The organism is Pseudomonas sp. LjRoot277 (genome assembly GCF_964253845.1).
Lineage (GTDB): Bacteria > Pseudomonadota > Gammaproteobacteria > Pseudomonadales > Pseudomonadaceae > Aquipseudomonas.
The window spans coordinates 1,512,376-2,435,121 of sequence record NZ_CAXURI020000001.1 but is presented as its reverse complement, the minus strand read 5'-3'; the positions used below and the strand labels follow the sequence as shown (position 1 = coordinate 2,435,121).

General features: G+C 58.8%; 826 protein-coding genes, 15 tRNA genes, 3 rRNA genes, 1 other RNA gene, 20 pseudogenes and 2 riboswitches (2 of these 867 cut by a window edge). Of the genes and pseudogenes, 345 read left to right on the top strand and 520 right to left on the bottom strand.

Annotation, left to right across the window (positions count from 1 at the left end; all coding sequences use genetic code 11):
* From ACSQ87_RS11500 to ACSQ87_RS11475, 6 genes are all read left to right on the top strand, one after another.
* A protein-coding gene (locus ACSQ87_RS11500) for a glutamine synthetase family protein (protein ID WP_223433497.1) crosses the window boundary here: on the top strand, positions 1-1,076 show its 3' portion. 256 nt of this gene lie to the left of the window's left edge; 1,076 of the gene's 1,332 nt are visible here — the last part of the coding sequence; its start codon lies beyond the left edge, outside the window; it ends in the stop codon at positions 1,074-1,076.
* The gene (locus ACSQ87_RS11495; protein WP_223433498.1) at positions 1,060-1,812 is read left to right on the top strand and encodes an N-formylglutamate amidohydrolase; all 753 of its coding nucleotides are present in this window, start codon (positions 1,060-1,062) and stop codon (positions 1,810-1,812) included. The genes ACSQ87_RS11500 and ACSQ87_RS11495 overlap by 17 nt, the downstream gene beginning before the upstream one ends.
* Positions 1,813-1,869: 57 nt before the next feature.
* The gene (locus ACSQ87_RS11490; protein WP_223433499.1) at positions 1,870-3,219 is read left to right on the top strand and encodes an APC family permease; all 1,350 of its coding nucleotides are present in this window, start codon (positions 1,870-1,872) and stop codon (positions 3,217-3,219) included.
* Between the two features lie 119 nt (positions 3,220-3,338).
* On the top strand, positions 3,339-4,355 hold the full coding sequence (locus tag ACSQ87_RS11485; RefSeq protein WP_223433500.1) for an arginine N-succinyltransferase: 1,017 nt from the start codon (positions 3,339-3,341) through the stop codon (positions 4,353-4,355).
* A gap of 61 nt (positions 4,356-4,416) precedes the next feature.
* Positions 4,417-5,451 carry an arginine N-succinyltransferase gene (astA, locus tag ACSQ87_RS11480; protein ID WP_150655450.1) on the top strand — a complete coding sequence of 345 codons (1,035 nt, stop codon included), beginning with the start codon at positions 4,417-4,419 and terminating at the stop codon, positions 5,449-5,451.
* 304 nt (positions 5,452-5,755) lie between these two features.
* Positions 5,756-6,625 (top strand): isocitrate lyase/PEP mutase family protein, encoded by an 870-nt coding sequence (locus ACSQ87_RS11475; protein WP_223433501.1) that lies wholly within the window; start codon positions 5,756-5,758, stop codon positions 6,623-6,625.
* A gap of 112 nt (positions 6,626-6,737) precedes the next feature.
* On the opposite strand, the gene ACSQ87_RS11470 is transcribed toward ACSQ87_RS11475, so the two are convergent.
* The 3 genes from ACSQ87_RS11470 to ACSQ87_RS11460 all read right to left on the bottom strand — a co-directional run bounded on the left by ACSQ87_RS11470 (position 6,738) and on the right by ACSQ87_RS11460 (position 9,885).
* Complete coding sequence (locus tag ACSQ87_RS11470; protein ID WP_223432680.1) at positions 6,738-7,040, bottom strand: hypothetical protein; 303 nt, start codon at positions 7,038-7,040, stop codon at positions 6,738-6,740.
* 450 nt (positions 7,041-7,490) lie between these two features.
* Positions 7,491-8,735 carry a M20/M25/M40 family metallo-hydrolase gene (locus tag ACSQ87_RS11465; protein WP_223432681.1) on the bottom strand — a complete coding sequence of 415 codons (1,245 nt, stop codon included), beginning with the start codon at positions 8,733-8,735 and terminating at the stop codon, positions 7,491-7,493.
* A gap of 76 nt (positions 8,736-8,811) precedes the next feature.
* Positions 8,812-9,885, bottom strand: a complete 1,074-nt coding sequence (locus ACSQ87_RS11460) for a diguanylate cyclase (protein WP_223432682.1) — start codon at positions 9,883-9,885, stop codon at positions 8,812-8,814.
* Between the two features lie 239 nt (positions 9,886-10,124).
* Here ACSQ87_RS11460 and ACSQ87_RS11455 point away from each other — a divergent pair.
* From ACSQ87_RS11455 to hglS, 3 genes and pseudogenes are all read left to right on the top strand, one after another.
* Positions 10,125-10,439: pseudogene (locus ACSQ87_RS11455) on the top strand (flavin-containing monooxygenase); the annotation flags it as partial.
* A gap of 22 nt (positions 10,440-10,461) precedes the next feature.
* Complete coding sequence (locus ACSQ87_RS11450) at positions 10,462-11,403, top strand: alpha/beta fold hydrolase (RefSeq protein ID WP_223432683.1); 942 nt, start codon at positions 10,462-10,464, stop codon at positions 11,401-11,403.
* Positions 11,404-11,665: 262 nt separating this feature from the next.
* Positions 11,666-13,045 carry a 2-oxoadipate dioxygenase/decarboxylase HglS gene (hglS, locus tag ACSQ87_RS11445; protein WP_223432684.1) on the top strand — a complete coding sequence of 460 codons (1,380 nt, stop codon included), beginning with the start codon at positions 11,666-11,668 and terminating at the stop codon, positions 13,043-13,045.
* Between the two features lie 79 nt (positions 13,046-13,124).
* On the opposite strand, the gene ACSQ87_RS11440 is transcribed toward hglS, so the two are convergent.
* Positions 13,125-13,802 (bottom strand): type 1 glutamine amidotransferase domain-containing protein, encoded by a 678-nt coding sequence (locus ACSQ87_RS11440; RefSeq protein ID WP_223432685.1) that lies wholly within the window; start codon positions 13,800-13,802, stop codon positions 13,125-13,127.
* 443 nt (positions 13,803-14,245) lie between these two features.
* On the opposite strand from ACSQ87_RS11440, the gene ACSQ87_RS11435 reads away from it, so the two are divergent.
* From ACSQ87_RS11435 to ACSQ87_RS11380, 12 genes and pseudogenes are all read left to right on the top strand, one after another.
* Positions 14,246-14,761, top strand: a complete 516-nt coding sequence (locus ACSQ87_RS11435; protein ID WP_150655443.1) for an Hcp family type VI secretion system effector — start codon at positions 14,246-14,248, stop codon at positions 14,759-14,761.
* Positions 14,762-14,892: 131 nt separating this feature from the next.
* The gene (tssI, locus tag ACSQ87_RS11430) at positions 14,893-16,935 is read left to right on the top strand and encodes a type VI secretion system tip protein TssI/VgrG (protein WP_436273602.1); all 2,043 of its coding nucleotides are present in this window, start codon (positions 14,893-14,895) and stop codon (positions 16,933-16,935) included.
* Positions 16,928-17,827 (top strand): DUF4123 domain-containing protein, encoded by a 900-nt coding sequence (locus ACSQ87_RS11425; protein ID WP_223432687.1) that lies wholly within the window; start codon positions 16,928-16,930, stop codon positions 17,825-17,827. The genes tssI and ACSQ87_RS11425 overlap by 8 nt, the downstream gene beginning before the upstream one ends.
* Positions 17,824-21,144, top strand: a complete 3,321-nt coding sequence (locus ACSQ87_RS11420; RefSeq protein WP_223432688.1) for a toxin VasX — start codon at positions 17,824-17,826, stop codon at positions 21,142-21,144. The genes ACSQ87_RS11425 and ACSQ87_RS11420 overlap by 4 nt, the downstream gene beginning before the upstream one ends.
* Positions 21,114-22,271 carry a DUF6708 domain-containing protein gene (locus tag ACSQ87_RS11415; protein ID WP_317851627.1) on the top strand — a complete coding sequence of 386 codons (1,158 nt, stop codon included), beginning with the start codon at positions 21,114-21,116 and terminating at the stop codon, positions 22,269-22,271. Before ACSQ87_RS11420 ends, ACSQ87_RS11415 begins: the two co-directional genes overlap by 31 nt.
* Positions 22,272-22,352: 81 nt before the next feature.
* Positions 22,353-23,447: a DUF6708 domain-containing protein gene (locus ACSQ87_RS11410; RefSeq protein WP_317851628.1), complete on the top strand. Its 1,095-nt coding sequence runs from the start codon at positions 22,353-22,355 to the stop codon at positions 23,445-23,447.
* 311 nt (positions 23,448-23,758) lie between these two features.
* Positions 23,759-24,859 carry a DUF6708 domain-containing protein gene (locus tag ACSQ87_RS11405; protein WP_317851629.1) on the top strand — a complete coding sequence of 367 codons (1,101 nt, stop codon included), beginning with the start codon at positions 23,759-23,761 and terminating at the stop codon, positions 24,857-24,859.
* A gap of 647 nt (positions 24,860-25,506) precedes the next feature.
* A pseudogene (locus ACSQ87_RS11400) lies at positions 25,507-26,694 on the top strand (RHS repeat-associated core domain-containing protein); the annotation flags it as partial.
* Between the two features lie 12 nt (positions 26,695-26,706).
* Positions 26,707-27,369, top strand: coding sequence for a hypothetical protein (locus ACSQ87_RS11395; RefSeq protein ID WP_223432690.1), 663 nt, complete (start codon positions 26,707-26,709; stop codon positions 27,367-27,369).
* Between the two features lie 6 nt (positions 27,370-27,375).
* Complete coding sequence (locus ACSQ87_RS11390) at positions 27,376-27,786, top strand: immunity 22 family protein (protein ID WP_436275084.1); 411 nt, start codon at positions 27,376-27,378, stop codon at positions 27,784-27,786.
* Positions 27,787-28,294: 508 nt separating this feature from the next.
* Positions 28,295-28,558, top strand: a complete 264-nt coding sequence (locus ACSQ87_RS11385) for a hypothetical protein (protein ID WP_223432691.1) — start codon at positions 28,295-28,297, stop codon at positions 28,556-28,558.
* A 127-nt stretch (positions 28,559-28,685) separates the two neighbouring features.
* Complete coding sequence (locus tag ACSQ87_RS11380) at positions 28,686-29,114, top strand: hypothetical protein (RefSeq protein WP_223432692.1); 429 nt, start codon at positions 28,686-28,688, stop codon at positions 29,112-29,114.
* Positions 29,115-29,301: 187 nt separating this feature from the next.
* On the opposite strand, the gene ACSQ87_RS11375 is transcribed toward ACSQ87_RS11380, so the two are convergent.
* The 8 genes from ACSQ87_RS11375 to ACSQ87_RS11340 all read right to left on the bottom strand — a co-directional run bounded on the left by ACSQ87_RS11375 (position 29,302) and on the right by ACSQ87_RS11340 (position 37,685).
* Entirely contained in the window at positions 29,302-30,114 is an 813-nt protein-coding gene (locus tag ACSQ87_RS11375; RefSeq protein ID WP_223432693.1) for a VanW family protein, read from the bottom strand.
* A gap of 357 nt (positions 30,115-30,471) precedes the next feature.
* Positions 30,472-31,050: a hypothetical protein gene (locus ACSQ87_RS11370; RefSeq protein WP_223432694.1), complete on the bottom strand. Its 579-nt coding sequence runs from the start codon at positions 31,048-31,050 to the stop codon at positions 30,472-30,474.
* 120 nt (positions 31,051-31,170) lie between these two features.
* On the bottom strand, positions 31,171-31,413 hold the full coding sequence (locus ACSQ87_RS11365; protein WP_223432695.1) for a hypothetical protein: 243 nt from the start codon (positions 31,411-31,413) through the stop codon (positions 31,171-31,173).
* 125 nt (positions 31,414-31,538) lie between these two features.
* Complete coding sequence (locus ACSQ87_RS11360) at positions 31,539-32,603, bottom strand: lipocalin-like domain-containing protein (protein ID WP_223432696.1); 1,065 nt, start codon at positions 32,601-32,603, stop codon at positions 31,539-31,541.
* Positions 32,593-35,064, bottom strand: a complete 2,472-nt coding sequence (locus tag ACSQ87_RS11355; protein WP_223432724.1) for an FtsX-like permease family protein — start codon at positions 35,062-35,064, stop codon at positions 32,593-32,595. The genes ACSQ87_RS11360 and ACSQ87_RS11355 overlap by 11 nt, the downstream gene beginning before the upstream one ends.
* A 1-nt stretch (position 35,065) precedes the next feature.
* Complete coding sequence (locus ACSQ87_RS11350; protein WP_223432697.1) at positions 35,066-35,734, bottom strand: ABC transporter ATP-binding protein; 669 nt, start codon at positions 35,732-35,734, stop codon at positions 35,066-35,068.
* A 77-nt stretch (positions 35,735-35,811) separates the two neighbouring features.
* Positions 35,812-36,618 (bottom strand): class I SAM-dependent methyltransferase, encoded by an 807-nt coding sequence (locus ACSQ87_RS11345; protein WP_223432698.1) that lies wholly within the window; start codon positions 36,616-36,618, stop codon positions 35,812-35,814.
* Between the two features lie 182 nt (positions 36,619-36,800).
* Positions 36,801-37,685 (bottom strand): LysR family transcriptional regulator, encoded by an 885-nt coding sequence (locus tag ACSQ87_RS11340; protein ID WP_223432699.1) that lies wholly within the window; start codon positions 37,683-37,685, stop codon positions 36,801-36,803.
* Positions 37,686-37,823: 138 nt separating this feature from the next.
* On the opposite strand from ACSQ87_RS11340, the gene ACSQ87_RS11335 reads away from it, so the two are divergent.
* Entirely contained in the window at positions 37,824-38,843 is a 1,020-nt protein-coding gene (locus tag ACSQ87_RS11335) for an alpha/beta hydrolase (RefSeq protein ID WP_436273601.1), read from the top strand.
* 266 nt (positions 38,844-39,109) lie between these two features.
* Here the strand turns inward: ACSQ87_RS11335 and ycaC are convergent, their stop codons facing one another.
* The 6 genes from ycaC to ACSQ87_RS11305 all read right to left on the bottom strand — a co-directional run bounded on the left by ycaC (position 39,110) and on the right by ACSQ87_RS11305 (position 44,750).
* The gene (ycaC, locus tag ACSQ87_RS11330) at positions 39,110-39,736 is read right to left on the bottom strand and encodes an isochorismate family cysteine hydrolase YcaC (protein ID WP_045061273.1); all 627 of its coding nucleotides are present in this window, start codon (positions 39,734-39,736) and stop codon (positions 39,110-39,112) included.
* A gap of 69 nt (positions 39,737-39,805) precedes the next feature.
* Positions 39,806-41,644: an amidohydrolase gene (locus ACSQ87_RS11325; protein ID WP_223432700.1), complete on the bottom strand. Its 1,839-nt coding sequence runs from the start codon at positions 41,642-41,644 to the stop codon at positions 39,806-39,808.
* Positions 41,641-42,234, bottom strand: coding sequence for an antibiotic biosynthesis monooxygenase (locus ACSQ87_RS11320; protein ID WP_223432701.1), 594 nt, complete (start codon positions 42,232-42,234; stop codon positions 41,641-41,643). Before ACSQ87_RS11320 ends, ACSQ87_RS11325 begins: the two co-directional genes overlap by 4 nt.
* Positions 42,227-42,643, bottom strand: a complete 417-nt coding sequence (locus ACSQ87_RS11315) for a DoxX family protein (protein ID WP_223432702.1) — start codon at positions 42,641-42,643, stop codon at positions 42,227-42,229. Before ACSQ87_RS11315 ends, ACSQ87_RS11320 begins: the two co-directional genes overlap by 8 nt.
* 157 nt (positions 42,644-42,800) lie before the next feature.
* Positions 42,801-43,721 carry a LysR family transcriptional regulator gene (locus tag ACSQ87_RS11310; RefSeq protein ID WP_223432703.1) on the bottom strand — a complete coding sequence of 307 codons (921 nt, stop codon included), beginning with the start codon at positions 43,719-43,721 and terminating at the stop codon, positions 42,801-42,803.
* 45 nt (positions 43,722-43,766) lie between these two features.
* Positions 43,767-44,750: an MBL fold metallo-hydrolase gene (locus ACSQ87_RS11305; protein ID WP_223432704.1), complete on the bottom strand. Its 984-nt coding sequence runs from the start codon at positions 44,748-44,750 to the stop codon at positions 43,767-43,769.
* 208 nt (positions 44,751-44,958) lie between these two features.
* Here ACSQ87_RS11305 and ACSQ87_RS11300 point away from each other — a divergent pair, with 208 nt between their 5' ends.
* Positions 44,959-45,399, top strand: coding sequence for a helix-turn-helix domain-containing protein (locus ACSQ87_RS11300; protein WP_223432705.1), 441 nt, complete (start codon positions 44,959-44,961; stop codon positions 45,397-45,399).
* Positions 45,400-45,608: 209 nt separating this feature from the next.
* Here the strand turns inward: ACSQ87_RS11300 and ACSQ87_RS11295 are convergent, their stop codons facing one another.
* Complete coding sequence (locus ACSQ87_RS11295; RefSeq protein WP_223432706.1) at positions 45,609-46,433, bottom strand: alpha/beta fold hydrolase; 825 nt, start codon at positions 46,431-46,433, stop codon at positions 45,609-45,611.
* Between the two features lie 400 nt (positions 46,434-46,833).
* Here ACSQ87_RS11295 and ACSQ87_RS11290 point away from each other — a divergent pair, with 400 nt between their 5' ends.
* Positions 46,834-49,638: an ATP-binding protein gene (locus tag ACSQ87_RS11290; protein ID WP_436273600.1), complete on the top strand. Its 2,805-nt coding sequence runs from the start codon at positions 46,834-46,836 to the stop codon at positions 49,636-49,638.
* Here ACSQ87_RS11290 and ACSQ87_RS11285 read toward each other — a convergent pair.
* Both ACSQ87_RS11285 and ACSQ87_RS11280 read right to left on the bottom strand, forming a co-directional pair.
* Positions 49,603-51,087 (bottom strand): ATP-binding protein, encoded by a 1,485-nt coding sequence (locus ACSQ87_RS11285; protein WP_223432708.1) that lies wholly within the window; start codon positions 51,085-51,087, stop codon positions 49,603-49,605. The genes ACSQ87_RS11290 and ACSQ87_RS11285 overlap by 36 nt on opposite strands.
* Positions 51,088-51,270: 183 nt before the next feature.
* On the bottom strand, positions 51,271-52,221 hold the full coding sequence (locus tag ACSQ87_RS11280) for a GlxA family transcriptional regulator (RefSeq protein ID WP_150655418.1): 951 nt from the start codon (positions 52,219-52,221) through the stop codon (positions 51,271-51,273).
* A 259-nt stretch (positions 52,222-52,480) separates the two neighbouring features.
* Between ACSQ87_RS11280 and ACSQ87_RS11275 the strand changes: the two genes are divergently transcribed.
* Positions 52,481-53,203 (top strand): pirin family protein, encoded by a 723-nt coding sequence (locus tag ACSQ87_RS11275; RefSeq protein ID WP_223432709.1) that lies wholly within the window; start codon positions 52,481-52,483, stop codon positions 53,201-53,203.
* A gap of 182 nt (positions 53,204-53,385) precedes the next feature.
* On the opposite strand, the gene deoC is transcribed toward ACSQ87_RS11275, so the two are convergent.
* Complete coding sequence (deoC, locus tag ACSQ87_RS11270; protein WP_223432710.1) at positions 53,386-54,069, bottom strand: deoxyribose-phosphate aldolase; 684 nt, start codon at positions 54,067-54,069, stop codon at positions 53,386-53,388.
* A gap of 121 nt (positions 54,070-54,190) precedes the next feature.
* Between deoC and deoR the strand changes: the two genes are divergently transcribed.
* A complete protein-coding gene (gene deoR, locus ACSQ87_RS11265) occupies positions 54,191-54,961 on the top strand; it encodes a DNA-binding transcriptional repressor DeoR (protein WP_223432711.1) in 771 nt (256 codons plus the stop codon).
* On the opposite strand, the gene ACSQ87_RS11260 is transcribed toward deoR, so the two are convergent.
* The 3 genes from ACSQ87_RS11260 to rbsK (ACSQ87_RS11250) are packed head-to-tail and all read right to left on the bottom strand — an operon-like array spanning position 54,954 to position 58,311.
* Positions 54,954-56,012: an aldose 1-epimerase family protein gene (locus ACSQ87_RS11260; protein ID WP_223432712.1), complete on the bottom strand. Its 1,059-nt coding sequence runs from the start codon at positions 56,010-56,012 to the stop codon at positions 54,954-54,956. The genes deoR and ACSQ87_RS11260 overlap by 8 nt on opposite strands.
* Positions 56,009-57,340, bottom strand: coding sequence for an L-fucose:H+ symporter permease (fucP, locus tag ACSQ87_RS11255; protein ID WP_223432713.1), 1,332 nt, complete (start codon positions 57,338-57,340; stop codon positions 56,009-56,011). Before fucP ends, ACSQ87_RS11260 begins: the two co-directional genes overlap by 4 nt.
* A 44-nt stretch (positions 57,341-57,384) precedes the next feature.
* On the bottom strand, positions 57,385-58,311 hold the full coding sequence (rbsK, locus tag ACSQ87_RS11250; protein ID WP_223432714.1) for a ribokinase: 927 nt from the start codon (positions 58,309-58,311) through the stop codon (positions 57,385-57,387).
* A 303-nt stretch (positions 58,312-58,614) separates the two neighbouring features.
* Here rbsK (ACSQ87_RS11250) and ACSQ87_RS11245 point away from each other — a divergent pair, with 303 nt between their 5' ends.
* Both ACSQ87_RS11245 and ACSQ87_RS11240 read left to right on the top strand, forming a co-directional pair.
* Positions 58,615-58,746 carry a hypothetical protein gene (locus tag ACSQ87_RS11245; RefSeq protein ID WP_263288711.1) on the top strand — a complete coding sequence of 44 codons (132 nt, stop codon included), beginning with the start codon at positions 58,615-58,617 and terminating at the stop codon, positions 58,744-58,746.
* A gap of 112 nt (positions 58,747-58,858) precedes the next feature.
* A complete protein-coding gene (locus ACSQ87_RS11240) occupies positions 58,859-59,815 on the top strand; it encodes an alpha/beta hydrolase (protein WP_223432715.1) in 957 nt (318 codons plus the stop codon).
* 3 nt (positions 59,816-59,818) lie between these two features.
* Here ACSQ87_RS11240 and ACSQ87_RS11235 read toward each other — a convergent pair whose 3' ends face one another.
* The gene (locus ACSQ87_RS11235; protein WP_223432716.1) at positions 59,819-61,633 is read right to left on the bottom strand and encodes an ABC transporter ATP-binding protein; all 1,815 of its coding nucleotides are present in this window, start codon (positions 61,631-61,633) and stop codon (positions 59,819-59,821) included.
* Positions 61,630-62,649 carry an AraC family transcriptional regulator gene (locus ACSQ87_RS11230; RefSeq protein ID WP_223432717.1) on the bottom strand — a complete coding sequence of 340 codons (1,020 nt, stop codon included), beginning with the start codon at positions 62,647-62,649 and terminating at the stop codon, positions 61,630-61,632. The genes ACSQ87_RS11235 and ACSQ87_RS11230 overlap by 4 nt, the downstream gene beginning before the upstream one ends.
* A gap of 165 nt (positions 62,650-62,814) precedes the next feature.
* Here ACSQ87_RS11230 and ACSQ87_RS11225 point away from each other — a divergent pair, with 165 nt between their 5' ends.
* The 4 genes from ACSQ87_RS11225 to ACSQ87_RS11210 all read left to right on the top strand — a co-directional run bounded on the left by ACSQ87_RS11225 (position 62,815) and on the right by ACSQ87_RS11210 (position 65,410).
* Positions 62,815-63,666, top strand: coding sequence for a 3-hydroxybutyryl-CoA dehydrogenase (locus tag ACSQ87_RS11225; RefSeq protein ID WP_076030546.1), 852 nt, complete (start codon positions 62,815-62,817; stop codon positions 63,664-63,666).
* Entirely contained in the window at positions 63,653-64,255 is a 603-nt protein-coding gene (locus ACSQ87_RS11220; RefSeq protein ID WP_223432718.1) for a TetR/AcrR family transcriptional regulator, read from the top strand. The genes ACSQ87_RS11225 and ACSQ87_RS11220 overlap by 14 nt, the downstream gene beginning before the upstream one ends.
* A gap of 185 nt (positions 64,256-64,440) precedes the next feature.
* Positions 64,441-64,854 (top strand): VOC family protein, encoded by a 414-nt coding sequence (locus ACSQ87_RS11215; protein ID WP_046048345.1) that lies wholly within the window; start codon positions 64,441-64,443, stop codon positions 64,852-64,854.
* Between the two features lie 127 nt (positions 64,855-64,981).
* Complete coding sequence (locus ACSQ87_RS11210; RefSeq protein ID WP_436273599.1) at positions 64,982-65,410, top strand: hypothetical protein; 429 nt, start codon at positions 64,982-64,984, stop codon at positions 65,408-65,410.
* A 72-nt stretch (positions 65,411-65,482) separates the two neighbouring features.
* Here ACSQ87_RS11210 and rrf read toward each other — a convergent pair.
* From rrf to ACSQ87_RS11175, 7 genes and pseudogenes are all read right to left on the bottom strand, one after another.
* Positions 65,483-65,598: ribosomal RNA gene (gene rrf / locus ACSQ87_RS11205) — 5S ribosomal RNA — on the bottom strand.
* A gap of 147 nt (positions 65,599-65,745) precedes the next feature.
* Positions 65,746-68,637: ribosomal RNA gene (locus ACSQ87_RS11200) — 23S ribosomal RNA — on the bottom strand.
* Positions 68,638-68,889: 252 nt separating this feature from the next.
* A tRNA-Ala gene (locus tag ACSQ87_RS11195) sits at positions 68,890-68,965 on the bottom strand.
* A gap of 27 nt (positions 68,966-68,992) precedes the next feature.
* A tRNA-Ile gene (locus ACSQ87_RS11190) sits at positions 68,993-69,069 on the bottom strand.
* An 82-nt stretch (positions 69,070-69,151) separates the two neighbouring features.
* Positions 69,152-70,690, bottom strand: a 16S ribosomal RNA gene (locus ACSQ87_RS11185).
* The 16S, 23S and 5S rRNA genes sit together here with 2 tRNA genes alongside, the layout of an rRNA operon.
* Positions 70,691-71,331: 641 nt before the next feature.
* A pseudogene (locus ACSQ87_RS11180) lies at positions 71,332-73,101 on the bottom strand (acetyl-CoA C-acetyltransferase).
* Positions 73,102-73,158: 57 nt separating this feature from the next.
* Positions 73,159-74,213, bottom strand: a pseudogene (locus tag ACSQ87_RS11175) (acyl-CoA dehydrogenase family protein).
* Between the two features lie 108 nt (positions 74,214-74,321).
* On the opposite strand from ACSQ87_RS11175, the gene ACSQ87_RS11170 reads away from it, so the two are divergent.
* The gene (locus ACSQ87_RS11170; RefSeq protein WP_223433392.1) at positions 74,322-75,092 is read left to right on the top strand and encodes an SDR family oxidoreductase; all 771 of its coding nucleotides are present in this window, start codon (positions 74,322-74,324) and stop codon (positions 75,090-75,092) included.
* Between the two features lie 228 nt (positions 75,093-75,320).
* On the opposite strand, the gene ACSQ87_RS11165 is transcribed toward ACSQ87_RS11170, so the two are convergent.
* From ACSQ87_RS11165 to ACSQ87_RS11140, 6 genes and pseudogenes are all read right to left on the bottom strand, one after another.
* Positions 75,321-75,515 (bottom strand): nuclear transport factor 2 family protein, encoded by a 195-nt coding sequence (locus ACSQ87_RS11165; RefSeq protein WP_223433391.1) that lies wholly within the window; start codon positions 75,513-75,515, stop codon positions 75,321-75,323.
* Positions 75,516-76,718, bottom strand: coding sequence for an acetyl-CoA C-acyltransferase (locus tag ACSQ87_RS11160; RefSeq protein ID WP_223433390.1), 1,203 nt, complete (start codon positions 76,716-76,718; stop codon positions 75,516-75,518).
* A gap of 31 nt (positions 76,719-76,749) precedes the next feature.
* A complete protein-coding gene (locus ACSQ87_RS11155; protein WP_223433389.1) occupies positions 76,750-77,208 on the bottom strand; it encodes a MaoC family dehydratase in 459 nt (152 codons plus the stop codon).
* 2 nt (positions 77,209-77,210) lie between these two features.
* A pseudogene (locus ACSQ87_RS11150) lies at positions 77,211-77,624 on the bottom strand (SDR family oxidoreductase); the annotation flags it as partial.
* Positions 77,625-77,706: 82 nt separating this feature from the next.
* Positions 77,707-78,270 (bottom strand): annotated as a pseudogene (locus ACSQ87_RS11145) (acyl-CoA dehydrogenase family protein); the annotation flags it as partial.
* Positions 78,259-78,896: pseudogene (locus tag ACSQ87_RS11140) on the bottom strand (acyl-CoA dehydrogenase family protein); the annotation flags it as partial. The pseudogenes ACSQ87_RS11140 and ACSQ87_RS11145, both read right to left, overlap by 12 nt.
* 227 nt (positions 78,897-79,123) lie before the next feature.
* Between ACSQ87_RS11140 and ACSQ87_RS11135 the strand changes: the two are divergent.
* Positions 79,124-79,660, top strand: coding sequence for an AAA family ATPase (locus ACSQ87_RS11135; protein ID WP_223433386.1), 537 nt, complete (start codon positions 79,124-79,126; stop codon positions 79,658-79,660).
* Positions 79,661-79,734: 74 nt separating this feature from the next.
* On the top strand, positions 79,735-80,628 hold the full coding sequence (locus tag ACSQ87_RS11130; RefSeq protein WP_223433385.1) for a LysR family transcriptional regulator: 894 nt from the start codon (positions 79,735-79,737) through the stop codon (positions 80,626-80,628).
* 36 nt (positions 80,629-80,664) lie between these two features.
* On the opposite strand, the gene ACSQ87_RS11125 is transcribed toward ACSQ87_RS11130, so the two are convergent.
* Genes ACSQ87_RS11125 through ACSQ87_RS11115 form a run of 3 tightly spaced genes read right to left on the bottom strand, consistent with a single transcriptional unit; the run spans position 80,665 to position 84,075 of the window.
* Complete coding sequence (locus ACSQ87_RS11125) at positions 80,665-81,846, bottom strand: (R)-mandelonitrile lyase (protein WP_223433384.1); 1,182 nt, start codon at positions 81,844-81,846, stop codon at positions 80,665-80,667.
* Between the two features lie 18 nt (positions 81,847-81,864).
* On the bottom strand, positions 81,865-82,920 hold the full coding sequence (locus tag ACSQ87_RS11120) for an alpha/beta hydrolase (RefSeq protein ID WP_223433383.1): 1,056 nt from the start codon (positions 82,918-82,920) through the stop codon (positions 81,865-81,867).
* A gap of 60 nt (positions 82,921-82,980) precedes the next feature.
* Entirely contained in the window at positions 82,981-84,075 is a 1,095-nt protein-coding gene (locus tag ACSQ87_RS11115; protein ID WP_223433382.1) for an alpha/beta hydrolase, read from the bottom strand.
* A gap of 319 nt (positions 84,076-84,394) precedes the next feature.
* On the opposite strand from ACSQ87_RS11115, the pseudogene ACSQ87_RS11110 reads away from it, so the two are divergent.
* Positions 84,395-84,841, top strand: a pseudogene (locus tag ACSQ87_RS11110) (AMP-binding enzyme); the annotation flags it as partial.
* A gap of 704 nt (positions 84,842-85,545) precedes the next feature.
* Here the strand turns inward: ACSQ87_RS11110 and ACSQ87_RS11105 are convergent.
* Complete coding sequence (locus tag ACSQ87_RS11105; protein WP_223433381.1) at positions 85,546-86,949, bottom strand: GGDEF domain-containing protein; 1,404 nt, start codon at positions 86,947-86,949, stop codon at positions 85,546-85,548.
* Positions 86,950-87,327: 378 nt separating this feature from the next.
* Between ACSQ87_RS11105 and ACSQ87_RS11100 the strand changes: the two genes are divergently transcribed.
* The 5 genes and pseudogenes from ACSQ87_RS11100 (at position 87,328) to ACSQ87_RS11080 (ending at position 94,014) form a co-directional block, all read left to right on the top strand.
* A complete protein-coding gene (locus ACSQ87_RS11100; RefSeq protein ID WP_436273598.1) occupies positions 87,328-88,833 on the top strand; it encodes a PLP-dependent aminotransferase family protein in 1,506 nt (501 codons plus the stop codon).
* Between the two features lie 112 nt (positions 88,834-88,945).
* On the top strand, positions 88,946-90,016 hold the full coding sequence (locus tag ACSQ87_RS11095) for a sugar phosphate isomerase/epimerase family protein (protein ID WP_223433379.1): 1,071 nt from the start codon (positions 88,946-88,948) through the stop codon (positions 90,014-90,016).
* Between the two features lie 33 nt (positions 90,017-90,049).
* Positions 90,050-91,315: an MFS transporter gene (locus ACSQ87_RS11090; protein WP_223433378.1), complete on the top strand. Its 1,266-nt coding sequence runs from the start codon at positions 90,050-90,052 to the stop codon at positions 91,313-91,315.
* Between the two features lie 327 nt (positions 91,316-91,642).
* Positions 91,643-92,121: pseudogene (locus ACSQ87_RS11085) on the top strand (pyruvate kinase); the annotation flags it as partial.
* 504 nt (positions 92,122-92,625) lie between these two features.
* On the top strand, positions 92,626-94,014 hold the full coding sequence (locus tag ACSQ87_RS11080; RefSeq protein WP_411741513.1) for a DUF1254 domain-containing protein: 1,389 nt from the start codon (positions 92,626-92,628) through the stop codon (positions 94,012-94,014).
* A gap of 4 nt (positions 94,015-94,018) precedes the next feature.
* Here ACSQ87_RS11080 and ACSQ87_RS11075 read toward each other — a convergent pair whose 3' ends face one another.
* Positions 94,019-94,420 (bottom strand): LysR substrate-binding domain-containing protein, encoded by a 402-nt coding sequence (locus tag ACSQ87_RS11075; RefSeq protein ID WP_223433376.1) that lies wholly within the window; start codon positions 94,418-94,420, stop codon positions 94,019-94,021.
* 460 nt (positions 94,421-94,880) lie between these two features.
* Between ACSQ87_RS11075 and ACSQ87_RS11070 the strand changes: the two genes are divergently transcribed.
* The 4 genes from ACSQ87_RS11070 to ACSQ87_RS11055 are packed head-to-tail and all read left to right on the top strand — an operon-like array spanning position 94,881 to position 97,935.
* The gene (locus ACSQ87_RS11070) at positions 94,881-95,663 is read left to right on the top strand and encodes a transporter substrate-binding domain-containing protein (protein WP_223433375.1); all 783 of its coding nucleotides are present in this window, start codon (positions 94,881-94,883) and stop codon (positions 95,661-95,663) included.
* Between the two features lie 55 nt (positions 95,664-95,718).
* Complete coding sequence (locus ACSQ87_RS11065) at positions 95,719-96,447, top strand: ABC transporter permease (protein WP_077431981.1); 729 nt, start codon at positions 95,719-95,721, stop codon at positions 96,445-96,447.
* Positions 96,444-97,154, top strand: a complete 711-nt coding sequence (locus ACSQ87_RS11060) for an ABC transporter permease (RefSeq protein ID WP_223433374.1) — start codon at positions 96,444-96,446, stop codon at positions 97,152-97,154. Before ACSQ87_RS11065 ends, ACSQ87_RS11060 begins: the two co-directional genes overlap by 4 nt.
* 16 nt (positions 97,155-97,170) lie before the next feature.
* Positions 97,171-97,935 (top strand): ABC transporter ATP-binding protein, encoded by a 765-nt coding sequence (locus tag ACSQ87_RS11055; RefSeq protein ID WP_046031503.1) that lies wholly within the window; start codon positions 97,171-97,173, stop codon positions 97,933-97,935.
* A gap of 52 nt (positions 97,936-97,987) precedes the next feature.
* Here the strand turns inward: ACSQ87_RS11055 and ACSQ87_RS11050 are convergent, their stop codons facing one another.
* The 3 genes from ACSQ87_RS11050 to ACSQ87_RS11040 all read right to left on the bottom strand — a co-directional run bounded on the left by ACSQ87_RS11050 (position 97,988) and on the right by ACSQ87_RS11040 (position 99,650).
* Positions 97,988-98,416: a hypothetical protein gene (locus ACSQ87_RS11050; protein ID WP_223433373.1), complete on the bottom strand. Its 429-nt coding sequence runs from the start codon at positions 98,414-98,416 to the stop codon at positions 97,988-97,990.
* A 233-nt stretch (positions 98,417-98,649) separates the two neighbouring features.
* Positions 98,650-99,441, bottom strand: coding sequence for a DUF6694 family lipoprotein (locus ACSQ87_RS11045; protein ID WP_223433372.1), 792 nt, complete (start codon positions 99,439-99,441; stop codon positions 98,650-98,652).
* A gap of 77 nt (positions 99,442-99,518) precedes the next feature.
* Positions 99,519-99,650 (bottom strand): DUF1799 domain-containing protein, encoded by a 132-nt coding sequence (locus ACSQ87_RS11040; protein WP_263288767.1) that lies wholly within the window; start codon positions 99,648-99,650, stop codon positions 99,519-99,521.
* A gap of 481 nt (positions 99,651-100,131) precedes the next feature.
* Here ACSQ87_RS11040 and ACSQ87_RS11035 point away from each other — a divergent pair, with 481 nt between their 5' ends.
* Positions 100,132-100,728, top strand: coding sequence for a hypothetical protein (locus tag ACSQ87_RS11035; RefSeq protein WP_223433370.1), 597 nt, complete (start codon positions 100,132-100,134; stop codon positions 100,726-100,728).
* A gap of 32 nt (positions 100,729-100,760) precedes the next feature.
* Here the strand turns inward: ACSQ87_RS11035 and ACSQ87_RS11030 are convergent, their stop codons facing one another.
* The gene (locus ACSQ87_RS11030; protein WP_223433369.1) at positions 100,761-101,015 is read right to left on the bottom strand and encodes a hypothetical protein; all 255 of its coding nucleotides are present in this window, start codon (positions 101,013-101,015) and stop codon (positions 100,761-100,763) included.
* A 110-nt stretch (positions 101,016-101,125) separates the two neighbouring features.
* Positions 101,126-101,392: a hypothetical protein gene (locus tag ACSQ87_RS11025; protein WP_223433368.1), complete on the bottom strand. Its 267-nt coding sequence runs from the start codon at positions 101,390-101,392 to the stop codon at positions 101,126-101,128.
* Positions 101,393-101,444: 52 nt separating this feature from the next.
* Between ACSQ87_RS11025 and ACSQ87_RS11020 the strand changes: the two genes are divergently transcribed.
* Positions 101,445-102,332 carry a DNA cytosine methyltransferase gene (locus tag ACSQ87_RS11020; RefSeq protein ID WP_223433367.1) on the top strand — a complete coding sequence of 296 codons (888 nt, stop codon included), beginning with the start codon at positions 101,445-101,447 and terminating at the stop codon, positions 102,330-102,332.
* Between the two features lie 38 nt (positions 102,333-102,370).
* Here ACSQ87_RS11020 and ACSQ87_RS11015 read toward each other — a convergent pair whose 3' ends face one another.
* The gene (locus ACSQ87_RS11015; protein ID WP_223433366.1) at positions 102,371-102,670 is read right to left on the bottom strand and encodes a hypothetical protein; all 300 of its coding nucleotides are present in this window, start codon (positions 102,668-102,670) and stop codon (positions 102,371-102,373) included.
* Between the two features lie 602 nt (positions 102,671-103,272).
* Here ACSQ87_RS11015 and ACSQ87_RS11010 point away from each other — a divergent pair.
* Entirely contained in the window at positions 103,273-104,076 is an 804-nt protein-coding gene (locus tag ACSQ87_RS11010) for a hypothetical protein (RefSeq protein WP_436273597.1), read from the top strand.
* 566 nt (positions 104,077-104,642) lie between these two features.
* On the opposite strand, the gene ACSQ87_RS11005 is transcribed toward ACSQ87_RS11010, so the two are convergent.
* Positions 104,643-104,924: an excalibur calcium-binding domain-containing protein gene (locus ACSQ87_RS11005; protein WP_223432108.1), complete on the bottom strand. Its 282-nt coding sequence runs from the start codon at positions 104,922-104,924 to the stop codon at positions 104,643-104,645.
* A 111-nt stretch (positions 104,925-105,035) separates the two neighbouring features.
* On the opposite strand from ACSQ87_RS11005, the gene ACSQ87_RS11000 reads away from it, so the two are divergent.
* Both ACSQ87_RS11000 and ACSQ87_RS10995 read left to right on the top strand, forming a co-directional pair.
* Complete coding sequence (locus ACSQ87_RS11000) at positions 105,036-105,752, top strand: hypothetical protein (RefSeq protein ID WP_317851623.1); 717 nt, start codon at positions 105,036-105,038, stop codon at positions 105,750-105,752.
* Positions 105,638-106,802 (top strand): annotated as a pseudogene (locus tag ACSQ87_RS10995) (tyrosine-type recombinase/integrase). The gene ACSQ87_RS11000 and the pseudogene ACSQ87_RS10995 overlap by 115 nt, the downstream one beginning before the upstream one ends.
* Positions 106,803-106,880: 78 nt before the next feature.
* Here the strand turns inward: ACSQ87_RS10995 and ACSQ87_RS10990 are convergent.
* The 9 genes from ACSQ87_RS10990 to thrS all read right to left on the bottom strand — a co-directional run bounded on the left by ACSQ87_RS10990 (position 106,881) and on the right by thrS (position 114,336).
* A tRNA-Pro gene (locus ACSQ87_RS10990) sits at positions 106,881-106,957 on the bottom strand.
* An 89-nt stretch (positions 106,958-107,046) separates the two neighbouring features.
* The gene (locus ACSQ87_RS10985; RefSeq protein ID WP_003179985.1) at positions 107,047-107,403 is read right to left on the bottom strand and encodes a MerR family transcriptional regulator; all 357 of its coding nucleotides are present in this window, start codon (positions 107,401-107,403) and stop codon (positions 107,047-107,049) included.
* Positions 107,384-107,686: an integration host factor subunit alpha gene (gene ihfA, locus ACSQ87_RS10980; protein ID WP_002553164.1), complete on the bottom strand. Its 303-nt coding sequence runs from the start codon at positions 107,684-107,686 to the stop codon at positions 107,384-107,386. Before ihfA ends, ACSQ87_RS10985 begins: the two co-directional genes overlap by 20 nt.
* Positions 107,687-107,689: 3 nt before the next feature.
* Complete coding sequence (gene pheT / locus ACSQ87_RS10975) at positions 107,690-110,071, bottom strand: phenylalanine--tRNA ligase subunit beta (protein WP_223432107.1); 2,382 nt, start codon at positions 110,069-110,071, stop codon at positions 107,690-107,692.
* A 26-nt stretch (positions 110,072-110,097) separates the two neighbouring features.
* A complete protein-coding gene (pheS, locus tag ACSQ87_RS10970; protein ID WP_007905876.1) occupies positions 110,098-111,114 on the bottom strand; it encodes a phenylalanine--tRNA ligase subunit alpha in 1,017 nt (338 codons plus the stop codon).
* 109 nt (positions 111,115-111,223) lie between these two features.
* Positions 111,224-111,580: a 50S ribosomal protein L20 gene (rplT, locus tag ACSQ87_RS10965; RefSeq protein ID WP_007905879.1), complete on the bottom strand. Its 357-nt coding sequence runs from the start codon at positions 111,578-111,580 to the stop codon at positions 111,224-111,226.
* Between the two features lie 27 nt (positions 111,581-111,607).
* The gene (gene rpmI / locus ACSQ87_RS10960) at positions 111,608-111,802 is read right to left on the bottom strand and encodes a 50S ribosomal protein L35 (RefSeq protein WP_008145659.1); all 195 of its coding nucleotides are present in this window, start codon (positions 111,800-111,802) and stop codon (positions 111,608-111,610) included.
* A 60-nt stretch (positions 111,803-111,862) separates the two neighbouring features.
* Positions 111,863-112,414 (bottom strand): translation initiation factor IF-3, encoded by a 552-nt coding sequence (gene infC, locus ACSQ87_RS10955; RefSeq protein ID WP_169857083.1) that lies wholly within the window; start codon positions 112,412-112,414, stop codon positions 111,863-111,865.
* A complete protein-coding gene (gene thrS, locus ACSQ87_RS10950; protein ID WP_008145656.1) occupies positions 112,414-114,336 on the bottom strand; it encodes a threonine--tRNA ligase in 1,923 nt (640 codons plus the stop codon). The genes infC and thrS overlap by 1 nt, the downstream gene beginning before the upstream one ends.
* Positions 114,337-114,710: 374 nt before the next feature.
* On the opposite strand from thrS, the gene ACSQ87_RS10945 reads away from it, so the two are divergent.
* The gene (locus tag ACSQ87_RS10945; RefSeq protein ID WP_223432106.1) at positions 114,711-115,013 is read left to right on the top strand and encodes a hypothetical protein; all 303 of its coding nucleotides are present in this window, start codon (positions 114,711-114,713) and stop codon (positions 115,011-115,013) included.
* Between the two features lie 292 nt (positions 115,014-115,305).
* Positions 115,306-115,518, top strand: coding sequence for a cold-shock protein (locus tag ACSQ87_RS10940; protein ID WP_003179963.1), 213 nt, complete (start codon positions 115,306-115,308; stop codon positions 115,516-115,518).
* Positions 115,519-115,590: 72 nt separating this feature from the next.
* Here the strand turns inward: ACSQ87_RS10940 and ACSQ87_RS10935 are convergent, their stop codons facing one another.
* On the bottom strand, positions 115,591-115,911 hold the full coding sequence (locus ACSQ87_RS10935) for an I78 family peptidase inhibitor (RefSeq protein WP_223432105.1): 321 nt from the start codon (positions 115,909-115,911) through the stop codon (positions 115,591-115,593).
* Positions 115,912-116,080: 169 nt separating this feature from the next.
* Entirely contained in the window at positions 116,081-116,386 is a 306-nt protein-coding gene (locus tag ACSQ87_RS10930) for a hypothetical protein (protein ID WP_223432104.1), read from the bottom strand.
* A gap of 132 nt (positions 116,387-116,518) precedes the next feature.
* On the opposite strand from ACSQ87_RS10930, the gene ACSQ87_RS10925 reads away from it, so the two are divergent.
* Positions 116,519-116,725, top strand: coding sequence for a hypothetical protein (locus ACSQ87_RS10925; protein WP_008145651.1), 207 nt, complete (start codon positions 116,519-116,521; stop codon positions 116,723-116,725).
* 38 nt (positions 116,726-116,763) lie between these two features.
* On the opposite strand, the gene ACSQ87_RS10920 is transcribed toward ACSQ87_RS10925, so the two are convergent.
* From ACSQ87_RS10920 to ACSQ87_RS10885, 8 genes are all read right to left on the bottom strand, one after another.
* The gene (locus ACSQ87_RS10920; RefSeq protein WP_223432103.1) at positions 116,764-117,792 is read right to left on the bottom strand and encodes a nucleoside hydrolase; all 1,029 of its coding nucleotides are present in this window, start codon (positions 117,790-117,792) and stop codon (positions 116,764-116,766) included.
* Between the two features lie 43 nt (positions 117,793-117,835).
* Positions 117,836-118,240 carry a D-ribose pyranase gene (rbsD, locus tag ACSQ87_RS10915; RefSeq protein ID WP_223432102.1) on the bottom strand — a complete coding sequence of 135 codons (405 nt, stop codon included), beginning with the start codon at positions 118,238-118,240 and terminating at the stop codon, positions 117,836-117,838.
* Positions 118,237-119,154 (bottom strand): ribokinase, encoded by a 918-nt coding sequence (rbsK, locus tag ACSQ87_RS10910; protein WP_223432101.1) that lies wholly within the window; start codon positions 119,152-119,154, stop codon positions 118,237-118,239. The genes rbsD and rbsK (ACSQ87_RS10910) overlap by 4 nt, the downstream gene beginning before the upstream one ends.
* Before the next feature lie 24 nt (positions 119,155-119,178).
* Positions 119,179-120,198, bottom strand: coding sequence for a LacI family DNA-binding transcriptional regulator (locus ACSQ87_RS10905; RefSeq protein WP_223432100.1), 1,020 nt, complete (start codon positions 120,196-120,198; stop codon positions 119,179-119,181).
* A gap of 3 nt (positions 120,199-120,201) precedes the next feature.
* Complete coding sequence (locus ACSQ87_RS10900) at positions 120,202-121,179, bottom strand: ABC transporter permease (RefSeq protein WP_008145645.1); 978 nt, start codon at positions 121,177-121,179, stop codon at positions 120,202-120,204.
* Complete coding sequence (locus tag ACSQ87_RS10895) at positions 121,176-122,729, bottom strand: sugar ABC transporter ATP-binding protein (RefSeq protein WP_223432099.1); 1,554 nt, start codon at positions 122,727-122,729, stop codon at positions 121,176-121,178. The genes ACSQ87_RS10900 and ACSQ87_RS10895 overlap by 4 nt, the downstream gene beginning before the upstream one ends.
* Before the next feature lie 56 nt (positions 122,730-122,785).
* Positions 122,786-123,739, bottom strand: coding sequence for a sugar ABC transporter substrate-binding protein (locus ACSQ87_RS10890; RefSeq protein ID WP_046047711.1), 954 nt, complete (start codon positions 123,737-123,739; stop codon positions 122,786-122,788).
* Between the two features lie 195 nt (positions 123,740-123,934).
* Positions 123,935-124,396 (bottom strand): hypothetical protein, encoded by a 462-nt coding sequence (locus ACSQ87_RS10885; RefSeq protein ID WP_223432098.1) that lies wholly within the window; start codon positions 124,394-124,396, stop codon positions 123,935-123,937.
* A 349-nt stretch (positions 124,397-124,745) separates the two neighbouring features.
* On the opposite strand from ACSQ87_RS10885, the gene ACSQ87_RS10880 reads away from it, so the two are divergent.
* The 3 genes from ACSQ87_RS10880 to ACSQ87_RS10870 all read left to right on the top strand — a co-directional run bounded on the left by ACSQ87_RS10880 (position 124,746) and on the right by ACSQ87_RS10870 (position 126,987).
* The gene (locus tag ACSQ87_RS10880; protein ID WP_223432097.1) at positions 124,746-125,834 is read left to right on the top strand and encodes an asparaginase; all 1,089 of its coding nucleotides are present in this window, start codon (positions 124,746-124,748) and stop codon (positions 125,832-125,834) included.
* Positions 125,835-126,002: 168 nt separating this feature from the next.
* The gene (locus tag ACSQ87_RS10875; protein WP_223432096.1) at positions 126,003-126,293 is read left to right on the top strand and encodes a DUF1654 domain-containing protein; all 291 of its coding nucleotides are present in this window, start codon (positions 126,003-126,005) and stop codon (positions 126,291-126,293) included.
* A gap of 4 nt (positions 126,294-126,297) precedes the next feature.
* Entirely contained in the window at positions 126,298-126,987 is a 690-nt protein-coding gene (locus tag ACSQ87_RS10870) for an endonuclease (protein ID WP_223432095.1), read from the top strand.
* Between the two features lie 56 nt (positions 126,988-127,043).
* On the opposite strand, the gene ACSQ87_RS10865 is transcribed toward ACSQ87_RS10870, so the two are convergent.
* Both ACSQ87_RS10865 and ACSQ87_RS10860 read right to left on the bottom strand, forming a co-directional pair.
* A complete protein-coding gene (locus tag ACSQ87_RS10865) occupies positions 127,044-127,313 on the bottom strand; it encodes a siderophore-interacting protein (protein ID WP_223432094.1) in 270 nt (89 codons plus the stop codon).
* A gap of 99 nt (positions 127,314-127,412) precedes the next feature.
* On the bottom strand, positions 127,413-127,778 hold the full coding sequence (locus ACSQ87_RS10860; protein WP_046047716.1) for an SPOR domain-containing protein: 366 nt from the start codon (positions 127,776-127,778) through the stop codon (positions 127,413-127,415).
* A gap of 250 nt (positions 127,779-128,028) precedes the next feature.
* Here ACSQ87_RS10860 and csrA point away from each other — a divergent pair, with 250 nt between their 5' ends.
* Complete coding sequence (csrA, locus tag ACSQ87_RS10855) at positions 128,029-128,223, top strand: carbon storage regulator CsrA (RefSeq protein WP_007938114.1); 195 nt, start codon at positions 128,029-128,031, stop codon at positions 128,221-128,223.
* Positions 128,224-128,403: 180 nt separating this feature from the next.
* Here csrA and ACSQ87_RS10850 read toward each other — a convergent pair whose 3' ends face one another.
* Entirely contained in the window at positions 128,404-128,859 is a 456-nt protein-coding gene (locus tag ACSQ87_RS10850) for a DUF2214 family protein (protein ID WP_150658865.1), read from the bottom strand.
* A gap of 216 nt (positions 128,860-129,075) precedes the next feature.
* Between ACSQ87_RS10850 and ACSQ87_RS10845 the strand changes: the two genes are divergently transcribed.
* A complete protein-coding gene (locus tag ACSQ87_RS10845; RefSeq protein WP_033061943.1) occupies positions 129,076-129,288 on the top strand; it encodes a hypothetical protein in 213 nt (70 codons plus the stop codon).
* 117 nt (positions 129,289-129,405) lie between these two features.
* Here ACSQ87_RS10845 and ACSQ87_RS10840 read toward each other — a convergent pair.
* A pseudogene (locus ACSQ87_RS10840) lies at positions 129,406-129,492 on the bottom strand (DUF6124 family protein); the annotation flags it as partial.
* Between the two features lie 10 nt (positions 129,493-129,502).
* Between ACSQ87_RS10840 and ACSQ87_RS10835 the strand changes: the two are divergent.
* Positions 129,503-130,201, top strand: coding sequence for an alpha/beta fold hydrolase (locus tag ACSQ87_RS10835; protein WP_223432093.1), 699 nt, complete (start codon positions 129,503-129,505; stop codon positions 130,199-130,201).
* 183 nt (positions 130,202-130,384) lie between these two features.
* Positions 130,385-131,137: a carbonic anhydrase gene (locus ACSQ87_RS10830; RefSeq protein WP_223432092.1), complete on the top strand. Its 753-nt coding sequence runs from the start codon at positions 130,385-130,387 to the stop codon at positions 131,135-131,137.
* Positions 131,138-131,203: 66 nt separating this feature from the next.
* Here ACSQ87_RS10830 and ACSQ87_RS10825 read toward each other — a convergent pair whose 3' ends face one another.
* Together ACSQ87_RS10825 and ACSQ87_RS10820 are read right to left on the bottom strand one after the other, a co-directional pair.
* Positions 131,204-131,398 (bottom strand): hypothetical protein, encoded by a 195-nt coding sequence (locus ACSQ87_RS10825; protein WP_074875283.1) that lies wholly within the window; start codon positions 131,396-131,398, stop codon positions 131,204-131,206.
* 152 nt (positions 131,399-131,550) lie between these two features.
* A complete protein-coding gene (locus ACSQ87_RS10820) occupies positions 131,551-131,793 on the bottom strand; it encodes a hypothetical protein (protein WP_411741504.1) in 243 nt (80 codons plus the stop codon).
* 859 nt (positions 131,794-132,652) lie between these two features.
* On the opposite strand from ACSQ87_RS10820, the pseudogene ACSQ87_RS10815 reads away from it, so the two are divergent.
* A pseudogene (locus ACSQ87_RS10815) lies at positions 132,653-132,919 on the top strand (tyrosine-type recombinase/integrase); the annotation flags it as partial.
* Positions 132,920-133,000: 81 nt separating this feature from the next.
* On the opposite strand, the gene ACSQ87_RS10810 reads toward ACSQ87_RS10815, so the two are convergent.
* Both ACSQ87_RS10810 and ACSQ87_RS10805 read right to left on the bottom strand, forming a co-directional pair.
* Complete coding sequence (locus tag ACSQ87_RS10810) at positions 133,001-133,405, bottom strand: Rap1a/Tai family immunity protein (protein WP_223432089.1); 405 nt, start codon at positions 133,403-133,405, stop codon at positions 133,001-133,003.
* Positions 133,406-134,357: 952 nt separating this feature from the next.
* Positions 134,358-134,434: transfer RNA gene (locus ACSQ87_RS10805), tRNA-Val, on the bottom strand.
* A 183-nt stretch (positions 134,435-134,617) separates the two neighbouring features.
* Here ACSQ87_RS10805 and ACSQ87_RS10800 point away from each other — a divergent pair.
* Entirely contained in the window at positions 134,618-135,901 is a 1,284-nt protein-coding gene (locus ACSQ87_RS10800; protein ID WP_223432088.1) for an NAD(P)/FAD-dependent oxidoreductase, read from the top strand.
* A gap of 100 nt (positions 135,902-136,001) precedes the next feature.
* Here the strand turns inward: ACSQ87_RS10800 and ACSQ87_RS10795 are convergent, their stop codons facing one another.
* The 22 genes from ACSQ87_RS10795 to leuC all read right to left on the bottom strand — a co-directional run bounded on the left by ACSQ87_RS10795 (position 136,002) and on the right by leuC (position 159,512).
* Positions 136,002-138,425, bottom strand: coding sequence for a TonB-dependent receptor (locus ACSQ87_RS10795; RefSeq protein WP_223432087.1), 2,424 nt, complete (start codon positions 138,423-138,425; stop codon positions 136,002-136,004).
* Between the two features lie 67 nt (positions 138,426-138,492).
* The gene (locus ACSQ87_RS10790; protein WP_223432086.1) at positions 138,493-139,443 is read right to left on the bottom strand and encodes a FecR domain-containing protein; all 951 of its coding nucleotides are present in this window, start codon (positions 139,441-139,443) and stop codon (positions 138,493-138,495) included.
* On the bottom strand, positions 139,440-139,949 hold the full coding sequence (locus tag ACSQ87_RS10785) for a sigma-70 family RNA polymerase sigma factor (protein ID WP_436273596.1): 510 nt from the start codon (positions 139,947-139,949) through the stop codon (positions 139,440-139,442). The genes ACSQ87_RS10790 and ACSQ87_RS10785 overlap by 4 nt, the downstream gene beginning before the upstream one ends.
* A 379-nt stretch (positions 139,950-140,328) precedes the next feature.
* Positions 140,329-140,405: transfer RNA gene (locus ACSQ87_RS10780), tRNA-Asp, on the bottom strand.
* Between the two features lie 93 nt (positions 140,406-140,498).
* Positions 140,499-140,575 (bottom strand) — tRNA-Asp (locus ACSQ87_RS10775).
* A 55-nt stretch (positions 140,576-140,630) separates the two neighbouring features.
* Positions 140,631-140,706 (bottom strand) — tRNA-Val (locus tag ACSQ87_RS10770).
* Between the two features lie 159 nt (positions 140,707-140,865).
* Entirely contained in the window at positions 140,866-141,642 is a 777-nt protein-coding gene (locus ACSQ87_RS10765) for an SDR family oxidoreductase (RefSeq protein WP_223432084.1), read from the bottom strand.
* Positions 141,639-142,850 carry an O-succinylhomoserine sulfhydrylase gene (locus ACSQ87_RS10760; protein WP_223432083.1) on the bottom strand — a complete coding sequence of 404 codons (1,212 nt, stop codon included), beginning with the start codon at positions 142,848-142,850 and terminating at the stop codon, positions 141,639-141,641. The genes ACSQ87_RS10765 and ACSQ87_RS10760 overlap by 4 nt, the downstream gene beginning before the upstream one ends.
* Before the next feature lie 64 nt (positions 142,851-142,914).
* A complete protein-coding gene (gene purF, locus ACSQ87_RS10755) occupies positions 142,915-144,420 on the bottom strand; it encodes an amidophosphoribosyltransferase (protein ID WP_007905939.1) in 1,506 nt (501 codons plus the stop codon).
* Positions 144,421-144,461: 41 nt separating this feature from the next.
* Positions 144,462-145,022: a CvpA family protein gene (locus tag ACSQ87_RS10750; protein WP_074875247.1), complete on the bottom strand. Its 561-nt coding sequence runs from the start codon at positions 145,020-145,022 to the stop codon at positions 144,462-144,464.
* Between the two features lie 98 nt (positions 145,023-145,120).
* Complete coding sequence (locus ACSQ87_RS10745; protein ID WP_223432082.1) at positions 145,121-145,786, bottom strand: SPOR domain-containing protein; 666 nt, start codon at positions 145,784-145,786, stop codon at positions 145,121-145,123.
* A complete protein-coding gene (folC, locus tag ACSQ87_RS10740) occupies positions 145,770-147,077 on the bottom strand; it encodes a bifunctional tetrahydrofolate synthase/dihydrofolate synthase (RefSeq protein WP_223432081.1) in 1,308 nt (435 codons plus the stop codon). Before folC ends, ACSQ87_RS10745 begins: the two co-directional genes overlap by 17 nt.
* On the bottom strand, positions 147,074-147,994 hold the full coding sequence (gene accD, locus ACSQ87_RS10735; protein ID WP_027921583.1) for an acetyl-CoA carboxylase, carboxyltransferase subunit beta: 921 nt from the start codon (positions 147,992-147,994) through the stop codon (positions 147,074-147,076). Before accD ends, folC begins: the two co-directional genes overlap by 4 nt.
* 182 nt (positions 147,995-148,176) lie before the next feature.
* Complete coding sequence (locus ACSQ87_RS10730) at positions 148,177-148,797, bottom strand: phosphoribosylanthranilate isomerase (RefSeq protein ID WP_223432080.1); 621 nt, start codon at positions 148,795-148,797, stop codon at positions 148,177-148,179.
* 63 nt (positions 148,798-148,860) lie between these two features.
* Positions 148,861-149,685 carry a tRNA pseudouridine(38-40) synthase TruA gene (gene truA, locus ACSQ87_RS10725; protein WP_046047735.1) on the bottom strand — a complete coding sequence of 275 codons (825 nt, stop codon included), beginning with the start codon at positions 149,683-149,685 and terminating at the stop codon, positions 148,861-148,863.
* A gap of 198 nt (positions 149,686-149,883) precedes the next feature.
* Positions 149,884-152,712 (bottom strand): FimV/HubP family polar landmark protein, encoded by a 2,829-nt coding sequence (locus ACSQ87_RS10720; protein ID WP_223432079.1) that lies wholly within the window; start codon positions 152,710-152,712, stop codon positions 149,884-149,886.
* 207 nt (positions 152,713-152,919) lie between these two features.
* Positions 152,920-153,930 carry an aspartate-semialdehyde dehydrogenase gene (locus ACSQ87_RS10715; protein WP_223432078.1) on the bottom strand — a complete coding sequence of 337 codons (1,011 nt, stop codon included), beginning with the start codon at positions 153,928-153,930 and terminating at the stop codon, positions 152,920-152,922.
* Between the two features lie 257 nt (positions 153,931-154,187).
* Positions 154,188-155,300 (bottom strand): aspartate-semialdehyde dehydrogenase, encoded by a 1,113-nt coding sequence (gene asd / locus ACSQ87_RS10710; RefSeq protein ID WP_033061853.1) that lies wholly within the window; start codon positions 155,298-155,300, stop codon positions 154,188-154,190.
* A gap of 69 nt (positions 155,301-155,369) precedes the next feature.
* Positions 155,370-156,452 (bottom strand): 3-isopropylmalate dehydrogenase, encoded by a 1,083-nt coding sequence (gene leuB / locus ACSQ87_RS10705; protein ID WP_223432077.1) that lies wholly within the window; start codon positions 156,450-156,452, stop codon positions 155,370-155,372.
* Positions 156,453-156,524: 72 nt separating this feature from the next.
* Positions 156,525-157,292, bottom strand: coding sequence for a class I SAM-dependent methyltransferase (locus tag ACSQ87_RS10700; protein ID WP_223432076.1), 768 nt, complete (start codon positions 157,290-157,292; stop codon positions 156,525-156,527).
* Positions 157,293-157,438: 146 nt separating this feature from the next.
* Entirely contained in the window at positions 157,439-158,083 is a 645-nt protein-coding gene (leuD, locus tag ACSQ87_RS10695; RefSeq protein WP_046047740.1) for a 3-isopropylmalate dehydratase small subunit, read from the bottom strand.
* A gap of 10 nt (positions 158,084-158,093) precedes the next feature.
* Positions 158,094-159,512 (bottom strand): 3-isopropylmalate dehydratase large subunit, encoded by a 1,419-nt coding sequence (gene leuC / locus ACSQ87_RS10690; protein ID WP_008151269.1) that lies wholly within the window; start codon positions 159,510-159,512, stop codon positions 158,094-158,096.
* Between the two features lie 146 nt (positions 159,513-159,658).
* Here leuC and ACSQ87_RS10685 point away from each other — a divergent pair, with 146 nt between their 5' ends.
* A complete protein-coding gene (locus ACSQ87_RS10685; protein ID WP_111450539.1) occupies positions 159,659-160,549 on the top strand; it encodes a LysR family transcriptional regulator in 891 nt (296 codons plus the stop codon).
* Positions 160,550-160,614: 65 nt separating this feature from the next.
* On the top strand, positions 160,615-163,893 hold the full coding sequence (locus ACSQ87_RS10680; protein ID WP_223432074.1) for an EAL domain-containing protein: 3,279 nt from the start codon (positions 160,615-160,617) through the stop codon (positions 163,891-163,893).
* Positions 163,894-164,215: 322 nt separating this feature from the next.
* On the opposite strand, the gene ACSQ87_RS10675 is transcribed toward ACSQ87_RS10680, so the two are convergent.
* The 9 genes from ACSQ87_RS10675 to gltX form a co-directional block, all read right to left on the bottom strand.
* Positions 164,216-165,175, bottom strand: a complete 960-nt coding sequence (locus tag ACSQ87_RS10675) for a tRNA dihydrouridine synthase (protein WP_223432073.1) — start codon at positions 165,173-165,175, stop codon at positions 164,216-164,218.
* Positions 165,176-165,333: 158 nt separating this feature from the next.
* Entirely contained in the window at positions 165,334-165,771 is a 438-nt protein-coding gene (locus ACSQ87_RS10670; protein ID WP_046047743.1) for an acyl-CoA thioesterase, read from the bottom strand.
* 48 nt (positions 165,772-165,819) lie between these two features.
* Positions 165,820-166,653, bottom strand: a complete 834-nt coding sequence (locus ACSQ87_RS10665; RefSeq protein WP_223432072.1) for an alpha/beta fold hydrolase — start codon at positions 166,651-166,653, stop codon at positions 165,820-165,822.
* A 31-nt stretch (positions 166,654-166,684) separates the two neighbouring features.
* Positions 166,685-167,224: a TetR/AcrR family transcriptional regulator gene (locus ACSQ87_RS10660; protein ID WP_008028313.1), complete on the bottom strand. Its 540-nt coding sequence runs from the start codon at positions 167,222-167,224 to the stop codon at positions 166,685-166,687.
* Between the two features lie 183 nt (positions 167,225-167,407).
* A tRNA-Glu gene (locus tag ACSQ87_RS10655) sits at positions 167,408-167,483 on the bottom strand.
* Positions 167,484-167,563: 80 nt separating this feature from the next.
* Positions 167,564-167,639: transfer RNA gene (locus tag ACSQ87_RS10650), tRNA-Ala, on the bottom strand.
* 53 nt (positions 167,640-167,692) lie between these two features.
* Positions 167,693-167,768 (bottom strand) — tRNA-Glu (locus ACSQ87_RS10645).
* Between the two features lie 79 nt (positions 167,769-167,847).
* Positions 167,848-167,923, bottom strand: a tRNA-Ala gene (locus tag ACSQ87_RS10640).
* 284 nt (positions 167,924-168,207) lie between these two features.
* Positions 168,208-169,689 carry a glutamate--tRNA ligase gene (gene gltX, locus ACSQ87_RS10635; RefSeq protein WP_223432071.1) on the bottom strand — a complete coding sequence of 494 codons (1,482 nt, stop codon included), beginning with the start codon at positions 169,687-169,689 and terminating at the stop codon, positions 168,208-168,210.
* A gap of 219 nt (positions 169,690-169,908) precedes the next feature.
* On the opposite strand from gltX, the gene ACSQ87_RS10630 reads away from it, so the two are divergent.
* Together ACSQ87_RS10630 and ACSQ87_RS10625 are read left to right on the top strand one after the other, a co-directional pair.
* A complete protein-coding gene (locus tag ACSQ87_RS10630) occupies positions 169,909-170,958 on the top strand; it encodes an HlyD family secretion protein (protein ID WP_436273595.1) in 1,050 nt (349 codons plus the stop codon).
* A 49-nt stretch (positions 170,959-171,007) separates the two neighbouring features.
* Complete coding sequence (locus ACSQ87_RS10625) at positions 171,008-172,498, top strand: MDR family MFS transporter (RefSeq protein WP_223432109.1); 1,491 nt, start codon at positions 171,008-171,010, stop codon at positions 172,496-172,498.
* Between the two features lie 170 nt (positions 172,499-172,668).
* On the opposite strand, the gene uvrB is transcribed toward ACSQ87_RS10625, so the two are convergent.
* Complete coding sequence (gene uvrB / locus ACSQ87_RS10620) at positions 172,669-174,684, bottom strand: excinuclease ABC subunit UvrB (protein ID WP_223432069.1); 2,016 nt, start codon at positions 174,682-174,684, stop codon at positions 172,669-172,671.
* Positions 174,685-175,021: 337 nt separating this feature from the next.
* Here uvrB and ACSQ87_RS10615 point away from each other — a divergent pair, with 337 nt between their 5' ends.
* Entirely contained in the window at positions 175,022-176,218 is a 1,197-nt protein-coding gene (locus tag ACSQ87_RS10615; RefSeq protein ID WP_095128606.1) for an amino acid aminotransferase, read from the top strand.
* A gap of 250 nt (positions 176,219-176,468) precedes the next feature.
* Positions 176,469-176,669, top strand: a complete 201-nt coding sequence (locus ACSQ87_RS10610) for a hypothetical protein (RefSeq protein WP_008151298.1) — start codon at positions 176,469-176,471, stop codon at positions 176,667-176,669.
* Here the strand turns inward: ACSQ87_RS10610 and ACSQ87_RS10605 are convergent.
* On the bottom strand, positions 176,666-176,896 hold the full coding sequence (locus tag ACSQ87_RS10605) for a hypothetical protein (protein WP_008007186.1): 231 nt from the start codon (positions 176,894-176,896) through the stop codon (positions 176,666-176,668). The genes ACSQ87_RS10610 and ACSQ87_RS10605 overlap by 4 nt on opposite strands.
* A gap of 227 nt (positions 176,897-177,123) precedes the next feature.
* Here ACSQ87_RS10605 and ACSQ87_RS10600 point away from each other — a divergent pair.
* Positions 177,124-177,199, top strand: a tRNA-Asn gene (locus ACSQ87_RS10600).
* 1,002 nt (positions 177,200-178,201) lie between these two features.
* Here the strand turns inward: ACSQ87_RS10600 and ACSQ87_RS10595 are convergent.
* Positions 178,202-179,719 carry a nucleobase:cation symporter-2 family protein gene (locus tag ACSQ87_RS10595; RefSeq protein ID WP_046047754.1) on the bottom strand — a complete coding sequence of 506 codons (1,518 nt, stop codon included), beginning with the start codon at positions 179,717-179,719 and terminating at the stop codon, positions 178,202-178,204.
* Between the two features lie 241 nt (positions 179,720-179,960).
* Here ACSQ87_RS10595 and ACSQ87_RS10590 point away from each other — a divergent pair, with 241 nt between their 5' ends.
* Complete coding sequence (locus ACSQ87_RS10590) at positions 179,961-180,446, top strand: hypothetical protein (RefSeq protein ID WP_223432068.1); 486 nt, start codon at positions 179,961-179,963, stop codon at positions 180,444-180,446.
* 3 nt (positions 180,447-180,449) lie between these two features.
* Here the strand turns inward: ACSQ87_RS10590 and ACSQ87_RS10585 are convergent, their stop codons facing one another.
* The 7 genes and pseudogenes from ACSQ87_RS10585 to ACSQ87_RS10555 form a co-directional block, all read right to left on the bottom strand.
* Entirely contained in the window at positions 180,450-181,277 is an 828-nt protein-coding gene (locus ACSQ87_RS10585; RefSeq protein WP_223432067.1) for an arylamine N-acetyltransferase family protein, read from the bottom strand.
* A gap of 110 nt (positions 181,278-181,387) precedes the next feature.
* Positions 181,388-182,182, bottom strand: coding sequence for an exodeoxyribonuclease III (locus ACSQ87_RS10580; RefSeq protein WP_223432066.1), 795 nt, complete (start codon positions 182,180-182,182; stop codon positions 181,388-181,390).
* A 177-nt stretch (positions 182,183-182,359) separates the two neighbouring features.
* Positions 182,360-183,766: a DUF1254 domain-containing protein gene (locus ACSQ87_RS10575; protein WP_223432065.1), complete on the bottom strand. Its 1,407-nt coding sequence runs from the start codon at positions 183,764-183,766 to the stop codon at positions 182,360-182,362.
* A 143-nt stretch (positions 183,767-183,909) separates the two neighbouring features.
* Positions 183,910-185,481, bottom strand: coding sequence for a sensor domain-containing diguanylate cyclase (locus tag ACSQ87_RS10570; RefSeq protein WP_436273594.1), 1,572 nt, complete (start codon positions 185,479-185,481; stop codon positions 183,910-183,912).
* Between the two features lie 65 nt (positions 185,482-185,546).
* Positions 185,547-185,729 (bottom strand): annotated as a pseudogene (locus ACSQ87_RS10565) (aldolase); the annotation flags it as partial.
* 172 nt (positions 185,730-185,901) lie between these two features.
* Positions 185,902-186,297 carry a hypothetical protein gene (locus ACSQ87_RS10560; RefSeq protein ID WP_223432063.1) on the bottom strand — a complete coding sequence of 132 codons (396 nt, stop codon included), beginning with the start codon at positions 186,295-186,297 and terminating at the stop codon, positions 185,902-185,904.
* A 147-nt stretch (positions 186,298-186,444) separates the two neighbouring features.
* The gene (locus ACSQ87_RS10555) at positions 186,445-188,202 is read right to left on the bottom strand and encodes a L,D-transpeptidase family protein (protein WP_223432062.1); all 1,758 of its coding nucleotides are present in this window, start codon (positions 188,200-188,202) and stop codon (positions 186,445-186,447) included.
* An 81-nt stretch (positions 188,203-188,283) separates the two neighbouring features.
* On the opposite strand from ACSQ87_RS10555, the gene ACSQ87_RS10550 reads away from it, so the two are divergent.
* From ACSQ87_RS10550 to ACSQ87_RS10520, 7 genes are all read left to right on the top strand, one after another.
* Positions 188,284-188,988: a murein L,D-transpeptidase catalytic domain family protein gene (locus ACSQ87_RS10550; protein ID WP_223432061.1), complete on the top strand. Its 705-nt coding sequence runs from the start codon at positions 188,284-188,286 to the stop codon at positions 188,986-188,988.
* Positions 188,989-189,098: 110 nt separating this feature from the next.
* Positions 189,099-190,796, top strand: a complete 1,698-nt coding sequence (locus ACSQ87_RS10545) for a copper resistance system multicopper oxidase (RefSeq protein WP_223432060.1) — start codon at positions 189,099-189,101, stop codon at positions 190,794-190,796.
* Positions 190,797-190,807: 11 nt separating this feature from the next.
* A complete protein-coding gene (locus ACSQ87_RS10540; protein WP_223432059.1) occupies positions 190,808-191,695 on the top strand; it encodes a copper resistance protein B in 888 nt (295 codons plus the stop codon).
* A 55-nt stretch (positions 191,696-191,750) separates the two neighbouring features.
* The gene (gene copC, locus ACSQ87_RS10535; RefSeq protein WP_223432058.1) at positions 191,751-192,122 is read left to right on the top strand and encodes a copper homeostasis periplasmic binding protein CopC; all 372 of its coding nucleotides are present in this window, start codon (positions 191,751-191,753) and stop codon (positions 192,120-192,122) included.
* A gap of 3 nt (positions 192,123-192,125) precedes the next feature.
* On the top strand, positions 192,126-193,061 hold the full coding sequence (copD, locus tag ACSQ87_RS10530) for a copper homeostasis membrane protein CopD (protein ID WP_223432057.1): 936 nt from the start codon (positions 192,126-192,128) through the stop codon (positions 193,059-193,061).
* A 122-nt stretch (positions 193,062-193,183) separates the two neighbouring features.
* Entirely contained in the window at positions 193,184-193,969 is a 786-nt protein-coding gene (locus ACSQ87_RS10525) for a transporter substrate-binding domain-containing protein (RefSeq protein WP_223432056.1), read from the top strand.
* Positions 193,970-194,073: 104 nt separating this feature from the next.
* Positions 194,074-195,174, top strand: a complete 1,101-nt coding sequence (locus ACSQ87_RS10520) for an IS110 family transposase (protein ID WP_436273574.1) — start codon at positions 194,074-194,076, stop codon at positions 195,172-195,174.
* 349 nt (positions 195,175-195,523) lie between these two features.
* On the opposite strand, the gene ACSQ87_RS10515 is transcribed toward ACSQ87_RS10520, so the two are convergent.
* On the bottom strand, positions 195,524-195,742 hold the full coding sequence (locus tag ACSQ87_RS10515; protein WP_223432055.1) for a hypothetical protein: 219 nt from the start codon (positions 195,740-195,742) through the stop codon (positions 195,524-195,526).
* A 473-nt stretch (positions 195,743-196,215) separates the two neighbouring features.
* Between ACSQ87_RS10515 and ACSQ87_RS10510 the strand changes: the two genes are divergently transcribed.
* Together ACSQ87_RS10510 and ACSQ87_RS10505 are read left to right on the top strand one after the other, a co-directional pair.
* Positions 196,216-196,485 (top strand): hypothetical protein, encoded by a 270-nt coding sequence (locus tag ACSQ87_RS10510; RefSeq protein WP_046047769.1) that lies wholly within the window; start codon positions 196,216-196,218, stop codon positions 196,483-196,485.
* A gap of 484 nt (positions 196,486-196,969) precedes the next feature.
* Positions 196,970-197,179: pseudogene (locus ACSQ87_RS10505) on the top strand (hypothetical protein).
* A 103-nt stretch (positions 197,180-197,282) separates the two neighbouring features.
* On the opposite strand, the gene ACSQ87_RS10500 reads toward ACSQ87_RS10505, so the two are convergent.
* The 3 genes from ACSQ87_RS10500 to ACSQ87_RS10490 form a co-directional block, all read right to left on the bottom strand.
* On the bottom strand, positions 197,283-199,406 hold the full coding sequence (locus ACSQ87_RS10500; protein ID WP_436273593.1) for a hypothetical protein: 2,124 nt from the start codon (positions 199,404-199,406) through the stop codon (positions 197,283-197,285).
* Positions 199,407-199,877: 471 nt separating this feature from the next.
* Positions 199,878-200,309: a hypothetical protein gene (locus ACSQ87_RS10495; RefSeq protein WP_436273592.1), complete on the bottom strand. Its 432-nt coding sequence runs from the start codon at positions 200,307-200,309 to the stop codon at positions 199,878-199,880.
* Positions 200,310-200,436: 127 nt separating this feature from the next.
* Positions 200,437-201,096 (bottom strand): hypothetical protein, encoded by a 660-nt coding sequence (locus ACSQ87_RS10490; RefSeq protein WP_436273591.1) that lies wholly within the window; start codon positions 201,094-201,096, stop codon positions 200,437-200,439.
* A gap of 178 nt (positions 201,097-201,274) precedes the next feature.
* Between ACSQ87_RS10490 and dusA the strand changes: the two genes are divergently transcribed.
* Together dusA and tal are read left to right on the top strand one after the other, a co-directional pair.
* Positions 201,275-202,270 carry a tRNA dihydrouridine(20/20a) synthase DusA gene (gene dusA / locus ACSQ87_RS10485; RefSeq protein WP_436273590.1) on the top strand — a complete coding sequence of 332 codons (996 nt, stop codon included), beginning with the start codon at positions 201,275-201,277 and terminating at the stop codon, positions 202,268-202,270.
* A gap of 178 nt (positions 202,271-202,448) precedes the next feature.
* Positions 202,449-203,375, top strand: coding sequence for a transaldolase (tal, locus tag ACSQ87_RS10480; RefSeq protein ID WP_056744331.1), 927 nt, complete (start codon positions 202,449-202,451; stop codon positions 203,373-203,375).
* A gap of 112 nt (positions 203,376-203,487) precedes the next feature.
* Here tal and rssC read toward each other — a convergent pair whose 3' ends face one another.
* The 3 genes from rssC to ACSQ87_RS10465 all read right to left on the bottom strand — a co-directional run bounded on the left by rssC (position 203,488) and on the right by ACSQ87_RS10465 (position 206,194).
* Positions 203,488-203,970, bottom strand: a complete 483-nt coding sequence (gene rssC / locus ACSQ87_RS10475) for an anti-sigma factor antagonist RssC (protein WP_007935262.1) — start codon at positions 203,968-203,970, stop codon at positions 203,488-203,490.
* A complete protein-coding gene (gene rssB / locus ACSQ87_RS10470; protein ID WP_223431966.1) occupies positions 203,970-205,151 on the bottom strand; it encodes a two-component system response regulator RssB in 1,182 nt (393 codons plus the stop codon). Before rssB ends, rssC begins: the two co-directional genes overlap by 1 nt.
* A 353-nt stretch (positions 205,152-205,504) precedes the next feature.
* Positions 205,505-206,194, bottom strand: coding sequence for an MlaA family lipoprotein (locus ACSQ87_RS10465; RefSeq protein WP_223431967.1), 690 nt, complete (start codon positions 206,192-206,194; stop codon positions 205,505-205,507).
* Between the two features lie 181 nt (positions 206,195-206,375).
* On the opposite strand from ACSQ87_RS10465, the gene ACSQ87_RS10460 reads away from it, so the two are divergent.
* Both ACSQ87_RS10460 and ACSQ87_RS10455 read left to right on the top strand, forming a co-directional pair.
* On the top strand, positions 206,376-206,996 hold the full coding sequence (locus ACSQ87_RS10460; RefSeq protein ID WP_223431968.1) for an HAD family phosphatase: 621 nt from the start codon (positions 206,376-206,378) through the stop codon (positions 206,994-206,996).
* 110 nt (positions 206,997-207,106) lie between these two features.
* Positions 207,107-207,370: a DUF4404 family protein gene (locus ACSQ87_RS10455; protein ID WP_008151367.1), complete on the top strand. Its 264-nt coding sequence runs from the start codon at positions 207,107-207,109 to the stop codon at positions 207,368-207,370.
* 170 nt (positions 207,371-207,540) lie between these two features.
* Here ACSQ87_RS10455 and queF read toward each other — a convergent pair whose 3' ends face one another.
* Both queF and copI read right to left on the bottom strand, forming a co-directional pair.
* Positions 207,541-208,371, bottom strand: coding sequence for an NADPH-dependent 7-cyano-7-deazaguanine reductase QueF (queF, locus tag ACSQ87_RS10450; protein WP_223431969.1), 831 nt, complete (start codon positions 208,369-208,371; stop codon positions 207,541-207,543).
* A gap of 61 nt (positions 208,372-208,432) precedes the next feature.
* Entirely contained in the window at positions 208,433-208,954 is a 522-nt protein-coding gene (gene copI, locus ACSQ87_RS10445) for a copper-resistant cuproprotein CopI (protein ID WP_223431970.1), read from the bottom strand.
* Between the two features lie 155 nt (positions 208,955-209,109).
* Between copI and ACSQ87_RS10440 the strand changes: the two genes are divergently transcribed.
* Together ACSQ87_RS10440 and ACSQ87_RS10435 are read left to right on the top strand one after the other, a co-directional pair.
* Positions 209,110-209,790 (top strand): heavy metal response regulator transcription factor, encoded by a 681-nt coding sequence (locus ACSQ87_RS10440; protein WP_223431971.1) that lies wholly within the window; start codon positions 209,110-209,112, stop codon positions 209,788-209,790.
* A complete protein-coding gene (locus ACSQ87_RS10435; protein WP_223431972.1) occupies positions 209,790-211,139 on the top strand; it encodes a heavy metal sensor histidine kinase in 1,350 nt (449 codons plus the stop codon). The genes ACSQ87_RS10440 and ACSQ87_RS10435 overlap by 1 nt, the downstream gene beginning before the upstream one ends.
* Before the next feature lie 120 nt (positions 211,140-211,259).
* Here ACSQ87_RS10435 and ACSQ87_RS10430 read toward each other — a convergent pair whose 3' ends face one another.
* The 3 genes from ACSQ87_RS10430 to ACSQ87_RS10420 form a co-directional block, all read right to left on the bottom strand.
* Complete coding sequence (locus ACSQ87_RS10430; RefSeq protein ID WP_223431973.1) at positions 211,260-212,504, bottom strand: lipoprotein-releasing ABC transporter permease subunit; 1,245 nt, start codon at positions 212,502-212,504, stop codon at positions 211,260-211,262.
* A 64-nt stretch (positions 212,505-212,568) separates the two neighbouring features.
* Positions 212,569-213,252 (bottom strand): lipoprotein-releasing ABC transporter ATP-binding protein LolD, encoded by a 684-nt coding sequence (gene lolD / locus ACSQ87_RS10425; RefSeq protein ID WP_223431974.1) that lies wholly within the window; start codon positions 213,250-213,252, stop codon positions 212,569-212,571.
* A gap of 7 nt (positions 213,253-213,259) precedes the next feature.
* Entirely contained in the window at positions 213,260-214,510 is a 1,251-nt protein-coding gene (locus ACSQ87_RS10420) for a lipoprotein-releasing ABC transporter permease subunit (protein WP_223431975.1), read from the bottom strand.
* 94 nt (positions 214,511-214,604) lie between these two features.
* On the opposite strand from ACSQ87_RS10420, the gene ACSQ87_RS10415 reads away from it, so the two are divergent.
* Together ACSQ87_RS10415 and ACSQ87_RS10410 are read left to right on the top strand one after the other, a co-directional pair.
* Positions 214,605-215,186 (top strand): PilZ domain-containing protein, encoded by a 582-nt coding sequence (locus tag ACSQ87_RS10415; protein ID WP_223431976.1) that lies wholly within the window; start codon positions 214,605-214,607, stop codon positions 215,184-215,186.
* 14 nt (positions 215,187-215,200) lie between these two features.
* The gene (locus ACSQ87_RS10410) at positions 215,201-215,923 is read left to right on the top strand and encodes a glycerophosphodiester phosphodiesterase (protein WP_223431977.1); all 723 of its coding nucleotides are present in this window, start codon (positions 215,201-215,203) and stop codon (positions 215,921-215,923) included.
* A gap of 42 nt (positions 215,924-215,965) precedes the next feature.
* Here ACSQ87_RS10410 and sthA read toward each other — a convergent pair whose 3' ends face one another.
* Positions 215,966-217,360, bottom strand: a complete 1,395-nt coding sequence (gene sthA / locus ACSQ87_RS10405) for a Si-specific NAD(P)(+) transhydrogenase (RefSeq protein WP_046047831.1) — start codon at positions 217,358-217,360, stop codon at positions 215,966-215,968.
* A 207-nt stretch (positions 217,361-217,567) separates the two neighbouring features.
* A complete protein-coding gene (locus ACSQ87_RS10400; RefSeq protein WP_223431978.1) occupies positions 217,568-218,617 on the bottom strand; it encodes an FAD:protein FMN transferase in 1,050 nt (349 codons plus the stop codon).
* Between the two features lie 88 nt (positions 218,618-218,705).
* On the opposite strand from ACSQ87_RS10400, the gene ACSQ87_RS10395 reads away from it, so the two are divergent.
* Positions 218,706-220,004 carry an MFS transporter gene (locus ACSQ87_RS10395; RefSeq protein WP_223431979.1) on the top strand — a complete coding sequence of 433 codons (1,299 nt, stop codon included), beginning with the start codon at positions 218,706-218,708 and terminating at the stop codon, positions 220,002-220,004.
* Between the two features lie 184 nt (positions 220,005-220,188).
* Here the strand turns inward: ACSQ87_RS10395 and ACSQ87_RS10390 are convergent, their stop codons facing one another.
* Positions 220,189-221,652, bottom strand: a complete 1,464-nt coding sequence (locus ACSQ87_RS10390) for a glyceraldehyde-3-phosphate dehydrogenase (protein ID WP_192407181.1) — start codon at positions 221,650-221,652, stop codon at positions 220,189-220,191.
* Between the two features lie 362 nt (positions 221,653-222,014).
* On the opposite strand from ACSQ87_RS10390, the gene mfd reads away from it, so the two are divergent.
* From mfd to ACSQ87_RS10375, 3 genes are read left to right on the top strand one after another with little or no spacing between them, the layout of a single operon-like run.
* Positions 222,015-225,464 carry a transcription-repair coupling factor gene (mfd, locus tag ACSQ87_RS10385; protein ID WP_095128744.1) on the top strand — a complete coding sequence of 1,150 codons (3,450 nt, stop codon included), beginning with the start codon at positions 222,015-222,017 and terminating at the stop codon, positions 225,462-225,464.
* A gap of 10 nt (positions 225,465-225,474) precedes the next feature.
* Positions 225,475-226,041: a CsiV family protein gene (locus tag ACSQ87_RS10380; protein WP_223431980.1), complete on the top strand. Its 567-nt coding sequence runs from the start codon at positions 225,475-225,477 to the stop codon at positions 226,039-226,041.
* A 10-nt stretch (positions 226,042-226,051) separates the two neighbouring features.
* On the top strand, positions 226,052-228,742 hold the full coding sequence (locus tag ACSQ87_RS10375) for a DEAD/DEAH box helicase (protein ID WP_223431981.1): 2,691 nt from the start codon (positions 226,052-226,054) through the stop codon (positions 228,740-228,742).
* A gap of 93 nt (positions 228,743-228,835) precedes the next feature.
* On the opposite strand, the gene ACSQ87_RS10370 is transcribed toward ACSQ87_RS10375, so the two are convergent.
* From ACSQ87_RS10370 to ACSQ87_RS10360, 3 genes are all read right to left on the bottom strand, one after another.
* Positions 228,836-229,573: an S-methyl-5'-thioinosine phosphorylase gene (locus tag ACSQ87_RS10370; protein ID WP_223431982.1), complete on the bottom strand. Its 738-nt coding sequence runs from the start codon at positions 229,571-229,573 to the stop codon at positions 228,836-228,838.
* 12 nt (positions 229,574-229,585) lie between these two features.
* Complete coding sequence (gene nagZ / locus ACSQ87_RS10365; RefSeq protein WP_173860483.1) at positions 229,586-230,584, bottom strand: beta-N-acetylhexosaminidase; 999 nt, start codon at positions 230,582-230,584, stop codon at positions 229,586-229,588.
* A 170-nt stretch (positions 230,585-230,754) separates the two neighbouring features.
* Complete coding sequence (locus ACSQ87_RS10360; protein WP_007933170.1) at positions 230,755-231,462, bottom strand: TetR/AcrR family transcriptional regulator; 708 nt, start codon at positions 231,460-231,462, stop codon at positions 230,755-230,757.
* A 229-nt stretch (positions 231,463-231,691) separates the two neighbouring features.
* On the opposite strand from ACSQ87_RS10360, the gene lexA reads away from it, so the two are divergent.
* Together lexA and sulA are read left to right on the top strand one after the other, a co-directional pair.
* Positions 231,692-232,300, top strand: a complete 609-nt coding sequence (gene lexA, locus ACSQ87_RS10355) for a transcriptional repressor LexA (RefSeq protein WP_007933171.1) — start codon at positions 231,692-231,694, stop codon at positions 232,298-232,300.
* A 10-nt stretch (positions 232,301-232,310) separates the two neighbouring features.
* Complete coding sequence (gene sulA / locus ACSQ87_RS10350) at positions 232,311-232,784, top strand: SOS-induced cell division inhibitor SulA (protein WP_008151409.1); 474 nt, start codon at positions 232,311-232,313, stop codon at positions 232,782-232,784.
* Positions 232,785-232,878: 94 nt separating this feature from the next.
* Here the strand turns inward: sulA and ACSQ87_RS10345 are convergent, their stop codons facing one another.
* From ACSQ87_RS10345 to ACSQ87_RS10315, 7 genes are all read right to left on the bottom strand, one after another.
* A complete protein-coding gene (locus ACSQ87_RS10345) occupies positions 232,879-233,112 on the bottom strand; it encodes a hypothetical protein (RefSeq protein ID WP_046055277.1) in 234 nt (77 codons plus the stop codon).
* 139 nt (positions 233,113-233,251) lie between these two features.
* Positions 233,252-233,776, bottom strand: coding sequence for a DUF6586 family protein (locus tag ACSQ87_RS10340; RefSeq protein WP_046047843.1), 525 nt, complete (start codon positions 233,774-233,776; stop codon positions 233,252-233,254).
* A 141-nt stretch (positions 233,777-233,917) separates the two neighbouring features.
* Complete coding sequence (topA, locus tag ACSQ87_RS10335) at positions 233,918-236,551, bottom strand: type I DNA topoisomerase (RefSeq protein WP_223431983.1); 2,634 nt, start codon at positions 236,549-236,551, stop codon at positions 233,918-233,920.
* Positions 236,552-236,665: 114 nt separating this feature from the next.
* Positions 236,666-236,902 (bottom strand): DUF1653 domain-containing protein, encoded by a 237-nt coding sequence (locus ACSQ87_RS10330; RefSeq protein WP_007953059.1) that lies wholly within the window; start codon positions 236,900-236,902, stop codon positions 236,666-236,668.
* Between the two features lie 96 nt (positions 236,903-236,998).
* Positions 236,999-238,174 (bottom strand): acetyl-CoA C-acyltransferase FadA, encoded by a 1,176-nt coding sequence (gene fadA / locus ACSQ87_RS10325; RefSeq protein ID WP_223431984.1) that lies wholly within the window; start codon positions 238,172-238,174, stop codon positions 236,999-237,001.
* 29 nt (positions 238,175-238,203) lie between these two features.
* Positions 238,204-240,351 carry a fatty acid oxidation complex subunit alpha FadB gene (fadB, locus tag ACSQ87_RS10320; RefSeq protein ID WP_223431985.1) on the bottom strand — a complete coding sequence of 716 codons (2,148 nt, stop codon included), beginning with the start codon at positions 240,349-240,351 and terminating at the stop codon, positions 238,204-238,206.
* A gap of 540 nt (positions 240,352-240,891) precedes the next feature.
* On the bottom strand, positions 240,892-241,329 hold the full coding sequence (locus ACSQ87_RS10315) for a hypothetical protein (protein ID WP_033061927.1): 438 nt from the start codon (positions 241,327-241,329) through the stop codon (positions 240,892-240,894).
* A gap of 104 nt (positions 241,330-241,433) precedes the next feature.
* Here ACSQ87_RS10315 and ACSQ87_RS10310 point away from each other — a divergent pair, with 104 nt between their 5' ends.
* Entirely contained in the window at positions 241,434-241,871 is a 438-nt protein-coding gene (locus ACSQ87_RS10310) for a universal stress protein (protein ID WP_008151425.1), read from the top strand.
* A 66-nt stretch (positions 241,872-241,937) separates the two neighbouring features.
* Here ACSQ87_RS10310 and ACSQ87_RS10305 read toward each other — a convergent pair whose 3' ends face one another.
* On the bottom strand, positions 241,938-243,857 hold the full coding sequence (locus tag ACSQ87_RS10305; RefSeq protein ID WP_046047849.1) for an ATP-binding cassette domain-containing protein: 1,920 nt from the start codon (positions 243,855-243,857) through the stop codon (positions 241,938-241,940).
* 213 nt (positions 243,858-244,070) lie between these two features.
* On the opposite strand from ACSQ87_RS10305, the gene ACSQ87_RS10300 reads away from it, so the two are divergent.
* The gene (locus ACSQ87_RS10300) at positions 244,071-245,999 is read left to right on the top strand and encodes a transglycosylase SLT domain-containing protein (RefSeq protein WP_223431986.1); all 1,929 of its coding nucleotides are present in this window, start codon (positions 244,071-244,073) and stop codon (positions 245,997-245,999) included.
* Between the two features lie 80 nt (positions 246,000-246,079).
* Here the strand turns inward: ACSQ87_RS10300 and ACSQ87_RS10295 are convergent, their stop codons facing one another.
* Positions 246,080-247,873 carry an ABC transporter transmembrane domain-containing protein gene (locus ACSQ87_RS10295; protein WP_223431987.1) on the bottom strand — a complete coding sequence of 598 codons (1,794 nt, stop codon included), beginning with the start codon at positions 247,871-247,873 and terminating at the stop codon, positions 246,080-246,082.
* A 261-nt stretch (positions 247,874-248,134) separates the two neighbouring features.
* Between ACSQ87_RS10295 and ACSQ87_RS10290 the strand changes: the two genes are divergently transcribed.
* The 3 genes from ACSQ87_RS10290 (at position 248,135) to ACSQ87_RS10280 (ending at position 249,582) form a co-directional block, all read left to right on the top strand.
* Positions 248,135-248,314: a PA1571 family protein gene (locus ACSQ87_RS10290; RefSeq protein ID WP_033061931.1), complete on the top strand. Its 180-nt coding sequence runs from the start codon at positions 248,135-248,137 to the stop codon at positions 248,312-248,314.
* Between the two features lie 141 nt (positions 248,315-248,455).
* Positions 248,456-248,752, top strand: coding sequence for a transposase (locus ACSQ87_RS10285; protein ID WP_150701667.1), 297 nt, complete (start codon positions 248,456-248,458; stop codon positions 248,750-248,752).
* Positions 248,753-248,796: 44 nt separating this feature from the next.
* The gene (locus ACSQ87_RS10280; RefSeq protein WP_317851638.1) at positions 248,797-249,582 is read left to right on the top strand and encodes an IS3 family transposase; all 786 of its coding nucleotides are present in this window, start codon (positions 248,797-248,799) and stop codon (positions 249,580-249,582) included.
* Between the two features lie 49 nt (positions 249,583-249,631).
* Here ACSQ87_RS10280 and pdxB read toward each other — a convergent pair whose 3' ends face one another.
* A complete protein-coding gene (pdxB, locus tag ACSQ87_RS10275; RefSeq protein WP_223431988.1) occupies positions 249,632-250,774 on the bottom strand; it encodes a 4-phosphoerythronate dehydrogenase PdxB in 1,143 nt (380 codons plus the stop codon).
* A gap of 336 nt (positions 250,775-251,110) precedes the next feature.
* Here pdxB and ACSQ87_RS10270 point away from each other — a divergent pair, with 336 nt between their 5' ends.
* On the top strand, positions 251,111-252,520 hold the full coding sequence (locus ACSQ87_RS10270; RefSeq protein ID WP_223431989.1) for an MATE family efflux transporter: 1,410 nt from the start codon (positions 251,111-251,113) through the stop codon (positions 252,518-252,520).
* Here ACSQ87_RS10270 and tusA read toward each other — a convergent pair.
* Together tusA and rlmM are read right to left on the bottom strand one after the other, a co-directional pair.
* On the bottom strand, positions 252,517-252,768 hold the full coding sequence (tusA, locus tag ACSQ87_RS10265; RefSeq protein WP_007907805.1) for a sulfurtransferase TusA: 252 nt from the start codon (positions 252,766-252,768) through the stop codon (positions 252,517-252,519). The genes ACSQ87_RS10270 and tusA overlap by 4 nt on opposite strands.
* A 178-nt stretch (positions 252,769-252,946) precedes the next feature.
* Positions 252,947-254,020 carry a 23S rRNA (cytidine(2498)-2'-O)-methyltransferase RlmM gene (gene rlmM, locus ACSQ87_RS10260; protein WP_223431990.1) on the bottom strand — a complete coding sequence of 358 codons (1,074 nt, stop codon included), beginning with the start codon at positions 254,018-254,020 and terminating at the stop codon, positions 252,947-252,949.
* Positions 254,021-254,242: 222 nt separating this feature from the next.
* Between rlmM and acnA the strand changes: the two genes are divergently transcribed.
* The 3 genes from acnA to ACSQ87_RS10245 all read left to right on the top strand — a co-directional run bounded on the left by acnA (position 254,243) and on the right by ACSQ87_RS10245 (position 259,568).
* Positions 254,243-256,984, top strand: coding sequence for an aconitate hydratase AcnA (gene acnA, locus ACSQ87_RS10255; protein WP_223431991.1), 2,742 nt, complete (start codon positions 254,243-254,245; stop codon positions 256,982-256,984).
* Positions 256,985-257,107: 123 nt separating this feature from the next.
* Positions 257,108-257,899: a CPBP family intramembrane glutamic endopeptidase gene (locus ACSQ87_RS10250; protein ID WP_223431992.1), complete on the top strand. Its 792-nt coding sequence runs from the start codon at positions 257,108-257,110 to the stop codon at positions 257,897-257,899.
* A gap of 103 nt (positions 257,900-258,002) precedes the next feature.
* Positions 258,003-259,568, top strand: a complete 1,566-nt coding sequence (locus ACSQ87_RS10245) for a methyl-accepting chemotaxis protein (protein WP_150655309.1) — start codon at positions 258,003-258,005, stop codon at positions 259,566-259,568.
* Positions 259,569-259,815: 247 nt separating this feature from the next.
* Here ACSQ87_RS10245 and ACSQ87_RS10240 read toward each other — a convergent pair whose 3' ends face one another.
* Entirely contained in the window at positions 259,816-260,508 is a 693-nt protein-coding gene (locus ACSQ87_RS10240) for an alpha/beta family hydrolase (protein ID WP_223432112.1), read from the bottom strand.
* 109 nt (positions 260,509-260,617) lie between these two features.
* Here ACSQ87_RS10240 and ccoN (ACSQ87_RS10235) point away from each other — a divergent pair, with 109 nt between their 5' ends.
* The 8 genes from ccoN (ACSQ87_RS10235) (at position 260,618) to ccoP (ACSQ87_RS10200) (ending at position 267,533) form a co-directional block, all read left to right on the top strand.
* A complete protein-coding gene (gene ccoN / locus ACSQ87_RS10235; RefSeq protein WP_008157299.1) occupies positions 260,618-262,042 on the top strand; it encodes a cytochrome-c oxidase, cbb3-type subunit I in 1,425 nt (474 codons plus the stop codon).
* A gap of 10 nt (positions 262,043-262,052) precedes the next feature.
* Positions 262,053-262,661 carry a cytochrome-c oxidase, cbb3-type subunit II gene (gene ccoO / locus ACSQ87_RS10230; protein WP_223432113.1) on the top strand — a complete coding sequence of 203 codons (609 nt, stop codon included), beginning with the start codon at positions 262,053-262,055 and terminating at the stop codon, positions 262,659-262,661.
* A gap of 15 nt (positions 262,662-262,676) precedes the next feature.
* Entirely contained in the window at positions 262,677-262,877 is a 201-nt protein-coding gene (locus tag ACSQ87_RS10225; protein ID WP_223432152.1) for a cbb3-type cytochrome oxidase subunit 3, read from the top strand.
* The gene (gene ccoP, locus ACSQ87_RS10220; RefSeq protein WP_223432114.1) at positions 262,874-263,827 is read left to right on the top strand and encodes a cytochrome-c oxidase, cbb3-type subunit III; all 954 of its coding nucleotides are present in this window, start codon (positions 262,874-262,876) and stop codon (positions 263,825-263,827) included. The genes ACSQ87_RS10225 and ccoP (ACSQ87_RS10220) overlap by 4 nt, the downstream gene beginning before the upstream one ends.
* 484 nt (positions 263,828-264,311) lie before the next feature.
* Entirely contained in the window at positions 264,312-265,754 is a 1,443-nt protein-coding gene (gene ccoN, locus ACSQ87_RS10215) for a cytochrome-c oxidase, cbb3-type subunit I (RefSeq protein ID WP_008157290.1), read from the top strand.
* Positions 265,754-266,362 (top strand): cytochrome-c oxidase, cbb3-type subunit II, encoded by a 609-nt coding sequence (gene ccoO, locus ACSQ87_RS10210; protein ID WP_018925301.1) that lies wholly within the window; start codon positions 265,754-265,756, stop codon positions 266,360-266,362. The genes ccoN (ACSQ87_RS10215) and ccoO (ACSQ87_RS10210) overlap by 1 nt, the downstream gene beginning before the upstream one ends.
* Positions 266,363-266,367: 5 nt before the next feature.
* The gene (locus tag ACSQ87_RS10205; protein ID WP_003175465.1) at positions 266,368-266,553 is read left to right on the top strand and encodes a CcoQ/FixQ family Cbb3-type cytochrome c oxidase assembly chaperone; all 186 of its coding nucleotides are present in this window, start codon (positions 266,368-266,370) and stop codon (positions 266,551-266,553) included.
* Positions 266,550-267,533 carry a cytochrome-c oxidase, cbb3-type subunit III gene (ccoP, locus tag ACSQ87_RS10200; RefSeq protein ID WP_223432115.1) on the top strand — a complete coding sequence of 328 codons (984 nt, stop codon included), beginning with the start codon at positions 266,550-266,552 and terminating at the stop codon, positions 267,531-267,533. Before ACSQ87_RS10205 ends, ccoP (ACSQ87_RS10200) begins: the two co-directional genes overlap by 4 nt.
* Before the next feature lie 80 nt (positions 267,534-267,613).
* On the opposite strand, the gene ACSQ87_RS10195 is transcribed toward ccoP (ACSQ87_RS10200), so the two are convergent.
* On the bottom strand, positions 267,614-268,624 hold the full coding sequence (locus ACSQ87_RS10195; protein ID WP_223432116.1) for a metallophosphoesterase family protein: 1,011 nt from the start codon (positions 268,622-268,624) through the stop codon (positions 267,614-267,616).
* Positions 268,625-269,082: 458 nt separating this feature from the next.
* Between ACSQ87_RS10195 and ccoG the strand changes: the two genes are divergently transcribed.
* From ccoG to ACSQ87_RS10155, 8 genes are all read left to right on the top strand, one after another.
* Entirely contained in the window at positions 269,083-270,498 is a 1,416-nt protein-coding gene (gene ccoG / locus ACSQ87_RS10190; protein WP_223432117.1) for a cytochrome c oxidase accessory protein CcoG, read from the top strand.
* Between the two features lie 11 nt (positions 270,499-270,509).
* The gene (locus ACSQ87_RS10185; protein ID WP_008146825.1) at positions 270,510-271,049 is read left to right on the top strand and encodes a FixH family protein; all 540 of its coding nucleotides are present in this window, start codon (positions 270,510-270,512) and stop codon (positions 271,047-271,049) included.
* A 174-nt stretch (positions 271,050-271,223) separates the two neighbouring features.
* Positions 271,224-273,674: a heavy metal translocating P-type ATPase gene (locus ACSQ87_RS10180; protein WP_223432118.1), complete on the top strand. Its 2,451-nt coding sequence runs from the start codon at positions 271,224-271,226 to the stop codon at positions 273,672-273,674.
* A 22-nt stretch (positions 273,675-273,696) separates the two neighbouring features.
* The gene (ccoS, locus tag ACSQ87_RS10175) at positions 273,697-273,915 is read left to right on the top strand and encodes a cbb3-type cytochrome oxidase assembly protein CcoS (RefSeq protein ID WP_007905420.1); all 219 of its coding nucleotides are present in this window, start codon (positions 273,697-273,699) and stop codon (positions 273,913-273,915) included.
* Entirely contained in the window at positions 273,908-274,591 is a 684-nt protein-coding gene (locus ACSQ87_RS10170; protein ID WP_223432119.1) for a sulfite exporter TauE/SafE family protein, read from the top strand. Before ccoS ends, ACSQ87_RS10170 begins: the two co-directional genes overlap by 8 nt.
* A 282-nt stretch (positions 274,592-274,873) precedes the next feature.
* Positions 274,874-276,256 (top strand): oxygen-independent coproporphyrinogen III oxidase, encoded by a 1,383-nt coding sequence (gene hemN / locus ACSQ87_RS10165; RefSeq protein ID WP_223432153.1) that lies wholly within the window; start codon positions 274,874-274,876, stop codon positions 276,254-276,256.
* 129 nt (positions 276,257-276,385) lie between these two features.
* Positions 276,386-277,120 (top strand): fumarate/nitrate reduction transcriptional regulator Fnr, encoded by a 735-nt coding sequence (gene fnr / locus ACSQ87_RS10160; RefSeq protein ID WP_046047868.1) that lies wholly within the window; start codon positions 276,386-276,388, stop codon positions 277,118-277,120.
* Positions 277,121-277,198: 78 nt separating this feature from the next.
* A complete protein-coding gene (locus tag ACSQ87_RS10155) occupies positions 277,199-277,747 on the top strand; it encodes an adenine phosphoribosyltransferase (RefSeq protein WP_008146813.1) in 549 nt (182 codons plus the stop codon).
* Between the two features lie 130 nt (positions 277,748-277,877).
* On the opposite strand, the gene ACSQ87_RS10150 is transcribed toward ACSQ87_RS10155, so the two are convergent.
* The 5 genes from ACSQ87_RS10150 to dnaX all read right to left on the bottom strand — a co-directional run bounded on the left by ACSQ87_RS10150 (position 277,878) and on the right by dnaX (position 283,658).
* Positions 277,878-279,026 (bottom strand): acyl-CoA dehydrogenase family protein, encoded by a 1,149-nt coding sequence (locus tag ACSQ87_RS10150; protein WP_436273589.1) that lies wholly within the window; start codon positions 279,024-279,026, stop codon positions 277,878-277,880.
* Positions 279,027-279,208: 182 nt separating this feature from the next.
* Positions 279,209-279,811, bottom strand: a complete 603-nt coding sequence (gene recR / locus ACSQ87_RS10145; RefSeq protein ID WP_033055661.1) for a recombination mediator RecR — start codon at positions 279,809-279,811, stop codon at positions 279,209-279,211.
* Positions 279,812-279,876: 65 nt separating this feature from the next.
* A complete protein-coding gene (locus ACSQ87_RS10140; RefSeq protein WP_223432121.1) occupies positions 279,877-280,911 on the bottom strand; it encodes an NADP-dependent oxidoreductase in 1,035 nt (344 codons plus the stop codon).
* Positions 280,912-281,176: 265 nt separating this feature from the next.
* The gene (locus ACSQ87_RS10135; RefSeq protein WP_008028561.1) at positions 281,177-281,515 is read right to left on the bottom strand and encodes a YbaB/EbfC family nucleoid-associated protein; all 339 of its coding nucleotides are present in this window, start codon (positions 281,513-281,515) and stop codon (positions 281,177-281,179) included.
* A gap of 67 nt (positions 281,516-281,582) precedes the next feature.
* Positions 281,583-283,658, bottom strand: a complete 2,076-nt coding sequence (dnaX, locus tag ACSQ87_RS10130; RefSeq protein WP_223432122.1) for a DNA polymerase III subunit gamma/tau — start codon at positions 283,656-283,658, stop codon at positions 281,583-281,585.
* A gap of 144 nt (positions 283,659-283,802) precedes the next feature.
* On the opposite strand from dnaX, the gene ACSQ87_RS10125 reads away from it, so the two are divergent.
* The gene (locus tag ACSQ87_RS10125) at positions 283,803-284,552 is read left to right on the top strand and encodes a substrate-binding periplasmic protein (protein WP_223432123.1); all 750 of its coding nucleotides are present in this window, start codon (positions 283,803-283,805) and stop codon (positions 284,550-284,552) included.
* 55 nt (positions 284,553-284,607) lie between these two features.
* On the opposite strand, the gene ACSQ87_RS10120 is transcribed toward ACSQ87_RS10125, so the two are convergent.
* Positions 284,608-286,308 (bottom strand): putative bifunctional diguanylate cyclase/phosphodiesterase, encoded by a 1,701-nt coding sequence (locus ACSQ87_RS10120; RefSeq protein ID WP_223432124.1) that lies wholly within the window; start codon positions 286,306-286,308, stop codon positions 284,608-284,610.
* A 283-nt stretch (positions 286,309-286,591) separates the two neighbouring features.
* Between ACSQ87_RS10120 and ACSQ87_RS10115 the strand changes: the two genes are divergently transcribed.
* On the top strand, positions 286,592-286,906 hold the full coding sequence (locus tag ACSQ87_RS10115) for a helix-turn-helix domain-containing protein (RefSeq protein WP_008146799.1): 315 nt from the start codon (positions 286,592-286,594) through the stop codon (positions 286,904-286,906).
* 182 nt (positions 286,907-287,088) lie between these two features.
* On the opposite strand, the gene ffs is transcribed toward ACSQ87_RS10115, so the two are convergent.
* The 6 genes from ffs to ACSQ87_RS10085 all read right to left on the bottom strand — a co-directional run bounded on the left by ffs (position 287,089) and on the right by ACSQ87_RS10085 (position 296,381).
* An RNA gene (ffs, locus tag ACSQ87_RS10110) (signal recognition particle sRNA small type) lies at positions 287,089-287,185 on the bottom strand.
* Between the two features lie 147 nt (positions 287,186-287,332).
* Entirely contained in the window at positions 287,333-288,496 is a 1,164-nt protein-coding gene (locus ACSQ87_RS10105; RefSeq protein WP_223432125.1) for a zinc-binding metallopeptidase family protein, read from the bottom strand.
* 172 nt (positions 288,497-288,668) lie between these two features.
* Positions 288,669-291,026, bottom strand: coding sequence for an NAD-dependent DNA ligase LigA (gene ligA / locus ACSQ87_RS10100; protein WP_223432126.1), 2,358 nt, complete (start codon positions 291,024-291,026; stop codon positions 288,669-288,671).
* Positions 291,027-291,117: 91 nt separating this feature from the next.
* Positions 291,118-291,972, bottom strand: coding sequence for a cell division protein ZipA (gene zipA, locus ACSQ87_RS10095; RefSeq protein ID WP_056744244.1), 855 nt, complete (start codon positions 291,970-291,972; stop codon positions 291,118-291,120).
* A gap of 258 nt (positions 291,973-292,230) precedes the next feature.
* Positions 292,231-295,719, bottom strand: a complete 3,489-nt coding sequence (gene smc, locus ACSQ87_RS10090; protein WP_223432127.1) for a chromosome segregation protein SMC — start codon at positions 295,717-295,719, stop codon at positions 292,231-292,233.
* Between the two features lie 2 nt (positions 295,720-295,721).
* Positions 295,722-296,381 (bottom strand): GntR family transcriptional regulator, encoded by a 660-nt coding sequence (locus ACSQ87_RS10085; RefSeq protein WP_046047881.1) that lies wholly within the window; start codon positions 296,379-296,381, stop codon positions 295,722-295,724.
* Positions 296,382-296,647: 266 nt separating this feature from the next.
* Here ACSQ87_RS10085 and xdhA point away from each other — a divergent pair, with 266 nt between their 5' ends.
* The 4 genes from xdhA to guaD all read left to right on the top strand — a co-directional run bounded on the left by xdhA (position 296,648) and on the right by guaD (position 302,769).
* Positions 296,648-298,102, top strand: coding sequence for a xanthine dehydrogenase small subunit (gene xdhA / locus ACSQ87_RS10080; RefSeq protein ID WP_223432128.1), 1,455 nt, complete (start codon positions 296,648-296,650; stop codon positions 298,100-298,102).
* Positions 298,095-300,494 carry a xanthine dehydrogenase molybdopterin binding subunit gene (xdhB, locus tag ACSQ87_RS10075; protein ID WP_223432129.1) on the top strand — a complete coding sequence of 800 codons (2,400 nt, stop codon included), beginning with the start codon at positions 298,095-298,097 and terminating at the stop codon, positions 300,492-300,494. Before xdhA ends, xdhB begins: the two co-directional genes overlap by 8 nt.
* 116 nt (positions 300,495-300,610) lie before the next feature.
* Positions 300,611-301,456 (top strand): xanthine dehydrogenase accessory protein XdhC, encoded by an 846-nt coding sequence (gene xdhC / locus ACSQ87_RS10070; protein WP_223432130.1) that lies wholly within the window; start codon positions 300,611-300,613, stop codon positions 301,454-301,456.
* 8 nt (positions 301,457-301,464) lie between these two features.
* Positions 301,465-302,769: a guanine deaminase gene (gene guaD, locus ACSQ87_RS10065; RefSeq protein ID WP_223432131.1), complete on the top strand. Its 1,305-nt coding sequence runs from the start codon at positions 301,465-301,467 to the stop codon at positions 302,767-302,769.
* Between the two features lie 154 nt (positions 302,770-302,923).
* On the opposite strand, the gene ACSQ87_RS10060 is transcribed toward guaD, so the two are convergent.
* A complete protein-coding gene (locus tag ACSQ87_RS10060) occupies positions 302,924-303,688 on the bottom strand; it encodes a GntR family transcriptional regulator (protein ID WP_223432132.1) in 765 nt (254 codons plus the stop codon).
* 243 nt (positions 303,689-303,931) lie between these two features.
* On the opposite strand from ACSQ87_RS10060, the gene ACSQ87_RS10055 reads away from it, so the two are divergent.
* Entirely contained in the window at positions 303,932-305,122 is a 1,191-nt protein-coding gene (locus ACSQ87_RS10055; protein ID WP_223432133.1) for a benzoate/H(+) symporter BenE family transporter, read from the top strand.
* 142 nt (positions 305,123-305,264) lie between these two features.
* Here the strand turns inward: ACSQ87_RS10055 and ACSQ87_RS10050 are convergent, their stop codons facing one another.
* Positions 305,265-305,609 (bottom strand): YggL family protein, encoded by a 345-nt coding sequence (locus ACSQ87_RS10050; RefSeq protein WP_007896965.1) that lies wholly within the window; start codon positions 305,607-305,609, stop codon positions 305,265-305,267.
* Positions 305,610-305,843: 234 nt separating this feature from the next.
* On the opposite strand from ACSQ87_RS10050, the gene dacB reads away from it, so the two are divergent.
* Positions 305,844-307,304: a D-alanyl-D-alanine carboxypeptidase/D-alanyl-D-alanine endopeptidase gene (gene dacB / locus ACSQ87_RS10045; protein ID WP_436273588.1), complete on the top strand. Its 1,461-nt coding sequence runs from the start codon at positions 305,844-305,846 to the stop codon at positions 307,302-307,304.
* Between the two features lie 154 nt (positions 307,305-307,458).
* Here dacB and ACSQ87_RS10040 read toward each other — a convergent pair whose 3' ends face one another.
* Entirely contained in the window at positions 307,459-309,858 is a 2,400-nt protein-coding gene (locus ACSQ87_RS10040) for a sensor domain-containing diguanylate cyclase (RefSeq protein ID WP_223432135.1), read from the bottom strand.
* A 142-nt stretch (positions 309,859-310,000) separates the two neighbouring features.
* A complete protein-coding gene (gene rlmKL / locus ACSQ87_RS10035) occupies positions 310,001-312,271 on the bottom strand; it encodes a bifunctional 23S rRNA (guanine(2069)-N(7))-methyltransferase RlmK/23S rRNA (guanine(2445)-N(2))-methyltransferase RlmL (RefSeq protein ID WP_223432136.1) in 2,271 nt (756 codons plus the stop codon).
* A 530-nt stretch (positions 312,272-312,801) separates the two neighbouring features.
* On the opposite strand from rlmKL, the gene rmf reads away from it, so the two are divergent.
* Positions 312,802-313,017, top strand: a complete 216-nt coding sequence (gene rmf / locus ACSQ87_RS10030) for a ribosome modulation factor (RefSeq protein WP_003223300.1) — start codon at positions 312,802-312,804, stop codon at positions 313,015-313,017.
* A 293-nt stretch (positions 313,018-313,310) separates the two neighbouring features.
* On the opposite strand, the gene ACSQ87_RS10025 is transcribed toward rmf, so the two are convergent.
* Positions 313,311-314,330, bottom strand: coding sequence for a quinone-dependent dihydroorotate dehydrogenase (locus ACSQ87_RS10025; protein WP_223432137.1), 1,020 nt, complete (start codon positions 314,328-314,330; stop codon positions 313,311-313,313).
* Between the two features lie 229 nt (positions 314,331-314,559).
* On the opposite strand from ACSQ87_RS10025, the gene ACSQ87_RS10020 reads away from it, so the two are divergent.
* The 8 genes from ACSQ87_RS10020 (at position 314,560) to cobA (ending at position 326,255) form a co-directional block, all read left to right on the top strand.
* Entirely contained in the window at positions 314,560-315,771 is a 1,212-nt protein-coding gene (locus ACSQ87_RS10020) for a CmpA/NrtA family ABC transporter substrate-binding protein (RefSeq protein ID WP_223432138.1), read from the top strand.
* A gap of 15 nt (positions 315,772-315,786) precedes the next feature.
* Positions 315,787-316,362: an ANTAR domain-containing response regulator gene (locus tag ACSQ87_RS10015; RefSeq protein ID WP_008146285.1), complete on the top strand. Its 576-nt coding sequence runs from the start codon at positions 315,787-315,789 to the stop codon at positions 316,360-316,362.
* A 345-nt stretch (positions 316,363-316,707) separates the two neighbouring features.
* The gene (locus ACSQ87_RS10010; protein ID WP_223432139.1) at positions 316,708-317,919 is read left to right on the top strand and encodes a nitrate/nitrite transporter; all 1,212 of its coding nucleotides are present in this window, start codon (positions 316,708-316,710) and stop codon (positions 317,917-317,919) included.
* A 7-nt stretch (positions 317,920-317,926) separates the two neighbouring features.
* A complete protein-coding gene (locus ACSQ87_RS10005) occupies positions 317,927-319,597 on the top strand; it encodes a bifunctional protein-serine/threonine kinase/phosphatase (RefSeq protein ID WP_223432140.1) in 1,671 nt (556 codons plus the stop codon).
* A gap of 403 nt (positions 319,598-320,000) precedes the next feature.
* Entirely contained in the window at positions 320,001-322,454 is a 2,454-nt protein-coding gene (nirB, locus tag ACSQ87_RS10000; protein ID WP_223432141.1) for a nitrite reductase large subunit NirB, read from the top strand.
* Entirely contained in the window at positions 322,451-322,768 is a 318-nt protein-coding gene (gene nirD / locus ACSQ87_RS09995; RefSeq protein WP_008146292.1) for a nitrite reductase small subunit NirD, read from the top strand. Before nirB ends, nirD begins: the two co-directional genes overlap by 4 nt.
* Positions 322,768-325,482, top strand: a complete 2,715-nt coding sequence (locus ACSQ87_RS09990) for a nitrate reductase (protein WP_223432142.1) — start codon at positions 322,768-322,770, stop codon at positions 325,480-325,482. Before nirD ends, ACSQ87_RS09990 begins: the two co-directional genes overlap by 1 nt.
* A gap of 11 nt (positions 325,483-325,493) precedes the next feature.
* A complete protein-coding gene (gene cobA / locus ACSQ87_RS09985) occupies positions 325,494-326,255 on the top strand; it encodes a uroporphyrinogen-III C-methyltransferase (RefSeq protein WP_223432143.1) in 762 nt (253 codons plus the stop codon).
* Positions 326,256-326,406: 151 nt separating this feature from the next.
* Here the strand turns inward: cobA and ACSQ87_RS09980 are convergent, their stop codons facing one another.
* The 8 genes from ACSQ87_RS09980 to ppsA all read right to left on the bottom strand — a co-directional run bounded on the left by ACSQ87_RS09980 (position 326,407) and on the right by ppsA (position 334,458).
* Positions 326,407-327,441 (bottom strand): OmpA family protein, encoded by a 1,035-nt coding sequence (locus ACSQ87_RS09980; RefSeq protein WP_150655276.1) that lies wholly within the window; start codon positions 327,439-327,441, stop codon positions 326,407-326,409.
* A 107-nt stretch (positions 327,442-327,548) separates the two neighbouring features.
* Positions 327,549-328,139, bottom strand: coding sequence for an RNA polymerase sigma factor SigX (gene sigX, locus ACSQ87_RS09975; protein WP_010456518.1), 591 nt, complete (start codon positions 328,137-328,139; stop codon positions 327,549-327,551).
* Between the two features lie 88 nt (positions 328,140-328,227).
* Positions 328,228-329,052, bottom strand: coding sequence for a mechanosensitive ion channel family protein (locus ACSQ87_RS09970; protein ID WP_008027407.1), 825 nt, complete (start codon positions 329,050-329,052; stop codon positions 328,228-328,230).
* Between the two features lie 2 nt (positions 329,053-329,054).
* A complete protein-coding gene (locus ACSQ87_RS09965; protein ID WP_008146303.1) occupies positions 329,055-329,303 on the bottom strand; it encodes a hypothetical protein in 249 nt (82 codons plus the stop codon).
* A 63-nt stretch (positions 329,304-329,366) separates the two neighbouring features.
* Positions 329,367-330,362, bottom strand: coding sequence for a zinc transporter ZntB (locus ACSQ87_RS09960; RefSeq protein WP_223432144.1), 996 nt, complete (start codon positions 330,360-330,362; stop codon positions 329,367-329,369).
* Between the two features lie 26 nt (positions 330,363-330,388).
* Complete coding sequence (rraA, locus tag ACSQ87_RS09955) at positions 330,389-330,880, bottom strand: ribonuclease E activity regulator RraA (protein WP_150655274.1); 492 nt, start codon at positions 330,878-330,880, stop codon at positions 330,389-330,391.
* Positions 330,881-331,001: 121 nt separating this feature from the next.
* Positions 331,002-331,991, bottom strand: coding sequence for an alpha/beta fold hydrolase (locus tag ACSQ87_RS09950; protein WP_223432145.1), 990 nt, complete (start codon positions 331,989-331,991; stop codon positions 331,002-331,004).
* A gap of 91 nt (positions 331,992-332,082) precedes the next feature.
* Entirely contained in the window at positions 332,083-334,458 is a 2,376-nt protein-coding gene (ppsA, locus tag ACSQ87_RS09945) for a phosphoenolpyruvate synthase (RefSeq protein WP_150655272.1), read from the bottom strand.
* Positions 334,459-334,632: 174 nt separating this feature from the next.
* On the opposite strand from ppsA, the gene ppsR reads away from it, so the two are divergent.
* Positions 334,633-335,451, top strand: a complete 819-nt coding sequence (gene ppsR / locus ACSQ87_RS09940) for a posphoenolpyruvate synthetase regulatory kinase/phosphorylase PpsR (protein ID WP_223432146.1) — start codon at positions 334,633-334,635, stop codon at positions 335,449-335,451.
* Positions 335,452-335,592: 141 nt separating this feature from the next.
* Here the strand turns inward: ppsR and ACSQ87_RS09935 are convergent, their stop codons facing one another.
* Complete coding sequence (locus tag ACSQ87_RS09935; RefSeq protein ID WP_223432147.1) at positions 335,593-337,002, bottom strand: PLP-dependent aminotransferase family protein; 1,410 nt, start codon at positions 337,000-337,002, stop codon at positions 335,593-335,595.
* A 137-nt stretch (positions 337,003-337,139) separates the two neighbouring features.
* Between ACSQ87_RS09935 and ACSQ87_RS09930 the strand changes: the two genes are divergently transcribed.
* Positions 337,140-338,042 carry a DMT family transporter gene (locus ACSQ87_RS09930; protein WP_223432154.1) on the top strand — a complete coding sequence of 301 codons (903 nt, stop codon included), beginning with the start codon at positions 337,140-337,142 and terminating at the stop codon, positions 338,040-338,042.
* A 7-nt stretch (positions 338,043-338,049) separates the two neighbouring features.
* On the opposite strand, the gene prpD is transcribed toward ACSQ87_RS09930, so the two are convergent.
* The 6 genes from prpD to ACSQ87_RS09900 all read right to left on the bottom strand — a co-directional run bounded on the left by prpD (position 338,050) and on the right by ACSQ87_RS09900 (position 346,692).
* Entirely contained in the window at positions 338,050-339,534 is a 1,485-nt protein-coding gene (gene prpD / locus ACSQ87_RS09925) for a 2-methylcitrate dehydratase (RefSeq protein ID WP_223432148.1), read from the bottom strand.
* 309 nt (positions 339,535-339,843) lie between these two features.
* Positions 339,844-341,046: a 2-methylaconitate cis-trans isomerase PrpF gene (gene prpF, locus ACSQ87_RS09920; protein WP_223432149.1), complete on the bottom strand. Its 1,203-nt coding sequence runs from the start codon at positions 341,044-341,046 to the stop codon at positions 339,844-339,846.
* A 54-nt stretch (positions 341,047-341,100) separates the two neighbouring features.
* Positions 341,101-343,695, bottom strand: a complete 2,595-nt coding sequence (gene acnD, locus ACSQ87_RS09915; RefSeq protein ID WP_223432150.1) for a Fe/S-dependent 2-methylisocitrate dehydratase AcnD — start codon at positions 343,693-343,695, stop codon at positions 341,101-341,103.
* A gap of 219 nt (positions 343,696-343,914) precedes the next feature.
* A complete protein-coding gene (prpC, locus tag ACSQ87_RS09910; protein WP_046047910.1) occupies positions 343,915-345,042 on the bottom strand; it encodes a bifunctional 2-methylcitrate synthase/citrate synthase in 1,128 nt (375 codons plus the stop codon).
* Between the two features lie 43 nt (positions 345,043-345,085).
* Positions 345,086-345,976 carry a methylisocitrate lyase gene (gene prpB, locus ACSQ87_RS09905; RefSeq protein WP_010456549.1) on the bottom strand — a complete coding sequence of 297 codons (891 nt, stop codon included), beginning with the start codon at positions 345,974-345,976 and terminating at the stop codon, positions 345,086-345,088.
* Positions 345,973-346,692, bottom strand: a complete 720-nt coding sequence (locus ACSQ87_RS09900) for a GntR family transcriptional regulator (protein WP_177327884.1) — start codon at positions 346,690-346,692, stop codon at positions 345,973-345,975. The genes prpB and ACSQ87_RS09900 overlap by 4 nt, the downstream gene beginning before the upstream one ends.
* 302 nt (positions 346,693-346,994) lie before the next feature.
* On the opposite strand from ACSQ87_RS09900, the gene ACSQ87_RS09895 reads away from it, so the two are divergent.
* The 4 genes from ACSQ87_RS09895 to pabB all read left to right on the top strand — a co-directional run bounded on the left by ACSQ87_RS09895 (position 346,995) and on the right by pabB (position 351,719).
* Positions 346,995-347,531: an ATP-dependent zinc protease family protein gene (locus tag ACSQ87_RS09895; protein WP_095128808.1), complete on the top strand. Its 537-nt coding sequence runs from the start codon at positions 346,995-346,997 to the stop codon at positions 347,529-347,531.
* A gap of 5 nt (positions 347,532-347,536) precedes the next feature.
* Positions 347,537-349,072 carry an inactive transglutaminase family protein gene (locus tag ACSQ87_RS09890; RefSeq protein WP_095128809.1) on the top strand — a complete coding sequence of 512 codons (1,536 nt, stop codon included), beginning with the start codon at positions 347,537-347,539 and terminating at the stop codon, positions 349,070-349,072.
* Positions 349,072-350,058 (top strand): alpha-L-glutamate ligase-like protein, encoded by a 987-nt coding sequence (locus ACSQ87_RS09885; RefSeq protein WP_223432151.1) that lies wholly within the window; start codon positions 349,072-349,074, stop codon positions 350,056-350,058. Before ACSQ87_RS09890 ends, ACSQ87_RS09885 begins: the two co-directional genes overlap by 1 nt.
* 323 nt (positions 350,059-350,381) lie before the next feature.
* Positions 350,382-351,719 (top strand): aminodeoxychorismate synthase component I, encoded by a 1,338-nt coding sequence (pabB, locus tag ACSQ87_RS09880; RefSeq protein ID WP_223430691.1) that lies wholly within the window; start codon positions 350,382-350,384, stop codon positions 351,717-351,719.
* A gap of 146 nt (positions 351,720-351,865) precedes the next feature.
* Here the strand turns inward: pabB and thrH are convergent, their stop codons facing one another.
* On the bottom strand, positions 351,866-352,483 hold the full coding sequence (gene thrH, locus ACSQ87_RS09875) for a bifunctional phosphoserine phosphatase/homoserine phosphotransferase ThrH (protein WP_056744191.1): 618 nt from the start codon (positions 352,481-352,483) through the stop codon (positions 351,866-351,868).
* Positions 352,484-352,656: 173 nt separating this feature from the next.
* Between thrH and ACSQ87_RS09870 the strand changes: the two genes are divergently transcribed.
* The 3 genes from ACSQ87_RS09870 to ACSQ87_RS09860 all read left to right on the top strand — a co-directional run bounded on the left by ACSQ87_RS09870 (position 352,657) and on the right by ACSQ87_RS09860 (position 356,177).
* On the top strand, positions 352,657-353,397 hold the full coding sequence (locus ACSQ87_RS09870; RefSeq protein ID WP_008027340.1) for a phosphoadenylyl-sulfate reductase: 741 nt from the start codon (positions 352,657-352,659) through the stop codon (positions 353,395-353,397).
* A 453-nt stretch (positions 353,398-353,850) separates the two neighbouring features.
* The gene (locus tag ACSQ87_RS09865) at positions 353,851-355,392 is read left to right on the top strand and encodes an NCS1 family nucleobase:cation symporter-1 (protein WP_223430693.1); all 1,542 of its coding nucleotides are present in this window, start codon (positions 353,851-353,853) and stop codon (positions 355,390-355,392) included.
* Between the two features lie 56 nt (positions 355,393-355,448).
* Entirely contained in the window at positions 355,449-356,177 is a 729-nt protein-coding gene (locus ACSQ87_RS09860) for an aspartate/glutamate racemase family protein (protein ID WP_223430694.1), read from the top strand.
* A gap of 118 nt (positions 356,178-356,295) precedes the next feature.
* Here ACSQ87_RS09860 and ACSQ87_RS09855 read toward each other — a convergent pair whose 3' ends face one another.
* A complete protein-coding gene (locus tag ACSQ87_RS09855; protein WP_223430695.1) occupies positions 356,296-357,219 on the bottom strand; it encodes a LysR family transcriptional regulator in 924 nt (307 codons plus the stop codon).
* 125 nt (positions 357,220-357,344) lie between these two features.
* Between ACSQ87_RS09855 and ACSQ87_RS09850 the strand changes: the two genes are divergently transcribed.
* Positions 357,345-358,091, top strand: coding sequence for a 3-oxoacyl-ACP reductase family protein (locus ACSQ87_RS09850; protein ID WP_150655255.1), 747 nt, complete (start codon positions 357,345-357,347; stop codon positions 358,089-358,091).
* Between the two features lie 70 nt (positions 358,092-358,161).
* On the opposite strand, the gene ACSQ87_RS09845 is transcribed toward ACSQ87_RS09850, so the two are convergent.
* A complete protein-coding gene (locus ACSQ87_RS09845) occupies positions 358,162-358,857 on the bottom strand; it encodes an HAD-IA family hydrolase (protein WP_046047919.1) in 696 nt (231 codons plus the stop codon).
* 263 nt (positions 358,858-359,120) lie between these two features.
* On the opposite strand from ACSQ87_RS09845, the gene ACSQ87_RS09840 reads away from it, so the two are divergent.
* Both ACSQ87_RS09840 and ACSQ87_RS09835 read left to right on the top strand, forming a co-directional pair.
* Positions 359,121-363,917, top strand: a complete 4,797-nt coding sequence (locus ACSQ87_RS09840) for an RHS repeat-associated core domain-containing protein (RefSeq protein ID WP_223430696.1) — start codon at positions 359,121-359,123, stop codon at positions 363,915-363,917.
* A gap of 1 nt (position 363,918) precedes the next feature.
* Positions 363,919-364,236 carry a hypothetical protein gene (locus ACSQ87_RS09835; RefSeq protein WP_223430697.1) on the top strand — a complete coding sequence of 106 codons (318 nt, stop codon included), beginning with the start codon at positions 363,919-363,921 and terminating at the stop codon, positions 364,234-364,236.
* 533 nt (positions 364,237-364,769) lie between these two features.
* Here the strand turns inward: ACSQ87_RS09835 and ACSQ87_RS09830 are convergent.
* The 9 genes and pseudogenes from ACSQ87_RS09830 to ACSQ87_RS09790 form a co-directional block, all read right to left on the bottom strand.
* Positions 364,770-364,982, bottom strand: a complete 213-nt coding sequence (locus tag ACSQ87_RS09830; RefSeq protein ID WP_223430700.1) for a hypothetical protein — start codon at positions 364,980-364,982, stop codon at positions 364,770-364,772.
* A gap of 108 nt (positions 364,983-365,090) precedes the next feature.
* Entirely contained in the window at positions 365,091-365,279 is a 189-nt protein-coding gene (locus ACSQ87_RS09825; protein ID WP_046047922.1) for a hypothetical protein, read from the bottom strand.
* Between the two features lie 127 nt (positions 365,280-365,406).
* On the bottom strand, positions 365,407-365,835 hold the full coding sequence (locus ACSQ87_RS09820) for a glycine zipper domain-containing protein (protein ID WP_223430701.1): 429 nt from the start codon (positions 365,833-365,835) through the stop codon (positions 365,407-365,409).
* 183 nt (positions 365,836-366,018) lie between these two features.
* Positions 366,019-366,390: a bacteriocin gene (locus ACSQ87_RS09815; protein WP_095130298.1), complete on the bottom strand. Its 372-nt coding sequence runs from the start codon at positions 366,388-366,390 to the stop codon at positions 366,019-366,021.
* A gap of 665 nt (positions 366,391-367,055) precedes the next feature.
* Entirely contained in the window at positions 367,056-367,376 is a 321-nt protein-coding gene (locus tag ACSQ87_RS09810; protein ID WP_095130296.1) for a YbjQ family protein, read from the bottom strand.
* A 34-nt stretch (positions 367,377-367,410) separates the two neighbouring features.
* Positions 367,411-368,335: pseudogene (locus ACSQ87_RS09805) on the bottom strand (hypothetical protein).
* Between the two features lie 41 nt (positions 368,336-368,376).
* Positions 368,377-368,571 carry a hypothetical protein gene (locus tag ACSQ87_RS09800; RefSeq protein ID WP_082555884.1) on the bottom strand — a complete coding sequence of 65 codons (195 nt, stop codon included), beginning with the start codon at positions 368,569-368,571 and terminating at the stop codon, positions 368,377-368,379.
* A 328-nt stretch (positions 368,572-368,899) separates the two neighbouring features.
* A tRNA-Ser gene (locus tag ACSQ87_RS09795) sits at positions 368,900-368,989 on the bottom strand.
* A 93-nt stretch (positions 368,990-369,082) separates the two neighbouring features.
* On the bottom strand, positions 369,083-369,232 hold the full coding sequence (locus tag ACSQ87_RS09790) for a hypothetical protein (protein ID WP_185049171.1): 150 nt from the start codon (positions 369,230-369,232) through the stop codon (positions 369,083-369,085).
* 64 nt (positions 369,233-369,296) lie between these two features.
* Between ACSQ87_RS09790 and ACSQ87_RS09785 the strand changes: the two genes are divergently transcribed.
* The 3 genes from ACSQ87_RS09785 (at position 369,297) to ACSQ87_RS09775 (ending at position 372,056) form a co-directional block, all read left to right on the top strand.
* Positions 369,297-369,986, top strand: coding sequence for a crotonase/enoyl-CoA hydratase family protein (locus ACSQ87_RS09785; RefSeq protein WP_223430704.1), 690 nt, complete (start codon positions 369,297-369,299; stop codon positions 369,984-369,986).
* Between the two features lie 213 nt (positions 369,987-370,199).
* Entirely contained in the window at positions 370,200-370,922 is a 723-nt protein-coding gene (locus ACSQ87_RS09780; RefSeq protein WP_056744165.1) for a 1-acylglycerol-3-phosphate O-acyltransferase, read from the top strand.
* A gap of 162 nt (positions 370,923-371,084) precedes the next feature.
* Positions 371,085-372,056 carry a magnesium and cobalt transport protein CorA gene (locus ACSQ87_RS09775; RefSeq protein ID WP_223430705.1) on the top strand — a complete coding sequence of 324 codons (972 nt, stop codon included), beginning with the start codon at positions 371,085-371,087 and terminating at the stop codon, positions 372,054-372,056.
* A gap of 109 nt (positions 372,057-372,165) precedes the next feature.
* Here ACSQ87_RS09775 and ACSQ87_RS09770 read toward each other — a convergent pair whose 3' ends face one another.
* The 3 genes from ACSQ87_RS09770 to ACSQ87_RS09760 all read right to left on the bottom strand — a co-directional run bounded on the left by ACSQ87_RS09770 (position 372,166) and on the right by ACSQ87_RS09760 (position 376,369).
* A complete protein-coding gene (locus ACSQ87_RS09770) occupies positions 372,166-372,894 on the bottom strand; it encodes an amidotransferase (protein WP_223430706.1) in 729 nt (242 codons plus the stop codon).
* Between the two features lie 95 nt (positions 372,895-372,989).
* Positions 372,990-375,134 (bottom strand): 3-hydroxyacyl-CoA dehydrogenase NAD-binding domain-containing protein, encoded by a 2,145-nt coding sequence (locus ACSQ87_RS09765; RefSeq protein WP_223430708.1) that lies wholly within the window; start codon positions 375,132-375,134, stop codon positions 372,990-372,992.
* A gap of 29 nt (positions 375,135-375,163) precedes the next feature.
* Positions 375,164-376,369, bottom strand: coding sequence for an acetyl-CoA C-acetyltransferase (locus ACSQ87_RS09760; protein ID WP_223430709.1), 1,206 nt, complete (start codon positions 376,367-376,369; stop codon positions 375,164-375,166).
* Positions 376,370-376,966: 597 nt separating this feature from the next.
* Between ACSQ87_RS09760 and ACSQ87_RS09755 the strand changes: the two genes are divergently transcribed.
* On the top strand, positions 376,967-377,788 hold the full coding sequence (locus ACSQ87_RS09755; protein WP_223430808.1) for a c-type cytochrome: 822 nt from the start codon (positions 376,967-376,969) through the stop codon (positions 377,786-377,788).
* A gap of 132 nt (positions 377,789-377,920) precedes the next feature.
* Here ACSQ87_RS09755 and ACSQ87_RS09750 read toward each other — a convergent pair whose 3' ends face one another.
* The 8 genes from ACSQ87_RS09750 to ACSQ87_RS09715 form a co-directional block, all read right to left on the bottom strand.
* Complete coding sequence (locus tag ACSQ87_RS09750) at positions 377,921-378,730, bottom strand: transglutaminase family protein (protein ID WP_223430710.1); 810 nt, start codon at positions 378,728-378,730, stop codon at positions 377,921-377,923.
* Positions 378,727-379,677: an alpha-E domain-containing protein gene (locus ACSQ87_RS09745; RefSeq protein WP_111450675.1), complete on the bottom strand. Its 951-nt coding sequence runs from the start codon at positions 379,675-379,677 to the stop codon at positions 378,727-378,729. Before ACSQ87_RS09745 ends, ACSQ87_RS09750 begins: the two co-directional genes overlap by 4 nt.
* A gap of 12 nt (positions 379,678-379,689) precedes the next feature.
* Positions 379,690-381,099, bottom strand: a complete 1,410-nt coding sequence (locus ACSQ87_RS09740) for a circularly permuted type 2 ATP-grasp protein (protein ID WP_074874854.1) — start codon at positions 381,097-381,099, stop codon at positions 379,690-379,692.
* Between the two features lie 401 nt (positions 381,100-381,500).
* On the bottom strand, positions 381,501-381,842 hold the full coding sequence (locus ACSQ87_RS09735; protein WP_008148805.1) for a ribonuclease E inhibitor RraB: 342 nt from the start codon (positions 381,840-381,842) through the stop codon (positions 381,501-381,503).
* Between the two features lie 213 nt (positions 381,843-382,055).
* On the bottom strand, positions 382,056-382,289 hold the full coding sequence (locus tag ACSQ87_RS09730; RefSeq protein WP_008148802.1) for a hypothetical protein: 234 nt from the start codon (positions 382,287-382,289) through the stop codon (positions 382,056-382,058).
* A 169-nt stretch (positions 382,290-382,458) separates the two neighbouring features.
* The gene (gene speE / locus ACSQ87_RS09725) at positions 382,459-383,334 is read right to left on the bottom strand and encodes a polyamine aminopropyltransferase (protein ID WP_056744151.1); all 876 of its coding nucleotides are present in this window, start codon (positions 383,332-383,334) and stop codon (positions 382,459-382,461) included.
* Positions 383,335-383,470: 136 nt separating this feature from the next.
* A complete protein-coding gene (locus ACSQ87_RS09720; RefSeq protein ID WP_008148797.1) occupies positions 383,471-383,662 on the bottom strand; it encodes a PLDc N-terminal domain-containing protein in 192 nt (63 codons plus the stop codon).
* A 64-nt stretch (positions 383,663-383,726) separates the two neighbouring features.
* Positions 383,727-384,257: a hypothetical protein gene (locus ACSQ87_RS09715; protein WP_223430712.1), complete on the bottom strand. Its 531-nt coding sequence runs from the start codon at positions 384,255-384,257 to the stop codon at positions 383,727-383,729.
* Between the two features lie 178 nt (positions 384,258-384,435).
* On the opposite strand from ACSQ87_RS09715, the gene ACSQ87_RS09710 reads away from it, so the two are divergent.
* Positions 384,436-385,917, top strand: coding sequence for a methyl-accepting chemotaxis protein (locus tag ACSQ87_RS09710; protein ID WP_223430713.1), 1,482 nt, complete (start codon positions 384,436-384,438; stop codon positions 385,915-385,917).
* A gap of 156 nt (positions 385,918-386,073) precedes the next feature.
* A complete protein-coding gene (locus ACSQ87_RS09705) occupies positions 386,074-386,439 on the top strand; it encodes a terminase (RefSeq protein WP_223430715.1) in 366 nt (121 codons plus the stop codon).
* On the opposite strand, the gene ACSQ87_RS09700 is transcribed toward ACSQ87_RS09705, so the two are convergent.
* The 3 genes from ACSQ87_RS09700 to ACSQ87_RS09690 all read right to left on the bottom strand — a co-directional run bounded on the left by ACSQ87_RS09700 (position 386,440) and on the right by ACSQ87_RS09690 (position 388,609).
* Positions 386,440-387,237, bottom strand: coding sequence for an acyl-CoA thioesterase (locus tag ACSQ87_RS09700; RefSeq protein ID WP_223430716.1), 798 nt, complete (start codon positions 387,235-387,237; stop codon positions 386,440-386,442).
* Between the two features lie 245 nt (positions 387,238-387,482).
* Positions 387,483-388,241 (bottom strand): CHAD domain-containing protein, encoded by a 759-nt coding sequence (locus ACSQ87_RS09695; protein ID WP_436273587.1) that lies wholly within the window; start codon positions 388,239-388,241, stop codon positions 387,483-387,485.
* Between the two features lie 89 nt (positions 388,242-388,330).
* A complete protein-coding gene (locus tag ACSQ87_RS09690) occupies positions 388,331-388,609 on the bottom strand; it encodes a hypothetical protein (RefSeq protein WP_095130267.1) in 279 nt (92 codons plus the stop codon).
* 222 nt (positions 388,610-388,831) lie between these two features.
* Between ACSQ87_RS09690 and ACSQ87_RS09685 the strand changes: the two genes are divergently transcribed.
* Positions 388,832-389,872 (top strand): patatin-like phospholipase family protein, encoded by a 1,041-nt coding sequence (locus ACSQ87_RS09685; protein WP_046047943.1) that lies wholly within the window; start codon positions 388,832-388,834, stop codon positions 389,870-389,872.
* Between the two features lie 70 nt (positions 389,873-389,942).
* Here ACSQ87_RS09685 and ACSQ87_RS09680 read toward each other — a convergent pair whose 3' ends face one another.
* The 6 genes from ACSQ87_RS09680 to kdpF all read right to left on the bottom strand — a co-directional run bounded on the left by ACSQ87_RS09680 (position 389,943) and on the right by kdpF (position 398,127).
* On the bottom strand, positions 389,943-390,641 hold the full coding sequence (locus ACSQ87_RS09680) for a response regulator (protein ID WP_223430718.1): 699 nt from the start codon (positions 390,639-390,641) through the stop codon (positions 389,943-389,945).
* Between the two features lie 68 nt (positions 390,642-390,709).
* Positions 390,710-393,355 (bottom strand): sensor histidine kinase, encoded by a 2,646-nt coding sequence (locus ACSQ87_RS09675; protein ID WP_223430719.1) that lies wholly within the window; start codon positions 393,353-393,355, stop codon positions 390,710-390,712.
* A gap of 145 nt (positions 393,356-393,500) precedes the next feature.
* Positions 393,501-394,046 (bottom strand): potassium-transporting ATPase subunit KdpC, encoded by a 546-nt coding sequence (kdpC, locus tag ACSQ87_RS09670; RefSeq protein WP_223430720.1) that lies wholly within the window; start codon positions 394,044-394,046, stop codon positions 393,501-393,503.
* Positions 394,047-394,266: 220 nt separating this feature from the next.
* Positions 394,267-396,324 (bottom strand): potassium-transporting ATPase subunit KdpB, encoded by a 2,058-nt coding sequence (gene kdpB, locus ACSQ87_RS09665; RefSeq protein WP_223430721.1) that lies wholly within the window; start codon positions 396,322-396,324, stop codon positions 394,267-394,269.
* 10 nt (positions 396,325-396,334) lie between these two features.
* Positions 396,335-398,029, bottom strand: a complete 1,695-nt coding sequence (gene kdpA / locus ACSQ87_RS09660; RefSeq protein ID WP_223430722.1) for a potassium-transporting ATPase subunit KdpA — start codon at positions 398,027-398,029, stop codon at positions 396,335-396,337.
* An 8-nt stretch (positions 398,030-398,037) separates the two neighbouring features.
* The gene (gene kdpF, locus ACSQ87_RS09655) at positions 398,038-398,127 is read right to left on the bottom strand and encodes a K(+)-transporting ATPase subunit F (protein ID WP_007899818.1); all 90 of its coding nucleotides are present in this window, start codon (positions 398,125-398,127) and stop codon (positions 398,038-398,040) included.
* A 577-nt stretch (positions 398,128-398,704) separates the two neighbouring features.
* Here kdpF and eat point away from each other — a divergent pair.
* Positions 398,705-400,069, top strand: coding sequence for an ethanolamine permease (gene eat / locus ACSQ87_RS09650; RefSeq protein ID WP_033055766.1), 1,365 nt, complete (start codon positions 398,705-398,707; stop codon positions 400,067-400,069).
* A 214-nt stretch (positions 400,070-400,283) separates the two neighbouring features.
* On the top strand, positions 400,284-400,451 hold the full coding sequence (locus tag ACSQ87_RS09645) for a DUF2897 family protein (protein ID WP_008006000.1): 168 nt from the start codon (positions 400,284-400,286) through the stop codon (positions 400,449-400,451).
* A 67-nt stretch (positions 400,452-400,518) separates the two neighbouring features.
* On the opposite strand, the gene ACSQ87_RS09640 is transcribed toward ACSQ87_RS09645, so the two are convergent.
* Together ACSQ87_RS09640 and ACSQ87_RS09635 are read right to left on the bottom strand one after the other, a co-directional pair.
* Complete coding sequence (locus tag ACSQ87_RS09640) at positions 400,519-401,370, bottom strand: urea carboxylase-associated family protein (RefSeq protein ID WP_008148761.1); 852 nt, start codon at positions 401,368-401,370, stop codon at positions 400,519-400,521.
* Between the two features lie 15 nt (positions 401,371-401,385).
* Positions 401,386-402,039 (bottom strand): GntR family transcriptional regulator, encoded by a 654-nt coding sequence (locus tag ACSQ87_RS09635; protein WP_223430723.1) that lies wholly within the window; start codon positions 402,037-402,039, stop codon positions 401,386-401,388.
* Between the two features lie 176 nt (positions 402,040-402,215).
* Between ACSQ87_RS09635 and ACSQ87_RS09630 the strand changes: the two genes are divergently transcribed.
* Positions 402,216-402,773, top strand: coding sequence for a TetR/AcrR family transcriptional regulator (locus ACSQ87_RS09630; protein ID WP_150655227.1), 558 nt, complete (start codon positions 402,216-402,218; stop codon positions 402,771-402,773).
* On the opposite strand, the gene fabF is transcribed toward ACSQ87_RS09630, so the two are convergent.
* From fabF to ACSQ87_RS09615, 3 genes are all read right to left on the bottom strand, one after another.
* Positions 402,770-404,044, bottom strand: a complete 1,275-nt coding sequence (fabF, locus tag ACSQ87_RS09625; protein ID WP_223430725.1) for a beta-ketoacyl-ACP synthase II — start codon at positions 404,042-404,044, stop codon at positions 402,770-402,772. The genes ACSQ87_RS09630 and fabF overlap by 4 nt on opposite strands.
* Before the next feature lie 32 nt (positions 404,045-404,076).
* Positions 404,077-404,871, bottom strand: coding sequence for an SDR family NAD(P)-dependent oxidoreductase (locus ACSQ87_RS09620; protein WP_223430726.1), 795 nt, complete (start codon positions 404,869-404,871; stop codon positions 404,077-404,079).
* A 206-nt stretch (positions 404,872-405,077) separates the two neighbouring features.
* Positions 405,078-405,413 carry a ComEA family DNA-binding protein gene (locus tag ACSQ87_RS09615; protein ID WP_150655224.1) on the bottom strand — a complete coding sequence of 112 codons (336 nt, stop codon included), beginning with the start codon at positions 405,411-405,413 and terminating at the stop codon, positions 405,078-405,080.
* A 359-nt stretch (positions 405,414-405,772) separates the two neighbouring features.
* Between ACSQ87_RS09615 and ACSQ87_RS09610 the strand changes: the two genes are divergently transcribed.
* Together ACSQ87_RS09610 and ACSQ87_RS09605 are read left to right on the top strand one after the other, a co-directional pair.
* A complete protein-coding gene (locus ACSQ87_RS09610; protein ID WP_223430727.1) occupies positions 405,773-406,540 on the top strand; it encodes a putative nucleotide-diphospho-sugar transferase in 768 nt (255 codons plus the stop codon).
* A gap of 36 nt (positions 406,541-406,576) precedes the next feature.
* Positions 406,577-407,686 carry an acyltransferase family protein gene (locus ACSQ87_RS09605; RefSeq protein WP_223430728.1) on the top strand — a complete coding sequence of 370 codons (1,110 nt, stop codon included), beginning with the start codon at positions 406,577-406,579 and terminating at the stop codon, positions 407,684-407,686.
* A gap of 325 nt (positions 407,687-408,011) precedes the next feature.
* Here the strand turns inward: ACSQ87_RS09605 and ACSQ87_RS09600 are convergent, their stop codons facing one another.
* The 6 genes from ACSQ87_RS09600 to ACSQ87_RS09575 form a co-directional block, all read right to left on the bottom strand.
* A complete protein-coding gene (locus tag ACSQ87_RS09600) occupies positions 408,012-409,079 on the bottom strand; it encodes an acyltransferase family protein (RefSeq protein ID WP_263288566.1) in 1,068 nt (355 codons plus the stop codon).
* A 445-nt stretch (positions 409,080-409,524) separates the two neighbouring features.
* Complete coding sequence (locus ACSQ87_RS09595; protein WP_223430731.1) at positions 409,525-410,214, bottom strand: nucleotidyltransferase family protein; 690 nt, start codon at positions 410,212-410,214, stop codon at positions 409,525-409,527.
* Positions 410,214-410,810, bottom strand: coding sequence for a D-sedoheptulose 7-phosphate isomerase (locus ACSQ87_RS09590; RefSeq protein WP_223430732.1), 597 nt, complete (start codon positions 410,808-410,810; stop codon positions 410,214-410,216). Before ACSQ87_RS09590 ends, ACSQ87_RS09595 begins: the two co-directional genes overlap by 1 nt.
* Positions 410,795-411,823: a GHMP family kinase ATP-binding protein gene (locus tag ACSQ87_RS09585; protein ID WP_223430733.1), complete on the bottom strand. Its 1,029-nt coding sequence runs from the start codon at positions 411,821-411,823 to the stop codon at positions 410,795-410,797. Before ACSQ87_RS09585 ends, ACSQ87_RS09590 begins: the two co-directional genes overlap by 16 nt.
* 121 nt (positions 411,824-411,944) lie before the next feature.
* The gene (locus ACSQ87_RS09580; protein ID WP_223430734.1) at positions 411,945-415,181 is read right to left on the bottom strand and encodes a glycosyltransferase; all 3,237 of its coding nucleotides are present in this window, start codon (positions 415,179-415,181) and stop codon (positions 411,945-411,947) included.
* 1,002 nt (positions 415,182-416,183) lie between these two features.
* Positions 416,184-418,178, bottom strand: a complete 1,995-nt coding sequence (locus tag ACSQ87_RS09575) for a polysaccharide biosynthesis protein (protein ID WP_223430735.1) — start codon at positions 418,176-418,178, stop codon at positions 416,184-416,186.
* Between the two features lie 677 nt (positions 418,179-418,855).
* Between ACSQ87_RS09575 and ACSQ87_RS09570 the strand changes: the two genes are divergently transcribed.
* On the top strand, positions 418,856-419,656 hold the full coding sequence (locus ACSQ87_RS09570; RefSeq protein ID WP_223430736.1) for an ABC transporter permease: 801 nt from the start codon (positions 418,856-418,858) through the stop codon (positions 419,654-419,656).
* A 13-nt stretch (positions 419,657-419,669) separates the two neighbouring features.
* Positions 419,670-420,413 (top strand): ABC transporter ATP-binding protein, encoded by a 744-nt coding sequence (locus ACSQ87_RS09565; protein ID WP_150655198.1) that lies wholly within the window; start codon positions 419,670-419,672, stop codon positions 420,411-420,413.
* A gap of 263 nt (positions 420,414-420,676) precedes the next feature.
* On the opposite strand, the gene ACSQ87_RS09560 is transcribed toward ACSQ87_RS09565, so the two are convergent.
* From ACSQ87_RS09560 to mtnA, 20 genes are all read right to left on the bottom strand, one after another.
* Positions 420,677-421,654, bottom strand: a complete 978-nt coding sequence (locus ACSQ87_RS09560; RefSeq protein WP_223430737.1) for an NAD-dependent epimerase/dehydratase family protein — start codon at positions 421,652-421,654, stop codon at positions 420,677-420,679.
* A gap of 274 nt (positions 421,655-421,928) precedes the next feature.
* Positions 421,929-426,878, bottom strand: a complete 4,950-nt coding sequence (locus ACSQ87_RS09555) for a glycosyltransferase (RefSeq protein ID WP_223430738.1) — start codon at positions 426,876-426,878, stop codon at positions 421,929-421,931.
* A 729-nt stretch (positions 426,879-427,607) separates the two neighbouring features.
* Positions 427,608-429,545: a glycosyltransferase family 2 protein gene (locus ACSQ87_RS09550; RefSeq protein ID WP_223430739.1), complete on the bottom strand. Its 1,938-nt coding sequence runs from the start codon at positions 429,543-429,545 to the stop codon at positions 427,608-427,610.
* Positions 429,546-429,682: 137 nt separating this feature from the next.
* Positions 429,683-430,702 (bottom strand): MraY family glycosyltransferase, encoded by a 1,020-nt coding sequence (locus ACSQ87_RS09545; RefSeq protein ID WP_223430741.1) that lies wholly within the window; start codon positions 430,700-430,702, stop codon positions 429,683-429,685.
* Complete coding sequence (locus ACSQ87_RS09540; protein ID WP_223430742.1) at positions 430,699-431,661, bottom strand: UDP-glucose 4-epimerase family protein; 963 nt, start codon at positions 431,659-431,661, stop codon at positions 430,699-430,701. Before ACSQ87_RS09540 ends, ACSQ87_RS09545 begins: the two co-directional genes overlap by 4 nt.
* Entirely contained in the window at positions 431,658-432,581 is a 924-nt protein-coding gene (locus ACSQ87_RS09535; protein WP_223430743.1) for a glycosyltransferase, read from the bottom strand. Before ACSQ87_RS09535 ends, ACSQ87_RS09540 begins: the two co-directional genes overlap by 4 nt.
* Positions 432,582-432,635: 54 nt before the next feature.
* Positions 432,636-433,526: a glucose-1-phosphate thymidylyltransferase RfbA gene (rfbA, locus tag ACSQ87_RS09530; RefSeq protein ID WP_150655192.1), complete on the bottom strand. Its 891-nt coding sequence runs from the start codon at positions 433,524-433,526 to the stop codon at positions 432,636-432,638.
* The gene (gene rfbD, locus ACSQ87_RS09525) at positions 433,523-434,416 is read right to left on the bottom strand and encodes a dTDP-4-dehydrorhamnose reductase (protein WP_223430745.1); all 894 of its coding nucleotides are present in this window, start codon (positions 434,414-434,416) and stop codon (positions 433,523-433,525) included. The genes rfbA and rfbD overlap by 4 nt, the downstream gene beginning before the upstream one ends.
* The gene (gene rfbB / locus ACSQ87_RS09520) at positions 434,413-435,489 is read right to left on the bottom strand and encodes a dTDP-glucose 4,6-dehydratase (RefSeq protein WP_223430747.1); all 1,077 of its coding nucleotides are present in this window, start codon (positions 435,487-435,489) and stop codon (positions 434,413-434,415) included. The genes rfbD and rfbB overlap by 4 nt, the downstream gene beginning before the upstream one ends.
* Before the next feature lie 228 nt (positions 435,490-435,717).
* Positions 435,718-435,954 (bottom strand): LapA family protein, encoded by a 237-nt coding sequence (locus ACSQ87_RS09515; protein WP_223430748.1) that lies wholly within the window; start codon positions 435,952-435,954, stop codon positions 435,718-435,720.
* Between the two features lie 27 nt (positions 435,955-435,981).
* Positions 435,982-436,278: an integration host factor subunit beta gene (gene ihfB, locus ACSQ87_RS09510; RefSeq protein WP_033055808.1), complete on the bottom strand. Its 297-nt coding sequence runs from the start codon at positions 436,276-436,278 to the stop codon at positions 435,982-435,984.
* Between the two features lie 152 nt (positions 436,279-436,430).
* Positions 436,431-436,709, bottom strand: a complete 279-nt coding sequence (locus ACSQ87_RS09505) for a hypothetical protein (protein WP_134422176.1) — start codon at positions 436,707-436,709, stop codon at positions 436,431-436,433.
* Between the two features lie 218 nt (positions 436,710-436,927).
* The gene (gene rpsA / locus ACSQ87_RS09500; RefSeq protein WP_008148721.1) at positions 436,928-438,619 is read right to left on the bottom strand and encodes a 30S ribosomal protein S1; all 1,692 of its coding nucleotides are present in this window, start codon (positions 438,617-438,619) and stop codon (positions 436,928-436,930) included.
* Positions 438,620-438,739: 120 nt separating this feature from the next.
* The gene (gene cmk / locus ACSQ87_RS09495) at positions 438,740-439,429 is read right to left on the bottom strand and encodes a (d)CMP kinase (protein WP_008148720.1); all 690 of its coding nucleotides are present in this window, start codon (positions 439,427-439,429) and stop codon (positions 438,740-438,742) included.
* Positions 439,426-441,633 (bottom strand): bifunctional prephenate dehydrogenase/3-phosphoshikimate 1-carboxyvinyltransferase, encoded by a 2,208-nt coding sequence (locus ACSQ87_RS09490; protein WP_263288570.1) that lies wholly within the window; start codon positions 441,631-441,633, stop codon positions 439,426-439,428. Before ACSQ87_RS09490 ends, cmk begins: the two co-directional genes overlap by 4 nt.
* Positions 441,634-441,661: 28 nt before the next feature.
* The gene (gene hisC, locus ACSQ87_RS09485) at positions 441,662-442,774 is read right to left on the bottom strand and encodes a histidinol-phosphate transaminase (RefSeq protein WP_223430751.1); all 1,113 of its coding nucleotides are present in this window, start codon (positions 442,772-442,774) and stop codon (positions 441,662-441,664) included.
* A 12-nt stretch (positions 442,775-442,786) separates the two neighbouring features.
* Entirely contained in the window at positions 442,787-443,881 is a 1,095-nt protein-coding gene (gene pheA, locus ACSQ87_RS09480; protein WP_030128742.1) for a prephenate dehydratase, read from the bottom strand.
* The gene (serC, locus tag ACSQ87_RS09475) at positions 443,881-444,966 is read right to left on the bottom strand and encodes a 3-phosphoserine/phosphohydroxythreonine transaminase (protein WP_056744078.1); all 1,086 of its coding nucleotides are present in this window, start codon (positions 444,964-444,966) and stop codon (positions 443,881-443,883) included. Before serC ends, pheA begins: the two co-directional genes overlap by 1 nt.
* 237 nt (positions 444,967-445,203) lie before the next feature.
* A complete protein-coding gene (gene gyrA, locus ACSQ87_RS09470) occupies positions 445,204-447,861 on the bottom strand; it encodes a DNA gyrase subunit A (RefSeq protein WP_008148713.1) in 2,658 nt (885 codons plus the stop codon).
* 435 nt (positions 447,862-448,296) lie between these two features.
* Positions 448,297-449,373 carry an S-methyl-5-thioribose-1-phosphate isomerase gene (mtnA, locus tag ACSQ87_RS09465; RefSeq protein WP_223430752.1) on the bottom strand — a complete coding sequence of 359 codons (1,077 nt, stop codon included), beginning with the start codon at positions 449,371-449,373 and terminating at the stop codon, positions 448,297-448,299.
* Between the two features lie 108 nt (positions 449,374-449,481).
* Here mtnA and ACSQ87_RS09460 point away from each other — a divergent pair, with 108 nt between their 5' ends.
* The 5 genes from ACSQ87_RS09460 (at position 449,482) to ACSQ87_RS09440 (ending at position 454,490) form a co-directional block, all read left to right on the top strand.
* Positions 449,482-450,816, top strand: coding sequence for a TRZ/ATZ family hydrolase (locus ACSQ87_RS09460; RefSeq protein WP_223430753.1), 1,335 nt, complete (start codon positions 449,482-449,484; stop codon positions 450,814-450,816).
* Positions 450,817-450,873: 57 nt separating this feature from the next.
* The gene (gene ubiG, locus ACSQ87_RS09455; protein ID WP_033055822.1) at positions 450,874-451,572 is read left to right on the top strand and encodes a bifunctional 2-polyprenyl-6-hydroxyphenol methylase/3-demethylubiquinol 3-O-methyltransferase UbiG; all 699 of its coding nucleotides are present in this window, start codon (positions 450,874-450,876) and stop codon (positions 451,570-451,572) included.
* Positions 451,573-451,576: 4 nt separating this feature from the next.
* Positions 451,577-452,248, top strand: coding sequence for an N-acetylmuramic acid 6-phosphate phosphatase MupP (gene mupP / locus ACSQ87_RS09450; RefSeq protein WP_223430754.1), 672 nt, complete (start codon positions 451,577-451,579; stop codon positions 452,246-452,248).
* Positions 452,249-452,448: 200 nt separating this feature from the next.
* On the top strand, positions 452,449-453,189 hold the full coding sequence (locus ACSQ87_RS09445; protein WP_046047994.1) for a YciK family oxidoreductase: 741 nt from the start codon (positions 452,449-452,451) through the stop codon (positions 453,187-453,189).
* Positions 453,190-453,563: 374 nt separating this feature from the next.
* Entirely contained in the window at positions 453,564-454,490 is a 927-nt protein-coding gene (locus ACSQ87_RS09440) for a GGDEF domain-containing protein (RefSeq protein ID WP_223430756.1), read from the top strand.
* 46 nt (positions 454,491-454,536) lie between these two features.
* Here ACSQ87_RS09440 and ACSQ87_RS09435 read toward each other — a convergent pair whose 3' ends face one another.
* The 4 genes from ACSQ87_RS09435 to ACSQ87_RS09420 all read right to left on the bottom strand — a co-directional run bounded on the left by ACSQ87_RS09435 (position 454,537) and on the right by ACSQ87_RS09420 (position 459,314).
* Positions 454,537-456,411: an MFS transporter gene (locus ACSQ87_RS09435; protein ID WP_223430757.1), complete on the bottom strand. Its 1,875-nt coding sequence runs from the start codon at positions 456,409-456,411 to the stop codon at positions 454,537-454,539.
* Between the two features lie 98 nt (positions 456,412-456,509).
* The gene (locus tag ACSQ87_RS09430) at positions 456,510-457,661 is read right to left on the bottom strand and encodes a TDT family transporter (RefSeq protein WP_223430759.1); all 1,152 of its coding nucleotides are present in this window, start codon (positions 457,659-457,661) and stop codon (positions 456,510-456,512) included.
* A gap of 105 nt (positions 457,662-457,766) precedes the next feature.
* Positions 457,767-458,078, bottom strand: coding sequence for a cupin domain-containing protein (locus tag ACSQ87_RS09425; RefSeq protein WP_008148700.1), 312 nt, complete (start codon positions 458,076-458,078; stop codon positions 457,767-457,769).
* 42 nt (positions 458,079-458,120) lie between these two features.
* Complete coding sequence (locus tag ACSQ87_RS09420) at positions 458,121-459,314, bottom strand: MFS transporter (protein ID WP_223430764.1); 1,194 nt, start codon at positions 459,312-459,314, stop codon at positions 458,121-458,123.
* Positions 459,315-459,405: 91 nt separating this feature from the next.
* Here ACSQ87_RS09420 and ACSQ87_RS09415 point away from each other — a divergent pair, with 91 nt between their 5' ends.
* Together ACSQ87_RS09415 and ACSQ87_RS09410 are read left to right on the top strand one after the other, a co-directional pair.
* Positions 459,406-459,945 (top strand): TetR/AcrR family transcriptional regulator, encoded by a 540-nt coding sequence (locus tag ACSQ87_RS09415; protein ID WP_223430765.1) that lies wholly within the window; start codon positions 459,406-459,408, stop codon positions 459,943-459,945.
* Positions 459,946-460,177: 232 nt separating this feature from the next.
* Positions 460,178-463,648 carry a hybrid sensor histidine kinase/response regulator gene (locus tag ACSQ87_RS09410; RefSeq protein WP_223430767.1) on the top strand — a complete coding sequence of 1,157 codons (3,471 nt, stop codon included), beginning with the start codon at positions 460,178-460,180 and terminating at the stop codon, positions 463,646-463,648.
* 179 nt (positions 463,649-463,827) lie between these two features.
* On the opposite strand, the gene rmuC is transcribed toward ACSQ87_RS09410, so the two are convergent.
* Together rmuC and ACSQ87_RS09400 are read right to left on the bottom strand one after the other, a co-directional pair.
* On the bottom strand, positions 463,828-465,192 hold the full coding sequence (rmuC, locus tag ACSQ87_RS09405) for a DNA recombination protein RmuC (protein ID WP_191623476.1): 1,365 nt from the start codon (positions 465,190-465,192) through the stop codon (positions 463,828-463,830).
* Between the two features lie 175 nt (positions 465,193-465,367).
* The gene (locus ACSQ87_RS09400; RefSeq protein WP_150655174.1) at positions 465,368-465,691 is read right to left on the bottom strand and encodes a sel1 repeat family protein; all 324 of its coding nucleotides are present in this window, start codon (positions 465,689-465,691) and stop codon (positions 465,368-465,370) included.
* Between the two features lie 996 nt (positions 465,692-466,687).
* On the opposite strand from ACSQ87_RS09400, the gene ACSQ87_RS09395 reads away from it, so the two are divergent.
* From ACSQ87_RS09395 to ACSQ87_RS09385, 3 genes are all read left to right on the top strand, one after another.
* Positions 466,688-466,912, top strand: coding sequence for a hypothetical protein (locus tag ACSQ87_RS09395; RefSeq protein WP_007898912.1), 225 nt, complete (start codon positions 466,688-466,690; stop codon positions 466,910-466,912).
* A gap of 274 nt (positions 466,913-467,186) precedes the next feature.
* A complete protein-coding gene (locus tag ACSQ87_RS09390; RefSeq protein ID WP_223430769.1) occupies positions 467,187-467,669 on the top strand; it encodes a hypothetical protein in 483 nt (160 codons plus the stop codon).
* 145 nt (positions 467,670-467,814) lie between these two features.
* Entirely contained in the window at positions 467,815-469,086 is a 1,272-nt protein-coding gene (locus ACSQ87_RS09385; RefSeq protein WP_223430770.1) for an OmpP1/FadL family transporter, read from the top strand.
* Positions 469,087-469,175: 89 nt separating this feature from the next.
* On the opposite strand, the gene ACSQ87_RS09380 is transcribed toward ACSQ87_RS09385, so the two are convergent.
* The 14 genes from ACSQ87_RS09380 to cobO all read right to left on the bottom strand — a co-directional run bounded on the left by ACSQ87_RS09380 (position 469,176) and on the right by cobO (position 480,619).
* The gene (locus ACSQ87_RS09380) at positions 469,176-469,727 is read right to left on the bottom strand and encodes a glutathione peroxidase (protein ID WP_223430771.1); all 552 of its coding nucleotides are present in this window, start codon (positions 469,725-469,727) and stop codon (positions 469,176-469,178) included.
* A gap of 55 nt (positions 469,728-469,782) precedes the next feature.
* A complete protein-coding gene (locus tag ACSQ87_RS09375; protein ID WP_008148682.1) occupies positions 469,783-469,905 on the bottom strand; it encodes a hypothetical protein in 123 nt (40 codons plus the stop codon).
* A complete protein-coding gene (locus ACSQ87_RS09370) occupies positions 469,902-471,110 on the bottom strand; it encodes an MFS transporter (RefSeq protein ID WP_076030232.1) in 1,209 nt (402 codons plus the stop codon). Before ACSQ87_RS09370 ends, ACSQ87_RS09375 begins: the two co-directional genes overlap by 4 nt.
* 52 nt (positions 471,111-471,162) lie before the next feature.
* Positions 471,163-471,567, bottom strand: a complete 405-nt coding sequence (locus tag ACSQ87_RS09365) for a MarR family winged helix-turn-helix transcriptional regulator (protein WP_033055842.1) — start codon at positions 471,565-471,567, stop codon at positions 471,163-471,165.
* A gap of 54 nt (positions 471,568-471,621) precedes the next feature.
* A complete protein-coding gene (locus ACSQ87_RS09360) occupies positions 471,622-472,353 on the bottom strand; it encodes an adenosylcobinamide-GDP ribazoletransferase (RefSeq protein WP_223430772.1) in 732 nt (243 codons plus the stop codon).
* A 2-nt stretch (positions 472,354-472,355) separates the two neighbouring features.
* Positions 472,356-472,931, bottom strand: a complete 576-nt coding sequence (cobC, locus tag ACSQ87_RS09355; RefSeq protein ID WP_223430773.1) for an alpha-ribazole phosphatase family protein — start codon at positions 472,929-472,931, stop codon at positions 472,356-472,358.
* The gene (gene cobT / locus ACSQ87_RS09350) at positions 472,928-473,983 is read right to left on the bottom strand and encodes a nicotinate-nucleotide--dimethylbenzimidazole phosphoribosyltransferase (RefSeq protein WP_223430774.1); all 1,056 of its coding nucleotides are present in this window, start codon (positions 473,981-473,983) and stop codon (positions 472,928-472,930) included. The genes cobC and cobT overlap by 4 nt, the downstream gene beginning before the upstream one ends.
* A complete protein-coding gene (gene cobU, locus ACSQ87_RS09345) occupies positions 473,980-474,501 on the bottom strand; it encodes a bifunctional adenosylcobinamide kinase/adenosylcobinamide-phosphate guanylyltransferase (protein ID WP_223430776.1) in 522 nt (173 codons plus the stop codon). The genes cobT and cobU overlap by 4 nt, the downstream gene beginning before the upstream one ends.
* Positions 474,502-474,622: 121 nt before the next feature.
* Positions 474,623-476,074 (bottom strand): cobyric acid synthase, encoded by a 1,452-nt coding sequence (locus tag ACSQ87_RS09340; RefSeq protein WP_223430777.1) that lies wholly within the window; start codon positions 476,072-476,074, stop codon positions 474,623-474,625.
* Positions 476,071-477,063 (bottom strand): threonine-phosphate decarboxylase CobD, encoded by a 993-nt coding sequence (gene cobD / locus ACSQ87_RS09335; protein WP_223430778.1) that lies wholly within the window; start codon positions 477,061-477,063, stop codon positions 476,071-476,073. Before cobD ends, ACSQ87_RS09340 begins: the two co-directional genes overlap by 4 nt.
* Positions 477,056-477,967: an adenosylcobinamide-phosphate synthase CbiB gene (gene cbiB, locus ACSQ87_RS09330; protein ID WP_223430780.1), complete on the bottom strand. Its 912-nt coding sequence runs from the start codon at positions 477,965-477,967 to the stop codon at positions 477,056-477,058. Before cbiB ends, cobD begins: the two co-directional genes overlap by 8 nt.
* Complete coding sequence (gene bluB / locus ACSQ87_RS09325; protein WP_223430781.1) at positions 477,964-478,614, bottom strand: 5,6-dimethylbenzimidazole synthase; 651 nt, start codon at positions 478,612-478,614, stop codon at positions 477,964-477,966. The genes cbiB and bluB overlap by 4 nt, the downstream gene beginning before the upstream one ends.
* Positions 478,611-480,011, bottom strand: a complete 1,401-nt coding sequence (locus ACSQ87_RS09320; RefSeq protein ID WP_223430782.1) for a cobyrinate a,c-diamide synthase — start codon at positions 480,009-480,011, stop codon at positions 478,611-478,613. The genes bluB and ACSQ87_RS09320 overlap by 4 nt, the downstream gene beginning before the upstream one ends.
* Positions 480,008-480,619: a cob(I)yrinic acid a,c-diamide adenosyltransferase gene (gene cobO / locus ACSQ87_RS09315; protein WP_046048017.1), complete on the bottom strand. Its 612-nt coding sequence runs from the start codon at positions 480,617-480,619 to the stop codon at positions 480,008-480,010. Before cobO ends, ACSQ87_RS09320 begins: the two co-directional genes overlap by 4 nt.
* Before the next feature lie 81 nt (positions 480,620-480,700).
* Positions 480,701-480,932: riboswitch (cobalamin riboswitch) on the bottom strand.
* 155 nt (positions 480,933-481,087) lie between these two features.
* On the opposite strand from cobO, the gene ACSQ87_RS09310 reads away from it, so the two are divergent.
* On the top strand, positions 481,088-481,672 hold the full coding sequence (locus ACSQ87_RS09310; RefSeq protein ID WP_223430783.1) for a hypothetical protein: 585 nt from the start codon (positions 481,088-481,090) through the stop codon (positions 481,670-481,672).
* Positions 481,673-481,740: 68 nt separating this feature from the next.
* A complete protein-coding gene (locus tag ACSQ87_RS09305; protein WP_223430784.1) occupies positions 481,741-483,054 on the top strand; it encodes a PQQ-dependent sugar dehydrogenase in 1,314 nt (437 codons plus the stop codon).
* 4 nt (positions 483,055-483,058) lie between these two features.
* Here ACSQ87_RS09305 and ACSQ87_RS09300 read toward each other — a convergent pair whose 3' ends face one another.
* From ACSQ87_RS09300 to ACSQ87_RS09275, 6 genes are all read right to left on the bottom strand, one after another.
* Complete coding sequence (locus ACSQ87_RS09300; protein ID WP_223430785.1) at positions 483,059-483,712, bottom strand: O-methyltransferase; 654 nt, start codon at positions 483,710-483,712, stop codon at positions 483,059-483,061.
* A 14-nt stretch (positions 483,713-483,726) separates the two neighbouring features.
* Positions 483,727-484,263 carry a C40 family peptidase gene (locus ACSQ87_RS09295; RefSeq protein WP_046048021.1) on the bottom strand — a complete coding sequence of 179 codons (537 nt, stop codon included), beginning with the start codon at positions 484,261-484,263 and terminating at the stop codon, positions 483,727-483,729.
* Between the two features lie 165 nt (positions 484,264-484,428).
* Positions 484,429-485,079 carry a C40 family peptidase gene (locus ACSQ87_RS09290; protein WP_223430786.1) on the bottom strand — a complete coding sequence of 217 codons (651 nt, stop codon included), beginning with the start codon at positions 485,077-485,079 and terminating at the stop codon, positions 484,429-484,431.
* 214 nt (positions 485,080-485,293) lie between these two features.
* On the bottom strand, positions 485,294-485,998 hold the full coding sequence (gene hda / locus ACSQ87_RS09285) for a DnaA regulatory inactivator Hda (RefSeq protein ID WP_008148645.1): 705 nt from the start codon (positions 485,996-485,998) through the stop codon (positions 485,294-485,296).
* Positions 485,999-486,228: 230 nt separating this feature from the next.
* The gene (locus tag ACSQ87_RS09280; protein WP_223430787.1) at positions 486,229-487,302 is read right to left on the bottom strand and encodes an AI-2E family transporter; all 1,074 of its coding nucleotides are present in this window, start codon (positions 487,300-487,302) and stop codon (positions 486,229-486,231) included.
* A 39-nt stretch (positions 487,303-487,341) separates the two neighbouring features.
* A complete protein-coding gene (locus ACSQ87_RS09275; RefSeq protein ID WP_223430789.1) occupies positions 487,342-488,400 on the bottom strand; it encodes a DUF2066 domain-containing protein in 1,059 nt (352 codons plus the stop codon).
* Between the two features lie 382 nt (positions 488,401-488,782).
* Here ACSQ87_RS09275 and purM point away from each other — a divergent pair, with 382 nt between their 5' ends.
* Genes purM through ACSQ87_RS09260 form a run of 3 tightly spaced genes read left to right on the top strand, consistent with a single transcriptional unit; the run spans position 488,783 to position 491,213 of the window.
* Entirely contained in the window at positions 488,783-489,841 is a 1,059-nt protein-coding gene (purM, locus tag ACSQ87_RS09270) for a phosphoribosylformylglycinamidine cyclo-ligase (RefSeq protein WP_008148639.1), read from the top strand.
* Positions 489,841-490,491: a phosphoribosylglycinamide formyltransferase gene (gene purN / locus ACSQ87_RS09265; RefSeq protein WP_074880550.1), complete on the top strand. Its 651-nt coding sequence runs from the start codon at positions 489,841-489,843 to the stop codon at positions 490,489-490,491. Before purM ends, purN begins: the two co-directional genes overlap by 1 nt.
* 8 nt (positions 490,492-490,499) lie before the next feature.
* Positions 490,500-491,213 carry a DUF3108 domain-containing protein gene (locus tag ACSQ87_RS09260; protein ID WP_056744016.1) on the top strand — a complete coding sequence of 238 codons (714 nt, stop codon included), beginning with the start codon at positions 490,500-490,502 and terminating at the stop codon, positions 491,211-491,213.
* Between the two features lie 63 nt (positions 491,214-491,276).
* Here ACSQ87_RS09260 and ACSQ87_RS09255 read toward each other — a convergent pair whose 3' ends face one another.
* The gene (locus ACSQ87_RS09255) at positions 491,277-492,455 is read right to left on the bottom strand and encodes a trans-sulfuration enzyme family protein (RefSeq protein WP_223430791.1); all 1,179 of its coding nucleotides are present in this window, start codon (positions 492,453-492,455) and stop codon (positions 491,277-491,279) included.
* Positions 492,452-493,828 carry a pyridoxal-phosphate dependent enzyme gene (locus ACSQ87_RS09250; protein ID WP_223430793.1) on the bottom strand — a complete coding sequence of 459 codons (1,377 nt, stop codon included), beginning with the start codon at positions 493,826-493,828 and terminating at the stop codon, positions 492,452-492,454. Before ACSQ87_RS09250 ends, ACSQ87_RS09255 begins: the two co-directional genes overlap by 4 nt.
* A gap of 283 nt (positions 493,829-494,111) precedes the next feature.
* Here ACSQ87_RS09250 and ACSQ87_RS09245 point away from each other — a divergent pair, with 283 nt between their 5' ends.
* Complete coding sequence (locus ACSQ87_RS09245; RefSeq protein ID WP_223430794.1) at positions 494,112-494,528, top strand: OsmC family protein; 417 nt, start codon at positions 494,112-494,114, stop codon at positions 494,526-494,528.
* A gap of 61 nt (positions 494,529-494,589) precedes the next feature.
* Positions 494,590-495,453, top strand: coding sequence for a pirin family protein (locus ACSQ87_RS09240; RefSeq protein WP_223430796.1), 864 nt, complete (start codon positions 494,590-494,592; stop codon positions 495,451-495,453).
* A 224-nt stretch (positions 495,454-495,677) separates the two neighbouring features.
* Here ACSQ87_RS09240 and ACSQ87_RS09235 read toward each other — a convergent pair whose 3' ends face one another.
* From ACSQ87_RS09235 to ACSQ87_RS09220, 4 genes are all read right to left on the bottom strand, one after another.
* The gene (locus ACSQ87_RS09235) at positions 495,678-496,406 is read right to left on the bottom strand and encodes a dienelactone hydrolase family protein (protein WP_223430797.1); all 729 of its coding nucleotides are present in this window, start codon (positions 496,404-496,406) and stop codon (positions 495,678-495,680) included.
* 66 nt (positions 496,407-496,472) lie between these two features.
* The gene (gene htpG / locus ACSQ87_RS09230) at positions 496,473-498,377 is read right to left on the bottom strand and encodes a molecular chaperone HtpG (RefSeq protein WP_223430798.1); all 1,905 of its coding nucleotides are present in this window, start codon (positions 498,375-498,377) and stop codon (positions 496,473-496,475) included.
* Positions 498,378-498,458: 81 nt separating this feature from the next.
* Positions 498,459-498,911 (bottom strand): PaaI family thioesterase, encoded by a 453-nt coding sequence (locus ACSQ87_RS09225; protein ID WP_223430799.1) that lies wholly within the window; start codon positions 498,909-498,911, stop codon positions 498,459-498,461.
* Positions 498,908-499,384 carry a PaaI family thioesterase gene (locus ACSQ87_RS09220; protein ID WP_223430800.1) on the bottom strand — a complete coding sequence of 159 codons (477 nt, stop codon included), beginning with the start codon at positions 499,382-499,384 and terminating at the stop codon, positions 498,908-498,910. The genes ACSQ87_RS09225 and ACSQ87_RS09220 overlap by 4 nt, the downstream gene beginning before the upstream one ends.
* 158 nt (positions 499,385-499,542) lie before the next feature.
* On the opposite strand from ACSQ87_RS09220, the gene ACSQ87_RS09215 reads away from it, so the two are divergent.
* Positions 499,543-499,776, top strand: coding sequence for a hypothetical protein (locus ACSQ87_RS09215; protein WP_150655145.1), 234 nt, complete (start codon positions 499,543-499,545; stop codon positions 499,774-499,776).
* 73 nt (positions 499,777-499,849) lie between these two features.
* Here ACSQ87_RS09215 and ACSQ87_RS09210 read toward each other — a convergent pair whose 3' ends face one another.
* The 12 genes from ACSQ87_RS09210 to sdhC all read right to left on the bottom strand — a co-directional run bounded on the left by ACSQ87_RS09210 (position 499,850) and on the right by sdhC (position 514,315).
* Positions 499,850-500,251 carry an MAPEG family protein gene (locus tag ACSQ87_RS09210; protein ID WP_223430801.1) on the bottom strand — a complete coding sequence of 134 codons (402 nt, stop codon included), beginning with the start codon at positions 500,249-500,251 and terminating at the stop codon, positions 499,850-499,852.
* Complete coding sequence (locus ACSQ87_RS09205) at positions 500,251-500,988, bottom strand: DUF599 domain-containing protein (RefSeq protein ID WP_074874668.1); 738 nt, start codon at positions 500,986-500,988, stop codon at positions 500,251-500,253. The genes ACSQ87_RS09210 and ACSQ87_RS09205 overlap by 1 nt, the downstream gene beginning before the upstream one ends.
* A 265-nt stretch (positions 500,989-501,253) precedes the next feature.
* Positions 501,254-502,567, bottom strand: a complete 1,314-nt coding sequence (gene brnQ, locus ACSQ87_RS09200; RefSeq protein WP_223430802.1) for a branched-chain amino acid transport system II carrier protein — start codon at positions 502,565-502,567, stop codon at positions 501,254-501,256.
* Positions 502,568-502,931: 364 nt separating this feature from the next.
* Positions 502,932-503,813, bottom strand: a complete 882-nt coding sequence (gene sucD, locus ACSQ87_RS09195) for a succinate--CoA ligase subunit alpha (RefSeq protein ID WP_008148605.1) — start codon at positions 503,811-503,813, stop codon at positions 502,932-502,934.
* Positions 503,813-504,979, bottom strand: a complete 1,167-nt coding sequence (gene sucC / locus ACSQ87_RS09190) for an ADP-forming succinate--CoA ligase subunit beta (RefSeq protein ID WP_008148602.1) — start codon at positions 504,977-504,979, stop codon at positions 503,813-503,815. The genes sucD and sucC overlap by 1 nt, the downstream gene beginning before the upstream one ends.
* A 200-nt stretch (positions 504,980-505,179) precedes the next feature.
* Complete coding sequence (lpdA, locus tag ACSQ87_RS09185; RefSeq protein ID WP_223430803.1) at positions 505,180-506,616, bottom strand: dihydrolipoyl dehydrogenase; 1,437 nt, start codon at positions 506,614-506,616, stop codon at positions 505,180-505,182.
* Positions 506,617-506,726: 110 nt separating this feature from the next.
* A complete protein-coding gene (odhB, locus tag ACSQ87_RS09180) occupies positions 506,727-507,947 on the bottom strand; it encodes a 2-oxoglutarate dehydrogenase complex dihydrolipoyllysine-residue succinyltransferase (RefSeq protein ID WP_010456848.1) in 1,221 nt (406 codons plus the stop codon).
* A gap of 42 nt (positions 507,948-507,989) precedes the next feature.
* Positions 507,990-510,821, bottom strand: coding sequence for a 2-oxoglutarate dehydrogenase E1 component (locus tag ACSQ87_RS09175; RefSeq protein WP_223430805.1), 2,832 nt, complete (start codon positions 510,819-510,821; stop codon positions 507,990-507,992).
* A gap of 262 nt (positions 510,822-511,083) precedes the next feature.
* Positions 511,084-511,788, bottom strand: coding sequence for a succinate dehydrogenase iron-sulfur subunit (locus tag ACSQ87_RS09170; RefSeq protein ID WP_046048041.1), 705 nt, complete (start codon positions 511,786-511,788; stop codon positions 511,084-511,086).
* Positions 511,789-511,799: 11 nt separating this feature from the next.
* Positions 511,800-513,575, bottom strand: coding sequence for a succinate dehydrogenase flavoprotein subunit (gene sdhA, locus ACSQ87_RS09165; protein WP_223430807.1), 1,776 nt, complete (start codon positions 513,573-513,575; stop codon positions 511,800-511,802).
* A 3-nt stretch (positions 513,576-513,578) separates the two neighbouring features.
* Positions 513,579-513,947, bottom strand: coding sequence for a succinate dehydrogenase, hydrophobic membrane anchor protein (gene sdhD, locus ACSQ87_RS09160; protein ID WP_007977503.1), 369 nt, complete (start codon positions 513,945-513,947; stop codon positions 513,579-513,581).
* Complete coding sequence (sdhC, locus tag ACSQ87_RS09155; protein ID WP_015096190.1) at positions 513,941-514,315, bottom strand: succinate dehydrogenase, cytochrome b556 subunit; 375 nt, start codon at positions 514,313-514,315, stop codon at positions 513,941-513,943. The genes sdhD and sdhC overlap by 7 nt, the downstream gene beginning before the upstream one ends.
* A 363-nt stretch (positions 514,316-514,678) precedes the next feature.
* Between sdhC and gltA the strand changes: the two genes are divergently transcribed.
* Positions 514,679-515,968, top strand: coding sequence for a citrate synthase (gltA, locus tag ACSQ87_RS09150; RefSeq protein WP_095130070.1), 1,290 nt, complete (start codon positions 514,679-514,681; stop codon positions 515,966-515,968).
* Between the two features lie 173 nt (positions 515,969-516,141).
* Here the strand turns inward: gltA and ACSQ87_RS09145 are convergent, their stop codons facing one another.
* The 5 genes from ACSQ87_RS09145 to ACSQ87_RS09125 form a co-directional block, all read right to left on the bottom strand.
* The gene (locus ACSQ87_RS09145; protein ID WP_436273568.1) at positions 516,142-517,446 is read right to left on the bottom strand and encodes an IS4 family transposase; all 1,305 of its coding nucleotides are present in this window, start codon (positions 517,444-517,446) and stop codon (positions 516,142-516,144) included.
* A 704-nt stretch (positions 517,447-518,150) separates the two neighbouring features.
* Positions 518,151-519,455 carry an IS4 family transposase gene (locus tag ACSQ87_RS09140; protein ID WP_436273568.1) on the bottom strand — a complete coding sequence of 435 codons (1,305 nt, stop codon included), beginning with the start codon at positions 519,453-519,455 and terminating at the stop codon, positions 518,151-518,153.
* A 248-nt stretch (positions 519,456-519,703) separates the two neighbouring features.
* Positions 519,704-521,362, bottom strand: coding sequence for a cation acetate symporter (locus ACSQ87_RS09135; protein WP_223433664.1), 1,659 nt, complete (start codon positions 521,360-521,362; stop codon positions 519,704-519,706).
* On the bottom strand, positions 521,359-521,670 hold the full coding sequence (locus tag ACSQ87_RS09130; protein WP_008148580.1) for a DUF485 domain-containing protein: 312 nt from the start codon (positions 521,668-521,670) through the stop codon (positions 521,359-521,361). The genes ACSQ87_RS09135 and ACSQ87_RS09130 overlap by 4 nt, the downstream gene beginning before the upstream one ends.
* Positions 521,671-521,878: 208 nt before the next feature.
* Positions 521,879-522,730, bottom strand: a complete 852-nt coding sequence (locus ACSQ87_RS09125; RefSeq protein ID WP_129442276.1) for a glycine betaine ABC transporter substrate-binding protein — start codon at positions 522,728-522,730, stop codon at positions 521,879-521,881.
* A gap of 286 nt (positions 522,731-523,016) precedes the next feature.
* Between ACSQ87_RS09125 and ACSQ87_RS09120 the strand changes: the two genes are divergently transcribed.
* A complete protein-coding gene (locus ACSQ87_RS09120) occupies positions 523,017-524,612 on the top strand; it encodes a beta (1-6) glucans synthase (RefSeq protein ID WP_223433663.1) in 1,596 nt (531 codons plus the stop codon).
* Positions 524,613-524,709: 97 nt separating this feature from the next.
* Here the strand turns inward: ACSQ87_RS09120 and ACSQ87_RS09115 are convergent, their stop codons facing one another.
* Positions 524,710-525,078, bottom strand: coding sequence for a hypothetical protein (locus tag ACSQ87_RS09115; protein WP_046054321.1), 369 nt, complete (start codon positions 525,076-525,078; stop codon positions 524,710-524,712).
* A 224-nt stretch (positions 525,079-525,302) separates the two neighbouring features.
* Between ACSQ87_RS09115 and ACSQ87_RS09110 the strand changes: the two genes are divergently transcribed.
* Positions 525,303-526,601: a serine/threonine protein kinase gene (locus ACSQ87_RS09110; RefSeq protein WP_223433662.1), complete on the top strand. Its 1,299-nt coding sequence runs from the start codon at positions 525,303-525,305 to the stop codon at positions 526,599-526,601.
* Positions 526,594-527,382, top strand: a complete 789-nt coding sequence (locus ACSQ87_RS09105; protein ID WP_223433661.1) for an MlaA family lipoprotein — start codon at positions 526,594-526,596, stop codon at positions 527,380-527,382. The genes ACSQ87_RS09110 and ACSQ87_RS09105 overlap by 8 nt, the downstream gene beginning before the upstream one ends.
* An 87-nt stretch (positions 527,383-527,469) precedes the next feature.
* On the opposite strand, the gene ACSQ87_RS09100 is transcribed toward ACSQ87_RS09105, so the two are convergent.
* Entirely contained in the window at positions 527,470-528,384 is a 915-nt protein-coding gene (locus ACSQ87_RS09100) for a DUF808 domain-containing protein (RefSeq protein WP_436273586.1), read from the bottom strand.
* 134 nt (positions 528,385-528,518) lie between these two features.
* Here ACSQ87_RS09100 and ACSQ87_RS09095 point away from each other — a divergent pair, with 134 nt between their 5' ends.
* On the top strand, positions 528,519-529,127 hold the full coding sequence (locus tag ACSQ87_RS09095; protein ID WP_046054318.1) for a TetR/AcrR family transcriptional regulator: 609 nt from the start codon (positions 528,519-528,521) through the stop codon (positions 529,125-529,127).
* 112 nt (positions 529,128-529,239) lie between these two features.
* Here ACSQ87_RS09095 and ACSQ87_RS09090 read toward each other — a convergent pair whose 3' ends face one another.
* Both ACSQ87_RS09090 and ACSQ87_RS09085 read right to left on the bottom strand, forming a co-directional pair.
* Positions 529,240-529,698, bottom strand: coding sequence for an REP-associated tyrosine transposase (locus tag ACSQ87_RS09090; RefSeq protein ID WP_223431572.1), 459 nt, complete (start codon positions 529,696-529,698; stop codon positions 529,240-529,242).
* A gap of 199 nt (positions 529,699-529,897) precedes the next feature.
* Complete coding sequence (locus ACSQ87_RS09085) at positions 529,898-530,338, bottom strand: GlcG/HbpS family heme-binding protein (RefSeq protein ID WP_223431573.1); 441 nt, start codon at positions 530,336-530,338, stop codon at positions 529,898-529,900.
* A 266-nt stretch (positions 530,339-530,604) separates the two neighbouring features.
* Between ACSQ87_RS09085 and gcl the strand changes: the two genes are divergently transcribed.
* From gcl to ACSQ87_RS09045, 8 genes are all read left to right on the top strand, one after another.
* Positions 530,605-532,380, top strand: a complete 1,776-nt coding sequence (gene gcl / locus ACSQ87_RS09080; protein WP_008145572.1) for a glyoxylate carboligase — start codon at positions 530,605-530,607, stop codon at positions 532,378-532,380.
* Between the two features lie 181 nt (positions 532,381-532,561).
* The gene (gene hyi / locus ACSQ87_RS09075) at positions 532,562-533,344 is read left to right on the top strand and encodes a hydroxypyruvate isomerase (RefSeq protein ID WP_223431574.1); all 783 of its coding nucleotides are present in this window, start codon (positions 532,562-532,564) and stop codon (positions 533,342-533,344) included.
* A gap of 160 nt (positions 533,345-533,504) precedes the next feature.
* On the top strand, positions 533,505-534,395 hold the full coding sequence (locus ACSQ87_RS09070) for a 2-hydroxy-3-oxopropionate reductase (protein ID WP_223431575.1): 891 nt from the start codon (positions 533,505-533,507) through the stop codon (positions 534,393-534,395).
* Positions 534,396-534,550: 155 nt separating this feature from the next.
* Positions 534,551-535,831, top strand: coding sequence for a glycerate kinase type-2 family protein (locus ACSQ87_RS09065; RefSeq protein WP_223431576.1), 1,281 nt, complete (start codon positions 534,551-534,553; stop codon positions 535,829-535,831).
* A complete protein-coding gene (pyk, locus tag ACSQ87_RS09060; RefSeq protein ID WP_223431577.1) occupies positions 535,821-537,236 on the top strand; it encodes a pyruvate kinase in 1,416 nt (471 codons plus the stop codon). The genes ACSQ87_RS09065 and pyk overlap by 11 nt, the downstream gene beginning before the upstream one ends.
* Positions 537,237-537,382: 146 nt before the next feature.
* Entirely contained in the window at positions 537,383-538,297 is a 915-nt protein-coding gene (locus tag ACSQ87_RS09055; RefSeq protein WP_223431578.1) for an urea transporter, read from the top strand.
* Positions 538,298-538,318: 21 nt separating this feature from the next.
* Entirely contained in the window at positions 538,319-539,143 is an 825-nt protein-coding gene (locus tag ACSQ87_RS09050; protein ID WP_223431579.1) for an ion transporter, read from the top strand.
* A 114-nt stretch (positions 539,144-539,257) separates the two neighbouring features.
* Complete coding sequence (locus ACSQ87_RS09045; protein WP_223431580.1) at positions 539,258-540,256, top strand: sulfate ABC transporter substrate-binding protein; 999 nt, start codon at positions 539,258-539,260, stop codon at positions 540,254-540,256.
* Between the two features lie 186 nt (positions 540,257-540,442).
* On the opposite strand, the gene ACSQ87_RS09040 is transcribed toward ACSQ87_RS09045, so the two are convergent.
* Entirely contained in the window at positions 540,443-541,072 is a 630-nt protein-coding gene (locus ACSQ87_RS09040) for a hypothetical protein (protein ID WP_436273585.1), read from the bottom strand.
* A gap of 235 nt (positions 541,073-541,307) precedes the next feature.
* Between ACSQ87_RS09040 and ACSQ87_RS09035 the strand changes: the two genes are divergently transcribed.
* The 4 genes from ACSQ87_RS09035 (at position 541,308) to ACSQ87_RS09020 (ending at position 545,042) form a co-directional block, all read left to right on the top strand.
* Positions 541,308-542,513 carry an MFS transporter gene (locus tag ACSQ87_RS09035; protein ID WP_223431582.1) on the top strand — a complete coding sequence of 402 codons (1,206 nt, stop codon included), beginning with the start codon at positions 541,308-541,310 and terminating at the stop codon, positions 542,511-542,513.
* Between the two features lie 247 nt (positions 542,514-542,760).
* Positions 542,761-543,480: an SDR family oxidoreductase gene (locus ACSQ87_RS09030; protein WP_223431583.1), complete on the top strand. Its 720-nt coding sequence runs from the start codon at positions 542,761-542,763 to the stop codon at positions 543,478-543,480.
* Between the two features lie 147 nt (positions 543,481-543,627).
* On the top strand, positions 543,628-544,515 hold the full coding sequence (locus tag ACSQ87_RS09025) for a LysR family transcriptional regulator (RefSeq protein ID WP_223431584.1): 888 nt from the start codon (positions 543,628-543,630) through the stop codon (positions 544,513-544,515).
* A gap of 59 nt (positions 544,516-544,574) precedes the next feature.
* A complete protein-coding gene (locus ACSQ87_RS09020; RefSeq protein WP_223431585.1) occupies positions 544,575-545,042 on the top strand; it encodes a helix-turn-helix domain-containing protein in 468 nt (155 codons plus the stop codon).
* A 220-nt stretch (positions 545,043-545,262) separates the two neighbouring features.
* Here the strand turns inward: ACSQ87_RS09020 and ACSQ87_RS09015 are convergent, their stop codons facing one another.
* From ACSQ87_RS09015 to ccmA, 10 genes are all read right to left on the bottom strand, one after another.
* Positions 545,263-545,667 (bottom strand): hypothetical protein, encoded by a 405-nt coding sequence (locus ACSQ87_RS09015; RefSeq protein ID WP_056742060.1) that lies wholly within the window; start codon positions 545,665-545,667, stop codon positions 545,263-545,265.
* Positions 545,668-545,681: 14 nt separating this feature from the next.
* Complete coding sequence (ccmI, locus tag ACSQ87_RS09010; protein ID WP_223431586.1) at positions 545,682-546,884, bottom strand: c-type cytochrome biogenesis protein CcmI; 1,203 nt, start codon at positions 546,882-546,884, stop codon at positions 545,682-545,684.
* The gene (locus ACSQ87_RS09005) at positions 546,877-547,350 is read right to left on the bottom strand and encodes a cytochrome c-type biogenesis protein (protein WP_008145552.1); all 474 of its coding nucleotides are present in this window, start codon (positions 547,348-547,350) and stop codon (positions 546,877-546,879) included. Before ACSQ87_RS09005 ends, ccmI begins: the two co-directional genes overlap by 8 nt.
* On the bottom strand, positions 547,347-547,883 hold the full coding sequence (locus ACSQ87_RS09000; RefSeq protein WP_223431587.1) for a DsbE family thiol:disulfide interchange protein: 537 nt from the start codon (positions 547,881-547,883) through the stop codon (positions 547,347-547,349). Before ACSQ87_RS09000 ends, ACSQ87_RS09005 begins: the two co-directional genes overlap by 4 nt.
* Positions 547,880-549,868 (bottom strand): heme lyase CcmF/NrfE family subunit, encoded by a 1,989-nt coding sequence (locus tag ACSQ87_RS08995; RefSeq protein ID WP_223431588.1) that lies wholly within the window; start codon positions 549,866-549,868, stop codon positions 547,880-547,882. The genes ACSQ87_RS09000 and ACSQ87_RS08995 overlap by 4 nt, the downstream gene beginning before the upstream one ends.
* Before the next feature lie 3 nt (positions 549,869-549,871).
* Entirely contained in the window at positions 549,872-550,327 is a 456-nt protein-coding gene (ccmE, locus tag ACSQ87_RS08990; RefSeq protein WP_056742064.1) for a cytochrome c maturation protein CcmE, read from the bottom strand.
* Positions 550,324-550,500: a heme exporter protein CcmD gene (gene ccmD, locus ACSQ87_RS08985; protein ID WP_150655118.1), complete on the bottom strand. Its 177-nt coding sequence runs from the start codon at positions 550,498-550,500 to the stop codon at positions 550,324-550,326. The genes ccmE and ccmD overlap by 4 nt, the downstream gene beginning before the upstream one ends.
* A complete protein-coding gene (locus ACSQ87_RS08980; RefSeq protein ID WP_223431589.1) occupies positions 550,497-551,252 on the bottom strand; it encodes a heme ABC transporter permease in 756 nt (251 codons plus the stop codon). The genes ccmD and ACSQ87_RS08980 overlap by 4 nt, the downstream gene beginning before the upstream one ends.
* Positions 551,253-551,329: 77 nt before the next feature.
* Positions 551,330-551,998 carry a heme exporter protein CcmB gene (gene ccmB, locus ACSQ87_RS08975; RefSeq protein ID WP_008155797.1) on the bottom strand — a complete coding sequence of 223 codons (669 nt, stop codon included), beginning with the start codon at positions 551,996-551,998 and terminating at the stop codon, positions 551,330-551,332.
* On the bottom strand, positions 551,995-552,630 hold the full coding sequence (gene ccmA / locus ACSQ87_RS08970) for a cytochrome c biogenesis heme-transporting ATPase CcmA (RefSeq protein WP_007894233.1): 636 nt from the start codon (positions 552,628-552,630) through the stop codon (positions 551,995-551,997). Before ccmA ends, ccmB begins: the two co-directional genes overlap by 4 nt.
* Positions 552,631-552,827: 197 nt before the next feature.
* Between ccmA and fliK the strand changes: the two genes are divergently transcribed.
* Together fliK and ACSQ87_RS08960 are read left to right on the top strand one after the other, a co-directional pair.
* Positions 552,828-554,402, top strand: coding sequence for a flagellar hook-length control protein FliK (fliK, locus tag ACSQ87_RS08965; RefSeq protein WP_223431590.1), 1,575 nt, complete (start codon positions 552,828-552,830; stop codon positions 554,400-554,402).
* Positions 554,399-554,728, top strand: a complete 330-nt coding sequence (locus ACSQ87_RS08960) for an EscU/YscU/HrcU family type III secretion system export apparatus switch protein (protein ID WP_150655116.1) — start codon at positions 554,399-554,401, stop codon at positions 554,726-554,728. The genes fliK and ACSQ87_RS08960 overlap by 4 nt, the downstream gene beginning before the upstream one ends.
* Before the next feature lie 117 nt (positions 554,729-554,845).
* Here ACSQ87_RS08960 and ACSQ87_RS08955 read toward each other — a convergent pair whose 3' ends face one another.
* The 64 genes from ACSQ87_RS08955 to ACSQ87_RS08640 form a co-directional block, all read right to left on the bottom strand.
* A complete protein-coding gene (locus tag ACSQ87_RS08955) occupies positions 554,846-555,238 on the bottom strand; it encodes a DUF2802 domain-containing protein (protein WP_056742068.1) in 393 nt (130 codons plus the stop codon).
* On the bottom strand, positions 555,239-555,724 hold the full coding sequence (locus ACSQ87_RS08950; protein ID WP_008155806.1) for a chemotaxis protein CheW: 486 nt from the start codon (positions 555,722-555,724) through the stop codon (positions 555,239-555,241).
* Positions 555,725-555,811: 87 nt separating this feature from the next.
* Entirely contained in the window at positions 555,812-556,696 is an 885-nt protein-coding gene (locus tag ACSQ87_RS08945) for a CheW domain-containing protein (protein WP_223431591.1), read from the bottom strand.
* 1 nt (position 556,697) lies between these two features.
* Positions 556,698-557,486 carry a ParA family protein gene (locus tag ACSQ87_RS08940; protein ID WP_046046365.1) on the bottom strand — a complete coding sequence of 263 codons (789 nt, stop codon included), beginning with the start codon at positions 557,484-557,486 and terminating at the stop codon, positions 556,698-556,700.
* Positions 557,487-557,529: 43 nt separating this feature from the next.
* Positions 557,530-558,420 carry a flagellar motor protein MotD gene (gene motD, locus ACSQ87_RS08935; RefSeq protein ID WP_008155811.1) on the bottom strand — a complete coding sequence of 297 codons (891 nt, stop codon included), beginning with the start codon at positions 558,418-558,420 and terminating at the stop codon, positions 557,530-557,532.
* A 15-nt stretch (positions 558,421-558,435) separates the two neighbouring features.
* Positions 558,436-559,176 (bottom strand): flagellar motor protein, encoded by a 741-nt coding sequence (locus ACSQ87_RS08930; RefSeq protein WP_223431592.1) that lies wholly within the window; start codon positions 559,174-559,176, stop codon positions 558,436-558,438.
* Positions 559,176-560,306, bottom strand: a complete 1,131-nt coding sequence (locus ACSQ87_RS08925) for a protein-glutamate methylesterase/protein-glutamine glutaminase (RefSeq protein ID WP_223431593.1) — start codon at positions 560,304-560,306, stop codon at positions 559,176-559,178. The genes ACSQ87_RS08930 and ACSQ87_RS08925 overlap by 1 nt, the downstream gene beginning before the upstream one ends.
* A gap of 49 nt (positions 560,307-560,355) precedes the next feature.
* Entirely contained in the window at positions 560,356-562,599 is a 2,244-nt protein-coding gene (locus ACSQ87_RS08920) for a chemotaxis protein CheA (RefSeq protein WP_223431594.1), read from the bottom strand.
* A 37-nt stretch (positions 562,600-562,636) separates the two neighbouring features.
* Complete coding sequence (locus ACSQ87_RS08915) at positions 562,637-563,425, bottom strand: protein phosphatase CheZ (protein WP_223431595.1); 789 nt, start codon at positions 563,423-563,425, stop codon at positions 562,637-562,639.
* Between the two features lie 30 nt (positions 563,426-563,455).
* Entirely contained in the window at positions 563,456-563,827 is a 372-nt protein-coding gene (locus tag ACSQ87_RS08910) for a chemotaxis response regulator CheY (protein ID WP_003183998.1), read from the bottom strand.
* A 167-nt stretch (positions 563,828-563,994) separates the two neighbouring features.
* Positions 563,995-564,735 carry an RNA polymerase sigma factor FliA gene (fliA, locus tag ACSQ87_RS08905; RefSeq protein WP_095080132.1) on the bottom strand — a complete coding sequence of 247 codons (741 nt, stop codon included), beginning with the start codon at positions 564,733-564,735 and terminating at the stop codon, positions 563,995-563,997.
* The gene (gene fleN, locus ACSQ87_RS08900) at positions 564,732-565,562 is read right to left on the bottom strand and encodes a flagellar synthesis regulator FleN (protein ID WP_008001746.1); all 831 of its coding nucleotides are present in this window, start codon (positions 565,560-565,562) and stop codon (positions 564,732-564,734) included. The genes fliA and fleN overlap by 4 nt, the downstream gene beginning before the upstream one ends.
* A gap of 116 nt (positions 565,563-565,678) precedes the next feature.
* Positions 565,679-567,007: a flagellar biosynthesis protein FlhF gene (gene flhF / locus ACSQ87_RS08895; protein WP_008155822.1), complete on the bottom strand. Its 1,329-nt coding sequence runs from the start codon at positions 567,005-567,007 to the stop codon at positions 565,679-565,681.
* A gap of 11 nt (positions 567,008-567,018) precedes the next feature.
* Positions 567,019-569,148, bottom strand: coding sequence for a flagellar biosynthesis protein FlhA (flhA, locus tag ACSQ87_RS08890; RefSeq protein ID WP_033053491.1), 2,130 nt, complete (start codon positions 569,146-569,148; stop codon positions 567,019-567,021).
* Between the two features lie 262 nt (positions 569,149-569,410).
* Entirely contained in the window at positions 569,411-570,550 is a 1,140-nt protein-coding gene (gene flhB, locus ACSQ87_RS08885; RefSeq protein ID WP_223431596.1) for a flagellar biosynthesis protein FlhB, read from the bottom strand.
* Between the two features lie 3 nt (positions 570,551-570,553).
* Positions 570,554-571,336 carry a flagellar biosynthetic protein FliR gene (gene fliR, locus ACSQ87_RS08880; RefSeq protein ID WP_223431597.1) on the bottom strand — a complete coding sequence of 261 codons (783 nt, stop codon included), beginning with the start codon at positions 571,334-571,336 and terminating at the stop codon, positions 570,554-570,556.
* Between the two features lie 3 nt (positions 571,337-571,339).
* Positions 571,340-571,609, bottom strand: a complete 270-nt coding sequence (gene fliQ, locus ACSQ87_RS08875; RefSeq protein ID WP_007948918.1) for a flagellar biosynthesis protein FliQ — start codon at positions 571,607-571,609, stop codon at positions 571,340-571,342.
* Positions 571,606-572,364: a flagellar type III secretion system pore protein FliP gene (fliP, locus tag ACSQ87_RS08870; protein ID WP_223431598.1), complete on the bottom strand. Its 759-nt coding sequence runs from the start codon at positions 572,362-572,364 to the stop codon at positions 571,606-571,608. The genes fliQ and fliP overlap by 4 nt, the downstream gene beginning before the upstream one ends.
* Positions 572,364-572,810: a flagellar biosynthetic protein FliO gene (fliO, locus tag ACSQ87_RS08865; protein ID WP_149629157.1), complete on the bottom strand. Its 447-nt coding sequence runs from the start codon at positions 572,808-572,810 to the stop codon at positions 572,364-572,366. Before fliO ends, fliP begins: the two co-directional genes overlap by 1 nt.
* Complete coding sequence (gene fliN, locus ACSQ87_RS08860) at positions 572,811-573,269, bottom strand: flagellar motor switch protein FliN (RefSeq protein WP_008151080.1); 459 nt, start codon at positions 573,267-573,269, stop codon at positions 572,811-572,813. It abuts the gene before it with no gap.
* Between the two features lie 72 nt (positions 573,270-573,341).
* A complete protein-coding gene (gene fliM / locus ACSQ87_RS08855) occupies positions 573,342-574,310 on the bottom strand; it encodes a flagellar motor switch protein FliM (protein ID WP_008151077.1) in 969 nt (322 codons plus the stop codon).
* Between the two features lie 9 nt (positions 574,311-574,319).
* The gene (gene fliL, locus ACSQ87_RS08850) at positions 574,320-574,820 is read right to left on the bottom strand and encodes a flagellar basal body-associated protein FliL (RefSeq protein ID WP_033055987.1); all 501 of its coding nucleotides are present in this window, start codon (positions 574,818-574,820) and stop codon (positions 574,320-574,322) included.
* A 254-nt stretch (positions 574,821-575,074) separates the two neighbouring features.
* Positions 575,075-576,457 (bottom strand): flagellar hook-length control protein FliK, encoded by a 1,383-nt coding sequence (locus ACSQ87_RS08845; RefSeq protein WP_436273584.1) that lies wholly within the window; start codon positions 576,455-576,457, stop codon positions 575,075-575,077.
* A gap of 83 nt (positions 576,458-576,540) precedes the next feature.
* Positions 576,541-576,909, bottom strand: a complete 369-nt coding sequence (locus ACSQ87_RS08840) for an Hpt domain-containing protein (protein WP_223431600.1) — start codon at positions 576,907-576,909, stop codon at positions 576,541-576,543.
* 30 nt (positions 576,910-576,939) lie between these two features.
* A complete protein-coding gene (locus ACSQ87_RS08835; protein ID WP_436273583.1) occupies positions 576,940-578,646 on the bottom strand; it encodes an ATP-binding SpoIIE family protein phosphatase in 1,707 nt (568 codons plus the stop codon).
* Positions 578,647-578,651: 5 nt separating this feature from the next.
* Complete coding sequence (locus ACSQ87_RS08830; RefSeq protein WP_223431602.1) at positions 578,652-578,951, bottom strand: STAS domain-containing protein; 300 nt, start codon at positions 578,949-578,951, stop codon at positions 578,652-578,654.
* Between the two features lie 87 nt (positions 578,952-579,038).
* Positions 579,039-579,488 carry a flagellar export protein FliJ gene (fliJ, locus tag ACSQ87_RS08825; protein ID WP_150655101.1) on the bottom strand — a complete coding sequence of 150 codons (450 nt, stop codon included), beginning with the start codon at positions 579,486-579,488 and terminating at the stop codon, positions 579,039-579,041.
* 6 nt (positions 579,489-579,494) lie between these two features.
* The gene (gene fliI / locus ACSQ87_RS08820) at positions 579,495-580,853 is read right to left on the bottom strand and encodes a flagellar protein export ATPase FliI (protein WP_223431603.1); all 1,359 of its coding nucleotides are present in this window, start codon (positions 580,851-580,853) and stop codon (positions 579,495-579,497) included.
* The gene (gene fliH / locus ACSQ87_RS08815) at positions 580,843-581,652 is read right to left on the bottom strand and encodes a flagellar assembly protein FliH (RefSeq protein WP_223431604.1); all 810 of its coding nucleotides are present in this window, start codon (positions 581,650-581,652) and stop codon (positions 580,843-580,845) included. Before fliH ends, fliI begins: the two co-directional genes overlap by 11 nt.
* Positions 581,653-581,659: 7 nt before the next feature.
* On the bottom strand, positions 581,660-582,679 hold the full coding sequence (gene fliG, locus ACSQ87_RS08810) for a flagellar motor switch protein FliG (protein ID WP_007894195.1): 1,020 nt from the start codon (positions 582,677-582,679) through the stop codon (positions 581,660-581,662).
* Positions 582,672-584,456 (bottom strand): flagellar basal-body MS-ring/collar protein FliF, encoded by a 1,785-nt coding sequence (fliF, locus tag ACSQ87_RS08805; protein WP_150655099.1) that lies wholly within the window; start codon positions 584,454-584,456, stop codon positions 582,672-582,674. The genes fliG and fliF overlap by 8 nt, the downstream gene beginning before the upstream one ends.
* A 14-nt stretch (positions 584,457-584,470) precedes the next feature.
* Positions 584,471-584,800, bottom strand: a complete 330-nt coding sequence (gene fliE / locus ACSQ87_RS08800) for a flagellar hook-basal body complex protein FliE (RefSeq protein ID WP_008151056.1) — start codon at positions 584,798-584,800, stop codon at positions 584,471-584,473.
* A gap of 130 nt (positions 584,801-584,930) precedes the next feature.
* A complete protein-coding gene (locus ACSQ87_RS08795; protein ID WP_223431605.1) occupies positions 584,931-586,316 on the bottom strand; it encodes a sigma-54-dependent transcriptional regulator in 1,386 nt (461 codons plus the stop codon).
* A 5-nt stretch (positions 586,317-586,321) separates the two neighbouring features.
* Positions 586,322-587,527, bottom strand: coding sequence for a sensor histidine kinase (locus ACSQ87_RS08790; protein WP_223431630.1), 1,206 nt, complete (start codon positions 587,525-587,527; stop codon positions 586,322-586,324).
* A 128-nt stretch (positions 587,528-587,655) separates the two neighbouring features.
* Complete coding sequence (locus tag ACSQ87_RS08785) at positions 587,656-589,131, bottom strand: sigma-54 dependent transcriptional regulator (RefSeq protein WP_150655096.1); 1,476 nt, start codon at positions 589,129-589,131, stop codon at positions 587,656-587,658.
* Positions 589,132-589,300: 169 nt separating this feature from the next.
* A complete protein-coding gene (locus ACSQ87_RS08780) occupies positions 589,301-589,597 on the bottom strand; it encodes a flagellar protein FliT (protein WP_150655095.1) in 297 nt (98 codons plus the stop codon).
* A 10-nt stretch (positions 589,598-589,607) separates the two neighbouring features.
* Entirely contained in the window at positions 589,608-590,003 is a 396-nt protein-coding gene (gene fliS, locus ACSQ87_RS08775; protein WP_150655094.1) for a flagellar export chaperone FliS, read from the bottom strand.
* 131 nt (positions 590,004-590,134) lie between these two features.
* Positions 590,135-591,556, bottom strand: coding sequence for a flagellar filament capping protein FliD (gene fliD / locus ACSQ87_RS08770; protein WP_223431606.1), 1,422 nt, complete (start codon positions 591,554-591,556; stop codon positions 590,135-590,137).
* An 82-nt stretch (positions 591,557-591,638) separates the two neighbouring features.
* The gene (locus ACSQ87_RS08765; RefSeq protein ID WP_150655092.1) at positions 591,639-592,004 is read right to left on the bottom strand and encodes a flagellar protein FlaG; all 366 of its coding nucleotides are present in this window, start codon (positions 592,002-592,004) and stop codon (positions 591,639-591,641) included.
* A 73-nt stretch (positions 592,005-592,077) separates the two neighbouring features.
* A complete protein-coding gene (locus ACSQ87_RS08760) occupies positions 592,078-592,929 on the bottom strand; it encodes a flagellin domain-containing protein (protein ID WP_150655091.1) in 852 nt (283 codons plus the stop codon).
* A gap of 253 nt (positions 592,930-593,182) precedes the next feature.
* Positions 593,183-593,452 (bottom strand): hypothetical protein, encoded by a 270-nt coding sequence (locus tag ACSQ87_RS08755; protein ID WP_223431607.1) that lies wholly within the window; start codon positions 593,450-593,452, stop codon positions 593,183-593,185.
* On the bottom strand, positions 593,449-594,741 hold the full coding sequence (locus ACSQ87_RS08750) for a motility associated factor glycosyltransferase family protein (protein WP_223431608.1): 1,293 nt from the start codon (positions 594,739-594,741) through the stop codon (positions 593,449-593,451). The genes ACSQ87_RS08755 and ACSQ87_RS08750 overlap by 4 nt, the downstream gene beginning before the upstream one ends.
* 97 nt (positions 594,742-594,838) lie before the next feature.
* Positions 594,839-595,765 (bottom strand): ketoacyl-ACP synthase III, encoded by a 927-nt coding sequence (locus ACSQ87_RS08745; RefSeq protein WP_134421374.1) that lies wholly within the window; start codon positions 595,763-595,765, stop codon positions 594,839-594,841.
* 229 nt (positions 595,766-595,994) lie between these two features.
* Positions 595,995-597,047, bottom strand: coding sequence for a pseudaminic acid synthase (gene pseI / locus ACSQ87_RS08740; RefSeq protein WP_223431609.1), 1,053 nt, complete (start codon positions 597,045-597,047; stop codon positions 595,995-595,997).
* Positions 597,040-598,545 (bottom strand): UDP-2,4-diacetamido-2,4,6-trideoxy-beta-L-altropyranose hydrolase, encoded by a 1,506-nt coding sequence (gene pseG, locus ACSQ87_RS08735; protein ID WP_223431610.1) that lies wholly within the window; start codon positions 598,543-598,545, stop codon positions 597,040-597,042. The genes pseI and pseG overlap by 8 nt, the downstream gene beginning before the upstream one ends.
* Positions 598,542-599,237, bottom strand: coding sequence for a pseudaminic acid cytidylyltransferase (gene pseF, locus ACSQ87_RS08730; protein WP_223431611.1), 696 nt, complete (start codon positions 599,235-599,237; stop codon positions 598,542-598,544). The genes pseG and pseF overlap by 4 nt, the downstream gene beginning before the upstream one ends.
* Before the next feature lie 6 nt (positions 599,238-599,243).
* Positions 599,244-600,407: a UDP-4-amino-4,6-dideoxy-N-acetyl-beta-L-altrosamine transaminase gene (gene pseC / locus ACSQ87_RS08725; RefSeq protein ID WP_223431612.1), complete on the bottom strand. Its 1,164-nt coding sequence runs from the start codon at positions 600,405-600,407 to the stop codon at positions 599,244-599,246.
* Positions 600,404-601,405: a UDP-N-acetylglucosamine 4,6-dehydratase (inverting) gene (pseB, locus tag ACSQ87_RS08720; protein ID WP_223431613.1), complete on the bottom strand. Its 1,002-nt coding sequence runs from the start codon at positions 601,403-601,405 to the stop codon at positions 600,404-600,406. The genes pseC and pseB overlap by 4 nt, the downstream gene beginning before the upstream one ends.
* Before the next feature lie 30 nt (positions 601,406-601,435).
* Positions 601,436-604,369, bottom strand: a complete 2,934-nt coding sequence (locus tag ACSQ87_RS08715) for a TIGR00180 family glycosyltransferase (RefSeq protein ID WP_223431614.1) — start codon at positions 604,367-604,369, stop codon at positions 601,436-601,438.
* A gap of 51 nt (positions 604,370-604,420) precedes the next feature.
* A complete protein-coding gene (locus ACSQ87_RS08710) occupies positions 604,421-605,158 on the bottom strand; it encodes a cephalosporin hydroxylase family protein (protein WP_150655081.1) in 738 nt (245 codons plus the stop codon).
* 17 nt (positions 605,159-605,175) lie between these two features.
* Positions 605,176-606,246 carry a class I SAM-dependent methyltransferase gene (locus ACSQ87_RS08705; RefSeq protein ID WP_223431615.1) on the bottom strand — a complete coding sequence of 357 codons (1,071 nt, stop codon included), beginning with the start codon at positions 606,244-606,246 and terminating at the stop codon, positions 605,176-605,178.
* Complete coding sequence (locus ACSQ87_RS08700) at positions 606,236-607,093, bottom strand: NAD-dependent epimerase/dehydratase family protein (protein ID WP_223431631.1); 858 nt, start codon at positions 607,091-607,093, stop codon at positions 606,236-606,238. The genes ACSQ87_RS08705 and ACSQ87_RS08700 overlap by 11 nt, the downstream gene beginning before the upstream one ends.
* An 11-nt stretch (positions 607,094-607,104) precedes the next feature.
* Entirely contained in the window at positions 607,105-607,665 is a 561-nt protein-coding gene (gene rfbC / locus ACSQ87_RS08695) for a dTDP-4-dehydrorhamnose 3,5-epimerase (RefSeq protein WP_223431616.1), read from the bottom strand.
* Positions 607,662-608,744, bottom strand: a complete 1,083-nt coding sequence (gene rfbG, locus ACSQ87_RS08690; protein ID WP_223431617.1) for a CDP-glucose 4,6-dehydratase — start codon at positions 608,742-608,744, stop codon at positions 607,662-607,664. The genes rfbC and rfbG overlap by 4 nt, the downstream gene beginning before the upstream one ends.
* Complete coding sequence (rfbF, locus tag ACSQ87_RS08685) at positions 608,726-609,499, bottom strand: glucose-1-phosphate cytidylyltransferase (RefSeq protein ID WP_223431618.1); 774 nt, start codon at positions 609,497-609,499, stop codon at positions 608,726-608,728. Before rfbF ends, rfbG begins: the two co-directional genes overlap by 19 nt.
* A 225-nt stretch (positions 609,500-609,724) precedes the next feature.
* Positions 609,725-613,297 carry a glycosyltransferase gene (locus ACSQ87_RS08680; RefSeq protein WP_223431619.1) on the bottom strand — a complete coding sequence of 1,191 codons (3,573 nt, stop codon included), beginning with the start codon at positions 613,295-613,297 and terminating at the stop codon, positions 609,725-609,727.
* A 93-nt stretch (positions 613,298-613,390) separates the two neighbouring features.
* A complete protein-coding gene (locus ACSQ87_RS08675; RefSeq protein ID WP_223431620.1) occupies positions 613,391-614,956 on the bottom strand; it encodes a flagellar hook-associated protein 3 in 1,566 nt (521 codons plus the stop codon).
* Positions 614,957-614,969: 13 nt separating this feature from the next.
* The gene (gene flgK / locus ACSQ87_RS08670; protein ID WP_223431621.1) at positions 614,970-617,036 is read right to left on the bottom strand and encodes a flagellar hook-associated protein FlgK; all 2,067 of its coding nucleotides are present in this window, start codon (positions 617,034-617,036) and stop codon (positions 614,970-614,972) included.
* Positions 617,037-617,059: 23 nt separating this feature from the next.
* Positions 617,060-618,361, bottom strand: coding sequence for a flagellar assembly peptidoglycan hydrolase FlgJ (gene flgJ, locus ACSQ87_RS08665; protein ID WP_223431622.1), 1,302 nt, complete (start codon positions 618,359-618,361; stop codon positions 617,060-617,062).
* 11 nt (positions 618,362-618,372) lie between these two features.
* The gene (locus tag ACSQ87_RS08660) at positions 618,373-619,461 is read right to left on the bottom strand and encodes a flagellar basal body P-ring protein FlgI (RefSeq protein WP_150655399.1); all 1,089 of its coding nucleotides are present in this window, start codon (positions 619,459-619,461) and stop codon (positions 618,373-618,375) included.
* Positions 619,462-619,488: 27 nt separating this feature from the next.
* Positions 619,489-620,184, bottom strand: a complete 696-nt coding sequence (gene flgH, locus ACSQ87_RS08655) for a flagellar basal body L-ring protein FlgH (RefSeq protein ID WP_150655072.1) — start codon at positions 620,182-620,184, stop codon at positions 619,489-619,491.
* A 52-nt stretch (positions 620,185-620,236) separates the two neighbouring features.
* A complete protein-coding gene (gene flgG, locus ACSQ87_RS08650) occupies positions 620,237-621,022 on the bottom strand; it encodes a flagellar basal-body rod protein FlgG (RefSeq protein WP_150655071.1) in 786 nt (261 codons plus the stop codon).
* 45 nt (positions 621,023-621,067) lie between these two features.
* Positions 621,068-621,808, bottom strand: coding sequence for a flagellar basal body rod protein FlgF (locus ACSQ87_RS08645; protein WP_150655070.1), 741 nt, complete (start codon positions 621,806-621,808; stop codon positions 621,068-621,070).
* Positions 621,809-622,143: 335 nt separating this feature from the next.
* Positions 622,144-623,703: a sigma-54-dependent transcriptional regulator gene (locus ACSQ87_RS08640; RefSeq protein WP_223431623.1), complete on the bottom strand. Its 1,560-nt coding sequence runs from the start codon at positions 623,701-623,703 to the stop codon at positions 622,144-622,146.
* 280 nt (positions 623,704-623,983) lie between these two features.
* On the opposite strand from ACSQ87_RS08640, the gene phhA reads away from it, so the two are divergent.
* The 6 genes from phhA to ACSQ87_RS08610 all read left to right on the top strand — a co-directional run bounded on the left by phhA (position 623,984) and on the right by ACSQ87_RS08610 (position 628,438).
* Entirely contained in the window at positions 623,984-624,769 is a 786-nt protein-coding gene (phhA, locus tag ACSQ87_RS08635; RefSeq protein ID WP_223431624.1) for a phenylalanine 4-monooxygenase, read from the top strand.
* Positions 624,770-624,872: 103 nt separating this feature from the next.
* Positions 624,873-625,229, top strand: a complete 357-nt coding sequence (locus tag ACSQ87_RS08630) for a 4a-hydroxytetrahydrobiopterin dehydratase (RefSeq protein ID WP_223431625.1) — start codon at positions 624,873-624,875, stop codon at positions 625,227-625,229.
* Positions 625,229-626,422, top strand: a complete 1,194-nt coding sequence (locus ACSQ87_RS08625; protein ID WP_263288624.1) for an amino acid aminotransferase — start codon at positions 625,229-625,231, stop codon at positions 626,420-626,422. The genes ACSQ87_RS08630 and ACSQ87_RS08625 overlap by 1 nt, the downstream gene beginning before the upstream one ends.
* A 292-nt stretch (positions 626,423-626,714) precedes the next feature.
* Positions 626,715-626,846, top strand: coding sequence for a hypothetical protein (locus ACSQ87_RS08620; RefSeq protein ID WP_263288625.1), 132 nt, complete (start codon positions 626,715-626,717; stop codon positions 626,844-626,846).
* A gap of 75 nt (positions 626,847-626,921) precedes the next feature.
* A complete protein-coding gene (locus ACSQ87_RS08615; protein WP_046046420.1) occupies positions 626,922-627,119 on the top strand; it encodes a hypothetical protein in 198 nt (65 codons plus the stop codon).
* A 104-nt stretch (positions 627,120-627,223) separates the two neighbouring features.
* Positions 627,224-628,438: an MFS transporter gene (locus ACSQ87_RS08610; protein WP_223431626.1), complete on the top strand. Its 1,215-nt coding sequence runs from the start codon at positions 627,224-627,226 to the stop codon at positions 628,436-628,438.
* Here ACSQ87_RS08610 and arfB read toward each other — a convergent pair.
* Positions 628,435-628,848, bottom strand: a complete 414-nt coding sequence (arfB, locus tag ACSQ87_RS08605) for an alternative ribosome rescue aminoacyl-tRNA hydrolase ArfB (protein WP_008010994.1) — start codon at positions 628,846-628,848, stop codon at positions 628,435-628,437. The two genes, ACSQ87_RS08610 and arfB, sit on opposite strands and share 4 nt — an antisense overlap.
* Before the next feature lie 139 nt (positions 628,849-628,987).
* A complete protein-coding gene (locus ACSQ87_RS08600) occupies positions 628,988-630,409 on the bottom strand; it encodes an amino acid permease (protein WP_223431627.1) in 1,422 nt (473 codons plus the stop codon).
* 930 nt (positions 630,410-631,339) lie between these two features.
* On the opposite strand from ACSQ87_RS08600, the gene ACSQ87_RS08595 reads away from it, so the two are divergent.
* Together ACSQ87_RS08595 and ACSQ87_RS08590 are read left to right on the top strand one after the other, a co-directional pair.
* Entirely contained in the window at positions 631,340-631,477 is a 138-nt protein-coding gene (locus ACSQ87_RS08595) for a hypothetical protein (RefSeq protein WP_010461921.1), read from the top strand.
* A 69-nt stretch (positions 631,478-631,546) separates the two neighbouring features.
* The gene (locus tag ACSQ87_RS08590; RefSeq protein ID WP_223431628.1) at positions 631,547-632,512 is read left to right on the top strand and encodes a leucyl aminopeptidase; all 966 of its coding nucleotides are present in this window, start codon (positions 631,547-631,549) and stop codon (positions 632,510-632,512) included.
* Between the two features lie 65 nt (positions 632,513-632,577).
* Here the strand turns inward: ACSQ87_RS08590 and rluB are convergent, their stop codons facing one another.
* From rluB to ACSQ87_RS08560, 6 genes are all read right to left on the bottom strand, one after another.
* Positions 632,578-633,876, bottom strand: a complete 1,299-nt coding sequence (gene rluB / locus ACSQ87_RS08585) for a 23S rRNA pseudouridine(2605) synthase RluB (protein WP_008156114.1) — start codon at positions 633,874-633,876, stop codon at positions 632,578-632,580.
* A gap of 155 nt (positions 633,877-634,031) precedes the next feature.
* Positions 634,032-634,223, bottom strand: a complete 192-nt coding sequence (locus tag ACSQ87_RS08580; RefSeq protein ID WP_223431629.1) for a DUF1289 domain-containing protein — start codon at positions 634,221-634,223, stop codon at positions 634,032-634,034.
* A 149-nt stretch (positions 634,224-634,372) separates the two neighbouring features.
* Positions 634,373-635,371 carry an SMC-Scp complex subunit ScpB gene (gene scpB, locus ACSQ87_RS08575; protein ID WP_223433550.1) on the bottom strand — a complete coding sequence of 333 codons (999 nt, stop codon included), beginning with the start codon at positions 635,369-635,371 and terminating at the stop codon, positions 634,373-634,375.
* 11 nt (positions 635,372-635,382) lie between these two features.
* The gene (locus tag ACSQ87_RS08570; RefSeq protein WP_046055986.1) at positions 635,383-636,204 is read right to left on the bottom strand and encodes a segregation and condensation protein A; all 822 of its coding nucleotides are present in this window, start codon (positions 636,202-636,204) and stop codon (positions 635,383-635,385) included.
* Positions 636,205-636,834 (bottom strand): L-threonylcarbamoyladenylate synthase, encoded by a 630-nt coding sequence (locus ACSQ87_RS08565; protein WP_223433549.1) that lies wholly within the window; start codon positions 636,832-636,834, stop codon positions 636,205-636,207.
* Between the two features lie 13 nt (positions 636,835-636,847).
* Positions 636,848-637,711: a PHP domain-containing protein gene (locus tag ACSQ87_RS08560; RefSeq protein ID WP_223433548.1), complete on the bottom strand. Its 864-nt coding sequence runs from the start codon at positions 637,709-637,711 to the stop codon at positions 636,848-636,850.
* 87 nt (positions 637,712-637,798) lie between these two features.
* On the opposite strand from ACSQ87_RS08560, the gene ACSQ87_RS08555 reads away from it, so the two are divergent.
* The 6 genes from ACSQ87_RS08555 to ACSQ87_RS08530 all read left to right on the top strand — a co-directional run bounded on the left by ACSQ87_RS08555 (position 637,799) and on the right by ACSQ87_RS08530 (position 642,094).
* A complete protein-coding gene (locus tag ACSQ87_RS08555) occupies positions 637,799-638,395 on the top strand; it encodes a septation protein A (protein WP_223433547.1) in 597 nt (198 codons plus the stop codon).
* A 1-nt stretch (position 638,396) separates the two neighbouring features.
* A complete protein-coding gene (locus ACSQ87_RS08550) occupies positions 638,397-638,696 on the top strand; it encodes a YciI family protein (protein ID WP_046046433.1) in 300 nt (99 codons plus the stop codon).
* A gap of 110 nt (positions 638,697-638,806) precedes the next feature.
* Positions 638,807-639,220, top strand: coding sequence for a translation initiation factor 2 (locus tag ACSQ87_RS08545; protein ID WP_223433546.1), 414 nt, complete (start codon positions 638,807-638,809; stop codon positions 639,218-639,220).
* A gap of 7 nt (positions 639,221-639,227) precedes the next feature.
* A complete protein-coding gene (locus tag ACSQ87_RS08540) occupies positions 639,228-639,905 on the top strand; it encodes a response regulator transcription factor (protein ID WP_027922300.1) in 678 nt (225 codons plus the stop codon).
* Positions 639,906-640,236: 331 nt separating this feature from the next.
* Positions 640,237-640,686, top strand: a complete 450-nt coding sequence (locus tag ACSQ87_RS08535) for an LTXXQ domain protein (protein WP_223433545.1) — start codon at positions 640,237-640,239, stop codon at positions 640,684-640,686.
* Positions 640,687-640,753: 67 nt separating this feature from the next.
* Complete coding sequence (locus ACSQ87_RS08530; RefSeq protein WP_223433544.1) at positions 640,754-642,094, top strand: sensor histidine kinase; 1,341 nt, start codon at positions 640,754-640,756, stop codon at positions 642,092-642,094.
* Between the two features lie 84 nt (positions 642,095-642,178).
* Here ACSQ87_RS08530 and ACSQ87_RS08525 read toward each other — a convergent pair whose 3' ends face one another.
* The gene (locus ACSQ87_RS08525) at positions 642,179-642,745 is read right to left on the bottom strand and encodes a nitroreductase family protein (protein WP_223433543.1); all 567 of its coding nucleotides are present in this window, start codon (positions 642,743-642,745) and stop codon (positions 642,179-642,181) included.
* 122 nt (positions 642,746-642,867) lie between these two features.
* Here ACSQ87_RS08525 and ACSQ87_RS08520 point away from each other — a divergent pair, with 122 nt between their 5' ends.
* On the top strand, positions 642,868-644,322 hold the full coding sequence (locus ACSQ87_RS08520) for a TrkH family potassium uptake protein (protein ID WP_223433542.1): 1,455 nt from the start codon (positions 642,868-642,870) through the stop codon (positions 644,320-644,322).
* On the opposite strand, the gene ACSQ87_RS08515 is transcribed toward ACSQ87_RS08520, so the two are convergent.
* Positions 644,279-645,340: an AraC family transcriptional regulator gene (locus ACSQ87_RS08515; RefSeq protein WP_223433541.1), complete on the bottom strand. Its 1,062-nt coding sequence runs from the start codon at positions 645,338-645,340 to the stop codon at positions 644,279-644,281. The genes ACSQ87_RS08520 and ACSQ87_RS08515 overlap by 44 nt on opposite strands.
* Positions 645,341-645,500: 160 nt before the next feature.
* On the opposite strand from ACSQ87_RS08515, the gene ACSQ87_RS08510 reads away from it, so the two are divergent.
* On the top strand, positions 645,501-645,812 hold the full coding sequence (locus ACSQ87_RS08510; protein ID WP_223433540.1) for an Mpo1-like protein: 312 nt from the start codon (positions 645,501-645,503) through the stop codon (positions 645,810-645,812).
* Between the two features lie 27 nt (positions 645,813-645,839).
* Positions 645,840-646,430 (top strand): HD domain-containing protein, encoded by a 591-nt coding sequence (locus ACSQ87_RS08505; protein WP_223433539.1) that lies wholly within the window; start codon positions 645,840-645,842, stop codon positions 646,428-646,430.
* A gap of 141 nt (positions 646,431-646,571) precedes the next feature.
* On the opposite strand, the gene ACSQ87_RS08500 is transcribed toward ACSQ87_RS08505, so the two are convergent.
* Complete coding sequence (locus tag ACSQ87_RS08500) at positions 646,572-647,387, bottom strand: UDP-2,3-diacylglucosamine diphosphatase (protein WP_223433538.1); 816 nt, start codon at positions 647,385-647,387, stop codon at positions 646,572-646,574.
* Positions 647,388-647,523: 136 nt separating this feature from the next.
* On the opposite strand from ACSQ87_RS08500, the gene ACSQ87_RS08495 reads away from it, so the two are divergent.
* Both ACSQ87_RS08495 and ACSQ87_RS08490 read left to right on the top strand, forming a co-directional pair.
* Complete coding sequence (locus tag ACSQ87_RS08495) at positions 647,524-648,288, top strand: helix-turn-helix transcriptional regulator (RefSeq protein WP_150655051.1); 765 nt, start codon at positions 647,524-647,526, stop codon at positions 648,286-648,288.
* A 95-nt stretch (positions 648,289-648,383) separates the two neighbouring features.
* Positions 648,384-649,277, top strand: coding sequence for a DMT family transporter (locus tag ACSQ87_RS08490; protein ID WP_223433537.1), 894 nt, complete (start codon positions 648,384-648,386; stop codon positions 649,275-649,277).
* Here the strand turns inward: ACSQ87_RS08490 and ACSQ87_RS08485 are convergent.
* The 4 genes from ACSQ87_RS08485 to recQ all read right to left on the bottom strand — a co-directional run bounded on the left by ACSQ87_RS08485 (position 649,271) and on the right by recQ (position 654,189).
* Positions 649,271-649,558 (bottom strand): SelT/SelW/SelH family protein, encoded by a 288-nt coding sequence (locus tag ACSQ87_RS08485; RefSeq protein WP_436273582.1) that lies wholly within the window; start codon positions 649,556-649,558, stop codon positions 649,271-649,273. The two genes, ACSQ87_RS08490 and ACSQ87_RS08485, sit on opposite strands and share 7 nt — an antisense overlap.
* Positions 649,559-649,589: 31 nt before the next feature.
* On the bottom strand, positions 649,590-651,380 hold the full coding sequence (locus tag ACSQ87_RS08480) for a FimV/HubP family polar landmark protein (protein ID WP_223433536.1): 1,791 nt from the start codon (positions 651,378-651,380) through the stop codon (positions 649,590-649,592).
* Between the two features lie 128 nt (positions 651,381-651,508).
* Positions 651,509-651,943 carry a MarR family transcriptional regulator gene (locus ACSQ87_RS08475; protein WP_095127823.1) on the bottom strand — a complete coding sequence of 145 codons (435 nt, stop codon included), beginning with the start codon at positions 651,941-651,943 and terminating at the stop codon, positions 651,509-651,511.
* 119 nt (positions 651,944-652,062) lie between these two features.
* Positions 652,063-654,189, bottom strand: a complete 2,127-nt coding sequence (gene recQ / locus ACSQ87_RS08470) for a DNA helicase RecQ (RefSeq protein ID WP_140684330.1) — start codon at positions 654,187-654,189, stop codon at positions 652,063-652,065.
* Positions 654,190-654,463: 274 nt separating this feature from the next.
* Here recQ and ACSQ87_RS08465 point away from each other — a divergent pair, with 274 nt between their 5' ends.
* Positions 654,464-655,051, top strand: coding sequence for a YecA family protein (locus ACSQ87_RS08465; RefSeq protein WP_008156162.1), 588 nt, complete (start codon positions 654,464-654,466; stop codon positions 655,049-655,051).
* 10 nt (positions 655,052-655,061) lie between these two features.
* Positions 655,062-655,457 carry a YbaN family protein gene (locus tag ACSQ87_RS08460; protein WP_008156164.1) on the top strand — a complete coding sequence of 132 codons (396 nt, stop codon included), beginning with the start codon at positions 655,062-655,064 and terminating at the stop codon, positions 655,455-655,457.
* Positions 655,458-655,853: 396 nt separating this feature from the next.
* On the opposite strand, the gene ACSQ87_RS08455 is transcribed toward ACSQ87_RS08460, so the two are convergent.
* A complete protein-coding gene (locus tag ACSQ87_RS08455) occupies positions 655,854-656,954 on the bottom strand; it encodes an IS110 family transposase (protein ID WP_436273578.1) in 1,101 nt (366 codons plus the stop codon).
* A gap of 170 nt (positions 656,955-657,124) precedes the next feature.
* Between ACSQ87_RS08455 and lapG the strand changes: the two genes are divergently transcribed.
* The 3 genes from lapG (at position 657,125) to ACSQ87_RS08440 (ending at position 663,110) form a co-directional block, all read left to right on the top strand.
* Entirely contained in the window at positions 657,125-657,832 is a 708-nt protein-coding gene (lapG, locus tag ACSQ87_RS08450) for a cysteine protease LapG (RefSeq protein WP_223433670.1), read from the top strand.
* A 22-nt stretch (positions 657,833-657,854) separates the two neighbouring features.
* Positions 657,855-659,795, top strand: coding sequence for a cyclic di-GMP receptor LapD (lapD, locus tag ACSQ87_RS08445; RefSeq protein ID WP_223433669.1), 1,941 nt, complete (start codon positions 657,855-657,857; stop codon positions 659,793-659,795).
* A 141-nt stretch (positions 659,796-659,936) separates the two neighbouring features.
* A complete protein-coding gene (locus ACSQ87_RS08440; RefSeq protein WP_223433668.1) occupies positions 659,937-663,110 on the top strand; it encodes an Ig-like domain-containing protein in 3,174 nt (1,057 codons plus the stop codon).
* Positions 663,111-663,446: 336 nt separating this feature from the next.
* Here ACSQ87_RS08440 and ACSQ87_RS08435 read toward each other — a convergent pair.
* Positions 663,447-663,775 (bottom strand): annotated as a pseudogene (locus ACSQ87_RS08435) (type I secretion C-terminal target domain-containing protein); the annotation flags it as partial.
* On the opposite strand from ACSQ87_RS08435, the pseudogene ACSQ87_RS08430 reads away from it, so the two are divergent.
* Together ACSQ87_RS08430 and ACSQ87_RS08425 are read left to right on the top strand one after the other, a co-directional pair.
* Positions 663,771-664,049, top strand: a pseudogene (locus ACSQ87_RS08430) (EAL domain-containing protein); the annotation flags it as partial. The pseudogenes ACSQ87_RS08435 and ACSQ87_RS08430 overlap by 5 nt on opposite strands.
* 175 nt (positions 664,050-664,224) lie before the next feature.
* A complete protein-coding gene (locus ACSQ87_RS08425) occupies positions 664,225-666,882 on the top strand; it encodes a YncE family protein (RefSeq protein ID WP_436273581.1) in 2,658 nt (885 codons plus the stop codon).
* 206 nt (positions 666,883-667,088) lie between these two features.
* Here the strand turns inward: ACSQ87_RS08425 and ACSQ87_RS08420 are convergent, their stop codons facing one another.
* Entirely contained in the window at positions 667,089-672,896 is a 5,808-nt protein-coding gene (locus tag ACSQ87_RS08420; protein WP_436273580.1) for a retention module-containing protein, read from the bottom strand.
* Positions 672,897-673,492: 596 nt separating this feature from the next.
* Between ACSQ87_RS08420 and ACSQ87_RS08415 the strand changes: the two genes are divergently transcribed.
* The 3 genes from ACSQ87_RS08415 to ACSQ87_RS08405 all read left to right on the top strand — a co-directional run bounded on the left by ACSQ87_RS08415 (position 673,493) and on the right by ACSQ87_RS08405 (position 678,545).
* Positions 673,493-674,851: a TolC family outer membrane protein gene (locus tag ACSQ87_RS08415; RefSeq protein ID WP_223432050.1), complete on the top strand. Its 1,359-nt coding sequence runs from the start codon at positions 673,493-673,495 to the stop codon at positions 674,849-674,851.
* Between the two features lie 145 nt (positions 674,852-674,996).
* Complete coding sequence (locus ACSQ87_RS08410) at positions 674,997-677,156, top strand: type I secretion system permease/ATPase (RefSeq protein ID WP_223432049.1); 2,160 nt, start codon at positions 674,997-674,999, stop codon at positions 677,154-677,156.
* Between the two features lie 9 nt (positions 677,157-677,165).
* Positions 677,166-678,545 (top strand): HlyD family type I secretion periplasmic adaptor subunit, encoded by a 1,380-nt coding sequence (locus ACSQ87_RS08405; RefSeq protein ID WP_223432048.1) that lies wholly within the window; start codon positions 677,166-677,168, stop codon positions 678,543-678,545.
* Positions 678,546-678,696: 151 nt separating this feature from the next.
* Here the strand turns inward: ACSQ87_RS08405 and ACSQ87_RS08400 are convergent, their stop codons facing one another.
* Together ACSQ87_RS08400 and ACSQ87_RS08395 are read right to left on the bottom strand one after the other, a co-directional pair.
* The gene (locus tag ACSQ87_RS08400; RefSeq protein ID WP_223432047.1) at positions 678,697-679,290 is read right to left on the bottom strand and encodes a tRNA-uridine aminocarboxypropyltransferase; all 594 of its coding nucleotides are present in this window, start codon (positions 679,288-679,290) and stop codon (positions 678,697-678,699) included.
* Positions 679,291-679,304: 14 nt separating this feature from the next.
* On the bottom strand, positions 679,305-680,201 hold the full coding sequence (locus ACSQ87_RS08395) for a LysR family transcriptional regulator (protein ID WP_008153227.1): 897 nt from the start codon (positions 680,199-680,201) through the stop codon (positions 679,305-679,307).
* A 377-nt stretch (positions 680,202-680,578) separates the two neighbouring features.
* On the opposite strand from ACSQ87_RS08395, the gene speB reads away from it, so the two are divergent.
* From speB to ACSQ87_RS08365, 6 genes are all read left to right on the top strand, one after another.
* Complete coding sequence (gene speB / locus ACSQ87_RS08390) at positions 680,579-681,529, top strand: agmatinase (protein WP_008153224.1); 951 nt, start codon at positions 680,579-680,581, stop codon at positions 681,527-681,529.
* A gap of 9 nt (positions 681,530-681,538) precedes the next feature.
* Positions 681,539-681,946 (top strand): YybH family protein, encoded by a 408-nt coding sequence (locus ACSQ87_RS08385; RefSeq protein ID WP_223432046.1) that lies wholly within the window; start codon positions 681,539-681,541, stop codon positions 681,944-681,946.
* Positions 681,947-682,000: 54 nt separating this feature from the next.
* Positions 682,001-683,512, top strand: coding sequence for a purine-cytosine permease family protein (locus ACSQ87_RS08380; protein ID WP_223432045.1), 1,512 nt, complete (start codon positions 682,001-682,003; stop codon positions 683,510-683,512).
* 164 nt (positions 683,513-683,676) lie between these two features.
* A complete protein-coding gene (locus tag ACSQ87_RS08375) occupies positions 683,677-685,056 on the top strand; it encodes a sodium:solute symporter (RefSeq protein ID WP_046048105.1) in 1,380 nt (459 codons plus the stop codon).
* A gap of 85 nt (positions 685,057-685,141) precedes the next feature.
* Positions 685,142-685,867, top strand: coding sequence for an MBL fold metallo-hydrolase (locus ACSQ87_RS08370; protein ID WP_150655036.1), 726 nt, complete (start codon positions 685,142-685,144; stop codon positions 685,865-685,867).
* Positions 685,868-686,016: 149 nt separating this feature from the next.
* Positions 686,017-686,184, top strand: a complete 168-nt coding sequence (locus ACSQ87_RS08365) for a hypothetical protein (protein ID WP_223432054.1) — start codon at positions 686,017-686,019, stop codon at positions 686,182-686,184.
* Here ACSQ87_RS08365 and ACSQ87_RS08360 read toward each other — a convergent pair.
* Together ACSQ87_RS08360 and ptrR are read right to left on the bottom strand one after the other, a co-directional pair.
* Positions 686,135-686,263 (bottom strand): PA1414 family protein, encoded by a 129-nt coding sequence (locus ACSQ87_RS08360; RefSeq protein ID WP_007914492.1) that lies wholly within the window; start codon positions 686,261-686,263, stop codon positions 686,135-686,137. The two genes, ACSQ87_RS08365 and ACSQ87_RS08360, sit on opposite strands and share 50 nt — an antisense overlap.
* Positions 686,264-686,402: 139 nt before the next feature.
* On the bottom strand, positions 686,403-687,296 hold the full coding sequence (ptrR, locus tag ACSQ87_RS08355) for a putrescine utilization regulator PtrR (protein WP_056742691.1): 894 nt from the start codon (positions 687,294-687,296) through the stop codon (positions 686,403-686,405).
* 103 nt (positions 687,297-687,399) lie between these two features.
* Between ptrR and ACSQ87_RS08350 the strand changes: the two genes are divergently transcribed.
* Positions 687,400-688,581 carry an MFS transporter gene (locus ACSQ87_RS08350; protein WP_223432044.1) on the top strand — a complete coding sequence of 394 codons (1,182 nt, stop codon included), beginning with the start codon at positions 687,400-687,402 and terminating at the stop codon, positions 688,579-688,581.
* Here ACSQ87_RS08350 and ACSQ87_RS08345 read toward each other — a convergent pair.
* Positions 688,526-689,458 (bottom strand): DMT family transporter, encoded by a 933-nt coding sequence (locus tag ACSQ87_RS08345; RefSeq protein ID WP_046048101.1) that lies wholly within the window; start codon positions 689,456-689,458, stop codon positions 688,526-688,528. The two genes, ACSQ87_RS08350 and ACSQ87_RS08345, sit on opposite strands and share 56 nt — an antisense overlap.
* A gap of 129 nt (positions 689,459-689,587) precedes the next feature.
* Entirely contained in the window at positions 689,588-690,424 is an 837-nt protein-coding gene (locus ACSQ87_RS08340) for a CvfB family protein (RefSeq protein ID WP_033056115.1), read from the bottom strand.
* A gap of 351 nt (positions 690,425-690,775) precedes the next feature.
* Between ACSQ87_RS08340 and ACSQ87_RS08335 the strand changes: the two genes are divergently transcribed.
* The 3 genes from ACSQ87_RS08335 to ACSQ87_RS08325 all read left to right on the top strand — a co-directional run bounded on the left by ACSQ87_RS08335 (position 690,776) and on the right by ACSQ87_RS08325 (position 692,849).
* Positions 690,776-690,964, top strand: a complete 189-nt coding sequence (locus tag ACSQ87_RS08335; protein ID WP_172668627.1) for a hypothetical protein — start codon at positions 690,776-690,778, stop codon at positions 690,962-690,964.
* Positions 690,965-691,182: 218 nt separating this feature from the next.
* Positions 691,183-691,899 (top strand): TorF family putative porin, encoded by a 717-nt coding sequence (locus tag ACSQ87_RS08330; RefSeq protein ID WP_436273579.1) that lies wholly within the window; start codon positions 691,183-691,185, stop codon positions 691,897-691,899.
* Positions 691,900-691,979: 80 nt separating this feature from the next.
* Positions 691,980-692,849, top strand: coding sequence for a DUF6279 family lipoprotein (locus ACSQ87_RS08325; protein WP_223432042.1), 870 nt, complete (start codon positions 691,980-691,982; stop codon positions 692,847-692,849).
* Between the two features lie 121 nt (positions 692,850-692,970).
* Here the strand turns inward: ACSQ87_RS08325 and ACSQ87_RS08320 are convergent, their stop codons facing one another.
* The gene (locus ACSQ87_RS08320; RefSeq protein WP_046048098.1) at positions 692,971-693,363 is read right to left on the bottom strand and encodes a hypothetical protein; all 393 of its coding nucleotides are present in this window, start codon (positions 693,361-693,363) and stop codon (positions 692,971-692,973) included.
* 177 nt (positions 693,364-693,540) lie between these two features.
* Between ACSQ87_RS08320 and ACSQ87_RS08315 the strand changes: the two genes are divergently transcribed.
* Together ACSQ87_RS08315 and ACSQ87_RS08310 are read left to right on the top strand one after the other, a co-directional pair.
* Complete coding sequence (locus tag ACSQ87_RS08315; RefSeq protein ID WP_223432041.1) at positions 693,541-694,284, top strand: DUF899 domain-containing protein; 744 nt, start codon at positions 693,541-693,543, stop codon at positions 694,282-694,284.
* A gap of 217 nt (positions 694,285-694,501) precedes the next feature.
* Positions 694,502-694,777, top strand: a complete 276-nt coding sequence (locus tag ACSQ87_RS08310; RefSeq protein WP_150655029.1) for a hypothetical protein — start codon at positions 694,502-694,504, stop codon at positions 694,775-694,777.
* Between the two features lie 113 nt (positions 694,778-694,890).
* Here the strand turns inward: ACSQ87_RS08310 and ACSQ87_RS08305 are convergent, their stop codons facing one another.
* Positions 694,891-696,237 carry a DEAD/DEAH box helicase gene (locus tag ACSQ87_RS08305; RefSeq protein WP_008153197.1) on the bottom strand — a complete coding sequence of 449 codons (1,347 nt, stop codon included), beginning with the start codon at positions 696,235-696,237 and terminating at the stop codon, positions 694,891-694,893.
* Between the two features lie 193 nt (positions 696,238-696,430).
* On the opposite strand from ACSQ87_RS08305, the gene ACSQ87_RS08300 reads away from it, so the two are divergent.
* The gene (locus ACSQ87_RS08300; protein WP_223432040.1) at positions 696,431-697,729 is read left to right on the top strand and encodes a mechanosensitive ion channel family protein; all 1,299 of its coding nucleotides are present in this window, start codon (positions 696,431-696,433) and stop codon (positions 697,727-697,729) included.
* 27 nt (positions 697,730-697,756) lie between these two features.
* Here ACSQ87_RS08300 and ACSQ87_RS08295 read toward each other — a convergent pair whose 3' ends face one another.
* From ACSQ87_RS08295 to ACSQ87_RS08280, 4 genes are all read right to left on the bottom strand, one after another.
* Positions 697,757-698,257 carry a MepB family protein gene (locus ACSQ87_RS08295; RefSeq protein ID WP_223432039.1) on the bottom strand — a complete coding sequence of 167 codons (501 nt, stop codon included), beginning with the start codon at positions 698,255-698,257 and terminating at the stop codon, positions 697,757-697,759.
* Entirely contained in the window at positions 698,254-699,132 is an 879-nt protein-coding gene (locus tag ACSQ87_RS08290) for a carboxylate/amino acid/amine transporter (protein WP_095127855.1), read from the bottom strand. The genes ACSQ87_RS08295 and ACSQ87_RS08290 overlap by 4 nt, the downstream gene beginning before the upstream one ends.
* 211 nt (positions 699,133-699,343) lie before the next feature.
* Entirely contained in the window at positions 699,344-699,943 is a 600-nt protein-coding gene (locus ACSQ87_RS08285) for an FMN-dependent NADH-azoreductase (RefSeq protein ID WP_223432038.1), read from the bottom strand.
* Between the two features lie 163 nt (positions 699,944-700,106).
* Positions 700,107-700,436: a 3-phosphoglycerate kinase gene (locus ACSQ87_RS08280; RefSeq protein WP_223432037.1), complete on the bottom strand. Its 330-nt coding sequence runs from the start codon at positions 700,434-700,436 to the stop codon at positions 700,107-700,109.
* Between the two features lie 49 nt (positions 700,437-700,485).
* Between ACSQ87_RS08280 and ACSQ87_RS08275 the strand changes: the two genes are divergently transcribed.
* From ACSQ87_RS08275 to aqpZ, 5 genes and pseudogenes are all read left to right on the top strand, one after another.
* Positions 700,486-701,409 (top strand): LysR family transcriptional regulator, encoded by a 924-nt coding sequence (locus ACSQ87_RS08275; RefSeq protein ID WP_046048083.1) that lies wholly within the window; start codon positions 700,486-700,488, stop codon positions 701,407-701,409.
* 14 nt (positions 701,410-701,423) lie between these two features.
* Positions 701,424-702,229, top strand: a pseudogene (locus tag ACSQ87_RS08270) (alpha/beta fold hydrolase).
* Positions 702,230-702,232: 3 nt separating this feature from the next.
* Positions 702,233-702,790 (top strand): peptidylprolyl isomerase, encoded by a 558-nt coding sequence (locus tag ACSQ87_RS08265; RefSeq protein ID WP_046048081.1) that lies wholly within the window; start codon positions 702,233-702,235, stop codon positions 702,788-702,790.
* Between the two features lie 82 nt (positions 702,791-702,872).
* Complete coding sequence (locus ACSQ87_RS08260) at positions 702,873-704,705, top strand: ABC transporter ATP-binding protein (RefSeq protein ID WP_223432036.1); 1,833 nt, start codon at positions 702,873-702,875, stop codon at positions 704,703-704,705.
* Between the two features lie 342 nt (positions 704,706-705,047).
* Positions 705,048-705,743, top strand: a complete 696-nt coding sequence (aqpZ, locus tag ACSQ87_RS08255; protein ID WP_095127861.1) for an aquaporin Z — start codon at positions 705,048-705,050, stop codon at positions 705,741-705,743.
* Positions 705,744-705,758: 15 nt separating this feature from the next.
* Here the strand turns inward: aqpZ and ACSQ87_RS08250 are convergent, their stop codons facing one another.
* On the bottom strand, positions 705,759-706,883 hold the full coding sequence (locus tag ACSQ87_RS08250; protein ID WP_223432035.1) for a GNAT family N-acetyltransferase: 1,125 nt from the start codon (positions 706,881-706,883) through the stop codon (positions 705,759-705,761).
* Positions 706,884-707,165: 282 nt separating this feature from the next.
* On the opposite strand from ACSQ87_RS08250, the gene ACSQ87_RS08245 reads away from it, so the two are divergent.
* The gene (locus ACSQ87_RS08245; RefSeq protein WP_223432034.1) at positions 707,166-708,497 is read left to right on the top strand and encodes a putative porin; all 1,332 of its coding nucleotides are present in this window, start codon (positions 707,166-707,168) and stop codon (positions 708,495-708,497) included.
* Between the two features lie 229 nt (positions 708,498-708,726).
* Here ACSQ87_RS08245 and ACSQ87_RS08240 read toward each other — a convergent pair whose 3' ends face one another.
* The 3 genes from ACSQ87_RS08240 to aceK all read right to left on the bottom strand — a co-directional run bounded on the left by ACSQ87_RS08240 (position 708,727) and on the right by aceK (position 715,939).
* Positions 708,727-709,848, bottom strand: a complete 1,122-nt coding sequence (locus ACSQ87_RS08240) for a beta-ketoacyl-ACP synthase III (protein ID WP_223432033.1) — start codon at positions 709,846-709,848, stop codon at positions 708,727-708,729.
* Positions 709,849-710,067: 219 nt separating this feature from the next.
* On the bottom strand, positions 710,068-713,979 hold the full coding sequence (hrpA, locus tag ACSQ87_RS08235) for an ATP-dependent RNA helicase HrpA (protein ID WP_223432032.1): 3,912 nt from the start codon (positions 713,977-713,979) through the stop codon (positions 710,068-710,070).
* A gap of 241 nt (positions 713,980-714,220) precedes the next feature.
* Positions 714,221-715,939 carry a bifunctional isocitrate dehydrogenase kinase/phosphatase gene (gene aceK, locus ACSQ87_RS08230; protein WP_223432031.1) on the bottom strand — a complete coding sequence of 573 codons (1,719 nt, stop codon included), beginning with the start codon at positions 715,937-715,939 and terminating at the stop codon, positions 714,221-714,223.
* A 130-nt stretch (positions 715,940-716,069) separates the two neighbouring features.
* On the opposite strand from aceK, the gene ACSQ87_RS08225 reads away from it, so the two are divergent.
* Positions 716,070-716,978 carry a DMT family transporter gene (locus ACSQ87_RS08225; protein ID WP_223432030.1) on the top strand — a complete coding sequence of 303 codons (909 nt, stop codon included), beginning with the start codon at positions 716,070-716,072 and terminating at the stop codon, positions 716,976-716,978.
* Between the two features lie 79 nt (positions 716,979-717,057).
* Here ACSQ87_RS08225 and ACSQ87_RS08220 read toward each other — a convergent pair whose 3' ends face one another.
* From ACSQ87_RS08220 to cysK, 4 genes are all read right to left on the bottom strand, one after another.
* Positions 717,058-717,921 (bottom strand): DMT family transporter, encoded by an 864-nt coding sequence (locus ACSQ87_RS08220; RefSeq protein WP_223432029.1) that lies wholly within the window; start codon positions 717,919-717,921, stop codon positions 717,058-717,060.
* Positions 717,922-718,693: 772 nt separating this feature from the next.
* The gene (locus tag ACSQ87_RS08215; protein ID WP_436273578.1) at positions 718,694-719,794 is read right to left on the bottom strand and encodes an IS110 family transposase; all 1,101 of its coding nucleotides are present in this window, start codon (positions 719,792-719,794) and stop codon (positions 718,694-718,696) included.
* Between the two features lie 125 nt (positions 719,795-719,919).
* Positions 719,920-720,858, bottom strand: coding sequence for an aspartyl/asparaginyl beta-hydroxylase domain-containing protein (locus tag ACSQ87_RS08210; RefSeq protein WP_150655014.1), 939 nt, complete (start codon positions 720,856-720,858; stop codon positions 719,920-719,922).
* A 210-nt stretch (positions 720,859-721,068) separates the two neighbouring features.
* On the bottom strand, positions 721,069-722,043 hold the full coding sequence (gene cysK / locus ACSQ87_RS08205) for a cysteine synthase A (protein ID WP_223432028.1): 975 nt from the start codon (positions 722,041-722,043) through the stop codon (positions 721,069-721,071).
* 96 nt (positions 722,044-722,139) lie between these two features.
* Between cysK and ACSQ87_RS08200 the strand changes: the two genes are divergently transcribed.
* Positions 722,140-723,246 carry a DUF748 domain-containing protein gene (locus tag ACSQ87_RS08200; protein WP_436273577.1) on the top strand — a complete coding sequence of 369 codons (1,107 nt, stop codon included), beginning with the start codon at positions 722,140-722,142 and terminating at the stop codon, positions 723,244-723,246.
* Here ACSQ87_RS08200 and ACSQ87_RS08195 read toward each other — a convergent pair.
* Together ACSQ87_RS08195 and ACSQ87_RS08190 are read right to left on the bottom strand one after the other, a co-directional pair.
* Complete coding sequence (locus ACSQ87_RS08195) at positions 723,243-723,746, bottom strand: DUF2442 domain-containing protein (RefSeq protein ID WP_223432026.1); 504 nt, start codon at positions 723,744-723,746, stop codon at positions 723,243-723,245. The two genes, ACSQ87_RS08200 and ACSQ87_RS08195, sit on opposite strands and share 4 nt — an antisense overlap.
* Positions 723,734-723,964, bottom strand: a complete 231-nt coding sequence (locus ACSQ87_RS08190) for a DUF4160 domain-containing protein (protein ID WP_033047627.1) — start codon at positions 723,962-723,964, stop codon at positions 723,734-723,736. The genes ACSQ87_RS08195 and ACSQ87_RS08190 overlap by 13 nt, the downstream gene beginning before the upstream one ends.
* A gap of 202 nt (positions 723,965-724,166) precedes the next feature.
* On the opposite strand from ACSQ87_RS08190, the gene ACSQ87_RS08185 reads away from it, so the two are divergent.
* Together ACSQ87_RS08185 and ACSQ87_RS08180 are read left to right on the top strand one after the other, a co-directional pair.
* Positions 724,167-725,012, top strand: a complete 846-nt coding sequence (locus ACSQ87_RS08185; RefSeq protein WP_008153159.1) for an AAA family ATPase — start codon at positions 724,167-724,169, stop codon at positions 725,010-725,012.
* Between the two features lie 33 nt (positions 725,013-725,045).
* Entirely contained in the window at positions 725,046-726,224 is a 1,179-nt protein-coding gene (locus ACSQ87_RS08180; protein WP_150655009.1) for a vWA domain-containing protein, read from the top strand.
* Positions 726,225-726,344: 120 nt separating this feature from the next.
* On the opposite strand, the gene ACSQ87_RS08175 is transcribed toward ACSQ87_RS08180, so the two are convergent.
* The 4 genes from ACSQ87_RS08175 to ACSQ87_RS08160 all read right to left on the bottom strand — a co-directional run bounded on the left by ACSQ87_RS08175 (position 726,345) and on the right by ACSQ87_RS08160 (position 730,098).
* Positions 726,345-727,271 carry a biotin-dependent carboxyltransferase family protein gene (locus ACSQ87_RS08175; RefSeq protein WP_223432025.1) on the bottom strand — a complete coding sequence of 309 codons (927 nt, stop codon included), beginning with the start codon at positions 727,269-727,271 and terminating at the stop codon, positions 726,345-726,347.
* A complete protein-coding gene (locus ACSQ87_RS08170) occupies positions 727,268-727,972 on the bottom strand; it encodes a 5-oxoprolinase subunit B family protein (protein WP_223432024.1) in 705 nt (234 codons plus the stop codon). Before ACSQ87_RS08170 ends, ACSQ87_RS08175 begins: the two co-directional genes overlap by 4 nt.
* Positions 727,969-728,721, bottom strand: coding sequence for a 5-oxoprolinase subunit PxpA (locus ACSQ87_RS08165; protein ID WP_223432023.1), 753 nt, complete (start codon positions 728,719-728,721; stop codon positions 727,969-727,971). Before ACSQ87_RS08165 ends, ACSQ87_RS08170 begins: the two co-directional genes overlap by 4 nt.
* 90 nt (positions 728,722-728,811) lie before the next feature.
* Complete coding sequence (locus ACSQ87_RS08160; protein ID WP_223432022.1) at positions 728,812-730,098, bottom strand: MFS transporter; 1,287 nt, start codon at positions 730,096-730,098, stop codon at positions 728,812-728,814.
* Between the two features lie 148 nt (positions 730,099-730,246).
* On the opposite strand from ACSQ87_RS08160, the gene ACSQ87_RS08155 reads away from it, so the two are divergent.
* The 3 genes from ACSQ87_RS08155 to ACSQ87_RS08145 all read left to right on the top strand — a co-directional run bounded on the left by ACSQ87_RS08155 (position 730,247) and on the right by ACSQ87_RS08145 (position 733,686).
* Entirely contained in the window at positions 730,247-731,176 is a 930-nt protein-coding gene (locus tag ACSQ87_RS08155) for a LysR family transcriptional regulator (protein ID WP_223432021.1), read from the top strand.
* Between the two features lie 111 nt (positions 731,177-731,287).
* On the top strand, positions 731,288-731,524 hold the full coding sequence (locus ACSQ87_RS08150; RefSeq protein WP_223432020.1) for a hypothetical protein: 237 nt from the start codon (positions 731,288-731,290) through the stop codon (positions 731,522-731,524).
* A 50-nt stretch (positions 731,525-731,574) separates the two neighbouring features.
* On the top strand, positions 731,575-733,686 hold the full coding sequence (locus ACSQ87_RS08145; RefSeq protein ID WP_223432019.1) for a TonB-dependent receptor: 2,112 nt from the start codon (positions 731,575-731,577) through the stop codon (positions 733,684-733,686).
* 79 nt (positions 733,687-733,765) lie between these two features.
* Here the strand turns inward: ACSQ87_RS08145 and ACSQ87_RS08140 are convergent, their stop codons facing one another.
* The 3 genes from ACSQ87_RS08140 to ACSQ87_RS08130 are packed head-to-tail and all read right to left on the bottom strand — an operon-like array spanning position 733,766 to position 735,627.
* The gene (locus ACSQ87_RS08140) at positions 733,766-734,308 is read right to left on the bottom strand and encodes a DUF2937 family protein (RefSeq protein ID WP_223432018.1); all 543 of its coding nucleotides are present in this window, start codon (positions 734,306-734,308) and stop codon (positions 733,766-733,768) included.
* A gap of 12 nt (positions 734,309-734,320) precedes the next feature.
* Complete coding sequence (locus tag ACSQ87_RS08135) at positions 734,321-735,097, bottom strand: class II glutamine amidotransferase (protein ID WP_046046095.1); 777 nt, start codon at positions 735,095-735,097, stop codon at positions 734,321-734,323.
* A 32-nt stretch (positions 735,098-735,129) separates the two neighbouring features.
* Positions 735,130-735,627 (bottom strand): MFS transporter, encoded by a 498-nt coding sequence (locus ACSQ87_RS08130; protein ID WP_150654999.1) that lies wholly within the window; start codon positions 735,625-735,627, stop codon positions 735,130-735,132.
* A gap of 100 nt (positions 735,628-735,727) precedes the next feature.
* Here ACSQ87_RS08130 and ACSQ87_RS08125 point away from each other — a divergent pair, with 100 nt between their 5' ends.
* Positions 735,728-737,782, top strand: a complete 2,055-nt coding sequence (locus tag ACSQ87_RS08125; protein WP_223432017.1) for a S9 family peptidase — start codon at positions 735,728-735,730, stop codon at positions 737,780-737,782.
* A 216-nt stretch (positions 737,783-737,998) separates the two neighbouring features.
* The gene (locus ACSQ87_RS08120; RefSeq protein WP_223432016.1) at positions 737,999-738,472 is read left to right on the top strand and encodes a cyclic nucleotide-binding domain-containing protein; all 474 of its coding nucleotides are present in this window, start codon (positions 737,999-738,001) and stop codon (positions 738,470-738,472) included.
* On the opposite strand, the gene ACSQ87_RS08115 is transcribed toward ACSQ87_RS08120, so the two are convergent.
* Entirely contained in the window at positions 738,469-738,759 is a 291-nt protein-coding gene (locus ACSQ87_RS08115) for a hypothetical protein (RefSeq protein WP_150654994.1), read from the bottom strand. The genes ACSQ87_RS08120 and ACSQ87_RS08115 overlap by 4 nt on opposite strands.
* A 98-nt stretch (positions 738,760-738,857) precedes the next feature.
* Between ACSQ87_RS08115 and ACSQ87_RS08110 the strand changes: the two genes are divergently transcribed.
* From ACSQ87_RS08110 to ACSQ87_RS08095, 4 genes are all read left to right on the top strand, one after another.
* On the top strand, positions 738,858-739,544 hold the full coding sequence (locus ACSQ87_RS08110) for a spermidine synthase (protein ID WP_007898703.1): 687 nt from the start codon (positions 738,858-738,860) through the stop codon (positions 739,542-739,544).
* A gap of 49 nt (positions 739,545-739,593) precedes the next feature.
* On the top strand, positions 739,594-739,968 hold the full coding sequence (locus ACSQ87_RS08105; RefSeq protein WP_223432015.1) for a YajD family HNH nuclease: 375 nt from the start codon (positions 739,594-739,596) through the stop codon (positions 739,966-739,968).
* A 136-nt stretch (positions 739,969-740,104) separates the two neighbouring features.
* A complete protein-coding gene (locus ACSQ87_RS08100) occupies positions 740,105-740,575 on the top strand; it encodes an RNA methyltransferase (protein WP_007944014.1) in 471 nt (156 codons plus the stop codon).
* Positions 740,576-740,680: 105 nt separating this feature from the next.
* Positions 740,681-741,058 (top strand): YgaP family membrane protein, encoded by a 378-nt coding sequence (locus ACSQ87_RS08095; RefSeq protein WP_223432014.1) that lies wholly within the window; start codon positions 740,681-740,683, stop codon positions 741,056-741,058.
* A gap of 130 nt (positions 741,059-741,188) precedes the next feature.
* On the opposite strand, the gene ACSQ87_RS08090 is transcribed toward ACSQ87_RS08095, so the two are convergent.
* Positions 741,189-742,418: a hypothetical protein gene (locus ACSQ87_RS08090; RefSeq protein WP_223432013.1), complete on the bottom strand. Its 1,230-nt coding sequence runs from the start codon at positions 742,416-742,418 to the stop codon at positions 741,189-741,191.
* Between the two features lie 89 nt (positions 742,419-742,507).
* Positions 742,508-742,957, bottom strand: a complete 450-nt coding sequence (locus ACSQ87_RS08085) for a YcgN family cysteine cluster protein (RefSeq protein ID WP_223432012.1) — start codon at positions 742,955-742,957, stop codon at positions 742,508-742,510.
* Between the two features lie 165 nt (positions 742,958-743,122).
* On the opposite strand from ACSQ87_RS08085, the gene ACSQ87_RS08080 reads away from it, so the two are divergent.
* The gene (locus ACSQ87_RS08080) at positions 743,123-743,716 is read left to right on the top strand and encodes a nitroreductase family protein (protein WP_150654991.1); all 594 of its coding nucleotides are present in this window, start codon (positions 743,123-743,125) and stop codon (positions 743,714-743,716) included.
* A 126-nt stretch (positions 743,717-743,842) separates the two neighbouring features.
* Here the strand turns inward: ACSQ87_RS08080 and ACSQ87_RS08075 are convergent, their stop codons facing one another.
* The 6 genes from ACSQ87_RS08075 to ACSQ87_RS08050 form a co-directional block, all read right to left on the bottom strand.
* On the bottom strand, positions 743,843-744,775 hold the full coding sequence (locus ACSQ87_RS08075) for a D-2-hydroxyacid dehydrogenase (protein WP_223432011.1): 933 nt from the start codon (positions 744,773-744,775) through the stop codon (positions 743,843-743,845).
* Positions 744,776-744,895: 120 nt separating this feature from the next.
* Positions 744,896-745,189, bottom strand: coding sequence for a YcgL domain-containing protein (locus ACSQ87_RS08070; protein WP_223432010.1), 294 nt, complete (start codon positions 745,187-745,189; stop codon positions 744,896-744,898).
* Entirely contained in the window at positions 745,186-746,319 is a 1,134-nt protein-coding gene (rnd, locus tag ACSQ87_RS08065; protein WP_129441972.1) for a ribonuclease D, read from the bottom strand. Before rnd ends, ACSQ87_RS08070 begins: the two co-directional genes overlap by 4 nt.
* Positions 746,320-746,442: 123 nt before the next feature.
* Positions 746,443-747,105: a class I SAM-dependent methyltransferase gene (locus ACSQ87_RS08060; RefSeq protein WP_223432008.1), complete on the bottom strand. Its 663-nt coding sequence runs from the start codon at positions 747,103-747,105 to the stop codon at positions 746,443-746,445.
* Positions 747,106-747,178: 73 nt separating this feature from the next.
* Positions 747,179-748,828, bottom strand: a complete 1,650-nt coding sequence (locus tag ACSQ87_RS08055) for a phosphoethanolamine transferase (RefSeq protein WP_223432007.1) — start codon at positions 748,826-748,828, stop codon at positions 747,179-747,181.
* 179 nt (positions 748,829-749,007) lie between these two features.
* The gene (locus tag ACSQ87_RS08050; RefSeq protein WP_223432006.1) at positions 749,008-750,390 is read right to left on the bottom strand and encodes a glutamine synthetase family protein; all 1,383 of its coding nucleotides are present in this window, start codon (positions 750,388-750,390) and stop codon (positions 749,008-749,010) included.
* Between the two features lie 405 nt (positions 750,391-750,795).
* Between ACSQ87_RS08050 and ACSQ87_RS08045 the strand changes: the two genes are divergently transcribed.
* The 3 genes from ACSQ87_RS08045 to ACSQ87_RS08035 all read left to right on the top strand — a co-directional run bounded on the left by ACSQ87_RS08045 (position 750,796) and on the right by ACSQ87_RS08035 (position 753,981).
* Entirely contained in the window at positions 750,796-751,980 is a 1,185-nt protein-coding gene (locus ACSQ87_RS08045) for a cyanate transporter (RefSeq protein ID WP_223432005.1), read from the top strand.
* Positions 751,981-751,995: 15 nt separating this feature from the next.
* On the top strand, positions 751,996-752,913 hold the full coding sequence (locus ACSQ87_RS08040) for a DMT family transporter (RefSeq protein WP_223432004.1): 918 nt from the start codon (positions 751,996-751,998) through the stop codon (positions 752,911-752,913).
* 132 nt (positions 752,914-753,045) lie between these two features.
* The gene (locus ACSQ87_RS08035; RefSeq protein WP_223432003.1) at positions 753,046-753,981 is read left to right on the top strand and encodes a LysR family transcriptional regulator; all 936 of its coding nucleotides are present in this window, start codon (positions 753,046-753,048) and stop codon (positions 753,979-753,981) included.
* Between the two features lie 3 nt (positions 753,982-753,984).
* Here ACSQ87_RS08035 and ACSQ87_RS08030 read toward each other — a convergent pair whose 3' ends face one another.
* From ACSQ87_RS08030 to ACSQ87_RS08015, 4 genes are all read right to left on the bottom strand, one after another.
* On the bottom strand, positions 753,985-754,350 hold the full coding sequence (locus tag ACSQ87_RS08030) for a 5-carboxymethyl-2-hydroxymuconate Delta-isomerase (RefSeq protein ID WP_223432002.1): 366 nt from the start codon (positions 754,348-754,350) through the stop codon (positions 753,985-753,987).
* Positions 754,351-754,407: 57 nt separating this feature from the next.
* On the bottom strand, positions 754,408-755,331 hold the full coding sequence (locus tag ACSQ87_RS08025; RefSeq protein ID WP_223432001.1) for a LysR substrate-binding domain-containing protein: 924 nt from the start codon (positions 755,329-755,331) through the stop codon (positions 754,408-754,410).
* A gap of 172 nt (positions 755,332-755,503) precedes the next feature.
* Positions 755,504-755,695: a YegP family protein gene (locus ACSQ87_RS08020; RefSeq protein WP_008074435.1), complete on the bottom strand. Its 192-nt coding sequence runs from the start codon at positions 755,693-755,695 to the stop codon at positions 755,504-755,506.
* A gap of 290 nt (positions 755,696-755,985) precedes the next feature.
* Entirely contained in the window at positions 755,986-756,330 is a 345-nt protein-coding gene (locus ACSQ87_RS08015) for a hypothetical protein (RefSeq protein WP_223432000.1), read from the bottom strand.
* A gap of 312 nt (positions 756,331-756,642) precedes the next feature.
* Between ACSQ87_RS08015 and ACSQ87_RS08010 the strand changes: the two genes are divergently transcribed.
* A complete protein-coding gene (locus tag ACSQ87_RS08010; protein WP_223432053.1) occupies positions 756,643-757,809 on the top strand; it encodes an MFS transporter in 1,167 nt (388 codons plus the stop codon).
* Between the two features lie 265 nt (positions 757,810-758,074).
* Positions 758,075-758,899, top strand: coding sequence for a DUF1796 family putative cysteine peptidase (locus ACSQ87_RS08005; RefSeq protein WP_223431999.1), 825 nt, complete (start codon positions 758,075-758,077; stop codon positions 758,897-758,899).
* Positions 758,900-759,072: 173 nt separating this feature from the next.
* Here ACSQ87_RS08005 and ACSQ87_RS08000 read toward each other — a convergent pair.
* The 6 genes and pseudogenes from ACSQ87_RS08000 to dapA form a co-directional block, all read right to left on the bottom strand.
* Positions 759,073-759,267: pseudogene (locus ACSQ87_RS08000) on the bottom strand (transposase domain-containing protein); the annotation flags it as partial.
* 95 nt (positions 759,268-759,362) lie between these two features.
* A tRNA-Ser gene (locus ACSQ87_RS07995) sits at positions 759,363-759,452 on the bottom strand.
* 83 nt (positions 759,453-759,535) lie between these two features.
* The gene (gene purC / locus ACSQ87_RS07990) at positions 759,536-760,249 is read right to left on the bottom strand and encodes a phosphoribosylaminoimidazolesuccinocarboxamide synthase (protein ID WP_008034929.1); all 714 of its coding nucleotides are present in this window, start codon (positions 760,247-760,249) and stop codon (positions 759,536-759,538) included.
* A 28-nt stretch (positions 760,250-760,277) separates the two neighbouring features.
* Positions 760,278-761,036 carry an MBL fold metallo-hydrolase gene (locus ACSQ87_RS07985; protein ID WP_223431998.1) on the bottom strand — a complete coding sequence of 253 codons (759 nt, stop codon included), beginning with the start codon at positions 761,034-761,036 and terminating at the stop codon, positions 760,278-760,280.
* A 4-nt stretch (positions 761,037-761,040) separates the two neighbouring features.
* A complete protein-coding gene (gene bamC, locus ACSQ87_RS07980) occupies positions 761,041-762,156 on the bottom strand; it encodes an outer membrane protein assembly factor BamC (RefSeq protein ID WP_223431997.1) in 1,116 nt (371 codons plus the stop codon).
* Between the two features lie 17 nt (positions 762,157-762,173).
* On the bottom strand, positions 762,174-763,052 hold the full coding sequence (gene dapA, locus ACSQ87_RS07975) for a 4-hydroxy-tetrahydrodipicolinate synthase (RefSeq protein WP_223431996.1): 879 nt from the start codon (positions 763,050-763,052) through the stop codon (positions 762,174-762,176).
* A 329-nt stretch (positions 763,053-763,381) separates the two neighbouring features.
* Between dapA and ACSQ87_RS07970 the strand changes: the two genes are divergently transcribed.
* The 4 genes from ACSQ87_RS07970 to ACSQ87_RS07955 all read left to right on the top strand — a co-directional run bounded on the left by ACSQ87_RS07970 (position 763,382) and on the right by ACSQ87_RS07955 (position 765,676).
* Positions 763,382-763,942 carry a glycine cleavage system protein R gene (locus ACSQ87_RS07970; protein WP_008034925.1) on the top strand — a complete coding sequence of 187 codons (561 nt, stop codon included), beginning with the start codon at positions 763,382-763,384 and terminating at the stop codon, positions 763,940-763,942.
* 10 nt (positions 763,943-763,952) lie between these two features.
* Complete coding sequence (locus ACSQ87_RS07965) at positions 763,953-764,426, top strand: peroxiredoxin (protein WP_008153083.1); 474 nt, start codon at positions 763,953-763,955, stop codon at positions 764,424-764,426.
* Positions 764,427-764,549: 123 nt separating this feature from the next.
* On the top strand, positions 764,550-764,846 hold the full coding sequence (locus tag ACSQ87_RS07960) for a transposase (protein WP_150701667.1): 297 nt from the start codon (positions 764,550-764,552) through the stop codon (positions 764,844-764,846).
* 44 nt (positions 764,847-764,890) lie between these two features.
* Complete coding sequence (locus ACSQ87_RS07955; RefSeq protein ID WP_317851638.1) at positions 764,891-765,676, top strand: IS3 family transposase; 786 nt, start codon at positions 764,891-764,893, stop codon at positions 765,674-765,676.
* Between the two features lie 73 nt (positions 765,677-765,749).
* Here the strand turns inward: ACSQ87_RS07955 and ACSQ87_RS07950 are convergent, their stop codons facing one another.
* Together ACSQ87_RS07950 and ACSQ87_RS07945 are read right to left on the bottom strand one after the other, a co-directional pair.
* Positions 765,750-766,820 (bottom strand): AI-2E family transporter, encoded by a 1,071-nt coding sequence (locus ACSQ87_RS07950; RefSeq protein ID WP_223433004.1) that lies wholly within the window; start codon positions 766,818-766,820, stop codon positions 765,750-765,752.
* Positions 766,821-766,851: 31 nt separating this feature from the next.
* Entirely contained in the window at positions 766,852-767,091 is a 240-nt protein-coding gene (locus ACSQ87_RS07945; RefSeq protein WP_020300476.1) for a sulfurtransferase TusA family protein, read from the bottom strand.
* Between the two features lie 98 nt (positions 767,092-767,189).
* On the opposite strand from ACSQ87_RS07945, the gene ACSQ87_RS07940 reads away from it, so the two are divergent.
* Entirely contained in the window at positions 767,190-768,623 is a 1,434-nt protein-coding gene (locus ACSQ87_RS07940; protein ID WP_223433003.1) for a M48 family metalloprotease, read from the top strand.
* A gap of 75 nt (positions 768,624-768,698) precedes the next feature.
* Here ACSQ87_RS07940 and ACSQ87_RS07935 read toward each other — a convergent pair whose 3' ends face one another.
* The 4 genes from ACSQ87_RS07935 to rpoE form a co-directional block, all read right to left on the bottom strand.
* On the bottom strand, positions 768,699-770,129 hold the full coding sequence (locus ACSQ87_RS07935; RefSeq protein ID WP_223433002.1) for a DegQ family serine endoprotease: 1,431 nt from the start codon (positions 770,127-770,129) through the stop codon (positions 768,699-768,701).
* 181 nt (positions 770,130-770,310) lie between these two features.
* Positions 770,311-771,267 carry a MucB/RseB C-terminal domain-containing protein gene (locus ACSQ87_RS07930; protein WP_223433001.1) on the bottom strand — a complete coding sequence of 319 codons (957 nt, stop codon included), beginning with the start codon at positions 771,265-771,267 and terminating at the stop codon, positions 770,311-770,313.
* A gap of 8 nt (positions 771,268-771,275) precedes the next feature.
* Positions 771,276-771,863 carry a sigma-E factor negative regulatory protein gene (locus ACSQ87_RS07925; RefSeq protein WP_033054066.1) on the bottom strand — a complete coding sequence of 196 codons (588 nt, stop codon included), beginning with the start codon at positions 771,861-771,863 and terminating at the stop codon, positions 771,276-771,278.
* Positions 771,864-771,893: 30 nt separating this feature from the next.
* The gene (gene rpoE / locus ACSQ87_RS07920) at positions 771,894-772,475 is read right to left on the bottom strand and encodes an RNA polymerase sigma factor RpoE (protein WP_007944079.1); all 582 of its coding nucleotides are present in this window, start codon (positions 772,473-772,475) and stop codon (positions 771,894-771,896) included.
* Between the two features lie 559 nt (positions 772,476-773,034).
* On the opposite strand from rpoE, the gene nadB reads away from it, so the two are divergent.
* Positions 773,035-774,651: an L-aspartate oxidase gene (nadB, locus tag ACSQ87_RS07915; RefSeq protein WP_150654973.1), complete on the top strand. Its 1,617-nt coding sequence runs from the start codon at positions 773,035-773,037 to the stop codon at positions 774,649-774,651.
* Here the strand turns inward: nadB and ACSQ87_RS07910 are convergent.
* Both ACSQ87_RS07910 and ACSQ87_RS07905 read right to left on the bottom strand, forming a co-directional pair.
* Positions 774,620-775,072 carry a protein YgfX gene (locus ACSQ87_RS07910; RefSeq protein ID WP_223433000.1) on the bottom strand — a complete coding sequence of 151 codons (453 nt, stop codon included), beginning with the start codon at positions 775,070-775,072 and terminating at the stop codon, positions 774,620-774,622. The genes nadB and ACSQ87_RS07910 overlap by 32 nt on opposite strands.
* The gene (locus ACSQ87_RS07905) at positions 775,056-775,310 is read right to left on the bottom strand and encodes a succinate dehydrogenase assembly factor 2 (protein WP_007944081.1); all 255 of its coding nucleotides are present in this window, start codon (positions 775,308-775,310) and stop codon (positions 775,056-775,058) included. The genes ACSQ87_RS07910 and ACSQ87_RS07905 overlap by 17 nt, the downstream gene beginning before the upstream one ends.
* A gap of 149 nt (positions 775,311-775,459) precedes the next feature.
* Between ACSQ87_RS07905 and ygfZ the strand changes: the two genes are divergently transcribed.
* Together ygfZ and ACSQ87_RS07895 are read left to right on the top strand one after the other, a co-directional pair.
* A complete protein-coding gene (gene ygfZ / locus ACSQ87_RS07900) occupies positions 775,460-776,401 on the top strand; it encodes a CAF17-like 4Fe-4S cluster assembly/insertion protein YgfZ (protein WP_223432999.1) in 942 nt (313 codons plus the stop codon).
* A gap of 34 nt (positions 776,402-776,435) precedes the next feature.
* Complete coding sequence (locus ACSQ87_RS07895) at positions 776,436-777,257, top strand: HDOD domain-containing protein (RefSeq protein ID WP_150654970.1); 822 nt, start codon at positions 776,436-776,438, stop codon at positions 777,255-777,257.
* A gap of 126 nt (positions 777,258-777,383) precedes the next feature.
* Here ACSQ87_RS07895 and ACSQ87_RS07890 read toward each other — a convergent pair whose 3' ends face one another.
* Both ACSQ87_RS07890 and ACSQ87_RS07885 read right to left on the bottom strand, forming a co-directional pair.
* Complete coding sequence (locus tag ACSQ87_RS07890) at positions 777,384-778,769, bottom strand: sensor histidine kinase (RefSeq protein ID WP_223432998.1); 1,386 nt, start codon at positions 778,767-778,769, stop codon at positions 777,384-777,386.
* The gene (locus ACSQ87_RS07885; RefSeq protein WP_008153060.1) at positions 778,762-779,433 is read right to left on the bottom strand and encodes a response regulator; all 672 of its coding nucleotides are present in this window, start codon (positions 779,431-779,433) and stop codon (positions 778,762-778,764) included. Before ACSQ87_RS07885 ends, ACSQ87_RS07890 begins: the two co-directional genes overlap by 8 nt.
* Positions 779,434-779,667: 234 nt before the next feature.
* Here ACSQ87_RS07885 and ACSQ87_RS07880 point away from each other — a divergent pair, with 234 nt between their 5' ends.
* Genes ACSQ87_RS07880 through ACSQ87_RS07860 form a run of 5 tightly spaced genes read left to right on the top strand, consistent with a single transcriptional unit; the run spans position 779,668 to position 785,044 of the window.
* Positions 779,668-780,960, top strand: a complete 1,293-nt coding sequence (locus ACSQ87_RS07880) for an OprD family porin (protein ID WP_223432997.1) — start codon at positions 779,668-779,670, stop codon at positions 780,958-780,960.
* 39 nt (positions 780,961-780,999) lie between these two features.
* Complete coding sequence (locus tag ACSQ87_RS07875; protein ID WP_150654967.1) at positions 781,000-781,977, top strand: Bug family tripartite tricarboxylate transporter substrate binding protein; 978 nt, start codon at positions 781,000-781,002, stop codon at positions 781,975-781,977.
* A gap of 59 nt (positions 781,978-782,036) precedes the next feature.
* Entirely contained in the window at positions 782,037-782,495 is a 459-nt protein-coding gene (locus tag ACSQ87_RS07870) for a tripartite tricarboxylate transporter TctB family protein (RefSeq protein WP_223432996.1), read from the top strand.
* Between the two features lies 1 nt (position 782,496).
* Complete coding sequence (locus ACSQ87_RS07865) at positions 782,497-784,011, top strand: tripartite tricarboxylate transporter permease (protein WP_223432995.1); 1,515 nt, start codon at positions 782,497-782,499, stop codon at positions 784,009-784,011.
* Positions 784,004-785,044 (top strand): AbrB family transcriptional regulator, encoded by a 1,041-nt coding sequence (locus tag ACSQ87_RS07860; RefSeq protein WP_223432994.1) that lies wholly within the window; start codon positions 784,004-784,006, stop codon positions 785,042-785,044. Before ACSQ87_RS07865 ends, ACSQ87_RS07860 begins: the two co-directional genes overlap by 8 nt.
* 130 nt (positions 785,045-785,174) lie before the next feature.
* On the opposite strand, the gene ung is transcribed toward ACSQ87_RS07860, so the two are convergent.
* Positions 785,175-785,867, bottom strand: a complete 693-nt coding sequence (gene ung / locus ACSQ87_RS07855; protein ID WP_134097792.1) for a uracil-DNA glycosylase — start codon at positions 785,865-785,867, stop codon at positions 785,175-785,177.
* Positions 785,868-785,999: 132 nt separating this feature from the next.
* On the opposite strand from ung, the gene ACSQ87_RS07850 reads away from it, so the two are divergent.
* On the top strand, positions 786,000-787,103 hold the full coding sequence (locus tag ACSQ87_RS07850) for an enoyl-CoA hydratase/isomerase family protein (protein ID WP_223432993.1): 1,104 nt from the start codon (positions 786,000-786,002) through the stop codon (positions 787,101-787,103).
* Positions 787,104-787,163: 60 nt separating this feature from the next.
* Here the strand turns inward: ACSQ87_RS07850 and ACSQ87_RS07845 are convergent, their stop codons facing one another.
* Both ACSQ87_RS07845 and ACSQ87_RS07840 read right to left on the bottom strand, forming a co-directional pair.
* The gene (locus ACSQ87_RS07845) at positions 787,164-787,619 is read right to left on the bottom strand and encodes a hypothetical protein (protein ID WP_223432992.1); all 456 of its coding nucleotides are present in this window, start codon (positions 787,617-787,619) and stop codon (positions 787,164-787,166) included.
* Positions 787,620-787,786: 167 nt separating this feature from the next.
* The gene (locus tag ACSQ87_RS07840; protein WP_150654960.1) at positions 787,787-788,029 is read right to left on the bottom strand and encodes a hypothetical protein; all 243 of its coding nucleotides are present in this window, start codon (positions 788,027-788,029) and stop codon (positions 787,787-787,789) included.
* Between the two features lie 277 nt (positions 788,030-788,306).
* A riboswitch (guanidine-I (ykkC/yxkD leader) is annotated at positions 788,307-788,407 on the top strand.
* A 61-nt stretch (positions 788,408-788,468) separates the two neighbouring features.
* On the opposite strand from ACSQ87_RS07840, the pseudogene ACSQ87_RS07835 reads away from it, so the two are divergent.
* From ACSQ87_RS07835 to ACSQ87_RS07775, 13 genes and pseudogenes are all read left to right on the top strand, one after another.
* Positions 788,469-789,537 (top strand): annotated as a pseudogene (locus ACSQ87_RS07835) (putative urea ABC transporter substrate-binding protein).
* Between the two features lie 16 nt (positions 789,538-789,553).
* Positions 789,554-790,369 (top strand): ABC transporter permease, encoded by an 816-nt coding sequence (locus ACSQ87_RS07830; protein ID WP_223432990.1) that lies wholly within the window; start codon positions 789,554-789,556, stop codon positions 790,367-790,369.
* A complete protein-coding gene (locus ACSQ87_RS07825) occupies positions 790,366-791,154 on the top strand; it encodes an ABC transporter ATP-binding protein (protein WP_223432989.1) in 789 nt (262 codons plus the stop codon). Before ACSQ87_RS07830 ends, ACSQ87_RS07825 begins: the two co-directional genes overlap by 4 nt.
* 12 nt (positions 791,155-791,166) lie before the next feature.
* Positions 791,167-791,892 (top strand): urea amidolyase associated protein UAAP1, encoded by a 726-nt coding sequence (locus ACSQ87_RS07820; RefSeq protein ID WP_436273576.1) that lies wholly within the window; start codon positions 791,167-791,169, stop codon positions 791,890-791,892.
* Between the two features lie 11 nt (positions 791,893-791,903).
* Entirely contained in the window at positions 791,904-792,545 is a 642-nt protein-coding gene (locus ACSQ87_RS07815) for an urea amidolyase associated protein UAAP2 (RefSeq protein WP_223432987.1), read from the top strand.
* A 306-nt stretch (positions 792,546-792,851) separates the two neighbouring features.
* The gene (gene uca, locus ACSQ87_RS07810; RefSeq protein ID WP_223432986.1) at positions 792,852-796,499 is read left to right on the top strand and encodes an urea carboxylase; all 3,648 of its coding nucleotides are present in this window, start codon (positions 792,852-792,854) and stop codon (positions 796,497-796,499) included.
* A gap of 25 nt (positions 796,500-796,524) precedes the next feature.
* Positions 796,525-798,303, top strand: a complete 1,779-nt coding sequence (atzF, locus tag ACSQ87_RS07805) for an allophanate hydrolase (RefSeq protein WP_223432985.1) — start codon at positions 796,525-796,527, stop codon at positions 798,301-798,303.
* A gap of 284 nt (positions 798,304-798,587) precedes the next feature.
* Positions 798,588-800,075, top strand: coding sequence for a sensor domain-containing diguanylate cyclase (locus ACSQ87_RS07800; RefSeq protein ID WP_223432984.1), 1,488 nt, complete (start codon positions 798,588-798,590; stop codon positions 800,073-800,075).
* 6 nt (positions 800,076-800,081) lie between these two features.
* Positions 800,082-800,276: a cysteine-rich CWC family protein gene (locus ACSQ87_RS07795; RefSeq protein ID WP_008153014.1), complete on the top strand. Its 195-nt coding sequence runs from the start codon at positions 800,082-800,084 to the stop codon at positions 800,274-800,276.
* 56 nt (positions 800,277-800,332) lie between these two features.
* The gene (locus ACSQ87_RS07790) at positions 800,333-801,025 is read left to right on the top strand and encodes a pseudouridine synthase (protein ID WP_223432983.1); all 693 of its coding nucleotides are present in this window, start codon (positions 800,333-800,335) and stop codon (positions 801,023-801,025) included.
* A gap of 313 nt (positions 801,026-801,338) precedes the next feature.
* Positions 801,339-802,223: an alpha/beta fold hydrolase gene (locus tag ACSQ87_RS07785; RefSeq protein ID WP_008153011.1), complete on the top strand. Its 885-nt coding sequence runs from the start codon at positions 801,339-801,341 to the stop codon at positions 802,221-802,223.
* 180 nt (positions 802,224-802,403) lie between these two features.
* A tRNA-Gly gene (locus tag ACSQ87_RS07780) sits at positions 802,404-802,477 on the top strand.
* A 293-nt stretch (positions 802,478-802,770) separates the two neighbouring features.
* Entirely contained in the window at positions 802,771-803,331 is a 561-nt protein-coding gene (locus ACSQ87_RS07775) for a magnesium transporter (protein WP_223432982.1), read from the top strand.
* A 31-nt stretch (positions 803,332-803,362) separates the two neighbouring features.
* On the opposite strand, the gene ACSQ87_RS07770 is transcribed toward ACSQ87_RS07775, so the two are convergent.
* The 5 genes from ACSQ87_RS07770 to ACSQ87_RS07750 are packed head-to-tail and all read right to left on the bottom strand — an operon-like array spanning position 803,363 to position 808,395.
* Complete coding sequence (locus tag ACSQ87_RS07770) at positions 803,363-803,680, bottom strand: cytochrome C oxidase subunit IV family protein (protein WP_033061398.1); 318 nt, start codon at positions 803,678-803,680, stop codon at positions 803,363-803,365.
* Positions 803,681-803,693: 13 nt separating this feature from the next.
* Positions 803,694-804,407, bottom strand: coding sequence for a heme-copper oxidase subunit III family protein (locus tag ACSQ87_RS07765; protein WP_150654950.1), 714 nt, complete (start codon positions 804,405-804,407; stop codon positions 803,694-803,696).
* A gap of 6 nt (positions 804,408-804,413) precedes the next feature.
* On the bottom strand, positions 804,414-805,106 hold the full coding sequence (locus ACSQ87_RS07760) for a cytochrome c oxidase subunit 3 (RefSeq protein ID WP_150654949.1): 693 nt from the start codon (positions 805,104-805,106) through the stop codon (positions 804,414-804,416).
* Entirely contained in the window at positions 805,103-806,878 is a 1,776-nt protein-coding gene (gene ctaD / locus ACSQ87_RS07755; protein ID WP_223433005.1) for a cytochrome c oxidase subunit I, read from the bottom strand. The genes ACSQ87_RS07760 and ctaD overlap by 4 nt, the downstream gene beginning before the upstream one ends.
* Before the next feature lie 50 nt (positions 806,879-806,928).
* Complete coding sequence (locus ACSQ87_RS07750; protein ID WP_223432981.1) at positions 806,929-808,395, bottom strand: cytochrome c oxidase subunit II; 1,467 nt, start codon at positions 808,393-808,395, stop codon at positions 806,929-806,931.
* Between the two features lie 442 nt (positions 808,396-808,837).
* On the opposite strand from ACSQ87_RS07750, the gene ACSQ87_RS07745 reads away from it, so the two are divergent.
* Positions 808,838-809,176 (top strand): hypothetical protein, encoded by a 339-nt coding sequence (locus tag ACSQ87_RS07745; protein WP_095127961.1) that lies wholly within the window; start codon positions 808,838-808,840, stop codon positions 809,174-809,176.
* A 79-nt stretch (positions 809,177-809,255) separates the two neighbouring features.
* Here the strand turns inward: ACSQ87_RS07745 and tam are convergent, their stop codons facing one another.
* Entirely contained in the window at positions 809,256-810,026 is a 771-nt protein-coding gene (tam, locus tag ACSQ87_RS07740; RefSeq protein WP_223432980.1) for a trans-aconitate 2-methyltransferase, read from the bottom strand.
* A gap of 424 nt (positions 810,027-810,450) precedes the next feature.
* Here tam and ACSQ87_RS07735 point away from each other — a divergent pair, with 424 nt between their 5' ends.
* From ACSQ87_RS07735 to ACSQ87_RS07720, 4 genes are all read left to right on the top strand, one after another.
* A complete protein-coding gene (locus ACSQ87_RS07735; protein ID WP_150654945.1) occupies positions 810,451-810,954 on the top strand; it encodes an inclusion body family protein in 504 nt (167 codons plus the stop codon).
* 124 nt (positions 810,955-811,078) lie between these two features.
* A complete protein-coding gene (locus ACSQ87_RS07730; protein ID WP_223432979.1) occupies positions 811,079-811,618 on the top strand; it encodes an AidA/PixA family protein in 540 nt (179 codons plus the stop codon).
* A gap of 831 nt (positions 811,619-812,449) precedes the next feature.
* Positions 812,450-813,754: an IS4 family transposase gene (locus ACSQ87_RS07725; RefSeq protein ID WP_436273568.1), complete on the top strand. Its 1,305-nt coding sequence runs from the start codon at positions 812,450-812,452 to the stop codon at positions 813,752-813,754.
* Positions 813,755-813,940: 186 nt separating this feature from the next.
* A complete protein-coding gene (locus ACSQ87_RS07720; RefSeq protein WP_223433534.1) occupies positions 813,941-814,351 on the top strand; it encodes a low affinity iron permease family protein in 411 nt (136 codons plus the stop codon).
* A gap of 45 nt (positions 814,352-814,396) precedes the next feature.
* On the opposite strand, the gene ACSQ87_RS07715 is transcribed toward ACSQ87_RS07720, so the two are convergent.
* From ACSQ87_RS07715 to ACSQ87_RS07690, 6 genes are all read right to left on the bottom strand, one after another.
* On the bottom strand, positions 814,397-814,900 hold the full coding sequence (locus ACSQ87_RS07715; protein WP_223433533.1) for a DUF4142 domain-containing protein: 504 nt from the start codon (positions 814,898-814,900) through the stop codon (positions 814,397-814,399).
* A gap of 73 nt (positions 814,901-814,973) precedes the next feature.
* Complete coding sequence (locus ACSQ87_RS07710) at positions 814,974-815,132, bottom strand: KGG domain-containing protein (RefSeq protein ID WP_010462447.1); 159 nt, start codon at positions 815,130-815,132, stop codon at positions 814,974-814,976.
* Between the two features lie 118 nt (positions 815,133-815,250).
* Positions 815,251-816,600, bottom strand: coding sequence for a sensor domain-containing protein (locus ACSQ87_RS07705; protein WP_223433532.1), 1,350 nt, complete (start codon positions 816,598-816,600; stop codon positions 815,251-815,253).
* Between the two features lie 85 nt (positions 816,601-816,685).
* Entirely contained in the window at positions 816,686-817,324 is a 639-nt protein-coding gene (locus ACSQ87_RS07700) for a LysE family translocator (RefSeq protein ID WP_033061380.1), read from the bottom strand.
* A 62-nt stretch (positions 817,325-817,386) separates the two neighbouring features.
* The gene (fos, locus tag ACSQ87_RS07695) at positions 817,387-817,803 is read right to left on the bottom strand and encodes a fosfomycin resistance glutathione transferase (protein WP_223433531.1); all 417 of its coding nucleotides are present in this window, start codon (positions 817,801-817,803) and stop codon (positions 817,387-817,389) included.
* A 4-nt stretch (positions 817,804-817,807) separates the two neighbouring features.
* Positions 817,808-818,587 carry a hypothetical protein gene (locus ACSQ87_RS07690; protein ID WP_317851635.1) on the bottom strand — a complete coding sequence of 260 codons (780 nt, stop codon included), beginning with the start codon at positions 818,585-818,587 and terminating at the stop codon, positions 817,808-817,810.
* Positions 818,588-818,752: 165 nt separating this feature from the next.
* On the opposite strand from ACSQ87_RS07690, the gene ACSQ87_RS07685 reads away from it, so the two are divergent.
* Both ACSQ87_RS07685 and ACSQ87_RS07680 read left to right on the top strand, forming a co-directional pair.
* Positions 818,753-818,992: a CopG family ribbon-helix-helix protein gene (locus tag ACSQ87_RS07685; RefSeq protein ID WP_223433530.1), complete on the top strand. Its 240-nt coding sequence runs from the start codon at positions 818,753-818,755 to the stop codon at positions 818,990-818,992.
* The gene (locus ACSQ87_RS07680; protein WP_223433529.1) at positions 818,982-819,266 is read left to right on the top strand and encodes a type II toxin-antitoxin system RelE/ParE family toxin; all 285 of its coding nucleotides are present in this window, start codon (positions 818,982-818,984) and stop codon (positions 819,264-819,266) included. Before ACSQ87_RS07685 ends, ACSQ87_RS07680 begins: the two co-directional genes overlap by 11 nt.
* Positions 819,267-819,297: 31 nt before the next feature.
* Here ACSQ87_RS07680 and ACSQ87_RS07675 read toward each other — a convergent pair whose 3' ends face one another.
* Positions 819,298-820,209 carry a LysR family transcriptional regulator gene (locus ACSQ87_RS07675; protein WP_223433528.1) on the bottom strand — a complete coding sequence of 304 codons (912 nt, stop codon included), beginning with the start codon at positions 820,207-820,209 and terminating at the stop codon, positions 819,298-819,300.
* Positions 820,210-820,286: 77 nt separating this feature from the next.
* Here ACSQ87_RS07675 and ACSQ87_RS07670 point away from each other — a divergent pair, with 77 nt between their 5' ends.
* Positions 820,287-820,775, top strand: a complete 489-nt coding sequence (locus tag ACSQ87_RS07670; RefSeq protein WP_223433527.1) for a DMT family transporter — start codon at positions 820,287-820,289, stop codon at positions 820,773-820,775.
* Between the two features lie 78 nt (positions 820,776-820,853).
* On the opposite strand, the gene ACSQ87_RS07665 is transcribed toward ACSQ87_RS07670, so the two are convergent.
* The 4 genes from ACSQ87_RS07665 to ACSQ87_RS07650 form a co-directional block, all read right to left on the bottom strand.
* Complete coding sequence (locus ACSQ87_RS07665) at positions 820,854-822,185, bottom strand: MFS transporter (protein WP_033061371.1); 1,332 nt, start codon at positions 822,183-822,185, stop codon at positions 820,854-820,856.
* Between the two features lie 60 nt (positions 822,186-822,245).
* Positions 822,246-823,187 carry a hydroxymethylglutaryl-CoA lyase gene (locus tag ACSQ87_RS07660; RefSeq protein WP_223433526.1) on the bottom strand — a complete coding sequence of 314 codons (942 nt, stop codon included), beginning with the start codon at positions 823,185-823,187 and terminating at the stop codon, positions 822,246-822,248.
* Positions 823,184-824,377, bottom strand: a complete 1,194-nt coding sequence (locus tag ACSQ87_RS07655) for a CaiB/BaiF CoA transferase family protein (RefSeq protein WP_223433525.1) — start codon at positions 824,375-824,377, stop codon at positions 823,184-823,186. Before ACSQ87_RS07655 ends, ACSQ87_RS07660 begins: the two co-directional genes overlap by 4 nt.
* A 106-nt stretch (positions 824,378-824,483) precedes the next feature.
* Entirely contained in the window at positions 824,484-825,392 is a 909-nt protein-coding gene (locus tag ACSQ87_RS07650) for a LysR family transcriptional regulator (protein ID WP_223433524.1), read from the bottom strand.
* A 239-nt stretch (positions 825,393-825,631) separates the two neighbouring features.
* Here ACSQ87_RS07650 and ACSQ87_RS07645 point away from each other — a divergent pair, with 239 nt between their 5' ends.
* Together ACSQ87_RS07645 and ACSQ87_RS07640 are read left to right on the top strand one after the other, a co-directional pair.
* Complete coding sequence (locus ACSQ87_RS07645) at positions 825,632-826,867, top strand: aminotransferase class I/II-fold pyridoxal phosphate-dependent enzyme (protein WP_223433523.1); 1,236 nt, start codon at positions 825,632-825,634, stop codon at positions 826,865-826,867.
* 21 nt (positions 826,868-826,888) lie between these two features.
* The gene (locus tag ACSQ87_RS07640; protein ID WP_223433522.1) at positions 826,889-828,055 is read left to right on the top strand and encodes an MFS transporter; all 1,167 of its coding nucleotides are present in this window, start codon (positions 826,889-826,891) and stop codon (positions 828,053-828,055) included.
* On the opposite strand, the gene yiaY is transcribed toward ACSQ87_RS07640, so the two are convergent.
* On the bottom strand, positions 828,052-829,200 hold the full coding sequence (yiaY, locus tag ACSQ87_RS07635) for an L-threonine dehydrogenase (protein WP_223433521.1): 1,149 nt from the start codon (positions 829,198-829,200) through the stop codon (positions 828,052-828,054). The two genes, ACSQ87_RS07640 and yiaY, sit on opposite strands and share 4 nt — an antisense overlap.
* A 156-nt stretch (positions 829,201-829,356) precedes the next feature.
* On the opposite strand from yiaY, the gene ACSQ87_RS07630 reads away from it, so the two are divergent.
* Positions 829,357-830,376, top strand: coding sequence for a DUF4917 family protein (locus tag ACSQ87_RS07630; protein WP_223433520.1), 1,020 nt, complete (start codon positions 829,357-829,359; stop codon positions 830,374-830,376).
* Between the two features lie 118 nt (positions 830,377-830,494).
* Here the strand turns inward: ACSQ87_RS07630 and ACSQ87_RS07625 are convergent, their stop codons facing one another.
* Positions 830,495-831,037 (bottom strand): helix-turn-helix domain-containing protein, encoded by a 543-nt coding sequence (locus tag ACSQ87_RS07625; RefSeq protein ID WP_123366837.1) that lies wholly within the window; start codon positions 831,035-831,037, stop codon positions 830,495-830,497.
* A 159-nt stretch (positions 831,038-831,196) separates the two neighbouring features.
* Between ACSQ87_RS07625 and ACSQ87_RS07620 the strand changes: the two genes are divergently transcribed.
* Positions 831,197-831,979 carry an aldolase gene (locus ACSQ87_RS07620; protein ID WP_223433519.1) on the top strand — a complete coding sequence of 261 codons (783 nt, stop codon included), beginning with the start codon at positions 831,197-831,199 and terminating at the stop codon, positions 831,977-831,979.
* A 29-nt stretch (positions 831,980-832,008) separates the two neighbouring features.
* Complete coding sequence (locus ACSQ87_RS07615; protein ID WP_223433518.1) at positions 832,009-832,896, top strand: dihydrodipicolinate synthase family protein; 888 nt, start codon at positions 832,009-832,011, stop codon at positions 832,894-832,896.
* Positions 832,897-833,026: 130 nt separating this feature from the next.
* Here the strand turns inward: ACSQ87_RS07615 and ACSQ87_RS07610 are convergent, their stop codons facing one another.
* The 3 genes from ACSQ87_RS07610 to ACSQ87_RS07600 are packed head-to-tail and all read right to left on the bottom strand — an operon-like array spanning position 833,027 to position 834,330.
* Entirely contained in the window at positions 833,027-833,371 is a 345-nt protein-coding gene (locus ACSQ87_RS07610; protein WP_223433517.1) for a YegP family protein, read from the bottom strand.
* A 57-nt stretch (positions 833,372-833,428) separates the two neighbouring features.
* Positions 833,429-833,734 carry a ribbon-helix-helix domain-containing protein gene (locus tag ACSQ87_RS07605; protein ID WP_223433516.1) on the bottom strand — a complete coding sequence of 102 codons (306 nt, stop codon included), beginning with the start codon at positions 833,732-833,734 and terminating at the stop codon, positions 833,429-833,431.
* A gap of 14 nt (positions 833,735-833,748) precedes the next feature.
* Entirely contained in the window at positions 833,749-834,330 is a 582-nt protein-coding gene (locus ACSQ87_RS07600; protein WP_008152949.1) for a DJ-1/PfpI family protein, read from the bottom strand.
* Between the two features lie 274 nt (positions 834,331-834,604).
* Between ACSQ87_RS07600 and ACSQ87_RS07595 the strand changes: the two genes are divergently transcribed.
* Positions 834,605-835,519 carry a DMT family transporter gene (locus ACSQ87_RS07595; protein WP_223433515.1) on the top strand — a complete coding sequence of 305 codons (915 nt, stop codon included), beginning with the start codon at positions 834,605-834,607 and terminating at the stop codon, positions 835,517-835,519.
* On the opposite strand, the gene ACSQ87_RS07590 is transcribed toward ACSQ87_RS07595, so the two are convergent.
* The 4 genes from ACSQ87_RS07590 to ACSQ87_RS07575 all read right to left on the bottom strand — a co-directional run bounded on the left by ACSQ87_RS07590 (position 835,509) and on the right by ACSQ87_RS07575 (position 839,087).
* On the bottom strand, positions 835,509-836,735 hold the full coding sequence (locus tag ACSQ87_RS07590) for a class I SAM-dependent methyltransferase (RefSeq protein ID WP_223433514.1): 1,227 nt from the start codon (positions 836,733-836,735) through the stop codon (positions 835,509-835,511). The two genes, ACSQ87_RS07595 and ACSQ87_RS07590, sit on opposite strands and share 11 nt — an antisense overlap.
* A gap of 290 nt (positions 836,736-837,025) precedes the next feature.
* Positions 837,026-837,643: a TPM domain-containing protein gene (locus tag ACSQ87_RS07585; RefSeq protein WP_056739379.1), complete on the bottom strand. Its 618-nt coding sequence runs from the start codon at positions 837,641-837,643 to the stop codon at positions 837,026-837,028.
* A gap of 33 nt (positions 837,644-837,676) precedes the next feature.
* Positions 837,677-838,432 carry a TPM domain-containing protein gene (locus ACSQ87_RS07580; protein ID WP_415770928.1) on the bottom strand — a complete coding sequence of 252 codons (756 nt, stop codon included), beginning with the start codon at positions 838,430-838,432 and terminating at the stop codon, positions 837,677-837,679.
* A 43-nt stretch (positions 838,433-838,475) separates the two neighbouring features.
* Complete coding sequence (locus tag ACSQ87_RS07575) at positions 838,476-839,087, bottom strand: LemA family protein (RefSeq protein ID WP_223433678.1); 612 nt, start codon at positions 839,085-839,087, stop codon at positions 838,476-838,478.
* 236 nt (positions 839,088-839,323) lie between these two features.
* On the opposite strand from ACSQ87_RS07575, the gene bglX reads away from it, so the two are divergent.
* Positions 839,324-841,615, top strand: a complete 2,292-nt coding sequence (gene bglX, locus ACSQ87_RS07570) for a beta-glucosidase BglX (protein WP_223433677.1) — start codon at positions 839,324-839,326, stop codon at positions 841,613-841,615.
* Between the two features lie 142 nt (positions 841,616-841,757).
* On the opposite strand, the gene ACSQ87_RS07565 is transcribed toward bglX, so the two are convergent.
* The 6 genes from ACSQ87_RS07565 to ACSQ87_RS07540 form a co-directional block, all read right to left on the bottom strand.
* Positions 841,758-842,915 carry a phospholipase D-like domain-containing protein gene (locus tag ACSQ87_RS07565; RefSeq protein WP_436273575.1) on the bottom strand — a complete coding sequence of 386 codons (1,158 nt, stop codon included), beginning with the start codon at positions 842,913-842,915 and terminating at the stop codon, positions 841,758-841,760.
* Position 842,916: 1 nt separating this feature from the next.
* Complete coding sequence (locus ACSQ87_RS07560) at positions 842,917-843,507, bottom strand: YceI family protein (protein WP_223433675.1); 591 nt, start codon at positions 843,505-843,507, stop codon at positions 842,917-842,919.
* Between the two features lie 457 nt (positions 843,508-843,964).
* The gene (locus ACSQ87_RS07555; protein ID WP_436273574.1) at positions 843,965-845,065 is read right to left on the bottom strand and encodes an IS110 family transposase; all 1,101 of its coding nucleotides are present in this window, start codon (positions 845,063-845,065) and stop codon (positions 843,965-843,967) included.
* A 99-nt stretch (positions 845,066-845,164) separates the two neighbouring features.
* Positions 845,165-845,494: an amidase gene (locus tag ACSQ87_RS07550; protein WP_223433166.1), complete on the bottom strand. Its 330-nt coding sequence runs from the start codon at positions 845,492-845,494 to the stop codon at positions 845,165-845,167.
* Positions 845,491-846,585: a serine hydrolase domain-containing protein gene (locus ACSQ87_RS07545; RefSeq protein ID WP_223433165.1), complete on the bottom strand. Its 1,095-nt coding sequence runs from the start codon at positions 846,583-846,585 to the stop codon at positions 845,491-845,493. The genes ACSQ87_RS07550 and ACSQ87_RS07545 overlap by 4 nt, the downstream gene beginning before the upstream one ends.
* Positions 846,586-846,662: 77 nt before the next feature.
* Positions 846,663-847,541 (bottom strand): acyl-CoA dehydrogenase family protein, encoded by an 879-nt coding sequence (locus tag ACSQ87_RS07540; RefSeq protein ID WP_223433164.1) that lies wholly within the window; start codon positions 847,539-847,541, stop codon positions 846,663-846,665.
* A 154-nt stretch (positions 847,542-847,695) separates the two neighbouring features.
* Here ACSQ87_RS07540 and olsB point away from each other — a divergent pair, with 154 nt between their 5' ends.
* Positions 847,696-848,451, top strand: a complete 756-nt coding sequence (gene olsB / locus ACSQ87_RS07535; protein ID WP_149629023.1) for an L-ornithine N(alpha)-acyltransferase — start codon at positions 847,696-847,698, stop codon at positions 848,449-848,451.
* Positions 848,451-849,242 carry a lysophospholipid acyltransferase family protein gene (locus ACSQ87_RS07530; RefSeq protein ID WP_223433163.1) on the top strand — a complete coding sequence of 264 codons (792 nt, stop codon included), beginning with the start codon at positions 848,451-848,453 and terminating at the stop codon, positions 849,240-849,242. The genes olsB and ACSQ87_RS07530 overlap by 1 nt, the downstream gene beginning before the upstream one ends.
* Positions 849,243-849,343: 101 nt before the next feature.
* Here ACSQ87_RS07530 and ACSQ87_RS07525 read toward each other — a convergent pair whose 3' ends face one another.
* A complete protein-coding gene (locus ACSQ87_RS07525) occupies positions 849,344-849,919 on the bottom strand; it encodes an ACP phosphodiesterase (RefSeq protein ID WP_076030010.1) in 576 nt (191 codons plus the stop codon).
* Between the two features lie 170 nt (positions 849,920-850,089).
* Between ACSQ87_RS07525 and ACSQ87_RS07520 the strand changes: the two genes are divergently transcribed.
* From ACSQ87_RS07520 to ACSQ87_RS07510, 3 genes are read left to right on the top strand one after another with little or no spacing between them, the layout of a single operon-like run.
* On the top strand, positions 850,090-850,410 hold the full coding sequence (locus tag ACSQ87_RS07520) for an ArsR/SmtB family transcription factor (RefSeq protein WP_129441841.1): 321 nt from the start codon (positions 850,090-850,092) through the stop codon (positions 850,408-850,410).
* A gap of 3 nt (positions 850,411-850,413) precedes the next feature.
* Complete coding sequence (locus tag ACSQ87_RS07515; protein ID WP_223433162.1) at positions 850,414-851,580, top strand: MFS transporter; 1,167 nt, start codon at positions 850,414-850,416, stop codon at positions 851,578-851,580.
* A 21-nt stretch (positions 851,581-851,601) separates the two neighbouring features.
* Positions 851,602-852,651, top strand: a complete 1,050-nt coding sequence (locus tag ACSQ87_RS07510; RefSeq protein WP_223433161.1) for an alkene reductase — start codon at positions 851,602-851,604, stop codon at positions 852,649-852,651.
* Positions 852,652-852,868: 217 nt separating this feature from the next.
* Here the strand turns inward: ACSQ87_RS07510 and emhR are convergent, their stop codons facing one another.
* A complete protein-coding gene (gene emhR / locus ACSQ87_RS07505) occupies positions 852,869-853,501 on the bottom strand; it encodes an efflux system transcriptional repressor EmhR (protein ID WP_223433160.1) in 633 nt (210 codons plus the stop codon).
* Positions 853,502-853,766: 265 nt separating this feature from the next.
* Here emhR and emhA point away from each other — a divergent pair, with 265 nt between their 5' ends.
* From emhA to ACSQ87_RS07470, 7 genes are all read left to right on the top strand, one after another.
* Positions 853,767-854,924, top strand: coding sequence for an efflux RND transporter periplasmic adaptor subunit EmhA (emhA, locus tag ACSQ87_RS07500; protein WP_223433159.1), 1,158 nt, complete (start codon positions 853,767-853,769; stop codon positions 854,922-854,924).
* 3 nt (positions 854,925-854,927) lie between these two features.
* Positions 854,928-858,092: an efflux RND transporter permease subunit EmhB gene (emhB, locus tag ACSQ87_RS07495; protein ID WP_223433158.1), complete on the top strand. Its 3,165-nt coding sequence runs from the start codon at positions 854,928-854,930 to the stop codon at positions 858,090-858,092.
* A complete protein-coding gene (gene emhC, locus ACSQ87_RS07490; RefSeq protein WP_223433157.1) occupies positions 858,089-859,549 on the top strand; it encodes an efflux RND transporter outer membrane subunit EmhC in 1,461 nt (486 codons plus the stop codon). Before emhB ends, emhC begins: the two co-directional genes overlap by 4 nt.
* Before the next feature lie 275 nt (positions 859,550-859,824).
* Entirely contained in the window at positions 859,825-861,084 is a 1,260-nt protein-coding gene (locus ACSQ87_RS07485; protein ID WP_223433156.1) for an OprD family porin, read from the top strand.
* Between the two features lie 197 nt (positions 861,085-861,281).
* Entirely contained in the window at positions 861,282-862,472 is a 1,191-nt protein-coding gene (locus tag ACSQ87_RS07480) for an NAD(P)/FAD-dependent oxidoreductase (protein ID WP_223433155.1), read from the top strand.
* A gap of 22 nt (positions 862,473-862,494) precedes the next feature.
* On the top strand, positions 862,495-862,878 hold the full coding sequence (locus ACSQ87_RS07475; RefSeq protein ID WP_436273573.1) for a DUF1641 domain-containing protein: 384 nt from the start codon (positions 862,495-862,497) through the stop codon (positions 862,876-862,878).
* Positions 862,879-862,898: 20 nt separating this feature from the next.
* Complete coding sequence (locus tag ACSQ87_RS07470; protein ID WP_223433153.1) at positions 862,899-863,720, top strand: methyltransferase domain-containing protein; 822 nt, start codon at positions 862,899-862,901, stop codon at positions 863,718-863,720.
* 150 nt (positions 863,721-863,870) lie between these two features.
* Here ACSQ87_RS07470 and pcaC read toward each other — a convergent pair whose 3' ends face one another.
* From pcaC to pcaR, 11 genes are all read right to left on the bottom strand, one after another.
* Positions 863,871-864,263, bottom strand: a complete 393-nt coding sequence (pcaC, locus tag ACSQ87_RS07465; RefSeq protein WP_033060940.1) for a 4-carboxymuconolactone decarboxylase — start codon at positions 864,261-864,263, stop codon at positions 863,871-863,873.
* A 10-nt stretch (positions 864,264-864,273) separates the two neighbouring features.
* Complete coding sequence (gene pcaD, locus ACSQ87_RS07460) at positions 864,274-865,080, bottom strand: 3-oxoadipate enol-lactonase (RefSeq protein ID WP_223433152.1); 807 nt, start codon at positions 865,078-865,080, stop codon at positions 864,274-864,276.
* Positions 865,081-865,091: 11 nt separating this feature from the next.
* Positions 865,092-866,456 carry a 3-carboxy-cis,cis-muconate cycloisomerase gene (locus ACSQ87_RS07455; protein WP_223433151.1) on the bottom strand — a complete coding sequence of 455 codons (1,365 nt, stop codon included), beginning with the start codon at positions 866,454-866,456 and terminating at the stop codon, positions 865,092-865,094.
* Positions 866,457-866,501: 45 nt separating this feature from the next.
* Positions 866,502-867,806 carry an MFS family transporter gene (locus tag ACSQ87_RS07450; RefSeq protein ID WP_223433150.1) on the bottom strand — a complete coding sequence of 435 codons (1,305 nt, stop codon included), beginning with the start codon at positions 867,804-867,806 and terminating at the stop codon, positions 866,502-866,504.
* Positions 867,807-867,996: 190 nt separating this feature from the next.
* Positions 867,997-868,563, bottom strand: coding sequence for a protocatechuate 3,4-dioxygenase subunit alpha (gene pcaG, locus ACSQ87_RS07445; RefSeq protein ID WP_033060947.1), 567 nt, complete (start codon positions 868,561-868,563; stop codon positions 867,997-867,999).
* Between the two features lies 1 nt (position 868,564).
* The gene (gene pcaH / locus ACSQ87_RS07440; protein ID WP_223433149.1) at positions 868,565-869,269 is read right to left on the bottom strand and encodes a protocatechuate 3,4-dioxygenase subunit beta; all 705 of its coding nucleotides are present in this window, start codon (positions 869,267-869,269) and stop codon (positions 868,565-868,567) included.
* A 37-nt stretch (positions 869,270-869,306) separates the two neighbouring features.
* The gene (pcaF, locus tag ACSQ87_RS07435) at positions 869,307-870,512 is read right to left on the bottom strand and encodes a 3-oxoadipyl-CoA thiolase (protein ID WP_191623471.1); all 1,206 of its coding nucleotides are present in this window, start codon (positions 870,510-870,512) and stop codon (positions 869,307-869,309) included.
* The gene (locus ACSQ87_RS07430; protein ID WP_223433167.1) at positions 870,509-871,291 is read right to left on the bottom strand and encodes a CoA-transferase subunit beta; all 783 of its coding nucleotides are present in this window, start codon (positions 871,289-871,291) and stop codon (positions 870,509-870,511) included. The genes pcaF and ACSQ87_RS07430 overlap by 4 nt, the downstream gene beginning before the upstream one ends.
* Entirely contained in the window at positions 871,288-872,145 is an 858-nt protein-coding gene (locus ACSQ87_RS07425; protein WP_123719760.1) for a CoA transferase subunit A, read from the bottom strand. The genes ACSQ87_RS07430 and ACSQ87_RS07425 overlap by 4 nt, the downstream gene beginning before the upstream one ends.
* Before the next feature lie 173 nt (positions 872,146-872,318).
* A complete protein-coding gene (locus ACSQ87_RS07420; protein ID WP_111450928.1) occupies positions 872,319-873,665 on the bottom strand; it encodes an MFS transporter in 1,347 nt (448 codons plus the stop codon).
* 141 nt (positions 873,666-873,806) lie between these two features.
* Positions 873,807-874,649, bottom strand: a complete 843-nt coding sequence (gene pcaR / locus ACSQ87_RS07415) for a pca regulon transcriptional regulator PcaR (protein ID WP_008147316.1) — start codon at positions 874,647-874,649, stop codon at positions 873,807-873,809.
* A gap of 493 nt (positions 874,650-875,142) precedes the next feature.
* On the opposite strand from pcaR, the gene ACSQ87_RS07410 reads away from it, so the two are divergent.
* From ACSQ87_RS07410 to ACSQ87_RS07400, 3 genes are all read left to right on the top strand, one after another.
* Positions 875,143-875,271 (top strand): hypothetical protein, encoded by a 129-nt coding sequence (locus ACSQ87_RS07410; protein WP_263288751.1) that lies wholly within the window; start codon positions 875,143-875,145, stop codon positions 875,269-875,271.
* Between the two features lie 47 nt (positions 875,272-875,318).
* A complete protein-coding gene (locus tag ACSQ87_RS07405) occupies positions 875,319-875,519 on the top strand; it encodes a hypothetical protein (RefSeq protein WP_007935837.1) in 201 nt (66 codons plus the stop codon).
* A gap of 376 nt (positions 875,520-875,895) precedes the next feature.
* Positions 875,896-877,371: an inorganic phosphate transporter gene (locus ACSQ87_RS07400; protein WP_223433148.1), complete on the top strand. Its 1,476-nt coding sequence runs from the start codon at positions 875,896-875,898 to the stop codon at positions 877,369-877,371.
* A 171-nt stretch (positions 877,372-877,542) separates the two neighbouring features.
* Here ACSQ87_RS07400 and ccoM read toward each other — a convergent pair whose 3' ends face one another.
* The 3 genes from ccoM to ACSQ87_RS07385 all read right to left on the bottom strand — a co-directional run bounded on the left by ccoM (position 877,543) and on the right by ACSQ87_RS07385 (position 878,403).
* Positions 877,543-877,656, bottom strand: a complete 114-nt coding sequence (gene ccoM, locus ACSQ87_RS07395) for a cytochrome c oxidase subunit CcoM (RefSeq protein WP_010462558.1) — start codon at positions 877,654-877,656, stop codon at positions 877,543-877,545.
* Positions 877,657-877,799: 143 nt separating this feature from the next.
* Positions 877,800-877,961, bottom strand: a complete 162-nt coding sequence (locus ACSQ87_RS07390; RefSeq protein WP_095128014.1) for a hypothetical protein — start codon at positions 877,959-877,961, stop codon at positions 877,800-877,802.
* 100 nt (positions 877,962-878,061) lie between these two features.
* Complete coding sequence (locus ACSQ87_RS07385; protein WP_095128015.1) at positions 878,062-878,403, bottom strand: aspartate-semialdehyde dehydrogenase; 342 nt, start codon at positions 878,401-878,403, stop codon at positions 878,062-878,064.
* 218 nt (positions 878,404-878,621) lie between these two features.
* On the opposite strand from ACSQ87_RS07385, the gene rapA reads away from it, so the two are divergent.
* The gene (gene rapA, locus ACSQ87_RS07380) at positions 878,622-881,468 is read left to right on the top strand and encodes an RNA polymerase-associated protein RapA (protein ID WP_223433147.1); all 2,847 of its coding nucleotides are present in this window, start codon (positions 878,622-878,624) and stop codon (positions 881,466-881,468) included.
* 195 nt (positions 881,469-881,663) lie between these two features.
* Here the strand turns inward: rapA and ACSQ87_RS07375 are convergent, their stop codons facing one another.
* A complete protein-coding gene (locus ACSQ87_RS07375) occupies positions 881,664-883,013 on the bottom strand; it encodes a spinster family MFS transporter (RefSeq protein ID WP_223433146.1) in 1,350 nt (449 codons plus the stop codon).
* Positions 883,014-883,301: 288 nt separating this feature from the next.
* Here ACSQ87_RS07375 and ACSQ87_RS07370 point away from each other — a divergent pair, with 288 nt between their 5' ends.
* Entirely contained in the window at positions 883,302-885,584 is a 2,283-nt protein-coding gene (locus ACSQ87_RS07370) for a putative bifunctional diguanylate cyclase/phosphodiesterase (protein ID WP_223433145.1), read from the top strand.
* Here ACSQ87_RS07370 and ACSQ87_RS07365 read toward each other — a convergent pair.
* Complete coding sequence (locus tag ACSQ87_RS07365; RefSeq protein WP_223433144.1) at positions 885,475-886,371, bottom strand: NAD(P)-dependent oxidoreductase; 897 nt, start codon at positions 886,369-886,371, stop codon at positions 885,475-885,477. The two genes, ACSQ87_RS07370 and ACSQ87_RS07365, sit on opposite strands and share 110 nt — an antisense overlap.
* Positions 886,372-886,569: 198 nt before the next feature.
* On the opposite strand from ACSQ87_RS07365, the gene ACSQ87_RS07360 reads away from it, so the two are divergent.
* Positions 886,570-888,765 (top strand): hypothetical protein, encoded by a 2,196-nt coding sequence (locus ACSQ87_RS07360; protein ID WP_223433143.1) that lies wholly within the window; start codon positions 886,570-886,572, stop codon positions 888,763-888,765.
* A 301-nt stretch (positions 888,766-889,066) separates the two neighbouring features.
* Here the strand turns inward: ACSQ87_RS07360 and ACSQ87_RS07355 are convergent, their stop codons facing one another.
* The gene (locus tag ACSQ87_RS07355) at positions 889,067-889,372 is read right to left on the bottom strand and encodes a DUF2288 domain-containing protein (RefSeq protein WP_223432942.1); all 306 of its coding nucleotides are present in this window, start codon (positions 889,370-889,372) and stop codon (positions 889,067-889,069) included.
* 338 nt (positions 889,373-889,710) lie between these two features.
* Between ACSQ87_RS07355 and ACSQ87_RS07350 the strand changes: the two genes are divergently transcribed.
* The 5 genes from ACSQ87_RS07350 (at position 889,711) to ACSQ87_RS07330 (ending at position 894,713) form a co-directional block, all read left to right on the top strand.
* Positions 889,711-890,838 (top strand): branched-chain amino acid ABC transporter substrate-binding protein, encoded by a 1,128-nt coding sequence (locus ACSQ87_RS07350; protein ID WP_150654892.1) that lies wholly within the window; start codon positions 889,711-889,713, stop codon positions 890,836-890,838.
* Between the two features lie 232 nt (positions 890,839-891,070).
* On the top strand, positions 891,071-891,994 hold the full coding sequence (livH, locus tag ACSQ87_RS07345; RefSeq protein ID WP_046046220.1) for a high-affinity branched-chain amino acid ABC transporter permease LivH: 924 nt from the start codon (positions 891,071-891,073) through the stop codon (positions 891,992-891,994).
* Positions 891,991-893,247 (top strand): high-affinity branched-chain amino acid ABC transporter permease LivM, encoded by a 1,257-nt coding sequence (locus ACSQ87_RS07340; RefSeq protein WP_223432943.1) that lies wholly within the window; start codon positions 891,991-891,993, stop codon positions 893,245-893,247. The genes livH and ACSQ87_RS07340 overlap by 4 nt, the downstream gene beginning before the upstream one ends.
* Complete coding sequence (gene livG / locus ACSQ87_RS07335) at positions 893,244-894,011, top strand: high-affinity branched-chain amino acid ABC transporter ATP-binding protein LivG (protein WP_223432944.1); 768 nt, start codon at positions 893,244-893,246, stop codon at positions 894,009-894,011. The genes ACSQ87_RS07340 and livG overlap by 4 nt, the downstream gene beginning before the upstream one ends.
* On the top strand, positions 894,012-894,713 hold the full coding sequence (locus ACSQ87_RS07330; protein WP_046046223.1) for an ABC transporter ATP-binding protein: 702 nt from the start codon (positions 894,012-894,014) through the stop codon (positions 894,711-894,713).
* A gap of 185 nt (positions 894,714-894,898) precedes the next feature.
* Here ACSQ87_RS07330 and ACSQ87_RS07325 read toward each other — a convergent pair whose 3' ends face one another.
* Positions 894,899-895,807 carry a LysR family transcriptional regulator gene (locus tag ACSQ87_RS07325; protein WP_223432945.1) on the bottom strand — a complete coding sequence of 303 codons (909 nt, stop codon included), beginning with the start codon at positions 895,805-895,807 and terminating at the stop codon, positions 894,899-894,901.
* A gap of 105 nt (positions 895,808-895,912) precedes the next feature.
* On the opposite strand from ACSQ87_RS07325, the gene ACSQ87_RS07320 reads away from it, so the two are divergent.
* The 3 genes from ACSQ87_RS07320 to ACSQ87_RS07310 all read left to right on the top strand — a co-directional run bounded on the left by ACSQ87_RS07320 (position 895,913) and on the right by ACSQ87_RS07310 (position 898,946).
* Positions 895,913-896,512 (top strand): short chain dehydrogenase, encoded by a 600-nt coding sequence (locus tag ACSQ87_RS07320; RefSeq protein WP_223432946.1) that lies wholly within the window; start codon positions 895,913-895,915, stop codon positions 896,510-896,512.
* A 59-nt stretch (positions 896,513-896,571) separates the two neighbouring features.
* The gene (locus ACSQ87_RS07315; protein ID WP_223432947.1) at positions 896,572-897,237 is read left to right on the top strand and encodes a COG3650 family protein; all 666 of its coding nucleotides are present in this window, start codon (positions 896,572-896,574) and stop codon (positions 897,235-897,237) included.
* Positions 897,238-897,332: 95 nt separating this feature from the next.
* Positions 897,333-898,946, top strand: coding sequence for an NAD(P)/FAD-dependent oxidoreductase (locus tag ACSQ87_RS07310; protein ID WP_223432948.1), 1,614 nt, complete (start codon positions 897,333-897,335; stop codon positions 898,944-898,946).
* A 144-nt stretch (positions 898,947-899,090) separates the two neighbouring features.
* Here the strand turns inward: ACSQ87_RS07310 and ACSQ87_RS07305 are convergent, their stop codons facing one another.
* Entirely contained in the window at positions 899,091-900,185 is a 1,095-nt protein-coding gene (locus tag ACSQ87_RS07305) for a PLP-dependent cysteine synthase family protein (protein ID WP_223432949.1), read from the bottom strand.
* 239 nt (positions 900,186-900,424) lie between these two features.
* On the opposite strand from ACSQ87_RS07305, the gene nhaA reads away from it, so the two are divergent.
* The 4 genes from nhaA (at position 900,425) to ACSQ87_RS07285 (ending at position 903,598) form a co-directional block, all read left to right on the top strand.
* Positions 900,425-901,612, top strand: coding sequence for a Na+/H+ antiporter NhaA (gene nhaA / locus ACSQ87_RS07300; protein ID WP_436273572.1), 1,188 nt, complete (start codon positions 900,425-900,427; stop codon positions 901,610-901,612).
* 121 nt (positions 901,613-901,733) lie between these two features.
* Positions 901,734-902,960, top strand: a complete 1,227-nt coding sequence (locus tag ACSQ87_RS07295; protein ID WP_223432951.1) for a colicin E3/pyocin S6 family cytotoxin — start codon at positions 901,734-901,736, stop codon at positions 902,958-902,960.
* A gap of 7 nt (positions 902,961-902,967) precedes the next feature.
* Complete coding sequence (locus ACSQ87_RS07290) at positions 902,968-903,222, top strand: colicin E3-like toxin immunity protein (protein ID WP_223432952.1); 255 nt, start codon at positions 902,968-902,970, stop codon at positions 903,220-903,222.
* A 124-nt stretch (positions 903,223-903,346) separates the two neighbouring features.
* Complete coding sequence (locus tag ACSQ87_RS07285; protein WP_223432953.1) at positions 903,347-903,598, top strand: pyocin S6 family toxin immunity protein; 252 nt, start codon at positions 903,347-903,349, stop codon at positions 903,596-903,598.
* Between the two features lie 66 nt (positions 903,599-903,664).
* Here the strand turns inward: ACSQ87_RS07285 and ACSQ87_RS07280 are convergent, their stop codons facing one another.
* Positions 903,665-904,129 carry a glycine zipper 2TM domain-containing protein gene (locus ACSQ87_RS07280; protein WP_150654882.1) on the bottom strand — a complete coding sequence of 155 codons (465 nt, stop codon included), beginning with the start codon at positions 904,127-904,129 and terminating at the stop codon, positions 903,665-903,667.
* Between the two features lie 168 nt (positions 904,130-904,297).
* On the opposite strand from ACSQ87_RS07280, the gene ACSQ87_RS07275 reads away from it, so the two are divergent.
* Complete coding sequence (locus ACSQ87_RS07275; protein WP_223432954.1) at positions 904,298-904,534, top strand: hypothetical protein; 237 nt, start codon at positions 904,298-904,300, stop codon at positions 904,532-904,534.
* A gap of 5 nt (positions 904,535-904,539) precedes the next feature.
* Here ACSQ87_RS07275 and pdxH read toward each other — a convergent pair whose 3' ends face one another.
* From pdxH to dinG, 5 genes are all read right to left on the bottom strand, one after another.
* Positions 904,540-905,187: a pyridoxamine 5'-phosphate oxidase gene (gene pdxH, locus ACSQ87_RS07270; protein WP_436273571.1), complete on the bottom strand. Its 648-nt coding sequence runs from the start codon at positions 905,185-905,187 to the stop codon at positions 904,540-904,542.
* A 24-nt stretch (positions 905,188-905,211) separates the two neighbouring features.
* Entirely contained in the window at positions 905,212-906,333 is a 1,122-nt protein-coding gene (locus ACSQ87_RS07265; RefSeq protein ID WP_223432956.1) for an OmpA family protein, read from the bottom strand.
* 112 nt (positions 906,334-906,445) lie between these two features.
* Positions 906,446-907,591, bottom strand: a complete 1,146-nt coding sequence (locus ACSQ87_RS07260; RefSeq protein ID WP_223432957.1) for a serine hydrolase domain-containing protein — start codon at positions 907,589-907,591, stop codon at positions 906,446-906,448.
* 139 nt (positions 907,592-907,730) lie between these two features.
* Complete coding sequence (locus tag ACSQ87_RS07255; RefSeq protein WP_223432958.1) at positions 907,731-910,163, bottom strand: beta-galactosidase; 2,433 nt, start codon at positions 910,161-910,163, stop codon at positions 907,731-907,733.
* A gap of 95 nt (positions 910,164-910,258) precedes the next feature.
* Positions 910,259-912,403: an ATP-dependent DNA helicase DinG gene (dinG, locus tag ACSQ87_RS07250; protein WP_008153901.1), complete on the bottom strand. Its 2,145-nt coding sequence runs from the start codon at positions 912,401-912,403 to the stop codon at positions 910,259-910,261.
* Between the two features lie 99 nt (positions 912,404-912,502).
* Between dinG and ACSQ87_RS07245 the strand changes: the two genes are divergently transcribed.
* The gene (locus ACSQ87_RS07245) at positions 912,503-912,967 is read left to right on the top strand and encodes a CopD family protein (RefSeq protein ID WP_223432959.1); all 465 of its coding nucleotides are present in this window, start codon (positions 912,503-912,505) and stop codon (positions 912,965-912,967) included.
* Between the two features lie 137 nt (positions 912,968-913,104).
* Here ACSQ87_RS07245 and ACSQ87_RS07240 read toward each other — a convergent pair whose 3' ends face one another.
* The 4 genes from ACSQ87_RS07240 to ACSQ87_RS07225 all read right to left on the bottom strand — a co-directional run bounded on the left by ACSQ87_RS07240 (position 913,105) and on the right by ACSQ87_RS07225 (position 915,784).
* Complete coding sequence (locus ACSQ87_RS07240) at positions 913,105-913,863, bottom strand: collagen-like protein (RefSeq protein ID WP_223432960.1); 759 nt, start codon at positions 913,861-913,863, stop codon at positions 913,105-913,107.
* On the bottom strand, positions 913,856-914,134 hold the full coding sequence (locus tag ACSQ87_RS07235; RefSeq protein WP_150654874.1) for a DUF1145 domain-containing protein: 279 nt from the start codon (positions 914,132-914,134) through the stop codon (positions 913,856-913,858). Before ACSQ87_RS07235 ends, ACSQ87_RS07240 begins: the two co-directional genes overlap by 8 nt.
* 147 nt (positions 914,135-914,281) lie before the next feature.
* Positions 914,282-914,998 (bottom strand): OmpA family protein, encoded by a 717-nt coding sequence (locus tag ACSQ87_RS07230; protein WP_223432961.1) that lies wholly within the window; start codon positions 914,996-914,998, stop codon positions 914,282-914,284.
* Between the two features lie 90 nt (positions 914,999-915,088).
* Entirely contained in the window at positions 915,089-915,784 is a 696-nt protein-coding gene (locus tag ACSQ87_RS07225; protein ID WP_223432962.1) for an OmpA family protein, read from the bottom strand.
* A 190-nt stretch (positions 915,785-915,974) separates the two neighbouring features.
* Here ACSQ87_RS07225 and ACSQ87_RS07220 point away from each other — a divergent pair, with 190 nt between their 5' ends.
* Genes ACSQ87_RS07220 through ACSQ87_RS07205 form a run of 4 tightly spaced genes read left to right on the top strand, consistent with a single transcriptional unit; the run spans position 915,975 to position 917,698 of the window.
* Positions 915,975-916,472, top strand: coding sequence for a DUF6231 family protein (locus ACSQ87_RS07220; RefSeq protein WP_150654871.1), 498 nt, complete (start codon positions 915,975-915,977; stop codon positions 916,470-916,472).
* 4 nt (positions 916,473-916,476) lie between these two features.
* Positions 916,477-916,953, top strand: a complete 477-nt coding sequence (locus tag ACSQ87_RS07215) for a YchJ family protein (RefSeq protein ID WP_223432963.1) — start codon at positions 916,477-916,479, stop codon at positions 916,951-916,953.
* Positions 916,954-916,997: 44 nt separating this feature from the next.
* On the top strand, positions 916,998-917,492 hold the full coding sequence (locus ACSQ87_RS07210; protein ID WP_223432964.1) for an LEA type 2 family protein: 495 nt from the start codon (positions 916,998-917,000) through the stop codon (positions 917,490-917,492).
* The gene (locus ACSQ87_RS07205) at positions 917,489-917,698 is read left to right on the top strand and encodes an SEC-C metal-binding domain-containing protein (RefSeq protein WP_223432965.1); all 210 of its coding nucleotides are present in this window, start codon (positions 917,489-917,491) and stop codon (positions 917,696-917,698) included. The genes ACSQ87_RS07210 and ACSQ87_RS07205 overlap by 4 nt, the downstream gene beginning before the upstream one ends.
* A gap of 138 nt (positions 917,699-917,836) precedes the next feature.
* Here the strand turns inward: ACSQ87_RS07205 and ACSQ87_RS07200 are convergent, their stop codons facing one another.
* Positions 917,837-918,388 (bottom strand): cysteine hydrolase family protein, encoded by a 552-nt coding sequence (locus tag ACSQ87_RS07200; protein WP_223432966.1) that lies wholly within the window; start codon positions 918,386-918,388, stop codon positions 917,837-917,839.
* Positions 918,389-918,535: 147 nt separating this feature from the next.
* Between ACSQ87_RS07200 and ACSQ87_RS07195 the strand changes: the two genes are divergently transcribed.
* Together ACSQ87_RS07195 and ACSQ87_RS07190 are read left to right on the top strand one after the other, a co-directional pair.
* A complete protein-coding gene (locus ACSQ87_RS07195; protein WP_223432967.1) occupies positions 918,536-919,180 on the top strand; it encodes a glutathione S-transferase N-terminal domain-containing protein in 645 nt (214 codons plus the stop codon).
* Positions 919,181-919,266: 86 nt separating this feature from the next.
* Positions 919,267-921,717: a penicillin acylase family protein gene (locus ACSQ87_RS07190; protein WP_223432968.1), complete on the top strand. Its 2,451-nt coding sequence runs from the start codon at positions 919,267-919,269 to the stop codon at positions 921,715-921,717.
* 83 nt (positions 921,718-921,800) lie between these two features.
* On the opposite strand, the gene ACSQ87_RS07185 is transcribed toward ACSQ87_RS07190, so the two are convergent.
* Together ACSQ87_RS07185 and ACSQ87_RS07180 are read right to left on the bottom strand one after the other, a co-directional pair.
* Complete coding sequence (locus ACSQ87_RS07185) at positions 921,801-922,586, bottom strand: IS3 family transposase (RefSeq protein WP_317851638.1); 786 nt, start codon at positions 922,584-922,586, stop codon at positions 921,801-921,803.
* 44 nt (positions 922,587-922,630) lie between these two features.
* Positions 922,631-922,746: the end of a transposase gene (locus ACSQ87_RS07180; protein WP_150701667.1), read on the bottom strand. The gene runs 181 nt beyond the window's last position; the window shows 116 of its 297 coding nt (coding positions 182-297); its start codon lies beyond the right edge, outside the window — the gene reads right to left on this strand; its stop codon occupies positions 922,631-922,633.

Here is a 922,746-nt window from a genome sequence, read left to right as displayed (position 1 = left end):
ACGCGCCGGCGCTGGATTTTATGCACTGTGACATTCGCGAAACCGATGGCCGCCCGTGGGGTGCCTGCCCGCGTACCGTGTTGCGCAACGAAGTAGAGCGTTATCGCGCCGAGTTGGGCTTGCAGATCAATGCAGCGTTCGAGCATGAATTCAACTTGAACACCGGCGACGTTGAACACCTGGCGTTTTCTCTGCAAGCCCAGCGTCAGGGTGCCGAGTTTGGCGGTTGGCTGCTCAGCGCACTGCGTGCCGGTGGCGTCGAACCGGAAATGTTCCTGCCCGAGTACGGCAAGCATCAATACGAAATCACCTGTCGCCCGACCCTGGGCGTGGCCGCTGCCGACCGCGCGGTGAACGTGCGTGAAATCACCCGCGAGATCGCCCGGCAAATGGGCCTGGCGTTGAGCTTCGCGCCCAAGACCTCGGAGCACGCGGTGTGCAACGGCGTGCACCTGCACGTCAGCCTGCTGGACCTGGCTGGCCAACCGGTGATGTACGACGCCGGCACCACCAATGGCTTGTCGACCCTCGGCCAGCACTGGGCCGCCGGCATCCTGCATCACCTGCCCGCGCTCTGTGCGTTTACCGCGCCGACGCCGGTGTCCTACGAGCGTTTGCAGCCTCATCACTGGAGCGCGTCCTACGCTTGCCTCGGGCAACGCAACCGCGAAGCGGCGCTGCGAATCTGCCCGACGACAAGCTTGGGCGGTAAATCGGTGGCATCGCAATACAACCTGGAATTCCGCGCCATGGACGCCACGTCCTCACCGCATCTGGCCATGGCCGCGCTGCTGATTGCCGGTCGGCTGGGCATCGAGCAACGCATGGCCTTGAACGCAATCACCGATGAAGTCCCCGACTCCCTGAATGAAGAACAACGCCAGGCGCGCGGCATCGTCGCCCTGCCCGCTTCCCTTGCCCAGGCCCTGGACTGCCTGCGCAACAGCGAGGCCCTGATTGAAGCCTTGCCGAGCGCGTTACTGGACACCTACTTCGCCCTTAAAACCGAGGAACTGACGCTGACGGAACAGCTGTCGCCCGCCGAACGCTGTGAACACTATGCGCGCCTGTACTGAATCTGCTGAGCTCGGTCTTTACACCGGGCCCGCGTACACCCTGAGCCGGGAAGACTCCGATCACCCGTTGATTCTGGTGTGCGAACACGCCAGCCGTTTTATTCCGGCCGGGTTAAATGACCTGGGCCTGAGTCACGAAGCGGCCCGCGAGCACATCGCCTGGGACATCGGCGCCCTGGCGCTGGCCGAGGGTTTGTCCCGAGCATTGGGCGCAACCCTGTTGGCGGCCAATTATTCGCGGCTGTTGGTCGACCTCAACCGACCGCGCCAAGCCCCGGACAGCATTCCGGCGCAGAGCGAGATTTATCAAGTGCCGGGAAACCGGGACCTGAACGAAGCCACCCGCGAGTACCGCCGGCAATCCCTGTTCGAGCCATTTCACTCGCGTCTGACAGACTTGATCGACGAACGTGTCGCTCAAGGACGACCGGTGCGGGTGGTGGGGATTCACAGCTTCACGCCGGTCTATCACGGCCAGCCCCGCACGCTGGAAGTCGGCGTGTTGTTTGGCGAGGCCAGGGAATATGCCCGGCGATTGATCGATGGCTTGAGTCTGCACCCATTGAAGGTTGCCGGTAATGAACCATACAAAATCAACCCGCTGGGCGACATGACCGTGCCGGTCCACGGCGATACACGCGGCCTGGAATCAGTGTTGATCGAGGTGCGCAACGACCTGCTGCGCACGCCTGAAGCCATCAGTCGCTTTACCGAATACCTGGCGCCGCTGTTGTAAAACAATCGCTTCAAACTTGCAGCTTGCAGCTGCTTTCATCCCAAGGAGAAGGGCTTCATGGAAATAGAAGAATTCGGCTACAAGCAAGAGTTGAAACGCAGCCTGTCGCTGACCGACCTGGTGGTGTACGGGATGATCTTCATGATCCCCATCGCACCGTTTGGTGTTTATGGCTACGTCAACGCCGAGGCGCCGGGACTGGTACCGCTGGCCTACATCATCGGCATGGTGGCGATGCTCTTCACGGCCCTGAGTTACGGCAGCATGGCTCGAGCCTTTCCGATTGCGGGCTCGGTTTATTCCTACGCGCAACGGGGCCTGAACCAGCACGTAGGGTTTATCGCCGGCTGGCTGATGCTCCTCGATTACCTGCTGATTCCGCCGCTGCTGTATGTGTACGCGGCCATGGCCCTGAATCATTTGTACCCGGACATTCCGAAGGTCGGTTTCATCCTGGCCTTCCTGGTCAGCGCGACCTTCGTCAACTTGCGGGGCATCACCTTCACCGCGCGAATGAACATCATCTTTCTGCTGGCGCAACTGGTGGTGCTGGGGATCTTCCTGTTCTACGCCTGGAACGCGCTGCACAGTGGCGGCGGTAACGGTCAGCTGACCCTGGCGCCGTTGTACAACCCCGAGACGTTCAACTTCGCCCTGCTGATGCAAGCGGTGTCGATTGCGGTGCTGTCGTTCCTCGGTTTCGATGCGATTTCCACCCTCGCCGAAGAGATCAAGGGTGACCCGGGCCGCAGCGTCGGCAAAGCCGCGCTGATCACGCTGGTGGTCATGGGCGTGATCTTCGTCGTGCAGACCTGGATTGCGACAGACCTGGCGGCCGGCATGGGTTTCAAATCGGCCGACACGGCGTTTTATGACATCGCTGAACTCGCGGCCGGCAGCTGGCTGGCCACCCTGACCGCCGTGGCGACGGCGCTGGCCTGGGGCGTTGCGGTGGCAATCACCTCCCAAGCGGCAGTGTCTCGTCTGCTGTTCGGCATGGCCCGAGACGGCAAGCTGCCAAAGGTACTGGCCAAGGTTCACCCCAAACACAACACGCCGTACGTGAGCATCTACCTGGTGGCCGTGCTGTCGCTGGTGATCTGCTACCTGTTCATCAACTCGGTGGACACCCTCACCTCGCTGGTGAATTTCGGCGCACTGAGCGGTTTCATGTTGCTGCACCTGACGGTCGTCAACTACTACTGGCGGCGGCAGAAATCCGGCCAGGTGATCCGTCACCTGATCTGCCCGGTGATTGGCTTCATCATTGTCGCGGCGATCATGTACAACATGGGCGTCGATGCACAGAAACTCGGCCTGATCTGGATTGCCCTGGGCCTGGCCTACCTGTTTGTACTCAACAAACTGGGCACCAGCACGGTACTGCCCGACCCAAGCAATGGCTGACAAGAAAAAAAGCGGCGTTTGACAAACATTCAGGCGACCGCCGATTTAACGCGTGGAAACCGACAGTGATAGTCAGGTTCGGTGCCAACCACCGGACCCTTTGATACAGGAGTGCATCCATGCTGGTCTTACGCCCAGTCGAGTTAACCGACCTGCCCCAGTTGCAGCAACTGGCGCGCGAAAGTCTGATAGGCGTCACGTCCTTGCCGGACGACACCGAATGCCTGCGCGAGAAGATTCTCGACTCCTGCGCCTCATTCGAAAAAAACGTTGAGGGTCATGGCCCGGAGAACTATTTTTTCGTGCTGGAAGACCTGACCCGAGAGCGCTTGGTGGGCTGCTCGGAGATCCTTGCCACCGCCGGCTTCAGCGAGCCGTTCTATAGCCTGCGCAACCGGCACTTCACCAGCGCCTCGCGGGAGCTGAACATCGAGCACGGGGTGCCCGCGTTGTCGTTGTGCCACGACCTCAGTGGCCATACCTTGCTGCGGGGTTTTCATATTGACGCAGCGCTGGTGCGAACACGGTTCTCTGAACTGCTGTCCCGGGCGCGGCTATTGTTCATCGCTGCCCACTCGCAGCGCTTTTCGGAAGCCGTCATCACCGAGATCGTCGGCTTCAGCAGCGATGAAGGGCACTCGCCGTTCTGGGATGCGGTGGGCAAGCATTTCTTCGACCTGCCCTACGCCGAGGCCGAGCGACTTTGCGGCCTGGAAAGCCGAACCTTCCTCGCCGAACTGATGCCGCAATACCCGATCTACGTGCCGATGCTGCCCAAGGCGGCGCAGGACTGCATCGGCCGCATCCACCCCGATGGCCAGGAGGCCTTCGATATCCTCGAGCGCGAAGGCTTCGAAACCAACAGCTACATCGACCTGTTCGACGGCGGTCCGACGTTGTATGCGCGCACTCCCGGCATCCGCTCCATCGCCCAGAGCCAGACCGGCACGGCGCAACCGGGCTCAACGATCGATGCCCGTGGCAGCTATCTGGTGAGCAATGATTCGCTGAAGGACTATCGCGCCATCGTCGCCGATCTGGATTACCAGGCCGGGCAACCTGTGGAGTTGAGCGCCGAGATGTGCGCCGCCCTGAACGTCACCGAAGGCAGCCCGATCCGGCTGATCGCCCTGTGAGCATCACCCGGCCCCGCGCCCAACGACAGCGCCCGAGCAGGCGTGCAGAAGGAGTTGCATCATGATTGTCCGCCCGGTTCGCGTCACCGACCTGCCCGCCTTGCTGAACCTGGTGCACCAGGCTGGCCCTGGCTTCACCACCCTGCCGGCCAACGAGGAACGCCTGACCCACCGGGTGCGCTGGGCCCAACGAACCTTCGCCGAACAGGTCGAACGCGCTGATGCCGATTACCTCTTCGTACTCGAAGACGACGATCAGCAGTTGGTGGGCGTCAGTGCCCTGGTGGGCGCCGTGGGGCTGCGCGAGCCCTGGTACAACTACCGGGTCGGACTCACAGTCAGTTCGTCACCGGACCTGGGTATCCGGCGGCAGATTCCGACGTTGTTCCTGAACAATGAAATGACCGGCCAATCGGAGATTTGCTCGCTGTTTCTGCGACCCGATCAACGCCAGGGCAGTAACGGTCGATTGCTGTCGTTGGGGCGTTTGTTGTTTGTGGCCGAGTTTCCGCACCTGTTCGGCGACAAACTCATCGCCGAACTGCGTGGCAGCGCCGACGAACAAGGCTGTTCACCGTTCTGGGACAGCCTGGGCCGGCACTTCTTCAAGATGGATTTCAGCCACGCCGATCACTTGTCGGGGCTGGGCAGCAAGTCGTTCATCGCTGAACTGATGCCGCGCCAACCGCTCTACACCTGCCTGCTCACCGAACAGGCCCAGGCCGTGATCGGCAAGGCGCACCCGAACACGGAACCGGCGCTGAAAATCCTCACCGCCGAAGGCTTTGCCCATAAGGGTTACATCGACATTTTTGACGCCGGCCCGGTGATCGAAGCCCCAATCTCGAATATTCGCACCGTGCGTGACAGCCAACCGCTGCTGCTGGCCATCGGCACACCCGACGAGCAGGCCCCGGTGTGGCTGATCCATAACCGTCGCCTGGAAAACTGCCGCATCACCGCCGCCCAGGCCAGGCAGGTGGGCAACAGCCTGATCGTCGACCGCCTCACCGCCAAACGCTTGCAACTGCAACCCGGCAACTCGGTACGCGCCGTGCCGCTGCTCAATCAACAACAGCAGGCTGTTGCGGCGTGACCGGATTCTGAAACCTCCCCACACCTGTGGCGAGGGAGCTTGTCGGAACGCCGCACCGTCCCGCTGGGCTGCGAAGCGGCCCCCAAAGCCGATACCACTTTTCTTCAGACAGTTCGCGTTCGTTGATTTTACGACTACTGCATAGTCGAGCGGGAGCAAGCTCCCTCGCCACAGGGAAGGCGCCATCTTCCCAGTGCAAAAATTCGTCATCATCCTTCCCCCGCTCGCGTGATAGCCTTTTGTTCCTTCGGCGTTGACACTTTTGCTCAAGCCCTTCCATTCCCATTGCAGTGGTGGAACTCATATGTCCAGGCTTTCTCATCAAGATTTGCGCCGTAACTTTCGCGAGCTGTTCGCTTCCAGCGCCTGCTACCACACGGCGTCGGTCTTCGACCCGATGTCGGCCCGCATTGCCGCTGACCTGGGTTTTGAAGTGGGGATCCTGGGCGGTTCAGTCGCATCGTTGCAGGTACTGGGCGCCCCCGACTTTGCCTTGATCACCCTCAGCGAGTTTGCCGAGCAGGCCACTCGCATTGGCCGTGTTGCCCAACTGCCGGTCATCGCCGACGCCGACCACGGCTACGGCAACGCGCTCAACGTCATGCGCACCATCGTCGAACTCGAACGTGCCGGTGTGGCCGCCCTGACCATCGAAGACACGCTGCTGCCCGCCCAGTTCGGCCGCAAGTCCACCGACCTGATCGGAGTGGCGGAAGGCGTCGGCAAGATCCGCGCGGCACTGGAAGCCCGGGTCGACTCGGAGATGGCGATCATCGCCCGCACCAACGCCGGGATTCTGCCGGTGCAGGAAGTCATCAGCCGTACCTGTCATTACCAGCAGGCCGGTGCGGACGGGATTTGCATGGTGGGCGTGCGGGACTTCGACCACCTCGAACAAATCGCCGAGCACCTGAGCGTACCGCTGATGCTGGTCACCTATGGCAACCCGCTGCTGCGCGACGATAAACGCCTGGCCGAACTGGGCGTGCGGGTCACCATCGACGGCCACGGCGCCTACTTCGCCGCGATCAAGGCCACGTATGACAGCCTGCGGGAACAACGGCAGATCTTTACTCAGGCGTCGGACCTGAATGCGACCGAGTTGACTCATACCTATACGCAGCCTGAGGAATACATCCGTTGGGCGGAAGAGTTTATGAGCGTCAAGGAATAACGGATACCAACGAAAAGATCGCAGCCTGCGGCAGCTCCTACATTGAGATGGCGTACACCCTGTAGGAGCTGCCGCAGGTTCGGGCTGCGTTCGGACGATCTTTTGATCTTGCCTACACCGCGGTTTTGAACTCCACCTCCCGCTGCAACGCCCGCGCCTGAACCACATTCAGCATCGCGCAGCCTTCGCGCATCAGCAGATGAAACGCCCGGGTAACGCGTATCAGATCGCAATCGGAAATGTCTTTGAGGTTCAGGCTGGACAAGGTGTCAGCCAGATCGCGAACCACGGTGAAGCGATGCGCAGCGCAAGCGGCGATGTCGCTGAGTTCTTTGTGGGTGTTGATAAAGAGCACCGGGGTTTCGGCGTCGTAGGTGTCGATGGGGAGGTAACGGGGCATGACTTGGTCGAACATATTGGTAGCTCCTTATTAATGAGTTTTCCTGGTGTTCGACCGGCCAAGATCGTCGCGGAGAGTTGCCGCGAGACGCAACTATAAGGGTCGATGCTGAAACGCGGCAACAGGGTACGTTGTAGGAAACGTCTTGGAAAGTTGTGGGGTGGTTTTGGCGGCGGTGTCCGGCTTGAGAAACACCCCTCACCCTAACCCTCCCGAAACGTCGGACCGCCCCAGAGGGGCGAGGGGACTGACCGTGGGTTTCTTGAGGAATCCGGCGACGTGAACGACCGAGTTGAATGCGATTTTTAAGTGATTTGCTGTTGGCCGAATCCAAGTTCGACTCAATCTCTCAGGTCGCAGTAAATAGCCAAAACAACTCGGTCAGTCCCCTCGCCCCCTTGGGGAGAGGGTTAGGGTGAGGGGTCGATCCAACTGACCCATCACCACCCCCAAATCGCACACGATTCAGTGAGCCTTAGCCAACTCCATAATCATCCGAGACAACAGATAAATCCGCGGCGCCACGCTCTCAACCTCCGCGTATTCCTCCGGCGTATGAATATTGCCGCCAACAATCCCGAACCCATCCAGCGTCGGCGTGCCCACACCCGCTGACAAGCTGGCATCCGCCGCACCACCGCTACCCTCTTCCGTCAACTTACGGCCAATCTCCCCGTAAATCCCCTGAGCCATGGCCATCAACCGATCGGATTCCGGCGTTTGCGGCATCGGCGGCAATCCGCGCTGAAGTGTGGTGGTGACTTCTGTGTCAGCAATCAGCTTGTCTTTCGAAACCCGCGCCAGGTCCTTCTCGATCCGGTCAAACTCTTCCGGCACCGCCGCCCGCACGTCTGCCTTGGCGGTGGCTTGATCCGGAATGACGTTGGTGCGGTCGCCGGCCTTGAGCACGGTGAAGTTGATGGTGGTTTTCTTCTCCGCGTCGCCCAGTTTGCCGAGCTGCAGAATCTGGTGCGCCGCTTCCATGGCGGCGTTGCGTCCCAGTTCTGGCGCGACACCGGCATGAGCTGCCTTGCCCTTGATCTCGACCACTGCGGTGGCACTGCCTTTGCGCCACACCACCAGGCCATCCGCCGGGCGGCCGGGTTCGAGGTTGAGGGTGACGTCGTGGGCCTTGGCGGTTTTCTTGATCAGGTCGGTGGCGATGTCCGAGCCGGTTTCTTCGCTGGCGTCGAGCAGGAAGGTGATTTGCGCGTAGTCCTTGAAGTCTAGGTTTTTCAAGACTTTCAGCGCGTAGATCCCGGCAACGATGCCGCCCTTGTCATCCATCACGCCCGGTCCGTAGGCGCGCCCGTCCTTGATGTAGAACGGACGCTCGGCGGCCGAGCCTTCCTTGAAGACAGTGTCCATGTGCGCCATCAGCAGGATTTTTGCCTTGCCAGTGCCTTTCAGGGTCGCGATCACATGGCTGCTTTTGTCCGGGGTATTGGGCACAAGCTCGATAGTCGCGCCGAGCTTTTTCAGTTCGTCGATGGCGATGTCGCTGACTTTCGTCAGGCCCGGTTCATAGCCGGAACCGGAGTCGATGTTCACCAAACGTTCCAGTAACTTCAGGGCTTCGCCCTTGTACTGTTCGGAATCGGCGAGGACTTGTTTGTGCGGTTCGGCGCAAACTGCGGGAGCGAAAGCGCCGAGGGCGAGGGTCAGGCCAAGGCTGGTGGCCAGCAGGGAGCGAGGGCGGTTGAACGTCATGAATCGATCCTTGTTTCGTGTCGGGGTGAAAAACACCCTACCTGACTACGGCGCAAGGCTCTAGACCGATCACGTTTCACACCGAATCAAGTAATTCGCGATGCGGTTCGTCCTCGCCGCAACAGATGACGCGGTTGCGACCGGTGGCTTTGGCCTCGTAGAGCGCCAGGTCGGCGTCGTTGAGCCACTGGGTTGCGTCGGTGTGGGCCGGGTTGAAAGCGGCCAGGCCGATGCTCAGGCTGACTGTCAGCGCCGGGCTCTGCTCATAACCCAAGGTGGCGAAGCGATCACGCAGGGCATCCATGGCGGCCGCAGCGCTCGAGAGCGGAAGGTCCGGGAGGATCACGCAGAATTCGTCGCCACCGTAGCGCCCGGCCACATCCGCCGCGCGTAAGTTCTGCTTGAGCATTTTGCTCAACTGACGCAAGACGATGTCCCCGGCAACGTGGCCGTAGGTGTCGTTGATGGATTTGAAATGATCGATGTCGATCAGCGCAATCGCCCCGCCCTGCTGCTGACGTTTGCAACGCTGGAATTCGACTTCCAGTTGATCCTTCCAGGCGCCGTGGTTCAGCAGGCCGGTGAGGCTGTCGGTGCGGCTCAGGGCCAGCAATTCACGCTTTTGTCGGCCAAGGGTGTGGGCCTGGCGGAAGCAGATCCAACCCAACGCCAGCGGATACAAACACATCAAGGGCAAACAGGCATACATCTGCAGTTGGCTGGTTTGCGGGATGAAGGCAGGGGAGAAAATCAGCAGTCCGACGCCCATCCCGAGAATCTGCGCCACGGTTCCTGCCAACAGGAAACGCAAACCGCCAATGGCCACATTGTTCATCGCCATCATGCCGAGCGTCGTCGCGCTCGGCAGCGGATTGAAGTGCATGGCGGCGACCCAGAAGCCGCCGAGGAAGGCATCCACCAGCAGGTTGCGGTGTTCGGCGTGATAAGGCACTGGCGCGCGGCGCGCCCATTGATAAGCCAGGTGCGGCCAGAGTATGGCGTTGAGCAGCATCACCACCCAGACCCACGGTGCAGGGTTGAGTGGATACATCGCCGCGCTCACGAGCAACAGCCCCAAAGCCAAGCCCAGGGTTCGCGATGTATAGAGCCTCCTGGCCAGTGAAAGTCCTTTTCCTCCCGTTTTTTCCATAGAGGCCTCTGCGCCACAGAACGGAACCTGAAAACACAAGGGTTTCAAGTGTGGTGAGAGTCTATCAGGGCAACGGCAAATAGCCATCACCGGCTGGCGGTCTGAATACCAAGGCATAGCCATGAGGCGAGCGCCCGATGTTTGGCTATACATGAAAGGAGGGTTCGATCAATAACGATAAAAAGGAGGCCCATGCAAACCTTTCAAGTGTTGATCATCGGCAGCGGTTTTGGCGGCCAGTCACCGGCCCCAACACGGGCATCGGCCACACCTCGGCGCTGTTCATCATCGAGTCTCAGATGAACTACATTCTCGATTGCATCCGCACGTTAAAAGAACACGGTTTGCGCAGCATCGAAGTACGCCCCGAAGCAGAACGTACCTACACTGAAATGATCCATAGGGAAATGGAACGCACCGTATGGAAGTCCGGGGGCTGCCACAGTTGGTATCAAAGCAAGAGCGGTCATGTGATTGCGATGTTTCCGGGGTTCAATTTCAGCTATCACCGGTTGACCAGGGCGCTGAAACCCGCCGATCACATTCTGTCCTGATCACGTAAAAGGAAGATGCCTGATGCTTTTGTTGGTTGTCGCAATCGCAGTTTTCGTGGCCTGGAGCTGGTTGAGTTACCCGGCCATCGGTCATTGGCTCTATGACTTGAACATGTCGATAGAAGCCAAGCTGTATGGACTGCACAAAATTGTCGTGCCGATCGCCGAAATGACCGTTTCGACCTGGCAAGGCGGGCCGTATGAAGCGTCCAGCAGCGTGCTGATGCTCCACGGTTACAGCGCCGACAAGAACATCTGGCTGCGCTTTGCCCGGCACTTTGTCGGCAACTATCGGGTGATCATCCCCGACATCGCCGGCCATGGCGAAACGGGCTTCAAAGCGGGAGGCGGCTACGACATTCCCTTGCAGGCCAAGCGGATGATCCAGTTGCTCGATGTCTGCGGCGTCGAGAAAGTCCATGTGATCGGCAACTCGATGGGCGGTTACATGGCAGCGTGGCTGGCGGCCACGTACCCGGATCGAATTGTTTCGTTGGCCCTGATCGACCCGGCGGGGGTCACCGCCCCCGAAGCCAGCGACCTGGAGCGGCATTTGGCCAAGGGCCACAACCCGTTCCTGATTCATTCACGGGAAGAATTCCAGCGCTTCTATGCCATGACCATGGCCGAACCACCGTGGGTACCCAAGGTGGTGCTGGACGCCATCGCTCAGCGCTATGAACAGCAACGCGAGGAGCTGGAAGAAATGTTCAGGGACTTGCGCGCCAGCCCGCCGATGGAGCCGAAACTGCCCGACATCAAGTGCCAGGCGCTGTTGCTGTGGGGACACAAGGACCGCTTGATCGATGTCAGCAGCGTGGCGATCTGGAGCAAAGGCATCGCCGATCTGCGAGTGGAAGTCTGGGACCACACCGGCCATATGCCGATGGTGGAGCAACCAACGAACACGGCGCGGCTGTATCGGGAATTTTTGGCATCGCTGCGTTCGGAACTTCCTGTGTAGCAGCTGCCGAGCCTGCGAGGCTGCGTTCGGCTGCGAAGCAGTCGTGAAATCAGCCACTGCGGTGTGTCAGAAGGAACGTGCATACAGGGTTTGCGACTGCTTCGCAGCCGAACGCAGCCTCGCAGGCTCGGCAGCTGCTACAAGCTGCTACAACCAGCAGTCCTTTGCAGAATGAAGTCCGTAAGATTCTTCGTTTGTCGGCGCCGCACAAGGCTGCGATCTTTTCCCGCATCCTTTACGTCACCGCATCAGGAATTCTTTAATGAGTCACCCGAACTTCGTCAGCCCTGACCTGATCCGCCAACGCTTTTCCAAAGCGATGTCCGACATGTACCGCGAAGAAGTGCCGCTGTACGGCGCGCTGATGGAACTGGTGGAACAGACCAACCGTCACGTGCTGGACAGCGATCCACAGATCGCCCGACAGTTGAACAGCACCGGTGAAATCCAGCGCCTGGACCTGGAGCGACATGGCGCGATCCGTGTCGGCACCGCCGATGAACTGGCCACCCTCGCCCGGCTGTTTGCGGTGATGGGCATGCAGCCGGTGGGTTATTACGACCTGACCCCGGCCGGCGTACCGGTGCACTCCACGGCTTTTCGCGCGGTGCATGAGGCGGCGTTGCAGGTCAGCCCGTTTCGGGTATTCACCTCCCTGCTGCGCCTGGAACTGATCGAAGAGCTGGAACTGCGAGCGTTCGCCCAATCGGTGCTGGACAAGCGTTCGATCTTCACGCCCGCTGCGCTGACCCTCATCGATCGCGCCGAAACCCAGGGCGGCCTCACCGAACAGGAGGCCCAGGACTTCGTCGAGCAGGCGCTGGAAACGTTCCGTTGGCACCATACCGCCACCGTGACCGCCGAGCAGTACCGCAAACTCAGCGCCCAGCATCGCCTGATCGCCGACGTGGTGGCGTTCACCGGTCCGCATATCAACCACCTGACGCCGCGCACCCTCGACATCGACATCGTCCAGGCGCAAATGCCTGCCCACGGCATCACCCCCAAAGCGGTGATCGAAGGCCCGCCCCGCCGTCAGTGCCCGATTCTGCTGCGCCAGACCAGTTTCAAGGCGCTGGACGAGCCTGTCGCCTTCACCGATCAAGCCGAGAATCGTGGCAGCCACAGTGCCCGTTTCGGCGAAATCGAGCAACGCGGCGCCGCGCTCACCCCCAAAGGCCGGGCGCTTTACGACCGTTTGCTCAACGCGGCCCGGGATGAATTGAAAGACTTCCCCAATGAAGCCAACGCCGCTCGCTACAACGCGCTGATGGTGCAGCACTTTGCAGAATTCCCTGACACCGTTGAGGGCATGCGCCAACAGGAACTGGCGTACTTTCGCTACTTCGTCACGGAAAAAGGCTTGGGGGCCGATGAGCTGAAATCGTGGTCCCTGGAGGATCTGCTCAGCGGCGGGTATTTGCGGGTTGAACCGTTGGTGTACGAAGATTTTCTGCCGGTTAGCGCTGCGGGGATTTTTCAGTCGAACCTGGGGGATGCAGCGCAAACCCACTATGGCGTGCATTCGAACCAGCAGGTGTTCGAGAAGGCGCTGGGGCGATCGACGATTGATGAATTGGCGTTGTATGCCGAGACGCAGCGGCGCTCGATCGAGGAATGTTTCGCCGCTATTACGCGATGACACGTTGAAAAGATCGCAGCCTGCGGCAGCTCCTACAGAGATTGGTGTAGGAGCTGCCGCAGGCTGCGATCTTTTGATCCTATTTCAGCTTCGCCAACAACGCCTCAGCAGCAGCCTCGGACGAGGCCGGATTCTGACCGGTAATCAGCAAACCATCAGTGAGTACATAACTCGCCCAGTCAGCACCTTTGGAATAGACACCACCCTTCTCCTTAAGCATGTCCTCCACCAGAAACGGCACAACCTTCGTCAGTTGCACAGCCTCCTCCTCTGAATTGGTAAACCCCGTCACGCGCTTGCCTTTGACCAGCGGCTGACCGTCCGCGCCCTTGACGTGACGCAACACACCCGGTGCGTGGCAGACGGCCGCGACCGGTTTACCTGCCTTGTAAAACGCCTCGATCAGAGCGATCGAAATTTTGTCTTCGGCCAAATCCCACAGCGGGCCATGCCCGCCCGGATAGAAAATCGCGTCGTAGTCTTCAGCCCTCGCGCTGCTCAGCAGAGCGGTAGACGCCAATGCGGACTGGGCGGGGGGGTCTTTGCGAAAGCGCTCGGTGGCCGCGGTTTGCGCGTCAGGCTCGTCGCTTTTTGGGTCCAGCGGTGGTTGACCACCCTTGGGTGAGGCCAGGGTCAACTGAGCGCCGGCGTCTTTAAAGGCAAAGTACGGTGCGGCGAATTCTTCCAGCCAGAAGCCGGTTTTCTTGCCCGTGTTACCCAATTGATCGTGTGACGTTAGAACCATCAGGATTTTCATGTCGTTCTCCTTGAGTTCGCAGATGTTCATTCATCTCGGCGCTGAGTTTGACCTCCAGGCTGCAGCATTCGTTGCACCTGTCACCCTAGCGGTTCTGCTACCGGTTTTCGGCCAATCAGACGATGGGTCACCGAATGATGGCTAACCGCCTTGATGCGCAAGAAGTTGCGCACTCATCACTGCGAAAGCCCTTCCCGGGTGACTGATCGCCCGGCCTGTCAGGCCCCCAGCCAAGTGCGCAAGAAGTTGCGCAGTACTGCGCAACTTCTTGCGCACATTCACCGGCGATCTCTGCCGAAGATTCTCCGCGAGCACCGAAAAACCTCTCAACCACCTGATTTATATAGCCTTCACCGTTTCTGGCACGGACCTTGATAACAGTCAGCCACCCACCGGGCGATACCGCCTCCCGGGCACCCTAACTTTTAGCAAGGAGCACATCCATGGCTACACCAGCGTACATGTCCGTCACTGGCGAAAAACAAGGTCTGATCACTGCCGGCGCGTTCACCGCCGACTCGGTTGGCAACACCTACCAGGAAGGTCACGAAGACCAGGTCATGGTTCAGGCTTTCAGCCACGACGTGATCATCCCGCGTGACCCACAGTCCGGCCAACCGACCGGTCAGCGCGTTCACAAGCCAGTCGTGATCACCAAGGTATACGACAAGTCTTCGCCACTGCTGCAAGCGGCGCTGACCTCCGGCGAGCGCATGAGCGAAATCGTTATCCAGTGGTACCGCACTTCGGCTCAAGGTACCCAAGAGCACTACTACACCACCAAACTGGAAGACGCGATCATCGTCGCCATCAACAACAAAATGCACAACTGCCAGGACCCGGCGAACTCGCACTTCACTCACCTGGAAGAAGTGCAATTCACCTACCGCAAAATCACCTGGACCCACGAAGTATCCGGTACTTCGGGTTCCGATGACTGGCGTGTTCCAGTCGCTTAATCGCGGCTGACGGTTCCAAACATCGGCCAGCTCTGCTGGTCGATGTCATTTGCGCCTTCCAGGAATTTTCGCGTCCGCAAGCGCCCGTTTGGGTGCAGGCGAGCGCCGCAGCACTGCACGAGGAACAAGGGATGTTCGCGCCGGCCAATCAAACTCACTTTGCCCTGACCATCGAAGGTCTTTCCAGCGACTTCCAGGTTTTTTCCCTGCAAGGTCGGGAAGCCATCAGCCAGCCTTTTGTGTTTGAGGTGGAGCTGGTCAGTGAACAGCCGTCCCTGGACCTCGAGACCCTGCTGCACAAACCGGCCTTCTTGCAGCTCTCGCCTGACGGCAGTGGCATCCATGGCCAGATCTACCGCGCCGCCCAGGGTGATTCCGGCAAACGCCTGACCCGCTACGCGGTGACCCTGCGCCCGCAACTGTCTTACCTGGCGCACCGCATCAACCAACGCATCTTCCAGAACCTCAACGTGCCGAAAATCATCGGCAGCGTCCTCGAAGAGCACGGCATCCAAAGCAATGCCTACGAATTCAAAGTCGGGGCGATTTATCCCGAGCGCATCTATTGCGTTCAGTACGATGAATCGGACCTGCAGTTCGTCCAGCGTCTGTGCGAGGAAGAAGGTATCCACTACCACTTTCAGCACAGCGCCAACGCCCACAAGCTGGTGTTCGGCGATGACCAGACGGTGTTCCCGAAACTCGCCGCCGTGGCCTACCAGCAAGACTCCGGCATGGTCGCCAACGACCCGGTGATCAAGCGCTTCGACCTGCGCCTGGAAACCCGCACCAGCCGCACCACCCGCCGCGACTACGACTTCGAAAAACCGCGCCTGACCCTGGAAAGCGAAAACCGTGGCGACGCCCTGCCCGACCTCGAAGACTACGACTACCCCGGCCGTTTCATCGACCGCGAACGCGGCAAGCACCTGGCCAAACGCGCCCTCGAGCGTCACCGCAGTGACTTCCAGCTCGCCGAAGGCAAAAGCGATCAGCCGTTGCTGGTCAGCGGCCACTTCCTGGCCCTGACCCAACACCCAAAAGCCAAATGGAACGACCTGTGGCTGCTGACCGAAATCCTCCACGAAGGCAAACAGCCGCAAGTACTGGAAGAGTCGGTCACCAGCAACACCACCAACCTGAAAGACGATTTCCACCAGGGCTACCGCAACCGCTTCCAGGCCACCCCGTGGGATGTGCCGAACCGCCCGCCCCTGACGCAAAAGAAACCGCGCATTCTCGGCAGCCAAAGCGCCGTGGTCACCGGGCCCAAGGGTGAAGAAATCCACTGCGACCAATACGGCCGCGTCAAAGTGCAATTCCACTGGGACCGCGAAGGTCAGGCCGACGACAAGACCAGTTGCTGGTTGCGCGTCTCCTCCGCCTGGGCCGGCGCCCACTACGGCGGCATCGCCATCCCGCGCATCGGCATGGAAGTGCTCGTCACCTTCCTCGAAGGCGACCCCGACCAACCGCTGATCAGCGGCTGCCTGTACCACAAGGAAAATGTCGTCCCGTACGCCCTGCCGGCGAACAAAACCCGCAGCACCTTCAAAACCCTGAGTTCCCCCGGTGGCGGCGGTTACAACGAACTGCGCATCGAAGACAAAAAGGGCCAGGAACAAATCTTCCTGCACGCCCAACGCGACTGGGACGAAAACGTCGAGCACGACCAGAAGATTCGCGTCGGCAACGAACGCCACGACACCGTCGAGCAAAACAGCTACAGCGAATTCAAGGCCGAAGAACACCACACCGTCTACGCCGACCGTAAAGTCGAAACCCGCGCCAACGACCACCTGACCGTGGGCGTCAACCAGCACATCAAGGTCGGCACTGGGCAATTCATTGAAGCGGGCCAGGAAATCCACCTGAGCAGCGGTATGAAAGTCGTGCTCGAAGCGGGCAGTGAGCTGACCCTCAAGGGCGGCGGCAGCTTCATCAAGATTGATGCAAGCGGCGTGACCATGAGCGGGCAGGTAATCAACATGAACTCCGGCGGGAGTCCGGGGAATGGGACGGGGGCGGCGCCATTGTTGCCGGGACCGTTGAAGCAGGCGGATGCGGATAAGGCCGGCCAATTGTTGGTGCCCGCTCAGCGGCAAGCGTTGATGCAGAAGAAGCCAATCTGCGCGATCTGCGAGAAGGCCAAACTGGAGGCGCAAAATGCTTAAGTCCGAGTGGCCGCTGGAAAATGGGTTGCCTCAAGGCCTGCCGTGGAATGGCACCGTCAGTTTGCTACTGGATGGCGTCAGCGTCGAGAATCTGCCTCAACACCTTTATCAATGGTCGGATAATCCGGTTTTCGAGCCACTCTACCTCGGCACCCGGTGGGCTGAATTGGGCGACGTTTCGCCATGTCTGGTTCAGATAAAGGCGCAGAACAATCCCATCCTGGCAAAGTTTCTGGCTGAGCCTCGCCAAGAATGGGGCTACCTCGTGTTCAGCGATCAACCCTGGGCACAAATGGTCGAGCACTTCCGCTGGCTGACCAGCGTCATGCACCCTCAGGGTGAAGAAGTCCTGCTGCGCGTCGCCGACCCTGCCGTGTCCTACGCATTGCTCAGCCACGCCGAGAGCATCAAGGACCCTACCCTGTTCGGCCCGTGCTCGCAGATCGTCACCGCCGACGCGGCACTGGGCTGCTGGCACATCAACCAGCGCCCCGGCAAAGCCCCCGAGCCGAACCACTGCAAACGCTACCGCTTGAGCGACGAGCAACTCAGCCAACTGGATGAAGTGAATTTCCGCAGCATCGTCCTGCGCCTCGACCAACACATGCGCGAATACTTTCCGTCCTATCACTCGCAAGCGACGCCGTTGCAGCGCTGGGAACACCTGCACGCATTGGCCTCGACCTCGTATGATCGCGGCTTCAACACCGAACTCGACATCACTCTCTACGCCAACATTCACGGGTTTCTCGGTGAACGAGCGCTGGAAGAACATCCGGACCTGGATGCGATACTTAAAACGCCATCGGAACAAACGCCCTCTCAGCGACTCGAACGCGTCGCTGATATTGCCCAGGAACGGGCTGAAACCCTGCTAAGGAGCCAAGGATGACAACGCCCACATCGACCGGCAAAAGCCCGAACAACGTTGCAAAAAGCCGGGACGACGGCAAGTGTGCCCTGGGCGGCTGCTCGCTGATGAAGGCCAAAATCCAGCTCATCCCTCTCCGTTATGGCCTGGTCGAACGACTCGACCCATCCAGTGCACTGGCCATGCCGTACAAAACCACCTCACGTCCTCTGGGAATTCGCTTGATCCGCGACGGCTGGCTCTACGTCATTGTCGACAAGAAACCTCAAGCCGTCATGCACGAATACCGTATCCAGAACGGCATCGTGACCCAACTGCTGTGGGAAAAAGGCGAAATCACCGCCAACAAACGCGAAAGCAACGTGGGCGAAGCCGTGCTGGTCTTCCCGCGTTTGAGCAAGCTCTACGTCAACTACTCCGAAGTGCAATGGACCGCCGCCAAATGCGCGCAGGTCATCAAGCATAAGTCTGAACGTGAATACTTCATGCAGGCAGTGGACCTGACCAAGACTGATCCGGAGAAAGGCGCGGCCAATCTGTTGACGCCAAGTCAGGCGAAAAAATGGATTGCGGAGGTTGCGGAGCAGCCGAGTAAAGAGCCGGCGGTTACGGGTGCCAAACCTGAGGAAAGCAAAGACTATCTCTGGGAGCAAACACCTCACTTCAAAAAAACTCAGTTGGGCACGCTCAAAAAGCAAGTCAAGGCAGAAAACGAGCGTGACCATCTGTATGTGGTGATACAGGATGACATCGGTGTGCTGCGCGATCTCGCTGAGCATCAGGATTTGGTAACAGGCTGGATCAGTGACTGGAGCGACGCTGAAGCCAATCAAAAGAAGTATGTGTTTGGTTGCTACATCGAATCGTTGTACACCGTAACTGGCGAAACCATTCTGAATGCCGCTCAAAGCGACCCTCGTTTTGCCAAACTCAAGGACGAAACAAGCGAAGAGCAGCGGCAGTCGATCGTCGACTACGTCAACGTTAAAAATCAAACCCAATATTCCGGTGCAGGTACGCATAGTGGGGCTATTGCAGCTTCAAAGTCGCGGATGCGTACGAGTCTTGGACCTTTGCATTCCAAGTACGAAGACCTGATCGAGACCATCGAAGACAACGCGGATGACGCGCTCGACGGCGCAAAAATGGGACAACAGGGCATCAACGATCTGATCGATCGGCCCGCTATGGAAGCCTTTCTGAAACAGCAACGCGCCCAACTCAGTCGTTGGAACAAACGTCTAGATCTGATCAGTGACGATCGCGCGAATCTGATCAGTGAAGAACGCTTCCAACGCTCAGCCTGGTATTTCGACCCCAAATTTGGCGATCAACTCGACACAACTCTCGCTACTGAATATGCCTGTATGAGAGACATTTGCCGGACAGATAAAGCGACTGAAAAGCTTGCCGATCTGATCGAGAAACATCCGGGTTTTACGGTACCAACCTTCTTCACATTGAGCTTGACTGATCAGAAGGACATGCACGCCAAGGTCACATCTTTCATCAAGTCCCTGCGCGATACCTATATGGTCAAGGACGACTATCAGGGAGCCCAAGCACTCAGCGGAAAATTTGGCAATTTGCTCACTCAGAATCTCTCAGCAGCAATGCAATTGAGTGAAAACGGCATTGTGCTCGGTCAGTTGCGCAATACGGCGTATGAGCCGGCAAAGCAATTGCGCCTGGCAGGAGCGCTGGATGAGGCCATGCAAGCGCTACGCAGTGGCCAGCCGCTAGATCCGGCAAAAGTATTGCGCCGGATTCCTGGCTCGGCCTGGATAGATGTTCTGCGTGCCTTTGGTAAGGGAGGTATTACGTTGGAGTTTGCCTCTGCGAATCAAATTGCTGCGTTCAAAGCTGATATAGCCAAACTGACAGATCTGCGCCAGCAAATGACCTCGCTGAAAAATCAGATTCGGCAAACCCTGGCTGATGAACGTAAAGGCCGGTCACCAAAAGGCGGTTACAAAACCTTGGTATCTCGCCGCAAAGCCATTCAACAAACTGTCGCTCCACTTGAGGGGAGGGTAGCTCAGGCCATGAGTCCTGTTGGTGACGGACCGGGTAAGGCTGCCTTTAAGATCAAAGGGCTTAACAATGCTCAGGTGCTTGAGTTTGAGCGGATGGCCGATGACTATCGGCTCAAGCGTCCGTATAAAGGTTTGACTGGAGAAGTTTTCAAATCAGTGGGTGGCGATGTGTTTGCTTCGGCTGCATTTGTCATGCAAACGATAAATTTCTACCAGGTTTTTATCGAAGCACGTTCTAAAGCAGTGTGGGATAGCGCAGATACCCTATCTTTCTTTAACGCCCTATTTTCTACGGTAGGAGGCGGTTTGGCTGCTGCACAGGGTATTGCCATTACAAGTCTTTCTGTCGCTATCAAAAATTACACAAGCGCCGCCGGCAAAATTAAATTGGCCGCTAAGCTAGGGAAAATCACCGGAGCATTGAGCCCATTTGCCTACATATTCAGTGCAGTTGCCGCAGGAACAGGTATGTATGGTGAAAAAGGATCGGCTGCCAAATGGACAGAGGCGCTACGTTCAGGGAATGGTGCCAAGTTGACAGGCGCCAGCATGACATTAGCTGGAGACTCTGGACAACTTGCGCTCAATGGATGGGCCTTCGCCAGGAGTGGCCAATCCATTTATGAGGCGTTTACCACCGTAAGTCAGGCACGTGCACTGGTTTGGGTCAAAGCGGGTGGTCAACTGTTGAGCATTGCTGCCAAAGCCAACTTGATTGGCCTGGTGCTTACTGGTCTGCAATTGGGCGGAGAGTGGCTGTACAACCGAAACAACAAAACAGCTTTGGATACTTGGTTGCAAAAAGGCCCTTGGGGTAAGCAGAGCGCCAACCGCAGTCTGATTGAGGAGCGCCTGCTGCTTGCCGACATAACGGCAGCACCGCAGGTAGCGTTGCAGACGATAAACAACAAGGCTATGGCGGTACTGCGCATACCGGGAATCACGGCTCGTGAACTAAATGATGTAGAGTTTGGCGTGAGCGCTTACTGGCTGACAAACCACCAACGAAATGATTGGGAGGCATGGAGCGAGCCGCTGCTTTATCAATTCAACCTGCTCAGTGCTCCGGATGAACCGCTTAAATTAGGCATGGACATTTTCCAACACGAAGCCAACGCCCAACATGGTTTGGCTATCGTCCTGCGCTATCACCCCATTGCTGGCGATAAATCCTTCCGAGAGAAACGCTTCGAAACTACGACGTTGAACGCGCAAAATGGCAAGCTATTTTCAGCTGTCTCTGTTTTAAAGTCGCGCAAAACCGATGCCCCATGGCTATTGGTCAACAGCGACTTCCTGTAGCTGCCCGACTCACCACTTTTCGGTTGAATCACATGTCATCCAAATCAACAAATAACGATGAATTTAATCTCAAGCATCAGCGCCCCGTCGCTGGCGAATCTCGACGTTTTACTACTGGCGAAGCAGTGTTTTTCTCGCCACTACCCGTCCCTACCGGCCAGATCCCAATGGATTTGGGGGGAAGCTTTCTTGATATCAACGACACTTACCTAGACGTCGGTAGCAGTAACGTCAATAAGGCATTTCAAACCAGGGTCATGATCGCAAGCAGTATGCTCATACTGATTGTGAGTTTGATAATCGGCCCCTTCATCGCCGGGCTAATGAGTTTTGGTGATCCCTATGGCAGAACATTTACACATATTTTCATAGAGTTTTTCCCCACCGGCGCTGCAATCGGCGCTTGGGGAGCAGCAGGAGCCACAGTTTTGGGACTCTATGTTGTCATCAGCACTACTCTAGCCAAAGTCCGTACCCGCCCTATACGCTTCAATAGGCAACGCCGCGAAGTCTGTTTTTTTGCTAATGGGTCTGACGAACCGGTCATCCAACCGTGGGAAGAAATGGTTTCCTGGCTTTCTGTCAGTACGGGGGTAACTGGGGTCGGCGTCATGAGTACTTATACCTTTGGCATGGCATTTGACGAACCTAAAACTGATACCGTTCATTTTGTGAACCAGGGAGTAATGACTCCAGTTCATGGTTTGGGTAAATGGGAGGCGATACGTGTTTACATGGAAAAAGGGCCACAACACTGCCCCGGTAAAGCACCGTACGAAGGCCGCCATACATTTGATAAAGAGCAGGGAGATATGCTTGAGGAGTACCAACACAACGAGCGCTCCGCGTTAGGTGTTGGCTGGTGGTATTTCACTCATGTAATCACTTTATGGCGCTTTCCGTACTGGGTTGCTGAATGGGACCACCGTTTCAGCATGAAATCTCTACCTGATTCCATTGCTGAGTGGTCAAAATCTCTACCGACTGAGCAGTGGGCCAAGCCGAGCCAAGCGTTGAAAGAGCAAAGTGCCAAGATCGAAAAGGCATTTGCTCAGGGACAAGATTTCATGACGTACTTCAAGGCGAACCTAAATGAAATCAAGACAGAAGAAGCGATAAATAATTGATTGGAAACGATGAGCCGCGTCCTTGATGCATAAATATAATCGGCTACCTCATGCCGGAGATGCACTTAATGGTTATTCTGCATGATACCTACCTCTCCGCAGTACGACGAGTTCGATATTCGACAGCAGCGCCCCGTCGCCGGGGAAACTCGTCGTTTTCCCACTAGCGAAGTATTGTTCCTCTCACCTCTACCTGTTCCTACCGGACAGATTCCAATGGATCTCGGCGGAAGTTTTGTTGACGTCAACGACACCTATCTGGACTTGGGTAGCAGCAATCTCACCAAGTCTTTCCAAGCACGATTAGCTGTATCACTCCCTACAGTCGTAGTTATCGTTTGTCTATTTGTTCTCCCAACCTTGATGGGCTTCGCAGCATTCATAAATCCATTCGGCAGAAGCTTTTGGTTTTACTTCAACGATTTTTTTGAGTTCGGAATATCACTAGCGCTCTGGTGTGGAGGGGGAGCAGCGCTGCTTGGCCTGTACGCGATTATCAGCACCACAAGAAGCAAAGCCCGCGCCCGACCCATCCGATTTAACCGTCAACGCCGAGAGGTCTGTTACTTCCCGAAGGGCTCCGACGAACCCGTGATCCAGCCTTGGGAAGACACGGTTGCGTGGATCTCAGTCAGCACAGGATTCACCGGAGTAGGCGTAATCAGTAGCTACACCTTTGGCATGGCCATAGATAATCCCAAGGCCGATACGGTGCACTTTCTTACACAGGAGGTCATGACTCCTGTTCATGGACTAGGCAAATGGGAAGCCATACGTGCCTACATGGAAAAAGGACCGGAGTTTTGCCCTGGTAAAGCACCATACGAGGGTCGCCACACTTTCGATCAAGAACGACAGGACATGCACGAGGAATACAAGCACAACGAACGTTCCGCTTTAGGAGTTGGTTGGTGGTACCTGACACACCTGATCACTTGGTGGCGTTTTCCGTACTCGGTAGCGGAATGGGACTACCGTTTCAGCATGAAATCTCTACCTGAATCCATTGCTGAGTGGTCCAAACCTTTACCTTCGGAACAATGGGCCAAACCAAGCGCCGCTCTGAAAGAGCAAAGCATGAAGATCGAAAAAGCCTTTACTCAAGGACAGGATTTCATGACGTACTTTAAGGCCAACCTAAACGAAACCAAGGCAGAAGAATCAACAAATAATTGAATAGAACTGAACAAACTTTATGGCTTTCTGCATGACACCAACCTCTCCGCAGTAAGACAAGTTCGATATACAACAGCAGCGCCCTATCGTTGGTGAAACTCGTCGTTTTGCCACCAAAGGAAAAGGGGACGCCCATTAGCCTTGAGTTGGGACCGGCTAATGGGTGTCCCCTTTTGTTGCTTTTCAGGGAAAGAAAAAACGATTCCTTCTATTCCCGCGCTACGCGTCCGCAATGCCAGTACGCCATCATTGCTCGTGACTACTGATCTTCTCAACGTGCCTGGCTCCACCCAACGCCTCGGTGAAATTTGATGCCTTTACAGAACCAATCACCTCGCGACGATATGCTTGGACTGAGCAAAAAAAGACCTGCATCCGGTGAAACTCGTAGTTTTGCGACTGGAGAGGCTGTTTTCTTTTCTCCACTTCCCGTACCTACGGGTAGCACTCCAATGGATCTGGGGGGTAGCTTCATCGAGGTCAATGAAACCTATCTCGATGTAGGTAGCAGCAACTTTGGCAAGGCATTTCAGGCAAGAGCGATGATCGGCCTTTGTATGGGCTTTATAATTTCCTGCCTATTTATTTTACCTACTATCATGGGTTTTTCGACCTTCAACAATCCATTTGGCCGTGATTTCTCTTGGTACTTCAGCGAATTCTTTGAGTCGGGTTTATATATTTCCGGATGGGGGGGAACAGCATTCGCGGCCCTTGGTTTGTACGTCGTTGTAAGCACGACACGAAAAAAATCTCAAAGCCGTCCTATTCGCTTCAATAGGCAACGGCGTGAGGTCTGCTTTTTTGCGGACGGATCTGATGAGCCTGTGATTCAGCCTTGGGAAGGGATGGTGTCCTGGCTCTCGGTCAGCACCGGTGTTACCGGAGTAGGCGTCATGAGCACTTATACATTCGGCATGGCTTTCGACGACCTGAAAGCCGATACCGTGCACTTTGTAAACCAAGGTGTAATGACCCCAACTCATGGCTTGGGTAAGTGGGAAGCAATTCGCGTTTACATGGAAAAGGGAACGCAATACTGCCCAGATAAAGCACCTTACGAGGGTCGCCATACTTTCGATAAAGAGCGGGCAGATATGCTAGAGGGGTACCAACACAACGAGCGTTCCGCTCTGAGCGTTGGCTGGTGGTATTTTTCTCATGTAATCACTTTGTGGCGATTTCCGTACTGGGTAGCAGAATGGGATCACCGTTTCAGCATGAAATCTCTACCTGCATCTATTGCTGAGTGGTCCAAACCTTTACCGTCTGAGCAATGGGCCAAACCGAGCTCAGCTTTGAATGAGCAAAGCATGAAGATCGAAAAAGCCTTTTCTCAAGGACAGGATTTCATGACGTACTTTAAGGCCAACCTAAACGAAACCAAGGCAGAAGAATCAACAAATGATTGAACGGAGCTGATTAGCCGTGTCCACGAGGCATAAATACAATCGACTACCCCATGCCGGAGACTCTGAAATCAGGTCCGGTGTAGAGACTGTTTACCTGTCACCGAAGCCAGTCCCTACAGGTATGCCGCCATTCAGTGCCCGCCAATTACATAGAGATACCAACGACGTTTATCTAGACTTCGCTGTCGGGCGCGCAAATTTTGAGTTCATGGCTCGTGCAGGCATCGGCTCGGTAATGTTCATCACCCTCTTCTTCCTTTTTGTATCCGGCTTTGGTTCGTGGCTGAGAAGAGACGTGCAACCTTTTTGGACTAGTTGGATAGATTTTTTTACAAACGCCTTTGTCCAAGGATTCATCTGGTGTCTTACCGCCGTATACGTTGTATTTTTTGCTATGCCGTCCGTCAGATCACTATTCACCCTCCTATCCGCTTTAACCGACAACGCCGTGAGGTTGTGTTCGTACCTAAAAAAGGTGCCGCACCACGCTATATTCCTTGGGAGGAGGCAATCGCATGTGTATCCGCTGGCCGGCTCATTACTCAATATGCGGTGATGCCCGAATACAAGCTAATGATCGGTTTGCGTGATAGTGCCCGCGGCGATGTCTTGTGGTCCGTGGTGCCAAGCGGCAGTCTGAGTCTGGCCGTATCCTCAATGTTCGTGGCACCACCCCGGAAAGCTTCGCCCACGATCCGGCAGGCAACCTCCTCGGCCAAGGCGACTAGGCAACCACGAACCTGGCCAACGTAAAAGGCAACCGCCTGCTAATGCAGGGCGACCGTCATTACGACTACGACGCCTACGGCAACCAGATCCGCGAACGCCGCGGCACGGGGCAAAAACTTGTCACCGAGTACCGTTACGATTGCCAACACCGTCTCATCGGGGTCAGCCTTCCCGGCGGTAGCGTCGCAAGCTACAAGTACGACGCCTTCGGCCGTCGAATCGCCAAAACCGTCGATGGTCAAACCACGGAATTCCTGTGGCAAGGCGAACGCCTCATCGCCGAAAGCGCGGACAACCGCTATCGCAGCTACATCTACGAGCCGGGCACCTTCCGCCCCTTGGCGATGCTCGATGGTGAAGGCCCGCTAAAAGCCGAGCCGTTCTACTACCAACTCGACCACCTCGGCACCCCGCAGGAACTCACCGACTACAGCGGCGAGATCATGTGGTCGGCGAAATACCGCGCCTACGGTAACCTCGCCACCCTCGACATTGCGGAAATTGATAACCCGCTGCGCTTCCAGGGTCAGTACTTCGATGCGGAAACGGGCTTACATTACAACAGGCATCGCTACTACAATCCGGGCACTGGGCGGTATTTGACGCCGGATCCGATCAAGCTTGCGGGTGGGTTGAACAACTACCAGTACGTGCCTAACCCTACGGGGTGGGTGGATCCGTTGGGGTTGGCCTGCGGAGTTGGAAATTGCCCCAAAGTCACTCGAGATGCACAAGGCAGAATCACAGACTGGGAGTTTGATGTCACTCCGGATGACATAGGAACGGGTAGCGCGACGAATCAGGCCGCTCGGGATCATGCAAGAGAGCTTGGGAACGCAACTGATGACGCAGGACATGCGAGAGGGAACAAGCTAGGTGGACCAGGGACTGTGCTGGACAACATTTTCCCTCAAGCGCCCTCAGTAAACCGGGGACAATTTAGAGTGTTCGAAAAAGGTGTTGCAGAACATATAACTGAAAATGACGTCAGCGCTAGCGCCCGCTTGACTGCAGTTTATGAAGGGCAAGATACTCGCCCGTACAAATTGATCTATAAAATTAAATTCTCAGACGGCACAAAACTCACCAAAGAATTTGACAACTGAAGGACACTACCAATGTTTATAGTCAAAACAGATATCAAAACAAACTCGTACATTGGTGGTAATCCTGTACTTCCATCAGGAGTCGATGCGCCGAAAAGTAAAAGCGACGTACCACTAACTTTTTTCTTTACCATTGAGTTCCCTGCCACGCACGCGATCAGCGGCTACACGTTAAGTTTTTTCAGTGCTACAGATGAATTCGATGAAAATTTCACGATACCTGAAATGCTGAGTACGGACCTGAAGAATGCAATTATTCCAAACGGCTTTTTAAGAACATATCAAAAGCTTTTCAAAACATATTTATTTAGAACAGAAACAGGACAAACATTAAATACAACCTCTCGCATAAAACTTCAACATCTAGAGTTTTCCACCCAAGAAAATGGAGAAATCTTTGGCTGGGCTGGTCTACCTCCAAAATGGATACTTGAAGACGAAGCTCCGTCCACTTACGAAGGTGAAAGTCTCGATTTTCTACTCCAAGTAAAACGCGACCAGACTTTTGACATTACAGACGCAGCCCCACCACAAAAAGAAATGAATATATTTGGCGGAGAAAAAGACAGAAAAAAAAGAAATTACTTCTTCTTCAATCAAAATGAATCGTACTTTTTCGGCCAGCCATCAAAGGCTTTTGACAACAACGTATATATTATTACTCAATGCGACTAAGCCAAAATAATTAAGAAGAAAAGAAAAATTGGCTCGAACAAAATCGTTTCCATTTGGACGGCGAACACCGATTGGGAACCGTCTACGCTTCGAGATGTGATGAGCCCAGAGTATTCTGACGACGAAGACTTTCTTGGCTCTGAGTTCAGCAAGGCTTTCTCACTAGGTTTTATTGACGATGACACTGTCGAAGCAGATAAAATCGAGCCAACAAATTCTCTAATTGATGCAATTGACGGGTGCTCATACGACCTTGACATCGCGTCTGACATGAAAAATAAAAACACCCCTCTGACCGAAGTGCCTATAGACACCATAGTTGCAATCTACGACTACTCGTTCTCGGGAATCCCCAAAAACACTAAAATCAGAAATAATCTCTTTACATACCGAGGAAGTTTTGAATACCAAGACTAAATTCTCAGAGAATAGAGAATAAGAACGCAAAAAAACGGGACAGATTTATATTCCACGCAATCACGAAAATAAATCTGTCCCCTTTTGGTTAAGATCGAAAATAAATTCCCTTTTAGGTCCATTTGATGCACATCTAGGAGGTCACGAATGAAGCAATCCGGTTTATATGACATGGCGGGTCGTTGCGGCTGTACGGTAATGGTATTTTCGGATCATCCAGATTTTTTTCTTCCTGGTCACTAAACGTCAGAAAAGACCAAAGAAAATACATGATAGAACACGACGGCAGAGACGGTTGGTTAATGCTCTATCAAGAAAACCAACCAAGTAAACTCAAAGAGATCGACAAGAAAATATCTCACGCGATGAACGATTACGAAAAGCTGCAACAGTGCGAGACTTGGCTGGTAAGTATTTAACGAGTTATGCCGAGTACCACGACTAGGAAAACATGGTGACGGAGGAGCTCAGCGGACCAAAAATGGACACCCATTGGATTATTTAAAAAATGATATTCAACGACACACAAATCAATACAGGCGAGCGCTTTACGATCGGCATCGAAGAGGTATCAGGAAAACCTTACGTTTCGATACCCGTGAGCAATCGCATGATGGACTACGATGAGTACTATCAGATTGATAGAGCTACTTATGACTTGTACTTGGCCAACGCAACCGCCGCGCTGGAATTTGTTAAGCGCTGCAGGAATCGCGAGTTAGACGAGTTGCTCATTTTTAAACCAGGGATAGATCGTGGAGTGGCCACATAAAAGCCTGAAATGATATTTACACCTAACGGCTTGGGATATTCAACGATTAGGACACCCTGTGAACAAACATAGAATCACCCTTTCAAACGGCTGGATAGCCGAATTCGAAAGCCAAGGAGAATTCAGCATGTCAGCCGAAGGCTGGAATCTGGTTTTGCAAGGACCGAATCAAAAAAGCGTCCAATACTTCAAAGACAAGATCGTCGTCGTGAATGACGACGACGGCTCTCAGGCCAAATCGTGTATCCGCCTTTCAAGCGACGGCGTTTACGGTTATTTGACCACGGGACTGGATCACGGCTGGGTGATTGACTTTGCGCGAGGCATGATCGCTCCACATCGGGTAACGATCTCTCACCGCCACGACGGTTACGATGAAAGCATTTCGATGTACGAACAACCTGCCTTCAAACGCGCGCGCCAGTACATAAGCGTGACAGGCAAGCATATTTATCTGACGTTCCCATTCACCAAGGATGAGGATTTCCCCAAGGTCTGGGAGGAATACCTGCTGATTCGGAGACGACAACTGGATGAGCTTTATTTCAGGAACTGAACCGTCAATATTGTTGCAATACTGCCGCTGCAATCTCAGCGAGCAGTTTTGACAGACCGAATACGATCAAGTCATGCAAAAGCCGCTTTGCGGTTCCGTTGATTCAAGAGCTTCACCATGAAAAATTATCCAACCGACGCCCCAAAAAAAAGGGCGATCTAACGATCACCCGTTTTTTTTATGCACTTCATGTCAGCAAACTTTCCTCAACCTCATACTTAACCACCACCCGATTCTTATATAGCCGCTCACTCTTCAACACCTGACTCTCCTGCCCCTTGCTTCTGACCTCCCGCCATATCTCGTTCTCGCGAAAAACCCGCCCACCGTCTCGCACAAAACGATGCCCAAGTTGATAAACGTGATACCGAAACTCTCTCACCTGATCGCACAACAACTCCCCTTCCAACTGATGCTCGGCGACATTGAGTTTCAACTGAAAATGGCGATCGGTCGGGTTATGCAGCACCAGGTCAATGTAGTTGTAAAAGATCGCGGCCCCGGAGCCGAATGGCAGTACCCGCCCTTCGTCAGGAAAGGGATCGAAGCTGTGGTTCGACCGCTCAACCACGACCAATGGCGAGTGAATCGCCATCCAGTGAATCAGGTTGCTCAGTTGGCAGATCCCGCCGCCGATGCCGCTGCGGGCTTCACCAAATGACAGCTCCATGCCTTCGACATAACCGCGTTTGCGGGTGGGCCGACCCACGAGGCGGCAGAATGAAAAGTACTCGCTAGGGCCGATGACGACGCCATTCATCGAAGCGACGGCCAGTTTCAGGTTGATGACTTTGTTGTGTTGCAGGGCAAGATCGGAGTTGCCGAGTTTGCGGATCAGTTTGGAGGTGTGCTTGAGATAGCGGAATGGCAGTCGGGAGACGGTGTTCAGCGAAACAGCGTATTGCTTGCGGGAGAAGCGCCAGGCCAATTGCCGGAACAGTCTTTTTTGCCACACGCGAAGCCAGTAGAGCGCCGGGTGGTAGAGGGAGAGTGGTTTCATCCGTGTCAGAACGGCGGCAGCCGTTTTCTTCCTTGCTCTGCAAAATGCCGCGAATCTTAACGTATTGCTTCAGGTGTGTATCGCACGTCGATAAGGTGTTCGCCCAGTGTAATGGCCTGGCAATCCATGCACCGGTAAAGAGCCCTGACACTGGGCGAACGGGAAGTATTTTAATTGAAGTTCTCGAATATGTCCGCGTGTATGAACATGAAATTTATCGAAACAACTTTCGATTAAATGTCGGCCCAAATACTATTTTACAGACCAGCAAACTCACCAGTTAGACCATTAAAACTGATTGTTCTTATACAGAAAAATTGTACAAGAACAATCATCATATAGAGCTAATACTCAACTTCAGTGCTTGCTGGTCACTGTCAATATGTCGGTATAGGTGACAACGACACTCTGTCCAACTTTCAGGTCTTTCAATTTCGCTTGAACTTCGGGTCTTACGACGTCAACAGTCTTGGACTGACCGGCGGGGTTTTCGAAGGTTACCTGGTTTTTCTTCACGTCGATTTTGGTGATTTTCAGTTGGACCTGCACCTGACGGTAGGCTTCGCCGCCCGGGTTGTCGCTGCCGGGGGCTGCGCGGACTTCGCCAGCGCGTTCGACGGTGCCTGGCAGGCCTTTGTCGACATCGGTGTCGAGGTAGGCGGCGACAGAGCTGGTAACCGTGACGTCGACTTGGTCGCCGACTTTCAAGTTGCCGAGGTTTTTGGCCTTGTCGGTCAATTGCACATGGACCTGGCGACCTTCCGGCCCCTCCAAGACGACCCGGTGATTGGCAGCATCGACCGAGACAACTTTGGTGGTGACCTGATCCGCCTCCACCACGGCAGACAGCGGGATGTCCGCAGCCATGGCGCTAAGGCTGGCGGCAGACAGCAGGGTCGCAAGGGTGATGGCTTTGGTCAGTGCGTGAAGTTTCATAAGCGGTACATTCCCTGTGAGTTGTAGGCAGCAACGATCGCTGAACCACCGTCCAGCGCCCTCTGCGCAGATGAGCATAGACGCTGATCCGGGAGTGTTCGCAATTTCTTGGAGAACTCCTCAAGCCTCGGGATCGTCAACCTCCTGGGCGACGTTCACGGCAGGCGAATTTTTATGGGATTGATCGGCCTTGGCCTTCAAGGCTTGCCATTGTTCCAGGTCGATGGCGCCCTGCCCCAGCAAGTCGTCTGCCACTCTCAGCAGTTCGGCGTAATGGGCGTCGGGGGATTGTTGCCAGTAGGCCTTGTCTTCGAACAGGCGCTGCCACGAGGCAAGATCTGGTGGTTTTAGGTCGTCGCTCATGTGTGGACTCCTGCGGGGCTCTCACGGTAGAGGGTTGGGCTTCGCGAGGAGTTCCGGCGGGAATTCGGGGAGATCAGGATCAACGTCAAAAGATCGCAGGCTTCGCCAGCTCCTACAGAGGTGCCTTAATACCCGGTCATTTCCAGATAACCCTGCCCGCCATGGCTGCCGCTCAATTGCACCGGCCCTTCCCAATAAGGAATGCGCAAAGCCATCCACGCATTGGGGTTGAGCGCGCTGATCGAGATGTCGAGGTGTTTGTCGGGGATTTTGATCGACCAGCGCACCGGCATCGAACGCCCGGCCACTTTGGCAGTGTCTTGCGGGGTGAGGCTGATGTCGGCGGCGTGCAATTGCTGCGTCTGACCCTGAGCGTCGATCCAGGTGCCGGTGAGGTATGGCGCGCCGTCCTTCTGTCGCATGCGGTAGAGCATCACCTGCTCGCCGCTGTCCAGGTGCAGGGAAAACCAGTCCCAGCCGGTCTGGTTGGCGGTCAGCGGTTGGCTGCTCCATTCCCGGTCGAGCCAGGCCGGGCCGCTGACTTGATACTTTTTGCCATCGATTTCCAGCGTGCCGCTGGCCTGAAAAAACGGCTGACTGTAGTAGTACGACGCCTGCCCCTGTTCGGATTTCTGACTGAAGCCTTTGTCGCCCTGAAGCACCAAGGGACGTGTGGAGGTCAGCCGCAGTCGATAGCCAAAATCCTTGTCCCGGGCGCTGAGTTGAAGCTCCGCCATAGGGTCGGAGCCCTGACTGCTGAAACGCCAATCATCGATCCACGCGTTGAACGGCGCGAGACTCACGCCAGCCTGACCAACGCCCCCACGGGCGTAACGCTCGGCGGCGTGATGCACTGTCGCCGATGTCACGGCCGCGTGGCCAAGCCAGATAATTTGATTACCCCAGCCTGCCACTTCGGGCGTCGCTTTCAAGGCGCTGCGAAACAATGTCCACTGCGCGCCGAACTCGCGTCCCTGATCGTCCTTGAGGTTGGCGGTGACGTACCACCATTCGATGCGAAAACCGTCATGAGGACCGTGATCCGCCGGAAAGCTGAACACCCGACCAGGCACCACCGGCGTAAACGCGGCGGCCTGATGCCCCAGCCCCGCGAAGCCTTTCTCAACAGGCGCCGAGTTATCGCACCCGCTCAATAACACCAATAGCAACACGCCGACCTTAATCTTCACGAGCAAACGTCCTCAGCAGATCCGCCGGTTGCGTGCGGTACAGCGAATACAGCGGCCACGCCGACGCCAGTAAAGTCGCCAACAGCGCCAGCCCCATCAACTGCAACAGTTGCAGCGGGAACACCCGCAGCGGCAAGCGCCAACCGAAGGCCTGGACGTTGATTACCGTGTCCAGGCACCACGCCAACGCGATCCCCAACGGCAATGCCAGCACCAGGGTCAGCACCGCCAGCAACCAGGTCTGGCCGAGATTGAGCAGCATCAGTTGCCGGCGAGTCACGCCGAGCGCCCACAGGGGGGCGAGTTGCCCGAGACGGCTCTGGCTTTGGGTCAACAGGCTGATGAACAGCGCCACGCCCGCCACACAGAGGGTCAGGCTGTTGAGCGCGGCGGTCGCGGCAAAGGTGCGTTCGAACACTTGCGTGGACCACCCCTTGAGCCGGGCCTGGTCGACGATGCGGCTGTCCTCCAGCGTGAAGCGGGTTTGCAGCGCGGTCAGGAAACCAGGGATCAACGTCGGGTCAATGCGCAGGTTGAAACGGCTGGGTGTCAGCTGCGGCCAGCCGCGCAGCAGATGGTTGACGTTGACCAGAATGTGGCCCTTGGGATTGCCGTAGTCGGCGTAGATGCCGACGATCCGTGGCGACCAGGCGCCATTGGGTGTGGCAATCGTCAGGTGATCGCCAAGGCGCACCTTCAGCCGACGGGCCAATTGTTCGCTGAGCATCAGTGCGTCGTCCTTGGCCAGTCGGTCCCAAGGGTTGTCGCCCAAGGCTTCCAGCAGCGGCCAATGCTGGCGATACGTCGGGTGATCAATTACGCCGAAGACGTCCGCCGGCCAGCCTTGCAACTGGATCGACACTTGCCAGTTGGGCAGCACTGCCGTGAGTCCGGGTTGCTGCTTGAGCCAGGTTTGCAGCTCTCTGGCCTGGGCCGGATTGCGCGGATTAACGTACAGTTCGGCGGTCAGGCGTTGTTCGAGCCAATCGCTGAAGGTCTGACGAAAACCGGCCGTCATGCTGCCCGCTCCAATGTTCGCCGCCAGTGCCAACAACAGCGCCATCAGCGCCAGGCTCAGGGCCGGCAGTTGCTGACGGCAATCGGCGAGAAACCATTGGCCAAGCACCGAACGACTGCGATGCAGCACCAGGTTCAACACCCAGTTGAGCACCACCGGCAATGCCAGCGCAGCGCCGATCAACAGTGCCGCCATCAATACGAAGCCACTGCTCAGGCTGTCGCCAAAGATCAACGCCAACAGCGCGATCACCGCAGCAATCACGGCAACCCAACCCTGGCGCCGCAACCAGCGCGCGTGAGCCTGATGCCAGGCTTGCGGGTCGGCCAGAGCCAGCAAAGGCAGGTGCGCGGCCCGCAGCAAACTGTTGGCCCCCGCCAACAACGCACCGAGCAGGCTCAGGCCGACGCCACTGAGCCACCACCACGGACTGAGGCTCAGCTGCCCCGCCACTTCGGCGCCGTACAACCCGCGCAGGCTGGCGGCGACGTCGGGCAACAGCACGCTGGCCAGCAGGTAGCCGCTGGCGACGCCGAGCAGTCCGCCGATCAACGCCAGACCACCCAATTCAACCGCGAGACAGGCAATCAGCATCCGTGCACTGACACCGCAGGCGCGCAGGGTTCTGAGCAAGCCACGGCGTTGCTCTAGCGCCAGGCCGATCGCGGCGTGGACGATGAACAGGCCGACCACGAATGACAGAAAACCCAGCGCATCGAGGTTCAAGTGAAAGCTTTCGGTCAGGCGCGACAAATTGTTCTCTTCGCCGCGGGTTTTGAGCTGCAGTTGCCCCTTGAATTGATCAGGCAGGGTCGCGGTGAAATCCTTCGGCAGCAGCAGGCGTGACAGCTGATCCGGCAGGCCGAGAATCTGCTGGGCGAAGCCGATGTCCACCAACAACACACCGGGAGCCATATCGGGTTGGGCATGCAGCGGTGGCAATGCCTGACCACTCACACTCACTGGGCGTTCGCCTTCGGGCAGACCCAGTGCCTGCAACGTCTGCGGCGAAATCCAGGTACTGCCCGGCGGGCTGAAAAACTCGACAACCTGCTCAATCGCCAACGCCTGCCCGGCCACTGAGGAACCGGCGGGCAGCGACACCGGCTCGATCCCCATCAGCTGCAAGCGCTGGTCTTCATGGCCCTTGAGCGTCACCCGACCTTGCAGGACCGGCGACACCGGCCACCCCGCACGGCGCAGGTCGACAAACACGTGTTGGGAGAAGGTTGCGCCACTGGGTGAACTGAGGCTGGCCTGGGGTTCGCCGCCAATCAACTGACTGGCCCGGGCATAGCTTTCCCGCGCCTGGCTGTTCAGGGCCTGCACACCGGTCAGCAGGCTGGTGGCGAGCCAGAGTCCGGTCAGCACACTGAAAAATTGCACCGGATGCTGCCGCCAATGACTGAGCAGCGCCCGCAGCGTCTCGCGAAAGACCTGCACCTCAGCGCTCGTCCGCGCCAGCCAGACGGCCACCGTGGAGCACCACTTTTTCGGCCAGCCGCGCGGCAACCCGTGGGCTGTGGGTGACCATCAACAAGGTGGTGGGACTGTCGTCGAGCAACTCCAGCAACAACCTCAAGACCTCATCGCTGGTGGCTTCATCGAGGCTGCCGGTGGGTTCGTCGGCCAGCAGCAGTTTCGGCTGCGACGCCAAGGCACGGCCCAGCGCGACCCGTTGCTGCTGGCCGCCGGACAGTTGTTCCGGATAACGCTGCAGCAAATCACCCAAGCCCAGACGTTGCACCAGATGCGCCTGCCAGCGCGGATCATGGCGCCCCGCCAGTCGCGCCTGAAAGGCCAGATTGTCCTCCACGCGCAAACTGCCGATCAGGTTGAACTGCTGAAACACCAGGCCGATTTCGGTCCGCCGCCAGTTCGCCAGTTGCCCTTCGCTCATCTGCTCCAGCCGATGTTCGCCGCTGCGGATGCTGCCGCGATCGACCTTGTCCAGCCCGGCAATCAGGTGCAGCAAAGTGCTCTTGCCACTGCCCGATTCCCCCATCAACGCCAGGCTGCTGCCGGGTTTCAAGGTGAGGTCGACACCTTGCAGAACCGGCAGCGGGCCCTGGGGAGTGGCGTAGCTTTTGAAGACGCCTTGGACCGAAAGCATGGGGAAAACCGTTCGATGTGCGTGGAGCAAGGATAGCGGACGGCAGCAGCACCGCGAATTGGTCCCGATCCTGGAACCTATCGCTTCACCGCCACCCACGTAAAACACAACGGCAACTGCGCCGTTTGCTGCTCATACCGATCATAGAGTTCCTCGCGGTTGGAATGCGGGTACTCCTTGAAGTGGCTGATCTGCAATCCGGCGTCGATGGCGCCGGTGAAGATGGCGCCCAGGGTGTGGACGAACCAGTAGGACGAAGCCGCCTGCTGGTCGATTTTGCCTTCGTAGACGATCGGCTGGTCCTGCACGAAAGGTTCGCTGCGAAAGTACGAACTTTCCGGCCGATACGGATCGGCTGACTCGGGGTCGAACATTTCGAGGAAGGGATGGGTTTCGTACACCACCAGGCTGCCACCGGGCTTGAGGGTTTGCGCGACGTGGCGGAAGAATTCGCCGATGTCCGGCATCCAGTTCAACACGCCGATAGTGATCAGGGCCACGTCGAAGCGGCCATGAAGTTCAGTCGGCAAGTGATGGATGTCTGCCTCGATGAACTCGGGCGCATGGGGCGAGCGTGACGCCAGTTCCCGCGCCTGATCGAGGAAGGCCTCGGACTGGTCGACGCCTACAACGCTGCGGGCACCCAGCGCAAACAACGAAAGGCTTTCGCGGCCGTTGTTGCAGCCCAGTTGCACCACGTCTTTGCCGTCGACACCCACTTGTTCCAGCAAACCTCGGAGGGTGTCGTCCATGCAGCAAAAATCCCTGTCACCAACTGCCGTCAAACGGTCCCGCCATTCGGGGGTGTCTTTGTGGTGTCGGGCGGAGTCATTCCACGCATCGCGGTTGCTGGCGATGGCTTTTTCTTTTGTCGGCATTTCCATTGCGCGCTCCAGACTGGGGTCTTGATTGACCGGCACGAGTCTAGATCAGGGTTTTGAAAAACCCTATTGAGTCTTTGTTCAAATCTTGTAACCCGGGGGTGTCAGCACGTTCAGGGGACGCGGTAGTGAGGTCTGTGGAGTCGATGCCCCACGGGGTACGGCCGACCTCCTTACAACCCACCCTAAGCCTGGTCCAGCCGCTCCCGCAAAAACTCGATCAGCGCCTGCACCGGCCGTGAACTCTGGCGGTGCTGCGGATACACCGCCGATAACGTCAGCGGCTGCGGACGCAATTCATCCAGCACCGGCACCAGCCTGCCGTCCTTCAACGCCGAACCGACAATGAAGGTCGGCAAGTAAGTAATCCCCATGCCGGCAATCGCCGCGTCCCTGAGCAATTCACCATTGTTGACCCGCATCCGCCCGGTGACATTGACCACCAACGGCTTGCCCTGCCCTTCGAAACGCCATTGCACTTGACGCCCGTGGCCGTAAGGCAGGCAGTCATGGCTGTGCAAGTCTTCGGGTTTGAGCGGCGTGCCGCGCTCGGCCAGGTAAACCGGGCTGGCGCAGTACACCCGCTGGATGGAAGCGATGCGTCGGGCGATCAGCGTCGAGTCCTCCAGAATGCCAATGCGCAGCGCCAGGTCATAACCCTCACTGAGCAAATCCACCGGCCGATCACTGAGGTCGACCTCCACCGTGACATCGCGATAACGCTGCAAAAACACCGGCAGCAAACAGCCCAAATGCGCCACCGCAAACGACAACGGCGCGCTGATACGAATAGTGCCGCGGGGCTCGGTGGTCTGGCCGGCGATGCCCTGCTCCACTTGCTCGACTTCACCCAGCAGGCGCAAGGCTGACTCGTAATAACTCTGCCCCAATGGCGTGACGTCCAATCGCCGCGTGGAGCGATTGAGCAGACGCACACCCAGACGCTCTTCGAGTTGCATCAAGCGCCGGCTGACGAACTGCTTGGACAGGCCCAATTGATCGGCCGCCGCGGTGAAGCTGCCGGAGTCCATGACCTGGCAAAAAATACGCATATCTTCGAATGGGTTCATTGTCACGCCTTGGTTGACAGTCAAACATTTTATAGCCGCTTTTTCCTTTTTAGACACCTTATTAATCTGTGTCCACGCTGCAGCGACAGCCGCTGCTTCTAACCCCAAACCGAACACACAATTAAAAAGGAATTAACCATGAACATCGTGAAAAAAACCCTGACCGCGTCCCTCCTCGCCCTGGCCGTAGGCAACGCCTTTGCCGCTGGCAGCCCGGGTGTCGAACACAACACGCAAGCCTTCCTCGAAGCCCTCGCTGCTGGCGGTGGCAAGCCGCTTGAGCAACTGAGCCCGAAAGAGGCCCGTGCAGTACTGACCGGCGCGCAAAACTCAGTGAAGGTTGATCTGGCGGGTGTGGACGTCAACGACCGCGCGATCAAGGTCGATGGGCAAACCATCAACCTGAAAATCGTGCGGCCGGCCAAGGTCAAAGGTGAATTGCCGGTGTTCATGTTCTTTCACGGTGGCGGCTGGGTGTTGGGCGATTACCCGACTCACCAGCGTCTGATCCACGACCTGGTGGTCGGCTCCGGTGCTGTCGCGGTGTATGTCGATTACACGCCGTCGCCGGAAGCGCACTACCCGACTGCGATCAACCAGGCTTACGCCGCGACCCGTTGGGTGGCCGAGCATGGCGAGGACATCGGCGTCGATGGCAAACGCCTGGCCGTGGCCGGCAACAGCGTCGGCGGCAATATGGCGGCGGTCGTGGCCTTGATGGCCAAGGAACAGAAAACTCCGACGCTGCGCTTCCAGCTGTTGATGTGGCCAGTGACCAACGCACAGTTCGACACCGGGTCGTACCGGCAATTTGCTGAAGGCCACTTCCTGACAAAAGGCATGATGAACTGGTTCTGGGACAGCTACACCACCGACACAGCCGAGCGTGCGCAGATCCATGCCTCGCCGTTGCAAGCCAGCGCCGAACAGCTCAAAGGTTTGCCAGCGGCCCTGGTGCAAACCGCCGAGTTCGACGTGTTGCGTGACGAAGGCGAAGCCTATGCCCGCCACCTCGACACGGCCGGGGTGCCGGTGACGGCCGTGCGCTACAACGGCATGATTCACGACTTCGGTCTGCTCAACCCACTGAGCCAGATTCCGCAAGTAAAAGCAGCGGTTCGCCAGGCGGCACTGGAACTCAAGACGCATCTGAACTGAGCCCCCTCGCCTCGCCACACAGAAATGCGTGGCGAGGCTGCCTGCCTTTGTAGCAGCTGTCGAGCCCCAGCGAGGCTGCGTTCGGCTGCGAAGCAGGCGTGAAACCTGTATACGCGGTCTTGCTGAAAAACCGCATCGCCTGATTTCACGACTGCTTCGCAGCCGAACGCAGCCTCGCTGGGGCTCGACAGCTGCTACAAAAAGCTCATTCGCCAGACACAAAAATGCCCGCGCATTCGCGGGCATTTTTTTGTGCGATAGCAAACTTACTTCGAAGACAGCACCGAGTAGCTGTTCATCAAATTGCGGTAGTTCGGAATGCGCGGTGACAGCAGGTTCGCCAGGCCTTCCATGTCGTTGCGCCAGTCGCCCTGCAGCTCGCAGGCCACCGAGAACCAATTCACCAGTTGAGCACCGGCCGCCGCCATGCGCGCCCAGGCTGCTTGTTGCACGGTTTCGTTGAAAGTACCCGAGGCATCGGTCACCACGAACACTTCAAACCCTTCAGCCAGCGCCGACAGCGTCGGGAACGTCACGCAAACGTCGGTGACTACACCGGCGATGATCAGTTGCTTGCGGCCAGTGGCTTTAACGGCTTTGACGAAATCTTCGTTATCCCAGGCGTTGATCTGGCCTGGACGCGGGATGTACGGCGCGTCCGGGAACTGCTCTTTCAACTCGGGGACCATCGGGCCGTTCGGACCGTTTTCGAAGCTGGTGGTCAGGATGGTCGGCAACTTGAAGAACTTGGCCACATCGCCCAGGGCCAGTACGTTGTTCTTGAATTCGTTCGGCGAGAAATCCTGAACCAGCGAGATCAGGCCCGTCTGGTGGTCGACCAACAGGACAACGGCGTCATCTTTGTTCAGGCGTTTGTACGGAACGTTGCTCATGTGAAACTCCTCGGTGGATGGGTGTTACATACGGCGCCGACGCGAAGGGTCGGCGCTTTTTTTTGATCGTCAGAAGGCGAAGCACGAGCAGCCAAACGCGCCCCAGAAACCCGCGAAATCGCTGACCGGCGCATTCGACAACCGCGCCTTTTCATGGCTATGGGAATGCACGCCGCACGGCCCGCTGCAATGGTGAACCTGAGCCTGCATCGGTGAGGTCGGACGCCAGTGCCCCGGCACTTTCACCACCGGCGACCAGTCCGGCAGCACCGGTACGCTGGCCGGCCCGAGTTTTTCGAAGTCACCGGCGGCGTACACCACCTTGCCGCCGACCACGGTCAACACCGACTCGATCCACTTGATCGCTTCTTCGTCGACGCTGAAAAAATCCGCGCTCAAGGCTGCGACGTCAGCCAGTTGGCCGACCTTGATCATGCCTTTCTTGCCCTGCTCGGAAGAGAACCAGGCGCTACCGTGGGTGAACAGCTCCAGTGCGGTTTGACGAGACAAGCCCTCGGCATGCAGTTCCAGGCCACCGACCGTGCGACCGCTGACCATCCAGTACAGCGAAGTCCAGGGGTTGTAGCTGGACACTCGCGTGGCATCGGTGCCGGCGCCGACCGGTATACCTTCGGCCAGCATGCGTTTGATCGGCGGGGTCGCTTCGGCGGCTTTGGCGCCGTAACGCTCAACGAAATATTCGCCCTGGAATGCCATGCGATCCTGGATCGCGATACCGCCACCCAGCGCCCTCACCCGCTCAATGTTCTGCGGTGTAATGGTTTCGGCGTGGTCGAAAAACCACGGCAAACCGTTGAACGGAATGTCGCGATTGACCTTCTCGAACACGTCGAGCATGCGGCTGATGGATTCGTTGTACGTGGCGTGCAAACGGAACGGCCAGCGCTGCTCGACCAAGTGGCGCACCACCGGCTCCAGCTCGTCTTCCATGGTTTGCGGCAAGTCCGGACGCGGCTCAAGGAAATCCTCGAAATCCGCCGCTGAAAACACCAGCATTTCCCCGGCGCCGTTATGCCGCAGGTAATCGTCGCCCTGATGCAGGGTCACGCTGCTGGTCCAGTTTTTGAAATCGGTCAGCTCTTCCTTGGGCTTCTGGGTGAACAGGTTGTAGGCGATGCGAACGGTCAGTTGCTGGTCCTTGGCCAACTGCTCGATCACCTGATAATCGTCCGGATAATTCTGGAAACCGCCGCCGGCATCGATGGCGCTGGTCAGGCCGAGACGGTTGAGCTCGCGCATGAATTGGCGGGTGGAGTTGACCTGATACTCCAGCGGCAACTTCGGCCCCTTCGCCAGGGTCGAGTAGAGGATCATCGCGTTGGGCCGGGCGACCAGCATGCCGGTCGGCTCACCGTTGGCATCGCGCACAATCTCGCCACCCGGCGGGTTCGGCGTGTTGCGGGTGTAACCAGCCACGCGCAACGCGGCACGGTTGAGCAAGGCGCGGTCGTACAAATGCAGGACAAATACCGGTGTATCCGGCGCGGCCTGATTGAGTTCTTCAAGGGTCGGCATGCGTTTTTCAGCGAACTGGAATTCGTTCCAGCCACCGACCACGCGCACCCATTGCGGCGTCGGCGTGCGGTCGGCCTGATCCTTGAGCATGCGCAGTGCGTCGGCCAGTGAGGGGACGCCTTCCCAGCGCAGTTCGAGGTTGTAGTTGAGGCCACCACGGATCAGGTGCAAGTGCGAGTCGTTGAGGCCGGGAATGACGCAGCGACCCTTGAGATCGATGACCTGTGTGCCCGAACCGCGCAGGGCCATGGCGTCGGCGTCGGTGCCGACTGCGACAAAGCGACCGTCGCTGATCGCTACAGCGCTGGCGCGTGGATTTTCACGGTCAACGGTATGAAATTGGCCATTGAATAAAATCAGATCGGCGTTCATCGCGTTTCCTTGGGCTGAGTGGAAGAGGACAGCCAGGGCGCGAACAACCGCGTCGCCATCGGCATGAACAGGTACACCACCGAAACGACGATGGTTAGTGTGATCAGGAACGTCGCGACCACGTAATTGGACAGGAAGGTATTGAGCTGCAGCAGCGGCCCCCAGATCAGCGGCACCAACAAGGTGTGCGGCAAAATCACCAACAACGTCACCACGGCCTGCTTCCAGCGAGGCGGTGGCGGCGAAGCGGCGTCGGCTTGCGGCGCGAACCAGAATTCGTTGACCGGATTGACCTCGGTCTGGTCGCCGTCAGCGAGCATCGGCGTGGCTTCGTTGACCAGTCCCAGCCGTTGCGGCGAATCGAGCCAGCGCTGCATCGATTCGGTCGAGCAGAAGCGCAGCACGCAGGTGTACAGGTCAAGACCGGCACTCTTGCCGCGAATCACATCGACACCCAAGTGCCCTTCCTGTTGCCCGGCGACGCTGACAATGTTGCGCAACCAGGCTTCGTAGGGCACTTCAAACCCCGCCTTGACCCTGTGCTTGATGACCAGTGTCACGACTTCCTCGAAACGATTGGATTCAGGCATAACGCAAAGCTCCAGGGAAACGGACATTGAGCGCCAGCCGTCCCGGCCCGGCGATAAGAAGGCTGGTGAACAACATCATCAGCAGCCAGCCGAACTGCCCTTCATCGAGGCTCCATTGCGGATGCACAATCAACAGCGCGATCAGCAGCACACACAGAATCGGCAGGCACGCCAAACGCACAAACACCCCGGCGACGATTAGTAACGGACACAGCACCTCGGCAAAAATCGCCAGCATCAGCGTGACGTTCGCGCCCAGGTGGAAAGGGTCTTCGATGACTTGCAGTTGAGCGTTGTAGTTAAGCAGTTTCGGCAAACCGTGCACCCACAGCAGAAACAAACCACCGCTGACCCGCAAAAAAAACAGCCCGAGATCCTGGGCTCGCTCATCCCATCGCGAAGCATTCATGGGCTACCTGCACTAATGAAAAACCACCGGCAGCGATGTGCCGGAACGTCATTCGATAGTGCCGGTGCGGGGAGGGGAAAAATTGGATGTACGTGCTCTTTTTGCGACCGCGCGCCGATCTACAGTGAATTGCAGATCGGCTGTCAGGTCGCCATGTTCAAGCCGAAACAGGCAAAGGCTTTGACATGAACTCACTGATCCGCGACCGCAACCACCGCTCTGCCGGATCGTTGTCATGCACCCCGCTCCAGGCCATCGACAGCTGCGCCGCATCGATGGGAAACGGTGGATCTTCAGACCGCAACGCACACCCTTCAACCAGCGCGCACGCCGCATAATCAGGCACGGTGGCGATCATTTCAGTGCCGGCAAGCAACGCGCGCAACCCGCTGAACTGCGGCACGCCCAATACCACGCGGCGGCTGCGGCCGACCTTGGCCAGATCCAGATCGATGTTGCCGCTCAGGTCGCCGGAGAACGACACCATGGCATGCGGTCGTTCGCAGTATTCATCGAGCGTCAGCTTCCCCGGTCGTTTGTCCCCACGTAGCACTTTGCAGGGGATGTCCCGCAACTTCTTACACTTGGCATTCGCAGGTAAATCCGTGGTGTAGCTCACCCCCACGGAAATTTCTCCCGAGGCCAGCAATGCCGGCATCAGCAGATAGTTGGCGCGACGCACCACCACGACGATCCCCGGCGCCTCTTCCTGCAGTTGCCGCAACAACGGCGGAAACAAACCGAACTCTGCGTCGTCCGACAAACCAATGCGGAACACATCGCAGCTTGTAGCGGGATCGAATTCTTTAGCTCGGCTCACCGCCCCGGAAATCACATCCATCGCCGGTTGCAGCTCCTTGAGGATCGCCAGTGCCCGCCCCGTCGGCTCCATCCCGCGGCCATTGCGCAACAGCAGCGGATCGTCGAACAGATCCCGCAACCGCCCCAGCGCCGCACTCACCGCCGGCTGCCCCATGAATAGTTTTTCAGCAACACGGGTGAGGTTCTTTTCGAACATCAACGCTTCGAAAATCACTAGCAGGTTCATGTCGACGCGGCGCAAATCGTTACGGTTCACAGGCAGATTCCCTCGTGTGTTCAGCCAGGTACCAAGCGGTGGACTTCATTCGATCAGCGGTACGTTGGCCGCACGTTTGTAAGGACCGTACTCCACCGGTACCCACTGGAAATGCTTGCCCTCTGCGGCGATATGGCCGATGCCCGGAAACGGCAAATGCGCCGCCGTTACCCAGACTTTGCTCGCCGCTGCATCGCTGAAAACCTTGGCGCGACTCTTGATCGCTTGCTGACTGTTGACGTCAAAGCCAATCGACACTTCAGGGTGCTCGAACTGCACCGCGAGGTTATGCACCAGGTCGCCCATGAACAAAATGCTCTGCCCCTGCGAGGTGAAGCGGTACGTGGTGCTGCCCGGCGTGTGACCGGCCTCGAGAACCGCCTCCATACCCGGCACGGGCGACTGACCTGCATCGAACGTCTTGAAGCGACCCGCCGCGACGTAGGGCGCGGTCGAGTCCTGGGCGATTTTGAAGTACGGCCTGGCACCCTCGGGCGCCTTGGCGAGGGCCTGGGGATCAAGCCAGTAGTCGGCTTCTGCCTTCGCAGCAAAGACCGTGGCGTTGGCGAAAATCGGTTTCTGTTGGCCGTCGACCAGTCCGCAGACATGGTCCAAATGCAGGTGGGTCAACAAAATCGTATCGACCTGCGCAGGCTCATAACCGGCGGCTTTCATATTGTCTGACAGCATCCCGGCTGTAGCACCAATGCACTGGCCGGCGCCGGTATCGACGAGGATCAACTGCTTGCCAGTGTTGATCAGAAAAGCGTTGAACGCGGTTTGTACGCCCGGCGTTTCAATCGAGCGGCGAGCCAGCAGCGCGCGGATCTGACTTTGACTCAGGCCCTTGAGCAGTTTGGGCGACAGATCGTTGTAGCCGTCGAACAACGCCGTCACCTCGTAATCGCCCACCGCCAACCGGTAGTAACCCGGCACTTGTGTGCCGACTTGCGCCGGGGCCTGAGCCGAGGAAATGCCGGACGCCAGCGCTACCGCGAGCCCCAACGTGCAAACCAGAGAATGTTTCATGCCACCACCTTGGTCGAGTCAGAAGAGCGGCCACACACCACGCCGCCAGATGACCTCGATTTTGCACGGCTCGCCCCCGTAGAAATTGCAGCAATGTGCTGAGTTAGCGCTGTTGGTTACCACCGCACATGGACGGAATTAACAACGTTTAACTCGCCTGCCAGAGCCCTGCGGCCAAAAATGAAGCTCACCGACACGGACATTTGTCATGGCCCATTCTCAGCAAAACGTCGACCGCGCGACGGCCACTGAAACGCGAAAGAAAAACACCGGTGGCCTGACCCCGTGGCGCGAAAGCCTGGTCAAGCAACTGATCCTCGAGCGCCTTGGTGAAACCGTTGAAGTGACCGAACTGGCCCGCGCTTGTGCCCTTTCGCGCAGTCATTTCTCCCGCGCGTTCAAGTGCAGCACCGGGCTCTCACCTCAAGACTGGATTCGCAACCAGCGCATCGCCCGCGCCAAGCAATTGATCCAGAGCACCGACCTGACGCTGACGCAAATCAGTCTCGAATGCGGCTTCTGCGATCAGGCGCATTTCTGCCACATCTTCACTCGCAATGAAGGCATCACTCCGTTTGCGTGGCGTTGCCGCGCTGTGCGCGCCCTGCCCCAACGCCCCGCCTACACGGCTCAACTTCACGCGCCGTAGACCCGCCAACACATTTCCTGTAGCAGCTGTCGAGCCCCGGCGAGGCTGCGTTCGGCTGCGAAGCAGTCGCAAAATGCGAGAGCGCGCCCTACCTGAAACACCGGGGTGCTGAACTCACGACTGCTTCGCAGCCGAACGCAGCCTCGCCGGGGCTCGACAGCTGCTACAGAGCTTCCATGGCATAGGATCGGGGGGCCAGGGATTAACGCTTAGTCCTTCAAAAACGCCAACAGATCAGCGTTGAGCTGATCCTTGTGGGTATCCGTCAAGCCATGGGGAGCGCCAGGGTAGATCTTCAACGTAGATCCTTTCACCAGTTTTGCAGACGCAATGCCCGCCGCTTCGATCGGCACCACCTGGTCGGCATCGCCATGCACCACCAGCGTCGGTATGTCGAACTTCTTCAGGTCTTCGGTGAAGTCGGTTTCGGAGAACGCCTTGATGCAGTCATATGCGTTCTTGTGGCCGGAGGTCATGCCTTGCATCCAGAACCAGTCGATCATGCCCTGAGATGACTTGGCGTCCGGTTTGTTGAAGCCGAAGAACGGACCGCTTGCGAGGTCGATGTAAAGCTGCGAACGGTCGGCCAGGGATGCCTCGCGAATGCCGTCAAACACTTCGATCGGCAGGCCCCCGGGGTTGGCTTCAGTCTTGAGCATCAGCGGCGGCACCGAAGAAATCAGCCCGGCCTTGGAAACGCGCCCGGTGCCGTGACGACCGATGTAACGCGCCACTTCGCCGCCGCCGGTGGAGAAGCCGAACAGCACGACGTTTTGCAGATCCAACAACTCGATCAACTGCGCCAGGTCATCGGCGTAGGTGTCCATGTCGTTGCCGGTCCATGGCTGGCTGGAGCGGCCATGACCGCGGCGATCATGGGCGATCACCCGGTAGCCTTTGGAGGCCAGGAAGATCATCTGCGATTCCCAGCTGTCGGCGTTCAATGGCCAGCCGTGGCTGAAGACAATAGGCTGACCGGTGCCCCAGTCCTTGTAATAAATCTCGGTGCCGTCTCGGGTCGTGAACGTACTCATGCGCTGTCTCCTTAGTGAGTGTTGGGGTGAATCAAACCGGTGAGTGGCTCATGCGTTCAGCCAGCCGCGCCACTCGTTCGCCCAGAACTGTGAAAGACCACCACCACGTTGCTCATTCCGGCGTCCTCATGACATGTTTAATCCCTGTAGGAGAGTTTTGGGCGTAGACCAGACGCAGGACGAGTTAAATGTTGTTAATTTTCCCTGGTGCGCCAAAAGCCTCAGCGATACCTTCAAGACCGCTGCGCCCAATAAATACGGAACTCATGAACAGTGGCCGCAAACCAGCGGTCCAGGCGGACATTGCAGCGTCATCCGGCCAGCGCATTGCGCGGCCGTAAAAACCTGACGAATATGCTCGGAAACCGCGTACCAGACGGCGGCAAGCAGGAGTGACACGTTGACCCTTCCCCCCGAACAAGCCATCCATTTCGGCCCCTACCGGATCTATCCCGGACAACGTCTGGTCATGGAGGCCGACCAGCCCCTGCGCCTGGGTCGGCGTGCCATGGACATTCTGTTGATCCTTTTGGCACACGCCGGGAAGGTGGTCAGCAAACAAACGCTGATCGCCGGGGTCTGGCCCAAAAGCGTGGTGGAAGACATCAACCTGCGGGTGCACATGGCCGCATTGCGCAAGGCCCTCGGTGACGGCCAGGCCGGCCAGCGTTACATCGTCACCGTGGCGCAGCGCGGGTACAGCTTTGTGGCGCCCTATTCGCTGGAGCACATCGAGCACCCTCCAGGGAGCGAAGCGCCCGCGCCGAGCGGTCACAACCTGCCCGTTCGTCGAACCCGCATGATCGGTCGCCAGTCCCTCGTCGATAACCTGATGGTCCAGCTGTCACGCCAGCGTTTCATTACCCTGGTCGGCCCCGGTGGGATCGGCAAGACCACCGTGGCCCTGCGTGTCGCCGAACAACTGATCGGGCGCTACCGGGATGGCATTCGTCTGCTGGACCTGGCGCCGATCAACGATCCGTCGATGATCACGGTTCACCTGGCGACATTGCTCGAACTGTCCTTGCACGACGCCGAGCCGATGAGCGGCCTCGCCGCGTTCTTGCGCGACCGGCAGATGCTGCTGGTGATCGACAACTGCGAACACCTGGTAGACGCCATCGCATTGTTGAGCGAAAGCATCCTGCGCGCCGCTCCAGAGGTGCACATCCTGGCCACCAGCCGTGAGAGCCTGCGGGCCGAAGGTGAATGTGTTCAGCGCCTGGAGTCGCTGGACTGCCCTCCCCCCATCGCCGTACCAGACCGCGCTCAGGCCCTTACATTTTCCGCCCTGCAGTTGTTCGTCGAACGCGCGATGGCCGGCCACGACAGCTTCGAACTGACCGATGACGAGCTGCCGCTGGCGATTGAAATCTGTCGGCGTCTGGACGGTATTCCACTGGCGATCGAACTGGCGGCCGCGCAAGTCAGCGGCCTCGGATTAAACGGATTATTGACCCAACTCCAAGGCAGTTTTCGCCTGCTCACCCGGGGTTGCCAGACCACGTTGGGCCGACACCAAACCCTGCGTGCCACGCTGGACTGGAGCTTCGAGCTACTGAGTGCCTGCGAACAAACCTGTCTGCGCCGACTGGGTGTGTTCAGAGGCGGATTCACCCTGGAATCGGCGGCGGCGGTGATCGTCGGCGAACACATCGAACCGCAGGCTGTGTTTGGCTCGATTACGCAACTAGTGGCCAAATCGCTGCTGAACGTGGAAGTGGGTGACGAAGAGGTGTTCTACCGATTGCTCGACATCACCCGCAGCTATGCCCTGGAAAAACTCGACCAGGCCGCCGACCGGCCCGATACCCGCAAACGTCACGCCGAACGCTGCCTGGCGTTGATGAATCAGGCCCAGCACGAGTGGGAGCTGATCCCGACAAGCACGTGGATCGAGCGTTATGCCCGCAATCTGGAAGACATTCGTTCGGCCCTCGACTGGGGCTTGAACGCACAAGGACCGCAGGCATTGGCGATCCGCCTGACGGCAGCTTCCACGCCGCTGTGGCAGGAACTGTCGCTGCTCAAGGAGCACGGCCTGTACGTGCGCAAGGCGCTGTCACTGCTCGATGCAACATCCGATCCCTGCCCGCAGCTGAAAATAGCCCTGCATCTCGCCCTCGGCAGTTCTTGTTATCACACTCAGGTCGGCACGGCGGAAACCATCGAGGCGTTCGTCAGCGCCAGAACCCTGGCCAAACATTGCAACGATTTGGCCGGTCAGTTGCGGGCGGTGTCCGGGCACATGGCGGTCAACCTCTGTTGCGCCAACTATCAAATGGCCCTGGAACAGAGCCGGCAATTCGATCGGTTGGGGCTGCACGGCGATGCGGTGGTGTCCCTTAGCACGCATCGCTTGCGGGTGCTGGCGTTGCACTTTGCCGGGGACCAGCAGCAGGCGCGGATGAATGCCGAACAGGTCCTTCAGCGCATGGCCCAGAGCGGCCACCTCAACCGTTTCACTTACGGTTTTGGCGTGCACTACGATCAGAGCGTCGCCGCCCTGACGATTCTGGCGCGCATCCTCTGGTTGCAGGGGCAACCGGAACAAGCCTGGCGCACCGCCCGGCAAGCGCTGGACATTGCGATCCAGATCAACCACGGCACGTCCATCTGCTACACCCTGGCACTGGCCGGTTGCCTGATCGCTCACTACAACGGCGATACCCGTACCGCTCGTGAACTCTTGCGCCTGCTGCTGGAACAAGCACAGAAACATTCGGTGCTGCTGTTCTACACCTGGGCCCGGCACTATGCGCAGGTGATCGACCGCACCGAGGCGCACTTGCCTCTTCAGCCAGGCGTGGGGCTGATCAAGGACATCATGGTCACGCTGGATAGCGGTTTCGTCGATGACGCCCTGTTGCAACGGGCCGACACCGGTACGGCCGGCTGGAGTACGGCGGAAGTTCTGCGGGCCCGGGCTGATGCGTTGCTGGCCGAGAATTGCCCACTGAAAACCGAAGCGGCCGAGGCCGTGCTGATCAGGGCATTAAACGTGGCGAAACATCAGGGCGCCCTGGCGTGGGAACTGCGCAGCGCCACCTCGCTGGCGCAACTTTGGCAGCGTCAGGGCTTGTATCAGCAAGCTCATGAGCTGCTGGCACCGATCTACCATCGGTTCACCGAGGGATTTTCTACACCGGACCTGAGCAAAGTCCGTCGATTACTCGACGAGCTCCATGGGCAACTGCACGCCTGAGACCCAGCGCGCTCTGCTGATGTAGTGCGAATAGCGCCGCTCAAACACCCGCAGATGGCCGCTGTGTTCGAGCTTCTCAAGGGCATACGTGCGCGTGGTGTTGAGAAAGCGATAACGGGTTGTGCCGTTGACCTGATCCATCGAGAGCAACGATTTGGCGACCAATCGCTTCACCAGTTCCGCCAGTTGATCGGGCTTCAGCTCCACGCAACTGCACACGCCAATCGCGGCATCGAGGGTGAAGGACAGTTTGAACACCGACAGGCGCTGCAACACGGTTTGTTCCGGCAGGCTCAGCCGCTCATAGCTCCAGTCCAGCGCAGCTTTGAGCGTCTGATGTCGGGGCACCGCCGTGCGCCGACCTTGGGTCAGCAGCTGAAGACAGTTATCCAGCTGAGCTTGCAAACCGACCAACGCCAGCGCGTGGATCTGCGCCGCTGCCAGTTCAATGGCCAGTGGCAACCCATCGAGCCGCCGACAGATTTCACGGACCGCCTGGAGGTCTTGTTCGCGCAACGCAAACCCTTGTTGACGGGTTCGGGCACGACTGACGAACAACTGCACCGCCGAATACCCCATGGCTTCGGCGACGCTGTGCAACGCCGACACGGGCGGCACCGCCAGAGACGGCACACATTGGATCGCTTCCCCTGCTGCCTGCAAAGGCTCGCGGCTGGTCACCAGAATGGACAACCGAGGCGCCGACATCAGCAACGCCTCGACCAGGCGTTGGCAGTGTTCCAGCAGGTGATCGCAGTTGTCGAGCACCAGCAACGTGTGCCGGTTTGCCAGCCCGTCCAGCGTCGTGCCGATCTCCCGTTCAAGGGTCTGGGACAGATGATCGACCACTCGCGTAGGGTCATCGATCGCCGCGAAATCAACCAGCCACACGCCATCTTCATAGTGCTGCAACAGCAGTTCGGCGACACGCAACGCCACCGTGGTCTTGCCGACGCCGCCGGGGCCAACCAGCGTCATGAAACGCCGAACCGGCAACTGCCGGACGAGACTGCCGACCATCGAATCTCGGCCGGTCACCGGCGTGAGTCGTGCGGGCAGGTTGTGCTGATTTTTTTGAACGGTCTCGATCAAGACCTGCGTGCCCGCGGACGCAGGCTGCACCGGGGCGATAAAGCTGTAACCGCGTTGGGGAATGTTGACGATGTAGCGCTGGCCATTCTGCCCGTCGCCAAGCGCCCGACGCAGGGCCGCAATGTGCACGCGCAGGTTGATTTCCTCGACCACGGACGTCGGCCAGACGCGGGCAATCAGTTCGTCCTTGCTGACCACGTTGCCGGCGCGCTCGACCAGCACCTGGAGGATATCCAGTGCCCGACCGCCCATGCGCAGCGGTCGATCACCGTCAAGGATCAGCCGTTGCCGCAGGTGGAATGCATAGGGGCCGAATCGCAGCACCGCATCGCTGTTTAAATTTCTGAGGCTGTTCATGCACATTCACGTGCTGAAACCTGGCCCGGCTCACAGTGCAACAACATCCCTTGCACCCGCCTTCCAGGCTCCCGCACCTCCATTGCAAAGCGTTCAGGCTATCTTGGCAGGCATCAGTGACGGTACAACTGCCACGGTGGGAGCGTCACAGCCATCACGGTGCGCAAAACGGACAAGAAGGCTCTAGCTGAACTGTTCGCGGTATTGGGTCGGGGTCAAACCGAGCTTTTCACTGAACAGAAAGCGCATGTGCCGCACGCTGCCGAAGCCACTTTTGAAAGCCACGGTCTTGAGCGGCAAGTCGCTGGTTTCCAGCAAATTCCTGGCGCAATCAATTCGCGCGCTTTGCAGAAACTCCATAGGTGTCATGTTTACTTCCCGGGCAAACATCCGGGCGAAGTGCCGCGCACTCATGTTCGCGAGGCTGGCCATGCGTTCGATGCTGAAGGCTTCATCGAGATGTTCGAGTACATAGTTCTGCACGCGAGTGATCGGCGTTTCCTGCGGTGCGACGGCGGCCATCAACGGGCTGAACTGCGCCTGCCCACCCTGTCGCTTCATGACCACCAGCAATACCTTGGCAACGTCCTGGGCGACTTTCTTGCCATGGTCTTCGGCGACAACCGACAGTGCCAGGTCGATGCCGGCAGTGACGCCGCCGGAGGTGATGAGGTTGCGGTCCTGCACGTAAATCTGATCGGTCTCGACGGTGGCCTTGGGAAAGCCCTTGATCAGGCGTTCGGTGTAGTGCCAGTGGGTGGTGACGCGATAACCATCCAGTAAACCGGCATGTCCCAGCACAAACGCACCGGTGCAGATCGAGCCATAACGCTCGGCCTGATTGACCGCACCTTTGAGCCAGCCAAGCAGGGGTGGATGTTTTTCGTTGTAGGCCCCCGGCCCACCCGGCACCAGCAACAGGTCAAAACGTTGCGTCGCCTGATCGATGTGCAAATCGGCCTGGACGCTGACGCCGTTGGACGCACGCAGTGCGCCATGCTCGGTGCCAATGGTCGACAACACATAATGCTCATCCGCTGCCAGATAGCGATTGGCGATGGAAAACACTTCCATGGGACCGGCCATATCGAGCAGCAGAAAGTCCGGAAACAACACCATAGCCACGGTTTTCATGGGTTCAAAATCACTGAAGTCAAAAGAAAATCCATCTGCCAAACACCGCTCCCACAGGGTTTGGTGTCGGTATCAGAAGGATGCTGTGCATTATGGCCAAGTGTGGCGCCAGCGCCTGAGGAGAATACCTGATTGCGCGTCGATTACTGTCAACCTCAAAGGGACAGTATTTCAGTTTCCATCCACTTATTGCATCAGCCAGTAACCATTAACCTTCTCCTCACTCGGACGAATCAACGTCCCCACAGGAGGTTTCATCATGCTGACCCTTCGCAAAGCTTCGGATCGCGGCGCGGCCAATCACGGTTGGTTGAAGTCGTTCCATACCTTTTCCTTCGCCAACTATCGCAACCCGAAAGAGCAGGGTTTTTCCGACCTGCTGGTGATCAACGATGACCGGGTTGCCGCCGGTAAAGGGTTCGGCCAGCACCCGCACCGCGACATGGAGATTTTCTCCTACGTGCTTGAAGGTGCGCTGGAACACAAAGACACTCTGGGCACCGGCTCGGTGATCCGCCCCGGTGACGTGCAGTTGATGAGCGCCGGCAGCGGCGTGGCGCACAGCGAATACAACCACTCGACCACCCGGCCGGTGCACTTCCTGCAAATCTGGATCGTGCCGCAAGTCAGCGGCGCCAAACCGCGTTATCAGCAAGAGCACTTCAGCACGCAGAAGAAACGCGGCCGTCTGCAACTGATCATCTCCCCCGACGGGGCGAAGGGTTCGCTGAAGGTGCGTCAGGATGCACGGGTGTATGCCGCGTTGATCGACGGCAAGGAAAGCGCAACGCTGGAATTGGCCGCCAATCGCTATGCCTATGTGCATGTGGCCCGCGGCAGTGTTGAACTCAACGGCGTGCCTTTGCAGGAAGGTGATGGTGTGAGGGTTCGCGATGAACAGGTACTGGCCCTGAGCAACGGCGTGGATGCCGAAGTGCTGGTGTTTGACCTGCGGCCCCAAGAGCTGCCGGAAATGCCATAAAGATCAAGAGATAGCAGCCTCGTTTCACTCGACAGCTCCTACAGGTGTACGTAAATCCCTGTAGGAGCTGTCGAGTGAAACGAGGCTGCGATCTTTAGCTTTAGTCCCGAGTGCCAGAAAACACCGCGACAATTTCATCAATAACCACTCGTACACGAGCGGTATGCCGCAGGTCTAACTGATCAATACCCCTCGCCCACCGCCTGGGCGCCGCTGATAATCGCGATGCCCGAGCTGGTGCCCAGTCGGGTGGCGCCGGCCTCGATCATCGCCAGCGCGGTCGGGTAATCGCGTACGCCACCGGAAGCCTTGACCCCGATGACCGCGCCGACGGTGCGGCGCATCAGGGCGACATCTTCCACGGTGGCGCCGCTGCGGCTGAAGCCAGTCGATGTTTTGACGAAAGCGACGTTCAGCTCACGGCAAATCTCGCAGGCCTTCACTTTTTCGGCGTCGGTGAGCAGGCAGTTTTCCAGAATGACTTTCAGCGGCACACTGCCGCAGGCCTGTTTGACCTGGGCGATGTCGTCCCGCACCTGATCGAACAAACCGTCTTTCAACCCGCCGATGTTCAACACCATGTCGACCTCCCCGGCACCGGCGGCAATCGCCCGCTCAGCTTCGAAGGCTTTGGTCTCGCTCAGACCGGCGCCCAGCGGGAAGCCGACCACTGCGCAGATGTTGACGCTTTGCCCTGTAAGGCATTGAGCCGCATGAGGGACCTGCCCCGAGTTCACGCACACCGAATAGAAGCCGTGTTCTACTGCTTCGCGGCACAACGTTGCGATTTGCTCGCGGGAAGCATCAGGCGCCAGCAAGGTATGATCGATGTACTGCGCCAACGCTTGGGGTTCGAGGTGTGCCATCGCAAAAACTCCTGTTTGTATATTCAAATGCCCCTGCGCCACAATCGAGGGTGATTCGCGCAAAAACGTTACAAAACTAACAAATAATGTTACTTAAACAACACCAACAATCAACCCCGGAATGCCTGTGGACAGTAAAAAAGCCGAGCGTCTCAAGCTGATTCAACAAGCTCTGCAAGACCAGAGCGCCATTCATCTGCGCGAGATGGCGGCGTTGCTGGACGTGTCCGAGATGACCCTGCGCCGCGACCTGAGCAAGTACACCGACCACCTGCGGCTGCTCGGTGGCTACATCACGAAAATTCACGACGGCAGCGAGCCCGGCGATTACCGCGTGGCCGAACAGGACACCCGCCACGTCGAAGAAAAGCGTCGCATCGGCAAACTCGCCGCCGGGTTTATCCAGCCGGGCGACACGGTGTTCTTCGACTGCGGCACCACCACGCCTTTCGTGGTCGACTTCATCCCCGACGAACTCGAGTTCACGGCCGTGTGCAACTCCCTGAACGTGCTGCTCAAACTCTCGCAAAAGCCCAACTGCCACATCGTGATGTGCGGCGGCACGTTCCACCGCAAGAACCAGGTGTTCGAGAATCAGACCGAAACCGGCATCCTCGACAGCGTACGCCTGACCTGGGCTTTCGTTTCCGCTGCCGGCATCAGTCAGGACTTCGGCGTGACCTGCTTCAACTTCAATGAAGTAGAGGTCAAGCAGAAAGTCTTGCGTCAGGCGCAACAACGGCTGCTGCTGGCCGACCACAGCAAGTTCGACACGGTGCGCACTGCGCATTTCGCCAACCTTGAAGACTTTCAGTTCGTGGTCAGCGACAAGAAAATCCCCAAGGCCTACCGCGACGCCATTACCGCCAGCGGCGCGCAGTTGATCATCTGATCAGGGCCTGTTGTTCCACTGCATTCAGGTAACCGGTGGTGACGCTGAAATCAGCCGTCGCCCCTGCCGCCAGCGAACGCACGTGGCCCTTGGCTAACTCGGCGCGATAGCCTTCCGGCTCGCAAGTGGACGGCAACACGAACGCCGCCACGTGTTGATCGGCATTGTGCAAAATCCAGCGTGCTGCATGCTCGAACTGGTCGGGACGGTAGCGGGTGTAGAACGCCGCACCGTCCGGATGGCTCAGCAGAAAATGCGCATGACCGCTGTCATCCGCCCGCACACCGTCGAAGAAAAACACGATCTCGGGATCGTAAAGCGCGGGTCGATCCAGGCATGTGAACTGCTCCGGGTCTTTCGTTAGCACCTGCATGTATTCCGTCCAGACCGGCGCCGGTTTCACGTGGGCCGGCACGCTGCTGCGCAAGCGCACCCGCTCGAAACCCAAAGGTTCGATGAAACGAGCGCCCTCGACATAGGCGTAATTCATGTGCGCCATGTACATCAGGTCCATCGGTTTGCCCGCGAGATTGGTCACCTGCATCGCAATGTCGAACAGCCCTGAGTCAGCCCGTAAAGTCACGCTCGGGCTGGCCCGATAACGGTCACCAAAACCCTGCACGTATTCGCACTCGCCACCCAATCGCAGGTATTGACCCACGCTGTCTTCACCGACCTCCAGCCAGGCGCGATCCATGGCCGCGCAGGGCATCTCGCCGTGTAGCGGATGATCGTCCTCGGGACTCGGGCAACCGTTGCGCAGCAGGCCACTGTGAAACATGAAACAGCCATAGGTGCCGATCACCGTCGGGCTGGGTTTGGGTTGGCTGAACAGGTTGCGCATGGTCAGGTCGCAACCGTCGAACACGGCGGACCAGATCATCTGGCCTTGATAAGGGAGTACCACCAGACTGCCGCGACCGTTGGCCAATTCCACGGCCAGCACGCCATTGGGATAGACCCAGGCGCTGACGGTGAAGGCCTCGGATTCCAGCAAGGTTTTGCGCCCCTCGCCGAACTGCGACGGATGAAGATTGATCCGCGTATTCATGACGCGACCACCGCACCCACCGGTGCCCGTTCGCTGTCGGAATGACGCAGGCAACGCACCGCGTACATCACGATCACGATGAAGCACAGCAGCGGCACGCTATAGGCCAATTGCATGTTGCCGCCGCTGTAGTCAGACAGCAGGCCCTGGAAGATCGGAATCACCCCGCCACCGACGATGCTCATTACCAGCAGCGAACCGCCGACACCGGTGTCTTCACCCAAGCCGTCAATCGTCAGGCCGTAGATAGTCGGCCAGCACGGACCGAGGAACACGCTCACGCCAACGGCTGCGTATACCGCCGTGATGTTCGGCACCAGAATGGTGTAGGCCAGCAACGCGATGCACAGCATGCCGTACACCGCCAGCACCTTGGCCGGGTGCAGTTTGCGCATCAGCACGTTGGCGATCAGCTTGCCGACAAAGTACGCGGCAAACGTTGTCAGCAGAAACCACGAGGCACTGCGCTCGTTCATGCCGCCCAACTGCATCGCCAAGCGGATGGTGAAACTCCAGACACCGACCTGGGCCCCCACGTACAGAAACTGCGCTAACACACCAAAGGTAAACCGCTTGTTACGCCACAGCCGCGACAGGCTCTGGCCGAGGCTGGCGGTTTTCTTGCTGCTCGGCTGGTTGCCTTTGCACGCGGGAAACCGGGTGATGGCGATCAGGATGAACATCAGCACCAGCACCGCGATCATCCATTTGTACGGCAGCAACGTGGACTGGATCATTTGCAGTTGCTGGATCGCCGCGTCCGAGGCGCTCATTTGCGTCAGTTGCTCGTGGGTGGCGTCGGTGTCCTTGAACATCACGAAGCTGCCGACATACACCCCAGCCATCGCACCGAAGGGGTGGAAAGTCTGGGAAATATTCAGTCGACGGGTGCCGGTTTCACGCGGGCCCATCAACGTCGAATAGGTGTTGCAGGCGGTCTCGAGGAACGACAGCCCCGCCGCGATCACGAACAGCGCCAGCAGGAACATGCCGTACTTGGCGGTCGATGCCGCCGGGAAGAACAACAGGCAACCGAACATGTACAGCATCAGGCCGATCAGGATGGTGGTCTTGTAACTGAAACGGCGGACCACCAGCGCGGCCGGAATCGCCACGAAGAAATAGCCCAGATAAAACGCCGACTGCACAAACGCGGTCTGGAAATCGCTGAGCAGAAAGGCCTTCTTGAAATGCGCGATGAGCACGTCGTTCATGCTCGCGGCCGCCGCCCACAGCGCGAAGATGCTGCACAGCAAAATGAAGGCGAACCAGGGCGTGCGGTTCAGGTAGAAACCATCGGGCGTCTGTTGGAGCGGAGGCTTTGTCATTGTTGTTCTCCGTGGTGAGTGTTGAGTGGTGAATCAGCTCGACGTCAGGCGTCGAGTTGGCGCTGGAATTCAGCGAATGCAGTGGCGTCCGGGTAGGACGTCTGGGTGCCAAGGCCCGTGACTGAGCAGGCGGAATACGCCACGGCCTGGGTCATGGCGGCGCGGATATCGCGGTCGCGACTCCAGTGATGAATGAAGCAACCGATGAAGGCGTCTCCTGCCCCGGTGGTGTCGCGCGCGGCAACACACAAACCGGGAATCTGAAACTCGCCCTCCTCGCCGACATACAGCGCGCCTTGCTGGCCGAGGGTCACGATGACGTGGCGGATGCCGCTGGCGACCAATGTCTGGGCGGCTTTATGGGCCATCTCCGGTGAGTCCACGGTCTGGCCGGTGATCAACGCCAGCTCGGACTCGTTGGGCACCAGGAAATCCAGTTGCGCCAGGTGTTCACGGCTCAAGCCCGACAAGGCCGGCGCCGGATTGAGCAACACCGGAATGTTGTGTGCGCGGCCGAACTCGATGGCGTAGTAAACGGTGTCGACGTTGATTTCGAGCTGCAGAACGATCAACGAGCACTCGCGCAACGCCTGCGCGGCCGCGTCGATATCCGCCGGTAGGAGATGTGCGTTGGCGCCTTTGACGATGAGGATGCTGTTGTGGGAGTCGGCCTGAACGAAGATCGGCGCCACCCCGCTGGACTCGCCGGGGACACGCTGCACGTAACGGGTGTCGATGCCAAAGTGCTGGAAGTTGGCCAGGGTGTTGTCGGCAAACAGGTCATCGCCGACCTTGGTGAGCATCAACACATCCGCCCCAAGCTTGGCGGCGGCAACCGCCTGATTGGCGCCCTTGCCGCCACAACCGAGGGCAAACCCCGGCGCTTCGAGCGTCTCGCCCTGGGCCGGCATGCGGTCGATGTAGGTGATCAGATCCACCATGTTGCTGCCGATGATTGCGATCTTGCTCATTGCTATTTCACCTTGAGGCGTTTTTATTTTGTTATTTAAATAACATTTTGTGTGATTACTCAATCTTTTTTGTTGCGTGGTGTATGAAGCAAAGACGAATGGCTTTGCGCACGGCTTTAAAGATGTGTGGGCAGGAACGACGCCATCGCGAGCAAGCTCGCTCCCACATTGAAATGCGTTCCCCTGTGGGAGCGAGCTTGCTCCGGGCGGCGTTCCGACGATGAGGCCCGAAGCAGCACCGCCGAAACCGGGACGAAGTGATATCATTGCGACACCACGCGTCGTGGCTATCACGGAGGATCCATGAAAAAACTATCTCTGCTTACCCTGCTCGTTATTCTTTGCACCAGCCCACTGATGGCCCAGGCATGCCCTAAAGGCACGCACCCCGTCGGCGGCACCGGCTCGCACCATAAAGGTGGCAGTTGCCAGTAAGTCATCGCCCGGCACTGCGCCGGGCCATTCATACGACTGTCGAATTTATCCCCACCGTTCCCCACGCTTCTGTTAAAACCCGAGCTTTCCTTTTCATCCTCCGGACCCCTGCATGTTTTCGAATGTGATGAGCCGCTTAAGCCGACGCTGGCTGCCGCTGCTGTGCATGGCCGTGCTACTCGTCGGCGTGCCGGTGAGCTGCGGCGTACTCAAGTACACAGAGCGCGAGCTGCTGTTTCGTATTGAGCCGGGCAACGCTGGCTGGTATCGCGGTCTGCCGCAGGACGTTCAGGAATTCGACATCAAGCCCGCCAGCTTCAAGGCCGGGCAAAGCCTGCATGCCTGGTGGTGGCCGGCCGCGCGTCGCGATGCGCCGTCGATCCTCTATCTGCATGGCGTGCGCTGGAACCTGACGGGCCAGGCGTTCCGCATCGAGCAATTGCGCGCCATGGGCTATTCGGTACTGGCCATCGACTACCGCGGGTTTGGCCAGAGTAAGGGTGATCTGCCATCGGAAGCCAGTGTTTACGAGGACGCGCGAGCCGCCTGGGAGCGCTTCATCCAGATGCAACCGGACGCCAACAAGCGCCTGATCTACGGCCACTCCCTCGGTGGCGCGGTGGCTATCGACCTGGCGGCAGACTTGGCCGCACAGGCGAAAAAGGACCATGGCGTGGTGCCGGTGCGCGGTCTGGTGATCGAGTCCACCTTCACCTCGCTGGGCGATGCCGTGGCGCAAGTGGCCGACAGCAACCTGCCAGTGAAATGGTTGCCGGTGCGCTGGCTGCTGTCGCAGAAATTCGATTCCATCGACAAGATCGTCGACATCAACATGCCGTTGCTGGTGGTTCATGGCTTGGCCGACCCGTTCATGCCATCGCGGTTCAGCCAGCAGTTGTTCAATGCCGCCAGCGAACCCAAGCGTCTGCTGTTGGTACCCGGCGGTACGCACAACAACAGCATGAGCCTGGGTGGTAGCCAGTATCGCCAGGCACTCGACGGCTTGATGAAAACAAAACCACCCCAGATGGCCGGCCCGACAGTGATGCGGGTTTCTCGGGAGTCTTGAGCGCTATCGGTAACCGCGGGCCTGCAAATCAAACAACTGCGCATAGCGCCCGCCCGCGGCCACCAGACTGTCGTGATCGCCCCGCTCAAGGATCGCGCCCTGGTCCAGCACGATGATGTGGTCGGCATTGCGCACACTGGAAAACCGGTGAGAGATCAGCAACGTCATCCGGCCTTCGGTGTGCTCACTGAAATGCTCAAACACCGCCGCTTCCGCCGCCGGGTCGAGTGCAGAAGTCGGCTCATCCAGAATCAGGATATCGGCGTTGCGCCGCATGTAGGCGCGTGACAACGCGATCTTCTGCCATTGCCCGCCGGACAGCTCCTGCCCCCCGGCGAACCACCGTCCCAATTGCGTGGCATACCCTCGATCCAGCCCTTCGATAAAGGGTGCGGCCATCCCCTCGGCGGCAGCGGCCTGCCAGCGCTGTTCATCGTTGAACGCCAGTGTGTCACCGACGCCGATGTTCTCGCCGACGGAGAATTGGTAGCGGATGTAATCCTGAAAAATCACCCCGATGCGCCGCCGCAGCGCGTCTTCTTCCCACGCTTGCAGATCGCTGCCGTCCAGCAGGATACGCCCCTGATCAGGACGGTACAGCCGCGTCAGTAATTTGATCAGCGTGGTCTTGCCCGAACCGTTCTCCCCCACCAGCGCCACACTGTGCCCGGGGACAAGGTGAAGATCGATGCCTTCCAGCGCGGCGCGACTGGCACCTGGATAACGGAAACCGACGTTCTCGAAACGCAGGCCATCGCCGGGGACCGCACCCACGGTGAGGCTGCCGGTATCCGCCACAACAGGCTCGGCAAGGTATTCATAAAGGCTGGAGAGGTAAAGGCCATCTTCGTAGAGACCGCTGATGGCACTCAGGCTGCTGCTCACCGCCGTCTGCCCCTGCTTGAACAACACCAGGTACATGGTCATCTGCCCGAGGCTGATATTGCCATGGACGGTATCGACCACGACCCAGGCATACGCCAGATAAAACGCGCCGGTGCCCAGTAGACCGAGGACAAATCCCCAGCCATCCCGACGTAGTGTCAGGCGCCGGTCTTCGGCATAGAGCCGAGCGAACGTCTCGCGATAACGCTTCAATAGCAGCGGCGCGAAACCGAACAATTTGACCTCTTTGATGTAGCCCTCGTGGGAGAGCAGCGTTTCGATGTAATTCTGTTGTCGACTCTCCGGCGCGCGGCGAGTGAACAGTCTGAAAGCATCACCGGAAAAATGCGCTTCGGCAAAGAATACCGGTAGTGCACCGACCACCAGCAGCACCAGTGCCCAAGGCGAAAAATGCACCAGCAACACGCCGAAGCTGATCAACACAATCAGGTTCTGGATCAGCCCCAACGACTTCATCACCAGCGCCAGCGGCCGGGTCGAAGCCTCGCGGCGCACCCGAACCAGCTTGTCGTAGAACTCGGAATTCTCGAACTGCACCAGCGATAACGTCTGGGCCTTCTCCAGAATCATCGTGTTGACCTTCTGCCCCAACTGCACCCGCAACAGCGATTGCTGGACCGACAGCGCCCGCTGAGTCCCGGACAGCAACGCGAGTACGCCCGCTTCAAACAGCACGTAACGCACAACCGGCCACAACGGCGCACTGCCCTGTTGTGCGTGCAACTGCATGGCGGTGACGACCGCATCGACGATACGTTGGCCTAACCAGGCCGCCAGCGCTGGAAGCACCCCGGCGATCAGCGTCGCCAGCACCAATCCCAGAAACAGTCCGCGAGACGTTGCCCAGACCAGCAGCAAGGCGCGTCTCGCCTGGTCGAGTAACGAGGTGAAACGATCAAGAACAGGGGTCACTCCGTGAGCTCCCCCTGATACCGGGCCCGATACCGTCCCGGACTTTCTCCCGTCCACTTCTTGAACGCCCGATGGAACGCACTCGGCTCCTGAAAGCCCAGCTGCTCGGCAATGTCACTGATGCTCGCTCGGCTCTTGCGCAGCTGTTCGAAGGCAACGCCACGCCGCACCTCGTCCTTGATCTCCTGATACGAACACCCTTCACGCTCCAGCTTTCGGCGGAAGGTGCTGGGGCTCAGGTGCTGTTCCAGGGCAAAGGCCTGCAAGGTCGGCCATTGGCTGTAATGGCTGTTACGCAGGCGCTGGTGGACCTGCGACGCCAGGCCGTGTTGATTGCGAAAACGGATCACCAGCCATTGCGGCGCGGTGCGCAAAAACACTTTCAGTGAGGCCAGATCCTGAACCACCGGCAGACGCAGATAGTGGCTGGCGAATTCGATTTCGGTGCGCTCCGCGCCAAAGGTCAGGTTCGGTCCCCAGAGCAAACGGTCATCGCTGAGCGACACACGTTCATGGCGAAAATCTGCGCGGTCGATGGGGATGCGCCGCCCACCCAGCCAGCAGAGCAGACTGATCATCAACACCAGGAACGTCTCCTCGCCCAAACGACTGACGTCGCTGTTTGGCGAGTGGTTCTGCAGGCTGATCACCGCACGTTTTCCGCGTACCGTCAGCGTGCCGCGAAAGTCGTGGAGGAATAGCGCGAAATTGGCCAGGCACTGGCGCATGGCTTTGTGCAGGTCAGGTTCCTGAATCAATGCCCGGCAGATCAGGGCGAAACCGCCCGGCGGCATGCCATGGGAGTCGAGCCCGAAGAACTCATCGTTGAGCTCGCGGATCTGGATCAGCCACAACGCCGCAAACGCACTCGCCGGTACACGCGCGGTGGGCTGCTCCATCAACGCCGGATCGATGCCGGCCTGTTCAAGCGCAGCCCTCTGACGTTGCGGATTGTTGCCCAGCCCATGGATCATTGCCTGCACGAAGTAGGCGGAAACCGAGTCCTTTTCCCGCATGTGAACGCTTCTCTCCCCATCACCCGAATGGCAAAAAACACCAGTGCCGTTGAACAGTTTCGGCATAGGACAACCGTCCCGCCGGCTCTAGACTCGCGGCCAATAGTACGCCTTCGGCCACTACGGCGGCCAAGGTATCGCGGGATTTGATCGGAAGGACAGAACATGAATCTGCAAAACATTGGCGTGATCGGCGCAGGCACCATGGGCAATGGCATTGCGCAAGTCTGCGCCTTGGCCGGTTTTAACGTGACCTTGCTCGACATCTCCGAGAGCGCCCTGCAAAAGGCCGTCGCGACCGTCGGCAAAAACCTCGATCGACAGGTTGCCAAGGAAACGCTGACGCAAGAGCAAAAGCTCGCCGCCCTCGACAAGATCCGCACCAGCACCGACTACAGCAACCTGCAGAACGTGCAACTGGTGATCGAAGCCGCGACCGAAAACCTCGAGCTGAAACTGCGCGTGCTGCAACAGATCGCCGCGCAGGTCAGCGACGATTGCGTGATTGCCTCCAACACGTCTTCGCTGTCCATCACCCAACTCGCGGCCAGCGTGAGCCAGCCTGAGCGGTTCATCGGTCTGCACTTCTTCAACCCGGTGCCGGTGATGGGCCTGATCGAGGTGATTCGCGGTTTGCAAACCAGCGACGCCACCCACGCCCTGGCGCTGGACATGGCGACCACTCTCGGCAAAACCGCGATCACCGCGGGCAACCGTCCGGGTTTCGTGGTCAACCGGATTCTGGTGCCGATGATCAACGAAGCGATCCTGGTGTTTCAGGAAGGCCTGGCCAGCGCCGAAGACATCGACGCAGGCATGCGCCTGGGCTGCAATCAGCCGATCGGGCCGTTGGCGTTGGCGGACCTGATCGGTCTGGACACCGTGCTGGCGATCCTCGAAGCCTTCTACGACGGCTTCAACGACAGCAAATACCGCCCTGCTCCACTGCTCAAGGAAATGGTCGCCGCCGGTTACCTGGGGCGCAAAACGGGGCGTGGCTTCCATGCCTATGCCTGAGCGTTGCTCGCGCTTTGCCGAGTACCGGGACAAGGTGCTGGAGCTGTTCGCCTGCAAGGGTTTCGGACAGGTTGGCATGCGTGAGCTCGCGACCTGCCTGGGGCTCGCTCCCGGCTCGTTGTATCACCATTACCCCAGCAAACAGCACTTGCTGCTCGACCTGATCGAAGAGTTCTACGAAGAGCTGTTGGCAACCTTGGGGCGGATCGAGCAAAAGGCGCCGGCAAAACGCGACAAACTCCATGCCCTTATCCGAGCGCATTTGAACCTGCATCAGGAGATGCCCTGGCATTTTCGTCTGGCAGAACGCGACAGCGGCTGCCTGAATGAAGAGCAACAGGAACGGGTTCGGCAGCTGCGCGAGCAATACGAGCGCAAATTGCTGCTGATGCTCGGGGCCCGGTCCCGCTTCAGTGAACAGGGTCTGTTGGCCGCCGGACATGCAATCGCAAACTTACTCAACAGCGCACCCGGCTGGTTGGCGCAACATTCACTGGATGAGCGAGAGCGCGTTGAGTTGTTGGAGTGTCTGGTGAGTGGAGCCATCGAACGTTTGCTACGCCCCGCGGCTCCACGGGCAGTAGCTTGAGGACCCAAGACCTTGGATCGTTACCTATGCGCCGGAAGCCATAAGCCACGCTGCTTCAATAGAAAAAACATCTAAACAATTCCTGCCAATCACGACATCTAACGCTTTGCTAATGGGAGCCCAATCACTGCGGCGCCGGAGGTGAATTCAGCCTCCCTCCGCTTCTTCGTTACCGGGAGCAAAGCATGAAAATCAATCCCTACCTGATCTTCAACGGCGACTGCAAAGCCGCCTTCACCTTCTATGCCCAAAGCCTGCCAGGCCAGATCGAAGTCATGATGACCTTCGGCGAAAGCCCCGCGCGCGAGCACTTTCCGACGGACTACCACAACCTGATCATCCACACCCGTCTGCTGGTGGGCGATCAGGCGATCATGGGCTCGGACACAACACCTGATCGCCCTACTGACGAAATGAGCGGCTGTTCGGTTTCGCTGAATGTCGACAGCATTGCGGAGGCTGAACGGGTCTTCGCTGCATTATCGGAAGACGGCAGCGTTCAAATGCCACTGGAAGCGACGTTCTGGGCAGCACGCTTCGGCATGTTGGTTGATCGGTTTGGTGTGTCGTGGATGGTGAATTGCGAAAAGGATCAGTGAAACTCACTTTCTCAAGGCATGAAAAAAGCCCAACCTGGAAAGGTTGGGCTTCTGGCAACTGCCGGGCTGTCTGCTACCGTCAACACGCTACCTCATACAGCGGCGGATTGTTCGGAGGAACCCCACCATGCCTGCCCATGACGTGCCTTGGTCCACTCGTTTCAAACTGTCACTGCTGGCCGGAGGACTCACCGCCACTCTGCTCACGCTGAGTGGGTGCGCTACCGTCGACGCCCAGACCACCGCCTATGTGGGTGTGGAGCATCCCGCACCGACGCTCGCCAGCGAGGTTGTGGTGCTGCGCACCGAGCCTCTTCGACCTCACGTCCGATTGGGTGAGGTGGTCATCGACGCGAGCGTCGAGCCTGCTCCCACCATCACTCAGGTAGAAGAAAAACTACGCGAAGAGTCCGCCAAGCTCGGCGGCAATGCCGTGGTGGTGGTCTACGACCATATCCAACCGGTGGGCGCCTATGTCAACGGGCCGCTTTGGGCTCGCGATGTAAAAACCATCGAAGGTCGGAAACTCAAAGGGATTGTGATCAAGTACCGGTAATGCCGCTCGCACTTTCCTGCGGGCAAAACAAAACCCCTACCTGCATACGCAGATAGGGGTTTCGGAATTTAATCTTGACGATGACCTACTCTCACATGGGGAAACCCCACACTACCATCGGCGATGCATCGTTTCACTGCTGAGTTCGGGATGGGATCAGGTGGTTCCAATGCTCTATGGTCGTCAAGAAATTCGGGTACTGAGCCGTCTTTCGACGTTTCAGCAAATTGGGTATGCAATAGATTTGTGTGTTGCGTTGCGAATTTTCGACTTGTGTCGTCTTCACACACCGCAATCTGGTGCCCTTTCAGGTCAGCAAATTGCTTGGGTGTTATATGGTCAAGCCTCACGGGCAATTAGTATTGGTTAGCTCAACGCCTCACAGCGCTTACACACCCAACCTATCAACGTCGTAGTCTTCGACGGCCCTTCAGGGGACTCAAGGTCCCAGTGAGATCTCATCTTGAGGCTAGTTTCCCGCTTAGATGCTTTCAGCGGTTATCTATTCCGAACATAGCTACCCGGCAATGCCACTGGCGTGACAACCGGAACACCAGAGGTTCGTCCACTCCGGTCCTCTCGTACTAGGAGCAGCCCCTCTCAAATCTCAAACGTCCACGGCAGATAGGGACCGAACTGTCTCACGACGTTCTAAACCCAGCTCGCGTACCACTTTAAATGGCGAACAGCCATACCCTTGGGACCGGCTTCAGCCCCAGGATGTGATGAGCCGACATCGAGGTGCCAAACACCGCCGTCGATATGAACTCTTGGGCGGTATCAGCCTGTTATCCCCGGAGTACCTTTTATCCGTTGAGCGATGGCCCTTCCATACAGAACCACCGGATCACTAAGACCTACTTTCGTACCTGCTCGACGTGTCTGTCTCGCAGTCAAGCGCGCTTTTGCCTTTATACTCTACGACCGATTTCCGACCGGTCTGAGCGCACCTTCGTACTCCTCCGTTACTCTTTAGGAGGAGACCGCCCCAGTCAAACTACCCACCATACACTGTCCTCGATCCGGATAACGGACCTGAGTTAGAACCTCAAAGTTGCCAGGGTGGTATTTCAAGGTTGGCTCCACGCGAACTGGCGTCCACGCTTCAAAGCCTCCCACCTATCCTACACAAGCAAATTCAAAGTCCAGTGCAAAGCTATAGTAAAGGTTCACGGGGTCTTTCCGTCTAGCCGCGGATACACTGCATCTTCACAGCGATTTCAATTTCACTGAGTCTCGGGTGGAGACAGCGCCGCCATCGTTACGCCATTCGTGCAGGTCGGAACTTACCCGACAAGGAATTTCGCTACCTTAGGACCGTTATAGTTACGGCCGCCGTTTACCGGGGCTTCGATCAAGAGCTTCGCGTTAGCTAACCCCATCAATTAACCTTCCGGCACCGGGCAGGCGTCACACCCTATACGTCCACTTTCGTGTTTGCAGAGTGCTGTGTTTTTAATAAACAGTCGCAGCGGCCTGGTATCTTCGACCGGCATGGGCTTACGCAGTAAATGCTTCACCCTCACCGGCGCACCTTCTCCCGAAGTTACGGTGCCATTTTGCCTAGTTCCTTCACCCGAGTTCTCTCAAGCGCCTTGGTATTCTCTACCCAACCACCTGTGTCGGTTTGGGGTACGGTTCCTGGTTACCTGAAGCTTAGAAGCTTTTCTTGGAAGCATGGCATCAACCACTTCGTCACCCAAAGGGTAACTCGTCATCAGCTCTCGGCCTTAGAATCCCGGATTTACCTAAGATTCCAGCCTACCACCTTAAACTTGGACAACCAACGCCAAGCTGGCCTAGCCTTCTCCGTCCCTCCATCGCAATAACCAGAAGTACAGGAATATTAACCTGTTTTCCATCGACTACGCTTTTCAGCCTCGCCTTAGGGACCGACTAACCCTGCGTCGATTAACGTTGCGCAGGAAACCTTGGTCTTTCGGCGTGGGTGTTTTTCACACCCATTGTCGTTACTCATGTCAGCATTCGCACTTCTGATACCTCCAGCAAGCTTCTCAACTCACCTTCACAGGCTTACAGAACGCTCCTCTACCGCATCACCTAAGTGATACCCGTAGCTTCGGTGTATGGTTTGAGCCCCGTTACATCTTCCGCGCAGGCCGACTCGACTAGTGAGCTATTACGCTTTCTTTAAAGGGTGGCTGCTTCTAAGCCAACCTCCTAGCTGTCTAAGCCTTCCCACATCGTTTCCCACTTAACCATAACTTTGGGACCTTAGCTGACGGTCTGGGTTGTTTCCCTTTTCACGACGGACGTTAGCACCCGCCGTGTGTCTCCCATGCTCGGCACTTGTAGGTATTCGGAGTTTGCATCGGTTTGGTAAGTCGGGATGACCCCCTAGCCGAAACAGTGCTCTACCCCCTACAGTGATACATGAGGCGCTACCTAAATAGCTTTCGAGGAGAACCAGCTATCTCCGAGCTTGATTAGCCTTTCACTCCGATCCACAGGTCATCCGCTAACTTTTCAACGGTAGTCGGTTCGGTCCTCCAGTTAGTGTTACCCAACCTTCAACCTGCCCATGGATAGATCGCCCGGTTTCGGGTCTATTCCCAGCGACTAGACGCCCTATTAAGACTCGCTTTCGCTACGCCTCCCCTATTCGGTTAAGCTCGCCACTGAAAATAAGTCGCTGACCCATTATACAAAAGGTACGCAGTCACCCAACAAAGTGGGCTCCCACTGCTTGTACGCATACGGTTTCAGGATCTATTTCACTCCCCTCTCCGGGGTTCTTTTCGCCTTTCCCTCACGGTACTAGTTCACTATCGGTCAGTCAGTAGTATTTAGCCTTGGAGGATGGTCCCCCCATATTCAGACAAAGTTTCTCGTGCTCCGTCCTACTCGATTTCATGACCAAGAGATTTTCGCGTACAGGGCTATCACCCACTATGGCCGCACTTTCCAGAGCGTTCCGCTAATCTCAAAGCCACTTAAGGGCTAGTCCCCGTTCGCTCGCCACTACTAAGGGAATCTCGGTTGATTTCTTTTCCTCAGGGTACTTAGATGTTTCAGTTCCCCTGGTTCGCCTCTTAAGCCTATGTATTCAGCTTAAGATAACCATCTTATGATGGCTGGGTTCCCCCATTCAGACATCTCCGGATCAAAGTCTGTTTGCCGACTCCCCGAAGCTTTTCGCAGGCTACCACGTCTTTCATCGCCTCTGACTGCCAAGGCATCCACCGTATGCGCTTCTTCACTTGACCATATAACCCCAAGCAATCTGGTTATACTGTGAAGACGACATTCGCCGAAAATTCGCATGCATTGCTCAATTAAGAGCTACTCACAAATTTTACCTTAGCCTGATCCGTTACCAGTGAAAGTAACGTCCAGTCTATCTTTCTATCACATACCCAAATTTTTAAAGAACGATCTAGCCAAAGACTAGAAATCAACATTCACCATCATCACGATGGAATGCTCATTTCTAAGCTTTCAACAAACAGAAGCAGTAGTGGTGGAGCCAAACGGGATCGAACCGTTGACCTCCTGCGTGCAAGGCAGGCGCTCTCCCAGCTGAGCTATGGCCCCGTATTTCTACAGGTTCCCACACAAAATTGGTGGGTCTGGGCAGATTCGAACTGCCGACCTCACCCTTATCAGGGGTGCGCTCTAACCAACTGAGCTACAGACCCAATTTCGGGCTGCTTCTTATCGTCTTCTTCAATGAATCAAGCAATTCGTGTGGGAACTTATGGAGCAGCTGATGTCGTCGATTAAGGAGGTGATCCAGCCGCAGGTTCCCCTACGGCTACCTTGTTACGACTTCACCCCAGTCATGAATCACACCGTGGTAACCGTCCTCCCGAAGGTTAGACTAGCTACTTCTGGTGCAACCCACTCCCATGGTGTGACGGGCGGTGTGTACAAGGCCCGGGAACGTATTCACCGCGACATTCTGATTCGCGATTACTAGCGATTCCGACTTCACGCAGTCGAGTTGCAGACTGCGATCCGGACTACGATCGGTTTTCTGGGATTAGCTCCACCTCGCGGCTTGGCAACCCTCTGTACCGACCATTGTAGCACGTGTGTAGCCCAGGCCGTAAGGGCCATGATGACTTGACGTCATCCCCACCTTCCTCCGGTTTGTCACCGGCAGTCTCCTTAGAGTGCCCACCATTACGTGCTGGTAACTAAGGACAAGGGTTGCGCTCGTTACGGGACTTAACCCAACATCTCACGACACGAGCTGACGACAGCCATGCAGCACCTGTCTCAATGTTCCCGAAGGCACTCCGCTATCTCTAGCAGATTCATTGGATGTCAAGGCCTGGTAAGGTTCTTCGCGTTGCTTCGAATTAAACCACATGCTCCACCGCTTGTGCGGGCCCCCGTCAATTCATTTGAGTTTTAACCTTGCGGCCGTACTCCCCAGGCGGTCAACTTAATGCGTTAGCTGCGCCACTAAGAGCTCAAGGCTCCCAACGGCTAGTTGACATCGTTTACGGCGTGGACTACCAGGGTATCTAATCCTGTTTGCTCCCCACGCTTTCGCACCTCAGTGTCAGTATCAGTCCAGGTGGTCGCCTTCGCCACTGGTGTTCCTTCCTATATCTACGCATTTCACCGCTACACAGGAAATTCCACCACCCTCTACCATACTCTAGCTTGTCAGTTTTGAATGCAGTTCCCAGGTTGAGCCCGGGGATTTCACATCCAACTTAACAAACCACCTACGCGCGCTTTACGCCCAGTAATTCCGATTAACGCTTGCACCCTCTGTATTACCGCGGCTGCTGGCACAGAGTTAGCCGGTGCTTATTCTGTCGGTAACGTCAAAACACTAACGTATTAGGTTAATGCCCTTCCTCCCAACTTAAAGTGCTTTACAATCCGAAGACCTTCTTCACACACGCGGCATGGCTGGATCAGGCTTTCGCCCATTGTCCAATATTCCCCACTGCTGCCTCCCGTAGGAGTCTGGACCGTGTCTCAGTTCCAGTGTGACTGATCATCCTCTCAGACCAGTTACGGATCGTCGCCTTGGTGAGCCATTACCTCACCAACTAGCTAATCCGACCTAGGCTCATCTGATAGCGCAAGGCCCGAAGGTCCCCTGCTTTCTCCCGTAGGACGTATGCGGTATTAGCGTCCGTTTCCGAGCGTTATCCCCCACTACCAGGCAGATTCCTAGGCATTACTCACCCGTCCGCCGCTCGCCACCAGGTACAAGTACCCGTGCTGCCGCTCGACTTGCATGTGTTAGGCCTGCCGCCAGCGTTCAATCTGAGCCATGATCAAACTCTTCAGTTCAAACATCTTTGGGTTTTTAAGAAACCCTAAACTTGGCTCAGCAATCGTTGGTTACATCTTTGATTTCTCGCGGAGTAACTTGTGATGCTGATAATCTTGTTGACTATCAGTCTGACTCCACAAGCACCCACACGAATTGCTTGATTCAGTTGTTAAAGAGCGGTTGGTTAAGATCTTTCGTCTCAACCGAGGCGCGCATTCTACAGCAGCCTCTGTTGCTGTCAAGCGGTTATTTTTCGAAGTTTTCAAAGTTTCCTTTGCAACTTCAACCACTTGCGCTTGCGATCTCTCGCTAGCGGGAGGCGAATTCTACAGCGTTACTCGCTGCTGTCAACACCTCTTTTGTTCCGCTTTCGACCGAGAAGATCGAATCGTCAATCAAGCTAAACCACCCTGCCTGACCGACTCCTTCTGGGCTTCGATGACCTGAAGCAACTCGCTGCCGAAAACTGCGTAACTCATTGTTTACCAAGGAGTTTTCCGTTTCGACTGCGCCGGAAGTGGGGCGAATTATAGACTTCCTGAATCTGCCGTCAACCCTTAATTACGCTTTTCTATCAAACACTTGCAGAACGCCGGAAAACAGCCCGTTTCCTCTATATATAGAAGGATTGGAAATCCCGAAGTCCCGGGCGGCCCAATCAGCTGCCGTACACTTTCGCCGCAGGCACCGCCCGGGCCATCAATTGCTCTACCGCCGGCCCCACCTCTCCCACCGCCCAACGCCCTTGCCTGTCCAGTTCCGGACCTCTACGCCAGCCGTCGGCAATCGACAACTTGCCGCCCTCGACTTCGAACATCTGCCCGTTCACCGCACTGGACGCTTGCGAGCCGAGCCAGACCACCAGCGGCGCAACGTTTTCCGGAGCGAAGTAGTCGAAGCCCTCTTCGGGTCTTTTCATGGTATCGGCGAACACTTGCTCGGTCATTCCGGTGCGCGCGGCCGGGGCCAGGGCGTTGACGGTTATGCCATAGCGACCCAGTTCGGCTGCCTGCACCAGCGTCTACGCAGCGATACCGGCCTTGGCAGCGGCATAGTTGGACTGGCCGATGGAGCCCTGCAAACCTGCCCCGGAACTTGTATTGATGATCCGCGCACTCAGCTGCGCACCTCCCTTGGCCTGCTCGCGCCAGTAACGCGCGGCATGGCTGGCGATACAGAAGTGGCCTTTGAGGTGCACGGCCACCACCGCATCCCAGTCGGCTTCGGTGAGGCTGGTGAACATGCGGTCGCGGCAGATGCCGGCGTTGTTGACCACCACGTCCAGACCGCCGAAGGTTTCGATGGCCTGGCGCACGATCAACGCCGCATCGTCGTAGCGGGTGATGTCGTTGCTGTTGGCCTGGCCGCTGCCTTCGCACATGGTCTGCAAACCGAAGCGTCTCCCGCTGCGCTCCAGTTCATGCAACAGCGTGCACATCAACCGGGTGCCGGTCGCGCCCAGTGGATGGCCGAGGGCAATCGCCCCGCCGTTGACGTTGGTCTGTTCATGGGGATAACCCGTCTCCTTGAGCCAGGCCATCGCGACCGAGGCGAAGGCTTCGTTGATCTCCACCCGTTCGATGTCTTCCAGCTTCATCCCGGCTCGCTTGAGTACATAAGCGGTGGCCGGGATGGGTGCGGTGAGCATCCAGATCGGGTCTGCGGCGCGCACGCTGAGGTGGTGGATACGCGCGCGCGGTGTCAGTCCGTAGCGTTTGAGTGCTGTTTCAGAAACGATCAACATCGCGCTGGCCGCGTCGCAGCCAAACAGAACGTCCAGTTCGGCCATTTTCGCCAGGCTGGTCTGGCGCGGTGTTTCGTCGTGCACGACCCCGGCCAGTGGCACGATTTCCCGGTTGAACCGCCCTTGCTCAATGGCCTGCAATGCCCGCTGATGGGACTCCAGTGAATAGGCTTCCAGTTGTTCGCGGGACAACCCCCACTTCTCGGCAATCATCTGCGCCGAACGAAATTGAATTGGCGGTTGTGCGCCATAGCGCCGGACCCAACCTTCGGAGCCGCTGAACGGGTCACTGAAGCCCAGCGGTTCGGCAGCGATCATCGCCGAGGAAATTGGAATCTGGGTCATGGTTTGCACGCCGCCGGCGACGACCACATCCTGGGTGCCGCTCATCACCGCTTGGGCGGCAAAGTGCACCGCTTGCTGGGACGAACCGCACTGGCGATCGATGGTGGTGCCGGGGACCGCCTCCGACAGGCCGGCGGCCAGCCAACTGGTGCGGGCAATGTCCCCGGCCTGCGGGCCGATGGTGTCGACACAGCCGAAGATCACGTCGTCGTAATCGTCATCGGGGATGTCGTTGCGCTCGACCAGCGCACGCGAGACGCGGGCGCCCAGATCGGCGGCGTGAATCTGGCTCAAACCACCTTTGCGCCGCCCGGTGGGCGTACGCAGGGCGTCGACAATTTAGGCTTCAGGCATGGTGTACCTCGAGGTAAATGTTGACGTCAGGCACAGTCGTCGTCAGAAAGTTTTTCCAGCACCCAGTGCTGGATTGCCGTCGAACAACGCCGCGCGGATTCGCCCTTTATGATGACCACGATCCCCCCAGGCCTTGTCCAACGCCCAGGCGCGTTTCATGAACAAGTGCAGGTCGACTTCCCAGGTGTAACCCATGGCGCCATGGGCCTGAATGATGTTTTTTGCGGCGAGCATGGCTGCGTCCGAAGTTGCCAACTTGGCATGGGACACCAGCACTTCTTGTCCCGGTTGCTGCTCGGCCACTGCGTAGGCCGCGCGATACAGCGGCCCTTTGGCGAACTCGATCTGCACCGCGACGTTGGCCATCAAATGCTTGACCGCCTGAAACGAGCCCACCGGCTACCGAACTGCTTGTGCTCGAAGGTGTAATCCACCGCGAGGTCGACCATGCGCTTGGCCAGCCCCAACAACTGCGCAGCACTGCCGAGAGCGCCACGGTTGAACGCAGAGGTCCATAAACGACAGCCCTGTTCACCGCTGGCCACGCAAGTGGCAGGCGTCGGCGTCCAGTCGACCTGAAACAACTGACGACTGGGATCGACCGACACATTGCGGGTCAGGCGCACCGCGCCAGATTCGACCGCATGCACCTCATCGCCATGAGCCAGCAACAGCAAATCGGCGACATGAGCATCGCTGACCAGCGGGTTACCCGGTTCGGCAATCGCCAGTCGCGCGCGGCCTTGCGCAACGCGCGTCAGCCAGTGCTGTTTGAGTACCGCGTGGCTTTCATCAAGGGCGGCGAGCAACGGCACGCCGATCAGCATCGTGTCCACCAGCGGTTCGGGCAGGCCGGCATAATCACATTCCTGAGCGAGCAGAATGAAGTCCAGCTCATTCATGCCCATCCCGTCTTGCTCTTCGGGAACGGTCAGCGAGGTCAAGCCCAACTCCACCAATTGGGCCTAGAGCTGATCGCTGCGCCCGCTGTCGCTGAGCCACAATTCGCGAATACGCTCCGGGGTGACCTCGTTGATCAGAAAACTTCTGACGTTGTCCTGGAACAGCAATTGGTCGCGGCTGAAACTAAAGTCCATGGTCTATTCCTGACAGGACTACGCTGCCCTAGTCTTTTCGGACGTTGGCTGCCGGGTGCCACGCACCTAGCATCGACAGCATTCCCGAGCGACAGAGCGAGGCATCCCATGCTTGATCCGATGGACTTTCGCGGCAAAGTGGTACTGGTCACCGGCGGTGGCAAGGGGGTCGGTCGCGGCATCAGTCAGCGTTTTCTCGACTGTGGTGCCGACGTGGTGATCTGCGGTCGCGAAGCACCGGACACCCTGCCTGCCAGAGCTGGGCGCGAGGCGCTGTTTCTGCCCTGCGACCTGCGGGATGTCGAGCAGTCCGGCCGGTTGATCGACAGTATCGTCGAGCGTTTCGGTCGCCTCGATGTATTGGTCAACAATGCCGGCGGCTCACCGAATGCCGACGCGGCCAGCACCTCGCCACGTTTTAGCGAAGCGATCATCCGCCTTAACCTGTTGGCGCCGCTGAATCTCTGTCAGCAGGCCAATCAGGTGATGCAGGCGCAAGCCGACGGTGGCGCAATCATCAATATTTGCAGCGTCAGCGCGACGCGTCCCTCGCCGGGCACTGCCGCTTATGGTGCAGCCAAGGCCGGGTTGCTGAACCTGACCGGTTCGCTGGCGGTGGAATGGGCGCCCAAGGTGCGGGTCAACGCTGTGACGGCCGGGTTGATTCTCACCGAGCAGGCGGCCATGCATTATGGCGATCAGGCGGGCATTACCCGGGTGGCGGCGACCATCCCGCTGCAACGCCTGGCGGCTCCGGAAGACATCGGCGATACCTGTCTGTATCTGGCATCAACGCTGGCACATTATGTCAGCGGCGCGGACATCACCGTGCACGGCGGTGGCGAACGCCCGGCGTTTCTCGATGCAGCGCAATCCTGAAAAGATCGCAGGCTGCACCAGCTCCTACAGGGAATCGTCTCAGGGCTGCGGGCCCAGGTTGACCTCGCTCCAATAGGCTTTCATCGAGCGAATCTTGCCGTCCGCATTGAATTCCATCACATCGATCACATGAAGCGAACACGGTTGCCCGGCCCATTCCAAATCGACCCGAAACTGCATCGCTCCACAACCGTTGAGTGTCGCCCGAACCGGGCCGGTCAGGGTCGCCTAGACTTTGCTCGCGCCCAGCCCTTCGCGGTAGAAGCGTTCGATGGCGACAAGGCCCCGAATCGGCGGTTGGCCGACGGGGTCTTCGACTACCGCGTCCTGACCATACAGCGCGACGATCGCGTCGATGTCACCGGCATCCACCAATTCCACATGACGCGCCATGGTCGCTTGAACCTGTTGTGCACTGACCATTCAGACCACCTCGAACAGTGCGGCGGCACCCATGCCGCCACCGATGCACATACTCACCACCACGTAACGCAATCCACGGCGCTGCCCCTCGACCAACGCGTGACCGACCATCCGCGCACCGGACATACCGAAAGGATGGCCCACCGAAATTGCACCGCCGTTGACGTTCATGTGTTCAGCGGGAATGCCCAGGGTGTCGCGGCAATACAGCACCTGACAGGCAAACGCCTCGTTCAACTCCCAGAGGCCAATGTGGTCCACGGTCAGGCCATGGCGCTTGAGCAGTTTCGGGATGGCGTAGACCGGGCCGACGCCCATCTCGTCGGAGTTGCAGCCGGCGACCGCCATGCCGCGATAAATCCCCAGCGGCTCCAGGCCACGTTTCTCGGCCAATTTGGCACTCATCAACACCGAGGCCGAAGCACCGTCGGACAGTTGCGAGGCGTTGCCGGCCGTGATGAAGCGGCCCTTTTCACTCCACTGACCGCCCGGCCACACCGGTTCCAGCGCACTCAGGCTTTCGCGGGTGGTGTCGATGCGGTTGCACTCATCGCGAAGCAAGGTGACGGATTCGTAGCGGGTTTCGCCACTGGCCTTGTCGAAGATCGCCTTCCGGCTGGTCAGCGGCGCAAGTTCACGGTCGAACAATCCATTACTCTGGGCCAGCGCGGTACGCACCTGGCTCTGATAGCTGTATTCGTCCTGTTCCTCGCGGGTAATCCCGTAGCGTGCGGAGACGATCTCGCCGGTTTCGATCATTGGGATATAAGCGTGCGGATCCAGCTCGATCACCGAGCCTGACTGATTGCGGTACAGGTTCTTGTGCTTGTTCTGCACCAGCGAAATCGACTCCAGGCCACCGGCCACGGCAATGTCGATTTCGTCGCACATGATGCCTTTGGCGGCCATGCCAATGCTCATCAGCCCCGATGAGCATTGGCGTTCGACCGCCATCCCGGCGACCGAGGTCGGCAAGCCGCCGGCAATCGCGCACAGACGCCCCAAGTTATAAGACTGCGTGCCCTGCTGCGCTGCCGCACCGATGATCACATCGTCCACTTCGCCCGGCTCGATGCCGGCGCGACGCACGGCTTCGCGCACCACATGGCCGCCGAGCTGCGGGGCGTCGGTGTCATTGAATGCACCGCGAAAGGCTTTGCCGATCGGGGTACGTGCGGTCGAAACGATGACGGCTTCTTTCATGCTGGATTCCTCGAATGTTCTGCTAAAGGGTTCACGCGGGGTAGTAACGGCTGATGGTGTCGACCACACAGCCGGGACGTTCCTCGCCATCGATGTCGACGCTGACGCGAATGGTCGCCTGAACGCCGCCCTTGACCTCCTCGACCGCCATCAATTGCGCACTGCCGCGCACCCGCGAGCCAACACGCACCACCGTGGGAAAACGCACCCGCTCGCAGCCATAATTGACACCCATGGCAATGCCGCGCACCTCGACGATCTGCGGTAAAAACAGATTGACCAACGCCAGGCTCAGATAGCCATGGGCGATGCAGGCGCCGAAGGGACCGCTGGCTGCTTTGAGCGGATCGACGTGAATCCACTGGTGATCACCGGTCGCCTCGGCGAACCTGTCGATGCGGTCCTGCGCAAGCACCAGCCAGTCGCTGACGCCCAACACCTCTCCCACCGCATCGTGCAAGGCGAGGGGCGTGTCGAAAATACGTGCCATGTTCACGCCCTCTGACTGGAAACCGACAACACTTCGCCGGTCATGTAAGAACTGTAGTCGCTGGCCAGAAACATCATCACGTTGGCCACTTCCCAAACCTCGGCGGCACGACCAAACGCCTCGTTGGCGGCGAGTTGATCAAGCACCGCCTGAGGGGCGGACTTACGCAGGAAATCGTGCAACGCAATGCTCGGGCTCACCGCGTTGATGCGGATTCCGTAGTCGGCGGCCTCGACCGCGGCGCAACGGGTCAACGCCATGACCCCGGCCTTGGCCGCGGCGTAGTGCGACTGCTCTTTCTGTGCCCGCCAGCCCAGCACCGAAGCATTGTTGACGATGACCCCGGCACGCCGCTCGATCATCTTCGGCAACATCGCACGGGTCATGCGCATGGTGCCGGTGAGCGTCACATCGAGGGGACCGTGATCAGCACCGACTTGTCACGCAACAGGCCGTGACCTGCAACATAGTTGGGAACAGACATGGAAAACTCCTTGGTCAGGTGCACAGGCGCGGTTCTTTGGGCATTCCCAGGGCGCGCTCGGCGATGATGTTGCGCTGGATCTCGTTGCTGCCGCCGTAGAGGGTGTCGGCGCGACTGAACAGGTACAGCGATTGCAAACGGGCGAGTTGATAGGGCGCGGCTTCCAGCAGTTCCGCCTCGGCAACGAGGACGTCCATCGCCAGCTTGCCGAGGCTGGCGTGCCAGGTGGACCAGAACAGTTTGTAGATGGTCGCTTCCTTGCACAGCGAACCGTCCTGGCTACCTGACAGCATGCGCAGCGAGTTGTAGCGCATGATCCGCAGCCCGCTCCAGGCTTCGGCCAGGCGCTGGCGCAGGATCGGGTCGCGCGCGGCAATGGTCGGTCCGGCCAGCCCTTCGCCGATATGCCCCATGCGTCCCGGGCCGCCAGCGCGGGCGTACTCTTCGTGGAAAATCACCTGCTGGCTGATCGACAGACCTCGCCCACCGTGCTCCGGCGCCCAGCCCACACACGTCCAGCCACCCTCTGCGAGTTTGCGCTCCCAGGCTTTGCGTTCCTCGGGAAACATATGCTCGTCAAGAATCGCTACGGCAATGCGCTCTCGATGCCAGGCAGGTGCGCCGAGAAAGCTTTCGCTGGCGCGAGCACGTTTGAAGTAGAGGTGCGGATCGTATTCCCAAGTGAAACCAACGCCGCCGTGCAACTGGATCGACTCGGATGCACAGTGGAAATAGGTTTCAGAGCACTGCGCCTTGGCCAGCGCCGCCGCCAGCGACCGCTCGGCGGCCACCTGCGGATCGCCTTCAGGATCGAGGACTTCCTGGGCCACGCAGGCCGCGTAATAGCTGGCCGAACGTGCGCATTCGACCTGCAGCATCATGTCGGCGGCACGGTGTTTGAGCGCCTGAGCGCGGGTGTGGCCATGCAGGCGGTGGCGAAAAACGGCGAACACAGCAAGCGCCGGCCCATCTGTTCCAGCAAAATCGACAGCTCGACAAAGCCCAGTCCCAGGCCGCCGTACGCTTCGGGAATATGAATCGCCGGCCAGTACATTTCGCGGCACAGGCGCTGCCAGAGCGCCTCCTCAAAACCTCGCTCGCTGACCATCGTCGCTCGTACGGCGGCAGAATCCGAGACATCGGCGAGAAAACCCTCGGCCGATGCGCGGATCATTTCCTGTTCGTCGCTGAATGCAAACTCCATCGCGGCGCCTTCTGCTCGTTAGGCGGGGCACACATGAAGCGACACCCCTCTGGCCTTCGAGTTTGGTGCCAGCGGCACACGAGAGAATCGTCAGGGCTGCCTAGTCTGATTGGGCGATGTCGAGGCCGATCCGCCGAGGAAGGAATGGAATGAGCCCATCCATCAGCCTTTAACTGGCCATCCAAAACCTGCACAATTGCCGGCTTTTTTTGCGACAGGAAGTCCTCATGCAACGGATTGTAATTCTGGGCAATGCCGGTAGCGGCAAATCCACCCTCGCCCGCGCCCTCGGCAAGCGCCTGAGCCTGCCCGTGGTTCACCTGGACACGCTGTTCTGGGAGCCCGGCTGGGTCGAACCCGACGCTGAGCAGTTCCGCACACGGGTCCGCGAAGCGGTCGCACCGGATGCCTGGATTTGTGAAGGCAACTATGCGCGGCGAACCTTCGACCTTCGCCTGCCCCGTACCGACCTGATCATCTGGCTCGATACATCGCGGCTCACCTGTTTCACCCGGGTGATCATGCGCAGCGTAATGAACCGCCCTCGCCCTGACCTTGCAGCAGGCTGTACAGAGAAGCTCGACCGGGCGTTCCTGACCTTTCTGAACTTCGTGTGGAATTTCGATCGCGGCTATCGCCCAGGTATCGAGGCGGTGCGCCTGGCTATAGGCCCGCAAATTTCTACGGTGCACTTGCGCGGTACGCGGCAGATTGCCGCATTTCTCGATAGCTTGCCCGCTACGCCTGGAATCTGCCTTGAATAGAGGGAGGGTGAGATCCAAGCGATTGGTGATGCTGGATGGCATAATCGCGAACGGTTCATAACAGGGGCGTATCAATGACCGCCGAAAGCTACGACCAACTCGCGATCTTTTCGGCCGTGGCACAGGAGCGCAGTTTCACCCGCGCGGCTGCCAAACTGGGCATGTCGCAGCCTGCCTTGAGCCGGGCCATGCGTCAGTTGGAGGAACGACTGGGCGTCAGGTTACTTGCTCGCACCACTCGCAGCGTATCCCCCACGGAAGCGGGCGAACATCTGCTGCGAGTGATCGCCCCCAGATTCGAAGAGATCGACAACGAGCTTGCATTGCTCAGCGAATTCCGTGACAAGCCTTCAGGCAAACTGCGTATCACGGCAGGCGAGCATTCTGCGATCACGATCCTGCATCCCGTGCTCGCAAAGCTGCTGCCCGACAATCCCGATCTCAAGATCGAGATCATCGTCGATTACGGCCTGACCGACATCGTGGCTGAAGGCTTCGACGCTGGCGTCCGGTTGGGTGAGCAGGTCGCCAAGGACATGATCGCGATGCGTATCGGCCCCGACATGCGCATGGCAGTGGTCAGTTCCCCAGCGTATTTCGCTCGGTATCCGAAACCAAAAATCCCGAGCGATCTCATGCAGCACAACTGCATCACACTGCGCATGCCGACTTATGGTGGCCTCTTCCTCTGGGAGTTCGAGAAGAACGGGCAAGAATTGAAAGTACGCGTGGAAGGCCAGTTGGTGTTCAACAACATTGCCATGCGCCTGGAGGCCGCCCTCCAGGGGTTGGGGCTGGCTTATATGCCAGAAGACCTGGTGCAGGAGCATGTCGCACAGGGTCGGTTGATTCGCGTACTCGCGGATTGGTGCGAGCCATTCTCGGGATACCACCTCTACTATCCAAGCCGACGCCAGAGTTCACCCGCCTTTACGTTGCTGCGTGAAGCCCTGCGCTATTCCAGCTGACAGGCCTGCGCGCTTGACGGGTGGCCGATCCCTGACTCACGGCCGCCCGGCCGTTTTAGCCAGATGTTCGTCCAGCGCCTCGCCGGCACGCTTGGCCGCATCAGCGTCACCTTGGTCGGCCAGTACCTGAACGAGTTGACGCAATTGCGCAGCGCTCAGACCTACTCTCATGCTGGCAGCCATGTGCGAACGCAGTTGCGGCTCCACACCGGGCGTGGCGGCCAGCGCTGCGACCGTAGCCAGTTCACGACTTTGCCAATCCAGGTTGTCTCGCTCGAAGATGTCGCCGAACAAATGCGCCTGCAAATATTGATTGATGACAGGTGCAAAGTCGAACAGCGGGCCCTGGACGGGTGCACCGGAAATGCGGGTCTGATTGGCCTTGCCCACGACCAGCAATTCAGCGCCGGTTGGAATGACACGACCGGGCTCGCGCCCCGGATCATCCTGAATGCCGCGTTGTTTGCGTGCGTCCACCACTTTCATCAGCTCGCCGAGTGCGTTGAGACTGCGAGGAAAGCCGGTGTAAGCGTAGAGCTGCACCAGGATTTCCTTCGCCTCGCTGACGGTCAGCCCCGTATTCAGCCCCTTGTTCAAGGCAGCATTGAGCATGGGCATGTTGCTTGTGGCCATGGAGGCTGCAATCAACGGGATAGCCTGCTGCTTGGCTGACAGCACCTCGGAAACGGCATGCTCGGCAGACGTTGCTTGCGGCGTCGCCGGACTTTGTGGGTTGTTTGGGTAATCGACGACTTTCTCCAGCCATTGCACACTTTTGCCATCCACCACGCCGGTCACAGCCAGGTGAGTCATGGCGCTTGTCGGTGCGGCACCGTGCCAGTGCTTGACGCCCGGAGGGCAGACAATCACGTCTCCCAGACGGATTTCCTGCACGGGCTTGCCCCATTCCTGAGTCAGGCCCACACCTGCGATCACAACCAATCGCTGGCCTGCTGGATGGGTATGCCAAGCCGAACGCGCGCCCGGCTCGAAGGTAACGTAGGCGCCAGATGCATTGATTTCGCCAGTGGCGGGGAACAAGGGATCGACGCGCACCCGCCCGGAGAAAAAATCCGCCGGCCCCGCCGCCGAAGCCTGCGTACCTGCACGTCGGATCTGCTGGGCAGCCTGGGACTCACTGACATTGTCTGCTTGCCCGGCTGCGCTGGCGAAGGGTGTCGCGGCGCACATCGCGATCCCGAAAAGGGTCTTGTTCATGATGACGGCTCCTTCAATTCAGAGCGTTCTGGCGTAAAACGCGGTCAGCTGGTCCATTGCGACGTCCACATAGGCAGGCACCCAGTAAGTTTCAATATGGGTCGCGCCATCGATCTTGACCAACGACTTGTCTTTCGTGCCGGTGGCCTTGGAAAAGGCTTGCTCCGACATGTACAGGCTGTCGGCCTTACTGCCCGCGATCATCAGCAATGGCTTGTCGATCAGTTCGATCTGGTCCGTTGCATCGAAGCTCATCAAGTCCAGCAAACTGCTCAAGGTGTATCTGAAGGTCGAGTTAGGATGAGCATGGGTTTTGCCGTAATACTCAAAACCCTGCCGATACAGATCAAACGGCAATTTGGCGATCTGCTCGTCCGTCAGCCTGGCATCCCCGGTGTAGAGAATTTCCCCACCGGCCGCTTCTTGGGCGCGGGCAGCGGAAGCTTGCTGCAAGCGCTCCTGGACCGTGGACAGTTGCGAATCCCGGTAGCCATTACGGCGAACCAGCCCTGAGTTGAACATGCTCAAGGTTGCGATCGACTGGAATCGCTTGTCGGTTTGCGCCGCCTTCAATGAATAGCCGCCACCGCCGCAAATGCCGAGCAAACCCAAACGCGTACTGTCGACGCCGGGGTAGCGGGCGATGAAATCCGCCATGCCGTGGATGTCCTCGATGCGATACGCGGGTTTATCGACGTTACGCGGCTGACCGCCGCTGGCGCCCTGATACGCCGCATCCGCAGTGATCGTAATGTAGCCCTGATCTGCCAGGCGCTGGGCATACAGGCCTGCAACCTGCTCCTTCACCCCGCCATTGGGATGCGCCACCACGACAACCGGGTATTTCTTCGCCGAGTCATAGTTCGCCGGGGTGTAAACGTTGGCGGAAATGTCCAGGCCATTGAGCTTGTAGGTGACCGGATGGAGGTTGACCTTGCCCGGCTCGTTCTTCGTCAGCGCGCCACCGTAGGTCAATGTGAATGGATTCTGTTTGTAGTCCGCGGCCTCAACTTCAGCTGCCGATATACCGATCATTGCGGCCAGAACGGTGGCCTTTATCGTGGTTCGCGTCATATGAATAATCCTGCCTGTTGCGACTTCTGAGGGGCTCGGCGGCCATCGCCGGGCTCGTTTTCAATCCAGGTCTTTCTCTGCGAGAAACTTCGAAACCAGATCCGCGATCTCGACGTTGTTGAGGTCCGAGAAGGGAAAGTGGGAATTGCCCTTGATCCCGATCTCAGGCAAATGGATCAGCCTTACATCACCGCCATGCCGGTTCACGGCGTCTCGCCACAGGCGCGCCATCTCAAGCCGGGCGCGCCAGCTGTCTTGCGCGGGCAGACGCACCGGTTTTTCGGGGATGTTGTCGCCATAGAAGATGACGATGGGGATGCGGGTCAGCGCTTCGAACTGCGCCTTGGATACGACCTGCGCCGAGAGTGTGTCGAACGCACTGGGGATCGGCACCGGGGCTTCACCTTCGGGAAACACGAAGCTGCTGCCCGGCTCGAACGCCACGATGGCTCGCACATTGGGACTCTTGATCGACGTCAGCCAACCGGGCCCGCCACCTTGCGAGTGGGTAAACAGAATGGCCGGGCCAGTCTTTTCCAGCAGCGCGGACACACCATTGGAAACCACATCAATGTCGTAAGGACCGGTATTGGGCGTCATCGAGCGGAAGAATTGCTCCAGCGCCTCCTGCCCATCTGGAAACTGACTGCCCTCGAAGCTGTTTGGCCACACACCCATGCGGAACTGGTTAAACCACAGCTGCTCGTCCGCCACCGGTTTGATTGTCGTTTCAACCAGACTGCGTCCCGCATCGCCACGGCGCGGCTGGTCGATCAGGTAGGTGGAAAAGCCACGACGCAGGAAGAGGTTCTGGAACCCTTCTCGACCGTCGGCCGTCGTTTCCCAGGACTTCGCGGACTGCCCTGCACCATGCAACATGACAATCGGCAGCGGGCGAGCGTCGACCGGAACCTGGTAGAACGCATACACGTGATCGCCATGATAGGTTTGGCCATCAGGCTTCATCGGTGTGTACGGATCAAAGACACCCGGCTGGGTCATCAGCCCGCCGCCGGCCATCAGGCTTCCCTGTTTCTCGATGATCAGCGGACCGCGATCGCCCGCCTCCATGACCGCAGCGGCGCACAGAGCAAAACAAAGGGTGCCCGCCTTCGCTGCGGCGGGCAGGCACTTGCGGATGATGTGCTGGGTCATGGATTGCTCTCGGCTTGAATTCGCAGAGAAGCAACTTACCCTTCGACTATTGATTGATAAACAGCACTAATCGGATAGCACTAATATCAGAATCACATAAATGTGATTCATGAGCCCTTCGGGACAGCGGCACTGTCGGCATCACTTGAAGAGCGCAATCTTTCAACACCAACGGTCGATGTCTATCAGTTGTGACCGGTAAAAATCGACCCATCGCGCCTATTGCACCTGGACATCCCAGCCCTCCCGCCTGTGGAGGGATGCCATGTAGCTAGGTCCCCGAATAGAACATTGGCACTCGACGCAGGTTGCAGAAGATCGTGACGAAGACGGTTACTACTGGATTACCGGTCGCGTGGATGACGTGCTCAACGTGTCCGGTCACCGCATGGGCACCGCCGAGATCGAAAGCGCGATGGTTGCTCACCCGAAAGTCGCCGAAGCGGCGGTGGTCGGTGCGCCGCACGACATCAAAGGGCAGGGCATTTATGTCTATGTCACGTTGATCGGTGGCGAAGAGCCGAGCGAGCAGCTGCGCCCGGAACTGAAAAACTGGGTGCGTAAGGAGATTGGTCCGATTGCTTCACCGGATGTGATCCAGTGGGCGCCGGGCCTGCCGAAAACCCGTTCGGGCAAAATCATGCGCCGCATTCTGCGCAAGATTGCTACGGCCGAATATGAAGGGTTGGGCGATATCTCCACCCTGGCCGATCCGGGTGTGGTGCAGCATTTGATTGATACGCACAAGACCATGAACGTCGCTTAACCCACCGTTCCTGAGTCACCAAAGCCCCGCCCGGCATTGCGCCTGGCGGGGCTTTTTTATGGTCATCGGTAGGTATCTTCGGTGTTATTGCGCGCCGTCTGTTCAATCGGGTCGACGAACTTCGCAACATCGAATCCACCAATGAGTGCTGGCATCAAAGCGAGCTGCTCAGCAAATTGTTCGGCGAAGAGTGGCACTACCCCGTCGGTGACTGCGCCAAAGAGGAAACCTGGCGTGTCGGCGGCTCGAAGTCAGAAGTCCATTTATTCCAAAGTCATCGATTTCCTGGAACGACTCGGCAAACTGTCAGATCGCTCTTTAGTGGCACGATGCAACAAAGAAACATTGTAATCGTAGGTCGATATCAACGGCATTGGCCCCTCCCGTCGAGCCATCTCCAGCCATTGCGTTGTTCGTTCCACGTCAAAGAACTCGTTCTTGAACTTCATCTTCGCAACAAGGTTCGCTGAGACTCTAAAGTGTCCACACCCGGCCGAGCATTTAATCTCTGACCAGCATCCAGCGATATGTACGATTTTAGAGGCAGCCTGGCAAATTAAGCATTGCATGTTCGATCTCCTTTTCGATGACCTACCTACTGTAGCGAACACCGGCCAAGGACGCCTATTGCTCACAGAAATCAAATCCATCGGCCCGCAACGCTTGGAGCGAATCCACAGCCAAAAGCAGCCACTCGAATGCTTCTACAAGACCAAGGACGATTCAAGTTGGCCGTCTGCGTGCTTTGGCTGGACACCTGCTACACCCCCGTCACGATGAAGAACATGCTGACGGCGACGCTGTTTATTGGCGTACATCGCGGCATCGGCACCCGCCAGTAGCTCACCCAGCGGCTTCAGCTCCTTTGGCGAACATCCAACTGCGCCGATGCTTAAGCCGACAGGATAACGACAACGGTCACTACCATTGAACTCATTGACCAGTGCTTGCACACGAGCAGAAAGGGCATCCGCCGACTCCCCTGTGTCGACAGCCAGGACCACAAACTCATCACCGCCGATCCGCGCGACAACATCGCTATGTCTAAACGCCGCTTCGAGCACCTGCGCAGCGGCTACGATCGCCAGGTCGCCCGCCTCATGGCCGTGGGCATCATTGGTCTTTTTCAGACCATCGAGATCAATAAAAAACAACAAACAGGATTGATCATTACGGCGAGCCGAGCGCATGAGCTGGTCAGCCAAAAGAAAGAAACTGCGGCGATTGTGCAAACCGGTCAGTTCATCCGTCAGCGACAGTCGGCGCACATCGTCTTCGACCTTTTGTCGCTGCGACATTTCGCCCATCAGTTTGCTGTTCACAGCTTCCAGTGCACTGGTCCGCTCGATTACCCGTAACTCAAGGGCCGCATTCAGAGCAGCCAGCTCTGCCTGAGCATTCTCTCTCGATTTATCGATCCGATGGAGGTGCCTGGCAGTTCTGAGGATTACCGCAATCAGCATGGCGATGCTCAGAGTTGCCATCAACGCCAAGCTGAACCGGTTGTCGTAGTAGCCCAGCCCTTCTCCGACGACCAGCACACCTCCGATGCTCAGAACTACAACCGGGATACTGGCCAGCAAGCTTCTCGCCACATTGCCACCTGCGGTATCGCTTATCAGCAACTCGACGAATCCCGAACGCGGCTGGATAACCAGCAGCCCGGTATTGAGCAGGATCAGCGCAATAACCGTATGAATGGCCATAGTGCTATAGAGGCCGACCGAGTAAAGCGCGCTGACGTCGAACAAATAACCAACAAGCGCCATCAGGCTTATAAATAGCGCTGATGAAGAGAATATTTGCGGCAGTAATCGCCTCCCATCAAGAACAAGGCTCAGGCCAGAAAGCAGAAGACACAGTGCTGTCGCGTGCGCCATTCGTCCCGGAAAAAGTCCCCCCTGGGTGTGCTGAAGTGAGAAAGGAAGCAGTAGATCTATAGCCAGATCAACCGACATGACATATTCAATGAGCGTCAGCCCCCCGACGAGTATCGCCAGGACAGCGCCAAGCCGCCTGATCAAGCCTGCGGCCAGAGACGCTCTGAAAGTAGCGCACCACAGTCCCGCTCCGAGAACAGTGAACATACAGGCGGTATTGACCTTCATCGTAGTCCAGCCAGGAAGCACAGTCCTTAGCACAGGCACATCCAGCAGCCAACCAGCCAGCACAACTACGCCTATTATTGACACAGTAACGGCCGCCAGCCGGGCGTAGGTTATGAACTGACGTAGCCTTTTTACCTGGCTGACTTCGGGCTCCGCCCTCATCGCCGTCTCCGTTAACGAGTGAATGATTCCGCCAGTATGCCGGGCTGCTTCCAGCCCCGCCAATGTGATGCGCCCGGCACTGCGTCGCCACTCAGGGACTGCCTCGCCGGACATCAACGCCAGACGGATGACTTATCGGGTATCGCTGGATACCCTTACCTCCCCGTCGCCTGACGGTTTCCAGGTCGCACCCCATTTCACCCAGTCGAGCATGTCATGAAATCCCCCGCAGGTTTGCTGCTGTCGGCTATCGAGCTGGACCGTGCCAGTGCCATTCCCCTGTACCGCCAACTGTATCTGCAGATTCGCAAACAGATACTCAATGGCAGAATCCAGGGGGGCGTGCGCCTGCCGTCGACCCGAACCTTGAGCAACGAGTTGGGGTTGTCGCGGATCACCATTCTCAATGCTTTCGATCAGCTGATTGCCGAAGGTTTCCTGGCCTCGCGTACTGGCGCCGGTACGTATGTCGGCACTGAGTGGGAAAGCCGGGGTATCGAGGATGAGCAACCGCGCCAGCCACCGCGCCTGTCCGACTTGAGCCAGTCGATGCTGTCGCTGCGCAGCGATCATTTTCGCGGGGTGTCCTATGCCGACTGGGACCCCGCGACCCCGACCTCCTTCCTGCCCAGCCATAGCACCTATGACGCATTCCCGCAGGCGATCTGGCGGCGCCTGATGAACCGTCATCTGCTCAAGCCTACCAAGGCCATTCTGGGTTATGGCGAGTTGCAAGGCTTGCAGGCGTTCCGCACCGCGATTGCCGAATACGTCTTCGATGCGCGTGGCATCGACTGCAATGCCGGGCAAGTGGTGATCGTTTCCGGCGCGCAGCAAGCGTTCAACCTGCTGGGCATGCTGCTGCTCAATCCGCAGGACAGCGTCTGGATGGAGGACCCGGGGCACATCGCCGCGCGCATTGCGTTGCAGGCCCAGGGGGCTCAGGTGATTGCGTTGCGTATCGATGAACAGGGGATCGATGTCCAGCAAGGCTTGACCGAGTGCCCTGATGCCCGCCTGGTGTTTTGTACACCTTCGCGCCAGCATCCTTTGGGTGTCACCCTGAGTTATGCGCGGCGCCAGGCACTCATCGACTGGGCTGCGCAGCATCAAAGCTGGATCATCGAGGACGATTGCGACAGTGAGTTTCGCTACAGTGGCCGCCTCCTCCCGGCGCTGTATGCCATGGACCAGATGGCCCGGGTGATCTACGTCGGAACGTTCAGCAAAGTGCTCTTTCCGTCACTGAGACTGGGTTACGTGATTCTGCCGCAGGCCCTGGTCGAACCCTTTTGCACCCTGCGCGCGGTCATGGATCGCAGTCCGCCTACCCTGCTTCAGGCGACAACGGCAGACTTCATGATCGAAGGCCACTTCCTGGGGCACATCCGCCGCATGCGTGCGCTGTACAAGGCGCGCCAGCAGGCATTGATCGAACAGCTTGAAAAGCAGATTGGCAGCTTCTTCAGGATTACCCCGACGGATGCTGGCATGCACCTGATCGCCTGGCTGCCCCCCGAACTCAGTGACGCTGACATCGCCCGGCAACTGGCCCAGCACAACATCCACACTTACGCCTTAAGCGACTACCGCATCAAGCATGCCCTGCCGCCGGCCCTGTTGATCGGCTTTGCCGGTACGCCTGAAAACCAGGCGCGGGAGCGTGTCGAGGCCCTGGCCCAGGCCTTGCGCACCTTGGGTTATCTGCCGCCGACCACTTGATGCGAGGCAAGTGGTCTTATCAATTAACTGATAATGGATCTATCGAGAGTTCCTGACTGGCGCGATAAAGGCTGCGCCGGTAGACCCGGTGTCTGAACCAGGAACGACTCTAATGAACAATAAGATCCAGGAACGATTCAACGCCTTGCTGAGCCATAAGGTGGTCGAACACGGGGCTGTTCCCGTGCTGACGGACGCACTGGCCCGGCGGCTACTTGAACGTCTCGGGCAATTGCGCCTGTTTGCCCACGCCTACCCGCTACTGACCAACCTCACCCACGGTCGTGTCATCCCTGCCGACATGCTGGACTTCGCCTATCGCCACGAGCTGCAAGGCCTGAGCCTGCACTTGCTCGACGGCGAGGAAAACAGCCTGAGCCAAATGTCACCCGCGCAGCTCCAGGCGTTTGCCGCCAAAGCCAAAGCGCTGGGGCTGGATGTGCACCTGGAAATCAGCAGCACGCTGAAAAAGGATGTCGACCAGGTGATCGCCATCGCCATCGCCCTGGGGGTGCGCAACATTCGCGTTTACTCACGTTACGAGGGCACGCTGTCGCGGGTCATGGACGTGATCGAGACCGACCTGCACTACCTGGCGCAACAGGCCGACGCACACGATCTGTACTTTGACTTCGAGCAGCATGAAGAACTCAAGAGCGGCGAAATCGCACAACTGCTCAACCGCCTCAACCACCCTCGCCTGCATGCCCTGTTCGACTTCGGCAACATGATCAATGCCTGCGAACAGCCCCTGCAGGCCCTGCGCAACCTGGCGCCGCACATCCGCCAGACTCACCTCAAGGGTGTGCGCATCGTCCCCGAGCAAAACGGCTTCGGCCATTACGGCGTTTTGCAGGGCAGCGACGAGGACGATCTGCCCAGCGCCCGCATGCTGTTCGAGCTGTTGATGCTCGGCGAAGCAGCCCCGCAGGTGATCGCGTTCATCCTCGAGCAGGAAAACCACTACGTGGCCCCGGCCTTCCGCCAGAGCACTGAGGCGGCCGATCCCTTCATTGCCTACCGGGAGATGAGCGAAACGCCGCTGCCGAACGGCTACTCCCTTGAGCGAATGCTGGCCGACGAACACCGCTGGGCGAACAACCAGGTCGCCTATGTCCGTAGCCTGCTGGCCGAATTGCGCACGCTGGCCGAACTGACCCTGGCCACCTCTTCCAACGCCTGATCCTGACGACCCGATTACGCCCGGAGAACAATAATGACAACTCAAAACAAGGCCAAATGGCTCAGATTCCTGATCCTCATCCTCGGTGGCGGCACCATCTACAAACTGGCGAACCTCAAGGACGCCTTCTATGTACCCATGCAGGAATTCATGGGCTTGAGCCACACTGAAATCGGCATGCTGCTCAGTGCCAACGCGATCATCGCCACCGCGCTGTTTGTGGTAGGCGGCCTGCTCGCCGATCGCTACGACACGCGCAAGCTGATCCCGCTCGGCTTGATCGGCACCGGTGGCCTGGGCTTGTACCTGGCGACCTTTCCACCCTTCAGCAATCTGCTGATCGTGTTCAGTCTGCTGGCCATCTGTGCCGACTGCCTGTTCTGGCCCTCGCTGCTCAAAGCCATCCGCAACCTGGGTGACGATCAGGAGCAAGGCCGGTTGTTCGGCCTGCTCGAAGGCGGGCGTGGCGTGGTTGACACCCTGGTGGCCTTTTCCGCCCTGGGCGTGTTCGTCGCCATGGGTTCGGGCGAAACCGGCCTGAAGTCTGCGATCCTGTTCTACTCGGTCATCGATATTCTGGCCGGCACCCTGACCTGGTTCCTGCTCAAGAGCGGCAGCGCGCAGTCGGTGGCCAAGCCGAAGAACGGTCTGGCGAACCTGATGGAGGCGATCAAGGTGCCGGGAATCTGGCTGGTCAGCCTCAACGTGTTCATGGTCTACATCGTCTACTGCGGCCTGACCTATTTCATCCCCTACCTCAAGGAAATGTACGGGTTGCCCGTGGCACTGGTGGGCGCCTACGGCATCATCAACCAGTACTTCCTGAAGATCCTAGGCGGGCCTGCCGGCGGTTTCATTGCCGACAAGCAGTTCAAAAGCACCAGCCGTTACCTGAAGTGGGCATTCCTGGCGCTGTTGCCAGTGATGGGCGTGATCATGCTGATTCCGAAAAGCCCGGGCTTCATCTATGCGGGCATGGCCGCCACCCTGTCCTTCGCTCTGATCGTGTTCTCCATGCGCGGCGTGTTCTGGGCCCCCATGGGTGAAGTCGGCATTCCCCAGCACATCACCGGCTCGGCCTTCGGCATCGGTTGCCTGATCGGCTATGCACCCGGCATGTTTGCCTATGTCATCTACGGCGCGATCCTCGACCACTTCCCCGGTCAACAGGGTTACAACTATGTTTTCACCCTGATGAGCATACTGGCCATTGCGGGCTTCATGGTTTCCAGCCTGCTCTATCAAGCGGTGCGCAAAAAATCCATGGCCACTGGCGGGATGAGCGCGGCGCAAGCCTGATCATCGTCATGGACTCCAGGAGGAGGAATCGTCTACCACGCCGATCCCTCCTCCGGGCCTGACCCAGGCCTTTCTGTCTACCAGATCGTCCCGGTGCCACCAGCTTGCTCCAACAGCTCCGAACAGGCCGGCTGTAAACCATGTATCTAACCCGTCGAGCAGGCGGTAGAGAAGCTCCATGCGCTCGACTCCGTGGCGGGCAAGAAAAAAGCCCGGCGAGTTAGGCCGGGCTTTCGTTAAATACGATCAAGATTTAATTATTCAGTTTTTCGTACATATAGCTGAACAGATCATCGAAAGGCGGGATTAAAAAGCTGTTAGAGACCGGTGGTGGCGACGCAGCTGCTGGAGTCGATGCGCTTCTCACCGGCACCAACCCGCGCCGAAGTCACCGATGTGGCCACGCCGTGGCCGAAGGTGCGGACGCGGCGATGCTGTCGGCAGAAACCGCCTCCGGCGAATACCCGCTCGAAGCCGTGCAGATGATGAGCAAGATCATCCGCCAGGTGGAAAACGGTCCGGACTATCAGACTCAACTCGACGTCAGCCGACCAAAGGCTGAGGCGACTGTTTCCGATGCGATCAGCTGCGCCATTCGCCGAATCAGTAACGTGCTGCCGGTGGCGGTGCTGATCAATTACAGCGAGTCCGACGCGTCGGGTTTGCGTGCGGCGCGGGAACGGCCGACGGTGCCGATCCTCAACCTGACGCCGAACCTGCAAACCGCTCGCCGATTGACGGTGGCGTGGGGTGTGCACTCGGTGGTCAATGACCGCCTGCGGCAGGTGGATGAAGTCTGCTCCACGAAGCAGCCAGTCGGTAGCGCCTGGAAAAGGTTATTGGTCCTTTGCACTCAAAACGAACCCTACTGTCAGACCTTTCCAACTCATTACGGGGCTCGGAAAAGTTTTTCGCTGGGGAGCCTTGGGCGTCCGAAGGGGGGGCGCTGTGATACATATCAGTGTCTAGCCATGCTGGCTGGCACGAAAATTCGCTACCGGCCAGAAGTCAGAGGACTGGTTGATGTCATTCAAGCAGCGTTGTTTGATTTGCTGCTTATACTGACCGAGCAGTCTGAGCTTGCCATCCGTCTTGTTTCTCCTCGATCAGTGTCGCGCTTTCTCAGACAAATTTCAGGAAAAACAAAGACTTACAGCAAGACAAGGAGCGTTATGCGATATCAAGTCGTGAGCAAACGCGACATTGAATATCGCCTGATTAGTAGTTAGCTGACCGACTTACTCATCTAATTCGAAAAATGGAGTTTCAGGTTCATGATAACCACACTACCGAGAACATTTGGCTGTGCGATGGTATTGCTCGCGTCCTTTGGATTTACGCTCGCCCAAGCAGCGGACATCACTCCCGCCGAAACGAAAGCCATCGCCGAGGAAGGCTACATCTACGGTCTACCCATCGTGATGAACTACGCGACCATGTACGACTACGCCGTGGACAAGAACTCCGGCCAGTACAAGGCGCCGTTCAACCACATTCACAGCATGCACAATGTCTTTAGCTACAAGGACACGGCCATCGTCTCGCCGAACAGCGACACGCCGTATTCCTTGATGTTCATGGACCTGCGTAGCGAGCCGATCGTGCTATCGGTACCGGCGGTGGAGAAACCGCGGTACTACTCGGTGCAGCTCATCGATAACAACACCAACAACTTCGGTTACATCGGCAGCCGTACCACCGGCAGCGAAGCCGGCTATTACATGGTGGTCGGCCCAGACTGGAAGGGCGTGACCCCGCCGGGAATCAAGAAGGTGTTTCGTTCCCAAACACAACTCCTCTTCGTGATCTTTCGCACCCAGCTCTACAATCCGGCGGACATGCCAAACGTCGAAAAGATCCAGTCCGGCTATGCGACTCAGCCGCTATCGGCTTTTCTCAAACAGCCTGCGCCGCCTGCCGCGCCGGCGATCGACTTTCCTAAGTTCGACAAGGACCTCGTGAAGACCGACTTCTTCAAGTATCTGGGCTTTGCATTACAGTTTGCCCCGGCCACACCGGAAGAAGTGGCGATCCGCACGAAGCTGGCTCGTATGGGCATTGGCGCCGGCAAGGACTTCAACTTCCAGGATCTCACCGCCGAGCAAAAGGCCGCAGTGGTTGAGGGCATGCAGGCTGGACATACGAAGGTCCAGGATGCGGTGAATCATCTCGGCACGCAGGTCAATGGTTGGAATATCGTGAGTTCCGGCGGTGATGCCGCGTTCTACGATGGTGATTGGCTAAAGCGTGCCGCCATCGCAAAAGCGGGCATCTATGCCAACGACGCCGAAGAGGCTACGTATCCGATGGCCAAGATCCTGTCCGATGGCGCGCCGCTTGACGGCAGCAAGCACAACTACACCATCACCTTTCCCGCAGGACAGCTCCCGCCGGTCAACGCCTTCTGGTCGGTGACCATGTACGACGGCAAGTCGCAACTGCTGATTAAAAACCCGATCAATCGCTACCTCATCAACTCGCCGATGCTACCCGACATGAAGAAGAATGCAGACGGCTCGTTGACGCTCTACGTTCAGAAGGATTCACCCGGCACGGACAAGGAAAGCAACTGGCTGCCCGCACCGAATGATCTGATCTACATGGTGATGCGCCTGTACTGGCCGAAGGCGGAAAACCCTTCCGTCCTGCCTCCTGGCAAAGGAACGTGGAGTCCGCCCGCGATCGTTAAAATCAATTGAACACCTAACGACCGGTTGCAGCGGACGGCGCTGGCGCGCCGCCGCTGAACCGGGGCGTTAGGGTTTCGAAGAGGCCTTGACCGGCCACTGTGGGTCGGTTGAATCCACAGCTAAAAAGCGCGCTAAAAAGAGCCTCCTGAGAGACAGCAACACTTGAGCCAACATCGGAAAGCCTCCCGATCAGGAAGTCCAGTTCTCCCGAGATAAGTCGAGGTATCAGTTCGCCGCTCACGCCCTCGACAATTTTAATGCGGACACTGGGTCGGTTTTTCCAAAGTCGTGCAATCGCTGCAGGCACAAGATAACTTGATCCCGTTAACACACTTCCTATGGCAACACGCCCTGCATGCCCCTTGCCAAGTGCATCAATTGCTTGGGAAAGGTGGTCTAGCTGGGCAAGCACCATTCGGCCGCGATCTACAAAGGCCCGACCAAGCTCCGTAGGCGTAACGCCTCGACGGTTGCGTATGTAGAGCTGAGCCCCCACGGCCTCCTCAAGGTCCTGCGTAGACGGAAAAGATGCCGAGCGAGTTTCCGAATTCTGACCGTCGATGCTGCTGGGGCATCAAGGATTGAGCCAGTAAAGTCGGCGCCCTTAATCTCACATTTTGTTACCGCATACCCCAGACGGGTGTAAAAACCGGCTTTGGTAACAGCCTCGCGGGATGCCTCCCCCTGCGCTCACCTGCCTGCCAAGCCCATCCCAGAGCGCTGTACGCGCATTCTCAAACACCCAATCCGCGAATTGGCCGGGTGATTGCATATGCTTGTCTGTACAAGTATCTGCGTGTGCATAAGACATGTTGCCACGCAGTACACGCGCTCTTGCGGCACAAGCGCTTTCGATGGTCCTTGGGAATAAAATAATGAAAAAAGCATTTCTCACCCTTTCTGCATTGGCTTTGTGTGTGGCTGCCGGTTCTGCGCTGGCCAAGGAGTACAAGGAGTTGCGTTTTGGCGTCGACCCCTCTTATGCGCCGTTCGAATCCAAGGCCGCCGATGGCAGCCTGGTGGGCTTCGATATCGACTTGGGCAACGCGATCTGCGCTGAGCTGAAGGTCAAGTGCAAATGGGTCGAAAGTGACTTCGACGGCATGATTCCCGGCCTCAAAGCCAACAAGTTCGATGGCGTGATCTCTTCCATGACCGCTACGCCCGCGCGTGAGAAAGTCATCGATTTCTCGAGCGAGCTGTTCTCTGGCCCGACCGCGCTGGTATTCAAGAAAGGCGCGGCCATCGGCATCGATCCGACCTCCCTCAAAGGCAAGAAAGTCGGCTACGAGCAAGGCACCATCCAGGAAGCCTACGCCAAGGCCGTGCTGGACAAGGCCGGGGTAGAAACCCAGGCCTACGCCAACCAGGACCAGGTGTACGCTGACCTGATCTCCGGACGCCTCGATGCCTCAATCCAGGACATGCTGCAAGCCGAACTGGGCTTCCTGAAGTCACCACCAGGCGCCGACTTCCAAGTCAGCGAGCCGGTCGAAAGCCCCCTGCTGCCAGCCAAAACCGCCGTGGGTCTCACCAAAGGCAACGCCGAGCTCCAGGCCTTGCTGAACAAAGGTATCCAGGCACTGCACGACAATGGCACCTATGCGGCCGTCCAGCAGAAGCACTTTGGCGATCTGAATCTCTACAGCGGCAAATAATGACCCTGCGCCCATTTCCGGATGGGCACTTTTTTGATTGACGTAGGGCTGCTCAATGCTAGAAAACCTATTGCAGATTCTGGGGCTGTCAGGCTTTAGCCTTAAGGGTTTCGGCCCGCTGTTGCTGCAAGGCTCCTGGATGACTGTCAAATTATCCTTTCTGTGCTTGCTGGTGAGCGTTGGCCTGGGCCTAATCGGCGCCAGCGCCAAGCTTTCGAAATCGGCACTGTTGCGCGTCCCTGCGCAGGCCTACACCACGCTGATCCGCGGGGTGCCGGACCTGGTGCTGATGCTGCTGATCTTCTACAGCCTGCAAACCTGGCTGACCTCGTTTACCGATTTCATGGAATGGGAATACATCGAAATCAATCCCTTTAGCGCCGGGGTGATTACCCTGGGCTTCATCTACGGGGCTTATTTCACCGAAACCTTCCGTGGCGCCATCCTCGCCGTACCGCGAGGGCAGATGGAAGCGGCTACCGCCTACGGCCTGACCCGCGCTCAGCGCTTTCGCTTAGTGGTGTTCCCGCAAATGATGCGCTTTGCCTTGCCGGGCATCGGTAACAACTGGATGGTGATCCTCAAGGCCACTGCTCTGGTGTCGATCATTGGCTTGGCCGATCTGGTCAAAGTGGCCCAGGACGCGGGCAAGAGCTCCTATCAGCTGTTCTTCTTCCTGATGCTGGCCGCCTTGATCTATCTGGTGATAACCACCGTTTCGAACTACGTCTTGCGCCGGATGGAAATCTTCTACGCCGCAGGCACCCGGGAGGCCGTGCGATGATCGAGCTACTGCAGGAGTACTGGAAACCTTTCCTGTTCCAGGACGGCAATCACATCACCGGGCTGGCCATGACCCTCTGGCTGCTCAGCGCATCGATCCTCTTCGGCTTCGTGATGTCGATCCCGCTGTCGATTGCCCGGGTCTCAACCAATGTCTGGGTGCGCTGGCCGGTGCAGTTCTACACCTACCTGTTCCGCGGTACGCCACTCTATATTCAGCTGCTGATCTGTTACACCGGCATTTACAGCCTGGCCGCGGTGCGTGCTCAGCCCGTGCTGGATGCGTTCTTTCGCGATGCGATGAACTGCACCATTCTGGCCTTCGCCCTGAACACCTGCGCCTACACCACGGAGATCTTCGCCGGGGCCATTCGCAGCATGAACCACGGTGAAGTTGAAGCGGCCAAGGCCTACGGCCTGACGGGCTGGAAGCTGTATACCTACGTGATCATGCCGTCAGCCCTGCGTCGTTCGCTGCCTTACTACAGCAACGAAGTGATTCTGATGCTGCACTCGACCACCGTAGCCTTCACCGCGACCATCCCGGACATCCTGAAAGTCGCTCGGGACGCCAATTCGGCGACCTTCCTGACCTTCCAGTCGTTCGGTCTCGCCGCGTTGATCTACCTGGCAGTCACTTTCTCTCTGGTCGGCCTGTTCCGCCTGGCTGAACGCCGCTGGCTGTCTTTCCTCGGCCCGGCTCACTAATTCAGGATGCTTGTTCATGTACAAACTGACCGTTGAAAACCTGCACAAAAGTTATGGCAACCATGAAGTCCTCAAGGGCGTTTCGCTAAACGCCAAGACCGGCGATGTGATCAGCCTGATTGGCGCCAGTGGTTCGGGCAAGAGCACCTTTCTGCGTTGCATCAACTTCCTGGAAACACCCAACGACGGCGCCATGAGCCTGGACAACCAGCCGATTCAAATGGTTCATGATCGCCACGGCATGCGCGTGGCCGACGCCAATGAACTGCAACGCATCCGCACTCGCCTGGCGATGGTGTTCCAGCACTTCAACCTGTGGAGCCACATGACCGTGCTGGAAAACATCACCATGGCCCCACGCCGGGTGCTGGGCGTCAGCAAGAAGGACGCAGAGGATCGCGCCCGGCGCTACCTGGACAAGGTCGGTTTGCCGGCACGGGTTGCAGATCAATACCCGGCGTTTCTCTCGGGTGGTCAGCAGCAACGGGTGGCCATTGCCCGCGCCCTGAGCATGGAACCGGAGATCATGCTGTTCGACGAACCGACTTCGGCCCTGGACCCGGAACTGGTGGGTGAAGTACTCAAGGTGATCCAGGGCCTGGCCGAAGAAGGCCGCACCATGATCATGGTGACCCACGAAATGAGCTTTGCGCGCAAAGTGTCGAACCAGGTGCTGTTCCTGCACCAGGGGCGGGTCGAAGAGCAGGGCGCGCCCGAGGACGTATTGGGCAACCCAAAAAGCGAGCGTTTGCAGCAATTCCTCAGCGGCAACCTGAAGTAGCAAGAGCGCCTTTGAGCGACCGATGGGTCGCTCGAAGGTGCTGGCTCAACCCTCAAAACACCCACGCCCAACCTGAGCAATCAATGATGCCGTAGCCGCTGACGAGCCGCTGCCAACAGATCGCATAACGATGTTCAGATGTCGCTTCTTTTTGCCCATCATGCTGACCTTCATGGTTATGCATATTGGTTTCTCCAGTGGTCACGGTAAGACTTTGGCTTGCCACTTGCCACGCCTTCAGGCCCGCAAGCTTGGCCTCTAGTGCAGGGGTCGAGTCGTCGTTCTCACCGTCGCCCAGCCCCAGAAACGAGTTGAGCGAGTTCAAGCCGTTCGATGCCGCACCAGCAACTCCGCCACCCTTGCGAGGGTCGAGCAAACGCTGAGTGATCTCGATCTGCTTGGCCAGGCCACCCTTGCGGGCGCGCTCAAGCAGTCCTTCCGCCTGAACCAACTGCTCGATGCTGTCGATGTTGCCGGACATCGCCTTGTCAAGTTGGCTGATGATGGCGATTTCGCTGGTAGCGCTTGCGCCTGATTTCCGTCTTGCCTCGGCCTGACGCTTTGACCTCGATGCCTAGGGACGCAAAGTTGGTGCTCATCTACTATCTCTCTTTTCACGCGAACTGAGCCTGATCCGGAGACATGAGACAGGCCTTATGCCTACCTCCGGGCAATAAAAAACCCGCCGGAGCGGGTTCATAAGAATTGAAACTATCAGATGGGACCGTACTGCTTTTGCAAGGCATCCAATCGTGCCTGCTCATTCTCACTAAGGCCGCCAGCATCAAAAAGTACTTTGCCGTCCGGACCATCAAGTCTGTAGACCTCGACGGTGAAAATTGCTCCTGCTGGAGCTTCAATCTTGCCCCACTTACCGAACTTATTGGGCAAGAGCTGCCAAGTAGCTCCCTCACCGGCCTCCAAGCCACCGCTAATATCGTAGTTAAACGCGTCAACAAACCATGGAATGGCTCTTTCAGGACTGGCAATAGTTCCCTTGAAGTAAGCGCGGGAAATCGGGTGGGAAGTACCGTTCTGAACAGTTAACTCGATGACAGGTTGAGGAATTTTCGAGTATTTTTCAGCCTGCTCCAGAAGTCTTGATCTCGACACGGCGAACTTTGTCAGTTCGGCTTTGGCTGTCTCAGCGGACACCGCTCTGGACAGCAGTTCCTTGATCTCCAGCAAAGCCTGCTCTTTTTGCTTCTTCTCTCTGTCAGCACGAATGCTTGTCGCCATCGTGTTCACTTCGGCAGCGGTCTTCCCATCCAAGCTTAAATTGTTGTCCTGCTGCATTCCCACAAGCGACGTTTTCCCAATATTCAGATTGCTCAACGCAACAAGCATCAGGTCGGCAGCGAACTGTTTCTTTTCATCAGGAGAAAGCCTTTCGGCAACTTTCTTTGAGGATTCTTGTAAGGTCGCCTCGGTTGTAGCATCCAGTTTTGGGTCCCCGCATCCAGCAATCAATGCTGCCGCCAGTCCGATAAGCAACATCCGTTTCATCCGTTTCCCTCCAAACAAAAAACGAATTTTAGCAAATGGCCATAATCGCGTCGCCTTCAACAGATTTACTTATGATCCTACGGGAAGCGATCGGACATAAGTGAGAGCGCTTCAGCCTCCATGCCGCGCAGATCATGGAAGATTGCAGTCCTATCTTTTACCGGAACGCCGGAAAGACACATGACGTTCAAGAGGACGCCGTAGTCCATTCCTGTAGCGCCGCACGCCCCTGTACGCCACTGGGTGTTCATCGCATCGAAGACAGTGTCGCGGAGATTGAAGCTCGCCTACGACCGCGAAGCCCTTCGCATCGGTCACGACGAATAACGAACACCGGGAGGCACGGTGCCGGGGACGTACAGCAACTCCTCGTCGAGTAGACCCAGTAACGGGATATCTCCCTTTCTTGGCATCCTTTCAAGCGCAATCCGCGTTGGCGCAACATCAAAGATCCGACCTCGCATTTTTGCGATCAAGTCACCGCTGATCCTGAATAACCCGCATCCACTTGAGCACTGAACTTCCCGAAAGTCGACATGAGCTGGGTTTTCAGTCGCAGGCGCCCCGCAAATCAAGCATTCCATGTTGCCTCCTTGACCCGATCGAATGCCGGGCCATGAAGCAATAGCTCACAAACACAACTCTCGCCACCACCGGTCACGGAGGGCGGCGCCTGACTGGAGATGCACCGTGGACAAGAACACGAAGATCCTAATTCCGGAAATCTCCGGCGACTGGAAAGAACGCACACGCTCTGGCAACACCAATATTTGGAATTACGCCTCGAACGGTGTGCCGCACCGCAACGGACTTCCCGAGGTGCGCGTGGACCCGCCCGAGGTTGGGCTCTACGCCGAGCGAATCGACGATTCCTGGTACTGGGTGTCGGGCTGCGCCAGGTGCAACGACAACGGTGAGCGCTGGAGCTACGTTGTTTGCGATAAGCGCAACGTTTGCCGGCTGTGCAGCACTCACCGCTCGAAGCTCACCGAAGCGCCGTGGGGTCACCCGGACGGTTTTACCTGCAAGCCCTGCCAAGACGCCGAAGATGCGAAGGCCAAAGCGGAGGCGCTTGCCAAGGTTGCCGAGAGCGACTACGACGAGTGGGACTATCGCAGCCAGGACGAATGCAAGTGCCCACACTGCGCCACAGTCATGCACCTTGAGTCGGAGGACTACGGCGACAAGAGCATGGACTGCGATACATGCGGCGGCCAATTCGAATTGACCACCGAGTATTCAGTGACGTTCACGACCAAGGTGATTGGAGAGCGGATCACCGCCTGATCCATCCTCACCTTTTGCGCTGAGTACTGTTTTCAAGCCGAACGATCAGGCCCAAGAGTCAAATCGATGTCTAGCCTCGCCAATGCTTTACCGCGGGCTAACGCCTCATTGAAGCTGTTGTACTTGGCATTTTCACGGATTGCTTCAACCTGCCTTTCTTTGATCTCAACAGCGATTCTAAGTCCTGTTGGCACGGAATCACTGTCGCTATCCCATTCGAAATCAATCTTCGCTTTAACACCTCGATGCTCATAGACAACTGGGTACGGCCTATCCACTAACACCATTTCGATCTCCTTGATCCGGCTCCATGCCGGGCCGAACACAAATACCCCACTTCAACGAATCACGCCAGCAGACCGACATGCCATGTGGTTGCTATGACGGTGATACCGCGTCAGCACGTCGCTGACGGCCAAGCGTTGTAAGCCACCTGCAACACGGCTGTTAAAGCTGCAGCAATCGCAGCCCGACTGTTCCAAATCGACTGCTTACGCATCGTAGGTTCTATGTCCGCGCCATCGATAATCAGCCTAGCGCCATACATGCCGTTCTCATCTGGAACCTCCGGACCAGGTTTTACTTTCACATAGGCCGAGATTGTCCAGAACACGGCTGAAAGCAAACCAGTTACCAACGAAACGTATAGAACGAAGTCCTTCATAAGACCGATCTCCACCACCTGAAAACCAGAATCCTAAACATCGGGACTTTCTATGACGACAGCAATCGATTTGTTCGCCGGCATCGACGTCATCTGGGCGGCCAACCACTGGCCGGTCGCCGTTGAATGGCACAGCGCCAATCACCCGGAAGCGATCCACATCTGCCAGGACTTGCACCAGGCGGATTGGTCGCAGCTCCCCGCGCACGACATCATGCTGGCCTCGCCCTGTTGCCAGGGTCATTCGAAGGCGCGCGGCAAAAAGTCTGGGAATACTCAGCACGACGCATCGCGCTCCACTGCGTGGGCAGTGGTGTCGGCTGCCGAATTCCACAGGCCGGAAGTAGTGCTGGTCGAGAACGTCGAAGAGTTCACGGACTGGGCTTTATACCCCGCCTGGGCACAGGCAATGGCCGCACTCGGCTACATGATGGCGCCACATGTGGTCGATTGCGCCGATCTCGGAGTGCCGCAGCACCGCGTGCGCCTGTTTCTGGTCTGCACCCGCAGCAAAGCACCGCTGAACCTTCAGCTTCACCAGCGCTGGCATGTTCCAGCCTCATCCTTCATCGATTTCGACGCGGGCAAGTGGAGCAAGATTGTGAAGCCTGGTCGCGCTGAATCGACGCTACTCCGCGTGAAGAATGGCCGGGAGCGCTTCGGTGATCGGTTTATCATGCCCTACTACGGATCCGGCTCGGGCCTGACCGGTCGCAGCCTGGAGCGCCCCATCGGGACCATCACCACGCTAGACCGATGGGCTTTGGTGCGCGGCGATGAGATGCGGATGCTTTCAGCGAACGAGGCGCTAGCGGCCATGTCGTTCCCGGCTGATACGAAGCGCCCGGACAATCATCGGCTGACGATGCACATGGCTGGCAACGCGGTACCGCCGCTGGCCGGCCAGCGGATCATTGAGGCGCTGCTTAAAGCCGCGTGATCGGCAATACCGACGGGCCAATGTGGGCCGGCACGCCTTCAGAACGGAGGAAGGTCGGCGATCCGCCTGCCAGGCATACACTGCTCCTCTGTCAGCGACCCATTGCCATCGGGGATTATCAATGCAGCGCCAACGGGGGCTCCTGACAAACGGAAGACTAGGTGGAATTTATCTCCACCCTCTATTAGCCCCAATACCTCAGCTACGGAAAAGTCACGCAACTCTGCGGAGACCTGCGGCAAAGTGTTGGCCACGTAGCCATGCGTTTCTTGCCCCTGAACCGCAATCAACTTTCCGTCTTTGTCATGTCTAGCTGCAGTAACGCTGTAAACAGCCATCGCAATTACCTCCTCATGAATCGTTAACTATAGCTACCCATGAGGTATCCCCATGCCCACAGAAAATCTCAAGGTCTATCAAGCCCGCGAAGGTGCCGAAGGCCAACAGTAATAACCTTCTCCACCAGCATCGCCCAAGCTCGCCTGTCAGTCGCCCTCCCCCCCACGTTTCCTATCCGTTAAGGCCGGTGAGGGCTGGCTTTGCGGTCCCGGCTGTAATGGTCATTCCCCCTGTAGGTTTGGGGGGAGCCTTGGGAACTGGTTTTTTGGCCGGCACCTGTGCGGGCTCAGGCGACATGCCTTCATTTTTGGTGTCGGTCGTCACTACAACTTTCTCGTTAGCCATGGGTTGTTCCTCTTCCATGGACGCCAAGGCGGCATCCTTCTACGTCCTCGGCCCCGGTTTTAGGCCAGGGAGTGGTGTGTAACTGAGCAACTTCTGATAGGCAACTTGGAAAATGATCCCGTATTGACCGGCGATGAATTCGAGAATAGCTGCCTTTTCCTCGCTGTAGATCATTGAAAGAAACTGCGCACTCGCCAAACAGCAGTAACCCCTCCCCACCTTCAAAGTCAGCCGCTATAGCGGCAAAGGAACAGTCATGCCTGTACAAAAGTTGATCGGCCCCGTAGAAGCCGTGCTTGACGAGGATCTGAAAAAGGAGCGGGACGTGGATAAGCGGAGAGGTGGTGTTACCGTGGATTTGGCAGGGGATTATCCCATTTTCAAAAAAGTAGATGGGCAACTTGTAGAGATTGAGAAGGCTGAACCCGGCAGGCGCTATGGGCTTGTGAAGAGTTTGGCCGAGGGCGGAACTACTTGTTACGTCCAGTACACGGATGAAGAGGAGGCGGCTGTTGACGCGCAGAAGGTTGCTTGGGATGCCGGCGCAAATGAGCGAGAGTTGGAGGAAATAAGAATTGCTGAAGAGGCGGCGAAGTTCGAAGAGTCGCTTAGATTTGAGACTCGGATAACCGCATTCATTGATGTGCTCGGTTGGAAAAATGCGGTCGAAGATGCAGCCAAAGGCGACAGCGAACGCGTTTTAGCGCTAGGGAAAGCCCTCGCCGGCATGCAGGGCTACAGCAAATTTACGGAAACCCTCAGAGGACTTGTTCCGGAAGATGAACGATGGCCTGGCGACCCAATGGTTAGTCAGTTTTCTGATTCTTTGTTACTAAGCTACAGCGATGATCAGTCAGGAAGAGACGCGCTGAAACAGGCGCTTTATGCCCTCACTTCGAATCTTATCCCTCACGGGCTTTTTGCTGCGAGGCGGAGTTGTTCGAGGAAAGCTGTTTCACCAAGGCGCACTTGCCTTTGGACCTGCCATTCACGAGGCGTACCTCTTGGAAAGTGCGGTTGCTTCCAGTCCGCGAATCATTCTTTCAAAGGAACTGGCTAAAGAATGGGTAGAGGACGGGGTTGAAGGGGAAGTCACCTGGCGGTCCTCCGGGGGCGGCTACCGATTCTTCAATTTCCTCCCGCCTTTTTGGGGGAATCCATTTTTCTACAACAATAAGGATTTGTGGAAGACGCGATTAAACCCAGTTCGGGATTTGATAATTTCCAAAGCGCGCGACCGGAATTGTCCCGAGGCTATATTCGCGAAGTACGAATGGCTTGCAGGATATTTTGACGCGGTATGCGCAGAAAACCCTGCCTGCGGTGTCGATATGGTTTTGCTAGAGGCAGCAAGTCTCAGGTGGGGACGTTGAAACACAAGCCGCGAGCCTGAGACCTCCCGGAGTATGTCGGCAGGTCACGGCAAGAATAAGCCCACCCTGACCAGTTGCGGCCACTCAGCATTTCTCTAAAACAGCTGGCAGGGCGAACTACTGAACCTTGTTCGAGCGGGACTTCCTCGTATATCAGCTAATCCCTGATACCCACCATCAGCGTCCCCGCCGAATTCATCCGACTGCCAACCAAAACCTTACAACTCACAGCCTGCCGGTGAACGGCCAATAGTCATCGGCACCACTGCGTCTCACAGGGTATTCCGTCGTTGTCGCCGTCCATTTCCATTCCTGGACAATTTTGCAGAAACGTTTTGGCCTCCGCGCACGAGGTCATCTGCGAGCAATATTTACGCCCATCGCATTTGACTGGAGCCGAAACAGGCTTCGGCGCGGCCACGACCGCAGGGGTTCCTTTGGGATTCGATTGCTGATCCTCAGCCCAGGACTGTAACTCCGGGGAAAACTTCCAAGCGAACAGACCAACAACAAGCACAACCAAAATCAGCTTCATTTTGATCCATCCATGATGAGAGACCGTTTGCACACTCACGTTGCCTGCTTTCCAGCGTAACCCACTAATCCACATACAGCCTGCCGGTGAACGGCGGGCGAGGAGTTCTGCATGCCTGAAATCAAGTGCGAATACGGGCACACCCTGCGAATCGGCACCGACGAATGGGTCAATCAACTATCACTGGACCAGCTTCGTTACGCTCGCCAGCAGATGGCCGAGAAGATCGATCAGGCCGAGCAAGGCCCGCGCCGGACAGTCTGGTTAGTAGATGACGGCATCAGTGTTGCTGGCTTCTATCGCGAGGAAGCTTTCACCGATGCCGCCGACCATCTGCTCAGGATCTACAAGGACGTGTTTGTGAGAGAGGCGAAGGACTTCGGCCGCCAAGCGCGGCATGGAGCACTTATGTCTGCAGAACTGGCGCGGGCGCCCTCCCGGCCCCGGCGCGAAAGCATCCTTCCCCGCTTCATCCGTGCCGGCGCTGCACCCATCTATTTGGGTATGTGCCGCGTCGAGTTCGACAAAACAGTCCGCCCCTATGTCAGCGAGTTCCCGATCGGCGAGCGCGGTGTTGGCTTCGACCGGGAAGAGCTCGACGACTGGGCCACCGCATATGTCGCAGCAAAGGCAATTGATAAACATGGCGCTTCGGAGCAACGATCGCCCCGCAGCGAGCGCCAGAAAGGAGATAAATCATGGCGCGAAAATCGATCACAGGCCTCTCCGAGAGGAAAGGTATCTGGCATATCGACAAGAAAATCAACGGAGAACGACTTTACGAAAGCACTGGAACTGGTGACCGGGAAGAAGCGGAGCGCTACCTGATCTACCGGCTGGAGCAGATCAGGCAACAGAAGGTGTACGGCGTAAAGAAGGTCAGGATCTGGCGGGAGGCGGCGACTCGCTTCCTGCTGGAGTTCAAAGACCAGCCTTCAATCAAGCTCTCGGCGCACCACCTATCCCAGCTGGACCCGTTCATAGGCGATATGCCGCTGACCCACATCGATGATCAGGCCTTAGTGCCGTTCATCAAGGACAGGTTGGCGGCCAAGAAGCTTGAGGGCGGCAAGGTGAAGAAAGGCGTCAGCAACAGGACGGTGAATATCTCGATCGAGCGTGTGGTTCGGGTTTTGTCGTTGTGTGCCAGGAAGTGGCGAGATGATGAGCGCAGGCCATGGCTGGATAGCGTGCCAATGCTCACGAAGCTGGAAGAGAAGAAGTCGAGCCGCAAGCCGTACCCGATGTCATGGCCGGAGCAGTCGATTCTTTTCGGGGGAGTTGCCGGCCCACCTGCAAACGATGGCGTTGTTCAAAGTGAACACCGGCACCCGGGAACAGGAGGTTTGCAAACTTCGATGGGATTGGGAGATTTCGGTGCCAGAGCTCGGGACCAGCGTTTTCCTGATTCCAGCTGATTTTGGCGGCAGACACGAACGGTCTGGAGTGAAGAACGGTGATGAGCGACTGGTCGTGCTCAACAGCGTGGCCAAGTCGATCATCGAGCAGCAGCGCGGCATCAGTAAGGAATGGGTTTTTCCTTACAACGGTACTGCGATGCATCGAATGAATGACTCGGCCTGGAAGAAGGCGCGGGTGAGAGCGGCGAAACTCTGGCAGGAGGAAAACCTTCGCCCCGCTCACCCAGGTTATGCATCCATAAGGATCCATGACCTCAAACACACATTTGGCCGTCGGCTGCGCGCAGCAGGCGTAACCGAGGAAGACCGCAAGGCTCTTCTGGGCCACAAGAATGGCAGCATCACCAGTCACTACTCGGGCGCGGAGCTCGGGCATCTGATTGAAGCTGCGAACATGGTATCAGCAACCGATTCGCGCGGACCGATCCTGACAATCTTAAAGAGGAAGCAGGCGTGAAAATCGAGAAGTCACGCAAAAGTCACGCACATGAAAAAGGCCAATGCTGTGAACATTGGCCTAAGACATTGAATTATATGGTCGGGACGGAGTGATTCGAACACTCGACCCCTAGCACCCCATGCTAGTGCGCTACCGGACTGCGCTACGCCCCGACTAGGCGTTAAATCCGTTCCTCTTCTCGAAGAACGCTCAAGAATATATCGCAAGCTTTTGAAAACTGGAAGTATTTAAAAGCAGGAATTTATTTCTTGAGTACCACCAGAACATCCTCCAGCTCGGCGATCATCTGGCGGATCATTTGCTTGTATTGGGTCGTGTCATCTTTGGCTTCATCGCCGGACAAACGCAGCCGTGCGCCGCCGATGGTGAACCCCTGATCGTAAAGAAGCGCGCGGATCTGCCGGATCATCAGCACATCTTGTCGCTGATAATACCGGCGGTTTCCGCGGCGTTTGACGGGGTTGAGTTGAGGAAACTCCTGCTCCCAGTAACGCAGCACGTGTGGTTTTACCGCACACAGCTCGCTGACTTCACCAATGGTGAAGTAGCGTTTGCCTGGGATGACGGGTAGCTCGTCGTTATGACTTGGTTCCAGCATAAGCCTCAACTCGGGCCTTCAACTTCTGCCCTGGACGAAAGGTGACCACACGGCGAGCCGTGATCGGGATTTCTTCACCCGTTTTCGGATTGCGGCCAGGCCGCTGGCGTTTGTCCCGAAGGTCGAAATTGCCGAAACCGGACAATTTGACTTGTTCGTTGTCTTCAAGAGCGTGCCTGATTTCTTCAAAAAACAGTTCGACCAATTCCTTGGCTTCCCGTTTATTCAGGCCCAGCTCTTCATACAGACGTTCCGCCATCTCAGCTTTCGTCAGAGCCCCCATACGTCACTTCCTTAACGTGGCGTTCAACCTTTGTTCGAGCGAGGTGAGGATGTTTTGCGTCGTGGTATTCACCTCATCGTCATTAAGAGTGCGCGATGGATGCTGCCAGGTCAAGCCGACTGCAAGGCTTTTTCTATCAGGATCAATGCCTTTACCCTGATAGACGTCAAATAGCCTTAGGTCTGTCAGCCATTCGCCTGCATTTTCACGAATTACGTCCAGTACGGCACTGGCCGCAACGTCCGTGGCCGCAATCAATGCCAGATCACGACGCACTTCAGGAAAGCGCGATAACTCCTGGAATTTAGGCATTTTACCCAATGCCACTTCGGCCAGAACCAGCTCGAAAACGAAGACCGGACGGTCGAGACCGAGGGTTTTCGACAATTCAGGGTGAATAGCGCCGACGAAACCGACCAAGCGACCTTCACGTTCGATGCGCGCGGTTTGACCCGGGTGCAACGCAGGGTGTTTGCCCGGTACGAAAGTGAACGAATCCAGTGCACCGGCGAAGCCCAGCACCGCTTCCACGTCGGCTTTGACGTCGAAGAAGTCCACCACATCGCGACCTTGTGCCCAGCCTTCCGGCAGACGGCTACCGCAAACAACGCCCGCCAGCATCGGCTCTTGCTTCAGGCCCTCCAGCTGACCGACGAAACGCAGACCGCTTTCGAACAGACGGACGCGGTCCTGTTGACGGTTCAGGTTGTGCTGAAGCGCCTTGACCAAACCTGGCCACAGGGACGAGCGCATGGCCGCCATGTCGTTCGAGATCGGGTTGGCCAGCAGCAGCGGCTCGACACCCGGATTAAACAACTCAAACTGTTTCGGATCGATGAAGCTGTAGGTGATCGCTTCCTGATAGCCACGGGCTACCAGCAGACGGCGCAGCTCAGGCAGATCGCTACGCGCTTCAGCCTTGGCCTGCGGCGCCAGACGAGCTTGCGGGTAGCGAACCGGCAAACGGTTGTAACCATACAGACGAGCCAGTTCTTCGATCAGATCGACTTCCAGGCTGATGTCGAAGCGATGGCTTGGAACTTCAACGCGCCACTGCCCTGCCCCATCGGCAGAAATCTTCAGACCCAAGCCGCTGAGCAGTTGCTCGACTTCGGCCGAATCCATTTCCATACCCAGCATCTGAGTGATGCGTTGCGCACGCAGAGTAACTGGCGCAATCGACGGCAGGTGCTGCTCGCTGACGGTTTCGATGATCGGACCAGCTTCGCCGCCAGTGATTTCCAGCAGCAGACCGGTAGCGCGTTCCATCGCCTCACGGGCCAACTGCCAGTCCACGCCACGCTCGTAACGGTGCGAGGCATCGGTGTGCAGGCCATAGGAACGGGCCTTGCCAGCGACAGCAATCTGATCGAAAAACGCGCTTTCCAGGAACACGTCGCGAGTGGTCGCGGTGTTGACGCCGCTGTGCTCGCCACCCATGACGCCGGCGATGGCCAGGGCGCGGGTGTGGTCGGCAATCACCAGCGTATCGCTACGCAGGCTGACTTCCTGACCGTCGAGCAGTACCAGCTTCTCGCCTTCTTCAGCCATGCGCACGCGGATGCCGCCATTGATTTCGGCGAGATCGAACGCATGCAGCGGTTGACCCAGCTCCAGCATCACGTAGTTGGTGATGTCGACAGCAGCGTCGATGCTGCGCACGTCGCCACGACGCAGACGCTCTACCATCCACAGCGGCGTTGGCTTGGACAGGTCGACGTTACGGATCACACGACCCAGGTAACGCGGGCAAGCGGCTGGCGCCAGCACTTCGATCGAGCGCACTTCGTCATGCACGGCTGGCACGACAGCAACCACCGGGCGGGTGACTTCAGCAGCGTACAACGCACCGACTTCACGGGCCAGACCGGCCAGGGACAGGCAGTCGCCGCGGTTTGGGGTCAGGTCGACCTCGATGCTGGCGTCGTCCAGGCTCAGGTATTCACGAATGTCCTGACCGACTGGCGCATCGGCCGGCAATTCCATCAGACCATCGTTGCCTTCACCAATTTGCAGCTCGGCTTGCGAGCACAGCATGCCGTTGGACTCAACGCCACGCAGCTTGGCTTTCTTGATCTTGAAATCGCCTGGAAGTTCGGCACCGATCATGGCGAACGGGATCTTCAAGCCCGGGCGCACGTTTGGCGCACCGCAAACGACCTGGAAGGTCTCCGACCCACTGCTGACCTGGCAAACGCGCAACTTGTCAGCGTCCGGGTGCTGTTCGGTGCTCAGCACCTCGCCCACCACCACACCGGTGAATTCGCCGGCGGCCAGCGTAACGCTATCGACCTCAAGACCGGCCATCGACAGACGAGCAACCAGCTCGTCACGACTTACCTGCGGGCTTACCCAGCCACGCAGCCATTGTTCACTGAATTTCATCCTGCTCTCCTAAGAATTCGTTACGACTAGCGAAATTGCGCGAGGAACCGCAAGTCGTTGTCGAAGAACAGACGCAAGTCGTTCACGCCGTAACGCAGCATGGCCAGACGCTCAACACCCATGCCGAAGGCAAAGCCCGAAAACTCTTCCGGATCGATCCCGGACATGCGCAGCACATTCGGGTGAACCATGCCGCAGCCCATCACTTCCAGCCAGCCAGTCTGCTTGCAGACACGACAGCCTTTACCGCTGCACATCACGCATTCCATGTCGACTTCAGCGGACGGCTCGGTGAACGGGAAATACGAAGGGCGGAAACGCACGGCCAGTTCTTTTTCGAAGAACACGCGCAGGAACTCTTCGATGGTGCCTTTCAGGTCGGCGAAGTTGATATCGCGGTCGACCAGCAGGCCTTCGACCTGGTGGAACATCGGGGAGTGAGTGATATCGGAGTCGCTACGGTACACACGGCCTGGGCAGACGATGCGGATCGGCGGCTGTTTCGATTCCATGGTGCGGACCTGTACCGGCGAGGTATGAGTGCGCAGCAACATGTTGGCATTGAAATAGAAGGTGTCATGCATCGACCGGGCCGGGTGATGGCCTGGGATGTTGAGTGCTTCGAAGTTGTGATAGTCGTCTTCGACCTCAGGGCCTTCGGCAATGCCGTAGCCGATGTGAGTGAAGAACTGCTCGATACGTTCCAGAGTGCGAGTAACCGGATGCAGACCACCCGAGGTCTGGCCACGGCCAGGCAGGGTCACGTCAATGGACTCGGCGGACAGTTTGGCGGCCAGGTCGGCCTCTTCAAACAGTGCCTTGCGCGCATTGAGAACCTCTGTGACACGCTCCTTGGCAACGTTGATCAGGGCGCCGACTTGCGGACGCTCTTCTGCCGGCAAATTCCCCAGGGTCTTCATCACCTGAGTCAATTCGCCCTTTTTGCCAAGGTAGTGAACCCGGATTTGCTCCAGGGCATTGATATCTTCAGCGCTTTGCACAGCCTCTAGAGCTTGAGAGACGAGCGCATCCAGGTTTTCCATGTACAGACTCCAGATACAAAATAGGGGAAGAGCTTGAAGGCTCTTCCCCTATTTATGACGTTTAACACCTGACCCCACAGAGGTGAGGCCGGGTGACTGTCGGGGGTACTTAAGCCAAGGTGGCTTTAGCTTTCTCGACAATCGCAGCAAACGCCGCTTTTTCGTTCACTGCCAGATCAGCCAGAACCTTACGGTCGATCTCGATGGACGCTTTTTTCAGGCCGGCGATGAAACGGCTGTAGGACAGACCGTTGATACGTGCACCAGCGTTGATACGAGCGATCCACAGAGCGCGGAACTGACGTTTTTTCTGACGACGGTCACGGTAGGCATATTGGCCTGCCTTGATTACCGCTTGCTTGGCAACACGGAATACGCGCGAGCGAGCGCCGTAGTAGCCTTTAGCAAGTTTCAGAATTTTTTTGTGACGTTTACGGGCAATGACGCCACGCTTTACACGAGCCATGAGTTACTTCCTCTATTCTTGACTAAATTAACGAAGGCGCAGCATGCGCTCGACTTTTGCCACGTCACACGGTGCCAGCAAGCTGCTACCGCGCAGTTGACGCTTACGCTTGGTCGACATTTTAGTCAGGATGTGGCTCTTGAAAGCGTGCTTGTGCTTGATACCGTTAGCAGTTTTCAGAAACCGCTTAGCAGCACCACTTTTAGTTTTCATTTTTGGCATGTTCGGATACTCCGCATTCAGTTGATAAACATAATCAGAAGGCCTGCCGTGCCCTATTGATTACTTCTTCTTTTTCGGGGCGATGACCATGATCAGTTGGCGTCCTTCCATCTTAGGATGCTGTTCGACCGAACCGTACTCGAGCAAGTCACCTTCAACTCGCTTGAGGAGTTCCATCCCCAGCTCCTGGTGGGCCATCTCACGGCCGCGGAATCGCAAGGATACCTTGGCCCTGTCCCCATCACTCAGGAAACGTACCAGGTTGCGCAGTTTTACCTGGTAATCCCCTTCCTCCGTCCCTGGACGAAACTTGATTTCTTTAACCTGAATCTGCTTCTGGTTTTTCTTGGCCGCGGCAATCTGCTTCTTCTTTTCGAAGATCGATTTGCCGTAGTCCATCAGTTTGCAAACAGGGGGTACTGCATCGGCGGAAATTTCCACCAGATCCAGTTTGGCCTCTTCAGCCTTAAGAAGCGCGTCTTCAATTGACACAATCCCAAGCTGTTCACCTTCAGCCCCAATTAACCGAACCTCGCGTGCCGAGATATTCTCGTTGATCGGGGCCTTCGGTGCAGCTCGTTTATCTTGTCTCATTTCACGCTTAATAGTAATTACTCCGAATCTGGGCGACCACGCCGGGAAACCGCTTGAGCGAGGAACTCGGCGAACTGGGCGACGGGCATCGAGCCCAGGTCAGCACCTTCACGAGTACGCACAGCGACAGTCTGCATCTCGACTTCCCGATCTCCGATAACCAAGAGATAAGGAACCTTGAGCAAAGTATGCTCGCGGATTTTAAAGCCGATCTTTTCATTTCTCAAGTCAGACTTGGCACGAAATCCGCTTTCGTTGAGAGTTTTTTCAACCTCGGCGGCGAAATCTGCCTGTTTATCAGTGATATTCATGATCACTGCCTGGGTCGGAGCCAGCCACGCGGGAAATGCACCCTCGTAGTGCTCGATCAGGATTCCGACGAAACGTTCGAAGGAGCCAAGGATCGCCCGATGCAACATCACCGGGTGCTTGCGACTGTTGTCTTCAGAGACGTATTCGGCTCCCAGACGGACAGGCAGGTTAAAATCGAGCTGAAGGGTACCACACTGCCAGACGCGGCCAAGGCAATCTTTCAGCGAGAACTCGATCTTCGGACCGTAGAACGCACCCTCGCCCGGCTGCAAATCGTACGGCAGGCCAGCGCTATCAAGGGCTGCAGCCAGGGCCGCTTCGGCGCGATCCCACAGCTCGTCGGAACCGACGCGTTTTTCCGGACGAGTGGACAGCTTCATCTCGACATCTTTGAAGCCGAAGTCGGCATAAACGTCCATGGTCAGCTTGATGAACGCAGCGGATTCGGCCTGCATCTGCTCTTCAGTACAGAAGATGTGGGCGTCGTCCTGAGTGAACGCACGCACACGCATGATGCCGTGCAGCGCACCCGATGGCTCGTTACGGTGGCAAGCACCGAATTCGGCCAGACGCATCGGTAACTCGCGGTAGCTTTTCAGGCCCTGATTGAACACTTGCACGTGGCAAGGGCAGTTCATCGGCTTGATGGCGTAGTCGCGGTTTTCCGACTGAGTGGTGAACATGTTGTCGGCGTAGTTGGCCCAGTGCCCGGACTTCTCCCACAGACTGCGGTCAACGACCTGCGGAGTTTTGATCTCCAGGTAACCGTTGTCGCGCTGAACCTTGCGCATGTATTGCTCGAGCACCTGGTACAGAGTCCAGCCGTTCGGGTGCCAGAACACCATGCCTGGCGACTCTTCCTGGGTGTGGAACAGGCCCAGACGCTTGCCGATCTTGCGATGATCGCGCTTTTCAGCTTCTTCGATGCGCTGGATGTAAGCCGCCAGCTGCTTTTTGTCTGCCCATGCGGTGCCGTAAACGCGCTGCAATTGCTCGTTCTTGGCATCGCCACGCCAATAGGCGCCGGACAACTTGGTCAGCTTGAAGGATTTCAGGAAGCGCGTGTTCGGCACGTGCGGACCGCGGCACATGTCGACGTATTCTTCGTGATAGTACAGGCCCATGGCCTGCTCGTTCGGCATGTCTTCGACCAGGCGCAGTTTGTAGTCTTCGCCGCGGGCCTTGAACACTTCGATCACTTCGGCGCGCGGAGTGACTTTCTTGATCACGTCGTAATCTTTTTCGATCAGCTGCTGCATGCGCTGTTCGATGGCGGCCAGGTCGTCCGGGGTGAAAGGACGTTCGAAGGCGATGTCGTAATAGAAGCCTTCGTCGATGACCGGACCGATGACCATCTTGGCCGTCGGGTACAGCTGCTTGACCGCATGGCCAACCAGATGGGCGCAAGAGTGGCGAATGATCTCCAGCCCCTCTTCATCCTTTGGCGTAATGATTTGCAGCGTAGCGTCGCTGCCGATGATGTCGCTGGCGTCGACCAGCTTGCCATCGACCTTGCCGGCCACGGTGGCTTTGGCCAGACCTGCACCAATTGATGCGGCGACCTCGGCTACGGATACCGGGTGATCGAATGAACGTTGACTGCCGTCGGGAAGAGTAATAGTTGGCATGGCGCCTCCTCTCCTAGTGGTGACCCCTACCAAAGGTCACGTGGGTTGGGATGAGCCAGTACAAGATCCGATCCAGGCCATTCAATGACGAACGCCTGCCTTACAGCGGCAGGAGCCTTGCGGCCAACCGGAAAACCGAACCAGAGTGACTGGGATTCAAATCAGGGTTATTCGCACATTTGCCGCTGCCGGGACTGAAGGTCATCCGGAGCCTGCAAACGCCCGAGCCAGGCATGCTAGCACAGATGAACGGTCGTCGATGCACCGAGGCTTTGTCTTGGGGCAAATCGGGCAATTTTATGCCAGAGTGCTGAACTAGAACCCCGTTTCACCCCTCAGATAACAAGACATTGACCCACAAGGAGCATCCCAGCATGCGTCTGAATCGTTTGTTCGCAGTAGTCGCCCCCATCGTCCTGTTGCTGCCATTGGCCGCCCATGCCGATTGGCCAAAGGGCGAGCGCGAGAAATACATGGCTCAGTGCACACAAGCGGCCACTCCGCAGATCGGTGCTGCAGCGGCGAAGTCTCACTGCGCTTGCGGTGCTGATGCGATCAAATCGTATCCGGCCAGCGACATCCAGTCCCTGATGGACAACACCGCCAGTGATGCCCTGAAACAAAAAGCACTGACCCAAATCTCGTCGTGCAAAGCCGATAACAAAGCGAAAAAATAAGCCCGGCAGAGCGCTTTTAGCGCCTGCAACGACAGTAAAAAGCCTCTGAAAACCGCTTTTTCGTACAATTTATGCAGGTTTTACAGGTTTTTTTATTGTCTTTACTTTTGGCTGAAAGCCTTTTAAAACGGGGCTTGCAGCCAAACAAAGCAGCAAACAAAACGCGACTGCAGGGCAAACAGCACGTCCGGGGGGCTCCCAAAGCGAACATTTCGACTATGATACCCCGGTGTGCCCAGTTGGCCTGAGCAGCACAGCACTACTGAAAATATATGTTTCTTGGAGATACACCATGTCTAATCGCCAAACCGGCACCGTTAAATGGTTCAACGATGAAAAAGGCTTCGGCTTCATCACTCCTCAAGGTGGCGGTGACGACCTGTTCGTACACTTCAAAGCTATCGAAAGCGACGGTTTCAAAAGCCTGAAAGAAGGCCAGACCGTTTCCTTCGTGGCTGAGAAAGGCCAAAAGGGTATGCAAGCTGCACAAGTTCGCCCAGAGTAAGTTTCTGGCGCACTAAAAAAACCCCGTCCATGTGACGGGGTTTTTTATGGGCGAAACAAAAGCCTGAAGCGATCAGCCGCAGTTGACGCGAGTGACAACCCGATTGGCATCGGTATTCAGGTTCAGGCGATCGGAGCGGTATTCCAGGGTCACCATGTCGGTGGGCAAGAGGAACCGTGCATTTTGTGCGCCTGCGCGATTACGCGCCTGCTCCAGCAGTTCAGGCGAAGCCTTTTTGCCAATAGTGAATTCGGCAGCCTTTGCCTCACAACGGCTGTGACCCGTATCAGTCGTCGTGACAGGGTCTGTTGTCGACTCGGTGGAGGTAGTGCTGCAACCGGCCAGCATGGCAACGGCCAACAAAGTACCTAATGACGCGAGCTTCCAAGGCATGAAGCCTCCTTTTTTCAATAGTTAAGCTGAGATCGTGCGACCGCCAATCTGGCGTTTGGTTTCACAGGAAGTACTAGCCCCCCCCTGCCCTCTATTCGGACACGCGGCGAGTTTGCCTGAGCATCGCCCTGCCGTTTACCACTCAATCGTGACTGAATATGAATAGCGTTCAATAGACGTCAATGTAGTCGAACGGCGGATTCGGCCAGTTCTCTTTCAGCGCATTGATAATCTGCATGACCCAGACCTCGTCACTGGCCGCGACCAATCCTACATAACCGGAACCCTTGGCCCACGTCTCCAGACGAAACAACAGCCCGCTGATATCAGTGCCACCCACAACGCCTGACGAAATGTAGGCGATGCCGCCCTTGGTGACTCGCAATTGAGTGTGCTCATCGTCGCTGGCAGAAGCCAGCAGCTGACGCACCGCCTCAAGGGTCAAGCCGTCAGGAGTGTTCAAATCGATCTGCACAGCACAGTCCTTGAAAATTCGTCAAAGACCAAGTGTCGCATAGCCCTCCCCTCATGCCTAAGTCGGAGTGCCAAAAGCCGCGCAAAATGGTTAACTCGACACTCAGACTTTCCCGACTTCACGAGCGCCATCATGACCACCGTAAGTATCGACGCCGACATCAAAGCCAAGTGGCCACAGGGCCACAGCTCTTACAGCCCGGGCAGCCCGGAAGAGTTGGCAATCATTGGTATTGATCTATTGGTCAAGGAACTGGGGACGCAAGCCGCCCAGATATTCATCGCACAGATATTCGAGAAGTACCCTACCGACTATATCGGCCTGATAGATAGCGAGTGAAAGCAAAACCCGCAGGCTGGCACCTGCGGGTCTATGGCTTACTTCAGACGAGCCAGGCGCTCGGTCAGCAGGTCAAAGAAGCCCTGGGCGTCGCCGCTTTCTACCCAGAAAGCGTTCTTCGGCGCTTTCAGGCCGTCATACCAGTCGACGATGGTTTGGCCGAACGTCGGGCCTTCGCGACTATCAACGACTACGTTGACTGAACGACCGGTGAACAATTCAGGTTTGAGCAGATAGGCGATGACAGTTGCGTCATGCACAGGGCCACCCGGAATACCGTAGTGCTCCATGTCGCCTTTGACGTATTCATTGAGAATATCGCCCACCAGCTTGCTGGCATTGTTGTTGATCGCTGCGATCTGCTTCAGGCGCGCTTCGCTGGTGAGGATCTTGTGGGTCACGTCCAGCGGCAGATAGGTCAGCTTCACGCCGCTTTTCAATACCACTTCCGCAGCCTGCGGGTCGGCGAACAGATTGAACTCGGCCACCGGGGTGATGTTGCCGCCATTGAAGTGCGCCCCACCCATGATCACCACCTCCTTGATCCCCTGAACGATCTCAGGCTCCTGGATCAGCGCCAGTGCCAGGTTGGTTTGCGGACCGAGCATGGCGATGGTGATGCTGTGGGGCTTGGCGGCTTTCAAGGTGTCGATCAGGTAGTTGACCGCATTGCCCTGGGCCAGGCCTTTTTTCGGCTCATGTACGGTGACACCCGACAGTCCTTCCTTGCCATGGATGTTCTCGGCATAGATCGGCATGCGCATCAGCGGCTTCGGAGCGCCCGCGTAGACCGGCACCTCCTCGCGCCCTGCCCACTCGCGGGCTAGCCGCGCATTACGCGAAGTCTTGTCCAGACGCACATTGCCGGCGACGGTGGTCAGCGCACGAATGTTCAGCTCTCCTGGCGACGCCAGGGCAAACAGCAAGGCAACCACGTCGTCGGCACCCGGATCGGTGTCGATGATCAAGTCGATCTTTTCCGCCGCCTGGGCGCTTGTTGCGGTAATCAGGGACAAAAGCAGCAGACTCCGGAGCAGGTGGTGCAGTTTCTGAGCATAGCGGTGCATAGCGCACTCCTTGTGCATGGGACAGCAGAAAGACAACAGCGAGTTAGAACGTAACCCCTGCCACCAGCACGACGTTGCAGTACGGCTGACATTCGCCTGTACGAACAATCGCCCGTGCCTGTCGGCTGAGGACTTTGAATTGGTCATGACTGAGCAGCTCACGATGACCCAGCACACCTTCGGCATTCAGCTCATCGAGCGTCGCCAACGCCGAAGGTTTTTTATCCAGGATCTCCTGGGCCAATACATGGCTCTCGACCTGCATTTCGCTGAGCACAACCTTCAACGTGCTGACGAAATCCGGGATACCGTGGGTCAGGGCCAGGTCGATCAGCTCAACGCCTGGTGGCACCGGTAGACCTGCGTCGCCGATCACCACCTTGTCGCCATGGCCCAGGGATGCGATCAGCCGCGACAGCGCGACGTTGAGCAAAGGTGTCTTTTTCATGGTGCTTTAAAGGCCTGTACGTCGGACAAGGTGGGAATCGAGGGTTGTGCGCCAGCGCGGGTCACCGACAGCGCCGCGGCGACCTGGCCGAAACGGATCGCGTCGGCTTCGCTTTTGCCGGCCGCCAGCGCGGCGGCGAAACCACCGACGAAGGTGTCGCCAGCCGCCGTGGTATCGACAGCTTTCACCTTCGACGCAGGGAAATGCTCGAAGCCTTTGCCGTTGGCAAACACCGAACCTTGAGCACCGAGGGTGATGATGACCTTGCCGGCGCCCAAGGAGATCAACCGGGATGCAGCGGTTTCGGCAGAGGCCAGAGAATCCACTGGCAAACCACTCAGCGCCGAGGCCTCGCTTTCGTTGGGAATCAGATAATCGATGGACGCGTACCAGTCCGCCGGCAGTGGCCGGCTGGCCGGCGCCGGATTGAGGATCACGGTCTTGCCCAATTCACGGCCACGCTTGAGCGCATGACCGACAGTGGCATCCGGCACTTCCAGCTGACAGATGATCACGTCTGCGGCCTGTAATACTGCATCGAAGCGGTCGATCACCGCAGGCGTCAGCGCACCGTTGGCACCGGCAACGATCACGATTGCGTTCTGGCTGTTGTCATCGACCACGATTAACGCTACGCCGCTGGAGTCGTCGACGGTGCTGACCGCCTGGCAATCGATCTGCTCGGCCAACAGCGCCCCCCGCAGTTCTTCGCCGTAGGCATCACTGCCCACACAACCGACCATCGACACCTGCGCCCCCAGCCTCGCCGCGGCGACTGCCTGATTCGCGCCCTTGCCACCAGAAACCGTGGCAAACGACTCGCCGATCAGCGTTTCACCGCCACGGGGCAGCCGTGGCGCCCGGGTGACCAGGTCCATGTTCAGGCTGCCTATAACCACTACTTTTGCTGGCATACATTGCTACTCATCAATTCTGTTTCAACGGAACTGGGCGAACACGCCGGCCAGCGGCGCAGTCGACTCCCGCAAGACAATACTGGGCGTCACGATCCGTTGATCAGTGGCCATATCCGGCGTGGCGATTCGTCTTAAAAGCACTTCGGCCGCCATCTCGCCGAGTTGCAAGATCGATTGCCCCACGGTAGTCAGCGCCGGGTACACATAGCGGCTCATCTGAATATCGTCGAAGCCGATCACCGACAGCTCCGTCGGCACACGAATATTGCGCTCGGCCGCCGCTCGCAGCACACCGATACCAATCATGTCGTTACCGGCGAAGATCGCGCTCGGCGGGTTCTTTTCCAGCAGTATCGCGGCGGCGTTGTAACCGCCGGTGCTGGTGAAGTCGCTTTCCAGCATGCGCTCGCGGGACACTTCGACACCCGCCTCTTTCAGGGCACGGCAATAACCGGCCAGACGCATCTGCGCCACGCTGGTACTCGCCGGCCCGCCAATGGTGGCAATGTCTCGATGCCCCAATTCCAGAAGGTGGCGGGTCGCCAGATAAGCGCCGTATTCGTGATCGATTCGCACCAGATCGGCATTCACACCTTCCAGTCCACGGTCAACGATCACCATCGGCGTACGCACACCTGCCAGGCCCTCCGCCAGCCCCGCGTCGCCTCCGGCCGAAGCAACGATCAGCCCGTCGATGCGCTTTTCCAGCAGTACGCGCAGGTAACTGCGTTGCTTTTCCGGGTTGTCATCGGAGTTACAGAGAATCACGCAGTAGCCATTACGCTCGCAGTAATCCTCGATACCGCGCGCCAGTTCGGCGAAGTACGGGTTGAGGCTGTTGGGCACCAGCAGACCGATGGTCGCCGTGGTTTTGGCTTTGAGGGACCGGGCCACGGCACTGGGCACGTAGTCGAGGGTTTTGATTGCTGCCTCGACCTTGACCCGCACCTCTTCGCTCACCGGCCGGGTCTTGTTCACGACGTGGGAAACCGTGGTGTAGGAAATTCCCGCGAGCGCTGCCACATCCTTGATTGTTGCCATGACTCAGGTCCGCCGGCTTGCGCGCTGACTGCGATAAGTATCAAGCACCACCGCCACCACGATCACTGCGCCGGTGATGATGCGTTTGGTGGGTTCAGTGGCGCCGATCTGCGCGAGACCGGCCGCCAATACGGAAATGATCAGAACCCCGAAGAACGTACTGATGACCGAACCGCGACCACCCATCAGGCTGGTGCCGCCGATCACGACCGCGGCGATCACTTGCAGCTCCAGCCCGGAGCCGGCATTCGGATCCGCCGCTTCCAGGCGAGAAATCTGAAACAGCGCTGCGATGCCGGCCAGCAGCCCCATCAGACTGAATACCAGGATCTTGTAGGGCTTCGGATTGATCCCTGCCAGACGCACCGCCTCTTCGTTGGTGCCGATGCCGATCAGGTAACGACCGAACACGGTACGCGTCAGCACGGCCTGGGCAATGAAGATGATCAGCAAGGCAATGATGAACGACGGCGAGATGCCGAAGGCAATCGGGTTGGACAACCAGGCAAAAGCGTCGCCGATGTAGGCCGTGCGCGATCCGGTCATCTGATACGCCACGCCGCGGGCCATTTCCAGCACGCCGAGGGACACGATGAACGACGGAATCCGCCAGGCCACCGTGATCGAACCGGTGATGGTGCCGGCCAGTGCTGCCGCCGCCATTCCGAGTAGCGCCGCAGGCAACACGCTCCAGCCCCAACCGAGAATCGCCACGCTGACCGTTGACGCCGCGAGCGCGAGCACCGAACCCACCGACAGGTCGATGCCGCCGATGATCAACACGAACGTCATGCCGACCGCCAGCACCATCAAGTCCGGAATCTGGTTGGCCAGGGTGCTGAAGGTGTCGTAGGAAAGGAAATGGCTGCTCAGAACCGAGAACAGCGCGACCATTGCCAGCAAGGCACCGGCCAGCCCCAGATAGGTACCGAGGCCGTAGAAGTTGCCACTACGTTTGCCGGCAGTCACTGCAGTATTCATGCGAGATCCCTAGGCGCTGCTTCATTGAGCAACGCATCACGTTTTTGGTAGCCGGCGAACGCGGCGGCAAGCAAATCATCCTGAGTCCAGCTGTCACGCTCAAAGGTGTCGATCAGACGTCCTGCCGAGAGCACGCCGATGCGGTCGCAGATCAACATCAGTTCACGCAGATCGCTGGACACCACCACGAGCGCTTTGCCTTGACGGGTCAGCTCACCGAGCAAGGTATAGATGTCAAACTTGGCGCCGACGTCGATGCCACGCGTCGGCTCGTCGAACAGCATCACCGAGCAATCACGCTCAAGCCACCGGCCGATCACGACTTTCTGCTGGTTGCCGCCGGACAATTCCGACACAAGTTGCGTCGGGCTGGAGCTGCGGATGCGCATGGCGTCGATCTGCCGCTGGGCCAGCGCCATCTCGTCACCATTGTTAACGAAGCCACCGCTGGAAATCACCGGCATATTGCCCAAGGCAATATTCGCGCTGATCGATTGGGTCAGCAGCAGGCCTTCGCCCTTGCGGTCTTCGGTGATCAGGGCGATGCCATGACCGACCGCGTCAGCCGGTGACCGGATACTGACAACCTGTGCTGGCGAACCGAGTGCAACCGTGCCGCTGTCCGCTGTATCAGCACCAAAGATCAAGCGCAGCAACTCGGTGCGCCCTGCCCCGATCAAGCCGGAAATTCCGTAGATCTCTCCGGCACGCACCTCGAAGGACACGTCGCGAACCTTGTCGGAACGGTTCAGCCCTTTGACCGTCAAGGCTGGAGCGCCGATCTTGCGCGGGCCCATGTCGATGTGTTCGCCGAGTTCACGGCCGACCATCAGCGTCACCAATTGCTCGCTGTTGTAATTGGCCATCGGCTCGACGCAAACCAGGTTGCCATCGCGCAGTACCGCAATACGCTGGGCGACCCGCGCCAGTTCTTCGAGTCGGTGCGAGATATAGATGATCGACACGCCGCGAGCCTGCAGACGAGTGATCTGCTCGAACAGCATCTCGACTTCACGGTTCGTCAACATTGCGGTCGGTTCGTCGAGGATCAGCACGTGGCAATCGCCGATCAGGTTGCGGGCGATCTCCACCATTTGCTGGTGACCGATGCCCAATTCGCCCACCAGCGTGTCCGGGTCAATCGCGTCGAGGCCGACCTGGGCCATGGCTTCGATCGCTGCCTTGCGCAATTGCCGGCGACTGATCCAGCCGCCTTTGCTGGGCAGGTTGTCGAGAAACAGGTTTTCCGCCACCGACAGGGTCGGCAACAGATTGAGTTCTTGCATCACCATGCGGATGCCGAGGTCTTCCGCCTGGGTGCGGCTTGCGGGGCGGTAATCCTGCCCCTGGAATTGCATGTGGCCGGTGGTCGGTGTGACCAGCCCGCCGATAATCTTCGACAGCGTGCTTTTTCCCGCGCCGTTTTCGCCGGTCAGCGCCAGCACTTCACCGCGCATCAGCGTCAGGTCGATGCCGGTCAGGACCGGTTGGGCGTAGGTCTTACCGATACCGCTGACCGAGAGGACAGCGTTCGGGGCAGAAACTGACATAAAAACTCTCCATGCGCTCGCCCGGACGGGCGAGCACCGTTGTGTCGCCAGAAGGACTACTTGGTGACCAGCTCTACCGGAGTTTCGATCACGCCATTGGTGCCGCTGTCGACTTTCTCACCCTTGATGATCTTCAGCGCAGTCTCGATGCCAAACACGGCTTGCCTGGCTGCAAACTGGTCAGCGGTGGCCAGAACGCGACCATCCTTGAGCATTGGCTTGATGGCGTTGATGTTGTCGTAACCGACCACTTGCACCTTGCCGGCCTTGCCCGCTGCGCGCACGGCGGATACTGCGCCGACGGCCATGCTGTCGTTGCCCGCCAGCAGGGCTTTGACTTGCGGGTATTCGCTGAGGATCGAGGCAGCAACCTTGTTGCCTTTGTCGATTTCCCAGTCACCGGACTGCAAAGAGACGACCTTGATCTGCGCCGCTTCCATCGCATCCTTGAAGCCTGCGGTTCTTTGCTGTGCGTTGGTGGTGGTTGAAACGCCTTCGATGATGCCGACTTCGTCTCCGGCCTTCAGTTGCTTGGCCAGGTACTCGCCCACCAGACGCGCGCCTTTGCGGTTATCCGGGCCTACGAACGGCACGGTGATGTTTTTGCTTTTGACCACAGCCGGGTCCAGCTGGTTGTCGATGTTGATCACGGTGATACCGGCATCGATGGCTTTCTTGATCACAGGAACCATGGCCTTGGAGTCAGCCGGTGCGATGACCAGCGCATTGACCTTGGCCAGAATCATTTGCTCGACGATGCGTGTCTGGCCAGCCGTGTCGGTTTCGTCTTTGATGCCGTTGGAGATCAGCTCGAAATCGCCGGAGTGGTCTTTCTGATAGGCCTTGGCGCCGTCTTCCATGGTCAGGAAGAATTCATTGGCCAGGGATTTCATGACCAGCGCGACTTTGGGTTTTTCAGTCTCGGCGAAGGCCGAAGAGACGGGTAACGCGACGGATGCGGCAGCCAGCATAGCGACAGCGAGAAGACGTCCAGCGAATGGCAGCTTCATGGGTTCACTCCGATCTTATGATTATTGTGAGCAACGCTTGCGCTGGCGCAGGCTTCATTGCGCTCGCTGATGGAAACCACCGGGAGCACAGCGCAAACGTTTGCGGAGACCGAACTATGCGAACCCTGCCGACATTTGTCAACGAGCAGAAACGACCATTTATTTGAACTGGCTGGCAAAAGCCGGGCATTCACGTCATGCCGTGGTGTTGACCACCGTTCCGGTGCTGGAACCCTTGGCCAGTTCCTTGACCAGAGCCGCGGACACTTCCAGCAACGCACCATTGGTGTCGGCAATCTGTCCTTGAACTGCCATGACCACAGTGGCCTTGGCTTCCGGTGTCGGATAAGACGCCGCCTGAGCTGCGGCCAATTGTTGCTGTTGCTCGCGCAGTTGCTGTTGTAGCTCTTGCATGCGTTTGAGCAGGACTTTCACCGCCACACTCTGGTTGCTCTCGTCTGGGGTTTCGGTCTGCGCGCCCGCGCTTTTATCCAATCCCAAAGGACCAGTCTTGACTTGGTTGCCGTCGCCTTCTTTCGTGCCCAGCGTCTTATCGGCAGCCTCTGCGGTGGCGTCGTTCAACGCTTGGATCGTAGCGGCGGACTTACCACCAATGGTGACGCCTGCTGCGTTTGGGATACCAATGGATAACGACATGTGAACTCCTGAGTAGAAAGATCCTTTAAAGGAACATCGACCGAAGCGCGGGTTTCTTTAGCACTGATTCGCAATCTCGCAAGGCGATTTGCTCTACAGAGGTTGTAGTACTTTTCGGAGAGCCGAACACAAACGCTCAACGCGTTCGGAAACCCGGACAACAGACTGTGTAACCATTCTGGCCACTCAAATAAATACTGATATAAATCATCAGGTTAAAAGTTTTCCTCATTCAAAGTATGACTGGTACAGATCCTGCTCATCTCATTCACCCCAAGCGTTCAGATCCGCCTGGGGCGCATCTAGATGAACCTGCATCAGCACCGTCTCACTACTAGAGAGAAAAATAATGACATCTGCTTTCAAGACCTTCGTTCCGGGCGCTTTGGCCCTCTTGCTGCTCCTGCCTACTGCCCTTCAGGCAAAAGAAGTCGAAACCCAACAGAAACTGGCGAACGTGGTGATCCTGGCCACCGGCGGCACCATTGCCGGCGCGGGCGCCAGCACTGCTAACAGCGCTACCTATCAAGCGGCAAAAGTCGGCATCGAACAATTGATCGCCGGGGTTCCGGAACTCAGCCAACTGGCTAACGTTCGTGGCGAACAGGTCATGCAGATCGCGTCCGAAAGCATCACCAACGACAACCTGCTGCAACTGGGTCGTCGCGTGGCTGAACTGGCCGACAGCAAAGACGTCGACGGCATCGTCATCACCCACGGCACCGACACCCTGGAAGAAACCGCCTACTTCCTGAACCTGGTGGAAAAAACCGACAAGCCAATCATCGTTGTCGGCTCCATGCGCCCAGGCACCGCCATGTCGGCCGATGGCATGCTGAACCTGTACAACGCAGTGGCCGTGGCCAGCAGCAAAGAGGCACGCGGCAAAGGCGTACTGGTGACCATGAACGATGAAATCCAGTCGGGTCGCGACGTCAGCAAAATGATCAACATCAAGACCGAGGCGTTCAAAAGTGCCTGGGGCCCACTGGGCATGGTGGTCGAGGGCAAATCCTACTGGTTCCGTCTGCCGGCCAAGCGTCACACCATGGACTCGGAATTCGACATCAAAACCATCAAGAGCCTGCCTGACGTCGAAATCGCCTATTCCTACGGTAACGTCAGCGATACTGCCTACAAAGCGTTGGCTCAATCTGGCGCCAAAGCCATCATTCACGCCGGCACCGGCAATGGCTCGGTCTCGTCCCGCGTAGTCCCATCGCTGCAAGCCCTGCGCAAGGACGGCGTGCAAATCATTCGCTCGTCCCACGTCAACGCCGGCGGTTTCGTACTGCGTAACGCCGAACAGCCAGACGACAAGTACGACTGGGTTGTGGCGAACGACCTGAACCCGCAAAAAGCCCGCATCCTGGCCATGGTCGCACTGACCAAGACCAACGACAGCAAAGAGCTGCAACGGATGTTCTGGGAATACTGATTCACCCGCGCCCGACCGGTTCCGGTCGGGCACTGCTTTCACCACTCGCCAACCCAGGCGAGTGGCTCACACCCCGTCCGATATTTCGATAAAAATTTTCCCTTCGTCCTACACCAAACGGAAAAATTGCTGTCAGAGGATTTTCTTGAATTTTAAGCAGTTGCGAAAATGCTTACAGTTAAATACTGTATGCACGTACAGCTTAATAAGGATAATTCCGTGGCCAACACCTCTGCCTCTCCTGACTCCTATGAACGCATGGGTATGCGCGTTCAAAAAATCATCAATTCCCCCACCTCCCAAAAAGCCAAAGCAGCCTTGATCTTCCGTCTACCGGACGAACCCGTGGATGAGTGGGAACAATTGCTCGAAGAAATCGACGAGAACGACAACGTCACCCTCGCCTATCGCGACGATGGCGGCGTGCAGATTTTTTGGGTTGTGCCGAAGGAAGATTGATTCAATGAGTGTCCGCTGGTTTGCTTTGCTGTTTTTGTTCATCACCCTCGGCGCCCAGGCTGGCGCCCCACGCACTTTCAACGAAGCCAAGAAAGTTGCCTGGAAGCTCTACGCACCGCAATCCACAGAGTTCTATTGCGGGTGCAAATACACCGGCAATAAGGTCAACCTCGCAGCCTGCGGTTATGTACCGCGCAAAAACGCCAAGCGCGCTTCGCGCATCGAGTGGGAGCACATTGTCCCGGCCTGGCAGATCGGCCATCAGCGTCAGTGCTGGCAAGAAGGCGGGCGCAAGAACTGCACGCGTTACGATCCGACCTACCAGAAGGCCGAAGCCGACCTGCACAACCTGGTACCAAGCATTGGTGAAGTGAATGGCGATCGCAGCAACTTCAGTTTCGGCTGGTTGCCGGTGCAGTCGGGCCAATATGGCTCGTGCCTGACCCAGGTCGACTTCAAGGCGAAGAAGGTCATGCCCCGCCCGTCCATACGCGGCATGATCGCCCGAACGTATTTCTACATGAGCAAGCAGTATGGTTTGCGCCTGTCGAAACAGGATCGACAGCTCTACGAGGCCTGGAACAAAACCTATCCGGTAGAGGCCTGGGAGCGACAGCGCAACCAAAGCGTGGCGTGCGTCATGGGACGCGGCAACGAGTTTGTCGGCCCGGTCGACATGAAAGTCTGCGGTTAAGCGCTCGCTGAAAATATAAAGGCCTCGGGTTTGATACCCGAGGCCTTTGTTCGTTTCTAACCGCCCGCTTTGTTGTAACGCCAGTAGCCCATCAGGTTGAGTGACTCCTTGGCAATGCCGCATTCCTTGAGCAAGTATTTGCGCACACTCCTGGCAGACGAACCGTCCACAGCCGGAAAGACCAGCTTCACGCGCTGATCCGGTGCCCAGGTCGCCATTTCGGCAACCATCGGACCGGCCAGAGTGACGCGCATCAAATGAGGACCCAGCGTCTTTTTGCGCCGCAGGACTGCGTCGAATATTTTGTAAGGGGTGACGGAGGCCATGGGGAACTCCTACTGGGAATCGACAGTGACTACGTCTAGAAACCAGTCAATGTGGATCCCCTTTAAGGCGCTCCGTCGAAATCCCCCTGGAAAAGACTGTTATCGGGTCACGGGATGGTCGACAACCAGCAATTCGATGTTCTGTTTCTTCGCCCGGGTGAGCGCCGCGCGCACTTCTGTCTGTTTGGCCTCGGCCTCGGCTTTCGAACTGAATGGCCCGAGCAGAATCCGGGTCTTTCCATTTTCCTTGACGATATTGGAAACGAAACTGTGCTCAATCAGCCAGCCGCTCAAATCGCTGACTGCCTGAGGTGTTTCGCCTCGAACTTCGAGATCCCATTGTGGCGCGGATACCACCGAAGGTGCAGCCGCCGCTGCCGATTGCGGCTTTTGCGCCTCAACACTCTTGCCCTCACCGCATCCCGCCAGCGCCAATACCGCGATTACCAAGACCATTTTGCGCACAACGCTTCCCTCAGAATGCTTAAAGCGGCGATTTTAGCATCCATGAATACTTCCCGAGTGCCGCAAAATGGGCTCAAAACAACGAGAATGATGGTTGCGGCCTCTGTATAGTTACGCCTTGGGAATTAATGCAGCATCTGCGCGTCAGAAAGAGGCACCCAAAACGTGAGACTTCGCACTAATCTATACATACCACCGACCTCTGCACTGTCCGAATCAGGTGCCCTACAAAGCAATCAAGGAGAAGACCATGCTGATACTCACCCGCAAAGTCGGTGAAAGCATAAATATTGGTGATGACATTACGATCACCATTCTGGGCGTTAGCGGCCAGCAAGTCAGAATTGGCATCAATGCCCCGAAAGACGTTGCGGTTCATCGCGAAGAAATCTATCAGCGCATTCAGGCTGGCCTCACCGCTCCAGACAAACCACAGACTCCCTGAATCCTGTTGCAGGCAGTAGCCAGCCCGTTCGTTAAAGCGCAATGGCTGGCTAAAGATTCATGCTCGGCATTTTGCTGAGCACTCGCCTCCTCCCCCCATTACGTGAAGTCGATGCTACCGGCTTCGGCCACGCCGTGGCTGTCAGATTATTCGCTTTAACCCCGACGAATCACGCCGTTATTAGCCGAAGGTCACACCGCGCGCCATGCCGGTGGCTGCAATCACCATCAACATCAACAACAGCGCTTCGATATGGCTGATGCGTGCAAACAGCCTGGCTCGGCCCTGGTCAATCGAAGCGCCCCTGCCCAAGGCGATCCGCCACTTGATCAAGGTGATCATGGGTGCCACTTCAAGCAGCAGAATGATCACGAACAGCGTCATCTTCAGATGGAACAACGGCTGATGAAGGTAATAGTCGGTGCCTTTTTCGTACCCACCGAAGGCCCGCATCAAACCTGTGATCAGCAAAATACCCGCACAGATGCCCCATACGTTATCGGCAACCAGCACGCTGCGAACCTGCGCCGTACCGACGACCAGGCGGCTTAACGCCGTCCCTCGGGTGAGCACCGCCCAGAGGCCCAAGGCAACTGCCAAGAGGTGGATCGCCGCAAGAAACCAGTGAAACAGCATAGGGATGCTCCTGACAGGGAGAAGGAAATGGGCTTGTCAGTAGTAGTCCAAAACCTGGAAATCTGCCTGCAAGGCACCCACAGGCTGAGGGCGATTTTTTCGAAGCATGCCTGCTCAGGGCGACATGACTGGCGAACAGCCAGCTATCTCCCTATCATGCCGCCCACTGGCCCTTGCGTAAGGAGCCAGAGGATAATCACTCAAAAGGGAATAGACGTGAAAGAGTTCGTAATTGGCGTAAACAACGTAGTTCTGTACGTCGCACTGGCCGTTATCTGGATCGCCGCAGTGGTCATGATCTTCGTTCAGGGCTTCTGGTCCGGGGCAGGCGTTTTCATTACCGGCACCCTGACGTGGTGCATCATCTCCGGCTTCTGGTTTGTACAGTCGGCGACTTATGAAGAACTGAAGAAGTTGAACGCCAGGTAAGATTGGTTTTAGTTGGCTGGACCTGCCACGCAGGTCCGACGTTGTTGAGATGAACCACGCCAATAGTGATCATGCTCTTCATGCAACATTTGTAACGAGGGGGCAATCCCCTCGTTACAGTGCCGTCTTGCGCTGCGGGCCTTCCATTAGGCCGGCGATATCACTGGCCATAACGCTGGTCGACGCTAACGATTCGCAGGCAAGGACGGAACACATGAATCGATCAACTCCCACACTGGTCCTGCTTCCTGGAATGGATGGGACAGGTGAATTGTTCGCAGCCTTTGCCTCCATCATGGAGCGCGAATTCGATACGCTAATCATCACCTATCCCCCCAATATTCCGCTGAGCTACACGGCGCTGGAGTCGCTGGTCCGAGAGTCGCTGCCGACCGACCGCCCATTCGTGCTGCTGGGTGAATCCTTCTCGGGACCGATTGCTATTTCTCTGAGCGCCAGGCAACTCCCCCGGCAAGTGGGCCTCGTGCTATGCAGCACATTCGCACGCAATCCAAGACCCATATTCAGTCACTTGAGTTTTTTGCTCGGCGCACTGCCGTTCAGCCTTGCACCTGTCGGATGGATCAGCAAAGTATTGCTCGGCCGGTTTTCCACGAGCGCCTTGCGCGCAGCTCTGCATCAGGCCATCACTCAAGTGAGCCCTTCGGTAATGCGTTCACGACTACGATCGGTTCTTGCCGTTGACGTATCCGCCAAGCTCGCCCAAGTCAGCGTACCGACTATTTACCTTCGCGCTACGCATGATTCGGTGGTTCCAGGGACAGCGTCCGCACTGGTCTCTTCAATGAACCGTGGTACACGAATCATTGAAATCGAAGCACCGCACTGCCTGCTTCAGGTTGCGCCTGAAGAGGTGGCCGGACACATCCGGGAGTTTTTGAAATCGCTGTAAGGCATTTGAGGTTTTCGGTGTTAAAAGCGACCTAACCCACGCCTCTACATTGTCTGAAAGCAAGCCCTGAGCAACACAATGTTACATCCCGTCTAGACTCCAACCACAAGTGCCGAAGGTCCCTGGAAGCACTTGCCCCCAACAGCAAGTCACTCCCATCAACCGACCCGAGTACACAAGTTCATGTGTAAATCATGTGATTCAAACCCTGCTCAAAACGCGAGTGGTCGTCGTAGATTTCTTCAGTTTGCCGGACTAGGAGCAGGCGCTCTGCTACTTGCCGGTGCACTGCCCGACACATTCGTTCAGGCTGCCGAGAAAACCGCTGCTCCGCCAAAACCACAAAACTCCATCAGTCCTGACATGGCACTTCAAAGGCTTATGGAGGGAAATGAACGGTATGTTTCCGGCAACTCCAAGACACATGACTTCAAGTCAGAGCGGGAAGCCCTGGTCTCAGGCCAGAACCCATTCGTGTCGGTACTCGGTTGCTCTGACTCCCGTATTGCCCCTGAGTATGCTTTTGACACTGCACGAGGCGATCTTTTCGCCATACGCGTCGCGGGCAATTTCGTTACCGATGAGGGTTTGGCAAGCCTTGAATACTCTGTCGCGGTGCTCGGCGCACCACTGATCCTCGTACTGGGGCATGAGAGCTGCGGCGCCATCAGTGCAGGTATAAAGGCAGTAAAAGATCACACTGTTTTCCCTGGTCACATCCCAAAATTGACTGACGCACTTAAGCCTTCCATCGAGAAAGTACTCAATAACCCCGGAAGCCTTATCGACAACGCTACAGTGCAGAATGTCAAAGACTCGGTTAACCGTCTTAAAAATGCCTCACCACTGCTGACTGATGCGCTAAACAAGGGCACGCTGAAGATAGTGGGAGGCGTCTATCGCCTCGCTAGCGGCAAAGTAGACTTGATTGCCTGATTGAGTAGCGCCGCACCGCTGCCGAGATCCAGATGTGAAGAGCCCAGCGCGATGGCTGGGCTCTGGTTATTTTCTGTTTTCCATCATCTTGTCGGCGAGAGCTTTGGCCCTTTCAATCAACAGGTTCTGCCTGTCTTCATGAGTAGCCCCTCCGACAACCGGTGCCGTCAGATTGCTTTCCGCAATCAACGCAGCACAGAAGTATTGATCCCAAACAGCTCTGTCCTCAGATACCTGCTTGTTCATTTGGTCGGCGATCATATGCGGCTCCTTTTGATGAGGTAGCACCGCTATCTTACGCCTGAATCACTGGCAACCCGTGCCGCTGAAGCTAATCGGCAAACCGGGTGATCATTGACTGGCCCGAGGAGAGCCTGTCACCGCCGTCTCTCGCTAGCCGATAGCCAGCGCACTCAGTCGTCTCTATCGTCACGATCACGACCGTGATTGCGTTCATACCCCTGATCATTGTCACGACGATCATATCTGCGGTCATACCCTCGATCATCGTCATAATCTCGGTCGTATCCACGACGGTAATCATGACCTCGATCACGATCTCGACCGTACCTATCTCCGTCGTCCCAGTGAGGCCCACAACCTCCCAGCAGGAGAGCGCCTGAAATGGCCATGAACATTATTACTGCACGCTTCATTTGAACGTCCTGAATGCAAAGGTCAGCGATATGACCGTGAGGCCGCTCAATGATTCACTGGTCATATACAGCGAAGTCGAGAACGCCGTAGCGCAAAAAATGGCGGAAATAAGCGAGGAGATGCCAGGGCCGATTACCCCGGCTAGCACTGCCAAGCTGAGGGGGAAGTTTGACGCGGAGTGCAAGCCGCTAATGAAGACTGCGTGGTGCGAAGCCTATGAAGATCCAACTGCTTGTGAGGCGTAATGCCTTGGCGGTATCAATATAGGCATCCATCATCGAGTTCGGCCCAGAGTCGGGCTTTTCGTATCTGCCCTGTCACGCCTTCGTCACAACCACCCTGCACAATGCAGCCAGCCAAAAGGATTTGGCCCCATCTACAGAGAGCCCGGCCAAGTGCCGGGTTTTTTCGTTCCATCGACATCCTTTTCACGAAGCACTCACAGAACGCAGCGCAGATTGAGCAGACAAAAGGATTTGACCCCATACAGAGAGCCCGCCATGCGCGGGCTTTTTGTTGTCAGCCATTCCAGCTGCAAAGCTCCCCACTCCCTCGAATGGAGTCGAAGCTATGCCCTCCGCGCTGACTGCGCCTTTTTCCGATACTTCCATCCATAGATGCCGCGGCGGTGGTCGCTTGCCCAAAAATTCCAAACGTTTGCCCAAACACCAGGCAACAAAAAAGGGCTCACCTTTCGGCGAGCCCTTCTAGACCGCCCAGCAGAGCAGATTTTGTTTGGTAGGCGCGATTGGACTCGAACCAACGACCCCCACCATGTCAATGTCTGCTTGCGCATGCTGCAAGCCCTGCTGCTCTTGGTTTTCACAGAACGCCCTTTCACATCATGAGGCGTCAACAATGGCCAACATTCGCTCACTTCCGTCCGGTAACTGGAACGCTCAGGTACGGGTAAAAGGTAAATCTCCCCAGTCGAAAACCTTCAGCACCAAGGTCGAAGCAGAGTCATGGGCAAACCAGATAGAAGCCGTGACAATGGATCGCAAGCATCACACCATTTTTACGTTGGGCATGACGTACTGCGAAACGATGCTCAAGGGAAAAGGCAGCTACGACCACGCACTGAAAATCGTCGAGCATCTGGGCAGGCACTTCACTCAGCTTATTTTTCCAGCCTGAATCTGGATCGCTTCAAGAGTTGCACCCCGTTTCGCGGCGGGCCATGGGTTCTGTGGAAAACAGTCTTGGTTATCCCTTGCAGGGAAAGGCGTCTTTGAATGCCAATATCACCACGGTGGTTTGATCCTCATTCAACCGCGCAGGGTTCCTGTCTAGATAGTTGATGGCGATCAGCGCTCCTTGCCCGTTGGTCAGGCCGCTTTCAGGCCAGCACACTTGAGTGCCACGAGCAGACATTCCTGTTTGCAGAATTGCGATTGTTTTCTTCACTCCTTCGATTAGTCCTAAGCAAAGTCCCACACTCAGCATGTCGGTGCCCGATGGGATTGTGTTTCGACCACTGGCCTTAATCGATTCTTTGCAGTTTTGGTATAGCTCATGCCCTGTACCTGGTTGTGGTGCGGCTAGTGCTAGCGGAGTCATACCACTAGTTGTCATCGCCCCAATCAGTGCCACCGCCATCCATACCTTCATGCTGAATTCCTTCTGAGTGAGTCGGGCATGTTACCGGGTGCAATGATTGGCTGCCATCTGGTCACACCGTTGACCTGGAGCTAGGTCTTGTCCTTCGGCGTGTAGTCCCCATAGGCGTACCCCAACTGGGTCGATCCTTGTTCCCGCTCCCGGCTGTACATGTCACTCATCATCCACTTCAGCCGCTCGTGTTCAATCTTCAACCAACACGCTATTGCCGCCGGACTTGAGGAAGTCGCTTTGTGGATCGAAGCACGCGGCTCCGAGGATACGCACGAGAATAAGGTACTCAAGCGCCTTTCGATATCCAACACCTGCGACTTCTCCCAGACCGAAAGCCTCTGCTTTGCTCGCTTGCGTGAATATCTGTACAAACTGGGGAGATATCTTCGCGACTTCATCCGGGATGGAAGGTGCTACCGGACTAGCAGGGAATGTCGAACGCAAATAAAACCGATCTGAATAGCTCCCCCCTGCATCAGAGCCCTTTCAAATATAGCAATGAACATCCGTGAGCACTTGTGCCTAGGGCATCTGAAGGCTGCGTCAATGACTCTGGTTTCAACAGAAAATATTGACGCTATAAAACCCGGAGTTATCGCATGATGGCAGCACGGGCACTCATCTGGATGCTGATCAACGCCGTAAACACTTGTATCAACCTTCAACATCTGCATGCTCACACCTTCCCTGCCCCATCAATAAATTGATTGCTCACCAAGCTTGATCAGCACCGGTAGCTGGAGCTTACCGACCACATCACTCCGAAGTCATTCCAATCGATCCGGGACACGAGAAAGCATCTACTACATACGGAGACTTACTGCGTTCACATTGCCCAGTGTGAACGAAGCCTATATTTTGTGAACGTTCTGCATGAAATCCAAGACAACAAAAAAGGGCCCACCTTTCGGTGAGCCCTTCTAGACCGCCCAGCAGAGCGGATTTTGTTTGGTAGGCGCGATTGGACTCGAACCAACGACCCCCACCATGTCAAGGTGGTGCTCTAACCAACTGAGCTACGTGCCTGCTGTGAGGCGGCATTCTACGGAATTCCGGAGGGGTGTCAACACCTTTTTTCGAGCTAACCCTATGAATATGCAAAATATTTAATTTTGCCGCCGCAAGGAAGATTTTGCGGTGGCTGGCGGTCGATTTTTATCTCGGGTAGGATCGACGCACTCGTAAAATATATTAAACAGAGGCTGCAGGATGGCGAACACCCCCTACCCGGAATCCTATTACGCCGCATCGGCCAATGCGGTTCCGCCGCGCCCGGCCTTGCAGGATGACGTGGAGACCGATGTCTGTGTGATCGGTGCCGGTTACACCGGTCTGTCCTCTGCCCTGTTTCTGCTGGAAAACGGTTTCCGGGTCACGGTGCTTGAAGCGGCGAAGGTAGGTTTTGGTGCGTCGGGGCGTAACGGTGGCCAGATCGTTAACAGTTATAGCCGCGACATCGATGTGATCGAGCGCAGTGTCGGGCCCAAGCAGGCTCAGTTGCTGGGGCAGATGGCGTTCGAAGGTGGGCGGATCATTCGTGAGCGGGTTGCCAAATATAATATCCAGTGCGACTTGAAGGACGGTGGCGTATTCGCCGCCATTACCGCCAAGCAGATGGACCATCTGGAATCCCAGAAGCGTCTGTGGGAACGCTTCGGTCACACGCAGCTTGAACTGATGGATCAGCGTCGCATCCGTGAAGTGGTCGCGTGCGATCAGTACATCGGCGGCATGCTCGACATGAGCGGCGGGCACATTCATCCGCTGAACCTGGTGTTGGGCGAAGCGGCAGCTGTCGAGTCGTTGGGCGGTACCATTTATGAGCAATCGCCGGCGGTGCGCATCGAACGCGGCGAAAATCCGGTGGTGCATACGCCTCAAGGCAAGGTCAGAGCCAAGTTCATCATCGTGGCGGGCAATGCGTATCTCGGTAATCTGGTGCCGGAACTGGCCGCCAAATCGATGCCCTGCGGGACTCAGGTGATCACCACTGAACCTCTGGGTGACGCGTTGGCCAAGAGCCTGTTGCCGCAGGATTACTGCGTCGAGGACTGCAATTACCTGCTCGACTACTACCGTTTGACCGGCGACAAGCGCCTGGTCTTCGGCGGTGGCGTGGTGTACGGCGCGCGAGATCCGGCGAACATCGAGGCAATTATTCGGCCGAAGATGCTCAAGGCTTTCCCGCAACTCAAGGACGTTAAAATCGATTACGCCTGGACCGGCAATTTCTTGCTGACCTTGTCGCGACTTCCTCAGGTCGGACGCCTGGGCGACAACATCTACTATTCTCAGGGTTGCAGCGGCCATGGCGTGACGTATACGCACCTGGCGGGCAAGGTGTTGGCTGAAGCATTGCGTGGCCAGGCCGAGCGTTTCGACGCGTTTGCCGACCTGCCCCACTACCCGTTCCCCGGTGGACAACTGCTGCGGACACCGTTCGCTGCGCTAGGCGCCTGGTATTACGGATTGCGAGACAAATTCGGCTTCTGACCGATAGACGCAAAAAAGGGGCAACTGCACAGTTGCCCCTTTTCATTTCGGCTCGAGAAGTCAGTTCTTTCACTGATTGTGGGCGCATGACACGGGCGAATCAGAAGTCGACGGTCGCCGAAAGGAGGTAGGTGCGCGGGGTCGACAGTGTCAAGCCAGGCTCACTGTCATCCGAGGCTCCGGCCGAACTCCAGTAGCGCTTGTCCGCCACGTTCTCGACATTGGCGCGCAGGGTGATGTTCTTTTCCTCGACCTTGAACGCGTAGCGTGCGCCCACGTCGAAACGCTCCCAGGAGTCGATTTCCTTGTTGTTGGACTGGTCCAGGTACTGTGAGCTGGAATAGATGCCGCGGCTGGTCAGGGTCAGGCCCTGCACGGTCGGTACGTCCCACTCGGCGCCCAGGTTGACGTTGTATTTCGGCGTGGCCGGTGCTCGGTTGCCGTCGAAGGTGCCATTGGTGGTTTTGGTCAGCTCGCTGTCTATGTACATGACACCGCCGAGCAGACGGAAACCATCGAGCGGCTCACCGAACACACTCAGTTCCACACCGGTGTTCTCACGCTTGCCGTTCGGGCCGAAGACGCGCGTCGTGGCGTTGGTCTCGTAGGCTGGCTGCTTGATCCGGAACACAGCGGCGGTGACGGCGAACGCACCGGCGTCATACTTGGCGCCGACCTCGACCTGGCGGCTGATGAACGGCGGGAAGATCTCGTCCTCGTTCACCGAGGTCGACGGTGCGATCTTGCCCTGGCTCAGGCCTTCCATGTAGTTGGCATACAGCGACAGCTTATCGGTTGCCTTGAACAGGATGCCGCCCGACGGCGAAACCTTTTCCTCGTCGTAGGCGGTGTCGCCTCTGACGTTATCGGTCCAGTCGTCAACCTTCACGCGCTGCCAGCGGGCACCGAGGGTCAGCAGCAGCCGGTCATCGAAGAAACCCAGGGTGTCGGACAACGCCACACCGGTGGAACGGTTTTCGGTATAGACCTCCGAATCCTGTCGCGTGGGCCTGACCGGCGTTGGTGTTACCACAGGGTTATAGATGTTGCTGTTGGCCGAGGCATAACGGGCGCCGCCGTTTTCAAAGTCCATGTAGTAATAGCTGGCGGCCAGGTTGACTTCATGGCTTACCGGGCCGGTATGGAACCAGTTGCGCACACCCGCCGTGGCCGTCCGGACATTTTCGTCACGGGTGAAGTCACGCGGTTGAACGCTGAAATTGCCAGCGTTGTTGATGACCGAAACGGCATGTCGGAGGAAGTCATGGTTACTTTTGCGCGCACCCACACCGCCGTACAGCATGACGGAATCGTTGACATCGAATTCAGCGTTCACCATGCCGAACGTGTCGTTGGTACTCGCCTTGCTCCAGGGCTGCGCATAGTTGCGGCGAACATCGCTGGCATGCGGAACCTGCGCGTTAGGGCCAACCTGTACGCGCTCCTGCGGTGCGTCGGTATCGCGCTCGGTGCGCCCGATGTCAGTCGAGAGTCGCAGGCGTTCACCGCGAAAATCCAGGCCCAGGACGGCCATCTCGCGGTCGACATTCTGGTGATCCCATTCGGTGTCGCCGGACTGCTTCACGCCGTTGAAACGAAGACCGAACTTGTTGTCTTCACCGAAGCGCCGGCCGACATCCACGGCACCGCCGACCTGGCTGTCGGAAGCGTAACTGCCGGTGAATGAAGTGATGGGCTTGTCGGTCGCGCGCTTGGGCACCACGTTGATCCCGCCACCCACGCTGCCTCGCGGCGAGATGCCGTTGATGAGCTGGCTCGGGCCTTTGAGGACGTCGACGCGGTCGGCCATCTCCATGTCGATCGAATAAGTCGGCAGGACGCCGTAGAGGCCGTTGTAGGAAACATCACTGTTGAACAGGCTCAACCCGCGAATGGTGAACTGCTCATAGCGCCCACCCGCCGGGTTGGTGGCGCGAACCGAAGGATCGTTGGCGATCAGGTCGCCCAAAGTACGCGCCTGCTGGTTTTTGACCACCTCACTGGTGTAGGTGGTCATGCTGAACGGCGTTTCCATAAAGTCTTTCGAGCCCAGCAAGCCTTGCGACCCGAGACGCGCGACCTGGCCGCCGACATACGGATCGCCGTGCTCCGAGTCAGTGGCACCGACAATCGAGGTGGCACCCAGTTGCAGGCTGCCGCCTTCTGGCGCCGGGGTCAGGATGTACGCCTCTTCGCCTACCGGCTGCAGTTGCAGACCGGAACCCTGCAACAGTCGGGCAAAGCCCTCCTCGACCGCGTATTCGCCGGAAAGTCCAGGGCTGGTGCGACTGCCCACCAGTGCCGGGTCCACTGACAGATTGACCCCGGCCAGCCCGGCGAAACGGGTCAGCGCTGCGCCGAGGCTTCCTGCCGGCACCTGGTAACTGCGTCGAGGCGCGTCTTCGGCCCAACCGGCAGTGATGAATAATGGACAGGCACTCAGACTCAACAACAGACTCAAGTGCAACAACGGGCGCAGCCTGGAAGAACCCAGACGCGTACTGCAGGGCATCACTACGGGCATTGAGAATCTCTCTGATTTCGTTTCGCTTGCCTTGAATGACAAGCGACGCGAAAAAAGGGGACAGGTCTCAGACACTATTTTTGCGCGGCAGCAACGTAACCCAGTAGCGGGTTCGCCTATGCACCTCCAGCGGCAAGCTGGCCGCCAGCAACGTCAGGATGCGATCGGTGTCTTCCAGACGGAAGCTGCCGGTGACGCGCAGGGATTCGAGTTCCGGTTCCCAGCGCAACAATCCCGGACGATAGGTGCTGAGTTCGCGCAGAAAATCGCCCAAGGGCTGGTTCTGTGCCATCAACACGCCGTCGCGCCAGCCTGGAGCAAGCACATCGAAAGGTTCGACGCGTCCGGCACCCATCGCCTGAAGACTGACTTGCTGGCCTGCGCGCAATGAAAAGACCGGCCCGCGCAAAGGCTGCAACTGCACCGCGCCTTTAAGCACTGACACCTTGCACCCCGTCTGCCCCTGACGAACGCACACTTCGCTCTGACTGACGACTACTTGTCCGAAGTGTGTCTGGATCGTCAGTGGCGATGTGCCAGGCACATTCAGCGCTATTTCGCCTTCCACGAGTGTCAGTCGCCGATTCTTCAGGTCGATATCGACGGCACTCGCAGTATTCAATTGCAGCGAGCTGCCATCGGCCAACTGGACTTTTTTATCCTCCCCTGTCGCGGTTCGAAGGTCAGCACGCCAGACGTCCAGAGGTAGCTGCCGACTGATCAGCCAGGCGGTTGGCACCAGTGCCACCGCTCCGACGGCGCGCTTGAGCACCGTGCGCCGGCTCGTCTGCGGCCGATCCAGGCTGGCCATGGCCAGTGCCGACGGCAGGTCGGCAAAGCGTTGGCGCAAGAGTTGGGATTTCTGCCAGGCCAGTTCGTGACTGGGATGGCTGTCACGCCAGTGCTGCAGATTGGCACGATCGCGCTCATTGGCGGCGCCTGACTCCATGAGTGCCAGCCATTGAGCGGCAGCCCGCACAACTTGCCGGGCTTGCGCCGAAGGGGCCGAACCGATCACATTTCCACCAGCAGACAATGTTCATAGGCCTGCGCCATGTAGCGCTTGATCGTCCGCTCCGAGACTTGCAGGCGTTCGGCGATCTCGTGATAACCCAGGCCTTCCAGCTGACTCCAGAGAAACGCCCGTCGCACCATGATCGGCAATCCATCGAGCAATTCGTCCAGGGCTTGTAGGGTTTCCAGCAGCAACCAGCGTTGCTCGGGAGACGGTATGCAATCCTCAGGCAGCAGCGCCAGCGCACTGAGGTAGGCCTGCTCCAGGCTGCGGCGCTTATAGAAATTGGTGAGCAGTCGCTTGCCGACTGTCGCCAGATAAGCGCGGGGTTCTTGCAGGTCAGCGATGTGCTGGGAGCTGGCGAGTAAACGCACGAACGTATCCTGGCTCAGGTCCGCCGCATCATGGCCATTGCTCATGCGCCGCCTCAACCAGCTTTCGAGCCAGCCACGATGGTCGCGGTACAGATCGTGGAAGGTTTGCGCCGCCGGCATCGCTGCATCACTCATCTAAAGGAACCCTGCGCGAAAAATATTTTAAATGCGACTCATTCTAATTAGTGTTGATACTTCAAACCAAGCGCTTTATGCGTTCTGCCCCCAGGAAAAATTTGAATACGCGAATGAAAGACAGGTGTTTCTGCCACGCAGCCACCGGTTGATCAGGGCTGAGCGTTAGTGAGGGAAATCGTCGAGAAGAGGAAGAATTCGATGCCCGGCCGCATTTGGCCGGCAGACGCGAGTACCCGTGGTTACGGGTCAAACATGAAAAGCCAAATCGCAGACACAAAAAACCCCGGTCTTTCGACCAGGGTCTTTGCTATCGACTCGAAGCAGCCAACGGCTTTCTTCGTAGCTCCAAGGCGTTCAGCGGGCCTTGAGGCAGATATGGCGCAGCGGACGGGACTCGAACCCGCGACCCCCGGCGTGACAGGCCGGTATTCTAACCGACTGAACTACCGCTGCGTATCGCTTTGGACTTGCGCCCAAGTAACTCGTCTGACTGAAAGCTTCGAGGCTTTCAATCTCGAACCAGAATAAACTCTGACTCGGAAAATATGGCGCAGCGGACGGGACTCGAACCCGCGACCCCCGGCGTGACAGGCCGGTATTCTAACCGACTGAACTACCGCTGCGCGTCGGTGGAGGCTTTTAAAAGCTTCCATCTTGCTTTCGCAAGACTCTCGGAAGTGGTGGGTGATGACGGGATCGAACCGCCGACATTCTGCTTGTAAGGCAGACGCTCTCCCAGCTGAGCTAATCACCCGTTTGCATCTCCGAGGCCGCGAAATTTACGCAGGTACCGAAGCTAAGTCAATACCCCGCTTGAAGTTTTTCTGAAAAAGACAAAATCATGTCATTTCCCGCAGCACTGCCCACGGCCGCCTGCAACCTCAAGCCGCCGCTGTCGCGGCCCCTGCTCGAATTACTCGCTGTAAATCATCTTCTTGGTCATGCCGCCATCGACCACGAACTCCTGGCCCGTGACAAAACCGGCGTTCTTCGACAACAGCCAGGCGACCATCGCCGCCACATCCTCGACCGTCCCTACCCTGCCCGCCGGATGCTGGGCATGATCGGCATCGGTCAGCGGTTCGGCACGACGTGCGGAGGGATCCCGCGCATCGATCCAACCCGGGCTGACCGCATTGACGCGGATTTCCGGCCCGAGGCTGATCGCCAAGGCATGAGTCAGGGCCAACAGGCCGCCCTTGCTCGCCGCATAAGCCTCGGTGTCGGGCTCCGACTGCCCGGCGCGGGTCGAGGCCAGGTTGACGATTGCACCGCTGTGAGCGCGCAGGTACGGCGCACAGTGCTTGGCCAACAGCATCGGCCCACTGAGATTCACTGCCAGCACCCGATTCCAGTACGCCAGATCGAGGCTTTCAAGGGTGATGTTGTGCGGATCGGCAACCGCCGCGTTACACACCAGCGCATCCAGACGCCCGAACTGCCCCAGCACCTCGGCGACGCCCAACGCCACCTGCCCTTCGTTGGAGACGTCCATGGCGATGAACCAGGCGTTGTCGCCGAGCACCTTCGCCACTTTCGAACCGCGCCCCCGATCAAGATCAGTCAGCACCACCTGCCAGCCTTCGCTGATCAGCCAGGCCGAGATCCCCAGACCAATGCCCCGCGCAGCACCCGTGACCAGTGCAACGCGGCCATTGGTGCCAGTGCCTGGCGTGGACAACTCGATCACAAGGCAGCCAACCCGCGCGCCAGATCGGCTTGCAGGTCTGCCACGTCTTCCAGACCGACCGCGATGCGGATCAGGCTGTCACGAATGCCCGCTGCTTCACGCTCTTGTGGCGCCAGACGGCCGTGAGAGGTGGTGCTTGGGTGCGTAATGGTGGTTTTGCTGTCACCGAGATTGGCGGTGATGGAAATCAGACGGGTCGCATCGATAAAGCGCCAGGCGCCCTCTTTACCGCCCTTGACCTCGAAACTCACGACCGCTCCAAAGCCTTTCTGCTGACGCAGGGCCAACTCGTGCTGCGGATGGCTTTTGAGACCGGCGTAATGGACTTTCTCGATGCCTTCCTGCTGCTCCAGCCATTCGGCCAGTTGCTGGGCATTGGCGCAGTGCGCCTTCATGCGCAGGCTCAGGGTTTCCAGGCCCTTGAGGAAGATCCAGGCGTTGAACGGGCTCAGGGTCGGCCCGGCAGTACGCAGGAAACCGACGACTTCTTTCATCTGTTCGCTGCGACCGGCCACCACACCGCCCATGCAACGGCCCTGGCCGTCGATGAACTTGGTCGCCGAGTGCACGACGATGTCCGCGCCCATCTTCAGCGGCTGCTGCAACGCTGGGGTGCAGAAGCAGTTGTCGACCACCAGAATCGCGCCTTTGGCGTGAGCGATTTTCGACAACTCGGCGATGTCCACCAGCTCCGCCAGCGGGTTGGATGGCGATTCGACGAAGAGCAGTTTGGTATTGGCCTTGATCGCCGCATCCCAACCGGACAAGTCCGCCAGGGGCACATAATCGACTTCGATGCCGAAGCGCTTGAAGTACTTCTCGAACAGGCTGATGGTCGAACCGAACACGCTGCGCGACACCAGTACGTGATCGCCGGCGCTGCACAAGCTCATCACCACCGCCATGATCGCGGCCATGCCGGTCGCCGTGGCCACGGCTTGCTCGGCACTTTCCAGCGCAGCAATGCGCTCTTCGAACGCGCGCACGGTCGGGTTGGTGTAGCGCGAGTAAACGTTGCCCGGCACTTCTCCGGCAAAGCGTGCCGCCGCATCAGCAGCGGTACGGAATACATAGCTGGAGGTGAAGAACATCGGATCACCGTGTTCGCCTTCCGGCGTGCGGTGCTGACCGGCGCGTACGGCCAGGGTATCGAACGCTACGCCTTCGAGGTCGCTGTCCAGCCGACCGGCATCCCAATCCTGACTCATGCTGTCACTCCTTGCCTTGCTCTTTTAGTAGATACAAAACCGGCCCCTCAGGGCCGGTAGTTACTCAGTTGTTATACAGATCAATGATCGCACTGACTGCCTGCGTCTTGACCTTGGAGGCATCGTTACGTGCCTGCTCGATCTTGTTCAGGTAAGCCTCGTCGACGTCGCCGGTCACGTACTGGCCGTCGAACACCGCGCAATCGAACTTCTCGATCTTGATCTTGCCGCCACCGACCGCTTCGATCAAGTCAGGCAGGTCCTGGTAGATCAACCAGTCAGCGCCGATCAGATCAGCCACGTCCTGGGTCGAACGGTTGTGTGCGATCAGCTCGTGAGCGCTCGGCATGTCGATGCCGTAGACGTTCGGGTAGCGAACGGCCGGTGCCGCAGAGCAGAAGTAGACGTTTTTGGCGCCGGCTTCGCGGGCCATCTGGATGATCTGCTTGCAGGTGGTGCCGCGAACGATGGAGTCGTCCACCAGCATCACGTTTTTGCCGCGGAATTCCAGCTCGATCGCGTTGAGCTTCTGGCGTACGGATTTTTTCCGTGCAGCCTGGCCCGGCATGATGAAGGTACGGCCGATGTAGCGGTTCTTCACGAAGCCTTCGCGGAACTTGACGCCCAAGTGGTTCGCCAACTCCAGGGCCGCGGTGCGGCTGGTATCCGGAATCGGGATGACCACGTCGATGTCGTGATCCGGACGCTCGCGCAGAATCTTCTCGGCGAGTTTCTCGCCCATGCGCAGACGAGCCTTATAGACCGAAACGCCGTCGATGATCGAGTCCGGACGCGCCAGGTACACGTGTTCGAAGATGCACGGGGTCAGGGACGGGTTGGTCGCGCACTGACGGGTGTGCAGCTTGCCGTCTTCAGTGATGTAGACCGCTTCGCCCGGTGCCAGATCGCGGATCAGGGTGAAACCGAGCACGTCCAGAGAGACGCTTTCGGAAGCGATCATGTACTCGACGCCTTCGTCGGTGTGACGCTGACCGAAGACAATCGGGCGGATGCCGTGCGGATCACGGAAACCGACGATGCCGTAACCGGTCACCATCGCCACGACCGCGTAACCACCGACGCAACGGTTGTGCACGTCAGTAACAGCGGCGAACACGTCTTCTTCGGTTGGCTGCAACTTGCCGCGCTGGGCCAGTTCGTGCGCGAACACGTTGAGCAGCACTTCCGAATCGGAGTTGGTGTTGACGTGGCGCAGGTCAGATTCGTAAATCTCCTTGGCCAGCTGTTCAACGTTGGTCAGGTTACCGTTATGCGCCAGGGTGATGCCGTAAGGCGAGTTGACGTAAAACGGTTGGGCTTCGGCCGAAGTCGAACTGCCCGCGGTCGGGTAACGCACATGGCCAATACCCATGTGGCCGACCAGGCGCTGCATGTGACGTTGATGAAACACGTCACGTACCAGGCCATTGTCCTTGCGCAGGAATAACCGGCCATCATGGCTGGTCACGATACCGGCAGCGTCCTGGCCGCGGTGCTGGAGGACGGTTAGCGCGTCATACAGCGCCTGATTGACGTTCGACTTACCGACGATACCGACGATGCCACACATGCGACGCAACCCCTACTTAATGGATCTGAACTGAACACAACTCACTGAGGCGTTTTGGCCATCGGCAAGAGGTGCTCCTTGAACGGTATCTCAGCGGGTACGCTGATACCGCTGGCAAGCCACTGACTGCTCCACCCGAGAATCAGGTTTTTGGACCAGTCTGCAACCAATAGAAATTTTGGCACGAGCTGTGACTCTTGCCACCACCCGTCCTGCTGTACCGGCCCCAGGCTCAACAGCCCGACCGCCACGACCACCAGCAACACGCCACGCGCGGCGCCGAAGGCCATGCCGAGGAATCGATCGGTCCCGGACAGCCCGGTGACGCGAACCAATTCGCCGATAAGATAATTGATCATCGCGCCTACGATTAACGTGGCGACAAACATGATGGCACAGCCCGTGATCACACGGGCCGACGGCGTTTGGATGTATCCGGCGAGGTACTCGGACAATGAACCACCGAACATCCAGGCGACGACTCCTGCGATGATCCAGGTCACCAGCGACAGTGCTTCTTTGACGAAGCCGCGGCTCAGACTGATCAATGCGGAGATGGCGACGATTGCAACGATCGCCCAATCAACCCAGGTAAATGGCACAGTGCAGCCTACAGACGGATAAGGCGGCGCATTTTAGCAGAGCGCATGGCTATCGGTAAGCTGCGATTGTCAGTGCATTTCAAATCGGGGCGATAGTTTTAACCACGCTCAGGCTGGAAACGCACCACAAAACCCTTGAGGTTCTGCTGGCGGCTCAACAAGTCACGCAGACGATCGGCTTCTGCCCGCTCGATCAGCGGTCCGACAAACACCCGATTCTTGCCGTCGGCAGTACGAATGTAGGCGTTGTAGCCTTGGCTACGCAGGGATTTCTGCAGGCTTTCTGCACTTGCACGGCTCGACAGACTGGCCAGTTGCACCGACCAACTGACCGACAGGCCATTGGCATCGACGCGGCTTTGAGTCGTGTCCGGCTTGCCCGGTGCGGCAGAGATTGGCTGAGATGGCGCAGCTGCAGGCTTGGCAGCCAACGCAGGTGCCGGAGCTGGCGCGGCCGGTTTGGCAGCGGGTGCAGGGGCCACTGGCACAGCCGGTGCAATCGGCGCCGAAGGTGCTTCTTGCTGAGCGATTTCGTCATCACTCGGCACGGGCTCCTGAGGCAGCGCTTGCGGCTCAGGCACCACCACCGGCTCGACCTGAACTTGCGGCACCGCAGGCGCTTGTGGCGCAGCCGGGGCTTCAACCGTCACTTGACGCTGTTCGTCCTGACGGGAAAACAGCATCGGCAGGAAAATCACCGCCAGCGCCACCAGAACCAGGGCGCCAACCATGCGCTGTTTGTATGCCTTATCCAGCAATGCCATTTGCCGCTTCCTCCGTGGAGCGCCGGGCCAGCCATTCGAGGGCCTCGGCGACACAATAAAATGATCCGAACAACAGAATCTCGTCGTCGCTCGTCGCCAGCGCACACTGCCCATCCAGGGCGGCGGCAACGCTGTCATAGGATGTTACCGAGGCGCCAAGGCTCTGCAATGCTGCGTGCAAATCGGCAACCGGGCGCGCTCGCGGTGAATCCAGCGGCGCAACAGCCCATTGCTGGACACTAGCATTCAATTCACCGACAACACCATTCAGATCCTTGTCCGCCAACAGTCCGAACACCGCCAGACGCTTGCCGATCGGTGGACGGCTGGCCAGGCGGCGAGCCAGATACTCGGCCGCATGGGGGTTATGCCCCACGTCCAGCAACAGGTTCAGGCGCTTGCCCTGCCAGTCAAACTGACGGCGATCGAGGCGACCGACCACCCGAGTGGCTTTCAGCGCAGCAATAATTTGTGCATCCACCCAAGGCAACCCGAGCAACAGGTAAGCCTGCAACGCCAGTGCGGCGTTTTCCATCGGCAGATCGAGCAACGGCAAATCGTGCAGCTCGACCATACGCCCTTGAGCGTCAAGACCGCGCCATTGCCAGTTGTGATCGGTGATGCCAAGGTCGAAATCGCGCCCACGCAGGAAAAACGGGCAATTGAGCTCGCGCGCTTTATCCAGCAGAGGTTGTGGAGGACTCAGGTCACCACAGAGCGCAGGCGCGCCCTGGCGGAAGATACCGGCCTTTTCGAACGCTACGGATTCACGGGTATCACCCAGATAATCCGCGTGATCGACACCGATGCTGGTGACCAGCGCCATATCGGCATCGACCACGTTGACCGTGTCCAGACGCCCACCCAAGCCGACTTCCAGCACCACTGCATCGAGACTGGCGTGTTGAAACAGCCAGAACGCCGCGAGAGTGCCCATTTCGAAATACGTAAGGGAAGTATCGCCACGGCCCGCCTCGACCGCTGCAAAGGCTTCACACAGCTCGGCGTCAGTGGCTTCGACGCCATTGACCTGCACCCGCTCGTTGTAACGCAGCAAGTGCGGAGAATTGTAGACACCGACGTTCAGGCCCTGCGCCCGCAGCAACGAAGCCACGAATGCGCAGGTAGAACCTTTGCCGTTGGTGCCGGTGACCGTGATCACCCGAGGCGCCGGCTTGCCCAGCCCCATGCGGGACGCTACCTGTTGCGAGCGCTCCAGGCCCATGTCGATGGCCGAAGGGTGCAACTGCTCAAGGTAGGCGAGCCACTCGCCAAGGGTACGTTCGATCATATGTTGGCGGGTACCGGTGGAACCACGATTGGCTCGATTGGCGCGGCGACGAATTTCGGCGTCGGCAGGCCCATCATTTGTGCCAGCAGATTGCCCAGACGCGGACGCAGTTCCTGACGGTGGATGATCATGTCGATCGCACCGTGCTCCAGCAGGAACTCGCTGCGCTGGAAACCTTCCGGCAGTTTTTCACGCACGGTTTGTTCAATGACGCGCGGGCCAGCGAAGCCGATCAGGGCTTTCGGCTCACCGACGATCACGTCGCCGAGCATCGCCAGACTGGCGGAAACACCACCGTAGACCGGGTCGGTCAGTACGGAGATGAACGGAATGCCTTCTTCACGCAGACGCGCCAGCACCGCAGAGGTCTTGGCCATTTGCATCAGGGAGATCAGGGCTTCCTGCATCCGCGCACCGCCGGAAGCGGCGAAGCAGATCATCGGGCATTTGTTTTCCAGGGCGTAGTTGGCGGCGCGAACAAAACGCTCACCAACGATGGCGCCCATCGAACCACCCATGAAGGAGAACTCGAACGCCGACACCACCACCGGCATGCCCAGCAGGGTGCCACTCATGGAAATCAGTGCGTCTTTCTCGCCGGTCTGCTTCTGGGCAGCGGTCAGGCGATCCTTGTACTTCTTGCCGTCGCGGAATTTCAGACGGTCAACCGGCTCCAGGTCCGCGCCCAGTTCGGCACGGCCTTCGGCGTCGAGGAAGATGTCGATACGGGCGCGGGCGCCGATACGCATGTGATGGTTGCACTTGGGGCAAACGTCCAGGGTCTTTTCCAGCTCCGGACGATACAGCACAGCCTCGCAAGACGGGCATTTGTGCCAAAGACCTTCAGGCACCGAGCTCTTCTTGACCTCGGAACGCATGATCGAAGGGATCAGTTTGTCTACTAACCAGTTGCTCATGCTTTCTTTCTCCAGTACCGGCGGCCCGAACGCTCTGGTTCGCAGCCCCGCGTATGCCCTTGAGCTAAATTCATGTGTGTGGCGATGATCGATGGGTTGCCGGATCAGCTAAACGTGACCTGCGTACACCCCAAAAACCCTCAGCCATGCCTGTGGACGGCGGCAGTGTGCCAGCCGTCACATCAAGCTCTTACTACCGCTTTAATGAATGCCTGAATCTTTGCGTGATCCTTGATGCCCTTGCTCGCCTCCACCCCGCCGCTGACGTCCACGGCATAAGGCCGAACCCTTGCAATCGCCTCGGCGACGTTGTCCGGCGTCAAGCCACCCGCCAGGATGATCGGCTTGCTCAAGCCTTGCGGTATCAGAGACCAGTCAAATGCTTCGCCGGTTCCGCCGGGTACGCCTTCAACGTAGGCGTCGAGCAGGATACCGCTGGCACTTGGAAACGCATCGCACGCAGCCGCGATATCGTCACCGGCCTTGACCCGCAGCGCCTTGATGTACGGACGATTCCATTCTTCGCAGTCGGCCGCGGTTTCGTCGCCATGGAACTGCAACAGGTCCAGCGGCACGGCGTCGAGGATTTCTCCCAACTCGCAGCGGCTGGCGTTGACGAACAACCCTACGGTGGTCACGAACGGCGGCAATGCCTCGATGATCGAGCGCGCCTGCTGAAACGTCACGGCACGCGGGCTTTTGGCGTAGAACACAAATCCGATCGCATCAGCTCCGGCCTCAACCGCCGCCAACGCATCTTCTATGCGGGTAATCCCACAAATCTTGCTGCGAACGGCGGACATGTCGATAGAACCCCAAGGTAAATCCGAGAAAGTCCCGGATGGTAACAAAAGCGTTCGAGGGCGTCAGCCGTCAAGTTCCGAGAAACCGGTCAGGAAGTGCGGCCCGATGTAACGCTCGGGCAATTCGAACTCGTCGCGGTACTCGACCTGCACCAGGTACAGGCCGTACGGATGCGCCGTCACCCCACCGGAACGGCGAATGCGGCTCTCCAGCACTTCTTTCATCCACTCCACCGGGCGCTCGCCGGCACCGATGGTCATCAGCACGCCAGCAATATTGCGCACCATGTGGTGCAGGAAGGCGCTGGCGCGGATGTCCAGCACGATCATCTTGCCGTGGCGCGTGACGCGCAGGTGATGCAACTCCTTGATCGGCGACTTGGCCTGACACTGACCCGCACGGAAAGCGCTGAAATCGTGGGTGCCAACCAGGTACTGCGCCGCCTCGGCCATGCGCTCGACGTCCAGCGGACGGTGATTCCAGGTGATTTCTTCGTTCAGGTGCGCCGGGCGGATCTGGTCGTTGTAGATCACGTAGCGATAGCGCCGGGCAATCGCCTTGAACCGCGCATGAAAATGCGCCGGCATGACCTTGGCCCAGCTGACACTGACGTCGTGGGGCAAATTGATATTGGCGCCCATGACCCAGGCTTTCATCGAACGCTCGACCTGGGTATCGAAATGCACCACCTGACCGCACGCATGCACACCGGCATCCGTACGCCCGGCGCAGAGCAGCGATACCGGTGAGTCGGCGACTTTGGACAAAGCCTTTTCGAGCGTTTCCTGCACGGTGAGTACGCCGGAAGCCTGGCGCTGCCAGCCGCGATAGCGCGAGCCTTTGTATTCAACGCCCAACGCGATCCGGAAAAAGCCGTCGGCCACCATTTCGGCGGCCGGATTATCTATATTTGCCAAGGAGTGACAGCCTGCTGATGTACGCAAAGGCGGGCATTATAAGGCCGCCGGACCGGGACGCCAGAGGCGCGTGTTGTTTGTGGCCTGCCGGGGCTGGGTTGATCGTGGACTGAAACAAAAACGGCAGCCTCAATGGGCTGCCGTTTTTGTTTACGCCTTACCGATCAATCAAGCCAGACGCGAAAGCATTTCCTTGGCTTCGCTCTTCTGACCTGCATCACCCTCGGTCACCACCTCGTTGAGGATGTCCCGGGCGCCGTCGGCGTCGCCCATGTCGATGTAGGCCTGGGCCAGATCGAGTTTGGTAGCGACTTCGTCGGTGCCGGAAAGGAAATCGAATTCCGGCTCGTCAGCTGCGGAGACCATGGCGTCTTCCGCCGTGAAGCTCGGCTCGCCAAGACTCTGGGACAGACGATCCAGTTCGGCGTTGACGTCATCCAGTTCGGCCGCAAACGCGTCCGGAGCCTCTGGCGTTTCTGGCGCGTCCATTTCGTCAGCCAGCGACAGGTCGAAATCGGCAGGCAGCTCCAGATCGTCCAGCGCAACCTCGGGAACAGCCTGCGCTTCAGCGACAGGTAAATCCAAATCCTTGACGCCTTCATCCAAACTCAACAGGAAGTCGTCTTCGGCCAGGGTCGCCGGCGAGGCATCCCCACCGAGATCCATATCCAGGTCGAAGTCCGACAGGTCACCGAGGTTTTCCTTGATGTCGGCCTGCTGCTGCAACACCGACTCGAAGCTCAGGTCGTCGTCCCGCGGGAACTCGTCCAGCTCAGCCACAGACAGTGGCTCAGCTTCTGCTTCTGGTTCTGGTGCAACCACTGCCGGAGAGGCAGCTTCCAAATCATCCAGGCTCAAATCGAAAGCACTGTCGAGGTCATCGGACTCTGCCTCTGGTTCTGGTTCTGGTTCTGGTGCAACCACTGCCGGAGAGGCAGCTTCCAGATCATCCAGGCTCAAATCGAAGGCACTGTCGAAGTCATCGGGCTCTGCAACTGCTTCTACCTCTGGTGCAACCACTGCCGGAGTGGCGGATTCCAGATCATCCAGGCTCAAATCGAAGGCACTTTCGAAGTCATCGGGCACTGCCGGTGCCGGCGCTTCAGGCTCGTCCAGCAGCAGGTCCTTGACGTATTGCGCGTCCAGTTCGGCAGCGATCGCAGCGGCTGCGATACCACCGGCTGCGGCAATGACCATGGCCGGGAAGCGGCTCTTGAGTTTTTCGACCTGAGCAAAGTTGTCACCGTTGGCCACCAGTTGGCGTTCCTGGGCAACGAATGCATCGCGGTCGCCTTGCTGACCGTAGACTTCCATCAGCTTGAGGCGCAGGTCACTGCGTTGCGGCTCTTGCTTGATCCCGTCTTCCAGCAAGGCAGCCGCCTGATTCAGACGACCGGCGGTGATGTGCGACTGAGCCTTGCTCAGTACGTCGTCGTCGCGTTCGCCAGCAGGCGATACCAGTGGCGCGGCGATCGGCGGCGTTACCACAACCGGAGCAATGACTGGCGCTGGGGCTGGGGCTGGTGCAGGCGTTGGAGCTTGCGCGGTAGCGAGCTTCACGCTCGGCGGCGGCACTTCCAGGTCGTCGAAGATGCCTTTTGGCAGGTCGAGTTCAGCGGAGAACGCCTGCTCCTCGGCCAAGTCACGAGCCATGCGCAAATGCTTCTCGGCTTCTTGCTGGGCTTTGCGGCGACGCGCCAGCAACAGCAGCAGGAACAGCGCCACCACGGCACCGCCACCTGCCAGACCCAGTAGCCACGGATTGGTCAGCAGTTCTTTGAATTGCTGATCGTCGGATGCTGCTGGCGTCAGTTCGACTGGCTTCTCGGCCGGAGCCGGAGTGGCCTCAGGCGCAGGTGCAGGCGTTGCATCAGGATTGGCTGCGAGTTCGGCTGACATTGCCGGAGCGGTCGCACCTGGTGCCGGCGCACCCGCCGCACCTTCAGCCTGCAACTTGGCCAGTTGATTGTTCTTCAGTTCGATCAGGCGTTGCAGCTTGTCCAGCTGACTTTGCAGATCGGTCATGCGGCTTTTCAATTCGGCATTGTCACGACGGGTCGTGTCGAGGCTTTCCTGGGTCACGGCCAGCTTGTTGCTCAAATTCTTGGCATCACCCGCGGCACCTTTGCCACCGGCCTTGCCGGACTCGGCAGAGACCAGGCTCAGCTTGTCTGTCGCCGTTTGCGACGAAGGGCCTTCGCCGCGAGCGCGTTTGGTGGCATCGAGCTGCTGCTGTCCGGTCCCGGGCTTCGCCACGTAGCGACGACCCTGACGCCACGCGGTGTTCTGCGCGGAGACTTCAGCAATGGCCTTTGGTTGCGGCAGGCTGCTGCTCTGCGCCTGATCCGGCAGACGCAGCACCTGACCGGCTTTCAACCGGTTGATGTTGCCGTCGATAAAGGCATCCGGATTCAACGCCTGGATGGCCAGCATGGTTTGCTGGACCGAGCCGCCAGTGTGAGTTTTCGCAGCGATTTCCCACAGGGTATCGCGCGGCGCGGTGGTGTACTGGGTTGGTTTGGTGCCACCGGTCACCGGTGCGGTGACGGTTTGCGTCGGTGCAGGCTGCGCAGCCGCATCAGCGGTTTGCGGCGAGAATTTGGACGGATCGAGCAGCACGCTGTAATCGCGCAGCAGGCGACCGTTGGGCCACATCACCTGAACCAGGAATTTCACCATGGGTTCGGAGAGCGGTTTGCTGGAGGTCACACGCAGGATGCTTTTGCCGCTGGCGTTGAGCACCGGGGTAAAGGTCAGGTCATTGAGAAACGCCTGGCGGTCGACACCGGCCTTGGCGAAATCTGCGGGCGAAGCCAGGCTCGGAACCACTTCGGCAGCGGTGAGGTCCTTGACGTCGAGCAACTCGATTTCTGCCACCAGGGGCTGGTTCAGCGTCGACTTCAGGGTCAATTCCCCAAGCCCGAGGGCATGCGCCATACCGGAGGACAGCGCCGAGGCGGCCGCTATTGCTAACACCAGTTTGCGAACTTGAACCATAGCCTCATCCTTTGTTTGAACATTCCTCGGCCAGCGAGAAGGTGTTGATAGTCGCTGCCGTAAGGCATTGCGCGCGGCGGCGAAGAGTCGTCGCGCGCGATCATTTCATTCATGCCACGCAAAGCCCCGGAGGGAGCCCGCCTTCAGCAGTCCGGCCAAGCATAGCGCCCGGCTGGATTCATTCGACAAATTGTTGCCAAGTATCTTTTACAGCAGGTCTTTTATCAACAATTCAGCCACCTGCACAGCATTGAGCGCGGCACCTTTGCGTACGTTATCTGACGTCAGCCACAAATTAAGTTCCGACAGGTCGTCGATCCCGCTGCGAACCCGACCAACGTAGACCACGTCCTGCCCTACCGCATCGCCTACCGGCGTCGGGTAATCGCCGGCTTCCACCAACTCGATACCGGGCGCGTCTTCCAGGGCGGCGTTGACTTTTGCCAGGTCGATGTCGCTCGATGACTGCAAGGTCACGTTAAAGCTATCGCCAAAAAACACCGGCGCTTGAATGCAAGTGACGGAAATCTTTAATAAAGGCAGCGCCATGACCTGACGCAGCTCGCGTACCAGGCGTTTTTCCAGCAGCGTGTGACCCTGATCATCTGGCTTGCCCACTTGCGCCAGCAAATTGAAGGCCATCTGCCGATCGAAGAAGGTCGGCTCCAGCGGACGCACATTGAGCAGCTCGGCCGTTTGCCGTGCCAGCTCGGTGACGGCTTCGCGGCCCTGGGCAGACACGGCCAGGCTGGCGGTCAAATTGATGCGTTGCAGGTCGAGCAAACCGAGCAACGGCGCGAGTACTACCGCCAACGTGGTGGCCGAAGGGCTTGGACTGCTGACCTGGAACGGTTTTTTCAAACCGGCCAGCACCTGAGCGTTGGCTTCAGGCACGACGTGTGGCGCCTGATCAGCCGGCAACGCGCCGGACAGGTCGATCAGCGAGCAACCGGCGGCCGTGGCACGCGAAGCGAAACTCAGGGTTACCGCCGGGCCGGCAGCGAAGAACACCAGCCGGACCTTGCTGAAGTCGAACTCATCGACTTCCCGCACCCGCACGTTCTTGCCGCGAAACGGCACCGAATGCCCGGCCGATTCGCTGCTGGCGAGCAGGTGCAGATTGCCCACCGGGAAGTCGCGTTCTTCGAGAATCTGCACGAGCGTTTCGCCGACAGTACCGGTGGCGCCGATCACGGCAATATCAAAGGACTGGCTCATGGTTCTACCTCTGGCGAAACGGGGGGAGCGGCACTTTACCGGGTGGTTGGCATGCAGGCAATTCTGCCGGGACTTTGCGGCGCCTCAACCGCCGCCTTCGCGAGCAAGCCCGCTCCCACATTTGGAATGCATTTCAAATGTGGGAGCGGGCTTGCTCGCGAAGGCGGCCGATCAGGCAACCGATGAATTTCAGACTGTCGGGGATAAAAAAACCCGCACCTCTTTCAAGGCACGGGTTCTTTTATTACTTCAACCGATCAACGCTCAAGCAGGATCCGCAGCATGCGACGCAGCGGTTCGGCCGCGCCCCACAGCAGTTGGTCGCCAACGGTGAACGCGCCGACGTACTGCGTGCCCATGTTCAGCTTGCGCAGACGGCCAACCGGTACGTTCAGGGTGCCGGTGACTTTCGTCGGGCTCAGTTCCTGAATGCTGGCTTCGCGGCTGTTCGGCACCAGTTTGACCCAAGGGTTGTGCTGGCTGATCAGCCCTTCGATATCGGCGATCGGTACATCTTTGTTCAGTTTGATGGTCAGCGCCTGGCTGTGGCAGCGCATGGCGCCGATACGCACGCAGATGCCATCGACCGGAATCGGGCTTTTGAAGCGACCGAGGATCTTGTTGGTCTCGGCCTGGGCTTTCCACTCTTCGCGGCTCTGACCGTTCGGCAGCTCCTTGTCGATCCACGGGATCAGGCTGCCGGCCAGCGGTACGCCGAAGTTTTCGGTCGGGTACGCGTCGCTGCGCATGGCTTCGGCCACACGGCGGTCGATGTCGAGGATCGCGCTGGCCGGGTCGGCCAGTTGATCAGCGACAGCGGCGTGGGTCGCGCCCATTTGCTTGATCAGTTCACGCATGTTCTGCGCGCCGGCACCGGAGGCCGCCTGATAAGTCATGGCGCTCATCCACTCGACCAGACCGGCTTCGAACAGACCGCCCAGGCCCATCAGCATCAGGCTGACGGTGCAGTTGCCGCCGATGTAGTTCTTGGTGCCTGCGTCGAGCTGCTGGTCGATAACCTTGCGGTTCACCGGGTCCAGCACGATCACCGCGTCATCCTGCATGCGCAGGCTGGAAGCGGCGTCGATCCAGTAACCCTGCCAGCCGGCTTCGCGCAGTTTCGGGAAAACTTCGCTGGTGTAGTCGCCACCCTGGCAGGTCAGAATCACGTCGAGGGTTTTCAGCTCATCAATGCTGTAAGCGTCCTTGAGCGGAGCAATGTCCTTGCCCACGGACGGGCCTTGGCCACCGACATTGGAAGTGGTGAAAAACACCGGCTCAATAAGATCGAAATCCTGCTCTTCCAGCATCCGCTGCATGAGCACGGAACCGACCATACCGCGCCAACCGATCAGACCTACACGTTTCATCGCAACTACACCTTCTTTAAAAAGTGGGCCGCTGCTTTCAAGAGTGAAAGTTGCAGCGGGCCCGAGAGATTACAGATTCCGCAGCGCGGCGACTACTGCGTCACCCATTTCCTGCGTACCGACTTTAGTACAACCGGCCGACCAGATGTCGCCAGTGCGCAAGCCCTGGTCCAATACCAGACTGACGGCCTTCTCGATCGCATCGGCCGCATCCTGCAGATTGAAGCTGTAACGCAGCATCATCGACACCGACAGAATGGTCGCCAACGGGTTGGCAATGCCCTTGCCAGCGATGTCCGGCGCCGAACCGTGGCACGGCTCGTACATGCCTTTGTTGTTGGTATCCAGCGACGCCGACGGCAGCATGCCGATGGAACCGGTGAGCATCGACGCCTGGTCGGAAAGAATGTCGCCGAACAGGTTGTCGGTGACGATCACGTCGAATTGCTTCGGTGCACGCACCAGCTGCATGGCGGCGTTGTCGACGTACATGTGGCTCAGTTCGACTTCAGGGTAATCCTTGGCCACTTGTTCGACGATTTCACGCCACAGCTGGCTGGAGGCCAGCACGTTGGCCTTGTCCACCGAGCACAGCTTCTTGCCGCGCACCATGGCCATGTCGAAACCGACACGGGCGATACGGCGGATTTCGCTTTCGCTGTACGGCAGGGTGTCGTAAGCCTGACGCTCGCCGTTTTCCAGGGTGCGGGTACCGCGTGGCGCGCCGAAGTAGATACCACCGGTCAGTTCACGGACGATCAGGATATCCAGGCCAGCAACGATTTCAGGCTTCAGGCTCGAAGCCTCGGCCAGTTGCGGGTACAGGATCGCCGGACGCAGGTTGCCGAACAGGCCCAGTTGCGCACGGATTTTCAGCAGGCCGCGCTCAGGGCGGATATCACGCTCGATGGTGTCCCATTTCGGGCCGCCCACGGCGCCGAGCAGTACAGCGTCTGCCGCGCGTGCACGTTCCAGGGTTTCGTCAGCCAGCGGCACGCCGTGCTTGTCGATGGCAGCGCCACCGATCACGTCATGGCTCAGCTCGAAGCCCAGGCTGTACTTGGTGTTGGCCAGCTCCAGCACCTTGACCGCTTCGGCCATGATTTCCGGGCCAATACCGTCGCCTGGGAGAATCAGAATCTGCTTGCTCATGCTTTCCTCATGTCATCAGTCGGTGCGCCCGTGGGTCACGGGTTAGCCGGGAAAAATTCTATCGTTCAGAGCTTATCGCTCAGCCATCAGCACCAGCACATCGGTACTGAACGAACCATCGGCCTCAATCTCAAAATATTCGCGTACTTCATTGCCCATCGATTGCTGCAACTCGAGGATTGCCGCGCGCATCACCTCGGGCGTGCGCATGCGCTCGACCCAGGAGGTATATTCAAGGCGCAGCCGTTGACGGGTGGTGCTGCGGGTATGCAACCCCGCTTCGCTGACCTGACGCAACCACTCGCCGGCGGAATAATCGCGCACATGGCTGGTGTCGCGCAGCACTTCGACGCTTTGCAGGTAAGTGTCGAACAATGGACTGCCCGGTGACAACACGTCGATGAACGCCGCCACGCCGCCCGGCTTCAGCACCCGACGAACCTCTCGCAGGGCCAGGCCGAGATCGCTCCAATGGTGCGCCGAATAACGGCTGAAGACGAAATCGAATTCGCCATCGGCGAAGGGCAGGCGCTCGGCGGCGCCCAGCACGGTGGACACGTTGGTCAGACCGCGATCGACGGCGGCACCGGCCACCACGTCGAGCATCTGCTGCGACAAATCGTAGGCCACCACTTCTTTCACCAGCGCGGCCACGTGAAAACTCACGTGACCAGCGCCGCAGCCCAGATCCAGCACACGAGCATCGCCCTGCCCTGCCAGTTCAGCCTGTAGCAGCGCAAATTCGGTGCCCTGAGCGTGTACCGCGCTGCTCAGATAGGCCGAGGCTTGTTCACCGAATTGCTTTTGTACGACTTGGCTGTGCTGGGCGTTGCTGGTCATATGGACTTCCTTTTTGGGGTGAGTCTTGTGTTGCCTGGGGTGCCGCCATCGCGAGCAAGCTCGCTCCCACAGGGATTTTGTGTACGCCGCAAATCCAATGTGGGAGCGAGCTTGCTCGCGATGGCGTCATGTCGCCTTACGCAAAATCAAACGTCGCGAAACAACCAAGGCTGGCTCGCACGGTGTTTGGCTTCAAACGCCGCAATCGCTTCGTGGTCCTGCAAGGTCAGGCCGATGTCGTCCAGGCCGTTGACCAGGCAATGCTTGCGGAACTCGTCAAGCTCAAAGCTGTAGACCTTGCCGTCAGGCCGGGTCACGGTCTGGGCTTGCAGATCAACCGTCAACTCGTAGCCAGGATTCGCCTCGACCTGCTGGAACAACTCATCCACTTCAGCGTCGCTCAAGATGATCGGCAGCAAGCCGTTCTTGAAGCTGTTGTTATAGAAGATGTCGGCGTAGCTCGGCGCAATGATGCTGCGAAAACCGTACTCTTCCAGCGCCCACGGCGCGTGTTCACGGCTGGAGCCGCAACCGAAGTTCTCGCGGGCCAGCAGTACGCTGGCGCCTTGATAACGCTCGGCGTTGAGCACGAAATCCTTGTTCAGCGGACGCTTGGAGTTGTCCTGGTAGGCATAGCCCACGTCCAGGTAGCGCCATTCGTCGAACAGGTTCGGACCAAAACCGGTGCGCTTGATCGACTTCAAGAACTGCTTCGGAATGATCTGGTCGGTGTCGACGTTGGCACGGTCCAATGGCGCGACCAAACCGGTGTGTTGGGTAAAAGCTCTCATGTGCGTTTCCTCAGATCAGTTCGCGAACGTCGATGAAACGACCGTGGACGGCAGCCGCCGCGGCCATGGCCGGGCTGACCAGGTGCGTACGGCCACCGGCGCCCTGACGCCCTTCGAAGTTGCGGTTGGAGGTCGACGCGCAATGTTCGCCCGACTCCAAACGGTCCGGGTTCATCGCCAGGCACATCGAGCAACCCGGTTCACGCCACTCGAAACCGGCTTCGAGGAAAATCTTGTCCAGGCCTTCGGCCTCGGCTTGCGCCTTCACCAGGCCCGAGCCCGGCACCACGATGGCTTGCTTGATGGTCGAAGCGACTTTACGGCCCTTGGCGATCACCGCCGCAGCACGCAAGTCTTCGATCCGCGAGTTGGTGCAGGAACCAATGAAGACGCGGTCCAGTTGAATGTCGGTGATCGCCTGGTTGGCGCTCAAACCCATGTATTTCAAGGCGCGCTCGATGGAACCGCGTTTGACCAGGTCCATTTCCTTCGCCGGGTCCGGCACGTTCTGATCAACCGCCAGGACCATCTCGGGCGAAGTGCCCCAGCTGACTTGCGGCTTGATCTGAGTGGCGTCGAGCTCGACCACGGTGTCGAACACCGCATCGGCGTCGGACACCAGGTCTTTCCAGGCTTCGACCGCCATGTCCCATTCCGCGCCTTTCGGGGCAAATGGACGGCCCTTGACGTAAGCCACGGTTTTTTCGTCGGCAGCCACCAGGCCCACACGCGCGCCGGCTTCAATGGACATGTTGCAGATGGTCATGCGGCCTTCGACGGACAAATCGCGAATGGCGCTGCCGGCGAACTCGATGGCGTGGCCGTTACCGCCGGCGGTGCCGATCTTGCCGATGACGGCGAGCACGATGTCCTTGGCGGTCACGCCGAACGGTAACTTGCCCTCGACCGACACCAGCATGTTTTTCATTTTCTTCGCCACCAGGCATTGCGTGGCGAACACGTGTTCGACCTCGGAAGTCCCGATGCCGTGGGCCAATGCGCCAAACGCGCCGTGGGTCGAGGTGTGCGAGTCGCCGCAGACCACGGTCATGCCCGGCAAGGTGGCGCCCTGCTCCGGACCAATCACGTGGACGATGCCCTGACGCACGTCATTCATTTTGAATTCGGTGATGCCATATTCGTCGCAATAGTCATCGAGGGTTTGAACCTGCAGGCGCGAGACCTGATCGGTAATCGCTTCGATGCCGCCCTTGCGATCAGGAGTGGTCGGTACGTTGTGGTCCGGGGTGGCGATGATCGAGTCGACGCGCCAAGGCTTGCGCCCGGCCAGTCGCAGGCCTTCGAAAGCTTGGGGCGATGTCACTTCATGGATGATGTGGCGGTCGATATAGATCAGCGACGACCCATCGTCGCGCCGTTTCACTTCATGGGAATCCCAAAGCTTGTCGTAAAGCGTTTTGCCGGCCATCAGACGGTCCTCATCAGCGTGTTTCTATGCCCTGGATCTTGAGAGATTCAATAACCCCTTGGCTTGTGAGGTCGATCCTAGGGGGTTACATTAAATAACTCAAATTCATATTTTTCATGCTTTGGATAACCAACTGGAATACCGCAATGGACCTCGCCAACCTCAATGCTTTTATCGCGATTGCCGAGACCGGCAGCTTCTCTGGCGCTGGCGAACGGCTGCACCTGACGCAACCGGCCATCAGCAAGCGTATCGCCGGACTGGAGCAGCAATTGAAGGTGCGCCTGTTCGATCGCCTGGGCCGTGAAGTCAGCCTGACCGAGGCCGGACGCGCCTTGCTGCCACGGGCCTATCAGATTCTGAATGTGCTGGACGACACCCGCCGCGCCCTGACCAACCTGACCGGCGAAGTGAGCGGCCGCCTGACCCTGGCCACCAGTCACCACATCGGCCTGCACCGCTTACCCCCCTTATTAAGGGAGTTCACCCGACGTTACCCGCAAGTGGCGCTGGATATTCAGTTCTTAGATTCGGAAGTGGCCTACGAAGAAATCCTCCATGGCCGCGCCGAACTGGCGGTCATTACCCTGGCGCCGGAGCCCCACGCACTGGTCAAGGCCACGCCGGTGTGGGACGACCCGCTGGACTTCGTGGTCGCCCCGGAGCACTCGCTGATCAGCCACGGCCCGGTCAGCCTGGCGGACATCGCCCTGCACCCGGCGGTATTCCCCGGCGGCAACACCTTTACTCACCACATCGTCCGGCGTCTGTTCGAAGCTCAAGGCCTGACGCCGAACATCGCCATGAGTACCAATTACCTGGAAACCATCAAGATGATGGTCTCGATCGGCCTGGCCTGGAGCGTGTTGCCGCGCACCATGCTTGATGATCAGGTTGCGAGAATTCCTTTACCGGGCATACAACTGACTCGCCAGCTAGGCTATATCCTGCACACAGAGCGGACGCTGTCGAATGCGGCACGGGCCTTCATGGCCTTGCTGGATGCGCAAATCGATCTGCCAGGGACTCTCGGCTAAGCTGTGCTACTCCTATAGAGCCTCGAGTCACTGAAACTGATACCCCACTCAGCCAAGGCTTGCCAATGCCGAAATCTGTTGACCGTATTCCGCCGATGCCGCGTATACAGGCGCTTGACCCAAAACGGTCCGAGCAGAGCTGGGAAAGCGCCCCACAATTGCTGGCCGCCCTTAACGGTGCACGGTTGGGCGCCTGGTATTGGGACATTGAACGTGGGCAGATCAGCTGGTCGCGGGGGACTCAGGCGCTGTTCGGCTTCGATCCCCGGCAACCGCTGCCGGCGGATCTGGAATACCTCGACTTGCTGCCGCCAGAGGATCGGGCGAAAACCATTCGCGCCTTCGACGCGGTGATCGCCGGCGCCCCGCTGGAACAGGCAATGCATCACCGCATCCGCTGGCCCGACGGCAGCCTGCACTGGCTTGAGATCAACGGCAGTCTGCTGCCGGACAAACACGGTCGACCACGGATGATTGGCGTCATCCGTGAAATCACCCACCAGCGCCAGCGCGAACAGGCGTTGAGCAGCTCGGAAAAACGCTTCGCCACGCTGTTCCACCTGTGTCCGAACATGGTGCTGCTGACTCGCCAGGAAGACGGTCTGATCAGCGAAGCCAACCAGTATTTCGAAAGCCTGTTTGGCTGGCCAGTGCAGAACGCTATTGGTCGCACCACTCTGGAACTGGGCCTCTGGGTGCATCCGGAGCAACGGGCGCAACTCGTCAAAGCCACCAAGGCCAAGGGCGAACTGGTCAGCATGGAGGTGCAATTTCGTGCCAGCAACGGCCAGATCCACGACGGAATCCTCAGCGCGCAAAAGGTCGAGCTCGAAGGCCAGCCTTATCTGCTGAGTACGTTCCTTGACACCACCGAACGCAAAGCCGCCGAACATGCCCTGAAAGACAGCCAGGAGCGCCTCGACCTGGCGCTGGATTCCGCGCAACTCGGCACCTGGGACTGGCACATTCCCAGTGGCATGCTTTACGGCTCGGCACGCGCCGCCCAGCTGCACGGGCTGGACCCCATACCTTTCCATGAATCCTTCGACGAGTTTTTCGAAGGCGTGCCCGGCGAAGAGCGCGACACCATGCGCGATGCCTATCGCAGCCTCCGAGAAGGCCCTGCCGGCAATTATCAACTGACCTACCGCGTGCAACTGCCGGACGGTAGCTCGCGCTTCCTGGAAAGCCGCGCCCGACTCTATCGCGATGAAAACGGTGTCCCGCTGCGCATGGCCGGCACCCTGCTCGACATTACCGATCAGGTGGAACGTGAGCAGCTGCTGGTAGCGTCCGAAGAGAAGTTCGCCACCCTGTTCCAGGTCAGCCCGGACCCGATTTGCGTGACCCGTCAGGACACCGGCCAATTTATCGAGATCAACTCCAGCTTCACCCAGACCTTCGGCTGGAGCGCCGCCGACGTGATTGGCCGCGGCGCCGACGAAATCGGTCTATGGGACGCATCGGCGCAAAGCCTGCGACGCATCGAGCAGGTCATCCGCGAACAGGGTCTGAACAACGTGGCGATCCTCGTTCAGCACAAAGACGGGCAAGCCCTGACCTGCGTGATTTCCAGCCGCCAGATCAGCGTCGGTGACCAGCCGTGCGTTGTCACCACCCTGCGCGATATCACTCAGCAGCAACGCTCGGAAGCCGCGCTCAAGGCCAGCGAAGAGAAGTTCGCCAAGGCGTTCCACTCCAGCCCCGACGCCATCACCATCACCGAGCGCGACACCGGGCGTTATCTGGAGGTTAACGATGGCTTTTGCCGCCTGACCGGTTACCGCGCTGATGAAGTGGTTGGTCGCACGGTGTATCAGGTCGGCATCTGGGCCGAGGAAAAACAACGTTCGGCGCTGCTCGCCGAACTCCAGATCAAGGGTCGGGTACTTCATCAGGAAATGCTCGGACGCAATAAACGCGGCGAGTTGCTGACCGTCGAAGTGTCGGTAGAACCGATCACCCTCAACGAAACCGCCTGCCTGCTGCTGACCGCGCGGGACGTCAGCCTGCTGAAAAACGCCGAAGCGCAGATCCGTCACCTGGCCTACCACGACCCGCTGACCAACCTGCCCAACCGCGCCCTGCTGATGGATCGCCTGAGTCAGCAGATTGCCCTGCTCAAGCGCCACAACCTGCGTGGCGCCCTGATGTTTCTCGACCTTGATCACTTCAAGCACATCAATGATTCGCTCGGTCATCCGGTGGGCGATACGGTGCTGAAAATCATCACTGCGCGCCTCGAAGCCAGCGTGCGCATGGAAGACACCGTCGCGCGTTTGGGCGGTGATGAGTTCGTGGTGCTGCTCAGCGGGCTCGAAGGCTCGCGCAACGACGTCAGCGAGCAAGTCCTGCAACTGGCGGACACCTTGCGTGAACTGCTGTCGGAGCCGATGTTCCTCGACGGACAACGCCTGCAAGTAACCCCGAGCATCGGTATCGCGCTGATTCCCGATCACGGCTCGACCCCGACCGACCTGCTCAAACGCGCCGACATCGCCCTCTACCGGGCCAAGGATTCGGGCCGCAACACCGCGCAGATGTACCACAACACCATGCAGAAGGCGGCGAGCGAACGCTTGCGCATGGAAACCGACCTGCGCCTGGCCCTTTCCCGGGGTGAGTTCCGCGTGCACTACCAGCCTCAGGTCGACGCCCGGAACGACCGCATCGTCGGCGCCGAGGCGCTGGTGCGCTGGAACCATCCGGACCTCGGCGCGCAATCGCCCACCGAGTTCATCAAGGTACTGGAGGACAGCGGCCTGATTCTGGAAGTCGGCACATGGATCATCGATGAAGCTTGCGCCGCCTTCAGGCAGCTGATTGCCAAGGGCCTGATAGACCCGCTCGACTTCAGCCTGTGCGTCAACATCAGCCCACGGCAATTTCGTCAGAATGACTTTGTCGAACGCATCGAACACAGCCTCGCCAGCCACGGTCTGCCCTGCTCGCTGCTGAAACTGGAAATCACCGAAGGCATCGTGATCCAGAACCTGGAAGACACCATCAACAAAATGCGTAGCCTGAAAAAACTCGGCGTGAGTTTCGCCATGGACGATTTCGGCACCGGTTATTCCTCGCTGACCTACCTCAAGCGTCTGCCGGTCGACACCCTGAAAATCGACCAATCGTTCATCCGCGACGCCACCACCGACCCCAACGACGCCGAGATCATCCGCGCCATCGTTGCCATGGCCCGTAGCCTGGAATTGAAAGTGATTGCCGAAGGGGTAGAGACGCCGGAGCAGCTGGAATTCTTGCAGGGGCTGGGCTGCCATTTTTATCAGGGGTATTTGCACAGCCCGCCGCTGCCGGTGGAGGACTTCCAGAAGCTCCTCAAATAACGCCGAAGCGCATGAAACTCTTGTAGCAGCTGCCGAGCAGCGCGAGGCTGCGTTCGGCTGCGAAGCAGTCGTTGATTCAGACGACGCGGTGTTTCAGTTAAAACTCGCTTGCAGGTTTTACGACTGCTTCGCAGCCGAACGCAGCCTCGCGCTGCTCGGCAGCTGCTACGGAACGTGCGTTAAGTTCGAGATGACGGGCACAAAAAAGGGCGCCAGTGGCGCCCTTTTCATTGCTCTGCCTTAGTGCTACAGCGCTGGCTTTTGCGTCCCGTTGATCGGGATGCGTTTGGATTGCTTTTCAAGAGATTATTTACAGATTTTTTCAGGCGGCTTCGGACACCTGAAGACCCAGTAAACGTGAGACCTGATCCAGTTCGGTCTCGCGACGCAGGACGGTGAACAGCTCGACCGCCTCGGGATAATTGCGGGTCAGCATCGCCAGCCACTGCTTCAAGCGACCCGGCGATTGGCGTGGCGTCATCTGCGCCTTGGCTTGCAACCAGAAGTCCTGAATCAGCGGCAACAACTCGGCCCAGGTCATCTCGACGACGTCCTCACCAGCTCGCGCCATTGCGATTTGCCGTGCCAGGTCCGGGCGCGACACCAGGCCGCGACCGAGCATGATGTCCTCGACACCGCTGATTTCGCGGCAACAACGCCAGTCTTCGACGCTCCAGATGTCGCCATTGGCGAACACCGGCACCTTGACGACATCTTGCACTCGGGGGATCCATTCCCAATGGGCTGGCGGCTTGTAGCCGTCAGTTTTGGTCCGTGCGTGAACCACGATGTGTGCCGCGCCACCTTCGGCCAGGGCCGTGGCACACACCAGCGCACCGTCCGGGCTGTCGAAACCGAGGCGCATCTTGGCAGTCACCGGAATGTGCGCCGGAACGGCGCGACGCACGTGTTCGACGATCTGGTTCAGCAGCTCAGGTTCTTTAAGCAGGACGGCGCCGCCACGGGACTTGTTCACAGTCTTGGCCGGGCAGCCGAAGTTGAGGTCGATGACCTCGGAACCCAGTTCGCAGGCCAGCGCAGCATTTTCCGCCAGGCACACCGGATCGGAACCGAGCAGCTGCACCCGCAGCGGCACGCCGGACGCGGTGCGGGCGCCGGTCAACAGTTCGGGGCCGAACTTGTGGTAATAGGCAGGCGTGAGCAGCTGGTCGTTGATCCGAATGAACTCGGTCACGCACCAATCGATACCGCCCACACGGGTCAGCACGTCCCGCAGGATGTTGTCGACCAACCCCTCCATGGGCGCCAAAGCAATTTGCATGAAAAACACACTCAACGAAAAACGTGCGGCAGTTTACAGGTTTAGCCCGTGTAGGAGCTGTCGAGTGAAACGAGGCTGCGATTTTTTGATCTTGCACTTCAAAGACAACATCAAAAGATCGCAGCCTCGTTTCACTCGACAGCTCCTACAAGGGACAGTCAGGCCGGGAGTTGCAGTGCAGGGCCATAACCCTCGATGAACTCCGCCGGCATGCGCTTGGGCTTGCCGGTCGACAGTTCGATGCAGACGAAGGTGGTTTGGGCCCGCAGCAACGTGGTGTTGTCGCTGGGGCGCTTCAACTGGAAGTGGCGGGTCATTTTCAGACGTTGGTCCCAATCGACGATCCATGTCGCCAATTGCAACTCATCGCCTTCATAGGCGGCCGCCAGGTAATCGATCTCGTGCCGCACCACCGCCATCGCCCGATCCAGTCGACGATATTCGACCAGGTCCAGGCCAAGCCGCTGGGAGTGGCGCCAGGCACAGCGCTCGAGCCAGGTCACGTACACCGCGTTATTCGCGTGACCCAGCCCATCGATGTCCTCTGCGCCGACTTCCAGATCAATGATAAATGGCGTTGCCCGATCCCAGCCCATGCCCCACTCCCGGTCAGAAAATTTTCACCGGGGCAGTGTAACGGATGCTCAGGCCGATTGGCGCGATTGCAGACTGCGACCGGCGAGCAACGAGAGAACGCCTTCGATCACCCGAGGGTCAGCCAGCACCCGTTGATGACCACCCTCTTCCAGGCGCAGTAAACGGCTGTCGAACCAGGCTTCGTTGATCAGCTGCGATTCCTTGACCGGAACGTAGTTATCATCTTCGGCGTGAACGATCAGGCCGGGCATGTCGAGCTGATAGTGCGCGACATCCAGCGCAGCAGCGCGCATGCCGACGTCTCTTTCGACCTGACGAATGAACGCCGAGCGGGCTCTCGGCGGCAGCCGCACATAGCGCGCGAAACCGCGCAACACGCCGAGAATCCGCGCCGGGGCAGCGATAGTGACCAGGGTTTCGGTACGCAAGCCCAACTGAACGGCGAGCATGGCACTGGCGCCGCCCATGGAATGACCGATGACGGCTTGCAGCGGCGGCAACTCGGCAGCGGCTTCAAGCATGGCCCGGGCGAACAGCACTACATTGGCTTCGCGACCCGGCGAGCGACCGTGGGCCGGACCGTCCAGCGCAACCACGGTGTAACCGGCATCGACCAACGCGGTGATGAGGCTGGCAAACTGCGTCGGCCGGCCTTCCCAACCGTGCATCAGCAACACGGCGGGGCCTTGCCCCCAACGCAGCGCCGAGAGGCCGAAGCGCAGGGTGATTCGCTCGGACTTCGCCAGCAGCGGTAATTCCCAATCGCGCGGTGGCAGTTCCCGCGGCGTCATGAATGCCAGTCGCATTTTGCTCGCGACCAGTTTCGGTGCGAACCAGCCCAAGGTGCCATTAACGCCACGAACCCACTTCAACGTGCTCATCGCTTTCACTCCTCAGGCTAATACCTTTAGGTCACAGCACCGCAGACTTGGCGGCGCGCAGCAATCGATCGGACAACTCTCCTGGCCCCAACGCGCGAGCCAAAGCCAAACCACCGACCATCAAGGCCATGTCGGCCAAGGCTTTATCAGTGTCTTCCGGGCTGGCCGCCAACTGCGCGACCATCATTTCCACATGTTCATTCAACGCCACGCGAAACGCGTCCGGCAGGCGCCCCAGCTCACCGACAGAAGCCGGAATCGGGCAGGCTGACTCAGAGGAATCACGGTGTTTGCGAGACAGATAAAATGCAGCGACCAACGCGCGACGCTCTTCGCCGGTCAATTCGGCGTCCATGTCGGCGATCAAGCCACGACGGTGACCGAGCAGTTGCTTGAACGCTTCCAGCATCATCGCGTCCTTGCTTTCGAAGTGCGCGTAGAAGCCGCCGACGGTCAGGCCGGCCGCGCCCATCACTTCGCCCACGCTCGGTTCGGCCGGGCCGCGCTGAATCAGCGCTGCGCTGGCAGCCTTGAGGATGCGTTCGCGGGTTTGAGCTTTTTTATCGTTCATCGTTGCCTCCGAATATTACGACTAGAATATTATTCTCATAATAATTTTACGCAAGTCGTGGATGTGACCGCTGGTCTGAAGAACAGTTTGAAAGAATTAGGGGATTTGGCCAAACGCCAGACAAACAAAAGGGCCATTCAATAATTGAATGACCCTTATAAAATCCCGCAGAGCGGGTAATCGTGGCGTCCCCTAGGGGACTCGAACCCCTGTTACCGCCGTGAAAGGGCGGTGTCCTAGGCCACTAGACGAAGGGGACGCAAAACCTTCTATACAACTGATCAGTGCTGAGAGCTGATCGATTCAAGGCCGGTGTGGCCAGACCTTGAACTGTAAAATTGGTGGAGCTTAGCGGGATCGAACCGCTGACCTCCTGCATGCCATGCAGGCGCTCTCCCAGCTGAGCTAAAGCCCCGGATTTTTCGCCTCGCGGCGGAGCGACATTTTGCAACATCGCTTCTGTAAAACTGGCGTCCCCTAGGGGACTCGAACCCCTGTTACCGCCGTGAAAGGGCGGTGTCCTAGGCCACTAGACGAAGGGGACGCAAACCCTTCTATACAACAGATCAACGCTGAGTGTTGATCGCTTCAAGGCCGGTGTGGCCAGACCTTGAAGTGTAAATTGGTGGAGCTAGACGGGATCGAACCGTCGACCTCTTGCATGCCATGCAAGCGCTCTCCCAGCTGAGCTATAGCCCCTCATCGCTGAGGACGGGGCGAATCTTAATGGCGCATCGGAAGGCTGTCAAACTTATTTTTAAAATATTTCAAAGTTTTTTGCCGACATAACAATCACTTACCGCCGAACCCCATAAATCCGAGGCCATATCCGTCCCAGTAGCAGCTGCCGCAGGCTGCGTTCGAGTGCGCAGCACTCGCGATTCGGCCACCCTGCCCTTTCAGACAGAATGTGTAGCGGCCACAAAGGGCCGCTGCGCAGCCCAACGCAGCCTTCGGCAGCTGCTACACGGGAACGGAGTGGATCAGGCGATGTTGCCCAACAGTTTTTCCCACTCCTTGTTTTCCTTCTTCGACACGCCGCCCAGCAGGTCGATCGCCTGGCGCAGACGGAAACGGGTCAGGTCCGGACCGAGGATTTCCATCGCATCGAGCACCGATACCGAACTGGCCTGGCCAGTGATCGCGGCAAACATCAGCGGCATGGCGTCACGCAACTTCAGCTCCAGGGATTCGACCACCGCTTGAATCGTTGCGGTGATGCTGTCCTTCTCCCACTGACGCAGGCTTTCCAGCTTCCACAGGATTAACTGCATCAACTGACGCACCTGATCGCCCGACAGCTTCTTGGACTCAAACAGCTTGGCGTCCGGGTTCACGCCACCGGCGAAGAAGAAACCGGCCAGCGGTGCAACCTGGCTGAACGTTTCAACCCGACCCTGCACGTGCGGCGCGATCTTCATCATGTATTCCGGGTTCAGCGCCCAGGTTTGCAGGCGCGAAGCGAACTCTTCCACCGGCAGGTCACGCAGCCATTGGCCGTTGAGCCACGACAGCTTCTCGACGTCAAAAATTGGCCCGCCGAGGGAGACGCGGCTCAGGTCGAAGTTATCGACCATTTCCTGCAGCGAGAACTTCTCACGCTCGTCCGGCATCGACCAGCCCATGCGCCCGAGGTAGTTGAGCATCGCTTCCGGCATGAAGCCCATGCGTTCGTAGAACGTCACCGAGGTCGGGTTCTTGCGCTTGGACAGCTTGCTCTTGTCCGGGTTACGCAGCAGCGGCATGTAGCACAGCTGCGGTTGCTCCCAACCGAAGTACTCGTACAGCAGAATCAGTTTCGGCGCCGACGGCAGCCACTCTTCGCCCCGCAGAACGTGGGTGATGCCCATCAGGTGGTCATCGACCACGTTGGCCAGGAAGTACGTCGGCAGACCGTCGGTCTTCATCAGCACTTGCATGTCCATACGATCCCATGGGATCTCGACGTCACCACGCAGCATGTCCGGCACCACGCAAACGCCTTCGCTCGGCACTTTCATGCGGATCACGTGCGGCTCGCCGGCTGCCAGACGACGATCGACTTCTTCCTTGGACAGCAACAGCGCACGGCCGTCGTAACGCGGGGTTTCGCCGCGGGCCATTTGCTCGGCGCGCATCTGGTCCAGCTCTTCGGCCGTACAGAAACACGGGAACGCGTGGCCCATTTCGACCAACTGCTGGCAGTACTTCTGATAGATGTCGCCACGCTCGCTCTGACGGTAAGGGCCGTGCGGGCCGCCAACGTCCGGGCCTTCGCTCCAGTCGATACCCAACCAGCGCAGGGCGTCGAAAATCTGTTGTTCGGACTCGCGGGTCGAACGCAATTGGTCGGTGTCTTCGATCCGCAGGATGAACTCACCGCCGTGCTGCTTGGCAAAGCAGTAGTTGAACAAAGCGATGTAAGCGGTACCTACGTGGGGATCCCCGGTAGGCGATGGCGCGATGCGAGTGCGGACGGTGGTCATGGCAAGTCTCGAAATGAAGATAAAACAAAGGGCGAATGGTAACAGGCGTTGCCCGCCCGGCTCCAGTGAGCAGGGCATTTAAGCCAAGGTTGCGTCTACAACGGGCTCTAGCCTTGGTGAATGGCCGATTATCAGCCGATGGCATTTACCCATCATTCGCTGTATGCCAGATTTGACCACTGATAACTTTCCTTACAATTTCTCGACTACAGTCTGCCCATGCCTGCCCAACTCAAGCGTCGCCTGTCTATTTTCCTGCTGCTCGTCCTGCTGATTGCCGGGGGCTTTTTCGCCCAGTGGTTCTTCAAGGGGCGATTCTATGAAAGCACCGACAACGCTTATGTCCAGGGCGAGATCACCCGCGTGTCGAGCCAACTGGGCGCGCGCATCGATCAGGTGCTGGTGCAGGACAACCAGCACGTCGAGAAAGGCCAGTTGCTGATCGAGCTCGAAGGCGATGACTTCCACCTCGCCGTCGACCGCGCCAACGCTACCCTCGCGACCCGCCAGGCCGAACGCCTGCAAGCCCAGAGCAAACTCACTCAGCAAGCCAGCCTGATTGCCGCCAGTGACGCGCAAGTCGCGTCCAGCCAGGCCAGTCTCGGCCGCTCGCAGATCGACTTGTCTCGCGCGCAAACCCTGCGCAAACCCGGCTACGTGTCGGAAGAACGGGTGACCACCCTCTCCGCCGACAACCACATCGCCCGCTCGCAAGTGACCAAGGCCCAGGCGGACGCCCAAAGTCAGCGCCAACAAATCAACTCACTGAGCGCCGAGATCAAACGCCTCGACGCCATGATCGCCAACGCCAAAACCGATCTGGCCCAGGCCGAGCTGAACCTGACCCGCAGCGAAATCCACGCGCCCATCAGCGGCCTGATCGGCCAGCGCGCCGCCCGCGAAGGCCAGTATGTGCAGACAGGTGCTTACCTGATGTCGATCGTCCCGGATCAGGACATCTGGATTCAGGCCAACTTCAAGGAAACCCAGATTGGTCATATGCAGCCCGGCCAAAAAGCCGAACTGATCTTTGACGCCTACAGCGACATGCCAATCGATGCGCGAGTCGACAGCCTGTTTCCCGCCTCGGGCGCGCAGTTCAGCCTGTTGCCGCCGGACAATGCCACCGGCAACTTCACCAAAGTCGTACAACGGATTCCGGTAAAACTGACCTTCGCCGCGGACAATCCGCTGCAAGGCAAAATTCGTCCGGGCATGTCGGTCACCGCTAAAGTGAACATCAAAGACACGCCTGACGATGGCCGGTGATCAACTGATCCGACCGGTCGGCGAACCGACCCGGCGGGACTGGATCGCGGTGATGAGCGTGATGCTCGGCGCCTTCATGGCGGTGCTCGACATCCAGATCACCAACTCGTCGCTCAAGGACATTCAGGGCGCGCTGTCGGCCACCCTGGAAGAAGGCTCGTGGATTTCCACCTCGTACCTGGTGGCGGAAATCATCATGATCCCGCTGACGGCGTGGCTGGTGCAGTTGCTCTCGGCGCGACGGCTGGCAGTGTGGGTGTCCCTCGGATTTCTCGCGGCCTCCCTGCTCTGCTCCATGGCCTGGAGCCTGGAAAGCATGATCGTCTTCCGTGCCTTGCAGGGCTTCACCGGCGGCGCGCTGATCCCGCTGGCATTCACCCTCACGCTGATCAAACTCCCCGAACATCACCGCGCCAAAGGCATGGCGATGTTTGCCATGACCGCAACATTCGCGCCCTCCATCGGCCCGACCCTCGGTGGCTGGCTGACCGAGAACTGGGGCTGGGAATACATCTTCTACATCAACATTCCGCCGGGGCTGATCATGATCGCCGGCCTGATGTACGGCCTGGAGAAGAAAGAAGCTCATTGGGAACTGCTGAAAAGCACCGACTACCTGGGCATTCTCACGCTGGGCGTCGGCCTCGGTTGTTTGCAGGTGTTTTTGGAGGAAGGCCATCGCAAGGACTGGCTGGAATCCAGCCTGATCGTAACCCTGGGCAGCATCGCGCTAGTCAGCCTGATCACCTTTGTGATCGTGCAGACGTCCAAGCCCAATCCGCTGATCAACCTCGGCATCCTGCGCAATCGCAACTTTGGATTATCGAGTATTTCCAGTGTCGGGATGGGAGTCGGATTGTACGGCTCGATCTACCTGTTGCCGCTGTACCTGGCGCAGATCCAGAACTACAACGCCTTGCAGATCGGCGAAGTGATCATGTGGATGGGCGTGCCGCAGCTGTTTCTGATTCCGCTGGTGCCGAAGCTGATGAAGTACGTCTCGCCGAAATGGCTGTGCACGTTGGGTTTCGGGCTGTTTGGATTGGCGAGTTTTTCATCGGGGGTGTTGAACCCGGACTTCGCCGGGCCGCAGTTCAATCAGATCCAGATCATCCGCGCGCTGGGCCAGCCGCTGATCATGGTGACCATCTCGCTGATCGCCACGGCGTACATTCTGCCGCAAGACGCGGGGTCGGCGTCGAGCCTGTTCAACATCCTGCGCAACCTCGGCGGCGCGATTGGCATCGCCCTCCTCGCCACGTTGCTGGATGCACGAACCAAGACTTACTTTGATTATTTACGTGAAGCGATTGTGCCGACCAACCCGCAGGTGGCCGAGCGCATGGCGTCGCTGACGGACCGGTTTGGCAGTGAGACGGCAGCGCTGGGCAAGCTCAGTGAAATTGCGCATCAGCAGGCGTCGATCATGGCTTACAACGATGCGTTTCACTTTGTCGGGATTGCGCTGGGGGTCAGCATGATTGCGGTGTTGCTGACCAAGGCGTTGCCTGCGGGATTGAAGGCTGGGGAAGCTCATTAATTTCGAGCCATGCACGAACCTGTGGCGAGGGGGCTTGCCCCCGCTGGGCTGCGCAGCGGCCCCAAAACCTGACGCCGCGATGTGTCAGGATTACATCGCTAGCGGGTTTTACGACTGCTGCGCAGCCGAACGGGGGCAAGCCCCCTCGCCACAGGGACCTCGTTTCGCCATCAGACAGTAATCAACCGCTCCCGCAACTTGCCAATCTCGTCGCGCATCTGCGCCGCTGCTTCGAACTCCAGGTCGCGGGCGAGTTGGTACATTTTCTCTTCCAGCGCCTTGATACGCTTGGCGATTTCACCCGGCGAGCGCAGTTCCGCTTCGTACTTGGCGTTTTCCTCGGCGGCCTTGGCCATGCCTTTGCGCTTCTTGCTGCGCGAACCCGGCACGGTGGCGCCTTCCATGATGTCGGCAACGTCCTTGAACACGCCTTTGGGCGTGATGCCATTGGCCAGGTTAAAGGCAATCTGCTTGTCGCGACGACGCTCGGTTTCGCCGATCGCCCGCTCCATGGAACCGGTGATGCGATCCGCGTAGAGAATCGCCCGACCATTGAGGTTGCGCGCTGCCCGGCCGATGGTCTGGATCAGCGAGCGTTCGGAACGCAGGAAGCCTTCCTTGTCTGCATCGAGGATTGCCACCAGCGAGACTTCCGGCATGTCCAGGCCTTCACGCAGCAGGTTGATCCCCACCAGCACATCGAAAGTGCCCAGACGCAGATCGCGGATGATCTCGACCCGTTCCACCGTGTCGATGTCCGAGTGCAGATAACGTACCCGCACGCCGTGGTCGGCCAGGTAATCGGTCAAGTCTTCGGACATACGCTTGGTCAGCGTGGTGACCAGCACCCGCTCTTCCTGCGCCACACGCTTGCCGATCTCCGAGAGCAGATCATCGACTTGGGTCAACGCCGGGCGGATTTCGATTTGCGGGTCCACCAGGCCAGTCGGACGCACCAGTTGCTCGACCACGCGACCGGCGTGTTCTGCCTCGTAATTACCCGGCGTGGCCGAGACGAAAATCGTCTGCGGGCTGATGTTTTCGAACTCGTCGAAGCGCATCGGTCGGTTATCCAGCGCGGACGGCAGACGGAAACCGTATTCCACCAGCGTCTCTTTACGCGAGCGGTCGCCCTTATACATGGCGCCGACCTGCGGCACGCTGACGTGGGATTCGTCGATCACCAGCAAGGCGTCAGCCGGCAGGTAGTCAAACAAAGTCGGCGGCGCCTGGCCGGATTCACGGCCCGACAGGTAGCGCGAGTAGTTTTCGATGCCGTTGCAATAACCCAGTTCGAGGATCATCTCCAGATCGAAACGAGTGCGCTGCTCCAGGCGCTGGGCCTCAACGAGTTTATTGTTGGTGCGCAGGTAGTCCAGGCGCTCCTGCAACTCGACTTTGATCCCTTCGACGGCACCCAGCAGGGTTTCTCGCGGGGTCACGTAGTGGCTTTTCGGATAGAACGTGAACCGCGGCAGCTTGCGAATCACTTCGCCGGTCAGCGGATCGAAAGCGGACAGGCTCTCCACTTCGTCATCGAACAGCTCGATACGGATCGCTTCGAAATCGGATTCCGCCGGGTGGATATCAATCACATCGCCGCGGACCCGGAAGGTCGCACGGGCAAACTCCATGTCGTTGCGGGTGTATTGCAGGTCAGCCAAGCGACGCAGCAACGCACGCTGATCGAGCTTGTCGCCGCGATCAACGTGCAGAACCATCTTCAAATAGGTTTCCGGACTGCCCAGACCGTAGATGCACGACACGGTGGTGACGATGATCGCGTCCTTGCGCTCCAGCAGTGCCTTGGTCGCCGACAATCGCATCTGCTCGATGTGATCGTTGATCGAGGCGTCTTTCTCGATGAACGTATCCGATGACGGCACGTAGGCCTCGGGCTGGTAGTAGTCGTAGTACGAAACGAAGTATTCGACGGCGTTGTTCGGGAAGAACGCCTTGAACTCACCGTACAACTGCGCGGCCAGGGTCTTGTTCGGTGCCAGCACCAGAGTCGGACGCTGAATCTGGGCGATCACATTGGCGATGCTGAAGGTCTTGCCCGAGCCGGTCACACCGAGCAACGTCTGGTGCGCCAACCCGGCTTCGATGCCCTCGACCATCAGGCGGATGGCTTCCGGCTGATCGCCGGCGGGCTCGAAGCGGGTGACTAGCTGGAATTCAGACATGAAAAACCTCTGGGTTCGCGCCTGTCCGGGCGAACCGGGCAGCAACGGGAAAGACCGCAAACGACCGATGTCGCCCGAGGAAAAAACTGGATTGTGCTCAATGTGGAGCCGATTGCCCTCGCTTTCAAGGCAAACGTCCTACATCGGGTAAAACCTTTGACGATGCCAATCGACTAACGGTCGAGAAATAATCGGAAAAACTTACCGTAAAAGCCGAATCGTCTGTCGCCATCAATCGCAGATGGCCTCTATACTAGCTCCCCGTTTGTGCACCGCTCTAGTGCATTCGGCTGGAGCGCGACACGTCCCTCCACTTTCCATTCAGAGCCGCCGCAAAATGAGCCTGTTCTCCGCTGTCGAAATGGCACCACGCGATCCAATCCTGGGCCTCAACGAAGCATTCAACGCCGACACCCGTACCAACAAGGTCAACCTGGGGGTCGGTGTTTACTGCAACGAGGAGGGGCGAATTCCACTCCTGCGCGCCGTTGTCGAAGCCGAGACGATTCGCGTCGCTCAACATGCTTCCCGTGGCTACTTGCCAATCGACGGCATCGCCGCCTACGACCAGGCTGTGCAGAAACTGCTGTTCGGCAATGACTCGCCACTGATCGCCGCTGGCCGCGTCATCACCACCCAAGCCGTTGGCGGTACTGGCGCACTGAAAATCGGTGCCGACTTCCTCAAGCAACTGCTGCCGAACGCTGTCGTGGCGATCAGCGACCCAAGCTGGGAAAACCACCGCGCGCTGTTCGAAACGGCCGGCTTCCCGGTGCAGAACTATCGCTACTACGACGCCGCAACCCACGACGTGAACCGTGTTGGCTTGCTGGAAGACTTGAACGCCCTGCCGTCCGGCTCCATCGTTGTCCTGCACGCTTGCTGCCACAACCCGACCGGTGTGGACCTGAGCCCGGCGGACTGGAATAACGTACTGGACGTGGTGAAAGCCAAAGGTCACGTACCGTTCCTCGACATGGCCTACCAGGGCTTTGGCGATGGCATCGACGAAGACGCCGCAGCTGTACGCCTGTTCGCTGAATCGGGCCTGACCTTCTTCGTCTCCAGCTCGTTCTCCAAATCGTTCTCGCTGTACGGCGAGCGCGTGGGCGCCCTGTCGATTGTCAGCGAATCGAAAGAAGAAAGCGCGCGCGTGCTGTCGCAAGTCAAACGCGTGATCCGCACCAACTACTCCAACCCGCCGACCCACGGTGCAAGCATCGTCGCCGCTGTACTGAACAGCCCGGAACTGCGCGCTCAGTGGGAAGAAGAACTGGCTGAAATGCGTCTGCGGATTCGCGGCATGCGCATTCAGATGGTCGACCTGCTGGCGAAAAACGCCCCGCAGCGCGACTTCAGCTTCGTCGGTCGTCAGCGCGGCATGTTCTCCTACTCCGGCCTGACGGTCGAGCAAGTGACCCGCCTGCGCAGCGAGTTCGGTATCTACGCCCTGGACACCGGCCGCATCTGCGTGGCCGCGCTGAACCAGAGCAACATCGACGTTGTGACCAAGGCCATCGTTGCGGTGATCTGAGTCGTCGAGTGGTAAAAAAACGGGAAGCCCTAGGGCTTCCCGTTTTTAATTGCCTCAGAAAATTCTCAACCCGGCGACCGGGCGCTCTAGACTGCACACAGATCAAATGTGGGAGCAGCGGTGCGGCGATCCGACTTGCTCGCGAAAGCGGTGCAACAGGCAACATTGATATCGACTGACACACCCTCTTCGCGAGCAAGCCCGCTCCCACAGGTTTTATGTACACCCCGAAATTCTTACGAGAGCCAACATGAAAAACGATGACCTACGCGCCGACCGCGATGAGCTGGACCACTTCGTGCCTCGCACCCCGGCCAAACGCGGTAACAACCTGGTGATGCAAGTCGCGGCTGGCGTGTTTCTCGGCGGCCTGGCCTTGTGGCTGGTGCAACTGGCCGCAACGATGCTGTACGCAAAACTGATGCTCGCCACTGTCACATTCGGCGGTTAGGCCAGTTCGGTTGCACGCTGGCTGGCAGCGTCGTCATAGGCGACGTAGAGCGATTCGGCGACCTGGCTTTTGATGGCCTTGGTGCTTTCCAGGCCCAGGACAAACCCTTCGGCCTTGCCACCGGCACGGTTCAATTCATCAGCGGTGCTGGCCTGAGTGATTGCGTCGAACAGTTTTTCGGCGTGAGGGCCGACGCCTTTGGGCAAGCTGATTTGAGCGATGCTCATGCGAACACCCCGTTGTGGCGAGGTGTGGTGGTTGGGTGATTCATGGCGCGTACCTTTTCGGCGAATGGCCGGCAGCGCGTGTAACCACTTCCGGGTGGCCATGGTAGACCTCTGAGGCGATTCTGGTAACCGCCCACGGTCGATAAACCACCGTCCGTCCCCGTGAACCCGCCAAATTGCTAATAGATGCTTGACTTCTCTTTTTGAATCAGTAACATACACGCCATTCCGCGATAGCTCAGTTGGTAGAGCAAGTGACTGTTAATCACTGGGTCCCTGGTTCGAGTCCAGGTCGTGGAGCCAGACAGCAATATCGAAAAGCCCCTGAATCGAAAGGTTCAGGGGCTTTTTTGTGGCCGCCATAAACACGCAATCCCTCAAATCATCCCGCCGTTGAAAGTAGGAAATCTCCTAACTTTCCGTAGCCGAGATTTCTACTTTCCTTTTACCCCCGTAAACCTTGGACCAGAGCGCCAGCAACGACTTCGGTGATGGCCAGATGCGGCCTGTGAATCAGCAACTTTGTACGTTATGAATAGCGCCTTTCGCCTACCGATAGCCTTGGATTGTTCGCGTGTCAGAGTTACTCAAACTCAAGGAGAACACCCTTGTCCCTCACCCTTCAGGCTCGTTGAGCTTTGGCACTCTCCCCCGTCATGCCCAAGTTCGATTTACGGGGAGGTGAGATTTTCCTGAGGGTCGGGATACACAAAGGAATAAACAAAGGGTTCGGCGTCCGGCATGTTTGGGAAGCCCACAAAGTTGACTTGGGAAAGTATGGCTGCCACACCATCGACGATGTCGCGACTCACATAGCCAAAATGGTCGTACCTGGAGCCCCCATCTACTGCGAATTCAAGGAAATGCGAGGAGACCACAGAGTCGCCGTACTCAAAAACCCCACTGGCTCACTCATTCTCGAGCCGAGGAACGAGCGTCGTGGTTTCGGTTACTACGTCGTGACCTGGTATCCCAAAAGACGTGCCGAAGGCACCTTGGTCGGCACCATTGTCAAACCAGATTCCAGGCAATAAAAAAGGCGCCCCAAAGGACGCCTTTTGAATATTTCGAGGAGTAGTCGCAGCGATTCTTTAGCTCCAGACCACGAATGACCTTGGGTTCAGAATCCGACCGGCATGCCAGTCGTCACTACTTCAGAGGGAGCCAGCTTCTCTGCTGCCAACAAGATGGGGGGCCAATACTGGAGGCCAAGCCCAAGGATGCGCAATTGCAGACCTCGATTCCGATTTTCAATCATGACTGGAGCGAGTGTCAACCTGCCTCTCGATCTACCCTTGAGTGCAGTCAGACATGCTCACTGCTTTTCGCATGGATAGGGTGGTGCTCGTCTGACGCATGAGCCACCTCCACCACCGGAATCTCATTCCCGTCGCAGTCACGCAGTTTGCCTTCGCTGAAATAATCCCCTTCGCGCAACGCTGCCAGATCCTGATAACGCAGAACGCGCTCAGTGCCGGCCGCGAACACCGACTGCTGATCGGAGTTACCGGCAGTGAGGTGGTTGAAGGTCAGGTTCAGCACGATGGCCATGATCGCCGACGAGCTGATGCCAGAGTGGAAGATCGTGGCGAACCAGCTTGGGAAGTGGTCGTAGAAGTTCGGCGCAGCGATGGGGATCATGCCGAAGCCGATGGAGGTGGCGACGATGATCAGGTTGACGTTGTTGCGGTAGTCGACCTTGGACAGCGTACGAATACCGCTAGCCGCCACGGTGCCGAACAGCACGATACCGGCGCCGCCGAGGACAGAAGTCGGTACAGCGGCGATGACGCGGCCCATAAACGGCAGCAAACCGAGGATCACCAGAAACAAACCGCCGGTAGCCACCACGAAGCGACTCTTGATGCCGGTCACCGCCACCAGCCCGACGTTCTGGGCGAACGCGCTTTGGGTGAAGGAGCCGAAGATCGGCGCGATCATGCTCGACAGCATGTCGGCGCGCAGGCCGTTGCCCAGGCGTTTGGAATCGACCTTGGTGCCGATGATTTCACCGACGGCGAGGATGTCGGCCGAGGTTTCCACCAGGGTCACCATGACCACGATGCACATCGACAGGATCGCGGCGAAGTGGAAGGTCGGCATGCCAAAGTGGAACGGCGTCGGGAAGCCGAACATCGGGCCTTGAGTGACGGACGAGAAGTCCGCCATGCCAAGGAACACCGCGATCACCGTACCGATGACCATCGCCAACAGGATCGACAAACGCGAGATGGTCGCGCTGCCGATCTTGCTCAACAGCAGAACCAGCACCAGTGTCACCGCCGCCAGACCGATGTTCGCCATGCTGCCAAAGTCCGGGGCATGGCTGTTACCGCCCATGGCCCAGCGTGCAGCCACTGGCATCAGCGTCAGGCCGATGGTGGTGATCACAATGCCCGTGACCAGCGGCGGGAAAAACCTGGTGATTCGAGAGAACACCGGCGTGATCAGCAGGCCGATCAACGACGCGGCAATCACCGCCCCGAGAATCGATTGAAACCCGCCCTCCCCGCCGCTACTGACAATCGCCACCATCGTCGCGACACCAGAGAACGACACGCCCTGTACCAGCGGCAATTGGCAACCGAAAAACGGTAAGCCCAGGGTTTGCAGCAGCGTCGCCAGCCCCCCTGCAAACAATGAAGCAGCAATCAACAAACCAATGTCCGCTGGCGAGAGCCCGGCCGCCTGGCCGATGATCAAAGGCACCGCAACGATGCCGCCGTACATGGTCAGAACGTGTTGCAGGCCGTAAGCCATATTCGCGCCGACCCCGAGATTTTCATCCTCAGGCCGCTGGTGTGAAACATGGGGCGTTTTCATGGTTTGGGGGGTTCCCTGGTTTTTGTTGTGCGCACACTGTATTCAATACTCAGGACAAATGTCTATAGAGTTGTATACAACTAATCAGTCAGATTATGGACACATGGCCATTCCACACCTGAGACTTGCGCCGCACCTTCCCTGATATGAAGCCAAAACCTCCCGGCAACATGACGCAAGGCAAGACGTGCACTACCTTGATAGAGGTACGCTCTTACTGAGTCCACGATAGGAAATCTACATGAGCAAGGCTGACCAACTCGCCGCGAAACTGAAGCAAACCCAGCAGTCCAGCGCCGACGAGACACTCTGTGCAGATCACCAAATAGACAGCTGGCCTGCACAGGTTTACGAGCTGTACCACCTCATCGAAACCTGGCTGGAGCCGCTCAGCGAAGCCGGGCTGAACATCCGGCGAGTGCCGACGCACGTCTTCGAGCGTCATCCCGACGGGGCGACCTACGACTACGCCATCGACCAGTTACTGATTGAAGGCAACCACCACAGCATCACCTTCGACCCCGTCGCTCGTTTCACTGAGGATGGTGCCGGGCGGGTCGAGATCCGCACACAGGCAAAGGCACTTTCGATGCTGCGAACCGTGAGTGAACACGGCGAGACGCAGTGGTGGCTGCAGGCGATCGATCAATCCGGGCAACAACCGGATGCAATTGCCATGACCGAAGACAATCTGCTGTCGGTGGTGCAGGAGGGACTGCAGCTGTGAGGCTCAGGGCTGTTGAATCAGCCCTTCAATAACCCGGCGCAATGCCGCCTCCCGTGGCACCCGAATGTCGAATTCGCTGCGCAACAAACCCAGCAATTCATCCACATCCGTCACTTGCCGCCGTTCAGTCTCACTGCCGATCCGATGAATCGCAAAACTGCCGTTGTTCAGCGTGCGGCGCCACCCTTCGCCGGTGCGCGCCACCATCAGCTGCCTGGCGAAAGACGACTCCGGATGGGTCGAGACGTACCAGTTGCCAACGGCGTAATCGATGTCTTCCTGGCGCTGCAAATCGAAAATGTACATCGCCCGCCATTCGCCGGCGACGTTGGCGCGCAGGGTGAAGCCATCCTCGTGCGGCTCGATGCGATAGGGTTCGTGAGGTGTGAACTGTTCAGCCGGGGTATCGAGCATCAGCGGTGCGGTGGGCACCATGCCGCCGAAGCCGACGTCGGTGATGTAGCGTACGCCGTCAAGGGTCACCAGGCTCAAGCGGTGTGTCCGGGCGGTCCATGCGCCTTCGGGCTGGCCCATGACCACTCGGCCGGAGATACCGCGAGCGTCGAAGCCCAGTGCCTGGAGCAAGGCCAGGAACAGGTTGTTGAGTTCGTAGCAGTAACCACCGCGGCCATCGTGCAGGACCTTTTGCTCGATGGACGGCAGGTCGATGAGCACCGGCTGACCCGACAACGTGGTGAGGTTTTCGAACGCGAAGGCGCCGGTGTGGCGCAATTGAAGTTGGCGCAGGGTTTCCAGGGTTGGCGCCGGAGGCGCGTCGAAGCCCAGGCGCTGCAGGTACAACGCAAGATTGCTCAGGTGTGGCTCGCTCATTGCTCGATCCTTATGCAGGGGGCCGGATTTCTCCGCCGATGGGCGCCATGTATAAGGGATAAAGCGGCTCGACTGACAATTGATTTAGCCAATCGCCGCACATGCCAATATCAACGCTGCTTGCGCGAACTCAAGCGAATCCACGTCGGCGCATGATCACTCGCATGGGGCTCGTTGCGAACCCAGGCATCGACTCCAGCCTGCTGCAGATAAGGACTCAACGCCGGGTTAAGCAACAGATGATCGATGCGCAGCCCTGAGTTCTTTTGCCAGTGCTGGCGAAAATAATCCCAGAAGGTATAGAGCCGATCTTCCGGATGCAGATGGCGCAAGGAATCGGTCCAGCCCTGACCCAGCAGACGCTGATAACACTCGCGGCTTTCAGGTTGCAGCAACGCATCCTTCAGCCAGGATCGCGGGTTGTAGATGTCGAGGTCGGTGGGCACCACGTTGTAGTCACCGGCCAACACCACGGGATGCTCACTGGCCTGAAGCGTCTGCGCGTAGCGGATCAGCCGTTCAAACCACGCCAGCTTGTAATCGAACTTCGGCCCCGGCTGCGGGTTGCCGTTGGGCAGGTACAGGCAACCCACCAGAATCCCGTGCACGGCGGCCTCCAGATACCGGCTATGGGTGTCGCTGTCATCACCCGGCAGGCCTCGACGACTCTCCAGCGGCTGAGCATCCCGCGCCAGAATCGCCACGCCGTTCCACGAAGACTGACCTTGCCAGATCGCGCCGTAGCCAGCGGCCTCAAGCTCGGCGGCGGGGAATGCACTGTCAACCGACTTGAGCTCCTGCAAACACGCAATGTCCGGTTGCTCTCGCGCAAGCCAGGCCAACAAGTTCGGCAGTCGGGCGCGCATGCCGTTGACGTTGAATGTCGCGATTTTCAGGTTCTTCATGTTCCAACGCTCGCAACGCAGGGTCGATGTCCAGTTGTGACCGGGGGTGCGCCCCGGCAGTTGCCTCTACGAGCGAGTCAGGCGACTAAAGGCACGCCCCTACACTGGAAACTCGTCATGCGACGCCTTGAGCAATGGCAGCAACGCCTGCTTTTCCATAGGCCGACTCACGCGGGACTAGGCTGGCTTGACCGGTGGCGGGTTCCACTTGCCGTTCAAAACCTCGGGCTTGGGCCCATACAAACGCATGGTCAGGTTGAACCCGCCCTTCGGTGCCGGCAGCCAATTGGCTTCAAGGTCCTTGCCGGGGTTTTCGTGCTGGAAGTAGATGTCCAGCGAACCGTCGGCGTTCGTCTTGAACGGCATCCAGCTACTGAACGCAAACCGGTTGAGCGCATTGCCGACCTGGAATCCTTCAGGGTCGTACAAGGTGATCGACCAGAAAGCGTTTACCGGCGGCATTTCACCCTTGTCGAAATGCAGCACGTACTTGTTCGCTCCATCGAGTGGCTTGCCTTCGACATCGCCGATGTTCAGTGGATAAATCGCATCCTCGGGCAAGTTGGCGCCGAGCCCCATCTGCGCAACGATCGCGCGCTTGAGGTAGTAGTTGCCGTAGACGCCCATGGTGTCGGTGTTCATCGACCAGCCGTTGACCACGCGGGCGAGGGTTGGAACCTTCCACGTCATCAGCGCCTGCGCGTCCTTGGGCACGGTCTGAAGTGCTGCTTTGATTTCAGGGTCCAACGCATCCATGTCGAACGATTTTCCGGGTTCGATACCGATACGCTTGATCTGCGCCAGGATCGGTTGATCGGTGATGTGCGCAGGGTGCACTTTGAGCAATTCGGCGGCGTAGGCGAAGTAGTCGGCCGCCGACATTGAGTCCACCTGGATCTTGGGCGGGGTCTTCATGTCCACGGCAGGGTCAATTTTCACGCTGGCTGCCTCGGGACTTTTACCCAGTCGGGACAACGGTGTCACGGTGTAGCCAGCCTGAATTTTGTGCACCGCCGCGTAGTCCGCAGCGCCGTCGGTCTTGGTGCGGCCAATGACCCAGACAAAGGGCGTAGGCGCCGGCAGATGGTTCAGTCCGGCAGGCACCGTCCCGGTCCAGCCCGGCGGTGTCACCAGAAACTGCCCCGCTTGGGTGCCCGTGGTGCGCCAACCCGGTGAGGCGAACACATCGGTCCACATGTCGAGCATCGGCAGCAAGTAAAAACGCCCGGCCGTATCGGGCGCTGCGATCACCAGCGGTTCTTGGGTCAAATCCAGCCAGGCAATGGAATACAAGGTGTCGAAGTTCGAGCGCACCACCCCTTTGAAATTGGCAGGTGGATACTGCGGCACGCTGATAAACATATTCATCGGACCTTTACCGAATTCCTTGCCCGGCTCGATATTGGTGAATTGCTTGCGGGTGATGTCCATGGTCAACAGCGGGTAAAAATAAAGGTAGGCATCCACGCCGATGGCGTGTGCTTCTTCGGCTGTGACTTTCGATTGAGCGTGGCTCGCGAGCGGAAAGATGGCGCAGGCTGCAACGGTTAGAGCAACGGCTGCCAATGCTTGAGTAATCAACATTTTGACGATCATCCGTGCGGTGGGGAGACCTGCCGGGATCGGCAGCGTTACCGCAACTCTAGACGATCAATTGAAGGGGATCTGACAGGCAGACAGCCGGCTGGCCGGGGTGTTGCGCGGGTGAAACACCCTCTCGAGACACCTCAACGATCCGAACGCATCAGTGCCTCGACACCGCCCTCCATCGACAGCACCGCCGAGCGGTTTCGCCCCGAATGCTTGGCTTGATACAGCGCCGCATCCGCACGTTCGATGAACACCTCCATACTGTCCCGCCCCGTCGGCACAAACGAGTAACAACCCAGACTGACCGTCACGAAGCCCGTGGGTGAACCGCTGTGGATGATGTTCTTGTCCATGACGCTGCGCCGGATCTGCTCGGCAATCACCATCGCGCCGTGAATGTCAGTGTCGGGCAGCAATATCGCAAACTCCTCACCGCCGTAGCGCACTGCCAAATCGGCTTTTCGATGGCAGCACCCCTTCACCGCCCGCGCCACTTCAGCCAGGCAATGGTCTCCCGCCACGTGGCCATAAGCGTCGTTGTAGCGCTTGAAGTAATCGATATCGAGCATGATCAGGCTCAGCGAACTCGACTGCCGGGCACCTCGGCCGAACTCGATGTCCAGCGCTCCCTCGAACAGCCGGCGATTGCCCAGGCCGGTCAGGCTGTCGTGGGTCGCGATCAGCTTCAGCGCTTCCTTCGCCTTGCGCAAATCCGCCTCGACCTGTTCGCCGACACGCACCTGATAAAGGAACATCCATCCGAACAGCCCCACGCCCAACACCACCAGGGCAACAATGACTGTGGAGCGAAATGCCGTGTCGTTCCAATCCTTGAGAATCGAATCCCTGGACGAGGCGGCAGACACGACCAGCGGATAAGCGTCGAGCTGACGGTAGCCATACAACCGCACAACACCATCGACCAGAGAGCTGAACATCGCGTTACCGGAGGGTGCGTTGGGCAGCAATTTCTCGAAGATCTCGCTCTTGGCCAGTGATGTGCCAATCAGCGATTCCACAAACGGCCGTCGCGCCAGCAGCGTTCCGTCGGTCAAGCCCAAAAACATCGAACCGTTGTCATCAATGCTGAAGCTTTTGAAGAACTGATCGAAGTACGCCATCTTGATGCCGGCCAACAAGACGCCCTGGAAATTGCCATTTTTGTCATTCACACGCTTGGATATCGGAATGATCCACTCGCCATTTTCCCGACTGCGAATCGCCGGCCCGATGTGCGCCAGGGACGAGACGTTCTGCTGGTGGAATTTGAAGTACTCGCGATCCGACACACCCGGGCCGCGCGGCAGATTTTCGAAGGAGCTAACGATCCACTGCCCCTTCTGGTCGAACAGAAGTATCCCGTGCAATTGATTCAGCGCCTGCACCCGCCGGGCGAATATTTTCTGCAAGTGTGGCTTTTGGGGCGTGCCGAAACCGTCAGCCTGAATCCAGTCGGCCAGACTGGTCAGCACCAGATCGGCTTGCATGAAGGTGTCTTCGGCCTGCTGCGCCATGGCCCGCGTCAGGTTTGATGACGCCACTTGCGCCAACGCCAGGTCATGCCGGCGCGACTGCTCCAGTTGCAGGTAAAGCAAACCACACAGGCTCAGGCACACGACCGCAATAAACAGTACCGCTGCTTTGCGCAGAGGTAACCGTTTCAACGTGACGCCGGTGGCGTTGTGCGGATCGTGAAGAGGGGTAGGCAAAAGCTCGTCCTGTAAGGGTAAGGCATGGGCAACACCCCAAAACCCTTATTTTTTGTGAGCTTAGTCTACAGGGGTGTAAGGGGCAAATGTCCTTTGGCTAGCCGCCGCATCGCACTGTGCAAATGCGCCCGAGCACTTTCTGCATCCCCCAGGCGCATTTGCTCGTACGCCCGCCGGGCAATCTCATGGGCCACCGGTTTGAGTTCGCGCTGGGTCGCCATCGCCATCAACTGCACTTGGGCGACACGGCGGTGCGCTGGTCAAGCGCGAACCGGACAGCGGGCCGTGCTGGGCAGCCGCGAGGGAGCACTGACCGCGTTGCAACGGGCGTTGGTGGAGTTTTTGCGCGATGAGCTGGGCCAGGCATGATCACAAAGAATGGGCGTACCACGAACGCCCATTCCTTCTCGAGCATTACCATCAAGGCGCGAGCTTCAGATGTGCGTTAACTCTCCCGTTTTTTGGGTCGACAAACCAATACTCATTATTGGCGACCTTCACTTGGCTGCACTCCGCTGGGTACTTGTTAGGTATGACGCAAACAACACCGTCTTTGAGAGTCCACCGTTCTTTCTCCGGCGCGTCAGGCGCCATCTCGAACACATCGATACCATCGGCTAAAAACCTGATCGAGTAGGGGTGACTGCCCTGCCGGGTGGTTCCATAAAACTGCTTACCCACTAACGAGCTATGAATTTGCCCATCGTCTAGTGTCATCGCTGATGCCGGAACCGGTGGAGGTTCATAACTACTGCTGGTTGCGCAGCCTGCCAAACAGACCATCAGGATCGATGCGCCAAATTTTAATAAAGTCATGCCACACCTTCCTTGTAAGTACCGGAAGAATGTCCGGATAAATCAAAGCTTAGGCGACGCTGATTTACGATCCGACGCAGGTGCCGAACGGTTGACGCAGAGCGCTTGCATCGTTGGTGCATTGATGGCCTGCAAGTCCCGCTTCCTTCACGGCCATTGCCGGTTTTGCCCCGTCGCGACAGCGGAAGTTCCTGCTCGTCGCACATCCAGAACGGGCAATTCCGAAGGCAGATTCAATCCCCGCAGCACCGCGGAGTCGTACCCGTATACGTCAGGTTTAAACATCACTCGACCATCGTTACTCAGGTCCACCGTCCAGTAAGCCAACAGCACCGGCACCTTGACGGGCAGCCTGATGTTTTCGGTTTTGCCGTTAGCCAACTGGGCCTGTATCCCGGCGCTGTTCCAACGAACCGGGTCGTTGAACAACAGCTCTACCAACTGCAACGGGTTCTCCACTCGTATGCAACCTGAACTGGTGGCACGGCGCGATTGCGCAAACAACTCGCGATGTGGCGTGTCGTGGAGATAAATCGAATACTCATTGGGAAACCGAATGACCACCTGCCCCAACGAATTATCCGGCCCGGCATCCTGCCGCAGGGTGATACCGCGCGCGTTATCCCAGTCGACGGTCGACGGATCGAGCACATTCCCCTCTCGATCAAGGGCTCTTATACGGTTGGCGGCAAGGTAGCCAGGGTCTCTTTGAATCTTCGGCAGCATGTCTTTGACGAGGATCGTCGGTGGCACGGTCCAGGTGGGGTTGAACGTTACGTAAGTAATCTCGGATTGAAACACCGGCGTACTGCGGAACGGCTTACCCACCTGAACCCGGGAACGCCATATCGCCTTACCGTCGCGATAAAGCGCCACCTTGTAACCCGCAATATCGACGATGACAAAAGTGCCCTGAAGTTTGAACAGCAACCAACGCGCGCGCTCCATGTTCACCCGAACCTGGTCTATCCGCGCCTCTACGGGCACATTCAACGCAGCCAGTGTCGCGGCTCCCGCCACGCCATCCGCCCCCAGGTATTGCTCGGTCTGATACTTTTTCACCGCTGCGGTGACGCTGTCGTCGTAATCAGTGCGTTGCTTCTTTGATGGGGCCAGATAACCACCCACCACCAAACGTGCTCGCAACTGCGCGACAGAGGCGTCATCCATGCCTGGCTTGAGCGATTGGCCTTCGGCAATCTTCGGCCAGCCACCCGCATCCCGAACCTTGCGCAGTTGCGCCAGGCCTACGCGCAGGCTACGGTAAACCGCCTCTTGTGGCGGCGCTTGCGCAAAGGCGCGCGCCACGTCATGAGCATCAAGCGCGGCGAACAAGTTATTCATGTCTCCACGAGGATCGGCGCCGACAGGGTCGAAATTCCAGTGGATGTCCAGACGCGAAGGGTCAACCTTGCCGCGCCGCAATTGCAGCAGCGCCGTGATAAAGGTCCGGGTCGCCGCGATATCGAACGCCGCCCGTTGCGCCACCGTCGGCTCTGCTGCCTGCATCGACGCTCTGGCGTTAGCCAACTCATCAATATGAAAGTCCGCAGGGTCCAGCCCGTCGGCCCGGGTCTCGCTCAGGCTTTTCAATAACTGAATGACATCGTTGTCGTTCGCCCAGGCCGAGCGATAACCCCGATGCATGTAAAAATCCATGACCACACGACTCGGATCCACCCGTTGATGACCACGGGAAGTGAGCAAGGGTGGAAACGCTGAACTCAATGGCTCAAGTGCCGCCTGAATCGTTTGAGCGACGTAATCGTCAGGTGCTGCGCCAGTTCTGCTGATGGCAGCAGATACCGCCTCAATCGGCGAAGTTTCTGCCATCGCTGCGCCGCTGATCAGAAAGCCCATAAAAAAGATGCGGCTTATGACGAATAACCTTGTTAACTGCCCCATGGATAATCCTTAATCGCCCCGTATTCAACGGCTAGCATCCTGCACACTGCTAGACTCGAAACATTAATGTGAGACTTTCATATGGCGCTAGACCGCTTTGGTTTCCTATTCACGGCCTTGCTGCTGACGTCAGTTTCGGTACCGGCAGCCTACGCCGATTCGCTTGAAACCGCGCTGCTCAAAGCAGCACCTGGCGCCAACGCCAAAGTCATCGGGCTGGCCGTACGCGCTACCCAATGCAGCTTGGCCCAAGGTAAAGCACCTGTCCAAAGACTTGCTGTCATCGACTACTCACTGCCTTCGACCGAACAACGGTTGTGGGTGTTCGATCTGAAGAAACGTAAATTACTGTTCCACGAACTGGTCGCCCACGGTCGCAACAGCGGCGAGAACATGGCGGTCAAGTTCTCCAACCAGAATGAAAGCTTTGCCACCAGCCTTGGTTTATATCGGACCCAATCGAGCTATGTCGGCCAAAACGGTTATTCCTTGCGCATGGAAGGATTGGAGCCGGGTTTCAACGACAACGCATTTGAGCGGGCGATCGTTATTCACGGGGCGCCCTATGTCAGTCCGGTTCTTGCCCGAGCGAATGGCCGGATCGGTAGAAGCCTGGGTTGTCCGGCTGTGCGGCCGGCGATTGCGCATAAGCTGATTGATTCGATGAAAGATGGGCAGTTGTTGTTTTCTTACTATCCGGATCAGCGTTGGTTGAAGTCGTCTTCGTATATCAATTGCGGTGGCGGCACTGTGGCCGCAGCGTCAACGCCCGATACACGCCAATAAATACGGCATGAACCTGACAAAACTGTAATCCCCGCCTCAGCCTGCTGAAAGGCATCGCCCGTTAGCCTCGTCGTCAAGCTCTCTCCACGCTGACGGACCGGGAACACGGCATGCACTCCAACACATCAAGACGCACCTTCGTGAAGGGCCTGGCCGCGGGCGGGCTCCTCGGCGGCCTCGGGTTATGGCGCACGCCTGTCTGGGCGGTCACCAGTCCTGGCGAACCTCAGGTGCTGGCGGGCACCGATTTCGACCTGCTCATCGGCGAAACCCCGGTCAACATCACCGGCAACCCGCGCACCGCGATGACCATCAACGGCGGTATTCCCGGCCCCCTGCTGCGTTGGCGCGAAGGCGACACAGTTACATTGCGGGTGAAGAACAAACTCAACGCCGACACCTCCATTCACTGGCACGGCATCTTGCTGCCGGCCAACATGGACGGCGTGCCGGGGCTGAGCTTTCACGGCATCGAGCCGGGTGGGATGTACGTCTATCAATTCAAGGTCCGACAGAACGGCACGTACTGGTACCACAGCCATTCAGGCTTACAGGAACAGTCCGGCGTTTACGGGCCGTTGGTGATCGATGCGAAGGAGCCGGAGCCTTTCCAGTACGACCGCGATTACGTGGTGATGCTGACCGACTGGACCGACGAAGATGCCGTCGACCTGATGAAGACGCTGAAAAAACAGTCCGATTACTACAACTACAACAAACCCACCGTGGGTGATTTCATCCACGACGTCAGCGAGAAAGGTTGGGGTTCCACGGTCGCCGATCGAAAGATGTGGGCCGAAATGAAGATGAACCCCACGGACCTCGCCGACGTCAGCGGCGCAACTTACACCTACTTGATGAACGGCCAGGCGCCGAACTCGAACTGGACGGGCGTGTTCCGACCGGGCGAGAAGCTGCGCCTGCGCTTCATCAACGGCTCCGCCATGACGTACTTCGACGTGCGCATTCCCGGGCTGAAAATGACGGTGGTCGCTGCGGATGGGCTGCACGTCAAACCGGTGAGCGTCGATGAGTTTCGCATTGCGGTGGCGGAGACCTTCGATGTGATTGTCGAGCCGACCGAAGCGGCTTACACCTTGTTCGCCCAGTCGATGGATCGGACTGGCTTTGCACGCGGCACGCTTGCAGCGAAGGCTGGTTTATCCGCGCCGGTACCGCCGCTGGACCCTCGACCGCTGGTGACCATGGATGACATGGGCATGGGCGGGATGGATCACGGCAGCATGGCGGGCATGGATCACAGCGCCATGGCCATACCCGGCATGCAGTCCCACCCTGCGACGGAAAACAACAACCCGCTGGTGGACATGCAAGCCATGACCACCGCCCCCAAACTCGACGATCCCGGCCTCGGCCTGCGCAACAACGGCCGCCGCGTCCTGACCTATTCCGACCTGCGCAGCACCTTCGAAGACCCGGACGGCCGCGAGCCGAGCCGTACCATTGAATTGCACCTCACAGGCCACATGGAGAAATTCGCCTGGTCGTTCAATGGCGTGAAGTTCTCCGATGCCGAACCCGTGCGCCTCAAATACGGCGAGCGGGTTCGGGTGGTGCTGGTCAACGACACGATGATGACCCACCCGATCCATCTGCACGGCATGTGGAGCGACCTCGAAGACGAGAACGGCGAGTTCATGGTGCGCAAACACACCATCGACATGCCGCCCGGCTCCCGGCGCAGCTATCGGGTGACCGCCGATGCGCTCGGTCGTTGGGCCTATCACTGCCATCTCCTGTACCACATGGAAATGGGCATGTTCCGTGAAGTTCGCGTGGAAGAATGAGGCGCCTACCGATGACCAGACTCACTCCAATTTCATTGGCACTCGTGACCGCGAGCCTGACCCTCTCTTCGGCGATGGCCGCCACCGACGACATGCAGAACATGGATCACAGCCAGATGCAGGGCATGGACCCTAGCCAAATGCAAAGCATGGACGACGGCCAGATGCAGCCAGCCGCGCCGACCGAAAGCCGCACGCCGATCCCGGCACTGACCGATGCCGACCGCGCCGCGGTGTACGCCAGCCCAACCGGCCACGGCGTGCATGACACCGCGCTCAACCATTACTTCCTCGCCGACAAACTCGAATGGCAGGACGCTGACGACGGCAGCACCCTGGCCTGGGATCTCTCCGGCTGGATCGGCGGCGACATCGATCGCCTGTGGCTGCGCTCCGAAGGCGAACGCACCAACGGCAAAACCGAAGACGCCGAAATCCAGGCCCTGTGGGGCCACGCGATCTCCCCGTGGTGGGACGTGGTAACCGGCGTTCGCCAGGATTTCAAACCCGGCGATCCGCAAACCTGGGCCGCGTTTGGCGTGCAAGGGATGGCGCTGTACAACTTCGAAACCGAAGCCACCGCCTTCATCGGCGAAGGCGGCCAAACCGCCGCGCGACTGGAAGGCGACTACGACATCCTGCTGACCAACCGGCTGATCCTGCAACCGACCGCCGAACTCAACTTCTACGGCAAAAACGATCCGCAACGGGGTATCGGTTCCGGGTTATCCAACACCGAAGCCGGCTTGCGACTGCGCTATGAAATCCGCCGGGAAATCGCGCCTTACATCGGTGTGACCTGGAACCGCACCTACGGCAAAACCGCCGACTTCGCCAACGATGAAGGTGAGGATCGCAGCGAAGCACGCCTCGTTCTTGGCGTTCGCCTGTGGTTCTAAACGCATTAACTCAACAACCAAAAAAACAACCGCTTAAAGCGGTAAGAGGCCTTGCATGCGCATGATTAAAACTACCGCTGTTGCCATTGGGCTGCTCATGAGCGCGCTCGCTCAAGCGCACCCGAAACTGCTCTCTTCCACCCCGGCGGAAGGTGCGGATGGCGCGACACCCGGCAAAATCGAACTGCACTTCTCGGAAAACCTCATGACCCAGTTCTCCGGCGCAAAATTGGTCATGACAGAAATGCCCGGCATGGCGCACTCCCCCATGCCCATGAAAGCCAAAGTCTCTGGTGGTAGCGATCCGAAGACCATGGTCATCACACCGCTTTCGCCACTGCCTGCCGGCACCTACAAAGTCGAATGGCGCGCGGTGTCGTCGGACACCCACCCGATCACCGGCAACGTCACGTTCAAAGTGAAGTGATTGATGAGCGACTCGGTCAGCATTGCACTGCGCTTTGGGTTGTATGTGGATTTGATGCTGTTGTTTGGGCTGGCGCTGTTTGGGCTGTATAGCCTGAAAGAACAGGAGCGGGTGTCAGGGGTGGCGCTGCCGCTTCGGTCGATGTTGACCGGGGCGGCGTTGCTGGGCGTGCTGCTTTCTGTCGCCAGCATGGTGATGATGGCGAGCGCCATGAGCGGTGAAACGGACTTTGCCGAGCTGCGTCCGCATATCGAGATGATGGTGTTGGAGACGGATGTCGGGTTGGCCTGGGTCGTGCGCATCATCGCGTTGGTTATCGCCAGTCTGGCGGTGATGCTCAATCGCCGTGCGCCCGGATTCAGCCTGCTGATCGCGTCTTTTGCCGGCGCTATCGCCCTGGCCAGCCTGGCCTGGAGCGGTCACGGGGCGATGGATGAAGGTAGCCGGCGGTATTGGCATTTCATCACTGACATCTTGCATCTGCTGGCTTCGGGGGCCTGGCTCGGTGCGCTGGTTGCGCTTGCCTTGATGGCAAAGATCAACGATCTGCAAACCGAGGAACGCATCAGATTGCTGGCTCGGGCTGTCAGCCGATTTGAATGGGTGGGTGCAGTGATCGTGGCCGTCATCACGGTCACGGGAGTCGTGAACTACCTGTTCATCGTCGGCCCAACGCTCGACGATGTCTTGCTCAGTACCTACGGGATTTTGCTGTCCATCAAAATCGCGCTGTTTGCCGGGATGCTGGTGCTCGCCGCGTTGAACCGGTTTCACCTGGGGCCGTTTTTGCAGCGGTCGTTGCGTGAGGGTCAGTATCGGGTGGCGGCGAACACGTTGCGGCGCAGCGTGGTGGTTGAATTGGCGGCGGCGGTGTTGATTGTGGGGTTGGTGGCTTGGTTGGGGACGTTGAGTCCGGAAATGGAGATGGCGGGGCAATAGCTCTCACGAGTAATGGTCAGGCTGCAGCCAATCAAGTGCTACAACATCCCACGCCAATGTTGAGTGGGGCAGCAGAAAGTAAGTACTCTCAGCCCCCACTCCATCATGGAAGCCGGATAACAATGAACAACCTAAAAAGCACAATGATGCTCGGTGGCCTGCTCGCTCTATCGTTTGCCGCTCAGGCAGAGCCATCGCACTTGGACAGCGTCCTCCAACAGGGCCAACTGCGCGTGTGCACAACAGGCGACTACAAACCCTATACCGTCAAAGCCGAGGACGGCGAATACTCGGGCATCGACATCGCCATGGCCCGCTCGCTGGCCGACAGCCTGGGCGTCAAGGTCGAGTGGGTGCAGACCACCTGGAAAACCCTGATGCCCGACATGCTCGCGGGCAAATGCGACATCGGCGTCGGCGGCATCTCGGTCACACTGGAACGCCAGAAAAAGGCCTTCTTCAGCACCACACTGGACGTCGACGGCAAAATCCCACTGGTGCGCTGCGAAGATCAGGCGCTGTACCAGACCGTCGAGCAAATCAACCAGCCTTCGGTTCGGTTGGTCGAACCGGCCGGCGGCACCAACGAAGCCTTTGTTCACGCCTTTCTACCCAAGGCGCAATTGCGCCTTCACGACAACGTGACCATCTTTCAGGAGCTGCTGGACAAGAAGGCTGACGTGATGATTACCGACGCCTCGGAAGCGCTCTATCAGCAGAAACTCAAACCCGGCCTGTGCGCGGTGAACCCGAAGCAATTCATGCAGTACGGCGAAAAGGCTTACTTGCTACCGCGTGATGACATGACCTGGAAGCTGTACGTCGATCAGTGGCTGCACCTGGCCAAAGTCACAGGCAACTACCAAAAAGTTTTGGGTCAGTGGATAGCAACACCCGAACCCAAATAACCGCACGTACACAATCCCTGTAATTGAATGGACTCGCCCAAGCCGAGGCGTCTGTGCGCCACGGTGGCATTCTTATAGAAGCCAACGACAGCGAGGGCGAGGCCATGAAAAAGCATACGACGATCAATCAGTTTTTGTCAGCCGATCTGGCGGCATGCACCACAGTTGCGGTGGATCTTGCCAAAAGAGTCTTTCAGTTGGCCGGGGAGGATGCTCTCGGTCAGGTGTTGTTCGAGAATCGAATCAAGTCACGTGAGGCCTTTCAGGCATTTCTTCATAAGCTTTCAGCGAGCGTGACGGTGTTGGTGGAAACCGGGCCAGGCGCTCAGGCATGGGCACGATTGCTGCAGACGCAGGGTAATCCGGTCCGCATCCTGCCGGCCCAACATGTGGCCAATCATCGCAGCGGTCCGAAAAATGATCGCAACGATGCATTGGCTATCTTGCGCGCAGGCCGCGATTGCAAGATCTCAGCCGTACCGCTCAAGAGTGCGGCGGCGCTGGCGATGCAGGCTCTGCACAGGGCCCGGCAGGGATATGTACGGCGACGCACTGCGGTCGGCAATCAGATGCGCGGTTTACTGCTGGAACATGGTGTGGCTATGGCGCAGGGTGAAATGGCTATCAGCCAACTCGTGCCTCGGATAGTGGAAGATGCCACCCAGCCGTTACCCGATTTGCTGCGCGAACTCATCGCCGAATTGCTGGGTGAATGGGGTCAACTGGGCGAACGCATCAACGTGCTGACCGGTCGGCTGGAAGCGGCAGCGAAGGAGGATGAGACGGCGAAGCGGCTGATGACGGTGCGCGGCGTTGGCCCGATCATCGCCACGGCGCTGCTGGCCAAGCAGACCGAGCCTAAACGCTTTGCCAACGCGCGCTTGTTCGCCGCCTACTTCGGTTTGGTGCCCAGCCAGCACAGCAGCGGGGAGAAGGTCCGGTTGGGCAAGATGAGCAAGCAGGGCGATGCTTACTTGCGCAGTCTGACGATCCAGGGTGCCCACGCCGTTTTAAAACAGCTACGACCCGATTCACAGCAGCCGGATGACCAACGTCTCCAGCGTTGGATATCCCGCCTGGGTCGCAAGGAGGCAGCCGTGCGATTGGCCAACCGCAACCTGCGCATCCTCTGGGTGCTACTGCAAAACGACCAGACTTATCGTCGCCAGCCAGGCACTGGCCAGGAGGCGGCGATGAGTCACTGATAACAGAGTTCTGCCACCGGGGCGTTAAGCGCTCCAACCCATGCTGAAGAACATTGACCCAGGTCAGACCGTCGCGGATTGATGCCTAAGCTGCTACTGGCCCTTGAGGCCTTACTGTAATCGGCATACCACGAGCTTACCCAATGTTGGCCAGAAGCCGTTGAAGGCTTCCTCGAACAGGCCTCATACATAGATGCAACCGGGTAGCAGTGTTCAAAAAGCAGGTTGAACGTGGGGGCGAGTCCATACATAGCAGCTGGCGAAGCCTGCGTCCGGCTGCGCAGCAGTCGCCAACCCAAAGCACACGGCACATCAGGCAAAACGCAAAACGGCGGAAACACTTCCGCCGTTAATCGTCGTGCAACAACCCCGAACCGTACTCGCCGAAGCTGTTGCCGAGCGCACTGCCATGGAAATTCATCTTATTGGGGTTGTTGGTAGGCCCCGGACCAAAACCGGCAGACGGCAGCGTGGCTTCCGAATATTCGCTATGGGTGCTTGCACCCGAGCAGGCGCTCAATAGCAATGCGCCGGCGATCAGAGCGACTTTGAAGAGGTTCGAGATCATTTTTCAGTTTCCTGTGGGTGGGAAGCGCGGTGACCTTAGGTAGTCATCCTATGCCGCGAGACCGCCGGGAATTATGAAACTTTGTTCGGCGACAGCGTTGGTTCAGGTAGTGATTGCTTGAGGCAAAAAAAGGGACTTCTCCAGACAAACTGTCAAAAGAGCAACGTCCTACACGACTCTGGGAATTGTCCGTACACTTGCGCATTGCTGTGCCTTTGTCACGAGGCCTATAGTCCGGTCCACGCCCAAATGGCGTGTCGGGTTTGGCGACTCGATGACCTGGTACAGAAGCCTCCGAGTAGTTCTCGGAGCGCTTTTGAACGCACTTGGCTACCTTTTTTTGGTGGCTGTGCGTGGGAGACCTTAGGGTCTGCCGGTTTTACCATGGTCCGGTTCGCCAACCCGCGCACAGCTACCACCCTATTGTTTGGCGACGATTGAGTGGTAGGTCTTCCTCCTACATGGAATCACTCATGAAAGAATATATGGCTTTGACCAGTAACGCCGACGACCTTCCCTCGCTGTATGTAAACACCACCCAACCGCTGCACTCACTGCTTAGCACCGCACGCTACCGAATTGGTGCGGTAACGCAGATCCTGGAAAACCTCGCGATGCGCGGTGATATCACCACGGACTCGGTCATCCTCAGCGACTTCGCAATGCTTTGCTGCATACCGTTGCGCGATGGCTGTGATGTGCTGGATGTCATTGCGCGACGTATGGATGCTGAACCGTCCTGACGTCACAAAGGGGCGCCCTTCCCGGACGCCCCTCCGCTCATGGGCACTCCGAGGCCAACACAGAACAATCGCAGAAAAGCTCGCTTAAACCCGGCAACCCCAATCCTGATGAACTCCTCTCCTCCCAGCCCCACCCATTTCAGAACCGCCAATGCCCCCAATCACCGCCACACCCGCCCAGTTCTCCCGTCGCGTCTCCGTCGCGCCGATGATGGATTGGACCGACTATCCACCACACGCCATTAAATAAAGGCCATTGCGGCCAATCAAAAACTCCCGTACCAATTTTGTACCAGCGATTGTTGCGCACTTTAAAGCCCAGCTTTCTCTATCACCCGCTTAAGCAAATTTTAAGCACCCCCTTTCGGTACCAATCATGGGCACTGTCGTAGAGTCCAAAACCCTCGGCGTTAACGATCCGTCATCCAATCCGACTGAGGTATTTTCCAAGTTGCTACGCTTCTCTCTTCTCGGAGGAATCGTGATGCCCAACTCAGATCTGCTCCCTTCCCTGCTTTTCAAGATCAACGAAAACCAACTCGCGCTCGAAGCCTCCATCATGGAGCTTTCGAACTGAGTCAAGCAGCGTGGAGCTGCTGATATTGCTGACAATATTCGCGGCGCCCTGGTAGCGACCGATCGGAACGAGGAGTTCATCAAAATGACACTCGCAGTGATGTTGACGTCGGAGTGAAAGCCAAACGGTAAATATCGGCCAACTGCTGCCACTCGCCACATAGAGAGAACCGACTTGGGAGAGGCAGCGCAGCTCACAAATATTCCAGATACTAGAAACATCAAGAATGTGAATGTCCACCTCGTTGATCTACTGCAATTACAAAAGCCTTTGTCGTTTCAAAATTTTCTATATTGGCGAGTGCAGTCAAAATAGAATCGTAAACACCGGCAATGCAAAGATTGATAGCATGGATTTCGCTATTCAAGTTGATTGATTTGTATTGATTCTTTAAACCGTAAGCCTTTCTAATGGACTCTTGGATTCTGGCTCTTTCGCCCGCTTCCTCTGCAATCAAGAAGCTAATGCGACTGGAAAGACAGGACTCTACTGCTTCTACACGGTGCTGCAAAAGGATCTCCTCCGCAGCGGATAGCGTGTAGTGTAAGCGATCAACCAGGCTAATCATTGTCGAGCCTTTGCTAAACATAATGATGGCTGTTCTGATTGACTTCGCAAAATTGTTGAGCGCGCCCGAAATAAGAAGCGTGCCAGCTTTTTCTAGATTACGCTCTCGCAACTCGGATAACTGATTATTGGATAGCCGCCAATTACCATAAAACTCTGGCATCAAACCATCTTGAACAGAAAACTTACTTCCGGATAGTGTTAAGATTTGTTTCCTCGGAAGATACTCTGTACCGCTAAGAGCCGTGGGATATCTTGCGGCGCCCATGAATGCGTTTGGCGCGAAAAACCGTAATAGGTCTACAGCGTCACCTGCCAGGGCGAAGGCGGTTGTCGAGATAAGCGACTCATGTACTTCCATGGAAACTTTGACCGCTGCCAAACCTAAATATCTTTTTTTCAGGTCGTCCACCAACCGCTGGGAATTTTCTACTGCTTCCTGAGGCTCGGACGGCATCATCTGCTCTATTCCATCAAAGAAGTCCAACGCGATCGGAGTTATAGTTACTGGTCCGAATTCGAACGATGATTCTACTTCCAGATGTGCTATCGGAAATATGACATCCTGTCGAGTTATGTCAGTTACACTTCTGCTTTGAAGATAATCATAGAAGGACAATTTTTCCGATTTATCGAATGACTCGCGAGCCCAAAATATGAATATATCGGTGACAAATTCAAGATCAAATCTGTCTACCACCCAAGCCTCTTGTGCAATTCTCTGATAAGCTTCGTTAAGCATGTCAAATTCGGCTTCGAGCAGTCCAAAGGACCCCTGCTTCTTGTGGATAAAACAAGTAACTTGTTCACCCTGATGGTTGTGCGAGGTCACAATGGCCGTTTTCATCGCGCTTTGATCGTTTAGTTCAACTGCAGGGCGCATACTTTTAAACGAACTTTCTTTCTGCACCGCTATTTCGTGAATTCGGATTTTTGAGAAAATTTTCAACGCCAAAGAGTCTATAAAAATTTTTGCAGAATTCTCTAATACCTCAACACTCGTTTCAATCGGTGACATTGTGTCCAGGCTGATAGGCGTGTTGACTCTCTCGGCACTGTGCTCAGACTCTTCTGCCTGCAGTTCCGCCAACTCAGCTAGGTCTGACGCGTGATACTGGGTTAATGCGATATCCAACCAACTATGCAACGCCTTAACTTCATCTACGTACTGTTTGGTGAAAGCATCTATTTCAACATAATCGCCGGCCTGTTTAATATACTTTAGCGCCGGCGCTGTCCAGCTTTTGAAATCCAATAAGGAGGTAGCTTTGATACGGACGCCTGTTTTAAAATGCATAGCTCCATCGGGCCCAACATTCGAGCACTGCATATACATCTCTGAGTTTGGCAGCCCCTTGTGCACCATGAAATTTCTAAGATCATGAACAAATTTGCAGACTGGTGAAGCGCCGACGGTTTCTACGATTCGTTTGTTAATCTCTTGATGTATCTGCGTCTCAATGTATTTTTCGTTGAGCATTACTCGGGTATGATCCACCACAGTCTTCGCTGCAGCCACAAAGTTATGTATGTGTCTATTTATTTCCCTATGGGCTTGGTCGCCAGCATCTTTGTTGCTCACAAACATCAGCTCTATACCAATGTCAGGATCGCTTAGCTTTTCCGCTTCCTCAACAAGGCTAGTGGCATTCATGTATAAAATATTAAGGGAAAATGATCGCATTTTTTGATCATTCAGAAATCGCATACCCTTTGATTCGTAGATTTTTCGCAAGTGTGCTGGCCAGTTAGAAAAATCTTTGTCAATGTCGGTCACTTTAAATTCGCCTTAGAGTGTAAGAGCTTCGCCCTGAAAAATATGCTAACGCAAGCGGCCTAACGAACCAATAACAGTAAATGGATGCGCTAAGTAATACTCTAGCCTACGACTTTCTAGTGAAGTGAATCGATATCAGCCAGTAGATAGAAGCTGTAAGATCTTAAGGCCTTTTAGCCTCGCAGTCCGAGGTCTCTCGTAACGGGCTGACGCGGACCATCCTCTGATCTGGTAACAAGCAGGGCATAGATAGGGATTCGAACCCCTTCCGCCACCGTTCCGGGCCGCTGTGGGCCACTGAAATAAGGAAAAATAGTATTGCTTCTGGCCTATAGCGGTACGCAGCGGCCTCTAGCTTGCCCTAATTTTGCCCTAAAACTGGAGAGACGCTACATGACTCCCTTGCTTATGAGACTCTCTCCTTCGTTACCGGTTTGGATAAGCGGTTATTGGGTCTGTAGTAGTTAATTTTCAGCGCGCTGGCTTAGGACGAAAACCCTGGTAAACCCAATTTAGAGTTAGCCCAAGTCCATAAACCAGTGCACAGCTAAACACCCACCATGCGAAGGCAGCACCTATCTGCTTCGCTTGAAACCAGTGAAGGTTTTCTAGCTGATCTATGTAATCAGCCTCAACGTGCCGTCTCGCGGACTTCACCTCGTCGACAGTTCTAAAATCCCGTGTATTCAATTCATACAGGAAGCTGTGTGTCCGCTCGCCCTTGTTCTTATCAGGGTTTTGCAACTCCAATATTTTGGATTCATAGTCGGCGGTGATTTCTTCGTGCCAGCGGTCAACATCTGCCCTCAACTTTAATCCCGTCAGCAAGAATCCAGTAACGACGAGTGCCCAGACTACACACACCACAACCCACAGCCGCTGCCATCCGTTGAGTTTTCTCACATCGCCTTCCTCATTTCCTACTCGCGTGGAGTGTTTATGAAATCTCTCGAACAAAGGGGACAGATCTATTTTTCATAGAAAATAAATCTGTCCCCTTTAGCGTTTTGTCCCCTTTAGCTCATGAAAACTAGAATGCTTCCACAGGCTTCTTGGCCGCCTGAATAATCTTATTAGCCTCTAACCGCGGAAACGAAAACCGAATCAACACCCCCGCATCAGCTCCCTCACCCGCAAGTACCAACTCAGCAGACCGGATATTTTCAGGCGATGCGTTCAGCGCGCTAACCGCATTCGGCTGCCCTTTGGCATTCACACCTTCCAGAAACGTATAGGTCAGACTCCCGGAGGTCAGGCCGACCTGTTCAAAGTTGGATAGCTTCGCTGTTAACTCGTCTTTACTACTCACTTTCTTCGCAACTTCAACCACGTCCAGCATTGACTTATCATCGGTCATGGAAACCAACGTGAACGTCTTGGAAAGCCCTGCAATGGCTTTGCCATACAAATCCTGATCGAACGGGCTGATCAACGACACCATGATCAGCTTGTCGCCCGAAAACACCAACGCCACGGTGAATTTCTCTTCCAGGAAGTCGACGTCGTCGATGCACCTGGCCGTGCCGCCAACATCCTCGGAACAATCGTAGTAGCCAGCGGCTTCGGTGTAGTTCGCGAGGGGAGATTGATAGACGTAATTCTTGAAGAGCTTTTCTTCGGCGGCGGCGCTTTGTGCGAATGCAAAAATGCCGGCGGCGGCGAAAGCAAATGACGCGATTCTTTTCAGCATGGGATCCCTTCCTCAAACAGCTCACTAGTTAGTAGCCAGATGCTATCAGTCCGTCTTGTGGCTGTCTCGCTCAATCCCACAGCTACGCGTGCTCATCGCAATAGGACTCGCCTAAGCCCCGCAACCCCAATCCTGATAAACTCCCCTCCTCCCAGCCCCACCCATCTCAGAACCGCCAATGCCCCCAATCACCGCCACACCCGCCCCGCTCTCCCGCCGCTTTTCCGTCGCCCCGATGATGGATTGGACCGATCGTCATTGCCGTTTTTTCCTGCGCCTACTCTCCAAGCACGCCCTCCTCTACACAGAAATGGTCACCACCGGCGCGCTGCTCAACGGCGATCACGACCGCTTCTTGCGTCACAACGAAGCCGAGCACCCGCTCGCCCTGCAACTCGGCGGCAGTGTGCCGCTGGACCTGGCGATGTGCGCGCGTATGGCGCAGGAGCACGGTTACGACGAGGTGAATCTTAATGTCGGCTGCCCGAGTGATCGGGTGCAGAACAATATGATCGGTGCGTGCCTGATGGGGCATCCGCAGTTGGTGGCCGATTGTGTGAAGGCGATGCGTGATGCGGTGTCGATTCCGGTGACGGTGAAGCATCGCATCGGAATCAACGGGCGGGACAGTTACGAGGAGTTGTGTGATTTCGTCGGCACGGTTCGGGATGCCGGGTGCACCAGTTTTACGGTGCATGCGCGGATTGCGATTCTGGAGGGGTTGTCGCCGAAGGAGAACCGCGACATTCCGCCTCTGCGTTATGACGTGGCGGCGCGGTTAAAGACGGATTTTCCGGAGCTGGAGATTATTCTCAACGGCGGGATCAAGACGCTGGAAGCCTGTCACGAACATTTGCAGACGTTCGATGGCGTGATGTTGGGTCGTGAGGCCTATCACAACCCTTATGTGATGGCCGAGGTGGATCAGCAACTGTTCGGCAGTACAGCGCCAGTGATCAGCCGGGCCGAGGCGCTGGCGAAGTTGCGGCCTTATATTGCCGCGCATATTGATGCGGGCGGCTCGATGCACCACATCACTCGGCATGTGCTGGGGCTGGGCACCGGGTTTCCGGGGGCGCGGAAGTTTCGGCAGTTGTTGTCGGTGGATATTCACAAGGCTAAAGAGCCTTTGGTGTTGCTGGACCAGGCGGCGGAGTTGCTTGAGGGGCGTTAACGGTCGCTTGGGTTGAACCTGTGGTCTGATTTGGCATCGTATTTATCGATACTGCGCCCCGCCATTCAAACAGCCGTTTTCAGGTTGTTGCCGCTGGGGCCCTCGATACGTACACGCACCCTTGAGTGGCTGTCAGCGCTCGGGTAATGTCATTAGACCCATAGGACAGAGCACGCCCATGACTTCCAAGCTGGAACAACTCAAACAAATGACCACCGTGGTTGCCGACACCGGCGACTTCGAAGCTATCGCTCGCGTTAAACCCGTGGACGCTACCACCAACCCTTCCCTGCTGCTGAAAGCGGCGGCCATTCCCGGTTATGCCGAGTTGCTGAACGCTTGCGTCAGCGACTGCAAGGGCGATGTGGGCCTGGCCAGCGACCGTTTTGGCGTTGCGGTAGGGCAAGAGATTCTGAAAGTGATCCCTGGCCGTATTTCCACCGAAGTGGATGCGCGCCTGTCGTTCGACACTGACGCCGTATTGAAGCGTGCGCACCGTCTGATCGAGCTGTACGACAAGGCCGGCATTGGCCGTGACCGCGTGCTGATCAAGATCGCTTCCACCTGGGAAGGCATCCGCGCTGCCGAAATTCTGGAAAAAGAAGGCATTCAGTGCAACCTGACGCTGCTGTTCTCGTTCGCTCAGGCAGCGGCATGTGCTGATGCAGGGGTGTTCCTGATTTCGCCGTTCGTGGGTCGCATCTACGACTGGTACAAAAAGGCCAACGGCAACGACTACACCGGCGCGGATGATCCGGGCGTGCAGTCGGTGACGCGCATCTACAACTACTACAAGGCCAATGACTACAAGACCGTGGTCATGGGCGCGAGCTTCCGTAACCTGAATCAGATCGAGCAGTTGGCCGGTTGCGACCGTCTGACCATCAGCCCGGATCTGATTGATAAGCTGGCGGCGGACACTGGCAAGCTGGAGCGCAAATTGGCGCCGGGGCAGGCTGGTGAAGCTCGTTTGAGCTTGAATGAAGCGCAGTTCCGTTGGTTGTCCAACGAGGACGCGATGGCGACCGAAAAACTGGCTGAGGGTATTCGTCAGTTCGCTCGCGACCAGGAAAAGCTTGAGGCGTTGTTGCAAGCCAAGCTCTGATCCAATAAGAGCAAATGCAAAAAGGGCGAACCTTGGTGGGTTCGCCCTTTTTTATATGTCGATTTTGGGGCTGCTTCGCAGCCCAGCGGGAGCGAGCTCCCTCGCCACAGGATCAGTGACGCTCGAGGGCGTTCACCAGATCATGGAACGCTTCACGATTGGAGTCGTTCAGGCCCATGAGGATCTTGTGTGCTTCGAGCACTTTGATCCGCACCACTTCTTCGGACTGATCCTGATCTGGCAGGTCGGTCAGGCACTCGGGGCACGGGATCGGGCGGTCAACGATGTTGAACACTTGCTCGAAACCCATGGACTGCAGCAGACGAGTGATGTCTTCGTGGGTGGTGACAACGGTCGGCAGCAAGCCGACCTTTTGCCGCGACAGGATCGACAGCTTGGCCAAAAGGCCAAGGGTGGTGCTGTCGATGCTGCGGGTTTCGGTCAGGTCGATCACGATTGCGTTGAAGTTCAACGCCGTGAAGATCCGCTCAATAGTCGCATCCAACGCCGAACACAGGGTCAGGCGAACTTCACCGACGAACTTCAGGACGAAGGTGCCATCCTGCTCGGCGAACTGGATTCTACCGGTACTCATTAAAGATTCCTGCTCAACACCAACAGGGCGATATCATCCGGCATCTCCCCTAGCGTGGCCAATCCAAAAACCTGCCGCAGACCATCCAGGCTGCCGCCCGCTGCCTTGACCCGTTGGGGCAAAGCCGCTTCTTTTTCTTTGAGTGTAGGTTCTGGCAAAAGGTCCAGAATGCCATCGGACATCAGCGTCAGGCTGAACGTCGGCGGCAGCTCCAGTACGTGGTCTTCGTAGGTGGCTTCATTGAAGAGGCCCACCGGCAGACCACGCCCTTCCAGATAACGAACACTGTCTGGCGTGTACAACACAGGCAACGGCAAATGGCCACCGATGCTATAGGTCAACAAACCTGTCTCCTCGTCGATGACTCCACCGACCATTGTGACGTGTTTACCCAGCTTACAACTGATCAGGCCTCGGTTGATATGACCAAGGACCTCTGAAGGCTTGAATTCCGGCAATGTACCGCTGCGCTTGGATTCGAACAGCAAGCGCGTGGTCATGAACTTCAGCAGCACGGTAACGAAGGCTGAAGAGGCGCCATGACCGGAAACGTCCGCCAGGTAGAAGGCTACCCGACGCTCGTCGACCCGAAAGTAGTCGACGAAATCACCCGACAGGTACAGAGACGGGATGATCTGGTGAGCAAACTGGAACTCGTCGATGGACCAGGGGCTGACCGGCAGCATGTTCATCTGCACCTGGCGACCGGCGTTCTGGTCTTCCTGGAGCAGGTTCAGGCTGGCGGCGAGCTCGCGGTTGGCCTTTTCCAGCTTCTCGCGGTAGCGCTGGTTTTCCAGCAGCAGGCGCGCACGATCCAGGGCCCGGCGCACAGAGTGCTCGAGCACAGCCAGATCTTCGAGAGGCTTGATCAGGTAGTCCGCCGCGCCCAGGCGCAGGGCCTCGACCGCGTCGTTCATCACGCCGGCGCCCGAAACCACGATCACCGGGGTTTGTGGCGACAGCTCGGTGACCTGGCGAATGAGTTCGAGTCCGCCCATCTGTGGCATGCGCAGATCGCAGATGACCAAGTCGGGCTTGTCTTGCTCGAATACCTGAAGACCCTGCTGGCCATTGCTGGCCTGCAAGACGCTGAAACCACTGTCTTCCAAATAGGCGGCGAGGCTCGCGCGCACTACTTCGTCATCATCGATTATCAGCAGCGTGGCACTGGTTTTTGGCATGTGGGCAAACGGCGCCAGAATTAGGTTGGCGTAGCAGGCAGGGGCTTTGTCCCGGCTCACACTACTGGATTCGCTTTCTAGCCTCTCTACTGCACTGTTTTCGAGCGTTTGCCCTACACACAGGTACACCAGAGGTGCCCTTCTAAGGCGCAGACGGTACTCCCATCCGCGGGGCGTTTCAAGCTCACGCCGATGGTCGCTTGACGACTTTCGATTTCAAATCACCGGGAGTTATAAGAACCGGCAAAACCGTAACGTAATGGAAGGTTCAAACCCATGCGTGAAACCGGTCCCGAAAGCCCAAACGAAAGAAGGCGGCCCACTGGCCGCCTTCCTCGTTTTACCGGTCTAGATCAAAAATCGTCTTCGACCTGGCCGTCTTTGACTTTGAATTCGCGGTTCTGCAGGTACGCATTGCGGATGAAGGTGTACTTGTCGCCGGTGATCAGCTTCTCACTCGACAGCAGATTGGCGCGGGTGTCGACAATGTTCAGGCCGAAGATCGAGTTACGCACGGGCACGTCGTTGATGTACGGGTACGGGCCGGTGTAGCCGTCGACATACTTGGACGGCGCATCACGCAAGGTGCTTGGGCCCAGAAGCGGCAGCATCACGTACGGGCCGCTGCCTACGCCCCAGTAACCGAGCGTCTGACCGAAGTCTTCGTCATTGCGTTGCAGGCCCATCTTGGTGCCCACATCGAAGAAGCCCAGCAGGCCGAAGGTGGTGTTGAAGATCAAGCGTGCGGTGTCGACGCCAGCGGCGGCCGGCTTGGCCTGCAAGATATCGTTGGCAAGGTTGGTGACTTCACCGACGTTGCGGAACATGTTGTGGATGCCGTCTTCAAGGAACTGCGGCGTCACGAACTGATAGCCCTGGGCCAAAGGCTTCAGCGCATAGGTGTCGAGTACATCGTTGAACTTGTAGATCGGGCGGTTGATGCTTTCCCAAGGGTCGTCTTCCGAGGCTGCCTGGGCAACGAACGGAACCAGCAATACGCTGGTAAACACACAAAACTGAGCTAGATGATTGCTCCAGCGCATAGAAAAACTCCTTGGATTGTACTGGCACGGGCCCTTGGCCCAAGCGTTAAGCGGGCTAGTATAAGACGGAAAAGCCGCTTTAGGCAGCACCGCGCAAGGCATGATTGTGAGCGATTCACATCAGTGTCACTCAACTGTCACTGTCGCGCCCTAGCCTTGAGGCTATTTCAGGGACGTTGATATGCCGCATGCCGAAACCTTGCCCCACATTGCGCCCAGCCTGACCGCCGTCCTGTTCGGCCTCAGTGGTTGCCTGGTGGATTTCGGTGCCCGCACACGCGCACAGGGCATCCCCTCTGCCATACACGCTGAGGCTACGCCCGGCGCGCTGGATAGCCTGCGCAGCTTGCAAAATCAGCAGATTCCCTGTGCCTGGCTTGATGAACTCCCCCCTGCCCTCAGCCATTCCCTGGCCGTTGCATTGCCTTCATGGATCAAATCCTCGCAACACCTCGAAACAAACAATCCATGGCCGGCGCCGCACGCCTGCTGGCAAGCCTTGATGACGTTGAATGTTGAACGACTGGAGGGTTGCGTGCTGGTCAGCGGCGAACCACGATTGCTGCAAGCGGGGCTCAATGCCGGATTGTGGACGATCGGGTTGGCGTCCTGTGGCTCACTCTGCGGCCTGGCGCCCAACGAATGGCAGGCGCTGACTCAGCAGGAACGGGAATTCAAACGCGGCAAGGCAACGGTGCAACTGTTCAGTCTGGGTGTGCATTCGGTGATCGATCACCTCGGTGAACTCGACACCTGCCTGGCCGACATCAGCCTGCGCCGGCTCAAGGGCGAAAAGCCCTGATCGAGATCATGCAGGTTACGCGCGAGTGGATTAATCTAAAGGTCAAGCCATAGACTTTTGGCATGCTGCTGCGGTCTATGCCAGTGCCTATCGATAAAAGGAAGAACGCCATGCCTGCCCGCGAACTGCAACAACAACTCAATACTCTGCGCGAGCAATTGGAACAGAATCCACCGCTGACCGAAGCCGAGCGCGAAGACCTGCACGCGCTGATGCAACAGATCGAACTGGAACTGGAGCTCGAAACCAAAACCCAGGACTCCAGCCTCGCCGACAATGTGAACCTGGCCGTTGAACGCTTCGAAATCGAACACCCGACCCTTGCCGGCACCTTGCGCAACATCGTGCAAGCCCTGGCGAATATGGGGATCTGAACCCCGAATACGCAAAAGCCCCGCTAGTGATAGCGGGGCTTTTTTGTTTCTGCGACCTGAAATGCAATCCATTGTAGGAGCGAGCCTGCTCGCGATGGCTGAGTGTCAGTCAACATCAATGTTGAATGTGCTGGACTCATCGCGAGCAGGCTCGCTCCCACAGTGGTTCTTTATTGGCGGACCAGACGGTGGTTTGGCAGTTGAACGGTTTCAGTGCTGCGATACGGGTTGATGTCCAACCCACCGCGCCGCACATACCGCGCATACACCGTCAATTTCTCCGGTTTCAACAACCGTTGCAGGTCGAGAAAGATCCGCTCCACGCACTGTTCGTGGAAGTCGGAGTGCTGACGGAAGCTCACGATGTATTCCAGCAAACTCGCGTGATCCAGCGCCGCGCCACGGTATTCCACCGCCACGCTGCCCCAGTCCGGCTGACTGGTGACCGGGCAGTTGGATTTGAGCAAATGACTGTGCACGCTCTCTTCCACAATGCGCGATTCATCGCAACGCAGCAGTTCCGGACGCGGGTGTTCATAGTTGCTGACGCTGATGTCCAGATCATCAATGCACACACCCGGCAACGCCACGACGCCTTCAGCCTCGACGTCCCTCAGGCTACGAATCCGCACGCCGACCGGTTTACCGGCAGCGGCCGACAGGTCTTTCGCCAACGTCGCTTCGAGGCTCGCGGTGTCGGCAAACGGTGTCTGGTTCAGGGAGTTGAGGTACAGCTTGAACGACTTCGATTCGATGATATTCGGCGAATCCGCCGGGATACTGAACTCGCCAATCGCCACCACTGGCTTGCCGGACGGCAACAGCCACGACAGTTCGAAGCAATTCCAGAAATCCACGCCCTTGTACGGCAGGGTTTCAGCCGTCAGGCCCAGCTCGGCCCATTTCGCGGTGCGCGGGATCGGGAACAGCAAGGACGGCGTGTAGGTGGCGATGTATTCGCTGGATTTGCCCAGCGGCGAGTGTTCGGCTGCGGGATGCATGTCGGAAACCTGACTGAAGAATCAGCGGATTCTACCAGCCTTTGCTCCCGCCTTTGAGTGCTTACTGACTGACAGTCATCTTGCCGACCATGCCGGCCTGGTAATGACCGGGGATGTTGCAGGCAAATTCCAGATTGGTAGCCTTGGTGAAGGTCCAGGTCAGCTCGGCGGTTTTGCCCGGCTCGACGAGCACGCTATTGGGGTCGTCGTGTTTCATTCCATGCTCCATACCGGCCATGGCGCCGTGGTCCATTTCCTTCATGCCTGTAGGCATCAGCATGCCGCTCTGCTGCATCTTCATCATTTCCTGCTGATGTTTGGCGTGCATCGCCGCGTCACCGAGGTTGAATTCGTGCAACAACTGGCCTTTATTCACCAACACAAAACGAACCGTCTCACCGGCCTTGATATCAATCGCCTTGGGCGTGAACGACATGTCGCCCATGACGACTTCAACGCTGCGAGTCGCCTTGGCCGCCGGGGCCGGCTGGCCGAAGTCGTAGGTATGCGCCGGGGAAGCCCACGCCGGCGAGCTCAACGCCAGCAAACACGCAACGCGCACCAGTGATTTGCGCAAAAACATAGTCGTACTCCAACAAGATAAGGTTCAGCCTGTGGAAAACTCTAAACTGCTGCGACTGCCCGCAACCTGACAGCCAGATTACAACTTTGTCAGGTTGACCTGTATTAACGCCACCCACGGTATAAAGCGTTCGCTCCATTTACCTCGAGTCGCCCATGAAACTGCTGATCGTCGAAGACCAACCGAAAACCGGCCACTACTTGCGCCAAGGCCTGACCGAAGCCGGTTTCAATACTGAACTGGTGGCGGACGGCAGCACCGGCCAGCAACTAGCGTTGTCCGGCGATTACTCGCTGTTGATCCTTGATGTGATGCTGCCCGGTCGCGATGGCTGGGAGATTCTGCAAGCGGTGCGCAGTGCCGGCCTCGACACGCCGGTACTGTTTCTGACAGCGCGCGACGCGGTGGAGGACAGGGTCCACGGCCTCGAACTGGGTGCCGACGACTACCTGGTCAAACCGTTCGCCTTCTCCGAACTGCTGGCCCGGGTCCGCAGCCTGTTGCGTCGCGGTAGCGCTACACCTCAAGAAACCAGCCTGCAACTGGCGGACTTGCGTCTGGACCTGATCCGCCGCCGGGTCGAACGCAGCGGTCAGCGCATCGACCTGACGGCCAAGGAATTCGCCCTGCTGGAAATGCTCCTGCGCAGGCAAGGCGAAGTCCTGCCCAAGTCGTTGATCGCTTCCCAGGTCTGGGACATGAATTTCGACAGCGACACCAATGTCATCGAAGTGGCGATCCGTCGTTTGCGCCTGAAGATCGACGATGAGTTTCCGAACAAGTTGATTCACACCGTGCGCGGCATGGGTTACGTCCTTGAAGAGCGCCCCGCCTGATGCGTCGACTTTCGTTAAGCAGTCGCCTGGCGCTGCTGTTTGCGGCGTGCACCGCCGTGGTGTCGCTGTTTGCCGGGGTGTTGTTCAGCCAAGCCAGTGAAGCGCATTTCGTTGAACTCGATCAGCAATTGCTGGACGGCAAATTGATTGGGTTGCGTAGGGCACTTCATGACATTCAGTCGAGTGAAAGCGACGTCAAACTGGCCGATGAATTGAGCCGACAGGCTGATCTGTCGCTGCGGATCACTGGCAGCGACGGCAAGCGCTGGTATGACAGTTCAACGAACCTGCCCCAGGCATTGCCGACCCAACCGGGTTTGTCCACGGTGAGCAGCGAAGGTACCGACTACCGCGTCCTCAACGCTCCGTTGTACCTCGACAAACCTGACTCGCCGCAGTTGACCTTGCTGCTGGACATCACCCATCACCAGCACTTTCTGCAACGCATGCAGCACCTGATCTGGCTGACAGTCGGTTTGTCGGCGCTGGCCACCGCCCTGCTCGGCGCCTGGGCCGCGCGCAGTGGGTTGCGTCCGTTACGGCGCATGAGTACGGTTGCCAGCGGCGTTTCAGCGCAGTCGCTCAATGCTCGCCTGCCCGAAGAAAACATGCCGCCAGAACTCGCGGAAATGGCCCACAACTTCAACGCCATGCTCGGACGCCTCGACGACTCTTTTCAGCGGCTCTCGGCCTTCTCCGCCGACATCGCCCATGAATTGCGCACGCCATTGTCGAACCTGCTGACCCACACCCAGGTCACCCTCACCCGCCCACGCCCCATTGAGGATTATCGCGAAGCACTGCACAGCAATCTCGAAGAACTGCAATGGATGGCGCAACTGGTCAACGACATGTTGTACCTGGCCAAGGCTGACCACGGGTTGTTGATGCCCAAGCGCGAACCGCTGGAACTGGCGGAAGAAGCGGATCTGTTGCTGGAGTTTTTTGCCCCGTTGGCGGAGGACGCTCAGGTCAGGTTGAGTCGTGAAGGCAGTGCGCGCATGGAGGGCGATCGCAGCATGTTGCGTCGGGCGCTTTCCAATTTGCTGGACAATGCGTTGCGGTTTACGCCAATCGAAGGCGAGGTTCGGGTGCGGATTGTTGATCAGCCTAAGGGGTTGAGCTTGACGGTGGAGAACAGCGGCGACGGAATTGACGGGGCGTTGCTGCCGCGTTTATTTGATCGCTTCTACCGGGCTGATCCGGCGCGTCAGGAAGGCAGTAGTGAACATGCAGGACTGGGATTGGCGATCACTCAGTCAATCATCCGCGCCCATGGCGGCCAGATTCGTTGCGAATCGGATAACGGGTGGACGCGGTTTGTGATTGAGTTGCCAAAGGGAGAATGAGGCCAGCAGGTCTGGCCCCTTCGCGAGCAAGCCCGCTCCCACATTAGATCTGAGTCAACTCGGTCAAGTGTGGGAGCGGGCTTGCTCCGGGCGGCGTTCCGACGAAAGCGGTGTAACGGCTTACGAATACCGCAACGCGGTAGCCGGCTCGACTTTCGCCGCACGCCATGCCGGGTAAACGGTGGCGAGGAAGCTCAGTATGAACCCGGCGGAGCAGATCAACACCACATCCGCCCCCTGCAGTTCGGACGGCAAGTTACTGACGAAGTACACGTCTGAACTGAAGATGTGCTGCCCGCTGACCCGCTCCATCCAGCCCACCAGTTCACTGACGTTCAGCGCCGCAATCACGCCAAGCACGCCACCAATCAACGTACCGACAACCCCGATCACGGTGCCCTGCACCATGAAGATCGCCATGATCTGCCGCGGCGAAGCGCCAATGGTCCGCAGGATCGCGATGTCCGCGCCCTTGTCGTTCACCACCATGATCAGGGTTGCGATGATGTTGAACGCCGCCACCGCGACGATCATCAGCAACAGCAAACCGATCATGGTTTTTTCCATCTTCATCGCACTGAACAGACTGCCCTGTGTGTGAGTCCAGTCATCAGCCTTGTAAGCGGTGCCCAGCCCGCCAGCAATATCGCTGGAAACCTTCGGCGCAGCGTACAAATCCTTTACCGCCAGGCGCACGCTCTGTACCTGATTCGGAGCCCAGTGCTGCATCTGCGCGGCATCGGCCACGTGGATCAGCGCCATGGAGCCGTCCAGCTCGGCGCCAACCTTGAACACGCCGACCACGTTCAACCGCTGCATGCGCGGGGTGATGCCGCCCGGTGCAGTGCTGACTTCAGGCACGATCAGGGTGATCTTGTCGCCAACGTTCAAGCGGAAGCGGCGTGCCGTGATCTCGCCGATCACCACACCAAACTCACCCGGCTTCAAGGCATCGAGACGGCCCTGAACAATGTGCTGGGCAACGATCGACACCTTGCCTTCGAGCGCCGGATCGACGCCACTGACCTGAATCGGCTGCATCGTCCCCTTGTAGGACAGCATGCCTTCCATCTCAGTGAACGGCACGGCGGCCGTCACTTCAGGATTCTTCATGGCGGCAGCAGCGACGGGCTGCCAATCGTCGATCGGATTGACGCCGACGATAGTCGCGTGAGGCACCATGCCGAGGATGCGCGAGCTCATTTCACGCTGGAAGCCGTTCATCACCGACAGCACCACGATCATCGCCAGCACGCCCAGGGCGAGGCCGATCATCGAGGTCATCGAGATGAAGGAAACAAAGCGATTGCGGCGCTTGGCGCGGGTATAGCGCGCGCCGATAAAGATCGATAACGGTCTGAACATTCGCTGGGCACCGTATAAAAATAAAAGACCCGACGCACTGTTCAGTACGTCGGGTTTCGGCCAATCAGATGGGCGTCAGGTAACCTTCCTGCAGATGCAGGACGCGATCCATCTGGCGGGCCAGGTTCATGTCGTGAGTCACCACCAGGAACGCCGTGCGCATCGAGGTGCTGAGTTCCAGCATCAAATCCTGAATGCCCTGGGCGGTGTGGGAGTCGAGGTTGCCAGTCGGCTCGTCGAGCATCACCAGGCCTGGCTTGTTCACCAGGGCGCGGGCGATGGCTACACGCTGACGTTCGCCACCGGACAACTCGGCCGGTTTGTGTTCCAGGCGATGACCCAGCCCTACCCGCTCCAGCAATGCCGTCGCACGCTGACGCGCTTGCGGGATGGCCGTCTTGCCGATCAGCAGCGGCATGCAGACGTTTTCCAGCGCGGTGAACTCAGGCAGCAAGTGGTGGAACTGGTAAACGAAACCCAGCGATCGATTGCGCAGCAAACCGCGAGCCTTTTCGTTCAGCGCCGAGAGCTCTTCACCGGCCAGCCAGACGCTGCCCTTGGTCGGTGTATCGAGGCCGCCCAGCAGGTTGAGCAAGGTACTTTTGCCCGAGCCCGAGGTACCGACAATCGCCACGCGCTCGCCCGGATGCAGCTCCAGTTGCAGACCGGCCAGAACCTCTACCGACTCCGGGCCTTCCTCGTAGGATTTGCCCAGGTTGCGGCAGCTCAAGATTGCTTTATCACTCATGCCCAACTCACTCATAACGTAGCGCCTCCGCAGGCTGGGTGCGCGCGGCACGCCAGGCTGGATACAGGGTGGCGAGGAAACTCAGGACCAACGCGGCGGCGCAGACCATCAACACATCCTGGCTCTGCACTTGCGACGGCAGGTAATCGATAAAGTACACGTCGGCATTCAGGAATTTGTGCCCGATCAGCCCTTCGAGGGCCGAGATCGCGGCGCTGACGTTCAACGCGGCGAAGATCCCGACCACGGCGCCGATCAGCGTACCGACCACACCAATGACGGTGCCCTGCACCATGAAGATCGCCATGATCGAACCCGGCGTGGCGCCAAGGGTGCGCAGAATCGCGATGTCGCCCTTCTTGTCGTTCACCACCATCACCAGCGTGGAAATGATATTGAACGCGGCAACGGCAACGATCAGCAGCAACAGCAAACCGATCATGGCTTTTTCCATGCGGATCGCCTGATACAGATTGCCGTGGGTGCGCGTCCAGTCGCGGGCATAGAAATGGTCTTCGCCGAGTTGCTGGGCGATGGTCCACGCGACGCGTGGCGCCTGGAACAGGTCGTCGAACTTCAGGCGGATGCCCTGGACCTGATCCGGCTTCCAGCGATGCAGCTTGGCCAGATCCTGCAGATTGGTGATGCCCAGATAGCCGTCCAGCTCACCGGCGCCGACATGGAAGATGCCGACCACGGTAAAGCGTTTCATGCGCGGGAACATCCCGGCCGGGGTCACGGTGACTTCCGGCGCCACAAACGTCAGCTTGTCGCCGATCGCCGCACCCAACTTGGCCGCGGCCTTGTCACCGATGACGATGCCGAAACTGCCCGGCGCCAGGTCGTCGAGTTTGCCCTGCTGCATGAAGTTATCAATGATCGAGACCTGCCGTTCCAGCGCAGGGTCGATGGCATTGAGCAGGACTTTGGAGACCTTGCCGTTGTTGGTCAGCAACCCCTGCATCTGGGTAAACGGCGCCACGGCCGTCACCTGCGGGTTCTGCTTGACCTTGGCGGCCAGGCTTTTCCAGTCACTGATTGGATCACCGGACTCGATGGTCGCGTGGGGCACCATGCCCAGCACGCGGGTGCGCATCTCATGATCGAAGCCGTTCATGACCGACAGCACCACGATCATCACGACCACGCCAAGGGCGAGTCCGATCATCGAGGTCAGGGAAATGAATGACACAAAATGATTGCGACGCTTTGCACGGGTATAACGCGTGCCAATAAATACGAAGAGAGGTCTGAACATGTCGGGGCTTGTTCGGAGGGAAAAGGAACGTCCTTGTGGCGGGGGTCGATAACCAGCTTTACACTCAGACCACCGCCGCTACCATGGGTTCGCCATGTCGACATTAGATGAAGAAGATCGCCGCGAATACTACCGTATCGAGGACACGATCGCACTGGAAATTCGGCCCCTGTCCGCTCCCGAAGCCGCAGGCCAGGAAGTGTTGCAGGATGCTTCCCCTCTGTTCAACTTGCTCAGCGAACTGCACCTGAGCGAATTCGAGTCACAGCACCTGCTGCGCCAGATCAGTGAGCGCGACCGGAACCTCGCTGCGTTCCTGAAATCCCAGAATAAACGCATCGATTTACTCAGCCAGGTGATCGCAATCACCGTGCTCGGGCAGATCGGCGAGCCGCAGCCGGTGATCATTTCCGAAGGCGGGATCGAATTTCAGCATCCGACGCCCATTGCCGAGGACGCGCACCTGTCGGTCAAACTGGTACTGATGCCGCAAGCACTCGGACTCTTGTTGCGGGCTCGCGTCACCCATTGCGATCGCAAAGGCGACGGCTATGACGTCGGCACCGAGTTCGAATACCCGACCGATGCCCAGCGCCAATTGCTGGCCCGCTACATTTTGCAGAAGCAGGCCCAGGAACGACGTCTGGCCCGCGAACAAAACGAATCAGGCATTTAATTTAAGGAAGAACCGTGACTCTCATCTACGGCCATCGCGGCGCCAAGGGCGAAGCACCGGAAAATACGCTGACCAGCTTTCAGCAATGCCTCAAGCACGGCGTGCGCCGCTGCGAACTGGACCTGCACCTGTCCATGGACGGCGAGTTGATGGTCATCCATGACCCGACGCTCAAACGCACCACCGACCGTCGCGGCAAAGTCGTCGAGCACACGGCAGCCGAGTTGGTGACCTACGATGCGCGCACTGGCGGACCGGGCTGGATCAAACCGTGCCCGATTCCAACACTGGAAGAACTGTTCGAGAAATGCGATTTCGAGCACTGGCAGCTGGAAGTCAAAAGCGCTTCGCGCACCCGCGCCGCGACTACGGTGCTGGCAATTCGCGAAATGGCTCAGCGTTTCGGTGTGCGGGACAAGATCACGATTACGTCGAGTTCACGCGAAGTGTTGAAAGCCGCGCTGGACTTCGTGCCGGACGTGTCCCGCGGATTGGTGGCCGAGTACGCCTGGCTCGACCCGTTGAAGGTCGCGCAAAGCTATGGCTGTGAGATTCTGGCGCTGAACTGGACCCTGTGTACGCCGGAACGCCTGCAGAAGGCGCAGCGTCAGGGGCTGCATGTGTCGGTATGGACGGTCAACGAGCCCGCGCTAATGCGCAGACTCGCCGACTTCGGCGTTGACAGCCTGATTACAGACTTTCCCGGTTTGGCCAGCGCCACGCTCGAGAATTGCTGAAATCGGTCTCCCCGGCCGGCTCAGGCCACCGGCCGGAGCCGCTCAAAAAAGCCGGTTGAGGCCATCGTACGCCGCTACCCGATAGGCTTCGGCCATGGTCGGGTAGTTGAACGTCGTGTTGACGAAGTACTTCAGCGTGTTCATTTCGCCCGGCTGGTTCATGATCGCCTGACCAATGTGAACGATCTCCGACGCCTGATAACCGAAGCAGTGAACGCCCAGCACTTCCAGGGTTTCGCGGTGGAACAGAATCTTCAGCATGCCCTGAGGCTCGCCGGCGATCTGTGCACGCGCCATGCCCTTGAAGAACGCCTTGCCCACTTCGTACGGCACTTTGGCCTGAGTCAGCTCCTGCTCGTTCTTGCCGATCGAGCTGATCTCCGGAATGGTGTAGATGCCAGTCGGCACGTCGTTGACGAAGCGCCAGCTATTGTTGTCAACGATGCTGCCAGCGGCCGAACGACCCTGGTCGTGAGCAGCGCTGGCCAGGCTCGGCCAACCAATCACGTCACCGGCACCGTAGATGTTCGGCTTGCAGGTACGGTAGGCCTCGTCGACTTCGATCTGGCCACGGCTGTTGACCTTCACGCCGACGTTTTCCAGACCCAGTTGATCGGTGTTACCGGTACGGCCGTTACACCAGAGCAAGGCGTCGGCCTTGATCTTCTTGCCGGACTTGAGGTGCAGGATCACGCCGTTGTCCACGCCTTCGACGCGGTCGTAGTCTTCGTTGTGGCGAACCGTGATGTTGTTGTTGCTGAAGTGATAGCTCAGGGCCTGGGAAATTTCCGAGTCGAGGAAGCTCAGCAACTGACCGCGGTTGTCCACCAGCTCAACCAATACACCCAGACCACTGAAGATCGAAGCGTACTCACAACCAATCACGCCAGCGCCGTAAACGATGAGTTTGCGCGGGGTGTGGCCGAGGCTGAGGATGGTGTCGCTATCGTAGATACGCGGGTGGTGGAAATCGATGTCCGCCGGACGATAAGGGCGCGAGCCGGTGGCGATGATGATGTGCTTGGCCACCAGTTTTTCGACCACGCCATTGGCGCAGACCACTTCAATGGTTTGCTCGTCAGCGAAGCTGCCGGTGCCGAAGAACACGTCGACGCGGTTACGGGCGTAGTAGCCGGTGCGCGAAGCGACTTGTTTGGAGATGACTTTTTCAGCGCTTTTCAACACGTCCGGGAACGAGAACCAGCGCGGCTCACCAATGGCCCGGAACATCGGGTTGGTGTTGAACTGCATGATCTGCCGGACCGAGTGACGCAGTGCCTTGGACGGGATGGTGCCCAGGTGGGTGCAGTTGCCGCCGACCTGGCGACGGCTATCGACCATCGCCACCTTGCGCCCTGCTTTGGCGGCGTTCATTGCCGCGCCTTCTCCCGCAGGGCCGGAACCCAGCACCACCACGTCGTAGTTGTAGACAGCCATGCATACTCCTCAGAACAGGCCGCGGCGCCCTCGGCACCTGCGGCTAAATCACGCCGATCTGCGGCGTGAAGGAACAATTTGGGGCCAGTGCAGAACCCGGACACAGTCTATATAAGCGTCAACGCCGCGCACATTAACCCTTGGTCGCGTCGTAGGCTAGTTTTGCCTGCACTACAACGCCAGTCTTTGCTGCTTGAATCGCCGCGATCACTCGGTTTTTCCGCCACTCAGGCGTTCAAAAGCCTGCGTGGTTCGTGTGACGAATCCTGTATCGGCACGAATCACAAAGAATGCACCGATGTCATGCGTTTCGGCATAGTCCCAACCCCTTTCGGGCCCCAGAATCAGCAACAGCGTCGATAAGCCATCGGCCATCAACGCTGAAGGATGAATCACCGTGACTGACGCAAGAGTGTGTAAGACCGGCGCCCCGGTGCGGGCATCGAAGGTGTGGGAATAACGCCGACCGTCCTGCTCGAAATAGTTGCGGTAATCGCCGGAAGTGGAAACGCCGTAGCCGTCGACGGCGATGATGCGCTCGGCCACTTGCTGATCGTTGCGGGGTTCTTCCAGGGCGATGCGCCACGGTGAGCCGTCGAGTTTCTTACCGGCGGCCTTGAGTTCGCCGGTGGCTTCGGCGAGGTAACTGTGGATGCCCATTGCTTCGAGTTTTGCGGCAATCGTGTCGACCGCGTAACCGGCGGCGATGCTGTTGAAGTCGACCTCGACCGCGGCGTCCTTGCACAGCTGATCGCCGTCGATACGCAGGTGCGCGTGACCGACGCGCTGCCTTACTTCGGCGAGCGCTTCGGCAGTAGGGACTTTTTCCTCACGACCCTGCGGGCCAAATCCCCAGAGATTGAGCAGCGGTTCCACGGTCAGGTCGTAGGAGCCTTCGCTTTGGGATGACAATTGCTCGCCCACACGGATCAATTCGAGCACAGGGCCAGGCATGACCTGACAGCGACCGGCCGGCAGTGCATTGAAGCGTTCGGTGTCCGAGTCGCTGCGATAGGTCGAGAATTGTCGATCCACTTCGGCGAGGATATTTTCTACTTCGGCCTGCACCGCTTTCGGCCCGGGCGTGGAGGAATGTCTTACGTATTGAATGGAATAACGACTGCCCATGGTCGGGCCGTCGAAGCGTTCCAGGCTGTCGCCGTTGCCACAACCGGACAAAATGCCGGCCAGCACCACAAGCCCACTCCACCGTCCAGTTAACAATTCTTCATCCCCCCTCAAAACCGCGCCCGCCATTATGGGCCTCAGAGCGCGTGGGAGCGAGCCTGCTCGCTCCCACAGGTGCAGCGTTTCAAACAAGATTTACCAGCGTGAGTACCTACAAATGTCTGCCAACACGAGCAAAGGCAAAGCGATTTTTCGCGTTGTCAGCGGTAACTTTCTCGAGATGTTCGACTTTATGGTCTACGGCTTTTACGCCACGGCCATCGCCAAAACCTTCTTCCCTGCCGACAGCGCTTTTGCCTCACTGATGTTGTCCCTGGCCACCTTCGGTGCCGGTTTCCTGATGCGCCCATTGGGGGCGATTTTCCTCGGTGCCTATATCGATCGTCACGGTCGACGCAAAGGCCTGATCATCACCCTCGCAATGATGGCCGCCGGCACGGTACTGATCGCCTGCGTGCCGGGTTACGCCACATTGGGCGTTGCGGCGCCGCTAATCGTGCTGTTCGGTCGCCTGCTGCAAGGCTTCTCGGCCGGCGTGGAACTGGGCGGTGTGTCGGTCTACCTCGCCGAGATTTCCACCCCGGGCCGCAAAGGTTTCTTTGTCAGTTGGCAGTCCGCCAGTCAGCAAGCGGCGGTCGTGTTCGCCGGCCTGCTCGGCGTGGGATTGAACCACTGGCTCAGCCCGGAACAAATGGGCGACTGGGGCTGGCGCGTGCCGTTCCTGATCGGCTGCATGATCGTGCCGGTGATCTTCGTGATTCGTCGCTCGCTGGAAGAAACCCCGGAATTCCAGGCGCGTAAACACCGCCCTACCCTGCGGGACGTCGTCCGCTCGATCAGCCAGAACTTTGGCATCGTCATCGCCGGTATGGCGTTAGTGGTGATGACCACGGTGTCGTTCTATCTGATCACCGCCTACACCCCGACCTTCGGTAAAGCCGAACTGCATTTGTCGGATCTGGATGCGTTGCTGGTGACGGTGTGTATCGGTCTGTCGAACTTCTTTTGGCTACCGGTGATGGGAGCGTTTTCCGACAGGATCGGACGCAAACCCTTGCTGCTGGCGGCGACGATTCTGGCGATCCTCACCGCCTATCCCGCCCTGTCGTGGCTGGTAGCGAACCCGAGCTTCAGCCACCTGCTGATCGTCGAGTTATGGCTGTCGTTCCTGTATGGCTCGTATAACGGCGCCATGGTCGTGGCGCTGACCGAGATCATGCCGGTGGAAGTTCGTACGACTGGATTCTCCTTGGCCTACAGCCTGGCAACCGCGACCTTCGGGGGATTTACGCCGGCGGCGTGTACGTACCTGATTCATGTGCTGGATAACAAGGCTGCACCGGGGATATGGCTCAGTGGTGCGGCGGTGTTGGGGTTGATCGCGACGCTGGTGTTGTTCCGTGGCAATCGGCATGAATTGCCGACTGCGCAAGCCTCTGTGGTCGGCGGCGCCTGATCCATCGCCTTCGCGAGCAAGCCCGCTCCCACATTTGACCGCGTCCGCCGGGACAACTCGATCAAATGTGGGAGCGGGCTTGCTCGCGAAGAGGCCAACACCGACAACACACCTGCAACGGACCAAACCGCACAAACAAAAACGCCCCGACCAAAGTCGGGGCGTTTTCATGTGCAGCTAACGCTTAGCGCGGGAATGCAGGCGGGTTTACACCGGCCATGTCTTCCATCACGCGAACCACCTGGCAGCTGTAACCGAATTCGTTGTCGTACCAAACGTACAGAACAACGCGGTTGTCTTGGCTGATGGTTGCTTCAGCGTCCACCACGCCTGCGTGGCGCGAGCCAACGAAGTCGGTGGACACCACTTCCTGCGAATTGACGTAGTCGATTTGCTTATGCAGATCGGAGTGCAGCGCCATGTAGCGCAGGTACTCGTTCATCTCTTCACGGGTGGCGGCTTTCTCAAGGTTCAGGTTGAGAATGGCCATCGACACGTTTGGCGTCGGAACGCGGATCGCGTTACCGGTCAGCTTGCCGGCCAGCTCAGGCAAAGCCTTGGCAGCAGCGGTGGCAGCACCGGTCTCGGTGATTACCATGTTCAACGCGGCGCTACGGCCACGGCGATCGCCTTTGTGGAAGTTGTCGATCAGGTTCTGGTCGTTGGTGTACGAGTGAACCGTTTCAACGTGACCGTTGATGATGCCGAACTTGTCGTTGACGGCTTTGAGCACCGGCACGATGGCGTTGGTGGTGCAGGAAGCCGCGGAAACGATCTTGTCATCAGCGGTGATTTCACCGTGGTTGATGCCGTGAACGATATTCTTCAGCTTGCCTTTGCCAGGCGCGGTCAGAACAACGCGATCAATACCCGGGCAAGCCAAGTGCTGGCCCAGACCGTCGGCGTCACGCCACACACCGGTGTTGTCCACCAGCAGTGCGTCTTTGATGCCGTACTGGGTGTAGTCCACTTCAGTCGGGTTTTTCGCGTAGATAACCTGGATCAGGTTGCCGTTGGCGGTGATGGTGTTGTTGGCTTCATCAATGGTGATGGTGCCATCGAACGGACCATGAACCGAATCACGACGCAGCAGGCTGGCACGTTTGACCAGATCGTTCTCGGCGCCCTTGCGGACAACGATGGCGCGCAGACGCAGGCCGTCGCCACCACCGGTTTTCTCGATCAGGATGCGCGCCAGCAGACGGCCGATACGACCGAAGCCGTACAGAACAACGTCGGTACCTTTGCGGGCGGAAACATTTTGCTGACCAACGACGTCAGCCAGTTCTTCACGGACGAACTGCTCGGCAGTACGGCCATTGCCTTCAGCCTTGAACTTGACTGCAAGCTTGCCCAGGTCTACCGAAGCAGCGCCGAGCTTGAGCTCGCTCATTGCCTTGAGCAGCGGGAATGTTTCGTGGACGGACAATTCGCTGTCATCAGACTGACGATGACGAGCAAAGCGGTGAGCTTTGAGAATCGCAATGACTGAACGATTGATCAGGCTGCGGCCATAGATCGAGCTCACCACGTTGTTATTGCGGTAGAGCTGACCGATAAGCGGAATCATCGCTTCTGCGAGTGCTTCACGGTCGATCCATTCACCAAGACACTGGTCGGGCTTCTGAGTCACGGGAACCTTCCACATGTAGGGGCAGAAAAAAGGGGCTACATTATGCCGCCGAGTGCCTCCCGTAGCAATGCGCGCCTGTCGCGTGGCCAGTAACAAAATCCTCTTCGAAAAAATAACGCACGGCTCAAGCCCAATAAAACCGTGGCCTGCAGCGCAGTCGTTTTTTGGGAGACAACGCTGTCTTGTCTGTAACCCTCCGTAACACTCGGTCGTTTTGCCACTACATATTCAGTGATTTTTACTAAAAAACGGGCCGATTTTGTCTTTACCACTACATTTCGCCCAACCTGCGTAATAGACACATCTGCAACTGACAGGCGGCACCCGGGACCGCTACAATTACCGACTTTGTCGCAACGCTTGGAGCTCAACCTTCCGTGCCCGTTCTGCGTCTACCGCTTCTCCCTGCCGCGGCAGGTAAACAGCACTGGGGCAACCTGCCCGGTGCCGCCCTGAGCCTGGCCATTGCCGAGGCCGCCAGCGCTGCCAAGCGCTTCACCCTGCTACTGACTGCCGACAGCCAAAGTGCCGAACGGCTGGAACAGGAGCTGAGTTTCTTCGCCCCGGATTTGCCGGTGCTGCATTTCCCGGACTGGGAAACGCTGCCCTACGATCTGTTTTCGCCGCACCAGGACATTATTTCCCAGCGAATCTCCGCGTTGTATCGACTGCCAGAGCTGAGTCATGGCGTTTTGGTCGTGCCGATCACGACGGCCCTGCATCGCCTGGCACCGACCAAATTCCTGCTCGGAAGCAGCCTGGTGCTGGACATCGGCCAGAAGCTCGATGTCGAGCAAATGCGCACGCGGCTTGAGGCCAGCGGCTATCGCTACGTCGATACCGTCTACGAGCATGGCGAATTCACCGTGCGCGGCTCGTTGATCGACCTGTTCCCGATGGGCAGCAAACTGCCTTTTCGAATTGACCTGTTCGACGACGAAATCGAGACCCTTCGTACCTTCGATCCGGAAAACCAGCGCTCTATCGACAAGGTTGAAACGGTTCGCCTCCTGCCAGCGAGAGAGTTTCCGCTGCAAAAGGATGCGGTCACCCGCTTCAAGGCGCGCTTTCGCGAGCGTTTCGATGTCGACTTCCGTCGCTGCCCGATCTTCCAGGACTTGAGCAGCGGGATTACCCCGGCCGGTATCGAGTACTACCTGCCGCTGTTCTTCGACGAAACTTCCACGCTGTTCGATTACCTGCCCCAGGACACGCAAGTGTTTTCCCTGCCCGGCATCGAGCAGGCGGCGGAAAATTTCTGGAACGACGTGCGCAATCGCTATGAAGAGCGTCGCGTCGATCCGGCCCGTCCTTTATTGCCGCCAGCTGAACTGTTCCTGCCAGTGGAAGATTGCTTCGCTCGGCTGAAGAACTGGCCGCGCGTGGTTGCCAGTCAACAGGACGTGGAAACCGGCGTCGGTCGCGAGCGCTTCCCCGCTCGGGAGCTGCCGAACCTGGCCATCGAAGCCAAGGCCACCCAACCGTTGGCGGCGCTGGCGGGTTTCCTCGACGAGTTTCCCGGTCGCGTGCTGTTTACCGCCGAGTCCGCGGGCCGTCGTGAAGTGTTGCTGGAATTGCTGGAACGCTTGAAACTGCGACCGAAAACCGTCGACAGCTGGCCGGACTTTGTCGCAAGCAAAGAGCGCCTGGCGATCACCATCGCGCCGCTCGACGAAGGCCTGGTGCTTGACGACCCGGCCCTGGCCCTGGTCGCCGAAAGCCCTCTGTTCGGTCAGCGCGTGATGCAGCGCCGTCGCCGCGAGAAACGCGCCGATGCCAACAACGATGCCGTCATCAAGAACCTCACCGAGCTGCGCGAAGGCGCGCCGGTGGTGCATATCGATCACGGCGTCGGTCGCTATCTCGGGCTGACGATCCTGGAAATCGATAGTCAGGCAGCCGAATTCCTGACCCTCGAATACGCCGAAAACGCCAAGCTATACGTGCCGGTGGCCAACCTGCATCTGATCGCCCGATACACCGGCAGCGACGATGCCCTGGCCCCACTGCACCGCCTGGGCTCCGAGACCTGGCAGAAAGCCAAACGCAAAGCCGCCGAACAGGTGCGCGACGTGGCGGCTGAATTGCTCGACATCTATGCCCGCCGCGCCGCTCGCGAAGGTTATGCGTTCGCCGACCCGAAAGCCGATTACGCAACCTTCAGCGCGGGCTTCCCGTTCGAAGAAACCCCGGACCAGCAAACCACCATCGAAGCGGTGCGCACCGACATGCTCGCGCCGAAACCGATGGACCGTCTGGTCTGCGGCGACGTCGGTTTCGGCAAGACCGAAGTGGCGATGCGCGCCGCGTTCATTGCGGTGCATGGCGGTCGTCAGGTGGCGATTCTGGTGCCGACCACCCTGCTCGCCCAGCAGCATTACAACAGCTTCCGCGACCGCTTCGCCGATTGGCCGGTGAGCGTGGAAGTGATGAGTCGCTTCAAGTCGACCAAGGAAGTCAACGCCGCGGTCGCGGACCTGGCCGAAGGCAAGATCGACATCGTCATCGGCACGCACAAGCTGCTGCAGGACGACGTGAAAATCAAAAACCTGGGGCTGGTGATCATCGACGAAGAGCACCGTTTCGGTGTCCGTCAGAAGGAACAGCTCAAGGCCCTGCGCAGTGAAGTCGACATCCTCACCCTGACCGCCACGCCGATTCCGCGTACGCTGAACATGGCGGTGTCGGGCATGCGCGACCTGTCGATTATCGCCACGCCGCCGGCCCGTCGCCTGTCGGTACGGACTTTCGTCATGGAGCAGAACAAGAGCACGGTCAAAGAGGCCTTGCTTCGTGAGCTGTTGCGTGGCGGTCAGGTCTATTACCTGCACAACGACGTGAAGACCATCGAGAAATGCGCCGCCGACCTCGCCGAACTGGTGCCGGAAGCACGGATCGGTATCGGCCACGGGCAGATGCGTGAACGCGATCTCGAACAAGTGATGAGCGACTTCTACCACAAGCGCTTCAACGTGCTGATCGCCTCGACCATCATCGAGACCGGCATTGACGTGCCTAGCGCCAACACCATCATCATCGAGCGTGCCGACAAGTTCGGCCTGGCGCAGCTGCACCAGTTGCGCGGCCGGGTCGGTCGCAGTCACCACCAGGCTTACGCTTATTTGCTGACGCCGCCGCGTCAGCAAATCACGCCTGACGCCGAAAAACGCCTGGAAGCGATCGCCAATACCCAGGACCTCGGCGCGGGCTTCGTGCTCGCCACCAACGACCTGGAAATCCGTGGCGCCGGCGAATTGCTCGGCGACGGGCAGAGCGGACAGATCCAGGCCGTCGGTTTCACGCTGTACATGGAGATGCTCGAGCGCGCAGTGAAGTCGATCCGCAAGGGCGAACAACCGAACCTCGACCAGCCGCTCGGCGGTGGTCCGGAAGTCAATCTGCGGGTACCGGCGTTGATTCCCGAGGACTATCTGCCGGACGTGCACGCCCGACTGATTCTCTACAAACGCATCGCCTCGGCCACCGACGAGGAAGGCCTCAAGGACTTGCAGGTGGAGATGATCGATCGTTTCGGCCTGTTGCCGGAACCGACCAAGAACCTGATGCGCATTACCGCGCTGAAATTGCAGGCCGAGCTACTGGGCATCAAGAAAGTCGACGGCGGCCCGCAAGGTGGCCGAATCGAGTTCGCGACGCAAACCCCGGTCGACCCGCTGACGCTGATCAAACTGATCCAGAGCCAGCCCAAACGCTACAAATTCGAAGGCGCCACGATGTTTAAATTCCAGGTGCCGATGGAGCGCCCGGAAGAGCGCTTTAATACTGTAGAGGCGCTGTTTGAGCACCTCATTCCGAAAACTGCTTGAAGGACGCCGCATGCGCCTGTTTCGCTTACTGATTCTGTTGATGACCCTGGTTGCGCCAACGACGTTTGCCGATGACCTGTACCAGATAGAAATGATTCTGGTCCGCCAAAACGCCGTGCCGGCGATCGTCAGCCGCGCCGCGCCGGAAGACTGGGCTGCCGGAGCTCAGCCCATCAACCCCGACAGCCTGCGCACACCGAGTCTCAATGCCGAAGTGGAAAAACTCACCGCCAGCAATGAATACACGGTATTGCTGCACAAGGCCTGGCAACAGACTCTCGGCGAAGAGGCCAGCAAAGTCGCGATCAGCGAGGGCAAGGAACAGTTCGGTCAGTTCCCGATCGAGGGCACGCTGAGCATGAAACTGGGGCGGTTCACCGATGTGGATGCAGACTTCTGGGTCAACCAGATCGACGCCAACGGCTTGGTCACCGCCAGCGAAAGCATGAAACAGGAAAGCCACACCAAGAACGGCCAGCTGAACTTCCTCGACAACGGCCATCTCGGCCTGCTGATCAAGATCACCTCGCTGACGTCCCCTGCGCCTCGGCCAGTCCCCGATGAAATTCCGGACTGATTGAGTCCTTATGCCCCCGACCCTGAGCAAACCCCTGGCACCTTCCTGGGTCAGCCGATTCAAGGAACAGAGCCTGGAGCGTGGCCGCCGCTACGCTTTGGAGAACCGCGTCAGGATCGTCGAGGCCGGCGACGCCACAATCATTGCCGCCTGCGAGGGCTCTGGCGGTAACGTTTACCGCCAGACCATTCGCCTGCGCGAGTCAGCCAAAGCCACGTTGCTGATGATCGATGCCACTTGCACCTGCCCGGTCCACAGCAACTGCAAGCACTGCGCGGCGGTGCTGCTGAAAGTGCAGGAAACCCTGGCTTATCCCGCTGCCGCGCAAGACGCCGAGCTACTCGAGAAACTTCAAGCCGTACTGGAAAACCGTAGCCCGAAGGCGCCGCCACAAGTGCTGGTGGATAACGTGCAACCGGTGCCGCGCCTGTGGCTGGCGAGCATCGAATTCAGCGCCTTCGAACCGCGCAACGGCAAGATGCAGCGTTATATTCAGCATCGCGCGGCGTTGTCTTTCAGCTATCTGGATGAATACGTTTCCGGGCAGAAGAACGCTGACATCCTGATTCGTCAGGAGACGCAAACGTTACGAATAAAACGCCACCCGGAAGTCGAACAGACCTACAGGGAGCAGCTACGAATCCTCGGCTTCAAGGTTGCCACCCGGCAAAGCAAGGCCTTGCCGGAAAGCGCCGGCGAACTTTTCGAGATGGTCAACGACAGCGCCTGGCTGACTTTCACCCTCAATGAACTGCCGAAGCTGCGCACCCAGGGCTGGGAGTTGCAGATCGACGAAGACTTCGGTTTCGACCTGACTGCCGTGGACGATTGGTACGCCACCGTCGAACAAGCGCCGGAGCGTGACTGGTTCGATCTGGAGCTGGGAATCATCGTCAACGGCGAGCGGCTGAGTCTGCTGCCGATCCTGCTCAACCTGATGCGCTCTCACACCGAGATCCTCAATCCGGAACGCCTCGCCCGACGTCGCGACGACGAGTTGATCCTGGTGAACATTCCCAATCGCCCGAACTCTGAGTACGGCCCGCTGCAAGTCGCCCTGCCCTTCGGCCGATTGAAACCGGTACTGGCGACCCTCGGCGAGTTCTACCTGCAAGGGCCCGGTGAAACGACGCTGCGCCTGAGCAAGGCCGATGCCACGCGACTGAATCCACTGGAAGACCTGCCGTTGCTTTGGGAGGGTGGCGAGCAAATTCGCACCTTTGCCCAGCGGCTGCGGGACATCAAGGACTTCACCGGGACCGCACCGGAAGGCTTGAACGCGACCTTGCGCCCCTATCAGCTGGAAGGCTTGAGCTGGATGCAGTCGTTGCGACAACTGGAAGTCGGCGGGATTCTCGCGGACGACATGGGTCTGGGCAAAACCCTACAGACCCTGGCGCACATTCTCAGCGAGAAGAACGCCGGACGCCTCGATCGGCCGTGCATGGTGGTGATGCCCACCAGCCTGATCCCAAACTGGCTGGATGAAGCGGCGCACTTCACGCCGCAACTCAAAGTGCTGGCACTGTACGGCGCCAGCCGCAAAAAGCATTTCGACACGCTGGCCGATTACGACCTGATCCTGACCACCTATGCGTTGCTGCCCAAGGACGTCGAACGTCTGGCGGCCCAGCCTTTGCACGTATTGGTTCTGGACGAGGCGCAATACATCAAGAACCCCAACAGCAAGGCCGCCCACGCTGCCCGCGAGTTGAATGCCCGTCAGCGCCTGTGCCTGAGCGGCACGCCGCTGGAAAACCACCTGGGTGAGCTGTGGTCGCTGTTTCACTTCCTGCTGCCCGGCTGGCTGGGTGATGTAAAAAGCTTCAATCGCGATTACCGCGTGCCAATCGAAAAGCGCGCCAGCGAAGTACGACTTCAGCACCTCAATGGCCGGATAAAACCGTTCCTGCTGCGTCGAACCAAGGAACAGGTGGCGACCGAGTTGCCGCCGAAAACCGAAATCATCCATTGGGTCGAGCTCAACGAAGCCCAGCGCGACGTGTACGAAACCATGCGTCTGGCGATGGACAAGAAAGTCCGCGACGAGATCACCCGCAAGGGCGTGGCGCGCAGCCAGATCATCATTCTTGAAGCGCTGCTGAAGCTGCGCCAGGTCTGCTGCGATCTGAGGCTGGTCAACGATGCCACCCTGCCCACCCGCGGCAGCACGTCGGGCAAGCTCGACAGCCTGATGGAAATGCTTGAGGAATTGTTCGATGAGGGTCGGCGGATTCTGCTGTTCTCGCAGTTCACTTCAATGCTGTCGCTGATTGAAGACGAGCTGAAAAAACGCGGCGTCGATTATGCGCTGCTGACCGGGCAGACCCGCGACCGGCGCGCCCCGGTAAAAGACTTCCAGAGCGGCAAGCGTCAGATCTTTCTGATCAGCCTGAAGGCAGGTGGCGTCGGCCTGAACCTGACCGAAGCCGACACGGTGATCCACTACGATCCGTGGTGGAATCCGGCGACGGAAAATCAGGCAACTGACCGGGCGTATCGCATTGGTCAGGAGAAGCCGGTGTTCGTCTATAAGATGATTGCCAGAGGCACGGTGGAAGAGAAGATTCAGCATCTGCAGAAGGAAAAATCCGACTTGGCGGCTGGCGTGCTGGATGGGCGCAAGACCGGGGACTGGAAGTTGCAGAGTGATGATATTGAAGCGTTGTTTGCGCCGTTGCCGGATAAACTCGAAAAATAGCGGCAATAGGTAAATCGCCTTCGCGAGCAGGTGATCACTGCACCTGTGGGAGCGAGCCTGCTCGCGAAAGGGTCAACTCGGTTTAACGATTGATCAGCCTTTAAGCACCCGAGCCAACGTCGACTTCACCTTACCCATCCCGTCATGCAGTGCTTGCTCGATCTCGGCCATGGTGATCACTGCCGTCGACTTGCCCGCTGCCGGGTTTACTACCAGCGCCAGACAGGCGTAATCCATTTCCAGCTCGCGAGCCAATGCCGCTTCCGGCATTCCGGTCATGCCGACGATGTCGCATCCGTCGCGCTCCAGTCTGGCGATTTCAGCGACGGTTTCCAGTCGCGGCCCTTGAGTGCAGGCATACACGCCATGACTGCTGTAGCCGACACTTTCGACCGCCAGCGCCGCGATCAATTGCTGACGCAGTGGCTCGCTGTAGGGATAGCTGAAATCGATGTGTGTGACCTGATGCAGATCATCGGCGAAATAGGTGTGCTCGCGACCACTGGTGTAGTCGATCAGCTGATGCGGCACACAGAAATGTCCGGTCCCCATCGCGGAATGAATCCCACCCACGGCGTTGACCGCGAGAATCGCTTCGGCGCCAGCCTGTTTCAACGCCCAGAGGTTGGCGCGGTAGTTCACTTGATGCGGCGGAAAACGGTGAGGATGACCGTGACGCGCGAGAAACAGCACTTCCTTGCCGGCGTACTCGCCAATCTGCACTTCAGCCGAAGGCGCGCCGTACGGCGTGTCCACCGCCAATGACTGACGAATGCTCAGGCCTTCGAGTTGAGTCAGGCCGGTTCCACCGATAATCGCGTAAACCGTCATATCGAAAAGTCCTCAATCAATCAGTTGAGCATCTTTGAGCGCGCCCACGGCTGTCAGCCAGCGCGGGTCTTGACGGTATTCAGTGCTGGCGTACGACTGGCCGCGCATCCGCGCAATGCGTTCGGACGGCTTGACCTTCAGACGCTGGGCGGCGCTCAGGGCCAATTCAGCGGCCGCGCGATCGTTGCACACCAGGCCCATGTCGCAACCGGCAGTCAGCGCCGCTTCGATACGGCTGGCAGCATCGCCGACCACGTGGGCGCCGGCCATGGACAGGTCATCGCTGAAGATCACGCCGTCAAATTGCAGCTCGCCACGCAGGATGTCCTGCAACCAGCGACGGGAGAAGCCGGCAGGCTGGGAATCGACTTGTGGATAAATCACGTGGGCTGGCATGACCGCGGCCAATTGCTTGCTCAGTCGGGCGAACGGCACCAGGTCATTGGCGCGGATTTCGTCGAGACTGCGCTCATCAACAGGGATCGCAACGTGGGAATCGGCCTCGGCCCAGCCATGACCGGGAAAGTGCTTGCCGGTTGCGGCCATTCCCGCGCTATTCATGCCACGGATAAATGCACCCGCCAACAACGCTGCACGCTCGGGATCACCTTCAAATGAACGGGTGCCGACCACGGCGCTGCGCTGGAAGTCGAGGTCCAGCACTGGAGCGAAGCTCAGATCGAGGCCGACGGCCAGCACTTCAGTCGCCATGATCCAGCCGCATTGTTCGGCGAGGTACTCGGCATTCGGGTTGTCAGCGATGGCGCGCATGGCTGGCAGCCGTACGAAGCCCTGACGCAAACGCTGAACCCGGCCGCCCTCCTGGTCGACTGCCAGCAGCAGATCAGGGCGAATGGCGCGGATTGAGGCACTCAACTCGCGCACCTGGCGCGGGTGTTCGATATTACGGGCGAAAATGATCAGGCCGCCCACTTCGGGTTGGCGCAACAATTGGCGATCTTCAGCCGTCAGCCAGGTACCGGCGACGTCCACCATCAACGAGCCTTGCAGGCCAGCAGTCATAGAGATTCCTTGATAACGATAAACCCGGCTCGCACGCAACCGCCGCCATGGGCTATGCCCGGCAGGTCGGCGATACAAATGGGGAGCGGGTTCAGAACGAGAGTCGGCATGGGCGGCTAGCTTAGCGGATGTCAGCTGCCGCGCCCACCCGTGCGCGGTTAAACCTTGGCAGCAACCGGAGTTGATTTGCTGCGCGGACGCAACTGCGCAGTGGCCATGGCCGTATCGGTCACGCCGGTTTCGGCGCGCATGCCCGCCGCCAGGAACGGCACCATCAGACGCATGACTTGCTCAATGGAGGTGTTGACGCCGAAGTCGGTCTCGGCAATTGCGCGCAGGGCCTTGATACCGGACATGCTGAACGCGGCAGCGCCGAGCATGAAGTGCACGCGCCAGAACAGCTCGATCGGCGGAATACGCGGTGCAGCTTCGTTGACCAACATCATGTAGCGGCGGAACACCTTGCCGTACATGTCTTCTAGATAACGCCGCAAGTGCCCTTGGCTCTGACTGAAAGCCAGACCCAGCAAGCGCATGAAAATCGACAGATCGTTGCCGCTGCGTGGTTGCACCACCAGGGCTTGCTCGACGAGAATTTCCAGCAGCTCTTCAAGCGTCGGCTTGTTCTCCGGCTTGGCCTGACGCCGCTCCAGCTCTTTATCAAGGCTTAAGCAGAACGGCCCGAGAAAACGCGAAAAAACTGCCTGGATCAGCGCCTTCTTCGAACCGAAGTGATAGTTCACCGCCGCCAGATTGACACCGGCCTTGCTGGTGATCAGACGCAATGAGGTTTCAGCAAAACCTTTTTCCGCGAACAATTGCTCGGCAGCATCAAGAATGCGTTCAACGGTTTCCGACTGGGCCATGGCTACTCCGCCTGACAAACACTTGTTTGAAACATACGTTTCAGCCCAGGCCTTGTCAAGCCTGACGGTTCGTTTTGGGAATGGTCGGTCAGCTATTTAACCATACAACTCGCAAGCGTGAATCAGCGGGCTTATCGACCGTCTGGCGGCCGGCAAAAAAAGGGGCATTGCCAAGACAGTTTCACTGTATATAATCCCAGTCACTGTATAAAAAGACAGAGCGATCAATATGCTAAAGCTGACGCCACGCCAAGCAGAGATTCTGGCCTTCATCAAACGCTGCCTCGAAGACAACGGCTACCCGCCCACCCGCGCGGAAATCGCTCAGGAACTGGGTTTCAAGTCGCCCAATGCGGCGGAAGAACACCTCAAGGCGCTGGCCCGCAAGGGTGCGATCGAGATGACGCCCGGTGCTTCCCGTGGTATTCGCATCCCCGGCTTCGAAGCCAAGGCCGACGAGTCCACCCTGCCGATCATTGGCCGAGTGGCTGCCGGTGCTCCGATCCTCGCCCAGCAGCACATCGAAGAGTCCTGCAACATCAACCCGTCGTTCTTCCATCCTCGCGCCGACTATCTACTTCGTGTTCATGGCATGAGCATGAAGGATGTGGGCATTTTCGACGGTGACCTGCTGGCAGTGCATACCACCCGCGAAGCCCGCAACGGCCAGATCGTAGTAGCGCGGATCGGCGACGAAGTGACCGTCAAGCGTTTCAAGCGCGATGGTAGCAAGGTCTGGTTGATTGCCGAAAACCCTGAATTCGCCCCTATCGAAGTGAACCTGAAAGATCAGGAACTGGTGATCGAAGGCTTGAGTGTCGGCGTCATTCGCCGCTAAAGGAGGCTTTATGCAGTTCCCACACACATCACAGCAAGCCCAACTGCCGTTGTTCGAGGCTTTCATGGTGCAGCCATTGGCGCCGATCCTGAAAGACGTGGTCGAGTCCCCCTGGAGCGCCGAGCCCGAAGTCTTTAGTGAGCTGTCGCTGCGTGGTGCAGCCGGGAACTGCCTGAACCTTCTTGCGCCGATTCTCAGGGAACTGAGTCAGGACCAGGACGCGCGCTGGCTGACGCTGATCGCTCCGCCCGCCAGCCTGACCCAGGCCTGGTTGCGGGACGCCGGCCTTAACCGCGAACGCATCCTGCTGCTGCAACCGCGCGGCACTCAGAGCGCTCAGCAGTTGACCTGCGAGGCCTTGCGCCTGGGCCGCAGCCACACGGTGGTCAGCTGGCTCAACCCATTGAGCACAACTTCACGGCAACAGTTGATCAGCGCCGCCCGGATCGGGGACGCACAGAGCCTGAATATTCGATTGGGTTAACTGACAAACAAAGCGCGCATTGAACAGCGCGGGGCTTCTCCAAGGATAGAGAAGCCAAGTTGTAGCGATATCAGCAAAAAACCGACGGGCGGGATCAATGAAGAACCCGAGTCCCCTCGTCCGTATTGAAATCGCCTTCAACCAAGCGTCCGGCCATCTGAACGCCGACGCTCAACATCGCCTTGGCGACTTCCACGTGCTGGCCCTGCAGGAACGCCTTGGCATCCTCGGAGAAATCCAAAGTAACCAGAGAACCCTCGTCCTCAGCCCTGCGCAGCTCAATACGGCCGTCTGGTAACTCGACGATTTCTAGAAAGGACGTTGGCATAAAGGTCTGTTCTCCACGAAAGGCGGGGATTATATAGGCATCGGCCAGGCTTCGCTCGGTAACTTGACCGGATGTCATTGCGAAGAAATATCTGCTAGCACTCATCCCTGAGCGGACAACCCATCGGGTCATCCTTCCCTCAACACTCGTTCAAACCTTCGCGAAACCGAATCGCCAACCCTTTGAGGTTTTGACGCCAGCTCTCCAGCTCTTCCCGGCTCAGCTCTTGTGGAGCCTCTTCTTCATCCAGGTTTACGGCCAGGATCAGCGGCTGCGTCACGTCACCCTTAGGCTTGTGCGGCGCCCGTGGCGGCTGAAACAGCGCAGCGTGGGCTGCCAGCAGTTTGGCCAGCCAGGTTTCCGAATTATTGGCCAACTCGACCATCTCGGCCATTTCCGGAATCGCGATGGCTTCAAGCACTTCACGAGTCAGCAGCAACTCTGCCCGAGGCGCATTGGCCTGAGGCAAGCGATAGAAACCGGCGATTTCATGGCACAGCCCCAGCAACGCACCGTACAGGTGAAACAAGGCTGACTCGCGTCCGGCTTGAATCAGCGCCAGGGAGTTCATCGCCCGCCCCTCTTCGGCTCTGGCGAGCGCTTCCAGCGACAGGCCGGCGAAGTAAATCTTCTGGTTGGTACGGGTATAGAGTTCGTGGGCCATGACGGCAGCCTCCACAACGAAATAATTGCTTCACGCAGGTCAGACAGTGTCGTGGATCAGCTCCGCTTCCCGCAAGCACAAAACAAAAAGGCCGCATGAAAACCCGAGGGTTGTCATGCGGCCTTTTCAGTACAACACCTGTTAAGCCTTAGCGGTCTTCGCCGGGCGCTTGTCTTCAACCGTCCACTTGCCGCCGTCGTAGTACGCCTTCCAACCAGTCGGCTTACCGTCGACTTCAGTCTGTACGTACTGCTCTTTGGTTTTACGGCTGTAACGGATCACAGCAGGCAGGCCGTCCGGATCTTTCTTCGGCGCTTCGCAGAGGAAGTGGTACTTCGGATCGATCTCATCCTTGTGCGGCACAATTTCCATGACCAGCGGAGCACGAGTCTCGCGGTTTTTCGGGAATTGACTGGCCGCCAGGAACAGGCCGGAAGCACCGTCGCGCAGAATGTAGGTATCGTTGACCTTTTCGCATTTCAGCTCAGGCATCTTCACCGGATCCATCTTCGGCGGCGCTGCATCACCGCTTTTCAGCAGTTTTCGGGTGTTCTTGCACGTCGCATTGGTGCAACCGAAGAACTTGCCGAAACGGCCGGTCTTGAGCTGCATCTCGCTGCCGCACTTGTCGCATTCCAGGCTCGGACCTTCGTAGCCTTTGATGCGATAAGTGCCCTCTTCGATTTCGTAGCCAGAGCAATCCGGGTTGTTACCGCAGATGTGCAGCTTGCGCTTCTCATCCAGCAGGTAAGCGTCCATCGCCGTGCTGCAGATTGGGCAGCGGTGCTTGCCACGCAGCACCAGCGATTCCGATTCACCCTCGTCGTCCGCCGCGATTTCGTCGCCTGGCACCAGGTTGACGGTGGCCTTGCAGCGCTCTTTCGGCGGCAGGCTGTAGCCCGAGCAGCCGAGGAACACGCCGGTCGATGCGGTACGAATTTGCATCGGACGACTGCAGAGCACACACGGAATGTCAGTCATCACCGGTTGGTTGGCGCGCATGCCGCCTTCGGCGCTTTCGGCTACTTCAAGTTTCTTCTTGAAGTCACCGTAGAACTCGTCGAGCACATTCTTCCAGTCGCGCTCACCCTGGGCCACGTCATCGAGGTTCTCTTCCATGCCGGCGGTGAAGCCGTAGTCCATGAGATTGGAGAAGCTCTCGGCCAGACGCTCGGTAACGATGTCGCCCATCTTTTCCGAGTAGAAACGACGGTTGTGCAGCGCTACGTAGCCACGATCCTGGATGGTCGAAATGATCGCCGCGTAGGTCGAAGGACGACCGATGCCGCGTTTTTCCATTTCTTTAACCAGGCTCGCTTCCGAGTAACGCGCCGGCGGCTTGGTGAAGTGCTGGGTCGGATCAAGCTTGATCAGCTTCATCGCGTCGCCCTGAGCCATGTCCGGCAGCACGTCGTCATCGCCAGGCTTGGCGATTTGCGGCATGACGCGGGTGTAACCGTCGAACTTCAGGATGCGGCCTTTGGCGCGCAACTCGAAGTCACCGGCACCGACGGTGACCGTGGTCGACAGGTATTGGGCCGGCAGCATCTGGCAAGCGAGGAACTGGCGCCAGATCAGCTCGTAGAGCCGCTCTGCATCGCGCTCCATGCCCGACAGCTTGCTTGGCTCGGTGTTGGCATCGGAGGGGCGAATCGCTTCGTGAGCCTCTTGTGCGCCTTCCTTGCTGCTGTAGACATTCGGGGTTTCCGGCAGGTATTTCTTGCCGAACTCGCCTTCAATATAAGTACGCGCCATCGTCACGGCATCGGCCGAGAGGTTGGTGGAGTCGGTACGCATGTAAGTGATGTAGCCGGCTTCGTACAGACGCTGGGCCATCATCATGGTTTTCTTCACACCGAAGCCCAGACGGTTACTTGCGGCCTGTTGCAGGGTGGAAGTGATGAACGGCGCCGACGGCTTGCTGCTGGTCGGCTTGTCTTCGCGCTTGACGATGCTGTAACTGGAAGCCTTGAGCTTCTCCAGCGCGGCCATGGCCTGAGCTTCGTTGAGCGGCTTGAAGGCTTCGCCTTTCTCGCGAGCCACGTCAAAGCGCACGGTTGCGCCCTTCGCGGTACCGAGGTCGGCGTGAACTTCCCAGTACTCTTCCGGGTTGAACGCGCGGATTTCACGCTCACGCTCGACCACCAGTTTCACGGCAACCGATTGCACGCGACCGGCGGACAGGCCACGAGCGACCTTGGCCCACAGCAGTGGCGAAACCATGTAACCCACCACGCGGTCGAGGAAACGACGCGCTTGTTGTGCGTTTACACGATCGATGTCCAGCTCGCCCGGCTTGGAGAAGGCTTCCTGGATCGCTTTCTTGGTGATTTCGTTGAACACCACGCGCTTGTAGCGGCTGTCGTCACCACCAATGGCTTCGCGCAGGTGCCAGGCAATGGCTTCCCCCTCGCGATCCAAGTCGGTTGCGAGATAGATGGTGTCAGCATCTTTGGCGAGCCGGCGCAGCTCTTCGATGACCTTTTCCTTGCCCGGGAGGATCTCGTACTTGGCTTTCCAGCCATGATCGGGATCGACACCCATGCGCGAGACCAGCTGCTTGCGCGCTTTCTCTTTCGGCGTGAGCACCGGACCTTCACCCGCAGCGGCCTTGCCGCGCTTGGCGGCTGGCTCTTTGCTGGCGCTAGCCGAACCGCTGGTGGGCAGGTCTCGGATATGGCCGATACTCGACTTCACCACGTATTGGTTACCCAGATACTTGTTGATGGTCTTGGCCTTAGCCGGGGATTCCACAATGACCAGCGATTTGCCCATGGATCAGAAAATTCCTGAATTCTAGAAGTGAAAGGCGGTTGGCGCCTGACGCGGCACCGCTATATATAGTGGCTACAAGGTGAGGTCAAGCGCAGGGTCTTGCGCGCACTCAGCTTATGGCTTGGAAAAAAGGCTCGGTTCGGCTTGCACCAAAGCAAAGCGTGGCACCTGTTCGCCGTCAACCTCGACCGACTCCAGGAACATGCTCAAGGGACGCACCCAAAAGCCGTAATCGCCATACAGGGCTTGGTAGAAGACCACTTCTTCTTCGGTTTCCGAATGCCGCGCAACACTGAATACGCGGTACTGCGGACCTTTGTAATGTTGGTAGAGCCCAGGTTGTATCGGCATGGTTTGGCCCTCGCTCAAATCTTTTCAAAAAAAAACAAATAAATTCAGAAAAACAAAAACCGGGGCACTTGGCCCCGGCTTCCTTCAACGAAACGCTTAAACGCGTTCGAAGACGGTGGAGATGCCTTGGCCGAGACCAATGCACATGGTAGCTACCCCGAAGGTGCCGCCATTTTGCTTCATCACGTTCAGCAGAGTGCCGGAGATACGCGCACCGGAGCAACCAAATGGGTGACCCAGGGCAATCGCGCCGCCGTGCAGGTTAACCTTCTCGTTCATCTTGTCGAGTACTTTCAAATCTTTCAGCACTGGCAGGGCCTGTGCGGCGAAAGCTTCGTTGAGCTCGAAGAAGTCGATATCGTTAATGCCAAGACCCGCGCGCTTCAGTGCTTTTTGTGTGGCCGGTACTGGACCATAGCCCATGATTGCCGGGTCCACACCTGCCACTGCCATCGAACGAATCACCGCCATAGGCTGAATGCCCAGGTCTTGTGCACGCTGCGCCGACATCACGATCATGCACGAAGCACCATCGGTGATTTGCGACGAAGTACCGGCTGTCACGGTGCCGCCCTTAGGGTTGAACGCTGGCTTCAGAGCTGCCAGGCTTTCCAGGGTAGTTTCCGGACGAATGGTTTCGTCGTAGTCGAACAGTTTCAGGAAACCATTCTCGTCGTAGCCTTGCATCGGGATGATTTCGTCTTTGAACTTGCCTTCCAGGGTCGCCTTGTGGGCGAGCTGGTGGGAGCGCACGCCGAAAGCGTCCTGTTGTTCGCGAGTAATGCCGTGCATTTTACCCAGCATTTCAGCGGTCAAACCCATCATGCCCGAGGCTTTCGCCGCGTGCAGCGACATGTGCGGGTTCGGGTCGACACCGTGCATCATGCTCACGTGACCCATATGCTCGACGCCGCCAACCACGAACACGTCACCGTTGCCGGTCATGATCGCTTGCGCCGCAGTGTGCAGAGCGCTCATCGACGAACCACACAGACGGCTGACGGTCTGGCCGGCAGCGGTGTGCGGGATCTGAGTCATCAGGGACGCCATGCGGGCGATGTTCCAGCCCTGCTCCAGGGTCTGGTTTACGCAGCCCCAGATCACGTCTTCGACTTCGCTCGGATCAACCTTGACGTTGCGTTCCAGCAGTTTACTGATCAGGTGCGCCGACATGTCTTCGGCGCGGGTGTTGCGGTGCATGCCGCCCTTGGAGCGGCCCATCGGAGTACGACCGAAGTCGACAATCACGACGTCTCTAGGATTCAAGCTCATATATTCACTCTCACTCTAGTTGGGGGCGCTTAACCGAAGAACCGCTGGCCGGTTTTGGCCATTGCACGCAGTTTTGCGGTCGGGTGGTACAGCGCGCCCAAATCAGCGTACTGGTCAGCCAGGGCAACGAACTCTGCAACACCGATCGAATCGATGTAGCGCAGCGCACCGCCACGGAATGGAGGGAAACCAATACCGTAGACCAGACCCATGTCGGCTTCGGCAGCGGTTTCGACAATGCCGTCTTCCAGGCAGCGCACGGTTTCCAGGCACAGCGGGATCATCATCCAGTTGATGATGTCTTCGTCAGTGACTTCAAGCTGTTCAAAGACGATCGGCTTGAGCACTTCCAGTACCGACGGATCGGCGACTTTCTTCTGCTTGCCGCGCTTGTCGGTCTCGTAGGCGTAGAAGCCTTTGCCGTTCTTCTGGCCCAGGCGCTTGGCTTCGTAGAGCACGTCGACGGCCGAACGACGGTCGTCTTTCATGCGGTCCGGGAAGCCTTCAGCCATCACGTCACGACCATGGTGACCGGTGTCGATGCCAACCACGTCCATCAGGTACGCCGGGCCCATTGGCCAGCCGAATTTTTCCATAATCTTGTCGATACGGACGAAGTCCACTCCGGCGCTGACCAGTTTGGCGAAACCGCCGAAGTACGGGAACAACACACGGTTGACCAGGAAGCCCGGGCAGTCGTTGACGACAATCGGGTTCTTGCCCATTTTCTTGGCGTAGGCAACGGTGGTGGCAACAGCCACTTCGCTGGACTTCTCGCCACGGATCACTTCAACCAGCGGCATCATGTGCACCGGGTTGAAGAAGTGCATGCCGACGAAGTTTTCCGGACGCTTGAGGGCCTTGGCCAGCAAGGTGATGGAAATGGTCGAGGTGTTGGACGCGAGGATGGTGTCCTCTTTGACCTTACCTTCGACTTCAGCCAGAACAGCTTGCTTGACCTTAGGGTTCTCGACGACCGCTTCAACCACCAGGTCAACGTGACCGAAATCACCGTAGGACAAGGTCGGACGAATGCCGTTGAGCACTTCAGCCATTTTCGCAGGGGTCATGCGACCTTTATCAACGCGGCCCACCAGCAATTTGGCAGCTTCAGCCAGACCTTGCTCGATGCCGTGCTCGTTGATGTCCTTCATCAGGATCGGCGTCCCTTTGGAAGCCGACTGATAAGCGATACCGCCACCCATGATGCCGGCACCCAATACGGCAGCCTGCTTCACTTCTTTGGCGATTTCGTCGTAGGCCTTGGCCTTTTTCTTCAGTTCCTGATCGTTCAGGAACAGACCGATCAAGCTCTGCGCGGCAGAGGTCTTGGCCAGTTTGACGAAACCGTTGGCTTCGACTTCCAGCGCCTTGTCGCGACCGAAGTTTGCGGCTTTCTGGATAGTTTTGATCGCTTCGACCGGTGCCGGGTAGTTCGGGCCCGCTTGACCGGCCACGAAACCCTTGGCGGTTTCGAACGACATCATTTGCTCGATGGCGTTGAGCTTGAGCTTTTCGAGCTTCGGCTGACGCTTGGCCTTGTAGTCGAACTCGCCTGAGATGGCGCGCTTGATCAGCTCCAGAGCAGCTTCCTGCAGTTTCTCGGGAGCTACCACTGCGTCGACTGCGCCGACTTTCAGCGCGTCTTCAGGACGGTTTTCCTTGCCGGAGGCAATCCATTCGATGGCGTTGTCGGCACCGATGATGCGCGGCAGGCGCACGGTACCGCCGAAGCCCGGGTAGATGCCCAGTTTCACTTCCGGCAGACCGATCTTGGCCTTGGTGGACATGACGCGGTAGTCCGCCGCCAGGCACATTTCCAGACCGCCGCCCAGGGCGATACCGTTGATCGCGGCGACAGTCGGGACGTTGAGGTCTTCGAAATCGCTGAAAATCTTGTTGGCTTCCAGGTTGCCAGCAACAAGCTCTGCATCAGGCAGCTTGAAGTTTTCGACAAATTCGGTGATGTCGGCGCCGACGATGAACACGTCCTTGCCACTGCTGACGATCACACCCTTGATCGAAGCATCTGCCTTGATGGTGTCTACGGCCTGACGCAGTTCGTTCAGGGTTAGACGGTTGAACTTGTTGACGGACTCACCCTTGAGGTCGAATTTCAATTCGACGATGCCACTTTCAAGAGCCTTAACCGTGATGGCTTTACCTTCGTAAATCATCAACTGATCTCCACGATATGGAAGCTGAACAGTACACGTCGGACGCAGGTGAATGGCTCGGCAAGGACGTTTAACGTCAATGCTACGCCCATTCACCCGGCACACCCGCCAACGCGATAGTCGGGATTCTGTAGGAGCGGTTTGTAATACAAACGCTCAATTCATACGCCCGTTTGATTTGGGTACGTCACCTTCACGGAATTTCCGACAATTGTCAATCGCCCAAAATACGGGTTGAAACTCGACTTTCCGGTCATTTCCGAACCGCGAAGCCCTGCAACACGCGGCTGCATGTGAGTCCATTCATAGGATCAATAGTTAGAAAAGTCGCCCTAATTCGCTGCAGCCTTTGTTTAACAAGCTACGCTGGCGGGACTTTGAGGAAAAAACATGAACGCTTTTGGCGAATGCCCAGCGTAATATCAGCGCCACACAGAATTACCGGCCTGCCTGGCCAACTCCAGCCCGATGATGATGTCGGGCTTTTTATTGCCTGTCTGCCAGACGTTTCGCGCCATTGCGGCGCGAAATTTCCGCGATTTATGCCAGCGCCTTCAGCACCGCATCAATATCCTGCAAAACCGTCGCTTCGCCCTTCTCGCCCCAATACAACGTGATCATCTGCTTGTCTGCTTCGACCTTGTAAACGTTGTCTGGCAACTTTTCGAAATGAATCAGCAACGCCGGTTCCTCGCAGACCTCCTGCCATTGATTGACCCACACACCCGGCGCTTTTTGCCAGTAACTCCAGCACGCCGGCCGATTGCCACGCCGCGGTCGATGGTACTGGGCGCAAGGGCTCGGTGGCTCCTGGCTCAGCCAGTGTGGCCACTCCTGAGGCGCCAGTTGCATCGCCAAACCGATGCGTCGCGCCTCCATGCGCAGGGCCATGCGGCCGCTCTGGTGGCGCGACGGCCGCAACCATGCCAGCGGACTCAGCACCACCAACATGATTGACACCACTATCCAGACCGTCATATCTGTACTCCCGATTCTTGATGAGCGCATTGAGTCACTTTGAAAACAATGCGCTTGAAACCAGCCATACTTACCAATATTGCAACCCTCAGGAGGAGCACCTCATGCCCTACAACCACATTCTGGTCGCTGTAGATCTAACCGAAGAGTGCGATCCTGTAATCCACCGCGCTCGCGAACTGTCGGTGAGCAACGGGGCGAAGCTGTCCCTGGTGCACATTGTCGAGCCGATGGCCATGGCCTTTGGCGGCGACGTGCCCATGGACCTGTCACAACTGCAACAACAGCAGTTCGATCAGGCCAAGGAACGCCTGGACCGGCTGATCGTGAAGTATCCGGAACTCTCCAAGGAATACAGCCACCTGACCTACGGCCAGCCACGCCAGGAGATCCACCACCTGGCCAAGGAACAAACCTGCGACCTGATCGTGGTGGGCAGCCATGGCCGACACGGCCTGGCATTGCTGCTGGGTTCGACTGCCAATGACGTGCTGCATGGTGCGCCCTGTGATGTGCTCGCGGTGCGCCTGATCAAAAGCTAAACCACAGCGCCTACAAAAAGCCCGGCGCTCATCACTGAACGCCGGGCTTTTTTATAGCAGGATCAATCAGGCATCCAGCTCGGCCCAGCGCTCGACCATTACGTCGTGCTCAGCCTGCAACTGCTCCAACTGAGCGATCACTGCAGCGGTCTCGGCAGCAGGACGCTGATAAAAACCGGCATCGGCCATTTGCGCCTCAACGGTAGCGATCTGCTGCTCCATGGCTTCGATCTGACCCGGCAACATTTCCAGCTCACGCTGCAACTTGTAGCTGAGCTTCTTCTTCGCCACCGGCGCTTCGACGACAGCAGCAACTGGCGCAGCTTCGGCCGTCACGACAGCGGAGGTCAGGTCGGCCTTGCCGGACTTGCTCTCGGTCACGCCCAGCAGGCGCGGCGAGCCGCCCTGACGCAACCAGTCCTGATAACCACCGACGTATTCGCGAACCTTGCCTTCACCTTCGAAGACCAGGGTGCTGGTGACCACGTTGTCGAGGAATGCCCGGTCGTGGCTGACCATCAGCACGGTGCCGTTGAAGGTCAGCAAGACCTCTTCCAGCAACTCGAGAGTTTCGACGTCAAGGTCGTTGGTCGGTTCGTCGAGGACCAGCAGGTTCGCCGGTTTGCTGAACAGTTTCGCCAGCAACAGACGCGCACGTTCACCACCTGAAAGCGCCTTCACCGGCGTGCGGGCACGCTGCGGGCTGAACAGGAAATCGCCGAGGTAGCTCAGCACGTGACGGCTCTGACCATCGATATCGATGAAGTCGCGACCTTCCGCAACGTTGTCGATCACGGTCTTTTCCAGGTCCAGTTGATGGCGCAACTGGTCGAAGTAGGCCACGTCGATGCGCGTCCCCTCTTCCACTGTGCCGCTGGTTGGCTGCAGACCGCTGAGCATCAGCTTCAGCAGAGTGGTTTTGCCGGTGCCGTTGGCGCCGAGCAGACCGATACGGTCGCCGCGCGTCAGGACCATCGAGAAATCCTTGATCAGGAACGGGCCGCCCGGGTGAGCAAAGCTCACGTTCTCGAGGACCATAACCTGTTTGCCGGACTTGTCAGCGGTGTCCAGTTGAATGTTGGCCTTGCCGGTGCGCTCACGACGTTCGCTACGCTCGACGCGCAAGGCTTTCAATGCGCGGACGCGGCCTTCGTTACGGGTGCGACGGGCCTTGATGCCCTGGCGGATCCAGACTTCTTCCTGGGCCAGTTTTTTGTCGAACAGCGCGTTGGCGGTTTCTTCAGCCGCCAGCGACGCTTCTTTGTGCACGAGGAAACTCGCGTAGTCGCCGTTCCAGTCGATCAGGCCACCGCGGTCCAGTTCGAGAATGCGGGTTGCAAGGTTCTGCAGGAATGAACGGTCGTGCGTGATGAACAGCACGGCGCCCTGGAAATCCTTCAGCGCTTCTTCGAGCCAGGCAATTGCACCGATGTCCAGGTGGTTGGTCGGTTCGTCGAGCAGCAGCAGATCGGGTTCGGAAACCAGAGCCTGAGCCAGCAGGACGCGACGACGCCAGCCGCCGGACAACTCGGCGAGGGTCTTGTCGGCCGGCAACTGCAGACGGCTCAACGTGCTGTCGACCAGTTGCTGCAAACGCCAGCCGTCACGGGCTTCGAGGTCGTGCTGGACGTGCATCAGTTTGTCCAGGTCGGCGTCGGTGACGATGTTCTGGCTGAGGTGGTGATACTGCGCGAGCAGCTCGCCGACACCGTCCAGGCCTTCGGCCACTACGTCGAACACGGTCCGCTCGTCGGCTACCGGCAATTCTTGCGGCAATTCGCCAATCTTGAGGCCAGGTGCGCGCCAAACGGAGCCGTCATCAGGCTTCTGGTCGCCCTTGACGAGCTTCATCATGCTGGACTTGCCAGTGCCATTGCGGCCGATGATGCACACCCGCTCACCACGGGCGATCTGCCAGGACACCTTGTCCAACAACGGCATAGCGCCGAAAGCAAGGGACACATCGCTGAATTTGAGCAGGGTCATGAGCTTCTCCAAAAACCGGGCGCGCATTCTACCTGACTTGAGGCTTCAGAAGGCCGGCAATTTCACCTTCGCGACACTCTGCATGACAAATGTTGCGAACTGATGCTGACAGGCCGGCAAAGCTTTCGCCGGCTGCTGGCAAAAGGCTAAGCTACAGACAATTCAGCGCGGGCATTGTCCGCGCTTGTCATGATTTCTCTGCCCGGACGTCTCATGCGCAGTCGCCTTTTCAGTCTTTTATCCTGTTTTCTTCTTTCTGCCACTGCCGTTCAAACCGCCCAGGCGGTGGACCTGTCCACCCAACGCCAGTATTACGATGAAGCCAAACGTGCCCTCGCCAAGGGGGATACCGGTCCTTATTTCCGTTACAGCCAGGCCCTCAGCGATTACCCGCTGGAACCGTACCTGGCGTATGACGAACTGACCGCTCGCCTTAAAACCGCGAGCAATGCCGAAATCGAGAAATTCCTCGCCGAGCACGGTGACCTGCCCCAGGCCAACTGGATGAAATTGCGCTGGTTACGCTGGCTGGCAGAACGCGGCGACTGGGCGACCTTCGTCAGGTACTACGACCCCAAGCTCAATTTCACCGAACTGGACTGCCTGAACGCGCAGTATCAGATCGGGCATAACCAGAAAGCCGAAGGCTACGCCAACGCCAATAAACTCTGGCTGACCGGCAAATCCCAACCTGAGGCTTGCGACCCGCTGTTCGGGCAATGGGCCGCCGAAGGGCAACTGACCGAGCAAAAACGCTGGGAGCGCACCAAGCTCGCCGCCCAGGCGCGCAACTATCCGCTGGCCAACAGCCTGGTCAACGGCCTGACCACCCTCGCCCCTCGCGGTCGCTTGCTGATTGATGTGGCGCAGAAACCCGAACTGCTCAACCAGCCGTCGCGCTTCATCCCGGCCGATGAACCGATGTCTGACATCGTCAGCCTCGGCCTGCGCCGCTTGGCCAAGCAAGACCCGGACAAGGCCATGGAGCTGCTCGACGGTTACGCCAGCAGCATGCACTTCTCCCGTGATGAGAAAGTGGCCATCGCCCGTGAAATCGGCTTGACCCTCGCCCGCCGCTTCGACCCTCGCGCGCTGGACGTGATGACCAAGTACGATCCGGAGCTGCGCGACAACACCGTGTCCGAATGGCGCTTGCGTCTGCTGCTGCGCCTGGCCCGCTGGGACGACGCCTATCAGCTGACTCGCCGCTTGCCGCAGGATCTGGCGACCACCAACCGCTGGCGCTACTGGCAGGCCCGCAGCCTGGAACTGGCGCAGCCGCAGAACCCGGAAGCGCAAGCGCTCTACAAGAACCTGGCTCGTGAGCGGGATTTCTATGGCTTCCTCGCCGCTGATCGTTCGCAATCACCTTATTCGCTGGTCAACAAACCCTTGGTATTGAGCCAGGCACTGATCAACAAGGTCCGCAATACCCCAGGCGTGCGTCGGGCACTTGAGTTTCACGCTCGCGGGCAGATCGTCGATGGTCGCCGCGAGTGGTACCACGTCAGCCGCCACTTCAGCCGCGACGAAATGGTCGCCCAGGCGAAACTGGCGTACGACCTGAAATGGTATTTCCCGGCGATCCGCACCATCAGTCAGGCGCAGTACTGGGACGACCTGGACATCCGCTTCCCGATGGCCCACCGCGAAACCCTGGTGCGCGAAGCCAAGGTTCGTGGCCTGCATTCGAGCTGGGTGTTCGCCATCACCCGCCAGGAAAGTGCCTTCATGGACGACGCCCGCTCCGGCGTCGGCGCCAGTGGCCTGATGCAACTCATGCCCGGCACCGCCAAGGAAACTGCGCGCAAGTTCAGCATTCCACTGGCCTCGCCGCAGCAAGTGTTCGATCCGGACAAGAACATCCAGCTCGGCGCCGCTTACCTGAGCCAGGTTCACAGCCAGTTCAACGGCAACCGCGTCCTCGCCTCCGCCGCCTACAACGCCGGCCCCGGCCGCGTGCGTCAGTGGCTGCGCGGTGCGGACCACCTGAGCTTCGACGTCTGGGTGGAAAGCATCCCGTTCGACGAAACCCGTCAGTACGTGCAAAACGTGCTGTCGTACTCGGTGATCTACGGCCAGAAGCTCAACTCACCGCAACCGCTGGTGGATTGGCATGAGCGCTACTTTGACGATCAATGAACCTGCTTTGAAGCACTGACAAAAATGCCCGCATCGATTGATGCGGGCATTTTTTTTGGGGGCTCTACTGGGTCGATTACTTAGTCGGTTACTGGGTCGGTGAGAGCGCTGTGCCCATCACTGAACTGCAACGCCGCCAACCGCGCATACAGCGCATTGCTCGCAATCAATTCCTGATGCGTCCCCACCGCCACCAGTTTCCCTTGGTCCATCACCGCGATCCGGTCAGCGTTTTTCACCGTGGCCAGCCGGTGGGCGATGACCAGCGTGGTGCGGTTTTTCATCAGGCTCGGCAGGGCTTGCTGGATCAGGTGTTCGCTCTGGGCGTCAAGGGCGCTGGTGGCTTCGTCCAGCAGCAGGATCGGCGCGTCCACCAGCAACGCCCGGGCGATGGCCAGACGTTGGCGTTGACCACCGGACAAACCGAGGCCACCGTCGCCAAGGTGGGTCTGGTAGCCGTTGGGCATTTGTTCGATGAAGTCGTGGGCGTAAGCGATTTTCGCCGCTTCCTGAACCTGGGCCAGGGTGGCCGTCGGGTTGCCGTAGCGGATGTTCTCTTCGATGCTGCCAAAGAACAGCGCCGGGGATTGCGAGACCAGGGCGAAGCAGCGGCGCAGGTCCAACGGATCGAGTTGAGTCAGCGGCACGCCATCGAGCAGGATGCGTCCTTCGGCCGGGTCGTAAAAGCGCAGCAGCAAGTCATACACCGTCGACTTGCCGGCACCGGAAGGCCCGACCAACGCGAGGGTTTCACCGGCATTGATCATCAGATTCAAACCATCGACCGCATAGCTTTCGGGACGCGACGGGTAGGAAAAGCGCACGTCTTGCAGCACCAGGTCACCCTTCACCCGTTCAGGCAAGGTCACCAGGTCAGTGGTCGGTGGCCGGATGATGTTTTCCGAGCGCAGCAACTCGGCTATCCGCTCGGCGGCGCCAGCGGCACGCTGCAGTTCGCCGATCACTTCGCTCAACGTGCCGAATGCGCTGCCGACGATCAGGCTGTAAAACACGAACGCCGCCAGCTCACCCGCGGAAATTCGCCCGGCGATGACATCCATTCCGCCGACCCAGAGCATCACCCCGACCGCGCCAAGCACCAGCACGATCACCAGGGTAATCAGCCAGGCCCGCTGGAAGATCCGCTTGCGAGCGGTGTTGAAGGCCTCCTCTACCGTTACGGCGAAGCGCTGCTCGTCCTGGACCTGATGGTTGTAGGCCTGCACGGTTTTGATCTGGCCCAGGGTTTCGGAAACATAGCTGCCGATATCGGCAATCCGGTCCTGGCTCAGGCGCGACAGGCTACGCACCCGACGGCCGAAAATCAGGATCGGCGCGATCACCAACGGCAACGCGACCACCACGATGCTGGTGAGCTTGGGGTTGGTGATAAACAGCAGGACGATCCCGCCGATCACCATCAACAGATTGCGCAAAAACAGCGACAGCGAAGAGCCGATCACCGATTGCAGCAGCGTGGTGTCAGCGGTCAACCGCGACTGGATCTCGGAGCTGCGGTTGGCTTCGTAGAATCCTGGGTGCAGGTAAATCAGATGGTTGAACACTTGACGGCGGATGTCCGCGACGACGCGCTCACCGATCCATGAAACCAGGTAAAAACGCGCGAAGGTGCCAATCGCCAGCCCGACCACCAGCAACATAAACAGAACGATGGACTGATTGAGCAAATGTGGCGACTGGGTCATGAAACCCTGATCCACCAGCAAGCGAATCCCCTGCCCCATGGACAAGGTGATGCCCGCCGTGACGATCAATGCGAGCAAGGCGCCGACGGCCGGCCAGCGATAAGGCGCGATGAATCGCAGGGCCAGGCGCATGGCGCGCCGTTGACGGGAAGAGAGGATGGAGATCATTCGATGGCGCAACCAGTAGGGTTTGACGCGATCAAGCCTACACCGGTCGATGGGCTTGAACGCTGTAAATCATAATGAGTCAGGTTAAATATGACCGCAAAGCCTAGGACCTAGACGGTATTGGTCTAAAGTCCGGGTGGCAACACCGCCGTATTTCTGGTGGACTGATGCGACCGCCCCTGGAAAGATCGCAGGGAGTTGTCACAGCCCGGTCACCTGGCGGTTCTACAGTAAGCACACAACCTGATGAGGAGACAGGCAATGTCCTTGCAAAACAGCAGCGAAGACAAGATTGAAGTGATCCGCACACAGCCAGACCAGTCTCTGGGTTGCTCGATTATCGATAAGGATGGGCGCGAAGTACCGATCACTGAAGGCATGATCCAGGACGCTTGCCGCGAACTGGAAAAGCGATTGGTCAAGCCTGCCGAACAAAAGTGATATAGCCACCGTCTTCTTGACCCGGCCTCTGATGGCCGGGTTTTTTATGGGTGCTTGTTTATGTGGCTTAGGTAGGAGCTGGTCTGTAGTGGTCGAATATTTTTGGACCATGATGTAGGAGCGTCGACTTTAGGAATCATCATGGGATATCGGGTTGTTACATCTGAGGAAAAAGCGGAGGCGATCCGTTTGGTTGTGGAGATGGATTACTCCATACCTAAAGCCTGTGAAGCTACCGGTGTTGGCCCTACAGCCTTGCGCCGCTGGGTTTTGCGTTGGCGGCGAGAGCAGGAAGGGATGGTGCAACCTCCTCGACTGCAGGATCAGGAACTGATCGAGTCGCTTCAGGCGAAATTGGCGCTACTCGAAGCTGAGAACCAAGTGCTAAAAAAGCAATTGCCCTCTCATCTAAAGGTTCTGTTTGGTCGAACCAAGTGATTGATGGCGTTAGAGGCGCGATGTCGATTAGGCGTATGTGCTCCGTGTTCGGTCTGGCCCGCAGCAGCTATTACGTGAAGCGCAAACCCGAGCTGCTGCTACCTGCGCAGCGATGGCTGGGGCGCAAACTCCGCGCGTTGCATAGGGAGCATCGCGAAGCATTAGGTACTCGCGGGCTATCCAAAGAATTAAGAAAAGAAGGCATTTTCATTGGCCGCTATCGAATGCGCACCTTGATCAAGACCTTCGGTTTGCACCGGCGTAGGCCTCGTTACGCCCATTATCGCCGTGCGACGAAGCCGGCAGTCGCTGCACCGAACATACTTGATCGTCGTTTCAATCCGGCCCGGCCTGACACGCTTTGGGCAGGCGATATCACTTACATCAGAGTGGGGAACGGCTGGTTGTATCTGGCCGTGGTGATGGACCTGTTTTCACGCAGGATCGTGGGGTGGGCTTGCTCGCGAACCGCTGATACTGAGCTGTCTATGAAGGCACTTAAGCTGGCAGTGGCGTTACGCCGTCCGATGCCTGAGTTGCTATTTCACTCAGACCAGGGCTGCCAATATACCGCTGATCGATTTGTTGCATGTCTGGCAGAAAACCGGATCGTTCAGAGCATGAGTCGTCGAGGAAACTGCTGGGATAACGCGGTGGTCGAGCGCTATTTCAGGACGTTGAAGCACGATTGGATGCCAGAAAACGGCTACCAAAATCATTTCGAAGCGGAGAAGGATGTGATGGGCTTCATCTCACATTACAACCATCGCCGTTGCCATTCCGCTTCGAACCACCTGCCGCCTGCGCTGTTTGAGCAGCAAGCGGCTTAATGCTCCTACAGAGCGGTTCAAAAAAACTGAACCACTACAGTCAGGACCTTTAGATTGCCGTTGCGCCCAAGGCTGCCACTATCTTCAGCAACTCAGGCGAATCACCCTCGATCCGCACCGCCAACCCATCAATCTCACGCCGCAGCGGATAATGCTTGCGCAGTAAATCGAACGCCGCGCGCTGCTCGCTCACATTGCCGACAAGGCTGCGACGGAAATCCGCATCGTCGCGGCGCGGGTCGTACACGCCGCGGCACAACATGGCCAGCGACCAGGCCGGATCGCTGTTAGCGTTCAAGGTCACTTGCGACAACCAGGGTGCGGGCAGCAAATCGTTCAAGCTGATCTGGGCCGCTTGCCCGAGAAAATCGCAATACGCCTGATAAATCTGCGCGGTCCCACGCTGTCTGCCGTCGAGGCTGTAACCAGCAATGTGCGGCGTCGCCAGCACACAGAGTTCGGCCAGTGCCACATCGACCTCAGGCTCACCTTCCCAGACATCCAGCACTGCTTGCAGGTCTTCGCGTTGCAGCAGTACCTGGCGCAGCGCGGCGTTGTCGACCACCGGGCCACGACTGGCGTTGATCAGCCAGGTGCCGGGTTTGAGCTGGCTCAAACGGTTTTTATCGAACAGATGCCAGGTCGACTGGGCGCCGTGTTTCTTCAACGGCGTGTGCAGGCTGATGACGTCGCACTGCTCGATGATCTGTTCGAGACTGACGTAATCGCCACCTTCAGCGGCTTGTCTTGGCGGATCGCAGACCAGCACGTTCCAGCCCAGACCTTGCAGAACCTTGACCAAGCGGCCGCCCACTTCACCGGCACCGACGACGCCGTAGGTGCGCTGAGTCAGGTCGGCGCCTTCGATTTCGGCCAGGGTCAGCAGACTGCCCAGTACGTAGTCGACCACGCCACGGGCATTGCAGCCGGGTGCGCTGGACCAGGTGATGCCGGCCCGCTGAAAGTAATCCAGATCCAGGTGATCCGTGCCGATGGTGCAAGTGCCGACAAAGCGTACTTTGCTGCCTTCGAGCAACGCGCGGTTAACGTTGGTCACCGAGCGCACCAGCAGCACATCGGCCTGTTCGACGGTGGCGCGGTCAATGGAGCGTCCCGGCACCCGGCGGATTTCACCGAAACCTTCGAAGAAGGCATCGAGCAGCGGGATATTTTCGTCGGCAACAATCAGCATGGCAGGCTCCTTTGGCGGATCGGCAGTGTAGGCGGAGATGGCCGTAGTGGGCCAGCAGGCATTAGCGGTCATCACGCGCCCTGTGGCGAGGGAGCTTGCTCCCGCTGGACTGCGCAGCAGTCCCAAAACCTTTGCACGCGGTGTACCTGTTGAAACCAGGTCGCTTGAATCGGGGCCGCTGCGCGACCCAGCGGGAGCAAGCTCCCTCGCCACAATAGCGCTCGGCATAAAACCGGGTCGGTGATTACAAATCCGCAACACAGGACTTTTCCTGACCACTGCGTCAGGGCGTAGAATGCGCCGCCTTGCGCATCAACATCTTTGGACGTTTCGCCCTTGAATTCCGTGACTGACCGCCTCGCCGCTACTTCTCTCACCCGCCCGGCCCGGGTTCGCCTGGAGCTGAAAAACCTGCTCGGCCTGGCCTTGCCGATCATGATCGCGCAACTGGCGACCACCGCCATGGGCTTTGTCGATGCGGTGATGGCGGGCCGGGTCGGGCCACGGGATCTTGCGGCGGTGGCGCTGGGCAACTCGATCTGGGTGCCGGTGTTTCTGTTGATGACCGGCACGCTGCTGGCCACGACCCCGAAAGTCGCCCAGCGTTTCGGCGCTGGCACCCACAGCGAGATCGGCCCGATTGTGCGCCAGGCACTGTGGCTGGCATTGGTGGTGGGCTTGATGTCGACCGGCATGTTGTTCAGCGCCGAACCGATTTTGCACATCATGAAGGTCGATCCCGAATTGATCGGCCCGTGCATGCAATACCTGCATGGCATCGCCAGCGGTTTGCCCGCCGTTGCGTTCTACCATGTGCTGCGCTGCTTCAGTGATGGCCTGGGGCGCACGCGTCCGGCCATGGTGTTGGGCCTGTGCGGGCTGGCGCTGAACATTCCGCTGAACTACATCTTCATCTATGGCCACTTCGGTGTGCCGGCCATGGGCGGTGTCGGTTGCGGCTGGGCCACGGCGATCGTGATGTGGGTGATGGCCCTGGGCATGGCCGGGTGGGAGCGCTGGGCGCCGGCGTATCAGTCGAGTGAGTTGTTCAGCCGTTTCGACTGGCCGCAGTGGTCGGTGATCAAACGCCTGCTGGGTATCGGCCTGCCGATCGGCATCGCGGTGTTCGCCGAGTCGAGCATCTTCGCGGTGATTGCGCTGCTGATCGGTAGCCTCGGCGCGACGGTCGTGGCCGGGCATCAGATCGCGCTGAACTTCAGCTCGCTGGTGTTCATGATTCCCTACTCCCTCGGCATGGCCGTGACCGTGCGGGTCGGCCAGGCGCTCGGCCGTCAGGAGCCGCGCGAAGCACGCTTCGCCGCCGGTGTCGGCATGGGCACGGCGCTGGCCTATGCGTGCATCTCCGCGAGCATGATGCTGTTGCTGCGTGAACACATCGCAACGATCTACACGTCTGATCCGACGGTGATTCATGTCGCGGCAATGCTGATTGTGTATTCAGCGCTGTTCCAGTTTTCCGATGCGATCCAGGTGACGGCTGCCGGCGCGTTGCGCGGCTATCAGGACACTCGGGTGACGATGATCCTGACGCTGTTCGCTTACTGGGGGATTGGTTTGCCGGTGGGTTACGCGTTGGGCCTGACCGATTGGTTCGGCGCGCCGAGCGGCCCGAGCGGACTGTGGCAGGGTTTGATCGTGGGCTTGAGTTGCGCGGCACTGATGCTGTCGATCCGCCTGACGCGCAGTGCACGCAAGCGGATTCGCATTAGCCAGTCGGCGGGTTAAGCGAGTTTCTTGCGGATCCAGTAGAGGTAGGTGCCGGCCTCTTCGTGCTGCGCCACCAGTTCGTGGTCGAGAAACACGCAGAACTTGGGAATGTCGCGACGGGTCGACGGGTCGGTGGCAATCACCTTGAGCAGGCCGCCGGGCACCAGGTCACGGATGTGCTGGTGCAGCATCATCACCGGTTCCGGGCAGTTGAGGCCGGTGGCGTCGAGGGTGCCGTCAACCGGCGTATCAATCATTTCACTCATGATTCACTCCTGAAACTTGCCGGCATTGTCGCGCATTGCCGGGTGTTCGGTCATCTGTGGCGTTACGCGTTACCTGTGGGAGCGGGCTTGCTCGCGAAAGCGGTGGGTCAGTCGACATCAATGTTGAATGTCCTTCCGCATTCGCGAGCAAGCCCGCTCCCACAGTGGTCCGGGTGTATCAGCGGGATTTCGGTTTCTTTACGTCGATCCGGCGCAGATGGCAGGTCACTTCTTCACGGTCGTGGTACAGCTGCTTGCAGCCGATCTCGACCCGAATACCGCGCTCCTTGAACCCGTCGGCGATGCGCTCCAGCAAGCGCTTCACTTCGGCGTAACGCTGTTTCATCGGCAGCTTGAGGTTGACCACCGCTTCGCGGCAATGCCCCTCGCCAATCCATTCTTCCAGCATCGCGGCGTTGCGCGCCGGTTTCTCGACGATGTCGCAGACCATCCAGTCCACCGGTTGCTTGGGCTTGAAGGTGAAGCCGTCAGCCATCAAGTGTTGCACCAGCCCCGTGTCCATCAGGCTTTCCGCCATCGGGCCGTTGTCGATCGCGGTGACCAGCATGCCGCGATTGACCAGTTGCCAGGTCCAGCCGCCGGGGGCGGCGCCGAGGTCGACGCCAGTCATGTCGCTGTGCAGGCGCTCATCCCATTGATCGCGCGGGATGAAGTGGTGCCAGGCTTCTTCCAGCTTCAGGGTCGAACGGCTCGGCGCTTCACGGGGAAACTTCAGGCGCGGGATGCCCATTGGCCACATCGCCGAGTTGTTCGACTCGGCCAGCCCCATGAACACTTCGCGGCCACTTTTGAAGGTCAGCAGCAGACGCGGCTTGTGGGCATCTTCAACCAGTTTGCCAGCGGCCATCAGCGCCTTGCGCAGGTGTCCTTCGAACTTCTTGCAGAAGTTCGACAGTTCCTTGCCATCGTTGGTGTCGACCATTTCCAGCCACAGGCTGCCGCACAGCGGGAAGTCCGCCATGTGCGCGAGGATCACGCTGATACGGTCGGTTTCCGGCAGGTCGATGAAGATCCCGCGAGCCCACTGGCGCGGGAAGATCAGGTCGGCGAAACGCTGACCACGCATCAGGCGCTCGGCGCCGTCTTCTTCGGTGCAGATGAATTCGGCGTAGGCGCTGGCGGTCTTGGCCTTGGCATAACCGGCCACGTTCAGCCGCGCGGCGTGTTCTGAAATCTCGGAACAGACTTCGCTTTCGAAGCCCGGCCGGCAATGCATAAAGAGGGTGTTCATTCTTACTCCTGGGCAGATGGCGAGAAATTCAACCACTGCGCGATGCCCAGACTTGCGTTGAAGCAAAGCCTGTCACGAAAACCGGCGCATGATAGCCGAGTTCGGAACCTTGGACTTGGCCATAGAGTCCAGTTATTAGCCTTAAGCACCAAACAGGTCTAGGTTTAAACCTCTGTTCGTTCCCTCAGTCCGTAGCCGTGCGGACTCAAAGGAGTCATTTCAATGCCGTCCCTCGATAGCCTGAAAACCCTTAAAACCTTACAAGTCGACGACAAGACCTATCACTATTTCAGCTTGCCGGATGCCGCCAAGAGCTTGGGCGATCTGGACAAGCTGCCAATGTCGTTGAAAGTGCTGCTGGAAAACCTGCTGCGCTGGGAAGATGAAAAAACCGTCACCGGCGCCGACCTCAAGGCGATTGCCGCCTGGCTCAAGGAACGTCGCTCCGACCGTGAAATTCAATACCGTCCCGCGCGGGTTCTCATGCAGGACTTTACCGGCGTCCCTGCCGTGGTTGACCTGGCCGCCATGCGTGCCGCGATGGCGAAGGCCGGCGGCGACCCGCAGCGAATCAATCCACTCTCCCCCGTGGATCTGGTGATCGACCACTCCGTGATGGTCGACAAATTCGCCAGTGCCAGCGCCTTCGAACAGAACGTCGACATCGAAATGCAGCGCAACCACGAACGTTACGCCTTCCTGCGCTGGGGCCAGAGCGCCTTCGACAATTTCAGCGTGGTACCGCCCGGCACCGGGATCTGCCATCAGGTCAATCTGGAATACCTGGGGCGCACGGTCTGGACCAAGGACGAGGACGGCCGCACCTATGCCTTCCCCGACACCCTGGTCGGCACCGACTCCCACACCACCATGATCAACGGCCTCGGCGTACTCGGCTGGGGCGTCGGCGGGATCGAAGCAGAAGCGGCGATGCTTGGCCAACCGGTGTCGATGCTGATCCCGGAAGTGATCGGTTTCAAACTCACCGGCAAGCTCAAGGAAGGCATCACCGCTACCGACCTGGTGCTGACCGTCACCCAGATGCTGCGCAAGAAAGGCGTGGTCGGCAAATTCGTCGAGTTCTACGGTGACGGCCTCGCCGATCTGCCGCTGGCCGACCGTGCGACCATCGCCAACATGGCCCCGGAATACGGCGCCACCTGCGGTTTCTTCCCGGTGGATGACATCACTCTGGAATACCTGCGTTTATCCGGCCGCACCAGCGAGACCGTGAAGCTGGTCGAGGCCTACAGCAAAGCCCAGGGCCTGTGGCGCCTGCCGGGCCAGGAACCGGTGTTCACCGACAACCTGGCGCTGGACATGGGCAGCGTCGAAGCCAGCCTTGCCGGGCCGAAACGCCCGCAGGACCGGGTATCGCTGCCGAATGTCGCGCAAGCGTTCAGTGACTTCGTCGACCTGCAATTCAAACCCACCAGCAAGGAAGTCGGTCGTCTCGAAAGTGAAGGCGGCGGTGGCGTCGCGGTGGGCAATGCCGATCTGGCCGGTGAAGCCGACTACGAATACGACGGTCAGACCTATCGATTGAAAAACGGCGCGGTGGTGATTGCCGCGATCACCTCCTGCACCAACACCTCCAACCCGAGCGTGATGATGGCCGCCGGACTGGTGGCGAAGAAAGCCGTGGAAAAAGGCCTCAAGCGCAAACCGTGGGTCAAGAGCTCGCTGGCCCCAGGTTCGAAAGTGGTCACCGACTACTACAAGGCTGCCGGCCTGACCCAGTACCTTGATGAACTGGGTTTTGCCCTGGTCGGTTACGGCTGCACCACGTGCATCGGCAACTCCGGGCCATTGTCGGAGCCGATCGAAAAAGCCATTCAGGCCGCCGACCTGACCGTCGCCTCGGTGCTGTCGGGCAACCGCAACTTCGAAGGCCGTGTGCATCCTCTGGTGAAAACCAACTGGCTGGCCTCCCCGCCGCTGGTCGTCGCTTATGCGTTGGCCGGTACGGTGCGCATCGACATCAGCAGCGAGCCTTTGGGTACCGACAAGGATGGCAATCTGGTTTATCTGCGGGACATCTGGCCAAGCACCAAAGAGATCGCCGACGCGGTGAACCAGGTCAACACCGCGATGTTCCACAAGGAATACGCCGAAGTGTTTGCCGGCGACGAGCAATGGCAAGCGATTGAAGTGCCGCAAGCGGCGACGTATGTCTGGCAGGACGATTCGACTTACATCCAGCATCCACCGTTCTTCGATGACATCGGCGGGCCGCCGCCAGTGGTCAAGGACGTCGCGGGTGCCAGAGTCCTCGCGCTGCTGGGTGATTCGGTGACCACCGATCACATCTCCCCGGCCGGTAACATCAAGGTCGACAGCCCCGCAGGCCACTACCTGCGCGAGAAAGGCGTGGAACCACGGGACTTCAACTCCTATGGCTCGCGTCGCGGCAACCACGAAGTGATGATGCGCGGCACCTTTGCCAACATCCGCATTCGCAACGAGATGCTCGGCGGCGAAGAAGGTGGCAATACGATTTACATCCCCACCGGGGAGCGGGTGCCGATCTACGACGCGGCGATGCGTTATCAAGCCTCGGGCACACCGCTGGTGGTGATTGCAGGGCAAGAATACGGCACCGGCTCGAGCCGCGACTGGGCGGCCAAGGGCACCAATCTGCTGGGGGTCAAAGCGGTCATCGCCGAAAGTTTCGAACGGATTCACCGCTCCAATCTGGTGGGCATGGGCGTGTTGCCGTTGCAGTTCAAACTGGATCAAAACCGCAAGAGTCTGAACCTGACCGGCAAGGAGACGCTGGATATTCTGGGTTTGACCGGCGTCGAGCTGACGCCGCGGATGAACCTGACACTGGTGATCACCCGTGAAGACGGCAGCCGCGAGAAAGTCGAGGTGTTGTGCCGGATCGATACCCTGAATGAGGTGGAGTACTTCAAATCGGGGGGAATTTTGCATTACGTGTTACGACAGTTGATTGCCTCGTAACAACCTGCTGACACAGACACCGCCTTCGGGCGGTGTTTTTGTTTGTGGGGTGTACGTCCCTATAATCACGCGCCCCGAAAGGATCGCAGCCTTCTAATACGCCACCGCTCTAAAGGATTCCGAATGATTGCTCTGCCATGGAACTACCTGGCCCTTCTCTCCCTCGGCTATGGTTTGGCACTGATCTACGGCCAACTCGGCTGGCTGGCCATAATCTCCTTCGCATTGTTGCTGTTCACAGGTTTCGCCGTGCGCCAGCAAAAGGTTCAAGCCGGCCGCTATCTCGGTCATGGGGTGTTCTTCGTCCTGGTCCTGGCACTGGCGATGCACTGGCTTCCCGGTTTCTACAACGGTCGTGGTTTCGCCCCTCAGCAATTCACCGACGATGCCGTGCCGTTTTTCATGTACCTGAATCAGGACAAACCCCTGATCGGGTTCTGGCTTTTGCTGGTCTGCCCGTGGATTGTCGGCCGGCGTTCGCTGCGCCTTTCCATTTATGCCACCGCGCTGGGGCTGACGTTGAGCGCCGTGCTCGCCTTGGGTGGCGCGCTGTTGCTGGGCGTGATCAGCTGGGCACCGAAGTGGCCGGATCAAGCCTGGCTGTGGCTACTGAACAATCTGCTGCTGGTGACCCTGGTCGAGGAAGCACTCTTTCGCGGCTACATCCAGGGCGGTCTGACCCGGTGCTTCAAAAACCTGCCCTACGGTGAAAACCTCGCCCTGCTCCTCGCCTCGCTGCTGTTCGGCCTGGTGCATGTGGGTGCTGGCTGGCAATGGGTGTTGCTGGCGAGCCTGGCAGGTGTCGGCTATGGTCTGGCCTACCGTTTTGGTGGCTTGGGTGCGGCCATCGCCACCCATTTCGGCCTGAACCTGCTGCATTTCGGCCTGTTCACTTATCCGATGCTCGCCGGGTGACGCAATGGTCGTTTTGCGACGAACCACTGATTATTGAAAAATTACTTCAATAAATTCCCGATCATGCCGACACCCTGTCAAAGCCTTGCGGATTGAAAAAGCCATGCGTAATAACCAACCCACTACACAACGCGAACGGACCTTCCCGGCTCAGCAACGGTTGATTTCCACCACCGATGCCAAGGGCGTGATCACCTACTGCAACGACGCTTTCGTCGAGATCAGCGGGTTTTCTCGTGAGGAACTGATCCGTGCGCCGCATAACCTGGTCCGTCACCCTGACGTCCCGGCCGCGGTGTTCGCGCACATGTGGGGCACACTGAAACAAGGCTTGCCATGGATGGGCATTGTCAAGAATCGCTGCAAGACCGGTGATCACTACTGGGTTAACGCCTATGTCACGCCGGTTTTCGAAGGCAATCAGGTGGTCGGTTACGAATCGGTGCGGGTCAAACCCACCGCCGAGCAGATCCGCCGTGCCGAAGCGCTCTACCAACGCATCAACCAGGGCAAGTCGGCGATTCCTTCAACAGACAAATGGCTGCCGGTGCTGCAGGACTGGCTGCCGTTCATCCTCGTCAGCCAGTTGAGCTTCATGATCGGAGCGTCGCTCAATTCCCAATGGGGTTTTGCATTGGCCGCCGGCCTGTCGGTGCCATTGGGTCTGTTGGGGTTGAGCTGGCAACAGCGCGGCCTCAAGCGTCTGCTGCACCTGGCCGGGCAGACCACCTCCGACCCGTTGATCGCTCAGATGTACACCGACAGTCGCGGCGCTCAAGCACGTCTGGAGATGTCGATCCTCAGCCAGGAAGCCCGCCTGAAAACCTGCCTGACCCGTCTGCAGGACACCGCCGAGCACCTGAGCGACCAAGCAAAACAGTCCGACACCCTGGCGCATAACAGCTCCAACGGTCTGGAACGCCAACGCGTCGAAACCGAGCAAGTGGCCACTGCCGTCAACCAGATGGCCGCCACCACGCAGGAAGTCGCCAGCCACGTGCAGCGCACGGCCGATGCGACTCAGGAAGCCAATCGCCTGACCGGTCGCGGCCGCGACATCGCAGGGGAAACCCGCGAAGCCATCCAGCGCCTGTCGGTGGTGGTGGGTGAAACCGGCCTGACCGTGACCCAACTGGCCAAGGACAGCGACGAAATCGGTGGCGTGGTCGATGTGATCAAAGGCATCGCCGACCAGACCAACCTGCTGGCGTTGAACGCTGCCATCGAAGCGGCCCGTGCCGGTGAGATGGGTCGCGGGTTTGCGGTGGTCGCCGACGAAGTCCGTCAACTGGCACAACGCACCAGCGAATCCACCGGGCAGATCCACGCCCTGATCGCCAAGCTCCAGCAAACCGCCAGCACGGCGGTGCAAACCATGGAAGCCGGGCATCGCCAGGCTGAAGAAGGTGTGGCGCGGGTTCTGGAAGCGGATCAGGCTCTGGTGGGGATCAGCGAAGCGGTGGCCAACATCACCGACATGACCACCCAGATCGCTGCGGCGACCGAAGAGCAAAGTGCTGTCGCCGAAGAGATCAGCCGCAACATCAGCAACATCTCGCACCTGGCGGATCAGACCTCGGAACAGGCGCAACACTCGGCGTTGTTGAGTGAAGAGCTGACGAAAACGGCGAACACTCAGTATTCGTTGGTGGAACGGTTTAACCGCTGATTGTTGCTAGAAGCTGATACTCGGAGTGTGGGGGTTGGTAGGGTTTGAGATTTGTATCGTCTTGAAAATCCACCCCTCATCGGAACGCCGCCCGCCCAACCCTCCCGAAACGTCGGACCGCCCCATAGGGGAGAGGGGGAAAGGGAGCCGATCTTTGTCGTTTCCGGAGCCTGAGTTCGACTCGATTTTTCAGGTCGATGCATCGCGAAAGACACCTCGGTCAGTTCCCTCTCCCTCTGGGAGAGGGTTAGGGTGAGGGCTGGCCCTGAAGAAATGCAGCCACCCTGCCCGCCGCAGCCGCCAGATGCTGCTCATGGGTAAACCCCGAAGCCTTCAACGGCTTCAAGTCATGATCCCCTAACACCAGCCAGTACACCTCGATACTCGGCGCCAACGTGTAAGCCTCGATCGCTTCACGATTCCCCAATGCATCCCGCTCGCCCTGAACAATCAAAGTCCGGGTCTTGAGCGCGGCCAAATGTTCGACGCGTGGTTTCTCCGGTTTACCGACGGCATAAAAGGGATAGCCGAGACACACCAGCGCATCCGCCCCCAATTCATCCGCCAACAAACTCGCCATCCGCCCCCCCATGGACTTGCCACCAATGGCCAGACGCCCAGCGACATGGCGTCGCACCACCGCATACACCTCACGCCAGCACTCGAGCAGTTTCGGCGCCGGGTTCGGTGGACGTTTACCCCCATCAAGACGCCGTTGCGCCATGTACGGAAACTCGAAGCGCAGCACATTGACGCCTTGAGTAGCAAGGCGCGCAGCCATGTCGTTCATCCAGCCACTGTCCATCGGCGCACCGGCGCCATGGGCGAATATCAGCGTCGCCGATGCCGGCACTGAAGCGGCATTCCACAACCATCCATGATCCCGCACACACTGCGCCCATTGATCCCCGTCAATACTGGCCTTGTGCTCTTTGTCCATGCTTGCCTCGCTTTTAGTCTGCCTATAACTCCAGGCGAAGGGAGCGTCTGCCGTGCGGCTTACTCGCAAAGACAGGCCTTCACTTCGGCTGAACCGTGGATGGGGAACCATGAACACTTCTATCAGTACCGCCTACAACTACAAGGTGGTCCGCCAATTCGCCATTATGACGGTGGTGTGGGGCATCGTCGGCATGGGGCTCGGGGTTTTTCTCGCGGCCCAATTGGTCTGGCCTGAACTCAACTTCAATCTGCCGTGGACCAGCTTCGGGCGCCTGCGCCCGCTGCACACCAACGCAGTGATCTTCGCCTTTGGCGGTTGCGCCCTGTTCGCCAGTTCGTTCTATTCGGTGCAACGCACCTGCCAGACCCGATTGTTCGCGCCGAAAATCGCCGCGTTCTGTTTCTGGGGCTGGCAGCTTGTGATTCTGTTGGCGGCCATCAGCCTGCCATTGGGTTACACCAGTTCCAAGGAATACGCCGAGCTGGAATGGCCGATCGACATCCTGATCACCATCGTCTGGGTCGCCTACGCCGTGGTGTTCTTCGGCACGATCATGCAGCGCAAGACCAAGCACATCTACGTCGGCAACTGGTTCTTCGGCGGCTTCATCATCACCGTGGCGATTCTGCACATCGTCAACAATCTTGAGCTGCCGGTGAGTTTCACCAAGTCCTACTCGGTATACGCCGGTGCGACCGATGCCATGGTGCAGTGGTGGTACGGGCACAACGCCGTAGGCTTTTTCCTCACCGCCGGTTTCCTCGGGATGATGTACTACTTCGTGCCGAAACAGGCCGAGCGTCCGGTGTACTCCTATCGCTTGTCGATCGTGCACTTCTGGGCGCTGATCACCTTGTACATCTGGGCCGGTCCGCACCACTTGCACTACACCGCGCTGCCGGACTGGGCACAGTCACTGGGCATGGTGATGTCGCTGATCCTGCTGGCGCCGAGCTGGGGCGGGATGATCAACGGCATGATGACGCTCTCGGGCGCCTGGCATAAGTTGCGCAGCGACCCGATCCTGCGCTTCCTCGTGGTCTCGCTGGCGTTCTACGGCATGTCGACCTTCGAAGGGCCGATGATGGCCATCAAAACGGTCAACGCCCTCTCCCACTACACCGACTGGACCATCGGCCACGTTCACGCCGGCGCCCTCGGTTGGGTAGCGATGATTTCCATCGGCGCGCTGTACCACATGATCCCGAAAATCTTCGGTCGCACGCAGATGCACAGCATCGGCCTGATCAACGCGCACTTCTGGCTCGCCACCATCGGCACCGTGCTGTACATCGCTTCGATGTGGGTCAACGGCATCGCCCAGGGCCTGATGTGGCGCGCCGTCAACGAAGACGGCACGCTGACCTACTCCTTCGTCGAAACCCTGGTGGCCAGCCACCCAGGCTTCGTCGTGCGCCTGGTAGGCGGTGCGATCTTCTTCAGCGGCATGTTGCTGATGGCCTACAACACCTGGCGCACCGTGCGGGCCTCGCAGCCTGCCGAAGTCGCCGCTGCTGCGCAGATCGCCTGAGGAGGCCGCCATGAAACACGAAACAATCGAGAAAAACGTCGGCCTGCTGATGTTGCTGATGGTGCTGGCCGTGAGCATTGGCGGTCTGACCCAGATCGTCCCGCTGTTCTTCCAGGACGTGACCAATAAACCGGTGGAAGGCATGAAGCCCTACACCGCGCTGCAACTGGAAGGTCGCGACATCTACATCCGCGAAGGCTGCGTCGGCTGCCATTCGCAGATGATCCGTCCGTTCCGCGCCGAGACCGAACGCTACGGCCACTACTCGGTCGCCGGTGAAAGCGTCTGGGATCACCCATTCCTGTGGGGCTCGAAACGTACCGGTCCGGACCTGGCCCGGGTTGGCGGTCGCTACTCCGAAGACTGGCACCGCGCGCACTTGTACAACCCGCGCAACGTGGTGCCGGAATCGAAAATGCCCGGCTATCCGTGGCTGGTGGCCAATCAACTCGACAGCAGCCACACCGAAACCAAGATCCGCGCCATGCGCACGTTGGGCGTGCCGTACACCGACGACGACATCGCCGACTCGGTCGCCTCGCTCAAGGGCAAGACCGAAATGGACGCCCTGGTCGCTTACCTGCAAGTGCTCGGCACATCCATCAAGAGCAAGAGGTGAGCCATGCCCTTTGAAATAGTGAGTGAGATGAGCAGTGGAATGATCCGCGGCCTGGGCACGGTCGTGGTGTTCATAGCCTTCGTCGGCCTGACGCTGTGGGTGTTCAACAGCAAGCGCAATCCGGAATTCGCCGAAGCGCGTTTGCTGCCGTTCGCCGATGAACCGCTACCCGATGACGCCACCCAAGAACCTGAAACAAGGAGTACCCGGCCATGACCACCTTCTGGAGTACGTGGATCTGCGTACTGACCATCGGCAGCCTGATCGGCCTGACCTGGCTGCTGATCGGCACCCGCAAGGGCGAAACCAAGGGCAGCGTCGACCAGACCATGGGCCACAGCTTCGACGGCATCGAGGAGTACGACAACCCGCTGCCGCAGTGGTGGTTCATGCTGTTCGCCGGCACGCTGGTGTTTGCCGTTGGTTATCTGGTGCTGTACCCCGGCCTGGGCAACTGGAAAGGCATTCTGCCGGGTTACGAGGACGGTTGGACCGGCGTCCACGAGTGGGAAAAAGAGATGAGCAAGGCCGATGCGAAGTTCGGGCCGATCTTCGCCAAATTCGCGGCGATGCCCGTGGAAGAAGTGGCGGCGGACCCACTAGCGTTGAAAATGGGCGGTCGCCTGTTTGCCTCCAATTGCGCGGTCTGCCACGGCTCGGATGCCAAGGGCGCTTTTGGCTTCCCCAACCTGGCTGACAACAGCTGGCGCTGGGGCGGCAACGCCGACACCATCAAAACCACGATCATGGGTGGTCGCATGGCCGCGATGCCGGCCTGGGGTGAAATCCTTGGTGATGCCGGCGTGAAGAACGTCGCAGCTTATGTGCGCCATGACCTGGCCGGCCTGCCGTTGCCTGCCGACAGCGGTGCCGACCTGCACGCCGGACAGCAAGCGTTCAGCACCATGTGCGTAGCCTGTCATGGGGCAAACGGCCAGGGCACTGAAGCCATGGGCGCGCCGAATCTGACGCAACCGGCCGGTTTTATCTACGGTACAAGCCTGGCGCAACTGCAACAGACGATTCGTCATGGCCGCCAGGGCCATATGCCGGCGCAGAACGAACTGCTCGGCAACGACAAGGTGCAACTGCTGGCCGCTTACGTTTACAGCTTGTCTCATGGGTTGACCACCGAGCGCTTGCAGGCTGAAGGCAAACACGAATAAATCTCGACCGCTCTGCTGCCGCATTCTCCCGGATGCGGCAGTTCCCTGCCCCCTTTGCGACCAAGTGTCGCACCCCTCCGTTGGTCCTCCTTTCGGTTCACCAGATTCGGGTCTAAGCTTCCCCCGATGCGGACTGGCATGAGCCGGTTCCAGGTCGACCCAACCCGATGTGTTCGACGAATCTGCTCGATGACAGGCCGCAAAGGCTGGTAGATACCGGCTGTCGTGCCAATTGCCATCTGTCACCCGATCGTTGTGTTTGAACACACCCCGTTACATCCGACCTGACCCCCTCACCATTTTCGTCCGCTGCGACATTTTGCCCTTGGGCAATTTTGTCCCTACGCGGCGCATGGAAAGGCCGCAGAATCAGCTTTTGAAAGCATTGACCCAGGTCATGGCGCGTTGCAATGACCCCCCGCTTTCTCCATACTTGCGGCCGATTTTTACTCCTAATAAAACACCCAAACCGTGGAACCTTAGAATGAGCACAGCAATCAGTCCGACTGCTTATAACTATAAGGTAGTCCGCCAGTTCGCCATCATGACGGTGGTCTGGGGGATCCTTGGCATGGGGCTTGGTGTCTTCATCGCCTCACAGCTTGTATGGCCGGAATTGAACTTCGGTCTGCCGTGGACGACTTTTGGACGCTTACGCCCGTTGCACACCAACCTGGTGATTTTCGCCTTCGGTGGTTGTGCTCTGTTTGCCACTTCTTATTACGTCGTGCAGCGAACCTGCCAAACGCGACTGATTTCCGACAGCCTCGCGGCCTTCACCTTCTGGGGTTGGCAAGCGGTGATCGTCGGCGCGATCGTTACCTTGCCGCTGGGTTACACCACCACCAAGGAATACGCGGAACTGGAATGGCCCCTGGCTATTCTGCTGGCCATCGTCTGGGTGACTTACGGTCTGGTGTTCTTCGGCACCATCACCAAGCGCAAAACCAAGCACATCTATGTGGGTAACTGGTTCTACGGTGCCTTCATCGTTGTGACGGCGATGCTGCACATCGTCAACCACGCTTCCCTGCCGGTCAGCTTCTTCAAGTCCTACTCGGCCTACGCCGGTGCGACTGACGCGATGATCCAGTGGTGGTACGGCCACAACGCGGTCGGTTTCTTCCTGACCACGGGCTTCCTGGGGATGATGTACTACTTCGTTCCGAAGCAGGCCGAACGTCCGATCTACTCCTATCGCCTGTCGATCGTGCACTTCTGGGCGCTGATCACCCTGTACATCTGGGCCGGTCCGCACCACCTGCACTACACCGCGCTGCCGGACTGGGCTCAGTCGCTGGGCATGGCGATGTCGATCATCCTGCTGGCACCAAGCTGGGGCGGCATGATCAACGGCATGATGACCCTGTCGGGCGCCTGGCATAAGCTGCGCACCGACCCGATCCTGCGCTTCCTCGTTGTGTCGCTGGCCTTCTACGGCATGTCGACCTTCGAAGGCCCGATGATGGCCATCAAGACCGTCAACTCGCTGTCTCACTACACTGACTGGACCATCGGCCACGTACACGCCGGCGCCTTGGGCTGGGTAGCGATGATCTCGATCGGCGCGATCTACCACATGATCCCGAAACTGTTCGGTCGTGTGCAGATGCACAGCATCGGCCTGATCAACACGCACTTCTGGCTCGCGACCATCGGTACCGTTCTGTACATCGCTTCGATGTGGGTCAACGGCATCACCCAGGGTCTGATGTGGCGTGCAATCAACGACGACGGCACCCTCACCTACTCGTTCGTTGAAGCGCTGCAAGCCAGCCACCCTGGTTTCATCGTTCGCGCCCTGGGCGGTGCGTTCTTCGCCAGCGGCATGCTGTTCATGGCCTACAACGTATGGCGTACCGTACGTGCCTCGAACCCGGCTGAAGCCAAAGCTGCTGAACAGATTGCTGTAGTTGGAGCTCACTGATGAAGCATGAAGCAGTCGAGAAGAACATTGGCCTGCTGGCCTTCTTCATGGTTATCGCCGTCAGCATCGGCGGCCTGACCCAGATCGTTCCGCTGTTTTTCCAGGACGTCACCAACAAGCCGGTCGAAGGCATGAAGCCTCGTACCGCCCTTGAACTGGAAGGCCGCGACATCTACATCGCCAACGGTTGTGTCGGCTGCCACTCGCAGATGATCCGCCCGTTCCGCGCTGAAACCGAACGCTACGGCCACTACTCGGTCGCTGGTGAAAGCGTCTGGGACCACCCATTCCTGTGGGGTTCCAAGCGTACCGGCCCGGACCTGGCCCGTGTTGGCGGTCGTTACTCCGATGACTGGCAGCGTGCGCACTTGTACAACCCGCGCAACGTTGTGCCTGAGTCGAAAATGCCGGCCTACCCGTTCCTCGTGGAAAACAAGCTCGACGGCAAAGACACCGCCAAGAAAATGGAAGTCTTGCGCACGCTCGGCGTCCCTTACACCGACGAAGACATCGCCGGCGCCAAGGATGCTGTGAAGGGCAAAACCGAAATGGACGCGCTGGTGGCCTATCTGCAAGGCCTGGGCACCATCATCAAAAGCAAACGGTGATTTAGATGGATATCGGGATGATTCGTGGCCTGGGCACCGTTGTTGTGATGGTGGCCTTCATCGGTCTGGCGTTGTGGGTATTCAGCCCCAAGCGCAAGTCGGAGTTTGAAGACGCGACCTTGCTGCCTTTCGCGGATGATCCCGAAGCCATCAAGCACGTCGAGCAAGCTTCTAGGAGTAACAAAGAATGACTACGTTCTGGAGTCTGTACGTCACAGTCCTCAGTCTCGGCACTATCTTCGCCCTGACCTGGCTGCTGCTGTCCACCCGCAAGGGCCAGCGCAGCGAAGCCACCGAAGAAACGGTCGGCCACTCCTTCGACGGGATCGAGGAGTACGACAACCCACTGCCGAAATGGTGGTTCATGCTGTTCGTGGGCACCATCATCTTCGCCCTGGGCTACCTGGTGCTGTACCCCGGTCTGGGTAACTGGAAAGGCCTGCTGCCGGGTTATAACTACCTCGATAACGAAAAGCAGACCGCGTTCGCCAACGGCCAGAGCGGCTGGACCGGCGTTCACGAGTGGGAAAAGGAAATGGCCAAGTCGGACGCCAAGTTCGGTCCGATCTTCGCCAAGTTCGCTTCCATGCCTATCGAAGAAGTCGCCAAGGACCCGCAAGCCCTGAAGATGGGTGGCCGCCTGTTCGCCTCCAACTGCTCGGTCTGCCACGGTTCTGACGCTAAAGGCGCTTATGGCTTCCCTAACCTGACCGACGCCGACTGGCGCTGGGGCGGCGAAGCGGAAACCATCAAGACCACCATCATGGGCGGTCGTCACGCTGTGATGCCGGCCTGGGCAGAAGTGATCGGCGAGCAAGGCGTTGCGAACGTTGCCGCGTTCGTACTGACCAGCCTCGATGGCCGCAAACTGCCGGAAGGCACCAAGGCTGACCCGGTTGCCGGGCAGAAACTGTTCGCTGCCAACTGCGTGGCGTGCCACGGCCCGGCAGGCAAAGGTACACCAGCAATGGGCGCACCTGACCTGACCCACCCGGCAGCGTTCATCTACGGTTCGAGCTTCGCTCAACTGCAGCAGACCATCCGTTACGGCCGTCAGGGCCAGATGCCTGCGCAAGAACAGCTGCAAGGCAACGACAAGGTTCACCTGCTGGCCGCTTACGTCTACAGCCTTTCTCACGGTGAGAAAGCACCAGTGGCGGACGCCCAGTAAGGCAAACGCTTGACCGCAACAACAAACGGCCCCGCCAGTGAGAATTGGCGGGGCCGTTTTGGTTTTTACCGAGCGCCTGTTTACTTCAGAACAGGGATGGTCTTATCAAGCTTTCGGCTAGGCCAGTTACTGTTACGTACAACGTTCACATTCAGCTCTTTACGATCCTTGGAGAAGCTGGCAATCAGATAGGTTTGCTGAGACGCGGCACCGCTCATGAATACGGGAACCTGACCAAAGTAGTCATATTTTGTCCCACTGTAATAGCTCCCCGAGACAAAGTGGTCGTGCCCACCAAAAACCGCTGTCACCTGATATTTCGCAATCATGCCCCTGAACCTTGCGATTTGCTCATCACTTCCCGCCCAATCAAAAACCTTGTGCATATTAAGAATGATGATCTTGCCTTGTTCCCGAGCAGCCTTTAAATCTCGTTCCAGCCAATCGAGCGACGGGGTAATGTCATACACAGTAGGTATAATGGGATTACCGCCAGAAAACCTTACGGCATAGGTCGGTTCATTGTTCAACTGAACCATATGAACATCACCAAAATCCTTCGAATAAGCAAGACTACCGGAATAATGGCTCGCCCCTAACACAGCGCCCCGTACAGACAAATCCATCGAAGACTTCCCCCAATAACGCGCCTTTAGATCATTCACACTTCCAGCAGCACAATTATTCAGAAAGCAGTCATCCACATTATTCGCGTAATCATGATTACCCAGCCCATAGTCATACAACCCACCCAACTTGTCCTCAAAGACAGACTTCATGTAAGAGCGCTCACCGCCATGACCAAACGCGGTGACATCACCATTGATCATCACGGGAATACGCCCCGCCCCGCCATTCAACTGTCTGAAACTTGCAACGTCGGAATACTGCAAGCCAATGAGCTCCCTGGAACGCTTCTCCTTGTTTGGATCAGACACATTTTTATCCGTGAGATCACTCCAGGGATATTGTGGATCGGAAATAAATATCAAATGCCCTGGCATTTGTTCAACGGTCGCTGCATGAGAAGCAGGAACAACCACACACAGCGCAAAACAAGCCGCCAACTGACGAAACTTAAACACACTCATAGAAATCCATTTCCATTATTTAACAAAGTCAGTGCCGCCTTAACGGACAAGCACTTCACATACAAAACTAATCAAGTAAAAAAACAAATACAACCCACCATCACCGACAAAGCAATAAGGCATATTTCTCGATGTACCGATTCATTACCCCGTTACTGCGTCCGCATAAATAAACCAAGGATCACCTACACCAAACTCTCATCATGATCCTGCCCGCATTACGGGTACATCCAGACAGCAGCACAATCTGAAAAACCGTCCATACTAAACAAGTCAATTGATCTGAATCACGATTTGTTACATTTGCTACACCATCCACGAATTTTCCCCAACGCGACCAAAGGTCGCACCCTTGACCTAGAGCGACAGGCGTATCATTGCGCCACTGCAACACCTCTTTTTGACCGCGGTCGGCATGTACTGACCGAGGCATTTTTCCACTGCCGTGGGATGCAATGATGAGCAACCAGATTCCGGTACACGACGTCACTCCGCCTGCCAAGAACGCGAACAACAGCGTCGACCTCTACGCCTCTCGGGAAAAAATCTACACACGCGCCTTCACCGGCCTGTTCCGCAACCTGCGGATGATGGGCGGTGCCGGGCTGTTTCTGTTGTATTTCGGTACGGTCTGGCTGAGCTGGGGCGGCCATCAGGCCGTCTGGTGGAACCTGCCGGAACGCAAATTCTTCATCTTTGGCGCAACCTTCTGGCCTCAGGACTTCATCCTGCTCTCGGGGATCCTGATCGTCAGTGCCTTCGGCTTGTTCTTCATTACCGTGTACGCCGGGCGAGTCTGGTGCGGCTATACCTGCCCGCAGAGTGTCTGGACCTGGATTTTCATGTGGTGCGAGAAGGTCACCGAAGGCGACCGCAATCAGCGCATCAAGCTCGACAAAGCGCCGATGAGCGCCAACAAGTTCCTGCGCAAATTCAGCAAACACACGATGTGGCTGTTGATCGGCTTCGTGACCGGCATGACCTTCGTCGGTTACTTCTCGCCGATCCGCGAGCTGACCATCGACTTCTTCACCGGCGAAGCCGACGGCTGGTCGTATTTCTGGGTCGGTTTCTTCACCCTCGCCACCTACGGCAATGCCGGCTGGTTGCGCGAGCAGGTGTGCATCTACATGTGCCCGTACGCGCGCTTTCAGAGCGTGATGTTCGACAAAGACACCCTGATCGTTTCCTACGACCCGCGTCGTGGTGAGGGCCGCGGCCCGCGCAAGAAAGGCGCTGACTACAAGGCCATGGGCCTGGGCGACTGCATCGACTGCACCATGTGCATCCAGGTTTGCCCGACCGGTATCGACATCCGCGACGGCCTGCAAGTCGAATGCATCGGCTGTGCGGCCTGCATCGATGCCTGCGACAGCATCATGGACAAGATGGATTACCCGCGCGGTCTGATCAGCTACACCACCGAGCACAACCTGTCCGGGCAAAAAACCAATAAACTGCGCCCACGCCTGATCGGCTATGCCACGGTGCTGCTGGCGATGATCGCCTTGCTGATGACCGCATTCTTTATGCGTTCGCTGGTCGGTTTCGACGTCAGCAAGGACCGCGTGCTGTACCGCGAGAACGCCGAAGGCCGGATCGAAAACGTCTACAGCCTGAAGATCATGAACAAGGATCAGCGCGATCACACCTACGTGCTCGAAGCCGCTGGCCTGCCGGACCTCAAGCTGCAAGGCAAGCGCGAGATCAAGGTCGCCGCCGGGGAGATTTTCAGCCAGCCGGTCGAACTGTCCAGCGCCCCGGAAAAACTGCCATCGAGCACCAACGAGGTGAAATTCATCCTCAAGGATGCCGATGACGACAGCGTCCACATTGAAGCCAAGAGCCGGTTCATCGGCCCACAAGTTCGTTGAGAGAAGTGATCATGCCCACAGCAACTGCCGCAAGCCCCTGGTACAAGCACCTTTGGCCGTGGATCATCATCGCCATCCTGGCGTGTTCCGTGACCCTGACCTTGTCCATGGTGACGATCGCGGTGAACAACCCGGACAACCTGGTCAACGACAACTATTACGAGGCCGGCAAAGGCATCAACCGCTCCCTCGACCGTGAGTTGCTGGCGCAGACCCTGCTGCTGCGCGCCAGCGTTCATCTGGACGACGTGACCGGTGAAGTCGACCTGCGCCTGAGCGGCAACAGCCAACCGAAAACCCTGGAGCTGAACCTGATCTCGCCGACCCAGCCGGAGAAGGATCGCAAGATCACCCTGGCACGCAGCGAAACCGAACAGGGCCGCTACATTGGCCAGTTGAACGACAAGGTCGACGGTCGCCGCTTTGTAGAACTGCTGGGCGTCCAGGACGACAAGACCTGGCGCATGTTCGAAGAAGAACAGGTCAGCCATGACAAGGATCTGCTGCTGGGTGACGAACCGCTGCAAGGCGCCGAAGACCTGAAGAAGTAAACACTTGCGAATGCGATCAAATGTGGCGAGGGAGCTTGCTCCCGCTGGGGCGCGAAGCGGCCCCAAAACCTGCAAACCGGTCCTTTCAGGCATAGCAAGTTCTCAGTATTGCGACTGCTTCGCAGCCGAGCGGGAGCAAGCTCCCTCGCCACAATGGTTTTCATGGCAACAAACATGACCACTCCACTCCCCTGCTACCACTGCGCCCTGCCCGTCCCGGCCGGCAGCCGCTTCACCGCTGCCGTCCTCGGTGAAACCCGCGAGTTCTGCTGCCCGGGTTGCCAGGCCGTGGCCGAAGCCATCGTGGCCGGTGGGCTGGAAACCTATTACCAGCATCGCAGCGAGTCATCGGCCAACCCCGAAGCCTTGCCAGTGCAGTTGGTGGATGAGCTGGCGCTGTACGACCGCGCCGACGTGCAAGCCCCCTTCGTCCGCCACGAAGGCGAACTCGCCGAAACCACCCTGCTGATGGAAGGCATCAGTTGCGCCGCCTGCGGCTGGCTGATCGAGAAACACCTGCGTGGCTTGCCGGCAGTGGCCGAAGCGCGCCTGAACCTGTCCAACCATCGCCTGCACGTGCGCTGGGCCGATGCGCAACTGCCGCTGAGCCAGGTACTCAGCGAATTGCGCCACATCGGTTACGCCGCGCACCCCTACCAGGCCGACCGCGCCAGTGAACAACTGGCCAGCGAAAACCGCTTGGCCCTGCGTCAACTCGGCGTGGCCGGGCTGCTGTGGTTCCAGGCGATGATGGCGACCATGGCCACCTGGCCGGAATTCAACATCGACCTCAGCCCCGAGCTGCATACGATCCTGCGCTGGGTCGCGCTATTTCTCACCACCCCGATCGTGTTCTACAGCTGCGCGCCATTCTTCAAAGGCGCCATGCGCGATTTGCGCACCCGCCACCTGACCATGGACGTTTCGGTGTCGCTGGCGATTGGCAGCGCCTATATCGCCGGGATCTGGACCTCGATCACCGGCGTCGGTGAACTGTATTTCGATGCGGTCGGCATGTTCGCACTGTTCCTGCTGGCCGGGCGTTATCTGGAACGTCGCGCCCGCGAACGCACCGCCGCCGCCACCGCACAACTGGTCAATCTATTGCCCGCCTCATGTCTGCGCCTGAGTGCCGATGGCCAGAGCGAGCGGATCCTGCTCAGCGAACTGCGCGTCGGCGATCAGGTGCTGGTGCACCCCGGCGCGATCCTCCCGGCTGACGGCAAGATCCTCGACGGCCGGTCGAGCATCGACGAATCCCTGCTCACCGGCGAATACCTGCCGCAACCGCGCACGCCGGGCGATGCGGTCACCGCCGGCACCCTGAACGTCGAAGTTGCGCTGACCGTGGAAGTCCTTGCCCTCGGCCAGGACACCCGACTGTCCGCCATCGTCCGCCTGCTGGACCGTGCTCAGGCCGAGAAGCCACGACTGGCGGAAATTGCCGACCGCGCCGCGCAGTGGTTCCTGCTGCTGTCGCTGATTGCCGCTGCCGTCATCGGCCTGATCTGGTGGGAACTGGATTCGTCGCGAGCCTTCTGGATTGTGTTGGCAATGCTCGTTGCGACGTGTCCGTGCGCCTTGTCCCTGGCCACGCCGACCGCCCTCACCGCCGCCACCGGCACCTTGCACAAACTCGGTTTGCTGCTGACTCGCGGCCATGTGCTGGAAGGTCTGAACCAGATCGACACGGTGATTTTCGACAAGACCGGCACGTTGACGGAAGGTCGCCTGGCCTTGCGTTCGATTCGCCCGCTCGGCGCGCTCAACAGCGATCAATGCCTGAGCCTGGCCGCCGCCTTGGAAAACCGTTCCGAACACCCGATCGCCCGCGCGTTTGGTCGGGCGCCGCTGGCCGCCGAAGAAGTCCACAGCACGCCGGGGCTAGGCCTCGAAGGCTTGGTCGGTGAACAACGCCTGCGCATCGGCCTACCGGGTTTTGTCTGTGAACTCAGTGGCGCTGCCGTGCCATCGATGCCGGATGAAGCCGGCCAATGGCTGTTGCTCGGCGACAGCCAAGGACCGTTGGCATGGTTTGTTCTCGACGACCGCCTGCGTGCCGACGCGCCCGCCCTGCTCGCGGCCTGCAAGGCTCGCGGCTGGCGCACGCTGCTGCTCTCCGGCGACAGCTCGCCGATGGTCGCCAGTGTCGCTGCGGAACTGGGCATCGATGAAGCCCGGGGCGGCTTGCGTCCGGACGATAAATTGCAGGTCTTGCAACAGCTGCACAAGAAAGGCCGCAAGGTGTTGATGCTCGGTGACGGGGTCAACGACGTGCCCGTGCTGGCCGCCGCCGACATCAGCGTGGCCATGGGTTCGGCCACCGATCTGGCGAAAACCAGTGCCGACGCGGTATTGCTGTCGAACCGCCTCGATGCATTGGTCCAAGCCTTCAGCCTGGCTCGACGCACCCGCCGGGTAATCATCGAGAACCTGCTGTGGGCCGGGTTGTACAATGGCCTCATGTTGCCGTTCGCCGCCCTCGGCTGGATCACTCCGGTATGGGCCGCGGTCGGCATGTCCATCAGTTCGTTGACCGTGGTGCTGAACGCCCTGCGCCTGACTCGCATGCCAGACACGCCTGCGGTCAGCGCCACGCCAGAAACCCGTCCGCTGCCGGCCTGAGCCGCGCGGGCATGGAGTCAAGATGCCAGCTCTCTACGTGATGATCCCGGCCGCGCTGCTGATCGTGGCCATCGCTATTTACATCTTCTTCTGGGCAGTCGACAGCGGTCAGTACGACGACCTCGACGGCCCGGCCCACAGCATCCTGTTCGACGATCAGGACCCAAACCACAAGGCTGCGGTCGACGAAGCCAGCGGCCATCCGGCCAAACCGGACGACAAGGCGCCACCCCATGCTTGAGTTGGCGCCGCTGCTGGTGTCTGCGGTGATTCTCGGTCTGCTCGGTGGCGGGCATTGCCTGGGCATGTGCGGCGGGTTGATGGGCGCGTTGACCCTGGCAATCCCCAAGGAACAACGCAGCCGACGCTTTCGACTGCTGCTGGCCTACAACCTGGGGCGAATTCTCAGCTATGCAACGGCAGGCCTGCTGATCGGTTTAGCCGGTTGGGCGGTGGCCAACAGCCCGGCGGCGATGTTCATGCGTGTCATCGCCGGATTGCTGTTGGTCGCCATGGGCCTGTACCTCGCCGGTTGGTGGAGCGGCCTGACCCGCATCGAAAGCCTCGGTCGCGGCCTGTGGCGGCACATCCAGCCCGTTGCCAACACACTGCTGCCGGTGTCGAACGTCCCCCGCGCGTTACTGCTGGGCGCGCTATGGGGTTGGCTGCCGTGCGGATTGGTTTACAGCACCCTGCTGTGGTCGGCGAGTCAGGGCAATGCGCTGGACAGTGCGCTTTTGATGCTCGCGTTCGGGCTCGGCACCTGGCCGGTGTTGCTCGCCACGGGGTTGGCGGCTGAGCGGGTCACGGCGTTGTTGCGCAAACGCAGCGTGCGGATGACGGGGGGTTTGCTGGTTATGTTGTTTGGCATCTGGACCTTGCCGGGGCCGCATCAGCATTGGCTCATGGGCCACTAGATCTGTGGCACCCCCTTGTAGCAGCTGCCGAGCCTGCGAGGCTGCGTTCGGTGCGGGCCGCGTTCGGACGCAGCCGTCGTAAACCCTGAGTACCAAATTCACCTGAAGCACCGCACAGTCTGATTTCACGACGGCTGCGCCGCCGAACGCAGCCTCGCAGGCTCGGCAGCTGCTACAGGGTGATGTTTGGCAATGACACCGTTGATGCAAATCAAGATGCCCCACCGCGCCGCCCCCTAGACTCGCTGACACTGCCAGCCTATCCGGGGGAATGCCCGCATGATGCTCGACGCCATTCGTTGGGACACCGATCTGATCCGCCGTTACGACCTGGCGGGACCGCGCTACACCTCCTACCCGACCGCGGTGCAATTCGACGGTCATGTCGGCACGTTTGACCTGTTCCACGCCCTGCGCGACAGCCGTAAAGCCCTGCGCCCGTTATCGCTGTATGTGCACGTGCCGTTCTGCGCGAACATTTGCTACTACTGCGCCTGCAATAAAGTCATCACCAAGGACCGTGGCCGGGCCCAGCCCTATTTGCAGCGCCTTGAGCAGGAAATCCAGCTGATCGCCTGCCACCTCGACCCCGCGCAGAAAGTCGAGCAACTGCATTTCGGCGGCGGCACCCCGACCTTTCTCAGCCATGACGAACTGCGCCAGTTGATGGCCCAATTGCGCAAAAGCTTCAACTTGCTGGACGACGACTCCGGCGACTACGGCATCGAAATCGACCCGCGCGAAGCCGACTGGTCGACCATGGGCCTGCTCCGTGAACTGGGCTTTAACCGGGTCAGTATCGGCCTGCAAGACCTCGACCCGGCGGTGCAACGAGCGGTCAATCGCCTGCAAAGCCTGGAAGAAACCCGCGCGGTGATCGACGCCGCCCGCACGCTGCAGTTTCGCTCGATCAACATTGACCTGATCTACGGTTTGCCAAGGCAGACACCCGAGAATTTCGCCCGCACCGTCGATGAAGTGATCAACCTGCAACCGGATCGCCTCTCGGTGTTCAACTACGCGCACCTGCCGGAACGCTTCATGCCGCAACGGCGAATCAACAGCGACGAACTGCCGACACCGGCGCAAAAACTGGAAATGCTCCAGGGCACCATCGAGCAGTTGACCCAGGCCGGTTACCGCTACATCGGCATGGACCACTTCGCACTGCCCGACGATGAACTGGCGATTGCTCAGGAAGAATCGACCCTGCAACGCAACTTCCAGGGCTACACCACCCACGGTCATTGCGACCTGATTGGCCTGGGCGTGTCAGCCATCAGCCAGATCGGCGACTTGTATTGCCAGAACAGCAGCGACCTGAATCAGTACCAGAACACGCTGGCCAGCGCGCAGCTGGCCACCAGCCGTGGTCTGCTGTGCAACGCCGATGACCGCCTGCGACGTGCGGTCATCCAGCAACTGATCTGTAATTTCAGCCTGGAATTCGCCGAGATCGAACACGCCTTCAACATCGACTTTCAGGGTTACTTCGGCGGACTCTGGCCACAGTTGCAGGGAATGGCCGAAGACGGCCTGATCGAACTGGATAACGAACGGATTACCGTACTGCCCGCCGGACGATTGCTGGTGCGTTCGGTGTGCATGGTGTTCGACGCGTACCTGGAACAGCACAATCGCCAGCGGTTTTCGCGGGTGATCTAGCCATCACCTCACCGGCCGGTCTACGAAACGCAGGCTTTACGACCCTGCGACAAAATCGCCGCGTGCCTGAATGTCCTCCCGTGGGTTACCCTTACGGCTTATGTGTGTTTTCCCACAAGGATTTAAGAAATGTCCGAGCCAGTAAAGCTGCGCGCTCATAGTCAGGCCCATTGCAAGGATTGCAGCCTGGCTCCCCTCTGCTTGCCACTTTCTTTGAATCTGGAAGACATGGATGCGCTGGACGAAATCGTTAAACGTGGCCGCCCGCTGAAAAAGGGCGAATTCCTGTTCCGCCAGGGCGACACCTTCGATTCCGTTTATGCAGTACGCTCTGGCGCCCTGAAGACCTTCAGCCTGAGCGATGGCGGCGAAGAACAACTCACCGGTTTCCACCTGCCGAGCGAACTGGTCGGCCTGTCGGGCATGGACACCGAAAAACACCCGGTCTCGGCGCAAGCCATGGAAACCACATCGGTGTGTGAAATCCCTTTCGAACGCCTCGACGAACTGGCGCTGCAACTGCCGCAGCTGCGCCGTCAGTTGATGCGCGTGATGAGTCGCGAGATTCGCGACGATCAGCAAATGATGTTGCTGCTGTCGAAGAAAACCGCCGACGAGCGCATCGCCACGTTCCTGGTCAACCTGTCAGCCCGTTTCCGCGCCCGGGGCTTCTCGGCCAACCAGTTCCGCCTGAGCATGTCGCGCAACGAAATCGGCAATTACCTGGGCCTGGCGGTGGAAACCGTGTCCCGGGTGTTTACGCGCTTCCAGCAAAACGAACTGATTGCGGCTGAAGGCAAGGAAATCCATATCCTCGACCCGATCCAGCTCTGCGCCCTGGCCGGCGGCTCGCTAGACGGCTGATTTCGGCGATGGCGGCTGAGCGAAACGGTTCAGCCGCCGTTATACTGCGTCGTTTGCAGCCTGCCAGGACACCCGACGATGGTCTTCGACTCCTTCGACATCAAATCCCTCATCCGCCCTGTGATCGACTTTCCCAAGCCGGGCGTGATCTTTCGCGATATTACCCCACTGTTCCAGTCGCCCACGGCCCTGCGCCTGGTGATGGACAGCTTCGCCCATCGTTATGTCGAGGCTGATTTCACCCACATCGGTGCGATGGACGCTCGCGGCTTTCTGATCGGTTCGGTCCTGGCCTATCAGCTGAACAAGCCGCTGGTGCTGTTCCGCAAGCAAGGCAAACTGCCGGCCGACGTACTGGCCGAGGGTTATGCGACCGAATACGGCGAAGCCTTCCTCGAAGTCCACGCCGACAGCCTGTGCGAGGGCGATTCGGTGGTGATGTTCGATGACCTGATCGCCACGGGCGGGACGCTGATTGCGGCGGCGAACCTGGTTCGGCGCATGGGCGCGCGGGTTCATGAAGCGGCGGCGATCATTGATTTGCCAGAGTTGGGCGGATCGCAGCGTTTGGAAGATATGGGGATTCCGACGTTCTGCCTGACGCAGTTTGCATTGTCTGATAAGTAACGCGGCGTCTGCACCGACGCCTTCGCGAGCAAGCCCGCTCCCACATTAGAACCGCGTCCGCCTGGACAACTTGATTAAATGTGGGAGCGGGCTTGCTCGCGAATGGCAGCACCACCTATCTCAATGTCTGTTAGAGCCCCATCTGCTTGCTGATGATCTCGTTCATCACTTCTCGCGTACCGCCGCCGATCGACAAGATCCGGTTATCGCGATACAGCCGCTCCACCAGGCTCTCGCGCATATAACCGAGGCCACCCAAAATCTGCACCGCATCCGTGGTAATCCGATCAGCCGTGTCAGTCGCAAAATTCTTGGCCATGGAAATCTCCTTGATCACACTCTGCCCCGCCGCCATTTTCGCCGCTTGGCGGTAGGTGAACTCCCGTGACACCTCCAGCGCCGTCGCCATTTCAGCAAGGCGATGCTTGAGCACCTGAAACTTGCCGATGGGTTTACCGAAGGCTTCACGCTGACGAGCCCATTTCAGACTCTCTTCCAGCGCCAGTTGCGCGGTCATGTTGGCCATTAACGCCAGCGCCAGGCGCTCGCTCTGGAAGTTGCCCATGATGCAGGCAAAGCCCATGTTTTCAGCACCAATCAGATTGCCTACCGGCACCCGGCAATCGTCGAAGAACAGTTCGGCAGTGTCCGACGCCCACCAACCCATTTTCTTCAACTGACGGCCGACCGTAAAACCGGGCGTGCCCTTCTCGATCAACAGCAGGCTGATGCCAGCGAATCCCGGTGCACCGGTACGCACCGCGACGGTGTAGAAATCCGCGCGGACGCCGCTGGTGATAAAGGTTTTACTGCCGCTGACCCGGTAGAAGTCGCCGTCAAGCACGGCGCGGGTTTGCAGGTTGGCGACGTCGGAGCCACCGCTGGGCTCGGTCACGGCCAGGGCGCTGATCTTCTCGCCGGCAAGCACTTGCGGCACAACGCGATCGCGGACTTCAGCCCTGGCCCACTTGAGGATCGGCGGCAGGCCGATGTCCAGCGAGCCGAGCCCCGCCACCAAGCCGCCGGAACCACAGCGCATCAGCTCTTCGCTGGCGGCGACCTTGGCGAACAGATCACCTTCATGGCTGCCACCCAGGGCTTCGGGATAACCGATCCCCAGAATCCCCGCCGCGCCGGCCTTGAGGTAGAGCTCGCGGGGAAAGCTTTCGGCTTCTTCCCACTGGTCGATGTCCGGCAAGATCTCGCGCTCGACGAAGCGTCTGACGCTGTCGCGGACCAATTGGTGGCTGGGGTCGAAGTATTCCTGAAAGGCAGGCATCGGCGAGCTCCACTGAAGGTTCAGCGAACTTACCGAGCGCTTGCTTGGTTTTCAAGAGGCTGGTGTGAATCAGGGAGACCGAGGCGCGCCATTCGCGAGCAAGCCCGCTCCCACATTTGATCTCCAGCGTATACAAATCAAATGTGGGAACGGGCTTGCTCGCGAAGGCGTCAGTTCAAGCACTACAAGGCAATAGGCTTACGCCCGGCAAACGAATGCGCCAACGTCCCGCCGTCCACCAGCTCCAGCTCGCCACCCAATGGCACGCCGTGGGCGATGCGCGAGGCGATCAGGCCTTTGTTGCTGAGCAACTGGGCGATGTAGTGCGCCGTGGCTTCACCTTCCACGGTCGGGTTGGTCGCGAGAATGACTTCAGTGAACGTGCCCGCCTCTTCGATCCGCGCCAGCAGTTGCGGAATACCGATGGCCTCAGGCCCGAGTCCGTCGAGTGGCGACAGATGGCCCTTGAGCACAAAGTAGCGACCACGGAAGCCGGTCTGCTCCACCGCGTAGACGTCCATTGGCCCTTCCACCACGCAGAGCAAGGTGTCGTCGCGACGGGTATCGGCGCATTGCGGGCAGAGGTCGTCTTCGGTCAGCGTGCGGCACAACCGGCAATGACCCACCCCTTCCATGGCCTGGCTCAGTGCCAGGGCCAATCGCGAGCCGCCGCTGCGATCACGCTCGAGCAGCTGCAACGCCATGCGTTGGGCAGTTTTCTGACCCACACCTGGCAAAATTCGCAGGGCGTCGATCAGTTGGCGAATCAAAGGGCTGAAGCTCATGGGGAAAAGTCCGACAAAACAACGAGACGCGGTTTATACCCGCGCCTCTGTTTAGCGTCAATTACTCAGTCCTGCGCGACCCGCACAACCAGTTTGCCGAAGTTGCGTCCTTCCAGCAGACCGATGAACGCTTCAGGTGCCTGCTCCAGGCCATCGATCACGTCTTCACGGAACTTCACCTTGCCGTCGCGCACCCACGGCGCCATGGCGCTGACGAATTCCGGCTGACGATCACCGTAGTCGTCGAACACGATGAAGCCCTGGATTCGCACACGTTTGGTCAGTAGCGTGCGCTGCAATTGCGGCAGACGATCCGGGCCGGTCGGTGCTTCGTGAGCGTTGTAGGACGCGATCAGACCGCAGAGGGGGATTCGCGCCTTGGGATTGAGCAATGGCAGCACGGCATCGAACACCTTGCCGCCGACATTTTCGTAATAGATGTCGATGCCCTCGGAGCACGCCTTGGCCAATTCATCGGCGAAGTTCGGGCTCTTGTGATCGATGCAGGCATCAAAACCCAGCTCATCGACCACATAACGACACTTGTCCGCGCCACCGGCCACACCGACCACGCGCAAGCCCTTGATCTTCGCCACCTGGCCGACCACCGAACCCACGGCGCCGGATGCAGCCGCAACCACCAGGGTTTCGCCGGCCTTGGGCTGGCCGATATCCATCAGCCCCATATACGCAGTCATGCCGGGCATACCCAACACGCCCAGCGCCATTGATGGGCTCGGTAGCCCGGACGGCACCGGAATGATGTCGCGACCGTCGCTGATGCTGTGGCTCTGCCAACCGGTAGAACCGACCACCACATCACCTTCTTGAAACTTCGGATTCAGCGAGCGCTCGACCCGGCTGACAGCGCCACCGGTCATCACCTCGCCGATTTCAACCGGTGCGGCGTAGGACGGCGCGTCGCTCATGCGTCCGCGCATGTAGGAATCGAGTGACAGGTAAAGAGTCTTTAGCAGCACCTGACCGTCGGCCAGGTCCGGCAGGGCAACGCGCTCCAGGCGGAAATCCTCCGGCGTCGGCGCGCCTACCGGGCGGGATGCCAGGACGATACGTTGGTTGAGGGTCAATGCTTGTGGCATGTGAGCTTCTCCTTCTGATCGATGAATTCGGCGGTATGGAGAGCAGACCTTTATGCAGGTGTCGCGTTCGATGTTACTTCAGCAGGACCGAGTCGACTTCTTCGCGAGCAAGCCCGCTCCCACATTAGAACTCGGTCGAATAATGTGGGAGCGGGCTTGCTCGCGAAGGCGGTCTGACAAGCACCGCATGTCTACCTGCCAGAAACAAAAATGCCAGGCGCGATGCCTGGCATTTTTTGTAACCCATCCGAAGCGCTTTAGCGAATCAGAATGGCAGTTTCATACCCGGTGGCAGTTGCATGCCAGCGGTCATGCCGGACATTTTGTCCTGGCTGTTGGCTTCGATCTTGCGCACGGCATCGTTGACGGCGGCGGCGAACACAGCCTCCAGCATCTCTTTGTCGTCTTCGCTCAAGCCTTCGACCAGGCTTGGATCGATGGTCACGCGCTTGACGTCGTGACGACCGGTCATCACCACAGTGACCATATCGCCACCGGCTTTACCGGTGACTTCGGCGTTGGCCAGTTCTTCCTGCATCTTGGCCATTTTTTCCTGCATCTGCTGTGCCTGCTTCATCAGGCCGGCCATGCCACCTTTCATCATGGGAATCACCTCAAAAGTACTTGGATAAAAACAGCGCCCGGCCCTTTCGGCCGAACGCCTTCAGTTATTAGCCCTGAGTGACCAGGGTCTCGACAGGTTCAATAGTATCGTTACGGACCACCGCACCGAACTGCTGCATCATTTGCTGGATGAACGGATCACCGTGGATCGACTCTTCGGCCTCGCGCTGACGGTTCGCGCGGCGACGGGACGCGGCCTGGGCCGGAGTTTCCTGCTCGGGCTTGATCAACTCCATGCGCAGAGTCAGCGTACGCCCGTGAAACTGGTTCAACGCATCGTTCAAGCGACGCTGTTGAGTCGCGTTGAACAACGCGCTGTGGGCCGGGTCCAGGTGCATCAGCCAATTGTCACCCTCGACGGCGATCAGCGTGCAGTTGGCGGCAATGCTGCCGGTCATGCCGGAGATCGGCAGTTTCGGGAACAGCTCCAGCCATTGCGCCGCCAGACCGGTGGCCGGCATGGCGGCCGGTTCAGGTTCGGCTTCCGGCGCTGGCTCGGCGGTGTGTTCGCTGGCCAGTTCATCGAGGTAGCTGTAGGCCGATTCCATGTCCGGCTCGATGTAGTCCTCGTCCAGCGGCGGCTCGTCGTCCAGGTCCATGCCCGGAGTGGCGGCATCGACTTCGGCCACCGACGGCTCCGGAATCGGCGCAGCGGCCCACTCCGGTGCATCCGGTACCACGCTGTCGGGGGGCGGCAATGGCATCGGCGCCAATTCGGGTTGTTCGCTGGCGATTTCCAGCACCGGCTCGACGGCGGGTTGCTGAACGACTTCGGGTTCTATCGGGTCGTTCCAGGGCAAATCGACGACGGCTTCGACCGCTACCGCCTCAACGACAGGCTCGGGCGCAACGACGGGCGCAACCGGTTCAGGCTCGGGCGCTTGCACTGGAGCAACCACCGGCGCAGGCGCGACGGGTGCAACTGCCGCAGCGACTACCGGCGCAACAACGGGCGCGGCAGCCACTGAATTTGCGGAATCAACTGTGGCCTGGCTGATCCCCACTGGCTTTAGCGGTTGCCTCGGAGCGTCCGCGGTGTCTGCCGGGCGGAACGCGAGCATCCGCAGCAAGACCATTTCGAAGCCACCGCGCGGGTCAGGCGCCAGCGGCAAGTCGCGGCGACCGATCAGGCCCATCTGGTAATAAAACTGCACGTCTTCTGCCGGCAAGGCCTGGGCCAGTGCCAGCACCCGGTCACGGTCGCCATGACCGTTGTCGACGCCTTCAGGCAGGGCCTGGGCGATGGCGACACGGTGCAGCACGTTGAGAATTTCCGAGAGCACGCCGTTCCAGTCCGGGCCTTGTTCGGCCAGATGACGGACGGCTTCGAGCAAGGCCTTGGCGTCGCCTTCGATCAGCGCATGCAGAACGTCGTAGACCTGACCGTGATCGAGCGTGCCGAGCATCGCCCGTACGTCGGCGGCCATGACTTTGCCTTCACCGAAGGCAATCGCCTGGTCAGTCAGGCTCATGGCGTCGCGCATCGAACCGTCGGCAGCACGGCCCAGCAGCCACAGTGCATCATCTTCGAACGGCACGTTCTCGACACCCAGCACATGGGTCAAATGCTCGACCACACGCTCCGGCGTCATGTTCTTCAGAGAGAACTGCAGGCACCGCGAAAGAATGGTTGCAGGAAGTTTCTGCGGATCGGTGGTCGCCAGGATGAACTTGACGTAGGGCGGCGGCTCTTCAAGGGTTTTCAACAGCGCATTGAAGGAATGGCTGGAGAGCATGTGCACTTCGTCGATCAGGTAGACCTTGAAGCGCCCGCGGCTCGGCGCGTACTGCACGTTATCGAGCAGTTCGCGGGTGTCTTCGACCTTGGTCCGGCTCGCGGCGTCGATCTCGATCAGGTCGACAAAGCGGCCCTCATCGATCTCGCGGCACACCGAACATTCGCCGCAAGGCGTTGAAGTGATACCTGTTTCACAGTTCAGGCATTTGGCGATGATCCGCGCGATGGTGGTCTTGCCGACCCCGCGGGTACCGGTAAACAGATAGGCGTGGTGCAGCCGCTGGCTGTCCAAGGCATTGATCAGAGCCTTGAGCACATGGGTCTGGCCGACCATTTCGCGGAACGAGCGCGGACGCCATTTACGTGCAAGAACCTGATAACTCATCGAAAACCGTCGCAACGAAGGAACAGAAGCGGCTAATGCTATCGGAGCAAGGCCAAAATTGCATCCGGTGCGCTCGTCTAATCTGGCTAAGATGGTCTTTGGGGGGCTTTTATCGGCTCGGGTTTTATCAGCACCGGAGCGTTTATGCGGCGGGTCTTGGGGGCACTGCTGTTGATCAGCCTGAATGTCGCTGGCGCCGAGCCGCCATTGCGCTTCGTGGTGCCTGACAGTTGGGCGATGCCGATGGTGCAACTGGAACGCGGCCGCCCCACCCAAGGCATCCTGCACGACGTGATGGTCAGCCTCGCGACCCAGGTCGGCGTGCCGGCCGAATTTCACGTGCTGCCTCGCACGCGAGTGCAAAACGCCATGGAGCACGGCGAAGTCGATATCCGCTGCTATGCGGCGCAGTCCTGGCAGCCGAATCAGTCCGGGGATTACATCTGGAGCATTCCACTCTGGTTTCAGCGCGACATGCTGATCAGCCGGGCAGATCCGCTGACCTCAGTGACGCCTGCGGACTTGTCGCGACAATCCATCGGAACGGTACTCGGCTACAGCTACCCGACCCTGCAACCGCTGTTCGACGCCGACCGACTGCATCGCGAAGACGCGCGCAACCAGGAACAGGTGCTGGAAAAACTCCTGGCCGGACGCTATCACTACGCCGTGAGCAATCAATGGACGCTGGACTGGTTCAATCAGCGCCTGCTGCCTGGCCGGCAACTGCAAGGCGTGGCGGTTTTGCAGGAACAGAGTGTCGGCTGCTATATCCGCAACGATCCCAAGGTGCCCGTGGAGCGCATTTTGCGCACCTTGGTGCAAATGAAAATGTCCGGGGAAATCGACGACATTATCCGGCTCTACATTGGTTCGGAGCCCAGCACACCCTAAGCGATTCCTCTGATCAACACCGAACCCATGTGGGAGCGGTGTCGATCACAAAACTTCAGACAACCTGATCCAGCACCTGCCATTGCGGCGGTGCGACAAAACCCTCGACCCAGCCCGCCACCTCTGCGGGCGGCATCGGTCGGGCAATGAAATGGCCTTGAGCAACTTCGCAGCCCAGGCGCAGCAGCAATTCACCGTGCTCGATACTTTCCAGCCCTTCGGCGATCACCTGCCGACCAAAGGCCCGAGCCAGGCCAATGACCGCCATGGTCAGGGCCAGATCATCACGATCATTAAGGATGTCGCGTACGAACGACTTGTCGATCTTGATGGTTTGGGTTTGCAAACGCTTGAGGTAGCTCAGGGACGAATAACCGGTGCCGAAGTCCCCCAGTGAAAACTGCACCCCCAGCGCCTGACAGGCCTGTAAACAGACACTGACATGCTGAATGTTCTCGATCGCCACCGACTCGACGATTTCCAGATCGAGCATCTGCGGGGCCACCTGGGCATGCCGGGCGAGCACGTGTTTGAGCCGGTCGACGAAATCCGCGCGCTGAAAATGTCGTGCCGCAATATTAATGCTGACCGGCCAGCCCCGCCCCGCTTGCTGCCAATGGTGCAACTGCGACAGGACCTGATCCATCACCCATTCACCAATGTCGATGATCAGGTCCGTTTCTTCCACCAGCGGCAAAAACTCCCGGGCCGGCACCATGCCGTGTTGCGGATGCTCCCAACGTAACAACGCCTCGAAGCCGACAACCTCGCCACGACGCATGTTCACCTTGGGCTGGAAATGCACACGCAACTCACCGGCAGCCAGCGCCTGGCGCACTCGCGCGACCGTCTGGTGAGTGGCCTTGACCTCCTGATCCCGGGACACGTCGAACAAATGGAAACGATTGCGACCGCTTTGTTTCGCCACATACATGGCCTGATCGGCATGACGCAACAAGGTTTCGGCATCTTGATTGTCGTGGGGGAACAGGGTGACGCCGATACTGGCAAACACATTGATGCTCTTGCCATGCAACGAGTACGGCGCCGAAATGGCGCCGAGCACCCGGTTCAACGCCGCACGCAGCTCCGGCAGATCCCGCACGTAACGCAATACCAGCACAAACTCGTCACCGGCCAAACGTGCCACCACATCTTCACCGCGCACAATGGTGCGCAAACGCTTGGCCACCTCGACCAACAGCAGATCGCCACTGGCATGCCCGTAGCCATCGTTGACCGCCTTGAAGCCGTCGAGGTCGAGCATGCATACCGCCAGCGGGATGTTTTCGTGACGGGAGAACTCCAGCGCCTGATCCAGCAAATCCGAGAGGAACGCGCGATTTGGCAGCCCGGTCAGCACGTCATGCCCCACCCGCCATTGCAGTGAATGCAGCAATTGGTGTTTTTCGCTGATGTCGAAACGAATCGAAAGATAACGGTCAATCCGCCCGGTGGCATTATCGAGCACCGGCACCATGGTGCTGTCGACCCAATACAGGCTGCCGTCCTTGGCGCGATTACAAATCTCGCCTTTCCAGACCTTGCCCAAGGCGATGGTGCGCCACATAGCTGCGAAGAAATCGGCGGAGTGCAGACCCGAGTTGAGGAGACGATGATTCTGTCCGAGCAGTTCTTCGCGGCTATAGCCGGACACGGCACAGAACTGATCGTTGACGTGGGTGATCCGGCCGCTCAGATCGGTCTCGGAAAAAATCGCGGCGGCATCCACGGCCCTGCGGTATTTCTCATCCATGAGTCAGGCTCGCTTTGGCTAGCGGTGATACCGCTCGACCAGCGCAGAATGCCCGGAAGAGGTGTTTTTACAGGTAATGCGCAGCAACACGATATCACTCCATGAACAGTGTTTGATGGCCTCCTGACAGCAGAGATCAACTAACCTTAAAGGCCCCAAATGCCCATTTTGAGCGGCAATTCTACGAAATGCATCACATTTTGCAAAGCAAGGTGATGGATCATGCAGTTGTCTAATGCAAAGATCTATCGTTAAGTTCTTGATTCTAAATGGGAATTAAGCGATGCAAATTTCAAGTTTGGGTGCGGCCATTCGGCGCTACCGCAAGGTCGCTGGGCTTACTCAGGCTGAACTCGGTGAAAAAACCGGTTTTGACCCCAAAACCATCAGCCGCTTCGAAACCGGCACCTACACCCCCAGCGTGGAAGCCTTGTTCCTGTTTGCCGATGTGCTGGGTGTGAAGCTGAAAGCCTTTTTCGCAGATTTAGGCGATGAAGATGAACAGCGGGCGTATCTGTTCGGTGTCATACATAAAGCCACCCCGAAGGATCTGGGAAAGCTGATTGCAGCGGTTGACCAGGCCTTGTCCAAGCCTTAGCGCCAGAAATAAAAAAGGAGGCCGAGCTGTCGCATTCGACAGCTAGGCCTCCTTTTATGTGTTCGCTCGGAAAACCGGGAACGAAAAAACACCGCCCTGGACAAGATCCGTGGCAGAGCAACAAGAATGTATTTTTTAGACAGATAACGCGAGAGAGGACTCGCGGTGCGTTATGGAGGCAACCCCACCAGCCACACCCCGGCACACAATGTTCCCGCTGTGGCTGCTTCCTTCCGGATCTGACCAGGTTCACGGGTAATCGTTGCGGGGGGACCGATGGGGTCACCATAACGACGCCCGCCTGACGGCGAGCCGCGCCATTGTACCTATCTGAGACGAAGTTACAACCGTTCGGGCGGATTAAAAAATATGTGCTGCTTCAAGGACATGCAGAGCCCTGGAAAAGATCGCAGCCTGCGGTAGCGCCTACCCCTGCAACACCTCATCCGCCCGGCCGCCCTCTTGCTGGATCACCAGGTGGATGAAGTGCAACTTGGCGATCACTGCCGGCGGCAGGACGAACGGATAGAAATCCGGCTGCCCCATGCTGCGCGACAACTCATTAAGCATGCCAGCCAGTTCGATCCACGCATTGACGAACGACAGGAACGCCGCCCCGCCGGGATGCTGTGGATCGTAGAGGGTGCTTGGGGGAAACGGCTGATAGTCGAAGTCCATCTCCCTGGCACTCATCCCGAACCCCAATGCCGTATCCACCGCGTCCATCATGTGCAGGTAGTGAGCCCAGGTTTCGGCCCAATCCTCCCACGGATGCATGGTCGCGTAGGCGCTGACGCAATGTTGCTGCCAGTCGAGCGGTGCGCCTTGCTGGTAATGCCGCTCGAGGGCATCGGCATAGCTGGCGCGCTCGTCGCCGAACAGGCCGCGGAACGGTTCCAGCCAATGGCTGTTGGCGATCAGCCGATCCCAGTAGTAATGCCCGACTTCATGACGAAAATGCCCGAGCAGCGTGCGATAAGGTTCGTGCATCTGCACCCGAATTTGCTCGCGATGAGCGTCGTCGGCTTCTTTGATATCGAGGGTGATCAGACCGTTGGCGTGACCAGTGGTCGGCGGTTTGCCTTCGAGGTCGACACCGATGAAATCGAAAGCCAGCCCCGTCTCTTCGTCCACGGTTTTGGGAATCACTTGTAAACCCAGGCTGACCAACTGTGCGACCAGACGCCGCTTGGCCGTTTCGACCTTGCGCCAGCGTTCGTGGTTTTCGGCAATCGACAGGTCGGGGATGGTGTGGTTCAGGCTACAGGCGATGCATAACGCATTGTGGTCATTGGCGGGCAACAGCCAATTGCAAGCGGCTGGGGAATCGAGGTTGGCGCAGCGGCGAAAGACACCGGTCTCGGGATCGGCGTCGAGCAACCAGGTATCAGCCTGCACGCCGGGCTGCAGCGACGATAGACGACTCTGCTCAGGTTGATAACCCAACGCCGCCGAACACGCCAGGCACTGGCTGTTGCGAAAAAACAGCGACTGCCCGCAGCGGCACTGCCAGACCTTGCTGTTACGCGAGCTTTCGCCGATGAAGGGCGCGGCGATGCGTGAGCTGAGCTGTTCGAAGAAGCGGTACATGACGATCTCTCCCTGAGTCTTGCCAAGACTAGATCATTGCCGCGCGAAGATCGTTCCCGCTTTTAGCGCAACGGCAACTATCGCCTTCGCGAGCAAGCCCGCTCCCACATTCGACCGCATTCCTTTGGGAGAACCGGGTTAAATGTGGGAGCGGGCTTGCTCGCGAATGGCATCACACCGAAATATTGTGCTTACTCAGAAACTCGACAAAAGCCTCTTCATCCAGAACCTTCAACCCCAGCTCATTGGCCTTCGCCAGTTTGGAACCTGCACCCGGCCCAGCGACCACACAATGGGTCTTGGCCGATACCGAGCCCGCCACCTTGGCACCGAGGCTTTCAAGTTTGTCTTTGGCGATGTCGCGGCTCATCAACTCCAGCGAACCGGTCAGCACCCAGGTCTGCCCGGCCAGCGGCAAGCCTTCAACGACTTTCTTCTCGCTCTGCCAGTGCATGCCGAAATCACGCAGCTGTTTCTCGGCGGCTTCAGCAATTTGACGATGTTGCGCAACCGCAAAGAACTCCCGAACCGAAGTAGCCTGCTTCTCCGGCAGCGCCTGACGCATATCCAGCCAGTCGGCGTTGAAAACCCCTTCAAGCGAACCAAACTTGTCCGCCAGCTTCTGCGCCCCACCCGGCCCCACCGAAGGAATGTGCAGCTTGTCGAGGAAGCCACCCAACGTAGTACTGGCAGCAAACTCGGCGCCCAACTCGCCCTGATCCTGAATCTGCAGGCCGTGCTTGAGCAGATCCTTGATCACCTGCTGGTTATGCGCATCTTCAAAGAAACTGTGAATCTCGTGAGCCACTTCCAGGCCGACATCCGGCAAATACGTGAGCACTTGCGGCAACGCCTGCTGAACCCGCTCCAGCGAGCCGAGAGAACGCGCCAGCACCTTCGCCGTCTCTTCGCCGACATCGGGAATCCCGAGGGCGTAGATGAAGCGCGCCAGGCTCGGCTTCTTGCTGTCTTCGATGGCGCTGAGCAGGTTCTTGCTCGACAGTTCGGCAAAACCTTCGAGGTCAACGATCTGCTCGAACGTCAGGGCGAAAAGATCGGCTGGCGAATTCACCAGACCTTCATCCACCAACTGCTCGACGCTCTTCTCACCCAGGCCTTCGATGTCCATGGCGCGACGGGAGACGAAGTGAATGATTGCCTGCTTGAGTTGCGCACCGCAGGCCAGACGACCGACGCAGCGGTACACCGCGCCTTCGCTGACGGTCTCGCGACCTTTGCTGCGCTTGACCAGTTGCGTGCGCTCGACATGCGAGCCGCAGACTGGGCACTTCTCAGGAATCTGCACGGCTCGCGCGGTTTCCGGGCGACGCTCCATGACCACCTGCACCACTTGCGGAATCACGTCGCCTGCGCGGCGGATGATCACGGTGTCGCCGATCATCAGACCCAGACGCGCCACTTCGTCCATGTTGTGCAGCGTCGCATTGGCCACGGTCACGCCGGCCACCTTGACCGGTTTCAAGCGCGCCACGGGCGTCACCGCACCGGTACGACCGACCTGGAATTCCACGTCGAGCAATTCAGTGAGTTCTTCCATCGCCGGGAATTTATGCGCGATCGCCCAGCGCGGTTCACGAGCACGGAAGCCCAGCTCACGCTGAGAGGCAATGCTGTTGACCTTGAACACCACGCCGTCAATTTCGTAGGGCAGCGAATTTCGGCGCTCACCGATGTCACGGTAATAATCCAGGCATTCAACGATGCCGTGAGCCAGTTTCAGCTCATGACTGATCGGCATGCCCCAAGCCTTGAGTTGCTTGAGATTGCCAATGTGCGTATCAGCAATGTCGGTCGAAATCTGACCGATGCCATAGCAGCAGAACTCCAGCGGACGGTTGGCGGTGATCTTCGAATCGAGCTGGCGCAAGCTGCCGGCCGCCGCGTTGCGCGGGTTAGCGAAGGTCTTGCCGCCGACTTCCAGCTGCGTGGCGTTGAGTCGTTCGAATCCGGCCTTGGACATGAACACTTCGCCGCGTACTTCCAGGGTCGCTGGCCAGCCGGTACCGTGCAGCTTGAGCGGAATGTTGCGCACGGTACGCACGTTGACGCTGATGTCTTCGCCGGTGGTGCCGTCGCCGCGAGTCGCGCCGCGCACCAGCACGCCGTCCTGATACAGCAAGCTGACCGCCAGGCCATCAAGCTTGGGTTCGCAGCTGTATTCCACGACCGCGCCGCCGCCGAACAAGTCGCCAACCGGCAGGTCGAGACCTTCCGTTACCCGGCGATCGAACTCGCGCATGTCGGTTTCTTCGAAGGCGTTGCCGAGGCTGAGCATCGGCACTTCGTGACGCACCTGAGTGAACGCCGACAGTGCCGCACTGCCGACGCGCTGGGTTGGCGAGTCGCTGGTGATCAGTTCGGGATGGGCCGCTTCGAGGGCCTTGAGCTCGTGGAACAACCGATCGTATTCGGCGTCCGGAATGCTCGGCTCGTCCAGCACGTGGTAGCGATAGTTGTGCTGATCCAGCTCAGCACGCAGCTCTAGAATGCGGTTTTTGGCGGCGGTCATGGGTGTTCTCTCATAAAGCAAAAGAGCAGCCGAGGCTGCTCAATCTATTTTGCTGATCGTCCCGCGCGCGGCGCGGCAACAACCTTTTGAATCAACGCTTCTGGGTCAAGGCGCGACGTTCGAACTCAACGATGCGCTGACGGTAATGCTCGATCGTCTGGGCAGTCAGAACGCTGCGCTGGTCGTCTTTCAGTTCGCCGTTCAGCTCCTGGGACAGTTTACGCGCCGCGGCCACCATCACGTCGAAGGCTTGCTTCGGATGACGCGGGCCTGGCAGACCGAGGAAGAAGCTCACTGCCGGTGTGCTGAAGTGGTCGATGTCGTCCAGATCGAAGACGCCCGGCTTGACCGCATTGGCCATCGAGAACAGGACTTCGCCGTTGCCGGCCATGCTTTCGTGGCGGTGGAAAATGTCCATCTCGCCGAAACGCAGACCGCTTTCCAGAATGTTCTGCAACAGCGCCGGGCCTTTGAAGCCGGCAGCGTCGCGGCAGATCACGCTGATCACCAGCACTTCTTCGGCTTGCGGTTGTTCCTTGTCGCTGGTCGAACTCGAAGCCTTGGTGTCATCCGGAAAATCGTCGTCACGGCTGCTGAAGCTCGGGCCGCCGTCCAGATCCAGACTGAGGTTCATGTCGCCTTGCGAAGGCTCGCCATGGCCACGCTTGCCGCGCTTGGAACCCGACTCACGCGGCTCACGAGCAGGCATGCTCACCGACGGCAGATCGTGCTCGTCCAGTTGCGGCTCTTTATGCGTATCCAGCACACGGGGCGGGCCCAACAGCTCGGCGCTGGTGTCCTCGTCCGGCAAGTTGGACAAACTTCGGTCGAGACGGAATTTCAGTTTCCCCTTGCCGCCGCGCATGCGACGCCAGCCATCGAAAAGAATACCGGCAATGACAATAATGCCGATGACGATCAGCCACTCGCGCAGACCGATTTCCATGTAATCCCGTGCCTCTATAAAAAATGCTGAAAAATAAGAGGTTTACAACTCGTAAACCGCTTTAAAACGTGGCGCCAACTCTATGTTCTGACAGGCGTTTTGCCCACGTATACGAAAAATTGACATTAAACTAGCACGACCAAAGGCAACTTTACACCGTCTGTCACAACGGCTTGCGCGAATATGTCGATTGGCCAGCAAGTCAGGACAGGTAAATAAGTCCTACAACTCAAAAATACCTCTCCTACAAGCGCCGACTCAGGCATCCACCATCGCCATCGCCTCCTCGACATCCACTGCCACCAGACGCGAACAACCCGGCTCGTGCATCGTCACCCCCATCAGTTGCTCGGCCATTTCCATGGCGATCTTGTTGTGGGTGATATAGATGAACTGCACCGTCTGCGACATCTCTTTGACCAGCCGTGCGTAGCGTCCAACGTTAGCGTCATCCAATGGCGCGTCAACTTCATCGAGCATGCAGAACGGCGCCGGATTCAACTTGAAGATGGCAAAAACCAGAGCCAGGGCCGTCAGGGCTTTTTCGCCACCGGAGAGCAAATGGATGGTGCTGTTCTTCTTTCCTGGCGGCTGCGCCATGATCGTTACCCCTGTATCGAGTAGATCTTCGCCCGTCAGTTCCAAATACGCGCGGCCTCCACCGAAAACTTTTGGGAAAAGGGCCTGTAAACCGCCATTGATCTGATCAAAGGTATCTTTGAAACGGTTTCGGGTTTCCTTGTCGATCTTGCGAATCACGTTTTCGAGCGTATCCAGCGCCTCGACCAGATCGTCGTTCTGCGCATCCAGATAACGTTTACGCTCGGATTGTTGCTGGTATTCGTCGATGGCCGCCAGGTTGATCGCACCGAGACGCTGAATCCGCGCGGCAATGCGCTCGAGCTCTTCTTCGGCGTCCTTTTCATTGGCTTCAGCCGTCAGCGTGGCGAGCACGCCATGCAGATCGTAGCCGTCTTCGAGCAACTGATCTTCGAGCGTCTTGCGGCGCACGGTCAGGGCTTGCCATTCCATGCGCTGGGTTTCCATCTGCCCACGAATCAACTGCGATTGCTGCTCGGCCTGGTTGCGACGTTTTTCCGCGTCGCGCAGTTCACGGTCGGCGTCTTCCAGAGCGATCTGCGCAGTCTTGAGTTCTTCGTCGACGGTCATGCGCTTGTCGAGCAACTCTTCAAGTTTGAGGCGCAACTCTTCCAGCGGCGCCTCGCCCTCCTCCAGGTTGAGACTCAGCTGTTCGCGCTTCTCGGTCAGGCGCTCGGACTGCATTTCCAGACGCTCCAGCGCCTGACGCGTCGAGTCGTGCTGGGCCTTGAGCGAACCCAGACGCACTGCCAGTTGATGCGCATGATCCTTGTGCTGCCGGGCTTCCTGCCGCACCCGATCAAGTCGCTCGCGCAAGCTGTCGCGCTGGGCCAGCAGCAACTCGCGCTGCTCGGTGTCCAGCGCCATGCTGTCGAGGGCTTCCTGCAATTGCAGACGCGCCTCGCCGATATTTTCGTGTTCCAGAGCGCGTTGCTCAGCCAATTCGGTGAGTTCTTCGTCCAGTCGTGTACGGCGCAAGGTCAGTTGTTCGGCCTTGGCTTTGCCGGCGGACAATTGAGCTTTCAACTCACCTTGCTGACGCGCTTCGTCTTGCAGCAGACGGCGCAGATGTTCGCGACCGTTTTCCTGCTGACGCTGCTGCGCCCTGAGATTCTGAAGTTGGGTTTCCAGGGTTTCAACCGTGGCTTCGCGCTCTTCGCGCTCAAGGCCCAGACGCTGGATTTCCTGACCACGAGCGAGCACACCGCTTTCCGCTTCGCTGGCCCGGCGCACGCGCAAAAAGTGTCGACCGACCCAGTAACCATCGCGACTGATCAGACTCTCACCAGCAGCCAATTGACCACGCAAGGCCAAAGCCTGTTCGAGGCTGTCGACCGGTTTAACCTGCCCCAACCATGGCGCCAGATCGATCTGCGCTTCAACTTTATCGAGCAAGCTGCCGGGCACGCGCACGCCATCACTGGCGGGGCTGAGCAAACGCAAATCGCCCTGGGCAAAACCGGCCAGATCGAAATCGCCGAAGTCATCCACCAACACCGCTTGCAGGTCGGCGCCGAGCACGGTTTCCACCGCCAGCTCCCAACCTGCCTCGACTTTCAGGCCTTCGGCCAGACGTGGACGGTCCGCCAAATGCTGTTCGCGCAGCCATTCAGCGGTGCCCGTGCCGGGATCGAGAGCGGCTTGCTGCAAGGCTTCAAGGGAGGCGAGGCGACCATTCAGACGCTGCAAATCGCCCTGAGCCTGTTGCTGATTTTGCAGCGCTAATTGCAATTCCTGACGCAGTTGCTCAAGGCGTTCGACCTGGGCTTCTTCACTGGCCTGTAAATCTTCCAGCGTCGCTTCACTCGCGGCCAATTGCTCGCTGAGTTCCATGATCGCCGCGTCTTCCGGGTCTGCCGAGAGCAACGCTCGCTCTTCGCCGAGACGCTTTTGACGATCGGCCAGGCGCTCCATGCTGGTTTCCAGCTGCTGGATCCGCGACTGCTGAACTTCGGATTGGCGACGCGGCTCGGCGGCCGTCAGGTTGAAGGTGTCCCACTGCTCTTGCCAGGCGTGCATGGTGGTTTCGGAGTCTTCCAGCGCGGCGGCGGCCTCTTCGGCGGCGGCGCTGGTGACTTCCTGTTCGGGGGTGAGCATGTCCAGCTCTTCGCCCAGCGTCAGCAGCAAGGTGCGGTCGTGACCCAGGTGAGATTCGGTTTCCAGACGTGCGCGTTCGGCTTCTTTCAGGTCGTCCTGCAATTGGCGCAAACGCTGCTGACCGTGCTGAATACTCTGCTCGACCCGGGCGATGTCGCCGCCGACCGAATAGAAGCGCCCCTGCACCAGATTGAAGCGTTCGGACAGGTCGTGGTGCCCGTCACGCAAGCGTTCGATAGCTGCATCGGCATTGCGCTGCTCGGCGACCAGCGCTTCGAAGGTGACTTCCTGATTGCCGATGATTGCTTCGCGCTGACCGACCTGTTCATTCAACGCCTGCCAGCGCAGAGCCGACAGCTGGGCCTTGAGCTGACGCTCCTCGCCCTTGTATTCCTGATACTTCTTCGCGGCCTCGGCCTGGCGGTACAAGCGTTCAAGCTGACGCTCGAGTTCTTCGCGCAGGTCGGTCAAGCGGGCCAGGTTCTCGTGGGTGCGGCGGATGCGGTTTTCAGTCTCGCGCCGGCGCTCCTTGTACTTGGAGATGCCTGCCGCTTCTTCAATGAAGTTGCGCAAATCTTCCGGCTTGGACTCGATCAGCTTGGAGATCATCCCCTGCTCGATAATCGAATAGCTGCGCGGGCCCAGGCCTGTACCCAGAAAGATATCGGTGATATCGCGACGGCGGCACTTGGTGCCGTTGAGGTAGTAAGTGGTCTGGCTGTCGCGGGTCACTTTGCGACGAATGGAAATTTCCGCGTAGGCCGCGTATTCGCCGAGCAGGGTGCCGTCGGAGTTATCGAACACCAGCTCGATGCTCGCCTGACTCACCGGTTTACGGCTGGTCGAGCCGTTGAAGATGACGTCGGTCATCGACTCGCCGCGCAGGTTCTTGGCCGAACTCTCGCCCATCACCCAACGCACGGCGTCGATGATGTTCGACTTGCCGCAACCATTGGGCCCGACCACTGCCGCCATGTTACTGGGGAAGTTCACCGTGGTCGGGTCGACAAAGGATTTGAACCCTGCCAGTTTGATGCACTTTAGCCGCACGCTTAAGCGTCCGTCAGGGCAGAAACCACCAGATCACTGCTGCGCTGGGCATACGCCGTCAGCACAATGCGGATCTGCGGAAAATCACGGGCCAGCACGGCGGCGAGCAAGCGTTCGAACAACTCCAGGAACTCGCTCATCGAGGCCTTGCGCTGTTCCAGGGCGAGGAAATACGCGCGGCTCATGGCCGGCTGCAGATTCTCGACGGTTTCCTGCAAGTACGGATTGTTGGCGAACGGATACGCGGCGCGCATCACACTGAAGCTGTCGTCGACAAAGGTGCGAATGTCCTGACGCTCGTAACTGGCGGTCAGACGCTGCTGGATTTGCACGAACGGCGCCATGTCGGCCTGGACTTGCCAGCCGCTGGCCACTGCATTGCCCAGCAGAATGTAAAGCTCACTCATCAGCGTGCACAGGCTCTGGACCTTGTGAACCGTGAGTTCGGTCACGTGGGCGCCACGTCGCGGCAGGATCGCGATCAGGTGGCGGCGCTCGAGGATCAGCAAGGCTTCACGGACCGAACCGCGGCTGACATTGAGGGCCAGCGTGACCTTCTGTTCCTGGATGCGCTCCCCGGGCTTCATTTCGCCACGAATGATGCGTTCGGCGAGGTGGTGAGCAATTTGCTCGGCGAGGCTGTCCGGCGCCTTGAACGTCATGGTTGTCCTTCAAACTCTTCGATCTGCACAAGCGGCGCAGTGTAGCGCACATGAAGGGTCATGGCGGAGTGCCCACTCGGCGGTTTTTGGCACGATTCAAGCAAAAAGCAGGCTATCCCGTGAGGGTCAATAATAAAGGAACGAGTCGTTGATCGACAAAATGCTATTTCCTGACCTTTAAGTCAGAAAATCATTGACCACAAAGTCAGACCTGATAAATTCGGTTCAAGTCGGTTAACAACAATAATGAGTCTGCGAGGCCTTCCGTGATCCAGTTTTTACTTAACCAGGAACTCCGTAGCGAGCACGCCCTGGACCCAAACCTGACCGTGCTCAATTATCTGCGCGACCATGTGGGCAAACCCGGCACCAAAGAAGGCTGCGCCAGCGGTGACTGCGGCGCGTGCACCGTGGTGGTCGGCGAGCTGCAAACGGATGACGATGGCCGCGAACACATTCGCTATCGCAGCCTCAACTCGTGCCTGACGTTCGTTTCGTCACTGCACGGCAAACAATTGATCAGCGTTGAAGACCTCAAGCACCAAGGCGAGCTGCACAGCGTGCAAAAAGCCATGGTCGAGTGCCACGGCTCGCAATGCGGCTTCTGCACACCGGGCTTCGTGATGTCGCTGTTTGCACTGCAAAAGAACAGCGATCAACCGGATGCGCATAAAGCCCACGAAGCGCTGGCCGGCAACCTTTGCCGCTGCACCGGTTATCGGCCGATTCTGGCTGCCGCCGAACAATCCTGCTGCGGCAAGCAAACGGATCAGTTCGACGCCCGTGAAGCCGACACCATCGCTCGCCTCAAAGCCATCGCCCCTACCGATATCGGCGAACTCAACAGTGGCGACAAGCGCTGCCTGGTGCCGCTGACCGTCGCCGATCTGGCTGACCTCTATGACGCTTATCCACAGGCTCGCCTGCTGGCCGGCGGTACGGATCTGGCGCTGGAAGTCACGCAGTTCCACCGCACCCTGCCGGTGATGATTTACGTCGGCAATGTCGCCGAGATGAAGCGCATCGACCGTTTCGACGATCGCCTGGAAATCGGCGCCGCCACCGCCCTCTCCGATTGCTACGAGGCCTTGAAAGCCGAGTACCCGGACTTCGGCGAATTGCTGCAGCGCTTCGCTTCGCTGCAGATCCGCAACCAGGGCACCCTCGGTGGCAACATCGGCAACGCCTCGCCGATCGGTGACTCCCCGCCCCTGTTGATTGCACTCGGCGCGCAGATTGTCCTGTGCAAAGGCGACGTTCGCCGCACGATGGCGCTGGAAGACTACTTCATCGATTACCGGGTCACCGCGCGCCAGGAAAGCGAGTTCATCGAAAAGATCATCGTGCCGCGTGCCAGCGCCGAACAACTGTTCCGCGCCTACAAAGTGTCGAAACGTCTGGACGATGACATTTCCGCTGTCTGTGCCGCGTTCAACCTGCGCATCGACAACGGCGTGATCGCCGACGCCCGCGTCGCCTTCGGCGGCATGGCGGCTACACCAAAACGTGCCAAGGCTTGCGAAGCCGTATTGCTCGGCGCCACCTGGAACAACGACACCGTCGAACGCGCCTGCGCCGCACTGGCCGAAGATTTCACGCCGCTCTCGGATTTCCGTGCCAGCAAGGAATACCGCCTGCTCAGCGCCCAGAACCTGCTGCGTAAATACTTCATCGAACTGCAAACACCGCACATCGAGACTCGGGTGACCGCTTATGTCTAATCATCACACTGTAGAGAAGACCCAAGCCGAACTGGCTGAACTGTTCGCCAAAGACCTGACCACCGGTGTCGGCCGCAGCGTCAAGCACGACAGCGCCGCCAAGCACGTGTCCGGTGAAGCGCAGTACATCGACGACCGACTGGAATTCCCGAACCAGTTGCACGTTTATGCTCGGCTATCAGACCGCGCCCACGCGAAAATCATCAGCATCGACACCAAACCTTGTTACGCCTTTGAAGGCGTGCGCATCGCCATTACGCACGAAGACGTGCCGGGCCTGAAAGACATTGGTCCATTGCTGCCGGGCGATCCGCTACTGGCCATCGACGACGTGCAATTCGTCGGTCAACCGGTGCTCGCTGTCGCGGCGAAGGACCTGGAAACCGCACGCAAAGCCGCCATGGCCGCGATCATCGAATACGAAGATCTGGAGCCGGTGCTGGACGTGGTTGAAGCGCTGCGTAAACGCCACTTTGTGCTCGACAGCCACACGCATCAGCGCGGTGATTCGGCCGGCGCTTTGGCCACTGCCGAGCATCGCATCCAGGGCACGTTGCACATCGGCGGCCAGGAACACTTCTACCTCGAAACCCAAATCTCTTCGGTGATGCCAACCGAAGACGGCGGGATGATTGTCTACTGCTCGACGCAGAACCCCACCGAAGTGCAGAAGCTCGTCGCCGAAGTGCTCGATGTGTCGATGAACAAAATCGTCGTCGACATGCGCCGCATGGGCGGAGGTTTCGGCGGCAAGGAAACTCAGGCCGCCAGCCCTGCGTGCCTGTGCGCAGTGATCGCGCACCTCACCGGCCAGCCGACCAAAATGCGCCTGCCGCGGGTCGAAGACATGCTGATGACCGGCAAGCGTCACCCGTTCTATGTTGAGTACGACGTCGGCTTCGACAGCACCGGTCGGCTGCACGGCATCGCCCTGGAACTGGCCGGCAACTGCGGTTGCTCGCCGGACCTGTCGGCGTCGATTGTCGACCGTGCGATGTTCCACGCCGACAACTCGTACTACCTGGGCGACGCGACCATCAACGGTCACCGCTGCAAGACCAACACCGCGTCGAACACCGCTTACCGTGGTTTCGGTGGCCCGCAAGGCATGGTCGCTATCGAAGAAGTGATGGACGCCATCGCCCGCCATCTGGCCCTCGATCCGCTGGCGGTGCGCAAGGCCAACTACTACGGAAAGACCGAGCGCAACGTCACCCATTACTACCAGACCGTCGAGCACAACATGCTCGAGGAAATGACCGCCGAACTCGAAGAAAGCAGCCAGTACGCCGAGCGCCGCGAAGCGATTCGTCGCTACAACGCCAACAGCCCGATCCTGAAAAAAGGCCTGGCGCTGACCCCGGTGAAATTCGGTATTTCCTTCACCGCCAGCTTCCTCAACCAGGCCGGTGCGCTGATCCATGTCTACACCGATGGCAGCATCCACCTGAACCATGGCGGCACTGAAATGGGCCAGGGTCTGAACACCAAAGTCGCGCAGGTTGTGGCCGAAGTGTTCCAGGTGGAAATGGACCGCGTGCAGATCACCGCGACCAACACCGACAAGGTGCCGAACACCTCGCCGACCGCGGCTTCCAGTGGTGCCGACCTGAACGGTAAAGCGGCGCAGAACGCGGCGGAAATCATCAAGAAGCGCCTGGTTGAATTCGCCGCGCGGCAGTACAAGGTCAGTGAAGAAGACGTGGAATTCCACAATGGCCACGTGCGGGTTCGCGATCACATCCTGACGTTTGAATCGCTGATCCAGCAGGCGTATTTCGCTCAGGTGTCGCTGTCGAGCACCGGGTTCTACAAGACCCCGAAAATCTTCTACGACCGTAGCCAGGCTCGGGGCCGGCCGTTCTATTACTACGCCTTCGGCGCAGCCTGCTGCGAGGTGATCATCGACACTCTCACCGGCGAGTACAAAATGCTGCGCACCGACATCCTCCACGACGTCGGCGACTCACTGAACCCGGCCATCGACATCGGCCAGGTCGAGGGTGGTTTCATCCAGGGCATGGGCTGGCTGACCATGGAAGAACTGGTGTGGAACAACAAGGGCAAACTGATGACCAATGGCCCGGCCAGCTACAAGATCCCGGCGGTGGCGGACATGCCGCTGGACCTGCGTGTAAAGCTGGTGGAAAACCGCAAGAACCCGGAAGACACAGTGTTCCATTCCAAGGCCGTGGGCGAGCCGCCGTTCATGCTCGGCATCGCGTCGTGGTGTGCGATCAAGGACGCCGTGGCCAGTCTTGGCGACTACAAGCATCAACCGAAAATCGACGCACCGGCGACGCCGGAGCGGGTGTTGTGGGGCTGTGAGCAGATGCGCCAGTTGAAGGTGGCGAAGGCTATCGAGGCTGAAGTTGAGTTGGCTTCGCTCTGATACCGAGGCGCGGCCTTCGCGAGCAAGCCCGCTCCCACAGGGGAATGCATTCCAAATGTGAGAGCGGGCTTGCTCGCGAAGAGGCCCGGATAGACAACAGAAATGTTGAGGTGAATATGTACAACTGGATCGACGCCCTCGCCGACCTGCAATCCCAGGGTGAACCCTGCGTGTTGGTGACCATCATCGAAGAACTCGGCTCAACACCGCGTAACGCCGGTTCGAAGATGGTCATCAGCGCCACCCAGACCTTCGACACCATCGGTGGCGGGCATCTGGAATACAAGGCCATGCAGATCGGCCGCGAGATGCTGGCCTGTGGCAAGCAGGACACGCACCTGGAGCGCTTCAGCCTCGGCGCCAGCCTGGGTCAGTGCTGCGGCGGCGTGACGGTGTTGCTGTTCGAACCAATGGGCCAGGTCCAGGCGCAGATTGCCGTGTTCGGTGCCGGCCACGTCGGCCGGGCGCTGGTGCCACTGCTCGCCAGCCTGCCCTGCCGGGTGCGCTGGATCGACTCGCGGGATTCCGAATTCCCGGAACAGATCCCCCACGGCGTACGCAAAATCGTCGCCGAAGAACCGGTGGATGAAGTCGACGACCTGCCCGCCGGCAGCTATTGCATCGTCATGACCCACAATCACCAGCTCGACCTCGAACTCACCGCCGCGATCCTCAAACGCAACGACTTTGCCTACTTCGGCCTGATCGGTTCGAAGACCAAACGGGTGAAGTTCGAACACCGCTTGCGCGACCGTGGTTTCGACAGCGCCGTGCTGCAACGCATGCGCTGCCCGATGGGCATCGGCGAAGTCAAAGGCAAGTTGCCTGTGGAAATCGCCATCTCCATCGCCGGCGAAATCATCGCCACCTATAACGCCAATTTCGGCCAGCACACCGCCAGCGCCGGATCATCGATCGCCAAACTGCTGCCTGCTTCACGCCGCAGCCAAGCCACGAATTGAGAATTTTTATGCCTCTGACTCGCAAAGCCTACCGCGCCGCCATTCTGCACAGCATCGCCGACCCCGCCGAAGTGGGCATCGAAGCCTCGTATGAGTTTTTCGAAGACGGCTTGCTGGTGGTTGATAACGGCCAGATCAGCGCCCTTGGTCACGCCAGCGACTTGCTGCCAACGCTGGCAGCCGACATCGAGATCACCCATTATCAGGACGCGCTGATCACCCCAGGCTTCATCGACACCCACATTCACTTGCCACAAACCGGCATGGTCGGCGCCTACGGCGAGCAGTTGCTGGATTGGCTCAACACCTACACCTTCCCATGCGAAAGCCAGTTCGCCGACAAGGCTCACGCTGACGAAGTCGCAGGCATTTTCATCAAGGAACTGCTGCGCAACGGCACCACTACGGCGCTGGTGTTCGGCAGCGTGCACCCGCAATCGGTGAACTCGTTCTTTGAAGCCGCCGAGCAGCTGGACCTGCGGATGATTGCCGGCAAGGTGATGATGGACCGCAACGCGCCGGACTACCTGACCGACACCGCCGAATCCAGCTATGTCGAAAGCAAGGCGCTGATCGAGCGCTGGCACGGCAAGGGCCGTTTGCACTACGCGGTCACCCCGCGCTTCGCCCCGACCAGCACCCCGGAACAGCTGACCCTCGCCGGCCAGTTGCTCAGCGAATTCCCTGACCTGTACATGCAGACTCACATCAGCGAAAACCTCAAGGAAGTCGAGTGGGTCAAGGCGCTGTTCCCTGAGCGCAAGGGCTACCTGGACGTCTACGACCATTACAAGCTGCTCGGCGAGCGCTCGGTATTCGCCCACGGCGTGCACCTGTGCGATGACGAATGCGCGCGACTGGCGGAAACCGGCTCGGCGATCGCCTTCTGCCCGACGTCGAACTTCTTCCTCGGCAGCGGTTTGTTCAACCTGCCGATGGCCGAGAAGCACAAGTTGAATGTCGGCCTCGGTACGGACGTCGGCGGCGGCACCAGTTTCTCGCTGCTGCAAACGTTGAATGAAGCGTACAAGGTCATGCAGATGCAAGGCGCACGGTTGAGCCCGTTCAAGTCGCTGTACCTGGCCACCCTCGGTGGTGCGCGTGCGCTGCGTCTGGAAGACAAGATCGGCACCCTGCAACCGGGCACTGATGCGGACTTCCTGGTGCTGGACTACAACGCCACGCCGCTGCTCAGCTATCGCTTGAAGCAGGCCAATAACATTGCCGAGACGTTGTTTGTATTGATGACGCTTGGGGATGACCGGACCGTGTTGCAGACGTATGCGGCGGGGAATCAGGTGCATCAGCGTTAAGATCTTTCGGGCATAAAAAATCCCCCGTCGCTTTTCAGCACGGGGGATTTTTATTGCCAGTCACATCGCCTTCGCGAGCAAGCCCGCTCCCACAGTTGAAATGCATTCCCCTGTGGGAGTGGGCTTGCTCGCGAAGGGCGCGCTGCGGTGTCACTTACAACTTGGCTGCAGGCCGCCCTGGCTTCTTGGTCTGCAACAAATGCGAGAACACCGCATGCAAATCATCCGACGCGCTTTCTTCGTCGAGGTTGAGTTTGCTGTCGATGTGATCCATGTGATGCATCATCAGGTCCACTGCCAGCTCAGCGTTGCGCGCTTCGATAGCGTCGATCAGCTGGGTGTGCTCGTCGTAGGAACAGTGGGAGCGATTGCCGCTTTCATACTGGGCAATGATCAACGACGTCTGGGACACCAGGCTGCGCTGAAAGCTGATCAGCGGTGCGTTTTTCGCCGCTTCGGCCAACTTCAAGTGGAACTCGCCCGACAGACGAATACCGGCGCCGCGATCGCCACGGGAGAAGCTGTCGCGCTCGTCGTTGACCATCTGGCGCAAGTCGGCAATCTCCTCGGCAGTGGCATGCTGCACCGCCAATTCAGTGATCGCACGCTCCACCAGACGCCGGGCCATGAACACCTGGCGAGCCTCTTCGACACTCGGGCTGGCGACGACAGCGCCACGATTCGGACGCAGCAGCACGACGCCTTCATGGGCCAGGCGCGACAGCGCGCGGCGAATGATGGTGCGACTGACCCCGAAAATTTCCCCCAGCGCTTCTTCGCTCAACTTGGTGCCGGGCGCCAGACGCTGTTCGAGGATGGCCTCGAAGATATGCGCGTAGACAATATCGTCCTGGGTACCGCTGCGGCCGGCTTTGCCTGCTCGCGGTTGTTTCTTTAGGGGTTGCAACTGTTCGTTCATGGGCACTCGAGTCGGAAGAACTGCGGCGAATTGACCGTGACTGTAATACGGCACAGTGGGTCGCTGGCAAGTATCGCGTAAAAAACACCGCGATTGTACACAATGGCGGGTGGCAACACGACTGTACGGCTGTTTGCGGCCTCGGCTGTATTGCAACGCCCGGTTACTTTTGAGTTTAGGCTTGAACGCATTGGAAGACTTCACTTCGGAACATTTTCATACGTAAAAAGGAACACCGCTGTCATGAACGACATCACGCACACGCAGCTCCGCCCTTTGGCCGATACGTCGCCTTCTGCGATCGTCGCCGGCTTCATTGCGATGATGACCGGTTACACCAGCTCGCTGGTCCTGATGTTCCAGGCCGGGCAAGCGGCGGGCCTGACCAGCGGGCAGATTTCCTCGTGGATCTGGGCGATCTCGATTGGCATGGCGGTGTGTTCGATTGGCCTGTCTTTGCGCTATCGCACCCCAATCACCATTGCCTGGTCGACACCCGGCGCGGCGTTGCTGATCACCAGTCTGGGTGGCGTGACCTACGGCGAAGCCATTGGCGCCTACATTACCTGCGCGGTGCTGGTGACCATTTGCGGCCTCACAGGCAGCTTCGAACGGCTGGTGAAAAAGATTCCAGCATCATTGGCCGCAGCCTTGTTGGCGGGGATTCTGTTCAAGATCGGCAGCGAAATATTCGTCGCCGCGCAGCATCGCACCGCGCTGGTATTGGGCATGTTCTTCACTTATCTGGTGGTCAAACGCCTGTCGCCGCGTTATGCCGTACTGGCCGCGCTGTTGATCGGGACGGCGCTGTCAGGGTTCATGGGCCTGCTGGATTTCAGTGGCTTCCACCTGGAAGTGGCGACACCGGTCTGGACCACACCGCACTTCTCCCTCGCCGCGACCATCAGCATCGGCATTCCGCTGTTCGTGGTGGCGATGACCTCGCAGAACATGCCCGGTATCGCCGTGCTGCGCGCCGACGGTTACACCGTACCGGCCTCGCCGCTGATCACCACCACCGGCATCGCCTCGTTGCTGCTGGCGCCGTTCGGTTCCCACGGGATCAACCTGGCGGCTATCAGCGCGGCGATTTGCACCGGGCCGCATGCCCATGAAGATCGCAACAAGCGCTACACGGCGGCCGTCTGGTGCGGGATTTTCTACGGGATTGCCGGGGTGTTCGGCGCGACGCTGGCAGCGCTGTTTGCCGCGCTGCCGAAAGAGTTGGTGCTGTCGATTGCGGCACTGGCGTTGTTCGGCTCGATCATCAATGGCTTGAGCATTGCGATGAACGAAGTGAAGGAACGGGAAGCGGCGCTGATTACCTTTATGGTGACGGCGTCGGGGCTGACACTGTTTTCCATCGGTTCGGCGTTCTGGGGGATTGTGGCAGGGGTGTTGACGCTGGTGATTCTGAACTGGCGTAAAAGCTAAAAGCTCGCAGCCTCGTTTCACTCGACAGCTGCTACAGGACAATGCAATCCATGTAGCAGCTGTCGAGTGAAACGAGGCTGCGAGCTCTTGATCTTCCGGACATAAAAAAACGGCGACCCTTGGGTCGCCGTTTTTTACAACATCAAGCTACCGGATTGATCGGCTTTTCCGGGTACCAGACGTCGATCAGCGGGCTGACAGTCGCTTCAGTCAGTTCGCTGCGGCCTTTGAGCCAGGCTTCAACAGCGGCACGCTGCTCTTCGGACACCGAGCCACGCTTCTGCAGGCAAACCAGACCGAAGTCGTCGCCGCCAACATAGCCCAGACCGTTGGCTTCCATGGCTTCTTTCAGGAACGCGTCGAGGAAAGCATCAATGGCTTCATCAGCCAAATCTTCTTTGAAATCCAGGTTCAGTTCGAAACCCAGCTCTTGAAATTCATCGACGCACAGTTTTTTGCGCAGACGCTGGGAACGGTTAGTCGCCATTGGAACAATCCTCATAAGTAATAACGGGCGGCACTTTAGCAGTTTAAGGCGCCGATTGCCCGTCTCTCTGGGTTGCAAGCCCTACCGTCGGTAAAAAATAGCGGATTAGAAGGCCAGGGCACGGCACAAGCTGCTACACCTTGGGGCATAATGCCGACACTTTCATGACCACTGAGGGAATTTATCTTCATGCCCTCGTTTTTTTCCCCCCTCGGCTGTAGGGTTTTATTTCACATGATCAAATCTTTGCGTCCATTGTTACTGGCCGGTTTTCTGCTCCCTCTGGCCTTCTCTGTTTCCGCCGCCCCGATCAACACCGCGCTGTCGCCCAACGTTGAAAAAGCCCTCAAGGCCAGCAAGATGCAGGACAACGCCCTGTCGCTGGTGATGATCCCGCTCAACGGCCCCGGCACCCCGACCATTTTCAACGCTGACGTCTCTGTCAATCCGGCCTCGACCATGAAACTGGTCACCACTTACGCGGCGCTGGAAATGCTCGGCCCGAACCACCAGTGGAAAACCGAGTTTTACACCGACGGCACGCTCAGCGGCGGCATCCTCAACGGTAACCTCTACCTCAAGGGTGGCGGCGATCCGAAGCTGAACATGGAAAAACTCTGGCTGCTGATGCGTGACCTGCGCGCCAACGGTGTGACGCAAATCACTGGCGACCTGGTGTTGGATCGCAGCTTCTTCGTACAACCGCAATTGCCACAGTTCAACGACGACGGCAATGACGATAACAAGCCGTTCCTGGTCAAACCCGACTCGCTGATGGTCAACCTCAAGGCCCTGCGCTTTGTGGCACGCAACGACAACGGCCGGGTGCTGGTGTTCGTGGAACCGCCGATTGCCACCATTCGCATCGAAAACCAGGTCAAAGCCGTCAACTCCAAGCAATGCACCGGTGGCGTGCGTTACAACCCGGTGACCCAGGCCGATGGCAGCGTGACCGTGACGGTCGGCGGCCAGTTGGGCGAAGGGTGCAGCTCCCAGACTTACCTGTCGCTGCTCGACCACGCGACCTATACCGCAGGCGCCGTGCGGGCGATCTGGAAGGAACTGGGCGGCAGCATTCAGGGCGTGGACCGTTTGGCGCCAACCCCCAAAGACGCCAAGGTCCTGGCTCGGGCCTTCTCGCCGGACCTGGCGGAAATCATCCGCGACATCAACAAATACAGTAACAACACCATGGCCCAGCAGCTGTTCCTGAGCCTGGGTGCGCAGTTCCGCACCGAGGCCGACGGTGACGATGCCAAGGCTGCACAGCGTGTGGTGCGTCAGTGGCTGGCGAAGAAAGGCATCACCGCGCCGCACCTGGTGATGGAGAACGGTTCCGGCCTGTCCCGTGCCGAACGGGTGAGTGCGCGTGAAATGGCCGGCATGCTGCAAGCGGCCTGGAAAAGCCCGTATTCGGCCGAGTTCATCAGTTCGATGCCGATTGCCGGCACCGACGGCACCATGCGCAAACGCCTCAAGACCACTGCGATGCGCGGTGAAGCTCACATCAAGACCGGCACCTTGAATACGGTTCGGGCGATTGCCGGCTTCAGCCGCGACATCAACGGCAATACCTGGGCGGTAGTGGCGATCCTCAACGACAAGGCACCGTTTGGCGCGTCGTCGGTGCTGGATCAGGTGCTACTGGACCTGTATCGCCAGCCGAAACTGCCGGAAACGGCTTCGGTGCTGTAACCCGCCTCTCCAAACACTGGAGATCAAATGTGGGAGCGGCGGTGCGGCGATCCGACTTGCTCGCGAATGCGGTGTGTCATTCAGCATTAATGTCGACTGATACTCCGCATTCGCGAGCAAGCCCGCTCCCACAGGGTTTTGCGTACAGCCGCACCTAACTCATCTCGCCTTCGACCCGATCCCGCCCGGCCAGTTTCGCCGCATACACCCCCGAATCCGCCCGCAGCAGCAGCGCATCCGCGCCCTCCCCGACTCGCCAACTGGCAATCCCGAAACTGGCGGTCACGGTCCCGACGCCTTCGATCGGCGAACTGCGCAACCCTTGCCATAGTTGCAAGGCCAGGACATGGGCATGCTCGCCGTTGATATCCGGGCAAAGCACCATGAATTCCTCGCCACCCAAGCGACAGAACACGTCGGTGCGCCGCAACCGATGACCGATGCGTTCGCACACAATCTGCAACACCCGATCGCCGACCGCGTGGCCATGCTGGTCATTGATGCGTTTGAAGTGGTCGATATCGAGCATGATCACCGACAGTTCGCCGCCACCGCGTTCGACCCGGACCATTTCGGTGGTCAGGCGTTCCTGGAAATAGCGGCGGTTGTGGATCCCGGTCAGGGAGTCGGTGATCGATAGCGCCCGCAGTTCTTCTTCCACCCGTTTCAAGTCGGAGATGTCCGAGACATAGCCGTGCCAGAGCACGCCGCCACCGGGCAATTCCTCCGGCGTCGCCTCGCCACGAACCCAGCGCAGGCCGCGCAGGGGCAGCTGCACGCGGTATTCCTCGCGCCAAGGGCTGAGGGTGTCCGCCGACGCCCGGATCGAAGCGCGGACCCGGGTGGTGTCCTGCGGATGAATCCGAGTGAAAATCGCTTCGGCGTTGAACAACAGCACATCCGGTTCAAGTTCGTAGATCTCGCGAATACCGTCGCTGGCGTAGATCACGCTGAAGCGCCCATCGAACTCCATCTTGAACTGGTAGATCCCGCCGGGCACATGGGCGCTGAGTTTCTTCAACAACAGGTCCCGTGCCGCCAGGGCCTCGTGGACCCGCTTGCGTTCGGTGATGTCGATACAGATCGCCAGGTGCCCGACCCACAAGCCTTGCTCGTCGAGGACCGGGGTCGCCAGCATGTTCACCGTCAAATGGCTGGCGTCGCCACGCAGCAGCGTCCATTCCCGCGCCTCATGACCACCCTCCTCGCCGCCCTCGACCAACATCGCCTGGCAGGTCGGTATCGGTTTGCCATAGCGCGCGCTCAACTCCGCCGAACGTGCCAGGAGCTCTCGGGGCAGGTGCAGGTTTTCCAGGGTCATGTGGCCCACCACCTCAGCGCTGGTGTAGCCAAGCATTTGCTCGGCACCGGCATTAAAGGTTTGGATAACCCCGCGCAGATCAGTGGCGATGATCGCCACTTGGGTCGCGGCATTCAGCACGCCACGCAACTGGCCATGGGTGCCGCGCAACTCCTGCTCGCGGGCGCGCAGTTCCTGAGTCCGTTGCTCGACCATTTTCAGCGCCCGTCGACGCTGACTGACCAGCACATAAAGCAAGGCACTGAGCAACAGACTGAGCAAACTGCCCAGCACCACCAGGGTGGTCACCGAAGAGTGATTGGCTCGCAGGAAGGCATCGCTGGGCTGAATGTCGACTTGATAGTCATGGTCGGCAAGCCGTAACAGCCGGGACGCAGCCAACTCACTGGGGGCCGAGGTGTTGGGGGACTCATAAAGCACTTCGTGCTGATCGTCTGTGGATAAGTCGAGGATGCGCACCGAAAGGTAGTCACGGCCCGCCTCCGGCAGCCCGTCCGCCAGCAACTGATGCATGCTGATCACAGCCATGACATAACCGTACGATTTCACCCCCGCCGTAGCCGGACTATTGCGCAGCAACACCGGTGCGACCAGCAGCACGCCGCGCGCATAGGCCGGTTCGATACTGACCAGATGCATCGGCTGCGATACCGCCATGCCGCCGTGCTGATCGGCCCGTTCAAGGGTGGAACGGCGCAAGGGTTGAGCCCACAAGTCGTAGCCCAGCGGCGAACCCAGTTTGCTTTGGGTCTGGCTATACAGCACCGCCACGTACTCATCCCGTTCGGCCGCCAGTTGCAGTTGGCCGTCGGCATTGAGTTCGCGCAGGGTGAACTCGGGTAAACCCTCTGCACGCACCTTGCGTTCAAATTCCGTTCGTTCGGCACCGGTTACCCGCTTGGCGAAGGAATAGGCCTGAGTCCGGTGCAGCAGCGGTTGGGTGTAACCGTCGAACTCCGCGCGGGAGACCGAGTCGGAATTGGCAAAGAACCGGCGCAGGCCATCGAGGCGCTGCTCCTGATCTTCGAAGCGTTCTTCGATACGGCTGTAACGTTCACTGGCCAGCAGTTGGAAACGTTGCCGCAATTGATGTTGGAACAGATTCAGCGTCGACCACGCCAGCAATCCCGTGAGAATTCCGCCGACAACCAATACCAGCAGTGCGACCAGCCAGGCCGAGACATCTTCACTGATAAAACCCAGGATCTTCGGGCGCACGGCGTGCAACGACATAGACGCAACTCAAAACGCCAGGTGCGGGAAAGCCCATTGGCCATTTGTTGAGTTATAGCTATTAGCCATCAATTTGACCAGCACAGAAAGAAGCCAAGAGCCTTTAAAAATCAAGGCTCTGTGGATCCAATTCCTTCAAGTGTCAACGTGCCGTGATTTTCCAGGCACGGTGGATTTTGCCATTACGGGCGAAATCCGGATCGATGGTCTGGGCGGTGATTTCCTCGACCGCATAACGCTCGGCAAGGTTTTCCTCGAGCTGGAACTTGCGGAAGTTATTGGAGAAGTACAACACGCCGCCCGGGGCCAGACGCGCCATGGCCAGGTCGATCAATTGCACCTGGTCACGCTGCACGTCGAAGATCCCTTCCATGCGCTTGGAGTTGGAGAACGTCGGCGGATCAATGAAGATCAGGTCATATTCGTCACGGCAGGCGTCGAGCCAAGCCATCACGTCGCCCTGCTCCAGACGGTTCTTCTCGGAGAAACCGTTCAGCGACAGGTTTCGACGCGCCCAGTCCAGATAGGTTTTCGACAGGTCGACGCTGGTGGTGCTGCGCGCGCCGCCCTTGGCTGCGTGAACACTGGCGGTTGCGGTGTAGCTATACAGGTTGAGGAAGCGCTTGCCGGCCGCCTCTTTCTGGATCCGCATGCGCATTGGCCGGTGATCGAGGAACAGCCCGGTGTCGAGGTAGTCGGTGAGGTTGACCAGCAGCTTCACGCCACCTTCGTTGACCTCGACGAACTTGCCCTGTGCCGCTTGGCGTTCGTATTGCTTGGTGCCGCTCTGACGCTCGCGACGTTTGACCACCACGCGGCTCTTGTCGATGTTCAGGGCCTGCGGAATGGCAGCCAGGGCATCGAACATACGTGCCGAGGCTTTTTCCGGATCGATGGATTTCGGCGCGGCGTATTCCTGGACGTGGACCCAATCCTGATACAGGTCGATGGCCATGGAATATTCCGGCATGTCGGCATCGTAGACGCGGTAGCAGTCGATACCTTCACGCTTGACCCACTTGCCGAGGGCCTTGAGGTTCTTTTGCAGACGGTTGGCAAACATCTGCCCGCCTTCGCTCAAGCGCGGCTGCTCGATCACCACCGGTGCCGGTTTGATCGGGTTGCCGTTCTTGTTGTACTTCTCGTACTTGCCGGGTGCTACGTCGTTGTCTGCGACTTCGACTTCGGCTTGTTCACGCTCGACCTGACGCTGTTCCGGGGTGCGACGTTCGCCAGTGACAAACTGGTCTGGAGTGACCTTGATCAGCAGCAACTTGCACGGCAACGCGCCGTTCCAGAACGAATACTGTTTGTGGCTGCGGATGCCCATGCGCTTGCCCAGGTCCGGGGCGCCGGTGAATACCGCGGCTTCCCAGTTCAAGCAAGCCTGACGCAGACGTTCGCCGAGGTTCTGGTAGAGATAGAGCAAGCTCGCCTCGTCACCCAGACGTTCGCCGTACGGTGGGTTGCAGATCACCAGGCCTTTCTGGTTCTGGTCCGGACGTGGCTCGAACGTCCCGACTTCGCCCTGGTAAATCTTGATCCACTCGCTCAGGCCGGCACGCTCAACGTTGTTGCGGCCCGGTTGAATCAGGCGTGGATCGGCTTCATAACCGCGAATCCACAGCGGTGGCTTGGCCAAACCGGCCGCGCAACGCTCAGTGGCTTCTTCGTGAAGCTTTTTCCACAGCGCCGGGACGTGACCGAGCCAGGCTGTGAAACCCCACTGCTCGCGACGCAGGTTCGGCGCCATGTCGGCGGCGATCATCGCGGCTTCGACGAGGAACGTACCGACACCGCACATCGGGTCAGCCAGCGCGCCGCCATCAGCCGCAATGCGTGGCCAGCCGGAACGGATCAGGATTGCGGCCGCGAGGTTTTCCTTCAGCGGTGCCGCGCCCTGCTGCAAGCGATAGCCACGCTGGTGCAGGCTGTGGCCCGAGAGGTCGAGGGACAGGATCGCTTCGCCACGGTCCAGGCGCAGGTGAATGCGCAGGTCCGGGTTGAGCTTGTCGATGGACGGACGGTCACCCTGCGGTGTGCGCAGTTTGTCGACGATGGCGTCCTTGACCTTCAAGGCGCCGAAGTGGGTGTTGTCGATGCCCGAGCCGTGACCGCTGAACTCAACGGCCAGGGTGCCGTCGTTGAGCATGTGGTCTTGCCACTCGATATCCAGCACGCCGTGATAAAGGTCTTCGGCATCCTTCATCGGGAAACGCTTGAGCACCAACAGCACCCGGTTCGCCAGGCGCGACCACAGGCACAGGCGATAAGCGGTTTCCATGGTGGCCATGCCGCGCACGGCAGAGGTGTGCTCACGCGCTTCCTCAAGGCCAAGCCCGATGGCTTCCTCGATGAGCAGGCCTTCAAGGCCTTTGGGGCAAGTGAGGAAGAGTTCGAAACGATCGGACATGGTAATTCCAGAGCCTTTAGCTAAGTGAACCGGCAACGCATTGCCGGCCCGGTTTTCAATCAGGCGCTTTTCTAAAAGAGCGCCCGCGTGGCACGAAGGTGTGCCGTCCCACCCCTGCAAGCTCGGGTTAAAAGAGCTTAGATGCAAAGACAGATAAAAAAGTTGATGCAACAAAATGTCATAAGTCGACCCTTCGTCGAATAGTCCCCCTATTCAACAGGAGGCATTCTCATTAAAGGATTAACCCCATCATGCAGCGCGGGGCTGATCATACCGGGGTTTTGCCAATAAACACGGGACAACATCGTGTTACTTATCGCCATACCATCTTTATCGTTACGTCCTTATGACAAAACGATCATTCCCTCGATGTGACGCATTGGTTAGAACTCAACACAGGTTGACGCCGCAATGACGTCAACACCTTGGCTCGCGACGCCGGCAGCGAGCCCCAACGGCAGGAGTTTTTCTGCCAGACCTCAATTGAGGTCGACGCGATAAATACAGTCAACAAGTGAGGGCAACACCCTATGAGAAGACTTAAGCGTGATCCGTTGGAAAGAGCATTTTTGCGCGGATATCAATATGGCGTTGGTGGCAAATCCCGTGAGCTTTGCCCATTTACTCTACCGTCGGTACGCCAAGCCTGGATTAACGGCTGGCGAGAAGGACGCGGCGACAACTGGGACGGTATGACCGGCACTGCGGGAATCCATAGACTCAACGAACTTCACGCCGTCGGCTAACACAGGGCACACACTCCGACACGACAATCTGATTACGTAACGACTTACCACGCACGCCCCATCCGGGCGGCGGGCTTCGGCCCAGGGGCTCCTTCGAGGAGCCCTTTTTTATGCCTGCTTTTCGCCGAAATTCAATTCCCTTGTAGCAGCTGCCGAGCACCGCGAGGCTGCGTTCGGCGGCGGAGCAGTCGTAGAATCAGACACTGCGGTCTTACAGGTACACCGTGCTTTCAGGTTTCACGACGGCTCTGCCGCCGAACGCAGCCTCGCGGTGCTCGGCAGCTGCTACACGGTCAGCGTAAGGCTGCTATTGCGTCTACGGATTCACGAATCAGCGCCGGACCTTTATAGATGAAGCCGGAATAGAGCTGCACCAGGCTTGCACCTGCAGCGATTTTCTCAGCTGCGTGCTTGCCTTCGGTGATGCCGCCCACGGCGATGATCGGCAAGCGACCGGCCAACTCGTCCGCCAGCACCTTCACGGTGTGGGTGCTCTTGTCGCGAACCGGTGCGCCGGACAAACCGCCCGCCTCGTCACCATGCTCCATGCCTTCAACACCGATGCGGCTCAGGGTGGTGTTAGTGGCGATCACCGCGTCCATCCCGGTTTCGATCAGCGCTTGCGCGACCTGAGCGGTTTCTTCGTCGGTCATGTCCGGCGCAATCTTGATCGCCAGTGGTACATGTTTGCCATGGCGCAGCGCCAGTTCTGCGCGGCGCGTCGCCAGGTCGGCCAACAATTGCTTCAGCGAATCGCCGAATTGCAGGCTGCGCAGGCCCGGGGTGTTCGGCGAGCTGACGTTGACCGTCACGTAGCTGGCGTGGGCGTAGACCTTGTCCAGGCAGATCAGGTAGTCGTCGACCGCCCGCTCAACCGGGGTATCGAAGTTTTTGCCGATATTGATGCCCAGCACGCCCTTGAACTTGGCCGCCGCCACTCGGGCCAGCAGGTGATCGACGCCAAGGTTGTTGAACCCCATGCGGTTAATGATCGCCTCGGCTTCCGGCAGACGGAAAATGCGTGGCTTCGGGTTGCCCGGCTGCGGACGTGGGGTGATGGTGCCGATTTCGACAAAACCAAAACCCAGTTGCGCAAAACCGTCGATGGCCGCGCCGTTCTTGTCCAGACCGGCCGCCAGACCCACCGGGTTCGGGAAGTCGAGGCCCATGACAGTCACCGGCATTTTCGCCGGTGCCTTGCACAGCAAGCCGTTGAGGCCCAAACGCCCGCCCGCGCCGATCAGGTCCAGGGACAGATCGTGGGAGGTTTCCGGGGAAAGTTTGAACAACAGCTGACGGGCCAGGGTGTACATGGGCGGGTTTGACTCTGGGCTACGAAAAGTGGCGGCGATTATAGCCGGGCATCGGGGTTGCAGGCGAGGCGCGCGACAAAATCAGCGAGCGATGGCATATGCCTTGCACCGTCACTGACATCAGCACTCATGCCAACGGCGGGATGAGTCGAAAGACAAAGGCGTCGTCACTTGGCCTTGCCCTGGCAAGCAGCCCGGTCCGGCGCTTTTTTATGGAAGGTGTTTACTGATGATTGAAGTTCCAGCCAACCCTCTGGCCTGGGTCAACGGCAGCGATGCCCCGGAAAAGACCGAAATCAACCTTGGCTTCATGGCCCTGAGTGACTGCGCCTCGGTAGTGGTCGCGGCCACGCAGGGCTTTGCCCAACCTTATGGCCTGACCCTGAATCTCAAGCGCCAGTCGTCCTGGGCCAACCTGCGGGACAAACTGGTCAGTGGCGAACTCGACGCCGCGCACAGTCTGTACGGTTTGATCTACGCCGTGCATTTGGGCATCGGCGGTGTCGCATCGACCGACATGGCGGTGCTCATGGGCCTGAATCAGAATGGCCAGAGCATCAACCTCTCCCATGGCTTACAGGCGCTGGACGTGACCAGTCCTGAAGCACTGGAACGGCACGTGCACCAAAGTCGCCCAAAACTCACCTTCGCCCAGACATTTCCTACGGGCACCCACGCCATGTGGCTGTATTACTGGCTTGCGAGTCAGGGCATCCATCCGTTGCAGGACGTTGACAGCGTGGTCGTGCCGCCGCCGCAAATGGTCGCGCACCTGCAAGCCGGACGCATCGATGGCTTCTGCGTCGGCGAGCCGTGGTCCGCCAGCGCGGTGCAGCAGAACCTGGGGTTCACGATGGCAACCTCCCAAACCATCTGGCCCGATCATCCGGAAAAAGTCCTCGGTTGCACCCGCGCCTTTGTCGAGCAATACCCCAACACCGCAAGGGCGCTAGTGATGGCGATTCTGGAGGCCAGCCGCTTCATCGAAGAAAGTACCGAGAATCGCCGCAGCACCGCGAAGCTGTTGAGCGCACCCGAATACCTCGACGCGCCACTCGACTGCATCGAACCGCGATTGCTCGGTGACTACGCCGATGGCCTGGGTAATCGCTGGCAGGACCCGCACGCACTGCGCTTCCATGGTGATGGCGAGGTCAATCTGCCGTATCTGTCCGATGGCATGTGGTTCATGACTCAATTCCGTCGTTGGGGTTTGTTGCGCGACGACCCGGACTACCTGGGCGTGGCCCGTCAGGTCCAGCAACTAGACTTGTATCGAGAGGCCGCCACCGCTGTAGGTGTGGCCGCGAGTGATCAGCCAATGCGCAGCAGCCAGTTGATCGACGGCAAGGTCTGGGATGGCCTGGACCCCGCCGGCTATGCCCGCAGTTTCAAGCTGCACGCCATGAGCGACAGCTCGCCCCTTCTCGCCAGCCGCTGACAGGAGACTGCGAATATGTTGCGTATCCTGCTGATCAACGACACCGCGAAGAAAGTCGGTCGCCTGAAAGCGGCCCTGACCGAAGCCGGATTCGAGGTGATCGACGAGTCGGGTCTGACCATCGACCTGCCCGCGCGCGTCGAAACGGTGCGTCCGGACGTGATTTTGATCGATACCGAGTCACCGAGCCGCGATGTGATGGAACAAGTGGTGCTGGTGAGCCGCGACCAACCGCGGCCGATCGTGATGTTTACCGATGAACATGACCCCGACGTGATGCGTCAGGCGATCAAGTCCGGGGTCAGTGCCTACATCGTCGAAGGCATCCACGCACAGCGCTTGCAGCCGATTCTCGATGTGGCCATGGCGCGCTTTGAAAGCGACCAGGCCCTGCGCGCCCAACTCAACGCCCGCGACCAGCAACTGGCCGAGCGCAAGCGCATCGAGCTGGCCAAAGGGCTGCTGATGAAAATGAAGGACTGCAACGAGGAAGAGGCCTACACCCTGATGCGCCGCCAGGCCATGAGCCGGCAGCAGAAGCTGATTCAGGTGGCGGAGCAGATCATTGCCATGAGCGAGCTGCTCGGCTGAAGCCCTGCGGTGAATGCCCTATCGCCTTCGCGAGCAAGTCGGATCGCCGCACCGCCGCTCCCACATTTGATCGCGGTCTAATGTGGGAGCGGGCTTGCTCGCGAATGGCCGCGACTCGGTTTCGACTGTTGGCACAGATCTCGCTAGGTAATCGCTACAGGTAACCAACGGCGGTTGCCCCACCTACGACAAAGACGTCGCTCACCTCATTTGCCCTTTGGCGAATCCGGTGGCGGCGTTTTTTTGTTTTGGCCCCACAGACCGGGGCCGGTGGTGCGGCCGATGCGGCGCCCCACCTGCAAGCTCATGACTCCTTCTCGAGACTCCTAACAGCTGAGGTGCGCGATGAATTCAAGCTTCTGGAAATCTGGCCATACCCCGACATTGTTCGCGGCCTTCCTCTATTTCGACCTGAGTTTCATGGTCTGGTACCTGCTCGGCCCACTGGCAGTGCAAATCGCCGCCGATCTGCACCTGACCACCCAGCAGCGCGGGCTGGTGGTGGCCACGCCGATTCTGGCCGGGGCGGTGTTGCGCTTTGTAATGGGCTTGCTGGCTGATCGCCTGTCACCGAAAACCGCCGGGCTGATTGGCCAGGTGATCGTCATCTGCGCCCTGTTCGGCGCCTGGAAACTCGGCATTCACAGTTACGAACAAGCGCTGGTGCTGGGCCTGTTCCTCGGCATGGCCGGCGCGTCCTTCGCCGTCGCCCTGCCGCTGGCCTCGCAATGGTACCCACCACAACACCAAGGCAAAGCCATGGGTATCGCCGGTGCCGGTAACTCGGGCACCGTGCTCGCCGCACTGATCGCCCCGGTGCTGGCGGCTGCGTTTGGCTGGAGCAACGTGTTCGGCTTCGCGCTGATCCCGCTGATCCTGACCATCATCGTCTTCGCCTGGCTGGCCAAAAACGCGCCTGAGCGGCCAAAAGCCAAGTCCGTGTCCGACTACTTCAAGGCCTTGGGCGACCGCGACAGCTGGTGGTTCATGTTTTTCTACAGCGTGACCTTCGGCGGCTTCATCGGCCTGGCCAGTGCCCTGCCCGGCTATTTCAACGACCAATATGGCCTCAGCCCGGTAACTGCCGGTTACTACACCGCAGCCTGCGTGTTCGGTGGCAGCTTGATGCGTCCGTTGGGCGGCGCGCTGGCCGACCGCTTCGGTGGCATTCGCACCCTTTTGGGGATGTACACGGTGGCGGCGGTCTGCATCACTGCGGTGGGTTTCAATCTGCCGAGTTCCTACGCCGCGCTGGCACTTTTCGTCTGCACCATGCTCGGTTTGGGTGCCGGTAACGGCGCCGTTTTCCAATTGGTGCCGCAGCGCTTTCGTCGGGAGATCGGCGTGATGACCGGTTTGATCGGCATGGCCGGCGGTATTGGTGGATTTGCACTGGCAGCGGGCATGGGCGCGATCAAGCAAAGCACCGGCAGCTATCAACTGGCGTTGTGGTTGTTCGCCAGCCTTGGCGTTCTGGCGTGGTTCGGTCTGCACGGCGTGAAACGTCGCTGGAGAACCACTTGGGGTTCGGCAGCCGTGACCGCTGCTCGGGTCTGAGGCCTCAATGAGCCTGCAACTGAGTTTTGCCGAAGCGAGCGCCATCGGCCCTCGCGAGGAGAATCAGGACGCCCTGCGCTTGGTGACTCCAGCCCCGGCGCTGGCGGCGAGCAAGGGTTACCTGTTCGCCATCGCCGATGGCGTCAGCCAGTGCGCCGATGGCGGTCTCGCCGCCCGCTCGACGCTGCAGGCACTGGCGCTGGATTACTACGCAACGCCGGAAACCTGGGGCGTCGCGCAGGCACTGGATCGCCTGCTGCTGGCACAAAACCGCTGGTTGCAGGCCAATGGTGGCGGGCAACCGTTGCTCACCACTGTCAGTGCTTTAGTCATGCGCGGTAGGCGGTTTACCTTGGCTCATGTCGGCGATTGCCGGGTTTATCGCTGGCACGCCGACACTTTGCAGCGGGTCAGTGAGGATCACGTCTGGGACCAACCAGGCATGCAGCATGTGCTCAAGCGAGCATTGGGGCTCGATCAGCATTTGGTGCTGGATTTTCTCGATGGCGAACTGCGGCTGAACGAAAGTTTCGTATTGCTCAGCGACGGTATTTGGGCCGTGCTGGGCGACACCGCGATTGCGGCAATTCTGCGCGATCAACCGGATCTGAACACCGCGGCGCAGACCTTGGTCAACGCGGCACATCTGGCCGGCAGCCAGGACAACGCCAGCGCCTTGCTGGTGCGAGTCGATGCCCTGGGTGAAACGAGCATCGGCGATGCGTTGATTCATTTGCAGCAATGGCCACTGCCGCCAGCCTTGAAACCAGGCCAGACTTTCGAGGGTTGGCAGGTCGAAGGGATACTCGGTCAGAGCCAGCAGTCATTGCTCTATCGGGTACGCGATGGGCAACAACAACCCTGGCTGCTGAAAACCTTGCCGGGCGCGCTGCGTGACGATCACTTGGCCGGGCAGGCGTTGCTGTCGGAAGAATGGTTTCTCAAGCGCGTGGCCGGGCGGCATTTCCCTGAAGTCCATGCCGCCAGTCAGCGTCAGCATTTGTACTACGTGATGCGGGAATATTCCGGATTTACCTTGGCGGAACTGCAAGCAGATGTCGGACCACTGCCTCTGCCCCAATGGCTGGATCTGGCCGAACGCCTGCTGCGCGCCGTTGGCATACTGCATCGACGGCAGATTCTCCATCGCGACATCAAACCGGAGAACCTGCTGCTGGGGGACGACGGCGAATTACGCCTGCTGGACTTCGGTCTCGCCTACTGCCCCGGCCTGTCTGAAGATCAGCCTTCTGCCCTGCCTGGAACGCCCAGCTATATCGCGCCGGAAGCCTTTCGTGGGGAAGCACCGACACCGCAACAGGATTTGTATGCCGTCGGCGTGACCTTGTATTTCCTGCTCACCGGGCATTATCCCTACGGCGAAATCGAAGCCTTCCAGCGCCCACGGTTCGGGGTTTCTGTCAGCGCCAGTCGCTATCGACCCGACCTGCCGGAATGGATTGCGCAAAGTCTGGAGCGCGCTGTGGCGGCGGATCCGGGTCAGCGCTTTGAAACGGCGGAAGAATGGTTGCTGCTGTTGGAACAGGGCGAGCGGCGCAGTTTGAGCGTGCGACCCAGACCGCTGCTGGAGCGCGAACCGTTGAAGGTCTGGCGGACCTTGGCGCTGGTGTCGTTGCTGGTGAACCTGGTGCTGCTGTTTTTACTGTTTCATGGCTGAGTTTTTCACTGCCCCCAAAAGATCAAAAGATCGCAGCCTGCGCCAGCTCCTACGGGTGGCCCACGATCCCCTGTAGGAGCTGGCGCAGCCTGCGATCTTTTGATCTTTCTGCTTCAAAACCGGGCATCGCGCATTGAACCGGTGCACGCAAACACCCTTCTCCCATGCTGAGAGCCCATAAATTCGGCATTTGTCCGACTTGGCACAACCACTGCATTACCTTTCTCAACAGACATAAAGCCCAGCCTTCAACGACGAAGGATGCGCTTCCCGAGAGAACGGGACCAGGACAAAGGCGTCCTCGCTAGGCAACTAGCGGGACGCCTTTTTTTGTTTGCGCAAATTTTGTCGAGCAAGACCTGTAAGCCCTGATGAGGCGGGTCCGAGCTCCCCGGAGAACCTGATGAAAAAACTAAAACTGGTGATGATCGGCAACGGCATGGCCGGGGTTCGTACCCTGGAAGAACTGCTCAAGCTGAGCAATGAGCTGTACGACATCACGGTCTTCGGCGCCGAACCTCATACCAACTACAACCGCATCCTGCTGTCGCCCGTGCTGGCCGGCGAACAAACCTTCGAAGAGATCGTGCTGAACGATCTGGACTGGTACCTGGACAACAACATCAAACTGCTGCTCAACCGCAAAGTGGTGGAGATCGACCGGGTCAAACGCCGGGTGATCGCCGAAGACGGCAGCGAGGCCGAATACGATCGTCTGCTGATCGCCACCGGCTCGACTCCGTTCATCCTGCCGATCCCCGGCAACACCTTGCACGGCGTGATCGGCTACCGCGACATCGCCGACACCCAGGCAATGATCAACACCGCGAAAACCCACAAGCACGCCGTTGTGATCGGTGGCGGCCTGCTCGGCCTGGAAGCCGCCAACGGCCTGATGCTGCGCGGCATGCACGTCACCGTGGTGCACATCGGTGAATGGTTGCTGGAGCGGCAACTGGATAAAACCAGCGGCCAGTTGCTGCAAACCGCCCTGGAGGCCCGCGGCCTGCACTTTCGTCTTTGCGAGCAAACCCAGGCCCTGCACGATGCCGGCAATGGCCGGGTCGGCTCGGTTGAGTTCAAGAATGGCGACATCATCCCCGCCGACCTGGTGGTGATGGCCGCCGGTATTCGCCCCAACACCGAACTCGCGGAAAAATCCGGCATCCCCTGCAACCGCGGGATTCTGGTCAACGACACCCTGCAAACCTACGACCCGCGCATCTACGCCATCGGCGAATGCGCCAGCCACCGCGGCATCGCTTACGGCCTGGTGGCGCCGCTGTTTGAACAGGCCAAGGTCTGCGCCAACCACCTCGCCCAACTGGGCTTCGCCACCTACAAGGGTTCGGTGACGTCGACCAAATTGAAAGTGACCGGCATCGACCTGTTCTCCGCCGGCGACTTCATGGGCGGCGAAGGCACCGAAACCATCACCCTCTCCGACCCTATCGGCGGGGTCTACAAAAAACTGGTGATCAAGGATGACGTGCTGGTCGGGGCCTGTCTGTACGGCGATACGGCAGACGGTGGCTGGTATTTCCGGCAGATCCGTGAGAATCACGCCATCGACGAGATCCGCGATCACCTGATGTTCGGCGAAAACGCTTTAGGCGACGTAGGACATCAAGGCCAGGACAAAGCCATGAGCATGGCCGACACCGCCGAAGTCTGCGGCTGCAACGGCGTGTGCAAAGGCACCATCGTCAAGGCGATTCAGGAGCACGGGTTGTTCAGCGTCGACGACGTCAAGAAGCACACCAAGGCTGCCAGCTCCTGCGGCTCTTGCGCTGGCCTGGTGGAACAGATCCTGATCAACACCGTGGGCGGCGCCGCAGACGTCAAACCGAAAAGCGAAAAAGCCATTTGCGGTTGCAGCGACCTGAACCACGGGCAAATTCGTCAGGCCATCCGCGAGCAGCATCTGCTGACCATCGCCGGCACCCTGAGCTATTTGAACTGGCGCACGCCGAACGGCTGCGCCACGTGCCGCCCGGCGCTCAACTACTACCTGATTTCCACCTGGCCTGGCGAAGCCAAGGACGATCCGCAATCGCGCCTGATCAATGAACGCGCCCACGCCAACATTCAGAAGGACGGCACTTACTCTGTAGTCCCTCGGATGTGGGGCGGTGTGACCAATCCTTCGGAACTGCGGCGCATTGCCGACGTGGCCGACAAATACAACGTGCCAATGGTCAAGGTGACCGGAGGCCAGCGTATCGATTTGCTGGGGATCAAGAAGCAGGACTTGCCAGGCGTCTGGAAGGATCTCGACATGCCGTCCGGCCACGCCTACGGCAAATCCATCCGCACCGTGAAGACTTGCGTCGGCAGCGAGTTCTGCCGCTTCGGCACCCAGAACTCCACGCAACTGGGCATCGAGCTTGAGCACGACCTGTTCAACATGTGGTCGCCGCACAAAGTGAAACTGGCCGTCTCCGGTTGCCCACGCAACTGTTCGGAAGCGGGCATCAAGGACGTCGGAATTATCGGCGTGGATTCGGGCTGGGAGATGTACATCGGCGGCAACGGCGGGATCAAGACCGAAGTCGCGGAATTCTTCGTCAAGCTGAAAACCGCCGAGGAAGTGCGCGAATACAACGGCGCGTTCCTGCAGCTCTATCGCGAAGAAGCTTTCTACCTCGAACGCACCGTGCATTACCTGCAACGGGTCGGCATGGAACACATCAAGAAAGCCGTGCTGGAAGACCCGGAGCGGCGCAAGGCGCTCAACGATCGCTTGCAGTTTTCCTTGTCGTTCGAACAGGACCCGTGGAAGGAACGCCTGGAACAACCGCTGCTGAAGAAAGAATTCGAAGTCATCGCAGTGAAGAACCTGGAGGTGTCGGCATGAACTGGCTGGATATCTGCGCACTGGAAGAAATCAATGCCCTGGGCTCGCGGATCATCGCGGGCCCGAAAGGCGACATCGCGATTTTTCGTACCAGCGATGATGAGGTTTTCGCACTCGACGACCGTTGCCCGCACAAGGGCGGGCCACTGTCCCAAGGTTTGATCTACGGCAAACGGGTCGCCTGCCCGCTGCATAACTGGCAGATCGACCTGGAAACCGGCGAAGCCCAGGCCCCGGACATCGGTTGCGCTCACCACCATTCAGCACGGGTCGAGAATGGCCGGGTGTTGCTGGCCCTGCGGGAAGCAAGCTGATGAACCAGATCACCGCTTCCACCTGCTGCTATTGCGGGGTCGGCTGCGGCGTGCTGATCGAGCATGACGGCGAGCGCATTCTCGGCGTCAGCGGCGATCCGGCCCACCCGGCCAACTTCGGCAAACTGTGCAGTAAAGGCTCTACCTTGCACCTGACCGGCGACCTCGCGGCCCGGGCGTTGTATCCCGAACTGCGCCTGGGCAAAGGCCTGGCCCGTAGCCGCACTGACTGGGACACCGCCCTCGATCACGCCGCCAGCGTTTTTGCCGAGACTATCGCCGAACACGGCCCGGACAGCGTGGCGTTCTACATTTCCGGGCAATTACTGACCGAGGATTACTACGCCTTCAACAAACTGGCGCGAGCGCTAGTGGGCACCAACAACATCGACAGCAATTCACGCCTGTGCATGTCTTCGGCAGTGGTCGGCTACAAGCGCAGCCTGGGCGCCGACGCACCGCCGTGCAGCTACGAAGACCTGGAATTGAGCGACTGCGTGATGATCGTCGGCAGCAACATGGCCTACGCCCACCCGATACTTTTCCGTCGACTGGAGGAAGCGAAATCCCGCCGGCCGCAGATGAAAGTCATCGTCATCGACCCGCGTCGTACCGACACCTGCGATCTGGCTGACCTGCATTTGGCCATTCTGCCGGGCACCGATGTCGCCTTGTTCCATGGGATTTTGCACCTGCTGCTGTGGGAAGACTGGGTCGACCGCGACTTCATCAAGGCCCACACCGAAGGCTTGGCCGAACTGAAGAACCTGGTGCGCGATTACACGCCGCAGATGGTTTCGCAGCTCTGCGGGATCAGCGTCGAGCAACTGCAGCAATGCGCCGAATGGGTTGGCACTTCACCGAGCTTCCTGTCGCTGTGGTGCATGGGCTTGAACCAGTCCACCGCCGGCAGCGCGAAAAACAGCGCACTGATCAACCTGCACCTGGCCACCGGGCAAATCGGCCGCCCCGGCGCAGGACCTTTCTCGCTGACCGGTCAGCCAAATGCCATGGGCGGCCGCGAAACCGGCAGCTTGTCGAACCTGCTGCCAGGCCATCGCGAGGCCGCCAATGCCGAACATCGCGCGGAAGTGGCGGCGTATTGGGGCGTGGATCAACTGCCTGCAAACACCGGGCTCACCGCTATCGAGTTGTTTGAGCAGGTGCGCAGCGGAAAAATCAAGGCGCTGTGGATCGCTTGCACCAACCCTGCGCAATCAATGCCGGATCAAACCGCCGTACGCGCGGCACTGCAAGCCTGCCCGTTCGTGGTGTTGCAGGAGGCCTTTCGTACCACCGAAACCGCAGCCTTCGCAGACCTGTTGCTGCCCGCCGCCAGTTGGGGCGAAAAGGACGGTACGGTGACCAACTCCGAACGGCGCATTTCCCACGTTCGCCGAGCGATCGTCGCACCCGGTGAAACCCGCTCGGACTGGGCGATCACGGTGGATTTCGCACAGCGCCTGGAAAAATATCTGCGTCCCGGGCAAACCAGCCTGTTTGCCTTTGAAAACCCGGCGCAGGTCTTCGACGAATACAAGCAATTGACCCGCGGACGTGATCTGGACTTGTCCGGCATCAGTCATGCACTGATCGACCGCCTCGGCCCGCAGCAATGGCCCTTCCCCACTGGCGCCGGCGAAGGCACGGCCCGGCTGTACCTGGACGGAATTTTCCCGACGGCCAGCGGACGTGCGCAATTCGTGGCCGACCCGTACCGCGCCGCCAAGGAACAACGCGACGCGCGCTTCCCGCTGACCCTGATCACCGGCCGCCTGCGGGACCAATGGCACGGCATGAGCCGCACCGGCACCGCCGCACAGCTATTCGGCCACGTCAGCGAAGCGGTGTTGAGTTTGCACCCGGATGAACTGCGCCGGCATCGGCTGCAATCGGGCGACCTGGTCAGTCTGAAAAGTCGCCGTGGCGCGGTGATTGTCGCCGTCGGCGGTGACGACAGCGTGCGACCCGGTCAGGCCTTTCTGCCGATGCATTGGGGTGACCGCTTCCTCAAGGGTGGCGTAAATACCCTCACTCTTCCCGCCTTCGACCCGCTATCGAAACAGCCCGAACTCAAACACAGCGGCGTGCGCCTGGAACCGGTGCAACTGCCATGGAACCTGTTCGCCCTGATCGAGGGCGATGTTCAACAGCATTTTGAGACGCTACGGCCACTCTGTGAGGCGTTTTCCTACGTCAGCCTCAGCTTGGCCGGTCGCGAACGTCCCGCGTTGCTGATACGCGCTGCCAGCGCCGCTGCGCCCGACCCGCAATTGCTGCGTGATATCGATCAATGCCTGGGACTCAACGATGGCCCGGTTTTGGCCTACGACGACCCACGGCGCTCCATCGGTAAACGCGTGCGGATCGAGAACGGCCGGATCACTGCCATTCGCCTGGCCGGTGAAACCCTTGCCCAACACTGGCTGCAAAGCCTGTGGCTGGAAGGTCGCGCCGACGAACAACTGCGGCGCTGGCTGCTGGCACCGCTGAGCGCCCCACCGGGCAACGCCAATACGCCGACCGCCGGTAACAAAACCCTGTGCAACTGCAAAAACGTCAGCCAAAGCGCGGTCTGCGCCGGCATTAGCCGCGGCCTGGACCTGCAGGGTTTGAAACAAGAATTGGGCTGCGGCACGCAATGCGGCTCCTGCGTCCCGGAAATCAAGCGTTTGCTGGCCGCCACTGCGCAGCCGGTCGCCGTCACCTCGTGAGGAAAAACACTATGAGCGCAAAAGTCTGGCTGGTGGGTGCGGGTCCTGGCGATCCGGAATTGTTGACCCTCAAGGCCGTGCGGGCGTTGAGCGAAGCGGATGTGGTGCTGATCGATGACCTGGTCAACGATGCAGTGCTGGAGCATTGCCCGCAGGCGCGGATCATTCCCGTGGGCAAGCGCGGCGGGTGTCGCTCCACACCTCAGGCGTTCATTCATCGCCTGATGCTGCGTTACGCCCGCCAGGGTAAATGCGTGGTGCGGCTCAAGGGCGGCGACCCGTGCATTTTTGGCCGAGGCGGTGAAGAGGCGCAGTGGCTGCGTGAACATGGGGTCGAAGTGGAACTGGCCAACGGCATCACTGCCGGGCTTGCCGGAGCAACACAATGCGACATTCCGTTGACCCTGCGGGGCGTTGCTCGTGGCGTGACGCTGGTCACCGCCCACACTCAGGATGGCAGTAGCCTGAACTGGCAAGCCCTGGCCCAAGGTGGCACGACGCTGGTGGTGTATATGGGTGTCGCAAAACTGAGCGAGATTCGTGAGCAGTTGCTCGCCGGAGGAATGTCGGCGGATACACCGGTGGCAATGATTGAAAACGCTTCCCTGCCACACCAACGGGAATGTCGGAGCGATCTGACAGCGATGGAAGAAGATGCCAGCAGCTTCGAGCTCAAAAGCCCGGCGATCCTGGTGATCGGTGCTGTCGCGGGGAGTGATGAGATCAAAAGATCGTCCGAACGCGGCCCGAGCCTTCGGCAGCTCCTACATTGACCGTGTGCAAATCCAATCCCGTAGGAGCTGCCGAAGGCTCGGGCCGCGTTTCGGACGATCTTTTCGCCGCAACGCAAATCTCCCGCTAAAACCCAAATCGCAGACAAAGAAAAGCCCGGCCTAAGCCGGGCTTTTCAGAGCTGCGAGCTAATTACTTAGCTTGAGCTTCAACCTGCGCTTCTACGCGACGGTTTACAGCGCGACCAGCTTCAGTTTTGTTGTCAGCAACAGGGCGGGATTCGCCGTAGCCAACAGACTGAACGCGGGACGATTCAACACCGTACTGGTTGGTCAGAACTTGCTTAACGGCGTTTGCACGACGCTCGGACAGTTTCTGGTTGTAAGCGTCAGGACCGACGGAGTCAGTGTGACCTTCAACAGTAGTGCTGGTGGATGGGTACTGCTTCATGAAGTCAGCGAGGTTTTTGATGTCGCCGTAGCTGTTTGGCTTGACTACCGACTTGTCGAAGTCGAATTTCACGTCCAGCTCAACACGAACAACTTCAGCAACTGCTGGGCAGCCATCAGCGTCAACAGTTACGTTGGCTGGGGTGTCCGGGCACTTGTCAACGTTGTCGCACACGCCATCGTTGTCGCTGTCGGAGCAGACTTCAGCGGGTGCTGGAACTGGAGCAGCAGCAGGCTTGGAGCCGCCACCGAAGTTCACACCGATACCGACGCTTGGAGCCCACTCGGTGTCGCCCTGGTCGATGTTGTATTGAGCTTCAACGCCAGCACGGGCGTAGAAGTTCTCGGTGAAGTACAGCTTGGCACCGCCGCCAACGTTGGCGAAAGTGGAACGGTTACGACCGCCACCGCCGTTCTGGCCAATGCTCTGGTCCGAGAAACCGGCAGAAACGTATGGACGGACCATGTCGCCTGGGTTGTTGAAGTGGTACAGAGCGTCCAGAGCGGTATCAGCGCCCTTGATGTTACGACCGTCGTCGGAACGCACGTTGTGCACTTCGTCGTAGCCCAGACGCAGTTCAACGTCGTCGGTCAGGAAGTAACCAACCGAACCACCGAAGAGGTTGCCGTTGTTCTTGAAGTTACGAGCGCTGTCGAATTGTTCTTTCTTGGCGAAGCCTTCGATTTCAACTGCGCCTTGGCCTTGTGCCAGAGCGCCGAACGAAGTGGCGGCAATCAAAGAACCAATGGCCAAGCCCAAGGTGTTTTTCAGTTTCATCCGTTAAATCCCCATCTGGTGATTGTGAAGCAGTCCCGCAAACCGGGGGACAACTCGGCGGCAAGTCTATCAGAACTTGCCTACACGTAAGAGATATTTGCGCCGAACTAAGTTTCAGCAATGCCTGCAAATTTCTCACGCAATTTATCTAGAGCACGTTTGTAACGCATTTTTGTCGCACTCAAACCCATGTGCATGATATCCGCGATCTCTTGAAATTCCAGCTCTGCGACAAATCGTAGCACCAGAATTTCACGGTCAATCGGGTTCACATACACTAACCAGCGATCGAGTCCACCCTTGTCCTCAGGTTTCGGCGTCTTTTCTTCAGACGCTTCCTCGAGGGGGTCCAGACTCAAAGCATCCATCAAGCGACGCTTTCGCCGTTCTTTCCGATACTGCGTGATGCACTCGTTGTACGTGATGCTATATAGCCATGTCTTGAACTTCGATTTGCCCTCGAAGTTCTTCAGGCCATACAGCACCTTCAACATCACTTCCTGACAGACATCGTCTGCGTCACGATCGTTCCCAAGATACCGCGCACAGACGTTAAACAATGTTCGCTGGTAACGCCGCATCAGTTCTTCATAGGCGCGAGTTACGTGAAACAGCTCGGTATGCGAGCGCGCGACCAACTCCTCATCAGAGAGCTCGCGGGGGTCGTAGCGCGTGGACAGCGATTGAGCTTTATTCAAAACAAGTCGGGCCGACAGTCAGGTCAATGTCCGCCGCAACCCTTTTCAGGGCATTTTGCGGCGGCATACATTAGCAGGGTTTGCCGGGTTAGCGGCTACTCACATGCTGTTCCAGGAGAATCCGATTGGAGAGTGAGACTAGCTCACCCTCATCGGTCAGCAATGTGGTTTTAACCGTGCCGATCTCTTCGATCTGACCTTCGACCTCGCCAACACGCACTTGTTGCCCAACCTGATACAACTCACGCACATAGATTCCCGCAAGAATCTGACCGGCAATTTCCCGGCTTCCCAACCCCATGGCCAGCGCAACCGCCAGACCAACGGTAATCAATACGATCACAATCACGTGGTTGAGCAGGTCAGTCTTGACCTCCAACTGGCTGATCGCGACCGAAATACTGATGATAATTACCAGGCCCTGGGCAATTCGCCCCAAGCCCGCAGCGTAGTCCAGCCCTACGCCCTCTGCCGCCCCCCGCACCAGCCCATTGGCCAATTGCGCGAGCAAAACACCCACCAGCAGCACCAGCGCGGCGCCAAATACTTTCGGCAAATACAGCGCAAGCATGTCAAGCGTAGCCGAAACTCGCTCAAGTCCAAGGGATTCTGCGGCAGAAACCAGAAAAATCAGCAGAACGAACCAATAGACAATCTTGCCAATCAAGGTCGAGATCGGCACTTGAAGGCCAGCCCGGGACAACAATTTGGTCAGTCCGGTGCCGCCCATCAGGCGATCGAGCCCCAGCTTGGCGAGCAACTTGGACAGCAAAGTGTCCAAAAGTTTCGCAACGACGAAACCCAACAGCAGCACAACCAGTGCGCCGAACAGGTTCGGGATGAAATTTGCAACCTTGGTCCATAACGCAGTCATTGCAGTGACGAGGCTCTGAGTCCAGAGATCAAGTTCCATATTCAATCAGCCTTATCAGCAGTGCGAACGGTAGGTTTACGGTGACGGGAAACCGGAGCGACATGGGCCGATCCGTTATTCAAGGCGATCATCAGCGCGGGCAGCCAGCGGCCCAGCAGGCTGAACAGATCACCGGCGCCGACCTGGCGGTTGGCGGTTTTCAGTACACGCCCAAGGCACGCATCGTCGTCCCGGGTGGACGGTGATGCCTTGAGCATGTCACGCAAAGACTGTTCAAACGGATCGTGCATACGCACCTCTCGTGATGTCTGTGAAAGACGCGGTCAAATTTGCTCGGGTCACATGGCTCACCCTCAGACCCAGCGCAAACGTCGGAATAACCACCACTGCCCCAGCGCCACCGAGACCATCATCAGGCACGCGATCAGGAAGCCATAGGGGCTTGCAGAGAACGGAATCCCGCCGACATTGATGCCCAGAAGCCCCGTCAGAAAACTCATCGGCAAAAAGATCCCGGTGATGATCCCGAAGCGGTACATCGTGCGGTTCATTCGCACGCTCAAACGTCTATCTTCGGCCTCAAGGACCAACCCCACCCGCTCCCGGGTCAATTCCAGCTCCTCGAGATACCGGGTCAGGCTGTTGTTCAATTCGTTCCAGTAATCACCGTCGTCTTCGACGAACCAAGGCAGTTTTATCCGTGTCAGCTGTCCGAATATTTCCCGCTGCGGTGCAAGAAAACGTTTCAGCGCAGCGGCCCTGCGACGGATCTGCAAAACGGCGCCGTGCTCGGGTGTGTACCGTTCGTCGGCATCCAGCTTTTCTTCTTCCTCATCGACCACTTCCGAGAGGCAACTGACCAGATCCTGCACCTTGTTGGTGAGGTATTGCGCCATACAAAGGATGAGTTCTGACGCCGTTTTCGGTCCTTTGCCTTCGGCGAGCTGCACCAGCAACTCATCGGTGGCGCGCAATGGACGCAAACGCAGAGAAATAACCCGCTGGGCTGACCCAAAAATCCGCACCGAGACCATGTCTTCCGGCTCGGCGCCCGGGTTCAGGTTGACCCCACGCAAAAATAGCAGCAGTTCGCTGTCCGAAAGCTGTAAAAGACGCGGTCGGGTGTTTTCTTCAAGTAAAAGATCACAACTGAATTCGCTCAGACCGCTGGATTTTCGCAACCAGGTCCGGGTTTGCGGGTGACTGCGATCCCAGTGCAGCCACAGGCTTTCATGGGTCTGCAGCTGCAAGTCATCGAGTTCAGTCCGGGCTATCGAACGCGCACCGCCTTTACCGTCCAGCACCAGGGCATGCACCAGCCCCCACTGCGCGTTTTCTTCCTCGAACATCCTCACCCCTTTGTTGGTGTAGCGCTTTATTCAGGCATCTTCAGCGGGCTTGGCGAGATGATCACGCCGTTATTGTCCGCGTAGATGTAATGGCCTGGATGGAACGTCACGCCAGCAAAGGTCACGGCTACGTTGAGATCGCCGATACCGCGTTTGTCGGTTTTCATCGGGTGGCTGGCCAGGGCCTGAACACCCAGGTCGGTTTGCGCAATGACGTCGACGTCGCGGATGCAACCGTAGATCACCAGCCCTTCCCAACCGTTTTTCGCGGCTTTCTCGGCGATCAAGTCGCCCAGCAGTGCACGTCGCAGGGAACCGCCACCGTCGACCACTAACACCTTGCCATTGCCCTTGAGCTCGGCTTGTTCCTTGACCAGCGAGTTGTCTTCGAAGCATTTGATGGTCACGATTTCGCCGCCGAAGGAATCACGGCCACCGAAATTGCTGAACATCGGTTCCAGCACCTGCACCAGCTCCGGATAGGCGTCGCACAGGTCAGGCGTGAGGTAATGATTCATCGAGAAACTCCTGTAAAGAGGAAGACAATCGAGGGTGTCGAAACGTGACCAGAACAGCTCAATGCGTCATATCTTAGCCGCAAGCCGAACGGAGCGAAATGCCCTTGTTAGAGCATCAGGCTCAGACCGCCGCAGCCAGATCCGGTTTTCCACCCGGCAATGGCGTTTGCTGATCTGCCAACCAGCGCGCCACCAGCGGCCAGACTTCAGTCTGGGCGGCTTTGCTGACGAGCATCTCCACATGACCGAAATTATCGCCAAAGCCCTGCTCGCGACCCAGGTTGATAAATTGCTTATGCTCGGAACCCACCTGATCGAACAGCTTGCGACAAGCCCAGGTCGGGTCCTGATGGTCACCGGCGGCACTCACGGCCAATACCGGTAACTGAACGTCGGCCAATCCGGCCCACCAATCCTTGTCGGCGTCGCCAAAGCGACCAAACAGGCCATGCCAGCGCATGCTTTCCAGGGCCAGGCCAATGGGCTCGTCCTCCGGGCCGCGCTTGAGCCGTGAACCGGACAACTGGGCAAAACGTTTGAGAATGAAGCGCCCGCTCCACTCCACCGGCGGAATTTTCAACGGCCAGTAGGTGCGACTGATTTGAGTACCGAAAAACGCCGCGGAAGCCACCAACGGCTCGCCGATGTACTCACCACCCAATGCCGCTGCCAGCGTAATCCCGCCCAGCGAGTGACCGATCCAGTGCGGGATCTGGCCGCTCTGCTCGCTCACGAACGCGCCAATGGCCGGCAAATCGTAACGGGCGTAGTCGGCAACGCGGTTCTTGCGGTAGTTCTGGTTGCGCTGGGACAGGCCGTGGCCACGCATTTCGGGAATCCATACATCGAATCCCAGACGCGTCAGATAGGCGCCCAGTCCAAGCCCCTTTGGGGAAAACCAGAACCGGCGATTGGAAAAGCTGCCGTGAAGCAAAATAACCGGAACGCCACGCGCGTCTGAGCCATCCGCCATGCCCAGGCGCGTCACAGCCAGTTCGACGGTGCCGTCAGGGCTGTTGCCGGGTTTCAGACGATAGACGTCTTCGCTCAGATCGCCGCGCCGCTCGGCGCTGATCAGGGCGACAGGAAATAGGTTGCTGCTGCTTTGCATAATGCTCTTGCACAAAAAAGGGCGGCTTCCAGAGGAGCCCGCCCTACTTGATTCTTAAAGCCTCGGCCACTTGACCGAGGCTTCATTCACATCAAGCCGAAGCTTGACCTTCAGCCAGGAAGAACCAGGTTTCCAGTACGGAATCGGGGTTCAACGAAACGCTTTCGATGCCCTGCTCCATCAGCCACTTGGCCAGATCAGGGTGGTCCGAAGGACCCTGACCGCAAATGCCGATGTACTTGCCAGCCTTGTTGCAGGCCTGAATCGCGTTGGCCAGCAGCTTCTTGACCGCCGGATTACGCTCGTCGAACAGGTGCGCGATGATCCCGGAGTCACGGTCCAGGCCCAGGGTCAGCTGGGTCAGGTCGTTGGAACCGATGGAGAAGCCGTCGAAGAACTCGAGGAATTCTTCCGCGAGGATCGCGTTGGACGGCAGTTCGCACATCATGATGATGCGCAGACCATTCTCGCCGCGGGCCAGGCCATTTTCGGCCAACAGATCGATCACTTGGCTAGCTTCGCCCAATGTACGGACGAACGGCACCATGATTTCGACGTTGGTCAGGCCCATCTCGTTGCGCACGCGCTTGAGGGCGCGGCACTCGAGCTCGAAGCAGTCACGGAACGATTCGCTGATGTAACGCGAAGCACCGCGGAAGCCCAGCATCGGGTTTTCTTCTTCCGGCTCGTAGAGCTTGCCGCCGATCAGGTTGGCGTATTCGTTGGACTTGAAGTCCGACAGACGCACGATGACCTTTTTCGGGGTGAACGCAGCGGCCAGGGTGCTGATGCCTTCAACCAGCTTGTCGACATAGAAGCCAACCGGATCGTCGTAACCGGCGATGCGCTTGTCGACGCTGTCCTTGATGTCCTGCGGCAGACCGTCGTAGTTCAACAGCGCTTTCGGGTGAACACCGATCATGCGGTTGATGATGAATTCCAGACGGGCCAGGCCCACACCGGCATTCGGCAGCTGTGCGAAGTCGAAGGCGCGGTCCGGGTTGCCGACGTTCATCATGATCTTGAACGGCAGATCAGGCATGGCATCCACGGAGTTTTTCTTGATGTCGAAGCCCAGTTCGCCTTCGAAGATGTAACCGGTGTCGCCTTCAGCGCAGGAAACGGTCACGCCCTGGCCGTCCTTCAACAACTGGGTGGCGTTGCCGCAACCGACCACAGCCGGGATGCCCAGCTCGCGAGCGATGATCGCCGCGTGGCAGGTACGGCCGCCACGGTTGGTGACGATGGCGCTGGCGCGCTTCATGACCGGTTCCCAGTCCGGGTCGGTCATGTCGGAGACCAGAACGTCGCCTGGCTGGACTTTGTCCATCTCGGACACGTCCTTGATGATGCGGACTTTGCCGGCGCCGATGCGCTGGCCGATGGCGCGGCCTTCAACCAGCACGGTGCCGGTTTCTTTCAGCAGGTAACGTTCCATGACGTTGGCCTGGGTGCGGCTCTTCACGGTTTCAGGACGGGCCTGAACGATGTAGAGCTTGCCGTCGTCGCCGTCTTTGGCCCATTCGATGTCCATCGGGCACTTGTAGTGCTTCTCGATGATCATCGCTTGCTTGGCCAGTTCGCTGACTTCGGCATCGCTCAGGCAGAAACGTGCGCGATCAGCCTTGTCGACGTCGATGGTCTTGACCGACTTACCGGCCGTGGCCACTTCGCCGTAGATCATCTTGATGGCTTTGCTGCCCAGGTTGCGACGCAGGATGGCCGGACGGCCGGCTTCCAGCGTGCCTTTGTGGACGTAGAACTCATCCGGGTTCACCGCGCCTTGCACGACGGTTTCACCCAGGCCGTAGGCGCCGGTGATGAACACCACGTCACGGAAGCCCGATTCGGTATCGAGGGTGAACATCACGCCGGCAGTGCCGGTTTCAGAGCGGACCATGCGCTGCACGCCGGCCGACAGGGCTACCAGCTTGTGGTCGAAGCCCTGGTGGACGCGGTAGGAAATCGCGCGGTCGTTGAACAGCGAAGCGAACACCTCTTTGGCGGCGCGAATAACGTTTTCGACACCACGGATGTTCAGGAAGGTTTCCTGCTGACCGGCGAAGGAAGCGTCCGGCAGGTCTTCGGCGGTAGCGGAAGAGCGCACGGCCACGGCCATGTCAGGGTTGCCGGCCGACAGCGTGGCGAACGCGGTGCGGATCTCGGCGTTGAGCTTCTCAGGGAATTCCGCTTCCATGATCCATTGACGGATCTGGGCGCCGGTCTTGGCCAGGGCGTTGACATCGTCGACGTCCAGGGCGTCGAGGGCGGCGTGGATCTGATCGTTCAGGCCGCTCAGCTCGAGAAAATCACGATAAGCCTGAGCTGTCGTGGCGAAGCCACCGGGCACCGATACACCGGCACCTGCAAGGTTACTGATCATCTCGCCCAGGGATGCGTTCTTGCCCCCTACGTGCTCTACATCATGGACGCCGAGCTTATCGAGGGAAACTACGTACTCTACCAAGGTGATCTCTCCACTAACTGTGTTGGAAAAGCTCAGAAGCCGGCTGCTCTATGGAGCGTTTGCCAGCTGTATGGCCTGGACCTGGAAAATAAGTGAGAATGCGGGCCACTGGCGGCCAGCAAATCGCGCCTATCATATCCAAGATTCGTCACTAGCTTAAGGCCCAAGGTGCAAATGAAACGATCTGCTTTCTTTATCTCCGATGGTACCGGCATCACAGCCGAAACCCTGGGTCAAAGCCTCCTGGCGCAGTTCGAAAACATTACCTTCAGCAAATTCACGAAGCCGTACATCGACAACGCGGAAAAAGCGCGGGTCATGGTACAACAAATCAACAAAGCCGCCGAAAACGATGGTTTTCGGCCGATCATCTTCGACACCATTGTCAATCAGGACATCCGTGAGATCCTCGCAACGTCCAATGGTTTCATGATCGACATTTTCTCGACCTTCCTGGCGCCTCTTGAACAGGAATTGACCGAGCATTCTTCCTACACCGTCGGCAAATCCCACTCGATTGGCAGCAACTCCAATTACATGGAACGCATCGAGGCGGTCAACTTCGCCCTCGACAACGACGACGGTGCGCGCACGCATTATTACGACAAGGCGGACCTGATCCTAGTGGGCGTGTCGCGTTGTGGTAAGACGCCGACGTGTCTGTACATGGCCATGCAATTCGGCATCCGCGCGGCCAACTATCCGCTGACCGAAGACGACATGGAACGCCTGCAATTGCCAGCCACCCTGCGTGCCCACCAGCACAAGCTGTTCGGCCTGACCATCGACCCGGACCGCCTCACCGCGATCCGCAACGAGCGCAAGCCCAACAGCCGCTATTCGAGCTACGCACAGTGCGAATTCGAAGTGCGCGAGGTGGAGAATCTGTTCCGCCGCGAGAGCATTCCGCACATCAATTCCACGCATTTTTCGGTGGAAGAGATTTCGGCGAAGATTCTGGTGGAGAAAGGCGTGGAGCGGCGGTTCAAGTAGTTCTTTAGCGCCTGCCCGGCCGCCTTCGTCGGATCGCCGCCCGGAGCAAGCCCGCTCCCACATTAGACCGCGTACCTTTGCCGCGACTCGGTCTAATGTGGGAGCGGCGGTGCGACGATTCGACTTGCTCGCGAAGAACGATTACACGGTTTCAGTTAATGCCCCCACCAACGCTTCAAACCCTTCCAATAACAACCGATCATCCCCCGCCGAATTACACACACTCGCCCTGATGAACTGCGGCACAGCTCCATGTCCGACCGCAAACATCTCGGCGGTGGCTATCAGATAATTATTCACCTTGAGTTCCTCAGCAATCTGCGAGGCCCGCCACGGCTCGGGCACTTCGATCCAGAAGTGCGGGCTATGGGAATGGGTTTTGTACGTCAAGCCCTCCAGCACACCACTCACCAACGCCTTGCGCCGACCGATCTCGGCAATCTGCTGGCCCAGCAACTGCTCGGCAATGCCGTTTTCTATCCACAGGGTCGCCACCTCCAGCGACAACGGGCTGGCCATCCAGCACGTCCCGCGCACTGCTGCGCTCAAGCGTCCGATCAACGGTTGCGGCGCATGCAGGTAACCGACTCGCAAACCCGCCGAAACCGCCTTGCTCAGGCTGCCGATCAGCACCGAGCGCTCCTGGGCGAAATGGCTCAAGGGTAACGGTCGCTGTTGAGCCAATACCGCATGGGCTTCGTCTTCAAAGATCAACAGATTGTGCTGTCGACAGACCTCTGCAATCGCTTCCCGCCGTGCGACGGACATCACGGCAGCCGTAGGATTCTGGATCGTCGGTGTGCAATACAGCGCCGACACACGATGGTTGCGGCAAACCTCCTCCAGCGCATCGGGCATCAGCCCTTCATCATCCATCCCGACACCGATGAGTTTTATCCCTAGCTGGCGTACGACGCTGATCAACCCCGGGTAGGTCAGGTGCTCCGTCACCAACGTATCGCCTGCCTTGAGCAACCCCATCAAGGCACACAACAGACCGTGCTGGCCGCCGTTCACGCAAACGACCTGCTCGGCGTTCGGGACAAACTCTTTATGCCTGAGCCAGTGCGCGCCCGCCGCACGATAGCGTGGCAATCCAGCCTCGGCGCTGTATCCCCCGAGGTGTTGCAAGGCCTCAGGATCAAGGGACAACGCTTGCAGGCTCTGACTCAAAAAAAGCGCTTCCTGCCCCGGAATCGGTTGATTGCGGCTCATGTCAAAAAACGCCCGCGGTTCATCACTGACATTGCGAAAGCCACCGTCCCGCGGTCGTTCCATCCCGCGCTGACGCACATACGTGCCGTCTCCTACGCGAGCGACCACCAAACCCACACGCTCGAGTTCACCGTAAGCGCGGCTGATGGTGCCGATGGTCACGCCGAGGCTATCCGCCAGCAGCCGATGAGGCGGCAATTTGCAGCCGGGCTCGATCAGCCCTTCAGCGATGCCTTTTTCGATCCCGTCGGCAAGGCGTTTGTACTTCACGCCCAAACCATTGGCGAGGCCGTCGCGCAGGATTGACACCATGGCAATACTTGTTTTGACAGTCATTGCAACCCCGAATAGCGTGCTTGAAACAGGTTCAATCAGGGATAGACCTTTTGCAGAGGGAGGTCAATTCCGACGATAAAAGGAGTTCGATCATGTCCATTGCCATCAGCGCACCTTCACGTACTGCAAAACCCTGGCTGGCCGCCATGGTCACCAGTGTGCTGTTCCTGATCGTGTGCCTGAGCTGGGGCACCACGTGGCTCGGGATCAAGATTGCTGTCGAAAGCGTGCCCCCGCTGACCGCCGCTGGCCTGCGATTCCTCATCGCTTTTCCGTTATTTCTCGGCTTCGCCCTGATCCGTCGTGAACCGCTGCTGTTTCCCAGGGAAAGCCGCTGGTTCTTTGTCTTCGTCACGCTGACGTATTTCAGCCTGCCGTATTACTTGCTCAACTACGGCGAGATGCACGTTTCGTCCGGCCTGACGGCGCTGCTGTTCAGCTGCATGCCGGTGTTCATCCTGCTGTTTTCCGCGCTGTTCCTACGGGAGAGAATCTACCCCTCGCAAGTGCTCGGCATCACCATCGGTTTCGGCAGCCTGTTCATGATCATCCGCAGCCAAGGGCTGCATCTGGACCATGCCGAATTGTTCGGGGTGTTGGCGATCCTCTGTGCGGCGTTGATGCACGCGCTGTGTTACGTGGTGACGAAAAAACACGGCACGGCGATCAGCGTCATCACCTACAACACGCTGCCAATCGGCATCGCCGGGTTGATGCTGTTTGTCGCCGGATTGAGTGTCGAAGCCCCGGTGTTCGATGCCATCACCGTGCGTTCGTGGAGCGCCCTGCTCTATCTGGGGCTGGTGGCGTCGGTGGGCGGGTTTATTGTTTACTTCCTGCTACTCAAGCGGCTGAGCCCGATCATTCTGTCGTTTGTGTTCATCATTTTTCCGGTGTTCGCGGTGATCATCGGTGCCTGGTACGAGGGGCAAACCTTGTCCCGGGAACTGATGATGTACTCGGCGATTTTGCTGACGGGGTTTGCGATCACCAAATTGCCTGTGGAAAAGTGGCTCATCGGCAAAAAAGCAAACCCCTAGGCGACGGTCAGATCACAAACAAATCCACGAACCGATTCACCGGTGTCGCCTCAAGCGCAGCCTGATCCTTGCACAACGCAAAGATCTCGGCGCTGCGCTGGGCGTTGAAGCGGGTCGCCAGGTTGGCCTTGAACTTGTCTTCCAGCAGCGGAATGCCGTCGGTGCGGCGACGGCGATGGCCGATCGGGTACTCCACCAATACGTTCTCGGTGCTGGAGCCGTCCTTGAAGAACACCTGTATCGCATTGGCGATGGAGCGCTTGTCGGCCTCCAGGTATTCGCGGGTGTAGCGCGGGTCTTCGACGATGACCATTTTTTCGCGCAGCACGTCGATGATCGGATGCGCCGCGTGGAAGTCGTCTTCGTACTGCTCGGCCACCAGATTGCCGAACGCCAGCGGCACGGCGGTCATGTACTGAATGCAATGGTCACGGTCCGCAGCGTTGGCCAGCGGGCCGACCTTGGAGATGATGCGGATCGCCGACTCGTGGGTGGTGATGACGATTTTGTCGATTTCGTGCAGGCGATTTCTGACTTGCGGATGCAACGTCACTGCCGCTTCGCAGGCCGTTTGCGCGTGGAATTCGGCGGGGAAGCTGATTTTGAACAGCACGTTCTCCATCACGTAGCTGCCGTACGGCCGGGAGAAGCTGAACGTGCGTTTGTCTTCAGGCTTGAGCGCCAGGTCGTTGTTGGTGTGGCTGAACAGCACGTCGTAGAAACCCCATTGTTTGGCGGTCAGTACGCCGGGGATGCCCATCTCGCCACACATTGCGATCTCCGCCAGACGCACGCCACGGCTGGACGCATCGCCGGCGGCCCAGGATTTACGCGATCCGGCATTCGGCGCATGACGGTAAGTGCGCAGCGCCTGACCGTCGGCGAACGCATGGGACAACGCGGACAACAACTGCTCGCGATTGGCGCCCATCAGCTTGGCGGTCACAGCGGTCGAGGCGACTTTCACCAGGATGACGTGATCCAGGCCTACGCGATTGAAGGAGTTTTCCAGCGCAATCACGCCCTGGATTTCGTGGGCCATGATCATGGCTTCGAGCACCACGCGAACGGTCAGCGGTGCATCGCCATTGGCGAGGCGTTTTTGCGACAAGTGATCGGCCACCGCGAGAATGCCGCCGAGGTTATCGGACGGATGGCCCCACTCGGCCGCGAGCCAGGTGTCGTTGTAGTCGAGCCAGCGAACGATGCATCCGATATCCCACGCCGCTTTGACCGGGTCGAGGCGATGACGGGTGCCGGGGACGCGCGCGCCGAACGGGACGACGGTGCCTTCGACAATCGGGCCAAGGTGTTTAGTGCACTCGGGGAAACGCAGGGCCAAAAGGCCACAGCCCAACGTGTCCATCAGGCAGTTGCGGGCGGTGTCGAGGGCTTCGGCGGATTGGATCTTGAAGTTGAGGGCGTAGTCGGCAATGTCCTGCAGGACCGTGTCGTAGTCGGGGCGGTTGTTCTGGTCGACGTTGGTGCTCATGTTCGATTCACTCCAGTTCAGGATTGTTGAGTGGTGGTGTTCTTCCTCAGGGGCAGGTTTGGTTTTGATTTTTGCAGGTCTGGGGTGCCTGCTTGATTTGTATTTATTCAGGTAGATCTCCCCCTCACCCCAGCCCTCTCCCCACGGGGGAGAGGGGGAAAGGGAGCCGATCTTCAAGCTTTTCAAAATTTAAGTTCGACTCAGATCTTTCAGGTCGATGTAGCGCTAAGAACAACTCGGTCAGTCCCCTCTACCCCCTGGGGCGGTCCGACGTTTCGGGAGGGTTAGGGTGAGGGGGTGGATTTCAGATCAGAACGAATCACCCGGCACGCGGACGTAACCTTCCATCAACACCCGCGCACTGCGGCTCATGATGGCTTTGTTCACAGTCCACTCGCCGTTCACCTGGCTCGCCTCAGCACCCACGCGCAACGTGCCGGATGGGTGCCCGAAACGCACAGCATTGCGCTGAATACCACCCGCTGCGAGGTTCACCAGCGTGCCGGAAATCGCCGCCGCGGTACCGATAGCCACGGCCGCCGTGCCCATCATCGCGTGGTGCAATTTGCCCATGGACAGCGCCCGCACCAACAGATCGACATCGCCCGCCGCAATCGCTTTGCCACTCGAAGCAACGTAGTCCGCAGGCTTGGCCACGAATGCAACCTTAGGCGTGTGCTGACGCTTGGCCGCTTCGTCCAGATCCTTGATCAGGCCCATGCGCAATGCGCCGTAAGCCCGAATGGTTTCAAACATCAGCAACGCTTTCGGATCGCTGTTGATCGCACCTTGCAGCTCGGTGCCGGTGTAACCGATGTCTTCGGCGTTGACGAAAATTGTCGGAATACCGGCGTTGATCATGGTCGCCTTGAAGGTCCCGACACCGGGCACTTCGAGGTCATCGACCAGGTTGCCGGTAGGAAACATCGAACCGCCGCCGCCCTCTTCTTCCGCCGCCGGGTCCATGAATTCGACCTGCACTTCAGCGGCCGGAAAGGTCACGCCGTCGAGTTCGAAATCACCGGTTTCCTGCACTTCACCGTTGGTGATCGGCACGTGAGCGATGATGGTCTTGCCGATGTTGGCCTGCCACACGCGAACCACGGCAACGCCGTTGTGCGGGATGCGACTGGCGTCCACCAAACCATTGCTGATGGCGAACGAACCGACCGCCGCCGACAGGTTGCCGCAGTTACCGCTCCAGTCGACGAAAGGCTTGTCGATGGATACCTGACCGAACAGGTAATCGACATCGTGATCGGCCTTGATGCTTTTCGACAGGATCACGGTTTTGCTGGTGCTGGAGGTCGCGCCGCCCATGCCGTCGATTTGCTTGTCGTACGGGTCGGGGCTGCCGATCACGCGCAACAACAAAGCATCGCGAGCCGGGCCTGGAACCTGTGCCGCTTCGGGCAGGTCTTTCAGGCTGAAGAACACGCCTTTACTGGTGCCGCCACGCATGTAGGTGGCGGCGATTTTAATTTGAGGGGCGATTTGAGGTGCGTGAGCCATGATGTTCCTTTTAGGATCGAGCGGGACCGCATGGCCCCGCCCGAACTCATCGTGTTAAACGGCAACCGCCGATTCTTCTAGGAAGTCCTGAGCGAAGCGTTGCAGCACGCCGCCAGCCTCGTAGATCGACACTTCTTCGGCGGTGTCGAGGCGGCAGGTCACCGGCACTTCGACGCGTTCGCCGTTCTTGCGGTTGATCACCAGCGTCAGCTCGGCACGCGGGGTGCGCTCACCGATCACGTCGTAGGTTTCGCTGCCATCGATGCCCAATGTCTTGCGGTCGGTGCCCGGTTTGAACTCCAGCGGCAACACGCCCATGCCCACCAGGTTGGTGCGGTGAATGCGTTCGAAGCCTTCGGCCGCAATCGCTTCCACACCCGCCAGACGCACTCCTTTGGCTGCCCAGTCGCGGGACGAACCCTGACCGTAGTCGGCGCCGGCGATGATGATCAGCGGCTGCTTGCGTTCCATGTAGGTTTCGATAGCTTCCCACATGCGCATCACTTTGCCTTCCGGCTCGACGCGAGCCAGCGAACCCTGTGTGACCTTGCCGTTTTCCTGAACCATTTCATTGAACAGTTTCGGGTTGGCGAAGGTGGCGCGCTGCGCAGTCAAATGGTCGCCCCTATGAGTTGCGTAAGAGTTGAAGTCCTCTTCCGGCAAGCCCATTTTCGCCAGGTATTCGCCGGCGGCGCTGTCGAGCATGATCGCGTTCGACGGCGACAGGTGATCGGTGGTGATGTTGTCCGGCAGCACCGCCAGCGGGCGCATGCCCTTGAGCGGACGAGCCCCGGCCAGCGCGCCTTCCCAGTACGGCGGACGGCGGATGTAGGTGCTCATCTCGCGCCAGTCGTACAGCGGCGTCACTTTCGGACCGGTGTCTTCGTGGATGGCGAACATTGGAATGTAGACCTGACGGAACTGCTCCGGCTTGACCGACGCCTTGACCACTGCGTCGATTTCTTCGTCGCTCGGCCAGATGTCTTTCAGGCGGATTTCCTTACCGTCGACCACACCCAGCACATCTTTTTCGATGTCGAAACGGATGGTGCCGGCGATGGCGTAAGCCACCACCAATGGCGGCGAAGCAAGGAACGCGTTCTTGGCGTACGGGTGGATCCGGCCGTCGAAGTTGCGGTTGCCGGAGAGTACGGCAGTGGCGTACAGGTCGCGGTCGATGATCTCTTGCTGGATCACCGGGTCCAGCGCACCGGACATTCCGTTGCACGTAGTGCAAGCGAAGGCGACGATGCCGAAACCGAGTTGTTCCAGCTCGCTGGTCAGGCCAGCCTCGTCCAGGTACAGCGCCACGGTTTTCGAGCCTGGCGCCAGGGACGATTTGACCCACGGCTTGCGGGTCAACCCGAGCTTGTTGGCATTGCGCGCCAGCAGGCCGGCGGCGATGACGTTGCGTGGGTTGCTGGTGTTGGTGCAACTGGTGATGGCGGCGATGATCACTGCGCCGTCCGGCATCTGGCCGGGCACTTCGGTCCACTGACCGGAGATGCCTTGGGCGGCGAGATCGGAAGTGGCGACGCGGGCGTGCGGGTTGCTCGGGCCAGCCATGTTGCGCACTACCGAAGACAGGTCAAAGGTCAACCCGCGCTCGTATTGCGCGCCTTTCAGGCTGTCAGCCCACAGGCCTGTGGTCTTGGCGTAGCTCTCGACCAGCTGCACCTGCTCGTCTTCACGGCCGGTGAGTTTCAGGTAGTCGATGGTCTGCTGGTCGATGTAGAACATCGCTGCGGTAGCGCCGTATTCCGGGGCCATGTTGGAGATGGTCGCGCGGTCGCCAAGAGTCAACGCGGAGGCACCTTCGCCGAAGAACTCCAGCCATGCACCGACGACTTTTTGCTGACGCAGGAACTCGGTCAACGCCAGCACCATGTCGGTGGCGGTGATGCCCGGTTGCAGCTTGCCAGTCAATTCGACGCCGACGCTTTCCGGCAGACGCATCCACGACGCGCGGCCAAGCATCACGCTTTCCGCTTCCAGACCGCCGACACCGATGGCGATCACGCCCAGTGCATCGACATGAGGAGTGTGGCTGTCGGTGCCGACGCAAGTGTCGGGGAACGCCACGCCGTCGCGCACCTGGATCACCGGAGACATTTTCTCCAGGTTGATCTGGTGCATGATCCCGTTGCCCGGCGGAATCACATCAACGTTCTTGAAGGCCTTTTTGGTCCAGTTGATGAAGTGGAAACGGTCTTCGTTGCGACGGTCTTCGATGGCGCGGTTCTTCTCGAACGCCTCCGGATCAAAACCACCGCGCTCGACGGCCAGGGAGTGGTCGACGATCAATTGCGTCGGCACCACCGGGTTCACTTGCGCCGGGTCGCCACCTTGCAGGGCGATGGCGTCACGCAGGCCGGCGAGGTCCACCAGCGCGGTCTGGCCGAGAATGTCGTGGCACACCACGCGGGCCGGGAACCATGGGAAGTCGAGGTCGCGTTTGCGCTCGATGAATTGCTTCAGGGATTCGGTGAGCGTGGTCGGGTCGCAGCGACGCACCAGGTTTTCCGCCAGCACGCGGGAGGTGTATGGCAGAGTGTCGTAGGCGCCGGGCTGGATGGCCTCGACAGCCGCGCGGACGTCGAAGTAATCCAGATGGCTGCCGGGCAGCGGTTTACGGAATTCAGTGTTCATCGTCAGGACTCGGTCACGGTAGTTTCAAAGGGAGGCGCCTGGCACAGCTCCTGAAGTTAACTCGGTCAAATGTGGGAGCGGCGGTGCGACGATTCGACTTGCTCGCGAAAGCGGTGTATCAGTCGACATCAATGTTGAATGTCAGTCCGTCTTCGCGAGCAAGCCCGCTCCCACAATGGTCCCGGTTCATTCAGCAACCAGCGCGGGAGCCCACACCATTCAGCGTTGTTCGATTGGCACGAACTTGCGCTGTTCGACGCCGACGTATTCGGCGCTCGGGCGGATGATGCGGTTGTTGGCACGTTGTTCGAACACGTGCGCCGCCCAGCCGGTCAGGCGCGAGCAGACGAAAATCGGTGTGAACAACTTGGTCGGGATGCCCATGAAGTGGTACGTCGACGCGTGGTAGAAGTCGGCGTTCGGGAACAGTTTTTTCTGCTCCCACATGGTCTTGTCGATGGCTTCGGAAACCGGGAACAACACCGTATCGCCCACTTCGTCAGCGAGTTTTTTCGACCAGCCCTTGATCACCTCGTTGCGAGGATCGTTGTCCTTATAGATCGCGTGGCCGAAGCCCATGATCTTGTCCTTGCGCTCGAGCATGCCGAGGGTGCCTTTGATCGCCTCTTCCGGCGAGCTGAAGCGCTCGATCATTTCCATCGCCGCTTCGTTGGCACCGCCATGCAGCGGACCGCGCAGCGAGCCAATGGCAGCCGTGACGCAGGAATACATGTCCGACAGCGTCGATGCACAAACCCGTGCGGTGAAGGTCGAGGCGTTGAACTCGTGTTCCGCATAGAGAATCAGCGAAACGTTCATCACTTTGACGTGCAACTCGCTCGGCTTCTTGTCGTGCAGCAGGTGCAGGAAGTGGCCGCCGATGGACTGTTCGTCGCTCACGCAGTTGATGCGTTTGCCGTCATGACTGAAGCGATACCAGTAGCACATGATCGCCGGGAACGCGGCCAGCAGGCGGTCGGTCACGTCGTGTTGTTCGGAGAAGTCTTTCTCCGGCTCGATGTTGCCCAGGAACGAGCAACCGGTGCGCATCACGTCCATCGGGTGGGCGTCGGCGGGGATGCGTTCCAGCACTTCTTTCAGCGCTTGCGGCAGGTCGCGCAGCTTGCTCAGTTTGCTGATGTAAGCGGCGAGTTGTGTTTTGGTTGGCAGTTCACCGTAAAGCAGCAGGTAGGCCACTTCTTCGAATTGTGCGTCAGCCGCCAGTTCGCGAACGTCGTAGCCACGATAGGTCAGGCCTGCGCCCGACTGGCCCACGGTGGACAGTGCGGTTTGCCCGGCAACCTGGCCACGGAGCCCGGCGCCACTGAGTACTTTTGCTTCGGCCATTGCTGTCTCCAGTTTTTTTGAATTTGTTAGGGAGTTATTCGACTTACTTCTTCGCCGCAAACAACGCATCGAGCTTCTGCTCGAAGGTGTGGTAGTCGATGCGATCGTAAAGCTCCATGCGGGTCTGCATGGTGTCGATGACGTTTTGTTGCGTGCCGTCGCGGCGGATGGCGGTGTAGACATTTTCCGCGGCTTTGTTCATCGCACGGAACGCCGACAGCGGGTACAGCACCAGCGACACATCAGCAGCGGCAAGCTGCTCGGTGGTGTACAGCGGGGTCGCGCCAAATTCGGTGATGTTGGCCAGGATCGGCGCTTTCACGCGGTTGGCGAACAGCTTGTACATGTCCAGTTCGGTGATGGCTTCCGGGAAGATCATGTCGGCGCCGGCCTCGATGCACGCCGCAGCGCGATCCAGCGCAGATTCCAGACCTTCCACAGCCAGCGCATCGGTGCGGGCCATGATCACGAAGCTGTCATCGGTGCGCGCATCGACAGCAGCCTTGATCCGATCGACCATTTCCTGCAGGGACACGATCTCTTTATTAGGACGGTGGCCGCAGCGCTTGGCGCCGACCTGGTCTTCGATGTGAATCGCCGCCGCGCCGAACTTGATCATCGACTTGACGGTACGTGCCACGTTGAACGCCGAGGAACCGAAACCGGTGTCCACATCCACCAACAGCGGCAGGTCGCAGACGTCAGTGATGCGGCGCACGTCGGTCAGCACGTCGTCCAGGCCGGTGATGCCCAGGTCCGGCACGCCGAGTGAGCCGGCAGCCACCCCGCCACCCGACAGATAAATAGCCTTGAAACCGGCGCGCTTGGCCAGCAGCGCGTGATTGGCGTTGATCGCGCCGACCACTTGCAGCGGATGTTCGCTGGCGACCGCATCGCGGAAACGCTGGCCTGGAGTGCTCTTGTTGGAACTCATGACTCACCTCGTTCAGTGGCTGTCTGGTTTGCGCCGTCCTGGTAGTGACGAGCGATATTGCGTTTGGAGGCGCCGATGTGACGGCGCATCAACAACTCGGCCAGCTCACCGTCACGGTCGGCGATGGCGTCGAGAATTCGGTGGTGCTCGGCAAAGGCCTGACGCGGACGATTGGGCGTGGTGGAAAACTGGATGCGGTACATGCGCACCAGTTGATAGAGCTCGCCGCAGAGCATCTGCGTCAGGGTGCGGTTGCCGCTGCCCTGGATGATTCGGTAATGGAAGTCGAAATCGCCTTCCTGCTGGTAGTAGCCGACACCGGCCTGAAACGCCGCATCGCGCTCGTGGGTTTCGAGGACCCGGCGCAGTTCGTCGATTTCTTCGAGGGTCATGCGCTCGGCCGCCAGACGGCAGGCCATGCCTTCGAGGGATTCGCGGATTTCGTAGAGTTCCAGCAGCTCGGCATGGCTCAACGAAACCACCCGCGCTCCGACGTGCGGCACGCGAACCAGCAGGCGCTGGCCTTCCAGACGGTGGATCGCCTCACGCAGCGGCCCACGGCTGATGCCATAGGTGCGCGCCAGTTCCGGCTCGGAGATCTTGCTGCCCGGGGCGATCTCGCCCTTGACGATGGCCGCCTGAATGCGCCGGAAGACGTTCTCGGAAAGTGTCTCCGAATCGTCTTGGGCTATTACCGGGGGATCGAGTTGATCCAACATATTGTCGACACCTTGAAAGCTGATGCCGCAAAAACTAGCGAATACAGACCTTTTAGTCAAAGGATAAATAGGTATTGTCGACAATCGTCTAATAACCGACTGCACCTAAACGATGCAGCCCCTCTGTTTATAGCCGCCTCCCGGCGCTGGCGCCATAAAACCACCGTGCTAGAATGCCGGCCGCATTTGTTTGTGACATCTGCACTGCTTGTCATAAACAGTTGATAGGCATACGAGGGAGCTTGCGCAGCGATGCCAGGGCCTTGAATAGAAGTACGGACCGCTGCGCACCAGGATTTATGAGACTCAAGCCCTTCCCCACCTTCCTTTATCTTCTTTGCCTGCCCGGTTTCGCCGCGGCGGGGGAAAAGACTGTTTACGGCCTCAACGAGTACGCCGCCCTGGACGGCATCGACCTGGAAGTCGCCGCCAAACTCGACACCGGAGCGAAAACCGCTTCCCTGAGCGCCCGTGACATCAAACGTTTCAAACGCAATGGCGAATCCTGGGTGCGCTTCTATCTGGCAATCGACGCTGCGCACTCGCACCCGATCGAACGGCCACTGGCCCGCGTCAGCAAGATCAAGCGCCGGGCCGGCGACTACGACCCGGAAGAAGGCAAGAAGTACACCGCCCGTCCGGTGATCGAGCTGAATATCTGCATGGGTTCGGCTTTACGCAGCATCGAAGTGAACTTGACCGACCGCAGCGCCTTCCAATACCCGCTCCTGATCGGCTCCGAAGCGCTGAAACGTTTCGATGCGCTGGTCGACCCCAGTCTTAAATACGCTGCTGGCAAACCCGCCTGCGCCACCGACGCTCATACCGCAGAGTAATTCCAATGCGCTCTCTTACCCTTCACCTGAAATTCCTGATCGCCATCCTGGTGGTGCTGGGTATTTCAGTCACGGCCTATCAGATCTTCGTGCTCGGCATCCCCGTGACCGAAGACGCCACCGACGACTTGTGGAACATCGACGCCAAAGTCGAGTTCGTCGCCAGTACCAAGGACCCGGTCAAGATCCAGATGTTCGTGCCGCCGCTGAGCCGCGATTACGTCAGCCTCAATGAGAGCTTCATTTCCAATAACTACGGCGTGGCCGTGAACCGTGCCGACGGCAACCGCAAAGTCACCTGGTCGGCACGTCGGGCCAAGGGCAATCAGACTCTTTATTACCGCCTGGTGCTGACCAAGCGCTACACCGGTGAAAAATCCAAGATCAAAGGCCCGACCTTCCGCGACAGCATCGCCGTCGAAGGCGCGGAAAAAGTCGCCGCCGAAGCCCTGCTCGCACCGATCCGCCAGCACTCGGCCGACGTCGAAACCTTCATCGGCGAAGCCATCAAGCGTGTCAACAATCTCAACGACGACAACGTGAAACTGCTGCTGGGCGGCGATCCGTCCCCCGGGCACAAGGCGAAAATCGTCGAATTGGTGCTGTCCATCGCGCACGTGCCGGTGGAAAAGGTCCACACCATTCGTCTGGTGGCTGACCAGCCGCAAATGCCGGAACTGTGGTTGCGCAGCTTCAATGGCACCGACTGGCTGTACTTCAACCCGGAAACCGGTGAACAGGGCCTGCCGACCGACCGCCTGCTGTGGTGGACCGGCGACGAAAACCTGATCACTGTCGATGGCGGCAAGAAAGCCAACGTGACCTTCAGCCTGAACAACAGCGAAATGAACGCCATTCGCCTGGCCAAGTTGACCGACGAAAACACCGACGCCAACTTCCTCGAATACTCGCTGTACGGCCTGCCGCTGCAAACCCAGCAGACGTTCATGATCATGGTGATGATCCCGATCGGTGTGCTGGTGATTTTGATCCTGCGCAACCTGATCGGCATTCAGACCCTCGGCACCTTTACTCCGGTGCTGATCGCCCTGGCGTTCCGGGAAACCCAGCTCGGCTTCGGTATCGTGCTGTTTACGATCATCACGGCGTTGGGCCTGTCGCTGCGCTCCTACCTCGAACACTTGAAGCTGCAAATGTTGCCGAGGCTGTCCGTGGTGCTGACCTTCGTGGTGGTGCTGATCGCGGCGATCAGCCTGCTCAGCCATAAACTCGGCCTGGAACGCGGGCTGTCCGTTGCGCTGTTCCCGATGGTGATTCTGACCATGACCATCGAACGCCTGTCGATTACGTGGGAAGAGCGCGGCTCCGGCCACGCCATGAAAGTGGCGATCGGTACGCTGTTCGCCGCGTCGCTGGCGCACCTGATCATGAGCGTTCCGGAGCTGGTTTACTTCGTGTTCACCTTCCCGGCGATCCTGTTGATCCTGGTGGGCTTCATGCTGGCGATGGGGCGCTATCGCGGCTACCGCCTGACCGAACTGGTGCGTTTCAAAGCCTTCCTGAAGAAGGCTGACGCCTGATGCTCGGCTTCTGGAAGACCTGGAAGGCCCTGGAAGCCCGGGGCATCATGGGGATCAATCGGCGTAACGCGGACTACGTGCTCAAGTACAACAAGCGCAGTCTGTACCCGATTGTCGATGACAAGATCATCACCAAGGAACGCGCCATCGCCGCCGGCATTCATGTGCCGGAACTGTATGGCGTGATCTCCACCGAGAAAGAAATCGACAACCTCGACGACATCATCGGCAGGCGCAACGACTTCGTGATCAAACCGGCCCAGGGCGCGGGCGGTGACGGCATCATTGTGGTTGCCGACCGGTTCGAGGGGCGCTATCGCACAGTGTCCGGCAAGATCATCGACCATGAGGAACTCGAGCACCATGTCTCCAGCATCCTGACCGGCCTCTACTCCCTGGGCGGGCACCGCGACCGCGCGCTGATCGAATACCGGGTGATCCCGGACCAGATTTTCAAAAGCATCAGCTATGAAGGCGTGCCGGACATTCGCATCATCGTGCTGATGGGTTACCCGGTCATGGCCATGCTGCGCCTGCCAACCCGGCAATCCGGCGGCAAGGCCAACCTGCACCAGGGCGCCATCGGCGTCGGTGTTGACCTCGCGACTGGACAGACGTTGCGCGGCACCTGGCTGAACAACATCATCAACAAACACCCCGACACCACCAACGCAGTGGATGGCGTGCAACTGCCCTACTGGGACGGTTTCATGAAACTTGCCGCGGGCTGCTATGAGCTGTGCGGGCTGGGTTATATCGGTGTCGACATGGTGCTGGACCAGGAGAAAGGGCCGCTGATTCTTGAGCTCAACGCCCGGCCTGGGTTGAACATTCAGATTGCCAATGATTGCGGGCTGACGTTGCGCACCCATGCGGTTGAAGCGCGGCTGGAAGAGTTGAAGGCTCGCGGGGTTGTTGAGACGGTGCAGGAACGGGTTGAGTTTGTTCAGGAAATGTTTGGGCATATTCCTGCGGTTGAAGGCTGAAATCCACCTCTCACCCTAACCCTCCCGAAACGTCGGACCGCCCAGAGGTAGAGGGGACTGACCGAGGTGCTCTTGGAGCTGCGTCGACCTGAAAGCCCGAGCCGAACTCAGGTTTTGAAAAGCCCCCAATCTGCTCCCTTTCCCCCCTCTCCCCACTGGGGCGGTCCGACGTTTCGGGAGGGCTGGGGTGGGGGGTGGCTTTTTAATCCAACACAAATACTGAACCTCCACCAACCTGCCAATCCCCGACATCCCCTCTAGGAGCAATTCCCCGAGGAGACTACAATCGCCACCCCCGCCTCGTTGGCTGATCTGCCCCGCCCATGTTGACCTGTTCCGTACACCCGCTTCCCTATTGCGCCAACCCCGCCGAGTACTTCGCGGCGATTCGTCATGCCCCCGGTGCCGTGCTGCTCGACAGTGGCCGGCCGAGTGCCGAGCGTGGACGTTATGACCTGCTCAGTGCCTGGCCGCTGGAGCAAATAGCGGTATTGCCTGACGAAAGTGGCAGCGATTTCCTGCAACGCCTTCGCGACAATCTGACACGACTCGGTGAAGCGGCTGTTCCTTGCGATTTGCCCTTCGCTGGCGGCCTCATCGGCTATCTGAGCTACGACTTCGGCCGGCATCTGGAAAACCTGCCGAGTCAGGCTCAGGACGATCTGCAATTGCCCGACGCACGTTTCGGGCTGTATGACTGGGCGCTGATCAGCGATCACCAACTGAGTACGAGTCAGTTGGTCTTCCATCCGTCGCTGATCGACAGCGAACGTCAGCGCCTGATCACGCTATTCAGTAAGCCTACGGCTGAAGCAGTCGAGTCTTTCAAGTTGAAAGCCCCGATGAAGGCCGACCTGAGCGCTGACGAATATCGCCACGCGCTCGAACGCATTCAGCAGTACATCCAGGCCGGCGACTGTTACCAGGTCAACTTCGCCCAGCGTTTCCGCGCTCAGTGCCAGGGCGATCCATGGGCCGCGTATTGCGCGCTGCGGGCGGCGTGCCCGACGCCGTTTTCCGGTTTTCAGAGCCTGCCCGACGGCGGCGCGGTGTTGAGCCTGTCGCCAGAACGTTTCGTCAAAGTCAGCGAACGCCATGTGGAAACCCGCCCGATCAAAGGCACCCGCCCTCGCGGACTGACCGCTGCCGAAGATGCGGCAAACGCCGCCGAACTGCTGGTCAGCCCCAAGGACCGCGCGGAAAACCTGATGATCGTCGACCTGCTGCGCAATGACCTCGGCCGTACGTGCCGTATCGGTTCGGTGCGGGTGCCGGAGTTGTTCAGCCTGGAAAGCTACCCGAACGTGCATCACCTGGTGAGCAGCGTGACCGGAGAACTGGCGGATGATCGGGACGCGCTGGACCTGATCGCTGGCAGCTTCCCTGGCGGCTCGATTACCGGTGCACCGAAAATTCGTGCGATGCAGATCATCGACGAGCTGGAGCCGACGCGTCGCGGGTTGTATTGCGGGTCTTTGCTGTATCTGGACGTGCGCGGCGAGATGGACAGCTCCATCGCCATTCGCAGTTTGCTGGTGAAAGATGGGCAGGTGTGTTGCTGGGGCGGTGGCGGGATCGTCGCGGATTCAGAGTGGCAGGCCGAGTATCAGGAATCGATTACCAAGGTAAAAGTACTGCTCGATACCTTGCAAAACCTTTAGCTTTTGTGGCGAGGGGGCTTGCCCCCGTTGGGTTGCGAAGCGACCCCAAAACCAGACACTGCGATTCTTCAGATAGAACGCGTGTAAAGGTTTTACGACTGCTTCGCAGCCGAACGGGGGCAAGCCCCCTCGCCACAGGTATCGGTTTACAGACTTAGGGCCCGGTTAGAAGCCTTGATGAATTCCTGCTTCAGCTCTTCAAAGCTGTGCACGGCCGGGAACTGCGGAAACTCGCGAATCACATTGTCTGGCGCATGGAACAGAATCCCCGCATCCGCCTCGCCCAGCATCGTGGTGTCGTTGTAGGAATCCCCCGCCGCGATCACCCGGTAGTAAAGGCTCTTGAAGGCCAAAACCGACTGGCGCTTGGGATCCTTCTGACGCAATTGATAGCTCGTCACCCGACCGGAATCGTCAGTAATCAGACGATGGCAGAGCAACGTCGGGAAGCCCAGTTGACGCATCAGCGGCTGGGAGAACTCGTAGAACGTGTCCGACAGAATCACCACCTGAAAGCGCTCACGCAGCCAGTTGACGAACTCGATGGCGCCATCCAGCGGCTTGAGCGTGGCGATCACTTCCTGGATGTCGGTGAGTTTCAAGCCGTGCTCGTCGAGAATCCGCAGACGCTGCTTCATGAGCACGTCGTAGTCGGGGATATCCCGGGTGGTAGCCCTCAGGGACTCGATCCCGGTTTTTTCGGCGAAGGCGATCCAGATTTCCGGGACCAGTACACCTTCAAGATCCAGACAGGCAATTTCCACAAGACACTCCCATTTGTATTGATTATTGAGTCGAGCGAGCCAAAAGACTGCCGAACTCTAGCGACTCAGGCTGACCGGTGCAACGCAGAGGACGCGCCAGTCGCTGCAGGATTTTGTTACCATCAGACCCATATAGAGCGCCCAGCGCCACCGACCTGTAGGAAGCCACCCTGATGAGCCCAACGTTCGACGTCGTGGAACTCGCCACGACCTATGCCAACAAATCCGCCCAGGACATCCTGAAACTCGCGTTCGCCGAGTTTGGCGATGACCTGTGGATATCTTTCAGCGGCGCCGAAGACGTGGTGCTGGTAGACATGGCCTGGAAGCTGAACAAGAACGTCAAAGTGTTCAGCCTCGACACCGGCCGCTTGCACCCCGAGACCTACCGCTTCATCGATCAGGTGCGCGAGCACTACAAGATCGACATCGAACTGGTGTCGCCGGACTACACCAAGCTCGAACCTTTCGTGAAGGAAAAGGGCCTGTTCAGTTTCTACAAGGACGGCCATGGCGAATGCTGCGGCATCCGCAAGATCGAGCCGCTGCGTCGCAAGCTCTCGGGAGTGACGGCCTGGGCCACCGGCCAGCGTCGGGATCAGAGCCCTGGAACACGCAGCGCCGTCGCGGTGCTGGAAATCGACACCGCGTTCTCCACCCCGGAACGCACCCTGTACAAATTCAACCCGCTGGCGCAAATGACCAGTGAAGAGATCTGGGGTTACATCCGCATGCTGGAGCTGCCGTACAACAGCTTGCACGAACGCGGGTTCATCAGCATCGGCTGCGAACCGTGCACCCGCCCGGTGTTGCCGAACCAGCACGAGCGCGAAGGTCGCTGGTGGTGGGAAGAAGCGACGCAGAAAGAATGCGGGCTGCACGCTGGCAACATCATCAGCAAATCCAAAGCTTAAAAACCGCTTCAACAAATGTGTACACACGAATGTCACCATAGGTGCCATTTATGTGTGCACTTTTCATTTCAGCGCCCCAAAAAGTTACACGCCCCTTTCCAGACTTTCTCAGTCGACCTTTCGTACACATCCCACTGAAAAATAAATACCTGTTCAAACAGTCAATTTATATCGCCTTTATTTCAGTCACTTATCGACTGCCAATAACAAAACGAAATTAGCGATGATTTTCATAGATCGCCATCTGGCATGGATCTGGCTTAAGTGCATACATGTTTTGTATACAATAACATCAAAACATACACACACTTTAGATCCGCAAGCCTGAAGCGCCCTATCCCGTACAGGCTGCAGATGCCCCGTAACCAAATGATGCTGACTGCCCGCGACGAAGATTTGTCGAGCCAACGCTCATGCACAGTCATCGCGACGCCAAGCTCGGAGCCTGCCGGAATGCGTACTAGCCTCTCCAATAACAACATCGCGCTGGATCTGCCCTCCTTCCCACCCACTTCAACCCCTCACGACCAAACGTTTCAAGAACCTGTCGTACTCAGCCCCCGCCTGCACAACAAGGACCTGGCGCCGACCAAGGCCGAAGGTCGACGCTGGGGCCGCTACAGCATCTTCGCCCTGTGGACCAACGACGTTCACAACATCGCCAATTATTCATTCGCCATCGGGCTGTATGCCCTCGGACTGGGCGGCTGGCAAATCCTGCTGTCCCTGGGGATCGGTGCGGCGTTGGTGTATTGCTTCATGAACCTCTCCGGTTACATGGGGCAAAAGACCGGTGTGCCGTTTCCTGTCATCAGCCGGATCAGTTTCGGCATTCACGGGGCGCAGATTCCTGCATTGATCCGCGCTGTTATCGCCATCGCCTGGTTCGGGATTCAGACCTACCTAGCCTCGGTGGTCTTTCGCGTACTGCTGACAGCGGTTCATCCCGGCTTCGCCGACTACGACCACAACTCAATCCTCGGTTTATCGAGCCTGGGCTGGGTGTGTTTTGTGGCGATCTGGTTCGTGCAATTGGCGATTCTCGCCTACGGCATGGAAATGGTTCGGCGTTACGAAGCGTTCGCCGGGCCGGTGATTCTGCTGACCGTCGCCGCCCTCGCCGGGTGGATGTACTTTCAGGCCAATGCGACCATCGCCTGGTCGATCCGCGAACCGCTGACTGGCGGTGAGATGTGGCGCAACATCTTTGCCGGTGGTGCGTTGTGGCTGTCGATCTACGGCACGCTGATCCTCAACTTCTGCGACTTCGCCCGTTCTTCGCCGTGCCGCAAGACCATCAAGGTCGGCAATTTCTGGGGCCTGCCGGTGAATATTCTGGTGTTCGCCAGCATCACCGTCCTGCTCTGCGGCGCGCAATTTCAGATCAACGGCCGGATCATCGAAAGCCCGACCGAGATCATTGCCTCGATTCCCAACACCTTCTTTCTGGTGCTCGGCTGCCTGGCCTTCCTGATCGTCACCGTGGCGGTGAACATCATGGCCAACTTCGTCGCCCCGGCCTTCGTGCTGAGCAACCTGGCGCCCAAATACCTGACATTCCGCCGCGCCGGGTTGATCAGCGCGACCATCGCGGTGCTGATCCTGCCGTGGAACCTCTACAACAGCCCGTTGGTGATCGTGTATTTCCTGTCAGGCCTCGGCGCCCTGCTCGGCCCGTTGTACGGCGTGATCATGGTCGACTACTGGCTCGTACGAAAAGGTCAGGTCAACGTGCCGCAGTTGTACAGCGAAGACCCTAACGGCGCTTATTACTACAGCCGCGGAGTCAATTTACGCGCTGTCGCGGCGTTCATTCCTGCCGCGCTGATCGCCATCGTCCTGGCGCTGGTACCGGGCTTCGACAGCGTATCGCCCTTCTCCTGGCTGATCGGTGCCGGGATTGCCGGGACGCTCTACCTGATCATCGCCAAACGGCAGCCCCATTACGCAGACGTCAGCGGTGAAGCCATCGCCGTCGATAACGTCAGCCACTAATCCCTTGGCGGCCCGGCACCGTCGGGCCGCAGAACCACCCGTTATAAGGACTTTCCATGCGAATTCTCGTGGTCAACGTCAACACCACCGAATCCATCACCCAGGCCATCGCGCGTTCGGCTCAGTCCGTGGCCGCGCCGGGCACGGAAATCATCGGCCTGACGCCCTACTTCGGTGCTGACTCCATCGAAGGCAATTTCGAAAGCTACCTGGCCGCCATCGCGGTGATGGATCGGGTGATGGCTTACGACCAACCCTTCGACGCCGTGATCCAGGCCGGTTACGGCGAACACGGCCGCGAGGGTTTGCAGGAGTTGCTCAACGTGCCGGTGGTGGACATCACCGATGCGGCGGCCAGCACCGCCATGTTCCTCGGCCATACCTACTCGGTGGTCACCACGCTGGACCGCACCGTGCCACTGATCGAGGATCGCCTCAAACTGTCCGGACTCTGGGACCGTTGCGCGTCCGTACGGGCCAGTGGTTTGGCGGTACTGGAACTGGAATCCGATCCTGAGCGTGCGCTGGAGGCCATTATTCGTCAGGCGGAATTGGCTGTGCTTGAAGATAAGGCCGAGGTGATTTGCCTGGGGTGCGGCGGTATGGCCGGGCTGGATGAACAGATACGCCGGCGCACCGGGGTGCCGGTGGTGGATGGTGTGACGGCGGCGGTGACGATTGCCGAGTCGTTGGTGCGGTTGGGCTTGTCGACGTCCAAGGTGCGGACTTATGCGACACCGCGGCCGAAGAAAATTATTGGCTGGTCGGGGCGTTTCGGGCAGTAGACCGCGTTATCGTTCATCGCGAGCAAGCTCGGCTCCCACAGGGGATTTGTGAACGCCGCAGATCCAATGTGGGAGCCGAGCTTGCTCGCGATGGCCACGCCTCGGTCTTGAGCCAGGCTCAAAGAGCACTAAACCGCTGTCCCAACCCCTGCACCGCAAACTGCTCAATGACGAAATCCACAAACGCCCGGGTCTTGCCGGGCAGCAGTTTGTGCTCCGCGTAATAGATCGAAATGTTGCCATCGTCGACATACCAGTCCGGCAGCACCCGCTGCAAGGTCCCAGCCTCCAGATAGCCCACGGCAAACGGCATGCTCACCAGGGCAATGCCCAACCCTTGGGCGGCCGTGGCGCAGGCTGCCTCCGAATCACTCATGGTCATCCGCGCCTTGAGCATCAGCGGGCTGTGTTGCTGGGTGCGACTGGTCAATTGCCAGGAGCGCACACGACCGGTCTGCGGCGATCGAATCAGGATGCCATCGTGATGCTTCAGATCATCGGGCTCGGCAATTACCTCACGCCCTGCAAGGTAGTCGGCTGACGCGACCAACACCCGATGGGCCGGCGTCAGCTTGCGTGCCACCACCCCCTGCGGCAGCTCGAATCCTCCACCAATCGCCGCATCGAACCCCTGAGCGATCAGATCGACCTGACGATTATCGAAATGCCAGTCCGGGTTGATCGCCGGAAAGCGCCGCAGAAACTCCCCGAGCAACGGCACGATGTACAAACGCCCGAACACGGTACCCATGCTGACCTTCAACGTCCCCGCGGGTAGCCCTTCGGCGCTGGCCAGATTGGCCACGGCATTCTGGATCGTGTGAAGACTGGAACTCACTTCGCCGAGAAAACGATGACCCGCTTCAGTGAGCGTCAGGCTGCGAGTGCTGCGCTGAAACAGCCGCACACCCAGCCGTGCCTCAAGTTTGGCAACACTCTTGCCCACCGCCGCCGGGGTCAGACTCAGGCGGCGCGCGGCTTCGGCGAAGCTGCCGACCTCGGCACTGCGCACGAAGCATTCGATACTGCTGAAGGTTTCCATAGGCGCCACTATAAACTTTTGGTTTACACAGACTATCGCAATTACCGTCTACTCAGCCGGTAATCCTGAATCGATACTAGGCTCCATCAACCGAGGCATCTCGCCTCGGGACTTTGGAGATCGATATGACTACTCAGAACCTCAGCGGCAAAGTGGCTTTGATTCAAGGCGGATCCCGCGGTATCGGCGCCGCCATTGTCAAACGCCTGGCTGCTGAAGGCGCGGCAGTCGCCTTCACCTACGTCAGCTCCACGGCCAAAGCCGAAGAATTGCAAAACAGCATCACCGGTAACGGCGGCAAAGCCCTCGCGATCAAGGCTGACAGCGCCGACGCCGAGGCCATCCGCAACGCCGTGAGCGCCACCGTAAAAGCCTTTGGTCGACTGGACATTCTGGTCAACAACGCAGGCGTGCTGGCCGTTGCACCGCTGGAAGACTTCAAACTCGAAGACTTCGACCAGACCCTCGCGATCAACGTGCGCAGCGTATTCATCGCCACCCAGGCCGCTGCCAAACACATGACCGAAGGCGGTCGCATCATCAACATCGGCAGCACCAACGCCGACCGCATGCCCTTCGCCGGTGGTGGCCCGTACGCCATGAGCAAATCGGCGCTGGTCGGCCTGACCAAAGGCCTGGCGCGCGACCTCGGCCCGCGCGGTATCACCATCAACAACGTGCAACCGGGCCCGGTCGACACTGACATGAACCCGGCCAGTGGCGACTTCGCCGAAAGCCTGATCCCGTTGATGGCGGTGGGTCGTTACGGCAAAGCGGAAGAAATCGCCAGCTTCGTCGCCTACCTCGTCGGTCCTGAAGCCGGCTACATCACCGGTGCCAGCCTGACCATCGACGGTGGTTTCGGCGCCTGATGTTCTGAATCACGCATAAAAAAACGCCGGCAACCCTGACCAGGTTGCCGGCGTTTTCATCTACGCAGCTTTAAGCCCATTCGAGCGCTGGCAAACCGCAAGCACTCGGCTTGAACGCTTTCAGCGTACGAAGAATGCCATCGGCGTGTGCGTATTTTTCGTCAGCCATCGCCGCATCCGGGATCGCAATCGCGGTCATTCCCGCCGCTTTCGCCGCCGTGACACCAAACGGTGAATCCTCGAACACCAGGCAATCTTCAGGCGCGACACCCAGGCGCCGCGCCGCCGTGAGGAAGATGTCTGGCGCCGGTTTGGCCGCGCCGACTTCCGGATCGTCAGCCGTCACGATGAAATCGAACAGCGCAAACCAGTCGCGATGCAAGGTAGTTTTTTGGCCGAACGACTGACGCGAAGAGCTGGTGCCCACCGCGATCGGAATGTTGTTGGCCTTCAGATGCCGAACCAGCTCCTGTGCGCCAGGCATCGCCAGCGCTGTAGGAAAACGCTCGCGCATCAGCGGTTCGCGGATCACCAGGAACTCTTCGGCGGTGATCGGCAGGTCCAGCGCCTCGACCACATAACGCGCCAGATCACCCGCGCCACGGCCGATGATGTTCTGTTTGACGCTCCAGTCGAAGACCCGACCGTAACGCGCGGCAATCATGGACGTGACCTCGGTGTAAATGCCCTCGGTGTCCAGCAACAAGCCGTCCATATCGAAAATCACGGCCTTGATCGGGCCGAATTGATTCAGCGGTGCATTCATCGCATCTGATCCGTTTTCTAATGACATCCCAGAGGCGGCTCAGGTACGGCCGGGTCCGCGATCGATTAAAGGATTCAGCAGCATAGCGAGCGCGGCGGGCATAGGGCAACGGGCAATGCCTGATCGGTACTAAAACCTGCGCCGAAGTGCTCTTCGTCATTTAGCGATTTCCCCTACACCAAACACTTACTTTCCCGACTTCTTTCCCCGCCGATCCCCCGCAAAGTCTCGCGCTCTGAATTGATCCGCGCGAGGGACTGCGAATGTTCATACCTGACAACCTCCTGGCCTTGAACAATACCATCGGGCTGCTGGTGGTCGCCGCCATGGACCCTGAGCAGCCGGATGTCGAAGCGCTGCTCGATGACTTTCGGCTGTGCCTCAATGACTACGATGTCTGGGCTGAAAGTTTCTGGACCGGCAAGGCCCTGGATGTCGAGCAAGTATTCAAGGTCGGCAATGAAGTCCGTCTAAGCGCGCCGATGCATTCCACCACATCTGTCAGTTCGACAGTCGCCGCGTGCCCGGACAGCGGTCCGTTGACCCTGGTGCATATGTTTGAGGCAGCGCGTTTCGTGCCGATTGGCAATACGCCGGTGATGCTTGAACCTTTGCTTTCCGAGGTGGCGGGTGAGCAGACGTTTGGCGAGCCGATCTACAACGAGATCGGCCCCAGCGGCATCCTGGAAATCCCCGATTGCCAGCGCGGCCAGGGTTATCGCATCACCTTCTTTCCCGATGTATCCGCTGATCACGTCAAAGCACTTTACGCCTCCTATCAGGGCGTCATCGGCGAGTTGGAAGGCTGGTTGCGCAACGAGTGGACGACCGAGTTCGAACCCGCGTGGGCCGGGTTCTCCCAAGCGAATTTCATCAAGCGCTACGGCATGCTGCAACAGGCCGATTGGCGCGGCTTCGAGAACTCGCTGAACGGTTTGTGGGATGACGTGAAACAGATTTACGCCCTGATCGCGGACCTGCAGGCCAACAGCGAAAAACTCCTCGAATACCTGACCCAATCCGAGCTTGAAACGCTGCTGAACGCCTCGGCGGAGTCCATCGCCAAGGTGTTGCTGATGCTGAGCGACGAACCGTTGATGTTCATTCATCTCGCGGCGTTCACCAGTTGGTTGAGGATGCTGCCGCCGCAGTACATCGCCGAGGTCGTGGCGGAAATTCGTACGGAGATATTGATCAGTTTCCTGCTCATGTGCCTCACCGGTCCTGCGGGACTGGAGTTGCGCCTGAGTGAGAAGGTGCTGTCCGGGATCAAGTCCCCGCAGACCCGGCAATGGCTGGCGGCCGCCAGTTTGCGATTGGCTGAGCTCACCGCCAGGTCCGACCTGACAGCCCACGCTGGCGCGCTCAAACCGCTGATGGTCAATGCCCGGAATGCACCGATCAAACCTGCGCCCGCCGTGCCGTTGCAAATCAGCGCAGGTGTTGCGCCGGTTTTGTTGGTGAAGAATCCGGTGGCCATTGCTCGCGACAAGTCTGAAGCCATGACCAGGATTGGCAGGCTGGAACATCGCGACGATGCTCCGGATCAAGCGCGAAACCCCAACGGTGACAGCGCCGATTGCGGACCGTTGACCTGTACCAATGGCTGTCCGGTATCGATGGTCACGGGCGAGGAACTGCTCACGCTGACCGATGGTTCACTGGACGGGATTTTGCCGTTCGACTTCACCCGGCTCTATCGTACCAGTGCGGTGGAGATCGATTGCGGGCTTGGATTCGGCTGGAGTCACAGCCTCGCCCATCACCTGGAAATCGATGGCGACACCGTCATCTGGATCGACCACGAAAACCGTCGCACCACGTTTCCGCTACCGAATATCGAGCGCCCGACGATTCACAACAGCCTGTCGCGGGCGGCGATTTATCTAGGTGACGAGCCGGAAGAACTGATCCTCGCCCTGGCTGGCGAAAAAGCGCGGTTTTTCCACTTTCGTGCAGGACGTCTGACGGCTATCAGCGATGCCTACGGCAATCGGCTGACTGTGCAGCGGGACACTTCTGACAGGATCAAACGCCTCGATAACGGCGTAGGGCGTTCCCTTCTACTGCGCTATGAGCGCCGGCACATCGTCGCCGTCGAGTATCAGCGTTTTCAGCCGGCCGACACTTTGGAAGACGCCTGGCGTACCGAGCAAACACTGGTTGCCTACCGCTATGACGCTCGTCATCGCTTGATCGAAGCGACCAATGCCGCCGGCGAAAGCGAACGCTACGACTACGACGATCAGCACGTGATTCTGCAGCGGCAGTTGGCCGGTGGGGCGAGTTTCTACTGGGAGTGGGAGCGTGCCGGCAAAGCGGCCCGGTGCGTGCGGCATTGGGCGACTTTTTCGCAGATGGACACGCGTTACGTCTGGGACGACAACGGCCGTGTGCTGGTTAAAAACGCCGACGGTAGCGAAGAGATTTACGAGCACGACGACCGGGCGCGACTGGTGCGCAAGGTCGAGCTGGACGGCGGCGAACACCTCAAGGCCTATGACGATCAAGGCCGGCTGCTTGCCGAGCAGGATCCGCTCGGCGCCGTCACCGAATACCGTTACGACGAGGTCGGACGGCTTATCGCGCTGATTCCGCCGGAAGACGAGCCGACGACCTACGAGTATCGCAACGGTTTCCTGCACGCGCGGTTTCGCGGCAAAGCCGTGTGGAAATATCAGCGCAATGCGCAAGGCGACATCACCGAAGCGACCGACCCTGACGGCCATGTCAGCCACTATCACTACGACGAACGAGGGCAGCTGCTGTCGATCCGCTACCCGGACAACAGTCGGCATGTGTTCGTCTGGAACGCTTTGGGGCAACTGCTTGAAGAGACCTTGCCGGATGGTGGTGTGCGGCGGTTTTCCTACGATGCGTTGGGGCAGCAGATTACCCGCCAGGACGAACACGGTGCCGTTACCCAGTATCAATGGGATGCCGTTGGACGACTGATCCAGGCGACTTTGCCTACCGGTGCCAATCGCACGTTCAGCTACAACGCCTACGGAAAAATCACCGCCGAACGCGATGAACTGGGCCGCGTCACCCGCTATGAATACATCGACGACTTGCACCTGGTCAGCCGCCGCATCAATGCCGACGGCACCCAGCTGAAGTACCGCTACGACAATGCCCAGCTGTTACTCACAGAGATAGAAAACGAATCCGGTGAAAAATATCAGCTGGACTACACGCCGAATGGCCTGATCCGACAGGAAACCGGATTCGACGGCCAACGCACGGCGTACGCCTACGACCTCAACGGCCAGCTGTTGGAGAAAACCGAGTTCGGTGAGGACGGCTCGCAGCCGGTGACGGCTTATCAGCGGGATTCGGCGGGAAGGTTGCAGGTCAAAACCTTGCCCGATGGCATCAAGGTTGAATACTGCTACGACAGCCTCGGCCGACTGGTCAGCGTCGACGACGGCCACGACCATCCGCTGGAGTTTGAGTACGACCAACAGGATCGCCTCATCACCGAACATCAGGGCTGGGGCACCTTGCGTTATGGCTACGACACCTGCGGTCAGCTGAATCGCCTGCGCCTGCCGGACGGCAGCAAACTCGATTACCACCACGCCAAGGGTGGCGCGCTGACGGCCATCGACCTCAACGGCGCGCGATTGACGTCACATACTTTCTTCGCCGGTCGCGAACTAAACCGCCAACAAGGCCTGTTGCTCAGCGATTATCAGTATGACGACCAAGGCCGTCTGAAAGCCCACGCTGTCAGCCAACACCTCCAACCGCTGTATCGCCGCGACTATGCCTACAGCGCCAAGGGCAACCTCGACTACATTGCCGACACCCGACACGGCCAACGCAGCTACCAATACGATCCACTCGACCGCCTGATCCGCGTCCGACATTCCCGCGATCAACAACCGGAAAGCTTCGCCCACGACCCGGCGGGCAACCTGCTGATGCAGGATCGTCCTGGCCCGACCACCGTCAAAGGCAATCGCCTGCTGATGCAAGGCGACCGCCATTACGACTACGACGCCTTTGGCAACCTCATCCGCGAACTCCGCGGCACCGGGCAAAAACTGGTCACCGAGTACCGCTACGACTGCCAACATCGGCTGATCGGCGCCACCCTGCCCAACGGCAGCCAGGCGACCTACCGCTACGACGCCTTCGGCCGCCGCATCAGCAAAACCGTCGACGGCAAAACCACCGAGTTCTTCTGGCAGGGCGACCACCTCGTCGCCGAAAGTAGCTGCGAGCACTACCGCAGCTACCTCTACGAACCGGGCAGCTTCCGCCCGCTGGCCATGCTCGATGGCAAAGGGCCGCACAAGGCCTGCCCGTTCTACTACCAACTCGACCACCTCGGCACACCGCAAGAACTCACCGACTACAGCGGCGATATCATCTGGGCCGCCCGATACACAGCCTATGGCCGCCTGACTCGCCTCAACCGCGACACCCATCAGGTACTGGATCAGCCGTTGAGGTTTCAGGGGCAGTATTTCGATGCGGAAACGGGTCTGCATTACAACCGGCATCGCTACTACAATCCGGATGTTGGACGATATTTGACGCCGGATCCGAGCAAGTTGGCGGGTGGGTTAAACGGGTATCAGTACACGCGGAACCCGACAGGGTGGGTTGATCCGCTGGGGTTGAGTGAGTGTCCGGGTGGGGATGGGTGTAAGCGGCCGGCGTTTGGGGATGAGGATCCGGCGGGGACGGCGAAGGTTGATGAGGGTGAGGCTCAACTACCGACCGCTTATACCCAATTTCCAAGCGACCCGAATGAACTGACAAAAGTTCTCGGTGTAGAACCTAAAATTTCGCAAACCAAACATGGAAGTAAAAGGATGGAGTGGCAACCGAACGCTGATACAAGCATCAGATTCGAAAGCCACCCTGGAGATGCAGGTCCATTTAACGAAAGGCACCACGGTGAGCATTATCATATTGAGCTCAAGCCTAGCCATTTGAGCTGGAAACAAGCGGAGAGGAAAAAGGCCATCATAAAGGTCAAGCCACAGAATTATCAGCTTGGCCATGGAACCGGCTTTCTCGTCGGTGAAAAGCATCCAGGTACTTAAAATGACTGTATTTCCGGTTTCAGACGGCACCATCGAAAGCATCACGTGTGAGCATGAAAACTTGTTTGTTGAGTTTCTAGATTGGCAGGAACAGCTTTGGATGGTTACTTTTCAGAATGTCTTAGCATTCAAGGCAGTTGGCGCCGTCGGTTGCGAGGTGTCAGAGATGTATGAGGAAGATGTCACATCGTTATCTGAGGAAGTAAGAGCATTGGATGCATCGGAAATCGGTACGAGTTATTGCTTCGCTGCTGCCAGAGATAACAACGTAATTTTGACTATAGTTGCAAGTGGCTACGTGGCCGAGAAATGTCCTTGATCTCTTGAAGTTACAAAGCCCAGCTCAATGCCGGGCTCGACTCTATCCGAAATATTTGGATTTTAACCGCCTGTGCCACTAGCTCCACCACCCGTTCCCCCCGCTCCACTCCCACTCCTCCCGGAATTCCCAGAACTACCGGACTCTCCAGACCCACTCCCAGAACCGCTCCCACTCGAACCTCCACCGCTCATCGCCCCGCTTCCCTTCTCCGGGCTGGTGCTACTTCCATTTGCATCACCACCATTCCCACCCTTAATAGCGCCAGGCGGCAACGCCTTCTCGTCCGCGGAGCCCGCATTCATTTCGGAGTACGGCGGCATCCCGCCCTTATCCACAGGTGCATCATTGCCGGAGGACTGGGCAAACGCCGACATTGAGCCGGCCGACAACACGCCGATCATCGTCAGGGCCGTCAATTTTGACCTGATCATGGTGTATCTCCTTTAAAAGGTGCGTACCTGATTTCTGGCAGCCATCGCTTTTCAAAGATGCCGCACAATCGACGAGCGGCGCTGAGCCACAGTGTATGTTCAGCTCGGTTCGTTTGAGCCGTCTTCACCGGCAATGTCCGGGTCGTCAGGTAGAGCTTCCACATCCCCGCGCTTCACTTCATCAGACGGTAATTGCTCTACAGCCGTGTCGTCATCAGGCGGACGTTGATCACGACTCAGGGGATCGGTCGGTGAAGGCAGCGGATATTCGGGGGTATCGTCGATGTCGGAGTCTTTCGGATCAGCGTTCATAAGGCACCTCTCTTGGGGCCTGAAAAGCAGGCCCTGAAGTTTCGAGGATTGCGCCATGCATTGCGTTCGATCAGAGAGACGATCGGTCGAGTCCGTCGCAAAGCAGGGTCAATCTTCGTCCTCATCCTCTTCTTCGTCTTCGAACTCGATATTTCCGACATCGCCCGCATCATCGGAATCATTGAGCGGCACTGTTGCATCATCCATCAACGAGCCTGGGTCTTCGTTTCCCGGATCGTTAATAAACGGAAGCCCGCTAGGGCCTTTTTCTTCCTTGCCTTCGGTTTCAGGAGTCATGGCATGCCTCACAACGTTCCAGGGTGTATGAAGTTCGAGGCGGCCCACGACCAAACGTTCCAGAGTCTTGGTCCAGAAATGAAAAACCCGGCGCTTGGCCGGGTTTCTGCTGTAGCTCAATGTCGAATCAGTGATGTTTGTTCTTGTGCTTGTTTTTATGCTTATGCTTGTAGCCGCTACCGGAGTGCGAACTGTCGTTATCGTTACCCAAGTTGTTGCCTACCGCCCCACCCGCCGCGCCGCCCAGGCCTGCGCCAATGGTCGAACCGGTCGAACCACCGACGCTATTGCCGATCACCGAGCCACCGGCCGACCCCAGGCCACCACCAATAGCCGCTTCTGTGCGACTGCCTTTGTTCGCGCCAACCGCGCTACCCGCCGCGCCGCCTACACCGGCGCCAATCGCGGCACCCGTGCTGCCGCCCATTTGCCGGCCGACCACGTCACCTAGTGCACCGCCAATACCACCGCCAACTGCAGCGGTGCCGTCACCGGCTGCCATTGCACCTTGAGCGACCAAAAGTCCCAGAACCAACGTGGACAATGTCAAACGCATGATATGAACCTCTAAATTCCGTATCGGGGGTAAGAGAACTCGTTACGGATGGCGTGAGTCTAGCTTTTTCATCACGCCAACCCTGATCGTTGGACAGCTGTAAATTAGAAGAGCGCGAAGAAGAAATATCCAGATACAAAAAGCCCGGCATCAAGCCGGGCTTTTTGAGCTGATCAATCAGGATCAGTGACGCTTGTGCCCTTTGGCCAGGTTGCTGCCTACGCCGCCGCCCAATGCACCGCCCAAGCCTGCGCCAATGGTGGAACCGGTCTTGCCGCCCAGGCTGTTGCCGATTATCGAACCGCCGGCCGCACCAACACCACCACCAATGGCGGCTTTAGTGCGGCTGCCTTTGCGTGCTCCAACAGCACTGCCGGCCGCGCCCGCGACACCAGCACCAATCGCTGCACCGGTGCTGCCGCCCATGCTCTGGCCGATCACATTACCCAGCGCGCCACCCAAACCACCACCGATGGCGGCAGTGCCGTCACCCGCAGCCATTGCACCTTGAGCAACCAAAAGCCCCAGAACCAGAGCAGGCAGAGTTAAACGCATGACAAAAACCTCAAAAAAAGGGGTAACCGAAAGGGGCGAGATTGAATGCTTTAGAGGAGACAAAGTCCAGACACGCACGGGCACAACCTCGCAATAGGCGACGGTTGGACAGCGTTTTTAGAAAAGGTTTTATGACAGGCAAAAAAAAGCCCGCTGGGGAACGGGCCAGGTACTGCTTTCTAACGGATGAGTTGAGCCTACGTAGGTAGGTGTGAAAAGTTTGTGAAAAAAAACACCGACAGCGAGTTATGTATCTGTAGTCCAAATCCCAACAACCGACCTTGTGAAAATGAAAACCCCGCTCAATGGCGGGGGCTGTCCGTTTGACGGTTACTTCCTGGAAGACGGCATCCTCTTGGGCAAGAAATTCGCCTTTTCGGATCGGGGCACCTTGGATTTCAATTTGGCGACCCGGGTCCGGTTTTCACCAAAGCCCGCCATATACTCCGCTTGACCACACTGCACGCAATTATTGATCGGAAACTCAGACCCGTCGTCTTCGATATACGAATCAGCCATACCTTTCCCCTCTCAAAAAAGGGTCGACACCGGCAAGCCCTATTTGCCTGAAAAATGTCGACCTTCAACGCTTTTGAGACTAGCCAGTCATTACTGGACTTGTAGTTCGGATTATTGCGTCCCCGACGAACGGCCTCGCGACTCAATCACCTCAACTTGACCGCCGTCCCGGTCACGAACACCACTACCATTCCGCCCTTCCCGGCCGGCATGCTGATCTCATAATCAAGCCCCACCACCGCATCAGCCTGAAGTGCCCGCGCCCGTTCCTTCAACTCGTCGGTTGCCTGAATCCGTGCTTCCTTCAACGCCCGCTCCAATGTCTGAGAGCGCCCACCGAAAAAATCCCGCATCCCGGCGAACATATCGCGGATCACGTTGACACCCTGCACCGACTCGGCACTGACGATGTCCAGATAGGCGGTGATTTGTCGGCCTTCGATGGTGTGGGTTGTGGTGGTGATCATTAAATTTCCTTCTTCATAGCCCGGGGATAATTACTCAAGGCAACCTGGACAGATGTTGAGCCAACGCATCAAACGCCGGCAAGGTGACCGGATCATTAGCCGAGTTACTGGCGACCGGGTGGGAGGCGTAGCGAACAATCACCATCTCGGCTTTCGGATCGACATAAATGCGCTGCCCATGCACCCCGCGCGCCATGAAGGCGCCGCCCTCTTTTTTGGTCACCCACCACATTGAACGGTAGCTCCAACCCTTCAACAAATCGTAACCCGCCTGGGCGAATGCCTGCTTGTCACCGCCGCGACGTATGTCGTCGACCACTGCTTTGGGCACGATTTGCTGACCGTTGAACTGGCCGTCATTACGCAACATCTCGCCAAATCGTGCCAGGTCACGCAAGCCGGTGTTCAAGCCGCCGCCGGCAAATGGGGTGCCAATGGAGTCCACCGTGAAATAGGCGTCCTGCTCAGTACCCAAACGGCTCCAGATCCGCTCCGACAGGCTTCAGCACGCCAAAGTAACGCTCGTAGACAACTTTCCCGCGATGCATCACCACAATCCCGTCGGTGTAGGTGGCCGCGAGAGATTGATCCCAGGTCATCGGAGCCTTCGCGCCCAGCGGGACGAAGCTGATCGCATCGATGTCTTTGCGCAGTGCAGATACCAATGGAAGCGGTGCACCGAGCCCCCGTGAAACGTTGATCGTAGGCATCAGTTGACGGAAGTTCGAGACACTCCAGCGCATCGCCGGGAACTGGAAATAGCTGCCATCTTCGAAACGTACGGTGCGATCTGCAGGTGGTGGCGAGCCGACCATCCAGCCTAGTTTTGCGGGGTCGCTGGCTATGGCGTCGGGGAAAGTCTTGGTTGTAGATGCGGTGGCGAATAAGGAGACGGTACTCATCAACACGGCGGTGAGGGAAATAGCTATGGCGCGGGAAGCGGCGCGAGGGTGAGACATAGTGTCGATTCCATTCGAGGGGCTTAGGGCAGTCCAACAGGTTAGAGCAGCTTGACCAACACTGCGGTGACAGTTGCGGTGACAGTGGCCACCGTGCCAATCAACCCAGTCGCTACAGCCACCGGATACCAAAAAGTCTCACGGGTCATCTTCCCGGCCTCGGCGTTCAGCTTGCGCTGCTCAGCCATCAGCTTGACGATCTCCACGTGAACCTTTTCCAGTTCGGCCTGTTTCATGGTGAATTCCTGCATAACGTGCGTTCGTCCTTCCAGATAATAGGCCGCGTCACGTGCCTTGCCGTTGATTCATTTTGCCCCCTTAAGGCGCATAGCGAATACCCCTCACGAAACGGCTCGAGTCAGGTGCCGAAACCTATGAAAGCACCCAGCTACCTGGCTTTCCAGCATTACTTCCCACATGCCTATCACCCGTCCTACATGAATTTCGGAAGCGCCTTCGCCGATGAGCGTGGGTCAATAACATTGCCATCCACAAAATCCAGACGCCAGAAACCACAAAACCCCTGACTTCTCTCGAAATCAGGGGTTTTGGTTACATCGAATTTGGCGGTGAAGGAGAGATTCGAACTCTCGATACAATTTCTTGTATACACACTTTCCAGGCGTGCTCCTTAAGCCACTCGGACACTTCACCGTATCTCTTCAAACAAGTTCTGTCTGTCGAGGCGCGCTAATGTAGTCGAAAGCTTTTCCGATGGCAAACTTTTTTTGCAGAATTTTCATGCGCTTAGCGTTTTAGTCGTTCGAGCAGGTTCCAGTCCATGGCAAACCCGCCAATCTCCGGCTTCGCGCCCTCCTCTATATAGAGGGGAATGCGCGGCTGGCGTGGCGGGCGACGCTTGCCGGGCGGGGAAAGGGTGACTGGGCGGTCAGTCACAGCGCTTTACCTGACCTGCGGCGGTGGGTAACGTCTGCCCTACTTTATTGAAAGGAATAGCGTCATGAGTGAGTTGATTTCTTACCATCTCGAAGACGGTATCGCGACCCTGACCTTGAGCAATGGCAAGGTCAATGCCATCTCTCCAGACGTGATTGCTGCGTTTAACGCCGCGCTGGATCGGGCGGTGACTGATCGTGCGGTGGTGATCATTACCGGTACGCCCGGGATGCTGTCGGGCGGTTATGACTTGAAGGTGATGACCTCCGGTCCTAAAGAAGCCGTGGCGCTGGTGACTGCCGGTTCAACCCTGGCCCGTCGTCTGTTGGCGCACCCGTTCCCGGTGATCGTGGCATGCCCTGGGCATGCGGTGGCCAAGGGCGCGTTCCTGCTGTTGTCGGTGGATTACCGCATTGGTGTCGACGGCCCGTTCACCATTGGTTTGAACGAAGTGCAGATCGGCATGACCATGCACCACGCCGGTATCGAGCTGGCCCGTGATCGTCTGCGCAAGTCGGCATTCCATCGCTCTGTGATCAACGCTGAGATGTTTAATCCGCAGAGCGCCGTGGATGCCGGTTTCTTCGACCTGGTGGTGTCGGCGGAAGAGCTGCAAGGCGCGGCGCTGGCAGCGGCTCGTCAGTTGAAGAAGATCAACATGACCGCTCACAAGCACACCAAGCTCAAAGTACGCAAAGCACTGCTGGAGACGCTGGACAACGCGATCATCCAGGATCAGGAGGTTTTGGGTTAAACCCAAACGTGCCGCACCGAAAAGCCCGACCATCGTGTCGGGCTTTTTCTTACGCGCTCCGTTGAAAAGCCTACAACCGCTCTAGATCGCGTCTGACCCATAAGTCGGAAACATGCGCTCAAACATCGCCTATCTCCCACCTCTATAGCGGCAATTGCCGAAAACAGTGCACATCCGTACACTGCGCCACCTTTTGTCCCGGTGGGCCTGTAAATGCTGTTTGTGTTTCGTATGTTATTGATGGGCCTGCACTTTATTCTGGCTGGTGTGCTCGGGGTGATTCTCGGTCTGTGCCGACCTTTCAATCCGGATAACAGCCGTTTGTGCGCGCGTCTTTATGCATGGCCGGCGATGTGCATTTTGCGTCTGCGGGTGAAGGCCGACGTCGGACCTCTGATGGATAAACCCGACAGCTGTGTGATCATTGCCAATCACCAGTCCAACTACGATCTGTTTGTGTTCGGCAACGTGGTGCCCCGCCGCACCGTGTGTATTGGCAAGAAGAGTCTGAAATGGGTACCGCTGTTTGGTCAGTTGTTCTGGCTGGCGGGCAATGTGCTGATCGATCGCGGCAATGCGCAGAAAGCGCGTCAGTCGATGCTGACCACTACCCACACGCTGCAGAATGAAGACACGTCGATCTGGGTCTTCCCGGAAGGCACACGCAACCTGGGCGAAGAGTTGCTGCCGTTCAAGAAAGGCGCCTTTCAAATGGCCATTGCCGCCGGAGTGCCGATTGTTCCGGTGTGTGTCAGCAGTTACGTTAAACACATGCGATTGAACCGTTGGCGCAGTGGGAAGATTCTGATCCGCTCGTTACCGGCGATTCCTACAGCTGGATTGAGCCTGGATGACATGCCGCTGCTGATTGCCCAGTGCCGCGAGCAGATGCGCGAGTGCATCGCTTCGATGGATCGGCAACTGCAAGCCGCGTAAAAGAAACCCGCCTTGTGCGGGTTTTCTTTTGTCTGCGAGCTTTTGCCTACGAACTCCGCAGATTTCACTGACTCTCAAGCAGCAGACAGGGCTAAGCTGGAGACTGCCTGCCACTGCCATCTTTGCTAATAGAAAGCTGCCAATAAGAAGTGAATCACTATCATGGGTAGAGTTGTTGCTGCTGCGGTTTATAGCGCCGGTAAGAAAGTCACCAATATCACCCTCGACGAAGGCGCTGCCTGGGCGGCAAAGCCTGGCCACTTTGTCTGGATCGGCCTTGAAGAGCCAAACGCCCAAGAGCTGTTCAATCTGCAACGTCAGTTCAACCTGCACGAACTGGCCATCGAAGACGCCCTGGAAAAACACAGTCGACCGAAACTGGAAACCTTCGGCGACGCGCTGTTCATCGTCACGTATTCGCCGATCCGGCATGAAGGCAAACTGCAGTTCATCGAGACGCATATCTTTGCCGGCAACGGTTACATCATTACCGCACGCAATGGTCACTCGGCGTCCTACGCCCATGTCCGACAGCGCTGTGAGGCGCGTCCGCTGTTGCTGGAGCACGGGGAAGATTTCGTACTCTATGCCATCCTCGACTTCGTGATCGAAAACTACCAGCCCGTGGGCGAGGCGATCCACGCTGAGATCGATGAACTGGAACGCAATGTCATGTGTAGCTCCCTGAACGAGCGCGACATTCAAAAACTCCACAGCCTGCGCCGCGATGTATTGCGCTTGCGCCGGTTTGCGGCGCCGATGGTGGAGATCGGTGAGGAATTGCAGAAGCTGAGCTTCCCGTTTATCGACAAGAACATGCGGCCTTACTTTCGCGATGTGCAGATCCACGTCACGCGGCAGATGGAAGACTTGACGACCCTGGCGGACATTGCCAGCCAGACCATTGAGGTTGGGGTGTTGCTGGAGGCGTCACGCCAAAGCGTGGTGCAGCGCAAATTTGCGGCGTGGGCGGCGATTCTGGCGTTCCCGACGGCGGTGGCGGGGATTTACGGGATGAACTTCCAGAACATGCCGGAGTTGAGTTGGCATTACGGGTATTTCGGGGTGTTGGGGTTTATTGCAGTGGGTTGCGTGGGTTTGTGGGCGAGTTTCAAGAAGTCGGGGTGGTTGTAGCCATTACCGAGGAGCCTGTGACATTCGCGAGCAAGCCCGCTCCCACAATGATCTCTGCAACACCAGAGATCCACTGTGGGAGCGGGCTTGCTCGCGAAGCTTTTATCTTTTAAACCGCCCCGGCTTCTGGCTTGTGCGCCACAAACCGCATCATCCACTCCGCAACGGTAGTGCCGTGATGCTCGTGCTCAAGGCTCGCCATACCTTTCGAATAAATCTGCTCGCCCAGCGCTTCCTGACGAATATCCAACAGCGCGCGCGAGTAATCGTGAATGAATTCCGGATGCCCCTGGAAGCACAGCACCTGATCGTTGATGTGGTACGCAGCGAACGGGCAGAAATCGCTGGAAGCAATGACCGTGGCGTTTTCCGGGAGCGCGGTGACCTGGTCCTGATGGCTGATCAACAAGGTCAGCTCCTCCCTCACCGGGCTCATCCACGGCGCCTTGGCGGCGAGTTTGTAGTTGTGGGTGCCGACGCCCCAGCCTTGGGTCGCGCGTTCACTCTTACCACCCAGCAGCAGCGCCAACAGTTGATGGCCGAAGCACACGCCCAGCAGTTTGTCGCCGCGCTCGTAGCGGGTCAGCAGGTAAGCCCTGAGGGTTTCAATCCACGGGTCGGCGCCGAAAGAATCGGCCTTGCTGCCGGTGACCAGATAGGCATCGAACGTCAGCTCATTGCTGGGATATTCGCCCTGCATCACGTTGTACACGGTGAACTCGGCAGCGATGGGTTGCTGCGAAAACAGACGCTGGAACATCTGCCCGTAACCCTGATATTGATCGACCAGTTCCGGACGCAGGATGTCAGTTTCCAGAATGCAGATGCGTAACGACATAAAAAATACCTGACACTTGATGGGAATAATGCACACCCCTGAGCCTGCCTTGAAACACAGTGGCAAGGCAAGCCCCGGAATGCGTCATCCGTCCCCTAAAACGCCTCCCCTTTAGCCGCTTTCTCCAGCAGTAGCGCAGGAGGTGCGAATCGCTCGCCATACTGCTCAGCCAGGTACTGGGCGCGGGCGACGAAATCTTTCACGCCGTACTGGTTGATGAACTGCAGCGCGCCACCGGTCCAGGCGGCGAAGCCGATGCCGAAGACCGATCCGACGTTGGCGTCCGCCGTCGAGGTCAACACACCCTCCTCCACACAGCGCACGGTTTCGATGGCTTGCACGAACAGCAGTCGATCACGCACGTCCTTCGGCGAAATCTGCCCGTCAGCCTTCTCGAAACAGCTTTTCAGCTCTGGCCACAGTTGCTTCTGCCCACGGGCCGGATAATCGTAGAAACCACCACCAGCAGCCTTGCCCGGACGCTTGTATTCGTAGAGCAGCAAGTCAATCACAGCGAACGCCGGATGCTCAATCAGCGGTTTCCCTTCTGCTTGCAGGTCTTTGGCGGTTTGCCGGCGGATATGGCTCATCAAGCTGAGGGAAACTTCGTCGGAGATCGCCAGAGGTCCGATCGGCATGCCGGCCTTGCGCGCTTCGGTCTCGATCATCGGCGCGCTCACGCCTTCGCCCAGCATGGCGATGCCTTCGTTGGTGAATGTGCCGAACACCCGCGAGGTGAAGAAACCGCGACTGTCGTTGACCACAATCGGCGTTTTCTTGATTTGCAGGACGAAATCGAACCCGCGAGCCAGGGTTTCGTCACTGGTGTGGGCGCCTTTGATGATTTCCACCAAGGGCATTTTCTCCACGGGGCTGAAGAAATGCAGGCCGATGAACTTGCTCTGATCCGGCACGGCGGTCGCGAGGCCGCTGATCGGCAAGGTCGACGTATTGGAAGCAATCACCGCATCCGGGCCAACGACTTTTTGCGCCGCCGAAGAGACCTTGGCTTTCAGATCGCGATCTTCAAATACCGCTTCAATGATCAGATCGCAACCGGCCAGATCGGCGTCGCTTTCAGTAGGGTGAATTCGCGCCAGGGTTGCATCGCGCTGATCGGCACTCAATTGGCCACGCGCAACCTTCTTGTCCAGCAGCGCAGCCGAATGAGTCTTGCCCTTCTGTGCAGCCGCAAGATTGATGTCCTTGAGCACCACGTCGATGCCGGCCGACGCGCTGACAAAAGCGATTCCGGCGCCCATCATGCCTGCGCCCAGCACACCCACGCGACGCGTCACGTAGGGCGAAAAGCCCTGAGGCCGTGAGCTACCGGCATTGATTTCGTTAAGCTGGAACCAGAACGTGCCGATCAGGTTTTTCGACACCTGGCCGGTGGTCAATTCGGTGAAGTAGCGGGTTTCGATCAAGTGCGCGGTGTCGAAATCCACCTGGGCACCTTCTACCGCAGCGCAGAGGATTTTCTCTGGCGCGGGCAGGCAGCCCTGGGTTTTGCTGCGCAGTATCGACGGCGTGATGGCCAGCATTTGCGCGACTTTCGGGTCCGACGGCGTACCACCGGGAATCTGGTAACCCTTTACGTCCCAGCGCTGCACAACCGAAGGATTGGCGATAATCCAGGCGCGAGCCTTGGCCAGCAGTTCATCACGATCCGCCGCCAACTCATCAATCAAACCCGCCCGCAACGCCTGCTGCGGCCGGACTTTCTTGCCCTCGAGCAGGTACGGCAAGGCTTTTTCAATACCGAGCATCCGCACCATGCGCACCACCCCGCCGCCGCCCGGCAACAGGCCGAGGGTCACTTCCGGCAAGCCGAGTTGCACCGAAGAATCGTCCAGCGCAACCCGGTGATGGCACGCCAGGCAGATTTCCCAACCGCCGCCCAACGCGGCGCCGTTGATCGCGGCGACCACCGGTTTACCGAGGGTTTCCAGGGTACGCAGCTGCCCTTTGAGTGTCAGCACCATGTCGTAAAAGGCTTTGGCTTCGGGCTTGCCGACCTTGATCAGTTCGTTGAGGTCGCCGCCGGCGAAGAAGGTTTTCTTGGCCGAGGTAATGATCACGCCGGCGATGGTGTCTTTGTCAGCAACGAGTCTGGCAACACACGCGGCCATGGCTTCGCGGTAGACCGCGTTCATGGTGTTGGCGCTCTGGCCCGGCATGTCGATGGTCAGGACGACGATCTGGTCCTGACCTTTTTCGTAACGGATGGCTTCGGTCATGAAAGGGTTTCCTTGAAATCGGTCGGGGCTCAGAGGCGTTCGATGATGGTGGCGATGCCCATGCCGCCGCCGACACACAGCGTCGCGAGGCCATAGCGCAGGCGCCGGGTTTCCAGTTCATCGAGCAACGTGCCGAGGATCGCGCAGCCAGTGGCACCCAGCGGGTGGCCCATGGCGATGGAGCCACCGTTGACGTTGACCTTGTCCGGATCGATCGCCATGTCCTTGATGAATTTCAGCACCACCGAGGCAAAGGCTTCGTTGACCTCGAACAGGTCGATGTCTTCGACCCGCAGCCCGGCTTTGGCCAGTGCCTTACGGGTGGCCGGCGCAGGGCCGGTGAGCATGATGGTCGGATCGGTGCTGGTGACCGCGGTGGCGACGATCCGCGCCCGTGGTTGCAAGCCCAGCGCCCGGCCCTTGGCTTCGGAGCCGATCAGCATCAGCGCCGCGCCATCGACGATCCCGGAACTGTTACCCGCCGTGTGCACGTGGTTGATCCGCTCAACATGGCTGAAGACCCGAAGCGCGGTGGCATCGAAGCCCATTTGCCCGATCATCTCGAAGCTCGGCTTGAGCTGGCCCAAGCCTTCCAGGGTCGATCCGGCGCGGATAAATTCATCGTGATCGAGCAGGATGATGCCGTTCTGGTCCTGCACCGGCACCAGCGATTTGTTGAACGAACCATCGGCCCTTGCCCGCGCAGCCTTTTGCTGGGAGTGCAGCGCATAGGCATCGACGTCTTGACGGCTGAAGCCTTCAATCGTGGCGATCAGGTCAGCGCCCACGCCTTGAGGGGCGAAATGGCTGTGAAAACTGGTTTCCGGGTCCTGCGCCCAAGCGCCGCCATCGCTGCCCATCGGCACGCGAGACATGGACTCGACGCCGCCGACCACCACCAGGTCTTCGAAGCCGGAACGCACTTTCATCGCGCCGAGGTTCACCGCCTCCAACCCCGAGGCGCAGAAGCGGTTGATCTGCAAACCCGCCACGCTGACGTCCCAATCCGCCACCTGAGTCGCGGTTTTGGCGATGTCGGAACCCTGGTCGCCGATGGGCGTCACGCAGCCCAGTACCACATCGTCGACCTGACTGGTGTCGAGGGATGTACGCTGTTGCAGCGCCGTGAGCAGCCCGGCTACCAGGTTCACCGGTTTGACGCTGTGCAAGGCGCCATTGGCCTTGCCTTTGCCGCGGGGCGTGCGTAACGCGTCGAAAATAAAAGCGTGGGTCATGACGTTCTCGAACCTGGGCAGGGGAGTAAATTCAGAGTTCCCACCTTAGGCCGAGCAGGCCTGGATTCAATGACCGCAGTGCTCACAGATGTTGACGGTCACGCTCAGACGGACGGTAGGCAACCACCGGATTAACCGATTCAGGACACCAAGCTGTCTAGCAAACGGGCGCCCAAGAAGCTGGCAATAGGCCTCATGCCTTTTTAAGAGCAATTTATGTGAAGCCCATACGAAATGGATCTAAACCAAGCGTGACGCGGGCTCTAAGGTGAACTTGTACGAAGTTGTCGTCGGGTTTTGCCGAGGCGCTCGTCAAACAGGAAGTGCAACGCTCTGCCGTCATGGAGAAATGCAGGCAGGCATCAGGAAATAACAATAAAGGCGGTCAAGCCATGTTCAAACAATCGAAAGTACGTCAAGCCGGGCTCATTCTTTTCGCCACTACGCTGTTGTTGATTTTGCCGAACCTGACCAAGGTGATCGGCTAGTCGGTCAATAAAAAATTCGGCGCCAGGTTTTATATCGCCCTCTAAAAATATGACGGGTTCGCTACCCGGGCCCGCGTGGGTGTGCCAACCTTTGCGGCACTTTCACGACATGGACGGCGATCACTTGAAAACGCTCATTCTGTTTGGGGCCTTGCTGCTCAGCACGCCTCTGTCTGCCGCACAGCTGAACCTTGAGCTCGGCGCGAGCAGTCGCACCTGGCAAACCGAGGAGTTGCTCAAGCATCCTCAGGTTCAGACCATCACCATTAGCAACGACGTTTCCTACAAACGGGACATGAGCTATCGCGCTGTTCCGGTGGCTGCGTTGTTGACGGGCATCAAGCCTGAAGACCATTTACAAGCGGTAGCCCTGGATGGTTTTGCCGCAGAACTGTCAGCCGCGCCGTTGCTCAATACCCAAGGTGCGCGGGCCTGGCTGGCGATTGAAGACCCGGCCAAGCCGTGGCCGCCGCTGTCAGAGGGAAAGCACAGTGCGGGACCGTTCTATCTGGTCTGGACCGATCCACAAGCGGGCAATATCAGCCCCGAGCAATGGCCATTCGAAGTAGCGAGCATCAAGCGCATGGCCCCAGTGGCCGAGCGCTTCCCTGCCCTGCTGCCCGATCCGGCGTTGAAGGCTGACGACCCGGTGAACAAGGGCTTTGCGCTGTTTCAGAAGAATTGCCTGGCGTGCCATCGATTGAACGGCGCCGGGGATGCGCAGTTTGGACCGGACCTGAATATTCCGTTTAACCCGACCGAGTACTTCGGCGCGGATTTCCTCAAACGCTACATTCGTGATCCGCAGAGCTTGCGCCAGTGGCCACAGGCGAAGATGCCCGGATTTTCGGCGACGGTGCTGCCGGACGGGGACCTGGAGAGGTTGGTGGGGTATTTGAAGCACATGGCTGGGCGCAAGGTTAAACCCTAGCCTTGTGTTGCCTGGACTGGCCTCTTCGCGAGCAAGCCCGCTCCCACATTGGATCTTCTGCGAACACGGGATTTGTGCCCGACAAGGATTAAATGTGGGAGCGGGCTTGCTCGCGAAGCGGTATCCCCGATCCTACTGTTGTTGTACGGAGATAACTGGCACCGGTGTCGGTGACACAAACACCTTCGCATGCATCTGCTCGCAACCACCGCCACGTCGCATGCCGCGCACCGGGCAGGCATCCAGGTAATCCAGGCCCACCGCCAGTTTCAGATGACGCTCAGGCCGCGCCAATTCATTGGTCACGTCAAAGCTGTACCAGGCGTCATCGAGCCAGGCTTCCGCCCAGGCGTGACTGGCCAGGTGTTCGCTGTTCTCGCTGTACAAATAACCCGACACATAACGCGACGGAATGCCCAGGCTACGGGCGCAGGCGAGAAACGCGTGGGTGTGGTCCTGGCAGACGCCCGAACGCCCGGCGAAGGCCTGGGCGGCGCTGGTGTCCACTTCGGTGGAGCCCGGCGTGTAGGTCATGTGCTGGTTCAGGCCATGCATCAAGTCGATCAGCGCCGTGCGATCCCGGCGTTGCTTGCACTCCTTCTCGGCGAACGCACGCAGGGCTTCGTCGGCTTCGGTCAGGCGCGTAAAACGCAAGAACGGCAGCGCCGACTGGCTTTCATGCTCCGCCTCGCGCAATTCGTCGATGTCCACCTGGCCCCGGGCGCCGATGATGATCGCCTCGTGGGGCTCGTCCATGGTCAGCACGTGCAGGATGTTGCCGAACGGATCGAGTTGCGCACGCACCGGGCGCGGCAAGTCGAGCTGCCAGCTGAGCACGTGCTGGCGCTCGCTGTCGTGGGGTGTCAGTCGCAGGTACTGGATGCTCGCCCGCACCTGATCTTCATAGTGATAGGTGGTCTCGTGGCTAATGGAAAGTCTCATGCAGCCTCCAGGTAGGAACTGTGTATGGCGTTACCCAACTGGCGCACCAGCGGGATGAACTCGGTCAGCCAGGCGTGCAGGCCTTCGTCGAGAATTTCGGTGATGCCGGTGTAACGCAGGCGCGCGTCAATTTCCGCTGCCAGACGTTGCGCGGGACGGCCGTTGGCCCCCGGCAGCTGGGCAAGGATCTGGTCGATTTCTTCGGTGCAGGCCCGCAGCGAACGCGGAACGTCTGCGCGCAACAACAGCAACTCAGCCACATGCCGGGCGCCGGGTGCGTCGCGGTAGATCTCGGTGTAGGCCTCGAACGAGGACAACGCCCGCAGCAAAGCACTCCACTGGTAATAGGCGTGAGCGGTGCCATCGCTGACCGCTTCGGCCTGATCACCAGCCATTTCGTAGCGGGCGTCGAGCAGGCGCAACGTGTTGTCGGCCCTTTCGATAAACGTCCCCAGACGAATAAAGCGGAACGCGTCGTTACGCATGATCGTGCCGTAGGACGCGCCGCGGAACAGGTGGGAACGTTCCTTGATCCACTCGCAGAAACGGCTCATGCCGTATCGACTCAAGCCCTGATCGGCAATCCCGCGGATTTCCAGCCAGGTGGCATTGATGTTTTCCCACATGTCGGCGGTGATTCGCCCACGTACCGCATGGGCACTGGCCCGCGCGGCGCCGAGGCAGCTGTAGATGCTCGCCGGATTGGCCGCGTCCAGGGCGAAGAAATGCAGCAGCCGTTCGGCGTGCAATTCGCCGTGGCGCTCCAGGTAATCGTCCAGGGTGCCGGTGATCAACAACGGCATGGCGAGTTCATGCAGGCCGTCACCACGGCCATCCTGTGGCATCAGCGACAGCGAATAACTGATGTCGAGCATCCGTGCGAGGTTTTCCGCCCGCTCCAGGTAACGCGACATCCAATACAAATCCGAGGCAGTTCTACTTAACATGGCAGGCTTCCTTCAATCCTCGACCACCCAGGTGTCCTTGGTTCCACCGCCCTGGGATGAATTCACCACCAGAGAGCCTTCGCGCAGGGCAACACGGGTCAAACCGCCGGGCACAACCCGGGTTTCGCGGCCAGACAATACAAACGGACGCAGGTCGATGTGGCGTGGAGCAATGCCGTTTTCGACAAAGGTCGGACAGGTCGACAGGGACAACGTCGGTTGCGCGATGTACGCGTGGGGCTTGGCTTTGATCCGCGCGCGGAAAGACTCGATTTCCGCCGCCGTCGCCGCCGGCCCCACCAGCATTCCGTAACCGCCGGAGCCCTGGGTTTCCTTGACCACCAGTTCCGGAAGATTGGCCAGTACGTGGGACAGTTCAGAGGGATTACGACACTGCCACGTCGGCACATTCTTCAGAATCGGCTCTTCATCCAGATAGAAACGGATCATGTCCGTGACGAATGGATACACCGACTTGTCGTCCGCGACCCCAGTGCCGATGGCATTTGCCAGCACCACGTTGCCGGAGCGGTACGACGACAGCAGCCCTGGCACGCCAAGCATCGAGTCCGGGTTGAACGCCAGCGGATCGAGGAATGCGTCGTCGAGGCGACGGTAGATCACGTCGACGGCTTTCGGTCCGTCCGTGGTGCGCATGAACACCTTGTCATCCCGCACGAACAGGTCCGCGCCTTCCACCAGTTCAACGCCCATTTCCCGCGCCAGAAACGCATGTTCAAAGAACGCGCTGTTGAAACGACCCGGCGTCAGTACCACCACGCTCGGGTTATCAATCGGGCTGGAGCTTTTCAGGGTGTCGAGCAACAGGTTCGGATAGTGGTCGATAGGGGCAATGCGCTGGGCCGCGAACAGCTCGGGGAACAACCGCATCATCATCTTGCGGTCTTCCAGCATGTAGCTGACGCCGCTCGGTGTACGAAGGTTGTCTTCAAGCACGTAGTACGTACCGTCGCCATCGCGTACCAGATCGACCCCGGAGATGTGGGAATAGATATCGCGGTGCAAATCCAGCCCTTGCATCGCCAACTGGTATTGCTCGTTGGCCAGCACTTGCTCGGCCGGGATGATGCCGGCCTTGATGATGCGTTGCTCGTGATAGAGGTCGGCGAGGAACATGTTCAACGCCTTGACCCGCTGAATGCAGCCGCGCTCGACAACTCGCCATTCACTGGCGGGGATGCTGCGGGGGATGGTGTCGAAGGGAATCAGGCGCTCTGTCCCTTGCTCATCACCATAGAGCGTGAATGTAATCCCGGCGCGATGAAATAACAGATCGGCCTCGCGTCGCCGTTGTGCCAAAAGCTCGTCAGGCGTTTCGGCCAGCCAACGGGCAAACTCCCGATAATGCGGGCGGACCTGGCCGCCGGCATCGTACATCTCATCAAAATAGGTGCGGATCATGCCGTACTCCTTGTCACCCGGACATCTGGGCTTCGCAAAGCCCGTGCCATCGGCATAAACGCTTTGATATCAATCAGTTGGATAATCGCACTGCACGCACCGCACCAATCCTGTGCGGTAAATGCCCCCACCCGATCGCCCCCGCTTCATTGCGAAGCAATGTTGTCGCCTATCACCAGCATAGCCAGAGTTGATTTCACTGCCCGGGAGTCGATGCGGATAATCCGCGCATTCGCTGAAAATCTTGACGAACTTCCCTTTAGCCGCCTGTTTAGGCGGTTTTTTTTTGCGTTTTTGAAACGTTATGAATCAAAAACACGATCAAGATCTTTCCAAACCCCACAAACGAAAACGGCCAACCCTGAGGTCAGCCGTTGCTGAGTGTTGTCACTGTTCATAAGTTATGCGAGTCGCCCTCGTACCTCCTGCTTGACGCCCCATCCTTCGATGATGCCGCCCAAAGGCTCGACCACCGCCTCGAAATCCTGCTCAAAATCGCCGATGCCGTCATAAGTGGCGTACATCACTTTGCTCAGTTCCAGGTACCACGCGCCGTCATCGCGCACGCTGATTTGCGCATTCAAGGATTCACCACAGTAATGCCCTGCCGCCCTGCGTGCCCGCTCCTCGTCCGGGAAAATGGCGTAGAACTCGATGGGATGGAATCGTGAAAAGTCAAAACCGCCTTCTTTCATGCGGCGCAAGACGCTGGTGCTGATGTCTTCTTGATAGGCTGTGCTCATGAAACGTCCCCCTCAGACTGATGGATAGACTTTCCGTATTCCCGGCACTCGCAACCGAAAGGGGCGAGCGATGCGGCAACAACGTTGCCGGTGGGAAGCAAGCATGTAGCTGACAAGACCAGACCTTAGCGATCCGTTCGCTGATCTCGATTGCAGAGTAGCCTCAAGATTGAGCCGCTGCCAAGGCCTGGTTAGGAATGTGACAGGAGATGTTCAGATTGGCGTGATGCTGAGGATTTCAATGCTGTTCTGGGTTTTCAGACTTTTGACAGTCGGATCATCGGCGCGCCCTTCCAGATCGTTGAGGTCCAGTTCGGCAGCCACAGGCAGACACCGGGCGCGAATGAGCTTCGCAGCTTGCTCGTTGTTCGGGCATTCATCGCTCTCGAACACCTCGTCAACTTGTTCACCGTGATCATCAACGAAAGTGACTTTCCACTTTTGCATCAGGTGCCTCCTCGATAAAACCCATGGATGGGCTTACATGTATCTCGACATTCGTCCCCGGCCAATCGTTCAACCGGACCTTCTACATCTTTAAGTGAAGCATGAAAAAAGGGCCGTCTCCGGTGTGTTTTCACACAACCTGAGAGGGCCCTTTCTGGCTTGCCCGATATCAGTCGTTGCTAGGCTTGTTCACAGCCTGCAGGACATATTGCGGCAAGGCGAACGCACCGATGTGGATTTCCGGGTTGTAGTAGCGGGTGATGATGCCGCTGCCGGCGAAGCGCTGCTGCAGGGTTTCGCGGGACAATTTGCGATAGGCGGTATTGGTCGCGCCCCAGGCGAAGGTCATGGCGCCGCCGATGTAGGTCGGCACGGCCGCCTGATAGAAGTGCCAGTCCGGGAACAGGCTGCGCAGGCGCCCGGCGGTGGTTTTGACTTCTTCGATTTGCATGAACGGCGTGCCGTTCTGGGTCACCAGGATGCCGCCTTCGTTCAGGCAACGACGGCAGGCCTGGTAGAAGTTTTCCGAGAACAGCACTTCGCCCGGGCCGATCGGGTCGGTGGAATCGGAAATGATCACGTCGAATTTTTCGGTGGTGGTGGCGACGAAACGCATGCCGTCGTCGATCACCAGGTTCAGGCGTGGATCAGCGAACGCCCCCTTGGAGTGGTTTGGCAGAAATTCCTTGCACATGTCGACCACGGTGCCGTCGATCTCGACCATGGTGATGTGCTCGATGCTTCGGTGCTTGGCCACTTCACGCAGCATGCCGCCGTCGCCACCACCGATGATCAGCACGCGCTTGGCGGTGCCATGCGCCAGGATCGGCACGTGGGTCAACATCTCGTGATAGATGAATTCGTCGGCTTCGGTGGTCTGGATCACGCCGTCCAGCGCCATGACGCGGCCCATGCGCGGGTTTTCGAAAATCACCAGGTGTTGGTGTTCGGTGCGCACTTCGTGCAACAGTTTTTCCATGCGAAAACGCTGGCCGTAGCCTTCGTAGAGGGTTTCCAGGTACTCGCTGGTCGGGGTGTTGCTCATGGGAAGTGCTCCGATGAATGCGGGTGGCAACGGACGGTTCCCCGCCCATGATGGCCAATCGATCAGCTCGATTGCCCCGGGAAAGGCGAGAATTCTACGTTGCGGAACATGACAGATCGAACCGTCCAGCGGTCTGTCAAATCCTTACGTTGCCCCTTGGCCCGGCAATGGCCCAGATGATCAGGCCCAGCACCGGCAGCAGCAGGATCAGCAGCACCCAGATGATTTTCATCCCTGTGTCGGCACCACTTTTGAGCACGTTGATGATTGCCCAGATATCCAGGGCAAGAATAATCAGGCCAATCAGACCGTTGAACGTGGAACCCATGGTGTTGCTCCCTAAGAGTGGTGTGCACTCTTAGGATAGCCGGGCCTTGCGAGGGTTCCGCTTTTTAAACGTGGACGGCAATTCTGAGGGCTTCCAGCGAAGGTGCGGCAGCGATGCCGACTTTGGCGCACAACTCGAGCACGCGCGGCACGTCGTTGCCGTAGACCAGCACCACTTGCAGTTCGTCGTCGAGCAACTGACTGAAGTTCATCAGCGTGTAACCGCCGTTTTCCTTGTTCATGCTGCCCATCTGCACCTGAATGCGATTGAGCGCTGTCAAGGCTTCAGTCTTGGCCAGTTGCTTGGGTTTGATATTGAAATCAACGCCGGGCCCGAACGAGGAAACGATCTGGGCGAACAGGTCCATGTAGGTGTCGGCCTGGAACAGCACGGTCTCCGGCAAACTGCCAACCACCATCCACTCGCCCAGCGGAATCGGAAACGTTTCGTCGTAGTTGATATCCGGATTCGCTGTCAGAAAAGCCTCGGGATCGGCGTAGGCCTGGGCCGCTTCGTCAGCGACTTTCAGGATTTCGTCATCGCTCATGCACCCGGAGCTGATTTTGCTGATGAGTTCGACGAGTGCGGCTTTCATGGGGCGGAATCCTGTAGCGAGGGAATTTTGAAGGCGCGAAGGATAGCGCATTACGCCCCGCAATTCCTGTGCGCGAGCATGGCCGGGATTGTTGACCCACATCAAGATCCAGCCCCCTGAGTAGCGGCACAATACTGGCACCTTGCCGAAACTGTTTCCGCTATCAGAGAAGACCTCCATGGGTGCCTGGCTTAGCAATATCTCGCTGAAATATAAATTCTGGGCGGTCAACGCCGTCGCCTTCGTCACCACTTTGCTGCTGGTGTTGTACGCCGTACAACTCGAACAACAGGCCCGCAGCCATGCTTATCAGGCATCGGCACAAGCCCAGGCGCGACTGCTCAACGCCTGGCCCGCCGGGCAACCGCTCCCCAAAGCCGAAAACGTGCTGACGTTCAGTCGCGGGCAAGCACCGTTGCTGAACGGGCAGCCGGTACTGGAACTGGCCGATACCAACGGCTGGGTCGGAATCAATGCCACGCCGCTGTTCGGCAACAACCCGTTGATGGGCGCTGAAGTGTTTACGCGCACGGATGGCAATCAGGTCGCGGTAATTGCCCATGGCCCGAGCCTGGCCCAGGTCTTTCGCGAGCGCTTCCCCAACTATGCCGTGGCGGTGGCGATCCTGATGCTGGCGATGCTCGGCGCTTCGCAGTTGTTGATCCGCTTCCTGCTCAGCCAGCTCAATACGCTGAAGGACGTGATGCTCCACGTCGAGAAAACCGGTGACCTGTCGGCCCGTGTGCCGCTGGCCTGCACTGACGAAGTCGGGCAGATGGCCAATGCCTTCAACGCCATGCAGGCCGGTTACCAGCGGGTGGTCAACACCGTCGCCAGCACCGCCCGGCAACTGGATGTCGGCGCGGCGCGGCTGGCGTCGAGCATGAACGAGGTGCGTCACGGCATGCTCGGCCAGCAAAGCGAAACCGATCAGGCCGCCACGGCGATCAACGAAATGACCGCCACGGTTTATCACATTGCCCAGCACGCCGGCGCCACCCGCGATCTCTCGCAAACCGCCGACACCCTGGCCGGCAGCGGGCAGGAAGTGGTCAGTCGGGTGCAGAAGTCGATTGCCGGCCTGTCCAGCGGGGTGCAGCAGACTGCCGAGATGATTCAGCGTCTGGCTGAGGACAGTCAGAAGATCAATGGCGTGGTCAGTGTGATTCATAGCATCGCCGAGCAGACCAATCTGCTGGCGCTGAACGCAGCGATTGAAGCGGCCCGAGCCGGTGAAATGGGGCGCGGTTTTGCGGTGGTCGCCGATGAAGTGCGCAACCTGGCCAAGCGTGTCCAGATCTCCACTGACGAGATCACGATCATGGTTTCGGCGTTGCAGGCCGGGACTCGGGACGCGGTGGATTTCATGCAGGAAAGTTCGTTCAAGGCCGACGATTGCGTGCAGCAGGCTCAGGAGGCCGGCGCAGCCTTGGCGGAAATCACCAGCGCCGTGGCACAGATGCGTGAAAGCAACACGCAGATCGCGGTGGCGGCCGAGCAGCAGAGCCACGTGGCGGAAGAGATGAATCGGGCGGTGGTGAGCATTCGGGATGTGACCGAGAACACTGTGCAGCAGACCGTGGATTCAGCGACCACCAGCCATGAACTGGCGGCGTTGGCGGGAGAATTGAGCAAGGCTATCGGTCAGCTCAAACTGTAAGGCCCCCATCGCGAGCCTGCTCGCGATGGCGTCAGCTCAATCAACATCAATTCCAAACATGACACCTATCACTCCGATAGCCAGCCTTGATTCGCCGACTGGTTTGCCCCGGCCTATTCTTTGTTCAAGAGCCTCAACGAACCAAGGATTACCATCATGGGCAAACGTCATCCCAACCTTCCCGCCTGGCAATGGCGAGCGTACCCGAACAATCACCAGCACCCGACCAATCTGGTGCTGCACCTGATTGCCGTGCCGCTGTTCATCGTGGCGTTTCTGCTGATTGTCTCGGGAGTGTTCAGTCTGAGTTTCGCGAATGTCGCGATTGGCGTCATCGGCCTGTTCGCCGCACTCGGCCTGCAACGCCACGGTCACAGCCTGGAGGTGCAAGCCTCCGAGCCGTTCAGCGATCGCAAAGATGCCGTGTCGCGCTTGCTGGTCGAGCAGTTTCTGACCTTCCCTCGGTTCTTCCTGAGCGGCGGCTGGTGGCGCGCCTGGCGTGAGCGCCACCGTCGTCACTGATCAGGCGAAAATCGTCACCGTCTGCCGGCTCATGGCAATCAACTGACCGTCTGCGTTCCACAATTTCGCGGCGGCATGACCGTAGCCGTCAGCGGCATGTTCGGTCTCAACCAGGTATTTGCACCAGTCCAGCGTGCTCAGTTCAAGCAACGGCTGGACGAATTCAACGGTCCAGGTCAGCGTGCTGCCCATCGCCGGTTTATTCAGGTGCGGCATCAGGGCCGGTGGCCAGGCGTCGACCAGCGCCAAAATATGCGCTTCGCTGACCGCTTCTTCCTTCACGTCCCCACGCAAGCGCACCCAGCCGCCCATCTCGCGGGATTTGTTGCCCGTGAACGGCAGACCGCCAACACTCCAGCGCATCGCCAGATGCTGCATGAACTCCGGGAGTACGCCTTTGATGAACGGCAGTTCCTGACAATCGTCCCAGTGCTTCATCTCGGGCGCCGGTTCGGCGATCACCGCCACTTCCGACGGTCGCGAGGCGCCGAAGCTGCCCTGGACCAACGTCACCACCTGGCCCTTCTGCATCGCCCGACCCAGCACCTGGCTGACAGCCTTCCCTTCGCGCAACACATCGACTTCAAAACTGACCGGCACTTCAGGCTCGACCGGGCCGACAAAGGTGATCGCCAACGAGCGCACCGGACGATCCGCCGGGACCTTCGCGCGCATGGCTTCGTACTGCAAGGCGGCCACCAGGCCACCGAAACTGGCACGCCCCTGAGCCCATTTGGCCGGAATAGACAGCTCCAGCGGCTGGCGGCGGACAGCGTCGAGCAGATCGGAAAAGCGCATGGAAACCTCGGTGCGGGAAAAGGATGAAGGGATCTTAACCAGCCTGCGGGGGCGACACAGCGCTTATACCGGCCAAAAGCACTGACAGATGAGCCGCACTCGATACGAACACTCATTCAATGTTCAACACCGATCAAATGTGGGAGCGGGCTTGCTCGCGAAAGCGGTCTGACAATCAACATTTACGTTGAATGTTAGGCCCCCTTCGCGAGCAAGCCCGCTCCCACATTTGATCGGTGGTGGTATCAGGATTTGAAACAGGCAGCGCTGAATTTGTCGAGGACCCGGTCGGCGCGGCCTTCGGCTTTGGCCATGGCAGTTTTCCAGGCCGCGACGCAGGGCTGCAAATCGGTTCCCTTCTCAGCTATGGCCAGCCATTGCAAGCAGTCGTGCCAATCGCCCAAGGCACCTTGCGCGGACTTCAAGCGCGGCATCGCGGCTTTCGGCAGTCGATCCAGTTCGGGATAGGCTTCGATGCCATAGCGCACGCGCTTGATCAGCAGGCGCAAACGGTGGCGATCATGCGCCGGATCGTGCAGGGCCTGATCGAGTTTCTTCCATTGTTTGGCCAAACGTTTTTCGATGCGCGGGCATAAGCCCTTGAGCAAGCCCTGACGCTGGGAGGCCCGCAGAAAACGCGGAAAGGCGTCGAGGATCATCAGCAACTGCGCCACTTCAGGACTCGTCGCGACCGCCGGGTAAGCCTCGGACATCTGTGCCATGCGCCGATGGGCCGCCTCGGGTTGATCATGCTCAAGCAGGTACGCCGCCAGCACCTCGCGATCGCGCAACGGCGTGGTCAGGTCGCCGACCCGGGACGCCGCCGCTTCCAGCTGTTCGACTCCGGGCAAGCCGCGCAATGGCCGCAGCAGACTGCGCAAACGGCGAACCGTGGTGCGCAGATCGTGCAGCGCTTCAGGGTCGGTGCGCGCACTCAAGCGTGCCTGACAGGCCAGCAAACGGACTTCCAGGCCCAGTACATGAGCCACCAACCGGTTAATCATGGGGTTTTACTCCGTAAACAGCTGCAAGCCGCCAGCCGAAATCCGGGGCGACCGATTTATTGCTTGCAGCTTAGAGCTTAGAGCTGCTTTCAGCGCCCCGCGCGCGATTCACGAATATAAAAACGCGCCTTCTCGGCCTTCTTGGCGCAGCCTTCGAACGCTTCGAATTGCTGCTGGGTCTTGGCGCCGGTCAGCAACGACAGGGCCTTGGAATAGCTGACAGTTCCGGCAAAACCTTCGGCCTTGGCCAGATCCAGTTCACGCCACGCGGCATCGATCCCGTTGCCGCAGCTGTCACGGTAAGCGGTTTTGCCGGCGCAACCGGCGAGTGCCAGGGCAATCAAAGGCACACAGATCCAGGCTTTCATTATTCACACCTCAAAGATAGGTAAACAGTCGTGCAGTTAAGACGGTCTGGCGCGTGAAAAGTGCCTTGGTCCCGCCGCGGAAACTCAAGTGCTCGCGAGAATACCCATCTGCCGCCAAAGAGTATCGAAAAAACGACGCCCTCGCCTCGCGGAGCGACCTTAGCGATTGAAGCGCGCCCCTCGATGGGTGCATTGTTGAACCTTGTCAGACGAGGGCGATTCATGAAAAAGCGTGTCGCGCTGGTGCTGGGCTCAGGTGGGGCCCGGGGCTACGCCCATATCGGGGTCATTGAAGAGATCGAACGGCGTGGCTACGACATCGCCTGCATCGCCGGTTGTTCCATGGGCGCGGTCGTTGGCGGGATCTATGCTGCCGGTAAACTCGACGAATATCGCAACTGGATCGAAAGCCTCGATTACCTCGATGTCTTGCGCCTGGTGGACGTCAGTTTTCGTCTGGGCGCGATTCGCGGGGAGAAGGTTTTCGGGCAGATCCGCAAGATCGTCGGCGAGATCAATATTGAAGACTTGCGCATCCCCTACACGGCGGTGGCCACCGACCTGACCAACCAGCAGGAAATCTGGTTTCAGGAAGGCTGCCTGCACCAGGCCATGCGCGCCTCGGCAGCGATTCCCAGCCTGTTCACCCCGGTGATGCAGGGCAACCGCATGCTGGTGGACGGCGGCATCCTCAACCCTTTACCAATCGTGCCGGTGGTGTCGAGTCATTGCGACCTGATCATCGCGGTCAACCTCAACTCCACCAACCAGCGCCACTATCAACTGCCGGTGATCCAGCGCCCGGCGGCATTCAAGACCCGTTTCGACAGCCTGATCAACTCGCTCGGTTCAAAATTGCCCTTCCGCCGCAAACAGGCGGAACAATTGTTGCTGCTGGAAAAGGAAGCGTTGATGGCGGAAGCGGCCGAGATCAACCCGTGGATCGAATCCGCCGAACCCGAAGCCCAGCAACCGGCGGCCGCCCCCGAACGCGCCGGCGCGCCGAAGTCCGCCACCGGCTCGTTCATCATCGACAACGTTGGGCCGGCATCTTTGCTGGACCTGATCAACCAGAGTTTCGAGGTGATGCAAACCTCATTGGCGCAGTACAAGATCGCCGGTTATCCGCCGGATATTTTGATCAACGTGCCGAAACGTGTGTGCCGGTTTTTCGAGTTTTACAAGGCACCGGAACTGATCGCGCTAGGGCGGGAGATTGCGCGGGATACGCTGGATCGGTATGAGAATGAGCGGGATTCCTGAACTTCTCGAGTGAATGATAAGGCCCCTTCGCGAGCCTGCTCGCGATGGGGCCGGATCATTCAATACAAAACTAAAGACTGTCCTCACTCAACAACCGATACCCGACTCCCGCCTCGGTGACGATAAACCGCGGCTGAGTCGGGTCATCAGCCAGTTTCTGGCGCAGGTGCCCGACCACAATCCGTAGGTAGTGAGTGTCCTCGGTATGAGTCGGCCCCCAAATATCCTTGAGTAATTGCTGCTGGGTGATGACCCGCCCCGGATGCCGCGCCAGTTGCGCCAGTACCGCGTATTCCTTGCGGGTCAGCGCGACTTCGGTGCCGTCGAGCAACACCCGGCGATACGCCAGATCGACGGTCAACGGGCCGAACGTCAGCGCCGCTTGTTGAGCTTCTCCCGCCGGAGCCTGACGCAACAACGCACGCACCCGCGCAAGAAATTCCTGAATGCCAAACGGCTTGGTTACGTAGTCGTTGGCGCCGTTGTCGAGCGCTTCGACTTTCTGCCCTTCACTGGCGCGCACCGAGAGCACCAGCACCGGCACTGTCGACCACTCGCGAAACTCGCGCAGCACTTGCTGGCCGTCCATGTCCGGCAGGCCGAGGTCGAGTACCAGCAGGTCCGGTTTATTCAGTGCAGCCTGGGCCAGGCCCTCGCTGCCGGTGCCGGCCTCCAGCACTTTGTAGCCCTGGGAGACGAGGCTGATGCGCAGAAATTTACGGATCTGCGGTTCGTCATCGATGACCAAAATGGTCGCGGTCTGGCTCATGAATTCACATCAACACAAAGAAGTGGCAGGAGAGTAGCGCAAGCAGGATCAGGCTTCACTTTCGGCTCTTAATTTTCAAAGGCCGGCTGAGCCTGCAACGGCAGGTGCAAGGTGATGCAGGTGCCGCGCCCTTCGATGCCATCGGCGACGCTGATCCGCCCGCCGTGAGCACCGACCATGCCCTGACAGATCGCCAGGCCCAGCCCGGTGCCTTGCCCGCCACGATCACCGCGCGCGGCGGTGTAGAACATGTCGAAAATCTTCGCCCGCTCTTCCTGCGGAATCCCCGGTCCTTCATCACTCACCGAAAAAAACAGCTCGCTGTCATCGGCCCCGGCGCGCAGTTGCAGACGGCCATGAGACGGTGAAAAGCGCGCGGCGTTTTCCAGCACGTTGACCAGCGCCTGTTCGATCAGCGCGGCGTGGACGTAAAGCAGCGGCAACTGCGGCGGCACTTCGGTGGTCACTTGCAACGGCGCCAGCACCGCCCGCAGACGATTGAGCGAACTGCCGACGATATCGGCCGGCGATACCCAGTCCCGCGCCAGCTTCAGGGCGCCATGCCCGAGGCGGGTCATGTCCAGCAGGTTCTGGATGTAGCGATCGAGGCGCTCGGCTTCATCGCGAGTGCCTTCAAGCAGTTCGCGGCGATCCTCCAGCGGGATCGCCTCACCGAGGGCCAACAGGCTGTCGATGCTACCGCGCATGGAGGTCAGCGGTGTGCGCAAATCATGGGACACCGAGGCCAGCAAGGCACTGCGCAGTTGCTCGGTTTCGCCGTGCAGCCGAGCGGCTTCCAGGTCTTCGGCCAATTGCGCCCGGGCCAGCGCCTGGGCCAGCGGCTGGCTCAGCGCGGTCAACAAACGCCGACGCTGACCGCTCAAGGTCTGGCCCTCTTTGGCACACACACCGAGCAATGCCAGCGGCCCGTCTTCCACCGACAACGGCCACCACCACCAACGCCCGAACGGCAGCGTGCCGGTGCCCGCGCCGGCCGGTTGATCGTGTTGCCAGGCCCAATCGGCGGCAGCGCGCTCGGCTTCGGAAAATTCCAGCGGGCCACCGGTTTCGACTTTCCAGCCGCCCTGCCCGTCTCGATTGAGCAGGCAGAGTTGCAGATCACTCCAGCCATCGAGGTGCTGGGCCGCTGCGCTGACCACCGCCTGGCGGTCGGTGGCGGCCGTGAGTTTGCGCGACAGGTCGAGCAGTTCGGTGGTCTCTTCCTGAGTGTCGCGAAGCGCCTGCAATTGGCGCCGTTGTCGGGCCGCGAGGTTACCGGTCAGCGCCGCCATCAGCAGGAAGAACAGCAAGGTCAGCACGTCTTCTTCGCGCTGGATGCGGAAGGAAAAATTCGGCGGGATGAACAGAAAGTCATAGGTCAGAAACGACAGCGCCGCACAGGCCAGCGCCGGGCCGAGGCTGCTGCGCACCGCCACCAGCAACACCGCGGCGAGGAACACCAGCGAGATATTGGGCAGCGGCAAGACACTTGCCACCGCCCAGGCCAACGCACTGGCGAGCACCGTCGCCACCAGCGCCAGCGCGTAGTCGAACCACAGCAGTGCCTGCGCCGAACGCTGACGCGGCTGATACTGTTCGTGATCGCTGTCGAGGACGTTGATTTCCAGCCCGCGCGCATCGCGCAACAAACGTGACGCCAGACCGCCGCCGAACAACCGCCGACGCAAACGCTGCCGGGACTGACCGACCAACACCAGACTCGCGCGGCGTTCGGCGGCGTGCTGAATCAGGGTTTTCGCCACCTCACCGGCGCGCAGCAGCACCACTTCGCCGCCGAGGCGTTCGGCCAATTGCTGAGCACTTTGCAGACGCAAGCGCGACTGCTCGTCGCGCACACTGCCGTTGTCCACATGCACCAGGCTCCACGGCAAATGCCGACGCTGGGCGACGCGACTGGCGTGACGCACCAGCCGCTCAGCCTGTGCATCGCCATCGACGCCAACCAACAGGCGACCGCGCACCGCCGGCGCCGCTTGGCCGAGTTGGCGATAGCCCTGGGCCAAATCATCATCGACCTGAGCCGCGGCGGTTTGCATCGCCAGTTCCCGCAGCGCCGTGAGGTTGGTCTGGGTGAAAAAGGCGTCGATCGCCGCCCTCGCCTGCTCCGGCACGTAGACCTTGCCATCGCGCAGACGCTCGAGCAGCTCGCGCGGCGGCAGGTCGATCAGCAGCAGTTCGTAGGCTTCTTGCAGCACCCAGTCCGGCAGGGTTTCGCGGACCTGCACACCCGTGATGCCACGCACTTTGTCGTTAAGACTTTCCAGGTGCTGGACGTTGACCGTGGTGAACACGTCGATGCCTGCAGCGAGCAGTTCCTGAATGTCTTGCCAGCGTTTGGTGTGACGACTGCCGGGCGCGTTGCTGTGGGCCAGTTCGTCCACCAGCACCAGTTTCGGTTTGGCGGCGAGCAGGCCGTCGAGGTCCATTTCTTCGAGCATCACGCCACGGTATTCCGAGCGCACCAACGGCTGCTGCGGCAAGCCGCCGAGCAGCGCTTCGGTCTCGGCGCGACCGTGGGTTTCGACCACGCCGGCAATGACTTTCACACCCTGGCGCAATTGGGTGTGGGCCGCTTGCAGCATGGCGTAGGTCTTGCCGACACCGGGTGCGGCGCCGAGAAAAACCTTGAGCCGGCCACGGCCGTCGCGGGGCAGGTCTGCTAACAGCGCGTCGGCGCGGCCGGAGTCACTCATGTTCGGGGGTCTCTTTTTTCAGATGTTGATGTGGTGTCTGTGAGGCCGTCTTCGCGAGCAAGCCCGCTCCCACATTTGATCGCATTCCAATGTGGGAGCGGCGGTGCGACGATTCGACTTGCTCGCGAATGGCCCCACCGCAGATCTACAGGTTTTCCAGCGCGATGTTCAACGCCAATACATTCACCACCGGCGGGCCAACGAGTGGCTGCTCGATGTGCGCATCCATCAATTGTTGCAGGGTCGCCACCGGCAGATTGCGCGCCGCGGCAACACGCGCCAGTTGATAGGCAATCGCGGCCGGTGGCAAGTGTGGATCGAGACCGCTGCCCGAGGTGGTAACCATCGCCAAGGGCACTGGCCCCTGTCCCGGCACCAGCAGTTTGTTGGCATCGTCGATCACCCGAGTGGCCAGGGCCGGGTTGCTCGGCGAAAGGTTGCTGGCACTGCTCGACACAGTGGCAAATGCGCCGGCGGATGGCCGTGGATGGAACCAGGCGTCGCCGACGAAATCCTGGGCAATCAGTGAGGAACCGCGGACCTTGCCATCGGCGTCGTGTATGAGGCTGCCATTGGCCTGGTCCGGGAATGCGACTTGGGCGACACCGGTGACCACCAGTGGATAGGCGACGCCGGTGATCAGGGTCATCAGGACGAGCAGGCTCAGGGCCGGGCGTATCATTGTGGACATTTCAAAATCCTCGAAATTGGAGAAGTAGTGGGGTGTCAGGGAAATCCACCCCTCACCCCAGCCCTCTCCACATAGGGGAGAGGGGGAAAGGGAGCAGATCTTCAAGCTTTTGAAGACCTGAGTTCGACTCAATATTTCAGGTCGATGTAGCTCCAAGAACACCTCGGTCAGTCCCCTCTCCCCCCGGGAGAGGGTTAGGGTGAGGGGGTCGATTTCAGCCTCAAACCAAATGCAACGCCGTCAACAGCATGTCGATCGCCTTGATCCCCACAAACGGCACCACAATCCCGCCCAATCCATAGATCAGCAGATTGCGTCGCAGCAACGCCGCCGCACTGGCCGCCTGCACGCGCACGCCGCGCAATGCCAATGGAATCAGCACCACGATGATCAAGGCGTTGAACACGATCGCCGAGAGAATCGCGCTCTGCGGACTGCTCAGGTGCATGACGTTCAGCACGCCCAGTTGCGGATAGATCGAGGCGAACAACGCCGGCAAAATCGCAAAGTACTTGGCCACGTCGTTGGCGATGGAAAACGTCGTCAGCGCACCGCGGGTCACCAGCAATTCCTTGCCGATCTGCACCACGTCCAGCAGTTTGGTTGGATCGCTGTCGAGGTCGACCATGTTCGCCGCCTCGCGTGCCGCTTGCGTCCCGTCGTTCATCGCCATGCCCACGTCCGCCTGGGCCAGGGCCGGAGCGTCGTTGGCGCCGTCGCCGCACATGGCGACCAGGCGCCCGTCGTTCTGCTCGTGGCGAATACGCGCCAGTTTTTTCTCTGGAGTCGCTTCAGCCAGCACGTCATCGACACCCGCCTCGGCCGCAATCGCCGCAGCGGTCAGCGGGTTGTCGCCGGTCACCATGACGGTGCGGATGCCCAGTTTGCGCAACTCGGCGAATCGCTCGCGAATACCGGGTTTGACCACGTCCTTGAGGTGAATCGCGCCGAGCAATTTACCGTCGGCACAGACCAGCAACGGCGTGCCTCCGCTCTGGGCGATCTTGTCGATTTCCCGGGACAGCGGCGCGGCCAGATCGGCACGTTTCAGGCCAACGAAGGCCAGCAACGAATCCACCGCGCCTTTGCGATAAACACGGCCCCTATAGTCGACGCCAGACAGACGCGTCTCGGCGCTGAACGGTACGGCGGTGAGCAACTCGGTGGCCGGCTCAGGTTGCGGCTGAGTGCCGCGCAGGTACTCGACGATGGATTTACCTTCAGCCGTGTCATCGGCCAGCGAGGCGAACAATGCGCCCTCGGCGAGTTCCTTGGCGGTGACGCCAGGTGCCGCGTATACCGCAGTGCAACGACGGTTACCGAAGGTGATGGTGCCGGTCTTGTCCAGCAGCAAGACGTGTACGTCCCCCGCCGCTTCCACCGCACGACCGGATTTGGCGATCACATTCAGGCGCACCAGACGGTCCATCCCGGCGATACCGATGGCCGACAACAAACCGCCAATGGTGGTCGGAATCAGCGTGACCAATAACGCCACCAGGAACACCAGCGGCAGGCTGCCGTTGGCGAAGTGGGCGAACGGTTGCAAGGTGACGACCACCAGCAGGAAGATCAGGGTCAAGCCGATCAGCAGGATGTCGAGCGCCACTTCATTCGGGGTTTTCTGGCGTTTGGCACCTTCGACCAAAGCGATCATGCGATCGAGTGTCGACTCACCCGGGTTGGCGGTGATGCGCACCAACAGCCAGTCGGACACCAAGCGAGTATTGCCGGTGACGGCAGAACGGTCGCCGCCGGATTCGCGAATCACCGGCGCGGACTCACCGGTAATCGCCGCTTCGTTGACCGCTGCGATACCTTCGACTACCTCGCCGTCACCGGGGATCATTTCCCCCGCCTCAACGCGGACCACATCGCCCTTGCGCAGGCTGGTGGCCGGCACCACTTGAAAGGCGCCGGTGCTGGTTTTGCGCCGAGCACTCAGGCCTTCGCTACCGGCCTTGAGGCTGTCGGCGCGGGCCTTGCCGCGACCTTCGGCCAGTGCTTCGGCGAAGTTGGCAAACAGCACGGTGAACCACAACCACAAGGCGATTTGCGCGGCGACAAAAGTCGGCACGCTGCTGTCGGGAATGAAGCACAGCACGGTGGTCAGGATCGCGGTCAGTTCGACCACCAGCATCACTGGCGCACGTTGCAATTGCCGAGGATCGAGCTTGACGAAGGCTTGCACCAGCGCCGGACGCCAGAGGGCCGAGATCGCGGTTTTCGGTTGTTCCGGCGCCTTGACGGCGGCGGCTTTAGTTGCGGGCATATTCATCATTGATTCCTCAGAAGCCCAAGCTCAAATGTTCAGCAATAGGACCCAGCGCCAATGTCGGCAGGAAGGTCAAACCACCCACCAGCAAAATGGTCACGGTCAGCAAGGTCACGAACAGCGGGCCATGGGTCGGGAAGCTGTTCTGGCCGATCGGGGCGGTTTTCTTCATCGCCAGGCTGCCGGCCAGGGCCAGAACCGGAAGGATGTAACCGAAGCGACCGATCAACATGCCAAGGCCCAGCATCAGGTTGTGGAACGCGGTGTTCGCCCCAAATCCAGCAAACGCCGAACCGTTGTTGGCACTGGCCGAGGTGTAGGCATAAAGCAACTGACTGAAACCGTGAGGACCGGGGTTGCTCACCGCCGCGACCGGGCCCGGCAGGCTCGCGGCAATCGCGCCGAGCACCAGCACACCGACCGGCATGACCAGCAAGGTCACCACCAGCAACTGGACTTCCTTCGCCTGCAGTTTCTTGCCGAGGTATTCCGGGGTGCGGCCGATCATCAGCCCGGCGAGGAACACCGCGATCAACACGTTCAGCAACATGCCGTAGAGCCCGGCACCGACGCCGCCGAAGATCACTTCGCCGACCATCATGTTGACCATCGCGACCATGCCGCTCAGCGGGTTGAGGCTGTCGTGCATGCCGTTGACCGAACCGTTGGACGCCGCGGTGGTGGTCACCGACCACAGCACCGTGGCGGTCGTGCCGAAGCGTGCTTCCTTGCCTTCCAGCGGCGCAGTCTGTTCGACGGCGACATTGTTCAGGGTCGGGTTCGGCTGGTATTCAGCCCACAGCGACGTCGCGCCGCCGATCAGGAACAGCGCCAGCATGCAGGCGATGATCGCGCGGCTCTGACGCAGGTCTTTCACGTAGTGGCCGAAGGTGAACACCAGCGCCACCGGGATCAGAATGATCGAGCCGACCTCAAACAGGTTGCTCCACGCCGTCGGGTTCTCGAACGGGTGCGCCGAGTTGACGCCGAAAAAGCCACCGCCGTTGGTGCCCAGTTGCTTGATCGCAATCTGGCTGGCGGCCGGGCCGAGCGGAATCACCTGATCGACGCCTTGCATCGTCACCGCATTCACGTACTGAGCGAATGTTTGCGGCACGCCCTGCCAGACCAGATACAACGCCAGCAGCAGGCACAGCGGCAGCAAGCCGTAGAGGGTGGCGCGGGTCATGTCGACCCAGAAGTTGCCGAGGGTTTTACTCGACTTGCGACCGATACCGCGACACAGGGCAACCAGCACAGCGAGGCCGGTGGCGGCGCTGACGAAGTTCTGCACGGTGAGGCCGACCATCTGACTCAGGTAGCTCAAGGTCGCTTCGCCGCTGTAGGACTGCCAGTTGGTATTGGTCATGAAGCTGACGGCAGTATTGAACGCTTGCGTCCACTCCTGGCCCGGCAAGTTTTGCGGATTCAGCGGCAGGTGATCCTGAAACAGCAAGATCGCGAACAACAGCAAAAAGCCCGCGAGGTTGAAGGCGAGCAAGGCCAGGGTGTATTTCTGCCAGCTCTGTTCGGCCTGCGGATCAACGCCGGCCACCCGATAACACCCGCGTTCCACCGGTCCGAGAATCGGCGAAAGCCAAGTGCGCTGACCTTCCATCACCTTGTAGTAGAAGCGCCCCAGAAACGGTGCCGGAATCAGCACCAGGGCGAAGAAGGCGAGGATCAGCCAATAGTCATAACTGTGCATAGCCGCTCCTAGTTCCGGTCCGCGCGCAACAGCGCAACCAACAGATAAATGAACAGCCCCACTGCCAGTAGCAGTGACACCCCGTCCAGAACGCTCATGGAAGTTCTCCGTGTTACGGCGTATTGCCGCGTGTGGAGCCATTGTCGGCAGGGAGGCTGTAAAGGAACGAGATCGAGGGTGTTGGCTGGGCATAAAGAAAGCGTAAAGAGTCGATTTATGCCGGCGTTACAGCGGGCTTTGCCGGTGTGTCAGGGATAACCGCCCCTCACCCTAGCCCTCCCGAAACGTCGGACCGCCCAGAGGTAGAGGGGACTGACCGAGGTGTTCTTGGATTTACATCGACCTGAAATACCGAGTCGAACTCAAGTGTCGATTCGCGATCGCGAGCGAATCAGGTTTCGAAAGCGATGAAGATCGGCTCCCTTTCCCCCTCTCCCCATTGGGGAGAGGGCTGGGGTGAGGGGTGGCTTTCAAACCCGACAACTATTCAAAGCCTGCCCGCGATAGCGGCACAACAGACAACAACGCCCTCAACTGACGCACAAAAAATGCACATCCAGCACCGAACATCCCCGATACGACGCCTTTCTGCACTTTACGACCGCCATCACAACACTGGCACGCCCACTGCAAACGCCCTCCTCCGAGCTTTCCAAACCGTTCAGGGAGCAACGCATGAACACACAACTCAAACCCACGCTGGGCACGCTGCACCTGTGGGGCATTGCGGTCGGGCTGGTGATTTCCGGTGAATACTTTGGCTGGAGCTACGGCTGGGGCGTGGCTGGCACACTCGGTTTTCTGGTGACGTCCTTTATGGTCGCCACGATGTACACCTGCTTCATCTTCAGTTTCACCGAGCTGACCACCGCGATTCCTCACGCTGGTGGTCCCTTTGCCTACAGCCGCCGCGCCTTTGGCGAGAAAGGCGGATTGATCGCGGGGCTGGCGACACTGATTGAATTTGTCTTTGCCCCGCCGGCCATCGCTCTGGCGATCGGTGCGTATCTGAACGTGCAATTTCCAGCGCTTGATCCGAAACACGCAGCGGTCGGTGCCTACATCGTGTTCATGGGCCTGAACATTCTCGGGGTGAAACTGGCGGCGACCTTCGAACTGGTGGTCTGCGTACTCGCAGTGGCCGAACTGCTGGTGTTCATGGGCGTGGTCGCTCCGGCGTTCAGCTTCAGCAATTTCGCGCTGAACGGCTGGGCCGGTTCCGATGTGTTCGGCGCGCCGGCGATTGCCGGGATGTTCGCGGCGATCCCGTTCGCGATCTGGTTTTTCCTGGCCATCGAAGGCGCCGCCATGGCCGCCGAAGAAGCCAAGGATCCGAAACGCACCATTCCGAAGGCCTACATCAGCGGCATTCTGACGTTGGTATTGCTGGCGATGGGTGTGATGTTCTTTGCCGGCGGCGTCGGTGACTGGCGCACCCTGTCGAACATCAACGACCCGCTGCCGCAAGCGATGAAAACCGTGGTGGGCGAAAGTTCGGGCTGGCTGCACATGCTGGTGTGGATCGGCCTGTTCGGCCTGGTGGCGAGTTTCCACGGAATCATCCTCGGCTACTCGCGGCAGTTCTTCGCCCTCGCCCGCGCCGGTTACCTACCGGCGTCCCTGGCCAAATTGTCACGTTTCCAGACTCCGCACAGAGCAATCATCGCTGGCGGCGTGATCGGTATCGCCGCGATTTACAGTGATGGTTTGATCAACCTGGGCGGCATGACGCTGACGGCGGCGATGATCACAATGGCAGTATTCGGGGCGATCGTGATGTACATCATGAGCATGCTCAGCCTGTTCAAACTGCGCAAAACCGAACCGAATCTGGAACGCACCTTTCGCGCGCCGTGCTATCCATTGGTGCCGTTCATTGCGCTGGTGCTGGCGGTGGTCTGCCTGGTGGCGATGGCCTGGTTCAACACGCTGATCGGGTTGATCTTCCTGGGCTTCATGGCGGTGGGGTTCGTGTATTTCATGCTCACGGCGCAATTGCGTGCCGATGCGCCGGCGGACGCGATGCTGACTGGCTTATAAAGACACGATCCGCGTAGGAGCTGCCGAAGGCTGCGATCTTTAGCGATCGTAATGACGCCAAAATCAAAAGATCGCAGCCTTCGGTAGCTCCTACGAGGAATGTGTAAGACGTAACAGGCATAGAATGGAACCACTGCGAAAATTAATCGCTCAAAGTGGTATGCACGATCGGTTGGCAAAACCCGCCAATCGGCCTGCCCTCAAGGAGAGCCCTATGCCCTGGTATGCCTGGTTGATTCTGATCGTTGCAATCGGCTCGATCGTTGGTGGTTTGATGATGTTGCGTGACACCGCCAACAAGGTCGAACTGACCGAAGAGCAACGCAAACGCGTCGCTGAACGCAACGCGGAAGCGGACGCCAAGGATGCGCAGGACCGCTAGTTCAAAAGATCAAAAGATCGCAGCCTTCGGCAGCTCCTACGGGGGTCGGAGGCTGCGATTTTTCGATTTATTTTTCCCAATCGGCCTTGGCGATGTGCAGGCCGTGCAGCCCTTTGTATGCAGCGCGTTCCGGCTGGCTCCAGCCCTCAAGCAACGAATCCTCCAAACGATAAATCTCTACCCCGAGCGGGCGACAAACGCTCAGCGGATCCTGCGCATCCGGCCCCCACATGGCCAGTGACAGATCACCTCCCGGGCAGGTCGAGAGCGCACACAGCAGATCGATTTCGGCAAAGAATTCCAGGTAATCGCCCTTCTGCGCCGGACAGGCTTTCATGAAGTACATGTCGTCGTGGTTCAGGCCCGTGCACTGGAAAATATTCAGCACGTCATGCACGTCAAACTCGGTCAGCCCGTGAGGCAGCACCGCACGGGTCAGGTTCGAGTGGCAGTGATGATGGAAATCTTCACCGGTGAGCATTTTGTTCACATAAGGATCGCAGCGGGTGCCGAGCAAATCATGCAAGCGACCGCCATGTTCGTCGATGCCGTAACCGGCCAGGCTGTCATCGGTGATGGTCACCAGCGGCCGCAAAAAAGGCAGGTTCGACCAGAGCCGGTCATGGGTGCTGACGTGTGCGCCCTGTAACTGCCGGGTCCGTGCCGCCCACAAACGCTCCCGGGGATCGTTGGCATTCCAGACGTTGAAATCCCCGACTTGCGGCCCGACCGGCGTGGTCACGCGAAACACATGCCCGGCCGGCACTTTCCAGGCACGACCGGTGCGGATCGGCACCTCGAATTCTTCGATCAGCGTGCGCCCGTCCTTCTTGTCGCGAATCCGTTCGTAGAAGGCTTTGTCCACCTGCAAGGCTGAGCCTTTGCTGACTTGATAGGCCGCCGGATAGTCTTTGTACATGGCACGAATCCTCGATCAGTGATGGGAAACTGGGGTAAGCATTTGCAACAGGAGGTGTTCGGAATCGTCGAGATAAAGGCTCATGGCGTCCTCGGCCGCTCGTTTGTCGCCCTCGGCCAACAACTCATGGATCTGCCGGTCGCGCGCCAGCCAGGGCGCCTGAAAACGAGACTCATCGGGAGCGGTGCAGAACACCAGGCGCAATTGCGCGACGACGTTGGTGAAGAACTCATCGAACAACGGACTGCGCAGCAATCCGACGATGTGTTGATGAAAAGCCAGGCTGTGGGTGCCGACAGCGCGCCAGTCTTCGCGCTCCCGGGCAAGCTCGGTGGCTTCCAGGGCTTCGAGCATCCGGTCGGATTGATAGTCGCGCAGCGGCTGACTCGCGCTGATGGCCTGCAACTCCAGGGTGCGCCTGACCTTGAACAGATCCCGCACGTCCTCGACGCCCAGCCTGCGCACCATCACGCCCTTGTTGCGCACATAACGGGTCAGGCCTTCCTGTCCCAGGCGATGCAGCGCTTCGCGAATGGTATTGCGGGATGCGTTGTAGGCAGACACCAGATCGTTTTCCACCAACGCCATGCCGGGCAGCAAACGGCCGCCAATGATGTCGGCGCGCAATTCAAGTGTGATGTGGTCGGCCAGGGACAGTCCGCTGTTCATACTCATTGCCTCGTGATTGTTCAACAATCGTCAGTTAATGAGTAATCACTATTCGTGCCAGTTCATTCTAGACAGCAGGACGGCGTTGGACTCATCTGCATGCTTTTTAGAAGTAGAAGTACAATCACCATCCCATTTTCATTGGTTAATATGGCGCATTGTTGCGGAGATACCCGATGCGTTACTCGCAGGACCATAAAGCCCAGACCCACCAACGCATCATCAAGGAAGCGTCAGCGCGCTTTCGCCGCGATGGCATTGGCGCGACAGGTCTGCAACCGCTGATGAAAGCACTGGGCTTGACTCACGGCGGTTTCTACTCGCATTTCAAGTCCAAGGACGAACTGGTGGAAAAGGCTTTGCAAGCCGCGGGCGAGCAGGTCGATGTGATTTGCGCCGAGCTTTTCGCTCAAGATCGTCCGCTGGAAGCGTTCATCGACGCCTATTTGTCCGAATGGCACCAGACTTCACCCGATGAAGGTTGCCCATTGCCGACCATGTCATCGGAACTCGGCCTGCGCGGGCAGCAAAGCCCGACCACTGATGTGGTGCTCAACGCACGGCTCGAACAAGTGCAAGGCACTCTTGAAGACGAGGACGCCGCCGACCAAAGCATCGTCATCATGTCGACACTGGTCGGGGCTTTACTGCTGTCACGCAGTGTCGAGAATCCCGACCTGGCGCAGCAGATTCTCGACGTGACTCGCGCCTATCTCAAACAGCCCCGGGACTAACCCTCCCAACGCTTGAACAGCACGCTGGCATTCACGCCACCAAACCCGAAGCCGTTGGACAACGCGTATTCGATGGCCATCGGCCGCGCTTTACCGTGGACGATGTCCACGCCTTGGGCGGCGGGGTCCGGGTTGTCGAAGTTGAGGGTGGCCGGCACGACCTGATCGCGAATTGCCAACAGCGTGAAGATCGCCTCGATACCGCCCGCCGCGCCGAGCAAATGCCCGGTGGCGGATTTGGTCGACGTCACGGCGATTTTGTTATCCGTGCCGAACAACGCCTTGATGGCTGCCAACTCTCCCAAGTCCCCGACCGGGGTCGAGGTTGCGTGAGCGTTGAGATGCTGCACCTGCGCCGGCGAAATGCCCGCTTGAGCCAACGCCAGCGACATCGCCCGTCGCGCACCGCTGCCATCCTCGGGACCTGCCGTCAGGTGATAGGCGTCGGCACTGGTGCCGTAACCGACCAATTCTGCCAACGGTTGAGCACCACGGGCCAGGGCATGTTCCAGGGATTCGATCACCAGAAGGCCAGCGCCCTCCCCCATGACGAAGCCATCCCGGTCACTGTCGAACGGCCGCGAGGCACGTTCCGGGGTGTCGTTGTAACCGCTGGACAACGCGCGAGCAGCAGCAAACCCGGCGAGACTGACGCGATCGATCGCCGCTTCCGCGCCGCCACATACTGCAATGTCTGCCTCGCCACAACGAATCAACCGCGCCGCATCACCAATCGCCTGCACCCCGGCCGCGCAAGCTGTCACCGGCGCACCCAATGGCCCCTTGAAACCGTGCTGGATCGACACATGACCCGCGGCGAGGTTGACCAGAAATGAAGGAATAGTGAATGGCGACAAACGTCGCGGCCCACGGCTGTCCGTGGTGCGCACCGCATCGGCAATCGCACCGAAACCACCCACGCCGGAACCGATAATGGTTGCCGTACGCTCCTGGGCATTGGCGTCCGCCGCTTGCCAACCAGCCTGCTCCAGCGCCTGACGCGCCGCTTCCATGGCGAACATAATGAAGCGGTCCATCTTCTTCTGCTCTTTAGGCGCCGTCGCCCGGTCCGGGTCAAACCCCGCCTCGGGATCCTCAGACAGCGTCGGCACAGCGCCCCCGACCTTCGCCGGCAAATCGGCAACCACCTCGTCCGGCAAATTGCGCAACCCGGAACGCCCGGCCAACAGACGCGACCAAACGGCTTCGACGCCAGAACCCAATGGCGACACCAGGCCCATGCCCGTTACAACTACTCGACGATCACTCATACCGCAAATACCTCAAGCCGATTGATGACGCCTCACGTGTAACGCGCGGCAGCCTTACTTTTGGAAAGATTCGGCGCCAATACATGACGCGCCGCAACGAAGGCATCCCAGTCGGCCGCATCCGGCAACGAAGGAATGGTGATCAACTCACCCTGGTCCAGACCCGACAACGCGGCATCGACCATCTCCCCGGCGTCCATAACCATATCCTCCGGAATCTGGGTAGCATCGATACCGGAGCGCTCGAAGATTTCGGTGCGTGTTACACCTGGCAACACCGCCTGCACCTTGATCCCGGTGCCCTCCAGCTCGGCGTTCAACGACTGCGTCAGACTTAACACATAGGCCTTGCTGGCGCTGTAAGTTGCGTTGAAGCGCTCGGGAAACAACGCCACCACTGACGCAATATTGATGATCGTCCCCCGACCCGCCTTGGCAAAACTGGCGGCCGCTGCCGAGGCCAGTCGCGTGACCGTCGTAACATTTAATTGAATCAAGCGTTCCAGCTGATCCATGTCTGCATTGGCCAACAAACCATCCGTTGCAACACCGGCGTTGTTCAGTAACAGGCTGATACTCGAATCGCTGCGAAGACGCTGCTCAAGCTTCAGCACCTCATCCTTCTGCGTCAGATCCGCCTTGAGCACCTCGACCTGAACGCCATGCTCGGCGCGCAACTGGGTAGCCGCCGCTTCCAGCCGCTCTTGATCACGGGCAACCAATAACAAATCAAAACCACGCGCCGCCAACCGCTGCGCGTAAATTGCACCGATACCGGAAGAAGCACCGGTGACGAGGGCCGTACCTTGGGACTGGACAGAATTCATGACTGTGCTCCTGGGAGACGCCTAAAGGAAAGACAAGCGCCTGAGGCTCGGATGCCTTGGCGGAAAAGTCTTTTATTATAGGCATAATCTTATTCGCATATGATAGACGTAATTTTTCTCATCACGACGAAAGGCACACCATCACAGCATTCGCCAGATAGCAAAAAGGCCGATCAATGACCGGCCCCTGGCGCTGACGTATAAGCTTAGTTCACCTCAAGCTTCTCGCGATTCTTATCCAGAATGGCTTTACCGATCCCCTTCACTTCGAGTAACTCGTCCACCGACGCAAACGGCCCATTACCCTCACGATAAGCAACAATCGCCTTGGCCTTAGCCTCGCCCACACCGGACAACTCGCGCTGAAGGGTTGGCGCATCGGCCTGATTCAGATCGACCTTGCCGGACTGCGCCTTGGGAGAAACCTCCAGCACCAGGGGTGCATTGCCAGCCTCAGGCTTGGCCGTCGGCGCAGCAATGGCAGCAATAGAGGCGCTGGTGAGCAGGGCAAAAACCAGAGAGTAGAAATAGCCAGTACGCATAAATGACGCTCCATGACATCAATTGGGAAAGCAGCTTTTCCGAAGCTGCCTCCCAAACTTAGGCGATGTCTGGAGCCTGTCAAAAATGTGTCCGTTACAGGATGTGAAATCATCAGGGTTTGAGGAGACGTTGCTGGTAGATACAGTCGAAGGGCCGCATGGCACGCTCGACCGTATTGCTATCAACCGGTAATCCGGGACAACTCCCGGCCGAACTTCTTCATGATATTCCAGCCCGGCAGAGAGACGCACCTGAATGCAAGAGTCAGGCGGAGTAATTGGCAACACTCGTCAGAGTGTCGCCTACGTGTAGAATGGCGTCCATTATTTCCCCTCATAGCCAAGTGGAGCTATGCACCATGCTATTTTCAAAGCGCCTACTTTCTCCCCGTCGCTCGGGCATCACGATCGTCAGCGGATGTGATCGAATCAGATTTAAGTCATTCGTGAACCACAAGCTTTTTGCAGATGTCAATGGAGCGAATTACGTATGGTCGTTTATGCTTCGGCGAGAAGGTATGAACCCGTATCTCAGGAAAATCGAGATCATCCAGGCAGCTCTCGGTGCGGACGAGTGGGTCTTCTGGCTTGATGATGATGCCTACTTTACGGACTTCTCCTGGAGACTCATTCCATATGTTGAGCGTTTCGCGAAGTTCGATCTCGTTATATGCAAGAGTCCCGTTAATCAAGGCGCATGGACATTTATTTCATCGGGACAATTTTTCTTAAAATCTACACGTCGCTCAGCTCAGTTCCTGGATGCAGTGCGCAATGTAAAGTTAGACGATGTGAAGAAGTGGTGGGACCAAGAGAAATACGGAATGTATACAAATGGCGACCAGGATGCGATGGTTTATGTATTAAGCACGGACAGTCGCTTCCGCGAAGGAGATTTTTTTACCCGGCTTGAATATACCGAGTTCAATAGCCGAGAGTTTCATTATCGCGACGCGCCGAACGAACATCGTCTTCTGCATCTAGCCTCAAGCATCAAGACAAAGGAGCAGTTACTCTCTGAATTTAGAGATCGCTTCGAATTAAACGAATTTTTAATTCCTCCAGAGCATCTTGAAGGGATTGACATTACCAGCTATTCAAATTTAAACCTAGCATTGCCCGGATAGAATATAAATCTTGACTATTAAGGTGTCACTGGCCTAATGAAATATATTCGCGAACTCGAAGGCTTACGCGGAGTTATGGCGTTGTGGGTGGTTTTGGGGCATGTGCTTGCTGCACTGCCCCCGCTTTTTGGCTCATTCCCCAACAACTTGTATAACTCATATCCCGTGCAGGTATTCATCATACTTAGTGGCTTCGTGATTTTCTCGATGCTTGATCGCGGCCCCCAATCATACCCGCGCTATATAATAGGGCGGGCGTTTCGCATATTACCGGTATACTGGGTGGCATTGCTTATTTCAATAGCCTCGTTGCCTATAGCCACGGAAATCTTGCATGCGTCGCCACATGGAGTTGCAACAGACGGACGAATTCAGATTATTGAAATTGCTCAAAGCAATCTGTTTTTTCACGTCTTGGCCCATATACCACTTCTACAAGGAGTTTTGCCGACATCCGTCTTGCCCTATGCTTCCCTTACACTCGTCGGACAAGCATGGAGCCTTACCGTAGAGTGGCAGTTTTATTTAGTCGCGCCGCTGCTGTTTCTGATGCTCACATCCCTTGGGCGGGTTTCGGCGCGTATCGCAGTTATCTCGATTGCAGCAGTATGCTGGATTGTCAGCCCTTACATGGAAAGCGGATTCCTCGGGAATAACTTACCCATGTTCTGCGCAGGTTTCCTCAGCTATTTTGCGTTCAAGAACTTTTTACAAAAACTATCACAACAAGAGTTAATATCCGTTGCCGTATTATCTATCGCGTTTACATTGGTTTTTCTTCGCGAATTTTCGGCACCATTAATAATCTGGATCATTACGTTCCTCAGCATTGTCTCGGCCAAGTTTTCCGGAAGCAGCAACGTGATCGGTTCAATATTATCAACAAGAATCGTTACGTACCTTGGGCGAATAAGCTACCCGCTTTACATGATACATATGCAAGTTCTATTCGCATCCATGTGGCTGAGTAACACACTGGAATTGTCCGAAAGTGCCCGCATCGTAGCCATTCCCGTGATAGGGGTGGTGGCATCAATCGCGGCAGCAGATATCCTTCATAGAGTTGTTGAAGTGCCCTTCCATGAACTTGGACGGCGCATTTCCACTAATCCACTGACGCGTAGAAATGCGCTTGATGCAGCATAAACGCGGAAGGCCTTCAATAGATCTTCGGAAGTCTACAGGCTTGGGTCGAGATAGACTTTTCGACTATTGCGTCGGGACGCATCATGAGGTGCTGGCTCCGGAAAGAAATCGGGAGTACAGCATCGCGGATCAGTTAAGTGCTTTGAATGTGGGGTTCATGGAGCGCTTACGGTTCTCCAGCCTGGTGAAGAAACTGATCCATAAACCGGGCATTATGAAACCCTGGGGATTTTAGGATCGTCAGGCGTCTGCGCTGTCGCAGCAGCCCCTGTAGCTCTTCATAGGTGACCTGAGTGACTGTTACATCATAAATACATACACTTGCTCAAGCCCCTGAATTGAGCTTCTCACCCACAACAGGATTGAACGCCGAATCGGCATCACCACCATTCGATACAGGCCTGACTTTATTTTTTGGCTTGAATTTGAGAACCCTTTTCTCTATCAAATGCCAAGAGCCGTATCCCAAAACCAGAGTAATGACCACTGTAACAATAAGGTAGGTTGAATAGGCAATGCCGGGGAATTTGAGCAAAACAAACTGCTGAACCGGAAAAGCATAGATATAAACACCGTAAGAGCAGTCACCCACTTTATTAACCAAGCTTCCCAACCAACTTCTGGAAAGTCCGTATGCCAAGACGACATACGGTAACGTAAGCCATAGCAGGGGCTTCGAAATCGATGAATACGGTGCCAGAAGAAGGGTTATCATCACCATGACAGTTACGCCGGAAAGACTGAACCACCGTTCGAGCCCCCACTTCGCATAACATGCCCCAATCATGAAATAGATGCCTATCAACGGAATGTTTCTTACATCAGTATCGTAAACCACCAGCAAAGGCGCATCTCGCCAGCACCAAAAAACCACAATCAGCGCAAACAATACTGTGGTAACTGTGTATACAAGACGACCGCCTTTGAATAGAAACCCAAGCGCCACGACTACCAAATACATAAAAAACTCGATAGGCAAACTCCATAGAGAACCATTGATCACATTGGCAACTCTGGCGTGCTCCAGCACGCCCGGCAAATAGAATACTGGACTTAAAATTATATTCTTTAAGTACATAATAAATGCCAGATTCAAGAAATACTGTTTGACTGTCAAAGTGGAAAAAATGGGACCAAGCAAAAACGAAGTTACTACGACAACAACAATCAGGGCTGGAAATATTCGCAGCGATCGCTTAACTAAAAAACTAATGACCGAAGGATCAAAACTCCAACTTTTTGCAATCAAGTAACCACTAACGATAAAAAATATCGCAATCCCGAGCCCGCCGTAGGAATCAAGACCAATAAAGATCTCCGGGGAATTACCGTAAATATCGAATGAATGAGCATATAGCACCATCAGCGCGGCAACCAACCGTAACAAGTTCAAGTTATTATCCTTGTGCAGCATGTATTTCCGCCCTGATTTTAATTAAAAGTAATAAGAAACTTCTATTCTTCCAACAGCTCGCGTAGGGCAATAGCCCGGCACTTCGTCAGGCCGGGACCGATGTCTTCGCTGCAGACCTGGATCACACGTATTCCCGTGCCGTCATTGGTGACGCTGTGAGGATCATACAACGCCACTTGGTCCTCTGCAGCTCAATCAGCCTATGCACCGTCCAACTTCGAGCTGTAGCGCTGGGTTGGCCATGCTTTTTTAGATCAGCGGTGCCGGACTGCCGGCGGTCGCTGGCACGCTTTGGCAGCCGTTTTTCGAAAGTCTACTGGCTTGGGTAGTTAAAATACGCCGCCTGCAAACTAAACATCTCCCCTCTTAAACTCACGACCAGAATGAATCAGGCCATCTCGTTCAAGAAACAATCCTGAATGTTTCACGGAACACTAGCCAGCAAAGTTTGCGCAAGCTGGAAATCTTGAGGAATACCGATATCGATAAACTGACCTTCCGTTACAAATACATCAAAAAATGTGTGTTTTACCTCTGTTGCCAAGTAGTCTGCTTCCAGCGAAAAGGCAATATAAGGTTCAAATGAATCCAGTTGATGCCGACAGAAAACGTAACAACCAGCATTAATTAATCCCGCCCCAGAAACGCCTTTTTCCGTAAAACCGCTTACCTTCCCTTCGTCTGTAAGCAAACGGCCATATCGTGCAGTATCCGGCACTTCGCGCCCGACGATGATTGGGCGCCGATGCAACTGCCAAAGCCTTTCGACTGGATCAACCTCGAGGTCTAGATACGTATCACCGTTAAACACATACACATGATCCTCATGACACTGCGCCAAGGCCAATCGAACAGCCCCCCCCGTACCCAAAGGCTCCTCTTCAACCACATAGCTCAGCTCCATTCCCGCATATTGCTCGCCAAAATGGTTAGATATTTTTTCAGCCATATAACCTGTTGACAATGTCACGCGCTTAAAGCCCTTACGAGCCAAGGCACTGAGCAAAATTTCCAGAAACGGCCTGCCAGCAATAGGTGCCATGGGCTTAGGTAGATCGGGCACCAACTGACGTAACCGAGTGCCAAATCCCCCCGCCAGAACAATGGCTTCCATCAGGCGTTACCCTTGAAAATTGCGTTTTCTACCAAGCCGCACAAGATATGACCCAATATCAGGTGGCCCTCCTGAATTTTTGGTGTATCTGGTGAGGGGACCGCAAGCAAATGATCACAAATCTCGCTCATTGGCCCACCGAGGTTGCCGGTCAGTCCAACACACACTAAACCACGCGCCCGAGCCTCTTGCAGAGCGAGTAGAATATTGGGGGACTTACCAGAGGTTGAATAAGCAATGAACACATCGCCTTTTTGGCCAAGTGCTTGCACCTGCCTGGCAAACAATTTTTCGTAGCCGTAGTCATTACCAATTGCAGTGAGGATAGAACTGTCCGTGGTCAACGCGATTGCTGGTAATCCAGGCCGGTCAAAGGCAAAACGGCTGACAAACTCACCCGCAATATGCTGAGCATCAGCTGCACTGCCCCCATTACCTGCCAAAAGAATCTTTCCTCCTTGTTTCATGCAGTGTATACAGGATAATGCTGCAGCCTCAACACGGTCGATAAGGTTACTATCAGCCAACATAGCATTCATGATTGCCTGTGAATCGACTATCTGCGCCTCAATGTATTTCCTCAATTGATTCTCCATGCCTGCGTGCCATATTTGGTGAAGTGACAATTACTAATCTGACCGTCGAAGGAGCTTAAGGTCCGAATTACTTCCATGCGTCGCTCTGTAGGCACAAAGAACAACATAAAGCCACCTCCACCCGCCCCCGAAATCTTACCAGCAAGAGCGCCTGAGGCAATGGCGGCGTCATATATCTCATCTAGATACGGATTCGATACCGACTTGGCCGAGCATTTCTTATTTTCCCAACCTTGGCGCATTGATTCTACGAAGCCAGAAAAATCTCCGCGCAGCAGACACTCCTTCATTACCAGCGCTTCGTGCTTAATACCGTGCATGGCCTGCACGGCGCCAACCACCCCCGCCTTCACGTTACCACTCTGATCGGCAATGATCTTCGCCGACTCTCGTGATACCCCGGTAAAGAACAACACAAGTGAAGCTTCCAACTCGCAGATAATCCAACTCTTGATACGTAATGGATTGATTACTGCCCGATCATCAGCATAAAACTCCATGAAGTTGAAGCCACCAAATGTAGCGGAATACTGGTCCTGCCTGCCGCCCTGCAATCCACATTCCACTCGCTCAATACGAAAAGCCAAGAGCGCAATTGTATAATCATCAAGTGGCAGATTCAGCAGCTCCACAAACGCACGAATCATGGCAACCACTAGCGTGGAGGAAGAACCCAGGCCAGACCCCACAGGCGCGTCGCATAAAGTGCTGAACTGCATCGCAATGGCGCGGCCACCGTTGTAATGCTCGATCATATGATTGTAAACCGCCGCATGCAGGTCAAGCTTACCATCCAGCACATACGAGGCAGCGCAAGGCATTACCTTCTCCACCTGTTGATCGGTTGCGATGAAGCGAACCAGTGGTTCCTCCAAAGTTTCAATCACCGCATAAGCGTAACGATCTATTGCTGCATTGAGTACGTAACCGCCGTAGATATCACAAAACGGAGAAACATCCGTACCACCACCTGCAAGCCCTAGACGCAAAGGTGCACGTGCGCGAATTATCATATTGTTGATTCCAATACCCTTGCTCGGTTCATTTAAGCAACCCAAGAGCTTCACCCCCGAGGGTGAAGCAATATTTTTTTATGCGCCCGCTTCAACTTTTTCAAAAAGCCGAAGCATGCCATCACGCCCGAAACACCTCGTCAATTGCAAGACACGCAGCGGCACGGGAGAACCCCTTCATAATCAGATCAGCTCCCGCAGCAGACAATTCAGCGCAGCGCGCGGTATCGGACAGTAAATCCAGAACACCTTCTGCAAGGCCATTCGCACTCTCGCTTACTATGGCGTCAAGGCCAGATGTCACACCAACCCCCTCAACGCCAACCTGAGTCGAAACCACTGGAATTCCCTCACGCAAAGCATCCACTGTCTTACCTTTTACTCCTGCACCATAACGAAGCGCTACAAGCACCATACGCGCACGATCGAGATAGGGTTTGACGTCTGGTACCTGGCCTGTCACTACGACACGAGAACCAGCGAGAGCAAGAATTTCAGCTGGGGGCGCATAACCAACAAGGACCACGCGGGCATCTGGGCGCTTCTCCCATACACGCGGCATTACTTCATTTACTATATATAGCGCTGCATCCACGTTCGGAGCGTGAGGGAACCCCCCGACAAAAACTATGTCTGTCAACCCTTCGAAATGAGCAGCGTCGCGACGACAAATTTCATGAGCCTCATAATAATATGGCGGCAGTACGAAAACAGGCTTATCAGGAACTAAACGTCGTATCACCTCAGCCTCATCGGCACTTGGCGATATAATTTTATCTACACTCGAAAACACCGAGAGTTCTGCTTCCTTCATCCGATTTGCGTCAGCAAATTTATCAGGGTCAGCATATAACTCCGCCTCTCTTTCAAGCCTCACGTGATGCAAATCATGAGTGTAATATGTCAAACGAGCAGAAGTTAAATTTCGTAACGGATTAATGATATTTTCAGCAATTTCAGGTCGTGCCAACCACACTTCCTTCACGTATTTGCCATTTTCCATTAACCATGATTCAAGGGTCTGAGGTGATCGAATCAACATGACACCTTGACGCTCAAGATTATCGGCTGAAGGGCCTTCTGCCCTTCCTTCCACAGGGCAGAAGACGACCCGCCATCCAGTTGACGCCAATAAGGATAAATAGCTACTCATGGTGACATCGCCTGCATGACGATTCGGCTGCGGTACACTATATTCAACAACTAGAAAGACTGGCCGCTCATCAGACACCTGCTGCAGTAAAAACTCATCCTCCGATCCGCTCGGCTGCATGGGTAAAACAGTTGCAAAACGCTCAGAGAACTTCGCCTGATTGATGGTACTTATCTGATTTTGTCTCTCCTTCGCATCCCCATATGATGCGCCGCCGAGATGGACGATACGGCTTTTTGGCTCGCAAATAACCTTCAACCCGCGCTCTTGCACACGGAACGCAAGATCAAAATCTACATAAGATGCAGGAGCGTAACGAGCATCGAGCCCCCCCATGCCTAGAAATAAAGATGTCTTCATCAAAAAGCATGTGCCAGCAACACAGTCCACCTCCCTACGATAGGTAAAGGCTCCGTTTCTGGCATCTTTGTTACGGCCAATAGGATAACCCTGACCGCTTTGAAGCATTCGCCAACCGGCATCTTGAATAGAACCATCAACATTCAATAGCATTCCACCAACAAGCCCTGCGTTCGGGACATCCTCGAGCGCATCAACTAAATGACGAAGCCATCCAGAATATACGATTGTATCGCTATTTAAAAAACAGATGAAGCGCCCGCGCGCCACTTCGGCGCCTCGATTACATGCAAGCGAGAAACCCAAGTTTTCCGAATTTGAAATCTTAAATAACCCCCCGCTATCCGGTATGCCCCACAGAACTTGCTCTTCTGGACAATCGTCGACGAGAATAACTTCAAAAGACGGTTCACCCTCAAGACCAATGGAAATTGAGCGAAGGCAATTTTTGAGAACACCTAGCTCTCGATAAACGGGTATCACTATCGATACTACAGGAGCCTCTACCGGCGGGAAGTAAATTGGCGCTTCCCCATACATGCACACAAATGCACTTTCCAAGTTAAAATCTGACTTGGCAGCAACCACTTGCTGTACTTGGGCAGTGTCAGCATCCGCAGAAATCACTGGCACCACGGTGCGTTTTCTTTTCCACAAAAGATATTTATGGCCAATTTGCATCGTGAGCGTCCACCAGAGAATCTTGAGTGAACGACGAAACGTGCGACCCACCACCGGGTAACGCACCCCAACTTTACGAAGAGGCGCCGTAATCTGCCAACTTGTACTACTGACAACGAGATCCCTTTCAAATGTAGCATTAGCAGCCTCTGCACGAACTCTCTCTAACTCATGCAAGGCATCTTCGCGAGCAGCGCTTAACTCCAGCAAATCACCCTGCGCTTTCTGCAGCGCAACTAGAGAATTAGCTGAAAGCGAGTTAACCTGAAGAATTGCGGACTGTACCTTATTTGCGGCAAGCGATGGAGCTGCAACCTGAAGAGCGGACACTCCATGCCTTCTTACATCGAACTCCATAACCTTTACCATGGCTTCTGGACGCACAGCAAATGGCGCAACAGCCAGCAGCGGCCAAAGGACCGGGATCGATATTTTCGGTTCTATTTCGCTAATGAAATGAGATCGCGCCTGCTCAACATTATCGTGAAAAACGCAAGACATGGAAATCGAGGCCGCAAAATCCTGCCATTTAAAAGGCAGATCAACACAATCGCTGTTCCAGAACCCAAAACGACGCCCATATGCCGCCGCTACAATCGCCGCATGCAATGATCCGCACAAAACAAATTCTGCAGTCGTTAAACGATCAATAAATTCAAAAATACAAAGAGTATCATTATTTATATTTGGCCTAAGGATCGCACTACATCCACTTAATGCAAGGAGCTCATCGTCCGTTCTGATATCGTGAAAATGAGGAACCAAGAGGGTCTCACCCTTAATTCCAGGCAAAGAGCTTGGGGTGTAAAGCGCAGGGAGAAGCAACCCCGGATCCCCCATTGGAGTTTCTATCCCCAACCGCAATGCTGATCGTGACAAAGGGCCTCGAACGGCCAGAATATCGACAAGCCCACGACTCTTGTCGGTTAAACTATTTTCGTGCCGAAGCCCACATCCCCAATAAATAGTTCGGATACCCTGCTGAGTATCAAACTCTGATTCACTCTTCAACAACTCGTCATCCATACAGCTACCGACAATCCTAATGGAGTCTGCCTGCATGCCCGCACTGTAAAAAAGTTTTTGCATAAAAAAATCCGACAAAAAATCGCCGAAATTTTGAATTGGCTCACCATCCAGCCAGTATTTTGGATTGCGCCACATTTCAATAAACCCTAATCATACTTACTTTAATAGAATATTTAGAACCCGCCAAAAGAAAGCGAACCCTTTAATCCCCGCAAAAAACCTGCCACAATAAAAAAAACTTATTAACTCGATAAAAATTCAGCACCAGACATTCCTTTCAAATAAATATTTAATTCAAAAAAAACAGCGGATCGATCAAAAACGATCATTCCAGCCGCTCATTCTAGTGTTTTTAGCCGCCGCGAACACCTCACGAAAGCCAATTTCTGCATTACTCGCGCAACGCTCCCTGGAAAAGCTCATCAGGCTCATATGGGGCTCAGATCAGGTAGTCAGGGCGTATTCAAGCACATCCGGAGACTCATTCGCAGTTTTCCTGGACGTGCTGACCGGCGGGTTACTGCCAAACATTCTTACGCAGATAATCGAATGCCGGTAGGTAGTCATCTGCAAAGCACAGATCGAAAACTACAGCGAACACCTGGAGATGATGGCTCAGCGCTAGCTGAGTGGTTTCAAGAAGTCGTCCGAGGTATTCGGTGATGAAGGGGACGCAGGACGCCATCGCGGGCAGGCCGCGAAAGCTGTCCTCGTGGTGCAGGTTAAAGCGGTGACAGCCACGCTCTACTCCAGTACGACCAAAATAGACCGTCGCCACTGATCATCAGACTACGCAGCATTTGCATGGGAGGGGGCAAAACCATCACACCTGACAAAGCCCAATGGAACAAGGACAAGCACAAACAAAAAACGTTGCCCAATAAACGGACTCGGGCACTCGCGCCTACGAATCAACTCACCTCAAGCCTGTCACGCTTTTCCCCGGAATCGCCTTGCCGGTGTCTTGGGCAATAGAAGCGCTAGTCATCAAGGCAAAAACCAGAGAGTAGAAGCAGCCTTTATACGTAAGTGACGCTCCATGACATCGATAAGAAGAACAGCTATTGCGAAGCTGCCCCCAAATCTGGGTCATGGGCAACTCTGTCAAAAATGTGTCTGTTACAGAGCGTGTAACAATCAAGGTTCGAGGCGACGCTGCTGGTAAATCAAGTCGACGATTTCACCATCCGGGGCGTAACCACTGACAGTGTCACGCAGAAGTTGGCGAACCCGCGAATAATCATCCCGCTCAACGGCAGACAGCAACTCTATCAAGTTGCGCTGGAGCACTTCCCAAGGCAAATGGTCCTCCTTGGCACTCATGATCATCGGGTGCTGGGTAGCGGACACGTTGTCGCCGATCAGCAACTCTTCGTAAAGCTTTTCCCCGGGACGCAGCCCAGTAAACTCGATGGCAATATCGCCTTGCGGATTTTTCTCCGAGCGAATGCTCAAGCCAGACAGGTGAATCATCTTCTCCGCCAGCTCGATGATCTTGACCGGCTCGCCCATGTCCAGCACAAACACATCACCACCCTGCCCCATTGAGCCGGCCTGTATTACCAGCTGTGCCGCCTCGGGAATGGTCATGAAGTAACGGGTAATCTTCGGATGGGTAACCGTCAAGGGCCCGCCCGATTTGATTTGGCTGTGAAAGCGCGGAATAACCGAGCCAGACGAGCCCAACACATTACCGAACCGCACCATGGTGAAACGGGTCTTGTTGACCCGGGACACATTGGACTTGTCCCCGAACAACACCGGCGCCAACTCACGACTGAGGGCCTGCAAGGTCAACTCGGCCAGCCGTTTGGTGCTACCCATGACATTGGTCGGGCGTACGGCCTTATCGGTCGAGATCAGCACAAAGTTTGCAACACCAGCCTCCAATGCAGCCTGAGCGGTATTGAGCGTCCCGATCACGTTGTTGAGCACACCTTCGGCAATATTGTGCTCAACCATCGGCACGTGCTTATAGGCCGCCGCGTGATAAACCGTGTCCACGCTCCAGGTCTTCATTACATCCAGAAGTTTATGGGGATGGCGAATCGACCCCAGTATCGGTAACAACCGGACAGGCAACGACTCACGAGCAATACGATGCTCGAGCTCAGACAAAATGCTGTAAAGATTGAATTCGCTATGATCGAACAACAACAGCGTGGTCGGTCCAAGGGAGAAAATCTGCCGACAAAGCTCGGAACCGATCGAACCGCCCGCCCCCGTCACCAAAACCGTCTTGCCCTTGACACATCGAGCCAACAAATCAGGCTGAGCCGGTACCGAATCCCGCCCCAGCAGGTCAGCAATGTCGACTTCCTGAATGTTATCCACCTTGACCCGACCACTGGCCAGATCAGTGAAGTTCGGAACACTGCGCACATGGAGCGGGAAACCCTCCAGAAAATTGAGAATCTCCCTGCGCCGCGCACGGGTCGAAGACGGCAACGCCAGAAGAATTTCCTGAGCCCCGGTCATGTCGATCATCTGCTGAATATGCTTGGGCTTATAGACCCGCAACCCGGCAATCGAACGATCCGCGATAGAGGAATCGTCATCGATGAACGCCACAGGGCGCATCACGCGGCCCATGCGCAACGCTGCAACCAACTGATTGCCTGCCACGCCTGCGCCGTAAATGGCGACCTTGGTCAAACCATCGTCTCGATTGACAAACGGTACATGCTGCGCAGCGGTGAACCAATCACCCATGAAGTATTGACGCATGCACAGACGCAGGCCGCCAATGATTACCAGGCTTAGCCACCAGTAATTGAAGATGATGGAGCGCGGCACCACGGCCTGGTGATTGCTGTACCAGTAGACCACCACGGCGAGGATCAGCGAGGACAGACTGACCGCCTTGACGATGGCAATCAGCGCATCATTGCCGAAGTAGCGCATGACGGCGCGGTACATGCCAAAGCGTACGAAAAGGGGAATGGCAATAATCGAGGCACTGACGAACAGCCAGAAATGCGACTTTAGCGGATTGTACATGTCGTCGATGCCGAGGCGGACGATAAAGGCCAGCCACAAAGCAACCCACACCAAAACCACATCGGTGGCGACCTGTATCAGTCTTTTTTGCCTGCGAGGCAAACCAAGCAACACTCTGCGTATTTTATCCATTCAAGCTTTCGAGCCCGTAGCCCCCTCCTTTTACGCGGTCGTCGATCGGCATTGTAACCACAATGAGGACGAGATCGCCCAATACTTGCACAGGGCAGGACCCAGGAACGAGCATTTTACTCAAAGCGCCGCTATAATTCGCCCCTCTGACCGGTCTGCCGGACAGACAACGCGAGGACGCGAAACCCGGTCGAAAACCAGGACACGTTGCGGCTGTGGAGCTGCTCGTCGGCAACCATCAGCCAATCTCTCTGACCCCTTTCGAGCAGGCGATTTACGTGGGGCACTTACGACCAGACGCTGCGACCTGGCTCAATATGCGTATCTGGAATGTAGGAAATTTCTTGGGAGTTAACCTCTGACCGTGGGATGATAGAAAAAGTGCAAATCATCCGGCAGGAACTTTATTTCTGAGCATTAGCACACCTGAATCGCTCGACACATGCACTGTTTTCTGAACGAATAGCTCAAGCTTGTCATGGTAGCGAGCACACCGAGTACGCGCACGCCATACGAAACCGCTTCAGACTTTACCCCCCTCCTTGCAGCGGGGGCATTCTACGTGGAGTAGATCCCGCGATCGTAAAAAACTGGAAACTAGACGGGATGGAAAAAGTGACACTACACCCTCCTACAAGATTACAATCATCGACTGTTTTGACAACCCGGTATTTCGAATGCTAAACAACTCAATTGCCGCTGCCATGGCAGACATAGCGACGGCTGTAAAGCGCTATTCTCTGGTAGGCATGCTCGGATGGCAGGATGTACGTCAACGGTATAGGCGCTCTGCTGTCGGACCGTTTTGGCTAACCATCAGCATGGGCGTTATGATTGGTACTATTGGCCTCGTATTTGGCCAAATATTTAACTCCCCCATGAAAGACTTTCTGCCATTTCTTGCAGCAGGTATGATTCTCTGGAGTTTTATTTCTACCTGCGTGTTAGAGGGCTGCACCAGCCTCATTGCCGCAGAAAGCATTATCAAACAACTCCCCATCCCATTATTCGTGCATATTTTACGCACGATATGGCGCAATACTTTGATCCTCGCGCACAACATCGTCATTTTCCCGCTTGTGCTGCTGGCTGTTCAGAAACCATTGGGTCTTGGAGCACTGTTGAGTGTCCCGGGCTTTGCGCTGCTTGTTCTCAATCTGGCATGGATCAGCTTGATATTGAGCCTTTTATGCGCTCGATATCGCGACCTCCCGCAGATCATTGCGAGCGTCTTGCAAATTGCCTTTTATTTGACGCCAATCATGTGGCTTCCAAGCCTGCTACCAGGACGAGCCGGCACCTATTTACTGGATTTGAACCCCATCTATCACCTCGTTCAAATAGTCAGGGCCCCCTTGCTCGGACAGGATGTGAGCACTGTTAGCTGGTGCGTGGCCGGGGGCATGGCTCTGTTTGGCTGGTGCATAGCGATCATCATCTATGGCCTCTATAAACGTCGCATTGCTTATTGGCTCTAAGAAGAAAACTATTATGGCTTCTATTGAATTTCATAACGCATGCGTTGATTTCCCTATCTATAACGCAAGTGCTCGCTCTCTGAAAAAGCGGCTGATTCAAGTCGCTACAGGCGGCAAACTCAGTGCCAACGATCAAGGTCGAGTGATCGTCAGAGCACTGGAAGACCTTACTTTTTCCCTCAATGACGGAGAGCGGGTTGGATTGCTCGGTCATAACGGCGCTGGCAAAAGCACATTGCTCAGACTGCTGAGCGGTGTATACGCCCCCTCCGCTGGCACCGCCAGTATCAGCGGCGAAGTCGCTTCCCTCATTGATATTTCATTAGGGATAGACCCGGAGGCATCCGGCAGGGAAAACATCTTCATGCGCGGCATCCTGCTTGGGATGACAAAAAGCGATATTGCAGAAAAACTCGACGAAATCATTGAGTTTTCAGAACTGGGCGACTTCATTGACATGCCGGTACGCACGTACTCTTCCGGCATGCACTTGCGCTTGGCCTTTGCGGTATCGACGACCATCAGACCTGAAATATTGATCATGGATGAATGGCTGTCGGTAGGGGACGAAGGCTTCAAGCACAAAGCAGAAGCTCGGATGAACGAACTGGTCCAAGCCACCAGCATTTTGGTGATAGCCAGCCACTCCCGTGACCTGGTGATGCATACATGCAATCGGGTCATTTGGCTGGAGCACGGCAGAATAAAAATGGATTCAGATCCGGAAACAGTTACCCGAGCTTATTTTGGTAACTAATATTTTCCTCCGTGCCTGTAACCTTCATTAAGCTAAAAGAAACAAGAACGCCGATTTGTTAGATATGTTCGTGAGTACAAACATATCTAACAAATCGGCGCTCTTGTTTATGGCCTACCTTCAATATATTGAATAGCACAGCATGTGCCATTCTTAATCCTCACGCGCCTCTCAATTCCATGGCGGATGCCCCAACCGGAAATTTTGAGCTGCGCACCTGAGAATTATCTGACCGGGCTTATAATTGCAGCCCCATCGTTAAATCAATGTGTTGACTCCGGATTATCCAATAACCAAGCGGCAAAGCGCTCCAATCCATGATCGAAACTCACGAAAGGGACCCACCCCAAAGACTGTTTGGCGCGCTCGATATCCAGGACACTGACAGGTACGTCAAATCCGCGACCCGACAAGTACTGACGCCTTGCATTTCGCCCCGCGACCCTCTCGATCGCGTCAAGAACCTCATTGAGACTATGTCCGCGCCCTGAACCTATATTGAACACATGCTCTTCACCGGATCGCGCTGACGATGCCAACAACGCTCTCACCACATCAGAGACATGAATGTAGTCGCGTACAATCGTGCCATCGCCCCAAATCTCAACCGTCTCGCCACGCAGGACTTTGCCAAGGAATACGGCAACCGCGCCTTGGCTAGCATAGGTGCGCTGCCCCTCACCAAAGGGGTTTGCAAGACGTAGAACAGTATAGTCAAGGCCGTATAAGCGATGGAAAAGCGCCAAATACTTCTCGATCGCCAACTTGGCAATTCCATAGGAACAGGCCGGGTCAGTAGCATGGGTTTCTGGAATAGGTACTTGCGTAGGCTCTCCATACACCGTACCACCGGAGGAGATAAAAATAATCTTCCTCAGGCCGGACTTCACCGCGAGGTTTAGCAGGCGGATGGTCGCAACGACATTGCTCTCCACATCGAAGACGGGATCAGCATTTGAAGACTTGGGGAGTGTAGTAGACACAAGGTGATAGCAAACATCGCAACCTTCCAATGCCTTGGCGACTTCGGCCTCACTGGTGAAGTCTCCTTCGCAAAGCTCGAAATTAGGATGATTGGAGTGGGATTCACCCAACGGCACCACATTGGGACGATCGAAACAGCGCACCAAATGCCCCTGATCGAGCAATGCGTCTATCAAGTGGGTGCCTATGAAACCACGCCCCCCCAAAACCAGGGACCGCTTAACGGGATTAGGGGAAGTGTTCTCGGAATTGTTCAACGTTGCCCTCCAGCGCTTGAAATGGTTGGACTGCCGCCTTATGCAGCAGCAGACAAGGCGGGCGTGACCTTCCCCATCCTTAGCAACCATTGCAACGACCTACACTTTAATTTTTAACGGAACACACTGTGACAGCTAATGATACGTCAAGAGAGGCGGCTTACCAAATTGCCGGAGACGCCCGTCTCGCTCTCAGTGCAGGCCTGGCAATCAGCCGGACCTGCCCTGTGAGCCCTCCCCTTAACGCTAGCTGTCCTGCTTACAGCAAGTCCGGCTACAGGTCTTTAACAGTCATGCCAGAGCCTTCGGCCTTCGCCGACTCCGCCCTGTGCTGCTGAATGTCACGCTCGAACAAACGAAGATATTGAGAGGCAACGGCGTCAATTCGATATCGACTGGAAACGCCTTTCACCAAGCCGACGGCTTCCTGGTATTTCCGTTCATCTGTCGCGAACGCTGCAATCACGCGGGCCGTGCTCTCGATTGGGACTACCCAATCTTCCAACTCGATAATCTCCCCTGCAACACCGCTCTCTATCGTCAACATGTTTTTGATGTCGCCAACGTCGGTGGCAATGTATGGCTTGCCGGCAAACAGGCAATCGACAATGGTCAGAGGGAAACTCTCGGACCTGAAGGTCGATAACATGATGCCCATGTCCGCGGCAGCATAATGGCCTACGGAGTTATCACTAAAGCCAGCCAGGTAAACGAAGTCCGGCGCACCTGCTTGACAGTACTCATCGTACACCAGGCCATTACCGACCAATATAATACGGATGTCCCGACCGGAAAGTGATCGCGCAAGTTCTACCGCCTGGATAGCTTCGCCCCAGCCTTTATCGGGAATTGCCCGACTGACACAACACAATACAAAAGCATCCTCCGGTATACCCATCTGCACGCGCGAGATTGGAACGATTTCCGGCGGCTGCAACCCGTTAGGAACCTTGACGAAACGGGGAGAAGACTTGTCGTACAGCGAGATGTCCGAGAAAGGAACAAGATTCTTCTCAGCGGTATAGACCCATGTACTGACACCTTTGTCAGCAATGCGCAACTGTTCATCAGTCACTCCATTGCCATGTTCAATCATCCCGTGCAGAGCAGCCACGTGGGCGCCGAGCTCGGAAAAAACATCCGGGACATCGACCGGGTACTTCTGAACGTACCACTGGTGGCTATTAAGTGCTTCAATTCCGAAATCATGAATGATCTCTTTCACTGATTCGATATTCGACGTCTCGATCACCGGCACGTCGTTTCTCAGCATCTTGCGAACACCGTCTTCGCGTTTTGGTATACCGGCGCTAAACAAGGAAACGGAAATACCCTGGCGTTTAAACTCGTTTGCAAGTCGAATCGGAAGAATTTCGGCACCGCCCGGATAGAAGCCGATGGTGGAAACCATCACGTTCGGCAGTCGGTCAGCCCTTGCACGAACAATCGAATCATGGTCATACCAGCGTAGAAACTCTTCTGCGGAGCCCCCGACATAGTGGTCATACAGCTTCTTGCTGGATTCCTCGCAAGCCTCAAGCACCGACATCGGAACATTGTAGAGGGACTGAACCGTTCTGTTGGCCACCCCGAGCTCGCGATAAAAGACCTCTTTGCGATAAGTGGTGTTGGCAGTACTTGCATAATGTCGACGGAAGAAGTTTGTACCCTCAGTGGAGTAAGCAATTTTTCCGCCGCGCAGGATGTGCAAATAGAAGACCCAGTCACCGGCAACTTTCATTGACAACCACGACTGATCATCCAGCAGAGGCATATCAACGGGACGCTTGAAAAGCACGCCACTGGCATTAGGTATTGTATTTTTAATACCCAACGCCGCGCGCACTTCGTTATGCGCCGTGCTTACATAGGAACCCGCCCATTTATTCGCACACTCCAGATCACTTACATAGTTAAGGAACTGGTCCGGCATAACAACTTCGTCGGTGGTTACGAACTCACATTTCGAGTACGCAAGCATGACCGCTTCATCATCAAAACAACTGACAAGCGCCTCCAGAAAACGCTCATCACAGTAGTCATCGCTTTCAGCGACCCACACCAGGTCACCTGTGGCCGCCTTGATCCCCTTAGCCCACTGATGAAAAACGCCACCCGAATTCGTCTCATTGAATAACAAGCGCGTTACATCAGGGTACTTTTCCGCATAACCAGTTAACACCGAACGGCTATCATCAGTCGAACAGTCATCCATCAGGATAACTTCTATATTTTTGTAAGTCTGCCCATAAATACTATCCAGCCGACGAGCAAGGTAGCTTTCATGATTATAGTTTGGAACAATTACCGAAACTTTTGGCATAATGATACTGGAGTCAATATCCAGCAAAGCGCGTGTTGTTTCGTTCAACCGACCAAAACCGGTGATACTGTCTGGCTCAAGGAAAAGTCCTTCCTGCCAATTGTTCCAGGCATTCACGAACAGTAGACGGCGATCCTCGGGGAGAACTTTTCTCGCGCCTCTGATCGCCGCGTCAAGCCAACGTCCATAGTCACGAATGTGAAAGCGCGAATACACCAGAGGAGAATATTGCTTAAGCGCAGTTTCATCACGCCCCAATGAAATCGCGTGGAAAACCGGAGTAGTACGAAGATGTGTTTTCTGCGCTCGCACGATCCCTTGCGAAGCAACAAGGTTATACGGAACGGTATCTATTCCATTCTTGTTTTGCGGTGTAAATACGCCAGTTTCGCCCGGCACAGGATCTGCAGAAAGATCAAGCGCGGCGTCACACAAACCATCCAGGTCCTGCGCCAACTCTTCCGAACCCGCGAAGCCAAACTGAGCAATCAAGTACACGCCGTCACACAGTTCATTCAAACGCTCACGTAGCTTGCGAATTGAATCAACGATGTCTTCGTCATACTCATTGAGCTTAACCACGATGACGGGTCGCTCATCAACCTGCACACATCGCTTATCAGCTAGAACTGCAACAACAGGCGTAATCAAGTTATTCGCCAGGCCTTCCTGATGCAAATCTATTTGAACGCAGAAATTAAAGTCGATTTCTGTATGGGCAAGAAAAATGTCCAGAGGCTGTGGCGACGCTTGCACAACCGAATCTGCGCTCAGTTTGAAGCAAAAGCCAAACAAGCCATGGCTCTTGGCACTGAGTGCCTGCTGGGTGAGCACACGCCCATCCAACGAATCATACAACCCAAGCATCTTGTCAGGGCGTGGTCGCTGCGAATTGCCTTTGGCAGCGAATCTGGCACTACGCAACGCCTCCCAGTCAGGCGATACATAGAACGCGAGCAACTTGATGTCGCTGTTAACTTCACCAAAACGGATGTCGTTTTCGTGATTAATGAGTGCGTCCGGTACCGCTATTCTATGCTCCGCCGCGCCAGTGACAATGTAATGCCAAAGCGGGTTGAGACCAATGTGTTGAATGTCTTTGTAAAGTGCCAGGTAGGCGCGCGTATCAAAGTCCATGGAAGGATTTTTACCTTCGCGCCAGCCCTGTTCACAGTAGTGCCTGAGCGGATCTACCGAGACCTCCGGTACATCGCTGTACATCGCAAGGTAGTACTTCTCGTCGAACAATCCTGACTTTTTGACGGCTTCGATCTGTGCCTCGAGCACAGCCTTTAGGACCGGTATCGGTGTATATTCACCATACGGATTGAAAACCGCATTGCGCCCGACGGGACGACGCTTGACCGCCGTCATTTCGCAAATGCGAACTGGCAATCTGATTGGACGACCTTCGAGCTGTCCGCATTGAATGTAGTGAAGCAGCGGATGAACCTGAGCCTCGGCAACATCAGGGTTAGCCAACAGATAATCCGAAGGACTGAAAGCGGCGCAAGGATTGCGATTTTCTATCCAGCCCTTGAGCATGTAGTGCTTGAGTGGATCAGTGCTTTTTGCCCGCACATCTGCATTATTGGCCAGGTAATATTCCGGATCAAACAACCCGCTTTCTTGAATCTCACGAAGAGTGTTTTCGTTATAAAGCTCTCGACGACGCCTTAACGAGTCGACAACTTTACTCCATGTCAGCGTTCTGACGTTATGGACAGACTCTCGCACAAACCCTGAAACCATGCGCACAGACGACATTAAACGCCAGGAATGCGAAGAGAGTAATGCCTGGAGTTCCTGCTGCGTCTTGAGCAGATCAGCCTTCAGACTGACATTCTCTTTTTCGTGATCAACCAAAACGGCTTTGAGATCGACTAACTGCCTGTTGAGCACACCCACAGATTGCTCAAGACTGGCGATATGCCGGTCACGCTTAACCAAAGAACCCATGAGCTCTTTTAACTGCGATTCACGTTCGAACAGAGTCGGATTCAATGACGCAATTCGCTGATTCAAATCCTCGATCTGTTGAGTCAAGTCCTGGATTTGAAGGGCGCGCGCACCTATTTGTTGACGACTTTCCCGAATCAGCCTGGCCGCGTCAAACGCGAGATCCAACTGCTCTACCGTAAACGCTTCTGTACGTTCTGGTACCTGCCTGTCATATCCGAAGACATCAAAATCTTCGGCATACAACCCTTTAATAAAATTCGCACTTCGTTCCGTTATAAAATCAGGAAGGAAGGGAATGACATTTTCACTTGGTGAAGGCTCTGCAAAAGGATCGGCGGCCTGCTCACCGAAGTGCTCCGATAATGCTTTATGGAGTTCAGGGGAACTTTCAATTTTGACCAACAAGGAATAATTGATCAGATCCGGACGCAATAGCGTGGCTTGAGGCGCCCAAAAATCTTTTTCAGGTGAAGATGCGCTATTACTAGCGAGATACTCCAGAAACGCCTCAAAAGCCGAAGCAATATCCGCTGCGCTTTTTACCGGCTGCTGTAACAACTCAAACTTTGGATACGATGCGACCTGCTGCGGATCTTGCAACAGTATTTTCGACTGCCATGCAGAGAAGATGCGCTCATAAGGGTTTCGTACGGCGGCAAATCGAAAATATGTATCAGAAAGAAGAGGTTCCAAAAGGTCGTCTATTTCCAGCCCGCTGACATGGGGCGCAACCTTGTGAAACTCGTGAACAACTTGATCAGAATTGCTACCCGCAGCCTCACCGACGCCACGCAAGGCCTGCGAACAACCTTCCAGCGACGCAAACCACCACTTCAGGGAAGTACTCGCAACCTTGGGGGTACTAACGTATAAAACCTTGTACTTTTCGGAACGGAAACTGTTCCACTTGAGATAGTCAAAGACTTTTTGTTTGTCCACTGATGACAAATCACTAATATTTAGCATATGCGTCAAAAAATCCTATGGGCATGCTGACTCTCAGCAACGCACTTCCAATCGAGTAAATTATCTGCACTAATCCGAACACCCTGTAAGACGGCTACAACCATAGCCCTACATAAAAGGGTAACACTTGCAAATGACCACTCCCTGGTTCCAGCGACGACTATACGTCGACGACGTTAGCCCCCTTGGGCCGAGCGAACCACAAGCGCGGTCACTGACCCGGAGCAAACAAGCGCGAAACCAACCAAAACTGATTTATAACATTTTTTGGTCTTAACATTCAAAATAGCTCAGAAATACCGGGGTTCTTACCTATGGCCTAGCCGCAGCGCCCAACAAAAAAGGCTCAAGCCCCTACCGCCAAGAGCGAAAATCACCTCAAACCCAGGCACGTACACGGTGGACCGAATCGTTGACGGGACACAGGACGGTGCACCGCTCGAAACCATCCTGACCCAGGCTTGCGCCCCTCCCGAAACAGCCTGATTTGCTTATTTAAAGGGCTGCCCCCATCCACCTGGACAAAAAACCAGAATATTGAGGAGCAAAAAACCAATAAAGAGCCAACAGATTGTATACAAAACCAACGACATCGACCAACCAGCCAGAGCTCCATCAGTAGAGAAATACAAAAAAAAGAGCCACTCACACGGAATGACTCAATTCACAAAATTCAATACCAAAAACTGCTAAAGCACGAACTCAGGTATAACTCTTACACGTTTTCACTGCGTGATTCTTGGCAATATAATAAGCTTCATGCAACTGCATATGCCGCTCCACCCGTACAGAGGGGTCACCAGGAGTTCTAAACAAAGACGTTGTTTTTGGCACATAAGCAAACGTATTGCCGTAACCATAGCGCAACCAAAGATTCCAGTCTTCGAGACTGCTCATATCGGTTTGAAATCCACCTCGCTGCAAGTAGAGATCCTTTTGAAAAAGGAGAGACTGGATCGCTATAAAGTTGTGATCCAACAGAACATCATAGTCATATTCTTGCTTGAGAATCGGAGGTACAGCATGGCTAACCTCAAAGTATTGCTCTTCCACGCCACTGGCAACAGTGCCGACTTCCAATGCCAATGAGTAGGCCGCTACCGCATCAGAATTTTTCGCCAACGCACCAACAAGCACCTCGACATGATCCGCAAAAAGCAAATCATCATCATCGAGAAACATGCAATATTTTCCGGCTGCCTTTTCGAGACCATAATTACCGGTAACCGAACGACCGACTTTATCGAGGGAGTAGTAACTGACACTCATTCCCTCCGGAAACTCGAAATCAGCCACAACCGAGCTCATCGTAGAACCGCCATCCTCAACGACTATCAACTCGATATTCGGATACGTCTGATTAAGCACGGACATCATGGACTGCCTGAGAAACTCTCCTCGATTCTTGTAAGTTCGAGTAACCACAGTAACAAGAGGGTAATCGGCCAATGGCTCACCCACTTCCCAGAACGCCCCATCCCTGATCATTTCATAATCAAAGCCCCGAAAAGGGAAATAGCAGTTTTCACTCGGCCCCTTGCCCTGCATAAAATACCGAGCCTTCTTGAATATCACACCGAAGTTTCTGAACACATCGCGACGGGCACCAGCATAGGGTTCCGGACGGAGCAAAAGCAGGCACTGCAAGATAAAGCCACCCACTCTATCGCTCAAATTCCCATAGCGTAGCCTGATATAAGCATTGGCCAGCGTGCTGCCGGTATACTGAATCGGTTTTATATGATGCTCATGCTCATAGGTATAATGATAGACGACGGCGGACGGGCAATACTTGAGTTGGTATCCATAGGACCTGAAGCGATAGGAAAGCTCGACATCTTCGCCATACATGAAGATCTCGCGCTCGTATCCACCGACTTCAACGTAAGCCGACCTTCTTACGAGCACGCAAGCATGGGACGACCAGTTGGTTTCCAACGTTACCGGATCGTAATATTTAGGATGCTCATAAGGTGCCTGCCTCAACTCCCAGGATGCCACCTCAGCCTTGGCATCAGCCAAAGCATCGGCCACCACTCTGGTTATAGAGTCTTTGGCAAAAACGATATCCACATTACTAACAAGAAAATACTCAGAGCTTCCTTTATGGATTGCCTTTTCATGCCCGGCACCAAACCCGACATTGTCGCCTTCCAGAATGTCGAAACCAGCCACTTCCTGACCAAGCAATGCCTGCCAACGCTGCAATGCTTCGAGGGTGCTGTCCGAAGATCCGTTATCAACAAAGAACATATTGAATTTGCTGAGCGGGTAACTTTGCGCCCTTAACGATTCAAAAAAACCATCAATCCACTTGCCACTATTGAACGTCACCACCGACACATCAATAACGGGTTGCGCCTGGGCGACCGACGAGTTCTGGAACCGTGAAAAACGACGATTCAATATAGCCTGTATCGCCTTGGTATTATTTCGCGAATAAATCACTAACATTATGTTCTCGCGCAAACGCTTGAAAAACAAATGTATACGAACACGAATCCACACAAGGAAAGGAAACTTTTGGTAAAAGGGCCGAATGAACGCTTTAGACTTGGCCAAAAAAGAGCGCAGCCCTCGAAAAAAACGTGTTACGACTTGCCAAATCTTTGAAGCAACCATACTGAATAAACCACTCATTAAAATCGAACCCCCTAACCAATGCAACTTAGCGACCTGCAAATATCACAACATCAGCGGCAGGTACATCCCAAGACGCTCTACAAGAGAGGCAACCATGCAAACCTGTGTTGATATGTGTTTCTGACGCTTTTTAATTACACTACTTGCTCCGACTCTCCAGCTTTGTAGGTGCATGCGATAAATAGCAGTGGAGCATAAGCGACGACCATACCAAAAAATCCGGAAATCCACCCACTTGCTACAGCGATCGATAACGGCATGAGCCATACAAAATTAATAGTGATCGATGCCAGCACTACTGTTTTATGGCTACGGTGCTTGCGAGAGGCATATTGATAACCATGGCTGCGGTGGGCTTCATATACTTTTTCACCTCGCAAAAGCCTGCGCATCAGGGTCCACGTCGCATCAACAACGAAAACGCCAAGCATGATCAACCAGCTCCAGAGCAACTCAGGCGACTTGGAGGCTGCCTCAATGGACATCCCTGCCAATACAACCCCCAAAAAACCACTGCCTGCGTCTCCCATGAAAATTTTCGCCGGCGGATAGTTCCAACAGAGAAAACCCGCGACCGCTGCCACCAGAGCCAGAGGCCCCCACGCCAGTTCGAGGTTTGCGCCAAACCAATAGACCAGCAACATTCCGAGGCAGACACTGATCGCTTCAGCACTGGCCAAGCCGTCAATGCCATCCATGAAGTTGTAAAGATTCAGCATCCAGACCAAATACAGCACAAACAAAATATTCCCAATCCACCCTGGATCAAGGGTAGCGCCAAAGAGCGTGACGCAAGGAGAGCCTCCCAGCCAATATAACGCCCATATCGAGGCAGCAAAATGGCCTAACAGGCGCCACCTTGCAGCGATATGCCCGTGATCATCGGCAAAACCGATAAGCGCGACCAACAGGCCGCTCCCCAGCAAACCAAAGAGCGTCGCCAGGCTCATCAAATCAAGACCGCGAAGGATCAGAAGCGCCAACAGAAAGGAGACAACAATAGCTACACCTCCACCCCGAGGAGTAGGCACAGAGTGAGAGCTGCGCTCGTTTGGTATATCCATCAAGCTTTTGGACAAAGCATAACGACGTAAAACAAGCGTCAGCCCCCAGGAAACAACGAATACTGCAAGTAGCAGCCACAAAAAAGTCATTTCGTCTGCGCGTCCAGATAGTGACCTGCGGTTTGGCGCATGGCTTCATCCATGTTGATGGGTGGTGTCCACCCCAATAATTCACGATTTTTGCTGATGTCGACCTGCAATGACCCGCAGATCCGTTGAGCAACGGATTGCTTTCTCAATGCCGAAGCCGCCACTACCAGCAACCACTCTGGCAATGGCAAGAGCCAGGCCTTCGTCCCGAGCGCATTGCCCAGGCGACGTAGCATTTGAGTTGTGGACAAGTCCTGGCCATCACTGACCAGAAAGGTTTGGTTCGCTGCGGCAGGATGATCGATACAGGTGATTACAAGGTCCACCAGGTTTCCGATCGCCACAAGACTACGCTGATTCCGGACCGCTCCCAACGGTAACGGAATACCTTTGTTGAGCCAGCGCAGCATACTCAGAAAATTGGCTTTAACCCCCGGCCCATAGATCAATGGCGGGCGAATAATCACCACTTCCATTCCCGTTTCACGAGCAAGTTGTCTCAGGGCTTGTTCAGCCTCGTGCTTGGACACGCCATAAGGATCCACCGGAGCCGGAGTATCGTCAGCCTTGAACGGCTTGCCTGGCAGGGTGCTTTCGCCATTGACCTTGATCGAACTGATGAAGATGAAGCGTTTGACTCCCGATTCAGCGGCGCGCTTTGCCAACCGAAGAGTGCCCTCCACATTGACCTTGCGAAACTCGGCCAAGGCATCAGAGGCGATTTCGTTCATCACATGAACTCTGGCCGCCGCGTGGACGACCGCACTTACATCCTTCAACTCAGACAAGGCTTCAGGATCATTCAGATCAAAGGGTACAACCGGGCATAAACCCTGTAACCGGGTGAGACCGCGAGCGGCTGCGATCGGAGCGAACTGTTTGTCCACCAACATCCTGAAAACCAGCGCCTCACCCACGAAACCGCCTGCCCCCGTGACCAATACCTTTGGGGCTGTCATTGAGCTTTGTTTCCTATCAATGCGGTGACCCAACAGATAAAAAAGAAGAAAATCTTGTCCCGTACCCGACGCCTGCATTGCCAGGCACTGAAGGACAGTTTCATCAGTTCCGTTCGCCGTAATTGTAGCAAGACGCCTTCTAAGGGCTTCGTCCCCTGCCCCACCAGATCTGCAATCAGGCGAACCTGACCGAACCACCAACCGTCATGAATGGTTTTGTAACGAGCGATCAACGGACTCAGACCTGTGTTGGCACCGACCTGATTACGCTCGTGCTGCCGGTAATCCATGCTGGGTAACGGGTCGATATACCAACGGTAACCATGACTGCGCGCAAAGGCGTAGCAGTACCAGTCATGCAAAGTTACACCTTGCAGTTGCTGCCAGTTGGCGAGCATCGAGCCTTTCAAGGCTTCTACCAGGCTTTTTCTAAAGACATAGGTGCAGCCAGGCCCCGCTGCCTCGAACAAAAAATCCCAGGCGACCTGAGGCTGCGCCTTGTCCAGCAGCTGGGTTCTGCCGCTTGGCCAGAACGCCGTCACGTTACTGGAGTAGGCATCTACTCCTCGCGCCTGCAGCGCCTGGGTTGCTCTGTGCAGCTTGTCGGGATACCAGATGTCGTCCTGGTCGGCAAAGGCGACGAAGTCGTAGCCATCGAAGTCAACGTCCCGGATCAACCGAAAGAAGTTGCGCGATGCTCCGCCGAAGCGATTGGCATCCGGAAGCACTACAACTGCTGGATGCTCAGCCGCATAAGCTTTACACCACGCTTCGGTGCCGTCAGTAGAGGGGTCGATGCTAATGTGCAGGGTAACGTCGACCGATAACTGGCCGAGAATCGAGACCAGTTGCTCCTCAATCCACTGCATTCCGTTGTACGCAGCCAGCAAAACTGCAACCTTGGGATGTTTTACTGGCATGCTATTCCTGCTTGCACGGATTAAACGCTAGGTTTGAAAGTAAACCCTCTCGACTCAGAGGGAATCCAAATCCAGCAGTTTTTGCAGGTACTGACCATAGCCAGTCTTCTTCAGCTTATCGGCCTGAGCGCCCAACTGTTCAGCGGTAATCCAACCGTTGTTGTAGGCGATCTCCTCCAGGCAGGCCACTTTCAAGCCTTGACGCTGCTCGATCGTGTGCACGAAGTGACTGGCCTCGAGCAACGAGTCGTGAGTCCCCGTGTCCAGCCAGGCAAAACCGCGTCCGAGCATTTCTACATTGAGGGTGTTCTGCTCGAGGTAGGCGCGGTTAACGTCGGTGATTTCCAGCTCGCCACGCTCCGATGGCTTGATGTTCTTGGCGATCTCGACAACATCGTTGTCGTAGAAGTACAAGCCGGTCACTGCATAGTTGGATTTTGGCTTCAGCGGTTTCTCTTCAATGCTAAGAGCGCGACCGGTTTTGTCGAACTCGACAACACCGAAGCGTTCCGGGTCGGAGACGTGGTAGCCGAATACGGTAGCGCCATGTTGTTGAGAGCTGGCGGAGCGCAGGTTGTCCGAGAAGTGCTGACCGTAGAAAATGTTGTCACCCAGGATCAGACAGCAAGGATCCTTACCAATGAACTCTTCACCGATGATGAACGCTTGCGCCAGGCCGTCCGGGCTAGGCTGTTCGGCGTAAGTCAGCTTGATGCCGTACAGGCTTCCGTCACCGAGCAGTTTACGGAAGCAGGGCAAATCTTCCGGAGTAGAGATGATCAGAATTTCGCGCATGCCCGCGAGCATCAACACCGATAGCGGATAGAAGATCATCGGTTTGTCGTAGATCGGCAGCATCTGCTTGGACACGCCAAGGGTCAACGGATGCAGGCGCGTACCTGAGCCGCCGGCGAGGATGATGCCTTTACGATTTGTCGTGGTCATTTATTCAGAACTTCCCTAAGCATTCGGGTTACGCCACTTTGCCAATCCGGCAAGTGTAGAGAAAAATTGTCACGCAGCTTCTGAGTATTCAAACGCGAATTCAGAGGCCGGCGCGCAGGTGTTGGATAAGCCGTCGTTTCAATCGGATTGACCGCCGTTACGGCGAGCTGCTCGCCGTTGTCTTGGGCGAAACCGATCACATGGCTAGCATAGCCGTGCCAGGACACATCACCACTGGCCGCCAAGTGATACAAGCCAGAAAGCTGGGGACGTTGCAGAACTTGCTGAATGGCCAACGCGGTTACGTCGGCAATCAGGTCTGCCCCCGTCGGGGCTCCGATCTGGTCGGCTATAACACTTAATGTTTCGCGATCCTTGGCCAAACGCAGCATGGTTTTGGCGAAGTTGTTGCCTCGAGCGCCATAGACCCAGCTGGTGCGGAAGATCAGATGCTTGCATCCCGACGCGGTAATTGCCTGTTCACCGGCCAGCTTACTGGCGCCGTATTGATTCACCGGGGAGACTTCATCTGACTCTTGCCAGGGGGTAGAACCCTGGCCACTGAAGACGTAATCAGTGGAGTAATGAATCAGCCAAGCACCCAGAGCCAAGGCCTCTTCGGCCATCAGTTGGCTTGCCTGACCGTTCACACGGTCGGCCAGTTCGGTCTCGGACTCAGCTTTATCAACAGCCGTGTAGGCCGCAGCGTTGACGATGACGTCGGGTTTGACCAGGCGGATCGTGGCGCGCAACGCGTCGAGATCCGACAGGTCACCACACAAACCATCGACCGTATGACGATCCAGGGCAATCAACTCGCCAAGCGTTGCCAGGGAGCGTTGCAACTCCCAGCCCACCTGGCCGTTTTTTCCCAGCAAGAGGATTTTCATGCTTTGTTCGAGCGATCCGTGTAGTTCTTGTCGATCCACTGTTGGTAGCTGCCGCTCTTCACATGCGCTACCCACTCAGTGTTGTTCAGGTACCACTCGACAGTCTTGCGAATACCGGTTTCGAAAGTTTCTTCAGGCACCCAACCCAATTCGCGCTGAATTTTGCTGGCATCGATTGCGTAGCGCTGATCGTGGCCCGGGCGATCCTGGACGTAGGTGATCAAACTGGCGTGCGGGCGATGAGCGGAGTCCGGACGCAGTTCGTCGAGTAGTGCACACAGGGTGTGCACCACTTCGATGTTTTGCTTTTCGTTGTGGCCACCGATGTTGTACGTCTCACCGATACTGCCTTCGGTAACGACTTTGTACAGAGCACGGGCGTGGTCTTCGACATAGAGCCAGTCGCGAACCTGGTTACCTTTACCATAGACCGGCAGCGGCTTGCCTTCCAGCGCATTGAGGATGATCAACGGGATCAACTTCTCAGGGAAGTGGCACGGGCCGTAGTTGTTCGAACAGTTGGTGACCAAGGTCGGCAGGCCGTAGGTACGGCTCCAGGCGCGAACCAGGTGATCGGAACTGGCCTTGCTGGCCGAGTACGGCGAGCTTGGCTGGTACGGCGTGGTTTCGGTAAAGAGGTCTTCCGGACCTTCGAGGTCTCCGTAGACTTCGTCAGTCGAGATATGGTGGAAGCGGAAATTGGCTTTGCGCTCCTCATCCAGCGCGCTCCAATAATTGCGCGCAGCCTCCAGCAGCGTATAGGTGCCGATGATGTTGGTCTGGATAAACTCTGAAGGACCGGAGATTGAGCGATCTACATGAGACTCGGCGGCAAGATGCATGATGGCATCGGGCTGATGGTCACGAAGGACGCGGTCAACCTGATCGCGATCGCAGATGTCGACGCGCTCGAACACATAGCGCGCGCTCTGGTCCACTTCGGCCAACGACTCAAGGTTGCCGGCGTAAGTCAGCTTATCCACATTGACTACGGAATCTGCAGTATTGGAGATGATGTGACGAATGACTGCAGAGCCAATAAATCCGGCGCCGCCGGTTACTAGAATTTTCACGCGAAAACATACCCTTGAGTTGCTGACAGGGCTGCCTAGCGAGCACTGCCTAATCCATAAATGCAGAAGCCGCCTGGTTCAGCAAAGGCTTCTGACAGAGTCAGCCTGAACCGAATGCGGATGAATAGCTATTCGGACAGCCGCAACATTTTACAGTTTAATAAAGGTTTTACTATTGAATATAGACAAACTGCGGCACAAATTCGATGCCATCCATCTTGGTCGCAGTCAAGCACGGTACTTGCGCGACATTCTGGCCTTTCGAGCGAACCAGCCAAGGATCGGACCAATTACCATCCCTGTTAGCAGGACCAGGACCATAACTACCGATATCGGCAACTGCGGCCCAGTCCACCCCAGGAACAGGAGCGAAACCGACTGCTGATTTTCGAGCACAAATGCCAGGATCGCCAGCACCAGCAAAAGAATAAAAACACCAAGCAGCACCCGCTTGAGGTTACGCATGAGTAGCTCCTTGATGAGCGCCAACTGTCAAAGAACCTCCTCCTCATCCTCGTTGACTCGATCACGCAATTCTTTTCCCGGCTTGAAATGCGGAACGAACTTGCCATCGAGGCTGACGGACTGACCGGTTTTTGGATTGCGACCTACGCGCGGTGCGCGGTAGTGCAAGGAGAAGCTGCCAAACCCACGGATCTCGATGCGATCACCGGTGGCCAGACACTGGGACATTTGTTCGAGCATGGTCTTGATGGCCAGCTCCACATCCTTGGATGAGAGTAGCCCTTGATGGGTGACAATTCGTTCGATCAACTCCGACTTCGTCATATTTTTCCCTTCTTTTTCAAGCAGCTAGATCAGCGCTTCAAAGGTTTTAGCACGCCCGGATCAATTTGAACAGCCCGAGTTTTTGACATACTCCACCAGCAATGAGATGCACTCCTCCAGCGCATCGGAACACTGATCCCGCACTCACACACTCATCTACAGATCACCAGCATGGTGCGCGTCAGATAGCCCGCCGGATTAAAGCCAAAGGGGTACTCATCCTCGTCCTTGGCATCATCGGATCTGGCTACAACTTTGTAGCCCGCTGCCTTGCACTCCTTGTTCGCTCGCTTGCGACACTTCTCCCATCCCGAGCCCAATCCCGAACAATCGATCTCGATGCCACTGACCCCACGCACTGCATGAGTTTTGGCATTAGTGGTACAGCCCGCCAGTGTCAGAACTGCTATGACGACAATGAGCTTGTTCATTCGCTTCCTTAGGTCGGACACGCCGCCCGACGGCCGCTCGCTTCAGGCTAAAGACTAGCTGCAAATAAACGATTAATCCGATTAAAGAAAGAGACAACTTGCCGGGTCGATTGGTTTCACGGCAAACAATCGCAGCGTTGCGTGACCATCATAATCACCAAATCGCAGACACAAAAAAGGGCGACCGAAGTCGCCCTTTTTCTATGGTTTGACAGAACTTAGTTCTGTTTTTCCATTTGTGCACGCAACAGGTCGCCCAGAGTGGTAGGACCAGCAGCGATGCTATCCGAAGGCTTGTCTTTCAAGCTCTGGATTGCTTCTTTCTCTTCAGCATCGTCTTTCGACTTGATGGAGAGCTGGATTACGCGGCTCTTGCGGTCAACGCTGATGATCTTGGCTTCTACTTCCTGGCCTTCTTTCAGAACGTTGCGCGCGTCTTCAACGCGGTCACGGCTGATTTCGGAGGCTTTCAGAGTCGCTTCGATATCGTCGGCCAGAGTGATGATGGCGCCTTTAGCGTCAACTTCTTTCACGATGCCTTTAACGATGGCGCCTTTATCGTTCTCTTGAACGTACTCGGAGAACGGATCGCTTTCCAGTTGCTTGATACCCAGGGAGATGCGCTCGCGCTCTGGGTCAACCGACAGGATAACGGTGTCCAGCTCGTCGCCCTTCTTGAAGCGGCGAACGGCTTCTTCGCCCACTTCGTTCCAGGAGATGTCGGACAGGTGAACCAGACCGTCGATGCCGCCGTCCAGACCAATGAAGATACCGAAATCGGTGATCGACTTGATGGTGCCGGAGATTTTATCGCCCTTGTTGAACTGGCCAGAGAAATCTTCCCATGGGTTAGATTTGCACTGTTTGATGCCGAGGGAGATACGACGACGCTCTTCGTCGATGTCCAGAACCATAACTTCCACTTCGTCGCCGACTTGTACGACTTTCGAAGGGTGGATGTTCTTGTTAGTCCAGTCCATTTCGGAAACGTGTACCAGACCTTCAACGCCTTCTTCCAGCTCAGCGAAGCAGCCGTAGTCGGTCAGGTTGGTTACACGAGCGGTAACGCGAGTGCTTTCTGGGTAACGGGCTTTGATAGCAACCCATGGATCTTCGCCCAGTTGCTTGAGGCCCAGGGAAACACGATTGCGTTCGCGATCGTACTTCAGAACCTTGACATCGATCTCGTCGCCAACGTTGACGATTTCGGAAGGATGCTTGATACGCTTCCAAGCCATGTCGGTAATGTGCAGCAGGCCATCGACGCCACCCAGATCGACGAATGCGCCGTAATCGGTGAGGTTTTTGACGATACCTTTGACTTGTTGACCTTCCTGCAGGGATTCCAGCAGAGCTTCACGCTCAGCGGAGTTCTCGGCTTCGAGGACGCTACGACGGGAAACGACAACGTTGTTGCGTTTCTGGTCAAGCTTGATGACCTTGAATTCCAGCTCTTTGCCTTCCAGGTGCGTGGTGTCGCGCACAGGACGGACGTCAACCAGAGAACCTGGCAGGAACGCACGGATGCCGTTAACGTCGACAGTGAAGCCGCCTTTAACCTTACCGTTGATAACGCCCTTGACCACTTCTTCGGCTGCGAAGGCTGCTTCCAGAACAATCCAGCATTCAGCGCGCTTGGCTTTTTCACGGGACAGCTTGGTTTCACCAAAGCCGTCTTCAACCGAGTCCAGAGCAACGTGAACTTCGTCACCGACGTTGATAGTCAGTTCGCCAGCATCGTTGTAGAACTGCTCAAGCGGGATGAGTGCTTCAGACTTCAGGCCAGCGTGAACGGTTACCCAGCGAGCTTGGTAATCGATATCAACGATAACACCGGTGATGATGGAGCCTGCCTGAAGGTTCAGGGTTTTTAGGCTTTCTTCAAAGAGTTCCGCAAAGCTTTCGCTCATTTTAATTCCTGTTGAATAAGGGCGAAGGATACGCCCATCTCCACGTCCCAGACGACGTGGGTTATGTTCATTAGAAGAAACACCGCAAGACTATGACTGGTCCCCTACGGAGTTTCTTGGTCACCCGGCGATATCGCGAATGGCGATCTCGCTCATGATGCGTTCCAGCACCTGATCGATGGATAATTCCGTGGAATCCAGCTGTATGGCGTCAGCCGCCGGTTTGAGCGGGGCTACCGCTCGCTGGGTGTCACGCTCATCGCGGACACGTATCTCATCTAGCAGACTCGACAGACTAACACCATCGACTTTGCCCTTCAACTGCAAGTATCGACGGCGCGCACGCTCCTCGGCACTGGCAGTGAGGAATATCTTCAGCGGTGCATCGGGGAAAACCACCGTGCCCATGTCGCGACCATCGGCCACCAGACCCGGAGCCTCCTGAAACGCCCGCTGGCGCTGGAGCAGCGCATCACGCACCGCCGGCAGTGCAGCGACCTGGGAAGCCCAGGCGCCAACTTGTTCGTTGCGCAGATCATCAGTGACATCGTCACCTTCGAGAATGATCCGCTGCGGATGACCTTCGGTCGCACCGACGAATTGCACATCCAGATGAGCGGCCAGCAGCTTCAGCGACTCTTCATTGGTCAGATCGACGCCATGGTTACGCGCGGCGAATGCCAGCAGGCGGTACAGCGCACCGGAATCCAGCAGGCACCAGCCCAGACGCTTGGCCAGAATCCCGGCAATAGTGCCCTTGCCCGAACCGCTAGGCCCGTCGATGGTGATGACCGGCGGCTTGATAATCACGACTGAGCCTCTTGTGCAACACGGATACCGACCTGCGAACACAGCGCGAGGAAGTTCGGGAACGACGTCGCGACGTTGGCGCAATCATGGATGCGGATCGGTGCAGTCGCGCGCAGCGAAGCCACGCTGAAGGCCATGGCAATCCGGTGATCGCCGTGACCGTGCACTTCGCCGCCGCCGATCTGGCCGCCGTCGATGATGATGCCGTCCGGGGTCGGCTCGCACTTGACGCCAAGCGCCAGCAAGCCATCCGCCATGACCTGAATCCGGTCCGACTCTTTAACCCGCAGCTCTTCAGCGCCACGCAGAATGGTGCGCCCTTCGGCACAGGCGGCGGCTACGAACAGCACCGGGAATTCGTCGATGGCCAGCGGAACCAGCGCTTCGGGAATCTCGATACCTTTGAGTTTAGCTGCTCGTACGCGCAGATCAGCTACTGGTTCGCCGCCGACTTCACGCTGGTTTTCCAGGGTGATGTCAGCGCCCATCAGACGCAGAATATCGATCACACCGGTACGGGTCGGGTTGATGCCGACGTGCTCAAGCACCAGCTCCGAACCTTCGGCGATCGACGCAGCCACCAGGAAGAACGCCGACGACGAGATGTCGCCCGGCACTTCAATGTGGGTCGCGGTCAGCTTGTGGCCGGACTCGACCGAAGCGGTCGCGCCATTGACGGTGACCGGGTAGCCGAAGCCACGCAGCATGCGCTCGGTGTGGTCGCGGGTTGGAGCCGGCTCGGTGACGGTGGTCTTGCCCTCGGCGTACAAACCCGCCAGCAGCAGGCAGGATTTAACCTGGGCACTGGCCATCGGCATGGTGTAGGTCAGGCCTTTGAGCTTGTTGCCGCCACGAATGGTCATCGGTGGACGACCTTCAGCAGCGGTCTCGATCACGGCGCCCATTTCACGCAGCGGATTGGCCACGCGATTCATCGGACGCTTGGACAGCGAAGCATCGCCCGTCAGGGTGCTGTCGAAATTCTGCGCAGCCAACAGGCCAGACAGCAGACGCATCGACGTACCGGAGTTGCCCAGATAGATCGGGCCCGGTGCAGGCTTCAAGCCATGCAGGCCGACGCCGTGAATGGTCACGCGACCGTGGTGCGGACCTTCGATCACGACGCCCATGTCACGGAAGGCTTGCAAGGTTGCCAGGGCGTCTTCGCCCTCGAGGAAACCTTCCACTTCGGTAACGCCTTCAGCCAGGGAGCCGAGCATGATCGAACGGTGGGAAATCGATTTGTCGCCCGGTACTCGAATCCGCCCATTCAGGCGGCCACCAGGTTGTGCCAGGAAAATCAGGTCGTTGGAATTCATAGCGTCCACATAAGCCCGGCGGGCCAGGATTTTACTGAAATGTTCGCGGGCAACCCGGGCGCGAGTGAACACGCCCAACAATTGGTGCCCATCCCCTGCATCGACCGCGTCGCGCAAGGCGTCGAGGTCGCTGCGAAATGTATCGAGTGTGCGCAGGACAGCTTCGCGGTTGGCGAGGAAGATGTCGTGCCACATGACCGGGTCGCTACCCGCAATTCTTGTGAAATCGCGGAAACCGCCGGCAGCGTAACGGAAGATCTCAAGGTTTTCATTGCGCTTGGCCAACGAATCGACCAAACCGAACGCCAACAAGTGCGGCAAATGGCTGGTCGCCGCCAACACTTCGTCGTGACGCTCGACCTGCATGTGCTCGACATCGGCGCCCAATTCGCGCCACAACCGGTCGACCACTGCCAGGGCTGCCGGATCAGTCTGATCCAGCGGTGTCAGAATCACTTTATGGCGACGGAACAGCTCTGAGTTAGAGGCTTCCACCCCGCTCTGCTCGGAACCGGCGATCGGATGCCCTGGCACGAAACGCGCCGGCATGCCACCAAACGCCTCGGTTGCCGCCCGCACCACATTGCCTTTGGCGCTGCCGACGTCGGTCAGAATCGCTTGCCCCAGGTCCATACCGGCCAATTGGCTGAGCATTTTTTCCATGGCGAGGATCGGTACGGCCAGCTGAATCACGTCGGCGCCCTGGCATGCAGCGGCCAGGTCTTCTTCGCAGCGATCCACCACACCCAATTCAACCGCCAGTTTGCGCGACTGCGGATCGAGGTCGACCCCGACCACTTCGCGGCACAGGCCGCTTTCACGCAAACCCTTGGCAAACGAACCGCCGATCAACCCCAGACCGACCACCACCAGGCGACCGATCATAGGTTCAGCAGATTGCAGTGCAGTGACATCAACCACGAGCCAGAACCTTGGTCAGCGCCTCGAGGAAGCGGCTGTTTTCCGCCGGCAGACCGATGGTGATGCGCAGGTGGTTCGGCATGCCGTAATTGGCCACCGGACGCACGATCACGCCTTCGCGCAACAAGCCCTGGAAGACCGGTGCCGCAACGCGACCCAGATCGACGCAGATGAAGTTGCCCTTGGACGGAATCCAGCTCAACCCCAGCTCGCGCAAACCTGCTTCCAACTGCTGCATGCCGGATTCGTTCAGGCGACGGCTTTCAGCCAGGTACTCGGTGTCTTGCAACGCAGCGCACGCGGCGGCGAGGGCCAGACTGTTGACGTTGAACGGCTGACGCACGCGGTTCAGCACATCCGCAACCACCGCAGTGGACAAGCCATAGCCGACCCGCAATGCCGCCAGGCCGTAAGCCTTGGAGAATGTGCGCGAAACCAGCAGGTTCGGATAGGCCGCCAGGTAGTCCAGGCCATCCGGCAAGTCGCTGCCTTCGGCGTATTCGATGTAGGCCTCGTCCAGCACCACCAGCACGTGTTCCGGTACGTCCTGCAGGAATTCGTCCAGCGCCTCGGCGCCAAACCAGGTCCCGGTCGGGTTGTTCGGGTTGGCGATGAACACCACGCGAGTATCGGCATCGATCGCGGCCAGCATGGCCGACAGATCATGGCCCCAGTCTTTGGCCGGAATCACTTTGGCCGTAGCGCCGACGGCTTGCGTGACGATCGGATAGACCGCAAACGCATGCTCGCTGAACACGGCGTTCAAACCCGGCGCCAGGTAGGCACGGGCGACCAGCTCCAGAATGTCGTTGGAACCGTTGCCCAGCGTCACCTGATTGAGCTCGACGCGGCACTGATCGGCCAGCAGGGTCTTGAGCGCAAAACCGTTGCCGTCTGGGTAACGGGTCAGCTCGGCCAGCGCTACGTGAATCGCCGCCAGAGCCTTGGGACTAGCGCCCAACGGGTTTTCGTTGCTGGCCAGTTTGACGATGCTGGCCGGATCAAGGTCCAGCTCACGCGCCAGTTCGTCCACAGGCTTGCCCGGAACGTAAGGCGAAAGTTGTTGCACGCCCGGCTGTGCCAGAGCGAGGAAGTCACCACTCATTTGCTACCGCCCTTAGAGAACTGCTTTCGGGTAGGAACCCAGCACTTTGAGTGCTACTGCTTCCTGACTGATCTTTTCCAGCACACCCTTGATCAACGGATCACGGTGGTGGCCGACGAAGTCGATAAAGAACACGTAGGTCCATTTACCACTGCGCGAAGGACGCGTCTCGATTCGCGTCAGGTCGATGCCGTTGTCGTGGAACGGCACCAGCAACTCGTGAAGTGCGCCGGGCTTGTTGCTCATGGAAACGATGATCGAAGTCTTGTCGTCGCCGGTCGGCGGCACTTCCTGGCTGCCGATCATCAGGAATCGCGTGGAGTTGTCCGGGCGATCCTCGATTTTCTCGGCCAGACGGGTCAGCCCGTACAAGCCTGCCGCCATGTCGCCGGCAATCGCCGCCGAGTTCCACTCACCCTTGACTCGCTTGGCTGCTTCGGCGTTGCTGGACACTGCCACGCGCTCGACATTCGGGTAATGCGCGTCCAGCCATTTGCGGCACTGGGCCAGCGACTGGGCGTGGGAATAGATACGACTGATGCTGTCAGTCTTGGTGTTTTCACCGACCAACAGGTGGTGGTGAATCCGCAGCTCGACTTCGCCACAGATCACCATGTCGTGTTCGAGAAAGCTGTCGAGGGTGTGGTTGACCGCGCCTTCGGTGGAGTTTTCCACCGGGACCACGCCAAAATTCACCGCACCGGCCGCCACCTCACGGAACACTTCGTCGATCGCTGCCATCGGCTTGCTGATCACGGCGTGACCGAAGTGTTTCATGGCCGCCGCCTGGGTGAAGGTGCCTTCAGGGCCAAGGTAAGCCACTTTCAGTGGCTGCTCGAGGGCCAGGCACGAGGACATGATTTCGCGGAACAGCCGCGCCATCTCTTCGTTGCCCAGCGGCCCCTGGTTACGCTCCATAACACGCTTGAGCACCTGAGCCTCACGCTCAGGACGATAGAACACCGGCACTTCGCCTTCGGCCAGCGAGGCCATCTTTACTCGCGCAACTTCCTGGGCGCAGCGTGCGCGCTCACTGATCAGCTCCAGGACTTTCTCGTCCAGGGCATCAATGCGCAGGCGCAGTGCCTTGAGTTCTTGCTCAGACATTAGCCGTGTTCCTTCTCGAACTCTGCCATGTACGAAATCAGTGCGTTGACCGCAACGATGTCGACGGCGTTATAGATGGAGGCACGCATGCCACCCACGGAACGGTGACCCTTGAGGTTCAACAGGCCACGCTCTTCGGCACCGACCAGGAATGGCTTGTCGAGACGGTCGTCAGCCAGACGGAACGGCACGTTCATCCACGAGCGATCCGACTTGTTGATCGGGTTGCTGTACAAGCCGCTGGCGTCGATGAAGTCGTACAGCGTGCGCTGTTTCACTTCATTGAGCTTGCCGATGGCTTCAACACCACCCTGCTCTTTCAGCCACTCGAATACCAGACCCGAGAGGTACCAGGCCAGGGTTGGCGGGGTGTTGTACATCGAGCCGTTGTCGGCCGCGACCTTGTAGTTGAGCATGGTCGGGCACAGGGAACGGGCGTGACCCAGCAGGTCTTCGCGAACGATGTTGACGACGATGCCGCTCGGGCCGATGTTCTTCTGGGCGCCGGCGTAGATCATGCCGAAGCGCGAAACATCGATCGGACGCGAGAGAATGTCGGAAGACATGTCGGCGACCAGCGGAACATCACCGGTTTCCGGAACCCAGTTGAATTCCAGGCCGCCGATGGTTTCGTTCGGTGCGTAGTGAACGTAGGCCGCATCTTTCGACAGGTTCCATTCGTTCTGACCGGGAATAGCGAAATAGTCGTAAGGCTTGGCGGTAGCGGCAACGTTGACGTTCCCGTAGCGCGAAGCTTCTTCGATGGCTTTCTGCGACCAGATACCGGTGTCGATATAGTCGGCGGTGCCGCTTTCGGGCAACAGGTTCAGAGGAATCTGAGCAAATTGCTGGCTGGCGCCACCTTGCAGAAACAGCACTTTATAGTTCGAGGGGATATTCAGCAGATCACGCAGATCCTGCTCGGCCTTGGTGGCGATGGAAACGAACTCATCACTGCGATGGCTCATCTCCATGACCGACAGGCCCTTGCCGTGCCAGTCGAGGAGTTCACCCTGGGCGCGCTGCAGGACAGCTTCGGGAAGTGCCGCAGGACCGGCACAGAAGTTATAGGCTCTCTTGCTCACATCCAATCTCGCTCTGATTTGGTGGTAATCACGCAACAAAACTATTTGACCTGTAGGAGCTGTCGAGCGAAGCGAGGCTGCGATCTTTTCGTATGGACCCCACATAGCTAAAGCAAGAGCAAGATCAAGAGATCGCAGCCTCGCTTCGCTCGACAGCTCCTACAGCCCTACATTAAAAACAATTCCAGAGGACAAACAACAAGGGGGCGAATTCTCATCCGCCCCCTGTCTGCCCGCTTATTCCTGCGGTTCTTCGTCGGCTGCGGCGTCGAGTTGCTGATCTTCAACAACGTCGTCGATGACGACTTCGCCGTCGAACACTGCACCCTCTTCACCTTCTTCCAGCTCTTCACCTTCGACTTCCGACGGCTCCTGAACCCGCTCCAGACCTACCAGCGTTTCATCGCTGGCCAGTTTGATGAGGGTCACGCCCTGGGTGTTACGACCCAGGCTGGAGACTTCGTCGACACGAGTACGAACCAGTGTGCCCTGGTCGGAAATCAGCATGATTTCCTCGCCGTCGAGTACTTGGACTGCACCGACCAGACGGCCGTTACGGTCGTTGCTGACCATGGCGATAACGCCCTGACCACCACGTTTGTACTCAGGGAACTCGGTGATCGCCGTGCGTTTGCCGAAACCACGGGCCGAAGCGGTCAGGATCTGGCTGCCTTCTTCCGGGATCAGCATGGAAATCAGCTTCTGGCCTTCCGGCAGACGCATGCCGCGGACACCGCGAGCGGTACGGCCCATGGCGCGAACGTCGGTTTCCTTGAAGCGAGTGACCTTGCCGCCGTCGGAGAACAGCATGACTTCGCGCTCGCCATCGGTAATGGCGGCAGAAATCAGTACGTCACCTTCGTCCAGCTCCAGCGCGATCAGACCGACGCTGCGTTGACGGCTGAAGGATTCCAGCGGGGTCTTCTTCACGGTGCCTTTGGCAGTGGCCATGAAGATGAAGTGACCTTCGGTGTATTCGTCGACCGGCAACATGGTGGTGATGTATTCATCACTGTCCAGCGGCAGCAGGTTGACCAGCGGACGACCACGGGCAGCGCGGGACGCTTCCGGGATTTCGTAGGTTTTCAGCCAGTACACTTTGCCTTTGCTGGAGAACAGCAGCAGCGTGGTGTGGCTGTTGGCGACCAGCAGGTGAGCGATGTAATCCTCATCCTTCACGCCGGTAGCCGATTTGCCTTTACCGCCACGACGCTGAGCCTGGTACGCAGCCAATGGCTGGGTCTTGGCGTAGCCACCGTGGGAAATGGTCACGACGCGCTCTTCTTCCGGGATCATGTCACCCAGGGTCAGGTCGAGACGGGCATCGAGAATCTCGGTGCGACGCACATCGCCGTATTCGGCGCGGATCACTTCCAGCTCTTCACGGATCACTTCCATCAGGCGCGTGGCGCTGCTGAGGATGCGGATCAGTTCGCCGATCTGGTTGAGGATCTCTTGATACTCGGCCAGCAGCTTTTCGTGTTCCAGACCGGTCAGACGGTGCAGACGCAGTTCCAGAATGGCTTGAGCCTGTTCCGGCGACAGGAAGTACTTGCCTTCACGCAGACCGTATTGCGGGTCCAGGGTCTCTGGACGGCACGAATCGGCACCGGCGCGTTCAACCATCGCGACCACGGCGGAAGATTCCCACGCGGTCTTGATCAGCGCTTCCTTGGCTTCCGACGGCGTTGGCGAAGCCTTGATCAGGGCGATAACCGGGTCGATGTTCGACAGGGCAACCGCTTGACCTTCCAGAATGTGGCCACGTTCGCGGGCTTTACGCAGTTCGAACACGGTACGGCGGGTAACGACTTCGCGACGGTGACGCACGAAGGCTTCCAGCAGGTCCTTGAGGTTCAGGATCCGCGGACGACCGTCGATCAGCGCGACGATGTTGATACCGAACACCGCTTGCAGCTGGGTCTGGGCGTAGAGGTTGTTGAGGATCACCTCAGGCACTTCGCCGCGACGCAGTTCGATCACGACGCGCATGCCGTCCTTGTCGGACTCGTCGCGCAGTTCGGTGATGCCTTCAAGCTTCTTCTCTTTTACCAGCTCGGCGATCTTCTCGATCAGACGGGCCTTGTTCAGCTGGTAAGGGAGTTCGGTGATGACGATCTGCTGACGGCCACCGACCTTGTCGATGTCTTCGATCATCGAGCGGGCGCGCATGTAAATGCGGCCACGACCGGTGCGGTAGGCTTCGATGATGCCGGCGCGACCGTTGATGATCGCGGCGGTCGGGAAGTCCGGACCAGGGATGTATTGCATCAGCTCATCGATGGTCAACTCAGGGTTGTCGATGAGTGCCAGGCAACCGTCGATGACTTCACCGAGGTTGTGCGGCGGGATGTTGGTCGCCATGCCCACGGCGATACCGCTGGAGCCGTTGACCAACAGGTTGGGAATACGGGTCGGCATGACCGCCGGGATCATTTCGGTGCCGTCGTAGTTCGGCACCCAGTCCACGGTTTCTTTGTGCAGGTCAGCCAGCAGCTCGTGCGCCAGCTTGGTCATGCGCACTTCGGTGTATCGCATGGCGGCGGCGTTGTCGCCGTCCACGGAACCGAAGTTGCCCTGACCGTCTACCAGCAGGTAGCGCAGCGAGAATGGCTGCGCCATCCGAACGATGGTGTCGTACACCGCGGTATCACCGTGAGGGTGATACTTACCGATCACGTCACCGACAACACGGGCAGATTTCTTGTACGGCTTGTTGAAGTCGTTGCCCAGCTCGCTCATCGCGAACAGCACACGCCGGTGCACGGGCTTCAAGCCATCGCGCGCATCCGGCAGTGCCCGCCCGACAATTACGCTCATCGCGTAGTCGAGGTAGGACTGCTTCAGCTCGTCTTCGATATTGACCGGGAGGATTTCTTTGGCCAGTTCGCCCATGAGAAGCCTGATTCCTTTTTCTGGTGAAACTTCGTCACATCCATATGGGACGAACGAAGCTCGCCGCTGCAGGCTGAGTGCCATGCACCGACTTACGACAAATCAACGAGTTATGCCATGGATCTGCGCAGTAAAGGCAGCCACATCGGGCTACCTTGGAAACCGCCGGATGTTATCACAAGAGCCGCCACGCACCTATCCCCCAGATGCGCATGGAGCATAGTTAGTTGACCGGTGACAGGCTTGAAGGGGACGAGAGAGGCTTAGAGCCTTTTTGATTGAAGAATTTCGGAGTGAATGGGGGTTGTTTGGTGGCTGTGAGGGCCTCTTCGCGAGCAAGCCCGCTCCCACACCCGACCGTGTCTAACTTGAGAAATCGATCAAATGTGGGAGCGGGCTTGCTCGCGAAGGCGTTTTATCAGACGCCAGATATCTTTAATGCAGACGCTTGCGGCACATCAACTGCGCCATTTTCGCGGTATCCGGACGCTCGACAATGCCTTTTTCGGTAACAATCGCATCGATCAGGTCAGCCGGAGTCACATCGAATACCGGGTTGAACGCTTCGACATCCGCCCCGACCCGCTTACCGCCCACTTCCAGCAACTCGCGACCATCGCGCTCTTCAATCGGGATCTCATCACCGCTGGCCAGGTTCATGTCGATGGTCGAACTCGGCGCCACCACCATGAAACGCACCCCGTGGTGCATGGCGTTCACCGCCAGCTGATAAGTGCCGATCTTGTTGGCCACATCGCCATTGGCGGTGATCCGGTCAGCACCGACGATCACCCAGGTAATGCCCTTGGTCTTCATGATGTGGGCGGCGGCGGAGTCGGCATTGAGGGTCACGGGAATGCCTTCGTTGGCCAGCTCCCATGCGGTCAACCGCGAACCTTGCAGCCATGGACGGGTTTCGTCGGCATAGACGCGCTCGACCATGCCTTCGATGAAAGCGCCACGAATGACGCCAAGCGCCGTGCCAAAGCCGCCGGTGGCCAGTGCGCCGGTGTTGCAGTGGGTCAGAATCGCCTGGGCGTTGCCCTGGTGCTTGCGGATCAGGTCCACACCCAGTTGCGCCATGGTCAGGTTGGCTTCGCGATCACTCTCGTGAATGGCGATAGCCTCCGCCTCCAGCGCCGCCAGAGGGTCTGCGTCGTCCTTGAGACGGTCCAGGCGGTCACGCATGCGGCTCAAGGCCCAGAACAGATTCACCGCTGTTGGACGGGAGTCGGCCAGTAGCGCGTAATCCTCTTCCCACGCTGCCTGCCAGTCACCACCCTCGGCAATTCGGGCGCGGGCCGACAGCACCATGGCATAAGCTGCACTGATGCCAATCGCCGGCGCTCCGCGCACTACCATCGAACGAATGGCCTCGGCCACGCCAGCAGCGCTGGTGTAGGCGATCCAGGTTTCCTCGAACGGCAAAATACGCTGATCCAGCAGGTAAAGGGCGCCATCACGCCAATCGATGGCCTTCACCTTCTCCGCAGCCAACAGTCGATCGCGCATCCGTCACCCCGTACTCATGAACAAAAGCCGTCGATTATAGCGATCCCCCCGCGAAGACGCTCGGGTATACTTCGCCATCCTTTACAAAAGCTCTGGAACCGACTCTCGATGCCGAACACTGCCGCTGCGCTCGACTTGCTATTGCTGCCGACCTGGCTGGTACCCGTCGAACCCGCTGGCGTTGTCCTCAAAGAGCACGCCCTGGGCATCCGCGACGGACGCATCGTCTTCATCGGCCCACGCTCGGCTGCGCTGAAGCTTAACGCAACCGAAGTCCGCGAACTGCCGGAAATGTTGCTCTGCCCTGGCTTGATCAATGCCCATGGTCATGCGGCGATGACGCTGTTCCGTGGCCTGGCCGATGATCTGCCCCTGATGACCTGGCTGGAAGACCACATCTGGCCGGCCGAAGCCAAGTGGGTCGATGAAACTTTCGTCCGTGACGGCACTGACCTTGCAATCGCGGAGCAGATCAAAGGTGGCATCACCTGCTTCTCTGACATGTATTTCTTCCCGAAGGTTGCCAGCGAGCGCGTCCATAACAGCGGCATTCGTGCGCAAATCGTGATTCCGATCCTCGATTTCCCGATCCCGGGCGCCAGCACGGCGGACGACGCCATTCGTCAGGGCGTCGAATTATTTAGCGATCTCAAGCACCACGAGCGCATCAAAGTCACCTTCGGCCCCCACGCACCCTACACCGTGGGCGACGAGAACCTGGAGAAAATCCGGGTAATCACCGAAGAACTGGACGCCTCGATCCATATGCACGTGCATGAAACTGCTTATGAAGTGCAGCAGTCCGTCGAGCAGTACGGCGAGCGCCCATTGGCCCGCCTCGGACGCTTGGGCTTGCTGGGGCCGCGCTTTCAGGCGGTTCATATGACTCAGATCAGCGATGAAGACCAGGTGTTGCTGGTAGAAAGTAACACCAACGTGATTCATTGCCCGGAGTCGAACCTGAAGCTGGCCAGCGGGTTCTGCCCGGTGGAGCGCTTGTGGCAGGCTGGCGTCAATGTGGCGATCGGCACCGATGGCGCAGCCAGCAACAATGACCTGGACCTGCTCGGCGAAACCCGCACCGCCGCCTTACTGGCCAAAGCCGTCGCCGGCTCGGCCACCGCACTGGACGCTCATCGTGCCCTGCGCATGGCCACGCTCAATGGCGCCCGCGCACTGGGCATTGAATCCGAAGTGGGATCGCTGGAAGTCGGCAAAGCCGCGGACATCGTCGCGATCGATCTCTCCGGCCTGGCGCAGCAACCGGTCTATGACCCGGTTTCGCAGCTTATATATGCCACCGGCCGTGATTGCGTGAAACACCTTTGGGTCGCCGGCAAGCAACTGCTCGAGGACCGTCGCCTGACTCGTCTGGATGAAGAACAGCTCTGCGCCACCGCCAAGGCCTGGGGCCAGCGCATCAGCGGCCATACCGAATCGTAAGCACCCCGGACTCACCACCGGGGCAACAGGATTTTTCAAGTTTTAGAGGACTTAACCATGAGCAACGTCGACTACGCCGAAATCGCCAAATTCGAAGCCCTGGCCCATCGCTGGTGGGATCGCGAAAGCGAGTTCAAACCGCTGCACGACATCAACCCGCTGCGGGTCAACTGGATTGACGAACGGGTCAACCTGGCCGGCAAGAAAGTCCTCGACGTCGGTTGCGGCGGCGGCATTCTCAGCGAAGCCATGGCCCAGCGCGGCGCTACCGTCATGGGCATCGACATGGGCGAAGCGCCGCTGGCGGTCGCGCAACTGCATCAGCTGGAATCCGGCGTGAGCGTCGAATACCGGCAGATCACCGCCGAAGCGCTGGCTGAAGAAATGCCCGAGCAGTTCGACGTGGTCACGTGCCTGGAAATGCTCGAGCACGTACCGGACCCGTCCTCGGTGATCCGCGCTTGCTTCCGCATGGTCAAACCCGGCGGCCAGGTGTTCTTCTCCACCATCAACCGCAACCCGAAGGCGTACCTGTTCGCCATCGTCGGCGCGGAATACATCATGAAGCTGCTGCCGCGCGGCACCCACGATTTCAAGAAATTCATCCGCCCGTCCGAGCTGGGTGCCTGGAGCCGCATGGCCGGCCTGACCGTCAAGGACATCATCGGCCTGACCTACAACCCGCTGACCAAGCACTACAAACTGGCCTCCGACGTGGACGTCAACTACATGATCCAGACCCTGCGCGAGGAGTAAGCCGATGCGTATCAGAGCAGTTCTTTTCGACATGGACGGCACCCTGCTCGACACCGCGCCGGACTTCATTGCGATCTGTCAGGCGATGCGTGCCGACCGCGGCCTTCCGCCGATGAACGACCAGCACATTCGCGACGAGATCTCCGGCGGCGCCAAGGCGATGGTCGCCGTGACCTTCTCCATGGACCCGGAATCACCGGGCTTCGAGGAATTACGCCTGGAATTTCTGGAGCGTTACCTCGCCGGCTGCGCGGTTCACAGCAAACTCTTCGACGGCATGGGCGAACTGCTGGCCGACATCGAAAAGGCCAACCTGATCTGGGGCGTGGTCACCAACAAACCACTGCGGTTCGCCGAGCCGATCATGCAACAGCTTGGCCTGGCCGAGCGCTCGGCGTTGTTGATCTGCCCGGACCATGTGAAGAACAGCAAACCGGACCCCGAGCCGTTGATCCTGGCGTGCAAGATGCTCGACCTGGACCCCGCCAGCGTGCTGTTTGTGGGTGATGACCTGCGCGATATCGAATCAGGTCGCGATGCCGGCACCAAGACGGCCGCCGTGACCTATGGCTACATTCATCCGGACGATAACCCGCGGCATTGGGGCGCGGATGTGGTGGTCGATCATCCGCTGGAGTTGCGCAAGGTGCTCGATAGCGCGCTGTGCAGTTGCTGACCTGACTGGCTGCCGGATGCTTTTGTGGCGAGGGGATTTATCCCCGTTGGGTCGCGAAGCGGCCCCTGCAATTTCGTCAGTCACACCGAATTGTCAGGTTTGCGACTGCTGCGCAGCCGAACGGGGATAAATCCCCTCGCCACAAAAGCCCTCTCGCCACGAGTGCGATGCCTGCCTATTGAATTGTTGTGAGGTTTCTTATGTTTGATTATTCCGCTCGCCCAGAATTGCTCAAGGACCGGGTCATCCTGGTCACCGGTGCTGGCCGTGGCATCGGTGCTGCCGCCGCAAAAACCTTCGCTGCACACGGCGCCACCGTGCTGTTGCTGGGCAAGACCGAAGCCAACCTGACTCAGATCTACGACGAAATCGAAGCCGCCGGCCATCCACAACCGGCGGTGATCCCGTTCAACCTGGAAACCGCCCTGCCCCATCAATACGATGAGTTGGCAGCGATGATTGAAACCGAATTCGGCCATCTCGACGGTTTGCTGCACAACGCGTCGATCATTGGCCCACGTACGCCGATCGAACAGCTGTCCGGTGAAAACTTCATGCGCGTCATGCACGTCAACGTCAACGCCATGTTCATGCTCACCAGCACCCTGCTGCCGCTGCTCAAGCTGTCTCAGGACGCTTCGGTGGTGTTCACGTCCAGCAGCGTCGGCCGCAAGGGGCGTGCGTATTGGGGCGCTTACGGCGTGTCCAAGTTCGCCACCGAAGGCTTGATGCAAACCCTGGCCGACGAAGTCGACACCGTGGCACCGGTGCGCTCCAACAGCATCAACCCGGGCGCCACCCGCACCAGCATGCGCGCCCAGGCTTACCCGGGTGAAAACCCGCTGAACAACCCGACGCCCGAGGAGATCATGCCGGTTTACCTCTACCTGATGGGTCCGGACAGCACCGGCATCAACGGCCAGGCGTTCAACGCTCAGTAACGCCCGCGCGTCGCTTTTGTGCCGCGACGGCTTCCCGTCGCGGCACTCAAAGTGCGTCGTAACCACCCCTGCCACAAGTCAAATAACTGTCACAGAACGTAGCAACGCTCTTCAACGACAGCTTCAATACTTTGATTTAGAACGCTTTTTATCCGACTGAACCGAATGGCACGACTTTCGCTCTAAATTTGCTCAGACACGCAGTGTGAAAGCAAACGGGCGGACGCCTGAGCCGACAGGTTACTTATCGTCGGCAAAGCGGACTAAACTTGCGCCAAATGTCCTACGGGACTGATGGACCAGTATGACGCGCAGCCCAATGCCGCTCTCACCCAGCCTGTAAGACAGCCTTACTGCTTAGGGGCGCACGCCATATGAAATCACCTTCCCAGACCAACGCAATTGACTTCGATAGCGCCAAATTGCAACGCCTGGGCTTTGGTCAGCAGCCTACCCTCATCGAGAGGCCCGTCAGCCTTGCGCAAATGCGCCAGCAACTGAGCCTGCAGCTGCAAACCAGTCTTGAGCCGCAACGCATTCTGGGGCTCTTCTTCCGTGAGATTCAGCGACTTGTACCGCTTGACGCCTTGACGTACGAGCACACGTCCAGCGACTTGCGCCTGGCGTTCGGCCTGCGCGGGCATCATTCGATCAGCTACAGCCTCAGCCATGAAGGCGAGCACTTGGGCGAACTGGTATTCCGCCGCAATCAGCGCTTCAGTGAGCAGGAACAAGGCAACCTCGAATCGCTGCTGTCCGCATTGCTGTATCCGATGCGCAATGCCTTGCTCTACCGCGCTGCCACCCAAAGCGCCTTGCGCGATCCGCTCACGGATACCGGCAACCGCATTGCCATGGATCAGACCCTGCAACGGGAAATCGAGATGTCGCGTCGGCATCTGCAACCCTTGTCGCTGCTGATGCTGGACATCGATCACTTCAAACACATCAACGACACCCACGGACACAGCGCTGGCGATGACGTGCTCAAGGCCGTTGCAGCCTCGATCAAAAACCAGTTGCGCAATGTGGACATGGTCTTCCGTTTTGGTGGCGAAGAGTTCCTGATCCTGCTTTCCAACACGAGTCGTGAGGCGGCAGCCATGGTTGGCGAACGGCTACGATTTGCAGTGCAGGCAGAGGAATATTCGGCCGACGGCCATGCGATCGAGCTGACGGTAAGCCTTGGCTGCTCGACGCTATTGCCCGGCGAGTCTGCCGACAGTCTGTTGCGACGGGCCGACAATGCGTTGTATGTGGCCAAGCGCGAGGGACGTAACCGGTTGGCGATGGCGGGTTGAATGCCCAGAGCGGGCACGCCTGGTTAGCGGCCCGCACCGAAAGGAATTAGCGCACAGCGCCGCGCAATTCCCCCACCATCCCTTGCAACCTGGCTGGCTCTGCCGCCTCAACCGACACCGCAGGCCCTGCCACCAGCGTCACCCGTGACCACAACCGGCGAAACACGCCTTTTTGCGGATCGCGGCTGAAAAAACTCCCCCATAACCCCTGCAGTGCCAACGGAATCACCGGCACCGGCGTCTCTTCGAGAATCCGCGTCAGCCCGCCCTTGAACTCGTTGATCTCGCCATCGGCGGTCAATTTTCCCTCAGGGAAGATGCACACCAACTCGCCATCCTTCAGATACTGCGCAATGCGCGTGAAAGCTTTTTCGTAGATCTGAATGTCTTCCTGACGCCCCGCGATCGGAATGGTCCCGGCCGTACGGAAGATAAAGTTCAGCACTGGCAAGTTGTAGATCTTGTAATACATCACAAAGCGAATCGGCCGACGCACCGCGCCGCCGATCAGCAAGGCGTCGACGAAGGACACGTGATTACAGACCAGCAACGCCGCACCTTCATCGGGAATCAGTTGCAGATTGCGATGCTCTACGCGGTACATGGAATGGCTGAGCAACCAGATCATGAAGCGCATGCTGAACTCGGGGACGATGCTGAAGATGTAGGCGTTAACGCCGATGTTCAGCAGCGACACCACCAGGAACAGCTGCGGGATCGACAGCTTGACCATGCTCAGCAAGACGATCGAGACAATCGCCGAGACCACCATGAACAGTGCGTTGAGAATATTGTTGGCGGCAATCACCCGCGCCCGCTCGTTCTCGGGGGTACGCGACTGAATCAGCGCGTACAGCGGCACGATGTAGAAACCGCCGAACACCCCAAGCCCCAGAATGTCGATCAACACCAGCCAGGCGTGGCCAAAACCCAGGATTTCGATCCAGCCATGGCCTGTAACGCTGTCTGGAATTCCACCGGAATGCCACCACAGCAGCAAACCAAACACGGTCAGACCGAACGAGCCGAACGGCACTAGGCCGATCTCGACTTTGCGGCCGGACAGTTTTTCGCAGAGCATCGAACCCAGCGCGATACCGACCGAGAACACGGTAAGAATCAGCGTCACCACGGTTTCGTCGCCGTGCATCCACTCCTTGGCATAGGCCGGGATCTGCGTCAGATAAATCGCCCCGACAAACCAGAACCACGAGTTGCCGACAATCGAGCGTGACACCGCTGGCGTCTGCCCCAAGCCCAGCTTCAACGTGGCCCAGGACTGGCTGAAAATGTTCCAGTTCAGGCGCATTTCCGGGGAGGCGGCCGCAGCCCGTGGAATGCTGCGACTGGCCAGGTAGCCGAGGACCGCAACACCGATGATCGCCGTGGAGACGATCGGCGCGTAATGACTGGAGGACATCATGATCCCGGCACCGATGGTCCCGGCGAGGATCGCCAGAAAGGTGCCCATTTCCACCAGGCCGTTGCCACCCACCAGCTCTTCGTCACGCAAGGCCTGCGGCAGGATCGAGTATTTCACCGGCCCGAACAGCGCCGAGTGAGTGCCCATGGCAAACAGCGCCACCAGCATCAGCGACAGGTGATCGAACATGAAACCGACCGCGCCGACCGCCATGATGGCGATTTCCCCGAGCTTGATCAGACGAATCAGCGCGTCCTTGGCGAACTTCTCCCCGAACTGCCCGGCCAGTGCCGAGAACAGGAAGAACGGCAGAATGAACAGCAGCGCACACAGGTTGACCCAAATCGAGCGATCACCGTCGATGGTCAACTTGTAGAGAATGGCGAGTATCAGCGACTGCTTGAAGATGTTGTCGTTGAACGCCCCGAGCGACTGCGTGATGAAGAACGGCAGGAAGCGCCGGGTGCGAAGCAAGGTGAACTGTGAGGGGTGACTCATCTTCCATGTGTCCCTGATGTTGGGTAGAGAGTGGCGTGGATGCAGTTATTGGAATATCCAACGGCGATCCAGGCCACACATTACCTAAACTTTGCAGGTTATTTCTTTAATCCTGCAATGCATGGCGAGACAAACAACTCGCCCCGCCAGGCGCCCTGCACTGTCCGTTTGGCGACGATCAGCCACATCACCGCCAGCAGCACCACCAGCACACCGCCGAAGGCACTGAAAAACGTCAGGTTCAAGGTGCTGGCCAGTTTCAACGTCGCCAGAGAATAGACGCCCAACGGGAAGGTGAAACCCCACCAGCCGAGATTGAACGGAATACCGACGCGCAGGTAACGCAGGGTGATGAGCAGCGCGATCAGCATCCACCACAGACCAAAGCCCCACAGGGTGATCCCGGCCACCAATCCCAGCCCTGCGGCGATTTCACCGATGCCCGGCAGGCCGTTGGCAGCAAAGATCGCCGGCGCGTCGGCGCCCAGCAGCAACATGCCCAGCGCCCCGGTGCCGATCGGCCCCAGCGCCAGCCAACTGGAGGCGGCCATGTTTTCGTGGGGCAACTTATGCAGTGCCATGCGCAGCAACAGAATGGTCAGAATGCTGAACGCAACCGGTAGGGAAAAGGCCCAGAGCACGTAGCTGGTCACCAGCACCACCAATTGCGAATGGGCATCGGCCAGGTGCGGCGCCAATAGACCACCGCTGGCGGCCGCCACTTCTGCCGCCACCACCGGCAACAGCCAGACGGCGGTCATCTGGTCGATGCTGTGTTCCTGACGGGTAAACATCAGGTAGGGAATCAGCACGCCGCACGCCACAGACATCGCCACGTCCAGCCACCACAGCACCTCGGCGACATGAATCACGCCCTCACCCCAACGCGGCAGACCGAACACCAGGAAACCATTAATGATGGTCGCCAGGCCCATGGGGATGCTGCCAAAAAACATCGAGACCGTGGAGTGGCCGAAAATCCGCCGCGCCTCATCGAAAAACAGCGCCCAACGCGCCGCATACATAACCGCGAATAAAACGAACAGCACAATATTGAACAGCCAAAGGGCTTCGGCAATTGCGTGTAAACCGGCATTTGCGCCAGGCAGCTGCGCCAGCGCCAACGCCAGCACACCGGTACCCATGGTGGCGGCGAACCAGTTCGGCGTGAACTGGCGGATGACTTCACGCGGGTGCTGCAAATGACTAAAAGGTTTGAAACCGGCTGGGGCAGTGTTGGGGCATGTCATGGTGAACTCCTGTCCTCTGTTGAGGTGGAGCCCATGGTAGATCCGAATCGAATATCGATATAACGGGTAATATCTCTAACTGTTATCTGTTTTGCAGATATAACGTCAGACGCTGCCTTCAGTCTCGATCACCAGGATTCTCGCCGCACCCTGCGGATGGGCAACGTGTTCGGTACCGACGTCGGCATAGAAGATATCGCCTACACCCAACTCCACTTCTTTCTCCTGACCTGCTTCGCGGTAACGCATCTGCACGACGCCATCCAGCACCACGAACACTTCCTGCCCATCATTGATGTGCCATTTATAGGGCTGATCGGTCCAGTGCAAACGCGTGGTGATGCCGTTCATGTTGGCGATATCCAAAGCGCCCCAGGCACGGTCAGCGGTGAAGGATTTGCTGCGGATGATTTTCATGCGTCGGTCCGTCGAAATGGATGGCGGTGCCAAGGCTAGCGGTCATCGAACATCGACGCCACAGACTTTCATGGACTGCTTACGCATCAACGCGAGCAGAGCGCCGACCGAGAGAGCAATCAGCACCGCACCGTAACCATCGGTGGTGGCCACCAGCCCGAAGGTCCGGGTCAAGTTTCCGGCCAGCAACGACGGCAAGCAGAACGCCAGATAACTCAGCACGTAGTAAGCCGACATCAACCCTGCCCGCTCATGGGGCAAGGCCAGCGGCACGACGCTGCGCAGTGCACCGAGAAAACCGGCACCAAAACCGCCACCGGCCAACAACGTCCCGACGAAAAACAGCGGCAGGCTGGCGCTGTGCACCGCCATCAGAATCAGCGCGACGCCGATGGACAGCAGACTGCCGCCCAAGCGCAACACCTTGTCGGCCGGCCGATTGCGCAAGGTGTAGATCATCAACGCACCGGTCACCGTCAACACGGCCACCGTCGCACCGCCAATCAGATTTGAGGTCGATCCAGTGGCTGTGCGCACCAGAGACGGTGCCAAAGAAGCGTAAAAACCACCGAGCGCCCATACAGCGATATTGATCGGCAGCACCAACCACAACGCACGCCGCGCCTGGATCGGCACATGCAGTGTCGGGCGCAGCGAGGCCCAGGCTCCCGCTTGGGGACTGACGCTTTCCGGCAAACGCCAGACGTACAGCGCTTGCATCACAAACAGCGCGAACAGCACCCAATAGGTCAACTGCAACGGCAGCGGCGCAAACTCGGCCAACAAGCCGCAACCCATGGCACCCGACGCCATGCCCAGCAACGGCGCGACACTGTTGACCAGCGGCCCTTGTTGGCGATCGGTGTCCAGCAGCGCCGCACTCAATGCGGCAGTGGCCATTCCCGTAGCAAAACCTTGAAGCACCCGTGCGCTGATCAACCAGGCGACACTGTCTGCATTGATAAACAGCAGCATCGCCAGCATGTTCAACATCACAGCGGTGAAGATCACCGGTTTGCGCCCCAGGTAATCCGAGAGCGAACCGACCGTGAGCAATGCCGCCAGCAAGCTGATGGCGTACACGCCGAAAATCAGGGTCAGGGTCGCTGCCGAGAATTGCAGGTGTTCCTGGTACAAGTGATACAACGGCGTCGGCGCCGTGGACGCCGCGAGAAAACTGAGTAAGGTGATCGCCAGGAACCCCAGGCTTGAACGATTAGACGTAGAACTGGACATAAATACACTCCGCAAAAGCTAACTTTTTGCTTTTGCGGAGTGTGCGACTGGCTGACGCTTAAAGCAAATTCTTTGTGTTAAGGTCCGATGCATGGCTATTAAAGAAGGTTTACGCCCTGGCGGTAGAAGCGCCAGGGTGCAAGAGTCGGTTCACTCGGCAGTCCGCGATCTCCTTGAAGAGCAGGACCGCACCACCGTGACCGTCCCGCAAATCGCCGCGCGTGCCGGCGTCACGCCGTCGACCATTTACCGGCGTTGGGGCGACCTGTCGGTGTTGTTGGCGGATGTCGCCCTCGCCCGCATGCGCCCCGAGAGCGAGCCGGCCAATACCGGCAACCTGCGCGGTGATGTACGCGCCTGGGCCGAGCAGTATCTGGACGAGATGAGTTCCGAGCCCGGCCGCAACATGTTGCGCGACGTGCAATGCAGCACCACGCCAGCCCTTTGCGCGACGATCATTGGCGGGCAATTGCAGACGATTCTGGATCGTTACCCCGATCAGTCGAAGCCGAACGTTGATCGGCTGATCAACATGGTGGCGGCGCCGACGGTGTTTCGTATCCTGTTTTCAGCGACGCCGCTGGAGGTTGAGGAATTGCATCGGTTGATCGAGATTGCGTTGAGTCAGTGAGGCCCCCTTCGCGAGCAAGCCCGCTCCCACACTGGATCTATGTTGCTTACAAATCCCCTGTGGGAGCGGGCTTGCTCGCGAAGAGGCCTGCACAGACACCCAAGATCCAACTGGCACACACCCTGCGACACCCCGCCGCGCCGCGACCTTGGTCGACACTGACTAACCCCTGCCATCGTGCGAGACTGTCTGTCCGGGCGGGAGTCCCGGGTGTCTTTTGTCTGGAGTTCCCATGTCGCTGTCCAGCGGGCTGATCGCCGCCGTCGCCCTGGCCTATATGGCCATCATGTTCGCCATCGCCTTCTACGGCGACCGTCGCAGCACGCCGTTGCCGCCGCGAGTGCGCGCCTGGGTGTACAGCCTGTCGCTGGCCGTCTATTGCACCAGCTGGACCTTCTTTGGCGCCGTGGGCCAGGCCGCCGAACAACTCTGGTCTTTCCTGCCGATCTACCTCGGACCGATCCTGCTGCTGGTGTGCGCGCCGTGGGTCCTGCAAAAAATGGTGATGATCAGCAAGCAGGAGAACATCACCTCCATTGCCGACTTCATCGCCGCGCGTTATGGCAAATCCCAGTCGCTGGCCGTGGTGGTGGCGCTGATCTGCCTGGTCGGCGTGTTGCCCTACATCGCGTTGCAACTCAAGGGCATCGTGCTCGGGGTAAACCTGTTGATCGGTGCCGGTGCCGACGCCATGGGCACTCGCGCCCAGGACACGGCGCTGATCGTGTCACTGGCGCTGGCGCTGTTCACCATCGTCTTCGGTACCCGCAACCTCGACGCCACGGAACACCACCGCGGCATGGTGCTGGCGATTGCGTTCGAATCGCTGGTCAAGCTGTTTGCTTTTCTCGCGGTCGGCGCGTTCGTGACCTACGGCCTGTACGACGGTTTCGACGACCTGTTCGACCAGGCCATGCTCGCACCGCGTCTGGAAGAATACTGGAAGGAAACCATCAACTGGCCGTCGATGGTGGTGCAGACCGGCGTGGCAATGATGGCAATCATCTGCCTGCCCCGGCAGTTCCACGTGACGGTGGTGGAAAACATCGACCCTCAGGATCTGCGCCTGGCCAAATGGGTGTTTCCAGCCTATCTGGCGCTGGCGGCGTTGTTCGTCGTTCCTATCGCCCTCGCCGGTCAGATGCTGCTGCCGAGTTCGGTGCTGCCGGACTCGTTTGTCATCAGCCTGCCGCTCGCTCAATCCCATCCCGCCCTGGCGATGCTGGCGTTTATCGGTGGCGCCTCGGCGGCGACCGGCATGGTGATTGTTGCCAGCGTGGCGTTGTCGACCATGGTCTCCAACGACATGCTGTTGCCATGGTTGCTGCGGCGCAACAACGCCGAGCGGCCGTTCGAAGTGTTCCGCCAGTGGATGCTCTCGGTACGCCGAGTGAGCATTGTGGTGATTCTGCTGCTGGCCTACGTCAGTTATCGCCTGCTCGGCTCGACGGCGAGCCTGGCGACCATCGGCCAGATCGCCTTCGCCGCCGTGACCCAACTGGCCCCCGCCATGCTCGGCGCGCTGTACTGGAAACAAGCCAATCGCCGGGGAGTATTCGCCGGCCTCGCCGCCGGGACATTCCTCTGGTTCTACACCCTGATTTTGCCGATAGCGGCCCACAGCCTCGGTTTGTCCTTGAGCAGTTTCCCGGGGCTGGCCTGGTTGCACAGCAACCCGCTGAAACTGCCGCTCACCCCGTTGACACAAGGCGTGGTGTTGTCGCTTGCAGCCAACTTCACGCTGTTCGCCTGGGTGTCGGTGCTGTCGCGTACGAGGGTTTCGGAACATTGGCAGGCGGGTCGCTTCATCGGTCAGGAAATCAGCGCCCGCCCCAGCGCCCGTTCGATGCTGTCGGTGCAGATCGACGATTTATTGCAGTTGGCCGCACGCTTCGTCGGTGAGGAACGCGCCCGTCAAAGTTTTATCCGCTTCGCCTACCGCCAGGGCAAAGGCTTCAACCCGAACCAGAACGCCGATGGTGAATGGATCGCCCATACCGAACGTTTGCTGGCCGGTGTGCTGGGTGCTTCTTCGACCCGAGCGGTGGTAAAAGCCGCCATCGAAGGTCGGGAAATGCAACTCGAGGACGTGGTCCGAATCGCCGACGAAGCCTCCGAAGTGCTGCAATTCAACCGCGCGCTGCTGCAAGGCGCGATCGAGAACATCACCCAAGGCATCAGTGTGGTCGACCAGTCGCTGAAACTGGTCGCCTGGAACCGGCGCTACCTGGAGCTGTTCAACTATCCGGATGGACTGATCAGGCTTGGCCGACCGATTGCCGACATCATTCGCTACAACGCCGAACGCGGCCTGTGCGGCCCCGGCGAAGCCGAAGTGCATGTAGCACGGCGCTTGCACTGGATGCGTCAGGGCCGCGCCCATACTTCTGAAAGACTTTTCCCTAATGGCCGTGTGATCGAGCTGATCGGCAACCCGATGCCGGGCGGCGGTTTTGTCATGAGTTTCACCGACATCACCGCGTTCCGCGAGGCTGAGCAGGCGCTGACCGAAGCCAACGAGGGCCTGGAGCGTCGGGTCACCGAGCGGACCCACGAACTGTCGCAACTCAACCTCGCCCTGACCGAAGCCAAGGGCACCGCGGAATCGGCCAATCAGTCTAAAACCCGTTTCCTGGCGGCGGTCAGCCACGACTTGATGCAACCGTTGAACGCTGCGCGACTGTTCTCGGCCGCCCTTTCCCACCAAGACGACGGCCTTTCCGGTGAGGCGCAGAAACTGGTCCATCATCTGGACACTTCACTACGCTCGGCCGAGGACTTGATCAGCGACCTGCTGGACATTTCCCGCCTGGAAAACGGCAAGATCAACCCTGATCCCAAACCGTTCGTGCTCAATGAGATGTTCGATGTCCTCGGTGCCGAGTTCAAGGCGCTGGCCCGCGACCAAGGGCTGAAATTCCGCGTCAGGGGCAGTACGTTGCGCGTCGACAGCGATATCAAACTGCTGCGACGAATCCTGCAGAACTTCCTGACCAATGCTTTCCGCTACGCCAAAGGCCCGGTGCTGCTAGGGGTTCGTCGACGCAAGGGCGAGCTGTGCCTGGAAGTCTGGGACCGTGGTCCGGGCATTCCTGTGGATAAACAGCAGGTCATTTTCGAAGAATTCAAACGCCTCGACAGCCACCAGACGCGCGCGGAGAAAGGCCTGGGGCTTGGCCTGGCGATCGCTGACGGGCTGTGTCGCGTGCTGGGTCATACCTTGCGCGTACGCTCCTGGCCGGGGCGCGGCAGTGTGTTCAGCGTCAGTGTGCCGTTGGCTCATGCGCAATCCGCGCTCCCGACCCAGGTCGCCGAACTCAATGGCAAATTGCTGAGCGGCTCGCAGGTGCTGTGCATCGACAACGAAGACAGCATCCTGATCGGCATGAACAGCTTGCTCACGCGCTGGGGTTGTCAGGTCTGGACCGCGCGCAACCGCGATGAATGCGCGGCGCTGCTTAGCGACGGGATGCGACCGCAATTGGCGCTGGTGGATTACCACCTGGACGATGGCGAGACCGGGACCGAACTGATGGCATGGCTGCGAACCCGATTGGGTGAGCCAGTGCCAGGGGTAGTGATCAGCGCCGATGGGCGACCGGAGACGGTGGCCCAAGTGCATGCGGCGGGGCTGGATTATCTGGCCAAACCGGTGAAACCGGCGGCGTTGCGGGCGCTGCTGAGTCGGCATTTGCCGTTGTAGCGTGGCAGGTTTCTATACACACCACTGTGGCGAGGGGGCTTGCCCCCGCTCGGCTGCGCAGCAGTCGTAAATCATGCAACGCGCTTTTACCTGAAGAAATCGGGTGAATGGTTTTGGGGCCGCTTCGCAGCCCAACGGGGGCAAGCCCCCTCGCCACAAATGTCAACAGCAACAGAAGTCTATTCGGGCAACTCAGCCAACCCATCCACATCCGTCATCGCCCGCTCCAGCAAGTCTGCCGGCAGGCTCTTGCTCGCCCGCGCGCCAAGCAACTTGAGTTGCTCGCTGCGGCTGACCAGATTGCCGCGGCCTTCTGTCAGCTTGTTGCGCGCAGAACTGTAGGCTTTATCCAGTTGCTGTAATCGACTGCCGACTTCATCCAGATCCTGGATGAACAACACGAACTTGTCGTACAGCCACCCGGCCCGCTCGGCGATTTCCCGGGCGTTCTGGCTCTGGCGCTCCTGCTTCCACAGGCTGTCGATGACGCGCAGGGTCGCCAGTAACGTGGTCGGGCTGACGATCACAATGTTGCGGTCGAAGGCCTCCTGAAACAGCGTCGGCTCAGCCTGCAATGCGGCGGAAAATGCCGCTTCGATCGGTACGAAGAGCAGGACGAAATCCAGGCTGTGCAAACCGTCGAGACGCTTGTAATCCTTGCCGGCGAGCCCTTTGACGTGAGTGCGCAGGGACAGCACGTGCTGCTTGATGGCGATCTGGCCGATGGCATCGTCTTCGGCCGCGACGTATTGCTGATAGGCCGTGAGGCTGACCTTGGAATCGACCACCACCTGCTTGTCGCCCGGCAGATAAATGATCACGTCCGGCTGGAAACGTTCACCGTCCGGGCCCTTGAGGTTGACCTGGGTCTGGTACTCGCGCCCCTTCTCCAGGCCCGCGTGTTCAAGCACCCGCTCAAGAATCAGCTCACCCCAGTTGCCTTGGGTTTTCTGGCCTTTCAAGGCGCGGGTCAGGTTGGTGGCTTCGTCGCTCAGGCGCAGGTTCAGCTGTTGCAGCCGCTCCAGTTCCTTGGCCAGGGAAAAACGTTCGCGGGCTTCTGCCTGATAGCTTTCTTCGACGCGTTTTTCGAAGGACTGGATGCGTTCTTTCAACGGATCGAGCAACTGACCGAGGCGCTGTTGACTGGTTTCGGCAAAGCGCTGCTCGCGCTCGTCGAAGATTTTGCCGGCCAGCTCGGCGAACTGCGCTCGCAGTTCGTCTCGCGAGCCCTGCAGGTCGTTGAGGCGCTGCTGATGGCTTTCCTGCTGCTCACGCAGCTCGGCGTTGAGCGAAGCGGCCTGGGCGTCCAGACGGCGCAACTCAGCCTCTTTGCCGGCGCGTTCCAGATTCCAGGCGTGAGCGGCGTCGCGTGCATCGTCGCGTTCGATTTGCAGCAATTCGACTTCACGGCGAACGGCGGCCAGGTCTGCTTGTTTGGCGGCGTTGGCCTGGCCCAGATCACCGATCTCATCGCGACAGGCTTCGAGTTGGGCGTTCAATCCATCCTGAGCCAGATGGGCCGTGGCCAGGCGCTCTTCCAGCAGTGCAACCTCTGACTGCGTGGCGCTCGCTCGGCGCTGAAGTTGCCAGGCCAGTACCAGTAACGGCAGCGCAGCGCCCGCCAGACCGAGCAATGCGCTGGTCAAGTCCATAGCCATAGCCACTCCTGCCAATGAAATAAAGCTTGAAGGTTAACCAAGGCGTCAGGTCTTGGACAGCTCAGTCTTCGATCAGACCCAGTTCCTGCTGGGCGCGCCGATCCCCTGACCGCGCGGCCGAACGCAGAAGGTCCTGACCGATACGGCGATCCCGGGCATTCCCGCATTCACGGCACATCAGCTGACCGAGACGGCTTTGCGCGGCCACGACCCCTTCACGGGCTGGCTGCTTGAGCAAACGTCCGGCGAAGTGTTTGACGTTGGGGTTTTCGCCCAGACGCGGGCTGTCCAGCAGCCACTCGGCCACACGCATCGAAAAGCGCTTGGGCGGGGTAACGCTGGGAGGTGTGGAGGTTGCAGAGACTGATACTGAGCGAAACTTCATAAAGCACTGTGGGGCAGATCGGAAGGCGCGCCACTCTACTCTTTTTTTCTTACAGGTAAAGCCTAAAAAAACCCGGCACGCCCGTCCTAGAGCAAGCGCTCGGGACAATCCACAGAAGCTGTGGATAACTCAGTGGACAACCGCCCTTGAACTCTCGCAAAGCCGTATGGAATGGGGCTCGCAGTCAAACTGACGATTTTTTCACCAGTAAAAAAAAGCGATGTTTTTCATTGACTTAAATTTTGGTTACAGGCACCCACTGCGTTTGAAGCGATGATGACAGCGGCGTGACACCCTCCGCGACTTATGTGCACAAGTACCTTCGAGGCAGTTATATCGATGCGCTTTTTCGGCGCATTTTTCGCCCGCACTTGGGGATAAACCTTGGCAAACCCATGATCCAGGCTGGTCCTGGCCCGATGAGCCGTGACTGCCAATGGTCGGAATTTGTGCTATTACAGGGCAAGTCTGCGGGTCATGGCTTTTTCCGAGCGCCAATCCGGACGTTGAATGAGGGGCACCCAGAGAACTTTTTTGCTAACACACTTCCCTTCAGCAATTCAATCCGTTAGTATCCGCGGCGTTAGTACCAAGCTGAAAGTCAATTCTGGTCGAACAAATCCCCCCGGTCAGCCTTCCCAAAGGAAGCCTCCACCGACAAAGCGGGATCGACCACCTCGATGGTTTCCAGGTAAACCTTGCGTCAACACTGCCTTCGAACAAAGCGAAGGGTGTTGCGAAGCTCACTTACTCTGACCGAACCAACCTGCAAATTGATCAGGATCTTCACCCCGGGCCCAGAACCTTTGCCCTTGATGTGTTGCCTGCCCTCCTAAGTACCTACCTGCCAGCCCAAGCGCGCCAATTATCAGCGCTTCAAACTGGCTGCTTTGTTCCAGTCGGGTTCTTCGTTCGACCAATGGTGGTTGTCGTCACTGGAACGTTTTAACTTTGCACGGTTCTTATCCGTGTCGCTTGTAGGAACACCCAATGACTATGTCTACTCAAATCCACACTCAGGATGCCATTCGCACCCTAACCAACGCTTTTGCACCAATGAACTGCCTGATCATGGCTGCTCGCAAAGGCTGCTTCAGCTTCACTCTGGTCAACGAACACGGCATCGCTCGTCACAGCGAACGCCTGTACCCCGATCAATACTCCAGCGCCGAGCCGCTGCAGGCCGTGATCGAGCGTACCCGTCAGGCACTGGTTGCCTGATACGCCAGAAAGACTGAAAACCTCAAAAGCCTCGCCCAAAAAGCGGGGCTTTTTATTGCCTGATATTTCTCTTTTCGCTGCCACCGCCTAAGCACTAAGCGATATAAGGGTTATAACTCGCAGCCGGAAATATTTTAAAAACAGGCCTTTACGGCGCGAATATGACACTACACTTCAACTCAAGCGGCGTGGTCCGCTTCCGGCGAGCCTGATTCGATTCACTGCTGCCAATGCCCTTCAGGTATCGCCGACCATTTCATGTTTCGAGGGCTTTATGGGTATCGCTGCCAGCGAACTGTGCCGTTATGTGATCCGCCCGACATTGATTTACCTCGGGTGCCATAGCGCAACTGCCGAATCCCTGCTGCTGGGCGTCGCCGCCAGCCAGTCCGCCCTTGGAACTGCCCTGCATGACCGCCGTGGACACGGCCTGTACCGAATCGCCGAACCCCGCCATCAAGCACTTTGGGACCACTACCTGGCACTTGACCCGGACCGCGCAAGCCTGGTTCGCGGTCTGGCCAGCCAACATGCTTTCCTGAGTGGTCCGCACCTCGAATTGACCGTCAACCTGCGTTACGCCACCGCCATCGCCTGGCTGCTGGTAGAAGAACAGAACACCCCCCTCCCCGAAGCAGACGACCTACTGGGAATGGCCCGAATCTGGCGCCAGACCTTCCAGCCTCAAGGACGCCTGAGAGACTTCACCTGCGCCTGGCAAACCTGTGTTGCACCGCTGAATCAGGTCGCCTGCTGACCTGCCATTTCCACAAGATCGCGCAACTGCTGCGATTTTGGTCGGATTGTCCTACAAAACCGCTCTAAATCAAGCATTACAGCCTATGGCGCTGGGACGAAAATGTTGGTAATTTTCGCCCCGGTGATCACCAGGAGTTCTAATAATGAAAAAAGTAATGCTCAAAACCACCCTTAGCCTCGCCGTTGCCATGGCATCCACCCAGATCTTCGCAAGTGGCTTTGCCCTCAACGAACAAAGCATCAGCGGGATGGGGACAGGTTTTGCCGGGCGATCTTCTTCTGCCGACGACGCATCCACCGTTTTTGGCAACCCTGCCGGCATGTCTCGCCTCAAGCGCGAACAAGTGACCGGTGGTGTTGCATTTATCGACGCGCATGCTGATATCAGTGATGCCAGTTCCCGCCCGAATAGTGGTACCAACAAAGGTGACATGGTCCCTTTCATGGGCGTGCCCATGGGCTACTACGTAAAGCCAATCGATGACCAGTGGGCAGTCGGTTTCGGCGTCTACGCTCCATTCGGCCTGGTGACCGACTATGAGAACGGCTTTGCCGGCCGTTACTTCGGCAGCAAGAGCGAAGTCACAATCGTGACTCTCCAGCCAACCGTCAGCTACGCCTTCAACGACAAGGTGTCGATCGGTTTCGGTCCGACCATCAACCGCATTGACGGCACCCTGGAATCGAACCTGTCGCTGAACCCTCGCGCAGCAGACGGTACCGTCAAGATCAAAGGTGACGACACCGCGCTGGGTTACAACATCGGCATCATGGTTCAAGCCCTCGAAAGCACTCGCCTCGGCCTGACCTATCACTCGAAAGTGAAGTACAAGCTCGAAGGTGACACCAAGGTCAACTACGGCCTGCTCTCGGCGCTGGGCCAGAACCCGAACCAGAAGTTCGACGCTTCGCTGGACATCACCACGCCTGAGTCGGTGGACTTCTCGGTCACTCATCAGCTGAACGATCAGTGGACCCTTTACGCAGGCAGCACCTGGACTCGCTGGAGCCGCCTGAAAGAAATCTCCGTCGAGAACGAAGGCGTTCCTGCCGCCCTGGCCGCACGCGGCTTTGGCACCATCACTGAAGAACAGAACTGGCACGACACCTGGGCTCACGCCATCGGTGCTTCGTACCAGCTGAACAAGCAATGGGTGCTGCGTACCGGCCTGTCGGTTGACCAGTCGCCAACCAATAACGTAAACCGCTCCCCACGTATTCCGACTGGCGATCGCAAGATTTTCAGCCTGGGCGCTGGCTGGAGCCCGACCGACGACCTGACCATCGACATAGCGTATTCGTACCTGCGCGAAGAGTCGGTCAAGGTCAACAACAGCAACGGCCGCCAGAACTACAGCGCCGAGTATGAAAACTATGCGAACGGTTTCGGTGTTGGCGCGACCTACCGCTTCTGATGATTCACGGCGAACCTGAACCGCTCGCCGCCTGAATTGAAAAAGCCCCGCTCTCTTGTACAGAGGCGGGGCTTTTTAATGGACGTCGATCAGGGCTGCGAGGCCAGTGCCTTCTCCACCGCTTCGATGAACTCGGGATCATCAGGCTTGGTCAGGCTGGAAAAACTGGCGATCACTTTGCCCTTGCGATCGACCACGTATTTGTAGAAGTTCCACTTCGGCGCGGTGCTCTGCTTGGCGATGATCTTGAACAAGTGCGTCGCGTCATTACCGCGGACTTTCTGCGGCTCAGTCATGGTGAACGTCACGCCGTAGTTCACGTAGCAGACCTTGGCAGTCTCTTCGCCATCCTTGGACTCTTGTTTGAAGTCGTTGGACGGAACACCGATCACCTCCAGCCCCTGATCCTTGTAACGCCAATTCAGCGCCTCAAGGCTTTTGAACTGCGGGGCGAAACCACAGAAGCTCGCGGTATTGACCACCACCAGCGGTTTGCCGGCGAAGCGCTGGCACAGGTCGATGGACTCCTTGGCGCGCAACTTGGGCAACGAGCCTTGCAAAAGCTCCGGGCATTCGGCCGCTTGAGCCAATCCACTAAACGCTACCAGTAACGCGGGAACTGCAAGCCAGCGCATCAGCATGTCGGTGCATCCTTGAGTAATCGTCAAAAACGAAGTTACTCGCCCTCACATCCTGCTAGCAAGCACCCATGCCCAGTTGCATCAACGCCAGCCCGCCCTGATGCCAGCCCCACCACGACAGGGCCAGCAGCAAGGCGCAGACAGCGACAACAGCGATCCGCGGCCAGAGACTGTTCATATCGCACTCATCTGTGTTTGCAGGCGCGCCACCGGCTGCTCACGCACCGGCCAGTTCAGGGCTGCGGCCAACAGGCTCAAGAGAATCGCCACTTGCCAGATCAAGTCATAGCTCCCGGTTCGGTCGTACACCACCCCGCCCAACCAGCCGCCGAGGAACGATCCGAGCTGGTGAAACAGGAAAACAATCCCACCGAGCATCGACAGATTTCGCACGCCGAACAAGGTCGCGACGGTGCCGTTGGTCAAGGGCACGGTCGACAGCCACAGGAAGCCCATTGCCATGCCAAACAGGTACGCGGTGGTCGTCGTGACGGGTGCCCACAGGAACAACCCGATCACGACTGCCCGCAGCAGATACAGGCCGGTGAGCAAACGCGGCTTGGACATCCGCCCGCCGAGCCAGCCTGCCGTGTAGGTACCAAAAATATTGAACAGCCCGATCAACGCCAGCACCGTCGTACCGACGCTCGCCGGGAGGTGCTGATCCACCAGATAAGCCGGCAAGTGCACGCCGATGAATACCACCTGGAAGCCGCAGACAAAAAAGCCGAACGCCAGCAGCCAGAATCCTGAATGGGAACAGGCCTCGTGCAGGGCTTCGGACAGTGTTTGTTCATGACCGAACACCGGTAGCGGCTTGTCCTTGAGCATGCTCACCAGCGGCACGATCAGCGCCACCAACAGGCCCAACACCAGCAATGCCGCTGACCAGCCGAGCCAGCCGATCAACCCCAGCGTGCCGGGCAACATGGCGAACTGGCCGAAAGAGCCGGCAGCGCTGGCAATGCCCATGCCCATGCTGCGTTTCTCCGGCGGTACTGCGCGACCGACCACGCCAAGGATCACCGAGAACGAGGTGCCCGACAGACCGATGCCGATCAACAGGCCGGCACTCAGGGACAAGGTCACGGCGGAATCCGACAGGCCCATGAACACCAGACCCAATGCATACAAGACACCGCCGACCAGCACCACTTTCGCGGCGCCAAAGCGGTCGGCCAGCGCGCCGGTGAATGGCTGTGCCAGGCCCCAGATCAGGTTCTGCAAGGCAATGGCGAAAGCAAACGTCTCACGCCCCCAGCCGAACTCGGCACTCATCGGTGCCAGAAACAGCCCGAAGCCGTGTCTGACGCCCAAGGACAACGCGAGAATCAGCGCACTCCCCAACAAAACCCAACCACACGTACGCCACATCGATGTCATTCTTATTCTCCGGTAGCGGGTATATACCCGCTTAAGATCGAAAAAACCGGCATCACGCCAGTTCGTCCAGCAGTCGCAGCAAGGTTTCGCGTTTCTCGGCACCCAAGCGGTCAATCAACCGCTGTTGCGCCGCTTCCCAAGCGGGCAAGGCCGCTTTCAGGCGTTCAACACCGGCCTCGGTGAGCATGACGATGCGGTTACGCATGTCTTCGCCCTCAACCAGCATCAGCAGGCCTTCGCCTTCCAGCACCCGCAGATTGCGCCCCAAGGTGCTGCGATCCAGGCCCATGGCCTCGGCCAACGTGGAAATACTCGGTTTATCCAGACGCTGCAGATTACACAGCAGAGAATACTGGGCGACGTTGATCCCGAAGCCGTCGAGAGCGCCGTCGTAATGCCTGCTGACGCCACGGGCGGCGCGACGCAGGTTGATGCATAAACATTGGGAGTCGAGCATGGTGCGTGTATATACCCGCGGTTGTGTTAAATCAAGTTACATGATGTGGGAAGTTCAGCAGATAGCCAATCCCACCAGCACCGCGACCTCAAGGATTTCCAACAACGCCCCCGCCGTATCGCCCGTCGTGCCGCCCAATCGGCGCAGCATCACTTGCCGCAGCCAGACAAACACCAGCGCCGCCAGCACAACGGCCAACACGCCGCTGAGACCGGCAATCAAAACACACGCCAACGCACTCACCGCCAACACCTGTTTGCCCGCCAAACGCGGCAGATGATCGGTCAGCGCTTGCCCCAAGCCACCGGCACGCACATAAGGCGTGGTCAGGAACAAGCCCAGCATCGCGCTGCGCCCGATCAACGGGACAATGATCAGGACAACGGCGTGTTGCTGCTCGATCAATGCCAGCAACGCGGCGAATTTGAGCAGCAACACCAGCACCAGCGTCACGACCGCAATCGGCCCGCTGCGCGGGTCCTTCATGATCGTCAACGTGCGCTCGCGATCGCCGAACCCGCCGAGCCACGCATCGGCGCTATCGGCCAGGCCGTCCAGGTGCAACGCGCCGCTGAGCAATACCCAAACCGTCAGCAACAGCGCTGCGTGAAGCAACAACGGCGTGCCGAGTAACAGCCAATTGAACGCCCACAAAATCCCGCCGAACAGCAGGCCGACCAGCGGATAAAACAGCAGCGACCGCCCCAACGCCTGTGGCGCCGGCATGCCCGGCAGACGAATCGGCAGACTGCTCAAAAATTGCAGGGCGACCCAGAACGGCAACATGGTCAGAGCGCTTCCTTTGACAACACGCCGGATTCGACCGTCATCGAAAACAACGCGCCATGCCCGACTTCGACGTTGAGCAACTGCTCACGAGGCAATCCTCGCGCCTGAGCCAGCAACAAACGCATGACCCCGCCATGACTGATCAGCAACACCCGCTCGCCTGCGCAGGTAGCCTGCAAGCGCTCAACGGCCGCCAACACTCGCGTCGAAAAATCCACCACCGGTTCACCCTGAGGCGGCGTAAACGAGTAAGGGTCGGCCCAGAACAATCCCAACGCCTCGGCATCAGTGTCCATCAGCGCCGCAGCGCTCTGCCCTTCCCAAGCGCCGAAGTGCAGCTCTTGCAGGTCTTTATCCAACTGCACCGGCAAACCCAGCTGTGCGCCGAGTTCTTCGGCGAACCGCGCACACCGCTGCAGTGGCGAGCTGACCAAACGATCCCAAGGCCCCTGCTCGACCACCGCCGCGCGCATCTGCGCCCAGCCCTTTTCGGTCAGCGCATCGTCAAGGCTGCCGCGCAAACCGCCGCCGAGTTCGGTTTCGCCGTGGCGCAACAGGTCCAGGCGCAAGGTCATGCCGGACGGTCCGCCACGGCGGCCTCGGCGAAGGTCGCCATCTGCCCGTGAAGGTCACACGCCAGGCGCAATAAAGGCACGGCCAACGCCGCGCCACTGCCCTCGCCCAGACGCAGGCCGAGGTCCAGCAGCGGTTCGGCGTTCAGGGATTCCAGTACATGACGATGGCCCGGCTCGGCGCCGCGATGACCGAACAACAGCCACTGACGGCATTCAGGGTTCAAGCGCACCGCCACCAACGCCGCAACGCTGCAAATAAAACCGTCCACCAGCACCGCAACGCCTTCCTGGGCACACGCCAGATACGCGCCGACCAGTGCCGCGATTTCAAAACCGCCGAGGTTGAACAGGGTTTGTAGCGCATCGCCACGTTGAGCACTGTGCAACGCCAAAGCGCGCTCGATGACCTGAGCTTTATGGCTGACACCCGCCGCGTTCAAACCCGTGCCCGGCCCGGTCAGATGCACCACCGCACAATCGAGCAAGGCACAGGCCAGCGCACTGGCCGCAGTGGTATTACCGATGCCCATCTCGCCACCGATAAACAACTGCGCACCCGCCGCGATGGCGCGCTGCACGCTGTCGCGGCCGGCCTGCAAAGCGAGTTCGCCTTGAGCCGGCGTCATCGCCGAACCTTCGACGAAATTCGCCGTGCCTGGGCCGATGTTCAAGTGACGCACACCCGGCAAATTCAACGACGGGGTCACCGTGCCGAGGTCGACGACTTCAAGGGATGCCCCGAGTTGCCGCGCCAACACGCTGATCGCCGCCCCACCGCTGACGAAGTTGTGCAGCATCTGTCCGGTGACTTCCTGAGGAAATGCCGATACCCCTTCAGCGACCACGCCATGGTCACCGGCAAAAATCGCGATCCACAGCTGATCGATACTCGGTTTGACCTGCCCCTGCAGCCCGGCCAATTGCACGGCCACCGACTCAAGCCGACCGAGGGAGCCGGCCGGTTTGGTCAGTTGCTGTTGACGGGCCTGCGCCTGCACGACCGCTTGAGCATCGATCGGCTTGCACGGGTTCAGCCACCAGGATTGAGTCATAACACGGTTCCTTTCAAAGTCAGGGGCAGACCGGCGACGGTCAGGACGACGCGCTGACAGCGCTCGGCCAACGCTTGATGCAGCCAACCGGCTTCATCGACATAACGGCGAGTCAATTCGCCCAGCGGCACGACACCCATTCCGGTCTCGTTGCTGACAAAAATGATTTCACCCGGCAACGACGCCAGGCAGTCCAGCAATGCATCACGCTCGGCTGACAGACGCTTGGTGTCGTCGAGCATCAGCAGATTAGTCATCCACAACGTCAGGCAATCCACCAGCAGGCAACGATCGGCGCTGGCGGTTTCGCGCAGGATGCGGGCGAGTTCCACCGGCTCTTCGATCAACGCCCATTCGGCTGGACGACGGGCGCGGTGATGGGCCACCCGCTCGTTCATTTCACCGTCGAGGGGTTGGCTGGTGGCGATGTACGTCACTACCAGACCGCTGTCGGAGGCGAGTTTTTCAGCCAGGCGACTTTTGCCGGAGCGGGCGCCGCCGAGGATCAGTTGCAGCATGGTTCATTCCTTCAAATTGGCGGTGAGGCCACTGCCCTCTTCGCGAGCAAGCCCGCTCCCACAGGTGATCGCATTCCAATGTGGGAGCGGGCTTGCTCGCGAAGAGGCCAGCACGGTCACCCTAAAACCCACAAAGTTCACGCAACAGTCGGGTATCCAGATGCTTCTCCACCAGATCCGCCAGCCGCTCGATATCGCGCTCACGCAACGCGTGATAATCCACGTCCTGCACCGCCTGCAAACCTGCCCAGCGCAACAGGGCACTGCACGCCGCGGGTGATTCAAACAGGCCATGCAGATAGGTGCCGAAAATCTGCCCGTCCACGCTTTGCGCACCGTCGCAGCGACCATCGTCCAGTTGCACGGCGGCGTTTTCCAACGCCGGCCCGGTGGTCACCCCGGCATGAATTTCATAGCCGCTGACCGGCGCGTCTTCCAGTGCCAGACGCCCGCGCACATTGCGCAATTGCTTCTCTTCTTCGAGCTGCGTTTCGAACGCCAACAAGCCCAAACCGGCGCTGGAACCCGGTGCGCCTTCAAGGCCCAGCGGATCGTGTACCTGCTCGCCGAGCATTTGCAGACCGCCGCAAATGCCCAGCACTTTGCCGCCATAACGCAGATGACGACTGATCGCGGTGTCCCAGCCATTGGCCCGCAAATACGCGAGGTCGCTACGCACACTTTTCGAACCAGGGAGAATAATCAGGTCGGCCGGTGGAATCGCCTGACCGGGGCCGATGAATTGCAGATCCACCTGCGGATGCAGGCGCAGTGGATCGAAATCGGTGTGATTGCTGATGCGCGGCAGCACCGGCACTACCACTTTCAGCACCTGGTCGGCCTTGTCAGTCTGCCGCTGATCGATACCGTCCTCGGCCTCAAGATGCAGGTCCATCACATAAGGCAGAACGCCAATCACTGGTTTGCCGGTGCGCGCTTCCAGCCAATCCAGCCCCGGTTGCAGCAAAGCGATATCGCCGCGAAACCGGTTGATGATGAAGCCTTTGACTCGCGCCTGCTCGCTGGGCGACAGCAGTTCCAGCGTGCCCACCAGATGCGCAAAAACCCCGCCGCGATTGATGTCGGCAATCAGCACCACCGGGCAATCCACCGCCTCGGCAAAGCCCATGTTGGCGATGTCGCCGGCGCGCAGATTGATCTCGGCCGGCGAACCCGCGCCTTCGACCATAACCACCGGATACGCCGCGCTCAGCCGTTCATGAGAGGCCAGCACTGCTTTCATGGCGATGGCTTTGTAGTCGTGATACGCGACCGCGTTCATCGTCGTGACCGCGCGGCCATGGATGATCACTTGAGCGCCGGTATCACTGTTGGGTTTGAGCAGCACCGGGTTCATGTCGGTGTGCGGCTCAAGGTTGGCGGCCTGAGCCTGCACCGCTTGCGCACGACCGATCTCGCCACCGTCGGCGGTCACGGCACTGTTAAGCGCCATGTTCTGTGGTTTGAACGGTACGACGCTCACGCCCTGACGCACGACCCAGCGGCACAACGCCGTCACCAGCGTACTTTTACCGGCGTCGGAAGTGGTGCCTTGCACCATCAACGTAGTCATTGGGTTTCCTTGGCGTAGGCTTCGAACGCTTGCGCGAGACGTGTCCAGTCGGTTTCATCGGCGGGCAAGCCGAAACGCAGGCTGCTGTTGTTCGTGAACAACCGCAACAGAATGCCGCGCCGGGCCATGAACTCATGCAGGACTTCGGCGCGGTCGGTGATCAGCCATTGAAACAAGGCGCAGCCACCCTGGGGTTTGAAACCGTGCTGTTCAAGCAGCAACGCCAGACGCTCGCTGGCTTCTTCAGCGCGAACCCGTTGCCGGGCATGCCCTTCGGTATCCAGCAGACAGGCCTGCCCCAGCACCCGCGTCGGCCCGCTGACCGCCCACGGCCCCACTTGCTCGGCCAGCAACTTGAGTAACTTGCGCTCGGCCAGCACGAAACCCAGCCGCACACCGGCCAGACCAAAAAACTTGCCGAAGGAGCGCAGCACGATCAACCCGACCCGATTGGCAAAAGGTGCCAGGCTCAGCTGCGGTGTGTTGTCCATGAACGCCTCGTCCACCACCAGCCAGCCTCCGCGCTGGGCCAGCCGCGTGTGCCAGTCGAGCAGACGTCTCGGTGTCAGGCTCAGGCCGGTAGGATTGTTCGGGTTGACCACCACCAGCACGTCGAGGCTGTCGAGAAAGAAGTCGACTTCCTGCTCCAGCACTTCACGCACGATGTAGCCATTACGGCGCCACGCTTCGGCGTGTTCGGCGTAACACGGCGAGAGCACGCCGACCTTGCCGGCCCGGCGCAAACGCGGCAGCAACTGGATCGCCATTTGCGAGCCGGCTACCGGCAGGACCTGAGCGGCGCCGTAATAATCACAGGCCGCCTGCTCCAGACCGTCATCGGTTTCCGGCAACCGCGCCCAGGCCCGCAACGGAATCTCCGGGACCGGAAACGGCCAGGGCGCGAGGCCGCTGGACAGGTCGAGCCAATCGGCTTCGGCGATGCCGTAATCGAGCGCCGCCTTGCGTAACCGACCACCGTGCTCAAGCATAAAATTCAGCCCCCACGCAGAGGATCAGCAACCATAACCATACCCCGCGCTGGACCAATTGCCAGCCACGGTCGATGGAGTCGGCGTCCGCCGGCACGCCTTCACCCAGTGGCGGACGCTGATGCAGTTCACCGTGATAAATCGCCGCCCCGCCCAACTCGACGCCGAGCGCACCGGCACCGGCCGCCATCACCGGACCGGCATTCGGGCTGTCCCAGGTCGGGCCCTGGGTGCGCCAGCATTTCAGCGCCAGGCGGGTTTTGCCCAACAGCGCGTAGGTCAATGCCACCAGGCGTGCAGGAATGTAGTTGAGGACGTCGTCGATCTTTGCCGCGGCCCAGCCGAAACGCTCGAAGCGTTCATTGCGGTAACCCCACATCGCATCCAGCGTGTTGCTCAAACGGTAGAGCACCACACCGGGCGCACCGGCCACGGCAAACCAGAACAGCGCAGCGAATACCGCGTCGCTGCCGTTCTCCAGGACAGACTCTGTGGCGGCGCGGGCGACTTCGGTTTTATCCAGTTCGCTGGTCTGGCGGCTGACCAGATAACTGACACGTTTGCGCGCCTCTTCCAGATCATCACTGCGCAGCGCCTTGGCCACAGGCGTAACGTGTTCACCGAGGCTGCGCATGCCGAGGGCGCAATAGAGTACGAGTATCTCGACGATCCAGCCGACGTAGGGCGCCCAGGAAAACGCCGTGGCCAGCAGGGTCAGCGGCAATACTGCGATCACCCAGGCAGTCACGCCATGGCTGCGCCAGCCGCGGCCACCGCCGCCATTGAAACGTTGCTCGATGCGGTTGGCAAAGCGGCCGAACGCCACCAGCGGATGCCAGCGTTTGGGTTCACCCAGCAGCGCATCCAGCGCAACCGCGGCGACACTCAACAACGCCACACTCATTGACTCACTCCCCAATAATTTTCATACAGCAACTCACTGAGCGGACGCGCCTGCGCCCAGCCTTCGAGTACCAGCATCGGCGCCGGATAAAATTCCTTGACCGGCCCCAGGCATAGAACGGCCAAGGGCTTGGCTCCAGCGGGTAAACCCAGCAAGTCCGCCAGTGCTTGCGGCTCGAACAGCGACACCCAGCCCATGCCCAATCCTTCAGCGCGGGAGGCCAGCCAGAGGTTCTGGATCGCGCAGGACAGCGAGGCCATGTCCATTTCCGGCATCGTGCGACGGCCGAAAATGTGACGCTCGCGATCGTCCATCAGTGCAGCGACCAGCACCTCGGCGCAATCGTTGATGCCTTCGACTTTGAGCTTCATGAATTCGTCGGTGCGCTCGCCGAGGGCTTCGGCGGTGCGGATGCGTTCTTCTTCCACCAGTGACTGGATCTTGCCGCGCAGGGCTCGATCGCTGATGCGGATGAACCGCCAGGGCTGCATCAGGCCGACACTCGGTGCCTGATGCGCAGCTTCGAGCAGGCGCCGCAGTAACTCGGGCTCGACGGTGCCACCGCTGAAATGACGCATGTCGCGGCGTTCGCTGATGGCTCGGTAGACCGCCGCGCGTTCGGCTTCGGAAAATGCGTTGTCCGTCATGGCCTCTTCGCGAGCAAGCCCGCTCCCACATTGGATGGCGTGTTGCCTGACGAAACGCAGTCAACTGTAGGAGCGGGCTTGCTCGCGAAGGCGTCCTCAAGGTCAGGCGCAAACAGCGCGGCAATCGCCGATGGATTGGACGGAAAATAAAAGTGCACATAAGAGGCCGTCATCCGCCCTTCACGATAGACCGCCTCCGCCCCTCGCCCACCGTTCGGGCTCAAGCCACGAGCAATCGGCTCAAGCTCGGTACTGGTCAGCGAATGGTGATAGGTGTGTCCGCGCAACGAACCTTCCGGCAACTCGACCGCCTGCAACGCCAACGCGGCCAGACGCTTTTGCATCACCGCATCACCGGCCAGCAAGCCGACCAGTTCAGCGCGAGTGCCCTCGACATCGGTCAACGAATCGAGCAGATACAGCATGCCGCCGCACTCGGCCAACAACGGTTTGCCCGCCGCATGATGAGCGCGAATAGCGTCCAGCATCGTGGTGTTCTGCGACAGCGCCACATGGTGCAATTCGGGATAACCGCCCGGCAGATAGAGGCTGTCTGCCGGCGGCAATTGCGCGTCACGGATCGGCGAGAAAAACGACAATTCGGCGCCCATGGCCCGCAGCAAATCCAGGCTGGCGCCGTAGGTGAAGGCAAACGCTTCGTCACGGGCCACGGCAATTCGCACACCGGCCAGCAACGGCTCGGCTGCGATCACATCAGGCGCGGCGAATTCCACTGCCGGTGGCAGCGCGACCTCGCAGCTGCTGGCCAGTGCATCGGCCGCTGCATCGAGGCGCAGATCGAGATCGTTCAACTCACTGGCCTGAACCAGCCCGAGGTGTCGACTCGGCAATTCGATCCCGGTTTCCCGGGACAAGGCACCGTACCAGCGCAAACCTTCAGTGAGACTACCTTCCAGTAATTGCGCGTGACGCAGGGTGCCGACGCGGTTGGCCAGCACACCGGCAAACGGCAAGTCCGGCTGATAGCGCGCCAGCCCCAACGCCAGTGCACCAAAGGTCTGCGCCATGGCAGTGCCGTCGATCACACCCAGCACCGGTACACCGAAATGTCGCGCCAGATCAGCGCTGGACGGCGTACCGTCGAACAGACCCATGACGCCTTCGATGAGAATCAGATCGGCTTCGCCGGCGGCTTCCCACAACAGTCGACGACTTTCCTGCTCGCCGACCATCCACATGTCCAGTTGATACACCGGCGCACCGCTGGCGCGCTCGAGAATCATCGGGTCGAGGAAGTCCGGGCCGCATTTGAATACGCGCACCTTGCGCCCCTGATTGCGATGCAAACGGGCCAGTGCGGCGGTGACGGTGGTCTTGCCCTGACCGGAGGCCGGCGCGGCAATCAACACCGCCGGGCAATGACGTGGCTGACTCACAATTCGACGCCTTTTTGCGCTTTGATCCCGGCCTGGAATGCGTGCTTGATCACGCCCATTTCGGTGACGGTGTCGGCCAGTTCGATCATCTCCGGCTTGGCGCCGCGACCGGTCACCACCACGTGCTGCATCGGCGGACGGGCCTGCAAGTCGCTGAGCACCTGATCGAGATCCAGATAACCGTGCTTGAGCGCAATGTTCAATTCATCCAGCACCACCAGGCCGATCGACGGATCACGCAGCAATTCGCGGGACACCGCCCACGCGGCTTCAGCGGCGGCGATGTCACGCTGGCGATCCTGGGTTTCCCAGGTAAAGCCCTCGCCCATCACATGAAAACGCACCTGTTCCGGAAAGCGACGGAAGAACAGTTCTTCGCCGGTGCTGCTGCGCCCTTTAATGAACTGCACCACGCCACACTGCATGCCGTGCCCCATGGACCGGGCGAGCATGCCGAAGGCCGAACTGCTTTTGCCTTTGCCGTTGCCGGTCAGCACCAGCAGCAGGCCGCATTCATTCGGGGAATTGGCGATGCGTTCGTCGATCACGGCTTTTTTGCGCAGCATGCGCGCCAGATGACGTTCGTCACGATCGGGGGTATCAGTCATGGGGGAGCTCTCCGTTGAGGCTGGATAACGGCGGGCAGGCACAAGAATAGACGGCAAAAAGCCTGGCATCGCCCACCGTGATGCCGCTGGATGGATCAGGCCGGTCTCCGGGCTCATGAGCGGCGTTTCGCCTGACTGCGCGCCTTCCCATGTCATACGACACAGTGGCTCAAGGCGCAGTCTTCACTCATTTACCGTTGCGGGGGCAGCGCCGGGATCGTGAGCCTTCATCAATTGAAGAGAATCACTCACCGGCTTCCCTGTTTCACTCTGTCGACCAAGGTCACAGAGCACCTGAAACAAGCCGCGAAGGTTAGAGGGTTGGGGATGGAGCGTCAATTGAAGACGGGCGGCCTGCGAGCGATTAACTGCCGTCGATCAATTATCTGACGCCAATCTTGTGCCACACTCTCAGCAGTGATATCAAAGAGCCACAACCTCACAACACAAATAACAAGGGTGAGCCACATGCAAGGCATGATCATCAGCAATCCGAAGCTGGAATTCCTGCGCCCGGTGCTGGAACGCTGGTTTGACTGTATCGACCGCTACAACGCCGTGCGCGGCGATAACGACACGCCTTACTGGTTCGACGAAAAAGCCAACCTGAGCCTGCTGTCCGCCGCGGCCTGGATGGCGGAAATGGTCACGCTGCAACAAACACCGACCCGCAAACAGACCGAAGAAGGCGAACGCAATGGCCGCGCCGACCTGTTTATCGCGACCACCGAAGAACGCGCTTACCTTCAGGCGACCCAGCGCTGGCCACGCGTCAACAGCCTGAACCTGACTCAAGCATTGCAGGACATCACCAGCGACGCCAAGCGCATCAGCTACGCCAGCGACCTGAAACTCGGCTGCCTGTTTGTCGCGCCACAAAAAGCCCAACAAAGCTCCACCCCGGAAGAACTCCAGGACATGGTCGACGACCTGCAAAAGGAACACACCTGCGCGGTGGCCTGGTACTTCCCCTATGCCTATCGCAAGTTGCGCAACGAAGCCGGCAATTATCACCCGGGCATAGCCGTGCTGTTCAAGGAAGCCCGCGGCTGACCCGTTGAACCATCGCGCACCTGCGCTTCTCTATTGAATAGGTCAATGCATTCATAGGGAAGATCAGCATGCGCAAGCCCCAGCTCGCTCTCGTCATCGTGCTCGCCGGAGGGCTTGCGGCCTGTGGTGAAACCGCCAGGCTGCAAGTCTCCGACGGCACCGGCCCGTCGCCCAAGCTGCCAGAACCGAACAAAACCCTGATCCCGACGGTGAACATCGCCCCGGCGATCGGCTGGCCGGACGGTGCGAAACCGATCGCCGCGACAGGGACTCAGGTGGCGGCTTTTGCCGAAGGTCTCGATCACCCGCGCTGGCTCTACGTGCTGCCCAACGGCGACGTGCTGGTCGCCGAAACCAACGCACCACCCAAACCCGATGACGGCAAAGGCATTCGTGGCTGGGTCATGGGCAAAGTCATGGGCCGTGCCGGCGCCAAAGTACCGAGCCCGAACCGCATCACGCTGCTGCGGGACAAGGACCACGACGGCATCGCCGAAACCCGCACGGTGTTCCTGGAAAATCTCAACTCCCCCTTCGGCATGACCCTGGTCGGCAATGACCTGTACGTCGCCGACACGGACCGCTTGCTGCGCTTCCACTATGAAAACGGCGAGACGGCGATCAAGTCACAGCCGATGAAGGTGATCGACCTGCCGGGCGGTACGCTGAATCACCACTGGACCAAAAACGTCATCGCCAGCAAGGACGGCAGCAAGCTGTACGTCACGGTGGGCTCCAACAGCAACGTGGCCGAAAACGGCATGGACATGGAAGAAGGTCGCGCAGCGATCTGGGAAGTGGATCGCGCCACCGGCAACCATCGAATCTTCGCCTCGGGGATTCGTAATCCCAACGGCCTGGCCTGGGAACCTCGGAGCGGCGCACTGTGGACGGCGGTCAACGAGCGCGACGAGATCGGCAGCGACCTGGTGCCGGATTACATCACATCAGTGAAGGACGGCGGGTTCTACGGCTGGCCTTACAGTTATTACGGTCAGCACGTCGACATCCGCGTCGAGCCGCAAAACCCCGTCCTGGTGGCCAAGGCCATTGCGCCGGACTACGCGGTCGGCCCGCATACCGCCTCGTTGGGCCTGACGTTTGCTGAAGGCAACAGACTGCCGGCGCAGTTCAAGGAAGGGGCATTCATTGGCCAGCACGGCTCGTGGAACCGTAAACCGCACAGTGGCTACAAAGTGATTTTCGTACCGTTCAGCGCAGGGAAACCGGCCGGACAGCCGGTTGATGTCCTCACCGGATTCCTCAACAACGAAGAAAAAGCCATGGGCCGGCCGGTGGGTGTGGTGATTGATCAGCAGGGTGATTTGTTGGTGGCGGATGACGTGGGCAACAAGGTGTGGCGGGTTTCGGCGGCCAAGTAAACGTCTAGCGCTTACGGCACAACGTCAACCCATCACCCAATGGCAACAACGACAGGTCCACACGCGAGTCATCCTTCAAGGCGCGATTGAGCGCCTGGATGGCTCGGGTGTCTTCGCTCTCGGGATTGTTCTCAAGCACCCGTCCGCTCCACAGCGTGTTATCAAACACCGCCAGACCGCCAACGCGTAGCAAACGCAATGCGTGCTCCAGATAACGTGGGTAGTTGGCTTTGTCGGCATCGATGAAGATCAGGTCGAATGGCGCTTGCTGATCCAGCTGAGCCAGGGTTTCCAGCGCGGGCGCCAGACGCAGATCAATCCGCTCGGCAAGCCCCGCCTCCTGCCAGTAACGGCGCGCGGTGGCGTTGTAGTCGCCGGGTATGTCACAGCAGATCAGCGAACCGTCATCCGGCAATGCAGCCGCCATGCACAACGCGCTGTAACCGGTAAAGGTGCCCACTTCCAGCAAACGCTTGGCGCCGATGAGCTTCACCAATAGCGCGAGGAACTGACCTTGCTCGGGCGCCACCTGCCAGCGGGCCATGGGCAGCGCCTGGGTTTCGTCACGCAAACGCTTGAGCAACGGCGTTTCGCGCAGGGAAACGTCGAGCAGGTATTGATACAGGGAATCGTCGAGATTAAGTGTGCGGGCGGTCATGACAACCTCGCGAACTATGGGTTATGTGCCAAGTGCTCAGGTTGCAAGACGCGCTTGGCGCTCAGATAGGCTTTCTGCCAGTAAGCTTTGGACAAGCTGTCGAGCTTCACCGTGCCGCCGGTGGCGGGCGCGTGGACGAAGCGACCTTCGCCGACGTAGATCCCGGCGTGACTGACCTGAGAACCGCCATTGGTGGCGAAGAAGATCAGGTCACCGGTTTGCAGGCCTTCCTTGCCCACACTGGCCGCCTGCATGCTGATCATCTCGCGCGTGGTGCGCGGCAGAGAAATGCCGGCGACGTCACGGTAGACATAACCGATCAGCCCGCTGCAATCGAAACCCGAATCCGGCGTGTTGCCACCCCAGCGATACGGCGTGCCCACCAGGCCGAGCGCGCGGAACAAGACGTCTTCCGCTTCAGGGGAGAATGCTTGGGAGGAACCGAAAACAATGGGCGCGCGAACCACCGGCGCAGGGGGCGGTGTCCGGCTGGCGCAGGCGCTGAGCAGCGCTGCGAAGAACATGATTGCGAGGCGGGCCGAGGTCGACATATGCAGAGCATCCTGATCTGGCTGCGGCTTTTTCTGCAGGAGGCGCAGAAAAGAAAACCGCCTGCGCAGGACGCAGGCGGTTTGCCATCAATAATAGATCAGGATTCTAGCGGCTATGCGGCAAACTTCAAGTAAGACTTTAAGTTCACCTTACAAAAAGTCCGCTTACTTGCGTGCCGTGACGATCGCCGGAGACGCAGTCGGTGCCAACGCCAGTGCGCGCTTGGCTTCGATGAAAGTTTTGCTCCAGTAGCTGTCGCCCAGGCTATCGATCCGGACACCACCGCTGCGGCGGCTGCTCGAATGGATGAACTGGTTGTCACCCAGGTAGATCCCGGCGTGACTGACGCGGCCGCGACGGCCATTGGTGGCGAAAAACAGCAAGTCGCCCGGCTCCAGTTTGCTGCGAGAAACCAGCGGAGCGTCGACGTTGATCATTTCGCGAGTGGAGCGTGGCAGGTTCAGGCCGGCTTCTTCACGAAACAGGTAACCGATGAAGCCACTGCAATCAAAGCCAGCTTCGGAGGTGCCGCCGAAACGGTAACGGGTACCGATCAGGGACATGCCGCGTTCGAGGATGCTGTCAGCCAGAACCGGAAGCTGGTACGACTTGCCGCCGGCGAAGTCTGCCAGTTCTTTTTCGGTGGCCGCCTCTTCCTGGAAAAGAGCTTGCTGATAAAGAGCGGAAGATTGGGCGGTAGCAGAATTTTTAACCTGCTGTTGTTGCTCTTGCTGGGACACTGGAGAGTGAGCAGCGCAACCGAACAACAGGGTGACGAGTGCGAGGGGCACGAGGGGTGCAAAGCGATTTAGCATGGGCACGACCGTGGCTGATAGTTCTAAAGAAGCCGAGACTATGCCCGCTATCATCCTCATTTGCAAATTCAATCGAACTTTATGTGACTTCTTGGTTTCGCGTTTACATCTAAGCGCTTAAGCCCGTTTTAGACGCTCGCGCAGCCTGCAACCCTGTAGGAAAGCGGAATTCTTGACGCCTGAAATATGCCGTAACCCGCTACAGGCCTTGGCTTTACCAGCCTAGCGTTTCTTTCAGGAAGGGAATCGTCAGCTTGCGCTGAGCTTGAAGGGAGGCCTGATCGAGACGCTCAAGCAGCTCGAAAAGTGCACTCATGCTGCGCGTACCGCGGGTCAAAATAAAATGCCCGACTTCATCGGTCAGGTGCAGACCGCGACGAGAGGCGCGCAGTTGCAAGGCACGCAACTTGTCTTCGTCGGAGAGCGGGCGCATCTGAAAGATCAGCGCCAACGTCAGACGGGATTTGAGGTCCGCCAGCTTCACCGGCAGTTCACGCGGGGATGTCGAAGCGGCGATCAGCAGCCGTCGACCGCTGTCACGCAGACGGTTGAACAGATGGAACAGCGCCTCTTCCCAATCCGCCCGACCAGCCACCGCCTGCAAATCATCCAGGCAGACCAGTTCGTACTGTTCGAGGTTGTCGAGGATGGCGATGCCGCGATCAAGCAGTTCGGCCAACGGCAAATACACCGCAGGCTCCCCCAGTTGCTCGAAGCGCAGACAGGCCGCCTGCAACAAATGCGTACGCCCTACCCCGTCCTTGCCCCAGAGATAAATCAGGCTTTCGGTCCAGCCGGCGTCGGCTTCGCATAGCCGCTCGACATAGCCGAGTGCAGCGGCATTGGCGCCTGGATAGTAATTGATAAAGGTAGCGTCATCACGCAGACGCACACCTAGGGGCAGCTGAATCGGTTTCATGCTGACTGAACAGTTCCAAAGGAACCGTTAGTGGCCTCTGTGTAAAGTTTGCGAAGTTTATACCCGTGAGACGGGTCGCACAATGCGACAGACCACAAGCAAAATCAAAGGTTTGCGTTAACACACTGGTTTTATGCCAGTTTCTTTGGCGGCGCATGTGACAGCCGCACGAGGGATCCGGGTCAGCCTGGCATGGAACCACGCTGCCCGCGATGCTTGATCAGGCCCTCTTAAATCTCGGGCTCATCAACACCGCTGTACATACCCGAATCTTTATACAAATCATGCACATGGCGCACCAGCACCATGATCACCGCCGCCACCGGCAGTGCCAGTAGCACACCGGTAAATCCGAACAGCTCGCCCCCTGCCAGAATCGCGAAGATCACCGCCACCGGGTGTAGACCGATCTTGTCCCCCACCAGCAATGGCGTCAGCACCATGCCTTCCAGCGCCTGCCCCACCATGAATACCGCGACGATACCGAACATGGGATACAGATCGCCGCCGAACTGGAACAGTCCGGCAATCAAGGCCGCGCCGATCCCGATGACGAACCCCATGTACGGCACGATCGCCGCCAGACCGGCAATCAAACCGATCAACAGCCCCAGCTCCAGCCCTACCAACATCAGGCCGGCGGCGTAGATCACGCCCAACGCCACCATCACCAGCAACTGCCCGCGTACGAACGCACCCAGCACTTCATGGCATTCACCCGCCAGCATCACAACGCGTTCTTCGCGATCACGGGGCAGCAGGCCGCGGATCTTGGCCATCATCAGGTCCCAGTCCCGCAGCAAATAGAAGACCACCACCGGGATCAGCACCAGATTCGCCAGCAAGCCAATCAATACGAGGCCGGAGGCTGTTGCCTGACTCAGCACAACACCGACAATGTCAGTGGTTTGGCCCATGTGCTCACTGATCGCAGCCTTGAGCTTGTCGAACTTCCAGAAATTATCCGACAGTCCAAATTTCGATTGCGCCCACGGCAGTGCGGTGTGCTGCAACCAATCGAGCATCTGCGGCGTCAGTTCGTACAAACGAAACAACTGCTTGGCGAGCATCGGTATCAACACCAGCAGCAAGGTCGTGAAGATCAGGGTGAACAGCGCAAACACCGCCACCACGCCCCAGGTCCGAGACAGGCCGGCCTTCTCCAGCCGATCCACCAGCGGGTCGAACAGATAGGCCAGCAGCAACGCGACCAGGAACGGCGTCAGAATCGGATGCAACAACCAGACAAACACGCAGAGCAGAACCACCCCACCCAACCAGAACCAACGCCGCGTATCGGCCATGTACCACTCCATATGCATCTATATAAAGAAAGAAAACCGTTACCAACGGAATCGCAACTGCGGCACAGGTGCCGGAGTCGGCGCTACTACCGGCGCCGAACCCTCGGCCGGCTGAACCGGTGCGACTGGCGCCGGCGCTTCACCGGCCGGAACCTCCTGCAAATTCGCCAGCGACAGTTGCGCCTTCAACTGTTCGGCGCTGCCATTGACCCGATAGAGAATCCGGTCGCCGTCGACACTTTGCAGGCGCGCACCAAACGGCTCCAGCAAACGCCCAAGCGCCGCGTAGTGTTCCAGATTCATGCCCTGTACTTCGAGCAACTGTTCGCCCGAAGCACCCGGTTTGACGACAAAACGAGGCGCCAGCCGCTGACTGACCGCCAGCATCACCGCATCGGCCACCGCTGCCTGATCCGCACCCTCTACGCTGCCCGCCTCCTTCTTGTCGCCCAGCCACAAATGCCACTTGGCCTGCCATTGGCCGCCCTCTTCACGAGCATGCACCGCGAGCAAGGCGTCAGCGTTGTAACGCTCCGATACCCCGCGCAGTGGCGTCGCGTCCGTACCTTCCAGATTCGGTGCCGTGGCGACAATCTGCTCACTCAGATCAGCCAGCGGCAAGCGCAGCGGCAAACCACGGTGTTGCGCTGCTCGGCGCAGCGGTGCAGCACTGGCCTGGCCATCGCCGACCAGACTCGAACCCTCGGTGGAGTCGTTCAACCACCAGCCGAGGATCGAAGGCCGGTTCGCCCCCCACAACGAGAGCCCGGCACGGCGCAACGCTTGCTCGGTGGTGGCCGGGTCGAAATCGACCTTCAGCACTTCCGGCGGGCCAGCGTCAAAGCCGTACTGACTGATGATTTGCTGCGGGTCCTTGCGCAGCGCCGCCAACCCCGGACTTTGCGCGGCCTTGGGATCGCCGGTCAGACGCAACACCAGCGTATCCAGCGCTTGCTGGGTCGCTTGATCGCGCTCTTCCGGGGTTTGACCACTGACAGGCTGACGCACCTGATACAGGTTTTTGACGGTCTCGGCATGACTCGCCAGGCTGACCAATGACAAACAGCCCGCAAACAAAAATCTGGAAAAAAAGCGCATGGAAGATTCCTGACGACAAGAGCGGCTGGAACAGGCCGCGTGAACCGGATTGAGCAAGGCTGTGACCACGCCCCCAAGCAAAACATTCACCTGACCCTGGTAAGTTTTTGCACTGTCCTAACGATAGACGGTTAATAGCGATACCTTATACAGCCATGAAGGAGGCGACCAACACGGGCAATGAAGGTTTTTTTAAGCTGATATGCCCCTGCCGTCGGCCTGAGGATGGCCGCTGCCCCTCAAGCCTGATAAAATCGCGCGCCTTCGCAGACCGGCAACAGCCGGGCACCCTGAAATTCGCGGATGGCAATCGCCTTCGTCAGTTTCGGTGGTCCCACTGGACTCGGTCGTTACCCCTGAATCCCCCCTAAAGGCCTGGATCATGAGCAAGCAACCCTCCCTGAGCTACAAGGACGCCGGTGTAGACATCGACGCCGGTGAAGCATTGGTCGAACGCATCAAGAGCGTCGCCAAGCGCACTGCGCGCCCGGAAGTCATGGGCGGCCTGGGCGGTTTTGGCGCCCTCTGCGAAATCCCGGCCGGCTACAAACAGCCAGTGCTGGTTTCCGGTACTGACGGCGTTGGCACCAAGCTGCGCCTGGCACTGAACCTGAACAAGCACGACAGCATCGGCATCGACCTGGTTGCCATGTGCGTGAACGACCTGGTGGTCTGCGGCGCCGAGCCGCTGTTCTTCCTCGACTACTACGCTACCGGCAAACTCAACGTCGAAACCGCGACCCAGGTCGTGACCGGCATTGGCGCTGGCTGTGAATTGTCCGGCTGCTCCCTGGTTGGCGGCGAAACCGCTGAAATGCCAGGTATGTACGAAGGCGAAGACTACGACCTGGCCGGCTTCTGCGTCGGCGTCGTGGAAAAATCCGAAATCATCGACGGTTCCAAAGTCGCTGCCGGCGATGCCCTGCTCGCCCTGCCGTCTTCCGGCCCGCACTCCAACGGCTACTCGCTGATCCGCAAGATCATCGAAGTGTCCGGTGCCGACATCGAAAACATCCAGCTCGACGGCAAACCGCTGACCGACCTGCTGATGGCCCCGACCCGTATCTATGTGAAGCCGCTGCTCAAGCTGATCAAGGAAACCGGCGCCGTCAAAGCCATGGCCCACATCACCGGTGGTGGCCTGCTGGACAACATCCCGCGCGTTCTGCCAAAAGGCGCACAAGCGGTGGTTGACGTCGCGAGCTGGACCCGTCCTGCCGTGTTCGACTGGCTGCAAGAGAAAGGCAACGTTGACGAAAACGAAATGCACCGCGTGCTGAACTGCGGCGTGGGCATGGTCATCTGCGTCGCTCAAGAGCACGTTGAAACCGCGCTGAACGTGCTGCGTGAAGCCGGCGAGCAGCCTTGGGTCATCGGTCAGATCTCCACCGCCGCCGAAGGCGCGGCTCAGGTTGAACTGAAGAACCTCAAGGCTCATTGATGTCCCAGACCTGTGATGTGGTGGTGCTGTTGTCCGGCACCGGCAGTAACTTGCAGGCCTTGATCGACAGCACGCGGACCGGCGACAGCCCGGCCCGCATCGCTGCGGTGATTTCCAACCGCGCCGACGCTTACGGCCTGCAACGCGCCAGGGACGCGGGTATCGACACCCGCACCCTGGATCACAAGGCTTTCGAAGGCCGCGAGGCCTTCGATGCCGCGCTGATCGAACTGATCGACGCGTTCAACCCCAAACTCGTGGTACTGGCCGGCTTCATGCGCATTCTCAGCGCTGACTTCGTGCGCCACTACGCGGGTCGCCTGCTCAACATCCATCCCTCGCTGCTACCCAAATACAAAGGGTTACACACGCATCAGCGCGCGCTGGAAGCCGGCGATACCGAACACGGCTGCTCCGTGCACTTCGTCACCGAGGAACTCGATGGCGGACCACTGGTCGTACAGGCAGTAATACCGGTAGAGTTGCACGATTCGCCGCAGAGTCTGGCGCAGCGAGTTCATACCCAGGAACACCTGATCTACCCGTTGGCTGTACGCTGGTTTGCCGAAGGTCGTTTATCACTCGGCGAGCAAGGTGCTTTACTGGATGGAAAGTTACTCGCGGCCAGCGGCCACTTGATTCGAACCTAGGAGATTTTATGCGTCGTGCCCTGCTCTTCGCTTGCGCTCTGCTCGCACTGCCATTTGCGCAGGCTGCAGAACTTCAACCTTTCTCCGCCAGCTATACCGCTGACTGGAAGCAGTTGCCCATGAGCGGCACCGCTGAACGCAGCCTGACCAAGCAAGCCAACGGCGCCTGGAAGCTCAGCTTCAAGGCCTCGATGATGATCGCCAGCCTGACCGAAGAAAGCACCCTGACGCTTGACAAGGACACCTTGCTGCCGCAGTCCTACCACTTCGAACGTGGCGGCCTGGGTAAAGCCAAGAAGGCTGACCTGGATTTCGACTGGACCAACAAAATGGTCACCGGCACCGATCGCGGTGACCCGGTCAAGATCCCGCTCAACCGCGGCATGGTCGACAAATCCACTTATCAGCTGGCCCTGCAGCACGACGTGGCCGCTGGCAAGAAAAGCATGAGCTATCAAGTCGTCGACGACGGTGAAGTCGATACCTATGATTTCCGCGTGCTGGGTTCGGAAAAGGTCGACACCAAAGCTGGCCAGATCGATGCAATCAAGGTCGAGCGCGTGCGCGACCCGACACAAAGCAAGCGCATCACCGTCCTCTGGTTCGCCAAGGACTGGGACTACTTGCTGGTTCGTCTGCAACAGGTTGAAACCGACGGCAAGGAGTACAACATCATGCTCCTCGACGGTACGGTCAACGGCAAGGCTGTCAAAGGCAGCTGATCCGGCTCGACACAAAAATCCGGAATCCGCTAAGGGTTCCGGATTTTTTTTGCCTGCTGAAACTCAGATCCGCGCCAGCGCCTGTGCCAGGTCGGCGCGCAGGTCTTCGACATCCTCGACCCCCACGGACAACCGCACCAACGCATCGCCGATGCCGAGTTGCGCACGAGTATCCGCGGGGATGGTGGCGTGGGTCATGATCGCCGGGTGCTCGATCAGGCTTTCCACCCCGCCCAGGCTCTCGGCCAAGGCAAAGATCCGCACACTCTCGAGGAAACGCGTGGCACCGGCCAGGTCGCTGTTCAGGTCGAGGGATATCATCCCGCCGAAACCGCGCATCTGCCGCTGCGCCAGGTTGTGCTGCGGGTGCGACGGCAAGCCCGGATAATAGACGCGCGCCACCTGCGGCTGACGCTCCAGCCATTGCGCCAGGTCCAGCGCGTTGTTGCAGTGGCGCTCCATGCGCAGCGCCAGGGTCTTAACGCCGCGCAAGGTGAGGAAAGCGTCGAACGGCCCGGCGATCGCGCCTACCGCGTTCTGCAGAAAGCCCAGGCGCTCTGCCAGGTCTGCGTTTTGTCCGACCACCGCGATGCCACCGATCACGTCGGAGTGGCCGTTCAGGTACTTGGTGGTCGAGTGCAGCACGATGTCGAAGCCCAGCTCCAGCGGGCGCTGTATCCATGGACTGGCAAAGGTGTTGTCAGCCACACAAATGATGCCGCGCTGGCGGCAGATGCGCGCGATCGCAACGAGGTCGGTGAGGCGCAGCAAAGGATTGCTCGGCGTCTCGACCATCACCATCCGTGTATCGTCCTGCAGCGCCGCTTCGAAGGCCGACACATCAGTCAGGTCGACGAAGCTGAAGCGATGCCCGGCGCTGCGCCGGCGCACTTTGTCGAACAGGCGAAAAGTACCGCCGTACAGGTCGTTGCCGGAGACGATGTGCGAATCAGCATCGAGCAATTCGAGCACGGTGGAAATCGTCGCCAGCCCGGACGCGAACGCGAAGGCCTGGGAGCCGCCTTCGAGGTCCGCAACGCAACGCTCCAGCGCAAAGCGCGTCGGGTTGTGCGAGCGCCCGTAGTCGAAGCCCTTGTGCACACCGGGGCTCTGCTGCAAATAGGTGGAGTTGGCGTAAATCGGCGGCATCAGCGCCCCGGTGGAAGGGTCGGGCGTTTGCCCGGCATGGATCACACGGGTGGCGAAGGCGCGTGGCACAGCGTTTTCATCGTGTTGACTCATGTAAGGGATCTCCGTAAGTGAATGAGCATGTCGACTCGAGTAATCAAGCCGTAGAAGCCCGAAGCGTCGGCGATGATCGCCACCAGCCCACGGTCGAGCTCCGCCCGTAGTTCAGCCAGACTGGCGCCTGGAGGCAGGGTTTGCAGCTTATCGGTCATCGCGCTGGCCACGCTCGCGCGAAAGTGCGAAGCATCTTCTTGCATGCCCAGCAGAATGTCGGATTCGTCGATCACCCCGACCAGCCGCTGCCCGCCCTCCAGCACCGGCAGTTGCGACACATCCGCCAGGCGCATGCGCTGGAACGCGGTGAGCAGCGTATCGTCCGGGCCCACGCTGATCACCCGGCCATCCTCGAAGCGCCGCGAGATCAGGTCGCGCAGATCGCCGTAATGTTTGTACTGCAGCAGGCCCTGATCGTTCATCCACTGGTCGTTGTAGACCTTCGACAGGTAGCGCGTGCCGGTGTCGCAGACGAAGCTGACGACCCGCTTCGGCTCGGTCTGCTCGCGGCAATAACGCAGCGCCGCCGCCAGCAGTGTGCCGGTCGAAGAGCCGCCGAGTATGCCTTCGGCGCGCAGCAGTTGGCGGGCATGATCGAAGCTTTCCTCGTCGCTGATCGAGTAGGCGTGACGCACGCTGGACAGGTCGGCAATCGACGGAATGAAGTCCTCGCCGATGCCCTCCACCGCCCAGGAGCCGGGCGTGCTCATGATGCCGCTGCGGCTGTATTCGGCCATCACCGAGCCGACCGGATCGGCCAGCACCATGACCAGGTCCGGTTGCACGCGGCGAAAGAAACGGGTCAGCCCGGTCAGCGTACCGGCTGAGCCAACGCCGACGACGATGGCGTCCAGATCATGCTGAGTCTGCGCCCAGATCTCCGGCGCGGTGCTGCACTCGTGGGCCAGCGGGTTGGCCGGGTTGTTGAATTGATCGGCGAAGAAAGCGTCGGGAATTTCCTGCGCCAGCCGCGCCGCAACGTCCTGGTAGTAATCGGGATGGCCCTTGCCGACGTCGGAGCGGGTGATGTGCACCTCGGCGCCCATCGCCTTGAGGTGCAAGACCTTCTCGGTGGACATCTTGTCCGGCACCACCAACACCACTCGGTAACCCTTGGCACGACCGACCAGGGCCAGGCCAAGGCCGGTGTTGCCGGCGGTAGCTTCGACGATGGTGCCGCCGGGGCGCAGGCTGCCATCGCGCTCGGCGGCGTCGATCATCGCCAGGCCGATGCGATCCTTGATCGAGCCGCCGGGGTTCTGCGATTCAAGCTTGAGGAACAGCGTGCACGGGCCGGTATCGAAACGGCTGACGCGCACCAGTGGCGTATTGCCGATCAGTTCGAGTACGGCGGGTCGGGAGTCGGTGGGCATGTCGTCACCTCGCTACGCAAATCAGCACTGGATGGACAGCGACCGGCGTCGAATCATTGCGCGCCAGTCGCGGCAAAGTATCGCTTGGACCATAGGCCGGGATGGCGCCACCCGCAACCTTGCACAGCCAGCCGGTAGCGTCACGGGTGCGACAAATCCGCTCGGCGTTCAGACCGCATGGGAATGCGCTGTAAGAAAGTGGAACGCGTAACAGGAGGAGTGCTCTATACCTTCAAGGTCTTTTTTGATCGAATGACTTTTCCTGTTACCTGCGAGGTTTCCCATGACTGTCACCGTCAACACCGTCTCCACCGAAGGTTTTCGTCACAGCGTACAGATCGATGACCATCAACTCTTTGCCGACGTACCGACACTCGCCGGCGGCGAAGGCTCGGCGCCCGAGCCACACGATTACTTCGACGCGGCCCTCGGCGCCTGCAAGGCCCTGACCCTGAAGATGTACGCAAAGAAGAAAGACATCCCGCTGACCGGTGTCACAGTCGAAGTCAAACGTGACAACAGCGAAGAGCAGAAAGGTAAATATGCCCTGCACGTCAAACTGACCCTCAAAGGTGTGCTCACCGATGCCCAGCGCGATGAGCTGCACCGCGTGGCCGACCGTTGCCCGGTCCACAAGTTGATGACCACCACCGACGTCAGCATCGAAACGCACCTGTCTGAAGGTGCCTTCAGCCAATAGCGGCAAGGGCTGCGCAAGCGGGTTATGCTCCACGCATTACCCGCTCAGCCTGGAATGCAGCATGAACACTCCGCTCGTGATCCGTCCCCGCGCCGAAGATGTCGAAGGCCAGCCGATTCTTCGCCCGCTGCCGTCAGCCAAATGCCGCAGCGTCGGGCCTTTCGTGTTTTTCGACCACATGCTCGAAACCCGCTATGAGGCGGGAAAAGGCATGAACATCCGTCAGCATCCGCACATAGGTCTGTCGACCCTCACGTACTTGTTCGAAGGAAAAATCCAGCACAAGGACAGCCTCGGCTCCGATCAGGTGGTGGAGGCCGGTGATGTCAGCTGGATGACGGCGGGCAGCGCGATTGCCCATGTCGAGCGCACGCCTGAGGCATTGAAGGACAGCGGCTTCACGATGCACGGTTTGCAGATTTGGCTGGCCTCACCGAAAGATAAAGAGCACGGTCCCGGACACTACAGCCACCATCCGGCGGCCACGCTGCCGGTCAGCGATAACCTGGGAGTGAAGATCCGGATGATTGCCGGGTCAGGCTTTTGCCTGGAATCACCGGTCCCGGTGCTTTCTCCTACGCTGTATGCCGAATTGAACCTGCAAACGGCGACCACATTGCTGATTCCCACCGAGCATGAAGAACGGGCGTTGTATGTGCTGGACGGCGAGGTGCAACTGGATGGCGAGTTGATAGAGCCGCATTCGCTGGTGGTGTTGCCGGTCGGGGAAGAGATGACACTGTTCGCTGAAAGCGACTGTCATGCCGTGCTGTTTGGCGGGGCGCCGCTGGATGGGCCGCGGCGGATCAACTGGAATTTTGTGGCGAGCGATCCGGCGTTGATCGATGAAGCGCGGCGACGCTGGGCGGCCGGGGATTGGCCGACGGTGCCGGGGGAAAGCGAAAGGATCGAATTGCCGCGGTAGATAGCGTCGGGGTTAAGAGTTATGGCTGGCTGAAAAATCACCCCTCACCCCAGCCCTCTCCCCACGGGGGAGAGGGGGAAAGGGAGCCGATCTCCATAGCTTTTAGTTCCTGAGTTCGACTCTATTTCCCCGGTCGCAAAATATCTACAGCCCCCCTCGTCAGTCCCCTCTCCCTCCGGGCGGTCCGACGTTTCGGGAGGGTTAGGGTGAGGGGCTTTTTGCTTTTAGCCTTTAAACACTTCATCCAGCAAGTTGTGCATCGAGGTAAACGCACGCCCCGCCGTCTTCGCGTCATACATCATCATGCCCGGCACATTGGCGTGCGGATCGGTGAAGGAATGCACCGCGCCGCCGTAGCTCAGCAGTTGCCAATCCACGCCCGCCGCATTCATTTCAGCTTCAAACGCCGGCAGCTGCTCTTTCGGCACCAATGGATCGGATGCGCCGTGCAGCACCAACACCGAGCCTTTGATGTTCCTGGCATCCGCCGGATTCGGCGAATCCAGCGTTCCGTGGAACGACACCGCAGCCTTCACTGGCGCTCCGGTGCGCGCCAGGTCCAGCGCGCAGCAACCACCGAAGCAGAAACCAAAGGTCGCCAGCTTCGAGGTATCGACAGCCGCTTCGTCCTGGATTTGCAGCTGATCGAACGCTGCTTGCATGCGTTTTCGCAACAACGGCCGATCATGCTTGAGCGGCATCATGGCTGCACCCGCCTCGTCACCGTTCTGCGGACGGACCGACTGACCGTAGAGGTCCGCGATCAGCACCACATAACCCTTGGACGCAACAGACTTGGCGATCTCCTCGGCACCGGCGCTGACGCCCATCCAGTTCGGCGCCATCAACAGACCGGGGCGTGGGCCCTTGTGGTCGGCATCGAACGCCAGACGGCTTTCATACGACTGGCCATCAATCTGATAAGCGACGGAACGAACAGTGATTTGGCTCATGACTAACTCCCAGTAAAAGACACCAGAATAAAAAAACCCGCCGAAGCGGGTTTTTGTACAACGCAGTTAAACCGACAGTTCAACCAGCAGCTTGTTGAGACGGCGCACGTAGGCGGCCGGGTCTTTCAAGCTGTCGCCGGCAGCCAGGGCCGCCTGATCGAAGAGGATGTGCGACAGGTCGCCGAAGCGTTCGTCGCTCTGCTCGTTGTCGAGCTTCTCGATCAGCGGGTGAGCCGGGTTGAATTCGAAGATCGGCTTCGATTCAGGAACCTTCTGACCGCTGGCTTCGAGGATCTGACGCATCTGCATGCCCAAGTCCTGCTCGCCGATGGCCAGAATCGCCGGGGAATCGGTCAGGCGATGTGAAACCCGCACTTCAGCGACGGAATCGCCCAGTGCAGTTTTCAGACGCTCAACCAGACCTTCTTTGGACTTGGCGACTTCTTCCGCAGCTTTCTTGTCTTCTTCCGAATCCAGGTTGCCCAGGTCCAGATCACCGCGTGCCACGTCGACAAAGCTCTTGCCGTCGAAGTCGCTGAGGTAGCTCATCAGCCACTCGTCGATGCGGTCGGTCAGCAGCAGCACTTCGATGCCTTTCTTGCGGAAGACTTCCAGGTGCGGGCTGTCTTTAACCGCTTCGAACTTCTCGCCGGTCAGGTAATAAATCTTGTCCTGACCTTCCTTGGCGCGAGCCAGGTATTCGGCCAGACCCACTACTTGCTCGCCTTCTTTACCGTTGGTCGATGCGAAACGCAGCAGGCCAGCGATTTTCTCTTTGTTGGCGAAGTCTTCTGCCGGGCCTTCTTTCATGACCTGGCCAAAGTTTTTCCAGAAGCTCTTGTATTGCTCAGGCTCGTTCTTCGCCAGCTTTTCCAGCATGTCGAGAACGCGCTTGGTCAGCGCCGACTTCATGGAATCGATGATCGGGTCTTTCTGCAGGATTTCCCGCGACACGTTCAGCGACAGGTCGTTGGAATCGACTACGCCTTTGATGAAGCGCAGGTACAGCGGCAGGAACGACTCTGCCTGATCCATCACGAACACGCGCTGCACGTACAGCTTCAGGCCTTTCGGCGCTTCACGCTGGTACAAATCGAATGGAGCACGGGCCGGCACGTAGAGCAGCGAGCTGTATTCGAGCTTGCCTTCGACCTTGTTGTGGCTCCAGCTCAGCGGGTTCTCGAAGTCGTGAGCGACGTGTTTGTAGAACTCCTGGTATTCCTCGTCTTTCACTTCAGTGCGAGGGCGAGTCCACAGCGCGCTGGCACGGTTGACGGTTTCCCATTCAACGGCCGGTTGCTCTTCGCCTTCAACGGCTGCCACTTCTTTCGGCAACTCGATCGGCAGAGCGATGTGGTCGGAGTACTTCTTGATGATGTTGCGCAGACGCCAGCCATCGGCGAACTCGTCTTCACCGGATTTCAGGTGCAGGACGATACGGGTGCCGCGCTCGGCTTTATCAACGGTGGCAACTTCAAAATTGCCTTCGCCCTTGGACGACCAGTGCACGCCTTCGCTGGCAGCAGCACCGGCACGACGGCTGAACACGTCGACTTTATCGGCGACGATGAATGCAGAGTAGAAACCCACACCGAATTGACCGATCAGGTGCGAGTCTTTTTTCTGATCGCCGGAGAGATGTTTCATGAAATCGGCAGTGCCGGATTTGGCGATGGTACCCAGGTGGGTGATCGCATCTTCACGGCTCATGCCGATGCCGTTGTCTTCGAGGGTGACGGTTTTAGCGTCCTTGTCGAAGCTCACACGGATTTTCAGTTCGGCACCACCTTCCAGCAGCTCAGGCTTGGACAGGGCTTCGAAACGTAATTTGTCGACAGCGTCAGAGGCGTTCGAGATCAATTCGCGAAGGAAAATTTCCTTGTTGGAATACAGCGAATGGATCATGAGGTGCAGCAGCTGCTTCACCTCGGTCTGGAAGCCCAGGGTTTCCTTTTGAGTTTCCACACTCATGGTCATCAAACTCCAATCAGATGGCAGTGGCCGCGACCTGAAGGGTCGGCGGCGGGTTGTCATCAAAGTTGGGGGCTGAGTTCAGGATTTCAAGGGCTCTTCAATTTTGAAATGAGCGCGGGCTGTGGCAATCGGTTCGGCTTCAGTGCATTGCCAGGCCGTAATCGCAACGTTGGCCACCCGGCGCCCCTGCCGGCAAACCTGGCATCTGGCCCAGGTGTCGCGAAACTGCCCGGCGCGCAGATAATCGAGGGAGAAATCGATGATCTTCGGCACACCCGGCGAACCGGTGAAAATCAGCAGGTGCAGCGCTGCGGACAGCTCCATGAACCCGGCAATCACCCCGCCATGGATCGCCGGCAATAAAGGGTTACCAATGTTGTCCTTGTTGGCCGGCAAACGAAACAGCAGATCATCCCCCACCCGCGAACATTCGACGCCGATCAGTTTGGCGTAGGGGATCAGGTGCAGCAGCGAGGCGTAGTCGCCCTGCTCATGTGCCTGCTGAAGTTGTTCCTTGAAGGAATCGGTCATTTCGCACCTCCGGCGATGACGCCGCCAAAGCCTTTGGTGCCCTTGATGGCTTTGCCCATGCGCATGAAGGTGCCCACTACATGGGCAATGGGCTGCTCGGGATCGTCCTGGTAGGCGAAACCGCGAGCAAAGATCACATCTGTGGTCACCCGGTAGCACTGGGCAAAACCGTAGACATCTTTATGCGGCTCGGCGGCGTGCATGTAGTCGATGCGCAGGTCGAGGGTTGGACACACTTCGAACTCGGGCAGCACGCAAAGGGTGGACATGCCGCAAGCCGTGTCCATCAGCGAAGTCAGCGCCCCGCCATGAATCACGCCGGTTTGCGGGTTGCCAACAATTTGCGGACTGTACGGCAGGATGACCGTTAGTCCATCACCGCTGGCGCTGTGAACCCGCAGCCCAAGTACCTGACAATGTCGCAGCGCCGATAGAAATCGTGTAGCTCGCTCAAAAACGGGGTTTTCGGCCATGTTGATAAAACTCTTCTTAGTGTTCAGGCAACGCACTAGGCGTTTTTAGTAAAAGTTCCCGTCGGAATAAACTTATATATCTGTATGAATTGAGGAACTTAACGCTATGGGCTGCGCTCGAAAGGCCAGTAGATATTTTCCATAAGGAGAAACACCCCATGCGTAAGACTTTAGCTATTGCCTTGATGTTGACCGCTTCCCTCGGTCTCGCAGCCTGCGATAAAAAATCCGAGGACAAAGCTCAAGATGCAGCCAAACATGCTGAGCAAGCTCAGCAAGACATGAGCAAAGCTCAGGATAAAGTGAACGACGCTGCGAAAGAAAACGCCGAAGCTGCCAAAGCTCAGGCTGAATCGAACGAAGCTGCAGCAAAAGAAGCACCTAAAAACTAAAACAGTTTTTAGCGTGATAAAGAAAACCCGCCAAGTGCGGGTTTTCTTTTGCCTGTTTTTTGCAAAGCAGGTGTTACAGCAAAATAGTTTTAAAAGTCGGACTAATCATCAACAGCAACGAACACACTAGTCCGACGAACCATACCAGGCTCCGCTGCCACGCCAGATCAACCCAATAGCACAGCAAATAAATGATTCGTGTAATCACGAAGATGATTGCCAGCAAGTCGATCAGCCACCCCGCCGTTTGCGTGGTGTGCGCCATCAACACCCCCACCGCGAACAGAATGAACGCCTCGAAGCAGTTTTGATGAGCCGCCAACGCACGGGCACCAAAGCCTGTCAGTAGCGTCTGTTGCTGGCGCGGCAAGTGGTTGTCGTAACCACCCTGCTCGCTCATCGCCCTGGCGACCGGAATCCTCGCCACATAAATCAGCAGTGCGCTGATAAATACACACCAGAACGGAATACTCATCAAACAGCCTCTTTAATCGCCTCGGGCAATGGCGCCTCTGTAGGTGTATAGACCATCACGTCGAGAACGTCGGAATGAAACTCCCGGCGATACAACACCAGCACCACGCCGGTACTCATCAACATGAACAACCACGGGCTGACGAACCAGGCCAGCATGGTCATGCCGAAGTAGTAAGAGCGCAGTCCGAAGTTGAACTGGTTGGCGGCCATGGAAATGACGCGGGCCGCCCGGGCAGCAAAGGCTTTGCGCTCTTGTTCGGAAACGTGACGCTCACCGACCATAGGTGCCGAGCCCACCAGAATGGCCGCAAAGTTGTATTGGCGCATGCACCAGCTGAACGTAAAGAACGCATAGACAAAGACCAGCGCCAGGCACAGCAACTTGATCTCCGACATCCCCTGGGATGCCTGTTGCACCATCGGGATATCCGCCAACAACGACACCGCCCGTTCGGAGGCTCCGAGCACCGTGAGAATACCGGCCAGGATAATCAGTGTGCTGGAGGCGAAGAACGAGGCGTTGCGCTCCAGGTTACCGATCACGCTGGCGTCAGCGATACGGTTGTCGCGCAACAGCATGCGGCGCATCCAGTCTTCGCGATAAAGGTGCAGCACGCTGGCCAGGCACGCGGTGTCGCGGCCCTTCCACGTCGCATAACGGGTGTAACCGCCCCAGCAGATGGCGAACCAGAGCGCGGCGAGGATGTGGATCATGTTGGCGTGGATGAACGACATGCAGGTCCTTGTGATGTGTGAACGGAATACCAAAACCCTGTGGGAGCGGGCTTGCTCGCGAAAGCGGTGGGTCAGTCGACATCAATGTTGAATGATAAGCCGTCTTCGCGAGCAAGCCCGCTCCCACATGAGATCTTCGCAGTGCTTCGACGTTAGCTCACAAAAAAAGACACTGCATCATGCCCATAAAAAATGCCCCGTATCGACTGATACGGGGCATTTCCATGTGTGTTCACGACCCGCTTGTGGCGGGCCATGAAGCGGCTTAAGCCAGTACTTCTTCGCGCTTGCCCAGCATGCGATCGCAAACCACCGCGACGACCAGGGTCATGACCGACGGCACCAGCCAGGCCAGGCCTTGCTCGCTCAGCGGCAGGTGGGACAACTGAGTCGGCATCCAGTCCGCCAGACCCGCGCCCTTGAGGGCGTCGATCAAACCGAAGATGAACGACACCAGCATCACCGGACCGACGATGCGGCCCTGCTCATGCCAGAAGTCCTTGCAGAAGCTCAGGGCGACCAAGGCAATGCACGGAGGGTAGATCGCGGTCAGCACCGGGATCGAGAACGCAATCAGCTTGGTGAGGCCCAGGTTAGACACAAACAGCGAGAACACCGCCAGGATGATGACCAACGTCTTGTAGGACAGCGGCAGCACACGGCTGAAGTATTCGGCGCAGGCGCAGGTCAGACCCACCGCCGTCACCAGACAGGCCAGAGAAATCAGCACCGCCAGAAAACCGCTACCCAGAGAGCCGAAGGTGTGTTGCACGTAAGCGTGCAACACCGCCGCACCGTTGGTGGCACCCGCGGCCACTTCATGGCTGCCCGAACCGAGACGGAACAGGCTGACATAAACCAGCGCCAGACCCACGCCGGCAATCAGCCCGGCGATGATCGCGTAACGGGTAATCAACACCGGCGACTCGACGCCACGGGAACGGATTGCGTTGACAATGACAATGCCAAATACCAGCGCGCCCAGGGTATCCATGGTCAGGTAACCATTGATGAAGCCTTGGGAGAACGGTGCCACCACGTATTCCGGGGTGGCCACGCCGACATCCCCGGCCGGCAATGCAAACGCGGCGATGCCAAGTGCGGCCAGGGCGATGATCTTCAGCGGTGCGAGGAAACGTCCGACGGTATCCAGCAGCCGGCCCGGATAGAGCGAGATGAAGAACACCAGCAGGAAGTACACCGAGCTGTAGAGGAACAGCGCCAGCGGGCTCTCGCCGGTCAGCGGCGCCAGGCCGACTTCGAACGACACGGTGGCGGTGCGCGGTGTCGCGAACAGCGGGCCGACAGCAAGGTAGCACGCGGCCGCCAGCAGGCCACCGGCGACTTTGCCGATCGGGCTGCTCAAGGCATCCATGGCGCCACCGACCTTGGCCAGGGCGACGACGGTGATCACCGGCAAACCAACCGCAGTGATCAGAAAGCCCAGCGCCGCCATCCAGACATTTGGACCGGACTGCAGACCGACGATAGGCGGGAAGATGATGTTGCCAGCCCCGACAAACAGGGCAAACGTCATAAAACCAAGTGCCAGGATGTCCTGGCCTTTCAACACTTTCATTAAGGAAATACCACACTACTGAATCGGAATTTAGAGAGGGATTTCCCTGAGGGGTGAGGGAAATGCTGTCGGTCCGTATAGGACCGACCCGTTTAGCGCGTAGCAACCTTGTGGGCCGCGGACGCAAAAATGGCTGCTAGCCTAACGAATTTGCCCGACAAACGCACTGTTAGGGTGCGATCTATCCGATACGCGACATTTTCGTGTCGCGTTTACATATATAAAGGTCAAAAGATCGCAGCCTCGTTGCACTCGACAGCTCCTACAGGGGATACAACGAGGCTGCGATCTTTTGATCTTCGCAAATGACAAAGGCCACCCGAAGGTGGCCTTTGTTTGGTGAAGCGTCAGTTAAGCGCGAGGCTTACTTGATCGCCCAACCGGTCAGCTCGGACAAAGCCTTGCCGATGTCTGCCAGCGAACGCACGGTTTTAACGCCTGCGTCTTCCAGGGCAGCAAACTTCTCGTCTGCAGTGCCTTTGCCGCCAGAGATGATTGCGCCAGCATGGCCCATGCGCTTGCCCGCAGGGGCAGTCACACCAGCGATGTAGGAAACAACCGGCTTGGTCACGTGTGCCTTGATGTAGGCAGCCGCTTCTTCTTCAGCCGAACCGCCGATCTCACCGATCATCACGATCGCTTCGGTCTTCGGGTCTTCCTGGAACAGCTTCAGGATGTCGATGAAGTTCGAGCCCGGGATCGGGTCACCGCCGATGCCGACGCAAGTCGACTGACCGAAACCGGCGTCAGTAGTTTGCTTAACAGCTTCGTAGGTCAGGGTGCCGGAACGGGAAACGATACCGACCTTGCCTGGCAAGTGAATGTGACCTGGCATGATGCCGATCTTGCATTCGCCTGGAGTGATCACGCCTGGGCAGTTAGGACCGATCAGGACTACGCCCAGCTCGTCACACTTGACCTTGGCATCCAGCATGTCCAGGGTAGGAATGCCTTCAGTGATGCAAACGATCAGCTTGATGCCGCCGAATGCTGCTTCCAGGATGGAGTCCTTGCAGAAAGGAGCTGGAACGTAGATCACGCTGGCGGTGGCGCCAGTGGCAGCTACAGCATCTTTCACGGTGTTGAACACTGGCAGACCCAGGTGCTCGGTGCCGCCTTTACCAGGAGTTACGCCACCAACCATCTTGGTGCCGTATTCGATGGCTTGCTGGGTGTGGAAACTACCTTGCGAACCGGTAATACCCTGGCAGATAACTTTGGTGTCTTTATTGATCAGGACGCTCATTATTTGCCCTCCGCAGCTTTGACAACTTGTTGAGCAGCGTCGGTCAGGCTGGTAGCAGCGATGATGTTCAAACCGCTTTCTGCCAGTACTTTAGCGCCCAGCTCAGCGTTGTTGCCTTCAAGGCGAACAACAACCGGGATTTTCACGCCGACTTCTTTCACAGCGCCGATGATGCCTTCGGCAATCATGTCGCAACGAACGATGCCGCCGAAGATGTTGACCAATACTGCAGCGACGTTAGTGTCGGACAGGATGATCTTGAACGCTTCAGTAACGCGTTCTTTGGTAGCACCGCCGCCCACGTCGAGGAAGTTGGCTGGTTTGCCGCCATGCAGGTTGACGATGTCCATGGTACCCATGGCCAGGCCAGCACCGTTGACCATGCAACCGATGTTGCCTTCCAGCGCTACGTAGTTCAGTTCGAACTTGGCAGCGTGCGCTTCGCGCGGATCGTCTTGCGACGGATCGTGGAAAGTCTTCAGCTTAGGCTGACGGTACATGGCGTTGGCGTCGATGTTGATCTTGGCGTCGAGGCAATGCAGATCGCCGTCAGCCTTGATCACCAGCGGGTTCACTTCCAGCAGAGCCAGGTCGTGATCCTTGAACAGCTTGGCCAGACCTACGAAGATCTTGGCGAACTGAGCAACTTGCTTGCCTTCCAGACCCAGCTGGAATGCCAGCTCGCGACCCTGGAATGGCTGAGCGCCAACCAGTGGATCGATAGTGGCCTTGAGGATTTTCTCAGGGGTGTCGTGAGCGATTTTCTCGATGTCCACGCCACCTTCGGTGGAAGCCATGAACACGATGCGACGGCTCGAACGGTCAACGACAGCGCCCAGGTACAGCTCTTTAGCGATATCAGTGCACGACTCAACCAGGATCTTGGTGACTGGCTGACCATTGGCATCAGTCTGGTAAGTCACCAGACGCTTGCCCAACCACTGTTGAGCGAATGCTTTGGCGTCTTCTTTGCTGCGAACCAGCTTAACGCCGCCCGCTTTACCGCGACCACCTGCGTGAACCTGGGCTTTGACAACCCATTCGGTCCCGCCGATTTTGTCGCACGCTTCTGCTGCTGCTTCCGGGGTGTCTACGGCGAAACCCTGGGATACTGGCAGGCCGTATTCAGCGAACAGCTGCTTACCCTGATACTCGTGAAGATTCATGCTTATTACCGTCTTCGTTAGGTACTGCGCATTCGGTGCTGCACTTGTTCAAGTGCCGCACCACCTGTGACTGCTGCTTGAGTAGGTGTTCCGGATAACCGGTGAGACTACGCAAGGCTGCGTCCGGCGGACATTCCGCGGTGAGTCTTGCACGCAAGGCTCACGACGGGCCTTCCGCCGTGGTTTCTTATTGTCTTGTCTTAACGCTTCTTGCGGTTGGCAATGTGGATGGCGCCGCCATTCACAGCCAGAGCTGCTTCGTGCAAGGCTTCGGACAGGGTCGGATGGGAGAAAACCATCATGCCCAGGTCTTCAGCGCTGGTGCCGAATTCCATACCGATCGCGCCCTGCTGAACCAGTTCTGCAGCGCTCGGGCCAATCACGTGGACGCCCAATACGCGGTCAGTCTTGGCATCAGCGATGACTTTCACGAAACCGCCGGTATCGTTGGCTGCCATGGCACGGCCACTGGCTGCGAACGGGAAGGTGCCAACGTTAACTTCAACGCCTTCAGCCTTCAAGACCTGCTCGGTTTTGCCGACCCACGCGATTTCCGGGTGAGTATAAATAACAGACGGGATCAGGTCATAGTTGATTTGGGCTTTGTGGCCCTTGATGCGCTCAACCACCATGATGCCTTCTTCGGACGCCTTGTGCGCCAGCATCATGCCGCGAACCACGTCGCCGATCGCGTAAACGCCCGGAACGCTGGTAGCGCACTGGTCGTCAACGAAAACGAAGCCACGTTCGTCGATGTTCACACCGCTGTCAGCTGCCAGCAGCTCGGTGGTCACCGGACGGCGACCAACGGCAACGATCAGCTTGTCGAAGGTGATGTTCTGTTCGCCATTGGCATCGGTGTAGTTCACGACAACTTCGTTGCCGTTCACTTTGGAACCGGTGACGCGAGCGCCCAGCTTGATGTCCAGACCTTGTTTGGTCAGGGTTTTGTAGGCTTCTTTGGAAACGGCGTCGTCAGCCGCTGGCAGGAACTTCTCCAGCGCTTCCAGAACAACCACTTCGGAACCCAGACGGGACCACACCGAACCCAGTTCCAGACCGATTACGCCAGCGCCGATAACGCCCAGACGCTTAGGTACGGCTTGGAATTCCAGTGCGCCAGTCGAATCGACGATCACGTTCTGGTCAACCGGAGCCGGTGGAATGTCGATCGGACGCGAGCCCGAAGCCAGAATCACGTTCTCGGCTTCGATGATTTCGACGGTACCGTCTGGCTTGGTCAGCTCGACTTTCTTGCCGGCCAGCAGTTTGCCGTGGCCTTGCAGGGAAGTGACGCCGTTCGCCTTGAACAGGGTGGCAACGCCAGAGGTCAGGCCTTTGACGATGTTGGCTTTACGGCCAACCATTGCCGCCACGTCCATGGTCACGCCAGCGTGATTGATACCGTGGATCGCGAAGCCTTCTTTGGCTTCCTTGTACTTCCAGGAGCTGTCCAGCAGCGCCTTGGATGGAATGCAGCCGACGTTCAGGCAAGTACCGCCGAGGGCCAGTTTGCCTTCCTTGTCGGTGTATTTCTCGATGCAGGCAGTGGAGAGGCCCAGTTGCGCTGCTTTAATGGCAGCCACGTAGCCGCCAGGGCCCGCGCCAATCACTACCACGTCGAATTTCTGAGTCATGTGTCATTCCTTCTCGAATCAAACCGGACAGTCCCTTTTGGGGACTGTCGTGGGACGAAGCTGGTCATTACAGGTAGGCCGCCCATCACTGAACGGCCCGTGCAACGAAATCAGATATCCAGCAGCAAACGAGCCGGGTCTTCCAGCAGGTTCTTGATGGTAACCAGGAAGGTCACAGCTTCTTTGCCATCGATCAGACGGTGATCGTAGGACAGAGCCAGGTACATCATCGGACGGATAACAACCTGACCGTTGATCGCCATAGGACGCTGCAGAATGTTGTGCATGCCCAGGATGGCCGCTTGCGGCGGGTTGACGATCGGGGTCGACATCATCGAACCGAAAGTACCGCCGTTGGTGATGGTGAACGTACCGCCGGTCATCTCGTCCATCGACAGTTTGCCGTCACGAGCCTTCTTGCCGAAGGTGGCGATGCCGCCTTCGATTTCAGCCAGGCTCATCAGTTCGGCGTTACGCAGAACCGGAACAACCAGGCCGCGGTCGCTGGAAACAGCAACACCGACGTCAGCGTAGCCGTGGTAAACGATGTCAGCACCGTCGATCGACGCGTTGACAGCCGGGAAGCGTTTCAGCGCTTCGGTGGCAGCCTTGACGAAGAACGACATGAAGCCCAGGCGCACGCCGTTGTGGGACTTCTCGAACAGGTCCTTGTACTTCGAACGCAGGGCCATGACTTCGGTCATGTCGACTTCGTTGAAAGTGGTCAGCATCGCCATGTTCGATTGAGCTTCAACCAGACGCTTGGCAACGGTGGCCCGCACGCGGGTCATCGGTACGCGCTTCTCGATGCGATCGCCAGCAGCGAACACTGGAGCAGCAGCGGCAGGAGCAGCAGCCTTGGCAGGCGCGGCAGCCGGAGCGGCTTTCTTGGCAGCTACAGCGGCAACAACGTCTTCCTTGGTCACACGACCGCCTTTGCCAGTGCCGGCAACGGAAGCGATGTTGATACCGTTTTCTTCAGCCAGCTTGCGAGCAGCCGGTGCAGCAACAGGATCATCTTCGCCTTCAGCGGCTGGAGCAGCAGCTTGTGCAGCGGCCGGAGCAGCGGCAGCAGCTGGAGCGGCAGCAGCGCCGCCCGCTTCGATGGAGCCCAGGACTTCGTCGGACAGAACGGTGTCGCCTTCGTTCTTGACGATAGCGCCCAGCACGCCATCAGCGGTGGCCAACACTTCCAATACGACTTTGTCAGTTTCGATGTCGACGATCAGGTCATCGCGCTTGACGGCGTCGCCCGGCTTTTTGTGCCAGGTGGCAACGGTGCCATCGGCAACCGATTCCGGGAAAGTGGGGGCTTTGATTTCGATAGCCATTATCTGTGGGTCCTTAAATTCGGTTTCAGGTGCGCGAAGGCGTTAAACAGTAAAGGCGTCTTGCAGCAGTTTTTCTTGCTGCTCAGCGTGCATCGATGCATAACCACAAGCAGGTGCAGCAGAAGCATCACGGCCCGCGTACTCGAGTACGAGAGACTTGTTGTGATTGCCAACGATGCGGCGCATGTGGTGTTGGCTGCAGTACCAGGCACCCTGGTTCATCGGCTCTTCCTGACACCAAACGATATGTTTGAGGTTGGTGTACGGAGCCAGGACTTCGTTCAAGTCGTCCTCAGGGAATGGGTACAGCTGCTCGATACGCACGACGGCGATGTCGTCACGACCTTCGGCACGGCGTTTTTCCAACAGGTCGTAGTAGACCTTGCCGCTACACAGAACAATGCGCTCGACCTTTTTCGGGTCCAGTGCATCGATTTCCGGGATAACGGTCTGGAACGAACCTTCGGCCAGATCTTCCAGGGTCGAGATGGCCAGTTTGTGACGCAACAGCGACTTCGGAGTCAGAACGATCAACGGCTTGCGCAGCGGGCGAATCACCTGACGACGCAGCAAGTGGTAGATCTGAGCCGGCGTAGTCGGGACGGCGACCTGAATGTTGTGCTCGGCGCACAGTTGCAGGTAACGCTCCAGACGAGCCGAAGAGTGCTCCGGACCCTGACCTTCATAACCGTGCGGCAGCAGCATGGTCAGACCGCAGAGACGGCCCCACTTGTGCTCGCCACTGGTGATGAACTGGTCGATAACCACTTGGGCACCGTTGGCGAAGTCGCCGAACTGGGCTTCCCAGATCACCAGCGCCTCAGGCGTGGTGGTCGAGTAACCGTATTCGAACGCCAACACGGCTTCTTCGGACAGGAACGAATCGTACAGGTCGAAACGTGGCTGGCCCTTGTACAGGTTTTGCAGCGGGACGTAGGTACCCGCGTCTTTCTGGTTGTGCAAGACAGCGTGACGGTGCGAGAACGTACCGCGACCGATGTCCTGACCCGTCATGCGAATCGGGTGACCTTCGAACGCCAGAGTCGCGTACGCCATGGTTTCGGCGTAACCCCAGTTGATCGGCAGGCCGCCGGCTTGCATTTTTTGACGGTCTTCGTAGATTTTCGAGACCTGGCGCTGAACCACGAAGCCTTCCGGGATTTCCAGCAGCTTGGCGGACAGTTCCTGCAAGGTTTTCAGATCGAAGCGAGTGTCGTGACGCGCGGTCCAGGCGTGGCCCAGATACGGACGCCAGTCCACGAACAACTCTTTGTTCGGCTCTTTGACCAGGCTTTTTACAACATGCAGACCGTTGTCCAGCGCATTGCGGTATTCGTCGACTTTCGCCTGAACACGCTCTGCATCCAGCACACCGCCTTGAGTCAGACGATCGGCATACAGCTCACGAGTGGTGCGCTGTTTGGTGATCTGCTGATACATGATTGGCTGGGTGCCGCTTGGCTCGTCGGCCTCGTTGTGGCCACGACGACGGTAGCAGACCAGGTCGATCACCACGTCACGCTTGAACTGCATGCGGTAATCGATGGCCAGCTGGGTCACGAACAACACAGCTTCCGGATCATCACCATTCACATGGAGGATCGGCGCCTGGATCATCTTCGCAACGTCGGTCGCGTACTCGGTGGAGCGCGAGTCCAGCGGGTTGCTGATGGTGAAACCGACCTGGTTGTTGATCACGATGTGCACGGTGCCGCCGGTCTTGAAACCGCGGGTCTGCGACATCTGGAAGGTTTCCATGACCACACCTTGACCGGCGAATGCCGCATCACCGTGGATGGAGATCGGCAGAACCTTCTCACCGGTAGGGTCGTTACGACGATCCTGACGGGCGCGAACCGAACCCTCGACCACCGGGGAAACAATTTCCAGGTGGGACGGGTTGAACGCCATGGCCAGGTGAACTTCACCGCCGGTGGTCATCACGTTGGACGAGAAGCCCTGGTGATACTTAACGTCACCGGAACCCAACTCGACCTTCTTCTTGCCTTCAAACTCGTCGAACAGCTCGCGCGGGTTCTTGCCGAAGGTGTTGACCAGCACGTTCAGACGACCACGGTGGGCCATGCCGATAACGATTTCCTTGGTGCCGTAGGAACCGGAACGCTGGATCAGCTCGTCGAGCATCGGAATCAGGCTCTCGCCGCCTTCCAGACCGAAACGCTTGGTACCCGGGTATTTGGTACCCAGGTATTTTTCCAGACCTTCGCCGGCGGTGACACGCTCGAGCAGGTGGCTCTTGATGTCGACGGAGTACGTTGGACGACCGCGCACGCTTTCCAGTCGCTGCTGGAACCACTGGCGCTGCTCGGAATCGGTGATATGCGTAAATTCAGCGCCGATGGTGCGGCAATATGTCTGCTGCAACGCTTCGTGAATTTCGCGTAGGCTCGCCTCCTCTTTGCCGATGAACAGGTCGCCGGCACGGAAGGTCGTATCAAGATCGGCATTGGTCAAGCCGTAATGATTGATCGACAGGTCTGCAGGTGCAGGACGCTGCCACAGCCCCAGCGGGTCAAGCTGGGCTGCCTGGTGGCCACGCATACGGTAGGCCTGGATCAATCGCAGCACTTCAACTTGCTTCTTCTCGTGCTCACTGCTCACGCTGCCGGCGGAAACCGGTTGGGCGCGGCGCTGGTTCTTTGCCAGCAAGACGAAATGATCGCGAATTGTGGAGTGCGAAACATCGGTGGCAGTGTTGCCGTCAGCAGGCAACTTCTGGAAGTAGGTGCGCCACTCTTCTGGCACAGCGTTAGGGTCGTGCAGGTAGAGCTCGTAGAGCTCTTCCACATAGGCAGCGTTACTACCGGATAGGTAGGCGCTGTTCCACATGCGCTGCATCACGCTTTCTTGCATGCTTGGTCACCCTCGGTTAGGGGAACACCACCGGCGTCGACACCGAGCACACTTGCAGAAGTCCGAATGCAGCGACTAAAACAAGCCACTTAGGATCACGCTGATAGTCCGGGTACCAGCCCGGATGCCCCTGCTTGTCTCATTTCTTCAAAATAAGAGCCGCAGCCTTTTAAGCTGCTGCTCAGGTTAAAACTACGGCGCCGGTTGAAGCCTGCGCCGTAGCATCTACGGGTACAGCGGTCCTACGGGTACAGCAGCTGAATCACACGCCGCTTTGCAGCAGCATGTTACGTACGTGACCGATGGCCTTAGTCGGGTTCAGGCCTTTCGGGCAGACGTTGACGCAGTTCATGATCCCGCGGCAGCGGAATACGCTGAACGGGTCATCCAGCGAAGCCAGACGCTCGGCAGTCTTGGTGTCACGGCTGTCTGCCAGGAAGCGATACGCTTGCAGCAGAGCAGCTGGACCCAGGAACTTGTCCGGGTTCCACCAGAAGGACGGGCAAGAGGTCGAGCAGCAAGCGCACAGGATGCACTCGTACAGACCGTCGAGCTTTTCACGCTCTTCAGGGGTCTGCAGACGTTCGATGGCCGGAGCCGGCGTGTCGTTCTGCAGGTATGGCTTAACCTTTTCGTATTGCTTGTAGAAGATGCTCATATCGACGACCAGGTCACGGATTACCGGCAAACCTGGCAGAGGACGAACGATCAGCTTGTTACCTTTCACGACAGCGGACAGCGGCGTGACGCACGCCAGAGCGTTTTTGCCGTTGATATTCATGCCGTCGGAACCGCAAACACCTTCACGGCAAGAGCGACGATAGGAGAAACCTTCGTCCTGCTCTTTGATCAGGGCCAGCACATCCAGCACCATCAGGTCTTTACCACCGGTATCGACCGAAAATTCCTGCATGAACGGCGCAGCGTCCTGATCAGGGTTGTAGCGATAAACACTGACTTGCAACATGGCGGCCACCCTTAATAAGTCCGAATCTTAGGTTCAAAAGTCGGAACAGTCTTCGGCGAGAAGTTCACAGCACGCTTGGTTACGCGCTTGTCACCCGGGAAGTACAGGGTGTGGCACAGCCAGTTTTCGTCGTCGCGGTCTTCGTAGTCTTCACGGGCGTGAGCGCCGCGGGACTCTTTGCGGATCTCTGCGGCGATGGCGGTAGCTTCGGCCACTTCCAGCAGGTTCTGCAGTTCCAGCGCTTCGATACGAGCGGTGTTGAACGCCTGGCTCTTGTCGTTGATCTTGACGTTGGCGATACGGCCACGCAGATCAGCCAGCTGAGCAATACCCTTCTGCATGTATTCGCCGGTACGGAATACACCGAAGTAGTTCTGCATGCAGTTTTGCAGTTCTTTACGCAGGGTGGCGACGTCTTCGCCTTCGGTACGCGAGTTCAGGCCATCGAGACGTGCCAGGGCAGCGTCGATGTCGGACTGGCGAGCGCGGGTGTAGTCGACGCCTTCTTTCAGGGTCTGCTCCAGGAACAGGCCGGCTGCACGACCGAATACCACCAGATCGAGCAGCGAGTTGCCGCCCAGACGGTTGGCACCGTGAACCGATACGCAAGCCACTTCGCCTACTGCGAACAGGCCCGGGATGATCTGGTCAACGCCGTTTTCATCCTGAGTGATTGCCTGACCGTGAATGTTGGTCGGCACGCCGCCCATCATATAGTGGCAGGTTGGAACGACCGGAATCGGCGCCACGGCTGGATCGACGTGGGCGAAAGTCTTGGACAGTTCCATGATGCCTGGCAGACGACTGTGCAGAACTTCTTCACCGAGGTGATCGAGTTTCAGCATTACGTGGTCGCCATCCGGACCGCAACCGTTGCCGGCGATGATTTCTTTAACCATCGAGCGAGCAACAACGTCACGACCAGCCAGGTCTTTGGCGTTCGGAGCATAACGCTCCATGAAACGCTCGCCGTGCTTGTTGATCAGGTAACCGCCTTCACCGCGGCAACCTTCAGTAACCAGTACACCGGCACCGGCGATGCCGGTCGGGTGGAACTGCCACATTTCAATGTCTTGTACCGGCACGCCAGCACGCAGAGCCATGCCGACGCCGTCACCGGTGTTGATCAGGGCATTGGTGGTGGACGAGTAGATACGACCTGCACCGCCAGTCGCCAGTACAGTGGCGTTAGCGCGGACGTAGGAAGTTTCGCCGGTTTCGATGCAGATGACGATCATGCCGACAAAGGCACCGTCTTCGTTCTTCACCAGGTCGACGCCGTAGTATTCGTTGAGGAATACGGTGCCAGCCTTCAGGTTGGCCTGGTACAGGGTGTGCAGCAGTGCGTGACCGGTACGGTCGGCAGCGGCGCAAGTACGTGCAGCCTGGCCACCTTTACCGAAGTCTTTCGACTGACCGCCGAACGGACGCTGATAGATGCGGCCTTGTTCGGTACGGGAGAACGGCAAGCCCATGTGCTCGAGTTCGAAGACCGCTTCCGGGCCTACGGAACACATGTATTCGATAGCGTCCTGGTCACCGATATAGTCGGAACCCTTGACGGTATCGTACATGTGCCAGCGCCAGTCATCGTTCGGATCTGCCGAGGCGATGGCGCAGGTGATACCACCCTGGGCGGAAACAGTGTGCGAACGAGTCGGGAAAACCTTGGTAACTACGGCAGTCTTGTGACCACCCTGTGCCAGCTGCAGAGCAGCGCGCATGCCAGCACCGCCGCCGCCAATGATGATGGCGTCGAACGAAAGCGTATTAACTGTAGTAGACATGAATCAGATACCCCAAAGAATCTGCACACCCCAGACGAAGTAGGCGAACATCGCAACGCCGCATACTGCCTGGAAGAGGAAACGTACTGCAGTCGCGGACTTGCCCAGCGCCATCGGCGTCAGGTAGTCGGTCGCGATGGTCCACATGCCAACCCAGGCGTGAGCGCCAAGGGCCACAAGGGCCAGCAGACTGAAGATACGCATTCCGTTGTGGGCGAACAGGCCATGCCATTGGTCGTAGCCAATGCCCGGATTCGCCGCGAGGTATCCGATCAGGAAGATGAAATAAGCCGCGAGAACAACCGCAGACACACGTTGCGCCATCCAGTCATAGAGGCCCGAACGCGAAAGGTTCGTAACGCTGGTTACCATATCCAAACTCCTGCCAGAACGATCAACACCACGGAAACGGCGATGATAATTTTCGAGCCCAGGCGGCCGCCTTCAAGCGTCTCGCCGATGCCCATATCCATGATCAAGTGGCGCACACCGGCTACCAGGTGATACAGAAGAGCGGACAGGAGGCCCCATGCTACGAACTTGGCCAGCGGGCTGGTCAAGCATGCCTTCACCTCGGCAAAACCTTCCTCGGAACCCAGGGATTTGCCCAATGCATAAAGCATGAAGCCAAGGCCCAGGAAGAGGATGATGCCGGAAACACGGTGAAGAAACGACGTAACGCCGGTGATGGGGAGTTTGATGGTCCTTAGGTCTAGGTTTACAGGTCGTTGGCTTTTCACGGCTTTTTTTTCACACTGAAGAGCCCCTAACAATCAGGGCAAAGTTGTTGGGGAGTGCACTGGTCAGGTAACCACCACCCAGGGATGCGACCCCCAATAACTCAGGCCCAAAAGCCCCTGGCGGTCGGTGGCCGAGTATAGACAGTTAGGCTACTAATGACAACGCGTTCACCTTCCCCTAATAGCTCATTGCACAAGTCGTATAAAAGGCGTAAATGGCAGTCAATTTCGAGGAAAAAGTCCGGTTAAAGCCTTCTGGAGCAAGACTTTAGGCAAATTGACATTCGAATTTATCTCACTATAGTGGTGCGGGCCCTGCGTGGGGGGTCTGTCTGATGATTTCAAGCATAAATAGGAGGCCACATGGCTGACAAAAAAGCGCAGTTGATCATCGAGGGCGCAGCCCCCGTCGAGCTGCCCATTTTAACCGGCACCGTTGGTCCCGATGTTATCGATGTTCGGGGCCTGACGGCCACGGGCCGTTTCACCTTTGACCCTGGTTTCATGTCGACAGCTTCCTGCGAGTCGAAGATCACCTATATCGACGGCGACAACGGCATTCTGCTGCACCGCGGCTACCCGATCGAACAGCTGGCTGAAAAGTCGGACTACCTGGAAACCTGCTATCTGCTGCTCAACGGCGAATTGCCGACCGCAGAACAGAAGGCCCAGTTCGTCAGCACCGTGAAAAACCACACCATGGTTCACGAGCAGTTGAAGACGTTCTTCAACGGTTTCCGTCGCGACGCCCACCCGATGGCCGTCATGTGCGGCGTAGTCGGCGCCCTCTCGGCCTTCTACCACGACTCCCTGGACATCAATAACCCGCAGCATCGCGAAATTTCCGCGATCCGTCTGGTTGCCAAGATGCCGACCCTGGCAGCAATGGTTTACAAGTACTCGATGGGGCAACCCATGATGTACCCGCGCAATGACCTGACGTACGCGGAAAACTTCCTGCACATGATGTTCAACACCCCGTGCGAGATCAAACCGATCAGTCCGGTACTCGCCAGCGCCATGGACAAGATCTTCATCCTCCATGCCGACCACGAGCAGAACGCATCGACTTCCACCGTACGCCTGGCCGGTTCTTCGGGCGCCAACCCGTTCGCCTGTATCGCCGCCGGCATCGCTGCACTGTGGGGCCCTGCCCACGGCGGCGCGAACGAAGCTGTTCTGACCATGCTCGATGAAATTGGCGATGTGTCGAACATCGACAAGTACATCGCCAAGGCCAAGGACAAGAACGATCCGTTCAAACTGATGGGCTTCGGTCACCGGGTTTACAAAAACCGCGACCCACGCGCAACAGTCATGAAGCAGACCTGCGACGAAGTGCTGAAAGAACTGGGCATCACCAACGATCCGCAACTCGAACTGGCCATGCGTCTGGAAGAGATCGCCCTGACCGACCCGTACTTCATCGAACGCTCGCTGTACCCGAACGTCGACTTCTACTCGGGGATCATCCTCAAGGCGATCGGCATTCCAACCAGCATGTTCACCGTGATCTTCGCTTTGGCGCGGACTGTCGGCTGGATCTCCCACTGGAAAGAAATGCTCTCCAGCCCGTACAAGATTGGCCGTCCGCGCCAGCTGTACACCGGCTACGAGTCGCGTGACATTACCAAGCTGGAAGACCGCAAATAAGACCTGTCTTGCGATAACGTCTTGAGTTGCACCGGGAACGGCCTCTATTTATATAGAGGCCGTTTTTGTTTGCGCTGGTTCAGCGGCCTGAGGGCCGACTGGGTTTTTGGTCGTGTACATATCCGTTTCTGCGGTAACGGCTGATTATGGTTTCGCTTTTACAGCCAGCCCTTTCAAGGTCTTTTGACTTTAGCGGCCTTGAGCACCCGATCCGTCGACACGTGGGCATTCGCGGCTTTGCCTTCAAGCCACTCCTTTGTTTTGGGCACCTTCGGACCTCGCTTGCTCTTGACGACCGCTTTGGGCTGGATGTTTCGAGCGAGTGCAAGCAGGTACTGAGCCAGCCCTCCTGCGGGGATCGGAATGGATGAGTGCTCTGCTGGCAGAGCTATTTGCATACCCTCGTAACCGCTGCGTACCTGTACCGTCAGGTGGAAAATCGATGCTTCCCAATCGTCGGGCAGGGTCTGGCGATGAGCCTGTTCAACGCTGCGCTTGAGCACGGCCAAGACGTTGTAAGCCAACACGGCCGACGCAAATCCCAGCAGGGCGGCCTTAGGGTTGCCCAAGGTTTCGATTTCGCTGTCCAGCACCGATTCCAGGCGCTGGAACATCCCTTCGATGCTCCAGCGACGGCGGTACAAATCGGCGATTTGCTCGGCACTGATGGAGTCGGGCAAGTTGCTCCAGAACAACAGCGTGGTGTCGCCAGATTCGGTGGGGGTTTGCAGATTCAGTTCGACACGCCGCCACTGGCGACCACCTTTAACTTCGATGATTTGCTCGCGCACGCTGCCTGCCCCGACCGCGACAGACTCCTGCCAGTCGCTTTCCTTAAGTAGGCGTGGATGTTTGCTCGGTTCGCGAATGATGAACGAGGCTCCGGACTCTTCGCAGGCGTCCATGACGGGGAGCGTGCAATAGAGTCGATCAGCCATCCACAGCTGCCCCGCACAGGCTTTTTCCAGCAACGGCAGAACGCTGACGCGCTCACTGGCATAGGCATCTTCACAGGGCTGAAGATCGACGACCTGATCCAGATCGGGGTCGTAAACCACTACTGAAAAACCAGGCCGGGCGGCCCCCCGTTCACGGCGCAAAGCGCCCAGGCGTTTTTCGCTGGAAGGCAGGTGGTTGCCGTCGACGACCCGCAGTTGCCAGCCCGGCAAAATGGCTGAGTGCCCCAGCTCTTTTATCGTCGGGGCCAAGCGCTCTGCGCTGCCGGTGACCAGGGCGCGCAGCAGCGCAGGTTCTGTGCGGCTGACCTTGTCATACAGCGCCGCCAAGCTGACGGGAAGATCCTCCATCTGCCGTGCAGCAGCATGTAGCGATGGTCGCAAGCCCAATGAAACAAGGGACATCAGTTCAACGATGGTTGAGAACAGAAGCTCACGCGGGTATTGCCGCTGACGATGTTCTTCGAACACCTGATCGACCCATTCGGCAGGAACAGCCTGCTCCAGTATCACTCTTGTCATGACACTGGCCGGTGTTTTTTTCTCAAACCGCGCTAGAACTTCTGCCCACATCGCTTTCGTCACCCTGACTGGAGTTTTGGGGGATTTTATCAAAGACCTTGAAAGGGCTGGCTTTTACAGCGACTCACTTTTCCAAGCGCCGAAAAGTAAGCAAAAGGCTTCGCCCCGGCGTACGGCACTTCGCTAAAGCTCAGTGTTCCCTCGCTACGGTGCCCATCAGGGGGCATCGCCTATGGTCTGCTTCGCGACGACCTCCTCTCGATGTGTGCGGCTGCGCCGCACGGCCTGCCGAAGGGGCGAAAGATCAAAAGCAGGATCAACATCTAAAGCCACAGCAAGATCAAAAGATCGCAGCCTCGTTTCACTCGACAGCTCCTACAGGGGATGGGTGTACACCCGCCCTTCGCCACTCAACAGGCCGAGCGTTAGCTCGCCAGCAGCTCTTGATTTTGATCTGTCCGCCCCTTCGGCAGGCTGAGTGGAGGTGTTCATCTGGGGGGGAGGCGCGCAGCGCCGTTCGACGAAGTCGAACACATCGAGAGGAGGTCGAAGCGAAGCCGACCGGAGGCGATGCCCCCAGATGAATACCGGAGCGAAGGAACGCCGAGCCTTAGCGAGGGGCCGGACGCTCGGGGCGAGCCTTTTTTTGCTTACTTTTTTTTGGCGTTTGAAAAAAAAGTGAGTCGCCGTAAGGGCCAGCCCTTTCAAGGTCTTTTGACTTTAGCGGCCTTGAGCACCCGATCCGTCGACACGTGGGCATTCGCGGCTTTGCCTTCAAGCCACTCCTTTGTTTTGGGCACCTTCGGACCTCGCTTGCTCTTGACGACCGCTTTGGGCTGGATGTTTCGAGCGAGTGCAAGCAGGTACTGAGCCAGCCCTCCTGCGGGGATCGGAATGGATGAGTGCTCTGCTGGCAGAGCTATTTGCATACCCTCGTAACCGCTGCGTACCTGTACCGTCAGGTGGAAAATCGATGCTTCCCAATCGTCGGGCAGGGTCTGGCGATGAGCCTGTTCAACGCTGCGCTTGAGCACGGCCAAGACGTTGTAAGCCAACACGGCCGACGCAAATCCCAGCAGGGCGGCCTTAGGGTTGCCCAAGGTTTCGATTTCGCTGTCCAGCACCGATTCCAGGCGCTGGAACATCCCTTCGATGCTCCAGCGACGGCGGTACAAATCGGCGATTTGCTCGGCACTGATGGAGTCGGGCAAGTTGCTCCAGAACAACAGCGTGGTGTCGCCAGATTCGGTGGGGGTTTGCAGATTCAGTTCGACACGCCGCCACTGGCGACCACCTTTAACTTCGATGATTTGCTCGCGCACGCTGCCTGCCCCGACCGCGACAGACTCCTGCCAGTCGCTTTCCTTAAGTAGGCGTGGATGTTTGCTCGGTTCGCGAATGATGAACGAGGCTCCGGACTCTTCGCAGGCGTCCATGACGGGGAGCGTGCAATAGAGTCGATCAGCCATCCACAGCTGCCCCGCACAGGCTTTTTCCAGCAACGGCAGAACGCTGACGCGCTCACTGGCATAGGCATCTTCACAGGGCTGAAGATCGACGACCTGATCCAGATCGGGGTCGTAAACCACTACTGAAAAACCAGGCCGGGCGGCCCCCCGTTCACGGCGCAAAGCGCCCAGGCGTTTTTCGCTGGAAGGCAGGTGGTTGCCGTCGACGACCCGCAGTTGCCAGCCCGGCAAAATGGCTGAGTGCCCCAGCTCTTTTATCGTCGGGGCCAAGCGCTCTGCGCTGCCGGTGACCAGGGCGCGCAGCAGCGCAGGTTCTGTGCGGCTGACCTTGTCATACAGCGCCGCCAAGCTGACGGGAAGATCCTCCATCTGCCGTGCAGCAGCATGTAGCGATGGTCGCAAGCCCAATGAAACAAGGGACATCAGTTCAACGATGGTTGAGAACAGAAGCTCACGCGGGTATTGCCGCTGACGATGTTCTTCGAACACCTGATCGACCCATTCGGCAGGAACAGCCTGCTCCAGTATCACTCTTGTCATGACACTGGCCGGTGTTTTTTTCTCAAACCGCGCTAGAACTTCTGCCCACATCGCTTTCGTCACCCTGACTGGAGTTTTGGGGGATTTTATCAAAGACCTTGAAAGGGCTGGCCGTAAGGGCGAAACCCTAAGCAGCCGTTACCGCAGCAACGGATATGCACACAATCAAACCGCCCAACAAAAAATGCCCCAATCTCTCGACCGGGGCATTTCTGTTTAACGCAGCTTATACATACAAACCTGAAGCCTTAGTGAGCAACCGCCCCACTCGCCCCCAAGCCCGTCTGAGAACGAACGAACTGAGGGAAGAACAGCGCCCGCTCATTGTCAGCCGCAGTCGATTTGTCAGTGATCGAGAAGAACCAGATCCCGATAAACGCAATGGCCATGGAGAACAGCGCCGGGTACTCATACGGGAAGATAGCCTTCTCGTGATGCAGGATCTGCACCCAGATGGTTGGCCCAAGGACCATCAAACCAACGGCACTGATCAGACCCAACCAGCCGCCGATCATCGCACCACGCGTGGTCAACTTCTTCCAGTACATGGAAAGTAGCAGCACCGGGAAGTTACAGCTCGCCGCGATGGAGAACGCCAGGCCCACCATGAACGCGATGTTCTGGCTTTCGAACAGAATGCCCAGACCGATCGCCAACACACCCAGACAGATAGTGGTGATTTTCGAGACGCGGATCTCGTCCTTGTCGTTGGCCTTGCCCTTCTTGATCACGCTGGCGTAAAGGTCGTGAGACACCGCCGTAGCGCCGGCCAGCGTCAAACCAGCCACTACAGCCAGAATGGTTGCGAACGCGACTGCCGAGATGAAGCCCAGGAAGATACTGCCACCCACCGCGTTAGCCAGGTGCACCGCCGCCATGTTGTTGCCGCCCAACAGCGCGCCAGCTGCATCTTTAAAGGCAGGGTTGGTGCTGACCAGCAGGATCGCGCCGAAACCGATGATGAATGTCAGGATGTAGAAGTAGCCAATGAAGCCGGTTGCATACAGCACGCTCTTGCGAGCTTCTTTCGCGTCACTCACGGTGAAGAAGCGCATCAGAATGTGCGGCAGGCCAGCGGTACCGAACATCAGCGCCAGACCAAGCGAGAATGCCGAAACCGGATCTTTCACCAAACCGCCCGGGCTCATGATCGCTTCACCTTTAGGGTGAACCTTGATCGCCTCGGAAAACAGCAAGCTGAAGTCGAAGTTGACGTGTTTCATGACCATCAGCGCCATGAACGAAGCACCGGACAGCAGCAACACTGCCTTGATGATCTGCACCCAAGTGGTCGCCAACATGCCGCCGAACAACACGTACATGCACATCAGGATACCGACCAGGATCACGGCAACGTAGTAGTCGAGACCGAACAGCAACTGAATCAGCTTGCCGGCACCGACCATTTGCGCGATCAGGTAGAACGCCACCACCACCAGCGAGCCGCAAGCGGACAGCGTGCGGATCTGTGTTTGCCCAAGGCGATAGGACGCCACGTCGGCAAAGGTGTATTTACCCAGGTTACGCAGGCGCTCGGCGATCAGGAACAGAATGATCGGCCAGCCCACCAGGAAGCCGATCGAGTAGATCAGGCCGTCGTAACCGGAAGTGAACACCAGGGCGGAAATACCCAGGAAAGACGCCGCCGACATGTAGTCACCGGCAATCGCCAGACCGTTCTGGAAGCCGGTGATCTTGCCACCCGCCGCGTAGTAGTCAGCCGCCGAATTGTTGCGCTTGGAGGCCCAGTAGGTGATGCACAGGGTCAGGCCAACGAACGCGACGAACATCAGGATCGCGGAAACGTTGAGCGGTTGTTTGTGCACTTCGCCGGTCAGGGCTTCACCTGCCCAGGCGCCAGGTGCAAAGGCTGCGATGCTCAATAGAGCCATTAGACGCCGGATCATTGCTGAGCCTCCTTGAGAATCGCATTGTTCAGGTCGTCGAATTCGCCATTGGCGCGTCGTACGTAGATTGCAGTCAGGATAAAGGCCGAGAGAATCAGCCCGACACCAATCGGTATCCCCCAGGTAATCGAAGACTCGGGGCTGATTTTCGCCCCCAGAATATGCGGCCCGTAAGCAATCAAAAGGATGAATCCGGAGTAAAGCCCAAGCATGATCGCCGAAAGAATCCAGGCGAACTTTTCTCGCTTACTAACCAGCTCCTTGAAGCGCGGGCTGTTTTGAATCGAGAGGTAAATGCTGTCGTTCATTGTTTTTATCCTCGCAGCACAGATGAAGTTGGAACGTTATCCACTCTATGCGGCTACGGAACTGGTTCCAGACGACCTTAGTATTAGAACGACATGACAGAATCGCCATTTTCCAGCATCCACAAAACAATGTGGGAGAAAGCAAAAGGCCGCTTGGCAGTGATACCAAGCGGCCCTGTAAGGTGCTGACTAGACGCGTCAGCTCAAATCATTTGGTCCAGTCTGCAACGCGTTCCGGGTGTTTGGCCACCCAATCCTTCGCAGCGACTTCAGGTTTGGCACCATCCTGAATGGCCAACATGACTTCGCCGATTTCGTCTTTCGACGCCCACTGGAAGTTCTTCATGAACTTGGCAACTTCCGGCGCCTTGGTCGCCAGTTCTTTACTGCCGATGTTGTTTACGGTTTCAGCCGCGCCATAAACGCCTTTCGGGTCGTCCAGGAAGCGCAGTTTCCACTTGGCGAACATCCAGTGCGGCACCCAGCCGGTAACAGCAATGGATTCGTTTTTCTTCTCGGCACGGGTCAGCTCGGCAATCATGCCGGCGCCGGAACTGGCCTTGAGTTGATAGCCGGTCAGATCGTAGTCCTTGATTGCCTGCTCGGACTTGAGCATCACGCCTGAACCGGCGTCGATGCCGACGATACGACCTTTGAAGCTGTCGTCGGTTTTCAGATCGGCAATACTTTTGGCTTTGACGTACTCCGGCACGATCAGGCCAATTCTTGCGTCCTTGAAGTTCGGACCGTAATCGACGACTTGATCCTTGTTCTTGGTCCAGTATTCACCATGAGTCACAGGCAGCCACGCAGACATCATGGCATCGAGTTTGCCAGTGGCCACGCCCTGCCACATGATCCCGGTGGCAACTGCTTGCAGTTTCACGTCATAACCGAGTTTCTGCCTGATCACTTCAGCGGCCACGTTGGTCGTGGCGACACTGTCCGACCAGCCGTCGACATAACCGATAGTCACTGCCTTGCCTTCGGCGCTGGCTACAGTAGAACTGATCGCCAGCACCAAAGCGGCACCTGCGCCCAAGAGTCGTCGCATCTTCATCGTTACTTCCCCGAAAGTGCTGCGCTCGACGGATGCCGAGTCGCGTCAACGTATTGTTATGGTGCACAGCGCCCCCATCACGCCCACCGCAAACTCGTCCGAACATCAGCGGAGTACTGACGCGTCGATAATCAACCTCACGGCAATGGCGACCTGCTCTGCCAGCGACATCAAGGCATCGAGAAACGACATCAGAACGCCATTAATCTAGACCACCGGAAGTCCGCCGGCCAGTCCGCCCAAACTTTGCATGTCAAAAGTATGCAGGCCACCAAGCACGCGGCAAATGAAGGTAACATGCGCGGCTTTGCTCCCAGACGGCCTGACCATGCCCGCGACATCCCGCTTTCCTTTTTTTGCTTATCTATTCGCCTGCCTGTTGGGGCTTTTTGCCCTGGGTGGCTTCTGGTACGGCCTCGGTAAACCGGTGGTGCTGCCGGACGTGGCCAGCGCGACGCACAAGCTGCAATGCGCCTCCTACACCCCGTTCGACAAGGACCAATCGCCGTTCGATCAGCCGTTCAAGCTCCGCCCCGAGCGCATGGACGCCGACCTCGCGCTGCTGGCCAAAAGCTTCGAATGCATCCGCACCTATTCCATGACTGGCCTCGAAGCCCTGCCCGACCTGGCGCGCAAGCACGGGCTGAAACTGATGATCGGCGCCTGGGTCAACAGCAACCCGGTGGACACCGCCAAGGAAGTCGACCTGCTGATCGCCTCGGCCAACGCCAATGCGGACGTTGTGACCTCGGTGATCGTCGGCAACGAAACCCTGTTGCGCAAGGAAGTCACTGGCGCGCAACTAGCCAAGCTCATCAGTAAAGTCAAAAGCCAGGTCAAACAGCCTGTCACTTACGCCGATGTCTGGGAGTTCTGGCTCAAACACCCGGAAATCGCCCCGGCGGTGGATTTCCTGACCATCCATTTGTTGCCGTACTGGGAAGATGACCCGTCGAACATCGATGCCGCCCTGCAGCATGTGGCCGAAGTACGTCAGGTGTTCGGTAACAAGTTCGCACCCAAAGACGTGATGATTGGTGAAACCGGCTGGCCGAGTGAAGGCCGCCAGCGCGAAACCGCGCTGCCGAGCCGGGTCAATGAAGCCAAGTTCATTCGCGCCTTTGTCATCATGGCGGAGCAGCAAGGTTGGCATTACAACCTGATCGAAGCCTTCGACCAACCCTGGAAACGCGCCAGCGAAGGTGCGGTCGGTGGTTACTGGGGGCTGTTCGATGCCGATCGCCAGGACAAGGGCGTGCTCGCCGGTCCGGTGTCGAACGTGCCTTACTGGACACAATGGCTGGTGGTGGGAGGTCTGATCTTCCTTGGCTCGTTGATCCTCGGCGGACGTGTCCGCAGCACTCGCGCAGCGCTGGTTCTACCGCTTCTGGGTGCACTCGCCGCCTGCTCGATTGGCGCCTGGGGCGACCTGGCCCGTGTCACTACGCGGTTTGGCAGTGAATGGTTGTGGGTCGCTTTGCTGACGGCTTTGAATCTGTTGGTACTGGCGCATGCGGCACTGACGCTGAGCGCTCGCACTGGCTGGCGTGAACGGGCGTTCAACGCGCTGGAGCGTCGGGCGGGCTGGCTGCTCGCTGTGGCCGGGTTTGCCGCTGCGGTGACGATGCTGGAGCTGGTGTTCGATCCGCGTTATCGCAGCTTCCCGAGTGTCGCATTCATCCTGCCGGCGCTGGTCTATCTGTGCCGCCCGGTGAGCGTGCCGCGTCGGGAGATTGCCCTGCTGACCTTCATCATCGGTGCCGGCATTGCGCCGCAGCTTTACCGTGAAGGGTTGCAGAATCAGCAGGCCTGGGGTTGGGCGCTGGTGAGTGTGTTGATGGTTGCAGCGTTGTGGCGCAGTTTGCGGGTTCGCAAAGGATAATCATCAAGCAAGATCAAAAGATCGCAGCCTGCGGCAGCTCCTACAGGGAAACGCGTATTCCTGTGTAGGAGCTGCCGCAGGCTGCGATCTTTCCGTATCAGGCGACGCGGTTTTCCCGGACCAGACGCAACCCGGCAATCACCACCGCAAACACCGCCAACGTGGTGTTGTACAACGCCAGCGCCGGAAACCCGAACACCAGCGCCAGCACGGCCAACCACCACCCTGCCCGGCCCGGGAGCACAAAACCGATAACAGCTGCCGCCAATGCCGCAAAGCCCAAGACGTTGAAGTGAATCATCAGGCCCAGGCTCGAACGAACCTGGCATTCCCAGCGACTCGCTTCGTCTACGCAGATGCCGACCCATTGAGCATCCTCCATAAAGCCATAACGCGCGCCATAACTGGCGGCCAGCCATAACGGCAGAAGAACGAGCAGCAGAATCACAGGTAGACGGCGGGACATGAAGCACTCCAATAAACGAAAACGGCGGCCAGCTTAATCCCCCGCCAGCGGTAAGCAAACGCGTGCAAGAGATAATTGGTCACCAAATAGCTGCAAAGTGTATCGTCCAGCTACCATTACTCCGAATTTAGGCCTGATTGGTGCCGATCCATGGCACTTTGGCGCAAAACCCGTGGTCATAGCCTGCGAACTTCATTCGGCACCTTTCTCTAAGGGATCTAGTCATGCTCCGTTCCTTGCGCTTCGCCGCCCTGTTTGGCGGCCTTATTTTGAGTGCGTCCGCACTGGCGGTAGACATCGACGCCGCCAGTTATGGCTACCCCTTGACCAACCCTTTCGAGGCGACCATTGCGACGACACCGCCGCACTTGCGCCCGGAGTTGCCGCTGGACGATGACATCGATCAGGAAACCCGTAGCGTCAGGTTACGCCCGGAGCGTGAATTCGATTTGCCGGACAACTTCTGGCCGGTGAAGAAACTCACCTACCGCATCGCCACACAAGATAAAGCCGCACCACTGATCTTCCTGATCGCCGGCACCGGCGCGCGCTACGACAGCAGCCTTAACGAGTACCTGAAGAAGCTCTACTACAAGGCCGGCTACCACGTGGTGCAACTGTCGTCGCCCACCAGCTTCGACTTCATGAGCGCCGCCTCACGCTTTGCCACACCCGGTATCACCAAGGAAGATGCCGAAGACATGTACCGGGTGATGCAGGCCGTGCGGGCACAAAACCCGAATGTGAACGTTACCGATTACTACCTGACCGGCTACAGCCTGGGCGCCCTGGATGCGGCGTTCGTCGCGCACCTGGATGAAACCCGCCGCAGCTTCAACTTCAAGAAAGTCTTGCTGCTCAACCCGCCGGTCAACCTCTACACCTCGATTACCAACCTGGACAAGCTGGTCCAGACCGAGGTCAAAGGCATCAACAACAGCACAACGTTCTATGAACTGGTGCTGAACAAACTGACCCGCTACTTCCAGCAGAAAGGCTACATCGACCTCAACGATGCGCTGCTCTACGACTTCCAGCAGTCCAAGCAGCACCTGAGCAACGAACAGATGGCCATGCTGATCGGCACTTCGTTCCGCTTCTCGGCAGCCGACATTGCCTTCACCTCGGACCTGATCAACCGTCGCGGTCTGATCACGCCACCGAAATACCCGATCACCGAAGGCACCACCCTCACGCCGTTCCTTAAACGCGCGCTGCAGTGCGACTTCGACTGCTACATCACCGAACAGGTCATCCCGATGTGGCGCGCCCGCACCGACGGCGGCAGCCTGCTGCAACTGATAGACCAGGTCAGTTTGTATGCGCTCAAGGATTACCTGCACGACAGCCCGAAAATCGCCGTCATGCACAACGCCGACGACGTGATTCTCGGCCCTGGCGACCTTGGTTTCCTGCGCAAGACCTTTGGCGATCGCTTGACCGTTTATCCACTGGGCGGCCATTGCGGCAACCTGAATTACCGCGTCAACAGCGACGCCATGCTGGAGTTCTTCCGTGGCTAAATACCTCCTGCTTATCGCCGCGTTACTCTGTGCAGGCGTCGCCAATGCCGACAACAGCAAAGCCAACGCACCGGTTGTGATTGACAGTGACGGCTTCAAGGAGCCGCTGAGCAAACTCAAATTCAACCCGGGGCTGGATCAGCGCGAGTTCGAACGCTCGACGCTTAGCGCGCTGGCCGTCTACGACCCGCTGGAAGAGTGGAACCGCCGCGTCTACCACTTCAACTACCGCTTCGACCAATGGGTGTTCCTGCCAGTGGTCAATGGCTATCGCTACATCACGCCGAGTTTCCTGCGCACTGGCGTCAGCAACTTCTTCAATAACCTCGGTGACGTGCCGAACCTGCTGAACAGCCTGTTGCAGTTCAAGGGTCAGCGCTCGATGGAAACCACCGCGCGCCTGCTGCTCAACACCACCATAGGCATCGCCGGCTTGTGGGACCCGGCCACCGCCATGGGCCTGCCGCGCCAGAGCGAAGATTTCGGCCAGACGCTGGGTTTTTACGGTGTACCGGGCGGCGCCTACTTCGTGTTGCCGATCCTCGGACCTTCCAACATCCGCGACACTGGGGGCCTGGCGGTCGATTTCACCGCAGAGTCGGCGATCAATTTCCTGAACGTCTCCGAAGTCAGCGAAAACCATCCGGAAATCTGGGTCCTGCGTGGCATCGACAAGCGCTACCAGAACAGCTTCCGCTATGGCCAGCTGAACTCACCATTCGAGTACGAGAAAGTGCGCTACGTGTACACCGAGTCGCGCAAGTTGCAGATCGCCGAGTAACTCCATCGGCGACAAAAAAGGCCATTCGATGCGAATCGAATGGCCTTTTTTATTTCTAGACTTTCCACAAATCCCCTGTGGTTGTCTTCAGCCTTTGACTGAGCGCCAGATTTTGCTCCCCGCCATGACGCCGGCCAACACCACCGCCCCCGCCACTATCCCCGCCACCGCATTCAGCAACGTCGGCACGACAAACCCGGCACCGCCCGCCCCTGCGCTGACGCTCTCAATCCAGTGATGAACCACCGGCACGCCGTGGGTGAGAATTCCGCCACCCACCAGGAACATCGCCGCCGTGCCGATCACCGACAGGCTTTTCATCATGTACGGAGCAGCACGCAGGATCCCGCCGCCGATGCTCTTGGCCATCTGTCCAGGCTTCTGAGTCAGCCACAAGCCGAGGTCGTCGAGTTTGACGATGCCAGCCACCAGGCCATACACGCCGATGGTCATGACGATGGCAATGCCCGAGAGGACGATGACTTGCTGGGTCAGCGGAGCATCTGCCACGGTGCCGAGAGTGATGGCGATGATTTCCGCCGAAAGAATGAAGTCAGTGCGGATGGCGCCTTTGATCTTGTCCTGCTCGAACGCCACCAGATCGACCGCCGGATCAGCCACGGCCTCGACCAGCTCTGCATGCTCGGCCTGGTCTTCAGCCTTGCTGTGCAGGAATTTATGGGCCAGTTTTTCGAAACCTTCAAAACACAGGTACGCGCCACCGATCATCAACAACGGTGTGACCAGCCAGGGAATGAACGCGCTGATGGCCAACGCCGAGGGCACCAAAATCAGCTTGTTGAGAAACGACCCTTTGGCCACCGCCCACACCACCGGGATTTCCCGCTCGGCACGCACACCGGAAACCTGTTGGGCATTGAGCGCCAGATCGTCGCCGAGCACGCCGGCAGTCTTCTTGGCGGCCATTTTGGTCATCAACGCCACATCGTCGAGTACCGCGGCAATGTCGTCGATCAGCAACAGCAAACTGCTTCCTGCCATGAATCAGGTTTCCTTCTTGAATGAATGCCGCGCAGCATAGCGCGGCCAGGGACCGCACGGGGCATTCTTGAGCGCCGCGCGAGGCCGGTGCTACCATGCGCAACCGCCAGAACAGGCAAGGAACCCCCTGGTTTATGAGCACTATCCGCGAGCGCAACAAAGAACTGATCCTGCGTGCCGCCAGTGAAGAATTTGCCGACAAGGGCTTCGCTGCGACCAAAACCAGTGACATCGCAGCCAAGGCGGGATTGCCCAAGCCCAACGTCTACTACTACTTCAAATCCAAGGAAAACCTCTACCGCGAGGTCCTGGAAAGCATCATCGAACCAATTCTGCAGGCCTCGACACCGTTCAACGCCGACGGCGTGCCCAGTGAAGTGCTGAGCGGCTACATCCGCTCGAAAATCCGCATCTCCCGCGACCTGCCCTTCGCCTCCAAGGTGTTCGCCAGCGAAATCATGCACGGCGCCCCGCACCTGAGTGCCGATCTGGTTGAACGGCTCAACGGCCAGGCCAAGCACAACATCGACTGCATCCAGACCTGGATCGACCGCGGCCAGATTGCCCCGATCGACCCCAACCACCTGATGTTCAGCATCTGGGCCGCGACCCAGACCTATGCCGACTTCGACTGGCAGATTTCCGCGGTGACCGGAAAGGCCAAGCTCGATGAGGCCGACTATGAAGCGGCGGCGCAGACGATTATCCGGTTGGTGCTTAAAGGGTGTGAGCCTGATCGATAGACCGCGGCGCCCCCATCGCCAGCAGGCTGGCTCCCACAGTGGATCTCTGACACTCAGATAATCCACCTGTGGGAGCCAGCCTGCTGGCGATGGGGACGACTCGGTTTTTGGATCAAACCCAAATCGCATCCCACAGCGGATAGTCGCCAAGCCGCTCGACCAACCCGGTCCGCAACGGGTTAGCCACAACATACCGGGCAACCTTTACCAAGTCCTCTTCACGACGCAGCGCTCGATCATGAAAACCTCGCTGCCAAAGACTGGCCCTACGGCCGCCAGACAGATTCACTGCCTTGCTACTCAACGACTTGGTCCTTTGCATCAGTCCGCACAGCGACCCCCGCTGCAATTCGATCAGCCAATGAAAATGATCCGGCATGACGACCCAGGCCAGTGAGTTTGCATAACCTTGGTCCTGCGCAGCGCGAAATTGCGAGACGACTAATCTGCCCAAGGTGAAGTCCTTGAAAACAGGTTCTCGGTCGAGTGTGTTTGTCGTTAAGAGATAGATGCGGTTTTGCTCGGCACAGCGGCCGATGCGCAGACGGTTTGAAGCTGGTAAATCCGGCATTCCATTGCCCTTTTCCTAATGAAATCAAAAAGAGCCTAGTCTTGTGATGACTAAAAGGCGGGGGCAGACTTTTGGCAGGATGTGTCTGGTAGAGCACCATCGCCAGCAGGCTGGCTCCCACAGTGGATCTCTGACACTCAGATAATTCACCTGTGGGAGCCAGCCTGCTGGCGATAGCGGTAGATCAATCACCCATTAATCAAGCAGTCACCCCAGCATCCGCCGTCAACCCCAGCGCCTCAATCGCGTTGATCGCACATTGCTCATCAACATCGGAAAGATCACCGCTGATACCAACAGCCCCCAGCACATTCCCGTCCTGATCCCGAATCAATACACCGCCCGGTGCCGGCACAACGCTGCCCTGCCCCAGACTGTTCAAAGCGGCGATAAACGCCGGTCGTTGTTGTGCGTCCAGCGCCAGCAGGCGTGAGCCTTTGCCCAGGGCGATGGCGCCCCAGGCTTTGCCGATGGCGATCTGCGGGCGCAGCAGGCTGGCGCCGTCTTCACGTTGCAGGGTGACCAAGTGCCCACCCGCATCCAGTACTGCGATGGTCAATGGAGCCGCCGAGATTGCACGCCCTGCGGAGATAGCCTGATTGGTCAGGTTGACTGCGACTTTCAAGGTTAAAGCGCTCATGGTGCCGTCCTCATTTTGTTATAGGGAAAGCTGCTGGACTGCGTTTTGTTCAGAAGTCCGATGCAACAAATAGAACACAATGAGTTATTTTTTTGTATACAATAATTTTCGAAAAGCGCCACATGCGACGAAAAGCCACAGTAGATTAGGCTTCCGACGAATGAAACGGCCGCTTGAGAAAATGGATTGACCTGCGCCGTCCGCCGTGAATACACTCTGCGCAAAGCCACTTGTATACAATTACAAAACGTAAGAGGCACAAAACCATGAGCAAAATGAGAGCAATCGAAGCCGCCGTTCTGGTGATGCGCCGCGAAGGGGTTGATACCGCTTTTGGCATCCCCGGCGCCGCGATCAACCCGCTGTACTCCGCCTTGCAGAAGGTCGGTGGCATCGATCACGTCCTTGCTCGCCACGTTGAAGGCGCCTCGCACATGGCCGAGGGCTACACCCGCACCAAGGCCGGCAACATCGGCGTGTGCATCGGCACTTCCGGCCCGGCCGGTACCGACATGGTCACCGGGCTCTACAGCGCCTCGGCCGACTCGATCCCGATTCTTTGCATTACCGGCCAGGCACCCCGCGCCCGTATGCACAAGGAAGACTTCCAGGCTGTCGACATCACCTCGATCGTCAAGCCAGTGACCAAGTGGGCAACCACCGTCATGGAACCGGGCCAGGTGCCTTACGCGTTCCAGAAAGCCTTCTACGAAATGCGCTCCGGCCGTCCAGGCCCGGTGCTGATCGATCTGCCGTTCGACGTGCAGATGGCTGAAATCGAATTCGACATCGACGCCTACGAACCACTGCCGCTGGCCAAGCCAACCGCTAACCGCGTGCAAATCGAGAAGGCGCTGGCCATGCTCGATCAGGCCGAGCGTCCGTTGCTGGTGGCCGGTGGTGGCATCATCAATGCCGACGCCAGCGAGTTGCTGGTGGAATTCGCCGAGCTGACCGGTATTCCGGTGGTCCCGACCCTGATGGGCTGGGGCACCATTCCGGACGATCACCCGTTGATGGTCGGCATGGTCGGTCTGCAAACCTCGCACCGCTACGGCAACGCCACGATGCTCAAATCCGACCTGGTGCTGGGTGTCGGTAACCGTTGGGCCAACCGTCACACCGGTTCGATCGACGTTTACACCGAAGGCCGCAAGTTCATTCACGTTGACATCGAACCGACCCAGATCGGCCGCGTGTTCACCCCGGACCTGGGCATCGTTTCCGACGCCGCTGCCGCGTTGACCGTGTTCATCGAAGTCGCTCGCGAATGGCAAGCCGCCGGCAAGCTGAAAAACCGCAGTGCCTGGCTGCAAGACTGCCAGCAGCGCAAATCCAGCCTGCAGCGCAAGACTCACTTCGACAACGTGCCGGTCAAGCCGCAACGCGTTTACGAAGAAATGAACCAGGTGTTCGGCAAAGACACGTGCTACGTCAGCACCATCGGTCTGTCGCAGATTGCCGGCGCGCAGTTCCTGCACGTCTACAAACCGCGTCACTGGATCAACTGCGGTCAGGCAGGTCCTCTGGGCTGGACCATTCCGGCAGCGCTGGGCGTGGTCAAGGCTGATCCGACCCGTAAAGTTGTGGCGCTGTCGGGCGACTATGACTTCCAGTTCATGATCGAAGAATTGGCGGTGGGCGCGCAGTTCAAGCTGCCGTACATCCACGTGGTAGTGAACAACTCGTACCTGGGGCTGATTCGTCAGGCTCAGCGCGGTTTCGACATGGACTACTGCGTGCAGCTGTCCTTCGACAACCTGAACGCTCCGGAACTCAACGGTTACGGTGTCGACCACGTTGCGGTCGCCGAAGGCCTGGGCTGCAAGGCGCTGCGTGTGTTCGAACCGAGCCAGATCCAGCCTGCCCTGCGCAGGGCTCAGGAGCTGATCGAAGAGTTCAAGGTGCCGGTCATCGTCGAGATTATTCTGGAGCGTGTGACCAACATTTCCATGGGCACCGAGATCAACGCCGTCAACGAATTCGAAGACCTGGCGCTGGTCGGCAACGACGCGCCAACCGCGATTTCGTTGCTGGATTGATTTGGCTTTTAGCTCCCTCTCCCCTCCGGGGAGAGGGCTGGGGTGAGGGGCAGTTTTGTGCCGTTCGCAGGATCTGGATCACACTCTTGATCCACCCCTCACCCTAACCCTCTCCCCCTGGAGAGGGGACTGATCGCGTTTAGCCGGGCCATCTGTATTTAATCTGCACGAGGAGACCACCATGCCGCGTTTCGCAGCCAACCTGTCCATGCTGTTCACCGAGCAGGATTTTCTTGCCCGTTTTGAAGCTGCCGCCAAGGCCGGCTTCAGTGGTGTCGAATACCTGTTCCCTTACGATTTCAGCTCCGCCGAGATCAAAGCCAAGCTCGATGCCAATGGCTTGACCCAAGTGCTGTTCAACCTGCCGGCCGGTGACTGGGCCAAGGGCGAGCGCGGTATCGCGTGCCTGCCGGATCGGGTTGAAGAGTTCCGTGCCGGTGTCGACCTGGCCATCGCTTACGCGCAAGTGCTGGGCAATACCCAGGTCAACTGCCTGGCCGGTATTCGTCCACAAGGCATCGACGATGCCACCGTGGAAAAAACCTTCGTCGCCAACCTCAAGTACGCCGCCGACAAGCTGCAAGCGGCGGGCATCAAACTGGTGATGGAAGCGATCAACACCCGCGACATCCCGGGTTTCTACCTGAACAACACCGCGCAAGCCCTGTCGATTCGCGAACAGGTCGGCAGCGCCAACCTGTTCCTGCAATACGACATCTACCACATGCAAATCATGGAGGGCGACCTGGCCCGCACCATGGCCGCGCACCTGGGCGAGATCAACCACATCCAGTTGGCCGATAACCCTGGGCGCAACGAACCGGGCACCGGTGAAATCAACTACCGCTTCCTGTTCGAACACCTGGACCGCATCGGTTATCAGGGTTGGGTTGGCTGCGAATACAAGCCGCTGACTACCACTGAAGCAGGTCTGGGCTGGTTGAAAACCCATAACGCAATCTGAAATTGAAGTGGCCCTTGTGGCGAGGGGATTTATCCCCGTTCGGCTGCGCAGCAGTCGTAAAACCTGGGGCCGCTTCGCTGCCCAACGGGGATAAATCCCCTCGCCACAAAAGCTCACCGACTCAGGGTCGGGAGCAACACAAAAACAAGAGGAATTTCTCATGGCTAAAATCGGATTTATCGGCACCGGCATCATGGGCCACCCAATGGCGTTGAACCTGCAGAAAGCCGGTCACAGCCTGTTCCTGTCGGCGCACCACGACCCTGCACCTGCTGACCTGATTGCCGGTGGCGCCGTCGCCCTGGCCAACCCGAAAGAAGTCGCGCAAGAAGCCGAATTCATCATCGTCATGGTGCCGGATACCCCACAGGTCGAAGACGTGCTGTTCCGCACCGACGGTATTGCGGCCGGTGTTGGCAAAGGCAAAGTCGTGATCGACATGAGCTCGATCTCGCCAACCGCCACCAAAGCCTTCGCTGCCAAAATCAACGAAAAAGGCGCTCAGTACCTCGACGCGCCAGTGTCCGGCGGTGAAGTCGGCGCCAAGGCCGCGACCCTGAGCATCATGGTCGGCGGCGATGCCGATGCCTTCGAACGCGTTCTGCCACTGTTCCAGGCGATGGGCAAGAACATCACCCTGGTCGGCGGCAACGGCGACGGTCAAACCGCGAAAGTGGCGAACCAGATCATCGTGGCGCTGAACATCCAGGCCGTGGCTGAAGCCCTGCTGTTCGCTTCGAAAAACGGTGCCGATCCAGCCAAGGTCCGTGAAGCACTGATGGGCGGTTTCGCATCCTCGAAGATCCTCGAAGTGCACGGCGAGCGCATGATCAAAGGCACTTTCGATCCAGGCTTCCGCATCAGCCTGCACCAGAAGGACCTGAACCTGGCCCTGGCCGGCGCACGCGAGCTGGGCATCAACCTGCCGAATACCGCCAACACCCAGCAAGTGTTCAGCACCTGCGCGGCCATCGGCGGCAGCAACTGGGACCACTCGGCGCTGATCAAGGGCCTGGAACACATGGCGAATTTCTCGATTCGCGATAAGTAAGCAGCCCCGCACAAAACCTTGTGGGAGCGGGCTTGCTCGCGAAAGCGGTGTGTCAGTCAACATCTCTGTTGAATGTGAAGCCGCCTTCGCGAGCAAGCCCGCTCCCACAAGGAACCGAGTCGCCCTCCAAATAACAAGAAATCCGGGAGCCCGCCATGTCGGTCAATCCGCAACAATTGCTGCGCGAGCTGTTTGCCACAGCCATCGACGCGGCCCATCCGCAGCAAGTCCTCGAAGCCCATTTGCCCAAAGACCGCAGCGGTCGGGTGATCGTCATCGGCGCCGGCAAAGCCGCCGCGGCCATGGCCCAAGTGGTGGAGCGTTGCTGGCAGGGTGAAGTATCAGGTTTAGTGGTGACGCGTTACGGTCACGGCGCCCCGTGTGAAAAAATCGAAGTGGTTGAAGCCGCTCACCCGGTACCTGACGCTGCCGGTCTGGAGGTCGCCAAACGCGTGTTGGAACTGGTCAGCAATCTGACCGAAGACGACCGCGTGATCTTCCTGCTCTCGGGCGGTGGCTCTGCCCTGCTGGCGTTGCCCGCGGCCGGCATCACCCTGGCCGACAAGCAGTCGATCAACAAAGCCCTGCTCAAATCCGGCGCCACCATCGGCGAGATGAACTGCGTGCGCAAGCACCTCTCGGCGATCAAGGGCGGCCGTCTCGGCAAAGCCTGCTGGCCTGCCACTGTTTATACCTATGCGATTTCCGATGTACCGGGCGACCTCGCCACGGTCATCGCCTCCGGCCCCACCGTGGCCGACCCGAGCACCTCCGCCGAAGCGCTGGCGATCCTCAAGCGCTACGCCATCGAAGTCCCGATCTCGGTGCGCAACTGGCTGCAAAGCCCAGAATCGGAGACGGTCAAACCCGGCGACCTGAGCCTGGCGCGCAGTCATTTCCAACTGATCGCTCGTCCACAACAGTCGCTTGAAGCCGCTGCGGTGAAAGCACGTCAGGCCGGTTTCAGTCCGCTGATCCTCGGCGACCTGGAAGGCGAATCCCGCGAAGTGGCCAAGGTTCACGCCGGTATCGCCCGTCAGGTCGTGCTGCACGGTCAGCCACTGGCGGCGCCCTGCGTAATCCTCTCGGGCGGTGAAACCACCGTCACCGTACGCGGCAATGGCCGTGGCGGACGCAATGCCGAGTTCCTGCTGAGCCTGACCGACAGCCTCAAGGGCCTGCCCGGCGTCTACGCGCTGGCCGGCGACACCGACGGCATCGACGGCTCCGAAGACAACGCCGGCGCAATCATGACCCCGGACAGCTACGCCCGCGCCGCCGCCCTCGGTCTGAGCGCCAGCGACGAGTTGGACAACAACAATGGCTACGGATATTTCGAGGCGCTGGACGCGCTGATCGTCACTGAGCCGACCCGCACCAACGTCAACGACTTCCGTGCCATCCTGATTCTCGAGAGCCCTAAAAATGACGCCTGACAAGAAGGTTAAAATCCTCGCCACCCTCGGTCCTGCCACTAACGGGATCGACGACATCCGTGAGCTGGTGCAGGCCGGGGTCAACATCTTTCGCCTGAACTTCAGCCATGGCGATCACGCCGACCACGCTCAGCGCTATCAGTGGATTCGTGAAGTCGAGCGCCAGCTGAATTATCCCTTGGGCATTCTGATGGACCTGCAAGGCCCGAAACTGCGGGTCGGCAAGTTCGCCGAGGGCAAGGTGCAACTGCATCGCGGTCAGGCCTTGCGCCTGGACCTTGACCCGACGCCGGGCGATGAGCGCCGGGTCAACCTGCCTCACCCGGAAATCATCGCCGCACTCGAGCCGGGCATGGACCTGCTGCTGGACGACGGCAAGCTGCGTCTGCGCGTGGTCACCAAGTACTCCGACGCCATCGACACCACCGTGCTCAATGGCGGCGAGCTGTCGGACCGCAAAGGTGTGAACGTGCCGCAAGCGGTGCTCGACCTGAGCCCGCTGACCGCCAAGGACCGTCGTGATTTGAGCTTCGGTCTGGAGCTGGGTGTGGACTGGGTCGCGCTGTCGTTTGTGCAGCGTCCGGAAGACATCCGCGAGGCCCGCGAACTGATCGGCGACAAAGCGTTTTTGATGGCCAAGATCGAGAAGCCATCGGCCGTGACGCAACTGCGCGAGATCGCTGAATTGAGCGACGCGATCATGGTTGCTCGCGGTGACCTGGGCGTGGAAGTGCCGGCCGAAAGCGTGCCGCAGATTCAGAAAAACATCATCACCATTTGCCGTCAGCTCGGCAAACCGGTGGTGGTGGCGACCCAGATGCTGGAGTCGATGCGCTTCTCCCCGGCCCCTACCCGCGCCGAGGTGACCGATGTTGCCAACGCCGTGGCCGAAGGTGCGGATGCGGTGATGTTGTCGGCGGAAACTGCCTCTGGCGAGTACCCGCTGGAAGCTGTGCAGATGATGAGCAAGATCATTCGTCAGGTGGAAAATGGTCCGGACTATCAGGCGCAACTGGACGTGAGCCGGCCGAAGGCTGAGGCGACTGTTTCTGATGCGATCAGCTGCGCGATTCGTCGCATCAGCAATGTGCTGCCGGTGGCGGTGCTGGTGAATTACAGCGAGTCCGGCACCTCGAGTTTGCGTGCGGCGCGGGAACGGCCGACGGTGCCGATCCTCAACCTGACACCGAACCTGCAAACCGCTCGCCGATTGACGGTGGCGTGGGGCGTGCACTCGGTGGTCAATGACCGCCTGCGTCAGGTGGATGAAGTGTGCTCGACGGCGCTGGAGATTGCCCAGGCGCAGGGCATGGCCAAGCGTGGCGACACGTTATTGATCACGGCGGGTGTGCCGTTTGGGCAGCCGGGGTCGACTAACTCCTTGCGTATCGAGACGTTGATTTAGCGCCTGCACCGGCCTCTTCGCGAGCAAGTCGAATCGTCGCACCGCCGCTCCCACATTTAATCTGTGATCGACACAAAACTAATGTGGGAGCGGGCTTGCTCGCGAAACAGGCAACTCGGTCCCCCTGACACACCACAGACTTCATCATGCCTGCCAACCACTTCAACACCCACTGCCCCGACTGGGCGACTGCCCTGCTCAACGGTTTCAGTCAGATCTTTCTCCAGCGTCATCCGCTGTGCGGTCTGCTGTGCCTGTTGGCCATTCTTTTCACCGCGCCTGCCCTGCTCGGCGGTGCACTGCTGGGCGGTGTCGCCGGGTTACTCACCGCGCAACGACGCGGCTACGCCAAGGCCGATCGACAGGCCGGGCTCTTCAGTTACAACGGTGTCTTACTCGGCTTACTGCTGAGCCTCTACTTCCCCTGGTCAGCGATGTTGCCGCCGCTGATCATTGCCGCGGGCGGCCTGAGCGCGATGTTCACTCAACAGTGGCTCAAACGCGTCCGGGTCAGCCAATTCTTACCTGCCTATACGGCGCCCTTCGTGGGGCTGGGCTGGTTGCTGCTGTGCTTCGCCACGCCCTCGACAAATCCACACTTGATCGAAATCAACACACTGAACATGCTCGCCGCACCACTGAAAGGCCTCGGCCAGGTGATGTTCCTCGGTCATCCGCTGGCCGGCGGGCTGATTGCCGTGGGATTGCTGATCGCTGATCGCCGCGCATTCTGCTGGGCGTTGTTGGCGTCAGTCGCGGGCATGGGCTGGAGCATGCTGCATCACGACTTCTATACCGCATTGATCGGCCTCGGTGGCTATAACGCCGTACTCGCCGCCCTCACCTTCAGCTCGCAGCGCCAGAAGCCTTGGCTGCCGCTCATCGGTATTGCATCAGCGCTGTTGCTGACGCCGGTGTTTGCCGCCATCGGTCTGCCAACGCTGACCGCGCCGTTCATTCTCTCCTGCTGGCTGATCCGTACGATTGTTCAAATGCTCGGCAAGACCACTGTCGCCCGTACGCCTTGCACTCTGGAGGAGAATCAACCTAGGCTGCGCTGATCATTGGTTCAGGCGGTATCCATGGACAGCAGCAAAAACTGGCGTGAAGAGCTTTACGTCATGGTTTTCCAGAGCGACACCAAGGCCGGTCGGCGCTTCGACGGCATCCTGCTATTGATCATCCTCGCCAGCATTGTGATCGTGATGCTCGACAGCATCGACGCGGTTCACCAGAACTACGCCAACGTACTGGCGTACATCGAGTGGGGCTTCACCGTCATCTTCGCCATCGAATACGGCCTGCGGCTGTACTGCTCACCCAAGCCGTTGCGCTATGCGTTCAGCTTTTATGGACTGGTGGATTTGCTGGCGATCGTGCCCGGCATTCTTGCTCTGTATTACGCCGATGCGCAGTACCTGCTGATTATCCGGATCATTCGGATGCTGCGGATCTTCCGCGTACTCAAGCTCAGCCCGTACCTCAAGCAAGCCAACTATCTGATGTCCGCATTGCGCGGCAGCAAGCAGAAGATCGTGGTGTTTCTGCTCAGCGTCTGCACCTTGGTGACGGTCTTTGGCACCTTGATGTACGTGATCGAAGGCCCGGAGCACGGCTTTACCAGCATTCCCAAAGGGATCTATTGGGCTATCGTCACGCTGACCACCGTGGGCTTCGGCGACATCGTGCCGAAGACGCCGCTGGGTCAGGTGATTTCATCCTTGGTGATGATCACCGGTTACTCGATCATCGCCGTGCCGACGGGAATTTTCACCGCCGAACTGGCCAACGCGATGCGCGGCGAACAACTGCAACATGACTGCCCGGTGTGCAAGAAAAACAGCCACGAACATGGGGCGGCTTTCTGCTCACGGTGCGGTAATCAGCTATTCAAGAAAATGGAATAAGCAAAGTGCTTTTTAATCTTTAAAGGACTATGCGAGCCCCGTTATAGTCGCGGGCAAATTGCCTCTTTTAAATAAAAACTTTATGAACACTCTTTTTAAAACAAGGACTGCGCAGTGAAAAAACTCTTTGGCGCCTCACTTCTGGCCGCTGGCCTGGCTCTGGCCAGCGTGGCTCAGGCCGCACCGACCCTGCTTAACGTTTCCTACGACGTGATGCGCGATTTCTACAAGGACTACAACACTGCCTTCCAGAAACACTGGCAAGCCGAGCACAACGAAAACATCACCCTGCAGATGTCCTTCGGCGGCTCCAGCAAACAGGCGCGTTCGGTGATCGATGGCCTGCCGGCTGACGTCATCACCATGAACATGGCCACCGACATCAACGCCCTGGCGGACAACGGCAAACTGGTCCCGGATAACTGGGTCACCCGCCTGCCGAACAACAGTGCGCCGTTCACCTCGGCGACCGTGTTCATCGTCCGCAAAGGCAACCCGAAAGCCCTGAAAGACTGGCCCGACCTGCTCAAGGACGGCGTGCAGGTGATCGTGCCAAACCCGAAAACATCGGGTAACGGCCGCTACACCTACCTCTCGGCCTGGGGTTATGTGCTGAAAAACGGTGGTGACGAAAGCAAAGCCAAAGACTTCGTCGGCAAGCTGTTCAAACAAGCGCCGGTGCTGGATACCGGTGGCCGCGCAGCCACCACAACCTTCATGACCAACCAGATTGGTGATGTGCTGGTGACCTTCGAAAACGAAGCGGAGATGATTGCCCGTGAGTTTGGTCGTGATCAGTTCGAAGTCATTTACCCAAGCGTCTCCGCCGAAGCCGAGCCGCCAGTGTCGGTGGTCGACAAAACCGTCGATAAGAAAGGCACTCGCGCTGCTGCCGAGGAATACCTGAAGTACCTGTGGTCGCCGGAAGGTCAGGAGATTGCGGCGGCGAACTACCTGCGTCCGCGTGATCCGGCGGTGCTGGCCAAGTACACCGATCGTTTCCCGAAAGTGGATTTCCTGTCGGTAGAGAAGACCTTTGGTGACTGGCGAACTGTGCAGAAGACCCACTTCAATGATGGTGGGATCTTTGATCAGATTTACAGCGGTCAGTAACTCCTGAGCCCAATGAAAAAGGCGACCTGAGAAGGTCGCCTTTTTTGTGCCCGAACATCATGTTCGCTGAAGATCCCCTGTGGGAGCGGGCTTGCTCGCGAAAGGAGTGTGACAGTCAACATAGATGTTGAATGTTATGGCGCCTTCGCGAGCAAGCCCGCTCCCACAGGGGGCTATCACCCGCCATTACATCGGCGGTGTCACGCCGTCCTTGCCCGCCGCAATCGACTGAGCCGTCAGCGTCCCATCGGCACTCTGCGTCACAAACGTCACGATCTTCACCCCCACCTTCAGCAAGCTCCGATCCCCCGGCACCAGGTTCACGATCGGCACATCCTCCGGCACCAGAATCTTCTGCTGCCCGCCCTTGTAGTTGACGGTCAAGACCCGACCATTGCTAACCACCAGATCGCCCACGCTGCCATTGGTCATGCTACTGCCCTTCGCCAAATCAAATGGCCGATGACCGTCGCCGCTACCGGCCAGTTCCGGCGGGAAGACATGGACTTCCAGTGCCTTGAGCGTGCCGTCTTCCTGCGGTATGGCTGCCGAGCCGATGTAGCTGCCGGGTTTGATGTCTTCAATGTTGGCCAGAGTGACGGCGTGAACTTTGGTGTCTTTGCTCAGGTTGATGACCACGTTTTCACCACTGTTGACATGCACTTTCAGCGCGTCGGGACTGCCCCCTGTGATCTCGCCGCGAACGCCGATGCGCATGCCCGGCGCGTCAGCAGCCTGGGCAAGACCTGCCGTGAACAAGCCGATCAAGGTAACCACTGAAGCGCCGCGAATCAGGTGACGAAACATCGCATTCATGAAGTGCCTTCCGTTTTATGAAACGTGAATAGAGAACATAAGCACGCTATCGAACAGGATGTAAGTGAATGTATCATCGGACCTCGATATTTTGACGCAAGGTTCCTCGATGGACATCACACACGTCCGTCACTCATTCCGCAACGGAATGATTGCTATCACTCCAAACCCTCTTCTGCCCATTCCGATAGCTCTTTAGCCTGCGCGCATTCTCTTTTGCTCAGCGAGACCCGTTATGAACCCAGCGACCCAGGTGCCCCACGGCACCGCAACAATGACCCGAGGCATGGTGCTGCTATTTGCCTTCTGCTGCGGCGCCATCGTTGCCAACATTTACTACGCCCAACCGATCATCGGCCTGATCGCACCCGACATAGGCCTCACCAGCACCATGGCCAGCCTGATCGTTTCACTGACCCAGATCGGTTACGCGTTGGGTCTGTTCTTCCTGGTGCCGCTGGGTGATCTGCTGGAAAACCGTCGTTTGATGATAATCACCACGGTGGTGGCGATTGCCAGTCTGCTGGGCGCTGCGTTCACCGATCAGCCAAATGTGTTTTTGCTGATCTCGTTGCTGGTGGGGTTCAGTTCGGTGTCGGTGCAAATCCTGATTCCGCTGGCCGCGCATCTGGCACCGGAGGAGTCTCGCGGGCGTGTGGTCGGCGGGATCATGGGCGGTTTGCTGCTGGGGATTCTGTTGGCGCGGCCGGTGTCCAGCGTGGTGGCTGACCACTTCGGCTGGCGTGCGATGTTTGTGATTGCAGCGGTGTTGATGGCGGCGATCAGCATGGTGTTGGCGCTGACGATTCCCAAGCGCCAGCCTGATCACAGTGCTTCTTATGGTCAGTTGCTGGGGTCTCTGTGGACCCTGTTGCGTCAACAACCGGTGTTACGTCAGCGCGCGTTTTACCAGGGGTGCATGTTCGCCACGTTCAGCCTGTTCTGGACCGCCGTACCGCTGGAACTGGCGCGCAATCATGGCTTGTCGCAAACCCAGATCGCAATCTTCGCCCTGGTCGGGGCCATCGGCGCCATCGCGGCACCCATTGCCGGTCGACTGGCCGATGCCGGCCACACTCGCATTGCTTCACTGCTGGCCCTGCTGTTCGCCAGCCTGAGCTTCCTGCCCGCCTTCATCCACCCGGCCTACAGCGTCATCGGCCTCGCGGTCACCGGCGTGGTGCTCGACTTCTGCGTGCAGATGAACATGGTCCTCGGCCAACGCGCTGTCTACGCCCTCGACGCCAAAAGCCGCAGCCGCCTGAATGCGTTGTACATGACCAGCATCTTCATCGGCGGCGCGTTTGGTTCCTCGGTGGCCAGTGCGGTATATGAACACGGCGGCTGGTTGTGGATCGTGATTGTGGGTAGCGCGTTTCCGCTGTTGGCGTTGTTGCGGTTTTTGAGTGTTTCAGAGAAGCGTTTGTTGGCGACGGCATAGTCCACCAATAGCTTCGCGGGCAAGGGGTAGGCGCCCGCGAAGGCAATGGGCTTGATATCACTCAGTGCCGAACCAGGCCGCGGCATTCGCCCCAAGAATGAATACTTTCGCTCAGCCTGATCCGTTACCCCGAGGTCAACCCGGATTACACTCAGCGTCCTGAGCCTGACGCGATGCTGGATGCGATTCGCGGCTGAACCGATCAAATGCCGCCTGAGCCGCGACATGTTCTTTCAAGGAGTGTGTAATGACCCGACGTACCTTTCTAATCACCGGCGCTAGCAAAGGTATCGGCCGCGCGGTCGCCGAGCACCTGGACCGCGCGGGTCATCGTGTGGTCGGAATCGCCCGTTCGCCCGACCTGAGCTTTCCCGGCATTCTGTTTCCGCTGGATCTGAGCGACAGGGCACTGACTCAGGAAGTGCTGGCGGAGCTGGCCAGGACTTATGAGTTCGACGGGCTGGTGAACAACGTCGGCCTGGTGCGCCCGCAGGTGCTGGGGGAAATCGACCTCGACACGTTCGACGACGTGATGCGGGTCAACCTGCATTCGGCCTTGCAGGCTACTCAGGCACTGCTGCCGAATATGCGCGCCAAGGCCTGGGGTCGGGTAGTGAACATCTCCAGCCTGACTGTGCTGGGTATCACGCAGCGCACCGCCTACGCGGCGGCCAAAGCCGCGTTGATCAGCTTCACGCGATCCTGGGCGCTGGAACTGGCGCAAACCGGCGTGACGGTGAACGCCGTGGCCCCGGGCCCGACCGAAACCGAACTGTTTCGCACCAACAATCCACCGGGCAGCGAAGGTGAAGCGCGTTACCTGGCCGGCGTGCCGATGGGTCGGCTGGGGCAGCCGCAGGAGATCGCGGCGGCGATTGCGTTTTTGTTGTCTGAGCAGAGCGGATTCATCACCGGGCAAACCTTGTTTGTCGACGGTGGCGCATCTGTGGGCAAAGCAGCTTTCTGATAAACAACACCAATCAAATGTGGGAGCGGCGATGCGGCGATCCGACTTGCTCGCGAAGACGGACTGACATTCACCATTGATGTCGACTGATACACCGCTTTCGCGAGCAAGCCCGCTCCCACAATTCGATCTCCACAAGGACTCAAAATGGACCGCCTCGCCGCAATGGAAACCTTCGTCTACGTGGTGGAAACCGGTTCGTTTTCCGCCGCCGCCCGGCGCTTGAATATCGGCCAGCCCGCCGTCTCGAAAGCCATCGCGCATTTGGAGGCGCGCCTCGCGGTCAGGCTGCTGTTGCGCTCGACCCGAGGCCTGACGCCGACCGAGGCGGGCCTGGCCTTTTTCGAACGGTCCAAGCGTGCCATCGAAGAAGCGGACGAGGCCGACAACGCCGCTCGCGGTGCCGCCAGCGGCCTGACCGGCAACCTGCGCATCTGCGCCGCCGTGACCTTCGGCCGACTGCACATCGTTCCGCACCTGGGACCCTTTCTCGATCAGAACCCGGACCTGAACATCGATTTGATGCTGGACGATCGCAACGTCAATCTGGTGGAAGAAGGCGTCGACATCGCCCTGCGCATGGGCGCCTTGAGCGACTCCGGCCTCACCGCCCGCAAGATCGCCGAGTGTCGGCGCATGGTGCTGGGCACGCCCACCTATTTCGAAAAACATGGCGAGCCTACCTGCCCTGCCGATCTGAGCAAACACCATGCAATCGTCTACACCTTGGGTGGCGGAGCCGATTGGCAGTTCCGCAACGGGACAGATGATCAGTCAGTCATCATCAGCGGGCGAATCCGCGTCAACGCCGCCGAAGGTCTGCGTGCAGCCGTGCTCGCCCATCAAGGGCTGACCATGGCGTCCGAATGGATGTTTGCCCCGGAACTGGCCAACGGCGCGGTCAGGGAAGTGATGAAGGATTGGACATTGCCGAATCAGGACCTTTGGGCGGTGTTTCCCACGGGCAGAATGGCCAGTGCGAAGGCCCGGGCGTTTGTGGAGTATGTGCAGGGGTTGTTAGCGAAAGAGACCTGATGTTTCGATTAATTCGAATAGCCTGCCAACTTCGATTATTCAGAATATTGGAAACCGCCATGTCGCCTGTCATCCACCCGCCGATTACCTTGCCTATGGAGCGCGAAGTACAAGCTGCCATCGAGGGGCAGCGCGCCTTGGCGGCCTATCTTGCGACTCAATTCGAAACTCAGCACATCCAGATTTTCGACGAGCAGAATGAAGCTCATACCGTCGAACTGCCCACCTCAGCCCTCAGGTTGTTGGTCGACATTCTGGCTGAGCTAGCAGCAGGCAACGCCGTCAAAGTGGTCCCGGTTCACGCCGAATTGACCACCCAGGAAGCCGCCGACCTGCTTAACGTCTCACGCCCACACCTGATCAAGCTGCTTGAATCCGGCGAGTTGTCCTACCACAAAACCGGCAAGCACCGACGTGTGCGCTTTGCCGATTTGATGGACTATAAAAACCGGCGCGACACTGCCAGCGAGCAAGCAATGACGCTTCTCGCCGAGCAGGCACAAGCATTAAGGACAGGATACGAGTGAGGCACTCCTCTTTTACCGCTGTATATGACGCCTGTGTTCTGTACCCCGCACCCCAGAGCTACGCAATCAAGATCAAAAGATCGCAGGCTTCGCCAGCGCCTACCTTTACCGCATGCACCCGCCGGTCTCTGTCGTACACGATCCTGTAGGAGCTGGCGAAGCCTGCGATCTTTTCAGACGCCAAAAAGCAAAACGGCGATCCTTAGATCGCCGTTTTTGTTTACTGCCCGAATTGCCGTCCCAACCCGCCCGGCACGCCATGGATGTCTGTCTCTTCCCATGGCCCGTTCGGGCTGATCGACCGGCTCCAGCCGTTATCCCAGCGGTAGTACGTACGCTGGCGGTAGAAGGTGTTGGTCTGATCATCGAGTACGTACACGCCGAGCTTGGCGTCCCAATGGCTGTTGCCACCCGGTGGCGGCGCGAAGCTGGCGGAGGTGCGTGGCAACGGTTTGGCGGGCTTGGCCGGAATGCCCGGCTTGCCCGGTGTCGGTGTCGTGGACGGCGTCGGACGCGGCTGCGACGGCGGGATCGGTGGCAGCCGTTCAGGCTGCTGCGGTTGGACCACGCAAGCGCTTAACCCCAAAACCATACTGAGCAGGGTGATACGAGCGATGGCGGTCATAGTGGCGATTCCTGTCATTTGTCCGGGCTGTCGATGGTCAGTGTTTGCGGCGCAGTGGTGCTGCTGGCCAGAGGCTGGCTGCGACCGATCCATTCGCCGGCAGTGGGTTTGCCGGCGCGGGAGACGCGTGCAACCAGTTGGACTTCAGGGAAGTTCGACAGTTTCAACTGCGGCATCATTGCGTCGGCGTCGCCCAGTTCAACGGTCGCCGGCAAGTCGGCCACGGTCAGCCGTTTGGCGGCCAATGGCGCAGGAGGCCCTGCGGTGGCGCGGGCGAAAATGAATACGCTGTCGCCCGGCTGGACCTTGGCTTTCAGCTCTGGCGCCAGATCCACGCGCACCTTGAGCAGTGCCGCCACCTTGGCGGCGGGCGCCTGGGCCACCTTGCCGCCACTGGCTTCGAGTTTCTCGGTGGCCCGAGTGATGCCGCCTTGCAGCGCGGCGCGGGAACTGTCCTCCGGTGGCAGTTGCACCAGCAGGCGATTCCAGTAGTCGATGGCGTCCTGATAACGCTGGCTTTCAAAGGCAGCAATACCGAGTAACCCAAGGCTGGTGACTTCTTTCGGATCGGCTTTCAGTGCTTCGTCGGTCAGGGCCTGAACCTTGTCCGACCACTTCTTGCCGTCGGCGAAGTACTGGGCCTGCGCCCATTGGCCCAACAGTTCCGGCTGACGACCGGCCAGGTTCACCGTGCGTTCGAAGATCTTCGCCGCATCGCCAGGACGATCCTGAGCCATGTACGTGCGACCGAGGAAATACAGGCCTTCAGCCGAATCCGGCTGAGCCGCGACTGCACGCTCCAGGCGGCGGGTCATCTCTTCCATCGACTGCGGCGCCTGGGAGAATTCGCGGGTCAGTTCGACCTTGTCGCTCGCCCCGAAATGCAGGTACAGACCGAGGCCCAACACCGGCACCAGAATCGCCGCCAGCAACGGCCACGGCTTGCCCAGGCGGGACACGCGCGGCGCCTCGACGCCTTCGGTGTCGGCGAGCAACTCACGGGCGGCTTCGGCGCGACCGGTGTCCATTTGCGCGGCGTCGAGAACGCCCTCTTCCTGCTGAGTCTGCAACTCAGCCACGCGTTCCTGATACAGCGCGACATTCAGGGCCGTACGATCCTCTTCAAGCTGGGCGCGGCGGCCACGCAGAACAGGGATCAGCAGAAAACTCAGGGCAACCAGAAGTAGCAGACCTGCAGCGAGCCAGAAATCAATCATTCTTGGTTTTATCCAACAGGTGGTCGAGGCGCTCACGCTCCTCGGCGGAAAGCTCATCCTTGGTGTCAGCGCGTTGCACGCGACGACGGCGGACGATCACGGCGATGATCACAAAACCGCCCAGCAACAGGCCGGCAGGGCCGAACCAGAGCACAGCAGTCTTGGCGTTCAGAGCGGGTTTGTAGCGGACGAAATCACCGTAGCGGTCGACCATGAAGTCGATGATTTGCTGGTTGTCCTTGCCCTCGCCGAGCATGCGAAAAATCTCTTTGCGCAGGTCGGCGGCGATCGGTGCGTTGGAATCGGCAATGTCCTGATTCTGGCACTTGGGGCAACGCAGCTCTTTGGTCAGCTCGCGAAAACGCTCGCGATCACCTTCTTTTGCGAACTCGTAGGTGTCGATGGCCGCGTGCGCCACGCCGGCCATGCTCAAACCCAATACCGCGGCGGCTATCCAGCGCTTCATGGCTTGGCCTCATCAACCAGCGCCTGATACTTGGCCGCCAGTTTTTCGCGCCAGACCTGTTCGTCGATCACGCCAACGAACTTGTCGCGGATGATGCCCTTGGCGTCGATGAAGAAAGTTTCCGGAGCGCCATAAACGCCGAGGTTCAGGCCCAGGGTGCCTGCATCGTCACGAATATCCAGCTGATACGGATTGTGGAATTCCACCAGCCACTTCAAGGCGTCAGCGTTAACGTCCTTGTAGTTGATGCCGTAGATCACCACGCCCTTCTCGGCCAGTTTGTTCAGCACCGGGTGCTCGACCCGGCAAGAAATGCACCAGGTGCCCCAGACGTTAACCAGCGCTGGTTTACCCAGAATATCCGCCTTGGTCAGGGTTTTTTCGCCCTGCACGGCCGGCAGGGAAAACTCCGGGAACGGCTTGTTGATCATCGCCGAAGGCAGCTCGGCCGGGTCCAGATAGAGCCCGCGGTAAAGGAAAACAGCCACCACCAGAAAAATCACCAGTGGCAACAGCATCAACCAACGTCTCATGCCGTGGCTCCCGTCATGCCCAGTGCTTCACGCACACGGCTGTTCACCTTGACCCGGTAACGGCGATCCAACGCCGCCAGCAACCCGCCCAAACCGGTGAGCAGACCACCGAACCAGATCCAGCGCACGAACGGTTTGACGTGGACGCGAACGGCCCAGGCGCCATCGCCCAACGGTTCGCCGAGTGCGACGTAGAGGTCGCGGGTGAAACCGGCGTCGATCCCGGCTTCGGTCATCACCGAGTTCTGCACGGTGTAGAGGCGTTTTTCCGGGTGCAGCACGCTGACTTCCTTGCCGTCGCGGATCACCCGAACGGTGCCCTTGTCGGAGGTGAAGTTCGGGCCTTCGAAATGCTTGGCGCCTTCGAACACGAAGTGGTAACCGGCCAGGTCCATGGACTCGCCCGGCGCCAGACGCAAATCGCGCTCGGCACTGTTCTGGCTCGACAGCACGACGCCGAGGGCACACACGGCGATGCCGAGGTGAGCGACCTGCATGCCCCAATAGCTGCGGGTCAGGGTCGGCAGGCCTTTGATCAGGCCTTTGTGGCGAGTCTTGTCGACGATGTCACGCACACCGGCCAGCAACACCCAGGCCGCGAGCATGAAGGTCGCGATCACCGCCCAGTTGAAATCGCCATAAGCAACACCCGCTACCACGGCTAAAGCGGCGCTGCCGAGCAACACCGGGGTCAGCATGCTCAACAGCCATTTGACCGGAGTGTCTTTCCAGCGCACCAGCATGCCGACTGCCATCACCATCATCAGCAAGGCCATCAACGGGATGAACAGTGCGTTGAAGTACGGCGGGCCGACCGACAGCTTGGCGCCGGTCATCGCATCGAGAATCAGCGGATACAAGGTGCCGAGCAGAATCATCGAGGCCGCCACCACCAGCACCAGGTTGTTACCCAGCAGCAGGGTTTCCCGGGACCAGAGGTTGAAGCCAACGTGGCTCTTCACCACGGGAGCGCGCAGGGCAAACAGCGTTAGCGAGCCACCGACCACGAACAGTAGGAAGATCAGGATGAACACACCGCGCTCAGGGTCGGACGCAAAGGCGTGAACCGACGTCAGCACGCCGGAACGCACGAGGAAGGTCCCCAGCAAGCTCAACGAGAAGGCAGCGATGGCCAGCAACACGGTCCAACTCTTGAACACGCCACGTTTTTCCGTGACCGCCAACGAGTGAATCAGCGCCGTACCCACCAACCATGGCATGAAGGAGGCGTTTTCCACCGGGTCCCAGAACCACCAGCCACCCCAGCCGAGTTCGTAGTACGCCCACCACGAACCGAGGGTGATGCCGATACCGAGGAAGGCCCAGGCGACGATGGTCCACGGACGGGACCAGCGAGCCCACGCCGCATCAAGACGACCGCCCAGCAGTGCAGCGATGGCGAACGCGAACGCCACGGAGAAACCGACATAGCCCATGTACAACATCGGCGGGTGAACGATCAGGCCGATGTCTTGCAGCAGTGGGTTGAGATCACGACCGTCCGCAGGAATCTGCGGCAGGATCCGTGCAAACGGGTTGGACGTGAGGATCAGGAACAGCAGGAAACCGGTGCTGATCATGCCCATCACCGCCAAAACCCGCGCCAGCATCACTTGCGGCAACTGCCGGGAAAACACCGACACCGCGAAGGTCCAGCCGCCGAGAATCAACGCCCAGAGCAGCAACGACCCTTCGTGAGCGCCCCACACCGCGCTGAACTTGTAGTACCACGGCAAGGCGCTGTTGGAGTTGCTGGCCACATAGGCGACGGAGAAATCGTCGGACATGAAGGCGTAAGTCAGGCAACCGAAGGAGAACAGCAGAAACGCGAACTGGCCCCAAGCCGCTGGTTGAGCGAGGCTCATCCACAAGCGGTCACCGCGCCAGGCACCAAGCAACGGCACCACGGCCTGAACCAGCGCGAAACACAGCGCCAGAATCATGGCCAGATGGCCGAGTTCAGGAATATAGAGTCCGGACGTCATCGATCAACCCTCCTTCGCGGGCGTTGGAGCAGATTGACCGCTGTCTTTCAAAGCCTTGGTCACTTCTGGCGGCATGTACTTCTCGTCGTGCTTGGCCAGCACTTCGTCAGCCACCACCACGCCGTCGGCGTTGAGCTTGCCCAGGGCAACGATGCCCTGCCCTTCGCGGAACAGGTCCGGAAGGATGCCGCGGTAGCTGATGGTCACGGATTTACTGAAGTCGGTGACGACGAATTTCACGTCCAGCGAATCGCCGGAACGTTGCAGCGAACCTTTCTCAACCATGCCGCCAGCGCGGATACGCGTGTCTTGCGGGGCTTCGCCGTTGGCGATCTGGGTCGGGGTGTAAAACAGATTGATGTTCTGCTGCAGGGCACTCAGGGCCAGGCCGACGGCAGCGCCGACACCGACCAGGATCGCGAGAATGATGATAAGACGCTTTTTGCGCAGCGGATTCACTTGCCGTTCTCCCGGCGCAGACGACGCGCCTCTTGTTGCAGATACCGCTTGCGGGCCAGGATCGGCGCCGCCACGTTGAGGGCCAGCACCGCCAGGCTAATGCCATAGGCTGACCAGACATACAGGGCATGATGGCCCATGGCGAGGAAGTCGCCGAATGAAGCAAAACTCATCGAGCGGCCTCCAGACTGTTCTGCACTTCGGCCTTGACCCAACTGGCGCGGGCTTCGCGTTTGAGCACTTCAAGACGCATGCGCAGCAGCAATACCGCGCCGAAGAAACAGTAGAACCCCAGCGCCGTCAGCAGCAGTGGCAGCCACATCTCGGCGGGCATCGCCGGTTTTTCGGTGAGGGTGAACGTCGCGCCCTGGTGCAGGGTGTTCCACCACTCCACCGAGTATTTGATGATCGGGATGTTGATCACGCCGACAATCGCCAATACCGCGCAGGCCTTGGCGGCACTGTCACGATTGCTGATCGCATTGCCCAGCGCAATAAGACCGAAGTACAGAAACAGCAGAATAAGCATGGACGTAAGTCGTGCATCCCAGACCCACCACGAGCCCCAGGTCGGTTTGCCCCAGATCGCGCCGGTGACCAGCGCCACGGCGGTCATCCAGGCGCCGATGGGCGCCGCGCATTGCAGGGCGACGTCGGCCAGCTTCATCTTCCACACCAGCCCGACGATGCCGCACACAGCCAGCATCACGTAGATGGACTGGGCCAGCATGGCGGCCGGAACGTGGATGTAAATGATGCGAAAGCTGTTGCCCTGCTGGTAGTCCGGCGGCGCGAAGGCCAGGCCCCACACTACACCAACGCTGATCAGCAGCAACGCCGCGACACTCAGCCACGGCAGCAGTTTGCCGCTGATGCCGTAAAACCATTTGGGCGAGCCGAGCTTATGAAACCAAGTCCAGTTCATTACTGTTTCCATCACGGTTGCTGCTCGCCATCACGAGCAGCCAGGGTCTTTACTGGTTAAAAAACAACCAGACCTCATTATTCGCCGACGCTGATCTTCAGGCCAGCAGCTATTGCAAAAGGTGTCAGGGTTATCGCCAGGGCGGTCAGGCTACCAAGCCACAGGAGATAACCGGTCGCCGGCATGCCCTGCAATGCCGCCTGCAAGGCGCCACTGCCGAGAATCAACACCGGGATGTACAACGGCAGAATCAGCAGCGCCAGCAACAGGCCACCGCGCTTCAATCCCACCGTCAGGGCTGCGCCCACCGCACCGAGCAGGCTCAGCACCGGTGTACCCAGCAACAAAGAAAGCAGCAACACCGGCAGACAGGCGGTTGGCAAACCGAGCATCAAAGCCAGTAATGGAGCGAGCAAAACCAGTGCCAGGCCAGAGAAGGACCAGTGTGCCAGTACCTTGGCCAAAACCAGAAGAGGCAGGGGGTGCGACGAAAGGACCCACTGCTCAAGCGATCCGTCTTCGAAATCACTGCGGAAAAGCCCGTCCAGCGAGAGTAAAACCGATAAAAGGGCCGCTACCCAGACCAGTCCCGGAGACAAGGTTTGCAACAATTGAGACTCGGGTCCGACCGCCAACGGGAACAGGGAAACCACGATCGCGAAGAATACCAGCGGATTGGCCAGTTCCGCAGGACGGCGGAACAGCAATCGGGCTTCACGGGCGACCAACAGGCCGAAAACACTCATACGGCCCAATTCCCCAGATCAATGTCGCGATAGCCGGCCGGCATCCGGGTCAGCGTGTGGTGAGTGGTCAAGACCACCATGCCACCGCGCTCGCAGTGTGCGGCCAGGTGTTCTTCGAGTTGCGCCACGCCTTGTTTGTCGAGCGCGGTGAACGGTTCATCGAGGATCCATAGCGGTGGGCTTTCCAGGTACAACCGCGCCAACGCGACCCGGCGTTGCTGCCCGGCAGACAGCGTGTGGCAAGGAACATCCTCGAAACCGCGCAGTCCGACAGCCGTCAGCGCCTGCCAGATCGCCTCATGGGAGGCCGGTTGATGCAAGGCGCACAGCCAGCTCAGGTTTTCTTCCGGCGTCAGCAGATCCTTGATCCCGGCGGCATGGCCGATCCACAGCAGGTTGCGCGCCAGCTCAAAGCGTTGCTCGTTCAATGGCTGGCCGTTGAGCAGCACCTGACCGGCAGTCGGCTGCATCAGACCGCAAAGCAGACGTAAAAGGCTGGTTTTGCCACTGCCGTTGGGGCCACTGATTTGCAACATTTCGCCACTGGCCAGTCTCAATTCGAGATTTTCGAAGAGCAGCCGAAGGTCTCGCTCACAGGCGAGGGCAACGGTTTGCAGGACAGGACTGGTCAAGAGATCACGGGCCTTTTGGGTTCAAGTCGGCAGTGGAGCGGCCGTTAAAGATATGCAGGATAAATGCATTGGCGGCCCGTTCTAAGGAGCTGGATCAAGTATTTGAAATGTTTTCAGCGCCCCGGATACAACGGGGCGGCATTATACATGCCATGCCCTACTCTAAAGAGGGCAATTTCCTCAGGTTGTGACCGCGTATGACAGGCGAAATGAACATCCTCCCGCTACCGCAAACCACGCCCGTGACTTCGCGGCCGCTGGTGGTGAGTGGCGACCTGCTGAAGTTACTGACGCCAATGGAGGGCCTGATCACTGCGGGCCAGACCGCCAAGGCCGAAGTGCTGTCGCTCAAGCAGGCGGATCAGACCTTTCAACTGTTGCTCAAGGTCACCCTCGACAGCGGCCGTCAGACCACGGTCCAGGCCACCAGCACGCAACCGCTGCCTCAGGGCACCAGCCTGGCGATTACCCAGCCGTCGGCGGGTAATCTGGCCGTCACCGTGCAACAGGCCATCGCCTCCAGCGTTGCCACCCTCACCCGTATCGACACCGCGCAACTGCCGGTCGGCACGCTGCTGCAAGGCAAAGTGCTGACCTCTCAGGTGTTGCCGCAAGTGCCGGGCCAGCCGACGGTGTTTCGCTCGATGGTGACTTTGCTCAACACCGCGTTGAGCGGCAGCACCCTGAACATCGACAGCCCGACGCCGCTGCGCATTGGCACCTTGCTGAGCGCGCTGGTGCAGGACACCCAAACGCTGAAGTTCGTGCCATTGAGCAGCCGCCAGGAGCAATTGGCCGTGACCCAACAACTGGTCAGTCAACAGAGCCGCCAAGGTTCGCTGGATGGCTTGCTCAAACTCCTGCAAAACCTGCCGTCCTCAAACCAGACGTCCAGTGATCTGCGTGCCGCCGTCGACAAGTTGCTTGCCGGCCTGCCCGATATTCAACAACTCAGCACACCAAAGGGACTGGCCCAGGCACTGGCCAATAGCGGACTGTTTCTTGAAGCCAAACTGCTCAGCGGTCAGAACCCGACACTGGCCCCAGACATGAAAGGCGATCTGCTCAAGCTGATCGCACAACTGACGCCAGGCCTGCCGGCCAACACCAATCTCAACGCGATCATTGCCGCCAACACACTGGCCCAGGTCATGCCGAACTTTGTACGCAGCGCCCTCGGCATGCTCGGTCAGGTCAGCGCCAAACCGCAGCCAACCAGCTTCCCGTTGCCCGAGCGCCTGCTACAAAACATGGACGGCGAAGGCGATCTCGAGCACTTGCTGCGTTTGGCAGCAGCGGCTGTTTCGCGCCTGCAAAGCCATCAACTGTCGAGCCTGGAACAGACTGGCGTCACCGACGACGGACGGTTGATGAGCACCTGGCAACTGGAAATCCCGATGCGCAATCTGCAGGACATCGTGCCGTTGCAGGTCAAGTTCCAGCGCGAAGAAGCGCCCGAGAAGGAACAGCAAAACGAACGCCGCGACGAGCGCGAACCCAAACAACAATTGTGGCGAGTGGACCTGGCGTTCGATATGGAACCCTTGGGCCCGCTGCAAATTCAGGCACAACTGATCAAAGGCAGCCTGTCCAGTCAGCTGTGGGCCGAACGCCCGTACACCGCGAGCCTGATCGAAAGCAATCTTGCTGAACTGCGCCAGCGGCTGCTGGCGTCCGGCCTGAATGTCGGCGATCTCGATTGCCATCTCGGCACACCGCCACAAGGCCCTCAAACCCGTCTTGAACAACGCTGGGTCGACGAAACCGCATGAAAAACCCCAACACCCCGCGCCAAGCCATCGCTCTCAAATACGACGGCAGCCACGCCCCTACCCTCACGGCCAAAGGTGACGAAGCACTGGCCGAAGCCATTCTGAAGATTGCCCGCGATTATGAAGTGCCCATCTACGAAAACGCCGAGCTGGTGAAACTGCTGGCGCGGATGGAATTGGGGGAGAGTATTCCGGAGGAGTTGTATCGCACGATTGCCGAGATTATTGCGTTTGCGTGGAATTTGAAGGGCAAGTTCCCCAAGGGGCAAGATCCGGATGCGCCGATGGTGGAGAAAGATATTACTGATCGCGGGGATGATTATTGAATCTTTGTTGAATGCAAAAAGATCGCAGCCTCGTTTCACTCGACAGCTCTTACATTGGAATGGTGTACGCCCTGTAGGAGCTGTCGAGTGAAACGAGGCTGCGATCTTTTGATCTTCTCAGTTCTTGTGCAACTTGCTCATCAACTCCGCCTCAGCCTGGGTCAAGCCACAAGACTGAGTCAGTTCATCGACGCTCGCGCCCATACCGACCAGTTTTGCCGCCTGGGCAAACGACAGGCTCGACGGATCGCGCTGTTCCAGCTGAGCCAGTTTGTCCGGCAACGGGCCAACCACCGCGCGCAGTTCGTGCAGGTCTTCACCCATGCGCACGTTACCGCTTTGGTAGTCCTCAACGCGCTTAGCCAAGTCCTTGATGCGCTGATCGCGCAGCGCATCGCCCTGGGCCTGTTGCGCGGCGATCAGTCGTTGGCCTCGTATGTACGCCAGAAACATCGCCAGCGTGCCTGCCCAAAAGAGGAACAGGACAATGACCGCTACCTCAAGAATCAATCAGATGTTCTCCAGGTCCGACCATTCTTCTTCGCTCATCATCTTGTCCAGCTCGACCAGGATCAGCAGTTCGTTGTTCTTGTTGCACACGCCTTGAATGAACTTGGCGGATTCTTCGTTACCGACGTTCGGCGCGGTTTCGATTTCCGACTGACGCAGGTAAACCACTTCGGCCACGCTGTCGACCATGATCCCGACCACTTGCTTGTCGGCTTCGATGATGACGATACGGGTGTTGTCGCTGATCTCGGCATTCATCAGGCCGAAGCGCTGACGGGTGTCGATCACGGTGACCACGTTACCGCGCAGGTTGATGATGCCCAGCACGTAGCTCGGGGCACCCGGGACCGGGGCGATCTCGGTGTAACGCAGGACTTCCTGAACGCGCATCACGTTGATGCCGTAGGTTTCATTGTCCAGTTTGAAGGTTACCCATTGCAGGATCGGATCTTCAGAACCTTTTGCATTCGTCGCTTGATTACTCATACCTGACCCCTCGAAAAACCGCTTCTGGCGGTGTGTGTTCTGTAGGCGGCATTCAACAATGCCGTCGCATACTTGTTATGTCGGCAGTTATGTCGGTTTGTGTAGCGGCTTGCTGCCGCCCATGTGCTTTGCCCCGCCGCTGGCGATCAACTCGGCCAGGGCGGAAACGTCCAGCAGCGCACACATATGCTCAATCACCGTGCCGGCGAGCCATGGCCGCTGACCTCGATGACTTCTCCATTTGATTTCGTTCGGGTCCAGGCGCAATGAGCGGCTGACCTGATGCACCGCCAGCCCCCACTCGTAGCCCTGAACCGAAATAACGTATTGCAGGCCCTGACGGAAATCGTCGCGGTAGCGGTCGGGCATGACCCAACGCGCGGTGTCCAATACTTTCAGGTTGCCGGCCTGGCTTGGCAGGATCCCGAGGAACCATTCCGGCTGACCGAACAGCGGTGTCAGCTCGTGGCCGGCCAAAGAATAAATCGAGCCCAGGCACACCAGCGGCACGGCCAGGGTCAACCCGGCGACATCGAACAACAGGCATTCGAACGGCTCGGCGGCCCAGGACGGACGACCCTCGGTTTCCACTGGTGGTGGCGTGTTGCTCGGTGGCAGGTGGACTTCGACCACCGGCGGCACCAAGGCTTGCAGCAGGGGGGCGATGGTCGAGACCGGCGCGAGAACCGGCGCGGGTGCTTCGATCACGGCAACCGGGGCTTTCGCCACGGGCGCGGCTACCGGCGCGGCAACCACGGCGGGTTTCTGCGCATCGCGAGCCTGCTCTTCGAGCACCGCTGCCTGGAACTCGTCCAGCGCAGCTTCAACTTCGACCGCTTCAACAACCTCAACGATTTCAACCAGCGCTTCGATTTCCGGCGGCAACTCTTCAGTCGCCTCCATCAGCAAGCTGTCCAGATAGGACTGCAGCGCCAGTTGCGGGCGCGAGGTGATTTTTACAGGGCGGTTCATCTCAAGCCACCTGCGGGACAAGTTGTGCCGCCAGCAGGTGCTTGAGCAGTGCGCGGTACGCGAGAACACCACGGCTCTTGCCGTCGAACTGCGAAGGCGTCACGCCGGCCCGGCTGGCATCGCGCAAGCGGGTATCGACCGGGATGTAGCCCTGCCAGATTTCTTCCGGATACTTGTCGCGCAACACCCGCAGCGTGCCGAGGGACGCCTGCGTGCGGCGGTCGAACAGGGTCGGCACGATGCTGAACGGCAGCGCCTGTTTACGCGAACGGTTGATCATCGCCAGGGTATTGACCATGCGCTCCAGGCCTTTGACCGCAAGGTGTTCGGTCTGCACCGGAATCACCAATTGCTGGCTCGCCGCCAAGGCATTGACCATCAGCACGCCGAGCAACGGCGGGCTGTCGATCACGGCGTAATCGAAGTCCTGCCAAAGTTGCGCCAGGCTCTTGGCAATCACCAGGCCCAGGCCGCTCTGCCCCGGCGACTGGCGCTCGAGGGTCGCGAGTGCGGTGCTTGATGGCAGCAGGGAAATACTCTCGTGGCTGGTGGGCAACAGCAACTGACCGGGCAAGCCTTGCGGCACACTACCCTTGTGCAGGAACAGGTCGTAGCTGCTGTGTTCCAGGCTGTCGGGGTCGTAACCGAAGTAGCTGGTCATGGAGCCGTGGGGGTCGAGATCGACCACAACCACGCGCTTGCCCGCCTCGGCCAGCAAACCGGCTAAAGCGATAGAGGAAGTGGTTTTACCAACACCACCCTTTTGATTGGCGACTGCCCAGACTCTCATTCGGATTGTTCCTCCCGGTCGAAATGGTCGACCGAGGAAAAGCTCAACGTATTAATGCGGGTGACGGAGAATTGACGGCACTCTCTCGTCCCGGCGACTTGACCGGGGTCGGTGCAGTTTGTGTGCCAGCACGCTTCAACGCGGCATCCGGTTTCGCGTTGGCGGTTCCGGTACCCGTGAGGCTGCGGCGTACATCGAGATTTCGCGACACCACCAGCACCACGCGACGGTTACGCGCCCGACCCTCGGCAGTGGCGTTGTTGGCCACTGGCTGGAACTCGCCGTAACCCACCGACGCCAGGCGACCGGGGTTCACACCCTGCATCGCCAGCATGCGCACGATGCTCGCGGACCGGGCCGAGGACAGCTCCCAGTTGGTCGGGTATTGCGCGGTGCGGATCGGTTGATCGTCAGTGAAGCCTTCGACGTGAATCGGGTTGTCGAACGGCTTCAGAATCGCGGCAACCTTGTCGATGATGTTGAACGCGATGTCGCTGGGCATGGCGTCGCCGCTGCCGAACAACAAACTGGAATTGAGTTCGATCTCGACCCACAGCTCGTTGCCGCGAATGGTCATCTGGTTGGAGCTGATCAGGTCGCCGAACGCCGCGCTGATGTCGTCGGCGATGCTTTTGAGCGGATCGCTGGCACCCGCGATACCGGCGTCGACCTGCTCGGCGTCTTTAACCAGCGGCTTGGCCGGGGTCACGGTCTTCGGTCGCTCGTCACCGATCGGGATCGGCTTGAGGGCGCGATCGGAGTCGGTGAAGACCCCGATCAACGCTTCGGAAATGACCTTGTACTTGCCTTCGTTGATCGAAGAAATCGAGTACATCACGACGAAGAAAGCGAACAGCAACGTAATGAAGTCGGCGTACGAAACCAGCCAACGTTCATGGTTTACGTGTTCTTCAGGTTGGCGACGACGTGCCATGGTCCATGTCTCCCATCAATCCATGAAGCCCTGAAGCTTCAACTCAATAGAGCGAGGGTTTTCACCTTCGGCGATCGACAGAATGCCTTCCAACAACATTTCGCGATAACGCGACTGCCGCAAAGCGACGGACTTGAGTTTGGCGGCAATCGGCAGCAGCACCAGGTTGGCACTGGCCACGCCGTAGATGGTCGCGACGAAGGCCACGGCAATGCCGCTACCCAGTTGCGATGGATCGGCCAGGTTGCCCATCACGTGGATCAGGCCCATCACCGCGCCGATGATGCCGATGGTCGGCGCGTAGCCGCCCATGCTTTCGAAGACTTTGGCAGCTTCGATGTCGCGGCTTTCCTGAGTGTAGAAATCCACTTCCAGGATGCTGCGGATCGCTTCCGGCTCGGCGCCGTCCACCAGCAGTTGCAGGCCTTTGCGCGAGTAGTTGTCAGATTCGGCGTCAGCCACCCCTTCCAGACCCAGCAAGCCTTCCTTGCGCGCGGTCAGGCTCCAGTTGACGACGCGATCGATGCCACCGGCGAGGTCGATGCGCGGAGGAAACAGGATCCAGGCCAGAATCTGCATGGCGCGCTTGAAGGCGCTCATCGGCGCCTGCAACAGCGCCGCACCGATGGTCCCACCGAGTACGATCAACGCCGCCGGGCCGTTGGCCAGGGCGCCGAGGTGACCGCCTTCAAGGTAGTTGCCGCCAATGATGGCGACAAACGCCATGATGATCCCGATAAGGCTTAAAACATCCATCAGATACAAGCCTCGACCAGATGCTTGCCAATATCGTCCAGGCCGTAGATCGCATCGGCGAGTTCGGCTTTGACGATTGCCATCGGCATGCCGTAGATCACGCAGCTGGCTTCATCCTGAGCCCAGATTGCACTGCCGCCCTGCTTGAGCAGACGCGCGCCTTCGCGACCATCGGCGCCCATGCCGGTCAACACGACCGCCAGAACTTTGTCACCGTAAGACTTGGCCGCGGAACCGAAGGTGATGTCCACGCACGGCTTATAGTTCAGACGTTCGTCGCCCGGGAGGATTTTCACCGCGCCACGGCCGTCGATCATCATTTGCTTGCCACCCGGCGCCAGCAACGCCAGGCCCGGACGCAGGATGTCGCCATCCTCGGCTTCCTTGACGCTGATGCGACACAGCTTGTCCAGACGCTCGGCAAAGGCCTTGGTAAAGGCGGCCGGCATGTGCTGGATCAATACGATCGGTGCGGGGAAATTGGCCGGCAATTGGGTCAGAACCCGCTGCAAGGCAACCGGACCACCTGTGGACGTACCAATGGCAACCAGTTTGTAGGCTTTGCGTTTCGGCGTCGGCGACGACGAGGCTGGCGCGTGCGTACGCGCCGGAATCGGAGCCGGTGCCGGACGCGCAGGCGCGCTGCTACCGTAGCTGCTGACGCTCGAAGGTGCAGGCGTCGGGGCGGGGGTGGCGACAGGTGCCGGAGCGCTGTAAGTGTTGGCGCGACGGTTACTGCGCGAAATGCTGAGAATCTTCTCGCACAGCAGTTGCTTGACCTTCTCCGGGTTGCGGGAGATGTCTTCGAAATTCTTCGGCAGGAAATCCACCGCGCCGGCGTCCAGCGCGTCGAGGGTTACCCGAGCGCCTTCGTGCGTCAGCGAGGAGAACATCAACACCGGGGTCGGGCAGCGCTGCATGATGTGCCGCACCGCCGTGATGCCATCCATCATCGGCATCTCGTAGTCCATGGTGATCACGTCTGGCTTGAGGGCCAGCGCCTGATCAATCGCCTCTTTTCCGTTGGTCGCCGTGCCGACGACCTGGATATTCGGATCCGCTGAAAGAATTTCCGAGACGCGGCGGCGGAAAAACCCCGAATCGTCCACCACCAGGACTTTAACTGCCATAAACACTCCGTTAGACGGAGCGAGGCTCAGTCGCCCCGCTCCACCAGAATCAAATACGCCGTGCGGCGTAACGCTTGAGCATGCTCGGAACATCGAGAATCAGCGCAATGCGGCCGTCACCGGTGATGGTGGCGCCGGACATGCCCGGGGTTCCCTGGAGCATTTTGCCCAATGGCTTGATGACCACTTCTTCCTGGCCCACCAGTTGATCGACGACGAAGCCGATCCGCTGAGTGCCCACCGAAAGGATCACGACATGGCCTTCGCGCTGCTCTTCGTGAGCGGCAGAGCTGACCAGCCAGCGTTTGAGGTAGAACAATGGCAGCGCCTTGTCCCGCACGATCACCACTTCCTGGCCGTCCACGACGTTGGTGGTCGACAGGTCGAGGTGGAAGATTTCGTTGACGTTCACCAGCGGGAACGCAAACGCCTGGTTGCCCAGCATGACCATCAGCGTCGGCATGATCGCCAGGGTCAACGGGACCTTGATGACGATCTTCGAGCCCTTGCCCTTGGTCGAATAGATATTGATGGTGCCGTTGAGCTGGGCGATTTTGGTTTTCACCACGTCCATGCCCACGCCGCGTCCGGAGACATCGGAAATTTCGGTCTTGGTCGAGAAACCCGGCGCGAAGATCAGGTTGAAGCAATCGGATTCGCTGAGGCGATCGGCTGCATCCTTGTCCATCAAGCCTTTCTTCACGGCAATGCCGCGCAGAACATCAGCGTCCATGCCCTTGCCGTCATCGGAGATCGACAGCAGGATGTGGTCGCCTTCCTGTTCAGCGGACAGGATCACCTTGCCGCTGCGAGGCTTGCCCATCGCTTCACGTTCGGCCGGCTCTTCAATACCGTGGTCGACCGAGTTGCGCACCAAGTGGACCAGCGGGTCGGCCAGGGCCTCGACGAGGTTCTTGTCGAGGTCGGTTTCTTCGCCGACCAGTTCCAGGTTGATCTCTTTCTTGAGCTGGCGAGCCAGGTCGCGAACCAGGCGCGGGAAGCGCCCGAAGACCTTCTTGATCGGTTGCATCCGGGTCTTCATGACCGCGGTTTGCAGGTCGGCCGTGACCACGTCGAGGTTCGACACGGCCTTGGACATGGCTTCGTCGCCGCTGTTGAGGCCCAGACGGACCAAGCGGTTACGCACCAGTACCAACTCGCCAACCATGTTCATGATTTCGTCGAGACGCGCGGTGTCGACCCGCACGGTGGTCTCGGCTTCGCTGGCCGGTTTTTCCGGTGGCGGCGCGGACGGGGCACGCGCCGGAGCCGGTGCTGCAGCTGCGGCAGGCTTCGGCGCTTCGGCTTTAGGCTCGGGCGCTTTGGCAACGGGTTTCGCAGCCGGTGCTGGCGCCTTGGCGACAGGAGCAGAAACCACTGCGCCAGTGCCAACCTCGGTGAACTTGCCTTTACCGTGCAATTCGTCGAGCAGTGATTCGAACTCGTGATCGGAGATCAGATCGCCGCCAGCCGCTTTAGCGGTTGGCGCAGCCGGGGCCGGGACCGCAGCAATGGCCGATTCCAGCGCATCAACGGCAAAGTTGCCCTTGCCGTGCAGCTGATCGAGCAGTGCTTCGAACTCGTCGTCGGTGATATCGGAGCTGTCGCCTGCCGCTTTCGGGGCAGCCGGTGCGGCTGGCGCCGGGGCTACCGCATCGACGGCGAACTGGCCTTTACCGTGCAGTTGATCGAGCAACGACTCGAACTCGGCATCGGTGATTTCGTCGCTGGTCGCCGCATTGCTGCTCGGCGCTGGCACGGCTGCCGGGGCTTCTGCCTGAGCCTTGACGGCGTTCAGCGAGTCCAGCAGTTGTTCGAATTCGTTATCGGTGATGTCACCCGATTCGCTCTCGGCGGCAGGTTCTTCCACCACTTCGGCGACCGGTGCCGTTTCATCGGCGGTTTGCGGCTCGGCCAGACGGGCCAGTGCCGCAAGCAATTCTGGCGTGGCAGCCGTGATCGGGCTGCGCTCGCGGACTTCGGTAAACATGCCGTTCACCGCATCCAGCGCTTCGAGAACCACGTCCATCAGTTCCGAGTCGACGCGGCGTTCACCCTTGCGCAGGATGTCGAACACGTTCTCGGCGATGTGACAGCACTCCACCAGCTCGTTGAGCTGGAGGAAGCCGGCGCCTCCTTTTACAGTGTGAAAACCGCGAAAAATTGCATTGAGCAAGTCCGCATCATCAGGTCGGCTTTCAAGCTCGACCAGCTGTTCGGACAGTTGCTCTAGAATCTCGCCGGCCTCAACCAGGAAATCCTGAAGGATCTCTTCATCGGCGCCGAAGCTCATTAAGGGGGTGCTCCTAAAGGTCTAAAAACCTAAAAACCTAAAATCCAAGACTGGATAGCAAATCGTCCACATCGTCCTGACCGGACACAACGTCTTCTCTTTTATCGGCATGAATCTGCGGACCTTCACCCTGAGAGAGATGTTTTTGCGGATCTTTTTCTGCAAGCATCGCTTCACGGTCATGTTCGATGCCCGCAAAGCGGTCCACATGACTGGCCATAAGCACGAGCTTGAGCAGGTTGCTTTCAACTTCGGTGACCAATTGGGTCACACGCTTGATCACCTGACCGGTGAGGTCCTGGTAATCCTGAGCGAGCAGAATGTCGTTGAGGTTGCTCGACACAACGCGATTGTCTTCGCTGCTGCGTGTCAGGAAACCGTCGACTCGCCGGGCCAGCTCGCGGAACTCTTCAGCCCCGACTTCGCGGCGCATGAACCGTCCCCAGTCGTTGCTCAAGGCCTGGGCTTCGTTGCTCAGGCCGTTGACCAGCGGCGTGGCGTTTTCCACCAGGTCCATGGTGCGGTTGGCAGCCGCCTCGGTCAGCTTGACCACATAACCCAGACGCTCGGTGGCATCCGTGATCTGCGAGACTTCCTCGGCTTGCGGCATGTGCGGGTCAATCTGGAAATTGACGATCGCGCTATGCAGCTCGCGAGTGAGCTTGCCCACTTCCTGATACAGGCCACGGTCACGGGTCTGATTGAGCTCATGGATCAGTTGCACAGCGTCGCCGAACCTGCCTTTTTCAAGGCTTTCGACCAGTTCGACCGCGTGTTTTTTCAGAGTCGATTCGAAATCGCCCTGTGAAGACTCGTTATGCTCCATAGCTCCCCCGTGGCGCAGTGGCTTCGCACATCAACCGATGCGTTCGAAAATCTTCTCGATTTTTTCTTTTAACGCCTGGGCCGTGAAGGGCTTGACCACATAGCCGTTAACTCCGGCCTGGGCTGCCTCGATGATTTGCTCGCGCTTGGCTTCAGCGGTCACCATCAGCACCGGCAGGTGCTTGAGCTTTTCATCGGCACGCACGTGGCGCAGCAGGTCGATACCGGTCATGCCAGGCATGTTCCAGTCTGTTACCAGAAAGTCGATGCTGCCGCTGTTGAGAACCGGAATGGCAGTAGTGCCATCGTCGGCCTCGACCGTGTTGGTGAACCCAAGGTCACGCAACAGGTTTTTAATGATCCGCCGCATCGTTGAGAAGTCATCAACGATGAGGATTTTCATGTTCTTGTCCAATTCGACCTCCAAGCAGTCTTAAACGCGCCCAGCACCTGGACGCGCCATTTCAATCAATCCGGCAAAGCACTCAATGACTGTCTGGAGCACAACAGATCGGGACCGGTACGGTTCAACACCCCACCAGCCGCGTTCGCAGTGTCCCCACACTGCCTTCAGCGCGCTCGCCACTCCCCCAAACGCCCCCGCAAACGGGCCGCGCACTGGCTGTGTAACTGGCTGACCCGAGATTCGCTGACCCCCAGGACCTCACCGATTTCCTTGAGATTCAACTCTTCGTCGTAGTACAGCGCCAACACCAGTCGCTCACGCTCCGGCAAATTGGCAATCGCGTCCGCCAGCGCCGCCTGGAAGCGTTCATCTTCCAGATCGCGTGACGGCTCGAGATGAGCACTGGCGCCATCCTCGTGCAGCCCTTCGTGTTCGCCGTCCTGCAACAGATCGTCGAAACTGAATAACCGGCTGCCCAGGGTGTCGTTCAAAATCCCGTAATAATCGTCGAGACTCAATTGGAGTTCGGCCGCAACCTCGTGATCTTTAGCGTCACGACCGGTTTTAGCTTCAATCGAGCGAATGGCGTCGCTGACCATCCGGGTATTGCGGTGGACCGAACGTGGCGCCCAGTCCCCCTTGCGTACTTCATCGAGCATCGCGCCACGGATTCGAATGCCCGCGTACGTCTCGAAACTCGCGCCTTTGCTGGCGTCGTATTTGGTCGACACTTCAAGCAGGCCGATCATCCCGGCCTGGATCAGGTCTTCGACCTGGACACTGGCCGGCAGACGCGCCAGCAAGTGGTAGGCAATGCGTTTAACCAGTGGCGCGTAACGCTCGATCAGCTCGTACTGCGCGTCACGTGCCGAATTCTTGTAGAGGTTGTAGCCACTGGCTGTCATAGCACCGGTCCTGCGGTTTGTTGCACGAGGCGCTCGACGAAAAACTCCAGGTGCCCACGCGGGTTGGCAGGTAGCGGCCAGGTATCGACCTTCTGTGCAATGGCTTTGAACGCCAGTGAGCACTTGGACCGCGGGAAGGCTTCGTAGACGGCGCGCTGCTTCTGCACAGCCTTGCGCACACTTTCGTCGTAAGGCACCGCGCCGACGTATTGTAAGGCGACGTCAAGGAAGCGATCCGTGACCTTGGTCAACTTGGCGAACAGGTTGCGCCCTTCCTGCGGGCTCTGGGCCATGTTGGCCAGGACGCGGAAACGGTTCATGCCGTAATCGCGGTTCAGCAGTTTGATCAGTGCGTAGGCATCGGTGATCGAGGTCGGTTCGTCGCAGACCACCAGCAAGACTTCCTGCGCTGCGCGAACGAAACTGACTACCGAGTCCCCAATGCCCGCAGCGGTGTCGATCACTAGCACGTCGAGGTTGTCGCCGATATCGCTGAACGCCTGGATCAGGCCGGCGTGTTGGGCCGGACTTAAATGAACCATGCTCTGTGTGCCGGACGCGGCCGGGACGATGCGAATGCCGCCAGGGCCCTGCAACAGTACGTCGCGCAGCTCGCAGCGGCCTTCGATCACGTCGGCCAAAGTACGTTTGGGTGTCAGTCCCAGCAGGACGTCGACGTTCGCCAGCCCCAGATCAGCGTCCAGCAGCATGACGCGCCGGCCGAGCTCAGCTAGAGCCAGGGACAAGTTCACTGACACGTTAGTCTTCCCGACGCCACCTTTGCCGCCGGTCACCGCGATCACCTGTACGGGATGCATGCTGCCCATGAATTTTCTTTACCTTGTCTTACTTAGACGGAGGCCACATTACTGGCTGCGCGTTCAACAACTGAACAATGCATGGCAGACCATCGATGTAGGTACAAAAACTGTTCATTAATACCTCAGCCAACCTGCTTGGTCGGGCTGTGGTAAATATCAGCGAACATGTCAGCCATGGCTTCTTCGCTGGGTTCTTCTTGCATTTGCACGCTTACGGCGCGACTGACCAACTGATGACGACGCGGTAGATGCAAATCATCCGGAATCCGCGGGCCATCGGTCAGGTAGGCCACCGGCAATTCATGACTGATGGCCAGGCTCAACACCTCGCCCAGACTTGCCGTTTCATCCAGTTTAGTCAGGATGCAGCCAGCGAGCCCACAACGCTTGTAACTGTGATAAGCGGCCGTTAGAACCTGTTTCTGGCTGGTGGTTGCCAAAACCAGGTAATTTTTTGATTTGATGCCACGACCGGCCAGGCTTTCGAGCTGCATGCGCAGTGCCGGATCGCTGGCCTGAAGGCCCGCGGTATCGATCAGCACCACGCGTTTGCGCAGCAAAGGCTCCAGCGCCTGCACCAGCGATTGGCCCGGATCGACATGCGTCACCGACACATTGAGGATCCGGCCCAACGTCTTGAGTTGTTCCTGAGCACCAATACGGTAGCTGTCCATGCTGACCAGCGCGATATTTTGCGCGCCGTACTTGAGCACGTAACGGGCCGCGAGTTTGGCCAGGGTGGTGGTCTTGCCCATGCCGGCAGGGCCGACCATGGCAATCACGCCGCCCTCTTCCAGAGGCTCGACTTCCGGTGTGGCGATCATCCGCGCCAGATGTGCCAGCAACATGCGCCAGGCCTGACGAGGTTCTTCAATATCGGTAATCAGCGCCAGCAAATCGCGCGACAACGGGCCGGACAGGCCGATGCGTTGCAGGCGACGCCAAAGATTGGCCTGGGCCGGACGGCTGCCTTGCAGCTGATTCCAGGCCAGGGAGCCGAGTTGCACTTCCATCAGTTCGCGCAGGCTGTTGAGTTCGAAACGCATCGAGTCGAACGCCCGTGGGTCGACGCCACCGGAGGCAGGTGCCGCAGCGGGTGCAGGACGACGGGGTTCGGTGTAGGTCGGCTCGATCAGCGGCTCGGCGGCGGTCAGTGGCAGGCCGGCGAATAACTGGCGATTGGTGGACTTGTCGCTCTCGCCATCGCTGCGCAGGCTCAGTTCGGCCTGGGCGGTGACGATCCGCGATTGGGTCTTGCGCAGCTCGTCTTCGAGTTCCATGTTCGGAACGCGCGGAGCCAGCGCCGACAACTTGTAATCCAGGGCAGCCGTCAGCTCGACACCACCGGCGATCCGGCGGTTGCCAATGATGGCGGCATCAGCGCCCAGCTCATCACGAACCAGTTTCATGGCCTGACGCATATCGGCGGCGAAAAAACGCTTAACTTGCATAAACCACTACCTCAGCCGTTGGGCCCTACTGTCGCAACGATGGTCACTTGCTTGTTGTCAGGAATTTCCTGGTAAGCCAACACATGCAAACCCGGGACTGCCAATCGGCCGAATCGCGACAGCATCGCGCGAACCGGACCGGCTACCAGCAGAATCACCGGCTGACCTTGCATTTCCTGACGCTGCGCCGCATCGATCAACGAGCGCTGCAGTTTCTCAGCCATGCTTGGCTCCAGCAGAACACCCTCTTCCGAGCCTTGTCCTGCCTTCTGAAGACTATTGAGCAATATTTGTTCCAACCTTGGCTCCAGCGTGATCACTGGTAGCTCGGAGTCAGTCCCTACAATGCTTTGGACGATTGCGCGGGATACGCCGACGCGCACCGCGGCCACCAGCGCGGCAGTATCTTGACTCTTGCTGGCATTGTTCGCGATGGCTTCGGCAATGCTGCGAATGTCCCGTACTGGCACCTGTTCGGCCAGCAATGCCTGCAATACTTTGAGCAGCTGCGACAGAGACACCACACCCGGCACCAGTTCTTCGGCCAGTTTTGGCGAGCTTTTGGCCAACAATTGCATGAGTTGTTGCACTTCTTCGTGACCGATCAACTCGCTCGAGTGCTTGTACAAAATCTGGTTCAAGTGGGTTGCCACCACTGTACTGGCATCGACCACGGTATAACCGAGGGATTGTGCCTGGGCACGCTGGCTGATTTCGATCCAGACTGCCTCCAGACCGAAAGCCGGATCTTTGGCGGTAATGCCATTGAGCGTACCGTAGACCTGCCCCGGGTTGATCGCCAGTTCGCGGTCCGGGTAAATTTCCGCTTCAGCCAGGATCACCCCCATCAGGGTCAGGCGATAGGCACTCGGCGCCAGGTCGAGGTTGTCACGGATATGCACGGTCGGCATCAGGAAGCCCAGGTCCTGGGACAGCTTCTTGCGCACGCCCTTGATCCGCGCCAGCAACTGACCACCCTGATTGCGGTCCACCAGCGGAATCAACCGGTAGCCGACTTCCAGGCCGATCATGTCGATCGGAGTGACGTCGTCCCAGCCAAGCTCTTTGGTTTCCTGAGCGCGAGCCGGTGATGGCAGCAGTTCCTGTTGACGCTTGACCTCTTGCAAGGCCTGAACCTTGACCACGTTCTGCTTCTTCCAGAACAGGTACGCACCGCCGGCCGCCAGGGCCGCCATGCTGAGAAAGGAGAAATGCGGCATGCCCGGCACGAGGCCCATCACTGCCATCAAACCTGCCGCCACGGCCAACGCTTTGGGCGAGGCGAACATCTGGCGATTGATCTGCTTGCCCATGTCTTCCGAACCGGAAGCACGGGTCACCATGATCGCTGCAGCTGTAGATAAAAGCAGTGATGGCAATTGCGCCACCAAACCGTCACCGATGGTCAACAAGGCGTACACCCGACCGGCATCGCCGAAGGTCATGCCGTGCTGGAAGATACCGACTGCCATGCCGCCGATCAGGTTGATGAACAGAATCAGCAGGCCGGCAATGGCGTCACCGCGAACGAACTTGCTGGCACCGTCCATGGAACCGTAGAACTCGGCTTCCTGGGCCACTTCCATCCGGCGCAGTTTGGCCTGGTTCTGATCGATCAGGCCGGCGTTCAAGTCGGCGTCGATGGCCATTTGTTTACCGGGCATCGCATCGAGGGTGAAACGCGCACTCACCTCGGAAATCCGCCCGGCACCCTTGGTCACCACGACAAAGTTGATGATCATCAAAATCGCGAAGACGACGATACCGACCACGTAGTTACCGCCGATCACCACCTCGCCGAAGGCCTGGATCACCTTGCCGGCGGCGGCATGACCGTCCTGGCCGTGGAGCATCACCACCCGCGTGGAGGCCACGTTCAGCGCCAGTCGCAGCAACGTCGCCACCAGCAGAATGGTCGGGAACACCGCAAAGTCCAGTGGCCGCAACGCGTAAACACAGACCAGCAAGACGACAATCGACAACGCGATGTTGAACGTGAAGAACACATCCAGCAGGAACGGCGGCACCGGCAACATCATCATCGCCAGCATGACCAGCAGCAACAACGGCACACCCAGATTGCCCCGACTTAAGTCGGCAACGTTTGTGCGAGCACTGTTGAGTAACTGAGAGCGATCCACCGGTATTCCCCATCCCTTGAAGCAAACTTTTTGACGCCTGAAGCAGGCGCAGAGCCGCTATTGCAAGAAGCCTTCCAACTTTTGCCGAGACAGGGAATAGAGGGTTCTATTGAGTCTCGTAGCAGCTGTCGAGCCTGCGAGGCTGCGTTCGGTTTGGGCCGCATTCGGACGCAGCAGTCGTAAACCTTTTGCGAGGACTTCGGTCGAGCGCGACCCCGGCTCGAACGCAGCCTCGCAGGCTCGGCAGCTGCTACAGGCGCAATCAGGAATCGCGTCGCAGGTCCGGCGGAATCGGCAGGTCGTCCTTGAGCGGATCCGGGCGTTTGCCCTTGCCGGCGCGGTGCTGGCGGATCTGGTAGACGTAAGCGAGCACTTGGGCGACGGCAAGGTAAAGCCCGCCGGGAATTTCCTGATCAAGCTCGGTGGAGTAGTAAATCGAACGCGCCAGTGCCGGCGACTCAAGCAGCAGCACTTCGTTGGCCACAGCGATTTCACGGATCTTCAAGGCCAGGAAGTCGCTGCCCTTGGCGATCAGCATCGGCGCCCCACCCTTGTCCGGATCGTACTTGAGCGCTACGGCGTAGTGGGTCGGGTTGGTGATGACCACATCGGCGTCGGGGATCGCCGCCATCATCCGGCGCTGGGACATTTCGCGCTGCAGCTGACGGATCCGTTGTTTAACCTCTGGCTTCCCTTCCTGATCTTTATGCTCGTCACGCACTTCCTGCTTGGTCATCAGCAGTTTCTTGTGGCTTTCCCAAAGCTGCACCGGTACGTCCACCGCGGCAATAACGATCAGCCCGCAAGACATCCATAACGTACTCCAGCCCACCACCTGCAGGCAGTGAATGACGGCCAGCTCCAACGGTTCGTGGGCGATGCGTATCAGGTCATCGATGTCTGACGATAACACCTGCAGGGCCACAGCCAGGATGATCAAAAACTTCGCAAACGCCTTAAGCAACTCCGCCACCGCCTTGAACGAAAACATTCGCTTGAGGCCGGCGGCAGGGTTCATCCGACTGAATTTCGGTGCCAGGGAACCCGCTGCGAATAGCCATCCACCAAGGGAAATCGGCCCGATCAACGCTGCCAGCACCAGGGTGATCATGATCGGCTGAATCGCCAGCAAGGCCGTCAGCCCTGAACTCAACAGGTAAGTGCTCATGGAGCGCTGATCGAGAATGACTTCACGCGACAGGGAGAAATTCTGCCGCATCAATTCCATCAAGTCTTGCGCCAGCGCCCCGCCGAAAATCAGCAGCGCACCGGAACCCGCCAACATGATCGCCAGCGTGTTGAGCTCTTTGGAGCGCGCGATCTCGCCCTTCTCGCGAGAGTCCTTCTTGCGCTTCTCGGTGGGGTCTTCTGTTTTGTCCTGACCGCTTTCGCTCTCAGCCATGACTCAGCGCGCCCGTGCCAGTTCGCGTAACAACTGCAAGGCCTCGGAGGCCAGCGGTTGATACTGATTGATAATGTCCGCCAGCCCGACCCAGACGATGAATAGCCCAAGCACCAGCGTCAGCGGAAAGCCGATAGAAAAGATGTTCAACTGCGGCGCAGCCCGGGTCATCACGCCAAAGGCAATGTTGACCACCAGCAACGCAGTAATCGCCGGCAACACCAGCAACAGCGCGGCACCGAGAACCCAGCCGAGCTTGCCGGCCAGTTCCCAGAAATGATTGACCATCAACCCGCTACCGACCGGCAGCGTAGTGAAGCTTTCAGTGAGGACTTCGAACACCACCAGATGGCCGTTCATGGACAGGAACAACAGCGTCACCAGCATGGTGAAGAACTGCCCGATCACGGCCACCGACACGCCGTTGGTAGGGTCGACCATCGAAGCGAAGCCCATGCCCATCTGGATGGAGACAATCTGCCCCGCGACCACAAAGGCCTGGAAGAACAACTGCAAAGAGAACCCCAGCACTGCACCGACGAGGATCTGCTCGGCAATCAGCAGCAGCCCGCTCAAGTCCAGCGCATTGACCGGCGGCATCGGCGGCAGGCCGGGAGCGATGACCAACGTAATCGCCAGGGCGAAATAAAGGCGCACTCGCGTGGGCACCAGGGTCGTGCCGAACACCGGCATGACCATCAGCAAGGCGCCGACGCGAAACAGCGGCAGCATGAACGTCGCCACCCAGGTACTGATCTGGGTATCGGTCAGTTGGAGCAGCGACATGGTTTAGCCGATGACCTGAGGAATACTGCCGTACAACTGCAGGATGTATTCCATGAAGGTCTGCACCAGCCATGGACCGGCGACGATCAACGTCACCAGCATCACCAGCAGGCGCGGCAGGAAGCTCAGGGTCTGTTCGTTGATCTGCGTAGCGGCCTGGAACATCGCCACCAACAGGCCCACGAGCAAACTCGGAATCACCAGCACGGCAACCATCATGGTGGTCAGCCACAGTGCTTCCCGGAAGATGTCTACCGCAACTTCTGGCGTCATGGCGATACACCGCCGAAGCTGCTCGCCAGCGTACCGATGATCAACGCCCAGCCATCCACCAGTACGAACAGCATGATCTTGAATGGCAGGGAAATGATCAGCGGCGAGAGCATCATCATACCCATGGCCATCAGGACACTGGCCACGACCAGGTCGATGATCAGGAACGGAATGAAGATCATGAAGCCGATCTGGAACGCGGTTTTCAGTTCGGAGGTAACGAACGCCGGAACCAGAATCGTCAGCGGCGCCTGATCGGGCGAGGCGATATCAGTGCGTTTGGACAAGCGCATGAACAACTCCAGATCGCTGCTGCGAGTCTGGGCGAGCATGAAATCCTTGATCGGCACCTGCGCCTTGGCCACGGCGTCTTGAGCGGTGAGTTTCTCCGCCAGATACGGCTGCAAGGCATCCTGATTAACCCGGTCGAATACCGGCGCCATGATGAACAGGGTCAGGAACAGCGCCATGCCCGTGAGGATCTGGTTCGACGGCGTTTGTTGCAGGCCCAGGGCCTGACGCAGGATCGAGAAGACGATAATGATCCGGGTGAAACTGGTCATCAGCATGACGAACGCCGGGATAAAACTCAGCGCAGTCATGATCAGCAGGATTTGCAGGCTGACCGAATACTCCTGAGCGCCGTTGGCATTGGTACCCAAGGTAATCGCCGGGATCGACAACGGATCGGCGGCGAACACCAACGGCGCGGCCAGCATCAGGGCCAGCGTCAAGACGATGCGTAGCGCACCCATTACTTCTTATCCTTATGATCCTTGCCCATCAGCTCCATCAGGCGCTGGGCAAACTCGGGGGTCGCTTTTTCAGTCCCGCTGGGCACTTGCACCGGCTCCTTGAGCACGTGCAACGCGGTGATGGTGCCGGGGCTCAAGCCAAGCAGAATCTGCTCGTTGCCGACCTGCACCAGCATCAGACGGTCACGCGGGCCCAGCGCGCGGGAACCGATCAGCTCGATCACCTGCCCCTTGCCGGCCGGTCCGGCCTGCTGCACCCGTCGCAGCAACCAGGCGAGGAAGAAGATCAACCCCAGCACCAGCAGCAAACCGAACACCAACTGCGTCAATTGCCCGGCCACACCGCTGCTGACCGCGGGTGCGGCGGCCGCAGTAGCGGTCGCTACCGGCTCGGCTGCCAAAACACTGAACGGCAACGCCAGCACAAACCCCAGAACCTTTTTCACTCAGCGCAGCTTCTTGATGCGTTCGCTTGGGCTGATCACGTCAGTCAGGCGGATGCCGAACTTCTCGTTGACCACCACCACTTCACCGTGAGCGATGAGCGTGCCGTTGACCAGTACGTCCAGCGGCTCACCGGCCAGACGATCGAGCTCGATCACCGATCCCTGGTTAAGCTGCAGCAGGTTGCGGATGTTGATGTCAGTGCTGCCGACTTCCATGGAAATCGACACCGGAATGTCGAGGATCACGTCCAGGTTAGGACCGTCGAGGGTGACCGGATCGTTATTTTTCGGCACGCTGCCGAACTCTTCCATCGGCAGACGGTTGGACGGCGAACTGGCGGCATCGGCGGCCAGCAAGGCGTCGATATCGTCCTGCCCGGCGTCGCCGGTTTCTTCCAGGGCCGCAGCCCATTCATCGGCCAGCGCCTGGTCGTCCTGGGTGTTCATATCGTTAGCCATCAATTTGTCCTCGGCGGGCATCCATTCAATCAGGAGCCGTCAGTTAAAAGCACAGGGGGGTTGGAGCGCCGATCAGCGGCGCTCGATCGGCTCGATCACTTGCAACGCGAGGTTGCCTTTGTGCGACCCCATCTTGACCTTGAACGCAGGCACGCCGTTGGCGCGCATGATCATCTCATCCGGCATCTCGACCGGGATAATGTCCCCCGGCTGCATGTGCAAAATGTCCCGCAGGCGCAACTGGCGACGGGCAACCGTGGCACCGATCGGCACGTCTACGTCCAGCACGTCCTGGCGCAAGGCGTTGACCCAGCGCTCGTCCTGATCGTCGAGATCCGACTGGAAGCCGGCGTCGAGCATTTCGCGTACGGGTTCGATCATCGAGTACGGCATGGTCACGTGCAGGTCGCCGCCACCGCCATCGAGTTCGATGTGGAAGGTCGACACCACAATCGCTTCGCTCGGGCCGACGATATTGGCCATGGCCGGGTTCACTTCCGAGTTGATGTACTCGAAGTTCACTTCCATGATCGCCTGCCAGGCTTCCTTCAAATCGACGAAGGCCTGTTCCAGCACCATGCGCACCACACGCAGTTCTGTGGGGGTGAATTCACGCCCTTCGATCTTCGCGTGACGGCCGTCGCCGCCGAAGAAGTTGTCCACCAGTTTGAACACCAGTTTGGCGTCGAGGATGAACAACGCGGTGCCGCGCAACGGTTTGATCTTGACCAGGTTGAGGCTGGTCGGCACGTACAGCGAGTGCACGTATTCGCCGAACTTCATCACCTGCACGCCACCGACGGCAACGTCCGCCGAGCGGCGCAGCATGTTGAACATGCTGATGCGGGTGTAACGGGCGAAACGCTCGTTGATCATTTCCAGGGTCGGCATACGTCCACGGACGATGCGATCCTGGCTGGTCAGGTCGTAGCTTTTGACACTGCCGGGTTCAGCAGCGGTATCGGTCTGTACCAGACCATCGTCGACGCCATGCAACAGCGCATCGATCTCATCCTGGGACAGCAGGTCCTGCACGGCCATGTCGTGTTCCTACTGCAGTACGAAATTAGTGAAAAGCAACTGTTCGATGACCACTTTGCCGAGTTCTTTCTGCGCCACTTCCTGGACGCTGGCCGTGGCTTTCTGACGCAACATTTCCTGGCCGACCGGCGACGCCAGGGTGGCGAAGTCCTGTCCGGAGAACAGCATGACCAGGTTATTGCGGATGACAGGCATGTGAACTTTGAGCGCTTCCAGATCAGCTTGATTGCGACCCTGCATGGTGATGCTCACCTGCATGTAGCGCTGACGACCGTTCTGGTTGTAGTTGGCCACGAAGGCCGGAGCCATGGGCTCGAAAATCGCTGGCTGCTTGCCGACCGGGGCGGTTTCGGCTGCGGCGGCAGGCTTGCTCTGGGCGCTGTGCATGAAGAACCAGGTCGCTCCCACGGACAAGCCGATCGCCAGCAGCAGGGCCACCACGATCACAATGATCAGCTTGAGTTTGCCTTTGGTTGCGGGGTCTTTTACTGCTGCTTCGCTCTTCGCCATGCCAATAATCCGTCACTATTCGGGTTTTCACAGTCGCACGGCAAGGCAAGAGCAAGTGTTATGCCAGAAGTGTCTGGAGACATGGGAGACGGCGGATGACGACCCACCACAAAACAAATGTGGGAGCGGCGGTGCGACGATTCGACTTGCTCGCGAATACGGTTGAACATTCAACATTTCTGTTGTCTGACACACCGCCTTCGCGAGCAAGTCGAATCGTCGCACCGCCGCTCCCACAGGGGTTTTGCGTTTGATCAGGCGTAGTAGTCGACTGCGCTGGAGCCGATGACGCTGGTGGTGCTGGCCACTACTTCGGTAGCTGTTGGCGCAAGCTCCTCATCCATGGAATCGAGGCGACCACCGCTGGCGTTAGTGCGTCCGCCCTGGCCTTGACCTTGTTGAGCCTGTTCCTGCCCTTGGCCCTGCCAGCCACGGGACTGGTCGGACACATTGACGTCGACCTGACCCATGCCCTGCTGCGCAAACATGTCACGCAGGCGATGCATCTGCCCGTCCAGCGCTTCGCGAACACTTGGATGGGCGCTCATGAACGTCACCTGGGTCTGCTGATCCGGAACCATGTTCACCCGAATGTCCAGGCGCCCCAGTTCAGCCGGTTGCAACTGGATGTCGGCGGCCTTGAGATTGGCACTGGACAGGTACATGACCCGGTTCACTACTTCTTCGGTCCAGCCACTCTGATGCATGGCGATCGGTTGATTCACCGGCAATGCGTTGGCGGTTTTCGGCGTGGCCGCCTGGGTCAGTGCCGCCAGACGGTTGGCGAAATCGTCGACCCGGGTATCGCTACTCGCGGACTTCAGGTCCTTGAGACCGTCATCGATAAGACCACCGAAGGCCTTGTCGCCGCCCTGGCCGGTGCTGTCCTTGTCGGCTTGCACATCGAGCATGCTCGCCATGCCTGCGGCGAAGGTCTGCGCCGAGGTTGACTCGCCGTCGGCCTGGGCCTGGGCCTGGGTCGGTGCCTGGGTCGGCGCCGCTTTGGGCTGAGCCTGACTCGCAGCCGAAATATGGCCGCCCCGCTCCATGGCCATACGCACGGCCGGCAACGCATCGAGAGGATCGGCTTCGGGATCGAAATCGCTATCCACCGTTGCAGCAGCAACTGGCGCCGCAGTCACTGCCGCAGCAACTGGCGCTTCGACCTGCGGCGCCACGGTGACGACCACTGGAGGGGCTTGCGGAACGGGGGTTGCCACCACTGCCTGCAACGGTGGCAGTAACGAAGGATCGAGGGCTGGATCAACCGGCGCGGTGTCGACTACCGGCGTTTCGGCAGCCTCCGACGCATCATCGCTGGCAGTCTTGTCGTCAGCCTGCGCCGGTTTATCGGCGGGCAAGGATTTGCCGCTATCGGCAACCGCAGGTTCCGGGGCGGCAGACGTGTCGTTGCTGACGTCCTTTTTATCAGGGCTGTCCGGCGCTTTATCGCGTATCGGCTTGGCCGATCCATCACCCACCGCAGAGGGTTTGTTCCGGGCTTGATTGGCGTAGACCTGAGCGAAGCTGGATGCCTTGTGCCCAGGCTCAGCGGCCAGCGCCGGTGTATTGGCGGAAGCGGCTTGAGTCTTGGCCTGCGCGGCGGCCTGAAGAAGCATATTGGGAGTAACGGGCATGGAACGGTCTCCGCTGCACTGGGATCGTAGGTACAGTTGACGGAGATTAGTGCAAAGGTCGCGCCAGGTTTGAGTGATAGGCGCTAAAAGCGCCGGACGGTCTCATTGGCAGAGAGAGAACGCTGACGCTCGGCCTCATAGAGCGGCCGGACAAACGCAAATTCGTCATCAATTTCGCCCACCAGTTTTTCAATGCCGGCGAGACTTTTTTGCTTGGCGCGCTGCTCCAGCTCATGGCACAACTCAGCCAGGCGAATGGCGCCCATGTTGCTGCTGCTGCCCTTGAAACTATGGGCGGCATTCATGAGCTGCGCAGCATCTTCAACCTTTCGCAAGATGCGCAAACGCTCTTCGGAATCGGCGAGAAAGGTATCCAGCAACGTCGGATACTCATCCTCCATGACCTCTTGCAACGCGTTCAGTACGTCGCGGTCCAGGTGTGTGTCAGCCACTTGCTCACTCCTTGATCAAGAATGCGTGGATTATGCCAGAGCCTCCCAGAAAAACTCCACGCGGGCACTTCGACCATCGTCGGACCAACTCGCATTGTGGCCCAGCTGACGGATCAGACTGACGCCACGTCCCGACAGACGGACACCATCCACGGGCAGCTCCATCACCCGCGCGACATCGAAACCCTTGCCACTGTCTTCAACCCGAACAGCCAGGCACCCGCCATCGCCCTTGGGTGTCACCTGCAAATGCACCCGCACGAAGCCGTCCTGCAACTCGTCCAAGCGTGTATTGCGTTGTTGATAATAGCGGGTAAAACCCGAGGCATCACGCTTGAGCGCCGAATCCAGCCCCAGCACTCCATGCTCCAGGGCATTGGAATACAGTTCGGCCAACACACTGTAGAGCGCCCCGCTCTGAGCCCGCAGACCGTGGACCTCAAGCAGCAATTGCAGAAGATACGGCAGCGGATTGAAGCGTTTGAGCGTGGCGGCGCGGAATTCGAAACTCACTGACCAGTCCAGCGGGCAGGACTGACCACTGTCGGAATACACCAGCGCCGGCGGGCTCAGTTGTGCGGCCTCCAGCAGACTGACCTCGACCATGCTCACGTCATCACGGGCCTCGCCGCGAAAGTCCCGCAACGCCTGCTCGATCTCTTCGAACAACTCATCAGGCTGACGATTGGCCGCAAACACCTGCTGCAATCGCTCCACACCAAACAACTGTTCGTTGGCATCGCAGGTATCGATCACCCCGTCGGACAACAGGAAGATCCGATCCCCGACCGCCATCGGAAACACCTCGGTGCGGTCATCAAAGGATTGCGGGCTCAGCACGCCAAGCGGCAAATGCCGAGCCGTCAGGGGCGTGCGCTCACCGCTGGCGATGCTGTGCAGATATCCGTCCGGCATTCCGCCGTTCCACACCGCCACCGAGCGTCGCTGAAAACTCAGGCACAGCAGCGTTGCACAACAGAACATGTCCACCGGCAGGATGCGCTTGAGCTTGGCATTCATCTCGCGCAGGGTTTCGGACAGGCCGTAACCCTTGGCGGTCATGCCATAGAAAACTTCGGCCAAGGGCATGGCACCGACCGCGGCCGGCAAACCGTGACCGGTAAAATCGCCGAGCAGCACGTGCATGTCGCCGGCCGGGGTGAACGCGGCCAGCAGCAGATCGCCGTTGAACAACGCATAAGGCGATTGCAGGTAGCGGATATTGGGTGCATTCAGGCAGCCGGAGTGGGCCACCTTGTCGAACACGGCTTTGGCCACCCGCTGCTCGTTGAGCAGGTAGTCGTGGTGCCTGGCGATCTGGTCGCGCTGTTGCAACACCGTGGCCTGCAACCGCCGCAAGCGGTCCATCGCCTTGATCTTGGCGGCGAGGATCACCTGGTTGTAGGGCTTGGCCAGAAAGTCATCGCCCCCAGCCTCCAGACAGCGGGCCAGCGCTTCGCTTTCGGTCAGCGACGTCAGGAAGATGATCGGCACCAGGGTTTCCCCGGCCAATACCTTGATCTGCCGCGCCGCCTCGAAACCGTCCATCACTGGCATCATCGCGTCCATGAGCACCAGTTGCGGTCGTTGCTGACGAAACGCTTCAACGGCTTCGGCACCGTTGGCGGCCGTCAGCACCTCATGCCCCTGACGACGGACGATGGTCGACAGCAGCATGCGATCGGCCGCGCTGTCTTCAGCGATCAGGATCGTCAGCGGTTCGAACGGCGACTGCATGCCGTTCAACTGATGTCGAACAGTTTGTCGAAATTGGAGATGGCGAGGATCTTCTTCACGTCGGTGCTGCTGTTGACGACGCGAATATCGGAACTGTCGCCACCCGCGTGATCACGCAGCAAGAGCAACATGCCCAGCGCCGAACTGTCGAGGTAGGTGGCATCTTTCAAGTCGACGACAACTGCGGAGAGCTTCTTGTCCTCATAGGACTCACGAAACTCCTGATGCTTGGCGAAATCGAATCGCCCCTTGACCGATATCGTCAGCTTTTGCCCATCTTGGGATACTTCTGTAACGACTGGCATTTAACGGCTTCCTTGTCATTGGTGAGCGTACGTGTACAAGGTTTAGCACTTGGCTGGGGCTGGAGCAAGATCAAAAGAAGGCACCACTCAATAAGGATCCTGACGCGGCAACCGCTGGGACAACTCATCCAGCAGCTTTTGCTCGCGCCGGTCTTCCAGCCGCCGCGCCTCATCCATGTAGCGCAACACCAGTTTGCGCAAGCCTTCGACCCGGGCAAACGCCTCCTGCCAGGATTCCCGCGCCTTGTTCAGGTTGTTTTGATGCCATACCAGGCTTTGTCGCTGCTGGTCGATGGCGGTACCCAGTTGCGCGAGGAAGCCTTGATAACCCAGCAGCCATTGGCCCGACACGCCACTGCTGCCGCGCACGATCCACTGCTCTTGATAGTCGAGACGAAAGGCTTCGAGGTCGGCGAGTTTGCTTTCTGCCAGGCGGACTTGCCCCTGGAAGTGCCCGAGACGCAGGACCGCGGTTTTCTCGGCCTTTTCGGCCATTTCGACCACGGGGGCCAGGCGCGAGGCTCGGCTCTGGGCCATGGCCGGTTAGCCGCCGGCCGCGGGAGCGAAAATCGTGCCGAGATAGGCTTCGCTTTCGCCCAGGCTGATGCTGTCGTTCAGGCCCTGGCGCAGATATTTCACCAACTGCGGTTGCAGGGAGATCGCCAGGTCGGTTTCCCGATCACCACCGGCCACATAGGCGCCCACGCTGATCAAGTCACGACTCTGCTGATAACGCGACCACAACTGCTTGAAATACTGGGCGCGCATCATGTGTTCGGGCGTAACCACCGACGGCATGACCCGGCTGATGGACGCTTCGATATCAATGGCCGGGTAATGACCTTCCTCGGCCAGGCGCCGGGACAGCACGATGTGCCCGTCGAGTACGCCTCGCGCGGCGTCGGCAATCGGATCCTGCTGGTCATCGCCTTCGGACAGTACGGTGTAGAACGCGGTGATCGAACCGCCGCCCTTCTCGGCATTACCGGCCCGTTCCACCAGTTTCGGCAGTTTGGCGAACACCGATGGCGGATAACCCTTGGTCGCTGGCGGCTCGCCGATGGCCAGGGCGATTTCCCGCTGGGCCTGGGCGAAACGGGTCAGGGAGTCCATGAGCAGCAGGACGTTCTTGCCCTTGTCGCGAAAATATTCGGCGATTCGTGTGCAGTACATCGCCGCGCGCAGACGCATCAGCGGCGCATCGTCCGCCGGGGACGCCACCACCACCGAACGCTTGAGCCCTTCTTCGCCGAGGATGTGTTCGATGAATTCTTTAACTTCACGACCCCGCTCACCGATCAGCCCGACGACGATGATGTCGGCCTCGGTGAAGCGGGTCATCATGCCCAGCAGCACACTCTTGCCCACGCCCGTACCGGCGAACAGGCCCAAACGCTGACCGCGACCGACCGTCAACAAACCGTTGATGCTGCGAATGCCCACGTCCAGCGGCTCGCTGATCGGTTCGCGCTTGAGCGGGTTGATGGTCGGGCCGTCCATCGGCACCCAGTCTTCGGCCTTCATCCCGCCCTTGCCGTCCAGCGCGCGACCGGCGCCATCGAGCACCCGCCCGAGCATGCTCATGCCCATCGGCAGACGGCCGGTATCAGCCAGAGGAACCACACGGGCACCGGGAGCGATGCCGGCAACGCTGCCGACCGGCATCAGAAACACCTTGCTGCCGGAGAAGCCCATGACTTCGGCTTCGACCTGCACCGGGTGATAACTGTCGTCGTTGATGACCATGCAGCGGCTGCCCATGGCGGCGCGCAAGCCCTCGGCTTCGAGGGTCAGGCCGACCATGCGCAGCAAGCGGCCCTCAAGGATCGGCGCACCTTCCAGCTCCGTGGCCTCGGCGTAGCCGCCGAGGCGCTTGGCGAAGCTGGTGCGATCAAGGCGCATCGGGAACGTCCAGTTCAGGTTCGACCGGCGCGACCGCTGGCTTGTCGCTGATCGGCAGTTCCAGGCTCAGGTCCGGCGCGGCCGGGTGCAAGGCCTGTTCGTGCAACTGATCGAACAGCTTGTCCATGACCCGCGCAACGCGGGTTTCGACCGTGGCGTCGATACGGCTGTGTTCAGTCTCGACCCGGCAACCGCCGGGCAACAATGCCTCGTCCTCGACGATGCGCCAGGTTTCTTCATGGCGCTCGCGCAGGGCTTTGACCTGTTCGAAATCTTGCGGATTGATGTACAGCCGCACATTGCCCACGCCCAGCGGCAAGAGTTTGAGAGCCTCGCGCATGACGTGTTCGATCTGCGTCGAGTCGATGGCGAGTTCGCGCTGAATCACCTGTTTGGTGATGTGCTGCACCAGGTCGACCAGGGACTTTTCGATCAAGGTGTCTTGCTCGGCGATAGGCTCGAACAAATGCCCCATCAATTGCTCCAGAGCAGCAATCTTGGCGGCCAGCGCCACTTCGGCTTCCTGACGAACCTTGAGCGTGGTGCTGTGGAAACCTTCTTTCTCGCCCGTGGCGAAGCCTTCGTTGTAGGCCTCCTGGCGAATGCTTTCGAGTTCTTCGAGGGTCAGTGGCTGGACTTCATCCAGTGGCACTTCTTCCATTTCCGGCGGCTCGGGCTCAGGCTCGGGCTCAGGTTCCGGCACGAACGGATCGAAACTGGGCAGCGACCAGACGTCGAAACCACCGACGTCTTTGCCACGGATCAGGTCGGTGTTGGACTCATCATGTTTGGACGACATAGTGACCTTAGATCATCTCTTCGCCGCCCTTCCCGCCGAGAACGATTTCTCCGGCTTCGGCCATACGGCGGGCAATGGTGAGGATTTCTTTCTGCGCCGTTTCCACGTCGCTGACGCGCACCGGGCCTTTGGCCTCGAGGTCGTCGCGCAACAGTTCGGCCGCCCGTTTGGACATGTTCTTGAAGATCTTCTCTTTGACGCCTTCGTCCGAACCCTTGAGGGCCAGCACCAACACGTCGGAGGACACTTCGCGCAACAGCGCCTGAATGCCGCGATCGTCGACATCGGACAGGTTGTTGAACACGAACATGAGGTCTTCGATCTGACCGGACAGGTCTTCGTCGACTTCGCGGATCGAGTCCATCAACTGACCTTCGATCGAGCTGTCGAGGAAGTTCATGATGTCCGCCGCGCGCTTGATGCCACCCAAGGTGGTGCGCGAGGCATTCGAGTTGCCAGAGAACTGCTTCTCGAGAATCTGGTTGAGTTCTTTCAGGGCCGCCGGCTGCACGGTGTTCAGCGAGGAGACCCGCAGAATGATGTCCAGCCGCACCTTGTGGTCGAAGTTGCCGAGCACTTCGCCCGCCTGGTCCGGATCGAGATACGCCACCACGATCGCCTGGATCTGCGGGTGCTCGTAACGGATCACGTCGGCGACGGCGCGCGGCTCCATCCACTTCAGGCTGTCGAGGCCACTGGTGTTGCCGCCCAGCAGGATCCGGTCGATCAGGCCGTTGGCCTTGTCTTCGCCCAGGGCCTGGGTGAGCATTTTGCGCACGTAGTCATCGGAGCCGACGCCGAGGCTGGTCTGGTCGCCGACGATGTCGACGAACTCGCTCATCACCTGCTCAACCTGCTCGCGGTGCACGTTGCCCATCTGGGCCATCGCCACACCCACACGCTGGACCTCTTTGGGCCCCATGTGGCGCAGCACTTGCGCGGCATCGGTGGAACCGAGGGACAGCAGCAGAATCGCGGCTTTGTCGACCTTGGTCAGTTTGGCGGCAACGGCTCGGTTATCACTCATCTGCGTTAATCCACTCTTTCACGACCTGGGCCACGCGCCCCGGATCTTCTGCCACCAGACTCTTGATTGCGTTCAACTGTGCGTCATAGCCTTCGCTCGGGCTCGGCAGCAGAATGCTGGTCGGGCCACCGAGACTGACGCGGTCGTTGGCCAGTTCGCCGTCCAGGCCGCCCATGCCACCCAACTCGACGTCGCTGCCAATGCCCAGCTGTTTGTCTTTGCCGCCGCCGGTGATGTTGTTAAGCACCGGACGCAGCACACCGAACACCAGCACCAGGATGAACAAGACACCCAGCACTTGCTTGACGATGTCCCAGAACCACGGCTGGGAGTAGAACGGAATTTCGGCAATCACTTCCCCGCGCTCGGCGGAGAACGGCATGTTGATCACGCTGACGCTGTCGCCACGGCTGGCGTCGAAGCCGACGGCGTCCTGTACCAGGCGAGTGAAGCGCGCCAATTCATCGGCGGTCCACGGCGCACGGGTGGTCTCACCGTTGGCCGCGTTGATCTTGACCTGGTCATCCACCACCACCGACACCGACAGGCGATTCAAGCGGCCCTGCTGTTGTTTGGTGTGGCTGATGGAACGGTCGAGTTCGAAGTTCTTGGTGGATTGTTGACGCTTGTCCGCCGGATACGGTGCAAGCATAGGCTGGCCGGTGGCCGGGTCCATGATTTGCTGACCGTTGGCATCCAGCAGTGGCTGGCCTGGCTGCACCATGCCGGCCGACGCGGTAGCGCCACCGGTAGTTTGCGGCGCAGAAGCTGGCGCGGGCGGCTGGTTGCTCAGGGCACCCGGCACACCTTGTGGGCCATTGCTGGCGGTACGTTGTTCGTTGACCGACTGCTCGCTGCGCAACGCCGGTTGGTCCGGGTTGAACTGCTCGGAGGTCGATTCGACGGCACTGAAATCCACATCGGCCGAGACTTCGGCTTTATAGCGATCGTTGCCCAGCACCGGTTGCAGAATGTTGTGCACGCGCTGAGTCAGCATGCTTTCCATGCGACGGCTGTAATCGAATTGCTTGCCGGCCATGGTCAGTTCGGAATTTTCCGCCTGATCCGACAGCAGGTTGCCCTTCTGGTCGACGACAGTGATCTGGGATTTGCTGAGTTCGGGAACGCTGGTGGCCACCAGGTTGATGATCGCCAGTACCTGACCCGGCTCCAGCGAACGACCGGAATACAGCTCCACCAAAACCGAGGCGCTCGGCTTGCGCTCGTCGCGCACGAACACCGAACTTTTCGGAATCGCCAGGTGCACGCGAGCACCCTTGACGTTGTTCAGGCTGGAAATGGTGCGGGCCAGTTCGCCTTCGAGACCACGACGATAACGGGTCGCTTCCATGAACTGGCTGGTGCCGAGGCCCTGGTCCTTGTCGAGAATTTCAAAGCCGATGTTGCCGTCGCTGGGAGTGACACCAGCGCCCGCGAGTTTGATTCGCGCACGGGACAGGTCATCGGCCTTGACCAGCAAGGCACCGGAATTCGGTTCAACGGTATAGGGAATGTCGGCTGCGGCCAGGGTATCCATGACCTGTTTGGCGTCCATACCGGCAAGGCTGCCGTACAGAGGCCGGTAGTCCGGCTGCTGGGACCACAACACCACGGCAAAGCCAATCGCCACGCTCGCAGCCAGGCCGACCAACAGGCCCACCTGACGCAACATGGTCATCTCGGAGAGGTTTTCCAGAAAGGACAACCCGAACAGCGGCGGCTTGCCGTCTATTGGAGTGGCCTTGGCCGGAACATTATCGGCGACTGCTTCTGCCATGACTCAATTCGTCCTTAAACCGGCATCTGCATGATGTCTTGGTATGCCTGAACCAGCTTGTTGCGTACTTGGGTCAACGCTTGAAAAGACACGCTGGCCTTCTGCGAGGAAATCATCACGTCCGTCAGGTCGACGCCGCTTTTGCCAATCTCGAAGGCACTGGCCAACTGACTGGACGCCTGTTGGGTGTCGTTCACTTTATTGACGGCCTGACCGAGCATGTCGGAAAAGCTGCTGCCACCCATTTCAGGAACTGCGGCAGTCGATTTCGACGCAGACATGGCATCCATTTGCATGGAACGCATGTCCAGCATCAATCGATTAAATTCAATACCTTGGCTCATGGTCTACTCTCTCTGGCGACCCGCAATTTTTTGACACTCACTCGGCGGGTAGTGAGGTGTTAGCAACAAGGGTGCCAGCTCCGTGGCCACTCCAAACAAAAGCCGTCCCGGGCTTTGCATAGCTAACGAATCAAGTGGCGAACAAATAAGCTTCCACGTCCATTCCGGCATCTCGCATCTGCGCCAGCTTGTAACGCAGGGTGCGCGGGCTGATGCCCAAGCGCTCGGCGGCCTCTTTGCGACGACCGCGCTCGGAACGCAAGGTGTCGATGATCATCTGGAATTCACGGCGACGCAGGTCATCACCCAGCGCCCCGCCCGACTCGGATTCGACCTCCACAGTTCGCACGGACGTCGACACCAAGGCTGGCAACGGCGCACAGGCGACCGGCCCGGCCAGACAGAAATCCTCAGGCTGTATCAATCCGCCCTGCTGCAGGATCAGCGCCCGCTGAATCGCGTTATCCAGTTCACGCACATTACCTGGCCATGGATAACCGATCAGGCACGCCTGAGCCTCAGGCGACAGACTTGCCGCGGCATGCTTCATTTTATTGACGTACTTGGCCAGAAGACGCTCGGCCAATGGCAGGATGTCGGCGGTACGTTCGCGCAACGGACGCCAGGCCAGCGGAAACACCGACAGGCGATAGTAAAGGTCTTCGCGAAAACGTCCCGCTGCCACCTCACCGGCCAGGTCACGGTTGGTGGTCGCGACCACTCGAATGTCCAGCGTGATCGGCTTGCGAGCGCCGACTCGCTCAACTTCGCGCTCCTGCAAAACTCGCAGCAACTTGGCCTGGAGCCCGAGAGGCATTTCGGAAATTTCATCGAGCAGGATCGTGCCGCCATCAGCTTGCTCGAACTTGCCGGCCTGCGCCGCGATGGCGCCGGTGAACGAGCCCTTTTCATGACCAAACAACGTGGCTTCGAGCATGTTGTCGGGGATGGCTGCGCAGTTGATCGCAATGAACGGCTGACTGGCACGGTGAGAGTGCTGATGGATGTAACGCGCCAGCACTTCCTTGCCGGTCCCGGACTCGCCGGAGATCAATACCGTGGAATCACTGCGCGCCACCCGTGCGGCCAATTCCAGCAATTGCGCACTGGCCGGCTCGAACGCTACAGGCCCCTCGCCCTCGGTCGTGCCGAGACTGCCCAGCGCATGACGCGCCACCAGATCGAGCAAGGCTTTGGGCTCGAACGGTTTGACCAGGTAATCCGCCGCGCCCTGGCGCATCGCATCGACTGCCCGCTCCACGGCGCCGTGAGCCGTCATCAGCAACACCGGCAACTGCGGCTGACGAGTGCGCAGCAATCCGAGCAGTTGATGGCCGTCCATGCCCGGCATGTTGACGTCACTCAGCACCAGGTTGAACGCCTCATTACCAACCGCCGCCAGCGCTTCTTCAGCCGAGCCTACCGCCGTGTAGTCGTGCCCCGCGAGCAGCAGCGTATCCGCCAGTGCTTCGCGTAGCGCGCGGTCATCCTCGACCAGTAAAACCTTGATTGCCATGTCCTTCACTCCGCTCCCTGAGCGTGGGGCTTTTCACCGGAAAAAAGCGGCAGGATGACCTGGGCACACGTGCCGCGACCGAGCCGCGAGCGCAGCTGCAATTCTCCTTGATGAGCACGCGTCACTGCCTTGACCACGGTCAGGCCGAGGCCGGTTCCGGTGGTTTTAGTGGTAAAGAAGGGTTCCCCCAGGCGCGCCAGTACTTTCGTATCGATGCCACTACCGCTGTCGCTGACCGCTACACGCAGGTTGTTGTCACGGGTATAGAAATGGACTTTCAAACGCACATCGCCGGCACCGGCCTGGATGGCGTTCTCGATCAGGTTCAGGATCGCCCCGACCAGGGTGTCGCGATTGCACAACAACTCGCCGGAATGACTGTCGCACTGCCAGCGAATTGGCAGGTCCTGCACATGGGTCAGCGCGGCCGCCTGCAGCGACTGCATCAGCATTTTGGGCGTGACGCGATCGGTCAGCGGCAGCTCGCCGCGCGCAAACACCAGCATGTCGCGAACCTGATGCTCCAACTCATGCAGACGCTCTTTCAGGCGTCCGGCAAAACGTTGCTGGGTCTCGACCGGCAACGCCTGTTCAGTCAAATGACTGGCGTAGAGCAAGGCAGCGGACAAGGGGGTACGAATCTGATGAGCCAGCGAAGCGACCATTCGGCCGAGGGACGACAGACGTTCGTGGCGGGCCAGCTGATCTTGCAGATGACGGGTTTCAGTCAGGTCGTTGAGCAACACCAACTGACCGGGCTCGGCATCCAGCGAGCGAGTGGAGATCGACAAACGCCGACCGTCCTTGAGCGAGATTTCGTGACCGTCGTCTTCACGGGGCGCAAAGCAGCGGGCAATGACATGACGCCACAGCTCGCCTTCGAGGGGCAGACCGAGCAGTTCGCAGGCAGCGGGGTTGGCTTCGCGCACGATGCCTTGGGCGTCGATGACGATGACGCCGCCGGGCAACAGATCGAGGAGGTTTTGCAGCCGGTTGGCCAGGCGTTCTTTTTCCGCGAGCTCCTGCATGCGCTGAGCGCTGACCACCGCCAGCTCACCCTTGAGCTCGGTGACCCGGGCTTCGAGCATGCTGTAGGAGTCGGTCAATTGGCTCGACATCTGGTTGAACAGTGCAAACGCCTGCTCAAGGCCAAGCCGGCTCGCCTGCTCTACGGACGACGGTTGTCCCGCAGCGTCAGGGACAGGTGACATCTGGGCGGCTTGGGGCATCGTGCTCTCTCGCTTGGCTGACCGTCAGTTAAACGGAACGTTGCGAGGGATCTAGCAATACCCGTGCCTAAAAAAAACCGCCTACAAATGAAGGGTTTGAAAAACAGGCGTCAATCATCCGCCTGTTCATCACCGTCACGACGGCTCATGCCGTACTTGCGCATCTTTTCCACCAGCGTGGTGCGACGAATGCGCAGGCGTTCAGCGGCGCGCGCCACGATGCCATTGGCATCATCCAGCGCCTGCTGAATCAGCCCTTGTTCCAGACCACCGAGGTAGTCCTTCAGGTCCAGGCCTTCCGGCGGCAGCATGGCGCCGACAGAGAAGTCCGGAGTATGACCGTTGATGGCCACCCGTTCTTCAAGATCGCTGCGCAAGCTGTCGACCAGTTGCTCGTCTTCATCATCGACGTAACGGAATTTCTTCGGCAACTCGACCACGCCGATCACCCCATACGGATGCATGATCGCCATGCGCTCCACCAGGTTGGCGAGTTCGCGGACGTTGCCCGGCCAGCCGTGACGGCACAGCGACATGATCGCTGCGGAATTGAAACGGATCGAACCACGCTTCTCGTGCTCCATGCGCGAGATCAACTCGTTCATCAGCAACGGAATGTCTTCGACACGCTCTCGCAGTGGCGCCATTTCGATCGGGAACACATTCAGGCGGTAGTACAAGTCTTCGCGGAAGGTGCCGATCTCGATCATGCTTTCGAGATTCTTGTGGGTCGCGGCGATGATGCGAACGTCAACGCTTTGGGTCTTGTTGCTGCCCACGCGCTCGAAGGTGCGTTCCTGCAATACCCGCAGCAACTTGACCTGCATCGGCAACGGCATGTCACCGATTTCATCGAGGAACAGCGTGCCGCCATTGGCCAGTTCGAAACGCCCGGCGCGGCTGGTGATTGCCCCGGTGAAGGCGCCCTTCTCGTGGCCAAACAGTTCGCTTTCCAGCAACTCGGCCGGGATCGCCCCGCAGTTGACCGGTACGAACGGCGCATCACGACGCTTGGAGTGATAGTGCAGGTTGCGCGCGACCACTTCCTTGCCGGTCCCGGACTCACCGAGGATCAGCACACTGGCGTCGGTGTCGGCGACTTGCTGCATCATCTGACGGACGTGTTGAATCGCCCGACTGGTGCCGACAAGACTGCGGAAAAGATTGGGTTCACGGTGACGGCCGCGCTCGCGGGCCTGGTCATACATCTCGCGATAGACCTGGGCACGGTGCAGGGAGTCGAGCAATTTGCTGTAGCTGGGTGGCATTTCGAGGGTCGAAAGCACTCGGCGACGCTGGTCTTCAGGCAAGTCAACGGAAGAATTATCACCCATTAACAAAACCGGAAGGAACTCATCCCAGGTTGAGAGTGTCTTTAACAAGCCCACGAGTGCACCAGGAGCATTGACCGTCCCGATGAGGACACAGATTACTTCACGACTTGATGACAATGAGCCGACAGCCTGCTGCCAGTCATGGCTACCGCAGGGTAAATTTTCTTCGCCAAGAAAATTTAAAATCACCGCCAAGTCGCGGCGGCGGACGCTATCGTCATCAATCAGCAGAATTTTGGTTTCACGCCACATGCAATAGCAACTTCCCTAGTCAACTCAATGCCCAAAATGATGGGGCAAGCTAGACGCTTGCAGACACGTTATGCCTGTAGACGCCTGAAATCTGGAACCAGCCACTAGTTAAGTCAAAAAACCGTGCACAGTCAAATTTATGGCGCACTATGTTTGGATTAACCGGGGATTAACCAAACAGATGGTAAACCTTTGCCGCGTTCTGTGCTTGGTGGATCTGCGACATCTCTTCAACTATCGCTTGCCGCTCCCCTGTCGCCGCCTCAAGAAGCTGTTTATACACCCCCAACAACTCCTCAAGATTATCGCGTAACGCGGCCTCGTCCACCGAAGCTTCACTCAAGACGTCTTCCATGCAGGAACGGCAAGCCAGGTCCAACTCGCCAATGGCTTCCCAGTTACGCTCAGCCAAAGCACCGACCAGGCCTTCACGGGTTTGTTCGATTCGCTGCAATACAAGACTCATGGTGATCTCCTTAAAACTGCGGACCCGGCGCGGCGATAGCATCCCAGCCGTCTTTGACGGTGCGAAGCAAATCAGCGACTTCGTCGAGAATCTTTGGATCTGTCTTGATGTTGGCCTCGGCCAGACGCTTCATCATATAGGTGTAGAGATTATCCAGCTCACCCACCGACTCGGCCTGGTTTTCCAGATCCAGACCTTCACGCAGACCACCGATGATGCCGATGGCCTTGCCGATCAGAACGCCTTTATTGGCGATATCCTTGCGCTCCATCGCACCTTTGGCCTGCGCAATACGGTCAAGGCCACCCTCCATCAGCATCTGCACCAGACGATGAGGGCTGGCTTCGGACGTTTGCGCCTGAGCGCCAATCTTCTGGTATTGGCGAAGGGCTAACATTGGATTCATGTTGTACCTCATCAAAAATCTGTGGTTCGTATAACCAGTGTATCGACGATGCGTCAAAAAACTTTAGTCGCAAAAACACAAAAGCCCGGAGCGTTGAACGACGCTGCCGGGCTTTTGGCGCTACTGGGTTATCAGCTGTTCTTCTGCTGCGCAGCTATCGCTTCGAACATCGAGGTGATGTTGCTGGCCGTGGCTTTCAGCTTGCCGACGAGTGTATCCATGTCGTTGTATTTTTTGGTCAGTACCGCGGTCAGGGTCTCGATACGACGATCCAGGGCTGCCTGGTCGTTGGTCAACTTGGTCTTGGTTTTGTTCAGACTGGTCGTACGCTGATCCAGAATACCGCCGGTATCTGCAAACGGTGCGACAGCCTTCGTCATCCGTTCCAGCAGACCGTTATTACCCGTGAACAACTCCTGAACTTCACCGCCCAGTTTTTTGTCATTCATCGCAGCAGTGAACTTGGTGCTGTCAAAATCGAGCGCACCGGTCTTCTGATTGGTGGTAATACCCAACTGCGCGAGCACAGTGAGCTTGTCACCTGAACCGGTTTCCGACAGAGGCGAGCGAATAGCCGACAGGATCGAACGTGGCAGCGCATCACCGGTCAATGCTGCCGGAACGGTCAGCTTGCCATCATCATCGAGCGAAGACTTGGTCAACGAGGTGACGCTGTTGGCGATAGCGTTGTAGGCATCGACGAACTTTTGGATCGACGCCTTCAGGCCATCGGTGTTCGTCGCCACGGTAACAGTCGAGGTCCCTACAGCCACCAGGTTAAACGTCAGGCCGGAGACCGCCTTATCCACGGTATTGCTCTTGCTGGTCAGTGCCATACCATCGACGGTGAAATTTGCATCAACAGCCAAAGCACCAATAGAACCAGCAGAAGCGGCGGTCATTGGAGAGGCAGTAGTACCCACGACTTGCGTGCCGTCGATGGTCAGCTCAGGGATGCCAGTGACGGAAATATCCGAGCCGACTCCTGTAGTGGTCGAACCCAACACCAGACGCGACCCAAAGGAGTCAGTCACGATATTGGCGCTGATACCGGCGCCCTTGAGCGAGGCATCGGCGTTGATCGAATCTCGAACCGATTGCAGTGTAGCGCCGGGTTTTATATCGAGATTGAATGTCGCGGTACCCTGCTTGATGGTCATCGGGCCATCAGTAATAGCGCTGGTCGTACCGCCAGCAAACGCAGCACTGGTCACTTTGGACGACGTGGCCAGGTTGCCGACGTTGATGACGTAGTTGCCGCCCACGGCCGAGTTACTGGCGGTGGCTGTGACAAATTTCACATCAGAGGAAGTCGCAGCAAAGCCGGGAAACTGCGGGTTGGTTTTGCTACCCAAATCAGTCATGGATTTGGTAAACGCAGCCATCAAGGACTTCAAGGTGCCAATACCGGAGATGCTTGCGGTGTTAACCTTAGTCCCGCGGTCGATCTGACCTTGCTTGGCCGCTTTGTCAGCGTTCACCAAGGCTTTGACGATAGCACCGGTATCAAGGCCTGAGCCTAAACCCGTGCCCGGTAGAATTGGACTTGCCATGTGGAACTCCCTTCAGTGTGTCGCCGGCCTTTTGACCACTACAACGCCCAAAAGAACATAGCAACAAAATTCATGCCAGCTGTCAGACTTTTGCGCTGAACAACAGGCTGCTTGCATCATTCAAGCTATTGGCCAGCTTAAGGACTTCTTCGTTGGGGATCTGACGAATCACCTCACCGGAGTCACTGGCAATCACTTTTACCACAACTTTGCCTGAAGGCTCGTCAATCGAGAACTCCAGGTTGCGCTTGACCGACTGAACAAACTTTTCGATTTCCTGAACGGCCATCTTCAGTTGTTCCTGCTCGGTTTGAGTGCCTTTACTTTCTTCCTTGACGGCAACCACTGGTGCAGTTTCCGCTAGAGGCTTCTGCGCCGGCTTATCGGCAACAGTCGTCGCCTGCTTGGCCGCAGGATAAGACAAGTTCAGCTTCACGCTCATATCCATGTCCATCACCTCTTAAACTAAAAAAGCGAGAGAGCGCGACGTGCGCACTCCCCCGCCAAAACTCACCCAGCTATTACTGAAGCAGTTTCAGTACAGCGGATGGCAGTTGGTTGGCCTGAGCCAGAATTGCGGTGGAAGCTTGTTGCAGAGTTTGTTGCTTGGTCAGCTGTGCAGTTTCCGAAGCGAAGTCGGTATCTTGTACGCGACCCAGTGCAGCGCTGGCGTTTTCGTTGATGTTCTGCAGGTTGGAGATGGTGCTGGTCAGACGGTTCTGGGCAGCACCGAGGTCCGCACGGCTGGTGTTGATGGTTTTCAGGGCCGCGTCGATTGCGTCGATTGCAGCAGCGGTGCTGGCTTCTGCAGTGGCGCTGTCGTTACCGGTGATGGCGACGGCAGCAGAGTCAACGCTCAGGGTGGCAGCATCGAAGCCGCTATCCAGAGTGATGGTGATCTGGTTGGTAGCGCCGGTGTTGGAACCGACCTGGAAGGTCATGGTGCCAGCGGTGCCATCGATCAGGTTTTTGCCGTTCAGGTTGGTCGACTTGGCAATACGGGTCAGTTCGTCCGACATGGTTGCGAACTCTTTGTTCAGAGCAGCACGGTCGTCGGTACCGTTGGAATCGTTTCGGGATTGAACAGCCAGTTCACGCATACGCTGCAGAATGTTGGTCGATTCTTGCATCGCGCCTTCAGCAGTCTGAGCGATCGAGATACCGTCGTTGGCGTTTTTGATCGCCATGGTCTGACCACGGATCTGCGAGGTCATACGGGTAGCGATTTGCAGGCCGGCAGCGTCGTCTTTAGCGCTGTTGATTTTCAGGCCGGAAGACAAACGGGTCATCGAAGTCGACAGAGCATCAGAAGCCTTGTTCAGGTTTTTCTGTACGTTCAACGATGTAACGTTAGTGTTTACTGTTAAAGCCATGACGAATTCCTCGTTGGTTGGGTACTGCGGCTTCCGGCCCTGGCAACCGCCGGGTATGGCCTAGAGAACCTTCGTAATAGTTATCGTCGGGATTGCAACTTGCTTTAGGGGATTTTCAAAAATATTTGCCATCACGTTGCCACCCCCCGTAAACAAAGGACTTGGCCACACTCAAGCAGCGAAAAAATGACGTCAGGGAAATGCCGGCGACAGGTTGGCGAAGACTCGCCGGCGCCGGCAGAAGAGAAACTGTTTAAAAGGACAGAGTGTCGGTCATCAGCTGGACCAATTCGTATTCGAGGTAATCCGCCAGGGCGAGCCAGTTTTGTGCTTCCTGGCAACCGAGCATCAGGCCGAGCAAAAATACCCATTGTTGCTGAGCATCCTTTGACGCCTGATCGAAGGACACCTGCACCGTCGAGATCAGTTCGATCATCGCCAGCCCCGCCTCCACATCACACCCCAACCGAAACAACGCCGCACACTGCTGCGAACCGACGATAAAAGACTGCAGCCCGCTCATACCGTCAACTCCGGGTGAAACACCGCACCGGCGATCATCGCCCCTGCCCGGCTGCTGTTATAGAAACGCACGTGAGGGTGGCCGGCGATAAAACGCTCCAACTCACACAGGTAGCTACGGAAGTTAAGTTGAGTTTTGATTCGTTGGCCGCGACCATCAAGTACCCAGTGTTTGGCCACACCCAGTTGCGGGCCAAGGTCGCCATCGTTCCAGCCGGCATGGGTCTTATCCCCGGGGAAGGCAAAGTCGGCGCCGAACAGGGTGATCTGCGCTGCGCCCATCTTCACTGCAAGGTCCACTGCCGGGTGAATCACACTCCCCCCCCCATACAGCTCCCCCTTGGGCCATTGCTGACGCAACTGTTGATAGATCGGGCTGGCGGAGTAACTGGCATAGCGCGGTCCCTGCCAGGCTTCAAGCACCAGGGGATCAACCATGGGCATGTACGCCAGGATGATATCGGCCGTACCTTCAGGTGGTAGATGCCGAGCCGAGATGCGCTGGTCGATACTGACCACCACATCAGGGCGGACCCCGTGATCGAGCAGCGGTCGGTAGGCCGTATCGACACAAATGAACAACGGTCGCTCGGCCTGATTGCGAATCGCGCGCAAGGTCTCGAAGTGCTGCTCAAGGCTAGGCCCCGTGGCAATGACGAAAATCTCTTGCCCCTTGCGCGAATCGAACAACTCGGCCACGTCGCAATCGGCTTGCACAAGCTCCAGACTCGCCTGCAAGCGCTCGACGATGTCTGGGGCCTGAGGATCGAACTCACGATTATTGAAGGTCAGATGGGTTTCGCTGATCAGGCGATCACGGATCTTGGCATTGAAGTCATCCGCCAATACCAGCTCGGACGGCAAGGCGAAAAACGGCAGTTGGATTTCCGCCAGATCGCCGGCGTACATCAGCTCGACCCGCGGATCGCCGAGCCACTGTTGCTGATCCAGCAGTTGCAGCACCAGCGCAAACACCGCGCCGTTGAGGATGTGCACATACAAATGCTCAAGCCCGGCGCGCGCCAGCAGCTCCATTTGCAAATCACCAAGCCCGGTGCCATAGACATGCACCACGGGGCTGTCGATCGGCAGGCTGCCAGCCTGAAGCCTGGCCTCGCGGGTGCGGTCATGGCGACTGGTCAGCTGAATGCCGTTGATGCTCAGCGTCGAGCCCAGGCCTTCCACCAGCTCAGCCTGTAACAGGCTTGTGTTCTCAACCAGCAAGCGCGCAGACAGCATTGGCCAGCGGTGCTGTATGACGTCGACGTTGCGCTCAAAGAACTCGCTCATGAAGCCTCGCTTTTCATTCGGGCAAAAAAATAGCGCTCAAGGTTACACCTTGAACGCTTTTTTTGTGCCTGGCATTCTTTGGCTAAAGAGCCGAGGCTCAAGGGCGATAGATGATCGCCGAACCCCACGACAAACCAACGCCGAAACCGCTCAACGCCACACGCTTCCAGGTGGAGTCCAGCACATGTTTTTCCAGCAGAAGCGGGATGCTCGACGACACCGTGTTGCCGGTCTCGACCATGTCCTTGATGAACTTCTCCGGCTCGCCTTCGAAGCGTCGTGCCACCGCGTCGACAATCGCGGCACTGCCCTGGTGGATGCAAAAGGCATCGATATCGTCAGCGGTCAGTTGCGAATCGGCCAGCAACTCGTGCAAATGCGCCGGAACTTTAAGCAGCGCAAAATTGAACACCTGACGGCCGTTCATGAAGAACACGCCATCGGTCACCTTCAGGTGCGGTGCGCCGGAACCATCGGTGCCGAACTTGGCCTTGCCCAACTGCCATGGCGCGTTTTCACCCATCCAGGTGGCGGTGGCGGCATCACCAAACAGCATGGTGGTGTTGCGGTCTTCCGGGTCGACGATCTTCGAGTACGGATCAGCTGTGATCAGCAGGCCATTCTTCAAGCCTGCGGCTTCCATGAAACCCTTGATGGCGTAGATGCCGTAGACGTAGCCGGAGCAGCCCAGGGAAATATCGAACGCGGCCACGGTAGTCGGCAGGCCCAGTTTGTCCTGAACGATGGCAGCCGTGTGCGGCAGGCCTTCTTCGTCGCCGTTCTGGGTGACAACGATCAGCACGTCGATGTCTTCACGTTTCAAGTCGGGATTGTTGGCGAACAGCGCATTGGCTGCTTCGACACACAGGTCCGAGGTTTCCTGCCCGGCGTCTTTGCGCGGCAGGAAGGCCGAACCGATCTTGCCCAGGATGAACTCTTCATCCTTTTCGAATTTTGCACCTTGTGCGTAATTGTCCACGCCGGCTACAGGAACGTAGCTCGCAATGCTTTTTATGCCAATCATTACGGCTTCCCAATAATAAACAGCCCAATACCACCGCTCGTAATGATTCGAGGGGCGCCGACAAACAGAGAAAAATGTCGCCCCGAGGGAGCGACGGACGGGAAGAATAAAAGGCTATCACCGGGTCAAACAGACACCAGGCGCCACCTCCCCGATTAATACAATACAGTGAAGATGCGCGTTATGACTCGCAGGTCACGCTATTTTGCCGAATCTGGCCGATAAGACGTTATTCGACCAACGACCAATCCAGCGGTGTTCCGCGCTTGATGGCCTGGCAGGCGCGGCGCCCCAGAAGGGTTTCAGCGTGTTTAGGCGCCAGCCCCAAGCCAGGACGGATGGCCCGCAGATTGGCGACGGTGAAGGGCTCGCCGGCCGCCATGTCCTGAGTCACATACAGCGAACGGCGATACACCACGGACTTGCGCTCGGCTTCAGTCACGCCGTAATGCACATGGCCCATGGCCTGCCAGGCGCGCTCAGTTTCGATCACCAGACTGGCCAGTTCAGCAGGCTCCAGAGAGAAACTGGCATCCACACCACCCGCAGCTCGATCGAGGGTGAAATGTTTTTCCACCACCGTTGCCCCCAGTGCCACCGCGGCCACAGACACACCGACGCCCATGGAGTGGTCAGACAGCCCGACTTCACAGCCAAACAATTCGCGCAAATGAGGAATCGTCCGCACGTTGCTGTTGGCGGGTGTCGCCGGGTAAGTGCTGGTGCACTTGAGCAACACCAGATCCTTGCAACCGGCCTCGCGGGCGGCACGTACGGTTTCGTCGAGTTCAGCGATGCTGGCCATGCCGGTAGAAATGATCAATGGCTTGCCGGTCGCAGCGACGCGCCGAATCAACGGCAGGTCGGTGTTTTCGAAACTGGCAATCTTGTAGGCCGGTACGTCGAGGCTTTCGAGGAAGTCCACCGCGGTGTCATCGAACGGTGTGGAGAACGCGAGCATGCCCAGCTCTTTGGCCCGGGCGAAAATCGGCGCGTGCCATTCCCACGGTGTGTGGGCCTTCTCGTACAACGCGTACAACGAAGAACCGGCCCAGAGGCTGTCAGGGTCCTTGATGAAGAACTCACCTTCGGACAGGTCCAGGGTCATGGTCTCGGCGGTGTAGGTCTGTAGCTTCAAGGCATGAGCGCCGGCCTTGGCCGCGGCTTCGACGATCTGCAGCGCCACCTCCAGAGACTGGTTATGGTTGCCACTCATCTCGGCAATGATGAACGGTGGCGCATCGGCACCGATGGAGCGATGGCCAATCTTGAAGCTAGTCATTGCGGTGATCCTTCAATATGCGCGTGAACGCGCAAGCACGCTGGGTGAATCCTGCCTCGCGAAACAGCTTCAGCGACGGCTGATTCGCCGGCAACACTTGAGCGGTGATGACATTCAGTTGCGGCCAGTGGGTGGTCACGAAGGCCTCGCCCCGCGCCAACAGTGCCCTGCCCCACCCCAGACCGAGGCGGCCTTCAAGCAGGTAGATCGAGACTTCGGCTTCAAGTCCGTCCAGGTCATAACGCAGTACTCCGACCGGGCCATCGTCCGCCTCGGCAATCAACAGTAATCGCCCTGGGTTGCTCAGGCTCGCGGCCAGCCAGTCTTGATGCCGTTGCCAATCGATGACCTGCGTGTCCAGCGAGCAGCGCCGCACCGACTCGGCATTGCGCCCCTCGAACAGCAGCTGCGCATCGTCCAGGGACGCCTTGCGAACCTGCAGTACCGCACCGGCGAGCGCTGCCGCAACCCGCTGTGCACCCCGCCCATCGACCAACCGACGCGAGTGTTCGGCCAGGCTTTGGCGTAACCCCTGATTGCCCGCGAGAAAAGCAATGGCCTGACGCAACTGCTCGACGCTTACGTTCGAGCGGGGGCCCAGATACACATGGGAACCTGAGGTCGCCATCATTTCGGCGTTGGCCTGCTGATTATTCGAGACCGCGATACAGATCGTCGGCAATCCCATGGCCGCCCGCTCCCAACTGGTGCCACCGCCGGCACCGACAAACAGGTCGGCCTCGGTCATCAGTCGGTAAAAGTCACTGACAAAACTGTGCAAGCGCCAGTTCGGACGACTCGCCGCCAAGGCCTGCATTTGTGCCCAGTCCGGGTTGTCGGCACCGGCGACGAAATCGACTTCGAGCTCATGCAAATCCGCCATTGCCAGCATCGCGTGATGGGTTTGCATCGCCGCATCGAAGCCACCGAAATTCACCAGCACTCGCCTGGCGTGGGGCTTGACCGGAATCGCCGGGCAGCAGAATTCATCGCGCAGCAAGGCAAAACGTGGGCCGAGCAAGGTCTGGCAACCGGGCGCCAGCAGCGAAGCATAGGCTTGTGGCGTACCCGACAAATTCTGGTTGAGCAGCAGATCGACGCTGTAGGTTCGAGTGGCGAGATCGTCCACAGCGGCAATCCGTGGTGCCCAGCGGCGGGCCGCGATCTGCCAGTGATGGTCGAGGCCGTAGTGGTCGACGATGACCCAATCGAAGGCCGGATGATTGCTCAACGCTTGCCCGAGCGCGGCGATGTCCGCCTGCCACGGCAGCAGGGATTCGATCGCCTGCTGCGGGTCTTCATCGGGATAGCGATCCGGCAACGCGAAGGTTTCAAAGCCCTCGGCTTGCAGTGCATCCAGTCGATGGCCCTGCAACAGGCGGCACGCGAAAGCCACCTGCGCGCCTTGCTTGCGCAAGACTCTGGCCAGGGTCAAACAGCGAGCGATGTGACCGCTGCCAATGGTCGGCGACGCGTCGGCGCGGATCAGTACTCTCATTGCAGCTCTCCGCCAGCCTTCAACGCGGCGTAGAGGTATTCGGCACGCTTCCAGTCTTCGAGGGTATCGATGTCCTGCACCAGATGCCGCGGCAGAATCACCGGCAGGCTCGCCGGCGAAAACAGCACATCGCCGCGCAACCAGGCTTCTGTGCGCCCCCAATAGAACTGGCCGGCATCCTGATAGGCTTCAGGCAAATCCTGTGAGCGGGTAGTGCGAAACTCCGGATAGAGCGAGGTCAAGGCACCCTGTTCATCAAGGGTCAAGGCACGTTGCACCGGGAAGCCGAAACCGGCCACGGAAAAAGCGAACGACTTGTCCGGATGCTGCACCAGCAATTCATGCCCCTGACGCAGATAGCGTGCCTGCAACAGCGGTGCAGTAGCGTAGATGCAGCAGACGTAGTCGAAGATCGGCAATTGGCTCAAGGCATGTACGATCACCGCAGCTGTCCCGGTGAAATCATCAGCCAGTTCGACAGGCCGCACGAACGGCACCTGTGCTCCATGAGCCCGGGCGACGTCGGCAATTTCTTCGTCATCCGTACTGACGACGACTTGATCGAACAACCCGCAATCGAGCGCCGTACGGATCGAACGGACGATCATCGGTACACCGTCGAACGGTTTGAGGTTCTTGCGCGGGATACGCTTGCTGCCACCGCGGGCTGGAATGATTGCAACGCAGCTCAAATGTCACTACTCCTCAAGAACCAACCGACGCAGTTGCTCGACCACGAAGTCCTGTTGTTCATCGCTCAGCAGAGGGAACAGCGGCAGGCTGATGGCCTCGGCGTAATAACGTTCGGCCTGCGGGAAGTCTCCCTCGGCAAACCCGAGATCACGATAGTACGGCTGCAAATGCAGCGGAATATAGTGCAGGTTCACCCCGACCCCGGCCGCCCGCAACCCTTCGAACACCTGCCGATGGCTGAGGCTGATCCGATCAGGCTGCAACCGCACCACGTACAGATGCCATGCTGACTCGGCGTCTGGTTGCGCGCTGGGCAAGGTCAACGGCAGGTACGCCAGCAATCGGTCATACCGCGCCGCCAGTTCACGACGACGTTCGATGAAGCCATCGAGCTTGTTCAGTTGTGACAGACCGAGCGCCGCTTGAAGATCGGTGATCCGGTAGTTGAAGCCCAATTCCACTTGCTGGTAGTACCAGGGACCATGGCTGGATTCGGTCATCTGCTGCGGATCGCGGGTCATGCCGTGGCTGCGTAGACGTCGCAGGCGCTCGGCCAATTCCGGGCGATTGGTCAGGACCATGCCGCCCTCGGCACTGGTGATGATCTTCACGGGGTGGAAACTGAACACCGTCATCGCCGCAAACTCGCCGCAACCCACCGGACGCCCGGCATAGGACGCGCCGACCGCGTGGGACGCATCCTCGATCACCGTAAAGCCATAGCGTTCGGCCAACTCGGCGATCATGCGCATGTCGCAGCTTTGACCGGAAAACGCCACGGCCACCAATACCTTCGGCAACGTGCCGTCGCGCTCGGCCTGCTCAAGTTTCGAGGCCAGGGCATAGGCATCGAGGTTCCAGGTCAGCGGATCGATGTCGACGAAGTCCACTTCGGCGCCACAATAGCGACCACAATTGGCCGAAGCCAAAAAGGTGTTCGGCGTGGTCCACAACCGGTCGCCCGGCCCGAGTCCCGCCGCCAGGCAAGCGATGTGCAACGCGGCGGTGGCATTGCACACCGCCACTGCGAAATCAGCCTGGCAACGCCCGGCCATGGCCTGTTCGAAACGCTCGATGGTCGGCCCCTGTGTCAGCCAGTCGGACTGCAACACGGCGACCACCGCATCGATGTCTGCCTGATCGAGGCTTTGCCGACCGTAGGGAATCATGCCGACAGCTCAGCGTGCAGATCTGCGATCTGGCCTACCGACAGGAAGTGCGGGTTGGTGTCGGAGCGATACTCGAAATCCTCGCTCACAGGTTTGCCCTGCTCGCCCAGTTTGTCGACGGCAAAATCCACGTCGACGCTGGTGAAGCGGATCGACGGCTGAATGGTGTAGTGATCATCGAACTCCAGGGTCATGCGCGCGTCGTCCAGCGGCACCATCAACTCATGGAGCTTTTCTCCCGGACGAATGCCGACGTTCCTGTGCGGCAAATGTTCTGCCATACCCAACGCCAGATCGACGATGCGGATCGACGGAATCTTCGGCACAAACACTTCACCACCGTGCATGCGGGCGAAGCTGTCGAGCACAAACTGCACACCGTGATCGAGGGTGATCCAGAAGCGCGTCATGCGCTCATCGGTGATCGGCAATTCTGGCGCGCCCTCGGCAATCAGCTTGCTGAAAAACGGCACCACCGACCCCCGCGAGCCGGCGACGTTGCCGTAACGGACCACCGAAAAACGGGTGTTCTGGTCACCGGCAATGTTGTTCGCGGCGACGAACAATTTGTCCGACAGCAACTTGGTGGCGCCGTACAGATTGATCGGGCTGGCGGCCTTGTCGGTGGACAGCGCGACGACTTTTTTCACGCCGTTATCGATGGCCGCGGCGATGATGTTCTCCGCGCCGTTGACGTTGGTGCGGATGCATTCGGTGGGGTTGTATTCCGCCGCCGGCACTTGTTTCAGCGCTGCAGCGTGCACCACGTAATCGATGCCGCGCATGGCCTGACGCAAACGCTCGGCATCACGCACGTCACCGAGGAAGTAACGCATGCACGGCGCATTGAACGTCTGCTGCATCTCGTACTGCTTGAGTTCATCGCGGGAGAACACCACCACACGCTTGGGCTGGTATTGCTCCAGCAACCGGCGGATGAAATTGCGCCCGAACGAGCCGGTGCCGCCAGAGATGAAAATCGATTTACCGTTGAACATGCCTTGAGTCCTTGTACCTGTCAGTCAGGCTTAAGCAAGCAGCTGCGACCAGTTCACACTGGAGGCGTCGCCGAGGGTAAAGCCCTTGCCGGTCAGGGAAAGATTCTGGTTGTAGGCCACATCCTGAGCGAAGCGCGCCTGCCACTTGTCACGCAGGGCAGCTGCCAGTTGTGGAGCATCCGGCAGCAGGCCCGGGTGCAGCAACTGCGCCTGTGGGCACCAGACCGTCAGGTAGCCGGCATCGGCGACTTTCAGGCACAGGTCGATGTCGGCAAACGCTTCCTGGAAATGCTCTTCGTCCAAACCACCCACTGCGTCGAACAAGTCCTTGCGAATCATCAGGCAGGCGCCAGATACCGCCGAATAGTTCTGCTCGACTTGATGGCCGTTCAGATAACCCATGGCATCTTTGCGCTCGCCGACAAAGGCCGAGCCGAGGCTGCCATTCAAGCCGAGGATCAGCCCGGCCTGGGTGGTAACACCACGAATGTCTATCAGTTTGGCGCCAACGATGCCGACTTCCGGGCGCTGGGCCTGGTTGAGCATGGCGTCGAGCCAGTTGGCATTGAATACCTGCGCTTCGGCCGACAGCATTACCAGGTACTCACCTTTGGCCTCGGCGCTTGCGACGTTGTACAACGCCGAGGCACTCAAGCGCTCAGCGGTACGCAGCACACGAATGCGCTCGCCCTTGCCTTCCAGGTTACTCAGCCATTCGGCCAGCGCTGGTGACTGGCTGTGATTATCGGCAATCAGCACTTCGTGGCGCTGATAGCGAGTGCGCTGCAGCACGCTGACCAACGCACTTTTCAGGTGCTCAAGGTTGTCCTGACTGTGCAGGATGATCGAGACCATTGGCCGTTCAGCGTGCTGATAATTGATCTGATACGTCTGCGGCAACGACGAACTGACCTGGCCACGATAGCCACGGTTGGCCAGGTGTCGGGTCAATACCTGGCGTTCCTGCGTGTTTTCTTCTGTGGCCGGTGCGTTGCAGATCAGCAACGGTTCGGACAAATGCGCCAACCCACCCAACCCGCCGTCTTCGATCAGGCGCAGCAACAGGTCGAATTCCAGGGCCTGGGTGTGCTCGGTCGAGAAGCCCTTGGCCTGGACCAATACGTCACGCTGGATCAACCAGTGCCGTGCCATCAGCGACGGTACGGTTTGCAGCAGGTCCAGGTTGACCCCGGGACGGAATACATCCACCAACGCGCCGTTGGTCTGACGCTGAATTTCGTCCATGGCCACCGCGCGCACGCCTTCGGCGCCCATCAGCTCGAGGCTGGCACGCAACAACCCGCTCGGGGTGAACTGATCTCCGGCCTCGGCCAGCAGCAGCCAGTCAGCGGAGGATTGCGCGATGACCTGATTGATCCGGTCCACGTAATGGGTTGTACTGACTTTGACGAAGTGCACGGTGTCCCGGATGCTGGTGGTGGCCGGTAACTCGCCTGTGGTGAACACCACCACGTTGAATGTCTTGCAATGTCCGTTGACCAGGCTGTCGAACGTTGCCTGCAACTTGAACATGTCGGCGTCCAGATCCAGCAGCAAAATGGCGAACTGCGGGCCGCCATCATGCTTGCCCAGATACCTGGTGATATCTGAAAGCTGGGCGGCATCGGGGTTGCGTGCTTCAAGCCAGTCAAGCAAACGCCCGGACGGCATGCTCTGCAGCAACGTGCCCTCGCCCTGCCCCGGTAGCGAATCGAGGCGCTCGGCCCACGCCTGCAACTTCAGCCCCTCGCCTGCTTCCTCTGTACCTTTGAGCGACTCTGCCAGGCGTTTGACCACCGAACGATTGAACACGCCAAGACTCAACGCCTCCCAAAGACGGGCACGAATAGTGCGCTCGTTGTCGTTGGGATGGATGCGCATCAGTTCGTGCTGCTTGAGCAGGACGCCTTCCAGCTCCTGCAATTGCAGGCGACCGGCCGGCATCGCGTGCAACAGAAATTCGAACTCGGTCAGCAGGTCGAACATCGGCTTGTTATAGAACGGCATTTCGACGAACTGCTGGGGGGCGAACGAGCGAACCGGCGCTTGCCCGGCCTCGATCCAGGCCGAGCGAAAGATCATGGCGCCTTTGAGCGAGCGACCTGCGAGCAAGCACTCGGCCATGGCGGCAAAACTGTCCAGTGCGAACTGTTTGGCCCCGGCCGGATTCTTGTCGCTTAACCGGGTAAGAATCGAAGCCAGGAACTCGGCAAACTGCTCGCGCTCGGCGACGGTTTTCGCGTCCTTGTACGTGAGCACGGTCAACACGTTGGTGTTGTGATCCGAGGCGCCGTAGTTGGCCTCCCGCACGGCGTAGGGAATCGGCAGAATCCGCGCCTTGGCACAGGCCAGCAGGTAAAATGCGTGGCCGATTTCCTGCCACTCGAAACTGGTGCCCGCAGGCAGCTGGCTGTACCACTGCTGCAGCAGGTCGGTGCGGGTCACCGCATAAAACGGCGGCAGGAACTGCCCCATGAACTCAATGACCCGATCTTCAGGCTGCTGCGAGTTGTAATCCTCTTGCACCCTGCAGTCACGGCGGTAGTAGTTAACTTCGGTGGCGCGGGCCAGGTACATCATTCCGTAGCCATGGCACATGCCATAGTCGGGATTGGCTTCGAGAAACTCCAGCGACTCGGTCAGTGCGCCGTGCAGCAGAAAATCATCATCGGCAGCAAACACCATGTAAGGCGTGGTGACTTGGGTGACGCCATAGGTGAGTTTTTCCTGAAGCCCTTGATAGGTGTACTGAGGCAAATGGCGATAGTCGACCGACGGGAAGTCTCGGGCGATGCTCTCATCGCCTGCAACAGACGAGTCCAGAACCAGCACCGTGCAGGGATAGTTGCTGTAGTACTGCAGGGTCCGCCGCAGGAACGCGTTCCGGTTGTGGGTGATCACCACGACCGTGAACCGCTCGTTCAGCGGTGCAACGTTGTTATGAGTACTGTTTTGAACCTGCATATCTCTATCCCCGCAACCGGCCAATGGCCAATAACCCGATCCAAATGTTGATTAACGAACGCGACGCAGGTAACCGTCGGGCGCCACGGTGATCAGCAGCTTGTTTTGCAGCTGCTGGTCGATTTCAAAGTTCTTGTTTTCTTCCAGGTACTTCCACACGGCAGTCTTCGGGTTGTCACCCGGGCCCCACGGACGATCTGGAAAGAAATCGGCCGGCATGTCTTCGACCACGGTGTCCATGACCACGCAGTAGCTGTCCACCGAGACCAGTGGCGCATAAAGACGAAGCTCTTCAAGCACGTGATCATGGGTATGGTTGGAATCGAGCACCAGAATGACTTTTTTGCCTTCGGCCAACGCGCGCACTCGAGCGGCGATGGCCGGGTCCGTGCTCGAACCTTCGATCATGGAAATGCGTTTGCTCATCGGGTGGCTTTCGATGGCTTCGCGGTTGTGCGCACGGATGTCGAGATCGATGCCCAGCACTTCACCGTGGCCCTGCAGCTCCAGAAGCGAGGCGTAGTAAATGATCGAACCACCATGGGCGATACCGCATTCGATCACCAGGTCCGGTTTGACCTGCCAGATGATTTCCTGCATCGCCATCATGTCTTGCGGCAGCTGGATGATCGGTCGCCCCATCCACGAGAAGTGGTAGCTGTATTTGTGCTTGGCCGATTTATTGAAGAAATCCTGGGCCAGAGCGGTCAGCTCCTGGTCGTCGCCCTGACGGGCGATTTCTGCCTGACATTCCGCTTCGAAGGCTTTATGGATCGTGTTGTCGGTCATTTTTGTAATCTCAATAGTCACTGGAACGAAGCGCTGTCGACGGCGTGATAGACGTAGCGTCCACCGGTCATCCGCTTGATTTCTTCGAGGTAGTTGGAGTTCATCACAAACAGATTCGCACCTTCAGGCAGACCGTCCAGGGCCTCTTGCGGCGAAGAGACACGTACCCCGCTCAGCGGCAGATAACGGCCCTGCTTGGACGGGTTGATGTCCACCACATGCTCGACAGTCACACCGGCGCGCTGCAGGAACAGCGAATAGATCACGCCCTTGGATGAGGCTCCCCAGATGCCTGCGCCCTGAGTGCCGCTGGCGCGAATGATCTGCACCGCTCGCCCGATGCTGGCGGTGAAATTATCCGCGAGCGTGAGCAGTTGCGGCGCCTCGACCGGTGCTCGGCGCAAGGTCGACAGGTCCGCGACGATGTACAGGTACTGCCCGCCAAACAGGTGCCCCGACTCGTGCACCGTGCCGAACAGACCGCGCAGATCCGCAAGACGGAAGTAATTCACATGTTCGTAGAACACATCGAACCAGGCGTTATGTTCGACAATCCAGTCGAAGCAAGGCACCTCGATGTAAATCTGCCCACCCTGATTGGCGCTGGCAATTTCAGCCAGGAAGCTCACCGGATCGCTGATATGTTCCAGAACGTGGCGCAAAACGATAGCGTCGGCGGCCAGCCCCAGCTCCTTGGTGAAGGGGGCCTTGATGACTTCGACGTTGTCACCTTCGTAGGAGGGGTCGATACCGGTGATGGCATAGCCCAGCTCGCGCAGCATCTCCAGGAAATAACCTTTACCGCAGCCGACTTCAATCAGGCTTTGCCCTTTGAAATGATGAGCAAGAATGGCCTCGACATCATTCAAGTGCTGCTGGAACTGAACCGAATGGGCCTGTTCGTTTTGATAGTCGGCGTCGTAGCTGAGCTTGCTGGCGTCAAAGGCCTGGTTGAAGATCAACCCGCTCTGGCTGTCCTGCACCAGCACGATATCGGCGCTGCCCGAAGCCCGGGCCTGCTCGGCGCTGGCAAATGTGCGGTTCTGGAGTACCGGCAGCCCGGCCACTCGATATAGCTCACGCTGCATGTTCTTCTCCTGCCAGTTTCGAAATCCGCTGGGCCACGCCCCAGAACGCCATGGGTTCATGGGCGGAGTAACCGTAGTGCCCCAGATTCAGGGCGATGGACGATTGACGCTGACGAACATGCTGCTCAACCAGCGCCCTGACGGAAACCGGTTGCCCGCTGCAGCAATTGATGACGCCTTCCACATCGCGACGGGCGATGAGCATCGCCAACAGACCCGCGGCCTGCCTGATTTCCAGGTAGTCACGCAGCTGGTCGCCCGCCGACATATTGAACTGAGCGTCACCGGCGTCGATGGCCCGGTCGAGGCTGGCCAACAGGCTGTTGGGGTTCTGTCCCTCGCCATGCAGATAGAACAGCCGCGCCCACTGCAAGGTGAACGGACGCTCACGCTGCAAGGCTTCAAGAAACAACCGCAAGGTGTGTTTGGCCAAGCCATAGGGGGTGTTGGGTTGTGCCGCCACCGCCTCGCTCAAAGGGCCACTTTGCAGCCCGTACTCGAAACAGGTTCCGGTGACCAGCACCTGGCTGACGCCGGCCTCGACCACTCGTTTGAGAAAAGCGTAATCCAGCGGCAAGTTGCGCTCGAAATGGAACAGCGCCTGATAGTTCGGCAAGCCGGTCCAGGCCAGGTGCGCGATGGCATCGACCCCCTCGGCCAAAGCCGTCACATTCAGATCCGGGGACTGGATATCAGCAGCAACGAATTCCACGTCGCCAAACCACGGCATCGCACGGGCCGCTTCGATGTTTCGCGACACGGCCCGAACCTTGAAGCCTTTGGCAAGCAAGGCACTGACCAGATGTCGCCCCACAAAGCCACTGGCGCCGGTGACCAGCACTTTCATTGCGCGAGCTGTCACAGCACGACACCGCTGAAATGGTCATCCAGCAGTGGATGGCCGGCATCCTTGGCCGACAAGTTCTTGACGGGCAACGGCCAAGGTATGGCCAATGCAGGGTCATTGACCGAGAGGCCGGCTTCATGGGCGGGGGCGTAATCCGCATCCGTCAGATAGAGCACTTCCGAGTCGTCGGTCAAGGATTGAAAACCATGGGCGAAACCCGCCGGGATCAGCAGGCTGCGCCCATCGTCGGCACGCAGCTCTTCAGCGTGCCAGTGCAAATACGTGGGCGACTGCGGGCGCAGGTCTACCACCACATCCCAGACCGCGCCGCGTATGCAGGTAATCAGTTTGGACTCGGCGAACCCGGCTTTTTGGTAATGAAGGCCTCGAACGCTGCCCTTCTCGGCAGTACGCGAATGATTGATCTGGCGGATAGCGAAAGGTCGGCCCTGCACCGTCAGGCTGGTCTGGCAAAACAGGCGGGCAAACCGGCCTCGATCATCACTGAACACTTTCTGCCGAATCAAAAACAACCCTTCCAGTTCCAGCGCCTGGAGCGTGAGTTCGTTCATGACCGTTCCTTGTAAAGATTCAATTGATTCAGGGTGACCGCACGCATGTCCTCGCCATTCTTCCAGGCCAGATGCCAGTCCAGCGTATGTTCAAGACACTGCCGCAGCGACCAGCAAGGGCGCCAGCCGAGCAATTGCTGCGCACGACTGCTGTCCAGTCGCAACAGGCCGGCCTCATGCAGGTCGCTGGCCTCGATACGCAGCCCGGGTGCCTGCGGCCAGCGGCTGGCCAGCCGCTCCACCACTTTTCCGACGGTACACATATCGGCATCACCCGGGCCGAAGTTCCAGGCCCCCGAATACGCCGGGCCCTGCTCGTACAAGCGTTCAGCCAACAACAAGTAACCGGCCAGAGGCTCCAACGCGTGCTGCCAGGGACGTACCGCTTGTGGGTAGCGCAAGGTGACCGGTTCATTCGCGGACCAGGCCTTGAGTACATCCGGGATCAGCCGCTCCGGGGCGAAGTCACCACCGCCCAGTACATTGCCGGCACGGGCAGTCGCCAGGGCCAGGCCATGCTCGTCATAACGTTCGGCGGCGAAGAATGAGGCGCCGTAGGATTGCGCCAGCAGCTCGCAGCAAGCTTTGCTGCTGCTATAGGGGTCATGCCCGCCCAACGGTTCGTTTTCACGGTATGGCCACAGCCATTCCTGATTGGCGTAAACCTTGTCGGTGGTCACCAGCACACAGGCACGGACACCACCGACCTGACGAATCGCTTCGAGCAGGTTGAGGGTTCCCATGACATTGCTGGAATAGGTGCCCAACGGGTCGCGATAACTTTCACGCACCAGCGGCTGGGCCGCCAGATGCAGGACGATCTCCGGTTCGGTTTCGGCGATGACCTCAAGCAAGGCACCCAAGTCACGCAGGTCGCCGCGCTGGTCGTTGATGCCTTCGTGAACACGCGCCAGTTCGAACAGGCTCGGTTCGGTGGACGGATCAAGCGAAAACCCGCTGACCTTCGCACCGAGGCTTTGCAACCACAACGTCAGCCAACTGCCTTTGAAACCGGTGTGGCCGGTGATCAGGACTCGCTTGCCCTGCCAGAACTCCGCGTTCAGTCCCACTGCTTCCATGGGGCCTCCCCGCTCTGCCACAACGCTTCCAGATGATTCTTGTCGCGCAGGGTGTCCATTGGATGCCAGAAGCCGTCGTGCTGGAACGCATGCAATTGTTCTTCGCCCGCCAGTCTAGTCAGCGGTTCGGCTTCCCAGGAAGTTTGATCATCTGCGATGTAGGGCAGCACTTTGGGTGACAGCACGAAGAAGCCGCCGTTGATCCAGCCGCCGTCGCCGCGAGGTTTTTCGGTGAAGCCCAACACCGTGTCGCCATTACGCTCCAGGGCGCCATAACGGCCTGGCGGTTGCACAGCGGTCACTGTCGCCAGCCTGCCATGAGACCGGTGAAAATCTACCAGCGCTCCGATGTTCAGATCCGACACACCGTCTCCATAGGTGAAACAAAAAGCTTCTTCGTTTTCCAGATAACGCGCGGCACGGCGCAAACGCCCGCCGGTCAGCGTCTCTTCACCGGTGTCGATCAGGGTGACACGCCATGGTTCGCTGTAATTCTGGTGAACATCCATGCGGTTTTCACGCATGTCGAAGGTGACATCGGAGGTGTGCAGGAAGTAGTTGGCGAAGAAGTCCTTGATCGCATAGCCCTTGTAGCCAAGGCAGATCACGAAGTCATGAATCCCGTGGGCCGAGTACTGTTTCATGATGTGCCAAAGAATTGGCTTACCACCGATCTCGATCATCGGCTTGGGCTTGAGGTGCGACTCTTCGCTGATCCGCGTACCGAGACCACCTGCCAGAATTACTGCCTTCATCGCTGTCCTCTTGCTCTTCGCGCGGCCCGTACCCCGCAGGGGTAGGCGAACCGTCAGATGCACATCATTTGCCCGCAGCCAGTGGTCGTTCACGCCCTTGGGGTGAAGGTTTTATGGCGATATACGGGTGACTTGCAGGAAGTGAGCCAATTGCGCAGGACAAAAAAAACGTCCGAGTACGGGTTACGTTCGGACGTCTTTTAAGGTTGAGGGTCAGCGACGAAATCAGTCCGGCAACCAACCCCACAGCCAATGCTGAAGGTTGTCGCCACGCAGCATGAAATCACGATGCACCGCTTCACGCAGTTCGTCGCCCATGCGGTAGCTGGCATCCGGATCGGCCAAGTGCATGCGGATCGCTTGCAGCCATTCGTCCGAGCTGTTGCTGTAGACCTTGGTGCACGGCAAGTGGCCGCGATAGGCCTCGGTGTCGGTGCAGATCACCGGGTAACCGCAAGCACCGTACTCCAGTAACCGCAGATTACTTTTGCAGTCGTTGAAGATGTGGAATTCCAGTGGTGCCAGTGCCAGGTCGAGGTTCAGGCTCGCCAGTTTGAACGGGTAGCTCTGCAAGCCGACGGAGGAATGAAACTCGTGGATGTACGGGCGCAAGGCGTCAGGGCACATGCCAAAGAACACCCACTCGACCTCGTTCGCCAACTCGCGCACGACCTCGGCAATGATCTCCAGGTCCCCGGTATGACTGGTGCCGCCACCCCAGCCAACGCGCGGCTTGCTGGAGGTTCGGCGGCGGCTGGTCAGTGTCGCCCACGGGTCCGGCGACAGCATGTTCGGTACTACGCGAATCTCGCTGTGCATGCTCGATAACGCGTCGGCCAGCGGCTGGGTCGTCACCACCACACGATCACACAGTGCGATGCCTTCGCGCAGCATCTGTTCAGTGTTGACTGGCTTGTTGCGGGTGTGGGTGTTTTTCTTCGGCGCGCTGACAACGTAGTCGTCCAGTTCGAAAATCCGAAGTGCACTGGAGTATTTCTTTATGCGCAAAATGTCACTGACAGCACCTTCACTGTAGCGACATTGCAGGATGATGGTGTCCGGGGATAACCGCTCGATCTCCACCGTCGATGGAGACTCATAGGCGAAGCGGGAAATCACTCGTCCCGCCGCCTCGAGTTCCTTCATTGGCCCGGTGACACGATAGTGTCCGACCGCAGTGCTGTTGACCGGCAATCCCAGAATCAGCGGCAAGGCACGGGTGCAAAAAGGGTTCCAGTTGTCGCGCAACGACGTCTCCAGGCTGAAACTGGAAAACCCAAGGCTCAGCGCGGGACTGTAAGCCGGATCCTTGGCGATCTGCGGCAGCCATTTGCTGTAGAACGCGTCTTCCTCACGCTCGCGTAGCGCAGTCGTCGAAGTCGACCGTGACGCACCGGCCTGCGACGCCAATACCACGCTGGCATAGGGCGTCCAGACCACCAGATAGCCGTCCTTGCTCGCCCGCAAACACAAATCGACATCGCTCAAGCCGAGGCTGAACGTGGCCTCGTCCAGTCGGCCGAGTTCTTCAAAAACGTGTTTACGTACCATCAGGCATTGACTGCTCACGGCACTCCAGCTCTGGGTGACCTGCAAACGCTGCATGTAACCACGACCGTTCGCGGCCTCGCCAGCAAACGGCGAACCGACCGGCCCGGCCAGCCCCAGGATCAACCCGGCACTGACGATGGCTCCCTCGGGACTCAGCAGCCTGGCACCCACCACGCCCACTTCGGGACGCTGAGCATGGTTGAGTAACTCGTCCAGCCAGTCGCCATCGCAAATCACGGCTTGCGCATCGAGCAGCACCAGGTAATCGCCCCGCGCCTGACTCGCCGCGAAATTACGAATGGCCGCTTCGTTGGCCTCCCCAGCGTAATTCAGCACCCGCAACATGGCGGCACCGAGTTGCGCCATTGCCGCCAGCCACTCGATCATCGCCGGCTCATCACTGCCGCTGTCGACGATCAGGATTTCGTACTGAGCGTAAGCCGTACGCTCAATCAGGCTTTCGGTACAACGTTGCAACGCATACAACGAGCCACCGGCCTGGATGATGATCGATACCAACGGACGCGCGACGTGCAGGTAGTCGATGCGATTGATCAGCGGCAGCGCTTCGTGACGTATCCTGTGCGGCACGCCGATACGATCCAGATGAGCCCCAACCATACCGGCGTTGCGCTCGATCACCTCGGGCAGCGACAGCCAATCGGCAAAGGCCAGACTCGACTCCACCTGAATCTCGGCGATGTGCTCGACGATCTGTGGCCCGGCCTCTTCAACCAGACGCCACAACAGATCATGGGGCGCCAACTCACCGTGAGCCGAATCAAAACCGCCCATCGCCATGAAGCGCTGGCGCTCAAACGCCAAGGTTCGGCCGACGTAGGGATAAGCGCGCATCAGGTCAAGGTTGAAATCCGGCTTGAACACCGGGTCGACCGACTCGCCATCGGTCAACTTACCTTCATCGCTATAGGCGCACAGAATGCCGGGCGACCCGGCGATACGCTCAGCCAGAACCAACAACGCCGACTCGCGTAAGGTGTCGCCCGCCCGCAATAAGTAAAACCAGTGAGTGCCCTCCAGTTGGGGCACCACGGCATTGAGCTGTTGCGCCCAGTCTGCCTGGAATGGCAGCTGCAGGAGGCGCTCATCAGTGTCGCAATGAGCATCAGATACCACCACCACCGCCTGCGGCGCATAGAGCTGGGCACGAAGGCTCTGCAACGTCATGTCCAGCGCAGCCACGTCAGCGTCTCTATCAATCACGATCGGTACGATTTGCGGACGCGACGACCAACTGTCGATGCGCTGCGGCATCAGGCGTTGCTCGACCTGCGAAAACCTCCGGATCGCCAGCCATTCACGATAAAAATCTTCGTAGCTCTCACTCTCTCCGCCCACTCGGCCACTGACCACCGTGTTGCGGTTACCGAGAATGCGCGTGACGCACAGCTCTTGCCATGCGTGAGGTTGATCCGTGACATTGGCCAGGTCGATGTAACGGACCCAGCCCGACGCCGGTGCCGATTCGCCGCTGCGTACCGCGAGCATCTGCGCCAGCCAGCTCCACTCCACCGCAGCGGCCTTGAGCATCTCCGGGGTTTTGCTGAGTCGTTGCGGGTACAACCGCTCGGTGCTCAGCACCGTGTTGAGCGACACCAGATTGCCGCGACGCATCAGACACACAAACAGGGCGAAATCGAGCATGGCGACGAAACCAGCGCCTTCCTGAATCAGCGCCGGCAACAACTCCAATACATCGGCCCGACGTATCAGGGTCGAACTGAAGTTGCCGAGGAAATTCTTTGGCGTACCTTCGAAGATCGCCAGCATGTCGTCGCCTTTCAGCAACGCATCGTTCGGCGAGAAGCGGCAGTTGTCGATCCGCGGCGGCAGGAGGAAATTACCGGCATCGCTGAGCATCCGCAGGGCAAACACCACATTGACATCGGCATGGTCGATCAACACCTGAGCCTGCAAGGCAATACTCGGCGCAAACAGACGGTCGTCGTCACACAGCACTTTGATGAACTCGCCCCGGGCTTCTTCTACGCAACGCAGCACGTTTTTCTGCAAGCCCAAACGGTGTGGATTACGCAGGTAGCGAATCGGGTGCGCCGGCTCGACAAAGCTGTCAACGATGTCGCGGATCTCGTCGCTGGAGGAGTCATCGCAGATGACGATCTCGATCTGCTCGTAGGTCTGGGCGAGCGCACTTTCCAACGCCTGGCTGAAAAAGCGCGGGTTGAAGGCAGGGATGACGATACTGACGAGGGGGCGTTGATTCACGACGGGAAACTCTCGAGCGGCGGGCCTCCCCCTTTCAGGTAGAGGCCACGGAACCGCTTAGGAAAAGACGGTTACAGCTCGACTGGCACAGACTCAGACCTTGTTGAACAAGCCCAGCTGAGCAATCTTGCTGAAGGCCAGTTGCGAGGCTTGCAACATGGTTTGTTGCAAGGTCAGACGGGTCATCACTTCAGCCGGATCGGAATCTCGGATCGACGATTGAGTCTGGGCATTGGCCAGGATCAGACTCTGGTTGGTATCGCTCTGGGTGGCCAGGGCTTGGCCACGCCCCCCCACCGAACTCAACGCGCTGGACAATTGGTCAGTGCCGCTGGCCAGGTTGGCATTGCCCGCAGCCAGCGACGCTTGCAGCTTCTGGGTTGCGATCGCATTGCCATTGGTTGGCGTGTTCAGCGCAGTTTTCAACTGGCCCACGGTGTCCAGAATGTTCTGGGTTTCGTGGGTGTTCACCGCAATACTGAACTGATCACCCGCACCCGGAGCACCGGTCAGCGAAAAACTAACGCCCGATGCAGTCGCCACACCGGCAGCCACAGAACCGGAAGACACCGGTGTGCTGCTGGCAGTCAACGGCGCCGCGTACAAGTCAAATGCGGTGGCGCTGGTGAACTTCAGGATCGCCGAGCCACTCGGGAAACTGGCGTGGTAGCTCGCAGGGTTAGTGACGCTGCTGCCGCTGATCTGTGTCGCCGACGGGTTACCCGGGCTACGGGTCGCGGTGAAGGTGTCGGGCTTGGCCGCCAGGGTAAAGCTGTGGCCCGGCAGCACGGTCGCCGCAGTATCACCGACGCCCAGATTGATATTGAGGGTCAGCTCGACGCCGCGGAAAGTGACCGCCTGACCCGCTGCGGTGGATGGATCGAACGCGCCGCCCTGACTGGCTTCGGCGGTCACGTCGGTGCCGGCCGAGTCAGTGATTTTCAACTGGGTGCCGCTGACGAAGTCCACGGTGTACGGCTCGCCGCTACGGAACTTGTTGTTGTAGGTGATGTTTGACGACACCTGGCCGTTGGACAGGGTGACGCGGCCGTCATCCACGGCCGGCGCGGTCATGGTGACCTGGCTGCGGCTCGTATTGATCGCCTGCTGGAACGCATCCCAACCGGTGCTGTTGGTTGCCATCGACATGGTGTCGCCGATTGCCAGATCCAGTGTTACCTGATCGCCGTTGTAGCTGTAGGTACCGTCGTTGTTGCGCGAGAACGGCGCGGTATCACCCTTCGAGCCGGAGAAGATGTACTTGCCGTTCTCGTCCTTGCTGTTCATCAGACTCAGCAATTGCTCTTCGATCTGACCCAACTCCGAAGCTGTGGCCTGGCGATCGGCGTCGGTGTACCCGGCATTGCCGGCACTGACAGCCAATTCCTTGGCGCGGGTCAGCACGTTGTTGATGCTGGTCATCACCGCCTCGGTCGTACCCAGGGTCGCCTTGAGGGTGTTGGTATTGGCCGCGTACTGATCGAGCATCGAAGCCTGTTGACCCAACTGCAGCAAGCGCGAAGCGCCGACCGGATCATCAGCCGCCGTGTTCACGCGAACCAGGCTGCTCGCCTCTTCGCTGCTCTTGACCACGTTGGCGAAGTTTTTCTGGTAATTGGCAGCCGAGGACTCGTAAAACTGGGCGGTAGAAATGCGCATGGACTACGACTCCTTAAATGCTGTTGATCAATGTGCTGAAGATTTCCTGCGCAGCCTTGATGATCTGCGAAGAGGCGGTGTAGTACTGCTGATACTTGACCAGGTTGCCGGTTTCCTCGTCGAGGTCGACACCCGACAGCGAGTCGCGCGCACCTTTGGCGTTCGCCAGGATGGCTTCGGTCGCGGCGCTGTCGAGCTTGCCCTGGGCGGCCTTGGAACCAACGCCTTCGACCAGTTTGCCGTAAGCGTCGTTCAGCGAAATACCTTTGCTGGCGGAGCCGGTGTCCACGGTCTGTGCGGTTTGCAAGCCGGCCAGTGCGGTGCCGTTACGGTTGTCCAGGCTGCCCGGCTGACTGAGCGAGACGTTGATCCCGGCGCCGTTGCTGGGGGAGCCGGCGATGGTCATGCTGAAGGCCGCGGTGTACTGAGTGGCAGGCGCAGGCGGGATCGGCGCACCCGTGGCGTCCTTGAGCGGAATGCTCAGGCTCAGGGTGTTGCTTTCACCTGGCTTGATGGTGCCGCTGCTGATCAACCCGCCCTTGGCATCCAGGAACTGGTAGGTCTGACTGGTGCCGTCGGCGGACACCGCACCAAATACAACCTTGGTCGGCGTGGAGTTTTTCAGGCCGTTCTGCATCGCGGTGGTGGTCGCCGCGTCGTAGATATCGAACTGGGTGGTCAGGGTCGGTTGACCGCTGGCCGGGATCGTCAGGGTGCCGCTGCCACTGCCGCTCGCCGCAATAGCCGCACCCAACGGTGCCGCGATGGCCAGACGTTTGGAGTCGGTCATCTCGGTCTTGATGTTGGCGGCCGCATTGCGGGTCGGGGTGATCTTGAAGGTATCGCCTGCAGCCGCGGTGCCACCGGTAAGATTCAACGAGAAACCGTCGATCACCGGCGCTGGTGTGGTCAGCGTGCTGTAGCTGCCAATAGACGAATTGTCTGGCAGGCGCTGCACGGTGTAGTCGGTGGCGCTGGTGAACGTCACCTTGTAATCGTTGATGGTCAGCTTGCCGGAGTCTTCGATGCTGACATCGAAGTTGCCCGAACCCACGCTGTTATTGCCGGAGGCGATGCTGCGCTGAGCCATCTGCGCGGCACTGTTGATGCTGTTGAACAGGTTCGAACCGAAGTCACCGTTCTTGTCGATGCCCTGGGCCTGAATGCTGTTCATCTGATCGGCGACGACTAGAGCGACGCGACCCAGTTCGTTCATGGCCGGGTCGAGCACGGTGCTGCGATAGCGCAGCAAACCGCCGATTTCGCCACCGGTCATGATCGACGTGATATCGATGGTGCTCGAACCACGATTGAGTTGCAGCGCCAAGCGGTTCGGGTCGTCTTTGCCCGGCACGACTTCGAGTTTGTTGACAGTGTTGCCCATGACCAGCGGCTGGCCGCTGCCCAAATAGATATCGACGTTACCTTCGCGTTCGACGATCTGCGCGCCGGTAAAAGTCGAGAGCTGGCGTACGGTCTCGTTACGGGCGTCGAGCAGCTCGTTCGGCATGCCGCCGGAGCTGGAAATCTCGGCAATCTTCTGGTTCAACTGCGCCACGGTGGTGGCCAGTTTGTTGACCTGATCGGCCATGTTCGTCAGGTTGCCGTTGATGTTCGCGTTTTGCGCGTTCAACTGGCTGGACACCGAATTGAAACGGTTGCTCAAGGCCTGGGCATCGCTGAGCAGCAACTGGCGCGACGCGTCGTCGCCCGGCTTGGCGTTGACGTTCTGCACCGAGGCGAAGAACTTGGTCAGTGCGCCATTGAGGCCGGTGCCGCTGTCGGACAGCAAGGTATCCAGTGGCGTGACCTGACCCAGATACGCCGCCGAATCGCTGTTGAGCGAGGTGGTGGTCTGCAGTTGGGCGTCAAGGTAGCTGTTGTACACCCGGCGTACATCGGCCAGCGTCGTGCCGGTGCCAATGTAGACATTGCCGAACTGCTGCGAGGCTTTGGTGCCCTGCACGGTCTGCTGACGCGAGTAACCCGCGGTATCGGCGTTGGCGATGTTGTTACCCGTGGTCATCAACGACGTTTGGCTGGCTGACAGCCCCGACATCCCGATATTGAGCAAACTCATGGTTCAGACCTTATAGCTTATGCCTATAAAGGCGTAGTGGTAGCGCCCGCCGCAGCGTAGTTCTGGTAACTCGTCATCTGCTTGGCTATCTGCGAAATCTTGCTTGCGTAGTCCGGGTCGGTTGCGTAACCGGCCTTTTGCAACTCGCGCACAAACTGTTCTGGGTTATCGGCAGACTTCACAACATCTTGATAGCGATTGTTGGTTTGCAGCAGCGTCACAAGGTCATGGAAGCTGTCCTTGTAAGAGTCATAGGAACGGAACTCAGCCGTCTCCTTGACCATCTCGCCATTCCTGAATTCGCTGGTGATTGCCCGCGCCGATTCGCCCTTCCAACTGCTGCTGGCCTTGATGCCGAACAGGTTGTGACTGCTGCTGCCATCCTGAGCACGCATGACCGATTTGCCCCAACCGGTTTCCAGGGCGGCCTGCGCCACCAGGTAACGCGGATCGACACCAATGCGCTCGGCGGCCTCCTTGGCCATTGGCAGCATGGTGTTGACGAATTCGTCGGCGGAACTGAACGCTTTCTTCGCCGGCGCCAGCGGTATTTGCGCCATGGCACGACCATAAACCTGCAGGCGCCCGCTGGATGTCGTATCCGTTTGCGAAGCCAGCCAATCGCCGTTGTACAGAGGACCGGCACCGGTCTTGGTGGTCTGCGGCATTTGGATGCTGTTCTGCGCCGTCGCGGCCGTCGCGGCAGTGGTCGATGCCGACGGCACCAGCCCTGCGAGCAAGCGGTCGGCCAGTTTCGGCGGCAGCGCCAGGCGTCGCTGATTGATCAACGCCATATCATTGCGATGAGTGCCCTCGCCCGCACTGGCCGACGACTTCACCGAGCGCGAAGCCCACAACGGACGCTCGCCATTGAGGCGCGACAGCGGCCCATTGGTGGCGACCGTACCGGCGGCAATCGGGGTTTCCACGGCGGCTTTCGCGGCAGCTTGCTTGGCGGCTGACGCAGCAGCAGCCTCGCCCGGAGCCAGCGGTTTGTTCTTCGACATCTGACGCATCAGCACGTCGGCCAGACCAATACCACCCCCCTCGCGGGACATGGAAACGGCCAACTGCTGGTCGTACATTTCCTGGTATTGCTTGGCTGCGGGCGTGTTGAGCGGATTGTCCTGGCCCAGCGCGTCGGTGGCCGAGCGCATGGACTTGAGCATTTCACCGAGGAACAGCGACTCGAATTCCTGCGCAACCTTGCGCATGTTCGCGTCACTGTCCTTGTCGCCGACCTTGAGCTGGTTCAAGCGATTCAGGTCCGAATAGGAACCCGAATCGTTGCTGCTGACCCCCAATCCGCCCTTGCGCATATCCATGGTCGCCGTCCTCAGATCACGATCAGGTCGGCTTGCAACGCGCCGGCCTGTTTCAGTGCTTCGAGGATCGCCATCAAGTCACCCGGTGCCGCGCCGACCTGGTTCACCGCACGCACGATTTCGTCGAGGGTGGTGCCCGGGCCGAACTTGAACATCGGTTTGGCTTCCTGCTGGGCGTTGACCCGCGAGCGCGGCACGACCGCCGTCTGCCCATTGGACAGAGGGCCGGGCTGGCTGACGATCGGGTCTTCGGTGATGGTCACGGTCAGGCTGCCGTGAGTCACGGCGGCCGGGGAAACCTTGACGTTCTGGCCGATCACGATGGTGCCGGTCCGCGAGTTGATGATGACTTTCGCCACCGCCTGACCCGGGTCGACTTCAAGGTTCTCGATGATCGACAAATAGTCGACGCGCTGACTTGGATCGAGTGGCGCGCTGACACGAATCGAACCGCCGTCGATGGCCTGGGCAACGCCAGGGCCGAGCATATTGTTGATCTTGTCGACGATGCGCTTGGCCGTGGTGAAGTCCGAACGATTGAGGTTCAGGGTCAGGCTGTTGCCCTGATTGAAACCGCTCGGCACCGAACGCTCCACCGACGCACCGCCCGGGATACGACCGGCCGACGGAACGTTGACAGTGATCTTCGAACCGTCACGACCTTCGGCATCAAAACCGCCGACCACCAGGTTGCCCTGAGCGACCGCATAGACGTTGCCGTCGATACCCTTGAGCGGCGTCAGCAGCAAGGTGCCGCCGCGCAGGCTCTTGGAGTTACCGATGGACGATACGGTAATGTCGACCTGTTGACCTGGCTTGGCGAACGCCGGCAAATCAGCACTGATCGACACTGCCGCGACGTTCTTCAACTGCACGTTGCCCGAACCGGCCGGCACCTTGATACCGAACTGCGAGAGCATGTTGTTGAAGGTTTGCAGGGTGAACGGCGTCTGCGTCGTCTGGTCACCGGTACCGTTAAGCCCGACCACCAGGCCGTAGCCGATCAATTGGTTGGAACGTACGCCGGAAATACTGGCGATATCCTTCAGCCGCTCGGCTTGAGCGTTGAAGGCCGCAGACAGCAACAGTGCGGCCACCATCAGGCTTTTGAAATTCAACGTGGCCACCTAGAAAGGGAACAGCGGGCTGAGGAAGAAACGGTCGAACCAGCCTGGCTGACTCGCATCGGCAAACGAACCGGTGCCCGAATAGGTGATGCGTGCATCGGCGATGCGTGTTGACGAAACCGTGTTATCGGTCGCGATGTCATCGGCCCGGACGAGGCCGGCGATCCGTACCAGTTCATCACCGGTATTGAGGGTCATCCACTTCTCGCCGCGCACGGCAATGATGCCATTGGGCAAGACGTCGGCGACGGTCACGGTGATCGAACCGGTCAGGCTGTTGCCCTGCCCGGCCTTGCTGTCACCCTTGGTCGCGCGGTCGCCGCTGTAACTCGCATTCAGCGTCAGGTCACCGTCACCCAATGGATCGTTGACGTGAGGGATTGTGCCGAACAGCGACGTCAGGCCAATGCCGGCCTTACTGTTCTTGGCCACTTGCGAGTTGGCGTTTTTACTGGCCTGGGTTCTTTCGTTCAGGGTGATGGTGATGATGTCACCGACCCGGAACGCCTTGCGGTCGCTGTACAGGTTCTGTTCGAAACCGGCCTGGTAGATCGAGCCGTTATTCGCGGCGGCCGGCAACGGCGTACGCGGCAATACCGGGGCGTAGTAAGGGTCATTGGGCTTGGGCGTCGGACCGACGCAACCCGAAAGCGCGGCGATCCCACTCAGTGCCAGAACAGATACATAGCGATTCATGACCCTACCTCACGGTGTTGCAGGCGGCCTCATGGCCGCCTCATAGACTTGATTACAGATTCTGCGTTACGAACGAGAGCATCTGGTCGGCAGTGGAGATCACCTTGGAGTTCATCTCGTAGGCGCGCTGAGTGGTGATCATGTTGACCATCTCTTCAACGGTGCTGACGTTGGAGGTTTCCAGGGTGTTCTGCAGCGTGGTGCCGAAGCCGGCCAGGCCCGGGGTGCCGACTTGCGGCGCGCCGCTGGCAGCGGTTTCCAGGAACAGGTTGTTGCCCACAGCCTGCAGACCGGCCGGGTTGATGAAGTCGGCGGTTTGCAGGTTGCCGATCACCTGGGATGCCGGGTTGCCGGCAACGGTGATGGACACGGTGCCGTCGCGACCGACCGTGAAGGTCTGGGCATCGTTCGGGATGACAATGGCCGGTTCCAGGGCGAAGCCGCTGGCGTTCACGATCTGACCGTTGGAATCCAGGTGGAACGTACCGTCACGGGTGTAGGAAGTCGTGCCATCCGGCTGCAGAATCTGGAAGAATCCGCGACCGTCGATGGCCATGTCCAACGGCTGTTCGGTGGTTTGCAGGCTGCCGGCGGTGAAGTTTTTCTGGGTGCCGATAATGCGCACACCGGTACCCAATTGCAGACCCGACGGCAGTTCACTGTCCTGGGTCGACTGGGCGCCTGGCTGGCGTTTGATCTGGTAGAGCAAGTCCTGGAACTCGGCGCGGTCACGTTTGAAACCCGTGGTCGACACGTTGGCCAGGTTGTTGGAAATGGTCGTCAGGTTGGTGTCCTGGGCGGACAGACCTGTTTTGGCAACCCATAGAGCCGGAAGCATTCGATTCTCCTCGTGCGCCTGTTTTACGGCGCGACGTTCTGATAATTAGCTGATCTGCAAGACCCGAGCCATGGCCTGGTCATCGTCTTTGGCGGTGTTCATCATCTTGATGTGCAGCTCGAACTGCTTGGCCAGGGCCAGCACCGAGGTCATCTCTTCCACGGCGTTGACGTTGCTCGATTCAAGGAAACCGGACACCAGTTTGACGTCGGCATCGGCTTGCGCCGGCTTGCCGTCCTTGGTGTGGATCGAACCGTCCAGGCCTTTGGTCATGTTCTTGAAGTCAGGATTAACCAGCTTGATGCGGTCGACTTCCGCCATCACGCGAGGACCTTCGCCCATCGCACGAATGCTGATGGTGCCGTCCTCGCCCACTTCGATTTGCTGCTCGGGCGGCACGGCAATCGGCCCGCCATTGCCCATCACCGGCATACCGTTGCCGGCCCGCAGCACGCCCAGGGCGTCGACGTTCAGGCTGCCGGTGCGCACGTAGCTTTCACCGCCGTCCGGGTTCTGCACGGCGATCCAGCCATTGCCTTGCACCGCGACATCGAGGTCGCGACCGGTTTCCACCAATGCGCCAGGGGAGAAGTCGGTGGCCGGACGTTCGGACAGGGCAAACGCACGCGCCGGAAAGCTGTCACCAAACACCGGCATCGAACGAGCCTGCTCCAGGTCTTTCTGGAAGCCGTTGGTGGAGATGTTCGCCAGGTTGTTCGCATGAGCCTTCTGCGCCAGTGCATTCTGGCTGGCGCCGGTCATTGCCACATAAAGGTACTTGTCCACACTCTTTCCTCTGCATGCCGGACGTTTGCCGCCCACTGCTGTACTGCTGAGCCATAAGCAATTTGCAGACCAACTTTTTTCTGGCGGCGCAGGGCCCGGCAAACAAAGGACTTGAGGGGTTCAGGAGGGATTGGAGGATTGTGTCGAAGACGAAAAACCGGCGGTGTTATGCCGGTAAGTGGCAACTCTCAGCCTTGGCAGAACCCTGTGGCGAGGGGATTTATCCCCGTTCGGCTGCGAAGCAGTCGTAAAGCTGCCCGATGCGGTGTGACTGAGAGAATACCGGGGCGGCTTCGCCACCCAACGGGGATAAATCCCCTCGCCACAGTTGGATCTCAACCCGGTTCTTTGCCGACCTCATACTCACGCAACTTGTTGGCAATGGTGGTGTGCGAAACCCCCAACCGCTTGCCCAGCTGCCGACTGCTCGGGTGCTCGGAATACAGGCGCTCCAATACCGCTTTCTCGAAACGCCCGACAATCTCGTCCAACCCGCCCTCGAGCGAGAAATCGCCAAGCGGCTGACGCACGCCGTAGTCCGGCAGGCGAATATGTTCGGCCTTGACGGTCCCGCCCTCGCACAAGGAAACCGCCTGGAACAATACGTTTTCCAGTTGCCGAACATTGCCCGGCCAATGGTAGTGACTGAGCCGCTCCATCGCCGCCGGCGCCAGTTTCGGCAGCGGGCAACCGATCTGCCGACTGGCCTGATCGAGGAAGTGTTCCACCAGAGGCGTCAGACCATCGAGGCATTCACGCAGTGGCGGGATGTGCAGCGAAAGCACGTTCAAGCGGTGATACAAATCCTGGCGAAACTCGCCTCGTGCGCACAATTCCGACAGGTCAACCTGCGTCGCGCAGATCACCCGCACATCCAGATAAACCTCCTCATCACTGCCCACACGACGGAAGCAACCGTCCTGCAGGAAACGCAGCAATTTCACCTGTAAGCGCGGGCTCATTTCCCCGACGCCATCGAGAAACAGCGTACCGCCCGCCGTCAGCTCCAGCAGCCCGAGCTTGCCTTCTGCCCGCGCCCCTTCGAAAGCGCCGGGGCCGTAGCCAAACAACTCCGTCTCAGCCATGGATTCCGGCAGACCGGCGCAGTTGAGCGCCATCAACGGCGACTGCCCTCGCGGACTGGCCAGGTGACAGGCGCGCGCCAACAACTCTTTACCCGTACCGGTTTCACCTTCTATTAATAGCGGCGCATCCAGCGGCGCCATGCGTCTGGCTTCGCGCACCACCGCGGCCATCACCTTCGAGCTTTGGAAGATGCTGTCGAAACCTCGCAGTTCCTGCTTGCGCACGTTATAGATGCGCTCACCGACCCGGTCGGCGCGGTGTAGCGTGAGTACCGCGCCGGCCATGGCTTCGCTGTCGTCATGCTCCGATTGCAGTGGCGCGATGTCGGCGAGAAACACGTCGCCCTTCACCTTCACCCGCAAGCCATTGATCCGTGACTTGTTGGCGCGCACCAGTTCCGGCAAGTCGAAATCCTCGGCGTAACGCGACAGCGGAATCCCCGGCACCTCATCCACCCGCACGCCGAGCAACTGCGCCGCCGCGCGGTTGGCCGCGACGATCGAGCCGCCCATGTCGATCGACAGCACCGGAAACTCCAGGGCGCCGAGCAACGCATTGAGTTCCATGTGCCGACGTTCGCTGGGCATCAGCCCTACGCGCTTGACGCCGAAGACCCCGGCAATCGACTCGAATTTCGGACGCAATGCCTGAAACTGAATGTTGATCAGGTTCGGGCAATGCAGGTAGATCGCGTTGCCTTGCTCACCGCCGACCTCGCCGCGAGCGACGTTGATCCCGTACTCGACCAGCAGGTTGAGAATGTCGCGCAGAATGCCGATGCGGTTCTGGCAGTGGACTTTGATACGCATATAAAGGCCCGAAACAGGAGAGATCGAGGGCCTGAGCAAGGATTTTTCTGCACAGGCGCCAACTTAGTCGTCAAGATTATGTGACACCTGCACGCCATTTCAAACCCGCAAATCTCAATCCCTGCGCCATAGCCGCCGATCCGTAACGAATACTTTACAAAAATCGATGATTTTTCCTACGCACAGCCCGGCTCACGTGCTGCAACGCCGCATTTCTTGAGGTATTTCTAGGTCCATAGCAGGACATAACAAGAACGAAATCCCCTAGCAGGAGAGCAGCATGAAGCAGACGCAATACGTGGCTCGCGAGCCCGATGCGCAAGGTTTTATCGACTACCCCGCCGAAGAACACGCGGTGTGGAACACGCTGATTACTCGCCAACTGAAAGTGATCGAGGGTCGTGCGTGCCAGGAATACCTGGACGGTATCGAAAAACTCGGTCTGCCCCACGACCGCATTCCGCAACTCGGTGAAATCAACAAAGTCCTCGGTGAAACCACCGGGTGGCAGGTTGCCCGGGTACCCGCACTGATCCCCTTCCAGACCTTTTTCGAATTGCTCGCCAACAAGCAGTTTCCGGTGGCGACGTTTATTCGTACCCGCGAAGAGCTGGATTACCTGCAAGAACCGGACATTTTCCACGAGATCTTTGGCCACTGCCCGCTGCTGACCAACCCTTGGTTCGCCGAATTCACCCACACCTACGGCAAACTCGGCCTACAGGCTACCAAGGAAGAACGCGTGTACCTGGCGCGTTTGTACTGGATGACCATCGAGTTCGGCATGGTCGATACGCCAGAAGGCCTGCGCATCTACGGCGGCGGCATTCTCTCCTCGCCGAAAGAAACCGTTTACTGCCTGTCGGACGAACCTGAGCATCAGGCCTTCGATCCGCTGGAATGCATGCGCACGCCGTATCGCATCGACATCCTGCAACCGTTGTACTTTGTCTTGCCGAACCTCAAGCGCCTGTTCGACTTGGCCCACGAAGACATCATGGGCATGGTCAAGCAAGGCATGCAGCTAGGCTTGCGCACCCCAAAATTTCCGCCAAAGGCTGCGTGATCCGCAGCTTTTAGAATCAAGTGAGCCTGTCAGGAACCGACGCTTTGGTTTAGCGTGGTGAATTGACGGCCGAATTCCAATAATTCGATTTCAGGAACCCATCATGTCCACATTGAACCAAGCCCATTGCGAAGCCTGCCGCGCCGATGCCCCTCAGGTCAGCGACGAAGAACTGCCGGTACTGATCAAGCAGATCCCGGACTGGAACATTGAAGTGCGCGACAGCGTGATGCAGCTGGAAAAAACTTTCCTGTTCAAGAACTTCAAGCACGCACTGGCGTTCACCAACGCCGTCGGTGAAATCTCCGAGGCTGAAGGTCACCACCCGGGCCTGCTCACCGAGTGGGGCAAAGTCACCGTGACCTGGTGGAGCCACTCCATCAAGGGCCTGCATCGCAACGACTTCATCATGGCCGCGCGCACTGACGAAGTGGCCAAGGACGCCGAGGGCCGCAAATAATGCATTTCGACGCCATCGGTCGAGTACCCGGCGACCCGATTCTCGGCCTGATGGAGGCCTATGCGCAGGACCCCAACCCGCGCAAATTCGACCTCGGCGTGGGCGTCTATAAAGATGCCCAGGGCCTGACACCGATTCCCCAGGCCGTGAAGCTCGCCGAGCAGCGCCTGGTGGATCGGCAGACCACCAAAACCTACATCGGTGGCCACGGCGAACCGGCGTTCGGCAAGGCCATCGTTGAATTGGTGCTGGGTGCCGATTCCCCGCTGATCGCCGAACAACGGACCGGCGCGACGCAAACGCCGGGCGGCACCGGCGCGCTGCGCTTGAGTGCCGACTTCATCGCCCAATGCCTTCCGGGCCGTGGCGTGTGGCTGAGCAACCCGACCTGGCCGATCCACGAAACCATCTTCGCGGCGGCCGGGGTCAAGGTCAGTCATTACCCGTACGTCGGCAGCGATAACCGCCTCGACGTCGAAGCGATGCTCGCGGTACTCAATGAAGCGCCGAAGGGCGATGTAGTGCTGCTGCACGCTTGCTGCCACAACCCGACCGGTTTCGATTTGTCCCATGACGATTGGCGCCGAGTGCTGGACGTAGTGCGCAGTCGCGATTTGGTGCCACTGATCGACTTCGCCTACCAGGGCTTCGGCGATGGCCTGGAACAGGATGCCTGGTCGACGCGGTTGTTCGCTGCCGCGTTGCCGGAAGTGCTGATCACCAGTTCCTGCTCGAAGAACTTCGGCCTGTACCGCGACCGCACCGGCGCGCTGATTGTCTGCGCGAAAACCGCTGACAAGCTGGTGGACATCCGCAGCCAACTGGCCAACATCGCCCGCAACCTGTGGTCGACACCGCCGGATCACGGCGCTGCTGTGGTAGCGACCATCCTCGGTGATCCAGAGCTGAAAAGCCTCTGGGCCGACGAAGTGGAAGCCATGCGTTTGCGTATCGCCCAACTGCGCAGCGGTTTGGTTGAAGCGCTTGAACCTCATGGTTTGCGCGATCGCTTTGCGCACATCGGCGTGCAGCGCGGGATGTTTTCCTACACCGGTTTGACGCCGGACCAGGTCAAACAACTGCGTGATCATCATAGCGTTTACATGGTGGGCACTGGTCGGGCGAACGTCGCCGGAATCGATGCCACACGCCTTGATTTGCTGGCCGAGGCAATCGCCGAAGTCTGCAAATAACCATCAAGCACTGCAAGTCCCCCTGTGGGAGCGGGCTTGCTCCGGTCGGCGTTCCGACGAAAGCGGAGTGTCAGTCGACATCATCGTTGCCTGACACACCGCTTTCGCGAGCAAGCCCGCTCCCACATTTGTTCTGTGTCGCCCCCTCTTGCAGACCTGTCTAGACAATCCCATCCGTCGCAACAATTGGATATAAAAGTCTGATTGTCATTTTTACTGCTGTATCCTGCCCAAGCTTTTTTAAAAGCGCGGATCTACCAGATCTATCAACAGACTTTGCGAGGAGCGCGATATGCACGAGATCCCTAATCTCCCCTTCCCAAGCCTGCACGAAACTGAGCAGACGCCCACGCAACAAGCCGGTGCCCGACAGCCCGAGCCAAAAGAAGCCACTGAACGCCGCAAGGCCGACAGCGAAGACTGATTCACCTGCAATGCCAGACCGTGTGGAAAGCGCTAACATGCGCTTTCCACACCGCCTGAACCCTTGAGCCCCACCATGACCGACGACTTCACCCCTCCTTTTGATGAAGAGCTGCAGGCCAGCGTCCTGATCGGTACTACCGAGAAGATGATCGATATCTGGAATCGCCTGTCCCCCGAGAAACGCGCCGCGCTGCTCGCCCGTTTCGGCAGCGAAGAAAACGCCCTGGCCGCCCTGGTCACCACGCACCTGGTCGCTCCCGCCAAACCCTGATTCACCCCTCCCGGCAAATAGTTTTACTTTTTCCACGACCCGCAGCCGCTTGCGCCGCTATCATAAGCAGCCTATCTATCCTGCTTTCCCGTGGATCTTTACCCATGTCTGAAAACCAGCGCCCCCTGGCGGTCACGCTGCAAGTCGTTTCCATCGTCCTGTTCACCTTCATCGGCTACCTGAATATCGGCATTCCCCTGGCCGTGTTGCCGGGCTACGTCCACAGCGATTTGGGTTTCGGCGCGGTCATCGCCGGCCTGGTGATCAGCGTGCAATACCTGGCCACCCTGCTCAGCCGTCCTTATGCCGGGAAAATCATCGACAACAAGGGCAGCAAACTCGCCGTGATGTACGGCCTCGCCGGTTGCGGTTTGAGCGGTGTGTTCATGTTGATTTCGGCCTGGACCCAGAGTCTGCCGACCTTGAGCCTGATCAGCCTGTTGATCGGCCGCCTGGTGCTCGGCAGCGCGGAAAGCCTGGTGGGCTCCGGTTCGATCGGCTGGGGCATCGGCCGGGTCGGCGCGTCGAATACCGCCAAGGTCATTTCCTGGAACGGCATCGCCAGTTATGGCGCACTGGCGGTCGGCGCACCGCTGGGCGTGCTGCTGGTGAATCAGCTGGGCTTGTGGAGCATGGGCGTGAGCATCGTGTTGCTGGCCGTCCTCGGTCTGGTGCTGGCCTGGCCGAAAACCGCTGCGCCGATTGTGGTCGGTGAGCGCTTGCCGTTCATGCATGTGCTGGGGCGCGTGCTGCCACATGGTTGCGGCCTGGCGCTGGGCTCCATCGGATTTGGCACCATCGCCACCTTCATCACCCTGTATTACGCCACGCAACACTGGGACAACGCGGTGCTGTGCCTGAGCCTGTTCGGCGCCAGTTTCATCGGTGCGCGCCTGCTGTTCGGCAATCTGATCAACCGCCTCGGCGGCTTTCGCGTGGCGATTGCCTGCCTGTCGGTGGAAACACTGGGGCTGTTGCTGCTGTGGCTGGCGCCGGACGCTCATTGGGCATTGGCCGGTGCGGCGCTAAGCGGGTTCGGTTTCTCACTGGTGTTCCCCGCGCTGGGGGTGGAAGCGGTCAACCTGGTACCGGCCTCAAGTCGTGGCGCGGCAGTCGGGGCTTATTCGTTGTTCATCGATTTGTCGCTGGGGATTACCGGGCCGCTGGCCGGGGCGATTGCGGCAGGCTTTGGTTTTGCATCGATCTTCCTGTTCGCCGCCCTGGCCGCCCTGAGCGGTTTGGCACTGAGTGTTTACTTGTACCGGCAGGCGCCGAAGCATCTCAATGAAAAGTACCGGGAAGAGCGCCAAGCCCGCTAAAAATCGACCTTGCCACGTCCGGCCTTGATGCTGCCGCGCTTGGTCTTTGACTCCAGCCGACGCTTCTTCGAACCGAGGGTCGGTTTGGTCGGACGACGTTTCTTTTCGACCTTGGTGGCACTGAGGATCAGCTCGGTCAGCCGTTCCAGTGCATCCGCGCGATTGGCTTCCTGCGTGCGGTATTGCTGGGCCTTGATGATCAACACCCCTTCGCTGGTGATGCGACTGTCGCGCAGCGCCAGCAACCGCTCCTTGTAGAACTCGGGCAAGGACGAGGCCGGAATGTCGAAACGCAGGTGCACCGCGCTGGAGACCTTGTTAACGTTCTGCCCACCGGCGCCCTGGGCACGAATGGCGGTCAACTCGATCTCGGCATCCGGCAGATGCACGTTGTTGGAAATCACCAGCATGGAAAAGCGTCCGTATTCAGAGTGCGCAGGATACCGCGAATAAGCTCTCCGGCACGCCGCTCCCACAGGGGTTTTGTGTGAACCCCATAAATGACAAACCCGGCACAGTGGCCGGGTTTGTTGTTTCTGCGCTCGGCGCTTACTTCGCGCTGGAGCCTGTTGCCTGCAACGCGTGTTGGGCGCTGCGCTTGTTCTTGATGCCGTAGCAAATCCACATGAACGCGACCCACACAGGAATCGCATACACCGAGATCTGAATCCCCGGAATCAGCAGCATGACGCCCAGAATGAACACTACGAACGCCAGACAGATGTAGTTCCCGTACGGGTACCACAGGGCCTTGAACAACGGCGTTTGTTTGGTCTTGTTCATGTGCTGGCGGAACTTGAAGTGCGAGAAGCTGATCATCGCCCAGTTGATCACCAGGGTGGCAACCACCAACGACATCAACAGTTCCAGCGCGTTTTGCGGAATCAGGTAGTTCAGCAATACGGCAATCAATGTCACCGCCGCCGAAGCAAGGATCGAACGCACTGGCACGCCGCGCTTGTCGATCTTCGACAAGGCTTTCGGCGCATCGCCCTGCTCGGCCATGCCCAGCAGCATGCGGCTGTTGCAGTAGGTGCCGCTGTTGTACACCGACAGCGCCGCGGTCAGGACCACGAAGTTGAGGATGTGCGCAGCGGTGTCGCTGCCGAGCATCGAGAACACCTGCACGAACGGGCTGCCGCTGTAGGAATCACCCGACGCGTTCAGAGTCGCCAACAGGCTGTCCCATGGCGTCAGCGAAAGCAGGATAACCAACGCACCGATGTAGAAAATCAGGATCCGGTAGATCACCTGGTTGATGGCTTTCGGGATCACGGTTTTCGGCTTGTCGGCTTCAGCTGCGGTGAAACCGAGCATTTCCAGGCCGCCGAAAGAGAACATGATGATCGCCATGGCCATCACCAGACCGCTGACACCGTTCGGGAAGAAGCCGCCGTGGGCCCACAGATTGGTCACCGACGCTTGCGGGCCGCCGTCGCCGCTAACCAGCAGGTAGCTACCCAGCGCAATCATGCCGACGATGGCCACGACCTTGATGATCGCGAACCAGAACTCGGCCTCACCAAAGACTTTGACGTTGGCCAGGTTGATCAAGTTGATCAGGACGAAGAAGCCGGCTGCCGAGACCCAGGTCGGGATGTGTGGCGCCCAGTAGTGGATGTATTTGCCGACCGCGGTCAGCTCCGACATGCCCACCAGAATGTACAGAATCCAGCAGTTCCAGCCCGACAGAAAGCCGGCGAAACCGCCCCAGTATTTATGGGCGAAGTGGCTGAAGGAGCCGGCGACTGGCTCTTCGACGATCATTTCGCCGAGCTGGCGCATGATCATGAAAGCAATGAAGCCGCAGATGGCGTAGCCGAGGATCATCGACGGGCCGGCGGATTTCAGTACGCCGGCCGAGCCGAGGAACAGCCCGGTACCGATCGCGCCACCGAGGGCGATCAGTTGAATATGGCGATTTTTCAGGCCGCGTTTCAGCTCGCCTGAATGCGAGTTTTGTCCACTCATGAAAAGGGTCTCACGCAAGGTTTGATGATGTTCGTTAGACGTTGCTGCTCGGTTGCGATTTCAAGCAGCGCCGATCAAACCCCAGCGAAGGCAAAAGGAGTTCAGCGTTTTTACAACGGTCATGCGTCACCTGTTTGTTTTTATCTGTGACGAAATCGAACCCGACACGCTTGTGGCGCGGCGGAGTGAACAAGGCGGATAGCCTTGAGGTTTGCGCAGATGCGCAGGAGGTCACAGTTAAAACGCGGCGCATTGTACACCTGTAACCCCCTGCCGCCAGACACCGCTGGATCAGCGTGTCATTTGCCGGGATTGCCTGTGTCCGCCTCGAAGGTCTCGGGCGGCTGCAAAAATAGAGTCAGACCTTTGCGGGTCATCGACGGGAGCGACGGAAAAATCGCTCCACGGGGAGAGATGGAGATGAGTCACGGCGTACATTGCGCCTCCTTCTTGTTATGCACCTGCACGACAGGCATGGGACGCATCTCACCCTTCAACCGCGCCTGAAACAAGCGGGCCAGAGCCCTGCGCAAGGGTTAGTTGGCTGTTAGGCGGAAGGTTTTCCTTACATCTCTTCCGCAAGCGTCAAACCATGGGCTTTGAGGCTTGATTTCGTCAGCATTTCTTTACATGCCGTAACGTAAATTTGCCGAATCAGATCTGGCTGTAGGCTGACTGCAAATTGACGGTAGGACGTTTCCTTAGGAAAAGGTCGAGTTAGTTTTTTGTTTTTTATCAACAAATTTCTTAATTAAAAATAGAATAAAAAGTTCAAACAAATCTTATTTGATTATTTTTTTGCAATTTAAAAATCTCTGAACTAGGTTTTCAGCGACTTGCTGAGACGCATCAATCAGCAAGTTGGCGGGTTATTCAATGATTGAAAACGCGCCGCAGCACTTACCAAAAAAGTCATCTAGGAGATTCACAATGCAAGCACTTGAAAAAGACTTGGAAACTGAACTGCAACTGGACGATTGGTTTGAAGCACCGACCCATGAAGCCGCCGTTGAAATGATGCAAGCCGATGCGGTTGTTCCGTTCGGCACGGCGATGTGGCCTCTGTAAGACATCCCGGCAGGCACGATCCGGCCGGTGGTGCCTGCCACTTTTTCTCGGTTTGTCAGGGAGGACTACATGGATAAGCAACGCGCCATTTCGCATTTCCTTTACTACCTCGCACATCACCCTGCCCTTGTCGGCATCAACCCGGCGAAGGTCTTGCTCGGCCACACGGCTGATTACCAGGCACTGACGGGCGCCATCGCCGAACAGGTCAGCAACAGCCCACGGTTCAGCTTCAGTGCGATGCGACTGGATCTGGAATCCACAGAATTGCTGGCCAAGGCTATTGCCGACAGCGATCTGTACATTTTCTTCTACGACTCTTCCACCCTGCCCAACCCACGCCCCGACGGCCCGGAATTTGTCCGCGCGCTGCAAGGCGTCATGGCCGAGAACTGGAAGAAGTCGCTGCTGTTCAAGGATTATGGCGATTACTTCTACGACACGTTCAGTGTCACCCCGCAGCGCATTGCCGGGTTGAACAGCCACTTGATCCAGCGCATGTCCCATGCCACCACGTTAAGTTTCAAAGATGATCACGGCTCGTGGTTCGACACACCGTTGAGCAGTATCAAGAAGTGGACCGACATCAACGGTGTCGGCAACTTCGATCTGGCGCCTGGTGAAATTGCCACGCACAGCGAGGCCATTAACGGCCGGGTCAAGTTCATGGGGACTTTTCTCAGCACCATTCCATTTGCCCGCAAATACGGGGTGCTGGAGTCGCCGCTAGAGTTGTGGATCGAGAACTCGACCATCAGCAAAATCGCCACCGAGGTGCCGGGGCTGGAACATGACTTCAACAAGTACCTGGAGGCCAATCCATCCAATCGGCGGATTGAGGAGCTGGGAATTGGCACAAATGAAGGCGTTAAGGCGTTGTATGCGCGCAATGCCGGGTTCGAGGAGCGTCATTGCGGGCTGCATCTGGGATTGGGGGGTGGCGCGAAGGGTAGCCATCATCTGGACCTGATCTTCTCCAGCGGCGTGTTGGCGCTGGATGATGAGCCGGTGTTTGATGGGCGGTTTGTGTTTTAGCCACAAAGACAGACCAAAAAAAACGCCAACCCGAGGGTTGGCGTTTTTCATGTGCCGCTTACCGATTACTCAGGCTTGCGACGACCGAAGCCCGGACGCTGGCCCGAACCGGCTGGCGCACCACGGCGCTTGCCCGATGGCGCGTCCTTGTCGACCAGAACGATGCCTGGACGCTTCTTCGCCGGTGCCTTGGCCGGGCGCTTGGTGTCGGAAGGACGGTCTGCCACCGGCGTACCGCGACCCGACTCACCACGAGACTCACCACGACCGGCTGGAGCACCGCGATCGCTACGACCACCGCTTGGTGCACCACGGCCTTCGCCGCGCTCAGTGCGACCATTGGCCGGACGTGGCGTGCGTGGACCGCGCTCGCCGTCAGCACGAGGTGCTGCTGGTTTGCGGGCTGGACGCTCGCCTTCGATATGCGGTTCACGAGTATCACGTGGAGTAGCCGCTGTCTGGTTGCCGATCGCTGGACGCAACGAACGCACGCGCTCGGTCTTGCCCATTGGACGCGACGATTTACGCTGCATGCGGTCGAGCTTGTCTTTGCTCTTGGCATTCATCTGCGGCATGGCCACAGGCGTCAGGCCAACTTCAGCACTCAGAATGTCGACTTCGTACTGGCTCATTTCGCGCCAGCGACCCATCGGCAGGTCGGAGTTGAGGAACACCGGACCGAAACGCACGCGCTTCAGACGGCTGACCACCAGGCCCTGGGATTCCCAGAGACGACGGACTTCGCGGTTGCGACCTTCCATCACCACGCAGTGATACCAGTGGTTGAAACCTTCGCCACCCGGCGCTTGCTTGATGTCGGTGAACTTGGCCGGGCCGTCTTCGAGGACGACGCCTGCTTTCAGACGCTCGATCATCTCGTCATCGACTTCGCCACGCACACGTACCGCGTATTCACGGTCCATTTCGTAGGAAGGGTGCATCAGGCGGTTGGCCAGCTCACCGTCGGTGGTGAACATCAGCAGACCGGTGGTGTTGATGTCCAGACGACCGATGTTGATCCAGCGACCTTCTTTCGGGCGCGGCATCTTGTCGAAAACGGTCGGACGGCCTTCCGGATCAAGGCGGGTGCAGATTTCGCCGTCCGGCTTGTTGTACATGATCACGCGGCGTACCGACTCGGCGGCTTCTTCGCGCTTGATCACCTTGCCATCAATGGTGATGGCGTCGTGCATGTCGACGCGCTGCCCGAGGGTGGCGTCTTTGCCATTGACCTTGATGCGGCCGTGGCTGATCCAGGCTTCTACGTCACGGCGCGAGCCGACGCCGATACGGGCGAGGACTTTCTGCAGTTTTTCGCCTGCTGGGCCGATTTCCTGGTCGTCTTTCTGGTCGTTGATACTCATCTGGGCACCTCCCGGTGTGGTCTGTTCAGGCAGCTCTGAAGTGAGGGTCCTGAAGAGTTGAAAGCTGGTTCTCGGGCGAAGGGATCGCCGAAGGGTCGCGAATCATACGCTCATGGGAGCGTTCGCGCATCAGAGACTAGCTGATCAATGGCGACTTACCTGGATTTCCGCCGACCGGTGGCGCCGAGTTTGGTTAGCCGCAGCGACGCTTCGGCCAGTACCGTGCGCTTGTCGACCTTGTCGAGTTTCTTCCACGCCTTGATCTCGCGCTTGCTGCGGCCACAGCCGATGCAGATGTCGTCGGTGAATTTGCAGAGGCTTATGCAGGGGTCTTTGGTTGAGCTCATCGATAATTCCAGGCAACACCACAAAACCACTGTGGGAGCGGGCTTGCTCGCGAAGGCGGTGGGTCAGTCGACATTATTGTTGCCTGACCCACCGCCTTCGCGAGCAAGCCCGCTCCCACAGGGGATATTCAGTGTCCACAAGATTCGAGTCAGTCGTCGAATTCGCGGCGTTCGGCCTCGATTGCTTCGGCGAGGGCCCGGGCTTCGGCTTCTTCGTCGCTCAGCTTAGGCTCGGGCTCGGGCTTGTGTTGTTCAAGGGCGGCGACGGCGGCCAGGAGTTTTTCGCGAGCCTCGGCAACGCCGAGCACATCATCTTCTTGCTCTTCTTCCTGCTCTTCTTCGACCGTGGCTTCGGGCTCGACCTGAAGTTCAACTTCGATTTCAGGCTCAAACTCGGGCTGATCCAGGATCTCTTCGGTCTCGGTCACCTCGCCATCGCGCAACAGATCGTCGAAGTCGGTCTTGAGCCCCTCCTCCATCGTGTCGAGTTCCAGCAACAGTGTATGGAAACTGGTTTCTTCCTTCGGCTCTTCCGGCTCGGCGCTGGCGTCGGCCAACTCCTGCAACCCGGCAGGCACCGGCGCGTCGTCGAAATCGAGCACCGGATCAGGTTCAAGTTCGCGCAATTCGGCCAGCGGTGGCAAATCGTCGAGGTTTTTCAGATTGAAGTGATCGAGAAACGCCTTGGTGGTCGCAAACATCGCCGGTTTACCCGGCACGTCGCGGTAGCCGACGATGCGGATCCACTCGCGCTCCAGCAAGGTTTTGACGATGTGGCTGTTGACCGCCACGCCCCGCACGTCTTCGATCTCGCCCCGGGTGATCGGCTGGCGATAGGCAATCAGCGCAATGGTTTCGAGCATGGCGCGGGAATAGCGCTGCGGCCGCTCTTCCCACAAACGTCCTACCCACGGCGAGAACTTTTCGCGGATCTGCAAGCGATACCCGGAGGCCACTTCCTTCAGCTCGAAGGCGCGGCCGTCGCAGGACTTGGCGAGAATCGTCAGGGCTTTCTTGAAGACCGGCGGCTCCGGCCGCTCGCCCTCTTCGAAGAGTTCGAACAGGCGTTCAAGCGATTGCGGTTTTCCCGAGGCCAACAGAAAGGCTTCAAGCAATGGCGCCAGCTCGCGGGGTTCAGTCAGGTTCATGATTCAACTCGTTATTCGGCTCGGGCCCGCACGTGGATCGCTGCGAACGGCTCATTCTGCACCAGCTCGACCAAGGATTCCTTGACCAGTTCGAGAATCGCCATAAAGGTTACCACCACCCCCAGACGTCCTTCCTCAGCGGTGAACAGCTCGGCAAAGGGCACGAAACCGCCGCCCTTGAGGCGCTCCAGCACATCGCTCATGCGTTCGCGGGTGGACAGCGCCTCGCGGCTGACCTGGTGACTTTCGAACATGTCGCCACGGCGCAACACTTCTGCCATGGACAACAACAGCTCTGAAAGACGCACGTCTGGCAACAGCTTGCGCGCCCGGGCCTCCGGGGCGTCGAGCCTGGGGACGACCACGTCACGACCCACACGGCTCAGGCCATCGATGCCTTCGGCAGCAGCCTTGAAGCGTTCGTACTCTTGCAAGCGGCGGATCAGTTCAGCGCGGGGGTCGTCTTCTTCGGCCTCGATCGTTTCGGCACGCGGCAGCAGCATCCGCGATTTGATCTCGGCCAGCATCGCGGCCATGACCAGGTACTCGGCGGCCAACTCCAGGCGCACCGACTGCATCAACTCGACATAGCCCATGTACTGACGGGTGATTTCCGCCACCGGGATGTCGAGAATGTTGATGTTCTGTTTGCGGATCAGGTACAGCAGCAGGTCGAGGGGGCCTTCGAAAGCTTCGAGAAAAACCTCAAGCGCATCCGGCGGAATGTACAGGTCCAGCGGCATTTCCATGACCGCCTGGCCATAGACCATCGCGAAGGGCAGCTCTTGCTGGGCTCCGGCCTGACTGTCGACAACGGGTTCTACTGCAGACATCTACGCCTCGGCCATGAACGGCGTCGGGTCGCCGCAACCAACGCGGATCACTTCCGGCTCGCCGTCGGCGAGGTTGATCACGGTGGACGCCTTGATCCCGCCAAAACCGCCGTCGATGATCAGGTCGACCTGATGCTCGAGCAACTGACGCATTTCGTAAGGATCGGTCATCGGGTCGGTGTCGCCGGGCATGATCAGGGTCACGCTCATCAGCGGTTCGCCGAGTTCTTCCAGCAGCGCCAGGGCAATCGGATGGCTCGGCACGCGCAGCCCGATGGTGCGTTTTTTCGGGTGCAACAACAGCCGCGGGACTTCGCGGGTGGCGTTGAGAATGAAGGTGTAAGGCCCCGGCAGGTGAGCTTTAAGCAGGCGGAAGGTGCCGGTATCGATTTTGGCAAACAGCCCCAGTTGCGACAGGTCGCTGCAAATCAGCGCGAAGTTATGCTTTTCGTCCAGCTGTCTCAACCGGCGCACGCGCTCCACGGCATTCTTGTCGCCGATCTGGCAACCAATGGCGTAGGACGAGTCTGTGGGATAAATCACCACCCCGCCGCTGCGAATGATCTCGACAGCCTGTTTGATCAGGCGCACTTGCGGGTTTTCCGGATGAATCTGGAAAAATTGACTCACATTCTCTACCTGTTCAGACGGCGGCAATAATTGGGTCATGTTTGAATCGACACCACAGTGGTGGCAAATCCTCCGGAAGCGGGCGGTATTCACCGATCTCGGACCAGCCTCCAGGGCCATGAAAATCACTGCCGGCGCTGACCAGCAGACCGAATTCACGGGCGAGAATCGCCAGGCTGCCCACTTGCTCGGCGGGCTGATGGCCATTGACCACTTCGATAGCGTGGCCCCCTGCTTGAATATAGTCGGCAATCAGCCGGCGACGTTTGCTGCGAGTGAAATCGTAGTGCCACGGATGCGCCAGGCTGACCCAGGCCTTGGCGGCGCGCAGGGTTTCGACGGTGTCTTCCAAGGTCGGCCAGTGTTGCTTGACGTCCCCCAGCTTGCCGGCGCCCAGCCATTTGCGGAACGCTTCGGCGCGATCCTTGACGAAACCTTCACGCACCATCCAGTCGGCGAAATGCGGGCGGGCCGGCGCGTTGCCGCTGTCGCCCAGTTCCTGCTGGATGGCCCGAGCCCCTTCGAGCGCGCCCGGCATGCCTTTCAATGCCAGTTTTCGGCTTATTTCTTCGGAACGTAGCCAGCGGCCATCGTGCAATTTAGCGATGGCCTCGACCAACGGCGCGGCGTTGACGTCGAAACCATAGCCCAGCACGTGAATGGTCGCGCCGCCCCAGGTGCAGGACAATTCGACGCCATTGACCAATTGCATCCCCAGCGCGGTCGCCGCACTGCGAGCCTCGTCGAGGCCTTCGAGGGTGTCGTGATCGGTCAGGGCCAGGACTCGCACGCCTTTCTCGAACGCACGCGCAACCAGTATTGCAGGCGCGAGAGCGCCGTCGGAGGCCGTGCTATGGCAGTGCAAATCAACATTCACAGGACTTTTTTACCTCAAATCAGCTGGCGCTATCGCGCGCCCATATGTTTGTTATTATGCCGCCACATCCTGCTTCTGGCTGCCACTGTGAAACAATTCATCGATTTCATCCCGCTTCTGCTGTTCTTCATCGTCTTCAAACTCGATCCACGGGTCGTCGACATCGCCGGTCAGGAGTTGACTGTAGGCGGTATTTACAGCGCCACCGCCATGCTGATCATCAGCTCCCTGGTGGTTTACGGCACGCTGTTCATCAAGCAGCGCAAGCTCGAGAAGAGCCAGTGGCTAACCCTCATCGCCTGCCTGGTCTTCGGCAGCCTGACCCTGGCGTTCCACAGCGAAACCTTCCTCAAATGGAAAGCCCCGGTGGTGAACTGGCTGTTCGCCCTGGCGTTCATTGGCAGCCACTTCGTCGGTGAGCAATTGCTGATCAAACGCATCATGGGCCACGCGCTGACCCTGCCGGAGCCGGTCTGGACCCGTCTGAACATCGCCTGGATCGGGTTTTTCCTGTTTTGCGGTGCCGCCAACCTGTTCGTCGCGTTCACCTTTCAGGACTACTGGGTCGACTTCAAAGTCTTCGGCAGCCTGGGCATGACGCTGCTGTTCCTGGTCGGCCAGGGCATTTACCTGTCCCGCCACCTGCACGACGCCGATACCACAACGCCAAAAACCGAGGACTGACATGCTTTACGCAATCATTGCCACAGACGTCGCCAACTCCCTGGAAGCCCGCCTGGCCGCACGGCCTGCCCACCTTGAGCGCCTGCAAGTGCTCAAAGGTGAAGGGCGCATCGTTTTGGCCGGCCCACACCCGGCGGTCGACAGCAATGATCCGGGCGCTGCGGGTTTCACCGGCAGCCTGATCGTCGCCGAATTCGATTCCCTGAGCGCCGCCCAGGCTTGGGCCGACGCTGATCCGTATGTCGCCGCAGGCGTCTACGCCAACGTTTCGGTCAAGCCGTTCAAGCAAGTCCTGCCTTAATATCCCTCCAGCGCGATGAACCTTATCGGTTCATCGCGCGCTCAACGCTCATTATTCTCGTTTACCGGCCGACAACCTGCCCAATACTCGTATTGGAATCAGGAGTGGCGATGCGCAAAGGTCCGTTGTGTCTGATGTTGGTGACGTTGTCGATTGTGGCCCCTGCTCATGGTGAAGAAAGCGCCGAGGGCGGTAATTCCACACCGCTGTCCCTGAGCGCCGGCAGCCAGATCACCGAGTTGCAACAGCGCTTGAAGGTAAGCGAACAGCAACGAGAAGTATTGAGCAAACAACTGCAGAATACCGATGCCGAACGCGAAAGTGCCCAGCTGAGCCGGTTGCGCCAAGAGAATCAGCGCCTCAAGCTGCAACTCAAGGAAGCCCAAGCCAGCAGCCCGCTGCCGCGTCTATTGACCGATCAGCAACAGTGGTTCGTCATCGGCGCCGCAGTAGCGCTATTGGCGCTGCTCTGCGGTATCTTCGCCAGTGGTGCCACCAGAAAACGTAGGCAATGGCTAAATTGAGTGAGTCATGAGCGAGCTGTTATTAATTGATGATGACCAGGAGCTATGTGAGCTCCTGAGCAGCTGGTTGAGCCAGGAAGGCTTCCAGGTCCGCGCCTGCCACGATGGTCAGAGCGCCCGTCGCGCACTGGCCGAAACGTCGCCGGCAGCTGTGGTACTGGACGTGATGCTGCCGGACGGCAGCGGCCTGGAGCTGCTCAAGCAATTGCGCAGCGATCACCCGGACTTGCCGGTGCTGATGCTTTCGGCTCGCGGTGAACCGCTGGACCGCATCCTCGGCCTGGAACTCGGCGCTGACGACTACCTTGCCAAACCGTGCGACCCACGGGAACTGACAGCTCGTCTGCGCGCCGTGTTGCGCCGCAGTCATCCGGCGGCGGTGTCCAGCCAGCTGGAACTGGGCGACCTGTGTTTCAGTCCGGTGCGCGGCGTGGTCAGCATCGATGAACAGGAATTCACCCTTACCGTTTCCGAAAGCCGTTTGCTCGAAGCCTTGCTCAAGCAACCCGGCGAGCCGCTGGACAAACAGGAACTGGCGCAAATCGCCCTCGGTCGCAAGCTGACGCTGTACGACCGCAGCCTGGACATGCACGTCAGCAACCTGCGCAAAAAGATCGGCCCGCACCCCGACGGTCGCCCGCGCATCGTGGCCCTGCGCAGCCGTGGCTACTACTACAGCCTCTGAAATCCAACGCAAACCTTCGTAGCAGCTGTCGAGCCCCAGCGAGGCTGCGTTCGGCTGCGCAGCAGTCGCGAAATCAGGCGATGCGTTTTTTCAAGTAAACCACGTGTTCAGGGTTTACGACTGCTGCGCAGCCGAACGCAGCCTCGCTGGGGCTCGACAGCTGCTACACCGGTCATGTTTGGTCAATGAAATCGGCAAAAGTGTTGGATTTGTCAGGTCAATCTGAAATCGTCTTTACCCAAGCTTTACGCTCCGCTGACCGCCGCTGACCTTGATCTCCGTAATCTGTACTCATCCGGAACGTACCGGGAACGAGACAAGGAGATTCACTATGCGCAAGACTCTTATCGCTCTGATGTTCGCTGCCGCCCTGCCGACCGTTGCCATGGCCATGCCTGAAGGTGCCGGCCCGATGGGTAGCCCGATGGACGGCTCACGCCATGGCGGTCAGATGCACGGCATGCACGGCAAAGGCCCGTACAGCCAGCTGGACCTGAGCCGCGAACAGCGCGAGCAGATCCGTAAAATCATGGGTGAGCAGATGCATGAGCGTCAGCAAGTGGTCGACAAGTACCTGGAAAAACTCTCGCCAGCCGACCAGAAGGCCATGAAAGATGAAATGGCGGCCAACCACAAAAAAGGCGAAGCCGATGTGCGTGCCTTGCTGAAACCGGATCAACAGAAGCAATTCGACGAGATCCAGAAAAAACAGGCTGAGCGTCGCGCCGAATGGGCCGAGTTCAAGGCCTGGAAAGCGCAACAGCCGCAAAAGGCGCAATAATGTTCTAGCGTCATATCACAGCCCAACGGTTAATCGCCGTTGGGCTTTCTTTGCTTGAGGATTTTCTGTGCGCTCATTGTTCTGGCGTATTCTGGCCAGTTTCTGGTTGGCCATCGCTCTGGTTGCAGGGCTCTCCATTCTGCTGGGGCACATGCTCAACCAGGACGCGTGGATTCTCAGTCGCCATCCCGGCCTCAATACCTTGGCCGAACAGTGGACGCAAACTTACGAATCACAGGGTGAAGACGCGGCCCAGGACATTCTGGAACAGCGCAAGCGCCAGTATCACATCGACGTTCAAGTGCTCAACGAGAGCGGCGATCCGGTGGTGCGCGGTACGTTCCCACGCAGGGCGGCTGCCTTCGAAGCGCGTCAGAACAACGATGATCGGCGCCTGCCATGGCGTCGCTTGACGGCGGAGTACACCAGCGAAAAAACCGGTGACACCTACCTGCTGATTTATCGCATCCCGCACCCGGAACTTGATTCCTGGCACCGCGAAAGCCTGCTCTGGCCATTGAGTGCGCTGGGGATCGCGTTGGTGGTGCTGACCTTGTTCAGCCTGTTCGTGACGATGTCCATTACTCGCCCACTCAGCCGCTTGCGCGGCGCGGTGCATGATCTGGGGCAAACCACCTACCAACAAAACAGCCTGGTAAAACTGGCCAACCGGCGCGATGAATTCGGCGTGCTGGCCAACGACTTCAACCGCATGGGCGCGCGTCTGCAAAGTTTGATCGGCAGTCAGCGGCAGTTGCTGCGGGATGTGTCCCATGAACTGCGTTCACCGCTTGCCCGGCTGCGCATTGCACTGGCACTCGCCGAGCGGGCCAACCCGGAAGAACGGGAAAAACTCTGGCCGCGCCTCACTCGGGAGTGCGACCGACTGGAAGCACTGATCAGCGAAATCCTGGTACTGGCGCGGGTCGATGCCGACAACGCCAGCGCTGAAGAGGTTGATCTCAATGCGCTGCTCAACACGCTGCAAAAGGATGCTCAATTGGGTTCGCCGGAGCAGAATGTGCACCTTGAGGCCGAGCCGCAGCTGAACCTCAAAGGCTGGCCGACGATGATCGAGCGCGCCGTCGACAACCTGCTGCGCAATGCTCAGCGGTTCAACCCGGTGGGGCAATCGATTGAAATGCAGGCGGTGCGTCAGGGCGAGCGGATTGTGGTCAGTGTGCGTGACCATGGGCCGGGCGTAGAGGCTGCGCATTTGAGCCAGTTGGGCGAACCGTTCTACCGGGCGCCGGGGCAGACGGCGGCGGGGCATGGTTTAGGGTTGGCGATTGCGCGCCGTGCGGCAGAGCGGCATGGCGGGAGTCTGGTGCTGGCCAATCACCCTGAGGGCGGGTTCATTGCCAGCCTGGAATTGCCGTTAGTGCCGGGGGCGGTTGTTCAGCCGTAAGCGCCATGGTGGTGCAAAAAGATCGCAGCCTCGCGTCCCCCTGTAGGAGCTGTCGAGTGAAACGAGGCTGCGATCTTTTGATCTTCAGGCCTTACCGGGCCAGGCGCTGACAAACTCGGCCAGACCAACCTTCTCCGCCACGCGCGGCTCCTTCTGCGGCGTGCCGAGGTAAAGAAACGCAATCACCTCTTCCCCTTCAGCCAGGCCCAACCCCTTGGCCACATGCGCCGAATACGCCAGTTCACCCGTGCGCCACACCGCACCAATCCCTTGCGCATAAGCCGCCAGCAAAATCCCGTGAGCCGCACAACCCGCCGCCAGAAGTTGTTCGGACTTCGGATATTTAACGTGATCCTGCAACCGGGCGATCACCACAACTACCAGTGGCGCGCGCAGTGGACCGTTACGCGCCTTGTCCAACGCCGCCTCGGACACTTCACTGTCCTGCAGCTTCGCCGCTTCGGCCAGCAACTCGCCCATTTGCTCGCGCGCCGCGCCTTCGACTGTCAGGAAACGCCAAGGCTGCAAGTGGCCATGATCTGGCGCTCGCATCGCAGCGCCAAACAACACTTCGCGTTGTTCTGCGGTCGGTGCCGGTTCGAGCAGTCGTGGAACGGAAACACGGTTGAGCAAAGCGTCGAGAGCCTGCATCGGCCACCTCCTGAAAAAAATGTTTGGCTATTCTAGCTGCAACTGCGCAGGCGGCGCCGGTTTACATGCCCTGCCCCGCAGGTAGAATGGCGCCCTTCCCTATTTCAGCCCGAGCGGACTTCATGGCGTTGCCGACCTTACGGATTATTGGTTTCATCATCGGCATCTTCCTGATCACGCTGGCCATCGCCATGGTCGTGCCCATGGCCACCCTGGTGATTTTCGACCGCACCAGCGACCTGCCGTCGTTCCTCTGGGCGAGCATGATTACCTTCGTCGCGGGTTTGGCCCTGGTCATCCCCGGTCGTCCCGAACACATTCACCTGCGCCCGCGAGACATGTACCTGCTGACGGTCAGCAGCTGGCTGGTGGTGTGCATCTTCGCCGCGCTGCCGTTCCTGCTGACCCAGCACATCAGCTACACCGATTCGTTCTTCGAAAGCATGTCCGGCATCACCGCCACCGGGTCGACGGTACTCACGGGCCTGGACGCCATGTCCCCTGGCATTCTGATGTGGCGCTCGTTGCTGCACTGGATCGGCGGCATCGGCTTTATCGGCATGGCGGTAGCGATTCTGCCACTGCTGCGCATTGGTGGCATGCGGCTGTTTCAGACAGAGTCGTCGGACCGTTCCGAAAAAGTCATGCCCCGTTCGCACATGGTGGCGCGTTTGATCGTTGCAGCCTACGTCGGCATCACCATTATCGGCAGCCTGGCGTTCTGGTGGGCCGGGATGAGCCCGTTCGATGCGATCAACCACGCGATGTCGGCGATTTCCACCGGCGGGTTTTCCACCTCCGACCAGTCTTTGGCCAAGTGGCCGCAGCCTGCGGTGCATTGGGTCGCGATTGTCATCATGATTCTCGGCGCTCTGCCGTTCACCCTGTATGTCGCCATGTTACGCGGTAACCGTCGGGCGCTGATCAAGGATGAACAGGTGCAAGGCTTGCTCGGCATGTTGCTGGTGACCTGGCTGGTGCTCGGCACCTGGTATTGGTGGACCACCCAGCTGCATTGGCTGGAGGCGCTGCGGCACGTGGCGCTGAACGTGACCTCGGTGGTGACGACCACAGGATTTGCGCTGGGAGACTACAGCCTCTGGGGCAATTTCTCGCTAATGCTGTTCTTCTATCTGGGCTTTATCGGCGGCTGCTCGGGCTCGACCGCTGGCGGGATCAAGATTTTCCGCTTCCAGGTCGCCTACATCCTGCTCAAGGCCAACCTTAACCAGCTGATTCACCCGCGCGCGGTGATCAAGCAGAAGTACAACGGTCACCGCCTCGACGAAGAGATCGTGCGTTCGATTCTGACCTTTTCGTTCTTCTTCGCCATCACCATCTGCGTGATCGCGCTGCTGTTGTCGCTGCTCGGCGTTGACTGGATGACCGCCCTCACTGGCGCGGCCAGCACGGTGTCCGGCGTCGGTCCGGGCCTGGGCGAGACCATTGGCCCGGCGGGCAACTTCGCCACCCTGCCGGACGCCGCCAAGTGGATTCTCTCGTTCGGTATGCTACTGGGCCGACTCGAGATCATTACGGTATTTGTTCTGTGTATTCCGGCGTTCTGGCGTCACTGACAGGAGCAGGCGCGCCCATCAACCGCGTCCGGTACTCGCCGGGGGTGGCGTCGAACCAGCGGCGGAAGGCGCGGAAGAAATTGCTCGGATCGGCGAACCCCAGCAGGTAGGCAATTTCCAGCAGGGTCATGGTCGGCCGAGCCAGGTATTGCTCGGCCAGTTCACGCCGGGTGTCGTCCAGCAACGTCTGAAAACTCGTGCCCTCTTCCTGCAAGCGTCGCTGCAAGGTGCGTTGCGACAGGTGCAGCGTCTGCGCCACGGTATCGCGCTTGGGTTCGCCCTGGGGCAGCAATCGGCAGAGCACCTGCCGCGCCTTGTGGGTCACGCGACTCTCGGAAAACCGTGCCAGGTATTCGCCGGCAAACCGGTCATGCAACAGCGCCATAGCCTCGTTGGCGGTAGGCAGCGGCGCCTCCATGTCAGCGCGTTCGAAGATCAAGGCGTCATAAGGCGCGTTGAACATCAAAGGCGCATGAAAGGCTTGTTTGTAGGGTTCGAGATCGACGGGCTGATTGCCCTGCACCAGCACCTTGCGCGGTTGCAGGGTGCGCCCGGTCAACCAGCCACACAGCGCCAGGGCACAGGCCAGTGACGCTTCCGCACTCTGCCGGGTCGGTGGCAGATGATCGCCGTGGACCGTCAGAATCAGCGCATAACCCTCATCCAACAACCGAAAACTCAGGTCGGCACTTTCCGCAATGATCCGCTGATAACGCACCAGCCGTTGAAAGCCTTCGGCCAGGGTCTGGCTGGACATCAAGGCGTAGCCCGCCACATGGAAGGAGGCCGGTCGCACCACCTTGCCCATGTTCAGGCCAATCGCCGGGTTGCCGGACAGCTCAACCGCGCGCTGCCACAGGCGTGTCATGGAATCTTGCGGGAAGCGCGCGTCCGGATCATCCAGTGCCGCGTAGTCGAGCCCCAGCTGTTTGAACAGAACCCGGCAATCCAGGCCGTCCATCTCCAGTGCTTTGACAATCCCCATCGCCCAGCTTGCAGAAGTCGTTCGTTCGCTCATGTCGCCCACTTACATGATGAGCCGCATGCTACGGCCAATTTCCGAAGGATACTAAAGTGGCGCCTATTGTCACTGGCTGATGCCAATGATCACTCTAGACTCAAATAAGCTACCCGCAGAACATCTTGCAGTCAGAACAATAACCACAGAGATCGCAGTCGTGGAAAACATCAAACGTTTCAACAGCTTCGCTGAGTTCTACCCATATTACCTCAGCGAACACAGCAACAGTACCTGCCGACGATTGCACTTTATCGGCACGACGCTGGTTGTTTTCATTTTGGTCCTGACCATCGGCAAAGGCGCCTGGCTGCTGTTATGGGCCCTTCCGCTGGCGGGTTACAGCTTCGCCTGGGCCGGGCATTTCTTCTTCGAGAAGAACCGTCCCGCGACCTTTCAACATCCGTTTTACAGCCTGCTCGGCGATTTCGTCATGTACCGAGACATGATTCTGGGTCGCGTGCCGTTCTAGGCGCAATGAACCACAGGAGGACAGACGATGAATGCCAACGCCCGGTTCACCCACATGCGGGACGGCACGCAGGAAGACTGGGCGATCATCGCCGCAGATTTCAGTGCCTATGCGAGGCAATTGCCGACTCGGATTGTGGCGCACCTGAAATTACTGGAAGGTGATTTTGGCGGCTTCCCGGTGGATCGTCTGACCCATTCCCTGCAAACCGCCAGCCGTGCCTGGCGCGATGGCCGGGATGAAGAATACGTGGTCTGCGCACTGCTTCACGACATCGGCGACACCTTGGGTTCCTACAACCACCCGGACATCGCAGCAGCGATTCTCAAGCCGTTCGTCAGCGCCGAGAACCTGTGGATGGTCGAAAAACACGGAATTTTCCAGGGGTATTACTTCTTCCATCATCTAGGGATGGACCGGCATTTGCGCGAGCAATTCAGCGGGCATCCGCAGTATCAGGCGACCATTGAGTTTTGCGCCAAATATGACGCAGCGGCGTTTGATCCGGCGTATGACACGCTACCGCTGAGCTTCTTTGAACCGATGATGGAACGGTTGTTTGCGCAGCCCAAGCATTCGATTTACAAGGCGGCGATGGAAGAACATTCGCCAGCCTGAAAACTGCTGGTGACTGCTGCGCAGTCCATTCGCGAGCAAGCCCGCTCCCACAGTTGACCGCATTCTCAAGTTAGACAAAGTCCAATGTGGGAGCGGGCTTGCTCGCGAAGAGGCCTATCCATACACCACATCTCTAGCGATTTAAGCCGGTTCTGCGATTTTTATGGCTTTCAACTCCGCCTCCCGCGCCTGGGCATCCGCCAATCGATACAACTCGATCGATCCGTCCCAATGCTCGATCAGCGCAGTGCACGACTCCACCCAATCCCCGCAATTGAGGTAATCCACCCCGCCGACCTTGCGTATTTCGGCATGGTGAATGTGCCCGCATATAACGCCATGCAACTCGCGTTTGACGCATTCGTGAGCGATGGCTTCTTCGAAATCGCTGATGAAGCTGACCGCGGTTTTGACCTTGTGCTTGAGATACGCCGACAGCGACCAGTAACCGTAGCCATAGCGTGCGCGCCAATGGTTGAGCCAGCGGTTGAGGGTCAGGGTGAATTCGTAGGCCGAGTCGCCGAGAAAGGCCAGCCAGCGGTGATACCTCGTGATCACGTCAAACTGGTCGCCATGAATGACCAGCAGATGGCGACCATCGGCGGTCACGTGCACGGCTTCATCCACCAGTTGGATATTGCCCAGAATCAGCTTCGAATAGCGGCGCAGGAATTCGTCGTGGTTGCCGGTGACGTAGATCACCTCGGTGCCGCGCTTGCTCATGGTCAGCAAGCGGCGGATCACATTCGTGTGCGCCTGAGGCCAGTACATGCCGCCGCGCAGCTTCCAGCCATCGATGATGTCGCCGACCAGGTAGATCTTGTCCGCGTGGTAGCCCTTGAGAAACTGCGACAGGTGTTCAGCCTGGCAATCCCGGGTGCCCAGATGCACGTCGGAAATCCACAAGGTCCGCACACGTTGCTTACGACTGGGTTTGGCGAGCTCGGCGCTGGTCATGGGCAACCCTCTGCAAAAGTTTTTGCAACTTTGCGCCGGTCGGGTTAATTGCCCATGACAGTGGCGAGTCAGTCCTGTGACAGCGCCCCACGATTGCCCTCGGTGTAGACTGGCAGCCTTGCCCGGGAGACCTGCGATGAGACCGATCCTCACGCTACGCCAATACACTCATGACCTGATCGTCCACAGTCACGACCACGCGCAGCTGGTGTTCGGGCTGTCGGGTGCACTGGATTTCGAGGTCGACGGGCGTGGCAGCCAGGTGGTCCAGCAGAGTTTCGTGGTGGTGCCGTCCGGTTTCCATCACGCCTGCGGTAGCGCCAATGGCAGCCGTTGCCTGGTGCTGGATGTGCCAAGCGACCAATGGGTTTCTCAGTCCCTGGGCGATCACGCCGAGGCCAGCCGACGTTTGCTCGATAACGCCGGTCGCCTGCCACTGGATGCCGGGCAAAGCCAATTGGTCAGTTGGTTGGCGGGCAGTCAGGTCAACGATCCATTGATCGCGCAACAAGGCGCGGTGTTGCTGCTGGCCAGTCTCAACAACGCCAAACCCGAGATCATCGGCGGTCGGCGCCTGCCTTATGCGGCGCTGAATGCGCATATCGATCAGTACGCCGCTTATCCACTTCAAGTTGCCGACCTGGCGCGCATCGCCGGTCTGTCCAGCGCTCGGCTGCACGCGCGGTTCGTTGCTGAATGCGGGCAGACGCCGATGGATTACATCCGCAGTCGGCGTTTGCACATGGCCGTGGGTTTGTTGCGGGATTCGGCGCTGCCGATCGGCGAGATTGCCAGTCGGGTCGGTTACAGTTCGCAGAGCGCCTTCGCGGCGGCGGTGTTGCGGGAGTTCGGTGCCTCACCCGGAAAATTGCGGCGCGAGGTTGGCGACAAAAGGCAATAGTTTGCCGACAGACACAACTGGGGGTTTCACGGTTCAATGCAGGAGCTGCCGAAAGCTGCTCCCACATCTTTGTTCGCTTGTTGTTAAGGATTGCAATGACTCCCCGTACCGCCCTTGGCGCCCTGCATATCGGCGCACTGATGTTCGGCTTGACCGGTGTGTTCGGCAAACTTGCTGCGGCTTCCCCCGCCATTATCGTTTTTGGTCGTGCCGCGTTCGCTGTGCTGGCGTTAGCCGTTTTTGCGCGGTTCGCCAGCACTACTCGCTGGCAGAAACTCGAGGCTGTGGACTGGCGCCGACTGTTGCTCAGCGGTTTGCTGCTGGCCGGACACTGGGTGAGTTTCTTCATCGCTGTGAAGGTCGCGGGCGTGGCGATCGCGACCCTGGGTTTTGCCAGCTTCCCGGCGTTTACCGTGATTCTTGAAGGGTTGATTTTCCGCGAGCGAATTCGCGCCAACGAAATCCTGCTGGTGGTGCTGGTCAGTGTCGGGCTGGTGCTGGTCACCCCTGATTTCGATCTGGCCAGTGGCGCCACAATGGGTCTGCTGTGGGCGGTGGGTTCAGGTTTGCTGTTCTCTCTGCTATCGCTGACCAACCGAGCCAGCTCCGGGCGAATCCCGGCGGTGCAGGCTGCGCTGTGTCAGAACGTGGTGGTCGCGTTGTGCCTGTTGCCGGTGGCGGCACCGCAGTTGAGCGAAGTGCGCGCCATCGACTGGTTGTGGATCGGATTGCTCGGGGTGTTCTGCACTGGCGTCGCTCACAGTCTTTTTGTCGCCAGCCTGGCAGTGATCAAGGCGCGGACCGCGGCCGTGGTGTTCGCCCTGGAACCGGTTTACGGCATCACCGTGGCCTGGCTGCTGTTTGATGAAAACCCGACGCTGCGCATGCTGATCGGTGGCGCGCTGATCATCGTGGCGATCGTGGTCTCCAGCCGACTCTCGGGCGGCTCAAGCAAGAAGACCGTTGCGGCAGAAGCCGCCTCTCACTGAGTGCGGTCGTTGTGCCCCAGGTCGCGGTCCGGATCAATTTGATCGCGGACCCGCTGCTTCAGCACTTTGGCCTCCGGGAAACCACCATCAGCCTTGCGCTCCCAGATCTGCACATCGCCACAGAAAATGTGAAACACCCCACCGGTGCCGGGCACCAGCGACACTTTGCCCAGGTCGTTACCGAAGGTGCTGAGCAGTTCCTGGGCCAGCCAGGCCGCACGCAACAGCCACTGGCATTGCGTGCAATACGTGATGATGATTTCCGGTTTGCGTGCAGTCATGATCGGCGAACTCCTGAGCCAGAGGGCGCCGCTATGATAGCCCGGTGAGCAGGTTCCGGGCGGTCTGCTTAAGCGGCTCGTTATCTTCTTTGAGCAACTCGTTGAGCAGTTCGATGGCGCTGTCCAGATCGCCATCATCAATGCAGGTCTGGGCTTGCTCCAGTTTGTCGGCGCTGCTCGGCTCGGCCGGTTCCAGATTCAGCGGTTCCAGCTCCAGCGACTGGCCGGGATCGCTGAACTCGTTGAGAAAGGTGTCATCCAGAGACTGCGAGTCTGGCTCGGCGACCCATTCAAGTTCGGGCTCGTCCAGCGTCGAGTCGTCGGGCATTTCAAATACCTCGGGCAAGACGTGCAGGTTCGAGACAAACGGCGGCTCGACCGGCGCGGATTCACTCAATGGCTTCGCGGCGGACGGCGAGTGCTCAAAAGGGCTGATCAAGTCCCAACTAGAATCCATCGACAGGTCATCCAGGTTCAACTGGAACTCATCGTTGGGTGCTGCTTCGGCAATCACAGCCTTGGGGGGAGTGATTGACGCTGCAACGGCCAACGGTGCCGCACTGCTCAATTTCGGGTGTCGAGCGCGAATATTCTGAAGTTCTTGCAGGTCGTATCCGGCATCACGCAGGTTGTTTTCCTGTGCCTCATAGGCGGGTACGTCACCCTGTTTACCCAAGACTTCCAACAGCTGCACGGCCAGATCCGTGCGCTGCGGCGCCTTGATCAGCGCCTCTCGCAACAAACCGGCCGCTTCGGAAAAACGGCCATAGGCCAGATAGATATCAACCCCTTCAAACACATCGCCGGCGGGCGACTCTTCACCCGATTCAGTTGCCGGTTGCAACTCTGACGATTGGGCAACCGGTTCTGCAGTGCGATTGAGCACCGGTTCATGCCGTGACGGCAAAACAGGTAAAGCGTCGGGCAATGCCCGAACCTGTTGTCGTTGACGCCGAACGAACAACCCCAGCAACACCAGAGCCACCACCGTCAGCAACCCGAGCATCTGCAGCCAATTAGTAGACTCAGGCTCTTCAACAACGGCCGGTGCTGGAGCCGCAACGACAGGTGCAACCGGCTCCACCGCCGCGGTCTTGATTTCCGCCAATTGGGTTTGCAGTTCCGTCACCTGCTTTTTCTGACCAGCGACCTGCTCCTCCTGGGCCTGAAGCTTCGCAGTCAATTCATCGATGGTTGCTTGCAGCTGCTGGTTTTGCAGCACGCTGGCGGCCAGTTGTTCGGCAACGGGATCACTCACAGGCGCGGCGGCAGGTTGATCGACGCGAGGAACAGGGGGCTTTTTGCTCTTCGCCGCAGGTGGCTTCGCAACGAGCGGCTCAACCGTCGGGAATCCGGAGGACTGAACGTCGGTCACCGGTTCGTCGGTGACGGGAACAATCCCCGGCGAACCCGGCGGATCGATCAGCACCGTGTACTCGCGCAGCACGCGCCCGTTGGGCTGATTGAGCTGCACCAGGAAATTCAGGAAAGGTTCATTGACCGGTTTGCTGGAACTCACCCGGATCAGGCTGCGGTTGCCACGCAGGATCGGGGTGAATTTCAGATTATTGAGAAAGAACACCCGATCGATGCCGGCGCGGCTGAACTCCTCCGCTGTCGCCAGGCTGACCGAGAGTTCGCCCTCCTCCAGACCGGCGGCATCTTCCAGGGCGATGTCGGCGCGCAACGGCTGATTCAGCGCTGAATGCAGGGTGATATCACCCAGGCCCAACGCGGGCGCCAATGCCGAGTAAGTGACAGCACCACCGACCAGAAGCAGCCTGGCGCAACACCGCAAAACCATGTGCCAACTCTCGAGCATGAGCATCCCTTAGATAACCAGAACCATCTTGTACGCGTTCGCACATCCGGTACGAACACGATATTGCCAAGTAGTTCTTTATAGTCTGCCCAACGGGGTATCTCAAAAGTCCAGGGGACGTTTATGCCTCAAGACTTTTCCAGGTTGGCCAGAATGTGCCCGTGGACACGCATGCAGATCTTCAAATCCGCCTCATCGACGCCTTCGAACAACTCGTGGCGCAGTTGGGTGGCAATGGTTTCAATTTGTTCGATCAAGGGAAGGGCCGGAGCGCAGAGGACGATTTTCTTCGCCCGGCGGTCTTCCAGCACCGATTGACGTTGCACCAGTCCTTGGCTTTCGAGGCTGTCGAGCAGACGAGCCAGGGTCGGCCCTTCAACGCCGACGCTCTGCGCCAGTTCACGTTGGGTCGGGGCATCATCAAAACGCGCCAGGTGCAGCAGCACCAGCCAGCGCGCCTGGGACAGACCCAGGCCAGCCAGACGGCGGTCCAGTTCGGCACGCCAGCCGCGCGACATCTGGGCCAGTTGCATGCCAAAGCGGTGTTGGTCGGTTAACGGCATAAAACACTCATGATTAGACTGAAATAGAGAAAAACTAATTATTAGTCAGCTAAGCATGACCCTTGGCCAGAGGCAAGGCTTGCTCTGTACTGAATCGTTACATCTACGTGGAAGATCACCTAAATCTCGAATTCGGATTGCAGCGCCGCCCGAACACAGTACAAAACCCCTTCCGGCACTCTCCCGGCGAACAGCGCGGCAATCTCCGACACGGGCGGCAATTCGCCCTCGCCGTCGAGGAACGCGTCCTGGATTTCACCCATCAACTCTTCGGGCAGATCCAGCGCTTGCTCCAGCGACAACTGCTGCTTGCCAATCGCTTCGGCGAGCAGCGTGTAGACGTTCTTTTCCGAGCATTGCAGCTGACCGGCGATCTGCAACGGTGTCATGCCGGCACGGGCCAGGGTGATCAGTTCGTGGCGCAGGTCGGCCACCACTTTCGGCGCCTCGACCTGTCCGCCGAGGACTTCGAGGAAGGCCTCGCCGTAACGCTCCAGCTTGCGCGCACCAACGCCGCTGACCGTGGCCATTTCCGACAGCGAGGTCGGTTGGCTGCGGAGCATTTCCAGCAGTGTCGAGTCAGGGAAGATGACGTACGGCGGCACACCATGCTCTTCGGCGAGTTTTCGACGCAGGGCGCGCAAGGCTTCCCACTGTTCGCGCTCTTCGCCGCGAACCAGTTGGCTCGCCTGGCTCTTGCTGCTTTTGGCCGTGGTTTGCGGCTTGAGGTCGCGGCGCAGCTCCAGGGTTACTTCGCCCTTGAGCAGCGGTCGACAGGTGTCGCTCAGGCGCAGGCCGCCGTAGCCTTCCAGGTCGATGTCCGCCAGACCGCGGGCAACCAGCTGACGGAACAAGGAGCGCCATTCGCTCTCTCCCATCGCCTTGCCCACACCATAGACCGACAGATGTTGATGGCCGAAGCTGCGGACCTTTTCGTTGTCCTTGCCCAGTAACACATCGACCAAATGCCCGACACCGTAACGCTGGCCGGTGCGGTAGATCGCCGAAAGTGCCTGACGCGCCGGCTCGGTGGCGTCCCAGGTCTGCACGCCATCGACGCAGTTGTCGCAATGGCCACACGGCTCGGGCATGTCTTCGTCGAAGTAGGCCAGCAGCGTCTGGCGACGGCAGCGGGTTTCTTCGCAGAGCGAGAGCATGGCGTCGAGCTTATGCTGCTCCAGACGCTTGTGGCGCTCGTCGCCCTCGGAGTTCTGCAACATCTGCTTGAGCATCACCACGTCTTGCAGGCCGTAAGCCATCCAGGCGTCTGCCGGCAGACCGTCTCGGCCGCCGCGACCGGTTTCCTGGTAGTAAGCCTCAAGGGATTTTGGCAAATCGAGGTGAGCGACAAAGCGCACGTTGGGCTTGTCTATGCCCATGCCGAACGCCACGGTGGCAACCATGATCAGGCCTTCCTCATTGAGGAAGCGCTTCTGGTGGTGAGCCCGGGTATCGTTGGGCAGACCGGCGTGGTACGGCAGTGCCGGGAAGCCTTGTTCGCTGAGGAATACCGCCACTTCGTCGACTTTCTTGCGCGACAGGCAATAGACGATGCCGGCATCGCTGCGCCGTTCGGCGAGGAACGCCAGCAACTGCTTGCGCGGCTGCTCTTTGGGCACGATGCGATAGAAAATGTTGGGGCGGTCGAAACTCGACAGAAAACGCTCGGCATCCTGAAGATGAAGGCGGTCGACGATTTCTTCCCGGGTACGCTTGTCGGCGGTCGCAGTCAGGGCGATACGCGGGACGTTGGGGAACAATTCCGCCAACTGGCCCAGTTGCAGGTATTCGCGGCGGAAGTCGTGGCCCCATTGGGACACGCAGTGGGCTTCGTCGATGGCGAACAGGGAAATTTCAAGACTTTGCAGGAACGCCAGCATCCGTGGCTGAACCAGACGCTCGGGCGCGAGATAAAGCATTTTCACTTCACCGCGCTTGATCCGTGCCGCCAGATCGCGCTGCTGCTCGGCGCTGAGCGTGGAGTTCAATGCTGCCGCCGCGACGCCCAGCTCTTCGAGGGTGGCGACCTGGTCGTCCATCAGGGCGATCAACGGCGACACCACCACCGCCAGGCCTTCGCGCAACAGCGCCGGCACCTGGAAGCACAAGGACTTGCCGCCACCGGTAGGCATCAGCACCAGGGCGTCGCCGCCACTGGCCACGCGCTCAATGATTGCACCCTGACGGCCACGGAAACTGTCGTAGCCGAAGATGTCCTTGAGGACGCGTTGAGCCTGTTCGAGCATAGAAACTCCAAAAATCACAAAAACATCCCTGCAAGGCTGGTTCAGAACCACGAAGGCTGCACCGACAAATCGTAAGTGCGCATTGCATGACGCTTCACATTTCAGCCGCGACGCCGGCAGGGCATCACAAAACGCGCGAGTATACCCGACGCCCGTCCGCCAAAGGGTGCCACTGAGAAGACACACTGGGTTGCAAAAATGCCGCGCGGCTGGCCCAAGCGCTCAAGAAGGCCTAGAATTCCCGCATCTGTTTAATTCCCAAGGTAGCCCTTTAATGTCCTTCGCTGAGCAACTAACCCGCCTGCAAGTCTTCCTCGACGCCGACGAACTGCATGACGAGGCGCTGGACTACGTGGCCGCCCACGGCTACCTCACTGCGCTGTCGATCTGTTCCGAAACCGTTCCCGACCGTGAATGGATCGACGCCCTCTTCGCCGAAGAGCCGCATTACGCCGACGACACCGAGCGTGAAGCGATCGAATCCACCCTGTTGGCCCTCAAGGCTCACATCGCTCGCCAACTGGCATCCGATGAAGAGTTCGAGCTGCCCTGCGACCTGGACCTGGGCGAAGAGCCGGATGACTCCGACCTGCGCGGCTGGTGCATCGGTTTCATGGAAGGCGTGTTCCTGCGCGAAGCAGCCTGGTTCGAAACCGCCGAAGACGAAGTCAGCGAAATGCTGCTGCCGATCATGGTCGGTTCGGGTCTGTTCGACGAACAGCCTGAGTTCGAAGACATCGCCAAAGACGCCAACCTGATGGACGACATGATCGTGCAGATCCCGGAAGCGCTGACTGCGCTGTACCTGCTGTGCCAGGCGCCAGACGAAAAACCGGCGATCCTCAAGCCTCGTCACCACTAAGGTTTTGCCTATGGACAACCCCATAGGCAACCGCTCCCTGATGTTGCGTTACGTGCTGCTGGCCATCGGCTGGCTGAGCGTAGCGCTGGGGGTGATCGGGATTTTCCTTCCGGTTTTACCCACCACGCCCTTCCTGCTGCTGGCGGCCGCCTGCTTCGCCCGCAGTTCGCCGCGCTTTTATCATTGGCTGGTTGAACATCCGCGGCTTGGGCCATGGGTTCGCGATTACCTGAGCGGCAACGGCATCCCGCTCAAGGGCAAGGTCTACGCCATCGGTCTGATGTGGGCGAGCATCCTGCTCTCCTGCTATCTGGTGCCCCTGCCGTGGGCGCGGGGGTTCATGCTGACCAGCGCCGTGTTGGTGACCCTCTACATCCTCAAACAGAAAACCCTGCACAAACCCTGAACTCACCACGCTCCCTGTAGCAGCTGCCGAAGGCTGCGTTCGACGGCGGAGCCGTCGCTAGTCCATCTGCTGTGGTCTATCAGGCAAACCGCGTGTGCAGGGTTTACGACGGCTCCGCCGTCGAACGCAGGCTTCGCCAGCTGCTATGTATGGACTCGCCCCCACGTTCAACCTGCTTTTTGAACACTGCTACCCGGTTGCATCTATGTATGAGGCCTGTTCGAGGAAGCCTTCAACGGCTTCTGGCCAACATTGGGTAAGCTCGTGGTATGCCGATTACAGTAAGGCCTCAAGGGCCAGTAGCAGCTTAGGCATCAATCCGCGACGGTCTGACCTGGGTCAATGTTCTTCAGCATGGGTTGGAGCGCTTAACGCCCCGGTGGCAGAACTCTGTTATCAGTGACTCATCGCCGCCTCCTGGCCAGTGCCTGGCTGGCGACGATAAGTCTGGTCGTTTTGCAGTAGCACCCAGAGGATGCGCAGGTTGCGGTTGGCCAATCGCACGGCTGCCTCCTTGCGACCCAGGCGGGATATCCAACGCTGGAGACGTTGGTCATCCGGCTGCTGTGAATCGGGTCGTAGCTGTTTTAAAACGGCGTGGGCACCCTGGATCGTCAGACTGCGCAAGTAAGCATCGCCCTGCTTGCTCATCTTGCCCAACCGGACCTTCTCCCCGCTGCTGTGCTGGCTGGGCACCAAACCGAAGTAGGCGGCGAACAAGCGCGCGTTGGCAAAGCGTTTAGGCTCGGTCTGCTTGGCCAGCAGCGCCGTGGCGATGATCGGGCCAACGCCGCGCACCGTCATCAGCCGCTTCGCCGTCTCATCCTCCTTCGCTGCCGCTTCCAGCCGACCGGTCAGCACGTTGATGCGTTCGCCCAGTTGACCCCATTCACCCAGCAATTCGGCGATGAGTTCGCGCAGCAAATCGGGTAACGGCTGGGTGGCATCTTCCACTATCCGAGGCACGAGTTGGCTGATAGCCATTTCACCCTGCGCCATAGCCACACCATGTTCCAGCAGTAAACCGCGCATCTGATTGCCGACCGCAGTGCGTCGCCGTACATATCCCTGCCGGGCCCTGTGCAGAGCCTGCATCGCCAGCGCCGCCGCACTCTTGAGCGGTACGGCTGAGATCTTGCAATCACGGCCTGCGCGCAAGATAGCCAATGCATCGTTGCGATCATTTTTCGGGCCGTTGCGATGATTGGCCACATGCTGGGCCGGCAGGATGCGGACTGGATTACCCTGCGTTTGCAGCAATCGTGCCCATGCCTGAGCGCCTGGCCCGGTTTCCACCAACACCGTCACGCTCGCTGGAAGCTTATGAAGAAATGCCTGAAAGGCCTCACGTGACTTGATTCGATTCTCGAACAACACCTGACCGAGAACATCCTCCCCGGCCAACTGAAAGACTCTTTTGGCAAGATCCACCGCAACTGTGGTGCATGCCGCCAGATCGGCTGACAAAGACTGATTGATCGTCGTATGCTTTTTCATGGCCTCGCCCTCGCTGTCGTTGGCTTCTATAAGAATGCCACCGTGGCGCACAGACGCCTCGGCTTGGGCGAGTCCATTCAATTACAAGTCCGCATACCAACCCGACGATCAACCCTCCCTTTCAATAAACACCGCCTAGACTTCAGGCATCTGCACCCGAGCGGCCAGACATGTCCCGCAGTCTGCGTAGTCCAGGATGGTCAACGCTCCGACTTCGGCTCGGCGGATGGCTGTTGCTGATCACTTTTCTGTTGGCCGGGCTGGGCAGTGTCTGGGCTAACTGGAGTTTTACGCAGATTCTGCAAACCGCTGAAGATCGCTACGGCACCCTCGGCCCGGGACGGGGAAGGATCGAGGCCTGGAGTCAAATGCTCAGTAGCGAAGTCAACGCCCCCGAACGCGAGCAACTGAACGCGGTCAATCGCTTCTTCAATCAGCAACTGAACTTTCTGGACGACACCCGCATCTGGCATCAGACCGATTACTGGGCCACGCCCGTCGAATCCCTGATCAAGGGTGCCGCTGACTGCGAGGACTACGCACTGGCGAAATATTTCAGCCTGCGCTACCTGGGAATTCCCAGCGAAAAACTACGCATCACCTACGTGAAAGCCCTGACCCAGAACCAGGCGCACATGGTGCTGACTTTCTACAACAGCCCCACGGCCGATCCGCTGGTGCTGGACAACTTGATCGGCGAGGTCCGCCCCGCCTCCCAACGCAAAGACTTGCTACCGGTGTACGCCTTCAACGCAGAAGGCCTTTACTTGCCGGGAGCCAATGGCGGCAAACGCAGCAGCGACTCGAAAAAACTGTCGCGCTGGCAGGACGTACTAAAAAAGATGCAGGCTGAAGGGTTCGCCGTGGGTGACGGCTAGCCACCTGAGCAAGGAGTGATTCATGTCACTGCGTAAACAGTTGTTTCTCGCCATTTGCCTGTTCTTGCTGGTGGCGTTCAGCGGCAATTTTTTTGTCAGTCTGGAAAGCTCTCGCGACCAGATGCTCGGCCAGTTGCGCTCCCACGCCCAGGACGCCGCCACCGCGTTGGGTTTGTCGTTGACGGCGCAAATCGATGACCCGGCCATGATCGAATTAATGGTCAGCTCGATTTTCGACAGCGGTTATTTCAGCAGCATTCGGATCATCAACATCGAGGATGCGCAGGTGCTGGTAGAGCGCAGCGCGCCGGGACAAATCGACGGCGTTCCCGGCTGGTTTGTGAACTTGGTCAACCTCCACCCACCCGGTGGCGAAGCGCTGATCATGCGCGGCTGGGTGCAGGCGGCACGGGTCGAAGTGTTGAGCAATCCGCAGTTCGCCCTGGCCAAACTCTGGGACAGCACCCTCGGCAGCCTGATCTGGTTGCTGGTGTGCGGCCTGCTCAGCGCCGTGTTTGGTGGCTGGTTGCTGCGCCGGCAATTTCGTCCACTCGACACGATGGTCAAACAAGCCGAAGCCATCAGCAAACGCGAGTTCCTCAGCCTGCCGAAACTGCCGCGCACACCGGAGTTGAAACGCGTGGTACTGGCCATGAATCAGATGGTCGAGAAGCTCAAGGCGCTGTTCGCCGAAGAGGTCGCACGCAGTGAAAAACTGCGGGTCGAGTCCTATCAGGACAGCCTTACAGGCCTGGCCAATCGACGCTTGCTGGATGAAGAGTTGGCCGACGAGTTGCTGGTCTCCGAGCAGAGCAGCGACGGCCATTTGCTGATGCTGCGAATCAACGATCTGGTCGGTCTCAACCAACGCTTGGGCGGCCAGCGCACCGATGCGCTGATCAGCGCCGTCGGCGAATTGCTCAAACGCCTGACCCAGCCACCGGAACGTCGCACCTGGCTAGCCGCGCGTAATCGCGGCGGTGAATTCAGCCTGCTGACGCCAGGCCTGGACAGCACTGACGCCGCACGCCTGGCCTGCGAAATCAGCGCCACCCTGGAAAACCTGCGCCTGACCGGCGCCAGCGACGCCATGCCGGTGGCGCATTTGGGGATCGCCCCTTACCATCCCGGTGAACCGGCCAGTGACGTGCTGACCCGATTGGATCAGGCGCTGACCGAAGCCCGGCAACATCCCGAGCGCCCGTGGGTTCACTTGGCCGATTCCATCACCGCGCCGAACCCGTCCCAAAACGACTGGCAAACCTGGATCGACGACGCCCTGAACCAAGGCAAGATGCAACTGTATTTCCAGCCGGTGGTGCAATGCGCCGACACCAGCCAGGTGCTGCATCACAAAGTCCTCGCGCGCCTGCTCGACCCACAGGGCGAGGCCATTGCCGCCGGGCACTTCCTGCCGTGGATCGAGCGACTCGGCTGGTCGGCCCGGTTCGACCTGGCCATGCTCGAAGCCACCCTCGACTACCTCATCGTCAATCGTTGGCCCCTGGCGTTAAGCCTGTCCGGCAGCACCCTGCGCGATCCAGCGCAGCTGCAACATATCCTCGACATGCTCGAAACGCTGCCCGAACTCGCACCGTTGCTGATTCTGGAAATCGACGAACGCCAACTGCCACCTCAGGAAGAACTGCAACGCCTGAGCCACAGCCTGCTCAACACCGGTTACCGCATCGGTCTGCAGCATTTTGGTGGCAGCTTCGGCCAGATCGGTAACCTGGCTCAACTGGGGCTGGCTTACTTGAAAATCGATGGTGCGTACATCCGCCACATTGATGAGCAGAGTGATAAAAAGCTGTTCATCGAGGCTATTTTTCGGGCGACCAACAGCATTGATTTGCCGTTGATTGCGGAAATGGTGGAGACCAAAGGGGAGCTGGAGGTGATCCGGGAGTTGGGATTGTTTGGGGTGATGGGCCGGTTGATTGGGCCGCCGGAGCCGATGTAATGCGGTTAGACCGTTCGTCTTAAACGTGGGTTTACCTGTCATATATGACAGTAGGCAGAGGCTGGAGCGCGTTATCTAATCTGACCGTATCGGTGCCGCCCATTCGGGAAGCCGGGCGCCTCTTATGGAAGGTACACATTCATGAACAGCCCAATGACAAACGCTGGCCCTGCCTCCAACCAACAAATCGTTGTATTCCCGCCCGATCGCGGCATCGGCGTACTGGCTGTCGATCCACCCTACCCGCCCGGCTTCAAACCGCAGAACGACGGTGCCTTGGGGATCAACATCAACATGGTATACGGCGACCGCGATGGATTGCTGGTTTACATCCTGGCCTATCTGAATATGGCCATCGGCGACAACATCAAGGTTTACATCGAAACAAAAAACGCGCCCGTCGCCGCATTTTCGGTCACCGAAGCGCATTTCGATGCTGAAGGTAACGCGAAAAACATTCCTTTTTATATTTCCGCCAAAGACATGGAAGCCAAGTTTCTGAACCTTGGGAACAAGGACTTCTGGTTCGAGGTTCAGCGCGTGAGCGGCAATCCCTCCGAAGGATCGCCTCCTGTTCAGATGTTTTACAAACATCCAGCACCGGGCGAAGCGGACACTGACGGTGGTAAGCCATTCAACCAGGGCCTCAAGTTGCCCGTAGCCTCGGAAAGCGTCGTCGATCAGACAGTGATCAATGACGGCATGTTCGTGACCGTTCTGGAGTACTTCAATCAATCCATCGGTGACGTGGTGGTGCTTGCCTTCGGGTCTCTGCTCCTGGAGACCACCGTCACCGTATTGGGGGATGTTGTCTTTGAACTAACATCGGAAATGCTCGCCACTTTGGCACCCACCAACAGTCTGGTGGTGCGCTGGGAAGTGTTCGACGTGGTGGAAAACTCCAGCGGCTGGTCGGATGCACTCATCCTCACGTTCAAACCCGGTGTGGTGTTGCTGGCCGCACCGATCTTTGAACGGGCCGATCCCGACAACGTGGTGCATCACGATGGGCTTGCGGGCGAAGCCATGGTGATCCTGGTCACCGGGGTATTTGCAAAAAATGATCTGATTGAGCTAACCCTGGAAGGGCTCACCCGAGGTGGCGACCCCGTCACCCACACCTTCAGCGTGACGCTGGCTGCAGCGAGCAGAACAGTGGACTTTCCGGTATTGAATGAGTGGGTACGCAACCTGATTGGAGGTTCGGCGCGAGCCACCTACAGATTGACCAAAGCAGGCAAGACTCAGCGCTCGAAACCCGCCGATGCCACCTTCACTGGCACGTCCCAGCCACTGGGCCTGCCGATTGTCGATCCGCTGGTGGACAACAAACTACCGGTCGACACCGCCACGGCCACGGTGCGGGTCGCTGAATATTGGCCCTTGAAAAAAGGCGCGATCGTCAAACTTCATTGGCAAACCACCGATCAGGACGGGATTAAGGCGCTGTTCATTTTCCAACAGATCGTCGTCGACCCAACACAACCCGTCATCTTCCAGGTGCCTGCCAAATACATCGCCCCCTACGCCAGCACCCCTTTGGCCGTGCAATGCACGGTGACTAACCCGGGAGAGGTGGAGGTGTTTTCGCGACTGCTGCAATTGATGTTTGGCGACGTGGCGCAAATTGTATTGGAGCCACCGTTTCTGGTCAGGCCGGCGGTCAGTCCAATTGATGTATTGGCCTATCCGGAAGGGGTGACGGTCCGGATTGAATACCTCGGGGCTCTGGACGGTGACCGGGCGCGATTGGTCGAGGTCAATGCGCCGGCGGGTTCACCGCAGTTTCCGTTGGTAGCGTTCAACAGCAACAAGCGCGTCAATACTCTCTTGACTCAAGCGTTTCTGGTGGCCCGGCACGGAAAGGTGTTTGAGCCGCGGTGGAATCTGAATCGGGGTGGCGGGCAGGCAGGGAGGTCACCGGTGGTGAAATTGAGTGTGCTGAAAATTGCGGATGGGGATATGCGCTTGCCAACTCCAACCATAGACCGTGCATCAGGGCAGGAACTGGATGTGACCCTACTGCAGGCTACGGATCAGCTACGGGTAGGCGAGTGGCCGGGTCAGGTGCCGAGGCAAAATGTCTGGTTGGAGTACAAGGGGTTTGATGCCAATGGCAGAGCTATTGTTTTTAACGACATGAAAGGAGAACCTCATGACTCGGCGTCGGGACTGACTCGACTGGTACCGTTTACGTGGTTAAACACGCTGGAGGATGGCAGTGAACTGACCATCCTTTTGAGGGTGAACTTGGATGGTGTGCCCAATACGCAGACAGCTACAAAGTTTCCGGAACAGGTCTATAGGGTCAAGGCAGTCGCGCTCATCACACCGACCATCAATTCCGTGAAGGATACGAAGAATATTGAGATCCCTCAGGATGGCACGACCACCGACACCACCGTGACCCTGGCGGGCAAAGCGACGGGGAATCTGCAAGTGGAGATTTTTGATGGGACGACGTCCCAGGGGACGGCACAAGTCAACGCCAGCGGCGACTGGACCAAGCAGGTCACCGGCCTCACCGTGGCGGCACATAGCTTCACCGCCAAAGGGCTGTATGGCAGTAACCCGGTGTCGACGCCGCCACGCACCTTGACGGTAACCCGCCCCTTCGTCGTCGACACGTCCACCATGATCCTGGATGGCGTCGCAGTTTACGTGAATGGGTGGGTAGAAAGTGGGAACACCATCGAAAACAATACCAAAATCCGGCAACCAACGTCCGGAACACCCGTATATACCTACCAATCGAGCGATCCCACCATCGTGCAGGTTTCTGGAGATGGAAGCGTCACCGGCCGGCGCAACGGAACCGCCAGCATAAAAGTGCTAGACGCGTCCGGGCAATCTGCCGAATACAATGTCCGGGTTACAAACGTATACAGAATCGTATTAAACAGCGCGCTGTTAACAGGCGACCAAGCCACAGCATGGGCCCGATCCCAGGGTCACATAAATTTGTACCCCTTAAACGACGTAACCAGCAAAATTACCACAGCGTTCAGCCGTACATATGGCATGTATCCAAATCCCAACCTGCGCTTTTTCCCCCGAACGGAAGGCATAGATTATCCCAAAGTAAGCAACCCACCTCATTACCAGATGTACGGGTGGATAGCGCGGACCTATGTAGTAAACCCACAGGGTGGCAAGATGCATGAAGGACTTATGTGCTTCTCCTCTGGCGGGAGCGCCATAGGAGGCGCATCCCTCTCACACGTATACGGACAAAGCGCACCTCCATTCATCAATTATCAAGGAAACGCATGGTTCACCACCCGCTCGGGAGCGTTCGCTTTACTGACAACATAACTTACCAGCCCCAAGCCGGTCGTGATCTTGATACGCAAAACGTTAATCCGCGACGGCTGTCTCCCTCAGTATCTGGGGTAGGCAGCCATAAGAGGAAAAGCGGACGCATTTATCTACCGGCCCAAGTTGTTTGGTCGAGTTACACCGACCTGAAAAAATCGTGTGGAACTCAGGTTTTTGAGTGTGTTTCATAACTTGAGCCACGCACAGTCAGTCCCCTCTCCCTCCGGGAGAGGGTTAGGGTGAGGGATGGATTCCGAACTGAACGACGAACCCTCAAACACCAAAAAACCCGCCATCCCTTTCTACGGGGATGGCGGGTTTTGTCGTTTCAGATCACACGGTATCCACCTTCAACGAATGATCATTCAACATCCCGTTGATAATCGTCGCCGTATCGTGCCCACCGGCAATCACCCCACCCGCCCCCGGCGTTACGCCGTAATGGCTGGCCAGGTTCACACCCGCCAGATCAATAGTCTGATTCGGCGCGGCACCAGCCATGGCGCTGACGTCGATGCTGGTGACCAATGAGGCACCGCTGCCAGTGACTTTGAAGTGCAGGTAATCATCCACTGCGGTGCCGTTTTCCCCTTGCAGCAGTTGCGACAGGTCGAGTTTGTCGGTGCCCGGCGGCCGCTGTTGCCTTTGAGCCACTGGAAGGATCCAGTGCAGCTGCAACACATCCTCGACATGCTCGAATCGCTGCCCGAACTCGCGCCGTTGCTGATTCTGGAAATCGACGAACGCCAACTGCCACCTCAGGAAGAACTGCAACGCCTGAGTCATAGCCTGCTCAACACCGGTTACCGCATCGGTCTGCAGCATTTCGGCGGCAGCTTCGGCCAGATCGGCAACCTGACTCAATTAGGTCTGGCCTATTTGAAAATCGACGGTGCGTACGTCCGTCACATTGATGAGCAGAGTAATAAAAAGCTTGATGGGACGTTTGATTGGGCCGCCGGAGCCGATGCAAGGGGTTCGACCGTTCGTCCTAAACCTGTCGCCACCTGTCACATTTGACAGTAGGCAAATCATCCGACATCAGGTGTCATGACGCTCATCGTCGCCCTTTGCTTTTAACTCGTGGGCACCTCGGACAAGGAGTAACGCCATGACAGCTGCAGAGATTCTCAAGTTGGATCTGGTCAGGATCGAGGGCATGGAAACCACCGTGCCTGGAGGGATCAACGCACAGTGCGGCATCCCGATTCTCGCAAAGATGGACTCCGGATACTTAGCTGTCGTGGACCCTTTTCCCGGTAGCCAGCAGGGCCAGACCATCACTTTGTACGTGAACAAGCTGAAGGTCGATTTCCACACCTACCTGAACCCAGGAGATGAAAACAAACCCGCCAATCTCCAAATCCCGGCGGACTATCTGCGCGAAGGCCGGAACCTCATCCACTACGCCGTCACCAACGGTTCGCAAAACATCGGTACCTCTGAGGACCTGCAGGCATGGTTTCACCGGGAGGGGCCGGGTGGGCGGGATGACCAGCCGGGCGATGGCGTGAATTCGCAATTGATGATCCAGGTCGAGGACGCCGCCAAGTACGGCGTAGGGCCGGAACTGGCCCAGCGCGGGGTCTGGTTTTACGTGTTTTACCCGTTGATGAGGGCGTTCGACACGATCCTGTTCAATTGCAACGGCCATGTCATCGAACACAGTGTGAGCGTCGAAGAAGCTGCGCAAACTTCTCACCAGAATCCGCTACCGATTCTGGTGGACAATGCCGCCCTTGTTGCCGCTGGCGAGGGGACGGCAGTTCCCTTCTCCTATACGGTCAAGGACTGGATCGGCAACGGTCCTGCCCCGGAACCGTACTCAGTGAACATCCCGTTGTGGGTAAACCTCAAGGGCAACTGGTTCGACAAACCCGTCCTCAGCCCCCAACACGGGCCAGACACCATCGACCTGGGTGAACTCAATGGTCAACCAGTGATCGCCAAGGTACATATCCGCACGCCATGGGCCACAGGCGACACACTGGAACTGACCTGCACCTACCGGAACGCGGATGACAAGGACGTGACCTTGGTGGTGACAAGGGAGGTGAAAGTCGTCCCGCATTTTCCCGAGTTGTCACTGAACAATAGCTACTTTGCCGACGCAAGTGGTTGGCAGATATGGGTGTACTACAAGCAATTGAGAAATGGCCGGGAACTGGGACGCTCTTACTCAACGCCAGTCATGGTGACAGGTAATGCACAGGTTGAGCTGAAGGCACCGTTTCTGGTCGCACCAGCCAAGAACCCGATTGATTCATCTCTTTATCCGGAAGGGGTGACGGTTCGAGTCGAACACCTGACCGCTCAAGAGGGCGACGAAGCGCGGTTGGAGGCGCTCAATGCACTTCCAGGCACACCGGAGTTTGCGACGGTCAAGTTGAACCAGAACAAGCGCGCCAACTTCACGCTTAGCCCCAAGTTGCTCAAAGCACATCGGGGCAGAAACCTCAGACTGCGCTGGGTTCTAATCCGCAAAGGATCGCTGACACGCTCACCCGAGTTACGGCTCAGGATTTCGGCCCCGGTAGAGACCCTGACCTTTGACAATGACCCCTACACCCTCGCCCCGGCAGGCCGGTTTACAGTCAGTCTGGCGCTGGCGAAGAATGGCGTGGATCTACCCGGCGAAACCGTCGAACTGTCCTTGCCAAAAGATTTTACTTTCAGCGACAACGTCGGGGGCAGCCGCCGCTTCGTCACCGACAAAGATGGAAAGATCACTGTAAACGGGGTGAAGGGGCACACGGTGCCCGGCGCTTATTCCTTGACTGCTCTGCATGAAAACCAGACCGTGACTGGCGTTGCGACCGTCAGACCACAAGAATCAGAGGGGATCATTACGGGAATTCCCTACCCTTACAACATCGCAATTAGCCCCGACGGCACCCGAGCTTATATCGTCGGTACATCACATTCCCCTAACTATGGCGCACTCACGGTGGTTGATACCGCCACTCACCAAGTGATTGGCTCCATTGCACTAGGGGGGAATGTGTGCGGTGTTGCAGTCAGTCCGGATAACAGCCGCGTCTATATCACCCGGGGTGGCGCCGGGTCTCTTAACCATCTTTTGACCGTAGTCGATACCACCAACCTCGACATTATTGCCAACGTCCCATTCCATGGTCTTACTCCATTTGGCATTGCCATAAGCCCGGATGGCTCTCGTGCCTATGTTTGTAGCATGGTTTATCCTTTTACCAGCTTTCCCAACGATAGGCTGGCGGTAGTCGATACGGCTCGATTCGAGACCCTCCACACCATAGTCCTTCAAAAGTACGCACTTGAAGTCGCTGTCAGCCCGGACGGTAGTCGTGTCTATGCCGCCAACGCAAATGGCACTGGCGGCTCCAGCGGAACGGTCTCGGTGATTGATACAAGCACCTTTGGCGTGGTCAGCAACATCGAGGTTGGGTCCAATCCGCACGGCATCGTGGTCAGCCGGGACGGCACTCGCATTTATACCGTCAGGACAGAAGGCAGCCTGCTCGTGGTGATCGATGCCCGTACCCATGCAGTCATTCACAACATCCCAATCGGAATTGGCGCGTGGCACTTGGCGCTCAGTCCGGATGGCAAGTCTCTCTGTGCCAGTGAGTGGAATAACGGCAAGGCCATCGTGATAGTCGATACCACGACCTTTAGCGTCCGTCGCATCCCGGTCGGCCGCGACCCTAGAGGTGTAGCCTTCAGCTCGGACAGCACTCGCGTCTATATCTGCAATTTCACGGACAACAATGTTTTGGTTGTCGGGAATTAAAGTAGCAACCCACGATAAGTCCAGAACCAGATGTTTGGAAGAAAGTGGTAGGGAAAAGGGGACGGGGGAAAGGGGACGCATTTATTTACCATTACTTAATGATCGTTCCCCACTCTGCGGGAACGATCAATGCTTAAGAGCCTTCGTCAAAGCCAATAAAAACCCGCCATTCCCTACACAGGAATGGCGGGTTTTGTCGTTTCAGGTCACACCGTATCCACCTTCAACGAATGGTCGTTGAGCATGCCGTTGATGATGGTTGCCGTGTCGGCGCCACCGGCAATGACGCCGCCCGCCCCCGGCGTTACGCCGTAATGGCTGGCCAGGTTCACACCCGCCAGGTCGATGGTTTGATTCGGCGCGGCGCCAGCCATGGCGCTGACGTCGATACTGGTGACCAATGAATCGCCGCTGCCGGTGACTTTGAAGTGCAGGTAATCATCCAGCGACGCCGCAGTGCTGTTTTCCCCTTGCAGCAGTTGCGACAGGTCAAGTTTGTCGATGCCCGGCGTGAAGTCGGTGACCACGTCGTGGCCGCTGTTGCCTTTGAGCCACTGGAAGGTGTCGGCACCGCTGCCGCCGGTGAGGGTGTTGTTGCCCAGCCCGCCGATCAGGAAGTCGTCGCCGTCCCCACCGTTGAGCATGTCGTTACCCAGGCCGCCGTTGATGATGTTGCTGTGGTTATCGCCGGTGAGGCTGTCGTTGAAGTTCGAGCCAGTCAGGTTTTCGATTGCTGTCAGGGTATCGGTCCCGGCGCCCGCAGTGTTCTGCGCCCCGAGCACGCCCAGATTGACCGTAACCCCGGCGGTGGCGTGGGCATAGCTCGCGGTGTCGACGCCGGTGCCGCCGTCGAGCAGGTCGTTGCCCGCACCGCTGTACAGCAAGTCATTGCCGGCGCCGCCGTGCATTTCGTTGTTGCCGGAACCTGCTGTGAGCACGTCGTTGCCGTCGCCTGCGTTGATGACGTTGTTGCCGGTGCCCGCCACCAGTACATCGTCGCCCGCCGTGCCGGTGAGGGTGTGGCCGTCCTGATAGGTGATGGTCACGGCGGCGTTGTCGCTGCCACCATGACTGTCGCTGGCGGTGTAGGTGCCGTGGGCATCTGGCGTGATGTGGGCTCCGGCGTAGTTGACGGTCATGGTCAGCTCGTAGTTTTCCGCCCCCTGCCCGCTGTTGCCCGGACCACCGTTGTCGATGTTGGTGATGTGGATCTGGTAGGTGCTGTCCGACGTTGCGGTGAGGGTTTGCCCGTCCGCGAGGGCGATCCATGCGCCGCCGTTGATTGAGTACTCCATGGCGATATGACCGGCCGCCAGATTGTGATCCAGGTTAAGGGTTTCACCCTGTTTGAGGTCGACGGTGATGCGGTCGTCATCGTGGGTGTTGCTGCTTACCGGTCCCAGCGCCCCGCTGACGACCAACACCGCCGTCATGGCTGCCGTATTGGCGACGAATGCACTGCGGGCGAGGGTCACCGCCTGCTCGTTACCGCCGATGAAGCTGAAGTTTTGAATGGTGCCGGTGAAGTCCGCGCCTTTGGCAATCCAACCGGTGTTGACGGTTGTCGGCGACGCGGTCAGCGGATCGCCATTCGGATCGGTGTCGTTGGCCAGCAACAATTCGCCTGGCACCACGACACTGCCCGACAGCACGTTGGTGATGATGTGGTCATCGACCGCCACCGGTGGCGCGTTCGCAATGACTGGGTCCGTCAACGTCGAACTATTGTTCACGTCGATGGTGATGGTGGTGGTCCTCTCGTCGCCATCGCCATCGCGCAAGGTGTAGGTGAACACGTCGGTCGCACCGGGATCGTTCACGGCGTCCGGGTTGCTGTGATAGACCGCGTTGCCCGCTGCATCCAGCGTCAGGTAACCGTAGGTGCCATTGATCTGGCTGTTCAGGCCGCCGATGGCCGAGGTCGATGTGTCTGAACCGGCACGCACGCCGACCACCCCACCCCCATCGGCATCGCCGAAGTCGTTCGCCAGCACGTTACCACTGACGATGCCGCCCTCCGCTACCGAGACTGCGTCGGGGTTGGCGGTCGGCAGGTCATCGACAATGTTCACCACGATGGTACTGGTGGTGCTGTTGCCCAAGGCATCGGTGGCTTGGTAAGTGAAACTTTCGCTGAGGGTGTTCTCGCCATCGTCGGCGTGCGGCGTGGTGCTGGGCGCCGAGGTCAGCGTGTAGGTGTAGGAGCCATCGGGATTGAGCAGGATTTGCCCGTAGGTGCCAGTGGCGCTGCCGACCAGGGTGTAGGTGATCGCACCGGTGGCACCGGTGACGGAGCCGACCAGGGTGCCACTGGCGGTTTCAGCCGTGAGGCCCGGCTGACTCCCGGTAACGGTGCCCGCCGCCAGATCCTGGCCATCCTGGTTCAGATCGAGGGCTTTTTCGTAGACGGTTACGTCGCTGTCGCTGACCGCTGTGATGCCGCTGTTGTGCACGTCGATGGTGATGGTGGTGGTGCTTTGGTCGCCATCGGCATCGCGCACGGTGTAGGTGAACGTGTCGGTCGCGCCAGGGCCGCTCACGGCGTTCGGGTTGCTGTGGTACACGGCGTTGCCGTTGGCGTCCAGCGTCAGGTAACCGTAGGTGCCATTGATCTGAGTGTTCAGACCGCCAACGGCCGAGGTCGAGGTGTCTGAGCCGGCACGCACACCGACCACTGCACTACCTGCGGCGAGACCATCGGCACCGCCGACGTCGTTCCACAGCACGTTGCCACTGACGGTGCCGCCTTCAGCGACCGAAGCCTCGTCGGCATGAGCGGTCGGCAGGTCATCGACGATGTTGACCACGATGGTGCTGGTGGTGCTGTTGCCCAGGGCGTCAGTGGCTTGGTAGGTGAAACTTTCGCTCAGGGTGTTCGGCCCGTCATTGGCGTTCGGCGTGGTGCTGGCCGGCGACGTCAGCGTGTAGGTGTAGGAGCCATCGGGATTGAGCAGGATCTGCCCGTAGGTGCCGGTGGCGCTGCCGACCAAGGTATAGGTGATCGCACCGACCGCGCCGCTGACCGAACCGACCAGGGTGCCGCTGGCGGTTTCGCCGGTATTGCCCGGCAGGCTGCCGGTGACGGTGCCGGGCGCCAGATCCTGGCCATCCTGGTTCAGGTCGAGGGCTTTTTCGTAGACGGTCACGTCGTTGTCGCTGACCGCTGTGATGGCGCTGTTGTGCACGTCGATGGTGATGGTGGTGGTGCTTTGGTCACCGTCGGCATCGCGCACGGTGTAGGTGAACGTGTCGGTCGCCCCGGGGCCGCTCACGGCGTTCGGGTTGCTGTGGTAGACGGCGTTGCCGTTGGCATCCAGCGTCAGGTAACCGTAGGTGCCATTGATCTGGCTGTTAAGGCCGCCGATGGCCGAGGTCGAGGTGTCTGAGCCGGCACGCACACCGACCACCGCGCCTCCTGCGGCGAGGCCATCGGCGCCGCCGACGTCGTTCCACAGCACGTTGCCACTGACGGTGCCGCCCTCCACTACCGAGACCGCGTCGGGGTTTGCGGTCGGCAGGTCATCGACAATGTTGACCACGATGGTGCTGGTGGTGCTGTTGCCCAAGGCATCGGTGGCTTGGTAAGTGAAGCTTTCGCTCAAGGTGTTGGCGCCGTCGTTCGCCTGCGGCGTGGTGCTTGGCGGCGAGGTCAGCGTGTAGGTGTAGGAGCCATCGGGATTGAGCAAGATCTGCCCGTAGGTGCCGGTGGCGCTGCCGACCAGGGTGTAGGTGATCGCACCGACCGCGCCCGTGACGGAGCCGACCAGGGTGCCACTGGCGGTTTCGCCGGTATTCCCCGGCAGACTGCCGGTGACGGTGCCGGGCGCCAGATCCTGGCCATCCTGGTTCAGGTCGAGGGCTTTTTCGTAGACGGTCACGTCGTTGTCGCTGACCGCTGTGATGCTGCTGTTGTGCACGTCGATGGTGATGGTGGTGGTGCTTTGGTCGCCATCGGCATCGCGCACGGTGTAGGTGAACGTGTCGGTCGCGCCGGGGCCGCTCACGGCGTTCGGGTTGCTGTGGTACACGGCGTTGCCGTTGGCATCCAGCGTCAGGTAACCGTAGGTGCCATTGATCTGAGTGTTCAGACCGCCAACGGCCGAGGTCGAGGTGTCTGAGCCGGTACGCACACCGACCACTGCACTACCTGCGGCGAGACCATCGGCACCGCCGACGTCGTTCAACAGCACGTTGCCACTGACGGTGCCGCCTTCGGCGACCGAAGTCTCGTCGGCATGAGCAGTCGGCTGGTCATCGACGATGTTGACCACGATGGTGCTGGTGGTGCTGTTGCCCAGGGCATCGGTGGCTTGGTAGGTGAAGCTTTCGCTCAAGGTGTTGGCGCCGTCGTTCGCCTGCGGCGTGGTGCTTGGCGGCGAGGTCAGCGTGTAGGTGTAGGAGCCATCGGGATTGAGCAAGATCTGCCCGTAGGTGCCGGTGGCGCTGCCGACCAGGGTGTAGGTGATCGCGCCGGTGGCACCGGTGACGGAGCCGACCAGGGTGCCACTGGCGGTTTCGCCGGTATTGCCCGGCAGGCTGCCGGTGACGGTGCCGGGCGCCAGATCCTGGCCATCCTGGTTCAGGTCGAGGGCTTTTTCGTAGACGGTCACGTCGTTGTCTCTGACCGCTGTGATGCTGCTGTTGTGCACGTCGATGGTGATGGTGGTGGTGCTTTGGTCACCGTCGGCGTCGCGCACGGTGTAGGTGAACGTGTCGGTCGCGCCGGGGCCGCTCACGGCGTTCGGGTTGCTGTGGTAGACGGCGTTGCCGTTGGCATCCAGCGTCAGGTAACCGTAGGTGCCATTGATCTGAGTGTTCAGACCGCCAACGGCCGAGGTCGAGGTGTCTGAACCGGCACGCACGCCGACCACCGTCCCCTCGACGGCGAGGCCATCGGCGCCGCCAACGTCGTTCAACAGCACGTTGCCACTGACGGTGCCGCCCTCCGCGACCGCGGTCGAGTCGGAGTTGGCGGTCGGCAGGTCATCGACGATGTTGACGTTGATTTGCCCGGTCGCCGAACTGCCGTCCGTATCGGTGGCGACGACGCCGAAATTCTCGGTGATGCTGTTGGCGCCGTCACCGTCCGGATGGGTTTCATTGTCGTTGAGGGTGTAGCTGTAACTCACAACCCCCGTGGCCGGGTTGTAGCCGGTGACGGTCAGGGTGTTGCCCAACGGGGTGGTGATCGATTGCGGGAAGCCTGCGGCAACGCCACCGCTGATCACGTTGATCCCTCCGATGCTCAGGCTGGTCAGCCCGTCAGGAGCCGACACGCTGAACGTGCCGGTCTTGGTCAGTGCCCCAGGGTTGGGGGCCGAACCGTCGGCCAGGTTGGCCTCATTGACGGTCAGTTCGCCCCCTGTCACCGACAGACCGGTGAGGGTGACCGGATTGTTCGGCACATCAGGAACAACCGGTGCCAAAGGAAGAACCGGTGCCACAGGAACATCGCCTGACCCTCCTGCACCGCCTGCACCGCCTGCACCGTTGTCGCCGTTGTCCGGGTTTCCGGCCAGCCGTTCCAGGGGAAATTCGGGAATGCCGTTGAAACCTGCGGTAGGAAAACCAACGGTCGGATCGACCTGCCCGCCCACCTCTTCAAGCATGACAAACGTGTGGCCGCCGCCCAGTGCACCAGGTGCGCCGCTCGAACCCGGCCCGGCCGCCGTGGCTTCAGCAGTCTGGGTCGGGTCGTCGCCGGCAGCGATCGCTTTCTGCAGTTGCTCGACATCGGTCAATTGCGCCTGAGTCGGCGTCACCGCTTCAGCGGTGTCTACATGGGGTGCCTGATGCGCGAGTAACTGAGACGTCATCTCCATACTGCTGCCACGCCCGAGGGTCAGTTCCTGGCCATTCTGCAGATGCACTGCCACCGCGCCTTCGGCCCCGGTGACCAGTTGATCGCCGGCGAATAACCGGTCCCCCTCGACCAGCGCGCGTCGGGTGCCATCGCTCGCAACCGCGAACACCTGACCAATGACCTTACTGACAATACCGATGAGCGTAGCCATGTGCACTTCCTCCGCTGCCAACCGCTGTCGGCATCCTGTTTTTGCGAAGAACGTGCTCCTGGCTCCAACGGGTTGCCTGGCGGAATCGCCTGCTGGCAGCAATTACTTGAAGTAAGCCGCTGCCCTGGCGCCGTTCTCGCCAAGCGTGCCGCTCGCGGGCGACGTGTCTGCTGCGGGATAAAAAACCCTATGCAATCAATGGCATCGGGATCCAATTGCGCAACAAGTCGCCCTTTGAGCGATGCGTAACGGTTTTGATCCACCAAAGTGACAAAAAACCGTCACCTCAAAACCGTCCGCTTCCCTCCCCTCCAGCACTTCCCCGCCCTATATCGATATGTGGTTTGGAACTTTCCTCAAGCCCTGTCAAGCGCCCTAACGCTCATAAATCAAGGGCTTTCGGAGTGAACAATGTGCTGGATTTTGCGGAGCGCATAAGTTTTTTTTGGCATAAGCCTTATGAAAAATTCTTCTATGGTTTTCCCCAAAATGTTCTTAGCTCTGTTGTTACAAGCATGAAACGGTTTTCACTATAAATGCCGTCAAATATTTGGCGACTAATAATAAGCACCATTAGGAATCAGGGAGAGGCACCCATGCGCGTATTAACCCCGCTCTGCAGCGCAATTCTGTTGGCCATGGCCTGCACTTCTCAGGCTCAAGCCATGTCATTGACGGAGGCAATCCAGAGCACCATCGCGACCCATCCGGAACTGGCGTCGCGTGTAGACAGCCGCCTCTCGGCCGATGAGCAAGTGAAAGTCGCCAAGGGGGGCTTTTACCCATCGGTTGATCTGAATGCCGCCTACGGGCGCGGGTACAGCGATAACACCAACACCCGGGCATTAGGCAATCACCACACCGAAATCCTGACATACACCCAATCGGAATTGCGTCTGCGGCAGATGCTCTTCGATGGTTTCAATACCGCCAACGAAGTCCAGCGCACCAAAGGCGTGGTCAATTCCCGGGCCTATTACGCTCAGGGCACTGCTCAGGATCTGGCCCTGCGCACCATCGAGGTCTACCTCGATGTGCTCAAGCACCGCGAACTGGTGACCTTGGCCAAGAACAATCTGCAAGCTCACATGCGGGTCAACGATCAGATCGGTCTGCGCACCCAGCGTGGTATCGGCAGCACCGCCGACGCCGACCAGTCCGTCGCTCGCCGGGCACTGGCGCAAAACAACCTCGATACCGCTGAAGTCAATCTGGCGGATGCCGAGTCGAACTTCTACGCCGTCGTGGGGCGCCTGCCCGATGAGCTCGAAACGCCGCCGTCGACTCGCGGCGAACTGCCCGCCACCCTGCAGGAAGCCCAGCAAGGCATGGTGGAAAACAACCCGTACCTGAAATCCGCCCAGGCCGATGTGCAATCGGCCGAGAGCCAGTACGAAGTTGCCAAGTCGCCGTTCTACCCTCGCTTCGACGCCGAAGCCGCCGTGGGTGCGAACAACAACGTGCAGGGCGATGAAGGCCACGACAACGAATGGCGAGTCGGCGTAGTGATGAACTACAACCTGTTCCGCGGTGGCAGCGACAAGGCTCGCCTGGCCTCCAATGCGCACCAGATCAACCAGGCAATGGACATCCGCAACAATGCCTTGCGCCAACTCAACGAGAACATTCACCTGGCCTGGAACGCCATGGTCAATGCCAAGAAACAAACCCCGACCGCCCTCGAATACGCGGATACCAGCCGACGCGTGCGCGTGGCTTATCAGGACCAGTTCGGCCTCGGTCAACGCACCCTGCTCGACCTGCTGGACAGTGAAAACGAGCTCTACAACGCCAACCGCCGCTACACCGAAGTGCGCTACACCGAGGAGTTCTCGATGTACCGCGTGCTGGCGAACATGGGTCAGTTGCTGAGCAAACAACGGGTGGTGTTGCCCGCCGATGCGATCGCCTCCACGGAAGTAAAAAACGAAGCCCGTTTGCCTGAACTCAAGTAACCCCTGTAGGAGCTGCCGAAGGCTGCGATCTTTTGATCTAGATCCTGAAAAAAACAAGATCAAAAGATCGCAGCCTGCGGCAGCTCCTACCGGGAGATGTGTAGATACCTATGCCAATTGCCGCAGCGCAACGGGAGCGATCAATGTGACCAGCATGGAACCCGGCAACATCGGTGTCGATCCGCGCCTGAGCTTCGATGACCCGCTTCTGGACGGTCTGTTGATTCTCTGCAAACTCCACGGCGCGACGGTCAGTCGCGCCAGCCTGAGTGCCGGGCTGCCCCTGAACAAACAACGCTTGAGCCTGGATCTGCTGCCTCGCGCAGCGGCCCGGGCCAGTTTGCAGGCGCGATTGCTGCGCCGGGAACTGGCGGATATTTCTGCCCTCAACCTGCCTGTGATGCTGATCCTCAAGAACGGCCGTACGGCCGTTCTGCGACGCTTGGGCGATGACGGGCAGTTGCTGATTTTGCCGAGCGAAGCCGACGGCGGTGAGCAATGGGTCAGCACGGACGAGCTGGCCGCCAATTACAGCGGCCAGGCCTTGTTCGCGCGGCCACGGCATGAACTCGAAGACTTGCGCGCGCCGTTGGTGCCGCGAGTCGAGGCGTGGTTTCGCGACACGTTGAAGTTGTCGAAGTGGTTGTACAGCGATGCGATTCTGGCGAGTTTTCTGATCAACCTGCTGGGGCTGATGGTGCCGCTGTTCGTGATGCAGACCTACGACCGGGTGGTGCCGAACCAGGCCACGTCGACGTTGTGGGTGCTGTCCATCGGCTTGCTGATCGGCACCGGTTTCGAACTGGTGTTGCGGGTGGTGCGCGCGCACCTGCTGGACACCGCCGGGAAGAAAACCGACGTGATTCTTTCGGCCACGTTGTTCGAACGCATCACCGGCATGGCGATGAAAGCGCGGCCGGCAACCATCGGTGGTTTTGCCCAAAGCATTCACGACTTTCAGGGCCTGCGGGAATTCCTCACCGCCGTGACCCTCACCAGCCTGATCGACCTGCCCTTTGCCGTGCTGATGCTGGTGGTGATCGGCCTGCTCGGCGGCTGGCTGGTGGTGATTCCGGTACTGGCGTTTCCGATCACGATCATCTTCGCGATGGTGATCCAGGTGCGCCTGCGCGACACCGTACAGAAAAGCCTGACCCTGGGCGCCGAACGCCAGGCGCTGCTGATCGAAACCCTCGGCGGCCTGGAAACCCTCAAGGCCTGCAGCGCCGAAAGCGAACGCCAGCATAAATGGGAAAGCACCCACGGCGCCCTCACCCGCCTCGACAGCCATGCGCGCAACCTCTCGGCGCTGGCCACCAATGGCACGCTGTTCATCCAGCAATTCTGCGGCATGGCAACCATCGTCGCCGGGGTCTACAGCATCATCGCCGGCAACCTCAGCGTCGGCGCGCTGGTGGCGACCTACATGCTCGGCAGCCGGGTGCTCGCGCCGCTGGGGCAGATTGCCGGTTTGATCACGCGCTATCAGCAAGCGCAACTGACCATGAAAAGCACCGATGCGCTGATGTCCTTGCCGCAGGAACGCGACGCCAAACAACGGCCGCTTGAACGCACGCAACTGCAAGGCGCGATAGACGTCAGCAGTGTGACGTTCCACTACAACGGCCAGAACGGTCCAGCCCTGGCCAACATCAGCTTCAGCGTAAAACCCGGCGAGCGGATCGGCATCATCGGTCGCAGCGGCTCAGGCAAAAGTACGTTGGCGCGGCTGGTGATGGGTTTCTACGCACCGGAAGAAGGCCAGTTGCTGCTCGACGGCCTGGACTTGCGGCAACTGGACGTCGCCGACCTGCGCCAGCAAATCGGTTACGTCGCCCATGACCTGCCGCTGTTGGCCGGCAGCCTGCGCGACAACCTGACCCTCGGGGCACGCTACATCAGCGATTCACGGATGCTCGAAGTCGCCGAACTGACCGGCGTCACCGAGCTGGCGCGTCAGCATCCGCAAGGCTTCGACCGGCCGGTGGGTGAACGCGGACAACTGCTGTCCGGCGGGCAACGTCAGGCGGTGTTGCTGGCCCGTGCCTTGTTGCTGGATCCGCCGATCATGTTGCTCGACGAACCCACCAGCGCCATGGACAACAGCAGCGAAGACATTCTGCGACAAAAACTCCACCGCTGGGTCCAGGGCAAAACCCTGCTGCTAGTCACCCACCGCACCTCGATGCTCAGCCTGGTGGATCGGCTGGTGGTGCTGGACAACGGGCGGATCGTCGCCGACGGTCCGAAAGAAGCGGTCATCGATGCACTGCGCAAGGGCCGTGTCGGCTCTGCGGCTGTCTAGGAGCTAGCCATGGCCCGTTCATCATCCGACGCATCGCGCTCTGATTCGAAGCCGCGCGGCTACTTTGGCAGCTTCAGCAAAAGCGCCGAAAGCGAATTCATGCCGGAAACCGCCGGCGCCTCGTTGCAGGACTCACCACGCTGGTCGCGGATCACCGTGTGGCTGGCGGCCGCGCTGATTATCACGGCGGTGGTCTGGGCCAAATTTGCGGTGCTGCAGGAAGTGACCATGGGCGAAGGCAAGGCGATTCCGTCGAGCAAGGTTCAAGTGATCCAGAACCTGGAGGGCGGCATCGTCACTGAGATCTTCGTGCGCGAAGGGCAAATGGTGAACAAGGGCGACACCTTGCTGCGCCTCGATGACACTCGATTCCTGTCGAACAAGGGCGAAAGCGAGGCGGATCGTTATGCGCTGATCGCGCAGGTCGAACGGCTGTCGGCCGAAGCGGAAGGCCGGCCATTCAAGCTGTCCCCCGAAGTGATCGCCAAGGCGCCGCAAGTGGCCGAAGACGAGCGCTCGCTGTACGAGCAACGGCAACGTCGACTGGCCAGCGAACAGCGCACCTTGAGTGAGCAACTTCGGCAAAAAACCCAGGAGCTGGCGGAGTTCCGCTCCAAACAGGGCCAATTCAGTTCAAGCCTGGCGCTGCTGCAACAAGAAATGAACATGTCCGCGCCACTGGTGGGCACGGGGGCGGTTTCGCCGGTGGAAATTTTGCGACTCAAACGCAGCGCGGTGGAGATTCGCGGCTCCTTGAACGCCACGACGCTGGCGATTCCCCGTGCGGAATCGGCGATCAATGAGATCAGAAGCAAGATTGATGAGTCGGAACAATCCTTCCGCTCCGACGCGGCGAAAGAGCTGAATGAAAAACGCACCGACCTGTCGAAAATCACGGCATCGAGCATTGCTATCGATGACCGCGTAACCCGCACCACGGTGGTGTCGCCGGTTCACGGGATTATCAAAGTGCTGAAGGTCAACACCATCGGCGGCGTGGTCCAGCCAGGCAGCGACATGGTGGAAATCGTGCCCATTGAAGACAACTTGCTGATCGAAGCCAAGGTCCGGCCGCAGGACGTGGCGTTTCTGCATCCGGGGCAGAAAGCGATGGTCAAGTTCAGTGCTTACGACTACACGATTTATGGCGGGTTGACTGCGAAGCTGGAGTTGCTTGGCGCGGACACGATTACGGATGACAAGGGCAACAGCTTCTACCTGATTCAGGTGAGGACGGATAAAAACCATTTGGGCGGCGATGTGAAACCGTTGTTGATCATTCCGGGGATGGTGGCGACGGTGGACATCATTACCGGGGAGAAAAGTGTGTTGGATTACTTGCTCAAACCGGTGCTCAAGGCCCGGACCGAAGCGATGCGGGAACGCTAAACCGACGCGATCCCTGTGGCGAGGGAGCTTGCTCCCGTTGGGCTGCGAAGCAGACCCAAACCCAACACCTCGGTGTATCAGGGATATCGTGCTGGCAGGTTTCGGGAGCGCTTCGCACTCCAGCGGGAGCAAGCTCCCTCGCCACACGTGGTCATTTGTTGTGATTGCGCTGATAGACCTCCTCCCCCATCGCTGCGATCTGCCCCTCGATCAACGCTTCGAACGGTCGTAGCAACGGTTCGAAAGTGCTCGGTGCTTCGAGGGTCTGCAACGCCTGAACAATTGCCTCCACCGTCGACAACGCGCCCGGCCCCGGTGCTTTGCGCAATCGATATCTCGACACCGCGCCCTCTGCCAACGTCACCCTCGGCAGCGCCGCCAGCAGCGGGTTGAGGTGCAGCATCTTGCGCGCCTTGCGCCAGGTGCCGTCCGGGACGACCAGCAAAAGCGGTTCATCTGACGCGGTATAAGCCTGCAACGGCTGCGCATCATCGGCAGGAAACAGCAGCCGCGCCTGATAACCCGGCTGGTTCAACAATGCCGGCAAATCCTCGAACACCTCGCCCACTATCAACTCGGCATTCATCAACCCCAATGCCGCCAAGCGCGCGGTGTTCAGCGCATGGTTCACTTCGCTCGGATGCTGCAACAACAGCACTCGGGTGCGGCTGTCGAGGCTCGGAATCAGCGGGCACAAACAGTGAGTTTGCGGGCGCAGGCAGCGCGGACATTGGATTCTGGACATTGCGTCTTTTTCCTTTAAGCGGCCTGATTCAGTTGCGCTTTGAGCAAATCGCGGAAGGTCTGGATCAGCGGTTCGCGGCTGCGACCACGACGCACGATCATCGAAAACGGCGCCTGATAACCGAAAGTCGCCGGCAGCAGCACCCGCAAATCACCCTTGTCAGCCCACGCCTGGGCGTAGTGCTCCGGCAGGTAGCCGATGTAGGCACCGGACAGCACCAGAATCAGCTGCGCCTCCATACTTTCCACCGTCGCCGCACTGTGTTTGAAACCGTGGCGCGCCAGTTCCGCCTGGCTCCAGTAGCCGCGGCCAACCATGCGTTGCTGAGTGATGACTTGCTCGGGAATACGCCGCTCGGTGAACAGCGGATGACGACTGCTGCAATACAGCCAGTGTTGCTCGCGGTACAGCGGCATGTAGACCAGACCGCTCATGCGCGTGGAGAACGCGCCGATGGCCAGGTCGAGGCGGTTGTCCTGCACGCCGAGTTGCAGCTCGTAAGGGCTCATCACCGAGAGGTGCAAATGCACGGCCGGGTGTTCCTGACTGTAAGCGCCAATGGCTTCAGCGAAGGGCAAGGCCTTGTCGCTGACGGTGGAGTCGATCACCCCCAGGTTGAGGGTGCCGCGCAGTTCGCCCTTGAGGGCGGCAGCGTATTGCTCGAAGCCTTCGAGTTCGCCGAGCAGGCGCAGGGTTTCCTGGTGAAACAGCTCGCCTTTGCTGGTCAGGCTGAAACCACCGCGGCCGCGATGGCAGAGGACCAGGCCGAGGGCGGCTTCGAGCTGGCTCATGTAAGTGCTGATGGCCGAGGTCGAGAGGTTGAGCTCTTGCTGGGCGTTGGCAAACCCCTGATGGCGAACCACGCTGACGAAGATGCGTAAAAGTTTCAGGTCGGGTAATGCGTTGGCCATGGGGGCTCCCGCTAGATGATGTGTTGTCTGTTGGAAACACCCCTCACCCCAACCCTCTCCCCAGAGGGTAGAGGGAGCTGACCGAGGTGTTCTCTCGGGATCCTGCGAGCTGAACTACCGAGTCGAACTCAGTTTTGAAGACGATGAAGATCGGCTCCCTTTCCCCCTCTCCCCTCTGGGGCGGTCCGACGCTTCGGGAGGGCTGGGGTGAGGGGTCGTTCTTGAGCCGGTCACAAATCTCAATGCCGCAAAGTCTAATCCCCCTCCAGCCATTAGTTTAGAAAAATCTGAACTAAGTATTTGTCCGTAGCGATTCTTCCCGCCCACTACATTTCGCAGAATCGGCCCCTAATACAAAAAAGATGAGGCCTGAACCCGTGGACAAGATTCTTCACCAACCACTGGGCGGCAATGAAATGCCGCGCTTCGGCGGCATCGCCACCATGATGCGACTTCCCCATGTGCCAACCGCTGCCGGTCTGGATGCTGCCTTCGTTGGCGTCCCACTGGACATCGGCACCTCGCTGCGCCCAGGCACCCGTTTCGGACCTCGCGAAATCCGCGCTGAATCGGTGATGATCCGCCCTTACAACATGGCCACCGGCGCTGCACCGTTCGACTCGCTGTCGGTTGCCGACATCGGTGACGTGGCGATCAACACGTTCAACCTGCTGGACGCGGTACGGATCATCGAAGAGTCCTACCACAAAATCCTCGAACACAATGTGATCCCCCTGACCCTCGGCGGCGATCACACCATCACCCTGCCAATCCTGCGTGCGATTCATAAGAAGCACGGCAAGGTCGGCCTGGTGCACATCGACGCTCACGCCGATGTGAACGATCACATGTTCGGCGAGAAAATCGCCCACGGCACCACCTTCCGTCGCGCTGTCGAAGAAGGCCTTCTGGATCCGGACCGCGTGGTGCAAATCGGTCTGCGCGCTCAGGGCTACACCGCTGACGACTTCAACTGGAGCCGCAACCAGGGCTTCCGTGTGGTTCAGGCCGAAGAGTGCTGGCACAAATCCCTGGCCCCACTGATGGCCGAAGTTCGCGAGAAAGTTGGCGGCGGTCCGGTGTACTTGAGTTTCGACATCGACGGCATCGATCCAGCGTGGGCGCCAGGCACCGGCACCCCGGAAATCGGCGGCCTGACGACCATTCAGGCGATTGAAATCGTTCGCGGCTGCCAAGGCCTCGACCTGGTCGGTTGCGATCTGGTAGAAGTCTCGCCCGCTTACGACACCACCGGTAACACCTCGCTGCTGGCCGCCAACCTGCTGTACGAAATGCTCTGCGTACTGCCTGGCGTAGTCCACCGCTGAGGATTGGTCGTGAACGAACGTGATCAGGTACTCCAGGCCGCTGCCGATCTGGTAGCCGCCTTCGCCCGTAATGATCGCGAAGCCTACTTCGGTGCGTTCAGCACCGACGCGAGCTTCGTGTTCTACACCCTCGAGCAGCCCCTGCTGTCGCGCGATGCCTATCAGGCGTTGTGGGACACCTGGCGCTCGGAGGATGGCTTCGAGGTGATCTCGTGCACCTCAAGCAACGCCTTCGTCAGCCTGCAGGGTGACGTGGCGATTTTCATCCATGACGTGGCCACCGAGCTGCGCATGCAAGGGGAGCAACACTTCAGCCAGGAGCGCGAGACGATTGTGTTTCGCCGACAACAACAAGGCCTATGGCTGGCCTGCCACGAACATTTGTCCGCGATGCCGGAAGGGCTGCCAACCCCTTAGCCAAACAGGTGACGCTCACACACGATGAGCGCGCCTTTATGATCGGAGCTGATCATGAATAACAACAACAAAGACCAAAGCCTTACGCACATTGAAACCTACGGGGTCGAACAGATCCCGGACAGTGAACGCACCGCAGGCCCGACGGATTTGTTCCGGATGATCTTTGGTGGTTCCAACACTTTTGCTACCGCCGTGCTCGGCAGTTTCCCGGTACTGTTCGGCCTGTCTTTTCAGGCGGGCGTCTGGGCGATTGTGCTGGGCGTGTTGCTGGGCTCGCTGATCCTTGCGCCAATGGGCCTGTTCGGCCCGATCAATGGCACCAACAACGCCGTGTCTTCCGGTGCGCACTTCGGCGTGCACGGGCGGATCGTCGGTTCGTTTCTGTCGCTGTTGACCGCCATCGCCTTCTTCTCGCTCTCGGTGTGGAGTTCGGGTGATGCGCTGATCGGTGGCGCCAAGCGCTTGATCGGTCTTCCGGAAACCGACCTGACCCTGGGCCTGGCCTACGGTCTGTTCGCGATCCTGGTGCTAACCGTGTGCATCTACGGTTTCCGCTTCCTGCTGTGGGTCAACAAGATCGCGGTGTGGAGTGCCAGTCTGTTGTTCCTGCTGGGCATCTTCGCCTTCATCGGTCCGTTCGATGTGAACTACGCCGGCACCGTCAGCATGGGTCAACCGGGTTTCTGGGCGGCCTTTATCGGCGCGGCGCTGGTCGCGATGAGCAACCCGATTTCCTTCGGCGCGTTCCTCGGTGACTGGTCGCGTTACATCCCGCGTGACACCTCCAAGCGCCGCATCATGGCGGCGGTGGTGATCTCGCAAATCGCAACCTTTATCCCGTTCCTGTTCGGCCTCGCCACCGCCACCATCGTAGCGATCAAGGCACCGGACTACATCGCCGCCAACAACTACGTCGGCGGCCTGCTGGCCGTTTCGCCGAGCTGGTTCTTCCTGCCGGTGTGCCTGATCGCGGTGATCGGCGGCATGTCCACCGGCACCACCTCGCTCTATGGCACCGGGCTGGACATGTCCAGCGTGTTCCCTCGTGTGCTGTCGCGGGTCAAGGCCACGCTGCTGATCGGCGTGATGTCGATTGCCTTCATCTTCATCGGTCGCTTCGCCGCGAACCTGGTGCAGAGCGTATCGACCTTCGCTGTGCTGATCATCACCTGCACCACCCCGTGGATGGTGATCATGATCATCGGTCTGCTGGTGCGTCGCGGCTTCTACTGCCCGGATGACCTGCAAGTGTTCACCCGCGGCGAGAAAGGTGGTCGTTACTGGTTCACGCACGGCTGGAACTGGCGTGGGCTGGGTGCCTGGATCCCGAGTGCTGCGGTGGGCTTGTGCTTTGTGAACCTGCCGGGGCAGTTCGTGGGTCCGCTCGGTGAACTGGCCGGCGGCATCGACATCAGCTTGCCGGTCACCCTTGGCCTGGCGTCGCTGGTGTACCTGGCGCTGCTGAGCCTGTTCCCGGAATCGGCCGCGGTGTTCGGTCCAAACGATCCACGCAGCAAGGGTGCCAGCACCATCACGAAATCTGAATTACGTCAGCCGGCTTGAAACCGCTTCCCCTGTGGGAGCGAGCCTGCTCGCGAAGACGGCGGCACATTCAACATCAATGTGACTGATAGACCGCTTTCGCGAGCAGGCTCGCTCCCACAGTGAGCAGCTCCACAGAACCATCTTTGTTTCACCATAAAAAAGACAATCGGAGACACGCCATCATGGCATTGGATTTATTCGTCGTACTCATCTACGCCGCCGCGATGCTGATACTCGGCTACTACGGCATGCGCAAGGCCAAGACCAACGAAGACTTTTTGGTCGCCGGTCGTAACCTCGGCCCGAGCCTGTACATGGGCACCATGGCCGCAACCGTTCTGGGCGGCGCATCTACCGTCGGCACCGTGCGCTTGGGCTACGTCCATGGCATCTCCGGTTTCTGGCTCTGCGCGGCCCTCGGTTGCGGGATCGTGGCGCTGAACCTGTTCCTCGCCAAACCGCTGCTGAAACTGAAAATCTACACCGTTACCCAGGTGCTGGAAAAACGCTACAACCCGATGGCCCGCTCCGCGAGCGCGGTGATCATGCTGGCGTATGCGCTGATGATCGGCGTGGTCTCGATCCTGGCCATTGGCACCGTGCTGCAAGTGCTGTTCGACCTGCCGTTCTGGCTGTCGGTATTGGTCGGCGGTGGCGTGGTGGTGATTTATTCGGCGATCGGCGGCATGTGGTCCCTGACCCTGACCGACATCGTCCAGTTCGTCATCAAGACCGTGGGCCTGATGTTCATCCTGTTGCCAATCTGCCTGTACCGCGTCGGTGGTTGGGATGAGTTGGTGTTGAAACTGCCGGCAACCGCCTTCAGCTTCACCACGATTGGCTGGGACACCATCATCACCTACTTCATGATCTACTTCTTCGGGATCCTGATCGGCCAAGACATCTGGCAGCGTGTGTTCACCGTCAAGAGCGCCAAGGTGGCTCAGGTCGCCGGTACATTCGCAGGCTTCTACTGCATCCTTTACGGACTGGCCTGCGCCCTGATCGGCATGGCCGCCCATGTGCTGATCCCGGACCTGGACAACGTCAACAACGCCTTCGCCGCCATCGTCAAACTGTCCCTGCCGGACGGTATCCGTGGCCTGGTGATCGCCGCTGCCCTGGCGGCCATGATGTCCACCGCCAGCGCCGGCCTGCTCGCCGCCGCCACCACCCTGACCGAAGACCTGCTGCCGAAACTGCGCGGCGGTAAACAGTCGACGCTGGGCATCAACCGCCTGTTCACCCTGTTGACCGGCATCGTGGTACTCGGCATCGCTCTGGTCGTGAATGACGTGATCAGCGCCCTGACCCTGGCGTACAACCTGTTGGTGGGCGGCATGCTGATCCCGCTGATCGGTGCGATTTTCTGGAAACGCGCAAACACCGCTGGCGCTATCGCCAGCATGGGCATGGGCTTCGCCACAGCGTTGGTGTTCATGTTCAAAGACGGTCTGGATGCCAACACTCCGATCTACTACAGCCTCGGCGTAGGTCTGGTGAGTTTCGTGGTAGTCAGCTTGCTGTCCCCTCGCCCTGCAGTGGTGGCCAGCGCCGCCTAAGCTGAACATAACGACTTGATGCTTTCTTCGACGGGTGTGGCGTCGGTTGCCACACCCGTTTTTTTTCGTCTGAAGGAAACTGCTTATGAAGATCGTCAGCCGCGATCAGTGGTTCGAGGTGAAACAGCTCAGTGACGGCATTCGCCTGATTCACGAGCCTTACATCCGCCCCTTCTATCGTTGCAACCTCTGGCACATCCAGGGGCGCGACAAAGACTTGCTGCTCGACAGCGGTTCCGGGCTGGTCAGCCTGCGCGAGCAACTGCCATGGATCACCGAACGGCCGCTGGTCGCCGTGGCCAGTCATTGCCATTTCGACCACATCGCCGGGCACCACGAATTCCCTGAGCGGCTGGTGCATCCGGCTGAAGCGGACATCCTCGCCGCACCCGACGGCGACAACGATTTGAGCAAAGCCTTTGTCGGCGACGACATGTTCGAAGCGCATCCCGATTGCCCGTTGTGCTACGCCGAATACCGGGTCAAAGCTGCGCCAGCCACTGGCCTGATCGAAGAAGGCGACGTGCTGGATCTGGGCAACCGCACGCTGCAAGTGCTGCATACGCCGGGGCATTCACCGGGCGGCATCAGCCTGTATGAAGCGGCGACCGAGACCCTGTTCAGCGGCGACATCATCTACGACGGGCCGTTGATCGAAGACGCCTACCACTCCAACCTCGACGACTACGCCCGCAGCCTGCAGCGTTTGCGCGAGTTGCCGATCCGCACGGTGCATGGCGGGCATTTCGGAAGTTTTTCCGGAGAGCATTTGCGCACGATGATTGACGAGTGGCAGCGCTTGCACGCCTGAAGCCTGCTGGAGAGTCAGGACGGCGAATGACTTGAGCCGGTTTTTGACGGAGATCGGAAGGCACTAAGCCCGCCCACTCTCTTGAATTCGCCTGGGTCCCTGTAGCAGCTGCCGAGTACCGCGAGGCTGCGTTCGGCGGCGAAGCCGTCGTGAATTCAGACGATGCGGTGTGTCAGGAAAATCCTGCACGCAGGGTTTACGCCTGCTCCGCAGCCGAACGCAGCCTCGCGGTGCTCGACAGCTGCTACAACAACGGCTGCGTTACGTTTACCGGCGGCGCTGCTGGCGTCGGCGTTGTTCGTCGTCAGTGCGAATAGGCACAGGTTGCAGAGGCGGTTCGATCAAACCGAGTGCAACACCCAAGTCGTGCAGCCAGTTTTGGATTTTCTCTTTCATGGTGCCCCCTTCAGGGTAGTGCCGAGTGGCCAAAATTCTGTAGCCACTTCGCACTGATAATAGTCCGAAGTCCTACGCAATGCTCGCCCAAAGTCGCAATGATCTGTTACTGAATTGATCAAAATACCTGACCGATAGTTCAAGCCATCGCCCGAGCCTGACTCGGCGCCGACGGATAGACCAATTGTTGCTGCTCAAGCCAGGCGTTCAAGTTCGCCCCAACCATGCCTTTGCGCCACATCAGCCACGTGGTGGCACTGGCAAATGGCTCGGCCAACGGATGCACCGCCACGCTTTCGCGGCCCGGCAGGCTGGCGAGCATCGACTCTGACATCAGCGCCACGCCTGAGCCGGCGATCACGCAAGCGAGCATCCCCGGATAAGACTCGATTTCCATCGCCCGGCCCATGGCCGCGTGGTAATGGGAGAACCAGGCTTCCAGGCGCATCCGGTAGGAACAACCCTGCCGAAAAGTGAACACCGAGCGCCCTTCCACATCCAGCGCGCTGAGGATCGGCGGGTGATCAGCCTCGCTGATCAGCACCAGCCGTTCATCGCACAACGGCACGCCGTCGAGCCCGGCCAGTTCCAGCGGACCGTCCACCAACGCCGCATCGAGGCGACCGGTGAGCAAACCTTCAAGCAATTCGCCGCTCGGCCCGGACTGCACTTGCAGATTCACCGCCGGATAAGTGCGGTGATAACGCGCCAACAACCCCGGCAAATGAATCGCCGCCGTGCTGTACATAGTACCGAGTACGAAGTCCCCGGCCGGTTGCCCGCCTTGCACCGCCGCTTGAGCTTCGTCGCGCAGATTGAACAGCTTGGCGGTGTAGTCCAGCAGGACTTTTCCTGCAGGCGACAACTGCAAACGCTGACGTTCACGCACGAACAGCTCTACGCCGAGTTGCTCTTCCAACTGTTTAAGCCGGGTCGACAGGTTCGATGGCACCCGGTGCAGGCGTTCGGCAGCGCGGGTGATGGAACCCTCCTCCGCTACCGCCTGGAAAATTCGCAATTGGCTGAACTCCACGCCATTCTCCAAATCAGAACAAGTTACTCACTATTATTCATTTTAAAAGAAAGTCAATCAGTCCTAGCCTGACGGTCATTGATCCTCTGCTGGAATTCAGACCATGTCCCCTCTGATTCGCTTACTCGCCAGTTTCATCGCCCTGATGATGGCCATGGGCATCGGGCGTTTCGCCCTCACGCCTCAGTTGCCGCACCTGCTCAGCGAAGGTCAGATCGACCTGACCGCCGCCGGTCTGATTGCCGCAGCCAACTACCTTGGCTACTTCGTTGGCGCAGTGGACGCGATGTTCTCTCGCCGCCCCGAGCAAGTCCGCCGGCGTTTGCTGGGTGGTTTATGGCTCTGTGTATTGCTGACGTTGGCCTCGTTCTGGGCCAACGGGTTTTGGTCCCATCTGGTGCTGCGGTTCGGCACCGGCGTGGCCAGCGCCTGGGTGCTGGTGATGATCACTGCGTTGAGCCAGCCACTGGCCGCGGCGGCCGGTCGCCCACGGCTTGGTGCCCTGGTATTTGCCGGACCGGGTTTGGGGATTTTTCTGACGGGCTTGCTGGCCTTGGGATCGAACCTGCTGGGGCAGACTTCTGCAGCCTTGTGGCTGGTGTATGCCGGCGTCGGGCTGGCGATGCTGCTGGGGATTCTGCCGTTCCTGCCGCAACCGGTCATGACCGTGGCCGCCACTCCCAGCGTCGCTGGCTCGGGTAATCATGGCATCGGCCGTTTAGGCGTGGTCTATGGGCTGTACGGTTTGGGCTACATCATTCCGGCCACTTTCCTCTCGCAAATGGCCAACGCGCAGTTCCATGGCCGATGGCAGGCCGATCTGTTCTGGCCTTGCTTCGGCCTTGCTTCGGCCATCGGGGTGGTGCTGGTGAGTCTGCGTCGACAACACCCGCAGGGCACTCGCTATTGGCTGATGGCGACGTTGTGGCTGCAAGCCGCCGGGGTCTTCGCCTGCTTGTTGGGCAGCGGCCCAGGCCTGGCCTTGGGCGTGATCCTCTGCGGCACGCCGTTCCTTGCCTGCATGCAATTGGTGATGCAACGTTCCCGGGAACTGGCGCCCCACGCCACCCAGCGCAACGCCGGGCTGCTGACGGCGTGCTTTGCGGTGGGCCAGCTCAGCGGGCCGTTGCTGGCCGCATTGAGCAGCCACTTCAGCGGTGGTTTGCAGCCCGCGCTGGTGTTCGCCGGCAGCGGTTTGATTGTCGCTGGCGGTCTGCTATTGCGTCCGGTCAGCTCTGCCCAAGGGCTTTGCGCAAGCGACGGCGCACCCACTGCTCAGCGCTGACAAACGTGATGCCCAACAACACCAGCACCGCGCCGACAACAAAGTTGAAGCTCAGCTCTTCGCCCAGCAGCACCACGCCGAACGTGACGCCGAACAGCGGCGTCATGAACGAAAACACCGCCAGGTTCGCCGCCAGATAACGGCGCAACAGCCAGAACCAGGTCAAGTAACTGAAGAACGACACCACCAATCCCTGGAACAACACACTGGCCACCGCCACGGTGGTCAGGCTGACGTGAGTGACCTGGCCGCTGAGGATGGCGATCAGCAACAACCCAACGAAACCGACAATCAATTGATAGAACAGCGTCAGGGTCACCGGCGCTTCCGACAGGCGCGAAGCGCGCACCACCACCGTCGTTGCCCCCCATGACGCGCCAGCCAGCACGCCCAGCGCATCGCCCATCAACATGCGGTGATCGAGGTTGTCCCACGACACCCCGCCGGCAAAGGCGATGGCGATCCCGACGAAGGCGAGGAAAATCCCCAGCCACTGGACCGGTCTTAAACGCTCGCTCGGCAACAGCCAATGAACGCCCAATGCGGTGAAGATCGGCGCGGTGTAAAGGAACACCGACATGTGCGCAGCCGTGGTCAGCTGCAGGCCTTCGGAAATGAAGAAGAACTCCAGGCCAAAAAGCGCGCCAGCCAGTAGTCCACCGCGCCAGGTGTTGCCCACTTGATCCCAGCCGCCCTTCCAGCAGATCAACAGTCCTACGAGCAACGCGGAAATACCCGAGCGCCCGGCGGCCTGCATGACCGGCGCGATGTCTGGCGCCGCCCACTTGATCATCACCTGCTGAACCCCCCAGATCAGGCACAACCCAATCATCACTTGCAGGGCAAACCCATCGGCGCTGCGCCGGGTGGCGCTCACCGGAACACCTCGACAACACAAAACATGGCAGTCACTCGACAGTAAAAAGCAAAGCCCCGACACAGGGCCGGGACTTTTTCATCACACTCCAACCCTATGCAATCGCGTTACATGAGGGCGGGCGCGAGGTCAGCTCAGTTCAATGCGATCGGCGTGAATAACGATCTGGCCGTTCTTGTACAACGCACCGATGGCCTTTTTGAAGTTACCCTTGCTGACACCAAACATACTGCTGATCACCGTCGGGTCGCTCTTGTCGCTGACCGGCAGGCTGCCATTGTTGTCGCGCAACTTGGCGAGAATCTTCGAGTTCAGGCTGGTGGCGGCTTCTTCGCCGACCGGTTGCAGGCTCAGGCTGATCTTGCCGTCGGCACGGACTTCTTTGATAAAGCCCTTCTCTTCTTTACCGGCGCGCATGAACTTGAAGATTTCGTTCTTGTGAATCAGACCCCAGTGCTTGTTGTTGATGATCGCCTTGAAGCCCATATCGGTGGCTTCGGCAACCAGCAAATCAACTTCCTGGCCAGGGGTGTAGTTGGCCGGGGTCTTGTCGAGGTAGCGATCCAGACGCGCCGTCGCGGTGATGCGGCGGGTGTGTTTGTCGAGGTAGACGTGCACCACCACATACTCGCCGGCGGTCATCTGGCGCTTTTCTTCGGAGTACGGCAGCAACAGATCCTTCGGCAAACCCCAATCCAGGAAAACACCGATGCTGTTGACTTCAACGACTTTTAAACTGGCAAACTCACCGACCTGAACTTTCGGCTTTTCGGTAGTTGCGATGAGTTTGTCATCGCTGTCCAGATAAATAAAAACGTTGAGCCAGTCTTCATCTTCGCTGGGAATATCTTTGGGAATATAACGATTAGGCAGGAGGATTTCGCCATCCGCGCCACCGTCCAGATATAAACCGAAGTTAGTGTGTTTAACCACTTGCAAACTGTTGTAGCGCCCGACTAAAGCCATTTCCAATACCCTCATTGCGTGGGCGGCATTCTACCCGGTTTTGCGGGCCGCGTTCGCTGGCCAGCCCGGTGGCGCAAGAAAATCCTCTGAAGGGCTTAATTTTCCTGGGCTTTACCGCACGTGCCTGGCCGCTCGTCAGGCCGTTCTGGAAATTTTCGCACCCGTCCGCCAGACGGAAAACTGTAATTTTTCACGATCGTTCTTAGTTAAAACAGCAGCTTAGAGGCCTATTCAGAATAATAACTTGTGATTAATTCTTCATCTGCCCTGTGTATTTCGGGGGGATATTTACCAAGCAATTGTCAAGTATTTCCTGTACGATGCCTGGCCAAGTTAATTTTCTATAGGTTAATGGCCGCCATGCGTGTAAAAGCATCCAACAGCAAAGCAAAGCCAGCTCCAGCCGTTGAAACCAGCGAATCGATCAACAGCCAGATTGCTGCGTTCCTCAAGTCCGGCGGAGAGATCCAGCAAATTGCCAAAGGCGTCAGCGGCCAGACGTTCGGCCCGTCCAAGCAGATCACCCTGGGCAAGAAGTAACTTCCCCTAGATCCGCCGCATCACCTGGTCCCTAAGCGCTTTGAGCTTCGAAGCGCTTGGACTGGAACCCTCCTCGCAACACCCCCGCAAACAAACCAATATTTCAAAAATCGACGAACGGCCCTCGATGCCGAGCATTCGCCGGTATGCTTACACACGTCTAGATCAAGCGTTTCAGTAGGTTTCAGTTCCGGCTCCTCGCTGTCATGGAGTGACGCATGCTCAAACCCTCCTGTTTTTTGCTCGGCACCCTGTTGTCGTGTTCGGTCGCCAACGCGCAAATCTTTCAGCGTGAACTGGGCGACTTCGATCTCAAACTCGGCACCACCCCCAGCCGCAGCATGGCCCAGGGACTGGTCAAACCTTCCAGCACCGGCTCGTTCCACGGTGGTCTCGATCTGAGTCACGACAGCGGTTTTTATGTAGGCCAATGGGCACCGAGCATGGGTTTAACGTCAGGGGCCAACCTTGAAGTCGACTCCTACATGGGCTTTAAACAGCCTTTCGATAATACCCTCGGGTACGAAGTCGGCATGATCCGTTACAGCTACCCAAAAGTGGACACCCTCGACAGCCAGGAGCTTTTCGGTGGCCTGACCTTTCTGGGCAGCCGTTTCGGCGCAGCGTTCAGCAACGATCCGGACAAACAGAACAGCACCGTGTTCGCCGACCTGGGCGGCAATCAGCCGTTCGGCATCGGGATCAGCATGAAATACACCACCCACCAGCTCAATATGCCGGTGTCCGTCGACGGTGGGTACGTAGGCAGTTTCACCGACTGGTCAGTGAAACTTTCCCGTCCGTTCATGGGCATTGATCTGGACCTGATCTACAGTGACTCCAGCTTGAGTGGCAACAGTTGCTCCGCCTATTCCGGGCACAACAGCCAATGCGATGGGCTGGTCACCCTAAAGGCCGAACACGCCTTTTACTGATCGGCTGAACTGCGAGGCTCATCCTGCGTTCACATAGAAAAGCCCATTAAAAAAGCCAGGCCTTCGCAAAGGATTCGCCCATGTCGCGCTGGTTGAAGTGTCTCGCCGTCGTTATCACCCTCAGTCTCGCCCTCGGTGCGTGCAGCCGCGTGGGCCTGGCCTACCGCAACCTCGACGTGATCATTCCGTGGACGCTCAGCGACTACCTGGACATGAACGGCGAGCAGAAAGGCTGGCTCAACGAGCGCCTCAAGGAACACCTGAGCTGGCACTGCACCACACAATTGCCGGGCTATCTCGACTGGCTGGATCGCTTGCAGGTCATGGTCGAGACCAACCAGGTCACCGACGCTGCGCTGCAAACCCGCGTCCAGGAAGCCAAAAAGGCAATCGCCCAGACCGCACGGGAAATCACCCCGTCGGCCATTGAGCTGTTACAGGGGCTGGATGACAAGCAAGTCGCAGAGATGAACGACGCCTTTGCCAAAGACCAGCGCAAACGCCAGGACCAATACCTCAAACCGTCGCTCGATCAACAGATCAAGGCGCGCAGCCAGCGTATGGAAAAACGCCTGAATGACTGGCTCGGCCCGCTCAGCACAACCCAGCAGCTACGCGTTGTCACGTGGTCCAACGCCTTGGGGGACCAGAATACGCAATGGATCGCCAACCGCGTCCATTGGCAGAAGCAGTTCAGTGCGGCAGTTGCGCAGCGCCAGAGTCCAGAATTCCCACAGAGAATCGAGACGCTTCTGGTGAATCGCGAGAGTTTGTGGACCCCCGCTTATCGCCAGGCCTACGCCAGCACCGAAGCCCAGGCACGGGCGTTATTTGTGGACTTGATGGCCGAAAGCACGCCGGAACAGCGCCAGCGGTTGTTGAAGAAGATCGAAGGGGTGCGCAAGGACTTCAATGATTTGAAGTGCCTGAAAGCAGCAAAACAGAGCTAAGCACTACGCAAATCCCATGTGGGAGCGGGCTTGCTCGCGAATGCAGTGTCAGGCAACGATAAGTTAACTGGTACACCGCATTCGCGAACAAGCCCGCTCCCACATGGGGTAGATGTGATCTTCAGGCAATCTGTGCCCTCGATGCGATCTCATCAAACCTCACCTCATCCAGCGCATCTTCCTGCTCATCCAACACCTGCCGCGGATGGTCATTGCCCGGAATACTGCTGTCGATCAGGCTCAATAAACTCGAGCCCCGAGGCGTCAAAATGTAGTTCTCGCCATTGCCACCCTGATCTTCTGGCCGAGGCTCGATATAGCCCCGTATCAACAGTAACTTTTCGTACTCGCCAGCTACCGTTTTCAGGTGATCCAGGTTCTCAAACGGCTCACCTTTCGACGCTTTCTCCGCCGCATACTGCTCGGCGTAGGGCCGTGGGGTGAAAATGTGGCCAGCGCCGTTCTGCACCTCATGCAGCAAGCGTTCAATCAAATCCCAGTTGTAAGTCGTCATCCTGATTCAACCTCCGGTGCCCGCGAGTGAGATGGCCTTCATAGGTTGTGACCGGCGCGGTTCGTAGCCGTTCAGCCGAGGTTTTGAACAGCATCGACCGGCGGTATGTCGAATTGGGCGTAGGTCAAACGACTAGGTTGTGTAAGTCACCTCCCAGCACCCCGCAGGAGAATCCCAATGAACATTCAGAATCATCCCGTCGTCTCCCGAGAAGAATGGCTAGCCGCGCGCAAGCAACACCTGGCCCACGAAAAAGCCTTCACCAAAGAACGAGACAAACTCAGCGCCGAACGCCGCGCCCTGCCCTGGGTGAAAATCGACAAGGACTACCGCTTTCAGGGTCCGAACGGCGAACTGAAACTGGCTGACCTGTTCGGCGGCCGTAGTCAATTGGTCATCTACCACTTCATGTTTGGCAAAGGCTGGGACGAAGGCTGTTCCGGCTGCTCGTTCCTGTCCGATCACATTGACGGCGCCAACCAGCACCTGGCCCATCACGACGTCGCCGTGGTGACGGTTTCCCACGCACCGTTCGCCGAATTCCAGGCCTTCAAACGACGCATGGGTTGGAAATTCGATTGGGTGTCGTCAGAAGGCTGCGACTTCAATTACGACTTCGGCGTCTCGGCCCGAGCAGAAGACGTCACCGCCGGCAATGCCACCTACAACTACGAAAAATCCGACGGCGCCGAAGAAGAACTCCCCGGCCTCAGCGTGTTTTATCGCAATGAAGCTGGAGAGATTTTTCACACTTATTCAACCTATGCCCGAGGTCTGGACATGTTGGTCGGCGCCTATAACTACCTCGACCTCACGCCCAAGGGCCGCAATGAAGAGGAAATTATGGATTGGGTGAGGTATCACGACCGGTATGAGGACAAGGCACCGGACAGTTGCTGTCATGGGGGGCAGATCGCTTGATCCGGGTTGGTCACAGCATCCGTGAACACCAACAATCCCCTGTGGGGCTTGCCCGCGGTTACGCGATGGTTGTGATTTGATGGATGTAATTGGCAGACGGCTGCGGAGTGAATGAAAACGGGCGACCTGTGGGTCGCCCGTTTCTGTCACTGAACTTTTTTCGCCCTTCAGCCCTCAACCGGATAACCCGCCTTAACCGGAACCGAGGCCTGACTTTATGAAAACCCTGCTCAAACTCACCCTCGCCGCCACCCTCGCCTGCGCCCTCCCCGTTTGGGCCTGCCCTCCCGAGGAAGCCACCGCCAAGCGCGAACAACTGGCCAAGGAAGTCGCCAAGATCACTGAGCAGAACCCGGCCAAGGCCAAGGAGATCAACGATGAGCTGCAGAAGATGGATCTGGAGACGGCCAGCAAGGATTTACCGGACAAGTGCCAGTTGATCGATCAGCGTCTCAAGGAGCTGGAATCGGCGGCGCAGAAAGCCAAGAGCTGAACGGCAAGATCAAAGAATCGCAGGCTGCGCCAGCTCCTACAGGGAGCCTGCGATCTTTTGACGTAAAAAAACCCGGACACTGTCCGGGTTTTTTATTGGATCGCTACCGCGCCTTATTCAGCAGCCGGCGCTTCCGGCTTGCGGCGCTTCAGCGGCGCCATGCCGTCCTTGCTGACCAGCGACAGGGCGTCGGTCTTTGGGCGGTTGGCGATTTTACGTTTGGTCGGTGCCTTGGCGCCGGTTTTCTTCTTGTCGCCTTTGGCGTCGACTTTTTTCTTCTTCACGCCAACGGCTTTGCCCGAAGCCTTGACCTTTTTCGGTCCGCCGTAGGTGCCTTTGACTTCCTTGATGGTGCGGCGCTCGAAGCTCTGCTTGAGGTAGCGCTCGACGCTCGACATCAGGTTCCAGTCGCCGTGGCAGATCAGCGAGATGGCCAGGCCATCGTTGCCGGCACGGCCGGTACGACCGATGCGGTGAACGTATTCGTCGCCGCTGCGCGGCATGTCGAAGTTGATCACCAGGTCCAGGCCTTCCACGTCGAGGCCGCGAGCGGCGACGTCGGTGGCGACGAGGATTTTCACGCCGCCCTGCTTCAGACGGTCGATGGCCAGCTTGCGATCCTTCTGGTCTTTGTCACCGTGCAGGACGAACGCTTTGTATTCCTGCGCCACCAGGCGGCCGTAGATACGGTCGGCCATGGCCCGGGTGTTGGTGAACACGATGGCCTTCTGATAGGTCTCGTTGGCCAGCAGCCAGTTCACGATCTGTTCTTTGTGCTGGTTGTGGTCAGCGGTGATGATCTGCTGACGGGTGGTCGCATTCAGGTCGCTGACGTTGTTGAGCTGCAGGTGCTCAGGGTTGTTCAATACCTTGGCGACCATCTCGCGCAGGCCAGAACCACCGGTGGTGGCGGAGAACAGCATGGTCTGCTGGCGGTTGGTGCACTCTTCCACCAGACGCTGGACGTCTTCGGCAAAGCCCATGTCGAGCATGCGGTCGGCTTCGTCGAGGACCAGTACTTCGACTTCCTTGAGGTCGAGGTTGCCGGCGTTCAGTTGCTCGATCATCCGGCCCGGCGTACCGATCAGGATGTCCGGCACCTTGCGCAGCATGGCGGCCTGGACCTTGAAGTCTTCACCGCCGGTGATCAGGCCGGACTTGATGAAGGTGAACTGAGCGAAACGCTCAACTTCCTTGATGGTCTGCTGGGCCAGCTCGCGGGTTGGCAACAGGATCAGGGTCTTGATGCTGACGCGGACTTTAGCCGGGCCGATCAGACGGTTGAGGATCGGCAAAACGAAGGCAGCGGTTTTGCCGCTACCGGTTTGCGCTGTCACCCGCAGGTCACGCCCTTGGAGCGCCAGCGGAATAGCCGCTGCTTGCACTGGCGTTGGCTCGACAAATTTAAGCTCGGCCACGGCTTTGAGCAGGCGTTCGTGCAGGGCGAATTGGGAAAACACGGGTGCTACCTCGAAGAAATACAAAAAAACAGCTGCATAGGGTAACGGTTTCGAGCGCTCAGGCCGAGTTTCTTTATACAAACGGCGCTAAACAGTGGTTTTTTTGTTGCGTCTTTTGTCCTGAAACGTCATCCAAAGCGTCTTAAATGCTCTAATCGCCCCGTCGCGTCCTACAGAAGAACCGTTTTTACCCATGGATATCAAACAGCTCTGGCTCAACGTTCAAGACCTTTGGGGTGCCCTTGATCAGCACCCTCTCCTGCATTCCAGCCTGGCATTGGTGGTATTGCTGGTGGTTGCGCTGGTCCTCGGACGAGTGGCGCGCTACCTCATTCTGCATGTGACCAAAATGCTCGGTCGCCAGCCGGCATTGCACTGGATCAATGACTTTCGGCATAACAAGGTCTTTCATCGTCTGGCGCAGATCACCCCCTCGCTGGTGATCCAGTTCGGCTTGCACCTGGTGCCGGAGTTGGGCAAGACCAGTCTGATCTTCCTTGGTAACGTCGCGCTGGCATTTACCATTCTGTTCTTGCTGTTGGCGGTCAGTGCCCTGCTCAGCGCGCTGCTCGACATCTATGCGCGCACCGAACATGCCCGTACCCGCTCGATCAAAGGCTACGTGCAACTGGCAAAAATGGTCTTGTACGTGTTTGGCGCGATCATCATCGTCGCCACGCTGATCGACCGTTCGCCGCTGTTGCTGCTGTCGGGTCTGGGCGCCATGTCGGCGGTAATTCTGTTGGTCTACAAGGACACCCTGCTGTCGTTCGTCGCCAGCGTGCAATTGACCAGCAATGACATGCTGCGGGTCGGCGACTGGATCGAGATGCCGCAAGTCGGCGCCGACGGTGATGTGGTCGACATCACGCTGCACACGGTCAAGGTGCAGAATTTCGACAAGACCATCGTTTCGATTCCAACCTGGCGCCTGATGTCCGAGTCGTTCAAGAACTGGCGCGGCATGCAGCAATCCGGAGGGCGACGGATCAAGCGCAGCCTGTTCATCGACGCCAGTGGCGTGCGATTCATCCGCGATGACGAAGAGCAGAAGCTGTCCCAGGTGCATCTGCTGACCGACTACATCAGTCGCAAGCAGGCTGAACTCAAGGCCTGGAACGAAGCCCAGGGTAATGTGGCGGCGATGTCGGCCAACCGTCGGCGGATGACCAATATCGGGACCTTCCGCGCCTATGCACTGGCGTATTTGAAGAGTCACCCGGAAATCCAGCCGAACATGACCTGCATGGTTCGCCAGATGCAAACCACCGCGCAGGGGATTCCGCTGGAAATCTACTGTTTCACCCGCACCACCGCGTGGGCCGATTACGAGCGGATTCAGGGAGATATTTTTGATTACCTGCTGGCGGTGTTGCCGGAGTTTGGCTTGAGCCTGTATCAGCAGCCGAGTGGCGGGGATTTGCGGGCGGGGTTGTTGCCAGCGCTGCTGGGTGCGAGCCATATTCCAGAGCCCGAAAAACACGTCATGTAACACCTCACTCACGCAGGGGTTTAAGGGCTATTTTCCAAAGAGCCGGCGCACCTGAACGGGATCGGCATTACCGCCTTGGTCAAGCGCGAGGAAATACTTCAACTGCCATTGCTGCGTTTTCACCGCTTGTTTGGCGACGGGTCTGGACCATGGCGGATAGACACGAATCGCCCGCTTGCCACCTTCGCCACCAATCGACATGACACCCTTGGCGGCGAGTATCTCCCGGTCAAACACAAACTGCCCGCGATGGGGTTCATCAGCAACGCTCACCACCACAAAGGCGACGCCATCGCCGCTATCGAGCGGTGCAATCTCGCTGGTCGGCGTTGGCCGCTTCCACAGCGTGACGAACTGACCCATCTTGGTCGGCGTGGTTTTCGCCACTCGGAAGACCATCGCCTGGCCATCGAGGCCGAAGCGGCAGGCGCCGTATTCGGCACTCTCCTCCTCGCGCCGAGCTTCATCCGTTAACGTCATACCTGCGGGCTTGTAGATCTGCTCGATGGCGGCGATCAGGTCCGTCATGGACGTTCCCGCAACGGCAGCACTTCTCGCCTGACGCCCAACCGGCTGATCCACACCGCCATCAAAATCACCGACCCACCGAGGAACAACCGCCCCAGTTCTTCATGCTGATTCCAGATCAGCAAATTGATCAGCAACCCCACCGGCACATGCAGATTGTTCATCACCGCGAGCGTCCCGCCATTCACCAGGCACGCGCCCTTGTTCCACCAGTACAACCCGAGCGCAGTCGAGACCAGGCCGAGGAACACCAGCACGCCCCATTGCAGAGGCGCTTCGGGCAGGAAGTTCTGTTTGCCGAACAACAGAAACGCCGGCAACGCCACCGCCAATGCCCCCAGGTAGAAGTAACCAAAGCGCCGGTAATGCGGCAAATCGCTCGGATGGCGGGCCACCAGATGCTTATAGAGCACCTGCCCGGCAGCGTAGGTGAAGTTGGCCAGTTGCAGCAGCAGGAAGCCCATGAAGAAATCGGGGTTGATCCGGTCGTAGCGAATCACCGCCGCGCCCATCACCGCCACCAGTGCCGCGACCAATGCCCACGGATTGAAGCGCCGGTTCAGCGCGTCTTCGATCAAGGTCACGTGCAGTGGTGTGAGGATGGTGAACAGCAACACCTCCGGCACTGTCAGCACCCGAAAGCTCAGGTACAGGCAGACGTACGTCACGCCGAACTGCAACGCGCCGATCAGCAGCATGCCGCGCATGAACGCCGGTTCAACCGAACGCCAGCGGGTCAACGGAATGAACACCAGCCCCGCCAGCACCACTCGCACCAGCACCGCAAAGTAACTGTCGACATGACCGGCCAGGTATTCACCGATCAAGCTGAAGGAAAACGCCTGAATCAGCGTGACAAAAAGTAGATAGCCCATGCTCGCCTCGTTTCGAATGGCGGCGACGATAGCGGTTTTTGCCGGCCATCGCTAAATCCCGGGCAAAAAAAAGCCCGATCTCGCTAAAGCGTTCAATCGGGCTACAGCACTCAGGAGCAACAAGTGCAAAGGGAGGTTCGATGCGCGTAAAGCCATGAAGGGGTTGCGCCAGGTCACTTGAACATCAAGGGATTATCTGGCGATTAAAGCCTCAGGCGACGAGGGAAAGCTTCGCGTTGGCCTGGCTCAGGCCTTTCTCCTGGAAGTCACCGCCCAGGTTCATGCCTTCGGCATGAATGAACGTCACGTCGTGAATCCCGATGAAGCCCATGACCTGACGCAGGTACGGTTCCTGGTGATCCGCGGTGCTGCCGGCGTAGATCCCGCCGCGCGCAGTCAGCACGTAGGCACGCTTGCCGCTGAGCAAACCTTGCGGGCCGGTGTCGGTGTACTTGAAAGTCACGCCGGCACGCAGCACGTGGTCGAGCCAGGCTTTGAGGGTGCTCGGGATGGCGAAGTTGTACATCGGCGCGGCCATGACCAGTACATCGGCAGCCAGCAATTCGTCGGTCAACTGGTTGGAGCGTTCCAGGGAAACCTGTTCGATGTCGTTGCGCTGTTCGGCAGGTTTCATCCAGCCGCCCAGCAGGTTGATGTCCAGATGCGGCACCGGGTTGACGGCCAGGTCACGAACGGTGATCTGGTCGTTCGGGTGCGCGGCTTGCCACTGGCTGATGAAGGTCTGGGTCAGTTGACGCGAAACCGAGTCTTGCTGACGGGCGCTGCTTTCGATGATCAGAACGCGGGACATGGGATGTAGCCTCCATCTGAGAATGTTGTAAGTCGATGGAGTGAAGGTTAAACAGAGTCATATCGATGAAAAAGCGCAAATAACTGCTATAACCCATCAATAAATTCGTTTATAAGCTGAGCATGTCCTGTGGGAGTAAGCCTGTTCCCACAGGTGCTTGATGTCATTTCGGCGTGCAGGTCAGCTCGATACGCAGCTTGATAATGCTGCGGGTGAACTTCGCAGTGGCGTTTTTGTGTTTGCCAGCCGGCACATCGATCTTGCGCGTACGCGGCGCTTCCGGGCCATTGTTGAAAACTGCCTTGCAGCTCGCATCGATGTCGCCGTAGTTGGCCACCCGGATGGAGCCGATGTCGTTATCCGTGTCGAAGGTCTCGTAGTCAATCTTCAAGCCGTTGAGGTTTTTCTTCACATCGATCGGATAAGCAAATGCCGTCAGCGGCAGCATTGCCAGCAGCACACAACCCGATACCACACAACAAAGCTTTTTCATTCAGCAGTCTCCATAAAGGGCTGCCAGCTTAGGACAAGAGGAGCTATTCATGAAAGCGCCCCGCGTGACCCTTGATCAATGGCGAACGTTACAAGCCGTGGTCGACCACGGCGGTTTCGCCCAGGCCGCCGAAGCGCTGCACCGCTCGCAATCATCGGTGAGTTACACCGTGGCGCGCATGCAGGACCAGCTCGGCGTGCCGCTGTTGCGCATCGACGGCCGCAAAGCGGTGCTGACCGAAGCCGGCGGCGTGTTGCTGCGCCGCTCGCGGCAACTGGTAAAACAGGCCAGTCAGCTGGAAGACCTGGCCCACCACATGGAACAAGGCTGGGAAGCGGAAGTGCGGCTGGTGGTCGACGCCGCCTACCCGAGCGCCCGCCTCGTTCGCGCCTTGACCGCTTTCATGCCACAAAGCCGTGGCTGCCGGGTGCGTCTGCGCGAAGAAGTGCTGTCGGGGGTAGAAGAAGTCTTGCTCGAAGGCGTGGCCGATCTGGCCATTACTGGCCTCAGCATTCCCGGGTATCTGGGCGCGGAATTGAGCGACGTAGAGTTTGTGGCTGTCGCTCACCCCGAACACCCGCTGCATCGTCTGAACCGCGAACTGAACTTCCAGGATCTGGAATCCCAGATGCAAGTGGTCATCCGCGACTCCGGTCGCCAGCAGCCACGGGACGTCGGCTGGCTCGGCGCGGAACAGCGCTGGACTGTCGGCAGCCTGGCTACCGCGGCGACCTTTGTCAGCAGCGGCCTGGGTTTCGCCTGGTTGCCTCGGCACATGATCGAACGGGAACTCAAGGAAGGTCTGCTCAAGCTGCTACCGTTGGACCAGGGCGGCAGCCGCAACCCAAGCTTCTACCTGTACTCGAACAAGGACAAACCCTTGGGGCCGGCCACGCAGATTCTCATCGAACTGCTGCGCACTTTCGACACTGCGCCGCTGGATGCACCTTTCGCTGCCCCTGAACAAGCCTGACACGGAGTGTACGCATGGCCTATTTCGAACACGAAGGTTGCAACCTGCACTATGAGGAATATGGCCACGGCACGCCGTTGCTGCTGGTTCACGGGCTCGGCTCCAGCACCCTGGACTGGGAAAAGCAGATCCCGGCGCTGTCGGCCCGCTACCGGGTGATCGTGCCGGATGTACGCGGCCACGGTCGCTCGGACAAACCCCGCGAGCGCTACAGCATCGCCGGGTTCAGCGCCGACCTGATCGCCCTCATTGAACACCTGAACCTCGGCCCCACTCATTACGTGGGCCTGTCCATGGGCGGCATGATCGGTTTTCAACTGGCCGTGGATCAGCCCCAATTGCTCAAAAGCCTGTGCATCGTCAACAGCGCGCCCGAGGTCAAACTGCGCAGCCGCGACGATTACTGGCAGTGGTTCAAGCGCTGGAGCCTGATGCGCGTCCTCAGTCTGGGCGCCATCGGCACGGCCTTGGGCGGCAAGCTGTTCCCGAAACCGGAACAGGCTGATTTGCGTCAAAAGATGGCCGAACGCTGGGCAAAAAACGACAAACATGCTTATCTCGCCAGCTTCGATGCAATCGTTGGCTGGGGGGTTCAGGAACGACTTTCGAGGGTCTCCTGTCCAACCCTCATCGTCAGCGCCGACCGTGACTACACACCGGTCTCGCTGAAAGAGACCTATGTAAAACTGCTGCCCGATGCGCGGCTGGTGGTGATCGCCGATTCGCGCCACGCCACCCCGCTGGATCAACCCGAAATGTTCAACCAAACGCTGCTCGAGTTTCTCACCGCAGTCGACACCACCTCACTCAGGATCACTGACCCATGCTGAAAAAAATCGCCCTCGTCGCTGGCTCCGTTCTGTTTGCCGCCAACCTGATGGCCGCAACGCCCGCCAAGGCGCCGCACGTGCTGCTAGAGACCACCAACGGCCAGATCGAAATCGAACTGGACCCGGTCAAGGCGCCGATCAGTACCAAGAACTTCCTTGATTACGTCAACAGCGGCTTCTACAACAACACGATTTTTCACCGTGTGATTCCGGGCTTCATGGTCCAGGGCGGCGGTTTCACTCAACAAATGCAGCAGAAAGAAACCAAGGCACCGATCAAGAACGAGTCCAAAAACGGTCTGCATAACGTCCGTGGCACGCTGTCCATGGCCCGCACCTCTAATCCTGATTCGGCCACCAGCCAGTTCTTCGTCAACGTCAAGGACAACGACTTCCTCGACAGCGGTGACGGCTATGCGGTCTTCGGTAAAGTCGTGAAAGGCATGGACGTGGTGGACGTCATCGTCAACTCGCAAACCACCACCCGTGGCGGCATGAAAGATGTGCCAGCCGATCCTGTGTTCATCAAGTCGGCCAAAGTCATCGACTAAGCTACATAGGAAGTCTTGAGCGGCTGCCGGAGTGCGCCGCTCACACTGTTCAAAGGAGAGCCCGTGCGCGGGCGGAGAACTGATGCTTTATCGCCGTTTCGAGAAACTGATCGACATTTTCCGCGAGGCCCCGACGGCCGCTCCGCCGGATCGGGTTCTGCCTTTTTATACCTATTACTTGAAGCAGGTCTGGCCGAGTTTCGCCGTCCTGCTGTTCGTCGGTCTGATCGGTGCGCTGATCGAAGTGGCGCTGTTCAGTTACCTGAGTCGCATCATCGACCTGACCCAAGGCACACCTAACGTCGATTTCTTCAAGGAACACGGCATCGAGCTGGCCTGGATGGCGGTGGTAGCCCTGGTTTTTCGGCCGATTTTTGTTGGCCTGCATGACCTGCTGGTACACCAGACCCTGAGCCCCAGCATGACCAGCCTGATTCGCTGGCAGAACCACAGTTATGTGCTCAAACAGAGCCTGAATTTTTTCCAGAACGACTTCGCCGGGCGCATCGCCCAACGCATCATGCAGACCGGCAACTCGCTACGCGATTCGGCCGTGCAAGCGGTGGACGCGTTATGGCACGTGCTGATCTACGCGATCAGTTCGCTGGTGCTGTTCGCCGAAGCCGACTGGCGCCTGATGATCCCGCTGCTGACCTGGATCGCCGCCTTCATCAGTGCCCTTTACTACTTCGTGCCACGGGTCAAGGAACGCTCGGTGGTGTCCTCCGATGCGCGCTCCAAACTCATGGGGCGGATCGTCGACGGCTACACCAACATCACCACCCTGAAGCTGTTCGCCCACACCAACTTCGAGCAGCAATACGCTCGCGAAGCGATCAAGGAACAAACCGAAAAAGCCCAATTGGCCGGCCGGGTGGTCACCAGCATGGACGTGGTCATCACCAGCATGAACGGCTTGCTGATCGTCGGCACCACCGGCCTGGCCCTGTGGCTGTGGACGCAGTCGCTGATCACCGTAGGCGCCATCGCCCTGGCCACCGGTCTGGTGATCCGCATCGTCAACATGTCCGGCTGGATCATGTGGGTGGTCACCGGCATTTTCGAAAACATCGGCATGGTTCAGGACGGTTTGCAGACCATTTCTCAACCGGTCAGCGTCACCGATCGCGAGCAGGCCAAACCGCTGACGGTCACCCGTGGCGAGGTGCGTTTCGAGCACGTGGATTTCCACTACGGCAAGAAGAGCGGGATCATCGGCGACCTCAACCTGACCATCAAGCCCGGCGAGAAAATCGGCCTGATCGGTCCCTCCGGTGCCGGCAAGTCAACCCTGGTCAACCTGCTTCTGCGCCTCTATGACGTGGAGGGCGGGCGCATCCTCATCGACGGCCAGAACATCGCCGAAGTCGGCCAGGAAAGCCTGCGCGAGCGCATCGGCATGATCACCCAGGATACGTCCCTGCTGCATCGCTCGATCCGTGACAATTTGCTGTACGGCAAACCCGACGCCACCGACGCCGAACTCTGGGAGGCGGTACACAAGGCCCGCGCCGACGAGTTCATCCCATTGTTGTCGGACTCCGAAGGTCGCACCGGTTTTGACGCCCACGTCGGTGAACGCGGGGTGAAACTCTCCGGCGGTCAGCGTCAGCGGATAGCGATTGCTCGCGTGCTGCTCAAGGACGCGCCGATCCTGATCATGGACGAGGCCACCTCGGCGCTGGATTCGGAGGTCGAAGCAGCGATCCAGGAAAGCCTCGAAACCCTGATGCAGGGCAAAACCGTGATCGCCATCGCTCACCGGCTCTCGACCATCGCCCGTATGGACCGGCTGGTGGTGCTGGAAAAAGGCAAGATCGCCGAAACCGGCAGCCACGCCGAACTGCTGGCCCATGGCGGGTTGTATGCGCGGTTGTGGCAGCACCAGACGGGTGGGTTTGTCGGCATCGATTAAATTTGTCGATCGCCAATGCCCTTGTAGCAGCTGGCGCAGCCTGCGTTCGGCTGCGCAGCAGTCGTTCATCCAGCACATGCGTTTTACCTGAAACACCGCGTTGTATGATTTTACGACTGCTGCGCAGCCGAACGCAGGCTGCGCCAGCTGCTACATAGACTTCCTACATCATTAAAACCGCTACAGCCCTTCAATGACGGGCTCTAGCGGTTTTTTGTGGCCACTGGAAATCCGCCAAAACCCTGCTGTAATCAGCCAAGGTTCTGGAGATGAGCCTGTCGTAAATGTGCAGGATGCATCACTCGATACAGTCTCGATAGGAAGCCTATCAAGGACGCTCTCATGTCTCTGTTCAAACGTTCAGTCACTGAGTTGTTAGGTACGTTCTGGCTGGTGTTGGGGGGTTGCGGCAGTGCGGTCCTGGCCGCGTCTTCTCCGCTGGGGATCGGGGTGCTGGGTGTGGCCCTGGCCTTTGGTCTGACGGTACTGACCATGGCATTCGCCATTGGCCATATTTCCGGCTGCCATCTCAACCCCGCCGTTTCGGTCGGTTTGTTCGTCGGCGGTCGATTCCCCGCCAAAGAGCTGCCCGCCTACATCATCGCTCAGGTGATTGGTGCGATTATCGCGGCGGCCTTGATCTACTACATAGCCAACGGCAAGGAAGGCTTCGATCTCGCCAACGGTCTGGCTTCCAACGGCTACGGCGAGCATTCTCCCGGCAAATACTCGATGGCCGCAGGCTTTGTCTGTGAGCTGGTGATGACGGCGATGTTCGTGCTGATCATCCTCGGCGCCACCGACAAGCGCGCCCCCGCCGGGCTGGCACCGATCGCCATCGGCCTGGCCCTGACGCTGATTCACCTGATCTCGATCCCTGTCACCAACACCTCGGTCAACCCGGCCCGCAGCACTGGCCCGGCGCTGATCGTCGGAGGCTGGGCCATCGCGCAATTGTGGATGTTCTGGGTGGCGCCGCTGCTCGGCGCTGTGATCGGCGGCGTGACGTATCGATGGTTAGGCAAGGAAGGCAGCTGAAGCCCAGGGTGAGGATCAGTCTTGCCGGTAAGGCAAGGCCGTCCTCGCTTCCTCGGCATACGCCAACACACCAACGCGCTCTTGCTGCAGGAAGTCTTTGACGGCCGCTTTCAGGCCGGGATGACGCAAGTAGTGCCATGAATGAGTGATCACCGGTTCGAACCCGCGAATCAACTTGTGCTCGCCCTGGGCACCGGCATCGAATCGCTGGAAGCCGTTGGCAATCGCGTAGTCCATTCCCTGGTAGAAACAGGTCTCGAAGTGCAAACGATCGAACTCCGCAAGACAGCCCCAGTAACGACCGTAAAAGCTGTCGCCACCCACCAGACTGAAGGCCATGGCCACCGGCCGTGAGCCTTGCTTGGCCAGCACCACGCGAATCGACTCTGGCATGCGCTCGGCCAGCAAACTGAAAAACTCCCGCGTCAGATACGGCGCTTGCCGACGCACTGCGTAGGTATTGGCGTAGCAGGCATAGACAAAATCCCACTGCGCCTGATCGAGTTGCCTACCTTCAAGCCATTCGAAATCAATGCCCTGCCCCGCCACTTGTTCGCGTTCCTTGCGCATCTGCTTGCGCTTGCGCGAACTAAGGACGTCTAGGAAGTCCTGAAAATCCCGATAGCCGCGATTCTGCCAGTGGTACTGACAGCCGATTCGCTGCAACCAGCCCGGCTGCTCGGCCAAGGCCGCGTCAGTGAACGGGTCGGTGAAGTTGATGTGGGCACTGGAGAGTTGTTCGATTTCAAGGTAGCCCGGCAGGCTGTTCAACAGTTCGAAACCGTCCTCGAGCGTGGCGGCCAGTAAACGCGGGCCACTGACCGGACTGAACGGCACAGCCGTCAGCAGCTTGGGGTAGTAATCGATACCCGCACGCTCACAGGCATCGGCCCAGGCGTGATCGAACACGTACTCGCCGTAGGAATGCCATTTGCGGTAACTGGGCAGCGCGGCAATCAGGCGATCGCCTTCGATGTGCAACAAATGCTCGGGTTGCCAGCCGGAATGAGGGCCGACGCTGCCGCTGTCTTCCAGCGCGCCGAGAAAGGCGTGGCGCAGAAAGGGCTGATTCTCGGGCACCAGGGCGTCCCACGTCTGCGACGCGATTTCGGACAGACTTTCCAGACGTTGCAGCGGCATCAGTTCTTCCCTACTTCTTTGCGTGAAAGCCCGGCGAGTATCGCCCATCGCCAAAAAATCCACACGAGCAATCCGCCGACAGGGCTCTGGACAAGGGTGTACGCCCTATTTGTATCGTCATCGAGACGCCATCACTTTGCCACCGCTCTGTCATAAACCATCGCGATACTGGCGCCTGTTTTTAGAGCGCCGGGTTCTATACCTGGTCACTGTTTTCCGTCCGTCAACGGTCGGTTGTGTCCTGGATGGCTCAGTCATCCCATTACATCTTCGGAGATTGATATGCGTCTTGCTTCCACGAAAACTGCGGCAGCCTTGTGTGGTGGGTTGCTGCTGGCCATGAGTGTTCCGGCCAGCGCCGCAGTTGACGCCAAACTGCTCGACATGCTCAAGGCAAACGGATCGATTTCGCCTGCGCAGTACACCGAACTGCAAGCCGAGCTGGCCAGGGATCAAAAAGACCAGCAAATCGCCCGCCAGGCTCAACAAGAGACCAACGAGCAGATCGCAGCAACTGCGAAGAAAACCGACACTCTGAGCGCCTTCGACCAGAAACTGGCGTGGGCCGCCAAGACCCAATTCAAGGGTGACGTGCGTTTCCGTGAAGAAACCGTCCACAACGATGGCGTTCCAAACAACAAGGACCAGGATCGTCAGCGCATTCGTGCCCGCCTGGGTGCCTACAGCGAAATCAACCCGCAAGTCGACACCGGTATTCGTATCGCCACCGGCAGCAACGATGACGCCCGCTCCACCAACCAGGACCTGAACAACTACTTCGACAAGAAGTCGATCTGGCTGGACCAGGGCTACGTCGACTACCACCCTGACGCGATCAAGAACCTGCACCTCATTGGCGGAAAGATGTCTCAGCCATGGGTAAGCATGGGCGACATCATCTGGGATAGCGACATCAACCCGGAAGGTCTGGCTGCGACTTACAAGTACCCGCTGGGCGGCAGCACCGAGCTGTTCGGTAGTGCCGGTCACTACACCCTCAAGGACAACGTCGACGGCGAGGGTGTGCAGTTCAAACACGACCTGCGCCTGTACGCTGGCCAGTTGGGTGCGCGCTTCGCCATCACCGACAGCATGAAAATGACCTTGGGCGGCAGTATCTACTCGTACGACAACGACAAGAACAGCGCCTGCCCTACCACCGGCACCGTCACCGCGCCATGCGCCCTGGCCGTCAACGGCAACAGCCCGAACGAAACCTTCAAACTGTACGAAGGCTTTGGTCAGCTCGACTTCAGCAACCTGCCAGTACCGCTCTCGTTGTACGGTCAGTACGTCAACAACAAAGACGCGAGCAACGATCAGGACACTGGTTGGTTGGCCGGTGTGAAGTCCAAGATCTACGGCTTCGCAGTGGACTACAACTACCGCGATGTACAGCGTAACGCGGTGGTCGGCGCCTTCACCGACTCCGACTTTGCCAACGGTTACACCGGTTCGCGCGGCAGCAAGTTGAAAGTGAGCTACGAGTTGGACAAGAACTTCAACCTCGGCGCGACGTACTTCATGGCTACATCTGACCAAACCAACGCTAGCCTCAACAAGAAAGACTCCGACATCAACACCCTGCAACTGGATGCCGAAGCGAAGTTCTGATTCCCCGCTACACGACTCGGGCAAGGAAGCTCGAGGCGCTTTTACAAACTCGCGTTGTGGTATCGGTCCCCATCATCCGTCCGATATTGCAGCGCGAGTTTTTTTGTTGGCGCAAAAAAAGATCGCAGCCTGCGGCAGCGCCTACACCGACCGTATTCCAACCGCGATATCGCGTTGAAATCCAATCCCGTGTAGGAGCTGCCGCAGGCTGCGATCTTTTAAGGCAAACTCAGCGCTTGCGCAGAATCACGCTACCAATCGAGTAACCGGCACCGAACGAGCTGAGTACTGCCAGCGAACCGGCGGCCAGATCGTCCTGGTTCTTGTGAAACGCAATCACGGAACCGGCGGAGCTGGTGTTGGCGTAGGTGTCGAGAATCACCGGGGCTTCTTCTTCGGTGGCTTCGCGGCCCAGCAGTTTCTTGACGATCAGGTGGTTCATGCTGAGGTTGGCCTGGTGCAGCCAGAAGCGTTTCACGTCACTGATGTTGAGCGTGTTCTCTTCCAGGTGCGTAGCGATCAGCTCGGCGACCATCGGGCAGACATCGCGGAACACCTTGCGGCCTTCCTGCACGAACAGTTTGTCCTTGGCACCGATGCCCTCTTCCGCCGCGCGGTTGAGGAAGCCGAAGTTGTTGCGGATGTTGTTGGAGAACTTGGTCAGCAGCTTGGTGCTGACAATGTCGAACTGGTACTTGGACGTCGCCAGGTCAGCACGTTCGATGATCACCGCGGTAGCGGCGTCGCCGAAGATGAAGTGGCTGTCGCGGTCGCGGAAGTTCAGGTGACCGGTGCAGACTTCCGGGTTGACCATCAGGATCGCCCGGGCCTGGCCCAGTTGCACGCTGTTGGTCGCCGCCTGAATGCCGAAGGTCGCCGAGGAGCAGGCGACGTTCATGTCGTAACCGAAACCCTGGATGCCCAAGGCTTCCTGGACTTCGATGGCGATGGCCGGATAGGCACGTTGCAGGTTGGAGCAGGCGACGATCACGCCGTCGATGTCCGCGGCGGTCTTGCCGGCACGTTGCAAGGCTTGTTCGGCGGCGCCGATGGCCATTTGGCAAAGCACCGACCACTCGTCATTCGAGCGTTCCGGCAGGCGTGGCGCCATGCGTTGCGGATCGAGGATGCCTTCTTTGTCCATGACAAAGCGGCTTTTGATGCCAGACGCCTTTTCGATAAACGCCGCGCTGGACTCGGTCAACGCTTCGATTTCGCCGCGCGCGATGGCGTCGGCGTTGTCGGCGTTGAATTGCGCGACGTAAGCGTTGAAAGACTGCACCAGCTCTTCGTTGGAGATGCTGTTGGCCGGGGTGTACAGGCCGGTGCCGCTGATGACGACGTTATGCATGGTCGTTTCTCTAATCTGTTCAGGCAGAAAGTGTTGGCACCGACGTACCAACACACAAAGGATCTGCTCCCGCCAGGGGGAGCAAACCTGGCATCGCTTTTTTCCGATCCGCCCAGACCTGTGAAGGCTCAAAACCGCGGGGCCGGCGTTTATAGGCGCGAAGTTTGCCATAAACATTGGGTTTTGGCGCCTTTTGCGAGAGCAACGCTCCCACAGGGGTTACGGTTCGACTTGGGTCCACTGCTTGTTCAGGCGCTTGTCGGAGATCGGCACCTTGGTCCCCAATTGTTGGGCGAACAGGGAAACCCGGTATTCCTCCAGCCACCAGCGATAGAGTTCCAGCTGCGGATCGCGCTTGCCTTCCTGGGCATGTTTGTTGGCGCGGGTTTGATATTGCGTCCACAGGCCAGACAACTCGCCACTCCAGACCCGATCCCTCTGCACCTGAGCGCCGATTTTCTCGAAGCGCTGCTCGACCGCTTTCAGATAACGCGGCAATTCCTTGAGCCACTGCATCGGGGTTTCCCGGACAAACCCCGGATACACCAGATGACTGAGCTGCTGCTTGATGTCGTTCAGGGCCACGGCTTGCGCCAGGTCGATCTTGCCCTTGAAGCGTTTTTGCAGGCCGTGCCAAAGCTTGAGGATTTCCAGCGTCAGCTTGGCCAGGCGCTCGGCGTGCTCGGTCCAGCCGCCGCGCTTGCGTTCGGCCAGTGAGGCCAACCCGGCGCCATCGCGAGGCAACGGATCTTCGCCATCGAGAATGCAGCTGTCGAGGCTGGCCAGCAGGATGTCTTCGACCAGACTGTCGATGCGCCCCATGTCGCGGTACATCAGGCCCAATTCGGTCAGCCCCGGCAACTTGCTGCGCAGGAACTTCGCCGGTTCGGCCAGTTGCTGCATCAGCAAACGCTGCAAGGCGCGGCGATGTTGAAACTCGGCTTCGACCGGCGTCGAGAAACGTCCTTCCTTGACCGTGCCGCTCTCTTCCACCAGCGCCGGATACACCGTCATCGATAGCCCGGCAATCTTCTGCTGGGTTTTCTCGGCGACGGCGGCAAACACTTTCGGCTCCACCGGTTGCTGGTTTTTCGCAGTTTGCGGCACAGCCAACGCGGCCTGACTGGCTTCGGCAAAGCGTGCGGTCAGTTCCGCCAGATCACGCCCCTCGCCAAGGAACTTGCCCTGGCCGTCGACGATTTCCAGGTTCATCCGCAAATGACTGTCGACCTGCTGCGACGCTTCGGCCCAGGCTTCATCGCTGACCCGCGCACCAGTCATGCGCAACAGTTCACGACCCAACGTCTGTGGCAATGAGCCCTCGGCGAAGGTCATGCGCTGCAACGCCGCTTTGACGAAGTCCGGCACCGGCACGAAATTCTTGCGCAGGGCTTTGGGCAGGTTGCGCACCAGCGCGATGCACTTGGCCTCGATCACGCCCGGCACCAGCCATTCCAGACGTTCCGGCGGCAGCATCGGCAACAGCGGCGCCGGCACGCGCAGGGTCACGCCGTCACGCGGGTGGTTCGGTTCGAAGTGGTAGCTCAGCGCCAACTCCAGATCACCGATGTGCAAGGTGTCCGGGTAATGCAGCGCGGTGACTTCACTCGCCTCCCGGGCCAGCACGTCTTCTTCGCGCATGATCAGCAGCTGCGGGTCTTTCTGGCTGTTGACCCGATACCAGCTGTCGAAGGTCGCCGTCTGGTGGATCTCCGCCGGCAGTCGCGCATCGTAGAAGGCGAACAGGGTTTCTTCGTCGGCGAGAATGTCGCGACGGCGAGCCTTGGCTTCCAGTTCGTCGAGCTGTTCCAGCAACTGCGCATTGGCCGACAAGCACTTGGCTTTGGACTGAATCTCGCCGCGCACCAGACCTTCACGAATAAAGAACTCACGAGACACCACCGGGTCGATCGGCCCGTAATGCACCGGCCGGCGACCGACCACGATCAGCCCGAACAAAGTGATCTGCTCGAACGCCACCACCTGACCGCGCTTCTTCTCCCAATGGGGTTCGAAGTGGTTTTTCTTGATCAGGTGCCCGGCCAGTGGCTCGATCCAGTCGGCGTCGATCTTGGCGACCATGCGTGCGTAGAGCTTGGTGGTTTCCACCAGTTCGGCGGCCATCAGCCATTGCGGGCGCTTTTTACCGAGGCCCGATGACGGGTGAATCCAGAAGCGCCGCTGACGCGCACCGAGGTAATCGCCTTCATCGGTTTTCTGGCCGATCTGGCTGAGCAGCCCCGAGAGCACGGCTTTGTGCAGTTTCGGGTAATCCGCCGGCTCTTTGTTGAGGCTCAACTGCATGTCGCGGCAGATCAGGCTCAACTGCCGATGGGAGTCGCGCCATTCGCGCAGACGCAGGTAATTCAGGAAATTCTTGCGGCACCAATTGCGCAGCGGGCTGGCGGTCAGCGCCTGGCGCTGTTCTTCGAAACCACGCCACAGATTGACCAGCCCGGCGAAGTCCGAGTCCACGTCTTTCCATTGCGCGTGCGCCTGATCGGCCGCTTGCTGACGTTCCGGCGGACGCTCGCGCGGGTCCTGAATCGACATGGCGCTGGCAACGATCAGCACTTCCTGCAAGCTGCCGAGTTTCGCCGCTTCCAGCAGCATGCGGCCCATTCGCGGGTCCACTGGCAAGCGCGCCAACTGGCGACCGAGCGGCGTCAGCTGGCTGTTGCGGTCGACCGCCGAGAGTTCTTGCAGCAGGTTGAAACCGTCGCTGATGGCTTTGCCATCCGGCGGCTCGATAAACGGGAAATCGGTGATCTCGCCGAGGCGCAGATGCAGCATCTGCAAAATCACCGCCGCGAGGTTGGTGCGCAGGATTTCCGGATCGGTAAATTCCGGGCGACCGATGAAATCTTCTTCGCCATAGAGGCGGATGCAAATGCCCGGCTCGACCCGTCCGCAACGACCTTTACGCTGGTTGGCGCTGGCCTGGGAAATCGCTTCGATGGGCAGGCGCTGGACCTTGGCGCGGTAGCTGTAACGGCTGATGCGCGCGGTGCCGCTGTCGATCACGTAACGAATGCCCGGCACGGTCAGCGAGGTTTCCGCGACGTTGGTCGCCAGGACCACGCGTCGGCCTGGGTGCGACTGGAAAATCCGCTGCTGTTCAGCCGGCGACAGTCGTGCGTAGAGCGGCAGAATTTCGGTGTGCTTGAGCTGGGCCTTGCGCAGCATGTCGGCGGCGTCGCGAATCTCGCGCTCGCCGGGCAGGAACACCAGCACATCGCCGGGGCTCTTGCGTTCGCTGCGTTCGAACGCGGCGATTTCGTCGAGGGTGGCGAGGATCGCCTGATCCACAGTCAAGTCGTCTTCAACGCGGTTGCCCTCTTCGTCCTGCTCCAGGGTCAGCGGGCGATACCAGGTTTCCACCGGGAAGGTGCGACCAGAGACTTCGACAATCGGCGCATCGTCGAAATGCTTGGAGAAACGCTCCAGGTCGATGGTCGCCGAGGTGATGATGACTTTCAGGTCCGGGCGCCGTGGCAGCAGGGTTTTCAGGTAACCGAGCAGGAAGTCGATGTTGAGGCTGCGTTCATGGGCTTCGTCGACGATGATCGTGTCGTAGCGTTCGAGGTAGCGGTCGTTCTGGGTTTCCGCCAGCAGGATGCCGTCGGTCATCAGCTTGATCAGGGTATTGGAATCGCTCTGATCCTCGAAGCGCACCTGATAGCCGACCAGTGCGCCCAAGGGTGTCGCCAGTTCTTCGGCGACCCGGCTCGCCACGCTGCGGGCGGCGATTCGACGGGGCTGGGTATGGCCGATCAGGCCATGCTGACCGCGACCGATTTCCAGGCAGATCTTCGGCAACTGGGTGGTTTTACCCGAACCGGTTTCACCGGCAATGATCAGCACCTGATGCTTGAGCAGCGCTGCTTTGATTTCGTCGCGCTTGGCGGCGATCGGCAGGCTGTCGTCGTAACGAATCACCGGCAGGCTGGCCCGCCGCGCCAACACCTGATCACAGGACGCCTGCGTGCGTGTCACCCACTGGGCCAGTTTGGCCTCGTCCGGTTTCTTGCGCAGCTCAAGCAACTGCCGCCGCAGCCGGTGGCGGTCGGCGAGCATGGCGTGATCAAGGTTTTTCAGCAGTTTGTCGATGGAAGGCGATTCGTCAGTCATCAGGTACGCAATAAGTCGTCTAGTGGCGCAGGGGGCGGATTGTCGCAGATTTAAAGGGCGAACGAGATCCCTTGTAGCAGCTGTCGAGCCCCAGCGAGGCTGCGTTCGGCTGCGAAGCGGTCGTAAAATCAGCCAGCGCGGTGTTTCAGGTAAACCGAGGTGATTGAATTGACGACTGCTTCGCAGCCGAACGCAGCCTCGCTGGGGCTCGACAGCTGCTACATAGATCGTGCGAATACGGTTACTCGTTGTCGAGGCCCTTGCGTCGATATGGGAACACGTCGATGACCTTCCCGGCGCGAATGGCTTCCTGAAGGCTTTTCCAGTAATCGGCGTTGTAAAGCTCACCATGCAACTGATCAAACAACTTCCTTTGCCCCGAATCAGCAAACAAAAACGGCGGAAACTCTTCAGGAAACACATCCAGCGGTCCGATCGAATACCAAGGCTCCGACGCCATCTCGTCTTCTGGCGTGCGCGGTTGCGGGATATGCCGGAAGTTGGCCTCGGTCAGGAAGCAGATCTCGTCATAGTCATAAAACACCACCCGCCCGTGACGCGTGACGCCAAAGTTCTTCAGCAGCATGTCGCCGGGAAAGATGTTCGCCGCCGCCAGTTGCTTGATCGCCAGGCCGTAATCTTCCAGCGCCTCGCGGACCTGAGCGTCGTTGGCGTTCTCCAGGTACAGGTTCAGCGGCGTCATCCGCCGTTCGGTCCAGCAGTGGCGGATCAGCACGGTGTCGTCCTCTACCGACACGGTGGACGCTGCCACTTCGAGCAATTCTTCCAGACAGGCCGGGTCGAACTTGCTCAACGGGAAGCGGAAGTCGGCGAATTCCTGGGTGTCGGCCAAACGCCCGACCCGGTCGACGCTTTTCACCAAACGGTACTTCTCGATCACCGTGGCGCGGTCGACGTTCTTTGACGGCGAGAAGCGGTCCTTGATGATCTTGAATACGGTGTTGAAGCCCGGCAGGGTAAACACGCTCATCACCATGCCACGCACGCCCGGGGCCATGATGAACTGGTCGTCGGTGTTGGCCAGGTGATTGATCAGCGCCCGGTAGAACTCGGATTTTCCATGTTTGTAAAAGCCGATCGAGGTGTACAGCTCGGCGATGTGCTTACCCGGCAAAATGCGTTTGAGGAAACCGATGAACTCCGCCGGCACCGGCACGTCGACCATGAAATACGAACGGGTGAACGAGAAGATGATCGACACGTCCGCTTCATCGGTGATCAGCGCATCGATCTGAATCCCGCGCCCTTCGCGGTGCAGCAGCGGAATCACCAGCGGCCACTGTTCGTCCTGGGTGTAGATGCGCCCGACCAGGTACGCGCCTTTGTTGCGGTAAAGCACCGAGGAAAACAGTTCGACGCTCAGCTCCGGGTCCTTGCAGACCCAGTCCGGCAGGTTCTCGCGTAATTGCCCTTCGAGACGACTCAGGTCGCCCGCCAGGTTGGCGTAATCCTCACTGAAGCGGTAGTCGGCAAAAATGCTCGCCAGCATCCCGGACAACTGGCCGTGGGGCTTGTACGTGCGGGTTTGTGCGGCGCGGGCACGGCGCAAACTTGGTCGGGTGGTGTGGATGAACATGCAGCCGTCGCTGATCAGGTCGTGGCTGAACAGCCCGCAGAAGATCGAGTTGTACCAGGTTTCGGACAGTTCATCGTCGAAGCGCAGGTCGATCAGCGTGATGTAAGCATTTTTGACCAGCGGCCAGCAGCTGACATCCAGCGTGTCGGCGTCGAAAGCGATGTGCAGCCGCGCCACCGTTTCGCTGACTTTTTCTTCGTAGAGATTGATCCGCGCGGCCGACGCTGATTGCGTCTCCTGCCACTTGGCCTGCTCGAAGCGAGCCCGGGCGCCGTCGGTGATCTGGCGGAAATGCTCGCGGTAATCGTCAAAGCCATCGAGGATCATTCGGGCGATGTCGGCGGCTGGCCATTGCTGCGGCATAGGTAAAACCTCGGCGGCTGATTCTTATCGTTGGGGCCTGAGCTTAGTGGCCCTTTGTTACGCAACGCAACCATTGCCTTGCGTCCTGACTGGCGCGACACTTGCGCCCCAATCAAGGAAGGAAAGCGCTGTGAACCCCGTCGATACTCTGCGTTTGTTATCGCTTGCTGCCATTTGGGGCGCGAGCTTTTTGTTCATGCGCATCATCGCCCCGGTGATTGGCACAATCCCCACTGCTTTTTTCCGCGTGTCGATTGCCGCGGTTGGCCTGTTGGTGATTCTCGGGCTGATGCGCATCAGCTGGGATTTCAAAGGCAAACTCAAAACCGTGATGCTCCTCGGAGTGATCAACTCCGGGATTCCGGCGACCCTATATTCGGTGGCCGCGCAAGTGCTGCCGGCCGGTTATTCGGCGATTTTCAACGCCACCACGCCATTGATGGGCGTGCTGATCGGCGGTCTGTTCTTCCATGAAAAACTTACCGCCGCCAAACTTGGCGGTGTGTTCCTCGGGCTGTTGGGCGTGGGCATCCTGACCCGAGCCGGTCCGGTGGCGTTCGACATGGAACTGCTGATGGGCGCCCTCGCCTGCCTGCTCGCCACGACCTGCTACGGTTTCGCCGGGTTCCTCGCACGACGCTGGCTTGATCAGGCCGGTGGTCTCGACAGTCGTCTATCGGCGGTGGGCAGCATGCTCGGCGCGACGTTGTTTTTGCTGCCGCTGTTCGGTTACAGCGTGATCAGCCAGCCACCGGAGAGCTGGGGTGGTTGGAGTGTATGGCTGTCGCTGCTGGGGTTGGGGCTGGTGTGTACGGCGCTTGCGTACATTATTTACTTCCGGTTACTCAGCTCGGTCGGGCCGGTGAAGTCGATGACCACGACCTTCCTGATCCCGCCGTTCGGGGTGTTGTGGGGGGCGTTGTTGCTGGATGAGCCGTTGTCGATGGCGCACATCTATGGCGGGGTGTTGATTGCGGCGGCGTTGTGGTTGGTGTTGAAGGCGGCGGTGGTGAAGGTGGTAGAAGTGACTGCCAAGTAGTTTTGCGGTGTGCCCGGGCCGAGCATGCGCTGGCCAAATAAAAAAGGCCTGGAGCTCACGCCCCAGGCCTTGTTTTGTTTCAGGCGTTTTTACGGAATACGAACACCAGACCGACGATGATCAGCCCCATCCCCAGCAGGCTCAATGCCGCCAGCCGATTGCCGAAAATCAGATAGTCCATGACAGCCGTCACGGCCGGCACCAGGTAAAACAGACTGGTGACATTCACCAGGTTGCCCCGGGCGATCAAGCGATACAGCAGCAAGGTTGCCAGCACCGACACCACCAATCCCATCCACAACACCGGTACGATAAAACCGGTGCTGTGTTCGAAATGAAAGGGTTGGAATGGCACGAAGATCCCGCAGAGCAACAGTCCCGCCAGGTACTGCACTGGCAGCGTGCCGAGGGGATTGTCGGTGATGCGCTTCTGCATGATCGAACCGAACGTCATGCTTGCCAGCGCCAGCAAACCGAAGAGCATACCGGCCAATGACATACCCGCCAGACCGATGCCTTGGTAAACCACCATGATCAAGCCGGCCAAGCCCAGCGACAAACCGAACATTCTGCTGGTTGATCGCTGACGCTCCATGATGACCACCGTAAGAATGGGCTGCACGCCCATGATCGTCGCCATCACTCCCGGCGTGACTTTGAGGTCCAGAGCCAACAGATAGAAAATCTGATAAGCCCCCAGCAACACCACACCTGTGGCCATTGCATACATCATCGGCTTGCCGCCCTTGGGCAGCTTCAGCTTGAGCAACGGCACCAGCAGCACCAGACCGAATAGCGCGATGGCAAAGCGAAACAGCAGAAAGGCAAAGGGTGACGCGTGAGCCAGGCCCCATTTGGAGAAGATCGCCCCGCTGCTCCACAGCAGAACGAACAGGCTCGTGGACGCCGCCGCGAGAGCGGTGTTTTTCGAAAGGACAAACATGAATACCACCTGTAGTCAGGCAAAAAGCCAACTCAGCCGAAACTGAAATTCAGTAGTTTTTTAAGCGGGCGCTTTTTCAGGCGGGCGTGGAAACAGCAGAAAAAAGCTGATCAGCCCGAAAAGCCAACGCCTGGCGGTGATACGACTGCGCACACCGGCGAGCTACTGACAGGTGGGGGGTAATGACTGATCTGCGCAGGCTGCTGATTCCCGCACGGCACGACGCCAGCGTTGACCGCTGAATCGACTACCGCGTTGATGAGGGAAGCAGGCATGGGCTGATCTTTTTTGATAGGTGGAAAGGTGGGTTAGAAAACCACCGAGCGCCGACTATAACCAGCCACTGACATGGATTGCAATGGCCAGTAAAAACAGCTCGCTGCAACGCGACCTGTAGCAGCTGGCGAAGCCTGCGTTCGGCTGCGCAGCAGTCGTGAACCTGAGCCCGCTGTCTTCCTGAAACACCGCGTTGCCTGATTTCACGACTGCTGCGCAGCCGAACGCAGGCTTCGCCAGCTGCTATGTATGGACTCGCCCCCACGTTCAACCTGCTTTTTGAACACTGCTACCCGGTTGCATCTATGTATGAGGCCTGTTCGAGGAAGCCTTCAACGGCTTCTGGCCAACATTGGGTAAGCTCGTGGTATGCCGATTACAGTAAGGCCTCAAGGGCCAGTAGCAGCTTAGGCATCAATCCGCGACGGTCTGACCTGGGTCAATGTTCTTCAGCATGGGTTGGAGCGCTTAACGCCCCGGTGGCAGAACTCTGTTATCAGTGACTCATCGCCGCCTCCTGGCCAGTGCCTGGCTGGCGACGATAAGTCTGGTCGTTTTGCAGTAGCACCCAGAGGATGCGCAGGTTGCGGTTGGCCAATCGCACGGCTGCCTCCTTGCGACCCAGGCGGGATATCCAACGCTGGAGACGTTGGTCATCCGGCTGCTGTGAATCGGGTCGTAGCTGTTTTAAAACGGCGTGGGCACCCTGGATCGTCAGACTGCGCAAGTAAGCATCGCCCTGCTTGCTCATCTTGCCCAACCGGACCTTCTCCCCGCTGCTGTGCTGGCTGGGCACCAAACCGAAGTAGGCGGCGAACAAGCGCGCGTTGGCAAAGCGTTTAGGCTCGGTCTGCTTGGCCAGCAGCGCCGTGGCGATGATCGGGCCAACGCCGCGCACCGTCATCAGCCGCTTCGCCGTCTCATCCTCCTTCGCTGCCGCTTCCAGCCGACCGGTCAGCACGTTGATGCGTTCGCCCAGTTGACCCCATTCACCCAGCAATTCGGCGATGAGTTCGCGCAGCAAATCGGGTAACGGCTGGGTGGCATCTTCCACTATCCGAGGCACGAGTTGGCTGATAGCCATTTCACCCTGCGCCATAGCCACACCATGTTCCAGCAGTAAACCGCGCATCTGATTGCCGACCGCAGTGCGTCGCCGTACATATCCCTGCCGGGCCCTGTGCAGAGCCTGCATCGCCAGCGCCGCCGCACTCTTGAGCGGTACGGCTGAGATCTTGCAATCACGGCCTGCGCGCAAGATAGCCAATGCATCGTTGCGATCATTTTTCGGGCCGTTGCGATGATTGGCCACATGCTGGGCCGGCAGGATGCGGACTGGATTACCCTGCGTTTGCAGCAATCGTGCCCATGCCTGAGCGCCTGGCCCGGTTTCCACCAACACCGTCACGCTCGCTGGAAGCTTATGAAGAAATGCCTGAAAGGCCTCACGTGACTTGATTCGATTCTCGAACAACACCTGACCGAGAACATCCTCCCCGGCCAACTGAAAGACTCTTTTGGCAAGATCCACCGCAACTGTGGTGCATGCCGCCAGATCGGCTGACAAAGACTGATTGATCGTCGTATGCTTTTTCATGGCCTCGCCCTCGCTGTCGTTGGCTTCTATAAGAATGCCACCGTGGCGCACAGACGCCTCGGCTTGGGCGAGTCCATTCAATTACAAAAGAGGGTGTTTCGCTTGATATTTTTCTGTGTTCGGAATCACCCAAACAACCAATATCCCAACAACGTAAACACCACCACCGCCAACACCGGTCGCAGCACACGGTAGGCCTTGGGATTGCGACGCTTCCACTGTTTGATCACACCACTGAACTTGTCGCTGGAGTTCTTGCTCCATGCGTAAACATGGTTAATCCCGCCAACACGTTCATCATCAAGATTCTGCGGTGCAGTGGCGCGCCCCAAAAAGCCACTGACCCAGCGGTTGATGCGGGTCATCAGGCGGTTGCTCAGCGGTCGTTCGATGTCGCAAAAAAGGATGACCCGAGTCTTGTCGGTTTCGTTCTTGACCCAATGCACGTAGGTTTCGTCGAACATCACGTCTTCGCCATCACGCCAGGCGTAGACCTGTCCATCGACGAAGATCCGGCAATCGTCGGAGTTCGGCGTCGACAGCCCCAAGTGATAACGCAGGGAACCGCCGAACGGATCACGGTGCGGGTTGAGGTGGCTACCGCCCGGCAACAAGGCGAACATCGCGCCTTTGACATTGGGAATGCTGCTCACCAGTGCCACGGTTTTCGGGCACAGGGCTTCGGCCGATGGCAGTGGTTTGTCGTACCACTTGAGGTAAAAGCGCTTCCAGCCTTTCTTGAAGAACGAACCGAACCCAGCGTCGTTGTTCCTTTCGGCGGCGCGGATGTAACCCTCGTCGAACAAATGCATCGCTTCGTCGCGGATGACTTCCCAGTTGTCCTTGAGCACATCCAGTTCCGGGAACTTGCTGCGGTCAAGATAGGGTTTGGATGGCACGCTGGAGAACAGGTACATCAAGGCGTTATAGGGCGCGAACAAAGCCGAGTGGTTGACGAACTGACGCAAGACCGGCAAACGCGCCTTGCCGCGTAAATGCACATAGAGAGTGCTGCCGAAGAACAGCAACAAAAGCGACGCCTTTGCGGCAAGGGAAACGGTCATCAACAACTCCTTGATAGTAGACAACTTTGCACAATGCCATTTACCCGACGTGGCAGCCGGCCATGATAAACACTACCGGCCTCGGGAAACACCCGTGTATCCCAACATTCAGTGTTAAGGATTACGCAATAAAGCACTTCTTAACATAAGGTTCCTGAACGAGGGCTGACCTGAATCACCCCCTCCCACCGGATCAAAAAATCGCAACGCCTATTGTTGATTCTCCTGCTCGGTGAACAGATCACTGAACAGCATGCTCGACAGGTAGCGTTCACCGGAATCCGGCAGGATCACCACGATGGTCTTGCCCTGCATTTCCGGGGTTTCCGCCAGGCGGACGGCCACCGCCATGGCAGCGCCGCAGGAAATGCCACTCAAAATCCCTTCTTCCTGCATCAGGCGCAGGGCCATGGCCTTGGATTCTTCATCGCTGACCAACTCAACCCGATCGACCATCGACAGATCAAGATTCTTCGGCACAAAACCGGCACCAATACCCTGGATCTTGTGAGGGCTCGGCTTGATTTCTTCACCGGCCATTGCCTGGGTGATGACCGGCGACACTGCTGGCTCCACCGCCACCGAAATAATCGGCTTTCCCTGGGTATTCTTGATATACCGCGAAACCCCGGTAATGGTTCCACCCGTTCCGACGCCTGCCACCAATACGTCGATTGCACCGTCGGTGTCGTTCCAGATTTCCGGACCGGTCGTTTTTTCGTGGATGGCCGGGTTGGCCGGGTTTTCAAACTGCGACGGCATGAAGTAGGCGGTCGGGTCGCTGGCGACAATGTCAGCAGCCTTCTCGATTGCTCCTTTCATGCCCTTGGCCGGTTCGGTCAGTACCAGTTCGGCCCCCAGTGCCTTGAGCACTTTGCGTCGCTCGATACTCATGGACGCCGGCATGGTCAGCATCAGCTTGTAACCCCGGGCCGCAGCGACGAATGCCAGGCCGATACCGGTATTACCCGAGGTCGGTTCGACGATGGTCATGCCAGGCTTGAGTTTGCCGGTGCTTTCGGCGTCCCAGATCATGTTTGCACCGATCCGGCACTTGACCGAGTAACCGGGGTTACGCCCTTCGATCTTGGCCAGGATGGTCACGCCGCGCGGGGCGATACGGTTGATCTGCACCAGCGGTGTATTGCCGATGGAATGGGCGTTGTCAGCGTAGATACGGCTCATGGCTGGGTCCTTATACAGCGTTAAATAAGCTCTCCAAGGTATGCTTGTTGCCCTTGGTCGTCCAGTCAGTCGAACGTCCCGCAACCGCAGCAGTCAATGGCTTTACAACGCCAGAGATTTGCCATCATGAAACGCCGATACAGTTGGCCCCTGTGGACCCTCGCCGGCCTCGTTGTGCTGCTGATTGCCCTGCACATCGCCCTGCCCTACATGGTGCGCGACTACCTCAACGAGAGATTGGCGAACATGGGTGACTACCGCGGCCAGATTACCGACGTAGACCTGGCCCTGTGGCGCGGTGCGTACAAAATCAATGGACTGAAAATCGTCAAGGTCAATGGCAAGGTCCCCGTGCCTTTCGTCAACGCGCCATTGATTGACCTCTCCGTCAGCTGGCACTCGCTCTGGTATGACCACGCAGTGGTGGCCGAGGCGCAGTTCGACAAACCCGAGGTGAACTTCGTCGACGGCGGTGCCAACAAGAAAAACTCCCAGACCGGTCAGGGCACCGACTGGCGGGCACAATTGGAAAAATTGCTGCCGATTACCCTGAACGAAGTGCGGATCAACGACGGCCGGGTCACCTTTCGAAACTTCAATTCAAAACCGCCCGTGAACATGAATGCCACCCAGGTTAATGCCAGCATTTACAACCTGACCAACGTGGTCGACACCAAAGGCAAACGCGACGCTCGCTTCGACGGCAAGGCTCTGTTGCTGGGGCATGCTCCGCTGGAAACAACGGCAACCTTCGACCCCCTGAGTGACTTCCAGAACTTCGAATTCCGCCTGCGCGCAAAAAACCTTGAACTCAAACGCATGAATGATTTCGCCTCGGCCTACGGCAAGTTCGACTTCAATGCTGGCCATGGTGATCTGGTCATCGAGGCCGAAGCCAACAAGGGCCAACTCACTGGCTACATCAAGCCGTTATTGCGGGACGTCGATGTTTTCAATTGGCAACAGGACGTGGAAAACAAAGACAAAGGGATTTTTCGCTCCATCTGGGAAGCACTCGTCGGGGGTACCGAGAATGTGTTGAAGAACCAGCCGAAAAACCAGTTCGCCACTCGCGTCCAACTCAGGGGCAGCGTGCATCAGCAAGATATCAGCGCATTCGAGGCTTTTTTGCAGATTTTACGCAACGGCTTCATCCAGGCCTTCAATGCCCAGTACGAACGGCCAAAACCGGATGCGGGCTAAGGTTTTCGGGTGACGGTGTAGCGACCGGTTTCTTCCGCCGCTCGCGCCGGGTTCGATTGCTGCTGCAAGAAATCCCAGCCCAGGCAGGCCAGTGCCAGCGATCGCGGTACGGCTTCACGACCACTGCTGTAACGCGTAATGCTGCGGGCACTGACCCCCAACGCTTCGGCCGCCTGATTGAGCGGTAACCCGGTGCGAGCGCGCCAGTCGATGAAGATCCGGGTGTTTTCGTCCAACGCATTTTGTGCGAGAGCATCCAGATAAAGGGTGTCTGCGCCGATCTGGATGTCCAGTTCGGGCCACTCAACGCTCCAGCCTTCATCACCCAGGGTTGCCCCTTCGAAAGCGCCAGCCTCCAGCAATGGCTGCAACCCTGGATAGGCGCGCAGGTCCCGACTCAAATCGAGGTTCAGTTGCTGACCGTCGATAAAGGTCAGCGCCAAGCGGTGATCCGGCAACGCCTGCACGGCCGACAGCCGTGGTCGCTTCATGGGTAACATCGTTTCCAATCCTCCAGCAATTGCACCTGATGGGCCCTGACCCACTCCAGCGCTTCCTTGATAATCAGCGGCGGCGCCTTGCCCACCATCACTTCGACGGTTTCAAGGCTGAGCATGACGTCCAGCCCGCCACCCGTCAGGTGGACATGGGGTGGCGGATGATCCTTCTCGCGCAACTGAATGCGGTACGTATCACGAAATCGGTATTTAGTAGACATGCCCCGCAAGCTATCGCCAAAATGGCGATAGCTCAATACTGGCTAGCGGCCGAGACTGAGTCAAGATGTGACGCCCCATTCAGAGACTGAATAAGCCGTCTGCGTTCACAGTCGACCGGGCACCGCGTTATAGTCGGGTACTACAATTATTGCGCCCCGCCCTGCTTCGTTCAGGTCGGCGTTACCGTTCGAGGATTAGCAGATGAAGTTCGAAGGCACCCAGGCCTACGTCGCCACCGATGACCTGAAGCTGGCGGTCAACGCCGCCATCACCCTGGAGCGTCCGCTGCTGGTCAAGGGCGAACCGGGCACCGGCAAGACCATGCTCGCCGAGCAACTGGCCGAGTCCTTCGGCGCCAAACTGATCACCTGGCACATCAAGTCCACCACCAAGGCGCATCAAGGCCTGTACGAGTACGACGCGGTCAGCCGTCTGCGCGACTCACAACTGGGCACGGAAAAGGTTCACGACGTTCGCAATTACCTGAAAAAGGGCAAGCTCTGGGAAGCCTTCGAGTCCGAAGAGCGGGTGATCCTGCTGATCGACGAAATCGACAAGGCTGACATCGAGTTCCCGAATGACCTGCTGCAAGAACTCGACAAGATGGAGTTCTACGTTTACGAGATCGACGAGACCATCAAGGCCAAGAAACGCCCGATCATCATCATTACCTCCAACAACGAAAAAGAGCTGCCGGACGCCTTCCTGCGCCGCTGCTTCTTCCACTACATCGCCTTCCCGGATCGCACCACGATGCAGAGGATCGTCGACGTGCACTACCCAAACATCAAGAAAGACCTGGTCAGCGAAGCGCTGGACGTGTTCTTCGACGTGCGCAAAGTGCCGGGTCTGAAGAAGAAGCCATCGACCTCCGAATTGGTGGACTGGCTGAAGCTGCTGATGGCCGACAACATCGGCGAAGCAGTGCTGCGCGAGCGCGATCCGACCAAGGCCATTCCACCGCTGGCAGGCGCTTTGGTGAAGAACGAACAGGACGTACAGTTGCTTGAACGTTTGGCGTTCATGAGCCGTCGCGGCACTCGCTGATCCCTCTGTTTAACAAGATAGAGGGCGATAGCCATGCTGCTTAACCTGTTCAATGAAATGCGCGCAGCCAAAGTACCGGTCTCGGTACGGGAGCTGCTGGACCTGATCAACGCGCTGAAGCAGCGCGTGACCTTCGCCGACATGGACGAGTTTTATTACCTGTCCCGGGCGATTCTGGTGAAGGACGAAAAGCATTTCGACAAATTCGACCGGGCCTTCGGTGCCTACTTCAACGGCCTGGAAAAACTCGACGATCACCTTCAGGCATTGATCCCGGAAGACTGGTTGCGCAAGGAGTTCGAGCGTTCGCTGACCGACGAAGAGCGGGCGGCAATCCAGTCCCTCGGCGGCCTGGACAAGCTGATCGAAGAGTTCAAGAAACGCCTCGAAGAACAGAAAGAACGTCATGCCGGCGGTAACAAGTGGATCGGCACGGGCGGTACCAGCCCGTTCGGCTCCGGCGGCTTCAACCCGGAAGGCATTCGCGTCGGCGATGCCGGCAAGCGTCAGGGCAAAGCGGTCAAGGTCTGGGATCAGCGCGAGTACAAGAACCTCGACGATTCGGTGGAGCTGGGCACGCGCAACATCAAGGTCGCCCTGCGGCGGCTGCGCAAATTCGCGCGCCAAGGTGCGGCGGAAGAACTGGACATCGATGGCACCATCGACCACACCGCGCGTGATGCCGGGTTGCTGAATATTCAGATGCGTCCGGAGCGGCGTAACACCATCAAGCTGTTGCTGCTGTTCGACATCGGCGGCTCGATGGACGCCCACGTGAAGATCTGCGAAGAACTGTTCTCGGCCTGCAAGACCGAGTTCAAGCACTTGGAGTATTTCTACTTCCACAACTTCATTTATGAATCGGTGTGGAAGAACAACATGCGCCGCAGCTCCGAGCGCACCTCGACCCAGGACCTGCTGCACAAATACGGCGCCGACTACAAAGTGATCTTCATCGGTGACGCCGCCATGGCGCCGTACGAGATCACCCAGGCCGGCGGCAGCGTCGAGCACTGGAACGAGGAAGCGGGTTATGTGTGGATGCAGCGGTTCATGGAGAAGTACAAGAAGGTCATCTGGATCAACCCGTATCCGAAAGATACGTGGGGCTATACGTCTTCGACCAACATCGTGCGGGACTTGATTAACGACCAGATGTATCCGCTGACGTTGCGGGGGTTGGAGGAAGGGATGCGGTTTCTCTCCAAATAAAGATTGTTGTTGTCTGTGATGCCCCCTTCGCGAGCAAGTCGAATCGTCGCACCGCCGCTCCCACATTGGTTTTGTGTACGACACAGGTCCAGTGTGGGAGCGGGCTTGCTCGCGAAGCTTTTAGCTATTCAGGAATCGCCGTAGATACTCGACTTGTTCCCGATGCGCGACATCCTGCACCACCGGTCTCAATCGTACCGTTGCCCCCGGCAGACACTGCGCCAATCGCGCCAGCGCCAACGGCGTCAACGCGCCCAATCGCGGATAACCCCCAATGGTCTGCCGATCATTGAGCAACACAATCGGCTGCCCGTCCGGCGGCACCTGAACCGCACCCAGCGGGATGCCTTCGGAAATCATCGGCTTACCCTGATACTGCAACGCCGTTCCCAGCAAGCGGATGCCCATCCGGTCGGCACGGCTATCGAGGGTCCAGACGCTGTTGAACGCGTCGAACAAACTCTGTCCACTGAACTCGCCGATCTGGGCACCGAGCACCAGGTCCAGCGGCGCGTTGAGTTTGAAATCCGGCACCTGTTCGCGCGCCAACTCCCGCAGCAGGAGCAGCGAGCTGCCCGAGTAGCTCAACTGCGCATCTTTGGCCAACGCCCGGCCCATGCCATCCAGCCCGCCGAGTTCCTCACGGACCACGGTTGCGCTACTGCCCAACACCTTTGGCGCATCAAACCCGCCCGGGGCTGCCAAATATGCCCGAGCGCCAAGCAGCGGCTGAGTGAATTGCAATTGCTGACCTTTGTTCAGCCTGAAACTGCGCCACGGCGCCAACGCCTCGCCATCCAACTGCGCCCCCAGATCCGCCCCGGCCAACGCCAGCACGCAATCCTCTTCGGCAACGACCGTAAACCCGCCGAGGGTGATTTCAATCACCGGTGCATCCAGGTCATTACCCAGCAACCAATTAGCCCAAGACATCGATCGCCAATCCGCCGCCCCGCCCTGGGTCACGCCCAGATGCCGCACGCCGAAACGGCCAGCATCCTGCAACAGGCACAGCGGTGTACTCGCTTCTATTGATAGACGGCTCATGCCTGCGCCTCCAACGGCGTGTCGTCACCGCCCAGATTGATGAATTCGGCATGGCTGACGGCTTCGAAGCGCACCGTGTCGCCTGGTTGCATCAGGCTGTAGCCGTCGCGTTCGCGGTCGAACAATTTGGCCGGGGTGCGACCGATCAGATTCCAGCCACCGGGGGACACCACCGGGTAAGCGGCGGTTTGGCGTTCGGCGATGCCGACGCTTCCCGCCGCCACTTTTTTACGCGGAGTGTTCAAACGCGGCGCGGCCAGCACTTCTTCCACCAGCCCCATGAAGGCGAAACCCGGCGCGAAACCCAAGGCGAACACCTGATATTCGCGCTCGCTGTGGCGACGGATCACTTCATCCACGGCCAATCCGCTGAGCCGGGACAACAGGCTCAACTCCGGGCCAACGCTCAAGTCATACCAGACCGGCAGCACATGACATTTGCCGCGGGTGCAGGCGTTGGGCGACAGATCGATCAAGGCCTCGGCGATCAGCTCCCGAGCCTGGGCCGGACTCAACGCGGTCAGATCGTAATGCACCATCAACGTCGTATAGGACGGCACCAGATCGATCAGATGCCCGGCGAATGCAGCACGCAGACTTTCACTGGCTGCGAGCATCCACGGCATGTTCGCTTCGGCAATCTCATCGAACAGGCGCACCATCAGGCAATCCAGCGCCACCACTTCTACCCGCAGTTTCATGGCGCGCTCTGCTGATCAAGTGCTTCGCGAATACGCCGTACAGCGGCTACCGAACTGGCATTGTCGCCGTGTACGCAGAGGGTGTTGGCCTGCAGGTGCAAGGCACTGCCATCGCTGGCCGTGAGGTTGCCGCCGCGGGCAATGGTCAGCGCCTGCTCGATGATTGTTTCGGGATCGTGATGCACCGCGCCCGGCAGTTGCCGCGAGACCAGCATTCCCGCGCTGTCGTAAGCGCGATCGGCGAAGGCTTCGAACCACAGGGTTACGCCGTATTCATCGCCCAACTGCTGGGCTGCGCTGTTGTCGCGAGTGGCCATCAACATCAGCGGTAACTGGCGATCATAGGACGCCACGGCCTGAAGCACCGCGCGCAATTGCGCCGGGTTGGCCATCATGTCGTTGTACATCGCGCCGTGCGGCTTGACGTAATTCACCCGACCGCCCTGAGCCCGGCAAATGCCGTCGAGGGCGCCGATCTGGTAATGCACAATGTCCTGAAGTTCCTGGGCGGTGTAGGCCATGGAACGGCGGCCGAAGCCGACCAGATCCTGATACGCCGGATGAGCACCGATCTGAACCCCGTTGCTCAAGGCCAGGCTGACAGTCTTGCGCATGATGCTCGGGTCGCCGGCATGAAAACCGCAGGCGATGTTGGCGCAATCGATGAAGGGCATGACCTCGGCGTCCAGACCCATGGTCCAGTTGCCGAAACTCTCGCCGATGTCGCAGTTCAATAGCAGGCGGCTCACGGTGAACACTCCTTTCAGCTTTATTCTTTTTAACTGCGGGACCATTTTTGTAACGGCAGGCCCGCAGATTATCAGTTGCTGGGCATTAAGTTATTGGGCTTCGAGTTGCTTGCCACGGGTTTCCGGCAGGCTCAGGGCCGCAAGGATCACCACCCCGTAGGACACCGCCGCAAAAGCACCGATACCCACACTCAATGGCACCTTCTGGCTCATCAAGCCGATCAACAGTGGGAACAACGCCGCCAGCGCCCGGCCGATGTTGTAGCAAAAGCCCTGACCCGAACCGCGAATCCGCGTTGGAAACAGCTCGGTCAAAAACGAGCCCATTCCACTGAAAATCCCCGAAGCGAAGAAGCCCAAAGGAAAGCCCAGCCAGAGCATCACGCCATTGCTGACCTGCAATTGGGTGTAGAGCAGAACAATGGTGAACGAGCCGACCGCGAACAGAATGAAGTTCTTTTTACGCCCGAGGATGTCAGTCAAATACGCGCTGATGACATAGCCGACGTAGGAACCGACGATCACCATCGCCAGATAACCGCCCGTACCGAGTACGCTCAAACCGCGTTCGTTCTTCAGAAACGTCGGCAACCAGGAAGTGATCGCGTAGTAACCGCCCAGAGCACCGGTGGTCAGCACCGACGCGCGAATCGTGGTGAAGAGGATGCCGGGAGCGAATATCTCGTAGAATTTTGCCGGGTTGCTGGGTTCTTGCTTAGCCTTGGCTTCGCGATAGATTTCCGGGTCCTTGACCAGCCGACGGACGAAGATCACAAAGATCGCCGGCACGATGCCAAGGAGGAACAGCGCGCGCCAGGCGTCTTCCGGTGGCAACACCGAGAATAGCAGCGCATACAAAATCGCCGTCAGCCCCCAACCCAATGCCCAGCCCGATTGCACCATGCCCACCGCTTTGCCGCGGTCCTTGGCGCGAATCACTTCGCCCATCAGCACCGCGCCGGCGGTCCATTCGCCGCCGAAACCGAAGCCCATCAGCGTGCGGCTGATCAGCAGTTGCTCGTAGTTCTGGGCGAAACCGCAGAGGAAGGTGAAGAAAGCGAACCACAGCACGGTGAGTTGCAAGGTGCGTACGCGACCGATGCGGTCGGAGAGAATTCCCGCCACCCAACCGCCGATGGCCGAGGCGATCAGGGTGCTGGTGTGAATCAGCCCGGCCTCGCCAGTGGTGATGCCCCACATCGCAATCAGGGTCGGCACCACGAAGCTGAGCATCTGAGTGTCCATGCCGTCCAGGCCATAGCCGATCTTGCAGCTCCAGAAGGTGCGGCGTTCCTGTTTATTGATGTTGCGGTACCAGTCGAAAGGTCCCGGGCGAACCGTGGCTTTTGGGATGTTGAGCGTGTCGGGCGCACTCATGGCAAATCTCCGCGCTAGTTTTTATTGGTATTGTTCTGAGCCCCGACGACGCCTATCGTGGGAACCGGATGGCCTGATTTTTGGGCTCCTTGCCCTGCTGCGTCCAACTAATAAAAACCCGCTCTAGACATAAGAAAAACTTGTCCCTATGAACCTGAAGTTTCTCGAGACCTTTGTCTGGGTCGCCCGACTCAAGAGTTTTCGCCTGACGGCAGACAAGCTCTTCACCACCCAGGCGTCGATATCCAGCCGCATTGCCGTGCTCGAAGGCGAGCTCGGGGTGAAGCTGTTCCTGCGCGATTCACGTGGCGTGAGCCTGACGCCCGAAGGCTTGAAAGTGCTCGAATACGCCGAGCAAATGATGGACACCATGCAAGCCCTCAAGCAGTCGATCGAAACCCGTTCGAGCAAGGTCGGACGGGTTCGCATCGGCGTGATGGACACGGTCATCCATACCTGGCTGAGCCCGTTGGTGGCGCAGATGATGGATCACTATCCGCTGGTGGAAATCGAGTTAGTGGCCGATACCGCACTCAACCTCTGCGATCAGCTGCAAAAAGGCTTTCTCGACCTGATCCTGCAAACCGACCTGTTGCGTCAGGAAAGCGTGCGCAGCCTTGAGCTGGCCAGTCACCCGATGGGCTGGATTGTGGCGACTAATTCGATCTATAACCGCGAGTATTCAGGGATTGCCGACCTGGCGCGGGAACGGATCATTACCTATTCGAAAAACTCCCATCCGCATCAGGAGATTCTCGCCCTGATGCAGGCCAACGGCATCATGACGCCACGGTTGAACTGCGTGAACTCGGTATCGGCGATCACCCGGTTGCTGCGGGACGGTTTCGGTATTGGCGCGCTGCCGCCGGTGCTGGTAGCCGAGGAACTGGCGCGGGGGGAATTGACCTTGCTGGCCATCGATCAACGGCCACCGAATTTGCAGGTGGTGGTGTCGTGGCGGGTTGGCGTGGAGTGGGTCGAAGAAATCGTGGCGTTGTGTCAGCAAGTCGTGGAGCGCTATGCGCAGAAAGTGGGCGAGCACTACATCGTTTTGAGCAAACCCATAGCCGGGATCTGAAGGACACTCCCCAAGCTTTAAATATGAACCACTATCATTTGCATTATTTTTTCAGGGCGGTATTCTCTGCGCGCTTTCAGCTAACCAACTGTCCAGAAGGAATCGGACTTGATGCGCGCCTATACGCAAAAACAGCAGCAATTGCTCGTTCACTGGAGCGAAGCCCTCGGCACTGAGGCTTTCCAGTCCCACCGCATCACCCTCGATCATTTGAGCAACCCACCAGCCTCACAGCAGGTACTGGAACGTCTGGCCCTGGAACTGGATGACAGCTTCAGCAACGACACCCTGTACTCGTCGCCTCGCCATCGGCATCCGCTGGGTGCGGTCGTTCAACTCCGCGCCTGACCGCTCGAACTTATCGCCACACACTTATCACAACTAAAAAAGACCACGTCATGACCCGTACCAAACTCTCCCTGCTGATCCCGCTGCTCAGTACCTTCAGCGCCCAGACCTGGGCCGAGGATACCGAGCAACAGCCCGGCACCTTGAACCTGCAAGCCACCGTTGTCTCCGCGACTCGCAGCGAAGCGAGCATTGCTTCGATTCCAGGCTCGGTCCAGGTGATCGACGAACAGCAGGTTCGTGAGCAAAGCGGCGCAGGTCGCCGGGTCTCCGATATCCTCGGGCAATTGGTCCCCGGCCTTGCGCCGTCCAGTGGCGGGATGAGCAACTTCGGTCAGACCCTGCGCGGACGCAACATGCTGGTATTGATCGACGGCGTATCGCAGAACGCCACGCGCGACAACTTTCGCCAGCTCAACAGCATCGCCCCGGCCAGCATCGAACGCATCGAAGTGATCTCTGGCGCCAGCAGCATCTACGGTGCCGGCGCTTCAGGCGGCATCATCAACATCATCACCAAGCGCAATCAGGGCCAGGACATTGCCTACAGCAGCAAACTGGGCCTGACCAGCGGCAACAACCTCAACCGCAAAGGCTTCGCCTACGAAGCCTTCCAGAGTGCGACCGGGCGCAAGGATGCCCTGGACTGGTACGTCTCCGCCGACCTGACCCAGCGTAACGATCAGTACGATGGCAACGGCAACCGCATCCCTCAGGACACCTCCCAGGGCAGCAACATGGACACCGAAACCTATGACCTGCAAGGTCGTTTCGGTTACGAACTGGATGCCGACAAAAAACTCAGCCTGTCGCTGCAGGACTACAAGGATCAGCAGGACACCGGCTACACAAAAGACCCGAAAAACTCGCAGCAAGCCGTGGCAGTCAAAGGGCTGAAACTCGACGATCAACCCTATACCCATAACCAGTCGGTCAACCTCAATTACACCGACAAGGACTTCTACGGCCAGGGCCTGCAACTGGAAAGCTACTGGCGTCGCGCCGATGCACTGTTCTTCCCGGATCTGTCGCGGGGCAAGGCCGGGATCTCCGACAACAACAGCGTGCAGGATGTCTACGGCCTGCGCGCGGCCATCGACACGCCGCTGCCAGCCATCGGCAGCGCCACGGGTAACCTGGTCTGGGGGGCTGACTATGATAATGAGCGCTCCCGCCAACGAGGTGATCAATACACGCTCAAGGGCCTGACCTACACCAAGACCGGCACCACCTACGAGCTGGGCCCGGACATCGAAACCACCACCAAATCGCTGTTCGGGCAGATGTCCTGGGACATCGGTGACTGGACCTTGCGTGGCGGTGTGCGCCGTGAATGGATCGAAAGCGATGTCTCCGACAGCATTGCTTATGGTCAGATCGTCCAGACCGGCGTACGCGCAACGCTGCCTGGCGACACCCTCAAATACGATGCCACGCTGTACAACCTGGGGGCGGTTTACCACCTGAGTGAAAACCAGGACGTATTCGCCAATTTCAGCCAGGGATTTTCACTGCCGGATATCCAGCGCTTCATGCGTGATGTCAGCAGCACCTTCGACATCCAGAGCCTCAACGCCCAGGCCATCAAGGTCAACAGTTACGAGCTGGGCTGGCGCGGTGACTGGGACCAGTGGCAGGCCGACGTCACCGTGTATGAAAACACCTCGGACGTGACCCAGTTCTACGATGCGACTGATCGGGTATTGCGCCTGATCAACCAGAAAGAACGCGTTCGCGGCATCGAAAACAATCTGACCTACCGCGTGACCGATCAATGGTCGGTGGGTGGCACTTACGCCTGGGCCAAAGGCGAGACCGAGCAGAATGGCAAATGGATCGATCTGCCGGCCACGCGCATCTCACCGGCCAAGACCACACTGTTCGTCGGCTACACCAAAGACGACTACACCCTGCGTCTGCAAGGCATGCATTTGTCCAGTTACGACGCCGCCGCCAAGGACAATAACGGACGCGACATCGAAGGCTATACGCTGGTGGACCTGCTCGGCTCCGTGCAACTGCCGGTCGGTCGTCTTGAAGGCGGGGTGTACAACCTGACCAACCGCACCTACCAGAACCTGTTCACCCAGGCCAATGCCAGAGCGCCGTACGCCAATGCTGAAGGTCGGACATTGAGCATGAGCTACTCGGTCGACTGGTAAAAACAGGAGCCGGCTTGCCAGCGATGCGATCTGCCAGACATACCGTGTCGCAGCAATCGCCGGCAAACCGGCTACAGGCTTAGAGGCCGCGCACATCCCGATCTTCGATCGGCCGGCTCTGGCGCAGGCGTTTGCCACCCAGCACCACCCAGTCGATCAGACGGAACAGGCATTCAATGCCGAACGACAACAGCAACGCCCCGCTCATACCCCAGATCATCGCCTCCGGCGTCAGCAGGATCTGGTAGCTGTAGCCATTCCAGGTTTCCTTGCGAATATCCGGATCGGCGGCCAATGCCACTTGCAGGAGGCGGATGTACCACGGGCCCTGCATGGCCTGGAACTGTTTATCCAAGGCCAGTTGACGGGTCAGCAAGGTACTCAGGCTGTCGGCATCACTGCGAAAAATCGGATCTTCGCTAGCGCGGTAATGGGCCACCAACGCCTGCATGTCACCCTTGAAGAACTGAATCGCCGTGCCCTGAAAACCGCTCAGACTGGTCTGCGCCTCAATCAGATGCGCTTCGACCCGTTTGGCATAATCGCTGATGAACCCCGGCACCTGGACACCGATCAACAGGCCCGCCGCGAACAACACCAGCCGTAGATAACTAAGCAACATGAAGGGAAATCCTTATTCGGTCTTGCCCTGGCTGACGCATTCACCGCGTCGCCAGAGGCTCCATTGGCCCGGTTCGTAGCGGGTCCAGGTTTCGTTTTCGGTCAAGGGTTCGGTGGCGATCACCGTGACCACGTCGTTGGGCGTGGTTTCGGCCTGGAAATCGACGATCACATCGACATCCTTCAAGCGCGCCGGACCGAATGGCGCGCGACGGGTGATCTGCGCCAGTTTGGTCGAGCAATAGCAGAACAACCAATCGCCATCGCTGAGCAGGCAGTTGAACACGCCTTTGCTACGGTACTCGGCGCAGGCGGCCACCAGGTCTGGCAGCAGTTCTTCGACCTCTACCGGTTCCGGGAACGCTGCGCGCACGCGGTTGAGCAAATCGCAGAACGCCGCTTCGCTGTCGGTATCGCCGACCGGGCGGTAAAAACTCTTGATCGGTTGAAACTCCGCGAGCTGGCCGTTGTGGGCAAAACACCAGTTACGGCCCCACAGCTCGCGCACGAATGGATGGGTATTGGACAGGCAGACCTTGCCGACGTTGGCCTGGCGGATGTGCCCGATCACCACTTCGCTCTTGATCGGATAGCGTTGCACCAGATTCGCGACTTCGGACTCACAGCTCGCCGCCGGGTCCTGAAACAGGCGCAGGCCACGGCCCTCGTAAAAGGCGATGCCCCAGCCGTCACGGTGCGGACCAGTGCGGCCGCCGCGCTGCATCAGCCCGGTGAAGCTGAACACGATATCGGTCGGGACATTGGCGCTCATGCCCAATAACTCACACATGCTCGGATTCTCGCTGAAAGGCAGGGGCAAGGTTACAGACGCGGCTCGACCCGCAATCGCTGAGGGTTGCTCGGCACCGGTGGACGACCGTAACGATCATCGCCCGCACCGCCGAATGGATGGTCTTCTTCTGCTTCATCGGCCCTGGCCGCAGCCTTGGCAGCGGCAGCCTGTTCCTTGCGAGCGTTGGACGCACGTTCGATAGGGAAACGGATCACCACGAACACCAGGTAAATGCCGAAGGCGATCATGCCGTACATGAACAGGTCGGAAACCGCCCGCCAGGCGTTGTTGCCGACCTTGAACAGCAGATCGAGGGCCGTGATGGCAATGGCCGGAGCGACCTTTTCCTTCACCGGATCAATGATGGTCGGGCTGAACAGCAACACAGCAACCAATAGCCGTAACGGCTCACGCAGCCAGCGCCACATCCAGCGGGTGATACGCATCCACACCAACAGGCAGCCCAAAGCGGCAAAGGCGTAGAGGCCCCAAGCGATCAGATAGTCGTTCTCGGTCATGGTGTCCATGGCAAGGCAGGCAAAGAGGCGCTTATAGTAACGACTTTTCGCACGTCAGGCTTGCCCGCCGTCTGCGAACCCTATTTCGTAAAACGCTCGAGAGTCCTTCATGCCCCTATCCGTCAACGTTTCCGACGCTCCCATTGCCCGCAAGGCCGAAGGCGACGACCCGTATGCCTGGCTGCAGGAGCGCGACACCGACGCGGTGCTCGACTACCTGAAAGCGGAAAACCGCTACCAAGAGGCGCAAACCGCCGATCAGGCCGGGTTGCGTGAAACCCTGTTCGAAGAGATCAAGGCCCGGATTCTCGAAACCGACCTGTCCTTGCCCTCCCCTTGGGGCCCGTACCTGTATTACACGCGCACCACGGCCGGTGATGAATATGCTCGTCACTACCGCTGCCCGCGCCCTGTCGATGACAGCCTGCAGCTCGACGAAAGCCAGGAACAGCTGCTGCTGGACCCGAACGAACTGGCCAAAGGTGGCTTCTTTTCCCTGGGCGCCTTCAGTATCAGCCCGGACCACCAGCGTCTGGCCTACAGCATCGACGCCACCGGCGATGAGATTTTCACGCTGTTCGTGAAGGAATTGTCCAACGGCCGTGTCAGTGAACTGGAATTCCAGGATTGCGACGGCAGCATGACCTGGGCCAATGACAGCCTGACGCTGTTCTTCGGCGAGCTGGACGAGACCCATCGCCCGCACAAACTGTTCCGTTATCGGCTGGACGGTACGGCGGCTGAAGAAGTGTTCCATGAGCCGGACGGTCGATTCTTCATGCATTGCTATCGCTCCAGTTCCGAGCAGCAATTGCTGCTGTCCCTGGGCAGCAAGACCACCAGCGAAGTCTGGGTGCTCGACGCGTTCCAGCCGCAGCAAGCCTTTACCTGCATCGCACCGAGGGTTGAAGACCATGAGTACGACGCCGACCACGGCGCGCTCGACGGTCAATGGACCTGGTTCATTCGCACCAATCGCGACGGCATCAACTTTGCCCTGTACCAAGCCGTAGATACCGGCGTGGCGCCGACCGAGGCCGACTGGCAAAACCTGATCCCGCACAGCGACACGGTGATGATCGAAGGCATGAGCCTGAATGCCGGGGCCATGACCCTGAGCCTGCGTGAAGGTGGCTTGCCGATCATCGAAGTTCATCCGCAAGACCTGCCGAGCTACCGCGTGCAGTTGCCGGATGCGGCCTACAGCCTGCACGTGCAGAACAGCCTGGAATTCGTCAGCGACAGGATCCGCCTGCGCTACGAAGCCTTGAACCGTCCGGCGCAAATCCGCCAACTGGTATTGGGCAGCGGCGAGCAGAAAGTCCTCAAGGAAACACCTGTGCTCGGCCCGTTCGACGCCGATGCCTACGTCAGTCAGCGCCTGTGGGCGACGGCACCGGACGGTACGAAAGTGCCGATCAGCCTCGTCGTCAAACGCGAAGCCCTCGATAAGCCCACGCCACTTTATCTGTACGGCTACGGTGCTTACGGTGAAAGCCTCGACCCGTGGTTCTCCCACGCTCGTTTGAGCCTGCTGGATCGTGGCGTGGCGTTCGCCATCGCTCACGTGCGTGGCGGCGGTGAACTGGGCGAGGCCTGGTATCGCGCTGGCAAGCAGGAACACAAACACAACACCTTCAGCGACTTCATCGCCTGCGCCGAACACCTGATCGCCGATGGCTTCACTACTTCACAGCAATTGGCGATCAGCGGTGGCAGTGCCGGTGGTCTGCTGATCGGCGCGGTGCTCAATCAGCGGCCGGAGTTGTTTGCTGCTGCGATTGCCGAAGTGCCGTTCGTCGACGTGCTGAACACCATGCTCGACCCGGATCTGCCGTTGACCGTCACCGAATACGACGAGTGGGGCAATCCTGAAGAACCGGACGTCTATGAGCGGATCAAGGCCTACGCCCCGTACGAAAACGTCACCGCACAAGCTTATCCGGCGACTCTGGTGATCGCCGGCTACAACGACAGTCGCGTGCAGTACTGGGAAGCGGCCAAGTGGGTGGCGAAATTACGCGCGACCAAAACCGACACCAATCCTCTGCTGCTCAAGACCGAATTGGGTGCCGGGCATGGCGGGATGAGCGGTCGTTATCAGGGATTGCGTGACGTAGCACTCGAATACGCATTTGTTTTCAAGGTTTTGGGCATCGCCTGAGGAACTTGGCCCGGCGTGTCGGTCTTAACACCGAACACCGGGCTCGGTACGACACATACCCCCTGTGGGAGCGGGCTTGCTCGCGAAGAGGCCATGACTTTCAACATCAATGTTGTCTGACACACCGCCTTCGCGAGCAAGCCCGCTCCCACAAGGGATTTGTGGTGGATTGCAGATCCGGAACAGCAACAGACACAAGAAAAAGACCGTGACGACATGTCAGAACCGACCTTACTGAACAACGAAATTCGCGACTGGCTGATGGACTGTGGCCTGTTCGATCAACTGCTGCCGGCGGACTTCGCCACAGCCTCGGGCTACTTCAGCATCAGCACCATTGCTCAGGGCCAAGAGATTTTCCATGAGGGTGATGCCGGCAGCTTCATGTGCATCATCCACACCGGCCAGGTGGCGGTGCAGAAAACCAACAGCGACGGGCACCTGGTGACCATGGCAACGTTACGCAGCGGTCGGGCGTTCGGCGAAATGGCCGTACTCGACGGCGAACGCCGCTCGGCCAGTTGCGTGGCCGCAAGCAATTGCCAGTTGCTCAATCTGGGCAAGGACTCGTTGGAAAAGATGCTCAACGATGCGCCGAAAATCGCTGCCAAAATCATCCGCGCCCTCGCCGTCTCCCTCTCCAAACGCTTGCGCATGGCCGATGGGCAACTGCTCTCGCAGCAGGTTTAACCACCGGGTGATTTGGCTTTCGACGGGTTTTGCTCCAGCCCCGGCAGTGGCTGGTCCTTGGTGGGCGGACTAGGCATTTCAATGGGCACCAACGGCGGACCGCCACTGCCGGGGCCGACCTTGGGCGCACTGGTCGGGGTGATTTGCGGGTACGGTGTCGGGGTCGCGGTGCCGGGCGAACCGGGCAGCGGCGCAGGGTTGGTCGGAATGGTTTGCAACTGCTGGGCCTGCACTGCAGTTATCGAGAGCGCGGCCAAGGCAATGACCGTTAGAATGGTGCGCTTCATCAATGGCTCCGTTGGCCTTGTTGTCTTTTTGCAGGCTACTCCCAACTGCGCGTGTTTGCCTTCTCCCTCCTATGCCAATTTCTCCTCAAGTGAGTCCCATGAAACGTTTCGTTCTGCTCGACACCACTCCAATTCCTGAAAATGGCGGTGCCTTGTGCCTGTTCGAATACGGCGAGGATTTCGTCATCAAGATCCAGGGCGGCGACGGCGGGCAACTGATGAACACCCGCATGCACGGCTCGGAAGACGCTCTGGCGGAGATCCCGTGCCGTAAAGTGGCCGGCCGGCCGAACTCACGTGTGCTGATCGGCGGCCTGGGCATGGGCTTCACCCTCGCCTCGGCCCTCAAGCATCTGGGCAAGACCGCTGAAGTGGTGGTCGCCGAACTGGTGCCGGGCGTGGTGGAGTGGAACCGTGGGCCGCTGGGCGAAAAAGCCGGGAACCCGCTGCTTGACCCGCGCACCGTGATCCGCATGGAAGACGTGGCCAAAGTCCTGCAAGCCGAGCCGCAAGGTTTCGACGCAATCATGCTCGACGTCGACAACGGCCCCGAAGGCCTGACCCAGAAGGCCAACAGCTGGCTCTACTCCGCTGGCGGCCTGAGCGCCTGCGCCAAGGCCTTGCGGCCCAAAGGCGTGCTGGCCGTCTGGTCCGCGAGCGCTGACCGACAGTTTTCCGACAAACTGAAGAAGGCCGGCTTCAAGGCTGAGGAAGTCCAGGTCTTCGCCCATGGCAACAAAGGTACCCGCCACACCATCTGGATTGCCGAGAAGCTCAAGGGCTGAGCTAAACTGCGATTAATACCGTCATTAGTCTTTTTACAAAGGTGAACCCATGAGTTCGTCAACGCCACCGACCAACACGTCGAAGCTGGACCGCATCCTTGCCGACAACCAGCGCGACAAGGAAATGGGTTACCGCGACAAGGCCCTGAAAATGTACCCGCACGTGTGCGGTCGTTGCGCCCGTGAGTTTTCCGGCAAGCGCCTGAGCGAACTGACCGTGCACCACCGCGACCACAACCACGACAACAACCCGCAGGACGGCTCGAACTGGGAATTGTTGTGCCTGTACTGCCACGACAACGAACACTCGCGGTACACCGATCAACAGTATTTCGATGAAGGCTCGCTGAGCTCGCCGAAAATCGCCAAGGCGACGCATAACCCGTTTGCCGCGTTGGCCGGCCTGATGAAGAAAGACGAGTAATATCTTCAGCGCCTCGACCGGCCCCTTCGCGAGCCTGCTCGCGAAGGCGGCTGACCAGACACCAGCAATCTCCAAACCGAACACCCCTCCCCCAATCCCCGTATAATCGCCGTTTTTTCCCCGAAGGCACCCGCTCGTGGCAGACAAACGGTACAGCTGCATTGGTTTGTATAACCCCAAATCACCGGAGAACGTCGGTTCGGTGATGCGCGCCGCTGGCTGTTATGGCGTGGCGTCCGTGTTCTACACCGGCAAGCGTTATGAACGCGCCGCCGACTTCGTCACCGACACCAAGCGCGTCCACTACGACATTCCGCTGATCGGCATCGACGACCTGAAAAAAATCCTGCCGCTGGGCTGCGTGCCGGTCGCTGTGGAACTGGTGGACGGCGCCCGTTCGCTGCCGGAATACACGCATCCGGACCGCGCGCTGTACATCTTCGGCCCGGAAGACGGCTCGCTGGATAAAGAGATTCGCGACTGGTGCGAAGACGTGGTCTACATCCCGACCACCGGTTGCATGAACCTGGCGGCCACCGTCAACGTCGTGCTCTATGACCGCATGTCCAAGGGGCTCAACACTCGCTCCGGGGCGAAATTTCGCTGATTCAGCGTACATCCGATGGAACAAGCCGCCCGCCTTGGCAGTCAGCTTAATTATCTATTCTTGATTATCTATTCTTGAAGCGTCATTCCAGCCAGGAGACAGATCATGAGCGAACTCAAACGCGTAGAACGCATCGAATCCACCCCGTTCCAGACTCACACTGACCAGAACGTGCAGGGCTGGGAACGCATCGGCTCCCTGGCCGGCGGCGTGGTGATGGTCGGCAAGGGTCTGCGTCGCGGTGGTCTGTTCGGCTTGATTCAAGTGGCTATCGGCGGTGTGGCCCTGGCGCGTGGTATTACCGGGCACAGTTCGGCGAAAAGCCTGCTGGAGAAAAGCCGCCAGGACATGAACAACGTGCGGGCGAAGATTCAGCGGGCCGGTGAAGAGCTGAACCGGTTGAAGGCGAATGCCGAAGCGGCAACCAATACCGCTACGGTGACTGGCAATGATTCGTTGAAGTCGCCTAAAACCGGGGTTTGATCCAGGAAATTCGATGAGGCTTAGGGCCTCTTCGCGAGCAAGCCCGCTCCCACATTTGATCGTCAGTGGACACTGGTTATGTGTACGACAGAGATCTAATGTGGGAGCGGGCTTGCTCGCGAAGGCGGTATTACTGAAGCAACTCGGTATCAAGGACCTTGGAAGACTCGCCAATAACGCTTTCGGCGAGCTGAACGAATTCCTTGGTATCCACGCTCTCCAGATGCATCGCCCCGCGCAACACATCATCCAGCGAACGCTTGTTGCGGGTCTTCAGGCGAATCTCGCGATCCAGTTCCTGCAATAACACGACCGCTTTCGACACCTGCGCCGGGCTGACCTGCTCAGCGCGCAAGGTCGTGACGTTCTGGCCGTCCCTGGCCAACTTCTTCTGCAAACTCTCATACCGCTCATCACTCATGCCGCCGGCGCGGCGCACCAGTTCGATGGCGTAATACTCGGCAAATCCTTCGCTGATCCAGTCACTGCGCTGCTGGTCGTTGATCCGCCCGAACACCTGCGCCAATTCCCGCACCAGCGCACTGGTACCGCTTTCGCTGACCAGCGGCAGACGCGTGTTCAGATAGATCGATTCGCGAGCGCCCAGACTGCCACGCCACATTGGGTCGTTGGCACCGACAATCAGCAGTTTGACGGGATGACGGGGATATACCGCCTGAACTTGCGGCCAGACAAAGGTCAGCAGCGTCAGCACATCCATGCGGCGCATGCCCTGGCCTTGAGGCGAGGCGACGGTGACTTCGGTTTCCCCCAATCGCGTGCGACGGCTGCCGAGGTGGCCGGCGAGCATCCAGCCGGTGGGCCGGTCGAACAAGCGAGAAACGTTATCGACCCGGAATTTGTTCTTGCCGATTCGCGGCCAGGCGGTTTCAACGCTTTTCCAGCCGGTGGGCAATTCGAATTCAAGGCGTGAAACCAGCTCAATGCCGTCCTGCTGATCGAGTTTGGCCGCCGGCACCAGATCGTCGCCGCGCAGCAGCGCCCAAGTTGGCGTCATGCGCGTATCGAAGCTGCCGCTCTTGCGCCCGTGGCTGATGCGTACGCGGTAGGTCAGGCTGGCCTTGTCGGCGGCCGGACGCCAGATACCACGGGCCTGCTTGCCCGGCGTGAGCTGCCATTGGCCATCGGCCTTGAAATCGCTGTAGTGACTGCCATCGCCCAGGTCGAAATCCAGACTGCGCACCGCCGAACCCTGAGCCAGGGTCAGCCGAACTTCGGCCTGATCGCTTTGCGGCAACAGGCGCACGTGGTAATCCAGATCAACCTTCTTCGCCGCCCACACGGGCGAACTCAGGGCCAAAAGCCCAAGGGCCAACGCCAGCCGCAATCCCACAGCCATACACACTCCTTGTGGCGAGCGAGCTTGCTCGCGCTGGGCTGCATAGCAGCCTTGAATTCTAGTAATCACTGCCGGTTTTTGAGTGGGAATTAACCCGCTCGAAAAATCAGATGGTCTTCCCAATCGTCTTCGGCCACGCTGCCTTCGGCGAGCATGCGCCCGGACTGGGAAATACGTTCGTGGTGCACCGCATCGCGATCCCCGCACACCAGATGGTGCCAGAGCGGCAGGTCCTGGCCTTCGCTGACCAGTCGATAGCCGCAGGTCGGCGGCAGCCATTTGAACTCATCGGCCTTGCCTGGGGTGAGCTGAATACAGTCGGGGACGAAATCGCGGCGGTTCGGGTAATCGGTGCACTGACAGGTTTTCAGGTCCAGCAGTTTGCAGGCGATACGCGTGTAATAGACGCTGTTGTCGTCTTCATCTTCGAGCTTTTGCAGGCAGCACAGACCGCAGCCGTCGCACAGCGATTCCCATTCCTCTTGATCGAGTTGATCGAGGGTTTTGCGTATCCAGAACGGTTCGACTTTGGCGGCCATGGCTCAAGCATCAACATCAGGTGGTGAAAAGGCCGCCAGTCTAGTGCCAAGGCCCTTGTGGGCCAAGCGTTGGCGACTGCCGGTAGAACGAGCTTGTCAGTTATTGCGCCGCCCAGTAGGGTTTTGCGTCGCCCCTCACCTTCAAACGTAGCAAGGAATCTCCTGATGAGTGCTAATCCACGCGTTGCCGACTATGCCATCCACCCTCAGTTCACCGACCGCTGGTCGCCCCGCGCCTTCACCGGCGAAAGCATCCCGGAAGAGACCCTGCTGAGCTTCTTCGAAGCCGCGCGCTGGGCGCCATCGGCCTACAACTCGCAGCCTTGGCGGTTTCTGTATGCGCGTCGCGACACGCCAAACTGGGAGCGTTTCCTGGGCCTGCTGAATGAGTTCAACCGCGGCTGGGCGCAACACGCCTCGGCACTGGTGATCGTGATCTCGAAAACCACCTTCGCGGTGCCTGGCGCCACCGAAGAAACCCCGGCCTTGTGGCACACCTTCGACACCGGTTCCGCTTGGGGGCATCTGGCGCTGCAAGCGAGCATCAGCGGCTGGCACACCCACGGCATGGCCGGTTTCGACCAGGACCTGACTCGCAAGGAGCTGAACATTCCCGAGGGTTATGCGCTGCACGCGGCGGTGGCAGTGGGCAAACTGGGCGACAAGGCGACGCTGGCGGATTACCTGCAAGCGCGTGAAGAGCCAAGCCCACGTCGTCCGCTGAGCGAGTTGGCCGCCGAAGGCGACTTCACCCTCTAAGCCACACCGAAAAACCAATGTGGGAGCGGGCTTGCTCGCGAAGGGGCCATCACGTTCAACATCGATGTTGACTGACAGACCGCTTTCGCGAGCAAGCCCGCTCCCACAATTTGATTGGTGGTGGATTCAATACCCGCGATTGAAATCCACTTCCCCGCGCAATGCCTCACCCGCCTGATACGCCCGCAGGTTCTCGACAAACAGATTCACCATCATCGATGGCGAGGTCGGTGCCGAGCTGTGGCCGGTCAGCAGCAGGCCCCAAGCGGTCCAGAACGGATGACGTTGCGGCAGCGGCTCCTGACGGCAGACGTCGATCACCGCACCGGCCAGATGCCCTTCTTTCAAGGCCTCCACCAGGTCCGCATCGACCACCGCCACGCCGCGCCCGACGTTGATGAACAACCCGGTCGGCTTGAATTGCTTGAACAGCGCCGCGTCGTACAGGTCGTGGGTGTTCGGCGTATTGGGCAGCAGATTGATCACGTAATCCACTTCACCCACCAGACGCGGCAGATCAGCCAGCGCCCCGATTTCGACAAACGGCGCCTGCTCGCGGGCTTCGCTGGCGATGCCGTACAACTCGATGCCAAACGGCAGAAGGAACCGCGCCACGGTCTGGCCGATGTCACCGGTGCCGACGATCAACACTTTGCGCCCGGCCAGGCTTTGGCCATGTCGACTGTCCCACTTGCGCTCGACCTGGCTGACCAGCCGCGGCAGCACTTCGCGTTCGTGGCCGAGCATATAAGTCAGCACGTATTCGGCCATGACCTGACCGAAAATCCCCACCGCCCGAGTCAGGCGATAGTGCCGAGGCAAGCCGTCGGCCAGCAGCGGCGTAATGCCCGCCCAGGTCGATTGCAGCCATTGTGGCTCGTGGCCCTGACGCAGCAAGGTCGCCAGCAGGTCCGGCTGACCGAGCCAGATTGGACAATCAGCGGCCTGGCTGGCCAGTTCGGCGGAGTCGCCGCTGGTCAGCACTTCCAGGTCGGGCGCTGCTTGACGCAACAGCTGGGCGTACACCGGGTGGTCGTGTTCAGCAATCAGAACGCGCATGGTTCAAACCTTTCAAAAACAGTGCAGACGGCCGCCGATGGAGTAACGCTCCATCGCCCTGGCCATCGCCAAAATCATTCCAGTGTTTCATAAAGGCTCTGAACAGAGCCTGTCTGCCCGTCACATCGGGTCGTTGCGGCGCAGCAATTCTTCCGGCAAGTGTTCGATGTACTCGTCTTCGGCCGGCGGCATTTGCAAGTGGTAACCCTGCTTCTCAAGGTTATCCAGCACCACGGTGATGTCCTCGCGCGACAGTTTGCGCTCGGGGGTCAGCACCAGGTCGAAGGCGTGATGCGGTTTGCCGAAGGCGGCCATCAGACTTTCCGGGACGCGTTCCAGTGCATCGCTTTTGAGCACATAAAGGTACATCTCGTTTTTCTTCAGGCTTCGGTAGATGGAACAAATACGTTTCAAGGCTGTTCTCCGGCGGTGGCCAGGCTGTCGAGCAGCGCCTGGCCCATCAATTCGCGGCGCCAGCCACGCAGCGAATCAGGCAATTGGTAAGGACCGTTGGGGTAGCCGCTCTTGAGCAGCGCTTCCAGGGTTTTCTTGCGCAGCATCAGCTCCGGCGCAATGTTCAGGCGCTCGGCTTCGGCCTGGCCGATCGCACGCAGCTGTTTGACCAGCGTCGCGGCGTCCACCGGCAAAGGCTCCGGTACCGCTGGCGGCCATTGATCAGGCGACACACTGCCAGAGCGCTTGATCAGATCAAGCAGAAATTCGCCATCCTGACGCACGGTACGCGGGTGCATGTCTTCGATTTTCGCCAGCGCGCCGAGGTTGTCCGGCTGAGTCCGCGCCAGCGGCCACAGGGAATGCTCACGCACGATGCGGTTGCGCGGCAGATCACGGGCGCGGGCCTCGCGCTCACGCCAGGCGCACAGTTCACGCAACACGACGAGCTGGGCGCGGGAGAGTTTCCAGGCCAGCTTGGCTTCGCGATAGACCTCATACGGATCAACTTCGCGTCGCAGGTTGGCCACCAGCTCGGCGCCGTCTTCCAGGACCCAGGCGTACTTGTCGTCAGACAGCTTCGGACGAAGCTGTACGAAAACTTCCGCCAAGTGCAAAGCATCTTCGGCGGCGTAGCTGATTTGGGTGTCGGAAAGTGGACGTTGCAGCCAGTCGGAACGGGTCTCGCCCTTGGGCAGGTCGATGCCGAGCACTTCCTGCACCAGCCGCGAATAGCCCATGGAGAAACCCAGGTTCAGGTAAGCGGCGGCCAACTGAGTGTCGAACAACGGCGCCGGCAGGCTACCGGTCAGGCGCAGCAGGACTTCGAGGTCTTCGCTGCACGCATGGACGACTTTGACCACGGCCGGGTTTTCCAGCAATGCGGCCAGAGGCTGCCAGTTGTCGATGCTCAGCGGGTCAATCAGGTAAGCGCGTACGCCATCGCCGATCTGCAGCAGGCCCGCGATCGGATAAAAGGTGTCGACCCGCATGAATTCGGTGTCGAGGGCAACGAATGGCAGCTGCTGCCACTCGGCGCAAAACTGACCGAGGCTATCGTTGTCGCGAATCCAGTGAATATCGATGGCCACACGGCTCTCCCTTGAAGAATGGCGCGCAGTATATATCGCCCCCGGCGATTTCCGCGCATTCACTGAACAAGAGCTTTAGCGAAAACTCCTGCAAAACAGCAAGAAATGTCTGACAAGCGGAGACTAGCCGGCCTTACGCAGTACGTAGACGCGCATCCGCGCACAGCCGGGCAGGAAGTCCTGATGACTGAGCAAGCGCAAACCTGCGCGCTTGAACTCGGCTTCCACGTCGGCCTTGCTGGCCAACGGTCGGGGCGGAGCGCCCTGTGCATCCGTGCGCCGGCCTTTGAAATGAGCATCGACCCGTACCGCCACAATCACCGTATCGCGACTGACCCGATGAAACTCCTTAAGCATGGCCAAACGATGCTCGGGGCAGGCGATGTGTTGAAACAACTGCATGCAAAAAATGCAGTCAACCGCATTCGCCGACAAGCCGATGGTGAACGCTGAACTCTGAAAGGTCTTGACCCGTTTCAGCAGGCTCTGCGGATGGTGGGTGCGGGCATGATCGAGTATGTCCTGAGACGGATCGGCTGCGAGGATCACCCGGTTTGCATGCTCGGCCAGTACCGGCCAGAAGCGCCCGACACCGCAGGCCACATCGAGAACCAGGCCCGGCTCGCCGGCAGCCTTGAGCGCGTTGCGCACCAATTGCTCGTCACGCCAGAACGTCAACCGCCCGGCCAGGCCACGCGGTCGCGGCTGAAGACAGACGCGGGCGTGCTCCTGATCGTAGCGCCGGGCGATCTCAAGCTCGATGGCAGATGGGGGTTGAGCGGACATGTGCAATGGCTCTCGGAGGAAACTCTGCCGGCCGCACGTTAGCGACCGGCGCATGAAAAAAAGGTTGAGGTACTCACTCTGTGGCCAACACGCCGTCGATCACCGCACCACGACATCCAGCAAACATATCCAGATTCTGCTTGTACACCTTGCTCTGGACCTCCAGCAGACCGAGCATCGAATGGAACAGGTTGTCCTGGCTCAAGGGCTTGTCGCGACTCAGTTGCAGGCAATGGGTGTCCACCGAGAACGACTTTTGATAGCTGTCGGAAAACCAGGCCAGCATCGCGACATGCTTTTGTTGTTCCGGCGCCAGCATGTAAGGCGTGCCATGCAGGAACAAGTTGTACTCGCCCAGGGATTCGCCGTGGTCCGACAGATAGAGCATTGCGGTATCAACTTTGTCCTGATTACTACGCAACAAATCGATCAGGGTGGACAGCACGTGGTCGGTATACACCAGGGTGTTGTCGTAGCCATTGACGATACTTTCGCGACTGCAATTGTTCAGGGCGTTACTTTCACAAACCGGGGTGAAGCGCTCGTATTCTTTCGGGTAGCGCTTGAAGTATTCCGGACCGTGACTGCCCATCTGATGCAACACCAGCACCGTGTCTTTATCCAGGGTATCGATGAAGTGCTGCAAACCCTGCAGCAGGATTTCATCGCGGCATTCGCTATTGGCGCACAGCACCGGGTCTTTCAGGTTACTGACGTCGTCGACGGTAACCCGATCGCAAGTGCCTTTGCAGCCCGATTGGTTATCGCGCCAGATCACGTCGAGACCCGCGCGTTTGAGTACATCCAGCAGGCCTTCCTGGTTCTTTGCCTTGCTGGCGTTGTAATCCTTGCGGCCCATGTCGGAGAACATGCACGGCACCGACACTGCTGTTTCCGTCCCGCAGGAATGCACGTCGGTGAACGCGATCAAGCCGGCCTCTTTACTCAGTTTCGGTGTGGTGTCACGGTTATACCCCAGAATGCCGAAGTTCTCGGCCCGGGCACTTTCGCCCACCACCAGCACGGTCAGGGATTTTCGGCCATGGGTTTGCCAGGCGGGATTTCGCTGGGCATCTTCGCCCAGTGTGACAAAGGGTTGCCGCGCAGACGCGACCTGCTCACGCAGAAAGCCGAAAGAGGCACCGATGTAGTTGCTTGGCACTACCATCAGGCGCAATTCATGGTGATTGCGAAACAATGAGGACAAGCCTTGATAGTTAACCAGTGCGACACCACCGATCACGGCAACTGATGCGACACTCACGAGAATTTTACTGAGTAGTTCACGGTGCCAGCGACGGTAACTAACCGGCGTTCTCCATAACAAACAGGACGGCAATACACCGAGCAAAACAATATAAACAAGCAACTTGATCGAGAGTAAGTCACGCACTTCCGTCGCATTGGTTTGAGCAAAGTTACGCAACATGCCGGTATCAATCAAAACACCATATTGGCTCATGAAGTACGCCACGCCCGCACTGACCATGAAGATCAGCGTCAGGACCGGCTTCATCACGGGTCGGAAAGCCAGCAGGGTCAGCACAATGTTGAAGGCAGCCAGAATCATCAAGCCGAACGCCACGCGCATGACGATGCCTTGACCGTCAGAGGCCGTGATTTCAAACAGGTGTTGCCAGAGAACAAGATTGAAGCCCGTTAATAGAAAGGCACTGGCAATCAGTGTCACCCACTCGGGGCGCACGGCTTTAATCTTCAACATGATGATCGGCTGTTCCTGAAAAGAAGTGCCTTCGGCAAATGTGAAAATTTCATTTACCGTGACAGCACTAATTTTAGGCTGCCAACCATCAATTTTTTGTGAAAAAGAAGCCAACGATTAGTTGGCTCATGGTATGAGGCCAAAGCGCTCAACTTATTTGAGAATGGTTCAGGTTCTGTTCAGGCTTGATTCAAATACCAACGCCAGTCCTGCTCGCCGACTTCGCCCATGAACTGTCGATACTCGGCACGTTTTACTGCCAGGTACACGCCGAGGAACTGACCACCGAACGCTTCCCGTGCCCAGCCCGAACCTTCCAGCGCTCGCAACGTGGTCAGCCAGTCAGTCGGTAACAGCTCCGTGGCCTGGGCGTACCCATTGCCCTCCACCGGCGCGCCTGGATCGAGCTGTTCGCGTATACCGCGATGGATCCCGGCCAGAATCGCCGCGGCCGCCAGATACGGGTTGGCGTCGGCGCCACAGATGCGGTGTTCGATATGCCGGGAAAACGCCGGCCCGCCGGGCACGCGCAAACTCACGGTGCGATTGTCCACGCCCCACGTGGGTGCCAGCGGCGCATAGCTGTTGGTCTGGAAGCGACGGTAGGAGTTGGCGTTCGGGCAGAACAGCAGCAACGAATCGAGCAAGGTACTGAGCATCCCGCCGACCGCCTGTTTGAGCAGTGGCGTGCCGTCCGGGGCTTCGCTGGCGAACAGGTTGTTGCCCTCCTTGTCCGCCAGGCTGACGTGCATGTGCATGCCAGTGCCCGCCAGGTCATCGAACGGTTTGGCCATGAAGCACGCCGTCATCCCGTGCTTGTGCGCCACGCCCTTGACCAGTCGTTTGTAGCGTACCGCCTCGTCCATCGCCTGCAAGGCGTCGGTGCGGTGTTCGAGGGTGATTTCCACTTGCCCCGGCGCGTATTCGGAAATCGCCGTGCGCGCGGGAATGCCCTGGAGTTTGCAGGCGCTGTAAAGATCGGCCAGAAACGGCTCGATCTGTTCCAGTTCACGCAAACCGTAGACCTGAGTCCCTCGCGGCCGCCCGCCATCGACATCCCGCGCCGGTTGCGGCCGACCGTTGCTGTCGCGCTGCTGATCCAGCAGGTAGAACTCCAGCTCCGCCGCCATCACCGGGTAATAACCGTCGGCCTGCAAGCCTTCGATGACTTTCGCCAGCAGATGCCGTGGATCGGCAATCGTCGCGGGCATCCCCTCCGTCGGGTGCATGCTGACCTGCACCGCCGCCGTAGGAATCAGCCGCCACGGCATGCGCGTCAAACTGCCGCTGATCGGGTACGCCCGGCAGTCGATATCGCCAACGTCCCAGACCAGGCCGGAGTTTTCCACGTCATCGCCATTGATGGTCAGGCCAAGAATGGTACTCGGCAATGGCCGCCCGCTTTCGTACACCGCCAGCAATTCATCGCGGTGCAGCAATTTGCCCCGAGGCACACCGTTGTTGTCGAGGATGAACAACTCGAACATCTCGATATCCGGGTTCTGCTCCAGAAAGGTCTGGGCTTCTTGCTTGGAGGCGAAAGATGTCGTGGCAATACTCATGGGAATTCTCTTATTTCCGCGTCAGGCAAACGCACAGGCGTCGCCGTTTTGATCCCGGCACGCAGTGCGGGAACTGTAGGAACAATCAACGGGAAAGGCAGGAATCCGGTGGGCGCGCGTGACGGCAGTGCCACAGCGCCCAAAAGGCTAATTCGGAGGGAAGTGCGACGGGACAACCGTCCATAGATAAAACCGCAGAGAACAGGTGAGCAGCAGCGTCACACGGGAGGTTAAGTCGTTAAATCGGGATTTGAAGAACTTTGGTTGCGATATGGCTAAACATTCACATTGGGGCTCGCGTCGCAGCAGAACTATTTAATTTCTAAATACTGCTTCGGACTTTCTGATTTGCGGCCCCTAGGCCTCGCGCGCCTAATCGGCTCCTTGTCATTCAAGGTCCGATAGATGGAAAACGTTCGCGCAATCTCCCGCCCCGCCCTCTGGCTGATGTTCAGCATCATTCTTGTCGCCCTGAACCTGCGGCCTTCCATGGCCGCGATTGGTCCTTTGCTGTCGGCGATTCGCGGTGACATTGCACTGAGTTTCAGCCTGGCCTCGCTGTTGACCATGCTGCCAGTGATGGCAATGGGGCTGGCGATGTTCTTTGGGCTGGGCGTCAGCCAACGAATCGGCGAACAACGCACCGTGGTGCTCTCGCTGCTGATCATCGGCGTGGCCACGGTGTCGCGGTTATTCCTCGATTCGGCGGCCGAACTGATCCTCAGCGCCGTGCTGGCGGGTATCGGTATCGCGCTGATCCAGGCGTTGATGCCGGCGCTGATCAAATCCCGCTTCAGCGACAACGTTTCCGTGTGCATGGGGCTCTACGTCACGTCGATAATGACCGGCGCAGCGATTGCGGCGTCGTTTGCGCCGCTGGTGATGATCCGCACTGGCAGCTGGCGCGTAGGCCTGGCGATCTGGGCGGCGCTGGCGCTGATAGCGTTGCTGTTTTGGTGCGTGCAACGTGAACGGCTGCCGGCGCAGCCTGCTCAGGCGCAGCGCAATGGCTCCTTCTTCGGCAATTCCCGCGCCTGGCTGCTCGCCATCTTCTTCGGCCTGGGCACGGCGTCCTACACCTGTGTGCTGGCCTGGCTGGCGCCGTACTACGTGGAAAAGGGTTGGAGCGAACAAAACGCCGGATTGCTGCTGGGTTTCCTAACCGCCATGGAAGTGTTGTCCGGCCTGCTGACACCAGCCATCGCCAACCGCAGCCGTGACCGGCGCGTGGTGCTGGTGGTGTTGCTGGCGCTGATCATGGCCGGTTTCTGCGGACTTATTCTCAGCCCGCAGTACCTGAGTCTGTTGTGGCCATGTCTGTTGGGGCTCGGCATCGGCGGACTGTTCCCGATGAGCCTGATCGTGTCCCTGGATCATTTGGACAATCCCCAGCGTGCCGGAGGCCTGACCGCGTTCGTGCAAGGCATCGGCTACCTGATCGCCGGTCTATCGCCGCTGATTGCCGGGTTGATCCGCGATCAGCTTGGCAGCTTCGAATGGGCCTGGTGGTCACTGACCGGCGTGATGGCACTGATGATCCTGATGGTTTTGCGCTTCGATCCGCGGCATTACGCCCAACACATTCACTGACCCGGATACCCCACCATGAAACACACCGGTTTCGCCGCCGCTCACGTCGGCATGCTGCTCTGGGCACTGTTGATCGCGGCTTCGTTTTCTGCGGCAGCACAGGTCAGCCAGGCCATCGACCCGATCCTGCTGACCGGTTTGCGCCTGCTGTTCTGCGCCCTGGTGTTTTTGCCGCTGCTGCTGTTCAAGGGCGATACCGCCATGACCGCCCGCGGACTGTTCGGCCATGCCGTGCTCGGCTTGCTGCTCGCGGTGTATTTCGGCTCGCTGTTCGAGGCACTGCGCTACACCTCGGCCGTCAATACTGGAACGATGTTCACCTTGGTGCCACTGCTGACCTTGCTGTTCGAAGCCGTATTGATGCCCGACAGCAACCTGAAACAGCGGGTGCTGCCGATGCTGATTGCCGCTGCCGGGGCCGGGTTGCTGGTTTTGAAAGGCGCAGGCCCGGGTGAGCTACCTTCGCTGTATGCAGTGTCGGTATATGGCGTTGGTTGCCTGGTGATGGCGCTCTACTCGCCCCTGAGTCAACGACTCAAGGCCAGCAGCCTCAAGGGGCGCGGCCCGGTGGGCATGACTTTCTGGAACATGCTGTTCGGCGCGCTGTTTCTGCTGGCATTCTGTGGGTTCAGCGGCGGCTGGCGATCGGCGTCATTGCTGACCGTGAGCGATTTCTGGTGGCTGATTTACCTGGCGGTGTTCGCCACGCTGGCGACCTTCTGGTTGCTGCATCGGGCCATCGGCGTCATCGCCCCTTCCTCGGTCATTTCCTACATTTACCTGAGTACGCTGTTCCTCACATTGTTTCACTGGTTCTGGTTACGTCAGTCGCCACTGCCGCTGGAAATCATCGGCGCGCTGCTGGTGGGAGTCGGTATGTGGGCACTGCTGATGTCCAGCCGCCGCGGGGTGCCCGCAGCCGTTCAGGGCTGAGGGACTCTGGAACCGCCCCACAACTTTCCATGAAAACTCCTACAAGGCATTCTCCTGGCACCATCGTTCCGTTAGGATCACTCGCACAAGTTTGCGCACAGTCAGCGCAAGGAGCACAGCGAGACGGAACGGATGTTGAACAGTAACTTGCTTAGAAAGCTCGATATGCAGGACCTCATGGTGTTTATCGCCGTGTATGAGCAAAGCAGCGTCAGCGGTGTATCCGAGGCGCTCTGCGTCAGCCAGTCCACCGTGAGTTACTGCCTGAAAAAGCTGCGCACCAGTTTCGAAGACGAGCTGTTCATCAATACCCGCGCGGGTATGCGCCCTACCTACAAAGCCAGCACCATGTACGCCCACGTGCTGAAGATCCTGGAAAGCATCAACCTGTGTCACGCCGGTGCGCCAGCATTCGACCCCACCCTGCAACCAGTCACCTTCAATATCTGCGCGCCGGAATACTTCGAGCAGTTGATCCTGCCGCGTCTGTTGAAAAGCTTCGATTTCGCCGACCTTCCAGTGATGGTCAACATGCAAAAGTTCGAAACCGACATCCCGGCCGAAGAGCTACGCGACGGCAGCCTCGACCTGGTGATTTGCTTCGGCCCGAACTTTCATCGCAGTCATGGCGATTTCAAATCCCGGCTGCTGCTGGAGGACGACCTGGTCTGTGTCTTCGATAAACGTGCCACACCGCCGGAGCCGCGTTTAAGCCTGCAAGCCTTCGTCGAACGCCGGCACGTGTTCCCGACACCCTGGACTTCCACCACCAACATGGTCGACGGCTGGCTGGCGCAGCAGGCGCAAAAACGGCAGATCGTCGCGCGCTCCAACAGCTACAGCGCGGCACTGAAGATGATCACCGGCACCGACTTCATCCTGACCCTGCCTCGGCGTATCCAGCAATTGCTGGCCAACGACGCGATCTTCAATCATTGCGAAGCGCCCAACGGCTTGCCCGGTTTCAGCCTCGACATGCAGTGGAGCCAGAATGTCGATCAGGACAGCGCCAACACCTGGCTGCGCGAGCAAGTGGTCAAGGCCTGCGCCGAGCAGGAAATGGCCTGAAACTCAGTGGCTGATGGCAATCTTGGTGTAGGACTCTCGATCGATGTCGAGGATTTCCACGGCCAGTTGGACTTCAATGTCCGTCGGCCATTCACACAGCTCCTGCACCACGGCCAGCAAACTTTCGGACAACTGCTGCTTGATCTGCGGTGAACGACCGCTCAACAGCGCCAGTTTCACATGCACAAAGGCTCGCTCACCTGACACCGTGCCGACCTTGAACGTCTCAACCTTCACCGCTCGGCTCTTGATGTCGTATTCGGCAGCAAACTGACCGGAAGCCACCAACGCATTGTTGAGCCGGATCAACGCCATGTCGGCATTGAGCTCGGGCAGGTTGGCGGTGTATTCCATGTGCAGGTGAGGCATGACTGAGCTCCTGAAAGTGGGCAGAAAGGTCGTACATATAACACAGCATCGCCCTACTCACTCGGGCGGTAAAAGCGAGCGTTCACTCATGAACGCCTCCAGCCGCGACCTCAACCAGCGCTCGGCGGGGTCCGTATCGACATGACTGAGCCAGACCATCGACAGATCCAGGGTCGGCGCCTTGAACGGGAACGGTTCCTTGAACAGCTGGCCGGACGCGGCCATCGCTTCGGCGGCGTAATCCGGCAGACTGGCGATCAGATCTGTCCCGGCGAGCAAGGCCGGTAGCGAGCTGTATTGCGGCACGGAAAGGACGACTTGGCGCGTACGACCAATCTCCGCCAGCCACTCATCGGCGTAACCACTGACATTGGCGGTGTGAGAAACCAGCACGTGCGGTCGCGCGCAATATTCATCGAGTGTCAGCGGAGTATCCGATGCGTCCGCGCGCAAAATGCAGGGCAGGATGTGCCGCAATAACTTGCGCTTGGCGTTAGCCGGCAGCCCGCGAGTTTGGCTGATACCAACCGTGATGTCGCCCGACGCCAGCAAATCCGGAATCCGCCAGTAATCGACATGCTGCACCACGAACACCACCTTGGGTGCTTCCTGGCGCAAGGCACGCAGCAACGGCGGCAGCAGGCCAAACTCGACATCGTCCGACAGCCCGATACGAAAAGTCATGGTGCTGCTGGCGGGGTCGAAATTATGGGTCAGGCTCAACGCCACCGACAACGAATCAAGCGCCGGCGACAGGTGCAGAATAATCTCCTCGGCCCGCGCCGTCGGCTCCATACGATGCCCGACGCGAATGAACAGCGGGTCGTTGAACATCGTGCGCAAGCGATTGAGTGCCGAACTGATGGTCGGCTGGCCGAGAAACAACTTTTCCGCCACCCGGGTGACGTTGCGTTCGAGCATCAGCGTTTCAAACACCACCATCAGGTTGATGTCGGCCTTGCGTAGTTCGTTACGATTCATCCACTGACCCCGCGCCCCCAAATCTGCTAACAGTTTAGGTAGGTGTCGCAATCGGCGTCTATGCGACTCGAGCAGTTTACGTTTAATCCAGATTCAGGCAGCGGCGCTCACAACCGTAAGACCGCCCGCTGAAACGAAGCTGCTCTGACTGAGCAGCTTCACCGCCTGAAGCCTAGATTTCCTTGACCGGGGTCTGATCGTGGGTCCCTTTGATCAAACTGATGGCATGCACACAATCAGACTTGTTGACGTAAGCCTCCCCGCTGGCAATCGTTTCATGGTTTCCCGCCCTCAAACGCCACCGCCATTGACCTTTGCCGGTCTGTGCGATGCCACGGGTTTGCCTGTAAATCTCAAAATACATTGCTCGCTCCTTGCGATTGCTGATGACGGCAGATCAGTGACCTGCGAAACGAGAGTAGATGAGGACTTTTTGCAGCAGGGTCTTTCAATGTCAGGGGATGTTTCGCAGATACAGCCTTGATTGGCGGGACGACCAATAGATTCGGGGGGCGGTAAATTGGGTGACTGCGCTGAGTAACTTTTCCCTTGAAGAGGCATATTTTTCTTACGCTGCGGTGCTGTCTGGTCCGACGCAAAAACTCTGATTCGAGCCTTTGGTGATCGCCCAGTAATCCATGCCATACGGACTGTTCACTGATTTTTTTGCTGAGTTGAATCGTCGGCTGACAGGGCCAAAGGCTGTTCTTCCATCAGCCCGGCATCTTCCTCAAGTTCTGTTTGAGGTTGAGCCGCTACCGTGGTGGTGACTGGGTCAGGATGGGGCAGGAAACCCCGTATAGCCCTTTCAATCAGTGAAAGGATTCCATAGGTGATGAAGCCAAAGATCAGTCCAACAACCAAAATGCTCAAAGGGTGCATCTGCGCTGCGTCGGGACTTTCCAACATGTAGTTAAAAGCCTGAACAGCAACGGCCACACAGGCGGCAAATGCTGCCAGCAGCTTCACAAACACCCAAATCCGTCGCCATCTGTTCATGCATTCCCCCGTCATCCGGTGATTTGCTCTGTATTGCATGATAGCTAATGACCAGGGTTACACCGAAAGCCATCGCTGGCAGAAAGGCGACTCTCTTCAGCAGATTGCGCAATCTGTTGATCGAAATCACTCATAGATACAGCGTATCTTGGCGGAGGTAGCGGCAACGCGGCTGCTGGGGTGCGGGGCGCTAATGGATGCCTACGCCAAAACAGGTTTTCGAGGCTCATGATGAAAACCACTGACAAGTCAGGTGGCACTTCGGTTACTGCGCCAATCAAGAAGACGTCAACCGGCAACGTCTGGCGCACCATGCCTGGCGGCATCTGGGCACTGGGCTTCGTCTCGATGCTGATGGACATCTCCTCAGAGATGATCCATGCATTGTTGCCGCTCTATATGGTCACAGTACTGGGTACCTCCGTTTTGGCCGTGGGTCTCATCGAAGGCATAGCCGAAGCTACGGCCTCGATCACCAAGGTATTCTCCGGGGCACTCAGCGATCGATTGGGCAAGCGCAAATTGCTCGCGGCGCTGGGCTATGGACTGGCGGCACTGTCCAAACCGATCTTTCCTTTGGCGGGCTCGCTGGACTGGCTGATCGGGGCGCGTTTTATCGACCGCATTGGCAAAGGTATTCGCGGCGCCCCGCGCGATGCGTTGGTAGCCGACATCACGCCGCCCGAGATACGGGGGGCAGCTTTCGGCCTGCGGCAAACTCTTGATACGGTTGGTGCATTCCTGGGACCGTTGCTGGCGATCGGATTGATGTGGCTAACCGCGAACCACTTCCAGAGTGTGTTCTGGGTGGCCGTCATCCCGGCCTTCCTTGCCGTCGCGGTGCTGCTGGTGTTCGTTCATGAGCCCAAACAAGTGGAAGGGACGCACCGGGTGCGTGCGCCTTTGAGCCGGCGGGAATTGGTCCGACTGGGCGCGGGCTACTGGTGGGTGGTGGGTGTCGCTGCGGTGTTCACCCTGGCGCGTTTCAGCGAAGCCTTTCTGATTCTGCGCGGTCAGGCCGTCGGGCTGGCGCCGATGTGGGCGCCAGCGGTGCTTGTCCTGATGAGCGTGGCGTATTCACTGTCAGCCTATCCCGCCGGGGCCTTGTCTGATCGTGTCAGCCGCGTGGCAGTGCTCGGCGTGGGTCTGATATTGCTGATTGCTGCCGACCTGACCCTGGCGTTCGCGCCGGGCATCGAAGGCCTGGTCGTCGGCGTCGTTCTATGGGGGCTGCACATGGGGTTTACCCAAGGGGTATTCGCTGCCCTGATCGCCGATTGCGCGCCGGCTGAACTGCGCGGAACGGCATTTGGCATGTTCAATCTGTTGACCGGGTTGGCCTTGCTGCTGGCCAGCGTCATCGCTGGAGCGTTGTGGGACACGGTAGGCTTCCAAGGCACTTTCTTGATGGGTGGGGGCTTTGCTGTTCTGACTTTGCTGGGATTGTGGGTGATCCAGGCGAGAGTTCAGGTTCGATAGGAAAGAGCGATACCGCCTGAGTTTCGCGAGAAACTCGTACCGCTCGCCGAGAAAACAGGCGGCAAACTTGCCCTGAACGAAATGCCAGAAACGAAAAAACCCCTGAAATCTTCTCTTTAACGCGGTCTGTGAGCTGAGCGTCATTCGCACTTGATCACAAGTTCGCGGTCGCGACGTCCAACTGGGCCGGCGTTCTGCTGGATGATGAGCATGGTATGCTCCGCACCAATAAGCCGCCCTGAAGCGGACTGGAAAGGACTATTCAGTGAAAAACAAAATACAAAAAATGATTGGTTCGCTTGGATATGTCATATGCAAAAAGCAAACAATAGAAACCATTTCGCAGGAAAGCGCGGCTCTACGTGATCGAATCTCAGAACTGGAGAAGCTTTTGGCTTTGGGAGATCAGGAAGCAGAAAAAATCGGCGCTAGCCAAACTCCAATGTTTGCGAGTTTGGGCGGTCGATGCGAAGTAGCTTGGCAAATAAGCAACATTTTCGGTCGCCAATTATCTGGGCCATTCGACTGGCTAGTTACACCACTTCAGTCAATCCCGCTGATGATCTCGGAAAGATTAAAGTTCATCACCGATAGACGATTCCTCGAGAAGTCGCACTACTTCCACCCATTCAACGGAAAACGTTTAGAAACCGTCATTAATACCCGCTATGGTGTTTTCCTCCACCATGAGTTTTCGCGGGATGAATCCGGAGGCATTTCGGATAATTGGCTGGAGGAAGTAGAGCAGGCCACATCAAAGTGGAAATTTGTCACTGAGCGGTGGTTTGACACTATCACGGAGGCCCCGGATGTTGTCTTTGTTCGCCAACGCGGCCGATTCTCGATGCCAGAAGAGCAGGAACTCCAGACTTCCGAAGAGGACTACCTGCTGGTCTTGGATGCGCTAAAAACAGTTTGCCCACAGGCACGGCTGGCCGTTGCTGACCCAGGCTGCCAATTATTGAGTGGAAAGATTGAAACCGCCGAAGTGGGCATATCTGGAGCGAACGACTGGAGCGATTCAGGTGATTACTGGAAGGGAGCAACGCACAAGTGGCAACCATTTCTCAGGAAGCTTGCAGAAAAATGATTGTCTCCTTCATTAAGTCACGTCTTGACGAAATCATCTTAGGTCGATGGAGCGAGGAAGGCGTGCTTGTCGGACGGTTCCGGTGGAGCGTTTACGAGGTTTTGGTGCCCGGGAGAGGGCCTTTGGCCGTAAGCGTTCCATAAACCCCACCTACCCCAAGACGGGGCAGCGATCTACCTTGGCATTTCCGGCGAGCAGTTCAACGGCAGCAGCGCTTCGTAGTCCTCAACCGACGAGGCCTGTGGCAACCGCTCCAGTACGTGACGCAGCTACGTATAGGCCTCTTGGCCGTTGACCTTGGCGGTCTCGACCAGGCTATAGATCTGCGCGCTGGCGGTAGCGCCGTTGGTGGTATCGCTAAACAGCCAGAAAACAGGCGGCAAACTTGCCCTGAACGAAATGCCAGAAACGAAAAAGCCCCTGAAATCTTTTACAATTTCAGGGGCTTAGTCTTATTCAATAATGGCGGAGAGATAGGGATTCGAACCCTAGGTACCGGTGAAGGTACAACGGATTTCGAATCCGTCCCATTCGGCCACTCTGGCATCTCTCCAACGGCGCGCATCATAACAACACTTTTGCCGGAAGCGAACCCCCTAAGCGAAATTTTTCCGTGCTATCAGATGCTTGCGTCGATTAAAGCGGTACGCCCAGACGATTGGCGACTTCTTCGTAGGCTTCGATGACGTCACCGAGGCCCTGACGGAAGCGGTCCTTGTCCATTTTCTTACCGGTGGCCTTGTCCCACAGACGGCAGCCGTCCGGGCTGAATTCGTCGCCCAGGACGATGGAGCCGTCGGAGAACACGCCGAATTCCAGTTTGAAGTCGACCAGCAGCAGGCCGGCGTCGTCGAACAGTTTGCTCAGGACTTCGTTGACCTTGAGCGACAGTTCTTTCATGCGAACCAGTTGCTCGGCGGTGCCCCAACCGAAGGCCACAACGTGGGATTCGTTGATGAACGGGTCGCCCTTGGCGTCGTCCTTCAGGAACAGTTCGAAGGTGTAAGGGTTGAGCTTCATGCCCTCTTCGACGCCCAGGCGCTTGACCAGGCTGCCGGCGGCGTAGTTACGCACGACGCACTCGACCGGGATCATGTCGAGTTTTTTCACCAGGCATTCATTGTCGCCCAGCAGTTTGTCGAATTGGGTCGGCACGCCGGCTGCTTCGAGTTTCTGCATGATGAAGGCGTTGAACTTGTTGTTCACCATGCCTTTGCGGTCGAGCTGCTCGATGCGCTTGCCGTCGAACGCCGAAGTGTCGTTGCGAAACAGCAGGATCAAACGGTCAGCGTCGTCGGTCTTGAAAACCGATTTGGCTTTGCCGCGGTAGAGTTCTTCACGTTTTTCCATGATGGGCTCCGCTTGCTAAGTAGGTGGGCTAGGCGATGTGTCGCCAGTCGAGCCCTGAATCTTGATCGGCCAGTTGCAGCCAGTCCGGGTCGCACCCGAGGGTGTCGACAAAACATTGCCGGGCCAGCTGCGGCAGGTTGTTCTTGCTGCTCAGATGGGCCAGGACCAGGTGTTGCAGGCCTTGCCAGCCCAACTCGGACACCAGGAATGCCGCCTGATGGTTGTTCAAATGCCCCAGTTCACCGCCTACCCGCTGCTTGAGAAAGTACGGGTAGTGACCGCGAGCCAGCATGTCACGGCAATGGTTGGACTCGATCATCAACGCATCGAGGTCCCGATAGCCGTCCAGCACCTTGTTGCAATACGAGCCCAGGTCGGTCAACAGGCCAAAACGCCGCTCACCATCACTGAAGACATATTGCGTCGGCTCATGTGCATCATGGGCCACGGCAATGACGCCGATGCTCAGTGCGCCGATCTGCAGTTGCTCGCCGCCAGCCAGAAGGCCAGCCGGTTCAATTGGTTTGCGCATCCCGCGCAGGGTACCGCGACTGAGGTAGACAGGCAGATTGTAGCGCCGAGACAGCAAACCCACGCCATGCACGTGGTCGGCATGTTCGTGGGTCACGAGTATCGCGCTCAGCTGCGCAGGGTTCACACCCAGGCGCAGCAGGCGTTTTTCGGTTTCCCGCAGGGAGAAACCACAATCCACCAGCACATACGTGTCAGCGCTGGCTATCAGCGTGCCGTTCCCTTGGCTACCGCTGCCGAGAACGGCAAAACGCATGTGATCAGCCCAGGTTGTCCTGAATCACGCTCAATACCTTGCGCGCCACATCTGCTGGCGCCACGGTGTTGATGTTTTTCTCGACGGTGACCTGGACGTTGTCGCCAACCTTGCTCAGGCGAACCTGATAACGCTCGGCACGGGCTTCAACTTCTTCCTTGCTCGGCGCGCTGCCGAACAGGCCGCTGAAGAAACCAGGTTTCTCGTCTTTCTTCTCGGCTTTTTCAGACAGGTTGATGTAGTACAAACCGAGGCTGCGGTTGATGTCTTCAACGCGCCATTCGCCCTGCTCCAGCGCACGACCGACGCTCGACCAGGCACGATCCAGATCGGTGCCGACGTTCAGGACAGGGTTACCGCTGCCGTCTTCGCTCAGGCTGACACGACTTGGCGTATCGGAGTCACGCGACGCCAGCATGGAGACCGAACCGCCCTTCTCCGAGATGCGGCTCATGCTCGCGAGCATGTCGTCGACCAGTGCCGCGTCCAGGCCAGTGTTGACCGAACGGTTGGTGAAGGCCACGTCGGAGGTGCTGCCAGCAGGACGCTCGGCGCTGACCACGTAGATTTCACTGGTGTTGCGCTGCACGCCTGGCTCGATGCGGACCCGCACACGGGTTTCGCTGTCGGCGCCGACACCGGCTGCGCTCAGGCGCTTGGCCATCGCAGCGGACAGTTCGTCGGAATGCTGCCAGGTGGTGGTGAATTCGCCGGTTTGCGGGCGCTGTTCGTCCAGACGGAAACCGTTGTCCTGGAAGAACTGCACAGCCACTGGCCAGGCTTCGGCCGGCGGGTTCTGCGCGACGATCCAACGCGAATCACCGGTCTTTTGCAGGGAGTAGGCGCTGGCGTCGGCCCCTGCCGACAACGGCTGCGGACGAGGCACGATGTACTCGCCCTTGACGGTGTCATCGGCCACGTTGCGCGGGATCGGCAACAGCGGATCCAGACGTTTGGCGGTGCTGACATCCGGCGGCAGTTGCATGGGTGCAGTCTGTTGCGCTTCCAGGTAATCGCTACCGCGGTCACGGAAATAACCTTCCGGGCCCCAGACCCATCCGCAGCCACTGGTGCTGGAGATGATCAAGGCAAGTGCGGAAAGTCCGGCCAATCGCTTCATGCGTAGTACTTCCTCAATTAAACCAGGACGCTGCACTGGCGCAGGGCCGTGCGAAGCGTTTCATGACAAGGTGCGCTCAGCCAGGTCAGCGGCAGGCGAATGCCTTCGTGCATCAGGCCCATTTCGACCAAAGCCCACTTCACCGGAATCGGGTTGGCTTCGATGAACAGATCCTTGTGCAGCGGCATCAATTTTTCGTTGATTGCCCGTGCAGTCTCGGCGTCGCCCTTGAGCGCGGCCTCGCACAGGTCAGCCATTTCGCGCGGGGCGACGTTGGCGGTGACGGAGATGTTGCCCTTGCCGCCCATCAGGATCAGCTCGACAGCGGTCGGATCATCGCCGGAAAGCACGATGAAGTCCTTGCTCACGCCATCAAGGATTGCCTTTGCACGCTTCATGTCGCCGGTGGCTTCCTTGATACCAATGATGTTTGGCACGGTGGACAGGCGAATCACGGTCTCGGCCTGCATGTCGCAGGAAGTGCGGCCGGGAACGTTATAGAGGATCTGTGGAATGTCGACCGCTTCAGCGATGTGTTTGAAGTGCTGGTACAAGCCTTCCTGGGTCGGCTTGTTGTAGTACGGAACGACCAGAAGGCAGGCGTCGGCGCCGGCATCCTTGGCGTTGCGGGTCAGTTCGACGGCTTCGCGGGTCGAGTTGGCGCCGGTACCGGCGATGACCGGAATACGGCCATTGACCTGCTTGACAACGGCTTTGATGACGGCGATGTGCTCATTGACATCGAGGGTCGCCGACTCGCCGGTAGTACCGACCGCGACAATGGCATGGGTGCCGTTTTCAAGGTGGAAGTCCACGAGTTTGCTGAGGCTGTCCCAGTCAAGACGCCCTTGTGCATCCATGGGTGTGACCAGTGCCACCATACTGCCCGCAATCATGAAACCGCTCCTGCCGGAAAAAGAGAGCGGTAATGGTACTGGCGCCAAGATGCTTGTACAAGCGAAGTACTGCGCTGCTGCCATTCCCCTTGGCGCTGCTTTTCGCTACCCTTCAGACTTTGATCGGTACTGATAAGCTCGTACGCCGGGTTCCAGCCTCCATTTTCGGCATCACAAGCCCCGATCCAGCGTTGCCACCCCTCGCTCTTGCCACTCTGGAGCACGTTGCAACCTTGCGGCTCGGGTTTTTTGAATTCGCATCCGCAGGCTCGCTCCCGGTAAAAAAAGCCCGTAGAAGTATCGACCGCTCATCGCTTTAGGAATGCTGCATGTCCACCCCCACAGTTCGCGAACAATTCCTTGTCATCAGTGCCCTCGGCGCCAACCCCATGGAGCTGACTAACGTCCTGTGCCGCGCCAGCCATGAAAACCGCTGCGCCGTGGTCACCTCTCGCCTGACGCGTCATGGCGAGTGCAGTGCGTTGATCCTCGAGATCTCCGGCAGCTGGGACGCCCTGGCGCGCCTCGAAGGCAGCCTGCCGAGCCTCGCCAAGAAGCACGCCTTTACGGTCAACGTGGTGCGCAGCGCGGCGCTGGAGAATCGCCCTCAGGCCCTGCCATACGTCGCCTATGTCAGCTCGGCTTACCGCTCGGACATCATTAATGAGCTGTGCCAGTTCTTCATGGACCACAACGTCGAGCTGGAAAACCTGACCTGCGACACCTATCAGGCTCCGCAAACCGGCGGCACCATGCTCAATGCCACGTTTACCGTGACCTTGCCGGCCGGCGTGCAAATCAGCTGGCTGCGCGATCAGTTCCTGGATTTCGCCGACGCGCTGAACCTGGATGCCCTTATCGAACCGTGGCGCCCACAAAACCCAATGTAAGGAAGCTTTCATGGCCGTTGCCATCGACCAACCGGTTGCCGACTTCGAAGCACCCGCCACCAGCGGGCAGACCGTCAACCTCGCTAGCCTCAAAGGCAAGCAGGTGGTGATTTACTTCTATCCGAAGGACAGCACGCCAGGCTGCACCACTCAGGGTCAGGGCTTTCGTGATCAGCTTGATGCTTTTAAAGCCGCCAACACCGAAGTCTTCGGCGTGTCCCGCGACAGCCTTAAATCACACGAAAATTTCAAGGCCAAGCAGGCGTTCACCTTTGAGCTGATCAGCGACAAGGAAGAAGCGCTCTGCCAGCAGTTCGACGTGATCAAGCTGAAAAAGCTCTATGGCAAAGAATACATGGGCGTTGATCGCAGCACCTTCCTGATCGACAAGGACGGCGTGCTGCGTCAGGAATGGCGCGGAGTGAAGGTGCCGGGCCATGTGGATGCGGTATTGGCTGCGGCTCAGGCGCTGAACAAGGCCTGACACCTAAAAAGATCGCAGCCTTCGGCAGCTCCTACGCAGACCGAAGCGCTCCTGTAGGAGCTGCCGTGTAGTGGTCGAATATTTTTGGACCATGATGTAGGAGCGTCGACTTTAGGAATCATCATGGGATATCGGGTTGTTACATCTGAGGAAAAAGCGGAGGCGATCCGTTTGGTTGTGGAGATGGATTACTCCATACCTAAAGCCTGTGAAGCTACCGGTGTTGGCCCTACAGCCTTGCGCCGCTGGGTTTTGCGTTGGCGGCGAGAGCAGGAAGGGATGGTGCAACCTCCTCGACTGCAGGATCAGGAACTGATCGAGTCGCTTCAGGCGAAATTGGCGCTACTCGAAGCTGAGAACCAAGTGCTAAAAAAGCAATTGCCCTCTCATCTAAAGGTTCTGTTTGGTCGAACCAAGTGATTGATGGCGTTAGAGGCGCGATGTCGATTAGGCGTATGTGCTCCGTGTTCGGTCTGGCCCGCAGCAGCTATTACGTGAAGCGCAAACCCGAGCTGCTGCTACCTGCGCAGCGATGGCTGGGGCGCAAACTCCGCGCGTTGCATAGGGAGCATCGCGAAGCATTAGGTACTCGCGGGCTATCCAAAGAATTAAGAAAAGAAGGCATTTTCATTGGCCGCTATCGAATGCGCACCTTGATCAAGACCTTCGGTTTGCACCGGCGTAGGCCTCGTTACGCCCATTATCGCCGTGCGACGAAGCCGGCAGTCGCTGCACCGAACATACTTGATCGTCGTTTCAATCCGGCCCGGCCTGACACGCTTTGGGCAGGCGATATCACTTACATCAGAGTGGGGAACGGCTGGTTGTATCTGGCCGTGGTGATGGACCTGTTTTCACGCAGGATCGTGGGGTGGGCTTGCTCGCGAACCGCTGATACTGAGCTGTCTATGAAGGCACTTAAGCTGGCAGTGGCGTTACGCCGTCCGATGCCTGAGTTGCTATTTCACTCAGACCAGGGCTGCCAATATACCGCTGATCGATTTGTTGCATGTCTGGCAGAAAACCGGATCGTTCAGAGCATGAGTCGTCGAGGAAACTGCTGGGATAACGCGGTGGTCGAGCGCTATTTCAGGACGTTGAAGCACGATTGGATGCCAGAAAACGGCTACCAAAATCATTTCGAAGCGGAGAAGGATGTGATGGGCTTCATCTCACATTACAACCATCGCCGTTGCCATTCCGCTTCGAACCACCTGCCGCCTGCGCTGTTTGAGCAGCAAGCGGCTTAATGCTCCTACAGAGCGGTTCAAAAAAACTGAACCACTACACCGCAGGCTGCGATCTTTTTGCATTTCCACCGATTTAAAGCAACGGTGCCACCACCGGCTCTTTGCGCGGCCAGGCGTCCAGCACAGCCTTGAACAGGGTCGCCAGCGGAATCGCAAAGAACACACCCCAAAAGCCCCACAATCCTCCAAACAACAACACCGCGCAGATGATCGCCACCGGATGCAGATTGACCGCCTCCGAGAACAACAGCGGCACCAGCACGTTGCCGTCCAGTGTCTGGATGATCCCGTAGACCGCCATCAAATAAATGAACTGATCGCTCCAGCCCCACTGGAACAGCGCAATCAGCATGACCGGCACGGTCACCACCACTGCGCCGACATAAGGCACCACCACCGACACACCCACCAGCAATGCCAGCAGCGCTGCGTAGTTGAGCCCCAGAACCACAAAACCGATGTAGGTCACGCCACCACAAATGAAAATCTCGATGACCTTGCCGCGAATATAGTTGGCGATCTGACGGTTCATCTCATGAGCGACGCGGGTGATCAGCGCCCGCTCACGGGGCAAATAACCACGCACCCACTGGCCAATCATCTCCCGGTCCTTGAGAAAGAAAAACACCAGGATCGGCACCAGCACCAGGTAGATCATGATGTTCACCAGCAGCGGCAGACTCGACAGCGAGAACGTCAGCGCCCACTGACCGAACTTGCCAATCTCGCCCCGCGCCACTTCGATGGCCTGCAGCACCTGCTCATCGGACACCAGATGCGGGTAGCGCTCGGGCAGCAGCAACAACAGCGACTGCCATTTGGCCAGCATGCCGGGTAACTCGTTGAACAGCGTAATCAACTGATGCCAGAGCAACGGCACCACAACCACGATGAACACCAGCAATAGCCCCATGAACAACGCAAAGACCAACCCCACCGCCAACCCGCCCGGCATGCGCAGGCGTTCGAGAGTGACGACCAACCCTTGCATCAGATACGCCAGCACCATCCCGGCCAGCACGGGCGCAAGCATGCCGCCCAGCGTCAGCACGGCGGTAAACGCCAGAAACAGCAGGACCGCCAGCACCACGGCCTCTTCATCGGAGAAGTAGCGCTGAATCCAGTCGCGTAACACTTTGAACATCAATAATCCTTAGAAACGAACGCAGCAGAATTCAGGCTTTTTTCAACCAGTAGCGGTAAACACCCGCTTCATCTTCTTCACGAAGCAGCGTATGACCCGCCAACCGGGCAAAGGTGCGGAAGTCGCGCTGCGAACCCGCATCGGTGGCAATTACCTTCAGCACTGCGCCGCTGGCCAGTCGATTGAGTTCCAGCTTGGCCTTTAGCAACGGCAAGGGGCAATTCAGGCCGCTGGCGTCGAGCTCGGCGTCATGGGCTACAGCGTCGGTCATTGCATCACTCCGGGGGCAGGTGGTCGAGTGGCTAGAATATCTGGTCCGAAGCGTAGTGTCCGGCTACAGTAAGGTCTTTGTCGACTAAGGCTTTGTGCATGACTTTTTTGCGCCCTACCCTGCTGACGCTCGCTTGCCTGCTCGCCTCACCGGGCTTCGCCGACGACCTGCCGTCACTCGGCGACGCCAGTTCTGCCATCGTCTCGCCGCAACAGGAACATCAGTTGGGTCGTGCCTGGCTGGCGCTGTTGCGCAGCCAGGTTTCGCAGCTCAACGATCCACAGCTCAAGGACTACGTCGAATCCAGCGTCTACAGGCTGGTCGAGACCAGCCAGGTCAATGACCGGCGCCTGGAGTTCATCCTGATCAACAGCCCGCAACTCAACGCCTTCGCGGCACCGGGCGGCATTGTCGGGGTTAACGGCGGCTTGTTCCTCAATGCCCAGACCGAAGGCGAATACGCCTCGGTACTTGCTCACGAATTGGCTCACTTGTCGCAGCGCCACTTCGCCCGTGGCGTCGAAGCCCAACAGCGCATGCAGGTGCCGATGATGGCCGCGCTGCTGGCTGGGATCGTGATTGCCGCAGCTGGCGCCGGCGATGCCGGGATCGCGGCTATTGCAGGCACGCAGGCGGCGGCCATTCAGGAACAGCGGCGTTTCTCTCGCCAGAACGAACAGGAAGCTGACCGCATCGGCATCCTCAATCTGGAAAAGGCCGGTTACGACCCGCGCTCGATGCCGACCATGTTCGAGCGATTGGCGCGCCAATACCGCTTTGACGCCAAGCCACCGGAATTTCTGCTGACTCACCCGGTGACCGAGTCGCGGATCGCTGACACCCGCAACCGCGCCGAACAGGCAAAACCCGGCGGCATCGAAGACACGATGCGTTATCAGTTGATTCGTGCACGGGTCCAGTTGATCTATGAAGAAACCCCTGGCCTGGGCGCCAAACGCTTTCGCGCCCAGCTTGATGAAAACCCGAAAAATGATGTCGCTCGCTATGGCCTGGCCATCGCCCAGATCAAGGGCGGCCAGCTGAATGAAGCACGGGAAAACCTCAAATTGCTGCTGGTCAAGTCGCCGAACGAGATCATCTACAACCTGGCGCAGGTGGATCTGGACATTACCAACAATCGTCTACCGGACGCCCAGTCCCGGGTTGACCGGATGTTGACGCAGTACCCCGGAAACTATCCGCTGAACTCGGTGCGTGTTGACCTGCTGCTCAAGCAGAACCGTGCGCCCGACGCGGAAAAAGCGCTGGAGAATCTGCTCAAGAGCCGTCCTGACGATCCGGACGTCTGGTACATGGTGGCCGAGACTCGCGGCCTGTCAGGCAACATCATTGGCCTGCATCAAGCTCGCGCCGAGTATTTCGCCCTGGTCGGGGATTACCGTCAGGCCATTCAGCAACTGGATTTCGCCAAGCGCAAGGCAGGCACCAACTTCCCGCTGTCATCGCGAATCGACGCACGGCAACGTGAGCTGATGGAACAGGAGCGCATGATCAAGGACATGATGGGCTGACGCCTGTCAGAAAAAATTGCAGACATAAAAAAACCGCCTCTTTCGAGGCGGTTTTTTATTCAGCCAACAACCGGATTATTCAGCCAGTTTGAAGGTGATGAAGCTGGCGTGTCCTTGACGCAGAACCCGCATCGACACCGAGCGGTTCTTCGGCAGCGCCTTGGCGATATCCGTGAACTCCTTGGTGGAACCGATTGCCTGATTGTTCAGGTGAGTGATCACATCGCCTGGCTGCAGGCCAATCAGAGAAGCAGGACCGTCCTGGACTTCCTTGATGACGACGCCGCCTTTGAGGTCGTAGGTTTTCTTCTGTTCATCCGTCAGCTCGACCACGGAAACACCCAGCCGGTTGCTGCTGCGCTCGGTGGTGGATTTCGGCAGCGCATCCAACTCTTTGCCTTCTTCCGGGATTGCGCCGACTGTCAACTCGACATTCTTGCGCTTACCTTCACGAATCACTTCCAGATCAGCTTTCGAGCCGGCCTTCAGCGCGCCCACCAGGTGCGGCAGATCAGCGGACATGACGATGGGTTGACCGTTCATGCTCAGGATCACGTCCCCTACTTGCAGGCCACCCTTGGCAGCCGGGCCGTCATCCTGGATCTGAGCCACCAGCGCGCCGGCTGGCTTATCCAGACCGAACGACTCGGCCAGGTCCTTGTTCACTTCCTGAATCACCACACCCAACCAGCCACGGCTGACTTTACCGCCGCTTTTGAGCTGATTGGAAACGTCCATGGCTACGTCGATAGGGATCGCGAACGACACGCCCATGAAGCCGCCGGAACGGGTGTAGATCTGCGAGTTGATGCCCACCACTTCACCGGCCAGGTTGAACAGCGGACCACCGGAGTTACCTGGGTTGATCGGCACGTCGGTCTGGATGAACGGCACATAGTTTTCGTTCGGCAGACTGCGACCGATGGCACTGACGATACCTTGAGTCACGGTATGGTCGAAGCCGAATGGCGAGCCAATCGCCACGACCCACTGGCCAGCTTTCAGATCCTGGGATTTGCCAAGTTTCAGGACCGGCAGATCCTTGCCTTCGATTTTCAACAGCGCCACGTCGGAACGTGGATCGGTGCCGATCAGCTTGGCCTTCAATTCGCTGCGGTCGGCGAGACGAACGAGAATTTCGTCGGCATCGGCGATTACATGGTTGTTGGTCAGGATGTAGCCATCAGGCGAGATGATGAAGCCCGATCCCAGGGATTGGGCTTCGCGTTGACGATCACCGCGTGGCGTACGAGGCTGTGGCGGCATGCCGCGCTCGAAGAACTCGCGCAGCATCGGCGGCAAGTCATCAAGGTTAGGCATCTCCTGGCTCGACACTTTGCGGTCCGGCAGTTTCTGCGTGGTACTGATGTTCACCACCGCGGGCGAGGCCTGCTCGACCAACTGTGTGAAGTCAGGCAACTCGGCCGCCTGAACAGCGACCGCCTGACCAAGCACCAGCACGGTGGCAAAAATAGAGAGATAAGACTTCAAGCGTGGTATCGACATACGGCTCCCGTTACGACGAGCATGGTTAAGCGATATGGAGCAAGGAACACCGGGAACGATACGCCGGTATTTTTGTTCCGGGAACAACAAACAAGGCCAGAGCCGAGGGGCTCTGACCTATAGAAAAATTCGGGAATATTTGCAAGTTGAAATGCTCACCAAACATTTCGATTTCAGCTCACTACTTGGTTGCAGTGGCGTCGCTGCGCATGGATAGCGCAATCCGTTCAGCGGTGCCAATCGGAATCTCACCGACCACGGTCACCATCATCTCGCCTTGCGGGGTAGTCAAGCGTCGGGAAACTGCAACGGTCGGCCCCAACTGGGTGCGAGTATCAGTAATTGTTGCGCCATTCAACGGTTCAAGGAAAACCGAGAAACGAGCCAGACCATCGTCATACATCAGACTGTTGACTTGAGTTTTGGTCTCTGGATCCTTGCGGGAGGTACTGCTGGTCAACTCGAAACCAGGTGGTAACCAGTCCGAACGCCATACTTGGGCTGCCTTGATTGCAGAAGCCTTGTCGCTGTCGAGGGCAATAGTTTTGCAATCGGCGCCAGGCTGCAAGTCGCTGTCGGACGGAACATCGGCGGTATCCAGTTGCGTGAACTGGAATCGCTCCAGCAACTGCCCTTTTTCATTCAGAAGCAATGATTTGAGAGGCAGGCCGGATTCTTTATCCAGATGCAATTCAAAACCGTAGCGGTGTTGATCGCGAGGTGTCAGTGAAACGATTACTGCCGCACGCCCGGCCACACGCGACTTGCCAATAACGGCAAGGTCGTACCAATTCTTTAGCTTTTGTGGATCGAGTGCACGAGCAGAGGAGCTGGGGGAATCTCCAAGCCCTGCTATCAGAATGCCGCTGACGCATTGAGTACGCCCATCAATGCGCACGACTTCCTGTGCCGAGCCGTCGAGCTGGAGTAAACGCTCACGGACCTTGCCATCCTGGACGCGGTGCCAGATGTTGTGGGTAGAAAAACTACCGTTACGCTCGTAGACGAATGTACCGTGAAAGCTTTGCTGTTGCTCGGCTTGGCCCAGACGGGTCAACCAGTCCTGGGCTTCATCAGCATGGGCTGGAACAACAAACCAGCCACCGAGCAGAAGCGTAAGTAGAGGGATGGCGCGCATGATCCTCCTTAACGGTTTTCCAGACTTGCTGCACGAGCGTAAGGCAGAGCGCTCTCAGTACCTTTCAGTGCAGCTTGTTGAGCATGTTGGCGCAAGTAGCCTGGCAGACGCTGATCGTGCCAGCCTGGCTGACCTTGCAATACGCCGTTGGCCATAGGGCCAGTGGCTTCCGAACTCTCATTGTAGCCTGCTAATACAGCTGGACCCTTGACCTGAGGAACGGCCAGACCTGGTTGACTGGATTGTTGAGCCAGTTCGACCCCAGCGATCTCGTCCTGATTATACAGACGAACACCTGCCAGTACGGCGAGGGTTACCGAAGCAGCGACCGCCAGACGACCCAGGCTACGCCATGGACCACGGGAGGCTTTTGCAGGTACAGCTTCGTCAGCCAGCGCAGCAGAGACTGCCGCAGCGATATCCAGACGTGGAAGCAGCAAATCCTTGTGCATAACTGCCCGAGCGATTTGATAACGAGCCCAGGTATCACGGGTTTCAACATCGTCAAAGGCATTCAATACCCGACGCAATTCCAATTCGTCCGCTTCGTTATCCATCACTGCGGACAGCGATTCCTGCAGGGCTTCACGACTCATGGCGTTCCTCTCTTGGCTGTCGCCGCTGTCTCAGTTTTCCTGCAACAACGGCTGCAGGGCTTTATCGATGGCTTCCCGAGCGCGGAAAATCCGGGAGCGCACGGTACCCACCGGACACTGCATGACGGCCGCAATGTCCTCGTAACTCAGACCATCGAATTCACGTAAAGTTAAAGCCGTACGCAAATCTTCTGGCAGTTGCTGAATGGTTCGATGGACGGTGCCTTCGATCTCATCCCGCAGCAATGCACGTTCTGGCGACTCGAGATCCTTGAGGCCATGATCGCCATCGTAGAACTCTGCATCCTCGGAACTGACATCGCTATCCGGCGGCCGACGGCCGCGTGAAACCAGATAGTTTTTCGCCGTGTTGATGGCGATGCGGTAAAGCCACGTATAAAACGCGCTGTCTCCGCGAAAATTTCCAAGTGCACGGTACGCCTTGATAAAGGCTTCCTGCGCCACATCCTGGGCTTCATGGGTGTCGTGCACGAAACGCACGATCAACCCGAGAATTTTGTGCTGGTATTTCAGCACTAGCAGATCGAAAGCTCGCTTGTCGCCGCGCTGAACGCGTTCGACCAGCTGCTGATCCTCTTCCTGGGTTAGCATGAACACTCCTCGATAAGCTCGGAGGAGGCTTGCATAACTAAACAACCAGACTTGCAAACATAGACTCGGGCTTTTCGCAAAAGTTCTCCCCCTCCAAGCAAGTTTCCTGCGGGCTCTGATTTGGCACGCACGAAAAGCGCAGCGCGGGTGAACCCGGCTGCGCGAATAATCTTGTCATCGGATTCGCCGGCAAGGATCAATTCACAGATCCCGCGTTGAAGCCGACACTGTCCCTTGAATCAGGCAACGGTCTATTGATCTTGGGCCTTTGGCAAAAGTTCCAAATATTTATAGCTGCGCAAGACCGACATTGTGCAACCGTGAATAGAAAAAGACTGTTAAATCGTTGATACAGTCGTCTTGTCGCCGAACCGGCCGAAAAACCATCCGACGAAGCGTCAGGTATTTTCCGTCACAGTAGTTTCACAATGCCATGTGTGCTCGGCTATTGTGCCGCTCCCCCCCTCTATATACTAGTGGACTGTGTGGCTGTCTTGACTCGCCGATCCAGGTGTCTTGCGCCAACCCCGACCCGGGTCGCTTTGAGCGGAATCCTGAAATGAGCCAACAGTTTCAACACGATGTTCTGGTCATTGGCAGCGGCGCTGCCGGTTTGAGCCTTGCGCTGACCTTGCCCGGTCATTTGCGCATCGCCGTACTGAGCAAAGGCGACCTCGCCAATGGCTCGACTTTCTGGGCCCAGGGTGGCGTCGCTGCCGTCCTGGATGACACCGACACCGTTGAATCACATGTCGAGGACACCCTCAATGCTGGCGGCGGCCTGTGCCACGAAGACGCCGTGCGCTTTACTGTCGAGCACAGTAAAGAGGCGATTCAATGGCTGATCGACCAAGGCGTGCCTTTCACCCGCGATGAACAGTCCGGCACCGAAGATGGCGGATTCGAGTTCCACCTGACCCGCGAAGGCGGTCACAGTCATCGGCGTATCATCCATGCCGCCGATGCCACGGGCGCAGCGATTTTCAGAACCTTGCTCGACAAGGCCAGGCAACGACCGAACATCGAACTGCTGGAGCAGCGAGTCGCGGTCGACCTGATCACCGAAAAGCGCCTGGGCCTTGAAGGTGATCGCTGCCTCGGCGCCTACGTCCTCAATCGCGGGACCGGTGAAGTCGACACCTACGCCGCTCGCTTTGTGATCCTCGCATCGGGCGGCGCAGCAAAGGTCTATCTCTATACCAGCAACCCCGACGGCGCCTGCGGTGATGGCATTGCCATGGCCTGGCGTTCGGGCTGCCGGGTGGCGAATCTGGAGTTCAACCAGTTCCACCCCACGTGCCTGTATCACCCGCAAGCCAAGAGTTTCCTGATCACCGAAGCCCTGCGCGGCGAAGGCGCACACCTGAAGCTGCCCAACGGCGAACGCTTCATGCAACGCTTCGACCCTCGCGCCGAGCTGGCCCCGCGCGACATCGTCGCCCGGGCCATCGACCATGAAATGAAGCGCCTGGGCGTCGATTGTGTCTATCTGGACATCAGCCACAAGCCGGAAGCGTTCATCAAGACTCACTTCCCGACGGTGTACGAACGCTGCCTCGAATTCTCCATCGACATCACCAAGCAACCGATTCCGGTGGTTCCAGCGGCGCACTACACGTGCGGCGGCGTTATGGTCGATCAGCAGGGTCGCACCGACGTGCCGGGGCTATATGCCATTGGCGAAACCAGCTTCACCGGCCTGCACGGCGCCAACCGCATGGCCAGCAACTCGTTGCTGGAGTGTTTCGTTTACGCGCGTTCGGCGGCGGCGGACATTCTTGAGCAACTGCCGCAAGTTTCGATTCCGATCGCCCTGCCCGTCTGGGATGCGAGCCAGGTCACCGACTCCGATGAGGACGTGATCATTGCGCACAACTGGGACGAACTGCGGCGATTCATGTGGGACTACGTCGGCATTGTGCGCACCAACAAGCGCTTGCAACGGGCACAGCACCGCGTGCGTCTGTTGCTGGACGAAATCGACGAGTTCTACAGCAACTACAAGGTCAGTCGGGATTTGATCGAACTGCGTAACCTGGCCCAAGTGGCCGAGCTGATGATCCAGTCAGCCATGGAACGCAAGGAAAGTCGCGGCCTGCATTACACCCTCGACTATCCGAACATGCTGCCGGTTGCCCTGGACACTATTCTGGTGCCGCCCACCTACGTCGACTGAACGTGAGCCGAACCCGCAGGCGCCGGTGCAGATCGGACGCCTGCGAGTCACGGGGCACACAAACCGCCCTGATCCGCCGTTCACCCCGCAGCCGAAAACGCAGCACAACAAGCAAAGGTAGCGCCAGGCTGTCCGGTCGTAGCTGCACCGATTGCCAACCCTCCTCCTGATTCCACAACTGCCAGCCATCGGCATTGCGACGCAAGCCGCGAAATGCCCTTGGGTGTGTCAGCAGAATCTGTCGCGGTAACGCCCAAGCGCCGTGAGCCAGACAGCAAAAAGCGCCGAGCAGGCAGGCCCAGACCGGAATAGAGAGAAGGCACAGCGAACCCAGCGCGAACAGCTGGGCCAGAAGATACGCCGCCAGCAATTGCCGTGAGGCATGCCAGCGGCATTCGAACGCATTACTTGGGCTGGACACGATCCAGGATCATGCGAACCATGCGCTGAAGCTCCGGATCTTCCGATTCGGCACGTTCCATGAACCAGCCGAACATGTCCTGATCTTCGCATTCGAGCAGCTTGCGGTAGCAATCGCGGTCGACATCATTGAGGTGCGGATAGACCTCTTTCACGAACGGTACCAGCAACACGTCAAGCTCAAGCATGCCGCGGCGGCTGTGCCAGTAGAGGCGATTCAGTTCAACATCTTCGACCATGGAGCGCTCCTCAAATAGGCGGCAAGTATACAGCCCCAGGCAGAGTCGAACACTCGGCTTTGGTCGACCACCAACGATCCTTTGTGAACTACCCATTTCAAGAGCGCCCCCTTATGATGTCCCCCAGACTCTTTACCCTGCGATGACCCATGGCCGATTCTGCTTTTTTCTGCACCCTGTCTCACGAAGGCGTTCTCGCAGTACGCGGCGCGGACGCGAGCAAATTCCTGCAAGGCCAATTGACCTGCAACCTCAATTACCTGAGTGACACCCAGGCCAGCCTCGGCGCCCGCTGCACGCAAAAGGGCCGGATGCAGTCGAGTTTCCGCATCCTGCTGGAAGGCGACGGCGTTCTGATGGCCATGGCCACCGAACTGCTGGAACCGCAACTGGCGGACCTGAAAAAGTACGCGGTATTTTCCAAATCCAAACTGACCGACGAAAGCGCCGCCTGGGTCCGCTTCGGCATGGACCATGGCGATGCGGCACTGATCAGCCTCGGTCTTGAGCTTCCGACCGACACCGACAGCGTCGCGCGCAATGACGGCTTGATCGCCATTCGCGTCTCGCCGGACCGCGCCGAACTCTGGGTCGCCGCCGACCAGGCCGACCTTATCAAGGGCAAGCTGTCCGCCGTATTGGCCGAAGGCGATCTGAATCAATGGCTGTTGGGCCAAATCCGCGCAGGGATCGGTCAGGTCATGCCGAGCACTCGCGAGTTGTTCATCCCGCAGATGCTCAATCTGCAAGCCGTGGGTGGCGTGAGCTTCAAGAAAGGCTGCTACACCGGCCAGGAAATCGTCGCGCGCATGCAGTACCTGGGCAAACTCAAGCGCCGCTTGTATCGCCTGACACTGGATGCCAACGAGTTGCCTGAACCTGGCACACAATTGTTTTCCCCTACCCACGGCAGCTCTATCGGCGAAGTGGTGCTGGCCGCCAACGCAGGGCAAAACATTGAGCTCCTGGCCGTGCTGCAAGCCGAAGCAGCGGAAGGGGGTGATATCCATCTGGGCGCGCTCGAAGGGCCAGCCCTGCACCTGCTCGACCTGCCTTACGAACTGGATCGCGATCGCGAAATCCAGCGTTAACAGCAGCATTTGTCGCAATACCTAGAGAAACGAAATGAGTGAGCTGGCGGAAAAGGTCCAACAGGATTTGGTTGAGGCCATCGATAACGATGACCTGGTTCTGCCAACGTTACCGGAAGTGGCCCTGCAGATTCGCAAGGCCGCTGAAGACCCGGAAATCAGTGTCAGCACCCTGAGCAAAGTGATCGGCCGCGATACCGCGCTGTCGGCGCGTCTGATCAAAGTGGTCAATAGCCCGCTGTTGCGCGCGACCCAGGAAGTCACTGACCTGCACACGGCAATCACTCGATTGGGCATCAACTACAGCAGCAACCTGGCCATCGGTCTGGTCATGGAACAGATTTTCCATGCCCGCTCCGAAGTGGTGGAGCAGAAAATGCGCGATGTCTGGCGCAAAAGCCTGGAAATCGCCGGGATCAGCTATGCATTGTGCCGCAGGTACACGCAACTCAAGCCCGATCAGGCAGCCCTTGGCGGACTGGTGCATCAGATCGGTGTGTTGCCGATCCTGACCTACGCCGAAGATCACTATGAACTGCTGGCTGACCCGGTCAGCCTCAACCATGTGATTGATCACATTCATCCACTGCTCGGCGACAAACTGCTCAGGGTCTGGGAGTTTCCGGAGATGCTGGTACAGGTGCCGGGGCTTTATCTGGACTTCAATCGACACTCCGAGCGGGTCGACTATGTCGATCTGGTGCAGGTGGCCAGCCTGTATTGCCACAAGGACACCGACCATCCCCTCTCGCGTATCGACGTATTCAACGTGCCGGCGTTCAAAAAGCTGGGGATTGATCCGGAGAACGAGGGGATGTGCCGCGATCTGGAAGAGTCGCGGTCGATGTTTTATTAGTCGAGACCGTAGCGCGCCCTTCGCGAGCAAGCCCGCTCCCACGCTTGACCGAGTTCTTCATGGAAAAATGCGATCAAATGTGGGAGCGGGCTTGCTCGCGAAGGGGTCAGTCCAGACACCACAAAACTACCCGGCGATAAAACTCACCCGCACCTTCAACCCGGCCTGTTCGCCATCGTGCAGGCTGATTTGAGCCAGGTGTGCGCGGCAGATCTCGCCAACAATCGCCAATCCCAACCCCGAACCGGCCACCTGCTGGTTGCGCCGATAAAAGCGCTCGAATACCCGATCGCGCTCTTCAAGAGGAATGCCTGGGCCATCGTCCTCGACCTCCAACACGGCCGGTGCCGTGACCCGAAGAATCACGTTGCCACCCGGCGGCGTATGGGCCAGCGCGTTATCCACCAGATTGCTCAACAGTTCGTTCAACAGCGTTGGCTCGCCGCGCAACCACACCGGCTCGTCCGCTTCCAGCGCCAGCGCCACACCGCGCGCGTGGGCGAGCGGCGCCATGGCCATGCCGAGTTCGCGAGCCAGCTGACTGAGATCAAGTAACTGCGCGCCGCCCTCGGCGATGGCCCGGGCACCATTTTCAACCCGTGCCAGCGAGAGCAGTTGATTGGCAAGGTGGGTCAAACGATCCGTGCCTTGGGCAGCGGTTTCCAATGTGCTGCGCCAGGTTTCAGGTTCGGTCGAGCGCAAACCCAGCTCCAGTCGTGCCTTGAGTGCCGCCAGGGGAGTACGCAGCTCATGGGCGGCATCGGCGATGAACTGCGCCTGACGCTCGAACTGCCCGCGCAGGCGCTCGGTGAAGTGATTGAGCGCGCGCACCAGCGGCCATAATTCGTGCTGCACTTCCACCAACGGCAACGGCCGCAGATCGTCCGACTGACGCTCTTCCACCGCAGTGCGCAAGCGTTCCAGCGGACGCAACGCGGCGCTGACCGCAAACCACACCAGCAACAACGCACCCACCGCCAGCATGCCCAGACGCAGCAACGTGTCAGTTGCCAGGCTGCGGGCCATGCTGACCCGCGCTTCATCGGTTTCCGCCACGCGGATTTCCGCCATGCCGTTCATGTTCGGATCACTCACGGGTTTGAGCAGGCTCACCACACGTACGTTCTGCCCCTGGTACTTGGCGTTATAGAAACGCGCCAGTGCCGGATAGTCATCGGTGCGCGGCGTTCCCGGCGGCGGCGGTGGCAGGTTTTCGTAGCCCGAGATCAGCTTCTGATTGATGTCGTTGACCAGGTAAAAAATCCGTCCCGCGCTGTCGTACGCAAAAGTATCGAGGGCCACGTACGGCACATCAGCGCTCAGCGAGCCGTCGCGCTGGGAGACACCGGCGGCGATAGTCCGCGCCGAGGCCAGCAAGGTCCGGTCATAGGCGGTGTCGGCAGCTTCGCGACCGTTCCAGTAAGCGCTCAAACCACTGGCCAGCATCAACACCACCAGCAACAACGCCAGATTCCACAGCAACCGCCAGCGCAGGCTGCTGGGCTTATGCATCGCGGCTTTCCAGCAAGTAGCCGAGACCGCGGAAGGTCACGATGACGACCGGTTGGCCATCGAGCTTCTTGCGCAGGCGATGGACATAGATCTCGATGGCGTCGGGGCTGGCCTCTTCGTCCAGACCGAAGACTTGCGAGGCCAGTTGCTCCTTGCTCATCACCCGACCGGGCCGGGCGATCAGGGCTTCGAGCACGGCCTGCTCGCGGGAGGTCAGGGTCAGCAACTCTTCGCCGAGGGTGAAGCGCCGAGTGTCCAGGTCATAAGCCAGCACACCGCAGCGCTGCAGGCGTTCACCGCCGAGCACACTGCGGCGCAGCAAGGCTTTGACCCGGGCCTCGAGTTCGGTCAGTTCGAAAGGTTTGGCCAGGTAATCGTCAGCGCCAAGGTTCAGGCCGTGGACCCGATCCTTGACGTCGCTGCGGGCGGTCAACATCAACACCGGCAGGTTCTTGCCCCGCGCCCGCAGGCGCGCCAGCACTTCGAAGCCATCCATGCGCGGCAGGCCGACGTCGAGGATCGCCATGGCGTATTCCTCGCTGCTCAACGCCAGGTCGGCCGCCACGCCGTCGTGCAGCACATCCACGGTCAATCCGGTGCTCTTGAGCGCCTGAGCGACACTTTCGGCGAGCTGCAGATGGTCTTCGACGAGCAGAACACGCATGGATCTTTACCTCATTCAGGGATGGTCGACGCCATTCTTTGGCGCGGAGTTTACAGCCGCAACCGCCGCTGTGAAGCCCGAAAACCGTGAAAGTCTTCTGAAAGGTTAGCGAAAGGTTGGCCGGTTAGAGTCCAGCCACGGACAGCTTCGACTGCCCGTCGCTACCGCACATAGCGTACGAAAAACGCCTCGAAGCGTTTTCGCCAATAAGAACAATAAACGGAGTACTTCAAGATGCTGTCCATGCAGCTACAGGCTTGCCCGCCTGCTCGCTTTTCCCGCTTCAGCCACACCGCCCTTACCTGTGCCGCCGCCCTCGCCGGCTTTTCGCCGTTGAGTCAGGCTGCCTTCTTCGAAGACAGTACGGCAACCTTCGAAACCCGCAACATGTATTTCAACCGCGACTTTCGCGACGGTACCAGCGCCCAGCAATCCAAGCGGGACGAATGGGCTCAGGGGTTCATGCTCAACCTGCAATCGGGTTACACCGACGGCACCGTGGGGTTCGGTGTCGATGCACTGGGTATGCTGGGGGTAAAACTCGATTCAAGTCCGGACCGCACCGGCACCGGCCTGTTGCCAACCCATGACGACGGCCGCGCGGCCGATGAGTACTCCAAGCTTGGCCTGACCGGCAAAGTGAAAATCTCCGCCACGGAACTTAAAATCGGCAGCCTGATTCCGGAACTGCCGATCCTCAAAGCCAACGACGGGCGCATTCTGCCGCAGACCTTTGAAGGCGGCCTGCTGACCTCCAAAGAGATCAAGAACCTGACCTTCACCGGCGGGCGCCTGGAGAAAGCCAAGGACCGCGACAGCACCGACTTCGAGGACATCGCCCTCAACAACAAGAACAGCCGCTTCGCTGGCACCGTAGCCGGCAAGCATTTCGACTTTGGCGGCCTGGACTACAAGTTCACCGACAAAATCACCGGCAGCTACCACTTCGCGCAACTTGATGAAGTCTACAACCAGCACTTCCTCGGTGTTGTCGCTTCGCAACCGTTCGGCCCCGGCACTTTCGGCACCGATCTGCGCCTGGCCATCAGTGATGACCAGGGCGAGGCCCGCGGCGGCAAGATCGACAACAAATCCCTCAACGGCTTGGTGAGCTACGCCTTGAGCGGGCATAAATTCAGCGCCGGCTATCAGCACATGTCCGGCGACAGCGCGTTCCCTTATGTCGATGGCAGTGACCCGTACCTGGTCAACTTCGTTCAGATCAACGACTTTGCCGGCGCCGAAGAACACTCCTGGCAGGCACGTTACGACTTTGACTTCGCCAGGCTTGGGGTTCCCGGCCTGAGTTTCATGAGCCGTTACGTGAGCGGTGACAACATCAAGCTCAAGAACGGTGACGAAGGCAAAGAGTGGGAACGCAACACCGAAATCAAATACGTCGTACAAAGCGGCGCGCTCAAGGATGTCGCCGTGCGCCTGCGTAATGCCACTTACCGTTCCAACTACTCCGCTCGCGATGCCGATGAAGTGCGTCTGCTGGTGAGCTATAGCGTTGCCCTTTGGTAATTCAGTACACCTATAACAACAACTCCCAAGGAGACTTGAATGAACCTATCAATGCGTAAAGTTGCTCTCACCGCCAGCGCCCTGCTGTTCGCCGGCCAATTGCTCGCCGAACCCAAACGCCCGGAATGCATCGCCCCGGCCTCGCCCGGCGGCGGTTTCGACCTGACCTGCAAACTGGCGCAAAGCGCGCTGGTCAACGAAAAACTGCTGACCAAACCGATGCGCGTGACCTACATGCCCGGCGGTGTTGGCGCGGTGGCGTACAACGCGGTGGTCGCCCAGCGTCCGGCCGATGCCGGCACGCTGGTGGCGTGGTCCAGCGGCTCGCTGTTGAACCTGGCCCAAGGCAAGTTCGGTCGTTTCGATGAAAACGCCGTGCGCTGGCTGGCCGCAGTTGGAACAAGCTACGGCGCCATCGCGGTGAAAAGCGATTCGCCCTACAAGACCCTGGACGATCTGGTTCAGGCGTTGAAGAAAGATCCGAGCAAAGTGGTGATCGGCTCCGGCGGCACCGTCGGCAGCCAGGACTGGATGCAGACCGCCCTGATCGCCAAGGCTGCCGGGATCAACCCGCGCGACCTGCGTTACGTCGCCCTCGAAGGCGGCGGTGAAATCGCCACCGCCCTGCTCGGCGGCCACATCCAGGTCGGCAGCACCGACATCTCCGACTCCATGCCGCACATCCAGAGCGGTGACATGCGCCTGCTGGCCGTGTTCTCCGAGAAGCGTCTGGACGAGCCGGAAATGAAAGACATCCCGACCGCCAAAGAGCAAGGCTACGACATCGTCTGGCCGGTGGTTCGCGGCTTCTACCTCGGGCCAAAGGTCAGCGACGAAGACTACGCCTGGTGGAAAGACGCTTTCGACAAGCTGCTGGCTTCCGAAGAGTTCGCCAAGTTGCGCGATCAGCGTGAACTGTTCCCGTTCGCCATGACCGGCCCGGAGCTGGACACCTACGTGAAAAAGCAGGTCGCCGATTACAAAGTGCTGGCCAAAGAGTTCGGCCTGATTCAGTGATCGCCTCTGTCTAGCGGCTGCGGCCCCCGTTCTGGAGGGCTGCGGCACAGGAGTTTCCCATGCTCTTACAACGCATTTTTGCTGCGGTGCTGTTGCTGGCCTGTGTTGGCCTGGCGCTGATGGCGTGGCCGTATCAAGCGGCATTTTCCTACGAACCGGTGGGGCCTCGAGCCTTTCCATTGTTGATGCTCGGCCTGATGGGGCTGGCTTTGCTGTACATGGTGTTTCGGCCGACGCCGATCGTGCACAGCGACGACGACCCGAAACTGGACCGCGAAACCCTGATCAAAATCGGCATCTGCGTGCTGCTGTTGCTGGTGTTCGCCGGGGCCTTCGAACCCCTTGGTTTCATCGTCGCCAGCATTCTGATCGGGATCCCTATGGCACGCCTGTATGGCGGCCGCTGGCTGCCCAGTACGGTGATCATCAGCCTGATGGCTATCGGTCTTTATCTGCTGTTCGACAAGGTGATGGACGTGCCACTGCCGCTGGGCGTGCTCGACGTTCTGGAGAACTGATATGGATACTCTTGGCTATTTGGGTCAGGGCTTCGGCGTCGCGCTGAGCCCGTATAACCTGGTAACCGCGCTATGCGGCACCCTGATCGGCACGGTCGTCGGGCTGTTGCCGGGCCTGGGCCCGATCAACGGCGTGGCGCTGTTGATCCCGATCGCATTCGCCCTCGGCCTGCCACCGGAGTCGGCGCTGATTCTGCTGGCGGCGGTGTACCTGGGCTGCGAATACGGCGGCCGGATCAGTTCGATCCTGCTGAACATTCCGGGCGAAGCCTCCACCGTCATGACCACCCTCGACGGTTACCCGATGGCCCGCAAAGGCCTGGCCGGTGTAGCACTGTCGTTGTCGGCGTGGAGTTCGTTCATCGGTGCGTTCATCGCCACCTGCGGCATGGTGCTGTTCGCCCCGCTGCTGGCGAAATGGGCGATTGCCTTTGGACCGGCAGAGTATTTCGTGCTGATGGTGTTCGCGATTGTCTGTCTCGGCGGCATGGCCGGCGACCGACCACTAAAGACCTTTATCGCCGCGCTGATCGGTTTGTTTCTATCGACCGTCGGGATCGATGCCAACAGCGGCGTATACCGTTTCACCGGGGATAACATCCATTTGACGGACGGCATTCAGTTCGTTGTGCTGGTACTGGGCTTGTTCTCCATCAGTGAAATCCTTCTGCTGCTGGAAAAAACTCATCGCGGCCAGGAAGCGGTGAAAGCCACCGGGCGCATGATGTTCAACTTCAAGGAAGCCTCGGCGGTGTTCGTGGTGAACATCCGTTGCGGTTTGCTGGGCTTCATCATGGGCGTGTTGCCGGGTGCCGGCGCGACGTTGGCCAGCGCTGTGGCCTACATGACCGAGAAACGTATCGCCGGCGCCAAGGGCACTTTCGGACAAGGCGACATGCGTGGCCTCGCGGCTCCGGAAACCGCTATCGGTGGCGCTGCCTGCGGTGCCCTGGTGCCAATGCTGACCCTCGGCGTTCCGGGCTCGGGTACCACGGCAGTGATGATCGGCGCGCTGTCGCTGTACAACATCACGCCGGGGCCGCTGCTGTTCCAACAGCAACCCGACATCGTCTGGGGCCTGATCGCTTCGTTGTTTGTCGCCAACATCATGCTGGTGATCCTCAACATCCCGATGATCCGCATCTTCACCCGCATCCTTGCCGTGCCGAACTGGGCGCTGGTGCCGGTGATCGCGATCATTACCGGGATCGGCGTCTACGCGGTGCACGCCACCACCTTCGACCTGTTCCTGATGATCGGTATCGGCATCTTCGGTTACATCCTGCGCAAGCTGGACTTCCCGTTGTCGCCGGTTCTGTTGGGCTTCATCCTTGGTGGCCTGATGGAGCAAAACCTGCGTCGCGCCCTGTCGATTTCCAACGGTGCGCTGGAAATCCTCTGGTCGAGCCCGATCACCTTCGGTGTCTGGGTGCTGACCGCGATCATGCTGCTAATGCCACTCCTGCGCATCTGGCGCAAACGTTCGGTCGCCCGGCGCGCAATCGCCGATGTTTGATCGAACACCCTTCAAAGCCTGGTGGGGAACCCCGCTGGTCGGTCTGCTGGGCGGTTACCTGGCCAGCCAGATCGGCTGGCCACTGCCGTGGATGGTCGGCTCGTTGCTGGCGATCATCCTGGTGCGTTGCCTGACACCCTGGCAATTGGCGGAAATCCCTGGCGGCCGCAAGTGCGGCCAGTGGATTGTCGGCATCGGGATCGGTCTGCATTTCACCCCGGTGGTGATGGAGCAGGTGCTGAGCCACTTCGGTTTGATCTTCTTCGGTGCGTTGGTCACCAGCCTGTCGGCCGTGGTCGGGGTCTGGTTGATGCGGCGCACCGGTGAAGACCGCGCGACCGCGTTCTTTTCCAGCATGCCGGGCGGCTCCGGGGAGATGGTCAACCTCGGCGCGCGTAACGGCGCGGTGCTCAGTCGTGTTGCGGCGGGGCAAAGTCTGCGGGTGTTGGTGGTGGTGCTGTGTGTGCCGGCGGCGTTCAAGTATTTGTTGGGTGACGGTGCGCCGCTGGCCCACGCCACTTCCGTTGACTGGCGCTGGCTGGCGTTTCTGTTTCCGGCGGGCGCCCTGCTCGCCTGGGGCTGGCAGCGGTTGCATCAACCCAATCCGTGGCTGTTCGGGCCGTTGCTGGTGAGTGCGGCGGTGAGTATTGGCTGGGATCTGCACATCAGTTTGCCCAACGGCGGCAGCCAGATCGGCCAATGGCTGATTGGCAGCGGGCTGGGGTGTCACTTCAATCGGCAGTTTTTCCGGCGTGCGCCGTCATTCATGGGGCGGACGTTGATTGGCACGGTGTTGACCATGTTGATCGCCACGTTGGCAGCATTGGGGTTGAGTGCGCTGACGCATCTGGATTTGCGTTCGCTGACGCTCGGCATGATGCCCGGCGGGATTGCGGAGATGAGCCTGACGGCAGAGACATTGCAGTTGTCGGTGCCGCTGGTGACAGCAATGCAGGTGATGCGGCTGTTGTTTGTGTTGTTTCTGGCGGAGCCGTTGTTCAAGTATTGGAACCGGCAACCGGATTCTGTCTAAAAGACCGAGTCGCCTGCTTCGCGAGCAAGCCCGCTCCCACACTGGATCTCTGGTGATCACAAATAGAGTGTTCACAGAGATCCAGTGTGGGAGCGGGCTTGCTCGCGAAGGGACCCTCCCGGTCTGCGCATCAAACTGGTGGCAACCGCCATTCGATCGGCGTTTCGCCATTCTGTTCCAGAAACTTGTTGGTTCGACTGAAGTGCCCGCACCCGAGGAAGCCACGATAGGCGGACAACGGTGACGGATGCACCGAGGTCAGCACCAGGTGTTTGGTGGCATCGATCAGTTTCTGCTTGCTCTGGGCATGCGCGCCCCACAGCAGGAACACCAGATGTGGCTGGTGTTCGCTGACCACTTCGATAATCCGATCGGTAAAGTGCTGCCAGCCTTTGCCCGCATGGGCGTTGGCGTTGGCGCGTTCCACGGTCATGGTGGTGTTGATCATCAGCACGCCCTGGTCGGCCCAGCTTTGCAGGCAACCGTGGGTCGGGATGTCGATGTTCAGGTCGCGTTTCAACTCCTTATAGATGTTCACCAGCGACGGCGGTGCCGGTACGCCTGGTTGCACCGAGAAGCACAAGCCATGGGCCTGTCCCGGACCGTGATACGGGTCCTGGCCGAGGATGACGACTTTGACTTTATCCAGCGGCGTCGAATTGAGCGCGTTGAAAATCATCGGTCCCGGAGGGTAGATTTCCTTGCCTGCCGCGCGCTCCTCTTGCAGGAAGTCGCGCAACTCTGCCATGTAGGGCTGGTCGAATTCGGCACGCAGTGCCTCCTTCCAGCTCGGTTCGAGTTTGATACGGTCGTCAGCAGTCATGGTTACATCCGGCAAAAACAATGGGGCGAACCCTAGGAAAGCCCATCACGCTTGTCAATTGATCTGACGCAGATCCGGCACTTTCCTGTACAGCGATCATACTGAACGCTCAAATTCCCGATCGAGGTCACGATGAATCTGCACTTCGAAGAACTCACTGGCACCGACGGCGCACGCATCGGAGTCGCCAGCCTGGATGCCGAAAAGTCCCTCAATGCCCTGTCCTTGCCGATGATCAACGCCTTGCGCGATCAACTGGACGTCTGGGCCAAAGAACCGCAAATCGTCTGCGTCGTGTTGCGCGGCAACGGCACCAAAGCCTTTTGCGCCGGTGGCGAAGTCCGCAGCCTGGTGGAAGCCTGTCGCGCCCATCCCGGCGAAGTGCCGCCGCTGGCCGCGCATTTCTTTGCGGCGGAATATCGCCTGGACTTCAATCTGCACACTTACCCTAAACCGCTGATCTGCTGGGGGCATGGCTATGTGCTCGGCGGCGGCATGGGGCTGCTGCAAGGGGCGGGCATCCGGATTGTCACGCCGAGCAGCCGCCTGGCGATGCCAGAGATCAGTATCGGTTTGTACCCGGATGTCGGGGCCAGTTGGTTTCTGTCGCGTCTGCCCGGCAAGCTCGGATTGTTTCTCGGCCTGACCGGCGCCCATATAAACGGTCGCGATGCGATCGATCTCGACCTGGCCGACCGTTTCCTGCTCGATGAACAGCAGGAAGAGCTGATGGAAGGCCTGCTGCAGTTGAACTGGCAGGAACAGACGCCGATGCAGCTGAACAGCCTGCTCAAAGCCCTGCAGCAGGAAGCCATCGCGCAAATGCCCGAAGCCCAGTGGTTACCGCGACGCCAGCAGATCGATGAGCTGCTGGATGTCAGTGACGTGCGCTGCGCCTGGAAGGCCATCAGCCAGCTGCGCGACAACACGGATCTGCTGCTCAGCCGTGCCGCGAAAACCATGAGCGAAGGCTCGCCCCTGACCGCTCATCTGGTGTGGGAGCAGATCGCCCGTGCCCGGCACATGTCGCTGGCGCAAGTCTTTCAGATGGAATACACCATAAGCCTCAACTGTTGCCGTCATCCTGAGTTCAGCGAAGGCGTGCGCGCACGGTTGATCGACAAGGATCAAAAACCGCATTGGCACTGGCCAGACATCAATAACCTGCCGGATGCAGTGGTAGAAGCGCATTTCCACAAGGCCTGGGAAGGCCGGCATCCTCTGGCCGATCTGTAGGAATACTGAAATCCGGGCATAAAAAAGCGGCGCTTCATGCGCCGCTTTTTTTACGAGTGTTTAACGGTGGCCGCCTCGGCCATCGTGATCGCCGCGACCGTTGTGGTAGCCCCTTTCGCCACGGTTGTCGCGTCCGCCATGGCCGCCGCGATAGTCGTTGTATCCACCGCGGTTACGGCCGTCCCAACCGCCACGGTTATGGCCATCCCAGCCGCGATTCTGATGAGCCCGGTAATCGGCTCGTGGTGACGACTGGTAATAGCGTGGTGCCGGTTGATAAACCCGCGGTTGGTAGTAATACCGCGGCGTTGGCTGGTAGTACCGAGCTGGCGGTGCGTAGTACCGGCGTGGTTGCGTGTAATAACCGCCGCCGCCTGCATAGTAAGGTCCGCCGTCATAATAGGCTGGCGAGGTATAGACCTCGGAACTGTAGTAGCTGGCTCCTCCATCGGAATAGGGCACGCATGCACCAAGAGACAATCCCAATACAGCAATCAGAAGAATTCGCAGATACATGGCGGCCTCCTGGACCGCGAGTGAGCCACACCAGCGACGCTGGCAGGCGACAGTCAATTATTCGGTGACTGTCGAAAGATCAGACATCGTTTTCCAAATCTGGTGCGTTCCTGAAACAGATTGAAACAAGTCGCCGATGAAAGGTTTTTCATCCATTCACCCGCTGATTAATGGTGGCCACCGCGATATCCACCACCGTAATGACGTGGCCCGTGCCCGCCCCAATAGTAGTAGCGATAGCCACCATAAAAGCGCGGTCCGGAGTAATAGCGCGGTCCGTAATAGTAGGAATAGGGTGAATAGCCGGGGTAGTAATAAGGCTCGGAGTACACATCGTAGCCACCGGCGTAGTAATAGCAGCCGGACAGCCCCAGACCGAGAACCATAGCGAACAACAGTCGACGAAACATGGCGGCCTCCTGAAAGACCCACAACCGGAACAGGCCGGCTGACACCTGTTTTGACTGGCAATGCTGCGCCGAGTGCCGAGCCGCCTGGACCTTCAGATCAGCGGCCGACCCGATCCATTGCGGTGCACCCATGCACCATCACAAGGCAACGCCGCCATCTCTCCCCAACGCGTCAATTGCGTAATCGCCCACGCTAGAGCGCTCAAGCCGACTTGGCACGGCTCTCGCTTTAGCAAAGACGTGCAGGAGTCATCACAGGTTCGCGGCACCACAATTTGCAATGGCTGACTAGGGTTCCGGCTCGCTAAGGCGAGTGGCTGGTCCGAGAGTTGGCGACCTCCAGTTGAGGTTACACGGCGGGATAAAAGCCCGGGAGACAAGCCACCGTTCACGGTGCCGCGTTGACTCCTGCCCGCCCTTGATCAACTGGAGAACCACCATGCTCAAGCTTCGTTTACCCGCCCTGCTCGCCGCTGCATTCGCAGCCTTCGTGAGCGTCTCGTCCCAGGCCGCACAAAAAGACCACTTCAGCGTCTGCTGGACCATCTACGCCGGTTGGATGCCGTGGGAGTACGCCGGCAGCCAAGGCATCGTCGACAAATGGGCGAAGAAGTACGGCATCAAGATCGATGTCGTGCAGCTCAATGACTACGTCGAATCCATCAACCAATACACCGCCGGCCAGTTCGATGGCTGCACCATGACCAACATGGATGCGCTGACCATTCCGGCGGCCGGTGGCCGTCGACAGCACCGCGCTGATCGTCAGCGATTTCTCCAACGGCAACGACGGCATCGTGCTCAAGGGCGACGGCAAGAAAGTCACCGACCTCAAAGGCATGGACGTCAATCTGGTGGAGCTCTCTGTCTCCCACTACCTGCTGGCCAGGGCGCTGGATTCGGTCGATCTCACCGAGAAAGACCTGAAAGTGGTCAACACCTCCGACGCCGACATCTCGGCGGCCTTCAACACCGATCAGGTCAACGCTGTCACCACCTGGAACCCGATGCTTTCGGACATCAAGGCCAAGCCTGCAGTGACCGAAGTGTTCAACTCCAGCCAGATCCCCGGCGAAATCATGGACATGATGGTGGTCAACTCATCGACCCTCAAAGACAACCCGGCCCTGGGCAAAGCGCTGACCGGCGCCTGGTTCGAAGTGGTGGAGTTGATGAACGCCAAAAACGCCGCCAGCAAAACCGCGCTCGAACACATGGCCAAAGCTTCCGGCACCGATCTGGCTGGTTTCCAGTCGCAACTGGACACCACCAAATTGTTCGCCACACCCAAAGAAGCCCTGGCGTTCTCCACCAGCAAGCAACTGCCGGAAACCATGCGCAAAGTCGCCGAGTTCTCGTTCCAGCACGGCTTGCTGGGTGAAGGCGCCAAGGACACCAGCGCGGTCGGCATGGCGTTCGCCAACGGCGTGACCAGCGGCGACAAGACCAACCTCAAGCTGCGCTTCGACCCGACCTACGTGCAGATGGCCGCCGACGCCAAGCTGTAATCAGGAGGACCTGGCCATGCGCCTGATCAATCGCTACCCGGATCGTCCAAGTCGCCTGCTGTTGGTGATCCTGCCGTTCGCCCTGGTGCTGTTCGCCTACTTCATGGGCTCGGCCGAGCGGCTGACGGACAACCCCAATGACAAGCTGCTGCCGAGCGCCGTGCAGATGACCGACGCGGTGAAACGCCTGGCGTTCACCGCCGACACCCGCACCGGTGAATACCTGTTGTGGCAAGACACCGCGTCCAGCCTGCGACGCCTGGCCATCGGCCTCGGCATCAGTGCGCTGGCCGGGCTGTGCCTGGGCATCGCCGCCGGTACCCTGCCGCTGTTTGGCGCGCCGTTGTCGCCGTTGCTGACGGTGCTTTCGATGGTGCCGCCGCTGGCGATTCTGCCGATTCTGTTCATCGTGTTCGGTCTGGGGGAATTGTCGAAAGTGATGCTGATCGTGATCGGCATCACTCCGTGTCTTGCTCGCGATCTGGAGCAACGCGCCCGGGAAATTCCCGTGGAGCTGCTGATCAAGGCCCAGACCCTCGGCGCTTCGACCTGGACGCTGATGCTGCGCGTGGTGCTGCCGCAACTGTTGCCACGCTTGTTGATCTCGCTGCGGCTGATGCTCGGTTCGGCGTGGTTGTTCCTGATCGCCGCCGAAGCCATCGCCTCCACCGACGGCCTCGGTTACCGGATTTTCCTGGTGCGTCGCTATCTGGCGATGGACGTGATTCTGCCGTACGTGATCTGGATCACCCTCCTCGCCTGGCTGATGGACTGGGGTCTCAAGCGCCTGACCCAACGTGCTTTCCCTTGGTATGAAGGAGTACGGGCATGAGCTTCATCACGGTAAGAAACGTCTGGCAGAAATACGCTGATCAGGTGGTGCTAGAAGGGCTGAACCTGAGCGTTAACGAAGGTGAGTTTTGCACCTTGGTTGGTGCATCGGGTTGCGGCAAGTCGACCTTCCTGCGGCTGCTGCTCGGGCAGGAGCGCGCCAGTCGCGGCGAGATTCTGCTGGATGGCCAGGCCTTGGCCGGCGAGCCGGATGCCAGCCGTGGCGTGGTGTTCCAGCGCTACTCGGTGTTCCCGCACCTGACTGTGCTGGACAACGTCGCCCTCGGTCTCGAACTGCCACGTTCGCCTCTGCTCGGACGCTTGTTCGGCAGCGCTAAAAAAGACGCACGCGAACAAGCCTCAGTGCTGCTACACAAAGTCGGCCTCGGCCACTCGCTGGACAAGTACCCGGCGCAGCTTTCCGGCGGCATGCAACAACGACTGGCGATTGCCCAGGCGCTGATCATGAAGCCTCGGGTGTTGCTGCTCGACGAGCCATTCGGCGCCCTCGATCCAGGCATCCGCAAGGACATGCACGGTCTGCTGCTGGAACTGTGGCGCGAGACGCAACTGACGGTGTTCATGGTCACCCACGACCTGTCCGAAGGCTTCAGCCTCGGCACGCGCCTGTTGGTGTTCGACAAGGTCCGCGTCGACCCGCATGCCCCCGGCGCCTATGGCGCACGCATCACCTACGACATCCCTTTGAACAGCGACCGCCGCGCCCATCGCGCCGCCGTCGACGCCTTGCCGGCTGAGCTGGCAGGCACGCTTCGTACCGCTTAAGAGGATTTTCATATGACTGATTCGACCCAACTGTTCCCGCCCTTCGCCGAAGAAATGCTCCCCGGCGGCGGCCATCGCTCCTTCGTCTTGAAGCGCGGCCAATTGCTGCGCCTGACCGACCTGCGCGGTGGCGCCAACGTCAGCCTGACGCTGCTCAACGCCAATGAAAAAACCGAACGCCTGAACCTGCCCGACAGCCTCAAATGCCAACACACCGCCAAACTCACCACCGGCCATTGCCTGTATTCGGACATGGGCCGCGTGCTGGCGGCGATCACTGCCGACACTTGCGGCTGGAGCGACAGCCTCGGTGGTGTGCTCTGCGCTGAAGAGGTCGCAGAAAAATACGGTCAGGGCCGCTATCAGGAACTGCGCAACGGCTTCTTCCGCAACGGCACCGACAACCTGTTGGTGGAGTTGGGCAAGTGGGGGGTGGGCCTGTCCGATTTGCTGATGACGCTCAATCTGTTCAGCCGCGTGAACGTCGATGAGGCCGGGCATTTCCACTTTGTCGAAGGCAACTCCAAGGCCGGTGACTACATCGAGTTGTATGCGCCGATGGACACGCTGGTGGTGCTCACCGCCCTGCAACATCCGATGGACCCTTCGCCTGAATACGCACCGAAACCATTGAAGTTGAGCTGGATGAACGCCGACGCCAGCGTCGCCGAACACTGCCGCACCTCGCGCCCGGAAAACGAGCGCGGCTTCATCAACACCGACCGTCTGTTCGCCTGAGGATCGCTGCCATGTCACTTGCATTCGCTACTGCTCAACAGTTGCCCGAAACCGCGGTCTACCGCGCCACCATCCCGGCCGGCGAACCGTGGCTGATGGAGGTCAAGGCCGGCCAGACCTTGCGCATCCTCGACCTGGAAGGCAATCAGGCCGTCGACACCTTGTTCTACAGCGTTGCCAATCCGAAGGAACGCTATGACGTGCAACGTACGTTGCGCCGGCAGAACAGCGTCTACCTGAGCACCGGCAGCGTGCTCTATTCCAACCTCGGCAAACCGATGTTGACCATCGTCGCCGACACCTGCGGCCGTCACGACACCCTCGGCGGCGCTTGTGCACAAGAGAGCAACACCGTGCGTTATGCGCTGGAGAAACGCTATATGCACAGCTGTCGCGACAACTACCTGCGCGCCTGCGTTCACGATGGACGACTGGGCAAGGGCGACATCGGGCCGAACATCAACTTCTTCATGAACGTGCCGGTCACGGCGGATGGCCGGCTGACGTTTGAAGACGGCATTTCGGCGCCGGGCAAGTACGTCGACCTGCGGGCCGAGATGGACGTGATCGTACTGATCTCCAACTGCCCTCAACTGAACAACCCGTGCAACGCCTACAACCCCACACCTGCGGAGCTGCTGGTATGGAACTGAAATTCGTGCGGTTGCGTAGATGGTTATTCACCCTGTGCCAGGCCCGTTCAGGCCAGTGCCTCAAACAGCCAAAACACCACTGAAACCTGTGGGAGCGGGCTTGCTCGCGAAGGGGCCGTCACATTCAACATTAATGTCGACTGACACTCCGTCTTCGCGAGCAAGCCCGCTCCCACAGGGGTTCGGTGGTGTTTTGGAGTGAACTGATTCTGCCGTCGGGGACGACCCTGGCGCTTATCGAAAAACTGCGGGACGGCCCGCATCCCAGGTCGAGGCTGATGCGCTATCGCCTCCAGGGGTTATGCCATGTTCGAAAAAGTCCTGATTGCCAACCGTGGCGCCATTGCCTGCCGCATCCTGCGCACCCTGCGTGAATTGCAGGTCAAAGGCGTCGCCGTGTATTCCGAAGCCGATGCCGCCAGCCTGCACATTTTGCAAGCCAACGAAGCCCACAGCCTCGGTGAAGGCGCAGCCGCCGGCACCTATCTGGCCGTCGAAAAAATCCTCGCCATCGCCAAATCCACGGGCGCCACGGCGATCCATCCCGGCTATGGTTTTCTCTCGGAAAACGCCGCGTTCGCCGAGGCCTGCGAAGCCGCCAACATCGCCTTCATCGGCCCGACGCCAGAGCAGCTGCGAGTGTTCGGCCTCAAGCACACCGCGCGCGCCTTGGCCAAGCGACACGGCGTACCGATGCTCGAAGGCACCGAGTTGCTCGACAGCCTCGACGCGGCGCTGATTGCCGGCGAACAAGTCGGCTACCCGGTGATGCTCAAAAGCACCGCCGGCGGTGGCGGCATCGGCATGCGCGTGTGCCGCAGCGCTGCCGAATTGAGCGAGTCCTTTGAGGCCGTCAAACGCCTCGGCCAGAACAACTTCAGCGACGCCGGAGTGTTCATCGAGAAATACATCCAGCGCGCCCGTCATCTGGAAGTCCAGGTGTTCGGCGACGGCCGGGGCGAAGTGATTGCCCTCGGCGTGCGCGACTGCTCGGTGCAGCGGCGCAACCAGAAAGTCCTCGAAGAAACCCCGGCGCCGAACCTCCCCGAGGGAATGGCTGAAGAGCTGTGTGCGGCGGCGATCAAACTGGCGAAAGCGGTGAACTACCGCAGCGCCGGCACCGTTGAATTCGTCTTCGACAGCGAGGCTCAGCGTTTCTACTTTCTCGAAGTGAACACCCGTTTGCAGGTGGAGCACGGCGTCACCGAGCAAGTCTGGGGCGTGGATCTGGTGCGTTGGATGGTCGAACTGGCGGCCGGGGATTTGCCTCCGTTGAGCACGTTGAGCCAAGGCTTGAAAGCCTGCGGCCATGCGATTCAGGCACGGCTTTATGCCGAAGATCCGGGGCGCGATTTTCAGCCGAGCCCAGGGTTGCTGACCGCCGTGAACTTCCCCGCCGCCGATGGCAAACACCTGCGCATCGACACGTGGGTCGAGGCCGGTTGCGAGATCCCACCGTACTTCGATCCGATGATCGCCAAGGTCATCAGTTGGGCGCCGACCCGCGAAGAAGCCGCTGCCGATTTGCATCAGGCATTGGGCGACAGCCTGCTCTATGGGGTGGAAACCAACCGTGATTATTTGCGGCAGATTTTGCTCGATGCGCCCTTCGCCAGCGGTCAGCCGTGGACCCGTTGCCTGGAAGGTTTGGTGTATCAGGCCAACACGTTTGAAGTGCTCAGCGCGGGCACTCAGACCAGCGTTCAGGACTATCCCGGTCGCCTCGGTTACTGGGCCGTGGGCGTGCCGCCGTCGGGGCCGATGGACAGTCGCGCGTTGCGTTCGGGCAATCGTCTGCTGGGCAACGACGAAGGTGCCGCGGCGCTGGAAATCACCATGAGCGGGCCGTTGCTGCGCTTCAATTGCGATGCGGTTGTGGCGGTCACAGGTGCGGTGATTCCATTGACGCTGAACGGTGAAGCCGTGCCGATGAACACCGCGCTGCTGGTTCCGGCGGGGGCGACGTTGAGCCTCGGCACGATTGCCGGAGCAGGCGCCCGCAGCTATCTGTGCCTACGTGGTGGCCTGCAAGTTCCGGATTATCTGGGCAGCAAAAGCACCTTCACCCTCGGCCAGTTTGGTGGGCATGGCGGGCGTGCATTGCGGGCGGGCGACGTGTTGCATCTCCCTGCTTTGAACGACCGCTGCGCCGGTCAACAACTGGCTGAAGAACAGGTCACCGAGTTGCCCGTTCTGCGGCAGATTCGGGTGATCTACGGCCCTCATGGCGCACCGGAATACTTCACCGAAAACTACATCGGCACCTTCTTCGCCACCCAGTGGGAAGTACATTTCAACTCCAGCCGAACCGGTGTGCGGTTGATCGGACCGAAGCCTGAATGGGTGCGTGCCGATGGTGGCGAGGCGGGTCTGCATCCGTCGAATATCCATGACAATCCGTACGCCATCGGTGCGGTGGATTTCACCGGTGACATGCCGGTAATCCTCGGTCCCGACGGCCCTAGCCTCGGCGGGTTTGTCTGCCCGGTGACGGTGATCGAGGCGGATCTTTGGCAGCTGGGCCAGCTCAAGGCTGGGGACAAAGTGCAGTTCCTCCCGGTCGATCTCAAGACCGCCCGCAACCTCGCCCTGAAATGGAATACCCCCTGTGGGAGCGGGCTTGCTCGCGAAAGCGGTATGTCAGGTACATCAATGTCGACTGACACGGCCTCTTCGCGAGCAAGCCCGCTCCCACAGGGGATTGTGTCGCCCGTGGTGTTGGATTTGGGTCAGGGGAATACGCGGCTGGTTGCGAGACTGTCAGGCGACACTCATCTGCTGCTTGAAATCGGTGCACCCGAACTTGACCTGGTCCTGCGCTTCCGCGCCCACGCCTTGATGCAAGCACTGGAAAGCCAAAACCTGCACGGCGTTATCGACCTGACACCGGGCATCCGCTCGCTGCAAGTGCACTACCAACCCGAACAACTGCCGCTGGCCGATCTGCTCGGCATCGTTGCCGGCGAATGGGACGCCGTGTGCGCCGCCAAGGACCTGCAAGTGCCCTCGCGCATCGTTCATCTGCCGCTGTCCTGGGACGACCCGGCCTGCCAGTTGGCGATCGAAAAATACATGACCACCGTGCGCAAGGACGCCCCGTGGTGCCCAAGCAATCTGGAGTTCATCCGCCGCATCAACGACCTGCCAAACCTCGACGAAGTGCAGCGCACGGTGTTCGACGCCAGCTACCTGGTGATGGGCCTGGGCGACGTCTACCTCGGTGCACCGGTCGCCACGCCACTCGATCCGCGTCATCGTTTGGTGACCACCAAATACAACCCGGCCCGCACCTGGACCGCAGAAAACTCGGTGGGCATCGGTGGTGCTTACCTGTGCGTGTACGGCATGGAAGGCCCTGGCGGTTATCAGTTCGTCGGCCGCACTTTGCAGATGTGGAATCGCTATCGCGAGGTCGCCGTATTCGATGGCAAACCGTGGTTGCTGCGCTTCTTTGACCAGATCCGTTTCTACCCGGTCAGTGCCGATGAATTGCTGCGCATTCGACGGGATTTCCCACTCGGGCGCTTCGATCTGAACATCGAGCACAGTCAGCTGAATCTGGCGGATTACCAAGCCTTCCTGACGAAGGAAGCCGAGAGCATTGCCGCGTTTCGCGATCAGCAAAAAGGCGCGTTCAACGCCGAGCGCGAGCGCTGGATCGCCAGTGGCCAGGCGCATTTCGATAGCGAAGAACGGGTCCCGGAAGTGACCGAGGACGCACCGCTGGCCAGCGGTCAACAGAGCGTCGACAGCCACATCGCCGGCAACCTTTGGCAGGTTCAGGTTGAAACCGGCAGCCGGGTTGCCGCGGGTGATGTGCTGGTGATTCTGGAGTCGATGAAGATGGAAATCCCAGTGCTCGCACCCATGGCCGGTGTGGTACGCGAGATTCGCGTGCAACCGGGTTCGGCAGTGCGCGCCGGACAGCGCGTCGTGGTGCTGGAACTTGAGTGAACCCATTTTGAAAAGGATTAACGCCATGAACATCAATCTGCAACTCGACGCCCTGCGCGGCGCTTATCGCGTCGGCAACATCACACCTCGGCAACTGCTGCTGAACCTGCACGATAAAGCCGCGGCGCTGAACCCGGATTATCACCTGTTCATCCACTTGCTCAGTGTTGAAGAACTGGAACCGTACCTCGCCGCACTCGACGGTCACGATATCGAAAGCCTGCCGCTGTACGGCGTGCCGTTCGCGATCAAGGACAACATCGACCTGGCGGGCATTCCGACGACCGCGGCGTGCCCTGCATTTGCCTACGTGCCGGAGCGTTCGGCGACCGTCGTCGAGCAATTGCTGGCGCTGGGGGCGATTCCGTTGGGCAAGACCAATCTTGATCAATTCGCCACCGGGCTTAATGGCAGTCGCTCACCGTATGGCGCGTGCCCGAACAGCGTGTTGCCGGAGTATCCGTCGGGCGGTTCCAGCGCCGGCTCTTCACTGGCGGTGGCGCTCGGCGTGGCGAGTTTTTCCCTGGGCACGGACACGGCGGGTTCCGGGCGTGTGCCGGCGGCGCTGAACAATCTGGTGGGGTTGAAAGCCAGCAAAGGGTTGATCTCAACGGCCGGTGTGGTTCCGGCCTGCCGCACCCTCGATTGCGTGACCACGTTCACCGCGACTGCTCGGGAAGCCAGTCAGTTGCTCGCGCTCACTGCGCACCTTGATCCCCGCGATGAATACAGCCGTAGCAATCCGTTGTGGAATGACGGCTCGGCGTTTGGTGCGCCTCGCCCCTTCCGCTTTGGCGTGCCGCGTGCTCAGGATCTGGAGTTCTTCGGCTGCCCTGAAGGCCCGCTGTTGTTTGGTGATGCCATCGATCAGCTCAAGGCTTTGGGCGGTGAAGCTGTAGAACTGGATTTGTCGCCGTTCCTTGAAGCGGCGCGGTTGCTCTATGAAGGGCCGTGGGTGGCTGAGCGCTACAGCGTCGCCGGCGAATTGATGGAGCAAAATCCTGAAGCTGTACTGCCAGTGATTCGCGCGGTGCTGGCCAAGGCGCCAGCGGTGAACGGCGTGCAAACCTTCCGCGCCCAGTACCGGCTTCAAGCCCTGAAAGCCCTGTGCGACCAGGCGCTGGACGGCCTCGACTGCGTGCTCACACCCACCCTCGGCCGCCCCGTCACGCTGGCGGAACTGGACGCCGAACCGGTGCTGCGCAATTCGGAACTGGGCTACTACACCAACTTCATGAACCTGCTCGATTACGCCGCCGTCGCCGTGCCCAGCGGTTTCATGGGTAATGGTTTGCCTTGGGGCGTGACGTTGTTCGGACGGGCATTCACTGATCAGTATTTATTGGGTGTGGCGGATGCGTTGCAGCGCCAGCAAGGTTTGCTCGCGCCTGCGCCGACGGCTGCCGCGCGTAATGACCGGGCGCGGTTGGTGGTGTGTGGTGCGCATCTGGATGGGTTGGCGCTGAATTGGCAGCTCAAGCAGCGCGGGGCTCGACTGGTCGAGACGACGTTCAGCTCGCCGGACTATCAACTGTATGCCTTGGCCGGTGGTCCACCGTTTCGCCCCGGGATGGTTCGTGTGAAGGATGGGGGTGTGGCGATTGCCGTGGAGGTTTGGGAACTGCCGAGCCGTGAGTTGGGTTCGTTTTTGACCGGGATACCGGCACCGCTGGGATTGGGCAAGGTGCAATTGGCGGATGGCCGTTGGGAGAGTGGGTTTATTTGTGAGGCGTATGGGTTGGAGGGGGCAGTGGACATTAGTCACCTTGGTGGATGGCGTGCGTATCTTGAGACTCGTGTCTGAGCCGGAATCGCGCCCTCACCCTAACCCTCCCGAAACGTCGGACCGCCCGTAGGGAGAGGGGACTGACCGAGGTGCTTGAACGAAATGCTGCGACCTGAAATTTCGAAGTCGAACTCAGGTTTGAGAAGCATGGAGATCGGCCCCCTTTCCCCCTCTCCCCCGTGGGGAGAGGGCTGGGGTGAGGGGTGGCCCTACCTGACACCATTCCCCCCACAAATGCAGCAGTTATTTCCCGGTGGTGCCATTAGAATGCCTGCCACCGGGTCACTGCCAACGGAATCGTCATGCCGCTTCGCTCGCCGCTGTATTCGCAACGTTCGTTGGTCCTCACGCTGATCGCGTTGCTGGGAGCAGGCTTTCTCGCCACATCCTTCCTCAGTTACTACGCCTCGCGAGCGTCGATACGCGACAGCATCATCAACACCGAACTGCCGCTGACGTCGGACACGGTCTACTCGGAAATCCAGAAAGACCTCGTCAGACCGATCCTGATTTCCTCGATGATGTCCCGCGACACCTTCATGCGTGACTGGGTGGTAAACGGCGAGCAAGATCCCGAAAAAATGACCCGCTACCTCAACGAGGTCATGACCCACTACGGCGCCTACACCGCATTTTTCGTCTCCAACACCAGCCTCACCTACTACCACGCCAAAGGCGTACTCAAACAGGTCAAAGTCACTGAACCCCGCGATGCGTGGTATTTCCGCGTACGAGACATGGCCGATCCCTACGAGATCAATGTCGACCCGGACCTTGCCAACAAGGACAACCTGACCTTCTTCATCAACTACAAGGTCTACGACTACAACAACCGTTTCATCGGCGCCGCGGGTGTCGGTCTGACGGTCGATGCGGTGATCAAGCTGATCGACAAATACCAGCAGCGCTACCAGCGCAGCGTGTACTTCGTCGACAACTTCGGACGCCTGGTGCTCACCGGGGCCGAGGGCGGCCCGCAAGGCGCGAAGATAGGGCAGAGTCTCGGCGAACTCGACAGTATGAAAAGTCTCGTCAGTCAGCTGCCCAAGCCCCACAGCGGCAGCTACGAATATTCCGTCCGGGGCCAGGGACATTTCCTCAATGTGCGTTTCATTCCGGAGCTGAACTGGTACTTGTTCGTCGACAAACGCGAAGACGGCGCCCTCAGTGAAATCCGCCAGTCGCTGTACCTCAACCTGTTGATCTGCCTGATCGTCACGCTGATTGTGCTAGCCCTGCTCAACCGGGTGATCAAGCGCTATCAGGGCAAGATCCAGGCCCAGGCGATCCTCGACAGCCTGACTGAGTTGCCGAACCGCCGCGGTTTCGATCTGTTGGCGGCGCAAGCCATGCACGAAGCCCAGCGCGAGCCCAAACCGCTGACCGCATTGCTGCTGGATCTGGACCACTTCAAGACCTTGAACGACACCTACGGTCACCTTGCCGGCGATCAGGTGCTGATCGGCTTTGCACGGGATCTGGAGAGTTGCCTGCGACACTCCGACATCGTCTGTCGTTGGGGCGGGGAGGAATTTATCGTGCTACTCAAGGACACTGACGGTGAGACCGGTCTGATGGTCGCCGAGAAAATTCGTCAGCATGTCGAGCAACAGCGTTATGCCTACAACGATAAGGCCTTGCAGCTGACCGTGAGCATCGGCCTGACCACCCTGCAGACCGATGACACCTTGCACACGCTGCTCTCGAGGGCTGATCATGCGATGTACCGGGCCAAGCAAGCCGGCCGTAACCGCTCCTGCGTGGAAATGCCTCACTCCAGTTATGAATAACCCTACATGAATAAGCCAGATTTCTGCCCAGCCTGCGGCGCCTCCAACGACTGCACTCTGGCCGACCCGCGAACTGCCGATCGGGCCTGCTGGTGCTACGGCGTCAGCATCGACCCGGCGGTACTCGAAGCGCTGCCGCCCGAACTGCGCGACAAATCCTGTTTGTGCCCACGCTGCGCGCAAGTCGAGGCGCAGCTGTAAGCAACCGCACAACCGATCACGTAAGATACGCGCCCCTTCCCTACCGATCCCTCGTCATGCGCATTGACCGTTTCCTCAGCAACCTGCCGCGCTTCAACCGTAAGCAGGTGCGTCTGTTGTTGGTGGAAAAGCGCGTCAGGATCGACGGAAAAATCGTCAGCGACCCTCACGCCGACGTACTGGAATTCAGCCGCGTGGAAGTCGGCGATGAGCTGCTGCAAGTCGGCAAGCCTGCACGCTACTTCATGCTGCACAAACCGTCTGGCTGCGTCAGTGCCACCCGCGATCCGCAACACCCGACCGTGCTCGACCTGATCCATGAGCCGGACAAGGAGGACCTGCACATCGCCGGGCGCCTGGACTTCAACACCACCGGCCTGATGCTGATCACCAATGATGGCAGCTGGTCGCGACGCCTGACCCAGCCGCAAACCAAACTGCCCAAGGTCTACTACGTCGAGACCGAGCAAGAGATTGGCCCGGAATACGCATTGAAATTCACCGAAGGCCTGTACTTTGCCTTCGAAGACCTCACCACCCAACCCGCCGAGCTGGCCGTACTCGGCCCAACGTCCGCACGACTGAGCATCGTCGAGGGCCGTTATCATCAGGTGAAGCGGATGTTCGGCCATTTCGACAACAAGGTGCTGCGCCTGCACCGCGAAAGCATGGGCCCGCTGGTGCTTGACAGTGCCCTGAAACCGGGCGAGTACCGCGCACTACGCACCGAAGAGATTCAATTGATCTAAGCAGGCGACCGCTCAGCAGAAGTTGTCGAACAATTTGCCAAAGATACTTGCGCGATGACGTGACCCCTGCTTGAATCAGGACGTCGGCCGAAATGTGACCGATGAGTCACAACATACTTCTAAGAAACTTTTTGCCGGTAGAGAACCCTCAGGTTCCGCCTTCCCCCGGCAGACTGCCCGCCAATAACAATACCCGTCGACCGGACTGCAATGGATCGACATGGGCCTCTCAAATTCCAGGCGTATGCCTACCTGTCACAAAGCTCGTGCAATCTGATTTGCACGCATACCCGCTTGCCAGGAGTCTTATGACATGAGGCCAGAAATCGCTGTGCTGGATATACAGGGTCAGTATCGGGTTTACACGGAGTTCTATCGCGCAGACGCCGCCGAGAAGACCATTATTTTGGTCAACGGCTCGATGGCCACGACTGCGTCGTTTGCACAAACCGTGAAAAACCTTCACCCGCAGTTCAATGTGGTTTGCTACGACCAGCCCTACGCGGGCAAGTCGAAAGCCCACAACCTGCATGAGAAATTGCTGACCAAGGAAATCGAAGGGCAGATCCTCCTGGAGCTGATCGACCACTTCGCCGCCGAACACGTGCTGTCGTTTTCCTGGGGTGGCGCCGCGACCCTGGTCGCCCTGGCCCACCAGCCGCGACGCATCGAAAAAGCCGTGATCAGTTCGTTCTCCCCGGAGATCAACGCGCACATGCTCGACTACCTCGAGCGCGGCATCGATTACCTCGGCAGCCGGGACGGTGACCGGGTCGGCAACCTGGTGAACAGCACCATCGGCAAACACCTGCCGACACTGTTCAAGCGCTTCAATTATCGGCACGTCAGTTCCCTGGCCGAGCATGAATACGGGCAGATGCACTTCCACATCAGCGATCTGCTGCAGAGTGATCGCCAGTGCTTCTTCAAAGCCGCGGAGAAAGTCAACGTGCCGGTGCTGTTCATGAACGGCGAATGGGACGAGTACACCGCTGCCGACGGCGCTCAACTGTTCGCCAACCATGTGCAACACGCTACGTTCACCACCCTGCAGGCCACCGGCCACTTTCTCGACATGGAACACAAAGCTGCTTGCCGAGATAGCCGTAACGCATTGCTGGGCTTCTTGAAACCTTCGCAACACGAAAGTCGACCGCGTTATCACTACGTCCAGGACCAACATGCATTGGCCATCTGAAACAGCGTCATCGCGAGCAGGCTTCGCCCTACAGTGTTGAATGCATTCCTGTAGGGACGAGGCTTGCCCGCGATAGACCGTCATGCGGTCTCTGCTTTGTTTCAGTTGCGCTAAAGCCATCCCGCGCAAAGAAAAACTTCATTTCCACGCCCACATCTGGTACAAAGTCAGCCGCTCTGAGCGGGTGTCGTATAATGGCATTACTCCAGCTTCCCAAGCTGATAACGAGGGTTCGATTCCCTTCACCCGCTCCAATCGAATTTGGTCTCACGTCAGGATGGTTTTGACGGGAGACGCAGGAACACAAAAACCGGTCCGTTGTGGCCGGTTTTTTTGTGCCCGGAATTTGGGGTGCCGGGGAACCTGCCGGGAGCATCAGGCGGCATGCTTCCCGTCCCCATGCCTGAATGATATGCAGTGCTATACTTTTTTATGGTTTGAATGAAGCGTACAGCGTTCCCCACGGGTACTGATACCGACTGCAAATCTCGACTGGCAGCTGCAGGACAAAGGAGGTCTACGGCAAGCACGAGATGGGAGGTGTGGCATGAATCGACACTATTACATCAGCAACAATCTCGACGATCTTGAAGCCGTTGAAAATGAGCTGGAAGCCAGCGGCATCAATTCCGAACAAATTCATGTGTTCAGTGAACACGTTGCCGATGTTGAACAACATCACCTTCACGAAGTTAACTCGTTAATGGAACAGGATGTTGTCCACTCTGGCGAAATTGGTGCAGTGATCGGTGTGCCACTCGCGGCGCTGGTTCTTGGCGGCGCCTATTGGCTGGGCTGGACCGAATCCGCAGCAGGCTGGATGCCCTTTATCTTTCTTGCCATTGTTGTATGTGGCTTCTGCATCTGGGAAGGCGGTTTTTTTGGTATCCAGGTGCCTAACACTCACTTCCGCAGTTTTAAACAGGTGGTAGCAGAGGGAAAACATATTTTCTTCGTCGATGTCGAGCCGGATCAGGAGCCGGTATTGGACGGGGTTATCGAACATCATCCAATGCTGGAGATCGCCGGTACGGGAACGGCAGCCCCCCACTGGACAGTCGCCTGGCAGCACAAATGGCATCAGTTCAAGCGAGTGATATCGGGTTAACTCCTGGAGACTGAGGCCATCCAGACGCTGCTTATTGGCCGAAGGAAATGACCCGGCTGAGGAAAACATAGTCCGCCTCGGTGGCCATCAGTCCGACGAGTACCAGCAAACATAACGGTGGCACGAGTATGGCGTAGACCATGGCCAACCGCTCCCAGGCCATGTGCATGAAGATGGAGACAATTAGACCTGCCTTCAACAACATGAAAGTAATAATCAGGGCCCAACGAAGGTAACCATGGAAGTGAAAGTAGTCGACAAGGTACGACATCGTGCTGAGGACGAATAACAGCCCCCAGATTTTAAGGTACAAGCTGATTGGATGTTGCTGACCTTGAGCATGTGCCATCACCCGTGCTCCTCTACCATAAATAGAAGAAAGCAAAAATAAACACCCACACCAAATCCACGAAGTGCCAGTAAAGCCCGGCTATCTCGACGTTCTGATAGTTTCCGGAGCGCTCATAATCTCCCCGAAATACTTTCATCGCCACAATGCTGAGGTAGATGGCGCCGATTGACACATGCAGTCCGTGGAACCCGGTAATCATGAAAAAGCTGGCACCAAATTGCGCCGCCCCCATAGGGTTCCCCCAGGGACGCACCCCTTCTGCGATGAGCTTGCTCCATTCGAATGCCTGCATGCCGACGAAGGTCACACCCAAGGCAGCAGTCGCCAGCATCAGGGCAGTGGTTTTCGCACGATCACGGCGATAGGCGAAATTGACGGCCATGGCCATGGTGCCGCTGCTACTGATCAGCACAAAGGTCATGATGGCGATCAAAATGAGTGGAATTTCTCTACCGCCGATCGTCAATGCGAACACTTCACTGGGGTTCGGCCAGGCGGTGGTGATGGTCATGCGTACCGACATGTAGCCGGTTAAAAAACAGGTGAATATAAAAGTATCGCTGAGCAGGAATATCCACATCATCGCCTTGCCCCAAGGGACCTGCTTGAAGGCCTCCTTATCCGAGGACCAGTCGCTGGCGATGCCCTGCCATCCCGGTGCAGGCGGTGAGTCTGGTGGATTGGATGAACTGGACTCGCCTGGGGCAAGTGGGTGCGATGCCATGGCTTTTCACCTCAGGCCGCAGAATCTGGCGATGGCTTCATAGGTTTGTGGCGTGCTGGTCAGCAGAGCGAATAGCACGAACCAAAGACCCAGTAAGTAATGCCAATAGATGGCACAGAGTTCGACGCTGGCGCTGAGTTGCGGCAACGGCACACGCTGCAGGAATTTAGCAACGGTTCTGCCCCAGGCAATCAATCCACCCAGCAGGTGGAGCCCGTGCACACCGGTCAACAGGTAGAAGAAGCTGTTGGCCGGGTTGCCGGCGACAAAGTAGCCCCAGGCAACAAACTGCTGCCAGACCCAGAACTGCCCTATCAGAAAGGCCATTGCAAATATGCCTCCCCACACAAAGCCGATGACCGTTGCGTCGAGCCGAGCCTTGCGAGCGGCCATGCGCGCCCACTGCAATGCAATGCAACTCAAGACCAGAAATGCCGAATTCACCCATAGCTGCCACGGATTGGCCAACGGCGCCAAGGGCTCTGTCAGGGGCTGCCAGTCGGTCATTTGTGAACGGGCGATAAAGGCGAGCAAGAAGAGAAAGAATAACGAACTCACCACGACCAGAAACAAACGCAGGCCTGTTCTTGCGATTTGGTATCGATCGGCGCCCTCGCCGGCCTCAGTACCCCGCGGATCGCGATTCCAGCTGCCGCCGGGGTCAGCGCCGTCGGCGTTTCTCAATAGCAATCGGCTCATGTTTTAACATCCGCTATCCTGGTTCCGGCACTCAGTTGCCGCATCTGCTCCAGCTCCTCGGCGGAGACCGTTTGCGCAACGAAATCCTGTTCTATCCCCGGCACACTGTAGTCATAGGCCCAGCGATGCACGACCGGCAGCTTCGCTCCCCAGTTACCGTGTATCGGCGGGGTGTTCGGCGTTTGCCATTCCAGACTGGCCGCGCCCCAGGGATTACTGCCTGCGGGTTTGCCTTTAAACGCACTCCAGGCCAGGTTAAACAGGAACAGCAGTTGGGAAACGCCGACGGCTAATGCGACCACCGTAATGAAGGCATTCAACTCTTGCGCCGACTGCGGGATGAACGCGTAGTTTTCATAGGCGTAGTAACGGCGTGGCATGCCCTGGAAACCCAGGTAGTGCATGGGGAAGAAGATGGCGTAGGTGCCCAGGAAGGTAATCCAGAAATGCAGCTTGCCCAGGGTGTCGTTCAACATGCGCCCGGTGACTTTCGGGAACCAATGATAAATGCCGCCGAACACCACCAGTACCGGTGCGACACCCATCACCATATGAAAATGAGCCACAACGAAATAGGTGTCCGAGAGCGGAATATCCACGATCACATTGCCGAGAAACAACCCGGTCAGACCGCCGACCAGGAAGGTGACGATAAAGGCCAGGGCAAACAGCATCGGTACGGTCAGATGAATGTCGCCGCGCCACAGGGTCAGCACCCAGTTGTAGACTTTCAGTGCGGTCGGCACCGCGATGATCAAGGTGGTGACGGCGAAGAAAAAGCCAAAGTACGGGTTCATTCCGCTGACATACATATGGTGCGCCCAGACCACAAAACTGAGTACGCCAATTGCAATAATGGCCCACACCATCATTCGGTAGCCGAAGATATTTTTACGCGCATGCGTGCTGATCAAATCGGAGACCAGACCAAACGCCGGGAGAGCAACGATGTAGACCTCCGGGTGGCCGAAGAACCAGAACAGGTGCTGGAATAAGATCGGGCTGCCACCCTGGTGATCGATCTGCTGCCCCAACGAGATCATCGCCGGCATAAAGAAACTAGTGCCCAACAGCTTGTCAAACAGCATCATGACCGCACTGACGAACAACGCCGGGAAGGCCAGCAAGGCCATAATTGAGGCCATGAAGATTCCCCATACGGAGAGCGGCATGCGAAACAATGTCATGCCGTGCGTGCGCGCCTGCAATACGGTGGTGACGTAGTTCAACCCGCCCATGGTGGCTGCAACAATAAAAATCGCCAGTGAGACGAGCATCAGGACGATGCCCCACTCGACCCCCGGTGTTCCCTGAGAAATGGACTGTGGCGGATAGAGCGTCCAGCCCGAACCGGTGGGGCCGCCGGGGACAAAGAAACTGGAGAGCAACACCACTACCGCCAGCAGGTAGAACCAGTAACTCAGCATGTTGACGTAGGGGAAGACCATGTCGCGGGCACCCACCATCAGCGGGATCAGATAATTGCCGAAGCCACCCAGAAACAAGGCCGTCAGCAAGTAAATGACCATGATCATGCCGTGCATGGTCATCGCCTGATAGTAAGCACTGGCGTCCATGAACTCCAAAGTGCCGGGAAAGCCTATCTGTATGCGCATCAAGCCGGACAACACCACGGCGATAACGCCCACGAATATAGCCGTCAAGGAATATTGAATGGCTATGACCTTGTGGTCCTGACTCCAGACATATTTGGTCAGGAAGCTTTTGGGTTCGTGCAGTGCTTCTGTTTCGGCTTGCTCCGCATAGGCCATCACGTCATCCTCCGGTTCGAAGTTTCGGTGCATTCCTGGCTGCTTTACGGCTACTTCCCTGGCTCCGCCTTGCTCGCATCAGTGTCGGCTTTCGCTTTGGATTGGATAAAAGCGATCAGTGCGTTCAACTCCTGATCACTCGGGGTAAAGGCCGGCATGACGGCTGCATAGCCTTTGACGATTTTGGCGCCGGGATTAAGAATCGAATCCTTTATATAACCCTCATCGGCCTTTATCGTCGAACCGTCGGCAAAGGTTACGGTCTCGCCATACAGGCCCTGCCAGCTGGGGCCGACGCCCTTGCTGCCATCGACACTGTGGCAGGCCAGACAGCCGAGCGACTCGGCCAACCGCTGCCCCTGCGTCGCCAAGTCGTCACCTCTGTCCAGTTTTTCGCTGGCAGAAGGTTCTTGCTGCGCGGCACCCAGTGATTTGATCAGGGCGACGACAGCACCCAGTTCATCTTCAGTGAGAGTATAGGCCACCATGACCGGCGGATAACCCTGTACCAGTCGGGCCTTCGGATCGAGGATCGACTCTTTCACGTAGGCCTCATCGACCAACGCACTGGTGCCATCGGCAAACTGTTCAGTGCGGCCGTACAGGCCCTTCCATCCCGGGCCGAGACTGGTACTGCCATCCTGGCTATGGCAGGCACTGCAGCCGTATTTTTCGACCAACAGGCGACCTTTTTCCAGCACGCTGCCCTGACTGGGTTTGGTAGCTGTCGTTAATGTCTGCGCAAAAGTCGGTTGGCTGTTCAGCCATTGAACGAAGGCGGCCTGGTCTTCCACGATCATATGGCCGCGCATGTTGTAATGACCTACGCCACAATACTCAGCACACAGGACTTCATACTTCCCGAGTACAGTCGGCGTAAACCAAAAATACGACACCATCCCAGGCACCATGTCCATCTTGCTGCGAATCTGCGGTATATAGAAATTGTGCAGCACATCTTTGGAGCGCAATAAAACTTTCACCGGTTGATCGAGCGGAAGGTGAACTTCATTGCTTTTTATAAGTACATCGTCCTGCCCGAGAGGATCCTTGGGATCAAGACCGAGAGGATTGACCGAATCAACAAACTTGATGTCCGACTTTCCCAACTTTCCGTCCTGACCCGCAAAACGAAATGCCCATTGCCACTGTTGGGCAACCACTTCAAGTTCATAAGCATTTTTCGGCACCCGGATGAAGTCACTGTAAACAACCAGACCTGGCGCCAACATCGCGGCAATACCTATCGAAGTCACGATAATCAACCATGTTTCCAGTTTTTTATTTTCTGGCTGATAGTGCGCCCTGGAGCCCTCCTTGTGACGATAACGCATCACGGCTACCGCCATAAATACCGTGATGGCGATGAAAAATATTCCGCTGATAATCAGGGTGATGAACAGGGTGGTGTCTATTGACCCCCAGTTGGACGCTGGCGGTGCCGCATGCCAAGGCGCTAGTATATGAAACAGCACTGATGCAATAACGATTAGGACAAGAATAATTGCCATTGCCATTTTGCTTTCATCCTATTCCTGTTACTCATCGGTATGCCTAAGCATCGCCACAGAACAACATCGTCAAATCAATACTAATCTGACGCCAAAACAGGCTAGACAAACACCACCTATCTTCGTGGCAAAGTCCGCAGGAAGTATAGTTCATGGCCGGAACAAGCGCTTTTCCTGAAAGGTCTTGTTGCCTGGATATTCCAACTTCAGCGCCAACTTGATCACTTGAAACCTATTCGCTATATATAACTGTAACTATTAAGCAACACCTCTCGCCTGAACGACATGTCGAGCAAGCGAGGCCCGGTTGCCAGCTATAATTAAAGTCTGTTTACGCAAGGCAAAGATCGGCTAAAAGCGCTCGCGAAGATCCTTGCCTATGCATAGCGGTCAGACAAGTGACGGCCAAGAGCGATAGCGTCCAGCCGTCCACAACGGAGATTTCGTCATGAGTGCCTTGACGATCGAAGGCTGGTGCAAAGTCAACGGACAACAAAAGTCGACCCCGATGGGTGAAATTCATTTTTACGTCGATGGCCCCCTCCATAAGGGTCTGGAGGACGCTGAAGAACGCCTGCAGAAGACCCATGAGCGTGAAGCCATGGTCGATGTCGACATGAGCACTCTGGAATTGATCTTGCCAGAGGGATACGGACCTTTGTCCGACTGCCAAATGCGCGTCTATATACACAACGAGCGCGGTCAGTTCCATTTGGTCGGGCATCGAGCGAGTGATGGAAGCTTGATCTATAGCAACGCGGTTTTGATAGATCAGCTGCTTGATTAGCTACGACGGGACTCTCGGCCATCAGTACGCGAAAGGGACAGACGAAAAGAGCGGGATCTGTCCCTTTTTCATTAACGCATCAACGCGTCGCAACGATAAACAACCGTGGGAACGGCAGCAGCACTGAACCATCGGCCAACGGCGGATAGGCCAGCTCGATTGCCGCTTGATACTGCTTGAGATACTGCGCCCGCTCCGCCTCATCCAGCGGATCAAGAAACGGCCGCAATCCGCTGCCCTTGAACCACTCGACCACACCAGACGCACCGCCAGCAAGCGGATGATGGTAAGTCGTGCGCCACACATCGACACGGGAACAGTGGGCTCGCAGCATCGAGTAATAACCACTGGCATCTGCCATCTCCGTCCGCTGCCCGGCGGCGCCCGCCAGTTTGCCAACCCATGGGCCATCGGCTGCAACCTCGCGCATCAAGCGATGCGAAGGTTCGTTGAGATTGTCCGGCATCTGGATCGCCAGGCTGCCACCAGGGGCCAGCTTGCTCGCCAGTGCAGGCAGCAACTTCGCGTGATCAGGTAGCCACTGCAACACCGCGTTGGCGAAAATCACATCAAACGGGCCGTTTTCATTCCAGGTATCAATATCAGCCGTATCGAATTGCACCTGCGGCAAGCGCTTGCGGGCGGCCTCGATCATATCGGTCGAACTGTCCAAGCCACGCACCGTGGCATTGGCGAAGCGCTCAACCAGCAACTCGGTCGAATTACCCGGGCCGCAACCGATGTCGATTGCCGAGCGCGCGTCCACAGCTGGGATCGCGGCCAGCAGGTCACGGGCGGGACGGGTGCGTTCATCTTCAAAAGCGACGTATTGTTTGGCGGACCAACTCATTGCGTTCTCCTGTCGGTGCGTTGTTGTAGCAAGAGGCAAAAAACCGGTTCGCTACGATACCTCGACCGGTGCGCTCTGCCCTATCCGACCTATGGCGAAAGAGGTCAGTTAACCCACGGAACCAAACGTACAAAGAGGATTTGAATGAGCATTTTTATCGAAAAATCTTCTGAAGTCATAACCAGATCGACCGTTCGTCGAACTAGAAGCCAAGCAATTTTGACAGCATGAAATTCACATCTATAGTCCAATCGCGGCCCGTCGGAAGGAACCCGAACCCGTAGTTTGCACGCAAGGAGCAAGGCCAGCTCATGCCCGTGACAGGTGGGTTCCGCCCGTAGTGTGTTCGCAACGGCCGCAAGGCAAGCAAGCGTTGTTGTGCCTGGAAGATGCCAGGCATTCACTATGAACAAGGAGCTTTACTATGTCTCGAGTCACGGATGTACTTGTTTCAATCGACACTGAAACCATTCTGAAAAACTACCCGAACATCAGCAAAAACCCTGCCGCGCCGACGTTAATCGACGTCAATCATGTGTACATGGTGACCAATCAGAACAACGTGGTCAGCGGCCAGGCCGGTGGCGAACTCAACTTGAAAGCCCAGGTAGGCGACTTGATTCGCTGGCGTGAAACCAGTCTGTCGCAGAGCTTCGAGACCGCAGTGATTTTCTACAAGTTCATTGGCAATGTCGGCAACGAATTAATCTCCACACCCACGCCCCGCAAGGCTACAGCGTGCGTTGCCGTTCCCAACACCAGCAACCCGTCGGTGCCGAGCTGCCAGAAAGTCGATAACCACTACTGGTCTTCGGAAACACTTTCGTGCGGTAGCGTGACCTACCACTTCCATTTCCTGATCGTTGATCGCGACTGCAAGATCGTAGGCTGCTGCTCGTGGGATCCGTTCATTACCATCCGTAACTGACGATGACCAGGCCCCTTGGCGACGAGGGGCCTACCGAGTTCGTTGCCGCTTCGGCCGGGACGGGATGTCTTGCTTGAACCGATGCGGCTGCCGTCTTGAATCAACATCATGAAAGGAATCCATGATGACTTCCGAACCGATCGCCTCCCCCTCGACGAGTATCGCGCCAGCCAATAACGTGCTGCTGATCGTCGATGCCGAATCGCTGCTTTTACGTTATCCGCAACCCAGTCTTGAGCCGCAAAACCCAACTGAGATTGAGGAAGGCTTCATCTTTGCCATCAGCGGCACCCACACAACACAAAGTGCAATAAGTGACAGTGTTATGACGTTTGCCGCCAGTAACGGTAAGGACTTCCATATCCGTGGCAGGACCGTCAGCTTGCTCGCCGAACACAGCGTGGTGTTCTACGAGATGTCTGTAGGTGATGCCGGTGTACTTTCACCGCCTGAACTGGTCGTCCACGCAAACCTGACAGTCCCCGCACCCGATCCCGAAAACCCGACCCAACCGGGCAACCACACGGCCGATGATCATTATTGGCACTGCACACAATTGGCGGCTGGAGTTGAGGCGTGCGAACTGAGATTCATGCTGATCAATAAAAGCTGCGAGGCATTGGGGTACTTCAGTTGGTCGGTGGACGTGACGTTGGCGGAGTGAATGTACTCCTAAAAAACCAGCCTCAAGGGCTAATGCTATTCACTTAAGGTTGGGGTACATATCCGTTTCTGCGGTGATGGCGGATTAGGGTTCCGCCCTGACGGCGGGTCACTTTCGAAAAGCGCGAAAGTAACCAAAGCGCTTCTGCCCCTTTCGTTCGGTGCCTCGCCTAGGCTCGGCATGCCCTCGCTCCGGTCCTGCTCCGTGGGCCCGCCGCCATCGGCCATCCATGGCCGGGGGCGGCTAACCCGGCATCCATGCCGGGTTGCCCACTGCGCAGAACCTCCACTCGGCCTCTCGATGGGGCGGTGAATCAAGATCAAAGGCTGCAGGCGAGCTAACGCTCGGCCTGTTGAGTGGTGAGGAGCGTGCGTGTACCCCCTCCCTCCGGTAGGAGCTGTCGAGTGAAACGAGGCTGCGATCTTTTGATCTTGCTGTGGCTTTGGCTTTGGCTTTGGCTTTGGCTTTGGCTTTGGCTTTGGCTTTGGCTTTTGATCTTGATCTGCTGCCCCTTTCCCAGAGGCCGAACGCAGGTATTGCGCAGGGGGCACCGCGGCAAGGATGCCGCGGTAGCCGCCCCCGGCCATGGATGGCCGATGGCGGCGGGCCCCCGGAGCAATGCCGGAGTGAGGGCATGCCGAGCCTAGGCGAGGCACCGAATGGAGGGGCAAAGCGTTTTGCTTCCTTTTGGGCGTCTGCAAAAGGGAGTCGCTGTAAAAGCCAGCCCTTTCAAGGTCTTTGATAAAATCCCCCAAAACTCCAGTCAGGGTGACGAAAGCGATGTGGGCAGAAGTTCTAGCGCGGTTTGAGAAAAAAACACCGGCCAGTGTCATGACAAGAGTGATACTGGAGCAGGCTGTTCCTGCCGAATGGGTCGATCAGGTGTTCGAAGAACATCGTCAGCGGCAATACCCGCGTGAGCTTCTGTTCTCAACCATCGTTGAACTGATGTCCCTTGTTTCATTGGGCTTGCGACCATCGCTACATGCTGCTGCACGGCAGATGGAGGATCTTCCCGTCAGCTTGGCGGCGCTGTATGACAAGGTCAGCCGCACAGAACCTGCGCTGCTGCGCGCCCTGGTCACCGGCAGCGCAGAGCGCTTGGCCCCGACGATAAAAGAGCTGGGGCACTCAGCCATTTTGCCGGGCTGGCAACTGCGGGTCGTCGACGGCAACCACCTGCCTTCCAGCGAAAAACGCCTGGGCGCTTTGCGCCGTGAACGGGGGGCCGCCCGGCCTGGTTTTTCAGTAGTGGTTTACGACCCCGATCTGGATCAGGTCGTCGATCTTCAGCCCTGTGAAGATGCCTATGCCAGTGAGCGCGTCAGCGTTCTGCCGTTGCTGGAAAAAGCCTGTGCGGGGCAGCTGTGGATGGCTGATCGACTCTATTGCACGCTCCCCGTCATGGACGCCTGCGAAGAGTCCGGAGCCTCGTTCATCATTCGCGAACCGAGCAAACATCCACGCCTACTTAAGGAAAGCGACTGGCAGGAGTCTGTCGCGGTCGGGGCAGGCAGCGTGCGCGAGCAAATCATCGAAGTTAAAGGTGGTCGCCAGTGGCGGCGTGTCGAACTGAATCTGCAAACCCCCACCGAATCTGGCGACACCACGCTGTTGTTCTGGAGCAACTTGCCCGACTCCATCAGTGCCGAGCAAATCGCCGATTTGTACCGCCGTCGCTGGAGCATCGAAGGGATGTTCCAGCGCCTGGAATCGGTGCTGGACAGCGAAATCGAAACCTTGGGCAACCCTAAGGCCGCCCTGCTGGGATTTGCGTCGGCCGTGTTGGCTTACAACGTCTTGGCCGTGCTCAAGCGCAGCGTTGAACAGGCTCATCGCCAGACCCTGCCCGACGATTGGGAAGCATCGATTTTCCACCTGACGGTACAGGTACGCAGCGGTTACGAGGGTATGCAAATAGCTCTGCCAGCAGAGCACTCATCCATTCCGATCCCCGCAGGAGGGCTGGCTCAGTACCTGCTTGCACTCGCTCGAAACATCCAGCCCAAAGCGGTCGTCAAGAGCAAGCGAGGTCCGAAGGTGCCCAAAACAAAGGAGTGGCTTGAAGGCAAAGCCGCGAATGCCCACGTGTCGACGGATCGGGTGCTCAAGGCCGCTAAAGTCAAAAGACCTTGAAAGGGCTGGCTGTAAAAGCGAAACCGTCAGCAGCCATCACCGCAGAAACGGATATGTACCCCAACCTTAAGTGAACAGCATTAGGCATCAAGGGCCAGTTTTTTATTGAATATGAAAATGTAATTAGAATTTCCAACACGCCGTCGCTGTCTGAAAATCAGGCGCATCCCTATAAGGATCACGGCAATGAAATTCGCAAAAATCGCTCAGAAACTTGCCCTGTGGGCAGGCAGCCCCAAGACGTTCATGGGGGCGATCATTCTGATTTTTCTGTGGGGGCTGAGTGGGCCGATTTTTCACTTCGACGACACTTGGCAGCTGATCATCAATACGTCTACCACCATCATCACCTTCCTGATGGTGTTCCTGATCCAGAACACCCAGAACCGCGACACGGACATTTTGCATTTGAAGGTCGATGAGTTGCTGCGGGTGACGAAGGAGGCGCAGAACGCGATGCTGGGGCTCGAGGCGCTGGACCTCAAGCAGTTGGAAGCGCTGAGAAAGCAGTATCGGCAACTTGGCGAGGGCGAAACGATTTCTCTGGACGGCACCGTCGTCCAGGAAAAAGGCAAGCAGGATTTGAATGAATGCTGATCGGGACATCGCGGGTGACCCGAGGTCACCCGCGTACTTCGTGGGTTAACGACTGGCTTGCAGCGCCTTGGCCATTTCCAGGTGGTTCTGCAATTTGGGCAGGGTTTCTTCGGCGAAGGCTTTGATTTCAGGCACGTCGGTGGTCTGCGCTGCCTGTTGAAGCTGTTCGATGGCTTCCTGGGTGGTTTTCACCTGATTGGCCGCGTAGGCCTGGTCGAAGCTCTCGCCGTCCTGCACTTGCGGCATCAAGGCTTTGGCTTTATCGACTACCTCTTCGCGCGGGGCGACCGGCAAATCCAGTTGCTTGGCGATTTTCGCCAGGTGCTGGTTGGCGGTGGTGCGGTCGTTGATGACGACGATGGTGTAGTCCTTGACCTCTTTGGATTCGGTTTTCTGGTGCGCCAGGCGGCTGGCTTCGATGTCGGCCATGCCTTTGGCCGATGCATCGTTGATGAATTCGGCGGGGGACTGGGCAAAGGCACTGCTGGCACACAGGCCCAGCAACGTGGCAAAACTTGCATTGCGTAATCGGGTGGCCATCCGGCTCATGGTCGCGCCCTCCTCGTAAAAAATTTAAACGGGAGCTTACGCTCCCGCCTCTCAATCAAAACTACCTTCACCGCTACTTCGATTTCTGGCCACCTTTGCGGCCCATATCGGGTTTCGCAGGGTCTTTATCGACGGTCGTAGTGGTAGTTTTCCCACCTTTGCGACCGGCTTCAGACGCCTTCGTTCGATCGTTGGCGAAGTTTCCCGAGTTCGAGTTTCTTGAATTAGGCATGATTCTCTACCTCTTGGTGATGATCGCGGCGAGCAGGAGCCCGCATAGAATCAGAATTTCGCTCACCGCAAAGGTTTAGAAAAGTTGAAATCGCCGCGACGAACGGTGGCAGATTTTTTCAGGCCCCGAAGCGCTGATGATGTTGGCGCTTGGCGGCGTACATGGCCTCATCGGCATGCCGGAACAACTGCTTTTCTTCAGTGCCGTGGTCGGGGTATCGCGCAACGCCGATGCTCGTCTGGATGATCAGGCTGTGGCCGTCCAGACGCAGGGGTTGAGCCAGCACCTGACGGATTTTTCCCGCCACGCTGTCGGCGTCTTCCGAGGCGTGGATGCTGTGCAACAACACCACAAACTCATCGCCGCCAATGCGCGCCACGGTGTCGGTTTCACGCACGCAGCCTTTGAGACGATTGGCGACCGCCTGCAACAGCATGTCGCCGACCGCATGGCCGTGGGTGTCGTTGACTTCTTTGAAACGGTCGAGGTCGACATACAGCAATGCCATACGCCCGGAATCTGCCCGTGCCAGCGTCAGTGAATCTTTAAGCCGGTCACGGAGTAACTCTCGGTTGGGCAGTTGAGTCAGTGGGTCGTACTGGGCCATGCGCTGCAGCCTGGCATGCAATTGCTTGCGCTCAATCGCTGTGGCGACCTGGGCGCAAACGTATTGCAGCAGCTCCTTGTCCTGTTCGGTGTAGCGCTCACCACCGGGCACGCTTTTAACGATCAGCGCACCGATGGTGCCGTTTTGTGAACTCAACGGCACGCCCAGCCAGCAAGGCGAATGCTGGTTTGCGACCAACGCCTCAAACCCCTCAAGTGGATTGTCCTGATCCGGTGTCAGCAGAATCGGCTGGCCGCTGCGAATCACCTCGGCGCAGAGACGTCCGGTGATCGTTCCGGGCTGCTCGGGTTGCAGCTCCAGGTCGTCCACGTGATAAGGGAAATTCAGCTGCGCACAGTGTTCGTCATACAGCGCCACGGAGAAATTCAGCGCCGGCAGCCATTCACCGATGATCAAATGGATGCGTTTGAACAACGCCAGTAAATCTTCCGCCGCGTGGGCCGCTTCGGAGATCGCATACAACGCCGCTTGCCGGGACTCGGCCTGCTTGCGCTCGGTGATGTCGCGTGCAACGGCGATGCGCAGTTGGTCGACCTCCGACCAGCGCGCCGACCAGAGGATGTGCGCCACGCGGCCATCCTTGCGCAGGTAGCGGTTTTCGAAATTGAGCTTGGGGTCGCCGCCCATGATCTCCCGCGCGGCATCGAGAGTGCGCTGACGATCGGCAGGGTGCACCAGATCGATCATCGGCTGGCCGATCAGCTCTTCGGGGGTATAACCGAAAATACGCTCGCAGGCCGCGCTGACAAATACGAAGCGACCCTGTTTGTCGACCGCACAAACGGCGTCCAGCAAGAGATCGATGAAGCTCGCCAACGGCGCGGAATTTCTGGTTGCCATAGTGCGGTGAGCGTGTCCGGACAATGCAGCAAAAAAGAACCCTCCCTGCCCCATCAATAAAACTGACGCCTCCCTGCGATCAGCCTCACGCCTTGTTCGTCACCAACCCCGGTAATGCATGCGCCAGGGCGTTGATGGCGAAACCGATAAACATCACCCCACACAATCGGGTGATCAACAGCTCATGGCGCTGGTACAAGCTGCGCACCTGCCGCGCGCCGACAATGCCAATGAGGATAGCGTAGGCCATAAGGCCACCGACGAAGCTCAGGACAATCAGCCACGGCAGCATCGACCAATGCAGCAATTCGGCACGGCTGGACAGCAGCGCCGTAAAAGTCGCTACCGCCACCGGGTAAGCCTTCGGATTGGTCAGGCCAAACAGAATGCCGTGCCAGAACGGCTGCCGGGCCGGGCCTTGTGGTGCTTCGACACTGCTGCGACGGGCGCGAACCGCGCGCAGACCGAGCCAAAACAGGTATAGCCCGCTGAGCACGCCCAGCACATCGAACGCAGTACTGCCGATTTCCCGCGCACCGACAATCGCGATCAGCGCCGTGCTGCACCAGACCACATCCCCCAGCAAATGCCCGCAGAGAAACCCCGCACCGGCCCTCCGACCTCGCGCCGCACCGATGCCGAACACCGCCAACACACCCGGCCCCGGCGTGATGCCGTAAATAAAGCCCGAGGCGAGAACAGCCATTAGCAGCGATGGGGTCATTGGAAGTCCTGTTGAGCCGGCGTGAATGCACGCAAGTCTATCTCAGGTTCCCGGAACCCGACTTACAGATCGTCGAAGAACTTCATTCCCGCATAGGGCCGCTCACGACAGGCTGCCAGCCTGGATGCCAGGTCGCCGACATGGGCTTCGAGCTTGTGCCCGTCCGGGTCGAAGAAATAGAAGGACGCGCCTTCGCTCCGGTTATCACGCCATTCCTGGACATTGGCGGATCGCAGGCGTCCGACGAACAACGGGAAATTCGATGCGCTGACAGTGAAGGCGTAATGGGTGTAGTCGACGGTAGGCTCCGAGCCAAGAAGCGGATCAGCAGACAGACAAAGCCACAAACCCGGCAGCGAAAGATAGGCGCCAGTGTCCCAAGAGGCTTCGAGGCGCAGTTGCAGCAGATCTTGATAGAACCCTACGCTGCGGTTCAGGTCGGTGACGGCGAGGGTCAGGTGGTTGAGGCCGGTGAGCATTTTTTCAGTAACCTTTGAGTTCTTCAGGCACAACGTAGTGTTTGCCATCGTAGCTCAGCGTGATCTGTGTTTTTTTCAGATCGCTGGTTTTAGAAAGGCACTCCTCGCCTGATTTGAAGTTTTTCAGCACGGTGGTGCTTGAAGTGACGATCAAGTCTGCAAATCCGTTGTGAGTCGATTTGCCGATATCGACGGTTCTGCGTATATCCTGCCCCTGACCTGTGCAGTCGCCCATCCACTCACCCGTGTTCTTGGCAACCACCAGCCCCTCCAGCACTGGACGCAGGGTATTACCCTCCCTGAGGTACAACGCAAGATCGGTTTTGGAGTAGGGCATAGAACTCGATCGGTGACCAAAGCCCGAACGCAGACCAAAGGCCCGGACATCCGACGCCAGCTTGTAGCGCGCCGTATCAATGACAAGACCTTCAAAACCGACTGCGTCGGAATTGTAAGCTTCGTTCTTGCGATAAGTGGCCAGCGTCTGGTCGTTGGTGGAATTGACGATCGACAGTTCCAGATCGAACATCCCGCCATCGTTTACGTCTTCGGAGACCGGCGTAAATGTCGATTTCGACGCAATGGCTTGGTCTTTAAAAGCCGGCCATACCTTGCAGCGAGCCAGCAAATGTCCATCGAAGGGCAGTTCTTCGCAGGCCGCTTGAGCGTGGCCAGTCATGGTTAAAACGCTGAAAGCGAGGATTGGGCCGAGCAGTCTGGTGTTGGTAGTCATCACCAAACCACACAGCGCCGAACATCCCATCAACCCGGACTTCAATGTCATTCCCTTGTTCCTTGTGTGCTTCAAAACCAGACGATTTCAGCCGCGCACTATCCCCGGCTCGGCAGGTCTGTTCAATCATTTGTTACGGCAGACGAACGGGGGTGGCCTAACCCCCTGCATGACGCTGTAGTATGTTGTATTACAAACCACTACATCGAGACCGTCATGTCCGTCATGTCTTTGCGCTTGCCAGACGAACTAGCCGATACGCTCGCCAACCTTGCCAGGGCCACGGGTCGCAGTAAGTCATTTCTCGCAGTGGATGCTCTGCGTGAATATCTCGCGAGGGAAGCCTGGCAAATTGAAGAAATTCAGAAAGCGCTGAAAGAAGCCGATGCCGGTGACTTCGCAACGCCGGAAGAAGTGAACGCAATCGCCGACAAGTGGACAGCCAATGCGCGTTGAGTGGCTGCGTACTGCATTAAAGAACCTCGATGACGAAGCCGCTTGTATAGCAATTGAGAATCCGAAAGCCGCAGCGGACTTCGTCCAAGCCATCCTTGCCAGCGTCGATCACCTTGCGCGCTTCCCGGCAACCGGCCGTGAAGGCCGTCTGCCCGGCACTCGAGAATGGGTCTTGCCAGACCGACCTTATCTAATTCCCTATCGAGTCCGCCAAGGACGCCTGCAGGTACTACGGGTTTTCCATACCAGACGTCTTCCGCCTGCCAGTTGGTAAACACTACAAAATCAGGGCACTGGATAGAACGTCATCCCTGCCTAATCCCTTCCCCAATCCGCCCATTCAACCAGTTCAACGCCTGATCCCCACCCCGCCGCTTGTGCCAAACCAACACAAACGTAAACGACGGAATGTGAAACGGCGGCGGGACCACGATCAACGACTGCTCATCGATATTGAGCAACCCTCGGGAAGCGACGGTGAGGATCAGGTCGGTGCCGCTGATGAATTCCGGGGCGACGCTCCAGTGCGGCAGGCTGATCGCCACGCGACGGCGTTCACGCAGGGCTGTCAGGGCCCGTTCGATTTCCGGGGTGCCGCTGCCGCGCATTTCCAGCAGGACGTGGGGGCGGGCGAGGTAGGTCGGCAGGTCGAGCACGCCATCGACGGGCAGGCTGTTGCGGTCTGCCAGACAGGCGTAGTGCTCTTCAAACAGCGGGGTGCTGCGCAACTCGTTCGGCAACTCTGGAAAGACGCCTGCCGCCACGTCGATGTCACCGTTGAGCACACCCTCGAGCATGCCTTCGCGGCTGGCATGGCTGATTTGCAGATCGATGCCCGGCGCTTCCCGGCGCAAGGTCCGGATCAACCTCGGCAGGACGATGGCGGCACCGTAGTCGGACATCGCCAGTCGAAACGTGCGCTTGGCGATGGCCGGATCGAAGGTATTCGGTGCCAGCAGCGATTGCACCTGAGCCAGGGCTTCGGCCAAAGGGGCCATCAACTCCAGGGCTCGCGGGGTTGGCACGAGGCCGGCGCCCGCCCGCACCAGCAAAGGATCGCCAAGCAGATCACGCAACCGCGCCAACGCATGACTGACGGCCGGCTGACTCAGGTGCAGGCGCTCGGCGGCACGGGTCACATGTTGCTCACTGAGCAAGGCGTCGAGGATCACCAGCAAATTGAGGTCGATGCGCCGAAGATCATTCATCTGATGCATGTTCTGGATAGCTATTTGGAATTTAAATCTGCGCGACGAATACTCTAGAGTCCAGCAAAACCTGTTGGAGAATCTTCATGAGTACGTTGCATTGGGCCGGGCTGTTGCTGCTGGCCGTGATAGCCGGGGCGGTGGTGCCTTTTCAAAGCGCGATCAACGCCAACCTCGGGCGCGGTTTGGGCCATCCGTTGTGGGCGACTCTCGCGTCGTTGTTGGTGAGTATTGTGGTGTTGTTGCCGGTTATGTTGGCGCTGCGTTTGCCGTTGCCATCGCTGGCGTTCATCAGCAAGGCGCCGCTGTGGATGTGGGCCGGTGGTGCGTTTGGGGTGTGCTTTATTTCGTTGGCGCTGATGTTGCTGCCCAAACTCGGGGCCTCGGGGTTTATTGCTTTGGCGCTGGCGGGACAGGTGGTGGCGTCGCTGGTGCTGGATCACTTCGGGTGGTTTGGGTTGGTGGAGCGGCAGATGACGTTGCCGCGAATGGTTGGGGCGATTTTGTTGATGGCTGGAGTGGTGTTGATTCAGTTCGATACTTCGCCGGCAAAGGCGATCATTGCGACGTCTTGAAGATCAAAAGATCGCAGGCTGCGCCAGCTCCTATAGGGATGCGTGGTCCCTGCACGAGCTGGGGTAGCCGGCGATCTTTTAAAACTTGTCGAGCGTGCGCAGCTTCTGCGGCAACCCCCACAGCAGCAGCGCGACGGCGATCAGCGCAGCAACGCCGATGACATACAGTGCCGGCGTGGTGCTGCCCGTGAGGTCTTTGATCCGCCCCACCATCACCGGGCTGACGATGCCGCCGAACTGGCCGAGGGTGTTGATCACTGCGATTCCGCCCGCAGCCCCTGCGCCAGCACCGGCCAGCAGTTTCGGCGGCAGGGTCCAGAAGCTCGGGATAGACGCGATGATCCCGGCACCGAGCAAGCCCAGCGCGACAATCAGGAAGGTCGTGTGGTTAGCGAAAATCCCTGCACAGAAGAACCCTACAGCGCCCACCGCGACCAGACCTGCGACAAACTTGCGTCGCTCGCCGGTCGAGTCGGACAACCGCCCGATCACCACCATGCTGATGGCGCCGCAGATGTAAGGGATGGCGGTTAGCAAACCGATCATCACCGGGCTTTCGGTGCCAGCGCTGCGAATCAGTTGCGGGGCCCAGAAGTTCAAGCCGTAGGACGCCACCTGAATCAGGAAGTAGATCAGCCCGAGGGTCAGGAAACCCGGAATCCGCAGCGCGGCGAGCAACGAGCCGCCGCTCTTGTGCGGTTCATGGTGAGCGATGCGGCTGGCCAGCAGCGTTTTCTCCGACGGCGTCAGCCAATGGGCGTCTTCAATACGGTCCTTGAGCAATGTCAGCACCAGCAAGCCAAGGCCGATGCAAGGCACGCCGCCCAGCAGAAACAACCAGTGCCAGCCGCGCATATCCATAAAGCCGTCGAGGTGTTGCAACACCAGCCCGGAGAACGGTGCGCCGACCAGACCGGCAAACGCCGACGACAGAAACAACATCGACGTGATGCGCCCGCGATAGTGCTGCGGGAACCACAGCGTCAGGTAATACAGCACACCCGGTGCAAAACCCGCCTCCATCGCGCCAATCACAAAGCGCAGGGCGTAGAACTGCCATTCGCTATTGACGAAGACCATGGCCGCAGTGGCGAGGCCCCAGGACATCATGATCCGGGCGATCCAGCGCCGGGCGCCGACCTTGTACAACATCATATTGCTCGGCACTTCGAAGATCACGTAACCGACCACGAACAACCCGGCGCCGAGGCCGTAAGCGGTGTCGCTCAGGCTCAGGTCGGTCTGCAGCTGGAACTTGGCGAAGCTGATGTTGATGCGGTCGAAAAACGCGAACAGGTAGCAGACCATGATCAACGGCATCAGGCGCCAGGCGACTTTGCTGACCAGGGCTTTTTCTTCGTCGTGGCTAACGGACGGGCTCGCGCCCGCCTCCAGTACATTAAGGCTCATGATGGTTCTCCAGGCGGACTGCCCGTGGGTGTCCGATTGTTTTTGTTGTCTGGTGTGGGATTACAAGGTTGTGATGGATTGCGGCGTCGGATGCAGATCGCAATTGCGTCCGGCCTTGGCCAGCTGACCGGGCACTTCGTGGCCCAGCAGCGCGGGTAACCCTCGCGACAATTGCAGCAACAGCGGCAGATCGATGCCGGTATGAATGCCGATTTCATCGCACAGGTTGACCAAATCTTCGGTGCAAATATTGCCCGAGGCGCCCGGCGCGAACGGGCAACCGCCGAGCCCGCCCAGTGCCGCGTCAAAGCGTCGGGCACCGGCCTCGTAGGCGGCCAGCACGTTGCACAAACCAAGGCCGCGAGTGTTGTGGAAATGCAGGGTCAGATCAGCCGGCGAAACTCGCTGCAAGACCCGCTGCACCAGACGATCAACCTGCCGCGGATTGGCCATGCCGGTGGTGTCGGCCAGGGTAATGCCCTGGATCCCGAGCTCCTGATAAGCCTCGACGATTTGCAGCACGCGATCCTCATCGATCCTGCCTTCAAACGGGCAACCGAAGGTGGTGGCGATGCTGGCGTTGAGTCGCACCGTCGTCCCGCGAACGAATTGCACGATCTCGCCGAACGCGGCCAATGAGGTTTCGCAACGCATGCGCATGTTGGCCAGGTTGTGGGTCTGACTCGCGGACATCACCAGGTTCAGCTCATCGGCACCGGTCGCCAGCGCCCGTTGAGCGCCTTTCAGGTTGGGGATCAATGCGACGTAAATCACCCCCGGTTGCCGGGCGATGCCCTTGAACACCAACTCACCGTCGCGCAGCGCAGGAATCGCCTTGGGCGAAACGAACGAACCTGCTTCGATGCGACTGAAACCGGCCAGCGACAGCTGATCGATCAACGCAATCTTGTCGACGGTTTCGACCCAGGTCGGCTCGATCTGCAAGCCGTCGCGGGGGGAGACTTCCTGAACAATCAGGGCCTCGGAAAAATCAGTGATCATTGCACCACCCCTGCAGCTTTCAGCCGTTCGATGTCTGACCCCGTAAGGCCCAGACTCGCGAGGATGCCGTCGGTGTGCTGGCCCAGTGCAGGTCCGGACCAGTTCACGCCTCCGGGCGTCTCGGACATTTTTGGCACAATGCCGGGCATCTTCACCGTGGCGCCGCCGGGCAGGTCGGCGTTGAGCAGCATGTCCCGCGCCTGATAGTGCGGATCGGCGACGATGTCGGCGACTGAATAGATGCGCCCGGCCGGGACTTCGGCAGCTTCCAGTGCCGACAACACATCGTCGATCGGCAGGCTGCTGGTCCAGTGAGTGATCGCCGCATCGAGCACGTTGCTCTTGGCAGCACGCCCGTCGTTATGGGCAAATTCCGGCGCATCGGCCAGATCACGGCGGCCGATGACGTCCATCAAGCGCTTGTAGATCGGGTCACTATTGCCGGCGATCACCACGTAGGCGCCATCGGCCGTGAGGTAAGTGTTGGACGGTGCAATGCCCGGCAAGGCCCCGCCGCTACGCTCACGAACATGGCCGAGCATGTCGTATTCCGGCACCAGGCTTTCCATGACGTTGAACACACTTTCAGCCAGCGACACATCGACCACTTGCCCACCGCCCTGCCCGGTCTTGACCCGCAGCAGCGACATCAAGGCACCAATCACCGCGTGCAGCGAAGCCAATGAATCGCCGAGGCTGACGCCCACCCGAGCCGGTGGTGAACCGGGGGTGCCGGTGGTGTAGCGGATTCCGCCCATGGCCTCGCCGATCGCACCGAACCCCGGGCGGTCGCGGTATGGGCCGGTCTGGCCATAACCGGAAATGCGCACCAGTGTCAGATTGGGGTTGAGGGCATGCAATACGTCCCAGCCCAAGCCGAGTTTTTCCAGGGCGCCGGGACGCAGGTTTTCGATCAGCACGTCGGCGCTGGTCGCCAGTTGCTTGACCAGTTCAATGCCTTCGGGGGATTTCAGATTCAGCGCCAGGGACTTCTTGTTTCGCGATTGCAGGTACCACCACAGCGACGTGCCTTCGTGCAGCTTGCGCCATTTGCGCAGCGGGTCGCCCTGACCCATGGCTTCGATCTTGATCACTTCGGCGCCGAACTCGGCGAGCATGCGTGCGGCAAACGGCGCGGCGATCAGCGTGCCGATCTCGATCACTTTGATTGCACTCAAGGGGGCAGTCATCGCGGGATACCTCATGTTGTTCTTGGAATATGAGCCAAGGCTAGAGGACCACGGGTGAAGGAATCCAACCTTCAGTTGGCAACGAGCGTTCGCGAAACGCGAACGCTCAGACCACCCCACGCAAATGCTCGAACAACATCCGGCTCACCGGCGACAGCGCCGCTTCATCACGCACCACCAGAACCAACGCGCGATCCGACCAGTCATCCGTCAACGGCACCGCGTGCAAGCCCAGCGCCTGGCCAAACAGTTCATAGGCCTTTTGCGGCAGGATGCCGATGCCCATGTTGGCCTGGACCATCCGGCACATGGCGTCGAAACCCGGTACATGAATCCGTAGCCGCAGCACTTTGCCGGCCTGGCGCGCGGCCGCGTGGGTACGCATATTGATCGAACTGGCGGAATGCAGACCGACGTAATCGCTGTCCAGCGTATCGGCGAAGGCCAGGCTGGAACGACTCGCCAGCGGATGATCGGGCAGCATCAACACCATCAGTTTGTCCTGTCGATAAAGCACGCTGTGCAAACCTTTGACGTCGCTGTCACTGGAGCAGATCCCAAGGTCCGCCACGCCATCCAGCACACCCTGAATCACCCCGCTGCTGGGGCGTTCTTCGAGGTCGGTCTTGACCTGAGGATGACGCTCGGAAAAGTCCCGCAGGTCTTCGGGCAGAAACTGAATGATCGCCGACAGGTTGGCGAGCATCCGCACATAGCCGCGAATACCGTGGCTGTGCTCGCCCAGTTCGAGCCCCATTTTCTCAACGTTGAACAGCATCTGCCGGGCATGGTGCAACAAGGTTTCACCGGCCGGCGTCAGGGTCATGCCCTTGGCCTGGCGCACGAACAGACTGATGCCCAGCGCTTCTTCCAACTCCATCAGCCGCTTGCTGGCCGCCGACACGGCGATGGCTTCACGCGCGGCGGCACGGGTCAGCGTGCCCTCCTCATGAACGGCGACAAACAGCTGGAGAGTGATCAGGTCGAGGCGGCGGATCAGGCTTTTTTGCAGCATGGAGGGCTCGATGACTTCTGTTCGACTGAGTCGGCAGGATAGCCCGGTTTCTACGCGACTCGGCAAAGCAAATTGCCCACAACATCACGAGGCATCGCCCTACACATAAATCTCTTGTAACACTCAGCCGTACCGGAAACAGCCGATTCAAAGCCTCCGCCGCGCTCTGTAAAGTCTGGAAACACACACGAACTGCAACACACCCATGGATCGTTTCACTCAAGGAAAGTCATTTTCATATGGACCAGACAGCACAGGCGGCAAACCGCTACACCAACTACCGCAAAGTCATCGCATTGGCCGATCACGATTGGGAGAGCGCTGAAGCCGGGAAAATTTCGGGGCTCAACGTCGAAATCAAAAGTGCCAACCGGATGCTCGATCAGCACGGGCGCGCCTTTCATCATTTCGGCACGACGTCTTACCTGGGCCTGGATCACCATCCCGACATTCTCGATGGCGCCATGAATACCCTGTGGGAAACCGGCACCCTTCGCGTCGCCAACTCAAAGAACCGCTGCAAGCTGGCGATTCTGGAACAGTACGAAACCGAACTGTCCGAGTTGTTCGGCGCCAGTTGCCTGAGCACCTTGTCGTGCAGTGCGGCGAGTGCCGGAATCCTGCCGTTGCTGGCCAGCGGCGTGTTCACGGAAAACCGCCCTCCCGTGATGGTCTTCGACCGGTTGGCGCACTATTCGATGAATCACCTCAAAGCCGCCTGCGCCGATGAAACCACGGTCGTGACCTGCCCTCATAACGACATGGATTTTCTCGAGAAGCAGTGCCAGCAACACCGCACCGTCGCGTATGTCGCCGACGGCGCCTACAGCATGGGCGGGATCGCAGACCTGGACAGTCTTTTGTATCTCAAGGACCGCTATGGGTTGTTTCTCTACCTGGACGATTCCCACGCGCTGTCCGCCGTCGGAACATTCGGCGTTGGCCTCGTGCGCCCCAGGTTGCACGCCCTGGAGGATGACTGCCTGATCGTCGCCTCGCTGGCCAAGTCGTTTGGCGCCAGCGGTGGTCTGGTAATGCTGGGCAATGAACGGCAGAAGAGGCTCATTGCCCGTTACGGCGGCCCCAGCAATTGGTCGCAAAGCCTGAACAGTGCAGCCATTGGCGCAGGCAGAGCATCCATCCAGCTTCATCGCACGCCGGAATTTGCCGTGTTACAGGAAAAACTTCAGGTTAATATCCGGCTGTTCGACAGCCTCATCCGCACCGATCAACACAACAGCAACATGGCGATTCGACTGGTCAACTGCGGCGAAGCAGCGCTGGCCAACAGCATCGCCATGGAACTGGCCAATCACGGCTTCTTCACCTCGGCCGTGTTTTTCCCGGTGGTCGCACAAGGCAAGGCGGCCATCAGAATCACCCTGCGCGCCGACATGGAGCCGACGCTGATCCGCCACTTTTGTGAACTCATTACCGAGCTTTTACGCACTCGAGGCCGGGACATCGGCTGTTGAACTGAAATCAGGGAAGATTCAATGAAGAGCAGCACCACCCTCCTCGTCACCTGCTGCACGGTTTTCCTCGCCCAGTTGGGCATGAGCATTTACCTGCCGGCGCTGCCGGACATGGCCCGGGATCTGTCCGCCGACGCCTCGCAGGTTTCCTGGGGGCTGGCGGTGTATCTGATCGGCATGGCGTTGCCGATGTTGTTCTGGGGCAGCCTGGGCCAGCGCATCGGTCGAAAACCGGTGCTGCTTGCCGCGGTGGGCATCTACGGGTTGGGCAATCTGGCCCTGCCCCTGAGCCAGACGCTTGAATCGTTCCTGGCGTTTCGACTGGTTCAGGGCATTGGCGCCAGCGGCATTTCGGTCATGGCCCGGGTGCTGATCCGCGACAGTTTCCGCGGTGATCTTCTGGCCAAGGCGTTGTCCTGGATTTCGATTTCCTTTGTGGTGGCGCTGGGGATCGGCCAATACCTGGGGTCGATCATCCAGGTGGCGCTGGGCTGGCCATCGATTTTCTATCTGTTGGGGGGTGTGAGTCTGATGATGGGGCTGATCGTGGCCCGGGTCAGGTTCCCGATGCTGGCCGAGGAGAATGTCCCGTCATCCGCCTGGCCGAGTTACTGGCGCATTTTGCGTCATCGAGCCTTTCTGCTGCCGGCCCTCACCGGCGGCCTTGGGTACGGGGTGATTGTCGCGTTCAACACCGCAGCGCCGCTGATTCTGCAAGGCCCGTTCAACTGGTCGGCCGTGGAATACGGGTTGTTGGGCTGGCCGATCAGCGCGGCCTATTTTCTGGGGGCTTTGGCGGTCAATGGCTTTGTACTTCACACCGGTCAACGCGGGTTGATAACGGCAGGTGTAGGGCTGGTGCTGGCCGGCAGCGCGGTGATGTTGCTGGGGAGTCTGGCGGGCACTTCAGTGGCGCTGCTGTTCTGGTTGCCCTATTGCGTTGCGGTGTTCGGCCAGTCTTTGACTTATCCGGTCAGCCTGTCCCTGGCCAATGACGGTTCGCCGGTCGGCGGTGCGTATGCGATGGCGTTGAGCGGTTTCATTCATCAACTGATGGCTGCCGTTATCGGCGGGATCGCCAGTTTGATCGCGAGCCCGCAAGCATGGCCGTTGTCACTGTTGTGTACCTTGCTGGCGTTGGGCGCGATGCTCTGCGTAATGCTCGCGCCCGGCCGCAAGACTTCCTAAAACGCGCTGCGGAAAATCTCCTCGATCTGGCGCTGATCCGCCACGCGAGGATTGGTCAGGCCGCACGCGTCTTTCAAGGCATTGGTGGCGAGGATCGGGATGTCGTTGAGCTTGGCGCCGAGCTCACGCAAACCGGCGGGAATTTCCACGTCCTTGGACAGGCTGCGGATCGCCACGATGGCCGCCTGGGCGCCCGCTTCCGGGGTGAAACCGTGAACATCGGCGCCCATCGCAAGGGCGACATCGGTGAGGCGATCGGCGCAAACCAGCGCGTTAAAGCTTTGTACGTGAGGCAGCAGGACCGCGTTGCACACACCATGAGGCAAGTCGTAAAACCCGCCCAACTGGTGAGCCATGGCGTGGACATAACCCAGTGATGCGTTATTGAACGCCATGCCGGCGAGGAACTGCGCGTAGGCCATGTTTTCCCGCGCGGCCATGTCACTGCCGTTGCGGACGGCCAGGCGCAGGTTGTTGCTGATCAACGTGATCGCCTTCAGTGCGCAGGCATCGGTGATCGGGTTGGCCGCCGTGGAAACGTAGGCTTCGATGGCGTGGGTCAACGCGTCCATGCCGGTGGCAGCCGTCAGGCCCTTGGGCATGGCGACCATCAGCGCCGGGTCGTTGACCGACAGCAGCGGCGTGACGTTGCGATCGACAATGGCCATTTTCACGTGACGGGATTCGTCGGTGATGATGCAGAAACGGGTCATCTCGCTGGCAGTGCCGGCGGTGGTGTTGATGGCGATCAGCGGCAGTTGTGGTTGGGTGGATTGATCGACACCTTCGTAATCGCCAATCTGCCCGCCGTTGGTCGCGCATAACGCGATGCCTTTGGCGCAATCATGGGGCGAACCGCCGCCCAGGGACACCACGAAATCACAGCGGGTTTCCTTGAGCAGACCCAGACCGCTCTCGACGTTGGCGATGCTCGGGTTAGGCTTGGCGCCGTCGAAAATCACCGAATCGATGTCCTGCATTGCCAGCTTCTCGGCAATCATCTTCGCGACACCCGCCTTGGCCAGCCCGGCGTCGGTGACGATCAGTGCCTTGCGAAAACCGTACTTGCGAATGGCATCCATGGCTTCGTCGAGGCAACCGATGCCCATGATGTTCACGGCGGGGATGAAAAACGTGCTGCTCATAAGCGAGTCTCCTGGCTGAGGCCGAGTCGGCAGCGCCGATCTGGCGGGTCCCACAGAATCGACCTATCGGTCATGAAGTAACTTGATCTGGCTCAAGTCTTGGTCGTGATAAAGTCGCCGCCCATCAGACCTTTTGCTTTTGAGACTTTGACCGCAATGACCGATTTCCAGGATGTTGATGCCCAACTTGAAGACTGGAACGCCTTGCGCGCCACCGCCTCGTTCAGCGGCCTGCTGGTGGGCAACGGCGCCAGTCGCGCCGTGTGGGACGACTTCGGCTACGACTCGCTGTTCGAAAACGCCCGTACCGTAGAAGAAAAACCCCTGAGCCAGTCCGAGCTGAGCGTGTTCGACGCCCTGCAGACGCGCAGCTTCGAGCAGGTGCTCAGCGCGCTGAAAACCACCAGCCGGGTCAACAAGGCCCTGGCCGTGAGTTCCGCCGCACCACGTAATCGTTACTACGCGATCAAGGAAGCGCTGATCAACACCGTGCACGCGGTGCACATCCCGTGGCGGCTGGTGGTGCCTTCAACGCTGGCGGCGATCAATCAGGAACTGGGCCGTTACCGGACCGTGTTCACCACCAACTACGACTTGCTCAACTACTGGGCGACTCAGCACCAGCCTGATGCGATAAGCGACCTGTTTCAGGGTGCAGAATCAAGCTTTGATCTGAGCGCCACGGCGACCGATAAAATCCGCCTGCTTTACCTGCATGGCGGGTTGCACCTGGTGCGGAATCAGGACGGCACGGCGCGCAAACTGCTGTCGACCGAGGGCACGCTGCTCGGCAGTTTCGCGATCAACAACACGATCAAGACCCTCGACGACGTGCCGCTGTTCGTCAATGAAGGTCCGGCGCAGGACAAGCTCAAAACCATTCGCAGCTCGGACTATCTGTCGTTCTGCTACGACCAGCTACTTGGCCATGGCGACGGCTTGTGCCTGTTTGGCCATGCCCTGGGGGAGCAGGACAGCCACATCATCCACGCCTTGCGCCAGGCGAAACCGCAGGTGGTGGCAATCTCGATTTATCCGCGCAGCAAGGCGTTCATTCAGCACCAGAAGCGGCACTACGCGAAGGTGTTTGAAGGAACCGGGAGTGAGTTGCGGTTTTTTGATTCGAAGACGCATGCGTTGGGCAACCCCAAGCTGACCGTGCCGGTCGAGGTTTAGCGGCGACGCGGCTGACGCCTTCGCGAGCAAGCCCGCTCCCACATTTGACCGCGTCTGTCCGGACAACTCGGTCTAATGTGGGAGCGGGCTTGCTCGCGAAGGCGTCAGACCAATCGACTCATTCTTCAGCGCTATGTACGACCACCAGCAACTGCGCCTGAACCTCGCCCACTGACCGTATCCGGTGTGGTTTCTGCGCATTGAAGTGCAACGCGTCCCCACGATTGAGCAGCACCCGCTCGTTCATGAAGTCCACTTCCACCTGCCCCTCATGCACGAACAGAAACTCCTCGCCCAAATGTTCCTTGAAGGTCTTGTCGGCAAACTCGGTCGGCGGGTAAATCATGAACGGCAGCAGGCTGCGCTCGCTGACCTGATGGGCCAGCACCGCATAGCCCGGGCTTTCATCGTTGGCCGCCAGAGACTGGCGTTCATCGCTGCGCACCAGGCTGTAACTGTCGAGGCTGACGTTGTCTTCGGAGAACAACTCCTCGACCTTCACGTTCAGTGCCTTGGCCAGTTTTAACGCGGCAGCAATCGACGGAGTGTTCAACCCGCGTTCGACTTTCGACAGATAGCTCTTGGTCATGCCGGACTTTTCGGCCAAGGCCTCCAGCGTCACGCCGAGTTTTTTTCTCAGTAATTTCAAACGGATAGACATGTAGAGCGATTAATCCATCAAGGGAGCAACGATTGTTCCTTGCCAATGACACAATGTGTCATATAGCATCACTTGTGTCATTTGCATTCACCCATGACCTTGCGAGCAACGAGTGAACGGCAAATCCGACGTCCATTGAACCACCCAAAGGACACCGATATGGCCAAGACCTTAGCACTACCCAAAGAGCAACTGGTCAAGCAAACGCTGACCCAGATGCAAAATACTCTGGCGGATAATACGTGGACCGACCGGCAAAAGCTGGCCCTGACCTGCCGGATTCTGTTCGAGAACGGCCACGACTCCGGCCTGGCCGGGCAGATTACCGCCCGCGGCCCGCAACCTGGCACCTACTACACTCAGCAACTGGGCCTGGGTTTCGACGAAATCACCGCCAGCAATCTGCTGCTGGTCAACGAAGACCTGGACGTGCTTGTAGGCCACGGCATGCCCAACCCGGCCAACCGTTTCCACAGCTGGGTGTACCGCGCGCGGCCAGACATTAACTGCATCATCCACACTCACCCGACCCACGTTGCCGCGCTATCGATGCTCGAAGTGCCGCTGCAGATTTCCCACATGGACCTCTGCCCGCTTTACGACGATTGCGCGTTTCTCGAAGGCTGGCCGGGCGTGCCGGTGGGCAACGAGGAAGGTGAACTGATTGCCGCCGCCCTGGGCGACAAACGGGCGATTCTGCTTTCACACCACGGCCAATTGTCCACCGGTGCGACCATCGAAGAAGCCTGTGTCATTGCGCAACTGATTGAGCGAGCGGCCAAGCTGCAATTGCTGGCCATGAGCGCCGGGACCATCAAGCCGATCCTGCCAGAGCTGGGCCGCGAAGCCCATGACTGGATCGCCAGGCCGAAACGTCACGCCGCCGCTTTCAACTACTACGCTCGGCAGAACCTGCGTCAACACGCCGATTGCCTGAACTGAAACCACTCATTTTCAAGAGGAGCGTCGCCATGTCGACCCCAACCATTCACGGCATCATCGGCTACACCATCACTCCGTTCACCGCCAACGGCGAAGGCGTTGATCTCGACGCGCTCGGGCGTTCCATCGATCGCCTGATCGATGGCGGCGTCCACTCCATCGCACCGCTGGGCAGCACCGGCGAAGGCGCTTACCTGAGCGACGCGGAGTGGGATCAGGTCAGCGAATTCAGCATCAAGCACGTGGCCAAACGTGTGCCGACCATCGTCAGCGTGTCCGACCTGACCACGGCCAAAGCGGTGCGCCGCGCACGTTTCGCCGAAGACCACGGCGCCGACGTGGTGATGGTGCTGCCGACGTCCTACTGGAAACTCAGCGAAGCGGAAATCCTCGCCCACTACCGCGCCATCGGCGAGAACATCGGCGTACCGATCATGCTCTACAACAACCCGGCGACCAGCGGCACCGATATGTCGGTGGACCTGATCCTGCGGATTTTCAATGCCGTGGACAACGTGACGATGGTCAAGGAAAGCACCGGCGACATCCAGCGCATGCACCAACTGCAACGGCTCGGCGAAGGTCAGGTGCCGTTCTACAACGGCTGTAATCCATTGGCGCTGGAAGCCTTTGCGGCGGGCGCAAAAGGCTGGTGCACGGCGGCACCGAACCTGATCCCGCAGCTCAATCTTGATTTGTATGAAGCGGTATTGGCCAACGACCTGGGCAAGGCACGCGAAGTGTTTTATCGCCAGTTGCCGCTGCTGGATTTCATTCTGAAGGGTGGCTTGCCGGCGACGATCAAGGCCGGCTTGCGCGCCACCGGGCTGGAAGTGGGCGATCCGCGGTTGCCGGTGTTTCCGTTGGATGAGGCCGGTTGCAGCCAGCTGCAAGACCTGTTGAAAGCATTGCGCTGATCTCAAAACAGATACAAAACCAATATGGGAGTGGGCTTGCTCGCGAAGGCAGTGTGTCAGGCAACATTGAAGGTGACTGACACCACGCCTTCGCGAGCAAGCCCGCTCCCACACTAGGTAGCCGGTGTGTTTAGAGCACCGGCAAGGTCTTGTCCTTGATCACCGTGGTCGGCCCGTTGGCTTTTACGCTGGAGATGCCTTTCTCCAGCGCGGCAGCGGAGGTGTAAGCCTCGCTGCTACCGATGATCTCGTGGTTACCAGCCTTGAGGTTGAAGTAAGGATGGCCATCCTTGGTGGTTTTCTTCTCGTAGCGTTCATCCTTCGGGCTGTTGCTCTGAACCGACACGATGCCTTTGTCAGCGGCCGCGCGGGTGGTGTACAGCTCGCTGGTCAGAATGGTTTCCGCGTTAGCGGCCTTCAGTACAAATTTGAACTGACCATTGCTGCTTTTGCTCACTTCATACCATCCAGACATGCTCTTTCTCCTTGGCAATTGAGAGGTTTGGCGCTTCAGAGTAAAGACCAACCTGCCCTACTTCACCACCGCGCGCACCACCGATAACTCCGGCGCCTGCACCCGTCGCTGACTCAGATACCGCATACAACTGACCCGCAAAAACGAGGCGAAATTCACCACCTCGCCGCGGTAGTCCATCACCTCTTCATACAGCTTGGCGATCAACTGATTGGTGGTCATGCCGTCGGCCTCGGCGATTTCGCTGAGGATGTCCCAGAACTGATTTTCCAGCCGAAGGGTGGTGACCACCCCGCAGATGCGCAGCGAGCGGGAGCGCGATTCGTAGAGAATCGGATCGGCTTTGACGTAGAGCTCGCACATGCAAAGGTCCCTCGTTACAGCGTGATTTTGGTGCCCAGCAACCCGAGGAAACCGGCGAGCCAGCTCGGGTGCGCCGGCCAGGCTGGCGCAGTGGCCAGATTGCCTTGTACGTGACCTTCCGTCACCGGGATATCGATGAACGTACCGCCCGCCAGGCGCACTTCCGGGGCACAGGCCGGATAAGCGCTGCACTCGCGACCTTCGAGAATTCCCGCGGCCGCCAGCAGTTGAGCACCGTGACACACAGCAGCGATCGGTTTGCCGGCCTTGTCGAACGCGCGCACCAGTTCCAGGACTTTTTCGTTCAGGCGCAGGTACTCCGGCGCACGACCACCTGGCACCAGCAGGGCGTCGTAGTCTTCGGACTTGACCTTGGCGAAGTCGAAGTTCAGGGCAAACAGGTGACCGGGTTTTTCGCTGTAGGTCTGGTCGCCTTCGAAGTCATGGATCGCCGTGCGTACGGTCTGACCGGCGGTTTTGTCCGGGCAAACGGCGTGCACCGTGTGGCCGACCATCAGCAGCGCCTGAAACGGCACCATCACTTCGTAGTCTTCGACGTAATCGCCGACCAGCATCAGAATTTTTTTAGCCGCCATGGGGATGACTCCTCTGGGAAATACGTGGGTCTGCAGGAGTATTCAAAGTAGTCCTTATCTGCGGGGTCGGGTAATAACCAGCTACTACCGCGTCATCGTTCTTCGCGAGCAAGCCCGCTCCCACATTGGAATGCGTTCCCCTGTGGGAGCGGGCTTGCTCGCGAAGAGGCCCTCAAACTGTACGGATAACTCTGCACCTAGCTGTAACAGAGCAACGACCCCGGTTTATGGCTAGATGAAGGTCTTCCCGTCACCCTGTATTCTGGTTGCCATCATGTCCTCGCGCGAAAACACCGGCATGGCCCTCGGCCTGCTCGGCGTTGTGATCTTCAGCCTCACCCTGCCCTTCACACGGATCGTCGTGCAGGAACTCCATCCGCTGCTCAACGGCCTGGGCCGTGCGCTGTTCGCGGCGGTTCCGGCGGCGATGTTGTTGCTGTGGCGCCGTGAAAAGTGGCCGACCTGGAAACAAGTCAAAGGCCTGACCCTGGTGATCGCCGGGGTGATCCTCGGCTTCCCGGTGTTGTCGGCCTGGGCCATGCAAACCTTGCCGGCGTCTCACGGTGCGCTGGTCAACGGCTTACAGCCGTTGTGCGTAGCGCTGTACGCCGCGTGGTTGTCCCACGAACGACCGTCGAAAGCCTTCTGGGCCTGCGCCGCGCTGGGCAGCGCGCTGGTGCTGGGTTATGCGCTGATCAGCGGGGCCGGCAGCATTCAGGCCGGTGATTTGCTGATGCTCGGCGCGATTGCCGTGGGCGGTTTGGGGTACGCCGAGGGCGGCCGATTGGCCAAGGAGATGGGCGGTTGGCAGGTGATCTGCTGGGCACTGGTGTTATCGACGCCGTTGCTGACCGGGCCGGTGGTGTACCTGGCGCTGCAACATCAGGGCGAGATTTCGGCCAAGACCTGGTGGGCCTTCGGTTACGTCTCGCTGTTTTCGCAGTTCATCGGCTTCTTCGCCTGGTACGCCGGGCTGGCGATGGGCGGCATTGCCCGGGTCAGTCAGATCCAGCTGTTGCAGATCTTCTTCACCATCGCCTTTTCGGCGCTGTTCTTCGGCGAACACATCGAGCCGATCACCTGGCTGTTTGCCGCCGGGGTGATCGTGACCGTGATGTTGGGACGCAAGACGGCCGTACGCCCGGCGCAACCGGGCACGTTACCGGTAGGGATTCAGGTCAAGCCTTAGCAACCAGCAACCCATCGGCCCGCAGCAGCGTTTCGAGGCAATGTTCGCTGATGTGGTAGAAATCCTTCAGCTCCTGAATCTTCACCAACAGCTGGGCCGGATCAATCGGCTCGGCTCGTTTGACCGCCAGGATCATCTTGTTCTTGTTGGTGTGGTCCAGTGAGATGAACTCAAAGACCTTGGTCTCATAACCACAGGCTTCCAGGAACAACGCACGCAAACTGTCGGTGACCATTTCCGCTTGCTGGCCCAAATGCAGACCGTATTGCAGCATCGGCTTGAGCAGCGCCGGGCTCTGGATTTGCAGGCGGATCTGCTTGTGGCAGCACGGAGAGCACATGATGATCGAGGCGCCGGAACGAATGCCGGTGTGAATCGCATAGTCGGTGGCGATGTCGCAGGCATGCAGCGCGATCATCACGTCCAGCTCGCTCGGCGCCACGCTGCGCACATCACCGCACTTGAACACCAGCCCCGGATGCTCGAGCTTTGCGGCTGCGGCGTTGCACAAATCCACCATCTCTTCACGCAACTCGACGCCAGTCACCACGCCTTCGGCCTTCAAGGTGTTGCGCAGGTAGTCGTGGATCGCGAACGTCAGGTAACCCTTGCCCGAACCGAAATCCGCCACCTGAACCGGCTTGTCCAGCGCCAGCGGTGAGGTGGTCAGTGCATGGCTGAAGACCTCGATGAACTTGTTGATCTGCTTCCACTTGCGCGACATCGCCGGGATCAACTCGTGTTGCTTGTTGGTCACGCCGAGGTCGGCGAGGAACGGCCGGCTCAGGTCGAGGAAGCGGTTCTTCTCGCGGTTGTGCTCAGCGGATGGCACTTCACGCAATTGCTGAGGTTTGCTTTTGAACAGCGAAGACTTGCCCTTTTTGCTGTATTCCAGCTGAGCTTCATCCGTCAGCGACAGCAAATGCGCATTTTTGAACGATGCCGGCAAGAGTGCGGCGATGGTCGCTACGCCCTCGGTGATCGGCAAATTCTTGGTGATGTCGCGCGTCTTGTAGCGGTAGACGAAGGACAGGCAGGGCTGATCCTTGACTGTCAGCTGCTTGATAATCAGCCGCTGCAAGTCCACTTCAGTACCGACGTACTTGGCCAACACCAGTTTGATGAAGGCGTTCTGGTCAAGACTGGATTGCAGCAGGTCGATGAACTGGGCGTGGTGATCCGGCGCGAGGCTGGCGGGAGTGGCGGTGACAGACATGGGAAAAACGGCCTCGGGCGGTGCGGATCGGGGAATGGCGGGTATTTTAGGGGGGATGGGGGTTGGGGACACGCAGTTATTTACCGAACGGCTTGAAAACCACCCCAGCCCTCCCGAAACGTCGGACCGCCCCAATGGGGAGAGGGGGAAAGGGAGCCGATCTTCAAGCTTTTCAAACCTGAGTTCGACTCGATTTCCCCAGTCGAAAAATATCTAGAGAACACATCGGTCAGTCCCCTCGCCCCTCGGGGCGGTCCGACGTTTCGGGAGGGTTAGGGTGAGGGGGGCTTTTAGCCCAACACCACCAACCGATTCGGCAACTCATTCCTCACGTGCGTCACCGGCACATGCACCTTGAGCAACTCGCCACACGCCTCCACACACGTCACAAACCCCTGCAACGTCTGCCCCTGCTTCACCTGCTGAGTGAACGCCGCAACAATTCCATCCCAGTTTTTATTGTCCAGCCGTTTAGAAATCCCTTCATCCACCAGAATCTCCACATAGCGTTCAGCCTCACAGACAAAAATCAGCATGCCGGTGCTGCCCACTGTGTGGTGCAGGTTTTGCTCCAGAAACTGCCGGCGCGCCAGGTTCGAGGCGCGCCAGTGACGCACCGAGCGCGGGATCAGGTGCGTGGTGATTTTCGGAATCCGGAACACCAGGCACAGCACGATGAACGTGATCCATTGCACCAGCAGCAAGCTGTGCAGGGTCAGCCAGCCGGTCAGGTAATGCACGACACCCGGCACGACCAGCGCCAGCAGGCTGGCCCAGAGCAGCGGGATATACGCATAGTCGTCGGCGCGGGCCGCGAGCACCGTCACCAGTTCGGCGTCGGTGTCGCGCTCGACCCGGGCAATCGCCTCGGCGACTTTGCGTTGTTCGTGTTCAGTCAGTAGTGCCATGTTTAAGAATGCCCACTCGCTATTGTTGTGTGATCACCAGCCGCCCGACGAACCGCCGCCCCCGAAACTGCCCCCGCCGCCGCTGAAGCCCCCGCCTCCACCGCCGCCGCCAAAACCTCCACCGCCGAACCCGCCGCTCGAACCGCCTCGTCCACCGCCGCCGCTGGGCAGGATCCCGAGCATCTGGCAGACAAACATCGTCAGGATGAACAGCATCACCAGAAACACGAAGATCCCCGGATGCCGTGAGACGAAGTCGCTTTCCTGATTGCCGCCGGAGTCATACACCGTGGACGGTTCGTCCAGCGGATTGCCGCCTAATACCACGAGCATCGCCGCGACCCCGTCGCTGATGCCCTTGCTGAAGTTGCCGGTCTTGAACGCCGGGGTGATCACCTGATTGATGATCACCGAACTCTGCGCATCGGTCAGCCGGTCTTCCAGGCCATAACCGACTTCAATCCGCAGCTTGCGATCATCACGCGCAACGATCAGCAGCGCGCCGTTGTTCTTGTCCTTCTGGCCGATGCCCCAGTAGCGCCCCAGTTGATAACCGAAATCCGCAATGTCGGTGCCTTGCAAATCCGGCAATGTGACCACCACCAGCTGCTCGCCGGTGGCTTTTTCATGGGCCTGAAGCTGTTGCGTCAGTTGCTCACGCACCGCAGGTTCGATCATCTGGGCGTTATCGACCACCCGCCCGGTCAGTTCCGGAAACTTCAACGCAGCCTGGGCCGTCAGGGCAAACACCCAGAGCAACAGCACCAGGCCAACTTTCAACACACGCATTGGCAACCTCATCCTTGGTGATGCTTCAAGCCCCTTGCGGCGCTTACTGGAACTTCACTTGAGGCGCTTTTTCCGCATCGGGGCTGGTGGCCTCGAAGGTTTCGCGGATCGGCAAATCGCTGTACATCACGCTGTGCCAGAGGCGACCGGGGAAGGTACGCAGTTCCGTGTTGTATTTCTGCACGGCGAGGATGAAGTCCCGACGCGCCACGGCAATGCGATTCTCGGTGCCTTCAAGTTGCGATTGCAACGCCAGGAAGTTCTGGTTGGCCTTGAGGTCCGGGTAACGCTCGGACACCACCATCAAACGGCTCAAGGCGCCGGTCAGTTGATCCTGGGCCTGCTGGAACTGTTTGAGTTTTTCCGGGTTATCCAGGGTCCTGGCATCGACCTGGATCGACGTGGCCTTGGCCCGGGCTTCAATCACGGCGGTCAGGGTTTCTTCTTCGTGCTTGGCGTAACCCTTGACGGTTTCCACCAGGTTGGGAATCAGGTCGGCGCGGCGCTGGTACTGGTTCTGCACCTGGCCCCAGGCAGCCTTGGCCTGTTCGTCGAGGGTCGGAATCGTGTTGATGCCGCAGCCGGCCAGCAGCGTGGTCAGCAACATCAAGGCTGCAACCTGCAGGCTCGACCGATAGTGGTGTCGTACATTCATCTGGTTGACTCTCCCTTGCACATTCCGTTGAAAAACAACCTTCGAACTTTGAACCCGGCTCTTGGGGCATAATCTGCCGCCACCACTGGATTGCATCGAGCCAATGGGCTAAAAGATGCCCCAGCGCGAAAACACGCAGAAGTGTGCTGCATTTACCTGAACAACAATAGTCGCTCCCTAAATTTTGGCTGACCGGCGCGTATTCACTGCCGTTTTAGCTTTTGAGAAAAATATTCATGAAGAAGCTGTGTTTGCTGGGCCTGTTCGTCAGCCTGGCCAGTCATAACGTATTGGCCGCCACGACACCCGCACCTCTGGAAAACAAGGACGCGTTCATCAGCAACCTGATGAAGCAGATGACCCTCGATGAAAAAATCGGCCAGTTGCGCCTGATCAGCATCGGCCCGGAAATGCCACGGGAGATGATCCGCAAGGAAATCGCCGCCGGCAACATCGGTGGCACGTTCAACTCGATCACCCGCCCGGAAAACCGTCCGATGCAGGACGCGGCCATGCGCAGCCGGCTGAAGATCCCGATGTTCTTCGCCTATGACGTGATCCACGGCCACCGCACCATTTTCCCGATTCCGCTGGCCCTGGCCTCGAGCTGGGACATGGACGCCATTGGCCTGTCCGGGCGCATCGCCGCCAAGGAAGCCTCATCGGACGGCGTCGACCTCACCTTCGCGCCGATGGTCGACATCTCCCGCGACCCGCGTTGGGGCCGTACTTCCGAAGGCTTCGGCGAAGACACCTACCTTGTGTCGCGTATTGCCGGCGTCATGGTCAAGGCGTTCCAGGGCACCGGTGCGAACGCGGCCGACAGCATCATGGCCAGCGTCAAGCACTTTGCCTTGTACGGCGCCGTCGAGGGCGGTCGCGACTACAACGTAGTCGACATGAGCCCGATCAAGATGTTCCAGGATTACCTGCCTCCGTACCGTGCGGCTATCGACGCCGGTGCTGGCGGGGTGATGGTCGCGCTGAACTCGATCAACGGCGTCCCGGCCACCGCGAACACCTGGCTGATGAACGACCTGTTGCGCAAGCAATGGGGCTTTAAAGGCCTGGCCGTCAGCGACCACGGGGCGATTTTCGAGCTGATCAAACACGGCGTCGCCCGTGACGGTCGCGAAGCCGCGAAGCTGGCGATCAAGGCCGGCATCGACATGAGCATGAACGACACCCTCTACGGCAAAGAGCTGCCGGGGCTGTTGAAGGCGGGTGAGATCCAGCAAAGCGACATCGACAACGCGGTGCGTGAAGTGCTTGCCGCCAAGTACGACATGGGCCTGTTCAAGGACCCGTACCTGCGCATCGGCAAGGCCGAGGATGATCCGGCCGACACCAATGCCGATAGCCGCCTGCACCGCGCCGAGGCCCGCGACGTGGCGCGCCGCAGTCTGGTGCTGTTGAAAAACGAGGGCGAAACCCTGCCGCTGAAAAAAACCGCGAAAATCGCTTTGGTGGGTCCGCTGGCCAAGGCACCGATCGACATGATGGGCAGCTGGGCCGCCAACGGTCGCCCTGCGCAATCGGTCACGCTGTTCGACGGCATGACTGCTGCACTGGGTTCGCAATCGACGTTGATCTACGCCCGTGGCGCCAACATCACCAGCGACCCCAAAATCCTCGGTTACCTGAACTTCCTCAATTTCGATGCCCCGGAAGTGGTAGACGATCCGCGTTCGGCGCAAGTGCTGATCGACGAAGCGGTGAAAGCCGCCAAGGATGCCGATGTGGTGGTCGCAGCGGTGGGCGAGTCCCGCGGCATGTCGCACGAATCATCGAGCCGCACCGATATCAACATCCCGCCCAACCAGCGCGAATTGATCAAAGCCTTGAAAGCCACCGGCAAACCGCTGGTGCTGGTGTTGATGAACGGCCGTCCGCTGTCGATTCTCGAAGAGAAGGATCAGGCTGACGCGATTCTGGAAACCTGGTTCAGCGGCACCGAAGGCGGCAACGCCATTGCCGACGTGCTGTTCGGCGACTACAACCCGTCGGGCAAACTGCCGATCACCATCCCGCGTTCGGTAGGCCAGATTCCGACCTATTACAACCACCTGAGCATTGGCCGGCCGTTCACGCCGGGCAAACCGGGCAACTACACGTCGCAGTATTTCGATGACACCACAGGGCCGCTGTTCCCGTTTGGTTTCGGCTTGAGCTACACCGATTTCAGCCTGAGCAACATGGCCCTGTCGTCGACCACGCTGAACAAGACTGGCAAGCTCGACGCCAGCGTCACGGTGAAAAACACCGGCAAGCGTGACGGCGAAACCGTGGTGCAGTTGTACATCCAGGACGTGACCGGCTCGATGATCCGCCCGATCAAGGAACTGAAGAACTTCCAGAAAGTCATGCTCAAGGCCGGCGAACAGAAAGTCGTGCGCTTCACCATTACCGAGGATGACCTGAAGTTCTACAACACCCAGCTCAAGTTCGCTGCCGAGCCGGGCAAGTTCAACGTGGAGATCGGCCTGGATTCCCAAGACGTGACGCAGCAGAGCTTTGAACTGCTGTAACCCCTGACATACCGCAAAACAAATGTGGGAGCGGGCTTGCTCGCGAAGGCGGACTTTCAGTCGACATCATCGTTGACTGACACTCCCCCTTCGCGAGCAAGCCCGCTCCCACATTAGGTTTAGGGTGTTCTTAAGATTGGGGTTAGCCCCGTCGATCCAGCAGATTCACCACCAGCCGATCCACCCATCCCCAAACCCGTTGCTTCACCCGCCGCCACAGCGGCCGGCGTTGCCATGCCTCAAGGCTGACCTCCTGACTCTGCGCAAAGTCCCTCTCGAAACTCGCCGCCACCGCACGCGTCAGCCCAGGGTCCAGCGCCTCAAGGTTGGCTTCCAGGTTGAAGCGCAAATTCCAGTGATCGAAATTGCACGAGCCGATGCTCACCCAGTCGTCGATCAGGACCATTTTCAGGTGCAGGAAACACGGCTGGTATTCGAAGATCGTCACCCCGGCCTTGAGCAATCGCGGGTAGTAGCGATGCCCGGCGTAGCGCACCGACGGGTGATCGGTGCGCGGCCCGGTCAGCAGCAGGCGCACATCGACACCTCGGGCGGCAGCCCGGCGCAGTGAGCGGCGGACTTTCCAGGTCGGCAGGAAATACGGCGTCGCCAGCCAGATCCGCTGCTGGCCGCTGTTCAACGCCCGAGTCAACGATTGCAGGATGTCCCGGTGCTGGCGGGCGTCAGCATAGGCGACCCGGCCCATGCCCTCGCCCGTGGACGGCACGCGTGGCAGACGCGGCAAGCCAAAATGCGAAGCGGGTTTCCAGGCGCGCCGATGCCGGTTGGCTATCCATTGGCGGTCGAACAGCAACTGCCAGTCGATGACCAAGGGACCGGTGATTTCCACCATCACTTCGTGCCATTCGCTGGTGTCTTCGCCCGGCGTCCAGAATTCATCGGTCACCCCGGTGCCGCCCACCACGGCCATGCTCTGATCGACCAGCAACAGCTTGCGGTGATCGCGGTAGAAGTTGCCCACCCAACGCCGCCAGCTCAGGCGATTGTAAAAACGCAGCTCCACGCCCGCCGCCATCAAACGCTGACGCAAGTTCAGGGTGAACGCGAGGCTGCCGTAATCATCGAACAGGCAGCGTACGCGCACGCCACGTTCGGCAGCCTGGACCAACGCCTGAACCATCGCCTCGGCACAGGCACCCGCCTCCACCAGGTACAGCTCCAGCTCGACCTGCTCTTCAGCGCGGGCAATCGCCACCAACATCCGTGGGAAAAACTGCGGACCGTCGATCAACAGTTCAAAATGGTTGCCTTCACGCCAGGGGAAAATTGCGCCGGCCATGTCAGCGCGCCGTGAAAATCAGTACCGCGCCCACCGGTACCGACAGACTGATGGCCGACAAACCGGCGACCTTGCGCAAACTTTCCAGGCCGGAAGCCAGGTCGAAATCCGCGGCATTGATTATCAGCGGTTCGAGGGTCACCACCTGGAAGCGCCGGTCATCGAGACGGGTTGCCAGCAGTTCGGCGTTGTATTCGTGTTGTTTGCCATGAAGGTTGACGGTCAGCGGCAGGCGCAATTCAAGTTGCGCGCCGGGTGCGAGGTCGTTGATCGGCCGCAGATCGATCTGCGCGGTGATCAGTGCTTCGGGGAAGGTCTGGATTTCAAACAGGTCCTTGCGCATGCGTTCATCGCGCAACGGAATGCCGCTGTTGACCGAGTCCAGCTCGACTTCCACCTCGGCCTGGCCTTTGGGATCGACCTTGCCGTGCAGCACCAGAAAGCGCTGCACTTCTGAAATGTTGGCGTTTTTGGTGCTGATGAACGACAGCCGCGAGGACTCGCCGTCCAGATACCAATCGGCGTGGGCCGACAGGGTGGCACCGGCCAGCAGCAGAAAGGCGAGGGTTTTGCAGAGGAAGCGGTTGAACATAGAGACTCGTGGGGCAGATAAACCTGCACGAACCTTAACCGCCCGTGAGCCAATTGCAAACGTGTAGCAGCTGGCGAAGCCTGCGTTCGGCTGCGAAGCAGTCGTGAAATCAGGCTCTGCGGTGTTTCAGAAAGAGCGAGGTGGCTGGATTGGCGACTGCTGCGTCCGAACGCGGCCCGAACCGAACGCAGGCTTCGCCAGCTGCTATGTATGGACTCGCCCCCACGTTCAACCTGCTTTTTGAACACTGCTACCCGGTTGCATCTATGTATGAGGCCTGTTCGAGGAAGCCTTCAACGGCTTCTGGCCAACATTGGGTAAGCTCGTGGTATGCCGATTACAGTAAGGCCTCAAGGGCCAGTAGCAGCTTAGGCATCAATCCGCGACGGTCTGACCTGGGTCAATGTTCTTCAGCATGGGTTGGAGCGCTTAACGCCCCGGTGGCAGAACTCTGTTATCAGTGACTCATCGCCGCCTCCTGGCCAGTGCCTGGCTGGCGACGATAAGTCTGGTCGTTTTGCAGTAGCACCCAGAGGATGCGCAGGTTGCGGTTGGCCAATCGCACGGCTGCCTCCTTGCGACCCAGGCGGGATATCCAACGCTGGAGACGTTGGTCATCCGGCTGCTGTGAATCGGGTCGTAGCTGTTTTAAAACGGCGTGGGCACCCTGGATCGTCAGACTGCGCAAGTAAGCATCGCCCTGCTTGCTCATCTTGCCCAACCGGACCTTCTCCCCGCTGCTGTGCTGGCTGGGCACCAAACCGAAGTAGGCGGCGAACAAGCGCGCGTTGGCAAAGCGTTTAGGCTCGGTCTGCTTGGCCAGCAGCGCCGTGGCGATGATCGGGCCAACGCCGCGCACCGTCATCAGCCGCTTCGCCGTCTCATCCTCCTTCGCTGCCGCTTCCAGCCGACCGGTCAGCACGTTGATGCGTTCGCCCAGTTGACCCCATTCACCCAGCAATTCGGCGATGAGTTCGCGCAGCAAATCGGGTAACGGCTGGGTGGCATCTTCCACTATCCGAGGCACGAGTTGGCTGATAGCCATTTCACCCTGCGCCATAGCCACACCATGTTCCAGCAGTAAACCGCGCATCTGATTGCCGACCGCAGTGCGTCGCCGTACATATCCCTGCCGGGCCCTGTGCAGAGCCTGCATCGCCAGCGCCGCCGCACTCTTGAGCGGTACGGCTGAGATCTTGCAATCGCGGCCTGCGCGCAAGATAGCCAATGCATCGTTGCGATCATTTTTCGGACCGCTGCGATGATTGGCCACATGTTGGGCCGGCAGGATGCGGACCGGATTACCCTGCGTCTGCAGCAATCGTGCCCATGCCTGAGCGCCTGGCCCGGTTTCCACCAACACCGTCACGCTCGCTGAAAGCTTATGAAGAAATGCCTGAAAGGCCTCACGTGACTTGATTCGATTCTCGAACAACACCTGACCGAGAGCATCCTCCCCGGCCAACTGAAAGACTCTTTTGGCAAGATCCACCGCAACTGTGGTGCATGCCGCCAGATCGGCTGACAAAAACTGATTGATCGTCGTATGCTTTTTCATGGCCTCGCCCTCGCTGTCGTTGGCTTCTATAAGAATGCCACCGTGGCGCACAGACGCCTCGGCTTGGGCGAGTCCATTCAATTACAGGGAAAGTGTCGTTCAGGGTGATAGGCGACAGCCTTGGCGCTCGCCGTCCCAGGTGGCGCTGTTGCTGCGGCCCATGCCGCTGACCGAAACGCGCTTGCTGGCGGGGTCATCGCTAAAGCCACTGCTCGGCAGCCACTGTTTCACATAGCCGTGGCAGTATTCGGCCGGGTTGTTCATCACGTAACGACACGAACAATATTCCTTGGCGGTATAGGCGCTGATGATGTCCGGGAACGCCCACAGCGCCACCCGTTCCTGCCAGATCCAGCCGAGCAAGGTGATCAGCAAGATCAACGACAGCGTACTGAACGGTCGCCGACGAACAATGTTGCGACGCTTCATGGCTGCCCCTTCGCGGCAAAGGCCTTGAGCGCGAGGTTGAGCAATTCGTTGTGCTGGTAGCTGCCGTCGCGATCATCGCCGTAGCGCACGATCACCAGGTTTTCGCCGGGAATCACGTACATCGCCTGACCCCAATGGCCCAGCGCGGCGAAGGTGTCGGCGGGTGCATCGGGCCAGGGTTTTGCGGCGCCTTCCACCGCGCGGTTAAGCCACCAATGGCCGCCGGGCACGGCGTCGTCCTGATTGGCTTGATAGTGGGCGAACGGTTCGCGGTTGAACGTCACCCAGTCCTTGGGCAGCAATTGCCGCTCGCCCCAGCGGCCGTCGCGTGCCATCAGCAGACCAACTCGGGCCAGATCCCTGGCGGTGAGGTAGGCATAGGACGAAGCGACGAAGGTTCCCGTAGCATCGCTTTCCCAGACGGCGTGGCGAATCCCCAAGGGCTCGAACAGAGCAGTCCATGGATAGTCCGGATACCGGCTCGGGCCGACGATGGTTTTCAACGCAGCAGCCAACAGATTGCTGTCGCCACTGGAATAACGGAATGCCTGACCGGGCTTGGCGTATTCACCGTGATCGGCGGTAAACGCGGCCATGTCCAGGTGACCGCGGGTGTAGAGCATCGCGACCACCGAGGATTTCAACGGCGCGTATTCATAGTCTTCCTGCCAGTCCAGGCCCGAGGCCCAGTGCAGCAGGTCGGCCATGGTCATCGTCGGGTGTTTTTCCAGCGGTGGATAAAATCTCTGCACCGGATCCTGAAGCTTGAACAGACCTTCGCCATAGGCCACGCCGAGGACTGTGGCCATCAGGCTTTTGCTGATGGACCAGGTCAGGTGCGGGGTGTTGGCCGTGGTCGGGCCGGCGTAGCGCTCGTAGATCAGTTGGCCGTCGCGGATCACAAGCAAGGCGTCAGTGCGGATGCCTTTTCGGGTGGCCTCATCACGGGGTGGGAAGGCGTAAGTCTCCAGCGCTTGAAGCGCCGGCCCAGTGACTGTCGGGCCGGTCGGCCATTGCTCGGCAGGCCAGTATTCGGCGTGGGCCGTGAGGCTGAGCAGGAGCATAAAAACCAGGGACAAGCCTTTGGACATGGAGGGTGCTCGGAAGGATGGACCTGCTGAGCCTAGTCGCAGTTGATGACAGTCTCTCAGCTCCTACATTGGGCGCTTCAAGCGCCAGCGAGTGCCTTTGCCAACCGCTTCCCCCGCGCACCCGCCGCCAAATCCAACACGCCCTGATCACGTTGCCACATAGCGGCCCAATGCTGCGGACCATCGGCCAGTGCCTGAGCCACCTCGGCCTTCAACCCATCGAACTGCGCAAACAAGCCACCGAGCAACACATGCCCGGACGGATTATTCGGCGCCTGCCGGCTGACTTCCGCACACCCGGCCAGCAGCGCCAGTAAACGCAGTTGCAAGGCTTGCGGCCAGTCGCTGTCCTGACCGACGCCGTACAGCCAGGCGGTCATGGCGCTCAGCACATAGATGTCTTCAAGGGTGCGGAACGGTTTGATGTAAGCATCCCAGCCATCCCCCGCCAACAGTTCGCACTGAGCGTTATCGAGAAACAGCCGACCATGACTGATGTCTGGCATCAACGGGATCGCCGGCAGTTTCTCCAGACGCACACCCGGTTCATCGGGATAAACCACCGCCAGACTCAGGCGCGGTTTTTCGTCGGGAGCTTCACTGCGGGCCGCGATCAGCAGCCAATCGGCGGCATCGCCTGCGGTGACAAAATCCTTGCGTCCGCTCAGACGCAAATCGTGCAGACGGGTCTGCATGTCCGTCACCCGCAGGCTGCGCTGTTCGGTCGCGCACAAGGCGCCGAGGCTCAGCGGCGCGCTCGGCCAGAGCATGCGCAACGCCGCCTGATAGCCCACCAGAAACGCCAGTCCCGGCGTCGACATCAAACGCCCGCCGGCCACCGCCAGTTCGAACGGTGTGACGTTGCCCAACTGGTGCAACAAGGTCGCGAAACCCTCGCCCAGGTCCGGGTTGGCGGGCAGACGATCGCGGCGGCGCAGCAGGTTTTGCCAGGGCATAAGAGGCTCCTCGTGGGCTGTCATATAAGCATCACCAAAGCTTCATGGCGATGACACCGGGGCTACATAGCCTGACTTTGCACAACACGGCTGCATAAAGAAAGTCGATCGGCTGCAACCCAAGACGGGTGACCGGCCCGTACGGAGATTCGCAATGACTCAGATCGCCCGCATCAGCGACACCGGCAATGAACGCCGCCTGCAAGCCGAACGCCTGGTGGGCGCCGAGGCCTTGCAGGAAGCCCAGGCCTTGCGCTTCAACGTGTTCAGCGGCGAATTCAACGCCAAGCTGAAAGGCGCGGAGCTGGGTCTGGACATGGATGACTATGATGTTCACTGCGCCCACATCGGCGTGCGTGACTTGAACACCGGGCGACTGGTGGCGACTACCCGTTTGCTCGACCATACGGCCGCCAGCAGCCTGGGCAAGTTCTACAGCGAAGAAGAATTCAGCTTGCATGGCCTGCTTCATCTAAAAGGCCCGATTCTGGAAATCGGCCGCACTTGCGTCGACCCGGCTTACCGCAACGGCGGCACCATCGCCGTACTCTGGGGCGAACTGGCCGAAGTGCTGAACCAGGGCGGCTACAGCTACTTAATGGGTTGCGCGAGCATTCCGATGCAGGACGGCGGCATTCAGGCCCACGCGATCATGCAGCGCCTGCGCGAACGTTATCTGTGTACGGAACACCTTCGGGCCGAACCGAAAAAACCGCTGCCGAGCCTCGACATCCCGTCCAACGTCATCGCCGAAATGCCACCGCTGCTCAAGGCCTACATGCGTCTTGGCGCGAAGATCTGCGGCGAGCCGTGCTGGGACGAAGACTTCCAGGTCGCCGACGTGTTCATTCTGCTCAAGCGCGACGAACTCTGCCCGCGTTATGCCAAGCACTTCAAGGCGGCCGTGTGATGAGTCGGTTACGGGTGTACGCGCGGATTGCACGAGTGTTGGTGGTGGTGGCGCTGGGTTTGAGCATGGCCAGTCTGTTCGGGTTGTTCGAACGTCTGGGGATTGCTCATTCGATGGTCCGTCGCCAGCGCTGGTCGCGATTTTTCATGGCGCGCCTGAGCAATGCCTTGCCCTTTCGCGTGACCGTACACGGTGAATTGCCGAAGGCGCCGATGCTCTGGGTCAGCAACCATGTGTCCTGGACCGACATTCCGCTGCTGGGCATGCTCACACCGCTGTCGTTCCTGTCCAAGGCCGAAGTGCGCACCTGGCCGGTGGCGGGCTGGCTGGCGGCCAAGGCCGGCAGTTTGTTCATTCGTCGAGGGTCGGGCGACAGCCAGTTGATTCGCAAACAGATGACCCGTCATCTGGAGCAGGAACATCCGCTGCTGATGTTCCCGGAAGGCACCACCACTGATGGCCGTTCGTTGCGCACTTTCCACGGTCGATTGCTGTCTGCGGCGATCGACTCCGAAGTGAAGTTGCAGCCGGTGGCGATTCGTTATCTGCGTGACGGAGCACTCGATTCACTGGCGCCGTTCATTGGCGATGATGATTTGCTCTCGCACTTGATGCGCTTGTTTGCCAATGATCGGGGTGAGGTGGAGATTCATTTGCTCAAGCCGATCGCGTGTGAAGGTCGAGAGCGTGCGGCACTGGCGTTCGAGGCACAGCAAGCGGTGCAGAAGGCGTTGTTTGGGGCGATTCCGCAGGCGCAACCGGAACCGCTGCGCCCCGCGATCGCGGCTTGATACAAATCCCCTGTGGGAGCGGGCTTGCTCGCGAATGCGGTTTGACAGTCAGCACATGTGTTGAATGTGAAGCAGCCTTCGCGAGCAAGCCCGCTCCCACATTAAATTCGCGGTGTCGCAGCGAATGCCTGCAACTCGGGATAAAACAACCGGAAGTCATCGCTCAACGGTTCATACAACACCCGCAATTCCTGCATCGCTGCGGCCAGTTCCTCGGGTCGCGTCAGCCGCCGTGAAATCCCTCGCAGCACCTGCTCAAGCACCGCGAATTCCCGATAAGAACCCAACCAGTCATTGGCCACCATGTGCGGCGCGATCTGCGCCAGCCGTTCCGGCAATTGCGCCTCGGCGGACAGCACCCGGTACACGCCCGAAGTGAATTGTTCCAGTGGCTGATCGGCGTACAGCGTCCAGTCACGCGCCAGGCAATGGTCGAAAAACACGTCGAGCACGATCCCGGCGTAACGCCGGCGGGTCATGGAAAACCGTGACAACGAGACGTCCACCAACGGATGGCGGTCGGTAAAGACATCGATGCTGCGATGCAACTGGATGGCCGCTTCGATCTCCGGATCGAACTGCCCTTGCAGCCGCCCTTTGACGAAATCGCCATACAGACTGCCGAGCAATTGACCGGGGCGCTGGCCACCGAGGTGCAGATGTGCGAGATAGTTCATGCGCGCAGCTTAGCACTGCGCCTTTGTATCGTTACACCCAGCATATCGTTATAACCCGATATACCGAATTACTCGGTCGTCAGACCAAAATCATATTGGTATATCGCGAAATACCGATTTAAAGTTCGCCTCATCGCGATATAGCGTTTTACTCATCACGAGCCCAAACCATGACCATCGACCTCGACGAAATAATAAAAGCCCTGGCACACCCAGTACGCCGAGACATCCTCATCTGGCTGAAAGACCCCAAAGCCCAGTTCCCGGAACAGATCCACAACCACGAGTACGGCATTTGCGCCGGACAGATCGATCAACGCTGCGGCCTGTCGCAGTCGACCGTGTCCGCCCATTTGGCGAACTTGCAACGTGCGGGACTGATCAGCAGCCAGAAAGCCGGTCAATGGCACTTCTTCAAACGCAACGAGGACGTGATCCAGGCGTTCCTCGATGCCATCGTCAAGGAGCTCAGTGCTCCGACAAGGAACTGAACAATGCCCCTCTCGCTACTCATTCTGGCCTTGAGCGCTTTCGCCATCGGCACCACCGAGTTCGTCATCATGGGCTTGCTGCCCGATGTAGCGGCCGACCTCGGTGTGTCGATCCCCGGTGCCGGCTGGCTGGTGACCGGGTACGCCCTGGGCGTGGCCATCGGTGCGCCGTTCATGGCACTGGCCACCTCTCGATTGCCGCGCAAGGCCGCGCTGGTAGCGTTGATGGGGATTTTCATCGTCGGCAACCTGCTCTGTGCAATGGCGACCGACTACAACGTGCTGATGTTTGCCCGTGTGGTCACCGCCCTCTGCCACGGTGCGTTCTTCGGCATTGGTTCGGTGGTGGCAGCAGGTCTGGTGCCGGCGAACAAGCGCGCTTCGGCCGTGGCTCTGATGTTCACCGGCCTGACCCTGGCCAACGTGCTCGGCGTTCCGCTGGGCACTGCGCTCGGTCAGGAAGCCGGCTGGCGTTCGACCTTCTGGGCGGTGACCGTGATTGGTGTGATCGCGTTGATCGGCCTGATCCGCTTCCTGCCGGCCAAGCGCGATGAAGAGAAACTCGACATGCGCGCCGAACTGCGTGCCCTCAAAGGCGCCGGGATCTGGCTGTCCCTGAGCATGACCGCGTTGTTCGCAGCTTCCGTATTCACCCTGTTCACCTACGTCGCCCCGCTGCTCGGCGATGTCACCGGCGTCTCGCCCAACGGCGTGACCTGGACCCTGATGCTCATCGGCCTGGGCCTGACGGTCGGCAACATCATCGGCGGCAAGCTGGCTGACAAAGGCATGGCCGCAACGTTGATCGGCGTCTTTATCTCGATGGCCGTGATCTCGACCGTGCTGACCTGGACCAGCGTTGCGCTGATTCCTACCGAAATCACCCTGTTCCTCTGGGCCACCGCGTGCTTTGCCGCCGTGCCCGCCCTGCAAGTGAACGTGGTGACCTACGGCAAGGCCGCACCGAACCTGGTGTCGACCCTGAACATCGGCGCTTTCAATGTCGGCAATGCACTGGGTGCCTGGGTCGGTGGCAGCGTCATCGCCCACGGTTTCGGCTTGACCAGCGTTCCTCTCGCGGCAGCTGCACTGGCGGTACTCGCCCTGCTGGTGACCCTGATTACTTTCCGTCAGAACGGTGATCCCGAACTGGCCCCTGCTACCAACTGATCTCTACAAGAGAGCTATTTCATGACGACTATTTTCGATCCGATCAAACTGGGCGACCTTGAGTTGGCCAACCGCATCATCATGGCGCCGCTGACCCGCTGCCGCGCCGACGAAGGCCGCGTGCCAAACGCGCTGATGGCCGAGTACTACGTACAACGCGCCTCGGCCGGCCTGATCCTCAGCGAGGCCACCTCGGTCACGCCGATGGGCGTCGGCTACCCGGACACCCCGGGTATCTGGTCCAACGATCAAGTGCGTGGCTGGGCCAATGTGACCAAGGCTATTCACGGCGCGGGCGGCAAGATTTTCCTGCAACTGTGGCACGTCGGCCGTATTTCCCACGGGTCGTACCTGGGTGGTGAAGCGCCGGTCGCACCGAGCGCCATTCAGCCAAAAGGCCATGTCAGCCTGGTTCGCCCACTGGCCGACTTCCCAACCCCACGCGCCCTGGAAACCGCTGAAATCGCCGACATCGTCGACGCCTACCGCGTCGGTGCCGAGAACGCCAAGGCGGCCGGTTTCGACGGAGTGGAAATCCATGGCGCCAACGGTTACCTGCTCGACCAGTTCCTGCAAAGCAGCACCAACCAGCGCACCGACAACTACGGCGGTTCCGTGGAAAATCGTGCGCGCCTGTTGCTGGAAGTGACCGATGCCGCGATCGAAATCTGGGGCGCGGGCCGTGTGGGTGTGCACCTGTCACCCCGTGCCGATCTCCATGACATGGGCGACGACAACCTGTCCGAGACCTTCACTTACGTCGCTCGCGAACTGGGCAAACGTGGCATCGCCTTCATCTGCTCCCGCGAGAAAGAAGATGGCGACAGCCTGGGTCCACAATTGAAAGAAGCGTTCGGCGGCCCTTACATCGTCAACGAACGCTTCACCAAGGACAGCGCCAACGCCTGGCTGGCCAGCGGCAAGGCTGATGCAGTCGCTTTCGGCGTGCCGTTCATTGCCAACCCGGACCTGCCGGCACGTTTGAAGGCCGATGCGCCGCTGAACGAGCCACGTCCTGAGCTGTTTTATTCCAAGGGCGCGGTCGGCTACATCGACTACCCGGTGTTGTAAGCGCCCCCCTTTGAAACGCAAAAGCCCCGACTCGAAAGAGCCGGGGCTTTTTTGCAACCGGGTTACTCACAAAATCGCTACAAATCAGGTAGCTCACTACCTATCAACCTGGCGAGCGTACGTATATAAAAGCAACCCATTGCAATCAGGCGAGCGTCAGGATGTTCCTCATCCGCCTCAAGTGTTGACACAACCGGATCCAATTACGCATTTTGTTTCATTTGCGCAGGCTGGGGCTGAAGCGCAGCATGTCCAACCCTGTATCGACCCAACGCTCGGCTTCGATGTGCAGTTCAAAGCTGTCGGGCGCCAAGAGCCACTGGTACAGGATGCCGTCAATGTACGCATGCAGGCTGATGGCTGCGCGGGCCGTATCGAGGCTTTCCGGTAACTGCCCCCGATTGACCGCATTACTCAGCGCCAGAGCGATTCGCACATTGCAATCAAGGCTGACCGCTCGGCGCTGCTGGCGCAGGTCGCACATTTCATCGGTGAATTCGCACTTATGAAACAGAATCTCATTGATGCGTCGGGTTTTCGGATCCAGGGCAACTTGATGAAACAAATGAATCAGCAGCTTGCGCATGCAGCCCAAGGGGTCGAGTTCATCTTCGCTTTCACTGGCCTTGGCCATTTCATCCAGCGGTTCATGCAAGGTATCAAGCATGGCCTGCACCAGATCCGCCTTGTTGCTGAAATGCCAGTAGATGGCCCCGCGCGTGACCCCGGCCAAAGTAGCGATATCCGCCAGTGTCGTGCGCGCCACGCCCCTTTCGTAAAAGGCTTTTTCTGCCGCTTCCAGTATCTGGCTGCGGGTTTCTTGAGCTTCCTCTTTGGTACGACGGACCATGGCAATACAACCTCAATCAGGATGCTTCAGCGATGCCTGAACATCCGCTGAATAAAAGTGGGGCGAGCGTTCTTGGGCGTCGTCCCCGGCCTACAATTCGAACCCTTGAACGGCTTTTGTAATGGTGTGGATACGCGGCCAAGGTATTTACAAACAACCATGAACGTAAGTATATTCCTTAGCAAGCTACTTATCCACTCAGCGCACATTTTTTACCTTTCCACATTTCTAGTGCGCAATTTGCGCGCCTGACCCGAGGATTTTCATGCAATTCAAGCCAGCTGTTACCGCTCTGGTCACCGCCCTCGCCTTGGCATCGCTGCTCAGCGGATGCAAAAAGGAAGAGGCGGCACCTGCCGCACCACCCCCTCAGGTCGGCGTCGTTACTCTGCAACCTCAAGCCTTCACCCTGACCTCCGAGCTTCCGGGCCGTACCAGCGCGTACCGCATCGCCGAAGTTCGCCCTCAGGTTAACGGCATCATTCTCAAGCGCCTGTTCAAGGAAGGCGGCGACGTCAAGGCCGGCCAGCAGCTGTATCAGATCGATCCGGCCGTTTATGAAGCCACCCTGAAAAGCGCCGAAGCCAACCTGCAACAGACCAAATCGATTTCGGATCGCTACAAGCAACTGGTCAGCGAACAGGCTGTGAGCCGTCAGGAATACGACACGGCCCTGGCCAACCGCTTGCAATCGGAAGCCGCCCTGCAAAGCGCCCAGATCAATGTGCGTTACACCAAGGTTTACGCGCCACTCTCCGGCCGCATCGGCCGCTCGACCGTGACCGAAGGCGCGCTGGTCACCAGCGGCCAGGTCGACGCGATGGCGGTGATTCAGCAACTGGACCCGATCTACGTCGACGTGACCCAGTCTTCGGTAGAGCTGCTGGAACTGCGCCGCGAACTGGAAAGCGGTCGTCTGCAAAAATCCGGCGACAACGCGGCCAAGGTCAAGCTGACCCTCGAAGACGGCAGCCAGTACAAACAGGAAGGCAATCTCGAGTTCTCGGAAGTCTCGGTAGACCAGACCACCGGTTCCGTGACCTTGCGTGCGGTATTCCCAAACCCTGATCACACCCTGCTACCAGGCATGTTTGTACACGCCCAATTGCAGGCCGGGGTGAACAGCGCGGCGATCCTCGCCCCGCAACAAGGCGTGACCCGTGACCTCAAAGGCACCCCGACCGCGCTGGTCGTCGGTCCGGACAACAAGGTCGAACTGCGTCAGCTCAAGGCCAGCCGCACCGTCGGCAACCAATGGCTGATCGAAGACGGCCTGAAGGCCGGCGATCGCCTGATCACCGAAGGGCTGCAATTCGTCAAACCTGGCGTCGTAGTAAAGGCCAGTGAAGCGACTAACGTTGGCGCAAAGAACCCGGCCCCCGCACAGGTAGCTAACAAGGCTTCCAGCGGCAAAGGGGAGTAAACCATGTCCAGATTTTTTATCGACCGTCCGATTTTTGCCTGGGTAATTGCCCTGGTCATCATGCTGGTCGGGGCACTATCGATCCTCAAACTTCCGATCAACCAATACCCGAGCATTGCGCCTCCGGCCATTGCCATCTCGGTGACCTACCCGGGCGCGTCTGCACAAACCGTGCAGGACACCGTGGTGCAAGTGATCGAGCAACAGCTCAACGGTATCGATAACCTGCGTTATGTCTCGTCGGAAAGTAACTCTGACGGCAACATGACTATTACCGCGACCTTCGAGCAGGGCACCAACTCCGATACCGCGCAGGTTCAGGTCCAGAACAAGCTGAACCTGGCCACCCCGCTGCTGCCGCAAGAAGTGCAGCAACAGGGTATCCGCGTGACCAAGGCAGTGAAAAACTTCCTGATGGTGATCGGCGTTGTGTCGCGCGACGGCAGCATGACCAAGGACGACCTGTCCAACTACATCGTGTCGAACATGCAGGACCCGATCTCGCGCACCGCCGGTGTCGGTGACTTTCAGGTCTTCGGTGCGCAGTACGCGATGCGGATCTGGCTCGACCCGGCCAAGTTGAATAACTTCAACCTGACTCCGGGCGACGTAAAAACCGCCATCGCCGCGCAGAACGTTCAGGTGTCGTCCGGCCAACTCGGTGGTTTGCCTGCTGTCGCCGGCCAACAGCTGAACGCGACGATCATCGGCAAGACCCGCCTGCAAACTGCCGAGCAGTTCAAGGCCATCCTGCTTAAGGTCAACAAGGACGGTTCACAAGTACGTGTCGGCGATGTGGCGGATGTTGGCCTGGGCGGCGAAAACTACTCGATCAGCGCCCAGTTCAACGGCGCCCCGGCCTCCGGTCTGGCGGTGAAACTGGCGAACGGCGCCAACGCCCTCGACACCGCAAAAGCCCTGCGCAAGACCATCGAAACCCTCAAGCCGTTTTTCCCGGAAGGGATGGAAGTGGTGTTCCCGTACGACACCACGCCAGTGGTGACCGAGTCGATCAAGGGCGTGGTTGAAACCCTGGTCGAAGCGATCGTGCTGGTGTTCCTGGTGATGTTCCTGTTCCTGCAAAACTTCCGCGCCACCGTCATCACCACGATGACCGTGCCAGTCGTATTGCTGGGTACCTTCGGGATCCTCGCGGCGTTCGGCTTCAGCATCAACACCCTGACCATGTTCGGCATGGTGCTGGCCATCGGTTTGCTGGTGGACGACGCCATCGTCGTGGTGGAAAACGTCGAACGGGTCATGAGCGAAGAAGGCCTGTCACCCAAGGAGGCCACCAAGAAATCCATGGGGCAGATCCAGGGTGCACTGGTCGGTATCGCCCTGGTGCTGTCGGCGGTACTGTTGCCGATGGCATTCTTCGGCGGTTCCACCGGTGTGATCTACAAACAGTTCTCGATCACCATCGTCTCGGCCATGGCCCTGTCGGTACTGGTCGCACTGATCTTTACCCCGGCGCTCTGCGCCACCATGCTCAAAGCGATTCCCAAGGGTGAGCACGGCGTCCCGAAACGCGGATTTTTCGGCTGGTTCAACCGCAACTTCGACCGTAGCGTGAAAAGCTACGAACGCGGCGTTGGCAACATTCTGCGCAACAAGGTGCCGTATCTGCTGGTGTACGTGATCATCGTCGTCGGCATGATCTGGTTGTTCCTGCGTATTCCATCCGCGTTCCTGCCGGAAGAAGACCAAGGTGTACTGTTTGCCCAGGTGCAAACCCCGGCCGGTTCCAGTTCCCAGCGCACGCAAGTTGTCGTGGACGAGATGCGTGAGTTCCTGCTGCGTCCGGGCAAGGACGGCGGTGAAGGTGACGCGGTGGCCTCGGTGTTTACCGTAACCGGCTTCAACTTCGCCGGCCGCGGTCAGAGTTCGGGTATGGCGTTCATCATGCTCAAACCGTGGGACGAACGTAACGCCGACAACAGCGTGTTCAAAGTCGCGGCCCGTGCCCAACAGCATTTCTTCACCTTCCGTGACGCCATGGTGTTTGCGTTCGCACCTCCGGCGGTGCTGGAACTGGGTAACGCCACCGGTTTCGACGTGTTCCTGCAAGACCGTGCCGGTATCGGTCACGAAGCACTGATGGCTGCACGCAACCAGTTCCTCGGCATGGCGGCGCAGAGCAAGGTGCTGTCGCAGGTCCGCCCGAACGGTCTGAACGACGAACCGCAATACCAACTGGAAATCGATGACGAGAAGGCCAGTGCCCTGGGCGTTACCATCGCCGACATCAACAGCACCCTGTCGATTGCCCTGGGCAGTAGCTACGTCAACGACTTCATCGACCGCGGTCGGGTGAAGAAGGTGTACGTGCAAGGCCAGCCGGGCGCGCGCATGAGTCCTGAAGACGTCAAGAAATGGTATGTGCGCAACAGGGCCGGCACCATGGTTCCGTTCTCGGCGTTCGCCAAAGGTGAGTGGATTTACGGCGCACCGAAGCTGTCGCGTTACAACGGCGTAGAAGCGATGGAAATCCTCGGTGCCCCGGCACCCGGTTATTCCACCGGTGAAGCCATGCTCGAAGTCGAAGCCCTGGCCAAGAAACTGCCGGCCGGTGTCGGTATTTCCTGGACAGGCCTGTCGTACGAAGAACGACTGGCGGGTTCGCAGGCTCCGGCGCTGTTCGCGTTGTCGATCCTGATGGTGTTCCTGTGTCTGGCCGCGTTGTATGAAAGCTGGTCGATTCCGATTGCGGTGGTGCTCGTGGTGCCGCTGGGGATTATCGGTGCGTTGATGGCGACCAGCTTGCGCGGTCTGTCCAACGACGTGTACTTCCTGGTGGGTCTGTTGACCACCATTGGTCTGGCGGCAAAAAACGCCATTCTGATCGTCGAGTTCGCCAAAGACCTGCATGAACAGGGCAAGAGCTTACAGGAGGCCGCCATCGAGGCTTGCCGCATGCGTTTGCGTCCGATCATTATGACCTCCCTGGCGTTTGTCCTCGGCGTCGTGCCTCTGGCCATTTCCACTGGCGCCGGCTCGGGTAGCCAACACGCCATCGGTACAGTGGTGATCGGCGGTATGATCACCGCCACCGTATTGGCGATATTCTGGGTCCCGCTGTTTTTCGTCACCGTGTCGGCCATGGGGCAGCGCAAAATCGCTGACCAGGACGACGCTCTAGAACCTTCTAAAGAGGCTGGCTTATGAGCAAGTCGCTACTCTCCTTGGCTGTTGCCGCCTTCGTGCTCGGTGGCTGCTCGCTGATACCCGATTATCAGCAGCCTGAAGCACCGGTGGCGGGCCAGTACCCGCAAGGTCCGGCGTATTCGCCGGCCCAGGCGCCTGCCCAGGCTGCCGCCGAACAGGGCTGGAAGCAGTTTTTCCATGACCCGGCGCTGCAACAGCTGATCCAGGTCGCCCTGGAAAACAATCGTGACCTGCGTGTCGCGGCGCTGAACATCGACGCGTTCGCGGCTCAATACCGCATCCAGCGTGCCGATCTGTTCCCGGCCGTGTCGGCAAACGGCACCGGCAGCCGCCAGCGGGTCCCGGCTCGGGCCTCGCAGACAGGCCAAGCGGACATCACCAGTTCCTACTCGGCCACGGTCGGCATCAGCGCGTATGAACTCGACCTGTTCGGTCGGGTTCGCAGCCTGAGCGAAGAAGCGCTGCAGAAATACTTCGCCACTGAAGAAGCGCGCCGCAGCACCCAGATCAGCCTGGTGGCCAGTGTGGCCAACGCCTATCTGACCTGGCAGGCCGACAAGGAACTGCTGAAACTGACCCAGGACACCCTCGCTGCGTTCGAGGAGAGCTACAAGCTCACCGCCCGCAGCAACGAAGTGGGTGTGGCCTCGGCCCTGGACCTGGCCCAGTCGCGTACCTCGGTGGAAAACGCCCGCGCACAAATGGCCAAGTACACCCGTCAAGTCGCCCAGGATGAAAACATCCTGGTGTTGCTGCTCGGCACTGGCGTCCCGACCAATCTGCAAGCAGCCAAGCCATTGGCTGACGACCTGCTGAGCGACGTGCCGGCCGGTCTGCCATCGGACTTGCTGCAACGTCGTCCGGACATCCTCCAGGCCGAATACAACCTGAAAGCCGCCAACGCCAACATCGGCGCGGCGCGGGCTGCGTTCTTCCCGAGCATCAGCCTGACGGCCAACGCCGGGACCCTGAGCCCGGACCTGTCCGGTCTGTTCAAGGGCGGTTCGGGCACCTGGCTGTTCCAGCCGCAGATCAACCTGCCGATTTTCAACGCCGGCAGCCTGCGCGCCAGCCTGGATTATTCAAAAATCCAGAAAGACATCGGCGTGGCGAACTACGAGAAGTCCATTCAAACGGCCTTCCAGGAAGTCGCCGACGGCCTGGCCGCCCGCCAGACCTACACCGATCAGTTGCATGCCCAGCGTGATTTCGTCAGCGCGAACCAGGACTACTACCGTCTGGCCGAGCGTCGTTATCGCATTGGTGTCGACAGCAACTTGACCTTCCTCGATGCCCAGCGCCAGCTGTTCAGTGCCCAACAAGTACTGATCACCGACCGTCTGGCGCAACTGGTCAGTGCCGTCAATCTGTACAAGGCACTGGGCGGTGGCTGGAACGAGCAGACGGCGAAGAACGAGCCGTTGAAAGAAGAAGCGCCGAAGATGAAGTTGTTCTGATAGCGCTGTAAAACAAGAAGCCCACCTTTGGTGGGCTTTTTGTTTTGGCGTTCGATAATCGCCCACAACCCGCTTTAGCTGATTGAACCATCTGGTACATTCCCCGCACCATTCGTCGCACAAGACCAATAACAACAGGTTCGACACCATGCCCCCGCGCCCTGCCCTGTCCGGCTGATCCCCTTCGTTTTTGCCCTGATTTCAAATTTTTGTCTGCAACCCCAGGTTGCGGCAGCGCCCCGTTTCACGCCTAAAAACTAGAGAGACCCGAGCACATGACACCTTCCACCACGCAATACTGGTTCCCCAGCCTCATCGCCGTTGCACTGGCCAGTACGGCTCTGCCCGCCATGGCCGAGGAGTCAGGCTTTGTCGAAGGTGCCAAGGTCAACCTGAACCTGCGCAACTTCTACATCAATCGCAATTTCACCAACCCGACCAAAGCTCAGGGCAAGGCTGAAGAATGGACACAAAGCTTCATCCTCGACGCCAAGTCCGGGTTCACTCAGGGCACCGTCGGGTTCGGCATGGATGTGCTGGGGCTGTACTCGGTGAAACTCGACGGCGGTAAAGGCACGGGTGGTACGCAGTTGCTGCCGCTGGATCACGACGGTCGCCCGGCGGACAACTTCGGTCGCACCAACGTGGCGTTCAAAGCCAAGCTGTCGCAGACCGAAGTGAAGGTGGGCGAATGGATGCCAGTGCTGCCGATCCTGCGTTCGGACGACGGCCGCTCCCTGCCGCAAACCTTCCGTGGTGGCCAGATCACCTCGAAGGAAATCGACGGTCTGACGCTCTACGGCGGCCAGTTCCGCGCCAACAGCCCGCGTGACGACAGCAGCATGAACGACATGTCGATGACCGGAAAACCGGCGTTCACTTCCGACCGTTTCAACTTCCAGGGCGGCGAATACGCCTTCAACGAGAAGCGCACCCAGATCGGTGTGTGGAACGCCGAACTCAAGGACATTTACAGCCAGCAATACGTGAATCTGATTCACAGCCAGCCCATCGGCGACTGGACCCTGGGCGCCAACCTCGGTTTCTTCTACGGCAAGGATGACGGCAGCGCCCGGGCCGGCGAGCTGGACAACAAGACCTGGTCAGGCCTGTTCTCGGCCAAATACGGCGGCAACACCTTCTATGTCGGCCTGCAAAAACTCACCGGCGACAACGCCTGGATGCGAGTCAATGGCACCAGCGGCGGCACCCTGGCCAACGACAGTTACAACGCCAGCTATGACAATGCGAAAGAAAAATCCTGGCAGGTACGTCATGACTACAACTTCGTCGCCCTCGGCATTCCCGGCCTGACCCTGATGAACCGCTACATCAGCGGCGACAACGTCCACACCGGCACCATCACCGACGGCAAGGAGTGGGGCCGCGAAAGCGAACTGGGCTACACCGTGCAGAGCGGCGCGCTCAAAAACCTCAACGTCAAATGGCGCAACTCGACCATTCGCCGCGACTTCAGCAACAACGAGTTTGATGAGAACCGGTTGATCGTCAGCTATCCGATCAGCCTGCTATAACCGCGTTCAGGCAGCGACCGCAGGATTAAGGCGGTCGCGTGCCTCTCACCGCTGGTCGGTACAAACTGGCGCTTTGTGTGTTCACAGATACAGTCAGGAAGCGTGTTTAGTTCTCCATCCTGATGTAGGAGCCCCTTTTTTTCTTCCGTTATCTCCGGATGCTGTACGCGAAGCTGCCATGACCACGGAGGTCAGGTATGAGCAAGCGAATAGTTATCGTCGGTGGCGGCGTAGGTGGAACGATGTTGGCCAATCAACTGGTCAGCAAGCTGTATCCAGAAATCCTGCGCGGCGAAGTCTCGATTGCACTACTGTCCAATTCCCCCGATCACTACTACAAACCTGCGTTCATGTACGTGGCGTTCAATCAGTTCTTTGAAGAAGAACTCAAGCGCCCGGAACGTTCACTGTTGCGCCCGGAAATCAGCTTTTACGTCGAAGAAGTCACGGGTTTCGATTTCCCCGGACAATGCTTGAAAACCCGCAGCGGCAAGCGCTATGGCTATGACTTTCTGGTCATTGCCACCGGTTGCGTGCCCGCGCCGGAGCGCATCGAAGGCTTGAAAGAAGCCGGCGACCACTTCTACCAATATCAGCCCGCCCGGCAGTTGGCAGAACGGCTGAGCACGATCAAAAAAGGCCGGATCTTCATCACGGTGTCTTTCCCGCAGACACCCAACGTGCCGCACCAATGCGGCATTGCGCCGGTAGAAACGACGTTGATGCTCGACGACTTCCTGCGTCGTCGGGGCGTGCGGGACCAGGTGGAAATCGTCTACACCTACCCGACCACGGCTCAGTTACTGCGTAACTGCCTGTTCCTGCAACGCCCCACCGGGGAAATCCTGCCCGGCATTTTCGAGCAGAAGAACATCCGCTTCCAACGCGGCTTCACCCTCAGCCGTGTCGATCCCGAGCGAAAAATTGCCTACTCCGAAGAAGGCGAAGAGCAACCCTTCGACATCCTGATGGCGACTCCGCCGATCCGCGCTGTCGATGCCGTACTTGAGTCCGGTGTTTCAAAAGCGCCCAACAACGAAGGTTGGCTGCCGACCCACCACGAGACCCTGCAGGTCTACGGCCTGGAACACGTCTACGTGATTGGCGACACCGTCGATCTGCCGGTGAGCAAGGCCGGTGGTGCCTGCCATAACCAGGCGCCGGTCATCGCCAACAACATTGCCGCCGAGATTCGCCTCGGCGCGCCCAACAGCGTCTACGACGGGCGGGTTCAGGCCGTGGCACAGATGGGTCTCAACGCCGGTATGCCGCTGTGGTACGACTACGCCCATGACGTCCTGCCGACACCGCCGACCAAACTCGGCGGTCTGCTGAGAAATGGCTTCAATCGTGGCCTGTACTGGGCGGTTGCCCGTGGAATGCTTTGATCCGCTCAGGGAGGCGTAAACAATGACGAACCTATCAGATGAAACGCTGGCGACCAGCGCTGCCGGCATGCCAGCGACGCCGGGACTCGTCGCCTTGATGGCAAAACTTCAGCCACTGATCGACGGCGGTCGGCTGGACAACATTGTCGATGTGCTATCGCTGGTCTCGGACATGTCCGACCTGCTGGACGCAGCGATGGTGGAAAAACTGGCGCGGCTGTTCGAAAACGCTACGGCGGCCACCTGGACAGTCAGTAACGCCGTGCGCCTGGCCAAGGCCGAGGTCGCCGCCGCCCCCGAGCCGCCGGGGGCCTATGCGTTGATCAAACTGCTGAACGACCCGGACACGCGCAAAGGCGTGGCGGTTGTCCTGAAAACACTGAATGTCATCGGAAGACAACTGTAACCGCCAGAGAGGATCACCTCATGAGCGTCAAACTTGAATCGGCAGGGAAAGCCTGTACCGACTGGGACGCCAAGGCGTACCAGCAGTTTTCCCGCCTCAGGCAACGACCGGTCAATGAATTGCTCGACCGTGTCGAACTCAAACAGCCCAAGCGCATCTACGACCTGGGATGCGGCACCGGCATCGCCACGCAACTATTGGCCAAGCGTTGGCCTCGAGCGCAGTTGCAGGGCATCGACAGTTCGGAGCAAATGCTGGACGAAGCCCGTTGCCTGCCGATCAAGACGTTGTGGAAACAGTGCGATCTACTCGACTGGCAACCCGAACAACCGGCGGACCTGCTGTTCGCCGCCGCCGTACTGCACTTCGTCAGTGGTCACGAACAGTTGTTGCCGCGACTGCTCGGCCAGCTCAATCCGGGTGGATGCCTGGCAGCGCACATGCCCGACTGGCGGGATGCGCTGTGGTATCAACTGATGCTCGACACCCTTGAGGATGCAGGCCCCGGTGGCAAACCACTCGGCACCCCGCTGTTGCGCGAGGCCATGGCTGCGCGACCGCTGTTGTCTTTGGAAAGTTACTACCGGTTGCTCTCACCGATCACCCGGACACTGGATATCTGGGAGACAGAGCAGCTCCAGGTTGTCGACGGCAAGTCGCCCATCTATGACTGGGTCAAAGTCTCGGCGCTGCGGCCGGTGATGCAGGCGCTGAAGGATGATGAACAGGCGCGGTTCATTTACCACTACCTGATGCGCGTGCATGCGCATTACCCGCCGGAGAGCGACGGGCACACGTTGTTTCCGTTCAAGCGGATATTCATTGTCGCCACCGTTGATTAAGTATCAAGGCGACTACCGCCTTCGCGAGCAAGCCCGCTCCCACATTCGACCTCATTCTCCCAGGAGGAACTCGGTTAAATGTGGGAGCGGCGGTGCGACGATTCGACTTGCTCGCGAAAGCGTCAGCTCAGATACCGCAAATCGCCAGGATCACTCCCGCGATTCAACCCCCAACTCATCCCACACCGACTCCGCCAGATGGAACGTCGCATTCGCTGCCGGAATGCCGCAGTAGATCGCGCTCTGCATGATCACTTCCTTGATCTCGCCGCGGGTCACGCCGTTGTTCGCGGCGGCGCGCAGGTGCAGTTTGAGTTCTTCGTTGCGGTTCATGCCGATCAGCATGGCCATGGTGATCAGGCTGCGGGTATGACGCGGCAGCCCCGGACGGGTCCAGATGTCGCCCCAGGCGTGACGGGTAATCATTTCCTGAAACTCCGAGTTGAACTCGGTCAGCGCGTTCAGGCTGCGGTCGACGTGGGCGTCGCCGAGCACTGCACGGCGGACTTTCAGGCCTTCGTCGTAACGTTGTTTCTCGTCCACAAAATAACCCTCAATGACCTGACAAAAACGCCAACACGCGTTCGCTGAATGCAGCACCGGCCTGGACGTTGGACAGGTGCGCCGCATAGAACTCGGCGTACTCGGCGCCCTGCACATGTTCCTGAATGAAGTGCCCACCGGACGGTGGCGTGACCGCGTCTTCGGTGCCGGCGATGACCAGCAGCGGCACCTTGATCGAGGACAGCTGATCGCGGAAATCGGCATCGCGCACGGCGGCACAGTTCGCCGCATACCCTTCCGGCGAGGTGGCCGCGAGCATGTCAGTGATCTTCTTCGCGGCAGCAGGATTGGCTTGAGCAAAATCCACGGTGAACCAGCGCGCAATCGACGCATCACGCAAAGCGACCATGGCGGCCGGACCGTCACGCAGCACGGTTTCGATCCGCGGATTCCACACCGACGGATCACCGATTTTCGCTGCGGTGTTGCACACCACCAGTTTGTTCAGGCGATCACCAGCGTTGATCCCCAGCCACTGGCCGATCAAGCCGCCCATGGACAGGCCGCAGAAATGTGCGCGCTCGATGTGCAACGCATCCAGCAGCGCCAGCACGTCATGACCCAGTTGCTCGATGCTGTACGGCCCCGGTGTGACCAGCGATTTGCCATGGCCACGGGTGTCGAAACGCAGCACGCGGAAATGCTCGGTGAACGCCGCAATCTGCGCGTCCCACATGTGCAGGTCGGTGCCCAGCGAGTTGGACAACACCAGCACCGGCGCATCCGCCGGGCCATCGAGTTGCGGCCCTTGAATTTGGTAGTGCAGTTCGCCCTCGGCGAGTTGTACGAAAGCCACAGCAATCTCCTTCAGGCAGTCAACGCAGAATGTTCAGCCACCGCTCGCTCGACCCAGGTATGGGCCTGACCGAGGTAATGGGCGGGGTCCAGCAGATGATCGAGTTCAGCATCCGACAGTTCGGCGGTCACTTGCGGCTCGTCGCCGAGTACCGCTCGCAGATGACGTTGTTCAGCCACTGCGCGCTTGCAGCATTGCTCCAGCAAATGGTGCGCTGTGTCGCGCCCCACTCGTTGGGCGAGGACGATGCTCACTGCTTCGGCAAGCACCAGGCCTTGGGTCAGATCGAGGTTGCGGGCCATGCGCTCGGCGTCCACTTCCAGTCCTTCCGCCACCAGCCGCGCCTGCTTCAGGCTGCCGGACACCAGGCAGCAAATCTCCGGCAGGGTTTCCCACTCGGCATGCCACAGGCCCAGACTGCGCTCGTGTTCTTGGGGCATGGCGCTGAACAGGGTCGAGAGTAAACCGGGTACGCGAGTCGCAGCACCGATCAACACCGCCGCGCCCACCGGGTTGCGTTTGTGCGGCATGGTCGAAGAACCGCCCTTGCCCGGCGCAGAAGGCTCGAACACTTCAGCGGCTTCGGTCTGCATCAACAGGCTGATGTCGCGGCCGAGTTTGCCGAGGCTACCGGCGATCAATCCCAGTACCGAGCCGAACTCCACCAAGCGGTCTCGCTGGGTGTGCCAAGGTTGATCCGGCAGTGTCAGTTTCAATTGTTCAGCCAGCGCTTGGGCTATCGGCATCGCCTGCTCGCCGAGGGCCGCGAGGGTTCCAGAGGCGCCGCCGAATTGCAGCACCAGCAGTCGCGGCTTGAGTTCCCGCAGACGCTGACGACTGCGAGTGACAGCGCCCAACCAACCGGCGATTTTCATGCCGAGGGTGACGGGCGTCGCGTGCTGCAACCAGGTGCGCCCGGCCAGCGGTGTGGCGACGTGACGCTGGGCTTGGGCCGAGAGGGTTTCGCCCAATTGCGCCAGATCGCTTTCGATCAGCTCCAGCGCACGGCGCAGTTGCAACACCAGACCGGTGTCCATCACGTCCTGGCTGGTCGCGCCCAGATGCACATAGCGCTCGGCTTCGGCATTGTTGGCCGCGATCTGCTTGCCCAACGCCTTGACCAACGGAATCGCCGAATTGCCGGCCGTGGCAATCGCCTCGCCGAGGGCGACAAAGTCGTAATGCCCGGCCTGACAGGCCGCTTCAATCGGCGCGACAGCCGTCTGCGGGATCAGCCCGACTCGCGCCTCGGCACGGGCCAGTGCTGCTTCGAAATCAAGCATCGCTTGAACCCGACCCTGATCGCAGAACACCTCACGCATATCGCGGGCAGTGAAATAGGCATCGAACAATTGATTGCCCGGTCGCTCGTTCATAAACAGTCCCTGGAGGCGTGGGCCGGTCAGGCCCACGGGTAAAGATCAAAGGTCGCTTTCCAAATACTTCGCCTGTTTCGGCAAGCGCAGGCTGAACAGGAACGCCACCGCCATCATCACCGTCACGTACCAGTAGAAGGAGTTTTCCATGCCCCCGGCCTTGAGGCTCAGAGCCACATATTCCGCCGAACCACCGAAGATTGCATTCGCCACCGCATACGCCAGGCCGACGCCCAAGGCGCGCACCTCCGGCGGGAACATTTCGGCTTTTACCAGGCCGCTGATGGAGGTGTAAAAACTGACGATCGCCAGCGCCACGGTAATCAGCACGAAGGCCAGGAACGGACTGCTGACGCTTTTCAGGCTCAGCAGGATCGGCACGGTGAACAACGTCCCCAGTGCGCCGAACCACAACATCGAGTTACGTCGGCCGATCTTGTCCGCGAGCATGCCGAACAGCGGCTGCATGCACATATAAAGGAACAGTGCGCCGGTCATGATGTAGCTGGCGGTCTTGGCGTGCATGCCGGCGGTGTTCACCAGGTACTTCTGCATGTACGTGGTGAAGGTGTAGAAAATCAGCGAGCCACCGGCGGTGTAACCGAGCACGGTAATGAACGCAGCCTTGTGGTCGCGGAACAGCGCACGGATGCTGCCGGCGTCCTTGTTTTCGCGCATTTCCTTGCTGGTGGTTTCCTTCAGCGAACGACGCAGGAACAGCGAAATCAACGCCGCCGCCGCACCGACGACAAACGGGATCCGCCAGCCATAGGCGCGCAAATCATCCTCAGTGAGGAACTGTTGCAAGACCACCACCAGCGACACCGCCAGCAGTTGCCCACCAATCAGCGTCACGTACTGGAACGAGGCGAAGAAACCGCGCTGGCCCTTGAGGGCCACTTCACTCATATAGGTCGCGGTGGTGCCGTACTCACCGCCCACCGACAGGCCCTGCAACAAGCGGGCGAACAGCAGCATGATCGGCGCCCAGACGCCGATGTCCTTGTAGGTCGGCAGGCAAGCGATGAGCAACGAGCCGAAGCACATCATCAGAATCGAGATCAACATCGAATTCTTGCGCCCGTGCTTGTCCGCCAGCCGGCCGAAGATCCAACCGCCGATGGGCCGCATCAGGAACCCAGCGGCGAATACGCCAGCCGTATTCACAAGCTGCACGGTCGGGTTATCGGACGGGAAAAAGGCAGGGGCGAAATAGATCGCGCAGAAGGCGTAGACGTAGAAGTCGAACCATTCGACGAGGTTGCCGGACGAGGCGCCGACTATCGCGAAGATCCTTTTGCTGCGTTCTTCGCCGGTGTAGAGCGCCGTAGTAGCAGTGTTAGTTGTCATTGTTTTTCACTCAATGGGGACTGTGAGAGTCTAGACATACTTTGCAACAGTCCCGTTCCACAGATAGATCAGTAACGCGATCCCTGTGGGAGCGGGCTTGCTCGCGAAGGCGTCGTGTCAGTCGATATCAATGCTGCCTGATACACCGCCTTCGCGAGCAAGCCCGCTCCCACAGGTGAAGGGTGTTCACTCAATAATCAAAGAACACCGTCTCGGCATCGGTGCCCTGCAGGATCACATTCCACTGGTACACACCGGACGCATCCTTCTTCGCCAGCAAGGTGCTACGGCGTTCAGCCGGCACACATTCCAGCAGCGGATCCGCCACGTTGGCCGGTTCGCCATCAAAGTAAATCCGCGTCAGCAAGTGCTTCACCAACCCGCGAGCAAACACCAGCACCACCAGATGCGGCGCCTGAGTCGTGCCTTTCAAGCCTTCCACCGTGCCCGGCTTGATCGTGGTGAAACGGAAGCGCCCTTCTGCATCCACCGGCACCCGGCCAAACCCTTCGAAGTTCGGGTCCAGGGGTTTGTCCTGATCGTCTTCGGGGTGGTCGTACTTGCCGGCGGCGTTGGCTTGCCAGACTTCCAGCATCGCGTCGTTGACGACGTCGCCGTTGCCATCGATGACTTGCCCGGTGATCGCCACGCGCTCGCCCAGGGTTTGTTCGACGGTCAGGTCTTCGCGGTTCAGCCAGGTCAGGCCGATGTGGTAATACGGCCCGACGGTGTGGGACGTGGTCGCGTTCAGCGTCATCTTATTTCTCCATCGGCGTGGCTTCGCGGCCGCGCAAGACGATGTCCCAGCGATAACCGAGGGCATAGGAAGGGATGGTTTTTTCCAGGTCGAAACTGGCGATCAAACGCTCTTTGGCGCTGGTATCGGGTACGCAGTTGTAGATCGGGTCGTAGGCCAGCAACGGATCGCCCGGGAAATACATCTGCGTGACCAGGCGCGTCAGGATGCTCGGCCCGAACAGTGAGAAATGGATGTGCGCCGGGCGCCACGCATTGTGGTGGTTGCCCCACGGATAGGCGCCGGGTTTGATGGTCTGGAACTGGTACCAGCCATCGGCGTCGGTCACGGTCCGGCCGGTACCGGTGAAGTTCGGGTCCAGCGGTGCGTCGTGCAGGTCGCGATCATGGTTGTAGCGACCGGCGGCGTTGGCCTGCCAGATCTCCACCAGAATACCTGGCACCGGCAAGCCATCTTCATCCAGCACGCGGCCGTGAATGATGATGCGCTCACCCAGTGGCTCGCCCTTGTGCTGGGCGGTCAGGTCGTTGTCCTTCTCGTGCACACGCTCGGCACCGATGGTCGGACCGGTAATTTCCGACAGCGAATGGGGCAAAAACACCAACGGCTTGGACGGCGAGCGACGGTTGGTGGATTGATAGGCCGGGTGCAGGTATTCCGGCTGGGTGCCCTCTTGCGGGCGGCGGTAACCAGGCTTGTCAGTCATGAAGCATTCCTCAGTTCTTATTCATCAACGCTGCGCGTCAGACCCGTTCGATCGCCAAGGCCAGACCCTGGCCCACGCCGACGCACATGGTCGCCAGACCTTTCTTGCCACCGGTCTTTTCCAGCTGATGCAGCGCGGTCAGTACCAGACGCGCGCCACTCATGCCCAACGGATGGCCCAAGGCAATGGCGCCACCGTTCGGGTTGACCTGGGCCGCGTCGTCTGCCAGTCCCAGTTCACGCAGCACCGCCAAGCCTTGGCTGGCGAACGCTTCGTTGAGTTCGATCACGTCGAAATCGCTGACGGCCAGGCCGAGGCGCTCGGTCAGTTTGCGCACCGCCGGCACCGGGCCGATGCCCATTACACGCGGTGCGACACCGGCACTGGACATGCCCAGTACTTTGGCGCGAGCCGTCAGGCCGTGCTTTTTCACGGCGTCGCCGGAGGCCAGAATCAACGCCGCCGCACCGTCGTTCACCCCGGAAGCATTGCCGGCGGTCACGGTTTTGTCGGGACCGTTGACCGGTTTCAGTTTGGCCAGGGTTTCCAGGGTGGTGTCGGCGCGAGGATGCTCATCCTGGCTGACGACACTTTCACCCTTCTTGTGGGCAATGCGCACTTCAACGATTTCTTCGGCGAAAAATCCTGCGGCTTGCGCGGCGGCTGTCCGTTGCTGACTGCGCAGTGCGAAAGCGTCCTGATCCTCGCGGGAAACTTCGTAATCGTCAGCCACGTTGTCGGCCGTCTGCGGCATCGCATCCACGCCGTATTGGGCTTTCATCAACGGGTTGATGAAACGCCAGCCGATGGTGGTGTCTTCCAGCTTCATGTTGCGCGAGAACGCCGCATCAGCCTTGCCCATCACGAACGGCGCGCGGGACATCGACTCGACGCCGCCAGCAATCGCCAGCTCCATCTCGCCACTGGCGATGGCGCGGAAGGCGGTGCCGATGGCGTCCATACCCGAGGCGCAGAGGCGATTGAGGGTCACGCCCGGAATGGTTTCCGGCAGACCCGCCAGCAACAGCGCCATGCGCGCCACGTTGCGGTTGTCTTCGCCGGCCTGGTTGGCGCAACCGAGGAACACCTCGTCCACCGCGTTCCAGTCTACCGACGGGTTGCGCTCCATCAGCGCCTTGATCGGCACGGCGGCCAGGTCGTCGGCGCGAACCGCCGACAGACCACCGCCGAAACGGCCGATGGGGGTGCGAATCGCGTCGCAGATATAAACGTCACGCATCAGGCTTCTCCGGGTGCTTGGCCGTGGGCCGCGGCAGTGCGGGCTTCCAGATCCCTGAGTGCCTTCAGTTCGACATCCGTTGGCTCGGCTGTGTTTTCAACATTTTCTGCAAAACGAACAGCCCAACCGGTAGCCGCGGTCACTTGTTCACGGGTCACGCCTGGGTGCAGCGCGGTGACCACGAATTCATGGGTGCCGACTTCCGGTTCCATGATGCACAGGTCAGTGATGATGCCGACCGGACCGGCGCCCGGCAGGCCAAGACGCTTGCGCGAATCACCGCCCTCGCCATGGCCGACCGAGGTAATGAAGTCGAGTTTGTCGACAAAGGAACGCGCCGACTGCTTGAGGATGATCAGCACGCTTTTCGCCGAGCCAGCGATCTCCGGCGCACCGCCGGCACCCGGCAGGCGGACTTTCGGCGCGTGGTAATCGCCAACAACCGTGGTGTTGATATTGCCGAAGCGGTCGACTTGCGCGGCGCCGAGGAAACCGACGTCGATGCGCCCGCCCTGCAACCAGTAGCGAAAAATCTCACCGGTCGGGACGACGGTGTCGGCGGTTTCCGCCAGTTCACCGTCACCGATCGACAGCGGCAGTACGCTCGGCTTGGCACCGATCGGACCCGATTCGTAGATAAGGACTACATCCGGCGAGGAAGTCAGACGCGCCAGGTTGGCGGCTTTCGACGGCAGGCCGATGCCGACGAAGCACACCGAACCGTTTTTCAGACGGCGGGCAGCGGCAACGGTCATCATTTCATTGGTGGTGTAAGTCATTATTTGGCCTCCGAAGCAGCGGCCAGTTTGGCCTGGAACTCGCTGAAGTCAGCGCAGCCGTGGATGTACTCGTTGATCCACGCGGTGAAGGTTTCACGGTCGCGGGCAATCGGGTCCCAAGCCTGGTAGAAACGGTTATCACGCTCGTTGTAGCCGTGAGCGTAGGACGGATGCGCACCGCCGGGAACGTGGCAGACAGCGCTCAACGCCCAAGTCGGCAGAACGCAGGAGTTCATCGGTGCATTGAGGTCGTCGACGATTTCTTCGACAGTAACGATGCAGCGCTTGGCGGCCAGTGCCGCTTCTTTCTGCACGCCGAGAATGCCCCACAGCAGCACGTTGCCTTTGCGGTCGGCTTTCTGTGCGTGAATCACGGTGATGTCCGGACGCACCGAAGGCACGGCCGCCAATACTTCACCGGTGAATGGGCAGGTGACAGTTTTGATCAGCGGGTTGACCTTCGGCAGGTCGGAGCCGGCGTAAGCACGCAGTACCGCGAACGGTAGGCCGGAAGCGCCAGCGACGTAGGCATTGGCCAGGTCGGCATGGCTGTGTTCTTCGATTTCCAGCGCGTGTGGCCACTGCCTCTCGACGGCGTCACGCAGGCGGTGCAGCGAACCGACGCCCGGGTTACCGCCCCAAGAGAAAATCAGCTTGCGAGCACAACCGGCGCCGATCAACTGGTCGTAGATCAGGTCAGGCGTCATCCGCACCAGGGTCAGGTCTTTCTTGCCCTGGCGAATGATTTCGTGACCCGCCGCCGTAGGGATCAGGTGAGTGAAGCCTTCGAGCGCGACCGTATCGCCGTCGTTAACGAATTGCTTCACCGCGTCGTGCAGCGAAAGGATTTCAGCCATGGGGCAGGCTCCCGTTTTGTTATGAACCGACAGTGGAAGAAAAAGGCGCGATGCGCAGCGCCGGAATGACTGAAGAGTAAGCCCCTGAAAATCGTCAAACAATCCGATAATCGACTGAGTGTTCGTTTATCGAACAGATTGTTATCTGCCTACCGATCCTCTGAACCCTGGATTCAGGTCGCATCCGCATGACTGACCATGCCTTTGATCACCACCGCCGTGGTCGCCAATGCCGCTGGAATCACCAGCGCTGTCAGCACCTGCTCGAAGTTCCAGCCCAGCCCCAGTAACGTTGCGCCCATCCACGCACCAAGGATCGCGCCAAAGCGGCCAATCCCGAGCATCCACGACACCCCGGTCGCCCGCCCCTGCGTCGGATAAAACCGCGCCGCCAGTGAAGGCATCGCCGATTGCGCACCGTTGACGCACATCCCGGCCACCAGCACCAACGTCGCCAATAGCGTGATGTTGCCCAGGCTCTGCCCTACCGCGTAGGCAAACACCCCGGCGAATAGATAGAAAATGCCGATAACCTTGTGCGGATTGAATCGGTCCATCGCCCAGCCCACGCCCACCGCGCTCAATACCCCGCCAAACTGGAACAACGCGCCGATGAACGCCGCCTGCTCCATGCTCGCGCCACTGTCACGCATCAGCGTCGGCAGCCAACTGGTCAGCAGATAAACGATCACCAGCCCCATGAAATAGGTCAGCCACAGCAACAAGGTGCCGGTGCTGTAAGTGCCGGAGAAGATCACCGCGAACACGTTGCGGGCCTTCACGGTTTTCTGTTCCGGCACGCTGAAGCTGGAAGCCTGGGCGACGACGGTTGGGTCGATGGGCGCCAGGGTCTTGCGCACTTTGTCAGTGCCGCGATTGCGGACGACGAGGTAGCGCGCCGATTCCGGCAGCCAGAACAGCAATACGACGGCGAGGATCAGCGGCAAAATCCCGCCGATCATCAGCAGACTGTGCCAGCCAAACGCCGGGATCAGTTTGGCGGAAATGAAACCGCCGCCCGCCATGCCGAGGTTGAAACCGCAGAACATGCTGGTCACCAGCAGGGATTTCTTGCGCTCCGGGGTGTATTCGGACAGCAGCGTCGTGGCGTTCGGCATGCCGGCGCCAAGGCCCAGGCCAGTGAGGAATCGCAGCACCAGCAGCTGATCGACGTTGGTGCTGTAAGCCGAAGCCAGGCTGAACGCGCCAAACAACAGCACCGCGCCCACCAGTACGATTTTTCGCCCGAAGCGGTCAGCCAATGGGCCAGAACCCAGTGCGCCAAAAACCATGCCGATCAACGCCGCGCTCATCACCGGGCCGAGACTGGCGCGGTCGATGCCCCAATCCTGTGACAGGGCGGGCGCGATGAAACCCATGGCCGCCGTGTCGAGGCCATCGAGGAAAACAATCAGGAAACACAGGATCACCACTCGCCATTGGTAGCGCGAAATGGGTTGAGCATTGATGAAGGACTGCACGTCGAGGCAGTTTCCTACAGCAGACTGGGGCTGGTTCATTATTTTTATTCCACGCAAAGAACGCAGTCGAACAGGTGCCAGCCGAGGCTGGCGCTGCCGCGACATTAGTGATCTTGGGGAAAGAGCGTCAATTCGATAAACGCAAGTCTGTGCGTTTATCGAACAGCTTAGGCAAATGGCTTACGCAAAGAGTTGCGCGCTGAGGTCGCGACTCGCGCTCAGGAGGCCGGGCAGGAAACGTTGTTCCAGCTCGTTGCGGCTGACTCGGCCGGCGTGGGTACTGACGTTTAGCGCCGCGACCACTTGGCCGGAAGCGTCGTACACCGGAACGGCAATCGAGCGCAGGCCTTGTTCCAGTTCCTGATCGACGATGCACCAGCCTTGCTGCCGCACCTCTTGCAGGCATTCGAGCAACGCCTCGGGGGTGTGCAAGGTTCGGCTGGTCTTGGCTTGCAGCTCTGCATGGTCGAGGTACTCGCGCAGTGACGTATCGTCCAGCGCCGCGAGAAGAATCCGCCCCATCGAAGTGCAATAGGCGGGCAGACGACCACCCACCGACAGGTCGACGGAAATCAGTCGCTGGGTGGTGGCCGAACGAGCGATGTACAAGATGTCATCGCCTTCCAGAGTGGCCATGTTGCAGGCTTCATGAAGTTGCTCGCTCATGCGGTCCAGGTAGGGCTGGGCGGAAACCGCCAGCGGCGTCGAGGACACATAGGCATGGCCAAGCGTCAGTACTTTGGGCAGCAGCGAATACGTGCGGCCGTCGGTGGTGGCGTAACCGAGTTTGATCAGCGTGTGCAGGCAACGTCGCACAGCGGCGCGGGGGATTTCCGTGCGGTGACTGATCTGAGCGATGGTGAGATGACGTTTGCGCTCCTGGAACGCTTGCACCACGGCCAGGCCACGGGCCAGGGAGGTCATGAAATCCGGGTCGCCGGTCAGTGCCTGGATCCGCTTGGCGGGCGAGGCAACGATCGGCGGCGCCACTGAAGCGAAGGAATTGCGCATTTGATCGTTCATATAAGGTCCTTTTCCCACACGGTTCAGCGGCTATTACAAGCGGCAGCCGGTCCCTCACACAACCCCGGGCAGCCAAGACTGTTCGATTATCGAACCATCGACCGATAATCGCAATCTGACCAGCCGATTATTGAACGGGCTCGCACCTGTTTTTACACGGGCTCTGACGCAGACTAGAAGTGTCGATGTAATTGTCCTAACTTGTTCGACTTGATGGCGTCAGAAAGGCATCACTGTAACGTCGTGCCGCCGAGCGACCTAGTTAGCCGTATAAAGTTGCGAGTAACAAAACAATCACACATCAAGACCTACTTTTAACTCTTTGGCGATAGTGTTCTTCGAATCGACCGCTATAATGAAATTCAGTGGTGACCGGTTTTTAATTGCCGATTCCGCCACCCGGTAGCGCGATGTTCCATCGCCGTTGCCCGCAACAAACGCGTGACACTCACTTCATATGCTTCGCCAAGGTGTTCGCTGAAACAGGAAACTGATGCTACGTCAGCTGTTTATCTCTGGTGTCGTGGCCGCCTGCAACATGGAAGTAATTGATCGCAACGCCGTAAAAAATGATGCCTTTGCGGGCCTTGTCCTTTCGGCGAGCGTGGTCAAATACATTTGATGCAGCGCGTTTCACCAGAATTTATCTCAACTCAATCAGGTAGCACTGTGACGAAAGACGAACTGCGCGCGGAACTTGAGCGCCAGGAACAACGTTACAAGGAAGTTTACGGCGGGGAAGTCACCACCTACGCCGCTCAGCCCGAACCGGAACGCAAACCCTGGCGTAAACGCGCCACCGTTCAGGATCAGGCTTTCACTCAAGAATTGCAAAAAATGGAAAAGGAACTCAAAGCCGAAGAGCCATAAGCCCTCGGCCTGAATCCTTTCAAGGGTCTGCGTCTGCACCCGTTAAAAACGGGATGTATCGATGATGCCTTTCGCGCCCGCTACGAGCGGGCAGCGGCCACCTCACCCACCGGATGAGGCAAATGGCTCATGTCTGGCCCTCTTTTCAGATATTTCACACAAGCGTTAAAACCTCTTGGTCCTACGAGAGGACGCCTTGTGGTTGCGGCCTTTTCAAAGAAATTCAATGACTTGCAAAACCCAGTAAAAACCTGGGGTTTTGGCTGCTGCCACAAATTAATTCGTTGAAGAATGTTACCGATGAGCAGCAAGTGCATTGATTAGCAGTCTTTTCTGGCATAATCGCGCCCCCTTACGACCGGGTCAGAAAACCTTCATGATCGATTTATTCAGCGGACTAGATGCTTGGGTGCTTGTGAGCCTCTTGCTCGCCCTGGCCTTTGTCCTCGCCTTCGAGTTCATCAACGGCTTTCATGACACCGCTAACGCGGTGGCCACTGTTATCTACACCAAAGCCATGCCGCCCCATCTGGCGGTGTTCTTTTCCGGTGTGTTCAACTTTCTTGGCGTGCTGCTGGGCGGTGTCGGCGTGGCGTATGCCATCGTCCACCTGCTGCCGGTAGAGCTGTTGATCAATGTGAACACCGGTCACGGGCTGGCCATGGTGTTCTCGCTGCTCGCCGCCGCCATCACCTGGAACCTGGGCACCTGGTACTTCGGTATCCCGGCTTCCAGCTCCCATACGCTGATCGGGTCGATCCTCGGTGTCGGCCTTGCCAACGCCTTGATCAACGAAATTCCGTTGGCTGATGGCGTGAACTGGCAGAAAGCGATCGATATCGGTGCGTCCCTGGTGTTCTCGCCAATGGCGGGCTTCCTGGTCGCCGCTCTGATATTGATCGGCCTTAAATGGTGGCGTCCACTGTCGAAGATGCACAAGACACCGGAACAGCGCCGCAAGATCGATGACAAGAAACACCCGCCGTTCTGGAACCGCCTGGTGCTGGTCATTTCGGCCATGGCCGTGAGCTTCGTGCACGGCTCCAATGATGGCCAGAAAGGTATCGGCCTGATCATGCTGGTGCTGATCGGCATCGTTCCGGCGCAGTTCGTACTCGACCTGGGCAGCACAACCTACCAGATCGAACGGACTCGCGACGCGACCCTGCACCTGAGCCAGTTCTACAAGCGCAATGCCGATACGCTGGGTGAATTCCTGGCCCTGGGCAAAAGCGTGGAAGGCGACCTGCCGGAGAAATTCCGTTGCAATCCGCAACAGACCGAACCGACCATCACCGCCCTGCTCGGCACCCTTAAAGGTGTAGCGGACTACCACACGCTGCCGGCGGAAAGCCGCATCGAAGTGCGTCGCTACCTGCTCTGCCTGGACGACACGGCGAAGAAAGTCAGCAAGCTTCCTGGTCTCGCGGCCCGTGAAAAGGCTGACCTGGACAAGCTGCGCAAAGACCTGACCACGACCACCGAATACGCCCCGTTCTGGGTGATTCTGGCGGTCGCCCTGGCCCTCGGCCTGGGTACCATGGTGGGCTGGAAGCGCGTGGTTCTGACCATCGGCGAGAAGATCGGCAAACAGGGCATGACTTACTCCCAAGGCATGTCGGCACAGATCACTACCGCGAGCCTGATCGGCATGGCCAACATCTTCAGCCTGCCGGTTTCCACCACCCACGTCCTGTCCTCGGGCGTGGCCGGCACCATGGTCGCCAATAAAAGCGGCCTGCAAGGTGGCACCGTCAAAACCATCCTGCTGGCCTGGGTCCTGACCCTGCCAGCCACAGTAGCCCTGTCGGCCGGCCTGTTCTGGTTGGCGTCGAAGGCGCTGGGCAGCTGATACATCGCTGCAACGAAAAAGGCGCGTTCCGTGAGGTTCGCGCCTTTTTTATTGCCGAGTATTCATGCTGAACCGGTGGGGCTTTATTTTCAGTTAGATATTCGCAGGCAAAAAAAAAGGGCAACCGAAGTTGCCCAAAATGCCTTGCGTGCTCATTGCTTCCAGAAAGACCTACGGTTTGCGCTTATGCGAATCCTTCCAGATAAAAAATCCAAACCCTGCAAAAAACAGAACCATGAGGCCGACTGTCAGCACTCCGGCGATCACCACGTTGTCGAAAAACATGACTGGCCTCCTGCACTTGCCTTGTTGCGATGGGGCTAAGTTAACCAATCAGGCAGGAGAAAGAATTGACCGGGATCAATGTCGCCCGAGACTGGGCGTAAAGGAGGGGAATAACTGACCTGCATCAACCAATGCAGGGTGTTTCAACGCTTTTTCGGTTTGTTCTTCGGCTTCTTCTTCGCTTTACCCAGTGGCATGGCGTGCTCGAACGCCTGGCGTACTTCGTTCAGGCGCTTTTCATTAAGGTCATGAACCCGCTTGGCGCGTTCGGCGTTGAGGTCAATCAGCTTGTCGTCTTGGCTCATGGTGCTCAGTGCATCGCTTGGAATGAAATTCAGTTGCCGTGTCTGCAGGCAAGGATGTGCCAATAATGCGGTCTGACGGCAGCGCTGACCAGCCGTGACCTCAAATCTGGATATCGACCCACAAACCCTGACGTGGCTGATCTTCCATCAATGGCGCCACCGGCACGGTATTGTCGGCGTTGAGCTCGTCACCAGGAATCGCCAAGTGTTCTTCAGGATCTTCATCGGCTTCGCGGCGGCGCCTTTGCTGTTCCTGCTTGCGGCGCTGTTCCTCGCGCAGCTGAAATGCCGCCTCTTCCGGATCGCGCTGTTGCAGATCTATGGTGCTTTCGTTGGAGCTTTCCTGCACCGGCACCACGGGAGGAATATCCGGCCGCTGGCGAATCGGATCCTGCTGTGAGGTGATTGGCACGGCACTCAAGGGGAGCATCGGTGGCAGCATAATTATTAGTCTCCTGTCAGCAGGCTGTCGGCTGCGGGGATGGCGACTTGAGCCATCGGTCGCAAACTGTGACCCGTTTGGCACGAATAGGTGCCCCGACCTGCAAGCGCTGCATCGCTGTACTAACGTAAGACTTCGGGTTTTTATGAGAGTCCTTTGGCCCTGAAGCCCTCATTCCGTTAAGATAGCCCGCTTTTTCAAGGTGGGAGTCAGGCAGCATGGCGCAGCAGTATCAACCGGGGCAACGCTGGATCAGTGACAGCGAAGCCGAGCTGGGTTTAGGCACCGTTCTGGCACAGGACGGCCGCTTGTTGACCGTGCTCTACCCGGCCACTGGCGAGACTCGCCAGTACGCGCTACGGAATGCGCCCCTCACCCGCGTGCGGTTTTCGCCGGGTGACTCGATCACTCACTTCGAAGGCTGGAAACTGACCGTACAAGAAGTCGACGACGTCGACGGCCTGCTGGTTTACCACGGCCTCAACGGGCATAACGAAGTGGTTACCTTGCCGGAAACCCAACTGTCGAACTTCATTCAGTTCCGTCTGGCCAGCGATCGTTTGTTCGCCGGGCAGATCGACCCGCTGGCCTGGTTCTCCCTGCGATACAACACCCTGGAACACACCAGCCGCCAATTGCAGTCCGCGCTTTGGGGCCTCGGTGGCGTGCGTGCGCAACCGATCGCGCACCAGCTGCACATCGCCCGTGAAGTCGCCGACCGCATTGCACCGCGAGTTCTGCTGGCGGACGAAGTGGGCCTGGGCAAAACCATCGAAGCCGGTCTGGTGATCCATCGCCAACTGCTCTCGGGCCGCGCCAACCGCGTGCTGATCCTGGTTCCGGAGAACCTGCAGCACCAGTGGCTGGTCGAGATGCGCCGCCGCTTCAACCTGCAAGTCGCGCTGTTCGACGAAGAACGCTTCATCGAAAGCGATGCCGCCAACCCGTTCGAAGACACCCAGCTCGCGCTGGTTGCACTCGAGTGGCTGGTGGAAGACGAGAAAGCCCAGGACGCACTGTTCGCCGCCGGTTGGGACCTGATGGTCGTCGACGAAGCGCACCACCTGGTGTGGCATGAAGACAAGGCTAGCCCTGAGTATTCGCTGGTCGAGCAACTGGCCGAAGTCATTCCCGGCGTCCTGCTGCTGACCGCGACCCCGGAACAACTGGGTCAGGACAGCCACTTTGCGCGTCTGCGCCTGCTCGATCCGAACCGTTTCCATGACCTGCACGCCTTCCGCGCCGAGAGCGAAAACTATCGCCCGGTGGCCGAAGCTGTTCAGGAGCTGCTGGACAAGGGACGCCTGTCGCCTGAAGCACACAAGACCATCCACGGTTTCCTCGGCAACGAAGGCGAAGCGCTGCTGGCCGCCGTCAACGATGGCGACATCGAGGCCAGCGCCCGCCTGGTCCGTGAACTGCTTGACCGCCACGGCACCGGCCGCGTGCTGTTCCGCAACACCCGCGCCGCCGTGCAAGGTTTCCCGGAGCGCAAACTGCACCCGTACCCGCTGCCGTGCCCGGACGAATACCTCGAACTGCCATTGGGCGATCACGCCGAGCTGTACCCGGAAGTCAGCTTCCAGGCCCAGCCGGACGCCAACGAAGAAGAACGCTGGTGGAAATTCGACCCGCGCGTCGAGTGGCTGATCGATCAGCTGAAGATGCTCAAGCGCACCAAAGTGCTGGTGATCTGCGCTCACGCTGAAACCGCCATGGACCTGGAAGACGCACTGCGCGTGCGTTCCGGCATCCCGGCCACGGTCTTCCACGAAGGCATGAACATCCTCGAGCGTGACCGCGCCGCAGCCTACTTCGCCGACGAAGAATTTGGCGCGCAAGTGCTGATCTGCTCGGAAATCGGCAGTGAAGGTCGTAACTTCCAGTTCTCGCACCACTTGGTGCTGTTCGATCTGCCGTCGCACCCGGACCTGCTGGAGCAGCGTATCGGTCGTCTGGACCGGATTGGCCAGAAGCACATCATCGAACTGCACGTGCCGTACCTGGAAACCAGCCCGCAAGAGCGCCTGTTCCAGTGGTACCACGAAGCGCTGAATGCGTTCCTCAACACCTGCCCGACCGGTAACGCCTTGCAGCATCAGTTCGGCCCGCGCCTGCTGCCGCTGCTGGAAAATGCCGACGACGGCGAGTGGCAAGCGCTGATCGACGAAGCCCGCGCCGAGCGCGAACGCCTGGAAGCCGAGTTGCACACTGGCCGCGACCGCTTGCTGGAGCTCAACTCCGGCGGCGCTGGCGAAGGTGATGCGCTGGTCGAGGACATCCTCGAGCAAGACGATCAGTTCGCCCTGCCGATCTACATGGAAACCCTGTTCGACGCCTTCGGCATCGACAGCGAAGACCATTCGGAAAACGCGCTGATCCTCAAGCCGAGCGAAAAAATGCTCGACGCCAGCTTCCCGCTGGGCGACGACGAAGGCGTGACCATCACGTACGACCGCAACCAGGCGCTGTCTCGCGAAGACATGCAGTTCATCACCTGGGAACACCCGATGGTGCAAGGCGGCATGGACCTGGTCTTGTCCGGTTCCATGGGCAACACCGCCGTGGCGCTGATCAAGAACAAGGCGCTGAAACCTGGCACCGTGTTGTTGGAACTGCTCTACGTCAGTGAAGTGGTTGCCCCGCGCTCGCTGCAATTGGGCCGTTACCTGCCGCCGGCCGCCCTGCGCTGCCTGCTCGACGCCAACGGTAATGACCTGTCGGCCCGGGTGTCGTTCGAAACCCTTAACGATCAGCTGGAAAGCGTGCCGCGTGCCAGCGCCAACAAGTTCATCCAGGCCCAGCGCGATCAGCTGACGCCACGGATCAACGCCGGCGAAGAGAAAATCTTCCCGCGTCACGCCGAGCGCGTGGCTGAGGCGCAGCGTCGTCTGGCCGCCGACACCGACGAAGAACTGGCGCGCCTGACTGCCTTGCAAGCGGTCAACCCGACCGTGCGTGACAGCGAACTGGTTGCCCTGCGCAAGCAACGCGAGCAAGGCCTGGCCATGCTCGACAAGGCTGCGCTGCGACTGGAAGCGATTCGGGTGTTGGTGGCGGGTTAACTCCCCCTGCTCTGCCCCGCTAAAACAAAAGGCCCGCAGCGATGCGGGCCTTTTTTATGACATTCAACACAGAACAATGTGGCGAGGGAGCTTGCTCCCGTTGGGGCGCGAAGCGGCCCTAAAATCTAAGGCCACGACTGCTTCGCAGCCGAACGGGAGCAAGCTCCCTCGCCACAGGTTTTGCGCTCTCTCCTCTTATGCGGTGACCGCAGGAATCTGTGGCTCAACCACCGCCACCAACCCTTCCTTCATCCGCTTGGCATCGCGCACAAAACACCGCGAAGCCAGGAACAGAAACACCATGGTGAAAAACAGCGCCACCGGGATCAAATACATCGCGTCGTGCAAGCCGACAGCCTTGAACGCCTCGGTCATCTGTTCAGCACCGGCCGAGAGCATCGCCGTATGCGCAAAGTGGTCGGACAATGCGCCCACCACCACCGGCCCCAAACCACCACCCAGCAAATACAACCCGGCAAAGAACAGCGCCATGGCCGTAGCCCGCAAGCGCGGCTCGACTACGTCCTGAATGGCGGTGTAAACGCAGGTGTAAAAGTTGTAGGCAAACAACCAGCCCACACTGAACACCGCCACAAACACGCCGATCTCGATCCGCCCGGAATGCAGCGCCCAAGCCGTACACACCGTCGAGATGATCAAGCTGAACGCGGCAAACAGCAGTCGCCCATTGGCCACCCGCTGGTGAATCTTGTCCGCCACCCAACCGCCCAGTGTCAGGCCGAACAACCCGGTCACGCCGACGATCACCCCGGTCGCCACCGCCGCTTCCTGCAACGGCATCAGGAAATAGCGCTGCAGCATCGGCACCAGAAACGAGTTGCAGGCATACGTGGCAAAGTTGAAGCACAGCCCCGCCATCACCAGCCACAGGAAAGTCGGCACCGCCAGCACCCGACGGATTGGCCGGTCTACGCGCTCCTGCGAGACTTGCACACTCTCTGCGGCGCCGCGTTTAGGTTCCTTGATGAAGAACATGAAGATCGCCAGGATCAGCCCCGGCACTGCCGCGATAAAGAACGGCGCGCGCCAGCTGTCGAAGGCCTTGACCATGGCGCCGATGGTGAAGAACGCCAACAGCAACCCCAGCGGCAGGCCGAGCATGAAGATACCCATCGCCCGCGCCCGGCGGTGGGCCGGGAACAGGTCGCCGATCAGCGAGTTGGCGGCCGGTGCGTAACTGGCTTCACCGATGCCGATGCCCATGCGCACGATCAGGAAAGCCCAGAAACTCCCCACCAGTCCGTTGACTGCTGTCAGCCCGCTCCACGCCGCCAGGCCCCAGCCCATCAATTTGCTGCGTGAACCGGTATCGGCCATCCGTCCCAGAGGCAGGCCGGCAATGGCATAAACGAGGGTGAATGCGGTACCGATGATCCCCAGCTGAAAGTCGCTGAGGTGCCATTCCATGCGGATCGGTTCGATGATGATGGCTGGAATGGTGCGGTCGAAGAAGTTGAACAGGTTGGCCAGGAACAGCAGGAACAGAATGCGCCAGGCATTCGCCGCTTGGGTCGAGTTCTGCATGGGTCCGTCTCTTTTATTGTTATTGGGGCTTCACTGCCAACGCATCCGAGCCCGGAACCTGCAATCTAGTCAGGCCCGCCAGAGCTGTCTGTCATTATTTGTAAAGCTGATATCCGCCCATGGAAGATGTCGCAGCTGATACACCATTTATTTCCAAACGCTCTAACGCTCATTCCAAAATGGTTAGGGCCGATGTGCCACTATCGTTTGCACTCTAAACATGCCTTCTATACTCCAAAGCATTCGCCAGCGTTCATGGCGCCAGCCAGGATGACAATGGGGCATGCTATGGAGTGGCTTGGTTTGCATTTCATTACCGAGCTGCCGGCGAGCGGCCAGGTAATACTCAACTGCACACATGACCCTTTTCTGGTACTGCTGGCCTATTTGGTCGCCTGTGTCGGCAGCTTTGCCACATTGGACATGGCCGAACGGGTCGGTCACGTGGAAAAACCCGCCTCGCAGTGGCTCTGGCGCTGGGTCGGCGCCAGTTGTCTGGCAGGCGGGATCTGGGCCATGCACTTCATCGGCATGCTAGCGTTTCAGGCGCCGATCGACATTCAATATGAATTACCCATCACCCTCCTTTCTCTGTTGATCGCCCTGCTCGCCTCGTGGCTGGCCATGCATGCTCTCAGTCATCCCCGCCTGAGTTTTTGGCAATATCTCCAGGCTTCGATTTGCATCGGTCTGGGCATCGCCACCATGCATTACGTGGGCATGAGCGCCATGCGTTCGAGTGCAATGGCCTATTACCAACCCACGCTGTTCGCCCTCTCCATTGCGATCGCCATCGGTGCCAGCCTTGCAGCCCTGCTGATATCAAGTCATCTGCGCGACGGCACCGGTCTGTTCCATCAACTGCTCAAATACATCGCCAGCCTGGTACTCGGGGCCGGTATCGTCAGCATGCACTTCACCGGCATGGCAGCGCTCAATCTGGTGCTGCCCGCCGACAGCCTTCAGCCGCTACCCGGCGAAAACAATCATCTGCAACTGGGTCTGACGGTGGCGGTCATGACGCTGCTGATCATCGGCAGCAGTATCAGCGCGGCGCTGGCGGACAAGAAGCTGCAAAACAAGGAGCGCGACCTGCAACGGGTCAACGCCCTGCTCAGTCAACTGGACCAGGCGAGGATGTCGTTACAACAAGTGGCGCACTATGACCCCCTGACCAACCTGATCAACCGCCGTGGCTTCAACCAGATCTTCGCCGAGAAGCTCATGGAGAAAACCAACGAAGGCGGCATGCTGGCGGTGTTGTTCCTGGACATCGACCATTTCAAGCGGATCAACGACAGCCTCGGCCATGATGCCGGCGACGAATTGCTAAAAGTATTGGCCAGCCACATCAAGGGCTCGGTGCGCAGCCACGAAGACGTCGTGGCGCGTTTCGGCGGTGACGAATTCTGCATCCTCATCGGCTTGCACGATCGTGAAGAAGCGCGGTACATGGCCCAACGCATCATGCTGAAAATGCAGGAGCCCATCGAGCTGTCCGGGCGACGCATGGTCATGACCACCAGTATCGGCATCAGCTTGTTTCCGGAAGATGGCAAGACCTGTGAAGAGTTGCTGAAAAACGCTGACCTGGCGCTGTATCAGTCCAAGGACACCGGGCGCAATGGCCTGAATTTCTTCAGCGAAGACCTGAAAACCCGCGCAACGCTGGAACTGCAGCTGGAAGAAGAACTGCGCCACGCCCTGCGCGAAAACACCGGGCTGATGCTCTATTACCAACCGATCTACGACCTGAAAACCGGCCAAGTCAGCAAGCTTGAAGCGCTGATCCGCTGGCAACATCCGGTTCACGGACTGCTGGCACCGGACCGGTTCATTGCCATCGCCGAGGCCAACGGCCTAATCGCCGAACTGGACCACTGGGTCCTGCGCAAAGCCTGTGAGGATCTGGGCGAGTTATCGCGTCAGGGTTGCGAAGAACTCCACATCGCCGTGAACTGCTCGCCCCTGAACCTGGCGCGCGAAGAATTGGCCGATGAAATCGAACACGCACTGCGGCGTGCCGGAGTGGCGCCGCAACGGCTGGAACTGGAAGTGACCGAGAACGCGTTGATGGGCAACATCGCCAACACGGCGGTGTTGCTGCGCCAGATTCGCGCCCTCGGCGTTTCGCTGTCGATTGACGACTTCGGCACCGGTTATTCCTCTCTGGCCTACCTCAAACGGCTGCCACTCAACACGCTGAAGATCGACCGCTCGTTCATCCAGGACATTCCCAAGGCCACCCAGGACATGGAAATAGTTCAAGCGATCATCGTCATGGCCCACACGCTGCATTTGCAGGTGGTGACCGAAGGCGTCGAAACCCTTGAGCAATACGAGTTTCTGGCGCGTAACGGCTGCGACTTCGTGCAGGGCTACCTGCTCAGTCGTCCGGTACCGCTGGCGCAATTGCGTCCCGTTCTGAGCGAAATCAACCAGCGCAAGCACCCGCACACTGTCAGCCCGTTGAGTCTGGCTCGCGGTACAACTGCACTAGCGTCGACGGATCTTTTTCCAGGAATCCCTGGCTCCCATGCAGTCGCATCAATTGTGCGGCCAGTCCACTGATCGGCGTGGCCGAGCCTTGCTCACGGGAAAACTTCACCGCGGTATCGAGGTCCTTGAGCAGCGTGCGCACATGCCATTTCACCGGTTCGAAACGGCTTTCGGCCATTTGCGGACCCAGGATCTGCAAGGGTTTTGAATCGGCAAACCCGCCTGCCAGAGCCTCGGCGATCAGACTGGCCTGCACCCCGGAACGTTCGGCCAACGCCACCACTTCGGCGATCACCAGCGCGTTACAGGCCACGATCATCTGATTACAAGCCTTGGTCACTTGCCCCGCTCCGACGGCGCCCATGTGGGTCACGCGCTGGCCGAGGCTCAACAGCACAGGCCTGACGCGCTCAAGATCCGCCGTTTCACCGCCCACCATGATCGCCAGGCTACCGGCCTCGGCGCCGACCACTCCGCCGGACACAGGTGCATCCAGCCAGCTCATGCCGGTTTGGCTGACCAGCGCTGTCGCCATTTCCCGCGTCGCGGTAGGTTCCAGGCTGGAAAAATCCACCAGCAGTTGACCGCTTTTCGCACCTTGCGCGATCCCTGCCGCGCCAAACACCACCTCACGCACCACCGACGTATCCGCCAAGCACAACATCACTACGTCGGCGTGCTGGCACAGCTCAGCTGGCGTGGCAACTTGTCGGGCGCCGGCCTCTACCAGCGGCGCGCACTTGGCTGGATTGCGGTTCCACACCGTCAGCGGATAACCCGCTGCCAACAAGCGCTGACACATCGGCAAGCCCATCAGGCCGACCCCGGCAAATCCGAGTGAAGGTAACGCTGCCATCATCTGGCCTCCTTTTGATTAAAGATTGGCGAATATTGGCCGATTCATCATGACTTAGGAAAGGATTCCCCCGAGTGATGCTCAGGCCAAGGCCCTGACGCTTGGGCCAAATACGCGCTGAAAAAAAGACGCGAGATCCCATCCGTGATGGTTCGACGACATCGTGTCGCTCAACCAACCAGCCCAGGTACATGGCGCACAATGACTTCTAAAAACAATCCGGCCCCTGCGATATCCGATCTGACGTTGAGCCCCGCGGCAAACAGCCCCGCACCGTCGAAGCCATTGACGCCATCGCGCCCGTTATCGACTCAGCAATACCTGTACTTCACCGAAACCAATACCGATCGCATCCTCGATAATCTCGACGGCCTGCGCGACATGGTGTTCCCGCGCCCACCGCATCTGGAAGGCGACAGTGAACATCACAGCGATCAGGAATTCCCGTCGGTGTGCCTGATCGGCCTGGGCCGCTGTGGTTCGAACATCGCGCTGGACGTTGCCGAGCTGGTGTACAACGCCCGCAAGTTCTACCTCAATGAATTCAATAACGAAGATCGCCTGTCGCCGGACAAGCGCTTCGCCGAAAAGGGCTACAGCCCGGCACAGTGGATTCGCAACAACCTGCGTCTGGGGCCGAACAAGGCCACCAAACCGGTGTTCCTGGTAGAACCGCTGGTCATGCTCGGCGACTTGGACAAAGACATCGCCGGCCGCATCCGTTTCTCGCGCAAGGGCGAAAAAAGCGGTTTCCTGCGCGACTACAGCAAAATGAAAATCATGGACTTGTCGGAAGTCCACGCCGGTGGCGCCGGTAACGCGCCGATCCTTGGTCAGTACCTGGCCAAGATCATCCTGAACAAGGACACCCAGCGTTTCTCCAGCCCTGACTGGAAGATGATTCACTCGTACCTGATCGACAGCTGCGGGATCAAGGCCAACCAGTCGCGCCTGTACTTCTCGATCTTCAGTGCCGGCGGCGGTACCGGCTCGGGCATGGCCTCGGAATTCGGCCTGGCCCAACAGCACTCGTACATGAACAAGACGTTCGACACCAAGCCGATGGACGAGCACGACGGAAAAAGCGGTCATTCCTTCGTCTTCGAGCCGATCTTCACCAGCGGCATCTGCGTGTTGCCGAACATCTCCGATCACCGCAGCGAAATGTCCGAGGCGCTGCACATCAATGCCGGTCGCCTGCTGTGCAAATACCTGTCGGAAGAGTGGGATTTCTCTTACAACTTCGCCAACGAAGACAGCAGCGAAGCCAGTGTCATGGGCCGTATTCGCCCATGGAACGCCATGATGCTGATCTCCAACGACATCATGCGTTACGCCGAAGAAAGCGATGACGGCAACATCCAGAACATCGACGTCAACGCGATGGAAAAGCACGCTAACCAATACATCTCACAGCAGATCTTCAACATTCTGACGGCGCAGGCGGTGACCACCGACTACGACCAGAACTATTTCCGTCGCGCCGGCATCGACATTGGCGAAACCATTCGCCTCGACGCCAACGACCTGTTCATGAGTCTGGCCGGCCCCGTAGCCATTGCCTACGCAGAGTCCGTGGTGCCGGAAACCCCGCCGCCGAGCAGCGACAAGTTCAAGGTGTTCGAGAAAGAACCGCAGCGCCTGAACATCGACGACCTGTTCTTCCGCTCCATCGACTTGCCGCACTTCAACAAAGTGACCCAGGCGATCGAAGGCATCAGCCTGTTGCCGATCGAATCCAAGCGCTATCGCGCCTCGCTGGAGCAGTACAAGAATTCGGGGTATGACGCGGCCGCCTTGCACGACCTGCACTTCTTCAAGAACTGCTCGTCGGTGGTGTCGATTGTTTCGTTGCCGAAGGACTACAAGCTGTCCTACATGGACCTGAACCGGCTGAAGACCCACCTCAACAGCCTGTTCCCGAACACCACGCTCAAGCGTTATGCGCTGGTCATCGGCGCCTCGGCCAACCTGTCGCTGACCACCCTGATCGCCAAGAGCCCGTGCCTGTCGGACGACTTCCTGACGCTGATCGTGGCCTTCATCAAGCGTTGCTTCGCGAAAAACCCGTACCGCTTTGACGAGACCCTGGATAACTCGATCCTGGACTTCATCATTAATGAAGAGTTCGACGAGGACCGGATCGACGAACTGCTGAATGAGTTCGAGAACCCGGCGAAGATCCTCGACACCAACTGGTACGCGATCAAACCGATGTACGAGAAGAAGTACCGCGAGCTGATCAACGACAAAGACAAGTTCGTCTCGATCAATGACATTCGTCTGTCTCGGGATTGCGTGAAGAAGGCGATCAAGTACTTGCGCGAGATTTATCGTCACCGGATTGGCAAGACCAAGGTTATTTCGCTGAACAACCATACCGGCAAGACTGCCTGAGACCGGCTCAGCACCGCGTCGCACCAATCGCGAGCAGGCTCACTCCTACATATGGAATGCGTTCCCTTGTAGGAGTGAGCCTGCTCGCGATGGGGCCCTCACACCCACTGAAGATTTCAGCCTTTCCAACATACAGAAACAATTAAGCAGCCCTTCGGCTGCTCGATAAACTGTGCCCGTTACGTTTACGTTACCGTGATGCTGGCCCTGTACGTGGCCTTTCTCCACGGCAACGTGCCATCACGCTACTCACCTACACACTTTTTGCCGCCAAAGCTACGCACCAATTTGGCGCGCATCCTCAGCTCGTCGCCCTTTCCTGGATCAGAATCCACGGCGAAACGACCACTGCCCACAGCTCCGGATCGCGTTCGAAAAGATCCAGCGCCCGCGTTTCAGACAGCTTGGCGACCTTGTCGGCGGCCAGCCAGGCAGCCACTTTCTTGCCTTCATCGGTCGCGACTGCCTCCGCTGCAGCAATCAAATCCAGACCGGGGTCGACCCACAATAGGGCACCCTTGGCGAAGAACGGCTCCAGCTCCTTCCAGGTAATAGATGCGGTTTCACCAAGCAGCTTGGCATAGAGGGTGCTAGGTTCTTGAGTCATGGGTCCTGTCCGGAAAAGAAATCGACGTCATCATAACGTTGGTGGACTGGCAGAAAAACCCGGATGCAATTGAGTTACCGATTGAAAACAGCAGGAAAGCCAAGGATTGCTGATATTTCAGCTATAACCCCCGCCGCCATTCTGTCTTTTTCTTTCAAAAAAGCGACACCCTCTGATTTTGCCCCCTGGCGCCAGCTTCCCAGGCTAACAATTGGCGCTCTACACTGTACCGGTACAGTTGCCGGGGGCATTTTCCGGAGGATATCGAAGATATCTGACCCGGTTCTGCTGCTACGGCGCCAGGACTATAAAAACTACAACAGTAAGAGTGGAGCACTATGACTAAGGCTACTAAGCAGATTTCCAAACTGTTTGCCGCTATGGTTCTGGCCGGGGTTGCCAGCCATTCGTTCGCAGCTGACACCATCAAGATCGGCATCGCCGGCCCTAAAACCGGCCCTGTAGCCCAATACGGCGACATGCAGTTCAGTGGCGCCAAAATGGCCATCGAACAGATCAACGCCAAAGGCGGCGTAGACGGCAAGAAACTCGAAGCCGTTGAATACGATGACGCCTGTGATCCAAAACAAGCGGTAGCGGTCGCGAACAAAGTCGTCAACGACGGCGTCAAGTTCGTGGTCGGTCACCTGTGCTCCAGCTCCACCCAACCGGCTTCGGACATTTACGAAGACGAAGGCGTGATCATGATCACCCCGGCTGCCACCAGCCCGGACATCACCTCCCGTGGTTACAAAATGGTGTTCCGCACCATCGGTCTGGACAGCGCCCAGGGCCCTGCCGCCGGTAACTACATTGCTGACTTCGTAAAACCGAAAATCGTTGCTGTTCTGCACGACAAACAGCAATACGGTGAAGGCATCGCCACCGCCGTGAAGAAAACCCTGGAAGGCAAAAACGTCAAGGTTGCCGTGTTCGAAGGCATCAACGCCGGCGACAAAGACTTCTCTTCGATGATCTCCAAGCTCAAGCAAGCCAACGTCGACTTCGTCTACTACGGCGGCTACCACCCGGAGCTGGGTCTGATCCTGCGTCAAGCCCAGGAAAAAGGCCTGAAAGCCAAGTTCATGGGTCCGGAAGGCGTGGGTAACGACTCCATTTCGCAGATCGCCAAAGACGCTTCCGAAGGTCTGCTGGTAACCCTGCCGAAATCCTTCGACCAGGATCCGGCCAACGTCGCCCTGGCTGATGCGTTCAAAGCCAAGAAAGAAGACCCGAGCGGTCCATTCGTGTTCCCGGCCTACTCGGCTGTGACCGTGATTGCCGACGGCATCAAGGCTGCCAAGAGCGAAGACGCTGCCAAAGTGGCTGAAGCCATCCACGCAGGCACCTTCAAGACTCCGACTGGCGACCTGAGCTTCGACGCCAAGGGCGACCTGAAAGACTTCAAATTTGTGGTTTACGAGTGGCACTTCGGCAAACCAAAAACTGAAGCCAAGCCTCAGTAAGGCGTTGCCTGACTGACTGCCAATAAAGCCCACGGCGTGCCGTGGGCTTTGTTTTACGAACGTATTGGGCCGCGCTGGCGTGATCCGCCAGTCTCCCCACCTGAAAATCTCAAAACCGTCATCAGCGGTTCGCTGGCAAACCTCGCGTTCGAAGTGGATGCAGATCCACGGGGCTCGAGCGGGAAAATGACTCCACCAGTGAAATGCGTATCAGGTTTTTAGGAGCGCTGTAATGCCTGACATCTATCACTTTTTCCAACAGCTGGTTAATGGTCTGACCATTGGCAGCACGTATGCCCTGATCGCCATCGGCTATACGATGGTTTACGGCATCATTGGAATGATCAACTTCGCCCACGGCGAGGTGTACATGATTGGCTCTTACGTGGCGTTCATCGCCATTGCGGGCCTGTCCATGATGGGACTCGACAGTGTTCCACTGTTGATGACCGCCGCTTTTCTCGCGACCATTGTCGTGACCAGTGCCTACGGTTACAGCATCGAACGGATCGCCTACCGCCCTTTGCGCGGCAGCAACCGTCTGATCCCGCTGATTTCCGCCATCGGCATGTCGATCTTCCTGCAGAACACGGTTCTGCTGGCGCAAGACTCCAAGGACAAATCCATCCCCAACCTGATCCCCGGTAACTTCTCCATCGGGCCAGGTGGCGCACAAGAAGTGCTGATTTCCTACATGCAAATCGTGGTGTTCGTGGTGACCTTTGTCGCCATGCTCGGCCTGACGCTGTTCATCTCCCGCTCTCGCCTGGGTCGCGCCTGCCGCGCCTGTGCCGAAGACATCAAGATGGCCAACCTCTTGGGTATCAACACCAACAACATCATCGCCCTGACCTTCGTCATCGGTGCCGCACTGGCAGCCATCGCGGCTGTGTTGCTGAGCATGCAATACGGCGTGATCAACCCGAACGCCGGCTTCCTGGTCGGTCTCAAGGCCTTCACCGCAGCGGTACTGGGCGGTATCGGCAGCATCCCCGGAGCGATGCTCGGCGGGATCGTGCTTGGGGTGGCGGAAGCCTTTGGTGCCGATATCTTCGGCGACCAGTACAAGGACGTCGTGGCGTTCGGCTTATTGGTTCTGGTGTTGTTGTTCCGGCCAACCGGCCTGTTGGGCCGTCCGGAGGTTGAAAAAGTATGACTAGGAATCTTAAACAGGCGTTGTTCAGCGCCTTGCTGGTGTGGGCCGTTGCCTACCCGGTACTCGGTCTGAAACTGACCATTGTCGGCATCAACCTCGAAGTCCATGGCACCAGCAACGCAACGCTGATCACCATCGCCGTGTGCTCGGTGCTGATGTTCCTGCGGGTGTTGTTCGATCAGCAGATCAGCTCGGCCTGGAAATCCTCGCCGAACATGCCGGTGATCCCGGCCAAGGCCAGTACTTTCCTGACCCTGCCGACCACTCAGCGCTGGATCATCATCGCGTTGATCATCGGTGCGCTGGTCTGGCCGTTCTTCGGCTCCCGCGGTGCGGTGGATATCGCCACGCTGGTGCTGATCTACGTGATGCTCGGCCTGGGCCTGAACATCGTGGTCGGTCTGGCCGGTCTGCTCGACCTCGGTTACGTCGGCTTCTATGCCGTCGGCGCCTACAGCTATGCGCTGCTGTCGCACTACTACGGTCTGAGCTTCTGGATCTGCCTGCCAATCGCCGGGATGATGGCGGCCACCTTCGGCTTCCTGCTCGGCTTCCCGGTCCTGCGTCTGCGCGGTGACTATCTGGCGATCGTGACGCTGGGCTTCGGTGAAATCATCCGTCTGTTCCTGCGTAACCTGACCGGCCTCACGGGTGGTCCGAACGGCATCAGCAACATCGAGAAACCAACGTTCTTCGGCCTGACCTTCGAACGTAAAGCCGCTGAAGGCCTGCAGACGTTCCACGAGTACTTCGGCCTGGAATACAACTCGATCAACAAGGTGATCTTCCTTTACCTGGTTGCGCTGTTGCTGGCGCTGTTTGCCCTGTTCGTGATCAACCGCTTGCTGCGCATGCCGCTGGGCCGTGCCTGGGAAGCGTTGCGTGAAGACGAAATCGCCTGCCGTGCGTTGGGTCTCAATCCTACAGTCATCAAGCTCTCGGCCTTCACCCTCGGTGCCTGCTTCGCCGGTTTCGCCGGCAGCTTCTTCGCCGCGCGTCAGGGCCTGGTGACACCGGAGTCGTTCACCTTCATCGAGTCGGCGACCATCCTCGCCATCGTGGTGCTGGGTGGCATGGGCTCGCAACTGGGCGTCGTACTCGCCGCCACGGTGATGATCCTGTTGCCGGAAATGATGCGTGAGTTCAGTGAATACCGCATGTTGATGTTCGGCGCCTTGATGGTGCTGATGATGATCTGGCGTCCTCAAGGACTGCTGCCCATGCAACGTCCTCACATGGAGCTGCGCAAATGAGCCGCGAGATCCTTAAAGTCGAAAATCTGAGCATGCGCTTCGGCGGTTTGCTGGCGGTCAACGGCGTAGCCCTGAGCGTGAAGGAAAAACAGGTCGTGGCATTGATCGGCCCCAACGGCGCCGGCAAGACCACCGTGTTCAACTGCCTGACCGGTTTCTACCAGCCGAGTGGTGGCAGCATCCTGCTGGATGGCGAGCCGATCGAAGGCCTGCCCGGCCACAAGATTGCCCTCAAAGGCGTGGTGCGCACCTTTCAGAACGTGCGGTTGTTCAAGGACATGACGGCGGTCGAGAACCTCTTGATCGCCCAGCACCGTCACCTGAACACCAACTTCCTGGCCGGTCTGTTCAAGACCCCGGCGTTCCGCAAGAGCGAGCGCGAGGCCATGGAGTTCGCCGAGTTCTGGCTGGACAAGGTCAACCTCAAGGCGTTCGCCAACCGTCCGGCCGGCACCCTTGCCTACGGTCAGCAACGTCGTCTGGAAATCGCTCGCTGCATGATGACCCGTCCGCGGATCCTCATGCTCGACGAACCGGCCGCCGGCCTGAACCCGAAGGAAACCGAAGACCTGAAGGCGCTGATCAGCATGCTGCGTGAAGAGCACAACGTCACCGTGCTGCTGATCGAACACGACATGAAACTGGTCATGAGCATTTCCGACCACATCGTCGTGATCAACCAGGGCACGCCTCTGGCCGACGGCACACCGGAACAGATCCGCGACAATCCCGAAGTGATCAAAGCCTACCTGGGGGAAGCGTAAATGCTGCAATTCGAAAACGTTTCCACCTTCTACGGCAAGATCCAGGCCCTGCACAGCGTCAACGTGGAAATCCGTCAGGGCGAAATCGTCACCTTGATCGGTGCCAACGGCGCGGGCAAATCCACCTTGCTGATGACGCTTTGCGGTTCGCCGCAAGCCCACAGCGGCAGCATCAAGTACATGGGTGAAGAGCTCGTGGGGCAGACCTCGGCGCAGATCATGCGCAAGAGCATCGCCGTGGTTCCGGAAGGTCGTCGGGTGTTTGCCCGCCTGACCGTGGAAGAAAACCTCGCCATGGGCGGATTCTTCACCGACAAGGGCGATTATCAGGAACAGATGGACAAGGTTCTCGGACTTTTCCCACGCCTGAAAGAACGCTTCGCCCAACGCGGCGGCACCATGTCCGGCGGCGAACAGCAAATGCTCGCCATCGGCCGTGCGCTGATGAGCAAGCCCAAGTTGCTGCTGCTCGACGAACCTTCGTTGGGCCTGGCACCGATCATCATCCAGCAGATCTTCGACATCATCGAACAGCTGCGAAAGGATGGTGTGACGGTGTTCCTGGTGGAGCAGAACGCCAACCAGGCGCTGAAAATTGCTGACCGTGCGTACGTTCTGGAGAACGGCCGGGTGGTGATGACAGGCACTGGGGAAGCGCTGCTGACTGATCCGAAAGTACGTGAAGCGTACTTGGGTGGTTGAGTCTTTGCGGTAAACAAAAAACGGCCTTTGGGCCGTTTTTTTATGTCTGCCCCCAAACCCGAAATCACTGAAGATCCCCTGTGGGAGCGGGCTTGCTCGCGAACGCGGAGTGCCATTCAGCATTCATGTCGACTGATACTCCGCCTTCGCGAGCAAGCCCGCTCCCACAGGTTCGGTGTGATGAGCTAAAGCCGATCCAGCGCTTCACCGCTGCGCTTGAACCAGCCAATCAGATAATCCGCCAGCACTTGCGTACGTTTCGGCAAACCGCCCTGATACGGGTGAACCAGGTACATAGGCATGCGGCGGGTCTGATAGTCACGCAAGAGCCATCGCAATCGCCCGTCAGCCAATTCCGTTTGCAACAAGTAGGACGGCAACCGCGCAATGCCGGCGCCGGCCAGTGCCGCTTTCTTCAGCAGGCTGTAGTGGTTGCTGGCGAACGGTCCCGAGACTCGCACCCGCAACAACTCGTGTTGCTGGTGATAGAGCCACTCTTCGCGACCGCTGTAATGACTGTTGAGCAGGCAGCGGTGTTCAGCGAGTGCTTGAGGCGTCAACGGTTCGCCGTATTGCTCAAGGTAGGCCGGGCTGGCGCAGGTCATTTCGTGCCAGGCTAAAAGCGGTCGAGCCACCAGGCGCTCGTCATTGCCCACTTCGGAGCGAACCGCCAGATCAAACCCGTCGCGGGACAAATCACGGTAGTTGTTGCTCAGGTCCAGCTCGATCTGCACCTCGGGGTACTTGCCGGAAAACTCCAGCAACAAGCCATCGAAGAAGGTTTCCCCCAGCGATACCGGAACCGTCATACGCACCGGGCCGGCCATGTCGTCCTTCAGCCGCGCCAATGCCTGACGCGCCCTCTCGACCTGGACTACGAGCGCCTGGGCTTGCGGCAACAGCGCCGCACCCGCTGCCGTCAAACTCAAGCGCCGGGTGGTGCGTTGCAGCAGGACCACGGAAAACCGTGTTTCCAGCAGGCTGATGCGCTTGGACAATTGGCCCTTGCTACAGCCCAATTGCTGCGCCGCCAAGGTGAAACTCCCCGCTTCGATCAACACCGCGAACGCCGCCAGATCATCCATTTCGCTCATGGATTGTTTCCATTTGAAAACCAAAGGTTGCCTATTAGCGCGCTTATCAATGGAAAAAACCACACTAGACTTCAACCTCGTTTAACCACTTCGAGGAACAGCACAATGAAAATTCTTTTGATAGGCGCAGGCGGCACCATCGGTTCGGCGGTCGACAAAGAGCTGTCCGAGCGTCACGAGATCATCCGTATCGGCCGCAACAGCGGTGATTTCCATGTGGATATCAGCGACAGCGCATCGATTCGCAAGCTGTTCGAGAAAACCGGCAAGTTCGATGCACTGGTCTGCGCCGCCGGCAACGTAACCTTCGCCCCCCTCGATGAAATGACCGAAGAAAGCTTCGCGCTGGGCCTGAAAGACAAGTTAATGGGCCAGGTCAATTTGCTGCTGATCGGCCGCGAGTTCGCCAATGATGGCGCCTCGTTCACCTTCACCACTGGCGTGCTCAGCCACGACCCGATTCGCAGCGGCGCCTCGGCAGCGCTGGTCAACGGTGCCCTTGACAGCTTCGTCCGTGCCGCAGCGATCGAACTGCCTCGCGGTCTGCGCGTCAATTCGGTGAGCCCGAACGTACTGGTCGAAGCCATGGGCAGCTACGCGCCGTACTTCCGCGGCTACAAACCGGTTCCGGCAGCGGATGTGGCATTGGCCTACGCCAAAAGCGTGGAAGGCCTGCAAACAGGTCAGACCTTTCACGTGGGCTAAACCCTTGTGATGAACGGTCAGGCTGAGTAACGTGGCGACACTTGTCTGGAGACTCAAAGATGCGTGTTGCCCGTTCCTTAGTCCTTGTTGCCCTGCTTCCGCTGTTCGCCGCTTGCCAGTTGCTCGATGGCCCGCGTGAAAGTGCCTCCCACGTGGGCCAGACCCGCATGCAGGGCCAGTTGACGGCGGCCGACGGCAAGCTGTTGTTCCAGCCGTGCAATGAGCAGCGCAGTTATGTGGTCAACGACACCGGCGGCACCAGCGTCCTGCAAGAGGCCGCAACCCTGGCCGATGCCCAGGGCAAGCTGTTTGCCGACGTGCGCGGCCGAGTCAACGCCAGTGGTGCCGACAACCGCCTCGATCTTGCGCAGCTGTACCGCGTCGAGCGCTCGGGCACCGCGTGCAACGATCCGAATTTCAAATTGCTTATCCTGCGCGCCGCCGGCCATGGGCCTGAGTGGAACGTGAAAGTCAGCGGCAAAGGCATGGTCATCGAGCGCGCCGGTCAGCCGCCATTGGCCGTGCCCTACGTTGAAGAGCAACTGGGCGATGGCCGCTTCAACCTCAGCACCGAAGCCAATAACCAACGCATTGAACTGTGGGTCGCGCCGCAACGTTGCGTCGACAGCACCACCGGCAGCGTCCAGCACATGAGTGCCGAACTGCGCGTAGACGGCCAGGTTCAGCGTGGCTGCGGGTATTTCGGCGGATCGCGTAACGACTGATCGTTTTAGCCTCACGGGAATCATTCTTTGAGGCTTATAATCGCGGGCTTCAAACGCCTTGGCGCAGTTGTGCGCCCCGCGAACCGGATCCTGTCATGTTACGAATCACCGAACTCAAGCTGCCGATCGACCATCCCGAAGAAGACCTGCGCCCTGCCATCGTGCAGCGCTTGGGCATCACCAGTGATGACCTGCTCGATTTCACCTTGTTCAAGCGCAGCTACGATGCGCGCAAAAAGTCCTCCGAACTGTGCTTCATCTACACCATCGACCTCAACGTTCGCGATGAGGCGACGGTGCTGCACACGTTCGCCGATGACCGTAACGTCAACGTGGCGCCGGATGTCAGCTACAAAGCGGTCGGCCAGGCGCCGGCTGATCTTGAGCAACGTCCTGTCGTGGTGGGCTTCGGTCCGTGCGGGATTTTCGCCGGGCTGCTGCTCGCGCAAATGGGCTTCAAGCCGATCATCCTCGAGCGCGGCACCGAAGTGCGTCAGCGCACCAAGGACACGTGGGGTCTGTGGCGTAAAAGCGTGCTTAACCCGGAGTCCAACGTGCAGTTCGGTGAAGGTGGCGCGGGGACATTCTCCGACGGCAAGCTCTACAGCCAGATCAAGGACCCGAAATTCATCGGTCGCAAAGTCCTGCACGAGTTTGTAAAAGCAGGCGCGCCGGAAGAAATTCTCTACGTCAGCAAACCGCACATCGGTACGTTCCGTCTGACCGGTGTTGTGGAAAACATGCGTGAGCAGATTCGCGCGTTGGGTGGCGAAGTGCGCTTCCAGCAGCGCGTTACCGACGTATTGATCGAGGACGGCCAACTGGTCGGCGTCGAGCTCAATGGCGGCGAGCAGATCCATTCGAAACACGTGATTCTGGCCCTCGGCCACAGCGCCCGCGACACCTTCCGTATGCTCCACGGCCGTGGCGTGTTCATGGAAGCCAAGCCGTTTTCGGTGGGTTTCCGCATCGAACACCCGCAATCGCTGATCGACCGCGCGCGCTTGGGCAAGTACGCCGGCCACCCGAAACTCGGGGCCGCCGACTACAAACTGGTGCACCACGCCAGCAACGGGCGTTCGGTCTACAGCTTCTGCATGTGCCCGGGCGGCACCGTGGTGGCGGCGACGTCCGAGCCGGGCCGCGTGGTCACCAACGGCATGAGCCAATACTCGCGTAACGAGCGCAACGCCAACTCCGGGATCGTCGTCGGGATCACCCCGGAAGTCGATTATCCGGGCGGCCCGCTGGCGGGGATCGAGTTGCAGGAACGCCTGGAATCCCACGCCTTTGTGCTGGGCGGCAGTAACTACGAAGCACCGGCGCAACTGGTCGGTGACTTCATTGCCGGCAAGCCTTCCACCGAGTTGGGCAGCGTAGAACCCTCCTACAAACCGGGGGTTGCCTTGGGTGATTTGGCGCTGGCCTTGCCGGCGTTTGCCATCGAAGCCATTCGCGAAGCCTTGCCAGCGTTCGAGAAGCAGATTCGCGGTTACTCTCTGCACGACGCCGTGTTGACCGGGATCGAGACGCGTACGTCGTCGCCGCTGCGGATTACCCGTGACGAGTCGATGCAGAGCCTGAACGTGAAAGGCTTGTTCCCGGCGGGTGAAGGCGCGGGTTATGCGGGCGGGATTCTGTCGGCGGGTGTCGACGGGATTCGGATTGCAGAAGCTGTGGCCCGCGACATCCTAGGCCTCAAGGCCTGACCTGCATTACCTGGAATAAATGCAAAACCCTGTGGGAGCGGGCTTGCTCGCGAAAGCGGTGGATCAGCCAACATCTCTGTTGAATGTGAAACCGTATTCGCGAGCAAGCCCGCTCCCACATTGGATCTTCAGTGCTGAACAATCTCAGATATTGGCGCGCAGAACGGTGGCCGGCAGCAGCTCACCGCGCTCGACACTCCCCGCCACGGCATCCATCAAACCACTCAACTCATACCCCTGGGCCTTGAGCCAAGCCTGATCGTAATAGGTGGTGGCATAACGCTCGCCGCCATCACACAAAATCGCCACGATTGACCCCGACTCCCCCGCCGCTGCCATCTGCTGGGCCGCCATCAACGCGCCGATCAGGTTAGTACCGCTCGACCCGCCGACCCGTCGTCCCAAACGCTGCGCCAGGTAATGCATGGCCGCCAGAGACAACGCGTCCGGCACCTTGACCATCGCATCGATCACTTTGGGCAGGAACGACGCTTCCACCCGAGGCCGGCCGATGCCTTCAATCCGCGAACCGCAATCCAGGCGCAAACTGGCATCGCCGGTCTGGTAGTAATCGAAGAACACCGAGCGCTCGGCATCGGCGCAGAGCACGCGGGTGCAATGTTGGCGATAACGCACGTAACGGCCCAGCGTCGCGGTGGTGCCGCCGGTGCCGGGGCTGGAAATCAGCCAGCTCGGCTCGGGGTGCAGCTCGAAGCGCATTTGCTGGAAGATCGACTCGGCGATGTTGTTGTTCGCCCGCCAGTCGGTAGCGCGCTCGGCATAGGTGAACTGGTCGATGAAATGCCCATCGTGTTCGCGAGCCAGCCGCTCGGATTCGGCGTAGATCTGCGTCGGATCGTCGACCAGATGACTCTTGCCGCCGTAGAAGGCGATCTGCGCGATCTTCTCCTTGGAGGTGGTCGCCGGCATCACCGCAATGAACGGCAAGCCCAGCAAACTGGCGAAGTACGCCTCGGAAATCGCCGTTGAACCGCTGGACGCTTCAATCACCGGCGCCCCGGGCTTGAGCCAGCCGTTACACAGCGCATACAGAAACAGCGAGCGCGCCAAGCGGTGCTTCAGGCTGCCGGTGGGATGGCTGGACTCATCCTTGAAATACAACTCGATGCCCGGAAAACCCGGCAGCGGCAAGGGGATCAGGTGGGTGTCGGCGCTGCGCTGGAAGTCGGCTTCGATGATCCGGATGGCTTCGCGGGCCCACTGTCGGTTGTCGCTCATGGTGGTTTTCTCGTTGATTCGGCCTTGTTGCAAGGCTCAGCTAACAAGCTTAGGAAAAAACCTACATCACGCACAGATACAGCTGAGGTTCAATACGCCCGACAACTGCTAGGCTCAGGTCCCTGACGGTCGTTCGCGTTGTAACGGCATATAACAAAAAAGAATATAACTTTTGTTTTAACAACTAACGGTACGGGTTAGGGTGTGCCACCTTTTGAATTCATCGATGGAGAGCGACCTTGCCTCTGCGTAGCACTTTCACGCGTTTCTTCCAGTTGGAAGCTGCCAGCGGTCTGTTATTGATCGCCGCTGCTGCCCTGGCTTTGATCATCAACAATTCCCCGCTGTCGTGGCTTTACAGCAGCTTTCTGGACACTCCGGTAGTGGCGCAGATCGGCGCGTTGCAAATCGCCAAACCGGCGCTGCTATGGATCAACGACGGCCTGATGGCCCTGTTTTTCCTGCTGATCGGGCTGGAAGTGAAGCGCGAAGTTCTTGACGGTCAACTGTCGAAACCGTCGCAAATCGTCCTGCCCGGCGCGGCGGCGATTGGCGGCATGGTGGTTCCGGCGTTGGTCTACTGGTTTCTGAACCGCGAAGACCCGGCAGCCCTGAGTGGCTGGGCCATCCCGATGGCCACCGACATCGCCTTCGCCCTCGGCGTACTGGCCCTGCTGGGTAAGCGGGTGCCGGTGTCGCTGAAGCTGTTCCTGATGACTTTGGCGATCATTGATGACCTCGGCGCAATCATCGTCATTGCGATCTTCTACTCGGGTACGCTCTCGACCCTTTCGCTGTCTCTGGCCGCGACGTGCATCGTGGCGCTGATCGCGATGAACCGGCTCGGGGTGGTCAAGCTCGGGCCGTACATGATCATCGGCCTGATCCTTTGGGTTTGCGTGCTCAAGAGCGGCGTCCACGCGACACTGGCCGGTGTGACCCTGGCCTTCTGCATTCCACTGCGCACGAAAAACGCCGAACCGTCGCCGCTGCTGACCCTCGAACACGCCCTGCATCCATGGGTGGCCTACGGCATCTTGCCACTGTTCGCGTTCGCCAACGCCGGCCTGTCCCTGAGTGGCGTGACCGTCGAAAGCTTCACTCACCACGTACCGATGGGCATCGCGGTTGGCCTGCTGCTGGGCAAAACCCTAGGCGTCTTCGGCCTGACCTGGTTGGCCGTGAAAATCGGCATCGCCGCCCTGCCCCAAGGCGCCAACTGGGGCCAGGTATTGGGCGTGGCAATCCTCTGCGGCATCGGCTTCACCATGAGCCTGTTTGTCGGCTCCCTGGCGTTTGTACCGGGTGTCAGTGAATACGCCGGGATGGATCGGATGGGAATTTTGACCGGGTCGATACTGGCGGCGCTGATTGGTTATGCGGTGACGGCGGCAGCGAGTCGCAAGAGCACCGTTCTGCAATCCTGATAAACAGAGACAACTCCTAGAGTCATTCAAGACTCGTCCTACAGCCACGATCAGCCTCGTTCGTTAACGTCGCACAGCCCCTTTTTTGGGGGCTGTCGACGGACGAACGCAAGGAAGATCAGTGGCTGGCAACAAGGACATTCCCCGGGTTCAGAACCCTCCGTCAGGCGACGGTCATCACGTCACTCACCGCTTTATGACGGCTACCGAACTGGCCGCGCGGGACGCCAGACAAAACGCTTACGACGCCATGCTCGCAAGGCAAGACGCCTTCGAACGGAGTCGTGAGGTTGCCGCGAAAAAGCATGAAGTCGTTCGCGCGGGCTGCGTCTTCGCCAAGTCCTGCAAGCTGCCGGACGCCATCATCGATTACTCGAATCCTTCGGGAATGGTACCCACCGATAGCCTCAAGGACTACGGAGAAGTCGCCTGGCTCGGTGCTCGCGAGGTAGACGATGCAGGGCTGCTGAATCTTGAAACGATCAGTGGCAGCACCGTCTCGCTTGGCATCGGCCGAATGGCTCTTCGCACACCGACTCTCGCCGTTCCCACCGCAGCACTCAGTGCTGCTGGAACCGCCATATTGGCCGGCCTGGTCGCGTTTTTCTGGACGCCGAGCCTGGGCGACAGCGCGCTCTATACCGAAGACCAGTTGCGCGCCCTGAAACAGGCTCGAACTCGCGTTCGGCTGAGAATCGAGCAACAGGCTGACGGTAGTCTCAAAGGATACGGTTTCTACACCGGAAAAAACCGCGATTGGGAAATGGTTGATGTCGTGCAATTCACATTGCGTGGCAGTCAGCAGGTGGCGGATCTGGGGGATGGTGTTGAGCTGATCTGGACACCGGCTGTGGATGGTTCCGACATCCTCGGCATTCCAGCGCTGGAAGCTGCGCCGCAAGCGCCGCATATTTGGGTTTATCCGCCGACGAAAGCGGCGGATAGCATCATCGTGAATCCGGTTTATCCGCCTGAGTACAAGGATTTCATTCTTGTATTTCCGGTTGGTTCTGGGGTGTCGCCGCTATATGTTGTGATCAGCGCGCCTCGTAAAGGCTTGCCAGCAGCTGGTCACAGTTATCATCCAGCACCAAAAACCGAAGAAATCACTGCATTTCCGGGCCTTAGAAAGGCCAAGAAAAAGAATCCCATCGTAGGAGGCGGAGGACTTAGAGAGCGCTGGATTGATGCAAAGGGCAAAACCATCTACGAGTGGGACTCTATGCATGGGGAGCTGGAAGCTTATCGCGCAAGTAATGGGAGTCACTTGGGAGCATTTGACCCCATAACAGGTGAGCGACGTGACGATGCTCAATCTAAACGCAACATCCCCAAAAAATACTTGTGAGACGACGATGGGACTGAAACTAAGGTTGGAATGGTATGACAAGCAAACTGAAATTTGTGAGGGGGAAGAGTCCTCCAAAGATTTAGGTGACGATGAGTCAATACTTGATGCTCTCGGCATCCCCGTCGAAAACAATATTAACAATGGAGGCTTTGATGTTGGCAGCCATTGGGTTGCCATTATTCAACCCTACTTTCGCCACCTAATTGACCTGGCCGCCTACGATCACCAACTATCTTTCGATTATCGCGAGAACTGGTAACCCCGCCGAGACACTCAACTTACCGCTGACCGGATGGTCAGCCAATTTTCGTTAACGTCGCGCAGCCTTTTCGAGGGCTGCGAAGCCAGGTAGAAGGACCTCAAAATGACTGAAGATAAAAAACGTGCGCTATCTATCCATCGCCGGTTTTCACCCTGATGAAAAACAAGATAATTCATTGCAGTTCCAATTGACCATCAAAGACTATGAATTGAACCAGGCATTAGCTCAATTGACCGAGTCAAAAAAACTGGAAGAAATAGAGCCTGGAGAGCTGGAGCTAACAGCTGCTCAAATCCTACTGGTTGCAGAACTACTAGAAGTCGACTTCCCCGAGGGGCTGGAATATTTCATAGGTCCCCGCGCCGCGTCGTGACAATCCTTAACAAACAAAACCCCGACCAGTCACCTGATCGGGGTTTTCTTTTACCCGTATTCCCGCTTAATGCGAAACGCGGCTAGTCCCATCTACAGTAGCAATCCGCACCCGCTCACCAACACGGAATACTTCATTCTCCTGAACCTGTTGTACGTAGGCGCGCATGCTGCCGTCGTCTTCACGCACGGTGATTTCCACGCCCTGAGTGCGGGTCAGGCCTTCTTCGGCTGCAGAACCTGCCAGGCCGCCAGCGACGGCGCCGATAACTGCAGCAACGATGCTGCCACGACCGCCACCGATAGCGCTGCCGCCAACGCCACCCACCGCCGCACCGGCAAGGCCGCCGATTGGGGTTTTGGTGCCTTCGATTTTGACCGGTCGCAGGGATTCGATCGTACCCATGCGAATGGTCTGCACGCGACGCGCTTCGTCACGGGAGTAGGAGTCACCGGTCAGGCTCGATTGGCAGCCAGTGAGCAACATCGCCATCGTGGAAAAGGAAGCAACCAGCAGAACAGACTTACGCATAGCATCAACTCCAAAGGACAGGTATTCATTAAACTCCGCAGCTTGACGCCTGTCACGGCATCGCCCGGATAAAATTGGTTTGATTCAGGCCCGGTACAGGCACCTCCACGAACTCACCACACAGTAGCGGCAAATTCCGGAATCTGCGTCGCTGCCCCAAGGATTGTCATGGATTACTTCATTATTGTCGTCACTACCGTTGCCGGATTGTATTTCCACGGGTGGCTATACGTGCGGATCAAACGCTGGATGGACCGCGATCTGGCGTTGGCACTGGCGGGTAAAGACGAGCATAAAAAGGCGTTCATGCTCCAGCAACTGGCGAACGCTCAAGCGCAGAAAATCAAGCGCCGAGACCTGCCCCAGTGGCTTGAAGCCGCTGCGGCAGGCTATCCCGATCGGTAGACGGCTTAAGGTGCCAGACGTTCAAGAATCCAGTCGGCGCCCTGAAAGCGGTAGTTGAGGCGATCGTGCAGGCGGCTCGGACGGCCTTGCCAGAACTCGATACGCTCCGGTAACAAACGATAACCGCCCCAGTGCTCAGGGCAATGAGGTTGCGTGTCGCTGAAACGTTGCTCGGTGTTCTTGAGCAGCGCTTCCAGCTCGGCACGATCGGCGATTACCTGGCTCTGGGGCGAAGCCCAGGCACCGAGGCGGCTGCCCAGTGGACGGACCTGGAAGTAGGCGTCGGACTCTTCAGGCGTGACTTTCACCACCCGCCCCTCGATGCGCACCTGGCGCTCCAGGGCCGGCCAGAAAAAGGTCATGGCCGCGAACGGGTTCGCGGCCAGATGCTGACCCTTGGCGCTGTCGTAGTTGGTGAAGAAGGTGAAACCCTGCTCGTCCAGTCCCTTGAGCAGCAGAATGCGGCAATGCGGCCGACCGTCCTGATCGACGGTGGCCAGGGTCATGGCGTTGGCTTCCACCGGCGCCTGCTCGGTTTTCACCGCGTCGGCGAACCACTGATGGAACAGCGCGAATGGCTCGGCCGGGGCTTGCGCCTCGGTCAGGCCATCACGGGTGTAGTCGCGACGCATATCAGCCAGGCCCTGGGTCATGGCGCATTCCTTTTGGTTAACGAATCACTTTTTTACAGTATCGGCGGCGTCGGCGACTTTTTTCGTGTCGGCAGTGGCTTTGGCCGGAGCAGTCTTTTTCGCCGGCGTTGCAGTTTTAGCCGGTGCCTTCTTGGCGGCGGCTTTCTTGGCCGGGGCTTTTTTCGCAGCAGGCACAGCCGCTTTCTTCGCGGCTGGTGCCGGGGTGACCGGCTTGACCACTGGCTTGACGTCCTGGGCAGCGACCAACTTCACTGGCGCTGGCGCCGGCATGTTGTACTTACTCAGTAACGCGACCATGGTGTTTTGCGGGGTCACCAGCAGTTCGATGCGACGGTTCAAGGCACGGCCTTCATTGCTGTCGTTGGCAGCACGCGGGGCTTCGCCACCCATACCGCGCAACATCAGGCGATCACGCTGCAGACCGCTGAGGCGGAAAATCGCTGCCACGGCCTGGGCACGCTCCTGGCTCAGTTTCACGTTGGCCGGTGCGGCGCCCGATGTATCGCTGTGGCCGAGAACCAGCACGGCGGTTTTCGGATCGACTTCAAGGATTTTCGCGACGCGAGTGAACGGACCGAGGGTCACCGGCAGCAGCATGGCCGGACGGTCAGGGTTGAACGAGCCTTCTACTGGCGCGGTCACCACCAACACGTTTTCACGACGTTCGAGTTGCAGATTGCTGTCCTTGATCGCTGCGCGCAGACGCGGTTCGTAGTCGTCGAGCCAGGCCTGGGTAACTTTAGGATCGGGCATCGGCACGGCTTTAGCAGTGCTTTGCTCTTTGCCGCCGAACGGCCACCACCAATTGCCACCTGCATCGGCCTCAGCCTTGGCCTTGGCCTTGGCCACCTCGACCGGTTTGGCTTCAGGATTGGCTTCAGCTTTTACCTCTGGCTTCTTGTCGAGAACTTCTTCGGAACCGAATGGCCAGTACCAAGGGTTGGAGCTTTCAGCCTTGGCAACCGGAGCAATCGCGGCAGGCTTCAAAGGTGCCGGGGCTGGGGTCGGAGCCGGACCTTTAGCGGCGACTTTGTCGGAAGAACCGAACGGCCACCAGCTGCTGCCATCCGAGTCATTTTGTGGAGTTTGTGCGCAACCGGTAATAGCGAAGCACAGGGCCAAAGCGAGAGTTTTATTGGATGACATTGAATATCCACAAAATAGGTAATGAAAAATCAGGCCGGGTTGACCCGGATAAACAGACGCTTGGAAACCATAAAGGCCTTGGGGTTCCGGCCCTGGAACCCCTGAGCGTGATTTACAGACAAGTGGCCAGTGCCCGCACAAGCTTTTGCGCGCGCGGATCCATCAAGACGTACGGCCCTAGGGTATTTGTCACAAAGCCGAAGGCCACATCGTGTTCCGGGTCAGCAAAACCGGTGGAACCGCCCGCACCCGGATGACCGAACGCACGAGGGCCGAGGCCGTAGGTGGCGTTGGGGACGTCCGGTTGATCGAGCATGCAACCCAGGCCGAAACGGGTCCGGGTCAGTAAAGTCTTGTCCTCGCCGAGGCTGTGCTCGCGCGTCAGTTCCTCGAGCATTTCGCTTTCCAGCAAGCTGCCATCGAGCAGACCCGCATAGAACCCGGCCAGGCTGCGGGCATTGCCGTGACCATTGGCGGCCGGCTGCTGCATGCGTCGCCACTCGGGTTTGTTGGTGCTGGTCATGATCGACGGCGGGTTAGTGAACGCCCTCGTGGTCATGGCCGTCGGCTCGCGCATGGTCACTTGCAGCAAGCGCTGGGCGGCGGCATCGCCGACATTGCCCTTGCCACGGGCGATGTGCGCCACGCGATGGAACTCCTGGTCCGCCAGGCCGACGTGGAAATCCAGGCCCAAAGGCTTCGCGACCCGTGCCACGATGGACTCACCCGGCCCACGACCGTCGGCACGACGCAGCAACTCACCGACCAGCCAGCCGTAGGTGATTGCCGCATAACCGTGACCAACCCCCGGCGTCCACCACGGTTCTTCGGCGGCCAGGGCGTCAACCATGGTTTGCCAGTCGTAAAGGGCTTCCGGGGCCAACAGCTCACGCAGTGCCGGTAGACCGGCCTGATGGCAGAGCAATTGACGCAGGGTCACGGACGCTTTGCCGGCGGCGGCGAACTCGGGCCAGTAGCGGGCAACCGGAGCATCCAGTTGCAGCTTGCCTTCGGCCACCAGTTGCAGGGCAGTCACGGCGGTAAAGGTCTTGGTGCAGGAAAACAGGTTGGCGATGGTGTCGCTGTGCCAGGCTTCGGTGCCGTCCTTGTCAGCGGTGCCGGCCCAAAGGTCGACCACGGTTTCACCGCCAATCTGGATGCACAACGCTGCGCCACGTTCCTGAGGATCGTCGAACAGCGCCGCGAAAGCCTCACGCACCGCTTCGAACTTCAGCTCGTAAAAACCCTGAATCTGCACCCGCAACTCCTCTGGATAAACGCTCTACAAAGTGGCCGCATTGTTCCAGCCATTGAAGGTTTTGGAAACAGGGCCGGGCCGGGCGGTCGCCATCCCGCCCGAGTGAAACACTCAGTAAATCTTACGTACTTGTCAGCACTCAGTGGCCATTGCCGGAATGCCCACCCGCATGACCAGCGCCCTGCCCCGGGCCTTTGCCGGCGTCGCCTTTTCGGTCGCCCTCGGCGGCATGGCTGGCTTTTTCAGCTTCGGCGCTGGCCTTCTCGGCCTCTTTACCGAGCTGATCGACGGTCTGCAAATTGCTCTTGCGCACGCTGTCGACGAAGCCCTGGAACGGCAGATCGGTAATGCCCACCAGCCCGAAGTGACCGTTCTCGCCATCCAGCAGACGACCGGTAACCGGTTGGTCAAGGTATTGGAACCAGTGCACGCCGACGATCGACGGTTCGCTCATCGCCTGTTTGAGGAAATTGGCGTAAGCGGCCCCACGGTCTTCTTCCTTCGCCAATTGCGTCACGCCGCCCCAGAACGGGCCGCGATCCGCGGAGCCAAAGTTGAACTCGGTGATCAGCACAGGTTTGTCCAGGCTGCGCAATTTGGCGAAGTCATACCCGTCCTGCGGTTGCAGGGTGTACATGTTGAAGCTCAGCACGTCGCAATACTGGGCGCAGGACTCAACCGCTTCCGGGGTGCTGATAGCAAACCGGCCACCCAGCAACAGCTGATTCGGCGCGTGCCACTTGAGCGAGTCGGAGAGGGTCTTGAAGTACGTGTCGGCGAAGACCTTCTGGAAGTATTTGAAGTCGGCTTCGATTTCCGGGTATTCGGCGCTTGGCAGCGGCGGCACGAAGCCCGGGTCTTCCATCAATTCCCAGGCCGGCAAATCAATGCCCCAGGCTTTGGAAAGGCCTGCCTGATTGCGGTACTTGTCCCGCAATTGCTTGAGGAATGCGCGCTTGGCCGGCACGTCGGTAGTCATTTTCAAGGTGCCGTAGGCCAAGGCGTAACGGGCTTTCGGGTCGTCGCCGGGACCGGCCCAGGCCAATTCGTTGTCGGCAAAGTAGCCGATCAGCCACGGATCGTCGCGATGGTCGCGCGCGGCGATGGCCACGGCACGTTCGGTGGCCATGGCGAATCGTGGGTCGAACGGATCGGGCATGCCGCCCCACCAGTCGGTGCCGGTGCTGATGCTGGCGTAATCGCCGACGATCGACAGCGGCAAGGTGTACGGCACGCGATCAGCGCTGGCCAACGCCGGGGCGCTCCAGTTGCCGAGGGTGTTGAAGCCCCAGGCTTGCAGGCGATCAAGGGTGTGGCTGGCCCAGCGTTGTTCATCAACCAGCGCTTTGCAGGGTTCGGCAGGTGTTTGCTCAGCTGCTTTCGCGGCGGTCGCTTCAACGGCGCCGGTCTTCGCGGATTCGGCGACACCGGCCTTGGTGTCGCTGGTCAACACACACGGCGGACCATACAGACGCTGCAAGTTGGCACCATAGAAGTCGTACCAGCGACCGGCATTGTAGCCTCGGCCCTGATCGACGCCGTTGCCACCACGGTTATCGCCTTCGCCATAATGGCTGGCCAGAGGCTCGTCGGGTTTGGGCAGCGATTCAAACATCCACTCGCGGCCGGCGACGTAGGTCTGGTCGACGTCCGGGGTGACGGTGTTGACCCCGAGCGAATAGAACGGGTGGCCTTCCGGGGTCACCAGGTACCAGCGACCGTCGCGCTTCTCAGTGCGGAAAAACCCGCTGGCCTTGAAGGCCGGACCTTTGTTCCAGCCACCAAACTTGTCCAGGGACGACTTCTCGCGCTCGGCCAGCCAGGTTTTCAGTTGCTGCTGTTCCTTGGCGGCGGCGCTTTTCAGTTGCTCGTCGCTGCTGACTTTCTCTGGCCATTTGGCCCGGGCCGACTGGCCGTAAGCGTCTACAAGGCCGCCAAAAGCCGCTTGGGTAACCGCATCGCCGTCCTGCACGCCAAAGCGTTCCAGCAGAATGCTTTGGGCGACTTTTGGCTGATCCATCGACAAGGTCACCGACACCACCTGGCTGCGCTCCAGCTCACCGGCGCTGCTGGCCAGCAATACGCGCTGCCCCTCAAAAGTGATCGGCATCGGCGGGCCGGCTTTCAGGCCAAGGCTCAATGGCGTAAAGGGCTGCAGCGGCACCAACAAGGTTTGCGCAGGGCCGGCCGGCAAGTCGACGCGGCTGACCAGTGTCTTGCCGTCGTTGCTCTGGATTTTCACGTACAGGGTCACGGCCCAGTTCATTGCGCTCTGAATCCGCAAACTCATGAAGCCCGACTGCGACCAGTCCCAGGCGCCAGTCTGCGGGGTCAGACGCAAGGTCGGTTGTGCCACCGGGTTGAACGTCACCCGACGCAACACTTCGCCTTCGGCCGTTTGCTCGGCGTTGGATTGCGGCAGGCTGGCGTCCTGAGTCGCCACCTGGACCACATCGGCGGGGCGCACAAAGTTGAACAGCGTCTGTTGGCCGGCAGGAGCCGCCAGCAAAGGGGCTGCGAACATCAGAGCGAAAACGGCAGGTAACGAACGGCGCAGCGAACGGCGAATCATGAGAACGAAATTCTCCCTAACGACCCGGATGGGCCAGTGGAAAAGCGATGGCAGAGAGATAGACAACGCGGTGGGCAAATTTGCCCACCGGTGTATCAGGAAATTTCTCGACGGAAGGGTGGCAACGCATTGAGGATCGCTTTGCCATAACGCTGGGTCACCAGACGTCGATCGAGCAAGGTGATGGTTCCGCGGTCTTCTTCGGTGCGCAGCAAGCGACCGCAGGCCTGGACCAGCTTCAGCGAAGCATCCGGCACGGAGATTTCCATGAACGGATTGCCACCCCGTGCTTCGATCCACTCGGCCAGGGCCGCTTCGACCGGATCATCGGGCACCGAGAATGGAATCTTCGCGATCACCACGTGCTCGCAGTAGGCACCGGGCAAGTCGACCCCTTCGGCGAAACTGGCCAGGCCGAACAACACACTGGAATCGCCACCGTCGACGCGCGCCTTGTGTTTGTTCAGGGTTTCCTGTTTCGACAGGTTGCCTTGAATGAACACCTGCTTGCGCCAGTCGCGGTCGAGGCCGTCGAACACGTCCTGCATCTGTTTGCGCGAGGAGAACAGCACCAGGGTGCCGCGCGAACCTTCCACCAAGGCCGGCAAATCACGGATGATCGCCGCGGTGTGGGCCGGCGCATCACGCGGATCGGCCTTCAGGTCCGGCACTCGCAGCACGCCGGCGTCGGCATGATGGAAGGGACTTGGGACCACAGCGGTCACGGCTTTTTTCGGCAGGCCGGCGCGCATGCGGAAGCGGTCGAAGGTACCGAGCGCGGTCAGGGTCGCGGAGGTCACCAGCGCGCCGTAGGCGACGTTCCACAAATTGCGACGGAGCATTTCCGCCGCGAGGATCGGGCTGGCGTTGACCTCGATGTCGAACAGCGAGCCGCTTTCGGCCAACGTCAGCCAACGGGCCATGGGCGGGTTGTCTTCCGGGTCTTCAGCAGTGAACGCCACCCACAATTCCCAATTGCCCGAGGAACGGGACAACAGGCTGCCGAACAGCGGATACCACTCTTCGGCCTGGTTACTGGCGATGCCGATGTTGACCTCGCCGTCCATGCCTTCCTTGAGCAGTTCGGTGAGCCGAGTGAACAGGTCGGTCAGACGGGCAAAGCCCTTCTTCAGCTCGACACCCATCTCGCGCATGTGCTCGGGAATCACCCCGCCGACGAAGCGGTGACGCGGCCGCTCGCGACCTTCAACGTCTTCGCCGGGCTTGAAATCGGCGACCTGCTCGCAGGCGCTGAACATGAATTGCTGCTGGGTCTTGATCTCCCGCGCCAACTCCGGCACTTGTTCGATCAACTTGCCCAGGTCGCCCGGCAGCGGATGCTGGGCCAGCAACTTGGTGAGGTTCTTGGCGGTGGTTTCCAGCCAGTCGGCGGTGGACCGCAGACGCGTGTAATGGGCGAAATGGCCGATGGCCTTGTCCGGCAGGTGGTGGCCTTCGTCGAACACGTAGATGGTGTCGCGCGGGTCCGGCAGCACGGCACCGCCGCCCAGCGCGAGGTCGGCAAGGACCATGTCGTGGTTGGTGACGATCACGTCAACCTTGCCCATGCCTTCGCGGGCCTTGTAGAAGGCGCACTGGCCGAAGTTCGGGCAATGGCGATTGGTGCATTGGCTGTGATCGGTGGTCAGGCGCGCCCAGTCGGCATCTTCCAGTGCGGTGGACCAACTGTCGCGGTCGCCGTCCCACTTATTGCCGGCGAGTTTCTCGATCATGCTGGTGAACAGCTTCTGACTGGCCTCGTCGACCTCGATCTTGAAGCCTTCTTCTTCGAACAGCTGCGCCGTGGCGGTTTGCGCGTGACCTTCCTGGAGCAACATGTCGAGCTTGGACAGGCACATGTAGCGCCCGCGCCCCTTGGCCAGGGCGAAACTGAAGTTCAGCCCGCTGTTGCGCATCAGGTCGGGCAAATCCTTGTAGACGATCTGTTCTTGCAGGGCCACGGTGGCCGTGGCAATCACCAGGCGTTTGCCGGCGGCCTTGGCCGTGGGGATGGCGGCCAGGCTGTAGGCCACGGTTTTGCCGGTACCGGTGCCGGCTTCCACCGCGACAATCGCGGGGTCGCCACTGCGCCGGCCTTCGTCGTCGGTGTCGATGTCACCGAGGACCTTGGCAATTTCGGCGATCATCAGGCGTTGGCCGTAGCGCGGCTTGAGGCTCTTGGCTTCGAGAAAACGCGAGTAGGCGCCCTGGATCGTGGTTTTGAGTTCAGTGCTGATCATGGATTGTCGGGCGCAAAAAACGCTGGATAAATTTTCAGTGGTTCGGTTCGGCCGCTATCATACCCCGCTAATTAATCCCGCGCAGAACGGAGTACCCCAATGACACCTTTTGGCATCGTTTACACCCTGCATGTCCTGTCCGCCCTGGTCTGGGTTGGTGGCATGTTTTTCGCGTGGATGGTCTTGCGGCCCGCGGCGATGAAGGCGCTGGAGGGCCCTGCCCGGCTGAAGCTGTGGGTAGAAGTGTTTCAAGGTTTTTTCCGCTGGGTCTGGGTCGCGGTGGTGCTGTTGCCGGTCAGCGGTGTGGGCATGATTCATCTGCAGTACAGCGGTTTTGAAGCGGCGCCGCGGTATGTGCAGGTGATGATGGGGTTGTACGTGGTGATGACGGCGCTGTTTATCCGGATTCAGGCGTTGTTGTTGCCGGAGTTGCGTACGGCGGTGGCGGCGCAGGACTGGCCGACCGGGGCTGCGACGCTTGGGAAAATTCGCAAGTTGGTGGGGATTAATCTGATGGTCGGGTTGGTGCTGGTGGCGATTGCTGCGGCTCGGCCTACCTTCTAAAGCCTCACAGCTTTTGTGGCGAGGGGACTTGTCCCCGTTCGGCTGCGCAGCAGTCGTAAACCAGACACTCTCCGGTTTGGTGCCGCTTCGCAGCACAACGGGGACAAGTCCCCTCGCCACAGGGGTCTGGGGCGTTCTTACAACCGCTGAACAGTCACCGCCCCCGCCGCACCCGCAGGCCCCGGCTGACCATCAACACCCGGTCTGCCGTTCTTGCCGCCATCAGCCTTGTAAACAAAGCAGCCCTTGGCCTTGCCACCCGCGCCCGGTTTACCGCCAGGCCCGGCCACACCACCGTCACCGCCAGCCACCTGAACCTTGATCAGTTCCGTCGGGAAATCACGCGGCACTTCCAAACGAACCAGTGCACCCGGAGCGCCGGCCTGACCGTCGCTGCCATCACTGCCATCGGCACCGCGACCGGCCTGGCCCCAGGTACAACCCGGTGCCTGACCGTTGGCCCCATCGAGACCGACGAAACCCGGCGCGCCCGCACCGCCGCGAGCGTCCACCAACAATTGCGGCGCACTCAGTGCCTTGATCTGCAAGTTGAGGTTACGCCCGGAGCGGGCTGCCTTGAGGTAAGTTCCCGGCGCACCGCGAGCCGTGATCTGGCTGCCTTCCGACAACTGCGCACGACTGACCTTCAGCTCAAACGGCTGTTCGCCGGGTACGATGGCGATCCGCGCTTCACGTCCCAGACGCAATTCGCCGACGGTGACCTCGGTCACATTCGAGGGAATCAACAACGTGCCGTAGTCGGCCACTTCCAGGCGTTCCAGCTGCAAGGTGCTGGCGGTGTTGGGCAAACGCATCAGCGAGTTGGTTTCGACGCTCACCACCTGGGCGCAGGCCAACGGGCTGATGAGTGCAGCGAGCAGACAGAGTTTACGCATGGGAAGCCTTAGGCGCGGTCGGAGCCGGGATGGTTTGCAGGTGGAAAACGCCGAAAAAAAGGATCTTCAGGCGATCAAGCCAAGGGTGGGCGCGACCTCTGAGGCTGCGGAAACAGAACACCGCCTCAAGAAGATGAAGGGATGCCAGCAGGCCGCCGGCCAGATCGACCAACAGATGCAGAGGATTGACAAACGGCATGAGCTGATTGACCAGCACCACCAGCCAGAACAGCAGGGTCAACAACTTCCCCAGCCCCCAAAACACGTTCATACGCCCCCCGTTGAGAATTATTCTTTGCACGCACAGTACCGGCTTCCACGCGGGATAAGCCAGAGGGCGACGAAAAATTCTTCATGAAGACCGCCGAATGGCCGCCGAACCAATCTTAATTGTCGTCCGACGGCTCTATCACGGGGCTCAGCGATTGACGTGCAACTCCACCCGACGGTTTTTCGCCCGTCCTTCTTCCGTTTCGTTATCGGCCACCGGCTGACTTTGGCCCTTGCCCTCGCTGGTGAGCTTGTTCGGCGCCACGCCCTGGCTCAACAGGTAGGCCGCCACGCTGCTGGCGCGACGTTCCGAGAGTGCCTGGTTATAGGTGTCCGAGCCGACGCTGTCGGTATGTCCGATCACCTTGATGCTCACCACATCGGCGCTTTGCAGTTTGGGCATCAGCGAATCCAGCTTGCTCTGCGCGGCAGGGGTCAGTTCGGATTGGTTGAAGGCAAACAGTACGTCGCCCGCGTCACTCAGGGTGATGACCTCCGATTGCACAGGTTCAGGTTTCACGCTGGCCGGGTACTGCGGCATTGGGCAACCATGATGTTCGACGGGGGTATTGGCCGGCGTATCAGGGCAGCGATCACGTCGGTCGAAGACACCATCGCCGTCTTCGTCGCCATCCTGGGCGTAACAGATCAAGCCACCGGTCAAGATACCGAGCGCCGCCCCACCGGCCGCCCAACCGCCACTTTCGAGAGCGCCCAGACCGCCACCGACCAGGCCGCCGATAACGCTGCAGATTGGCCAGGTTCGTTGATTGAGGGGGGCGGTGCCATCGCTGTGAGTAGCGCAACCGGTCAACAGGCTGCCCAGCAGCACAACCGGCAAGACGGTCCGTGTGAAAACACTCATGGTGAAAGCTCCTGTGTTACCGGCCAATGCCGGTCACACAGGAGTAAAGACCCGCATCCGCGACTGCACAAGCCGCGGAGTACGAGGGGTTTAGCGGTTGATTTTGATTTCCGTGCGACGGTTCATCGCGCGGCCGTCAGCGGTTTTGTTATCGGCAACCGGCTGGCTTTCACCGGCACCGGTAACAGAGACGAAGCTGCTGCGCGGTACACCTTGGGAAATCAGGTATTCAACCACCGAGTGCGCACGACGATCCGACAGTTTCTGGTTATACGTATCGCTGCCAACGCTGTCGGTGTGACCGGTTACAGTCAGTTGGGCGTTAGGCGCTTCCCCTTTCAAGCGAGTGGCGATTTTATCGAGTACAACTTTGTCTGCGGGGGTAAGTGTGGCCTTGTCGAACTGGAAGTGAACATCGCGAATGACGATGACTTCTTCTTTAACCACGGCTGCTTCTTCGACCACTGGTGCAGGCACCGGTGGAGGGCAACCGTCGGCATCGACGCGCACGCCTTTAGGTGTTCCCGGGCACTTGTCGCGGCTATCCGGCACGCCATCGCCGTCTTCGTCGCCATCACCGTGAACCCAGCAATAGGCCGCCGCCGTGCCGCCGACGAGCAGCGCGCCATACCCCGCCCATGCCGAGCTCTCGGTTGCGCCGAGACCTGCACCCACGACACCACCGACCGCCGCACAGGTCGGCCAGTCGGTTTTCTGCAAACCTGCGCAACCAGTCAACACACTGGTTAGCAGAACCAAGGGTAATGCTGTCCGAACTATGCTCATCTAGTTTTCTCCTGAGGGATCGGCTTAGAACCGATTCAGGTAGTAAAGACCCGAGTTTTAATCTCCGCCAGCAATAGGCCATTGCAGTTTTATCCCGTGTTCACGGCGCATCGGCGCTTTTGGGGCAAACCACCTCTAGGCCCGGCTCTTTGAGCAGGCTAGTCTTGGCAGTTCTGATTGAGGATCTTCGATGATTGCAGGTATTTCTTCGCGCACGCCCCAGCAGGCGTTGGCCGCTTTGCTTGATCGTTATGCCCCCGCGCGCCTGTTGCTGATTGGCGCCAGCGAGTTCCCCGCGCTTGAGGCCTTCAAGCTGGCGCACCCGGACACTTGTGTGGCCCATGCGGCACCCGGGGCGTTGCCGGCTGAATTGGCGGCGCGCCGATTTGACCTGGCATTGGTGGTCGATTGCCTCGAACACTTGCCCAAACGCGATGGCCTGAACCTGCTTGGCGGGGTCCGTAACCTCAACGCCAGTCGCATTGCGGTGCTGGCGGACTTGCCGGCCAGCGGCTGGCAGGAAACCGATTTTTTCTCCCTGGCCCTGCAAGCCAGCGAACGCTTCCAGCGCGACGATCAAGTGCTGACCCTGTTCACCTATGATCTGCTTGACTACAAACAAGTCCCCGACTGGCTCAACTCACGGTTTTGGGCCAATCCGGAAAACTTCGGGAAATATTGGTGGTAACGCAATGAGTACATCCATTTGCCCCTGCGGCAGCGGCACCCTGCTGGATGCCTGCTGCGGCCATTACCATGCTGGCCATCCAGCGCCGTGTGCCGAAGCTTTGATGCGTTCGCGCTACAGCGCCTACGTGCTGGGGCTGATCGATTATCTGGTGGCGACCACCCTGCCCGCACAACAGGCAGGCCTGGATCGGCAGTCCATCAGCGACTGGAGCGTCCAAAGCACCTGGCTGGGCCTTGAAGTGGAAAGCTCCGAGGTCTTCGGCGGTCAGCCTGAACATGCCTTCGTGACCTTTACCGCTCGCTGGCACGACGGCAGCGGTGAACACAGCCACCGCGAGCGCTCCTCGTTCGTGCAGAACGCCGGCCACTGGTACTTCATCGACCCCACCGTACAACTCAAGGCCGGGCGTAATGATGCGTGTCCTTGCGCCAGCGGGCAGAAGTTCAAGAAGTGTTGTGCGGGTTATTTCAGCAGTTGAGGTAACCCCGAGAGGCTAGACTGGGCATCAAAGGGAGTCCCTCCATGCTCAGTCAGCGGCGCGTCTTTCAAACCCTCACCCTGCTCCTGTTTCTGGGGCTCGGCGGCTGCGCGTCCTGGTTCGGCGACGATCTGCCGGAGCCGCAGGTGCACCTGGCCAAGGTCGAAGTGGTCCAGGCCAAACTGATGCAGCAGCGATTCCTGCTGCACTTTCGCGTCGACAACCCCAACGACAGCGATCTGACGGTGCGGGGCATCGAGTACCGCATTCACTTGGGCGACATGCTGTTGACCGAAGGTGAACACGAACACTGGTTCACGGTCGGGCCCAAGCACAGTGCCTACTTCAAAGTGCCGATCCGCACCAACCTGTGGCCCAAGGTGCGGGATCTGGTGAAACTGCTGAAAAAACCCAAGCAGCCCATTCCCTATCGTCTGGAAGGTGAACTGGAAACCGGTTTATTCATCGCGCACTACGTGCACCTGGCGCGCAATGGCGTGATAATCCCCGCCGATTTAATTCCGGAGCAAAACCGATGACCCAGCAACCCCATGTCCATGGCCCTGACTGCAACCACGATCATGACCATCACGACCACCCTGATCACGACCATGGCCATGTCCACGGCCCGAACTGCGGCCACGCCCACCAGGAACCGGTGCGTAACGCCCTGAAAGACGTCGGCCGCAACGACCCTTGCCCCTGTGGCAACGGCAAGAAATTCAAGAAGTGCCACGGCGCTTGATGCTTCGGGCGAAGATCTTTTTCGCCTGTTGAATCGCCTTCGCGAGCAAGCCCGCTCCCACATTTGATCGCGTTCACAAGGTAGATACGGTCAAGTGTGGGAGCGAGCCTGCTCGCGAAGAGGCCCTCAAAGTCACCCTCACTTCAAGATCTGCACAGAGCTGACGACCGTCGCGTATTCCCCGTGCAAATTTCCTAGCGACATCGCATGCACTTCCTCGGCTGTATGGGCTTTACCAAAGTAGTCAGCCTTGTCGAACGTAAAACACGCATCCTCCGCCACCCACGTTTCAAACCCCAGATTCCCGGCCGTTCGTGCCGTGGATTCCACCGAGTTGTTGGTCGCTACTCCGACAATGACCAACTGATCGATACCTGCCTCTCGCAAACTCGCTTCCAGCCCCGTCGCACAAAACGCATCCGGCACCTGCTTTTGAATAAGCTGCTCACCGGTCTGTGGCTGAAACCGTTCCTGAAATTCCACCCCCGATTGCTGCGGCCAGAACACCGAGTCAGGTGAACGGGACAGGTGCTGTACATGAATGACCGGTCGCCCGGTTCGACGCCAATGCCCCAGCAAATCGAGAATTCGCTGCTCGGCCTGAATATTATTTCGGCGACCGAGTTTGGGATGCAGAATGCCTTTTTGTTGATCGATGATGATCAGCGCCGCGTTTGTTTTGAGCTCCATGCCGTTTTTTTCTCATGCGGGGTCATTGAATTTCCCGCACTTCAGCATCACCTCCTCCTACAGGCAAGCTATCGAACGCAAACAGGACGACCTGATGCCGGCGTTTGCTGTCCGCAAGTAACGACATCTTTTGATTTGGAGTACTCCATGATCGACCTGTATTACTGGACCACCCCCAACGGCCACAAAATCTCGATATTCCTGGAAGAAGCCGGCCTGCCGTACAACGTGCACCCGATCAACATCAGCCAGAACGACCAGTTCAAACCCGAATTCCTGAAAATCTCCCCGAACAACAAAATTCCGGCCATCGTCGATCCCGAACCGGCCGATGGCGGTGAGCCATTAGCACTGTTCGAGTCCGGGGCGATTCTGTTGTACCTGGCAGAGAAAACCGGCAAGTTCCTGCCCAAAGACCTGCGTGGTCGCCAGCAAGCGCTGCAATGGTTGTTCTGGCAGATGGGTGGCCTGGGGCCGATGGCCGGGCAGAATCATCACTTCAGTCGGTTCGCGCCGGAGAACATCCCCTACGCGATCAAGCGCTACATTGACGAGACCGCCCGCCTCTACGGGGTCCTCGACAAGCAGCTGGCCGATAAAGACTTCGTCGCCGGCAGCGAATACAGCATTGCCGACATGGCGATCTACCCGTGGATCGTTTCCCACAAATGGCAGAGCCAGAACCTGGAAGACTTCCCCAACGTGCTGCGCTGGTTCAACCACATCCAGAGCCGTCCGGCGACGGTGAAGGCGTATGCCCTGGTGGCCAAGGTCAATCCGCCTAAATCCTGAAATAACCTGATACCCCGCTTGCGCGGGCACCTCCTGCTCACTAACGTAGCGCCTTTAATGACGCTACCCCCCGCAGGAGCTTTGCCATGGCCTCGCCAGCCCTTACACATTTTCTTCCCCGGTTCGGCGTTGCCGCTGCAGTGGCCGGTGTTTTGAGCCTGACCGGTTGTCAGACCTGGAACACCCAGGACACCCTCCCGCCGACCACCGGTGTGCAGCCGCTCAAGGGCCTGGCGCAGAACGTTTCGGTACGCCGCAATGCCATGGGCATGCCGTTGATCGAAAGCAACACCTTCCACGACGCGCTGTTCACCCTGGGTTACGTCCACGCCACCGACCGCATCACGCAGATGGTCACCCTGCGCCTGTTGGCTCAGGGCCGTTTGTCGGAGATGTCCGGTTCGGACCTGCTCGACGCTGACCGCTACATGCGCGCCGTCAACCTGAAGAAAAGCGCCGGCGAGCTGTACAAGGCGTCTTCGCCGCGCCTCAAACGCTTCTTCGAAGTCTATGCCCGCGGCGTCAACGCCTACCTGTTCCGCTATCGCGACAAGCTGCCGGCGGACCTCGCGGCCACCGGCTACAAACCTGAATACTGGAAGCCGGAAGATTCGGCGCTGATTTTCTGCCTGCTGAACTTCAGCCAGTCGGCCAACCTGCCGGAAGAAATCGCCTCGTTGATGCTGGCTCAAACCGTCAGCACCGACAAACTCCCGTGGCTGACGCCGTCTGCCCCCGATGAAAAGCTGCCGCTGGCCGAAGCTGAAAAACTTCAGGGCATCAAGCTCAACGGGCAAATCCCGGGGCTGGCCGAGATCAGCAAAGCCACGAGCCAACTGTCCGATCTGAACCTGCTGGGCGCCACCTCGTCGAACAACTGGGCGATCGGCCCGCAACGCAGCCGCAGCGGCAAAAGCCTGCTGGCCAGCGACAGCCATGGACCACTGGGCGTGCCGTCGTTGTTCAGTTACGTGCAGATCCGCGCGCCGAAGTACCAGGCCTCTGGCGTAACCATTGCCGGTTTGCCGATGGTGCTCGGCGGTTTCAACGGCAAAGTGGCGTGGAGCATGACCACCGTCATGGGCGACAACCAGGATTTGTTCCTGGAAAAAATCAAACGCCAGGGCAACGGTCTTTCCTACGAGGTGGGCGGCAAATGGCAGCCGGCGATCGTGCGAAACGAAACCTACTTCGTCAAAGGCCAGCGGCCGATTCGCGAAGTGGTGTACGAAACCCGCCATGGCCCGCTGCTCAACAGTGCCCAAGGCACGACGCTGGCCAACGGTTTCGGCCTGGCCTTGCAGACGCCGAACTTCACCGATGACAAGACCCTGGATGCATTTTTCGACTTGTCTCGCGCCCAGACCGTCGAGAAAGCCTCGGACGCCAGCCGTGAAATCCGCGCCATCGCGCTGAACCTGGTATTTGCCGACGCCAGCAACATTGGTTGGCAAGTCACCGGCCGCTTCCCGAACCGTCGCGAAGGCGAAGGCTTGCTGCCGTCGCCGGGCTGGGAAGGTCGTTACGATTGGGACGGTTACGCCGACCCGATGCTCCATCCCTATGACCAGGATCCGGCCCAAGGTTGGCTCGGCACCGCCAACCAGCGAGTCATTCCCCATGGCTACGGCATGCAGTTGTCCAACTCCTGGTCGGCGCCGGAGCGTGGCGAACGCCTGGCCGAACTGGCGGGCGTGGGCAAACACGACACACGCAGTCTGATCGCCATGCAATACGACCAGACCACCACTTTCGCTGCCAAGCTGAAGAAAATGTTTGAAGCGCCGGGCATGGCCAAGCCACTCAAGCAGGCCATTGAAGCGTTGCCTGAGGCGGATCGCGGCAAGGCTCGTGAGGCGTATACCCACCTGATGGCCTTCGACGGCAAACTCAGCCCGACCTCCGCTGATGCAGCGATTTACGAGCTGTTCCTCCAGCAAAGCACCCAGCAAATCTTCCTCGACGAACTGGGTCCGGAAAGCAGCCCTACGTGGAAAGCCTTTATCGCCAACGGCAAGTTGTCCTACGCGGCCCAGGCTGATCACCTGTTGGGGCGTGAGGACAGTCCGTTCTGGGATGACGCTCGCACACCGCAGAAAGAAGATAAACCGGCGATCCTCGCTCGCAGCCTGGCAGCCGCGATCAGCGCGGGCGACAGCCAGTTGGGCGGCGATCACAAAGCCTGGCAGTGGGGCAAACTGCACCGCTACGAATGGAAAAACGCCAGTGGCCAGACGGTGCGCGGTCCGCTTGCAGCCGGCGGCGACCACACCACGCTGAATACAGCTGCATTCGCCTGGGGTCAGGATTTCAACACCACCCTGGCGCCGGCCATGCGCTTTATCGTCGACTTCGGCCAGGCCGAACCGCTGATGGGGCAGAACGGTACGGGGCAATCCGGTAATCCAGCGAGTCCGAACTACCTCGACAGCATTGATCCGTGGCTGAAGGGGCAATACATGAGTCTGCCGATGCAGCCGCAGAACTTTGACAAGGTGTATGGGAAGACGCGGTTGACGCTGACACCTGGCAAGTAAGTCAAAAAGACAAGATCAAAAGATCGCAGCCTCGTTTCACTCGGTGTAGTGGTTCAGTTTTTTTGAACCGCTCTGTAGGAGCATTAAGCCGCTTGCTGCTCAAACAGCGCAGGCGGCAGGTGGTTCGAAGCGGAATGGCAACGGCGATGGTTGTAATGTGAGATGAAGCCCATCACATCCTTCTCCGCTTCGAAATGATTTTGGTAGCCGTTTTCTGGCATCCAATCGTGCTTCAACGTCCTGAAATAGCGCTCGACCACCGCGTTATCCCAGCAGTTTCCTCGACGACTCATGCTCTGAACGATCCGGTTTTCTGCCAGACATGCAACAAATCGATCAGCGGTATATTGGCAGCCCTGGTCTGAGTGAAATAGCAACTCAGGCATCGGACGGCGTAACGCCACTGCCAGCTTAAGTGCCTTCATAGACAGCTCAGTATCAGCGGTTCGCGAGCAAGCCCACCCCACGATCCTGCGTGAAAACAGGTCCATCACCACGGCCAGATACAACCAGCCGTTCCCCACTCTGATGTAAGTGATATCGCCTGCCCAAAGCGTGTCAGGCCGGGCCGGATTGAAACGACGATCAAGTATGTTCGGTGCAGCGACTGCCGGCTTCGTCGCACGGCGATAATGGGCGTAACGAGGCCTACGCCGGTGCAAACCGAAGGTCTTGATCAAGGTGCGCATTCGATAGCGGCCAATGAAAATGCCTTCTTTTCTTAATTCTTTGGATAGCCCGCGAGTACCTAATGCTTCGCGATGCTCCCTATGCAACGCGCGGAGTTTGCGCCCCAGCCATCGCTGCGCAGGTAGCAGCAGCTCGGGTTTGCGCTTCACGTAATAGCTGCTGCGGGCCAGACCGAACACGGAGCACATACGCCTAATCGACATCGCGCCTCTAACGCCATCAATCACTTGGTTCGACCAAACAGAACCTTTAGATGAGAGGGCAATTGCTTTTTTAGCACTTGGTTCTCAGCTTCGAGTAGCGCCAATTTCGCCTGAAGCGACTCGATCAGTTCCTGAT

Bases quoted from the DNA above. Each gene is read 5' to 3' on its own strand.
- ACSQ87_RS11495 (WP_223433498.1), top strand. From the start codon at position 1,060: ATGCGCGCCTGTACTGAATCTGCTGAGCTCGGTCTTTACACCGGGCCC.
- ACSQ87_RS11490 (WP_223433499.1), top strand. From the start codon at position 1,870: ATGGAAATAGAAGAATTCGGCTACAAGCAAGAGTTGAAACGCAGCCTG.
- ACSQ87_RS11485 (WP_223433500.1), top strand. From the start codon at position 3,339: ATGCTGGTCTTACGCCCAGTCGAGTTAACCGACCTGCCCCAGTTGCAG.
- astA (WP_150655450.1), top strand. From the start codon at position 4,417: ATGATTGTCCGCCCGGTTCGCGTCACCGACCTGCCCGCCTTGCTGAAC.
- ACSQ87_RS11475 (WP_223433501.1), top strand. From the start codon at position 5,756: ATGTCCAGGCTTTCTCATCAAGATTTGCGCCGTAACTTTCGCGAGCTG.
- ACSQ87_RS11470 (WP_223432680.1), bottom strand. From the start codon at position 7,040: ATGTTCGACCAAGTCATGCCCCGTTACCTCCCCATCGACACCTACGAC.
- ACSQ87_RS11465 (WP_223432681.1), bottom strand. From the start codon at position 8,735: ATGACGTTCAACCGCCCTCGCTCCCTGCTGGCCACCAGCCTTGGCCTG.
- ACSQ87_RS11460 (WP_223432682.1), bottom strand. From the start codon at position 9,885: ATGGAAAAAACGGGAGGAAAAGGACTTTCACTGGCCAGGAGGCTCTAT.
- ACSQ87_RS11450 (WP_223432683.1), top strand. From the start codon at position 10,462: ATGCTTTTGTTGGTTGTCGCAATCGCAGTTTTCGTGGCCTGGAGCTGG.
- hglS (WP_223432684.1), top strand. From the start codon at position 11,666: ATGAGTCACCCGAACTTCGTCAGCCCTGACCTGATCCGCCAACGCTTT.
- ACSQ87_RS11440 (WP_223432685.1), bottom strand. From the start codon at position 13,802: ATGAAAATCCTGATGGTTCTAACGTCACACGATCAATTGGGTAACACG.
- ACSQ87_RS11435 (WP_150655443.1), top strand. From the start codon at position 14,246: ATGGCTACACCAGCGTACATGTCCGTCACTGGCGAAAAACAAGGTCTG.
- tssI (WP_436273602.1), top strand. From the start codon at position 14,893: ATGTTCGCGCCGGCCAATCAAACTCACTTTGCCCTGACCATCGAAGGT.
- ACSQ87_RS11425 (WP_223432687.1), top strand. From the start codon at position 16,928: ATGCTTAAGTCCGAGTGGCCGCTGGAAAATGGGTTGCCTCAAGGCCTG.
- ACSQ87_RS11420 (WP_223432688.1), top strand. From the start codon at position 17,824: ATGACAACGCCCACATCGACCGGCAAAAGCCCGAACAACGTTGCAAAA.
- ACSQ87_RS11415 (WP_317851627.1), top strand. From the start codon at position 21,114: ATGGCTATTGGTCAACAGCGACTTCCTGTAGCTGCCCGACTCACCACT.
- ACSQ87_RS11410 (WP_317851628.1), top strand. From the start codon at position 22,353: ATGATACCTACCTCTCCGCAGTACGACGAGTTCGATATTCGACAGCAG.
- ACSQ87_RS11405 (WP_317851629.1), top strand. From the start codon at position 23,759: ATGCCTTTACAGAACCAATCACCTCGCGACGATATGCTTGGACTGAGC.
- ACSQ87_RS11395 (WP_223432690.1), top strand. From the start codon at position 26,707: ATGTTTATAGTCAAAACAGATATCAAAACAAACTCGTACATTGGTGGT.
- ACSQ87_RS11385 (WP_223432691.1), top strand. From the start codon at position 28,295: ATGATATTCAACGACACACAAATCAATACAGGCGAGCGCTTTACGATC.
- ACSQ87_RS11380 (WP_223432692.1), top strand. From the start codon at position 28,686: ATGTCAGCCGAAGGCTGGAATCTGGTTTTGCAAGGACCGAATCAAAAA.
- ACSQ87_RS11375 (WP_223432693.1), bottom strand. From the start codon at position 30,114: ATGAAACCACTCTCCCTCTACCACCCGGCGCTCTACTGGCTTCGCGTG.
- ACSQ87_RS11370 (WP_223432694.1), bottom strand. From the start codon at position 31,050: ATGAAACTTCACGCACTGACCAAAGCCATCACCCTTGCGACCCTGCTG.
- ACSQ87_RS11365 (WP_223432695.1), bottom strand. From the start codon at position 31,413: ATGAGCGACGACCTAAAACCACCAGATCTTGCCTCGTGGCAGCGCCTG.
- ACSQ87_RS11350 (WP_223432697.1), bottom strand. From the start codon at position 35,734: ATGCTTTCGGTCCAAGGCGTCTTCAAAAGCTACGCCACTCCCCAGGGC.
- ACSQ87_RS11345 (WP_223432698.1), bottom strand. From the start codon at position 36,618: ATGGAAATGCCGACAAAAGAAAAAGCCATCGCCAGCAACCGCGATGCG.
- ACSQ87_RS11340 (WP_223432699.1), bottom strand. From the start codon at position 37,685: ATGAACCCATTCGAAGATATGCGTATTTTTTGCCAGGTCATGGACTCC.
- ACSQ87_RS11335 (WP_436273601.1), top strand. From the start codon at position 37,824: ATGAACATCGTGAAAAAAACCCTGACCGCGTCCCTCCTCGCCCTGGCC.
- ycaC (WP_045061273.1), bottom strand. From the start codon at position 39,736: ATGAGCAACGTTCCGTACAAACGCCTGAACAAAGATGACGCCGTTGTC.
- ACSQ87_RS11325 (WP_223432700.1), bottom strand. From the start codon at position 41,644: ATGAACGCCGATCTGATTTTATTCAATGGCCAATTTCATACCGTTGAC.
- ACSQ87_RS11320 (WP_223432701.1), bottom strand. From the start codon at position 42,234: ATGCCTGAATCCAATCGTTTCGAGGAAGTCGTGACACTGGTCATCAAG.
- ACSQ87_RS11315 (WP_223432702.1), bottom strand. From the start codon at position 42,643: ATGAATGCTTCGCGATGGGATGAGCGAGCCCAGGATCTCGGGCTGTTT.
- ACSQ87_RS11305 (WP_223432704.1), bottom strand. From the start codon at position 44,750: ATGAAACATTCTCTGGTTTGCACGTTGGGGCTCGCGGTAGCGCTGGCG.
- ACSQ87_RS11300 (WP_223432705.1), top strand. From the start codon at position 44,959: ATGGCCCATTCTCAGCAAAACGTCGACCGCGCGACGGCCACTGAAACG.
- ACSQ87_RS11295 (WP_223432706.1), bottom strand. From the start codon at position 46,433: ATGAGTACGTTCACGACCCGAGACGGCACCGAGATTTATTACAAGGAC.
- ACSQ87_RS11285 (WP_223432708.1), bottom strand. From the start codon at position 51,087: ATGAACAGCCTCAGAAATTTAAACAGCGATGCGGTGCTGCGATTCGGC.
- ACSQ87_RS11280 (WP_150655418.1), bottom strand. From the start codon at position 52,221: ATGAAAACCGTGGCTATGGTGTTGTTTCCGGACTTTCTGCTGCTCGAT.
- ACSQ87_RS11275 (WP_223432709.1), top strand. From the start codon at position 52,481: ATGCTGACCCTTCGCAAAGCTTCGGATCGCGGCGCGGCCAATCACGGT.
- deoC (WP_223432710.1), bottom strand. From the start codon at position 54,069: ATGGCACACCTCGAACCCCAAGCGTTGGCGCAGTACATCGATCATACC.
- deoR (WP_223432711.1), top strand. From the start codon at position 54,191: ATGCCTGTGGACAGTAAAAAAGCCGAGCGTCTCAAGCTGATTCAACAA.
- ACSQ87_RS11260 (WP_223432712.1), bottom strand. From the start codon at position 56,012: ATGAATACGCGGATCAATCTTCATCCGTCGCAGTTCGGCGAGGGGCGC.
- fucP (WP_223432713.1), bottom strand. From the start codon at position 57,340: ATGACAAAGCCTCCGCTCCAACAGACGCCCGATGGTTTCTACCTGAAC.
- rbsK (WP_223432714.1), bottom strand. From the start codon at position 58,311: ATGAGCAAGATCGCAATCATCGGCAGCAACATGGTGGATCTGATCACC.
- ACSQ87_RS11245 (WP_263288711.1), top strand. From the start codon at position 58,615: ATGAAAAAACTATCTCTGCTTACCCTGCTCGTTATTCTTTGCACCAGC.
- ACSQ87_RS11240 (WP_223432715.1), top strand. From the start codon at position 58,859: ATGTTTTCGAATGTGATGAGCCGCTTAAGCCGACGCTGGCTGCCGCTG.
- ACSQ87_RS11230 (WP_223432717.1), bottom strand. From the start codon at position 62,649: ATGCGGGAAAAGGACTCGGTTTCCGCCTACTTCGTGCAGGCAATGATC.
- ACSQ87_RS11225 (WP_076030546.1), top strand. From the start codon at position 62,815: ATGAATCTGCAAAACATTGGCGTGATCGGCGCAGGCACCATGGGCAAT.
- ACSQ87_RS11220 (WP_223432718.1), top strand. From the start codon at position 63,653: ATGCCTATGCCTGAGCGTTGCTCGCGCTTTGCCGAGTACCGGGACAAG.
- ACSQ87_RS11215 (WP_046048345.1), top strand. From the start codon at position 64,441: ATGAAAATCAATCCCTACCTGATCTTCAACGGCGACTGCAAAGCCGCC.
- ACSQ87_RS11210 (WP_436273599.1), top strand. From the start codon at position 64,982: ATGCCTGCCCATGACGTGCCTTGGTCCACTCGTTTCAAACTGTCACTG.
- ACSQ87_RS11170 (WP_223433392.1), top strand. From the start codon at position 74,322: ATGCTTGATCCGATGGACTTTCGCGGCAAAGTGGTACTGGTCACCGGC.
- ACSQ87_RS11165 (WP_223433391.1), bottom strand. From the start codon at position 75,515: ATGGTCAGTGCACAACAGGTTCAAGCGACCATGGCGCGTCATGTGGAA.
- ACSQ87_RS11160 (WP_223433390.1), bottom strand. From the start codon at position 76,718: ATGAAAGAAGCCGTCATCGTTTCGACCGCACGTACCCCGATCGGCAAA.
- ACSQ87_RS11155 (WP_223433389.1), bottom strand. From the start codon at position 77,208: ATGGCACGTATTTTCGACACGCCCCTCGCCTTGCACGATGCGGTGGGA.
- ACSQ87_RS11135 (WP_223433386.1), top strand. From the start codon at position 79,124: ATGCAACGGATTGTAATTCTGGGCAATGCCGGTAGCGGCAAATCCACC.
- ACSQ87_RS11130 (WP_223433385.1), top strand. From the start codon at position 79,735: ATGACCGCCGAAAGCTACGACCAACTCGCGATCTTTTCGGCCGTGGCA.
- ACSQ87_RS11125 (WP_223433384.1), bottom strand. From the start codon at position 81,846: ATGAACAAGACCCTTTTCGGGATCGCGATGTGCGCCGCGACACCCTTC.
- ACSQ87_RS11120 (WP_223433383.1), bottom strand. From the start codon at position 82,920: ATGACGCGAACCACGATAAAGGCCACCGTTCTGGCCGCAATGATCGGT.
- ACSQ87_RS11115 (WP_223433382.1), bottom strand. From the start codon at position 84,075: ATGACCCAGCACATCATCCGCAAGTGCCTGCCCGCCGCAGCGAAGGCG.
- ACSQ87_RS11105 (WP_223433381.1), bottom strand. From the start codon at position 86,949: ATGAAGGTCAATACCGCCTGTATGTTCACTGTTCTCGGAGCGGGACTG.
- ACSQ87_RS11100 (WP_436273598.1), top strand. From the start codon at position 87,328: ATGAAATCCCCCGCAGGTTTGCTGCTGTCGGCTATCGAGCTGGACCGT.
- ACSQ87_RS11095 (WP_223433379.1), top strand. From the start codon at position 88,946: ATGAACAATAAGATCCAGGAACGATTCAACGCCTTGCTGAGCCATAAG.
- ACSQ87_RS11090 (WP_223433378.1), top strand. From the start codon at position 90,050: ATGACAACTCAAAACAAGGCCAAATGGCTCAGATTCCTGATCCTCATC.
- ACSQ87_RS11080 (WP_411741513.1), top strand. From the start codon at position 92,626: ATGGTATTGCTCGCGTCCTTTGGATTTACGCTCGCCCAAGCAGCGGAC.
- ACSQ87_RS11075 (WP_223433376.1), bottom strand. From the start codon at position 94,420: ATGGTGCTTGCCCAGCTAGACCACCTTTCCCAAGCAATTGATGCACTT.
- ACSQ87_RS11070 (WP_223433375.1), top strand. From the start codon at position 94,881: ATGAAAAAAGCATTTCTCACCCTTTCTGCATTGGCTTTGTGTGTGGCT.
- ACSQ87_RS11065 (WP_077431981.1), top strand. From the start codon at position 95,719: ATGCTAGAAAACCTATTGCAGATTCTGGGGCTGTCAGGCTTTAGCCTT.
- ACSQ87_RS11060 (WP_223433374.1), top strand. From the start codon at position 96,444: ATGATCGAGCTACTGCAGGAGTACTGGAAACCTTTCCTGTTCCAGGAC.
- ACSQ87_RS11055 (WP_046031503.1), top strand. From the start codon at position 97,171: ATGTACAAACTGACCGTTGAAAACCTGCACAAAAGTTATGGCAACCAT.
- ACSQ87_RS11050 (WP_223433373.1), bottom strand. From the start codon at position 98,416: ATGTCCGGCAACATCGACAGCATCGAGCAGTTGGTTCAGGCGGAAGGA.
- ACSQ87_RS11045 (WP_223433372.1), bottom strand. From the start codon at position 99,441: ATGAAACGGATGTTGCTTATCGGACTGGCGGCAGCATTGATTGCTGGA.
- ACSQ87_RS11040 (WP_263288767.1), bottom strand. From the start codon at position 99,650: ATGGACTACGGCGTCCTCTTGAACGTCATGTGTCTTTCCGGCGTTCCG.
- ACSQ87_RS11030 (WP_223433369.1), bottom strand. From the start codon at position 101,015: ATGGTGTTAGTGGATAGGCCGTACCCAGTTGTCTATGAGCATCGAGGT.
- ACSQ87_RS11025 (WP_223433368.1), bottom strand. From the start codon at position 101,392: ATGAAGGACTTCGTTCTATACGTTTCGTTGGTAACTGGTTTGCTTTCA.
- ACSQ87_RS11020 (WP_223433367.1), top strand. From the start codon at position 101,445: ATGACGACAGCAATCGATTTGTTCGCCGGCATCGACGTCATCTGGGCG.
- ACSQ87_RS11015 (WP_223433366.1), bottom strand. From the start codon at position 102,670: ATGGCTGTTTACAGCGTTACTGCAGCTAGACATGACAAAGACGGAAAG.
- ACSQ87_RS11010 (WP_436273597.1), top strand. From the start codon at position 103,273: ATGCCTGTACAAAAGTTGATCGGCCCCGTAGAAGCCGTGCTTGACGAG.
- ACSQ87_RS11005 (WP_223432108.1), bottom strand. From the start codon at position 104,924: ATGAAGCTGATTTTGGTTGTGCTTGTTGTTGGTCTGTTCGCTTGGAAG.
- ACSQ87_RS11000 (WP_317851623.1), top strand. From the start codon at position 105,036: ATGCCTGAAATCAAGTGCGAATACGGGCACACCCTGCGAATCGGCACC.
- ACSQ87_RS10985 (WP_003179985.1), bottom strand. From the start codon at position 107,403: ATGCTGGAACCAAGTCATAACGACGAGCTACCCGTCATCCCAGGCAAA.
- ihfA (WP_002553164.1), bottom strand. From the start codon at position 107,686: ATGGGGGCTCTGACGAAAGCTGAGATGGCGGAACGTCTGTATGAAGAG.
- pheT (WP_223432107.1), bottom strand. From the start codon at position 110,071: ATGAAATTCAGTGAACAATGGCTGCGTGGCTGGGTAAGCCCGCAGGTA.
- pheS (WP_007905876.1), bottom strand. From the start codon at position 111,114: ATGGAAAACCTGGATGCGCTCGTCTCTCAAGCTCTAGAGGCTGTGCAA.
- rplT (WP_007905879.1), bottom strand. From the start codon at position 111,580: ATGGCTCGTGTAAAGCGTGGCGTCATTGCCCGTAAACGTCACAAAAAA.
- rpmI (WP_008145659.1), bottom strand. From the start codon at position 111,802: ATGCCAAAAATGAAAACTAAAAGTGGTGCTGCTAAGCGGTTTCTGAAA.
- thrS (WP_008145656.1), bottom strand. From the start codon at position 114,336: ATGCCAACTATTACTCTTCCCGACGGCAGTCAACGTTCATTCGATCAC.
- ACSQ87_RS10945 (WP_223432106.1), top strand. From the start codon at position 114,711: ATGCGTCTGAATCGTTTGTTCGCAGTAGTCGCCCCCATCGTCCTGTTG.
- ACSQ87_RS10940 (WP_003179963.1), top strand. From the start codon at position 115,306: ATGTCTAATCGCCAAACCGGCACCGTTAAATGGTTCAACGATGAAAAA.
- ACSQ87_RS10935 (WP_223432105.1), bottom strand. From the start codon at position 115,911: ATGCCTTGGAAGCTCGCGTCATTAGGTACTTTGTTGGCCGTTGCCATG.
- ACSQ87_RS10925 (WP_008145651.1), top strand. From the start codon at position 116,519: ATGACCACCGTAAGTATCGACGCCGACATCAAAGCCAAGTGGCCACAG.
- ACSQ87_RS10920 (WP_223432103.1), bottom strand. From the start codon at position 117,792: ATGCACCGCTATGCTCAGAAACTGCACCACCTGCTCCGGAGTCTGCTG.
- rbsD (WP_223432102.1), bottom strand. From the start codon at position 118,240: ATGAAAAAGACACCTTTGCTCAACGTCGCGCTGTCGCGGCTGATCGCA.
- rbsK (WP_223432101.1), bottom strand. From the start codon at position 119,154: ATGCCAGCAAAAGTAGTGGTTATAGGCAGCCTGAACATGGACCTGGTC.
- ACSQ87_RS10905 (WP_223432100.1), bottom strand. From the start codon at position 120,198: ATGGCAACAATCAAGGATGTGGCAGCGCTCGCGGGAATTTCCTACACC.
- ACSQ87_RS10900 (WP_008145645.1), bottom strand. From the start codon at position 121,179: ATGAATACTGCAGTGACTGCCGGCAAACGTAGTGGCAACTTCTACGGC.
- ACSQ87_RS10895 (WP_223432099.1), bottom strand. From the start codon at position 122,729: ATGTCAGTTTCTGCCCCGAACGCTGTCCTCTCGGTCAGCGGTATCGGT.
- ACSQ87_RS10890 (WP_046047711.1), bottom strand. From the start codon at position 123,739: ATGAAGCTGCCATTCGCTGGACGTCTTCTCGCTGTCGCTATGCTGGCT.
- ACSQ87_RS10885 (WP_223432098.1), bottom strand. From the start codon at position 124,396: ATGTCGTTATCCATTGGTATCCCAAACGCAGCAGGCGTCACCATTGGT.
- ACSQ87_RS10880 (WP_223432097.1), top strand. From the start codon at position 124,746: ATGACATCTGCTTTCAAGACCTTCGTTCCGGGCGCTTTGGCCCTCTTG.
- ACSQ87_RS10875 (WP_223432096.1), top strand. From the start codon at position 126,003: ATGCTTACAGTTAAATACTGTATGCACGTACAGCTTAATAAGGATAAT.
- ACSQ87_RS10870 (WP_223432095.1), top strand. From the start codon at position 126,298: ATGAGTGTCCGCTGGTTTGCTTTGCTGTTTTTGTTCATCACCCTCGGC.
- ACSQ87_RS10865 (WP_223432094.1), bottom strand. From the start codon at position 127,313: ATGGCCTCCGTCACCCCTTACAAAATATTCGACGCAGTCCTGCGGCGC.
- csrA (WP_007938114.1), top strand. From the start codon at position 128,029: ATGCTGATACTCACCCGCAAAGTCGGTGAAAGCATAAATATTGGTGAT.
- ACSQ87_RS10850 (WP_150658865.1), bottom strand. From the start codon at position 128,859: ATGCTGTTTCACTGGTTTCTTGCGGCGATCCACCTCTTGGCAGTTGCC.
- ACSQ87_RS10835 (WP_223432093.1), top strand. From the start codon at position 129,503: ATGAATCGATCAACTCCCACACTGGTCCTGCTTCCTGGAATGGATGGG.
- ACSQ87_RS10830 (WP_223432092.1), top strand. From the start codon at position 130,385: ATGTGTAAATCATGTGATTCAAACCCTGCTCAAAACGCGAGTGGTCGT.
- ACSQ87_RS10825 (WP_074875283.1), bottom strand. From the start codon at position 131,398: ATGATCGCCGACCAAATGAACAAGCAGGTATCTGAGGACAGAGCTGTT.
- ACSQ87_RS10820 (WP_411741504.1), bottom strand. From the start codon at position 131,793: ATGAAGCGTGCAGTAATAATGTTCATGGCCATTTCAGGCGCTCTCCTG.
- ACSQ87_RS10810 (WP_223432089.1), bottom strand. From the start codon at position 133,405: ATGAAGGTATGGATGGCGGTGGCACTGATTGGGGCGATGACAACTAGT.
- ACSQ87_RS10800 (WP_223432088.1), top strand. From the start codon at position 134,618: ATGGCGAACACCCCCTACCCGGAATCCTATTACGCCGCATCGGCCAAT.
- ACSQ87_RS10795 (WP_223432087.1), bottom strand. From the start codon at position 138,425: ATGCCCGTAGTGATGCCCTGCAGTACGCGTCTGGGTTCTTCCAGGCTG.
- ACSQ87_RS10785 (WP_436273596.1), bottom strand. From the start codon at position 139,949: ATGAGTGATGCAGCGATGCCGGCGGCGCAAACCTTCCACGATCTGTAC.
- ACSQ87_RS10760 (WP_223432083.1), bottom strand. From the start codon at position 142,850: ATGAGTCAGGATTGGGATGCCGGTCGGCTGGACAGCGACCTCGAAGGC.
- purF (WP_007905939.1), bottom strand. From the start codon at position 144,420: ATGTGTGGCATCGTCGGTATCGTCGGTAAGTCGAACGTCAATCAGGCG.
- ACSQ87_RS10745 (WP_223432082.1), bottom strand. From the start codon at position 145,786: ATGGCATTGCTGGATAAGGCATACAAACAGCGCATGGTTGGCGCCCTG.
- folC (WP_223432081.1), bottom strand. From the start codon at position 147,077: ATGATCGAACGTACCCTTGGCGAGTGGCTCGCCTACCTTGAGCAGTTG.
- accD (WP_027921583.1), bottom strand. From the start codon at position 147,994: ATGAGCAACTGGTTAGTAGACAAACTGATCCCTTCGATCATGCGTTCC.
- ACSQ87_RS10730 (WP_223432080.1), bottom strand. From the start codon at position 148,797: ATGTCCGCCGTTCGCAGCAAGATTTGTGGGATTACCCGCATAGAAGAT.
- truA (WP_046047735.1), bottom strand. From the start codon at position 149,685: ATGGTGGCCGACGGCTTTTTCCGGATCGCGTTGGGCGTTGAATACAAA.
- ACSQ87_RS10720 (WP_223432079.1), bottom strand. From the start codon at position 152,712: ATGGTTCAAGTTCGCAAACTGGTGTTAGCAATAGCGGCCGCCTCGGCG.
- ACSQ87_RS10715 (WP_223432078.1), bottom strand. From the start codon at position 153,930: ATGAGCCAGTCCTTTGATATTGCCGTGATCGGCGCCACCGGTACTGTC.
- asd (WP_033061853.1), bottom strand. From the start codon at position 155,300: ATGAAACGTGTAGGTCTGATCGGTTGGCGCGGTATGGTCGGTTCCGTG.
- leuB (WP_223432077.1), bottom strand. From the start codon at position 156,452: ATGAGCAAGCAGATTCTGATTCTCCCAGGCGACGGTATTGGCCCGGAA.
- ACSQ87_RS10700 (WP_223432076.1), bottom strand. From the start codon at position 157,292: ATGACCAGCAACGCCCAGCACAGCCAAGTCGTACAAAAGCAATTCGGT.
- leuD (WP_046047740.1), bottom strand. From the start codon at position 158,083: ATGAGAGCTTTTACCCAACACACCGGTTTGGTCGCGCCATTGGACCGT.
- leuC (WP_008151269.1), bottom strand. From the start codon at position 159,512: ATGGCCGGCAAAACGCTTTACGACAAGCTTTGGGATTCCCATGAAGTG.
- ACSQ87_RS10685 (WP_111450539.1), top strand. From the start codon at position 159,659: ATGGACCTCGCCAACCTCAATGCTTTTATCGCGATTGCCGAGACCGGC.
- ACSQ87_RS10680 (WP_223432074.1), top strand. From the start codon at position 160,615: ATGCCGAAATCTGTTGACCGTATTCCGCCGATGCCGCGTATACAGGCG.
- ACSQ87_RS10675 (WP_223432073.1), bottom strand. From the start codon at position 165,175: ATGCAAATTGCTTTGGCGCCCATGGAGGGGTTGGTCGACAACATCCTG.
- ACSQ87_RS10670 (WP_046047743.1), bottom strand. From the start codon at position 165,771: ATGGGCTGGGATCGGGCAACGCCATTTATCATTGATCTGGAAGTCGGC.
- ACSQ87_RS10665 (WP_223432072.1), bottom strand. From the start codon at position 166,653: ATGAGCACGTTGAAGTGGGTTCGTGGCGTTAATGGCACCTTGGGCTGG.
- ACSQ87_RS10660 (WP_008028313.1), bottom strand. From the start codon at position 167,224: ATGAACGATAAAAAAGCTCAAACCCGCGAACGCATCCTCAAGGCTGCC.
- gltX (WP_223432071.1), bottom strand. From the start codon at position 169,689: ATGACCACCGTCCGCACTCGCATCGCGCCATCGCCTACCGGGGATCCC.
- ACSQ87_RS10630 (WP_436273595.1), top strand. From the start codon at position 169,909: ATGCCTGCCCAACTCAAGCGTCGCCTGTCTATTTTCCTGCTGCTCGTC.
- uvrB (WP_223432069.1), bottom strand. From the start codon at position 174,684: ATGTCTGAATTCCAGCTAGTCACCCGCTTCGAGCCCGCCGGCGATCAG.
- ACSQ87_RS10615 (WP_095128606.1), top strand. From the start codon at position 175,022: ATGAGCCTGTTCTCCGCTGTCGAAATGGCACCACGCGATCCAATCCTG.
- ACSQ87_RS10610 (WP_008151298.1), top strand. From the start codon at position 176,469: ATGAAAAACGATGACCTACGCGCCGACCGCGATGAGCTGGACCACTTC.
- ACSQ87_RS10605 (WP_008007186.1), bottom strand. From the start codon at position 176,896: ATGAGCATCGCTCAAATCAGCTTGCCCAAAGGCGTCGGCCCTCACGCC.
- ACSQ87_RS10595 (WP_046047754.1), bottom strand. From the start codon at position 179,719: ATGAAAACGCCCCATGTTTCACACCAGCGGCCTGAGGATGAAAATCTC.
- ACSQ87_RS10590 (WP_223432068.1), top strand. From the start codon at position 179,961: ATGAGCAAGGCTGACCAACTCGCCGCGAAACTGAAGCAAACCCAGCAG.
- ACSQ87_RS10585 (WP_223432067.1), bottom strand. From the start codon at position 181,277: ATGAGCGAGCCACACCTGAGCAATCTTGCGTTGTACCTGCAGCGCCTG.
- ACSQ87_RS10580 (WP_223432066.1), bottom strand. From the start codon at position 182,182: ATGAAGAACCTGAAAATCGCGACATTCAACGTCAACGGCATGCGCGCC.
- ACSQ87_RS10575 (WP_223432065.1), bottom strand. From the start codon at position 183,766: ATGTTGATTACTCAAGCATTGGCAGCCGTTGCTCTAACCGTTGCAGCC.
- ACSQ87_RS10560 (WP_223432063.1), bottom strand. From the start codon at position 186,297: ATGACTTTATTAAAATTTGGCGCATCGATCCTGATGGTCTGTTTGGCA.
- ACSQ87_RS10555 (WP_223432062.1), bottom strand. From the start codon at position 188,202: ATGGGGCAGTTAACAAGGTTATTCGTCATAAGCCGCATCTTTTTTATG.
- ACSQ87_RS10550 (WP_223432061.1), top strand. From the start codon at position 188,284: ATGGCGCTAGACCGCTTTGGTTTCCTATTCACGGCCTTGCTGCTGACG.
- ACSQ87_RS10545 (WP_223432060.1), top strand. From the start codon at position 189,099: ATGCACTCCAACACATCAAGACGCACCTTCGTGAAGGGCCTGGCCGCG.
- ACSQ87_RS10540 (WP_223432059.1), top strand. From the start codon at position 190,808: ATGACCAGACTCACTCCAATTTCATTGGCACTCGTGACCGCGAGCCTG.
- copC (WP_223432058.1), top strand. From the start codon at position 191,751: ATGCGCATGATTAAAACTACCGCTGTTGCCATTGGGCTGCTCATGAGC.
- copD (WP_223432057.1), top strand. From the start codon at position 192,126: ATGAGCGACTCGGTCAGCATTGCACTGCGCTTTGGGTTGTATGTGGAT.
- ACSQ87_RS10525 (WP_223432056.1), top strand. From the start codon at position 193,184: ATGAACAACCTAAAAAGCACAATGATGCTCGGTGGCCTGCTCGCTCTA.
- ACSQ87_RS10520 (WP_436273574.1), top strand. From the start codon at position 194,074: ATGAAAAAGCATACGACGATCAATCAGTTTTTGTCAGCCGATCTGGCG.
- ACSQ87_RS10515 (WP_223432055.1), bottom strand. From the start codon at position 195,742: ATGATCTCGAACCTCTTCAAAGTCGCTCTGATCGCCGGCGCATTGCTA.
- ACSQ87_RS10510 (WP_046047769.1), top strand. From the start codon at position 196,216: ATGAAAGAATATATGGCTTTGACCAGTAACGCCGACGACCTTCCCTCG.
- ACSQ87_RS10490 (WP_436273591.1), bottom strand. From the start codon at position 201,096: ATGCTGAAAAGAATCGCGTCATTTGCTTTCGCCGCCGCCGGCATTTTT.
- dusA (WP_436273590.1), top strand. From the start codon at position 201,275: ATGCCCCCAATCACCGCCACACCCGCCCCGCTCTCCCGCCGCTTTTCC.
- tal (WP_056744331.1), top strand. From the start codon at position 202,449: ATGACTTCCAAGCTGGAACAACTCAAACAAATGACCACCGTGGTTGCC.
- rssC (WP_007935262.1), bottom strand. From the start codon at position 203,970: ATGAGTACCGGTAGAATCCAGTTCGCCGAGCAGGATGGCACCTTCGTC.
- rssB (WP_223431966.1), bottom strand. From the start codon at position 205,151: ATGCCAAAAACCAGTGCCACGCTGCTGATAATCGATGATGACGAAGTA.
- ACSQ87_RS10465 (WP_223431967.1), bottom strand. From the start codon at position 206,194: ATGCGCTGGAGCAATCATCTAGCTCAGTTTTGTGTGTTTACCAGCGTA.
- ACSQ87_RS10460 (WP_223431968.1), top strand. From the start codon at position 206,376: ATGCCGCATGCCGAAACCTTGCCCCACATTGCGCCCAGCCTGACCGCC.
- ACSQ87_RS10455 (WP_008151367.1), top strand. From the start codon at position 207,107: ATGCCTGCCCGCGAACTGCAACAACAACTCAATACTCTGCGCGAGCAA.
- queF (WP_223431969.1), bottom strand. From the start codon at position 208,371: ATGCATCCCGCAGCCGAACACTCGCCGCTGGGCAAATCCAGCGAATAC.
- copI (WP_223431970.1), bottom strand. From the start codon at position 208,954: ATGTTTTTGCGCAAATCACTGGTGCGCGTTGCGTGTTTGCTGGCGTTG.
- ACSQ87_RS10440 (WP_223431971.1), top strand. From the start codon at position 209,110: ATGAAACTGCTGATCGTCGAAGACCAACCGAAAACCGGCCACTACTTG.
- ACSQ87_RS10435 (WP_223431972.1), top strand. From the start codon at position 209,790: ATGCGTCGACTTTCGTTAAGCAGTCGCCTGGCGCTGCTGTTTGCGGCG.
- ACSQ87_RS10430 (WP_223431973.1), bottom strand. From the start codon at position 212,504: ATGTTCAGACCGTTATCGATCTTTATCGGCGCGCGCTATACCCGCGCC.
- lolD (WP_223431974.1), bottom strand. From the start codon at position 213,252: ATGAGTGATAAAGCAATCTTGAGCTGCCGCAACCTGGGCAAATCCTAC.
- ACSQ87_RS10420 (WP_223431975.1), bottom strand. From the start codon at position 214,510: ATGTTCAGACCTCTCTTCGTATTTATTGGCACGCGTTATACCCGTGCA.
- ACSQ87_RS10415 (WP_223431976.1), top strand. From the start codon at position 214,605: ATGTCGACATTAGATGAAGAAGATCGCCGCGAATACTACCGTATCGAG.
- sthA (WP_046047831.1), bottom strand. From the start codon at position 217,360: ATGGCTGTCTACAACTACGACGTGGTGGTGCTGGGTTCCGGCCCTGCG.
- ACSQ87_RS10400 (WP_223431978.1), bottom strand. From the start codon at position 218,617: ATGGCGGGCGCGGTTTTGAGGGGGGATGAAGAATTGTTAACTGGACGG.
- ACSQ87_RS10395 (WP_223431979.1), top strand. From the start codon at position 218,706: ATGTCTGCCAACACGAGCAAAGGCAAAGCGATTTTTCGCGTTGTCAGC.
- ACSQ87_RS10390 (WP_192407181.1), bottom strand. From the start codon at position 221,652: ATGTGGAAGGTTCCCGTGACTCAGAAGCCCGACCAGTGTCTTGGTGAA.
- ACSQ87_RS10380 (WP_223431980.1), top strand. From the start codon at position 225,475: ATGCGCCTGTTTCGCTTACTGATTCTGTTGATGACCCTGGTTGCGCCA.
- ACSQ87_RS10375 (WP_223431981.1), top strand. From the start codon at position 226,052: ATGCCCCCGACCCTGAGCAAACCCCTGGCACCTTCCTGGGTCAGCCGA.
- ACSQ87_RS10370 (WP_223431982.1), bottom strand. From the start codon at position 229,573: ATGACGGTTTACGCGATTATCGGTGGAACCGGCCTGACTCAACTCGAA.
- ACSQ87_RS10360 (WP_007933170.1), bottom strand. From the start codon at position 231,462: ATGGCCCAGTCGGAAACCGTTGAACGCATTCTTGATGCTGCCGAGCAA.
- lexA (WP_007933171.1), top strand. From the start codon at position 231,692: ATGCTAAAGCTGACGCCACGCCAAGCAGAGATTCTGGCCTTCATCAAA.
- sulA (WP_008151409.1), top strand. From the start codon at position 232,311: ATGCAGTTCCCACACACATCACAGCAAGCCCAACTGCCGTTGTTCGAG.
- ACSQ87_RS10345 (WP_046055277.1), bottom strand. From the start codon at position 233,112: ATGCCAACGTCCTTTCTAGAAATCGTCGAGTTACCAGACGGCCGTATT.
- ACSQ87_RS10340 (WP_046047843.1), bottom strand. From the start codon at position 233,776: ATGGCCCACGAACTCTATACCCGTACCAACCAGAAGATTTACTTCGCC.
- topA (WP_223431983.1), bottom strand. From the start codon at position 236,551: ATGGGCAAATCGCTGGTCATTGTGGAATCCCCGGCTAAGGCCAAGACC.
- ACSQ87_RS10330 (WP_007953059.1), bottom strand. From the start codon at position 236,902: ATGCCGATACAACCTGGGCTCTACCAACATTACAAAGGTCCGCAGTAC.
- fadA (WP_223431984.1), bottom strand. From the start codon at position 238,174: ATGAGCTTGAATCCTAGAGACGTCGTGATTGTCGACTTCGGTCGTACT.
- fadB (WP_223431985.1), bottom strand. From the start codon at position 240,351: ATGATTTACGAAGGTAAAGCCATCACGGTTAAGGCTCTTGAAAGTGGC.
- ACSQ87_RS10315 (WP_033061927.1), bottom strand. From the start codon at position 241,329: ATGACGGTCTGGATAGTGGTGTCAATCATGTTGGTGGTGCTGAGTCCG.
- ACSQ87_RS10310 (WP_008151425.1), top strand. From the start codon at position 241,434: ATGCCCTACAACCACATTCTGGTCGCTGTAGATCTAACCGAAGAGTGC.
- ACSQ87_RS10305 (WP_046047849.1), bottom strand. From the start codon at position 243,857: ATGACCCTGCTCAAATTCAGCGATGTGTCCCTTGCTTTCGGCGCTATG.
- ACSQ87_RS10300 (WP_223431986.1), top strand. From the start codon at position 244,071: ATGCGCAGTCGCCTTTTCAGTCTTTTATCCTGTTTTCTTCTTTCTGCC.
- ACSQ87_RS10295 (WP_223431987.1), bottom strand. From the start codon at position 247,873: ATGATCTCCATCCTCTCTTCCCGTCAACGGCGCGCCATGCGCCTGGCC.
- ACSQ87_RS10290 (WP_033061931.1), top strand. From the start codon at position 248,135: ATGTCCTTGCAAAACAGCAGCGAAGACAAGATTGAAGTGATCCGCACA.
- ACSQ87_RS10285 (WP_150701667.1), top strand. From the start codon at position 248,456: ATGGGATATCGGGTTGTTACATCTGAGGAAAAAGCGGAGGCGATCCGT.
- pdxB (WP_223431988.1), bottom strand. From the start codon at position 250,774: ATGCTGATTGTTGCCGACGAAAATATCCCGCTGCTCGATGCCTTCTTC.
- tusA (WP_007907805.1), bottom strand. From the start codon at position 252,768: ATGAGTGAAATGATTGATACGCCGGTTGACGGCACCCTCGACGCCACC.
- rlmM (WP_223431990.1), bottom strand. From the start codon at position 254,020: ATGAACACCCTCTTTATGCATTGCCGGCCGGGCTTCGAAAGCGAAGTC.
- acnA (WP_223431991.1), top strand. From the start codon at position 254,243: ATGCCGTCCCTCGATAGCCTGAAAACCCTTAAAACCTTACAAGTCGAC.
- ACSQ87_RS10250 (WP_223431992.1), top strand. From the start codon at position 257,108: ATGATTGCTCTGCCATGGAACTACCTGGCCCTTCTCTCCCTCGGCTAT.
- ACSQ87_RS10245 (WP_150655309.1), top strand. From the start codon at position 258,003: ATGCGTAATAACCAACCCACTACACAACGCGAACGGACCTTCCCGGCT.
- ACSQ87_RS10240 (WP_223432112.1), bottom strand. From the start codon at position 260,508: ATGGACAAAGAGCACAAGGCCAGTATTGACGGGGATCAATGGGCGCAG.
- ccoN (WP_008157299.1), top strand. From the start codon at position 260,618: ATGAACACTTCTATCAGTACCGCCTACAACTACAAGGTGGTCCGCCAA.
- ccoO (WP_223432113.1), top strand. From the start codon at position 262,053: ATGAAACACGAAACAATCGAGAAAAACGTCGGCCTGCTGATGTTGCTG.
- ccoP (WP_223432114.1), top strand. From the start codon at position 262,874: ATGACCACCTTCTGGAGTACGTGGATCTGCGTACTGACCATCGGCAGC.
- ccoN (WP_008157290.1), top strand. From the start codon at position 264,312: ATGAGCACAGCAATCAGTCCGACTGCTTATAACTATAAGGTAGTCCGC.
- ccoO (WP_018925301.1), top strand. From the start codon at position 265,754: ATGAAGCATGAAGCAGTCGAGAAGAACATTGGCCTGCTGGCCTTCTTC.
- ACSQ87_RS10205 (WP_003175465.1), top strand. From the start codon at position 266,368: ATGGATATCGGGATGATTCGTGGCCTGGGCACCGTTGTTGTGATGGTG.
- ccoP (WP_223432115.1), top strand. From the start codon at position 266,550: ATGACTACGTTCTGGAGTCTGTACGTCACAGTCCTCAGTCTCGGCACT.
- ACSQ87_RS10195 (WP_223432116.1), bottom strand. From the start codon at position 268,624: ATGAGTGTGTTTAAGTTTCGTCAGTTGGCGGCTTGTTTTGCGCTGTGT.
- ccoG (WP_223432117.1), top strand. From the start codon at position 269,083: ATGAGCAACCAGATTCCGGTACACGACGTCACTCCGCCTGCCAAGAAC.
- ACSQ87_RS10185 (WP_008146825.1), top strand. From the start codon at position 270,510: ATGCCCACAGCAACTGCCGCAAGCCCCTGGTACAAGCACCTTTGGCCG.
- ACSQ87_RS10180 (WP_223432118.1), top strand. From the start codon at position 271,224: ATGACCACTCCACTCCCCTGCTACCACTGCGCCCTGCCCGTCCCGGCC.
- ccoS (WP_007905420.1), top strand. From the start codon at position 273,697: ATGCCAGCTCTCTACGTGATGATCCCGGCCGCGCTGCTGATCGTGGCC.
- ACSQ87_RS10170 (WP_223432119.1), top strand. From the start codon at position 273,908: ATGCTTGAGTTGGCGCCGCTGCTGGTGTCTGCGGTGATTCTCGGTCTG.
- hemN (WP_223432153.1), top strand. From the start codon at position 274,874: ATGCTCGACGCCATTCGTTGGGACACCGATCTGATCCGCCGTTACGAC.
- fnr (WP_046047868.1), top strand. From the start codon at position 276,386: ATGTCCGAGCCAGTAAAGCTGCGCGCTCATAGTCAGGCCCATTGCAAG.
- ACSQ87_RS10155 (WP_008146813.1), top strand. From the start codon at position 277,199: ATGGTCTTCGACTCCTTCGACATCAAATCCCTCATCCGCCCTGTGATC.
- ACSQ87_RS10150 (WP_436273589.1), bottom strand. From the start codon at position 279,026: ATGCCTGCCTTTCAGGAATACTTCGACCCCAGCCACCAATTGGTCCGC.
- recR (WP_033055661.1), bottom strand. From the start codon at position 279,811: ATGAGCTTCAGCCCTTTGATTCGCCAACTGATCGACGCCCTGCGAATT.
- ACSQ87_RS10140 (WP_223432121.1), bottom strand. From the start codon at position 280,911: ATGCCACAAGCATTGACCCTCAACCAACGTATCGTCCTGGCATCCCGC.
- ACSQ87_RS10135 (WP_008028561.1), bottom strand. From the start codon at position 281,515: ATGATGAAAGGTGGCATGGCCGGCCTGATGAAGCAGGCACAGCAGATG.
- dnaX (WP_223432122.1), bottom strand. From the start codon at position 283,658: ATGAGTTATCAGGTTCTTGCACGTAAATGGCGTCCGCGCTCGTTCCGC.
- ACSQ87_RS10125 (WP_223432123.1), top strand. From the start codon at position 283,803: ATGCGGCGGGTCTTGGGGGCACTGCTGTTGATCAGCCTGAATGTCGCT.
- ACSQ87_RS10120 (WP_223432124.1), bottom strand. From the start codon at position 286,308: ATGGATGAGAAATACCGCAGGGCCGTGGATGCCGCCGCGATTTTTTCC.
- ACSQ87_RS10115 (WP_008146799.1), top strand. From the start codon at position 286,592: ATGCAAATTTCAAGTTTGGGTGCGGCCATTCGGCGCTACCGCAAGGTC.
- ACSQ87_RS10105 (WP_223432125.1), bottom strand. From the start codon at position 288,496: ATGTACCGCTTCTTCGAACAGCTCAGCTCACGCATCGCCGCGCCCTTC.
- ligA (WP_223432126.1), bottom strand. From the start codon at position 291,026: ATGACCGCCGCCAAAAACCGCATTCTAGAGCTGCGTGCTGAGCTGGAT.
- zipA (WP_056744244.1), bottom strand. From the start codon at position 291,972: ATGGAAATCGGTCTGCGCGAGTGGCTGATCGTCATCGGCATTATTGTC.
- ACSQ87_RS10085 (WP_046047881.1), bottom strand. From the start codon at position 296,381: ATGACGTTCAAGGCGCCGGACAGCCTCGCCGAGCAAATTGCTCACCAC.
- xdhB (WP_223432129.1), top strand. From the start codon at position 298,095: ATGTCTAATCATCACACTGTAGAGAAGACCCAAGCCGAACTGGCTGAA.
- xdhC (WP_223432130.1), top strand. From the start codon at position 300,611: ATGTACAACTGGATCGACGCCCTCGCCGACCTGCAATCCCAGGGTGAA.
- guaD (WP_223432131.1), top strand. From the start codon at position 301,465: ATGCCTCTGACTCGCAAAGCCTACCGCGCCGCCATTCTGCACAGCATC.
- ACSQ87_RS10060 (WP_223432132.1), bottom strand. From the start codon at position 303,688: ATGAACGAACAGTTGCAACCCCTAAAGAAACAACCGCGAGCAGGCAAA.
- ACSQ87_RS10055 (WP_223432133.1), top strand. From the start codon at position 303,932: ATGAACGACATCACGCACACGCAGCTCCGCCCTTTGGCCGATACGTCG.
- ACSQ87_RS10050 (WP_007896965.1), bottom strand. From the start codon at position 305,609: ATGGCGACTAACCGTTCCCAGCGTCTGCGCAAAAAACTGTGCGTCGAT.
- dacB (WP_436273588.1), top strand. From the start codon at position 305,844: ATGATCAAATCTTTGCGTCCATTGTTACTGGCCGGTTTTCTGCTCCCT.
- ACSQ87_RS10040 (WP_223432135.1), bottom strand. From the start codon at position 309,858: ATGTCGTTGCACGCCGTGCGCCCGAAGATCCTGGGTTTTATCAGTGAA.
- rlmKL (WP_223432136.1), bottom strand. From the start codon at position 312,271: ATGTCCGATCGTTTCGAACTCTTCCTCACTTGCCCCAAAGGCCTTGAA.
- rmf (WP_003223300.1), top strand. From the start codon at position 312,802: ATGAGAAGACTTAAGCGTGATCCGTTGGAAAGAGCATTTTTGCGCGGA.
- ACSQ87_RS10025 (WP_223432137.1), bottom strand. From the start codon at position 314,330: ATGTACACCCTGGCCCGTCAGCTGTTGTTCAAACTTTCCCCGGAAACC.
- ACSQ87_RS10020 (WP_223432138.1), top strand. From the start codon at position 314,560: ATGATTGAAGTTCCAGCCAACCCTCTGGCCTGGGTCAACGGCAGCGAT.
- ACSQ87_RS10015 (WP_008146285.1), top strand. From the start codon at position 315,787: ATGTTGCGTATCCTGCTGATCAACGACACCGCGAAGAAAGTCGGTCGC.
- ACSQ87_RS10010 (WP_223432139.1), top strand. From the start codon at position 316,708: ATGAATTCAAGCTTCTGGAAATCTGGCCATACCCCGACATTGTTCGCG.
- ACSQ87_RS10005 (WP_223432140.1), top strand. From the start codon at position 317,927: ATGAGCCTGCAACTGAGTTTTGCCGAAGCGAGCGCCATCGGCCCTCGC.
- nirB (WP_223432141.1), top strand. From the start codon at position 320,001: ATGAAAAAACTAAAACTGGTGATGATCGGCAACGGCATGGCCGGGGTT.
- nirD (WP_008146292.1), top strand. From the start codon at position 322,451: ATGAACTGGCTGGATATCTGCGCACTGGAAGAAATCAATGCCCTGGGC.
- ACSQ87_RS09990 (WP_223432142.1), top strand. From the start codon at position 322,768: ATGAACCAGATCACCGCTTCCACCTGCTGCTATTGCGGGGTCGGCTGC.
- cobA (WP_223432143.1), top strand. From the start codon at position 325,494: ATGAGCGCAAAAGTCTGGCTGGTGGGTGCGGGTCCTGGCGATCCGGAA.
- ACSQ87_RS09980 (WP_150655276.1), bottom strand. From the start codon at position 327,441: ATGAAACTGAAAAACACCTTGGGCTTGGCCATTGGTTCTTTGATTGCC.
- ACSQ87_RS09970 (WP_008027407.1), bottom strand. From the start codon at position 329,052: ATGGAACTTGATCTCTGGACTCAGAGCCTCGTCACTGCAATGACTGCG.
- ACSQ87_RS09965 (WP_008146303.1), bottom strand. From the start codon at position 329,303: ATGCACGATCCGTTTGAACAGTCTTTGCGTGACATGCTCAAGGCATCA.
- ACSQ87_RS09960 (WP_223432144.1), bottom strand. From the start codon at position 330,362: ATGTTCGAGGAAGAAAACGCGCAGTGGGGGCTGGTGCATGCCCTGGTG.
- rraA (WP_150655274.1), bottom strand. From the start codon at position 330,880: ATGAATCATTACCTCACGCCTGACCTGTGCGACGCCTATCCGGAGCTG.
- ACSQ87_RS09950 (WP_223432145.1), bottom strand. From the start codon at position 331,991: ATGCAAAGCAGCAGCAACCTATTTCCTGTCGCCCTGATCAGCGCCGAG.
- ppsR (WP_223432146.1), top strand. From the start codon at position 334,633: ATGAAACGATCTGCTTTCTTTATCTCCGATGGTACCGGCATCACAGCC.
- ACSQ87_RS09935 (WP_223432147.1), bottom strand. From the start codon at position 337,002: ATGACTGTCAAAACAAGTATTGCCATGGTGTCAATCCTGCGCGACGGC.
- prpD (WP_223432148.1), bottom strand. From the start codon at position 339,534: ATGAGCACCAACGTCGACCAGAACAACCGCCCCGACTACGACACGGTC.
- prpF (WP_223432149.1), bottom strand. From the start codon at position 341,046: ATGGCTCACGCACCTCAAATCGCCCCTCAAATTAAAATCGCCGCCACC.
- acnD (WP_223432150.1), bottom strand. From the start codon at position 343,695: ATGAACACTGAATTCCGTAAACCGCTGCCCGGCAGCCATCTGGATTAC.
- prpC (WP_046047910.1), bottom strand. From the start codon at position 345,042: ATGGCCGAAGCAAAAGTACTCAGTGGCGCCGGGCTCCGTGGCCAGGTT.
- prpB (WP_010456549.1), bottom strand. From the start codon at position 345,976: ATGAGTTCCAACAAGAGCACTCCAGGCCAGCGTTTCCGCGATGCGGTC.
- ACSQ87_RS09895 (WP_095128808.1), top strand. From the start codon at position 346,995: ATGAGACTCAAGCCCTTCCCCACCTTCCTTTATCTTCTTTGCCTGCCC.
- ACSQ87_RS09890 (WP_095128809.1), top strand. From the start codon at position 347,537: ATGCGCTCTCTTACCCTTCACCTGAAATTCCTGATCGCCATCCTGGTG.
- ACSQ87_RS09885 (WP_223432151.1), top strand. From the start codon at position 349,072: ATGCTCGGCTTCTGGAAGACCTGGAAGGCCCTGGAAGCCCGGGGCATC.
- pabB (WP_223430691.1), top strand. From the start codon at position 350,382: ATGTTGACCTGTTCCGTACACCCGCTTCCCTATTGCGCCAACCCCGCC.
- ACSQ87_RS09870 (WP_008027340.1), top strand. From the start codon at position 352,657: ATGAGCCCAACGTTCGACGTCGTGGAACTCGCCACGACCTATGCCAAC.
- ACSQ87_RS09865 (WP_223430693.1), top strand. From the start codon at position 353,851: ATGCGTACTAGCCTCTCCAATAACAACATCGCGCTGGATCTGCCCTCC.
- ACSQ87_RS09860 (WP_223430694.1), top strand. From the start codon at position 355,449: ATGCGAATTCTCGTGGTCAACGTCAACACCACCGAATCCATCACCCAG.
- ACSQ87_RS09855 (WP_223430695.1), bottom strand. From the start codon at position 357,219: ATGGAAACCTTCAGCAGTATCGAATGCTTCGTGCGCAGTGCCGAGGTC.
- ACSQ87_RS09850 (WP_150655255.1), top strand. From the start codon at position 357,345: ATGACTACTCAGAACCTCAGCGGCAAAGTGGCTTTGATTCAAGGCGGA.
- ACSQ87_RS09845 (WP_046047919.1), bottom strand. From the start codon at position 358,857: ATGAATGCACCGCTGAATCAATTCGGCCCGATCAAGGCCGTGATTTTC.
- ACSQ87_RS09840 (WP_223430696.1), top strand. From the start codon at position 359,121: ATGTTCATACCTGACAACCTCCTGGCCTTGAACAATACCATCGGGCTG.
- ACSQ87_RS09835 (WP_223430697.1), top strand. From the start codon at position 363,919: ATGACTGTATTTCCGGTTTCAGACGGCACCATCGAAAGCATCACGTGT.
- ACSQ87_RS09830 (WP_223430700.1), bottom strand. From the start codon at position 364,982: ATGAACGCTGATCCGAAAGACTCCGACATCGACGATACCCCCGAATAT.
- ACSQ87_RS09825 (WP_046047922.1), bottom strand. From the start codon at position 365,279: ATGACTCCTGAAACCGAAGGCAAGGAAGAAAAAGGCCCTAGCGGGCTT.
- ACSQ87_RS09820 (WP_223430701.1), bottom strand. From the start codon at position 365,835: ATGCGTTTGACATTGTCCACGTTGGTTCTGGGACTTTTGGTCGCTCAA.
- ACSQ87_RS09815 (WP_095130298.1), bottom strand. From the start codon at position 366,390: ATGCGTTTAACTCTGCCTGCTCTGGTTCTGGGGCTTTTGGTTGCTCAA.
- ACSQ87_RS09810 (WP_095130296.1), bottom strand. From the start codon at position 367,376: ATGATCACCACCACAACCCACACCATCGAAGGCCGACAAATCACCGCC.
- ACSQ87_RS09800 (WP_082555884.1), bottom strand. From the start codon at position 368,571: ATGAAACAGGCCGAACTGGAAAAGGTTCACGTGGAGATCGTCAAGCTG.
- ACSQ87_RS09785 (WP_223430704.1), top strand. From the start codon at position 369,297: ATGAGTGAGTTGATTTCTTACCATCTCGAAGACGGTATCGCGACCCTG.
- ACSQ87_RS09780 (WP_056744165.1), top strand. From the start codon at position 370,200: ATGCTGTTTGTGTTTCGTATGTTATTGATGGGCCTGCACTTTATTCTG.
- ACSQ87_RS09775 (WP_223430705.1), top strand. From the start codon at position 371,085: ATGGGTAGAGTTGTTGCTGCTGCGGTTTATAGCGCCGGTAAGAAAGTC.
- ACSQ87_RS09770 (WP_223430706.1), bottom strand. From the start codon at position 372,894: ATGTCGTTACGCATCTGCATTCTGGAAACTGACATCCTGCGTCCGGAA.
- ACSQ87_RS09765 (WP_223430708.1), bottom strand. From the start codon at position 375,134: ATGACCGAAGCCATCCGTTACGAAAAAGGTCAGGACCAGATCGTCGTC.
- ACSQ87_RS09760 (WP_223430709.1), bottom strand. From the start codon at position 376,369: ATGACCCACGCTTTTATTTTCGACGCGTTACGCACGCCCCGCGGCAAA.
- ACSQ87_RS09755 (WP_223430808.1), top strand. From the start codon at position 376,967: ATGGACGGCGATCACTTGAAAACGCTCATTCTGTTTGGGGCCTTGCTG.
- ACSQ87_RS09750 (WP_223430710.1), bottom strand. From the start codon at position 378,730: ATGAGACTTTCCATTAGCCACGAGACCACCTATCACTATGAAGATCAG.
- ACSQ87_RS09745 (WP_111450675.1), bottom strand. From the start codon at position 379,677: ATGTTAAGTAGAACTGCCTCGGATTTGTATTGGATGTCGCGTTACCTG.
- ACSQ87_RS09740 (WP_074874854.1), bottom strand. From the start codon at position 381,099: ATGATCCGCACCTATTTTGATGAGATGTACGATGCCGGCGGCCAGGTC.
- ACSQ87_RS09735 (WP_008148805.1), bottom strand. From the start codon at position 381,842: ATGAGCACAGCCTATCAAGAAGACATCAGCACCAGCGTCTTGCGCCGC.
- ACSQ87_RS09730 (WP_008148802.1), bottom strand. From the start codon at position 382,289: ATGCAAAAGTGGAAAGTCACTTTCGTTGATGATCACGGTGAACAAGTT.
- speE (WP_056744151.1), bottom strand. From the start codon at position 383,334: ATGAGCAACACCCCGACCAGCGAGTACCTGGAAACCCTCTACGAAGGC.
- ACSQ87_RS09720 (WP_008148797.1), bottom strand. From the start codon at position 383,662: ATGGGTTCCACGTTCAACGGTCTGATTGGCCTGATTATTCTTGCCCTG.
- ACSQ87_RS09715 (WP_223430712.1), bottom strand. From the start codon at position 384,257: ATGAAAGCCGCACTCGTCGAACTCATCAGCAAAATCAGCTCCGGGTGC.
- ACSQ87_RS09710 (WP_223430713.1), top strand. From the start codon at position 384,436: ATGGGTGCCTGGCTTAGCAATATCTCGCTGAAATATAAATTCTGGGCG.
- ACSQ87_RS09705 (WP_223430715.1), top strand. From the start codon at position 386,074: ATGGGCAAACGTCATCCCAACCTTCCCGCCTGGCAATGGCGAGCGTAC.
- ACSQ87_RS09700 (WP_223430716.1), bottom strand. From the start codon at position 387,237: ATGCGCTTTTCCGATCTGCTCGACGCTGTCCGCCGCCAGCCGCTGGAG.
- ACSQ87_RS09695 (WP_436273587.1), bottom strand. From the start codon at position 388,241: ATGATTAACCGGTTGGTGGCTCATGTACTGGGCCTGGAAGTCCGTTTG.
- ACSQ87_RS09690 (WP_095130267.1), bottom strand. From the start codon at position 388,609: ATGAAAGCCTGGATCTGTGTGCCTTTGATTGCCCTGGCACTCGCCGGT.
- ACSQ87_RS09685 (WP_046047943.1), top strand. From the start codon at position 388,832: ATGAAAAAGCGTGTCGCGCTGGTGCTGGGCTCAGGTGGGGCCCGGGGC.
- ACSQ87_RS09680 (WP_223430718.1), bottom strand. From the start codon at position 390,641: ATGAGCCAGACCGCGACCATTTTGGTCATCGATGACGAACCGCAGATC.
- ACSQ87_RS09675 (WP_223430719.1), bottom strand. From the start codon at position 393,355: ATGAGTGACTCCGGCCGCGCCGACGCGCTGTTAGCAGACCTGCCCCGC.
- kdpC (WP_223430720.1), bottom strand. From the start codon at position 394,046: ATGTCCACAATGATACGCCCGGCCCTGAGCCTGCTCGTCCTGATGACC.
- kdpB (WP_223430721.1), bottom strand. From the start codon at position 396,324: ATGAATATGCCCGCAACTAAAGCCGCCGCCGTCAAGGCGCCGGAACAA.
- kdpA (WP_223430722.1), bottom strand. From the start codon at position 398,029: ATGCACAGTTATGACTATTGGCTGATCCTCGCCTTCTTCGCCCTGGTG.
- kdpF (WP_007899818.1), bottom strand. From the start codon at position 398,127: ATGAGCGTTCTGGACGGGGTGTCACTGCTACTGGCAGTGGGGCTGTTC.
- eat (WP_033055766.1), top strand. From the start codon at position 398,705: ATGAACACACAACTCAAACCCACGCTGGGCACGCTGCACCTGTGGGGC.
- ACSQ87_RS09645 (WP_008006000.1), top strand. From the start codon at position 400,284: ATGCCCTGGTATGCCTGGTTGATTCTGATCGTTGCAATCGGCTCGATC.
- ACSQ87_RS09640 (WP_008148761.1), bottom strand. From the start codon at position 401,370: ATGTACAAAGACTATCCGGCGGCCTATCAAGTCAGCAAAGGCTCAGCC.
- ACSQ87_RS09635 (WP_223430723.1), bottom strand. From the start codon at position 402,039: ATGAACAGCGGACTGTCCCTGGCCGACCACATCACACTTGAATTGCGC.
- ACSQ87_RS09630 (WP_150655227.1), top strand. From the start codon at position 402,216: ATGCGTTACTCGCAGGACCATAAAGCCCAGACCCACCAACGCATCATC.
- fabF (WP_223430725.1), bottom strand. From the start codon at position 404,044: ATGAGTGATCGTCGAGTAGTTGTAACGGGCATGGGCCTGGTGTCGCCA.
- ACSQ87_RS09620 (WP_223430726.1), bottom strand. From the start codon at position 404,871: ATGAATTCTGTCCAGTCCCAAGGTACGGCCCTCGTCACCGGTGCTTCT.
- ACSQ87_RS09615 (WP_150655224.1), bottom strand. From the start codon at position 405,413: ATGCGTACTGGCTATTTCTACTCTCTGGTTTTTGCCCTGCTCACCAGC.
- ACSQ87_RS09610 (WP_223430727.1), top strand. From the start codon at position 405,773: ATGCTATTTTCAAAGCGCCTACTTTCTCCCCGTCGCTCGGGCATCACG.
- ACSQ87_RS09605 (WP_223430728.1), top strand. From the start codon at position 406,577: ATGAAATATATTCGCGAACTCGAAGGCTTACGCGGAGTTATGGCGTTG.
- ACSQ87_RS09595 (WP_223430731.1), bottom strand. From the start codon at position 410,214: ATGGAAGCCATTGTTCTGGCGGGGGGATTTGGCACTCGGTTACGTCAG.
- ACSQ87_RS09590 (WP_223430732.1), bottom strand. From the start codon at position 410,810: ATGGAGAATCAATTGAGGAAATACATTGAGGCGCAGATAGTCGATTCA.
- ACSQ87_RS09585 (WP_223430733.1), bottom strand. From the start codon at position 411,823: ATGATAATTCGCGCACGTGCACCTTTGCGTCTAGGGCTTGCAGGTGGT.
- ACSQ87_RS09580 (WP_223430734.1), bottom strand. From the start codon at position 415,181: ATGTGGCGCAATCCAAAATACTGGCTGGATGGTGAGCCAATTCAAAAT.
- ACSQ87_RS09575 (WP_223430735.1), bottom strand. From the start codon at position 418,178: ATGGATAAAATACGCAGAGTGTTGCTTGGTTTGCCTCGCAGGCAAAAA.
- ACSQ87_RS09570 (WP_223430736.1), top strand. From the start codon at position 418,856: ATGCTAAACAACTCAATTGCCGCTGCCATGGCAGACATAGCGACGGCT.
- ACSQ87_RS09565 (WP_150655198.1), top strand. From the start codon at position 419,670: ATGGCTTCTATTGAATTTCATAACGCATGCGTTGATTTCCCTATCTAT.
- ACSQ87_RS09550 (WP_223430739.1), bottom strand. From the start codon at position 429,545: ATGAGTGGTTTATTCAGTATGGTTGCTTCAAAGATTTGGCAAGTCGTA.
- ACSQ87_RS09545 (WP_223430741.1), bottom strand. From the start codon at position 430,702: ATGACTTTTTTGTGGCTGCTACTTGCAGTATTCGTTGTTTCCTGGGGG.
- ACSQ87_RS09540 (WP_223430742.1), bottom strand. From the start codon at position 431,661: ATGACAGCCCCAAAGGTATTGGTCACGGGGGCAGGCGGTTTCGTGGGT.
- ACSQ87_RS09535 (WP_223430743.1), bottom strand. From the start codon at position 432,581: ATGCCAGTAAAACATCCCAAGGTTGCAGTTTTGCTGGCTGCGTACAAC.
- rfbA (WP_150655192.1), bottom strand. From the start codon at position 433,526: ATGACCACGACAAATCGTAAAGGCATCATCCTCGCCGGCGGCTCAGGT.
- rfbD (WP_223430745.1), bottom strand. From the start codon at position 434,416: ATGAAAATCCTCTTGCTGGGAAAAAACGGCCAGGTGGGCTGGGAGTTG.
- ACSQ87_RS09515 (WP_223430748.1), bottom strand. From the start codon at position 435,954: ATGCGTAACCTCAAGCGGGTGCTGCTTGGTGTTTTTATTCTTTTGCTG.
- ihfB (WP_033055808.1), bottom strand. From the start codon at position 436,278: ATGACGAAGTCGGAGTTGATCGAACGAATTGTCACCCATCAAGGGCTA.
- ACSQ87_RS09505 (WP_134422176.1), bottom strand. From the start codon at position 436,709: ATGAACAAGCTCATTGTCGTCATAGCAGTTCTGACACTGGCGGGCTGT.
- rpsA (WP_008148721.1), bottom strand. From the start codon at position 438,619: ATGAGCGAAAGCTTTGCGGAACTCTTTGAAGAAAGCCTAAAAACCCTG.
- ACSQ87_RS09490 (WP_263288570.1), bottom strand. From the start codon at position 441,633: ATGATCGGTCGCCTGGTGGTGGTCGGTCTGGGGTTGATCGGCGGTTCG.
- hisC (WP_223430751.1), bottom strand. From the start codon at position 442,774: ATGAGTGGTGACTTCCTCGCTCTGGCACAGCCGGGCGTGCAACAACTT.
- pheA (WP_030128742.1), bottom strand. From the start codon at position 443,881: ATGTCTGAGCAAGAACTCAAGGCACTGCGCCTGCGCATTGATGCCCTG.
- gyrA (WP_008148713.1), bottom strand. From the start codon at position 447,861: ATGGGCGAACTGGCCAAAGAAATCCTCCCGGTCAATATCGAAGACGAG.
- mtnA (WP_223430752.1), bottom strand. From the start codon at position 449,373: ATGCGCGATCGACTGTTGGCTGCGGAGAAGGTGAAGGCCATCGATTGG.
- ACSQ87_RS09460 (WP_223430753.1), top strand. From the start codon at position 449,482: ATGCCGAACACTGCCGCTGCGCTCGACTTGCTATTGCTGCCGACCTGG.
- ubiG (WP_033055822.1), top strand. From the start codon at position 450,874: ATGAGCAACGTCGACTACGCCGAAATCGCCAAATTCGAAGCCCTGGCC.
- mupP (WP_223430754.1), top strand. From the start codon at position 451,577: ATGCGTATCAGAGCAGTTCTTTTCGACATGGACGGCACCCTGCTCGAC.
- ACSQ87_RS09445 (WP_046047994.1), top strand. From the start codon at position 452,449: ATGTTTGATTATTCCGCTCGCCCAGAATTGCTCAAGGACCGGGTCATC.
- ACSQ87_RS09440 (WP_223430756.1), top strand. From the start codon at position 453,564: ATGAAATCACCTTCCCAGACCAACGCAATTGACTTCGATAGCGCCAAA.
- ACSQ87_RS09435 (WP_223430757.1), bottom strand. From the start codon at position 456,411: ATGAGTCACCCCTCACAGTTCACCTTGCTTCGCACCCGGCGCTTCCTG.
- ACSQ87_RS09430 (WP_223430759.1), bottom strand. From the start codon at position 457,661: ATGACATGCCCCAACACTGCCCCAGCCGGTTTCAAACCTTTTAGTCAT.
- ACSQ87_RS09425 (WP_008148700.1), bottom strand. From the start codon at position 458,078: ATGAAAATCATCCGCAGCAAATCCTTCACCGCTGACCGTGCCTGGGGC.
- ACSQ87_RS09420 (WP_223430764.1), bottom strand. From the start codon at position 459,314: ATGTCCAGTTCTACGTCTAATCGTTCAAGCCTGGGGTTCCTGGCGATC.
- ACSQ87_RS09415 (WP_223430765.1), top strand. From the start codon at position 459,406: ATGGCTATTAAAGAAGGTTTACGCCCTGGCGGTAGAAGCGCCAGGGTG.
- ACSQ87_RS09410 (WP_223430767.1), top strand. From the start codon at position 460,178: ATGTCGCTGTCCAGCGGGCTGATCGCCGCCGTCGCCCTGGCCTATATG.
- ACSQ87_RS09400 (WP_150655174.1), bottom strand. From the start codon at position 465,691: ATGAAGTTTCGCTCAGTATCAGTCTCTGCAACCTCCACACCTCCCAGC.
- ACSQ87_RS09395 (WP_007898912.1), top strand. From the start codon at position 466,688: ATGTCTACTCAAATCCACACTCAGGATGCCATTCGCACCCTAACCAAC.
- ACSQ87_RS09390 (WP_223430769.1), top strand. From the start codon at position 467,187: ATGGGTATCGCTGCCAGCGAACTGTGCCGTTATGTGATCCGCCCGACA.
- ACSQ87_RS09385 (WP_223430770.1), top strand. From the start codon at position 467,815: ATGAAAAAAGTAATGCTCAAAACCACCCTTAGCCTCGCCGTTGCCATG.
- ACSQ87_RS09380 (WP_223430771.1), bottom strand. From the start codon at position 469,727: ATGCTGATGCGCTGGCTTGCAGTTCCCGCGTTACTGGTAGCGTTTAGT.
- ACSQ87_RS09375 (WP_008148682.1), bottom strand. From the start codon at position 469,905: ATGAACAGTCTCTGGCCGCGGATCGCTGTTGTCGCTGTCTGCGCCTTG.
- ACSQ87_RS09370 (WP_076030232.1), bottom strand. From the start codon at position 471,110: ATGACATCGATGTGGCGTACGTGTGGTTGGGTTTTGTTGGGGAGTGCG.
- ACSQ87_RS09365 (WP_033055842.1), bottom strand. From the start codon at position 471,567: ATGCTCGACTCCCAATGTTTATGCATCAACCTGCGTCGCGCCGCCCGT.
- ACSQ87_RS09360 (WP_223430772.1), bottom strand. From the start codon at position 472,353: ATGTTGCCGTTCTGGGTCGCCCTGCAATTTTTGAGCAGTCTGCCGATT.
- cobC (WP_223430773.1), bottom strand. From the start codon at position 472,931: ATGACCTTGCGCCTGGACCTGTTGCGCCACGGCGAAACCGAACTCGGC.
- cobT (WP_223430774.1), bottom strand. From the start codon at position 473,983: ATGACTCAATCCTGGTGGCTGAACCCGTGCAAGCCGATCGATGCTCAA.
- cobU (WP_223430776.1), bottom strand. From the start codon at position 474,501: ATGCTGCAACTGATCCTCGGCGGCGCCCGCTCCGGCAAAAGTCGCCTG.
- ACSQ87_RS09340 (WP_223430777.1), bottom strand. From the start codon at position 476,074: ATGACTACGTTGATGGTGCAAGGCACCACTTCCGACGCCGGTAAAAGT.
- cobD (WP_223430778.1), bottom strand. From the start codon at position 477,063: ATGCTTGAGCACGGTGGTCGGTTACGCAAGGCGGCGCTCGATTACGGC.
- cbiB (WP_223430780.1), bottom strand. From the start codon at position 477,967: ATGAGTGTGGCGTTGTTGAGTGTCGCCGCGGTTGCGCTGGATGCGCTG.
- bluB (WP_223430781.1), bottom strand. From the start codon at position 478,614: ATGACGGACAACGCATTTTCCGAAGCCGAACGCGCGGCGGTCTACCGA.
- cobO (WP_046048017.1), bottom strand. From the start codon at position 480,619: ATGACTGATACCCCCGATCGTGACGAACGTCATCTGGCGCGCATGCTG.
- ACSQ87_RS09310 (WP_223430783.1), top strand. From the start codon at position 481,088: ATGCAAGGCATGATCATCAGCAATCCGAAGCTGGAATTCCTGCGCCCG.
- ACSQ87_RS09305 (WP_223430784.1), top strand. From the start codon at position 481,741: ATGCGCAAGCCCCAGCTCGCTCTCGTCATCGTGCTCGCCGGAGGGCTT.
- ACSQ87_RS09300 (WP_223430785.1), bottom strand. From the start codon at position 483,712: ATGACCGCCCGCACACTTAATCTCGACGATTCCCTGTATCAATACCTG.
- ACSQ87_RS09295 (WP_046048021.1), bottom strand. From the start codon at position 484,263: ATGTCGACCTCGGCCCGCCTCGCAATCATGTTCTTCGCAGCGCTGCTC.
- ACSQ87_RS09290 (WP_223430786.1), bottom strand. From the start codon at position 485,079: ATGCTAAATCGCTTTGCACCCCTCGTGCCCCTCGCACTCGTCACCCTG.
- hda (WP_008148645.1), bottom strand. From the start codon at position 485,998: ATGAAACCGATTCAGCTGCCCCTAGGTGTGCGTCTGCGTGATGACGCT.
- ACSQ87_RS09280 (WP_223430787.1), bottom strand. From the start codon at position 487,302: ATGGCCGATACGCGGCGTTGGTTCTGGTTGGGTGGGGTGGTTCTGCTC.
- ACSQ87_RS09275 (WP_223430789.1), bottom strand. From the start codon at position 488,400: ATGCGCTTTTTTTCCAGATTTTTGTTTGCGGGCTGTTTGTCATTGGTC.
- purM (WP_008148639.1), top strand. From the start codon at position 488,783: ATGAGCAAGCAACCCTCCCTGAGCTACAAGGACGCCGGTGTAGACATC.
- purN (WP_074880550.1), top strand. From the start codon at position 489,841: ATGTCCCAGACCTGTGATGTGGTGGTGCTGTTGTCCGGCACCGGCAGT.
- ACSQ87_RS09260 (WP_056744016.1), top strand. From the start codon at position 490,500: ATGCGTCGTGCCCTGCTCTTCGCTTGCGCTCTGCTCGCACTGCCATTT.
- ACSQ87_RS09255 (WP_223430791.1), bottom strand. From the start codon at position 492,455: ATGAGTCAACACGATGAAAACGCTGTGCCACGCGCCTTCGCCACCCGT.
- ACSQ87_RS09250 (WP_223430793.1), bottom strand. From the start codon at position 493,828: ATGCCCACCGACTCCCGACCCGCCGTACTCGAACTGATCGGCAATACG.
- ACSQ87_RS09245 (WP_223430794.1), top strand. From the start codon at position 494,112: ATGACTGTCACCGTCAACACCGTCTCCACCGAAGGTTTTCGTCACAGC.
- ACSQ87_RS09240 (WP_223430796.1), top strand. From the start codon at position 494,590: ATGAACACTCCGCTCGTGATCCGTCCCCGCGCCGAAGATGTCGAAGGC.
- ACSQ87_RS09235 (WP_223430797.1), bottom strand. From the start codon at position 496,406: ATGAGCCAAATCACTGTTCGTTCCGTCGCTTATCAGATTGATGGCCAG.
- htpG (WP_223430798.1), bottom strand. From the start codon at position 498,377: ATGAGTGTGGAAACTCAAAAGGAAACCCTGGGCTTCCAGACCGAGGTG.
- ACSQ87_RS09225 (WP_223430799.1), bottom strand. From the start codon at position 498,911: ATGACCGATTCCTTCAAGGAACAACTTCAGCAGGCACATGAGCAGGGC.
- ACSQ87_RS09220 (WP_223430800.1), bottom strand. From the start codon at position 499,384: ATGGCCGAAAACCCCGTTTTTGAGCGAGCTACACGATTTCTATCGGCG.
- ACSQ87_RS09215 (WP_150655145.1), top strand. From the start codon at position 499,543: ATGCGTAAGACTTTAGCTATTGCCTTGATGTTGACCGCTTCCCTCGGT.
- ACSQ87_RS09210 (WP_223430801.1), bottom strand. From the start codon at position 500,251: ATGAGTATTCCGTTCTGGTGTGTATTTATCAGCGCACTGCTGATTTAT.
- ACSQ87_RS09205 (WP_074874668.1), bottom strand. From the start codon at position 500,988: ATGTCGTTCATCCACGCCAACATGATCCACATCCTCGCCGCGCTCTGG.
- brnQ (WP_223430802.1), bottom strand. From the start codon at position 502,567: ATGAAAGTGTTGAAAGGCCAGGACATCCTGGCACTTGGTTTTATGACG.
- sucD (WP_008148605.1), bottom strand. From the start codon at position 503,813: ATGAGCGTCCTGATCAATAAAGACACCAAAGTTATCTGCCAGGGTATT.
- sucC (WP_008148602.1), bottom strand. From the start codon at position 504,979: ATGAATCTTCACGAGTATCAGGGTAAGCAGCTGTTCGCTGAATACGGC.
- lpdA (WP_223430803.1), bottom strand. From the start codon at position 506,616: ATGACTCAGAAATTCGACGTGGTAGTGATTGGCGCGGGCCCTGGCGGC.
- odhB (WP_010456848.1), bottom strand. From the start codon at position 507,947: ATGGCTATCGAAATCAAAGCCCCCACTTTCCCGGAATCGGTTGCCGAT.
- ACSQ87_RS09175 (WP_223430805.1), bottom strand. From the start codon at position 510,821: ATGCAAGAAAGCGTGATGCAGCGCATGTGGAACAGCGCCTACCTATCC.
- ACSQ87_RS09170 (WP_046048041.1), bottom strand. From the start codon at position 511,788: ATGTTGCAAGTCAGTGTTTATCGCTACAACCCTGATCAGGACGCTGCG.
- sdhA (WP_223430807.1), bottom strand. From the start codon at position 513,575: ATGTCTACTACAGTTAATACGCTTTCGTTCGACGCCATCATCATTGGC.
- sdhD (WP_007977503.1), bottom strand. From the start codon at position 513,947: ATGGTAACCAGCGTTACGAACCTTTCGCGTTCGGGCCTCTATGACTGG.
- gltA (WP_095130070.1), top strand. From the start codon at position 514,679: ATGGCTGACAAAAAAGCGCAGTTGATCATCGAGGGCGCAGCCCCCGTC.
- ACSQ87_RS09145 (WP_436273568.1), bottom strand. From the start codon at position 517,446: ATGACAAGAGTGATACTGGAGCAGGCTGTTCCTGCCGAATGGGTCGAT.
- ACSQ87_RS09140 (WP_436273568.1), bottom strand. From the start codon at position 519,455: ATGACAAGAGTGATACTGGAGCAGGCTGTTCCTGCCGAATGGGTCGAT.
- ACSQ87_RS09135 (WP_223433664.1), bottom strand. From the start codon at position 521,362: ATGATCCGGCGTCTAATGGCTCTATTGAGCATCGCAGCCTTTGCACCT.
- ACSQ87_RS09130 (WP_008148580.1), bottom strand. From the start codon at position 521,670: ATGAACGACAGCATTTACCTCTCGATTCAAAACAGCCCGCGCTTCAAG.
- ACSQ87_RS09125 (WP_129442276.1), bottom strand. From the start codon at position 522,730: ATGAAGATGCGACGACTCTTGGGCGCAGGTGCCGCTTTGGTGCTGGCG.
- ACSQ87_RS09120 (WP_223433663.1), top strand. From the start codon at position 523,017: ATGAAGGTAACATGCGCGGCTTTGCTCCCAGACGGCCTGACCATGCCC.
- ACSQ87_RS09115 (WP_046054321.1), bottom strand. From the start codon at position 525,078: ATGTCCCGCCGTCTACCTGTGATTCTGCTGCTCGTTCTTCTGCCGTTA.
- ACSQ87_RS09110 (WP_223433662.1), top strand. From the start codon at position 525,303: ATGCTCCGTTCCTTGCGCTTCGCCGCCCTGTTTGGCGGCCTTATTTTG.
- ACSQ87_RS09100 (WP_436273586.1), bottom strand. From the start codon at position 528,384: ATGGCAGGAAGCAGTTTGCTGTTGCTGATCGACGACATTGCCGCGGTA.
- ACSQ87_RS09095 (WP_046054318.1), top strand. From the start codon at position 528,519: ATGAGCACTATCCGCGAGCGCAACAAAGAACTGATCCTGCGTGCCGCC.
- ACSQ87_RS09090 (WP_223431572.1), bottom strand. From the start codon at position 529,698: ATGCCGGATTTACCAGCTTCAAACCGTCTGCGCATCGGCCGCTGTGCC.
- ACSQ87_RS09085 (WP_223431573.1), bottom strand. From the start codon at position 530,338: ATGAGCGCTTTAACCTTGAAAGTCGCAGTCAACCTGACCAATCAGGCT.
- gcl (WP_008145572.1), top strand. From the start codon at position 530,605: ATGAGCAAAATGAGAGCAATCGAAGCCGCCGTTCTGGTGATGCGCCGC.
- hyi (WP_223431574.1), top strand. From the start codon at position 532,562: ATGCCGCGTTTCGCAGCCAACCTGTCCATGCTGTTCACCGAGCAGGAT.
- ACSQ87_RS09070 (WP_223431575.1), top strand. From the start codon at position 533,505: ATGGCTAAAATCGGATTTATCGGCACCGGCATCATGGGCCACCCAATG.
- ACSQ87_RS09065 (WP_223431576.1), top strand. From the start codon at position 534,551: ATGTCGGTCAATCCGCAACAATTGCTGCGCGAGCTGTTTGCCACAGCC.
- pyk (WP_223431577.1), top strand. From the start codon at position 535,821: ATGACGCCTGACAAGAAGGTTAAAATCCTCGCCACCCTCGGTCCTGCC.
- ACSQ87_RS09055 (WP_223431578.1), top strand. From the start codon at position 537,383: ATGCCTGCCAACCACTTCAACACCCACTGCCCCGACTGGGCGACTGCC.
- ACSQ87_RS09050 (WP_223431579.1), top strand. From the start codon at position 538,319: ATGGACAGCAGCAAAAACTGGCGTGAAGAGCTTTACGTCATGGTTTTC.
- ACSQ87_RS09040 (WP_436273585.1), bottom strand. From the start codon at position 541,072: ATGAATGCGATGTTTCGTCACCTGATTCGCGGCGCTTCAGTGGTTACC.
- ACSQ87_RS09035 (WP_223431582.1), top strand. From the start codon at position 541,308: ATGAACCCAGCGACCCAGGTGCCCCACGGCACCGCAACAATGACCCGA.
- ACSQ87_RS09030 (WP_223431583.1), top strand. From the start codon at position 542,761: ATGACCCGACGTACCTTTCTAATCACCGGCGCTAGCAAAGGTATCGGC.
- ACSQ87_RS09025 (WP_223431584.1), top strand. From the start codon at position 543,628: ATGGACCGCCTCGCCGCAATGGAAACCTTCGTCTACGTGGTGGAAACC.
- ACSQ87_RS09020 (WP_223431585.1), top strand. From the start codon at position 544,575: ATGTCGCCTGTCATCCACCCGCCGATTACCTTGCCTATGGAGCGCGAA.
- ACSQ87_RS09015 (WP_056742060.1), bottom strand. From the start codon at position 545,667: ATGACCGCCATCGCTCGTATCACCCTGCTCAGTATGGTTTTGGGGTTA.
- ccmI (WP_223431586.1), bottom strand. From the start codon at position 546,884: ATGATTGATTTCTGGCTCGCTGCAGGTCTGCTACTTCTGGTTGCCCTG.
- ACSQ87_RS09005 (WP_008145552.1), bottom strand. From the start codon at position 547,350: ATGAAGCGCTGGATAGCCGCCGCGGTATTGGGTTTGAGCATGGCCGGC.
- ACSQ87_RS09000 (WP_223431587.1), bottom strand. From the start codon at position 547,883: ATGAGACGTTGGTTGATGCTGTTGCCACTGGTGATTTTTCTGGTGGTG.
- ACSQ87_RS08995 (WP_223431588.1), bottom strand. From the start codon at position 549,868: ATGACGTCCGGACTCTATATTCCTGAACTCGGCCATCTGGCCATGATT.
- ccmD (WP_150655118.1), bottom strand. From the start codon at position 550,500: ATGAGTTTTGCTTCATTCGGCGACTTCCTCGCCATGGGCCATCATGCC.
- ACSQ87_RS08980 (WP_223431589.1), bottom strand. From the start codon at position 551,252: ATGAACTGGACTTGGTTTCATAAGCTCGGCTCGCCCAAATGGTTTTAC.
- ccmB (WP_008155797.1), bottom strand. From the start codon at position 551,998: ATGAGTGTTTTCGGCCTGTTGGTCGCCCGTGAAGCCCGATTGCTGTTC.
- fliK (WP_223431590.1), top strand. From the start codon at position 552,828: ATGACAGGCGAAATGAACATCCTCCCGCTACCGCAAACCACGCCCGTG.
- ACSQ87_RS08960 (WP_150655116.1), top strand. From the start codon at position 554,399: ATGAAAAACCCCAACACCCCGCGCCAAGCCATCGCTCTCAAATACGAC.
- ACSQ87_RS08950 (WP_008155806.1), bottom strand. From the start codon at position 555,724: ATGAGTAATCAAGCGACGAATGCAAAAGGTTCTGAAGATCCGATCCTG.
- ACSQ87_RS08945 (WP_223431591.1), bottom strand. From the start codon at position 556,696: ATGAACCGCCCTGTAAAAATCACCTCGCGCCCGCAACTGGCGCTGCAG.
- ACSQ87_RS08940 (WP_046046365.1), bottom strand. From the start codon at position 557,486: ATGAGAGTCTGGGCAGTCGCCAATCAAAAGGGTGGTGTTGGTAAAACC.
- motD (WP_008155811.1), bottom strand. From the start codon at position 558,420: ATGGCACGTCGTCGCCAACCTGAAGAACACGTAAACCATGAACGTTGG.
- ACSQ87_RS08930 (WP_223431592.1), bottom strand. From the start codon at position 559,176: ATGGATGTTTTAAGCCTTATCGGGATCATCATGGCGTTTGTCGCCATC.
- ACSQ87_RS08925 (WP_223431593.1), bottom strand. From the start codon at position 560,306: ATGGCAGTTAAAGTCCTGGTGGTGGACGATTCGGGGTTTTTCCGCCGC.
- ACSQ87_RS08920 (WP_223431594.1), bottom strand. From the start codon at position 562,599: ATGAGCTTCGGCGCCGATGAAGAGATCCTTCAGGATTTCCTGGTTGAG.
- ACSQ87_RS08915 (WP_223431595.1), bottom strand. From the start codon at position 563,425: ATGGAGCATAACGAGTCTTCACAGGGCGATTTCGAATCGACTCTGAAA.
- ACSQ87_RS08910 (WP_003183998.1), bottom strand. From the start codon at position 563,827: ATGAAAATCCTCATCGTTGATGACTTCTCAACGATGCGGCGGATCATT.
- fliA (WP_095080132.1), bottom strand. From the start codon at position 564,735: ATGACAGCCAGTGGCTACAACCTCTACAAGAATTCGGCACGTGACGCG.
- fleN (WP_008001746.1), bottom strand. From the start codon at position 565,562: ATGGGCAGCATGCATCCCGTACAGGTGATCGCGGTGACCGGCGGCAAA.
- flhF (WP_008155822.1), bottom strand. From the start codon at position 567,007: ATGCAAGTTAAGCGTTTTTTCGCCGCCGATATGCGTCAGGCCATGAAA.
- flhB (WP_223431596.1), bottom strand. From the start codon at position 570,550: ATGGCTGAGAGCGAAAGCGGTCAGGACAAAACAGAAGACCCCACCGAG.
- fliR (WP_223431597.1), bottom strand. From the start codon at position 571,336: ATGTCGCTGCTCCAACTGACCGATACCCAGATCAGTACCTGGGTGGCG.
- fliQ (WP_007948918.1), bottom strand. From the start codon at position 571,609: ATGACGCCAGAAGTTGCGGTAGACATCTTCCGGGAAGCACTGTGGCTG.
- fliP (WP_223431598.1), bottom strand. From the start codon at position 572,364: ATGGGTGCGCTACGCATCGTCTTGACGCTGGCCCTGATGCTGGCCGCG.
- fliN (WP_008151080.1), bottom strand. From the start codon at position 573,269: ATGGCTAACGATATGAACACCCAGGACGACCAGGCGCTGGCCGATGAA.
- fliM (WP_008151077.1), bottom strand. From the start codon at position 574,310: ATGGCCGTGCAGGACCTGCTGTCCCAGGATGAGATCGATGCGCTGTTG.
- fliL (WP_033055987.1), bottom strand. From the start codon at position 574,820: ATGGCGAAGAGCGAAGCAGCAGTAAAAGACCCCGCAACCAAAGGCAAA.
- ACSQ87_RS08845 (WP_436273584.1), bottom strand. From the start codon at position 576,457: ATGCCCGTTACTCCCAATATGCTTCTTCAGGCCGCCGCGCAGGCCAAG.
- ACSQ87_RS08835 (WP_436273583.1), bottom strand. From the start codon at position 578,646: ATGCAGTCGCCGTTCGAACCGCTGACGATCCTGATCGCTGAAGACAGC.
- ACSQ87_RS08830 (WP_223431602.1), bottom strand. From the start codon at position 578,951: ATGCCAGTCGTTACAGAAGTATCCCAAGATGGGCAAAAGCTGACGATA.
- fliJ (WP_150655101.1), bottom strand. From the start codon at position 579,488: ATGGCCCAGAGCCGAGCCTCGCGCCTGGCCCCCGTGGTCGAAATGGCC.
- fliI (WP_223431603.1), bottom strand. From the start codon at position 580,853: ATGCGCCTTGATCGCACCAGCTTCGCCAAGCGCCTCGGCGGCTACGCC.
- fliH (WP_223431604.1), bottom strand. From the start codon at position 581,652: ATGTCGTCCAAACATGATGAGTCCAACACCGACCTGATCCGTGGCAAA.
- fliG (WP_007894195.1), bottom strand. From the start codon at position 582,679: ATGAGTGATAACCGAGCCGTTGCCGCCAAACTGACCAAGGTCGACAAA.
- fliF (WP_150655099.1), bottom strand. From the start codon at position 584,456: ATGGCAGAAGCAGTCGCCGATAATGTTCCGGCCAAGGCCACTCCAATA.
- fliE (WP_008151056.1), bottom strand. From the start codon at position 584,800: ATGAGCCAAGGTATTGAATTTAATCGATTGATGCTGGACATGCGTTCC.
- ACSQ87_RS08795 (WP_223431605.1), bottom strand. From the start codon at position 586,316: ATGGCAATCAAGGTTTTACTGGTCGAGGATGACCGCGCGCTACGCGAA.
- ACSQ87_RS08790 (WP_223431630.1), bottom strand. From the start codon at position 587,527: ATGTCACCTGTCCCTGACGCTGCGGGACAACCGTCGTCCGTAGAGCAG.
- ACSQ87_RS08785 (WP_150655096.1), bottom strand. From the start codon at position 589,131: ATGTGGCGTGAAACCAAAATTCTGCTGATTGATGACGATAGCGTCCGC.
- ACSQ87_RS08780 (WP_150655095.1), bottom strand. From the start codon at position 589,597: ATGAGTCTTGTATTGCAGCGAATCGAACAAACCCGTGAAGGCCTGGTC.
- fliS (WP_150655094.1), bottom strand. From the start codon at position 590,003: ATGAATCCAATGTTAGCCCTTCGCCAATACCAGAAGATTGGCGCTCAG.
- fliD (WP_223431606.1), bottom strand. From the start codon at position 591,556: ATGGCAAGTCCAATTCTACCGGGCACGGGTTTAGGCTCAGGCCTTGAT.
- ACSQ87_RS08765 (WP_150655092.1), bottom strand. From the start codon at position 592,004: ATGGATATGAGCGTGAAGCTGAACTTGTCTTATCCTGCGGCCAAGCAG.
- ACSQ87_RS08760 (WP_150655091.1), bottom strand. From the start codon at position 592,929: ATGGCTTTAACAGTAAACACTAACGTTACATCGTTGAACGTACAGAAA.
- ACSQ87_RS08755 (WP_223431607.1), bottom strand. From the start codon at position 593,452: ATGAGCGGGCTGCAGTCTTTTATCGTCGGTTCGCAGCAGTGTGCGGCG.
- ACSQ87_RS08750 (WP_223431608.1), bottom strand. From the start codon at position 594,741: ATGAGCGAGTTCTTTGAGCGCAACGTCGACGTCATACAGCACCGCTGG.
- ACSQ87_RS08745 (WP_134421374.1), bottom strand. From the start codon at position 595,765: ATGATTGGCATAAAAAGCATTGCGAGCTACGTTCCTGTAGCCGGCGTG.
- pseI (WP_223431609.1), bottom strand. From the start codon at position 597,047: ATGACTAGCTTCAAGATTGGCCATCGCTCCATCGGTGCCGATGCGCCA.
- pseG (WP_223431610.1), bottom strand. From the start codon at position 598,545: ATGAGAGTACTGATCCGCGCCGACGCGTCGCCGACCATTGGCAGCGGT.
- pseC (WP_223431612.1), bottom strand. From the start codon at position 600,407: ATGATTCCCTACGGTCGGCAAAGCCTCGATCAGGCAGACATCGATGCG.
- pseB (WP_223431613.1), bottom strand. From the start codon at position 601,405: ATGTTCAACGGTAAATCGATTTTCATCTCTGGCGGCACCGGCTCGTTC.
- ACSQ87_RS08715 (WP_223431614.1), bottom strand. From the start codon at position 604,369: ATGCAGGTTCAAAACAGTACTCATAACAACGTTGCACCGCTGAACGAG.
- ACSQ87_RS08710 (WP_150655081.1), bottom strand. From the start codon at position 605,158: ATGACCGACAACACGATCCATAAAGCCTTCGAAGCGGAATGTCAGGCA.
- ACSQ87_RS08705 (WP_223431615.1), bottom strand. From the start codon at position 606,246: ATGCAGCGTGAGCTATATCGAGTGGCCGGGCTGCCGGTACTCCAGAAC.
- ACSQ87_RS08700 (WP_223431631.1), bottom strand. From the start codon at position 607,093: ATGAAAGTGCTGGTCACCGGCGCCAGTGGCTTTGTGGGGCGACATCTG.
- rfbC (WP_223431616.1), bottom strand. From the start codon at position 607,665: ATGAACGAACTCACGCTCCAGGCGCTGGAACTGGAAGGGTTGTTTTTG.
- rfbG (WP_223431617.1), bottom strand. From the start codon at position 608,744: ATGGAAGCAGTGGGACTGAACGCGGAGTTCTGGCAGGGCAAGCGAGTC.
- rfbF (WP_223431618.1), bottom strand. From the start codon at position 609,499: ATGAAGGCAGTAATTCTGGCAGGTGGTCTCGGTACGCGGATCAGCGAA.
- ACSQ87_RS08675 (WP_223431620.1), bottom strand. From the start codon at position 614,956: ATGCGCATTTCTACCGCCCAGTTTTACGAGTCCTCGGCTGCCAATTAC.
- flgK (WP_223431621.1), bottom strand. From the start codon at position 617,036: ATGAGTTTGCTCAATATCGGGATGTCGGGGCTGTCAGCCAGCCAAACG.
- flgJ (WP_223431622.1), bottom strand. From the start codon at position 618,361: ATGGATATGCGCAAGGGCGGATTGGGGGTCAGCAGCAACGATTCGGGT.
- ACSQ87_RS08660 (WP_150655399.1), bottom strand. From the start codon at position 619,461: ATGGTGGCCGCACTGTTGCTGTCTGCGGCCTTCAACGCTCAAGCCGAG.
- flgH (WP_150655072.1), bottom strand. From the start codon at position 620,184: ATGAATCGCTATGTATCTGTTCTGGCACTGAGTGGGATCGCCGCGCTT.
- flgG (WP_150655071.1), bottom strand. From the start codon at position 621,022: ATGCTTCCGGCTCTATGGGTTGCCAAAACAGGTCTGTCCGCCCAGGAC.
- ACSQ87_RS08640 (WP_223431623.1), bottom strand. From the start codon at position 623,703: ATGCGTATCAAAGTCCACTGCCAGAACCGCATCGGCATTCTGCGCGAC.
- phhA (WP_223431624.1), top strand. From the start codon at position 623,984: ATGAAGCAGACGCAATACGTGGCTCGCGAGCCCGATGCGCAAGGTTTT.
- ACSQ87_RS08630 (WP_223431625.1), top strand. From the start codon at position 624,873: ATGTCCACATTGAACCAAGCCCATTGCGAAGCCTGCCGCGCCGATGCC.
- ACSQ87_RS08625 (WP_263288624.1), top strand. From the start codon at position 625,229: ATGCATTTCGACGCCATCGGTCGAGTACCCGGCGACCCGATTCTCGGC.
- ACSQ87_RS08620 (WP_263288625.1), top strand. From the start codon at position 626,715: ATGCACGAGATCCCTAATCTCCCCTTCCCAAGCCTGCACGAAACTGAG.
- ACSQ87_RS08615 (WP_046046420.1), top strand. From the start codon at position 626,922: ATGACCGACGACTTCACCCCTCCTTTTGATGAAGAGCTGCAGGCCAGC.
- ACSQ87_RS08610 (WP_223431626.1), top strand. From the start codon at position 627,224: ATGTCTGAAAACCAGCGCCCCCTGGCGGTCACGCTGCAAGTCGTTTCC.
- arfB (WP_008010994.1), bottom strand. From the start codon at position 628,848: ATGCTGGTGATTTCCAACAACGTGCATCTGCCGGATGCCGAGATCGAG.
- ACSQ87_RS08600 (WP_223431627.1), bottom strand. From the start codon at position 630,409: ATGAGTGGACAAAACTCGCATTCAGGCGAGCTGAAACGCGGCCTGAAA.
- ACSQ87_RS08595 (WP_010461921.1), top strand. From the start codon at position 631,340: ATGCAAGCACTTGAAAAAGACTTGGAAACTGAACTGCAACTGGACGAT.
- ACSQ87_RS08590 (WP_223431628.1), top strand. From the start codon at position 631,547: ATGGATAAGCAACGCGCCATTTCGCATTTCCTTTACTACCTCGCACAT.
- rluB (WP_008156114.1), bottom strand. From the start codon at position 633,876: ATGAGTATCAACGACCAGAAAGACGACCAGGAAATCGGCCCAGCAGGC.
- ACSQ87_RS08580 (WP_223431629.1), bottom strand. From the start codon at position 634,223: ATGAGCTCAACCAAAGACCCCTGCATAAGCCTCTGCAAATTCACCGAC.
- scpB (WP_223433550.1), bottom strand. From the start codon at position 635,371: ATGAACCTGACTGAACCCCGCGAGCTGGCGCCATTGCTTGAAGCCTTT.
- ACSQ87_RS08570 (WP_046055986.1), bottom strand. From the start codon at position 636,204: ATGTCTGCAGTAGAACCCGTTGTCGACAGTCAGGCCGGAGCCCAGCAA.
- ACSQ87_RS08550 (WP_046046433.1), top strand. From the start codon at position 638,397: ATGCTTTACGCAATCATTGCCACAGACGTCGCCAACTCCCTGGAAGCC.
- ACSQ87_RS08545 (WP_223433546.1), top strand. From the start codon at position 638,807: ATGCGCAAAGGTCCGTTGTGTCTGATGTTGGTGACGTTGTCGATTGTG.
- ACSQ87_RS08540 (WP_027922300.1), top strand. From the start codon at position 639,228: ATGAGCGAGCTGTTATTAATTGATGATGACCAGGAGCTATGTGAGCTC.
- ACSQ87_RS08535 (WP_223433545.1), top strand. From the start codon at position 640,237: ATGCGCAAGACTCTTATCGCTCTGATGTTCGCTGCCGCCCTGCCGACC.
- ACSQ87_RS08525 (WP_223433543.1), bottom strand. From the start codon at position 642,745: ATGCAGGCTCTCGACGCTTTGCTCAACCGTGTTTCCGTTCCACGACTG.
- ACSQ87_RS08520 (WP_223433542.1), top strand. From the start codon at position 642,868: ATGGCGTTGCCGACCTTACGGATTATTGGTTTCATCATCGGCATCTTC.
- ACSQ87_RS08515 (WP_223433541.1), bottom strand. From the start codon at position 645,340: ATGAGCGAACGAACGACTTCTGCAAGCTGGGCGATGGGGATTGTCAAA.
- ACSQ87_RS08505 (WP_223433539.1), top strand. From the start codon at position 645,840: ATGAATGCCAACGCCCGGTTCACCCACATGCGGGACGGCACGCAGGAA.
- ACSQ87_RS08500 (WP_223433538.1), bottom strand. From the start codon at position 647,387: ATGACCAGCGCCGAGCTCGCCAAACCCAGTCGTAAGCAACGTGTGCGG.
- ACSQ87_RS08495 (WP_150655051.1), top strand. From the start codon at position 647,524: ATGAGACCGATCCTCACGCTACGCCAATACACTCATGACCTGATCGTC.
- ACSQ87_RS08490 (WP_223433537.1), top strand. From the start codon at position 648,384: ATGACTCCCCGTACCGCCCTTGGCGCCCTGCATATCGGCGCACTGATG.
- ACSQ87_RS08485 (WP_436273582.1), bottom strand. From the start codon at position 649,558: ATGACTGCACGCAAACCGGAAATCATCATCACGTATTGCACGCAATGC.
- ACSQ87_RS08480 (WP_223433536.1), bottom strand. From the start codon at position 651,380: ATGCTCGAGAGTTGGCACATGGTTTTGCGGTGTTGCGCCAGGCTGCTT.
- ACSQ87_RS08475 (WP_095127823.1), bottom strand. From the start codon at position 651,943: ATGCCGTTAACCGACCAACACCGCTTTGGCATGCAACTGGCCCAGATG.
- recQ (WP_140684330.1), bottom strand. From the start codon at position 654,189: ATGCTCGAACAGGCTCAACGCGTCCTCAAGGACATCTTCGGCTACGAC.
- ACSQ87_RS08465 (WP_008156162.1), top strand. From the start codon at position 654,464: ATGTCCTTCGCTGAGCAACTAACCCGCCTGCAAGTCTTCCTCGACGCC.
- ACSQ87_RS08460 (WP_008156164.1), top strand. From the start codon at position 655,062: ATGGACAACCCCATAGGCAACCGCTCCCTGATGTTGCGTTACGTGCTG.
- ACSQ87_RS08455 (WP_436273578.1), bottom strand. From the start codon at position 656,954: ATGAAAAAGCATACGACGATCAATCAGTCTTTGTCAGCCGATCTGGCG.
- lapG (WP_223433670.1), top strand. From the start codon at position 657,125: ATGTCCCGCAGTCTGCGTAGTCCAGGATGGTCAACGCTCCGACTTCGG.
- lapD (WP_223433669.1), top strand. From the start codon at position 657,855: ATGTCACTGCGTAAACAGTTGTTTCTCGCCATTTGCCTGTTCTTGCTG.
- ACSQ87_RS08440 (WP_223433668.1), top strand. From the start codon at position 659,937: ATGAACAGCCCAATGACAAACGCTGGCCCTGCCTCCAACCAACAAATC.
- ACSQ87_RS08425 (WP_436273581.1), top strand. From the start codon at position 664,225: ATGACAGCTGCAGAGATTCTCAAGTTGGATCTGGTCAGGATCGAGGGC.
- ACSQ87_RS08420 (WP_436273580.1), bottom strand. From the start codon at position 672,896: ATGGCTACGCTCATCGGTATTGTCAGTAAGGTCATTGGTCAGGTGTTC.
- ACSQ87_RS08415 (WP_223432050.1), top strand. From the start codon at position 673,493: ATGCGCGTATTAACCCCGCTCTGCAGCGCAATTCTGTTGGCCATGGCC.
- ACSQ87_RS08405 (WP_223432048.1), top strand. From the start codon at position 677,166: ATGGCCCGTTCATCATCCGACGCATCGCGCTCTGATTCGAAGCCGCGC.
- ACSQ87_RS08400 (WP_223432047.1), bottom strand. From the start codon at position 679,290: ATGTCCAGAATCCAATGTCCGCGCTGCCTGCGCCCGCAAACTCACTGT.
- ACSQ87_RS08395 (WP_008153227.1), bottom strand. From the start codon at position 680,201: ATGGCCAACGCATTACCCGACCTGAAACTTTTACGCATCTTCGTCAGC.
- ACSQ87_RS08380 (WP_223432045.1), top strand. From the start codon at position 682,001: ATGAATAACAACAACAAAGACCAAAGCCTTACGCACATTGAAACCTAC.
- ACSQ87_RS08375 (WP_046048105.1), top strand. From the start codon at position 683,677: ATGGCATTGGATTTATTCGTCGTACTCATCTACGCCGCCGCGATGCTG.
- ACSQ87_RS08370 (WP_150655036.1), top strand. From the start codon at position 685,142: ATGAAGATCGTCAGCCGCGATCAGTGGTTCGAGGTGAAACAGCTCAGT.
- ACSQ87_RS08360 (WP_007914492.1), bottom strand. From the start codon at position 686,263: ATGAAAGAGAAAATCCAAAACTGGCTGCACGACTTGGGTGTTGCACTC.
- ACSQ87_RS08350 (WP_223432044.1), top strand. From the start codon at position 687,400: ATGTCCCCTCTGATTCGCTTACTCGCCAGTTTCATCGCCCTGATGATG.
- ACSQ87_RS08340 (WP_033056115.1), bottom strand. From the start codon at position 690,424: ATGGCTTTAGTCGGGCGCTACAACAGTTTGCAAGTGGTTAAACACACT.
- ACSQ87_RS08335 (WP_172668627.1), top strand. From the start codon at position 690,776: ATGGCCGCCATGCGTGTAAAAGCATCCAACAGCAAAGCAAAGCCAGCT.
- ACSQ87_RS08330 (WP_436273579.1), top strand. From the start codon at position 691,183: ATGCTCAAACCCTCCTGTTTTTTGCTCGGCACCCTGTTGTCGTGTTCG.
- ACSQ87_RS08325 (WP_223432042.1), top strand. From the start codon at position 691,980: ATGTCGCGCTGGTTGAAGTGTCTCGCCGTCGTTATCACCCTCAGTCTC.
- ACSQ87_RS08320 (WP_046048098.1), bottom strand. From the start codon at position 693,363: ATGACGACTTACAACTGGGATTTGATTGAACGCTTGCTGCATGAGGTG.
- ACSQ87_RS08315 (WP_223432041.1), top strand. From the start codon at position 693,541: ATGAACATTCAGAATCATCCCGTCGTCTCCCGAGAAGAATGGCTAGCC.
- ACSQ87_RS08310 (WP_150655029.1), top strand. From the start codon at position 694,502: ATGAAAACCCTGCTCAAACTCACCCTCGCCGCCACCCTCGCCTGCGCC.
- ACSQ87_RS08300 (WP_223432040.1), top strand. From the start codon at position 696,431: ATGGATATCAAACAGCTCTGGCTCAACGTTCAAGACCTTTGGGGTGCC.
- ACSQ87_RS08295 (WP_223432039.1), bottom strand. From the start codon at position 698,257: ATGACGGACCTGATCGCCGCCATCGAGCAGATCTACAAGCCCGCAGGT.
- ACSQ87_RS08290 (WP_095127855.1), bottom strand. From the start codon at position 699,132: ATGGGCTATCTACTTTTTGTCACGCTGATTCAGGCGTTTTCCTTCAGC.
- ACSQ87_RS08285 (WP_223432038.1), bottom strand. From the start codon at position 699,943: ATGTCCCGCGTTCTGATCATCGAAAGCAGCGCCCGTCAGCAAGACTCG.
- ACSQ87_RS08280 (WP_223432037.1), bottom strand. From the start codon at position 700,436: ATGAAAAAGCTTTGTTGTGTGGTATCGGGTTGTGTGCTGCTGGCAATG.
- ACSQ87_RS08275 (WP_046048083.1), top strand. From the start codon at position 700,486: ATGAAAGCGCCCCGCGTGACCCTTGATCAATGGCGAACGTTACAAGCC.
- ACSQ87_RS08265 (WP_046048081.1), top strand. From the start codon at position 702,233: ATGCTGAAAAAAATCGCCCTCGTCGCTGGCTCCGTTCTGTTTGCCGCC.
- ACSQ87_RS08260 (WP_223432036.1), top strand. From the start codon at position 702,873: ATGCTTTATCGCCGTTTCGAGAAACTGATCGACATTTTCCGCGAGGCC.
- aqpZ (WP_095127861.1), top strand. From the start codon at position 705,048: ATGTCTCTGTTCAAACGTTCAGTCACTGAGTTGTTAGGTACGTTCTGG.
- ACSQ87_RS08250 (WP_223432035.1), bottom strand. From the start codon at position 706,883: ATGCCGCTGCAACGTCTGGAAAGTCTGTCCGAAATCGCGTCGCAGACG.
- ACSQ87_RS08245 (WP_223432034.1), top strand. From the start codon at position 707,166: ATGCGTCTTGCTTCCACGAAAACTGCGGCAGCCTTGTGTGGTGGGTTG.
- ACSQ87_RS08240 (WP_223432033.1), bottom strand. From the start codon at position 709,848: ATGCATAACGTCGTCATCAGCGGCACCGGCCTGTACACCCCGGCCAAC.
- hrpA (WP_223432032.1), bottom strand. From the start codon at position 713,979: ATGACTGACGAATCGCCTTCCATCGACAAACTGCTGAAAAACCTTGAT.
- aceK (WP_223432031.1), bottom strand. From the start codon at position 715,939: ATGCCGCAGCAATGGCCAGCCGCCGACATCGCCCGAATGATCCTCGAT.
- ACSQ87_RS08220 (WP_223432029.1), bottom strand. From the start codon at position 717,921: ATGTTTGTCCTTTCGAAAAACACCGCTCTCGCGGCGGCGTCCACGAGC.
- ACSQ87_RS08215 (WP_436273578.1), bottom strand. From the start codon at position 719,794: ATGAAAAAGCATACGACGATCAATCAGTCTTTGTCAGCCGATCTGGCG.
- ACSQ87_RS08210 (WP_150655014.1), bottom strand. From the start codon at position 720,858: ATGACCGTTTCCCTTGCCGCAAAGGCGTCGCTTTTGTTGCTGTTCTTC.
- cysK (WP_223432028.1), bottom strand. From the start codon at position 722,043: ATGAGCCGTATCTACGCTGACAACGCCCATTCCATCGGCAATACACCG.
- ACSQ87_RS08200 (WP_436273577.1), top strand. From the start codon at position 722,140: ATGGCTTTACAACGCCAGAGATTTGCCATCATGAAACGCCGATACAGT.
- ACSQ87_RS08195 (WP_223432026.1), bottom strand. From the start codon at position 723,746: ATGTTACCCATGAAGCGACCACGGCTGTCGGCCGTGCAGGCGTTGCCG.
- ACSQ87_RS08190 (WP_033047627.1), bottom strand. From the start codon at position 723,964: ATGTCTACTAAATACCGATTTCGTGATACGTACCGCATTCAGTTGCGC.
- ACSQ87_RS08185 (WP_008153159.1), top strand. From the start codon at position 724,167: ATGAAGTTCGAAGGCACCCAGGCCTACGTCGCCACCGATGACCTGAAG.
- ACSQ87_RS08180 (WP_150655009.1), top strand. From the start codon at position 725,046: ATGCTGCTTAACCTGTTCAATGAAATGCGCGCAGCCAAAGTACCGGTC.
- ACSQ87_RS08175 (WP_223432025.1), bottom strand. From the start codon at position 727,271: ATGAGCCGTCTATCAATAGAAGCGAGTACACCGCTGTGCCTGTTGCAG.
- ACSQ87_RS08170 (WP_223432024.1), bottom strand. From the start codon at position 727,972: ATGAAACTGCGGGTAGAAGTGGTGGCGCTGGATTGCCTGATGGTGCGC.
- ACSQ87_RS08160 (WP_223432022.1), bottom strand. From the start codon at position 730,098: ATGAGTGCGCCCGACACGCTCAACATCCCAAAAGCCACGGTTCGCCCG.
- ACSQ87_RS08155 (WP_223432021.1), top strand. From the start codon at position 730,247: ATGAACCTGAAGTTTCTCGAGACCTTTGTCTGGGTCGCCCGACTCAAG.
- ACSQ87_RS08150 (WP_223432020.1), top strand. From the start codon at position 731,288: ATGCGCGCCTATACGCAAAAACAGCAGCAATTGCTCGTTCACTGGAGC.
- ACSQ87_RS08145 (WP_223432019.1), top strand. From the start codon at position 731,575: ATGACCCGTACCAAACTCTCCCTGCTGATCCCGCTGCTCAGTACCTTC.
- ACSQ87_RS08140 (WP_223432018.1), bottom strand. From the start codon at position 734,308: ATGTTGCTTAGTTATCTACGGCTGGTGTTGTTCGCGGCGGGCCTGTTG.
- ACSQ87_RS08135 (WP_046046095.1), bottom strand. From the start codon at position 735,097: ATGTGTGAGTTATTGGGCATGAGCGCCAATGTCCCGACCGATATCGTG.
- ACSQ87_RS08130 (WP_150654999.1), bottom strand. From the start codon at position 735,627: ATGGACACCATGACCGAGAACGACTATCTGATCGCTTGGGGCCTCTAC.
- ACSQ87_RS08125 (WP_223432017.1), top strand. From the start codon at position 735,728: ATGCCCCTATCCGTCAACGTTTCCGACGCTCCCATTGCCCGCAAGGCC.
- ACSQ87_RS08120 (WP_223432016.1), top strand. From the start codon at position 737,999: ATGTCAGAACCGACCTTACTGAACAACGAAATTCGCGACTGGCTGATG.
- ACSQ87_RS08115 (WP_150654994.1), bottom strand. From the start codon at position 738,759: ATGAAGCGCACCATTCTAACGGTCATTGCCTTGGCCGCGCTCTCGATA.
- ACSQ87_RS08110 (WP_007898703.1), top strand. From the start codon at position 738,858: ATGAAACGTTTCGTTCTGCTCGACACCACTCCAATTCCTGAAAATGGC.
- ACSQ87_RS08105 (WP_223432015.1), top strand. From the start codon at position 739,594: ATGAGTTCGTCAACGCCACCGACCAACACGTCGAAGCTGGACCGCATC.
- ACSQ87_RS08095 (WP_223432014.1), top strand. From the start codon at position 740,681: ATGAGCGAACTCAAACGCGTAGAACGCATCGAATCCACCCCGTTCCAG.
- ACSQ87_RS08090 (WP_223432013.1), bottom strand. From the start codon at position 742,418: ATGGCTGTGGGATTGCGGCTGGCGTTGGCCCTTGGGCTTTTGGCCCTG.
- ACSQ87_RS08085 (WP_223432012.1), bottom strand. From the start codon at position 742,957: ATGGCCGCCAAAGTCGAACCGTTCTGGATACGCAAAACCCTCGATCAA.
- ACSQ87_RS08080 (WP_150654991.1), top strand. From the start codon at position 743,123: ATGAGTGCTAATCCACGCGTTGCCGACTATGCCATCCACCCTCAGTTC.
- ACSQ87_RS08075 (WP_223432011.1), bottom strand. From the start codon at position 744,775: ATGCGCGTTCTGATTGCTGAACACGACCACCCGGTGTACGCCCAGCTG.
- ACSQ87_RS08060 (WP_223432008.1), bottom strand. From the start codon at position 747,105: ATGTCCGCTCAACCCCCATCTGCCATCGAGCTTGAGATCGCCCGGCGC.
- ACSQ87_RS08055 (WP_223432007.1), bottom strand. From the start codon at position 748,828: ATGTTGAAGATTAAAGCCGTGCGCCCCGAGTGGGTGACACTGATTGCC.
- ACSQ87_RS08050 (WP_223432006.1), bottom strand. From the start codon at position 750,390: ATGAGTATTGCCACGACATCTTTCGCCTCCAAGCAAGAAGCCCAGACC.
- ACSQ87_RS08045 (WP_223432005.1), top strand. From the start codon at position 750,796: ATGGAAAACGTTCGCGCAATCTCCCGCCCCGCCCTCTGGCTGATGTTC.
- ACSQ87_RS08040 (WP_223432004.1), top strand. From the start codon at position 751,996: ATGAAACACACCGGTTTCGCCGCCGCTCACGTCGGCATGCTGCTCTGG.
- ACSQ87_RS08035 (WP_223432003.1), top strand. From the start codon at position 753,046: ATGTTGAACAGTAACTTGCTTAGAAAGCTCGATATGCAGGACCTCATG.
- ACSQ87_RS08030 (WP_223432002.1), bottom strand. From the start codon at position 754,350: ATGCCTCACCTGCACATGGAATACACCGCCAACCTGCCCGAGCTCAAT.
- ACSQ87_RS08025 (WP_223432001.1), bottom strand. From the start codon at position 755,331: ATGAATCGTAACGAACTACGCAAGGCCGACATCAACCTGATGGTGGTG.
- ACSQ87_RS08020 (WP_008074435.1), bottom strand. From the start codon at position 755,695: ATGTATTTTGAGATTTACAGGCAAACCCGTGGCATCGCACAGACCGGC.
- ACSQ87_RS08015 (WP_223432000.1), bottom strand. From the start codon at position 756,330: ATGAACAGATGGCGACGGATTTGGGTGTTTGTGAAGCTGCTGGCAGCA.
- ACSQ87_RS08010 (WP_223432053.1), top strand. From the start codon at position 756,643: ATGCCTGGCGGCATCTGGGCACTGGGCTTCGTCTCGATGCTGATGGAC.
- purC (WP_008034929.1), bottom strand. From the start codon at position 760,249: ATGGAAAAACGTGAAGAACTCTACCGCGGCAAAGCCAAATCGGTTTTC.
- ACSQ87_RS07985 (WP_223431998.1), bottom strand. From the start codon at position 761,036: ATGCGTTTTGCCGTTCTCGGCAGCGGTAGCCAAGGGAACGGCACGCTG.
- bamC (WP_223431997.1), bottom strand. From the start codon at position 762,156: ATGAAGCGATTGGCCGGACTTTCCGCACTTGCCTTGATCATCTCCAGC.
- dapA (WP_223431996.1), bottom strand. From the start codon at position 763,052: ATGATTGCGGGCAGTATGGTGGCACTGGTCACACCCATGGATGCACAA.
- ACSQ87_RS07970 (WP_008034925.1), top strand. From the start codon at position 763,382: ATGTCCACCCCCACAGTTCGCGAACAATTCCTTGTCATCAGTGCCCTC.
- ACSQ87_RS07965 (WP_008153083.1), top strand. From the start codon at position 763,953: ATGGCCGTTGCCATCGACCAACCGGTTGCCGACTTCGAAGCACCCGCC.
- ACSQ87_RS07960 (WP_150701667.1), top strand. From the start codon at position 764,550: ATGGGATATCGGGTTGTTACATCTGAGGAAAAAGCGGAGGCGATCCGT.
- ACSQ87_RS07950 (WP_223433004.1), bottom strand. From the start codon at position 766,820: ATGTTCAAAGTGTTACGCGACTGGATTCAGCGCTACTTCTCCGATGAA.
- ACSQ87_RS07945 (WP_020300476.1), bottom strand. From the start codon at position 767,091: ATGACCGACGCTGTAGCCCATGACGCCGAGCTCGACGCCAGCGGCCTG.
- ACSQ87_RS07940 (WP_223433003.1), top strand. From the start codon at position 767,190: ATGACTTTTTTGCGCCCTACCCTGCTGACGCTCGCTTGCCTGCTCGCC.
- ACSQ87_RS07935 (WP_223433002.1), bottom strand. From the start codon at position 770,129: ATGTCGATACCACGCTTGAAGTCTTATCTCTCTATTTTTGCCACCGTG.
- ACSQ87_RS07930 (WP_223433001.1), bottom strand. From the start codon at position 771,267: ATGCGCGCCATCCCTCTACTTACGCTTCTGCTCGGTGGCTGGTTTGTT.
- ACSQ87_RS07925 (WP_033054066.1), bottom strand. From the start codon at position 771,863: ATGAGTCGTGAAGCCCTGCAGGAATCGCTGTCCGCAGTGATGGATAAC.
- rpoE (WP_007944079.1), bottom strand. From the start codon at position 772,475: ATGCTAACCCAGGAAGAGGATCAGCAGCTGGTCGAACGCGTTCAGCGC.
- nadB (WP_150654973.1), top strand. From the start codon at position 773,035: ATGAGCCAACAGTTTCAACACGATGTTCTGGTCATTGGCAGCGGCGCT.
- ACSQ87_RS07905 (WP_007944081.1), bottom strand. From the start codon at position 775,310: ATGGTCGAAGATGTTGAACTGAATCGCCTCTACTGGCACAGCCGCCGC.
- ygfZ (WP_223432999.1), top strand. From the start codon at position 775,460: ATGGCCGATTCTGCTTTTTTCTGCACCCTGTCTCACGAAGGCGTTCTC.
- ACSQ87_RS07895 (WP_150654970.1), top strand. From the start codon at position 776,436: ATGAGTGAGCTGGCGGAAAAGGTCCAACAGGATTTGGTTGAGGCCATC.
- ACSQ87_RS07890 (WP_223432998.1), bottom strand. From the start codon at position 778,769: ATGCATAAGCCCAGCAGCCTGCGCTGGCGGTTGCTGTGGAATCTGGCG.
- ACSQ87_RS07885 (WP_008153060.1), bottom strand. From the start codon at position 779,433: ATGCGTGTTCTGCTCGTCGAAGACCATCTGCAGCTCGCCGAAAGTGTC.
- ACSQ87_RS07880 (WP_223432997.1), top strand. From the start codon at position 779,668: ATGCTGTCCATGCAGCTACAGGCTTGCCCGCCTGCTCGCTTTTCCCGC.
- ACSQ87_RS07875 (WP_150654967.1), top strand. From the start codon at position 781,000: ATGAACCTATCAATGCGTAAAGTTGCTCTCACCGCCAGCGCCCTGCTG.
- ACSQ87_RS07870 (WP_223432996.1), top strand. From the start codon at position 782,037: ATGCTCTTACAACGCATTTTTGCTGCGGTGCTGTTGCTGGCCTGTGTT.
- ACSQ87_RS07865 (WP_223432995.1), top strand. From the start codon at position 782,497: ATGGATACTCTTGGCTATTTGGGTCAGGGCTTCGGCGTCGCGCTGAGC.
- ACSQ87_RS07860 (WP_223432994.1), top strand. From the start codon at position 784,004: ATGTTTGATCGAACACCCTTCAAAGCCTGGTGGGGAACCCCGCTGGTC.
- ung (WP_134097792.1), bottom strand. From the start codon at position 785,867: ATGACTGCTGACGACCGTATCAAACTCGAACCGAGCTGGAAGGAGGCA.
- ACSQ87_RS07850 (WP_223432993.1), top strand. From the start codon at position 786,000: ATGAATCTGCACTTCGAAGAACTCACTGGCACCGACGGCGCACGCATC.
- ACSQ87_RS07845 (WP_223432992.1), bottom strand. From the start codon at position 787,619: ATGTATCTGCGAATTCTTCTGATTGCTGTATTGGGATTGTCTCTTGGT.
- ACSQ87_RS07840 (WP_150654960.1), bottom strand. From the start codon at position 788,029: ATGTTTCGTCGACTGTTGTTCGCTATGGTTCTCGGTCTGGGGCTGTCC.
- ACSQ87_RS07830 (WP_223432990.1), top strand. From the start codon at position 789,554: ATGCGCCTGATCAATCGCTACCCGGATCGTCCAAGTCGCCTGCTGTTG.
- ACSQ87_RS07825 (WP_223432989.1), top strand. From the start codon at position 790,366: ATGAGCTTCATCACGGTAAGAAACGTCTGGCAGAAATACGCTGATCAG.
- ACSQ87_RS07820 (WP_436273576.1), top strand. From the start codon at position 791,167: ATGACTGATTCGACCCAACTGTTCCCGCCCTTCGCCGAAGAAATGCTC.
- ACSQ87_RS07815 (WP_223432987.1), top strand. From the start codon at position 791,904: ATGTCACTTGCATTCGCTACTGCTCAACAGTTGCCCGAAACCGCGGTC.
- uca (WP_223432986.1), top strand. From the start codon at position 792,852: ATGTTCGAAAAAGTCCTGATTGCCAACCGTGGCGCCATTGCCTGCCGC.
- atzF (WP_223432985.1), top strand. From the start codon at position 796,525: ATGAACATCAATCTGCAACTCGACGCCCTGCGCGGCGCTTATCGCGTC.
- ACSQ87_RS07800 (WP_223432984.1), top strand. From the start codon at position 798,588: ATGCCGCTTCGCTCGCCGCTGTATTCGCAACGTTCGTTGGTCCTCACG.
- ACSQ87_RS07795 (WP_008153014.1), top strand. From the start codon at position 800,082: ATGAATAAGCCAGATTTCTGCCCAGCCTGCGGCGCCTCCAACGACTGC.
- ACSQ87_RS07790 (WP_223432983.1), top strand. From the start codon at position 800,333: ATGCGCATTGACCGTTTCCTCAGCAACCTGCCGCGCTTCAACCGTAAG.
- ACSQ87_RS07785 (WP_008153011.1), top strand. From the start codon at position 801,339: ATGAGGCCAGAAATCGCTGTGCTGGATATACAGGGTCAGTATCGGGTT.
- ACSQ87_RS07775 (WP_223432982.1), top strand. From the start codon at position 802,771: ATGAATCGACACTATTACATCAGCAACAATCTCGACGATCTTGAAGCC.
- ACSQ87_RS07770 (WP_033061398.1), bottom strand. From the start codon at position 803,680: ATGGCACATGCTCAAGGTCAGCAACATCCAATCAGCTTGTACCTTAAA.
- ACSQ87_RS07765 (WP_150654950.1), bottom strand. From the start codon at position 804,407: ATGGCATCGCACCCACTTGCCCCAGGCGAGTCCAGTTCATCCAATCCA.
- ACSQ87_RS07760 (WP_150654949.1), bottom strand. From the start codon at position 805,106: ATGAGCCGATTGCTATTGAGAAACGCCGACGGCGCTGACCCCGGCGGC.
- ctaD (WP_223433005.1), bottom strand. From the start codon at position 806,878: ATGGCCTATGCGGAGCAAGCCGAAACAGAAGCACTGCACGAACCCAAA.
- ACSQ87_RS07750 (WP_223432981.1), bottom strand. From the start codon at position 808,395: ATGGCAATGGCAATTATTCTTGTCCTAATCGTTATTGCATCAGTGCTG.
- ACSQ87_RS07745 (WP_095127961.1), top strand. From the start codon at position 808,838: ATGAGTGCCTTGACGATCGAAGGCTGGTGCAAAGTCAACGGACAACAA.
- tam (WP_223432980.1), bottom strand. From the start codon at position 810,026: ATGAGTTGGTCCGCCAAACAATACGTCGCTTTTGAAGATGAACGCACC.
- ACSQ87_RS07735 (WP_150654945.1), top strand. From the start codon at position 810,451: ATGTCTCGAGTCACGGATGTACTTGTTTCAATCGACACTGAAACCATT.
- ACSQ87_RS07730 (WP_223432979.1), top strand. From the start codon at position 811,079: ATGACTTCCGAACCGATCGCCTCCCCCTCGACGAGTATCGCGCCAGCC.
- ACSQ87_RS07725 (WP_436273568.1), top strand. From the start codon at position 812,450: ATGACAAGAGTGATACTGGAGCAGGCTGTTCCTGCCGAATGGGTCGAT.
- ACSQ87_RS07720 (WP_223433534.1), top strand. From the start codon at position 813,941: ATGAAATTCGCAAAAATCGCTCAGAAACTTGCCCTGTGGGCAGGCAGC.
- ACSQ87_RS07715 (WP_223433533.1), bottom strand. From the start codon at position 814,900: ATGAGCCGGATGGCCACCCGATTACGCAATGCAAGTTTTGCCACGTTG.
- ACSQ87_RS07710 (WP_010462447.1), bottom strand. From the start codon at position 815,132: ATGCCTAATTCAAGAAACTCGAACTCGGGAAACTTCGCCAACGATCGA.
- ACSQ87_RS07705 (WP_223433532.1), bottom strand. From the start codon at position 816,600: ATGGCAACCAGAAATTCCGCGCCGTTGGCGAGCTTCATCGATCTCTTG.
- ACSQ87_RS07700 (WP_033061380.1), bottom strand. From the start codon at position 817,324: ATGACCCCATCGCTGCTAATGGCTGTTCTCGCCTCGGGCTTTATTTAC.
- fos (WP_223433531.1), bottom strand. From the start codon at position 817,803: ATGCTCACCGGCCTCAACCACCTGACCCTCGCCGTCACCGACCTGAAC.
- ACSQ87_RS07690 (WP_317851635.1), bottom strand. From the start codon at position 818,587: ATGACATTGAAGTCCGGGTTGATGGGATGTTCGGCGCTGTGTGGTTTG.
- ACSQ87_RS07685 (WP_223433530.1), top strand. From the start codon at position 818,753: ATGTCCGTCATGTCTTTGCGCTTGCCAGACGAACTAGCCGATACGCTC.
- ACSQ87_RS07680 (WP_223433529.1), top strand. From the start codon at position 818,982: ATGCGCGTTGAGTGGCTGCGTACTGCATTAAAGAACCTCGATGACGAA.
- ACSQ87_RS07675 (WP_223433528.1), bottom strand. From the start codon at position 820,209: ATGCATCAGATGAATGATCTTCGGCGCATCGACCTCAATTTGCTGGTG.
- ACSQ87_RS07670 (WP_223433527.1), top strand. From the start codon at position 820,287: ATGAGTACGTTGCATTGGGCCGGGCTGTTGCTGCTGGCCGTGATAGCC.
- ACSQ87_RS07665 (WP_033061371.1), bottom strand. From the start codon at position 822,185: ATGAGCCTTAATGTACTGGAGGCGGGCGCGAGCCCGTCCGTTAGCCAC.
- ACSQ87_RS07660 (WP_223433526.1), bottom strand. From the start codon at position 823,187: ATGATCACTGATTTTTCCGAGGCCCTGATTGTTCAGGAAGTCTCCCCC.
- ACSQ87_RS07655 (WP_223433525.1), bottom strand. From the start codon at position 824,377: ATGACTGCCCCCTTGAGTGCAATCAAAGTGATCGAGATCGGCACGCTG.
- ACSQ87_RS07650 (WP_223433524.1), bottom strand. From the start codon at position 825,392: ATGCTGCAAAAAAGCCTGATCCGCCGCCTCGACCTGATCACTCTCCAG.
- ACSQ87_RS07645 (WP_223433523.1), top strand. From the start codon at position 825,632: ATGGACCAGACAGCACAGGCGGCAAACCGCTACACCAACTACCGCAAA.
- ACSQ87_RS07640 (WP_223433522.1), top strand. From the start codon at position 826,889: ATGAAGAGCAGCACCACCCTCCTCGTCACCTGCTGCACGGTTTTCCTC.
- yiaY (WP_223433521.1), bottom strand. From the start codon at position 829,200: ATGAGCAGCACGTTTTTCATCCCCGCCGTGAACATCATGGGCATCGGT.
- ACSQ87_RS07630 (WP_223433520.1), top strand. From the start codon at position 829,357: ATGACCGATTTCCAGGATGTTGATGCCCAACTTGAAGACTGGAACGCC.
- ACSQ87_RS07625 (WP_123366837.1), bottom strand. From the start codon at position 831,037: ATGTCTATCCGTTTGAAATTACTGAGAAAAAAACTCGGCGTGACGCTG.
- ACSQ87_RS07620 (WP_223433519.1), top strand. From the start codon at position 831,197: ATGGCCAAGACCTTAGCACTACCCAAAGAGCAACTGGTCAAGCAAACG.
- ACSQ87_RS07615 (WP_223433518.1), top strand. From the start codon at position 832,009: ATGTCGACCCCAACCATTCACGGCATCATCGGCTACACCATCACTCCG.
- ACSQ87_RS07610 (WP_223433517.1), bottom strand. From the start codon at position 833,371: ATGTCTGGATGGTATGAAGTGAGCAAAAGCAGCAATGGTCAGTTCAAA.
- ACSQ87_RS07605 (WP_223433516.1), bottom strand. From the start codon at position 833,734: ATGTGCGAGCTCTACGTCAAAGCCGATCCGATTCTCTACGAATCGCGC.
- ACSQ87_RS07600 (WP_008152949.1), bottom strand. From the start codon at position 834,330: ATGGCGGCTAAAAAAATTCTGATGCTGGTCGGCGATTACGTCGAAGAC.
- ACSQ87_RS07595 (WP_223433515.1), top strand. From the start codon at position 834,605: ATGTCCTCGCGCGAAAACACCGGCATGGCCCTCGGCCTGCTCGGCGTT.
- ACSQ87_RS07590 (WP_223433514.1), bottom strand. From the start codon at position 836,735: ATGTCTGTCACCGCCACTCCCGCCAGCCTCGCGCCGGATCACCACGCC.
- ACSQ87_RS07585 (WP_056739379.1), bottom strand. From the start codon at position 837,643: ATGGCACTACTGACTGAACACGAACAACGCAAAGTCGCCGAGGCGATT.
- ACSQ87_RS07580 (WP_415770928.1), bottom strand. From the start codon at position 838,432: ATGCGTGTGTTGAAAGTTGGCCTGGTGCTGTTGCTCTGGGTGTTTGCC.
- ACSQ87_RS07575 (WP_223433678.1), bottom strand. From the start codon at position 839,087: ATGAATGTACGACACCACTATCGGTCGAGCCTGCAGGTTGCAGCCTTG.
- bglX (WP_223433677.1), top strand. From the start codon at position 839,324: ATGAAGAAGCTGTGTTTGCTGGGCCTGTTCGTCAGCCTGGCCAGTCAT.
- ACSQ87_RS07565 (WP_436273575.1), bottom strand. From the start codon at position 842,915: ATGGCCGGCGCAATTTTCCCCTGGCGTGAAGGCAACCATTTTGAACTG.
- ACSQ87_RS07560 (WP_223433675.1), bottom strand. From the start codon at position 843,507: ATGTTCAACCGCTTCCTCTGCAAAACCCTCGCCTTTCTGCTGCTGGCC.
- ACSQ87_RS07555 (WP_436273574.1), bottom strand. From the start codon at position 845,065: ATGAAAAAGCATACGACGATCAATCAGTTTTTGTCAGCCGATCTGGCG.
- ACSQ87_RS07550 (WP_223433166.1), bottom strand. From the start codon at position 845,494: ATGAAGCGTCGCAACATTGTTCGTCGGCGACCGTTCAGTACGCTGTCG.
- ACSQ87_RS07545 (WP_223433165.1), bottom strand. From the start codon at position 846,585: ATGTCCAAAGGCTTGTCCCTGGTTTTTATGCTCCTGCTCAGCCTCACG.
- ACSQ87_RS07540 (WP_223433164.1), bottom strand. From the start codon at position 847,541: ATGCCCTGGCAAAACCTGCTGCGCCGCCGCGATCGTCTGCCCGCCAAC.
- olsB (WP_149629023.1), top strand. From the start codon at position 847,696: ATGACTCAGATCGCCCGCATCAGCGACACCGGCAATGAACGCCGCCTG.
- ACSQ87_RS07530 (WP_223433163.1), top strand. From the start codon at position 848,451: ATGAGTCGGTTACGGGTGTACGCGCGGATTGCACGAGTGTTGGTGGTG.
- ACSQ87_RS07525 (WP_076030010.1), bottom strand. From the start codon at position 849,919: ATGAACTATCTCGCACATCTGCACCTCGGTGGCCAGCGCCCCGGTCAA.
- ACSQ87_RS07520 (WP_129441841.1), top strand. From the start codon at position 850,090: ATGACCATCGACCTCGACGAAATAATAAAAGCCCTGGCACACCCAGTA.
- ACSQ87_RS07515 (WP_223433162.1), top strand. From the start codon at position 850,414: ATGCCCCTCTCGCTACTCATTCTGGCCTTGAGCGCTTTCGCCATCGGC.
- ACSQ87_RS07510 (WP_223433161.1), top strand. From the start codon at position 851,602: ATGACGACTATTTTCGATCCGATCAAACTGGGCGACCTTGAGTTGGCC.
- emhR (WP_223433160.1), bottom strand. From the start codon at position 853,501: ATGGTCCGTCGTACCAAAGAGGAAGCTCAAGAAACCCGCAGCCAGATA.
- emhA (WP_223433159.1), top strand. From the start codon at position 853,767: ATGCAATTCAAGCCAGCTGTTACCGCTCTGGTCACCGCCCTCGCCTTG.
- emhB (WP_223433158.1), top strand. From the start codon at position 854,928: ATGTCCAGATTTTTTATCGACCGTCCGATTTTTGCCTGGGTAATTGCC.
- emhC (WP_223433157.1), top strand. From the start codon at position 858,089: ATGAGCAAGTCGCTACTCTCCTTGGCTGTTGCCGCCTTCGTGCTCGGT.
- ACSQ87_RS07485 (WP_223433156.1), top strand. From the start codon at position 859,825: ATGACACCTTCCACCACGCAATACTGGTTCCCCAGCCTCATCGCCGTT.
- ACSQ87_RS07480 (WP_223433155.1), top strand. From the start codon at position 861,282: ATGAGCAAGCGAATAGTTATCGTCGGTGGCGGCGTAGGTGGAACGATG.
- ACSQ87_RS07475 (WP_436273573.1), top strand. From the start codon at position 862,495: ATGACGAACCTATCAGATGAAACGCTGGCGACCAGCGCTGCCGGCATG.
- ACSQ87_RS07470 (WP_223433153.1), top strand. From the start codon at position 862,899: ATGAGCGTCAAACTTGAATCGGCAGGGAAAGCCTGTACCGACTGGGAC.
- ACSQ87_RS07455 (WP_223433151.1), bottom strand. From the start codon at position 866,456: ATGAACGAGCGACCGGGCAATCAATTGTTCGATGCCTATTTCACTGCC.
- ACSQ87_RS07450 (WP_223433150.1), bottom strand. From the start codon at position 867,806: ATGACAACTAACACTGCTACTACGGCGCTCTACACCGGCGAAGAACGC.
- pcaG (WP_033060947.1), bottom strand. From the start codon at position 868,563: ATGACGCTGAACGCGACCACGTCCCACACCGTCGGGCCGTATTACCAC.
- pcaH (WP_223433149.1), bottom strand. From the start codon at position 869,269: ATGACTGACAAGCCTGGTTACCGCCGCCCGCAAGAGGGCACCCAGCCG.
- ACSQ87_RS07425 (WP_123719760.1), bottom strand. From the start codon at position 872,145: ATGGCTGAAATCCTTTCGCTGCACGACGCGGTGAAGCAATTCGTTAAC.
- ACSQ87_RS07420 (WP_111450928.1), bottom strand. From the start codon at position 873,665: ATGAACCAGCCCCAGTCTGCTGTAGGAAACTGCCTCGACGTGCAGTCC.
- pcaR (WP_008147316.1), bottom strand. From the start codon at position 874,649: ATGAACGATCAAATGCGCAATTCCTTCGCTTCAGTGGCGCCGCCGATC.
- ACSQ87_RS07410 (WP_263288751.1), top strand. From the start codon at position 875,143: ATGCTACGTCAGCTGTTTATCTCTGGTGTCGTGGCCGCCTGCAACATG.
- ACSQ87_RS07400 (WP_223433148.1), top strand. From the start codon at position 875,896: ATGATCGATTTATTCAGCGGACTAGATGCTTGGGTGCTTGTGAGCCTC.
- ccoM (WP_010462558.1), bottom strand. From the start codon at position 877,656: ATGTTTTTCGACAACGTGGTGATCGCCGGAGTGCTGACAGTCGGCCTC.
- ACSQ87_RS07390 (WP_095128014.1), bottom strand. From the start codon at position 877,961: ATGAGCCAAGACGACAAGCTGATTGACCTCAACGCCGAACGCGCCAAG.
- ACSQ87_RS07385 (WP_095128015.1), bottom strand. From the start codon at position 878,403: ATGCTGCCACCGATGCTCCCCTTGAGTGCCGTGCCAATCACCTCACAG.
- rapA (WP_223433147.1), top strand. From the start codon at position 878,622: ATGGCGCAGCAGTATCAACCGGGGCAACGCTGGATCAGTGACAGCGAA.
- ACSQ87_RS07375 (WP_223433146.1), bottom strand. From the start codon at position 883,013: ATGCAGAACTCGACCCAAGCGGCGAATGCCTGGCGCATTCTGTTCCTG.
- ACSQ87_RS07370 (WP_223433145.1), top strand. From the start codon at position 883,302: ATGGAGTGGCTTGGTTTGCATTTCATTACCGAGCTGCCGGCGAGCGGC.
- ACSQ87_RS07365 (WP_223433144.1), bottom strand. From the start codon at position 886,371: ATGATGGCAGCGTTACCTTCACTCGGATTTGCCGGGGTCGGCCTGATG.
- ACSQ87_RS07360 (WP_223433143.1), top strand. From the start codon at position 886,570: ATGACTTCTAAAAACAATCCGGCCCCTGCGATATCCGATCTGACGTTG.
- ACSQ87_RS07355 (WP_223432942.1), bottom strand. From the start codon at position 889,372: ATGACTCAAGAACCTAGCACCCTCTATGCCAAGCTGCTTGGTGAAACC.
- ACSQ87_RS07350 (WP_150654892.1), top strand. From the start codon at position 889,711: ATGACTAAGGCTACTAAGCAGATTTCCAAACTGTTTGCCGCTATGGTT.
- livH (WP_046046220.1), top strand. From the start codon at position 891,071: ATGCCTGACATCTATCACTTTTTCCAACAGCTGGTTAATGGTCTGACC.
- ACSQ87_RS07340 (WP_223432943.1), top strand. From the start codon at position 891,991: ATGACTAGGAATCTTAAACAGGCGTTGTTCAGCGCCTTGCTGGTGTGG.
- livG (WP_223432944.1), top strand. From the start codon at position 893,244: ATGAGCCGCGAGATCCTTAAAGTCGAAAATCTGAGCATGCGCTTCGGC.
- ACSQ87_RS07330 (WP_046046223.1), top strand. From the start codon at position 894,012: ATGCTGCAATTCGAAAACGTTTCCACCTTCTACGGCAAGATCCAGGCC.
- ACSQ87_RS07325 (WP_223432945.1), bottom strand. From the start codon at position 895,807: ATGAGCGAAATGGATGATCTGGCGGCGTTCGCGGTGTTGATCGAAGCG.
- ACSQ87_RS07320 (WP_223432946.1), top strand. From the start codon at position 895,913: ATGAAAATTCTTTTGATAGGCGCAGGCGGCACCATCGGTTCGGCGGTC.
- ACSQ87_RS07315 (WP_223432947.1), top strand. From the start codon at position 896,572: ATGCGTGTTGCCCGTTCCTTAGTCCTTGTTGCCCTGCTTCCGCTGTTC.
- ACSQ87_RS07310 (WP_223432948.1), top strand. From the start codon at position 897,333: ATGTTACGAATCACCGAACTCAAGCTGCCGATCGACCATCCCGAAGAA.
- ACSQ87_RS07305 (WP_223432949.1), bottom strand. From the start codon at position 900,185: ATGAGCGACAACCGACAGTGGGCCCGCGAAGCCATCCGGATCATCGAA.
- ACSQ87_RS07290 (WP_223432952.1), top strand. From the start codon at position 902,968: ATGGGACTGAAACTAAGGTTGGAATGGTATGACAAGCAAACTGAAATT.
- ACSQ87_RS07280 (WP_150654882.1), bottom strand. From the start codon at position 904,129: ATGCGTAAGTCTGTTCTGCTGGTTGCTTCCTTTTCCACGATGGCGATG.
- ACSQ87_RS07275 (WP_223432954.1), top strand. From the start codon at position 904,298: ATGGATTACTTCATTATTGTCGTCACTACCGTTGCCGGATTGTATTTC.
- pdxH (WP_436273571.1), bottom strand. From the start codon at position 905,187: ATGACCCAGGGCCTGGCTGATATGCGTCGCGACTACACCCGTGATGGC.
- ACSQ87_RS07265 (WP_223432956.1), bottom strand. From the start codon at position 906,333: ATGTCATCCAATAAAACTCTCGCTTTGGCCCTGTGCTTCGCTATTACC.
- ACSQ87_RS07255 (WP_223432958.1), bottom strand. From the start codon at position 910,163: ATGATTCGCCGTTCGCTGCGCCGTTCGTTACCTGCCGTTTTCGCTCTG.
- dinG (WP_008153901.1), bottom strand. From the start codon at position 912,403: ATGATCAGCACTGAACTCAAAACCACGATCCAGGGCGCCTACTCGCGT.
- ACSQ87_RS07245 (WP_223432959.1), top strand. From the start codon at position 912,503: ATGACACCTTTTGGCATCGTTTACACCCTGCATGTCCTGTCCGCCCTG.
- ACSQ87_RS07240 (WP_223432960.1), bottom strand. From the start codon at position 913,863: ATGCGTAAACTCTGTCTGCTCGCTGCACTCATCAGCCCGTTGGCCTGC.
- ACSQ87_RS07235 (WP_150654874.1), bottom strand. From the start codon at position 914,134: ATGAACGTGTTTTGGGGGCTGGGGAAGTTGTTGACCCTGCTGTTCTGG.
- ACSQ87_RS07230 (WP_223432961.1), bottom strand. From the start codon at position 914,998: ATGAGTGTTTTCACACGGACCGTCTTGCCGGTTGTGCTGCTGGGCAGC.
- ACSQ87_RS07225 (WP_223432962.1), bottom strand. From the start codon at position 915,784: ATGAGCATAGTTCGGACAGCATTACCCTTGGTTCTGCTAACCAGTGTG.
- ACSQ87_RS07220 (WP_150654871.1), top strand. From the start codon at position 915,975: ATGATTGCAGGTATTTCTTCGCGCACGCCCCAGCAGGCGTTGGCCGCT.
- ACSQ87_RS07215 (WP_223432963.1), top strand. From the start codon at position 916,477: ATGAGTACATCCATTTGCCCCTGCGGCAGCGGCACCCTGCTGGATGCC.
- ACSQ87_RS07210 (WP_223432964.1), top strand. From the start codon at position 916,998: ATGCTCAGTCAGCGGCGCGTCTTTCAAACCCTCACCCTGCTCCTGTTT.
- ACSQ87_RS07205 (WP_223432965.1), top strand. From the start codon at position 917,489: ATGACCCAGCAACCCCATGTCCATGGCCCTGACTGCAACCACGATCAT.
- ACSQ87_RS07200 (WP_223432966.1), bottom strand. From the start codon at position 918,388: ATGGAGCTCAAAACAAACGCGGCGCTGATCATCATCGATCAACAAAAA.
- ACSQ87_RS07195 (WP_223432967.1), top strand. From the start codon at position 918,536: ATGATCGACCTGTATTACTGGACCACCCCCAACGGCCACAAAATCTCG.
- ACSQ87_RS07190 (WP_223432968.1), top strand. From the start codon at position 919,267: ATGGCCTCGCCAGCCCTTACACATTTTCTTCCCCGGTTCGGCGTTGCC.